The sequence below is a fragment of the Streptomyces sp. NPDC057900 genome (assembly GCF_042887885.1).
GTDB lineage: Bacteria > Actinomycetota > Actinomycetes > Streptomycetales > Streptomycetaceae > Streptomyces.
Map to the genome: position 1 here is coordinate 1029327 of NZ_JBHVOI010000001.1, position 649505 is coordinate 1678831.

555 protein-coding genes, 5 pseudogenes and 1 riboswitch (1 of these 561 only partly in view) are annotated in these 649505 nt (G+C 71.7%); of the genes and pseudogenes, 231 read left to right on the forward strand and 329 right to left on the reverse strand.

The genetic code is table 11. The annotated features are described in order from the left end of the window. Window positions 1-731, forward strand: partial view of an ABC transporter permease gene (locus ACFVQ0_RS04240; protein WP_390084357.1) — the 3' portion only. Its footprint begins 58 nt before the window's first position; 731 of the gene's 789 nt are visible here — the last part of the coding sequence; its start codon lies off the left edge, out of view; its stop codon occupies window positions 729-731. On the opposite strand, the gene ACFVQ0_RS04245 is transcribed toward ACFVQ0_RS04240, so the two are convergent. Further along, a complete protein-coding gene (locus ACFVQ0_RS04245; RefSeq protein WP_390084359.1) occupies window positions 689-3895 on the reverse strand; it encodes an ATP-binding protein in 3207 nt (1068 codons plus the stop codon). The two genes, ACFVQ0_RS04240 and ACFVQ0_RS04245, sit on opposite strands and share 43 nt — an antisense overlap. Window positions 3896-3986: 91 nt before the next feature. Here ACFVQ0_RS04245 and ACFVQ0_RS04250 point away from each other — a divergent pair, with 91 nt between their 5' ends. Next, a complete protein-coding gene (locus ACFVQ0_RS04250) occupies window positions 3987-4949 on the forward strand; it encodes a LysR family transcriptional regulator (protein WP_390084361.1) in 963 nt (320 codons plus the stop codon). A gap of 24 nt (window positions 4950-4973) precedes the next feature. Here ACFVQ0_RS04250 and ACFVQ0_RS04255 read toward each other — a convergent pair whose 3' ends face one another. Next, on the reverse strand, window positions 4974-5279 hold the full coding sequence (locus ACFVQ0_RS04255) for a 4a-hydroxytetrahydrobiopterin dehydratase (RefSeq protein WP_390084363.1): 306 nt from the start codon (window positions 5277-5279) through the stop codon (window positions 4974-4976). A gap of 51 nt (window positions 5280-5330) precedes the next feature. On the opposite strand from ACFVQ0_RS04255, the gene ACFVQ0_RS04260 reads away from it, so the two are divergent. After that, on the forward strand, window positions 5331-6137 hold the full coding sequence (locus tag ACFVQ0_RS04260) for a helix-turn-helix domain-containing protein (protein ID WP_390084365.1): 807 nt from the start codon (window positions 5331-5333) through the stop codon (window positions 6135-6137). Between the two features lie 3 nt (window positions 6138-6140). Here the strand turns inward: ACFVQ0_RS04260 and ACFVQ0_RS04265 are convergent, their stop codons facing one another. The 5 genes from ACFVQ0_RS04265 to ligA form a co-directional block, all read right to left on the reverse strand. After that, entirely contained in the window at window positions 6141-6884 is a 744-nt protein-coding gene (locus ACFVQ0_RS04265) for a YoaK family protein (RefSeq protein ID WP_390085376.1), read from the reverse strand. A gap of 131 nt (window positions 6885-7015) precedes the next feature. After that, window positions 7016-9313: a protein translocase subunit SecD gene (gene secD, locus ACFVQ0_RS04270; protein ID WP_390084367.1), complete on the reverse strand. Its 2298-nt coding sequence runs from the start codon at window positions 9311-9313 to the stop codon at window positions 7016-7018. A 46-nt stretch (window positions 9314-9359) separates the two neighbouring features. Then, the gene (locus tag ACFVQ0_RS04275) at window positions 9360-10028 is read right to left on the reverse strand and encodes a hypothetical protein (protein WP_390084369.1); all 669 of its coding nucleotides are present in this window, start codon (window positions 10026-10028) and stop codon (window positions 9360-9362) included. Then, entirely contained in the window at window positions 10025-10852 is an 828-nt protein-coding gene (locus tag ACFVQ0_RS04280; RefSeq protein WP_390084371.1) for a rod shape-determining protein, read from the reverse strand. Before ACFVQ0_RS04280 ends, ACFVQ0_RS04275 begins: the two co-directional genes overlap by 4 nt. A gap of 160 nt (window positions 10853-11012) precedes the next feature. Beyond that, entirely contained in the window at window positions 11013-13154 is a 2142-nt protein-coding gene (gene ligA / locus ACFVQ0_RS04285) for an NAD-dependent DNA ligase LigA (protein WP_390084373.1), read from the reverse strand. 287 nt (window positions 13155-13441) lie between these two features. Here ligA and ACFVQ0_RS04290 point away from each other — a divergent pair, with 287 nt between their 5' ends. From ACFVQ0_RS04290 to ACFVQ0_RS04300, 3 genes are all read left to right on the forward strand, one after another. Further along, on the forward strand, window positions 13442-14404 hold the full coding sequence (locus ACFVQ0_RS04290; RefSeq protein ID WP_390084375.1) for a DUF1996 domain-containing protein: 963 nt from the start codon (window positions 13442-13444) through the stop codon (window positions 14402-14404). Between the two features lie 114 nt (window positions 14405-14518). After that, window positions 14519-15127 carry a DUF305 domain-containing protein gene (locus tag ACFVQ0_RS04295; protein WP_390084376.1) on the forward strand — a complete coding sequence of 203 codons (609 nt, stop codon included), beginning with the start codon at window positions 14519-14521 and terminating at the stop codon, window positions 15125-15127. A 77-nt stretch (window positions 15128-15204) separates the two neighbouring features. Further along, window positions 15205-16257 carry a LacI family DNA-binding transcriptional regulator gene (locus tag ACFVQ0_RS04300; RefSeq protein WP_390084378.1) on the forward strand — a complete coding sequence of 351 codons (1053 nt, stop codon included), beginning with the start codon at window positions 15205-15207 and terminating at the stop codon, window positions 16255-16257. 11 nt (window positions 16258-16268) lie between these two features. On the opposite strand, the gene ACFVQ0_RS04305 is transcribed toward ACFVQ0_RS04300, so the two are convergent. Next, window positions 16269-18392 (reverse strand): phage holin family protein, encoded by a 2124-nt coding sequence (locus ACFVQ0_RS04305; RefSeq protein ID WP_390084380.1) that lies wholly within the window; start codon window positions 18390-18392, stop codon window positions 16269-16271. Window positions 18393-18491: 99 nt separating this feature from the next. Further along, window positions 18492-18896: a hypothetical protein gene (locus ACFVQ0_RS04310; RefSeq protein ID WP_390084382.1), complete on the reverse strand. Its 405-nt coding sequence runs from the start codon at window positions 18894-18896 to the stop codon at window positions 18492-18494. Window positions 18897-19076: 180 nt separating this feature from the next. On the opposite strand from ACFVQ0_RS04310, the gene ACFVQ0_RS04315 reads away from it, so the two are divergent. Continuing rightward, entirely contained in the window at window positions 19077-19859 is a 783-nt protein-coding gene (locus tag ACFVQ0_RS04315; protein WP_390084384.1) for an MBL fold metallo-hydrolase, read from the forward strand. Further along, window positions 19856-20476: a DedA family protein gene (locus tag ACFVQ0_RS04320; protein ID WP_390084386.1), complete on the forward strand. Its 621-nt coding sequence runs from the start codon at window positions 19856-19858 to the stop codon at window positions 20474-20476. The genes ACFVQ0_RS04315 and ACFVQ0_RS04320 overlap by 4 nt, the downstream gene beginning before the upstream one ends. A gap of 13 nt (window positions 20477-20489) precedes the next feature. Here the strand turns inward: ACFVQ0_RS04320 and ACFVQ0_RS04325 are convergent, their stop codons facing one another. The 3 genes from ACFVQ0_RS04325 to ACFVQ0_RS04335 all read right to left on the reverse strand — a co-directional run bounded on the left by ACFVQ0_RS04325 (window position 20490) and on the right by ACFVQ0_RS04335 (window position 23493). Further along, entirely contained in the window at window positions 20490-21731 is a 1242-nt protein-coding gene (locus ACFVQ0_RS04325) for an aminotransferase class I/II-fold pyridoxal phosphate-dependent enzyme (protein ID WP_390084388.1), read from the reverse strand. A 140-nt stretch (window positions 21732-21871) separates the two neighbouring features. Beyond that, window positions 21872-22723 (reverse strand): SMP-30/gluconolactonase/LRE family protein, encoded by an 852-nt coding sequence (locus ACFVQ0_RS04330; protein ID WP_390084390.1) that lies wholly within the window; start codon window positions 22721-22723, stop codon window positions 21872-21874. Further along, window positions 22720-23493, reverse strand: coding sequence for an IclR family transcriptional regulator (locus tag ACFVQ0_RS04335; protein ID WP_390084392.1), 774 nt, complete (start codon window positions 23491-23493; stop codon window positions 22720-22722). The genes ACFVQ0_RS04330 and ACFVQ0_RS04335 overlap by 4 nt, the downstream gene beginning before the upstream one ends. Before the next feature lie 251 nt (window positions 23494-23744). On the opposite strand from ACFVQ0_RS04335, the gene ACFVQ0_RS04340 reads away from it, so the two are divergent. From ACFVQ0_RS04340 to ACFVQ0_RS04350, 3 genes are all read left to right on the forward strand, one after another. Then, on the forward strand, window positions 23745-25250 hold the full coding sequence (locus ACFVQ0_RS04340) for a bifunctional phosphatase PAP2/diacylglycerol kinase family protein (protein WP_390084394.1): 1506 nt from the start codon (window positions 23745-23747) through the stop codon (window positions 25248-25250). A 195-nt stretch (window positions 25251-25445) separates the two neighbouring features. Further along, window positions 25446-26255, forward strand: a complete 810-nt coding sequence (locus tag ACFVQ0_RS04345) for a methyltransferase domain-containing protein (RefSeq protein ID WP_390084396.1) — start codon at window positions 25446-25448, stop codon at window positions 26253-26255. Between the two features lie 51 nt (window positions 26256-26306). Then, window positions 26307-26669 carry a VOC family protein gene (locus ACFVQ0_RS04350; protein WP_390084398.1) on the forward strand — a complete coding sequence of 121 codons (363 nt, stop codon included), beginning with the start codon at window positions 26307-26309 and terminating at the stop codon, window positions 26667-26669. Window positions 26670-26685: 16 nt separating this feature from the next. On the opposite strand, the gene ACFVQ0_RS04355 is transcribed toward ACFVQ0_RS04350, so the two are convergent. Beyond that, a complete protein-coding gene (locus ACFVQ0_RS04355; RefSeq protein ID WP_390085378.1) occupies window positions 26686-28656 on the reverse strand; it encodes a DUF5107 domain-containing protein in 1971 nt (656 codons plus the stop codon). Window positions 28657-28959: 303 nt separating this feature from the next. Between ACFVQ0_RS04355 and ACFVQ0_RS04360 the strand changes: the two genes are divergently transcribed. Beyond that, window positions 28960-29313, forward strand: a complete 354-nt coding sequence (locus tag ACFVQ0_RS04360; protein WP_390084400.1) for a DUF6204 family protein — start codon at window positions 28960-28962, stop codon at window positions 29311-29313. 39 nt (window positions 29314-29352) lie between these two features. Here ACFVQ0_RS04360 and ACFVQ0_RS04365 read toward each other — a convergent pair whose 3' ends face one another. Together ACFVQ0_RS04365 and ACFVQ0_RS04370 are read right to left on the reverse strand one after the other, a co-directional pair. Next, a complete protein-coding gene (locus ACFVQ0_RS04365) occupies window positions 29353-30180 on the reverse strand; it encodes an aldo/keto reductase (RefSeq protein ID WP_390084402.1) in 828 nt (275 codons plus the stop codon). A 70-nt stretch (window positions 30181-30250) separates the two neighbouring features. Further along, window positions 30251-30457 carry a hypothetical protein gene (locus ACFVQ0_RS04370; protein WP_390084404.1) on the reverse strand — a complete coding sequence of 69 codons (207 nt, stop codon included), beginning with the start codon at window positions 30455-30457 and terminating at the stop codon, window positions 30251-30253. 481 nt (window positions 30458-30938) lie between these two features. Here ACFVQ0_RS04370 and ACFVQ0_RS04375 point away from each other — a divergent pair, with 481 nt between their 5' ends. The 4 genes from ACFVQ0_RS04375 to ACFVQ0_RS04390 are packed head-to-tail and all read left to right on the forward strand — an operon-like array spanning window position 30939 to window position 34184. Next, complete coding sequence (locus ACFVQ0_RS04375; protein WP_390084406.1) at window positions 30939-32462, forward strand: catalase; 1524 nt, start codon at window positions 30939-30941, stop codon at window positions 32460-32462. Between the two features lie 36 nt (window positions 32463-32498). Beyond that, window positions 32499-32825 (forward strand): plasmid stabilization protein, encoded by a 327-nt coding sequence (locus ACFVQ0_RS04380; protein ID WP_390084408.1) that lies wholly within the window; start codon window positions 32499-32501, stop codon window positions 32823-32825. A 28-nt stretch (window positions 32826-32853) separates the two neighbouring features. Further along, window positions 32854-33417, forward strand: coding sequence for a DJ-1/PfpI/YhbO family deglycase/protease (locus ACFVQ0_RS04385; RefSeq protein WP_390084410.1), 564 nt, complete (start codon window positions 32854-32856; stop codon window positions 33415-33417). Then, window positions 33414-34184: a uracil-DNA glycosylase gene (locus tag ACFVQ0_RS04390; protein WP_390084412.1), complete on the forward strand. Its 771-nt coding sequence runs from the start codon at window positions 33414-33416 to the stop codon at window positions 34182-34184. The genes ACFVQ0_RS04385 and ACFVQ0_RS04390 overlap by 4 nt, the downstream gene beginning before the upstream one ends. A gap of 16 nt (window positions 34185-34200) precedes the next feature. On the opposite strand, the gene ACFVQ0_RS04395 is transcribed toward ACFVQ0_RS04390, so the two are convergent. Further along, entirely contained in the window at window positions 34201-35721 is a 1521-nt protein-coding gene (locus tag ACFVQ0_RS04395; protein WP_390084414.1) for an alpha/beta hydrolase, read from the reverse strand. Window positions 35722-35816: 95 nt separating this feature from the next. On the opposite strand from ACFVQ0_RS04395, the gene ACFVQ0_RS04400 reads away from it, so the two are divergent. Beyond that, window positions 35817-36767, forward strand: coding sequence for a MerR family transcriptional regulator (locus tag ACFVQ0_RS04400; protein ID WP_390084416.1), 951 nt, complete (start codon window positions 35817-35819; stop codon window positions 36765-36767). 18 nt (window positions 36768-36785) lie between these two features. Here ACFVQ0_RS04400 and ACFVQ0_RS04405 read toward each other — a convergent pair whose 3' ends face one another. The 8 genes from ACFVQ0_RS04405 to ACFVQ0_RS04440 form a co-directional block, all read right to left on the reverse strand. Continuing rightward, window positions 36786-37340 (reverse strand): GNAT family N-acetyltransferase, encoded by a 555-nt coding sequence (locus ACFVQ0_RS04405; RefSeq protein WP_390084418.1) that lies wholly within the window; start codon window positions 37338-37340, stop codon window positions 36786-36788. A 34-nt stretch (window positions 37341-37374) separates the two neighbouring features. Further along, complete coding sequence (locus ACFVQ0_RS04410) at window positions 37375-37614, reverse strand: DUF1049 domain-containing protein (RefSeq protein ID WP_390084420.1); 240 nt, start codon at window positions 37612-37614, stop codon at window positions 37375-37377. Between the two features lie 134 nt (window positions 37615-37748). Beyond that, window positions 37749-38693 carry an LD-carboxypeptidase gene (locus tag ACFVQ0_RS04415; protein ID WP_390084422.1) on the reverse strand — a complete coding sequence of 315 codons (945 nt, stop codon included), beginning with the start codon at window positions 38691-38693 and terminating at the stop codon, window positions 37749-37751. Continuing rightward, window positions 38690-40675 (reverse strand): prolyl oligopeptidase family serine peptidase, encoded by a 1986-nt coding sequence (locus ACFVQ0_RS04420; protein ID WP_390084424.1) that lies wholly within the window; start codon window positions 40673-40675, stop codon window positions 38690-38692. Before ACFVQ0_RS04420 ends, ACFVQ0_RS04415 begins: the two co-directional genes overlap by 4 nt. A gap of 21 nt (window positions 40676-40696) precedes the next feature. Further along, a complete protein-coding gene (locus ACFVQ0_RS04425) occupies window positions 40697-42040 on the reverse strand; it encodes a M20/M25/M40 family metallo-hydrolase (RefSeq protein WP_390084426.1) in 1344 nt (447 codons plus the stop codon). Next, window positions 42033-42866 carry a M55 family metallopeptidase gene (locus ACFVQ0_RS04430; RefSeq protein ID WP_390084428.1) on the reverse strand — a complete coding sequence of 278 codons (834 nt, stop codon included), beginning with the start codon at window positions 42864-42866 and terminating at the stop codon, window positions 42033-42035. The genes ACFVQ0_RS04425 and ACFVQ0_RS04430 overlap by 8 nt, the downstream gene beginning before the upstream one ends. 87 nt (window positions 42867-42953) lie before the next feature. Then, window positions 42954-43508, reverse strand: coding sequence for a DinB family protein (locus ACFVQ0_RS04435; protein WP_390084430.1), 555 nt, complete (start codon window positions 43506-43508; stop codon window positions 42954-42956). Window positions 43509-43583: 75 nt separating this feature from the next. Next, complete coding sequence (locus ACFVQ0_RS04440; protein WP_390084432.1) at window positions 43584-44585, reverse strand: aldo/keto reductase; 1002 nt, start codon at window positions 44583-44585, stop codon at window positions 43584-43586. Window positions 44586-44714: 129 nt separating this feature from the next. On the opposite strand from ACFVQ0_RS04440, the gene ACFVQ0_RS04445 reads away from it, so the two are divergent. Continuing rightward, the gene (locus ACFVQ0_RS04445) at window positions 44715-45605 is read left to right on the forward strand and encodes a LysR family transcriptional regulator (RefSeq protein WP_390084434.1); all 891 of its coding nucleotides are present in this window, start codon (window positions 44715-44717) and stop codon (window positions 45603-45605) included. Window positions 45606-45627: 22 nt separating this feature from the next. On the opposite strand, the gene ACFVQ0_RS04450 is transcribed toward ACFVQ0_RS04445, so the two are convergent. From ACFVQ0_RS04450 to ACFVQ0_RS04465, 4 genes are all read right to left on the reverse strand, one after another. After that, window positions 45628-46347 (reverse strand): class I SAM-dependent methyltransferase, encoded by a 720-nt coding sequence (locus ACFVQ0_RS04450; protein WP_390084436.1) that lies wholly within the window; start codon window positions 46345-46347, stop codon window positions 45628-45630. Window positions 46348-46469: 122 nt separating this feature from the next. Beyond that, the gene (locus tag ACFVQ0_RS04455) at window positions 46470-48917 is read right to left on the reverse strand and encodes a SpoIIE family protein phosphatase (protein ID WP_390084438.1); all 2448 of its coding nucleotides are present in this window, start codon (window positions 48915-48917) and stop codon (window positions 46470-46472) included. 159 nt (window positions 48918-49076) lie between these two features. Next, complete coding sequence (locus tag ACFVQ0_RS04460) at window positions 49077-51545, reverse strand: MFS transporter (protein WP_390084440.1); 2469 nt, start codon at window positions 51543-51545, stop codon at window positions 49077-49079. Between the two features lie 187 nt (window positions 51546-51732). Next, window positions 51733-52206, reverse strand: coding sequence for an SRPBCC family protein (locus tag ACFVQ0_RS04465; RefSeq protein ID WP_390084442.1), 474 nt, complete (start codon window positions 52204-52206; stop codon window positions 51733-51735). A gap of 149 nt (window positions 52207-52355) precedes the next feature. On the opposite strand from ACFVQ0_RS04465, the gene ACFVQ0_RS04470 reads away from it, so the two are divergent. The 3 genes from ACFVQ0_RS04470 (at window position 52356) to ACFVQ0_RS04480 (ending at window position 55780) form a co-directional block, all read left to right on the forward strand. Beyond that, on the forward strand, window positions 52356-53405 hold the full coding sequence (locus ACFVQ0_RS04470; RefSeq protein ID WP_390084444.1) for an Rv2578c family radical SAM protein: 1050 nt from the start codon (window positions 52356-52358) through the stop codon (window positions 53403-53405). A gap of 168 nt (window positions 53406-53573) precedes the next feature. Beyond that, window positions 53574-55175, forward strand: a complete 1602-nt coding sequence (locus tag ACFVQ0_RS04475; RefSeq protein ID WP_390084446.1) for an alpha/beta hydrolase — start codon at window positions 53574-53576, stop codon at window positions 55173-55175. Between the two features lie 50 nt (window positions 55176-55225). Beyond that, window positions 55226-55780, forward strand: coding sequence for a GNAT family N-acetyltransferase (locus ACFVQ0_RS04480; protein WP_390084448.1), 555 nt, complete (start codon window positions 55226-55228; stop codon window positions 55778-55780). 20 nt (window positions 55781-55800) lie between these two features. Here ACFVQ0_RS04480 and ACFVQ0_RS04485 read toward each other — a convergent pair whose 3' ends face one another. After that, window positions 55801-56373 (reverse strand): adenylosuccinate lyase, encoded by a 573-nt coding sequence (locus ACFVQ0_RS04485; protein WP_390084450.1) that lies wholly within the window; start codon window positions 56371-56373, stop codon window positions 55801-55803. A 372-nt stretch (window positions 56374-56745) separates the two neighbouring features. On the opposite strand from ACFVQ0_RS04485, the gene ACFVQ0_RS04490 reads away from it, so the two are divergent. Beyond that, window positions 56746-58527, forward strand: a complete 1782-nt coding sequence (locus tag ACFVQ0_RS04490) for a 3-hydroxyacyl-CoA dehydrogenase family protein (protein ID WP_390084452.1) — start codon at window positions 56746-56748, stop codon at window positions 58525-58527. 91 nt (window positions 58528-58618) lie between these two features. Next, window positions 58619-59434, forward strand: coding sequence for a TetR family transcriptional regulator (locus ACFVQ0_RS04495; RefSeq protein ID WP_311302195.1), 816 nt, complete (start codon window positions 58619-58621; stop codon window positions 59432-59434). 36 nt (window positions 59435-59470) lie between these two features. Here ACFVQ0_RS04495 and ACFVQ0_RS04500 read toward each other — a convergent pair whose 3' ends face one another. After that, complete coding sequence (locus tag ACFVQ0_RS04500) at window positions 59471-60223, reverse strand: restriction endonuclease (protein ID WP_390084454.1); 753 nt, start codon at window positions 60221-60223, stop codon at window positions 59471-59473. A gap of 174 nt (window positions 60224-60397) precedes the next feature. Between ACFVQ0_RS04500 and ACFVQ0_RS04505 the strand changes: the two genes are divergently transcribed. From ACFVQ0_RS04505 to pssA, 8 genes are all read left to right on the forward strand, one after another. Beyond that, the gene (locus ACFVQ0_RS04505) at window positions 60398-61207 is read left to right on the forward strand and encodes a GNAT family N-acetyltransferase (RefSeq protein WP_390084456.1); all 810 of its coding nucleotides are present in this window, start codon (window positions 60398-60400) and stop codon (window positions 61205-61207) included. A 373-nt stretch (window positions 61208-61580) separates the two neighbouring features. After that, the gene (ccrA, locus tag ACFVQ0_RS04510; RefSeq protein WP_390084458.1) at window positions 61581-62918 is read left to right on the forward strand and encodes a crotonyl-CoA carboxylase/reductase; all 1338 of its coding nucleotides are present in this window, start codon (window positions 61581-61583) and stop codon (window positions 62916-62918) included. Between the two features lies 1 nt (window position 62919). Further along, on the forward strand, window positions 62920-64932 hold the full coding sequence (locus tag ACFVQ0_RS04515; RefSeq protein WP_390084460.1) for a protein meaA: 2013 nt from the start codon (window positions 62920-62922) through the stop codon (window positions 64930-64932). Continuing rightward, a complete protein-coding gene (locus ACFVQ0_RS04520) occupies window positions 64929-65903 on the forward strand; it encodes an HpcH/HpaI aldolase/citrate lyase family protein (protein ID WP_390084462.1) in 975 nt (324 codons plus the stop codon). Before ACFVQ0_RS04515 ends, ACFVQ0_RS04520 begins: the two co-directional genes overlap by 4 nt. 1 nt (window position 65904) lies before the next feature. Continuing rightward, window positions 65905-66432 (forward strand): MaoC family dehydratase, encoded by a 528-nt coding sequence (locus ACFVQ0_RS04525; protein ID WP_073734210.1) that lies wholly within the window; start codon window positions 65905-65907, stop codon window positions 66430-66432. Between the two features lie 2 nt (window positions 66433-66434). After that, window positions 66435-67640, forward strand: coding sequence for an acyl-CoA dehydrogenase family protein (locus tag ACFVQ0_RS04530; RefSeq protein WP_390084464.1), 1206 nt, complete (start codon window positions 66435-66437; stop codon window positions 67638-67640). A 181-nt stretch (window positions 67641-67821) separates the two neighbouring features. After that, a complete protein-coding gene (locus ACFVQ0_RS04535; RefSeq protein ID WP_024489890.1) occupies window positions 67822-68469 on the forward strand; it encodes a phosphatidylserine decarboxylase in 648 nt (215 codons plus the stop codon). Further along, window positions 68456-69310: a CDP-diacylglycerol--serine O-phosphatidyltransferase gene (gene pssA, locus ACFVQ0_RS04540; protein WP_390084466.1), complete on the forward strand. Its 855-nt coding sequence runs from the start codon at window positions 68456-68458 to the stop codon at window positions 69308-69310. Before ACFVQ0_RS04535 ends, pssA begins: the two co-directional genes overlap by 14 nt. A gap of 98 nt (window positions 69311-69408) precedes the next feature. Here pssA and ACFVQ0_RS04545 read toward each other — a convergent pair whose 3' ends face one another. Next, window positions 69409-70143 carry a S1 family peptidase gene (locus tag ACFVQ0_RS04545; RefSeq protein WP_390084468.1) on the reverse strand — a complete coding sequence of 245 codons (735 nt, stop codon included), beginning with the start codon at window positions 70141-70143 and terminating at the stop codon, window positions 69409-69411. A gap of 308 nt (window positions 70144-70451) precedes the next feature. Here ACFVQ0_RS04545 and ACFVQ0_RS04550 point away from each other — a divergent pair, with 308 nt between their 5' ends. Then, window positions 70452-73322, forward strand: coding sequence for a CHAT domain-containing protein (locus ACFVQ0_RS04550; protein ID WP_390084470.1), 2871 nt, complete (start codon window positions 70452-70454; stop codon window positions 73320-73322). A gap of 33 nt (window positions 73323-73355) precedes the next feature. Here the strand turns inward: ACFVQ0_RS04550 and ACFVQ0_RS04555 are convergent, their stop codons facing one another. The 8 genes from ACFVQ0_RS04555 to ACFVQ0_RS04590 all read right to left on the reverse strand — a co-directional run bounded on the left by ACFVQ0_RS04555 (window position 73356) and on the right by ACFVQ0_RS04590 (window position 80936). Further along, the gene (locus tag ACFVQ0_RS04555) at window positions 73356-73601 is read right to left on the reverse strand and encodes a hypothetical protein (protein WP_390084472.1); all 246 of its coding nucleotides are present in this window, start codon (window positions 73599-73601) and stop codon (window positions 73356-73358) included. Further along, window positions 73598-74290 carry a DUF6338 family protein gene (locus ACFVQ0_RS04560; RefSeq protein WP_390084474.1) on the reverse strand — a complete coding sequence of 231 codons (693 nt, stop codon included), beginning with the start codon at window positions 74288-74290 and terminating at the stop codon, window positions 73598-73600. The genes ACFVQ0_RS04555 and ACFVQ0_RS04560 overlap by 4 nt, the downstream gene beginning before the upstream one ends. Continuing rightward, window positions 74290-74712, reverse strand: coding sequence for a hypothetical protein (locus tag ACFVQ0_RS04565; protein ID WP_390084476.1), 423 nt, complete (start codon window positions 74710-74712; stop codon window positions 74290-74292). The genes ACFVQ0_RS04560 and ACFVQ0_RS04565 overlap by 1 nt, the downstream gene beginning before the upstream one ends. A 157-nt stretch (window positions 74713-74869) precedes the next feature. Beyond that, window positions 74870-75910 carry a LacI family DNA-binding transcriptional regulator gene (locus tag ACFVQ0_RS04570; protein ID WP_390084478.1) on the reverse strand — a complete coding sequence of 347 codons (1041 nt, stop codon included), beginning with the start codon at window positions 75908-75910 and terminating at the stop codon, window positions 74870-74872. A 25-nt stretch (window positions 75911-75935) separates the two neighbouring features. Continuing rightward, window positions 75936-77642: a glycoside hydrolase family 43 protein gene (locus tag ACFVQ0_RS04575; protein ID WP_390084480.1), complete on the reverse strand. Its 1707-nt coding sequence runs from the start codon at window positions 77640-77642 to the stop codon at window positions 75936-75938. A gap of 42 nt (window positions 77643-77684) precedes the next feature. Then, complete coding sequence (locus ACFVQ0_RS04580) at window positions 77685-78596, reverse strand: carbohydrate ABC transporter permease (protein WP_390084482.1); 912 nt, start codon at window positions 78594-78596, stop codon at window positions 77685-77687. Between the two features lie 20 nt (window positions 78597-78616). After that, a complete protein-coding gene (locus tag ACFVQ0_RS04585) occupies window positions 78617-79567 on the reverse strand; it encodes a carbohydrate ABC transporter permease (RefSeq protein WP_390084484.1) in 951 nt (316 codons plus the stop codon). An 88-nt stretch (window positions 79568-79655) separates the two neighbouring features. Next, a complete protein-coding gene (locus tag ACFVQ0_RS04590) occupies window positions 79656-80936 on the reverse strand; it encodes an extracellular solute-binding protein (protein ID WP_390084486.1) in 1281 nt (426 codons plus the stop codon). A 411-nt stretch (window positions 80937-81347) separates the two neighbouring features. On the opposite strand from ACFVQ0_RS04590, the gene ACFVQ0_RS04595 reads away from it, so the two are divergent. The 3 genes from ACFVQ0_RS04595 (at window position 81348) to ACFVQ0_RS04605 (ending at window position 86210) form a co-directional block, all read left to right on the forward strand. Next, window positions 81348-82613: an endo-1,3-beta-xylanase gene (locus ACFVQ0_RS04595; RefSeq protein WP_390084488.1), complete on the forward strand. Its 1266-nt coding sequence runs from the start codon at window positions 81348-81350 to the stop codon at window positions 82611-82613. Window positions 82614-82687: 74 nt separating this feature from the next. Continuing rightward, window positions 82688-83914 (forward strand): hypothetical protein, encoded by a 1227-nt coding sequence (locus ACFVQ0_RS04600; protein ID WP_390084490.1) that lies wholly within the window; start codon window positions 82688-82690, stop codon window positions 83912-83914. Window positions 83915-83981: 67 nt separating this feature from the next. Next, window positions 83982-86210, forward strand: a complete 2229-nt coding sequence (locus tag ACFVQ0_RS04605; protein WP_390084492.1) for a CBM35 domain-containing protein — start codon at window positions 83982-83984, stop codon at window positions 86208-86210. 66 nt (window positions 86211-86276) lie between these two features. Here ACFVQ0_RS04605 and ACFVQ0_RS04610 read toward each other — a convergent pair whose 3' ends face one another. Continuing rightward, entirely contained in the window at window positions 86277-87629 is a 1353-nt protein-coding gene (locus ACFVQ0_RS04610) for a glycoside hydrolase family 5 protein (RefSeq protein WP_390084494.1), read from the reverse strand. A 356-nt stretch (window positions 87630-87985) separates the two neighbouring features. Here ACFVQ0_RS04610 and ACFVQ0_RS04615 point away from each other — a divergent pair, with 356 nt between their 5' ends. Further along, a complete protein-coding gene (locus tag ACFVQ0_RS04615; protein ID WP_390084496.1) occupies window positions 87986-90121 on the forward strand; it encodes a glycosyl hydrolase family 65 protein in 2136 nt (711 codons plus the stop codon). Window positions 90122-90449: 328 nt separating this feature from the next. Next, the gene (locus tag ACFVQ0_RS04620; protein ID WP_390084497.1) at window positions 90450-92819 is read left to right on the forward strand and encodes a discoidin domain-containing protein; all 2370 of its coding nucleotides are present in this window, start codon (window positions 90450-90452) and stop codon (window positions 92817-92819) included. 84 nt (window positions 92820-92903) lie between these two features. On the opposite strand, the gene ACFVQ0_RS04625 is transcribed toward ACFVQ0_RS04620, so the two are convergent. Continuing rightward, window positions 92904-94019 carry a glycerate kinase gene (locus ACFVQ0_RS04625; protein ID WP_390084499.1) on the reverse strand — a complete coding sequence of 372 codons (1116 nt, stop codon included), beginning with the start codon at window positions 94017-94019 and terminating at the stop codon, window positions 92904-92906. Between the two features lie 139 nt (window positions 94020-94158). Here ACFVQ0_RS04625 and ACFVQ0_RS04630 point away from each other — a divergent pair, with 139 nt between their 5' ends. Together ACFVQ0_RS04630 and ACFVQ0_RS04635 are read left to right on the forward strand one after the other, a co-directional pair. Then, window positions 94159-94659, forward strand: coding sequence for an NUDIX domain-containing protein (locus tag ACFVQ0_RS04630; protein ID WP_390084501.1), 501 nt, complete (start codon window positions 94159-94161; stop codon window positions 94657-94659). Between the two features lie 262 nt (window positions 94660-94921). Continuing rightward, window positions 94922-95506 (forward strand): TMEM165/GDT1 family protein, encoded by a 585-nt coding sequence (locus ACFVQ0_RS04635; protein WP_390084503.1) that lies wholly within the window; start codon window positions 94922-94924, stop codon window positions 95504-95506. 11 nt (window positions 95507-95517) lie between these two features. On the opposite strand, the gene ACFVQ0_RS04640 is transcribed toward ACFVQ0_RS04635, so the two are convergent. Continuing rightward, a complete protein-coding gene (locus ACFVQ0_RS04640; protein ID WP_390084505.1) occupies window positions 95518-96048 on the reverse strand; it encodes a methylated-DNA--[protein]-cysteine S-methyltransferase in 531 nt (176 codons plus the stop codon). Next, window positions 96045-97532 (reverse strand): AlkA N-terminal domain-containing protein, encoded by a 1488-nt coding sequence (locus tag ACFVQ0_RS04645; protein WP_390084507.1) that lies wholly within the window; start codon window positions 97530-97532, stop codon window positions 96045-96047. The genes ACFVQ0_RS04640 and ACFVQ0_RS04645 overlap by 4 nt, the downstream gene beginning before the upstream one ends. Window positions 97533-97714: 182 nt before the next feature. Between ACFVQ0_RS04645 and ACFVQ0_RS04650 the strand changes: the two genes are divergently transcribed. After that, window positions 97715-98029 carry a UBP-type zinc finger domain-containing protein gene (locus ACFVQ0_RS04650; RefSeq protein WP_390084509.1) on the forward strand — a complete coding sequence of 105 codons (315 nt, stop codon included), beginning with the start codon at window positions 97715-97717 and terminating at the stop codon, window positions 98027-98029. Here the strand turns inward: ACFVQ0_RS04650 and ACFVQ0_RS04655 are convergent. Continuing rightward, window positions 98023-102060 (reverse strand): molybdopterin-dependent oxidoreductase, encoded by a 4038-nt coding sequence (locus ACFVQ0_RS04655; protein ID WP_390085380.1) that lies wholly within the window; start codon window positions 102058-102060, stop codon window positions 98023-98025. The two genes, ACFVQ0_RS04650 and ACFVQ0_RS04655, sit on opposite strands and share 7 nt — an antisense overlap. Before the next feature lie 224 nt (window positions 102061-102284). Then, window positions 102285-103703: a phytoene desaturase family protein gene (locus tag ACFVQ0_RS04660; protein ID WP_390084511.1), complete on the reverse strand. Its 1419-nt coding sequence runs from the start codon at window positions 103701-103703 to the stop codon at window positions 102285-102287. Between the two features lie 171 nt (window positions 103704-103874). Here ACFVQ0_RS04660 and ACFVQ0_RS04665 point away from each other — a divergent pair, with 171 nt between their 5' ends. Continuing rightward, on the forward strand, window positions 103875-104684 hold the full coding sequence (locus ACFVQ0_RS04665) for a nucleotidyltransferase domain-containing protein (protein WP_390085382.1): 810 nt from the start codon (window positions 103875-103877) through the stop codon (window positions 104682-104684). Between the two features lie 44 nt (window positions 104685-104728). Here ACFVQ0_RS04665 and ACFVQ0_RS04670 read toward each other — a convergent pair whose 3' ends face one another. From ACFVQ0_RS04670 to ACFVQ0_RS04705, 8 genes are all read right to left on the reverse strand, one after another. Then, window positions 104729-105556 carry an inositol monophosphatase family protein gene (locus ACFVQ0_RS04670; RefSeq protein WP_390084513.1) on the reverse strand — a complete coding sequence of 276 codons (828 nt, stop codon included), beginning with the start codon at window positions 105554-105556 and terminating at the stop codon, window positions 104729-104731. Between the two features lie 64 nt (window positions 105557-105620). Next, complete coding sequence (locus ACFVQ0_RS04675) at window positions 105621-107477, reverse strand: gamma-glutamyltransferase family protein (RefSeq protein WP_390084515.1); 1857 nt, start codon at window positions 107475-107477, stop codon at window positions 105621-105623. 149 nt (window positions 107478-107626) lie between these two features. Continuing rightward, window positions 107627-109747 (reverse strand): phosphocholine-specific phospholipase C, encoded by a 2121-nt coding sequence (locus ACFVQ0_RS04680; protein ID WP_390084517.1) that lies wholly within the window; start codon window positions 109745-109747, stop codon window positions 107627-107629. Window positions 109748-109895: 148 nt separating this feature from the next. Then, window positions 109896-110168 carry a hypothetical protein gene (locus ACFVQ0_RS04685; RefSeq protein ID WP_390084518.1) on the reverse strand — a complete coding sequence of 91 codons (273 nt, stop codon included), beginning with the start codon at window positions 110166-110168 and terminating at the stop codon, window positions 109896-109898. A gap of 131 nt (window positions 110169-110299) precedes the next feature. Then, window positions 110300-110674, reverse strand: coding sequence for a VOC family protein (locus tag ACFVQ0_RS04690; protein ID WP_390084520.1), 375 nt, complete (start codon window positions 110672-110674; stop codon window positions 110300-110302). Window positions 110675-110735: 61 nt separating this feature from the next. After that, window positions 110736-111233 carry a nucleoside deaminase gene (locus tag ACFVQ0_RS04695; RefSeq protein ID WP_311302220.1) on the reverse strand — a complete coding sequence of 166 codons (498 nt, stop codon included), beginning with the start codon at window positions 111231-111233 and terminating at the stop codon, window positions 110736-110738. 59 nt (window positions 111234-111292) lie between these two features. After that, window positions 111293-111763, reverse strand: coding sequence for a cyanase (gene cynS / locus ACFVQ0_RS04700; RefSeq protein WP_390084522.1), 471 nt, complete (start codon window positions 111761-111763; stop codon window positions 111293-111295). 78 nt (window positions 111764-111841) lie between these two features. Beyond that, window positions 111842-112435, reverse strand: coding sequence for a carbonic anhydrase (locus tag ACFVQ0_RS04705; protein WP_390084524.1), 594 nt, complete (start codon window positions 112433-112435; stop codon window positions 111842-111844). Window positions 112436-112558: 123 nt separating this feature from the next. Here ACFVQ0_RS04705 and cynR point away from each other — a divergent pair, with 123 nt between their 5' ends. Continuing rightward, window positions 112559-113473 (forward strand): transcriptional regulator CynR, encoded by a 915-nt coding sequence (gene cynR / locus ACFVQ0_RS04710; RefSeq protein WP_390084526.1) that lies wholly within the window; start codon window positions 112559-112561, stop codon window positions 113471-113473. A 39-nt stretch (window positions 113474-113512) separates the two neighbouring features. Here cynR and ACFVQ0_RS04715 read toward each other — a convergent pair. The 5 genes and pseudogenes from ACFVQ0_RS04715 to ACFVQ0_RS04735 all read right to left on the reverse strand — a co-directional run. Beyond that, window positions 113513-114373 (reverse strand): annotated as a pseudogene (locus tag ACFVQ0_RS04715) (ThuA domain-containing protein); the annotation flags it as partial. A gap of 106 nt (window positions 114374-114479) precedes the next feature. Continuing rightward, a complete protein-coding gene (locus tag ACFVQ0_RS04720; RefSeq protein ID WP_390085384.1) occupies window positions 114480-116663 on the reverse strand; it encodes an RICIN domain-containing protein in 2184 nt (727 codons plus the stop codon). A 154-nt stretch (window positions 116664-116817) separates the two neighbouring features. Then, a complete protein-coding gene (locus ACFVQ0_RS04725; RefSeq protein WP_390084528.1) occupies window positions 116818-118218 on the reverse strand; it encodes a ricin-type beta-trefoil lectin domain protein in 1401 nt (466 codons plus the stop codon). Continuing rightward, a complete protein-coding gene (locus ACFVQ0_RS04730) occupies window positions 118218-119492 on the reverse strand; it encodes a ricin-type beta-trefoil lectin domain protein (RefSeq protein WP_390084529.1) in 1275 nt (424 codons plus the stop codon). Before ACFVQ0_RS04730 ends, ACFVQ0_RS04725 begins: the two co-directional genes overlap by 1 nt. A gap of 479 nt (window positions 119493-119971) precedes the next feature. Continuing rightward, window positions 119972-120538, reverse strand: a complete 567-nt coding sequence (locus ACFVQ0_RS04735) for a GNAT family N-acetyltransferase (protein ID WP_390084531.1) — start codon at window positions 120536-120538, stop codon at window positions 119972-119974. A 139-nt stretch (window positions 120539-120677) separates the two neighbouring features. Here ACFVQ0_RS04735 and ACFVQ0_RS04740 point away from each other — a divergent pair, with 139 nt between their 5' ends. Together ACFVQ0_RS04740 and argB are read left to right on the forward strand one after the other, a co-directional pair. Further along, on the forward strand, window positions 120678-121397 hold the full coding sequence (locus tag ACFVQ0_RS04740) for a DUF2470 domain-containing protein (protein WP_390084533.1): 720 nt from the start codon (window positions 120678-120680) through the stop codon (window positions 121395-121397). A 233-nt stretch (window positions 121398-121630) separates the two neighbouring features. Then, entirely contained in the window at window positions 121631-122401 is a 771-nt protein-coding gene (gene argB / locus ACFVQ0_RS04745) for an acetylglutamate kinase (protein ID WP_390085386.1), read from the forward strand. A gap of 60 nt (window positions 122402-122461) precedes the next feature. On the opposite strand, the gene ACFVQ0_RS04750 is transcribed toward argB, so the two are convergent. From ACFVQ0_RS04750 to ACFVQ0_RS04765, 4 genes are all read right to left on the reverse strand, one after another. Beyond that, window positions 122462-123004 carry a GNAT family N-acetyltransferase gene (locus ACFVQ0_RS04750; RefSeq protein WP_390084535.1) on the reverse strand — a complete coding sequence of 181 codons (543 nt, stop codon included), beginning with the start codon at window positions 123002-123004 and terminating at the stop codon, window positions 122462-122464. A gap of 147 nt (window positions 123005-123151) precedes the next feature. Continuing rightward, window positions 123152-124039 carry an ABC transporter ATP-binding protein gene (locus ACFVQ0_RS04755; RefSeq protein WP_390084537.1) on the reverse strand — a complete coding sequence of 296 codons (888 nt, stop codon included), beginning with the start codon at window positions 124037-124039 and terminating at the stop codon, window positions 123152-123154. A gap of 59 nt (window positions 124040-124098) precedes the next feature. After that, on the reverse strand, window positions 124099-125199 hold the full coding sequence (locus ACFVQ0_RS04760; RefSeq protein WP_390084539.1) for a FecCD family ABC transporter permease: 1101 nt from the start codon (window positions 125197-125199) through the stop codon (window positions 124099-124101). Beyond that, window positions 125196-126263, reverse strand: a complete 1068-nt coding sequence (locus tag ACFVQ0_RS04765; RefSeq protein ID WP_390084541.1) for a FecCD family ABC transporter permease — start codon at window positions 126261-126263, stop codon at window positions 125196-125198. The genes ACFVQ0_RS04760 and ACFVQ0_RS04765 overlap by 4 nt, the downstream gene beginning before the upstream one ends. Before the next feature lie 272 nt (window positions 126264-126535). On the opposite strand from ACFVQ0_RS04765, the gene ACFVQ0_RS04770 reads away from it, so the two are divergent. Both ACFVQ0_RS04770 and ACFVQ0_RS04775 read left to right on the forward strand, forming a co-directional pair. Further along, a complete protein-coding gene (locus tag ACFVQ0_RS04770; RefSeq protein WP_390084543.1) occupies window positions 126536-128233 on the forward strand; it encodes an ABC transporter ATP-binding protein in 1698 nt (565 codons plus the stop codon). A gap of 77 nt (window positions 128234-128310) precedes the next feature. Further along, window positions 128311-130095: an ABC transporter ATP-binding protein gene (locus ACFVQ0_RS04775; protein WP_390084545.1), complete on the forward strand. Its 1785-nt coding sequence runs from the start codon at window positions 128311-128313 to the stop codon at window positions 130093-130095. 78 nt (window positions 130096-130173) lie between these two features. On the opposite strand, the gene ACFVQ0_RS04780 is transcribed toward ACFVQ0_RS04775, so the two are convergent. The 4 genes from ACFVQ0_RS04780 to ACFVQ0_RS04795 all read right to left on the reverse strand — a co-directional run bounded on the left by ACFVQ0_RS04780 (window position 130174) and on the right by ACFVQ0_RS04795 (window position 147339). Beyond that, window positions 130174-130383, reverse strand: coding sequence for an MbtH family protein (locus ACFVQ0_RS04780; RefSeq protein WP_123463937.1), 210 nt, complete (start codon window positions 130381-130383; stop codon window positions 130174-130176). After that, entirely contained in the window at window positions 130380-144698 is a 14319-nt protein-coding gene (locus tag ACFVQ0_RS04785) for an amino acid adenylation domain-containing protein (RefSeq protein WP_390084547.1), read from the reverse strand. The genes ACFVQ0_RS04780 and ACFVQ0_RS04785 overlap by 4 nt, the downstream gene beginning before the upstream one ends. 124 nt (window positions 144699-144822) lie before the next feature. After that, window positions 144823-145866, reverse strand: a complete 1044-nt coding sequence (locus ACFVQ0_RS04790; RefSeq protein WP_390084549.1) for an iron-siderophore ABC transporter substrate-binding protein — start codon at window positions 145864-145866, stop codon at window positions 144823-144825. A gap of 123 nt (window positions 145867-145989) precedes the next feature. After that, complete coding sequence (locus ACFVQ0_RS04795) at window positions 145990-147339, reverse strand: lysine N(6)-hydroxylase/L-ornithine N(5)-oxygenase family protein (protein WP_390084551.1); 1350 nt, start codon at window positions 147337-147339, stop codon at window positions 145990-145992. Window positions 147340-147589: 250 nt separating this feature from the next. Here ACFVQ0_RS04795 and ACFVQ0_RS04800 point away from each other — a divergent pair, with 250 nt between their 5' ends. Further along, window positions 147590-148537, forward strand: a complete 948-nt coding sequence (locus ACFVQ0_RS04800) for a methionyl-tRNA formyltransferase (RefSeq protein ID WP_390084553.1) — start codon at window positions 147590-147592, stop codon at window positions 148535-148537. A 32-nt stretch (window positions 148538-148569) separates the two neighbouring features. On the opposite strand, the gene ACFVQ0_RS04805 is transcribed toward ACFVQ0_RS04800, so the two are convergent. From ACFVQ0_RS04805 to ACFVQ0_RS04815, 3 genes are read right to left on the reverse strand one after another with little or no spacing between them, the layout of a single operon-like run. Then, window positions 148570-150030: a M20/M25/M40 family metallo-hydrolase gene (locus tag ACFVQ0_RS04805; protein WP_390084555.1), complete on the reverse strand. Its 1461-nt coding sequence runs from the start codon at window positions 150028-150030 to the stop codon at window positions 148570-148572. Continuing rightward, complete coding sequence (locus ACFVQ0_RS04810) at window positions 150023-151087, reverse strand: DUF917 family protein (RefSeq protein WP_390084557.1); 1065 nt, start codon at window positions 151085-151087, stop codon at window positions 150023-150025. Before ACFVQ0_RS04810 ends, ACFVQ0_RS04805 begins: the two co-directional genes overlap by 8 nt. Before the next feature lie 56 nt (window positions 151088-151143). Then, window positions 151144-152775, reverse strand: a complete 1632-nt coding sequence (locus tag ACFVQ0_RS04815; RefSeq protein WP_390084559.1) for an OPT/YSL family transporter — start codon at window positions 152773-152775, stop codon at window positions 151144-151146. 253 nt (window positions 152776-153028) lie between these two features. Here ACFVQ0_RS04815 and ACFVQ0_RS04820 point away from each other — a divergent pair, with 253 nt between their 5' ends. Next, window positions 153029-153811, forward strand: coding sequence for an IclR family transcriptional regulator (locus tag ACFVQ0_RS04820; protein ID WP_390084561.1), 783 nt, complete (start codon window positions 153029-153031; stop codon window positions 153809-153811). An 8-nt stretch (window positions 153812-153819) separates the two neighbouring features. On the opposite strand, the gene ACFVQ0_RS04825 is transcribed toward ACFVQ0_RS04820, so the two are convergent. Beyond that, the gene (locus ACFVQ0_RS04825; protein WP_390084563.1) at window positions 153820-154515 is read right to left on the reverse strand and encodes an AroM family protein; all 696 of its coding nucleotides are present in this window, start codon (window positions 154513-154515) and stop codon (window positions 153820-153822) included. Window positions 154516-154666: 151 nt separating this feature from the next. Between ACFVQ0_RS04825 and ACFVQ0_RS04830 the strand changes: the two genes are divergently transcribed. Beyond that, window positions 154667-155731 carry a biotin/lipoate A/B protein ligase family protein gene (locus ACFVQ0_RS04830; RefSeq protein ID WP_390085388.1) on the forward strand — a complete coding sequence of 355 codons (1065 nt, stop codon included), beginning with the start codon at window positions 154667-154669 and terminating at the stop codon, window positions 155729-155731. Between the two features lie 15 nt (window positions 155732-155746). Here the strand turns inward: ACFVQ0_RS04830 and ACFVQ0_RS04835 are convergent, their stop codons facing one another. After that, entirely contained in the window at window positions 155747-156451 is a 705-nt protein-coding gene (locus ACFVQ0_RS04835) for a response regulator (protein ID WP_390084565.1), read from the reverse strand. Continuing rightward, the gene (locus ACFVQ0_RS04840) at window positions 156448-157596 is read right to left on the reverse strand and encodes a sensor histidine kinase (RefSeq protein WP_390084566.1); all 1149 of its coding nucleotides are present in this window, start codon (window positions 157594-157596) and stop codon (window positions 156448-156450) included. The genes ACFVQ0_RS04835 and ACFVQ0_RS04840 overlap by 4 nt, the downstream gene beginning before the upstream one ends. 169 nt (window positions 157597-157765) lie before the next feature. Between ACFVQ0_RS04840 and ACFVQ0_RS04845 the strand changes: the two genes are divergently transcribed. Next, entirely contained in the window at window positions 157766-158737 is a 972-nt protein-coding gene (locus ACFVQ0_RS04845) for a carboxymuconolactone decarboxylase family protein (protein ID WP_390084568.1), read from the forward strand. Window positions 158738-158747: 10 nt separating this feature from the next. Here ACFVQ0_RS04845 and ACFVQ0_RS04850 read toward each other — a convergent pair whose 3' ends face one another. Together ACFVQ0_RS04850 and ACFVQ0_RS04855 are read right to left on the reverse strand one after the other, a co-directional pair. After that, complete coding sequence (locus tag ACFVQ0_RS04850) at window positions 158748-160199, reverse strand: amidase (RefSeq protein ID WP_390084570.1); 1452 nt, start codon at window positions 160197-160199, stop codon at window positions 158748-158750. Between the two features lie 209 nt (window positions 160200-160408). Next, the gene (locus tag ACFVQ0_RS04855) at window positions 160409-160771 is read right to left on the reverse strand and encodes a hypothetical protein (RefSeq protein ID WP_311302246.1); all 363 of its coding nucleotides are present in this window, start codon (window positions 160769-160771) and stop codon (window positions 160409-160411) included. Window positions 160772-160979: 208 nt separating this feature from the next. On the opposite strand from ACFVQ0_RS04855, the gene ACFVQ0_RS04860 reads away from it, so the two are divergent. Further along, complete coding sequence (locus ACFVQ0_RS04860; RefSeq protein ID WP_390084572.1) at window positions 160980-161753, forward strand: hypothetical protein; 774 nt, start codon at window positions 160980-160982, stop codon at window positions 161751-161753. On the opposite strand, the gene ACFVQ0_RS04865 is transcribed toward ACFVQ0_RS04860, so the two are convergent. From ACFVQ0_RS04865 to hydA, 3 genes are all read right to left on the reverse strand, one after another. Beyond that, window positions 161716-163263, reverse strand: a complete 1548-nt coding sequence (locus tag ACFVQ0_RS04865; RefSeq protein WP_390084574.1) for an NCS1 family nucleobase:cation symporter-1 — start codon at window positions 163261-163263, stop codon at window positions 161716-161718. The two genes, ACFVQ0_RS04860 and ACFVQ0_RS04865, sit on opposite strands and share 38 nt — an antisense overlap. Window positions 163264-163327: 64 nt before the next feature. Further along, a complete protein-coding gene (locus ACFVQ0_RS04870) occupies window positions 163328-164329 on the reverse strand; it encodes a TIGR03842 family LLM class F420-dependent oxidoreductase (RefSeq protein WP_390084576.1) in 1002 nt (333 codons plus the stop codon). An 11-nt stretch (window positions 164330-164340) separates the two neighbouring features. After that, on the reverse strand, window positions 164341-165741 hold the full coding sequence (gene hydA / locus ACFVQ0_RS04875) for a dihydropyrimidinase (protein ID WP_390084578.1): 1401 nt from the start codon (window positions 165739-165741) through the stop codon (window positions 164341-164343). A gap of 270 nt (window positions 165742-166011) precedes the next feature. On the opposite strand from hydA, the gene ACFVQ0_RS04880 reads away from it, so the two are divergent. Next, the gene (locus ACFVQ0_RS04880; protein WP_390084580.1) at window positions 166012-166962 is read left to right on the forward strand and encodes a hypothetical protein; all 951 of its coding nucleotides are present in this window, start codon (window positions 166012-166014) and stop codon (window positions 166960-166962) included. A 58-nt stretch (window positions 166963-167020) separates the two neighbouring features. Here the strand turns inward: ACFVQ0_RS04880 and ACFVQ0_RS04885 are convergent, their stop codons facing one another. The 5 genes from ACFVQ0_RS04885 to ACFVQ0_RS04905 all read right to left on the reverse strand — a co-directional run bounded on the left by ACFVQ0_RS04885 (window position 167021) and on the right by ACFVQ0_RS04905 (window position 171502). Beyond that, entirely contained in the window at window positions 167021-168304 is a 1284-nt protein-coding gene (locus ACFVQ0_RS04885) for an aspartate aminotransferase family protein (RefSeq protein ID WP_390084582.1), read from the reverse strand. Then, window positions 168301-169143: a nitrilase-related carbon-nitrogen hydrolase gene (locus tag ACFVQ0_RS04890; protein ID WP_390084584.1), complete on the reverse strand. Its 843-nt coding sequence runs from the start codon at window positions 169141-169143 to the stop codon at window positions 168301-168303. Before ACFVQ0_RS04890 ends, ACFVQ0_RS04885 begins: the two co-directional genes overlap by 4 nt. Window positions 169144-169338: 195 nt before the next feature. Next, window positions 169339-170637, reverse strand: a complete 1299-nt coding sequence (locus tag ACFVQ0_RS04895; RefSeq protein WP_390084586.1) for a hypothetical protein — start codon at window positions 170635-170637, stop codon at window positions 169339-169341. A 121-nt stretch (window positions 170638-170758) separates the two neighbouring features. Continuing rightward, window positions 170759-171139 (reverse strand): PPOX class F420-dependent oxidoreductase, encoded by a 381-nt coding sequence (locus ACFVQ0_RS04900; protein ID WP_390084588.1) that lies wholly within the window; start codon window positions 171137-171139, stop codon window positions 170759-170761. A gap of 93 nt (window positions 171140-171232) precedes the next feature. Continuing rightward, the gene (locus ACFVQ0_RS04905; RefSeq protein ID WP_390084590.1) at window positions 171233-171502 is read right to left on the reverse strand and encodes a helix-turn-helix domain-containing protein; all 270 of its coding nucleotides are present in this window, start codon (window positions 171500-171502) and stop codon (window positions 171233-171235) included. Between the two features lie 41 nt (window positions 171503-171543). Here ACFVQ0_RS04905 and map point away from each other — a divergent pair, with 41 nt between their 5' ends. Then, window positions 171544-172311 carry a type I methionyl aminopeptidase gene (gene map, locus ACFVQ0_RS04910; protein WP_390084592.1) on the forward strand — a complete coding sequence of 256 codons (768 nt, stop codon included), beginning with the start codon at window positions 171544-171546 and terminating at the stop codon, window positions 172309-172311. Window positions 172312-172355: 44 nt separating this feature from the next. Here map and ACFVQ0_RS04915 read toward each other — a convergent pair whose 3' ends face one another. Further along, the gene (locus tag ACFVQ0_RS04915; RefSeq protein WP_390084594.1) at window positions 172356-173165 is read right to left on the reverse strand and encodes a glycoside hydrolase family 75 protein; all 810 of its coding nucleotides are present in this window, start codon (window positions 173163-173165) and stop codon (window positions 172356-172358) included. Between the two features lie 168 nt (window positions 173166-173333). Beyond that, entirely contained in the window at window positions 173334-175142 is a 1809-nt protein-coding gene (ggt, locus tag ACFVQ0_RS04920; RefSeq protein ID WP_390084596.1) for a gamma-glutamyltransferase, read from the reverse strand. 361 nt (window positions 175143-175503) lie between these two features. Between ggt and lanL the strand changes: the two genes are divergently transcribed. The 4 genes from lanL to ACFVQ0_RS04940 all read left to right on the forward strand — a co-directional run bounded on the left by lanL (window position 175504) and on the right by ACFVQ0_RS04940 (window position 180488). Next, window positions 175504-178176, forward strand: a complete 2673-nt coding sequence (gene lanL, locus ACFVQ0_RS04925; RefSeq protein WP_390084598.1) for a class IV lanthionine synthetase LanL — start codon at window positions 175504-175506, stop codon at window positions 178174-178176. A 46-nt stretch (window positions 178177-178222) separates the two neighbouring features. Beyond that, complete coding sequence (locus ACFVQ0_RS04930) at window positions 178223-178378, forward strand: VenA family class IV lanthipeptide (RefSeq protein ID WP_199884376.1); 156 nt, start codon at window positions 178223-178225, stop codon at window positions 178376-178378. Window positions 178379-178497: 119 nt separating this feature from the next. Next, a complete protein-coding gene (locus ACFVQ0_RS04935; protein WP_390084600.1) occupies window positions 178498-179634 on the forward strand; it encodes an ATP-binding cassette domain-containing protein in 1137 nt (378 codons plus the stop codon). Beyond that, a complete protein-coding gene (locus tag ACFVQ0_RS04940) occupies window positions 179631-180488 on the forward strand; it encodes an ABC transporter permease (RefSeq protein WP_390084602.1) in 858 nt (285 codons plus the stop codon). Before ACFVQ0_RS04935 ends, ACFVQ0_RS04940 begins: the two co-directional genes overlap by 4 nt. A 28-nt stretch (window positions 180489-180516) precedes the next feature. Here ACFVQ0_RS04940 and murJ read toward each other — a convergent pair whose 3' ends face one another. The 6 genes from murJ to ACFVQ0_RS04970 all read right to left on the reverse strand — a co-directional run bounded on the left by murJ (window position 180517) and on the right by ACFVQ0_RS04970 (window position 186507). Beyond that, entirely contained in the window at window positions 180517-182232 is a 1716-nt protein-coding gene (gene murJ / locus ACFVQ0_RS04945) for a murein biosynthesis integral membrane protein MurJ (protein WP_390085390.1), read from the reverse strand. A gap of 490 nt (window positions 182233-182722) precedes the next feature. Beyond that, window positions 182723-183595, reverse strand: a complete 873-nt coding sequence (locus ACFVQ0_RS04950; protein WP_390084604.1) for an amino acid ABC transporter permease — start codon at window positions 183593-183595, stop codon at window positions 182723-182725. Next, window positions 183592-184236, reverse strand: a complete 645-nt coding sequence (locus ACFVQ0_RS04955; protein ID WP_073735138.1) for an amino acid ABC transporter permease — start codon at window positions 184234-184236, stop codon at window positions 183592-183594. Before ACFVQ0_RS04955 ends, ACFVQ0_RS04950 begins: the two co-directional genes overlap by 4 nt. A gap of 16 nt (window positions 184237-184252) precedes the next feature. Further along, on the reverse strand, window positions 184253-185164 hold the full coding sequence (locus ACFVQ0_RS04960; protein ID WP_390084606.1) for a glutamate ABC transporter substrate-binding protein: 912 nt from the start codon (window positions 185162-185164) through the stop codon (window positions 184253-184255). Window positions 185165-185178: 14 nt separating this feature from the next. Continuing rightward, window positions 185179-185922, reverse strand: a complete 744-nt coding sequence (locus ACFVQ0_RS04965) for an amino acid ABC transporter ATP-binding protein (protein ID WP_390084608.1) — start codon at window positions 185920-185922, stop codon at window positions 185179-185181. A 144-nt stretch (window positions 185923-186066) separates the two neighbouring features. After that, window positions 186067-186507 (reverse strand): DUF6278 family protein, encoded by a 441-nt coding sequence (locus ACFVQ0_RS04970; protein WP_390084610.1) that lies wholly within the window; start codon window positions 186505-186507, stop codon window positions 186067-186069. Between the two features lie 398 nt (window positions 186508-186905). On the opposite strand from ACFVQ0_RS04970, the gene ACFVQ0_RS04975 reads away from it, so the two are divergent. Further along, window positions 186906-188093, forward strand: coding sequence for a Cmx/CmrA family chloramphenicol efflux MFS transporter (locus tag ACFVQ0_RS04975; protein ID WP_390084612.1), 1188 nt, complete (start codon window positions 186906-186908; stop codon window positions 188091-188093). A 54-nt stretch (window positions 188094-188147) separates the two neighbouring features. On the opposite strand, the gene ACFVQ0_RS04980 is transcribed toward ACFVQ0_RS04975, so the two are convergent. The 3 genes from ACFVQ0_RS04980 to ACFVQ0_RS04990 all read right to left on the reverse strand — a co-directional run bounded on the left by ACFVQ0_RS04980 (window position 188148) and on the right by ACFVQ0_RS04990 (window position 190945). Continuing rightward, window positions 188148-188927: an exodeoxyribonuclease III gene (locus ACFVQ0_RS04980; protein WP_390084614.1), complete on the reverse strand. Its 780-nt coding sequence runs from the start codon at window positions 188925-188927 to the stop codon at window positions 188148-188150. A gap of 64 nt (window positions 188928-188991) precedes the next feature. Beyond that, entirely contained in the window at window positions 188992-189645 is a 654-nt protein-coding gene (locus ACFVQ0_RS04985) for an MBL fold metallo-hydrolase (protein ID WP_390085392.1), read from the reverse strand. Window positions 189646-189667: 22 nt separating this feature from the next. Then, window positions 189668-190945: an alpha/beta fold hydrolase gene (locus tag ACFVQ0_RS04990; protein WP_390084616.1), complete on the reverse strand. Its 1278-nt coding sequence runs from the start codon at window positions 190943-190945 to the stop codon at window positions 189668-189670. A 213-nt stretch (window positions 190946-191158) separates the two neighbouring features. On the opposite strand from ACFVQ0_RS04990, the gene ACFVQ0_RS04995 reads away from it, so the two are divergent. Both ACFVQ0_RS04995 and ACFVQ0_RS05000 read left to right on the forward strand, forming a co-directional pair. Continuing rightward, complete coding sequence (locus tag ACFVQ0_RS04995; protein WP_390084618.1) at window positions 191159-192160, forward strand: Acg family FMN-binding oxidoreductase; 1002 nt, start codon at window positions 191159-191161, stop codon at window positions 192158-192160. 268 nt (window positions 192161-192428) lie between these two features. Next, window positions 192429-193121, forward strand: a complete 693-nt coding sequence (locus tag ACFVQ0_RS05000; protein ID WP_390084620.1) for a response regulator — start codon at window positions 192429-192431, stop codon at window positions 193119-193121. 24 nt (window positions 193122-193145) lie between these two features. On the opposite strand, the gene ACFVQ0_RS05005 is transcribed toward ACFVQ0_RS05000, so the two are convergent. Together ACFVQ0_RS05005 and ACFVQ0_RS05010 are read right to left on the reverse strand one after the other, a co-directional pair. Continuing rightward, window positions 193146-194879: a GAF domain-containing protein gene (locus ACFVQ0_RS05005; protein WP_390084622.1), complete on the reverse strand. Its 1734-nt coding sequence runs from the start codon at window positions 194877-194879 to the stop codon at window positions 193146-193148. Window positions 194880-195167: 288 nt separating this feature from the next. After that, window positions 195168-196028: a universal stress protein gene (locus ACFVQ0_RS05010; protein WP_390084624.1), complete on the reverse strand. Its 861-nt coding sequence runs from the start codon at window positions 196026-196028 to the stop codon at window positions 195168-195170. A gap of 379 nt (window positions 196029-196407) precedes the next feature. Between ACFVQ0_RS05010 and ACFVQ0_RS05015 the strand changes: the two genes are divergently transcribed. After that, window positions 196408-197397, forward strand: a complete 990-nt coding sequence (locus tag ACFVQ0_RS05015) for an Acg family FMN-binding oxidoreductase (RefSeq protein WP_390084626.1) — start codon at window positions 196408-196410, stop codon at window positions 197395-197397. Between the two features lie 134 nt (window positions 197398-197531). Here ACFVQ0_RS05015 and ACFVQ0_RS05020 read toward each other — a convergent pair whose 3' ends face one another. Further along, window positions 197532-197981 (reverse strand): Hsp20/alpha crystallin family protein, encoded by a 450-nt coding sequence (locus ACFVQ0_RS05020; RefSeq protein WP_390084628.1) that lies wholly within the window; start codon window positions 197979-197981, stop codon window positions 197532-197534. Between the two features lie 96 nt (window positions 197982-198077). Further along, complete coding sequence (locus ACFVQ0_RS05025) at window positions 198078-198986, reverse strand: universal stress protein (protein WP_390084630.1); 909 nt, start codon at window positions 198984-198986, stop codon at window positions 198078-198080. Window positions 198987-199161: 175 nt separating this feature from the next. Between ACFVQ0_RS05025 and ACFVQ0_RS05030 the strand changes: the two genes are divergently transcribed. After that, window positions 199162-199395: a universal stress protein gene (locus ACFVQ0_RS05030; RefSeq protein WP_390084632.1), complete on the forward strand. Its 234-nt coding sequence runs from the start codon at window positions 199162-199164 to the stop codon at window positions 199393-199395. Here the strand turns inward: ACFVQ0_RS05030 and ACFVQ0_RS05035 are convergent. Continuing rightward, window positions 199346-200026: a helix-turn-helix domain-containing protein gene (locus tag ACFVQ0_RS05035; RefSeq protein WP_390084634.1), complete on the reverse strand. Its 681-nt coding sequence runs from the start codon at window positions 200024-200026 to the stop codon at window positions 199346-199348. The genes ACFVQ0_RS05030 and ACFVQ0_RS05035 overlap by 50 nt on opposite strands. A gap of 190 nt (window positions 200027-200216) precedes the next feature. Then, window positions 200217-201230 (reverse strand): LuxR family transcriptional regulator, encoded by a 1014-nt coding sequence (locus ACFVQ0_RS05040; protein ID WP_390084636.1) that lies wholly within the window; start codon window positions 201228-201230, stop codon window positions 200217-200219. A 202-nt stretch (window positions 201231-201432) separates the two neighbouring features. Here ACFVQ0_RS05040 and ACFVQ0_RS05045 point away from each other — a divergent pair, with 202 nt between their 5' ends. Beyond that, window positions 201433-204225, forward strand: a complete 2793-nt coding sequence (locus ACFVQ0_RS05045; RefSeq protein ID WP_390084637.1) for a M4 family metallopeptidase — start codon at window positions 201433-201435, stop codon at window positions 204223-204225. A 178-nt stretch (window positions 204226-204403) separates the two neighbouring features. Next, window positions 204404-206299: an alkyl/aryl-sulfatase gene (locus ACFVQ0_RS05050; RefSeq protein ID WP_390084639.1), complete on the forward strand. Its 1896-nt coding sequence runs from the start codon at window positions 204404-204406 to the stop codon at window positions 206297-206299. Between the two features lie 42 nt (window positions 206300-206341). Here ACFVQ0_RS05050 and ACFVQ0_RS05055 read toward each other — a convergent pair whose 3' ends face one another. The 5 genes from ACFVQ0_RS05055 to ACFVQ0_RS05075 form a co-directional block, all read right to left on the reverse strand. Further along, window positions 206342-207034 (reverse strand): L,D-transpeptidase, encoded by a 693-nt coding sequence (locus tag ACFVQ0_RS05055; protein WP_390084641.1) that lies wholly within the window; start codon window positions 207032-207034, stop codon window positions 206342-206344. Window positions 207035-207133: 99 nt separating this feature from the next. After that, window positions 207134-208975, reverse strand: a complete 1842-nt coding sequence (locus tag ACFVQ0_RS05060) for a choice-of-anchor A family protein (RefSeq protein ID WP_390084643.1) — start codon at window positions 208973-208975, stop codon at window positions 207134-207136. Between the two features lie 144 nt (window positions 208976-209119). After that, the gene (locus tag ACFVQ0_RS05065) at window positions 209120-210151 is read right to left on the reverse strand and encodes an ABC transporter substrate-binding protein (RefSeq protein WP_390084645.1); all 1032 of its coding nucleotides are present in this window, start codon (window positions 210149-210151) and stop codon (window positions 209120-209122) included. A 15-nt stretch (window positions 210152-210166) separates the two neighbouring features. Then, complete coding sequence (locus tag ACFVQ0_RS05070; protein ID WP_390084647.1) at window positions 210167-210949, reverse strand: ABC transporter ATP-binding protein; 783 nt, start codon at window positions 210947-210949, stop codon at window positions 210167-210169. After that, window positions 210949-212058, reverse strand: coding sequence for a FecCD family ABC transporter permease (locus ACFVQ0_RS05075; RefSeq protein ID WP_390084649.1), 1110 nt, complete (start codon window positions 212056-212058; stop codon window positions 210949-210951). Before ACFVQ0_RS05075 ends, ACFVQ0_RS05070 begins: the two co-directional genes overlap by 1 nt. A 101-nt stretch (window positions 212059-212159) precedes the next feature. After that, window positions 212160-212306, reverse strand: a riboswitch (cobalamin riboswitch). Window positions 212307-212518: 212 nt separating this feature from the next. Here ACFVQ0_RS05075 and ACFVQ0_RS05080 point away from each other — a divergent pair. From ACFVQ0_RS05080 to ACFVQ0_RS05090, 3 genes are all read left to right on the forward strand, one after another. Then, window positions 212519-214000: an alpha/beta hydrolase gene (locus ACFVQ0_RS05080; RefSeq protein ID WP_390084651.1), complete on the forward strand. Its 1482-nt coding sequence runs from the start codon at window positions 212519-212521 to the stop codon at window positions 213998-214000. A gap of 88 nt (window positions 214001-214088) precedes the next feature. Further along, window positions 214089-215405, forward strand: a complete 1317-nt coding sequence (locus ACFVQ0_RS05085; RefSeq protein WP_390084653.1) for an MFS transporter — start codon at window positions 214089-214091, stop codon at window positions 215403-215405. Window positions 215406-215462: 57 nt separating this feature from the next. Then, window positions 215463-216059: a TetR/AcrR family transcriptional regulator gene (locus ACFVQ0_RS05090; protein ID WP_390084655.1), complete on the forward strand. Its 597-nt coding sequence runs from the start codon at window positions 215463-215465 to the stop codon at window positions 216057-216059. A gap of 46 nt (window positions 216060-216105) precedes the next feature. Here the strand turns inward: ACFVQ0_RS05090 and ACFVQ0_RS05095 are convergent, their stop codons facing one another. From ACFVQ0_RS05095 to ACFVQ0_RS05130, 8 genes are all read right to left on the reverse strand, one after another. Further along, a complete protein-coding gene (locus ACFVQ0_RS05095; protein WP_390084657.1) occupies window positions 216106-218061 on the reverse strand; it encodes a hypothetical protein in 1956 nt (651 codons plus the stop codon). Continuing rightward, window positions 218058-221804 (reverse strand): DUF5682 family protein, encoded by a 3747-nt coding sequence (locus ACFVQ0_RS05100; protein WP_390084659.1) that lies wholly within the window; start codon window positions 221802-221804, stop codon window positions 218058-218060. The genes ACFVQ0_RS05095 and ACFVQ0_RS05100 overlap by 4 nt, the downstream gene beginning before the upstream one ends. A gap of 3 nt (window positions 221805-221807) precedes the next feature. Continuing rightward, the gene (locus ACFVQ0_RS05105) at window positions 221808-223019 is read right to left on the reverse strand and encodes an AAA family ATPase (RefSeq protein WP_390084661.1); all 1212 of its coding nucleotides are present in this window, start codon (window positions 223017-223019) and stop codon (window positions 221808-221810) included. Then, window positions 223016-228211 carry a hypothetical protein gene (locus ACFVQ0_RS05110; protein WP_390084663.1) on the reverse strand — a complete coding sequence of 1732 codons (5196 nt, stop codon included), beginning with the start codon at window positions 228209-228211 and terminating at the stop codon, window positions 223016-223018. The genes ACFVQ0_RS05105 and ACFVQ0_RS05110 overlap by 4 nt, the downstream gene beginning before the upstream one ends. After that, window positions 228208-229068 carry a DUF4132 domain-containing protein gene (locus ACFVQ0_RS05115; protein ID WP_390084665.1) on the reverse strand — a complete coding sequence of 287 codons (861 nt, stop codon included), beginning with the start codon at window positions 229066-229068 and terminating at the stop codon, window positions 228208-228210. Before ACFVQ0_RS05115 ends, ACFVQ0_RS05110 begins: the two co-directional genes overlap by 4 nt. 167 nt (window positions 229069-229235) lie before the next feature. Continuing rightward, on the reverse strand, window positions 229236-229838 hold the full coding sequence (locus ACFVQ0_RS05120) for a sugar O-acetyltransferase (RefSeq protein WP_390084667.1): 603 nt from the start codon (window positions 229836-229838) through the stop codon (window positions 229236-229238). Further along, on the reverse strand, window positions 229835-231082 hold the full coding sequence (locus ACFVQ0_RS05125) for an RNA polymerase sigma factor (protein WP_390084669.1): 1248 nt from the start codon (window positions 231080-231082) through the stop codon (window positions 229835-229837). The genes ACFVQ0_RS05120 and ACFVQ0_RS05125 overlap by 4 nt, the downstream gene beginning before the upstream one ends. Then, window positions 231079-231780: a YciI family protein gene (locus tag ACFVQ0_RS05130; RefSeq protein ID WP_390084671.1), complete on the reverse strand. Its 702-nt coding sequence runs from the start codon at window positions 231778-231780 to the stop codon at window positions 231079-231081. The genes ACFVQ0_RS05125 and ACFVQ0_RS05130 overlap by 4 nt, the downstream gene beginning before the upstream one ends. Before the next feature lie 317 nt (window positions 231781-232097). Here ACFVQ0_RS05130 and ACFVQ0_RS05135 point away from each other — a divergent pair, with 317 nt between their 5' ends. After that, window positions 232098-233015 carry an alpha/beta fold hydrolase gene (locus tag ACFVQ0_RS05135; protein ID WP_390084673.1) on the forward strand — a complete coding sequence of 306 codons (918 nt, stop codon included), beginning with the start codon at window positions 232098-232100 and terminating at the stop codon, window positions 233013-233015. 31 nt (window positions 233016-233046) lie between these two features. Here ACFVQ0_RS05135 and ACFVQ0_RS05140 read toward each other — a convergent pair whose 3' ends face one another. After that, window positions 233047-233880, reverse strand: a complete 834-nt coding sequence (locus ACFVQ0_RS05140) for a PIG-L family deacetylase (RefSeq protein WP_390084675.1) — start codon at window positions 233878-233880, stop codon at window positions 233047-233049. Window positions 233881-234152: 272 nt separating this feature from the next. Between ACFVQ0_RS05140 and ACFVQ0_RS05145 the strand changes: the two genes are divergently transcribed. Beyond that, window positions 234153-234422 (forward strand): GlsB/YeaQ/YmgE family stress response membrane protein, encoded by a 270-nt coding sequence (locus ACFVQ0_RS05145; RefSeq protein WP_390084676.1) that lies wholly within the window; start codon window positions 234153-234155, stop codon window positions 234420-234422. Window positions 234423-234482: 60 nt separating this feature from the next. Here the strand turns inward: ACFVQ0_RS05145 and ACFVQ0_RS05150 are convergent, their stop codons facing one another. Further along, window positions 234483-237467 (reverse strand): hypothetical protein, encoded by a 2985-nt coding sequence (locus ACFVQ0_RS05150; RefSeq protein WP_390084678.1) that lies wholly within the window; start codon window positions 237465-237467, stop codon window positions 234483-234485. Between the two features lie 132 nt (window positions 237468-237599). Here ACFVQ0_RS05150 and ACFVQ0_RS05155 point away from each other — a divergent pair, with 132 nt between their 5' ends. Then, a complete protein-coding gene (locus tag ACFVQ0_RS05155; protein ID WP_390084680.1) occupies window positions 237600-238079 on the forward strand; it encodes a hypothetical protein in 480 nt (159 codons plus the stop codon). Window positions 238080-238094: 15 nt separating this feature from the next. On the opposite strand, the gene ACFVQ0_RS05160 is transcribed toward ACFVQ0_RS05155, so the two are convergent. Then, window positions 238095-239309 carry a beta-ketoacyl-[acyl-carrier-protein] synthase family protein gene (locus tag ACFVQ0_RS05160; protein ID WP_390084682.1) on the reverse strand — a complete coding sequence of 405 codons (1215 nt, stop codon included), beginning with the start codon at window positions 239307-239309 and terminating at the stop codon, window positions 238095-238097. 436 nt (window positions 239310-239745) lie between these two features. Between ACFVQ0_RS05160 and ACFVQ0_RS05165 the strand changes: the two genes are divergently transcribed. The 3 genes from ACFVQ0_RS05165 (at window position 239746) to ACFVQ0_RS05175 (ending at window position 243517) form a co-directional block, all read left to right on the forward strand. Then, window positions 239746-241158: a family 2B encapsulin nanocompartment shell protein gene (locus ACFVQ0_RS05165; protein WP_390084684.1), complete on the forward strand. Its 1413-nt coding sequence runs from the start codon at window positions 239746-239748 to the stop codon at window positions 241156-241158. 117 nt (window positions 241159-241275) lie between these two features. After that, entirely contained in the window at window positions 241276-242595 is a 1320-nt protein-coding gene (locus ACFVQ0_RS05170; RefSeq protein ID WP_390084686.1) for a family 2 encapsulin nanocompartment cargo protein terpene cyclase, read from the forward strand. Window positions 242596-242611: 16 nt separating this feature from the next. Beyond that, window positions 242612-243517, forward strand: a complete 906-nt coding sequence (locus tag ACFVQ0_RS05175; RefSeq protein ID WP_390084688.1) for a geranyl diphosphate 2-C-methyltransferase — start codon at window positions 242612-242614, stop codon at window positions 243515-243517. Window positions 243518-243569: 52 nt separating this feature from the next. On the opposite strand, the gene ACFVQ0_RS05180 is transcribed toward ACFVQ0_RS05175, so the two are convergent. The 5 genes from ACFVQ0_RS05180 to ACFVQ0_RS05200 all read right to left on the reverse strand — a co-directional run bounded on the left by ACFVQ0_RS05180 (window position 243570) and on the right by ACFVQ0_RS05200 (window position 248361). Continuing rightward, entirely contained in the window at window positions 243570-244166 is a 597-nt protein-coding gene (locus ACFVQ0_RS05180; RefSeq protein ID WP_390084690.1) for a hypothetical protein, read from the reverse strand. A 14-nt stretch (window positions 244167-244180) separates the two neighbouring features. Continuing rightward, window positions 244181-245344 (reverse strand): ROK family glucokinase, encoded by a 1164-nt coding sequence (locus ACFVQ0_RS05185; RefSeq protein WP_311302332.1) that lies wholly within the window; start codon window positions 245342-245344, stop codon window positions 244181-244183. A 124-nt stretch (window positions 245345-245468) separates the two neighbouring features. Beyond that, on the reverse strand, window positions 245469-246332 hold the full coding sequence (locus ACFVQ0_RS05190) for an ATP-binding cassette domain-containing protein (RefSeq protein ID WP_390084692.1): 864 nt from the start codon (window positions 246330-246332) through the stop codon (window positions 245469-245471). Next, entirely contained in the window at window positions 246329-247381 is a 1053-nt protein-coding gene (locus ACFVQ0_RS05195) for an ABC transporter permease (protein WP_073735102.1), read from the reverse strand. The genes ACFVQ0_RS05190 and ACFVQ0_RS05195 overlap by 4 nt, the downstream gene beginning before the upstream one ends. Beyond that, the gene (locus ACFVQ0_RS05200; protein WP_390084694.1) at window positions 247378-248361 is read right to left on the reverse strand and encodes a sugar ABC transporter substrate-binding protein; all 984 of its coding nucleotides are present in this window, start codon (window positions 248359-248361) and stop codon (window positions 247378-247380) included. Before ACFVQ0_RS05200 ends, ACFVQ0_RS05195 begins: the two co-directional genes overlap by 4 nt. A 301-nt stretch (window positions 248362-248662) precedes the next feature. Here ACFVQ0_RS05200 and ACFVQ0_RS05205 point away from each other — a divergent pair, with 301 nt between their 5' ends. After that, complete coding sequence (locus ACFVQ0_RS05205) at window positions 248663-249667, forward strand: Gfo/Idh/MocA family oxidoreductase (protein WP_390084696.1); 1005 nt, start codon at window positions 248663-248665, stop codon at window positions 249665-249667. A gap of 45 nt (window positions 249668-249712) precedes the next feature. Here ACFVQ0_RS05205 and ACFVQ0_RS05210 read toward each other — a convergent pair whose 3' ends face one another. The 5 genes from ACFVQ0_RS05210 to ACFVQ0_RS05230 all read right to left on the reverse strand — a co-directional run bounded on the left by ACFVQ0_RS05210 (window position 249713) and on the right by ACFVQ0_RS05230 (window position 254579). Next, the gene (locus tag ACFVQ0_RS05210) at window positions 249713-250909 is read right to left on the reverse strand and encodes a cytochrome P450 (protein ID WP_390084698.1); all 1197 of its coding nucleotides are present in this window, start codon (window positions 250907-250909) and stop codon (window positions 249713-249715) included. A gap of 11 nt (window positions 250910-250920) precedes the next feature. Then, the gene (locus ACFVQ0_RS05215) at window positions 250921-251340 is read right to left on the reverse strand and encodes a PaaI family thioesterase (RefSeq protein WP_390084700.1); all 420 of its coding nucleotides are present in this window, start codon (window positions 251338-251340) and stop codon (window positions 250921-250923) included. Window positions 251341-251380: 40 nt separating this feature from the next. Continuing rightward, a complete protein-coding gene (locus ACFVQ0_RS05220; RefSeq protein ID WP_390084702.1) occupies window positions 251381-252559 on the reverse strand; it encodes a cytochrome P450 in 1179 nt (392 codons plus the stop codon). Between the two features lie 86 nt (window positions 252560-252645). Beyond that, entirely contained in the window at window positions 252646-253365 is a 720-nt protein-coding gene (locus ACFVQ0_RS05225) for a response regulator (protein ID WP_390084704.1), read from the reverse strand. Continuing rightward, the gene (locus ACFVQ0_RS05230) at window positions 253362-254579 is read right to left on the reverse strand and encodes a sensor histidine kinase (RefSeq protein WP_390084706.1); all 1218 of its coding nucleotides are present in this window, start codon (window positions 254577-254579) and stop codon (window positions 253362-253364) included. The genes ACFVQ0_RS05225 and ACFVQ0_RS05230 overlap by 4 nt, the downstream gene beginning before the upstream one ends. 146 nt (window positions 254580-254725) lie before the next feature. Between ACFVQ0_RS05230 and ACFVQ0_RS05235 the strand changes: the two genes are divergently transcribed. After that, window positions 254726-254929 carry a hypothetical protein gene (locus tag ACFVQ0_RS05235; protein ID WP_390084708.1) on the forward strand — a complete coding sequence of 68 codons (204 nt, stop codon included), beginning with the start codon at window positions 254726-254728 and terminating at the stop codon, window positions 254927-254929. On the opposite strand, the gene ACFVQ0_RS05240 is transcribed toward ACFVQ0_RS05235, so the two are convergent. Beyond that, window positions 254919-255842, reverse strand: a complete 924-nt coding sequence (locus tag ACFVQ0_RS05240; protein ID WP_390085394.1) for a DMT family transporter — start codon at window positions 255840-255842, stop codon at window positions 254919-254921. The genes ACFVQ0_RS05235 and ACFVQ0_RS05240 overlap by 11 nt on opposite strands. A 152-nt stretch (window positions 255843-255994) precedes the next feature. Here ACFVQ0_RS05240 and ACFVQ0_RS05245 point away from each other — a divergent pair, with 152 nt between their 5' ends. Beyond that, entirely contained in the window at window positions 255995-256639 is a 645-nt protein-coding gene (locus ACFVQ0_RS05245; protein WP_390084710.1) for a TetR/AcrR family transcriptional regulator, read from the forward strand. Window positions 256640-256800: 161 nt separating this feature from the next. Continuing rightward, the gene (locus ACFVQ0_RS05250) at window positions 256801-257418 is read left to right on the forward strand and encodes a TIGR03086 family metal-binding protein (RefSeq protein ID WP_390084712.1); all 618 of its coding nucleotides are present in this window, start codon (window positions 256801-256803) and stop codon (window positions 257416-257418) included. Window positions 257419-257462: 44 nt separating this feature from the next. On the opposite strand, the gene ACFVQ0_RS05255 is transcribed toward ACFVQ0_RS05250, so the two are convergent. Further along, window positions 257463-258086, reverse strand: coding sequence for a dihydrofolate reductase family protein (locus tag ACFVQ0_RS05255; protein WP_390084714.1), 624 nt, complete (start codon window positions 258084-258086; stop codon window positions 257463-257465). A gap of 204 nt (window positions 258087-258290) precedes the next feature. On the opposite strand from ACFVQ0_RS05255, the gene ACFVQ0_RS05260 reads away from it, so the two are divergent. The 3 genes from ACFVQ0_RS05260 to ACFVQ0_RS05270 all read left to right on the forward strand — a co-directional run bounded on the left by ACFVQ0_RS05260 (window position 258291) and on the right by ACFVQ0_RS05270 (window position 260246). After that, window positions 258291-259049, forward strand: a complete 759-nt coding sequence (locus ACFVQ0_RS05260; protein WP_390084716.1) for an SDR family NAD(P)-dependent oxidoreductase — start codon at window positions 258291-258293, stop codon at window positions 259047-259049. 63 nt (window positions 259050-259112) lie between these two features. Then, entirely contained in the window at window positions 259113-259361 is a 249-nt protein-coding gene (locus tag ACFVQ0_RS05265; RefSeq protein ID WP_390084718.1) for a DivIVA domain-containing protein, read from the forward strand. Window positions 259362-259415: 54 nt separating this feature from the next. After that, window positions 259416-260246: an aldo/keto reductase gene (locus tag ACFVQ0_RS05270; RefSeq protein ID WP_390084720.1), complete on the forward strand. Its 831-nt coding sequence runs from the start codon at window positions 259416-259418 to the stop codon at window positions 260244-260246. A gap of 45 nt (window positions 260247-260291) precedes the next feature. Here the strand turns inward: ACFVQ0_RS05270 and ACFVQ0_RS05275 are convergent, their stop codons facing one another. Then, window positions 260292-260621 (reverse strand): putative quinol monooxygenase, encoded by a 330-nt coding sequence (locus tag ACFVQ0_RS05275; RefSeq protein WP_390084722.1) that lies wholly within the window; start codon window positions 260619-260621, stop codon window positions 260292-260294. Between the two features lie 96 nt (window positions 260622-260717). Next, window positions 260718-262061, reverse strand: coding sequence for an allantoinase AllB (gene allB, locus ACFVQ0_RS05280; RefSeq protein WP_390084724.1), 1344 nt, complete (start codon window positions 262059-262061; stop codon window positions 260718-260720). 326 nt (window positions 262062-262387) lie between these two features. On the opposite strand from allB, the gene ACFVQ0_RS05285 reads away from it, so the two are divergent. Then, the gene (locus ACFVQ0_RS05285) at window positions 262388-263191 is read left to right on the forward strand and encodes an IclR family transcriptional regulator (RefSeq protein ID WP_390084726.1); all 804 of its coding nucleotides are present in this window, start codon (window positions 262388-262390) and stop codon (window positions 263189-263191) included. A gap of 6 nt (window positions 263192-263197) precedes the next feature. Here the strand turns inward: ACFVQ0_RS05285 and ACFVQ0_RS05290 are convergent, their stop codons facing one another. Next, window positions 263198-263878, reverse strand: coding sequence for an ABC transporter ATP-binding protein (locus tag ACFVQ0_RS05290; protein WP_390084728.1), 681 nt, complete (start codon window positions 263876-263878; stop codon window positions 263198-263200). Further along, window positions 263875-264957, reverse strand: a complete 1083-nt coding sequence (locus tag ACFVQ0_RS05295; protein WP_390084730.1) for an ABC transporter permease — start codon at window positions 264955-264957, stop codon at window positions 263875-263877. Before ACFVQ0_RS05295 ends, ACFVQ0_RS05290 begins: the two co-directional genes overlap by 4 nt. Before the next feature lie 110 nt (window positions 264958-265067). On the opposite strand from ACFVQ0_RS05295, the gene ACFVQ0_RS05300 reads away from it, so the two are divergent. After that, entirely contained in the window at window positions 265068-266300 is a 1233-nt protein-coding gene (locus ACFVQ0_RS05300) for a sensor histidine kinase (protein WP_390084732.1), read from the forward strand. Next, window positions 266297-266929: a response regulator gene (locus tag ACFVQ0_RS05305; protein ID WP_390084734.1), complete on the forward strand. Its 633-nt coding sequence runs from the start codon at window positions 266297-266299 to the stop codon at window positions 266927-266929. Before ACFVQ0_RS05300 ends, ACFVQ0_RS05305 begins: the two co-directional genes overlap by 4 nt. Before the next feature lie 49 nt (window positions 266930-266978). Here ACFVQ0_RS05305 and ACFVQ0_RS05310 read toward each other — a convergent pair whose 3' ends face one another. Then, window positions 266979-267281, reverse strand: a complete 303-nt coding sequence (locus tag ACFVQ0_RS05310) for a DUF5955 family protein (RefSeq protein ID WP_390085396.1) — start codon at window positions 267279-267281, stop codon at window positions 266979-266981. A gap of 218 nt (window positions 267282-267499) precedes the next feature. Between ACFVQ0_RS05310 and ACFVQ0_RS05315 the strand changes: the two genes are divergently transcribed. The 3 genes from ACFVQ0_RS05315 (at window position 267500) to ACFVQ0_RS05325 (ending at window position 270312) form a co-directional block, all read left to right on the forward strand. Next, complete coding sequence (locus ACFVQ0_RS05315; RefSeq protein WP_390084736.1) at window positions 267500-268123, forward strand: NTP transferase domain-containing protein; 624 nt, start codon at window positions 267500-267502, stop codon at window positions 268121-268123. Between the two features lie 234 nt (window positions 268124-268357). Further along, window positions 268358-269977 carry a malate synthase A gene (gene aceB, locus ACFVQ0_RS05320; RefSeq protein WP_390084738.1) on the forward strand — a complete coding sequence of 540 codons (1620 nt, stop codon included), beginning with the start codon at window positions 268358-268360 and terminating at the stop codon, window positions 269975-269977. Window positions 269978-270189: 212 nt separating this feature from the next. Continuing rightward, a complete protein-coding gene (locus ACFVQ0_RS05325; protein WP_390084740.1) occupies window positions 270190-270312 on the forward strand; it encodes a hypothetical protein in 123 nt (40 codons plus the stop codon). Between the two features lie 128 nt (window positions 270313-270440). Here the strand turns inward: ACFVQ0_RS05325 and ACFVQ0_RS05330 are convergent, their stop codons facing one another. The 7 genes from ACFVQ0_RS05330 to ACFVQ0_RS05360 form a co-directional block, all read right to left on the reverse strand. Beyond that, window positions 270441-271355, reverse strand: coding sequence for a sucrase ferredoxin (locus ACFVQ0_RS05330; RefSeq protein ID WP_390084742.1), 915 nt, complete (start codon window positions 271353-271355; stop codon window positions 270441-270443). A gap of 18 nt (window positions 271356-271373) precedes the next feature. Beyond that, entirely contained in the window at window positions 271374-272582 is a 1209-nt protein-coding gene (locus ACFVQ0_RS05335) for a cupin domain-containing protein (protein WP_390084744.1), read from the reverse strand. Next, complete coding sequence (locus ACFVQ0_RS05340; RefSeq protein ID WP_390084746.1) at window positions 272579-272833, reverse strand: hypothetical protein; 255 nt, start codon at window positions 272831-272833, stop codon at window positions 272579-272581. Before ACFVQ0_RS05340 ends, ACFVQ0_RS05335 begins: the two co-directional genes overlap by 4 nt. 187 nt (window positions 272834-273020) lie before the next feature. Then, on the reverse strand, window positions 273021-275309 hold the full coding sequence (locus tag ACFVQ0_RS05345; RefSeq protein WP_390084748.1) for a glycosyl hydrolase family 18 protein: 2289 nt from the start codon (window positions 275307-275309) through the stop codon (window positions 273021-273023). A 135-nt stretch (window positions 275310-275444) separates the two neighbouring features. After that, window positions 275445-276977, reverse strand: coding sequence for a YfcC family protein (locus tag ACFVQ0_RS05350; RefSeq protein ID WP_390084749.1), 1533 nt, complete (start codon window positions 276975-276977; stop codon window positions 275445-275447). Then, entirely contained in the window at window positions 276974-278326 is a 1353-nt protein-coding gene (locus ACFVQ0_RS05355; RefSeq protein WP_390084751.1) for a M20/M25/M40 family metallo-hydrolase, read from the reverse strand. Before ACFVQ0_RS05355 ends, ACFVQ0_RS05350 begins: the two co-directional genes overlap by 4 nt. Before the next feature lie 88 nt (window positions 278327-278414). After that, on the reverse strand, window positions 278415-279410 hold the full coding sequence (locus ACFVQ0_RS05360; RefSeq protein WP_390084753.1) for a fibronectin type III domain-containing protein: 996 nt from the start codon (window positions 279408-279410) through the stop codon (window positions 278415-278417). A 172-nt stretch (window positions 279411-279582) separates the two neighbouring features. Between ACFVQ0_RS05360 and ACFVQ0_RS05365 the strand changes: the two genes are divergently transcribed. From ACFVQ0_RS05365 to ACFVQ0_RS05375, 3 genes are all read left to right on the forward strand, one after another. Beyond that, window positions 279583-280188 (forward strand): TIGR03086 family metal-binding protein, encoded by a 606-nt coding sequence (locus ACFVQ0_RS05365; protein WP_390084755.1) that lies wholly within the window; start codon window positions 279583-279585, stop codon window positions 280186-280188. Window positions 280189-280278: 90 nt separating this feature from the next. Continuing rightward, complete coding sequence (locus ACFVQ0_RS05370; RefSeq protein ID WP_390084757.1) at window positions 280279-281121, forward strand: chitosanase; 843 nt, start codon at window positions 280279-280281, stop codon at window positions 281119-281121. Window positions 281122-281274: 153 nt separating this feature from the next. Further along, on the forward strand, window positions 281275-282135 hold the full coding sequence (locus ACFVQ0_RS05375) for a chitosanase (protein WP_390084759.1): 861 nt from the start codon (window positions 281275-281277) through the stop codon (window positions 282133-282135). A 79-nt stretch (window positions 282136-282214) separates the two neighbouring features. Here the strand turns inward: ACFVQ0_RS05375 and ACFVQ0_RS05380 are convergent, their stop codons facing one another. The 10 genes from ACFVQ0_RS05380 to ACFVQ0_RS05425 form a co-directional block, all read right to left on the reverse strand. Continuing rightward, the gene (locus ACFVQ0_RS05380) at window positions 282215-283606 is read right to left on the reverse strand and encodes a nucleobase:cation symporter-2 family protein (protein WP_390085398.1); all 1392 of its coding nucleotides are present in this window, start codon (window positions 283604-283606) and stop codon (window positions 282215-282217) included. Window positions 283607-283889: 283 nt separating this feature from the next. Then, the gene (locus tag ACFVQ0_RS05385; RefSeq protein ID WP_390084761.1) at window positions 283890-285287 is read right to left on the reverse strand and encodes an 8-oxoguanine deaminase; all 1398 of its coding nucleotides are present in this window, start codon (window positions 285285-285287) and stop codon (window positions 283890-283892) included. 42 nt (window positions 285288-285329) lie between these two features. Then, complete coding sequence (locus ACFVQ0_RS05390; protein WP_390084763.1) at window positions 285330-286727, reverse strand: nucleobase:cation symporter-2 family protein; 1398 nt, start codon at window positions 286725-286727, stop codon at window positions 285330-285332. A 67-nt stretch (window positions 286728-286794) separates the two neighbouring features. After that, window positions 286795-287718, reverse strand: a complete 924-nt coding sequence (gene pucL / locus ACFVQ0_RS05395; RefSeq protein WP_390084765.1) for a factor-independent urate hydroxylase — start codon at window positions 287716-287718, stop codon at window positions 286795-286797. A gap of 7 nt (window positions 287719-287725) precedes the next feature. After that, window positions 287726-288118 carry a hydroxyisourate hydrolase gene (uraH, locus tag ACFVQ0_RS05400; RefSeq protein ID WP_390084767.1) on the reverse strand — a complete coding sequence of 131 codons (393 nt, stop codon included), beginning with the start codon at window positions 288116-288118 and terminating at the stop codon, window positions 287726-287728. A 28-nt stretch (window positions 288119-288146) separates the two neighbouring features. Continuing rightward, window positions 288147-288656, reverse strand: a complete 510-nt coding sequence (gene uraD / locus ACFVQ0_RS05405; RefSeq protein ID WP_390084769.1) for a 2-oxo-4-hydroxy-4-carboxy-5-ureidoimidazoline decarboxylase — start codon at window positions 288654-288656, stop codon at window positions 288147-288149. Between the two features lie 176 nt (window positions 288657-288832). Then, entirely contained in the window at window positions 288833-289210 is a 378-nt protein-coding gene (locus ACFVQ0_RS05410; RefSeq protein ID WP_390084771.1) for a helix-turn-helix domain-containing protein, read from the reverse strand. Further along, entirely contained in the window at window positions 289207-289458 is a 252-nt protein-coding gene (locus ACFVQ0_RS05415) for a hypothetical protein (RefSeq protein WP_390084773.1), read from the reverse strand. Before ACFVQ0_RS05415 ends, ACFVQ0_RS05410 begins: the two co-directional genes overlap by 4 nt. 85 nt (window positions 289459-289543) lie before the next feature. Continuing rightward, window positions 289544-290710, reverse strand: coding sequence for a lactonase family protein (locus ACFVQ0_RS05420; RefSeq protein WP_390084775.1), 1167 nt, complete (start codon window positions 290708-290710; stop codon window positions 289544-289546). A gap of 178 nt (window positions 290711-290888) precedes the next feature. Beyond that, window positions 290889-291728 carry a GntR family transcriptional regulator gene (locus tag ACFVQ0_RS05425; RefSeq protein WP_390084777.1) on the reverse strand — a complete coding sequence of 280 codons (840 nt, stop codon included), beginning with the start codon at window positions 291726-291728 and terminating at the stop codon, window positions 290889-290891. Window positions 291729-291986: 258 nt separating this feature from the next. Between ACFVQ0_RS05425 and ACFVQ0_RS05430 the strand changes: the two genes are divergently transcribed. From ACFVQ0_RS05430 to ACFVQ0_RS05465, 8 genes are all read left to right on the forward strand, one after another. Beyond that, window positions 291987-293255: an extracellular solute-binding protein gene (locus ACFVQ0_RS05430; protein ID WP_390084779.1), complete on the forward strand. Its 1269-nt coding sequence runs from the start codon at window positions 291987-291989 to the stop codon at window positions 293253-293255. 51 nt (window positions 293256-293306) lie between these two features. Continuing rightward, window positions 293307-294293: a carbohydrate ABC transporter permease gene (locus tag ACFVQ0_RS05435; protein ID WP_390084781.1), complete on the forward strand. Its 987-nt coding sequence runs from the start codon at window positions 293307-293309 to the stop codon at window positions 294291-294293. After that, a complete protein-coding gene (locus ACFVQ0_RS05440; protein ID WP_390084783.1) occupies window positions 294290-295129 on the forward strand; it encodes a carbohydrate ABC transporter permease in 840 nt (279 codons plus the stop codon). Before ACFVQ0_RS05435 ends, ACFVQ0_RS05440 begins: the two co-directional genes overlap by 4 nt. A 30-nt stretch (window positions 295130-295159) precedes the next feature. Further along, entirely contained in the window at window positions 295160-296749 is a 1590-nt protein-coding gene (locus tag ACFVQ0_RS05445; protein ID WP_390084785.1) for a beta-N-acetylhexosaminidase, read from the forward strand. 39 nt (window positions 296750-296788) lie between these two features. Next, window positions 296789-298231 carry a cellulose binding domain-containing protein gene (locus tag ACFVQ0_RS05450; protein WP_390084787.1) on the forward strand — a complete coding sequence of 481 codons (1443 nt, stop codon included), beginning with the start codon at window positions 296789-296791 and terminating at the stop codon, window positions 298229-298231. Between the two features lie 177 nt (window positions 298232-298408). After that, complete coding sequence (locus ACFVQ0_RS05455; protein ID WP_390084788.1) at window positions 298409-299251, forward strand: TIM barrel protein; 843 nt, start codon at window positions 298409-298411, stop codon at window positions 299249-299251. A 44-nt stretch (window positions 299252-299295) separates the two neighbouring features. Beyond that, window positions 299296-300195 (forward strand): 2-hydroxy-3-oxopropionate reductase, encoded by a 900-nt coding sequence (locus ACFVQ0_RS05460; protein ID WP_390084789.1) that lies wholly within the window; start codon window positions 299296-299298, stop codon window positions 300193-300195. 270 nt (window positions 300196-300465) lie between these two features. Continuing rightward, a complete protein-coding gene (locus ACFVQ0_RS05465) occupies window positions 300466-301923 on the forward strand; it encodes a catalase (RefSeq protein WP_390084790.1) in 1458 nt (485 codons plus the stop codon). Between the two features lie 452 nt (window positions 301924-302375). On the opposite strand, the gene ACFVQ0_RS05470 is transcribed toward ACFVQ0_RS05465, so the two are convergent. Then, window positions 302376-303242, reverse strand: a complete 867-nt coding sequence (locus tag ACFVQ0_RS05470; protein ID WP_390084791.1) for a phosphotransferase — start codon at window positions 303240-303242, stop codon at window positions 302376-302378. A gap of 158 nt (window positions 303243-303400) precedes the next feature. Beyond that, window positions 303401-305176 carry a glyoxylate carboligase gene (gene gcl, locus ACFVQ0_RS05475; protein ID WP_390084793.1) on the reverse strand — a complete coding sequence of 592 codons (1776 nt, stop codon included), beginning with the start codon at window positions 305174-305176 and terminating at the stop codon, window positions 303401-303403. Between the two features lie 294 nt (window positions 305177-305470). On the opposite strand from gcl, the gene ACFVQ0_RS05480 reads away from it, so the two are divergent. The 3 genes from ACFVQ0_RS05480 (at window position 305471) to ACFVQ0_RS05490 (ending at window position 307095) form a co-directional block, all read left to right on the forward strand. Then, window positions 305471-306205, forward strand: a complete 735-nt coding sequence (locus ACFVQ0_RS05480) for a hypothetical protein (protein ID WP_390084795.1) — start codon at window positions 305471-305473, stop codon at window positions 306203-306205. Between the two features lie 34 nt (window positions 306206-306239). Next, window positions 306240-306776 (forward strand): GNAT family N-acetyltransferase, encoded by a 537-nt coding sequence (locus tag ACFVQ0_RS05485; RefSeq protein ID WP_390084796.1) that lies wholly within the window; start codon window positions 306240-306242, stop codon window positions 306774-306776. 76 nt (window positions 306777-306852) lie between these two features. Continuing rightward, window positions 306853-307095 carry a hypothetical protein gene (locus ACFVQ0_RS05490; RefSeq protein WP_390084798.1) on the forward strand — a complete coding sequence of 81 codons (243 nt, stop codon included), beginning with the start codon at window positions 306853-306855 and terminating at the stop codon, window positions 307093-307095. 13 nt (window positions 307096-307108) lie between these two features. Here ACFVQ0_RS05490 and ACFVQ0_RS05495 read toward each other — a convergent pair whose 3' ends face one another. Both ACFVQ0_RS05495 and ACFVQ0_RS05500 read right to left on the reverse strand, forming a co-directional pair. After that, window positions 307109-308716 carry an AMP-binding protein gene (locus ACFVQ0_RS05495; protein ID WP_390084800.1) on the reverse strand — a complete coding sequence of 536 codons (1608 nt, stop codon included), beginning with the start codon at window positions 308714-308716 and terminating at the stop codon, window positions 307109-307111. Continuing rightward, window positions 308713-310389 (reverse strand): AMP-binding protein, encoded by a 1677-nt coding sequence (locus ACFVQ0_RS05500; RefSeq protein ID WP_390084801.1) that lies wholly within the window; start codon window positions 310387-310389, stop codon window positions 308713-308715. Before ACFVQ0_RS05500 ends, ACFVQ0_RS05495 begins: the two co-directional genes overlap by 4 nt. Before the next feature lie 139 nt (window positions 310390-310528). Here ACFVQ0_RS05500 and ACFVQ0_RS05505 point away from each other — a divergent pair, with 139 nt between their 5' ends. Continuing rightward, a complete protein-coding gene (locus ACFVQ0_RS05505; RefSeq protein WP_390084803.1) occupies window positions 310529-311371 on the forward strand; it encodes a response regulator transcription factor in 843 nt (280 codons plus the stop codon). Between the two features lie 64 nt (window positions 311372-311435). Here the strand turns inward: ACFVQ0_RS05505 and ACFVQ0_RS05510 are convergent, their stop codons facing one another. Next, window positions 311436-312590 (reverse strand): winged helix DNA-binding domain-containing protein, encoded by a 1155-nt coding sequence (locus tag ACFVQ0_RS05510; protein WP_390085400.1) that lies wholly within the window; start codon window positions 312588-312590, stop codon window positions 311436-311438. A 145-nt stretch (window positions 312591-312735) separates the two neighbouring features. Between ACFVQ0_RS05510 and ACFVQ0_RS05515 the strand changes: the two genes are divergently transcribed. Continuing rightward, entirely contained in the window at window positions 312736-313617 is an 882-nt protein-coding gene (locus tag ACFVQ0_RS05515) for a DMT family transporter (RefSeq protein ID WP_390084805.1), read from the forward strand. Between the two features lie 79 nt (window positions 313618-313696). On the opposite strand, the gene ACFVQ0_RS05520 is transcribed toward ACFVQ0_RS05515, so the two are convergent. Beyond that, entirely contained in the window at window positions 313697-314281 is a 585-nt protein-coding gene (locus ACFVQ0_RS05520) for a TerD family protein (RefSeq protein ID WP_371775396.1), read from the reverse strand. 221 nt (window positions 314282-314502) lie between these two features. Further along, window positions 314503-314733, reverse strand: coding sequence for a DUF6296 family protein (locus tag ACFVQ0_RS05525; RefSeq protein ID WP_390084807.1), 231 nt, complete (start codon window positions 314731-314733; stop codon window positions 314503-314505). Between the two features lie 275 nt (window positions 314734-315008). Here ACFVQ0_RS05525 and ACFVQ0_RS05530 point away from each other — a divergent pair, with 275 nt between their 5' ends. From ACFVQ0_RS05530 to ACFVQ0_RS05540, 3 genes are all read left to right on the forward strand, one after another. Beyond that, the gene (locus ACFVQ0_RS05530) at window positions 315009-315461 is read left to right on the forward strand and encodes a DUF5709 domain-containing protein (RefSeq protein WP_390085402.1); all 453 of its coding nucleotides are present in this window, start codon (window positions 315009-315011) and stop codon (window positions 315459-315461) included. A 115-nt stretch (window positions 315462-315576) separates the two neighbouring features. Beyond that, on the forward strand, window positions 315577-316419 hold the full coding sequence (locus ACFVQ0_RS05535) for an alpha/beta fold hydrolase (RefSeq protein ID WP_390084809.1): 843 nt from the start codon (window positions 315577-315579) through the stop codon (window positions 316417-316419). Window positions 316420-316553: 134 nt separating this feature from the next. Beyond that, window positions 316554-316919: a nuclear transport factor 2 family protein gene (locus ACFVQ0_RS05540; protein WP_390084811.1), complete on the forward strand. Its 366-nt coding sequence runs from the start codon at window positions 316554-316556 to the stop codon at window positions 316917-316919. 12 nt (window positions 316920-316931) lie between these two features. Here ACFVQ0_RS05540 and ACFVQ0_RS05545 read toward each other — a convergent pair whose 3' ends face one another. The 6 genes from ACFVQ0_RS05545 to ACFVQ0_RS05570 form a co-directional block, all read right to left on the reverse strand. Beyond that, the gene (locus ACFVQ0_RS05545) at window positions 316932-318317 is read right to left on the reverse strand and encodes an LLM class flavin-dependent oxidoreductase (protein WP_390084813.1); all 1386 of its coding nucleotides are present in this window, start codon (window positions 318315-318317) and stop codon (window positions 316932-316934) included. After that, the gene (locus tag ACFVQ0_RS05550) at window positions 318301-319110 is read right to left on the reverse strand and encodes an ABC transporter ATP-binding protein (RefSeq protein ID WP_390084814.1); all 810 of its coding nucleotides are present in this window, start codon (window positions 319108-319110) and stop codon (window positions 318301-318303) included. The genes ACFVQ0_RS05545 and ACFVQ0_RS05550 overlap by 17 nt, the downstream gene beginning before the upstream one ends. Next, window positions 319086-319988 (reverse strand): ABC transporter permease, encoded by a 903-nt coding sequence (locus tag ACFVQ0_RS05555; RefSeq protein WP_390084816.1) that lies wholly within the window; start codon window positions 319986-319988, stop codon window positions 319086-319088. Before ACFVQ0_RS05555 ends, ACFVQ0_RS05550 begins: the two co-directional genes overlap by 25 nt. Then, entirely contained in the window at window positions 319985-321052 is a 1068-nt protein-coding gene (locus ACFVQ0_RS05560) for an ABC transporter substrate-binding protein (RefSeq protein ID WP_390084818.1), read from the reverse strand. The genes ACFVQ0_RS05555 and ACFVQ0_RS05560 overlap by 4 nt, the downstream gene beginning before the upstream one ends. 13 nt (window positions 321053-321065) lie before the next feature. Continuing rightward, the gene (locus tag ACFVQ0_RS05565; RefSeq protein ID WP_390084820.1) at window positions 321066-321605 is read right to left on the reverse strand and encodes a flavin reductase family protein; all 540 of its coding nucleotides are present in this window, start codon (window positions 321603-321605) and stop codon (window positions 321066-321068) included. 425 nt (window positions 321606-322030) lie between these two features. Then, window positions 322031-323302, reverse strand: coding sequence for an ROK family protein (locus ACFVQ0_RS05570; protein WP_390084822.1), 1272 nt, complete (start codon window positions 323300-323302; stop codon window positions 322031-322033). A 567-nt stretch (window positions 323303-323869) separates the two neighbouring features. Between ACFVQ0_RS05570 and ACFVQ0_RS05575 the strand changes: the two genes are divergently transcribed. Beyond that, the gene (locus ACFVQ0_RS05575) at window positions 323870-326320 is read left to right on the forward strand and encodes an endonuclease/exonuclease/phosphatase family protein (protein WP_390084824.1); all 2451 of its coding nucleotides are present in this window, start codon (window positions 323870-323872) and stop codon (window positions 326318-326320) included. Between the two features lie 39 nt (window positions 326321-326359). Here the strand turns inward: ACFVQ0_RS05575 and ACFVQ0_RS05580 are convergent, their stop codons facing one another. From ACFVQ0_RS05580 to ACFVQ0_RS05590, 3 genes are read right to left on the reverse strand one after another with little or no spacing between them, the layout of a single operon-like run. Next, window positions 326360-327280, reverse strand: a complete 921-nt coding sequence (locus ACFVQ0_RS05580; protein ID WP_390084826.1) for an alpha/beta fold hydrolase — start codon at window positions 327278-327280, stop codon at window positions 326360-326362. A 22-nt stretch (window positions 327281-327302) separates the two neighbouring features. Beyond that, complete coding sequence (locus ACFVQ0_RS05585; protein ID WP_390084828.1) at window positions 327303-328550, reverse strand: beta-ketoacyl-[acyl-carrier-protein] synthase family protein; 1248 nt, start codon at window positions 328548-328550, stop codon at window positions 327303-327305. Beyond that, window positions 328547-328780, reverse strand: coding sequence for an acyl carrier protein (locus tag ACFVQ0_RS05590; RefSeq protein WP_390084830.1), 234 nt, complete (start codon window positions 328778-328780; stop codon window positions 328547-328549). The genes ACFVQ0_RS05585 and ACFVQ0_RS05590 overlap by 4 nt, the downstream gene beginning before the upstream one ends. Window positions 328781-329162: 382 nt before the next feature. Here ACFVQ0_RS05590 and ACFVQ0_RS05595 point away from each other — a divergent pair. From ACFVQ0_RS05595 to ACFVQ0_RS05630, 8 genes and pseudogenes are all read left to right on the forward strand, one after another. After that, window positions 329163-330287, forward strand: a pseudogene (locus tag ACFVQ0_RS05595) (N-acetylmuramoyl-L-alanine amidase); the annotation flags it as partial. Window positions 330288-330608: 321 nt separating this feature from the next. After that, window positions 330609-332051, forward strand: coding sequence for an MFS transporter (locus ACFVQ0_RS05600; RefSeq protein WP_390084832.1), 1443 nt, complete (start codon window positions 330609-330611; stop codon window positions 332049-332051). A gap of 82 nt (window positions 332052-332133) precedes the next feature. Continuing rightward, window positions 332134-333687, forward strand: a complete 1554-nt coding sequence (locus tag ACFVQ0_RS05605; protein ID WP_390084834.1) for an FGGY family carbohydrate kinase — start codon at window positions 332134-332136, stop codon at window positions 333685-333687. Window positions 333688-333761: 74 nt separating this feature from the next. Continuing rightward, window positions 333762-335435: an FAD-dependent oxidoreductase gene (locus tag ACFVQ0_RS05610; RefSeq protein ID WP_390084836.1), complete on the forward strand. Its 1674-nt coding sequence runs from the start codon at window positions 333762-333764 to the stop codon at window positions 335433-335435. Beyond that, window positions 335432-336985: an FAD-binding oxidoreductase gene (locus tag ACFVQ0_RS05615; protein WP_390084838.1), complete on the forward strand. Its 1554-nt coding sequence runs from the start codon at window positions 335432-335434 to the stop codon at window positions 336983-336985. The genes ACFVQ0_RS05610 and ACFVQ0_RS05615 overlap by 4 nt, the downstream gene beginning before the upstream one ends. 40 nt (window positions 336986-337025) lie before the next feature. Continuing rightward, entirely contained in the window at window positions 337026-337685 is a 660-nt protein-coding gene (locus tag ACFVQ0_RS05620; protein ID WP_390084839.1) for a glycerol-3-phosphate responsive antiterminator, read from the forward strand. A 4-nt stretch (window positions 337686-337689) separates the two neighbouring features. Then, complete coding sequence (locus tag ACFVQ0_RS05625) at window positions 337690-337992, forward strand: putative quinol monooxygenase (protein WP_390084841.1); 303 nt, start codon at window positions 337690-337692, stop codon at window positions 337990-337992. Then, window positions 337989-339128, forward strand: a complete 1140-nt coding sequence (locus tag ACFVQ0_RS05630) for a zinc-binding dehydrogenase (protein ID WP_390084842.1) — start codon at window positions 337989-337991, stop codon at window positions 339126-339128. Before ACFVQ0_RS05625 ends, ACFVQ0_RS05630 begins: the two co-directional genes overlap by 4 nt. A 114-nt stretch (window positions 339129-339242) precedes the next feature. Here the strand turns inward: ACFVQ0_RS05630 and ACFVQ0_RS05635 are convergent, their stop codons facing one another. The 3 genes from ACFVQ0_RS05635 to ACFVQ0_RS05645 are packed head-to-tail and all read right to left on the reverse strand — an operon-like array spanning window position 339243 to window position 341855. Continuing rightward, window positions 339243-340181: an FAD-dependent oxidoreductase gene (locus ACFVQ0_RS05635; protein ID WP_390084844.1), complete on the reverse strand. Its 939-nt coding sequence runs from the start codon at window positions 340179-340181 to the stop codon at window positions 339243-339245. Window positions 340182-340185: 4 nt separating this feature from the next. Continuing rightward, window positions 340186-340755, reverse strand: coding sequence for an isochorismatase family cysteine hydrolase (locus ACFVQ0_RS05640; RefSeq protein ID WP_390084846.1), 570 nt, complete (start codon window positions 340753-340755; stop codon window positions 340186-340188). A gap of 26 nt (window positions 340756-340781) precedes the next feature. Beyond that, window positions 340782-341855 carry a helix-turn-helix domain-containing protein gene (locus ACFVQ0_RS05645; RefSeq protein WP_390085404.1) on the reverse strand — a complete coding sequence of 358 codons (1074 nt, stop codon included), beginning with the start codon at window positions 341853-341855 and terminating at the stop codon, window positions 340782-340784. Window positions 341856-342129: 274 nt separating this feature from the next. Here ACFVQ0_RS05645 and ACFVQ0_RS05650 point away from each other — a divergent pair, with 274 nt between their 5' ends. Genes ACFVQ0_RS05650 through ACFVQ0_RS05685 form a run of 8 tightly spaced genes read left to right on the forward strand, consistent with a single transcriptional unit; the run spans window position 342130 to window position 349345 of the window. Then, on the forward strand, window positions 342130-342597 hold the full coding sequence (locus ACFVQ0_RS05650; protein WP_390084848.1) for an NUDIX domain-containing protein: 468 nt from the start codon (window positions 342130-342132) through the stop codon (window positions 342595-342597). Between the two features lie 3 nt (window positions 342598-342600). Then, window positions 342601-343248: a hypothetical protein gene (locus ACFVQ0_RS05655; RefSeq protein ID WP_390084850.1), complete on the forward strand. Its 648-nt coding sequence runs from the start codon at window positions 342601-342603 to the stop codon at window positions 343246-343248. Continuing rightward, window positions 343245-345044 (forward strand): DUF4254 domain-containing protein, encoded by a 1800-nt coding sequence (locus tag ACFVQ0_RS05660; RefSeq protein WP_390084852.1) that lies wholly within the window; start codon window positions 343245-343247, stop codon window positions 345042-345044. The genes ACFVQ0_RS05655 and ACFVQ0_RS05660 overlap by 4 nt, the downstream gene beginning before the upstream one ends. Before the next feature lie 46 nt (window positions 345045-345090). Then, complete coding sequence (locus ACFVQ0_RS05665; protein ID WP_390084854.1) at window positions 345091-345666, forward strand: phosphoribosyltransferase; 576 nt, start codon at window positions 345091-345093, stop codon at window positions 345664-345666. After that, a complete protein-coding gene (locus ACFVQ0_RS05670) occupies window positions 345663-346820 on the forward strand; it encodes a glycosyltransferase family 9 protein (protein WP_390084856.1) in 1158 nt (385 codons plus the stop codon). Before ACFVQ0_RS05665 ends, ACFVQ0_RS05670 begins: the two co-directional genes overlap by 4 nt. Beyond that, complete coding sequence (locus ACFVQ0_RS05675; protein ID WP_390084858.1) at window positions 346817-347953, forward strand: hypothetical protein; 1137 nt, start codon at window positions 346817-346819, stop codon at window positions 347951-347953. The genes ACFVQ0_RS05670 and ACFVQ0_RS05675 overlap by 4 nt, the downstream gene beginning before the upstream one ends. Then, window positions 347938-348699, forward strand: a complete 762-nt coding sequence (locus ACFVQ0_RS05680; protein WP_390084860.1) for an SDR family NAD(P)-dependent oxidoreductase — start codon at window positions 347938-347940, stop codon at window positions 348697-348699. Before ACFVQ0_RS05675 ends, ACFVQ0_RS05680 begins: the two co-directional genes overlap by 16 nt. Beyond that, entirely contained in the window at window positions 348692-349345 is a 654-nt protein-coding gene (locus tag ACFVQ0_RS05685; protein WP_390084862.1) for a histidine phosphatase family protein, read from the forward strand. The genes ACFVQ0_RS05680 and ACFVQ0_RS05685 overlap by 8 nt, the downstream gene beginning before the upstream one ends. Before the next feature lie 25 nt (window positions 349346-349370). Here the strand turns inward: ACFVQ0_RS05685 and ACFVQ0_RS05690 are convergent, their stop codons facing one another. Continuing rightward, complete coding sequence (locus tag ACFVQ0_RS05690; RefSeq protein ID WP_390085406.1) at window positions 349371-349949, reverse strand: dihydrofolate reductase family protein; 579 nt, start codon at window positions 349947-349949, stop codon at window positions 349371-349373. A gap of 205 nt (window positions 349950-350154) precedes the next feature. Between ACFVQ0_RS05690 and ACFVQ0_RS05695 the strand changes: the two genes are divergently transcribed. Both ACFVQ0_RS05695 and ACFVQ0_RS05700 read left to right on the forward strand, forming a co-directional pair. Beyond that, window positions 350155-351231, forward strand: a complete 1077-nt coding sequence (locus tag ACFVQ0_RS05695) for a hypothetical protein (protein ID WP_390084864.1) — start codon at window positions 350155-350157, stop codon at window positions 351229-351231. A gap of 134 nt (window positions 351232-351365) precedes the next feature. Further along, window positions 351366-352613, forward strand: a complete 1248-nt coding sequence (locus ACFVQ0_RS05700) for an MFS transporter (protein ID WP_390084866.1) — start codon at window positions 351366-351368, stop codon at window positions 352611-352613. Between the two features lie 17 nt (window positions 352614-352630). Here ACFVQ0_RS05700 and ACFVQ0_RS05705 read toward each other — a convergent pair whose 3' ends face one another. The 12 genes from ACFVQ0_RS05705 to ACFVQ0_RS05760 form a co-directional block, all read right to left on the reverse strand. Further along, complete coding sequence (locus ACFVQ0_RS05705; protein WP_390084868.1) at window positions 352631-353347, reverse strand: urease accessory protein UreD; 717 nt, start codon at window positions 353345-353347, stop codon at window positions 352631-352633. Then, window positions 353344-354018 (reverse strand): urease accessory protein UreG, encoded by a 675-nt coding sequence (gene ureG, locus ACFVQ0_RS05710; protein ID WP_390085408.1) that lies wholly within the window; start codon window positions 354016-354018, stop codon window positions 353344-353346. The genes ACFVQ0_RS05705 and ureG overlap by 4 nt, the downstream gene beginning before the upstream one ends. 49 nt (window positions 354019-354067) lie before the next feature. After that, window positions 354068-354733 (reverse strand): urease accessory protein UreF, encoded by a 666-nt coding sequence (locus ACFVQ0_RS05715; RefSeq protein WP_390084870.1) that lies wholly within the window; start codon window positions 354731-354733, stop codon window positions 354068-354070. After that, entirely contained in the window at window positions 354733-356436 is a 1704-nt protein-coding gene (locus tag ACFVQ0_RS05720; RefSeq protein WP_390084872.1) for an urease subunit alpha, read from the reverse strand. Before ACFVQ0_RS05720 ends, ACFVQ0_RS05715 begins: the two co-directional genes overlap by 1 nt. 1 nt (window position 356437) lies before the next feature. Continuing rightward, complete coding sequence (locus ACFVQ0_RS05725) at window positions 356438-356776, reverse strand: urease subunit beta (RefSeq protein WP_390084874.1); 339 nt, start codon at window positions 356774-356776, stop codon at window positions 356438-356440. Beyond that, the gene (locus tag ACFVQ0_RS05730) at window positions 356773-357075 is read right to left on the reverse strand and encodes an urease subunit gamma (protein ID WP_390084876.1); all 303 of its coding nucleotides are present in this window, start codon (window positions 357073-357075) and stop codon (window positions 356773-356775) included. The genes ACFVQ0_RS05725 and ACFVQ0_RS05730 overlap by 4 nt, the downstream gene beginning before the upstream one ends. A gap of 242 nt (window positions 357076-357317) precedes the next feature. Continuing rightward, entirely contained in the window at window positions 357318-361073 is a 3756-nt protein-coding gene (locus tag ACFVQ0_RS05735; protein ID WP_390084877.1) for a S8 family serine peptidase, read from the reverse strand. 106 nt (window positions 361074-361179) lie between these two features. Next, window positions 361180-362331, reverse strand: coding sequence for an XdhC family protein (locus ACFVQ0_RS05740; protein WP_390084879.1), 1152 nt, complete (start codon window positions 362329-362331; stop codon window positions 361180-361182). Window positions 362332-362366: 35 nt separating this feature from the next. Next, the gene (locus tag ACFVQ0_RS05745) at window positions 362367-363824 is read right to left on the reverse strand and encodes an NCS2 family permease (RefSeq protein ID WP_073735025.1); all 1458 of its coding nucleotides are present in this window, start codon (window positions 363822-363824) and stop codon (window positions 362367-362369) included. A 268-nt stretch (window positions 363825-364092) separates the two neighbouring features. Then, window positions 364093-366477, reverse strand: a complete 2385-nt coding sequence (locus tag ACFVQ0_RS05750; RefSeq protein ID WP_390084881.1) for a xanthine dehydrogenase family protein molybdopterin-binding subunit — start codon at window positions 366475-366477, stop codon at window positions 364093-364095. A 2-nt stretch (window positions 366478-366479) separates the two neighbouring features. After that, window positions 366480-367073 (reverse strand): (2Fe-2S)-binding protein, encoded by a 594-nt coding sequence (locus ACFVQ0_RS05755; RefSeq protein ID WP_326656953.1) that lies wholly within the window; start codon window positions 367071-367073, stop codon window positions 366480-366482. 2 nt (window positions 367074-367075) lie between these two features. Next, the gene (locus tag ACFVQ0_RS05760; protein WP_390084883.1) at window positions 367076-367966 is read right to left on the reverse strand and encodes an FAD binding domain-containing protein; all 891 of its coding nucleotides are present in this window, start codon (window positions 367964-367966) and stop codon (window positions 367076-367078) included. A gap of 256 nt (window positions 367967-368222) precedes the next feature. Here ACFVQ0_RS05760 and ACFVQ0_RS05765 point away from each other — a divergent pair, with 256 nt between their 5' ends. Both ACFVQ0_RS05765 and ACFVQ0_RS05770 read left to right on the forward strand, forming a co-directional pair. Next, window positions 368223-369971: a PucR family transcriptional regulator gene (locus ACFVQ0_RS05765; RefSeq protein ID WP_390084885.1), complete on the forward strand. Its 1749-nt coding sequence runs from the start codon at window positions 368223-368225 to the stop codon at window positions 369969-369971. A 229-nt stretch (window positions 369972-370200) separates the two neighbouring features. Then, window positions 370201-370986: a hypothetical protein gene (locus tag ACFVQ0_RS05770; RefSeq protein WP_390084887.1), complete on the forward strand. Its 786-nt coding sequence runs from the start codon at window positions 370201-370203 to the stop codon at window positions 370984-370986. Between the two features lie 21 nt (window positions 370987-371007). Here ACFVQ0_RS05770 and ACFVQ0_RS05775 read toward each other — a convergent pair whose 3' ends face one another. Together ACFVQ0_RS05775 and ACFVQ0_RS05780 are read right to left on the reverse strand one after the other, a co-directional pair. Further along, the gene (locus tag ACFVQ0_RS05775; protein ID WP_390084889.1) at window positions 371008-371529 is read right to left on the reverse strand and encodes a hypothetical protein; all 522 of its coding nucleotides are present in this window, start codon (window positions 371527-371529) and stop codon (window positions 371008-371010) included. A gap of 89 nt (window positions 371530-371618) precedes the next feature. Beyond that, complete coding sequence (locus tag ACFVQ0_RS05780) at window positions 371619-372380, reverse strand: GntR family transcriptional regulator (RefSeq protein ID WP_390084891.1); 762 nt, start codon at window positions 372378-372380, stop codon at window positions 371619-371621. A gap of 144 nt (window positions 372381-372524) precedes the next feature. Between ACFVQ0_RS05780 and ACFVQ0_RS05785 the strand changes: the two genes are divergently transcribed. Beyond that, a complete protein-coding gene (locus ACFVQ0_RS05785; protein WP_390084893.1) occupies window positions 372525-373397 on the forward strand; it encodes a (2Fe-2S)-binding protein in 873 nt (290 codons plus the stop codon). A gap of 191 nt (window positions 373398-373588) precedes the next feature. Beyond that, complete coding sequence (locus ACFVQ0_RS05790; RefSeq protein ID WP_390084895.1) at window positions 373589-374677, forward strand: DUF2637 domain-containing protein; 1089 nt, start codon at window positions 373589-373591, stop codon at window positions 374675-374677. A gap of 63 nt (window positions 374678-374740) precedes the next feature. On the opposite strand, the gene ACFVQ0_RS05795 is transcribed toward ACFVQ0_RS05790, so the two are convergent. Beyond that, window positions 374741-375103: an ATP-binding protein gene (locus ACFVQ0_RS05795; protein ID WP_107421755.1), complete on the reverse strand. Its 363-nt coding sequence runs from the start codon at window positions 375101-375103 to the stop codon at window positions 374741-374743. A gap of 277 nt (window positions 375104-375380) precedes the next feature. Between ACFVQ0_RS05795 and ACFVQ0_RS05800 the strand changes: the two genes are divergently transcribed. Then, entirely contained in the window at window positions 375381-375773 is a 393-nt protein-coding gene (locus tag ACFVQ0_RS05800; RefSeq protein ID WP_390084897.1) for a ribonuclease domain-containing protein, read from the forward strand. Between the two features lie 105 nt (window positions 375774-375878). Here ACFVQ0_RS05800 and ACFVQ0_RS05805 read toward each other — a convergent pair whose 3' ends face one another. From ACFVQ0_RS05805 to ACFVQ0_RS05835, 7 genes are all read right to left on the reverse strand, one after another. After that, window positions 375879-378266, reverse strand: a complete 2388-nt coding sequence (locus tag ACFVQ0_RS05805) for a M9 family metallopeptidase (RefSeq protein WP_390084898.1) — start codon at window positions 378264-378266, stop codon at window positions 375879-375881. 319 nt (window positions 378267-378585) lie between these two features. Further along, window positions 378586-379257 carry a GntR family transcriptional regulator gene (locus ACFVQ0_RS05810; RefSeq protein ID WP_390084900.1) on the reverse strand — a complete coding sequence of 224 codons (672 nt, stop codon included), beginning with the start codon at window positions 379255-379257 and terminating at the stop codon, window positions 378586-378588. A 161-nt stretch (window positions 379258-379418) separates the two neighbouring features. Then, entirely contained in the window at window positions 379419-380420 is a 1002-nt protein-coding gene (locus tag ACFVQ0_RS05815; RefSeq protein ID WP_390084902.1) for a proline racemase family protein, read from the reverse strand. A gap of 85 nt (window positions 380421-380505) precedes the next feature. Further along, entirely contained in the window at window positions 380506-381414 is a 909-nt protein-coding gene (locus tag ACFVQ0_RS05820) for a dihydrodipicolinate synthase family protein (RefSeq protein ID WP_390084904.1), read from the reverse strand. Window positions 381415-381528: 114 nt separating this feature from the next. Next, window positions 381529-383010 carry an FAD-dependent oxidoreductase gene (locus ACFVQ0_RS05825; protein ID WP_390084906.1) on the reverse strand — a complete coding sequence of 494 codons (1482 nt, stop codon included), beginning with the start codon at window positions 383008-383010 and terminating at the stop codon, window positions 381529-381531. Next, complete coding sequence (locus tag ACFVQ0_RS05830; RefSeq protein WP_390084908.1) at window positions 382991-383329, reverse strand: (2Fe-2S)-binding protein; 339 nt, start codon at window positions 383327-383329, stop codon at window positions 382991-382993. The genes ACFVQ0_RS05825 and ACFVQ0_RS05830 overlap by 20 nt, the downstream gene beginning before the upstream one ends. Then, window positions 383326-384561, reverse strand: a complete 1236-nt coding sequence (locus ACFVQ0_RS05835) for an NAD(P)/FAD-dependent oxidoreductase (protein ID WP_390084909.1) — start codon at window positions 384559-384561, stop codon at window positions 383326-383328. The genes ACFVQ0_RS05830 and ACFVQ0_RS05835 overlap by 4 nt, the downstream gene beginning before the upstream one ends. Window positions 384562-384840: 279 nt before the next feature. On the opposite strand from ACFVQ0_RS05835, the gene ACFVQ0_RS05840 reads away from it, so the two are divergent. Then, window positions 384841-385596 (forward strand): ALF repeat-containing protein, encoded by a 756-nt coding sequence (locus ACFVQ0_RS05840; RefSeq protein ID WP_390084910.1) that lies wholly within the window; start codon window positions 384841-384843, stop codon window positions 385594-385596. A 57-nt stretch (window positions 385597-385653) separates the two neighbouring features. Here the strand turns inward: ACFVQ0_RS05840 and ACFVQ0_RS05845 are convergent, their stop codons facing one another. The 3 genes from ACFVQ0_RS05845 to ACFVQ0_RS05855 form a co-directional block, all read right to left on the reverse strand. Beyond that, window positions 385654-387396: a pyruvate dehydrogenase gene (locus ACFVQ0_RS05845; RefSeq protein ID WP_390084911.1), complete on the reverse strand. Its 1743-nt coding sequence runs from the start codon at window positions 387394-387396 to the stop codon at window positions 385654-385656. A gap of 113 nt (window positions 387397-387509) precedes the next feature. After that, window positions 387510-389054 (reverse strand): protein phosphatase 2C domain-containing protein, encoded by a 1545-nt coding sequence (locus tag ACFVQ0_RS05850; protein WP_390084913.1) that lies wholly within the window; start codon window positions 389052-389054, stop codon window positions 387510-387512. A gap of 141 nt (window positions 389055-389195) precedes the next feature. Continuing rightward, window positions 389196-392963, reverse strand: coding sequence for a S8 family serine peptidase (locus ACFVQ0_RS05855; RefSeq protein ID WP_390084915.1), 3768 nt, complete (start codon window positions 392961-392963; stop codon window positions 389196-389198). 211 nt (window positions 392964-393174) lie between these two features. Between ACFVQ0_RS05855 and ACFVQ0_RS05860 the strand changes: the two genes are divergently transcribed. The 3 genes from ACFVQ0_RS05860 (at window position 393175) to ACFVQ0_RS05870 (ending at window position 397319) form a co-directional block, all read left to right on the forward strand. Continuing rightward, the gene (locus ACFVQ0_RS05860; RefSeq protein ID WP_390084917.1) at window positions 393175-394164 is read left to right on the forward strand and encodes a helix-turn-helix domain-containing protein; all 990 of its coding nucleotides are present in this window, start codon (window positions 393175-393177) and stop codon (window positions 394162-394164) included. An 83-nt stretch (window positions 394165-394247) separates the two neighbouring features. Next, window positions 394248-394730, forward strand: a complete 483-nt coding sequence (locus ACFVQ0_RS05865; protein WP_390084919.1) for a DUF456 domain-containing protein — start codon at window positions 394248-394250, stop codon at window positions 394728-394730. A 195-nt stretch (window positions 394731-394925) separates the two neighbouring features. After that, the gene (locus tag ACFVQ0_RS05870; protein ID WP_390084921.1) at window positions 394926-397319 is read left to right on the forward strand and encodes a glycoside hydrolase family 95-like protein; all 2394 of its coding nucleotides are present in this window, start codon (window positions 394926-394928) and stop codon (window positions 397317-397319) included. A 3-nt stretch (window positions 397320-397322) separates the two neighbouring features. Here the strand turns inward: ACFVQ0_RS05870 and ACFVQ0_RS05875 are convergent, their stop codons facing one another. Together ACFVQ0_RS05875 and rsgA are read right to left on the reverse strand one after the other, a co-directional pair. After that, the gene (locus ACFVQ0_RS05875) at window positions 397323-398690 is read right to left on the reverse strand and encodes a DNA-3-methyladenine glycosylase 2 family protein (RefSeq protein ID WP_390085410.1); all 1368 of its coding nucleotides are present in this window, start codon (window positions 398688-398690) and stop codon (window positions 397323-397325) included. Window positions 398691-398759: 69 nt separating this feature from the next. After that, complete coding sequence (gene rsgA, locus ACFVQ0_RS05880) at window positions 398760-399929, reverse strand: ribosome small subunit-dependent GTPase A (protein WP_390084923.1); 1170 nt, start codon at window positions 399927-399929, stop codon at window positions 398760-398762. Window positions 399930-400294: 365 nt separating this feature from the next. Between rsgA and ACFVQ0_RS05885 the strand changes: the two genes are divergently transcribed. Then, window positions 400295-400795: a DUF5949 family protein gene (locus tag ACFVQ0_RS05885; RefSeq protein WP_390084925.1), complete on the forward strand. Its 501-nt coding sequence runs from the start codon at window positions 400295-400297 to the stop codon at window positions 400793-400795. A 130-nt stretch (window positions 400796-400925) separates the two neighbouring features. Here the strand turns inward: ACFVQ0_RS05885 and ACFVQ0_RS05890 are convergent, their stop codons facing one another. The 6 genes from ACFVQ0_RS05890 to ACFVQ0_RS05915 form a co-directional block, all read right to left on the reverse strand. Then, window positions 400926-401333: a rodlin gene (locus ACFVQ0_RS05890; protein WP_390084927.1), complete on the reverse strand. Its 408-nt coding sequence runs from the start codon at window positions 401331-401333 to the stop codon at window positions 400926-400928. A 119-nt stretch (window positions 401334-401452) separates the two neighbouring features. Further along, a complete protein-coding gene (locus tag ACFVQ0_RS05895) occupies window positions 401453-401644 on the reverse strand; it encodes a hypothetical protein (RefSeq protein WP_390084929.1) in 192 nt (63 codons plus the stop codon). A 165-nt stretch (window positions 401645-401809) separates the two neighbouring features. After that, window positions 401810-402220 carry a rodlin gene (locus ACFVQ0_RS05900; protein WP_390084931.1) on the reverse strand — a complete coding sequence of 137 codons (411 nt, stop codon included), beginning with the start codon at window positions 402218-402220 and terminating at the stop codon, window positions 401810-401812. Window positions 402221-402403: 183 nt separating this feature from the next. After that, the gene (locus tag ACFVQ0_RS05905) at window positions 402404-402694 is read right to left on the reverse strand and encodes a hypothetical protein (protein ID WP_390084933.1); all 291 of its coding nucleotides are present in this window, start codon (window positions 402692-402694) and stop codon (window positions 402404-402406) included. A gap of 448 nt (window positions 402695-403142) precedes the next feature. Then, window positions 403143-403376, reverse strand: coding sequence for a chaplin (locus ACFVQ0_RS05910; RefSeq protein ID WP_390084935.1), 234 nt, complete (start codon window positions 403374-403376; stop codon window positions 403143-403145). 293 nt (window positions 403377-403669) lie between these two features. Then, on the reverse strand, window positions 403670-404071 hold the full coding sequence (locus tag ACFVQ0_RS05915; RefSeq protein WP_311302463.1) for a rodlin: 402 nt from the start codon (window positions 404069-404071) through the stop codon (window positions 403670-403672). 460 nt (window positions 404072-404531) lie between these two features. Between ACFVQ0_RS05915 and ACFVQ0_RS05920 the strand changes: the two genes are divergently transcribed. Then, window positions 404532-405398, forward strand: coding sequence for a chaplin (locus tag ACFVQ0_RS05920; protein WP_390085412.1), 867 nt, complete (start codon window positions 404532-404534; stop codon window positions 405396-405398). Window positions 405399-405500: 102 nt separating this feature from the next. Here the strand turns inward: ACFVQ0_RS05920 and ACFVQ0_RS05925 are convergent, their stop codons facing one another. The 5 genes from ACFVQ0_RS05925 to ACFVQ0_RS05945 form a co-directional block, all read right to left on the reverse strand. Further along, on the reverse strand, window positions 405501-406436 hold the full coding sequence (locus ACFVQ0_RS05925) for a dihydrodipicolinate synthase family protein (RefSeq protein ID WP_390084937.1): 936 nt from the start codon (window positions 406434-406436) through the stop codon (window positions 405501-405503). After that, on the reverse strand, window positions 406433-407440 hold the full coding sequence (locus ACFVQ0_RS05930) for an ABC transporter ATP-binding protein (RefSeq protein ID WP_390084939.1): 1008 nt from the start codon (window positions 407438-407440) through the stop codon (window positions 406433-406435). Before ACFVQ0_RS05930 ends, ACFVQ0_RS05925 begins: the two co-directional genes overlap by 4 nt. Beyond that, complete coding sequence (locus ACFVQ0_RS05935) at window positions 407437-409407, reverse strand: dipeptide/oligopeptide/nickel ABC transporter permease/ATP-binding protein (protein ID WP_390084941.1); 1971 nt, start codon at window positions 409405-409407, stop codon at window positions 407437-407439. The genes ACFVQ0_RS05930 and ACFVQ0_RS05935 overlap by 4 nt, the downstream gene beginning before the upstream one ends. A gap of 1 nt (window position 409408) precedes the next feature. After that, window positions 409409-410359: an ABC transporter permease gene (locus ACFVQ0_RS05940; protein ID WP_390084943.1), complete on the reverse strand. Its 951-nt coding sequence runs from the start codon at window positions 410357-410359 to the stop codon at window positions 409409-409411. A gap of 122 nt (window positions 410360-410481) precedes the next feature. Beyond that, a complete protein-coding gene (locus tag ACFVQ0_RS05945; RefSeq protein ID WP_390084945.1) occupies window positions 410482-412077 on the reverse strand; it encodes an ABC transporter substrate-binding protein in 1596 nt (531 codons plus the stop codon). Window positions 412078-412247: 170 nt separating this feature from the next. On the opposite strand from ACFVQ0_RS05945, the gene ACFVQ0_RS05950 reads away from it, so the two are divergent. From ACFVQ0_RS05950 to ACFVQ0_RS05960, 3 genes are all read left to right on the forward strand, one after another. Next, window positions 412248-412979, forward strand: coding sequence for a FadR/GntR family transcriptional regulator (locus ACFVQ0_RS05950; RefSeq protein WP_390084947.1), 732 nt, complete (start codon window positions 412248-412250; stop codon window positions 412977-412979). Window positions 412980-413292: 313 nt separating this feature from the next. Further along, window positions 413293-414732: an exo-alpha-sialidase gene (locus tag ACFVQ0_RS05955; RefSeq protein ID WP_390084949.1), complete on the forward strand. Its 1440-nt coding sequence runs from the start codon at window positions 413293-413295 to the stop codon at window positions 414730-414732. Between the two features lie 51 nt (window positions 414733-414783). Then, window positions 414784-416040: an FAD-dependent monooxygenase gene (locus ACFVQ0_RS05960; protein WP_390084951.1), complete on the forward strand. Its 1257-nt coding sequence runs from the start codon at window positions 414784-414786 to the stop codon at window positions 416038-416040. Between the two features lie 45 nt (window positions 416041-416085). Here ACFVQ0_RS05960 and ACFVQ0_RS05965 read toward each other — a convergent pair whose 3' ends face one another. Then, window positions 416086-416772, reverse strand: coding sequence for a FadR/GntR family transcriptional regulator (locus ACFVQ0_RS05965; protein ID WP_390084953.1), 687 nt, complete (start codon window positions 416770-416772; stop codon window positions 416086-416088). Window positions 416773-416923: 151 nt separating this feature from the next. On the opposite strand from ACFVQ0_RS05965, the gene ACFVQ0_RS05970 reads away from it, so the two are divergent. The 4 genes from ACFVQ0_RS05970 (at window position 416924) to ACFVQ0_RS05985 (ending at window position 421090) form a co-directional block, all read left to right on the forward strand. Further along, complete coding sequence (locus ACFVQ0_RS05970; RefSeq protein ID WP_390084955.1) at window positions 416924-417883, forward strand: dihydrodipicolinate synthase family protein; 960 nt, start codon at window positions 416924-416926, stop codon at window positions 417881-417883. Then, window positions 417880-418872 carry an ROK family protein gene (locus tag ACFVQ0_RS05975; RefSeq protein WP_390084957.1) on the forward strand — a complete coding sequence of 331 codons (993 nt, stop codon included), beginning with the start codon at window positions 417880-417882 and terminating at the stop codon, window positions 418870-418872. Before ACFVQ0_RS05970 ends, ACFVQ0_RS05975 begins: the two co-directional genes overlap by 4 nt. A gap of 11 nt (window positions 418873-418883) precedes the next feature. Continuing rightward, a complete protein-coding gene (locus tag ACFVQ0_RS05980) occupies window positions 418884-419564 on the forward strand; it encodes an N-acetylmannosamine-6-phosphate 2-epimerase (RefSeq protein ID WP_390085414.1) in 681 nt (226 codons plus the stop codon). A gap of 71 nt (window positions 419565-419635) precedes the next feature. After that, window positions 419636-421090, forward strand: a complete 1455-nt coding sequence (locus tag ACFVQ0_RS05985; protein ID WP_390084959.1) for a sialate:H+ symport family MFS transporter — start codon at window positions 419636-419638, stop codon at window positions 421088-421090. 24 nt (window positions 421091-421114) lie between these two features. Here ACFVQ0_RS05985 and ACFVQ0_RS05990 read toward each other — a convergent pair whose 3' ends face one another. Next, entirely contained in the window at window positions 421115-422341 is a 1227-nt protein-coding gene (locus ACFVQ0_RS05990) for an acetyl-CoA C-acetyltransferase (RefSeq protein ID WP_390084961.1), read from the reverse strand. Between the two features lie 369 nt (window positions 422342-422710). On the opposite strand from ACFVQ0_RS05990, the gene ACFVQ0_RS05995 reads away from it, so the two are divergent. Continuing rightward, a complete protein-coding gene (locus ACFVQ0_RS05995; RefSeq protein ID WP_390084963.1) occupies window positions 422711-424282 on the forward strand; it encodes a 3-hydroxyacyl-CoA dehydrogenase in 1572 nt (523 codons plus the stop codon). A 73-nt stretch (window positions 424283-424355) separates the two neighbouring features. Here ACFVQ0_RS05995 and ACFVQ0_RS06000 read toward each other — a convergent pair whose 3' ends face one another. Together ACFVQ0_RS06000 and ACFVQ0_RS06005 are read right to left on the reverse strand one after the other, a co-directional pair. Beyond that, the gene (locus tag ACFVQ0_RS06000) at window positions 424356-424949 is read right to left on the reverse strand and encodes a hypothetical protein (RefSeq protein ID WP_390084965.1); all 594 of its coding nucleotides are present in this window, start codon (window positions 424947-424949) and stop codon (window positions 424356-424358) included. After that, entirely contained in the window at window positions 424946-425641 is a 696-nt protein-coding gene (locus tag ACFVQ0_RS06005; protein ID WP_390084967.1) for a hypothetical protein, read from the reverse strand. The genes ACFVQ0_RS06000 and ACFVQ0_RS06005 overlap by 4 nt, the downstream gene beginning before the upstream one ends. A gap of 140 nt (window positions 425642-425781) precedes the next feature. On the opposite strand from ACFVQ0_RS06005, the gene ACFVQ0_RS06010 reads away from it, so the two are divergent. Continuing rightward, the gene (locus tag ACFVQ0_RS06010; protein ID WP_390084969.1) at window positions 425782-426174 is read left to right on the forward strand and encodes a VOC family protein; all 393 of its coding nucleotides are present in this window, start codon (window positions 425782-425784) and stop codon (window positions 426172-426174) included. On the opposite strand, the gene ACFVQ0_RS06015 is transcribed toward ACFVQ0_RS06010, so the two are convergent. Beyond that, a complete protein-coding gene (locus tag ACFVQ0_RS06015; protein ID WP_390084970.1) occupies window positions 426171-426884 on the reverse strand; it encodes a DUF6597 domain-containing transcriptional factor in 714 nt (237 codons plus the stop codon). The two genes, ACFVQ0_RS06010 and ACFVQ0_RS06015, sit on opposite strands and share 4 nt — an antisense overlap. Before the next feature lie 65 nt (window positions 426885-426949). Between ACFVQ0_RS06015 and ACFVQ0_RS06020 the strand changes: the two genes are divergently transcribed. Beyond that, window positions 426950-427306 carry a CU044_2847 family protein gene (locus ACFVQ0_RS06020; RefSeq protein WP_390084972.1) on the forward strand — a complete coding sequence of 119 codons (357 nt, stop codon included), beginning with the start codon at window positions 426950-426952 and terminating at the stop codon, window positions 427304-427306. A 9-nt stretch (window positions 427307-427315) separates the two neighbouring features. Here the strand turns inward: ACFVQ0_RS06020 and ACFVQ0_RS06025 are convergent, their stop codons facing one another. Continuing rightward, complete coding sequence (locus ACFVQ0_RS06025) at window positions 427316-428479, reverse strand: YihY/virulence factor BrkB family protein (protein WP_390084974.1); 1164 nt, start codon at window positions 428477-428479, stop codon at window positions 427316-427318. Between the two features lie 17 nt (window positions 428480-428496). Between ACFVQ0_RS06025 and ACFVQ0_RS06030 the strand changes: the two genes are divergently transcribed. The 14 genes from ACFVQ0_RS06030 to ACFVQ0_RS06095 all read left to right on the forward strand — a co-directional run bounded on the left by ACFVQ0_RS06030 (window position 428497) and on the right by ACFVQ0_RS06095 (window position 442061). After that, entirely contained in the window at window positions 428497-430134 is a 1638-nt protein-coding gene (locus tag ACFVQ0_RS06030; RefSeq protein WP_390084975.1) for an acyl-CoA dehydrogenase family protein, read from the forward strand. A gap of 266 nt (window positions 430135-430400) precedes the next feature. Next, window positions 430401-431681, forward strand: a complete 1281-nt coding sequence (locus ACFVQ0_RS06035) for a GAF domain-containing protein (protein WP_390084977.1) — start codon at window positions 430401-430403, stop codon at window positions 431679-431681. 81 nt (window positions 431682-431762) lie between these two features. After that, on the forward strand, window positions 431763-432404 hold the full coding sequence (locus ACFVQ0_RS06040; RefSeq protein ID WP_390084978.1) for a GNAT family N-acetyltransferase: 642 nt from the start codon (window positions 431763-431765) through the stop codon (window positions 432402-432404). A 161-nt stretch (window positions 432405-432565) separates the two neighbouring features. Continuing rightward, window positions 432566-432649, forward strand: a complete 84-nt coding sequence (locus tag ACFVQ0_RS06045) for a putative leader peptide (protein ID WP_309486338.1) — start codon at window positions 432566-432568, stop codon at window positions 432647-432649. Between the two features lie 114 nt (window positions 432650-432763). Beyond that, the gene (locus tag ACFVQ0_RS06050; protein WP_390084980.1) at window positions 432764-434461 is read left to right on the forward strand and encodes a nitrite/sulfite reductase; all 1698 of its coding nucleotides are present in this window, start codon (window positions 432764-432766) and stop codon (window positions 434459-434461) included. Next, window positions 434458-434637: a hypothetical protein gene (locus ACFVQ0_RS06055; RefSeq protein ID WP_311302488.1), complete on the forward strand. Its 180-nt coding sequence runs from the start codon at window positions 434458-434460 to the stop codon at window positions 434635-434637. The genes ACFVQ0_RS06050 and ACFVQ0_RS06055 overlap by 4 nt, the downstream gene beginning before the upstream one ends. After that, entirely contained in the window at window positions 434634-435350 is a 717-nt protein-coding gene (locus ACFVQ0_RS06060; protein WP_390084982.1) for a phosphoadenylyl-sulfate reductase, read from the forward strand. The genes ACFVQ0_RS06055 and ACFVQ0_RS06060 overlap by 4 nt, the downstream gene beginning before the upstream one ends. 23 nt (window positions 435351-435373) lie before the next feature. Further along, window positions 435374-435919, forward strand: coding sequence for an adenylyl-sulfate kinase (gene cysC, locus ACFVQ0_RS06065; RefSeq protein WP_390084984.1), 546 nt, complete (start codon window positions 435374-435376; stop codon window positions 435917-435919). Next, window positions 435916-436851 (forward strand): sulfate adenylyltransferase subunit CysD, encoded by a 936-nt coding sequence (gene cysD / locus ACFVQ0_RS06070; protein ID WP_390084986.1) that lies wholly within the window; start codon window positions 435916-435918, stop codon window positions 436849-436851. The genes cysC and cysD overlap by 4 nt, the downstream gene beginning before the upstream one ends. 1 nt (window position 436852) lies before the next feature. Beyond that, window positions 436853-438196, forward strand: a complete 1344-nt coding sequence (locus ACFVQ0_RS06075; RefSeq protein WP_390084988.1) for a sulfate adenylyltransferase subunit 1 — start codon at window positions 436853-436855, stop codon at window positions 438194-438196. 243 nt (window positions 438197-438439) lie between these two features. Beyond that, on the forward strand, window positions 438440-439555 hold the full coding sequence (locus ACFVQ0_RS06080) for an aliphatic sulfonate ABC transporter substrate-binding protein (RefSeq protein WP_390084989.1): 1116 nt from the start codon (window positions 438440-438442) through the stop codon (window positions 439553-439555). 40 nt (window positions 439556-439595) lie between these two features. Then, window positions 439596-440387, forward strand: a complete 792-nt coding sequence (locus ACFVQ0_RS06085; protein WP_390084991.1) for an ABC transporter ATP-binding protein — start codon at window positions 439596-439598, stop codon at window positions 440385-440387. Beyond that, on the forward strand, window positions 440374-441294 hold the full coding sequence (locus ACFVQ0_RS06090) for an ABC transporter permease (protein WP_390084993.1): 921 nt from the start codon (window positions 440374-440376) through the stop codon (window positions 441292-441294). Before ACFVQ0_RS06085 ends, ACFVQ0_RS06090 begins: the two co-directional genes overlap by 14 nt. Window positions 441295-441302: 8 nt before the next feature. After that, window positions 441303-442061 carry a sirohydrochlorin chelatase gene (locus ACFVQ0_RS06095; protein WP_390084995.1) on the forward strand — a complete coding sequence of 253 codons (759 nt, stop codon included), beginning with the start codon at window positions 441303-441305 and terminating at the stop codon, window positions 442059-442061. A 19-nt stretch (window positions 442062-442080) separates the two neighbouring features. Here the strand turns inward: ACFVQ0_RS06095 and ACFVQ0_RS06100 are convergent, their stop codons facing one another. Together ACFVQ0_RS06100 and ACFVQ0_RS06105 are read right to left on the reverse strand one after the other, a co-directional pair. Next, window positions 442081-442749: a DsbA family protein gene (locus tag ACFVQ0_RS06100; protein ID WP_390084997.1), complete on the reverse strand. Its 669-nt coding sequence runs from the start codon at window positions 442747-442749 to the stop codon at window positions 442081-442083. A 68-nt stretch (window positions 442750-442817) separates the two neighbouring features. Then, on the reverse strand, window positions 442818-443402 hold the full coding sequence (locus ACFVQ0_RS06105; RefSeq protein ID WP_390084999.1) for a TIGR03086 family metal-binding protein: 585 nt from the start codon (window positions 443400-443402) through the stop codon (window positions 442818-442820). Window positions 443403-443480: 78 nt separating this feature from the next. Here ACFVQ0_RS06105 and ACFVQ0_RS06110 point away from each other — a divergent pair, with 78 nt between their 5' ends. After that, a complete protein-coding gene (locus ACFVQ0_RS06110; protein WP_390085001.1) occupies window positions 443481-444350 on the forward strand; it encodes an aldo/keto reductase in 870 nt (289 codons plus the stop codon). Window positions 444351-444364: 14 nt separating this feature from the next. Further along, complete coding sequence (locus tag ACFVQ0_RS06115; protein WP_390085003.1) at window positions 444365-445207, forward strand: ABC transporter ATP-binding protein; 843 nt, start codon at window positions 444365-444367, stop codon at window positions 445205-445207. A 17-nt stretch (window positions 445208-445224) separates the two neighbouring features. Here ACFVQ0_RS06115 and ACFVQ0_RS06120 read toward each other — a convergent pair whose 3' ends face one another. The 6 genes from ACFVQ0_RS06120 to ACFVQ0_RS06145 form a co-directional block, all read right to left on the reverse strand. Then, window positions 445225-445611 carry a DUF4440 domain-containing protein gene (locus ACFVQ0_RS06120; protein WP_390085005.1) on the reverse strand — a complete coding sequence of 129 codons (387 nt, stop codon included), beginning with the start codon at window positions 445609-445611 and terminating at the stop codon, window positions 445225-445227. Then, on the reverse strand, window positions 445608-446159 hold the full coding sequence (locus ACFVQ0_RS06125; protein ID WP_390085006.1) for a DUF1697 domain-containing protein: 552 nt from the start codon (window positions 446157-446159) through the stop codon (window positions 445608-445610). Before ACFVQ0_RS06125 ends, ACFVQ0_RS06120 begins: the two co-directional genes overlap by 4 nt. Window positions 446160-446250: 91 nt before the next feature. Further along, on the reverse strand, window positions 446251-447453 hold the full coding sequence (locus ACFVQ0_RS06130) for a S8 family serine peptidase (protein WP_390085008.1): 1203 nt from the start codon (window positions 447451-447453) through the stop codon (window positions 446251-446253). A 242-nt stretch (window positions 447454-447695) separates the two neighbouring features. After that, window positions 447696-448988, reverse strand: a complete 1293-nt coding sequence (locus ACFVQ0_RS06135) for an ABC transporter substrate-binding protein (RefSeq protein ID WP_390085010.1) — start codon at window positions 448986-448988, stop codon at window positions 447696-447698. After that, window positions 448988-449827, reverse strand: a complete 840-nt coding sequence (locus ACFVQ0_RS06140) for a carbohydrate ABC transporter permease (RefSeq protein ID WP_311302506.1) — start codon at window positions 449825-449827, stop codon at window positions 448988-448990. The genes ACFVQ0_RS06135 and ACFVQ0_RS06140 overlap by 1 nt, the downstream gene beginning before the upstream one ends. Then, window positions 449824-450768, reverse strand: a complete 945-nt coding sequence (locus tag ACFVQ0_RS06145; protein ID WP_390085416.1) for a carbohydrate ABC transporter permease — start codon at window positions 450766-450768, stop codon at window positions 449824-449826. The genes ACFVQ0_RS06140 and ACFVQ0_RS06145 overlap by 4 nt, the downstream gene beginning before the upstream one ends. 132 nt (window positions 450769-450900) lie before the next feature. Here ACFVQ0_RS06145 and ACFVQ0_RS06150 point away from each other — a divergent pair, with 132 nt between their 5' ends. Next, window positions 450901-451767: a phosphotransferase enzyme family protein gene (locus ACFVQ0_RS06150; RefSeq protein WP_390085012.1), complete on the forward strand. Its 867-nt coding sequence runs from the start codon at window positions 450901-450903 to the stop codon at window positions 451765-451767. An 11-nt stretch (window positions 451768-451778) separates the two neighbouring features. Here the strand turns inward: ACFVQ0_RS06150 and ACFVQ0_RS06155 are convergent, their stop codons facing one another. Beyond that, the gene (locus ACFVQ0_RS06155; RefSeq protein ID WP_390085014.1) at window positions 451779-452525 is read right to left on the reverse strand and encodes a 3'-5' exonuclease; all 747 of its coding nucleotides are present in this window, start codon (window positions 452523-452525) and stop codon (window positions 451779-451781) included. A gap of 86 nt (window positions 452526-452611) precedes the next feature. Continuing rightward, entirely contained in the window at window positions 452612-453844 is a 1233-nt protein-coding gene (locus ACFVQ0_RS06160; protein WP_390085016.1) for an SAV2148 family HEPN domain-containing protein, read from the reverse strand. Window positions 453845-454221: 377 nt separating this feature from the next. On the opposite strand from ACFVQ0_RS06160, the gene glgX reads away from it, so the two are divergent. Both glgX and treY read left to right on the forward strand, forming a co-directional pair. Beyond that, complete coding sequence (glgX, locus tag ACFVQ0_RS06165) at window positions 454222-456396, forward strand: glycogen debranching protein GlgX (RefSeq protein ID WP_390085018.1); 2175 nt, start codon at window positions 454222-454224, stop codon at window positions 456394-456396. Window positions 456397-456485: 89 nt separating this feature from the next. Next, window positions 456486-458867, forward strand: a complete 2382-nt coding sequence (treY, locus tag ACFVQ0_RS06170) for a malto-oligosyltrehalose synthase (protein WP_390085020.1) — start codon at window positions 456486-456488, stop codon at window positions 458865-458867. On the opposite strand, the gene ACFVQ0_RS06175 is transcribed toward treY, so the two are convergent. Both ACFVQ0_RS06175 and ACFVQ0_RS06180 read right to left on the reverse strand, forming a co-directional pair. After that, window positions 458839-459855: a cytochrome P450 gene (locus tag ACFVQ0_RS06175; protein WP_390085022.1), complete on the reverse strand. Its 1017-nt coding sequence runs from the start codon at window positions 459853-459855 to the stop codon at window positions 458839-458841. The two genes, treY and ACFVQ0_RS06175, sit on opposite strands and share 29 nt — an antisense overlap. A gap of 198 nt (window positions 459856-460053) precedes the next feature. Next, on the reverse strand, window positions 460054-460953 hold the full coding sequence (locus ACFVQ0_RS06180; RefSeq protein WP_390085024.1) for a LysR family transcriptional regulator: 900 nt from the start codon (window positions 460951-460953) through the stop codon (window positions 460054-460056). Between the two features lie 97 nt (window positions 460954-461050). Between ACFVQ0_RS06180 and lpdA the strand changes: the two genes are divergently transcribed. Further along, the gene (gene lpdA, locus ACFVQ0_RS06185) at window positions 461051-462472 is read left to right on the forward strand and encodes a dihydrolipoyl dehydrogenase (RefSeq protein WP_390085025.1); all 1422 of its coding nucleotides are present in this window, start codon (window positions 461051-461053) and stop codon (window positions 462470-462472) included. A 4-nt stretch (window positions 462473-462476) separates the two neighbouring features. Here lpdA and ACFVQ0_RS06190 read toward each other — a convergent pair whose 3' ends face one another. Then, window positions 462477-463043 carry an FHA domain-containing protein gene (locus ACFVQ0_RS06190; protein ID WP_390085027.1) on the reverse strand — a complete coding sequence of 189 codons (567 nt, stop codon included), beginning with the start codon at window positions 463041-463043 and terminating at the stop codon, window positions 462477-462479. Window positions 463044-463198: 155 nt separating this feature from the next. Between ACFVQ0_RS06190 and ACFVQ0_RS06195 the strand changes: the two genes are divergently transcribed. Both ACFVQ0_RS06195 and ACFVQ0_RS06200 read left to right on the forward strand, forming a co-directional pair. Beyond that, on the forward strand, window positions 463199-464152 hold the full coding sequence (locus ACFVQ0_RS06195; protein WP_390085029.1) for a GNAT family N-acetyltransferase: 954 nt from the start codon (window positions 463199-463201) through the stop codon (window positions 464150-464152). Between the two features lie 43 nt (window positions 464153-464195). Then, the gene (locus ACFVQ0_RS06200) at window positions 464196-465089 is read left to right on the forward strand and encodes an aminoglycoside phosphotransferase family protein (RefSeq protein WP_390085031.1); all 894 of its coding nucleotides are present in this window, start codon (window positions 464196-464198) and stop codon (window positions 465087-465089) included. Window positions 465090-465098: 9 nt separating this feature from the next. Here the strand turns inward: ACFVQ0_RS06200 and ACFVQ0_RS06205 are convergent, their stop codons facing one another. Beyond that, window positions 465099-466484 carry a GH1 family beta-glucosidase gene (locus tag ACFVQ0_RS06205; RefSeq protein ID WP_390085033.1) on the reverse strand — a complete coding sequence of 462 codons (1386 nt, stop codon included), beginning with the start codon at window positions 466482-466484 and terminating at the stop codon, window positions 465099-465101. 196 nt (window positions 466485-466680) lie between these two features. Here ACFVQ0_RS06205 and treZ point away from each other — a divergent pair, with 196 nt between their 5' ends. Continuing rightward, a complete protein-coding gene (treZ, locus tag ACFVQ0_RS06210; protein WP_390085035.1) occupies window positions 466681-468441 on the forward strand; it encodes a malto-oligosyltrehalose trehalohydrolase in 1761 nt (586 codons plus the stop codon). Between the two features lie 36 nt (window positions 468442-468477). On the opposite strand, the gene ACFVQ0_RS06215 is transcribed toward treZ, so the two are convergent. Then, on the reverse strand, window positions 468478-469608 hold the full coding sequence (locus ACFVQ0_RS06215; protein ID WP_390085037.1) for a M24 family metallopeptidase: 1131 nt from the start codon (window positions 469606-469608) through the stop codon (window positions 468478-468480). A 94-nt stretch (window positions 469609-469702) separates the two neighbouring features. After that, window positions 469703-470335: a nucleoside/nucleotide kinase family protein gene (locus ACFVQ0_RS06220; protein WP_390085039.1), complete on the reverse strand. Its 633-nt coding sequence runs from the start codon at window positions 470333-470335 to the stop codon at window positions 469703-469705. A 67-nt stretch (window positions 470336-470402) separates the two neighbouring features. Here ACFVQ0_RS06220 and ACFVQ0_RS06225 point away from each other — a divergent pair, with 67 nt between their 5' ends. Together ACFVQ0_RS06225 and ACFVQ0_RS06230 are read left to right on the forward strand one after the other, a co-directional pair. Beyond that, entirely contained in the window at window positions 470403-470789 is a 387-nt protein-coding gene (locus ACFVQ0_RS06225) for a VOC family protein (protein ID WP_390085041.1), read from the forward strand. 201 nt (window positions 470790-470990) lie between these two features. Next, a complete protein-coding gene (locus ACFVQ0_RS06230; protein ID WP_390085043.1) occupies window positions 470991-471977 on the forward strand; it encodes a polysaccharide deacetylase family protein in 987 nt (328 codons plus the stop codon). Between the two features lie 61 nt (window positions 471978-472038). Here the strand turns inward: ACFVQ0_RS06230 and ACFVQ0_RS06235 are convergent, their stop codons facing one another. The 7 genes from ACFVQ0_RS06235 to ACFVQ0_RS06265 all read right to left on the reverse strand — a co-directional run bounded on the left by ACFVQ0_RS06235 (window position 472039) and on the right by ACFVQ0_RS06265 (window position 478160). Beyond that, a complete protein-coding gene (locus ACFVQ0_RS06235; protein ID WP_390085045.1) occupies window positions 472039-472737 on the reverse strand; it encodes a polysaccharide deacetylase family protein in 699 nt (232 codons plus the stop codon). Then, a complete protein-coding gene (locus ACFVQ0_RS06240) occupies window positions 472734-473063 on the reverse strand; it encodes a hypothetical protein (protein ID WP_390085047.1) in 330 nt (109 codons plus the stop codon). The genes ACFVQ0_RS06235 and ACFVQ0_RS06240 overlap by 4 nt, the downstream gene beginning before the upstream one ends. 124 nt (window positions 473064-473187) lie before the next feature. Further along, the gene (locus ACFVQ0_RS06245; protein ID WP_390085049.1) at window positions 473188-473961 is read right to left on the reverse strand and encodes a DeoR/GlpR family DNA-binding transcription regulator; all 774 of its coding nucleotides are present in this window, start codon (window positions 473959-473961) and stop codon (window positions 473188-473190) included. Beyond that, window positions 473951-474970 carry a D-2-hydroxyacid dehydrogenase gene (locus ACFVQ0_RS06250; protein ID WP_390085051.1) on the reverse strand — a complete coding sequence of 340 codons (1020 nt, stop codon included), beginning with the start codon at window positions 474968-474970 and terminating at the stop codon, window positions 473951-473953. Before ACFVQ0_RS06250 ends, ACFVQ0_RS06245 begins: the two co-directional genes overlap by 11 nt. After that, complete coding sequence (locus tag ACFVQ0_RS06255) at window positions 474967-475827, reverse strand: carbohydrate ABC transporter permease (protein WP_390085053.1); 861 nt, start codon at window positions 475825-475827, stop codon at window positions 474967-474969. The genes ACFVQ0_RS06250 and ACFVQ0_RS06255 overlap by 4 nt, the downstream gene beginning before the upstream one ends. Window positions 475828-475871: 44 nt before the next feature. Continuing rightward, window positions 475872-476828, reverse strand: a complete 957-nt coding sequence (locus tag ACFVQ0_RS06260) for a carbohydrate ABC transporter permease (protein WP_390085055.1) — start codon at window positions 476826-476828, stop codon at window positions 475872-475874. Between the two features lie 30 nt (window positions 476829-476858). Then, complete coding sequence (locus tag ACFVQ0_RS06265) at window positions 476859-478160, reverse strand: ABC transporter substrate-binding protein (RefSeq protein ID WP_390085056.1); 1302 nt, start codon at window positions 478158-478160, stop codon at window positions 476859-476861. A 303-nt stretch (window positions 478161-478463) separates the two neighbouring features. On the opposite strand from ACFVQ0_RS06265, the gene ACFVQ0_RS06270 reads away from it, so the two are divergent. Beyond that, window positions 478464-478793 carry a hypothetical protein gene (locus tag ACFVQ0_RS06270; RefSeq protein ID WP_390085058.1) on the forward strand — a complete coding sequence of 110 codons (330 nt, stop codon included), beginning with the start codon at window positions 478464-478466 and terminating at the stop codon, window positions 478791-478793. A gap of 44 nt (window positions 478794-478837) precedes the next feature. Here the strand turns inward: ACFVQ0_RS06270 and ACFVQ0_RS06275 are convergent, their stop codons facing one another. Continuing rightward, window positions 478838-479596, reverse strand: coding sequence for a DeoR/GlpR family DNA-binding transcription regulator (locus tag ACFVQ0_RS06275; protein ID WP_390085060.1), 759 nt, complete (start codon window positions 479594-479596; stop codon window positions 478838-478840). A gap of 176 nt (window positions 479597-479772) precedes the next feature. Beyond that, window positions 479773-480393, reverse strand: coding sequence for a hypothetical protein (locus ACFVQ0_RS06280; RefSeq protein ID WP_390085062.1), 621 nt, complete (start codon window positions 480391-480393; stop codon window positions 479773-479775). 195 nt (window positions 480394-480588) lie between these two features. Here ACFVQ0_RS06280 and ACFVQ0_RS06285 point away from each other — a divergent pair, with 195 nt between their 5' ends. Together ACFVQ0_RS06285 and ACFVQ0_RS06290 are read left to right on the forward strand one after the other, a co-directional pair. Then, on the forward strand, window positions 480589-481575 hold the full coding sequence (locus ACFVQ0_RS06285; protein ID WP_390085064.1) for a hypothetical protein: 987 nt from the start codon (window positions 480589-480591) through the stop codon (window positions 481573-481575). 86 nt (window positions 481576-481661) lie between these two features. Continuing rightward, window positions 481662-482864, forward strand: coding sequence for a saccharopine dehydrogenase family protein (locus ACFVQ0_RS06290; RefSeq protein ID WP_390085066.1), 1203 nt, complete (start codon window positions 481662-481664; stop codon window positions 482862-482864). Window positions 482865-482892: 28 nt separating this feature from the next. Here ACFVQ0_RS06290 and ACFVQ0_RS06295 read toward each other — a convergent pair. The 6 genes and pseudogenes from ACFVQ0_RS06295 to ACFVQ0_RS06320 all read right to left on the reverse strand — a co-directional run. Continuing rightward, a pseudogene (locus ACFVQ0_RS06295) lies at window positions 482893-484449 on the reverse strand (dihydroxy-acid dehydratase); the annotation flags it as partial. A 75-nt stretch (window positions 484450-484524) separates the two neighbouring features. Beyond that, entirely contained in the window at window positions 484525-485373 is an 849-nt protein-coding gene (locus tag ACFVQ0_RS06300) for a fumarylacetoacetate hydrolase family protein (protein WP_390085068.1), read from the reverse strand. Window positions 485374-485422: 49 nt separating this feature from the next. Beyond that, window positions 485423-486796 carry a hypothetical protein gene (locus ACFVQ0_RS06305; RefSeq protein ID WP_390085070.1) on the reverse strand — a complete coding sequence of 458 codons (1374 nt, stop codon included), beginning with the start codon at window positions 486794-486796 and terminating at the stop codon, window positions 485423-485425. A gap of 100 nt (window positions 486797-486896) precedes the next feature. Then, window positions 486897-487883, reverse strand: coding sequence for an N-acetylglucosamine kinase (locus ACFVQ0_RS06310; RefSeq protein WP_390085072.1), 987 nt, complete (start codon window positions 487881-487883; stop codon window positions 486897-486899). A gap of 33 nt (window positions 487884-487916) precedes the next feature. Then, window positions 487917-489089 carry an SIS domain-containing protein gene (locus ACFVQ0_RS06315; protein WP_390085074.1) on the reverse strand — a complete coding sequence of 391 codons (1173 nt, stop codon included), beginning with the start codon at window positions 489087-489089 and terminating at the stop codon, window positions 487917-487919. After that, window positions 489086-490378 (reverse strand): D-tagatose-bisphosphate aldolase, class II, non-catalytic subunit, encoded by a 1293-nt coding sequence (locus ACFVQ0_RS06320; protein ID WP_390085075.1) that lies wholly within the window; start codon window positions 490376-490378, stop codon window positions 489086-489088. Before ACFVQ0_RS06320 ends, ACFVQ0_RS06315 begins: the two co-directional genes overlap by 4 nt. Window positions 490379-490479: 101 nt before the next feature. Between ACFVQ0_RS06320 and ACFVQ0_RS06325 the strand changes: the two genes are divergently transcribed. Then, entirely contained in the window at window positions 490480-491265 is a 786-nt protein-coding gene (locus tag ACFVQ0_RS06325; protein ID WP_390085077.1) for a GntR family transcriptional regulator, read from the forward strand. Window positions 491266-491369: 104 nt separating this feature from the next. Here the strand turns inward: ACFVQ0_RS06325 and ACFVQ0_RS06330 are convergent, their stop codons facing one another. From ACFVQ0_RS06330 to ACFVQ0_RS06365, 8 genes are all read right to left on the reverse strand, one after another. Beyond that, window positions 491370-491930 carry a cysteine hydrolase family protein gene (locus tag ACFVQ0_RS06330; protein ID WP_390085079.1) on the reverse strand — a complete coding sequence of 187 codons (561 nt, stop codon included), beginning with the start codon at window positions 491928-491930 and terminating at the stop codon, window positions 491370-491372. Between the two features lie 104 nt (window positions 491931-492034). After that, the gene (locus ACFVQ0_RS06335; RefSeq protein ID WP_390085080.1) at window positions 492035-492961 is read right to left on the reverse strand and encodes a LysR family transcriptional regulator; all 927 of its coding nucleotides are present in this window, start codon (window positions 492959-492961) and stop codon (window positions 492035-492037) included. A 42-nt stretch (window positions 492962-493003) separates the two neighbouring features. Beyond that, the gene (locus tag ACFVQ0_RS06340) at window positions 493004-494197 is read right to left on the reverse strand and encodes a glycine C-acetyltransferase (protein WP_371775527.1); all 1194 of its coding nucleotides are present in this window, start codon (window positions 494195-494197) and stop codon (window positions 493004-493006) included. Between the two features lie 55 nt (window positions 494198-494252). Continuing rightward, window positions 494253-495281, reverse strand: coding sequence for an L-threonine 3-dehydrogenase (gene tdh / locus ACFVQ0_RS06345; protein ID WP_311302536.1), 1029 nt, complete (start codon window positions 495279-495281; stop codon window positions 494253-494255). A 289-nt stretch (window positions 495282-495570) separates the two neighbouring features. Then, entirely contained in the window at window positions 495571-496428 is an 858-nt protein-coding gene (locus tag ACFVQ0_RS06350) for an alpha/beta fold hydrolase (protein ID WP_390085083.1), read from the reverse strand. Window positions 496429-496469: 41 nt separating this feature from the next. After that, window positions 496470-498587, reverse strand: coding sequence for a bifunctional serine/threonine-protein kinase/ABC transporter substrate-binding protein (locus ACFVQ0_RS06355; RefSeq protein WP_390085085.1), 2118 nt, complete (start codon window positions 498585-498587; stop codon window positions 496470-496472). 5 nt (window positions 498588-498592) lie between these two features. Then, complete coding sequence (locus ACFVQ0_RS06360; RefSeq protein WP_390085086.1) at window positions 498593-500746, reverse strand: bifunctional serine/threonine-protein kinase/ABC transporter substrate-binding protein; 2154 nt, start codon at window positions 500744-500746, stop codon at window positions 498593-498595. Between the two features lie 23 nt (window positions 500747-500769). Next, a complete protein-coding gene (locus tag ACFVQ0_RS06365) occupies window positions 500770-501531 on the reverse strand; it encodes a hypothetical protein (protein WP_390085418.1) in 762 nt (253 codons plus the stop codon). 358 nt (window positions 501532-501889) lie between these two features. Here ACFVQ0_RS06365 and ACFVQ0_RS06370 point away from each other — a divergent pair, with 358 nt between their 5' ends. Genes ACFVQ0_RS06370 through ACFVQ0_RS06380 form a run of 3 tightly spaced genes read left to right on the forward strand, consistent with a single transcriptional unit; the run spans window position 501890 to window position 503485 of the window. Further along, on the forward strand, window positions 501890-502501 hold the full coding sequence (locus ACFVQ0_RS06370; protein WP_390085088.1) for a hypothetical protein: 612 nt from the start codon (window positions 501890-501892) through the stop codon (window positions 502499-502501). Window positions 502502-502538: 37 nt separating this feature from the next. After that, a complete protein-coding gene (locus ACFVQ0_RS06375; protein ID WP_390085090.1) occupies window positions 502539-502970 on the forward strand; it encodes a cupredoxin domain-containing protein in 432 nt (143 codons plus the stop codon). A gap of 44 nt (window positions 502971-503014) precedes the next feature. Then, window positions 503015-503485: a hypothetical protein gene (locus tag ACFVQ0_RS06380; protein ID WP_390085092.1), complete on the forward strand. Its 471-nt coding sequence runs from the start codon at window positions 503015-503017 to the stop codon at window positions 503483-503485. 11 nt (window positions 503486-503496) lie between these two features. On the opposite strand, the gene ACFVQ0_RS06385 is transcribed toward ACFVQ0_RS06380, so the two are convergent. The 3 genes from ACFVQ0_RS06385 to ACFVQ0_RS06395 all read right to left on the reverse strand — a co-directional run bounded on the left by ACFVQ0_RS06385 (window position 503497) and on the right by ACFVQ0_RS06395 (window position 505403). After that, complete coding sequence (locus tag ACFVQ0_RS06385) at window positions 503497-504312, reverse strand: hypothetical protein (RefSeq protein WP_390085093.1); 816 nt, start codon at window positions 504310-504312, stop codon at window positions 503497-503499. Between the two features lie 40 nt (window positions 504313-504352). After that, window positions 504353-504799: a hypothetical protein gene (locus ACFVQ0_RS06390; protein WP_390085095.1), complete on the reverse strand. Its 447-nt coding sequence runs from the start codon at window positions 504797-504799 to the stop codon at window positions 504353-504355. A gap of 151 nt (window positions 504800-504950) precedes the next feature. Further along, window positions 504951-505403: a MarR family winged helix-turn-helix transcriptional regulator gene (locus tag ACFVQ0_RS06395; RefSeq protein WP_390085097.1), complete on the reverse strand. Its 453-nt coding sequence runs from the start codon at window positions 505401-505403 to the stop codon at window positions 504951-504953. A 193-nt stretch (window positions 505404-505596) separates the two neighbouring features. Here ACFVQ0_RS06395 and ACFVQ0_RS06400 point away from each other — a divergent pair, with 193 nt between their 5' ends. Then, window positions 505597-506217: an L-threonylcarbamoyladenylate synthase gene (locus ACFVQ0_RS06400; RefSeq protein WP_390085099.1), complete on the forward strand. Its 621-nt coding sequence runs from the start codon at window positions 505597-505599 to the stop codon at window positions 506215-506217. A 26-nt stretch (window positions 506218-506243) separates the two neighbouring features. On the opposite strand, the gene ACFVQ0_RS06405 is transcribed toward ACFVQ0_RS06400, so the two are convergent. Further along, window positions 506244-506798, reverse strand: coding sequence for a hypothetical protein (locus ACFVQ0_RS06405; RefSeq protein WP_390085100.1), 555 nt, complete (start codon window positions 506796-506798; stop codon window positions 506244-506246). 224 nt (window positions 506799-507022) lie between these two features. Between ACFVQ0_RS06405 and ACFVQ0_RS06410 the strand changes: the two genes are divergently transcribed. From ACFVQ0_RS06410 to ACFVQ0_RS06420, 3 genes are all read left to right on the forward strand, one after another. Beyond that, complete coding sequence (locus ACFVQ0_RS06410; protein WP_390085102.1) at window positions 507023-509509, forward strand: GTPase-associated protein 1-related protein; 2487 nt, start codon at window positions 507023-507025, stop codon at window positions 509507-509509. A gap of 117 nt (window positions 509510-509626) precedes the next feature. Next, window positions 509627-510085, forward strand: a complete 459-nt coding sequence (locus tag ACFVQ0_RS06415; RefSeq protein WP_390085104.1) for a hypothetical protein — start codon at window positions 509627-509629, stop codon at window positions 510083-510085. 133 nt (window positions 510086-510218) lie between these two features. Then, window positions 510219-511799, forward strand: coding sequence for a serine/threonine-protein kinase (locus tag ACFVQ0_RS06420; protein ID WP_390085106.1), 1581 nt, complete (start codon window positions 510219-510221; stop codon window positions 511797-511799). 13 nt (window positions 511800-511812) lie between these two features. Here the strand turns inward: ACFVQ0_RS06420 and msrB are convergent, their stop codons facing one another. The 4 genes from msrB to ACFVQ0_RS06440 form a co-directional block, all read right to left on the reverse strand. Then, the gene (gene msrB / locus ACFVQ0_RS06425) at window positions 511813-512220 is read right to left on the reverse strand and encodes a peptide-methionine (R)-S-oxide reductase MsrB (protein ID WP_390085108.1); all 408 of its coding nucleotides are present in this window, start codon (window positions 512218-512220) and stop codon (window positions 511813-511815) included. A gap of 10 nt (window positions 512221-512230) precedes the next feature. Beyond that, window positions 512231-513625, reverse strand: coding sequence for a UDP-N-acetylmuramate--L-alanine ligase (murC, locus tag ACFVQ0_RS06430; protein WP_390085109.1), 1395 nt, complete (start codon window positions 513623-513625; stop codon window positions 512231-512233). A gap of 69 nt (window positions 513626-513694) precedes the next feature. After that, the gene (locus tag ACFVQ0_RS06435; RefSeq protein ID WP_390085110.1) at window positions 513695-514147 is read right to left on the reverse strand and encodes an indole-3-glycerol phosphate synthase; all 453 of its coding nucleotides are present in this window, start codon (window positions 514145-514147) and stop codon (window positions 513695-513697) included. Between the two features lie 147 nt (window positions 514148-514294). Beyond that, window positions 514295-515059: a pyrimidine reductase family protein gene (locus ACFVQ0_RS06440; protein WP_390085111.1), complete on the reverse strand. Its 765-nt coding sequence runs from the start codon at window positions 515057-515059 to the stop codon at window positions 514295-514297. A 36-nt stretch (window positions 515060-515095) separates the two neighbouring features. Between ACFVQ0_RS06440 and zapE the strand changes: the two genes are divergently transcribed. The 4 genes from zapE (at window position 515096) to ACFVQ0_RS06460 (ending at window position 519141) form a co-directional block, all read left to right on the forward strand. Beyond that, a complete protein-coding gene (zapE, locus tag ACFVQ0_RS06445; RefSeq protein WP_390085112.1) occupies window positions 515096-516187 on the forward strand; it encodes a cell division protein ZapE in 1092 nt (363 codons plus the stop codon). A gap of 84 nt (window positions 516188-516271) precedes the next feature. Continuing rightward, the gene (locus ACFVQ0_RS06450; protein ID WP_390085114.1) at window positions 516272-516697 is read left to right on the forward strand and encodes an OsmC family protein; all 426 of its coding nucleotides are present in this window, start codon (window positions 516272-516274) and stop codon (window positions 516695-516697) included. 137 nt (window positions 516698-516834) lie between these two features. After that, window positions 516835-518214 (forward strand): alkaline phosphatase PhoX, encoded by a 1380-nt coding sequence (locus ACFVQ0_RS06455; protein WP_390085116.1) that lies wholly within the window; start codon window positions 516835-516837, stop codon window positions 518212-518214. Between the two features lie 57 nt (window positions 518215-518271). Next, window positions 518272-519141, forward strand: coding sequence for a polysaccharide deacetylase family protein (locus tag ACFVQ0_RS06460; RefSeq protein ID WP_390085118.1), 870 nt, complete (start codon window positions 518272-518274; stop codon window positions 519139-519141). 20 nt (window positions 519142-519161) lie between these two features. Here the strand turns inward: ACFVQ0_RS06460 and ACFVQ0_RS06465 are convergent, their stop codons facing one another. The 4 genes from ACFVQ0_RS06465 to ACFVQ0_RS06480 are packed head-to-tail and all read right to left on the reverse strand — an operon-like array spanning window position 519162 to window position 521653. Next, entirely contained in the window at window positions 519162-519353 is a 192-nt protein-coding gene (locus ACFVQ0_RS06465) for a hypothetical protein (RefSeq protein ID WP_390085120.1), read from the reverse strand. A 13-nt stretch (window positions 519354-519366) separates the two neighbouring features. Then, entirely contained in the window at window positions 519367-520038 is a 672-nt protein-coding gene (locus ACFVQ0_RS06470; RefSeq protein WP_390085122.1) for an ABC transporter, read from the reverse strand. Continuing rightward, window positions 520035-520964: an ATP-binding cassette domain-containing protein gene (locus ACFVQ0_RS06475; protein WP_390085420.1), complete on the reverse strand. Its 930-nt coding sequence runs from the start codon at window positions 520962-520964 to the stop codon at window positions 520035-520037. The genes ACFVQ0_RS06470 and ACFVQ0_RS06475 overlap by 4 nt, the downstream gene beginning before the upstream one ends. 11 nt (window positions 520965-520975) lie before the next feature. Continuing rightward, window positions 520976-521653: an AIM24 family protein gene (locus ACFVQ0_RS06480; RefSeq protein WP_390085124.1), complete on the reverse strand. Its 678-nt coding sequence runs from the start codon at window positions 521651-521653 to the stop codon at window positions 520976-520978. A 71-nt stretch (window positions 521654-521724) separates the two neighbouring features. On the opposite strand from ACFVQ0_RS06480, the gene ACFVQ0_RS06485 reads away from it, so the two are divergent. From ACFVQ0_RS06485 to ACFVQ0_RS06495, 3 genes are all read left to right on the forward strand, one after another. Then, window positions 521725-522492, forward strand: coding sequence for a peptidyl-tRNA hydrolase (locus ACFVQ0_RS06485; RefSeq protein WP_390085126.1), 768 nt, complete (start codon window positions 521725-521727; stop codon window positions 522490-522492). A gap of 147 nt (window positions 522493-522639) precedes the next feature. After that, window positions 522640-523974: a DUF692 family multinuclear iron-containing protein gene (locus ACFVQ0_RS06490; RefSeq protein WP_390085127.1), complete on the forward strand. Its 1335-nt coding sequence runs from the start codon at window positions 522640-522642 to the stop codon at window positions 523972-523974. Window position 523975: 1 nt separating this feature from the next. Next, window positions 523976-525022, forward strand: a complete 1047-nt coding sequence (locus tag ACFVQ0_RS06495) for a TIGR04222 domain-containing membrane protein (protein ID WP_390085129.1) — start codon at window positions 523976-523978, stop codon at window positions 525020-525022. A gap of 161 nt (window positions 525023-525183) precedes the next feature. Here the strand turns inward: ACFVQ0_RS06495 and hemQ are convergent, their stop codons facing one another. Together hemQ and hemG are read right to left on the reverse strand one after the other, a co-directional pair. Then, the gene (gene hemQ / locus ACFVQ0_RS06500) at window positions 525184-525918 is read right to left on the reverse strand and encodes a hydrogen peroxide-dependent heme synthase (protein WP_390085130.1); all 735 of its coding nucleotides are present in this window, start codon (window positions 525916-525918) and stop codon (window positions 525184-525186) included. Window positions 525919-525922: 4 nt separating this feature from the next. Continuing rightward, complete coding sequence (gene hemG / locus ACFVQ0_RS06505; protein WP_390085132.1) at window positions 525923-527434, reverse strand: protoporphyrinogen oxidase; 1512 nt, start codon at window positions 527432-527434, stop codon at window positions 525923-525925. A gap of 127 nt (window positions 527435-527561) precedes the next feature. Here hemG and ACFVQ0_RS06510 point away from each other — a divergent pair, with 127 nt between their 5' ends. Then, window positions 527562-528539, forward strand: a complete 978-nt coding sequence (locus ACFVQ0_RS06510) for a DUF4349 domain-containing protein (protein WP_390085133.1) — start codon at window positions 527562-527564, stop codon at window positions 528537-528539. Between the two features lie 82 nt (window positions 528540-528621). Beyond that, entirely contained in the window at window positions 528622-530004 is a 1383-nt protein-coding gene (locus ACFVQ0_RS06515; RefSeq protein WP_390085135.1) for an FAD-dependent oxidoreductase, read from the forward strand. 23 nt (window positions 530005-530027) lie between these two features. Here ACFVQ0_RS06515 and hemE read toward each other — a convergent pair whose 3' ends face one another. Further along, a complete protein-coding gene (hemE, locus tag ACFVQ0_RS06520) occupies window positions 530028-531101 on the reverse strand; it encodes a uroporphyrinogen decarboxylase (protein ID WP_390085136.1) in 1074 nt (357 codons plus the stop codon). A 92-nt stretch (window positions 531102-531193) separates the two neighbouring features. Between hemE and ACFVQ0_RS06525 the strand changes: the two genes are divergently transcribed. The 8 genes from ACFVQ0_RS06525 (at window position 531194) to ACFVQ0_RS06560 (ending at window position 539976) form a co-directional block, all read left to right on the forward strand. Then, a complete protein-coding gene (locus ACFVQ0_RS06525) occupies window positions 531194-531853 on the forward strand; it encodes a DUF3000 domain-containing protein (RefSeq protein WP_390085138.1) in 660 nt (219 codons plus the stop codon). Between the two features lie 278 nt (window positions 531854-532131). Beyond that, window positions 532132-532794, forward strand: coding sequence for a response regulator transcription factor (locus ACFVQ0_RS06530; protein WP_024488613.1), 663 nt, complete (start codon window positions 532132-532134; stop codon window positions 532792-532794). Between the two features lie 114 nt (window positions 532795-532908). Further along, window positions 532909-534183: an HRDC domain-containing protein gene (locus ACFVQ0_RS06535; protein ID WP_390085140.1), complete on the forward strand. Its 1275-nt coding sequence runs from the start codon at window positions 532909-532911 to the stop codon at window positions 534181-534183. Between the two features lie 241 nt (window positions 534184-534424). Beyond that, window positions 534425-535651 (forward strand): thiolase family protein, encoded by a 1227-nt coding sequence (locus tag ACFVQ0_RS06540; protein ID WP_390085142.1) that lies wholly within the window; start codon window positions 534425-534427, stop codon window positions 535649-535651. Beyond that, window positions 535648-537777 (forward strand): 3-hydroxyacyl-CoA dehydrogenase NAD-binding domain-containing protein, encoded by a 2130-nt coding sequence (locus tag ACFVQ0_RS06545; protein ID WP_390085144.1) that lies wholly within the window; start codon window positions 535648-535650, stop codon window positions 537775-537777. The genes ACFVQ0_RS06540 and ACFVQ0_RS06545 overlap by 4 nt, the downstream gene beginning before the upstream one ends. A gap of 200 nt (window positions 537778-537977) precedes the next feature. Further along, window positions 537978-538814, forward strand: a complete 837-nt coding sequence (locus ACFVQ0_RS06550) for an alpha/beta fold hydrolase (protein WP_390085146.1) — start codon at window positions 537978-537980, stop codon at window positions 538812-538814. Beyond that, window positions 538807-539373 carry a TetR/AcrR family transcriptional regulator gene (locus ACFVQ0_RS06555; RefSeq protein WP_390085148.1) on the forward strand — a complete coding sequence of 189 codons (567 nt, stop codon included), beginning with the start codon at window positions 538807-538809 and terminating at the stop codon, window positions 539371-539373. The genes ACFVQ0_RS06550 and ACFVQ0_RS06555 overlap by 8 nt, the downstream gene beginning before the upstream one ends. Before the next feature lie 276 nt (window positions 539374-539649). After that, on the forward strand, window positions 539650-539976 hold the full coding sequence (locus tag ACFVQ0_RS06560; protein WP_390085150.1) for a hypothetical protein: 327 nt from the start codon (window positions 539650-539652) through the stop codon (window positions 539974-539976). 53 nt (window positions 539977-540029) lie between these two features. Here ACFVQ0_RS06560 and ACFVQ0_RS06565 read toward each other — a convergent pair whose 3' ends face one another. Next, a complete protein-coding gene (locus ACFVQ0_RS06565; protein WP_390085152.1) occupies window positions 540030-541109 on the reverse strand; it encodes a hypothetical protein in 1080 nt (359 codons plus the stop codon). A 206-nt stretch (window positions 541110-541315) separates the two neighbouring features. Between ACFVQ0_RS06565 and ACFVQ0_RS06570 the strand changes: the two genes are divergently transcribed. Next, complete coding sequence (locus tag ACFVQ0_RS06570) at window positions 541316-542413, forward strand: LCP family protein (RefSeq protein ID WP_390085153.1); 1098 nt, start codon at window positions 541316-541318, stop codon at window positions 542411-542413. A 14-nt stretch (window positions 542414-542427) separates the two neighbouring features. Here ACFVQ0_RS06570 and ACFVQ0_RS06575 read toward each other — a convergent pair whose 3' ends face one another. The 11 genes from ACFVQ0_RS06575 to ngcE form a co-directional block, all read right to left on the reverse strand. Next, window positions 542428-543930 (reverse strand): amino acid permease, encoded by a 1503-nt coding sequence (locus ACFVQ0_RS06575; protein ID WP_390085155.1) that lies wholly within the window; start codon window positions 543928-543930, stop codon window positions 542428-542430. Between the two features lie 158 nt (window positions 543931-544088). Next, entirely contained in the window at window positions 544089-546068 is a 1980-nt protein-coding gene (dxs, locus tag ACFVQ0_RS06580; protein ID WP_390085157.1) for a 1-deoxy-D-xylulose-5-phosphate synthase, read from the reverse strand. Window positions 546069-546269: 201 nt separating this feature from the next. Continuing rightward, the gene (locus ACFVQ0_RS06585; protein ID WP_390085158.1) at window positions 546270-547226 is read right to left on the reverse strand and encodes an HAAS signaling domain-containing protein; all 957 of its coding nucleotides are present in this window, start codon (window positions 547224-547226) and stop codon (window positions 546270-546272) included. Continuing rightward, window positions 547223-547564, reverse strand: coding sequence for a PadR family transcriptional regulator (locus ACFVQ0_RS06590; RefSeq protein ID WP_390085160.1), 342 nt, complete (start codon window positions 547562-547564; stop codon window positions 547223-547225). The genes ACFVQ0_RS06585 and ACFVQ0_RS06590 overlap by 4 nt, the downstream gene beginning before the upstream one ends. A gap of 131 nt (window positions 547565-547695) precedes the next feature. Then, window positions 547696-549012: a sugar ABC transporter permease gene (locus tag ACFVQ0_RS06595; RefSeq protein WP_390085162.1), complete on the reverse strand. Its 1317-nt coding sequence runs from the start codon at window positions 549010-549012 to the stop codon at window positions 547696-547698. Continuing rightward, complete coding sequence (locus tag ACFVQ0_RS06600; RefSeq protein ID WP_311302591.1) at window positions 549009-549803, reverse strand: ATP-binding cassette domain-containing protein; 795 nt, start codon at window positions 549801-549803, stop codon at window positions 549009-549011. Before ACFVQ0_RS06600 ends, ACFVQ0_RS06595 begins: the two co-directional genes overlap by 4 nt. Window positions 549804-550028: 225 nt before the next feature. Beyond that, window positions 550029-551126, reverse strand: coding sequence for a substrate-binding domain-containing protein (locus ACFVQ0_RS06605; protein WP_390085164.1), 1098 nt, complete (start codon window positions 551124-551126; stop codon window positions 550029-550031). A 123-nt stretch (window positions 551127-551249) separates the two neighbouring features. After that, window positions 551250-552449, reverse strand: coding sequence for an ROK family transcriptional regulator (locus ACFVQ0_RS06610; RefSeq protein ID WP_073734867.1), 1200 nt, complete (start codon window positions 552447-552449; stop codon window positions 551250-551252). 213 nt (window positions 552450-552662) lie between these two features. Next, window positions 552663-553580 (reverse strand): carbohydrate ABC transporter permease, encoded by a 918-nt coding sequence (locus ACFVQ0_RS06615; RefSeq protein ID WP_390085165.1) that lies wholly within the window; start codon window positions 553578-553580, stop codon window positions 552663-552665. 94 nt (window positions 553581-553674) lie between these two features. Continuing rightward, window positions 553675-554598, reverse strand: a complete 924-nt coding sequence (locus ACFVQ0_RS06620) for a sugar ABC transporter permease (protein WP_363224031.1) — start codon at window positions 554596-554598, stop codon at window positions 553675-553677. Between the two features lie 50 nt (window positions 554599-554648). Beyond that, entirely contained in the window at window positions 554649-556091 is a 1443-nt protein-coding gene (gene ngcE / locus ACFVQ0_RS06625) for an N-acetylglucosamine/diacetylchitobiose ABC transporter substrate-binding protein (protein ID WP_390085167.1), read from the reverse strand. Window positions 556092-556593: 502 nt separating this feature from the next. On the opposite strand from ngcE, the gene ACFVQ0_RS06630 reads away from it, so the two are divergent. Further along, entirely contained in the window at window positions 556594-560439 is a 3846-nt protein-coding gene (locus ACFVQ0_RS06630; protein WP_390085169.1) for a GH92 family glycosyl hydrolase, read from the forward strand. A gap of 90 nt (window positions 560440-560529) precedes the next feature. Here ACFVQ0_RS06630 and ACFVQ0_RS06635 read toward each other — a convergent pair whose 3' ends face one another. The 3 genes from ACFVQ0_RS06635 to ACFVQ0_RS06645 form a co-directional block, all read right to left on the reverse strand. Continuing rightward, entirely contained in the window at window positions 560530-561600 is a 1071-nt protein-coding gene (locus tag ACFVQ0_RS06635) for a WxL protein peptidoglycan domain-containing protein (protein WP_390085171.1), read from the reverse strand. A 75-nt stretch (window positions 561601-561675) separates the two neighbouring features. Next, complete coding sequence (locus ACFVQ0_RS06640; RefSeq protein ID WP_390085173.1) at window positions 561676-563652, reverse strand: fibronectin type III domain-containing protein; 1977 nt, start codon at window positions 563650-563652, stop codon at window positions 561676-561678. A gap of 138 nt (window positions 563653-563790) precedes the next feature. Continuing rightward, the gene (locus tag ACFVQ0_RS06645; RefSeq protein WP_390085175.1) at window positions 563791-565002 is read right to left on the reverse strand and encodes a HupE/UreJ family protein; all 1212 of its coding nucleotides are present in this window, start codon (window positions 565000-565002) and stop codon (window positions 563791-563793) included. A gap of 214 nt (window positions 565003-565216) precedes the next feature. Here ACFVQ0_RS06645 and ACFVQ0_RS06650 point away from each other — a divergent pair, with 214 nt between their 5' ends. Further along, complete coding sequence (locus ACFVQ0_RS06650; protein ID WP_390085177.1) at window positions 565217-565888, forward strand: hypothetical protein; 672 nt, start codon at window positions 565217-565219, stop codon at window positions 565886-565888. Window positions 565889-566062: 174 nt separating this feature from the next. Beyond that, window positions 566063-567547, forward strand: coding sequence for a hypothetical protein (locus ACFVQ0_RS06655; protein ID WP_390085178.1), 1485 nt, complete (start codon window positions 566063-566065; stop codon window positions 567545-567547). 34 nt (window positions 567548-567581) lie between these two features. On the opposite strand, the gene ACFVQ0_RS06660 is transcribed toward ACFVQ0_RS06655, so the two are convergent. Further along, entirely contained in the window at window positions 567582-568223 is a 642-nt protein-coding gene (locus tag ACFVQ0_RS06660) for a histidine phosphatase family protein (RefSeq protein WP_390085180.1), read from the reverse strand. A gap of 212 nt (window positions 568224-568435) precedes the next feature. On the opposite strand from ACFVQ0_RS06660, the gene ACFVQ0_RS06665 reads away from it, so the two are divergent. After that, window positions 568436-568819 (forward strand): VOC family protein, encoded by a 384-nt coding sequence (locus ACFVQ0_RS06665; RefSeq protein ID WP_390085182.1) that lies wholly within the window; start codon window positions 568436-568438, stop codon window positions 568817-568819. A gap of 21 nt (window positions 568820-568840) precedes the next feature. Here the strand turns inward: ACFVQ0_RS06665 and ACFVQ0_RS06670 are convergent, their stop codons facing one another. Further along, the gene (locus ACFVQ0_RS06670) at window positions 568841-569545 is read right to left on the reverse strand and encodes a helix-turn-helix transcriptional regulator (RefSeq protein ID WP_390085184.1); all 705 of its coding nucleotides are present in this window, start codon (window positions 569543-569545) and stop codon (window positions 568841-568843) included. A 119-nt stretch (window positions 569546-569664) separates the two neighbouring features. On the opposite strand from ACFVQ0_RS06670, the gene ACFVQ0_RS06675 reads away from it, so the two are divergent. Continuing rightward, window positions 569665-570900, forward strand: coding sequence for an MFS transporter (locus ACFVQ0_RS06675; protein WP_390085186.1), 1236 nt, complete (start codon window positions 569665-569667; stop codon window positions 570898-570900). Between the two features lie 98 nt (window positions 570901-570998). On the opposite strand, the gene ACFVQ0_RS06680 is transcribed toward ACFVQ0_RS06675, so the two are convergent. After that, complete coding sequence (locus ACFVQ0_RS06680) at window positions 570999-571484, reverse strand: hypothetical protein (RefSeq protein ID WP_390085188.1); 486 nt, start codon at window positions 571482-571484, stop codon at window positions 570999-571001. A 250-nt stretch (window positions 571485-571734) separates the two neighbouring features. Between ACFVQ0_RS06680 and ACFVQ0_RS06685 the strand changes: the two genes are divergently transcribed. Continuing rightward, window positions 571735-572082, forward strand: coding sequence for a hypothetical protein (locus ACFVQ0_RS06685; protein WP_390085190.1), 348 nt, complete (start codon window positions 571735-571737; stop codon window positions 572080-572082). 190 nt (window positions 572083-572272) lie between these two features. Here the strand turns inward: ACFVQ0_RS06685 and yicI are convergent, their stop codons facing one another. Beyond that, complete coding sequence (gene yicI / locus ACFVQ0_RS06690) at window positions 572273-574573, reverse strand: alpha-xylosidase (protein WP_390085192.1); 2301 nt, start codon at window positions 574571-574573, stop codon at window positions 572273-572275. Between the two features lie 276 nt (window positions 574574-574849). Between yicI and ACFVQ0_RS06695 the strand changes: the two are divergent. The 6 genes and pseudogenes from ACFVQ0_RS06695 to ACFVQ0_RS06720 form a co-directional block, all read left to right on the forward strand. Next, window positions 574850-575005: pseudogene (locus ACFVQ0_RS06695) on the forward strand (xylose isomerase); the annotation flags it as partial. Window positions 575006-575072: 67 nt separating this feature from the next. Then, window positions 575073-576335, forward strand: a complete 1263-nt coding sequence (locus tag ACFVQ0_RS06700; protein ID WP_390085193.1) for an ABC transporter substrate-binding protein — start codon at window positions 575073-575075, stop codon at window positions 576333-576335. 12 nt (window positions 576336-576347) lie between these two features. After that, on the forward strand, window positions 576348-577304 hold the full coding sequence (locus ACFVQ0_RS06705; protein ID WP_390085195.1) for a carbohydrate ABC transporter permease: 957 nt from the start codon (window positions 576348-576350) through the stop codon (window positions 577302-577304). 5 nt (window positions 577305-577309) lie between these two features. After that, complete coding sequence (locus tag ACFVQ0_RS06710; RefSeq protein WP_390085197.1) at window positions 577310-578161, forward strand: carbohydrate ABC transporter permease; 852 nt, start codon at window positions 577310-577312, stop codon at window positions 578159-578161. 13 nt (window positions 578162-578174) lie between these two features. Continuing rightward, complete coding sequence (locus ACFVQ0_RS06715) at window positions 578175-579566, forward strand: GH1 family beta-glucosidase (RefSeq protein WP_390085199.1); 1392 nt, start codon at window positions 578175-578177, stop codon at window positions 579564-579566. Between the two features lie 108 nt (window positions 579567-579674). Next, window positions 579675-580595 carry an FG-GAP repeat domain-containing protein gene (locus ACFVQ0_RS06720; protein ID WP_390085201.1) on the forward strand — a complete coding sequence of 307 codons (921 nt, stop codon included), beginning with the start codon at window positions 579675-579677 and terminating at the stop codon, window positions 580593-580595. Between the two features lie 90 nt (window positions 580596-580685). Here ACFVQ0_RS06720 and acnA read toward each other — a convergent pair whose 3' ends face one another. The 4 genes from acnA to ACFVQ0_RS06740 form a co-directional block, all read right to left on the reverse strand. Beyond that, window positions 580686-583412 carry an aconitate hydratase AcnA gene (gene acnA / locus ACFVQ0_RS06725; protein WP_390085203.1) on the reverse strand — a complete coding sequence of 909 codons (2727 nt, stop codon included), beginning with the start codon at window positions 583410-583412 and terminating at the stop codon, window positions 580686-580688. Between the two features lie 230 nt (window positions 583413-583642). Beyond that, entirely contained in the window at window positions 583643-584083 is a 441-nt protein-coding gene (locus tag ACFVQ0_RS06730; RefSeq protein ID WP_390085205.1) for a glutaredoxin domain-containing protein, read from the reverse strand. 39 nt (window positions 584084-584122) lie between these two features. Then, window positions 584123-585307 (reverse strand): alpha/beta hydrolase family protein, encoded by a 1185-nt coding sequence (locus tag ACFVQ0_RS06735; RefSeq protein ID WP_390085207.1) that lies wholly within the window; start codon window positions 585305-585307, stop codon window positions 584123-584125. Between the two features lie 106 nt (window positions 585308-585413). Beyond that, window positions 585414-586196 carry a TetR/AcrR family transcriptional regulator gene (locus ACFVQ0_RS06740; RefSeq protein WP_390085209.1) on the reverse strand — a complete coding sequence of 261 codons (783 nt, stop codon included), beginning with the start codon at window positions 586194-586196 and terminating at the stop codon, window positions 585414-585416. A 189-nt stretch (window positions 586197-586385) separates the two neighbouring features. On the opposite strand from ACFVQ0_RS06740, the gene ACFVQ0_RS06745 reads away from it, so the two are divergent. From ACFVQ0_RS06745 to ACFVQ0_RS06760, 4 genes are all read left to right on the forward strand, one after another. Next, the gene (locus tag ACFVQ0_RS06745) at window positions 586386-588614 is read left to right on the forward strand and encodes an MMPL family transporter (RefSeq protein ID WP_390085211.1); all 2229 of its coding nucleotides are present in this window, start codon (window positions 586386-586388) and stop codon (window positions 588612-588614) included. A gap of 142 nt (window positions 588615-588756) precedes the next feature. Beyond that, complete coding sequence (locus ACFVQ0_RS06750; RefSeq protein WP_390085213.1) at window positions 588757-589569, forward strand: class I SAM-dependent methyltransferase; 813 nt, start codon at window positions 588757-588759, stop codon at window positions 589567-589569. A 78-nt stretch (window positions 589570-589647) separates the two neighbouring features. After that, complete coding sequence (locus tag ACFVQ0_RS06755; RefSeq protein ID WP_390085215.1) at window positions 589648-590058, forward strand: VOC family protein; 411 nt, start codon at window positions 589648-589650, stop codon at window positions 590056-590058. Window positions 590059-590078: 20 nt separating this feature from the next. Next, window positions 590079-590366 carry an AraC family transcriptional regulator gene (locus tag ACFVQ0_RS06760; RefSeq protein ID WP_390085216.1) on the forward strand — a complete coding sequence of 96 codons (288 nt, stop codon included), beginning with the start codon at window positions 590079-590081 and terminating at the stop codon, window positions 590364-590366. Between the two features lie 36 nt (window positions 590367-590402). Here ACFVQ0_RS06760 and ACFVQ0_RS06765 read toward each other — a convergent pair whose 3' ends face one another. Next, entirely contained in the window at window positions 590403-591053 is a 651-nt protein-coding gene (locus ACFVQ0_RS06765; protein WP_390085218.1) for an MOSC domain-containing protein, read from the reverse strand. Window positions 591054-591340: 287 nt separating this feature from the next. On the opposite strand from ACFVQ0_RS06765, the gene ACFVQ0_RS06770 reads away from it, so the two are divergent. The 3 genes from ACFVQ0_RS06770 (at window position 591341) to ACFVQ0_RS06780 (ending at window position 594853) form a co-directional block, all read left to right on the forward strand. Continuing rightward, complete coding sequence (locus ACFVQ0_RS06770; RefSeq protein WP_390085220.1) at window positions 591341-592870, forward strand: helix-turn-helix domain-containing protein; 1530 nt, start codon at window positions 591341-591343, stop codon at window positions 592868-592870. 555 nt (window positions 592871-593425) lie between these two features. Further along, window positions 593426-594247 carry a GH25 family lysozyme gene (locus ACFVQ0_RS06775; RefSeq protein ID WP_390085422.1) on the forward strand — a complete coding sequence of 274 codons (822 nt, stop codon included), beginning with the start codon at window positions 593426-593428 and terminating at the stop codon, window positions 594245-594247. Between the two features lie 117 nt (window positions 594248-594364). Beyond that, window positions 594365-594853 (forward strand): DUF6069 family protein, encoded by a 489-nt coding sequence (locus tag ACFVQ0_RS06780; protein ID WP_390085222.1) that lies wholly within the window; start codon window positions 594365-594367, stop codon window positions 594851-594853. A 7-nt stretch (window positions 594854-594860) separates the two neighbouring features. Here the strand turns inward: ACFVQ0_RS06780 and ACFVQ0_RS06785 are convergent, their stop codons facing one another. The 8 genes from ACFVQ0_RS06785 to ACFVQ0_RS06820 all read right to left on the reverse strand — a co-directional run bounded on the left by ACFVQ0_RS06785 (window position 594861) and on the right by ACFVQ0_RS06820 (window position 603679). After that, complete coding sequence (locus ACFVQ0_RS06785) at window positions 594861-595781, reverse strand: endo-beta-N-acetylglucosaminidase H (RefSeq protein ID WP_390085224.1); 921 nt, start codon at window positions 595779-595781, stop codon at window positions 594861-594863. A 163-nt stretch (window positions 595782-595944) separates the two neighbouring features. After that, window positions 595945-597060, reverse strand: a complete 1116-nt coding sequence (locus ACFVQ0_RS06790) for a P1 family peptidase (RefSeq protein WP_390085225.1) — start codon at window positions 597058-597060, stop codon at window positions 595945-595947. An 84-nt stretch (window positions 597061-597144) separates the two neighbouring features. Beyond that, window positions 597145-597498 (reverse strand): monovalent cation/H(+) antiporter subunit G, encoded by a 354-nt coding sequence (gene mnhG / locus ACFVQ0_RS06795; RefSeq protein WP_073734802.1) that lies wholly within the window; start codon window positions 597496-597498, stop codon window positions 597145-597147. Then, window positions 597495-597830: a monovalent cation/H+ antiporter complex subunit F gene (locus ACFVQ0_RS06800; protein ID WP_390085228.1), complete on the reverse strand. Its 336-nt coding sequence runs from the start codon at window positions 597828-597830 to the stop codon at window positions 597495-597497. Before ACFVQ0_RS06800 ends, mnhG begins: the two co-directional genes overlap by 4 nt. Beyond that, the gene (locus ACFVQ0_RS06805) at window positions 597827-598471 is read right to left on the reverse strand and encodes a Na+/H+ antiporter subunit E (RefSeq protein WP_390085229.1); all 645 of its coding nucleotides are present in this window, start codon (window positions 598469-598471) and stop codon (window positions 597827-597829) included. The genes ACFVQ0_RS06800 and ACFVQ0_RS06805 overlap by 4 nt, the downstream gene beginning before the upstream one ends. Beyond that, window positions 598468-600120, reverse strand: a complete 1653-nt coding sequence (locus ACFVQ0_RS06810) for a Na+/H+ antiporter subunit D (RefSeq protein WP_390085231.1) — start codon at window positions 600118-600120, stop codon at window positions 598468-598470. The genes ACFVQ0_RS06805 and ACFVQ0_RS06810 overlap by 4 nt, the downstream gene beginning before the upstream one ends. After that, window positions 600117-600764, reverse strand: coding sequence for a Na(+)/H(+) antiporter subunit C (locus ACFVQ0_RS06815; RefSeq protein WP_390085233.1), 648 nt, complete (start codon window positions 600762-600764; stop codon window positions 600117-600119). The genes ACFVQ0_RS06810 and ACFVQ0_RS06815 overlap by 4 nt, the downstream gene beginning before the upstream one ends. Further along, on the reverse strand, window positions 600761-603679 hold the full coding sequence (locus tag ACFVQ0_RS06820) for a Na+/H+ antiporter subunit A (protein ID WP_390085234.1): 2919 nt from the start codon (window positions 603677-603679) through the stop codon (window positions 600761-600763). Before ACFVQ0_RS06820 ends, ACFVQ0_RS06815 begins: the two co-directional genes overlap by 4 nt. A 337-nt stretch (window positions 603680-604016) precedes the next feature. On the opposite strand from ACFVQ0_RS06820, the gene ACFVQ0_RS06825 reads away from it, so the two are divergent. The 5 genes from ACFVQ0_RS06825 to ACFVQ0_RS06845 all read left to right on the forward strand — a co-directional run bounded on the left by ACFVQ0_RS06825 (window position 604017) and on the right by ACFVQ0_RS06845 (window position 609542). Continuing rightward, window positions 604017-606935 (forward strand): nitrate- and nitrite sensing domain-containing protein, encoded by a 2919-nt coding sequence (locus tag ACFVQ0_RS06825; RefSeq protein ID WP_390085236.1) that lies wholly within the window; start codon window positions 604017-604019, stop codon window positions 606933-606935. After that, window positions 606932-607369 carry a roadblock/LC7 domain-containing protein gene (locus tag ACFVQ0_RS06830; protein WP_311302621.1) on the forward strand — a complete coding sequence of 146 codons (438 nt, stop codon included), beginning with the start codon at window positions 606932-606934 and terminating at the stop codon, window positions 607367-607369. Before ACFVQ0_RS06825 ends, ACFVQ0_RS06830 begins: the two co-directional genes overlap by 4 nt. Continuing rightward, entirely contained in the window at window positions 607366-607767 is a 402-nt protein-coding gene (locus ACFVQ0_RS06835; protein WP_371630834.1) for a DUF742 domain-containing protein, read from the forward strand. Before ACFVQ0_RS06830 ends, ACFVQ0_RS06835 begins: the two co-directional genes overlap by 4 nt. Before the next feature lie 6 nt (window positions 607768-607773). Continuing rightward, window positions 607774-608343: an ATP/GTP-binding protein gene (locus ACFVQ0_RS06840; RefSeq protein ID WP_390085239.1), complete on the forward strand. Its 570-nt coding sequence runs from the start codon at window positions 607774-607776 to the stop codon at window positions 608341-608343. A gap of 65 nt (window positions 608344-608408) precedes the next feature. Next, window positions 608409-609542: an FAD-dependent monooxygenase gene (locus ACFVQ0_RS06845; RefSeq protein WP_390085241.1), complete on the forward strand. Its 1134-nt coding sequence runs from the start codon at window positions 608409-608411 to the stop codon at window positions 609540-609542. A 58-nt stretch (window positions 609543-609600) separates the two neighbouring features. On the opposite strand, the gene ACFVQ0_RS06850 is transcribed toward ACFVQ0_RS06845, so the two are convergent. Continuing rightward, window positions 609601-610002, reverse strand: coding sequence for a RidA family protein (locus ACFVQ0_RS06850; protein ID WP_390085243.1), 402 nt, complete (start codon window positions 610000-610002; stop codon window positions 609601-609603). Then, on the reverse strand, window positions 609999-611126 hold the full coding sequence (locus ACFVQ0_RS06855) for an acyl-CoA dehydrogenase family protein (protein ID WP_390085245.1): 1128 nt from the start codon (window positions 611124-611126) through the stop codon (window positions 609999-610001). Before ACFVQ0_RS06855 ends, ACFVQ0_RS06850 begins: the two co-directional genes overlap by 4 nt. A gap of 175 nt (window positions 611127-611301) precedes the next feature. Here ACFVQ0_RS06855 and ACFVQ0_RS06860 point away from each other — a divergent pair, with 175 nt between their 5' ends. Genes ACFVQ0_RS06860 through ACFVQ0_RS06870 form a run of 3 tightly spaced genes read left to right on the forward strand, consistent with a single transcriptional unit; the run spans window position 611302 to window position 614639 of the window. Beyond that, on the forward strand, window positions 611302-612939 hold the full coding sequence (locus ACFVQ0_RS06860) for an AMP-binding protein (RefSeq protein WP_390085247.1): 1638 nt from the start codon (window positions 611302-611304) through the stop codon (window positions 612937-612939). Window positions 612940-612943: 4 nt separating this feature from the next. Further along, the gene (locus ACFVQ0_RS06865) at window positions 612944-613759 is read left to right on the forward strand and encodes a PaaX family transcriptional regulator C-terminal domain-containing protein (RefSeq protein WP_390085249.1); all 816 of its coding nucleotides are present in this window, start codon (window positions 612944-612946) and stop codon (window positions 613757-613759) included. Between the two features lie 43 nt (window positions 613760-613802). Next, on the forward strand, window positions 613803-614639 hold the full coding sequence (locus ACFVQ0_RS06870) for a GNAT family N-acetyltransferase (RefSeq protein ID WP_390085251.1): 837 nt from the start codon (window positions 613803-613805) through the stop codon (window positions 614637-614639). Between the two features lie 40 nt (window positions 614640-614679). On the opposite strand, the gene ACFVQ0_RS06875 is transcribed toward ACFVQ0_RS06870, so the two are convergent. Both ACFVQ0_RS06875 and ACFVQ0_RS06880 read right to left on the reverse strand, forming a co-directional pair. Continuing rightward, entirely contained in the window at window positions 614680-616983 is a 2304-nt protein-coding gene (locus ACFVQ0_RS06875; RefSeq protein ID WP_390085253.1) for a bifunctional salicylyl-CoA 5-hydroxylase/oxidoreductase, read from the reverse strand. Beyond that, on the reverse strand, window positions 616980-617807 hold the full coding sequence (locus ACFVQ0_RS06880; protein ID WP_390085255.1) for an enoyl-CoA hydratase family protein: 828 nt from the start codon (window positions 617805-617807) through the stop codon (window positions 616980-616982). The genes ACFVQ0_RS06875 and ACFVQ0_RS06880 overlap by 4 nt, the downstream gene beginning before the upstream one ends. A gap of 252 nt (window positions 617808-618059) precedes the next feature. Between ACFVQ0_RS06880 and ACFVQ0_RS06885 the strand changes: the two genes are divergently transcribed. After that, window positions 618060-618494, forward strand: coding sequence for an ATP-binding protein (locus ACFVQ0_RS06885; protein WP_390085424.1), 435 nt, complete (start codon window positions 618060-618062; stop codon window positions 618492-618494). 47 nt (window positions 618495-618541) lie between these two features. Here the strand turns inward: ACFVQ0_RS06885 and ACFVQ0_RS06890 are convergent, their stop codons facing one another. From ACFVQ0_RS06890 to ACFVQ0_RS06995, 22 genes are all read right to left on the reverse strand, one after another. Next, window positions 618542-619969 carry an amino acid permease gene (locus ACFVQ0_RS06890; protein WP_390085257.1) on the reverse strand — a complete coding sequence of 476 codons (1428 nt, stop codon included), beginning with the start codon at window positions 619967-619969 and terminating at the stop codon, window positions 618542-618544. 179 nt (window positions 619970-620148) lie between these two features. Next, window positions 620149-621153, reverse strand: a complete 1005-nt coding sequence (argF, locus tag ACFVQ0_RS06895) for an ornithine carbamoyltransferase (protein WP_390085259.1) — start codon at window positions 621151-621153, stop codon at window positions 620149-620151. 111 nt (window positions 621154-621264) lie between these two features. Next, window positions 621265-622497, reverse strand: a complete 1233-nt coding sequence (locus tag ACFVQ0_RS06900; RefSeq protein ID WP_390085261.1) for an arginine deiminase — start codon at window positions 622495-622497, stop codon at window positions 621265-621267. Window positions 622498-622607: 110 nt separating this feature from the next. Beyond that, the gene (locus ACFVQ0_RS06905; RefSeq protein WP_390085263.1) at window positions 622608-625241 is read right to left on the reverse strand and encodes a polynucleotide kinase-phosphatase; all 2634 of its coding nucleotides are present in this window, start codon (window positions 625239-625241) and stop codon (window positions 622608-622610) included. Continuing rightward, window positions 625238-626713, reverse strand: a complete 1476-nt coding sequence (locus ACFVQ0_RS06910; RefSeq protein ID WP_390085265.1) for a 3' terminal RNA ribose 2'-O-methyltransferase Hen1 — start codon at window positions 626711-626713, stop codon at window positions 625238-625240. Before ACFVQ0_RS06910 ends, ACFVQ0_RS06905 begins: the two co-directional genes overlap by 4 nt. A 43-nt stretch (window positions 626714-626756) precedes the next feature. Beyond that, entirely contained in the window at window positions 626757-627845 is a 1089-nt protein-coding gene (gene mmuM, locus ACFVQ0_RS06915) for a homocysteine S-methyltransferase (RefSeq protein WP_390085267.1), read from the reverse strand. 16 nt (window positions 627846-627861) lie between these two features. After that, window positions 627862-628785, reverse strand: coding sequence for an LLM class F420-dependent oxidoreductase (locus tag ACFVQ0_RS06920; protein ID WP_390085269.1), 924 nt, complete (start codon window positions 628783-628785; stop codon window positions 627862-627864). A gap of 90 nt (window positions 628786-628875) precedes the next feature. Next, window positions 628876-629412: a DUF6099 family protein gene (locus tag ACFVQ0_RS06925; protein WP_390085271.1), complete on the reverse strand. Its 537-nt coding sequence runs from the start codon at window positions 629410-629412 to the stop codon at window positions 628876-628878. 125 nt (window positions 629413-629537) lie between these two features. Further along, window positions 629538-629897 carry a nucleotide pyrophosphohydrolase gene (locus tag ACFVQ0_RS06930; RefSeq protein WP_390085273.1) on the reverse strand — a complete coding sequence of 120 codons (360 nt, stop codon included), beginning with the start codon at window positions 629895-629897 and terminating at the stop codon, window positions 629538-629540. Next, the gene (locus ACFVQ0_RS06935) at window positions 629894-631177 is read right to left on the reverse strand and encodes an ATP-binding protein (RefSeq protein WP_390085275.1); all 1284 of its coding nucleotides are present in this window, start codon (window positions 631175-631177) and stop codon (window positions 629894-629896) included. The genes ACFVQ0_RS06930 and ACFVQ0_RS06935 overlap by 4 nt, the downstream gene beginning before the upstream one ends. 125 nt (window positions 631178-631302) lie before the next feature. Beyond that, complete coding sequence (locus tag ACFVQ0_RS06940; RefSeq protein ID WP_073734778.1) at window positions 631303-631701, reverse strand: cell division protein SepF; 399 nt, start codon at window positions 631699-631701, stop codon at window positions 631303-631305. 104 nt (window positions 631702-631805) lie between these two features. Then, entirely contained in the window at window positions 631806-633080 is a 1275-nt protein-coding gene (locus ACFVQ0_RS06945) for a cytochrome P450 (protein ID WP_390085277.1), read from the reverse strand. After that, complete coding sequence (locus ACFVQ0_RS06950; protein ID WP_073734776.1) at window positions 633077-633691, reverse strand: ATP/GTP-binding protein; 615 nt, start codon at window positions 633689-633691, stop codon at window positions 633077-633079. Before ACFVQ0_RS06950 ends, ACFVQ0_RS06945 begins: the two co-directional genes overlap by 4 nt. Further along, a complete protein-coding gene (locus tag ACFVQ0_RS06955) occupies window positions 633669-634022 on the reverse strand; it encodes a DUF742 domain-containing protein (RefSeq protein ID WP_327339487.1) in 354 nt (117 codons plus the stop codon). Before ACFVQ0_RS06955 ends, ACFVQ0_RS06950 begins: the two co-directional genes overlap by 23 nt. Then, a complete protein-coding gene (locus tag ACFVQ0_RS06960; RefSeq protein WP_390085279.1) occupies window positions 634019-634444 on the reverse strand; it encodes a roadblock/LC7 domain-containing protein in 426 nt (141 codons plus the stop codon). The genes ACFVQ0_RS06955 and ACFVQ0_RS06960 overlap by 4 nt, the downstream gene beginning before the upstream one ends. Beyond that, window positions 634441-635817, reverse strand: a complete 1377-nt coding sequence (locus ACFVQ0_RS06965) for an ATP-binding protein (protein WP_390085281.1) — start codon at window positions 635815-635817, stop codon at window positions 634441-634443. The genes ACFVQ0_RS06960 and ACFVQ0_RS06965 overlap by 4 nt, the downstream gene beginning before the upstream one ends. Before the next feature lie 120 nt (window positions 635818-635937). After that, a complete protein-coding gene (locus ACFVQ0_RS06970) occupies window positions 635938-636984 on the reverse strand; it encodes an MBL fold metallo-hydrolase (protein WP_390085283.1) in 1047 nt (348 codons plus the stop codon). A 399-nt stretch (window positions 636985-637383) separates the two neighbouring features. Then, window positions 637384-638559 carry a Gfo/Idh/MocA family protein gene (locus ACFVQ0_RS06975; protein ID WP_390085285.1) on the reverse strand — a complete coding sequence of 392 codons (1176 nt, stop codon included), beginning with the start codon at window positions 638557-638559 and terminating at the stop codon, window positions 637384-637386. A 69-nt stretch (window positions 638560-638628) separates the two neighbouring features. Continuing rightward, window positions 638629-640269 carry a twin-arginine translocation signal domain-containing protein gene (locus ACFVQ0_RS06980; RefSeq protein ID WP_390085287.1) on the reverse strand — a complete coding sequence of 547 codons (1641 nt, stop codon included), beginning with the start codon at window positions 640267-640269 and terminating at the stop codon, window positions 638629-638631. Window positions 640270-640322: 53 nt separating this feature from the next. Then, window positions 640323-641282, reverse strand: coding sequence for a carbohydrate ABC transporter permease (locus ACFVQ0_RS06985; RefSeq protein WP_390085288.1), 960 nt, complete (start codon window positions 641280-641282; stop codon window positions 640323-640325). Next, window positions 641279-642289: an ABC transporter permease gene (locus ACFVQ0_RS06990; protein WP_390085290.1), complete on the reverse strand. Its 1011-nt coding sequence runs from the start codon at window positions 642287-642289 to the stop codon at window positions 641279-641281. Before ACFVQ0_RS06990 ends, ACFVQ0_RS06985 begins: the two co-directional genes overlap by 4 nt. Before the next feature lie 512 nt (window positions 642290-642801). Beyond that, window positions 642802-643602, reverse strand: a complete 801-nt coding sequence (locus ACFVQ0_RS06995; RefSeq protein WP_390085291.1) for a DeoR/GlpR family DNA-binding transcription regulator — start codon at window positions 643600-643602, stop codon at window positions 642802-642804. A 184-nt stretch (window positions 643603-643786) separates the two neighbouring features. On the opposite strand from ACFVQ0_RS06995, the gene ACFVQ0_RS07000 reads away from it, so the two are divergent. Both ACFVQ0_RS07000 and ACFVQ0_RS07005 read left to right on the forward strand, forming a co-directional pair. Further along, a complete protein-coding gene (locus ACFVQ0_RS07000) occupies window positions 643787-644671 on the forward strand; it encodes an SIS domain-containing protein (RefSeq protein WP_390085293.1) in 885 nt (294 codons plus the stop codon). Window positions 644672-644675: 4 nt separating this feature from the next. Then, window positions 644676-645665: an acyl-CoA thioester hydrolase/BAAT C-terminal domain-containing protein gene (locus tag ACFVQ0_RS07005; protein ID WP_390085295.1), complete on the forward strand. Its 990-nt coding sequence runs from the start codon at window positions 644676-644678 to the stop codon at window positions 645663-645665. On the opposite strand, the gene ACFVQ0_RS07010 is transcribed toward ACFVQ0_RS07005, so the two are convergent. Beyond that, window positions 645647-646180 carry a hypothetical protein gene (locus tag ACFVQ0_RS07010; protein WP_390085297.1) on the reverse strand — a complete coding sequence of 178 codons (534 nt, stop codon included), beginning with the start codon at window positions 646178-646180 and terminating at the stop codon, window positions 645647-645649. The genes ACFVQ0_RS07005 and ACFVQ0_RS07010 overlap by 19 nt on opposite strands. A gap of 101 nt (window positions 646181-646281) precedes the next feature. After that, window positions 646282-646941 (reverse strand): TetR/AcrR family transcriptional regulator, encoded by a 660-nt coding sequence (locus tag ACFVQ0_RS07015; RefSeq protein WP_390085299.1) that lies wholly within the window; start codon window positions 646939-646941, stop codon window positions 646282-646284. A 124-nt stretch (window positions 646942-647065) separates the two neighbouring features. Here ACFVQ0_RS07015 and ACFVQ0_RS07020 point away from each other — a divergent pair, with 124 nt between their 5' ends. Continuing rightward, window positions 647066-648016, forward strand: coding sequence for an NAD(P)-dependent alcohol dehydrogenase (locus ACFVQ0_RS07020; protein ID WP_390085426.1), 951 nt, complete (start codon window positions 647066-647068; stop codon window positions 648014-648016). A gap of 15 nt (window positions 648017-648031) precedes the next feature. Here the strand turns inward: ACFVQ0_RS07020 and ACFVQ0_RS07025 are convergent, their stop codons facing one another. Both ACFVQ0_RS07025 and ACFVQ0_RS07030 read right to left on the reverse strand, forming a co-directional pair. Further along, window positions 648032-648433: a Zn-ribbon domain-containing OB-fold protein gene (locus tag ACFVQ0_RS07025; protein ID WP_390085300.1), complete on the reverse strand. Its 402-nt coding sequence runs from the start codon at window positions 648431-648433 to the stop codon at window positions 648032-648034. A gap of 177 nt (window positions 648434-648610) precedes the next feature. Further along, window positions 648611-649315, reverse strand: coding sequence for a TetR family transcriptional regulator (locus tag ACFVQ0_RS07030; RefSeq protein WP_390085302.1), 705 nt, complete (start codon window positions 649313-649315; stop codon window positions 648611-648613). Window positions 649316-649422: 107 nt separating this feature from the next. On the opposite strand from ACFVQ0_RS07030, the pseudogene ACFVQ0_RS07035 reads away from it, so the two are divergent. Next, window positions 649423-649505: pseudogene (locus tag ACFVQ0_RS07035) on the forward strand (electron transfer flavoprotein subunit beta); the annotation flags it as partial.

The window sequence follows — 649505 nt, forward strand, 5'->3', positions numbered from 1 at the left end:
TGCACGCCCGGCGCTACCCGTCCCTCACCCTGAACCTGCTGCTCATGCCGATCGTCCTGCTGCTGCTCTTCGTCTACGTCTTCGGTGACGTGATGAGCGCGGGCATCGGCGGCGGCGCCGACCGCTCCGCCTACATCGCCTATCTCGTGCCGGGCATCCTGCTGATGACCATCGGCTCCACCCCGGCGGGAACCGCGGTGTCCGTCTCGATGGACATGACCGAGGGCATCATCGCCCGCTTCCGCACGATGGCGATCCACCGAGGGGCGGTGCTCATCGGGCATGTCGTCGGCAGTGTGCTCCAGTCCGTCCTCAGCGTGGTCCTCGTCGGCGCCGTCGCCGTGGCCATCGGCTTCCGGTCCACCGACGCCACGCCCGTCGAGTGGCTGGCGGCGTTCGGGCTGCTCGTACTCGTCGCCACCGCGTTCACCTGGATCGCGGTCGGAATGGGACTGGCCTCCCCGAACGCCGAGGCGGCGAGCAACAACGCGCTGCCGATGGTCATCCTCCCGCTCATTTCGAGCGCCTTCGTCCCCGTCGACGCGATGCCCGGCTGGTTCCGGCCCTTCGCCGAGTACCAGCCGTTCACCCCGGCCATCGAGACCCTTCGCGGGCTGCTGCTCGGCAGCGGGATCGGTGACAACGGGTGGCTCACGGTCCTCTGGTGCGTGGCCCTGACCGTGCTCGGCTACTGGTGGTCGACGTCGCTGTTCGGCCGCGACCCGAAGTAGCCGCCCCGGCCGTGCTCGTCGGCGGCCCCGGAGCCGGTGGCGGACGCGGCCGTGAGCGCCCGGACCGCCTCCCGGAGCCCGTCCCGCCCCAGGGCGGCGTACTGGGACACCGCCTCGTAGTACGCCGCCCCGTCGGCGCACTCCGCCGCCTGCCGGGCGCGGGCCTGCGACATCGTCGGCTGGAACTCCCGCAGCACCCGCAGCCGTTCGGCCAGCGCGATCATCCGGACGGCCGAGACGTCGCCGGCTGCGAGCCCCGCCGAGCCCAGCGCGTGCAGCACAGTGCCGGCGACCGGGGGCTCCATGGGTGTGCGCAACGGGCCGGAGACCAGGGTCTCCAGGAGCCGCCGCAGCCGCTCCACCGGCTCCGCGACGAGCCGGAGGCGCCCGGCGTGGGCGTGGGCCGTCACCGCCACCGCCTGGATCTCCAGGGCCCACGGGTCCGCCCACGGGTCGCCGCCGTACATCGAGCCCGCCCCGGGCAGCCGGTCCACGGCGGCGCGCCACAGGTCGAGTCCGGTCTCCGTCAGCCCTCGGGCGAGCGCGATCTCAGCCCGCACACCGAGGTCGGGGCTGTAGAAGGCGTCCTGCGGCGGTGTGGCGTCGGCCTGCGCCTCCCGCAGCCAGTACTCCGCCTCGTCCGGGTCGCCGCGCTGCAGGCAGGCCAGGGCCAGGCCGCTTCGGATGCCGATGTAGTCGTGCTCGTCACCGAGCCGCGGCAGGACCTCCAGCGCGGTCCTGAGGTATCCGTAAGCGGCCTCGCCCAGCCCGGTCTTCAGACACAGCTCGCTCGCCCGGGAAAGGCCCATGACCTGCATGGCCGGGTTGTCGACCCGCTCCAGGACGGCGACCATCCGGCGGGCCGAGGCGAGCGCCCGGTCGGTCTCGTGCCCGTACTCCCAGACGTAGGTGGCGATGCACTCCGCCACGCCCGCCACCAGCGGCTGTCCGCTGCCGCAGAGCTCGCCCAGCACGCCGTAGTCGGGCGGCAGCATCTCGGGGACCGCGCTCAGCACGGTCGAGGTCGCACGCAGCAGCGTGTCCGGCGGTGCCGGGGGCAGCCGCCGGAGGGTGACGAGCTGGCGTACGGCCCGCAGTCCGTGGCCCATCAGCAAGGCCGCCGCGCACAACACCGCTGCGGCGCGGGCGACTTCGACGTACTCGGGACCGGGCCGGAAGTGCGAGAGCGGTGGTCCGGTGTCCGCCGCGAGGGCGGTGAGCCGGGGAAGGTTGGAGTCGGTGAGCCACAGGGCGGCCAGGACGGCGGTGACCGCGGCCGTGGCCGGGCCGTCGGCACGGGCCAGGGCCTGCCGCAGGGCCGCCACCAGGTTGTCCTGCTCGGCCTTGGTCCGCTCCCAGGCCGCCGACCGGTCCGAACCGAAGAGCACCTCGTGGTGCGCGACCCCGAAGTCCCGCGCCCAGCGGAGGAACCGGCCCACGGCCTCCCCGTCCCCACCGGTCTCCGTACGCCGGGCCGCACTGAACTCCCGTACCGTCTCCAGCATCCGGAACCGCACCCCGGCCGGGGTGTCCGTGACGGTGACCAGCGACTGGCCTGCCAGCTGTTCGAGAAGGAGCAGCGCGTCCTCGCCGATGACGTGCTCCGCCGCGTCACCAGAGAAGCCGCCGGGGAAGACGGACAGCGTGCGCAGCGCGGCCCGGGCGTCCCGCGTGAGCAGGTTCCAGCTCCACTCCACGACCGCGTGCAGCGTGCGGTGGCGCTCCGGCACACCCCGCACCCCGCCGCGCAGCAGCGCGAACCGGTCACCGAGGCGGCGGGCGATCTCCGGCACCGAGAGCACCCGCACCCGGGCCGCCGCCAGTTCGACGGCGAGCGGCAGTCCGTCGAGCTGTCGGCACAGCCCGGCCACCGCGTCCGAGGGCAGCCGCACGCCCGGCCGGGTGGCCCGGGCCCGCTGGGTGAACAGCTCGACGGAGGTGTCGAGCCCGAGCTCCGACAGCGCGTACACCGCCTCCGACGTCAGGCCCAGGGGCGCGCGGCCGGTCGCGAGTACCCGCAGATCCCGCGAGGACGCGACCAGGGCCTGTACGAGTCCGGCGACGCCCCGGACGACCTGCTCGCAGTTGTCCAGGACGAGCAGCGCGGACCCCGGCCCGAGCGCGCCGAGGATGCCGGCCACCGGGTCGGCCGGGACGTGGCCGCTCAGGGCGCCGGACCGGCCCTCGCCCGCGCCGAGCGCGGAAGCCACCTCCGCGGCCACGTCCTCGTCCTCCGTGACAGCGGCGAGCGGCACGAAGTACACCACGCGCTGCTCGGCCCGACGGCTGACGGCGTGCGCGAGCCGGGTCTTGCCGAGGCCGCCGGGGCCGACGACGGTGACGGCGCGGGAGGCACGCAGCAGCCGCTCCACCGCCGCGATGTCCTCGTCCCGGCCGAGCAGCGGGTTCGGCTCGTGCCGCACGCCGTGCCTCACCACGGGCGGCTCGCCGCGCAGCAGTTCGCGCTGGAGGGCCTGGAGCCCGGCGCCCGGATCCGTGCCGAGCCCGTCGCGCACTTCGCGTCGGTAGGCCTCGTACCGGGTCAGCGCGGCGGAAGGGCCGACCGTCACGGCCTCGCCGCGCAGCAGTTCGGCCAGAACCTCCTCGTCACGCGGATGCTCCGAGGCGGCCTCGGCCAGCGGCCCGGCCGCCTCCGCGTGCCGTCCGAGGCGGGCGAGCGCGAGCGCCCGAGCGCGTACCAGGGCGGCGTGGGCCGGGGCCCGATCGGCGCGGAGCACGGCCACCGGGTCCGCGGTTCCGGCCGCGCCGTCGCCCGTGCCCTCCCACAGAGTGAGACCGGCCTCGGCCTCGGCCAGTGATCCCGCGTGGTCGCCGGCCCTGGCCCGGTCCGCGCTCGCGGCGGCGTGCAGCAGCAGCGCGGAGCTGTCGACCCGGTCCTCGTCCAGCGCGAGGCGGTATCCGGTCGGCGTACTGACGAGGACACCGGCGCCCAGCTGCCCCCGCGCCCTGGACACCAGGACCTGAACCGCCTTTCCCGGCCGCTGCGGCAGCGCGTCCGGCCACAGCCCCGCCACCAGCCGGTCGGTGCTGCAACCCGTGCGCAGGTCGCCCGCGAGCAGCGCGAGGAGGCCCCGCAGCCGGGGCGCGGTGATCTCCTGCCCACGGTAGGCGACACGCGGCAGCAGGATCAGATCGGTGGTCACCCTCGCAGGGTAGCCAGCGCCGTCGGCCGGAACTCCCTCCGCTGCTCCGGTCACGATTGCCAGCAGCCGAACTGGGCCATAACTTGCGGTTATGGAGCTTGAGTTGCGCCATCTGCGTACCGTCCGTGCCATCGCCGACACCGGAAGTCTCACCAAGGCGGCCGCCGCGCTGGGCCTGGCGCAGCCCGCGCTCAGCGCGCAGCTGCGGCGGATCGAGAAGGCGCTCGGGGGCCCGCTGTTCGACCGGGACCACACGGGTGCGCGGCCGACACCGCTGGGCGAGCTGGTGCTCGAACGGGCCCGGGTGGTGCTGCCCGCCGTCAGTGAACTCCAGGCGGAGGCGGTGCGGTTCGCCAACGCGCGGGGGGCCATGGAGCGCTTCCGGCTGGGCGGCACACACGGTCCGCTGCTCGGCGGGCTCGTGGACCGGCTGGCGACGGCGCACCCGGCCGCGACGGTGTCCACGTACACCAGCTGGTCGGTGGCCGAGATAGCCGCTCAACTCGTGGACGGGCGACTCGACTTCGCGCTCATCGGGGCCTGCGGTGAGAGCCCGCCGCCGGTCGCGGACCGGCTGACGTGGGAGGTCGTCGGCGTCGATCCGGTCTTCGTGATGCTGCCCGAGGGCCATCCGCTGGCCGGGGCGCCGGAGCTGGAGCTCTCCGCGCTGGCGGACGAGTGCTGGGCCGACGTGCCGGGCGACGGCTGTTTCGCGGACTGCTTCGTGGCGGCCTGCGCGCGGGCGGGCTTCAGCCCGGTGTCGGTGTACGAGACGGACACCGTGTCGGTGGTCCATCTGGTGCGGGTGGGGCGGGCGGTCGGGCTGTGCCGGGCGACGTTCCCGCCGACGCCCGGCGTGGTGACCCGCCCGATCACCGGTTCGCCGTTGAGCTGGCGCCATCTGCTGGGCTGGCATCCGCGCTCGGCGGCGGCCTCCGCGGCGGCCGCCTCCGTGCGCGGCCACACCCGGGCGGCGTACACCGAGGCGGTGGAGCGCAGCGAGAGCTGTGCGCGCTGGCTGGCCGCGCACCCCCGGTTCGGCGCCGTGACCTGACGGGCCCCGCCGCGCTCCTGGCCGCTACTCCGCGCCGTGGCCCGGAGCGACGGCCGCCACCCTGGCGGCGAGGGACAGGTCCTTCTCGGTGACCTTCCCGCCCGCGTCGTGGGAGTTCACCGAGAGCGCGACGGTGTCGTATCCGAGCGTCAGATCGGAGTGGTGGTTCAGCTCGTCCTGGATCTGGGCGACATGGACGGTGAGCCCGGCGGCGGCGAAGTGCGAGGGGAGCCGGTAGGTGCGGGTGATCCGGTCCCCCTCCAGCGTCCAGCCGGGCAGTTCGCGCAGCCGGTTCTCGATCTCGTTCCGCGGCAGCGGTTCGGCGGGCATACGGGGGCTCCCTCGCTCGGTGGTCGGTGCCCGTGACGTTACGGTCTCGGTATGACAACTGTCGCGCTTGACACGGGGGTAGGGCCGCTGCTGCGCAGCTGGCGGGAGCGGAGCCGGATCAGCCAGCTGGAGCTCGCGCTGCGGGCCGACTCCTCCGCCCGGCACATCTCCTTCATCGAGACGGGCCGGGCCCGCCCCAGCGAGGAGATGGTCCTGCGGCTGGCGGAGCACCTGGGCGTGCCCGTACGGGAACGCAACGCCCTTCTGGTGGTCGCCGGTTACGCCCCTCGCTATACGGAGACCGCGCTGGACGACCCGGCGATGGGCGCGCTGCGCGAGGGGATGGACCGGCTGCTCCAGGGGTACGACCCGTATCCGGCGCTCGTCGTGGACGGCATGTACAACGTGGTGGCGGCCAATCAGGGGATCGCCCGGATGACGGCCGGGGTCGCGGAGCACCTGCTCGCCCCGCCGCTGAACGCGATGCGGCTGACCCTGCACCCGGAGGGCCTGGCCCCCCGGATCCGCAATCTGCGCGAGTGGCGGGCCGATCTGCTGGCGCAGATGGAGCGTCAGATCGCCCTGGTCCGTTCGGCGGAGCTCCGTGCGCTGTACGAGGAGGTCGCGGGCTATCCGGTGGAGCCGGGGCCGGGCGGCCGGGAGTGGGACGAGCCCTCCTCCTCGGTGCCGTTCGCGCTGCCGCTGGTGATCGAGCAGGACGGCCGGCTGCTCTCGTTCGTCGCGTCCATCGCCACGTTCAACACACCGATGGACGTGACGGTCGCGGAGCTGGCCATCGAGACGTTCCTGCCCGCCGACCCCGGTACCGCGGCGTATCTGCGTTCGCTCGTGTCCTAACGGTCATTTTTTGGGGACGGGCCTGGTCCACGGTCCTTCGTCCCGCGCCAGGACCAGCGCGGCCAGGCACACCACCGCGAGGATCGCGACGGCCAGGACCAGCGGCAGCACCGGATGCCCGTGCAGCACGGCCACGGCTCCGACCAGGGCGCCGGCCAGCATGGCGGCGGCCGAGAGGGTCCGGCGGCCGGCCCTGCTGCCGCCGCCCCCGGCGAGCCGCCCGTCGGAGGCGATACCGGTGATGGTCAGCGTCAGCACGGTGGTGGTGAGGTCGGGTACGGCGAGCGCCCGCGAGGCGGCGTTCTGCACGCCGAGGCCGAGTGCGAGCAGCACGATGAGGGCGAACCGCACGCCGCCGTCGTACGGGCTCCCGGAGATCAGGGTGACGACCAGGGCGGCCAGTACGCACAGGGTCTCGACGCACAGCGCGTGCAGCAGCATGCGGCCGCGGTGGGCGTGGGAGTGGTGGACGAGCAGTCCGCCGGTCAGCGCCCCGGCCGCGAAGGCGGCGAGCGCGACGAGCGAGGCGGCCAGCGAGAAGCCGGGGGCGCCGGCGAACGCGAAACCGGAGAAGACCACATTGCCGGTCATGTTCGCGACGAAGACCCGGCCCAGTTGCAGGTAGCTGACGGCGTCGACCAGTCCGGTGACGACGGTGAGAGCGAGCATCAGCGGCGGCAGCGGCCCGTGCCGGTCGTTCATGTCCGGTACGAGGGTGGTCCATGCCTCACGCAGCACGACGGGCACGGGCACGCTCCGATCACGGCGATCGCCGGGTGGTTGATCAGGATTGTGCCGTTCCGCCCGGTACGAATACCACGACCGACGCGCCTCGTCCCTGCCGCCGGTCCGGCGGCGGGGACGAGGCAGTGGCCGGGTTACACGCGCGCCCCGTTGTCGAGCGGGTCCCGTCGCCCGGTCCCGGGCCGGGCGCGCGGGGCGCTCCTCGGGACGGGCGGCGGCGCCTTGCTGCCGCGTTCCAGGACCAGCGCGGCCGGTACCGCTGTCATGACGGAGGAGTACGTGCCGACGACGATGCCGATCAGCAGGGCGAGGGCGAAGTCCGCGAGCGAGTCACCGCCCAGGACAGCCAGCGCGACGAGGATGAACAGGGCGCCCATCCCGGTGTTCACGGTTCTGGGGACCGTCTGCAGGACCGCCCGGTTGGCCACGGTCCCGAGCGGCTCCCGGCGGGCCTTGGCCCACAGCTCCCGCACCCGGTCGAAGACCACCACCGAGTCGTTGACGGAGTAGCCGATGACGGTGAGGAGCGCCGCCAGGAAGATGCCGTCCACGGTGCGACCCAGCCAGGCGAAGGCGCCGACCAGGACGATCACGTCGTGTACGAGTGCGCCGACCGAGGCCACCGCGAACGTCCAGCGGAACCGGACGGCCAGATAACCGAGCTGGACGAGTACGGCGATGGCCAGGGCGATCAGCGCGTTGCGCCGCAGCTCGTCGCCCAGGCTGGGGCCGATGAGTTCGTCCCTGACCTTGGTGGTCTCGCCGCCCTCCTCCGCCAGCGCGGCGCGCAGCGCGTGTTCGCCCGCGTTGTCCAGCTCACCGGTCCGCACCGAGATGTCGCCCGCGCCCGCCGTGGTGACCTCCGCGTCACCGAACCCCGCACCGGCCAGCGCGGAACGGGCGGTCTCGACGTCGACCGGACGGCTGGTCGCGTACTCGACGAGGCGGCCTCCGGTGAACTCGACGCCGAGGTTGACCCCGCGCACCAGGATGCCGGTGACCGCCACGGCGACCAGCACCGCGGAGACGAGCAGCCAGCGGCGCGGGTACCGCATCAGCTGGGGATCGCGGCGGTTCAGCCAGGTCCGGACCCGGCCGGGACTCGCGATGCCGTTGACGCCCCGGTAGGTGCCGACGAACGTGGAGCCCGCGGCGATCTCGGTGAGCGCGCGGGCGATGACCAGTGCGGAGAACATCGACGCGAGTACGCCGATGCCGAGCGTGACGCCGAAGCCCTTGACCGGTCCCGAGCCGAGGAAGAAGAGCAGGCCCGCCGCGATCAGGGTCGTCACGTTGGAGTCCGCGACGGCGCTCCAGGCGTGCCGGAAACCGGCGGTCAGCGAGGTGCGCAGGGAGCGGCCCGGACGCTGGGCGTGTTCCTCCCTGGCCCGTTCGAAGACCAGCACGTTGGCGTCGACCGCCATGCCGATGGCCAGGACGAATCCGGCGAGTCCGGGCAGGGTGAGCGTGACGCCGAGTGCGACGAGCGCCGCGTACGAGATCACTCCGTAGGCGCCGAGCGCGACGGCGGCGAGCGCGCCGAAGAGCCGGTAGACGACGGTGATGAACAGGGCCGTGGCCGCGGCGCCGATGAGGGCGGCGCGGGCGCTGGCGTCGATGGCGGCGGCCCCGAGCGTCGGGCCGACGGTCCGCTGCTCGACGATCTCGACGGGCACCGGCAGGGCGCCGCCCTGGATCAGCAGGGCGAGTTCGCGGGCCTCGTCGGCGCTGAAGGAGCCGGTGATCTGGGTGGAACCGGAGGGCAGGCCCGTGCCGCAGCCGACGGTCGGCGAGACCTGGGGCGAGGAGATGACCTGCTTGTCCAGGACGATGGCGACCCGGCGCCGCTCGTCCTGGACCGGGTGACAGGCCGCCTCCCCCGTGAGCCGGGTCCAGTCCCGTCCGGCGTCCTTGTGGAAGTCCAGCGAGACGGACCAGCCGGCGCCCTGCTGGGCGTCGAATGAGGCGGAGGCGTCCTTGACGCCCGCGCCGGACAGCGCGGCGGGGCCCAGGGCGAGGCGGCGGCCCTGCTCGTCGGGGAGCGTCGTCCCTTCCTCCGCACCGGAGCCGTCGGCGGTGCCGGGCCCCTGGACGGCATGGAAGGTCAGCTGGGCGGTTCTGCCGATGACCTCGGCGGCCTTGCGGGGGTCCTGGACGTCCGGGAGTTCGACGATGATCCGGTCCTCGCCGGAACGGGTCAGGGTCGGTTCCGCGACGCCGAGTGAGTCGATGCGTTTGCGCAGCACTTCCAGGGTCCGGTCCGTGCTCTCCCGGTCCGCCTTCGCGGTGCCGGAGTCCTTGGCCTGGAGCACCATTCTGGTGCCGCCCTGGAGATCGAGGCCGAGTCTGGGGGACATGGTCAGCGTGATGAGCACGGCGACGAGCAGAACGGCCGCAGCCAGAACCGCCCGCACCGTGGTGGCGCGAGTCATGGGTTTCCTCCGAGGGGTGCCGGGGCCCTCGGGCTCTCGCCTTGGATCAGGGCGCCGCGGCAGGGGTGCGGGACGGGACCGGTGACAGGTCCCAGGGCCGGTGAACGGCCGTGCCCGGAGGCCCGCGCACACCGGGGAGCGCGGCACGGAAGCGGTCGGCGGCGGCCGGGGCCGCGCCCAGGGCGGTTACGGGGACGGGGAGCGGCGGCAGCAGGCCGGGCGGGCGCGGGAGCGGGGCGCCGGGGCCCGGCGGCGGGAGGTGCTGGGGGGTACGGGGGTGTTCGGCGGCGGCCCAGGGCTGGGGCGCGGTCACCGGTGTCGGCCGCACCCCCTCCACGGCGGCGCGGGTATGGGGGCCGGAATCGGGGCCGGTGCTGGGCCCGGAGCCGGAGCCGCGCAGGTCCCGGTCGGTCCGCTGGGCTCCGGCCGGATGGCCGACGGGGGACACCGGTCCGGCCGTGGTCCGGGCGGGCAGCCCGGCTCCGGCGGCGACCGCACCGCCCGCGACGGTGGCGGTGGCGGTGGCCGTAGTCGTGGCGGAGGCCGTGGTCGCGGCGGAGGCCGTGGTCGCGGCACCGGCTGTGACGGTGAGGACGGCGAGGAGCAGTGCGGCGAGGTACTGCCGCAGCGGGGCCGTGCGTCGCAGGTGTGCCGGGGTGTCCGGCCGGTCCTGTGAACGCGCGTCGCCCCGGAGTGCCCCCGGGAGGGGGGTCACCCGGCTCGGCCGGGCAGGGCAGGTGCGACGGTGGCGCGGCGGAGCACCGAGCTGAGGAACAGCCCGGCCCCGCGCACGACGGTGGTCGCCGGATCGTCCGGCAGCCGGACCGGGACGCCGAGGCGGACAGCGATCCGGTTGGTGACGTCGGGCCGCAGCGCACCGCCGCCGGCGAGCAACGGGCCCCTGCGCAGGGCGCCGAGCACCGCGCCGTGACGGTCCTGCTGCCACATCGCCATGATCATGTCCAGGACGGCCCGGACCACGGCGGTGGGCGGGTCGCCCGGATCCAGATCGCTGATCCCGGTCTCGGCCAGCCGCGCGTCGCGGACCTGCCCGTCCACCAGGAGCGTCACCTCTGTCAGTTCGGCACCGATGTCGACGACGAGCAGCGGGCCGCCGTCCTGCGGCCCCGCGCACGCGGCGGCGGCCCTGGCGCTGTCCAGCACGATGACGCTCGACGGGCCGAGCGCGCCGAGGATCTCCCGCGCGGCGGCGCGGTGTTCGGGGCCCGCGAGTACGGGGTGGCTGAGGACGATCACGGTGTCGCTGCGGTCGGCGCCCAGCGCCGCGTCCGCGACACGGCCGAGCATCCGCCCGCACGACTCGGCGTCGACGATGCGTCCGCGCCGGACCGGGCCGCCCCGGCCGTACTCACCGCCGGGGCCGTTCCCGGTGTCGGACACAACTCCCTGTCCGGGAAGCCAGGCACGGGTACGGGAGCTGCCGAGATCGAGCGCGAGCCCGCGGGTCACTCCCCGGTGTTGCCGGTCCTGCTGGTGAACGGAGCGGACGTGCCGCTGTCCGTCGCGCAAAGAACGCATCGCCCCTCACCCCCGGCCTGCTCTCGCAGCCGTTCACACACCCATTGACCCGCTGATAGCGAGGCATGACCGAACCCTCACTATGCAATAGGCAGGCAAAGAAAGCCACTCTCACGCAAAATCCAAGGGGCCATCTCTGATCTCCTGCCCCCTGATCCCCTCACACCTCGGACGGCAGGAACGCGCCGATCAGTTCGGCGAACTCCTCGGGCGCGGCGATCCGGATACCCAGATCCTCCGCCTTGGTGCGCTTGGACCCGGCCTTCTCGCCGGCCACCAGCAGCGTGGTGCGCTTGGAGACGCTGGAGGAGGCCTTCCCGCCCGCCCGCTCGATGAGCTCGTTCATCTCGTTGCGCGAGAGCTTCTCCAGGGCGCCCGTCATGGACCCGGTGACCACGACGGTCATCCCGGCGAGCGGCCTCCCGTCCACATCACCACCGTCCGCGCCGTTGCCGTCGGCGCCCTTGCCCTCCGCGCCCTCCGCGTCCGCGTCGCTCTCCTGACCCGGCTCGGGGGGCGGGGTCGCGCCCGGCTCCGTCATGTTCACCCCGGCGGCGACGAGCTTCTCGATCAGCGGCGCCAGCTCCACCAGCTCCGCGACGACTCCCCCGGCCTTCTCCTTGCCGATTCCGTCGACGCGCTGGAGCGTCTCGGCGTCGGCGGCTCTGACGCGGTCCATGTCCGCGAAGTACCGGGCGATCCGGCGCGACATGGAGCGTCCGGTGCCACGCACACCCAGGGCGCAGAACACCCGCGAGAGCGGCTGGGCGCGCGCCGCGTCGATCGCGGCCAGCAGGTTGTCCGTACTGGTGTCGCCCATCCGCTCCAGCCCGAGCAGCTGCTCACGCTCCAGTGCGAACAGATCCGCGAAGTCCGCGACCAGCCCGGCATCGACGAGCTGGACGACCCGGGTCGCGCCGAGCCCCTCGATATCCAGCTGATCGCGCCCCGCCGCGTACGAGATGGAGGCGACGAGTCGGCAGTTCCGGCCGCGGACGCAGCGCCAGCGCTGCTCGCTCGTATCGATCTCGGAGCCGCACTGCGGGCAGGCTTCGGGGAACTCGACCGGCTGCTCGTCGCCGGTCCGCAGATGGGCGACGGGGGCCTCGATCCGGGGAATGATGTCGCCCGCCTTGTAGACCATCACATGGTCGCCCAGGCGCAGATCGCGGCGGGTGATGTCGGCCGGATTGTGCAGGGTGGCGTAGCTGACGGTCGATCCGTCGATCTCGACCGGCTCCAGCACCGCACGTGGCGCGATGATGCCGGTCCGCCCCACGTTCCACTCGACGCCGAGGAGCCGGGTGACCTTCTCGACGGCCGGCAGTTTGTACGCGATCGCCCAGCGCGGTGCGCGGGTGCCGGAGCCGGCGTCGCGCTGGTCCGCCGCGAGGTCGGCCTTGATCACTATGCCGTCGATCCCGAAGGGCAACGAGGCGCGCAGCGCGGCGATTTCCTCGACGCGCAGCTGGACGTCCTCGATCGTGGTGACGGTGCGCGGCGCCACCTCCGTGTCCGCCGCGGTGTGTACGCCGAGCCGCGCGGCGTATTCCAGGACCTCGCTGTGGGGCAGCTCGGCCAGGGTGCCGGTCAGCTCGCCGGATTCCGGGAGCGGCAGGGCGCCGTACGCGAAGAACGTCATCTCCACGGTGTAGGGGCGGTCCTTGGCGCGCAGGGTGCCCGCCGCGCCGTTGCGCGCGTTGGCGAAGGGGGCGCCGCCGTGTTCGGTACGGATCGCGTTGGCCTGTTCGAACTGCTCGGCCGTCATCAGGATCTCGCCGCGCATCTCGATCGTGACCGGCTCACCGAGCCGCTCGGGAAGACCGACGACGGTGCCGATCGCATGCGAGACGTCCTCACCTGCCGTGCCGTCGCCACGGGTGACCAGCTGTTCGAGCCGACCCTCGCGGTACCGGGCGGCGACCGCCAGCCCGTCGAGCTTCGGCTCCACGCTCCAGGCGGTGACCGGCCTGCCTATCCGGCGCTCCAGCGACACGGTCCAGGTGACGAACTGCTCGGCCGAGAAGACGTTGTCCAGGGAGAGCATCGGGACGGTGTGCGGCACGTCCCCCACGACCGCGCCGCCCGCCACCTTGCCCGTCGGCGAGTCGGCCAGCACCTCCTGCGGATGGGCCTGCTCGTAGGCGGCGATCCCGCGCGCCAGCCGGTCGTACGCGTCGTCGTCGAGCGCGCTCTCGCCCGTGGCGTAGTACGCGGCGGCGGCCTGCGACGCCTCTTCGACCGCGACGGCGTATGCGGCGGTGTCGGCGAGCACAACAGCTGAGTTCGTCATGCCCCTCATACTGCCGCCCACCACTGACAACGCCCCGGCGGCGGATTCCCGACGGGGCCTGCGCGCCCCCTCGGCCCGCCGCCCGACCCGCACGTGCCGACTTCCGTCGTAGCCGAATCCGGGACGATATTGAGAGAGCGCTCTCCCGATGAACGAATCCTCAACAAGCTTCAAAAAGCAGCCAGTTGCGGTGTCGTTCACTCTATTGACATGTCCAGGGCGTCATTTTACGTTCCCTTGAGAGAGCGCTCTCTCGCACCATCAAGGAACCCCCACTTCCTCCGAACAGGAGTGCCGTGCTCTTCTTCCGTCATAGATTCGCCCGCCATCGGCCCACCGGCGAACACGGCCACCGCGCGGCCCCGCCGCGCCGGCGGTACCGCGTCGCGGGACTCGTCGCCGCCGCGCTCGCCGTCTCCTTCCTCCAGTCCGCCACCGGCAGCGCGTCCGCCGGTACGGACGCGGGCACGAACGCCGTTCCGGCCGCCAAGGCCGCGGACGTCGTCCGGGTCGCCGAGTTCCTCGCTGAATGCCCCTACACCCACCGGGCACCCGACGACCCGATCGTCTTCCCGGGTCTGCCCGGCGCCTCGCACATGCACAGCTTCTTCGGCAACGACTCGACGAACGGCAACTCCGACCTCGCCTCGCTGGAGAAGGCCAGGAGCAGCTGCTCCCCCGACACGGACCTGTCGTCGTACTGGGTGCCGACCCTGTACGACGGCGACAAGGAGGTCGAACCCACCGGCACCACGTTCTACTACCTGGGCGAAGGCGTCCGCGACGACGTCATCCAGCGGATCCAGCCCTTCCCGCGCGGGCTGCGCATCGTCGCGGGGAACGCGAAGGCGACCGGCCCCGACGACAACACGATCTCGCGCTGGTCGTGCCTCCACCACGGAGAGGTCAACCCGTCGCACGACTTCGTGAACTGCCCGGCCGACGGGATGCTGGAGTCGTACCTGGACTTCCCGCAGTGCTGGAACGGCAAGGACCTCGACTCCGCCGACCACAAGAGCCACATGTCGTATCCGGTCAACGGCGAATGCCCCTCGACCCACCCCGTTCCGGTTCCCAAGCTGCGCCAGGTGCTCCGCTACCCGGTCAGCGGCGACCCGGCCCGGTTCAGGCTGGCGTCCGGTCCCGGCTACACGATGCACGGTGACTTCTTCAACGTGTGGCCCGAGGCCGAGATGGCCCAGCGCGTCCGCGACTGCATCAACGCCATCGTGAAGTGCGGTGCCGACGGCACCCCCTGACGCGGCGTCACCCATCAGCCGTCGGCCACCGGCCACGGGCTGAGCCGCCACCGTCCGTCCGATGCCCGTCCGGGGCCCCGCGCCCCGGGCGGGCCCTTCCCCCGAGGACTCGTCATGAAGGCGGCCCGCAGCACCGCAGCGCTGTCCCTGCTCCTGCTTCTGACCGGATGTCTGCTGGCCGGATGCGCGTCCCCGGCCGGGCCGAAGCGCCCGGCCGCCCCGGCCCCCTCGGTCTCCGCCGCCACCGGGAGCGGGGCCCCGGCCGATCCGACGGACGCCGCCTGGGCCCAGCTGATGACCCCGATGAACGAGCAGGCGGTGGCCCTGCTCTCGCTCGCCGGGCAGCGCGCCGCCGATCCACGGATACGGGGCTGGGCGGTCGGGCTCCGTACCGCGCAGAACGGCGAACTCGCCCGGCTGCGCCCGCTGCTGGCCCGGATGGGGCTGCCCGACACCAATGTGCACGAGGGGCACGACATGCCGGGGATGGTGACGGAACACGATCTCGAACAGGCCCGCGCCGTCGAGGGCCGGGCGTTCGACCGCCTCGTCACGGCGCTGATCCGCGACCATCTGCGCCAGTCCGCCCAGGTGTCGCGCTCCGAGACACAGTCCGGGACCAGGCCCGACGCCAAGCGGCTGGCCACTGCCCTGGTCTCGGCGCGCGAGGCGGAACTCGCCGAGCTCGATCAGCTTCCGGGCCCGTCCGGGGAAGCCGGCTGACGTCCGCCTCCGCGCCGCCGCCGCAGGCCCCTCACCCGTTTCCGGACCGGCCGTACCGCCCGGGTATAAAGAGCTGCATGACTGCCGACGCACCGCTGCCCGCGCGCCCCGCCACTCTGGAGGACGTGGCCGCTGTGGCGGGGGTGTCACGGGCCACCGTCTCCCGCGTGATCAACGGCGCGACGACCGTGGACCCGGCGCTGCGCCGAATGGTCGAGGAGGCCGTGGACGCCACCGGATACGTGCCCAACCGCGCCGCCCGCTCGCTGGTCACCCGGCGCACGGACTCCGTCGCACTCGTCGTCTCGGAACGCGAACGGCGCCCGGTCTCCGAGCCCTTCATAGGCCGGATGTTCTCCGACCCGTACTTCGGACGGGTGGTCAGCGGGCTGCTCGAAGTGCTGCGCCCGGCCGGTATCCAGCTCGTGCTGATGCTGGCCGACGACCAGCCCTCCCGCGACCAGTTGCTGTCCTACCTGCGCCACGGCCACGTCGACGGGGTGGTCCTCATCTCCTCGCACGCGGACGACCCGCTGCCGGGGCTGCTGCACGACACCCGGCTGCCCGCCGTCCTAGCGGGTGAGCCGCGCCGGCCGACCCCGCTCACCTATGTCGAGGCCGACCAGCGGGCGGGGGCGCGACTGGCCGCAGAGCACCTGGTCTCGCTGGGCCGTCGCCGGATCGGCACGGTGTCGGGCCCGCAGGACATGCCGGCCGGTCAGGCGCGGCTGACGGGTTTCCTGGACGCGCTCTCCGCGCACGGCATCCGGGACGTGACGGCCGTGGAGGGCGATTTCACGCATACGGGCGGCGCCGCCGCGATGAAGCGGCTGCTCGAAGAGCGCGCGGACCTGGACGCGGTGTTCATCGCGTCGGACCTGATGGCGCTGGGCGCGCTTCCGGTGCTGCTGCGGGCCGGCAAGGAGATCCCCGATGACATCGCCCTCGTCGGGTTCGACGACAGCAGTGCGGCCACGGCCTGCGATCCGCCGCTGACGACGGTCCGGCAGCCGGTGGAGGAGATGTCCGCCGAGATGGCCCGGCTGCTGCTGAAGCAGATCGGCAGCCCCGGTGAGCAGGTGCCGTCGGCGATCTTCCATCCGACCCTGGTGCGCCGCCGCTCCGCCTGAGCCGTGGCCGGTCAGCCCCGCGCGCCGGTGCCCGCGTCGGCGTCGCCGGCCCGGTCCGGCCGTCCCACGGGCACCTGCGGCCCCGAGACCTCGTTCAGCCAGCGCCGCAGGACCCGGTGCACGGTCTCCGCGCCGACCAGCTCGGCCGGCCGCTCCTCGCCCTCCGCGGCCGCCGCGTCGAGCGGGTCCGTCATCCCGCGCGGCCAGAGCAGGAAGGGCCGGGACTGTTCGCCGCCCAGGCCTCCGTGCGAGCCGATCTGCTCCTCGAAGGCGTGCACGGTGCCGGTCTCCGGGTCGTACATCGAGTTGACCATCACGTCCGCGACGTGCGGGAAGGTGTCGGTGCGCCGGACCGCGGCCGCCGCTCCCGGGCCGAAGGGGGCCAGCGGCCCGTCCCCGTCCCGCAGCTCCGCCACCGGGATACGGGTGCCGCCGCGCGCCAGCACCACAGAGCCGTGGGCCTCGCTGCGCACCAGCAGGAAGCCGATGCCGGGGTGGTTGGCGAGCGTGCTGAGCAGCGCGGGGTGGCGGCGGTCGAGCTGCTCCATGGAGGCGCGTCCCGGCAGGTCGGGGAAGGAGATCAGGCCGAGGTTGCCGGAGGCGAGGACGACCGGCTCCGAGGGGTTGGCCAGATCCTCCTGCCGGTCCCCGTCGACCGGCCGGTGCAGCGCGATCCGTACCGCGTCACGGGCCTCGGAACCGCTCCGGGTGCGCTGCGCCCGGCGGGGCACCGGCAGTCCGCTGCCCGCCCGCACCAGGTCCTTCAGCGTCAGCCCGTACACCCCCGCGAAGGTCTCCCCGGGGCTCTGGCCGTGGTCGGACAGGAGCACGATCCGGTACGTGCGCGGGGTGTGTTCCGCGACCTTGACGATCAGCGCGAGCGAGCGGTCCAGCCGGGCGAGGACCTTCTCGGCGTCCCGGCTGCGCGGCCCGGAGTGGTGGGCGACCTCGTCGTAGGCGACCAGGTCGGCGTAGACCGCCGTCCGTCCGGCGAACATGTCGCCTATGACGGCGGCGACCACCACGTCGCGTTCGACGACGGTCGCGAAGGCCCGGATGAAGGGGTAGAGCCCGCCGCGCTTGATCCGGGGGGTCTCCTTGCGGAGGCGGGCCCGGGTCGACTGGCCGATCTCCCTGCCGACCTCGGCGACGAACGAGAGCGCGGTACGCACGGCGTTGGCCGGGTCCGCGAAGTAGGCGAAGTACCCGGCCCGTGAGCGGCGGCCCTTGCCGCGTCTGGCGGCCATCGACAGGACGAGCGCGAGCTGGTCGGCGCCGCCGCTGAAGAGGTTGCCCCGGCCGGCCCCGTCCAGGGTGAGCAGTCCGCCGTCGTGGGTGCGGATGACGGCCCTGCGCTGCATTTCGAGGGCGCTGGCCGGTCTGCTGGAGACCATGACGTCGCCGGTCTCCTTCTCGTACCAGCGGAAGGCCGGGACATCGAAGTTGGTGCCGTGCAGGATACCGAGCTGGCTGGCGCCGGTCTGGCTGGACCAGTCGGTGCGCCAGGGGGTGAGCCGGTGGCCCGTGCCGTCGGCCAGCCAGTGCGCGACGGTCGGCATCAGGCCGTCGGCGGCGGCCTGCGCGAGGACGTCGTGGCCGACTCCGTCGAGCTGGATGAAGACCGTGCCGGGCGGCCCGCCGTCCGCACCGGCACCGCTGCCGCTGCGGCTGCGGCGGCGCCGCCGGTCGGCGAGGCGGGACAGCCGGCGGCGGTAGGCGTTGTCGTCACGGACGGCGAGGGCGGTGGACGTCGCGGAGGCGACCGCGGACATCACGGCCGCGACGACCACCGCCATCTGCGGGTCGGCCGCGCCGCGCCCGTCCGGGATCAGCCGCAGCGCTATCAGCAGCAGCGAGCCGTTGAGGAAGAACACCAGCATGCCGAGGACCAGGGCCGGCACGATGAGCAGGGCCCGTACCAGCACCGGCCAGACCAGGGCGGAGAGCAGACCGAACGCGCCCGCGCCCCATGCCGCGGTGAACGCGGTCTTGGTGATGCTGTCGCCGTCGTCCGACTGGAGCTGGAAGTCCGGCAGAATCCCGGCGAGCACAAGCATCGTGAGCGTCGAGACGGCCCACACCACAATCACTCGCATCAGGGCGCTTCCGGCTGTCCGCCATCGCCCGTCACCCACGCCGCTGCCACCTCACGTCCGGGTCACGCTCTTCCGGGACCCGGTCCAGCTTTTCACAGCGGGACGGCCCGCCGGGCAGGCGATCCCCGGCCGGGCCGCTCAGGAGCCGTCGTATCCGGCGGTCGGCATGGAGAGCCTGCGGTGCACGCCGGCTTTGGTCCGGGAGCTGTAGAGCGGCTCGTCAAGACCGGCGATCTCCAGGCGTACGCCGCGCCGCTCGCACTCCTCGGTGAACCGCGGGACCGAGGCGACGGCCCGCGCGAGCACCCGGTCGTTGGGGGCGACGAAGAGTTCGACCTCGCCGTCCTCGACGTCGGCCCAGAGGGCCTGGTGGTCGGGGCGCAGTCCGTACAGGCGCAGCTGCCGGGTGACGACGTAGCCCTTGTCGGCCGCCCAGCGGGCGCACATCTCGTGCTGGCCGCGGGTGTCCACCAGGAACGGGTCGCTGTCGAGCTCCTCCAGCGGCGTGAGACTGGCGATGGCCGCCACCCGTACGTCTCCCATGGGCGTTCCCCCGGTGCTAGGGCCTGTCGTCCTGCGACCCTACGCCCCGGGTTCCGTACGAAAAAGGCGCGTGGCGGGACGGGTGGGGGGCGCACGGGAGCGGGAGTACCGGGGCTCACGGACCGAGCCGGGCCGTTACCCGTAGGCTCGACGGCAGGTCCGGGGAACAGGAGGCGGCGCGTGCCGGTGGAAGTCACCTGGTGGGGTCATGCCACCTGCACGATCGAGGACTCCGGGGTCCGGGTGCTGACCGACCCCCTCTTCGTGCGGCGCATCGCGCATCTGCGACGCCGGCGCGGAGAGCTGCCCGGTCCGGCGGCCGCCGTCGCCGATGTCGTCCTCATCTCGCATCTGCACTCCGATCATCTGCATCTGCCGTCGCTGGCCCGTATCGCGCCGGGCGGCCGGCTGATCGTGCCGATGGGCGCGGTCCGGGCGGTTCCGGGGCTGCGGCTGCTGCGCAGGATGCGCGGGCTGCGGATCACCGAGGTCGTGCCCGGCGACGAGGTGCGGGTCGGTGCGCTGCTGATCCGAGCGGTCCCTGCCCTGCACGACGGGCGGCGGCTGCCGGTGGGCCCGCACCGCTCCCCCGCCCTGGGTTACGTCGTCCAGGGCGCGGCCCGCACCTACTTCGCAGGGGACACCGGTCTGTTCGACGACATGGCGGAGGAGGTCGGGCCGGTGGACGTGGCGCTGCTGCCGGTCGGCGGCTGGGGGCCCTACCTGGGCCACAGCCATCTCGACGCGGGACGGGCCGCCGTGGCGCTGGCCCGGCTGTCGCCGCGCTCGGCCGTGCCCGTGCACTACGGCACGTACTGGCCGATCGGCATGGACGGGATCCGGCCGCACGAGTTCCATTCGCCGGGTGACGAGTTCGTCCGCCAGGCGGCCATGCTGGCGCCGGGGGTGGCGGTGCACCGGCTGGAGCACGGCGAACATGTCCGGCCGGAGGCCGGCGGGTGATCCACGAGGTGGTGAGCCGGCTCCCCGCGGAGTCGACGCAGCAGGCGGTCGGCTATCCGTCGCTGTTCCTGCTGGTGGCGCTGGGTGCGCTGGTGCCGGTGGTGCCCACGGGCGCGCTGGTGAGCTCGGCGGCGGTGGTGGCGTTCCACCAGTCGTCGCCGTTCGCGCTGCTGTACGTCTTCGCGGTGGCGTCGGGCGCCGCGTTCCTCGGGGACATCTGCCTGTACTGGCTGGGGCAGCGCGGGGTGCGCTCGAAGAACGGTTCCAAGTGGCTGCGGGTGATCAGCGAACGGGCCGCTCCGGAGCGGCTGGCGCAGGCGCGGCAGAAGCTGGACGAGCACGGTGCGATGGTGCTGGTGCTGTCCCGGCTGGTGCCGGCCGGGCGGATTCCGGTGATGCTGGCGTGTCTGCTGGGGCGGATGCCGATGCGGCGGTTCGCCCGCGGGGATGTGCCGGCCTGTCTGGCCTGGGCGGCCACGTACCAGCTGATCGGCATTCTGGGCGGCTCGCTGTTCCCCGAGCCGTGGCAGGGGGTCGTGGCCGCGGTGGGTCTGACGCTGCTGGTCAGCGGGGTGCCCGCGCTGTGGCGGCGGCTTCGGGTTCGGTTCGGCCGCTGACGGCCGGGGGCTGTCAGCGGAGTTCGTCGAGGGCGGAGCGGAAGACGCCGAGGGCGGCCGCGACGTGCGGCAGCTCCAGGGGCTGGGGCGCGGCCAGTGACTCCAGCTGCTGCCGCGGGGTCGACCCGAGCAGCGTCCCGGTGCCCAGCCGCACCCGCAGGGCTCCCAGCTCATCGCCGAACCGGTGGCCGCCGGGGGCCGGTGCGCCGAGCCGCTCCGTCAGGTACTCCTCCAGCTCCAGCGAGTCGGTGACGCCACGGGCGGCGAGCCGGGACCTGAGCGGGCCGAGGTCCGCGTACAGGTGGCGGCCGGCCTGCGGGGGCCGGGCCAGCGCGCCGGAGGCGAGGACCGCCCGGTGGGCGGCGGCGGCGACCTGCGCCTGCATGACCGCCGCCCGGCGGACCCGCTCCGTGACGGCGTCCGGTTCGCGCAGCGCGTGTGCGGCGGCGGCGGCGACCGGACCGGCGACGAAGGCGCCGAGCGCGGTGAGGATGTCGAGCGTCCGGGCGTGGCGGACCGCCGCCCGGCCGGTGTCGGGGAACCGGGCGACCGCGACCGGCCAGGCGGACGGGGTCAGCGCACCGGTCAGGTCGGAGACCACCGTCACGTCGTCGGGGCACATCTCGGCCGGGCTCAGCAGCACCGTGTCGCGCGGCCGGTGCAGGGTGTCGCGCCAGGTCTCGTCGCTGACGATGTGCAGCCCCTCCGCGACGGCGGCCTCGCAGGCCTCGCGGACGAGTTCCGGCGGCGCGACGGTGGCGGTGGGGTCGTCGACGACGGAGATCAGCAGCAGCCGGGGCCTGCCGCCCTCGGCCCGCACCCTGCGCACGGTCTCCAGCAGTGCGTACGGGTCGGGCACGCCGCCGCACTCGGCGGGGGTCGGCACGTGGTAGGCGGGGCGCCCCAGCAGCCGGGCCTGCGGGATCCAGGCGGCGGGGCAGGGGCGCGGCATCAGTACGTCGCCGCCGTGCGCGGCGATCAGGGCGAGCAGCAGCGAGGAGGTGCCCGGCGCGGCCGCGACGTGCTCGGGGCCGCCGCGCAGTCCGCGCCGTTCCCAGTAGGCGCAGGCGGCCTCGCGCAGCGCGGCGGAGCCCCCGGCCGGCTCAGGTACACCGCTGCCGGCCGCCGCCGCCAGCACCTCGGCCAGTTCGGGCAGGACCGGCAGTCCGGGGGCGGGCGCGGGCGGTCCGTACCGCACGGGGCCGCGGTCCTCCCTGACCTCCGGTACGCCGCGCCCGGTCCGTTCCCGGCCCATCCGGGCCTCCTTCGCCGCCGCTCGGTCAGCCGCCCGCCGAGCGGGCCGTGTGAGCCCCTTTATACGAGGGAATGGCGCGGGCCGCCCGGTGGGCCGGGAACCTCGACCGCCGTGAGGTCCTGGACACGGCCCCTGGCCCGTCAGCCCGCGAAGGGTGTGCCGGGCAGGCCCCGGCCCGCGTCCGGCAGGACCAGCAGCGAGCCGTCGAGCGGATGCGGGGCGTCGAGACCGCCGCGGGCCGTGGAGATGTACAGGTCGCGCAGGTCCGGTCCGCCGAAGGCGCAGGATGTGGGCCGTCGCACCGGCAGTTCGACGACGCGCTCCAGCACCCCGTCCGGCGTGTAGCGGCGCAGCGCGGCCCCGTCCCACAGGGCGACCCAGACGGCTCCCAGCGCGTCCACCGTCAGTCCGTCGGGGAAGCCGGCCCCCTCCTCCACGGTGGCGAACGGGCGGCGGTCGAGGACCTGTTCGCCGTCCACGTCGAAGACATCGATCCGGCGGGTCGCCGTGTCGATGTAGTACATCAGCCGCCCGTCGGGGCTCCATCCGGTGCCGTTGCTGCAGGCCACCAGGGGCAGCACCCGGGTGGCGGTGCCGTCGGCCGCGACGCGGGTGAGGCTCCCGCCGGTCTCGGTGTCGTCGTAGCGCATGGTGCCCGCCCACAGCGACCCGTCCGGCGCCACCGCCGCGTCGTTGCCGCGCCGTCCCGGTTCGGGGTCGTGGACGAGCCAGCGGAAGGCGCCGTCGGCGTCGTACAGTCCGATGCCGTCGCGCAGGTTGACGACCAGGCCGCCGCCCGCGCGTGGCTTGGCAGCTCCGACGTGCTGTTCTGTCGCCATGACCGTACGGCGGCCGGTGGCCGGTTCGTAGGTGTGGATCCGGGCGGCGAGGATGTCGACCCAGATCAGCCGTCCGGTGGCCGGGTCCCAGGTGGGGCCCTCACCGAGTGCGGCGTGTTCGCGGACGGCGATTTCGGGGCGCGGCCGGCTCATGCCCGCTCCCCGTGGTGTCCGAGCCGGGCGGAGAGCGCCTCGGCCCCCGCTGCGGCGAGGGAGGCCAGCTCCTGTTCGCGCTCGTCGCTCCAGCGGATCATCGGGACGGAGATGGAGAGCGCCGCGACGACCCGGCCGCCGCCGTCCCGTACGGGCGCGGCCACACAGCTCACATCGGGGTCGGACTCGCGGTGCTCCACCGCGATGCCCCGCTCCCGGACGGCGTCGAGCGCGGTACGCAGCGCCGCCTCGTCGGTGATGCTGTGCGGGGTCATTCCGGTGAGTTCGAGGCCGTAGAGGCGGTCGTCGAGCTCCGGGGCGGGCAGGGCCGCGAGCAGCGTCTTGCCGACGGCCGTGCAGTGGGCGGGCAGCCTGCGGCCGGCGGCGGAGACCATCCGGACCGCGTGGGTGGAGTCCGCCTTGGCGACGCAGATGACGTCGGCCTCCTCCAGGATCGCCACGTGGACGGTCTCCCCGCAGGTCTCAGCCACCTGCTCGGCCGCCCGGCGGCCCTCGGCGGCGAGGTCGAGCTGCTCGGCGTACCGGCTGCCGAGCTGATAGGTGCGGACGCCGAGGCGGTAGCGGCCGGGCTGGTCCGGGGTCGTGGCCAGATAGGAGCGGGCGGCCAGCGTGGTGAGCAGCTCGTGGACGGTGGTGCGGGGCAGCTGGAGCTTGCGGGTGACCTCGGGCGCCGAGAGCGTTCCGTCGCCGTCGAGGAACAGTTCGAGCACGTCCAGCGCCCTGGTCACCGCCGGGACAAGTCGCCCCATGGGTTGTGCACCACCCTCTCGCGTTCGGGATTCCGGTCAGTGACCGGCATCACGAACACAGGCTAAGGGCGTGACACTTGTCCGGGCAATGAGCAGTGACTTCCGACACCGGACCATGCGTATTTTCGCGGTAGTTATCCGCTTTTGACACTGATTGGGGGGCGGCTTGAGCCGTCCGGCGGGCGGGTGGGGCCGAGCCGTCCGGGCGCGCCTCTTGATTCGGAGCGGCCCGGCAGGGTATTCGCTGTCCCATGTCGTCACCGAGCAACCCTTCACATCCGCCGAACCCCGCAGGGCTGCGGAACCTGCTGCACCGATGCGATCTCGCCGTGTTCCAGGGCCTGGCCCGGCGGCACTGGCCGGCCGCCGCACCCGTGCTGCCCCGGCTCAGCCGCAGCGCCAATCACGGGCTGCTGTGGGCCGGTGCCGCGGCGGGCATGGCCGCGTTCGGCGGCAGCGCGCGTGCCCGGAGGGCCGCCTTCCGCGGGATGGCCTCGCTGGCCGTGGCCTCGGCCGCGATCAACACGGTCGGCAAGGGGGCGGTCCGCAGGGAGCGGCCGATACTGGACGCCGTTCCGGTGATACGACAGCTCAAGCGCCAGCCGGTCACCACGTCGTTCCCGTCCGGGCACGCCGCGTCCGCCGCCGCCTTCGCCACCGGGGTGGCCCTGGAGTCGAAGGGCTGGGGGGCGGTCGTCGCGCCGGTCGCGCTGTCCGTGGCGGCCTCCCGCATCTACACCGGAGTCCACTATCCGAGCGATGTGCTGGCCGGTGCGGCGCTCGGCATAGGGGCGGCGTTCGCGCTGCGCGGTGTCGTACCGACCCGGGGGCAGCTGCCCGCACCGGGCAGGCCGCCCGCCCACGCGCCCGCGCTGCCCGATGGCAAGAATCTGGTCGTCGTGGTGAACGAGGCGTCGGGTACGGCCACGGCGACGGCCGCGCTGGTCCGGGACGCGCTGCCGAACGCGGAGGTGGTCGAGTGTCCGCCCGAGGAGGTCTCCGCCGAGCTGGAGAAGGCGGCGGACCGGGGTCTGGCGCTGGGTGTCTGCGGCGGTGACGGCACGGTCAACCGGGCGGCGGCGGTGGCTTCCGTGCACGGCATGCCGCTCGCGGTGTTCCCCGGCGGGACGCTGAACCACTTCGCGTACGACTTGGGCATCGAGACCGTGGCCGACGCCTGTGCCGCGATCGCGGCGGGCGACGCGGTCCGGGTGGACCTGGGCCGCTTCCGGCCGGGTCCCGACGGGCCGGGCGGCGCCCACGGCTACTTCCTCAACGCGTTCAGCATGGGCGTCTATCCCGAGCTGGTGCGGACCCGTGAGCACTGGTCCCCCCGGATCGGCGGCTGGCCGGCCGGCGTGCTCGCCGCGTTGCACGTGCTGCGCGGGCGGCGCCCGCTGGAGGCCGAACTCCAGGGTCGGCGGCGCCCGTTGTGGCTGCTGTTCGTCGGCAACGGCCTGTTCCAGCGGGTGGGCCCGGCACCCGGCCGACGGCACAACCTCGCCGACGGGCTGCTGGACGTACGGGTGGTGCACGGCGGACGGACCCCGGGGCTCCGGCTGCTCGCGGCGGCCGTCGCGGGACCGCTGACCCGCTCCCCCATGCATGCCGCCGTCCGCCGCCACCGGGTCCGGGTCGCCGGACTGAAGCCGGGAACGCCGTACGCGTACGACGGCGAAGTGGCGCACAGCGGTCGCGAGCTGATGATCGACAAGCTGCCGGAGGCGCTGACGGTGTACTGCCCGATGCAGCTGTGACCCGATCGCTTATGTGAGACCTGCCCGGAGACGGGCCAACGAGGGGCGGCCGACGCCGAGTCGGCCGCCCCTCGCGCGTTCCGGCCACCGACCAAGCAGTCTCACATCGCAAGATACCCATCTCATTATTCGGCGGCCGGGCGTACCGTAGCCGTACCGATCAGCACTTCGCCCTCGGAGAAAGGACGCACGGCCATGTCGAAGGAGACCGCCGTCTACACCCACGGCCACCACGAGTCGGTGCTGCGCTCGCACCGCTGGCGCACGGCCGCCAACTCCGCCGGGTACCTCCTCGGTGAACTGCGCCCCGGCATGACCGTGCTGGACGTGGGCTGCGGTCCCGGGACCATCACCGCCGACATCGCCGCGCTCGTCGCGCCCGGCCGGGTCACCGCCGTCGACACCACCCGCGAGATCCTGGACCAGGCGGCCGAGGCGGCGGCGGAACGCGGTCTGGACAACCTGGAGTTCGCCACCGCCGACGTGCACGACCTGGACTTCCCCGACGACACCTTCGACGTGGTCCACGCCCACCAGGTCCTCCAGCATGTCGGGGACCCGGTTCAGGCGCTGCGCGAGATGCGCCGGGTCTGCCGCCCCGGTGGCGTGGTCGCGGCCCGCGACAGCGACTACGCGGCGATGACCTGGTACCCCGAGGTGCCCGCGATGGACGCCTGGCTGGACCTCTACCGCCGAGTGGCCCGCGCCAACGGCGGTGAGCCGGACGCGGGGCGCCGGCTGCTCTCCTGGGCCCGGCAGGCCGGCTTCACCGACATCATCCCGACGGCCGCCGCCTGGTGTTTCGGCACCCCGGAGAGCCGGGACTGGTGGAGCGCGCTGTGGGCGGACCGTACCGTCGGCTCGGTCTACGCGAAACTGGCGGTCGACGGCGGGCACGCCACGCCGGAACAGCTGGCCGAGATCGCCGAGGCGTGGCGCACCTGGGGTGCGCAGGAGGACGGCTGGTTCATGGTCCCGCACGGCGAGCTGCTCTGCCGCGCATGAGGGCCACCGAACCGATCACACACCGCTGACCGGCCAACTACCCTGTTCCGCATGGAAATCCTGGGAACCACGCTGCGGATCTGCGTCGACGACCTGGAGGCCGCGGTGGCCTTCTACGAGAACCTGACGGGCAGTCCGGCGCTGCGCTTCGAGCGCGGCGGCGTCTCGGTGGCCGCCATCAGCTGCTTCCTGCTGATGAGCGGCCCCGAGTCCGAGCTGGAGATCCTGCGCAAGGTGACGGCGACGATCGCGGTCAAGGACGTGGAAGAGGCCAACACTTCGCTGGCCCGGGTGGGCGCCCGGGTCATCGCGGGCCCGGTCCACACGCCCGTCGGCCGCAACCTGATCGCCGTGCACCCGGACGGTTCGGTCTTCGAGTACGTCGACCGGAACCTGTCCGCCGGTACCCCCTGACGCGCCCGGCTCTCCGTCAGGAGCGCGGACGCATCCGGTAGTTGTACCGGTCCGGCAGCGGCTCGTCCGTCAGCTCGGCCCACACCTCGTCCAGGATCTCCGCGCCCTCGCGCAGATCGGCGACCTCGAAGCCTTCGTCGAACAGCGCGCGGGCGGCGGCCCGTTCGCCCTCCGCGAGCAGCAGCCGCGCCTCCAGCAGGCGGAAGCGGCCGCGACCGCGGACCGCCGGGAGCAGCCCGTCCCAGACGGTGCGGGCGGGCCCCGGCCGGTCCGCCGTCAGCAGTGCTTCGATGGCCTCCCGGCCGAGGGCGGCGGTGGCGGCCGCCCAGGCGTCGCCGTCGTCCCGGCGCGCCGCGCGCAGGTCGTCGAACGCCTCCGCGTAGTGGTCGGCCGCCCGCTCGCGCTGGCCGCTCTCCTGGGCGGCGACGGCGAGGCAGCGCAGCAGCGGCCAGCGGGACGGGGCCAGGGCCAGTCCGCGTTCCCAGCTGCGGACCGCCTGGGCGCGGTCGTCGGCGTGCCACTGGGCGATACCCAGGTGGTATTCGGTGAGCGGTTCCGCGGCGGCCGTCTCCAGCATGTCGCGCCAGTGCGGGGAGACCAGCGAGGGGCCGGGCGGCGTCGCCCCGGAGGACTCGGGGAAGGTCCCCTGCTCCAGCAACTCCAGCCAGGGTTCCTGCTGTTCACCGAGGGTGGACTCGGCGAAGGGCGTGCCCGGCAGTTTGTACCCGGCGCGCCGGACTTCGAGCGCGCCCCAGCCGGACCCGGTGGCGAGGACCTCGCCGGGTTCGGTGTCGGCGCAGCGGCGCCAGGCCTCGTACGCGGCGTCCACATCGCCGCGCGGCAGGGCGGCGGCGAGCCGCTGTTCGGTCTCCGCGCGGGCGGCCGGCCAGTCGTCGCCGTGCACGGCGGCGGGGTCCGCCGACAGGGGCCCGTACGACTCCAGCCAGCTGAACTCGCCGCCCGGCTCCAGCGGCACGTGTTCCAGCTGGGTGCGGGCCAGCCCTGCCTGGATCTCCGCGTAGCCGGTGGTGCCGGGTTCGGTGAGCCACTCCTGCCAGCGGCGGCCGCCGGGCCCGCTGCCCCAGAGGAACAGCTTGCGGCCGCGCAGCAGATCGGTGGAGGTCTGGACGAGCCCGTGGCCGTTCTCGTCGAGGGAGGCGATCCAGCGGCGGGCGCCGTCGGGCACATCGTAGAAGTAGTCGGCGGGGAAGTCGCTGCGCAGCGGGTACGTCCGGTCGACCGAATCGCTCTCGGGGACCGGGACCAGATTCAGTGTGCGTTCGTAGCCGAAGTGCCAGGCCCTCTCGGCCGGGGCCACCACCCGGGTGCGCTCACCCTCGGGTACCGCGATGTTGGACCACCAGTAGACGGGTGCGGGGTGTTCGTGCGGATTGCGTATCCGGACGCCGACGTGCAGGAAGTCGGAGTCGTCGGGCAGCCACAGGTCCACCTGGAACGGCAGGTCGCGAAGCCTCTCCCACTCCCAGAGCCGGACCATCTCACCGCCGTCGGGTGCGGTGACCCGGGCGGCGTGCACGGGGGCGCAGGACAGGGTGGTGTGGCCGGTCGCGCCGATGTTCCACTCGATGCCGCCGGAGAACCAGGCGCCGTTGAGCGCGAAGTCGGCGGGCTGGAGGACGGGGTTGGTGTAGACGAGATCCCGGCCGGTGGGCTTGTGGAAGAGGGAGTGGATACGGCCGCCGAATCCGGGCAGCACGGTGGCCCGGAGCCGGTCGTTCTCGATGACGATCACATCGAGGTCCGTGGGCGTGCGCTCGCGCCCGTACCCGTCGAGGACGGCCACGGGCAGCACGGTGGCCAGTGGCTCGTGGCCGATTTGGCGGGCCATGTCACGGGGCAGACCGGCCCGGTCCCGGTCGTCGACGACATGCGTCTCGTCCAGGGGCCGCAACGCGGGCAGCGGATTCTCCGGTCCCACCGCCGCCGCGGGCAGGGTCAGTACGTCACGTCGTACGGTGGTGGCCAAGGCAACCTCGCTCCCTCGCGCGGGCCGCCGCAGGTCCGGGCGCCCCCCGATGACCATGGAACACGCTGCGGGCCGCCCGGACCAGGGGATCGGCCGTCTCTCTTCTGCAAAAGCCGCGACCACCGGGTCGGTGAGCAGGGCGCGGGCGCTTCTGTCCGGGGCGCCGGCGCTGTTGACCGGCGGCCGGAGGCGCGGGTCGGCGGCCGCGTCGAGCGCCGCGATATTCCGCGTGCGCGCCATGCTCCTGGCCGTAGGGTTGCCGCTCAAGCGGTTTGCGGGACGTTATGGAGACGGTGGAACACGATGAGCACGCAGCACACCTACCGAGTGATCGTGCGCGGCACCTGGGACGGGCTGACGGACGCGGCGCGGGAACGGATGCTGGCCGAGGTGGAGCAGCACGGCCTGGCCTCCATGGCGTTCAGCGAAGAGGGTTCGCTCACCTACGACCGCGTCCTCAAGCACTTCAGCTTCCGCTACGTGGTGGTGTCGGACGCCGAGGACGGTACGGAGATGGCGTGCGCGATCGCGGAGGACCGCGCGGAGACGGAGCTGCGCGAGCGCGGGTACGGGCATGGTGAACTGCGCTCCACAGCGACGGACATGGACGCCATGAAGATCAATTACAAGGGGCGCCGGGGGCAGGGGGCGGCGTGACGGCGGACCCCCGCCGAGGGTCCGCCGTCATCGCACGGTTCAGCCGGTGAACCGGTCCGGGTCGGGTCCGGTCCGCTCGTTGCGGTTCAGCGCGGAGATCTCGCCGATGTCGCCCTCGCTGAGGTCGAAGTCGAAGAGGGCGAAGTTCTCCTCGACGCGCTTCCGCGTCACCGACTTGGGGAAGATGATGTCCCCGCGCTGGATGTGCCAGCGCAGGGTCACCTGCGCAGGCGTCCTGCCCACCCGGTCCGCGATGCGGTTGATGGCCGGGTCGTCCAGCACCTTGCCCTGTGCGATGGGTGACCAGGCCTCCGTGGCGATCTCGTGCTCGGCGCCGAACGCCCTGACGTCGTCCTGCGTGAGGTAGGGGTGCGCCTCGATCTGGTTGACCACGGGCACCACCTCGCTGTTCTCCAGCAGTCGGCGCAGGTGGTGGGGCTGGAAGTTGGAGACCCCGATCGCCTTGGTCCGGCCGGAACGGTAGATCTCCTCCAGGGCCTTCCAGGTCTCCACGAAGTCGCCCTTGCCGGGCAGCGGCCAGTGGATGAGAAAGAGGTCCAGGTGGTCGAGACCGATCTCCTCCATGGTGCGGTCGAACGCCCGGAGGGCGTCGTCGTACCCGTGGGCGTCGTTGTTGAGTTTGCTGGTCACGAAGACGTCGGCGCGGTCCAGCCCGGAGTCCAGGACCGCCTGGCCGACCTCCTTCTCGTTGCCGTACATCTCCGCCGTGTCGATGTGCCGGTAGCCGGTCTCCAGCGCGGCCAGCGTCGCCTTCCGGGTCTCGTCGGGCGGGATCTGGAAGGTGCCGAAACCCAGTTGGGGGATCCGCACCGCGTTGTTGAGGGTGATGGTCGGTACCGAGGTCACAGTCACTCCTCCATGAAGGGTTCTCCGTGTGACGGGGCGGCCTCCCCCGGGGCCTCCGGACGGTGAAGTGTCAGCCGCCGCCGGACTGCAGGTCCGGGGCATCCGGGTGGGGGGACTTGCTGGGCTTGACGGAGGTGTCGGCCTTCTCGTCCGACGTACCGGCGGGCCTGTCGACCGGTCCGCCGGAAGGCTTGTCCGAGCCCGTATCGCGGGACCCCATGGCCCCGCGCTCCTCCTGCGGCTCTTCGTGGACCTGGGCGCGTGTTCTGTTCGACATCGAAACCCACTTCCCTGCTCGCATCGCACACCCGGGGGTGTCGGCGGACACTCACTGGCGTTCGCTGGCATCGCGGGTGATCCGTCCCCCCTGCTGGCTGGAGCGTCGCCCGAGCCGAGAGCGCGGCGCAGGGGAGCCCCGTCAGACCATTTTTCACCCTTTTGCCGCCTCCTCGCATCCGGACCACGAGCTGCCGGGCGGACCGCACGGACGGGGCCGCACATCACTGTCCGTGGTCGGCCGAGCGCGCGGCGCGCTCGGGTCCGAGGCGTTCGAGGCGTTCGAGGCGTTCGCGCGCGGTACGACGGTGTGCCAATTTCTGGCCTCTTTGCGCAGGTGCGGGGCGTCTGCCGCCGAAGAGCGCTGTCTGTCAATGTTTGGCACCATCCAGTCAGGGCCAGGCGCGTACTCGCGAGACGCCCATCGCATGCGTGATCCGACCAACGTCGCGCACCTGACAACGCAGCAGGAGGACAGCCCGATGACCGACACCTCACGCGAGGCGACCACCACGGACTCCGGCGCTCCGGTGGAGAGTGACGAACACTCGCTCACCGTCGGCCCCGGCGGACCGGTCCTGTTGCAGGACGCCTACCTGATCGAGCAGATGGCGCAGTTCAACCGGGAGCGGATTCCCGAGCGTCAGCCCCATGCCAAGGGGAGCGGCGCCTTCGGGCACTTCGAGGTGACCAACGACGTCAGCGCCTACACCAAGGCGGCGGTCTTCCAGCCCGGCACCAGGACCGATCTCGTGGCCCGGTTCTCGACCGTCGCCGGCGAGCGCGGCAGCCCGGACACCTGGCGGGACCCGCGCGGCTTCGCGGTGAAGTTCTACACCAGCGAGGGCAACTACGACATGGTGGGCAACGACACCCCCGTGTTCTTCATCAAGGACCCGATGAAGTTCCAGCACTTCATCCGGTCCCAGAAGCGCCGCGCGGACAACAACCTGCGCGACCACGACATGCAGTGGGACTTCTGGACCCTCTCGCCCGAATCGGCCCACCAGGTCGCATGGCTGATGGGCGACCGGGGCATCCCGCGCTCCTGGCGGCACATGAACGGGTACACCTCGCACACCTACATGTGGATCAACGCGCAGGACGACCGCTTCTGGGTGAAGTACCACTTCAAGACCGACCAGGGCATCGAGTGCTTCACCCAGGACGAGGGTGACCAGATGGCCTCGGCCGACACCGATTACCACACGCGGGATCTCTTCGAGCACATCCGTGACGGCGAGTACCCGAGCTGGACGCTGCACGTGCAGGTCATGCCGTACGAGGACGCCGCCGGGTACCGCTTCAACCCGTTCGACCTGACCAAGGTGTGGCCGCACAGCGACTACCCGCTGATCGAGGTCGGCCGGATGACGCTGGACCGCAACCCCACCGACAACCACGCCGAGATCGAGCAGGCGGCCTTCCAGCCGAACAACCTGGTTCCCGGCATCGGTCCGAGCCCCGACCGGATGCTGCTGGCCCGGCTGTTCTCGTACGCGGACGCGCACCGCTACCGCATCGGGGCCAACTACCAGCAGCTGCCCGTCAACGCGCCCGTCGTCCCGGTACACACGTACTCCAAGGACGGGGCGATGGCGTACCGGAAGACCAGCGACCCCGTGTACGCACCGAACTCCAAGGGCGGGCCCGCCGCCGACACGGCACGGCACGGCTCCCCGCCGAGCTGGTACGCCGACGGGGAAATCACCCGGGCGGCCTATGTGGACCACGCCGAGGACGACGACTGGGGTCAGCCCGGCACCCTGGTCCGTGAGGTCCTGGACGACGCGGCCCGCGACCGGCTGGTGGACAACGTCGTCGGCCATCTGCTCAACGGGGTCACCGAGCCTGTTCTGGTACGGGCCTTCCAGTACTGGTCGAACATCGACAAGTCGATCGGTGAGCGCATCGAGCGGGGTGTCCGCGCCAAGGCGGGCGAGAAGGATCCGAAGGCCGCGGAGCAGGGCAACCCCGCACGGCGGAACATGCAGGCAAAGGCCTGATCGCGGAGAGATGCGGAGAAGCGAGGAGAGAGTCCCATGCCCGCAGGATCCAGCCCGAAGCGCGAGCGTCAGTACGAGCACGTGAAGGAGAGCGCCGAGAGGCGGGGTACGTCCGAGAAGCGGGCGAAGGAGATCGCGGCCCGCACCGTCAACAAGGAGCGGGCGCGCTCGGGCGAGGCGGAGACGGCGAGCAAGTCGTCGACGCGGGACCCGAAGTCCGCCTCGCAGCGTGGCGGACAGCGCTCCCACAGCGGCGCCCGGGGACGCACCAGGGACCAGCTGTACGAGGACGCCAAGCGCAAGAACATCGAGGGCCGCTCGAAGATGAACAAGGAGCAGCTGCTCAAGGCCGTCGGCCGTTGAGCGGCTGCCCGGGAACGAGGCAGAGACGATGACCGCGAATGACGGAAGCCGGCGCAGGGTGCTGGCCGTCGTGACGAACTACGGCGTCGAGCAGGACGAACTCGTGGTGCCCGTGGAACACCTGCGGGGCTGGGGCGCCCATGTGGACATCGCGGCCCTGTCCTCGGACGACATCCGGACGCTGGTCGGTGACAAGGACCCCGGAGAGACCGTGCGGCCCGACCTCACGCTGGACGCGGCCGACGCCGCCGCGTACGACCTGCTGCTCATTCCGGGCGGGACCCTGAACGCGGACAAGCTGCGCTGCCAGGGCCCGGCGGTGGAACTCGTCCACGCCTTCAAGGACACCGGGCGCCCCGTCGCGGCGATCTGCCACGGGCCATGGGCACTGGTCGAGGCGGATGCCGTCGCGGGAAAGCGGCTCACGTCGTACGCCTCGCTGGCCACGGACATCCGCAACGCCGGCGGCACCTGGGCCGACGAGCCCGTGGTCACCGATGACACGGGCGGCTGGACGCTCATCACCTCCCGCGACCCCGGAGACCTGGACGCCTTCCTCCACGAGATCGATGCCGCCCTCGCTGTCGTATGAGCCGGCGTGCGCCGGAGGCGGCGGGCTTCCCGGCCGCGGCGGCTCCGGCGGCCCGTTCGGTGGCCGAGCTGGACGCGGCACTGACCACGTGCCGGGCCTGCCCGCGGCTGGTGGCCTGGCGGGAGGAGACCGCCCGGGTCAAGCGTCCGGCTTACCTGGACCAGGAGTACTGGGCACGACCGGTGCCGGGTTTCGGCCCCCCGGACGCGCCGCTGGCACTCGTCGGCCTGGCACCGGCCGCACACGGCGGCAATCGCACGGGCCGGATCTTCACCGGCGACGCCTCCGGGGACGCTCTGTTCGCGGCCCTGTACGACGTCGGGCTCGCCTCCCGGCCGACCGCCACGCACCGCGGGGACGGCCTGCGGCTGTACGGGGTACGCATCACGATGCCGGTGCACTGCGCGCCGCCCGGCAACCGGCCCACCACCGCAGAGCGCGACACCTGCCGCCCCTGGCTCGCCCGCGAGCTGGCGCTGCTGGGCCCGGCGGTGCGCGCCGTCGTGGTGCTCGGCGGCTTCGCCTGGCAGACCCTCCTCCCGGTACTGGCCGACGCCGGCTGGCAGCTGCCCCGCCCCCGTCCCGCCTTCGGGCACGGCGCCGAGGCAGCCCTCACCAGCCGCGACGGACAACGGACGCTGCACCTGGTCGGCGGCTACCACCCCAGCCAACGCAACATGTCCACCCGCACCCTGACCCCCGTACAGCTGCGTGAGGTGTTGCTCCGGGGCGCCGCGCTGGCCCACCTGCCGGCCACCCGCCCCTAGGGCCGGAGCCCGGCCCTCACGCCTCCAGGTGGGCCAGCACCGCGCGCATCCCACGGCGCACCGCGTCGCGGGACTCCCCGGTCAGATCGACGGTCTCGAAGCCGTGGTGGGCGTTCGGTACGTCGATCACCTCGACCGCCGCCCCGCAGTCCCGGGACGCGGTGAGGAAATCCTCCACCGTGACGGCGAACTCCGGCCGCTCGCGGCCCACCCGGGTGATCACGAGCGGCAGCGCACCGGCCTTCGGCACCACGTCCGCCGGGCGGAAGCGGGGGTCCACCGGGCCCAGCACGGGCAGCGGTGCCAGCAGCGGGTAGCTGGCCGCCACGCAGCGCAGCCAGGACGGCGGCTGCCGCAGCCAGTCCGCCATGAGCAGCCCGCCGCCCGAGAAGAACCACAGGGCGATCCGATGGCCGTCCACCCGTGGATCGGCCCGGACCAGCTCAAGGGTGGCAGCGATGTCCTCTGCGGCGAGCGGGTAGCCGGCGGCGTCGTGCAGGCGGTGGTCGAGGGTCACGCCGACGACCCCCTGCCCGGCCGCGTAGCGGGCGTACCCGTTCAGGCCCGGCCAGTCCCTCGGGGTCGGCCGGGCCTCGGCGGACACCGGTCCGCCGTGCACGAACACCACGGCCGGACGCGGGCCTTCGGCGGCGGGCGGGTAGAGGTCGGTGTGGCCGGTCCGCTCGCGCGGGACGTCCGGCACGTCGAGCAGGAACGGCCGCAGGTGCGCGGGCAACTGCCCGGCGTCTGGTGCTACCAGCCGGTGTCCCTCGCCCGCGGCCGCCCGCCGCAGGACCTCCGCGAGCCCGTCCGGGAGGGACAGCATCGGCCAGTGTCCGGTGGGGAGTTCGAAGAACGTCACCTGCGGGCCGGTGAAGACCTGGAGAGTCGGCTCTCCGAAGTCCACACCCCGCTGGACCATTTCGATGCTGGAGCCGGCCGCGTTGCACAGCACCCCGGTGACGGGCAGCGAGGCCGCCGCGCCGGTCAGCCGCAGCGGCTGGAGCAGGGTGCGCAGCGGCTGCGGCGAGGCGGACGCGGTGAGCCGGTCCAGGGCCGCGTCGGGAACGCCCTCGGTACTGCCCCAGCGCTGCCACGCGTCGCGGGCCGGGGCGGGCAGCACCCCGTGGGCCCCGTCGGCACCGGCGCGCTCGGCCAGCTCCTCGCGCAGGGCCGGGTCGGGTACGGCGGCCAGGGCGGGGACGCCGTCCTGGGGCAGCCCCGAGTCCAGGTACACGATCCGGGCGACGAGCTCCGCCCTGCGGTCGGCGGCGCCCAGCACCGGGTGGATGCCGTAGTCGTGGCCGACCAGCACCACCTCCCGGCCGGGCGCGGCGCCGACCGAGTCGAGCACCGCGAGCACGTCCGCGATGTGGGTCTCCAGGTCGACGGTGTCCGCCTCGGCGGGGCGGGGGCCACCGGTTCCGGTGAGGGCCACCGCGTGCACCTCGTCGCCCTCGGCGGTCAGTCGCGCGGCGGTCTCCCGCCACACGTGCGTATCGGTGAACATGCCTGGTACCAGGATGAATACGGTCATCGGTCTCTCCTCAGCGCTCCTCGCCCGCGAACGCCGCCACGACTCTGCGGCAGCGCCCGCCGGTACGGTAGAAGCTCCCCCGGAGGGAGATTCAAGTGTTCCCGTCCCACGACGGCCTGTACGGCATCGGTGAGCTCGCCGAGCGTGCGGGTGTCACCGTCAAGACCGTCCGCTTCTACTCCGACAGAGGTCTGCTGCCGGAGGCCGGCCGCAGCGCCGGCGGGCACCGCCGGTACGGTCCGGAGTCGCTCGGCCGGCTGCGTCTGGTCCGCTCGCTGCGTGCCCTGGGGCTTCCGGTGCGCGAGGTGCGGCGGGTCCTCGACGAGGAGGAGACCGGGGCGGGCAGCGTGCTGGAGGACGCCGTCGCGGGGCAGTTGCGCGAACTGGGCTCCCAGCTCCGGGCGCTGCGCTGGCGGGAGGCCGGGCTGCGGCTGGTGCAGGAGTGCGGGCCGGGTGAGCGGGCGGACCGGCTGCGGCTGATCGGGGCGGTGTCCGCGCCTCCGGACACGGCGCCGCTGGCCCGTTTCTGGCGGGGCTGGCTGCCGCCCCGGATGCCGGCCGGGGCGACCTCCGCGTTCCTGGAGGCGGTGGTGCCACAGCCGCCGGAGGACCCGGAGCCCGCCCAGGTTCTCGCCTTCGCCCGGTTGTACGCCTTCGTGACCCGCCCGTGCACCGGCACCGAGCTTCCTCAGCCGGCGGCGCACCGGGGCGAGGGCGCGGGCCGACCGGCTGTGCTGTACGCCGGTCTGGCCGAGGCGTACGAGCTGGCGGGGGCCGTGATGCGCCGGGGCGGGCGGCCGTCTCCGGGCCCGGAGCTGGACAGTTTCGTGGACGCGTACGCGAGCGCGTACGGCAGCCGGGACACTCTCGGCTTCCGCCGGGTGCTGGCCGGACAGCTGGCGGCCGATCCCCGGATCGACCGCTACTGGGAGCTGGTGTCGGAGGTGGTCACCCCGCCGGGAGGCACACCGGAGCCGACCCCCGGGTCCGCGCACGACTGGCTGTTCGCGGCGCTGGACGCGCAGTTGGCCGCCGGGACGGGCTGAGGCCCCGGCCCGGCCGGGTCAGCGCATCTCCGCGGTGATCGCCCAGCGCTCGTGGTCGCGCCAGGCCCCGTCGATGAACAGGAAGTCCGGCGAGAAGCCCTCCAGCCGGAATCCGGCCCGGCGCACCAGCGCGATCGAGGCCTCGTTGTCCGGCTGGATGTTGGCTTCGAGGCGGTGCAGGCCGAGGGGCCCGAAGGCGTACCGCAGTACCAGACCGAGCCCCTCGGCCATCAGTCCGCGCCCGGCCGCGTGGGCGAAGGCACCGTATCCGAGGGCGCCGCAGCGGAAGCCGCCGATGACGATGTTGTTGATGTTGATGAAGCCGGCGACGGCACCGTCGGCGCCGCCCCCGGCGCCGTGCCGCTCGCACACGAGGAAGCCCGCCTTCGACGGGTCCTCGATGAGTACGCCCGCGTAGGCGGAGTACGTGTCCGGATCGGTCGGCGGGAACAGCCAGGGGCGGTGCAGTTCGCGGCTCTCCCGGGCACGTGCGGTGAACTCGTCGGCATCCGCGGGGGTGAAGGGGCGGATCGCGGTGCGCGGCCCCTCGGCCAGATAGGTGGTGTCGGACATCGGCCCAGCGTAGGCGGCCTTCGGGGCACCTGTGCTACCTGGCCCGCCTGCGGAAGAAGTAGGCGCCGCAGGCCATCCCGGCCAGGAACATCACGGCCAGCGCCGCGTAGAGCGGCATCGTCACCACTGGAATCAGCAGGCGGACCTGCACGTCGTCGGTGTTCTCGGCGATGAACACCACCGAGAGGACCGCGATGACGAGGATCAGAATGCGGGCCGGGGTGAAAGCACCGGTGCTGCGCGTACCGCCGCTCGACACGTCTTTCGGGCTCATGAATGGCCCCTTCCCTGCTCCTGGTAAGCCTCGGCCCCCGGGGCACCAGGATGCCTCCGTCCGGGTGCCGGGCGCCGTTCTGTACGCCCATCCGGGTGACAGCGGTACGGGCCCCGGTGTGCGGTTCGTCCCGCTCAGAGCAGCGCCGCGACCTCGACCGTCAGGGTGGCGGGGCCGCCGTCGGCAGGCGCGTCGAGCACGGCCGGGACCCCGAGCGGGATGGTCAGCCCGGTGGGGCCGTGGCCGAAGCCGAGCTCCTCGACGACGGGGACACCGAGGCCGCCGAGCCGGTCCGCGAGCACCGCCCGCACCTTCTCGTACGGCCCGCAGCCCATCCAGGAGCCGCAGGCCACCCCGGCGACGCCGTCGAGCGCCCCGGCCCGCAGCAGCTGGGTGAGGATGCGGTCGATGGCGTACGGGGACTCGCCGGTGTCCTCGATGACCAGCAGCCCGCCGCGGGCCGACCGTCTGGCGTGCGGGGTGCCCAGTCCGGCGGCGAGCAGGCTCACACAGCCGCCGTAGGTGATTCCCCCGGCCCGGCCGGGCGACAGCACCGCCGCCCCGTCGAGGCCCAGCGTCCGCACGGTGTCCGGCTCGAACAGGGTGGCCCGCAGCGCCTCCTGGGTGCGCGGGTCCTTGAGGAAGGCCTCGGTTCCCACCATGGGGCCGTGCAGGGTGGCGAAGCCCGTGCGCAGGGCGAACGCCTCGTGGAGCACGGTGATGTCGCTGTAGCCGACGAACGCCTTGGGTCCGGCGGCGCGGATCGCCGCCCAGTCGACCAGATCGACCATGCGGTGTGCCCCGTACCCGCCCCTGGCGCAGATCACCGCGTCGACCGACGGATCGCACCAGGCGTCCTGGAGATCCCGCGCGCGTGCCTCGTCCGCACCGGCCAGATAGTCCAGATCCGGGTGCGTGTCCAGGACATGAGGCATCGTCAGGGTCTCCAGGCCCCAGCCGCGCAGGATGTCCAGGCCGGGTTCCAGCCGGTCGACGGGCACGGGCCCGCTCGGGGAGACGACGGCGACCCTGGCGCCCGCGCGCAGCCGGGCGGGGCGGGTCAGCGGGGCGAGGCTCACTCCTTCAGCTCCAGCCGCGGCACGTCGGGCCGTTCGATGCCGAAGGTCTGGGCGTAGAGGGAGAGTTCGGCCTCCAGCGCGCTGATCATGGTGTCCGCGCGGCGGAAGCCGTGGCCCTCGCCCGGGTAGGTGAGATAGGCGTGCGGGATGCCGCGCCCCTCCACGGCGGCCAGGAATCGCTCGCACTGCACGGGCGGGCAGATCGGGTCGTCCTCGCCCTGGAGCAGCAGGAAGGGTGTGGTGAGCCGGTCGGTACGGGTGCTCGGGGAGCGTTCGCGGTAGCGATCGGGGACCTCGGCCAGCGGGCCCACCAGCGATTCCAGGTACTGCGATTCGAAGTCGTGGGTCTCGCCGCTGCCCCAGCCGGTCAGATCGAGGATGGGATAGATGATCGTGCCGCAGGCGTAGACGTCGGTGCCGGTCAGCGAGGCGGCCGTGGTCCAGCCGCCGGCGCTGCCGCCGCGGACGGCGAGCCGGTCCGGGTCCGCGGTGCCCTCGGCGGCGAGCGCGCGGGCCACGGCCGCGCAGTCCTCCACGTCGACGACGCCCCACTGTTCGCGCAGCCGGTTGCGGTACTCACGTCCGTAACCGGTCGAGCCGCCGTAGTTGACCTCGGCCACCCCGATGCCGCGCGAGGTGAAGTAGGCGATCTCCAGGTCGAGAACGAGGGCGGCGTGCCCGGTGGGGCCGCCGTGCGCCCATATGACGTACGGCGGCAGTTCGCCGGCAGGGCCGGTCCGGTCGGGGCTGTGCGGCGGGTAGATGTGGGCGTGGATCTCCCGGCCGCCGGGACCGTCGAAGGTGCGCTCCGCCGGCTCTGGGTAGTACGCGGGATCGACCGCGTCCTCGTGCTCGGCCGCGATGATCCGGGTGTGTCCGGTCGCGGTGTCCAGCTCCACGATCTCGTACGCGCTGCGCGGGCTCGCGGCGATGCCGATGACCCGGCTGCCCTGTACGGCGAGCGTTCCGGCCCATTCGGTCCAGGGCCCGGCGATGCCCACGAGCGTCCCGGTCTCCGGGTCGAGGATGGAGAGCGTGGTGGCGCCCCTGCCGTGCAGGGTGGCGATCAGCCCGTTCTCCAGCGGCCGGAACCAGCTGAGCCCGATCTTCCACAGTGGTCCGGCGAACTCCTCCTGCCTGGGGCAGAGTTCGACAGCGCTGCCGTCCGGTTCCGCGCGGTACAGGTTCCACCAGCCGCTGCGGTCGCTGGCGAAGAGCAGCCGTCCGTCGGCGGTCCACTGGATCTGCGGTACGGATTCCTCCGGGCCGCCCAGCAGGGTGCGGGGGTCGCGGAACGTTCCGTCGTCCGCGAGGTCCGCGACGATCACCTCGGTGCCGTCCCATGGCATCCTCGGGTGGTCCCAGGCGATCCAGGCCGCCCGCCGTCCGTCGGGCGAGAGTTCGGGCCCGGTGACGAACCGGTGCCGGTCGTCGGAGAGTTCGCGTACCGAGGAGCGGTCACCGGCCGCCGATCCGTCCAGCGGCACGGCGGCGATCAGCCTGCGCAGCTCGGCCGGTCCCTCGCCGGTGAACTCCTCCAGGACGCACCAGACCTCTCCGGAGGCGCCCCGCTCCGGGTGGAGTCGCGGGTCGGCCCAGCGCAGTCCGCCGCCGACCGTGGAGACGGGGGTGAGCGGCCACGGCTCGCGGGGGCCGTCCGGCTCCCAGGCGTACAGCCGCTGGTCGTCGAAGTGGACGAAGACGATCAGCGGGCCGCCCTCGGCGCGTTCCGTTCCGGTCCAGGGCCGGCCGCCGTACTCGATGACCCGGCTGCGGACGTTCCAGGGGGCGGGCAGCTCCGCGGTGGTGCCGTCGGCCAGTCGTCGCACCAGGGCGCGCCGGCCGGCCTGGGCCGGGCGCGGTTCCGTCCACCACAGTTCTTCGCCGACCGCTTCGACGTACTCGGGCCGGCCGTCCCGCGAGGCGGCCAGCGCGGCGTCGATCGGGGACGGCCAGCTTCCGTAGGCCTGCGTGGTTGCCATGTTCGAATTCCCCCGAGTGGTTCAGGCGGTGCGGAGATAGTGGTCCAGGACCCGGACGCCGAAGTGCAGCGCCTCGACGGGGACGCGTTCGTCCACGCCGTGGAAGTGGGCCTGGTAGTCGAAGCCGACGGGCAGCTTCAGCGGGGAGAAGCCGTAGCCGGTGATGCCGAGCCGGGAGAACTGCTTGGCGTCGGTGCCGCCCGACATGGAGTACGGCACCACGTGGCCGTCCGGGTCGAACCGCTCGACGGCGGCCCGGAGTTTGGCGTACGTGGGCGAGTCGACCGGGGCCTGGAGGGCGATCTCGCGGTGGTGGAACTCCCAGTCGACCGAGGGTCCGGTCAGCCGGTCCATGGTGGCGTGGAACTCGTCCTCGCCGCCCGGCACCGTCCGGCCGTCGATGAACGCGGTGGCGTGGCCCGGAATGACGTTGACCTTGTACCCGGCGTCCAGCATCGTCGGGTTGGCGCTGTTGCGGACGGTCGGCTCGATGAGGGCGGCGGCCGGTCCGATCTTGCCGAGGAGTTCGTCCACGTCGAAGCCGGGGGCGTCGAGGTCGGGGTGGATGCCGTGCAGTGCGGCGATCTCGGTGAGCGCGGCGCGGACCGTCGGAGTGAGGCGCACCGGCCATTCGTGGGCGCCGATCCGGGCGACGGCGGCGGCCAGCGCGCTGACCGCGTTGGCCTTGTTGACCTTGGAGCCGTGTCCCGCCTTGCCGTGCGCGGTCAGCTTGAGCCATCCGGTGCCGCGTTCGCCCGCCGCGATGGGGTAGAGCGGCATGTTCGGTCCGGCGTGGAAGGTGAAGGCGCCGGATTCGCTGATGCCCTCCGTGCAGCCCTCGAAGAGTCCGGGGTGCTGATCGGCGAGGAAGCCCGAGCCGTCGTCGGCGCTGGCCTCCTCGTCGGCGGTGTACGCGATCACGATGTCGCGGCGGGGCCGGATGCCTGCCCTGGCCCAGTACCGGGCGACCGCGAGGACCATCGCGTCCATGTTCTTCATGTCGATGGCGCCCCGGCCCCAGACGACACCGTCGCGGACCTCACCCGAGAAGGGGTGCACCGACCAGTCGTCGGCCTCCGCCGGCACCACGTCCAGGTGTCCGTGGACCAGCAGCGCGTCGGCGGACGGGTCCGTACCGGCGATCCTGGCGACCACGTTGGTGCGGCCGGGGGTGCGCTCCAGCAGCGTCGGTTCGAGTCCGGCGGCGGCCAGCCGCTCGGCCACGTACTCGGCCGCCGGGCGTTCACGGCAGTCGCCGCCGCCCCGGTTGGTGGTGTCGATGCGGATCAGTTCGGAGGTGAACGTCACCGATTCGTCGAGCGCGAGCGCGTCGACGCCGCTCCTGGGGTTGGTCACCTCAGCCATACTGTTCCTCCACGGCGGACGACACGATGGTCGTCACCGCCTTGAACGTGCGGATACCTTCGTACATCGTCTCGCTCGTATAGACGACACGCCTCTCGCCGGAGACCGTCACGCCCGGTACGACGGTGGCCGCCGCCGCCAGGTGCTCGGCGTCGAACTCCAGCTCCACGGAGAACGGTCCGCCGTCGACCGCCGGGTACCGGCCCGCCAGCGCGACCGCCTCCTTGGCCGCCGCACGGATGTCGGCGGCGGTTCGGGCCGGGGTGCGGCAGACCGCGGCGTAGCGCGAGACGTAGTCCTTGACGGCCACGGTGCGGGCGTCGGGCGCGTAACCCGCCGCGTCGACACAGGTCAGATCGTCCCCGGTGACCAGCACGACGGGGACCCCGTACTCGGCGGCGACATGCGCGTTGAGCAGCCCCTCACTGGCCCTGACCCCGTTCAGCCAGACCCCGGTGATGGAGTTGGCCAGATAGGTGTGGGCCAGCACGCCCTCCGTACCGGCGCCCGTGTGGTAGCCGACGAAGGCGACCGCGTCGACGTCCCCGTGCTGGATGCCCTCCACCATGCTGAGCGACTTGTGCTTGCCGGTGAGCATCTGGACCCGGTCGTCGAGCCGCTCCAGGAGCAGGTTGCGCATCGTCCAGTGGGCCTCGTTCACGAGCACCTCGTCGGCGCCCCCGTCGTAGAACCCGAGGGCCGCGGCGTTGACGTCGGACGTGAACAGCGAACGGCACCGCTCCCACTGCGGCGTGCCGGGCAGCACATCGGCCGGCCAGGTCACGCCGGTGGCGCCTTCCATGTCGGCACTCACGAGGATCTTCATGCGGCCACACGGTACGCGCCGGGGAACGCGCAGGCCAGGGCTGTCCGGACCTCCATTGGTCCATTCCACTGAAGGGGGCCGTACGGCTCAGTCCCGTGGGTAGTCACCGGTCTCGCCGTCCGTCCGCTCGCGCAGCAGATCCGCGTGGCCGTTGTGCCGGGCGTATTCCTGAATCATGGCCAGGTACACCCAGCGCAGGCTGCAGGTCCTGGCTCCGCCCGCCGTCACGAAGGTCTCGTCGAGGTCCCGGCCCGCGACTGCCGCCCCGGCCGCCGCGACCTCGGCCAGGTAGGCCGCGTAGTCGTGCTCCGCGCGGGCCGGGTCCACGCCCCGGAGACCTTCGTCACTGTCGTCCGGCCCGGTGAACACGTCACCGAGCGGCTCGCCGGCGAAGCTCCGCCGGAACCACCAGCGTTCGATCTCGGCCAGGTGCCGCACCAGCCCGAGCAGAGTGAGTCCGGACGGTCCGGCGGTGGTGCGGGCCAGCTCCTCCGGACCGAGTCCGGCGCATTTGACCAGGAGCGTTTCGCGGTGCCACTGGAGCCAGCCGGCCAGCATGGTCCGCTCGTCAGCGGTGCCGGGTGCGTTCAGCTGGAGGCCGTCGGGGGTCGTACGCGTGAGGCGGGGCGCCGTCCATGTCATGGCGGCCATCCTCACAGCCCGCTGCCGGACGGGTTACGGGCGCCCCTGCCGCGGGGCGCCCGCGCGCCGGGTCGTTCAGCGGCGCTTCGCGCCCTTCAGGAGCTTCTCGATCCGGCTGAGTTCCGCGTCGTCGAACTCCAGATTACGGACCGCCTGGACGCTGTTCTCCAGCTGGGCGACGCTGCTCGCGCCGACCACGGCGGAGGTGACCCGGCCGCCGCGCAGCACCCAGGCCAGCGCCAGCTGGGCCAGCGACTGGCCGCGTTCCGAGGCCAGTTCGTCGAGCTCGCGCAGGCGTGCGAGCAGCTCCGGGGTGACGGAGTCGGCCGACAGGAACGGGCTGCTGCCCGCCGCCCGTGAGCCCTCCGGGATGCCGCGGAGGTAGCGGTCGGAGAGGATGCCCTGCTCCAGCGGCGAGTACGCGATGGAGCCGGCGCCAAGCTCGTCGAGGGCCGTGAGCAGGCCGTCCTCGACCCAGCGGTCCAGCATCGAGTAGCGCGGCTGGTGGATGAGCAGCGGGGTGCCGAGGTCCTTCAGGATCCGGGCGGCCTCCCGGGTCTGCTCGGCGGAGTAGTTGGAGACGCCCACGTAGAGCGCCTTGCCCTGCTGGACCGCCGAGTGGAGGGCGCCCATCGTCTCTTCGAGCGGGGTCTCGGGGTCGGGGCGGTGGGAGTAGAAGATGTCGACGTAGTCGAGCCCGAGGCGGCCGAGGCTCTGGTCGAGCGAGGAGAGCAGGTTCTTGCGTGAGCCCCACTCCCCGTACGGGCCGTCCCACATCAGGTAGCCGGCCTTGGTGGAGACGATGATCTCGTCCCGGTGCCGGGCGAAGTCCGTGGCCAGCGCCCGACCCATCGCGGTCTCTGCGGAGCCGGGCGGCGGGCCGTAGTTGTTCGCCAGGTCGAAGTGGGTGATGCCGAGGTCGAAGGCCCGGCGGAGGATCTGTCCCTGGGTCTCCGGCGTCCGGTCCCCGCCGAAGTTGTGCCACAGGCCGAGCGAGAGGGCCGGCAGCTTCAGGCCGCTGCGCCCGGTGCGCCGGTAGGGCATGTCCTGGTAGCGCTCTGCGGACGGGATGTACATGCGGGGCTCCACGGGAGAGTTCGTTCCGGTCCACGACGGGGTACGCCGTGCGGGATCCAGGCTCGCGCAGATCGATCCAGCAGTCCAACAGGAGATTCCGCTTGGATTCAGCGCCTATATTTCTCAATCATGGAGTTGCGCCAGCTGGAACATTTCGTCGCGGTCGCCGAGGAACAGCACTTCACCCGGGCCGCCGAGCGCCTCGCCGTGTCGCAGTCCGGGCTATCCGCCTCCGTCCGGGCGCTGGAGCAGGAGCTGCGGACCCCGCTGTTCAGCCGGACCACCCGCAGCGTCCGGCTGACCGAGGCCGGGCGCGCCCTGCTGGTGGAGGCCGAGCGCACCCTGGCCGGCGCGCGGGCCGCGAAGGACGCCGTCGACGCCGTACGGGGGCTGCTGCGCGGCACCCTGTCGGTGGGGGTCGAGCAGTGCGTGGCCGGGGTGAGCCTGCCCCGGCTGCTCGCCGCCTTCCACCGCGCGCATCCGCACATGGAGATCCGGCTCCGCCAGGAGGGGACGACGAGCCTGGTGGACGGGGTGGCCGGCGGGCGGCTCGACATCGCCTTCGCCGCCACGGTCAGCTCCGTGGAGTGGCGCGGCGAGCTGGTCCCGCTGGCCCGTGAGCCCATGGTCCTGCTGTGCGCGCCCGGCCACCGGCTGGCCGGGAAGGACCGGGCCGGGTGGGACGAGCTGCCGGGCGAGCCGTTCATCGACTTCCATCCGGACTGGGGTCCGCGCCGCGCGGCGGACGAGGCGTTCGCCGCCGCGCGGGTCCGCCGCACGGTCGCGCTTGAGGTGAACGACGTGCACAGCCTGCTTGAGCTGGTGCAGGAGGGGCTCGGCATCGCGGTGGTGCCGCACCACTTCACCCGCAAGCCCGAGGCGCGGGGCCTGGCGACGGTACGGCTGGACGGGCCCGCCCAGCCGTACTACGAGAGCGTCGTGGTGCTTCCGGAGGCGCCGGTCATGAGCCCCGGGGCGCGGGCTCTCATGACCCTGGTACGGGGGCAGGACGCACTCTGAGGCCTCTCCGCGCGGCCCCCGTTCAGCCGACGGCCAGCACGAACCACCTGGCAGGCAGGTCGATCCGGGTCCCGTCGGGCAGCTGCTCGGTCTGCGGCAGGGCCGTGTCACCGCTGTCCAACGTGGTCAGTCCGGCCGCCCGCAGAAGCTCCGGCACTTCCTCCTCCGCGGCGTCCGCCGGTTTGAGCCCGTGGTCGTAGACCCGGCGCAGCTTCTTGGGCGGACCGTCCGGTCCCTGTGCCGCCAGTCGGAGCACGTCCTTGGAGGCCGGGGTCAGCTCCGCGACGAAGGCCCGCCCGCGTGCGCCGAGCAGCGTCGCCACGGCCGCGGCAACCGCGGGCCTGGCCTCGGCCTCGCTCTGGTGGATAACCGCCCGCATATAGACGTTGGCGTCCCCGATCCGCTCGTGCAGGGCGCGTACCGCTTCGCCGTCGGTCAGATCGAGCTGGGCGAACTCGGCGACGCCCTCGGTGTCCGCCCGGCGGGCGAGGCCGATCGCGGCGTGCGAGAGGTCCACGCCGATGGCATGGGCGAACCGGGTGGCCAGGTAGCGGGTCTGGGTGCCGTTGCCGCAGCCGAGGTCGACGACGGGCAGCGCGGCATCGGCGTACGGCAGGAGCAGTTCGCTGTGCGGGGCGGCGCTCAGCGAGGGGTCGGCGTCCCAGATCGCCTCGCCGGGCGCGTCCGATGTCGCCTCCCAGAAGCCTTCCCACGCCTCGCGGTACCGCTGTGGATCATTCATGCGCACTCCCAAGTCCCGTCACGCCGAGCCACCTTGCAGAACAAGGGATTACCGCCCGCGGCGGATCGGGGCAAGTGCGCGGACGCGACCGGCGACCGGCGACGCCTCTTCCCCGGCCCCGGTTACCGCCCGTTCGGGCGACGACCGGTCCGCCGGGAGAGCGCCAGCTCGAACCAGACGGTCTTGCCGCGGGCCGTCGTGCTGCTGCCCCACTCCCGGGCGAGGCCGGTCACCAGGACGAGGCCGCGGCCGAACTCGTCCTCCGCGGTGGCGTCGAGGAGCGCGGCCGGGGCGGGCTCGTCGTCGCTGACCTCGCAGAGCAGGGCGCCGGTGCGAACCAGCCGGAGCCCGATGTGGTGGGTGCGGCCGTGTTTCACCGCGTTGGTGACCAGCTCGCTGACCATCAGCTCGGCCGACTCCACCGCGCCGGGCAGCTCCCAGTCGAGCAGCTTGCCCCGGACCATCCGGCGGGCGCGCGCCACTTCGCGTGGGTCCAGGGCGAGTTGCCACTCCGCGACGTCGTCCTCCGGGATGCCGTTGAGCCGGGCCATCAGCAGGGCGACATCGTCCTTGCGGCCGTCGCGGGGGTTGAGTGCCCGGATGATCGTGTCGCAGGCGTCGTCCATGGACGCGGCGGGATGCGCGGCCGAGGCGCAGAGCGCGGCGAGACCGGCGCCGATGTCCTGGCCGCGCACCTCGACCAGCCCGTCGGTGCAGAGCACCAGGCGGTCGCCCGGCAGGACCCGCACGGTCGCCGTCGCGAAGGCCACCCCGCCGACCCCGATCGGGGCACCGGTCGGCAGATCGAGCAGCTCGGCCCGGCCGTCCTCCGCGTGGACGAGCACGGGCGGGATGTGCCCGGCGTTGGCGATCTGGAGTTCGGAGCGGATCGGGTCGTACACCGCGTAGAGGCAGGTGGCGAGGTACTGCTCGCCGAGCCGCTGGGCCAGGTCGTCCAGATTGCGCAGCAGCTGCGCGGGCTCCATCTCCATGGTGGCCATGGTCAGCACGGCGGTACGCAACTGGCCCATCATCGCAGCCGAGTTGAGGCCGTGCCCCATCACGTCGCCGACGACGAGCGCGGTCCGGGAGCCGGGGAGCTTCACCGAGTCGAACCAGTCGCCGCCGACCCGGCCGAGCCGGGCGCCCGGCAGGTAGCGGGTGGCGATGTCGCAGCCGGCCATGCGTGGCTCGACCTGGGGCAGCATGCTGTCCTGGAGGGTCTCTGCGACGTTCTCCTGGTAGGTGTACATGCGGGCGTTGTCCAGGACGAGCCCGGCCCTGGCGGCGAGTTCGGCGCCGGTGGTGCGGTCCATGTCGTCGAAGGGCTCCCGCCCCGGGCGCCGCATCAGGACCATGAAGCCGAGCACCACGTCGCGGGCCTTGAGCGGCACGATGAGCAGGGACCGGTGGGTGATCAGCGGACGCAGGTCGCGCTTCTCGAACTCACCGGAGATCCGGTTGCTCAACTCCTCGCTGACATAGGGGATGATGACCGGCTCGCCGGTGACCATGCACTGGAAGAAGGGGGTGTGTTCCGGGAACGCGATGGATTCGCCCACGGGCACGGTGTCGTCCCAGCGGCCGGGTTCGTCGTTGTGCTCGACCCAGACCCGGTGCCAGACCGTCGTCACGTCGGGCGGCCCGTCCGGGAAGCCCTCACCGGCGAGGACGGCGGCGCGCAGATGCGTACCCGCGAAGTCGGTGAAGCGGGGCACCGCGGCGCTGGTGACCTCGCGGATGGTGCGTTCCAGGTCGAGGGAGGAACCGATTCGGCCGCTGACCTCGTTGAGGAATTCCAGCCGCTCACGGACCGCCGCGTATTCGAGGTCCAGCTCGGGGCGGGGCACCGCGCGGGGCGCGGGCCGTCCGTCGTCGATGTGCGGCGAAGTCGCCGCACCGGGGCGTCCGACGCGCTGCGGCACCCCCCAGTCGGGGGTCACCGGGATCCGGTCGTGGTGGCTGAACTCCAGGACCGGATAGCCGAGTTCGAGTACCTGGGAGACGATCCGGGTGGCCTCGTGGACGCTCATGCTGGGCAGGATCTCGGGCAGCCGACCGGACAGTTCCCGGTAGCCGGGGAGGTCGGTGTGCAGGGCGAATCCGGGTGCGATCGTGTCCGCGCCCCGTCCCTGTCCCGCCTCGGCGCCGCGCACCTGCGCGGAGTCCGCGGCGAGCACGAGCAGCCGCTCCGGGCCGGGCCCGACGAGCGGATAGGCCCACCACAGGACCTCGATCCGGCCCCGGTCCGGCTGGTCCACCCGGGCCCGGCCCGCTGTCGGATAGGCGGCGGTACCGCTGAGGGAGCTGTCCAGCTCCGGACCGAACTCGGCGTACATCGCGTCCCGCGTCGGTTCGTCCCGGTCCCGCAACGCCCCTGAGACGGGGAGCAGTTCACCGGCCGGACAGCCGACCGCGTCCTCCCGGGCGACACCGAAGAGCCTTCTGGCGCCGGACGACCAGTGCGACACACGTCCGTCCGTGTCGACGACGACCACGGCGAGCGGCACACGGCCCGCCGCCGCGTCTCGCGGTTGTGGTGTCCTGTGCTCCGGCACACCGGGTTCCATGGGTGGAAGGCTCCTTCCCCACCGCAAGGTTCTGCGGTACGTGGCTCCACCGTACGGGGCCGTGACCGGCGCCCGCCGGTCATCGACGGAATCACCCACGAAGGTGGTGCGCCCCGCGCACTCGGGGGGCGCACTGCCCTCGCCACCGCTGTCGCGGGGTCAGTCCTCGTGACCCAGCTGGAGGTCCCGTTCGGTGCGCCCGCCGCCCGCGACCTGGAGGACCGTGGCCACCGGCGGGTAGCCGGCGGCGATCACGGTGTACTCGCCGGTGGACAGGTCGACGAACCGGAAGGCTCCGTCGGGCCCGGTGGTCACGGTGTCGACGACGTTGCCGGCCGCGTCCAGGAGCGTGACCCGGGCGTCCTCGACGAGCCGCCCGCCGCTGGCGCGCACGACACCGCGCAGCACGGCGCCGCCGGCCAGTTCGATGTCCTGCCGGGTCTCCCGGGCCGCCTGCACACTGACCGGCAGCGCGGCGGGCCGGAACGCGGGGGCGCTGGCCGCGAGGGTGTACTCCCCTGCCACCAGTTCCGAGATCACGTAGCCGCCCTCGCGACCGCTGCGGGTGGAGGAGACGACCTCGCCGCGTACGTCGGTGAGTGTGACGGCGGCGTCCCGCACCGGAGCGCCGTCCGGCGTCAGGACGGTTCCCGCCAGCCGGCCCGCCCCGCCGAGCACCACGTCGAGCTCCACCGGCCGCTCGCCCACGGTGACGCTGACCGCCTGCGGCTGGTGGCCCCCGGCGGCGGCGATGAGGACGTACGAACCGGCGCCGGGGACGCTGAGCGCGTACCGCCCCTCCTCACCGCTGGCGCCCCTGCCGACCTGCTGCCCCTGGACGTCGATGAGGGTGAGGGCGGCGCGGGGGACCTTCGTGCCGTCGGGATGCTGGACGCTGCCGCTGACGGGCACCCCCGCGAGGTGCCCGGCGGGCTGGGGGCCGGGGTTGACCCGGGCGGACGGGATCGTCGCGGGCTCTGCTGCGGTTTCCGGGCTGTGGTGGGACACCAGCGGTTTCTCCTTGAGGAAGAAGGCGAAGAACAGGCCGAGCACGAGGACCGGCACGAGGTAGAGGAAGATCCGGGGCATCGCGTCGGCGTACGCCTGGATATAACTGTCGCGCAGCGCCGGCTCCATGGCGTGGACCAGCTGCGGGGTGATCGACTCGGGGTCGGGCAGACCGGCCCCGGCCGGCAGGCGCACCGCGAGCGCGTCGGCGAGGCGCCCGGCGAAGAGCGTGCCGAAGACGGCCGCGCCGACGCTGCCGCCGATCTGCCGGAAGTAGTTGTTGGCACTGGTGGCGGTGCCGAGGTCGGCGGGCCGTACGGAGTTCTGCACGGCGAGCACCAGCACCGGCATGATCAGTCCGATCCCGAGCCCGAGCACCGCCTGCGAAATGCTGTACTCCAGCCGCGGGGTGTCCGTTTCGAGCCGGGACAGCAGCCACATGCCGATCGCCGCCAGCGCGCTCCCGGCGATCGGGTAGACGCGGTATTTGCCGGTACGGGAGATGAGCTGGCCGGAGACGACCGAAGCGGCGACGATGCCGCCCATCATCGGGAGCATCAGCAGGCCGGACTCGGTGGCGGTGGCCCCGTCGACCATCTGCAGGAAGGTCGGCAGGTAGCTGGCCGCGCCGAACAGGGCGATCCCGACCACCGCGCCGACGAGTGCGCTGATGTTGAAGATCGAGTCGCGGAACAGCCGCAGCGGGATGATCGGTTCGGGCGCGCGCTGCTCGACGACGACGAAGAGCAGGGTCGTCACGACGGCTCCCGCGGCCAGTGCCAGGATGGTGCCGGAGCTCCAGGCGTACTCCGTACCGCCCCAGCTGGTGACCAGCACCACGCAGGTGGAAGCGGCGGCCAGCAGCACGGCGCCGAGGATGTCGAGCCGGGGCCGGACGGCCGGCTTCGGCAGCTTCAGCACGACGGTGATGACGGCGAAGGTGACCAGGCCGAACGGGATGTTGATGTAGAAGCACCAGCGCCAGGAGGCGTGGTCGGTGAAGAAGCCGCCGAGCAACGGGCCCGCCACGGAGGCGAGTCCGAAGGCCGCGCCGATCAGCCCCATGAACCGGCCGCGTTCCCTGGGCGGCACGACGTCCGCGATGATCGCCTGGACGCCGATCATCAGACCGCCGCCGCCGACGCCCTGGAGGGCGCGGAAGGCGATGAGTTCGTCCATGGTGCGCGACCAGCCGGCCAGCGCGGAGCCGATCACGAACACGACGATCGCGAACTGGAAGACGCCCTTGCGCCCGAAGAGGTCGCCGAGCTTTCCGTAGACCGGGAGCCCGATGGTGGAGGCGAGCAGATAGGCGGTGACCGCCCAGGACATCTTCTCCAGGCCGTGCAGCTCACCGACGATCTTCGGGAGCGCGGTGGCGACGATCATCTGGTCGAGCGCCGCGAGCAGCAGCGTGAGCATCAGCCCGATGAAGATGAGCCGGATGCGGCGCGGGTCCGTCTCGAAGGCGGGCGGCATGACCGCGTCCGGCGCCGTCGCGGGTGGAGCGGGCGGAGCAGGTGGAACGGGTGGCGACGGGGGCGGTTCGGACGTCCGCACCGTCGCGGTGTCGCCCGGACCGTCGGGCTCGTCCTTCACCAGAGTGATCCCACCCACCACGTGCCGCTCCCCTCGTCGCATCTGCGCCGCCCATTTCTCGCATCGCGATACAAGGGAGGGCAAACGCGGCGGGGGGCGCTGACGGCGCACTCGGAGGGCTTAGCTCCCGGTGAGAGCCACTACGGCGCACAACCGGGCGGGTGGAAAGACCACCCGAACCGGTGAGGCAGGAAACGCGGACCGGGGGTTACTTCTCCACCTCGGTGGCAAGGTTCTGCAGCAATTCGTCGTAGATGCGGCCGAGTCCCTTGGGCGCGAAGGTGCGCTCGAAGAACCCGCCGATGCCGCCGGCACCGTTCCAGACGGTCGAGACGACGGCCTTGGACTTGCCCTCGCCGGCCGGGGTGACGGTCCACGTCGTGACCATCGAGGAGTTGCGGTCCTTCTCCACCAGCTGACCGCCCCCATAGCCTGCGGCATGGGAGGGGCCCCCTGACGGCTCGCTGACCTCCAGCAGGCAGTCGCGCACCCGCTTACTGGTGGCCTGGAGCTTCCAGTGGACGAGGGTGCCCTCTCCGTCGCCGCCCTCACGCACCTCGTACTCGCTGAACTGGCCGGGCAGCACCTTGCCGCGGACGTCCTTGTAGTCGGCCAGCGCGTCGAACACCGCTTCCGGGTCCGCCGCGATGATCCGCTCTGTCGTGGCCTCGACCTGCGCCATGGCTGTTCCTCCAGCACTCGGTTGTTCGGGGGTGTGCTGAGCCAACCACCTCCGGCACCCGGCTCAAAATCCGGTCGGGGACGAAGGGGAGAAAACGATCAAGGGAACAAGTGTTCTATTCTCGGGTCAGTGCTACCTAGGAGGCGTCCATGCGCTGGGACAATCTGGCAGACAACCCCGCCAAGACCACCAAGAGCGGGGAGGCCGCGCTCTTCGCCGCGGACGCGGTGACGACGCGCACCTTCGACACTCCGGAGTTCCGCGGCATCACCTTCCACGAGGTCCGGGCCCGCTCGGCGCTGAACCGGGTGCCCGGCGCGTCCCGGATGCCCTTCGAATGGACGGTGAACCCCTACCGCGGCTGTTCGCACGCGTGCGTCTACTGCTTCGCCCGCAAGACCCACAGCTATCTGGACCTCGACACCGGGCTCGGCTTCGACTCCCAGATCGTCGTCAAGATCAACGCCCCGGAGCTGGTGCGCCGCGAACTCGCCTCGCCGCGCTGGCACGGCGCGCACATAGCGATGGGGACCAATGTCGACTGCTACCAGCGGGCCGAGGGCCGCTACCGGCTGATGCCCGGCATCCTCGCGGCCCTGCGCGACCACGCGAACCCCTTCTCGATCCTGACCAAGGGCACCCTGATCCTGCGCGACCTGGAACTGCTGCGGCAGGCCGCGGAGGTCACAGAGGTGGGCGTCTCGGTCTCCGTCGGCTTCGTCGACCCCGAGCTCTGGCGCACCGTGGAGCCCGGCACCCCCTCCCCCGAGCGCCGCCTCGACGTCGTACGCGCCCTCAGCGGGCACGGCATCGGCTGCGGGGTCCTGATGGCGCCCGTCATCCCGTTCCTCGGGGACCGGCCGGAACAGCTGCGGGCGACCGTCCGCGCGATCGCCGCCGCCGGCGCGACCTCCGTGACCCCGCTCGTCCTGCATCTGCGCCCCGGCTCCCGGGAGTGGTTCATGGAGTGGCTCGGCCGCCACCACCCGGGGCTGGTGGGCCGTTACGAGCGCCTGTACGCGGACGGGGCGTACGCGCCCACCTGGTATCAGCGCCGGATCACGCGCCGCGTGCACGAGCTGGCGACCGAGTACGGCATCGGGCCCTCGCGCCGGGGCACCTCGCGCGCCCTCCCCGCGCGGGACGAGCCGCAGCCCCCGCTGGACGGCTCCGAGCCCACCCAGCTGACCCTGCTCTGACCGGCCGCCGCGCGGCTGCGACGACCGCGACGGCCGCGGCGCGCCGGGGTCCCACGGGCAAACGGGTCATCTCTCACCACAACAGGTCCTTCCGGTCCCGAATACGGGGAGCATCCCGCGGGGGCTGCCGCCACGCGCAGCCGTGTTCCCCCCACCACGGGAGGCCATATGACGAAACGTTCAGGAATTCTGTTCGCCGTCGGGGCGACGGTCGCCGGTCTGGTGACCGCCGCCCCGTCCCCGGCGACCGCCGACACGGGCACGCAGCGGGTCGCGGCGCCCAAGTGGACCGCCTGCGCCACCAAGGCGTCCCCGACGCTCCAGTGCGCGTCGGTGAGCGCCCCGCTCGACCATGACGACCCGTCGGGCCGGAAGGTCACCCTCGCCCTGACCCGGGTCCCGCACACCTCGAAGACGTTCCAGGGCCCGCTGCTGGTCAACCCCGGCGGTCCCGGCGGCAGCGGACTGTCGATGGCCGGTTTCGTCGCCGCGTCGCTGCCGAAGGCGGTGGCCGCCCAGTACGACGTGATCGGCTTCGATCCGCGCGGCGTGGGCAAGAGCCGGCCGGCCCTGGACTGCGTGCCCAAGTACTCCGATCCGGTGCGGCCGGACTCGGTGCCGAACTCCCTCGGGGGCGAGCGGATCAACCGGGAACGCGCCCGGTCCTTCGCGGCCGCCTGTGGCCAGAAGTACCCGGACCTGTTGCCGTACATGGACACGGTCAGCGCGGCCAAGGACCTCGACGTGATCCGGCGGGCGACCGGCGCCGCGAAGCTCAACTACCTCGGGTACTCCTACGGCACCTACCTGGGCTCGGTGTACGCCAAGCTGTTCCCGGACCGCGTGCGGCGCCTGGTGCTCGACTCCAACGTCGACCCGACCGGCGTCTGGTACGACGACAACCTGAGCCAGGACTACGCGTTCGACACCCGGCACAAGGCGTTCATGGCCTGGGTGGCGAAGTACGACAGCACGTACAAGCTGGGCAGCGACCCCGCGAAGGTCGAGGCCGTCTGGTACCGGATGCGGAACGCCGTCAAGAAGCATCCCGCGGGCAAGAAGGTCGGCGCGAGCGAGCTGGACGACACGTTCCTGCCGGGCGGCTACTACAACGGCTACTGGCCCGCGCTGGCCGAGGCGTTCGCCGGTTACGTGAACCACAAGGACGAGAAGACGCTGGTCAAGGCGTACGAGCGGTTCGGCGCGGTCGACGCGGAGGGCGACAACGGGTACTCGGTCTACACCGCCGTGCAGTGCCGTGACGCCGAGTGGCCGCGCGACTGGAACGTCTGGCGCAACGACACCTGGCGAGTGCACTCCAAGGCCCCCTTCATGGCCTGGAGCAACACCTGGTACAACGCCCCGTGCGCCGACTGGCCGGTGGAGCCGCTGAACCCGGTCCGGATCTCCAACCACGCCCTGCCGCCCGCACTGCTCTTCCAGGCCACGGACGACGCGGCCACCCCGTACGAGGGCGGCGTCACCCTGCACCGCAAGCTCCGCGGCTCCAGCCTGGTCGTCGAGCAGGGTGGCGGCAACCACGGCGTCACCCTGAGCGGCAACGACTGCCTGGACGCGTATCTGGCGGACTATCTCGCCAAGGGCACCGTGCCACGCGGGAAGGGCGGCGACGTGGGCGCGGTCTGCGCCAAGTCGCCGGACCCCAAGCCCACGACCGGCAAGACCGCGAAGACCGCGAAGGCGGCAGCCCGCGCGGGCACCGGCGACCGGGGCAGCGCGCTGCACGGGATCCTCGGCTTCCGGGGCTGACGGGCAGAAACCGCGTTCCCCACCGGGGGCGTGCGCGAGAGGATGGGCGGATGACCACCCGCCCCACACCGGCGCACGCCCCCGAACCGCTGATTCGGGACATGACCATTGACGACTGCGAGGCCGTCTCGACAGTCCGGGTACGCGGCTGGCGGAGCGCGTACGCCGGACTGATGCCGCAGGCGTATCTGGACGCGATGAGCGTCGCGGAGGACGCGGAGCGGCGCCGGGGGTTCTTCGCCGAGGGCAACCAGGTCGTCAACGTGGTGGCCGAGCGGGCGGGCCTCGGCGTCATCGGCTGGGCCGCGTACGGGCCGTACCGCGAGAACGGCGCACGGCTCGCGCGCGGTGAGCTGTACGCGATCTACGTACTGCCTGAGCTGACGGGGACGGGGGTGGGCCGGGCCCTGATGTCCGAGGTGCTGGCGCGCGCCGGCGCGGCCGGCCATCGGGATCTCGCGCTCTGGGTACTCAGGGAGAACACGCAGGCCCGCCGCTTCTACGCCCGCGCGGGCTTCCGGGCGGACGGCGCAGCGGAATCCTTCGAGGTGGACGGCGTGCCGGTGCCCGAGGTGCGTTACGTACGCCCGCTCGGCACGCACTGAAACGCGCCGGTTCACTCGCCTCAGTACGCCGGAAGTCTGCCGAGCGCCTCCGCCGCCGCGTCGCCCAGCCGGGGATGCGGCAGGGCTGTCTCCAGCAGCGGGCGAGCCCGCGCGTCACCGAGCAGCCCGAGCTCCTCGACGCAGGCGAGCGCCACCCTCCAGTGCGGTTCGTCCGGACCGAGGAGCCCGCGCAGGGTGGTCATCAGGGCCGGTACGGACTCCGGGGCGCGCAGTTCGCCGAGCAGCCGGACCGGGTACAACGCGTAGGCGGTGCGCAGGGAGTTGGTGGCTAGCGCGGCGGCGGCGCGCGGGGTGCGCGGGTCGCCGAGGCGGGCCAGCGCGTGTGCCGCGCCGGCGCAGCGCTCCGGGTCGCGGTGGTTGAGCAGCAGCACCAGGGTCTCGAAGGCGCGGCGGTCGCCGCCGCAGCCCAGCCGGAACGCCGCGATCTCGCGTGCCCACAGCGGGCGTTCGCGCTCGACGAGGACCCGCGCCAGCTCCTCTTCGTCCTCGGTGGCGATCAGCCGGTGGTAGGCGGCAGACCCTTCGGCCTCTTCGGCCAGCCGGTGCGTCAGCGACCGCAGCTCCTCGTCCATGACGGTCAGCGTATCGGTGAGCACACAGCGTGCCGGAGAGTGCCTCGAATGTGAGGGGGGCCACAACGATCCAGGGCTGGCGCGCTCGTTACTCGCCGGTTAACCTCATGTGAGCGGGACACTCCCCCGCCGGCTCCGGTGGCCTGGTGACGCAGCCACCCGGAGTGGATGTCGGTTCGGCAGCTTTGCGAGGCGTGACTCCGGGACAGAGTCCGCCGCCCCTTCCCGGTCCGGGTGTGCCCTTCGCACCCGGCCGCGAGCACCACGACAGGCAACTCCCGCACGCCGTGCGGCGGTCCGGGCCACCGGCCCCTCTCATCGACCGCGCGCGCCGTGCGTCCCTCAGTCGTCACTCATCCCTGGAGTCCCGTGATGGACACCCCGCTCAGCACCATCGCCGTCATCGGCCTCGGCACGATGGGCACCGGCATCGCCGAGGTCCTCGCCCGGTCCGGCCGCGAGGTCATCGGTATCGACATCAGCGACGTGGCGGCCCGCCAGTCCGTCGCCTCCCTTGAGGCCTCCACCGCACGGGCCGTGCGGCGCGAGCGGATCACCGAGGAGGAGCGGCGCGACATCCTCGCCCGCTTCCGTACCTTCTCCGACGTCCAGGCCGCCGCGGAGGCGGAGCTCGTCATCGAGGTCGTGCCCGAGTCGTACGAGATCAAGCAGCAGGTGTTCCGGGAGCTCGACGCGGTCGTCTCGCCCACCGCGATCCTCGCGACGGGCACCAACGCGCTGTCGGTGACCCGGCTCGCCGCGGAGTCGCTGCACCCGGAGCGCGTGCTCGGCCTGCACTTCTTCAACCCGGCGCCCGCGATGAAGCTGGTCGAGGTGGTCTCGTCCGTGCTGACCGCGCCGCCGGCCGTCGCGGCGGTCACGGAACTCGCCCGGCAGCTGGGCAAGGAGCCGGTCGCGGTCGGCGACCGTCCGGGGTTCGTGGCCGACGGGCTGCTGTTCGGCTACCTCAACCAGGCCGCGGCGATGTACGAGGCGAACTACGCGTCGCGCGAGGACATCGACGCGGCGATGAAGCTGGGCTGCGGGCTGCCGATGGGCCCGCTCGCCCTGCTGGACCTGATCGGCGTCGACACCGCCCGCACCGTCCTGGAGGCGATGTACAGCGCCTCGCACGACCGGCTGCACGCCCCCGCGCCGGTCCTCGGCCAGCTCAGCGAGGCCGGGCTGACCGGCCGCAAGGCGGGCCGCGGCTTCTACACGTACGCGGAGCCGGGCAGCCAGGACGTGGTCCCGGACGCGCTGACGCCCTCGCCGGACGGCGGTACGGGCGCCGGGCGGACCGTGCGCTCCGTGGGCGTCGCCGGGTCCGGGACGATGGCCTCGGGGATCGCGGAGGTGTTCGCGAAGGCCGGTTACGACGTGGTGCTCGCCGCACGCGGGCAGGAGAAGGCGGAGACCGCGAAGGGCCGGATCGCGAAGTCGCTCGAACGGTCGGTCGCCAAGGGGCGGCTGACGGCCGGGGACCGGGACGAGACGCTGGCCCGGATCACCGCGGCCGGCTCGCTGGACGCCTTCTCCGAGGTCGATCTCGCCGTCGAGGCCGTGGCCGAGGACCTGTTGGTGAAGCAGCAGCTGTTCGCCACCCTGGACAAGGTGTGCAGGCCGGGCGCGGTCCTCGCCACCACCACGTCCTCACTGCCGGTCGTGTCGGTCGCGCGGGCCACCTCGCGGCCCCAGGACGTCATCGGGATGCACTTCTTCAACCCGGCCCCCGCGATGAAGCTGGTCGAGGTGGTCCGCACGGTGCTGACGGCCGACGACGTGCACGCCACGGTCCGCGAGGTCTGCGTCAAGGTGCGCAAGCACCCGGTGGACTGCGGGGACCGGGCCGGGTTCATCGTGAACGCGCTGCTGTTCCCGTACCTGAACAACGCGATCAAGATGGTCGAGGAGCACTACGCGACGCTGGACGACATCGACGCCGCGATGAAGCTGGGCGGCGGCTATCCGATGGGCCCGTTCGAGCTGCTGGACGTCGTGGGCCTCGATGTCTCGCTCGCCATCGAGAAGGTGCTGCACAGCGAGTTCCGTGACCCGGGACTCGCCCCGGCGCCGCTGCTGGAGCATCTGGTGGCCGCCGGCTGCCTCGGCCGCAAGACGGGGCGCGGCTTCCGCGAATATGCCCGTCGCTGACGGGGGCGGCGGCTGGGGCGGGCTGCTCGGTCGCGCGGGCGGCCCGCCCCCACAGGCGCACTCCCCCGCACCGATGCAGTACGTTCACACCATGCCCCAGCCCGCCAGGTCCCCCCGTGTGTCCGCCGCGCCCGACGCCCCGGAAAGTGCCGCGGGCACGCGTGCCGCCGCCCAACGGCTCAAAATGCGCCGTGAACTGGCCGCCGCGGCGATGGAGCTCTTCGCCACGAAGGGGTACGAGGCGACGACGGTCGACGAGATCGCGGGCGCCGCGGGCGTCGCCAGGCGCACCTTCTTCCGGCACTTCCGCTCCAAGGAAGAGGCCATCTTCCCGGACCACGACGACACTCTCGTACGCGCGGAGGCGGTCCTGAACGCCGCTCCCGCGCACGAGCACCCGCTCGACACGGTCTGCCGGGGCATCAAGGAAGTCATGAAGATGTACGCGGCGAAGCCCGCGGTCTCGGTGGCCCGCTACAAGCTGACCCGTGAGGTGCCCACCCTGCGGGAGGCCGAGATCGCCTCGGTGGCCCGCTACGAGCGGCTGTTCACGCGTTATCTGCTGGGCCACTTCGACGAGCGCGACCACCATGTCGGCAACGACGACCCGCTGCTGGCGGAGGTCGCGGCGTCCGCCGTGGTCACCGCGCACAACCATGTGCTGCGCCGGTGGCTGCGGGTGGACGGCCAGGGCGATGTGGAGGCGCAGCTGGACCACGCGTTCGCCATCGTCCGCGACACCTTCGGCACCGGGATCGGCGCGGGCCGCACGGCGGGCAGCGAGCCGGCGAAGCCGCCCGCCGCCTCGGTGAGCGCCGAGGGAGAGGTGCTGGTCGCCGTCGCCCGCACGGACGCGCCGCTGGACGAAGTGATGCGCACGATCCAGCAGGCCCTCAAGGAGCGCTGAGCAGGAGCCGGGCGGGGCGCACGGCTACCGGCGGGCTCACTGCCACGGCGGCGGTGAGGTCCCGTCGTTCCAGGCCGCGAGCGCCTCGCCGTCCACACAGAGGATCGCGCACTGCTCCGCGTACTCCAGGGCCGGAGTGGTGTACGCGCTGGTGGTGACGCAGAGGGCTATCTCGGCCTCGTGCACGGCGTAGCAGGTTCCGCCGAACCGCTGGAGGTCCTGCGAGCCGACCTTGTTGTCCGGCCCGTAGTACTTGCACTGGACGACCAGTCGCCGTCCGTCGGGGGCGATCGCGATCACATCGGCCCCCAGGTCGCCCGCTCCGCCGACGACCCGCACGTCGAAGCAGCCGTCCCGCTCGCAGAGCGCGGCGATCGCGTCCTCGAACCCGTCGGCGTCCAGGGGCTCCTGGCCCTGCTCCTCCTCCTCGGGCGCGGCCGGCTCCCACTCCTGTTCCAGCACCGGTTCCGGCAGGACGGCCGTGCGCCCCATGCCGTCGTCGTGGAGGGGCCGGTATTCCGGCCGGTATTCCGGGTCCGGGGAGCTCCAGGGCTCCTGGGGCGGCTCGAAGAGCTCCTGCACGGCCTCGGAGAGGGGGCCGGGGCCGCCGCGCGGGCGGCGACGCGTCCGGCGGAGGTGCAGGAGAAGGGCGCCCGCCAAGGCGAGCGCGGCGGCCGGCACGACGGCGGCCGGATGCCTGAGCATCCCCTCCCAGGCGATGCGCACCATCAGTCCTCCGCCGCAGATCAGCAGGGCCACGGCCCCGAATCCGCCGGCGGTCGCACGCACACTGAAAGCCTTCGGGGAGCCGCCGGAGCTCCGCCCTCGCACCGGTACCGTCATGCGCACCGCCCCGATATGTGTCTTCCAAGATCATTCATGTCTGGCATCTGCCCCGCCCGGCCCGATTCAGCGGCCGCAAATCCGGTTGCCGGTGCACCGGCCCGGTGCTGTGGTGTGCGGATGAGCGATCAGACAACCGCACATCGTGAAGAACTGCTGGCCGTCTTCGACCGGGAGATGCGCGAATTCGCCCGCCCCGACGGCCCCGGCGACCGCGTCGAGCGCATCGGCGACGTCGTACGCCGGAACGGCGCGGCCCACGACTGGAACGGGGTCGTGTGGTCCTCCCCGGACCTGGACGCCGCACGGGCCGACGCGGCGATCGCCGCCCAGGTTGCGCACTGCGAGGAGCACGGGTGCGACGAGTTCGAGTGGAAGCTGTACGGCCACGACCGCCCGGCCGATCTGGGGGACCGGCTGCTGGCGGCCGGTTTCGAGGCCGAGGAGCCGGAGACCCTGCTGGTCGCGACGGTCGCGGAGCTGCCCACGGAGGTCGTGCTCCCCGACGGCGTCCGGCTGCGCACCGTACGTGACGAGGCCGATGTGGAGCTGATGGCCCGCGCCCACGAGCAGGCGTTCGGCTCGGACCGACCCCGGCTGCGGCAGCAGGTGCTGGCCCGGCTGAAGGAGGACCCGGACCACTTCGTCGGGGTGCTGGCCATGGCGGGCGAGGAGCCGGTGAGCTCGGCCCGGATGGAGCTGTACCCGGACACCGGCTTCGCCGGACTGTGGGGCGGCGGCACCGTGGAGGCGTGGCGCGGCCGGGGCGTCTACCGGGCGCTGATCGCCTTCCGGACCCGGATCGCCGCAGAGCGCGGCTACCGCTACCTCCAGGTCGACGCGACCGAGGACAGCCGCCCGATTCTCCAGCGCCTCGGGTTCACGGCCCTCACCACGACGACCCCGTACATCTACCGCCCCGCCTCCTGACCTTCCAGCACGGGGCACGACACGACGGGGCACAACGCGCCAAAACTCCCCTCCTGTTGCTCATGCGTGGCACCCGGACGACAATTGAGGGAAATTGCTGGCACCCAGTGCCTTGCCAGCTGTCACGGAGTGCCATACGTTGAAGTCGTCCGGGCGGCCGGCGTGCTGAGACCTCACGTACGCCGGCTGTCCCCGCAAGCCAGGTGCCTGCGTGCCCGGACGCCTGCGTCACAGGCAAACCCTTCCGCTCCACAGAGCGAACAGCCGAAGCACCACCCGCCGAACCGACGGCACACCTCCACGCAACACCGCTCCCCCTGCTTCGCAGGACCCTCAAGCGTTCCCTCAAACGCAGCTCCATCGGAGGCACACCGTGAAGGAAATCCTGGACGCGATCCAATCGCAGGACAGCAACGCCGCGGACTTCGCGGCCCTGTCCATCCCCGAGTCGTACCGCGCGGTGACCGTGCACAAGGACGAGGCCGAGATGTTCGCCGGCGTCGACAGCCGCGACAAGGACCCCCGCAAGTCCCTCCACATCGAGGACGTGCCGGTGCCCGAGCTGGGTCCGGGCGAGGCGCTGGTGGCGGTCATGGCCAGCTCGGTCAACTACAACTCCGTGTGGACGTCGATCTTCGAGCCCGTCTCGACCTTCGGCTTCCTGGAGCGGTACGGAAAGCTCAGCGACCTCAGCAAGCGCCACGACCTGCCGTACCACGTCATCGGCTCGGACCTGGCGGGCGTCGTCCTGCGCACCGGCCCCGGCGTCAACGCCTGGCACCCCGGTGACGAGGTCGTCGCGCACTGCCTCTCGGTCGAACTGGAGTCCTCGGACGGCCACAACGACACGATGCTCGACCCCGAGCAGCGCATCTGGGGCTTCGAGACCAACTTCGGCGGCCTGGCAGAGGTCGCCCTGGTGAAGTCGAACCAGCTGATGCCGAAGCCGGACCACCTCAGCTGGGAGGAGGCCGCGTCTCCCGGACTGGTCAACTCGACCGCGTACCGCCAGCTCGTCTCGCGCAACGGCGCGGGGATGAAGCAGGGCGACAACGTGCTGATCTGGGGCGCGAGCGGCGGACTCGGCTCGTACGCCACGCAGTTCGCACTGGCCGGCGGCGCCAACCCGATCTGTGTCGTCTCCAGCGACCAGAAGGCGGAGATCTGCCGGAAGATGGGCGCGGAGGCGATCATCGACCGCAACGCCGAGGGCTACAAGTTCTGGCAGGACGAGCACAACCAGGACCCGCGCGAGTGGAAGCGGTTCGGCAAGCGCATCCGCGAACTGACCGGCGGCGAGGACGTCGACATCGTCTTCGAGCACCCCGGCCGCGAGACCTTCGGCGCCAGTGTCTATGTGACCCGCAAGGGCGGCACGATCGTCACCTGCGCCTCGACCTCGGGCTACACCCACGAGTACGACAACCGCTACCTGTGGATGTCGCTCAAGCGCATCATCGGCTCGCACTTCGCCAACTACCGCGAGGCGTGGGAGGCCAACCGCCTGATCGCCAAGGGGAAGATCCACCCGACGCTGTCGAAGGTCTACTCCCTGGAGGAGACCGGCCAGGCCGCGTACGACGTGCACCGCAACCTCCACCAGGGCAAGGTCGGCGTCCTGGCACTGGCGCCGCGCGAGGGCCTGGGCGTGCGCGACCACGAGATGCGCGAGCGGCACATCGACGCCATCAACCGATTCCGGGACATCTGACATGACCGGCCGTCAGAAGGACCGCCCCTGGCTCATGCGGACGTACGCCGGTCACTCGACCGCGGAGGCGTCCAACGAGCTCTACCGGCGCAACCTCGCCAAGGGCCAGACAGGCCTCTCTGTCGCCTTCGACCTGCCCACCCAGACCGGGTACGACCCCGACCACATCCTCGCCCGCGGCGAGGTGGGCCGGGTCGGCGTGCCCGTATCGCACCTCGGTGACATGCGCCGGCTGTTCCAGGACATCCCGCTGGAACAGATGAACACCTCGATGACGATCAACGCCACCGCGATGTGGCTGCTGGCGCTCTACCAGGTGGTCGCGGAGGAGCAGGGCGCCGACGCGGACAAGCTCCAGGGCACCACGCAGAACGACATCGTGAAGGAGTACCTCTCGCGCGGGACGCACGTCTTCCCGCCGGGCCCCTCGCTGCGGCTGACCACCGACATGATCACGTACACGGTCAACCGCATCCCCAAGTGGAACCCGATCAACATCTGCAGCTACCACCTCCAGGAGGCCGGGGCCACCCCGGTCCAGGAGATCGCGTACGCCATGTCGACGGCCATCGCGGTCCTCGACGCCGTACGCGACTCCGGGCAGGTGCCGCCGGAGAAGTTCGGCGCCGTCGTCGCCCGGATCTCCTTCTTCGTGAACGCGGGCGTCCGGTTCATCGAGGAGATGTGCAAGATGCGCGCCTTCGGCCGCATCTGGGACCGGATCACCCAGGAGCGCTACGGCATCACCGACGCCAAGCAGCGCCGCTTCCGCTACGGCGTCCAGGTCAACTCGCTCGGCCTGACCGAGGCCCAGCCGGAGAACAACGTCCAGCGCATCGTCCTGGAGATGCTGGCCGTCACCCTCTCCAAGGACGCCCGCGCCCGCGCGGTGCAGCTGCCCGCCTGGAACGAGGCGCTGGGGCTGCCGCGCCCCTGGGACCAGCAGTGGTCGCTCCGTATCCAGCAGGTCCTCGCCCACGAGAGCGATCTGCTGGAGTACGAGGACATCTTCGCCGGGTCCCACGTCATCGAGGCCAAGGTGGACGAGCTGGTCACCGAATCGCTCGCGGAGATCGACCGGATCCAGGGGATGGGCGGCGCGATGGCGGCCGTCGAGTCCGGCTACCTCAAGTCCGAGCTGGTCTCCTCGCACGCCGCCCGGCGGGCCCGGATCGAGAGCGGCGACGAGAAGATCGTCGGCGTCAACATCCACCAGGGCACCGAGCCCAATCCGCTCACCGCCGACCTCGACGCCGCCATCATGACGGTCGACCCGGCGAACGAGGCCAAGGTCGTCGCCGCACTCCACGACTGGCGCGACAACCGCGACGAGGCCCGCGCCACCGAGGCCCTGACCCTCCTGAAGAAGGCCGCCGCGGGCACCGAGAACATGATGGAGGCCACCGTCGAGTGCGCCCGCGCCGGCGTCACCACGGGCGAGTGGTCCTGGGCGCTGCGCGACGTCTTCGGCGAGTTCCGCGCCCCGACCGGGGTGTCGTCCGCCCCGGTCGCGGTGACCGCGGAGGAGGGCACCCCGCTGGCCCTGGTACGCGAGAAGGTCGCCCGGACGGCCGCGGACCTGGGCGTGGGCCGGCTGCGGCTGCTCGTCGGCAAGCCCGGCCTGGACGGGCACTCCAACGGCGCCGAGCAGATCGCGGTGCGCGCCCGCGACGCCGGATTCGAGGTCGTCTACCAGGGCATCCGCCTGACGCCGGAGCAGATCGTCTCGGCCGCCGTCGCCGAGGACGTGCACTGCGTCGGCCTCTCGATCCTGTCCGGCTCGCACGCCGAGCTGGTGCCTGACGTGCTGACCCGGCTCCGCCGCACCGGCGCCGGTGACATCCCGGTCATCGCGGGCGGGATCATCCCGCCCGCGGACGCCGCGGCCCTGATCAAGGCCGGTGTGGCCGCCGTATTCACCCCGAAGGACTTCGGCATCACGGAGATCATCGGCCGTATCGTCGACGAGATCCGGAAAGCGAACAAGCTCGACCCTCTGGAGGTCCCCGCATGACCACTCCCACCGCCCCCGTGAACCGGCTGCGCCCGCGCCGCTCCTGTCTCGCCGTGCCCGGCTCGAACCCCCGGTTCCTGGAGAAGGCCCAGGGCCTCCCGGCCGACCAGGTGTTCCTGGACCTGGAGGACGCCTGCGCGCCGCTCGCCAAGGAGGGCGCCCGGCACCACATCGTCGACGCGCTGAACAACGGTGACTGGACGGGCAAGACCCGGGTCGTGCGGGTCAACGACTGGACGACGCACTGGACGTACCGCGACGTCATCACGGTCGTCGAGGGCGCGGGCGCCAACCTCGACTGCATCATGCTGCCGAAGGTGCAGGACGCCCAGCAGGTCGTCGCGCTGGACCTGCTGCTCACCCAGATCGAGAAGACGATGGGCTTCGAGGTCGGGAAGATCGGCATCGAGGCGCAGATCGAGAACGCCAAGGGCCTCGTCAACATCGACGACATCGCCGCCGCCTCGCCCCGCCTGGAGACCCTGATCTTCGGCCCGGCCGACTTCATGGCGTCGATCAACATGAAGACCCTGGTCGTCGGCCAGCAGCCGCCCGGGTACGGCGCGGACGCGTACCACTACATCCTGATGCGCATTCTGATGGCGGCCCGCACGCACGATCTCCAGGCGATCGACGGCCCGTTCCTCCAGATCCGCGACGTGGACGCCTACCGCGAGGTCGCGGGCCGCGCGGCGGCGCTCGGCTTCGACGGCAAGTGGGTACTGCACCCCGGTCAGGTCGACGCGGCGAACGAGGTGTTCTCGCCCTCGCAGGAGGACTACGACCACGCCGAGCTGATCCTCGACGCCTACGACTGGTGCACCTCGGAAGAGGGCGGCAAGAAGGGTTCGGCGATGCTCGGCGACGAGATGATCGACGAGGCCAGCCGCAAGATGGCCCTGGTCATCGCGGGCAAGGGCCGCGCGGCCGGCATGCAGCGCACCTCCAAGTTCGAAGCTCCGGAGGCCTGATATGCAGTTCGGGCGCACATACGAGGAATTCGAGATCGGTGCGGTCTACAAGCACTGGCCCGGAAAGACCGTCACCGAATACGACGACCACCTCTTCTGCCTGCTGACCATGAATCACCACCCGCTGCACATGGACAGCAACTACGCGGAGAGCACAACGGATTTCGGTAAGAACGTTGTCGTCGGCAACTACATCTACTCGTTGTTGCTCGGCATGTCGGTGCCGGACGTCTCGGGAAAGGCGATCGCCAACCTGGAGGTCGAATCGCTGAAGCATGTCGCGCCGACCTTCCACGGCGACACGATCTACGGGGAGACGACGGTTCTCGACAAGACCCCGTCGAAGTCCAAGACCGACCGGGGAATCGTTTACGTGGAGACCAGGGGCCACAAGCAGGACGGCACGCTGGTCTGCGTCTTCCGCCGCAAGGTAATGGTCCCCACGGAGACGTACATCAAGGAGCGGGGCGGGGAACAGCCCGGCCGCCCGGAGCCGAAACAGCCTTCGCAGAAGAACGTGGAGAAGTAGCCATGGCCCGACTCGCCCGGACTGCCGGCCTCAGCGATGTCCAGCAGGAAATTCTCTCCACGGTCCGTGATTTCGTCGACAAAGAGATCATTCCGGTCGCCACCCAGCTGGAGCATCGCGACGAGTACCCGGCCGAGATCGTCGAGGGCCTCAAGGAACTCGGACTCTTCGGACTGATGATCCCCGAGGAGTACGGCGGGCTGGGTGAGTCCCTCCTCACGTACGCGCTGTGCGTGGAGGAGATCGCCCGCGGCTGGATGAGCGTGTCCGGGATCATCAACACCCACTTCATCGTCGCGTACATGCTCAAGCAGCACGGCACCCAGGAGCAGAAGGACACCTTCCTGCCCCGGATGGCGCTGGGCGAGGTACGCGGCGCCTTCTCGATGTCCGAGCCGGCTCTGGGCTCCGATGTCGCGGCGATCACTTCGAAGGGCGTCCGGGAGGGCGACGAGTACGTCCTGAACGGCCAGAAGATGTGGCTGACGAACGGCGGCACGTCCAATCTCGTCGCCGTGCTGTGCCGGAGTGACGAAGGCCACCCCGAGGGCGCCCCGCCGCACAAGTCGATGACCACGTTCCTGGTGGAGAAGGAGCCCGGGTTCGGCGAGGTCCGGCCCGGCCTCACCATCCCCGGGAAGATCGACAAGATGGGTTACAAGGGCGTCGACACGACCGAACTCATCATGGACGGGCTACACATTCCAGCCAATCGTGTACTCGGCGGCACCACCGGCCGAGGGTTTTACCAAATGATGGACGGAGTGGAGGTGGGCCGGGTAAATGTCGCCGCACGTGGCTGTGGCGTCGCACAGCGTGCATTCGAGCTGGGTGTTTCCTACGCGCAGCAGCGCCACACCTTCGGAAAACCGATCGCCCAGCACCAGGCGATCCAGTTCAAGCTGGCCGAAATGGCCACCAAGGTCGAGGCCGCTCATGCGATGATGGTAAATGCAGCGCGCAAAAAGGACTCCGGGGAGCGAAACGACCTGGAGGCAGGGATGGCGAAGTACCTCGCCTCCGAGTACTGCAAGGAAGTCGTCGAGGACGCCTTCCGGATCCACGGCGGTTACGGCTTCTCCAAGGAGTACGAGATCGAGCGCCTCTACCGGGAGGCCCCGATGCTGCTGATCGGTGAAGGTACCGCCGAGATCCAGAAAATGATCATTGGGCGCCGACTCCTTGAGGAGTACCGGTTCCAGGGTTGATTGCCCCATTCGCGGTGATTTTACCGCGAAGAAGATCACACCCTGTCACCCTCATGCGGTGCCTTCCAGACGTCCGACTCGGCTGCTGGCTTGCCCAGTTGCGGTCCGCAACCGATAACATCGCCGGAAAAGCCGCCGTCCCCCGTTGCCAGCGCGGCATCATCCGCTACGAAGGTCATCCATGCCCGACAGCCATACCTCTGCACCACGCGGCGGGGTCCGCCTCGCACGCGGAGCTTCGCCGTGGCTCCTCCCGACCGTCGCCACCGCCGCACTCAGCCTGTCCCGGGCCCGCAGGTCCGGGCGCTGGGCGGCCGTGGCCGTGCCCACCACCGCGCTCGCGGCGGGCATGCTGTGGTTCTTCCGCGACCCCGAGCGCGAGATCACCCAGGGGCGCGTCATCTCACCGGCCGACGGCGTGGTGCAGAGCATCATGCCGTGGAAGGACGGACGCACCCGCGTCGCGATCTTCATGAGCCCGCTCAACGTCCATGTCAACCGCGCGCCACTGGCCGGCACGGTGACATCGGTCGAGCACATCCCCGGCGGCTTCGTTCCGGCTTTCAACAAGGAGAGCGAGAACAACGAGCGCGTTGTCTGGCACTTCGACACCGAGCTCGGCGACATCGAGATGGTGCAGATCGCGGGTGCCGTCGCCCGCCGCATCGTCCCGTACGTCCCGCAGGGCACGAAGGTGGATCAGGGCGAGCGGATCGGCCTGATCCGGTTCGGCTCCCGGGTCGACATCTACCTTCCGGAAGGTATCGATGTCGCGGTCGAGGTCGGCCAGGCCACCACCGCGGGGGTGACTCGAATTGACCGTGATTGATCCTGAGACACAGGCGGGCTGGGTACCCGAGTCGGAAGCCGAGGACGACACCGAGGACATGCCGCTCTCAATGCGGCTGTCGATAGCGGACACCCTCACCCTCGGTAACGCCACGTGCGGTTTCATGGCGGTGTACTTCACCACCACGGGCATCCTCATCCCGCACCTCACGGGCAGCGACGAGAGCGGCATGGCGCGGCACTCCGCGGCCACCGCCGTGATCCTGATGCTCATGGCCGCGATCTTCGACCTGTTCGACGGACTCGTGGCCCGCAAGCTGCGCTCCTCGCCGATGGGTGCCGAGCTGGACAACCTCTCGGACCTCGTCAGCTTCGGGCTCGCCCCGGCGTACTTCGTCCTCGTGTACGGCATGGTCGCGGACGACGCACACCAGCGGGTCTCGGCACTGGCGGCGATCGTCGTGCTGCTGGCGGTGGTGCTCAGGCTTGCCAGATTCTCCTGCGTGACCTTGAAGGACGGCATGTTCCAGGGCATGCCGAGCCCCTTCGGAGCGCTCACGGTCATCTCGATCGTGCTCCTGGAGCTGCCCTTCGTGCCGACGCTGCTCGCGATCGTCGGAGTGGCGTGGCTGATGGTCAGCCGGGTCGAGTACCCCAAGCCGCGGGGTGTCCTCGCGGTGGCGATGCTCGGCTGGATCGTGGCCGCGATGGGCCTCCTGGCCGCTTGGGCGTTCGACGCCCCCGGCGGTCAGCTGCTGCTCCAGACCGGCTGTGCGCTCCAGGTGGTCCTGGGGGCGGTCATCCCGCTCTTCGCGACCGCCCGCCGGGTGAACACGTTCCGCGACAACCGGCGCGAGGCACGGGCGGCGCAGCTGCCGTAACGTCTCACGCACGTCATGCGCGAGGGCCCGGATGCTCCCCAGCATCCGGGCCCTCGCGCGTGCCCGGGGACAGCCCCGGGCTCTCGTGCATGACCGGGTCATCCCCCGATGACCGAACGGATCCAGCCGAGCTGCCGGGAGATCTCGCCCGCCCCGGCCGTCCGATCCCGGTCGGAGCCGTCGAAGACGCCGAGGAGGGTCTCGGTGCCGTGCGGGCCGATGCTCATCACCGGGCCGCCGGAGTCGCCGCCCGCGGGGATGCCGGAGACCCTCGCCATGCAGAAGTCCGATCCGCCCGGCACGGTGTAGCCCTCGCAGCGCGGGGCGGTCGGGCGCAGGACCCGTAGAACCGACTGCTTGAGCACGGGTGACTGACAGCTGTTCTCGTCCCCGGTGCAGGTGGCGCCCCAGCCGTACTGCCGCACGAGCCGGCCGGGGCGCACGGCGGCCGTGGCGAGCCGCGCGGTGCGGATCTTCATCGGCGGGACCTTGACGAGCATCATGTCGGCGCGCGCGCTTCCCACCCGGCCGCGCGGCACCGGATGCAGCGTGGTGCCCTTGCGCACGTCGAGGCTGCCGACCCGGAACGAGATCCGCTTGTCCGCGACGGGCTGCCCCTGCTCGAAGAAGCAGTGCGAGGCAGTGATGATCCAGCGGCGGGCGATCGCCGTACCGGTGCAGGCCGGGGCGCCGTCGACGAACATGCGCACCGCCCACGGACCGTAGGCGCTCTTCGATCCGCCGATCACGGCGGAGGCGGACGGTGACGACATCACCGAAGCCGTGACCGCCAGCAAGGCGGTCACCAGCAATACACGGACACGACGAACCATTCGGAACAGCTCCTCTGATCGGGGCACGGGCCGTACGGCTGGTCAGATACCCGGCCGGGCCGAAAGGTTCCGATTGGAACGAATGAATCGAATGAATGAAATAAAGCGAATGACCCGAATGAACTTTCGCATTCAATCTTCGATGCGAAACCCCTGATTCCGATTGCGAACACGTGGCCGAATATCACCCCGCATTGCGCCCGTCCCCCATACGGGGACTCCGCCGATTTCCCGCCGGGCAGGGCGGTACGGTGCCGACGCGGAAGCACCGCCGCGACCCGGCGGGGGAAAGAGGGGGAGTTCTGCGGATGTCGGACTGGCCACTGGCGATCGGTGTGCTCGGCACATTGACGATGCTGTTCTTCTTCTGCGCGGGTGACCGGCTCATCGGCAGAGCGAGCGGCCGCACGCCCTGGGGCATCCTCGGTTTCGTCGTCTCGCAGATGGTGGAGAAAGGGACCTGGATCTTCCCCGGCTCCACCCCCGCCTGGTACGGGCCGTCGACCTACGTCTCCGCGATGGTGGCCGGTTTCGCGGGCTTCGCACGCCTCCAGCTGACCAGCGCGGAGCAGCGCGCCAACCCGGACAACAATCCGTTGGCGGCGAACGAGCGCGCGGCCGCAGGCGAGGACCGGCTGCGGAACTACGCCGTATCCGACGATCTGGCGGTCCTGGACGCGGCGGTGGACGACTTCCGCGCAGCCACCCGGCAGAGCGTGGGACACGCCAACCACCTCGTCCACGTCACCGGCCTCATCCGGGCGGCCCGGATGCGGTACGAGCGGCTCGGCCGGCTCCAGGACCTCGACGAGGCCGTCGAAGCCGGTGAAGGGGCGAGCCGGGCCCGGGGGGCCGGCCAGGCCCGGGGCAGGATGCTCTGCCAGCTCAGCACCGCGTTACGGCTGCGCTACGACCACCTCGGCGCGGCGGACGATCTGGCGCGGGCCGTCGCCGGCGGGCGCGAGGCCGTACGGCTCGTCCCGTCCCGCAGTCCCCACTTCCCCGGTACGTGCGGCCAGTTCGGCGCCGCCCTGCACAGCGAGTTCCTGCGCACCGACGACATGGACGTCCTGGAACAGGCCGTGGCCCAGGTGTCGGCCGCGGTGGACTGGTCCGACGGACGCGGCTACCGGCGCGCGGCGGACCGGGCCACCCTCTGCTACCTGCTGGTGCAGCGCGGGAAGCGCACCGGGGACCTCGGGGACATCGACCGGGCCGTGCGGACGGGGCGGGAGGCGCTGGAGACGGTCGCGCCGGGCGAGGCGATGTACGGGACGTGCCTGAGCAACCTCGGCCTGGCGCTGCGTACCCGGCACGGGCTGCGGGCGGGCGCGGAGCGCGCGCCGGCCACGGACGATCTGGACGAGGCGATCGGCCTGAGCGAGCGCGCCCTGAGCACGGCGCCGACGGATGCCCCGGAACGGGCGGTGTACCAGGTCGTCGCGGCGCTGGCCCTTCGCGACCGGGGCCAGTACGACACCGCCCGCGCACCGGGCGGGGCGGCCGGCGGAGCGGGTTCCACGGCCGGTGCCGCCGACCGCACCAAGAAGCTGGACCTGGCCCTCGACGCGGCGCGGGCCGCGGCGACCCACCCCAGGGCCGACGTTCCGACGCGGATGCGGGCCGGACTGCTCTGGAGCGATATCGCGGCCTCCGGAGCCCGCTACCGGGACGCGATGACGGCGTTCGAGACCGTCATCGCGCTGCTCCCCCGGCTGGCGGGCCGCGAACTGCGCCGGGCGGACCAGGAGGACCGGCTCGGCCGGTACAGCGGTGTCGCGGCGGACGCCGCCGCGTGTGCCCTCTTCGAGGGCGCGCCCGAGCGGGCGGTGGCGATGCTGGAGCTGGGGCGCGGGGTGCTGCTGTCGCGGGAGCTGGATCTGCGCTCCGACATCGGTGAGCTGCGGGCCCGGAAGCCTTCGCTGGCCCGGGAGTTCGAGGAGTTGCGGGCATCCCTCGCCGAGGGGCGCGCGGAGCGGCCCGCGGGTGATGCGGCGGACTCGCGCTCCCGGCGGCGTGCGGAGGGCGAGCGCTGGGACGTGCTGCTGCGCGAGATCCGTGCGCTCGACGGGCTCGCGGACTTCGCGGGGCCGCCCTCCCCGCAGCGGCTGCTCGCCGGTGCGGCCGAGGGCGCCGTCGTCTATCTCAACGTGAGCCGGTTCCGCTCCGACGCGGTCATCATCGCCCCCGACGGGATCCGTTCCGTCCCGCTGCGGGTCACCCCGGACGAGGCCGAGCACCGGCAGCGCACGCTGGACGCCGCACTGGCCGCCGGGCACGGTGGCGAGGCGGAACGGGCGGCGGCGGTGCACGAGGTGCTCGGCTGGCTGTGGGACGCGCTGGCCGAGCCGGTGCTGAACGCCCTGAAGGATCTGCACGCGGCACACCGCGGGCCGGGGCTGCCGCGTGTGTGGTGGGTGCCCACCGGTTCGCTCGCGCTGCTGCCCGTCCACGCGGCGGGGCACCGCGGCGGTACCCGCTCGCTGCTCGACCGGGTGGTCTCTTCCTACACGCCCACGATGCGTTCCCTGGCCGCCGCCCGGACGGCCCGGACCACCGGAGCCCCTTCGGCCCGGCGGCGGGTGCCCCTCGCGGTCGCCATGTCCAGCACGCCGGGAGCGGAGCCGCTCACCGGGGCGGAGGCGGAGGCGCGGATGGTGCGGGGGCTGTTCCCTGGGACCGTCCGGCTCACGGACGCGGACGCGACGCGGGAGCGGGTCCTGGGCGCGCTCCCGGACCATGCCTGGGCGCACTTCGCCTGCCACACGGCGACCGATCCCGACGTCCCCTCACGCAGCGGGCTGCTCCTGCACGATCACCAGCGGGGGTTGCTGACCGTGGAGGACGTGTCGCGGCTGGAGCTGGGCAGCCCGGAGCTCGCCTATCTGTCCTCGTGCGACACCGCCCGCACCGCGCCCCGCCACGCCGATGAGTCCATCCATCTCGCCTCTGCCTTCCAACTGGCGGGCTACCGGCAGGTCGTCGCGACCCTGTGGCGGGTGGAGGACGAGGTCAGCTCCGTGTTCGCGGAGAACGTCTACACGGAGCTGGCGCGGGCGGTACGGTCCGGCGCACCGGTCGACGCGGCGGCCGCGGTGCGGCACGCCACCCTGGCGGTCCGTGAGCTGTGCCCCAACCTGCCGCAGTTCTGGGCGGGTTATCTGCACGTCGGATGCTGAAGGGCACCGCCCGGCGGCTCAGGCTCCGGCGGCTCAGCCCCCGGCCGGCGGCGCACCGGACGAATCTGCCGGGTCGGACAGGTCGGCGGGCTCCGACGGCCGCGCGGCCGCGTCGGCGTCCCGCGCCGGGAAGGAGACTCCCGCCCGGTCCGAGGGGCCCCGGGTCGGTTCCGGGATGGAGAGGACCGGCGTGTGCCCCCGGAAATCCCCGCCGCCCTTCAGCCGCAACCTCTTCTCGAACGCGGTCGGTTCGGGCTCTTCGGCCCGGGGTGCGGTCATCCTGGCTCCTCTGTGGTCCGGGCGGCCGGGAGGCTCGCCGCCGGGGGCTCCGGGGGTGCGGCGGACGGCGGGGCCAGGAGTTCCAGCACATCGGTGTCCGCCGCTCTGATGTGGATCCCGGCGCTGTCCCGGACGGGCCGGACGAAGCCGCCGTCCGGCTTCATCAGCCACGCGGTCTCCAGGTAGATCTCGGGGGCCTGCGGATACGAGGTGGCGTACGACCGGCCCCCGTACCAGCCGCCCACCCAGGCGCCGTCGCGCAGCCGCATGCGGACGAAGCAGGGGCCGGACCGGCGGAACAGGTGGTCCCAGGCGGTGGGCGTCGAGCTGTAGCGCGCGGGCCGCCGCTGCCGCTGCCACCAGGTGACACCGCCCGCGGCCACCGCCGGCACGGCGACGAAGAGCACCAGGGCCAGCAGCCCGGCCGTCCGGGGCTGCTGTGCGACGGCCTCCCGGCCACCCGCCCCGGTGTGCCGGGCGAAGCGCACCAACCAGGGCCCGGCCGCGACCAGATACAGGGTGTCGAGCACGACGGACGCCGCCACGGCGCGCAGTACCCGCTCCCCCAGGTCGCGTTCACCGGGAACCGGGCCCCGCCAGCGCTCCCGCAGGAACTGATAGGTGACGCCCGGCAGGACGAACAGCACCAGCATGGCGATCTGGACCGGGGTCGAGGGGGACTGCCCCATCACATGCCCCGCAGGCCCTCGGACGGATCGTGCGCGATCAGCCTGGCCCGCCGCGCGCGGAGCGCCAGCACGGCCGCCGCCACCAGCGTGGAGATCGCCACCCAGGGTCTCGCGCCCACGATCAGCGCGGCGGTCTGCGACTGCCGGGAGAAGGCCAGCGCGACCAGCAGCCCGCCGACCAGCCAGAGCACTCCCGACATCCGTCTCGGCGCGGTCATCTCCGCGAGCAACAGCATCGCTCCGAGCAACGCCGTGATCGCCACCGACAGCGTGAACGGATCACTCGCCACGAGCACCCGGTACTCCCCGATGTTCAACAGGCTGAGCACCGCGAGCCACTTGGCCCGGCCGAAGCCGATGAGGGGTGACAGGACCACAAGGCCCAGCACCAGTCCGTACACCACGGACTCCGGTACCCGCATGAACCGACTCCCCCGACCGCCCGCACGCCTGTCAGCGCCCTGCCCTCAGATGCTAGTCACGCCCGGGGAACATCGCGGTCCCTCGTTCGGGTGATCGCGGGCGTTCGCCCCGGCGCCGTTCACGGGGCCGGGCAGGACCGGCCCCGGTCCCGCGCGCTCAGGCGGCAGGGGGCGAGGAGGTGCTGCCGCGTACTTCCAGCCGGGTCGACAGCTCAAGCCGCAGGGTGTCCACCTGCTCTCCGTCGATGATCCGCAGCAGCGTCGTCGCGGCCATCGACGCCATCTCCAGGAGCGGCTGGCGCACGGTCGTCAGTGCCGGATGGGTCCAGCGCGCAACGGGCAGGTCATCGAAGCCGATCACGCTCATGCCGGCCGGAATCTCCACCCCGCGGGCCCGGAGCGCCTCGAACGCCCCCAGCGCCTGGAGGTCGCTCGCGGCGAAGACGGCGGTGGGCGGGTCCTCCCCGCGCGCGGCGGCCTCGTCCAGCAGACGTGCCGTCCCGGTGCGCCCGGAGGCGTCGTTGAACTCGCCGTACGACACCCAGCCGTCCGGCACCGGCAGCTCGGCGCGCTCCATGGCCGCCCGGAACCCGTCGGCGCGAGCCCTGCTGCACAGTAGCTGGCGCGGCCCCGCGAGATGGGCGATCCGGGTGTGCCCCAGCCCGATGAGGTGCTCGGTGGCGCTCACGGCCCCCGCCCAGTTGGTCGCTCCGACGGTCGGGACCAGCGCGTCCACACTGCCGACGGGGTCGACCAGCACGAAGGGGATGTCCATCGCGCTGAGCCGCCTGCGCTGCTGCGGGGTGAGTTCGGAGACCACCAGAATGGCGCCGCTGCTGCGGCGCGCGGCCAGTTGGTCCAGCCATTCGCGGGTGTCCGCGCTCCGGCCGTGGACCGCGGACAGGACCATGCTGGCGCCCGCTTCGGCCAGGACCTCGTCCACGCCCCGGATGATCTCGACGGACCACAGGCTGTCGAGCTCGTTGAGCACGAGGTCCACGACGCCGCCCCGGCGACGGGCGGGGCGGCGTTCATAGCCGAGGTCGTCCATCACGGACTCGACGCGCTCCTTGGTCTCGGCGGAGACGTCGGAGCGGTCGTTGAGCACCTTGGACACCGTGGAGACGGAGACACCGGCCACCGAGGCGATCTTGTTCAGGGTGACCCTGCCGGAGGTGCCGGTGGGCTCCGTCGTCATCCTTGCCGTCCGTTTCTCTGTGTGGTCACTGGTCAGTCGCTTCGGAGAGCGTATCGGCCCGGTACTCGGCCCAGCCGAAGTCGGCCGGCGCCCCCGCTCCGGTGAGGTCCTGGGCGCACAGCCCGATGAAGGCACCGGTGAATCCCCAGGAGCGGAAGTGGCCGGTGTCCGGGTCGCCCTGGGTGGCGCTCTCGTCGGAGAGCGGGGTGGTGTCCAGCTCCGGCCCGACCGGCCGCCACACGCCCGGCCCCGCCGGGCGGACGGAGAACAGGGCGCGGTCCCCCCGTACCGCCAGCCGCAGGTCCAGGGGGCCGTCCCCCACGGGCACGGGGGCGCTGGGTTCGCTGTAGACGCCGTGGCCGCAGACGCCCAGGCGCACGACGCGGCCGAGCTCCTCGTCCCAGGTGAGGTGGAGATAGTGCCAGAGCGTGGAGTTGTAGTAGTGGGTCAGGCCGGCCATCTGGAGTGGTGAGCCGGGCTCGGCGCTCATCGTGGTGGTGAAGGTGAAGTGCGGTGACTGCTGGCGGCGGCCGACGAGGGACTGGTGATGGGTGGAGCCGAGCGACTGGGCGCCCCGCAGCCGCAGGTACCCCGGACGCTCTGTCAGGCTCAGCCAGCGCGGGTCCGGGTGCCGGCGCAGGGTGGACCAGACGGGGCCGAGGACCGGACCGTCGAAGTCGTCGCGGACGGGCGGCGCCGGGAGAGGCGCCGGGGGCAGCGCGGGCCCGGCTACGGCGGAGCGCGGCGTGGCCGGGGTGTCCTCGCCGGTCGCGGCGGCGGCCAGCCTCGGCCAGCCGTCGGGAGGCCACTCGATCCGCTGTATCGCGGTCTCCCGGCCCATGACGCAGGCTCCGCGCGGGCTGAGCGGCCGGGCCACCAGGTGGGCGAGGAACCACTCCCCGGCCGGAGTGGAGACCAGGCTGCCGTGTCCGGCCTTCTGCAGCGGGTGGTCCGCGTGCCCGGCGGAGGTGAGCAGCGGGCCTGCCGGGTCGGTCTCGTACGGCCCTTCCGGACGGCGGGCGCGGGCCACGGTGACGGCGTGGTTCCAGCCGGTGCCGCCTTCCGCGGTGAGCAGGTAGTACCAGTCGTCGTGGCGGTAGAGGTGGGGGCCCTCAGTGTGGGCGAGGCCGGTGCCGTTGAAGATCCGGTGGACCGGTCCGGTCACCCGGCGGGCTGCCCGGTCCCACTCCTGGAGGAGGATGCCGCCGAAGGGGTGGCGTCCGGGCCGGTGGTCCCACTCCATCCACAGCGCCCAGCTGGACCCGTCGCCGCCCGGCCCGTCGTCGTGGAAGAGGGACGGGTCGAAGCCGTGCGAGGGGAACGGCACGGGGTCGGACCAGGGACCCTGGGGCGTGGGGGCGGTGACGACCTGGTTGCGTACGTCCTTGAACGCGCCGGCGAGATTGGTGACGTCGCTGAAGACGAGGTGGAACTGCCCGTCGGTGTAGGAGAGACAGGGTGCCCAGATGCCGCCGGAGTCGGGTCTGCCGGTCAGTTCGACCAGCCGTTCCTCGTCCAGCACGCCGCCCAGGGGCTGCCAGTGCACGAGGTCCCGTGAGTGGTGGAGGGTGACGCCCGGGAGCCATTCGAAGGTCGAGTTGGCGATGTAGTAGTCGGTGCCGACCCGCAGGATGGAGGGGTCGGGGTGGAATCCGGGCAGCACGGGGTTGACGATGGCCCCGGCGCTGCCGCCGGTGAAGCCGGGTTCGCGGATACTCGGCGCGGCGGTCATGGGTCTCCTGACGCGTGGGTGGGAGGGAAGGTGTGCCGCCGGTCAGCCCTTGACGGCCCCGGCCATCACCCCGGAGACGATCCGGCGGGCCAGGACGGTGAACACGACGAGCACCGGCAGGACGGACACCACGACCCCGGCGAGCATCAGCGTGTAGTCGGTGTAGTAACCGGCCGCGAGCTGGTTGAGGGCGATCTGCACCGTGCCGTTCTCCGGGGGCAGGGCGATCAGCGGCCAGAAGTAGTCGTTCCAGGCGAACATGAAGGTGAACATGCCGAGCACGGTGGCGGTGGTCCGTACCCCCGGCACCACCACGTGCCAGTAGGTGCGGAGCAGGCCCGCGCCGTCCATCCGGGCGGCTTCGACAAGTTCGTCGGGGATGTTCTCCTCGACCGCCTGCCGCATCCAGAACACGCCGATCGCGGAGACCAGCGCCGGCACTATGAGCGCGGAGAGCTTCCCGTACAGGCCCATGTCGGTGACGAGCATGGAGAGCGGGATGATGCCGAGCTGGGTGGGGACCATGACGGTGACCACTACGCAGACCAGGAGGAAGCCGCGGCCCGGAAAGCGGAGTTTGGCGAAGGCGAAGCCTGCGAGGGAGGACAGCAGCACGTTGCTGACGGCGGTGGTCGAGGCCACGATCAGTGAGTTGCCCAGCGCCTGCCAGAAGGCGGACAGTTCGAAGACGCGCTGGATGTTCTCGAAGAGGTGCCCGCCCGGAATCAGCGGCGGGGTCGAGCCGGCGAGGACGGAGTTGTCGTCGTGCGAGGCGACGACGAAGCTCCAGTAGAGCGGGAAGACCGAGGCGGCGATGACGGCGGCGAGCACGGCGTACGCGAGCGCTCCGGGTCTCTCGGGGCGGCGGGGGCCCGTCCGGGGCGGCCGGTGGCGCCGACCGCCCTGCTCGGCGCTGCGGGGTGCCGGAGCGCGGGTGGGTGTGGTGAGGGCCATGGAGTTCTCCTGATACCGGGTCAGCCGCGGTCGGAACGGCGTACGAGCAGGAAGTTCAGTGCGGCGATCGCCGCGATGACGAGGAAGAGCACCCAGGAGATGGCGGAGGCGTATCCGGCGTCGTTGTTGATGAAGCCGTACTTGTAGAGCATCAGCGTCAGGGTCTGGAACTGGTGCTCGGCGCCCCCCTCGGCATTGCCCTGCTGGTCGAAGAGGAAGGGTTCGGCGAAGAGCTGGAGTCCGCCGATGGTGGAGATGACCACCGTGAACACGACGGTGGGGCGGATGGACGGCAGGGTCACCTTGAGGAAGGTGCGCAGCCGTCCGGCTCCGTCGATCTGGGCGGACTCGTACAGTTCGCGCGGGACGGCCTGCATCGCGGCGAGGTAGATCAGCGCGTTGTAGCCGGTCCAGCGCCACATGACCATGAAGCTGATCGCGAGGTGCGAGCTCCAGGTGTCGGCGGTCCAGTCGACCGGGGAACCGATGAGGCCCAGGCCCTCCAGGGCCCAGTTGACAATGCCGAAGTCCCGGCCGAAGAGCTGGGAGAAGACGAGTGCGACGGCGACGACGGAGACGTACTGCGGTACGAGCACGAGGGCCCGCCACACGCTGCTGGCACGGAGCTTGCGGTCCAGCAGCCAGGCCAGGGCGACGGCGGCCAGCAGCTGGGGGGCCGTGGAGAGCACGAAGATGCTCAGTGTGTTGAACGTGGCGGTGTAGAAGTCGGAGTCGCCGAGCAGCCGGGTGAAGTTGTCGAATCCGGTCCAGTCACCGGGGCCGGCGAGACGGTCCCAGTCGTGCAGCGAGACCCAGAAGGTCTGGAGCAGCGGGTAGAGCCCGAAGATGCCGAAGACGACGAAGAAGGGGGCGATGAAGAGGTAGGGCAGCAGATGCCGCTCCGGCCGCAGCCGGCCGGCTCGGCGTCCACTCCTTCCGTGGCCCGGTTGGATGCGTGCCTGGAGCGCCATGCGCGTACTCCGTGTGGTGTGTCGGGGTCGGACGGGGTGGGTGGGGGCCGCGGCGGTGCCGGGACGGCGCCGGCACCGCCGCTCACGGTCAGCGGAGGTTCTTGTCCGCCTCTTCGAGCGCCTTGTTCCATGCCTTGTCCGGGTCGGCCTTGCCCTGCTCGACGAGCTGGAGGGCGTTGCCGAAGGGGATGCGCGCCTGCTGGTCCTTGGTGCCGCGATAGTTCGGCTGGAGACCCTTGGCCGAGGACACGAAGATCTCGCCGGTGGGCGCGTCGCTGAAGTAGGGCTGCTTCGTCCCCTTGATCTCCGGATCGTTCAAGACCGTGACGAGGGAGGGCAGGGCGCCGACCGGGCCGGTGAAGATCTTCTTTTGGGAGGCGGCAGAGGTCAGGAAGTCGGCCAGCGCGGCCGCCTCCTTCACGTGCTTGCTCTGCTTGGGGACGGTGAGGAAGGACCCGCCCCAGTTGCCGCCGCCGCCGGGGACGGCCGCGATGTCCCACTTTCCGGCGTTCGCGTCACCGGCGGCGGTCTTGATCTGGCCGGTCATCCAGGCCGGGCAGGTCATGGTGGCCATCCGCCCCTGCTTGATCCCCGCGTTCCACTGCTGGCTGAAGGGCTGGAGGTTGGCCGACTGGTGGTCGGCGGTCGCTTCCGCCGTGGCCTCGAAGAACTCGTGGACCTTCGGGTTGGTGTTGCCGACGTACTTGTCATCGGCGTCGAAGAACCCGTACCGGGTCTGGTTCATCATCGCGGTGAAGATGTTGCCCGAGCTGTCGAACCAGGCCTTGTCCTTCACCTTCTTCCGGAAGGTGTCGCCGGCGGCGAAGTAGGCGTCCCAGGTGGGCCAGAGCTTGGCCACCTCCTCGCGGTCCGTGGGGAGTCCGGCCTGCGCGAAGAGGTCCTTGCGGTAGCAGATGGCCAGGCTTCCGACGTCGGTGCCGTAGCCCATCACGAAGCCGGTGCCTCCGAGGGTGCCCTGATCCCACTTCCAGCCCAGGTACTCGCCCTTGCGCTTCTGCGCGCCGAAGTCGGCGAGGTTGGTGAACTTGTCCTTCACGGCCCGGAACTTGGGGAGGTACCCCTCCTCGATGGCGACAACGTCGGCCGCTCCGCTGCCCGAGGCGATCTGGGTGGACAGCTGGTTGTGGTGCTGGTCGAACTGGGAGATGCGCTCCTTGATCACGATGTCGGGGTGCGACTTCTCGTACTCCTTGATGAGCGGCTTGTAGCCGAAGTCGCTGAACGTGGCCACGGTCAGGGTGATCTTTCCGTCGGCGTCCCCGCTGTCGGCGCCACAGGCGGACAGGGCGACGAGGGCGACGGTGGCGGTGAGCGCCGCGGCGGTTCTGCGGGCACGCGTACGGCCCATGGTGGTCCTCCGGGACAGGTACGGGATGAAGTCGCACCAAGGTCGCGCCGACCCGAAACATCTGTCAATAGTTTCGCGAAAATCTACGGGAAGTTGAAATGAGCTGCATCACCGCAGGGTGCAGCACTCCTTCTACGCCGGTTGATAACTGCACAAAACACAGCATATTTGGGCTCACGGCATCTCGTGGACCCAAGGAGTCCGGAAAAGTTTCGTAGCGATGCGTCGCTGACCTGCAACGGTCAACGAAACTTTCGGGCACTCTTGCCCCGTACTTTCCGCGGCTCCATCATTCGAGCGCTCACCGGCCGCCACCCCATGGCCCGCCGCATCCGCCCCTCCCCCTCTGGAGCCGCCATGAGAAATCCGACGCCACGCCGACCCCTGCTCCGGGCAGCGGGAGCGGGGGCCGTGGCCCTTGCCGCCCTGCTCTCGTTCGTTGGGCTCGGCACCCCCTCTTCCGCATCGGCCGCCATCCCCACCGCCGCCTCGGTCCGCGGGGTGCCGGCCGACGGCAAGGTCATGATGGTGATGGGCCAGGACAGCGACACCCTGTCCGACTACCGCGCCGACGTGCTCGGCCGGCCGGAGCTGGGGGCGCCGGCACCGGGCGGAGTCACCCTCTACACCAATCTGGTGCTCGGCGGCTCGCCCGCACCGCTGGCCGGCATGGACGGGCCGGTCGACTGGGGCGCGGGCACGGTCGACTTCGCCCGGACGATGAACGAGTACCCGGACGCGGCCGTGGCCGTCGGGCTGTACCTCTCCGACGCCACCTCCGGCTGCAACAACCAGCCGCTGCGCGCCATCATCGGGCGCAACGACGACGACGTCACGGCGGGCAGCCCGAACCTCATCACTCAGTACCGGGACAAGGTCGACCAGATGATCAACCGGTTCAAGAGCTACGACCGGGACATCCTGCTGCGCATCGGCTACGAGTTCGACGGGCCCTGGAACTGCTACAACGCCGACTTCTACAAGGACGCCTTCCGCTACATCAAGGGACGCATCGACGCCCTCGGGGCCACGCGCGTGGCGACCGTCTGGCAGAGCGCCGCCTGGCCGGTGAACACCAGCACCGATCACCCGGAGTGGGGCTACATCGTCACCGACCCCGGCCACTTCGACGACTGGTATCCGGGCGACGCCTACGTCGACTGGGTCGGCCTGTCCGCCTTCTACAACTCCCGCTCGGTACAGACCCAGTGGGGCTGCGGCTCGCACGACACCGATCCGGTCGGCCTGCAGAACCGGGTGCTGGACTTCGCCCGGACGCACGGCAAGCCCGCGATGGTCGCGGAGGCCGCACCCCAGGGAGCCAGGACCGGCGCCAACACCGCGAGCTGCATCTTCACCAACAGCCCGGCACCCGCGAGCGGCCAGGCCATCTGGGACGGCTGGCACGCCGGCTACTTCGACTGGGTGAACACCAACAAGGACGTCATCCGCGCGGCGGCCTACATCAACACGAACTGGGACTCCCAGACCCAGTGGCAGTGCTCACCCGGCGCCCAGGCGGGCGGCCCCGGCTGCGCGAACGGAAACTGGGGCGACTCCCGCGTCCAGGCGAATGCCACGGTTCTGGACAATTTCGTCGCCGAGATCAAGAAGCCACTGTGGTCGACCGGCACCGGCCGGCTCACGCCCCCCGTCCTCAGCCGGACCGCCCCCTGATGCTCCTCCGGGGTGCCGGGCCGGCCGGTCCGCGCACGGCACCCCGTCCCGCCCACCACGCACCGAGGAGACCCATGCCCCTCGTGACCCCACGCCTGCGCCGCATCCGGCGCGCCCTCGCCACCGCGACGGCCGCCGCACTGCTCCTGCTCACCGCACAGACGGCCACCGCCTCCACGACCGACCCGGCCGCGCCCGAACTGCTGCTCGGCCAGTCCACCCGTGGCGCGCTCAACGACTTCAACTCCTTCGCCCAGGGCGCCGACGGCGGCTCGGTCTACTACGAACTGCGCAGCGGCGACTGGGTCAACGCCGAACACCGTGCCTTCGCCGAGGAGCTGGCCTCCCAGGGCAAGACCGTGCAGATCGGCATCAGCTGGAAGGACAACCCGCCCGGCTTCGAGGGCGGCGACGAGAATGCCAAGGCCGCCAGATCACGGGCGGTCACCGCCGAGATCGCGGCGGGCGGCCACACCGCCCAGCTGGACCGCCTGCTCGCGTTCACCAACGCCCACCCCTCGGCCGCGTTCAAACTGCGCCTGGACTACGAGGTCAGCACCTTCTACCACTGCACCGACGCGAGCTGTTCCTCGTACAAGAACGCCTTCAACACGCTCGCCGCCTACCTGGACGGGCACTCCACCGCGCACAACGTGTCGTTCGTCTACCACCCGGTACGCGGCGAGTTCGAGGCGCTGTATCCCGGGGACGCGGCCGTCGACTGGGTGGGGGTCTCGATCTTCGCCCACGAGCTCTGCCTGCCGATCCAGGAGCACGGCTACCTCTACAACGGCACCCCGCCGCAGAACTACGACATCGCCGCGAACCAGTGCCGCAACGCGTACATCGACACCGACGCCAACGGCAACCCGGCTGCCGTGTGGCGCAATTTCGACCACGACGCCAACGTCCTCAAACTGGTCAAGTTCGCCAAGGACCACGGCAAGCCGGTCATCCTCTCCGAGGCGGGCATGATGAACTTCACCGCCGACAACGGCAGTACGGACGGCCTGGAGCAGCAGCAGGGCGACCGCTGGGTGCGGCGGCTCTTCTCGCTGATGAACTACCGGGGCCCGATCCCCAACCTCCCCGGCGAGTACGACCTGCGCGGGGTGATCCGTTCAGTCGTCTATATCAATCTGGACTTCCGCTACGGCTGGGACGGCATCGACGACGGCAGCTTCGACTTCGCGCCGGACACGACCTGGTTCGTGGACGGCCGGCTGTCCCGCTACACGGCGGCCAAGGCCTCCTTCTGCCGCGGACTCGCCGACAACGGCTTCACCGCGCGATGCCGCTGACGGCGGTGCCCCGCGACCGCGTGCGTCGCCGTCGTCTTTCCCGCTCTCCCCACTTGAGAGGAACACCGTGCGCCCTACAGCACCCCACCGTCCGCGAGCGTCGGCCCTCCTGGTCGCGGCGGTCCTGGCCGGCTCCCTGATCTCCGGCGGGGCGCGGGACAGCACGGCGGCCGGCCGGGCCGCCGCGGCCCCCGAGGTGATCACCGTGGACACCGGCCGCCAGTCCGGACCGCTGACCAAGGCCGGGCTCGGCACCCTGTTCGGCGTGACGACGACCCCCGACACCCCGGCCGCGCTCGCCGACGGTGCTCAGGTACTGCTCGCCCAGCACCAGAGCCCGGACGGCGACATCTCCTACCCGAGCTCCACGGAGTCGGTGGCCGGGAAGCTCCGGGGCACCGGGGTGAAGATGGTCGGCCGCTACAACGATCTGATGGGCGGCTGGCCGTACGTCTGGAAGGGCGTCGACGACTGGATGGGCAAGGTCGACAGCGCGACCCGCTCGATCCAGAAGTACAAGGACGTGCTGGCCGCGGTGGCCCCGCTCAACGAACCGGACAACAAACTCGGCCCGCGGGCGGACAGCCCGTTCATGACCGACCCGCGCGTCCCCGGCGCCACCTACGACGCCAAGGTCAACTGGCTCTGGACGGCCACGGTCCGCCGTATCCGGACCCTCGACACCACCGTGAAGATCATGGGCCCCAACTACGAGCACTACAACCCGTGGGAGTCCGCGGACCGGCAGCCGCGGATGCGGGACTTCCTGGTCAACGCCAAGGACACCGGCACGCTGCCCGACATCATCGGCTGGCACAGCCTCGGCCCCAGTCCGGGCGACGTACCCGAGAGCCTGACCCGCTACTACCGCCCGCTGGAGAAGGAGCTCGGGATCTCTCCCCGGCCGGTCATGATCGAGGAGTACGGACCGGGCAACGGCGAGTTCGAGGGCGTGCCCGGCACCATGATCAAGCACTGGGCGGAATTCGCCCGGTACGGCGTCGACTCGGCGGCCATGGGCATCTACACCAACCCCGGGCTGCTCGGCAACAGCCTGCGCCGCACCCCCGGCGGACTGAAGCCCAACGGGGGCTGGTACTTCATGAACTGGTTCCGTGAACTGCGCGGCTCCCAACTGGCCGTCAGCCGCTGGGACACCCGGCACTACCAGGGTTCCGACGCGGTGGCGTCCTGGGACTCCGCGTCGCGCGCGGTGACGGTGCTGGCGGGTGGCGACGACGGCGATATCGACCTGCGGCTGCTCGGACTGGCCGCACGGGGCCTCGGGCCGCAGGTCAGAGTCAGGATCGACTACGCGAAGTGGACCACCGATCCGCTCGCGACCGACCGCCGGGCCGAGCGGGCGGGCGACCCCCAGACCGGGACGTACCACCTGTACGACAAGGTGCTGCCGCTGGACGCGGGCGGAGACCTCACGGTCCCCCTCCGCGGGATGGAACGCCTCAACGGCTACCGGGTGATCGTCGAGCCGGCCGCCCCGGCCGCCGCGTACCCCGGTACGTACGAGGCGGAGGACGCGCAGCAGTCCGGCACCGTCGCGCACACCGGCGGCGACGCGGTCCTCGCCTCCGGCCGGGGTTACGTCGGCGGGATCGACGGGCCGGACAGTTCGGTGACCTTCACCGTGGAGGCGGCGAAGTCGGGGATCCATCTGCTGACCGTGCGCTACGCGAACGGCACCGCCGCCACGGCCACCCACGAGGTACGGGTGGGCGGACAGGCGCAGGGTCCGGTGACCTACCCGGCCACCGGGGGCTGGGCGGACACGACGATGGGCACCGCGGTCAAACGCGTCGCGCTCGCGGCGGGCCCCAACACGGTGACACTGGCCAAAGGCACCGGATACGCCGAGCTCGACTTCGTCGACGTGCGCCCCGACACCCACCGCTACGAGGCGGAACTCGCCGCGGTGACCGACGCGGGCCTGCGGCACTACCAGTGGAACGAGTTCCCCGACTACGTGGGCGGGATCGACGGGCCCACCAGTTCGGTGGAGTTCGCCGTCGACGCGCCGCGAGCCGGCTCCTACCTCGTCGACGTCGGGTACGCCAACGGGCAGCCGGGGACGGCCAGTCACCTGATGACGGTCAACGGGGCCGGAGCGGGGACGGTCTCCTACCCCTCGACCGGCGACTGGCTGAGCGGGCCCCGGCAGGACGCCGTCGCGGGCACAGCCACCGTCCGGGTCACCCTGTCCGAGGGGGTGAACCGGATCAAGCTCACCAAGGCGGAGGGATTCGCCGAACTGGACTGGCTCGCCCTGCGTCTCGCGTGACGGGGTGTCCCGCCGCAGCCCGTGCCCGGGAGGGGGCGCACGCTCTCCCGGGCACGGGCGTGCCGGTCAGCCGGACCCGTAGAGGTCCGAGAGGCTGATGCCGGTGGTGGCGCCCTCGCCGCCGAGCGGGACCTGGTGGTCGAGGCTGACGAACTTGCCGCCTTCCTGCCAGAGGGCCGGCTTCAGGAGGGCGTACTTCGCCTCGTCCCAGGTGGTCCAGTCGTTGTTGAGGAGTCCGCCGGTGTCACCCGAGTTCGGGTTGAGGCACCAGAAGGTCTGGCTGATCCGGTTCTCGACGATCAGGTCGCGCAGTGCCTTCATCCACTTCTCGTTGGGGCCGTTGTCGAGGAAACCGCCCCATTCGCCGATGAGCAGAGGTGCGGTGTTGTTCTTGTGCAGATAGAGCCAGTTGGGATCCCAGACGTCGCGCTCCAGCGTCGTGCGGTCCCAGGTGCCCTGGAACCACGGCTGCTGGAAGACGAGCGGCCCGTAGTCGTGCGGGGAGTAGACCAGTTGGTCCTGCTGGGCGCCGAGGTCGACCGGGTGCTCGGCCGCCCCGCGGAGGTTTCCGCCCCACCAGTCGTAGTGGTAGTCAGCCTCCGCCGTGGAGCTCCAGTCCGTGCCGTTCTTCGGGTAGACCTCGATGCCCTCGCAGAGGATCAGCACCTTGGGGTTGACCGCCAGGATGCGCTTGCCCGCGGTCTCACAGGCGTACTTGAAGTTGTCCTGGTCGGTGGAGCCGTCCCATTTGGCGCGCGGGCTTTCGGACTGCTTGCCGTGCGGCTCGTTCTTGATGTCCATCGCCACGAGGGTGTCGTCGTCCTTGTAGCGGTCCGTGACCCATTCCCAGGCGGTGTAGAACTGCTCGGTGGTGATCGAGCCCTTCCACCACACCGGGTGGATGTGCCCGGAGTTGTCGGCCTCGGCGCTGTGCACGTCCAGCAGCACCTTGATCCCGTACTTCCGGGCCGTCGCGAGGAAGGCGTCGAAGACCTCCAGCGTCGTCTTGTCCTTCAGTTCGGGGTTGGCCCAGGTGTTGACCGCGCTCGGGACAGCTGCCTGGCCGTTCTTCCATTCCAGGAGCAGCTGGGTCGAGATGGGCACACGGACGATGTTGATGCCGCGCTGGGCCATCTGCTGGGTGACGGTATCCAGATTGGCCGACCACAGCCCGTGGAAGACCCGTTCGGTGGCGTTGAAGCCGAACCAGTTGGCCCCGGTCAGCCAGACCCGGTGACCGCTCTGGTCAACGATCCGGTTTCCGTCGGTGTGCAGCCAGTCGTCCCCCGCCGCGGCCCGGGAGGGGGCGGCGGGGGCGGGGGCGGCCTCGGCGGCGACCGGGCCGCAGAGTGCGAACAGTGTCGCCGTGGCGGTGGCGGCCGCCGCCACGGCGAGGCGCTTCCTTCTGAACGAGATCATGCGTCTGGCTCCTTGGGGTGGGAGCGCTCCCAATGTGCCACGGACCCTGTGTCCGCGAAGGGGGCATCGGGATCTTCGGGCAGCACCCGTGAGGGCCCCGGCCGGGCGAGAACGGTGCGCGACGCCGGCCGGGAGGGTGCCCGCGTTCGGAACCGTGACACCGCGCCGCGGGGCGTGTCAACGCTTTCGTCATTGTTTCGTGATCCTCGCCCCGGGGTGCCGCGGCGGCTCGACTTTGCGAATGTCACCACCCTTGCCCGGCCTACGAGTTGACCTATATAACGTTGTAAATATGGCCTCGGGACAAGCTGTCCGGACGCCTGGACACCAGCGCGGACACCGCTCAGGAGACCACCATGACTCTTCGTTCCGCCCGCTCCGACGACGCGAGCGAGACCCCGGCAGCCGGCTCCACCCGGCGTCAGGTATGCCGCGACGCCGCCGTGATCGGACTCGCGGCCGGCTCGCTCGCCCTGCCCGCGGCGGGGACCGCGGGGGCGGCCCCGGCCCCGGCCGGGGCCGCGCGCCACTCACCCCGGCCTCCGCTCGATGTGCGGTCCCTCGCCCACCGGCGGTACGGCGCCGACGCCGACTGGTACGCCGCGAACATCCCGTTCGTCGACCTTCCCGACGACACCGTCCAGGACACGTACTACTACCGCTGGGAGGCGTTCAAGAAGCATCTGCGCTCCACGGCCGACGGCATGCTCATCACGGAGTTCCTGCCCTCCGTCTCGTGGGAGGGCGCCAACTCGACCATCAGCGCGGCCGTCGGGCACCACATCCACGAGGCGCGCTGGCTGCGCGACCGCACCTACGTCGAGGACACGCTCGCCTGGTGGCTCGGGGGCGGCGGGGCCCTGCGCCAGTACACCTCCTGGATCGGGGACGCGGTGTGGGCGGACTATGAGGTGAGCGGCGACAGCCGGGTGCCGCTCGCCCATCTCGACGCGCTCCGGGCCGATCTCGCCGCCTGGGAAACGCATTACGACCAGGACATGGAGCTCTACTGGATCGCTCCGGTCAACGACGCCACCGAGTTCACGACGAGTGGTCTCGACGTGGGCGACGGCTGGGCCGGAGAGGCGTTCCGGCCGACTCTCAACAGCTATCTGTTCGCCGGTCATCGCGCGGTGGGACGGATCGCCGGGCTGGCCGGGGACCGCGCGTTGGAGGGGGCGCACGCCGCGCGGGCGGGGAAGCTTCGGGCGCGGGTGCAGGAGGCCCTGTGGAGCCCGGAGTTCGGGCACTTCACGGACCGGTTCGGACCGCAGTACCCGGAGCGCCGGTCCGGCTTCGTCAGCGGCCCGGAACTGGCCGGATTCGTCCCGTGGTACTTCGGCCTTCCCGACGCGCGGTTCGACGGGGCGTGGCGCTCCCTCACCGACCCGGCCGCGTTCGCCGGGCCGCACGGGCTGCGGACGATCCTGCCCTCGTCGCCGTACTACCTGGTCCAGCACCGCACGCCCGGCAGCAGTCCGGGCGAATGCGAATGGAACGGGCCGTCCTGGCCGTTCCAGACGAGCCAGGTGCTCACCGCGATGGCCCGGCTGCTCGACGAGCGGCCCCACTCCCCCGTGGGGGCCGACGACTACGCGGCGCTGCTGCACCAGTACGCCGCCCAGCAGCGCAAGGACCGGCGCCCTTATGTCGCGGAGAACCTCGACCCGGACACCGGGAAGTGGATCGCCGACTTCCCGGACCGCAGTGAGCACTACAACCACTCGACCTTCGCCGACCTCGTCCTGTCGGGACTGCTGGGGCTGCGCCCGTCGGCGGGCGACACGCTGCGGGTGCGGCCGCTCGTGCCGCGTTCATGGGACCACTTCGCACTTCAGAACGTTTCCTACCACGGCCGCGAGGTCAGCGTCGTCTACGACCGGGACGGCAGCCACTACCGATTGGGCATCCGGGGACTGTGCGTCTGGGTGGACGGCCGGCTCGTGGCGTCGGGGCGTCCGCTGTCGGGGACGACGGTCGATCTGCGCCCCGCTCCGGTGCGCCGTCCCGCCCCGCTCGCCAACCGTGCCTTCAACCACAAGGGGGAGGGCTTCCCGCAGGCCACGGCGTCCTCCTCGGGCGACGGCACACAGCCGGCGGCTGCCGTGGACGGCCGTGTCTGGTTCGACCGCACCCCGGTCAACCGCTGGGTGTCCGGGTCCGACGGCGCCCGGACCGTGGAATTCACGGTCACGACGGCTGCCGAGGTCACCGTGGACCGGGCGCGGATCCACTACTGCGACGAGGGGCCCGGCTCCGGCATCCGGATACCCGCCGACCACCGCCTCCAGTACCGGGAGGGCGACCGCTGGCACGACGTGCGGACGGGCCCGGGCTCTGACCGCGCGCCGGCCCCGAACACGGCGACGGCCCTGCGGTTCGCACCGGTCACCTCGAACCGGTTCCGACTGGTCCTGACGGCCAGGAAGGGATGCCGCGTCGCGCTCGCCGACCTCGAACTCCTCGGCGCCCGGGCCCCGGTGAGCGACTGAGGAACCCGGCGGCACGGTACCGCCACCGCTTCCCCGCGAGAAGCCACGGTTCCGTGGCCGCTCCGTGAACGGGGGGCCGCCCTGGACCCGCTTCACCCGCACGTCCCCACCCCCGGCCGTCCGACGCAAGCCACTTGCGTCGGACGGCCTTCGTGCTGCCCGGGACGACGGACGAGGCAGCCGCCAACACGTACTAATCTCAGGTTTGAGTCATGAATTTGAGCATCATAGGCAGAATCTTGCGCACCAGCGTGGACTTCCTTGCGGTACTACTCCTAGCCTGTGGCACGTCCGCAGAGCCCCCACGAGCCGCAAGGACGATCCCTCAGTGACGCCACCACCCAGACGCCCGTTGCTCAGACGCTCCATATCCGCCTCTCTCTCGCTGGCACTCGCCGCGGTCGGCACCGCCGCCGCCGTGGTCCTGTCCAGCGCTCCGTCCGCCCAGGCGGCGGGGGTCCCCGCCCCCTCCCCCGTCGCGGTTCCCGGTCGCGGTGCGACCGTTCCGTTCAAGGAGCAGGAAGCCGAGTACGCGGCCACCAACGGCACGCTGATCGGCCCGAACCGGCTGTACGGCACGCTGCCCTCCGAGGCTTCCGGCCGGCAGGCCGTGACGCTGGACGCGGTCGGTGAGTACGTGGAGTTCACGCTCACCGCACCCGCCAACGCGATGTCCTTCCGCTACTCACTGCCGGACAGTGCCGCCGGATCGGGCCGGGACGCCTCGATCAACGTGCTGGTGAACGGCGGGTCGCCGAAGTCGGTGCCCGTCACCTCCAAGTACGGCTGGTACTACGGCGGTTATCCCTTCAACAACAACCCGGGCGACACCAACCCGCACCACTTCTACGACGAGGCCCGGACGATGTTCGGGTCGACCCTCGCCGCCGGGACGAAGGTCCGGCTACAGGTCTCCTCCACCTCCGCGTCGCCGTCGTTCACCATCGACCTGGCGGACTTCGAGCAGGTGGCCGCGCCGACCGCCAAGCCGTCCGGCGCACTCGACGTCGTCTCCGACTTCGGCGCCGACCCGACCGGGGCCGCGGACTCGACCGCCAAGATCCAGGCGGCCGTGGACGCGGGGAAGGCGCAGGGCAAGGAGGTCTACATCCCGCAGGGCACCTTCCAGGTCCGCGACCACATCGTCGTGGACAAGGTGACGCTGCGCGGCGCCGGTCCCTGGTACTCCGTGCTGACGGGACGCGACCCCTCCAACCGGAGCAAGGCCGTCGGCGTCTACGGGAAGTACGCCAGGGACGGCGGCAGCAGCAACGTCACGCTCAAGGACTTCGCCATCATCGGTGACATCCAGGAGCGGGTGGACGACGACCAGGTCAACGCCATCGGCGGCGCCCTGTCGAACTCCACCGTCGACAACATCTGGATGCAGCACACCAAGTGCGGCGCCTGGATGGACGGCCCGATGGACAACTTCACCATCAAGAACAGCCGCATCCTGGACCAGACCGCCGACGGCGTGAACTTCCACTACGGCGTCACGAACTCCACCGTCACCAACACCTTCGTCCGCAACACCGGTGACGACGGACTGGCGATGTGGGCGGAGAACATCCCGAACGTGAAGAACAAGTTCACGTTCAACACGGTGATCCTGCCGATCCTCGCCAACAACATCGTGACGTACGGCGGCAAGGACATCACGATCTCCGACAACGTCATGTCGGACACCATCTCCAACGGCGGCGGTCTGCACATCGCCAACCGCTACCCAGGTGTCAACTCCGGTCAGGGAACGGCCGTCTCCGGTACCACGACGGCGGCCCGCAACACCCTGATCCGCACCGGGAACAACGACTACAACTGGCAGTTCGGCGTCGGTGCCGTCTGGTTCAGCGGTCTCAACGAGCCGATCAACGCCACCATCAACATCACCGACACGGAGATCCTGGACAGCTCCTACGCCGCGATCCACTTCATCGAGGGCGCGACCAACGGAGTGCACTTCAAGAACATCAAGATCGACGGCGCCGGTACCTACGCGCTACAGGTCCAGTCCCCCGGCACGGCGACCTTCGACAACGTCGTGGCCACGCACATCGCGCAGTCCAACCCGATCCACAACTGCGTGGGCAGCGGCTTCCAGATCACCCGGGGCACCGGCAACTCCGGCTGGTACGCCGACCCGCCCGCCTGCACCGGCAACTGGCCGGCCCCGGTGTGGACCAACGGCGGTGTGCCGCAGGGCGGCAGCGGCCCGACGGATCCCACCGACCCCACGGACCCGACCGACCCGACCGACCCGCCCACCGACACCGGCAACATCGCCCAGGGCCGTAGCGTGACCGAGTCCGGCCACGCGGACGTGTACGGCGCGTCCAGGGCCGTGGACGGTGACGCGAACACCTACTGGGAGAGCACCAACAACGCCTTCCCGCAGACCATCACGGTCGATCTGGGCGCGGCCAAGGCGGTCAAGCGGCTGGTCCTGAAGCTGCCGCCGGCAGCGGCCTGGGCCACCCGTACGCAGACCCTGAGCGTGTCGGGCAGCACCGACAACAACACGTTCAACTCGCTGAAGGGCTCCGCGGGTTACACCTTCGATCCGTCGAGCGGCAACAAGGCGACCGTCACCCTGCCCGGCACGTCGGCCCGGTATCTGCGGCTGACATTCACCGGCAACACCGGGTGGCCGGCGGCGCAGCTCTCCGAACTGGAGGCCTACACCACCAGCGGCTGAGCCGTGACAGACCGGCCGGCGGACGGACGCGTGAGACGTCCGTCCGGCGGCCGGCGCAGCCGTCGCGAGGGCCCTACGGGCAGCTCAGCGCAGGAAATCCCGGGCGATGGACTCCGCCGCCCGCTCCAGCAGCGGCCCCGCCTCCGCCATGCACACCGCCGGATCCGGCTCAAGCTCGGTGAGCGCGTACGCGCGCCGGATCCCGGCCCGGCCGAGCGCCTCCGGGGGCAGCGCGAGGCGGCCGCAGACCGCGACGACCTCGATACCCGCCGCGCGGGCCGCCGCGGCGACCCCCGCCGGGGCCTTGCCGTGCAGGGTCTGCTCGTCGAGCGAGCCCTCACCGGTGATGACCAGCGTGGCGCGGGCCAGCGCGGGGGCGAAGCCGAGAACGTCGAGCATCACCTCGATGCCGGGCCGGAACCGCGCGCCGAGGGCGACCAGCGCCCCGTAACCGATGCCGCCTGCCGCACCCGCGCCGGGCAGGCGGGCGTGATCCGGGCCCAGTACGGACGCGTAGTGGGCGAGAGCGGCGTCGAGGACCGCGATGTCCTCCTCCGTCGCGCCCTTCTGCCGCCCGTACACCTCGGGGGCGCCCTTCGGTCCGGTCAGCGGGTTGTCCACGTCGCTCGCGAGGATCAGGTCGACCCCGGTGAGCCGCGGGTCGAGCCCGGAGAGGTCCGCGGAGGCGAGGTCGGCGAGCCCGCCGCCGCCCGGACCCACGGGCTTGCCGTCCGCGTCCAGGAACCGCGCGCCCAGCGCGGCCAGCATGCCCGCGCCGCCGTCCGTCGTCGCACTGCCGCCGACCCCGAACACGATGGTCCGCGCGCCCGCTTCGAGCGCGGCGAGCAGCAGTTCTCCGGAGCCGTACGTGGTCGCGGTGAGCGGGGCGAACACCCCCTCGGGAAGGTGCTGGAGGCCGGAGGCCTCCGCCATCTCCACCACCGCCGTGGTGTCGCGCAGGGCGTACGCCGCCGTCACGGGGTCACCGAGCGGCCCGGTCACGCGCGCCTCGCGGCGCTCGAATCCGGCGGCCACCGCGGCGGCCACCGTGCCGTCGCCGCCGTCGGCCACGGGCAGGGTCTCGACGGGCACCTCGGGCGCGATGCGCCGCAGCCCCGCCGTAACCCGCTCCGCGACCTGCACCGCCGTGAGCGAGCCCTTGAACTTGTCCGCCGCGACGAGCACGCGTGCGGTCTCCATCACTGCTCCGTCCGTCACCTTGAATCCCTTTGCTTTCGAACAGGCAGTCGCGCCGCCCCGACCATATCCGGATCACCCGCTCCCTGCCCATGGGTGTCCGTGCCCTGGACCCGCGCCCGAAAGACCCTAGGCTGCTCGTGTGACCACCGATGACTACGCCACGTATATCGACGGACTCCCCAAGGTGCTCGCGGGCGCCGCCTGCGTCTTCCGGGATGCGGAGGGCCGGCTGCTGCTCGTCGAGCCGAACTACCGGGACGGCTGGACCCTGCCGGGCGGCACGATCGAGTCGGCCGACGGCGAGACCCCGCGGCAGGCGGCCCGGCGCGAGTCGGCCGAGGAGATCGGCCTCGATCTGGAGCCGGGCCGGCTGCTCGCGGTCGACTGGGCGCGCGGCACCGCCCGGCCACCGATCGTCGCCTACGTCTACGACGGCGGCGTGCTCGACGAGGAGCAGCTGAAGGCGGTGCGCATCCAGGAGGACGAGCTGCTGTCGTGGAAGCTGGTCGACCGGGCGGAGCTCGGCAGCCATCTGCCCGCCGGGCTCCTGCTGCGGGTGCGGGCGGCGCTGGAGGTGCTGGACTCGGGCGCGGGCGCGGCGGAGCTGGAGGACGGGCTGCCCGTCGGCTCGAACGGGTGATCGCCCCCGCTGCCGGTTGAGGTAGTGTTGATGGCTGCGAAGGGGAGTAGCCCTGCAAACCGGTCGTCGACACACTGGAACCTCCGGGTTCCCGGTGGCCGGGTCCGTGGAAGGTCACGGACGGGCGAGACCTTCGGTCAGGTATGACACACCCGCGTCCCGCGGGTGGTGCCGTCATGCCGGGCCGAGTGGTCCTCCGAAAACGCCCGAGTGGCACTTCGCGGAAGATCCGGGGCCCGGCTCTTACAGAAAGCCACCCGGAATGCATCTCGACCCCCTGGCGATCCTCACCGCTTTCGGGCTGATCTTCCTCGCGGAGCTCCCCGACAAGACGATGTTCGCGTCGCTGGCCATGGGCACCCGCATGCGCCCGCTCTACGTCTGGTTCGGTACGTCGTCCGCGTTCATCGTCCATGTCGCCATCGCGGTCGGGGCGGGTGGTCTGCTCGGGCTGCTGCCCGACTGGATCGTCAAGCTCGTCTCGGCGTCGCTCTTCGCGTTCGGTGCGTTCATGCTGCTGCGCGCCGGCGGGGGCGACGACGATGACGAGGACGCCCCGAAGACCGTGACCGGTTTCTGGCCGGTGTACTCGACGGCGTTCATGGCGGTGTTCATCAGCGAGTGGGGCGACCTGACCCAGATCACCACGGCCAACCTGGCCGCGAGCAACGGCGCCTGGTCCACCGCGATCGGGTCCGCGGCGGCCCTGATGTCCGTATCGGCGCTGGCGCTGCTCGCCGGGCGGTTCATCGCCAAGCGCGTGCCCCTCAAGACGGTCCAGCGGATCGGCGGCCTGTGCATGCTGGGGCTGGCGATCTGGACGGTCATCGAGATCTTCACCGCCTGACCCGCCCGCGTCTAGAAGAGCGTCGGGGTGGTGTCCCGCGTGCCGTTCTCGAACGCCAGCAGCCGCTGCTTGCGGTCGAGTCCGCCGCCGTAGCCGGTGAGGCCCCCCGACGCTCCGATCACCCGGTGGCAGGGCACGATGATGCCGACCGGGTTCTTTCCGTTGGCCAGCCCCACCGCCCGCGAGGCCCCGGGCTTGCCGAGGATCTCCGCCAGTTCGCCGTACGAACGCGTCTCGCCGTAGGGAATGCGCTGGAGCTCGGCCCAGACGGTGCGCTGGAACGGGGTGCCGGCGAGGTCCAGCGGGAGGTCGAACTCCCGCAGCTCACCGGCGAAGTAGGCGTCCAGCTGCCGGATCGTCTCGTCGAAGGGGCCCGGATCGGGCGTGCCGAAGGTCTCCTCGGGCGGACGGTGACGCTGACCGGTCATGTAGAGACCGGCCAGGACCCCGTCGGTGGCGACGAGGGTCAGCTGGCCGTAGGGGCTGTCGGTCACGGTGTGCCGCCGGGCCGCGGAGGCCGTGCTGGTGCGTGCTGAGGTCACGATGAACTTCCCTGTGCCGGAAGGTGGTTGATGGGGTGGTCGTCCACGGTCCACAGGTACTGGACCGCGTACGCCCGCCAGGGGCGCCAGCCCGCCGCACGGGCGGTGAGCGCGGCCGGTGTCGAGGGGAGGCCGAGCTGCTGCGCGGACCGCCGGATACCGAGGTCCGTCGGCAGGAAGGCGTCCGGATCGCCGAGCGCCCGCATGGCGATGACTTCGACCGTCCACGGCCCGAATCCGGGCAGCGCGCCCAGCTCGGCCCGCGCCCTCTCCCAGTCGGTGTCGGTGCCGAGCTTCAGCGAACCGCCCGCCAGCGCCCCGACGAGCGTGGTCAGCGTCCGGCGGCGGCTGCGCGGCAGGGCCAGCTGCTCCGGGTCGAGTCCGGCCAGCGCGTCCGGGGCCGGGAAGAGATGGGTCAGGCCGCCCTCCGGGTCCTCGACGGGGGTGCCGTGGGCGGTGACCAGCCGGGCCGCGTGGGTACGGGCAGCGGCGGTCGACACCTGCTGGCCGAGGACGGCCCGTACGGCGAACTCCGCACCGTCCACAGTTCTCGGCACCCGCCGCCCCGGTGCCTTGTCGACCAGCGGGGCGAGCAGCGGATCGGTGCGCAGCTGTTCGTCGACGGCGACGGGGTCGGCGTCGAGGTCCAGCAGCCAGCGGCAGCGGCTGATGGCGCGGGTGAGATCGCGCGGGTCGGTGAGCGAGAGCCGGCAGGCGATGTGGTCGGGGTGCGGGGTGAGGGCGACGATGCCGTGCCCGTACGGCAGGCCGAGGGTGCGGCGGTAGGCGCCGTCGCGCCACTCCTCCACGCCGGGGACGGCCGTCGCGGCGAGGTGTCCGAAGAGGTTGCTGGGGTTGAGGGGGGCGCGGTAGGGCAGCCGCAGCGCTATCACGCCCGGGGTGGCCGGGGGTTTCGCGGACCTGGCGGCCCGGCCGCGCAGTTCGCCGGGGGCGAGGGCGAAGACTTCGCGGACGGTGTCGTTGAAGGTACGGATCGAGGAGAACCCGGCCGCGAACGCCACCTCGGCCATGGGCAGCCCGGTCGTCTCGATGAGCACCCGCGCGGTCTGCGCGCGCTGCGCCCTGGCCAGGGCCAGCGGCCCCGCCCCCAGTTCCGCGAGCAGCTGCCGCTCGATCTGCCGGGCCGAGTAGCCGAGCCGGGTGGCGAGACCGGTCACCCCTTCGCGGTCGACGACCCCGTCCCGGATGAGCCGCATCGCACGGGCGACGGAGTCGGCGCGGGCGTTCCACTCGGGCGATCCCGGGCTGGTGTCGGGCCGGCAGCGCTTGCAGGCCCGGAATCCGGCCTGCTGGCAGGCGGCGGAGCTCGGGTAGAAGGTCATGTTCTCGACCTTGGGCGGCACGACCGGGCAGCTCGGCCGGCAGTAGATCCCGGTGGTCAGGACCGCCGTGAAGAACCAGCCGTCGAAGCGGGAGTCCTTGGAGCGGACGGCCCGCACGCAGCGCTCGGTGTCGGTGTGCATGGTTCAAGCATGGGGCACCCGGCCGGGCGGGGCTGGCGAGAATCCGACATCAGCCTTGAGCTGCCTGCGCCGCCGTGATCCGCCCCGTCCGCCCCGCTCCGTGCTCTCCCCTCGCCCCGTTCCGCACTTCGCACGAGAATGGAACGGGGCCGCTGCGGGGAGCGACGAGAAGGAGGCCGACGATGACGGACGCACAGGCGGCGGCGCCGCTCTGCTCCCACCTGGACCAGGTGCGGCGGGTCGCCCCGGACAGTACCGACTCCTGCACGGAGTGTGTGGCGATGGGTGACACCTGGGTGCATCTGCGGGTGTGCCCGACCTGCGGCCACGTCGGCTGCTGCGACTCCTCCCGCAACAAACACGCCACCGCGCACCACTCCGCCACCGGACACCCGCTCATCCGCTCCTACGAGCCGGGCGAGACCTGGTGGTGGTGTTACGAGGACGAGCTGACCTTCGACGTCGAGGGGGCCGGACCCGCGCGGGCTCTTCAGTAGACGTCCCGGACGTACCGCTTGTCGGCGGCGAGCTGCTTGACGTACATCGCCGCCGCGTCCTGGTCGAGGCCGCCGTGCGCCACGGCGATGTCGCGCAGGGCCCGGTCGACGTCCTTGGCCATGCGCGCGGCGTCGCCGCAGACGTGGAAGTGGGCGCCGTCCTGGAGCCAGGACCAGAGCCGGGCGCCGTGTTCACGCATCCGGTCCTGGACGTAGACCTTGGCGCGCTGGTCCCGCGAGAAGGCGGTGTCCAGGCGGGTGAGGGTGCCGTCGGCGAGGTGGTCGGTCAGCTCCTGCTCGTAATAGAAGTCGGTGGCCCGGTGCTGTTCTCCGAAGAAGAGCCAGTTGGGCCCCCGGTGGCGGCGGGCCCTGCGCTCCTCCAGGAAGCCGATGAAGGGGGCGACGCCGGTCCCCGGGCCGACCATCACCAGCGGGGTGTCGGGGCCCGCCGGGGGCCGGAAGTGCGGGGCGCGCCGCACGGTGACCGACACGGGGGCATCGGGGGCGGCGTCCGCGAGGAAGGGCGAGCACACCCCGTTGCGGGGGCGGCCCCGCAGGTTCTCGTACCGGACCACGGAGACGGTCAGGGACACCTGGTGGGGGTCGGTGAGCGGGCTGGACGAGATCGAGTACAGGCGGGGCTGGAGGCGTCTGAGGATGCCGGCCCATTCCTGCGGTGCGGCGCGGACCGGGTACTCGGCCAGCACGTCGACCGCCTGGCGGCCCCAGGACCAGCGGGCGAGTTCGCCCTTGTTGTCGGGGCGCAGCATCTTCTTCAGGGCCCGGTCGCCGGTGCGTTCGGTGACGAACCCGAGCAGGGCGGGGGTCAGGGCGGTGATGTCCAGCCGGTGGCGCAGGGCTTCGGCCAGCCGGATCGCGCCCAGCCCCGCGACCTCGACGGGGGCGTCGGCGTCGAGGCCGGTGACCGCCAGCCATTCGGCCACCAGCCCGGTGCTGTTGACGGGGTGTACGGCGAGGGCGTCACCGGCCTCGTAGGTGAGGGGGCCGTCCGCGCCACGGGTGTCGAAGGTGAACCGGCGGACCTCCTTGCCCGCGCCGGGGCGGCTGAGGAGCCGGTTTCCGGCCAGCCGCGCCGTGACGGGCACCGGCTTGGCGCCGGGCGCGGGTGCGGGTGTCGGCGTGGTCCCCCGGCCGGGCGCCACGGCCTGCGGCGAGGAGGCGGTGAGGCCGGTGAGCACCTGGTCCAGCCAGCTCAGGGCGGAGGGCTCGTAGTCGGGTTCGCAGTCGGTGCGCGGGGCCAGCCGGACCGCGCCCAGCTCGTCGAGGCGCTGGTCCAGCCGCCGGCCGTGGCCGCAGAAGTCGTCGTACGAGGAGTCCCCGAGGGCCAGGACCGCGTACCGCGTGCCGTCCAGGGGCGGGGTGTCGGCGGCGGTCAGGGCCTCCCAGAACCCGGCCCCGTTGTCGGGGGCGTCGCCATCGCCGAACGTACTGGTGATCAGCAGGAGGTCGGCGGCGGGCGGGAGGGCGCGCGGGTCCGCGTCGGCCATGCCGATGAGCCGGGCCCGGTGGCCGGTCGCGGTCAGCCGCGCTGCGGCGGCCGTGGCGAACTCCTCCGCGTTGCCGGTCTGCGAGGCCCACAGCACGACCACCTCGCGGCTGCCGGAGGGGTCCGCCGCGGCTGGTTCGTCCGTGGTCCGCGGCGCCCGTGAGTACATCCCGGCGAGCACACCGTTCACCCATCGCGCGTGCTCCCCGGTGAACGGCGCACCGGCCGGCAGCACCGGAACGCCGGGCGTTCCCGACGGCAGACCCGCGAGGAAGCCGACCAGGTACTGGCGTTCGTGCTCCGCGAGGACCGGCGGCGGCGCGTCCTCCAGCCCGAAGACGGCCCCGGCACCGGGCGGCGCGGTGGCGACCGGCAGCGGCTGCGCCGGTTCACCGCCGGGAGCGTCGGAGTCGTCGGTGCCCGGTGCCGGGGAGACACCGGGCACCGGGGCGACCTTCGCGAGCGTCACCGCGCACATCTTGAACTCCGGCTGGAAGGAGACCGGGTCGACCGCGTCGCTGGTCACCGCGTTGACGCAGCGGTACTCCCCGAACAGGTCGTTCCAGTGGAAGGGTGCGAAGCAGCAGCCCGGCCGCACCCGGTCCGTGACGACGGCCGGGAGCACGGCCCGGCCGCGCCGGGAGGCGACCTCGACCGAGTCGCCCCCGGCGATCTTGAGGCGTCGCGCGTCCTCTGGGTGGAGTTCGACGAACGGGGCCGGGTCGAGCCGGTTGAGCCTGGCGACCTTCCCGGTCTTGGTGAGGGTGTGCCACTGGTGCTGCAGGCGGCCGGTGTTGAGGACGAACGGGTAGTCGTCGTCCGGCATCTCGGCGGCGGGGACGTGCGGACGTGCGAAGAAGACGGCGCGCCCGCTCGCGGTCGGGAACACCGGGCCGCCGTCCGGTCCGAGGTAGCGGACCGGGTTGCGGTCGGGGCCGTCGGCCGAGGGCGCCGGCCACTGCACGGTCGTGGCGCGCAGCCGCTCGTAGCTCACGCCGCGCAGGTCGTAGCCGGTGCGCGGGTTGGCGGCGCGCTTGATCTCCTCGAAGACCTCCTCTGCGCTGTCGTAGCCGAAGGCGTCGGCGTACCCCAGCTCGCAGGCGATCCGCGCGATGATCCGCCAGTCGGCCAGCGCCTCGCCGGGCGGGTCGACGGCCGGGCGGGCGAGGGTGAGGTTGCGCTCGCTGTTGATCATGACGCCCTCGCTCTCGCTCCACAGCGCGCCGGGCAGCACCACATCGGCGTAGGCGTTGGTCTCGGTCTCGGCGAACACGTCCTGGGTGATGACGAGTTCGGCGGTCTCCAGGGCCTCGATGACGGTCCGGCGGTTGGCGACGGAGGCGACGGGGTTGGTGCAGATGATCCAGCAGGCCTTGATCTCGCCCGCCGCCATCCGCCGGAACATGTCGACGGTGCCTTCGCCCGAGCCGTCCTCGCGCACGGTGCCGGGTTCCAGGCCCCAGAGTGCGTCGGCGAAGGCGCGGTCCTCGTCCACCAGCACCGACCGCTGTCCCGGCAGGCCGGGTCCCATGTAGCCCATCTCGCGGCCGCCCATGGCGTTGGGCTGGCCGGTGAGCGAGAACGGGCCGCTGCCGGGCCGGCAGATCGCACCGGTGGCCAGGTGCAGGTTGATCAGCGCGTTGGTGTTCCAGGTGCCGTGCGTGGACTGGTTCAGCCCCATCGTCCAGCAGCTCATCCACTCCCCCGCGCCGCCGATCCACCGCGCCGCCCGCCGGATGTCCGCCTCCGGGATGCCGGTGATCTCCGCGACGGCGGCGGGCCGGTAGTCCGCGAGGAACTCCGGCATGGCCTCCCAGCCCTCGGTGCGCTCCGCGATGAACGCGGTGTCCGTGTGCCCGTTCTCGTGGAGGAGGTGCAGCAGTCCGTTCAGCAGGGCGAGGTCGGTGCCGGGTCTGATCCGGAGGAAGAGGTCAGCCTTGTCCGCGGTGGCGGTGCGGCGGGGGTCGACGACGATCAGCCTGGCGCCCGCCTTCACCCGTTCCATCATGCGCAGGAAGAGGATCGGGTGGCAGTCGGCCATGTTGGAGCCGATGACGAGGAAGACGTCCGCGCTCTCGAAGTCCTGGTACGAACCGGGCGGCCCGTCGGCGCCCAGGGAGAGCTTGTAGCCGCTGCCCGCACTGGCCATGCACAGCCGCGAGTTGGACTCGATGCGGTTGGTACGGATGAAGCCCTTGGCCAGTTTGTTGGCGAGGTACTGGGCCTCCAGGCTCATCTGCCCGGACACGTAGAAGGCGACGGCGTCGGGTCCGTGTTCGTCGATGACCGCCCGCAGCCGCCGGGCCGTGTCGGCGATCGCCTCGTCCACGCCCGCCGGTACGGGCTCGGCGCCGCGCTCGGGCCGGATCAGCGCGGTGGTCAGCCGTCCGGGGGCGGCGAGCATGTCGGCGGTGGTCGCGCCCTTGGTGCACAGCCGGCCGCGGTTGGCGGGGTGGGCCTTGTCCCCGGACGCCTTGAGGACCTTGCGGCGGCCGTCGGGGCCCGAGCCGATGTCGAGCACCATGCCGCAGCCCACCCCGCAGTACGAGCAGACCGTCCGTACCTGGGTGACGGCGGCCGACGAGCTCTCTGGGGGCACCGGGGGACCTTCCGTGGATCGGATCGTGGTCCCGACGGTACGAATGGCCCATTACACCGGTGTGACCCGGGCGGATCACGGGCGGTAACGCTCGCCGCACAGCCGCCGGTCCGGTGCTGTGAGACGGGGGCGGCGCGTCAAGGGCTGTGTCAGGGGCGGGAGCGCAGCCGGCGCCACACCGCCTTCGCCGCGTGGTGCCCGGACATGCCGTGCACACCGGGGCCGGGCGGGGCCGCGGAGGAGCAGATGAAGACCGCCGGATGCGCGGTCGCGTAAGGCACCCGGGCGAGCTTGGGCCGGATCACCGTCTGCAGTCCCGAGAACGCGCCGCAGGCGATGTCCCCGTCCACGTAGTTCGCGTTGCGCGCGGCGATCCCGGGTGGTCCCGCCACACAGCGGGCGAGCACCAGATCGCGGAAGCCGGGGGCGAAGCGCTCCAGTTGGCGTTCGATGACCTCGGTGGCGTCGCCCTGCCAGCCCGCCGGTACGTGCCCGTACACCCAGAACACCTGCTTGCCCTCGGGGGCGCGGGACGGGTCGACGAGGCTGGGCTGGGCGGTGATGAGGAACGGCACGCTCGGGTCGCGGCCGGTGACCGCCGCGCGCAGGGCGGAGTCGATCTCACCGGCCGTGGGTCCGATGTGGACCGTGCCCGCCCGGCGGGCCTCCTTCGCGGTCCAGGGGACGGGGCCCGAGAGGGCGTAGTCGATCTTGAAGCAGGAGGCGCCGTAGCGGTAGTCCCGGTAGGCGTTGCCGAGCCCGGCGATCCGGGCCAGCGCGGTCGGTGAGGTGTCGAAGATGTAGGCACGGGCCGGCGGGAGCTCGTCCAGCCGCTTGACCTCCGTACCGGTGTGGATGACACCGCTCTGCTCCCGCAGGTAGGAGGCGAGGGCGTCAGCGATGGCCTGGGAGCCGCCGCGCGGCACCGGCCAGCCCTTCTCGTGGGCGGCCAGCGCGAAGAGCAGGGCGATTCCGCCGGTCGCGATCCCGCTGGTGGGGGCTATGGCATGGGCGGCGAGACCGGCGAAGAGGCCGCGCGCCTTCTCGTCGCTGAAGCGGCGGGACAGCAGCGTGGCGGGCTGGATGGCGTTCAGCCCGAACCGCACCCAGCGGTACGGGTCGCGCGGCAGGCCGTCCCACGGGGTGCGCAGGAAGTCCTGGGCGAGGCTGTCCCAGTGGCCGAGGAACGGTGCGACGAGCCTGCGGTACGCCCCCGCGTCACGCGGCCCGAGGGACATGGCGCTCTCCCCCACCGAGTCGGCCAGCACGGCGGCGGAGCCGTCCGGGAACGGGTGGGCCAGGGCCAGCCGGGGCTGGATCCACTCCAGGCCGTGCCGGGCGAGCGGCATCGCGTCGAAGGCGGGCGAGCCGATGCCCAGCGGGTGGACCGCGGAGCAGGGGTCGTGGCGGAAGCCGGGGAGCGTGAGCTCCTCGGTACGGGCTCCGCCGCCGACGGTCCGCCCGGCTTCGAAGACCTCCACGGCGTAGCCTCGGCGGGCCAGTTCGGCCGCGGCGGTCAGCCCGTTGGGGCCGGCCCCCACGACGACTGCGTCAAGCATCGACGGCACCTTCGGACTCCTTTGTCAGCCGACGGTCGGAGGCCCCAGGATATTCACAGGCGCGGCCGGTCCGGGCGCGGGTAGGGTTCCCGCTCGATGACGACCCCGAACCCCGCGCGGCCGCCGCACCCCGGCCCCCGCCCGGACACGCGCCCCGACCCGCTCGCCGAGGACTCAGCGATGGGCCGGGCGATCGGCGCCATGACCGAAGGACTCGTCGCCGTACCCGGCATCCGCGCCGTCGTCCTGGGCGGCAGCCGCGCCCGGGGCACCCACCGCCCGGACTCCGACTGGGACCTGGGCCTCTACTACCGGGGCGCCCCCGACCTGGCCGCGCTGAGCGAGCTGGCGCATGAGGTGCAGGGTTCGCCGGTCGAGGTGGCCGGGCCCGGCGGCTGGGGGCCGTGGGTCGACGGCGGGGCCTGGCTGCGGGTGGACGGCACGCCGGTGGACTGGATCCTGCGCGATCTGGACCGGGTCGAGGCCGTCTGGTCCGACTGCCGCCGGGGGCGCTTCGAGGTGGGCGTCCAGCCCGGCCACCCGCTCGGCTTCTGGTCCCCCGCCTATCCGGGCGAGGTCGCTCTCGGCCACGTACTCGCCGACACCGGGGGCGAACTGACGAGGCTTCGGGCGGAGACGCTCGACTATCCGGAGCCGCTGCGCGAGGCCCTCGCCGAGGCGGCCTGGGAGGCGGACTTCTCGGTGGCGGCGGCCCGCAAGTCGGCGCCCTCCGGCGACACGCTCCACGTGTCGCTCTGCCTCTCCCGGGCGTTCGGCATCCTCGCCCAGTCGCTGCACGCCCACCACCGCACCTGGTGCCTCAACGAGAAGGGCGCGCTGGCGGCGGCCGCCGCCCTGCCGGACACCCCGGCGGGCTTCGCGGACCGGGCCGGCGAGGCGCTGCGCGGTCTGGACGCGGCTGCGGTGGAGACGGCCGGGAAGCTCGTGGACGACGTACGGGCGGTCCTGGCCGGTACGTCAGCGGCCTGAGGGCGTTCGGTCGCGCTGATCGGGCCGGTGACCGGACCGTCCCGTCAGGCCCCGGCGCGGAGCGCGGTCAGGACGGTCTCGGCCGTCGCCCGGTCGCGGGCCGCCGTGAAGGGCAGGTCGTTGCCCCCGGCGATCCGGAACGGCGCACCGGAGAGCGTGGCCTGGGCGCCGCCCGCCTCCGTGACCAGGAGGAGGCCCGCCGCGTGGTCCCAGGCGAACTCCCAGTTGAAAGCGGTCGCCTCCGAGGTGCCGCGGGCTACGGCGAGGTATTCCAGGCCGGCCGATCCGCAGGGGCGGGCGTCGATGCCCTCGGTGCGCAGGCCCAGCAGGGCACGCTTCTGGGCGTCGGTGGTGTAGTCGGGGTGCGACATCGCGACCCGCAGTACGTCGCCGGGCACGGGCGAACCGGCTTTCAGGGGTACGCCGTTGAGGGTCGCTCCCCGGCCCCGTACGGCCACGGCCATCTCGTCGAGGGCGGCGGCGTACGTCCAGGAGGCCAGGACCTCGCCGTGGTGTGCGAGCGCGACCAGGGTGCAGAAGCCGGGCTCGCCCCTGACGAACTGCCGGGTGCCGTCGACCGGGTCGACGATCCATACGGGCGCGTCGCCGCCCAGCGCCCCGTACACCTCCGGATCGGCGTGGACGGCCTCCTCGCCGACGACCACGGAACCGGGCAGGAGCCGGCTCAGGGCGGCGGTGAGGTGTTCCTCCGCCAGCCGGTCCGCGGTGGTCACCAGGTCGTGCGGGCCGTTCTTCTCGACTATCTCGTGCGCGGCGAGCTGCCGGAAGCGCGGCATGATCTCGGCGGCGGCCGCTGCGCGGACCGCCGCCTCGACCTCGGTCAGGTCCCCGGCGAGAAAGTCATCGATCATGCCCCCCAGCTAAGCACGGGCGTCCGGAGCGCCGGCGACCCGGTCATGACGGGAAGGTGGCCGGTCAGCGTCCGACCGCGTACCCCTGCATTCCGCGCGGGTTCGCGGCGGCGGACAGTATCCCGGTGCGCGGGTCGCGGGCGACCGCGCACATCCGGCCCTCGGACCACGCCTCGCCCACCGTGACGTCATGGCCGCGCCGCAGCAGCCCGGCCACCACCTCCGGGTCCGTGCCCGCCTCGACGGTGACGCTGCCCGGAAGCATCCCGCGCGGGAAGAAGGAGCCGGGGAAGCTGTCGTTGTGCCAGTTCGGGGCGTCGATGGCGCCCTGGAGGTCGAGGCCGCCGCGGACCTCGGCGCGCAGCGCGACGGCGAGGAAGAAGTGCAGCTGCCACTGGTCCTGCTGGTCGCCGCCCGGGGTGCCGAACGCCATGACGGGAACGCCGTCGCGCAGCGCGAGGCTCGGGGTGAGGGTGGTGCGGGGGCGGCGGCCGGGGGTGAGGGAGTTCGGCAGGCCCTCGTCCAGCCAGGCCATCTGGAGGCGGGTGCCGAGCGGGAAGCCGAGCTCGGGGACGACCGGGTTGGACTGGAGCCAGCCGCCGCTGGGCGTGGCCGAGACCATGTTGCCCCAGCGGTCGACGATGTCCACGTGGCAGGTGTCCCCGCGGGTGGCGCCGTCGGCCGCGACGGACGGCTCGCCGGTGCGGTCGGCGGTCGCCGTGGGCTCCCCGGCGCCTTCCTTGGCGACCGTCGGCTCTCCGGCACCGGCGGCGGGGAGGCCCGTCACGCCGAAGCCGTCGGCCACGGCGCGGGCGTGCTCGCTCAGGACGGGCACCCGCCCGTCGGGGCTGCCCGGCCGCAGCTCGTGCGAGGCCTCGTCGGTGATCAGGGCGCGGCGGGCGGTGTTGTACGGCTCGGAGAGCAGGGCGGCGAGCGGGACTTCTCCGGCGTCGCCGTACCAGGCCTCCCGGTCGGCCATGGCGAGCTTGCAGCCTTCGATGAGCAGGTGGACGTACTCCTCGGAGCCGTAGCTGGGCAGTTCGGCGGGGAGCAGGGCGAGCTGCTGGAGGAAGGCGGGGCCCTGGCTCCAGCCGCCCGCCTTGGCGAGCGTCCAGCCGTTCCAGTCGTACGTGACGGGCGCCTCGTAGGACGCGGACCAGCCGGCCAGGTCGGCGGCGGTGAGGGTGCCGGTGTGGCGGTCGCCGCTGGTGTCCATGGTGGGGACGGCGGACTGGCGGACCAGCGCCTCCGCGATGAAGCCCTCGCGCCAGATCGCGCGGGCCGCCTCGATCTGCGCGGTGCGGTCCTCGCCGCCGGTCTCCTCCGCCTCGGATATCAGCCGGCGCCAGGTCGCGGCGAGCGCCGGGTTGCGGAAGAGCTCGCCCGGCCTCGGGGAAGCGCCGCCGGGCAGGTACACGGCGGCGGAGGAAGGCCACTGCGTCTCGAAGAGCTCGCGGACGCTCTCGACGGTCAGGCCGACCCGCTCCACGGGCGGGTGGCCGTCCTCCGCGTAACCGATGGCGTACCGCAGCACCTCGGCGACGGTCCTGGTGCCGTGGTCGCGCAGCAGCAGCATCCAGGCGTCGAAGGCGCCCGGTACGGCGGCGGCGAGCGGCCCGGTGCCGGGGACCAGGCCGAGGCCGAGCGAACGGTAGTGGGCGACGGTCGCCCCGGCGGGGGCCGGGCCCTGGCCGCACAGCACCTGGACCTCGCCGTTGGCGGGCGCCAGGATCACCGGCACTTCACCGGCCGGTCCGTTCAGATGCGGTTCGACGACGTGCAGGACGAACCCGGCGGCGACGGCGGCGTCAAAGGCGTTGCCGCCGTCCTCCAGGACCGCCATCGCGGACTGCGAGGCGAGCCAGTGGGTGGACGACACCATGCCGAAGGAGCCCTGAAGAGTGGGCCGGGTGGTGAACATATGGGCTCTCACCTCGCTGTTTACGTGCGTCGGACAGTCGATTGCAGGTAGCGAGGGTACCCGCGACGCTGTTTGCCGACCGGCCGCCGGCCCGGCGCCGGAACGGCGGGCCGCCGGTGGCGGGAGGCACCGCGCCGTCCGGCCCCGGGTCAGCCCGAGACGCTCGCCCGGCCGTTCTCGATGTGCCCCATCAGCCGGCGCCGGAAGGCGTCGTCCCCGTCGACGGTGACGTCCAGGTCGTACCAGCCGTGCGCGTCGGCCGCCGAGTGCACCACCGTACGGCTGCGCCCCGGCTTGACCTTGATGGTCCTGGTCCAGTCGCGCAGGTCCGCCTCGTCGACGTAGCCCAGCGGGCGCACGGTGAAGGTGAGCGTGGTGCGGCCCGTGTTGCGCAGTGTGAGGTGGAGGTCGCGCTCATGGGCGTCCACCCGCGAGGCGATCTCGGCCGGGGCGCCGTTCTTCGCGGACCCGGCGAACTCGCGGCGGAAGCCGTTCGGCCCCGTCACGGTGAACCGGTACGCGGCCCCGTTGACCGGCACCGTCCACTGCGCCGTGTGCTTCACGTCCCGGTGCTGCGGTACGGGGAACTCGCCCGCGTACGGGTACAGCGCGAAGTGCGCCGAGGAGCGCCCGGTGTTGCTGAGAGCCACTCGCACCGCGCCGTTCACCAGCTTCGCCTGCGCGTCCGGCTGGTAGGGCAGCGCGCGGGCCGGGCGGGCGCCGGGCTCCTGCTCGGGCATGTGCTGGACGGCCGGCGGCTTCGGCGCCCAGCGTCCGCTGAACGGCGGGATGGCGCCGGGCTGTTCCACCTCGGGGCGGCGGCGTGCGCGCGTGAAGTCGAAGGCCGAGGTGAGGTCGCCGGTGACGGTGCGCCGCCAGGCGCCGATGTTCGGCTCCTTCACCCCGGTCCAGCGCTCCAGGAAGCGGATCACGGAGGTGTGGTCGAAGACCTCGGAGCAGACGTAGCCACCGATGGTCCACGGCGACACGACGAGCATCGGCACCCGCATGCCGAGGCCGGTGGGCTTGCCCTCCCACTGCTCCTCGGTCACCTCCGGCGGGGCGACCGGCGGCGGCACGTGGTCGAAGAAGCCGTCGTTCTCGTCGTAGTTGATGATGACGGCGGTGTGCCGCCACACATCGGGGTGCTTGCCGAGCGCGTCCAGGACCTTGTAGACGATCGTCGCGCTGTGGATCGGCGAGGAGACGCTCGGGTGCTCGGAGTCGACGGCGGAGGGCACCAGGTAGGAGACCTCGGGCAGGGTGCCCGCCGCCACGTCCTTGGCGAACTCGTCGGCCAGCGTCCCGGTCTCCACCCGGCGCAGCGCGCGCTCGAAGAGGCGGCGCTCGGTCTTGTTCAGGGTGGCGACGCCCTCCTCCAGGAGGCCGAACAGCCGCTCCCGCTCCGCGGCATCCGCGTCCCGCACCACGGAGTAGAAGGACTCCATGTAGGTGTGGCCGCCGGTCTTCGCCAGCGCCTTTCGGGCGATGGCCTTGAAGGTGGCGAAGAACTCGATCTGGTTGTCGGTGAAGTTCTCCCACTCGGTGTACGTGCGCCAGCTGTGCCCGGCCCTGTCCAGCCGCTCCGCGTAGGTGCCCCAGTCGTAGCCGGGGTGGGTGCCCTCGTCGTACGCGTCGTTGCCGACGGCCCGCTTGCCGTTCGGCTCGTCGCCCGTCTTGCCGCTCCAAAGGTGGTTGCGGTTGGGGCTGGTCGAGGAGTGGATGGAGGAGTGGTACGCGTCGCAGACGGTGAAGGTGTCGGCCAGCTCGTAGTGCAGCGGGATGTCACGGCGGTCGTAGTACGCCATGGTCGCGGCCGTCTTCGCGGTCACCCAGCCGTTCATCCAGCCGCCGGCCCACGCCTTGCCGCCACCGCTCCAGGAGTGGTCGAGCGCGCCGATGTACTGGAGGTCCTTCTTCTGCGTCTCGGCGGCGTCGCGCACCGGGAAGGGCAGCACGGAGGCGCCCAGCGGTGCGGGCTGCTCGAAGACCGGCTTGCCCGAGGGCAGCTCGACGGCGTTGCGGTCCCCGAAGCCGCGTACGCCCCTGAGCGTCCCGAAGTAGTGGTCGAAGGAACGATTCTCCTGCATCAGGATCACCACGTGCTTGATGGCTCCGAGCCCGTCACGGCCTCCGGGCCCCGCTTGATGCGCCGGCTGCGCGGCTATCGCGGCCTGCAGCGAGGGCGGCAGCAGCGACCCCGCCGCCGCCACGCCGAGAGCGCCACCGCCGAGCGCGAAGAGCCGCCGCCGTGAAATGTCCGTGGTCAAGTTGAGCCTCCCGAGTTCTGTGGTACAGCCGGGAAACTATGCAAGCCGGGTGGCGCGGGGAAGGATTTCGTACGGCTTCGCGGTGAACCTCCAACAGGTCGTACGGGAAAGTCCAACCGCCCGGCCGTCGCGGCCGGGACACGGTCGGCTACGTGTCGGGCTGCTCGTCGGACGCGGGCGCCTCCTCGGCACTCTCGCGCACCGGTTCGGCGGCGCCGACGACGACGCGGGCGCGCAGCCTGTTGTAGAGCATGGTCCCGCCCACCCCCACGCCGGCGCCGATGATGAGGCCTTGACCTCGGCCCACCATCTGACCGATCGCGATGCCCTGTTGGCGGCCCGCCAGCCGGTAGGCGGCTCGCAGGGCTGCGGGGCCGCCCCGCTTCGCGGCTTCCGCGGAGAGCTTTGCGTAGTCCCACATCTTGGGGCACCTCGGTTCACGTCACTGGTCGGGACGGATTGATGATCTCAGGGCGGCGCCCCTCAAGTGGACCAGTCACACTTTCTCGTGGACCGCGTTGCCCCCACGAGCCGCGATCCGCCAGGCACCGCTCACGCTCCCGGCAGGAAGAGGCAGAACAGGTGGCCGTGGGGGTCGCGGAGGACGCGTACGCCCTCCTCCGGCTGGTGTTCCTCCACCGTCGCGCCCAGGGCGCAGGCCCGCCCGGTCTCCACGTCCAGGTCGTCGACCTGGACGTCCAGGTGTGCCTGCATCTGCTGAGTACCGGGTCTCGGCGGCCATACGGGAGCGGTGTGACCGGCCTCCAGCTGGAAGCTCAGGCCCGGCCGCTCCTGTTCGAGGGACCGCAGCCGGACCCACTCCGCGCCCCGCTCGACCTCCTCCCAGCCCAGCAGGGCGCGGTAGAAGTCGGCGAGGGCGGGCGGGTCCGGCGTACCGAGGACAAATGCGCCGAGCGATGTCGTCATGCCCTTCGCCTTCCCCGAAACACACCGCGCCGCACGCGGCCATCGGTGTGCTGTCGGGCGGTCAGGCGGTGGGAGCGCCGGGCACCCTGCGCTCGCCGCCGTTCCCCTCCTGCCAGAGCCGGTAGACCTCGGTCGCCCCTTCGTGGGGCGCGTGAGTCATCGGCAGCCGCCGCTCGTCCCAGTTCTTGGCGAACTCACCGTAGAAGGAGTCGAGTTCGAAGTACTTGCGGTCGTCCACGTAGTACGGCTCGTAGGCGTCCCGGGTGGTGAGGAAGACGACCTCGTCCGGCGAGCAGTAGTACAGGGAGCCCAGGCACATCGGGCAGGGGTGGGCGAGTACGTAGATGGTGGTGCCGGTCAGGTGCTCGGTGCCCAGCTTCGTACAGGCCTCGCGGATGGCGAGGATCTCCGCGTGTGCGGTCGGGTCGTTGGTCTGGGCGACCCGGTTCGGGCTCTCGGCCAGGATCTCGCCGTCCTTGACGATGACGGTGGCGAAGGGGCGGCCGCCCTCCGCGACGTTGCGGCGGGCGATGTCGATCGTGCGCTGTGCGAAGTCCATGGGGTCCTCCGGGGCGTGCGGTGTGTCCGTGGGGGTGTGGGGCGGGGAGGCGGGGGTGCTCAGAACGGCTTGGTCGGCAGGTACTTGCCGTCCAGGGTGATGACCGCGCGCTCGCCGCCCTCGGGGTCGGCGACCTTCTTCACGTCCAGCCGGAAGTTGATCGCCGAGATGATGCCGTCGCCGAACTGCTCATGGACCAGGGCCTTCAGGGTGGTGCCGTAGACCTGGAGCATCTCGTGGAACCGGTAGATGGTCGGGTCGGTGGGAATGCCGCCCGGGATGGAGCCCCGGGTCGGGATGGTCTGGAGCAGCATCACCGCGTCCTCGTCCAGACCGAGGAGTTCGGCGACCGCTTCGGCGGAGGTCTTGGGCAGCGCGTGCTGGCCGAGCACGGCGGCGGTGACGAAGGCAACGGAGAAGCCGGCCGCGTCGGCGATCTGCTGCCAGGACAGGTCCTTGCGCGTCTTGGCCTCGACGGCCGTGACGGCGAGCTGCTGGCGGGCGGTGTTGTCGAACTGGGCGTGCACCATGGCGGTGGGTCCTTTCGTGGGGTGCCGCTCCGGGCCGGAGCGGCGGGCTCGTGGGCGTTCGGGGATGGGGATATCGGGTCAGAGCGCCCCGGCCGGCGCCGGGGTGCCGGACGCGTCGAGCCGGGTGACGGCTCCGGTGGGGATGTCGTAGACCCAGCCGTGCAGCGTCACCTTCCGCGCCGCCAGCGCCCTGGCGACCGAGGGGTGGGTGGCCAGGCCGGCGAGTTGCGCGAGGACGTTGGCCCGGACCAGCGCGTCCACCCCGGACTCCGCGGTGCGGGCGACGGAGGCGTCCGCGTGGCGCAGCCACCCGGCGACGGTGGGCAGGGCGCTCAGGTCGTGGCCCTCGGCGAGGGCCGTCATGGCGCCGCAGGCGGAGTGACCGCACACGACGATGTCCGTGACGCCCAGGACGGCCACTGCGTACTCGATGCTCGCCGCCACTCCGTCGGCGCCCGGGGTGTAGGCGGGGACGAGGTTGCCGGCGGTCCGGATCACGAACAGCTCACCCGGCTCGCTGCCAGTGATCAGCTCGGGCACCACACGGGCGTCGGAGCAGCTGATGAACAGTGTCGTCGGCGTGTGCGTGCCCGCCAGGTGGGCGAAGAGCTCCGCCTTTGCCGGGAAGACATCCCGGCGGAAACGCGCGACGCCTGCTGCGAGGTCGTGCACGGTGACTCCCTTCGGTGGCTGTCGGCCCGTCGGGCTGACGAGATCCACCATGCATGACCTGTATCTATAGTGTCCAAGACGCGATATCCATACCTGTTATAGATGTGATCTATGGTTGGAGGTATGGCCCTGGAACTACGTCATCTCCGCTATCTGCTCGCCGTCGCGGAACACGCCAATTTCACTCGGGCGGCCGAGGAGCTGCACATCTCCCAGCCGACCCTGTCCCAGCAGGTCAAGCAGCTGGAGCGGACGGTCGGCGTGCAGTTGCTCGACCGGTCCGGCCGCGCGGTCCGGCTGACCGACGCGGGCGAGTCGTACGCGCACTACGCCCGCCGCGCCCTCCAGGACCTCGCCGCCGCGGAGCGCGCCGTGCTCGACGTGCGGGACCTGTCCCGCGGCGCCCTGCGGCTGGCCATGACGCCGACTTTCACGGCGTACCTGATCGGCCCGCTGGCCGAGCTGCTGCACACCTGCCATCCGGGAATCACGCTGGATGTCCGGGAGCTGCCCCAGGACCGCATCGAGTCGGCGCTGCTGGCCGACGAACTCGATCTCGGCATCGCCTTCCACGGCCCGCATCTGCCCGGCATCAGTGCCACAGAGCTGTTCACCGAGACCCTGAGTCTCGTCGTCGGCCCCCGCCACCCCCGTGCGGGGAGCACCCGCGCGCTGCCCGTGACGAGCCTCGCCGGACAGCCGCTCGCCCTGCTCAGCGGCGACTTCGCGACCCGAGGCCACATCGACGCCTACTTCACCCGGCACCGCACGACACCGTCGGTCGCGGTGCAGGCCAACTCCATCAGCGCCCTCACCGAGATCGTCCGGCGCACCCCGCTGGCCACGGTCCTGCCCGACGCGCTCACCCGCGACCACCCCCACCTGAGCCCCGTCCCCCTCACCCCGGCCCTTCCCTCGCGCACGGTCGCACTGCTGCGCCGCGAAGCCGCCTATCGGAGCTCCGCGGCGCAGGAGTTCACCCGGCTCACGCGTGACTGGGTCCGGACGCTCGACAGCGTCGACGCCCTCGACGCCTGACGGCCGGCCCGGGTCGCGTGATCAGGGCCGGGCGCCGCCGGTGGCGGACGCGCCGCCCAGCCACTTCAGCCCGTCCACGACGAACCGGTTCTGGGTCTCACTCGCGAAGGTCGAGGACAGAGTCGTGTTCGACCCGTAGTCCATGGCGTTGTGGCCGAAGTTGGCGTACAGCATCCGGTAGCCGGTGTTGGTCCACAGGATCGGGTAGTCGCCGCTGTACCAGGACTGGTTGGGGTCCGTACCCAGCGGGAAGCTGACCGGGTCGACGGAGGCGAGGACCTTGATGTCCGGGTTGTTCCGCAGGTTGTTCGACCAGGAGTACCACTCGCTGACCGACGAGGTGAAGGTGGCTGGCAGGCCCGCGGTGGCGGGGTGGGTCCGGTCCTCGGTGCGCAGCACGGAGGTGGTGGGGCCCCAGGTGTTCGACCTGAAGTTCCCGCTGCCGAGGAACTGGTTGTAGTACCAGGGCCAGTTCTGGGCCTCTGTGGTGAACGCGGAGACGTGGAAGCCCATCCAGGCGCCGCCGGAGCGCATGTACCGCTCGAATCCGGTGCGCTGGGACGCGGTCTGCGGGGCGTCGTCGAGGAACAGCACGACCTGGTACTGGTCCCGGGTGATGCTGTCCAGCCGGGACCAGTCGTTGGTGGAGGTGTAGGAGAAGTTGTTGGCCGCCGCGGTGGTGGGGAACCAGCGGTTGGCCTCCTGGACGAAGCTGATGTGCGCCGCGTCCCAGGTGCCGTTGTAGAAGGCGATCACCTTGAAGGCGGGTGCCTTCGCCGCCGAGTGCGCGGGGGCGGCGGTGAGTCCGAGCAGGAGCGCCGGCAGCAGGAGCAGCCGCAGGAGCAGCCGGCCGATGCCGCCGCGGGACCGGGCCTTGGGCCTGGTGGTGGGGGTGTTCATTCGGATCGTCCTTTCCGAACCGGTGGGGGGCCGGGCCGGATCCGGTGGTGTCCGGATCCGGCCCGGTGTGTCATGAGGACGTCGCACGGAAACTGTCGGGGTCGGGTCAGGGCTGGCTGACGAGGTTCGCCACGTTGGAGGAGGAGTTGGAGGGGCCGCCCCGCCCGTTGATGACGTGCCGGATGGTCCCGGTGCCGCCGAGCGAGACGGTCACCATGCTCTGGAACCGGACGTTCGGGTTGTTCGGGACCTCGAAGGCGTGCTCCGCGGTCACGCCCGGGTTCGAGCTGAAGAAGCAGTAGCTGCCGAGCCCGTACGCCTGGTGGCTGGTGACCGAGTCCGCGACCTTGTATGCGGCGTAGCCCTGGGTGGAGCCGTTCATCCAGGACGCCTGGTCGGGTACGTCGTAGGGCATCTCGTTCTGGTAGAAGTACGTCCGCCCGCCGTTGCCGTTCCAGATCGTCTGGTGCTTCTGGTAGTGCTCGACGAAGAGCCCGTACATCGTCACGTCGTCACCGTTGACGACGAGGCCGGTGTCGGCCTTGTTGCTGTTCCAGCCGATGCCGCTGCCGTGGTCGCCGCGCCAGATCCACATGTGGTCGCCGATGACGTGGTCGCTGTTGACCACCAGGCTGGTGGTCGCCCGGCCCACGGCGGCGCCGCCGACCCGGAAGAAGACGTCGTGCAGCGAGGTCGGGTTCGCCGCGTGCGAGGCGGAGGACCCGGCCGGACCGACCTCCATCAGGGTGGCGGAGTTGGTGGTTCCGGCGTCGAGGAGGATGCCCGCGACCTTGACCCCGTCGACGTCTGCCACCGTCATCGCGGTGACCCCGTTGTCCGGGATGAACGTGGCGAGGCCGAGCCCCAGCACGACGGTGTCGGGCCTGGTCACCCTCAGTGTCTGGTCGAGGTGGTAGACACCCGGGGTGACCAGCAGGTTCTTCCCGTCTGCCAGCGCGGCGTTGATCTGTGCGGCGGTGGCTCCCGCCTTCACGACGAAGAACTTGTCCATGCCGATCGAGGTGCCCGCGGCGTTGCCGCCCGCCCAGGTGGTGCCCGTGGCGTTGCTGCGGACGGACGGGACGAACACCTGGTAGGCGCCGTTGCCGTCCACGTACAGGAAGGGCTTCTCGCGGATCACGGGTGCCTGGTTCACCGTGGTGTAGGGCGGGTTGGGGAAGCTGGTGGCCGGGACGCCCTGGCTGCCGACGAAGACCATGTTCCAGTTGGAACCGGTCCAGCTGCCGAGCGTGGAACCGCGGGTGATCCACTGCTGCTGCGTGCCGGACCGCACCTGGCCGTCGATCTTGGTGTCGGCCATGAAGCCGCCGCTGGCCCAGCCGCCGTCGTCCAGCGCCAGATTGCCGCGCACGTGCATCCGCCGGTACGGGGCCGCCTGGGAGACGGCCCAGCGGTCGGTGCCACCGGTCGGGTTCACCGAGAGGTTCTCGGCGCCGCGCCAGAAGTTCTGGGTGGCGTTGTTCGGCGGGAACCAGTCCGCCTCCGCGTGGACGGCCCCGTTGATCGTCACCGAGTCGGGCGACTGCCCGAGCCCGAGGACCTGGGTGTAGAAGCCCACGTTGACGTCGTTGCTGTACGTACCCGGCTTGAACATCACCGCGTAGCGCTGGTTGCCGAACTGGTTGGTCTCCTGCTGCCGGAAGATCGAGTCGAGCCGGCTCTGGATGGTGGCGGAGGGCATCGACGGATCGAAGACCACCACGTTGGGGCCCAGGTCCACATCGCCCGGCGCGGTGCTCACCGGGGTGACCTGGAAGCGCTGGGCGGCGGAGTTGTTGCAGGTGTACTGGACGAGCTGGACGCTGTCGGCCGTCGAGGCGGCGGGCACGTCCAGGCACTTGCCGCTGTTGCGGTTGACGAAGTGGTAGGCGCCGCCGCCCTCGTCGACCGGCTGCCACTGCTGGTTGGTGCCGTTGCTGTACGTCCAGAGCTGGACGGTGGCGTTGTCGGCGGTGGACACGTCGGTGACGTCCACCGCCTGGTTGGCGTCATTGCGGTTGTTGATGCGCACGTAGCCGCCGCTGGTCGCGGTCAGGCTCCACTGCTGGGCGGTGGAGCTGTTGCAGGTGTACTGCTGGACGGCGGTGCCGTTGACGGTCGCGGCGGCGCGGGCGTCCAGGCACTTGCCGCTGCCGCTGTTGACGACGGTGGCCCAGCCGGTCGGCAGCGCCGCGGCGGCCGGGGCGGGGGCGGCCCGGACCGCGGCCGGGGCCGGGGTTGCCGCCAGGACGGAGCCGGCCAGCGCGCCGGCCACCAGCACCGAGGTCAGCGCCCGCCGTCGGCGGTTGGGCGAGGGGCCGGCCGGGGCGTCCCCGGTGGGCCTTCGGACAGATCTGAGCACGGTTGTCTCCTGTGCGGGTGGACGACGCGTCGGGAAAGGCGGTCTGCCGGTGTACCGGGCGGTCACCCGGTACACCGGACGGTCAGCCCGCGTACTGGGCGAACACCTTCGTGAAGTCCCAGGGCTGCTGCGAGACGCCCGAGCAGGTGTCGGCGCCGCCCCCGGTGCAGGGGCGGTCCCGGTTGACCGACCAGAAGGTGAGCCGGGCGAGATGGCGCTGCTGGGCGTAGGCCAGGATGGTGCGGAAGTCCGCGACCGTCACCGTCTCGTTGTCGTCGGTGATGCCGTTCATCGAGGAGATCCCGGTGTGCCGGTACGCCTGGTCGTCCGAGTACCCGTAGGCGCTCTTGACCACGTTCTTCAGCCCCTCGGCGGCGCTGACGGTGAGGTTGCCCATGTTCTTGCCCGCCCCGCCGAAGTCGAACGGCATGATCGTCCAGCTGTCCACGGTCAGCCCGGAGGCCGACGCCTTGCGGATCATGCTGTCGTCGGGGCCGCTCTGGCCGGTGCCGAAGGTGACGTACACCTTGATGCCGGGGTTGTTGGCCTTGACGGTCTTGAGCGCGTCGACCGTGCGCTGCTGGACCGTGGCGCTGGCGTACGCGTCCGCCTCGATGTCGATGTCGATCGCCTTGAGGCCGTAGGCGTTGATCACCTTCTGGTACGCGGCCGCCAGCTCACCGGCGCTGGAGCAGGAGCTCTCCAGTTTGTTGCCGCTCCAGCCGCCGAAGGACGGGATGACGTCGCCGCCCGCCGCCCGGACGGTGTTCACCGTCTGCTGGTCGACGCCGCCGGTCAGTGGCCTCCCGCCGTCCCACTGCGGGTTGCAGTAGCCGTTGCTGAGGACGAAGGCGAGGGTGAACCACTTGACGCCGGTGGCGTTCATGACGGTGGTCGGACTGGGCGGGCTGCCCCAGCCGTTGTAGAGGTACGGGGCGACCGCCATCGAGCCGGGCGTTCCCGGGTCCGTGCCGCCTCCCCCGACGGCCGGCGCGGTCCACTTCTGGTTGGCGGCCCCGGTGCAGGTCCAGATCTGGAGCCGGGTTCCGTTGGCCGAGCTGTTCCCCGTGGCGTCCAGGCACTTGTCCGCCTGCGGATTGACGAGGTCGCGCGCACCGCTCACGCTCCAGCGCTGGGCGGCGGAGCCGTTGCAGTCCCACAACTGGACGGCGGACCCGTTCGCCGTGCCACCTGACGCGACGTCAAGACACTTGCCCAGGGCCTTGACTGTTCCGTCACTGCCCAGACTCCACTGCTGGGCGGCGGAGCCGTTGCAGTCGTAGAGCTGTACGGGGGTGCCGTTGGCGTTGTTCGCCGCGGCAACGTCGACACACTTCCCGCCCACCCCGGTGATCTGCCCGGTGGCCTGGGCCGCACCCAGGGCGGGCGAGCCGGTCAGCCCGGCGAGGAGAGCCGCGGCGGCCACGACTCCCAGCGCGCTCCGTACGGCGGGCGCGTGCCCGCGCGGCAGGTATCGGCGCATCAGCTGTTCACCGTCCACTTCTGGTTGGCGGCTCCGGTGCAGGTCCAGATCTGGAGCCGGGCACCATTGGCCGAACTGTTCCCCGTGACGTCCAGGCACTTGTCCGCCTGCGGATTGACGATGTCGCGCGCACCACTGACCGCCCAGCGCTGGGCGGCCGAGCCGTTGCAGTCCCACAACTGGACGACGGACCCGTTCGCCGTACCGCCCGACGCGACGTCAAGACACTTGCCGAGGGCCTTGATCGTGCCGTCGGAGCCGACGCTCCACTTCTGGGCGGCGGAGCCGTTGCAGTCGTAGAGCTGTACAGGGGTGCCGTTGGCGTTGTTCGCCGCGGCCACGTCGACGCACTTCCCGGCGAGGCCGGTGATGGTGCCGGAACCGGCCGGGGGCTGGCTGTCGCTGGTGGTGACGCGGACGTGGTCGACGACGAGTTGCTGGGGGAAGGTGGTGTTGCCGTCGGGGTCGCCGGGCCAGTAGCCGCCGACGGCGAGGTTGAGGATGAGGAAGAAGGGCTTGTTGAAGGCCCAGGTCTTGCCGTTGGTGTCGGCGGGGGTGCGGTGCTGGTAGACGTTGCCGTCGACGGACCAGGTGATGGAGTCGGGGGCCCAGTCGATGGCGAAGGTGTGGAAGTCGTCGGCGAACGCCCGGCCGCCGGGGAGGGTGTATCCGGCGCCGATGCCGGCGGAGCCGGAGTAGCCGGGTCCGTGCAGGGTGCCGTGGACGGTGCCGGGTTCGAAGCCGACGTTCTCCATGATGTCGATCTCGCCGGAGTTGGGCCAGCCGACCTGTCCGATGTCGTCGCCGAGCATCCAGAAGGCGGGCCACATGCCCTGGCCGCGCGGGATCTTCATCCGGGCCTCGACATGACCGTAGGCCTGGGTGAACTTGCCCGAGGTGTTCAGCCGCGCCGACGTGTACTGACAGGTGCCGTACCAGCACTGGTAGTTGCTCGGGTTCTCCTTGCGCGCGGTGATCACCAGATGACCCTGGCCGTCCAGCGCCGCGTTCTTGTTCCCGGCGGTGTAGTACTGCCGCTCGTGATTGTTGACGTTGTCCCCGGTCTCGATCTGCCATCTGGAGCCGTTGACCGCCGAACCGGCGGAACCGTCGAACTCCTCGTCGAACGTCATGGTGGCCGAGGCCGCCGCGTCCGAGAGGGCGGGTGACCGCTCGTGGGCGCCACCGCCCACGAGGGCGGTCGTGACCAGGGCAAGGGTCAGAGCTGAGAGCGCGGAGCGCAGCAGGCGCCGCGACAGGCGTGGGGAGTCCATGACTCTCCCTTCCGGTGCATGGGGCATGAGGGAGGAAGGGGACCTGTCTTGTCATGAATATGACAGGACAGGCGCAGGGCGCGTTGGGGCATGCCGAAGCTGCGCCGACCGGGGCGGGGTGCCGTTCAGGAGGTGGGGCGAAATCGCGAGTGCGGGTGGAAGTGGGGGGGTGGCAGGCACGTGCTGCGGAACTGATGTGGGGGCACTGTGGGGCTGCTGTGCACAGGACTTAATTCACTACGTGATTTAAGAAGTGAACCAATGGACTGTCAAGACCCTGGTATGTACCAGTGCACGTCCGCGCGCCCACCCCGTCCGGCTTGGGCGGACATGCCTCAGGTGTCCATGCCGTCACGCACGGCGATGCGCCGAAGGGTGCCGCGCGAACAAGAGTCAAAGGCGGCGGGCCCGATCCGGGGCCGCGAGCGTCGGCCTCATGACGCCGGGACTGTCGCGGCCTTTACGCCCGGCGCTCGGGATCAGGCAGGAGATCCGGCCTGGCGGACATGCAGATGGCCGGGCCCGGGGAAGAGGGGCGGCTGAGCCGGAAGCACCCGGCGGAACTCGTAGCGGGCCTTCTCCGCGACCCGGCACGAGGCCGGATTGTCCACCTGGTGGAGCAGGTTGATGCTCTCCAGACCGTCCACCGCGAAGCTCTCGAAGGCCCAGCGGGTGACGGCCTCAAGAGCGCGCGGGGCCACTCCGCGGCCTCGGGCGTGTGCCGCCGTCCAGTAGCCGGCCTCTGCGGGCCCCTGGCCGGAAACGTCTCTCCGGATGACGACGCTGCCCGCCAACCGGCTCTCGCCGGGGCCCTGCTGACGCTCAAGCACGGCGAAGGCAAGCCGCTCCCCGGTGATCCAGCCGCGCTCCTGGATCTCCAGCCATGCCCGTACGTCCTCGACGCTCTCCATGGGGCCCCTCGCGCCCCGGCGCAGCGCGGGATCCCGGAACGCCTCGACCACCGGCCCGATGTCCACCTCACCCCAGGGGCGCAGCAGGAGCGCGGGGGCGGACGGCGTCGCGTCCACCCGCAAGGTGATGTTCATCGGAGTCCTCCCCGGCCGGTTCACCCGATCGTCCCTCATCCGGCGAACGGTAGTGCGGAGAGTCGACCGGTCGCGAGACACGGCCCACAGGCTAAGGTTAGGCTTGCCTAACTTGAATCCGTTTCACCGGGAGTCCCCCTTGAACACCGATGCCGACGCAGACACCGTCACGGCCAGGCCCACCGACGCGGAGCAGGTCCGCACGGTGCTGTCCCGCGCGACCTCGCTCTCCCTCACCACGACCGGGCAGGCCTACGACCTGATCGGGCTCCACTCGGTCAGCGCCGCCGGTCAGGTCACCCTCCACCCCACCCCCGACAGCCCCTTGGCGCGGGAGGCCGCCGACGCCCCCATGGGCAGTCTCGCCGCCCTGCTGCAGTTCACCGACATCGCTCCCACCCCGCTGCGCGACCGGGTCCGCGCGAGGGTGACGGTGTCCGGCTGGCTGGCACCGGAGGCCGGCGGGGCGCTCCGGCTGGATTTGGCGCGGGTCTCACTGCGGACCCCGGCGGGCGCGACGGATGTCGGGCTGGACGAGATCGCGCTCGCCGAGCCCGACCCGCTGGCCGCAGAGGAGGCGGACATGCTGACCCATCTGGCCGACTCGCACCAGGAGTTGATGGCCGATCTGCTCGGGCTCGCGGGCTCCCGGCTGCCGCGCGGCGTGGTCCGGTCGCTCCCCCTCGCCCTGGACCGGCACGGCATCACCCTGCGCTGCGAGTACGAATCCGGCCACTGCGACCTCCAGTTGCTCTTCCCGGCGCTCGCCCGCGACGCCACTGACGCCGGCGAGCAGATCCGACGCCTCCTCACCGCGCCCCGGAGCTGCGCGCACCAGCAGCACCACTCCCACCGCTGACCCCTGGCCGTCCCGGACCATCGGCCTCGGCCGGGTCCGCCACGACGCGTGACGGCGCCCCACCTCAGGAGAGACGGAAGAAGATGACCGTACGGGTCGCACCGGCGGGAGCCGGCAGCCACGAGCAGTCACCGCGGCACAGGAGACGGACCCTGCCGGAGCCCCGGTCCGGTCCGGCCCCGTCCACGGAGACCCGGGGCCGGGTGGTGGTGGTCAAGTTCGGCGGCAACGCCATGGTGGACGGATCGCTCCAGGAGATGTTCGCGCGCGATGTCGTGGAGCTGTGGCACTCGGGGCTGCTCCCGGTGGTCGTGCACGGCGGGGGCCCGCAGATCAGCGCGATGCTCGACCGCCTGGGCCTGGAGGTCCGCTTCGAGGCGGGGCTGCGGGTGACCACGGAGGAGACCCTCGACGTGGTGCGGATGGTGCTGACCGGTCGGGTCCAGCGGGAGCTGGTCGGCGCGATCAACGCCCACGGCCCGTTCGCCGTGGGTCTGTCGGGTGAGGACGCCCACACCATGACGGCCGTGCGCCGGTCCGGCCGGGTGAACGGGCTGCCGGTGGACATCGGCCTGGTCGGTGACATCGTGAACGTTGCCCCGGACACCGTCCGTTCACTGCTGGAGCTGGGCCGCATCCCGGTGGTGTCACCCCTCGCGCGCGGCACGGAGGGGGAGGTCTACAACGTCAACGCCGATCTCGCGGCGTCGGCCCTGGCGGTCGCCCTCGGCGCCGAGCGGCTGGTGATGCTGACCGATGTCGAGGGGCTGTACGGGGACTGGCCGCGCAGCACGGAGGTCATCGAGCGCCTGACGGCCGCCGAGCTGGCCGGCCTGCTTCCGGGGCTGGCGAGCGGGATGCTCCCGAAGATGGAGGGCTGTCTGCGGGCGGTCCGGGCCGGGGTGGGGCGGGCACAGGTGCTGGACGGCCGGGTCCCGCACGCCGTGCTGCGCGGCGTACTTGACGAGCGGAGCCCCGGCACGACGGTCCTCCCGGACGCGTGAGGCGTGGGGCCTGACGTGTGAAGCGTGGCGTGCTCCGGAGTACGGGGCACGCCACTGCCGTCACAGCGCGCGGGCCAGCACGCGCGCACCCCGGCGGGGATCCAGCGTGCGCGCCCAAGCGCGCGGGGCGAGCCCCGGCGGGACCGGCGCGAATCCGTGGCGCAGGAAGAGCCGCCCGCTGCCGGTCGTCGCCGTGAACAGGGCCGCCAGCTGCTGGGCCCGCGCCCCGGCGAGCGCCGCACCCAGCAGCCGTGCGCCCAGGCCGCTGCCCTGCCGCTGGCGGGCGACACAGAAGTTGTAGAGGACGCCCTCGGCCGCCGTGCCGGATTCCGCGTCGGCCTCCGCGCCGGGATGGACCCGCAGCGCGAGGCAGCCGTGCAGGACGCCACCGGGCTCCTCCGCCACCAGGAAGTCGGCCGCTCCGGCGGCGTAGACGTCGAAGGGCCGGCGGCGCAGCGCTCCCGAGCCGACGAACGGCTCGGAGAGCGCGACGAGGGCGGCGGCGTCCCCGGAGTGCGCCCGGCGTACCCGGAGAGTGTCGGGGAGGGCGGTGTCCGGGGTGTGCGTCGACGCGGCTGAGGGGCGCGGTGCGGCCGTGATCAAGGCGTTCCTTCCTCGGGTTCCACCGTGCGCGAGGAGCGGCCGGATCGCCGCGTGCCCCGGTGAACCATCACGAGTTAGGTTAGCCTTACCTAAGCTCAATGGCCAAGTCGACACTCCGGGGGCGGCGTTGCTCCGCATCGGGAGCGCTCAGCGCACGCGCCCGCCGGTCTCGGCCAGCACGGGGCCGCCGCTCTCCGCACCGGCCGGGGCGTCCTCCGGTACGTAACGCCGGGGCGCGGCGGGCACCATCAGAGGCGTACCGGTCTCCGGGTCGGAGATGATCCGGCAGGGCAGCCCGAACACGTCCTCGACGAGTTCCGCGGTCATGACGGTGGCCGGATCGCCCTCGGCCGCGATCGTGCCGCCGGGCCGCATGACGATGAGGTGGGTGGCGTAACGGCAGGCCTGGTTGAGGTCGTGCAGCACCGCCACGACGGTGTGTCCCTTGCGGGCGTGCAGGTCGGCGCAGAGATCGAGCACCTCGACCTGGTGGGCGATGTCGAGGAAGGTGGTGGGCTCGTCCAGGAGCAGGATCGAGGTCTGCTGGGCCAGCACCATGGAGAGCCAGACCCGCTGCCGCTGGCCACCGGAGAGATCGTCGACCGGGCGGTCGGCGAGATCCAGCACGCCGGTCTGCCGCATGGCGTCGAGTACGGCCGTCTCGTCGTCGGCGGACCACTGCTTCAGCATTCCCTGGTGCGGATAGCGGCCCCGCGCCACCAGGTCCCCCACGGTGATGCCGCCGGGCGCGGTCGAGGACTGCGGGAGCAGGCCCAGCCGCCGGGCGACCTCGCGCGAGCGGTACGTGGCGATGCCCGCGCCGTCCAGATAGACCTGCCCGGAACGGGGTTTGAGCATCCGGGCGAGTGCCTTCAGGAGCGTGGACTTCCCGCAGGCGTTCGGCCCGATGATCACGGTGAAGGAGCGGTCGGGGATCTCGACGCCGAGCGAACTGACCACGGTCCGCTGCTCGTAGGAGAGTGTCAGGTCCTCGGCCCGCAGTCGCGCGGCGGGCGCCGGGTGTGTCCCGTTCATGTGAGTCCCCTCCGCCGTCGCGGTGCGTGTCGTGTCCGTCGTGCGTGTCGTCTTTCGGGTCATGCGCGGCTCTTTCGCGACTCGGTGATCAGCAGCCAGATGAGATACAGCCCGCCGATGGTTCCCGTCGCCGTGCCCACCGGGAGCAGCGAGGGGGCGAACAGGCGTTGCGCCAGCAGGTCACTGGCGGCCAGCAGCAGGGCGCCCATGAGCGCGGCGGGGACCAGCGCGGGGCCGGAGGCCCGGGTGAGCCGCCGGGCGAGCTGCGGCGCCGCCAGCGCGATGAACCAGATGGGTCCGGTGACCGCCGTGGCGAAGGCGGCGAGCGCGACGCTGATGACGAGCAGCAGCGCCCGGGTGCGGGCCACGTCGACGCCGAGCGCCATGGCGGTGACGTCGCCCATCTCCACCATGGAGAGCCGGCGGGCGAGGAAGAACGCGGGCGGGAGCAGGACGAGGACGGCGATGCCGATGGTGTTGGCCTGCTGCCAGCCCCGGTTGGTCAGGCTGCCGATCAGCCAGGCCTGCGCCTCCAGCGCCTCCTGCCAGGTCGCCCGGGTGATCAGGTAGGAGTTGACGGCGAGCAGCAGCGCGCTGACCCCGATGCCGACGACGACCAGCCGGAACCCCTGGAGTCCCCTGCCCAGCATGAGGAGGTACATCGCGGCGGCGGTGGCGAGGCCGCCGATCAGCGCGCCCACCGCGATCTGGGTCATGCTGCCGTGCAGCACGATGATGACGAGGAGCGCCCCGACGGCCGAGCCGTTGGTGAAGCCGATGATGTCCGGGCTGCCGAGGGAGTTGCCGGTCAGGCTCTGCAGGATGGCCCCGCTGACCGCGAGGGCCGCTCCCACGCACATGGCGGTCAGCAGGCGCGGCATGCGCAGGGTGTTGACGATGAAGTCGGCGCCGCCCGAGCCGTGGCCCAGGACGGCCCGCAGGACCTCGCCGACGGAGAGTTCGAAGTCGCCGGTGGTGAGGGTGACGAGCGCGACCGCGACGAGCGCGACGAGCATCACGGCCGTGACCACCAGGACGCGCCCCTGGACCCGTACGGACAGCCCGCCGGGCCGGGTGCGCAGGACCAGCCCGCTGACCACGCGCGGCGGCTCGGCCTCCGTACCGGCCCCGGCGGGGCTCTTCTGCCGTACGGCGCTCACAGCATGACCAGCTTTCGACGGCGGCACAGGGCGATGAACAGTGGCGCCCCGAGGAACGCGGTGATGATCCCCACCTGGACCTCGCCCGGCGAACCGAGCACCCGTCCGAGGACGTCCGCGCCGATCAGCAGGACCGGGGCGAGCAGCATCGAGTACGTCAGCACCCAGCGCTGGTCGGGGCCGACGACGAACCGGGCTACGTGCGGCACCGCGAGGCCGACGAAGCCGATCGGTCCGGCGGCGGCGGTGGCGGCGCCGCACAGCAGCATGACGGCGACGGCACCCAGCACCCGGGTGCGGCCGACGTTCAGGCCGAGGGCGCGGCCGAGCTGGTCGCCCATCGCGAGAGCGTTGAGCGAGGGCGCGAGACCGAGGGCGATCAGGAGGCCCACCGCGATGAACGGCAGGATGACCCAGATGACGTCGTAGTACCGGCCGGACAGCGAACCCACCGTCCAGAAGCGGTACTGGTCGAAGGCGCGCGGATTGAGCAGCAGCACCGCCGAGTTGAAGGCGTACAGCACCGCGGTCATCGCCGCACCGGCCACGACGAGCCGGTCGGGTGTGGCCAGGCTGCGGCCCGAGGAGCCCAGCAGGTACACGGCGACGGAGGCGACGGCCGCGCCGATGAACGCGAACCACACATAGCCGAGGACCGAGCCCACCCCGAGGAAGGCGATGGCGACGACGACCCCGGCGGAGGCACCCAGGCTGATGCCGAGGATCCCCGGGTCGGCGAGCGGGTTGCGGGTGAGGGCCTGCATCAGCGCGCCGGACAGGCCGAGCGCCATGCCCACGAGCAGCCCGAGGAGCGTTCTGGGGATGCGGTAGTCATGGATGATGATCGAGGTCTCGGAGCCGTCCGGGTGCCAGAGCGCGCTCCAGGTGGCGGTGAACGGGATGCCCCGGGTGCCCACCCACACGCTGAGCAGTCCGACCAGGACGAGGGCGGCCAGCGCCGCGATCAGTCCCAGCGCCCGCAGGGTGTTGGCGGTCCGGGCGGGCGGCGCGGCTTCGGGTGCGACGGCCCGGTCCTCGGGAGCCGTCCGGGTTTCGACCGACAACGACAACTCCCCCTGACGGCGGTTCGGGTGCACCGCGAGCGATAGGGCGCCGGAACGTGACGCAGGACCCGGATGGAACTTAGGTGAGGCTAACCGAACAGCGTCGGATGGTCAACGCGCGCCCCCCGCAGGCGAAATGGCCCGCGCCGCCGCGACCGGGGACATTGTGGACGGCGTACCACCCCGGCCACCCATTTAGAGTAGCCTTACCTAACTTTTAGCCTTACTCGCATTCCCTTACTCGCATTTCCAGACTCTTCGCGGAGGCCCGCATGCCAGGTGGAGGACCGACCGGGGGGCACGTCCTCCGCAGGGCGATCAGGGGGCAGCGGCGGCGCGTCGTCACCGCCTCGCTGCTCGGCACGGTGCACCAGGGGTGTGAGGCCCTGGTGCCCGTCGTCATCGGCGCGGCCATCGACACGGCGGTGGCCACCGGCTCCTCCTCGTCGCTGCTGCGCTGGCTCCTGGTGCTCGCGGGACTGTTCCTGGTGCTCTCGAACTGCTACCGGACCAGCGCCCGGCTCGCCGAGGGGGCGGGTGAACGGGCCGCGCACCGGCTCCGGATGGAGCTCGGCGCCCGGGTGCTCGATCCGCGCGGCGGCGCCGACGCGAACCGGCTGCCCGGCGCGCTCACCAGCATCGCCACCAACGACGCCCGCCGGGTGGGCTCGGTGGCGACGGTCCTGGCGTACGGGGTCGCGGCGACCTCCGCACTGGTGATCAGCGCGGTGGCCCTGCTCAGGATCTCCGTCCCGCTCGGGCTCCTCGTCCTGCTGGGCATCCCCCCGCTGCTGTGGCTGGGACACCGCATCAGCCGGCCGCTCGAACGCCGCAGCGAGACCGAACAGGAACGGGCCGCGCACGCCTCGGGCGTCGCCGCCGACCTGGTCGCCGGACTCCGTGTCCTCAAGGGCATGGGCGCCGAGTCGGCCGCCGTCGCCCGCTACCGCACCACCAGTCAGGACTCGCTCGCCGCGGCGCTGCGGGCGGCCCGCAGCCGGGCCGGTCACGAGGGCGCCGTCCTCTCCCTCACAGGTGTGTTCATCGCGGTCATCGGCATCGTGGGCGCCTACCTCGCCATGCGCGGCAGCATCAGCATCGGTGACCTGGTGGCGGCGGTGGGCCTGGCGCAGTTCCTCCTCGGCCCGTTCCAGCTGCTCACCTACGTCAACGCGGAGTTCGCCCAGGGCCGCGCCTCCGCCCGCCGGATCGCCGAGGTGCTGGACTCGCCCTCGGCCGTCGAGGGCGGCGAGTCCGCCGTGCCCGACGGTACGGCGGGGCGGCTACGCCTCAGCGGGGTCCGGCTCGGCTCGCTGCACGGGATCGACCTGGACATCCGGGCCGGCGAGCTGATCGGAGTGGTCACCGGCGAACCGGCCGCCGCGGCCGACCTGCTGCTCTGCCTGGCCAGGGAGCGGGACCCGGCCGACGGGCTGATCGAGCTCGACGGCGTACCGCTGACCGAACTCGCCCCCGACGCGCTGCGCCGCGCCGTCCTGGTCGCCCACCACGACGCCGACCTGTTCGAGACCAGCCTGCTGGACAACGTACGGGCCGGGGCCCGCGACGACGCGGCCACCGTCGACGAGGCCCTCGCCGCCTCCGCCGCGGACGAGGTCGCCCGGCTGCTGCCCGACGGCGGCGACACCGTGCTCGCCGAACGCGGCCGCTCGCTCTCCGGCGGCCAGCGGCAGCGCGTCGCACTCGCCAGGGCGCTGGCCGCCGACAGCCCCGTACTGGTGCTGCACGACCCGACCACCGCCGTGGACACCGTCACCGAGTCCCGGATCGCCGCCCGGCTGCGCGAGGTCCGCGACGGGCGCACCACCGTCCTGATCACCACCAGCCCGGCCCTCCTCGCGGTCACGGACCGGGTCGTCGTCCTCGACGACGGCACCGTCGGCGCGACCGGCCACCACACCGAACTCGTCGCCGGTGACGAGCGGTACCGGGCGGCGGTGCTCGCATGACGTCCACGTACGAGGACCGGGCTCAGGACACAGACACAGACACGGACACGGACACGGGGAAAGAGAGGGAAACGGTCATGAGCACACCCGGCGCGGACCGCGAGCTGCTGCCGACCGCGACCGGCGCGGAGAGCCTCGCGGCACTGCGCACCATGCTGCGCGGCCATCGGCGGCTGACGGCGGCCGCCGTCACGGTGCTGGTCGCCGGGACCGCGATCGGGCTGCTGACCGCTCCCCTGCTCGGCCACATCGTGGACCTGGTGGTGGAGCGGCGGGGTTCGCGGGCGCTGACGGTGCCGCTGGTGCTGCTCATCGTGGTGGCCCTGGTGCGCGGCGCCGCCGCCGCGGTCGGCTCCACGCTCGTGGCCCGGCTCGGCGAGACCGTACTCGCCGCCGTGCGCGAGCAGTTCATCGAGCGGGCGCTACGGCTGCCGCTGGAGCGCGTCGAGGCGGCCGGTTCGGGGGATCTGGTCTCCCGGGTCACCAGCGATGTCTCCATGATCGCGAAGTCGGTGCGCCAGGCGCTGCCGGAGTTCACCCGCTCCGCGCTGACCATCGTGCTGACGTTCGTCGGACTCGCCGTACTCGACTGGCGATTCCTGGTGGCGGCACTGCTGGCGATGCCGGTACAGGTGCTCTCTGTGCGCTGGTATCTGCGCCGGGCGGCTCCGGTGTACGCCGAACACCGCGTCGCGACCGGTGCGCTCCAGCACCAGCTGCTCGACAGCGTCGGCGGCGTGCGCACCGTACGGGCCTTCCGGCTGAACCGTGCGCACACCGGGCTGCTGGAGCAGCGGTCCGCGTCCGCGCGGGACCTCGCGCTGGGCGGCATCCACATCGTCACCGGGTTCTTCTCCCGGCTGAACCTGGCCGAGTACATCGGCCTGGCCGCCGTGCTCGGCGCGGGCTTCGTGCTGGTGGACAGCGGTTCGGTGAGCATCGGTACGGCCACCGCCGCCGCGCTCTACTTCCACAGTCTCTTCAACCCGGTGAACGCCACACTGTTCCTCATCGACGACGCCCAGTCCGCCGGTGCCAGCTTCGCCCGGCTGGTCGGGCTGTCCAAGCTGCCGGCCGAGCAGACCGCTCCGGGCGGCAGCGCTCCGGCGGACGGTTCGGTCGGGGTGAGCGCGGTCAGCTACGCCTACGGCACCGGGGCGCCCGTGCTGCGGAAGGTCGATCTGGAGGTGCGCGGCGGCGAGCGGGTGGCGCTGGTGGGTGCCAGCGGCGCCGGCAAGACGACGCTGGCCAAGGTCATCGCGGGCGTCCACCAGCCGCACGGCGGGACCATCACGCTGGGCGGGATCGACGCGGCCGAGCTGGGCGCCGCCGGGGTACGCCGCGCGGTGACGCTGATCAGCCAGGAGGTGCACGTGTTCGCGGGCCCGCTGGCCGAGGACCTGCGCCTGGCCCGCCCGGAGGCCACCGAGGACGAGGTGCGCGCGGCGCTGGACCGGGTCGGCGCCCTGGAGTGGGCGCGGGCGCTGCCCGACGGCCTGGACACCGTGGTGGGCGAGGGCGGTCACCGGCTGACGGTGACCCAGGCGCAGCACCTCGCGCTGGCCCGGCTGGTCCTGGCGGACCCGCCGGTCGCGATCCTCGACGAGGCGACCGCCGACGCGGGCAGCGCGGGCGCGCGGGTCCTGGAGGAGGCGGCTCTGAAGGCGCTGGAGGGGCGTACGGGTCTGGTCGTCGCGCACCGGCTCCCCCAGGCCGCGACCGCCGACCGCGTCGTCGTCCTCGACGAGGGCCGGGTCGTGGAGACCGGCAGCCATGACGAACTCGTCGCCGCGGGCGGCCGGTACGCGGCGCTGTGGGAGGCGTGGTCCGACAGCCGCCGGGAGCCGGTGGACGTGCGGTGAGCACGCGCTGACACCTGTACGTACGCGGCCGCCCCCGGTGAGGAGTCCTCACCGGGGGCGGCCGCTTGGTTACGGGTGTCAGCCCTGGAGGGCGACGAGGCTCGCCGGTCGCAGGTCCGTCCAGTTCGCCTCCACGTGGGCGAGGCACGCCTCACGGGTGTCGGCGCCGAAGACGGTCCGCCAGCCGGCCGGCACCTCGGCGAAGGCGGGCCACAGCGAGTGCTGGTTCTCGTCGTTGACCAGGACCAGGAAGGTGCCCTGCGGGTCCTCGAACGGGTTGGTCGTCATGCGTTGTCACTCCTCTTGGACGGTGTGGTGAACAGCTCGGAGAGCGGCTGTTCCGGATGGGCTGTCGCGCGGTGCAGCAGCTCCAGGTACGCGGCGGACAGCTGCCGGGCCTTCGCGGTGCCCAGCAGGCCGGTGGCGTGGATCAGCGCACAGTGCACCGGCCCTTCGCCCCGCGGCTCGTAGAAACTGAGGGTCAGCTCTGCCCGGGTGACTCCGGTCGGCACGGCCGAGAGCGCGCCGATGCCGCCCTCCAGCTGTTCCGCGTCGGCCTGTTCGTGGTGGATCACCATCACCTGCGGTCCCCCGGACGGGAGTCCGGCGGCCCGGACGACGGCGTCGAACGGGACGTCCTGCCGGTCGAGGGCGCTCAGTGTCGTCTCCCGTACCCGGGTCAGCAGTTCCGTGAAGCTCGGGTCGCCCGCCGTGCCGGTGCGCAGCACCACGGTGTTGAAGAAGCAGCCGACCAGATCGCTGAGCTGCTCATCGGTGCGTCCCGCGACCATCGTGCCGATCGGCAGGTCGGTGCCCGCGCCGTGCCCGGTGAGCAGCGCGGCGAGCGCCGAGTGGAGCACCATGAACATGCTGGTACCGGTCGACTGGGCGAGCCGGTCCACGGCGGCGTGCAGTTCCTCGTCCAGGACGAACCCGACGTGGGATCCAGGCCGCACGGAGGTGTCCGGCACGGTCCGCCGCGGGCCGTCGGCGGGCAGCGCGATCCGGTCCGGGAGTCCGTCGAGCGTCCGGCGCCAGTATGCGAGCTGCTGCCCACCCCTGCTGTCGGGGTCTGCGAGGTCGCCGAGGGACTCGTGGGCCCAGTGGGCGTAGTCGGCGTAGCCGACCGGCAGCGGCTCCCAGCCGGGGGCGCGGCCGCCGGCGCGTGCCGTGTGGGCGGTGACCAGGTCGCGGAAGAGCGGGACCACCGACCATTCGTCGACAGCGAGGTAGTGCATGGTCAGCAGCAGGGCCTGGCCGCCGTCCGGTGCGGTGAGCAGATGCGCCCTGAGCGGCGCCTCCACGGCCGGATCGGGTGCCAGGGCCGCGAGTTCGGCCAGCCGGGTGTCCAGGTCCGCGCACCGTTCCACCGTCAGTACGGGGGCCGTGGCGGGCCGCTGGTACAGCACGCCGTCGCGCTCTGTGAAGGCGGTGCGCAGCGGTTCGTGCCTGGCCACCACGTCCGCGAGGGCTGCGGCCAGGACCTCGGCGTCGAGCCCTCCCGCGGAGCGCAGGGTCAGCGCGTGGTCGACGCCCCGCGCGTCGCGGCAGGACTTCCACTGCCAGTCCTGGACGGGCGCGGCCCGCAGTTCCCCGGCCCGTTGCCCGACCGGGCGCAGCGCGGGCAGCGCCGGGGCCGTGCCCTCCGAGTCCGTACCCGCGCCCTCCAGCGCGCCGGCGATACCGGCGACGGTGAGCGCGTCGAAGACGTCCCTGATGCTGAGTTCGACGCCGAACTCGGCGCGGATGCGGCCGAGCAGCCGCATCGAGGCCATGGAGTGGCCGCCGAGCGCGAAGAAGCTGTCGTGCACGCCGACGTCGTCCAGCTTGAGGATCTCGCAGAACAGCGCGGCGACCCTGCTCTGGACCGGGGTGGCCGGGCGGGCGTCGCCCGTCATCGCGGACCAGTCGGGCGCGGGCAGCGCCGCGCGGTCCAGCTTGCCGTTGGGCGTCAGTGGCAGAGGGCCGTCCAGCGGCACCACCAGGGCCGGAACCATGTACTCGGGGAGCAGCCCGGCCATGTGGGCGCGCAGCTCCCGCGGGTCGGGTTCGCCGGACTCGGGCACCGCGTAGGCGATCAGCCGGACGATGTCGCCGTCCCGGTCCGGGACCACCGCGGCCTGGGCGACGCCGGGGTGGGCGGCGAGCGCCGCCTCGATCTCGCCCAGTTCGATGCGGAAGCCCCGCACCTTCACCTGGGTGTCGGCCCGGCCGAGGAAGTCGAGGTTGCCGTCGCGGCGTCGGCGGGCGCGGTCGCCGGTGCGGTACATCCGGCTGCCGGGCGCCCCGAAGGGGTCCGCGACGAACCGCTCGGAGGTGAGTGCCTCCTTGCCGAGGTAGCCGCGGGCGAGCCCGCGCCCGGCGACGTACAGCTCGCCCACCACACCCACCGGTACGGGCCGCAGCCGCGCGTCGAGCACGTAGGCGCGGGTGTTGGGGTCGGGCCGGCCGATGGGCACCCGGCCGGCCGGGGCGCCGCCGTGTTCGCGGGCGCACCACAGCGTCGAGTTGACCGTCGCCTCGGTGAGCCCGTAGGCGCAGATCAGGTCGGCGGTGGCGCCGAAGCGGTCGAACAGGTCCGGCGGCACCGTCTCGGTGCCGACCAGCACGGTCGACCCCTCGGGCAGCTCGCAGCCGGGCGGGAGCGCGGAGACCAGGGACGGCGGGAGGATCATGTGGGTGATCCGCCGGTCCGCGAGGAAGTCGGTCAGGGCCGGCCCCGCTACCCGTGCCTCATCGGTGATGAGTACGAGGGTGCCGCCGTGGCACAGCGCCATCGAGAGCTCGAAGACGAAGACGTCGAAGCCGGTGGAGGCGAACTGGAGCACCCGGCTGTCGCGGCGCAGGCCCATCCGGTCGACGGCGGTGGCCACCAGGGACGAGATACCCTCGTGGGGCACGATCACGCCCTTGGGGCGGCCGGTGGAACCGGAGGTGTAGATGACGTACGCGGCCTGGTCCAGGCCCGCGGGCCCGTCGGGTACGGCGGCCGGGGGCGGCCCCTGAAGTGCCTCCGCGGTGTCGGGGGCGTCCAGCAGTAGCACCGGGACGCCCGCCACCTCGGGGATCTTCCCCGCGACGGTCTCGGTGCCGACGACCAGGGCCGCACCCGAGTCCTCGATCATGTAGCCGAGCCGGTCACCGGGGTGGATCAGGTCGAGCGGCAGGAACGCGGCGCCCAGCTTCATCGCGGCGAGCACGGTGGCGATCATGTCCACGGACCGGGGAACGGCCACCCCGACCACGCTCTCGGCACCCGCCCCGTGCGCGGCGAGCAGCCCGGCGATGCGGCGGGCCCGGTCGTCGAGTTCGGCGTACGTCACCGAGCGGTCCCGGTCCACCACGGCGACGGCGTCGGGCCGTTCGGTGAGCCTGCGGGCGAACAGGGCGGGCAGGGACTCCTCCTCGACCTCGCGGGCCGTGTCGTTGAAGCCCTCCAGGAGGCTCTGCCGCTCCTGCCCCGAGAGGATCTCGGCCCGGGAGAGCGGCTGTCCGGGCGCGGCGACGAGCGCGGCGACCAGGGTGCGCAGCCGCTCGCCGATCGCCTCCGCGGTCTCCCGGTCGAACAGTTCGGTGGCGAACTCCAGCCGGCAGCCGAGCGAACCGGGGCCGCCGTCCGGCGCGGTGTGCTCGGTGAAGCTGAACACCAGGTCGAACTTGGCGGAGCGGATCCGGAACGGCACGAACTCCACGCCCAGTCCGGGCAGTTCGAGCTCCTCCCCGGTTCGGGCGTGATAGCCCACCATCACCTGGAAGAGCGGGTTGCGGGAGAGCGAGCGGGTCGGGTTGAGGGCCTCCACGACCGATTCGAAGGGCACGTCGGCGTGGGAGAACGCCGCCAGGTCGGTGTCGCGGACCCGTGCCAGGAGTTCGGTGAAGCTGGGGTCGCCGCCGAGGTCCGTGCGCAGCACCAGGGTGTTGACGAAGAAGCCGACCAGTTCGTCCAGCGCCTCTTCGCCGCGCCCCGCGATGGGCGAGCCGAGCGGGATGTCCGTCCCTGCGCCCATCCGGTGGAGCAGCGCGGCCACGGCCGCGTGCACCACCATGAACATGCTGGCGCCGGTCTCCCGGGCGAGCCGCTTCAGTCCGGCGTGCACCGGAGCATCGAAGGCGATGTCGAGTTCGGCCCCGGCGAACGTGGGGCGGGCGGGCCTGGGCCGGTCGGTGGGCAGCTCCAGCTCTTCCGGGGCACCGGCCAGGGCCGTGCGCCAGTGGTCCAGCTGCCGGGCGGCCAGGCTGGTTCCGTCGGCGGGATCGCCCAGCAGCCGGTCCTGCCACAGGGCGTAGTCCGCGTACTGGACGGGCAGCGGCTCCCAGCCGGGGGCCCGGCCTTCGAGGCGGGCCGCGTAGGCGGTGGCCAGGTCGCGCAGGAACGGCCGGTCAGACCATTCGTCGGTGGTGATGTGGTGCAGCAGCAGCACGACGACATGGTCCTCGGGCGACAGCTCCACGACGGTGGCGCGCAGCAGCAGTTCGGCGGCGAGGTCGAACGGCCGGTTGACGACCGTGTCGATGATGCCGGGCACCTCTTCCTCCGTGGCCCGGAGGTGCTCCACGACGGGAGGCGCCTCCTCGGCGGGCAGCACCCGCTGGAACACCTGGCCGTCGGCGGCCGTGGAGAAGACGGTGCGCAGGGCCTCGTGACGGGCGGTCACATCGGCGAGCGCGGTGCGCCAGGCGGCCGGGTCGAGCGGGCCGCGCAGCCGCATGGCCAGCGAGAAGTTGTACGCGGCCGAGGTGCACTCGATCTGCTGGATGACCCACAGCCGCTGCTGGGCGTGGGACAGCGGAAGCCGGTCGGGCCGCTCGCCCGAGGTCAGCGCCGGACGGGCCGCGCCATCGGTGCGGGCGGTACGTGCGGTGCGGGCCACCAGTTCCGCGACGGTCGGGGCCTCGAAGAGGTCCCGGATCGCCAGTTCGGCGTCGAGCGCGGTACGGGCCCGGCTGACCAGCCGGGTGGCCAGCAGCGAGTGCCCGCCCAGATCGAAGAAGTCGCTGTCGATGTCGACGCTGCCGGCGGGCAGTCCGAGGACCTCCGCGAACAGGGCGCAGAGCGTCTCCTCGCGCGGGTCGCGGGGAGCGCGGCCGGTGCCCGCGGCGGCGAGGTCGGGCGCGGGCAGCGCCCGGACGTCCAGCTTGCCGTTGACGGTCAGGGGCAGCGTGCCGAGGGTGACGAGCGCGGCGGGGACCATGTAGTCCGGCAGCCGGGTCTTCAGGTGGTCGCGCAGCCGCCGGGTCAGCGTGTCACCGTCCCCGGCGCCCTCCTCGGGCACGACGTAGCCGACCAGGCGTTTGCCGCCCGCCCGTTCGGAGACGACGACCGCCGCGTGTGCGACCCCGGGGTGCGTGGACAGAGCCGTGGAGATCTCGCCCAGCTCGATGCGGTAGCCGCGGATCTTCACCTGGTCGTCGGTGCGGCCGAGGAAGTCGATCAGGCCGTCGGGGCGTTGGCGCACCAGGTCGCCGGTGCGGTACATGCGCTCGCCCGGTTCACCGAACGGGTCGGCCACGAACCGCTCGGCCGTCAGCGCGGTCCGGTCGTGGTAGCCCCGGGCCAGTCCGGTACCGGCGATGTACAGCTCGCCCGGGCTGCCGGGCGGGACGGGGCGCAGCATCGAATCGAGGACGTGGGCGCGGGTGCCCCGGATCGGTACCCCGACCGTGGAGGTCGCGCTGTCCGCGGTGGAGGCGCCGAGTGTGTTGATCGTGTACTCGGTCGGCCCGTAGAGATTGTAGCCGTAGGTGCCCTCGGTACGGCGCAGCCGGGTCCAGACCGTGTCCGGGACGGCCTCGCCACCGAGCAGGACCAGTGCCGGACGGTGCTTCCCGGCGGCCTCGTCGTGGTCCAGGAGACCCTCCTCGATGAGGAGCTGGGCGTAGGTGGGCGTCACGTTGACCACGTCGATGCGGTGGCTGTCGCAGTACGCGACCAGCGCCTCCGCGTCGCGGCGCAGTTCCTCGTCGCAGACGTGGACCTCGTGGCCCTCGACGAGCCAGAGCAGTTCCTCCCAGGACATGTCGAAGGCGAAGGACACGGTGTGCGCGATGCGCAGCCGCCGTCCGCCCGCCGAGGCGATGGCCGGGTCGAAGATCTCCTTCTGGTGGTTGTACTGCATGTTCGTCAGCCCCCGGTACGGGGTGACGACGCCCTTGGGGCGGCCGGTCGAGCCCGAGGTGTAGATGACGTACGCGGGGTGGTCGAGGCGGCCCGGCACCCCGTGCGCGAACGCGGGTCGCTCCGCGTCGGTGATCTCGTCACCCGGCAGCGCGGCCAGTTCGGCGGCCACGGCCGTGTCGTCCAGCAGGAGTTCGGCGGCGACGGGGCCGTCCGCGTCGCGCAGGGAGGGCGCGACGGCGGTGGTGGACACCAGGCACAGCGGTCCGCAGTCGCGCGCCATCAGCCGCAGCCGGTCCGCGGGGTGGTCCAGGTCGAGGGGCAGGTAGGCGGCGCCGGTGCGCAGTACGGCGAAGAGCGCGGCCACCATCTCGATGGAGCGCGGCAGCGCGAGCGCCACGACCTTCTCCGGACCGGCTCCCTGGGCCAGCAGCAGCCGGGCGAGCCGGTTGACGCGGGCATCCAGTTCGGCGTACGTGAGGGTCTGCTCGCCGAAGACGAGTGCCACGGCGTCCGGGGTGCGGGCGACCTGGGCGGCGAGCAGATCGGCGACCGTCTCGTCGGGCACCGGTTCGCGGCCGGTGCGGTGCGCGGCGGCGGTGGCGGTCCGCTCTGCGGGCAGCAGCAGGTCGAGACCGGCGGTCCGCGCCCCGGCCGGGCCCGTGGCGTCGCCGTCGAGGTGCTCGGCCAGCCGGCCGAGCACAGCGGTGAAGCGGTCGAGGATGGTGGTCGCGGCCTCGGCGTCGAACAGGTCAGGCCTGGCCGCCAGGGTGATCCGCAGCCGGTTCCCCGGGGTGACGATCAGGGTGAGCGGGAAGTGCGTGCCGTCCACGTTGGACATGGCGGTGATGCCGTGCCGCCGGCGCAGTTCGGCCGCGCGGTCCTCGCCGTCGGCCGAGCGCAGGACGAACAGGGTGTCGAAGAGCCGGCGGTGCCCCGTCTCCTGCTGGAGGGCGCCGAGCCCGACGTACTCGTACGGCATCACGGCGGCGCGCTCGGACTGCATCCGGCGCAGCAGGGCGAGGAGCGGCTCCTCCGGGGTGAACTCGACGCGGGCGGGGATGGTGTTGAGGAACATCCCGATGATTCCGGCCGCGTCCGGGACGTCGGCGGGCCGTCCGGCGACGGCGGTGCCGAAGGCGACGTCGGCCCGGCCGGTCATCGCGGAGAGCACCAGGGCCCAGGCCGCGTTCAGGACGGTGTTCAGGGTGAGCCCGTGGCTGCGGGCCGCGGCCCGCAGCCGTTCACTGGTCTCCGGGCCGAGCACGGTGTCGTGGTCCGCCGGAATGACCGGTCCCGTGTCGCGCCCGGAGGGGGCGAGCAGGGTCGGCTCGTCGAATCCGGAGAGCGACCGGCGCCAGGCCGCGAGGGCGGCGCCGGTGTCCTGGCCGTCCAGCCAGCCGAGGTAGTCGCGGTACGAGCCGGGGACCGGGAGTCCGGTGGCGTCGCCGGCCCGCTCGTACAGCGTGAACAGCTCCTCCAGGAACAGCCACGCGGACCAGCCGTCCCACAGGATGAGGTGATGGGTGATCACGAGCCGGTCCCGGCCGTCGCCGAGCCGGATGAGCAGCAGCCGGCAGAGCGGGGGCGCGGACAGGTCGAAGCGCTGTCGCCGGTCGGCGGCCAGCAGCTCCCGCGTCCGGCTGTGCTGCTGCGCGGCGGGCAGCCCGGAGAGGTCCTCCTCGACGAGCGGGATCTCGGCTCCGTCCACGATGAACTGGACGGGGCGGGGCAGTCCGTCGGCAGTGAATCCGGCCCGCAGGCCGGTGTTGCGGGCCAGTAGCGCCCGGCAGGCGGCGCGCAGCCGGTCGGCGTCGACGCGGTGGTCGAAGTCCAGGGTCTCCTGGGAGAGGTAGACGTCGAGCGCCTCGCCCGCGTCATAGGTGGCGTGGAAGTACATGCCCTCCTGGAGCGGGGAGAGCGGCCAGATGTCGTCGACCGGGAGCCCGGCGGTGGCGGCGACGCGGTCGGTCTCCTGGGGGGAGAGCACGAGGCCGCCCAGCGGGGCCGCCTGCTCCGGCTCGGGCTCGGGGCTCGCGGCGGAGGTCAGCTGGGCGAGCAGGGCGCGCAGAGCGGGGTCCACGTCCGCGCCGGACCGCTCCTGGAGGGCCAGCACGGCCTGGAGGGCGGCGGCCGCCGGTCCGGCCTCCGCGGCGGTCACGGTCACGGCATCGGTGACCGGCTCAGGCTGAGGGGGCGCAGACGGGCCGGGTACGGCCATCTGCGCGGCGGCGGCCAGGGCGGCCGGGGTCCGGCACTCGAACACGTCGCGCGGGCCGATCACCAGCCCCCGCGCGCGGGCCCGGGTGGCGACGGTGATCGAGCTGAGGCTGTCGCCGCCGAGGACGAAGAAGTCGTCGTCCACGCCGGTCCCGGGCACGCCGAGCGCCTCCGCGAAGATCTCGCACAGGGCGCTCTCGCGCTCGTCGCGCGGGGCCCGGCCACCGGTCAGGGGGGCGGGCGCGGCGGACGGCAGGGCGTTCTGGTCGAGCTTGCCGCTGGGCGTCAGCGGCAGGGAGTCCAGGGCCAGGACGGTGCCCGGCACCATGGGCGCGGGCAGCGCCCCGGCCAGCGCCGCGCGCAGGGCATCGGTGTCCAGGACCGTGCCGGGCACGGGCACCGCGTAGCCGGCCAGCGCGCCGTCACGGACGATCACCGCTGCTCGGGCGACGCCCGGCAGGGCGGCCAGGGCGGCCTCGATCTCCCCGAGTTCGATGCGGTTGCCCCGGATCTTGACCTGGCGGTCGGTGCGGCCGAGGTACTCGACGGCGCCGTCCGCGCTCCGCCGTACCAGGTCACCCGTGCGGTACATCCGCTCGCCCGGCCCGCCGAAGGGGTCGGCCACGAAGCGTTCGGCGGTCGTGCCCGGCCGGTCGTGGTAGCCCCGCGCCAGCTGCACCCCGGCGAGGTAGAGCTCTCCCGCCACCCCGTCGGGGACCTGGCGCAGGAACGGGTCCAGTACGTGCAGCCGGGTGTTCCAGACCGGGCGGCCGATGGGCACGGCGGGCCCGGAGTCAGCGTCGTGGCGGTAGGCGAAGGAGGTCACGTCCACCGCCGCCTCCGTGGGCCCGTAGAGGTTGTGGAGCGGCACGGGTGCCGCCCGCCCCGAACGGGCGGTCAGCTCGGACCAGTTGGCGGCCTGCGCCCCGGTGAGGGCCTCGCCGCTGCAGAACACCCGTCGCAGGCTCGCCGCCCAGTCGGGGTGTTCCGTGTCGGACTCCAGGGCCTGGGTGAACGCGGCCAGCATGGACGGCACGAAGTGCAGCGTGGTGATCCGCTGCGACCGGATCAGCCCGGCCAGGTAGCCGGGGTCGCGGTGGCCGCCGGGGCGGGCGAGTACGACGGTCGCGCCCTCCACCAGGGGCCAGAAGAACTCCCAGACCGAGACGTCGAAGGCGGCCGGGGTCTTCTGGAGGACCCGGTCGTCCGCGCCGAGCCCGTACTCCCCCTGCATCCACCCGAGCCGGTTGACGACGGCACGGTGGGTGACGGTGACGCCCTTGGGGCGGCCGGTGGAGCCGGAGGTGTAGATCAGGTAGGCCGGGTGGTCGGGACCGGCGTGCCGCACGGGAGCGGCCGCGTTCCGGTCCTCGTCCTTCCCGTCGACGAGCAGTACGTCGGTGTCCGGTACGGCGGGCAGCCGCCCGGCCGCCTCCGCCGTGGTCACGACCGTACGGGTACCGGAGTCACCGAGCACGAAGGCGACCCGCTCCGCCGGGTAGTCGAGGTCGACCGGCAGATAGGCGGCGCCGGTCTTCAGGACACCCAGCAGCGCGACCATCAGTTCTGCGGAGCGGGGCACGGCCACCGCGATGTACTGCTCAGGCCCTGCCCCGCGCGACCGCAGCCGCCGGGCCAGCGCCTCCGCGCGCCGGTCGAGTTCGGCGTAGGTCAGCGTGGTGTCCTCGAAGACCACGGCCGGGGCGCCGGGGGTGCGGGCCGCCTGCTCGGCGAACAGCGAGGCGAGCGTGGCCTCGGGGACGGGCCGCTCGGTGGCGTTCAGCCCGGCGAGGTGAGCGTGTTCGCGCTCGGACAGCAGGCCGGTCCCGGCGACGGTGCGGCCGGGCTCTGCCACCAGGGTGCGCAGCAGCGCGGTGAACCGGTTGGCGAGGACGGCCACGGTCACCTGGTCGAAGCGGGCCGCGTCGTGCTTGAACCGCAGCAGCAGCCCGTCGCCGCCGGGCTCGACGACGAGCGCGAGCGGGTAGTGCACGGCGTCGGTGACGTCGTTGCCGGTGATGCGCAGCGCGTCCGGGCCGTGGTCCGCGGGCGTCCGCGGGGCCGGGTGGTTCTCGAACACCACGAGGGTGTCGAAGAGTTCACCGCCGCCCGCGATCCGCTGGATCTCGGCCAGGCCGAGGTGCTGGTGGTCCAGGAGCGCGGTGTGCTCGTCCTGGACGCGGCGCAGCAGTCCGGTGAGCGACTCCTCGGGCCGCAGGACCACTCGGGCGGGGACGGTGTTGATGAACAGGCCAACGGCGGAGTCCAGGCCCCGGACCTCGGTGGTCCGGCCGGACACGGTGGTGCCGAAGACGATGTCGTCGCCGCCGGTGAGGGCGCCGAGCAGCAGCGCCCAGGCGCCGTGCATGACGGTGCTCAGGGTGAGTCCGTGGGTGCGCGCGTACCCGGTGAGGGCTTCGGTCAGCTCTTCGGGCAGCCGGGTGTCCACCTGTTCCGGCCTGGCCGGGGCCCGCTCGCCGTCCTCCGCCGTCGCGAGCGCGGAGAGCCGGGTCGGCCCCGCCAGCCCGGCAAGCGCCTGCCGCCATGCCTCCCGCGCGCCGTCCCGGTCCCGGGTGGCCAGCCACGCCAGGTACGGGTGGGGTGCGGCCGGTGCGGGGAGTTCCTCGCCCCGGTAGGCGGCGATGAGTTCGCGCAGCAGTACGGAGACGGACCAGCCGTCCGCGACGATGTGGTGCAGGGTGAGCAGCAGCCGGTGCCGGTGGCCGTCCCGTACGAGAGTGGCGCGCAGCAGCGGTGGCCGGGCCAGGTCGAAGGGCTGGGCGCGGTCGGCCCGGAGCACCTCGTCGAGGGTGGTCTCCTCGGTGTCGGCCTGCCGCCAGGGCAGGGTGACGTGGTCGGCGAGGCGCTGGACGACCTCTCCGCCGGGGAGCTGGCGGAACGATGCGCGCAGCAACGGGTGCCGGTCCAGCAGCAGTTGGAGCGTCTCGCGCAGCCGGTCGGGGTCGACGGCCCCGTCGAGTTCCAGGAGTTCCTGGACGACGTAGAGGTCTGCGGTGCCCGCGTCGAAGGTGGCCGCGTCGAAGGTGCCCGCGTCGAACGCGGCGTGGAAGAAGAAGCCCTCCTGGAGCGGGGAGACGGGCAGCGCGTCCTCGTCCAGCCCGTGCGCGGGTGCCGACGGGGCGGGCGTCGTCCCGGCGGCGCGGGCCAGGGCCTCGACGGTGCGGAGCCGGAAGACATCGCGGGGGGTGATCGTGAGACCGGCGTCGCGGGCCCGGTTCACCAGCTGGATGGCGACGATGCTGTCGCCGCCGAGCTCGAAGAAGCTGCTCCGGACGCCCACGGCGGGCAGGTCGAGCAGTTCCGCGAAGAGGGCGGCGAGCACGGTCTCGGCCGGGCCGGTGGGCGCGTCGGTCCCGCTGACCTCCGTCCACCGGGGCTCGGGCAGGGCGCGGGTGTCGAGCTTGCCGTTGGGCGTGAGCGGGAGGGGCCCGTCCAGGACGACGACGGCGGTCGGCACCATGTGGTCCGGCAGGGCGCCGGCCACCTGGGCGCGTGCGGCAGAGACGGCGGACTCGGTGGCGGCGGCGTCGTCACCGTCCCCGACCAGGTAGGCGACGAGGCGCTTGACGCCCCGGTGGTCGTCGCGGACCAGGACGGCGGCCTGGGCGATCCCGGGGGCGGCCATGAAGGCGCTCTCGATCTCGCCCGGTTCGATCCGGTGACCGCGGATCTTGATCTGGCCGTCGGCCCGGCCCAGGAACTCCAGATTGCCGTCGGCGCCCCAGCGGACCCGGTCGCCGGTCCGGTACATCCGGGCGCCGGGCTCGCCGTAGGGGTCTGCGACGAAGCGTTCCGAGGTCAGGGCGGCGCGGCCCAGATAGCCGCGGGCGAGGCCGCGCCCGGCGACGTACAGCTCGCCCTCCACGCCCACCGGCACCGGGCGCAGTGCGGCGTCCAGTACGTAGGTGCGGGTGTTGGGGTCGGGCCGGCCGATGGGCGTGGGGCCCGGACGACCGGAACGGGCGAGCCACAGAGTGGAGTTGACGCTTGCCTCGGTCAGTCCGTACGCGACGACGACCTGGAGCCGCCCGGCCCAGCGGGCGATCAGCTCGCTCGGGACCGCCTCGGTGCCGACGACGAGGACGGCGCCCTCGGGCAGTTCGCACTCCGGCGGCAGCGCGGAGACGAGCGACGGCGGCAGGATCATGTGGGTGGCGCGATGGCGGGCGATGTAGTCGGTGAGGGCGGGTCCGGCGACCCGGCGCTCGGCAGGGACGACGATGATCCGGCCGCCGACGCACAGCGACATGATCAGGTCCCAGACCGTCACGTCGAAGCCGACGGAGGCGAACTGCACGACGCGGCTGTCGGAGGTGACGCCGATCCGCTCTGTCGCCGTGGCGATGAGGCTGCCGACGCCGTCGTGGGTGACGATCACGCCCTTGGGGCGGCCGGTGGAGCCGGAGGTGTAGATGACGTACGCGGCCTGGTCCAGGACGACCGGGGTGCCCGGGTCCGTGCTGTCCTGGGCGGCGAGGGCGGCGGCGGTCCCGGGGTCGTCGAGCAGCAGGTGGACGGCGTCCGACGCCGGGAGGTGGGGCGCCAGTTCTCGGACGGTGAGCACGGTGGCGGCCCCCGCGTCGGAGAGCATGTAGGCGGTCCGGTCCCGGGGGTGGTCGGCGTCCAGCGGGAGGTAGGCGGCGCCCGCCTTCATCACGGCGAGCAGCGCGACGACGAGTTCCGGCGAGCGCGGGAGTGCCACGGCGACGACGTCGCCCGCGCCCACGCCACGGGCGGCCAGCAGCCGGGCGAGCCGGTTGGCGGCGGCGTTGAGCCCGGCATAGCCGATCTCGCGGTCCTCGCAGACGAGCGCGACGGCCTCCGGTGTGCGGCGGACCTGGGCCTCGAAGGCGGCGGGCCAGGAGAGTTCGGCGACTTCGCACGGGGAGACGGCCAACTCACTGATCAGCCGCTCGTGTTCGGCGTCCGCGATCAGCTCGATCCGGCCGACGGGCCGCTCCGGGTGGTCGATGAGGGCGCCGAGCACCGTGCGGAAGCGGCGTTCGTGGTCGCGGAGGGTCTGCGCGTCGCAGAGGTCCGCGTCGGCGTCGAGGTGGACGGTGACGGCGTGGCCGTCGCGGCTCTCGGAGAAGGCGAACGCCAGGTCGCTGACGGGGCCGAGCCACTCGGGGCGGAGTTCGGTCCGCAGTCCGTCGAAGCCGAACTCCTCGCCCCTGGGCAGGATGTTGACCGTGGGGCCGACGAGCTCCCGGACCCCGTCGACCAGTCCGAGGTCCCTGGCCAGGTGCTCGGCGCGGTGGCGTCCGTGCGCGGCCGCCTCCGAGATCCCCCGGCGCACGTCCGCGACGAGGTCCGCGCCCGTGGTGCCGGGGCGAACGGTCAGCCGCAGCGGGACGACGTTGGAGACCATGCCCGGAACCACGGCGGACACGGGGTCCTGGCGGGCGGCGACGGGCAGTCCGAGGACCAGGTCCTGTTCGCCGGTGGCCCGGTGCAGATACGCGGCGACGGCCGCGACCAGCAGCCGGGACGGCCGGACCCCGGCGTTCCCGGCGGCGGTGTGCAGCCGCTCGGCGTCCCGGCCGGTGAGTTCGACGGTGCGGCGCAGCCGCCGGCCCGTCAGAGCGTGGCCGCGTTCGACGAGGCGTACGGGCTCCGCCCGGCCGCTCAGGCGCTCCTGCCACCAGGCGCGGTCCGCCTCGTGCCGCGCGGAGGCACGGTATGCCAGGTCGGCGTCCACCAGCCGGGCGAGGGACAGGTCCGGGCCGGCGGGTGCCCGCGTGCCCAGGGTGTAGAGCTCACCGGCCCGGCGGGTGATGAGCGTGACGCCGATGCCGTCGAGCACGATGTGGTGATAGCGCTGGTACCAGCGGACATGGTCGTCCGCGAGCCGCAGCAGTGCCTGGGCGAAGAGCGGTGCCCGGTCCAGGGGGGCGGGCCGGTCACGCTCGGCCGTGGCCCAGTCGGCGGCGGCCGCCTCGGGGTCCGGGGCGTCGCGCAGGTCGACGACGGGTACGTCGAAGTGAGCCGTGGCGGCGTGCTGGCGCGGGCCGCCGTCGCCGTCGCCGGGGGTGAACTCGACGTGCAGGCAGCCGGCTTCCGTGACGGCCTGCCGGACGGCGGTGGCCAGCCGGCCGAGATCGGTGGAGCCGCGCAGGTCCAGGGCGAAGACGATGTTGTAGGCGGAGCTGTCCGGCTCGATCTGCTGGGCCGGCCAGATCCCGGCCTGCCCGCCGGTCATGGGGATTCCGGTACCGGATGTGCGGTCCGACTCGGCGTCAAACATCGTACGAAATGGCCTTTCCCTGATGATGTACGGCAAGGAGAGGACGTCCCGTCCGATGGCGTGCCGGGCCGGCACGCCATCGGGCGGGCACCCCTGTTCGGTCCTGCTGAGGTGGGGCGGTGGGCTACTTGACGGCGGTCAGCAGCGGCACGATCTCGTCGATCGCGTAGGGGATCGAGAGGACCGTGTTGAAGGAGAACGCGGCGCCGATGTCCGGGTCCTGGTAGGGCACGAACAGGTCGCGCTTGTCCTTGCTCACCTTGAGGTTCTTGTAGAGCGGCTCGGCCTTGATCCGGTCGTTGGCGTCGGTGCTTGAGGTCACCCAGACCAGTCGGTCGACGTCGAGCACGTTCAGCTTCTCCGAGCTGAGTTCGGCGGCGTTCCAGCCCGGCTTGGCCAGCTTGTCGATCTCCGGCTTCAGCTTGAAGCCCAGCTCGGAGAAGAAGATGGACTTGGGGTCGGTCTTCGTGAACGCGGAGTACTTCCCCGCCTCGAAGCTGTCGGCCACGGCGAGGGTCTTCGTGGCGAACTCGGGGTGCTCGTCCCGGACCTTCTTGAAGTCGGCGTCGATGCCGGTGATCAGCTTCTCGGCCTGCGCCTTCTTGCCGAGCGAAGCGCCGATCTGCCGGGTCATCACCTGCCAGGAGGCGCCGTAGTCGGGCAGGCCCTTGGGCTGGGCGACGACCTTGGTGAACTTGGAGAGGGTGTCGTACTGCTCCTTCTTCATCCCGGAGTACTGGGCGATGACCAGGTCCGGCTTGAGCGCGGCGATCTTCTCCATGTTGTACTCGTCGCGCTCACCGACGATGTCCGGCGTGTCGGACCCCCACTTGGCCTTGGTCCAGGGCCACTTGCCGTACGGCTTCTCCTTGAACCAGTCCACGGAGCCGACGGGCTTGATGCCGAGCGCGAGGACCGCGTCCTGGTCCGAGAGGCCCAGGGTGACGATCCGCTTGGGCTCCGACTCGATCGTCGTGCTGCCGTACTTGTGCTGGACCGTCACCGGGAAGGCACCGGACTTCGCGCCCGCCTCTGCCGAGGCGCTGGACGATGCCTTGTCGTTGCCGCCCCCACAGGCGGCCAGAGCGACGGCGGCGACGGCCGCGACTGCCACTCGGGGTGCGAATCTGACGAGCCGCGTCAGTGCGGGGCGTGTACCAGTGGACACGGATGTTCCTTTCAGGGGGTTTTCGCTGTGCGTGCCGGGCACGCCGCGTACTGCCGTACGAGCGGCGGGCGGGGCGAAATGTGGGGGGCGGACCGATGACGGGCCGGGAACAGGGGTGGTGGGTCAGGGCGCGGCGACGCCGCCGGCGAGCGGACGGGTGCCTTCGGAGGCGCTCTTCAGGCCGCGCTCGACGATCGAGTCGAGGATCTCGCCGACCCTGATCGCGGTGTTGGACAGCAGCGAGGAGGTGATGCCGTGGGTGTGCTCCGTGCCGCCCTGGAGGTAGATGCCGCAGCGCAGTTCGTCGTCCGTCGCGATGCGGTAGTCGCGCTCGACCCGGACCCGGCCCTCGTCGTCGCGGTGGCAGTGGCGTGCGACGTCGCCGAGGAGGCTCAGGGGTTCGACGGGGCTGTAGCCGGTGGCGAGGACCACGACGTCGGCCTCCAGCGTGCTCTCCTCGCCGCTGACCAGGGAGGTGACGGTGGCGCGGACCTTGTCCCCGGCCTCCTCGACACCGGTCAGCCGGGAGATGTTGATGAAGCGCAGCCGCTCGGTGCCGAGCACCTTCTCCTGGTACGCCTGGCGGTACAGGTCGTCGATCAGGTCGATGTCCACCACGGAGTAGTTGGTGTTGCCGTGGTAGCCCATCAGCTTGCGCTTGACGTCGTCCGGGGCGGTGAAGTACTCGTCGACCGCCTCCGGGTCGAAGATCCGGTTGGCGAAGCTGCTGTCGTCGGCCGGGCTGTAGCCGTAACGGGAGAAGACCGCGCAGACCTCGGCGCGCGGGAAGCGGCGGTGGAGGTAGGCGACGTTCTCCGCGGCGCTCTGCCCGGCGCCGACCACGACGAACCGGGCGGGCTCCGTGCCCTCCAGCGCGTCGACCTTGGCCAGCAGGTCGGAGTTGTGCCAGACCCGGTCTGTGCGCTCGACGCCCTCCGGCATCAGCGGGCGCAGCCCGGTGCCGACGACGAGGTTGCGGGCGCGGTGGACCACCGTCTCGGTGCCGGAGCGGGCGGTCACATCGACGTACTCCACCACTCCGTCACGCAGGACGGGTTCTACGGAGATCACGTCGTGGCCGTAGCTGACCATGTCGTCGACCTTCGCGGCGGCCCACTCGAAGTAGTCGTGGAACTCGACGCGGAGCGGGAAGAGGTTCTTGCCGTTGACGAAGTCGATCAGCCGGCCCCTGCTCTGCAGGTAGCGCAGGAAGGTGTACTCGCTGGACGGGTCCCGCAGCGTCACCAGATCCTTGAGGAACGACACCTGCATCGTCGCGTCGTCGATCAGCATGCCGCGGTGCCAGCCGAAGGCGGGCTGGCGCTCGAAGAAGTGTGCCGTGACCGCCTCCTGCCTGCCCACTCGCGCGTTGTGCTCGCTGAGCGCGATCGCCAGGGCCACATTGGACGGCCCGAAGCCGATTCCTATGAGGTCGTGGATCAGAGGTGCGTCGCCAGGATCAACCTGTGACATGTCACTCCCATCGTGCGGGACAGCCGCCTGTCAGGCGTGGACGAAAAGAACGGGACGCGGGCACACCGAAAGCGGCAGCCAGTCGAACTTAGGTAAAGCTAACCTGACTTCAACAGGTCTGTCGACCAGACAAAACCGGACCAATCACCAGGCGTCCTACCTAACGCACCAGAAATCAGGGCCCGTTGCATCATTAGGTAAGGCTTGCTTTACTTGGCGTCGATCAGTCGCTCACCTGAGGAGGAACCCCATGCGGGTCGCCATGTTCGGTTACCAGACCTGGGGCCACCGCACCCTGCGAGCCCTCCTGGAGTCCGAGCACGACGTGGTGACCGTCGTGACGCATCCCAAGAGCGAGCACGCGTACGAGAAGATCTGGAGCGACTCCGTAGCGGACCTGGCCGAGGAGCACGGCGTCCCGGTGATCATCCGCAACCGGCCCGACGACGAGGAGCTCTTCCGGCTGCTCCAGGAGGCCGCTCCGGACATCATCGTCGCCAACAACTGGCGCACCTGGATCCCGCCGCGCGTCTACAACCTGCCCCCGCACGGCACGCTCAACGTCCACGACTCGCTGCTGCCGAAGTACGCCGGGTTCTCGCCGCTGATCTGGGCGCTCATCAACGGTGAGACCGAAGTCGGCGTCACTGCCCACATGATGGACGAGGTGCTCGACGCGGGCGACATCGTGGACCAGCGCGCGGTGAAGGTCGAGCCCCGCGACACCTCCGTGGACCTGTTCCACAAGACCGTCGACCTGATCGCCCCGGTCACCATCGGCGCGCTGGACCTGATCGCCTCCGGGCAGACGGAGTTCACCCGGCAGGACCGCTCGCAGGCGACGTTCTTCCACAAGCGCGCGGAGGAGGACATCCGCATCAACTGGGACTGGCCCGCCGAGGTGCTGGACCGGCTGGTCCGCGCCCAGACGTCGCCGTACCCGAACGCCTTCACCTTCCACCGCGGCAAGCGGCTGGAGGTGGTGTCCGCCGTCGTGTCCGAGGGCCGGTACGGCGGCACGCCCGGCCGCGTCTTCTACCGCGAGGGCGAGGGAGTCGTGATCGTCGCCGGCTCCGACGCGCGCACGGGCCTCAACCACGGTCTCGCCATCACCCGGGTGCGCACCGAGGACGGCCGGGAGCTGCCCGCGACCGAGTACTTCACCTCCATGGGCGGATACCTCACCGGCCGCCCCTGAGGCCGTGCCTTGTCCGGTCCCGGCGGACCGGTTCACTCATTCCGGTCCCGGAGGGCGTAGTCGTTGAGGATCAGCGACAGGCCGGCGGTGAGGCGTCGCGCGTAGGGGATGTGGAGGGACTCGTTCGGGCCATGGGCGTTCGCGCCCGGGCCCAGCACTCCGCACGCCAGGAACTGGGCCCCGGGAAACTGCCTGGTCAGCTTCCCCAGCAGGGGAATCGTGCCGCCCTGCCCGATCCGGGCGGCGTCCGCCCCGTCGAAGCAGGCCCGGCTCGCCGCCGACAGCGCCGCTCTGAGCCACGGCTGTTCTGCGGGCGCGTGCCAGCCGTCGGCGAGGACCGGGTCGGGCGTGAACCGGACCGCCGTGCCGTACGGCGGGTCCGCCTCAAGGATCCGGCCGACCTCCGCGAGGGCCGCCGCGCTGTCCACCGCGGGCGGCAGCCGGAGCGAGAGCTTCACGCGGGTGTGCGGACGGAGCACGTTGCCCGCCGACGCCACCGGGGGAATCCCGTCCGCTCCGGTGACCTCCAGGCTGGGGCGCCAGGCCCGGTTGAGGAGCAGCTCCTCGGGATCGCGCGTCACCGGGGAGGCGTTCCCGTGCCAGTCGAAGCGGCCCCAGACCCGCTCGCCGAGCAGCGCCGCCGCCTCACGTGTCTGGACGCGGCGCTCGTCCGGCACCTCGCAGTGGAGTACGTCCGGGCGCAGTGCTCCCGTCGCTCCGTCCTCCAGCCGGTCCAGCAACTGACGCAGCACCCGGAACGACGACGGCACCACACCGCCCGCGTCTCCGGAGTGCGCGCCGTCGCCGAGGACCCGCACGTCGAGCGTTCCGCCACAGGCCCCGCGCAACGACGTGACCAGCCAGAGCCGTTCGTAGTCGCCCGCGCCGGAGTCCAGGCAGACGACGAGGCCCACCTCTCCGATGCGCGGCGCGAGTTGGGCGAACCAGTGGTCCAGGTCGGGGCTCCCCGACTCCTCACCGGCCTCGAACACACCGACGCAGCGCGGCCGGGCCGCGCCCTGTTCGGCCAGCGCCCGCACCGCGGTCACCGACGCGGGCAGCGCGTACCCGTCGTCGGCGCCGCCGCGGCCGTACAGCCGGGTGCCTTCGAAGACGGGTTCCCACGCGGTGCGGCCCTCCGTCCAGCCGTCGCCCTCGGGCTGCTTGTCGAGATGGCCGTAGAACAGGACGGTCTCCTGCGCCCGCACGCCCTCGCCCGGCAACTCGAAGAAGATCAACGGCGTACGTCCGGGAGCGCGCAGCACCTCCACCCGCAGACCCGGCAGTGGCACGTTCCGCAGCCAGGCGGCTGCCGCGTCGACGGCCCGGTCTAGGTGGCCGCGGGCCTCCCAGTCGGGGTCGTACGCGGGGCTGACCGCCGGGACGCGGATGTGCTGCTGGATGAGGGGGAGCACCTCCGTCTCCCACTGGGCGTCACAGAATTCCCGTACGGGACCGGGGTCGGCGACACCGTCCTGAACCCGCTCAGGCATCGGCGAGTACCTTCGCGGCCGGGGCGAACCGGATGCCGAGCAGCTCCTCCACCGGCGCGTACACCTCGGGCATGTACATCGTCCGGGAGAGCAGGAGGTTCTCGGCCGGAGCGACCAGGACGCCTACCTGCTTGCCGACCTCGACGTCCGCCGAGGCGAGCGGCTGCCCGGCCTCGTCGAACGTCGTGATCAGATCGGGGAAGGAGGCCCGGCGGGCACCGTCGACGTCGAGCGCCATGTACTCGTTGACGATGTACAGGGTGGTGCTCGCGGCGTCGTCCAGGACCGCGACGCCGACGTCCAGGCCCTCCCGCTGCTCGCAGCGGTACTCGCGCACCGTGCCGGTCACGACTATCTCGCCGCCGAGATGCCGGGCGGCGCCGGACGCACCGTCCGCCAGGAAGCGCCGGCCCAGCTCGATGGCGAAGCCGATCGCGCCCGGCGCGCCGTTCCGTACCGCGTAGCCGACCTCGACGGGGTTTCGGGCGACGCCCACCCAGCCGCCGGCCTCGACGGAGGCACGCCGGACCACGTTCGACGTGGCCTCCAGTCGGCCGGCCACCGAACCCTCGACGTACGCGTACGGCTTGCCGCCCGCGTAGCCCTGGCTGGAGAGGTAGCCCTCCTCCTGGTGCAGGCCCATCGCGCCCATCACGCTGGAGGGGTGGGCGCGGCCGTTGCAGGCCAGGTCGATGACGGGCAGGCCGGTCATCGCCGAGTGGAACCAGCCGTTGATGGTGGTCTCGGCGCCGTTCTCGTTCGTGTGGATCGCGACGAGCGGGCGCGGCAGCTCACGGCGGAGCAGCTCCAGGGCGCGCAGCAGGTGCGTGGGCAGCACCTGCGGGTCGGGCGCCGCGGGGGCGCCGACCAGGGCCACGGTCGCGGTCAGGTCGTCGGCCGCGAACTCGTCGGCCGTCCACAGCTCGGGCACGCCGATCTGGAGGGCCAGTTCGGCGGTGCGCAGGCCCCGCTCGACGAAACCGCCGCCGCCTCCGCCCAGTACGGCACCGCCGTACACGGCCGCGCGGATGTCGTCGTGGGTCAACTGTCGCTTCACGGGGGTCTCCCAGGGTGGTTCTGTACAGGGGTGCGAGAGGAAGTGCGGGGGTCCGGCTACTTGGCGGCCTTGAACACGCCGTTGCCGAACGAGTAGAGGGCGTCACCGGCGATCGCGCCGCCGGCGAAGACCTCCAGGTCGTCCTTTGCCTTCGGGCCGAGGACGCGCGGGGCGAGGACCCGGACGGCGATACCGGCCGCGACCATCCAGCCGGCCATAGGTGTGGTGATCAGCAGCCCGGTCGCCAGCAGGATGCCGAGCTGGCGCTTCGAGCCGCCGATCAGCTGCACGATCGCGCCGGGGATCGCCCACAGGGCGAGGTGCCGGGCGGTCTCCGCGGACGGGCCCGCCTTGATCGCGGCGACGTACGCGGCGTCGATCGGGGCGGTCTGCCCGTTGTCGAAGAACATCCGGTACGAGACGAGGACGACGACGATGGCGACACCGAAGCCGATCATCGCGGCGATCAGCTGCTGACGGCGGCCCTCCAGCTCGAAGGCCGGGTCGGCGTTCTCGCCGCGCAGCAGATATCCCGCCTTGAGGTCGTACCCCATGTCGGCGAAGGCCGGACCGGTCGCGGCGGTGAAACCGGACAGCACGACGAGTGCCTCGGGCGGAAAGCCGATGAGGATGCCGAGGAGCAGGGTGATCAGGGCGATCGCGAAGGCCGGGAACCAGCCGGAGTGCATCGAGGCGATACCGACGAGCAGTTCGTGCAGGAACGCGGCGACGGAGGCGTACAGGAGGAAGCCGATCAGCATGCCGGGGCTCATGTGCGTGGCGGCGCCGGTGCCGAACGCCAGCAGGACCGAGATCACGAGGTAGGCGCCGAAGCCCAGCCGCATGGAGCGCCCCAGACGCCGTGCGCCTTCCGCCGAGCCGGCCGGTCCGGCCGCGCGGCCGCTCCTCCCCGGGGCGCGCCGGGCCTTGATGATGGTGCGGCCGACCTGGACCAGGGCGACCAGACCCGCGCCCATCATCATGCCGTGCGGCAGGTACATGGAGTTGAGGTCGAGGCCGAACAGCGGGTCGGCGTACTGGTTGAACAGCAGTCCGACGCCGAAGGCGGCCATGGCGGCGAACCCGCCGATCATGGCCACACCGAACGCCGACATCGGCAGCGCGAACGCGGCGCCGGCCAGCCCGGTCAGCAGGCCGAGGCCGAGCACTTTGGCGCGCCGGCCGCCCTCGTCGCCCGCCTTGATGGCCTGGGCGGCAGCGAGCCCGGGCGGCCAGGGGTTCTTCGCCGGGAAGGCCGGGGTGTCGTACATCCGATAGAGCAGCCAGGCATCGACCAGCATCGCGGCGGCGACCCCGATCAGCATCGGGATGATCATGTTGTCCATCCCGAACAGGAACGGGATGCCGATCGGCAGGAACAGGCTGTTCGCGGCGCCGAACGTGGCAGAGGAGATGCTCGTCTGCGCGAGGTTCTGGGCGTGCACCGAGCGGAAGCCGCGGAACCAGACGAGCGGCACGCGGGCCAGCGTCATCGCGGCGAGCGCGCCGATCAGCGAGGTGCTGGGGGTGACGCCGAGCGTGGCGAGCAGCTGCACCCCCACGATCGCGCCGAACACGCTGAGCACCACGGTGAGGATCAGATTGCCGGGGGCGAGGGCGCGGGGATGGCTTCGGCCCTCACTCGCCGGGTGCGAGGTATCTGCCTGGGGCGAGGCGTCAGTGCTCATGGGTCTTCGGTGCTCCCGTGCGGGTGGGCGCCTTGTCGGTCGCCTGGGAAAGTTCTAAAATATGGAACACGGTTTGAATATTCGGATCTCCTGGGATCATCCATATGACGCAGTCCGCCGTCAAGGGCACGGCCCCGGTTCTCGGTATGTGGGCGCTCCGGAGCGGCCGGCCGAGGGCCGTCACGAAGACGTCCGGGCGCCCCTTACGATCGGACGACACGACTCGGGGGAGCTCGGGGAAGGCGGGAGAACGGTGAGCACACTCGCCAACGCGCGCGATGTCCTGCGGTTGATGGCGCGTCTGCAGCGCGATCTGACCGTGACGGATGTCGCGGGGGCCCTGGGCCAGCCCAAGAGCTCCGTGTCGCGGACGCTCAGCATGATGGCCGACTACGGCTTCCTCGACCGCGATCCGATAAGCCGCGCCTACCGCCCCGGCGTACTCGTCATGGAGGCGTCGTACCACTTCCGCGCCTCGCGCAGCACGGCCTCCCTGCTGGAGGAGGAGCTGGCCGGGCTGGTCGCCGACATCGGATACACCGGGTACGTGGACGTGCTCGACGGGCCCGAGTCGCTCGTGCTCCACATGCGGCTCGGGACGACCGGCGCCCTCCAGGCGTACACCCCGGCCGGTACCCGCGCACCCGCCTACGCCAGCTCCATGGGGCGGGCGCTGCTGGCCCGCCTGGACGACGCGCAGGTGCTGCGACTCGTCGACGCCCGCCTCGAACAGAGCACGGGCTCGGCGCCCCGCACCCCCGGCGAACTGACCTCCTGCCTGGCCCGGGTCCGCGCCGACGGCTGGGAGTCCTCGCGCGGCGAGTACGTTCCGAACGTCGCCGGGGTCTCCGCCGCCGTACTGGACAGCGACACCGGACAGATCTTCGGCATAGGCATCGCACTGCCCGCGCCCGAACTGCACGACGGGAACGCGGCCCGCTTCGGCCGAGCGGTCCGTGACGCCGCACTGCGCGTCGGCAAGCGCATCGGCGACCCGTACTGGCTGCGCTACGTCGAGACCGACGCCGCCCGCTGAGGCGGCCCTCAGCTCAGCAGCGGACCGAGGGCGGCCCCCACCACAGAGCCCGGGGTCAGGACCGGCACCGTCACCCCGGCCGCGCGCAGCGCCTGACGGTGCCGTGACCCGTAACCCATGCAGTCGAGCACCAGGGCGTTCGCGCCCGCGTCGACATGGGCGCGAGCGGCCGCGCACAGGGCCCGGTCGTCCTCGGCGTAGGGCGAGGCCGTGGTGAAGTCGGGCGCGGGGGTGAAGGCCCGCCACTTTTTACGGGCCTCGGCGATCTGCGCGGGCAGCGGCACGACGATTCCGACACGGCTGCCCCGCAGGACCATGCCGACGTATCCCGTCACCAGGGCGTCCGGCTCGACGAGCCGCGCCCGCCGGGTACGCAGCCCGGGGAACGCGCCGGTGCACAGGAGCACCACGACATCGGCCCCCTCCTCCTCCACCTGCTCTATACGCGACCGCAGCCCCGCCTCGACGGCCTCCGCGTCCAGCGTCACCGCGCCGCCGTCGGCCAGTCGGCTCAGCAGGGTCGCCCGCCCCCGCGCCGCCCCGAGACGGAGCTCCGCCTCCTGGCGGGTCAGACCGTCGAGCACGCCGGCGTGCCGTACGCGCGTGGCGGCCGGCAGGTGCGCCTCGATGGCTTCCGAAAGGTCCGGCCGCGGGGCCTGACCGATGGTCAGGAAGGTGAGCGTGTGCACGATGCCTCGTCTCACTGGAGTTCCAGATTATGGATACAGGTTCCAGAATAAGATCGTTGGCGGCGCCACGTACAGCGGGCGCGGGATGATTCGGGCGGAGAAGCGCGTTATCGGTGCGTGCGTCCGGCTCATCCAGCGAGCCGTTCCCCGAGGTGGAGGCATGACTGTGCACGGTGAGTACAAGGTCCCCGGCGGCAAGCTCGTCGTCGTGGACCTGGACGTCGAGGGCGGCGCCCTGCGCGACGTACGCGTCGCCGGGGACTTCTTCCTGGAACCGGACGAGGCGATCCTCGCCATCGACACGGCGCTGGAGGGGGCCCCGGCCAACACCGGCACCGCGGACCTCGCCGCCCGGATCGACGCGGCGCTCCCCGCCTCGACCGTGATGTTCGGCCTCACCTCGGAGGGCATCGCCGTCGCCGTACGCCGGGCACTGGCCCACGCCACCGAGTGGAGCGACTACGACTGGCAGCTCATTCACGAGCAGCCGCAGTCGCCCGCCCTGCACATGGCCCTCGACGAGGTCATCACCGCGGAGGTCGCGGCCGGACGGCGTCCGCCGACGCTGCGGGTCTGGGAGTGGGACTCACCCGCCGTGATCATCGGCAGCTTCCAGTCGCTGCGCAACGAGGTCGACACCGAGGCCGCGGCCCGGCACGGGGTGAGCGTCGTGCGCCGGGTCTCGGGCGGCGGGGCGATGTTCGTGGAGCCGGGCAACACCATCACGTACTCCCTCTCCGTGCCCGACGCCCTCGTCTCCGGGCTCTCCTTCGCCGACAGTTACGCCTATCTGGACGACTGGGTGCTGGAGGCCCTCGGCGACATGGGCATCAAGGCCTGGTACCAGCCGCTGAACGACATCGCGACCGAGGTCGGGAAGATCGCCGGGGCGGCGCAGAAGCGCGTCGTGGGGCACGACGGCGGGCCGGGCGCGGTGCTGCACCACGTGACGATGTCCTACGACATCGACGCCGACAAGATGCTCGACGTCCTGCGGATCGGCCGCGAGAAGATGTCCGACAAGGGCACCAAGAGCGCCAAGAAGCGCGTCGACCCCCTCCGCCGGCAGACCGGTCTCCCCCGCGGCGTCGTCATCGACAACATGATCGAGTCGTTCCGCACCCGCCACGGGCTCACCAGCGGCACGGTGAGCCAGGACGAGCAGGACCGGGCGGAGGAGCTCGTCCGCACCAAGTTCGGCACCGACGAGTGGACCGCCCGGGTGCCGTAGGGCCTGTCGTTCCGGTCAGACCGGGGACGCCCCGCGCCCCGGTTCGCCGGGCGTGACGAGCCCCGACTCGTAGACGAACACGACGAGTTGGGCGCGATCGCGGGCACCCAGCTTGGTCATGGCGCGGCTGATGTGCGTCTTGGCCGTGAAGGGGCTGATCACCATGTGCGCGGCGATCTCCTCGTTCGTCAGCCCCCGGGCCGCGAGGGCGCTCACCTCGCGTTCCCTGCGGGTCAGGGTCTCGAAGCCGGGCGCTGTGGACCGGTCGGGGGGCCGGGCGACGAACGCGCCGATCAGCCTGCGGGTGACGGCGGGCGACAGCAGCGCGTCGCCGCTCGCCGCGACACGGATGGCCCGGAGGAGCTCGGCCGGCTCGGTGTCCTTGAGCAGGAAGCCCGCCGCCCCGGCACGCAGCGCCTCGAACACGTACTCGTCCAGGCCGTAGTTGGTCAGGATCACGACGCGGACGCCGCTCAGCAGCGGGTCCGCGGCGATGGCCCGGGTCGCCTCGATCCCGGTCATCACCGGCATCTGTACGTCGACGAGCGCGATGTCCGGCGTGTGCAGCCGGGCCAGCTCCAGGCCCGCACGGCCGTCCGCCGCCTCACCGACCACCTCGATGCCGTCCTCCGCGTCGAGCAACGCCCGGAATCCGGCCCGCATCAGGGCCTGGTCATCGACGATCAGCACCCGAACCGGGCCCCCGGCCTCCTCGCTCATGCGGTGGACTCCGCTGTACGCAAAGGCAGTTCGGCGCGGACGGAGAAGCCGCCGGACCGCCTCGGCGCGGCGTCCAGCGTGCCGCCGAGGGCGGTGACGCGTTCGCGCATGCCGGTGAGGCCGGTACCGGCGGTGACCTCGTCGCCCGGAACGCAGGGCCCGTGATCCTCGACGCGCACGGTCAGGACCCTTTCCCCGTAGCCGAGTTCGACGGTGGTACGGGCACGGCCCGCGTGCCGGGCCACGTTGGTGAGGGCCTCCTGCACGATGCGGTACGCGGCCCGGTCCACGGCCAACGGCAGCGGGCGTTCGTCGCCGCTGACGGTGACCGCGAGGGCGATGCCCGCGCTGCGGGCGCGCTCGGCCAGCTCACCGATCCGGTCGAGGCCGGTGCCGGGCTCGACCACGTCCGTGCGCAGCACCTCCAGCGTGGCGCGCAGCTCGCGCATCGCCTCCCCGCTCGCCTCCTGGATGGCGAGGAGAGCGGGCTCCACCTCGGCGCCGCGCTTGCGCGCGAGGTGGACGGCGACTCCCGCCTGGAGCTTGACGATCGAGATGGAGTGGGTGAGGGAGTCGTGCAGTTCGCGGGCGATCCGCAGCCGTTCCTCGCCCGCCCGGCGCAGCGCGATCTCGTCGCGGCCGCGTTCGGCGTCGAGCGCGCGCTGCTCGGTCTGGCGCAGGTAGGCCTGCCAATTCTTGTCGATGAGCCCGGTGACCCCGGCGCACAGGAACCAGCCGAGCAGCAGGAGAGTGCGCTCCACGGTGTTCTCCGCGGCGGTCGTGGCGGCCATCAGCACGGTGAAGTAGCCGGTGAGGAAGAGGGCGCCCGCCGCGACCCCCCAGAGGCGGTGCCCGCTGCGGGCGGCGGCGTGCACCGCGGCGAGCACGGGGAACGCCGCCCAGCTGCCCGGATGCGCGTGGAGCACGTAGCCGGACATGGCGAGCGTGGTGACGACGAGTACCGTGCGGGGCGCCCGGCGGTGCCCTGCCAGCGCCAGCGCACCGGTCGCGACGAGCAGCAGATCGAGGGCGCCGGGCGCGGAGGCGACCGAGGCCGCGCCGATGACCGCCGCCCCGATCGCGACCGCGAGCGCCGCGTCGAGCAGCAGGGCACGCCGGCCGCTCTCCCCCGTTTCGCCGTTCATGTGCCGCACCCTAACTCCCGTGCGCCCAGGGCGGCATCGCCCGCGAGGACCGGCCCCGCACTACTCCCCGGGCAGTAGTGCGGGGCCGTCCGGCATCGGGCCGCAGCAGCCGGAACGGCCTTCGGCGGTACGACGACCGGGGGCGGGTCCCCGGGTGAGCATCGGTGCCATGACCGGACCTTTTCGCTACACCACACCCGCCCCGCCCGAGTCGGCCACCGGAGTGGTCGCCGATGTGTACGCCCAGATGGCCACGGACTTCGGCATCGAGCGTGCCGCCACCTTCGTCGTGCTGTCCGCCTCCCCTCCGCTGCTGACCGGTGCCTGGGCGCTGCTGCGCGAGTCCTTGCTGGCCGGGAGGGTGCCCAGGACGGAGAAGGAGGTGGTGGCGGCCGGAGTGTCGCTCGCCAACCGCTGCCCGTTCTGCGTGGACGCGCACACCGTGCTGCTGCACGCCGCCGGTGACCACCGGCTGGCCGAGACGATCGCCCGCGACGGTCAGCCGGAGGATCCGACTTACCGTCAACTGCTGGCCTGGGGCAAGGACATGAGTAGCCCGCAGCCGTTCCCACCGGCCGACGCGCCCGAGCACATCGGGACCGCGCTGTCCTTCCACTTCATCAACCGGGTCGTCTCCTCGCTGCTGACCGAGAGCATGCTGCCGTTCGGTCTGCAACGGCTCCGTGCCGTACGCAGCGCGGCGGGCCGCACGCTGACCAGGGCCGTGCGCCAGGAGCTGGCGACGGGGCTGAGCCTGCCGCTGCTCGAAACCGAGGGCGAGGCGCCGTCCTGGGCGGCCGGCACCGCCATCGGCACCGCGTTCGGCGCGCTGCGTACCGCGGCGGAGCTGGGGGCCGGGCTGCTCAGTGACGAGGACGCCGCGTTCGTCCGGGAGTCGGTGGCGGCCTGGGACGGGGTGTCACCGCTGCCGCACGGAGCGGTGCTGCCGGACCGGGCGGAGCGGCCGGGTGCCCGGCTGGCGCTGCTCGCGGCGCGCGCCCCGTACCGGATCACGGACGAGGACGTGGCGGCCTGGCTGGCTCCCCCGTTCACCGATCACTGCCTGGTCCATCTGGTCGCGTTCGGGGCGATCCGCGCCGTCGGACGCGTCGAGGCCACCCTGACCACGCAGCCCGTGTGAGGGACAGCCCTCAGGGTGCGGCCGACGGGCGGTGTTCGTACCAGCGCCGGTCGGCCTCCAGCTGCGCGGCCAGCGAGATCAGCCGCTCCTCGCTGCGGGACGGGCCGAGCAGCTGGGCGCCGACGGGGAGGCCGTCGGAGGTGAACCCCGCGGGGACGTTGATGCCCGGCCAGCCCAGTACGTTCCATGGCCAGGCGTACGGGCAGGCCTCCGTGATCGCCACGTCGGTGCGCCAGGCGCTCAGCCCGTCGAAGCTGCCGATCCTGGGCGGCGGGAGGGCGGTCGTCGGGGTGAGCAGCACGTCGAATCCCGCTCCACCCCGCCCGCGCGCGGGGTGGAAGAGCGCCCCGATCCGCCGGTGCTGGCGCAGTTCGCGCTCCCTGGCCGCCCGCACCACCCGGCCGCCGAGCCGGGTGCCGGTGCGCAGGGCGCTGCGGGTGCGCGCGTCCAGGAGCGCGGGTTCGGGATGCCGTGCGGCGAGTTCCGCGATCCCGGCGGTGGCGCGGGGTACGAAGCCGAGGCCGATCAGCCCGTAGCGGGGGCGGGCCTCCTCGACGTGGTGGCCGAGCGCGGCCAGGGCCTCCGCGAGGGCGGCGACGGCGCGCCGTACCTCCGGGTGGGGCGCGGTCCTGGTCAGGGTGAGCGGCGGCCGCCAGGCGACGGCGATGCGCAGCCGGCCGGGGTCGCGGCGGGCGGCGGCGCGGGCCTCGACGGGCGGCGGGCGGTGCGGGTCGTCGGGGTGCGCCCCCGCGACGGCGTCCAGCAGGAGCGCGGCGTCCTCGACGGTCCTGGCCAGCGGCCCGTTGACGGTGAGGCCCTGGAAGGCGTCGCTGTGGGGGTGCACGGAGATGCGGCCGCGCTGCGGTTTGATGCCGACGAGGTGGGTCCAGGCGGCCGGGATGCGGACGGACCCGGCGCCGTCGGAGCCGAGCGCGGCGGGTACGAGACCGGCGGCGACGGCGGCCGCGGATCCGCCGGAGGAGCCGCCGGGGGTGTGGTCTGTGTTCCAGGGGTTGCGGGTGGCGCCGAAGGCCGGTCCCTCGGTGAACGGCCACTGGCCCAGTTCGCAGGAGTTGGTCTTCCCGACGATGACGGCCCCGGCGGCGCGCAGCCGGCGTACGGCCTCGCTGTCGGCGGTGGCGGCGGGCAGCTCCCCGGCGCAGCCGAAGTAGGTGGGCATCCCGGCGACGTCGGTGTCGTCCTTGACCGCGACGGGCACTCCGAGGAGCGGCAGCCGTTCCCCGGCCGCCAGCCGGCGGTCGGCCTCGGCCGCCTCGGCGAGTGCGGCCTCCGCCCGCAGGTGCCGGAAGGCGTTCAGGGTGCCCTGGCTCGCCTCGATCCGGGTGAGGGCTTCGGAGACCAGCCGGGTGGCGGTGGTCCGCCCGTCCGCCAGGGCCCGCGCGCTGTCGGACAGCCCGGCCGGGACCGCCGCTTCCGTCTCGATGGACTCCGCTGAGGACATGTGCCGCCCGCCTCCCTCGTGCCGTCAGGTGCGCGCACCTGTCCGCCCGGTCGCTACTGGAGGGTAACGAGTCGGGGCGGTCCGCTCAACCGTTCGGCGGGGAGTGTCGGGTACGGCTTGCGGGAGCCCACGGGACGGCTGCGGGCTCCCTGGCACCGGGGTGCGGGGCCGACGCGCGCCGGCCCCACACCCCCACGGCATCCGCCGGGCTACGGCTGCACCGTGATCTCGCCGATTCCGGTGCCGAGTCCGGCGCAGTGCGCGGTCGACTGGCCGGACTGGCCCGGGTTGAGCGTGACGTGTTCGCCGTCCACGTCCGGGGACCAGCCGCAGACCAGGTGCACCCAGAAGGTCTGCGTCGCGCCGCCGTTGTTCCGGCACAGCGCGTAACCGGTGTAGTCGTCGATGGCGTGCTTGCCCGTCTCGCAGGACAGCCCGGGGGGCGTCGCCGCCGGGGCCGCCGCCGTCGCCGTCGTGGCCAGGCCGGTGGAGGCCGCGAGCGCCGCGGTCAGGCCCGCGACGGCGGCGCTGCGCAGCATGGTCACGGACAGATTCCGCATGGTCTTCCTCATGGTTCCCTCTCGGTCGTGACGAACCGGCCGCCCTCGCGGCCGCCCCTCACCCGACTAACCGGAATCCCCCCGGGACGTCACGCCGGGTACCCGTCCGGGTGCCGGTTTCTCCGTCGGGCGGCCGTCGCGGGCCCGGCGTACGCTCAGAAGACCCGGACCCGCGGGCCCGAACCCGCGCACCCCCGCCATGACCCTTCGAGGAGGCGACGTGACCGGTCCACACCTCGGCACACGCCCGGCCGCATGGACCGCGGCGATCGTGCTCTCCGTCACCGGCGGGGGCCTCGCCGGCGGCGGCGTGGCACACGCGGACGACATCGACACCCTCACCGCCCAGCAGATCGCGGACCGCGCCCGCGACGCCCTGCTCGACGCGCATTCCATGCACCTGAGCGTCCGGGGGGACCTCGGCAGGGGCAGTACGCCGATGTCCCTGGACCTCAGCCTGGACCGGAGCGGCAACTGCGACGGCTCGGTGGACCTCGGAAACGGCCAGGGCTCGGTCCAGATCGTCAAGCGCGGCAACGACGTCTGGGTCAAGCCCGACGCGGACTTCTGGAAGAACCAGGTCCCCGACGGCGGGCAGGCCTTCGCCGCGATCCTGAACGGCCGCTACATGAGGGCCTCGGCCACCGACTCCCGACTGCTCCCGCTGACGAAGGCCTGCGATCTGGACACCTTCCAGAAGCTGGTCAGCGACAACGCGGACAACGAGGCCGGCACGCTCAACAAGGGCGCGAAGACCACGCTCGGCACGACATCGGTCGTACCGCTGACCCGGATGCGGGACAACCAGACGCTGGTCCTGTACGTGACGGCGACCGGCAAGCCGTACCCGCTGCGGCTCACCCTCCGGGGCGACGAGGCGGACGCGACCGTGAACTTCTCCGACTTCGACAAGCCGGTGCCCACCTCCACCCCGCCGCCGGACGAGACCTTCGACATCAACGCCCTGCTGGGCCGCTCGACGGGGACGGCGTGACAGCACGGCCGGTGAGCACCACGTACAGCAGCAGCGAAGAGGCCAGCCCGACCGCCCAGCCGTAGTCCGCGAGGGGCTTCAGGAACGGGATCAGCCCGTCGGCCGGGAACGGCCCCTCTCCGGGTTCGGAGTGGGAGCCGCCGATCGCCAGGACGCCGCCGACGGCGAAGGCGGTGACGGCCCGCCAGTTCCAGCCGTTGGTGTACCAGTAGCGGCCGCCCGGCCGGTAGAGGTCCGCGAGGTCGAGCACGGTGCGCCGGACGATCCAGTAGTCCGCGATGAGGATGCCCGCGACCGTTCCCAGCAGGCCGCCGACGAGACCGAGCCAGGTGAAGATGTACAGCTCGGGTGTCTCGGTGAGCTTCCACGGCATGATCAGCACCCCGACGACACCCGTGACGAGCGCGCCGGTACGGAAGTTGATGAACTTCGGCGCGAGGTTGGCCAGGTCGTACGCGGGCGACACCACGTTCGCCGCGATGTTGACGGAGATGGTCGCGACGAGCACCGTCACCAGGGCGTAGAGCAGCCCGAAGACGTTGTCGGTACGGGCGACCAGCTGGACCGGGTCCCAGATCGCCTCGCCGTACACGGCCTGCGAGCCGGAGGTCACCAGCACCGAGAGCAGGGCGAAGAGGGTCATGGTGGTGGGCAGCCCGAACGACTGGCCCCGGATCTGGGCGCGCTGGCCGGCTCCGAAGCGGGTGAAGTCGGGAATGTTCAGGGAGAGCGTCGCCCAGAAGGCGATCATGCCCATCAGGGAGGGGAAGAAGACCGGCCAGAAGTCCTTGCCCCAGCCGAGCTTCGAGGGCTGGTCGAGCAGGGGGCCGAAGCCGCCCGCCTTGACCGCGACCCAGACCAGCAGCACCACCGCGCCGACGATGACGAAGGGCGCCGCCCAGTTCTCGAACCGCCGCAGCGCGTCCATTCCCCGGTAGATGATGGCGAGTTCGACCGCCCAGAACACGAGGAAGCAGAGCCAGAGCGTCCACGGCTGTCCGCCGATCTCGGACGCCCTCGCCCAGCCGCCGAACATCTTCCCGAGCAGGGTGAAGATGCCGACGCCGCCGATCCAGGTCTGGATCCCGAACCAGGCGCACGCCACCGCGGCCCGGATCAGGGCCGGCAGGTTGGCGCCGCGCAGCCCGAAGGAGGCGCGGGCCAGGACGGGGAACGGGATGCCGTACTTGGGTCCGGCGTGCCCGGTGAGCAGCATCGGCCCGAGCACGATCACATTGGCCAGCGCGATGGTGAAGACGGCCTGTTTCCAGTCCATGCCAAGGGCGACGAGCCCGGAGGCGAGCAGCCAGGACGGGATGTTGTGGGCCATGCCGACCCAGAGGGCGGCGAAGTTGTACGTCGTCCAGTCCCGCCGTTCCAGCGGTACGGGCAGCAGGTCGTCGTTGACGAACCGGTTGTCGGTGGGGGCGGCTCCCGGGTCGAGTCCGACGCGGTCCGGGGCCGCGGGTATCCGGTCCCGCGGTGGTGGCGGTGGGACGGTCGATGTCATGGCTGCTGGACCCTTCGCTCGGAATCGGTGCCGTGCGGGGCGGGGCTGGGCGCGGGGGGTTGGGTCAGTCCGTGAGTGCGGGGATGATCTCGGCGCCGTAGGCGTCGATGGTGGTCTCGCGGGCGTCGTGCATGTTGTACAGGGCGAACTGGTCGACGCCCAGGTCACGCAGGGCCCGGAGCTTCTCGATGTGCGCCGCCGGCGGTCCGAGCAGGCAGAACCGGTCGACGATCTCGTCCGGTACGAAGGTGGTGTCGGGGTTTCCGGCGCGGCCGTGGTGGCTGTAGTCGTAGCCCGCGCGTCCCGCGATGTACGCGGTCAGCGCCTCGGGGACGAGACCGGAGTGCTCGCCGTACCGGCCGACCAGATCGGCCACGTGGTTGCCGACCATGCCGCCGAACCAGCGGCACTGCTCGCGGGCGTGGTCGAGGTCGTCGCCCACGTAGGCGGGCGCGGCGACGCAGATGGTGACGGAGTCGGGGTCGCGGCCCGCCTCCGCGGCGGCGTCCCGGACCGCCTTGATCATCCATTCGGTGAGGAAGGGGTCCGCGAGCTGGAGGATGAAGCCGTCGGCCTTCCGCCCGGCCAGCGCGAGCGCCTTGGGTCCGTACGCGGCCATCCAGACGGGCAGCCGGCCGTCCTTGACCCAGGGGATCTGGATCGGCTGCCCGCCGACCACGGCCTCGCGTCCCTCGGCGAGGTCGCGGATGGCGTCGATCGCCTCGCCCAGCCTGGCGAGCGTGTTGGGGCTGCGGCCCGCCACCCGCATCGCGGAGTCGCCGCGGCCGATGCCGCAGACCGTCCGGTTGCCGTACATGTCGTTGAGGGTGGCGAACGTGGAGGCGGTGACCTCCCAGGTGCGGGTGGAGGGGTTGGTGACCATGGGCCCGACCACGAGCCGGTCGGTGTGTTCGAGGATGCGGCTGTAGATGACGAAGGGTTCCTGCCAGAGCACCGCGGAGTCGAACGTCCAGCCGTAGCGGAAGCCGTTGCGTTCGGCGCGACGCATCAGGCCGACGACGGCGGAGGCGGGCGGGTCGGTCTGCAGGACGAGTCCGAAGTCCATGCCGGATACTCCTAGTTGAGGTACTGACAGGTGGCGCGCGGGGTGTACATGCCGTGGCCGGCCCGGCCCGTGAAGGTGCGGCGGTCGATGACGACCTCGCCGCGCGAGAGCACGGTCTCCACCTGCCCGGTGAGCCGTTTGCCCTCGTACGCCGAGTAGTCCACGTTCATGTGGTGGGTCTCGGCGGAGATGGTCTGCTCGGCGGCCGGGTCGTAGATGACGATGTCGGCGTCGGCCCCGGGCGCGATGGTGCCCTTCTTCGGGTAGAGGCCGAACATCCGGGCCGGTGAGGCGCAGGCGATCTCGATCCAGCGGCGGCGCGAGATGTGGCCGTCGACGACCGCCTGGTGCAGGAGGTCCATCCGGTTCTCGACGCCCGGCATGCCGTTGGGGATCTTCGAGAAGTCGCCGCGGCCCATCTCCTTCTGTCCGGAGAAGCAGAAGGGGCAGTGGTCGGTGGACACGACCTGGAGCTCGTTGTTCCGCAGCCCCCGCCAGAGCGCCTCCTGGTGCTCCTTGGGCCGCAGCGGTGTGGAGCAGACGTACTTGGCGCCCTCGAAGTCCGGCTCCGCGAGGTTGTCGGTGGAGAGGAAGAGGTACTGCGGGCAGGTCTCGCCGAAGACGGGCAGTCCCTTGTGGCGGGCGGCCGCGACCTCGGCGACGGCCTCGTCGGCGGAGACGTGCACGATGTACAGCGGTGCCCCGGCGACGCGGGCGAGCTGGATGGCGCGGTGGGTCGCCTCCGCCTCCAGCGCCACCTTGCGCACGTCTCCGTGGTAGCGCGGATCGGTGCGGCCCTCGGCGAGCGCCTGCTCGACCAGGACGTCGATGGCGATGCCGTTCTCCGCGTGCATCATGATCAGGCCGCCGTTGGACTCGGCCCGCTGCATGGCGCGCAGGATCTGGCCGTCGTCGCTGTAGAAGACGCCGGGGTAGGCCATGAACAGCTTGAAGGAGGTGACGCCCTCCGCCACCAGCAGGTCCATCTCCTTGAGCGAGGACGCGGTCACGTCGGCGAGGATCATGTGGAACGCGTAGTCGATGGCGCAGTTGCCGTCCGCCTTCGCGTACCAGGAGTCGAGCCCCTCGCGCAGGGAGCGCCCCACGGACTGGATGGCGAAGTCGACGATGGTGGTGGTGCCGCCCCAGGCCGCCGCCCGGGTGCCGGTCTCGAAGGTGTCGGCGGCGTAGGTGCCGCCGAACGGCATCTCCATGTGGGTGTGTGCGTCGACGCCGCCGGGGATGACGTATTTGCCGGTGGCGTCGATGGTCCGCTCTGCGGTCCAGCTCGCTGCGGCGTCGGTGCCGTGCGCGGCGAGTGCGGCGATGCGGCCGCCCTCGACGAGTACATCGGCGTGGATCTCGTCGGACGCGGTGACGACGAGGCCCCCGTGGATGACGGTGCGGCTCATGTACCCCTCCTCACTGTGGCGGAATGGGTCTACGCACGTAGACCGGTGCGTGGTGAAGAACGTAGAAGTCGGTTGCCCACTGTGGCAATACCGCTGCGGTCAACCGCTGAAGACGTTTCCGTTTCATCCGTCCGGCACTCCACCGGCCCAGCGCGGCACCCCGCGTCCGGCACCGGACGGGCGAGTGGAGCGAGTCCGTGCGGGGGAACCCACCGGGCGGCGGGCGGCAGTTCGTCCCGGATCCGGGGAACGGTCACCTAGCTTCGCTCCATGATCAGAAACGCAGTCATCGCCTCCGCCACCGCGCTCTGCGCCTTCCTCGCCGCCGCTCCCCCGGCCACCGGGGCCCCCGGCCCGGACGACGACTGGCAGCGGGTCGGCTCCGGCATCCTGGGCGGGGTGAGCGGTATGGCGCTCGTCGAGGGCGCGCCGGTCGCCCGGGGCCTGGCCGACGCGGTTGTCGTACGCGACAACAAGGGGGACAACGAGAGCCGGGTGGCGACGGTGCGGCTGCGGCCCGGCCAGGCACCGGCCGTCCGCGAACTGCCCTGGCTCGGCGTGCTCCCCGCCGACCTGGAGGCGCTCGATGCGGTGCCCGGCCGCCCCGGTCACTACATCGCCGTGGCCAGCAGGGGCGACGCGTACCACATCACCGTGGCGGACGGCCGGGCCGTGGTCCGGGGCGGCCCCGTCGCGCTGCCGGGGCGGCACGACGGGGACAACTACGAGAGCTTCGCACTGCACCGCGACCGGTCGGGCCGGACCTTCGCCGTGTGGGCGACGCGGGGCAGCGGCCCCCGCGAGGCCGTGGTGAGCGCCGCTTCGGTACGTGTCGATGCGCAGGGCCCGGAATTCGGCACCGTCACGGCCCGGCAGGAGCTCGCCGTACCGTTCCCGAACGAGGACGAGGTCCGGCACGCCAGCGACCTGAAGGTCCTCGACGACGGCACCGTCATGGTGTCGTCGGCCTCTGATCCCAATGTGGACGACGGGCCGTTCGCCTCCGCCGTCTACGAAGCCGGCCGGCTCACCGTGAACGCGGCCCATGACGCGGTGCTGCGGCTGAAGCCGAAGGACGACCTCGTCCCGTTCGCCCTCTTCACCAAGCGGGACAACCGGAAGATCGAGGCCATCGCCTTCGCGCCGGACAGGCTGACCGTATGGGGCACCGACGACGAGAACTACGGAGGCTCCGTCAGGTTCGACACCGTCGGGCGGTAGCCGGCGGTCCGACGAGCGGCCCCGGGGGGCGCCGGACCGGCGGCGCCCCCTCACCGGATCACCCCGCCGCCCGCAGCGCGTCGGCGAGGATCGCCGCACCCTCCTCCGCCTCCGGGATGGAGAGCGAGAGGGGCGGGGCGATACGCAGCACACTGGTGTTGTGGCCGCCGCCCTTGCCGATGAGCAGCCCGCCCTCGCGGGCCGCCTCCAGAACGGCCGAGGCCGCTTCGGGGTTCGCCTCGTCCGTGCCGGGCTTCACCAGCTCGATGCCGATCATCAGCCCCCGGCCGCGTACCTCCCGGACCGACTCCGAACCGGCCGCGATCGCCCGCAGCCGCTCGGTGAGCAGTCCGCCGACCCGGCGGGCGTTGCCCTGGAGGTCGTGTTCGAGGAGGTACGAGAGGTTGGCGAGACCGGCCGCCATGGTGACCGGCGAACCGCCGAACGTCGAGATGGAGTTGGCGTCCAGGCAGTTCATGACGTCGGCGCGGGCGATGACGCCGCCGATCGACATGCCGTTGCCGATGCCCTTGGCGAACGTGACGATGTCCGGCGGACCGTTCTCCGCGTGGGCCTGCCAGCCCCAGAAGTGCTCCCCGGTCCGCCCCCAGCCGGTCTGTACCTCGTCGGAGATCCACAGGATGCCGTGCCGGTCGAGGACTTCGCGGAACGCCGCGTACAGCCCGTCGGGCGGTGAGGTGAACCCGCCCACGCCCTGGATGGGTTCCGCGATCAGCGCGGCGGCGTCCCTGGTGTGGCCGAGCAGGTCCTCCAGGTCCGCCACGCAGGCCGCGATGAACTCCTCGTCGCTCAGGTGCGCGTACGGCCCCCGGCTGCGAACGCCCCCGTGCACGTACAGCGTCTGGAGCGGGGACAGGGCGGTGGGCGACCAGGCGTGGTTGCCGGTGATGGACACGGCGGAGAAGGACCGGCCGTGGTAGCTGTTGCGCATCGCGAGGATCTGGTTGGACCTGCGGTACGCGGTGGCGAGCAGCAGCGCCGTGTCATTGGCCTCTGTGCCGGAGGTGGTGAAGAAGACCCGGGCGTCCGGGATGCCGGAGAGGCTGGCCACGCGCTCGGCGAGCTCGACCATCGGACGGTTCAGGTAGAGCGTGGAGGAGTGGATGATCCGCCCGGCCTGCTCGGTGACCGCCTTGGTGACCTCGGGCAGCGCGTGGGCGGTCATGGTCGTGAGGATGCCGCCGAAGAAGTCCAGGTAGCGGTTGCCGTCCGCGTCCCAGACGTGACGGCCCTCGCCGTGGGTGATCTCCAGCGGATGCCGGTAGTAGAGGGCCAGCCAGTCCGGGCTGACGGCGAGATGGCGGTGGTGCAGGCTGCTCACGGCTCGACCAGCCCCTCGTACGCGTCGGGGCGGCGGTCCCGGTAGAACGCCCACTGCTGGCGGACCTCTTCGATCAGCCCGAAGTCGAGGTCCCGGACCAGCAGTTCCTCCTCCTTGTCGCTGGCCACGTCACCGACGAACTGGCCCCTCGGGTCGACGAAGTAGCTGGTGCCGTAGAAGTCGTTGTCGCCGTACTCCTCCTGGCCGACGCGGTTGATCGCGGCGATGAAGTACTCGTTGGCGACGGCGGACGCGGGCTGCTCCAGCTGCCAGAGATAGCCGGACAGGCCCCGTGAGGTCGCGGACGGGTTGTACACCAACTGGGCTCCGTTGAGTCCAAGTTGGCGCCAGCCCTCGGGAAAGTGCCGGTCGTAGCAGATGTAGACGCCGACCTTGCCGACCGCGGTGTCGAAGACCGGCCAGCCGACGTTGCCGGGCTTGAAGTAGTACTTCTCCCAGAACCCCTTGACCTGGGGGATGTGGTGCTTGCGGTACTTGCCGAGATACGAGCCGTCGGCGTCGATGACCGCTGCGGTGTTGTAGTAGAAGCCGGACTGCTCGACCTCGAAGACCGGGACGACGATCACCATGCCGGTCTCCCGGGCCAGCTCCCGCATCCGCCGCACGGTCGGGCCCTCGGGCACGGCCTCGGCCCAGCGGTAGTGCTCGGGTTCCTGCACCTGGCAGAAGTAGGGGGCGTTGAACACCTCCTGGAATCCGATGATCTTCGCCCCCTGCCGGGCGGCCTCGCGGGCATGTTCCTCATGCTTGGCGATCATGGATTCGGTGTCGCCGGTCCAGGTCGCCTGGACGAGTGCGGCGCGTACGACGTGGGACATGAGCTGCTCCTTCGACGCGGCGTCAGAGAGCCTCTTGGCAGTTTCTACGCCCGTAGACACGTGCGTAGGAGGAGAACGTAAGCCCCGTCACACAGCGGGGCAAGACCATCGCCGTGAACCAGCGGAGTCGATCATGTTTCGCACCCGTGCGGTCCAGCCCCGGGAGCGCGGCGAGGGGACGGCCGCACGCGCCGCCTATCCGATCCCCGCGATCCGCAGCGCGCGCACCACGTCCCGCTCCCGCGCCTGCGACACCCCCCGGGCCGCCGCCAGCAGCCGCGGTACGAGGCGGTGCGGATCGCCCTCCGCGATCCTGGCCGCGTCCTGCGGGGTCCGGACCCGGACGAAGGCCCCGAGCAGCGCCTGCGCCTGGGCGCCCCGGCCGGCCCGGTCGAGGGCGGCCACGGCGTCGGCGACCTCGGCGGCGGGCCGCGCCACGCCCTGGCGCAGCAGCCGGTCGCAGTCCTCCGTCCGCCCCGCCTCGGAGAGCGCGGCGGCCGCTGCCGCGAGGGCGGCGGGCGGCAGCGAGGAGACCTCCCACAGCAGGGTGGCCCAGTCCGCGTCGAGCCCCGCCCGCTGGAGCTCGGCCGCGAGCACCGGCAACCGCTCCGCGGGCCGGCCGGCCGCCTCGCAGAGCACCCCGTGCGCCTCGCCACTGCGGCCCTGGGTCCGCAGCCGGAGCAGCGCCGCGACGGTGTCCCGGGCGGCCTTCACCGCCTCGGGGTCCACAGGGACCTCGACGGGGCCCTTCGCCACGCCGGGTGCGCCGCCGAACCGGGCCCCGCGCGGGACGGCGGCGGCCACCGGCGGCACGGGCAGGACGGGCACCACGGACGCGGGGCTCTCCTCATCCGCGTCCAGACCGGCGAACCGGGCCCCGCGGAGGCGTCTGCGCACGGGCGCGGCGGGGGCGGGGTCCGGGGCGGGCGGGGCGGGCGCGGGGTCCGGGGCGGGGGCGGGCGCGGTGGGGGCCGGGGCGGTCCGCGGCAGCGGGGTTTCCGGGGCCGCGTCCCGTACCGCCGCCAGGCGTCGGCGCAGCTCCGCGCAGCGGGCAGAGGCGCGTTCGTGGTCGTCGTGCGCCCAGGCCGCCGCCTGGCCGTCCGGCGCGCCCGCCGCCCCGCCCTCGTGGGCCGCACGCAGCCGCTGGGCGGCATGCGCCTGCTCCCGCAGCATCAGCTCCAGCCGCTCCACGAGCTGCTGCCGCCCGCCGGGGCGCCGGTCGTGGGCGGCGGCCGAGGTGGCGTGCAGCTCGGCCGCCCGCACCGACTCCCGTCCGGCGAACACATCGCCGCGTACCGCCGCGAGATCCCCCAGGAGCGAATCCATCACATCCCAGGGCGGGATCTCGGCGCCTTCCAGACAGGCCCGCATCCCCTCCGGGTCGCGTTCACGGAAGACGCCGTACCAGCCCCGGCCGGGATCGAGCAGCCGCGTCAGGTACCGCAGGTAATGCGCGAACTCCCCCAGGGGCGCCGCATGTTGATGCACTGTCATTTCCGCCTTCGGCCGCCGTCGGCTGGAACCTTCCAGTCCGCAGGCATTCGACCGCAGGCGTGTTACGGGACGGCTACGCGCTCTTTTCGGTACGGGTGCGGGCCCGCCGCGCGTCCGGCGTTCAGAAGGTGATGGCGATCCCGGTGTGCGGCCGCTTGCCGAGCCGGAAGACCAGCGCCGGGTAGTCGAGCAGCCAGTACTTCCAGGTGTACTTGCGGCCGATGGCCTTGCGCACGGCGCTCATCTCCGTGACGTCGACGAGCCGGCCGGTCCCCTCCGCACTCGGGGCGCCCTCCGCGATCCGGCCGCGTACGTCACAGACGGTGACGAGGACGCGAGGGTTTTTGCGCAGCCGCTTGACCTTCCATGAATCGGCCTTGGTCCAGATGAGCAGCTCGTCCCCGGCGACGGCCGCCCAGACCGGGGTGGCGACGGGCGTGCCGTCCTTTCGGTACGTGGTGAGGCTGACGTACTCACTGCGCGCGAAATCCTGGAGACTCATGGCGCAACCTTACGCACCTCGCGCCCCGTCCGCCGCACGGCCCGGAATCCCCAACAGCCCCCGGCCACAGCCGGTTCGGTTACGGGACGGCCCTCAGCTCGCCAGTGGGACGACGGCCGGTTCCGGCGCGCAGCGCAGGAGCAGTTCGTCCATCGAGAGGCCGAGCGCCCCGGCCAGTGCCGCGACGGTGAAGAAGGCGGGGGTGGGGGCGCGGCCGGTCTCGATCTTGCGGAGCGTCTCGGCCGAGATTCCGGCGCTGCGGGCGATGTCGACCATGCTGCGGCTGCCGCGCGCCTCGCGGAGCAGGCGGCCGAGCCGCTCGCCGCGCAGATGCTCTTCCGGGGTCAGGGGTGTCCGTACCATGCCGTCATTCTAATACCGCCCGGACCGGTATAGTAATTGGCATGGTGCCACTCAAGACGGACACGTCCATCGAAGCCATGCGCGAGGCCGGCCGGGTGGTGGCGCAGGTGCTCGCAGCCGCCCGGGAGGCGGCGGCGCCCGGCGTCTCGCTGCGCGAACTGGACGAGGTGGCCCGCGGCGTCCTGCGCGAGGCGGGCGCCGGGTCCCCCTTCCTGAACTACCGGCCGGACTTCGCCCCGGTCCCGTTCCCCGGCGTGATCTGCACATCCGTCAACGACGCGGTCGTGCACGGAATCCCGACGGACCTGCGGCTGCGCGACGGCGATCTGGTGAGCGTCGACGCGGGCGCGACGCTCGACGGCTGGGTCGGGGACTCTGCGATCAGCTTCACCGTCGGCCGCGCCCGGCCCGCGGACACCCGGCTGATCGAGACGGCGTTCGCGGCGCTGGACGCGGGCATCACGGCGGCCGTCGTCGGCAACCGGATCGGGGACATCTCGCACGCGATCGGCCGGGTCTGCCGCACGGCCGGCTACGGCATCCTGGAGGGGTTCGGCGGCCACGGCGTGGGCCGGTCCATGCACGAGGACCCGGGCGTCCCCAACGAGGGACGACCGGGCCGCGGGATACCGTTGCGGCACGGCATGGTGCTGGCCATCGAACCGATGCTGCTCGGCGGCGGCCTGGACACCTTCCGCACCGACCCGGACGGCTGGACGCTGCACACGTCCGACGGCAGCAGGGCCGCCCACGCCGAGCACACGGTGGCGATCACGGATGACGGCCCCAGAATCCTGACCGCCCTGTGACGACCGCCGCAGGACGATCACGGGGGATGGCCCCGGACAGCGCGCTAGTTGTTCTGGAGGAACTGCTTCGCGAGCGCGTCCCCAGCGGTGACGGCGGCGTCATGACTCTCGATCGGTGACGCCTTCGAGTTCTTGAACAGGATGTACGTGACACCGGACTCGGCACCGCCGGTCTCCGGATCGGGATCGATCCCGAGGGCCTTCGCCGTGGCGTACGAGGCCTCGCCGATGATCTTGTCGGGGCCGGTGTCACCGACGACGGCGTACTCCACCTTGCCGCCGTAGATGACGGCGACGACACCGCCGCCCTTGATCCCGGCACTGCTGTAGTTCCAGATGGAGCTGCTGCTCGGTACGACGACGTACGGCAGCTTCTCGGCGCTCAGCGGCTTGTCACCGGAGGTGTGGAACGCGGTGTCGTCCTGGAACCAGGGGTCGGTGTCCTCGTTGCAGGCGGTGGTCACCTGGCCGTCGCAGTCGATGTCCATGTCGGCCTTCCAGAACACGGCGCCGTTCGCGCCGCAGACCGGCACCGTGGCAGAAGTCTCTTCGTCCGTACGGTACTTGCCGTTCGAGATCTGCGAACAGGACGAGACCTTGGCCAGCAGGTCGGCCGCGCTGACCGAGCCCTCCCTGATACCGGCGGAGCCGGAACCGTCGGAAGGGCCGTCGTGGGACAGCCGGGCGGTGTGGGCGACGGGCGCCAGGCGCACCGTGCCCGGGTGCGCGTTCCGCGCTGCCGCGGGTGCGGCGGAGGGGGTGAGGGAGCCGCCGGAGGCGGCCGGTGTCAGCGATCCGGCCGCGAGGAGTGCGGCGCCGGAGGCCGCGGCGAGGGCAAGCGCTTGCATACGCATGGTGGGGGTGCCCTTCTATTAGGAAAGTTTCCTTACCGAGATGCCAAGATGCTCCCCCAGGCATGTTCACGTCAAGACCCGGGGGCCGGCCGCCGCGACTCTCCCGCGGTCGGCCGGCCCCCTCCGTACGGCTATTGACGAACCGTCATCACACCTATCGACGACCCGTCATGGCCGTCCGGCGGGCCTCACCACCATCGCGGAACCGCCGCCCCGGCGCTCCGTCTCCGCGGCCGCGAGCCACCGACCGTCCGGGAGCCGCTGCACACCCGTCGCCGCCCCGATCTCCGGATTCGGCGTGAAGACGTGCCCGAGCGCTTCGAGCCGCGCCCGCACCGGGCTGTTCCACAGTCCCGGTTCGAGCTCCGTCTTCGCGGCGTTGCGCTGACTGGCGCGGGGCGCCGCGATGGCGTCCACCAGTGCAAGCCCCCGGTCCACCTTGCCGATCAGCGACTGCAGCACGGTCGTGATGATCGTGGCGCCGCCCGGCGAGCCCAGGGCCAGTACGGGCTGTCCGTGCTTGAGCACGATGGTCGGGGAGATCGACGACCGGGGCCGCTTGCCCGGACCCGGCAGGTTCGGGTCGTGGACGGCCGGGTCGGCGGGTGCGAACGAGAAGTCCGTCAGCTCGTTGTTGAGCAGGAACCCGCGCCCCGGCACCGTCATGCCGCTGCCGCCGGTCTGCTCGATCGTCAGGGTGTACGCGACGACGTTGCCCCACTTGTCGGCGGTCGTCAGGTGAGTGGTGTTCTCCCCCTCGTACGTCGTCGGCGCGGCCTTGCCGCCGGTGGCGCAGTCGGCCGGATGGCGGGGGTCACCCGGCGCGAGCGGGCTGGTCAGCACCGCGTCGTCCTTGATCAGGCACTCCCGCGAATCGGCGAACCGCTGGCTGAGCAGCTCCTTCGTCGGTACGTCCTCGAACTTCGGGTCGCCGACCCAGCGGCCCCGGTCGGCGAACGCGATCCGGCTCGCCTCGATGTAGCGGTGCAGGTACTGCGCCTCGCTCGCCCTCGACAGGTCGGTCGACTCAAGGATGTTCAGCGCCTCGCCCACCGTCGTACCACCGGAGGAGGACGGCGCCATGCCGTACACGTCGAGCCCCCGGTAGCCGGTCTTCGTCGGCGCCTGGCGCAGCGCCCGGTAGGAGCGCAGGTCCTTGGTGGTCAGATCGCCCGGCCGCACCACCCGGGACGAGCTGGGGTCGACGGGGGGATTGCGTACCGTCCGCACGACGTCCTCTGCCAGCTTGCCCCGGTAGATCTCGTCGAGCCCCTTGCGGCCGACCTCGTCATAGGTGCGGGCCAGGTCGGGGTTCTTGAACACCGATCCGACGACCGGAAGTCGGCCACCGGGCAGGAAGAGCTTCCGGGTCGCCGGGAAGTCCGCGAACCTGGCCTGATTGCCCTCCGTCTGGGACCGGAACGTGCTGTCCACGACGAACCCGTCCCGGGCGAGGCGCTCGGCCGGTTTCAGCACCTGGCGGAGCGATTTGCTGCCCCAGGTGTCGAGTGCGGTCTGCCAGGTGGCCGGGGTGCCGGGGGTGCCGACGCCGAGTCCGCTGGTGACGGCGTCGTCGAAGGCGAGCGGCTTCCCGTTCTCCAGGAAGAGCGAGGAGTCCGCGCTGCGCGGCGCGGTCTCCCGGCCGTCGATGGTCTGCACGGTGCGGGTCCTGGCGTCGTAGCGGACGAAGTAGCCGCCACCGCCAAGACCTGCGGAGTAGGGCTCGGTCACCCCGAGCGCCGCCGCGGTCGCCACCGCCGCGTCCACCGCGTTGCCGCCGTTGCGGAGCACCTCGATACCGGCGGCGGTCGCGTCGGCGTCGACGCTGGAGACCGCTCCCCCGTACCCCACCGCGACCGGGGACTTGGCCGTCGGCGCGGCCGGTGGCGCGGAGGAGGACGGGGCAGCCGCCCCGACCGACACCACCGCGGCCAGAACACCTAACAACGACACATTCCGCGCGACGGAACGTCGCATGCGCACCTCCAGTGCAGGATCGTCCGCGCAGGGTAGCGCCGCCCCGGCCGCCCCGTCAGGACCGCCTCGAACTTGAGGCCGAATGCCCGCCGACATGCCCGCCCCTGACTTACGGCGTACGCGGCACGGCGCCGGGCGTGCTAACCGCCGGCCTCCCCCGCACCGGGGGCGGGGCCGTACAGCGCACGCGTGCCGCACTCGGTGCCGGAGTCAGTGCGCTGTTCCGCGCCGAGCGGCGCCCTCCCGCCGAAACGCACACCGCGCGCTCGCTCGGTCAAGTGAATCCGCAGGCCAGCGAGTTGCAGCTCAAGTGACGTGGGCACATTCCAACCAGCGGGTCCCACCGTCGAGAGGGAGAGTGATGACGAGCCACGCAACTGAGGTCGGGCTGGCAAGCCTCCTCCGCGAAGCACTGCACGCGACCGACACCATGGCACGCTGGACGGCCGATACGGACGAGATGTGGTGCCGTGTCGTGCCGTGGTCGGGGAGCCGTCGCGCCCAGGGCTGGAAGCTCCACGTGTCGGCGACGGTCGGCTCCGCGCCCGCCGTCCTCGCGAAGTGCCTGGACGTGCTGTTGCGCGACGAGTCGGCGTTCAAGTTCGCCCGGTCGCTCGATCAGGTGAGTGCGCTCAACTCCCGTTCCACACCGCGTGGAAACTCGGGGAAGTTCATCACCGTCTACCCGCGCTCCGACGGCGACGCGATCCGGCTCGCCCAGGAGCTGCACCGGGTCACGGCGGGGCTGGCCGGGCCGCGCATCCTGTCGGACCGGCCGTACACCGCGGACAGCCTGGTGCACTACCGCTACGGGGCCTTCGCCGGCCGGCAGCGGCTGTCGGAGTCGGGGCTGCTGGTGTGGTGCATCGAGGACCCCGACGGAAACCCCGTGGAGGACGAGCGCACCGGCCATTACGCCCCGCCCTCGTGGGCGGCCTGCCCCTTCCCCGCCTCGGTCCCCGAGCCGCCGCGCACGGCGGAGGCGGCGGGCGGACCGGTGCTGCTCGGCGGCCGTTTCGCGGTGCGTGAGGCGATCCGGCAGACCAACAAGGGCGGCGTCTACCGGGGCACCGATGTCACGACCGGCTCCCCCGTGGTGATCAAGGAGACCCGGCCGCATGTGGAGGCCGACGCCTCCGGCCGCGATGTCCGCGACTGGCTGCGCGCCGAGGCCCGCGCGCTGGAGAGGCTCACGGGCTCGGGGCTGGCTCCGGAGGCCCTGGCGCTCTTTGAGCACGGCCGGCATCTGTTCCTGGCCCAGAGCGAAGTGCCGGGGGTCCCCCTGCGCGTCTGGGTCGCGGAGCACTTCCGTGATGTCGGCAGCGAGCGCTACCGCGTCGACGCCCTGGACCAGGTGGCACGGCTGGTGGAGCTGGTCGAAGCGGCTCACGCCCACGGCTGCGTCCTGCGGGACTTCACCCCCGGCAACGTCATGGTCCGGCCCGACGGGGAGTTGCGCCTGATCGACCTCGAACTCGCCGTCGTCGCCGACGGGTCCGCGCTGCCCACCCGGGTCGGAACACCGGGCTTCAGCGCTCCCGAACGCCTGGCCGACGCACCAGTCGCCACGACGGCCGACTACTACAGTCTCGGCGCCACCATCTGCTTCGTCCTGGCCGGGAAGGTCCCGAACCTGCTGCCGGAGGAGCCCGCCACCAGATCCGACCAGGAGCGGCTCGCCGACTGGCTGACCGCCTGCGCCGAATCCCTCCAACTGCCCGACGGTCTGGTGGACATGGTCCTCGGCCTGATGCGGGACGTTCCCGCGGAGCGCTGGAATCCGTCCCTGGCACGCGAGGCGCTCCAGCAGGCGGGTGCCCCGGACCACCCCGCGCCCCGCACGGCCCGTACCGCGCTCACTGCCCGCACGGACTCCCCGCAGGACACGGTGACCGGGCTCGTGGACCATCTCGTCGACTCGATGACCCCGGCGGACGAACGGCGGCTCTGGCCGGTGTCCACCAAGGCCGGGGAGACCGACCCCTGCACCGTCCAGCAGGGCGCTGCCGGTGTCCTGGCCGTCCTGACCCGGTACTGCGAACACGTCAACGACCCCCGCGTCCCCTCGCTGCTCGCCACCGCGGGTCGCTGGATCGCGGATCGCACCGACACCCGATCCACCCGCCCCGGCCTGCACTTCGGCGGCCGCGGCACCGCCTGGGCGCTGTACGACGCCGGACGTGCCATCGACGACCGGGCACTCGTCGACCACGCGCTGGCCCTGGCGCTGGCTCCGCAGGAGTCCACACTCCACCACGACATCACCCACGGCACCGCGGGCAGCGGCATGGCCGCCCTCCACTTCTGGCACCGCGACGGGGATCCGCGCTTCGCCGAACTGGCCGTCGAAGCGGCCGACCGGCTGGTCCGCGCGGCACGACGTGAGGGGAACGGGGTGGGCTGGGCGATCCCCGCGGAGGCCCTCTCCGGGGAGGCCGGCAAGCGCTATCTCGGCTTCGCCCACGGCTCGGCCGGCATCGGCTGCTTCCTGCTCTCCGCCGCGCTCGTCTCGCGGCGCCCCGAGCACCTGGACCTGGCCATGGAGGTCGGCGAGCATCTGGCGGCCAACGCCGTCCTCGTCGGGCAGGCGGCCCATTGGCCCGCCCAGGCCGGTGACCTGCCCACGGCCCCGTACTGGTGCCACGGCGCGGCGGGCATCGGCACCTTCCTCCTCCGCCTCTGGCAGGTCACCGGGGACCCCAGGTTCGGCGACCTGGCACGGCGCGGCGCTCGGTCCGTCATGGAGCGGGCCTCCCGCGCGCCGCACAGCCAGTGCCACGGGCTGGCGGGCAACGGTGACTTCCTGCTCGACATGGCCGTCGCCACGGGCGACCCCGACTACCGCGCGAAGGCGGAGGAGCTGGCCCGCCTCATCGCGGCGGAGGGAGCCCGTCGCCACGGCCACGTGGTCTTCCCCAACGAGTACGGGGACGTCTCGACCAGCTGGAGCGACGGGTCCGCCGGGACGCTGGCCTTCCTCCTGCGGATCCACCACACAGACTTCCGGCACTGGATGGTCCAGTTGCCGGAATGAGCGGCAGGAACCCTGCCGCAACCGCTCAGAGAAAAAGGAGAATCCCATGGACATCCAGGACCTCGAACTGCTCGCCCACCTCCACGCCCTTCCCGAGACCGACCCGGTCGGCGTCGACGGAGCGTCGTTCTCCGGGACGTGTGAGTGCGTCGGTCTGCTGACCGTGCTGAACACGGTGTGTATCGGTATCAGCTGCGCCTAGGCGTGGTAGCACCACCCGGCCGGCGGCTGTCCCGGGACAGCCGCCGGCCGGATCAGCGTCTGGATCATGCCGGGTTCGCGGGGGTCGAGACGAAATTCCCTAGAGGAGGACCGGACCGCATGCAGCTCCACGCCGGTGATGACGATCTCTCCCGAGCAGCCCTCATGACAACCACCCGCACCGGTCCGGAGGTCACCCGCCCCGCTCCCGTGACGGGCTCCGGGGCCGGGCGCGCCCCCGTGTACGCGATCAGAACACGGGGTCTGGCCAAGAGTTATCCCGGCCCGGACGGCACCACCACCCACGCCGTGCGCGAACTGGACCTGGACGTGGAGGAAGGGGAGACCTTCGCCTTCCTCGGCCCCAACGGCGCCGGGAAGTCCACCACGATCGCCATGCTGTGCGCCCTGACCCGTCCCACCGCCGGTGATGCCACGGTGGCCGGCGCCGATGTGCGCACCCAGCCCCACCAGCTGAGGCGCCAGGTCGGCATGCTGTTCCAGCACAGCGCTCTGGACCCCGACCTGACGGCCGAGCAGAACCTGCGCATCCACGCCCGCCTCTACGGGCTGAGACGCGACGTCGCACGCCGCCGCGCCGCAGACGTACTGGCGACGGCCGGACTGACCGACCGGCGCCGCTCCCCCGTGAGCACCCTGTCCGGCGGTATGCGCCGCCGCCTGGAGATCGCCCGTCAGCTGCTGCACGCGCCCGCCGTGCTGTTCCTGGACGAGCCGACCACCGGCCTCGACCCGCACGCCCGTGCGCAGATCTGGGAGCATCTGCTCGCCCTGCGCGAGCGGCACGGCAGCACGCTCTTCGTCACCACGCACTACCTCGAAGAGGCGGAGAACTGCGACCGCATCGCCATCATCGACCACGGCGAACTGGTGGCGCAGGGCTCCCCGCTCGCGCTGAAGGTCGCGATCGGGGACGACCGGGTCGTGCTGCGTACCAGCGAAGACGCCACGGCGCACCGGATCGTCCGCCGGAGCGCGCCGCCGGGACACTCCGTCACGGTGGACGCGGACGGCGTCTGCCTCCGGGTCCCCGAGGGCAGTTCCTGGATTCCCCGCCTGTGCGCGGAGCTGGCGGGCCAGGGCATCGCCGTACACGCCGCGTCGGCGACGCCGCCCACGCTCGACGACGTCTTCTTCCACCACACCGGCCGCAGCATCCACACCGTGCACCCCGGGCAGGCCACCGCCGCTCCCGGCCCGTCCGAAGCGGCGGCGGAATCCGGCGGCGGCCGATGACCGCACTCCCGCTCCACCCCTCCGCGACCGTGCCCGGCGACGAACGGGCGAGCCGCCCCCGGCACGAACTCCGCGCGGTGCACGGCCTGGTCTACCGCGATCTGCTCCGCCTGACCGGCCAGCGCGCCCATGTCGCGCTGATGCTGCTCCACCCGGTGCTGTACCTCCTCGTCCTCGGCGGCGGGCTGAACACCCTCATCCCCACCGCGTCCCTGGGCGTCGGCTACCAGACGTACCTCTTCCCGGGCATGCTGATGATGACGGTGCAGACACCGGCCATCATGGTCGGCATCCGACTGATCATGGACCGTCAGAGCGGCTACCTCCGGGAGCTTCTGATGGCCCCGGTCCGCCGCTCCACGCTGCTCCTGGGGAACTGTGCCGGTGGAACGCTGGTCGCCTCGGTCCAGGGCGCCGTACTGCTCGGGCTGGCCGGCCTGGTCGGTCTGCCCTACGACCCGCTCCTGTTGGCGCTGCTGCTCGGCGGCATGATCCTGATCTCGTTCACCATCACCTCGCTCGCCCTCGCCCTGGCCGTGAGCCTGCGCAGGGCCGAGACGTTCCACACGCTGCTCGGCGTGGTGATGACGCCGCTCCTGTTCCTCTCCGGCGGATTCTTCCCGCTCCAGTCGCTGCCCTCCTGGACCCACACCCTGGCCGCCGCCAACCCGCTGGCCTACGGAGTGGACCTGCTCCGCCGCTGCATCGCCCTGCGGGCACCGGGCCGGGCGGCCGTCGGCGGGATCGACTGGGCCGGCCGGCAACCCTCACTCCTGCTCGAAGCCGTCCTGCTGCTGGCCTGCGGTGCGGGGGCTCTGCTCTGGGCCGGCCACCGCTTCAACCGGCTGGAGTAGCCCCGCAGTCCGTACGCGGGTCCCGGGCTCAGCCCCGGCGCAGCCGGCTCCGGACGGCCGCCAGTGCGGTGCTGACCTCGGTCAGCCGCAGCGGACGCGCCAGCAGCGCCACCACCAGGAGGAGGACCGCCATCCCGGTGCCCGCCGCGCCGAAGTCCCCGAGCCCGGACCCTGCCGTGTCCACGGCGCGGGCCGCCGCGTACGCCAGCAGCCCCGCCGGCAAGCAGGCGGCCACCAGCCGCGCGTGCGCCCGCACTCCGGGCGAGCGCGACAGCGAGGGCCGCTCCGCGCCGCTCCCGGAGACCCTGCGGTGCAGTACGTACGCCGTGACGGCGAACCCGGCGAAGAGCGCGACGGAGTACGCCCCGGCCATTCCGGTGACCGCCCAGCGCGCGGGGAGCAGCAGGTAGGCGGCGACCGCGAGGCCGGCGTTGAGCGCCGCGATGACCAGGTTCAGGAGGAACGGGGTGCGGGTGTCGCTCATCGCGTAGAAGCCGCGGGAGAGCACGTACTGCCCGGAGTAGGCGATGAGCCCCGGTGCGAAGGCCGCCATCATGCCCGCCATCACGGTGATGTCGGCCGGGCCCGTCTGCCCGTAGCCGAACACCGCCCCCATCACCCACGGCGCGAGCGCCAGCAGCGCGGCGGCGGCCGGGACCACCACGGCGGCCGAGGTCCGCAGGGCGTACGAGACGTCCCGCCGCACCCCGGCCAGATCGCCCTCGGCCGCCGCCCGGCTCATCCTGGGCATCAGCGCCGTGACGAGGCTGACGGTCACGATGCCCTGCGGCACCACCCACAGCTGGAAGGCGTAGCTGTACGCGGTGTATCCCGCGCCGCCGGCCACGCCCTGGTCCACGGCGTGCTGGCCGGTCGCGGTGGAGAGCCGGGTCACCACCCAGTAGGCGGCCTGGTTGGTCAGCACCAGCATGACGAGCCAGCCGGCCGCGCGCAGCGGCCGGGTGAGACCGCTGCCGCGCCAGTCGAACCTCGGCCGCCAGCGGAACTTCGCGGCGCGCAGGGCGGGTACGAGGGCCAGGGTCTGTACGGCGATCCCGGCCGTGGTCCCCCAGCCGAGCAACTGGGCCTGGGCGGCGGTGAGGCTGCCGTCCGAGTCGGCCGCGGTCCAGAGGTAGAGCCCGAACACGGCGATGATCACGACGTTGTTGAGGACCGGGGTCCACATCATCGCCCCGAACCTGTTGCGGGCGTTGAGCACCTGTCCCAGGAGGGTGAAGAGCCCGTAGAAGAGGATCTGCGGCAGGCAGTACCGGGCCAGCGCGATGGTGAGTTCGGCCTGGTCGCCGTCGTAGGTGGGCGCGTACAGGGAGATGATCAGCGGTGCGCCGACGACGGCGAGCGCGGTGAGGGCGAGGAGCCCGGCCGTGCAGAGGGTGAGGAGCCGGTCGGTGTAGGCGGCCCCGCCGTCGGTGTGTTCCTTGGCGACACGGACGAGTTCGGGGACGAAGACGGCGTTCAGGGCGCCGCCGATCAGCAGCATGTACAGGATGTTGGGCAGGGTGTTGGCGACCGTGTAGCCGTCGGCCCGCAGCCCGGTGCCGAGTGCGGCGACCACGACCGCCGAGCGTATGAATCCGGTGGCCCGCGAGACGACGGAGCCGGCGGCCATGACGGCGCCGCTGCGCAGCACCGAGCGGGAACCCGACCGCGCGTCCTGCCGCTCCCGCTGCTCCTGCTCCTGCTCCTGCGTGGCGGCGCCGGTGGTCGCGTCCGCGGCCGTCACCGGCGCGCCGGGCAGGCCCGGTCCGTCCGGGTCGGGGTGGTGTTGCCGTCTGCTCCGCGCACCGATGTCTCCCACTCTCCGAGGGTCTCCACGACCTCCTCGCCGGTGCCGGACCGCGGCGAGGCGGGCGGGGCGGTCCGAGGGGGCGGTCGTCGGGATCGAAGGGGGGACGATACCGGACAGTGCGGGGGAGCGTTTTCGCGGCGGTGGCGTGGGCCGCCGGGGGCGTCACGGCGGACGCCGGGCCGGCCGTTCCCCGTGGGCCCGGAGTGGTTCTCCGGCTCCCACGGCGACCCGGCCGGTCACCGACGCGCCCCGATGGCCGACACCGTCGGCCCGTTGCGCACCGAGCACGGCCCGGCCGGCTCACAGCTGACCTTCCCCTCGCCGGTCCGTACCGTCACGCGGTCCGTACCGTTGCACGAGAAGTGATCACCGGCTGCTACCGGGCGGGCACCGCTCCCGGGCACCGCCTCACGGCAGTTCCCGGCTACCGCGCTCCCGGCTGGAGCGTTCCTGGTCGGGCGGGTGCGACGTCCACCGCCTCCGTCTTCGGATTGCGCCGCTGCCGCTTCGCCACCCAGGTCGCGAACCAGGAGAGCAGCATGCACATCCCGATGTAGATCGGCGAGATCACCATCACCACAGGGATGAAGGGAAGATCGTAGTCGAGGTTGGAGGCGATGAGCTTCCCGGCATGAAGGAATTCCTCGTAAGTGATCAGATAGCCGAGCGAAGTGTCCTTCAGCGCCACCACCAGCTGGCTGATGATGGTGGGCAGCATCGCGCGCACCGCCTGTGGGGCCAGTACGAAGGTCGTGACCTGCGTCTTGCGCATGCCCAGCGCGAACGCCGCCTCGTGCTGGCCGCGTTCCACCGAGTTGATGCCGGAGCGGAACACCTCGGCGAGCACCGAGCCGTTGTACAGGGTCAGCCCGGCGACCAGCGCGGGCAGCGGCTGCACCTTCAGCGCGACGAAGATGAAGAAGATCATCACCAGTACGGGCATGGCGCGGAAGAACTCGACGAGAACGGTGGCCACCCAGCGCACCGGCCGGTGGTCGGAGAGCCGCCCGACGGCCAGTACGGCCCCGAGGGCGAGGGAGAGCACCGCGGCGTACGCGAACGCCTTGAGGGTGTTGCCGAGGCCGCGCAGCAGCAGTTCCTGGATGCCCTTGTACTCGAAGGGTGTCCATTTGGCGCTGGTGAACTGGTCGGTGTCGAAGAGCAGGTAGATGACCCAGCCGACGAGGGCGAGGATCAGGACCGTCGAGACGACTCCGTAGACGAGGTGCCGTCTGCGGGTCAGCGGTCCGGGGATGTCGTAGAGCGCGGTGGCGGAGGGCGTGGGGTGACTGGTCATCGGGCGACTCCCCAGCGCTTCTCCATCACGTTGAAGACCGCGCTGATGGACAGCGTGATGATCAGGTAGCCGACGGCGATCCAGACGAACGTCCAGATGATGCTGTATCCCAGCTCGTTGAGGGTCTTGTAGGTGCCGAGCAGTTCGGTGACGCTGAACGCCCCGGCGATCGCGGAGTTCTTGGCCAGTGCGATGAGCGTCGAGCCGATCGGTGGGATCACCGAGCGGAACGCCTGCGGCAGCACCACGTTGCCGAGTGTCTGCCCGAAGGTCATGCCGAGGCTGCGCGCGGCCTCACCCTGGCCCGTGGGCACGGTGTTGATGCCGGAGCGCAGCACCTCGCAGATGAAGGCGGAGGTGTAGCAGCCGAGGGCGATGACCGCGAACACCTTGAACGGGAGTACCAGGCCGAAGCGTGGCAGGCCGAGCAGTACGGCGAAGAAGAGCAGGGTGAGCGGGGTGTTGCGGAGCACCATGACCCAGACGGTGCCGATCACCCGGAACGAGCCGACCGGTGCGACCCGGCAGGAGGCCATCACGAAGCCGAGGACCATCGCCAGGATCGAGGCGTAGACGGTGAGTTCGAGGGTGCCGAGGAAGCCCTTGCCGTAGAGCGAGAAGTTCTCGGTGAGTACGTCCATGGTTCTGGTCGTCCTCTCAGGTCGCCGGGTAGCGGTCGATGGGCGGCGGCTTCGGTGCGGGCGCCCCGGAGAGACCGAGCGTGGCCTCGTAGGCCTTCTTCCAGTTGCCGTTCTTCTCGTTGGCTTCCAGCGCGTTGTTCAGCGCGGCCCGCAGGGCGTTGTCGTTGCGCGGGACGCCGATGCCGTACGGCTCCTGCGAGAAGGGCTTGCCGACGACCTTCATCTCGTCGGGCGCCTTGGCGGCGAAGCCGAGCAGGATCGCGTCGTCGGTGGTGACGACGTCGACCTGGTAGGTCAGCAGGTTGTCGACGCAGATGGAGTACGTGTCGTACGAGACCAGGTCGGCCTTCGGGTAGTCGGCGGCGATCCGCTGGTACGGGGTCGAACCCGCCGCGGAGCAGACCGTCTTGCCCGCCAGGTCCTGCGGGCCGTGGATGTCGTTCTCGTCCGTGCGGACCAGCAGCCCCTGCCCGGCCATGTAGTAGGGGCCGGCGAATCCGACGAGCTTCTTGCGCATGTCGTTGATCGTGTAGGTGCCGACGTAGTAGTCGATCTGCCCGTTCTGCAACGCCGTCTCACGGTTGGCGGAGGCGATCGTCTTGAACCGGATCGTCTTGGGGTCGAAGCCGAGCGCGGCCGACATCATCCGGGCGATCTCGATGTCGAAGCCGGAGTAGACGCCGGTGGCGGGGTCCTTCTCGCCCAGGTAGGGCTGGTCCTCCTTGGCGCCCACCCGCAGGTATCCGCGCTTCTTCGCCTGCGTCCAGGTTCTGGAGTCCGGCAGCCGGAAGGCGGTGTCGACCCGGTACACGGGCAGCGCCCCGGCCTTCGGGCCCTTCACCGGCGGGCTGCCGTCCTTGCCGCAGCCGGCGGCGAGGAGGGCCAGCAGCAGGACGGCACAGACGGCCAGTACTTTTCTCGTACGCAACACAGGGCCTCCCGTCAGTGCTTGAGGATCTTGGACAGGAAGTCCTTGGCGCGGTCGCTCTCCGGTGCGGTGAAGAAGTCCTCCGGGACGCGGTCCTCGACGATGCGGCCGTCGGCCATGAAGACGACCCGGTTGGCGGCGGACCGGGCGAAGCCCATCTCGTGCGTGACGACAACCATCGTCATGCCCTCCCGGGCGAGCTGCTGCATCACTTCCAGCACCTCGTTGATCATCTCCGGGTCGAGCGCGGAGGTGGGCTCGTCGAAGAGGAGCGCCTTGGGGTCCATCGCGAGGGCGCGGGCGATGGCCACCCGCTGCTGCTGGCCGCCGGAGAGCTGGGCCGGGTACTTGTCGGCCTGCGCGGCGAGCCCCACGCGGTCCAGCAGTTCCCGGGAGCGCCGGTCGGCCTCGTCCTTCTTCCGCTTGCGGACCTTGAGCTGGGCGAGCGAGACGTTCGCCAGTACGGTCTTGTGCGCGAACAGGTTGAACGACTGGAAGACCATGCCGACTTCGGCCCTCAGCTCGGCGAGCCCCCTGCCTTCCTCGGGAAGGGGTCTGCCGTCGAGCGTGATGTGGCCCGACTCGATCGTTTCGAGCCGGTTGATCGTCCGGCAGAGCGTTGACTTGCCGGAGCCCGAGGGGCCGATGACCACCACCACCTCTCCGCGGCCGACGGTGAGATTGATGTCCTGCAGTACGTGCAACTTTCCGTAGAACTTATTGACGTCACGCAGCTCGATCAACGGATCGACGGCCATACGCTGCCCTACCCACTTGTCCGCTTGGTCCAGGTCAGCGCAAACTATCCATCCCGGCAAGGGACTTCACACCCGACACGCGTAAATGGGGCATAAGGCGTTTTATCTAGCCGGGCCGCGGAACGGGTCCGGATACCGGCCTTCTCAGCCCTCGGCCGACTCCGAGTAGAGCTGGGACAGCTCGGGGCTGCCGGACATCGCCCAGCCCAGACCGGCCTCGACCACATCGATCTCACGCCCGGACGCGAGCCGCACCACGGGCTGACCGCTCGGCCAGATGTGCCAGTGCGCGCCGGGAACGTTGCGCACCAGTACCGTGCCCAGGTAGAGCCCCGCGTCGTTGCCCAGCCAGGGCAGCTCCTCCGGATCCTCGCGCCAGCGTGGCGGAAGCTGGTCCAGAGCCGCCAACGAGGCCGGGCTGTCGTCGAGTTCGAGCCCACGCTCCCCCGCCCGGACGCGGAGCAGGTCACATTCGGCGAGCAACTGGGCCACGCCTTCCGGATCGGCGTCGACGGCGGCGGCGAGCCCCGTCTCCGGCGTACCGTCGTGACGCTTACGCCAGTTGTCCAAGAAAGGGATGTTCATACCGCTCAGGGTCGCATCCCGGCCCGTGTCCGCACCACAGGACGCGCGGCCCGCTGAAAGCGGTGGTGACGGCCCGCCGCGGGCTGGTACTTTCGCCTCATGTGCAGCCCCGAGTCCGACAGAATCCGGCCACCGGTCCGCGGTGGCCTCCGGACCGGCCGGACCTGAGGGTCCTCGCCGGCCGCAGACGGCTGCCGTCCCGGACCCATGCGGTCGCGGGTTGCCTTTCGGCCTACGCACCGGGGTGCTGATCCCCCGGTATTCACGGCTCCGCCGACGTGCCGGCTCACGGCCACGATCGCGCTGACCGTTCCGCCGTGTCACCGCTCGTCGAATCGAGCGGGTGCGGCCCGCTTCCCCAACCGGTTCTGTCCATCAGCCGTCCATGGGGTTCCTTCATGCCATTTTCCGTATACGCGCTCGGGCTCGCCGTCTTCGCGCAGGGCACTTCCGAGTTCATGCTGTCCGGCCTGCTCTCGGGCATCTCCGCCGAGCTCCACGTCTCCATCCCCGCCGCGGCCCTCCTGACGTCGGCCTTCGCCGTCGGGCTCGTGATCGGGGCGCCGTTGATGGCGCTGCTGGGGCGTAACTGGCCCCGCCGCCGCGCCCTGTTGTTCTTCCTCGGCGTCTTCGCGGCCGTCCATGTCATCGGCGCGGTCACCTCCAGCTACGGTCTGCTGCTCGCGACGCGGGTCGTCGGCGCGCTGGCGAACGCCGGATTCTGGGCCGTCGCCCTGGTGACCGCGGTCGCCCTGGCCGGGCCCGGGGCCCGCGCCCGCGCCACCTCCGTGGTGGTCGGGGGCGTCACCGTCGCCTGTGTGGCGGGGGTGCCGGCCGGGGCGTGGCTGGGCGGGCAGTGGGGGTGGCGGGCGGCGTTCTGGGCCGTCGCCCTCGTCTCGCTGCCGGCGATCGCCGTGATCGCGGCGGCGATTCCGGCGGGCCGGCCCCCGTCCGCCCTGCCGAGCGCCCGCGCCGAACTGAGCAGCCTGTCCGGGCGCGGACTGCGGCTGACGCTGCTGACGAGCGCGCTCGTCCAGGGCGCGACCTTCTGCGCGTTCTCGTACCTCGAACCGATCGTCACGCGGGTCACCGGGTTCGGCTCCGCGTGGGTGCCGGTCCTGCTCGCCCTGTTCGGGGTCGGCTCGTTCATCGGGGTCACCGTCTGCGGCCGGGTCATCGACTCCCGGCCCGTCGCGCTGACCGCCGCCGGTCTGGTGGCGCTGGCCCTCGGCTGGGCCCTGTTCGCGTGTACGGCGGGCAGCCCGGCGTCGGTGGTGGTCCTCGTTCTCGTCCAGGGGATGCTGGCGTTCGGCACCGGCACCGCGCTGATCTCGCACGTGTTCCGGCTGGCGGCCGGTGCGCCGACGCTGGCCGGGTCTTTCGCCACCGCGGCGTTCAACGTGGGCGGCGCGCTCGGACCGTGGCTCGGCGGGCTCGCGATCGGTGCGGGGTACGGCTTCCGGGCGCCGCTCTGGGTGAGCGCGCTGCTGATGGCCCTGGCGCTCGCTACCGCCGGGACCGCATGGGCCTGCCGCCCGGCGCCGGAGGCGGCAGCCGTGCCGGGCGGGGCAGCGGGCCCCGGCTGATCGTCGCGTGAAAGAAGCTGTGCGGGCTCGGACACCCGAGCCCGCACACACTGCTCAGAGGTCGAGGTCGACGACCACCGGGGCGTGGTCGGACGCGCCCTTGCCCTTGCGCTCCTCGCGGTCCACGTAGCTGTCCTTGACGGCGGCGGTGAACGGGGCGTTGCCGTAGACGAGGTCGATCCGCATGCCCTTGTTCTTCGGGAAGCGCAGCTCGCGGTAGTCCCAGAAGGTGTAGGGGCGGTCGTACTTCAGGGGGCGCGGCACGATGTCGGAGAGGCCCTCCTCGCGCAGCGCCGCGAGGGCGGCCCGCTCGGCGGGCGTGACATGGGTGGCGCCTTCGAAGAGGGCCGGGTCCCAGACGTCCTCGTCGGTCGGGGCGACGTTGAAGTCACCGATGACCGCGAACGGCAGCGCTCCGGCGGCGTCCGCCGCGACCGCCGTCTGCAGCGCCTCGAACCAGCTCAGCTTGTACGCGTAGTGCTCGTGCTCGACCTCGCGGCCGTTGGGGACGTACACCGACCAGAGGCGCAGCGGACCGCAGGTCGCGCTGATCGCGCGCGGCTCCTGCACGCCGTCGTACGCGGGGCCGTCCGGAAGCCCCGTCACGACGTCGGACAGCCCGGCCCGGGAGACGATCGCCACCCCGTTCCACCGGCCGGTGGCGTTGACCGCGGATTCGTAACCGAGCTCGCGGAGCGCCTCCGCGGGGAACTGCTCCGCGGTGCACTTGGTCTCCTGGATGCACAGCACGTCCGTGCCGGTGCTCTCCAGCCAGGCGAGCAGCCGGGGCAGGCGGGCGGTGATCGAATTGACGTTCCAGGTGGCGATGCGCATGTACGTAAACCTAGCGGCTCCCACTGACATCGATACGCGCGGCGGCCGCCGGGGCGCCGCCCGCTCACACCTCCGTCGACTCCCCCGGCGCCAGCCGGCCGTGGTCGGTACCGCCGAGGCCGCCGATCTGGTTGTCGTAGACCGGGCGGGCGAGATCGGTGAGCAGCGCGTCGTGGATGTCGATGGCGCGGCGCGGCTTCACCTCTCGGACGTAGTCGATGACCTCGGAGATCTTGTTCCACGGCGCCATCACCGGAAGCATCAGCGTGTCGACCGGCCGGTCGGGCACCGTGAGCGCGTCACCGGGGTGGAAGAGCGAGCCGTCGACCAGGAAGCCGATGTTGGTGATCCTCGGGATGTCCGGGTGGATCACCGCGTGGAGTTCGCCGTGCACCTGGACGTCGAACCCGGCGGCGGTGAAGGTGTCACCGTGCCCGACGGTGTGGACCCGCCCGGGGAACGCCGCGCTCAGCTGCCCGGCCACGCTGCGCAGGGTCCACACCTCGGCGGCGGGGTTGGCCTCCAGGCCGGCCCGCAGCCGCTCCTCGTTGTAGTGGTCGGGGTGTTCGTGTGTGACCAGGATGGCCTCCGCGCCGATCGCGGCGTCCTGTTCGGAGAAGCCGCCCGGGTCGATGACGAGCGTGCGCCCGGCCTTCTCCAGACGGATGCAGGAGTGGAACTTCTTGGTCAGCGTGAGCGCGAACGGCTCGGGATTCACAGCGTTCATGTGTCCCATCCTGCTACGCGGGCGGTGTCGTCTCTGCCTGAATCACCGACTGCGCGACCGTGAAGGCGGCACTCGCGGCCGGAATGCCGCAGTAGACGGCCGTCTGCAGCAGGACCTCCCGGATCTCGACCGGGGTGAGACCGTTGCGCAGGGCCGCGCTGACGTGTGCGGCCAGGCTCTCCAGGTGCCCGGAGGCGACCAGCGCGGTGAGCGTGACAGTGCTGCGCATGCGCCGGTCCAGCCCCTCCCGGCCCCACACCTCGCCCCAGGCGTATCGGGTGACGAGCTCCTGGAAGTCGTCCGTGAACCCGTCGGAGGCGGCCGTGGCCCCGTCCACATGGGCGTCCCCGAGCACCTCGCGGCGGATCCGCATGCCCTGCGGGTACGGATCGGCGCGCCCCTGCGAGGGGTCCGCGGGCCGCGCGGTGGCCGCCGTGATCTCCGCGACGGGCAGTACGGGGGCGGAGAGCCGGGGGGCGAAGGCGGGCGCCGGGATCGCCGCCTGGGTGTCCTGCCAGGCGGCGGAGAAGTGGGTGAGCAGGAGATCGGTGACGGCTCCGGGCTGTTCGACCGGGGCCAGGTGCGAGGCGCCGGGGACCAGGGCCAGCCGGGCATCGGGTATCCCCGCGACCAGGGTGCGGGCGTCACCGGGCCCGGTGACCTGGTCCTCCGCCCCGACCAGGACGAGCGTGGGGACACCGATCCGGCCCAGCTCCCCGCGGATGTCGAAGGCGGCGAGGGCCTCGCAGGCGGCTATGTAGCACCCGGGGTCGGTGGTCCGGACCATCTGGACGGCCCACTCGACGATGGCCGGCTGCGCGGCGGCGAACCCCGAGGTGAACCACCGCTCCGGGGCCGCGCGGGCCATCGGCTCCAGCCCGTTGGTCCGGACGATCACCCCGCGCTGCCGGAACTCGTCGGCGCTGCCGAACCGCGCGGAGGCGGCCACCAGGGCCAGCGATGCCACTCGGTGCGGGTGGCGCAGCGCGAGCTCGGCCCCGATCGCGCCGGCGATGGAGCAGCCCGCGTATCCGAAGCGCTGGACGCCGAGGCCGTCGAGGGTGGCGAGCAGCCGGTCTGCGAGCTCACCGACGGCGGTGGCCGGGTGTGCGGGCGCGCCACCGTGGCCCGGGAGGTCGAAGCGGAAGACTCTCCAGTGCTGGGTGAGCTCGGCTATCTGCCGGTCCCACATGTGCCAGGTGGTGCCGAGGGAGGGGCCGATCACCAGCACGGGTGCGTCTTCGGGCCCGTCAAAGCGGTATTGCAGGGTGTTCGTAGTCGTCTCACTCACCCGACCACGCTCCCACGTCTCACATTTCTCTCACGACAGGGGTCGCGAGACCGGCCGGACCACCCCAGGTATCCGCCGCAGAACGAGGATCTTCAGGACTGACCGCACGGCCATCCGGCCCTCTTCGGGGAAGAACGGCCCCTTTCCGTGCCCGTGCGCGCGGACCGAGGCTTGATGAGTAGCGCTTCCGCACAGTTTCGCCGGGAGATTCAGATGCTGACCACTTCACCGAGCGACACAACGGTGACCGCTCTGGTCACCGACGCCACTGCCGCACCCTCCCTGCACAACTCGCAGCCCTGGCAGTTCCGTTATGACCGCTCCGCCCACGTGATCACGCTACGGGCCGACTTCGCGCGCACCATGCCGGAGGCGGACCCGTCGACCCGCGAGCTCCTCGTGGGCTGCGGAGCCGCTCTGCTGAACCTGCGGGTTTCAGCTGCCCACCACGGTCTGGCAGCGGCGATCGCGCTCCTTCCCGCGCCGGCGGATCCGGCTTTGCTGGCCGAGGCCCGTCTGGCTCCGCCGGCGGATACTCCGGCAGGAGAGGCGGACCCGCGGCTCGCGGAGCTGCATTCAGCGATACCGGACAGACACACCTGCCGCTTCCCATTCGCCGAGCAGCCGATCCCCTCGGGGCTCCGCTCTCTGTTCTCCGATGCCGCACAGGCTGAGCACGCGGAGTTCAGGTTCATCGACTCCATCCATCTGGACACCGTGCTCCAGTTGATCAGCGAGGCCGCGAGGTACGACCGCGTGGACCCCGCGCGTGATGCGGAACTGCGCTACTGGACCCGGGACACGAAGACCGACGCACCCCTCGACGGCGTCCCCGACTACGCGTTCGGTCCGGGGGACGCGTCCGGCAGGTCTACCACCCGCGACTTCGCGGCTACCGCCGCTCCCCCAGGACGTGTCCGGGTCCGGTTCGAGCGACGGCCTCAGCTGGGTCTGCTGAGCACGAGGGGCGACCGTCCGCTGGACTGGCTCAGGGCCGGCCAGGCACTGGAGCGCGTTCTGCTCTCGGCGACCGCGAAGGGCGTCTGCGCCTCCTTCGCGACACAGCCGCTTGAGTGGCCCGAGCTGCGATGGACGTTGCGGGATCCCGTGCTGGGCACGGGACATCCTCAGATGATCATCCGCATGGGATACGGCCCCGTGGGTCCTCGCACTCCACGTCGTCCTCTCCGTCAGGTGCTGGTCATCGAACCGTAGGAACGGATCGTGCTCCGCACAGGGAGATCGTCCGTCTGATGGCCGAGTGGAAGGTCAGCGCACTGCCGTCTCGGGGCGCCGAAGAGAATTCCAGGGCCGGTGCGGGCCTCGTGGACGTACGCATGGACCTTGACGAGCATCCCGTCAGGCGTCCCTGCGCGGGCAGCTCCCACGCAGGGGGGAGCATCGCTCCCCGGGTGCGTCGGGCTTGTCCCTGCGACAATGGCGGGAGGAGGGGCAAAGTGCTCCCGACCTCCAGGGACTGTAGATGTCCGACGACTCGACCGCCTCGGCCGATGCGCAGATCCGCGTCTTCCTTCTCGATGACCATGAAGTGGTCCGCCGGGGAATCCGCGATCTCCTGGACGCGGAGCCCGGTCTGGAGGTTGTCGGCGAGGCGGCCACCGCCGACCAGGCACTGGCCCGGGGTCCGGCGCTCAGGCCCGATGTCGCCGTGCTGGACGTCCGGCTGTCCGACGGTGACGGCATCACGGTGTGCCGGGAACTGCGCTCGCGCATGCCGGACCTGGCCTGTCTGATGCTGACGTCCTTCGACGACGAGGACGCCCTGCTCGATGCGATCATGGCGGGTGCCGCCGGGTACGTACTGAAGCAGATCAACGGGTCGGATCTGGTGGCTGCTGTCCGGACAGTGGCGAAGGGCCAGTCGATGCTGGATCCCGCGACCACGGCCCGGCTCCTGCGCTCCGTGCGCGGTCCTGAGGCGGGCAGTCACCCGCAGGACGAGAGACTTTCGGTGCTGTCGGAGCGGGAGCACTCCGTCCTCGACCTGATCGGCGAGGGCCTCACCAACCGCCAGATCGCCGAGCGCCTGTATCTGTCGGAGAAGACTGTCAAGAATCACATCTCCCGGCTTCTCGGGAAGCTCGGCGTGGAACGCCGGGTGCAGGCGGCCGTCATCGCGGCGGAAGTACGGGAGCACAGGGAACAGGAGAGCTGATCCATTCACGCGTGCGCAGGCTGCTCAAACGTCTCCCGGGAGCAGCGGCACCCGCCAGTCGAGCACCGTTCCGCCGCGAGGTGTCGGGCATGCGCTGACGGACAGAGTCCCGCCCAGGCGCTCCGCACGCTCTGCCAGATTTCGCAAGCCGCTGCGGTGGGCTCCTTCCGGCATACCGACGCCGTCATCGGTCACGGTCACCACCAGCAGGCCGGCGTCCGCGACCACCGCTACCTCCACCTGGCGCGCCCGCGCGTGGCGGGCGACGTTGCTCAGCGCCTCTCCGATGACCGCGATCATCTGATCGGCCACCTCCACAGGAACGTCCGTGTCGATCAGGCCCTCCATGCGCAGGGCAGGGGCGAAGCCCAGTGCGGGCGTGGCGTTGTCCACCGTCTGAAGGACTCTGGACCTGAGTTTGGGAGTCTTTCCCGGCGTCTCGTGCTCCCTGAGACCGAAGATGGTGGTACGGATGATCTTGATCGTGGAGTCGAGATCATCGATGGCGCGGTTCAACCGCTCGGTGGCTTCGGGGTGCCCGACGAAGGGGCGCGCGCTCTGCAGTGTCATCCCCGTCGCGAAGAGTCGCTGGATCGCCAGGTCATGAAGGTCACGCGCGATCCGGTCGCGGTCCTCCAGGATGCTCACCTGTTCGGCGTCTCTTCGCCGGTCGGCCAGTTCGAGTGCCAGTGCGGCCTGCCCGGCGAAGCTCGGCAGCGCGGCAACCTCGGCGCTGACGAACGTGGGCATGCCGCGACGTCGCGCCAGGACCAGGACGCCGCTCAGGTTCTCCTCGGTCCCCACGCTGACCGCCACCGCCGGTCCGAAGCCCTCCCACCGCTCCGGCTGCACCGTGATCCGGGCGTCGCTGCCGACGTCCGCCATTGTGATGAGGCCGTTCTCGGCAAGTGCGGCAGCCGCAAGAGTCCCCTGGCTGCTCGGCAGCACGATTCCCCGATGGGCGTGGGCCTCCTCCCCCAGAGCGAGCGAACCGGTCAGTTCCCCGTTCGGCCCGACAAGGTAGAAGGCCCCCAGGTCGGCACCGGCGATGTCCACGGCGCGTTCCAGCATTCCTTCGAGAACCTCGGACTCGGTGGAACCTGACAGCAGGGCGCTCGTGAAGTCGGAGCTCGCCGCCAGCCACCTCTGCCGGCGCCGGCCCTCGTCGTAGAGGCGGGCGTTCTCGATGGCGATGCCGGCTGCCACGGCCAGGGTGGCGACGACCGCCTCGTCCTCCTCGTCGAATTCCGGCGCTCCCCGCTTCTCGGTGAGGTAGAGATTCCCGAAGACCTCGTCGCGGACCCGAACGGGCACGCCGAGGAACGAGTGCATGGGCGGGTGATGGGGCGGGAAGCCGTACGAGGCCGGGTGTTCCGAGAGTTCGCTCAGCCTCAGTGGCACCGGGTGGCGGATCAGCTCACCGAGAATTCCGTGCCCGGCGGGGAGGTGGCCGATCAGCTCCCGTACGTCGTCGCTGACGCCGATGGGGATGAACTCGGCCAGCTTCTCGTCATCCCCGATCACGCCCAAAGCACCGTATTCGGCGTCGACCAGCGTGACGGCAGCCTCGACGATCCCGCGCAGAACCTGTGGAAGGTCCAGTTCCCGGCCCACGGACATGACGGCTTCGAGCAGCCCGTTCAGACGATCGCTCGTTCCCCGGACTTCGTCCAGGCGGCCCTGGAGCTCCTCCAGCAGCTCGTCGAGTCTCAGGCGCGGAATCCTGGCCGCCCGGCCCTCCGAGTCATCCCGGCCCATGGCATACCTCCGTGGAGACGATGAGGCCGGACAGCGCGGATCCGCGCTTCCCTCCAACCTAAGCCCGGCCGTCCATCGGCTCACCCCGAAGCGCCGCCCTGCTACTCCACGTGACGTACGAGGCCCTGGCCGTGCGGTGTACGCCGCATTCTGCGGATCTCGGGGATACGGAAGTCCCCTCGCGGGGGTTCGGCAAGCAGCGGGGCGGTTCCGGCCCGGCGGGCCCGGTCAATCGGCGTCAGGACACCGGAACCCGTTCTCCGCGCCGCCGGAGTCACCACAATCGCTTCACACGACAGGGACAGTGATCACCGGGCACATCGCGCGGTGCAGCAGACCGTGAACGACAGAGCCGACGCGCATTCCGGTGTAGCCACCTTGCCCTCTGCGTCCCACCACCACGGCCAGGGCATGCTCGGAAGCCTCTGCCAGAACCTCGACGGGGTACCCGGTCAGCACCTCGTGGTGCAACCTGACGTCCGGGTACTTCTCCGCCCAGCCGGCGAGGGTCTCCGACAACAGGCGACGCTCGGCCCGCAGAGATTCGTCACCCCGGTGGAGCGAGAAGGCCGGGGGCTGCCACACCGCGATGGCGCGCAGCGCGCAACCGCGCAGGGCGGCCTCCTCGAAGGCCAGGACCAGGGCTGCCTTCGAGGACTCGCTTCCGTCGACACCCACCACCAAGTACTGCGGATCCTGAGTGCTGTGCTCCACGTCGCCGACGACGACAACCGGGCAGTGCGCCTGCGCGGCAACGGGTACCACGAGGGAGCCGGCGCTGAGGAACTCCTCCGCACGGTTCAGATGCCGTGAGCCGAGCACCACCATGAGCGCGTCCTTCGAGAGGTGCGCCAGCGTCGGCCCAGGATGTCCGCCCAGGAGCGAAGGCGTCGTCCGCACGCCCGGCCATCGGGCGTGCGCCCAGGCGACCGCCGCCTCCAGCACATCCGCACCAACGCGTTCGAGTTCCATCTGGCGAGGGGTGTCGTCCACGTGCTGGGTGTCGTGCCGGGGCTGGACCACTACGACGAGCCGCAGCGCCGACCGGCGGCGGTGGGTCTCGTCCACGGCCCATGCCAGAGCCAGGTGCCAGTCCTTGGCGGGGTCGATACCGATGACGATTTCGCGGCGGTCCACGTTGCTGCTCATGACAGGTTCCCCATGTCCGGTGCGGGGCGGGTGACGAGTCCGGCCGAACGGTGCGCGTGAGCCGGCGGGCAGAGACCGTGCCTCGCAAGCCGGTCCGGTTGGTACAAGCGTCGGGGCACGGACTCACCTTCAGGTTGCCATCACAGGCCGCGCTGGTCAGGGGCCCTCAGGGGCAAGAAGGGGCCCAAAGGTCCCGGCGCGGCGGAGGTCCCCACCGGAAGGAGTCCGGCGCGGCCCGGTCGGCCCCGGGCCGAGGACCGTTCGGCCCCTCCTGTGCGAGTCATTCCAGTTGGAGACTGTGGTTGAGAACAGTCCCGGACGGCGCACCGAGGCGCCGATCACGTGACGCCGATGGTCACACGCAGAGACAGGACCCCTCATGCCGATGAGTGATGATGATGCGGCAGTGGTGACATCGCTGGTCGAGGATGCCGTGACGGCGCCCTCCATGCACAACTCCCAGCCCTGGAAGTTCGTCCTCTCCACCAGCACCGGGGTGCTCGCCGTCTACGGCGATCCGGTCCGGACCATGCCGGTCGGTGACCCCGACAATCGTGGCCTGCACCTGGGGTGCGGCGCCGCACTGTTCAATCTTCGCGTTGCGGCCGCCCGTCGCGGCTGGACCGCCCTCCCGCGCTTGCTCCCCCACTCGTCGGATTCCTGGCATCTGGCTGATGTGGTGCTCCAGGAGGCCGGCTCCCCGGAAAGGGAGTTGTCGGCGCTGTATCCCGCCGTACGGCAGCGGCACACCAGCCGCTTTCCCTTCTCCGACGAGCAGATTCCGACGGCGATACTCGACGGACTCTCCGCAGCGGCTCAGCTGGAAGGCTGCACGCTCGTTGTCCCGGGAACCTGGCACACGGAAGCCGTCATGGAACTCGTCCATGACTCGGAGCTCTTCGAGTCGGCCAGTACCTCGATGCGCGAGGAGATCGCCGCCTGGACCCGCACCGGCAGGGCAGGCGAAGGGCCGGACACCGAAGGGATTCCCGGTGACGCCTTCGGCCCGAGGCAGTTCGGCGTGAGCGCCCCCGTACGGGACTTCGACACCCTGCGCGTTCAGCGGGCCCGCGCCGAGGCAGTCTTCGAGAAGCAACCGCAGATAGCGCTGCTCGGCACCGTGAATGACGGCTCCGTGGACTGGCTGAGGGCGGGTCAGGCCCTACAGCGCGTGCTTCTTCGGGCCACCCTGGACGGACTCGCGACCTCGCTGATGTCACAGCCTCTCGAATGGCCCGAACTCCGTTCCTTCGCACGCGATCCCAGCTCTGCCACCGGCTTCATCCACATGCTGCTCAGGCTCGGCTACGGTCCTCCGGGAGCGGCCACCCCGCGCAGGCCGGTCGACGAGGTCCTCACCATTAGGTGACCGTGTGTTCGGGGGCGGAGCAGCCGGAAACATTCGGCCGGCGCGACTGGACCCACAACAGTCCGCCGAGATCGGTGGGCCGGACGAGGACAGAGCAGTGGCGGAGTTGCTCCGGTACGCGCTTCGAGCTCATGTCACGCCTCACCCTGGTCGTTGCCGCGCTTCACCGGGACGCTGTACTCGCTCTCCTCCACCCGGTCCAACAGTGCGGCACGAACGGTGAGGACACCGTCCGTGTAGGAGGCATCGACCTTGTCCGGACGGATCGTGCCGGGCAGACGCACCGTTCGTCGGAAGGATCCGTAACGGAACTCGGAGTGCTCCTTGTCCTCCTGCGACTCGGCATGGTCCGCGTGCACAGTGATGAGGTTGTCGTCGACCGTGACACGAATATCCGATTCCGGTTCCATGCCCGGCAGTTGAGCGCGCAGGACGTACTCGCCCTCCCGGTTCGACACCTCGATCGGGATGGAGTGAGCGGCCGACCCGGGACGCCAGCCGGGGAGCCCGGGAAACTCGCTGCCGAACCGGTCCACGAGATCGGGAAGGAAGCTGCGCCTGTGTTCAGCCTTCGCGCGTGTCATCATGTGCTCCTTTCCGGGCCTGGGCGCCCTGCCGCGTGCTGTTTCACCCTTGCGAAACTGGCGGGCGCCACCGAGAGATCGAGTCGACACCAAGGGTCAGTCACGGTTCATCGCCCGCCACCGCGAAGTCGGGGGGATGATTTCGACGGGACACCGCCCGTGATGGAGCAACGCATGACTGACACGCCCCAGCGCCGGTCCCGCCCGGAACACTCGATGCCTGGTGCCCATGACCAGCAGGTCGGTGTGGACCGTCGCCTCGACGAGGACACCGGGGACGCTCGTTCCCGTCTCGACGTGATGGGTGACCGTAAGGCCGGGGCAGCGAGCCCGGACGCGATCGGCCATGGCGGACACCTCGTCCACTCTCTGCTCGGCGATCCCGCCGATGTCGTCGAGCATGGTCGTGACGCTGCCGACGTGAGCCAGCACATCGCACACGCTCATCAGACGCAGTGACGCTTTACGTGCCTGTGCCTCGGCGGCCGCGACCGTCAGCCAGTCGAGATCGGACGCACCGTACACAGCCGCAGTGACCGAACCCGTCTCGGCCCGGTCCAGTCCGCCGCGTACGACAATCACCGGCACCTTCGTCCGCGCCGCCACACCCAGACCTACGGAACCGAGCAGCAAAGCACCGAACCCACCCAGCCCTCTGCTCCCCACGACGATCGTTCCCCGATTCCCGGCAGCCGCGTACAGGACGGCCACCGGCTCCTGCCGGCTGAGTTCCTTCGTCACGGTCAGGCCGGGAAACCGTTCGCCCACGGCGTCTGCTGTGACGGCCAGCAGGTCGCGTGCCGTTTCGCGCAGCGCCCGGATGGTGTCGGCTGACGAGAGGATGGCGCGCCGGTCGGTATCGGTGGCATGGACAATGTGCAGCGGCCGCCCGCGACGGTCGGCTTCCGCGGCCGCCCACAGGGCAGCCGCCCGTGCTTGCGGGGATGCGTCTATGCCGACGACAACAGCCCCGAGTTCCGGGGGGCCGGGAAAGTCGCTGGTCATGGCATCTCCTCGGGAGTGGCCCAGGGGTACTGGACTACCGTCGCACCGAGCGGCAGCAAACGAGGAGGGGCCCTTGGGCCCCGATCGGGACCTGTCGGCCCTCCCGCTGCCGAAAGCGCCCGGCGAGGCTGGATACGTGGTTCCCATCCGGAACCTGGCCCGAGGAGGCCCTGTCATGACTCGTCACGTCACCGTCGGAGTGGACGGCTCGCCCGAAAGTGCTGCGGCAGCGCGATGGGCCGCTCAAGAGGCCGGGCAACGGGATGTTCGACTGCTCCTTGCTTCCCGGGTGCCGCCGGCGTCCCCCACGAGTGAGCACACCGGGAGGGCCGGAGCCGGACTTTCGACGTGCCCCGAAATCAGGCGTCGTCGCCCGGTGCACCAGGCACGACGATCTTGCGCCCGGTGACGCGTCGCGGCGAGAGCACCATGACGTGCCGGCGCCCTTCCCCCGCCCACGGGGTCGAGTACGCGGCCTCTCTGAGCCGGCGAGCCGCTTCCTCCTCCGCCACAGCTCGAACGGCCCCGACGAGCAGCACGCTCCACCCTCTGCTGAAGGCGTCGTCGATGTGATCGGCCTCGAACGCGATCTCTGTGCCGTCGGCGTCGGCGAGCGGGGAGTGCTCGGCCGTGCTGAACATGACCTCACCGTCCAGAACCTGGTAGTTCAACGGCAGCACGACCGGCCCGTCCCCTCCGGCAAGTGCGACCCTCCCCACACCGTGATCACCGAGCAGGGCCCAGGACTCGAATTCATCGAGTTCCACCATTTGGGCCTGCCGGGCAGCTTTCGCGAGCCCCGCAGGCAACTCCTCGGTCGACCCCGTCAGCTCCTCGACGGATGTTTCGAGGGCGTTGGCCAGCCGAAGCAGAAAGCCGCTGCCCGGCGCCGCCGACGAGTGCTCCTCCACGTATTCGATGTAGCCGGGGGCGGCAGCCGCGCGCAACGCCACATCCTGCCTGGACAGCCCGAGCTGCTTGCGACGCGTGGCAACACGTCGGCCGATGTCACCTCTCGCCGAATGCGGTGGTGAGGGCATCCTCGGGCTCCCTGTCTGTCGAGGCACGTCGTACAAGCCAACGCTAGCGAGTGCCGGGGCCCGGCGCAGGATAGAAACGCGCTGGTGTTCATCGGCGAAGGGAGTTCCTTGTGCCCCATCAGCCGACGCCGGAAGGGGGGCACAGCGCCCGTGCGAGGTTCCGCGATGCTCCCTGACCGGCCGCATCGCCTCACGCGGTCAGCCAGCCCCGCAGCGCCGCCTGTACCCCGGCCTGGAACCGGGTCTCCGCGTTCAGGGCCTGCATCAGGCGGGTGATGCGGCGGCGGACCGTATGGACGTGGATGTCGAGGCGCCGGGCCATCGCCTCGTCCTTCAGGCCGGAGGCGAGCATGGTCAGCAGTTCCCGGTCCTCGTCCGTGATCCGGTCGTGCGTGACGGACCCGATGGGGACGGCCCGCTCCCAGACCGACTCGAACAGCGGCACCAGCGCGTTGCTCAGGAGCGCGTCGCTCACCACCAGGGCCGAGGCCGTCGGGTCCGCCGCGTCGGTCGGCGGCAGCAGTGTCACCCGCCGGTCCACCGTGATCAGTTTCGTCGGGAGGTCCGTGCCCACCCGTATCTGGACGCCCTGTACGGCCAGTTCGCCCAGACCCCGGGCGCGCCCCTGGAAGCTCAGCCCCTCGCGGTCCACGGCGACCCGCACCCGTACCCCGCGCCGGACCGGTTCCGCGACGTCCAGGGGCGCGGGCATCCCGTCCGGCCGGCTGGCCGCGTAGGGCGGCCGGTCCAGGAGGGCCACCTCCTCGGTGGCCGACACCAGCAGCGAGGCCACCCGGGCGCCGATCGCGGCCGCGCCCCGGACCGTCTCGATACCGGTGGAGCGGGGGGTGTGCACGGAGCTGAGGAGCTGGGCGGCGATCCGGTCGACGGAGCCGGTGAGCTCCTCCAACTCCGCTGTTCTGTGCAGGAGTTCGGCCTGACGGAGGTGGATCAGGTTGCGCAGGGCGGTGGACGGGGCCACCGCGAGCGGCAGTCCGGCCGCGCCTCTGGCCGGGTGGGTGAAGCTGTGCTCCGCCAGCCGGTCGAGCGCGTTGGTGACCCGGCGGACGCTCAGCCCCAGGGACTGGGCGAGGGCGGTACGGGAGGCGTGCTCGGGGACGTCGAGCAGCGCTTCGTACACCCGGAGTTCGTCCGCTCCGAGCCCGAGCGCCTGCCATTGCGTGTCCCACCCAGTCAGCCCCACTGGCTGAATTCTCGCCTGTCAATGCAGGCCACACAAGTGTGGACGTCCACAAGTGCGCACCCGGAACGCATTGTTCACACCACTGCTCCGGTACTTGCATGTCCCCATCCGTTATCCGTTCATGCAGTGATGGCACCGGAGGGGCACCGTGCGGAGTTCAGCACGCAAGAGATCAGCCAGACCAGGACAGGGATCCGGCAGCATGCTCGTCGGTCAGGGCATAGCCGCGGTGCTGGCCACCGCGGGCCTGCTGGTGACGGCGATACCGGCCGCCCACGCGGACACCGCCACCGCGTCCACCGCGTCCGAGGTGACGCCGGGCGCGGAGACCGAGACTCCGTCGCTCGTCACCGGGCTGAACGAGCAGGTGGCCGCCACCGGCACCGCCGCCGACGCCGCCCGCGGTCACCTCAAGGCCAGGAAGGGCCGCTACCACATCGCGGACACCTCGGCGAAGGACCTGGTCTCGGCCGGAACCACGACCGACAAGGGCGGCAAGGAGACGGTCCGCCTCCAGCAGAAGTACAAGGGCGTCGAAGTGCTGGGCGGCCAGTACCTGGTCCGGATGACCAAGAAGGACGGCAAGCGCACCGTCACCGGTACGTCCGGCAACTACTTCACCGAGCTGAAGCTCGCCACGGTGACGCCGAAGGTCTCCGAGAAGACCGCGGTCGAGCGTGCGATCGCCGCCGTCTCCTCGCAGTTGGGCGGCGGGCTGCTGAAGGCTCCGGCCAAGGGCGAGCGGCTCACCGGCACCGCCTCCGGCGTCACCGTCCTCCCGCAGGGCACAGGCGTACTGACCCGGCAGATCACGGTCACCGGCGTCAGCCCGGTCGACGGCCGGCCGGTGAAGCAGCAGGTGTACATCGACGCGCACTCCGGCTTCCCGGTCATGCAGTACAGCGACATCAAGACGTTCGGCGCGACGGACGCCGCCCCGGCCGCCTCCGGCCCGACGGGCACGGCCCCGGAGGTGTCCACCGACGCCGCCGACCAGCTCGTCGTCAAGGGCAGCGGCACTCGCTACAACGGCGAGAAGGTCGAACTGAACCTGTACAAGAACACCAAGGGCGAGCTCCAGACGATCGACTACGGTCGCCGGGCCGCCGACTCCCCGTACAGCGGCCCCATGCTGGTGACCTACGACGCCCGCGGCCGGGAGGTCGCGGGCGCGTCCGGTAACTGGCCGACCGGCATCGCGCCGTTCAGCCCGGCTACGCCCGAGCTCGGCGCGGAGTACACCGACTCCGGTGCGGTGGACGCCCACTGGGCGGCCGGCAAGGTCTACGACTACTACAAGAGCCACTTCGGCCGGAACGGCCTCGACGGCAAGGACGGCTACATCTACTCCCTGGTCGGAGTGGTGCAGAACGGCCAGCCGTACAACAACGCCTTCTGGGACGGCACCAAGATGGTGTACGGCAAGGGCGGCGGTGACTTCCGCACGTTCTCCGCGGACACCGACGTCGTCGGCCACGAGATGACGCACGGCGTCGTCGAGCACACCGCGAACCTCGTCTACGCGGGCCAGTCCGGGGCCATGAACGAGGCGCTCGCCGACTACTTCGGCAACGCCATCGACCTGGAGGCCAACGGCCAGTCGATGGACGACCCGGATGCCGGTCTCCTCGGTGAGGACCTCTGCACCACGCTCAGCCCGCGCGAATGCGCCCTGCGCGACCTCAACGACGGTGCCACCACGTCGAAGAACTTCATCGGCGCCACCTACGGTGGTGACAACGGCGGGGTGCACCTCAACTCCACGATCTTCTCCGGCGCGCTGTGGGACATGCGCCAGGACCTCGGCAGCGACCTCGCGGACAAGATCGTCTACCGTGCGCTGTCCGCGTACATGACCCCCCTCGACGGCTTCACCGAGGGCCGCGCCGCGGTCGTCGCCGCCGCGCAGGAACTGGGCGTCACCAAGGCCCAGCTGAAGACCGTGAAGACGTCGTTCGACGCGCACGGCATCGTCCCGGGCTGGGAGAAGGCCCTCGGTATCGACACCGACACGATCCTCTCCAAGGTCAACATCTACAACACCGGCGTCGGCGCCGGCGGCGGGAAGTACGCCGTCTCCCGCTCGAACGAGGACGGCAGCGAGCCGTACTCGGTGTGGCTGGGCAACACCACCGGCAAGGGCCAGCCGCAGCTGATGAGCGCCAACAACGGCGACTACAACGTCTACGCGAACACCGACGGAAAGACGGTGGTCTGGGCCGACTACGGCAGCTCCGGCATCAAGATCATGGCGCGCCCCGTCAAGGGCGGCCCCGCCAAGGTGATCGACGGATTCGGCAGCGACATCTCCGGCCTCGTCGTGGACGGTGACTACGTCGCGTACACCGCGTTCAACCCGCAGTTCGGGGTCACGAACGTCCGCTACGTCAACATGAAGACCGGCGAGGTCGGTCTGGTCGACGACGGCCGTCCGGCCAACATCTCCGGCCTGCCCTCCATCAGGGACGGCAAGATCGCCTACGCCAAGGTGGCCCCCGACGCCAACGGCGCGTACAAGGTCGGTGTCGAGGTCTTCGACGGCGCGACCGGCGCCAGGACCGAGATGCCCACCCCCGCCGACACCATGGGCATCGGCCAGACCGCGATCACCGACGACGGCGTCTTCTGGATCGAGGACGACGACGCCACCGACGACGGCAAGGCCGCGGTGCGCCGTGCGGACCTCGACGGCTCGGACCCGGTCACCGTCACCCCGGAGGCGGGCGCGGACTCCCTCTACGCCTACACGCTGACGGCCTCGGACGACGCGGTCAGCATCACCTCCACCCCGCCGGCCACCTGGTGGGCCAACGACACGATGGCGAAGCTGTACCAGGTCGCACCCGACGGCAAGGGCGGCGCGCAGCGCGTGTCCTGCAACCGTGGTGAGCAGGCGTTCGGCACAGCCGACGAGGGGCAGCGCGTGCTGTGGCTGGACGGTACGACCGGCTACACCAACCTCGTGAAGCGGGACCGCCCGGCGGGCCGGTGCTGATCGGGGACTGACACCGAGGACAGAGGCGGCCGGGCTTTGGGGAGCCCGGCCGCCTCTCCACGTATTCCCGTGCGTAAGCCGTTCGGAGTAGCTCTGCTGGCAGCGCACCGGCTCCGGGGCAACGCTGGCGGGCAGGGCAGCCGACGGGGTGCCTCAGTCCGCCGCGAGGGAGCGCTCCATGTCCGGGAATCTGCAGTCCAAGCCTGCCCAGCCCTCGATCAGCCGGGCCAACGAGGATGTACTGCGCCGGTTCCCGTTCGATGACACCCAGGACATGGACGACGCCCGGCGCGGGTTCATGGGCACGGCACAGAGCAGCGAGATCGCCGGGGCCGACGGAACGGCCGTCTGGGATCTCGATGCCTATGGGTTCCTGACCCAGGACTGCCCGCCCACCGCCAATCCGAGTCTGTGGCGGCAGAGCCGGCTGGTCTCCGAACACGGACTGTTCGAGGTCGTCGAGGGCGTCTACCAGATCCGCGGATTCGATCTGTCGAACATGACGGTGGTCGAGGGCGAGCGCGGCGTCCTGGTGATCGACCCGCTGATCTCCTCCGAGACCGCCGCCGCGGCCCTCGCGCTCTACCGCAGCCGCCGCGGCGACCGCCCGGTCACCGCGGTGCTGTACACGCACAGCCATGTCGACCACTTCGGTGGCGTGAAGGGCGTGATCACCGAGGAGGAGGTGGCCGGGGGCGTGCCGGTGATCGCACCGGAGGGCTTCCTGGAGCACGCGGTCAGCGAGAACGTGTACGCGGGCACCGCGATGGCGCGCCGCGCCGCCTACATGTACGGCGCCGCCCTGCCCAACGGCCCGCAGGGACAGATCGGCGCGGGCCTGGGGCAGACGACCTCGACGGGATCGGTCGGCCTGATCCCGCCGACGCTCGACATCACCCGGACCGGGCAGACGGAGACCGTCGACGGCATCCGGATGGTCTTCCAGCTCACCCCCGGCACCGAGGCACCGTCCGAGCTGAACATCCACTTCCCCGACCACGCGGCGCTGTGCCTCGCGGAGAACGCGACCCACAACCTGCACAACCTGCTGACCCTGCGGGGCGCGGAGGTCCGTGACCCCCGGGTCTGGGCCCAGTACCTGACCGAGGCGATCACCCTCTTCGGGGACTCCACCGACGTCGCCTTCGCCTCCCACCACTGGCCGGTCTGGGGACGGGAGAAGGTGCGGCGCTTCCTCTCCGAGCAGCGCGACCTGTACGCCTACCTGCACGACCAGACGCTGCGGATGCTCAACCAGGGGATGACGCCGCTGGAGATCGCCGAGACCATCGAGATGCCTCCGGCGCTGGAGAAGGCGTGGCACACCCACGGCTACTACGGTTCCGTCAGCCACAACACCAAGGCCATCTACCAGCGGTACATGGGCTGGTTCGACGGAAACCCCGCCCACCTGTGGGAACACCCGCCCGTAGAGGCGTCGAAGCGGTACGTGGACTTCATGGGCGGCGCCGACGAGGTGGTGCGCCGGGCACGTGAGGCCTTCGAGGCGGGCGACTTCCGCTGGGTGGCGCAGGTCGTGAACCATGTCGTCTTCGCGGACCCGACCCACGCGGAGGCCCTCGCTCTCCAGGCGGACGCGCTGGAGCAGCTCGGGTACGGCAGTGAGAACGGCACCTGGCGCAACTTCTACCTGACGGGCGCGCTGGAACTGCGCCGGGGGCCCGTGGGAACGCCCACCGTCACCTCGTCCCCGGACTTCCTCCGGGTCCTCTCGCTGGACCAGCTCTTCGACGCGCTGTCCATCCGGGTCGACGGCCCCCGCAGCTGGGACGTGGACATCACCGTGCGCTGGAACGTGGCGGGCGGGGAGCCCGTGACGCTGCGGCTGCACAACGGTGTGCTCACCCACGTGACCGGCACCGGCCCGGCGGCCCACGCACCGGACGTCGAGGTCGCTCTGGACGAGGACGCTCTCCGGGCGGTCCTGCTGGGCACCCTCCCCCCGTCGGAACTCGCGGGACGGGCCACCATCACCGGTGACGCGGCGAAGATCACCGAACTCCTCGGCCACCTCGGTGCCCCGGACCCGGACTTCACGATCGTCACTCCCTGATCGCCATGGCCGCGTACCCCAGGAGGACTGCCGCGGGCCTCCTCATCCGGCGGTGCCGGGTTTGACGCCCCATACGTAGACGCGGTCGTCGATGGCGAGGAGGTCCCACAGCTTCGCGGCGTCGTCCACGGTCAGGTTGACGCAGCCCGCCGAGCCGCCGCCGTCGTAGAGGTCGCCGGGGTGACCGTGGAGCGCCTGTCCGCCGTCGAAGAACTGGGCGTACGGCATGGGGGCGTTGTCGTAGATGGTCGAGACGTGATCGCGGTCGCGCCAGTAGACGGAGTGCCAACCGGGGCGGGTCTCCTGCGAGTCGCGGCCTGTACGGATGGGCACCGGTCCGAAGACGACCTTCTTGCCCGTCTGCACCCAGAGCAGTTGGCGGTCCATGTCGACGCAGGTGACGCGGGAGGACTCGACCGGGCAGTGGCCCGCCGCGTTCGGGTCGGGTGCGGCTTCGACGACGAGCACGGTGCGGTACGTGGCGAGGTCGGCGAAGCCGTCGGCCCGCGGCCGGTCGTGCTCGGCCTGGAAGGACCGGATGGCCCGGCAGTCGGCCGCGGACTGCCGGCCGTCCACCGGCCGGCCCAGGTGTTTCTCCAGCTGCCGCTGGTAGGGCCCGGCCGGCGCCGTGCACGCGGTGTCGTTCGCGGGGGCGGCCGTCGAAGGGGCCGCGGTGCACAGCAGTGCCGTGGCCGCTGTGGCGACCACGGCACCGATGAGGCTGTTGGGGCGCACTGCGGGACCTCCTGGGCGGATCGGGAACCGAAGTCCTGCCCAGCCAAGCAGCGCGCCCGCCCGGCCGCCCATCGGAGAGCGGCCGGGTGGGTGATCACGTCAGGCGCGCGCACCCTGGTGTCCACGCTGCTTGCAGTCCTTGCCCTCGCAGGGCTCGCCGCGCTCGTTGGCGAGCTCGACGGTGACTCCCTGCGAGCTGTTGGCCTCCGTCACCTCGTACGGTCCGGAGACTGGGTCGGCCGGCAGGACGTAGCCCTCCGGAACAGCGGTCTCGCGCAGGTAGTACTCACCGAGCGGGAGATCGTCGAAGGCGCACTCCCCCGCCGCGTCGGTCGAGCAACCGGCGTCGGCGAGCGTGTCGGGGTCCGTTCCCGTCGTCTGCAGTCCGGGCACGTCGTTGGTCTCGCGCCACAGCTCGAAGACGGCACCGGCCAGCGGCTGCCCGTTCTTCGCGTCGGTCTTCTCCACGGTGATCGAGCCCGTGCCCGGCGGTACCGGCTCCGCTGTGTTGGCGGCTTCGGTCTGGACGCCCGTGTCCGCGTCGGCCTCGGTGAGGGTGAGCGGTCCGAACACGGCCGGGTCCGGGAGTTCGTAGCCGTCGGGTGCCCCGGTCTCGCGCCAGTAGTACGTGCCCACCGTGGTCGTCTCCGCGCAGACTCCCGATGCCGGGGTCGTACACGTCGTCACCAGGGTGTCCGGGTCCGTGCCCGAGGTCTGGAGGCCGTCGACCCCGTTGGTCTCCCTCCAGAGCTCGAAGTCCGCACCCGCCAGCGGGGCACCGGAATCCGCGTCCGTCTTCAGTACCCGCACCTCGCCCGTCACCGGGGGCGGCCCGTCGCAGTCCGGGAGATCGCCGTTGAACGGGTAGGCGTGGAACTCCTGGCCGCCGCCCCCGGTCGGGGAGCTCGTGTGGGTCACGGAGCCGGTGGTGAAGAACCTGCCGTTGACCCCGGCGAGGCTCACCGTGGTCATCGAGGACTGCTCACCCATCAGGAAACTGCCCTGGAACTGACCGGTCCCCGCCAGGTCCACATCGGTGGCGTCGGGGAAGTTCCACAGGAGGCGCTCGCGGTAGGCGTTCAGCGGGTCGATGGCGTCGTCGATGCCACCGCTGTAGGTGTTGATCGTGCGGTTCGCCCCGATGACGTTGACCAGGATCGTCGCGTCGTCGGGGATCCCGGCGAAGACGATTCCCTGCTGGCCGCCGCCGGCCGCCGTCAGGTCGAAGTCGACGTTGAAGACCTGGAGGGCGGAGGTACCGTCGCCCGTGAACAGCGTCTGGGTGCCCTGGTTGACCGCCGTGCCCGTCGGAGTCCTGAGCGCGCCGCCGGGGCGCGCGTAGCACCGGCTGGCCTCGGTGAGCTGATCGCGCAGGCCCGTGTACGGCGCCGCCGCGTCCGGGTCGTGGACGAGCGTGCCGTCGACGTTGCCGGTCTCGGTGCCGGCGTACCGCACGGTGCCCAGCTCGCCCGCGACACCGCCCGTCGTGTCGAGGGTCTGGCCGCCGGCGATCGTCACGTCTCCGCCGGTGGTCAGGAAGTCGGAGCCGGTGGGCGGCGGAACCCGCGATCCGGCCCCCACGATGCCGAGGTTGTACGAACCGCCCGCCGCCGGGTCCTTGTCCTGGTCGAAGTCGTCGAGCACGACCACCCGGCCCTCGGCCTCCGCGGCCGCTCCCCGTACCAGGAAGTCGTCGCCCACGTAGATGTTGATCGCGTTGTCCCGGCCGGCGAAGTCCCCGTTGTTGATGCCGGGGAACGGGTCGGGGCAGTCGCCCGGTACGCACGGGCCGAGGCCGCCGGGCAGGGGCGCGGCGGCGGCCGGCGCCGCGCCGATCCCGAGAGCGCATGCCGGGACGACGGCCGCCAGCACGGCGCAGGCCGCGCCGGTGGTCCGGGCGCGTGAGCGCAGCGCGGCGAGGCGCTTGGTCATAGGTCTCATGCGGGCATCCTGGGCAGCGGCGGTGCACCGGGCGGGAGACGACACGTGCCGTTGCCCCATCCAGTGGCCGACCCCACCCGGACGGACCGCCACCGGCACCGCCGGCCCCTGGTGCCGGGGCCGGCGGGCGGGCTCAGCCACAGGTCAGCGGCGGGCTCTGCGCAGATCCGCCGCGAGCGAGGTGATGGCCGCGGGGTTGCGCGGGCTCTCGACGAGGTCCACGTAGTCGAGGACGACGATCCGGTCGTTCTTGATCGCCGACACATTGGCCAGCGGCGGATAGGACTTCAGGAACTTCCGCTTCTGCTCCGCGCTGGTGTCCCCGTAGTTGTTGATGACGATCACCTCTGGGTCCCGCTCGACGACGGTTTCCCATCCCACCGTCGTCCAGGTGTCCTTGAGATCCTTCATGACGTGGTCGCCGCCGGCCCTGGTGATGATGTCGTGCGGTCCGGCGTAGGCGCCCGAGGTCAGCGGCTTGTCCCGGCCGTCGTCGTAGAGGAACACCCTCGGCCGGTCGGCGCCCTTGAGGGCGGTCGCCTGGGCCTGGGCGACCTCCTTGCGGAACCGTGCGATCAGGGATTCGGCACGCTTCTCGACGTCGAAGATCTTCCCCAGGTTCCGGAGGTCGGTGTAGAGCGCGTCGAGCGGCGGCATCACCCCTCGCGCCTTCCCCTGCCCGTTGCGGCAGGACTCGCTCAACAGGTAGGAGTCGATGCCCACCTTCTTCAGGGCTGCCGGGGTGAATCCGTCCCCCTCGTTGAAGCCGTAGTTCCAGCCGGCGAAGACCAGGTCGGCGCGGGCGTCGAGGACGAGTTCCTTGTTGATCGTCTTCTTGGACAGCCAGGTGGTCCTCTGGTAACCGTCCTTCCAGGGGACGGATGTCAGATCGCCCTTGTCGTCGGGCATCACATAGCCCGCCATGTGGTCTTCGAGGTCCAGGGCGAACATGATCTCGGTGATGCCGACGTCGTTGGTGACCACGCGCCGCGGGGCCTTGTCGTAGGTCTTCTTCTCACCGCAGTTCTCGACGGTCACCGGGTAGTGGCCCCCGGCCGCGGGTGCGCTCCTGTCGTCGTTCCCGTCCTGCGGGGTGATCTCGGCGCCGCAGCCGCTGAGGGCCAGGACGGCGGTGAGGGCGAGGCCGAGTGCGGCGGGACGTATCGGGCTGGGCATGGTGGCAGTGCTTCCTTAGGAGGGGACGACGGGGAGGAGGCGGTCGAAGATCAGCTGTACGGCGCCGGTCTCCGGGTGCGGTACTCGATGCGCGCGGACGCCGAAGACCTCGGCCAGCAGCTCCGGGGTGAGTACGTCGTGCGGGGCGCCGGAGGCGACGATCCGGCCTCGGTCGATGACATGGAGGACGTCGCAGTGGAGTGCGGCGAGATTGAGGTCGTGCAGCGCCGTGAGCACGGTCAGCCCGCTGGCCCGGACCAGGGCCAGCACCTCCAGCTGCTGGGCGATGTCCAGGTGGTTGGTGGGTTCGTCGAGCACCAGCGCCCGTGGCTGCTGCGCCATGGCGCGGGCGATCAGGACGCGCTGCTTCTCGCCTCCGGACAGGGTCAGGAAGCCCCGGTCGGCCAGGTGTCCGGCCCCGACCTCCGCCAGCGCCGCGTCACATGTGCGTCGGTCTTCCTCCGACACGCGCGCCGTCGGTCCCTGGTGCGGCATCCTTCCCATCGCGACGATCTCCGCGACGGTGAAGTCGAACTCGTGACTCGACTCCTGGGGAAGTGCGGCCAGTCGGCGGGCGGCCTCCCGCGGGCTCAGGGCGTGCAGGTCCTCGCCGCCGATCCGGACGGTTCCGGCGGAGGGGTTCAGCGCCCGGTAGACGCAGCGCAACAGCGTTGACTTCCCGCTGCCGTTGGGGCCCACCAGGCCGACGAGCCGAGCGTCACCCGCTCGCAGCGTGACGTCCTCCACCAGCCGCGCACCGGCGATCTCGACCGTCAGCGCGTCGATATCGATCCGCATCACGCACCTCCGAAGGTGTAGGTGCGGCGGCGCATGAGCAGGATGAAGCACGGCACGCCGATCATCGCGGTCAGCACGCCGAGCGGCAGTTCGGCCGGGGCGAGCAGTACCCGCGAGAGGATGTCCACCCAGATCAGCAGGACGGCGCCCGCGAGCGGTGCGACGGCCAGCAGACGTCGGTGATCCGCGCCGACCAGCATGCGGGCGGCGTGCGGGACCATCAGCCCTACGAAGCCGATCGCGCCGCTGACCGCGACCAGCGCCCCGGTGACGGCGGCGGAGACCAGGAACAGCTCCTTGCGCAGCCTCCCGGCGTCCACTCCGAGGGCGGCGGCGGTCTCGTCACCCATCGCCAGCGCGTTGAGCCGGCGCGCCGACCACCAGAGGTGGGCGAGGCCGCCGAGCGTGGCGCCCGCGGCGATCGGTACGGAGGACCAGGTGGCGCCCCCGAGGCTGCCCAGCATCCACATCATCGCGGAGCGGGCGGCCTCGCCCCGCTCCGCGGCGAACACCATGAACGTCGTGATGGCCGAGAAGCCGTAGTACATGGCCGTGCCCGTCAGGACCAGGCGCAGCGGGGTCAGTCCGCGAGCGGTCCGGGCGACCGCGTAGACGAGCATCATCGCGAGGAGCGCGGCGAGGAAGGCCGCGGTGGACAGCGCCCAGACGCCGAAGGCGCCGAAGACCCCGAAGATGAGGACGGCGTTCGCGCCGACGGCCGCGCCGGAGGAGATGCCGAGGACGAACGGGTCGGCGAGGGCGTTGCGGACCATGGCCTGCACCGCGACGCCGATCGCGGACAGGCCGGCTCCGACGACCGCCGCGAGCACGGCTCGTGGAAAGCGCAGCTCCCACACGATGGTGTACCCGGCGACTTCGCCGGGAGCGATCCGCTGTCCCGTCAGGCCGGCCCACAGGTAGCGCGACACCTCTGCCCAGGAGATCCCGGAGGCCCCGATTCCGGCGCCGCAGACCAGGGAGAGCGGCAGCAGGACACAGAGCGTGATCACCAGCAGGGGCAGGGGTACGCGTCGGGGAGGGGCGGGCCCGCCACCGGCGCGCGCCGCGCGCGAGGGCGGGGCAGGTATGCGTTCGAGGGGAGTGACCACGGTCGGATCGCTTTCACCTCAGGCCGTGCACCTGCACGATCGAAGGAGCGGCCCGGACGCGAGGCGCCCTTTGCAGCACCTCTCGCAGTCCACGGCGAATTGACAGGAGCCTTCACCGCCGCGGGTAATCGGGCTCGCGGAGCCATCAGGAGGGCTCCGCCTACCGTTGCGGGTCAGCGCCGGAATTCGACCGGACTTCCCCCGCGGGGCGTGAGCAGCTTACGGGTACGGCACGGCGTGCTCCTTTTCGCCCCTCAGCCCCGAGCGCCCCGGAGCACCTCTCGGGCACCTTTCGGGCACCCCCCGAGTACCCCCGAGTGGCCCCTGAACGGCCCCTGAACCGACCCGGAGAAGCCCCCGAGAGGGCCACCGCACGGGCGACGGAGCACCTAGCGTGACGGCGGACGCCCGGCCGGGGCCCGCACACCTGACGCAACCGCTCTCTTCGCAAGGAGGCTCCATGCCGTTCAGGGACAGATCCGCATTACGGCTCCTCGCCGCACGCGGCACGGCCGCGGCCGTGGCGGCCGCCACGGCCGCCGTCACCGGTCTCGCCGCCGCTCCCCCGGTCCACGCTTCGCCGGCTGCGCACGGGGCCCTGCGGTGGGCACCGTGCGACGACCCGGCGAAACCGGGAGCCGAGTGCGCCACGCTCTCCGTACCGGTCGACTGGGACCACCCGGACGGGCCGGGCATCGACCTGGCCGTGGCCCGCCGCAAGGCCACCGAGCCCGGGGCGCGCGTCGGCTCGATGGTGTTCGGCCCCGGCGGCCCGGGCGACTCGGGCGTGCGGATGGTGGTGGGCAATATCGGCCGGTTCAGCCCCGAGGTCCGCCGCAGGTTCGACATCGTCAGCTTCGACCCGCGCGGTGTGGGCGGCAGCGACCCGGTGACCTGCTCCGCCGGCCTGCTGGCCGAGCGGCCGTCACCGGAGCTGAGGAGCCGGGCGGACTTCGACGCCACCCTGGCGTACAACAGACGGCTCCGCGCCGACTGCCGGGCCCGTAGCGGCCCGGTGTTCGACCACCTCGACACCGGGCAGACGGTCCGGGACCTGGACGCCCTGCGGGCGGCGCTCGGCGAGCGGAAGCTGACCTTCCACGGCAGCTCGTACGGCACGCTGCTCGGCGCCCAGTACGCCGAGACCTATCCGCGACGCGTGCGCGCGATGGTGCTGGAGAGCGTGATGGACCACAGCGTCGCGGCCACCCGTGAATTCCTTCGCTCGGAGGCGGCCGCGGCGCAGGACTCGTTCCAGGAGTTCGTGAAGTGGTGCGGGGGCGCGGCGGACTGCGCGCTGTACGGCCGTGACGTCCGCGCCGTCTGGCAGGACCTGCTGGCCCGCGCCGCGCGCGGCGAGCTGGCGAACCCGGACAGGCCGGGGACCGCCCTGTCCTCCTCCGACCTGGTCAACAAGTACGCGTTCCGGAAGTTCTACGACGCCGACTACGCGGGCCTGGCCACGCTGATCGCGGGGATGGAGGCGAGCACGCCGCTGCCCGCGTCGCCCACCGGGACGGCGCCACTGCCGCCGGCCACCCCGGTCTTCTGCTCGGACTGGCGGCTGCCGGTGCGCGACTACCGGGAGTACCGCTCACTCGTCACCACGATGGACAGGGCCGCGCCGGACCTGCCCTACCTGCTGCCGATCCACATGGCGGCGGCGTGTCTGGGCGCGCCGACCGCCAACCCGCAGCACCGCCTGGACGCACCCGGCGCCCCGCCGGTCCTGCTGTCCAACGCCCTGCACGACCCCGCCACCGGCTACCCGTGGGCGGTGTCCGTGGCCCGGCAGCTGGGCCGCGGCAGCGTGCTCCTCACCTACGAGGGCCAGGGGCACGGCAGCGTCACCAGCGGCCCCTGCATGGAGGACGCGGTGGACAGGTACCTCACCGGCCTGACGGTCCCTGCACGGGGCACCAGCTGCCCCGCCGTACCGTGACGCGTTTGACCTGAGTAGACCTGTCTGTCTAATCTGTTTCGAGAAACTAGACAGACAGGTCTACCCAACGCTCTGGACGGGAATGGTCATGACGAATCCCTCGGTCGTCCCGATGTCCAAACCGGCCCGCACCCCGGACGCGGCGCCCGCCGGACCCGGATCCGCCGGCATACCCGCCGCCATATCCGCGCGGGGCCGGCGGCTGCCGTCGAACGTGGCGCTGTACGTACTCGCCTCGATCACCATCTCGTTCCTGGCCGCCTCCAGCGCACCCACCCCGCTCTACGCCGTCTACCAGGCGGAATGGGGCTTCGACCCGATCACCACCACCGTGGTCTTCGGCGTCTACGCGGTGGCCGTGCTGCTCGGGCTGCTCACCATGGGCAAGCTCTCCGACCATGTCGGCAGGCGGCCCGTACTGCTGGCCGCACTGACGGCGCAGGCCGCCTCGATGATCGTGTTCGCCACCGCCGACGGGGTGCCGGCGCTGATGGTCGGCCGGATCGTGCAGGGTCTGTCGACCGGCGCGGCGCTCGGCGCGATCGGGGCGGGAATGATGGACATCGACCGGCCGCGCGGCACGATCACCAACGCGGTCGCACCGGGTATCGGCACGGCGTCCGGCGCGCTGGTCTCCGGTCTCGTCGTCCAGTTCCTGCCCGCCCCCACACACCTGGTCTACCTCGGGCTGCTGGCGGTCTTCGTCCTCCAGGCCGTCGCCGTGGCCCTGATGGCGGAGACGGTGACCCGCAAGCCGGGGGCGCTGGCGAGCCTGGCGCCGGAGATCAAGCTGCCGCGTGCCGTACGCCGCCCGATGCTCGTGGCCGCGCCGGTGCTGTTCGCCGTCTGGGCGCTGGCCGGACTGTACGGATCGCTCGGCCCGTCCCTGGCACGCCGGCTGACCGGTTCCGGGTCCGAGGTCCTCGGCGGGCTGAGCCTGTTCGTGCTCGCCGGGGTGGCCGCCGTCTCCGTGACGGTCCTGCGCAAGGCGGCGACCCGGACGGTGATGCTCACCGGCATCCTCGCGCTGATCGCCGGGGTGGCCCTCACCCTCGCCTCGATCCGCGGCTCCTCCCCCACCGGCTTCTTCGTCGGCACCGCCCTCGCGGGCGTCGGCTTCGGCAGCGGGTTCCAGGGCGGCATCCGTACGGTCATGCCACTGACCAGGCCGCACGAGAGTTCCGGGGTGCTGTCCCTGCTCTTCGTCGTCTCCTACCTGGGGATGGGGGTGCCCACCGTGATCGCCGGGTTCCTCGTCGTCCACGCGGGCGGACTCGCCGCCACCGCACAGGAGTACGGCGTCGCCGTGATCGTCCTCGCGGCGTTCGCGCTGCTCGGGCTGGTGCGCGGCGGCCGGGACGGGGCAGCTGTCCTGCCGTGCGAGCGGGTCGGCGGCAGCGCCTGAGGGGTGACCTCGGGCGGGGGCATAATGTAGACAGATCTGTCTGAAGGAGTGACCGTCATGGCGAGTGTCCGGAGCACCGCGAGGCCGTCGGCGCGAGAGCGCCTCCTCGCCGCCGCCGACGAGCTTTTCTACGCCGAGGGCGTGCAGAGCGTCGGAATCGACCGGGTCATCGAGCACGCGGGCGTGGCCAAGGCGTCGCTGTACAACACCTTCGGCGGCAAGGAGCAGCTCGTCCGCGCCTACCTCGACACCCGGCACACGGCCACCGCCGACCGGATCACCCGGGCCGTCGCGGAGTACGACACGCCCCGCGAGCAGATGCTGGCGGTCTTCGATTCCCAGGGGCGGCAGTTCGACCGGCCCGACTTCCACGGCTGCGCGTTCATCCGCGCCGGTGCCGAGGCCAGCCCCGGCGGGCTCGTCGAGGAAGCGGCGGAAAACTTCCGTGGCTGGATGCGCGGTCTCTTCACCCGCCTCGCCACCGAGGCGGGCGCCGCCGACCCCGGTGCCCTGGGCCACCAGCTCCAGATCCTCTACGACGGCGCCGGCATCTCCGCCCTGATGGACCACCACCGCTCCGACGTGGCCGCGGCCACCCGCGCCGCGGCCACCGCCCTGATCGCGGCGGCCACGGGCGCACCCGCAGAGGCGTGAACGCCGCCCGTCACACCCGCGGACCCGGCCGCGGGCACGACGACGATCAGGCGGCCGGCCGCTGGTCCTCCCAGGCTGCCGCGCACAGGGACTCGGCCACGGCAGCCGTGTAACGGGCGGCCGCGAGCCAGTACAGGGCGAAGCCGTCCGTGTCGGCAGGCAGGAGACGGCCGAAGTGGTCCCGGTCGCGTCGGGCCGCAGAAGCGCACAGGGCGGTCAGCAGCCCGGCGGCCGTGTGGAGGCCCGCCCGGCTGATACGGCGGGTCTCGGCGGTGACGTCACCGAGCATGCCGAGGGCGGCCCGGCCCGCCGGAACCGTCTGTTCGACCCGGCGCTCCAGGAGGTACAGGGGCGAGTGCGGGCCGGCCTCGCCGGGCTGGTGCGGGGCGAGGTGGACGGGGGCGGCCGGGTCCGGGAGGTCGGCACGGCGCAGGCGGTCCAGGCCGAGGTCGATCGTGCCCTCGCCGGTGGGGTGCGAGCAGGCGAGGAGGGTGAGCCGGGGGTGGAGGGCGGGCACCAGGCGGCCGACGATCCTCAGTCGGGTGCCCGGCGCCGCGGCCAGCAGCATCAGGTTGTCGCGGTGGGCCAGCGCGGGATCGTCGTCGGCGGCGGTGAGCCGTACGTGAATGCCGCCTTCGCACCGCGCGAGCAGGCAGGTGCCGCCGGACTCCCTCACGGCGCCGAGGAGTTCGACGTCCAGGAAGAGCAGGTCGCTGCCACCGCTGTCCGGGTCCGCGTAGCGGGAGGTGGACCGCAGGGCGCGGGCGGCCTGTTCGGACGGCGGTGTCTCCCACAGCGCGGCGAGCGGTGGCTCCGTCCACGCCGCGCCCCGGGCGGTCACGGCCTTGACGCCCTTCCCTGCGCCCAGTCTGCCGTCCGGTGAGACCGTGGCCCCCGAGACCGCCAGTCCTGCCCGGCCCAGCTCCCGGTGGGTGAGCGCGCTGTCCCCCAGGCGTACCGCCCGGTCGGCCACGCCGAGGGCGCGCCCGACGCCGCCGGGTGCCACGTCTCCGACCGTGCAGAGACGGCCTTCGGGCCCGGCGACCCAGGTACGGACACCGCCGTGGCCCGAGTCCGTGACCACGGGTTCGGTGAACAGTCCGTACAGGCGCAGCGCACCGTCCGGGCTGTACGGGCGGCGCGCCCGGCCCCTGACTGCTGCCAGCTCCGCACCGGACGCCGCCCCCACCCGGTGTGCGGTGCCCAGGAGTTCGGCCAGGGCGGTGACGAGCTCCGCCGTGCGGTAGGACGGGTCCCCGGCGCGGGCCGCGCGCAGCAGCGTGACGACGGAGAGCGCGGCGCCCGCGACGCGCGGCAGTTGCCGGAGCCTGGCGGTGTGCGCGGCGCGGAGAAGGGCCGCCTGGGTGACGGCACCGGCCCCGTCGACCCCGGCCTCCAGCACGGCGGCCCCCGCCGCCCACAGGGCATCGGCCGCGGCCCGCTGGGCGGGGCTCGCCACCTCGGGCGGGGCGGCGAGGTCCGTGGGCACGGGGGCCGGGGTGGGACTGTGGTCCGTTACAGGGGCGGGGTTCGTTACGGGGGCGGGGTTCGTTACGGGGGCGGGGTTCGTTACGGGGGCGGGGTTCGTTACGGGGGCGGGGTTCGTTACGGGGGCGGGGCCCGTCAAGGAGGCCGGATCCGTTGCGGGGGCGGGCTCCGGGGCGGCCTGGATCGACCGGTCGACGTTCTCCGGCACCGGGTCCGCCACCGGGTCCGCCACGGGGGCGGCGCAGGCGGCGGCCGCGCGGTGGACGCATGCCGGGGCGAGGAGACAGCCGCAGGTGATGGCGTCGGGCGTGGCCACCACGCCGCCCGGAGCACGCAGGCGCAACGCGGTCTCGTCGTCGACCTCGATCGTCACCGTGTCCCCGTCGCGGTGTGCCGGGCGGGCGCCGAGTTTGGTGATCGCGGCGTCCAGCCGCTTGCGGAGCCGGGGCGAGAGGTCCTCCACCAGCGTGGCCGTGACCTCCGGCGCGACAGGTGGCAGCTGAGCGGCGGTCATGCGGTCTTCTCCCCTATCCAGCGGGCCAGTTCGAGTGGGCTGAGGGCCGCCACGGGCATCCCGGCGGCCACGAGCTGACCGGCGACGCCCGTCGAGTAGCGGGGCCGGCCCGCGTCGTCGAGGCTGGCGCACCCGAGGACGTGGCAGCCGGTGTTCACCAGGGCCCGCACCTCGGCGAGCAGCCCGCCGAGCGGCGCGCCCTCCTCGAAGTCGCTGATCACGACGACCAGGGTGCGGCTGGGCACTTCGATCAGGCCGCGGGCGTGCCGCAGGCCGGCGGCGATGTGTGTGCCGCCGCCCACGCTCACCTCCAGCAGGAGGGAGAGGGGATCGCGCACATGGCCGGTGAGGTCGACGACCTCCGTGGAGAAGGCCAGGAAATGGGTGCTCAGGGTCGGCACCCCGGCGAGTACGGAGGCGGTCAGCGCGGACCAGATCGTGGACGCCTCCATGGATCCGGAGACGTCGGTGACCAGGATCAGGCGCCAGTCGGCCGACCGGCGTGCGCGGCTGCGGAACACCGGCTTCTCCGGGATCACCCGGACCGTTCCTTCGGCCGTCCGGCGGGCGGTGGCCAGGTTGGCGCGCAGCGTACGCGGCAGGTCCAGCCGGCCGCCGGGGCGGCGGGTGGGCCGGGCCGTCATCGCGCCGGTGAGGGCGGGGCGCAGCCGGGTGGCGAGCTGCCGGGTCAGTTCGTCGACCAGGCGGCGGACCAGGGGCCGGAGCGCCGCGAGGCGGGCCTCCGGCAGGCCGCCGGCGTACCGCAGGATCGTCCTGAGCAGTTCCACCGAGGGAGTGGCGGCCGCCGGGTCGAGCTCGGCGAGGACGTCCGGCCGGCCGGTCCCGGCCGCGGCTGCGAGGACCTCTTCGCGGATACCGGGGCCGAACAGCGCGGCCAGTTCCTCCGACCACTCGCGGACACCGGGGTACGAGGGTTCCCGGCCGCCGCCCGAGCCGCCACCGGGGCCGGGCACGCCGCCCCGCGATCCCTCCCCGTGTCCCGCGCCGTAGAGCTCGTCCAGGGCGGTCGCCAGCCGGGCGGCACCGGACGGCAGCCGGTCCGGGCGCCGCCCGAGCACGAGTCGCCACCGGTCGGCGGGCGCGAGGGTCCGCGCGGTGGCGGCCTCGGTCGCGGGGGCTGTCCCGGTGGTGGGGCAGGTAGCGGCGGGGCTGCCGGCGGACAGCGGTGGGATGCGGTCGTCGTGCGCGGGTGGCGGGACGGGCAGGCCGAGGCCGGTCAGGAGCTCGCGGGCCGCGAGGTCGGCGGCCGTCCGGCGGGCCAGCTCCGCCGGATCGTCCGCGCCGAGGTCGTCCACCCGTTCGCCCAGCCGCTCCTCGACGGTGTCCAGCAGCCGGTCCCGGGCGGCCGGGCTCAGGGTGTCGAAGCCACCGCGCAGGGCCGGCAGCCGGGCCAGGAACGCGGTGTCGTCCAGCTCGACGACCCGGTGCAGCATCGGGTCCAGGGCGCCGACGCCGACGGTCAGGAGGGGGCCCGCCACCGTCAGGACGCCGGTGAGGCGGGCGGTGAGCGCGGCCCGGGAGGCGCTGTCCACGGCTCCGTCCACCCAGGAGGCGACGCGTCCCCCGAAGCTCGCGGCCTCTTCGTGGCCCGTGAGCACCCTGACCGCCCCGGCGGCCGCGGCGATCAACGGCGTCCCGTCGGCGGCCAGCCGGGCGAGGGCGTCGGTGAGCCGGATGCCGCCCACCCGGTCGGCCCGCTGGGACAGTTCGAGCAGCGCCCGCGCGTCCCCGGGCTCCTCGGAACCGGTCAGTCCGTCGACCTGGCGGACCGCGGCGGAGGTCAGGAGTTCGGCCGCGTGCGCGGTGCGAGCGGCGCGGGCGTTGGCGTCCGGGTCCGGGTGATCGTCGGAGGGGGCCGGTCCCGGGAGATGTCCGGCGTGGATACGGTCCAGCAGGTCGAGCCCGCCCAGGAGTTCGGGAAGGGTGCCGCTCGCGGGGAGGACTGACGCCAGCTCCGTCAGCCGTTCTTCCGCCAGGGCGGGGAGCCCGCACTCGGCGGCGTCCGTCAGGCCCCGGACGACCTGGGCGGCCGTCGGACCGTCCGCCGCGCACTCCGCCGCGTGCCGCTGCCGCAGCACGCCCTCCGCCGCCTGGACCGGGGTGACGCCGCGGGCCCCGGCCGCGGTGAGCATCGCGGCGGTCGCCGGGGTCCACCGCACCTGCCAGCGCGTCGTGAGCCCTTCGGTGCCCGCCGCGCCGGTCACCCGCTGCTCCTGCGCGTAGGGGATGCCGCACACCGTCAGCCTGCGCAGCAGCAGTTCGCGGCGCCGGTCCAGGGTGGAGCGCGCCGGGTCGAGACGGAGGTCGCGCGGTGTCTTCTCGTGCGCGTCCCGCGGACCGGGGAGGGAGAGCGCCTCTGTCGCGGCCTCGACCGAGGGGCCCAGCCCGCTGCGCGGGGCGGCGGGCGCGGGGCGTCCGGTGCGGGTTCCGACGAGTACGCGTTCGAGGGCCAGGGCGACCGCGCGGCCCGTGCCGTAGGTCTCGCCGCGCCCCAGCACCGTCTGCGCGGCTTCCAGGAGTTCGCCTCGGCCGGGGGCGGGCAGGTCGCGCAGCCGGGCCAGGTCGCCGGCGACCCGGACGATCTCCCGGCCGTCCGCCGGGCCGTAGGGGTGGCCCTGTTCGCGCAGGGCGGCGCAGATACGGACCGCGGTGCGGATCAGCGCCTCGTGCAGCGCGGCCGGGTCCCCGGCGGCGTCCAGCACGGTGTGCTGCCACTCCGGGTCCCGGATGCCGGCCGGGTAGCCGGACCGCGAGTCGAGCAGCGGATACGTGTACGGGATCAGGGAGACCGTGCAGGCGTCCGGTACGGGGTCTGCGGTGGTATCGGCGGGCCCGGTGGTCTCGGCCGCCAGCGCGGCACCGGTGGCACCGACAGTCCCACTGACCCCGGTGGCCCCCGCGGCCCCGCCGGCGGACGGCAGCAGCGCCGGGGTGTGGAAGGCTCCCACCACCACGGCGGGCCGTTGTCCGCCCGCCAGGGCCTGTGCGATGTGGCCGCGCATACACGCCTCGCGCACCAGGTCCGTGCCCCGCACCCCGCCTCCCGCCTCGGCCTCGTGGCGCAGGGCCCAGCCGGTGAGCAGGGCGGCACGGCGGAGTGCCTCGGGTGTCGAGCCGGGCGCGAGGGTCTCCACCAGCCGGTCCCACAGGTCGTCGCCGTCCCGGCCGGTGAGCCGGGACCGGAGCGCGTCGGACAGTCCGCGCCCGTCCCCCGGCGCGGGCGCGGAGTCGGCGCCCGGGACCGGGGCGGGCGCGGGGGTGTCCGGACCGGCCCCCGCCCACGCCCGGTCGGCCAACGGCAGATCGCAGGCAACCGCCGGGACCCCGTTCCTCGCCGCCCAGCGCAGCGCGGCCAGTTCGGGCGAGAAGTCCGCGAACGGGTAGAAGGCGGGCCCCCGTTCGTCCGACGGACCGGCTCCGGGCCGGTCGGCGGGCACGGCGGCCAGCGCCACCGGGGCCTCGGTCTCCTCATGGGCGAGCCAGCCCAGCCAGGGCTGGAACTCGGCGGGCAGTTCGACGAGGAGGACGTCCGGGGCCGCCGCGTCCAGCAGGGCCGGGAGGGCGGCCGCCAGCGAGGGCGCGTGATGGCGCACCCCGATCAGGAACGGCGCCCCGGGCCCGGCCGCCGCGAGGGCCGCCACCGCGGCCTCCGGGGTGGCGGGCGCGGCCGCCGTGTCCGAGGCCGGGAGGACGGCCGTCTCGGGGATGGTCGACTCATTCATCCGTCAGTTCTCCAGCACCGAGCGCAGGTCCCACAGGGCACGCCAGGTCGCCGCCCCCTGCTCCGCGCGCCTGCGCACCGGCCCGTCCCAGTACCCCAGCAGCCGTGCCGCGTCGGCGGGGTCGTCCTTCCTGACGACACCGAGCAGATGGCCGGGCAGGAGGGAGAGCACATCCCGGTCGCCGGGGAAGTAGGCGGCGGCCAGGCCAAGGGCGCCCGCCACGGAGACCGCCTCCGCGGTGCTCATCACCGTGGAGGGGCGCTCGACCTCCCAGCCCTCCGCGGAGCGGCCCTCGCGCAGGTCCCGGAAGGCAGTGACCAGGGCTTCGAGGACCGCGTCGTCCACCTGGAAGGCGGCGCCCACGCGTTCGACGGCCGCCCGCGACTGGCGCCGGACGAGCGCGGTCTCGGCGTCCACGTCCCCGATGGGGCCCACGGTCTCGAAGTTGAAGCGCCGCTTCAGGGCGGCGGACATCTCCGAGACGCCCTTGTCGCGCAGGTTGGCGGTGGCGATGAGGGTGAAGCCTGGGGCGGCGTGCACCTGGGCGCCCTCGCCGCCCGCGAGTTCGGGCACCGCGATCCGCCGCTCGGAGAGCAGGGACACCAGGGCGTCCTGGACCTCCGGCAGGCAGCGGGTGACCTCCTCGACGCGGGCGACGGCCCCCCGGGTCATCGCGGCGAGCACCGGGGAGGGCACCAGGGCCTGCTGGGTGGGGCCCTGGGCAAGCAGCAGTGCGTAGTTCCAGCCGTACTTGAGCTGGTCCTCCGTAGTACCCGCGGTGCCCTGCACGGTGAGTGCGCTGGTTCCGCAGACGGCCGCCGACAGCAGTTCGGAGAGCATGGACTTGGCGGTGCCGGGTTCACCCACGAGCAGGAGCCCGCGCTCTCCGGCAAGGGTGACCACGCACCGTTCGACCAGGGCGCGTTCGCCGACGAACTTCTGCTCGATCACCAGTCGGCGCGGCACCCCGGCGCCCGGCCGGGCGCCCTTCGGCAGGCTCAGTGCCTCGCCCGCGCTGCCCATCACGAAGGCGACGACGGCGCGCGGGGTGAGCAGCCAGCCGGGCGGGCGGGGCCCGGAGTCGTGGACGGCGAGGAAGGCGAGCTCGGTGGCGTACCGGTCCTCGGGCGGGGTGACCTGGCGGTGTTCCCGGCCGGGCGCCGTCGCCCGGTCCGTGGTGGTGTCCACGGTGGTGGTCGTGGTGTCGTTCGTCATCGGCGGCGGCCCTTCCGGGGTGCGCGGGTGTCCAGTTCTTCGAAGGCCGGGGCGTCGCCGCCGCGGACCCGCGCCCAGGCGGCTGCGAACAGCTCGGGCACGGGGAGGTGGGGCAGGGTCCTGGCAGAGCCGGCCACGGGGTACAGGCGTTCCTTCCAGGTCTCCAACGGCAGCCCGGGGGCGCCGCGTTCGAGCCAGCCGCAAGGGAGGAACAGGGTGCGGCCGGCCCGGGAGCGCTTCGCCTCCACGACGAGTGCGGTGGCGGCGAGTTCCGCGCGGGCCTTCTTGATCCGGGCCGGCTTCCACTCGGTCCAGCGGACGCAGTTGCGGTCCGTCGGGTCGGGCAGGGCGAGCAGCATCAGATAGAGGGCGGCGGCGTCCGCGCCCAGGCCCAGGGTGTCGGCGGCCTCGGCCACCAGGTCCGGCACCGCACGCGTCGGGTCCTGGGCCGGGTGGTGCGGGGCGCCGTCGGGGGCGCCCGCAGAGGCCAGCGCGTCGGTCTCCTCGCCCAGCAGTGCGCGCAGGGCGAGCAGATCGCCGGTGGCGTAACCGCCGACGGTGCCTTCGACGAGGCCGAACGCCGGGTCGTCGGGGCCGGTCAGTCCGGCCGGGCGGATCAGCAGCTTCTCGCTGTCGCCGTGACCGGGGGCCAGGAGCAGCGCCGTGCCGGCCCTGACCAGCCCGTCGGGCCCGGCGCCGCCGGACTCGGGGAGCCCGTGGGCGGCGCGGATCGCGGGACCGATCGAATGCCCCGACTCGGTCCAGTCCAGGCCGAGGTCCAGCACCAGGCCGGGGTCGGCCAGGCGGCGGCGTACGGCTGCCAGCCCGGTGGGCAGGTGCGCCCGCAGCGGATGCCCGTACGGCAGCGAGTAGGCGAGGGTGCGCAGGGCGGTCAGGGCGGTGGAGACCGCACCGCGTGCGCCCACCCGGCGCAGGGCCGGGCGGCCGGTGCCGTCCTCGACATCGGTGCCGTGGCTGAGCCAGGCGCGGGAGCCCGCGTTGAGGATCAGGTCGACGGCGCCCGGGGTGGTACCGGACAGGTCGAGGTCCAGTTCCTCGGGGACCCGGACGAGGGAGGCCAGGCGCTCCCGCCAGACCTCGGTGGCGGCCGGGACGTCGGGGCCCGTGGACCACAGCTCGGCCGGGTCCGCGGGCAGCAGGGACTGGAGCAGGGCGTGCCGGTCGTCGCGGGGCAGGGCGTTCAGCCTGCCCTGGGCCGCTTCAAAGGCACGCGTCTTCACCCCGAGCAGCGCGAGTGCCTCCGCGCCGGGCTCGTCGACGGCCGCGGAGAGCAGGGCGAGGGACTGGAGCGGGCCGATACCGGTGGCCGTGTGGAACGCCTCCGCCGCCTCCGGACGCCAGGGTGCCGGGCCCTGCTCCCGTACCAGGGCGATGAGCCGGGTGAGCCGGTCGCGGGCGATGCCGTGCCGGTACACGTGCTCGTGGTCCAGGGTGAAACCGGGGACGGGGCCGAAGGCGCCGGCCGGGTCGTGGTCGAGGGCGAGCCAGCGTTCCGAGTCGCTCCGGTAGTTCCGGCCCCGGTTGGCGAGGATCACGACGGTGCGGGCGCCCTTGCGCAGCACCTGGCCGAGGCGGTGCACGGCCTCTGGGCGACCCTGCCCGGATGCCCCCACGCCGAACGGCTCGACGAGCTCCACCTGCCGTACCGTGCCCGCGGGCTCGGCCAGCGGGCCCGCGGCGAGGGTCTCCAGGAACACCAGGAGCCCGCTGCGGTGCTCGGGGGAGGTGGTCGCGGACGCGGCCCGGTAGGCCAGTTCGGGCAGGTGGTCGAGGAGGGGGGCCCAGGTCAGGGAGTCGCTGGGCACGGTGTACTCGTCCCGCCGCCAGCCGTCCGCGACGGTGCGCGGCGCCTTGGACGTGACGGGCGGGCCGAACGCCGGTTCGCCGCCGAGGACATGGTTGACGGAGAGGATCTGACGGATCACGGTCCACCGCTTCCCGGCTCCCCACCAGCCGCCGCGCATCCGCTCGGAGTCCCAGGCGGAGGCGGTCTCCAGGGTCGTGTCGTCACCATGCTCGGGCTCGTGTTCGAAGAACATGCCCTGGACGCGCGCGGTGTTCCGGGACGTGGCCGGCTGCGCGGGCTCGGGCGGTTCCAGGTACCGGGCGGCGGAGGCCGCGCGGTCCACCGCGTCCCGGACGACGGCGGTGACGCCCGCGAGGAGCCGTGCGTCGGACACCTCGGGCAGCACCCGCGCCATGGCCTCCTCGCTCAGCTCCCGCGCCGAGGGCCCGGTGTACTCCTTGGCGGCCCGGAACGCCTCCAGGTGCCGGGCGACCGCGGCGGCGACCGCCTCGAACAGCTCACCAGCCCGGGAGTCGGTCAGATTCCGCAGGGCGGCGGAGCCCCGCTCGTCCCTCGGGCGCAGCGCGTGCCAGTAGGCGACGGGCGGCACATACGGGGTGCCCGCCGCGTCGTTCGCGCCGGAGGAGTCGGTGGGGACGGACCACAGGCTGCCGCCGGCTCCGTCCGCGTCCGCCGGGTGCGCCGCGACGGAGCGGTGGTACAGGGCCACCAGGGGCCGTGAGCCGCCGGGCAGGGTGAGTGCGCCGAGCGGCACCGGGGACCCGCCGTCGGGCAGTGGGTGCGGCAGGGTGACCGTGTGGCCGTCGGGGGTGCCTGCGACGATCCGGTACCCGTCGGCGGGGGCGGCCGTGCCGGGCTCGGTGGCCGTGGAGCGGACCCAGCGTCCGAGGACCTTGCCGTCCGTGCCGAACGGGGTGTTCTCCAGACCGGGCTGGAGGGGCAGCACCTGGCAGTGCTCGGCGAGCAGCCGGGTGCCGTCCCGCACCCCGGAGCGGAGGAAGGCGGGCAGGGACGCCCGGCCGTGCGTACCGGTGGCCGGGTCGTATTCCAGCCAGACCCGCTGCGTGCCCTGGTGGCCTTCCCGCCAGTGGCCGGTGCCGTCGGAGATGACGGCGCGCTGCGGCGGGAGGGAGGTGTCGCCCGCGTGCAGGGCCTTGCCTCCGGTGGCGCGGCCGCCGCCGGGCAGCGGCAGGCAGACTTCGTCCGAGGGGCCTGAGCCGCCCCAGCGGGGTATCTGCTCGCCGCCGACGGTGAACGGTTCGGCGGGGCGGTGCGACCAGTAGCCGCGCGGTTTTCCGTCCTCCCACCAGATGACCAGCAACTCGCCGTCGACGTAACGGAAGGCGAGCGACCGCCAGTGGTCGACGGTGGCGGGCAACCGCAGGGTGTGCGTCAGCAGTACGCCTTCCGGGCCGACGACGACGGCCCGTTCGAGCGTGTTCAGGATCAGCGCGGGCCAGGCGCCGGTGACCCCGACGCCCTCGGAGCGGCGGCCCCGGCGGTGCACGCCGGCGGATTCCGCGGCCAGTTCGGCGTAGGCCGTATCGAGCGCGGGCCAGCCCAGTTCGTCGAGGACGCCGGTGCGCAGGGTGGCGGCGAGCAGCGGCACGACCTCGTGGCCCTTGAGGAGCCGCACGGCCTCGGGGGCGACGTCCGCGATCACGCTGCGGAACGACGAGAGCCTGTTGAGGGCGGCTCGCAGCCCGGGGAGCCCGCGCGCGGCCGTGTACTCCTCGGCGCAGGCGGTCAGCCACTCCCGCAGGATGCCGGAGAGCACCGGGTGCGCCGCCAGCTTCGCAAGGCCGGCGTCGCTCAGCCGCTGACCGTGCCCGTCGCCGAGGGCGCCGACGGTCCGGCGCAGAAGGGCGCGGAAGGCCGGGCGTTCGGAGACGGCGGTGAGGTCCCGCGCGCCGGGCGCGGTGTCGGTGAGCCAGGAGCCGAGCGGGACGGCGGGGCCCTGTCCGTTGCCCGCGTCCCGCTCGTCCGGTTCGGCGACGGGGATACCGGAGGCCAGGCAGAGGTCGAGGAGGTCCAGATCGGCGTTCCGCTGCCAGCGGCCCTGGAAGAGCTCGACGGGGCGCCCGTCGGCGCGCAGCCGGTCCGCCATCCGGGCGGCCAGGGCGAGGGTCTGCGGGCTGCGGCCCGCGGTGGCCCGGTTGCGCCGGCGGTGTGCCTCCCAGCGGGCCAGCCAGTCGGCCGGGGAGACGGCGGAGACGGACGCGGCGGACGCTACGGAGTCGGCGGACGCGACGGGAGCGTGCCCCGCCGGCTCCGGGAAGCCGGTCAGCAGGTCCTCGGCGCCCGACTCGGCCAGCAACACCAGCCAGTCGGATTCGCCGGCCTTCTCCCGGTGGTCCTCGCTGAAGGTCTCCGGGAAGAAGCCGAGCAGCCGGGCCCGCACGGATCCGTCCTGTCGGGCGAGACCGACGACCGCGGAGCGGTAGGCGGCCCAGAAGGAGGCGGGGGCGCGGACGACTCCGGGAGCGGCGATCAGATCGGCCACCAGCTCGCGTTCGGCGGCCTCCCGGTCCAGCCCGGCGGCCTTCACCAGCGCGCGCACGTCCTGCGGCAGCGCCGCGTACGGGGGCATGCCGGCCGCGCAGCGCTCGACCAGCAGCCGGCGGAACTGCGCCCAGGCGTCCGCCGGTTCGAGCCGGGCCACCAGGTCCCGCACGTACTGACGCAGTGCCTTGACGGTCAGCGCGCCGGCGAAGGCGAACTCCAGGAAGACGGCCCGCTGCCGGTCCTCGTCCACGACCAGCCCGTGCACCCGCTCGGCCTCGCGGGCCTTGCCGAAGAAGGAGGCGGCGTAGCTGGTGTTCTCGGCCTGGAGGAAGAGGCGCGCGACCTGCTCGTAGTAGGTGGGGAGGAAGTGGGGTACGGCCCGGCCGAGCCGGGTGCCGAGTGCGTCGAAGCCCTCCTTGGCCGCCCCGGCGCGGGTCCTGGCCTGTCGGCCCAGCCGCTCGATGTCCTTGACCAGGGCCAGCGCGTGGTGCCCGTTGGCCGGGTCGTTGACCAGCGCCCAGGCGGGGAAGCCCAGCGCCTCGCGGCGCACCTGGCCGACGACGGGGGCCTCCGACGCGCGGGCCAGCCCGAGGAACTCAAGGGCCAGGTCCTCGGCTTCACCGAGAGTGCCGGGCACGAGCCGGACCACGGCGCGGTCGCCCAGGGCGCTGTGCGTGTAGGTGCGGGCGGTCAGCGCGTCGGCGTCGTCCCGCTCCGTGGTGCCGGCCGGGAGGATCGCGCCCGCGTCCAGCAGGGCCGCCGCGCGGGCCTCGGCCACGGGACCCCGGGCCTGGGCGGGGAGGGACGCCTCCGCCGCTGCCACCGTGTCCGTGTGGGTGTTCGTCGTCGTGGTGCTCATGCCGCCCGCTCCTCGTCCGCCACGTCGCGTCCGGCGTAGAGCGCCGCCGCCATGCGCATACCTTCCGACCACGCGACGGGGCCGACCTCTGCGGCCGTCAGCGCGCGCCCCGCCGGGTCTGTCCAGCCCAGCGAGCCCGTCTCGGTGCCGTACTCGTCGTATCCGTCGTGCTCACCGATCCAGATGCGCGCCTCTGTGGTGGCGCCGTCCTCGACGACCGGGCAGACCGCGTATCCGCCGCGCGACCGGTATCCGAGCTGGGTGACGCGGCCGTGCAGGAAGCGCAGTTCCTTGAACACGCCGCCCGCGTAGGTGTCCACGGACGTGGCGTCGCGGTCGAGGCCGGGCGGGCGGCGCCACACCTCGCGGAACAACTGGTCGACGTTCTGGCGCACTTCCAGCTCGACGGCGAACTCCCGCAGCTCGTCGAGGTCGTCGAGGAGGACGGGGTGGGGCACGCGGACGACGTCCGGGGTGATGCGGACCGTGTCGCCGTCCAGGTCGACGAGGCCGAGGCCGCGCTCGGGATCGACATCACGCAGGAACCCGGCGACTCCACCGTCCAGGCCGGTGACCACCACGTCCCGCAGGGCCGTCTGCCACGCCGGGTCGGGCCAGACCCGGGCGAGCACGGCGGTGGGAACGGGCAGCGAACGCACCATCCACTGCTCGACGTCGGTCAGGCACTGGTGTGCGTGCTGCTCCAGCCACTCGGTCAGCTGCCGGAGTCCGACGACCGCCGGGTCGTCCTTCAATCTGGCCGGAACGGACTTCAGCCGCCGGCCCTTCCCATTGCGGCAGACCACCGTGCCCGCCTCCAGGGCGACTTCGTAGTCGCCCGCCGGAACCCACCCCATGCGCTGTTCTCCCCATTGATCCGGACGGCCGCCGAACCGGCGGCACGCCGATGAAACCCGTCAGGGGCAACGCACCGTGACGAGTGGGAGAGACTCTAAGCGCCCCCTGTGACAACGGGCCCGGCGCCTCCGCCCGGCCGGCCGGCCGCCGGCGGGGCAGGGCGTGTCTATTGGCCGGCGAGGCGGGTGGTGAGGTCCTCGTCCGTGATCTCGCGGACCACCCGGCAGGGCGTCCCGAGGGCGACCGTCATCGGGGGGATGTCGCGGCTGACGACGCTGCCGGCGCCGATGACAGAGCCGTATCCGATGCGCACACCCGGCAGGACCACGGTGTTGCTGCCGATCCACACCTTGTCCTCGATGACGATCGGTTCGGAGAACCGCGCGAAGTCGACGCGGCGGGCGGGGTGCACCGGGTGTCCCGTCGTGGTCAGCGTCACGCCCGGCGCGATCATGACGCCGTCGCCTATCCGGATGTCCACGTCGTCGACGAACGTCAGATTCACGTTCCCGAAGAAGTCGTCCCCGAGGTGGACGTTGCTGCCGAACGCGGCGTGGAACGGCGGCAGCAGCACAGTACGTTCCCCGACCGAGCCGAGGATCTCGGCGAGCAGCGACCGGCGTCTCTCCTTCTCGCGCGGGGGTGTGTGGTTGTAGTCGAAGATCTGCTCCGTCCGGCGCTCGGAGTTCAGCGAAGCCGCTTCCGACTCGGTGTAGATGAGCCCTTCGGCGATCCGGGCGAGTACTTCGCCCTCATGCGCATGCGTCACAGCGGGACGTTCCCCTCATCCATCTGTTCCAGTACCGCGGCCTGTTTGGCGTACTCACGGGCGATCGCCTCGTTCGGGGCGATCGCCTCCGCCGTCCGGTATACCCCGGCCGCCTCGCGCGCGCGGCCGAGTCGCCGCAGCGCGTCCGCGCGGACCGCCGGCAGTGCGTGGTTCCCGGCCAGCTTCTTCGACGTGCCGAGAGCGTCCACGGCGTCCAACTGCGCCTGGGGGCCCTCGTGCATCCCGACCGCGACAGCGCGGTTGAGCTCGACCACCGGGTTCGCACGCAGGGTGAGGAGCCGGTCGTACCACGTCACGATCGCCGCCCAGTCGGTCGCGGCCGCGGTCGGGGCGAGGGCGTGCTGCGCGGCGATGGCCGCCTGGAGGGCGTAGGGCCCGCCCGCCCCGACGGCCTCGCGGGCGAGGGCCACGCCCTCCGCGACGAGTGCGTGGTCCCACCGCGTGCGGTCCTGCCGGTCCAGCGTGACCAGCCCGCCGTCGGCGTCGAGCCGGGCGGCGCGCCTCGAATGCTGGAGCAGCAGCAGCGCGAGCAGCCCTCGCGCCTCCGGCTCCTCCGGGGCCTCCGCGGCGACGAGCCGGGCGAGCCGGACGGCCTCCTCGGCGAGGCTGTCGCGCTGTGTGTTGCCGTCACTGGGTGCGTAACCCTCGGTGAACATGAGGTAGATGACGGCGAGTACGCCGTCCAGCCGTTCGGCACGTGCGCCGGGCGGCGGCACCCGGTACGGGATGCCCGCCGCCGCGATCTTGCGTTTGGCCCGCAGGATCCGTTGCGACACGGTGTCCTCGCCCACCAGGAACGCGCGGGCGATCTCCCGCGTGGTCAGGCCGCTGACCGCCCGCAGGGTCAGTGCGACCCTGGCTTCCAGGGGGAGCGCCGGGTGGCAGCAGGTGAACACCAGCCGCAGCCGCTCGTCCCCGGGCGGCCGCGGCTCGCCGGCCGCCTTGAGCGCGGCGGCCTCGGCCAGCTTGCCGCGCTCGGTCGTCCCGCGACGCAGTACGTCGAAGGCGCGGTGCCGCGCGGCGGTCACCAGCCATGCCCCCGGCTTCTGCGGGACACCTTCCCGCTCCCAGGCCGGCAGGGCGCGGGCGAACGCCTCCTGCGCGCAGTCCTCGGCCAGCTCCCAGTCGCCGGTGAGGCGCACGAGCGTGCCGAACACGACGCCCCACTCGCCCCGGTACGCCTCCGCGAGCGCCGCCCGCACCTCTGCCGGCCCGGTGGTCACGAGAAGTCGCCCCAGAACTCGCGCAGTTCGACGCTTCCGGACCGCGCCATGGGACAGCGGGCGAGGTAGCGGATCGCCTCCTCCCACTCACCGTCCACGAACACGATCCCGGACACCTGTTCCGGCCCGTCCGTGTACGCGCCGTCGGTGATCAGCAGCTCCCCCTCGCGGCGGCGTACGAGGGTGGCGTCCCGGACGGGACGCAGGTGCTCACCGGCCAGATAGCGGCCGGAGGCGAGACCGTCGCGGACCCAGTCGGCCACCTCCGCGGGTTCGGGGGTGAAGGCGGGCGCGTCCGGGTCCGTCCGCAGGATCGCGAGGAAGCGGGAGGCGGGCGCGTCGCCCTCGTGCCGGACGTTTCCGGTGCCGGATCCGAGGTCGAGCGGTTCGACCGGCCGGACCTCGACGCGGCCTGCGGTGGCCATCGGGTGCGAGGCGGCGACCTCGATCGCCTCGTCCAGGTCGGCGGCCTCCAGGAGGTCGTACCCGGCGATCCACTCGGCGGTCTCGGCGAACGGGCCGTCGGTGACCAGGACCCGGTCCCCGCGCACGCGGACCGTTCTGGTCTCCTCGGCCGGCTTGAGCGGCATTCCCTCCATACGGACGCCTCGGCCGTTCCACTTCTCGACCCATGCCCGCGGGTTCTCGTCGGTCGGCTCCCCCGTGGGGTCCGTGGCGATGAACAACACGTACTTCATGACCGTTCTCCTTCCGGACGCTTCATGAGGACGACGAACGGCCTTCGCGGAATCCGACAACGAGGCGTGGATTTTTTTCTCCGGCTCAGCTCCGCTCCCCCGCCAGGGCCTTGCCGGCCGGTCGGAGCGGGGCCGCGACGCGTTCGGCCGGGGCGTCCCGATTCACTCTATAAATCGTTGACCGAGATCTCGGCAGCCGGTGCGGCGAGGAGATCGGCACACGCTGAGCGCATGAGGTCGCTTCGGCCGGGATCGCTTCGCCGGGATCGCTTCGGCGTCAGCGATGATTTCGGCCAGTGGGCCGAGTCTGCACTGGTATGACTCGCATCAGCGTCGGCACCCCCGGCCCCCTCTCTCCCGACATCTCCGCCGCGGGGCGGCCCCACCGCCCTGGCAGCGCCCATGAGGTCGTCCTGGGCATCGAGTCGTTCGGTGCCGACGACGCGCCACTCGTCCTGCTCGTGGGCGGGACGACCATGCTCTCCTGGCCCGACGCGCTGTGCGAGCGCCTCGCCGGGGGCGGGCGCCGCGTGGTGCGCTACGACCTGCGCGACAGCGGGGAGTCGACGACGACGGACCCGCAGGCGCCCGCCTACACCCTGCGCGATCTCGCCGCCGACGCGGCGGCCCTTGCCGACGCGCTCGACGGGCGGCCCGCCCATCTCGCCGGGATCGGCGTCGGCGGGATGGTCGCCCAGGTGGCCGTGCTCGACCATCCGGCCACGTTCTCGGCGCTCACCCTGGCCGGCACCCGCCCGGTCGCCCCCGGCCCGCCCGACGAGGACCTCCCCGACCACGACCGCGCGACGATGGGCCGGCTGTTCGCGCGCCCGATGCCCGACTGGACCGACCGCGAGGCGGTGGCGGAGTTCGCCGCCGAGGGTGCGGAGATCCGGGGCGACGACCCCGTCGCCGCACGCGCGGTCGCCGGGCGCATCTGGGACCGCACACCCGGCTCCGCGCCGCCGGTCCACCTGGCCAATCAGCTGGGCATGGTGTTCTCCAGGCTCGACTGCACACCCCGCTGGCGCGAGCGCCTGCCCGGGATCACGGTCCCCGCACTCGTCGTCCACGGCCGCCGCGACCCGTTCTTCCCCGTCGGCAACGGCGAGGCGATCGCGCGCGAGATCCCCGGCGCACGGCTGCTCGTCCTCGACGGAGCGGCCACCGCGATCCCCGACGCGGCCGTCGACGAGGTCGCGGAGGCGATGCTCACGCTCGGACAGACCGGGTAGGGCGGACCGGGTAGGCGAGCGCGGGCCGGTATCAGCGCAGTCCGGCGAAGAGGTCGTTCTCGGGTACGGCCGCCCCGGTGGAGTCCTTTACGCGCACGAAGGTCTCCAGGCCCATGAACTCGCGGAACCTCTCCTTGCCCATCTTGAGGAAGAAAATGTTTTCGCCCTGGCTGGCGTGCGCGGCCAGGGCGTCGAACTTCTGATCACTGAAGGCGGTGGTGTCCACCCACGTGGTGATCTCGTCGTCGGGGAGGCCGATCTCGGCCAGCGCGGCGGCCTCCGCGGGATCCGGCTCCGGCATGTCCTCCTGGAACTCGCGCACGGTCTCCCCGAACCGCTGCATCATCGAGCGGGGCATCGTCGTCCAGTACACCTTCGGGGTCAGCGAGGTCATCTCCAGCGCCGCCATCGTGATGCGGTTGGCCTGGATGTGGTCGGGGTGGCCGTAGAAGCCGTTCTCGTCGTACGTGACGACCACATCGGGCCGGTAGTGCCGCATGAGTTCCGCGAGCCGGGCCGCGCCCTCCGCCACGGGGGTCTGCCAGAAGGATCCGGGGGCCTCGTTGCTCGGCCAGCCGATCATCCCGGAGTCCGCGTAGTCCAGCATCTCCAGGTCACTGATGTTCAGGACCTCGCAGCTCGCCTCCAGCTCCTTGCGGCGCATCGAGGCGACGGCCGCTGGATCGTGCCCGGGGGCGCCCGGCTTGACACCCCCCGGTCCGTCGCCGCAACCGCCGTCGGTACAGGTCACGAGAACCGTGCGGACGCCTTCCGCCGCGTAGCGCGCGAGGATTCCGCCGGTTCCGGTGGCCTCGTCGTCGGGGTGGGCGTGCACAGCCATGAGGGTCAACGGCCGGTCAGTCATGGAAAAGTCCTCCTGCGGAAATACTTCTTCGTATGAGTGCGCGGCGGGTGTACCGCGTCCAGGGACCGTCACCCGCGGGGCGGTCGACACCGCGGTCGCCGCGATTCCCCGCCCCTGCGGCGCCGGTCCCCCGGTGATGCAACCGCGTCGGCCGGACCGTCTGTTCCCGACGGCAGCCCATCGACCCAACTATGTGATCAACGTTTGAAAGCGCCGACACGGTAAAGACGGTTCTTGACAGCGTCTTTATATGACTAGGCAGGAGAGGCATTATGGGCATCATCGCTTGGATCATCATCGGTTTGCTCGCGGGCCTCATCGCCAAGGCCTTGCTGCCGGGCAAGGACCCGGGCGGCATCATCATCACGATGCTCATCGGTATCGCGGGCGGTCTGCTCGGCGGCTGGCTCGGCAAGGTCATCTTCGGCGTCGACTCCATCGACGGGTTCTTCGACCTCTCCACCTGGATCGCGGCCGTCGTCGGCTCGCTCATCCTCCTCGTGCTGTACCGCGTCTTCACCGGCAACCGTCGCCACGCCTGACCCCCGTACGACCGTCACCGCGCATCGGCTCCGCCCTCCACGGGCGGAGCCGTTTCGCGCTCACGGCGGCAGCGGCGCCGCCCACTCACCGGCGGGCGTGCCGTCGACGTCCCAGCCGTACCGGCGTACGCGCGTGATGGTGGCCTCGTCTCCCGGAGGGCAGGGAGGGGCCAACATGAGCGGGTCGGTCCGGGCGCCCCAGTACCTTCCGTACAGAACGAGGGCCTCCTGCTCCCGGCCCGCCGCGTACACGGATTCGGCCGCGTTCTTCAGAGCCTGGATCTCGCCCTGCCGCCAGGACTTCTCGTACCAGGTCAGTGCCTCACCGAAGCCGCGCGCGGCGGTCAGGGTGTCGGCGAACCATTGTTGGGCCTGTGCGTTCCCTGCCTCCAGCGCGCGGGCGTAGTAGTGCGCCGCCCGGTCGTGACCGGCGCCCTCCAGGGCGCGGGCGGTCTCCATCAGCGATGCCGGGTCGATCGAGGCGGCCTCGTCGAACCAGGTCAGGGCGGACTCGGGACGGCCGGCGGCGAGCAGCCATGCCGCGCCCGCGTGGAGGGACGACACCCTGCCCTTCGCGGGCAGGGCGGCGCAGACCTCCCGGGCCTCGCTCACCCGGCCCGCGCGGATCAGCCGGCTCACGACGAACAGGACCGGCATCTCGCATGCCGGCCAGGGAAACGCGCTCAGCCGTGCCACGGCTTCGTTCAGACGGTCGTCCGGCAGCAGCTGCGCGTACAGCGAAACCTCCTCTCTGTCCGCCGGCACCACTTCCAGTACGCCCAGCGCCTCCTCCTCCCGGTCCGACGCGGCCAGCGTCGACGCCCAGGCGGACCGGGCCTCGGTCAGACCCGACGCCACGGCTGCCCGGAAGAAGGCGTTGGCTTCCGGCCAGTCCTCGTCCGGCACAGGAGCGTAGGACTCGAAGAGGTGGCGGGTGCGGCCGACGGCGACGGCACGCGCCAGCAACTCCCGGGCCTCGCGCCAGCGACGGACGTAGACGGCGTCCACACAGGCCAGTTGGTAGGCATCGAGGTTTCCGTCCCGCGCGGCGTTCTCGTAGTAGCGCAGAGCCTCGTCCCACTGACCCGCTTCGACGAGTCGCCAGGCGAGATCCAGCGCCGCTGTGCCGTCCGGGAACCGGTCGATGATCACGTCGTACCACTTATGCGCCCGCCCGCTGTCGCCGCACTCGTAGAGGTGCCCGGCGGCATCCACCAGCGGCTCCGGGTCCGCCGCGGCGTCCACCGCCCTGGCGAACCACAAATCGCCCGCGGGGTCCGTCTCCCACCGCCGGGAAGCGATCCACGCCAGCGCGGCCGCGTCCGAGGCCTCGGCGGCGGCATCGGTCCAGGCATCGGCCTCGGGGATACGTCCCTGACGCCGCAGGAACTCGGCCGCCTGCCACCACGCGTCCCGGTTTCCGGCCCGCAGCGCGTCGCGGCAGAGATCGTGGGCCAGCCGGTACAGCCCGCGGCGTTGCGCGGTCCGTGCCAGTTCCAGCAGACCCGTGGCATCCATGTGCTCGGCCAGTGTCCGCCACAGCGCGGGAGGGACCGGCTCGACGGTCCGCTGTTCCTGCCCGTACTGGTCCAGGACGTCACTCAACCGGTAGTGGGGGACCTCCGGTCGGGCGTCCGGGGGCGGCGGCGTGGGGGTGAGGGGCCCGGCGGCGCCGAGGCACTCCTCGGTGGCGTACGACAGGGCCTCGCGCAGCCAGTCGGGGCGGCGCAGCAGCCGCTCGCGCTGGGAGGGGCTGAGGTAGACCGGCACCGCGGCTTCGAGCAGTGCGAGCGGGATCCTCTGATCGTGTCCGAGCCGACGGATGTCCATGGCTGCGAGCAGCAGCGCCCGCGCGTTCTCCGGAGCGGCTTCCCACCGCGCCAGGACCACGGGTGTTCCGGCCAGCCACTGGGCGACCTCCCCGTCGGCGGCCTGTTCCGAGGCGGCGGCGAGCCTCGCATCGGTGTTCGCCGCACGTCGCAGCGCCCGCATGTCGTCGTCGGTGAAGCGGGGCGGCACGGGGATCGGATCCCGCAGCAGTGACTGGAAGCACCGGGCCCTCGGGTCGGTTCCCGCGGTCAGCTCGTGCCACGTCCGCGTCCACATCGTCCCCAGCACGAGTACGGGCGCCCGCCGCGCGCTGTGGACGAGGTCGTCGATCCGGTCGGCGAGCTGACCGCCGTCGGCACCGCCGGTGGCGGGCAGGCACGTGTAGCGGGTCTCGTCCAGCCAGATCACGGTCTGCGGCGCCACCCGGTGGAGCCCCGCGAGGGCTTCCTCCGCGCTGTGCGGTGCCCACAGCCGCCAGTCGCCACGACGCCGCAGCGCGCCGAGCGCCTCCCAACAGGCGCGGCTCTTGCCGTAGGAGGAATCACCGGTCAGCCAGAGCAGTTTGCTCTCCCCCGCCGTGACCGCCGCGTCGACTCCGGCCGCCAGCCGTTCGTCGTGCGCGCGTCCTACGTAGGGCGGCAACGGGGGCGACCCCGCCGAACGCCCCCTGGGCGCCGCGATGCTGCGGTGAACTCCCAGCGCGAAGGGGTCGGTTGCCTCGGTGAGCCGGTCCCCCACCGGCTCGTGCGGCGTGTGGGACGCCTGACCGGCAGGCGGGTTCCGCGACGACACGGGTTCCGTGGGTACGTCGACGGGTGCCGGGACCGGAGGGCGGGAACCGGCCGCCCGCTCACCCGGCCGCCCGGTCGGCCGCTCGGTGCGTGCCCGGCGTCGCCGGCTGAGCCACCGGTCGACCGAGAGAAGTCCCGGCGCCAGACGGTTCGCAGAGGTCAGTCCCTGGGCCCGTCGGGCCTGGACCGCCGTATGGACCAGGGCGATGACGACGCGTTCGTTGGGAACGTTCCTGCCGGAGCACCAGTCGCTGAGGCGCTGCTCCGAGAAGCTCGGGGCGCGCTTCGGGGGATCCGGCAGATGCCGTTCGATCAGGGCGGCCCGGCGCACGAACTCCGCCCTGCTCAGCCCGGAGGCGTCGATCAGCTCGACGACGCGCGCGGCGAACTCCCGACGATCTGACTGCGGTTCGTGGTCGGTCAACCCCACCTCCGGATATCTCCGGTCCGGATCCGCTCCGGACAGGTCGACCGTAACCGCTCCCGCCTGCGGTTCTTCCCGGTACGCCGAAACCGGACTCGGCCGGGACACGGCCCGCGCCCCACCATCGCCACCATGACGAACACACCCAGCGGCGAGGCCGCCACAGAATCCCGGCGGCGCCCGCTCGCCCGCCCCTCCCGGCCGACGCGAACCCACGCTCGTACGGCGCGCTCGGCTCGTGCGGCCCATGCGATCCGTGCGGCCCGTGCGGTCATCGCTGCCGCCGTCCTGCTCCTGCTGCTCCTGCTGGTGCTGCTGGTCCTGTCGGGCTCCGCGTCGGCGCAGGCCATCGCGGAACCCAGCACCACCCCGGCCCCCGTATCCGCTCCGGTCCAGACGCCCTCGCGGACCGACCCCGCGCCCGCGACTCCCGTACCGGTCACGGTGGTTCAGCCGCCGGGCATCAGCGGATACCTGCCGGCCGAATACGTGCCGGTGCTGTTCATCGCCACGCTGATCGCCTGCCTCGCCTCCCGGCCCGGCGGCAAGGAGGCGGTCAGGGCACTCGTCGCCATGTGGCGCGGCGGAGGGGGCGCGCCTCCGCCGGAATAGCCACGGGCCTCGGCGTCACCTGGTGAAGACGAGGCTGACGTTGTGTCCGCCGAACCCGAACGAGTTGGCCAGCGCGGCGGACCACTGCCCGGTGCGCCGCTCGCCGCGCACCACGTCCAGTTCGACGCGCGGGTCGAGTTCGTCGAGATTGCGCGTGGCCGGGACCGTGCCGTCCCTGAGCGCGAGCACAGCGGCCATGGCGCCGACCGTTCCGGACGCGCCGATCATGTGGCCGGTCATCGACTTCGTCGCCGTCACCGCGGCGTGGCCGCCGATCACCAGGCTGATCGCCTCGGCCTCCGCCAGGTCGCCGGACTCGGTCGAGGTGGCGTGGGCGTGCACGATTCCGATGTCCGCCGGGGCCAGGCCCGCGTCGTGCAGCGCCAGCTCCATGGCGCGGGCCTGGCCGTCCGCGTCGGACGCCGTGATGTGGTTCGCGCTCGAACTCACGGCGCTGCCGGCCAGCGTGCCGTAGGCGCGTGCTCCACGGGCGCGGGCGAACCCGGCGCGTTCGAGCACCATCATCCCCGCGCCCTCACCCATGACGAACCCGGACCGCTTGACGTCGAAGGGGCGGGACACGGTCTCCGGGTCCGCGGAGCGCGTCGACAGGGCCTTCATCTGGGCGAATGCCGCGATGGTGAAGGGGTGCAGGCATGCCTCCACGCCACCCGCGACCACCACGTCGGCCCGGCCGCTGCGGATCAGGTCCTGCCCGAGGGCCAGGGCCTCGGCCCCGGACGCGCAGGCGCTCACCGGAGTCCTGGCACCCCCCTTCGCGCCCAGGTCCATACTCACCCAGGCGGCCGGCCCGTTGGGCATCAGCATGGGGACCGCGAACGGCGACAACCGGCGGATACCGGCGCGTTCGAAGATGTCGTCCTGCCCCAGTGTGCTTAGTACACCACCGGTCCCGGTACCGATGACGACTGCGAACCTTTCCGGCTCGACCTGCGGAGCCCCGGCGTCCCGCCAGGCCTCGCGCGCGCCGAGGACGGCGATCTGCTCGCCCCGGTCCAGCTTCCTGGCCTCGGTCCTCGGCAGCAGGGAGGCAGGGTCCACCGTGAGCCCGGCCGCCACGTGCACCGGCAGGTCAGCCGCCCACTCCTCCGTCAGGAAACGCACCCCGGACGTACCGGCGAGCAGCCCCGACCAGGTCGACGGCGCGTCGGCTCCCATTGGCGTCATCGCACCGACGCCCGTCACCAGCACACAACTGTCATGGGTCACACGAGCCTCCTGGAACTGTCTGAATACTACAGATCAACGATCTGCCCTCACGGCGATCATTCCAGCGTCCAGCAGGGAAATCAGGGCAGGAGCCGACCGATTCAGAAGCGGGAGATTGTACGTTCTCGACAAGTCCCCCCGGTCTGACCAAGAGGCCGACGACGGCTCCGCGGAGTGAGCCCCGGCCGCCACCCCGCAGCTCGCGTGCACCCGCGCCGAAACATGGCCAGATCCCGCCGGGACCAGGACAAACATCGCGCGGACGCGATCATCGCATCGAGTTAATATCAGCGGATTTCCTTGGTCCGGGCGGCGGAGCGGCCATTACTGTTCCCCTGGATCTGGACGGATTCACCTTCGTATCCCACGTTTCCGTCCAGTTGTTCGGTCTGTTCGCATATGACCTCGACTGCCCTGACCAAGGAGAGCCTCCCCGATGACTGTTGACTCGAACTCGGAAGCACGGCTGGAACTGCCCAAACAGTCCAGTCTCGGGACAGCGGCTGCCCGCAACCTCGCCACCACGACCAAGTCCGCCCCGCAGATGCAGGAGATCACCTCCCGCTGGCTGCTGCGGATGCTGCCCTGGGTGGAGACCAAGGGCGGTGCCTACCGGGTGAACCGCCGGCTCGCCTACACCGTCGGGGACGGCAAGGTGGAGTTCGTCCAGGACGGCGCCGAGGTCCGGGTGATCCCCCAGGAACTGGGTGAACTGGCCCTGCTGCGCGGCTTCGACGACGTCGACGCCCTTACCGCCATCGCCGGCCGGTGTGTCCAGCGTGACTTCCAGGCAGGCGAGACGCTGGTCGAGCGGGGAGCGGCGGCGGACCGGATCCACCTCATCGCGCACGGCCGCATCGGGCAGACCTCCGTGGGCAGTTACGGCGACGAGGTCGCCCTTGACGTCCTCGCGGACGGCGACCGGTTCGGGGACAACGCGCTGCTGGACGAGGACGCCCGGTGGGAGCAGACCGCCGTCGCCGAGACCTCGGGCACCCTGCTCACCCTGTCCCGGGCCGACTTCATGTCCGTGGTCGCCTCTACCCCCGGCCTCCGCGACCACATCGAACGGTTCAGCTCGCGCGCCCGCCAGGCGCAGAACCACCGCGGTGAGGCCGAGATCGCGATGTCGGCCGGCCACACCGGCGAGCACGCGCTGCCCGGCGCCTTCGCGGACTACGAGCTGAATCCGCGCGAGTACGAACTCTCGGTCGCCCAGACCATCCTGCGGATCCACACCAGGGTCGCGGACCTCTACAACGGGCCGATGAACCAGACCGAGGAACAGCTCAGGCTCACCATCGAGGCGCTGCGCGAGCGCCAGGAGCACGAGCTGATCAACAACCGGGAGTTCGGGCTGCTCCACAACGCCGACTTCAAGCAGCGCATCCAGCCGCACTCCGGCGCACCGACCCCGGACGACCTGGACGAACTGCTCTGCCGCCGCCGCGGTTCCAAGTTCTTCCTCGCGCACCCCCGGACGATCGCGGCGATCGGGCGGGAGTTCAACGCGCGCGGACTCTACCCGGACCACGTCGACCTCGGCGGCCAGCAGGTACCGGCCTGGCGCGGGGTGCCGATCCTCCCCTGCAACAAGATCCCCGTCACGCAGGAGCGGACCAGCTCGATCCTCGTCATGCGTACCGGCGAGGAGAACCAGGGCGTGATCGGTCTGCACCAGACGGGCCTGCCGGACGAGTACGAGCCGGGTCTCTCGGTCCGCTTCATGGGGCTCGACGAGAAGGCGATCACGTCCTACCTCGTCACCACCTACTACTCCGCGGCCATCCTCGTGCCGGACGCGGTCGGCGTGCTGGAGAACGTGCAGATCGCCAACTGGCCCAAGTAGCCGGCCGGCCCGCGTCGCGCGGTGCGAGGCACCGGATCCGGCGGGCCGACCGCGCCCGCCCGATGCCCCGCGCCCGCAAAGCCTCCGGACAACCGCCCACCCACCAAGGAGTCATGGATGCCAGCACCCGAGCTGCCACCTCCGCAGCCGAGCCTGCCGGAGGCCGCTTCCCGCTTCGGGGCTCACGTACTCACCGAGGCCGCGTCCCGCGCCCGCGACATCGGCGCCGCCACCGGGGGCCTGCCCCGCCCGCCGGCGCTTTCCCTGACGACCGCGCCCGCCGAACCCGCCGCGCCCACCCCGGCCGCGCCGGGTGCCGGGTCCGTGCGGGTGCTCGGAGGGCCCACCGGCCTGGGCACCGCGAGCCTGCGCATGCTGCTGCGGGACGCGGCGACCCCCGTGCCCCCGGCAGCCGCCGCGGAGACCTGTACGGAGGCAGGTACCCAGGCCGACGCCCAGGGCAAGGTGATCCCGGGGCTCTACTACCACCCGATTCCGGAGCCCGATCCGGTGCGGGTCGAAGAGGTCAGCCGGCGGATCAAGGCCTGGGCCCTGGACGAGGTCTCGCTGTATCCAGACGACTGGGAGGAGGAGTTCGACGGCTTCTCCGTCGGCCGCTACATGGTCGGCTGTCATCCGGACGCGCCGACCATCGACCATCTGATGCTCGCCACCCGCCTGATGGTGGCCGAGAACGCGGTGGACGACTGCTACTGCGAGGACCACGGCGGATCGCCCGACGGCCTGGGCGAGCGGCTGCTGCTGGCGCACACCGCTCTGGACTCCCTGCACACCACCGCGGAGTACCGGCCGCAATGGGCGGAGTCGCTCCACGCGGACGCGCCCCGGCGCGCCTACCGCTCCGCCATGGAGTACTTCGTCCGCGCCGCCGGCCCCTCCCAGGCGGACCGGCTCCGCCACGACATGGCCCGGCTGCACATGGGCTACCTCGCCGAAGCGGCCTGGGCGCAGATGGACCACGTCCCGCAGGTGTGGGAGTACCTGGCGATGCGCCAGTTCAACAACTTCCGCCCCTGCCCCACCATCACCGACACCGTCGGGGGTTACGAACTCCCCGCGGACCTGCACGCCCAGCCGGCCATGCAGGAGGTCATCGCCCTGGCGGGAAACGCGACGACCATCGTGAACGACCTGTACTCGTACACCAAGGAGCTCAACGCGCCGGGCCGGCACCTGAACCTGCCCGTCGTGATCTCCGAACGTGAGGGGATCTCCGACCGCGACGCGTATCTGAAGTCGGTCGAGATCCACAACGAGCTCATGCACGACTTCGAGACCGCCGCGGCGTCCCTGGCCGCGGAAACCCCCGTGCCGAGTGTGCAGCGCTTCCTGCGCGGCGTGGCCGCCTGGGTCGACGGCAACCACCACTGGCATCAGTCGAACACCTACCGCTACAGCTTGCCCGACTTCTGGTAAGAGAATGGATTCATCCGTGACCAACGCCGAACTCACCGCCACCGCCGGCTCCACCCGCGCGTCCGCCTCCGCCCCGGTGCGCATCCCCAGCCCCGCGACCCCGTACCAGGGAGACATCGCGCGCTACTGGGACGGCGAGGCCAGGCCCGTGAACCTGCGCCTGGGCGATGTCGACGGGCTCTACCACCACCACTACGGCATCGGTGAGATCGACACCGCCGCACTCGCCGCCGCCGGGGACGGCGCGGGCGAGAAGGCGCTGATCTCCGAACTGCACCGGCTGGAGTCGGCGCAGGCCGAATACCTCCTGGGCCACCTCGGCGACATCGGGCCTGAGGACACCCTGCTGGACGCCGGCTGCGGCCGGGGCGGCTCGATGGTGATGGCGCACCAGCGCTTCGGGTGCAAGGTCGAAGGGGTCACGCTCTCCACCAAGCAGGCCGAATTCGCCAACGGCCGGGCCCGCGAGCTCGGCCTTCAGGACCACGTCCGGGCGCGTGTCTGCAACATGCTCGCCACCCCGTTCGAGACCGGGTCCGCGGCGGCCTCGTGGAACAACGAGTCGAGCATGTACGTCGACCTCCACGACCTGTTCGCGGAGCACTCCCGCGTCCTGGAGGTCGGCGGCCGCTACGTGACCATCACCGGCTGCTGGAACCCCCGGTACGGCCAGCCCTCGAAGTGGGTCTCGCAGATCAACGCGCACTTCGAGTGCAACATCCACTCGCGCCGGGAGTACCTGCGCGCCATGGCCGACAACCGGCTGGTGCCGCAGACCATCATCGACCTGACCCCCGACACCCTGCCCTACTGGGAGCTGCGGGCCACGTCCTCGCTGGTGACGGGGATCGAGGACGCGTTCATCAACTCCTACAAGGACGGCTCTTTCCAGTACCTCCTGATCGCGGCGGACCGCGTCTGACCTCGCGCAGCGCACCCCTCGGCGCCCCCGTCGGCCGCGGCCGGCGGGGGTGTCAGGGAGTGGCCGCGGACACGACGTACACGACAGGGGCCATCGGGTCGGTCATGTCGACGGTGATGTCCTGGGTGGGGCGCGGGTCCTTGTTGGTGTGGGTGGTTCCCGACCACGCGACACCCTTGCCGAAGTACCAGCCCGCGACCTTCGTGTCGCGGGCGCCGACGGTGACCTTGCCCTCGGTCAGGGCCGCCCGGCCGGTGCCGACGTTGGTCAGGAACCGGTCGAGGCCGTTGGACGACGTGCGGAACTGCACGTACATCCGGCTGGCCTTCCAGTTGTTCGTCTCGTAGTACTCGACCTCCTGCGCGTCCCAGGGGATGGGCACCTCGAAGATCCGGCGCAGCATCCGGGACGGCCAGCCCTCGCGCAGACCCTGCGCGGCGGCCTCCGCGGCCTTGTCCTGGCCGGAGCGGCGGCTCTGGCTCGCGGAGATCAGCAGGTAGCCGGCCGGGATGCCGATGAGCAGCACGATGATGGTCGCCGTGATCAGGCGCCGGCGGATCGTTCTGCGCCGGTCCTCCGGCAGCCGCCCGTCGCCCGGTTCGGGCGGCGGGGACTGACGCGGCACGACGGGGTGCTCGGCTGCGTTCATCGCTCTGGGGGTCCCTAGGAAGTGCGGGTGTTGCGGGTGTTACGGATGGTGCTCGCCGCCTGGTCGTAGATCTGCGCGTACCGCTCGTACCGCTCGACGCGGCGGCGGTTGGTGCGGCGGAATCTGCGGGCCACCAGTCTGGCGAGGTCGGCGGCGCCGACCATACCCGCCTCCGGGCCGAGCTGCGCTTTCGCGATGCGCGCCTCCGGGCGGTAGCCGCGGCCGGTGAGGTGGCGTTTGAAGGCGTCCCTGGCCGGTCCGATCAACAGGTCGTCGGCGGCGCTGACGCCGCCTCCGATGACGAAGCAGGAGGGGTCGAGCGCGGCGGCCAGGTTGGCGATGCCGACGCCGAGCCACTGGCCGATGTCCTGGAGGAGTTCGATGCACATCGCATCGCCCTCGCGGGCCAGTTCGGTGATGAGCGGTCCGGTGATCTCGGGGACGTTGCCCTTGACCCGTTCGATGATTCCGTGGGCGACCGGGGAGTCCGCCGCGGCCAGTTCCCTGGCCTCCCGGACGAGTGCGTTCCCGGAGCTGTACTGCTCCCAGCAGCCTCGGTTGCCGCAGGGGCAGCGGTGGCCGCCGGGCACCACCTGCATGTGGCCGAACTCACCCGCTACGCCGTATTTGCCGCGCTTGACCTGACCGTCCTCCAGGATCGCGCCGCCGATGCCGGTGCCGAGCGTGATCATGACGAGGTGGTCCTCGCCGCGGCCCGCGCCGAAGCGCCATTCGGCCCAGGCGGCGGTGTTGGCGTCGTTGTCGACCATCACCGGGACGACCAGCCGGGAGGCGATGGCGTCGCGCAGCGGTTCGTCGCGCCAGGCGAGGTGCGGGGCGAACAGCACCTTGGACCGGTCCGCGTCGACCCAGCCGGCCGCGCCGATGCCCACCGCGTGCACGTCGTGCCGGTCGGAGAGGTCCAGGACCAGCTCGACGATGGTGTCCTCGACGACCTTGGGGCTCTTCGACTTGTCCGGAGTCTCGGTGCGCAGGGTCTCCAGGATGTTGCCGTCGGCGTCGACGACGCCGGCCATCACCTTCGTCCCCCCGATGTCGATGCCGACGGTGGGGACCCGCGGCGCGGTGAGGTGCGAGCGCCGCTCCCGGGTGCCGACGGTCCGCAGGACGGTGGCGCGGGCGGAGCCGCGGTGCGTGAAGTCGCGGTACGTGCTCATCGTCCCTGGGGGGTCGGGGTGGCCGGGTTCGTACTGATTCCGGCGGCGGGCGGCGCCCGTCGGCCCCGATTCTGCCATTGCCGGAGGAACGGGGCTGCCGGACGGGCTCGGCGGCCCGGCCGGACTACGGGGTGTCGTGCTTCGTCACGGGGCCGCCCGGCAGGTCGGGCCCGGGGGTCCGCTCCAGCTCGTGGCTGAGCTCCTCCAGCTCGCTGCCGCCCGCCATCTGGCGGGTGAGCTCGTCCAGCGTGATGCTGCCCCGGCTGTGACTGCCGGCCATCGCGCCCCGCTTGAGCAGCACGAAGCGGTCACCGACGAGGTAGGCGTGGTGCGGGTTGTGCGTGATGAGAACCACGCCCAGTCCGGCGTCCCTGGCGGCGGCGACGTACTTGAGGACGACGCCGGACTGCTTGACGCCGAGCGCCGCGGTCGGCTCGTCCAGGACGAGCACCTTGGCGCCGAAGTGGACGGCCCGCGCGATGGCCACGCACTGGCGCTCGCCGCCGGACAGGGTGCCGATGGGCTGGTCGACGTCGCGCAGGTCGATGCCCATCCGCAGCAGCGCGGAGCGGGTCGTCTCGCGCATCAGCCGGACGTCGAGGCGCTTGAAGGGGCCCACGCCGGTCGTCGGCTCGGAGCCGAGGAAGAAGTTCCGCCAGACCGGCATCAGGGGGACGACGGCGAGGTCCTGGTAGACCGTGGCGATGCCCCGGTCCAGGGCGTCGCGCGGGTTGGCGAGGGTGGTCTCCTCGCCGTCCACGAGAAAGCTTCCGGCGTCGTGCCGGTGCAGCCCCGCGATGATCTTGATGAGGGTGGACTTGCCGGCGCCGTTGTCGCCGAGGACGCAGGAGATCTCGCCCGCGTGCACCTCCAGCGAGACGTCCTCCAGCGCCTTGATGTTGCCGTAGTACTTACTGACGTGGTCGAGCTCGACCAGCGCCCGCGGCTCGGTGTCCTTAGGCACGTCCGGTGCCTTGGGGGCCGTCATTTCGTCGCCTCCGCGCGCTTGCGTACCCATGCGTTGAGCAGGGTGGCCAGGAGCAGCATCGCTCCGAGGAAGAATTTGAACCAGTCCGGGTTCCACTCCGCGTACACGATGCCCTTGCTGGTCATGCCGAAGATGAAGGCGCCGACCGCGGAGCCGATCGCGGAGCCGTAGCCGCCGGTGATCAGGCAGCCGCCGATGACCGCCGCGATGATGTAGATCAGCTCGTTGCCGACACCTTCGCCGGACTGCACCACGTCATAGCTGAACAGCAGGTGCTGTCCGGAGACCCAGGCGGCGAAGGCGACGCCGAGGTAGAGCCCGATCTTCGTCCGGATCACCGGGACGCCGACCGCGCGGGCCGCGTCGGCGCCGCCGCCGACCGCGTAGATCCAGTTCCCGAAGCGGGTGCGGAGCAGGATCCAGGTGGCGACGGCGACGAGGACCGCCCACCACAGGATGGTCACCTTGAGCTCGACGCCGCCGACGGTCCAGTAGGAGGCGAAGAGCTTACGGGCGGAGGGGAAGCCCTCCATGTTGCCGATGGTCTTCGTCGAGACGGTTTTGCTGATCAGTTTGGTGAAGCCCAGGTTCAGACCGGTCAGCATCAGGAACGTACCGAGCGTGATGATGAAGCTCGGCAGTTTGGTACGGGTCAGCATGAAGCCGTTGAAGGCGCCGATGGCGAGCGTGACCAGCAGCGACACGAAGACGCCGACCCAGACGTTCGCCGTCATCTGGTAGCTGAACATCGACGAGATCAGCGCGGAGCTGGTGACCATCACCCCCGCCGAGAGGTCGAACTCGCCGCCGATCATCAGCAGCGCCACCGGAGCGGCCATGATCCCGATGGTGGAGGCCGCGTACAGCACCGTGCCGAAGCTGGTGGCGCGCAGGAAGCTGTCGGCGACGATCGCGAAGAAGAGGAAGACGGCCAGCGCGCCGACGACAGAGCCCAGCTCCGGTCGGCCGAGCAGCTTGCGCAGCGGTGAGGTGCGCAGCAGCCGCTCGTCCGTCCCGGCGGGCGACGAGGATCCGGAGGCCGCGGTCATCGGGTTCCCCGGTCCGCGTACTCGGCGAGCTGGGCGGCGTCGGCGGAGGTGATGACCTGGGGGCCGGTGAGGACCGGGCGGCCGCCGCCGAGCACGTTGCGGTTGTAGCGGTAGAGCCAGAGCAGGTCGACGGCCTCGTACCCCTGGAGGTAGGGCTGCTGGTCGACGGCGAAGCCGAGGGTCTTGGCCTTGAGCTCGGCGGCGACCTTGGCGTTCAGGTCGAAGGTGTCGATCTCGGCCTTGCTGCCCGCGGTCTGCTTCGCCTTGACGGCGGCGTCCGCGAACGGCGCGCCGAGGGTGACGACCGCGTCGATGTCCTTGTCGGCCTGGAGCTTCGCCTCGATGGACGCCTGGACGTCCGGCATGTTGGTGCCCTCGACGTACAGGTTCTGGATCTGGCCGTCGAAGGCCTTCTTCGTTCCGGCGCAGCGCTGCTCGTGGCCCACGTTGCCCTGCTCGTGCAGGATGCACAGGGCCTTCTTGCGGCCGCGCTTGTTGAGCTCCTCGCCGACGGCCTCGCCGGCGATGGACTCGTCCTGGCCGATGTGGGTGAGCGCGCCGAACCGCTTGGACTCCGCGACGCCCGAGTTGACCGTGATCACCGGGATACCGGCCTTGGTCGCCTTGGCGACGACGTCCTTCATGGCGTCGGGCTTGGCGAGCGTGACGATCAGCCCGTCGACCTTCTTGTCGATGGCGGCCTGGACCAGCTGGGCCTGCTGCTGCGCCTCGTCGTTGTGCGAGTACAGGAAGTTGATGTTGTCCTTGCCCGCCGCCATCTTGGCGCCCTTCTGGACGATGTCCCAGAAGGTGTCGCCGTCGCCCGAGTGGGTGACCATGGCGAAGGTCCAGCGGGGCGTGTTCACCGCGGACCGGCCCTCGGCGGCGGACCGCGCCGCCCGCTCCTCCGCCCGCTTGCCGCCGGTGCTGCTGCATCCCATGAGGGAAGCCCCGAGCACCGCCGCAAGCACGGCGCCCATCGCACGTACCCCTGTCCGAACCCTTGCCACGACTGCGTGCCCTTCTCGTGCTGCTCGTTGTGCTGCCGGCGGAGCCGGGGCCCGTACGGTCCCGGTCCGGCTGGGCAAGTATCCCCGAGAAGCCGGGAAGCCTCCGACACCGTACGGAAGTCATGGGGCGCTGTCACCGTACGGGGCGGCGGGAATCGAAGGAGTGAGGCGGGGAGCCCGGCCGGGCGGGCGCGGGCCGCGCCCCGACACTTGGCCGACTTTGTCAGGACATACAGTTGACAGCGTTGCCGGTGACCGGCACGTTGGGTCCATGCGCATCGGACTCATCGGCACCGGCCGGATCGGCTCCTTCCACGCGGGCGTGCTGTCCCGCCACCCCTCGGTGGACGCCCTGGTGGTGACGGACACGGACCCGGCCCGCGCGGCGGAGGTCGCGCGCCGGACCGGGGCGGTCACCGCCGGGTCCGCCGCGGAGGTGTTCGGCGCGGGCGTGGACGCCGTGGTGATCGCCTCGGCCACCGCGGCGCACGCCGAGCTGATCGGCCGGGCCGCCCGCGCCGGGGTGCCCGCGTTCTGCGAGAAGCCCGTCGCCCTCGACCTGGCCGGCACGCTGGCCGCGCTGCGCGAGACGCGGGAGGCCGGGAGCGTGCTCCAGCTCGGCTTCATGCGACGGTTCGACGCGGGGTACCTGGCGGCGCGCTCGGCCGTGCGCGGCGGGGAGCTCGGCCGGCTGCACACCGTGCGGACGGTGACCTCCGACCCGGCGCCGCCGCCCGCGGCCTACCTGCCGCTCTCCGGCGGGCTGTACCGGGACTGCCTGATCCACGACTTCGACATGGTGCGCTGGGTCACGGGCCGCGAGGTGGTCCGGGTGTACGCCACCGGCTCGGACGCCGGACCCGCGATGTTCCGCGAGGCCGGTGACGTGGACACCGCGGCGGCGCTGCTGACCCTCGACGACGGCACCCTCGTCACATCGACGGCGACCCGCTGCAACGGCGCCGGGTACGACGTGCGGATGGAGCTCGCCGGGGAGCTGGACCAGCTCGCGGTCGGCCTGGACGACCGCACCCCGCTGACCTCGGCGGAACCGCAGGGCCCCGCCGCCCCGGCCAAGCCCTGGCCGGGGTTCCTGGAACGCTTCGCCCCGGCGTACGAGGCCGAGCTGGACGCCTTCGTCCGGCTGGTGCGGGGCGAGGCGGCCAATCCGTGCGACGGGCGGGAGGCCCTGCACGCGCTGCGGATCGCGGAGGCGTGCGAGGTCTCGCGCCGGGAGCACCGGCCGGTGGAGCTGGCGGAGATCCCCGGAGCCTGAGCGCGACCGGGGCCCGAGCGGTCGTCGGAGACGGCCCGCCCGCCCTCACCACCGGACCGGCAGCGCCTCCGGTCCCCTGATGAGCATCCCCGTCCGCCAGGTCAGCGTGTCCGGGTCGGCGTCGAGCGCCAGCTCCGGGCAGCGCTCCAGCAGCGATCCGACCGCCACCGCCGCCTCGATACGGGCCAGCGGCGCGCCCAGGCAGTAGTGGATGCCGTGGCCGAAGGCGAGGTGCCCCCGGGCGTCCCTGGTGATGTCGAATCGGTCCGCGTCCGGGTAGCGGTCCGGGTCGCGGTTGGCATCGGCCGTCGCGATCAGGACCAGCTCGCCGCCGCCCGGGACGACCGTGCCGCCGATGTCGACCGGGCCGGTCGTGAAGCGGTACGTGGGGGTCTCGATCGGGCCCGCGTACCGCAGCATCTCCTCCACCGCGTTGTCGATCAGGCCGGGATCCGCCCGCAGCGCTTCGAGCTGTTCCGGGTGGGTGAGCAGGGCGAGCACCCCGTTGGAGATGAGGCTCACCGTGGTCTCGTGGCCGGCCACGAGCAACAGCCAGGCCATGCCGATCAGTTCGTCGGCCGAGAGCCGGTCGCCGTCCTCGTCGGCCGTGTGGATCAGCGCGCTGATCAGGTCGTCGCCGGGCTGTTCGCGCTTGTCGTCGAGGAGCCCGGCCAGATAGCGGGACGTGTCGGCGGTCGCCGCGCTGCGGGCCGCCGCGTCGATGGAGGACACCGCGGTGTTGGACCACGCCCGGAAGGCCCGGCGGTCCAGGGAGGGGACGCCGAGCAGTTCACAGATGACGGACATCGGGAGCGGGAACGCCAGCGACTCGACGAGGTCGGTGCGGCGGCCGGGCAGGGCCAGCATCGTGTCGAGCAGCTCGTCGGTCATCCGCCGCACACGCGGCAGGAGTCGCTGCATGCGGCGGGGCGTGAACTCCCGGGCGACCAGCTTGCGCAGCCGGGTGTGCACGGGTGCGTCCGTACTGAGCATGGACGTCCCGGAGGAGACCTTGCTCACGCCGAGGTCGGGCGAGGCCAGGGCCCACCGCTTGGAGAGCCGCTGGTCCGCGAGGGCGGCCCGGCCCTCCTCGTACCCGACGACGAGCCAGGCGGGCGCGCCCTCCGGGATGCGGACCCGGTGGACGGGGCCACGGGCCCGCAGCTCCGCGTACACGCTGTACGGGTCGCGGGTGAACCTGTCCCCCATCGCTCCGAGGTCGACTGCCTCTTCCGTGGTCAAGCAGGGCTCCTTCAGGACGACGCGGCATTCAGCACGGTGCCCTGGGCGACCGCGCACAGGGTTTCTGCCCCGCTCGCGTCCACGGTGAACAGATCGCAGCGCGCCACCGCCTGGCGGCGGCCGGAATGGACGACGAAGGCGCGGGCGACGAGTCCGCCGCCGGTGGCGGGCCGCAGGTACTGGATCGAGAATCCGCCGGTCAGCACGGCCGGGCCGAGGGTCGTTCCGGCGGCGAAGGTGAGCGCGTTGTCGGCGGCGTACGCGAGCACCCCGCCGTGCAGGAACCCGTTCTGCTGCTGGAGTTCGGCACGGCCGTCGATCTCCAGCGTGGCCCCGCCGTCCCCGAACGCGGTGATCCGCGCGCCGACGAGCCCGCTGAACGGCTGGCTGTCGAGCACCTTCCGGGCCATCTCCAGGTCCAGTCCGGTCATGACGGTTCCTCTCTGTCCGCTGTCCTTCGGCGAGTCTGCCTCACCAGCGCACGGGCAGCTTGCGTGTCCCCCTGATCAGCATGCCGGGCAGCCAGTCCGGTTCGCCGGCGTCCGGATCGAGCCGGAGTCCGGGGCAGCGCTCCAGCAGCGCCCGCACCGCGATGCGGCCCTCCATCCGGGCCAGCGGCGCGCCCAGGCAGAAGTGCGTCCCGTGTCCGAAGGCCAGGTGCCCCTGCGCGTCGCGGCGGATGTCGAAGCGGTCGGGTTCCGGGTAGCGGGCGGGGTCGCGGTCGGCGCCCGCGAGGGCGACCAGGACCGAATCGCCCTCCGCGACGGTGGCCGAGCCGATGGCCACGGTCTCCCGGGCGAACCGGAAGGTGGCGGCCTCCACCGGCCCGTCATAGCGGAGCATCTCCTCGACCGCCCCGTCGATCAGCCCGAAGTCGGCCCGCAGTGCCGCCAGTTGCTCAGGGTGTTCGAGCAGCGCCCGCACCCCGTTGGAGATCAGGTTGACGGTCGTCTCATGGCCCGCGACGAGCAACAGGAAGGCCATGCCGACCAGTTCGTCGGGCGACAGCGCGTCCTCGTCCTCGTACCGGGCGGCGATCAGCGCGCTCAGCAGGTCCTCGCCCGGCGAGCGGCGCTTGTTCTCGATCAGTTCGGCGAGGTAGCCGCCCATGGCGCGGACCGCGTCGCCCTCCTCCGCCGCGCCCGCCGGGGAGACCACGCCGTTGGACAGCAGCCGGAAGGCGTCCCGGTCCAGATCGGGCACACCGATGAGTTCGCAGATGACGGTGATGGGCAGCGGGAAGGCGAAGGCGTCGACGAGATCCGCCCGGCCGGCGGGCACCATCGCGTCGAGCAGTCCGTCGGTGATCTGCCGCACGCGGGGCCGCAGCGCCTCGATCCGGCGGGCGGTGAACTCCCGCGCGACCAGCTTGCGCAGCCGGGTGTGGTCGGGTGCGTCCATCTCCAGCATGTTGGCGTTGATCGGGTCGCCCGTGCCCGTCTGGCCGGGCAGCGTCCGCCAGTCCTTGCCGAACCGCTGGTCGGCCAGGACCGACCGCCCCTCGTCGTACCCGACGACGAGCCACACCCGGTCGAACTCGTCCGTCCGGACGGAGTGCACCGGACCCGCGGCACGCATCTTCTCGTAGTACGGGTAAGGATTCGCGGTGAAGTCCGCGACCCCGCGCAGATCTACGTCGACATCGGACATGGGCCCACCCTCCCGGTCTGATCGGTCCGGCCGCGAGGGACCGGCCGGATCAGCGTATGCCGCCGGGTCGGGGAGTGACGGAGAGTTCAGGACAGCTCCGGGCCGTCGCCGTCGTCGAGCAGACCCGCATCGTGGACCAGCAGGGCGATCTGGACCCGGTTGTTGAAGTCGAACTTGGCCAGAATCCGTGACACCTGGGTCTTCACGGTGGCCACGCTCAGATAGAGGGCCGCGGCGATCTCCGCGTTGGAACGGCCGTGCCCGACGGCGATGGCCACCTCGCGTTCCCGGTCGGCGAGCGAGGCGAGCCGTCGGCGGGCCCCCTGCGCGCGGTCGGCCTTCTCCTCCCCACCGGAGCCCGCGGCGCGGGCCATCAGCTGCCGGGTCACCGCGGGCGACAGGACCGGGTCACCGGCCGCCACGCGGCGCACCGAGTCGACGATCTGTCCGGGCGGGGTGTCCTTGAGTACGAAGCCGGCCGCTCCGGCACGGATCGCGCGCAGCACCTGTTCGTCGGCGTGGAAGGTGGTCAGGACGATGACCTCGGGTGCGTCCGGGCGGCCGCGCAGCGCCTCGGTGGCGGTCAGCCCGTCCATGACCGGCATCCGGATGTCCATCAGGACGACGTCCGGGCGGAGCCGCTCGACGAGCCCGGGCGCCTCGCTGCCGTCGGCGCCCTCCCCCACGATGTCGATGTCCTCGGCGCCGCCGAGCATCAGGGCGAGCCCGGCCCGTACGAGCGGGTCGTCGTCGACGATGAGGAGCCGGACGGGGCGGTCGGCGGGGGCGGGAGTCGGGGTGGTCATGACGGCCACGGTAGCCAAGCCCGGACCCCGAACCCGCCGCCAGGTTCGGGACCGTGGTCGAGTCGGCCACCGGCGAGGGTGGCCCGTTCGGTCAGCCCGATGAGCCCCTGTCCGGAGCCGGGCACCTGCTCGAAGGGTTCGGTGGGGGCCGGGTTGCGCACCTCGACGGTGATGCCCTGGCCTGGGCCGCCGCTGACCCTGACGGTGACCTCGGTGCCCGGTGCGTGCTTGCGGGCGTTGGTCAGGCCCTCCTGGGCGATGCGGTAGACGGTGCGGCCGGTGGCGGCGGGCGCCGCGTCCGGGTCCGCCAGGCCGTTGTCGAGGGCCACCTTCATCCCGGCCAGGCGGGATTCGGCGACCAGTGCGTCGAGCGTGGCGAGGGTGGGCTGCGGCCGGTCGCCCTCGCTGTCCCGGGGGCTGCGCAGCACCCCGATGATCTCGCGGAGGTCCTGGAGCGCCTCGTGCGCGCTGTCCCGGATGACCCCGGCGGCGCGGGCCACCTCGGCGGGGGGCGCGTCGGGCCGGAACTCCAGGGCTCCGGCGTGTACGGAGAGCAGGGTCAGCCGGTGGGCGAGGACATCGTGCATCTCCCGGGCGATGTCCTCGCGGGCCAGCCGCTGCGCCTGTTCCGCGCGCAGTCCGGCCTCGGTCTCGGCGCGCCGGGCCCGCTCGCGCAGGGTGACGACGAGCTGGCGTCTGGAACGTACGACCATGCCCCAGCTGAGCACCAGCAGGATCAGCAGCACGCCGATGATCGTGGACGCGATGAACGAGGTGGTCGGGTCCGGGCGCAGGTAGGGCTGGAGCGGGGCGACGGCCAGGGCTCCCGCGCCGACGAAGGCGACGGGGCGGAACGGCCGGTGCACGGCCACGCTGAACAGGGACACCAGCAGCGCCCCGGCCGCGACGGGCTCCACGATGGAGAGCACCGTCAACGCCACCGCGAGGCCGACCGGCCACCGCCGCCGGACCCACAGGGCGCAGCAGGCGGCGGCGCCGACCAGCGAGTCCACGAAGACGACGCCCTCGGATGTGGTGGGGTCCGCCTCGATCGTCGCGATGGTCGCCAGTCCGATGCCCGCCGCGCAGAGGAACGCCGTGAGGTCGACGATCCAGTCGCGCACGGTCCGGCGGGAACGGGCGCCTCTGTCACCGGGCAGCTCGGGGTCGGCCATCGCCGAGGGCAGCAGCCAGGGGTACTCCGTGCGCGTCATATCGACAAAGCTACGCAGTGGAATCGAAGCTTCCGGCGGTTCGGGGCCGGGAGGCGACCAAAGTCGCGGAAGGGAAGACTTTCGGACGAGCGGCCCGGACCACCGGCCGATGCGGCGGCGGTGCCCGGCGCGCCAGGCTCAAACCCATGAAGAGACTCTGCGAGACGGTCGGCTTCCTGGTGTTCGCCCAGGGGGCCGCGGGGCTGCTCCACGAATGGTTCGACTGGTTCCACTTCTTCGGCCTGGTGCGGCGGCTGCCGCTCATCGGCGACTACTCGTTGTTCGTCAGCATCGTGCTGGTGGTCGCGGGGATCGCCGTCATGATCGCGTCGGACTCGGTCAAGGAGTAGCCGGGGCGGCGCTGCGACGCCCCCAGGCCGTACCCGCGAGCACCAGGACCGCGCCCGCCGCTCCGAGGACGCCGAGGCGCTCGCCGCCGATCGCGATGCCGACGGCGGCGGCCCAGAGCGGTTCCGTACCGAGCAGCAGGCTGACCCGGGACGGCGAGGTGCGGCGTACGGACCACATCTGTACGAAGAACGCGAAGAGCGTGCAGAAGACCGACAGGAAGAGCAGTCCTCCCCATTCCCGGACACCGAATCCGGCGGCGACCGACCACGGCGACTCGCCGGTGCCGGGGACGGCGGCCAGAGCTGCGAAGACGGCGACCGCGCTGCCGAGCTGGACGGTGGTCAGCGACAGCGAGTCCGCGGAGCGGACGGACTTGATGCGCGCCATGAGCAGTACGTGGAGGGTGCGGGCCAGGGCGGCGACGAGCATCAGCAGATCGCCCGCGGAGGGGCTGGTGAACCCGCCGCCCTGGGTCAGCAGCACCACACCGGCAACCGAGAGCGCGGCCGCGGCGAGGAAGCTCCCGGCCGGCCGGACGCGGGTCACCGCGGCCTCCGCGAGCGGGGTGAAGACCATGGTGAGACTGATGATGAGCCCGGCGTTGGTCGCCGAGGTGTGCACGATGCCGTACGTCTCCACTAGGAAGATCCCGCTGAGCACCAGGCCCAGCAGCCCCGCGCCCCGCCACTGCGCCGCGGTCAGCGCCGACAGCCTGCGCCGTCCGGCGATCACCAGGACGGGCAGCACGACGGCGAACCTCAGCACCAGGACGGCGATGACGGTCTGCGCCGTGGTGATTCCCTTGGCCGCCAGGTAGCTGGAACCCCAGACGACCGCGACCAGCAGGACGGGCAGATCGGTGAGCCACGCCCGGCGCGGCGGTGCGAGGGCGGGAACGGCGATCGAGGACACCCGGAACTCCTGGTTCTCCACAGGCAGGATGCGGAGACCTCACTGGCTCGCACGCGGAACGATCACCGTACCGGTCGCCCTCCTACAATGGCGAGCCCCGGGACCGGCCCGACGTCGGCCGCCCCGCACCCCACCGAGCACGGAGTCGCCAGATGGCGGGAGCACGCCAGGACGGAAGGGTCGAACGGGGCAACCGCACCCGGCAGCTGGTGCTCGCGCACGCCGCCGAGGTCGCGTCGGTGGAGGGCCTCGAAGGCCTCTCGCTGGGCCGGCTCGCCACCGGGCTGCGGCTGAGCAAGAGCGGCGTGTTCGCCCTCTTCGGCTCCAAGGAGGAGCTCCAGCTGGCCACCGTGCGGGCCGCCGCCGCGGTGTACGACGAGCATGTCGTGCGGCCGGTACGGGCCGTTCCGGCCGGGCTGGGGCGGATCCGGGAGCTGTACGAGCGCTGGATCGCGTACTCGGAGCAGCGGGTGTTCCCCGGGGGCTGCTTCTTCTACGCGGCGATCGCGGAGTTCGACGCGCGGGAGGGCCCGGTGCACGACGCGCTCGTGGCCGCGCAGTCCGGCTGGGTCGCCTTCGTGGAGCGGCGGATCGAGGAGGCGCGGGTGCTGGGCGAGATCCGGGCGGACTGCGATGCCGGCCAGCTCGCCTTCGAGATCATCGCGTTCCTGGAGCTCGCCAACGGCGACTCGGTGCTCCGGAAGAGCTCAGAGGGTTATACGAGAGCTGCGCGCGCGATCCTGGAGCGACTGCGGGCGGTGGCGACGGACCCGTCTTCGCTGCCGCTCCCCACGTAGCACCGGCGCACTTCTCTCGGCCGGCGGGCGGCTCGCCCGAAACTAATAGCACGATCGTTCGTTCAACTGTATGGTCGCGATCGGTCGCGGTTGTCCGTCGCGGAACGCCGCGCCGCCGCCACCGCGACCGCCTGAAACGCTCGACGAAGGGAACCCCGACCGTGGACATCGTGCGGCTCGACCGGACCGCAGTGCTGGAATCCGTACGCGTCGTGCGGAGCGCGGGCCCCGGCGACTGGGACCGCCCCTCCCCCTGCTCCGACTGGACGCTGCGCCGCCTCGTCGAGCACATGGGCGCCCAGCACCTCGGGTTCGCCGCCGCCGCGCGGGGTCAGGGGGCCGGTGCGGCCGCCTGGCGGACCCGCCCGTACGGGGACGATCCGGCCGCCCGGTACGCGGAGGCGGCCGACGCGGTGCTGGACGCGTTCGCCGAACCGGGGGTACTGGAGCGGCGGTTCGCGCTTCCGGAGATCGATGCCGCCGCGACCTTCGCCGCGTCCACCGCGATCGGGTTCCACTTCATCGACTACGTGGTGCACTCCTGGGACGCGGCGGCCTCCCTCGGGATGCGCACCGCCTTCTCCCCGGACGTCGTCGAGGCCGCGCTGCCCATCGCCCTGCGCGTCCCCGGCGGTGAGGCGCGCGAGCGGCCGGGTGCGGCCTTCCGGCCCGCTCTGCCGGACGGCGGGGCGACGGGTTCCGGCAGCCCGGACGCCTTCCGGCTCGTGCTGTCGGCGCTCGGCCGTTCGCCGGACTGGAGCCCGCCGCACGGCGGCTGACCGCACGGGCCGTTCACGTACCGCTCGTTCACGTACCGGCCTGTTCACGTGCCGTCGGGGATGGAGCCGAACTCGGCCGGTCCGGTGGGCCGGTAGGTGTTGATCGCGATGCCGTTGGGCGTCGTGCGGGTGCCGGTCAGCTCGAAGGCCGTCGGCGGTCCGCCGTCCGTGAACAGCCGCTTCCCGGCGCCGAGCACGACCGGGTGGACCAGCAGGTTGTACTCGTCGATCAGGCCGTGCGCCATCAGGGACCGGGCGAGCACGCCACTGCCGTAGATCTGCACCTCGCCTCCCTGCGTGCGCTCCTTGATCCGGGTGATCTCCGCGGCGACATCGGTGGAGATCACGGTGGTGTTCTCCCAGTCGGCCTTCTCCAGCGTGGTCGAGACGACGTACTTGGGGTACCGGTTGAGGCGGCCGGCGATCGGATTGTCCGGGTCGGTGACGGACGGCCAGTACCCCGCGAAGATGTCGTACGTACGCCTGCCCAGCAGGAAGGCCGCCGAGCGGTCGAACAGCTCGGCGACGAACCGTCCGCTGTCCTCGTCGATGACCGGGGCCTGCCAGCCGCCGTACTCGAATCCTCCGCTCGGGTCCTCCTCCGGGGCGCCGGGGGCCTGCATGACGCCGTCGAGGGTCAGAAAGGTGATGAGGGTCAGCTTCGCCATGGTCCTGCTCCTTCGGGGCTCGGGAATGGCGGCGGTTCCGCTTCCAACTGTTCTGACCTCCGCGCGGGCCGCAACTCATCGGCCGGTCGGGGCGGCGTAGCGGAGTGTGCGTCCGTTTACCGCCGGTCTCCGGTCCTCGGAAGAACTTTCCTTGTCCTTGTCAGCCAACCGGCGACACCACCGGACAACCGGACAGGACCCCTGATGAACAGCACGAGCACCAGCAGCACCGGCTCCAACCGCGTTGCACTCGTCACCGGCGGCAGCCGAGGCATCGGCGCCGCCACCGCCCTGCGGCTCGCCCAGGACGGCGCCGATGTGGCGCTGACCTACGCCAGGGACGAGGCCGCCGCCCTGGAGACCGTGCGGAAGATCGAGGCGTGCGGCCGGCGCGCGGTCGCCCTGCGCGCCGATTCGGCCGACCCGGAGGCCGTCCCCGCGGTGGTGCGCCGGACGGCGGAGACGTTCGGCCGGCTCGACGTCCTGGTCAACAACGCGGGCATCGGCGTCCTCGGCCCCATCGGCACCCTCAGCACCGCCGATGTGGACCGGGTGCTCGCGGTCAACGTGCGGGCCGTGTTCCTGGCCTGCCGGGAGGCGGCCGGAGTGATGGAGCGCGGCGGCCGCGTCATCACCCTCGGTACGGCCCTGAGCCGGTTCGCGGGCGGACCGGGCGGCACGCTCTACGCGATGAGCAAGTCGGCGCTGTCGGGACTCACCAAGCCGCTCGCCCGCGAGCTCGGCCCGCGCGGGATCACCGTCAACCTGGTCCAGCCCGGACCGGTGGACACCGATCTCAACCCGGCCGACGGCCCGTTCGCCGCCGGACAGCGGGGCGCGACCGCGCTGGACCGGTTCGGCACGGCCGGCGAAGTGGCCTCGCTCATCGCCTACCTGGCCGGTGACGAGGCCGCGTACATCACCGGCACCGAGGTCGTGGTGGACGGTGGCCACGCCGCCTGAGTTCCGTGGCAGGGTGGGCGGACGACTTCAGCCCGTCCGCCCATCCTGCCGGAGGAGGCACCCATGTTCTGGTCACGCGGGTCACGTGAGGCACGGGAGGAGTACGAACCCCCGCTGCACGAGGAGTTCGGCTTCACCATCGCCCGGCGCGGATACGACCGCGATCAGGTCGACGCCTATATAACCCGGCTGCGCGGCGGCACCCCGCCGGCCGGGGTCGTGGCCTTCGAGCTCGTCCGCCGGGGCTACGAGCAGAGCCGGGTGGACGAGGTCATCGCACGGTTGCACGGCGAGGCCGGCCGGAAGAAGTGACCCTAGGCTGGCCGGGCAGGCAACCAGCCAGCCGTCCGGCGAGAGGAACCGACCATGCCCGAGACCCCGACGCACAAGCTGAACGACGGCCGGACCGTGCCCTCGGTCGGGCTCGGCACCTGGCCGCTGGACGACGACGCGGCAGAGGAAGCCGTCGCCGGGGCCCTGGGCCTCGGCTACCGGCTCGTCGACACCGCGCTGAACTACGGCAACGAGACCGGCACCGGACGCGGGATCGCCCGCAGCGGGGTGGACCGCGAGGACGTCTTCGTCACCACCAAGGTGCCGGGCCGCCACCAGGGGTACGAGAAGACGCTGGCCTCGTTCGAGGAGTCCCGGCGCAACCTCGGCCTCTCCTACGTGGACCTCTATCTCATCCACTGGCCGCTGCCCCGCGTCGATCTGTACGTGGACACCTGGAAGGCCATGATCCGGCTCCGCGAGGAGGGGCTCGTACGGTCGATCGGGGTCTCCAACTTCACCGCGGACCAGCTGGACCGGCTGGAGCGGGAGACGGGGGTGCTGCCCGCCGTCAACCAGATCGAGATGCATCCTCGGTTGCCGCAGGAGGAGTTGCGGGCCGTGCACGCCGCCAAGGGCATCGTCACCGAGAGCTGGAGCCCGCTGGGGCGGGGCCACGATCTGCTGGCCGATCCCGGACTCGTCTCCGTCGCGCGGGCACACGGTGTGACGCCGGGGCAGGCGGTGCTGCGCTGGCACACCCAGCTCGGGGCCGTCCCGATCCCGAAGAGCGCCGATCCGGGACGGCAGCGCGACAACCTGGACCTCTTCGGCTTCGAGCTGACGGCCGGGGAGCTGGAGCGCATCGCGGCCGGGCCCCGGCAGCGGTTCGGCGGGGACCCCGAGACCCACGAGGAGTTCTGAGCGACGCCGGAAGGCTGCGCGGCGGTGGCGAGGCAGTGGCGGGGTTCAGCTCTCCCGGGGCTGGATCTCCGCCATCCGCGACCAGCCCTCGCCCGGCACCTCGACGTTGATGATCTCGGGCGTCTCGGCCACCAGACCCGCCATCGTGTCCATCGCCGCCGCGAAATGCGCCGACCGCACATGGGCCTCACCCGCCTCGGCGGAGGCGAAGGCCTCCAGCAGCACGAACTGGTCCGGGTTCTCGACGCTGACGGACCAGTCGAAGAACACGTTGCCCGGCTCCTGGCGGGTGGCGGCGGTGAAGTCCTCGACGGCCGGGAGCCAGTTGTCGCGCTCGGCGCTGCGGACGGTGAACCTGACTGCGATGAAGATCATGACGACTCCTGCTCGGGACGCGGCAACCCGGCCAGGCCCCCGCATCACCACCGTATCCCCCGAATACGGACAGCTACCCGCGGGCCCCGGCCGTGTTCAGCGGTCCCGTTCGAGGAGGCGGCCGGTGGGCGCGTCCAGTACGCCGTCCGACGCGATCCGTACGCCGCGCAGCCAGGTGGACCTGACGACGCCGTGCAGGGTCCGGCCGGCGTACGCGGTGACCTGGTTGCGGTGGAACAGCCCGGCCGGGTCGACGGTGAAGGTGGCGTCGGGGGCGAGGACCGCGAAGTCGGCGTCCCGGCCGGCCGCGATCGCGCCCTTGGAGCGGAGCCCGGCCAGTTCGGCGGGGGCGGCGGACATCCAGCGGGCGACGTCGTCGAGCGAGTGGCCGCGCTTGCGGGCCTCCGTCCAGATGGCGGGCAGACCGAGCTGGAGGGAGGAGATCCCGCCCCACGCGGAGGCGAAGTCCGGCGTCTTGAGGTCTGTGGTGCAGGGCGAGTGGTCGGAGACGATGCAGTCGATGGTGCCGTCCGCGAGCCCCTCCCACAGCGCGTCCTGGTTGGCCGCCTCGCGGATGGGCGGGCAGCACTTGAACTCGGTGGCGCCGTCCGGGACTTCCTCCGCGGTGAGGGTGAGGAAGTGCGGGCAGGACTCGACCGTGACGCGCACCCCCTCGCGCTTGGCGGCGGCGATCAGCGGCAGCGCGTCGCTGGAGGACAGATGCAGTACGTGGACTCGGGCGTTCAGCCGCTTGGCGTGGGCGATCAGCCCCTCGATCGCGGTGTTCTCCGCGTCGCGCGGCCGGGAGGCCAGGAAGTCCGCGTAGGCGGGGCCGCCGCGCTGCGGCGCGGCCGCCAGGTGGTGGGGATCCTCGGCGTGCACGATCAGGAGCCCGCCGAATCCGGCGATCTCGGCCATCGAGCGGGCCAGCTGTTCCTGGTCCAGCTCGGGGAACTCCTCGACGCCGGAGGGCGACAGGAAGCACTTGAAGCCGAAGACCCCGGCCTCGTACAGCGGGCGCAGGTCCTTCACGTTGGACGGGATCGCACCGCCCCAGAAGCCGGTGTCGATGTGCGCCTTGGGGGCGGCCACCCGCTGTTTGACGCGCAGGTGCTCGACGGTGGTGGTCGGCGGGAGGGAGTTGAGCGGCATGTCGAGCAGGGTGGTGATCCCGCCGGCCGCGGCGGCGCGGGTGGCGGTGTAGAAGCCCTCCCACTCGGTGCGGCCGGGGTCGTTCACATGGACATGGGTGTCCACCAGGCCGGGCAGCAGGACGTCGTCACCGAAGTCCTCCAGCCGGGCGCCCCCGGGCACCTCCGCGTCGTACGCCAGGACGGCGTCGATCTTTCCGTCGGCGACGGCGACCGTCGCGGGCCGCGTCCCCTCAGGAGTGACGACGCGCGTCGAGCGCAGTACCAGCTTCACGTCCGTAGCGGACACCCGTGCTCCCCACTTCCAGAAATTCAACGAACTGTTGAAGGAGTCTTCACTCGCGAAAGCGGCTCGTCAAGACCCCCATTCTCCGCGTCGGCCGACCGGCGGACCATGCGGGATGTCGACTGGAGATTTCCACAAAGTAAAAGACTAATTTCGGAGAGCGGAACGTAGAATAAGCCGGAGGCCGTGCGTCAGAACCGTCCGGCCGTCGGTAGACACCCGGACAAACGGGCCCTGACCGGCCAGGACGCCGACCCTGAACAGTGGGCCGATCGGGAAGCGCCCGGTAGGCTGCTGCCTTGCTCTTCCGCTTCGAAAGGACCGTTGACGTGCCGCCGTCCCACGCCAGCACATCCGACTCCAAGCCCGCCGGACCCAGCGGTGGTGTGCAGTCCCTTGAGCGCGCCTTCGATCTGCTGGAGCGGATGGCCGACGCGGGGGGCGAGGTCGGTCTGAGTGAGCTCTCCGCGAGCAGCGGGCTTCCGCTGCCCACCATTCACCGGCTGATGCGCACGCTCGTGGTCTGCGGATACGTCCGCCAGCAGCCCAACCGGCGTTACGCGCTCGGCCCGCGCCTGATCCGGCTCGGTGAATCCGCCGCACGGCTGCTCGGCACCTGGGCCCGCCCGTATCTCGCGCGGCTGGTCGAGGAGACCGGCGAGACCGCGAACATGGCGCTGCTCGACGGCGACGAGATCGTGTACGTGGCGCAGGTGCCGTCCAAGCACTCGATGCGCATGTTCACAGAGGTGGGCCGCCGGGTGCTGCCGCACTCCACCGGTGTCGGCAAGGCGCTGCTCGCGCACACCCCGCCGGACGAGGTGCGGGCGCTGCTGGCGCGCACCGGGATGCCGGCCGCCACCGAGAAGACGATCACCACCCCCGAGGGCTTCCTGGACGCGCTGGAGCAGGTCCGCCGGGTGGGCTACGCGGTGGACGACAACGAGCAGGAGATAGGGGTCCGCTGCCTCGCGGTCTCCGTGCCCAACTCCCCCACCTCCGCCGCGATCTCGATCTCGGGTCCGGCGGGCCGGGTGACGGAGGCGGCCACCGAGCGGATCGTGCCGATCCTCCAGCAGGCCGCCAAGGAGCTCTCAGAGGTGCTGGCCAGCAGCGGGACGTCCAGCGGCTGAGCGCGCTCAGGCCAGTGCCGGGGCGGTCAGCCGGCCGTCCCGCATCGTGACCGTCACGTCCATCCGGTCCAGATGGGTCCGGTCGTGGGTGACCATGACGGTCGCCGTGGACCGCTCGCGGGTCAGCGTGACGAGCAGGTCCAGCACGGCCGCTCCCCGTTCGTGGTCGAGCGCGCTGGTCGGCTCGTCGACGAGCAGGACCGCCGGGTCGTTCATCAGGGCCCGCGCGATGTTGATCCGCTGGCGCTGACCACCGGAGAGCTGGTGCGGCCTGCGGTCGGCCTTGTCGGCCAGACCGACCGCGTCGAGCAGTTCCAGCGCCCGGGTCCGGGCGGTCCTGGGCGCGCCGCCCGACAGATGGGCCATGACCTGGAGCTGCTCCGCGGCGGTCAGCGACGCCAGCAGGTTCGGCTGCTGGAAGACGATGCCGATCCGCTCGCGCCGCAGCACCGCCTTGTCCGCGCGGCTGAGCCCCACCGTGTCGGTCCCCGCGACGACGACGGCGCCCTCGTCCGGGGTGACCAGGGTGGCGGCCACGGCCAGCAGGCTCGACTTGCCCGAACCGGAGGGGCCGACGACCGCGGTGAGGGTGCCGGCGGGCACATCGAGTGCCACCCGGTCCAGGGCGGTGAGCCGCCCGTCGCCGTCGGGGTAGGTGAGCGTGACATCGGTGAGCATGAGGGTCATTGGGCACTCCCGAGTGCGGTGAGCGGGTCGACGGCGGTGATCCGCCGGATGGACAGGGCCGCCCCGACGGCGCCGAGGGCGATCATGACGGCTGCCGGCACGAGGACGGTCGACGCCTCCAGGACGAAGGGCACGGCGCCGCCGCTGACCAGGGCGCCGATGCCGGACGCGAGAGCGGTGCCGATCCCGGTGCCGATGGCGAGCATCACCACCGCCTGGCCGAGCGCGTCCCGGAGCAGATAGGGCGTAGAGGCACCGAGTGCCTTGAGGACGGCGACGTCGCCGCTGCGCTGGATCGTCCAGACGGTGAAGAAGGCGCCGATGACCAGGGCGGAGATGGCGAAGAGGAATCCGCGCATCAGCTGGAGCGAGCCGTTCTCGGCCTGGTAGGAGCCGATGGCGGTGAGGGAGCCGTCCAGGGTGAGCGTGCTGGTGCCGGCCGCGCGGTCGCCCGCCGCCAGGTCCGCGCCGTCGGTGGTGGTCAGCGCGATCACGGTGGCGCGGGCCGCGCCGTCGGCCCCGAGCCGCTGCCAGTCGGCCAGCGCGGTCCACACGACCGGCGTATGGCTGTACGAGGCGTCGCCCGCGACGGCCGCGACGGTGACCTCGGCGCCGCCGAGCCGCAGCCGGTCCCCCGTCCGGGCGGAGAGGTCCTCCGCGGCCTGCTCGGAGAGGACGACCTTTCCGGGTCCCACCGGGGTTCCGGGGGGCGCCAGGCCGCTGTCCGGTTCGACGCCGAACGCCGAGACGGCCGCCGTCCGCTCCCCCGCCACCGCTGCGGCGTCGATGGTGCGGATGCCGAGCGGCTGGGCCTTCTCGACGCCGGGCCGCCCGGCCCAGCTCCGCCAGGCGCTCTCCTTGACGGTGGAATTGGTGAAGGACACCGACTGGCCGTCGGGCGGGGCGGCGAACGCCAGGTGGTCGGCGCTCAGCCCCGTGACGGCCGAGGTGTTCTCCCGGGCCAGTCCTGCCGTGAGGCCGGACAGCAGACCCACGAGCAGCGTGATCAGCACCACGACCGTGCCCATGAGCGCGAACCGGCCTCTGGCGAACCGAAGATCTCTCCATGCGACGAACATGACTCCAGCCTCGGTCCGGGCGGCCCGCGAAACATCGCCCGCGGGCTGGGCCCGACATCAACCTTTCGATTGACCGGCCGCGGGCGCCGCCCGCCTACGCTGAACGAATCATGGAAACACGTGTTCATCCGCCGGTCGCCGCCGCGCTGCGGCTGTGTCTGCACGCCCTGCTGCTGGGACTGCTGGCGCTGGCGGCGGTCAAGGCCGTGAGCGCCGGGGACCCGCACGCCGCCGCCGTCGTCGTGGTGTCCTGCGTGCTGGCCTCGGTGTACGGGGCCGGCGCGCTGGCTCCTGTTGTGCAGCCGGGGACCCTGGCCGGGGCGTGCTGGCTCGCCGTGCTGGGGGCGCTCTGGCTGGTGCTGCTGGCGCTGTCGCCGGACGGGCTGTGGGTGGCGTTCCCGCTCTACTTCCTCCAGTTGCACCTGCTGCCGATGCGCTGGGGGCTGCCCGCCGTGGCGGTGACCGCGGCCGCCGCCATCACCAGCTTCCTGGTGCACGGGCAGGCGGTCACGCCGGGCACCTTCATCGGCCCGGTGCTCGGGGCCGCGGTGGCCGTCGCGACGGTGCTCGGGTACGACGCGCTGTTCCGGGAGAGCGAGCGGCGCCGCGAACTCATCGAGGAGCTCGTCTCGACCCGGGCGGAGCTGGCCGCCGCCGAACGCACCGCGGGCACGCTCGCGGAACGCGAACGGCTGGCGCGGGAGATCCACGACACCCTCGCGCAGGGCCTCTCCAGCATTCAGCTGCTCCTGCGCGCGGCCGAACGCACCCTGGAACCGGACGCGCCCGCCACCCCCCATGTCCGCCAGGCCCGCGAGGCCGCCCAGGACAACCTCGCGGAGGCCCGCCGCTTCGTCCGCGCCCTGACCCCGCCCGACCTGGAGAACGGCTCCCTCGCGGCCGCCCTGGAACGGCTCTCGGACCGCGGCACGGATGCCGCTCTCACCGTGCAGTTCGCCGTCAGCGGCACCCCGGTGGAGCTGCCCACCCCGTACGAGGTGGCGCTGCTGCGTACCGCGCAGTCGGCGCTGGCCAACACCGTGCGGCACGCCGGGGCGCGGCGGGCCGAGATCACGCTGAGCTTCATGGACACCTCGGTGTCGCTGGACGTGGTCGACGACGGCTGCGGCTTCTCGCCGGACGCCGTCCCGGCCGGCGGCAGCGGCACGGGGACCGGTGGCTTCGGGCTGCCCGCCATGCGGTCGCGGGCCCGTTCGCTGGGCGGCACGCTGAGCGTCGAGTCGGCACCCGGCCAGGGCACGGCCGTCGCCCTCACCCTGCCGCTCCCCGCCGGAACGGATTCGCCGCGCCCCGCCGGCACGAACGGACAGGAATCCGCATGACCACGCCGATCAGGCTGCTGCTCGCCGATGACCACCCGGTGGTCCGGGCGGGGCTGCGGGCCGTACTGGACACCGAGCCGGACTTCCACGTCGCCGCGGAGGCCGCCACCGCGGAGCAGGCCGTGGCGCTGGCCGCGACCGGCGGGTTCGACGTCGTCCTGATGGACCTGCAGTTCGGCCCGGGTCTGCACGGCTCGGAGGCCACCGCCGCGATCACCTCGGAGCCGGACGCGCCCCGGGTGCTGATCCTGACCACCTACGACACGGACGCCGACATCCTGGCCGCGGTCGAGGCGGGGGCCGCCGGCTATCTGCTGAAAGACGCCCCGCCGGAGGAGCTGGCGGCCGCGGTCCGTACGGCGGCGGCCGGCCGGTCCGCGCTCGCCCCGGCCGTCGCGCACCGGCTGATGGACCGGATGAGGACCCCCGCGGAGGCCCTCACCAAGCGCGAGCTGGAGGTCCTGCAACTGGTGGGCGAAGGGCTGTCGAACCTGCGGATCAGCAAGAAGCTGTTCCTGAGCCAGGCGACGGTGAAGTCCCATCTGGTGCACATCTACGCCAAGCTGGGCGTCGACTCACGCACGGCGGCGGTCGCGGCGGCGACGGCCCGCAGACTCATCCGCCGCTGAGCCGCGGCCTTCCTCCCGGAGGTCCGGAGGGGAAGGCCGCGGCGACGGTTCACCGGCGCGGCGGCTCCCCGAAGAGGTCCACCGCGACCCGTACGTCCCTGAGTGCCGACGCCAGCGCGCTGACCGAGCCGATCGCCCCCGCGATCAGCAGCAGCGAGCGGCGGAGCCGGGGAATCTCGGGCACGCCGCTGATCGCCATCGCGTCCAGCGCCGCGAGCTCGTCCTCGGCGATCGCGCGGTCCGGGAACTCCGCGGGATGTCCGGCCAGCTCCCTCCGGAGCCGGGAGACGGCCGTACGCAGCTCCGTCACCCTCGGGTCCTCGTTGCTGCTGGTCACCCGCGCCTGCCCCACGCTTTTCAACAAAGCACTCCCCCTCGCACATCCTCGTGCTGGTGTTTCGACCGAGTCCCGGACCGTGGTCAAGTGTCCGGGGGTGCGGGCAAGTTAACGCCATGAAAGGTGCCGTGCGCCACTCCACGGACGGAACCCGGTGTGTCCCGCGCGATCACAGCGGGTTGCAGAAACGGTCCGTCTGTGCGGGAGCCCGGCTTGTGAGGTATCCAGGCCGCATGACAAGCAATCCGCTCCCTTCCTCCCCCTCCGTCAACCCGGCCGTCGCCGGACTACTCCTCGCCGCGGGCGGCGGCCGCCGGCTGGGCGGCCGCCCGAAGGCGCTGCTGGAACACCGCGGCGGCCTCCTCGTCGACCACGCGGTACGCACCCTGCGGGACGGCGGCTGCGACCCGGTCCATGTGGTGCTCGGCGCGGCGGCGGACGAGGTGCGGGCCAGGGCGGAGCTGTCCGGCTGCACGGTGACCGTCAACCCGGACTGGACCGAGGGCATGGGCTCCTCACTGCGGGCGGGGCTCGCGGCCCTCGCCGGGACGGACGCGGACGCGGTCGTCGTCATGCTGGTCGACCAGCCCGGCATCGGCGCCGGGGCGGTGGCGCGGGTGCGGTCGGCGTACCGCTCCCGTACGAGCCTGGCAGCGGCCTCCTACGCGGGTGAACGTGGCCATCCGGTGATGTTCGGGGCCGCTCTGTGGGCAGACATCTCGGCGGGGGCGACAGGCGATCAGGGGGCGCGCGCCTATCTGCGGGAGCACCGCGACGCGATCACGCTCGTCGAGTGTTCCGATGTGGCCCAGGCGTACGACATCGACACGACGGAGGACCTGTACCACCTTGAGTGAACGCACTGGCACGCTGCGCCAGCGAGGGCCCACTTCTGTCGACCCGGAGAATCTCGACATCAACAAACCATTGAACTTCCACCATGAGGAAACTACTATCCACTGGTCAGAAGCCCTCTGCACCCCAGACGGCGGCCACGGCCGTATCCCGGAGCCATGGCACGCCGTGCCATTTCAGGCGACCCGGCGGCCGTGAGACGCCGTCCGCACCGCCCGCTGAAGGAGTGACAGCTCATGTCCGCACCAGCGCCGTCCTCGCTGGCCATCGTCGATGCCGAGCCCCTGCCCCGGCAGGACGAGGTCCTCACCCCCGCGGCTCTCGCGTTCGTGGCCGAGCTGCACCGCCGGTTCACCCCGCGCCGTGACGAGCTCCTCGCCCGCCGCGGCGAGCGCCGCGCCGAGATCGCCCGCACCTCCACGCTGGACTTCCTGCCGGAGACCGCGTCGATCCGTGCGGACGACTCCTGGAAGGTCGCACCGGCCCCCGCGGCCCTGAACGACCGCCGGGTGGAGATCACCGGTCCCACCGACCGCAAGATGACCATCAACGCCCTGAACTCGGGCGCCAAGGTCTGGCTCGCCGACTTCGAGGACGCGTCCGCCCCCACGTGGGAGAACGTCGTCCTCGGCCAGCTCAACCTGATCGACGCCTACAACCGCGCCATCGACTTCACGGACCCGAAGTCCGGCAAGTCCTACGCCCTGAAGCCCGCCGACGAGCTCGCGACCGTCGTCACCCGCCCGCGCGGCTGGCACCTGGACGAGCGACACCTCCAGCTCGACGGCGCCCCGGTGCCCGGCGCGCTGGTCGACTTCGGCCTCTACTTCTTCCACAACGCCCAGCGCCTCATCGACCTCGGCAAGGGTCCGTACTTCTACCTGCCGAAGACGGAGTCGCACCTGGAGGCCCGCCTCTGGAACGACATCTTCGTCTTCGCCCAGGACTACGTGGGCATCCCGCAGGGCACGGTCCGCGCCACGGTCCTGATCGAGACGATCACCGCCGCGTACGAGATGGAGGAGATCCTCTACGAGCTCCGCGACCACGCCTCCGGGCTGAACGCGGGCCGCTGGGACTACCTCTTCTCCATCGTCAAGAACTTCCGTGACGGCGGCGCCAAGTTCGTCCTGCCGGACCGCAACGCGGTGACGATGACCGCCCCGTTCATGCGGGCGTACACCGAACTCCTCGTCCGCACCTGCCACAAGCGCGGCGCCCACGCGATCGGCGGCATGGCGGCCTTCATCCCGTCCCGCCGCGACGCCGAGGTCAACAAGGTCGCCTTCGAGAAGGTCAAGGCCGACAAGGACCGCGAGGCCGGCGACGGTTTCGACGGCTCCTGGGTCGCCCACCCCGACCTGGTCCCGATCGCGATGGCCTCCTTCGACGCGGTCCTCGGCGAGAAGCCGAACCAGAAGGAACGCCTGCGCGAGGACGTCTCCGTGGCGCCCGGCGACCTCATCGCCATCGACACCCTGCACGCCAAGCCCACGTACGACGGTCTGCGCAACGCCGTCGCCGTCGGCATCCGCTACATCGAGGCCTGGCTGCGCGGCATGGGCGCGGTCGCCATCTTCAACCTGATGGAGGACGCGGCCACCGCCGAGATCTCGCGCTCGCAGATCTGGCAGTGGATCAACGCGGACGTGGTCTTCGAGAACGGCGAACACGCCACGGCGGAGCTCGCCCGCAAGGTCGCGGCCGAGGAACTGGCCGCGATCCGCACCGAGATCGGCGACGAGGCCTTCGCCGCAGGCAAGTGGCAGCAGGCCCACGACCTGCTGCTCCAGGTCTCCCTGGACCAGGACTACGCGGACTTCCTGACGCTGCCCGCGTACGAGCAGCTGCGCTGACGCCGCACGGACCCGATCCGCGAACGGTGACGCCCCGCCCCCGACCGGTCCGGTCGGGGGCGGGGCGTCACCGCGTGGTTGCCCGTCCTCGCGGCCTGCGCCGGGCACCGCGCGCGGTGCCACCTCAGCCGCAGCGGCCTCACCGCCGGCCCTCACCCCCGGGGCCCTCGCCACGGCTCAGCAAACAGCGTGTGACGTAGGTGAGGTGCTGGATGTGCCCCATCCGGCTCCAGGTCTCCGGACTGCCCGAACCGCTGGAGCCGGCACCCTCGGCGCAGGCCTCCCACCAGTCCTCCGCCGAGCTTCGGCCCGCGGCTCTGACCCGGTCCGTGTGATGGTTGCCCCGCGTGGGAGCCCTGGCGACGGTCCCCTCAACGGCCCCAGCCCCGGCTCCGTCCGCATTGAACGATTGACCGAACGACGCACGGATCTCGTCTGTGCCCCGGCGGGCATCCGTATGCCTTCAGACGATACGGATCGACGTTGCCTCGTGGACGGCTGCGGAGCTCGTCGCGGGGCCGTGGCAGGTCAGCTGGTGCGGTGGGGTGCGGTGGGTCCGTACCTCGACGTCGTAGGCCGTCGGGCCGGGCCGGTGACCGATGACCCGGATCAGCCAGTGGGCGCCGACGCGGGAGGTCCCGGCGACCGTGTAGTCGTGCCGGCCGGCCGGGCCGAAGCGTCCGAGCAGGGCTGCCACGGCCGCCTGCTGGTGCGGAGGGAGATCCGTGTACCCGCGCAGATATTCCGCGTGGATGCGTCCGGCGAGGTGTTCGCCGACCACTTCGACGGATGACCCGGCGTCCAGACCCCCGTAGTAGACGCCGTCGGGTGCGACGACGACATTGGCGGCGAACCGGTCACCACCGACATGCGTGCACTCCCACACCAGGTCGGGCCAGCGCTCGCTCAGGGCGCGCCCCACGGGCCGTCCGCGCACCGCGCAGCAGGTGTCGTGCTGACCGTGGGTGCAGACGAGTACGACGGGCGGGAGTCCGGTTTCTCCCGGAGCGCCGAGCCCTTCCGGGGTACCGAGCGCTCTGGCGACGTCCGCCAGATCCTCGTCCCGGCTCCACGTGCCCCACTGCTGGCGATGGGCGCCGGAGCCTTCGTGGCGCAGCACCGCCCAGCACTTCGGGCCCTCGCGCCTGCGGCGTCCATGGCGTCTGATCAGAAGGACGCGCGCCCGGACCGCCCGGGCGGAGGCGAACAGGAGCGCTTTGACGGCGGGCGGCAGATCGAGGCCGTCGAAGCCGTTGACCGGCCATCCGCCCCGGTACTCGATGAGGACCCAGACGCGGCCGTACGGGGCGGTGCCGGTCATGGAGTCGCCGCGGTCCCGGGCGGCGTCGGCGCAGAAGAAGCGCTCCGTATCCCTCACCGGGTCACCGCGGCGGTGTCACGGTCCGGCGGGCACGAGCACGCCCGCGCGCAGCAGTCTCCCGGCGAGCTCGACGCCGAGTTCCCCGGCCGTGCGGACCTCGCCGTCGAGCAGACGGGCCAGCGGCGGCCGGTCCTTCTCCGGTACGTCGAGCCGGCCCACGCGGGTGGTCAGCCGCCCGCCCTCCAGCCGGGCTTCCAGTGCCTCCCGCAGCCGGACGGGGGTCCGGGGGCCGAGTCCGTCGACGGCCGCGAGCTGGGCCAGCGGCCCCAGCGGCGCCGGCCGCCCCTGCGCCCGCCGCGCGTGGTGGAACAGCGGAGCGGCGTCGGACTCCGTGACCGCCGCGACGAGGCGTTCGCGCACCAGGTCCATCTCGCCGCCCGGCCCGTCCACGCCCAGGGGCAGGGAACCCCGCATGCCCGGGTCGTCGCGCAGCGCCGCGAGTGCGGCCCGGGCGAGCTGTTCCGCCAGCTCGTAGCGGGTCCAGTTGTGGATCCCGAGCGTCAGGTGGATCGAGACCTCACCCCGCGCCTGCGCGGCGTGCAGCCAGCCCCGGGGCAGGTAGAGGACATCCCCCGGCCCGAGCACGGTGTCGATGTGGGGCTCACCCCCGGCGGCCTCTGCGACGGCGGAGCGGCGATCGGTCCAGGGCTGGTCACGCAGCGGGTCGGGGTGTACGGGCCGGTGAACGATCCAGCGCTTGCTGCCCTCGATCTGGAGGACGAACACATCGTGGACGTCGTAGTGGTCGTCGAACCCCCGGTTCTGGGGCGGGGTGACGTACGCGTTGGCCTGTACGGGGTGTCCCAGCTCCCTGCTCAGCCCGGTGCTGAACTCCGCGACCGGGCCCCATGTGCGCTGAAGGGCTTGCAGGACGAGCGTGGCGCCGTCGGCGAACTCGCGCCACAGAGCGGTGTCGTCGAGCTGGTCGGAGATGGTGGCGCCCACGCCGGCGGAAGAGGTGAACGCGGACGCGGGAAGCGTGGCGCCGTTCTTGGCGACGCGGAGGAAGGGGGTACGCAGTCCACGACGCGAGACGAGTTCGTCCACGGCGTCGGCGGAGAACAGGTCCGAGAAGTCGTCGGCGCGACGGGTGAGCAGCGCCGTGCGCGCCCAGACGTCACGGGCGAACTCCTCGCGGCGCAGGCGGGTCAGACGTGTCTCCAGGACCCCGGCGCCCGCCGTTGCGGCACCGGGGTCCTGGAGCTCGCTCCGGGGCCCGCTCAAGAACCGTTGCCGGTCCGGTCCGCACCGCCGTCCGCCCCGCCGTCATGGACACCGGGCGTACCCGCCGCGCCACCGTCCGCGGGACCCTCCGCACCGCCATCGGCGCCGCCGTCAGCGCCACCATCGGCACCGCCGTCCGCACCACCGTCGGCGCCGCCGTCGGCACCCCCGTCGTGAACACCCGGCGTACCCGCCGCGCCACCGTCCGCCGGGCCTTCTTGCTGGTTCGGGTCCTGCTCGGGGTTGGTCATGGTTCCTCCCGCGCATCGATAGAGCTGGGGCAGGGTGACCCCTTCATGGGCACCGCGATCAGCGTACCGCTATGCGTGGAAAGTATCGATTTAGGGAGATTCGCACCAGTACTTCGCACCACAACAGGCTCACCGGCTCGCGGAGCCCCGGCGGGGCTCCGCGAGCCGGCGCGTGTCCTCCCGGCAGCTACTTCAGCCCGGAGTCGAGGGCGCCCAGCAGGGTGCCCTGCGGGGTGTCGCCCGACATCTCCCAGACCATGACGCCCAGCAGGCCCTTGTCCTTCACGTAGGCCGTCTTCTTGCCGATGGACCAGGTGTCGTCGAAGGACCACCACTGGTTGCCGGTGTAGCCGTACGTGGAGATGGACTGCTCGTCGTGATGGACCGTCATCGTCGGGTAGGCGCCGATGAGGTTGGAGTAGCCCCGGGTGCCGGCCTCCTCGGCGAACTGGCCGGGGGCGGCTCCGCCCGCGGACTGCCATTCGCCCGCCGCGCCGCCGTCGGTGACGTTCTGCCAGCCCCGGCCGTAGAACGGGATGCCCAGGGTCAGCTTGCGGGGTTCGACGCCCGCGTCGGTGTACGCCTTGATCGCGGTGTCCGCGCTGAAGTGGAAGTCGTACGGGTCCTGCTCGTCGTTGTAGAGGTTGGCCTGGTGACCGGTGCGGTCGGGTTCCCAGGAGTTGTCGCTGCCGGAGCCGTGGAAGTCGTAGCCCTGGACGTTGGCCACGTCGAGGGAGTCGAAGACCTTGGACAGGTCCCAGCCGTCGCCGATCTTCTGGGGGTCGGCCGGAGTGAAGGCGGTGAGCAGGCGGTGGCCGCCGCCGAGCGCGTCCAGCTGCTTGCGGAACTCGGCGAGGAGCAGGGTGAGGTTGTCCTTGTCGTCGGGTGAGTAGTGGTTGCCGGGGTGTCCGGTGCCGGTGCCCGGCCACTCCCAGTCGATGTCGAAGCCGTCGAAGATGCCGGCCGCCGTGCCGGGGCCGCCCGCGCCGCCGTACTCGGGCAGGTTGCCCTTGATGTACATGTCGATGCAGGAGGAGACGAACTTCTTGCGGGCCGCGTCGCTGGCCGCCACGTCGGAGAAGTACTTGGAGTACGTCCAGCCGCCGAGCGAGACCACGATCTTCAGGTCCGGGTGGAGTTTCTTCAGCTTCTTCAGCTGGTTGAAGTTTCCGCGCAGTTTGCCCCAGCCGTCGTCCGCGACACCGTCGACCGACTGGGCGGCGCTGAACGGGCGGGTGTAGTCGGCGTCCGCGTCACCGGCGCCGGTGCCCTGCTCGGGGTCCTCGGGGTCGGCGGTGGTGCCCTTGGTGACGCCGTTCAGGCAGGTGAGGTTGTTGGGGTCGATGTTGGCGAAGGCGTAGTTGACGATGTCGAGCTTGCCGGCGGCCCCGGAGTCCTGGAGGTTCTTCACGAAGTACTGGCGGCCGTAGATACCCCACTGGACGAAGTAGCCGACCTTGGCGTAGTTGCCCGCACCGACGATGTCGTCGGTCTTGACCGTGAGCGTGTTGCTCGCCGCAGAGGCGTTGTCGGCGGGGTCGCGGGCCTTGACCGTGAAGGTGTACGAGGTCGAGGGCGACAGGCCGCCGATGGTGGCGGTGGTCGTGGCGCCGGAGACCGTGGTGGCCAGGGCGGAGCCCCGGTAGATGTCGTACGCGGCGACCCGCTGGTTGTCCGTGGCGGCGGTCCAGGCCAGCGTGACGGACGAGGAGTCGGTGGCGGTGGAGTGCAGCGCGCCGGGGGCCGTCGGCGGGGAGGTGTCGGTGGCCGGGTCGACGGTGGTGACGGTCAGCGGGGCGCTCCCGGCGGAGGTGTTGCCCCGGGTGTCCTTGGCCCGGACGGTGAAGGAGTAGGCGGTGGCGGGGGTCAGGCCGGTGACCGTGGCGGAGGTCGCGGCGGTGGCGGAGCCCATCACCTTGCCGCCCGCCAGGATGTCGTACGAGGCCACGGGGAAGTCCCCGGCGGTGGCGGCCGTCCAGGACAGCGACGCGGTGCGGGCGGTGACGTCGGTCTGCTTCAGTCCGGCGGGGGCGCCCGGCGGGGCGTCCGCTGAGCCGTCGCACTTGTCGCCGTTGATCCGACAGCCGGTGGGCGCGGTGATCGGTCCGGTGGCGACGAACCAGAAGCTGTACGGCTCGGTGGTGCTGTGTGCGGCGACCGTGCCGTTGTAGTGCGCGTTGACCGCCGTGATGTGGCTGCCCCGGGTGGTGACGGTGCCGTTGTACGAGCTGTCGATCGCGACCCCGGCCGGCAGGTCGAATTCGAGGCTCCAGCCGGTGACGGCCGCGTCGGTGTCGTTGTGCAGGATGTACGTCCCCTTCCACCAGGGGCCGTTGTCGGCCGAGGTGAAGGTGGCCGTCAGCTTGCCCGCCGCGTGCGCGGGCGTGGCCTGGAGGGACAGCAGGGCGAGGAGGAGGGCGAGTGCGGCGACCAGCGCGGTCGCCGTTCTCCGTCTGAGAGGCATGTGCTCGAACATGGTTCTCCCTTGTGGCAGGGACCCGTGAGGAGGTCCTGAGGGGGGAGCTGGCGTCCTTCGTTCCATGGAGCACAGGGGAAACTAAATGGTCTGGACCAACACGTCAATAGGTACAGACCAATAGGTACAGACCACTTATGACGTGCCCACCGCCCCCAGCGCAACGAACGCGCAGATCAGCACCGCCAGAACGGCGAGCAGCGGCCAGACGAAGCGGAGGTACTTGTCGTAGCCCACCTTGGCCAGCGCCACCCCGCCGATCGTCACCGCCGTCGTGGGCACCCACAGGTTCATCCAGCCGCTGGCCGCCTGCCAGGCCGTGACGACGACGGCGCGCGAGACGCCCGCGAAGTCGGCCAGCGGGGCGAGGATCGGCATGGCCAGCGTCGCGTGCCCCGAGGTGGACGGGATGAGGAAGGCCAGCGGCAGGTTGACGACGAACACGACGACCGCGAACACCGCGGAGGACGTACCGGAGACCAGCCCCTCGATGGAGTGCAGGACGGTGTCGGTGATCCGGGAGTTGTTCATGATGACCGTGACCCCGCGGGCCAGCACGATGACCAGTGCGGGCGAGATGAAGTCGGCGGCGCCCTGGATGACAGTCGCGCTGATCTTCTGCTCCCCGAACCGGGCGACGACGCCGACCAGAACGGCCGCGACCAGGAAGAGCGCGGCGAGCTGCGGGAAGGACCAGCCCAGCTCGAAGCCGTACGGGGTGGCGTCCGCCTTGCCGGTCAGGGCGCTGGACCACGGGACCACGGAGAAGATCATGAAGGCGAAGGTCAGACCGACCAGGACGAGGACCAGGCGGTGGAGCGGGGTCAGTTCGGGCGGTTCGTCCGTGTCCGCCGCCGCGTGTTCGCGGTCGCCGGGCAGAAACCCGGAGAGCGAGCGGTCCGGGTCCTTGCGCACGCGCTTGGCGTACCGGATGACGTAGCCGATCGTCACCGCCGTCAGGACGACCCACATCACCGCGCGCAGCACGATCCCGTCGCCCAGCGAGATATCGGCGGCGGCGGAGGCGACCCCGGTGGCGAACGGGTTGACCGTGGAGCAGAGCACGCCGACGCCCGCGCCGAGGATGATCGTGCCGGTGGCGACCATCCGGTCGTAGCCGAGGGCGAGCATCAGCGGGACGATCAGCCCGTAGAAGCCGAGGGTCTCCTCCGCGAAGCCCTCGACCGTGCCGAGCAGCGAGAAGACCAGCATCACGCCCGCGATGAGCAGGGCGCCGCGCTCGCGCAGCCGGTGGGCGAGGCGGCCGATCCCCAGGTCGAGCGCGCCGGTGGCGAAGACGACGGTGATGAAGGCGCCGATCGCGATGACGAAGAGGAACACGCCGGCGCTGCCGTACAGTTCGCCGGCCAGGTCCGGGCCGACCTGGCCGGTTCTGGCGTCCTGCACCCCGTACAGGCCGTTGACCGGGGAGAGGAAGAGGTCGTTCAGCCGGTCGACGACGCTCTGGCCGGAGGGGACGCGGTGGTACGTGCCCTGGATCGGCGCACCGTCCTTGGTGCGGTCGTACGCGCCGGACGGGATCAGGAAGGCCAGCGCCCAGACGGCGAGCGTGACGACGACCAGCACGGTCAGGGCGCTCGGGAAGACGAACTTCCGCCCTTCCGGTGGCTTCTCCTCCGTCGGGGTTCCGGTGTCGAGCGTGCTCACGCGGCGCTCCCGTCGCGGTGCGCGGCGGCGTACTCCCGCAGGAACGCGGCCTCCGCGACGACGGCGGAGCGCAGTTCGGAGAAGAGGACCCGCTCGTTGGGGGCGTGCAGATTGCACATGCTGTCCTGGGCGCCGAAGAGCAGGATCTCGGCGCCGGGGACGGCCTTGGCGAGGCCGTTGACGAGCGGGATCGAGCCGCCGCTCGCGACGTACGCGGGTTCCGCGCCCCAGCCCTCGCGCAGGGCGGTCAGCGCGGCCCGGTAGGCGGGTCCGCCGGTCGCGGGTTCGAATCCGGGGCCGGTGTCGCCGGGGGTGACGGTGAGCGGGATTCCGAACGGGCGCAGTGCCGCCAGATGGGTGACGAGCAGCCCGAGCGCCTCCTCCGGGTCCTGCTGGGGGTGGAAGCGCAGGTTCAGCTTCGCGCGGGCGTACGGGACGACGGCGGAGGCGGCCTGGTCGACGGACGGGGCGTCGATGCCGATGACGGTGATGGCGGGCCCGCTCCACAGCCGCTCGCCGAGGCTGCCGGATCCGGTGAGCGGTACCCCGTCACGGACCCCGGCCAGGGCGCGGAACTCCTCCTCGGTGTACGTCGTACCGCCCCACTCCTCTCGCCGCAGGCCCTCGACGGCGACGTCCCCGTACACGTCGTGCAGGGTGGCCAGCGCCTGGAGCAGGGCGAGCAGCGCGTCGGGGGCGGCGCCGCCGAACTCGCCGCTGTGGCGGGGCTCGTCCAGGGTCCGCACCTCGACCACCAGCTCGGCGGCGCCACGCAGGCCCGTGGTGAGCGTGGGGCTGCCGGGGCGGAGGTTGCCCATGTCCGCGATGACCATCGCGTCGCAGGCGAAGCGGTCCGGGTCCGTGGGCGGGTAGTCGTCGAAGGCGCTGCCGTACTCCTCCTGCCCCTCCAGGACGATCCTGAGGCCCGTGGGCGGCCGGCCGTCGTACGCCCTCAGCACGCCGAGGTGCACGATCAGGTTCGACTTGTCGTCCGCGATGCCCCGGGCACGCAGCCCGCCCTCCACGGGAGTGGGTTCGAACGGCGGTGAGAGCCACAGGCTCTCGTCGCCGGGAGGCTGTACGTCGTAGTGGCCGTAGAGCAGCACGGTCGGGGCGTCCGGCGTCGGCGGCGGGACCTCGGCCACGATGACCGGTGCGGTGTCCGGCAGGTCGAGCCGTTCGATCCGTTCGACGCCCGCACCGCGCAGCAGGTCCACGAGCAGGTCGTGGGCGCGCCGCACGGGTTCCGCGGGGAAGCCGGGGAACGCGACGGACGGGATGGCCGTCAGCCGCTCCAGGTCCGCGGTGAGCCCGTCCATCAGTGCGTCGACGCGGGAGCCCAGGTCCATCGCATCCCCTGTTCCTCGTGGAGTCGTCAGTGAGGTTCTGGGGTCAAATGGATCATATGGGGCGGCCGCCCGCACGGCTGAGGACCGGTCAGCCGCCCAGCACCACGGTCCGCGAGGCGGAGAAGTCCCCCCATTTCCCGTCCGGGAGCTTGGCGCGGATCTTCATCGCGTAGCGGGTGCCGCGCGGGTCGCTGACGGTCAGCCGGTAGCTCGCCCGGCCCGCGGGCGGCTTGCCTCCCCAGACGATGGTGGTGGTCAGCCGGCCGTCCAGGTAGAGCTGGTAGGCCGGGATCTCGCCGCCGGTGCTCGGCTGCTTCCAGTCCAGGTCGACGGCGTACTCCTTGCCCTGGGCGGTGCTGGTGATCCGCAGGTCCGTGGGGGCGGTGGAGGCGGGCGCGCCGGGGGCGGACGCGGTGGTGAGGTCGAAGGCGTCGCTGTCCTTCGACGAGGTGTCGGCGGCGTCCCGGGCGCGGACGGTGAAGGTGTAGACCGTGCCGGGCCGCAGTCCGGTCAGGTGCGCCGTCGTCCGGGTGCCGGGCACGGTGTGGATGCGCGAGCCCTCCTGGTAGATGTCGTACGAGGTGACGCCGACGTCGTCCGTGGAGCCGCCCCAGGACAGCGTCGCCGCCCGGCTGCCGTCGGCCTTGCCGCGCAGCCGCACCGGCCGGGTGGGGGCCTCGTGGTCGGCCGGGGTCGGAGCCGGGGTGGTGACGGAGGCGGCGGCGCTCGGCGCGGAGAGGTTTCCGGCGGCGTCGCGGGCGCGGACGGTGAAGCTGTAGGCGGTCGAGGCAGTCAGCCCGTCGATGTCGATCATCACCCTGGCGGCCGGGACGGTCTTGACCTTCTTGACCGCCTCGGCCTTCTCGTCCTTGCGGTAGATCTCGTACGCGGTGACGGCCTTGTCGTCGGTGGCCGCCTCCCACATCACGTGCGCCGAGGTGGCGCTGCCGGCCTGCACCGTCACCCCGCGCGGCGCCGTGGGGCTGCTGGTGTCGGCCTCCGCTTCGGAGCCGCAGGCGGTGAGGGTGGCGAGGAGCAGGGCGGCTGAGCAGGCCAACGCGGCCGTTGCGTGGGGGCGTTGCACGGTCTTGCCTTCCGTCCGGCAGCAATGGTCCAGACCTGTATCGCACGGTGCGGGGGTCCCCGACAAGGGGACGGAGCGGAACCTTCCGCAATATGCCGGTGTGCACCCCGCCGCCGCCCCTCCGGCGCGTCGCCGGGCGATGAGTTCGGGGCGCCCGGGGAGTCTGCCCTGCATGGACAACGAGACGAATACCGCTCCCCCACAGGACCTGGCACCGGCGGCCCAGCGGATCACCGGACTGCTCGACGCGGTGGACGACACGAGGCTGTCGGCACCGACCCCCTGCCCCGGCGTCACCGTGAGCGCCCTGCTCGCCCATATCGGCGGGCTCGCCGTGGCCTTCCGCGATGCCGCGCACAAGGAGCTGGGGGCGACGACCGACACGGCACCCTCGGTGGCGGACATGGTGCTCGCGGACGGCTGGCGCGGCACGCTGCCCCGGGCGCTGGACGAGATGGTCACCGCCTGGCGCTCCCCGGAAGCCTGGCAGGGCATGACCCGGGCGGGCAGCGTGGATCTGCCGGGCGGGATCGCGGGCATGGTCGCGCTCAACGAGCTGGTGCTGCACGGCTGGGATCTGGCGAGGTCGACCGGGCAGCCGTTCCGGGCGGAGGAGGCGCATCTGGACTCCACGCTGGCACTGCTGGCCGAGCTGGGCGACAGCCCGCCGGCCGGTTCGCCGTTCGGCCCGCCGGTCCCGGTGCCGCAGGACGCGCCACTGCTGGACCGGGCCGTCGCCCGCAGCGGCCGGCGCCCCGACTGGCAGCCGGGCGACTGACACGCCCGTGCGCCGGGGCACGCTCCCCTGACCAGCTGACGGACGCCGCGAACGGGACGTATCGCATCCGCGGCCTGGCAGGCTGGAGCGGTGAAGCTCAGCAGACGTTCCCTGATCGCACCGGCCGCCGCCCTCGCCCTGGCCGCGGCCGTGCTCTGCGGCTGCTCCGGGGCCGGTCCGGACACCGCGTACGGCAAGGGGTCCTCGGCGGCCGGACTGGACGATCCGGCGAAGAAGGACATCGCCATGCAGCTGGTCTCCAGCGCGGAGAACTCCACCCTGGACTGGAAGTCCCAGTACAAGTACATCGAGGACATCGGCGACGGCCGCGGCTACACCGCGGGCATCATCGGCTTCTGCTCCGGCACCGGCGACATGCGCCGGGTCGTCGAGCGGTACGCGAAGGCCCGGCCCGGCAACCCGCTGGAGCGGTTCGGGCCGGCGCTGCGCCGGGTCCAGGGCAGCGACTCGCACAACGGGCTCGGCCGCCGGTTCACCGAGGCCTGGGCGGACGCGGCCGGTGACGCCGCCTTCCGCTCCGCGCAGGACGCGGAGCGGGACGCGTCGTACTTCGGCCCCTCGGTCGCACAGGCCAAGGCGGACGGGCTCGGCGCGCTGGGCCAGTTCATCTACTACGACGCCTACGTGATGCACGGTTCGGGCGACGCGGAGGGCACGGTCGGCTTCCGGACCATGCGCCGCCGCGCGCTCGCCGAGGCGCGTCCCCCCGCGCGGGGCGGCGACGAGAGGGCGTACCTCGACGCGTTCCTGGACGTCCGGGTCGCGGCGATGCGCGAGGAGGAGCCCTCGCACACCGACACCAGCCGGGTCGAGTCGGCCCAGCGGGTATTCCTGGAGAAGGGCAATCTGAACCTGGACCCGCCGCTCGACTGGAAGGTGTACGGCGACAGCTACCGGATCGACGGCCCGTAACCCGGCCGCCCCGTCGGCCGGGACCGGCCCACGGACCGTTTTCCGGGCCGCGTCCAACTCGTATGCGTCACAGGGGTGTACGACACTCGTTCGACTCTGATAGGAAAGCTTCCTAACAGAAGAGTCGGAACGACGAACTCCCTTGGAGGACTGGTGAACGCTCCCCACAAGCGCACCGCACGTCGCAACACCCGTACGCTGCGCGTCGCGCTCGTCGCGCTCGGGCTGACACTCACGGCTGTTCCCGCCACCGCATTCGCCGGCACCCCCGCACCGCCGGCCGTTCACCACCAGGAGGCCGCCGCGACCGGGCTGGACGATCCGGCGAAGAAGGAGATCGCCATGCAGCTGGTCTCCAGCGCGGAGAACTCCTCGCTGGACTGGAAGTCCCAGTACAAGTACATCGAGGACATCGACGACGGCCGCGGCTACACCGCGGGCATCATCGGCTTCTGCTCCGGCACCGGCGACATGCTGGACCTGGTGGAGCTGTACACCCAGCGCGAGCCGGGCAACCCGCTCGCGAAGTACCTGCCCGCGCTGCGCGAGGTGGACGGCACCGACTCGCACGACGGGCTCGACCCCGGCTTCCAGGCCGCCTGGAAGAAGGCCGCGGCCGACTCGGCGTTCCAGCAGGCGCAGAACGACGAGCGCGACCGGGTGTACTTCGATCCGGCGGTCGGCCGGGGCAAGAGCGACGGACTGGGCACGCTCGGCCAGTTCGCGTACTACGACGCCATCGTCATGCACGGCGACGGCGGCGACAGCACCAGCTTCAGCAGCATCCGCAAGCGTGCCCTCGCGAAGGCGAAGCCCCCGGCCCAGGGCGGCGACGAGGTCGCCTACCTCAACGCCTTCCTGGACGCGCGGGTCTGGGCCATGCAGCAGGAGGAGGCCCACTCGGACACCAGCCGGGTGGACACCGCCCAGCGGGTGTTCCTGAAGAAGGGCAATCTGAACCTGGACCCGCCGCTCGACTGGAAGGTGTACGGCGACAGCTTCCACATCGGCTGACGGTTCCGGGCACGGCTGTGGCGCGTACGGCTCCCCCTCGCGGGCGGTGCCGTACGCGCCACGGCGCTGTGACGGTACGTCAGTGCACGTTGACCGGAGCCGCGTTGGCGAGCTCCTCGGTCACCGTCTCGGCATCCTCCTCCTCGTCCGGCTTTCGGCCGAGGTGGTTGAAGGCCAGGTTGAGGACGATCGCCACCACGCATCCGGTGGAGATCCCGGAGTCCAGCACCACGAGCAGGTCCTTGGGGAAGGCGTGGTAGAAGTCCGGCGCGGCGATCGGGATCAGCCCTATACCGACGGCCGCGGCCACGATCAGCGCGTTCTCACCCTTCTCCAGAGCGGCGGTCGCCAGGGTCTGGATGCCGCTCGCGGCGACAGAGCCGAAGAGCACGATGCCCGCGCCGCCGAGCACCGGCAGCGGGACGAGCGCGATCACGGACGCGGCCACCGGGACCAGCCCGAGCACGATGAGGATGCCGCCGCCCGTGGCCACCACGAAGCGGCTGCGGACCTTGGTCATCGCGACCAGTCCGATGTTCTGGGCGAAGGCGCTGCACATGAAGCCGTTGAACAGCGGGCTGACGGCACTGCCCAGGGTGTCGGCGCGCAGGCCGCCCTCGATGGTTCGCTCGTCGGCCGGGCGGTCGACGATCTTGCCGAGGGCCAGCATGTCCGCGGTCGACTCGGTCATGCAGACCAGCATGACGATGCACATCGAGACGATCGCGGCGATCTCGAACTGCGGTGCCCCGAAGTGGAACGGGGTCGGGAAGCCGACGACGTCGGCGTCCTTGATGGCACCGAAGTCGGTGATGCCGACCGGGATCGCGATGAGCGTGCCGGCGATGAGTCCGAGCAGGATCGCGATCTGCTGGAGGAAGCCGCGGAGCAGCTTCCTCAGCGCGAGGACGATCACCAGGGTGACCGCCGCCATGATGATGTTGGTGGTGGATCCGTAGTCGTCGGCCGTGGCGTTGCCGCCCTGGGACCAGTTGAAGGCGACCGGCAGCAGGGAGACACCGATCAGGGTGATGACCGTGCCGGTGACGACGGGCGGGAAGAAGCGGACCAGTTTGCAGAAGTAGGGCGCGAGGACGAAGCCGAGGAGGCTGGCGACGATGATCGCGCCGAAGATGACGGCGATGCCGTCGTGCCCCCGGTCCTTGCCGATCGCGACCATGGGTGTGACCCCGGCGAACGAGACGCCGTTGACGAACGGCAGCCGGGCACCGATCCGCCAGAATCCGAGGGTCTGGAGCAGGGTGGCGATGCCCGCGGTGAACAGGCTCGCCGCCACCAGGAAGGCGGTCTCCTTCGGGGTGAGCCCCACGGCGGGGCCCACCACCATGGGCGGGGCCACCACACCCGCGTACATCGCGGCCACGTGCTGGAGGCCGCTGGTGAACATCTTCAGTGGGGGAAGGGTCTCGTCGACCGGATGAGTGCGGTCGGACTGGGCCGGCTCCGATATGTCGGGGTCGGATGCTGCGTCTGCGTCATTGCGAAACCTGGGCTTGGCTGCCACGGCGGTTCCTCCGGTCGGGTACACGTCTGCGGTGACGTGGGTATCAGGGAGGTGGAGCGTTGGTGCAGGTCGTGCAGCTGGTGCGGGCAGCTTGGGTTCAGCGGTACGGGAGGCGCGTACGTATGGGTACGCGCCTCCCGTACCGGTTGCCGTGGGCCCCGCTCGGGTCCACGGCGGCCGGTCGAGGGCCGTCCCCCTCGGCCGGCCTGTCGGGGGGCGCCGGCAGCCGTCAGGCTCCGGCGGCGATCTGCGCGAGGCGGCGGGCCTCGTCGCGGGTGGCGCGGGCGATCGAGTCCTCGTCCACGGTGGTCAGGTGGTTGCCCTCGACGACCGGCTTGCCGTCGACGAGCGAGAGGGTGACGGGGGCCGCGGCGCCGAACACCAGGGCGGTCACCGGGTCGGCGATGGAGGCGTGGGCGATGGTGTCCAGCTTCCACAGGACCAGGTCCGCGAGCTTGCCGGGCTCCAGCGAGCCGATCTGGTCGGCACGGCCGAGGACCTGGGCGCCGCCGTACGTGCCCAGGCGCAGCGCCTGACGGGCGTTCAGGGCGCGTTCGCGGTGCGGGCCGAGGCGGTTGATGAGGAGGGCGTTGCGCAGTTCGGTGTGGAGCTCGCCGGACTCGTTGGACGCGGTGCCGTCGACGCCGAGGCCGACCGGGACGCCGGCGGCGAGCATGTCCGGGACCCGGGCGATGCCCGCGGCGAGCCGGGCGTTGGAGGACGGGCAGTGCGCGACGCCGGTGCCGGTGCGGGCGAAGGCGGCGATGTCGGAGTCGTTCATGTGGACGCAGTGCGCCATCCACACGTCCTCGCCGAGCCAGCCGGTCGACTCGAAGTAGTCGGTCGGGCCCATGCCGAAGAGCTCGTGGCAGAACTTCTCCTCCTCCACGGTCTCCGAGCCGTGGGTGTGCAGCCGCACTCCGCGACGGCGGGCCAACTCGGCTCCCTGCCGCATCAGTTCGGTGGACACGGAGAACGGGGAGCAGGGCGCGACGGCGATCTGGGTCATCGCGTCGAAGGAGGCGTCGTGGTGCGCGTCGATGGTGGCCTCGGTGGCGGCGAGGGCGCCTTCGAGGGTCTCCACGGCGAAGTCCGGCGGCAGCCCGCCGTCCTTCTCGCTGCGGTCCATGGAGCCTCGGGCGAGGGTGAACCGTACGCCCATCTCACGGGCGGCGCCGATGATCGCGCCGGACAGGTCGCCGGAGCCCTTCGGGTACACGTAGTGGTGGTCCATCGCGGTGGTGACACCGCCCCGGGCCAGCATGGCGAGCGAGCCCTGCGCGGCGGCGCGGGCCATCGGCTCGTCGATGCGCGCCCAGGTCGGGTACAGCGCGACCAGCCACTCGAAGAGGTTGTGGTCGGTCGCCAGGCCGCGGGTGATCCACTGGTAGAAGTGGTGGTGCGTGTTGATCAGGCCGGGCGTGACGAGATGACCGGTGCCGTCGATCCCGCGTACGACGTTGTCCAGGCCCTCCGGTGCCCGGCCGGCGCCGACCGACTCGATGCGGTTGCCGGCGACGACGATGTGGCCCGAGGCGTACTCGGTGTCGTCGGCGTCGACGGTGGCGATCGAACAGTTCTCGATGACGATGCGTTCCACGCGCTCGGTCGCTGCCTGTGCTGCCATGGTGCTTCCTTCTCTCATCAGCGATGTGGGCACGGCAGGACCCTAGGAGGATTTGAGTGCCACGGCCGAGCGGCTGTGGGTGCCGAGATGGTGGAAGAAGAGGTTGAGCAGGACCGCGACGAGCGCTCCGGCGCTGATGCCGGAGCCCAGGACGGTCTGCGCCCAGGACGGGAATCCCGCGTAGAATCCGGGCGCGGCGAGCGGGATGATGCCCGCGCCGAGCGCCACGGCGACCAGGATGATGTTGGAGCTGTCGTCGAGCCCGGCCTCGGAGAGCGTACGGATGCCGCTCACCGCGATCGAGCCGAACAGGACGATCCCCGCGCCGCCGAGGACGGGCATCGGGACGAGCGAGACGACCGCGCCGAGCACCGGGAAGACGCCGAGGATCAGCAGGGCGCCGCCGGCGGTCGCGACCACGTACCGGCTCCGCACCTTGGTGAGGGAGACCACGCCGACGTTCTGCGCGAAGGCGCTCGTGGGGAAGCCGCCGAAGACCGGTCCGACGAGGGTGGCGATGCCGTCGGTGCGCAGTCCCCGGGTGATGGTCCGGCCGTCGGTGGGCCGGTCGCAGATCTCACCGAGGGCCAGCATTCCGGCGGACGACTCGGTCATCAGGACGAGCATCACGATGCAGAGGGAGAGGATCGCGGCGGGCTGGAACTCCGGTGCGCCGAAGGCGAAGGGGGTGGGCAGTGCGGCGAGCGGAGCGGAGCGCAGGGCGGAGAAGTCAGCGAGGCCGAACGGGATGGCGGCCAAGGTACCTATCAACAGCCCCATCAGCAAGGCGACTTGCTTGAGGAAGCCTCGACCGAACCGCTGGATGACCAGGATGACGGCCAGTGTGAAGGCGGCCAGCGCGAGGTACTTCATCGCGCCGAAGTCGGCGGCGGTCTTGTCGCCGCCCTGGGCCCAGGAGACCGGGACCGGCATCAGGGTGACGCCGATGAGCGTGATGACGACGCCGGTGACGAGCGGCGGGAAGAACCGGAGCAGTCTTCCGAAGAACGGCCCCACGAACAGACAGAACACGCCTGCGACGAGCACCGCCCCATAGATCGCCGGGAGTTGGTGACCCGGCGCGCTGGTCTCCGCGATGGCGAGCATCGGCGCGATCCCGGCGGAGGAGGCGGCGTTGACGAACGGCAGCCGGTTACCGGCGAAGCCCCCGATGCCGAGGGTCTGCATGATGGTGGCGCAGCCGGCGATGAGGAGGCTGGCCGCGATCAGCCGGGTCAGCCCGGCCGTGTCGAGGCCGACGGCCTGTCCGATGATGAGCGGAGGAGTGACGACACCCGCGTACATGGCGGCGATGTGCTGGAGCGCGGCGGGCAGGAGCCGCGACGGGGCAAGCTTCTCGTCCACCGGATGGATCGGGCCGTCCGGTGGGGTGGGACATGGACCTGCCGAATCTGCCGGCCCAAGTGCTGGCTGTGCCATGGGATTTCCCTCCGGCCCGGCCGGTCCCCGTCCGCTGTGGACGGACGGGGACCGGCGCGGTACCGCGTCAGAGGTTGGTCATGTCGACCGGGATCTGCGGCTCGACGCCGTCGCGCAGCACGGTGGCTTCGATGAGCCCGTACGGGCGGTCGGCCGCGAAGTAGACCTCGTTGTCGTTCTTGAGGCCGAACGGCTCCAGGTCCACCAGGAAGTGGTGGTTGTTCGGCAGCGAGAACCGGATCTCGTCGATCTCGCTGCGGCTGTTGATGATGCGCGAACCCATCTGGTACAGGGTCTGCTGGAGGGAGAGCGAGTACGTCTCCGCGAAGGCTTCGAGCATGTGCTTGCGCGCCTGCTCGTACGACTTCTCCCAGTTCGGCATGCGCGCTTCGTCGCTGGTCCAGTTGTACCGCCAGCGGGCGGACACGTCGGTGGCCAGGACCCGGTCGTACGCCTCCTTGAGCGTCGTGTACTTGTCCTTGACGTAGCCCCAGAACTCGGAGTTGGTCGAGTTCATGACCGTGAGTTCCTTGAGGCCGGAGATGACCTCCCACTTCTCACCGTCGTAGGTGATCTGGGTGGTGCGGGTCTCCTGGCCCTTGCGCACGAAGGAGTGCTTGACCTCGTCGGCGCCGATGAACCGGGAGTTCCCCCCGGAGGTCTCGATGCGCTCCCAGGAGTACTCCTCGATCCGGATCCGGGCGGTGTGGATCGGCTCCTGCGACGACACGAAGTGCCGGGCGAGGTGGATGCCGAACTGCTCGGCGGACTCGATGCCGTGCTCCTTGGCGAACGCGTACACCGTGTTCTTGGTGGTGTCGGTCGGCAGGACGTTCGCGTTGGAGCCGGAGTAGTGGACGTCGTCCATGTCGCCGGAGAGGGCGACCGAGACGTTCAGGTCCTTGATGTGGTGGGTGTCGCCGTCCCGCGTGATCTTGACGACGCGGTTCTCTGCTTTGCCGTACTGGTTCTGGCCGAGAATCGTGGGCATGTGTCTGCTAGCTCCCTCGGTATACGGAGTAGCCGAACGGGTTGAGCAGCAGCGGTACGTGATAGTGCTCGCCCGGGGTGACGGCGAAAGTGATCGCCACCTCGGGGAAGAACGCACCGCTGTCCCTTACGCGGGGGGCGTCCTGCTGCGCCTCGGCTTGCTTCTTGCTGGCGAAGTACGGCTCGGTCTCGAAGTCGAGCCGTACATGGGTGGTGCCCTCCGGCAGGGCCGGCAGGTCCTTGCAGCGCCCGTCCGCATCGGTCGCGGAGCCGCCGAGGGCCACCCACTGCGCGTCGCCGCCGCTGCGGGCCGCGAGCGAGATGGCGACGTCCGCGGCGGGGCGGCCGATGCTGGTGTCCAGGATGTGGGTGGACACCGATGCGGTGGCGAAGGTGCTCAAGACCTTCACTCTCCTTCGGTTGCGAGTCTTACGCGTCTTCCGTGACGAGACGGTTCAGCCTGATGCGGTTGATCTTGCCCAGTTCGGTGCGCACGTGTCCGCGCTCCTCCTCGGGCGAGTTCCCGGACCGGGTCTTCAGCGCGTCGCGCATCTGCTCACCGGTGGCCCCGGTGGCGCAGATCAGGAAGACGTGTCCGAACCGCTCCTGGTAGGCCAGGTTGAGTTCGAGCATTTCGGTCTTGAGCTCCTCGGTGGCGCCGGCCATCCCCCGCTGTTCGCGGGAGGAGGTCGGGTCCCCGGGCTTCGGGCGGCCGATCGGCGGGTGGCCGGCCATGGCTTCGGCCAGGTCCTGCGCGTCGAGGGCCGCCGTGGCGGTGTCGCTCGCGCGGAACAGGGCTTCGGCCGTGGCGTAGGGGCGCCCGGAGAGGATCGCTCTCCCCCAGGCCGCACTGGCACAGACCTCGTGCAGTGCTGCGGCCGCCTCGCGGTCCGCCAGGGTGTTGAACCGGGCCAGGCCCGGTGTGGAGCTCGAAGTCACGGGAGCCTCCGTGGCTGTTTTTCGCTGTGCGTCGGTCGGGCTGCGGATAGCTAACGCCCTCCACAACACCACGTCAACACTTTGTTGAAATTACGTTCATGTAAAAGGCCGTCGCCCGATGATCCGGACGACGGCCTTCCGTGACACTGCGCGGACCGGGACGGCCGCGGACCCAACTACTCGCTCTTCGGGCCGATATCCCTGTTCAGGTAGTTGTAGACGGTGAATCGGGAGACCCCCAGGGCCCCCGCCACCGTCTCCACACCGTGCCGCACGGAGAAGGCACCGCGTGCCTCCAGGGTCCGGACGGCCTCCTGCTTCGCTCTGCGGTCCAGTTCGGCGAGCGGCATGCCGTGCCGGCGCTCCATGGCGGCGAGAATGTGATCCAGCGAGTCCGAGAGCTGCGGGAGCCGGACCGCGATGACGTCGAGGCCCTCCCAGGCCAGCACGACGTCGTCGGGGAGCGCCTCCGCCGGACCGAGCAGCTCTGCGCCCATGGCGTCGACGAGCGGTTTGACCGCGGCGACGAGGGGATGGTCCGCGGGCTCGGTCACTTGGAGTCCTCTCCGATCACGTTGACCTGGAGGGAGACCCGGGTGGCACCCGATGCCAGGGCCTGGCGCAGGAGGGAGTCCACCGCGGTGAGCACCTCGTCGGCGCCGCCCTCGGCCGTGTTGCCGAAGGGGCCGACGTCCACGGCGTCCAGATCGGCCGACTGGACGATCTCGCGGGCGACGACGGCGTGCGCCGGCGCCTCGTCGAGATCGAAGGGCTCGGTGGTGAACTCCACTCTCAAGCGCACGGTGCCTCCATGGTGCGGGTCGCCGCGGCGGGGAACCCCCGCAGCTCGGGCACGACCCTAACGGACGGGCACCGGCGCACCCGCCTCAGAGCGGCAGCACGCAGACCGCCGCCGGGGCGGGGAAGGGCGTCCCGACGGACTCCAGCGCGCCGCTCTCCGCGTCGACCCGGAACACCGTGACCGTGCCGGACTTCTGGTTGGCGGCCAGCAGGAGCGTCCCGTCCGGGGAGAAGGCGATGTGCCGGGGGAAGTCGCCGCCCACCGGCACGGTGTCCAGCAGCCGCAGCGTGGCCCCGTCGTCCTCGACGGCGTACCTGGTGAGGCTGTTGTGCCCCCGGTTGGCCAGGTAGGCGAAGCGGCCGTCCCCGGTGACCAGCAGCTGGGCGGGGTAGCTGGTGCCGCTGCCCGTTCCGGTGGGCTGCGGGGCGCCCGGGGTCAGCGCACCGGTGGCGGAGTCGTAGCCGCAGACCACGACCGTGTTGTCGACCTCGCAGGCCAGGTAGGCGTACCGGCCACCGGGGTGGAAGGTGAGGGCGCGCGGCCCTGCGCCGGGGCGCAGTGCGGCGTACGAGAGCTGCTCCAGGGTGCCCCGGTCCTCGTCGAGCCGGTAGGTGTACACCGTGTCGTTGCCCAGGTCGACGGCGAGGATGTGGCCGCCCGGTGCGGTGATGATCTGGTGGGCGTGCGGCCCGTCCTGGCCCGGTCCCGGCGCGGGGGCGGTGTGGGCGACCAGGTCGGTGCGCTCCCCCGGGGTGCCGTCGGCGGCGAGGGGGTGCACCGCGACGCTGCCGGAGGTGTAGTTGGCGCTGAACAGCCACTTTCCGCCGGGGTGCACGGAGAGGTGGGCGGGTCCGGCGCCGCCGGTGTCCCGCGTCCCCAGCACCCGGAAGGTCCCGTCGGCGGCGAGCGCCACCGCCGTGACGCCGCCCTGCTGCTGCTCGTCGACGGCGTAGAGCGTGGAGCCGGTGGGGTGCAGCGCGAGGTACGAGGGGTTCTCGACGCCGGTGACGACGGTGCGGTCGGTGATGGTGCCGGCGGCCGGGTCGTACGAGGCCACACCGATTCCGGTGCCGCCCGGTGTCGTCGAGGTGTAGGTGCCGAGGAAGAGCGTCGCGGTTTTGCGGACCCCCTCCCCGGTGGCGCGCGGTGCCCGCCCCGGATGTCCGGAGCGGGGCAGCGAGGGGGCGGCGGCGAGCGCGCCGCCCGCCAGGAGTGCTCCGAGAAGGGTGCGGCGGCTGGTGGGGGTGGTCATGCGAGGCACCTCGTGGGGTCGGCTGCGTCGGATGTGTCAGCCACAGTGGCCTGCCCCGGAGACCGGCGCAAGACTCGCACCGGTCATTGCGCGGGGCGCAACGCGCGTGCGCACCGCACGGCACGGCAGCGGGGAGCAACGCGTGCGCGGGCCGCGACGCACACGGGGCCGCACGGCCTCAGCCGCCGGACTGGATGTCGCCGCGGGTGGACGAGGTGATCAGGTCCCCCTGGGCGAAGTCGCCCGGTGGGATCCCCGGGTGGTGTCCGCCCTCCACGGGCCGTACGGCCGCGGCGGGGCCGAGGGCCAGCCGGGAGACGATCCGGTAGCGGTCGCCCCGGTAGAGCGAGTGCACGTACTCCACGGGGCAGCCGGTGGTGTCCGAGGTCAGCCGCTCGAAGAGCAGGGCGGGGGACAGCTCGGGCACGTCGAGCAGCTTGGCCTCCGCGCGCGTCACCACGGTCGGCTCGATCGCCTGGACCGCTTCGTGGACGTGCACGTCGTGGCGCTCGCGCAGGTGCTCGTAGAGGTCGCCGTCCTCCAGCTCCTGGGCCGACAGCCCCGGCACCAGCTCGGCCCTGATGTGCAGGTGCTCGATCGCCATCGGAGCGCCGTCGACCAGCCGCAGCCGGGCGACGTACACGATCTCGGCGGCCGGCGACATGCGCAGCTTGCGGCCGACCCGGGCACCGGCCTGGAGGGTGGTGAACTCCAGCAGCCGGCTCGACCAGGCACCCGCCGCCTGCGGGACGGACAGGGCCAGATCGGCGGAGATCAGTTCCTGGGTGATCTTCGCGGGTGCGACGAACATCCCTCTGCCGTGCTCGCGCACGAGCAGCCCGGCGGCCACCAGCTCGTCGACCGCGGCACGCAGGGTGGGCCGGGAGACGCCGAGCGTGGCGCAGAGGGACCGCTCCGAGGGGATGGCGTCACCCGGCCGGCGCGACTCGATCAGCTCCAGTACGGCGTCGCGGGCCCGTTCCCGTTTGAGCACCGTCCCCGGTGCGTCGGCGTCCATGCGATGCCCCTCCTGACACATTTCTCATTGACCAGTTGAACGACCAGTCGAACCAATCTCCCTACTGGTCAAGTGGATTGTAGCCGCTGTCGCGTGAATCCCGAGGAGTCGATTTCCCGGTAGATCGCCAGAACCCTTTGTTACCAAGGGACTTGACGGCTCTATTGGTCTATGCCACCTTCATCCACCATCAAGAGGTGAGCTGTCCAGTGGGCTTCACTGGTCAGGTGGTCAGGTCCTGTTCTCCAGAGGTGAACCGTGAAGTACCGCTTGCTTGCCGGTGGGTCCGCGCTTGTGATGGCCGCCGTTCTGAGTGCGTGCAGCTCCTCGTCCGACTCCGCCGGGAAGTCCGGTGACGGGCCGACGGACATCGACGTGTGGCTGATGCGCGACAGCGTCTCCGCCGAGTTCCAGAAGGACTTCGTGAAGGGCTTCGAGGCCGCACACCCCACGATCAAGGTCCGGGTGCAGATCCAGGAGTGGGACGGCATCGGCGAGAAGATCACCGCCGCGCTGGCCAGCAACGACGCACCGGACGTCATCGAGAGCGGCAACACCCAGGTCGCGCAGTTCGCCCAGAGCGGCGGGCTGCTCGACCTCAGCGACAGGACCGACGAGCTGAACGGCAAGGACTGGCTCAAGGGGCTCGCCGAGCCGGGGGCGTACGAGGGCAAGCAGTACGGCATCCCGTACTACGCGGCCAACCGCGTCGTCATCTACCGCACCGACCTGTTCGAGAAGGCCGGGGTCGACGCCTCCGCGATCAAGACGCGCGAGCAGTGGCTCGCCGCCACCGCGAAGCTCAACAAGGGCGGCACGCAGGGCATCTACCTGCCAGGACAGATGTGGTACGCGCTGGCCGGGTTCATCTGGGACGAGGGCGGCGACCTCGCCACCGAGTCCGGCGGGAAGTGGAAGGGCGCCCTGGACACCCCGCAGGCGCTGCGCGGCATGAAGTTCTACGGGCAGCTCCAGGCCCTGGGCAAGGGCCCGAGGGATTCCGACGAGGACGATCCGCCCCAGGCCGACGTCATGGCCAAGGGGCAGGTGGCCCAGGTGATCTCCACCCCGGGCGGCGCGAGCGTGGTCGTGGAGAAGAACGCGGCCCTCAAGGGGAAGCTCGGCTTCTTCCCGGTCCCGGGCAAGAGCGCGGGCACCCCGGGGGCCGTCTTCACCGGCGGCTCCGACCTGGTGATCCCCACGGCCTCCGGTCATCAGGAAGCCGCGCTCACCTTCGTCAAGGAGCTCACCGGCGACGCCTGGCAGAAGAAGCTGGCCGTGGCCATGAGCTACGTACCGAACCGGACGACCCTGGCCTCCGCGGTGGCGGACGACCCGGGTGCGGCGGCGATGGCGGCCGGCGCCGCGAACGGCCACGCGACGCCCAACACACCTGGCTGGGCGGCCGTCGAGGCGGAGAACCCGATCAAGGACTACATGGCCGCCGTCCTCACGGGCGGCGACCCGGCGAAGGAGGCCGCCAAGGCCTCCGGCGACATCACCCGGGCCATGAACACCGCCTCCTGATCCGCCGCCGCTCCCCGCCCCGCCCGTCCCACCACCGAGAGGAGGCGCGCCGTGCCGGTCATCCGGGAACGGACCGCACCCCCCAGACCCCGGCCCCGGCCGGCACCGCCCGCCTCCGCGCCCGCCCGTCGTCGGCGGCGGTCCGGGGAGCCGCGCGGCCCCTGGCCGTACGTGCTGATCGCACCCGCCGTCGGCGGCATGCTCTACCTGCTCCTCTACCCGCTACTGCGGGCCGTGCTCATCTCGCTCCAGGACTTCAGGCTGCGCCAGCTGATCATGGGCGACGCGGAGTTCGTCGGACTGCGCAACTACCGCACACTGCTGTCCGATCCACGGTTCTGGGAGGTGGTCCGGCGCACCTTCCTGTTCATGGCGGTCAACGTCGTCCTGATCATGGTGATCGCCACTCTGGTCGCCCTGATGACCGAGCGGCTGGGCCGGTTCGCGCGGGGGGTGGTCCTCAGCTCCCTGGTACTGGCCTGGGCCATGCCGGTCATCGCGGCCACCACGGTCTTCCAGTGGCTGTTCCACTCCGAGTTCGGCATCGTCAACCGGCTGCTGACCGGGGCGGGCTTCACCTCGTTCGACCGCTATCCGTGGTTCGCGCACGGCACCGCGGCCTTCTCGATCCTGGTCCTGCTGATCGTCTGGCAGTCGGTGCCCTTCGCGGCGGTCACCGTCTACTCGGCCCTCACCACCGTCCCCGCGGAGCTGTACGAATCGGCCCGGCTGGACGGGGCGACCGCCACCCGGATCTTCCGCTCGGTCACCTTCCCGGTCCTGCGGCCGATCTTCCTGCTGGTCTTCTCCCTCGAAGTGATCTGGACGTTCAAGGCGTTCGTCCAGATCTGGGTGATGACGCGCGGCGGTCCCGGTGACGCCACCACGATCCTGCCCGTCTACGCGGTGCAGACCGCACTGGCCGGACAGCGGTACGACCTGGGCTCCGCCGCCTCGATGGTCACCGTGGTCCTGATGTCCGGGGTGCTCGTCCTCTACTTCCGCCAGATGCTCCGCCAGGAGGACGAATCCCGATGAGCCTGCTGCGCCCGAGACCTCGGCGGATCCCGCTGAACGCCGCCGCCGTACTGACCGTCCTGGTCTGCCTGTTCCCCGTCTACTGGATGATCGCGACCGCGTTCAAACCGTCCCGCGACATCCAGTCCACCGATCCGGACCTCTTTCCGCACACCTGGACGCTCGACCACTTCCGCACGGCCGTACAGGCCGACGGCTTCGGGATGTTCTGGCGCAACAGCCTTATGGTGACGGTCAGTTCGATCCTGCTGGCCCTGCTGGTCGCCATCGCCTCCGCCTACGCGGTGGCCCGGATGCGCTGGAAGGGGCGGCGGCAGTTCATGCTCATGGTCTTCATCGCCCAGATGGCGCCCTGGGAGTCGCTGATCATCCCGATCTACATCATCTCCCGCGACACGGACATGCTGGACCGGCTGCCGACGCTCACGCTCGTGTACTTCATGGTCACGCTGCCGTTCTCCATCGTGGTGCTGCGCGGCTTCATCGCCACCATCCCGCCGGAGCTGGAGGAGGCCGCGCAGGTCGACGGATGCACCAGGACCGGGGCGTTCCGGCGGGTGGCGCTCCCGCTGCTCGCGCCGGGCCTGATGGCGACCTCGCTGTTCGGCTTCATCACCGCGTGGAACGAGTTCGCGTACGCCAACTTCCTGATCATCAAGCACCAGGACAGCCGCACGCTGCCGGTCTGGCTGTCGTCGTTCCAGAACACCTTCGGCACCGACTGGGGCGCCACGATGGCCGCCTCGACCCTGTTCGCCCTGCCCGCGCTGGTGGTCTTCCTGCTGCTCCAGCGCCATGTCACCTCCGGCTTCGCGGCCGGCGCCGTCAAGGGCTGACAGCCCGAGATCCGAACCCGGAGGCATCCCGTGCCCGCACCACGCCCCGAACACACACTCGTCCCCCGGCCCAGCAAGGTGTCACCCCGCCCCGGCCGGTTCACCCTCGACCGGGAGACCACGGTCCGGGCCTTCCCCGGGGCGGAAAGCGCCGCCGACCTGCTGCGCACGCTGCTCGCCCCCGCCACCGGGCTGCCGCTGGCGCCCTCCACCGCCGGCCGGGTCGTGCTGGCGCTCGACCCGCAGCTCGGCGGCCTCGGCGAGGAGGGCTACGGACTCACCATCGGCCCGGACGCGCTGCTGCTGCGGGCCGCGCACCTTCCCGGACTGCTCCGGGGCGTCCAGACGATTCGTCAACTGCTGCCCGCCGAAGCGCTGTCGGACGTGGCGCAGCGGGAGGAGCGGTGGCTGCTGCCCTGCGTCGAGATCAGCGATGTGCCCGCGCATCCGTGGCGCGGCACGATGCTCGACGTCGCCCGGCACTTCCAGCCGGTCTCCTATCTGCGCCGGTACGTGGACCTGATGGCGCTGCACAAGCTCAACACCCTCCACCTCCACCTCACCGACGACCAGGGCTGGCGCATGCCCGTCGCCGCCCACCCCCGGCTGACCGGGATCGGCGGCCACCGTACGCAGTCGGCGTCCGGACCGCCGGGCGAGCTCCCCGAGGCGTACGACGGCATCCCGCACTCGGGCGCGTACACCCGGCGGGAACTGCGGGAGCTGGTGCGCTACGCGGCGGGCCTCGGGGTGCGCGTGGTCCCGGAGATCGAGATGCCCGGCCATGTGCGCGCGGCCCTCGCCGCCTACCCCGAGCTGGGCAACGATCCCTCGCGGCGGCTGGGTGTGTGGACCCGCTGGGGCGTCTGCGACACGATCTTCGGCGTCCACGAGGAGGTCTTCGACTTCTGCCGGACGGTGCTCCAGGAGGTCATGGACGTCTTCCCGTCCCCGTACATCCACGTCGGCGGCGAGGAGTGCCCGACGACCGAGTGGGAGAACAGCCCGGCCGCCCGGGAGCGTGCCGCCGCCGAGGGGCTGCCCGACGCCCGCGCCCTGCACGGCTGGTTCATGGGCCGGATCGGGGCGTTCCTGGCCGAGCAGGGCAGGCAGCCCGTCGGCTGGGCGGAGACCGGGGCCGAGCTCCCGCTGGAATTCACGGTGATGACCTGGCGCTCCCCGGCCCACGCGCGCGCCGCCGCCCGCCGCGGCCACCACGTGGTCGCCGCACACCACCGCGCCACCTACCTCGACTACGCCCAGTCCCCGGACCCAGGCGAACCGGCGACGCAGCCGGGCCCGCCGGTCGATCTCCGGACGGTGCACGGCCACCGGCCGCTGACGGACGACTGGGACGCGGCCGAGACCAGCAGACTCCTGGGCACCCAGGCCCAGTTGTGGACCGAGTACGCGAGCACGCCGGACCGGATCGAGTACCAGACCTACCCGCGGCTGTGCGCCCTCGCGGACCGGGCCTGGTCCGGCGGTGGCGGCGACTGGCCCGGGTTCCTGTCGCGTCTCGGCGGGCACACGGCACGGCTCGACGCGCTCGGTGTCCGCTACCGCCCGCTCAGGGGCCCTTTCCCGGCCCCCTCCCCAGGAACAGTGCCGACCCCGTAGGAACCACTCCCCCACAACCGTTCCGGAGAGGAACAGTCCATGAGATCACTCGCGAAGAGCCGGATCCGTGCGGTGGCCGCAGCCGCCGCCACCGTCGCCCTGGGCTGTACGGCGCTCGCCGCCGTCCCGTCCACGGCGAGCGCCGCCGGCGGATCGCTCGCCGTGCAGTACCGCACCGGCGCCGCCGGGGCGACGGCCGACCAGAGCGAGCCCTGGCTGAAGGTGCGCAACACCGGCAGCGGGGCCGTACAGCTCAGCGACGTCAAGATCCGCTACTACTTCAAGGGCGAGGCGGCGGGCGACGCCTACCGGTTCGCCTGCTCCTGGGCGGTGAAGGGCTGCGCGAACATCACCGGGACGTTCGGCACGCTCGCCTCCCCGACCGCCACCGCCGACCGCTACCTGGAGATCGGCTTCACCGCGGGCGCGGGCTCGCTGGCACCGGGTGCCGACACGGGCGACATGCAGCTGCGCTTCTACCGGTCGAACTGGCAGCCGCTGGTGCAGAGCGACGACTACTCCTTCGGCGCGGGCGCGACCGCGTACGGCGACTGGACCAAGGTGACGGCGCGGCTGGGCGGCGCCCAGGTCTGGGGCGAGGCCCCGGAGGGAAACGGTCCGACCGACCCCACTGACCCGACGGACCCGACGGACCCCACCGATCCGCCGGGGGACGGGCCGACGCTCTTCGACGACTTCAACTACAGCGGCCACACCGACGCGCGGATAGCCGCCCACGGCTGGAGCGTCCGCTCGAACTCCGGAGGCCCCGGCGTGCCGGGGGCCACCTGGGCACCGGAGAACGTCACGTTCGCCAGCCAGGGCGGCAACTCCATCATGAACCTGGAGACGTCGACGGCGGGCAGCGGTGAGTCGACGAAGCAGACCGAGATCCTGACCCAGTCGATGAAGTTCCGCAACGGCACCTACGCGGCCCGGGTGAAGTTCAACGACGCGCCGGTCTCCGGTCCCGACGGCGACCACCTCGTCCAGACGTTCTTCACCATCAACGACCTCAAGGCGCCGATGGCGGACGACTACGCGGAGTACGACTTCGAGTACCTGCCCAACGGCGGCTGGGGCGAGAGCGGCAACATCCTCTACACGACCTCGTGGGAGACCTACCGGCCCGACCCCTGGGAGGCGGTCAACGCGCACACCGAGTCCCGGCAGAGCTACGCCGGCTGGCACGACCTGGTCGTGACCATCGACGACAGCGCGATCACGTACTACATCGACGGGCAGCTGTTCGGCACGCACGGGGCGGCCTATCTGCCCGAGCGCGGGATGTCGATCAACTTCAACCAGTGGCTGATCGATCTGGCCGGGCAGACGAGCACGACGCCCCGCTCGTACGACCAGCAGGTGGACTACGTCCTGCACGTGAAGGACCAGGTCCTCACCCCGGCACAGGTGAATGCCCGGGTGAGCGCGTTCCGCACGGCGGGGACCACGTTCCAGGACACGGTTCCGGCCACCTGAGCCGGTAGCGCCGGCAACGGGCGGGGCGGACGGGCCGACGGGCCTCCGCCCCGCCTTCCGTATGCCCGCGACCGGCCCGAATTCCGGGCACCCCCTTGACAGCCCGCCCACTCTCCGGGCAATCTTCCGTTAAGCAGAAACCAACTTCCGCAATACGGAAGGAGCGCCGAAACCCTCATGGGCTACCCGGACCAGCGCTTCGATGTAAACCTTTCGATCCTCTTCACGGAACTCCCGCTCCTGGAGCGCCCCGCGGCAGCCGCCGCGGCGGGCTTCACGGCGGTCGAGCTGTGGTGGCCCTGGATCGAGACCCCCACTCCTCCGCAGGCCGAACTCGACGCGCTGAAGAAGGCGCTCGACGACGCGGGCACCCAGCTGGTGGGGCTGAACTTCTACGCCGGGCAGCTGCCCGGCCCCGACCGGGGCGCGCTCTCCGTGCCCGGCACGGAGTCCGACCGCTTCCGCGCCAACATCGAGGTGGCGGCCGACTTCGCCGCCTCGGTCGGCTGCAAGGCGCTCAACGCGCTCTACGGCAACCGGATCGACGGTGTGGACCCCGGCGTCCAGGACGAACTCGCCCTGGAGAACCTGGTCCTCGCCGCCCGCGCCGCGGACCGGATCGGGGCGATCCTGCTGATCGAGACCCTGAACGCGCCGGAGTCGCCGCGCTACCCGCTGGTCAGCGCACCGGCCGGGATCGAGGTCGTCGACCGGATCAACGCGGCGACGGGCCTCGGCAACGCCAAGTTCCTGATGGACCTGTACCACCTGTCGATGAACGGCGAGGACCTCAGCGAGGTCATCACCGCGTACGCGGGCAAGACCGGTCACGTCCAGATCGCGGACAACCCGGGGCGCGGCGCACCCGGCACCGGCGCACTCCCGCTGGAGCAGCTCCTGGACGAGCTGACGAAGGCCGGTTACGACGGCTGGGTCGGCCTGGAGTACAAGCCGGGCGACCGGCCGAGCGCCGAGTCCGTGGAGTGGCTCCCGGCCACCGCGCGGCCCGCCCGCCGGTAGCGGCGGACTGTCACTCGTACACACGTTTATCGGAAGGCACCCTCATGAGCAACAACCTCCCCAAGGTTGCGTGGATCGGGCTCGGCATCATGGGTTCGCCCATGTCCGAGAACCTGATCAAGGCCGGTTACGACGTCACCGGTTACACCCTGGAGCAGGACAAGGTCGACCGGCTGGCCGCGGCCGGCGGCACCGGCGCCTCCTCGATCGCCGAGGCGGTCAAGGACGCGGACGTGGTCATCACGATGGTGCCCGCCTCCCCGCAGGTCGAGGCCATCGCGTACGGCCCCGACGGCATCCTGGAGAACGCGAAGCGCGGCGCGCTGCTGGTCGACATGTCCTCGATCACCCCGCAGACCTCCGTGGACCTCGCGAAGAACGCCGCCGAGAAGGGCATCCGGGTCCTGGACGCCCCCGTCTCCGGCGGCGAGGCCGGTGCGATCGAGGCCGTGCTGTCCATCATGGTCGGCGGCGAGCAGGCCGACTTCGACGCCGCCAAGCCGGTGCTGGACGCGCTGGGCAAGACCATCGTGCTGTGCGGTCCGCACGGTTCCGGCCAGACGGTGAAGGCGGCCAACCAGCTGATCGTGGCGGTCAACATCCAGGCCTGCGCCGAGGCCGTCGTCTTCCTGGAGAAGTCCGGCGTCGACCTCAACGCCGCGCTGGACGTCCTCAACGGCGGCCTGGCCGGCTCGACGGTCCTGACCCGCAAGAAGGCCAACTTCCTGAACCGGGACTTCGCCCCCGGCTTCCGGATCGACCTGCACCACAAGGACATGGGCATCGTCACGGACGCCGCCCGCAACGTGGGTGCCGCGCTGCCGGTCGGCGGAGTCGTCGCCCAGCTCGTCGCCTCGCTGCGCGCGCAGGGCGACGGCGACCTTGACCACTCGGCGCTGCTGCGCTCGGTCGAGCGGCTCTCCGGTCAGCCCGTCCAGGACTGATCCGATGCGGCCGGGCCCCGCGCGGGCCCGGCCGGCACCACCCCGCCGGGTGACTTCCTCCCCCGGCCCACAGACTTCCGGGCGGCGTCTGCGCTGACACCTGTCCTGTCGCGCCCAGGCGCCGGCGTCGTCCGGAACACCTCTCACCACCTCCTCCACCATGAATTTCAACAAACTGTTGACGTCAGGTTCGGTGCGTAATTACGCTCCTGGAGCCCCCAGGGACGTCGCAGTTCAGCAGCTCCCCGTACGGAAGGTCGCCCCGACACCATGACGCAGCGTGTGCTTACGACCGAGTCAGGCGCCCCGGTCGCCGACAACCAGAACTCCGCCACCGCCGGCGTCGGTGGCCCGATCCTCCTCCAGGACGGTCACCTCCTGGAGAAGCTCGCCCGCTTCAACCGGGAGCGCATCCCGGAGCGCGTGGTGCACGCCCGGGGCTCCGGCGCGTACGGCTACTTCGAGGTGACCGACGACGTCACCGGCTTCACCCGCGCCGACTTCCTCTCCGAGGTGGGCAAGCGCACCGAGACGTTCATCCGCTTCTCCACGGTCGCCGACTCGCTCGGCGGCGCGGACGCGGTACGCGACCCGCGCGGCTTCGCCCTCAAGTTCTATACGGACGAGGGCAATTACGACCTGGTCGGCAACAACACCCCGGTGTTCTTCATCAAGGACCCGATCAAGTTCCCCGACTTCATCCACTCCCAGAAGCGTGACCCGTTCACGGGCCGTCAGGAGCCGGACAACGTCTGGGACTTCTGGGCGCACGCACCCGAGGCGACGCACCAGGTGACCTGGCTGATGGGCGACCGGGGCATCCCGGCCTCGTACCGCCACATGAACGGCTACGGCTCGCACACCTACCAGTGGACGAACGCCGCTGGCGAGGCCTTCTTCGTCAAGTACCACTTCAAGACCAACCAGGGCGTGCGCTCGCTCTCCGCGGACCAGGCCGCCGAGCTCGTCGGCAAGGACGCCTCCTCGCACCAGACGGACCTGCTGCAGGCCATCGAGCGCGGCATGAACCCGTCCTGGACCCTGCACGTGCAGGTGATGCCGGCCGCCGACGCCGCGGACTACCGGTTCAACCCGTTCGACCTGACCAAGGTGTGGCCGCACAGCGACTACCCGCTCCAGCGGGTGGGCCGGCTGGTGCTGGACCGCAACCCGGACAACGTGTTCGCGGAGGTCGAGCAGGCCGCGTTCTCCCCGAACAACTTCGTGCCCGGCATCGGCCCGTCCCCGGACAAGATGCTCCAGGGCCGGCTGTTCGCCTACGCGGACGCGCACCGCTACCGCCTCGGCGTCAACCACACCCAGCTGCCGGTGAACGCCCCGCGCACCGCTGTCGTCGACAACTACGGCCGCGACGGGCTGCACGCCACGCGTTACGGCGCACGGCACGACAAGAACTACGAGCCCAACTCGTACGCGGGCCCGGCCCAGACGGACTCCGCGTTCTCCGCGCCGATGGCCGTCCAGGGCTGGACCGGCACCCACGAGGCGCCCGCCCACAACAAGGACGACGACTTCTTCCAGGCGGGCGAGCTGTACCGGCTGATGTCGGCCGACGAGAAGGACCGGCTGATCGCCAACATCGCGGGCGGCCTGTCGCAGGTCACGCGCGACGACGTGATCGAGAAGAACCTCGCCCACTTCCACGCCGCCGACGCCGACTACGGCAAGCGCGTGGAGGAGGCAGTCCGCGCCCTGCGCGAGGACTGACCTCTCATTGGGCACCCAAGCCCTGCCCGCGCCGTCGCGCCCACCCGGATGAGGGGTTGCGCGGGGGTGCGGGCAGGACGGGGGTGTCTGGCGGATACCCGCGGAAGAAGGAGCGGCGGCTGGTGCGTGTGATCGCAAGGCGCCGAGAAGTCCTCGTAGCGGAGCTACTTGGGCTTTTCGGCAACGCCGCGAGCGCGTGTGCCGGCCGCCGCGACGCCGCGGGGATCCGCCAGACACCCCCGGGGGCCGCGGCGGTTGTGCGACGCCAGTGCGGTGGTGTGGGTGGGGGTCCCGTCTCCTGACCTGAAGGAGCCGGAACTCCCCGCCCCCGTCACACGCCCGCCGCGGCCCCTGTCACTCCCTGAACCAGGGCGTGGAGTACGGATTACGGTCCCGTACTCCACGCCCTTTCCGGGTTCCGCGAACAACCACGGTCCCCCCTGACGTGGTGACTAGGGACCCTCCAGTCGCCCGGTCAGCGTGTCGAGCGTCGGCCAGGGAGGTCCCTCGCGCAGCAAGCGCAGGAGCTCCTCTCCGAATCTCCTCCCATTCGGGAACTGGTCGCCGATCTCCCAGCGCCATGCGGCGACCATGGCGACAACGAGTTGTCGGCACTCATCCAGCAGCCCGTGGTCAAGGCCTGGGTAGTGCTCGCAGACCGACTCGGGAACATGGGCGAGATCGAACTCGACGGGGCCGCGGCAGCACGTCTCAAGGTCGATGAACAACGGGCCGTTCTTCGTGCTGAGTACATTGCCCGGATGCGGCTCGCCGTGGAGCAGCTGCTCCACGGCGCCGCGGTCTTCGATCGCTCGTCGCAGGCTTGCCAGCCTGCCGCCGAGGAACACGCGGTCCGCGTCGGCGAGCTCCGGTGAGCGAGCCGGGTCGGCGACAACTTCTTCCGCCTCGGTGATCCGGTCCGTGAACCGCGGGCTCGGCGCGTCGACCTTGCGCATGCCGACGTGCAGCTGCTCCAGCGCCTTGGCGTAGTCGGCTGGTGGGGAGTCAGGTGTCACGGGCTCGTAGTAGGTCCACAGTGTCACCGCGAAGCCGTCCCGCGTGTACACACGAGGCTCCACCCGTGGCTCCAGGGGACACACCGGACACCCGGCCCCGGCGAGCCGCTGAGCGAGATCGACTTCGAACCGCGCGACCTCTTGCCCCACGAAGGCGACCCGGGCGAAGACGTCGCACGGTGTCAGCCGCAGTGCCAGCTTGTTCGAGTTGTGGAGAACGATCGCGTCGTCGGCGGGCAGATCCAGCGACGCGGCCAGCGAAGTCGCCGCCGCGATCGCACGCGTGATGTCGGCCGTCTGCACCCCCGGATTCTGGCACAGCCGAGCGAGGACGGTGCCAACCGGCCAACCGACCGCGTCGCGGGTTCGATTCCTGCCGGGGCACAAGCCGGGAGAGCGCCTACGGATCCCCGTAGGCGCTCTCCCGGAACGAGCCCGTGGGCCCTGTGGCCGTCAGGCCGTCAGGCCTCCACGTACGGCCTGATCGCCGTAGGCGCGTGTCCCGGCTCCGACGCCACGTCCTCGAACTCATTGACCGAGGCGATGTCCGTGCCGCTCATCGCGATGTTGGTGATCCGCTCCAGGATCGCCTCGACGACGACCGGGACCCGGAACTCCGCCGCCAGCTTCTTGGCCTCCTCGAAGGCCGGCAGCAGCTGGTCCGGTTCGGTGACGCGGATCGCCTTGCAGCCGAGGCCCTCGACGACCTTGACGTGGTCCACGCCGTAGGCGCCCAGCTCGGGCGAGTTGATGTTCTCGAACTCCAGGTTGACCTGGAAGTCGATGTCGAAGTTGCGCTGCGCCTGGCGGATCAGCCCCAGGTAGGAGTTGTTCACCAGGACGTGCACGTAGGGGATGTTGTGCTGTGCGCCGACCGCGAGCTCCTCCAGCATGAACTGGAAGTCGTAGTCGCCGGAGAGGGCCACGACGGAGCCCTCGGGGTCGGCCGTCGCGACGCCCAGCGCGGCCGGGATCGTCCAGCCGAGGGGGCCCGCCTGGCCGCAGTTGATCCAGTGGCGCGGGCGGTAGACGTGCAGCATCTGCGCGCCCGCGATCTGGGAGAGGCCGATGGTGGTGACGTACCGGGTGTCGGGTCCGAAGGCCCGGTTCATCTCCTCGTAGACGCGCTGCGGCTTCAGCGGCACGTTGTCGAAGTGCGTACGGCGCTGGAGGGTCGCGCGGCGCTCCTGGGTGGACGCGGCCCACTGCGAGCGGTCCTTGAGCTTGCCGGCCGCCTTCAGCTCGCGCGCCACCTCGACGAACAGTTCCAGCGCCGCCCTGGCGTCGGAGGCGATGCCCAGGTCGGGGGCGAAGATCTTGCCCAGCTGGGTGGGCTCGATGTCGACGTGGACGAACTTCCTGCCCCGCGTGTAGACGTCCAGCTTGCCGGTGTGGCGGTTGGCCCAGCGGTTGCCGATGCCGAGGACGAAGTCGGACTCCAGGAAGTTCGCGTTGCCGTAGCGGTGCGAGGTCTGGAGGCCGACCATGCCGGCGTTCAGTTCGTGGTCGTCGGGGAGGATGCCCCAGCCCATCAGGGTCGGGACGACCGGGACGCCGGTCAGTTCGGCGAACTCCACCAGGAGTTCGGAGGCGTCGGCGTTGATGATGCCGCCGCCCGCGACCAGCAGCGGGCGCTCGGAGTCGTTCAGCATCTCCACGGCGCGCTCGATCTGCTTGCGGCTCGCGGCGGGCTTGTGCACCGGCAGCGGCTCGTAGAGGTCGGGGTCGAACTCGATCTCGGTGAGCTGCACGTCGATCGGCAGGTCGATGAGGACCGGGCCGGGGCGGCCGGTGCGCATCAGGTGGAAGGCCTGCTGGAAGACGCCGGGGACCTGCGCGGCCTCCAGGACGGTGGTGGCGGCCTTGGTGACCGGCTTCGCGATCGAGGCGATGTCGACGGCCTGGAAGTCCTCCTTGTGGAGGACGGCGGTCGGGGCCTGGCCGGTGATGCACAGGATCGGGATCGAGTCGGCGATGGCGGAGTAGAGGCCGGTGATCATGTCGGTGCCGGCGGGTCCCGACGTACCGATGCAGACGCCGATGTTCCCCGGGCGGGCCCGGGTGTAGCCCTCCGCCATGTGGGAGGCGCCCTCGACGTGGCGGGCGAGCGTGTGATGAACCCCGCCGGAGGCCTTGAGGGCCGCGTAGAAGGGGTTGATCGCCGCGCCCGGCACACCGAACGCGTTGCTGACGCCTTCGCGCTTGAGGATCTCAACTGCCGCTCGGGCAGCGGTCATTCGAGGCATTGAGTGCTCCTGCTCGGACCTGGGTGGAGTCGGGCTCTGTCGCGCCACCTGAGAGCACCAATTCCGTATTACGGAAGTTTGATTCTGCTATACGGAAGCAAATCTAAAGTGCGGCCGGACAGCCGTCAAGAGAGGCGGCCGCGCGCGGGCCGGCGGCGGAGGCGTTTCAGCGAAGTGGCTCAACTCCCTCACCCGGACCTCGCTCTTGGTGGAGCATGGGGGTACGGAGCGGAGTCGGCCCGGAATCCGGGGCGCCCGCCGTCCGTGCGGCGTCGGGAGGCCATCGTGGAGTCAGTGCCGGTACGGTGCCCGGCCTGCCGCCGCGACCACGTGTACGTCACGGCCGCCTACCCCTGTCCGTGCGGCGCCCCGACCGCCCCGCCGCTGCTGCGCGGCGCCCCCGTCACGGCGATCACCCACCGCACCTGGAACGACGACTGGGTGACGGTGCGCTGCCGCGCCTGCGGGCGGCACGACCAGTGGCCGCAGCCCGAGCTGTGCTGCCCGTGCGGCGCGGTACTGCGGATCCCGGTCCGCCCGGTGGCGTCCCTGGGCCGCGCGCCGGACGGCGGACCCCACAGGGCGGACCCACCGGTGCGGCCGTCCCACATCCCGTTACCGCGAACGGCATCGGCGCCCAGACCGGCGTTCCGGCCACTGACGATCCGTACCGCGCGCGACGCGGTCGGCGCCGCCGCGCTGTACCTGAAGTGGCTCGGCTACCGCGAGGTCGTCCAGCCCGCCGGACGCCCCTCGTCCCGGATCGACCTGCGGGCGGCGGGGCTGATCGCCCAGGTCGACTCCACCACCAGGACGACCGCGCTGCGCGATGTCGAATGCCTGTGGCTCAACGCGCTGAGCGCCTCGGTCTCCGCGGTGTTCTTCTCGCTCGCCGGATACGCGCCGGACGCCAGGGAGCGCGCGGACGGGCTGACCATCCCGCTCTTCGTCATGGACCTCACCGGGACCCCGCAGCCCGTGAACAGCCCGGCGGACGAACTCGTCAGCACGGGCGCCTGAGCGCCGAGGGGCCGCGAGGAGTCACACTGGGGGCATGCGCATCCGCCCTGCCCGACGCCCCGATCTTCCGCTGCTCCAGGACATCGAGCGTGCCGCGGGAGAGCCCTTCCGCACCGTCGGCATGTCCGGCGTGGCCGACGACGAGCCGCCGACGCTGGACGTCCTGGACGAGTACCGGCGGGCCGGCCGGGCCTGGGTGACCGTCGGCGCCGACGACCGGCCGCTGGGCTATCTCCTCGCGGATCCGGTCGCCGGCGCCGCCCATATCGAGCAGGTCTCGGTCCACCCGGCGGCCGCCCGGCGCGGACTGGGCAGCGGTCTCATCGACCGTACGGACCGCTGGGCGGCGGCCGAGGGCCTGACCGCGCTCACCCTCACCACGTTCTCGCACGTCCCGTGGAACGCGCCGTACTACGCCCGGCTCGGCTTCCGCGTGCTGACGGCGGCCGAACTCACCGACGGGCTGCGCAAGATCCGGGCGCAGGAGGCGGAGCACGGACTGGACCGGTGGCCGCGGGTATGCATGCGCCGCGACGTGCCGCACCTCACAGAAATCAACCGGCCACAGTGAGTGCTATCGGTCACGTTCGGGCCAGGGGCCACAGATGTTCGGCCGGTTGTCGGTGGCGGGCCTTACAGTGGGGCGCATGGCTTTAACTCCACGGCATTCTCCACCCAATGCGCCGGCGCACGCCCCGCGGCCCGCGCACCTCGCCCAGCCGTCCCACCCGGCCGCCGTCGAGGCGAACGAGGCGATCCGCGCGCTCGTCGATGCCCGCGCCGGGCAGGACTGGTCCTCCGTGGAGTCCGCCGCGTACGAGGTGCTCCTGATCGAGTGGGCCGCCGCCACCCAGTCCGCCGCCACGGGCGACATCATCGAAGCCGCCTGACGGCACCCTGGCCCTACCGGCCGTAGTTCTCCCGCAGTTCGACCTTCCTGACCTTCCCGCTGACCGTCATCGGGAAGGTTTCGAGGATCTCCAGCAGTCGCGGCACCTTGTAGTGCGCCAGCTGTCCCCGGCAGAACGCCGCCACCTCCTCCAGGGCCGGCGGATCCGCCGGGTCCACGGGAATGACGCAGGCCAGGATCTCCTCGCCGTACCGCTCGTCCGGCACCCCCACGACCTGCACATCCGCGATCTTCGGGTGTCCGTAGAGGAATTCCTCGATCTCACGCGGATAGACGTTCTCACCACCGCGGATGATCATGTCCTTGATCCGGCCGACGATCTGTACGTAGCCGTCCTCACGCATCACCGCGAGGTCCCCGGTGTGCATCCAGCGCCCCGCGTCGATCACTTCGGCGGTCCGCTCGGGCTGCTCCCAGTAGCCGAGCATCACGCTGTAGCCCCGGGTGCAGAGTTCACCCGAGACACCGCGCTCCAGCGTCACGCCCGTCGCCGGGTCGATGACCTTGACCTCGATGTGCGGCATCACGCGGCCGACGGTGCCGGTGCGGCGCTCCAGGTCGTCGTCGCGGCGGGTCTGCAGGGAGACCGGTGAGGTCTCCGTCATCCCGTAACAGATGGACACCTCGTCCATGTGCATCTCCGCGACGACCCGCTTCATCACCTCGACCGGGCAAGGGGATCCGGCCATGATGCCGGTGCGCAGTGAGGAGAGGTCGTACGAGGCGAAGCCGGGGAGGTTGAGCTCCGCGATGAACATCGTGGGGACGCCGTAGAGCGAGGTGCAGCGCTCCTGCTGGACCGCGGCGAGCACGGCGGCGGGCTCGAAGGCGGGGGCCGGGATCACGATGCAGACGCCGTGCGAGGTGGCGCCGAGGTTGCCCATGACCATGCCGAAGCAGTGGTAGAAGGGGACCGGCAGGCAGACCCGGTCCTCCTCGGTGTAGGCGACCAGCTCCCCCACGAAGTAGCCGTTGTTGAGGATGTTGTGGTGGGAGAGGGTGGCCCCCTTGGGGAAGCCCGTGGTGCCGGAGGTGTACTGGATGTTGATCGGGTCGTCGCAGGACAACTCGGCCTCGCGTACAGCGAGTTCTTCCGGCGTCACCGATCCGGCGGCCGCCGTCAGCTCGTCCCAGCTGGGGTCGCCGATGTAGTGCACGGCGCGCAGCGCGGGGCAGTTCGCCCGGACCTCCTCGACCAGCGCGCGGTAGTCGCTGGTGCGGTGCGAGAGTGTGGCGGCCAGGAGCGAGATGCCGGACTGCTTCAGCACGTACTCCAGCTCGTGCGCCCGGTACGCGGGGTTGATGTTGACCATGACGGCGCCGATGCGGGCGGTGGCGTACTGGACGAGCACCCACTCGGGGCAGTTGAGCGCCCAGATGCCGACCCGGTCGCCCTTGGCCACCCCCGACGCCATCAGCGCGCGGGCCAGCTCCTCGACGTCCCTGCCGAATTCGGCGTACGTCCAGCGCCGCCCGGAGGCCACGTCGACCAGTGCCTCGCGCTCGCCGTACGCCTCGATCGACCGGTCGAGGCTGCGTCCGATGGTGTCGCCCAGCAGCGCGGTGTCGCCGGCGCCGTGGGCGTAGGACGGCTCGGTCATGTCAGGTCCCCCTCCGCGTACTCGGCGCCGGTGCCCCGGGCCGTGGCCTCACGCAGTTCGATCCGGCGGATCTTGCCGGAGACGGTCTTGGGCAGCTCGGCGAACTCCAGCCGGCGGATCCGCTTGTACGGGGCGAGGACCGCGCGCGAGTGGGCGAAGAGCACCTTGGCCGTGTCCGGCCCCGGCTCCCAGCCCTCGGCCAGCACGACGTACGCCTTCGGGACGGCGAGCCGGAGCGGGTCGGGGGCCGGTACGACCGCCGCCTCCGCGACGGCCTCGTGCTCCAGCAGGGCGCTCTCCAGCTCGAACGGCGAGATCTTGTAGTCGGAGGCCTTGAAGACGTCGTCCGCGCGGCCGACGTAGGTGATGTAGCCGTCCTCGTCACGGGAGCCGATGTCCCCGGTGCGGTAGTAGCCGCCCGCCATGGCCTCCGCGGTGCGGTCCGGGTCGCCGTGGTAGCCGGTCATCAGGCCGACCGGGTGGGCGGAGAGATCGAGGGAGATCTCGCCCTCGACGGCGCCGGGCTCCCCGCTCACCGGGTCCAGCAGCACCACCTCGAAGCCGGGGCTCGGGCGCCCCATCGAGCCGGCCTTCAGCTTCTGGCCGGGGGTGTTGGCGACCTGGACGGCCGTCTCCGTCTGACCGAATCCGTCCCGGATGGTGACGCCCCAGGCGCGCCGGACCGACTCGATGACCTCCGGGTTGAGCGGTTCGCCGGCCGCGACGACCTCGCGGGGCGGGGTCTTCAGCTGGGAGAGGTCGGCCTGGATGAGCATCCGCCAGACGGTGGGCGGCGCGCAGAAGCTGGTCACCTTCGAGCGGTCCATCTCCGCCATCAGCCGGGCCGCGTCGAAGCGGGTGTAGTTGAAGATGAAGACGGTCGCCTCCGCCGTCCACGGCGCGAAGAGGTTGGACCAGGCGTGCTTGGCCCAGCCGGGCGAGGAGATGTTGAGGTGGACGTCGCCGGGCTTCAGCCCGATCCAGTACATCGTCGAGAGATGGCCCACGGGGTAGGACACGTGGGTGTGCTCGACGAGCTTGGGGCTGGCGGTCGTGCCCGAGGTGAAGTAGAGCATCAGGGGTTCGTCGGCGTCGGTCTCCCGGTCCGCCGTGAAGGTCTCCGGCTGCTGGTCGGCGCCGGTGTAGGAGACCCAGCCCTCGGTGTCCTCGCCGACGACGATCCGGCCGTAGCGGCCGGGCACCTCGTCGAACTTGGCGGTGTCGGCGTCCCGGACCAGCACGTGGCGGACCCGGCCGCGCTCGACCCGGTCGCGCAGGTCGGCCGGGCCCAGCAGCGGGGTCGCGGGGATGACGACGGCGCGCAGCTTCATCGCGGCGAGCGCGGTCTCCCAAAGCTCCACCTGGTTGCCGAGCATCACGAGGATGCGGTCGCCCTCCCGGACGCCTTGGGCGCGCAGCCAGTTCGCGGCCTGGTTGGAGCGGGCGGACATCCTGGCGAAGGACATCTCGGTGCGCCCGCCGTCCTCCTCCACGATGTGCAGGGCGGTGCGGTCGTTGTCCCTGGCGATGACGTCGAACCAGTCCAGGGCCCAGTTGAAGTGGTCGCTGCGGGGCCAGCGGAAGCCCTCGTAGGCCGCGGTGTAGTCCTCGCGGTGTCGCAGCAGAAAGTCCCGGGCGGCCCGGAACGTCTCCGTCGCACTGGTGGCCGACATATGCCCTCCTCATTGCGGACCGGACCGGTCACTTAACATCATGTAAACAGTGACCCAGGTCTCACCACCCCCGAACGGGGGTACGGGGGTGCGGGAGGGCGATGCCGCGTCCCCCGGAGCCGGGCAGAGAGGCGGCATCGTGCCGGAATCCGTCGATGCGGTGGAAATGCAGGCCGCGCTGTTGCGACTGCGCCGGACGAGCGGGCTGCCCGTGGCGTTCGGCGGGCTGCTCTCCGACACCCGCCACGCCAGGATCGCCGAGCTGAACGGGGCGCACACCGCGGCGCTGCGCGGGCTGGTGATCTCGGCCGGCAGCGGTCTGGGCGGCAAGGCGATCGCCCTGTCCCGGCCGTGCGCGGTGACCGACTACCACTCCTCGCGCCACATCAGCCACGAGTACGACATGGCCGTGGCGGCGGAGGGCCTGCGCTCGGTCGTCGCGGTACCCGTCGTCGTACGGCGCAAGGTGCGCGGCGTGCTGTACGGGGCGCTGCGCGAACCCCTCACCCTCGGCGACCGCACGTTCGACGCGGCGGTGGGGGCCGCCCGGGACGTGGAACAGGCGCTGGCCGTCCGGGACGAGGTGCAGCAGCTGCTCGCCGTGACCCGCGAGCAGGTGACCGATCCGCGGGCCGCCCCGGAGGCCTGGGAGGACGTCAGGTCGGCCCACCGGGAACTGCGCGCCCTGGTCCCGAAGGTGCTCGACCCCGCGCTGCGCGACGAGCTGCTCGCGGTGTGCGGGCGGCTCGCCTCCGCGGCCGGTGCGCGGGCGCCGAAGGCCCCGGAGGTGCAGCTCGCGCCACGTGAGCTGGATGTCCTCGCGTGTATCGCGGCGGGTGCGACGAACGCGGTGGCGGCGGGCCGCCTCGGGCTGCGCCCGGAGACGGTGAAGGGGTATCTGCGCTCCGCGATGCGCAAGCTCGGTGCGCACACCCGGCTGGAGGCGGTCGTCGCGGCGCGGCGGGCGGGGCTGCTGCCGTAGGCCGGGCCCGCGCGCAGTCGAAGGCGCCGCACACCTCACGCACCGCACGCACCTCACGCGAGCCTCACTCGCCGAAATCGATGAACGAGGCGAACCTGATGTCGTAGCCGCTGCCGTCCGTCGTCGCCTCCGTCATCACGGAGAGCAGCGCGACCGCCTCCTCGGTGACCGCGTCGCGCCCGGCCGCGCCGAGCGGGCGCAACTCCTGCACGGTGACGGTGGCCGGGGCGCCGCCCCTGCCGGTGTCCAGCCGCCAAAGAGCCGCGAGGAAGCCGTCGACCAGCACGCTCCCGTAGCTCTGGTTCCCCACTCCGTTGCGCCCCTTGAACCGGGGCGGGACGATCCGGGTGCGGTCCGCGTGGCCGAGCAGCACGTTGTCGAACTCGGGCAGGAAGCGCGGCGGGGCGGGGGTGTCCTCCGCGGGCCGCGGGGCGTCGGGCAGGTCGAACAGCTCGACGCCGTTCTCGTCCCGGAAGGTGACAAGTCGCGGACGGAGCCGGTCGAAGACCTCCGCCAGCCGGGTCAGCCCGGCCCAGGACTGCATGTCCCGCACCGACGCCGGGCCGAACGCGCCGAGGTAGCGCAGCACGGTGGCGTCGGGCGCGGGGACCGGCTCCGAGGGGCGGGCGAGCCAGTGTTCGACGGTGGTCAGCGCCACCCGGCCGCTCCTGCCCCACACCCCGCGCGGGGTCACCTGGACCAGCGGGAGCACGCAGCGGGCCGCCGTGCTCAGGGCCTGCGGGTCCGCGTCCGGCCATTCGGTGAGCAGTCGCTCCCGGATCTCCTTCGGGGTGCGGGGCGCCTCCTCGACGTACTCCCGGCCGATGTCCCGGAGCCGGTCCAGGTCCACGCCCACCAGCCGCTTCCGGAAGATCCTCAGCTCGCGGTCGCGGGCCTCCTGGACGAGGGGGCGCAGGGTGAGGGCGTCGTCCGCGGTGTGGGTGTGGATGGTGGAGCGCAGGGTGACGATGCGGACAACTTCGCGCGACTCCATCAGTGCGGCGAGTTCGGCCGGGTCGAAGCCCTTCAGCCGGGCCAGCAGCTGGAAGTAGGGCGGCCCGGGGTTCTGCGCCTGGAGGCCGACGAGGTGCCGGATCGCCTCCTCGGCCGTCATCTCCGCGCGGCTGAGCAGCAGTTGGCGTTCCAGCGTCGCGCGCCCCAGCGCCCGCGGCGAGAGCACCGCGCGGGCCGGGGCGGAGGTCTTCTTCTTCTCGGCCATGGCGGCACGGTACGTGCCCATCAGGACAGATTCCGTCCTGATGGAGCGCGTCATGGCGCGGCCCCTCTCGTATCCCTCCGCGCGTCCGCCGGGCCGCCGGGCGCGGGTCCCGGGCAGTGGCGCCGTCCGCCCGCATCATGGACCGGTGATCAGCGTCCTCTTCGCCGTCCTGACCGCGCTCAGCAACGGGTCCGCCTCCGTCCTCCAGCGCCGCGCCGCCCTCGACGTCCCCGACCGGGAGTCGATGCGGTTGTCGCTGATCGGCCATCTGCTGCGCCAGAAGGTGTGGCTCGCGGGGATCGCGCTGGTGATCGTCGCGGCCGTCTGCCAGGCCGTCGCGCTGGCGACCGGGCCGATCGCGGTGGTCCAGCCGATCTTCGTCATCGAGCTGCCGGCGACCCTGCTGCTCGCGGGGTTCGTGATGCGGGTACGCGTGCCCCGGGCCGTCTGGCTGGGGGCTGCCGCCGTCACGGCGGGGCTGGCGCTCGGCATGGCGTCGGCCGCTCCGGGGGGCGGGAGCGAGACGGTGCACGGGGCGGCGTGGATTCCGGCGCTGATCCTCACCGGGCTCTTCGAGGCGGCGCTGATCGCGGGGGCACGGGCCACCCGGGGCAACTCCAGGGCCGCGCTGCTCGGCCTGGCCGCCGCCTGCGGGTACGCGCTCACCGCCGCCCTGATGAAGGACGCCATGGCGCGGCTCAGTGACGGCGACGGGGTGGTGGTGCTGTTCGAGTCCTGGCAGCTCTACGCCACGGCCGCGGCGGGCGTCGGCGCCCTGTTCCTGCTCCAGAACGCGCTCCAGGCGGGCACGCTGGTGGCGGTGCAGCCGTGCCTGACGCTGGGCGACGCCCTGATCAGCGTCCTGTACGGGGTGACCCTGTTCGGCGAGGAGCTGCACACCGGCTGGTGGCTGGTCCCGGAGCTGCTGGCCCTGGTCCTGATCACCGCGGGCTGCGTCGAACTGGCGCGGTCACCGCTGGCGGCCGGAAACCCGGCGCCCCCGTCCCGCGTGCGCCGGGTGGACTGAGCCGGGTGGACTGAGAACACCACCACGCACGTGGGACGGAGACGCCGTACTCCAGGAACACGCCCCGGCTGCCTGCCGGTTACTTGCTCACGGCGAAACGCATCAGGGCCTGCTCGGTGCCCTGCTTGATCTTCCCCGTCTCGTTGATCACCTCAAGCTTCCAGCTCCCGCCGACGCGCATCGCCTTGGCCACGGCGCAGCCGTTGTCGTTGCTGAGCAGGCTCGGCCAGATGTCGGCGACCTGCTGGCTGCTGCCACCCGTCGCGTCGTACACCTTGAAGCTGATGTTGCGCGCGTTCTGGAAGGAGCTGCCCTTCTTGTACGCGGCGGCGATGAAGACGATGGACGTGATGTTCGTCGGCACCCGGGCGAAGTCGACGGTCACCGTCTCGTCGTCACCGTCGCCCTTTCCCGTCTGGTTGTCACCGCTGTGCACCAGCGAGCCGTTGCCCAGCGGGTCCAGGGAGTCCAGACCGGCCAGCCGGACCGGGTCCGCGCCCTGCATCGCGATGGCGATGAGGTCGAGGTCGGTGCCCTTCTTCTGGCGGAGCTTCCCCATCAGCCCGCCACTGCTGCCGACAGTGGGGTCCCAGGAGACTCCGATGGACAGGTGGGTCACCCCGTCCAGATCCGCCGGGCCGTCTTCCTTGTTCAACGTGATCATGCGTGATCCTCTTCGTGGCGAGATTCCTACAGGTCGAGTGTGCCTGGTGTCTCCCCCGCGCATCCCACCAGGGGCAAAATTTCGACCAAGTGTTTGACGCCTGAAGACGGATTGTCCTGCGTCGGCAGGATGTCACCGGACATGAGCACGTGATAGGGGTCCGCGAACTCTGTTCCTTTTCCGGCCGCCGGCGCGGCCGGCCGGCTCCGCCACCGCCTGTTCTACGGGGTGGTCTCGCGCACCACCAGCGGCGTCCCGAGGACCTGGTGCCCGCCGCTGGCGAGCATGCGCACCTCGCCCCGCTCGCTGATCTCCGCCCGGACGATGCCGGTCTCGTCCTCGTAGACCGGGTATCCACCGGCCCCCGACTGCGCGGTCCGCCGGACGATCACTGCGTCGTCCTCCACCGCGGACGACTGGAACACAAGTTGGTAGCTCTCGGGGTAATCCATAGCGGCCTCTCCGTGGCTGCGTCTGCGGACGGCCTCTCCACGCGGCTCCCGGTGCCGTTCCCGCCTTTCGGGGCGCTGTGCGCCCACACACTTTCCATCGTCTCTCACCCGTGCCGTCGCCGCCCGTCCGAGGCCGCGGGCTGCGGGTCCGGCGCAGCTCCCTCTATCCTGAGGAGGTACCGGACATTTCGAAGGCGAGCGGGCTGCGGTTCCCCCTTCTCCCGCGTCGTACGGTGGGCATGACCGGGATCCCCGACATCGGGAAGGGACTCATCATGAAGGATGCCGACCTGGGCGACGAGGTCTATCAGCCCCAGCAGCCGGAGGCCTCCGACCCCGCCGATCTGCTCGACGTGGAAGACACCCTGGACGACGGCGACCTCACCGACGTGCTCGACAAGGGGTACTCCCCGCCGGAGCGGCCGTGGGCCGTGGAGGACCGGGGCACCACCGCGTCCGAGCAGCACAGCGGCGAGGCGCTGGAGGGCCGGCTCGCCCGGGAGCTGCCCGAGGTCGCCGACGGTCCCGGTGACGGGGTGGGCGACATGCCGGACGGGGACGGCGAGCCCTGGGACGACGAGGTCGGCGACGTCCGCGCAGGGCGCCTGACCCGCGAGCTGGACCGCGACGATCCGGACACCATGGCGGGCGAGGACGTCGGGATCGACGGAGCGGCGGCGTCCGCCGAGGAAGCGGCCATGCACGTCGTCCCGGACGGCCCGGCGTAGTACCGGCGTACCGAGTGCCGGCCTGCCGAGTCCCAAGTACCAAGTACCGAGTACCGAGCGCCAAGTACCGAGTACCGACCTGCACCGAATACCGACATTCCGAGGGAGAGCCACCATGCCGTACATCACGGTCGGCCAGGAGAACTCCGCCGGCATCGAGCTGTACTACGAGGACCACGGCGAGGGCAGGCCTGTCGTCCTCATCCACGGGTTCCCGCTGAGCGGCGCCTCGTGGGAGAAACAGCTTCCGGTGCTCCTCGGCGCCGGGTACCGGGTCATCACCTATGACCGGCGCGGTTTCGGCCGCTCCGGCAGGCCCGTCACCGGGTACGACTACGACACGTTCGCCGCGGACCTGAACACCCTGGTGGAGGAGCTGGATCTGGAGGACGCGGTACTGACCGGGTTCTCCATGGGAACCGGCGAGGTCACCCGGTACCTCGGCAACTACGGCTCGCGCCGGGTGGGCCTCGCCGTCCTGGTGGCTCCAGTGCCGCCCTATCTGCTGCTGGCGGACGACAACCCCGCCGGTGTGGACCGGAGCGTCTTCGACGGCATCATGAGCGCCATCGTCGCGGACCGGCCCGCCTATCTCACCGACTTCCTTGATCAGTTCAACAACACCGACAAGCTCGCCGGCACCCGGGTCAGCGAGCAGGCGCTGCGGATGCAGTGGAACGTGGCGGCGGACGCCTCTGCCCACGCCACATTGGCGTGTGTGCCGACCTGGCTGACCGACTTCCGCGGCGACCTGCCGAAGAACGACGTGCCGACGCTGATCGTGCAGGGCGACGAGGACCGCATCCTGCCCATCGACTCCACCGGGCGGCGGCTGCCGGACCTCATCGGTGACAGCCGCCTCGTGGAGATCGCGGGCGGCCCGCACAACATCGGCTGGACCCACGCCGAGGAGCTCAACACCGTGCTGATGGGCTTCCTGGACGAACACCGGCGCTGACCGGCCCGGTCCCCGCACTCGCCGGAGCCGCTTACCCCGGAGGTAATCGACCCGTTCCCGTCGCTCGGACATCGTGTTCCTCATCGGCACAACGCGCCCGGCCCACCCGCCGGGACCGACGAGAGGAACCCACGATGACCGCCTACGACGACGCCGTCGAGCGCTACTTCGCCGCCTGGAACGCCGCCACCCCCGAGGAGTTGACGAAGGCCGTCGCGGCGGCGTTCACGGAGGACGCGGGCTACACCGACCCGCTGGCCGACGTGCGGGGGCACGACGAGCTGGCGGCCGCGATCAGTGGCGCCCAGCAGCAGTTCCCGGGCTTCGTCTTCCGGCAGACCGGGGCCACTGACGGGCACCACTCCCTCGTCCGTTTCACCTGGGAGCTGGTCGCGGCGGACGGCTCCGCCCCGGTCGCCGGTTCGGACGTGGCCGTGATCGCGGACGACGGACGGATCAGCGGGGTGGGCGGATTCCTGGACCGGGTACCGGCCGTCTGACAAGGCCTTCCGTCACCGGCTCTGCGCCAGCGCGATGCCGAAGTGGCCCTCGGCGTTGTCGACGGTCTCGAAGAGCCGGTTGGCGGGCCGGGGCAGCCCGTAGTGTCCGCGCAGGGTGCTCGCCGTGTACTCGGTGCGGAACAGGCCCCGCTGCTGGAGGATCGGCACCACCCGGTCGACGAAGACCTCAAGGCCGGAGGGGAGGACGGCGGGCATGATGTTGAAGCCGTCGGCGGCCCCGCTGTCGTACCAGTGCTCGATGGTGTCCGCGACCTGCTCTGCCGTGCCGGCGAAGGTGCGGTGGCCGCGTCCGCCGCCGAGCCGGCCGATCAGCTGACGCACGGTCAGGTGTTCGCGCCTGGCCAGCTCCACGATGAGCGTGTAGCGGCTCTTGGCACCCTCGATCTCGTCCTCGGTGGGAATGTCCCCGGGGAGTTCCGCGTCCAGGTCCAGTTCGTCGGGGGCGATCCTCAGCCGCTGGGCGAGCTGGCGCTTGGCGTAGTCCGGGACGATGAGCTCCTCCAGCTCGGCGTCCAGCGCCAGGGCCTCGGCCTCGGTGTCACCGATGACCGGCACGATGCCGGGGAGGATCTTGATGCCTTCCGGGTTGCGGCCCGCGGTCTCGGCGCGCCGCTTCACGTCCTTGTAGAACGCGATGCCTTCCTCCAGCGTCTGCTGGGCGGTGAACACCGCCTCCGCGTACCGGGCGGCGAAGTCCTTGCCGTCCTCGCTGGACCCGGCCTGCACGAGCAACGGATATCCCTGCGGCGGGCGTTGTACGTTCAGCGGGCCGTCGACCCGGAAGAACTCACCGCTGTGCCCGATCTTCCGCACTCGTTCCGCCAGGGCGTGGACGCCGCGCTCCTTGTCCGCGATGACGGCGTCGTCGGACCAGCTGTCCCACAGCTTGGTGGACACCTCGACGAACTCGCCGGCGCGCCGGTAGCGGTCGTGGTGCAGCGGGGTGTCGTCGAGGCCGAAGTTGCGGGCCGCGTCGGCGCCCGCCGTCGTGACGATGTTCCAGCCGGCCCGGCCGCCCGAGACGTGGTCGAGCGAGGCGAACCGGCGGGCCAGGTTGTACGGCTCGTTGTAGCTGGTCGACGCGGTGGCGATGAGGCCGATGTGCCGGGTGGCACCGGCCAGCGCGGTCAGCAGGACAGTCGGCTCCAGCTTGGCGGACGGGCGCCGTCCCGGATCGCCCATCAGGACAGGGCTGTCGGCGAGGAACAGCGAGTCCAGTCGGCCGCGCTCCGCGATCCGGGCCAGGTTCTTGTAGTGCTCGATGTCGGCGTTGGCCTCGGCCGGGCTCTCCGGCAGCCGCCAGGACGCCTCGTGGTGGCCGGTGGACATGAGGAAGGCGTTGAGATGCAGCTGCTTGCGCTCAGGCGTGCGGGGCATGGGATTCCTTCTGCTCGGAAGAGTTCTGGGGCTGGGGGCGCGTCACGCCCAGGGCGGTGAGCAGGGTGTCGCGGTACTCCTGGAACCGGGCGTCGCGCCGGGAGCGCGGGGTGGGCAGGTCGACGGTGAGGTCCACGGCGATCCGGCCGTCCTCCAGGACGAGCACCCGGTCGGCCAGTTCGACGGCCTCGTCCACGTCATGGGTGACCAGCAGGACCGCGGGCCGGTGGCGCTCGTACAGCTCGCGCAGCAGACCGTGCATCCTGATCCGGGTGAGGGCGTCCAGGGCGCCGAACGGCTCGTCCGCGAGGAGCAGTTCGGGCTCACGGACCAGGGCGCGGGCCAGCGCCGCGCGCTGCTGTTCGCCGCCGGACAGCTCGTGCGGCCACGACCGGCCGCGGCCCTCCAGACCGACCTCCGCCAGTGCGGTGAGGCCGCGTTCACGGGCCCCCGGTCCGCGCAGTCCGAGGACGACGTTGTCGATGACCCGGAGCCAGGGCAGCAGCCGGGAGTCCTGGAAGGAGAGCGATACCCGTTCGGGGACGGTGAGTTCACCGGAGCCCTCGACGGTGTGGTCGAGCCGGGCGACGGCCCGCAGCAGGGTGGACTTGCCCGAGCCGCTGCGGCCGAGCAACGCGGTGAACTCCCCCGCCGCGACGGTGAGATCGAGCTCCTTGAGGACGTCCCGGTCCCCGAACCGGCGGACCAGGCCTCGGGTGCGTATCGCGGGAGCGTCCACGGCCGCACCGGCAGCGGTGCGAGCGGCGGTCAGCCCGCCAGGGTGCGTCGCCACGACAGGACCCTCCTCTCGACGGTGCGTACCGCCGCGTCCGACGCGAAGCCGAAGATCCCGTAGGCCACCAGGCCGACGATGATCACGTCGGACTGGGCGTACTGCTGGGCCTGGAACATCATGTAGCCGATGCCGCTGGTGGCGTTGATCTGTTCGACGACGATCAGCCCGAGCCAGGACGCGGTGACGCCGAGGCGCAGTCCGACGAAGAAACCGGGCAGGGAGCCGGGGACGACGACCTTGCGGACGAACTGCGCGCGGCTCAGGTCGAGTCCCTCCGCCAGCTCGACGTACCGGCTGTCGATGCCGGTCAGTGAGGCGTACGTGTTGATGTACATGCTCACCGCGACACCGAGGGCGATCACGGTGACCTTCATCTGTTCACCGATGCCGAGCCAGAGGATCAGCAGCGGGAGCATGGCGAGGGACGGGATGGCGCGCTTGATCTGGAGCGGACCGTCCAGCAGGTATTCGCCGGTGCGGCTCAGTCCGGCGGCGACTGCGAGCACGACCCCCGCGACCACCCCGAAGAGGAGCCCGAGCCCGGCGCGTTGCAGCGAGATGAGGACGTTGTCCTGGAGCCGGCCGCTGGAGACGAGGTCCGAGGCGGTGGAGAGCACCGTGCCGGGCCCGGACAGGATCCGGGGGTCGAGGTAGCCGATGGCGGAGGCGGACCACCACAGCGCGACGACCAGCACCGGCCCGATCAGCCGCCCGAAGGGCACGGCCCGGCCGGGTCCCAGCCGTCTGCGGGTGGCGCGGGGCGCCGTGAGGCGGGGTGCGGGCGGGCCGGCGGCCACCGGGCTCGTCGTCTCCCCCGGCGCGGCGGCCGTGTTCACCCGGCTCGCAGTGCGGGCGTTCGTCAGCAGCTCGGTCATGACGTCTCCCGGTAGCGGGCCGGTACGGCTCCGGCCGCCAGCCCCTCGAAGCGGCGGTCGAACAGGCCGGCGACGTCCTGCTCCGGCACGAACCCGCCCTCGGCCATCAGGTCCGCTGTCTCCTGCTCCCACGCGACGGCCTTGTCCCAGCTCACCGGGAACCGGGGCTGCCGCAGGGAGGCGACGATGCGCCTGCCGTCCTCCCGGGTGACGCCCTGGTCCTTGACGTAGTACGTGTCGATCCAGGCGTCGGTGTTCTCCCAGGCCCACGCCACTCCGCGGGCCCACAGCGGGACGAAGGAACGGACGGCTGCGGCCTTGGCCTCGTCCCTCAGCACCTCGTCGGGTGCCCAGAGGACCGTGAGCAGGTCCACCACGTCCGTCTTGATCCCGCGCGCCCCGTCCTTGCCGTACTGGGTCAGGTACTTGGTCAGGGTCGGCTCGCCCAGCGGGGCCACGTCGACCTGTCCGGACTGCAGGGCGGTGAGGAACTGGGTGCTGGGCAGGGCGACCAGTTCGACGTCCTTGTTGGCGAGACCGGCCCGCTTCAGGGCGCGCAGTACGACGACGCCCTGGGCCTGGCCCTGCGAGAAGCCGATCTTCCGGCCGCGGAAGTCGGCCGCGCTCCTGATGTCCGAGCCGGGCGCGGTCGCGAAGACGTAAGTGGGGCTGTCGCGTACCTGCACCGCGACGATCTTCGCGCCGACGCCGATGGCCTGGGCCTGGATCGGCGGAATTCCGGCATTGACCGCGAGGTCGATGGAGTGGGCGCGGAATCCCTGGATGATGTCGGGGCCCGCGTTCAGATTGGGCCAGTCGGAAACGGTGAACGGCAGCTCCTTCCTCAGCCCCGCCGGGCCCAGCTGGAGCTGGGTGGTGCGGACGGCTATGGAGAGTTCCGTACCGGGTGGCGGCGCTCCCGAGGGAAGCCTTCCGGTGGGCGCGGAACTCGCCACCGTCCGGGTCTGCGGGGAGCAGGCGGCGAGAGCGCCGATGGCCGTCGCACCGGTGAGCGCGAGAAAGGACCTGCGGCCGACGGTCCGGTATGTGTCGTTGAGTGGCACGGGGAATCCCTGATCAGTGGCCGGTGGGGGGCGCGGGCGCCGGGAGGGTGAGATAGGCGCCGTCGTGGAAGAGGAGCGGGCTGCGCCCCTCGTCGAGCCGGGCGTCCACCACCCGGGCGATGACGACGCGGTGGTCACCGGCCGGGACGAGCTGTTCGATCTCCAGCCGCAGCCACCCGGCCACATCGTCGAGCACCGGCTCCCCCTGCGGCAGCCTCTGCCAGCGGGTGGGGGCGGCGAATCGGTCGATGCCGCTGGTGGCGAACGTGGTGGCCAGTTGCTGCTGTTCGGCACCGAGGAAGTTCACGACCGCCGTGCGGGCCCGCTCGATGTGCGGCCAGGAAGAGGTGGTGGTGCCGATGCCGAACGACACCAGCGGCGGGTCCAGCGAGAGCGAGCTGAGCGAGGTCGCGGTGAAACCTATGGGGCCGTGGCCCGCGTCGGCAGTGATGACGACGACTCCGGCGGGATAGCGGCGGAACGCCTGCCGGAACCGGCGCGGGTCGATGCCGGGGGCGGCCGGTGCGGCATATGAGGACACGGTGACGGTCAACGTCTCTCCCGATTGGGTGGGTGGGTCAGCAGGGTGCGAAAGAAAGGGGTCGCGGGCATACGTGAGTACGCGAACAGCAGGAATGCGATTCCGGGCAAGGCAGCCGTGACGGGGATTTGAACCGGCGGTTACCCGCAGCGGGAAAACACGGCGGAGGCAGTACAGCGGAAGCGGTTCGGCACAGGCCGCACCGCGGACGCGGCAGGATTTACCGGAGGCCCGGACAGGGGCGACAACAAAGGGACCGGACGGCGGCGAACGCCGTCACGGGCAGACGGAAGACGCGCGTCACGAAGGACGCGTTCCCTGAATTCCGCTGCCGGCTGGTCATGAATCCATCATCCCGTCCGCATTCACGCCCGGTCAACAATGCAACTGCCTGAATTAAGTCGGCCGAGGAAACGGCCACCGGAATTGGCGGGCCGTCAGGAGACGGCGGGCAGCGCGGGCCAGGGGCCGAGCGGATCCGTGTACAGCGCGCCGAGCGCCACCGCGCCGCCGGCCGTGGCCAGTACCGTGCCGGTGAAGCTGGTAGGCACCACCGCCCGCTCCGGGTCCTCGCAGACCCAGGAGCGCCTCGCCACCTCGGCCCGCAGACCGGCCAGACACTCGGGCATCCGGCCCACCCCCGGCTCGACCACGACGAGCACCTCGGGATCGAACATGTCGAGCAGCAGCGCCGCGGCCCGGCCCACCAGGCGCGCCCGGCGGCGGAAGAGCGCCACGGCCCGTGGCTCACCGGCCAGCGCCAGGTCCAGCAGCTCCGGGAACGAGTCCACGGCCAGCCCCTGACCGGCCGCGCGTCGCACCATCGCGCGCTCCGAGACCTCCGACTGGAGGCAGTCGGTACGCCCGCACGAACAACGGCCGGCACCGTCCGCCCCGTCGGCGTCGCCGCCCGACTCCGCGGTGCCGAGCGGCAGATGCGCCACGCTGCCCGCCCCCGAGCGCGGGCCCCGGTGCATGGCACCCTCCGTCGCGAAGGCGGCGTCCACGACCGCGCCGACGAAGAGCAGGACCGTGCTGGTCCGGGTCGACTCCTCGCCGAACAGCTGCTCCGCCCGCGCCAGTGCGCGGGCATGGCTGTCCACATGGACCGGGAGCCCGGTCGCGGCGGCGAGGATGTCGCGGGCCGGGACGTCGCGCCAGCCGAGCTGCGGATGCTCCACGATCACCCCGGCGACGGGATCGACCCGGTGCCCGGTGGCGAGGCCCAGGGCGAGCACGGTGCGGCCGCCCGCGTGCGCGGCCGTCAGCCGGGACAGCCGGGCCGCGAGTTCGCGGAGCATCCGGTGCGGGTCCGTGGTGCGGTGGGGCTGCCGGTCCTCGGCCACGATCCGGCCGCGCAGGTCCATCAGGGAGACGGTGGAGTGGGCTACGGCTATGTGCGCCCCGGCGACCAGATAGCCGCCGGTGTCGATCTCGACGGGGATGTGCGGGCGGCCGAGCCCTCGGGGCCCCGCCGTCTCCGCGCTCTCCCTGACCAGCCCGCGGGCCAGCAGCTGGGCGACGTGGCCGGTGACCGAGGCGGGCGAGAGGCCGGTGAGCCGGGCGACGGTGGAGCGGGCCACCGGCCCGTGGTCGAGGATCGCCCCGAACACCGCGCCGGTGCCCGCGAGCCTGCGGGCGGGCGGTGCGGATGTGTCGGAGCGGCGGGGCGGACGGGGGCGACGGCCGGGTGCGGACAGACTCTTCACGGTGTCTTCCAGGTCCTCGATGTCAGCGGGTGGCGCGGTGTGTGCTCCGGTACGGAGCTTCCGGCAGTCCGCCGCCGGCCCCGGGGAGCAGGACGGGAGGCGCTGCGCTGCGTGGAGAGACACCCTGCGGGGCCGGGCGGAGGCGGCTGGAGCGCCCCCGCCGACGGGTCGCGCGGGCGTGGTGCTCTCAGACCCGATGACACACGGCGGAGCACACACGCTTCAGGTCGATATGACCTCGCGTCGTCAGGTGTGCGGATCGCTGCATGCCGCGCAACGTAACCGGACCGGCGCAACCCGGTCAAACCATTGCCGCATCCTGGACACCCGTTCCCCTGCCGGGTGTTGCGCCGCGTTGCGGCGGCGTGACGGGCGTCCGGCGGGGGCGTGAACAGTGGCGTGCGGGAAGGGTGGCGCGGCGGGTGCGGGGCCCGGTCGGAGCACGGCGGGCGGCCGGTGTGGGCCGGATGGCGGAACGATTCCCGGAATTAACCTCTGATGCCTTGTCATGGCTGGTTCTACGCGCATAGCTTGTGCTCCCTCATCACACTCTGAGGGGCAGTTTCCGTGCGCATATCCAGACCTCGCTCCGTCCTGCTGGCCGGCGCGGTCGCCGTGACCCTCTCGGCCACCGCGCTGCCCGCCGCCTTCGCGGCCCCGTCCGCGTCCGCCGTGATCTCCGAGGTGTACGGGGGCGGCGGGAACTCGGGCGCGACGCTCACCCGCGACTTCGTCGAGCTGGCCAACGCCGGCTCCGCCGCGTACGACCTGTCCGGGTTCAGCGTCCAGTACCTGCCCGGTGCGCCGTCCGCCGGTTCGCAGTGGCAGGTGTCCCCGCTCACCGGCGCCGTGGCGCCCGGTGGCCGCTATCTCGTCGCCGAGGCCGCGGGCACCGGCGGAACCGTCGCGCTGCCCACCCCTGATGCCACCGGCACCGTCGCGATGTCCGCCGCGAGCGGCACGGTCGCGCTGGTCTCCGGCACCACGGCGCTGACCTGCAAGACGGCGGCCGACTGCGCCTCCGACACCCGGGTGGTGGACCTGGTGGGCTACGGTTCCGCCGTCGTCCGGGAAGGCAGCGGACCGGCGACCGGCGCCTCCGCCACCGCATCCGTGGCGCGCGCGGCCTCCCTCGCGGACACCGACGACAACGCCGCCGACCTGTCCGCCGGCGCACCCACCCCGGTGAACGCGGCCGGTGAGACCTCCGGCGGCGGCGAGGACCCCGGCGACCCGGGCAACCCCACGGAGCCCGGCACCGTGCGCGTGCACGACATCCAGGGCGCCACCCGGGTCTCCCCGCTGGACGGCAAGGCGGTGACCGGGGTCCCCGGCATCGTCACGGCGGTCCGCACCACGGGTTCGCGCGGATTCTGGATCCAGGACCCCTCGCCGGACGCGGACCCCCGCACCTCGGAGGGCGTCCTGGTCTACACCGGCTCCGCCGTCCCGACGGTCTCGGTGGGCGATTCGGTCCTGGTCAGCGGCACGGTGGACGAGTACTACCCGTCGGCCACCACGCAGTCCGTCACCGAGATCACCGCGCCAAAGATCACGGTGCTCTCCTCCGGCAACGCGCTGCCCGCCCCGGTGGTGCTCGACGCGAAGGCGGTACCGGGCGGTTACGCCCCCTCCGCGGACGGTGGCTCGATCGACGCGCTGCCCCTCGAACCGGCGAAGTACGCGCTCGACCTGTACGAGTCCCTCGAAGGCACCCGGGTCGAGACCGCAGACACCCGGGTCACCGGCGCCACGACCTCGTACGGCGAGGTCTGGGTGACCGTGGAGCCGAAGCAGAACCCGACCCGGCGCGGCGGCACCCTGTACTCCTCGTACACCGACCAGAACACCGGCCGGATCAAGGTCATGTCGCTCGACTCCGGCCGTCCCGTCCCGGTCGCGAACGTGGGTGACGTGCTGTCCGGCACCACCAGCGGCGTGCTGGACTACGACTCCTTCGGCGGCTACAGCCTCCAGGCCACCCGGCTCGGCACCCTCACCGACCGGCACCTGAAGCGTGAGGTCACCAGGAAGCAGAAGCGCGACGAACTCGCCGTCTCCACCTACAACGTGGAGAACCTCGACGCGCTCGACGAGCAGGGCAAGTTCGACACCCTCGCCAAGGGCGTCGCGGTCAACCTGGCCTCCCCCGACATCGTGTCGCTGGAGGAGATCCAGGACGACAACGGCGCGGTCAACGACGGCACGGTCGGCTCGGAGGCGACGCTGAAGCGGTTCACCGACGCGATCGTCGCGGCGGGCGGCCCGCGCTACTCCTGGCGCTATGTCGCTCCGCAGGACGGCAAGGACGGCGGCGAGCCCGGCGGCAACATCCGTAACGTCTTCCTCTTCAACCCCGCCCGGGTCTCCTTCGTGGACCGCCCCGGCGGCGACGCGACCACCGCGGTGAAGGCCGTACGGACCCGGCAGGGCGTCGCCCTGTCGGCGTCGCCCGCCCGGATCAGTCCGCTGGACGAGTCGTGGGCCGACAGCCGCAAGCCGCTGGTCGGTGAGTTCCGCTTCCGTGGCGAGCCGGTGTTCGTCATCGGCAACCACTTCACCTCCAAGGGCGGCGACCAGCCGTTGCACGGCCGCTACCAGCCGCCCGTGCGCAGCTCGGAGACGAAGCGGGTCAAGCAGGCGGCGGAGGTCAACACCTTCGTCAAGTCCCTGCTGGCGGCGGACAAGTCGGCCCGGGTCATCACCCTCGGTGACCTGAACGACTTCGCGTTCTCACCGACGATGTCCGCGCTCACCGCCGGGAAGGCGCTCAAGCCGCTGATCAACACACTGCCGGCGAACGAGCGGTACAGCTACGTCTACGAGGGCAACTCGCAGACGCTGGACCACATCCTGACGAGCCCGGGTATCCGGCACCTCGACTACGACGTGGTGCACATCAACGCGGAGTTCGCGGACCAGGCGAGCGACCACGACCCGCAGATCGTCCGGGTACGGGCCGACGCGTCCGGTCACGGGGACCACGGGCACCACGGCGGCCATCACGGTCACCACTGATCACGCGCGGGGCGGGCGGCGGGGCGGCCCGGCGGACGCTCAGCCGCCCGTCCGCTGCCGCGCCCCCGCCGCGCGCGCCCGCGGCCGCGGCAGCGCGGCGGCGAGGGGCCACAGCGCGGGCGCCGGCTCCAGGGGGAGGTCGCTGAAGAAGCGGGCGACCAGATCAGCGACGTCGTCGGGGCGCTCCAGCACGACCCAGTGGTCCGAGTCCCCGATGGTCAGGAAGCGGCTGCCCTCGATCGTCGCCGCGAAGGCCCGCTGCCGTTCGGGTGAGGTCACCGTGTCGTGCTCGCCCGCGAAGACGAGCGCCGGCACCCCGCTGAGCCCGCCGGAGAAGTCCGGCCGGTGGCCCAGCGCCCGGCGCAGCGACTGCGCGGCGTGCGGGGAGTGGCTGAGCGCGTGCAGGAACGAGCGCCGGACGTAGCGCCGGGCGAGCTCCCTGCGGTGCACGTTGCGCTCCGGGTCCAGGCACATCAGAGCCTCCGCCGTCAGGGTGGCGAGCCCCTCCATGTCACCGGAGCCCAGCCGGTCCACCGCCCGGCCCCACTGCGTCCGCTGGGCCTCGCTGATGTGGACCGGGACGCCGCCGAGGACCAGCCGGGCGATGCGGCGGGGGTTCTGCCGGGCGCAGCCGAACGCGATCGACGTGCCGTAGGAGAAGCCGAAGAGGTTGACCCGTGGCACGCCCAGGTCGTCGATGATCCCGGTGACGGCCTCGTACAGGATGTCGTCGCCGGTGCCGGGCGGCAGCGGGTCGGCGCCGCCCATGCCGGGCAGGTCGGCGGTGACGACATGGGCCCTCGGCCCCAGGTGCTCGTCCATCTGCGGCCAGCCGTACATGCCCTGGAGCGCGCCGCCGAGGACGATGACCGGCTCGGTGCGGGGCGAGGGCTGGGGCAGGGTCCGGTAGCTGTAGCGCAGCCCGTGCACCGACAGGTGCCGGACGATCTCGTCGGGCATGGTGGCCATCCTTAGAGCACGGTCAGGCCCTGGTGAGGACGAGTGCGGCGTTGTGGCCGCCGAAGCCGAGCGAGGTCTTGACGGCCGCGTCGAACGTGCCGGGCCGGGCCTCCTTGCTCACCACTTCGAGCGGGATCTCCGGGTCGGGGGCGTCCAGGTTGACGGTGGGCGGCACGAGTTGGTGCTGGAGGGCCAGCACGGTCAGCGCGGTCTCGATGCCGCCCGCGGCGCCCAGGGTGTGCCCGGTCATCGCCTTCGTGGACGTGACGAGGGGGTGCGTGCCGAGGACCCGGCGCAGCATCACCGTCTCGATCAGGTCGTTGGCGACGGTCGAGGTGCCGTGCGCGTTGACGTGTCCGATGTCCGCCGCGCCGATTCCGGCGTCCGCGAGGGCGGCGCGCAGGGCGCGTTCGATGCCGAGGCCCTCGGGGTCGGGTGCGACGGCGGAGTACGCGTCGCTGGAGGCGCCGTAGCCGGCGATGTGCGCGCGGACGGTCGCGCCTCGGGCGCGGGCGTGCTCGGGGCGCTCCATGACGAGGAGTCCGGCGCCCTCGCCGACGACGAAGCCGTCGCGGTGGGTGTCGAAGGGGCGGCAGGCGGACTCGGGGTCGTCGCGGCGGGTGGAGACGGCCTTCAGCTGGCAGGCGCTGGCGATCAGCAGTCGGGAGCAGACCGATTCGGCGCCGCCCGCGACGACGATGTCGCAGGCTCCGGTGCGCAGCATCTGGTGTGCGGTGCCGATGGCGACGGTGCCGGACGAGCAGGCGGTGGAGACGGCCTGGCTGGGTCCGTGTGCGCCGAGGTCGGTCGCGACGCTGCTGGCGGCGCCGTTGACGACGGTGAGCGGGGCGAGTTTGGGCGAGACCCGGCGGGCGCCGCGCTCGGTGAGGGCGGCGTGCTGCTGGTCGTAGAAGGGCAGTCCGCCGTGGGCGGAGCCGATGACGACGGCGACGCGGGAGCTCTCCCAGACCGAGGGGTCGAGTCCGGCGTCGGCGACGGCCTCGCGGGCGGCGATGACGGCGAGCTGCGAGAAGCGGTCCATGAGCCGCTGGGTCGCCACGCCGAGGATCGCCCTGGTGTCGAGGCCGGTGACGGTGTACATGAAGTCGCACGGCAGGTCGTGGAGTTCGGGCCGGTGCGGGACCGAGGGCGCGGTGGCGGCCTCCGAGACCCCGCGCCAGGCGGCGTCGGTGCCGACGCCCGCCGCGGTGACGAGGCCGATGCCGGTGACGGCGGCGGCGAACGGCTCGGGGCGGTACCGGCCGGTCACGCGGCGGCCTTGGCGCGCACCGCGTCGACCAGTTGGCCGACGGTGTCGCGCGAGGTGAGCTGGATGTCGTCCAGGTCGATACCCATCCGGTCCTCGATGAGGAGCCGCAGTTCCTCCAGGGCCAGGGAATCCAGCCTGAGCTGACGGAGCGACACTTCGGGGCGGATCGCCACGGGATCGGTTCCGAAGTTCGCCACCAGCAAGGTGCTGATCTCGTCTGCCGTGCTCATGGGCACTCCTCCGCTGTCGTACGCGGTGACGCCTTGCCGCGTGAGAGGTCACTGCCATCGGGGGACGCCGGCCGGTCCGGAGGGACCCTTTATACGCCCTGCGGGAGGCGGCTCCGCTCCGCGTTCCCCCGTGCGGTGGGGTGGCTGGGCAGGTGTACGAATCTCCGCCGCGCGGTCCTGGACCGGGCGATGCCGGGCACCGGACGCACACACCGCTGTCGGCACGTCAACTCCATTGGAGTGAAAGCGAGTTCGACACGCGGCGACTCGATTGTCATGCCCTGAACAGATAGTTAACCTGAGCGGGCTTCGCGGCCCCTGCCCACCCCACCTCACCCCGGGCCCGGGGGCCGTTCTTCTCCCCCACAGAGCAGGAGCAGGTATGCCCAGCCGCCCGGCACCCCACACCAAGGCCCGCGCATCCGTGCTGGCGGCCCTCACCGCCACCGTCCTGACCGTCACCGCCACCCCCGCCCTCGCCGCGCCGGACCCCGGCCACCCCCTGAACCGGGCCTTCGAGCGGGCGGCGAACCGGTTCGGAGTACCGCGCGATCTGCTCGCCGCCGTCGGATACGGCGAGAGCCGCCTCGACGGCCACGCCGGACTCCCCAGCCAGGCGAACGGCTACGGCGTGATGCACCTCGTCAGCAACCCCTCGAACCGGACCCTGGAGCGGGCCGCCGCCCTCACCGGCGAACCCCTGGCCGATCTCCGCACCGACACCGGGTCCAACATCCTGGGCGGCGCCGCCGTGCTGCGCGGCTACGCGGACAAGCTCGGCCTGGACGCCCGGGACCGGGCGGACATCGACGCCTGGTACCCGGCCGTCGCCCGCTACAGCGGCACCGGGGGCCCGGCCGCCGCCCTGTACGCCGACACGGTCTACACCTTCCTGGCGGACGGGCTCGACGCCCTCACCCCGGACGGCGAACACGTCTCGGTGACCGGGCGGCCGGTCTCCCCGCACAAGGGCTCGCTCGCCGCCGCGGAGCCGGTCGCCCGCAGCGCCGACTACCCGGCCGCGCTCTGGGTCCCGGCCGATCCGGCCAACTTCGCCACCGGCCGCTCGGCGGCCATCGACAAGGTGGTCATCCACGTCACGCAGGGCTCGTACGCGGGCTCGATCAGCTGGTTCCAGAACCCGGCGTCCGAGGTGAGCGCGCACTACGTGGTGCGCTCGTCCGACGGCCAGATCACCCAGATGGTCCGCGACAGCGACACCGCGTACCACGCGCGCAGCGCCAACTCCTCGACGCTCGGCATCGAGCACGAGGGATTCATCGACGACCCGTCCTGGTTCACGGACCCGATGTACCGCTCCTCCGCGGCCCTGACCGCGTACCTGTGCGACCGGTACGGAATCCCGAAGGACCGGGCGCACATCATCGGCCACAGCGAGGCCCCGGGCAACGACCACACCGACCCCGGTCCGAACTGGGACTGGACGCGCTACATGCAGCTGGTGGGCGGGAACACCGGGGCCGGCACCACCCCCGGCGGGCCGGGGCTCGCCGCGTACGAGGCGGCGCTGACGGCGGGGCTCTGACGGGCCCGGTCACGGGCGGGAACGGTCTCGGGCGCGGCCCGTGACCGGCCCCGCCCGTGACGTGCGGGAACCCCGGACGTCACGTTTGGGTAACCCGGCGGAAACCCTTGACGTTTCTCCGGACACCTTCCTAATCTCCTCGTGTAGTCGCACTTCACGTGCTGCGGCGCTTTCCGCAGTGTTTTGACAGGCACAGACATAGACCACCTGTCGGTGGTTTCGTCATGCCTGTTTTTTTTGTGCTCCCCGTGCCGCCGATGGGTCTTCCTCGAAGGCGGATTCATGGCACAACGTCCGAGCGTCAAAGGCGTCGCCGACGTCGTTGCGCTCATCGATGGGCTGGGAAAGATCACCGGCCGGGCGCAAGTCATCTGGTTCCTCGTATTCGGCGGGCTGTTCCTCGACGCCTACTCGAACGCCGCGCTGAGCGCCGGTCTGGGACCGATGACGTCCCAGATGGAGCTCACCAGCACGCAGGTCTCGATCCTCACGGCCACCGCTCCGGCCCTGGCGATCATCTTCAACCCCATCGGCGGCTGGCTCGCCACCCGGATCGGCCGGGTCCCCCCGCTGCTCATCGCCAAGGTCTTCGCGATCGCGGGCGCCCTGCTCGCCGCGTTCGCCGGTGACTTCACGGTGGTCTGGCTCGGCCGGGTCCTGGTCGGCATCGCGTACGGCATCGACTTCGCCGTCGCCATGGCGCTGCTCGCCGAGTACACCCCCGCCAAGCTCGGCGGCCGGCTGAACCTGTGGCAGGCCGTCTGGTACGTCGCCACCACCAGCAACCTCGCGCTCGCCCTGCTCTTCTTCAACCTGGACGTCGGCGCGGACATCTGGCGCTGGTCGGTGGGGTCCGCCGCGGTCGTCGCGCTCGCCCTGCTGGCGGGCCAGTGGCTGATGCTCAGGGAGAGCCCGACCTGGCTGGCCAGCAAGGGCCGGCTCGACGAGGCCGTCCTCAACCTGGACCGGATCTACCGGATCAAGGCCGTCGCCGGGAAGCCCGACGCGGCGACCCGCGCCGCGACCGAGGCCCCCGCCATCGGCTTCCGCCAGGCCGGGCTGCTGTTCAGGGGCGAGTACCTGCCGCGCACCATCCTCTCGTCCGTGATCTCGCTCGGGCAGTCCATGCAGTACTTCGCGGTCGGCTGGTACCTCCCGCTGATCAGCCTGACGATCTTCGGCGAGAGCTTCGAGAAGGCCACGATCGGTTCGATGGTGTTCAACGCCTTCGGCATCGCGGGCGGGCTGCTGTCCGCGTACTTCGGCCGCCGGCTCGGGCTGCGGCTCAGCTCGGCCGCCGGTTTCGCCGGGGTGTTCGTCGCCCTGATCGCGATGGGCCTCACCTTCGAGAAGGTCCCGACGGCGGTGGCGTTCCTGCTGCCCGTGCTGTTCATCCTGTGCCACTCCGCCGGCCCCGGCGCCAACGGCAAGTCCATCGCGGCGCTCTCGTACAGCAGTGACGTGCGCGCGCTCGGTACCGGTGTGACCGGGATGGTCGGCAGCTTCGGCAGTGTCGCCGGGCTGTACCTCTTCCCGCAGATCAAGGAGTCGCTCGGGCTGGCCGACACCTTCCTGGTCCTCGCCGTCGTACCGCTGCTCGGCATGATCACGTGTCTGGCCATCAAGTGGGACCCGATGAAGGCCGCGTCGCCCGACGAGGCGACGGCGCCCGACGCCACCGACGCGGACGAACGGGAATCCGCGCCCTCCGCGGCCGCGCGCTGACCGTCCGCCGCGCCTGCCGCACCACACGATGGTCCCTCTCCCCCTCCGTACAGCTCGCGATGCTCGCAATGAAAGGGCTGCAATGACGCAGACGCTCCCCGGCGCCGCCCCACGGCGCGGTGTGCTGGCCATCGACGAGGGCACCACCGGCACCAGGGCCGGAGTCGTCCTCGACTCCGGCGCCGCCCACGAGGTGTTCTACCGGTCGATCAAGGTCAGCCATCCGGACGACCTCTCGGTCGAGCAGGACCCGATGGAGATCTGGACCGCCACCCTGGAGGTGGCGCGCCGGGCCATCGGCGCCGCACGGGCCGAGGGCATCGCGGTCACCGCGGTCGCGCTCTCCACCCAGCGGGCCACCGCGATGCTCTGGGACCGGGTCACCGGGCGGCCGCTGCTGCCCGCCGTGGTGTGGCAGGACCGGCGGTACGCCGCCGAGCTCACCGCGCACGAGGCGGAGTGGGACACCGTCCTCACCGCCCGCCAGGGCCGGCCGGTCGGCGCCCGCGCGCCGTTCCTCTGGGCCGCCCGGCAGATCGCCGCGCACCCGGAGGTGGCCGCCGCGCACCGCGAGGGCCGGCTGCTCTTCGGCACCGTCGACACCTGGCTGATCTGGCGGCTGACCGGTGGCGCCGTGCACGCCACCACCCCGACCAACGCCGCCTCCAGCGGGGGCTACCTGCTGGAGCGGCACGCCTGGGACGAGGAGTGGATCAGCCACCTCGGCTTCCCCCTCGACCTGCTTCCGGAACTCCGCTCCGACGACGCCGGATTCGGCACCACCGACCCGGCCGCCCTCGGCATCGCCGTCCCGCTGGCCGCCTCCATGGGCGACCAGCACGCCGCACTGATCGCGCTCGGCGGCCTGGCCGCCGGGCAGGGCATGTGCATGTACGGGACCGGCGCGTTCGTCGACGCGGCGACCGGCACCACACCCGCCCTGCCCCGGCCGGACATCTCCGGGGTGCTCGCCCAGCCCGGCCGGCGGCAGGGCGACATCAGCCACTTCAGCCTGGAGGCCTACACCTCCACGGCGGGCTCGGCGCTGCGCTGGCTCTGTGACGACCTGGGCCTGTTCGCCTCGCCGAAGGAGCTCGGTGAGGAGGCCGGCCGAGTCCCCACCCGGCCGGGCCGCACCCCGCGTTTCGTCCCGGCGCTCGCCGGGGTCCGTACGCCGGTCTGGCATCCGGAGGCCACCGCCGCCCTCACCGGGCTCACCCTCGCCACCACCCGGGCCGATCTGGCCCGTGCCGTCCTGGACGGCATCGCGCACTCGGTGTGCGACCTCATCGACGGGGTCGCCGCCACGATGGACGCCCCGTTCACCCGGCTCCGGGTCGGCGGCGGGGTCGCGGGCAGCGACCCGCTCCTGCGGATCCAGGCCGACCTGACCGGCCTGCCGCTGGAGCGGGTCGCCGACTCGGCCACCGCCAGCCTGCGCGGCACCGCCTATCTGGCCGGGGTCGCCCAGGGCCTGTGGGGCTCGCTCGAAGAGGTCGTCGAGGCGCAGCCGCACGGCCGGATCTTCGAGCCGACGCTCGGCGCGGCCGAGCGCGGAGCCCAGCGGGCCGCCTGGCGCGACGTGCTGATCGCGCACCTGAAGGACCCCGCGCTCACCCCTCTCACCCCCCACTGACGGTCCTCACCGTCAGCAGGCGGCCGGTTTCCCGACCACACCGCCGCCGCACCGAAACACCAGGAGTTGATGTTGTGATCACCATGCCCGCCCGGAAGCCGCGGCGCAGTGCCGCGGCCACCCGCCGGACGCCCCTGCTGCTGGACCGCGCGGCGGCCAAGCGCCGGCTGGCCGACGACACGTACGACGTGCTCGTCATCGGCGGCGGCATCACCGGCGCGTACGCCGTGCTCGACGCGGCCTCGCGCGGGCTGCGCGCGGCGCTGGTCGAGAAGGACGACTTCGCCTCCGGCACCTCGTCGAAGTCCTCGAAGATGGTCCACGGCGGCCTGCGCTACATCGAGCAGGGCAACGTCAATCTCGTACGCCACTCGCTGCTTGAGCGGCACCGCTTCCGCAAGAACGCCCCGCACCTGGTGCACCGGCTGCCGTTCCTCTTCCCGATCCTGGAGAAGGAGGGCATCTTCGACGCCCGCCTCGCCAAGGGCTTCGAGGGGCTGCTCTGGACGTACGACCTGGTCGGCGGCTGGCGGATCGGCAAGCTCCACCAGCGGCTCACCGTGCCCGAGGTCCTCGCGCAGGCGCCGACGCTGCGCGCGGAGAACCTCCAGGGCGGGCTGATGTACTTCGACGCCCGCACCGACGACGCCCGGCTCGTCCTGACCATCGTGCGGACCGCCGCGGCGCTGGGGGCGACCGTCCTCAACGGGGCGAAGGCCGAGGCGCTGCTGATGCGGTCCGGCAAGGTCGCCGGGGCGCGGGTCGAGATGGACGGCGACAGCGTCGACATCCGGGCGCGGGCCGTCGTCAACGCGACCGGGGTGTGGACGGACGAGCTGGACGCGAAGGCCGTCGACGGTCACCGCCCGCAGGTGCGCCCGGCCAAGGGCGTGCACATCGTGGTGCCCTGGGACAAGGTCCGGATCAACTGCACGGTCACCGTGCCGATCCCGGGCCGTGCCCGCCGCGCGACCTGCACCCGCTGGGGCAACAGCGTCGTGCTGGGCACCACGGACGAGGACTACCAGGGCTCCCCCGACGATGTGCACTGCACCCGCCAGGAGATGGACTTCCTGCTGGAGGGCGCCAACACCGCCTTCGAGGGGAAGCTCACCCCGGACGACGTGGTGGGGTCCATAGGCGGGCTGCGTCCGCTGGTCGGCGGCAAGGAGGGCGCGACGCTCGACATGCGCCGCGACCACCACATCAGCATCGGCCGTACCGGCATGGTGACCGTGACCGGCGGCAAGCTCACCACCAGCCGGCACATGGGCGAGCTGGTCATCGACAAGGTGATGACGGTCCTGGGCAGCAGGGCGAAGAGCCGCACCACCGACCTTCCGCTGCTCGGCGGGGCCGGATACGACGCGGAGGCGGTGGCCGCCTCCGGTGGCATCGCCGCGCACCTGGGCGAGCGCTTCGGCACCGAGGCCCGCTTCGTCGGCGACCTCATCCAGGAGGACCCGACGCTGGCCGAGCCCGTCGTCGCGGGACTCCCGTACACGAAGGCCGAGGTCGTCTACGCGGCCCGCGCGGAGCTCGCCCGCTCGGTCGACGACGTCCTCTCCCGCCGGACGCGCGCCCGGCTCTTCGCCCGGGACGCCTCCGCAGAGGCGGCGGGCGCGGTCGGCGCGATCCTCGGCCGGGAACTGAACCTCACGGAGGCCGAGGTGGAGCGTTCGGTCTCCGAGTACCTCGCGGCCGTCCGTCACGAAAAGTCCGTACTCCTCGAAGGGGCAGCAGCATGATCAGCCGTCAGACCATCACCCATCCGTTCAACCGGGGCGACTACACGGTCGGTGCCCCGAGCTTCGCCAAGTGGGCGCGGAACACCCCGATCGGGGACGGCGAGGCCGCGCTCCAGGTCGACCCGGTCCAGGTCCCGGACAGCGTGATCGAGGAGCTGCGCGAGGTCGCTCACGCCGTGCACGTGGAGCGCGAGGAGGTCGTCACCCGGACCCGCGACTGGTGGGCCGGTTCGATGATCGGCGAGACGGAGGGCCGTCCCGCGACGCCGGACGCCGTGGTCGTCGAGGCCGCCGACGCGGACCAGATCGCCGCCGTCCTGCGGATCTGCCACCGGGCGGGCATCCCCGTCACCCCGTCCGCGGGCCGCTCGAACGTCACGGGCGCGGCGCTGCCCGTCTTCGGCGGGGTGGTGCTGGACGTGTGCGCGCTGAACCGGATCACCGGCTTCGACGCCGTCTCGAACGTCGTGGACGTCGAGGCCGGCATGTTCGGGGACCTCTTCGAGAAGCAGCTCCAGGAGGAGTACGGCGTCACCACCGGCCACTGGCCCTCCGCGTTCGCCGTCTCCACGGTCGGCGGCTGGATCGCCTGCCGGGGCGCCGGCCAGCTCTCCACCCGCTACGGCAAGATCGAGGACATGGTCGTCGGGGTGGACGTCATCCACGCGGACGGCACCCGCGCCACCTACGGCGACTACGCCCGCGCGGCGGTCGGCCCGGACCTGCGCCAGCTGTTCATCGGCTCCGAGGGCACCCTCGGCGTCATCGTCTCGGCCCGGCTGCGCGTGCACCCGCTGCCCGAGTACGCGAACGCCGTCGCGTACGGCTTCAGGACGTTCGCGGAGGGCCTGGACGCCTGCCGCGAGATCATGCAGCGCGGTGCGACGCCGGCCGTGCTGCGGCTCTACGACGCGCTGGAGTCGGGTACGCACTTCGGCCACCCGGAGACCAACCTGCTGCTGATCGCGGACGAGGGCGACCCGGCGGTCGTGGACGCCTCGATCAAGGTGGCGGCCGAGGTCTGCTCCACGTACGGGCCCGAGCTGGACTCCAAGGCGGTCTTCGAGCGCTGGCTGGACGAGCGGATGCTCGTCGGCAAGTCCGCGGACGGCTTCACGCCGGGGCCGGGCTTCGTCGCGGACACCCTGGAGATGGCCGCGTCCTGGGCCGACCTGCCGGTGATCTACGACGAGGTGGTCGCCGCGATCCAGTCGGTGCCCGGCACCCTGGCCGCCTCCGCGCACCAGTCGCACGCCTACACCGACGGGGCCTGCGTGTACTTCTCGCTGCGCGGCGAGGTGGCGCCCGAGGCGCGCCGCGACTGGTACCGCTCGGTGTGGGACGCGGCGAACGCGGTCCTCATCAAGCACGCGGCGGCGCTCAGCCACCACCACGGCTGCGGGCTGCTGCGCGGCCCCTACCTGGAGGAATCCCTCGGCGCGGGCTTCGCCACGTTCGTCGCGGTGAAGGCGGCCCTGGACCCAGCCGGCATTCTCAACCCTGGCAAACTGGGTCTTCCCAGCCGATTCGGTACGCCTCCGCTCAACTGACCGGCAACCGCGCACCCTCTTCCAGTCAGGCAGGCTTGCCATGACCTCTTCCCCGTCCCGGTCCGGCGCACGGCTCGACCCCCGGCTCACCGCGGCGTTCGCCGAAGTGCCGGTCGTCGCGTCGGTCGTCGGCGCCCAACCGCTGCGGCAGTTCCTCACCGCACCGGCCAAGGTGTGCATCCTCGCCTCGTTCGCCGTGGGGCAGCTGCCCCAGGTCGTACCGGCGCTGGGCCGGGCGGGCAAGACCGTGTTCGTGAACGTCGACAGCAGCCCCGGTCTGGCACAGGACCGGGGCGCGCTGGAGTTCATCAAGAACATGGGCGCGCACGGCGTGGTCAGCACCCGGCTCTCGCTCATAGAGAAGGGCCGCCCGCTCGGCCTGCTGACGATGATGAAGGTGTTCGTCACCGACCGGTCCAACCTGCGCCGCTCCACCGACGCGATCTCGCGCGGGGCGCCGGACCTGGTCGAGATCATGCCCGCCCCGATCGTCGCCCGGATGACCGCGCAGGCCCAGCGCGCGATGTCCCCCTCGGTGGCCGCGGGCTTCGTGGAATCCCCCGCGGACGTGGCGCTCGCGCTGGCCCTCGGCTCGGCCGCGGCCGCCACGTCCGACCCCCGCCTCTGGCATCTGCGCCGCGACCAGCTGCCGCCGGTCCCGCCCGCCGCCCTCAAGAGGCCCGCACCACCCCAGGAGTAACCCCGTGACGTACGTAGTAGTGGCCAGGTACCGCACCAGGCCCGGTGAGCAGGACACCGTCCTCCCGCTCCTCGACACCATGGCCGCCGCCTCCCGCCGGGAACCCGGCAACCTCGGCTACCGGGTCCACCAGGGCACGGAGGACCCGCAGGCGATCGTGCTCTACGAGGAGTACGCGACCGAGGCCGACTTCACCGCGCACTGCGCGACCCCGCACTTCCAGGAGATCGTCCTCGGCAAGGTCGTCCCGCTCCTGGAGAGCCGCGACGTGCTGCGCTGCGCACCCCGTGAAGAGGTGGGCGCGTGAGGACCCGGGCAGTCGTCCTGCGGGGCATATCGACGGCCCGTCCCTACTCGGAGAGCCGCCCGGTCGAGGTGGAGGAACTGCGCCTCGGCGCCCCGCGCGAGGGCGAGGTGCTGGTCCGCGTCGCCGCCGCGTCCCTGTGCCACTCGGACCTCTCGGTCGTCAACGGCGACCGGGTCCGGCCGCTGCCGATGGCCCTGGGCCACGAGGCCGTCGGCGTGGTCGAGGAGACCGGCCCCGGCGTCCACCGCATCGCCCCCGGTGACCACGTCGCCCTGGTCTTCGTCCCGAGCTGCGGCTTCTGCGCCGACTGCGCCGCCGGCCGCCCCGCGCTCTGTGCGCGGGCCGCGGCGGCGAACGGCTCGGGCGCCCTGCTGCACGGACCCTCCCTGCTGACGGACTCCTCCGGCGCGACGGTCCACCACCAGCTGGGCGTCTCCGCGTTCTCCTCGTACGCGGTGGTCGCCCAGGAGTCGGTGGTGCCGATCGACCGGGACATCCCGTTCACGGTGGCCTCGATGTTCGGCTGCGCGGTCCTGACGGGCGCCGGCGCGGTCATCAACACGGCGGCCCTGCGCCCCGGCCAGTCGGCGGTGGTCTACGGACTGGGCGGCGTCGGCCTGTCGGCGGTGCTGGGCGCGCGGGCGGCGGGCGCGTATCCGATCGTCGCCGTGGACCCGGTGGCGGAGAAGCGCGAACTGGCCCTGCGCCTCGGCGCGAGCCACGCGTACGCCCCAGAAGAGGCGGTCGGCGCGATCCGCGAACTGACGTCCGGCGGCGCAGAGGTCGCGGTGGAGGCGGTGGGCAGCCCGAAGGTGATGGCCGAGTGCCTGACCGCCGTGGCCCGCGGCGGCAAGGTCGTCTCGGTCGGGCTGCCCGCCCCCGGCCGGATGCTGGAGGTCCCGGCCCTGGCCTTCGCGGGCGAGGGCAAGTCCCTGCTCGGCTCTTACATGGGTGACGCGGTGCCCCGCCGCGACATCCCCCGGTTCCTGGACCTGTGGCGGGCCGGACTGATGCCGGTGGAGGAGATGCACACCGGCACCCTCGCGCTGGACGCGGTCAACGACGCGATGGAGGAGCTGGCCTCTGGCCGGGCGATCCGTCAGGTGCTCGACACGTCGGGGCTGCTGGGGGTGTGAGCGTTCCTCCTGAGGCGCCCGCCGTGGTTGCGGTCTTGGTTGCCTGGCAGGAAGGAGTACTCGCTCGGCCGCACGAGCCGGCCGAGCCCACCCCCGCAACTGCCCCTTCATGGGTCACGAGGGCAGCGATAGGTCTCGGGCCGCGTAGTAGGCATGCAACGCGGCCTCACTGCCGGAGCCCAAGGCCGTCATGATCCGCTGGAAGCGGGCGGAGCGAAGGTCCCCGGCCACGATGACGCGGGAGTGCTGGTCGACCGACGGGCAATAGCCGTCCGCGCCTCGGACCAGGTCACCGGACGGGGCGGTGGGCGCGTTGCCGATGCTCACGTACGTGGCGTCTGCGGTGACCGTGCGCCGTTCGCCGTCCTGGCTCACCACGTCCGCTGTCGACACACTCTCTTCGGGAAGGTGGAGCGTCAGGTGCGCAACGGGCAGGAGTGTGACGCGGGGGTCGTCGCGGATCTCCTCGACCTTGTACGCGTCGGTCTCCGGGTAGGCGACGAGCAGGCGGGTGTCAGTGTCCGGATGGGCGCGCAGGAAGGTGCCGATCGGGCGGTCACCGCCGAGGACGAGGAACGTGCGGCCTTCAGCGTCGTCCGCGTCGGCCTTCCAGAGCGGGGGCAGGGTGAGGCCGCTGGAGGCGGTGATCCAGGAGACGTCGCGGGGCTGGAGGGGACCGACGCCGGTGGCGACGACCGCGTACGAGGCGGCCAGGTGCGCACCGGTGTCCAGGGTAACGGTGACGCGGTCGTGGTCGGCGCGGAGTTCGACTACGCGGCGGCCGAGCTCCAGGCGGCACAGCTCCGTGCTCTTCAACTCGGCAGTGATGGCGTCGGCAAGCGCGGGGCCGCTGGCGTGGCCGCCGAGGGCGTTGTTCAGGGCCCCGATGCGGTAGAGGTTGCGGCACAGCGTGTCCGGCTCGACCAGGACCGAGCGCATACCGACGCTCGCGGCCATGCGGGCGGCGGCGCAGCCGGCCGGCCCTCCTCCGATGATGATCAGGTCGGTGTCCTGGGATGCGGGCGAACCGGTGCGGGGCGAGGTGTCGGCCATGGGGCTATTCCAGCACCGGCGCCCCTACGAACGCAGTGAGTTGCCCCACTACATGATCGGTGGTGACGAGTTGGCTGGATCCGATCAGGCGACGTGCGACGACGAGGCCGGCGTCGTGGACGTCCGGGCCCGCGTCGGTGGCGCAGGCGTCGGTGACGATCCAGGGTGCGTAGTCGCGCTCGAAGGCATCGGCGGCGGATTTCAGGACGCAGCTCTCGGTGGCGATCCCGCAGAAGACCAGGTCGGTCCAGCCGGCCCGGCGGATCAGTCCGTCAGCCTCGGGAGTGAACAGCGTGTACCCGGTCTTGTCGATGACCTTGTGCGCGTGGGCAGCGGCCTCGGCGAGTTCGGGCACGATGTCGGTCTCGGGCGGTTCTTGGAGCCGGTGCCACTGGAAAAAGCGCTCGTAGGAGCTGCCGGGGTAGTTGAAGTAGCGGGTGAAGATCACCGGCCGGCCTACGGCCGTCCACTGGGCGATCAGGTCGGAGACCGCTGGTACAGCGTGGCCGCTGTGGTGGTTCACGAAGCCGTTCTGCATGTCGATCACGACCAACGCGGCGCTGCCGATGTCCATCCGCCGTCTCTCCTGCCTCTGGCCCCTCAGCCAACGCCCTCGCGTAGAGCGTCCTGCCCGGCGCGCAGCCGTTCGGCCAGCCCGCTGGTCTTCATGATGGCTTCCCGCATCAGAACGTGTTGAGCGGTTTCCTGAGCGCGGGCCGTCGTGAGCCGGGAGTACGCGGCGCGCAGGAAACGCCAGCCGTACTGTTCGGGCATGGAGGGGTCTTGTCCGTTCTCGATCATCTGTTGGATCTGGTGGGTGAAGCACCACAGGGCCTGAACAGTCAGCTCGCAGGTGATCAGCTCTTCGATCGTGAGGCTGCGCTCGTGGGAGTGGGACGCATAGGCGACGCCGGACCACCCCGCGTAGCCGGTGGAGACTCCCCGTACGCCGAAGGGAACGACCTCCGGGTGATCGAAGCCGGTGGCAAGGAGCGACTCCTCGACCGAACCGTCCAACGGCGCGGGGCAGCCAAAGGCGCTGCGGTCGACCAGGACCGAGGGCGTGGACAGGAGGCGCAGGACTGTGTCATAGGTGCTGCCGGTCCAGGGGCTGGAGGTGAGCCAGTACAGGGAGAGGACGTACTCGGGATGGGGAACGCCGGAGTGGTCCTCGCCCAGGAGGTCGCGAACCTTGTCCCGTGCCCAGGGGAGGTCGGAGGCGTACGAGCGGTAGCGCCACACGGCAAGTTCGGTGAGCGATGCCGGCTCGTGGGGCTGGACGAGGTGGAAGACAGCGACGCCGCACGCGAAGACGTACAGGGCGCATTCCTGCGCTTCGGGGTGGTCCACACGTGCTGCCGAGGACTCCAGCCAATCCGTGCCCGCACTCGGTGTCATGTGTGCGCGGAGTCGGCGGGCGCGCTCGACGCCGATGAAGACCGGCAGGAACTTGTGGGAGTCCACTTCGATCGCGCCGACGACTGACGGCACGCCGCTCTCCGGTCCGAGGGCTGCGCCGAACCGCGCCTTCGCGTCGTCCGACGCCCGGCTGAGTGCCGTATCGAGGACAGCCTGCGACTCGGCACGCGGCAGATAACCGGCCCCGCCGCCTTCCCAGTTCGACACAGTCCGGTCGCTGACACCCAGGTACGCGGCGAAATCCCGAAGGCTCATGCGCAGGGAGTCCCGCAGCAGCCGCGCTTCCCGGCCGGACCATCGCTGCACCGTGACCATCGCCGTACCTCCTGTCCGCAGCCCGATGGGACACCCGAACACCCAGCGTAGCCAGCCAACTGCAGCAAAGGTGCGGCATTGCTGCAGCGCTCCTACCTCACTCCCCGGACCGGGCCTGCACCATGCTGAGTTCACCGAGCCGGAGAGCACCGACCGCCGCCAGGCGGCGCTCCGCCCGTTCTCTCCTGTACCACGTTCAGAAGGAACCAACGGTATGACCGACATCGTGAAGCGCAACGCCCGCGTCATCCTCCTCGACGGCGAAGACCTGGTCCTGATCAAGCGCACCAAGCCGGGCAGGGACCCGTACTGGGTGACGGTTGGCGGCGGCGTGGAGGAAGACGACGCAACCATCGAAGCAGCCCTGCACCGTGAGGTGTTCGAGGAGCTCGGCGGCAGGCTGGAGCGCGCCGAGCTCGTCCATCTGATCACCGACCAGTTGGAGGGCGGCATCGGCGTGCAGCACATCTTCGCGGCCCGTCTGGAGTCGATGGACCTGTCCACCCGTACGGGCACGGAGTTCGCCAAGCCGGAGCGGGGCGGGTACGAGGTGGTCCGGGTGCAGTTCACCGCCAAGGCCGCCCGTGAGCTGAACCTGATGCCGCCGGAGCTGGCCGACTTCATCGCCACGAACACGGACGCGATCGTCTCTGTCCTCAACGCTCCGATCCGCGAGACGTGAGCGATGAGGCGAGCACCGGACTACATCAGCCTCAACGGCCCTGACAGCGTGGGCAAGACGACCCACCTCGTGCGGCTGGCCGAGCGGTGGGGCGGCTGCCAGCCGCTTGGCGCCGTCCACGAGCACGACCCCGAGCCGTGGGCGCGAGTGGCGGGCGGCGACTACGCCCGATGGTGGTTCGAGACGTCTACGACCGTCGAGCTGACAGAGATGCTGCTGGCCAGCCACACCAAGCGGGCCGCTGCCCGTGAGACAGGGCGTACGGGCCTGCTCGACCGCGGCCTTCCCATGCTCCTCGCCGTGTCCGCCGCGACCTGCGTGGTCAAGGACGGGCTGACGGCGGAAGAAGCGCTCAAAACCGTTATGAGCCTTGCTGGTTTACGTGCCGGAGCAGCAGAGACCTCCATCCTCCTGGTCCCGTCCCTCGATGCCGAGCGCAGCTACGCCATCACCAGCGCACGCGAGGGCCGTCCCTGGACCGGGATCTACCCGGCGTACCAGAAGGCGCTGCACTCTGTCCTGCTCCACCAGGCCGATCACGGCGCGTACACCGCCGTTGTGGACTGCGAGGGCCGCTCCTTGGACGACGTACACGCAGACGTACGCGATTACCTCGGTATCACCCACCTCACCGACGGGAGTCCCCGATGACCCAGAACTCCCCGCCTCTGGTCCTGCCTTCGGGCCTGGCCCGGGCCCTGGCAGCCCTCCAGGACAAGGACCGGCGCCGCCTGGACGACACCGTTACGCGGCTCCACACCGTCAACGGACGCCTGTGGGACACCGAGGACCGGGTGCGCGGCGCGTTACTGTCCACCGCCCAGGTCGCCGACTGCAAGCGCGAGATCGACCAGCTCAACGCTGAACGCAATGCGCTCGCCGAGCGTGCCGACGAGGTCCTCGGCACGCTGGCGGACGCGGGCTGTACCGCCGCGCCGCTGCACACCGAGACGCTCGCGTCCGTCGTCGACCGTTTGTCGGTGCTGACGCTGCGCATCTGGCACAGCGAGCGGACCGCGGTCAGGGATGAGGTTGCCCGCCGTCGTGTGCCGGCTCTCCTCGGTCAGCGGGAGGAGCTGCGTGCCGCCCTCGATTCGCTGGTGTCCGACGTCGTCGCCGGGAACCGGCGGCTCCCCACGCCGGCCCGGTTCAAGTTGTACGGCCGGGACGATGCTGTCCCCACGGAGATCAAGCCGAGCCGACACCTGCGCCGGGTTCTCGCGTTCGGCGGGCTGAGCGAGTGCGGCAAGAGCACCAGTGCCGAGTTCGTCCGGCGCATGTGCGGGGCCCAGCGCCTCAAGATCGGCTTCCTGTTGCGGCAGGCCGCTCACCGGGAGGGGCTCGCAGACCCGTACACCCTGTCGGCGCGAAGGCAGGCCGAGCTGATGCTCAGCGAGTTGAACCGCTTCGCGGAGCACCACGTCGACACGCGGCTGTTCACCATCGAGTCCGTGCACGACGACGCCTCGATTGCCGAGCTCAAGCAACTCATGGGTGACAGGCTCCAGGTCGTCTACCTGGACGCTTCCTTCGCCGTACGTCTGGAACGGTCCGGTATGCAGGCCCCGGCCGTCGCTGCGAAGGACGAGATCAAGATGAGCCGCGGCGCCCACCAGGTCGCCGCGCTCGCCGACCACGTGATCGACAACTCGGGCAGCGTCACCGCCCTGCGCGCCCGACTCCGACGCATCGCCACCCCGCCCGCCCCCACAACACTGCACGTAGCCGCCCCGTACGGGCTGGGCCTGCCGGCCGCTGTCGCCTCGGCGACGGCCGACTTCACCGACGCGGTACGGGCAAACGGCCCTGGCGTGCAACTTGCCGCCCTGACCGGCAGCCCTGGCGAGGGGACCTGGATCGCCGGCTGGTCCGACCTGGATCTGCTCGTGATCGCCGACCACGAGATCACCGGCCGGATCCACGAGGCCGTGCACGAGTACCGGCGCGCTCTGAACGGTGCGGCCTCGCTCGGCCCCACCCTCGTCACCCCGGGCGAACTGACCGCCCGGCGCCTCACTCCCCGCCTGGCTTTCGCCCTGTACCAGCTTCAGCAAGGCCAACCCGCCCTGCACACCGCACCCGACATCGAACTGCCGACCATCACACGGGACGAGCTCGCACTGGCCGCCATCCGTGAACTCCCCCAGGTCATCCTCACCATGCGCCGCCTGCGAGCCGACGCGGGACCGGACACCCTGCGGCAGCTCTACAAGCACCTCGTACTGGCCTGCCGTCTCCTCCTCCGCGAGCACGAGCAGTGGGAGGTCGGGCCCGACCGGATTCTTTCCACAGCCTCCCGGATGCCGGGGCTGACCGCTGCATCCGTGCCCTCCCTGGCCGAGATCTCCAGCGCCTGGCGTGACGGCGACACCGAGCTCGCCCTCAAGCCCGTCACCGCGGCTGTCGACCAGTTCCTCGCCTGGTACGCCACGCAGCTCGCTGCCTGAACAACCCCCCTCATTTCCTTCCCCTCCATCCGACAGGAACTTCGTCATGCCCGAAACCGTCACCATGCAGCCCTTCTCGGCCCGAATCGTCGAACGCCTGAGCGTCGGCGCGGCCAGCCGCCGCGAACGCGTCATCCACTCCTTGGACGGCTTGGAGGACCCGGTTCACCCGGAGAGCCTGGCCACCACCGGGGCCGACTTGTGGCAGCGCCTTCAGGAGCAAGTACCGGACGGACTCGGTGCCGTGGACTATCTCCTCGGTCTGGATGCCGGCGGCATCCTGCCGACCGTCTCCCTTTCCGGCGCCGCCCACCTGCCGTACAAGATCGCCTGGAAGCTGCACCTGCCGCTCGACGGCGCGGTCCGTTTCAGCGAGCCCCACGCGATGCGTACCGACGTCTTCGCGTACGGCATCACCCACGGACAGCGGATGGTCCTGGTGGACGACGAGATCACGACCGGCCGGACCCTGGCGGACCTCACCTGCCGCCTCCGCGAGGCCGGTGCGGTTCCGCTGGCTGCGGTTTGTCTGGTGGAGGACACCATGCGCGGAGCCCGCGACCTGCTCACCGGCATCGGCCTGCCGCTGGTCGCCCTCACCACGATCGAGGGTCCGGCGTGACCGCGGTCGCCTCGGCGGAGATCCGGTTCCATCCCGGCTCGCAGGTCACCTCCGCCGGGGCCGTTCACACCACTCCGCTCGGATACAACCGTGACGGCGTTCCCCTCGGTGCACCACTTCCTCTTCCCGCCTCGGACGAGCTCGTCGAGCGCCTGAGTAGCTGCGGCGAGATCGAGGTGGCCTTCGAGGGGAAGCTCGGGGACACCCTCCTCGCCCTCTCGGCGGTCCGCGCGCTCGTCGACTGGCTGCGTGTGCGCTCGGTTCGCGTGGCCGTTCAGGCGACGGGCCCGTACGCGGGACTGATCGCCCGCGCCGGCCTGATCACACAGCCACCGGTCACCACATCCAGTGGCCGGCGCGCCGTGATCGGCGACCGCGCCGGGGTCGAGGCACGGGCCTCGGGCGCGGCGGTGAACCTGGTGTGCGACCCCGCCGCCCCGCCCTGCTGGTCGAGCGACGGCTACGCCCACCCAGAACTGCCCGCCCGCCACTACCTGGCGCTGGAACGCCGCCTCGGAATCCGGCTGGCCGCCACCGCACCGTTCGCTCCCATCCTCGCAACCGGGCCGAACGAACTCGTTGAAGAACTGGGCTCGGTGGGCTGGCTGAACGGCCTCACCATCGCTGCCGTCACCGCCACCAGCTGGCCGGAGCGCAAGGACTACACGGCCCGGCGTTACATCGCCCTAGCCGAGCAGATCGCCGAGGCGCAGCAGTCGCAGGCCCGGCTCCTGCTCATCGGCGGCGCCCAGGACGGCGGTATCAGGATCTCCGCGGAACCATCGAGACGCCACGTGCAGGTCCTACGCATCGACGGGGTGCCGGCGAACGACCTGGCAGACCTCTTCCCGCGCTGCCGTATGGTCGTCGGCAACGACACCGGCCTCACCCACCTCGCCGCGCTGGCGCGTGGCAGCGACGGCAGTGGCCCGCCGGTCGTCGGCCTGTACGCGCGTCACAGCCACAGCAAGTGGCGCACCGGCCTGCCCCACCACCACGCCGTCGCAACCGGCCAGTCCCACCGCATGCACCAGGGCGACCTCTGCCCCGTCCGCGACGCCATCGCCCCGCGCGCGGACGTCCACATGGACGCCTTGCCGTCCGCCTCGCTGGCCCGGGTCTGCATCGACCTGCTGAACGGGGTGGGGCTATGACGGTCCGGCCTCTTCTGCGGGTCGGTCCCGTACGACGCTTCACCCGCAATCTGCTCTGCCCCGTCAATCTCCTCGGCAGACCACTGCTCCTGAAGTACACCCCGGACCCGTCCGAGGCCCGCCAGGAGATCCGCGGACACGCTCGCCTGACCCGGCACTACCGCGTACCCACTCTCCACGCGCATCTCCGCGTACCCGGCGGACACCTCCTCGCGTACGAACGCCTCCCCGGCGGACCAGATCAAGGACTCCTGCTCGATCTCCTCAACGCGGACGAACCGAGCAGCGCCCTCCATAACTACATGGACCGGCTCACGAGCACGTACGGCGACGTCATTCTCACGACCGCACGGCCGACCGATCCGGCCCTTGTCATCCAGAAGCTGTACGGGAACCGCGCGGCGCCCGGCGGGCGGCTCGACAGGTATTACGCCGGAAGGGATTTCCTGGTCGCCGACGGCCTCGTAGACATCCCCGTCTCCCGTCTGGGCACGTACGCCCTGAGCATCAACGGCCGCCGACACCACTTGGACTGGACCTCCACCCTCCGCTGGCTGCGCGCCCACTTCGCCTCTACGGAACCGGTCTGGGCGGCCCTCACCCAGGGCGACCCCACCGACGTCAACCTCGCCCACCCGCTCGCCTGGTTCGACTACGACACCGCAGGGATGAACAGCATCCTGGGCGAGTTCGCCAACTTCCTCTGGTACGCCTCCGCCCTCGGCGGCTGGCTCGTGCCCACGTACAACCCGGCAGCCTTCGCCGACCACCCAGCGACCTTCAACCGTATGCCGTCCAACTCCCCCGAAATGCGACGCGCGGACATCGACCAGGCCACGGGCACCATCCACATCGACTACGTCTCGCGCCTCTCGGCTCCACGACGCACCGCCGTGACCCTGTACTGGGACCGGCTCGTACGGCCACTCGCGGAGCACCTCTGGCCCGGCGCGGACCTGTCGCACCTCCTTCGCCCCTACCTGGTCATGCGCATTCTCGCTGTCTACAACCTGGCCGACCTGGCCCCCGAGGACCGGCTGGTCCTCCTCGCCCGGCTCACCGATGCCATGAGCCCGGCCTTCGACCCCGCCACTTACTTCTGCCCGCTGGAGACCCCATGCCCGGCGCCCTGAACAGCCGCACCGCCTTGGTCACCGGAGCCACCGGCGGCATCGGATCGGCCATCGCCCTCCGCCTCGCCGCCGACGGCGCAGCCGTTGGTCTCGCCCACTTCGGCGACGAACAGACCGCAGCCGAGCTCGCCGCCCAGATCACCGGAAACGGCTGCGCTGCCGCTCTTCCGGAAGCTGACCTCCGGGATCCTGATGCCGTACGCGCCCTCTGCCACCAGGCACATGACCAACTCGGCCCGATCGACATCCTCGTCAGCACGGCCGGCACCTACCCGCGCCGAACATGGACGGAGACGACGCCCCTTCACTGGGACGACACGCTGGCCACCAACCTGACCAGCCACTACTTCCTCGCCCACGAACTGAGTCCCGCCATGACCACCGCAGGTTGGGGCCGGATCATCACTATCGGATCCGTTCTCGCCACGGCCGGCCGCCACGACCTCGCCGGCTACATCAGCGCGAAGGCCGGCCTCGAAGGACTCACCCGCGCCCTCGCCCGCGAACTCGGACCCGACGGCATCACCGCGAACTGCATCGCCCCCGGTTCCATCCGCGTCCCTGCCGAAGGCACGGTCGTCGACGACCCGGAAGCCATGACCGCACGACAGCTCGCCCGCCAATGCGTCCAGCGCCGAGGCCGCCCGGACGACGTCGCCGCAGCCGTCGCCTTCCTTGCCACGGACGACGCCGGCTTCATCAGCGGCCAGACCCTGCGCGTCGACGGAGGCTGGATCCTTGGCTGACATCTGGCTCATGCGCCACGGCGCCTACGAAGGGCACCGCCCCGGCTACCACGCCCCGCACGAGGCCGCCCTCACCGCCGACGGCCGCGACGGAGTCCGCCGCTCCCTGCCCCTCCCTGAGGGCGTCACCGCGATCGTCACCAGCCCGATCCCCCGTGCCCGCCAGACCGCGTCCCTCATCGCGCACCTCACGGGCCTGCCGATCGTCGCGACCTCCGGCCTCCTCGCTGAATGGCGTGCCCCGAGCATCGTCCTCGGACGCACCGCCGAGACCTACCCACCGGCCTACCGGGCCTGGCGCGCCCGCAGGCTCACCGACCCATCCCTACGCTGCGAGGACGGCGAAAGCCTCACCGACCTCCACACCCGCGCCCGCCACTGCGCCGCTTTTCTCCACCACACCGCCCTACGCCACGGGCCCGTCCTCGCCGTCTCCCACACCCTGCTGCTGGGCGTCCTCACCCATCTCATGAAAGGCCCCGCCGCCTTCACGCCCGCCGCGAGGACTCCGTGGCAGTTTGCCGAGCGCCGCCTGTTCACCGCCCCACAACGTCTGGCCGACGCCAAGCCGACGTGCCGCGCGCTGCGCCCGCCGAACTGTCTATGGCCAGACACAGGATCCCAGCGTGGCCACAATGCTGTGTAGGTGTCTTCCGGCTGGTCACATTCGGTCAGCGTGCCGAGGGCCTCCCCGCCCGCTCGTACCGCAGTTCCACGACCCCGTTGCCGAAGGCCCCGCTGCTCGCGAGCCGCAGCGGGGTCCTGGTGTCCGTGAGCGGGAACATGGGCTTTCCCCGGCCGATGAGGACCGGGTGGACGTAGACCCAGTACTCGTCGATCAGGTCGAGCGCCGCGAAGGACGCGGCCAGCCCGGCACCGCCGAGCGCCAGGTCGCCGCCGGGCTGTTCCTTCAGCGCCATGACCTCTTCCGGGACGACGTCATGGACGACGGTGGTGTTCCAGTCCGACCGCCGGAGCGTCCGGGAGTAGACGTACTTCGGCATGTTCCGCCAGATGACGGCGAATTCGGCCGTCGGCCCGGCGGCGGCCGGGTCCTGGTCGGCGGTGGGCCAGAAGTCCGCCATCAGCTCGTGGACGACCCGGCCGTGCAGGAAGCCGCCCATCGCGGCGAGCCGCTCGTTGAAGGCGTGGTGCAGGTCTTCGTCGACCTGATGCCAGTCGATGTCCTTGTCCGGCCCCTCGATATAGCCGTCGAGAGACATCGACATGAAATAGATGACCTTGCGCATCGCGAACCTCACCGGTCGAAAGCGTCGAATGCAGGGACGGATCGGCGGAACGAATCCGACATTACCCGGCGGCCGTCCACGGGGACGGGAGGAGACGGCGGCCACTTGACGGGCCGCGGACGCACCGCGTAGATCTTCGGGGAAGGGGCGGATCACATAGGGCCGCGCGGTCCGCCCAGTCCGCAGCGGCCTTGAGGAGTCCGTGGTGAGAGTCGGAGCGGCACGCGCCGCCGCGGTCCGCTGGGTGGCCGCGTACGCCCGCCCCGCCGCCGGGTACCGGGGGGCGTACTTCAGCGGGTCGACCGTCGGACGGCCGGACGGAGCCGAGCTTGCGCCCTCCTCCGACGTCGATGTCGTGGTCGTCACGGAGCAGGACGAACCGCCCGCCAAGCCCGGCAAACTCCGTTACGAGGGCGTCCTGCTGGAGATCTCCTACGTGCCGTGGGCCGAGCTGCGCGACCCGGCGGCGGTGCTCTCCTCCTACCATCTGGCCGGCAGCTTCCGGCTGGACACGGTCATCGACGATCCCACCGGTCGGCTGCGCGCCCTGTACGCGGAGGTCTCACCCGCGTTCGCGGGGCGGAGCTGGGTGCGCCGCCGGTGCCTGGACGCCCGGCACCGGGTCGAGAGCCGCCTCGCCGCGTTCGACCCCGCCGCGCCCTTCCACGAGCAGGTGACCGCCTGGATGTTCCCCACCGGGGTCACCACGCACGTCCTGCTGGTCGCCGCCCTGCGCAACCCCACCGTGCGGCTGCGCTATCCGGCGGCGCGTGACGTCCTGACCGCGTACGGGCGGCCGGAGCTCTATCCGGAGCTGCTGGGACTGCTCGGCTGCGCGGACGTCACCGAGGAGCTGGTGCGGCACCATCTGGGCGAGCTGGTCCGGACGTTCGACGCCACGGTGCCGGTCGCGCGCACGCCGTTCTTCTTCAGCAGCGACCTCACCGCGCGGGCGCGTCCCATCGCGGTCGACGGCAGCCTGGAACTCCTGGACCGGGGCGATCACCGCGAGGCGGTCTTCTGGATCGTCGCGACCCTCGCCCGCTGCCACACGGTGCTGGCGGTGGACGCCCCCGCGCTGCACGCCGCCCGGCTGCCCGCGTTCGAGGCGGCCGTCGCCGGTCTCACCGGGATCACCGGCACCGCGGACATCCTGGCCCGTCGTGCGGAGGTCATCCGCTTCCTGCCCCGGCTGTGGGCGGCCGCGGAAGACGTGATGGCGGCCAACCCGGAGATCACTGAGGAGACCGGAAATACGGCGTCGCCGCGCCGGTCCGTCTGATAATTTGCCCGCATGACTCCTCCCCGTGCGTAGGACCCCGCACTGACCGCACCCGTCACCCGGGTGCGGCACTCCGGTGTCCCCGCATGCTCGCGGCGCCGTGTCCCGGCGCCGCCCTCACGAGGAATGTCATCGTGCTCACCTCTCCTTGCGCGCCCACGCGCGCGCCTTCGTACGTCACTGTCCTGCGTACCCCCCATGCGGCGCGCACCTTCGGCGCCGCCCTGCTCGGGCGGCTCTCGTACGGGATCGTCCCGCTCGCCATGCTGCTCGCGATCAAGGACGCGACCGGTTCGTACTCCGCGGCCGGCGGCGCCATGGCCGTGTTCGGGGCCGCCAGCGTCCTGCTCTCCCCCGCCCGTGCCGCGCTGATCGACCGGTACGGGCCGCGGCGGGTCCTGCCGCCGATGGCGGGGCTCTACGCGGCGGCGCTCTGCGCACTCGCCCTCGCGACCTGGCGGCCGGGCGCCCCGGCCCTCGCCCTGGGGGCGCTCGCCGTGGCGGCCGGTCTCTGCACCCCGCCGCTGGGTCCGGTCATGCGGACGCTGTGGAGCGGTCTCGTCCCGGACCGGGAACTCCTGCGGCGCGCGTACAGCCTGGACGGCGTCGCGGAGGAACTGCTGTACGTCACGGGCCCGTTGCTGGTGGGCCTGATCGTGCGGACGGCCCGGCCCGCGGCCGCGGTGCTGGCCGGCGCCGTGCTGATCGTCGTGGGGGCGCTCGCGCTGGTGTCGTCACCGGCGGTACCCCGCGGGCACACGAAGGCGAAGGCGGTCCCGGCCGACGCGCCCGCCGCGCCCCTCCCGGGTCTGCGCACCGTCGCCGCCCTGCGCCGCACGGCGCTGGTGACGGTCTCCGTGGGGATCTGCCTCGGGGCGCTCGAACTGCTGGTGGTGGCCTTCACCGAACAGCGCGGCCAGGCCGCGGCGGTGTCCTGGGTGCTGGCCGCCCTCTCGGCCGGGAGCGCCGTCGGCGGTCTGGTGTACGGGACGGTCCGGTGGAAGTCGGCGAACCGGACGCGGCTGGCGGCGGCCGCCGCGGGGATGGGCGCGGCGCTGACGGTCGCCGGTCTCTCGCCTCGGCTGTACGTGCTGGCCGCCGTCGTCGCGGTCGCCGGCCTGTTCGTCACCCCCGCGCTCACCACCGCGTATCTGATCGCCGACGAGTCCGTGGACGCGGCCCGGCGCACCCAGGCGGGTGCCTGGGTCAACACCGCGTTCAACGCCGGGTCCTCGGCCGGCACCGCGACGGTCGGGCTGCTCGTCGACCGGCTGCCGCTCACGTTGTGCTTCGCCCTGGCGGCGGCGCCCGCGCTGCTGTGCGCGGCGGCGACGGTGTGCCCGTGGGGCCGCCGGACGGGCGGGGCCCTCAGCCGGCGCTGACCGTCAGGGGCTGACTGTCAGGGGCTGAGCCAGGACTCCCAGACCTGGCTCAGCTCCGCCTCGACGGCCGGCGCCACCGTGTCCAGCAGCCGCACCTGCGCACCCGGTCCCGCCAGGTCCATCCGGTAGGGGTGCGGCGGTCCGGGCGGTGTCGCGCCGAGCGCGGAGACGGAGCCGATGACGCGGTTCGGGCCGAGGAGTCCGGGGAGTTCGCGCACCTCGGGGTCCGAGAGGTCGAGGTCCTCGACCAGCAGCTCCTGGTCCTCGTACGTCACCCGGGTGGTGGCCCTGATCCGCCCGCCGCGTTCCCCGGAGCGGCCCAGGACCAGGGTGTCGCGCCACAGCATCCGGGCCCCGGACGCCAGCCGGACGTCCATGGCGCGTTCGACGTCCGCCCCGCCGGCCACCACGAACGGCAGCCCGTGCCACGTGAGTTCGCCGCCCCGCGCGATATCGACGCGGGCCCGCCACCTGGCGGAGCCGCCCCGGTGGTCGTAGGCGACGAGTCCGGCCGGCTCGACCAGTTCCAGATGCGCGCCCGGACCGACCGAGATGTTCAGGTTCAGCTCGTCACCCGCGAGCAGTCCGGCCCGGACGCCGACCAGCGCGATCCGGATCCGGCCGGGGCACGGCAGCAGCGGGCGGGGGGCGAGGAAGGCGCCGTCGCGCAGTTCGCGGGCGAGGTGGCGCTCGTCGCCGTCGCGCTCCACGGCGACGACGGTGGGGTCCGTCACGGGTGCTCGTGCCTGTGCGGCGCCATCGGGCCGGGGTCGGTGGGGATGTGGGTGCCGGAGCGGTGACGGGCCAGCAGGGACCGTACCCAGTCCGCGAGTTCGGCTATGGAGGCCGGGTCCTTCTTGGAGAGGGCGAGGACGGGAAGTCCGGCGCGGGCCTCCTCGGCGTCGGCGACCATGGCGGGCACGTCGACCTCCACGTAGGAGGCCAGGTCGGTCTTGTTGACGATCAGGAGGTCGGCGCCGGTGATGCCGGGGCCGCCCTTGCGCGCGACGTCGCCGCCGCCCGCCACGTCGATGCAGAAGAGCTGGGCGTCGGCCAGGGCGGGGCTGAAGGTGGCCGTGAGGTTGTCGCCGCCGCTCTCGATGAGCACCAGGTCCAGCGGGCCGTACGCCTCCTCCAGGTCCTCGACGGCGTCGAGGTTGGCGCTGACGTCGTCGCGGATCGCGGTGTGCGGGCAGGCGCCGGTCTCGACAGCGCGGATGCGTTCGGTGGGCAGTACGCCCGCCGAGCGCAGGAAGCGGGCGTCCTCGTCGGTGTAGATGTCGTTGGTGACCACGGCCATGGAGAGTTCGCCGGCGAGCTCCCGGCACAGGGTGGCCAGGATCGAGCTCTTTCCGGTGCCGACCGGTCCCGCGACGCCCAGGCGCAGGGCCCTGGGCTGGTTCAGCGGCTCGTGGAAGTGGGGGTTGGGCTGCTGCCCGGTGGTGGTCTCGTTCTCAGGCAAGGAAGAGTCTCCGTTCGCGTCGTGCGTGTTCGAGCGCCCACTGTTCGGTGAGCGCGGCGGTGCGGGCGGGCAGTTGGTCGGGGGTCCGTACGGCGAGGGCCGCGGCCGCCGCGGCGGCCGCGTCGGGTTCCGCGGCGAGGATCCAGGCGACCGAGTCGAGCGGGTCGCCGGGCAGGAGTTTCAGCGCGGCGGACGCGACGGTCTGGAGCTCGTCGTAGACGACGGCGTGCGCCAGCTCCTCCTCTGAGACGTCCAGCACGGCTCCGAGGGCGCCGAGTGCGACCGGCCGCAGCGGGCGGGGGCGCATCGCGGTCAGTGCGGTGACCGCCGGATGGCCGGGGGCGAGCCGCCGGGCGAGCCGGTGCACGCCCCGGCCGAGCGTCGCGGAGGTCTCGCGCTGCGGGGCGGCCGGGGTGCGTGCCGCCAGCGCCCGCTGCACGGGGCCGTAGTCGACCGGGTCGCGCAGCGCGGCCCGCAGGGCGAGGACGGCCGCGGCCGCCTCGGTGCGGGCGGTGGTGTGCAGCCGGGCCTTCAGCAGTGCGGGGACACGGTCGCGGGTGAGGCCCGCGGCGACGGCGGGTTCGAGCCCGGCGCTGTAGGTGTACGCGCCGACCGGGAGCCGTCCGTCGCCCAGCAGCAGGGGTGCCAGTGCGCCCATCAGAACATGGAGTACCGCTGGGCCAGCGGCAGTTCGGTGGCGGGTGACGGTTCGACGAGCTCGCCGTCGATGTGGATGGCGAAGGTCTCCGGGTCCACCTGGATGTCCGGGAGCGCGGTGTTGTTCGGCAGATCCGCCTTGGTGAGGTGGCGGGTGGGGCGCACGGCGACGAGTTCGCGCTCCAGGCCGAGGCGTTCGGCGAGGCCGTCGGCCAGGGCGGCCGGGGCGACGAAGGTGACCGAGAGGTGCGGGGCGGCCCCGGCGGCGGCGGTGGGGCGCAGCAGCACGGGCTGGGTGGTGGGGATCGCGGCGTTGGCGTCGCCCAGCGGGGCGTACACCACCATGCCGCCCTTGATCACGGCGGCGGGGCGGATGCCGAAGAACGCGGGGTCCCAGAGGACCAGGTCGGCCAGTTTGCCGGGTTCGACGGAGCCGATGACGTGGTCGATGCCGTGGGCGACGGCCGGGCAGATCGTGTACTTGGCGACGTAGCGGCGGGCCCGTTCGTTGTCGGCGGGCAGTGCGCTGCCCCGGTCGCCGAAGCGCTGCTTCATCACGTGGGCGACCTGCCAGGTGCGGCAGATGACCTCACCGATGCGGCCCATGGCCTGGGCGTCGGAGGAGGTGATGGAGAGGGCGCCGATGTCGTGCAGGATGTCCTCGGCCGCGATGGTGCTCGCCCTGATGCGGGATTCCGCGAAGGCGAGGTCCTCGGGGACGCGCGGGTTGAGGTGGTGGCAGACCATCAGCATGTCGAGGTGTTCGTCGACGGTGTTGACGGTGTGCGGGAGCGTCGGGTTGGTGGACGCCGGGAGGATGTTGGGGTGCGAGGCGACGGTGATGATGTCGGGCGCGTGGCCGCCGCCCGCGCCCTCGGCGTGGAAGACGTGGATACCGCGTCCGGCGATGGCGTCGAGTGTCCCCTCGACGAAGCCGGCCTCGTTGAGGCTGTCGCCGTGCAGGGCGACCTGGAGGCCGTAGGCGTCGGCGGCCTTGAGCGCGGCGTCGATGGCGGCGGGGGTGGCGCCCCAGTCCTCGTGGACCTTGTAGCCGCCGGCGCCGCCGAGGGCGGCCTCGCGCAGGGCCTCCTCGCCGACGGTGGAGCCCTTCCCGAACAGCATGATGTTGAGGGGGACGCGGTCCAGGGACCGGTGCATCATCGCGAGGTTCCAGGCGCCGGGGGTGACCGTGGTGGCCTTGGATCCCTCGGTGGCTCCGGTGCCGCCGCCGATGACGGTGGTGGTGCCGGTGGCCAGGGCCTCGTGGAGGGTCTCCGGCATCAGGAAGTGGACGTGGGTGTCGACGGCTCCGGCGGTCAGGACGCGGCCCTCGCCGGAGACGACGTCGGTGCCGGGGCCGATCACCAGATCGGGGTGGACGCCGTCGCCGGTGTCGGGGTTGCCGGAGCGGCCGAGGGCGACGATGCGGCCGGCCCGGATGCCGATGTCCGTCTTGACGATGCCCCAGTGGTCCAGGACCACGACGTTGGTGATGACGAGGTCGAGGGCGCCGTCTGCGCGTGGGGTGGTGGCCTGGCCCATCGATTCGCGGATGGACTTGCCGCCGCCGAAGACCGCCTCGTCGCCGCCGAAGCAGCGGTCCTCCTCGACCTCGATCCAGAGGTCGGTGTCGGCGAGCCTGATGCGGTCGCCGGTGGTGGGTCCGTAGAACGCCGCGTAGGCGGCGCGGGTCAGTTGTGCCATGTCACACGCCTTCCGTCGCGGTGTGCTGCGCGCCCTTGGACAGCGGCGCGGTGCGGACGACGATGCCGGGCACCGTCGCGCGTCCGCCGAGTTCGACGAGGGTGATCTCCGCGCCGACGCCCGGCTCGAAGCGCAGTGAGGTGCCGGACGGAATATCGAGCCGGAATCCCTCGGTCTGCGGCCGGTCGAAGGAAAGTGCGGGATTCACGTCGAAGAAATGGAAATGCGATCCGATCTGAATGGGGCGGTCTCCGTCGTTGACCACCGTGAGCCGCAATGTGCGGCGTTCCGAATTCAGGTGGACCACGCCGGGCCCGGTGCGGATCTCGCCGGGGATCACGGGATCGGTGAGGTGATCGTGACGAGCTTGCGCCCGTCCGGGAAGGTCGCCTCGACCTGGACGTCGTGCAGCATCTCGGGGACGCCTTCGAGCACGTCAGCGCGGGTGAGCACGGACCGGCCCAGGGTCATGAGGTCGGCGACGCGGGCCCCTTCCCTGGCGCGTTCCATCGCCCAGCAGGCGAGCAGGGCGACGGCCTCGGGGTAGTTCAGACGGACGCCGCGCTCCCGGCGGTCGCGAGCGACCATTCCGGCGACGCTCAGCAGCAATTTCTCCGTGTCGGACGGAGTGAGAAACATGGGAAACCTCCATGGCGGCAGTCCCCGGAATTCCCGGAATCGCCTTGGCCACGTCCCTCTTATAAGCCTCGGGGTGGCGCCGTGGCAACTCACACCGCACCGCAAAAAGTCCCTTTCTTGCATCATGACCCACTATATACGGGCAAAGCAGACAAATTTTGGTCATCATCGGGCCATGAGAAAGGCGGCCGCGCACCCTCCGCCGAGGGTGTGCGGCCGCCTCAAGAGAGGAGCTCAGCAGGTCACTTCAGACCGAAGGCCCGGATGATCTCCTGGTCCACGGCGAGCCCGCCGCCGGCCTCGGCGTGCGCCTTGAGCGAAACCGCGGCGGCGCCCTTCTTGGGGGTCTTGAACCGGGCGGTCCAGGAACCGGCCGAGTCCTTCTTCAGCTGCACCGCGCTCCAGGTCTTCCCGTCGTCGTAGCTGACCGACAGCGAGGCCTTCGTCGCCTTCACGGCACCGTCCAGCCACTCCTGCGTGGTGGACGAGAGACCGATCTCGGTCTGCTTTCCGGCCTTCACGTCACCGGCCAGGTCGGTCTTGACGTCGTAGTCCAGCTGGAGCAGCGGGATGTCGGCCTGCGACGGCCCGGACGGGTCGAGCGCGCCCGAGAGGAAGTTCCACTCGGTGTGCGTGCGGACCGAGGTCTTCCAGACCTCCGGGTCGCGCGAGGCGTCGAGCGCCAGCCGGTACGGGAGCTTCTCCGGTGAGAGGTCCCAGGCGTAGCCCGCCCGCCCGGCCGACTTGCTGAGCTGGGTGTCGCCCTGGAAGAAGGCGATGGTGCCGCTGTCGTACTCCTTGTCGGGCATCGAGCCGGAGTGGCCCGCGCCGGAGTCCGTCCACGGCGTGATGTTGAACTGGATGTCGTTGTACGAGGAGCGGAACGGGCCCCAGTAGCCGGTGCCCAGCCTCGGGTGGCTGACCGGCGCGAACCACGAGTCCTGGTAGCTGCGGCCGGCCCGGTAGTCCAGGTTGCCGCTGCGCTCCTCCAGCGCGGTGTCCGTGCCCTCGTCGTTGAAGACCGAGTGGTCCTCGTACCAGAACGAGTCGCCGGGCAGCGGGGTGACCCACTCGGTGCGGGTGCCGGGGAACTTCTCGTACTCGGCGAAGCCGATGCCGGGGCCGTAGTCCGGGATGTCGTAGCGGAAGCCGCCGCCGACGACGTCGCGGTTGCCGTAGAAGGTGTTCTCCACCTTCGCCAGCTGACGGGCCGACGGGGCGTAGGCCAGCGAGCGGTCCGGGACGGTGCCGTCGTGGCGGTCGACCAGGTCGTACACGTAGCGCGCGAACCTGCGCTGCTCGACGGTGACCTTCTTGCCGCGCTGGGCGGCCTTGATCAGTCCCTCACCGGCCAGGCGCTGAACGGATGCGACCGGGATGGCGGCCGTGGTGCCGTAGTCGGTGTACGCCTCCAGGAGCACGCCGTCGCCCTGGTTGACGACGAAGAGCGCCTTGGCCCCGGCGGCGACGGCGGCCGCGAGCCGGTCGGCGGGCGGCACGGAGGCGTCGGCGCGGATCACGACGGCCTTGCCCCTGGCGTTGACGCCCCGGTAGTCGGCGGCTGAGCCGTTGCCCGCGAAGACGCTGCCGAGCTTCTTGTCGCTGTCCTCCGCGATGGGCGATCCGCCCTGCACGGTCACCGGCACGTCACGGCCGTCGGCCGTCAGGTCGATGAGCTTCTCGCCCTGCCGCCAGCGGGTCAGGAAGGAGAAGCTGCCCTTGGTGACCTTCTTGGTCGGGCTCGCCCACAGCTGGTCGTACATCAGCGGGATCTGGTAGGCGTCGCGCTGGACGGTGCCGTCGGGTGCGGTGCGCGCCATGTCGTAGCGCAGCTGGCGGTTCTCGGTCTCCTTCGGCGTCTTCACGCTGACCTTGTGGGCCTTGGAGGCGTCGAGGGAGACGGTCTTCGGCTTGTCGAGAATGATCTCGGGGGCCGCCAGGAAGGCCAGGGCCCGCGAGTCGGCGGTGTCGCCCTTGACGTCCGCGGCGGCCCAGGCGGTGTAGTTGCCCGGCGGCAGCCGCAGTGTGGTCGTCCCCGGGACCTGGACGGGGGTCAGGGTCGGGTCGCCGAGTGCGGCGAGGACGACGACGCCGTCCATCTGCTTGCCCGCGCGGTCGCGCAGTTCCAGCGTCAGGTCGTAGAGCTCCTGCTCCTTGTTGAGCGCGAAGCCGGTGTGCGCGACGGTGGCGCCCGAGGCGTCCTTCGCGACGACCTGTCCGGAGAAGGTGGTGTTGTTCGCGACCTTCTTCGGGTCGAGCGAGAGGACGGCCTGCGCGGTCGAACCCGCCGGGACGGTCAGCTGCTTCGCCGAGAGCGTGTAGGCGTCAACGTCCGTGTCGGTCGCCAGGTCCAGCGTGACGTCCGTCTTCCCGGTGTTGCGGTAGATGATGGTGCGCTCGGCGACCGGGTCCGAGTCGGAGTGCGGCCAGGCGTAGGACGCGACCGCGACGGAGCCGGTGGCCTCGATCGTCGTGTCGATGGCGGCCTTCACGTCGAGCCGGCCGGTGCCCTGCTCGTACGGGGTGTAGTCCGGCAGCTCCTTCGACGAGGTCATCAGCGCGTCCTTGATGCGCTGTCCCGACCAGTCGGGGTGACGCTCCTTCACGATGGCGGCGGCACCCGCGACATGGGGCGTCGCCATCGACGTACCGGACATCGACTGGTACATGCCCTCGATGCCCGGGACCGACTGGGAGGCGGCGGCGTTGATGTCGACGCCGGGCGCGGACAGGTCGGGCTTCAGGCCGTAGCTGCGGGTCAGCGGGCCCATGGAGGAGAAGTCCGCGCGGTTGTCCTGCTTGTCGACGGCGGCGATGGTGAGCGCCTTGTCCGCGGAGCCCGGCGAGCCGATGGTGCCCGCGCCGTAGGCGTTGCCCGCCGCGATCACGAAGAGCGGACCGCCGTCGGCCGAGAGGGAGTCGACGGCCTGCGACATCGGGTCGGAGCCGTCGTCCGGAACGCTGGAGCCCAGGCTCATGGAGACGACGTCGGCGCCCTCCGCCTTGGCCCACTCCATCGCCTCGATGATCCCGGAGTCCGCGCCGGAACCCTCGTTGCTCAGCACCTTGCCGACGATCAGGTCCGCGCCGGGCGCGACGCCCTTGTTGAGGCCGTCGGAGGCGGCGCCGGAGCCCGCGATGGTGGAGGCGACGTGCGTGCCGTGGCCGTTCTTGTCGTCCACCTCCTCGCCGGGCACGAAGCTCTTCGACTCCAGGACGCGGTCCTTGACGTCCGGGTGGTCGGCGTCGATCCCGGTGTCCAGGACGGCGACCTTGGAGCCCTTGCCGTCATAGCCGGCGGCCCATGCCTGCGGGGCGTTGACCTGCGGGACGGAGTCCTTCAGCGCGGCCTCGACCCGGCCGTCGAGCCACAGCTTGGCGATGCCGTTGTCCAGCGAACGGGCCTCGGGCGTGGTGGCGATGTCGTCCCAGAAGGCGCGGGTGGTGGCCTTGGCCGCCTTCAGCGCCGCTCCGTGGATGCTGTCCAGCCGGCGCTCCGTCCTGCTGCCCCGGGGTGCGGCGGGCAGCGAACGGGCCTTGCTCGCCGGGTAGGTGGCGATGAGCGGGATGGAGCCGGACTTCGCGTCGTCGTAGCCCATCTTCGCCAGCGTGGTGACGTTGAAGAGCCTGCGGTCCAGCTTGCCGGCGGCGATCAGGGCCGACGCCTCGTCGGGCAGGACGTAGATGTCGTCGCCCGCCTGCTGGACATGCACGCCGCCCGCCACACCGTCGGGGCGGTCCACGGTGACGGTGTCCTGCTTGCCGACGCCGTCGGTGTAGTGCACGACGTCACCGGTGAGCAGGGTGATGTCGTACCGCTTGACCGGGGCGGCCGGGTGGCCGGTGGACGGGGACTGGCCGGTGGCCGCGGCGGCGGCGCCCGTGGCGGGGAGCAGCGCGCCGCTCACCAGGGCGACGGAGGTCGCTATGAGGAGGGCTCTGCGCCCCGCGCGAGCGGGTCTCGCCCGACCCGGGACGGTGGAGGGGGTGAATGTCATGCAGCTGATCTAAAGGTAAATCAGAGGCTGTGGTGAGGTTCACCTCTGGCGTGAATGTGCCGTGGCGGCAACCCGCCGGTCGGCACGCGCGCCCGCGAGGGCCGGTTCAGGCCACTGATGCCATCCGCCCGGCGGGCGGCGCGGTCGCGTTGTGGTGGATCGGGGTGTGCGCGCCGGTCAGCGGGACGCCGGTGCCGCCGCGCCGGTCCGCGACGATCTCGGCCGCGATCGACAGGGCGGTCTCCTCGGGCGTCCGGGCGCCCAGGTCGAGGCCGATCGGCGAGCGCAGCCGGGCCAGTTCGAGTTCGGTGACCCCGGCCTCGCGCAGCCGCTCGTTGCGCTCCAGATGGGTGCGGCGCGAGCCCATCGCGCCGACATAGGCGGCGGGCATCCTCAACGCGGCCTGGAGCAGCGGGATATCGAACTTGGCGTCATGGGTGAGGACGCACAGGACGGTACGGGCGTCGACGGCGGTCCCGGCCAGATAGCGGTGCGGCCATTCGATGACCAGCTCGTCCGCTTCCGGGAATCGGGCCTTCGTGGCGAAGACGGGGCGGGCGTCGCACACCGTGACGTGGTAGCCGAGGAACTTCCCGGCCCGCACGAGCGCGGCGGCGAAGTCTATGGCCCCGAACACGATCATCCGGGGCGGCGGGACGCTGGACTCGACGAGCAGGGTGAGGGGCTGCCCGCAGAGCGAGCCGTCGGCGCCGAGGGTGACGGAGCCGGTGCGGCCCGCGTCCAGCATCGCGCGGGCCTCGGCCGCGACGGTGCGGTCGAGCTCCGGGTGTCCCCCGAGCCCGCCCTCGTGGGCGCCGTCCGGCCGGACCAGCAGGGGCCGGCCGAGGAGTTCGGCGGGCCCGTCCGTGACCCGGGCCACCGCGGCCGCCTCCCCCCGGGCGGCCGTGGCGAGCGCGGCGGTGTACACCGGCCGGGCCGGGTCGTCCGCCCGGACCGGTGTCACCAGGATGTCGATGATGCCGCCGCAGGTCAGACCGACCGCGAAGGCGTCCTCGTCGCTGTAGCCGAACCGCTCCCGGACGGTGATGCCGTCTTCGAGGGCCTGTTGGCACAGTTCGTACACCGCGCCCTCCACACATCCGCCGGAGACCGAGCCGATCGCCGTGCCGTCGCGGTCGACGGCCAGTGCGGCGCCCGGCTGCCTGGGCGCGCTGCCCCCGACGGCCACCACGGTGGCCACCGCGAACTCACGTCCCTGCCCGGCCCACCGGTCGAGCTCCTCGGCGATGTCCAGCATCTCGGTCTCCTTGACGGATGTGTGAAGGGTGGGCGTCAGCTGACGCCCAGCCAGCTTTCGAGCGGATGGAGCGCGAAGTAGACGATGAAGATCACCGTCAGCCCCCACATGAAGGCCCCGACCTCGCGGGCCCGGCCCTGGGCGACCTTGATGGCGACCCAGGAGATGACACCCGCCGCCACACCGGTGGTGATGGTGTACGTGAACGGCATCAGGACCACGGTCAGGAAGACCGGGATGGCGACGGCGCGGTCGCTCCAGTCCACGTGGCGGGCGTTCTGCATCATCATGGCGCCGATCACGACCAGGGCGGCGGAGGCCACCTCGGCCGGCACGATCGCCGTGAGCGGGGTGAAGAAGAGACAGGCCGCGAAGAAGAGGCCGGTGACGACGGAGGCGAGCCCGGTACGGGCACCTTCCCCGACGCCGGTCGCGGACTCCACGAAGACCGTCTGCCCGGAGCCGCCGGCGACGCCGCCGATCGCACCGCCCGCGCCGTCGATGAACAGCGCCTTGGACAGGCCGGGCATGCGGCCCTTGTCGTCGGCCAGCTTCGCCTCCGTACCGACACCGATGATGGTGGCCATCGCGTCGAAGAAGCCGGCCAGCACGAGGGTGAAGACGATGAAGCCGACGGTCATCGCTCCGACGTCGCCCCAGCCGCCGAACTGGACGTCGCCGAAGAGCGAGAAGTCCGGGTTGGAGACCGCGGAGCCCTTGAGCTCGGGCGGGCCGCTGCTCCAGATCTTCGGGTCGACGTCGGCGAGCTTGTTGATCACGATGGCGACCACGGTGCCGACGACAATGCCGATGAGGATCGCGCCGGGGATGTTGCGGGCCTGGAGCATGAAGATGAGCAGCAGCGTCACCGCGAAGATGAGGACGGGCCAGCCGGCGAGTTCACCGGCCGGGCCGAGGGTCACCGGGGTGCCGGTGCCCTTGCCCACGAATCCGGCCTTGTAGAGGCCGATGAGCGCGATGAACAGGCCGATTCCCATGGTGATGCCGTGCTTCAGCGCGAGCGGGATCGCGTTCATGATCAGCTCACGCAGACCGGTGACCACCAGGAGGCAGATCACCAGGCCGTACATCACGCACATGCCCATGGCCTGCGGCCAGGACATTTCGGGGGCGACCTGCGAGGACAGGACGCCGGAGACGCTGAGCCCCGCGGCGAGCGCGAGGGGAACCTTGCCGACGAACCCCATCAGCAGGGTGGTCGCCGCCGCCGCCAGCGCGGTCGCGGTGATCAGTCCCGGCTGGCTGAGGATATTGCCGTCCACATCCTTGCCGCCGAGGATGAGTGGATTGAGCAGCAGGATGTACGCCATGGCCATGAAGGTCGTGACACCGCCGCGCACTTCGCGTGCGACGGTCGATCCGCGCTCGGATATGTGAAAGTACCGGTCGAGCCATGATCTGCCGGCGGGGACGCGCGAGCCGGGGCCCGCTTCCTCCGCGGTGGTCGTGGGCTCCACTGACTGCTGGGTCATGATGCCTGACTCCCAAGGTTCACAGGGGCACCCGCGATGGAGATTCAAGATGCGGGATTTGGGATGACTGCGCGGGCGGCACGACCCGGGGGACGGCCCGAGACGAACTGTTCATGCAGAGTGGATGTACGGGTACTGCTGTGTTGCGGTGGTTCCGGTCAAGAGCCGCGAGCGGTGCGGAGCTTGGGGTCTCCGGGCGGTGCGGGCGGAGGAAGTGTGACGTTCCCTGGAGGCGCGCACCGCCCGGAGAGCTGTGGAGGAGCCGGGGTCAGCTGCCGGTGAGGTGCTCGGGGCGTACCGGCGTCCGGTTGAGCTCCAGTCCCGTCGCGTTCCGGATCGCCGAGAGGACGGCCGGAGTGGACGACAGGGTGGGGGCCTCACCGATGCCACGGAGCCCGTACGGGGCGTGGTCGTCGGCGAGTTCGAGCACATCGACCGGGATGGTCGGGGTGTCGAGGATGGTGGGCAGGAGGTAGTCCGTGAAGGAGGGGTTGCGCACCTTCGCGGTCTTCGGGTCGACGATGATCTCCTCCATGACGGCGATGCCCATGCCCTGGAGGGTGCCGCCCTGGATCTGTCCGAGGACGGAGAGCGGGTTGAGCGCCTTGCCGACGTCCTGGGCGCAGGCCAGTTCGATGACCTTGACCAGGCCGAGCTCGGTGTCGACCTCGACTACGGCGCGGTGCGCGGCGAAGGAGTACTGGACGTGGCCGTTGCCCTGTCCGGTGTGCAGGTCGAAGGCCTCGGTGGGGCGGTGGCGCCACTCCAGCTCCACGTCGACCGTCTCGCCCTCCAGCACGTCGGCCAGATCGGCCAGCACCTCGCCGCCGTCGGTGACGACCTTGCCGCCCTCCAGCAGGAGTTCGGCGGTGGCCCAGGCGGGGTGGTACGTGCCGAACTTGCGGCGGCCGATCTCCAGGACCTGTTCCCGGACGGCCTCGCAGGAGTTCTTCACGGCGCCGCCCGTGACGTACGTCTGCCGGGACGCGGAGGTGGAGCCGGCCGAGCCGACGCGGGTGTCGGCCGGGTGGATGGTGACCTGGGAGACGCCGAGTTCGGTACGGGCGATCTGGGCGTGCACGGTGACACCGCCCTGACCGACCTCCGCCATGGCGGTGTGCACGGTCGCGACGGGTTCGCCGCCGATGACCTCCATGCGCACCCGGGCGGTGGAGTAGTCGTCGAAGCCCTCGGAGAAGCCGACGTTCTTCAGCCCGACCGCGTAGCCGACACCGCGAACGACGCCTTCGCCGTGGGTGGTGTTGGAGAGTCCGCCGGGCAGTGCGCGTACGTCGGGCTGCTCGCCCGCGCTCTCCCACTGGCGCTCCGGCGGCAGCGGCCTGGCCTTGACCCGGCGCAGCAGTTCGGCGACCGGGGCGGGCGAGTCGACGACCTGGCCGGTCGGCAGCAGGGTGCCCTGCTCCATGGCGTTGAGCTGCCTGAACTCGACGGGGTCCATGCCGAGTTCGGCGGCGACCTTGTCCATCTGCGCCTCGTAGGCGAAGCAGGCCTGGACGGCTCCGAAGCCGCGCATCGCGCCGCAGGGCGGGTTGTTGGTGTAGAGCGCGATCGCCTCGATGTCGACGTCCTCGATGACGTACGGGCCGACGGCCAGCGAGGAGGCGTTGCCGACGACGGCCGGGGAGGCGGAGGCGTAGGCGCCGCCGTCCAGCACGATGCGGCACTTCATGTGGGTGAGCTTGCCGTCGCGGGTGGCGCCGTGCTCGTAGTGGAGCCGGGCCGGGTGGCGGTGGACGTGCCCGAAGAAGGACTCGAAGCGGTTGTAGACGATCTTCACGGGCTTGCCGGTGCGCAGCGCCAGCAGGCAGGCGTGGATCTGCATCGACAGGTCCTCGCGGCCGCCGAAGGCGCCGCCGACGCCGGAGAGCGTCATGCGGACCTTGTCCTCCGGCAGGCCGAGGACGGGGGCGATCTGGCGGAGGTCGGAGTGCAGCCACTGGGTGGCCACGTACAGGTCGACGCCGCCGTCCTCCGACGGCACGGCGAGACCGGACTCGGGGCCCAGGAACGCCTGGTCCTGCATGCCGAAGTAGTAGTCGCCGGTGACGATCACGTCGGCCCGCGCCTTGGCCGCCTCCGCGTCGCCGCGGACGATCGGCTGGCGGTGGACGATGTTGGGGTGCGGTACGTGCCCGATGTGGTGGTCGTCGCGGCCCTCGTGGAGGAGCGGCGCGCCCTCGGCGGTCGCGGAGGCCTCGTCGGTGATGACGGGCAGCTCGCGGTAGTCGATCTTGATCTTGGCGGCGGCGCGGCGGGCCGTCTCCGGGTGGTCGGCGGCGACGAGCGCGACGGGCTCACCGTGGTGGCGGACCCGGCCGTGGGCGAGGACGGGGGTGTCCTGGATCTCCAGACCGTAGTTCTTCACCTCGGTCGGCAGGTCGTCGTAGGTGAGCACGGAGTAGACGCCGGAGGTGGCGAGCGCCTCCGAGATGTCGATCGAGACGATCTCGGCGTGCGCGACGGTGGAGCGCAGGGTGTGGCCCCAGAGCATGTCCTCGTGCCACATGTCGGAGGAGTACGCGAACTCGCCGGTGACCTTCAGGATCCCGTCGGGGCGCAGCGTGGACTCGCCGATGCCGCCCTTGGTCCGGGTGCCCTGGTTGATGTTGGTGGGGGAACCTGTAACGCCCATGGCTAGACCGTCTCTTCCGCGCGGGCGGCCGCCAGGCGGACCGCGTCGAGGATCTTCTCGTAGCCGGTGCAGCGGCAGAGGTTGCCGGAGAGCGCCTCGCGGATGTCCGCGTCGGAGGGCTCCGGGGTGCGCTCCAGCAGTTCGTCGGCGGCGACCAGTAGACCGGGGGTGCAGAAGCCGCACTGGACGGCCCCGGCGTCGATGAACGCCTGCTGGATCGGTGAGAGCTCCCCGGTGTCCCGGGTCTCCTCGCCGGTCGGCTTGGCCTTCCAGCGCTGTGCCTGGTCGACCGTGGTGCCGCAGGCGCCCGAGGCGCAGCCGGTGCCGGGGTGGGCCTCGGAGCGGTGGGCGGCGAAGTCGGCGAGGCCTTCTACGGTGACGACCTCGCGGCCCTCGACCTGGCCGGCGGCGACCAGACAGGAGCAGACCGGGACCCCGTCGAGGCGGACGGTGCAGGAACCGCACTCGCCCTGCTCGCAGGCGTTCTTGGAACCGGGCAGGCCCATCCGCTCACGCAGCACGTAGAGGAGGGACTCGCCCTCCCAGACGTCGTCGGCCTCGTGCCTGCGGCCGTTGACCGTGAAATTGACGCGCATGATCAGGCAGCTCCTTCGGTGCCGCGGCCGTTGCCGCGGTACGACTCCCAGGTCCAGCCGAGGGTCCGGCGGGCCATGATCCCGACCGCGTGCCTGCGATAGCTCGCGGTGCCGCGCACGTCGTCGATCGGGTTGCAGGCGGCCGCGGCGAGCGTGGCGAACTGCTTGGCGACGGACGGCGTGATGATCGTGCGGCTCTCCCAGAACCCGCCCTCGTCGAGGGCGGCGTTCAGGAATTCCTCGGCCTCCTTGGCCCGTACGGGTGTCGGGGCGGCGGAGCCGATGCCCGTGCGGACCGTGCGGGTCTCGGGGTGCAGGGCCAGGCCGAAGGCGCAGACGGCGATGACCATCGCGTTGCGGGTGCCGACCTTGGAGTACTGCTGGGGCCCGTCGGCCTTCTTGATGTGCACGGCCCGGATCAGCTCGTCCGGTTCGAGTGCGTTGCGCTTGACGCCCGTGTAGAAGGCGTCGATGGGGATCAGCCGGGTGCCGCGTACGGACTCGGCCTCCACCTCGGCGCCCGCGGCGAGCAGCGCCGGGTGCGCGTCCCCGGCGGGCGAGGCGGTGCCCAGGTTGCCGCCGACGCCGCCGCGGTTGCGGATCTGCGGCGAGGCGACGGTGTGCGAGGCGAGCGCCAGTCCCGGCAGCTCGGCCCGCAGGTGCTCCATGATGGCGCTGTACGGGACCGAGGCACCGAGCCGTACGCTCTCCTGGCCCACCTCCCACTCGGACAGCTCACCGATGCGGTTCAGGTCCAGGAGGTACTCGGGCCGCCGGTGGTCGAAGTTGATCTCGACCATCACATCGGTGCCGCCCGCGATGGGCACAGCCGTGGGGTGCTCGGCCTTGGCGGCGAGCGCCTCCTCCCAGCTGGCGGGGCGAAGGAAGTCCATGAGTGGCTCTCTTCTTCTCAATCGGTCGTTCGCTGGGGGCTGGGGACGGCCGGCCCTCGACTTGTTCATGTCTTGTTAACGCGGTGTGTGGCCCAGTACACAAGCCCTGCTCCACCTGGTGCAGTCACCGAAACCATGAAGGAGTTGGCTGGTCCTCGTCCTCGTCTTGTAGATTCGAACGAATGACGGGTCTCTGTGACCTCACCGCAACACCCAGTTTTCACCCGCACCAACGAATGAGATCGGCGGCGACGAGATGCGGCTGCGCGCACTGCTGGACACCGACGCGCTGGGCCTGCGGCTGCTCGGCGGCGACGACGAGCTGGACCGTTCGGTCCGGGGCGTGATGACCACCGACCTGCGGGACCCCAGCCGCTACCTGACAGGTGGCGAGCTGGTACTGACGGGGCTGGCCTGGCGCCGGGGCCCGGCGGACTCCGAACCCTTCGTACGGATCCTGGCGGGCGCCGGTGTCGCCGGGCTCGCGGCGGGCGAGGCGGAGCTCGGCGACATCCCGGACGATCTGGTCGAGGCGTGCCGGCGGCACCGGCTGCCGCTCTTCGCCGTCAACGAGACCGTCGCGTTCGCAACGATCACCGAGTACGTGGTCCGCCAGGTGTCCGGCGAGCGCGCCGGGGACCTGGCGGCGGTCGTCGACCGGCACCGCCGGCTGATGACCTCGGGACCCGCGGGCGGCGGCCCGGAGGTGGTCCTCGACCTGCTCGGCTCCGACCTCGACCTCCAGGCCTGGGTACTCTCGCCCACCGGCCGGCAGATCGCGGGGGCCGGCGCGCCGCTCCCCGCCCCGGCCGCGGCGGAGCTGGCCGGCTTCCATCTGGCCGCGGTCCGCACCGGCCGCCGCGCCCCCTACCGGGCCGCGATCGGCGGGGTGGCGTATTCGCTCTTCCCGATCCGGAACAACGGCCGGGGTACCGGACCGGCCTCCCGCGATGTGCGCGAAACGGTGCTCTCCGACTGGCTGCTCGCTGTCGAGGCCGACGCGAGCGACTGGCCGGCCGCCCGGCTCGATCTGCTCCAGGGCGTCACCCAGCTGATCGCCGTCGAGCGGGACCGGCGGGACGCGGCGCGCACGGTGCGCCGCAGGCTCGCCCAGGAGGTCCTCGAACTGGTCCAGGCCGGTGCCCCGCCCGCCGAGATCGCGGCCAGGCTGCGGGTGGCCGCTCCGGTCCTGCTGCCCGGCCTCGGCTCCGCGCCGCACTGGCAGGTGGTGGTGGCCCGGGTCGACTGGGACGAGCAGGGCGCGCCCGGTTCCGCCGGGTCCGGTGTGGCGGGCGGCCCGGTCGCCCAGGCCCTGCTGGAGGAGATCCTCGTCGACCCGGCCGTGACCGGGCCCGACTCCGCGGACCGGATCGCGGTCGCGCACTCCGGCGACGAGGCCGTCGCACTGGTGCCGCTGCCCGCCGTCGCGCTGCCGGACGCGGGCGACACGGCCGACGCGGACGACGCCTCCGCCGACTCCCCCGAGCCCGAGCGCTCCGGGGAGGACCCCGCGCTGCACGCCGACGTCCTGCTCGCCGCCGTCCGCGCACCGCTCACCGCCGGGCTGGCCGACGACGGCCGGCTGACCCTGGGCGTCAGCGCCTCCGTGCACTCGCCCGAGGGGCTGCGCGGCGCGCTGGAGGAGGCCAGGCACGCCCGCCGGGTGGCGGCGGCCCGTCCGGGGCGGGTCTGCGCGGCCGGCCACCACGAGCTGGCTTCGCACGTGCTGCTGCTGCCGTTCGTCCCGGACGATGTGCGCCGCGCGTTCACCGCACGGCTGCTCGACCCGTTGCGGGACTACGACCGGCGGCACCGCGCCGAGCTGATCCCGACCCTGGAGTCCTTCCTGGACTGCGACGGTTCGTGGACCCGCTGCGCGGCGCGGCTGCATCTGCACGTCAACACGCTGCGCTACCGGATCGGGCGAATCGAGCAGTTGACGGGGCGTGATCTCTCACGCCTGGAGGACAAGCTCGATTTCTTCCTCGCCCTGCGTATGAGCTGATTCCCCGGGGCCCCCGCGCTCCTCGGGGGCTTCCTGCGGCTTCCGTCGATTGTGAAAAGTTTCACCTGACATTGCCACGACCTCTTGGCCCGGCGTGCCTTTCCGTGCTGTGATGCGGCCAGACTCAGAGCATCCGGCCGTAGGACGGGCGGGCGACGCCGCCCCGATGGCCGGACGTTCTCCACAGCTCAATGGTGCGCTCGGGGAGGGCAATGTGGCGTATACCGCCATGTCTGGTTCCGGAACGACAGCAGATGACGATCCGCCGCTCCAGACAGCCGTATGGCGGTTGCGCTCACGCGCCTGCTGGACGGACGCCGCGGCGCTGCTCGAACACGACGCCGCCACCGATCCGGCCGCCGCGCTCCAGCGGACGGCCCTGCTGACCGAACGGTGCCTGTACGCCGGACAGGGCTGGACCGAGGCCGAGGACGCGCTGCGCACCGCGGAGGCCCTGGCCCACAACGACGCGGAGCGCGGGGCCGCCGCCTGCGAGCGCGGACACCTCGCGTACGCCTCCACGCTGCTCGGCGTCCGGGACCGGGCCGACGAGGCCCGGGTGGCGCTGAGCCGGGCCGCGGCGCTGCTGTCCCCGGCCGCCCCTGGCCGCCCGCTGCTGGACTTCCGGCGGGGCCTGATCGCGCAGAACATCGCCGATTCGCCGCAGGCCGCGCGCGCCGCCTACCGCAGGGCCCATGCCGGTGCCACCGCTCAGGGCGACGAACTGCTCCTCTCCTCGACCTGGCGCCATCTCGCCCTGATCGCCCTGCGCGAGGGGGAACTGGCCGAGGCCAGGCACGGCTTCGCGGAGTCCCTGCGCATAAGGGAGGAGCTCGGCTACCTGGTCGGTACGGCCCCGGCGCTCATCGCCATGGCGGACGCCGAACCGGAACCGGAGGCGGCGACCCGGCTGCGCGCGGAGGCCGGCAGGCTCTTCCGGCTCCTCGGCGGCGTACCGACCTGGCTCGCCCCGCACATCGACCCGCCGGGACCGGAGACCGCGGAGGCGAACTGAGCACGGTCCGGCCGAGGGCCGTCAGGTGCGGTCCTCGACCGGGTCGCCGGGCTTCCAGCCCGCATCGCTCCACTCGGGGGCCGGCGTCGGACGCGGCGGAGCCGGCGGCGGATTAGCCCCGCGGTTCGGATTCTGCGGCACAGAGGCGGCGGGCTTCCCGTTCTGCCCGCCGTCGCTCGGGGGCGGCACGTACGGAGATTTCGGCGGCACGGGTTTCCGCGTCGGCAGGACGGGTTTCCGCGTCGGCGGCGCGGGCTTCTTCGCCGGCGGCACGGGCTTCTTCGTCGGCGGCACGGGCTTCTTCGTCGGCGCCACGGAGGCGGTGGCCGGGGCCGGGGAGGCCGCGGTGGCGGACGGGGTGACGGAGGGAGCCCGCGAGGACGCCACGGGGTCCGCGGGTGTACGGGCGGGGCTCGCGCTCGCCGACGGCGTCGCGGGAGGCGCTCCGTCGGACCCTCCGGACTCGGAGCAGCCCGCGACCGCCAGCAGCAGTCCCAGCATCAGTGGCGCGGACGCGGGCCACGCCCCTCGGTTCCGCGTCATGCCCGCCCCCCGGAAAAACGATCATGCGATAGGCGCACAGAGTACCCACAGCTGTCCGGGGCCGCGGCAGGGGTCCGGACGCGCGGAGTTCAGCGGTCCGCGCCGGCGAAGTGTTCGCGCACCAGCGACTGCACGACCACCACGTCCTGGGCGATCAGCGCGTCCAGGAGCGCGGTGTGCTCGGAGGCGTCCGCCAGCAGGTCTGCGCGGCGGGCGGGCGGGTTGGTCTCCAGGGGCCACTGGGAGCGGCGGTGCAGCTCGTCGGCCACCGCGACGAGCTGGGCGTTGCCCGAGAGGGCGAGCACCGCTCCGTGGAAGGCCCGGTCGGCCTCCGCGTAGCTGGCGCGGTCGCCGACGGCCGCCGCCGCCACGGTGGCGTCGGCCAGCGGGCGCAGGGCGCACCAGCCCGCCGGCGGCACGCTGCGGGCGAGCCGCAGCATGACGGGGACCTCGATCAGTGCCCGTACCTCCGCCAGTTCGGCCAGCTCGCGCGGGCCGCGCTCGGCGACCCGGAAGCCCCGGTTCGGCACCACCTCTACGGCCCCTTCGCCGGCCAGCTGCTGCATCGCCTCGCGTACCGGGGTCGCGGAGACCCCGAAGCGGGCGCCGAGGGCCGGGGCGGAGTAGACCTGCCCGGGGATCAGCTCGCCGTCGACGAGGGCGGCGCGCAGGGCGTCCAGGATCTGGCCGCGCACGGAGTGCCGCCGCACCGCGGACCGGGGCGGGGGCGGCTCGCCGTGGGTGTGCTCACCGCGGGCCTGTTCGGGGACCCGGGCAGACGAGTAGGCGGACACGGACGCGACGGACGCGTACGGCGGCCGCACCTCCTCGCACCCTCTGCCCTGCTCCACGGCTGCCTCCTCCGGCCTGCGGGCACAGCTCGCCGGTGCCGTGTCCCTTGTGCACGATAGGCGGAGGAGGCCGCAGTTCAAACATCGATCAAGTCGGGTAAGGTAAGGCTTACCTCTAAACGATCGCGATACGGTGGTCCGCGCATGCCCCTCCCCGCCCTGCTCTCCGCCCCGCTCCCCGCCGCCGCCCCCGCGGCGGCGTCCTCGGCCGTGACCGGGGCGTACGCGCGTCTGGCCGAGGTCTTCCCGGGACTCCGCGCCGAGGTGCTCGCGGACGGCGAGTCCGCCCCGGACGGCGTCGGCTGGGTCGGCGCGCACGAGCTGGCGGCCGGTGGCGCCGCGCTGGACACCTTCCTCGCCTGGGACAACGCGCAGGTCCTGCGGGACTACGGACAGCAGGCCAGGCCCGACGTGGTCGCCAGCTTCGGACTTCACCGCTACGCCTGGCCCGCCTGTCTGCTGGTGACGGTGCCGTGGTTCCTGGACCGACGGGTGCCGAGGATCCCCGTCGAGGACGTCGCCTTCCAGCGGGCCTCGGGCCATCTGACCCTCCGGGTACGGGAGTTCGCCTGCCTGCCCGACGATCCGGCGGCGGCGCTGCCGGGCGCCCGGGTGGTGGCGGACGAGGCCGCGCTGCGCGCCGAGGTCCTCGCCTCTGTCGCCGAACACCTCGGGCCGGTGCTCGACGGGTTCGGACCGAGGATGCGGCGCGGGAAGCGGGCCCTGTGGGGCATGGCGACCGATGAGGTCGTCGAGGGCCTCTGGTACATCGCCCATCTCCTGGGCGAGGAACGGCGTGCGATGGCCGAGCTGGAGGCCCTCCTGCCAGGCACCACGAAGCCGTATGTCGGCACGGCGGGCTTCCGCGAACTGACCGGTCCGGACGGCGAGTCACTGCCCACCCGGGACCGGGCGAGCTGCTGCCTCTTCTACACGCTGCGCCCCGAGGACACCTGCGTCACCTGCCCGCGCACCTGTGATGCCGACCGGGTCCGGAAGCTGACACCCGCCCCCTGATCCACACCCCCCGCAGGGGTGACGTGAATCGAACACAACTGCCCTTCCGCTGAGGGGCGTTCGACCAGATCGCGGAAATCCACCGGCTCAGCCACCCCATTGGCGTTCACTTGCCCCGAAACCGCCTGGACTTGAGGGAATCTCCGCCACGATGGCGCCCGAAACGCCCTACGTGACGCAAGGGACCGCGCATGAGACTGACCGACATATCGCTCGACTGGCTGCTTCCGGGCGCCGTGCTGCTCGCGGGGGTCATGGCGGCGGTGGCGGTGGCGGTGGTCGCACGCGGCAAGCGCGCCGCCGAGACATCCGCGGCCGATGACACCTGGGAACGCAGCGAGGACCGCCGCAGACGCAAGGAAGCGCTCTACGCCACGGCTTCGTACGTTCTGCTGTTCTGCTGCGCGGCGGTCGCCGCCGCGCTCTCCTTCCACGGGCTCGTAGGCTTCGGCCGGCAGAACCTCGGCCTCGCCGGGGGCTGGGAGTACCTGGTGCCCTTCGGGCTCGACGGGGCCGCGATGTTCTGCTCCGTGCTCGCCGTACGGGAGGCCAGCCACGGCGACGCGGCGCTCGGCTCCCGGCTGCTGGTGTGGACCTTCGCGGGCGCTGCCGCCTGGTTCAACTGGGTGCACGCACCGCGCGGCCTGGACCACGCGGGTGCCCCCCACTTCTTCGCCGGGATGTCGCTCTCGGCGGCCGTGCTCTTCGACCGGGCGCTGAAGCAGACCCGGGTCGCCGCGCTGCGCGAGCAGGGCCTGGTGCCCCGCCCGCTGCCGCAGATCCGGATCGTGCGCTGGCTGCGCGCGCCTCGGGAGACCTTCGGCGCCTGGTCGCTGATGCTCCTGGAAGGCGTACGCACCCTGGACGAGGCGGTCGACGAGGTACGTGAGGACCGCAGGGAGAAAGAGCAGAACCGTCTCCGCAGAAAGGACCAGGAGAAGCTGGACCGGGCCCAGATCAAGGCCCTGAACCGGCAGAACCGGGCCTGGGGCCGGGTGGGCCGGGGCAGCGCCCAGGTGGACGTCCAGGCCATCACCGCCTCGGCGGGCTCCGCGCAGTCCGTCGCGGAGCCCGCCATATCCGAGCCGGGTCAGCTGCCCCTGCGACCCCGGCCATCCCTGCAAGCCGTCACCGGCTCCAGCTCCAAGAACGCCCCGGATCCGAGCAGTACTGATCCGAGAGCGGTCGACCTCACAGCGGAGGACGACGACACCCAGGCCCTGCCCCGGCTCGATACGCTGGAGCAGAAACTGAAGGACCTGGAGCAGCAGTTCGGCTGATCCCGCGAGGGTCGCCCGACAGGCGCAGCCGGCGATGAACGGCCCTGACGATCCGACCGATGGTCAGGGCCGTTCGCCGTCCAGCTCGAACCAGACCACTTTGCCGAGCGCTTTTGGACTGATCCCCCAGGCGTCCGCGAGGCTCTCCACCAGGATCAGCCCCCTGCCGTGCGTACCGTCGTCGGCGTTCGGTACGTGCGACACGGGCATCCCCGGTACGAAGTCCCTCACCTCCACCCGAAGTTTCCGCGGCGCGACGCTGACGGCGACGACCGCGCCCTCGTCCGTGTGGACCAGCGCGTTGGTCACCAGTTCACTGAGCAGCAGCTCGGCCACCTGCGCGGGCTCCTCCTTCCAGCGGTACCTCAGTAATTCCCGTACGGCACACCGCACTTCGGATACCGCTGCCAGATCGGCGCTGCACAGTCTGCGATGCAGCCGGCCCAGTTCCTGACGCTCCATCGTCTCCCCCGCCCGCACAGTGAATCGCCCCCTTCTCGTCGAATGCGTCGAATGCGCTTCACGCAATGCATGCCCCGCCCACGGGCCGTCACGCTTTCCCGGACGTCAATGAGTGCGGAACCACAGAGTCCGGGGGACCCGGGGTCGCGGGGTGGATCTTCCACCGTTCAGGTTAACTTCCGAAAAATTCACCGTAGTTGGCGTTGACGGGACAGCATCTACGCGCGTCATCATGGTGGGTATGCGAATCCCCCCACGGATCACCACGCTCGGCGGCGTCGCCGCCCTCCTGTCCGTCCTCTTCGTCGGCGGCCCTGTCGCGGCGAGCGCCACCGCGGCTCCTGCCTCGGTCGGCGACATCTGCTACTCCGCCCTTCCCTCCCAGGCGCACGACACCCTCGATCTCATCGACGCGGGTGGCCCGTTCCCGTACGACCAGGACGGTGTCGTCTTCCAGAACCGCGAAGGCGTCCTGCCCGGCCAGAGCACCGGGTACTACCACGAGTACACCGTGGTCACCCCGGGCTCTCCCACCCGTGGAGCGCGCCGGATCGTCACTGGTGAGGAGACTCAGGAGGACTACTACACCTCCGACCACTACGCGACGTTCGACCTGGTCGACTTCACCTGCTGAGCCATCTCCCGCCCGGATCCGCGCCGCAGCCCCCCACCTGCGGCGCGGATCACTTCGTCCGGCCCGGCACCGCGCGAAGACCGCTCGGTACCGGGCGAAGACCGGTCAGTACTGCGTGGAGACCTTCACTCCGCCGAAGTCCTGCACGGCGTACAGGCTGATGTAGTGGGCGCCCTCGGCCGGATGGTCGACGGTCAGGGTGTGGGCGTTGCCGCTGCCGGTCGCCCGGCTGGTGTAGGCGTCCGTGGTGGCCCAGCCACCGGCGTTGTAGTAGAGGTCGGCGTCCCCGGTGCCACCGCTCGTGGTGATCGTCAGCCGGGCGGTACCGGCGGGCACGTAGATGTAGTGGTAGGAGTAGTTGCCCTTGGTGGCCTGCTGACCGCTGCGGACGCAGTTCTGGCCGAGTTCACGGCTGTCGGCGGCGGCGCACTCGGTGCCCGGCTCTGTGGGCGGGTTGGTGGTGGTGCCGCAGCTGCCGGCCGCGCAGGACGTCAGCCAGCTGTTCCAGTCGGCGTCGTAGCTGCTGCCGATGGTGGAGGTGAGCAGGGTGCGGGCGCCGTTCCAGTCGCCCGCACGGTAGAGGCCCAGCAGCTTGTCCACGTCGGCGCGGTGCGACTGGAGCATGTAACGGACGGCCAGATAGCCCCAGTTGTAGACGCGGGTCTGGTCGGCGTTCTCGTACGTCGAGTCGAACAGGGTGCGCAGGGTGTAGGTGTGTGCCGCGGCCTGGGTGATGGCGTCGTCGTAGGTGACGTCGCGGTAGCTGTAGGAGATGTACTCCGCGAAGCCCTCGACCCACCAGATGGTCGGCGTCGTGATGCCCGCCTCGAAGTCACCGGCCATGTCGAACCGGCCGTCGAGGTAGTGCGTGTACTCGTGGTTGAGGTTCCAGATCTGGAACTCGGGCCGGACCCACTCGGCCTCGTAGGCGATGAACCTCGGCTGGTTGCCTGCCGCGGCCGGGTCGCCTTCGAGGTACATGCCGCCGTTGTCGGTGGAGATTCCGTAGATGGCCCCGGCGTACGTCTGGTAGTCGGCGCTCGAATCGAAGACGACCACCTCGATCGTGCTGTTCCGGTCGTTGGCGACGGGTCCCTTGTCGCGCACCACGTCGTGGAAGTAGGCGTCCTGGTTGCGCAGGCTGGTGCAGGCGGTCGCGAGATCGTCCGAGGACATCTGCTGGGCCAGGATGCGAATGCTGTCGCTGCACGTGTAGTTGACCGGGAGGACGGCGCTCTTGAGGCGTGCCGACAGGTCGCAGGTGCCGTAGACGGAACAGTTGGCCGCGTCGTAGTAGTCGGTCATCTCCGCCAGCCCGACCCAGAGCGGCGCGGTGGTGCCGGTCATCGCGGTGCGGCCGAGCAGATCGGTGACCAGCGGGCGGGCCTTGGGCCGCAGCGACTCCTCCTGGAGGAAGCGCGCCAGCTCGCGACCGGCGTTGGAGGTCAGATACGACTTGTCCGTGCCGAGCAGGTTCAGATGGTCACGGGCGAAGCCGGCGAGCGAGTCGAGCAGGCTCGGGTCGGCCTCCACCGCGCTGACGAACTCGGGCACCTGGTGGCCGCGGAAGGTCACGGTGTAGACGCCGTTGACCGCGTTGAGCATGTACCAGGAGCTGTCGTACGAGGAGTTGTAGTCGGTGAGCAGCCGCTTGACGACGTACAGGTAGCGGGCGTTCTGCTCCGCGCTGTCGATGAGGATGACGGCTTCCGACAGGGTCTCGCCGTTGGCGTCCGTGACATCACCGGCGTGCGAGGAGGCGAAGAAGCCGTCCAGCGCGCCCTGGATGGCGGTGCGCAGCGGGGCGCCGTAGCTGCCGACGGTGTCGGGGTCGTAGTACTGGACGTAGTAGCCGGCCCGCAGGAAGAGGACCAGCTGCGGCATGCCGGTGCTGCTGTTCCCGGGGTAGGCGGCCGATCCGTCGCGCATCGCGTCGGCGACGCTGACCATCTGGGCCTCGCGGAACGCGAGGTAGCCGTCGTTGCCCTTGAGGTTGAACAGGGTGTTGACGCAGTCGGTCGTCGATGACTTGATCTGTTGCACCAGGGCGCTGCCGGTGCGGCTGGTGAAGTCCGCGACGGAGCAGGCGGCGGCCGCGCCGGTGCCTGCCGACCTGGCGGCGGCGCGGGCCTTCGTCTTCATCGAGGGGGCGGGGTGGCTCGGCGCGGAGGCGTCCGGGGCGTCGTAGTCGCGCCGCAGCGCGTCCTTGGAAGCGGTCGTGGGCGGTCTGTCGGCGGGCTTGAGGGCCTTGTCGGCTATGTGACCGGCGTCCTGGACGGGCGCGGTGAGGGCCTGGGCGGTGGGGCCGCCCGGATCCGGCGCGGCCGGGTCCGCGGCCTTCTGCGCGGCGGCCTTCGCGCTCGCGGTCGCCGCGGTGGAGGGACGGACCTCTGCGGCCCGGCTCGGCGCCGCGAGCATGCCGACGCCCAGGCAGGCCGCCAGCGCCACGGTGGATAGTCCGGTGAATCTCTGACGAACCGTTCGGTTCTTCACGTGCCGCCTCCCAGCGGGTGGTGGCCGCGCGACGTTGCGCGGCCGTGGGGGATGGTGCGCGGTCGGGGTCGGGGGGAAGGCCGGACAGGGCTAACCGTCTGGCATGAACACGACCTCAATCGCGACCGCCTGTACAATGGCACATGTCACATGTCCTTAGGAAGCGGTTGGGACCGAATTCGTGCGTACGCCAACTTCCGGTCTTCCAAGACGACTTGTGAGCGACCGTCGCATCCGGGTCCGGGCATGACGGCGGACCCGGACGGGGTACCGCATCCGGGTCAGGCGCTCGTCGGGGAGCCGGGTGAGCTCGGCGGTGTCAGGCCTTCGTGCCGTCGGCCCACAGGGACCGGACATGGGACATATGGGCGAGCATGCAGGCCTCGGCGCCAGGGGCGTCCCCGGCGATGACCAGATCCAGCAGCTGTACGTGCTCCTCCGCGGAGGCCGTCAACTGGCCGGACTCCGACAGCCTGTTGAGCCCGTACAGGCGGGAGCGCTTACGCAGTTCACCGACCTCCTCCACCAGCCGGCGGTTCCCGGCCAGCCCGAGCAGGGCGAGGTGGAAGCGGCGGTCCGCCTCCAGATAGCCCAGGATGTCCTGCCGTCGCGCGGCCTCGACGATCTCCTTCGCGACGGGGCGCAGCGCCTCCAGCTCCACCGTCAGCCCCATCCGCGCGATCCTGCCGATGGTGGGAACCTCGATCATCGCCCGGAGTTCGGTGAAGTCGTCGAGATCCTGGTCGGTCAGTTCGGTGATCCGGAAGCCCTTGTTGCGGACGGCCTCGACGAGACCCTCCCGGGCCAGATCGAGCATCGCCTCGCGGACGGGCGTCGCCGAGACGCCGAACTCGGAGGCGAGCGCGGGAGCCGAGTAGATCGTGCCCGGCCTCAGCTCACCCGCGATCAGCGCCGCCCGCAGCGCGTGCGCCACCTGGTCGCGCAGATGTTCCTGCGCCGAGATCGCATTGAGCGACGTGAGGCGGGCCATGTCTGTCCTCCAGCACCGTGCGGAGACCCAGAATACAATGTGACGTTGTCATGGCACCGCCTGCGGGGGGCACCCTCAGCCGAGTTCGGCATCGCCTGAACGAAAGCCGCCCCGGTCCGCCCCCGGGCCGGGGCCGAGCGGGGCGGTTTCTGTTCAACGGCTCACAGCAGAAACCCTTCGGGGAACGGGTCGGAGGGGTCCAGGAAGTACTGCGCGGTTCCGGTGATCCAGGCGCGGCCCGTGACCGTGGGGACGACTGCGGGCAGCGTGCCGACGGTGGTCTCCGCGACCAGCCGGCCGGTGAACGTGGTGCCGATGAAGGACTCGTTCACGAAGTCCGTGTCCAGCGGGAGTTCGCCCCGCGCGTGGAGCTGGGCCATCCGTGCGGAGGTCCCGGTGCCGCACGGTGACCGGTCGAACCAGCCGGGGTGGATGGCCATCGCGTGCCGGGAGTGGACGGCGTCGGAGCCGGGTGCGATCAGCTGGACGTGTTTGAGCCCGTTGATGCCGGGGTCGAGCGGATGGACCGGGCGGTCCGTCTCGTTGACCGCGTCCATCAGGGCGAGCCCCGCCTCCAGCAGCTCGTCCTTGCGCGAACGGTCGAACGGGAGCCCGAGGTCGGCCAGTTGGACCATGGCGTAGAAGTTTCCGCCGTACGCCAGGTCGTAGGTGACGGTGCCGAGGCCGGGGACCTTCGCCGTGAGTCCCAGCCCGGCGGAGAAGGCGGGGACGTTGGTCAGGGTGACGGAGGTGGCGGCGCCGTCCTCGACGTGGACGTCGACGGAGACCAGTCCGGCCGGGGTGTCCAGCCGTACGGTGGTGACCGGTTCCGTGACCTCCACCATGCCGGTCTCGACCAGCACGGTGGCCACCCCGATCGTGCCGTGTCCGCACATCGGCAGACAGCCGGAGACCTCCATGAACAGGACACCGAAGTCGGCGTCGGGGCGGGTCGGCGGCTGGAGGACGGCCCCGCTCATGGCGGCGTGACCGCGCGGCTCGTACATCAGCAGGGTGCGTACCGCGTCGCGGTGCGCCATGAAGTGGTCGCGTCGCTCGGCCATGGTGGCGCCGGGGACGGTGCCGATCCCTCCGGTGATCACGCGGGTGGGCATGCCCTCGGTGTGCGAGTCGACGGCGTGGAATACGTGACGCGTGCGCAAGTCTCTCCCTCGGTCGTACTGCCGGGCCGCCGCGCGTGTTCTGTGCGCCGGGCGGTGTGTCGGGTGGTCTCTGCCGGGCCCGGTGTCAGTCCAGCCCCTCGGCCAGCGCCTTCTCCGTGGCGGCACGCACGGCGGCGGCGGACTCCGCGTCCAGGGGAAGCCGGGGCGGCCGGGTGGGGCCGCCGTGCCGCCCGACGATGTCCATCGACGCCTTGATCGCCTGGACGAACTCCGGCTTGGAGTCCCACCGCAGCAGCGGGTGGAGCCGCCGGTAGAGCGGCAGGGCCGTCTCCAGGTCCCCGGAGACGGCGGCCCGGTACAGCGCGACACAGCCGGCGGGCAGCATGTTGGGGCAGCCCGCGATCCAGCCGACCGCACCGGCCAGGGCGAGTTCCAGCAGTACGTCGTCGGCCCCCACCAGCAGGTCGAGCCCGGGGGCCTCCTCCGCGATCTCGTAGGCCCTGCGGACGTCCCCGCTGAACTCCTTCACGGCCACGACGGACCCGTCCGCGTGGAGCTGCGCGAGCAGCGCGGGGGTCAGGTCGACCTTGGTGTCGAACGGGTTGTTGTACGCGACGACCGGCAGGCCCGCCCCGGCGACCTCGGCGTAGTGGGCGCGGACCGCGGCGTCCTCGCACGGGTAGCCGTTGGGCGGCAGCAGCAGTACGGAACCGGCGCCCGCCTCCGCCGCCCGGTCGGCGAGGCGGCGCGACTGGGTGCTGTCGTAGGCGGAGACCCCGGGCATGACCCTGGCCCCGTCCCCGGCGGCCTCGATCGCGACGCGCACCACTTGGTCGCGCTCCTGCTCCGTGAGGGTCTGGTACTCCCCCAGCGAGCCGTTCGGCACGACGCCGTCGCAGCCGGCGTCCACGAGGTCGCGGACGTGGGCGGCGTACGCGTCGAAGTCGATGGACCGGTCTTCGCGCAGGGTGAGCGGCGTGGCGACCATGACGCCTCGCCAAGGACGGTTGCGGGCAGTGGAGTTCGTCGACATCTGGGCTCCCTCAGAGGTGTGGGATGACATGGACCGGCGAAGTGGGGACGGTAAAGGGGGACGGAGAAGGCCGCGCTCCCGGTGGCGCCCGGGAGACACGCGTGGCCCGGAGGGTCATTCGTCCTCGGGGCGGGCCGCGCGGGCGAGCGTGGCGAGCGGGACCGGGCAGGCGAGCGGCCGACGGTCCGGGGCTCCGGTCTCGGCCGCGCAGCCCGCCAGTTCCCGGACCGCGAATCCGCACGTCCGGCCCTGGCACCAGCCCATTCCGGCCCGGGTGAGGAGTTTGACCGTACGGCTGTCCCCGGCGCCGAGGTCGTCGACCGCCGTGCGGATCGCGCCCGAGGTGACCTCCTCGCAGCGGCAGACCTCCGTGTCGGCGGCGAGCCACTCGGTCCAGCCCGGGCCGGGCCGGTGCACGGCGCCCATCAGCTCGGCGAACGCGCGCATCCGCCGCCGGGTCCGGCGCAGCACCGCGATCCGGCGTGCGTCCCGGTCCCGGCTGCCGCCCCGGACGTCCCCCGTCACCGCGAGGGCCGCCAACTCGCCCTCGCACAGCGCGAGACGCACTCCGCCGATGCCGCCCGGCTCGCCCGCGGCCCAGACGCCGGGCACGGTGGTGCGCAGGTCCTCGTCGAGCACCAGGGCGGCCGATCCGTCGGCGCCGCACCGGGTCTCGCAGCCCAGTCCGACGGCCAGGTCGAGCTGGGGGACCAGTCCGTGGCCCACTGCCAGGGTGTCGCAGGCGATCCGGCGCCCGGTCCCGGGCAGCGGGCGCCAGTCGCGGTCCAGGCGGCTGACGGTGACGCCCTCCACCCGCTCCGTTCCGTGCACGGCGGTGACCGCCCGGTGGGTCAGGACCCGTACCCGGTGGCCCGCCAGCGCCGCGGAGTGCCGTATCCCCTCCCGGAGCCGGCCGGGGTCCGCGGCCAGCACGCGGGGAGCGCGTCCGTACGCCCCGTATCCGGCGGCCTCCACCAGTGCGGGCACCCGGGCACCGGCGCGCGCCAGGGAGACCGCGACGGCCTGGAGAAGCGGTCCGCTGCCCGCGACGACGACGCGCTGTCCCGGCAGCACCAGACCCGACTTGAGCATGGCCTGTGCCCCGGCCGCGCCGACGACTCCGGGCAGGGTCCAGCCGGGGAAGGGGAGTTGGCGCTCGTGGGAGCCGGTCGCGATGAGCAGTCGGCGGGCCCGGAGCGTGGCCGATCCCTCGCCGTCGGGGCCGGTGACGGCGTGCAGGGTCCAGTCCGCCCCGGTCCGCTCGACGGCCCATACCTGATGTCCGGCGAGGTGGCGGATCCGGCCCGCTTCCCGGTGGAGGCCGAGACGGGTGGTCAGCCCGGCGAACCGCGCCCAGCCGTGGTGCAGAGCCTCGGGCCGGGTGGCGCGCAGGCCGGGGGCCGGGGAGCGGTAGTACTGGCCGCCGGGCGCGTCGGCCGCGTCGAGGAGGATCACGTCGAGTCCGCCGTCGGCGGCGGTGACCGCGGCCGCCAGCCCGGCCGGACCGGCGCCCACCACCGCGAGCTCGGCGAAGTCCGGTGCGGGGGCGGAAGGTTCAGACGCGGAGGGCGAAGGTTCAGCGGTCGAGTCCGGCATGCCCGTCCCCCTCCTGGGTCGTGACCACATCACCGGGGCGGGCGGGCCGCAGACAGGCGCGCCTGCCGGGGACCCCGTTCACGGTGACCAGGCAGTCGAAGCAGGAGCCGATGCCGCAGAAGGCGCCCCGTGGCCGTCCGTTCACCCTGGTGGTGCGCCAGGTCAGGACGGAGTCCGACCAGAGGACGGCGGCGATGCTCCGTCCCGGCAGGGCGTGGACCGGGCGGCCGTCGAAAGTGATCTCGAACCCCGGCCCCGGCTCGGCGCCGGCCTGCGCGGCCGGGGTGCGGGCGGCGGTGCGTTTGCGGATACGTATCACCAGGGCTCCTGTCTCGGTGACCGGGCGGTCGGCGTGCCCTCGCGGCCGGGCTCGAAGGCGGCGTCGGACGCGGGGTCGAAGGCGGGGTCGAACCGGTCGGGCCGGAACGGTTCGGGGTCGATGGCGGGGTCCTCGCCCCGGATCGCCGCGACGACCAGTGCGGCCGTGGCGGGCGCCAGCCCGATGCCCGCTCCTTCGTGGCCGCAGGCGTGGAAGAGGCCCGGCACCCGGCGGTCGGGGCCGATCGCCGGCAGGTGGTCCGGCAGGTAGGGGCGGAAGCCGTGGTAGGCGCGCAGTACACGGGCCTGTCCGAGCACCGGGAAGAGCGCGGCGGCGGCTGCTGCCAGTCGGCTGATCACCGGCACGGACAACGTGCGGTCGAAGCCCACCCGTTCACGGCTCGCGCCGATCAGTACGGGCCCCGACGGGGTCCCTTCCACGACGGGCGAGGTCTGCAGCGCGGCAGAGCCGCTGGACACATCGGCCACGTACTCCGCCGCGTACACCTTGTGCCTGATCAGCCGGGGCAGCGGCTCGGTCACCAGCACGAAGCCGCGCCTGGGCAGCACGGGCAGTTCCACCCCCGCCAGGGCGGCCAGTTCGCCGCCCCGGACACCCGTGGCATTGACCACCGCGGGTGCGAGCAGCTCGCCCCGGCCGGTCCGTACGCCGCGCACCGCGCCGCCCGGCCCGGTGAGCACGGCCGTGACCGCCTCCCCCAGCCGGACACGGGCCCCGGCCTCACGCGCCGTGCGCAGCAGGTGCGCTGCCGCCAGAGCTGGTTGGACCTGGGCGTCCTGCGGGTAGAGGACCCCGCCCGCGAGGCCGGGTGCGAGGTGCGGTTCCAGTCCGGGCAGCTCGTGCGGGGCGACGGCGCGGGTCCGTACCCCCGCCTCCGTCTGTCCGGCCGCAGTCGCGGTCAGGGTCGCCAGCGACGCTTCGTCCGCCGCGACCACCAGGCCGCCCTTCTCCTCGAACTCGATCGCGGGCGGCAGCACTTGGGCGAGCTCGCGCCACAGGGAGGCGGAGTGCAGCGCAAGGTTCAGCTCGGGGCCCGGCGGCTTGTCGGAGACGAGGAGGTTCCCCTCCCCGGCCCCGGTGGTACCACCGGCGACGGGGCCACTGTCCACCACCGCGACCGCGAGTCCGGACCGGGCCGCGTAATAGGCGCAGGCGGCGCCGACCACTCCGGCACCGACGACGACGACGTCCAAGGGCTGTCTCGTGAACACGTCAGTAATATGTCACATTGCTCAGAGGCCGCCAAGAGGTCGTCAGCGCTCCCGATTTGACGATCCGTCATGGCGTTCCGGCGCTGCGTCACCGAAGCCGCACGAGGCGGGTGCGGGCGACGCGATGCCTGCGCATAGCAGTGTGGAGAGTGTGAAGGCTGCCGGAATCCGGCAGTGCTTCCGGCCGCCCTCACAGGCGACGATGTACACGACCGGCGGCGGCACACCCGCTCGCCGGTGCTCCGATCATCACTGCGTTCCGAAGGCAGGTCCACCCGTATGAGAATGACCCGTGCCGCTCTGGCCGTCGCGGCCACCGCCCTGACGCCGGCCCTCCTGCTGACAGCCCCGGCCTTCGCCGCCGGTGCCGCCTCGGCTCCCGCCGCCGTGACGGCGTCGGCAGCCACGGACGACCCCGGCACACCCGTGGACGAGATGTCCGAGGAAGAACTCCGTATCGCGATTCTCCGCATCATGGCGGACGAGGACAGCGGCAGGGGGGTCAACCGGGAGGGGAGCAAGGCCCTCGACGGCACGGTGGAGGACATGCGGGCCTTCCTCAAGACCGGCTACCGGCTGGCCCAGGCGGAGGACGACCGGGTCGCCATCGTCAAACTCCTCGCGAACCCGGCCAGCGGAAAGCGCGTCATCAAGGAAGTCAACGAACTCCTCGACAGCAACGCCACCCCGGAACAGCTCCGCGCCTGGCTCGAATCCGGCTACCGCCTCGCCCAGGCAGAGGACGACCGGGTCGCCATCGTCAAACTCCTCGCGAACCCCGCCAGCGGGAAGCGCGTCATCAAGGAAGTCAACGAACTCCTCGACAGCAACGCCACCCCGGAACAGCTCCGCGCCTGGCTGGAAACCGGCTACCGCCTCGCCCAGGCAGAGGACGACCGGGTCGCCATAGCCCGCATCATCTCCGACCCGAACAGCAGCAGCGCGCTCCGGGCGGCGGCCAGGGCCGCCATCGACGGCACTCCGGAGGAGCTGCGGTACTTCCTGGAGCACGGCCAGTACGAGGTGGACGCCTAGGACTCCGGCGGAGTGGCCGGGGCCCCGCGGGGCCCCGGCCGCTCCGGACCGAAGGGCTCAGGGGCGGGGTACGTTACGGAGGTTGGAGCGGGCCATCTGGACCATCCGGCCCACCCCGCCGTCCAGCACGATCTTGCTCGCGGAGAGCGCGAACCCGGTCACCATGTCCGCGCTGATCCTCGGCGGCATGGAGAGCGCGTTGGGGTCGGTGACGACGTCGACGAGCGCCGGTCCCTTGTGCTTGAACGCGTCCTTGAGGGCCCCTTCGAGCTGCTTGGGCTTCTCGACCCGTACGCCGTACGCCCCGGAGGCCCGCGCGATGGCCGCGAAGTCCGGGTTCTTGTTGGTCGTACCGAACGACGGCAGCCCCGCCACCAGCATCTCCAGTTCGACCATGCCCAGCGCGGAGTTGTTGAACAGTACGACCTTCACCGGCAGGTCGTACTGGACGAGCGTCAGGAAGTCCCCCATCAGCATGGTGAATCCGCCGTCCCCGGACATCGAGACGACCTGGCGGTTCCGGTCCGTGAACTGCGCGCCGATGGCCTGCGGCAGCGCGTTGGCCATCGAACCGTGGCTGAACGAACCGATCACCCGGCGCTTGCCGTTCGGCGTCAGATAGCGGGCCGCCCAGACGTTGCACATACCGGTGTCCACGGTGAACACCGCATCTTCGTCCGCGAGTTCGTCCAGGACAGAGGCCACGTACTCGGGATGGATCGGGACGTGTTTCTCGACCTTGCGGGTGTACGCGCTGATCACGCCCTCCAGCGCGTCGGCGTGCTTCTTGAGCATCCGGTCGAGGAACTTGCGGTCGGACTTCGCCTTCACCCGCGGGGTCAGACAGCGCAGCGTCTCGCGGACGTCCCCCCAGACCGCCAGGTCGAGCTTGGAGCGGCGGCCCAGGTGCTCGGGACGGACATCGACCTGGACGATCTTCACGTCGGTGGGCAGGAAGGCGTTGTACGGGAAGTCCGTGCCGAGCAGGATCAGCAGATCGCACTCGTTGGTGGCCTCGTAGGCGGCGCCGTATCCCAGCAGGCCGCTCATGCCGACGTCGTACGGGTTGTCGTACTGGATCCACTCCTTGCCGCGCAGCGCGTGCCCGACGGGGGCCTTCACCCGTTCCGCGAACTCCATCACCTCCGCGTGCGCACCCGCCGTGCCGCTGCCGCAGAACAGCGTCACCCGTTTGGCCTCGTCGACCATCCGGCAGAGCTTCTCGATCTCCGCGTCGCCGGGCCGCACGCTGGGCCGGGAGGTGACCAGGGCATGCTCGATGGTCTTCTCCGGTGCGGCCTGCGAGGCGATGTCACCCGGCATCGAGACGACGCTGACACCGCCCTGGCCGATCGCGTGCTGGATGGCCGTCTGGAGCAGCCGGGGCATCTGCCTCGGGTTGGAGATCATCTCGTTGTAGTGGCTGCACTCCTGGAAGAGCAGCTCCGGGTGGGTCTCCTGGAAGTAGCCGAGGCCGATCTCGCTCGACGGGATGTGCGAGGCGAGCGCGAGCACGGGTGCCATGGAGCGGTGGGCGTCGTAGAGGCCGTTGATGAGGTGCAGGTTTCCCGGTCCGCAGGAGCCCGCGCAGGCCGCCAGGGTGCCGGTGACCTGCGCCTCCGCGCCTGCGGCGAACGCGGCCGTCTCCTCGTGCCTGACCTGGATCCAGTCCATGTCCGCGTGCCGGCGGATGGCGTCGACGACCGGGTTGAGGCTGTCGCCTACGACCCCGTACAGGCGCTTGACCCCCGCGCGCGAGAGGACATCGACGAACTGCTCCGCCACGTTCTGCTTGGCCATGGGTGCGTGCTCCCTCTGCCTGTGCTCCGTGCACGTTCGGCTGTCCGGAACCCGGGGCACGAAACCCCGGCCGGACGGGTTCTCCGGAGTCCATCAACCCATGACCCGCGCGGTTACGCCTCCCAGACGCCGACGGCCGTGCGGTCGTCGGCGTATCCCTTGACCCTGAGCTGGGTGTCCGCGAGGAAGTCCGCGAGACCCGGCGCGGGGCCCGGGGCCCACCGTCCGGCCAGTTCGGCGGCGAGCTCGGGCTCGTCGCGCAGGGGGTCCGCCAGGCCGTTGCTGCACAGCAGCAGGGTGTCGCCCGGCCGGGCGACCGAGGCCCGGAACCGGAACGGTTCCGCGGGCGGCGGGACCGGGCTCTCGATGTACGGGGCCGGACCGGTGGCGATCCCCAGGTCCATGGTCAGCCGTTCGCCGTCGGGTCCGCTCTCGGGCGTCGCCGAGCCGAAGCCGACCACTCCCTCCCCGGCGAGTTCGGCGGCGTGCGGGACCGCCGGTTCGAGGTCCTGCCAGCTGCCGTCGCGCAGCCGGAAGAGCCCGCCGCCGCCGACGCCGAAGAAGACCCGGGTGCGGCAGCCGGGGTCCGCGGACAGCAGGAGGCAGCGCAGACCCGCGGTGTACTCGTGCGGTTCGAGGCCGAGTTCGGCGGCGCGGGCGCGGAGCCTGCCGTAGGTGCGGTCCGCCAGCCGGTGCAGTCCGGACTTCAGTTCGCCGCGGCGGCCCTCCCTTATGTCCTCGGAGAGCCGGGCATGGCTGCGCCCGACCGCCTCCGCGATCCAGCGGCAGGCGTCGGCGGCGGCCGGGTGCGCGCCCTCGGCCGTGCGCGCGCCGCCCGCGACGGCGACCAGGACGAGGGCGTTCTCGGCGGCGCCGAAGCGCACCGTGACCAGCGCGTCGCGCCGGGGCTCGCCCCGGAACCGCGCGGAGTCGCCGCGCACGGAGGCGGCCCGCAGGGTGTACGTGCCGTAGCGGGCGCCGTCGAGCACGGTGTCGGCGACGAGCGCGTGGATCTCGTGCGGGTCCGTGGCGGGCAGCGCGGTGGGCTCCGCGTCGTACGTGGGCGGCCTGGCACCCACGTACGAGACGGGCCTGTGCGCCTCCTGCTCCCGCTGTTCCCCCGCCCCGGCTTCGGGGGCGGCCGGGGCCGGGGCCGGGGTCTCCGTGTCCGCCGCCGGCCGTTCGTCCTCGTTCCGCTCGACGACGGGCCGCCTGGGCAGCGGCGGCACCTCGGCGTCCCGGCCGGCGGGCGGGCTCTGGTCGAGGCGGGGATCGGCGGCGGGCGGAGGCGGGGGCGGAGGGGGCGGGGGCGGCGGGGGCGGTGGTGGTGGAGGCGGGGGCGGTGGGGGCGGAGGGGGCGGGGCCACCGCGAACGTGCGGGGCCGGGAGATTCCCGCCGGGGGCTCCCAGGGAGCGCGCGGGGGCTCCTCCAGGGGTGGTGGCGGCGGAACGGGTGGCGCGACGCGTGGCTCCGGTATCGCCGCCACGGCCCCGTACGCCTCGGCGCCGTCGGGCCCCACGGCGTCCGACGCCGAGTCGAAGCGGTCGTCGAGACTGTCGGCCGCCTGGCTCGCCCCGGTGTCCGGGGCGGATTCGTCATACAGCCTGCGCCACCAGTCGTCCTCCTGGGCGGCGGGCCTCTCCCCCTGCTGACTCATGCCCATATTGTCCACCGCATGGGGCGTCGCAAAACGGATCATCCCGAAAATGTGGTGGGAGCACCCCACGGAAAAGGGTCCGCCGGGCGGCCCCACCCCCCACGGGAAGGACGCCCGGCGGACCGGTCGGGTGACTGTGCGTCAGCGCACGGCGTACGCGTTGGTCACGGTCTGGACGACGGAGTTGCCGTTGGCGTCCGTCAGCTCGGTCCGCAGGGTGACCGGCTCGCCGGCCGCGTCCGCGTGGTTCACGGTCGCGGTCCAGCGTCCGCCCCGCTGGGCGGTGGCGGCCTCGGTCCAGGTCTCGCCACCGTCGTACGAGTACGAGACCTTGGCCGCCGTCAGCTTGCCGGGCGTGTAGCCGGCGTGACCCGTGACGCTCAGTCCGATCTTCTGGCCGTCCTTCGCCGCAAGGGTCTTCATCCCGTCCGAGGGCAGGTCATAACCCGGGAAGAGCAGCGGGATGCCCTGCGAGTAGACGTCCTCGTCCCGGTGCGAACGGAACTTCCAGGTGGTCTCGGTCGCGGTGGACCGCTTCCACACGGCGGCGGGCTGCCCCGACTTCGCCGTCCTCATGGTGAGTTCGTACGCGGCATCGGCTGCCGGGACGGTGAACACCCCGGACGGCCAGCCGGACTCGCCGATCACCTTGCCGCCGCTGCTGAGCCGCATGCTGCCCATGTCTCCGAAGGAGCCCTGGAGACCGCCGTGTTCTGTGTCGCTCCAGAAGCCTGGGGCGACCCCGATCAGATTGTCCTGGCGTTCTGCGGCGAGCTGCTCCTCGCCCTGGTCGTCGCGGGGTGCGGACGGCACGACGACGCCCCGGTACCAGTCGGAGGCACGCTTCGAACCGGCTTTGTAGGTGCGGAACTTGTCCACCATGAACTCGCCCCAGGGGAAGCTGGAGGAGAGTGCCTGCTGCCAGTTGGAGTCGCCCGCCGTGTAGTACTCGGTGCGCTTTCCGGGTGCGGCGACGGTGTCGAACGCGCCGACACCGTAACTCGCGCCATAGGGGCGGGAGACGAGCAGAGTGTCGACGAAGTCCGTCTTGACGCCCATCGATTCATAGGTGGACTCGACCGCGCCGAGCGCCTTGTCCTTGACCTGGTAGGTGCGGTTCGAGGTGAGGTCGCCGTTCTCGGAGAAGGCCAGGTTGTAGACGAACGGACTGACGGCGGTGGCCTTCCAGCTCAGCTTCACCGGTCCGGCGGCCAGCGCCTCGGTCAGAGTCTTCGCCTCGTCTGCCTGGATGCCGAGCGAGGGCAGGGGCGCCGAGCCGTATCCGACGGACGGCTTCCAGGGGCCCGCTGACGGGCGGTGCGTGATGATCGCCACGGCACCGGCGGCCTTGGCGTCGCGCGCCTGGGTGACGATGGTGCCGTCGTCCGGAACTCCGACGAGCGCGATCTTGCCGGAGACTCCCGCGGCCTTCAGTTCCTCCGGGGTGCCGCTGCCGGCGTCGACGAGCGCGGCCCGGCCGGTGCCGTCGAGGTTGACGGAGCCGTTGGACGCCGTCGTGGGGTGGAGGGTGGCGCCGCCCACGACCGAGAGCTTCTCGATCTGCGGGGCGTACGCGCGCCAGAAGCTGTCGAACTCGAAGTCGCCGTCAGTGGCCTTGCCCCGGATGTCGGCCCGGTAGTCCTTGATGGCGCTGCCGCCTGCGATGGACCCGGCGTGCAGCCAGACGTCGTCCCAGCTGCGGCCGAAGGCGAGGGTGCCGCTACGGGTCTCGCTCGCCCGGTCCCTGGTCTTCACCTGGACGCGGTGCGCCTTGCGGGCGTCGAGCACCAGGGTGGTGTCCTTGGTGACGTTCAGCTGCGGCCTGGCGAGGTAGCCGACGGACTTGGCGAGGGTGCCGGTGGCGTCCTCGGGGTCGGCCGAGACGATGAAGCTGGAGACGAAGTAGGCACCGGGGCGCACCTGGTACACCTGGTCGGTCGAGCCGTCGTTGAACCGGCGCTCACCGCTCGCGGTGTCGGTACCGATGACGTCGAGGGACGACGAGCCGCCGGCGGGGGCCCCGTTGGTGTCGATCAGCTTGACGCGCAGGGTGACGGTCTCGGCGCCGACGTACAGCGAGAACGGGGTGGAGACCTTCACTCCGCCGGGGGCGGTGGCCAGGACCCGGCCGGTGACGTCGCCGTACTGGCTGTCGTGGAGTTTCGCCGTCGGGTCGAGCTTCAGCGGGACCTGGACCGTGGCTCCGGCCGGTACGGTGACGCTCTTCGTGCCGAGTGCGGCGACGGCGGACCCGACGGCCGAACCGTCGTTGCCGGTGACGCTCTGGAGCTTCAGTCCCAGCTTGACCGGCTTGCTGCCCGAGTTGGTGTACGGGACCTGGACGGTGGTGCGGTCGCTCTTGTCCTGCGGCCAGTTGAAGGTGCCGCCCTGGACGGCGGGCGCGCCGGTGACGGTCGTGTCGATGGCCGCCTTCACGTCGAGCCGGCCACCGCCGGTCTCGCGTACGTCACCGGGGATGTCGCTCTTGGCGGACGACACGAGTGCCGCCTTGACCTGCTGTGCGGTCCAGCCGGGGTGGCGTTCCTTGACGATGGCGGCGGCGCCCGCGACATGCGGGGTGGCCATCGAGGTGCCGGACATCGACTGGTAGGCGTAGATCCCGCGCCCGCCCGCCGCGGCGGCGGAGATGCCGACGCCGGGCGCGGTGATCTCGGGCTTGAGGGTGTGCGCGCCGATGGCGGGGCCGCGGCTGGAGAACTGGGCGGTGGAGTCGTCCCGGTCGACCGCGCCGACGGTCAGCACGCTGGGCGCGCAGCCGGGGGAGGAGACGGTGTTGAGGGCGGGGCCCGCGTTACCGGCCGCGACGACGAACAGGGTGTCCTTGCTCTTGCCGAGCTCCTCGGCGGCCATGCTCATCGGGTCGGTGCAGTCGGTCGGTGTCGCGCTGCCCAGGCTCATGGAGACGACGTCGGCCTTCTGGTCGACGGCCCACTGCATGCCCGCGATGATCCAGGAGGAGTCGCCGGAACCGCTGTCGTTGAGGACCTTGCCGACGAGCAGGTCCGCGCCGGGGGCGACGCCCTTCTGCTTGCCGTCGCTGGCCGCTCCGGAGCCGCCCACGGTGGACAGGGTGTGGGTGCCGTGGCCCTGGCGGTCGTCGGTGGTGTCGGAGTCGGTGAAGTTCTCCGACGCGCTGATGCGGCCCTTGAGGTCGGGGTGTTCGGCGTCGGCGCCGGTGTCCAGGACGGCGACCTTGGTGCCCTTGCCGTCGTACCCGGCGGCCCAGGCGAGGTCGGCGCGGATCTGCTTGGTGGACCGGTCGAGGCTGGCCTCGACCTTGCGGTCCAGCCAGAGCTTCTTCAGTCCGGCGGCGGAACGGGACCGGGCTCCGGTGACGTCGGCCCAGAACCCGGCCGCCTTCTCCTTGTCCGCCTTGAGCGCCGTACCCCCGATGGCCGGGAGGGCGATCCCGCGTTGGGCGCCGCGCGGGGTGGCGTGCGCACTGCGGGCGGCGTCGCCGGTGTAGGTGGCGATGAGCGGTACGGAGTCCGCGTGCGCGTCGTCGTAGCCCTGCCGGATCAGCCCGGTGACGTTGAAGAGTTCCTCGTCCACCGTGCCGGCGGCGAGCGCCTTGGCCGCGGTGGCCGGGTAGACGTAGAGGTCCTTGCCGGAGCGGCGGGTCTGCACGAGGGGGACGGTGCCGTCCGCGCCGGCCAGCGCGGTGGCCGAGGCGTTCCCCGAACTGTCCGTGTTCACCAGCACCTTGTCACCCGTGACCAGTGTCACGGTGACCGGCTCTGCCTGTGCGGCGGCAGCCGTCGCACTGCCGGTCAGCGGTCTCTTCGCGGTCGCGTCGTCCTGTGGCGCTGCCACGGACGGCGCGATCACCGTGACGGCCAGGACGGCGGCGGTGGCCGCCCCCAGTGCCGTACGCGATATCGGACGCATCGCTCTCCCCAAGTGATACCGGAACAGGCAGCGCAAAGCGCCGCATTCCGGAGGTTGTTGGTGCTGCGGTGGCGCCACATTGGCAGAGGGGCGGGCGGTACAGGGATGATGTGCCGAGGCGGGTTTACGCCGTGGCCGCTTTCCGCCACGACCGGTCGCCCGCGGAGTACGACATCACACGGAAGCACTGCGTCCGGGGAGGGGTCCGGGGATGCTGGGAGCCATAGGACTCGACGAGATACAGGAGTCGGCCTACCGCGCTCTGGTGGCGCTGGGCGCGGCGGAGGTCTCCGATCTCGCGCACCGGCTGGCCCTTCCGGAACCGGAGACCGAACGGGCGCTGCGCCGGCTGGAGCAGCACGGTCTGGCCGCCCAGTCCTCCGCGCGTACGGGGCGGTGGGTGGCGGCGCCGCCGGGGGTCGCGCTGGGTGCGCTGCTGACGCAGCAGCGCCATGAGCTGGAGCAGGCGGAGCTGGCGGCGGCGCTGCTGGCGGAGGAGTACCGGGCGGACGCCGCGGAGCCCGCCGTCCACGACCTGGTGGAGGTGGTCACGGGTGCGGGCGCGGTGGCACACCGGTTCCATCAGCTCCAGCTGGGTGCGACGAGCGAGGTGTGCGCCCTGGTCACCGGAAAGCCGATCGCGGTCAGCGGTCTCGACAACGAGTCGGAGGAGCGGGCCGCCACCCGGGGCGTGACGTTCCGGGTGGTCGTCGAGCGCGAGGTGCTCGCGCTGCCGTCGGGGATCCTGGAGCTGTCGGCGGCGCTGAGCCGTGACGAGCACTGCCGGGTGGTGGACCGGGTGCCGACGAAGCTGGTCGTCGCGGACGGCGCTCTGGCGATGGTGCCGCTGACCGGTCGCGGCGCGGAGCCGGCCGCCCTGGTCGTACACGCCTCCGGGCTGCTGGAGTCGCTGATGGGGCTGTTCGAGGCGGTGTGGCGCGAGGCGATGCCGCTGCGGCTCGGGGAGAGCGGGATGGTGCGGGAGGAGACGACCGGCCCCGATCCGACGGATCTGGAGGTCCTGTCGCTGCTGCTGGCCGGGCTGACCGACGCCAGCGTCGCGAAACAGCTGGAGCTGGGGCTGCGGACCGTGCAGCGCCGGGTCAAGGGCCTGATGGAGCTCACCGGGGTGTCGACCCGGCTGCAGCTGGGCTGGCACGCCTACGAGCGGGGCTGGGTGTCCCGCGAGCCGCGCGCCTGATCCCACTCCCCGCCGGGCCGGACCGACGGGCCTCCCGGGGCCGACGACGGGCGGGAGCGGCCGGACTCCTGCACGCTGGTCAGATGAGTGTGTGGCAGCTCGTCGCCGTCGGCCTGGTCATGCTGCTCGGCCTGATCGGCGTGCTGCTGCCCGGTGTGCCCGGCCAGGCGATCGTCTGGGCCGCGGTGCTGTGGTGGGCGCTGGCGGACAACACCCCGGCGGCCTGGGCCGTACTGATCGGCGCCACGGCCCTCCTCCTGCTGAACCAGGCGCTCAAACCACTCCTGCCGCCGCGCCGCCCGCGCGAGTCGGGGGCGCCGCGCAGGACGCTGCTGCTGGGCGGGATCGGCGCCATCGCGGGCTTCTTCGTCGTGCCGGTGGTGGGCGCGATCCTCGGGTACGTGGGCGTGATCTACGGGGCGGAGCGGATGCGGCTGGGCAGCCGGGGGGCGGGCTGGGCCTCGGTCCGCTCGGTGATGCGGGCCACCGGCTACTCCGTACTGGTCGAGCTCTTCGCCTGCCTCCTGGTGACCGGGGCGTGGGCCGGCGTACTGCTCCGGCACTGACGCGCCCGGGCGCCGGCGCCACCTCTTCGGCATCACGCCCTCGGCGTCACGTATTCGATGCCCGATCACATGGATAGAAACACATCGGATCTCTCGCATCCTATTGACGCTCCGATGGCGCAAGTCTACCTTCCGTGAGGACATAGCTCGGATGAATTACTGCGCCCGCCTGCGTACGAATCGCCAGGAGTTGCCTTGCCCACAGCACCGGATCCCGCCGCGCCCACCCGCACCGATTCCCCGTCGCCCGCGCCCTCCCGCAGAACCGTTCTCGCCACCGGTACCGCGCTCGGCGGCGCCCTCGTGGTGGGCGGCGCGGCCGTCCCGGCCCAGGCCGCCGCCCCGGCAGCCGCCCCGGCCGCGAGCACCGCCGCCCCGGTGACGGTGCACTCCCCCGCCGACAGCTGGAACACCGTCCTGGACGACGCGGACCTGCACTGGCAGAAGCTGCCGAAGACCTGGTACGAGGGCCCCTACCTGGGCAACGGCCGGCTCGGCTCCGGCATCTACGCGGAGCCCGGCGCCGAGGCCACCGCGATCCGGTTCAACGTCCAGCACTCCGAGGTCCAGGACCACCGCCCCGAGTACGGCTCGCTGTTCGGCCTCGCCCGGCTCCCGATCGGCCACTTCACCCTGGAACCGGCCGGCACCATCACCGGCGTCGACTGGCGGATGCGGCTGCACACGGCCGAGCTCCAGGGCACCGTCACCACCACCGCCGGCACCCTCACGCTCCGCGCCTTCGTCCAGTCAACCGGCGACGTACTGGCCGTCGAGGTGACCCCGAGCGCGGGCGAGAAGGCGTTCCGCTGGGTCTTCCACCCGGCCGAGGCGATCAGCCCCAGGGCCGCGTTCAAGCCGCTGCCCGACGGCTACACCGGCAACCCCCCGGCCGTCGTCGAGAAGCACGGCGCCACCTCCGCCGCCGTGCAGCCGCTGCTGAGCGGCGGACAGCACGTCACCGCCTGGCGCGAGCGCACCCGGGGCGCGGTCCGCACCCTGTACGCGACCGTCGCGCACTCCTACCCGAAGAACACCGCCCGCGACCGCGCGCTGCGCACCGTCACGGTCGCCTCCGCCCTCCCGTACACCCTGCTGTCCGTGCCGCACCGGGCCTGGTGGGACCGCTTCTACCGGAAGAGCTTCCTGTCGCTGCCCGATGCCCGGCTCCAGCGGTTCTACTGGATCCAGCTCTACAAAACGGCGTCGGCCGCCCGCAAGGACGCGCCCGTGATGGCCACCTCCGGCCCCTGGCTGGAGCCCACCCCCTGGCCCAACACCTGGTGGAACCTCAACGTCCAGCTGGAGTACTGGCTGATCCACGGCTCCAACCACCTGGAGCTCGACGCCGTCACCCGGGCCCTGAGCGAGTTCCGGGACCAGCTCTCCCGCGAGGTCGCCGCCCCCTACCGGGCGGACTCGGCGGGCATCCCCCGCACCACCGACCCGCAGCTGGTCAACGGGGCGGCCGTGGCCGACGGCGGGTATGGCGTCGGCATCCCCGGCCAGGACCCGCCCACCCCCGAGGTCGGCAACCTGACCTGGGCCCTGCACAACGTCTGGCTCTCCTACCGGCACACCATGGACCGCTCGGTCCTGCGCGACACCCTGTTCCCACTGCTGCGCAAGGCGGTCAACTACTACCTGCACTTCCTCACCCCCGGCGCGGACGGCAAGCTGCACCTGCCGGCCACCTTCTCCCCCGAGTACGGCGTCAACGCCCCCGACTGCAACTACGACCTGATGCTGCTGCGCTGGGGCTGCCGCACCCTGCTCGACTCGGCCCGGGAACTGGGCGTCCACGACCCGCTCACCGCCCGCTGGGAGGAGGTCCTGGCCAGGCTCGCCCCGTACCCGGTGGACGAGAACGGCTTCATGATCGGCGCCGGGGTGCCGTTCGCGATGTCCCACCGCCACTACTCGCACATGCTCGCCGTGTATCCGCTGTACGAGATCAACGGCTCCACCGACGCGGAACGCGCCCTGATCGAGAAGTCCCTCGCCCACTGGGTCGGCTTCGAGGGCGCGCTGCAGGGCTACACCTTCACCGGCGCGGCCTCCATGTCGGCGCTGCTCGGCAAGGGCGAGGACGCCCTGAAGTACCTGGGCGAGCTGATGAGCCGGTTCATCCAGGCCAACACCATGTACAAGGAGTCAGGACCGGTCATCGAGACCCCGCTGTCCGCCGCCCAGTCGCTGCACGACATGGTCTGCCAGTCCTGGGGCGACACGATCAGGGTCTTCCCCGCCCTCCCCGCCGCCTGGCGGGAGCTGACCGTGCACGACTTCCGTACCCAGGGTGCCTTCCTGCTCAGCGCGGTACGGGAAGGGGGCCGGACCCGCTGGGTGCGCCTCACCAGCGAGGCGGGCGCGCCCTGCGTCGTACGGCACGGCATCGAGGGCCCGGTCGAGGTCCGCGACGGACGCGGGCACCGGCTGAACCACGAGCGGCTGGCCGACGGATCGGTCCGCATCCCGCTCCGCAAGGGCGAATCGGCGCTGATCACCGCGGCGGGCGACCGCCCGGACCTCACCGTCCGCCCGGTCACCGCGAACGAACCGGCGCCCAGCTGGGGCCTGCCCGCCTGAGGCTCACACGGACACCCGGCCCGCCGACCGCGCGTGGCGTACGCCGTAGGAACGCCACGGTCGCCACCGGTCCGAGCCGGGTGTCCCGTACGGGTCGACGTCCGGGTCGCCCAGCGCGCGCATCCGGATCAGGGCCGCGGTCGCCGGTCCGACGCCCGGCAGCCGCGAGAGGGCCTGCTCGGCCTCCTCCCGGTCCGCGCCCGCGTCGAGCCGTACGCCACCGTCGGCCAGCGCCCCGGCCAGCGCCCGCAGCTCAGGACCGGGTGCCGCCCCGGCCAGCACACCCGGTTCGGGGAACACATGGGTGAGCCCGCCGCAGGGCATGTCCAGCCGCTTCCCGTACAACTCCACGAGCTCCTGCGCGGCCGCCGGACCGACCAGGGCCCGCACGGCGAACTCCTCGGGGTCCACGGTGCCCGGCGAGCGCAGCCCGGGGCGGGCGGCGACCCGCTGGGCGAGCAGCGGATCGGCGGCGAGCAGTTCGTCGACGGCGTACGGGTCGGCGTCCAGGTCGAAGAGCCGGCGCAGCCGCTGCACCGCCGTGGTCAGATCGCGCAGGTCGGTGAGGTGGATGCGGGCCTCCAGCCAGCTCCCGGCGGACCGCTCGTCCACGGCGGCGATGCCGGTGCCATAGGGAAGGCGCAGGGTGCGGCGGTAGGTGCGGCCGCCGGGCTCGCCGCTGACCTCCTCGATCCGGGCGACCGTCCCGGCCGCGAGCAGGTCGAAGACCTCGCGGGCGGCGTACGGTCCCCGGTGCGCGAGCCGGAGCGGGATTCCGGTGGTGCGCGCCTCCTTGACCGAGGCGCCCAGGCCGGTGCCCGCCTCCGCGCGCAGTTCGCTGGGGGTGCGGGCGTAGATCTGCCGGATCGTGTCATTGAACTGGCGCACGCTGGCGAAACCGGCGGCGAAAACGACTTCGGTGACGGGCAGGGCGGTGGTCTGGAGCAGTACCCGGGCCGTGTGCGCGCGCTGGGCGCGCGCCAGGGCCACGGGACCGGCGCCCAGTTCCGCGTTGAGCTGCCGCTGCACCTGCCGCGAGCTGTAGCCGAGCCGGCCGGCCAGACCGGGGACGCCCTCCCGGTCCACCACACCGTCGCCGATCATCCGCATGGCGCGGCCGACCACATCGGCCCGGACGTTCCAGTCGGCGGAGCCGGGCACGGCGTCCGGGCGGCAGCGCCTGCACGCCCGGAAGCCGTTGCCCTGGGCGGCGGCCGCGGTCGGGTAGAAGCGGACATTCTTCCGCTTCGGGGTGACGGCGGGGCAGCTCGGCCGGCAGTAGATGCCGGTCGTCTCGACGGCGAAGAAGAACTCCCCGTCGAAACGCGCGTCGCGGCTGCTCACCGCCTCGTACCTGGTCTCTTCGTCCATCACATCATCCAGTGTGCGGCACCCCGCAGCACCGCACTCGCGGTTTTCGGACGTCGACCAGGGTCCCGGCTACTGGACCCGGCCGCGCTTCGCCTCCATGGCGGCCCGGCCTTCGGCACCCTTGCGCTTCCAGTCGCGCCGGATCTCGTTGCGGAGCCGGGCGTCGGTCTTGGCGACGATGCGCTGGTTCTCGCGCAGCAGCTTGCGGTAGCTGTCCATGCGCCGCTCGGGCAGCGAACCGTCCGTGAGCGCCGCCTGCACCGCGCAGCCCGGCTCCGCCTCGTGGGCGCAGTCGTGGAACCGGCACCGTTCGGCCAGCGCCTCGATCTCGGAGAAGACCTGGCCGACGCCGGTCTCCGCGTCCCACAGGCCGACCCCGCGCAGCCCGGGGGTGTCGATGAGGACACCACCGGAGGGCAGCACCAGGAGATTGCGGGTCGTGGTGGTGTGCCGGCCCTTGCCGTCGATGTCACGGGTGGCCCGCACCTCCATCTCGTCGTACCCGAGCAGGGTGTTGGCGAGGGTGGACTTGCCCGCGCCGGAAGCCCCGAGCAGCACGCTCGTACCACCGGAGACGATCGCGGCGAACACGTCGACGCCCTCTCCGGTGGCGGAGCTGACGGGCAGCACCTGGACCCCCGGGGCGAGGCGTTCGATGTCCTGAACGAGGTAGGACAGCGTGGCGGCGTCCGGGACCAGGTCGGCCTTGGTGAGCACGACGATCGTCTCGGCCGCCCCGTCACCGGCGGATGCCCCGTCACGCAGCAGCGCGTCACCGCCGGTGCTGGACATGGCGAGCGCCAGGAACCGTTCGACCCGCCCCAGGTCGAGTTCCACCGCCAGTGAGACGCAGATGGCGATGTGGTCGACGTTGGTGGCGAGCACCTGCCCCTCGGAGCGCTTGGACGAGGTGGAGCGGACGAACGCGGTGCGCCGGGGCAGCAGCGTACGGACGAACTGCGGGTCGCCCTCCGGGTCGACGGCGGCCCAGTCGCCCGTGCAGACGATCCGCATCGGATCGCGGGGCACGACGAACGCGGTGTCGGCGCGGACGGTGCCCGCGGTGGTGACGATGTCGCACTGCCCTCGGTCCACCCGGACCACCCGGCCGGGCAGCAGCCCCTGTGCGGCGTACGGGGCGAACTCGGCCGCCCAGTCGTCGTCCCAGCCGTACGCGGCCAGCGGGTGCGACGGAGAGGAGGAGGAAGAGAAGGAAGAGGAGGAGATCGGGAGAGACAAGGGAAACCCTTCACAGGGTGGCCCCGGCACTGCGCACGGCGGCGCAGAAGTCAGAGAAGGTCAGCCGGCGGCCACGGGGGTGGGACAGACACACTTCGGCTCGTGGGCAGCGCCCACCGCAATGACAGTCATCAATGTCCTCACCTCCTGTGTTCACACACGGTCCGGGACCGGCGCTCTCGTCCCGCCGTCCGTAACGTCGCAAACGATAGCGCGGGGCGGCCCGGTGGCGTCAACCGAATTATCGCGACGCCCCGTCCCGGCGCACGCCACCGACGGTTCCGGAGCGCCGATATCCTGAACTATCCCTCGATCGAGTGATACGCATGAGGATCGACCGGTCACAGCCGGTTAGGGTGCCGGACATGACCTCCCCCCAGACAGCCACCGGAACCTTCACCCAGGCCCAGTTGGGCACCCTCAGCCTGATCGGCTGGAGCGGCGAACACCCCCACAACGGACGGGAAGTCGCCTTCCTGCTCGGGTACTCGCTCGGCGACGGATCGGACGGCCCCGCGGCCGGCGAGAACGCCATGCGCGTCGCGCTGGAGCGCAGCGGGCTGCACATCGGCGGCGCCCCGGTGCGCGCCGACGAGACACCCGGGCTCCCGGTGAAACTGCTCGTCCAGGCGGGTCAGGCCGTTCTGACGCTGCCTCACTTCACCGCCCAGTACCCGGCCCGGCCGGAGTGGCTGGCCGCCGCCCGCGAACAGGGTGAGGTGCAGGCGATGTTCGCCACTCGCCCCTGGCCGCAGGGTGCGCCGGGCAGCCCGGTGACCGAGGACTCGCTGCGGTCGTTCGCCGGGGACCCGGAGGTCATCGCGACCTCCGCGCACTGCGTGCTGCCGGTACGCACCCTCGGCTGACCGCCCCTGAAGCGCGCGATGCCCACCGCCCCCCGTGGAGCGGTGGGCATCGCGCGTTCTCGGGCGCCCCGCCGACGCGCGACGGGCGGCCCGGGACTTCCCGGACCGCCCGCGGCACGTGTGTCCGGCGTCAGTTGTTGGCGACGCCGTTCCCGGAGAGGACCGGGATGCCGTCCACCAGGTGCGACAGGGGCTCGTCGCCCTTGGCCTGGACGGAGTTGTCGGCGCACTGCTGGTTCTGCGGGTTGGACAGGACCTGGACGTCCTGGACCGCGATCGGAACGAGACCGATCAGCGAGCCGACGTTGGCCTTGACCGGCACGCCGAGGCAGAGGTCGTTCAGGGTGCCCTGGACGAGCTGGGCCTGCGGGCTGCCGTCGCCACGGGTCACGCTGTTGCCGTAGGAGGACTCGGCGCCGTTGCCGTTGACCGACGTCGTGCCCTGGTCATTTCCGATCGCCATGGCCGCGGGGGCCACCGCGGCGGACAGGCCGACCATGGACACGGCTACGGCCGCGCCGGCCATCATCTTCTTCATCACACTTCACCTTTCGGAACGCCCCGTTCTGGGACGTACTGATCAACCGCCTAAAGCCCAGACAGTTGCGCAGTACCACTCAAATGGGTTCGATCCCGCGTAAGTTCGACACCCTCTCGTCAACCCGGGAAGGCCTCGCCCGAGGTGCGCGCCGCCGGGACCAGCCCCGCGGTGCGGGGCGAACCGGGCTCCACGGGCTCCGGATCGCCCCGGGTCGCCTGCCATTCGGCGAGGAGGCGGTCGTAGATCGGTGTGACGCCTTCCGCGGGGCGGCGGCGGTCCTGGGAGCTCCTGCTGTCGTACTCGTCCATGAGGTGGCCATACCCGCTGCGGCGGAAAGCGCCCGGTGCCACTACGGCAACCGGCCCAGTGGACCAGCCCTTCCGGGGGGGCCGAGGGGCCGCGCGCCGGGAACGCGACATGGGGCCGCCCCGTCCGCGTGGACGGGCCGGCCCCATGGGGTACGACAGGTGGGACTAGTTGTTGGCGGCACCGTTGCCGGACAGGATCGGGATGTCGTCCAGGATGTGCGACAGCGCCTCGTCACCCTTGGCCTGGGTGGAGTTCTCGGTGCACTGCTGGTTCTGCGGCGACGACAGGACGTTGAGGTCCTGGACCGAGATCGGCACGACGCCGAGCAGCGAACCGGCGTTGACCTTGGCGGGCAGCGCGATGCAGGGCTTGTTGAGCGAGCCCTGGATGAGCGCGAACTGCGGGCTCCAGTCGCCGTGGGTGGCGGAGTTGCCGTACGACTGCATGGCACCGTTGCCGTTGACCGAGGTGGTGCCCTGGTCGTTGCCGATCGCCATGGCCGAGGGGGCCACCGCGGCGGAGACGCCGACGATGGAGGCGGCCACGGCCGCCGAGGCCATAATCTTCTTGATCATTGATCTAGCCCTTCTGGGTTTTTCTGTTGCCCGCTGACCTGAGCGCTTTGATCAACTCGCGGCTGCGGGAATGGTTGTGGCACTTCACTCGAACGGTGCGTCTGCCGTCCGCCCGTTCACGGGAGGCACCGCACCGGAGCGGTGTGGAACGCTTCGGACCGGCAACCGCCGCCCCGGCAGGGGTCAGCCGCCGAGCGGGAGACCGCCGACGAGCGGGGCGGCACCCTTGGCCGCACCGGTGGCCTGTCCGGCGATCTTGGTGACGGTGCCGTCCTTCTGCAGCTTGCCGGTGGCACCGTCGACGGTGTCGACGATCGGGTCGACGGCCTGCGGGGCCGCGGCCACCACCTGGTTGATCCCGCCGTCGAGGCTGAAGTTCGGAGCCGTCGCGGTGGTAACGGCGAAGGCGGGAGCAGCCGTTCCGAGAGCGACCACGGAGCCGGCAACGAACGCGGCGGTCTTCGCGTACTTCACTTTCAGGTTCCCTTCTGCGGCGGCAGCTGTTTCGGTCGCGTCCCCGCGCCGCACCAGCCTTCTTTAGCTGTGACTTCTGCCGCTTTCTCCATGGCTAACGACCCGATTGCGGCCGGGCAACTGGAGCTTTCCGCTTTTCTCGGAACGGCCCACCGGACCACTCGATCGATTGCATGACTAATCACTGAATCGAGTGTGACCGCGGGACAGCGGACGCGTTTCGGTGGTGGACTGTCGGTACTCCGTCCCGCGCGCCCGCCCGGATGTATGCCCCCAGCCGCCGGCGCACCGCGCCCCGGGCCGGTGGAAACGGCTCAGGCCTTTTCACCGTGTCCGGGCAGGGCCGCGAACTCCCGGGACGGAGAGCGCAGGAAAGAGGAAAGCCCCGGATCGCAGGAGATGCGATCCGGGGCAGACCGGCGCCGAGACGGGCTCGGCGGTACAACGATCAGGCGTTGACGCAGGTGTTGCCGAAGGCCGGGTTCAGCAGACCGATGACGTTCACGGTGTTGCCGCACAGGTTGACCGGCACGTGGATCGGGACCTGGATGGTGTTGCCGGACAGGACGCCCGGGGAGCCCACGGCCGCACCCTCGGCACCGGAGTCGGCGAACGCCGGGGCGGCGGCACCCATCGCGATGAGGGTTCCGGCGGCAACGGCGGCGATCTTGGTGTACTTCACTTTCAACCCTTTCTTTGACGGAGTCCGGAGCGGCAACGAATTTCGTGCCGCACGAGCGCGGGTTCTGACCACTCGTAACTCCGCCGCTGTAATTCGTAACGATTTAAGACGGTAAGCGAAACTCTTCCAGCCGAAGATTCCTCGAAGACCGCCCGAATGACGCAGTTCCGATCACGCGACGTCACCGTCGCGGTCACCGGACCGCTCACGGACGAGCCCCAAGGAGGGCAGCAGCAGGCCCCGGGCCGCGCGGAGGAGGAGCGCCGGCGGCCCGGGGCCTGTGCACAGCTGGATCAGCGGTTGCCGGCACCGTTGCCGGAGAGGACCGGGATGTCGTCCAGGATGTGCGACAGCGCCTCGTCGCCCTTCGCCTGGGTGGAGTTCTCGGTGCACTGCTGGTTCTGCGGCGACGACAGGACGTTGACGTCCTGGACCGCGATCGGGACGAGGCCGATCAGCGAACCGACGTTGGCCTTGAGCGGCAGGCCGACGCAGGGCTTGTTCAGCGAGCCCTGGACCAGGCCGAACTGGGGGCTGCCGTCGCCGTGGGTCTCGGCGTTGCCGAACGACTGCGAGGCGCCGTTCCCGTTGACCGACGTGGTGCCGCCGTCGTTGCCGATGGCCATCGCCTGCGCGGCGCCGAGACCGAGGATGGAGGCGGCAACGGCACCCGTAGCCAGGACCTTCTTGATCACGATGAACCCTTCTCGTACTGGATGCCCCGTACCGGAGCGCACTGACCAACTCGCTTCGGGACGTTTGGTTATGTCCATTCACTCGAATGCCGGGATTCGACGGACACGCGTACGAAAGATGCGAGTAAATGCACCACATATTCGTTTGCCATGTGTTTCGATTCGGGCCTCAACCTCCTTTCGGTCGAACGACGCAGAGCGCTGCCCAATGACTCGAATCCAGGAAGCGAACACCCCTTCGTAGTCCGTCCGGGTGGTCACATTATTTTCACGGATTTCACGTTTCCCTGTCACCCGGGCGTCGTTATGGGTGGAGTCAAGCCCGCCCGACGGGACGCTCACCCAGCAGTACTGGCATGCCCGACGGTTGCTGCACGGCTGATGAACGAACTGCGGGCGATACGCCCGCGCGAAATGTCCTAAGGAAGGGCAAGCAATGCGAAAAGCCTTGAGTAAAAGCGTGCTCGTCATGGCGGCGGCGTCAGGCATCCTGACCGCGTCCGGCGGCTACGCGTTCGCGGACGCCTCGGCCGACGGGGCCGCCATCGGTTCCCCCGGGGTCGGCTCGGGCAACACCGTGCAGGTGCCGGTGCATGTGCCCGTCAACGTCTGTGGCAACACGGTCAACGTGATCGGCGCGCTGAACCCGGCGTTCGGCAACGAGTGCGAGAACAGCGGCGGCGGATCGGGCAGCGGCGACGCTCAGGGCGCGAGCGCCAACGGCGTCGCGGCCAACTCCCCCGGCGTGCTGTCGGGCAACCTGATCCAGGCCCCGGTCGACGTCCCGGTCAACGCCTGCGGCAACACGGTCGACGTGGTCGGTCTGCTGAACCCGGCGTTCGGCAACAAGTGCGAGAACAGCGAGGGCGGGAACGAGACCCCGCCGCCGCCGACCCACCCGAAGCCCCCCACGCACCCCAAGCCGCCGACGCATCACAACCCGCCGCACCACAACCCGCCCACGCACAACCCGCCGAAGCCGCCGACGACGGGCCACCACCACCATCACCACAACGGCGACTGCCCTCCCGGCCACCACCACAACCCGCCGAAGCCGCCCACGCACAACCCGCCCCACCACAACCCGCCCACGCACAACCCCCCGCACCACAACCCCCCGACCCACAACCCGCCCACGCACAACCCGCCGACGCACAACCCGCCGACGCACGCCTGGCACCCCCACAAGCCGACGCACCACCACAAGCCGCCGCAGATGGCGCACACCGGTGCGAACGGCAACCTGGGTATCGCCGGTGGCGCCAGCGCCGCGATGGTGCTCGGTGGCGGCCTGCTGATGCGCCGCACCCGCAAGTCGCAGGGCTGAGCTGAGCCCGCTCCCCTGAGCGACGAAAGCCCTTGGAGGCCCGGTCGGACAGCGCACGCTGTCCGACCGGGCCTCCGTCGCGTCCGGCCCTCGGGATCGCCGTCAGACGCGGGAGAGCCCGGCCCGGTCCAGGTGGGCGGCGATGATCGCCGTCTCCTCGGCGTCCAGCGTGCGCATCGGCGGGCTCATCACGTTGGTGGCGATGATCCCGCGCAGCATGAGGGCGGTCTTGAACGCGCCGAGTCCGGCGGCGGTGGCGGAGACGGTTCCGGGGCGGGCGGCGCGGATGATGTCGAAGAGGCCGACGAGGCGGTCCTGTTCGGCGGTCGCCGCGGCCCAGTCGCCGCGTACGGCCGCTTCGTGGAGGCGCACGTAACCGTGCGGGTCGACGTTGCCGAGTCCGGGCACCGAGCCGTCGGCGCCGCCGAGCATCATCGCGTCGACGACCAGTTCGTGGCCGGTGAGCACGGAGAAGCCGGGCAGCTCCCGGGCGCCGATGACCAGCCGGCGGAACGAGCCGTCGTCGCCGCTGGAGTCCTTGACCCCGGCCAGTACCCCGTCGGCCGCCAGTGGCAGCAGCAGTTCCGGGTCGAGCTTGCTGTGCACGCAGACCGGTACGTCGTACGCGAGGAGCGGTACGTCCACGGCGGCCGCGACCTGCCTGAAGTGGCGGTCGATCTCGGCGTCGTGGGTGCGGGTGTAGAAGGGCGCGGTGACGACGACGGCGTCCGCGCCGAGCGCGGCGGCGCGGTCGGCGCGCTCGATGGCCCGGTTGGTGGTGGTCTCGATGGCTCCGACGAGGACCGGTACCTGGCCCGCGGCGGCCGCCGTGATGACCTCGATGACCTGGTCCTGCTGTCCGGGCGTCAGATAGGCGGTCTCACCGGAGCTGCCGAGGGCGAACAGCCCGCTGACACCACCGTCGATGAGATGCCCCACGACCCGCTCCAGGGAGGGGCGGTCGAGCTCGCCGTCCGCGGTGAGCGGGGTGACGACGGGCGGGATCACTCCCGAGTAGCGGGGGGTTCGGGCGGTCATGCGGTGCTCCTTGCGGACGGTACGGGGGTCGGGTCCCCGGCGGGGGACGCGGGGGTCTGGGGGTGGACGCAGTGCCAGCGGTGCCCGTCCGGGCCTTCGGTGCGGACCGGGAAGACCGTGGCGCACGCGTCGTCCGCCTTCCAGCAGCGGGTGCGGAACGGGCAGCCGGTCGGCGGGTTGGTCGCGGAGGGGACCGGGCCGGTGAGCACGATGCGCTCGGTGGTCTCCATCAGGCTGGGGGTCGCGGAGAGCAGCGCCTCGGTGTACGGATGCGAGGGGGCGCCCGCGACATCGGCCGCGCGCCCCTCCTCGACGACGCGGCCGAGGTAGAGGACGGCGATGCGGTCGGCCAGGTAGCGCACGGTCTGGATGTCGTGCGAGATGAACACCATGCCGAGGCCGAGCCGTTCGCGCAGGTCGACCAGGAGGTTGAGGACCTGGGCGCGGACCGAGACGTCGAGCGCGGACGTCGGTTCGTCGGCGACGATCAGTTCCGGTTCGAGCGCGAGCGCGCGGGCGATGGCGACGCGCTGGCGCTGGCCGCCGGAGAGCTGTCCGGGCAGTGCGGCCAGGGTGTGGCCGGGGAGGCCGACCAGGTCGAGGAGTTCCCCGACGCGTGCCCGGCGCTCCTCGCGGGTGCCCCGGCGGTGCACGTCGAGCGGGTCGCGCAGGATCTGCTCGACCGTGAGCCTCGGGTTGAGGGCGGTGGAGGGGTCCTGGAAGACGACGCCGACGGCGGAGCCGAAGTCGTCGCGCCGCTGGGTTCCGGACATCTCCCACAGGTCCTTGCCGTGGAAGGTGACCGTGCCCTCCGTGGGCTTCTGCAGACCGGTCAGGACCCGGGCCATCGTCGACTTGCCGCAGCCGGACTCACCGACCAGGCCGACGATCTCGCCGCGCTTCACCTCCAGGCTCGCGTCGGTGAGGGCGTGCACGGCGTCGCGGCGGAACACGCCTCCGCTGCGTGCCTTGTGACGTACGTGGACGCCGTCGAGCCTGATCACAGGGCGCTCCCTTCCAGCTGTGCGGCCTTCGCCGGGTGGTGGCAGGCGAAGCCGTGGTCGTGCGCGCCGGCGCGCGTGGTCAGTGCGGGGGTGGTGGTGCGGCACAGCTCGGTGGCGGCGCCGCAGCGCGAGGCGAACCGGCAGCCCGTACCGAAGCCCTGGGGTGCGGGGACGACGCCGCGGATCTGGTGGAGCCGTTCGGCGCCCGCCTCCAGCGAGACGACGGAGCCGAGCAGTCCGCGGCTGTAGTGGTGGGTGGGGGCGGTGAGCACGGACCGGGTGTCCCCGATCTCGGCCAGCCGGCCCGCGTACATCACCGCGACGCGGTGCGACAGGTCGCCGACGAGCGCGAGGTCGTGGCTGACGAGCACCATGGCGAAGCCGAGTTCGTCGCGCAGCCGGACCAGGAGCTCGACGACCTGGGCCTGGACGGTGACGTCCAGGGCGGTGGTCGGTTCGTCCGCGATGAGCAGCCGGGGGCTGCGGGAGAGCGCCATGGCGATCAGGACGCGCTGGCGCTGGCCGCCGGAGAGTTCGTGCGGGTAGCTGCGCAGGGTGCGCTCCGGCGCCAGGCCGACCAGGCCGAGGAGTTCGGCCGGGGTCTTGGTGCCGCCGCGTGAGGTGAGCTGCTTCAGCTGGGTGCCGACGAGTACGGACGGGTTGAGGGAGGAGAGCGCGTCCTGGTAGACCATCGCGATCTCGGGGCCCATCAGGGCGCGGCGTTCCTTCGGCGGGAGCTTCAGCAGGTCCCGGCCCCGGTAGAGGATCTCGCCGCTGACCTCGGCGTTGCGGGCGAGGAGGCCCATGACGGCGAGGCTGGTGATGGATTTGCCGCAGCCGGACTCGCCGACCAGGCCGAGGGTTTCGCCCTCGTGGACGGTGAAGTCGAGGGAGTCGACGACCGGGGTGGTGCCGTACCGGTCGGGGAATCGGATGGCGAGGTCCCGTACGACCAGGAGTTCGGCGGCGTCCTCCGGTACCGGGGCGATCGCCGGGCCGTTGGCGTGGACGCGCTCCGCGAGCTTGGCGAGGGCGGCGTCGATGTCCACGGTGGAGCGGGCCTCCACCGGGTCCGGTGCTGCGGCGGTGTGGGAGGGTTCCGCGCCCGCCCGGGGCTTCTTCGGGGCCGCGGAGGCGTCGGTGAGGCCCTCGGAGAGGATGTTCAGCGCGAGGACGGTGACCAGCAGGGCGAGGCCGGGGAAGAACGTGGCCCACCAGCCGCCCGCGAGGAGGATCTGCCGGCCGTAGGCCAGGACGCTGCCCCAGCTGGGGTCGGGGTCCTGTACACCGGCGCCGATGAAGGAGAGGCTCGCCTCGAAGATGATCGCCTCCGCGACCATCACGGTGGCGAAGACCATGACCGGGGCCATGCAGTTGACGGCGACGTGCCGCAGCACGATGTAGCCGCGCCGGGCGCCGATGACCTTCTCGGCCGCGACGTAGTCCTCGCCGTACTGGGAGAGGACGTTGGCGCGGACCACCCGGGCCAGTGACGGGGTGTAGACGAAGGCGATGGTGAAGATGATGACCGGGACGCTGGTGCCGAAGACGGCGACGAGTACGGCGGCCAGGGCGATCGGCGGGAACGACATCACCACGTCGAGGGTGCGCATCACGGACTCGTCGCCGAGCTTGCGCGAGGTGGCGGCGAGTGCGCCGAGCAGGGCGCCGGCGATCAAAGCCAGGGCGGTCGAGCCGAGGCCGATGACCAGCGAGTAGCGCGAGCCGTGCACGACGCGGGCGAAGACGTCGCGGCCGGCCCGGTCGGTGCCGAACCAGTGGCCGCCGCTCGGGGCCTGGACCGGGGTGCCGGTGGTGAGCGGGTCCTGGGTGAGGAGCGGGGCGAACACCGCGCCGAGGATGACGAGGAGCAGCACGCAGAGCGCGACGCGGGAGGTGACGGGGAGGGCGCGGAACGCGATGCCCGGTCGGGAGAGCTTGTTGGCCAGCCGGCCCGTGGTGAACATGTCACACCGTCCTGATGCGCGGGTTGACCAGCAGATAGAGCAGGTCGACGATGACGTTGACCACCAGGAACGCGATGGCGATGGTCAGTACGGTGCCCTGGACCAGGGCGACATCGCCGCCGGTGACACCTTCGAGGATGAGCTTGCCCATGCCGGGCAGGTCGAAGATCGCTTCGATGACGACGGCGCCGCTGAGCAGGTAGCCGACCTTGACGCCGAGCACGGTGAGCGGGGTGACGAGCGCGTTGCGCAGCACCGAGCGGATCACCAGGAACACCGGCAGGCCGTTGCCGCGTGCGGTGCGGACGTAGTCGCGGTCGAGCTCGGCGACCATCGAGGTGCGGACGAGCCGGGCGAGGGAGGCCGCGACGGGCACGGCGAGCGAGAAGGCGGGCAGGGCCATGGTGCGGAGCCAGCCGCTGAAGGAGTCGGCGGGGTTGGTGTAGCCGCCGGTCGGGAAGACCGGGGTGTTCAGCGCGAACTGCTGGATGAGCAGGACCCCGAGCCAGAAGGACGGGACGGCGACCCCGGCCATGGAGAGCACCCGGAACAGCTGGTCGGGCCAGCGGTCGCGGTACATCGCGCCGATGACTCCGGAGACGACCGCGAGGACGATCGCGAGGATCAGGCCGAGGATCGTCAGCTGGAGGGTGAGCGGGAAGGCGGCGGTGATCCGGTCGACGACGGGCTGGCTCGGCGGGACGGTCATCCCGAGGTCGAAGTGGAGCAGCTGGCCGAGGAAGTGGAAGTAGCGGACGGGCAGCGGGTCGTTGAGGCCGTTGGCGTCCGCGAAGGCCGCACGGGCTTCGGGCGTGGCGCTCTCCCCGAGCGCGTTGAAGGCCGGGTCGGCCGGCGAGAACTGCAGCACCACGAAGACGAGCAGCGCGATGCCGAGGATCATCACCGGCATCATCGCGACGCGGCGCAGCGCGAGCCGGAGAAAAGCAACCATCGTCGGGTTCCTTGCGGTTGGGCGGGCCGGTCCGGGACAGCGGGGTCGGTTGTCCCGGACCGGGCGATCCGGCGCCTGACGGGCGGCGCCGGCTGGGAGGGCGGCTCGGGGTCGGCGTTCGGTCAGGCGCGGCTGACGTCCAGGAAGGACAGTCCGGTGGTGGGCAGCGGCTTGAAGCCGGGCAGCGCCTTCTCGGTCCAGGCGGTGGGGAGTTTGCGGTGGAGGATCGGGTAGAGCGCGGCCTCGTCCGCGACGAGGTCGGTGACCTGGCCCCACAGCTCCTTGCGCTTCGCGTCGTCGCCCGCCTGGGCGGCCTTGTCGAGGGTCTGCTTGACCTTCTTGTACGCGGCGGACCTGCCCCAGCCGTAGCGGCTCTCGGGCCAGAAGCCGTAGTAGAACCAGCGCAGCAGCAGGTCGGCGTCGTTGCCGAAGACGGACGGGTCGCCGGGCGCGACGAGGACGTCGAAGTCCCCCTTGTCGACCTTGGCGTACTGGGCCGGGGACTGGGCGATGTTGAGGGTGACCTTGACGCCCGCCTGCTCCCAGCTCTCCTTCAGGAGCGGGGCGATGTCCTTGACCCAGCCGGTGTCGGTGGTCAGGACGGTGAAGGCGAGGTTCTTCACGCCCGCCTCCGCGAGGAGCTGCTTCGCCTTGGCCACGTCGTGCGTGTAGACGGTCGCGGCCTTGTGGTAGTCGGGGTGGGTCGCGGGCACGTAGCCGGTGGCGGCCGCGGCGTTGCCGACCATCGCGGTGGAGATGATCTTCTCGGTGTCCAGGGCGTAGTGCAGTGCCTGGCGCACCCGCTTGTCCGCGAACCGCTTGTCGGCGGTGTTGAACATCAGGAAGAGCAGCCCGAAGGACTGCACGGACTCCGTCCTCGCGTTGCCGGAGAGCCGCTTGACGTCGATGTAAGGGACGTCCTCGATGGCCTGGACGCGGCCCGACTCCATGGCGCTGACCCTGGCCGACTGGTCGGACATCAGGCGCCAGACCATCTTCTTGGCCTTGGCGGGGTGGGCGCCGTTGTACTTGTCGTACGCCTCGAAGACGATCTTGTCCTCGCGGGTGGCAGAGACGAATCTGTACGGCCCGGAGCCGACCGGCTTGGCGTCGAAGGCCTTCGGGTCGGGTGCCACGATCTTCTTCGGGACGATCCGGGCCACGGCTATCCGGGACGGGAAGAGCGCGAAGGGGTACTTGAGCTTGAACTCGACCGTGCCCGCGTCGACGGCCTCGACCGTGTCGATGAAGGGCACGAACTGCGCCATCAGCGAGGCGTTCTTCGGGTCCAGGATGCGTTCGAAGCTGAAGACGACGTCGTCGGCGGTGACGGCGGAGCCGTCGTGGAAGGTCGCCCCCTTGCGCAGCGTCGCCCGGTAGGTGGTGGCGTTGATCTTCTTCGGCATCTCGGTGGCGAGCGCGGGACGTGCCACGAGTGTTGCCGGATCGAGATCGACCAGGCCCTCGAAGATGTGCATGTTGGCGGCGTACGGGGTCGCGCCCGAGGTGATCATCGGGTCGAAGCCGGTCGACAGCGGATACGACAGACCGGCCTCGATGAGGTCGCTGCCGCTGCCCTTGTCCGTCGATCCGTCGGCGGTCGAGGACGGTCCGCCACAGGCGGCAAGGCTCGCCGTGATGGCGGCCGCGGCACCGACAGCACTGGTGTAACGCAGGAAGGTGCGGCGCTCGACACCGGCTGCTCTCAGCTCGGGCACGGGTCCTCCAGGGACTTTGAGGTGGGGCGTCGGGGGTGAAGACGGGCGGTGGATCGGTGGTTCACGGGGACCGCGGAACCTTAAGCATCAGACGTCAGATGTCTGATGCCTTGATAGCGTGGGAACGTAGCTTGACAATCGAGAGGGGTCAAGAGGTGGGGAGTTCACATATGTCCGGAACGAGGCCCGGCCGGCAGCTGCTCCGGCAGGAAGTCGTCGACGGCATCAAGCGGTACATCCTCGAAGAACGGCTCCGCCCCGGGGACCCGCTGCCCACCGAGCCCGCCCTGTGCGAGGCCCTCGGCGCCAGCCGCTCCAGCGTCCGCGAGGCCGTCAAGATCCTCAACGCGCTCGACATCGTCGAGGTCCGCCACGGACACGGCACCTACGTCGGCAGGCTGAGCCTGTCGGCGCTGGTGGAGAGCCTGACCTTCCGCGGACTGCTCTCCCCCGACGACGACTTCCAGGTGATGGCCGACCTGGTCGACGTGCGCGAGCTCTTCGAGCGCGGCATGGCCGACCGCATCGTCACGCTGCTCACGCCGGAGCAGCTCGACGCGCTGGACGGCCTGGTGGCCACCATGCGCGAGACCGGCGCGCAGGAGGGGCACGGTTTCGTGGACGCCGACCGGGCGTTCCACGCGCGGCTCGTCGCCCCGCTGGGCAACGAACTGATCGGCCAGCTCTCGATGGCCTTCTGGGACGTGTACACGATCGTCGCGCCGCATCTCGACGGATTCACCCACGCCGACGAGACGGCCACGATCGTGGCCCACCAGAACATCGTGGACGCCGCGCGGGCCAAGGACATCCCCGGCTTCATGCGGGCGCTCGGCGAGCACTACGCCCCGGTCAGGCGCCGGATCTCGGAGGCGCGGGCCCGCGGCGGCGCCAAGGGCTGAGCCCGCCGGGCGGCGCCCCCGGCAGGGCGAAGGGAGCTGGCCGCGACACCCCGGAGCCCCGCCCGGCGCACCCTTGACGGGTGCTGCGGGGGCTGCCTAGGGTCCGTGTGCCGACAGGACATCTGACGTCATCCGTCTGATGACCTGTCGCACACCCGGATCCGTACCTACGACGTGACGGCGCCCGGCTTCACCGGCCGGAGCGCGCGAACCCCTGGCCTGCGTCGTGGAGTTGCCGCCGCACAGACCCCAAGGGCCGTCCCATCTCCCACCCTTCGAGAAGCACCCCCCCTTCCGAGAAGAGAGATCGTCCATGCAGCGAACCGTCCCTGTCGCCCTGCTCAGTGCCGCCATGCTGGTGATCGCCGTGACCGGCACCGCCCAGGCCGCGGCGCCCGCCCCCGGCACGCTCACCTCCCAGGACCTGACCGTCGACGGCGTGGGCTCCCCCCACTACCGCATCCCCGCGCTGACCACCTCGGTCAAGGGCACCGTGCTGGCGGCCTACGACGCCCGGCCCACCCTCGCGGACCTGCCCTCCAACATCGGCATCGTGCTGCGCCGCAGCACCGACGGCGGTACGACCTGGCAGCCCCAGCAGGTGGTCCGCAAGGACGCCGCGCCCAAGGGATACGGGGACCCGAGCCTGCTGGTCGACCGGACCACCGGCCGGATCTTCCTGTTCTACGCGGCCGGGGTGAACCAGGGCTTCGCGGGCTCGGCCACCGGCAACGACGAGAGCGACCCCGACGTCCTCCAGGCCGACTACAGCTACTCGGACGACGACGGGCTGACCTGGACCCACCGCCGGATCACCAAGCAGCTCAAGGACCCGGCCTGGGCAGGGACGTTCGCCGCGTCCGGCGAGGGCATCCAGCTGCGCAACGGAGCCCACAAGGGCCGGCTGATCCAGCAGTACGCCGTCCGCATCAACGGCGCCAACTACGCGGCGAGCGCGTACAGCGACGACCACGGCGCGAGCTGGCGGATGGGCAAGCCGGTCGGCCCCGGCGGCGACGAGAACAAGACCGTCGAGCTGAACGACGGCACCGTCATGCTCAACAACCGCTCCGCGCCCTACCGGACGATCGCGTACTCCACGGACGGCGGAGCCACCTACACCCCGTTCGTCCAGGACACCGCGCTCCCCGATCCGGCGAACAACGCCTCGGTCATCCGCTACGCCCCCGACGCCCCGGCCTCGGACCCGCAGTCCTCCTGGCTGCTGTTCAGCAACACGGAGGACACCGGGTCGCGTCGCAATCTCACCGTCAAGATGTCCTGCGACAACGGCAAAACCTGGCCGATCCGGAAGGTCGTCGACCCCGGCGCGGCGGCGTACTCGACCCTGACCCGGCTGCCGGACGGCAGGGTCGGGCTGCTGTACGAGCGGGGCGACTACGAGCACATCACGTACGACTCGTTCGACCTGAAGTGGCTGGGCGGCACCTGTGCCGACGTCACCATCACCCCGCCCGCCACGCTGAGGGCGGGGACCGGCGCCGAGATCACGGTCCGGGTGGTGAACCGGATGGACGTGACCCGGAGCGCGGGCACCATCGATCTGACCGTGCCGAGCGGCTGGACGGCCCGGCAGACCGCGATCCCCGCACTCAACCCCGGCCAGGGCGCCAACATCAGGATCCCGGTCACCGTACCGGCCGGCGCGGCCGGCAGCGCCGCGCTCACCGCGACGTACCGTGCGGACGGCAAGCAGGCCCAGGGCACCGCGAAGGTGACCGTCTCCCCGTAACCGGCCCCGGGCCGTACGTCCAACGGCCGAAAGGCGGTTGGACGTGCCCCGGTGCGCGACCGTTCAATGGGAGCGACGCGCAGCGGGCGGGGCAACCGGGAAGTGGTGGTGGACGTGGCGGGAGCGGTCTTACGCATCGGGGTCGTCGGCGGGAGCATCGCCGGGTGCGCGATGGCCATCGCCGGGGCCAGGGCCGGCGCGGAGGTGACGGTCCACGAGCGCAGCGAAGCGGCCCTGGAGGACCGGGGGTTCGGCATCGCCATCCCGCCGGCGCTGCACCGGGAACTGGTCGCCGCCGGGTATCTGGACGCCGCCATGCCGACGGTCCCGGCGCCCTCCCGGCTCTGGCTCACCCGGCAGGACGATCGTCCGTACGCACGCGAACTGGCCCGCCAGGAAGGTGCGGTGACGGCCTGTCACTGGGGTCTGCTGTGGCGCACCCTGCGGGCGAACACCGGGGCAGCCGTGCGGTACCACCGGGGGCAGCCCGTCACCGGAGTGGGGCGTCACCCCTCGGGCGGCGCCGTGCTCCGTACGGCGGACGCGGAGCACGTCTACGACATCGTCGTCGGGGCGGACGGGCCCCGGTCCGTCACCCGGGAGGCCGTCGCCCCGGGGGTGCGGCCGGTTCCGGCGGGGTACGCCGTGTGGCGCGGCACGCTGCCGCTCGCCGAGCTCGCCGGTCATCCACGGGTGCTGGAGCTGGTGCGCGGCGCGTGGATCACGCTCGGCTACCGGGGCGGGCACGGGATCTTCTACCTGATCCCCGGCACCGCGCCGGAGTCCCGGCTGCTGGCGTACGCCATCTACGGCTCCCCTCCCCCGGCGACCTGGACCGCCGCGCACGAGACGTACGTACGGCACATCGCGCGGGAGCACTTCCCGGCGGACTGGGCCGCTCTCGTCGGCGGGGGCGAGCACACGTCCATGGCGTACCACCCGGTCACCGATTTCGACCCGCCCCGGGTGGCCGATCCGCCGTTCCTGCTGGCGGGCGACGCGGCGAGCATCACCAGGCCGCACACCGCCAGCGGTGCGACGAAGGCGCTTCAGGACGCGCTCTGTCTGGAACGCGTCCTGCGCGGGGCGCCGTCCTCCCCGGCCGAGGCGCTGCGCCGGTACGCGGCCGAACGGCGGCCCGAGGGGACCCGGCTGGTCGCCCTGGGGCGCCGGCTGGGGCACGCGATGGTCGAACGGACCCCGGACTGGGGGGCGATGGGAGCGGCGGAGGTGGCGGCGTGGTCCCGCGCGACGCTGGACGGCGCGGACAGTTACCTCCACGGGAGGGTGGACAGGGTGGAGGGGTGACGGGCCGGAACGCGATGGCCCGTCACCGGACGGGCCCGCGCTCGGTCACGCCGGGTCGAGCCGGGTGCGGATGCCGTCGAAGTGGGTGCGCATCGCCCGTACCGCGCGCAGGCTGTCGGCCTCCGCCACCGCCTCGACGATCTCGCGGTGCTGGGCGCAGGTGACCCACGGGTCCTGATGGCCGTCGTCGAGATCCTCGCGCACCCGGTCCATCGCCGCCCAGAAGGCGTCGAGCACCTCGCTGAGCAGGTGGTTGTCGAGCGAGGCGTACAGCGCGAGGTGGAAGGCCCGGTCGGTGGCGCGGGCGACCCGGCCGCTCTCCGCCTCCTCCTCCATCTTCGCCACGAGGGCGCGCAGCACGTCGAGGTCCTCGCCCGGGACCCCGGCGGCGACGGCGCCCACGAGCCCCGCCTCCAGGGCCTCGCGCACCTTCATCAGCTCGGCGAGACCGGGCTCGCCCTGGCGGTGGCGGACGGCCGCCCGGAAGGCGAGCCCCTCGGCGAACGGTGACAGCGAGAGCGAGCCGACGAAGGTGCCGAATCCGCGCCGGATCTCGACGACGTTGACCGCCTGGAGCGATTTGAGCGCCTCGCGCACCGAGACCCGCCCGGCACCGAAGAGATCCATCAGCTCGGCCTCCGTGGGCAGCGCGTCGCCCGGCGCGAGCCGGCGTTCCAGGATCAGTTCCTTGATCCTGCGCTCGATGTCCTGAGCCATGGTGGGCCGCGCCACAACGTCCTCCCGAGGTGCCGTTGCCCCTTGACCGGTCGCAGGAGCATCTGTTTAAGGTGAAGCTAGACATAGGACATCTTACGTCTCACGTCTCGATCCGCGTAGCCCGACAGGCCTCGGATCGGTATCCCGATCAGCTGGAGCCTCCACCATGTCTCTGACCGCACCCCTGCTCGGCGTAGTGCCGCCGGTCTGCACCCCGCTCGATCCCCGCGGGGAGGTCGACACCGCGTCCCTGGCCCGGCTCGTCGAGCACCTCATCGGCGGGGGCGTGCACGGACTCTTCGCGCTCGGCTCCACCAGCGAGGTCGCCTACCTGACCGACGAGCAGCGCGGCACGGTCCTGGAGACCGTGGTCAACGTGACCGACGGGCGGGTCCCGGTGCTGGCCGGGGTGATCGACACCACCACGGCCCGGGTCGTCGAGCACGCCAGGTCCGCCGCCCGGCTCGGCGCGGACGCCCTGGTCGCGACCGCGCCGTTCTACACCCGCACCCACGCCAAGGAGATCGCCGCGCACTTCCGCCGGCTGCGCGCCGAGGTGGACCTGCCGCTCTTCGCGTACGACATCCCGGTCGCCGTGCACAGCAAGCTGTCCGCCGCGCTGGTCCGCGAGCTCGCCGAGGACGGCACCCTGGCCGGGCTCAAGGACAGCAGCGGCGACGAGGGCGGGCTGCGCCGGCTCATCGTCGAACTCGGTGGCCGCGAGGGCCGCGCGCGGGGGCCGGTGCCCGGCTTCAGCATCCTCACCGGTTCCGAACTGACCGTGGACGCGGCGCTGCTGGCCGGCGCCGACGGGGTCGTCCCCGGCATCGGCAATGTGGACCCGGCCGGCTACGTACGGCTCTACGAGGCCGCGCGGGCCGGGAACTGGACGCTGGCCGCCGAGGAGCAGGAGCGGCTCGTCGCGCTGTTCGCCATGGTGGACGCCGGACCGGAGGCGGACATGGGCCGCAGCTCCTCCGCGCTCGGCTCGTTCAAGTCGGCGCTCCAGCTGCTGGGCGTCATCGACTGCGGCGACACCGCGTTCCCGCAGATCCAGCTGTCCGCCGAATCCGTCGCGCTGGTCTCCGGACTGCTGCGCGCCGCCGGTCTGCCGCCGGTCCGATGACCGTGACAGCACCGGGGACATCCACGTCACGGGCCGCGCGGACAGCGCCGGACGGCCGGCCCGTCGTCGGCCTCGACCTCGGCGGTACGAAGATCGCCGCCGCGCTCCTCGGCGCCGACGGCACGGTCCTGGCCCGGCACAGCCGCCCCACCCCGGCCCGTGCCGGTGCGGCGGCGGTGCTCGACGCGCTCGCGGCCGCGGTGGCCGAGGTCGATCCCGGCCGGGCCGCCGCGCTCCTCGGCATCGCGGCGGCCGGGGTGGTGGATCCCCGCACCGGCATGGTGACCAGCGCCACCGACTCCATCCACGGCTGGGCCGGCACCGCGCTGGGCGCCGGGCTCGCGGACCGTACCGGGTACGCGGTGGCCTGCGACAACGACGTACGCGCCACGGCCGGTCCGGAGCTCGCCGCGCTGAACGCGGAGCGGCAGGACCGCGGTTCGCTGCTCTTCGCCGCCATCGGCACCGGGGTCGGCGGCGCGATCGCCGTCGACGGGCGGATGCTGCACGGGGCGTCCGGCATCGCCGGGCACCTCGGCCATCTGCCCAGCCCGGCGGCGGCCGGACTGCCCTGCACCTGCGGGTCCACCGGCCATCTGGAGGTCATCGCCTCCGGGCCCGGTATCGCCGCCCATTACGAGCGGCTGACCGGCGCCCCGGTGGACCGGCTGGAGACCGTCGCCGTACGGGCCGCGCGGGGCGAACCGGCCGCCGTGTCCGCCATCACCACGGGCGCGGCCGCCGCGGGCCAGGTGCTCGGCGGACTCGCCAACGCCTTCGGCCCCGACCGGGTCGTCGTCGGCGGCGGCGTCCCGGGGATCGGCCCGCTGTACGGGGACGCCCTGCGCGCCGCGTTCGTCTCGGAGCTGATGGAACCGCTGCGCGGGCTCGTCCCCCGGGCGCCGCTCCTGGGCCACGACGCGGCCGTGCTCGGAGCGGCCGCCCTGACCACCACACTTCCCCTCCACCACCCGGGAGCCCACCGATGACCGCTCAGAACCTGGCCGCGCGGGACCTCGCCGCCGCCCTCCGGGGCAGGCTGATCGTGTCCTGCCAGGCCCCGCCCGGCGACCCGATGCGGGAGACCGGCACCCTGGTGCGCCTGGCGCTGTCGGCCGTCGCCGGTGGCGGCGCGGCGATCCGGGCCAACGAGCCGGCGGTCGTCGCCGCGATCGTGGAGGCCGTCGACCTGCCGGTCATCGGCCTCTGGAAGGACGGCGACATCGGGGTGTACATCACGCCGACCGTGCGGCACGCCCTGGCGGTGGCCGAGGCGGGCGCGGCCGTCGTCGCGGCGGACGCCACCGACCGGCCGCGCCCCGACGGCTCGGCGTTCGCGGACGTCGTGGGGGCGGTCCACGCGGCCGGCGCGCTGGTGATGGCCGACGTCTCCACCTTCGAGGAGGGCGTCGCGGCCGCCGCGCAGGGGGCCGACTTCGTCTCCACGACGCTCTCCGGCTACGTGCCCGGCACCCCGAAGCAGACCGGCCCCGATCTCGATCTGGTGGCCGCGCTGTCCGCCGCGATCGATGTCCCGGTCGTCGCCGAAGGCCGTATCAACACCCCGGAGGAGGCGGCCGAGGCCCTGCGGCTCGGGGCGCACAGCGTCGTCGTCGGCACCGCCATCACCGCCCCCACGGCCCTGACCGCCCGTTTCGTCGCAGGCATCGCCCAGCCCTAGGGCCGGGCCCCTCCCCCACCACGCGGGGCGGCTGTTCGAAGGAGAGCGCCGTCCCGCATCCTGGAGTCACCGTGCAGACCACATCACCCCCCACGCTCCCCTGGTACCGCCAGGTCAGCCGCACCCAGTGGAAGTCGTTCCTCGCCGCCTGGATCGGCTACGTCCTGGACGGCTTCGACTTCGTGCTGATCACCCTCGTGCTGACGGAGATCAGCGACGAGTTCGGCCTGAGCACGGTGCAGGCGGCCAGCCTGATCTCCGGCGCGTTCATCACCCGCTGGCTGGGCGGGGCGGTCCTCGGCGCGATCGGCGACCGGTACGGCCGCAAGCTCTCCATGGTGCTGAGCATCCTGCTGTACTCGGTGGGGACGTTCGCCTGCGGGTTCGCCTGGAACTACCACAGCCTGTTCGCCGCCCGGCTGGCGATCGGCATGGGCATGGCCGGTGAGTACAGCGCCAGCTCCACGTACGTCATGGAGAGCTGGCCCGCCGGAATGCGCAGCCGGGCCAGCGGCTTCCTGATCTCCGGCTTCTCGGTCGGCTCCGTGCTCGCCGCCCAGGTCTACAACTGGGTGGTCCCCTCGCTCGGCTGGCGCTGGATGTTCTACCTGGGTCTCATCCCGATCGCCATCGCGCTGTGGATGCGGCGCTCGCTGCCGGAGGCGGAGGAGTGGACGGAGTCCGTCGCGGAGCAGGGCGCCAGGCCCAATCCGTTCGCGCCGCTGTTCGCCACCCGCGCCCGGTCGGCCGCCAACACGGTGCTGGTCGTCGTCGCCACGGTCTCGCTGTTCCTCGTCTTCACACCCGGCGGCGCCGGCATGGTGCCCGTACTCTCGGTGATCGCCGGTCTCTCGCTCGCCGCGTTCGCCGTCCAACTGGGCGGGCGGCGGAGCTGGGTGCTCTACCTGTCGATGATCGTCACGCTGTTCTTCGCGTTCCTGTACTCGTGGCCGATCCAGGCACTGCTGCCGACGTATCTGAAGACCGAGCTGGGCTACACCACGGACCAGGTCACCGACGTCCTGTACTTCGCGGGCTTCGGCACCATGGCGGGCTGCTGGGCGGCGGGCTTCCTGGGCGACCGCATCGGGACGAAGAAGGCGTACGCGCTGACCCTGCTGGCCTCGCTCGCCTTCGTCTACCCGGTGTTCGCCGTGCACAACAACCTGCTGCTGCTCGGCGCGCTCCTCTTCCTCCTCCAGGCGACGAGCTTCGGCATCTCCGGACTCCTGCCCCGCTACATCGGCGGCCACTTCCCGACGGCGAGCCGGGGCGCCGCCCTCGGCTTCACCTACAACGTGGGCGCCCTCGGCGGAGCCGTCGCCCCGGTCCTGGGCGCGCATCTCGCCTCCGGCATGGACCTGGGGCAGGCACTGGCGGTGCTGACGTTCGCGGGCACGGTGATCGTGGTGCTGCTGGTCGGCTTCGACGTACCGGCCCGGCTGAACCGGCTGACGGACCCGGACTCGGCACCGGACCACCTGGCGGCACCGTCGCCCCGGAAGCACGTGCGGACAGGCCCCTGAGGGCTGTCCGGCATACGGCTTGGGTCAGGCCGCGATGCGCTCGAAGACCGCCGCCAGGCCCTGTCCGCCGCCGATGCACATGGTCTCCAGGCCGTACCGGCCCTCGCGGCGGTGCAGTTCCCTGGTGAGGGTGGCGAGGATGCGGGCTCCGGTGGCGCCGACCGGGTGGCCGAGTGAGATGCCGGAGCCGTTCACGTTGATCCGCTCCTCGTGGTCCTTCTCGCCGAGCCCCAGTTCGCGGGTGCACGCCAGCACCTGGGCGGCGAAGGCCTCGTTGAGCTCGATCAGGTCGAGGTCGGCGAGGGTGAGCCCGGCGCGGGCCAGCGCCGTGCGGGTGGCGGGGACGGGGCCGATGCCCATGGTGGCCGCCGGTACCCCGGCGCGGGCGAAGGAGACCAGCCGGACGAGCGGGGTGAGGCCGAGCCGTTCGGCGGTGGCGGCGCTGGTCACCAGGCAGGCGGCGGCCGCGTCGTTCTGGCCGCTGGCGTTTCCGGCGGTGACGGTGGCCGCGGGGTCGGACCTGCCCATGATCGGGCGGAGCCCCGCGAGTTGCTCCGCGGTGGTGTCGGGGCGCGGGTGCTCGTCGGCGGTGACGACCGTGTCGCCCTTGCGGGTGCGTACGGTCACGGCGACCGTCTCCGCCTCGTACCGGCCCTCGGAGACGGCCCGGCCCGCCCGCTGCTGCGAGCGCAGGGCCAGGGCGTCCTGGTCCGCGCGGCTGATGCCGTACTCGCGGCGGAGGTTCTCCGCGGTCTCGATCATGCCGCCGGGCACCGGGTGGTTGACGCCGCCCGCGGTGACCCGGCCCTGGGCGAGCGAGTCGTGGAGCTGGAGGCCGGGACCCTTGATGCCCCAGCGGCCGTCGTGCGTGTAGTAGGGGGCCGCGCTCATCACGTCGACGCCGCCCGCGATCACCACCTCGCTGAAGCCGGCCCCGATCTGCATCGCGGCGTCGAGGACGGCCTGGAGCCCGGAGCCACAACGGCGGTCGATCTGGGTGCCGGTGACGGACTGCGGCAGCCCGGCGTCGAGCGCGGCGACCCGGCCGATGGCTGGGGCGTCGGCGGACGGGTAGGCGCTCCCGAGGATCACCTCGTCGACCCGGTCCGGGTCGATTCCGGTGCGGGCGACCACCTCGGCGATGACGAGCGCGGCGAGTGACGCCGGTGTCTGCCCCGCGAGCGCTCCGCCGAAGCGGCCGATGGGGGTGCGCAGCGGTTCACAGATCACGACATCGTCTCTGGCGGGCACGGCGGGGCCTTTCGGGGAGGTGGGAGGGGGGCGGACGGTCACGGGGACGGTGCAGGCAGGGCGTCCCGCGCGACGGCGAGTAACGCGCTCAGGGCGGCGGTCGGGTTGTCGGCCCGCCGGGCCGGGGCCGCCTGACGGCCGATGGGCGGACCGGTGAGCGGGACGCGGAGGGATGGCGCAGTTCCATGTCCGCCCCTTGCTTCAGCTCCCATTGATCCATAAGTCGTCCCGATCCGACCTTAATTCGGTATTGGACACCGATCAATGGCCGCTGACACGGTGGGGCGACGCACCCGCGGGCCCCACGAAGGTCTGCGGGAGCCACCGGATCGAACCGCCTGTCCCCACCCCGAGAGGACCGTAACTGCCATGCGTATCAGGATCGTCGGAGCCGGAGCCATGGGCCGCGGCATCGCCCAGTGGGCAGCCGTGGCCGGACACACCGTCGAGCTGTGCGACGTACGGACGGAAGCGGTGACCGAGGCGGCCGGCTTCGTCCGCTCCATGCTGGAGCGGGCCGTGCGGAAGGGCCGGACGACCGCCGACGACGCGGCGGCCGCCGTGGCACGTCTCGTCCCGCTGGATGATCCGTGGGCGGCGGGCCCGGAGGTCGAGCTGGTCATCGAGGCCGTGCGGGAGGACCTCGCCACCAAGGCGGAGGTCTTCGGCCGGCTGGAGCGGGCGCTGCCGGGCTCCGCCGTCTTCGCGACCAACACCTCCTCGCTGTCCGTGACCCGGATCGCCGCCACGCTGAAGGACCCGACGCGCCTGGCCGGGCTGCACTTCTTCAACCCGGTGCCGCTGATGCGGATCGTCGAGGTCGTGCCCGGCGCGGCCACCCGGCCCGGCATCCCGCCGCTGCTCACGGAGCTCGTGGAGAGCTGCGGCCACCGCGCGGTCACGGTCGCCGACACCCCCGGCTTCCTCATCAACCACGCCGGGCGCGGGCTCGTCACGGAGGCGCTCGCGCTGTTGGAGGAGAACGTCAGCGACCCGGCGGGCATCGACCGGATCGCCCGGGACGTACTCGGCCTGCGGATGGGCCCGTTCGAGCTGATGGACCTCACCGGGCTCGATGTGACCGCCGCCGTCATCGACTCGATCTGGGAGGGCTTCCGGCACGAGGACCGGCTCCGCCCCTCCGTCCTGACCCCGAACCGGGTGACCGCCGGGCTGCTCGGCCGCAAGACCGGCAGGGGCTGGTTCGCGTACGGCTCCGAGGCGCCCGCCCCGGCCGCGGAGGCGCCGGTCTCCGGCGACGCGGACCGCCCGGTGCACGTCTTGACCGCCGGGCACGAGGACCGGGACGCCGCCGCGCTGCGCGAGGCGCTGACCGCCGCGGGCGCCACCGTCGAGCGGGGGCCGCGGCCTTCGGCCGGGGCGCTGGTGCTGGTCCCGGTCTGGGGCACCACGGTCGCCGCCGCGGTCGCCGCGCACCGGCTGCCCGCCGGACGCACCTTCGGTGTGGACCCGCTGCCCGCCACCGGGCGCCGCCGGGTACTCGCGGTGACGCCCGCCGCGGAACCGGCCGCCGCGCGGGACGCCCGCGCGGTGCTGGCACGGGCGGCGGACGGCGGCGAGCCGTTCGCGGTCTCCGTCGTGCGGGACACGGCGGGCACGGTCGCGCAGCGGCTGCTCGCCTCCATCGTGTCGGTCTCGGCGTCCATCGCGGAGCGCGCGCTGGCGGCCCCGGCCGATATCGATCCGGCCGTCACGACCGGTCTCGGCTACCCGGTCGGGCCGCTGGCCTGGGGCGACCGGATCGGCGCGGCCCGGATGCTGGAGCTGCACCGGGCCCTGTACGCGACGACCGGCGACCCGCGCCACCGCCCGACCCGCTGGGTCACCGAACGCGCCGCGCTGGGCCTGGCCCTGACGGACCCGGGCACCTCCCCGGAACAGTGCCTCGCGGCGGCGGAGGACGCGCTCCGACCGGTGTGACGGGGCGGTGCGGCGGGGGCGTGCGGTGCGGCGGGGTGGCCGGGGTGGCGATCCGTCGCACCGGCTCCCCGGCTCACCCCGTCAGCCGGATCAGCCCCAGCAGCACCACGGCGGTCACCGCGCCGATGGCCGGCACCCACGCTCCGGGGCGGCGGGGCTCAAGTCGGGGGCCCGGCGGCCCCGCCGGATCCAGCTGCCGGGCCCGCCGCACCCACTCCGTGGGCGGATGCGTGGGAACGCTCACCCGCCACGGCTCACCCGGGTCGTACTCGACGACCATCGACCGTCTGCCACGGGCGTCCTGCACGTCCAGCGGATGGCGCAGCCTCACCCGGAACGGCTTCCCGTCCTCGGGCATCACGGTGATGTCGAACTCGAACGCCGTCTCCGGCGAGGCCGGGTCGCCCGATGCCCGCCCGGTCGCCCTGTTGAACGCCCGGACGCCGTGCACCACCGCGGGCGCGAACGAGCGGGGGCGGCCCGCGCGCGGGCCCGGCGCGATGCCCGCCCGGGAGACCCTGCTGACCAGGTCGACCAGGACCAGGGCGGTCACCGTGGCGTTCAGCCCGATGAGCAGCAGCCAGCGGGGGCCGTCGACGGCCCCCTGGACCAGGGCGGTCACCGCTCCCCCGGTCAGCACGCCCAGCAGTGCGGTACGCGGGTTCACAGCAGGCCCTTCCGCGGTATCGAGACCCGGCAGTCCGCCGCGGAGCCCGGGTTCCGCGCGTCGTACAGCGCGACCGCCCGGCGCCCGAGCGCGTACCGGCCGACGACAGCGGGGAACTCGTGGCGCCCCCCGTCGGCGTCCTGGAAGCGGACCAGGACCCGGCCCCGCCCGCGCCCCACCCGGCTCCAGCCGTCCAGTTCGGCGTCGGCCGTGGCCAGCCGGCCGGCGAGGCGCAGCCGGTGCAGCCCGCCGGTCCGGCGCAGGCTGCTGACGGCGCCCCACCCGGCCGCGAGTGCGAAGACGGCGGCGGCTGTCCAGGAGACGGTGATCCAGTCCGCGACGGTGAGCCGGCCCACCAGCCATCCGGCGGACTCGTCCGCCCGGAGGTCCCCGGTGTCCACGGCCGTCTGCCAGCCCGCTCCGAATCCGGCGGCGGCGAGCGCGAGGGCGGCGCCGGGCGCGGCCCGGTACAGATAGCGCCGGGACATCAGCGCCAGCGCCGCTACGACCGCGAGACCCATGAAAGGCGCCCCGCCCGCGAGGTCGTTGGTCCCGCACGATTCCTCGTCACAGCTCCACACCACGTGCGTGCTCTCGGCCGAGACGACGTGGAACAGCATCCACACCTGCCAGGCCATCAGCACGCAGGCCACCACCAGGGGTACCTGGGTGGCAAACCGTCCCCGTGTCATTCCCTCGCCCCTCATGTCCCGGCCCCGTGACCCGGCCTCCGCTGAAGAACCTATGGCACGGGCCGGACATCGCCGCAGATGGGCGGAGGCATGACCGATTCGTCCAAGACCACGGTCGGTCACCGGCCTACGGTCGGACCATGACTCCACGACTCGACGCGATCGGCATCACCACCGCAGATCTGCCCGCATCACTCGCCTTCTACCGCCGGCTCGGCCTCGACATCCCCGCCGACGCGGAATCCGCACCCCATGTCGAAGTGACGCTCCCGGGCGGACAGCGCCTGCTGTGGGACACCGAGGACGTCGTCCGCTCCTTCGACCCCGAGTGGTCGGGGCCGAAGGGCGGTGAACGGCTCGGTCTCGCCTTCCTCTGCGACAGCCCGGCGGAGGTCGACGCCGTCTTCGCGGAGCTGACGGGCGCCGGATACCGGGGCCATCTGGAGCCGTGGGACGCCGTGTGGGGGCAGCGGTACGCCGTCGTCCTCGACCCGGACGGCTGCGCGGTGTCACTGTTCGCCGCCGCCTCCTAGCCGGATACCTCCCTGGAAGCCGCGAGGTATCCGGTCAGGGTGGTGCCGGCCAGTTCACGCACCTCACGGGCGAGGTGCGCCTGGTCGGCGCAGCCCGCCGCGAGCGCGGCGTCGGCGTACGGCGTTCCGGACCGTACGAGCGCCAGCGCGCGCTGGAGCCGCAGCACCCGGGCGAGTGTCTTGGGGCCGTATCCGAAGGCCGCCAGGGAGCGGCGGTGCAGCTGGCGTGCGCCGAGACCGGCCGCCCGTGCGGTGTCCGCGACGGACCGGCCGGCGTCCAGCCGCGCGGCGACGTACGTCATCACCGGGTCGGGGGGCGCGGTGGCGGCCGCCCTGCGCAGGGCGATCTCCTCCAGGGCGGCGGCCGGCTCCTCGGCCTGCGCGACCCGCTCGGTGAGCTCGCGGACCCGCGCGTCCGGCCACAGCCCGGCCAGCTCGATCCGGCGGTCGCGCAGTTCGTGCGCCGGTACGCCGAGCAGCGCGGGAGCCGTGCCGGGGGCGAAGCGGATGCCCGCGAAGCTGCCCCCGTCTCTCACGGAGGCGGGTTCGGCACGGGTGTCCGGGCCCGCGACGAGCAGCCTGCCGCCGATCCAGAGCAGGTCCATGCAGCCGTCGGGCAGCACCGGGTGGGCCGAGCCCGGTGGGACGGTCAGCGTCCACACCTTCGCGCCGTCGAGTCTCGACGCGCGCTCTTCGTACCGGTCGCCCATGCCACTAGTCTCGTCGAAGGACCGGCGCACGGAAAACGGACTCGATCGGCATCGCGGGGGCGGTCATGGCGGCACTGATGGAATTCACCACCGACAGCGGCGCGACGGTGACGGTCGAGGTCGACCGGCACGCTCCGGGGGCGCAGCTGGTCGCCCGGGACGACGGCAACGCCCTGGCCCGCTCGGGGCGCACCTTCGACCACGCGCTCCAGGGGATCCGGGCGGCGGCCGAATCGGCGCTCGCGGTGTTCCGGGACGGCACGCTGAAGCCGGACGGGGTGGAGATCGAGTTCGGTGTGAAGATCACCACCGAGGCCGGGGCCGTGATCGCGAAGAGCGCGGTGGAGGGTCATCTGACGGTCAAGCTGTCGTGGTCACCGGGTTCCACCCCGCCGCCTCAGCCGGCCCCCGCAGCCGACTGACGGCCGCCCTCATTCGCCGGGCTGGTACGGCTTGTCCGGCTCCTTCTCGCGGTTCGGCTGGAGCCTGGACTTCACGTCGTCGGGCGGCAGGAACCGGGACCACCGCTCCGGGAACTCGGACGGCATGTAGGGGCTGTCGCCCTCGTCCCCGTACTCGTCGTCCACATCCTCGTCCCAGCTCCCCGCCTGGGTGCGGGCCACGAACTCCGCCGCCTGGACCGCGCGCACCCGGTCGTTGGCCGCACGTGCCGCGGCCGTCGCGACCGAGGGCCACACCCGGTCGATGGCCGCGTTGACGGCGGCGCCCACCAGCACCGCGAACGCGGAGACGCCGATCCACAGCAGTACGGCGATCGGCGCGGCGAGCGATCCGTAGATCGTCGGGCCCTCGACCGTACTCGTGAGGTAGATCCGCAGCAGGAAGCTGCCCAGCACCCAGATCGCGAGCGCCATCAGCGCGCCGGGGGTGTCCTCGATCCAGGGCGAGCGGACGGGGACGGACACGTGGTAGAGGGTCGTCAGGAAGGCGATGGACAGCAATATGACCAGGGGCCAGTACATGACGCTTATCAGCTCGGTGCCCCAGGGGATGTACTCCACGACCCGGTCCGGGCCGACCACCAGGAGCGGCAGCACGATCGCGCCGAGCAGCAGCGCCACCACGTACAGCAGGAAGGAGAGCATCCGGGTCTTCACGATGCCGCGCTGGCCGTCGAGCCCGTACATCACGGTGATGGTGTCGATGAAGACGTTCACCGCGCGGGAGCCGGACCAGAGCGCGATCGCGAAACCGATCGAGATGACGTCGGGCCGGGCCCCGGTGGTGACGTCGGCCAGGAGCGGTTTGGCGAAGTCGTTGACGCCCCGCTGGGAGAGCATGGTCTGCGCCGCGCTGAGGATGTTGTTCTCGATGGAGGCGACCGTGGTGGTGCTGGTCCACTCGTCGACGTAGCCGAGCAGGCCGATCAGTCCCAGCAGCAGCGGCGGCAGGGAGAGCAGGGTGAAGAACGCCGCCTCGGCCGCGAGTCCCAGAATGCGGTACTCCATGCACGAGTTGACGGTGTCCTTGAGCAATTGCCAGGCCATCTGCCGCTTGGAGACGTTGCGGTAGAGGACTCGCGCCCGGTGGAGCCGGCCCGGTGGCCGCTCGGGTGTTTCATTTGCTGCCTGCACGTCCATACCGTATCGGCATGGCAGCCACCACCCACACAGTGTCCAACCAGCCCCCTCCCCTGCTCGGCTACGACGTCTTCTCCGCGGACCTCGCGCTCACCGAGGCCGTGGACCGGCACCTCGCGCCGGAGGTGCTCGACGAGGCGCGGGCCGAACTGGTCCGGCTCGGCCTGTCCGCCGGTTCCGCGCAGGCGCGGCGGTGGGGTGAGCAGGCCAACGAGAACCCGCCCCGGCTGCGTACCCATGACCGGTACGGGAACCGCGTCGACGAGGTGGAGTTCCATCCGGCCTGGCACCGGCTGCTCGGTCACGCGGTCTCCGCGGGACTGACCGACGCCTGGGACCGGCCGGGCGGGCATGTGCGCCGGGCGGCCGGTTTCCTGGTCTGGACGCAGGCGGAGGCGGGCCACGGCTGCCCGCTCTCGATGACGCACGCGGCGGTGCCCGCGCTGCGCACCGATCCGGCGGCGGCCGCCGTCTGGGAGCCGCTGCTGACCTCGCACGTGTACGAGGAGGGGCTGCGGCCGGCCGGGGAGAAGGCCGGGGTGCTCCTCGGGATGGGCATGACGGAGAAGCAGGGCGGCACGGACGTCCGGTCGAACACGACGCGTGCCGAGCCGCTGTCCGCCGAGGGTGAGTACCTGCTCACCGGGCACAAGTGGTTCTGCTCGGCGCCGATGTCCGACGGGTTCCTGGTCCTGGCGCAGGCGCCCGGCGGACTGACGTGCTTCCTGCTGCCCAGGGTGCTGCCGGACGGCACCCGCAACGCCTTCGCGATCCAGCGGCTCAAGGACAAGCTGGGCAACCGCTCCAATGCCTCCGCCGAGGTCGAGTTCGACGGTACGTGGGCCCGCCGGATCGGTGAGGAGGGGCGCGGGGTGCGCACGATCATCGAGATGGTGGCGGCGACCCGGCTGGACTGTGTGACCGGCTCCGCCGCGCTGATGCGGCAGGCCGTGGCGCAGGCGGTGCACCACGCCACCTACCGGAGCGCGTTCGGCGGGGTGCTGGTGGACAAGCCGCTGATGCGCAATGTGCTGGCCGATCTGGCGCTGGAGTCGGAGGCGGCGACGGTGCTGGCGATGCGGCTGGCCGCCGCGTACGACGCGGGGACGCAGAGCGAGGCGGCGTTCCTGCGGATCGCGGTGCCGACGGCCAAGTACTGGGTGACGAAGCGGTGCACGCCGATGGTGGGCGAGGCACTCGAATGCCTGGGCGGCAACGGCTACGTGGAGGAGTCGGGCATGCCGCGGCTGCTGCGTGAGGCGCCGCTCAACTCGATCTGGGAGGGCTCGGGGAACGTACAGGCGCTGGATGTGCTGCGGGCGATGCAGCGCGAGCCGCTGGCGCTCAACGCGTTCCTCTCGGAGGTCGGCCTGGCGCGCGGCGCCGATCACCGGCTGGACCGGGCGATCAGGGATCTGCTGACCGAGCTGGCGGATCTGGCCGGGATCGAGGCGCGGGGCAGGCGGCTGGTCGAGCGGATGGCCCTGGTGCTGCAGGGCTCGCTGCTGGTGCGCTGGGCGCCGCCGGAGGTCGCCGACGCGTTCTGCGCCTCGCGGCTGGGCGGGGACTGGGGTTCGGCGTTCGGGACGCTGCCGCACACCCTGGATCTGGCGTCGGTCGTGGAACGGGCGCGGCCCGTGGAGGGCTGACATCCGTCCTGCGGGCGCGCGGGGACAGCAACGGGAGGTGGTGCTGCGCCGACACGGCACCACCCCCCATGCTGTACACACCGGGCTGCGAGGCCGGGGCCGCGCCGTCCGGTGTACCGCCACTCTTGTACGGACCGGGGAGCGTCGCCAGAGTTGCAGAGGGTTGCAACCATTGTGTGGAGTTGCGGCATCGGGTCCCCGGCAGCGGCAGGATGGGGCCCCGCGTCCTTGACACGGGTATCAAGAGGCTCCAGGGGGGATCCGGCATGGAGGCAAGTCCTGTCGATGTGATGCGGCTGGCGGTCCGGGAGTCGGACCGGGCCGCGCGTCTGATCAACCGTGCCCGCGAGGCGCGGCTGGCCGGTGACCGCATGCCGCTCGCTCCGAGGGCCGAGATCGGCGACTCGTGGAACCGGGTGCTGCGCAGCGGGGTCGATCCGGAGAAGTCCACCCACAGCGTCCTGCTGGAGCCGGACGAGATCGAGCACCGGCGCAGGAGCTCCACGCTGGGCGAGGTGATGCCCTTGCTCGGTGACGCCCTGACGGCCATCGCGGACGCCTCGCAGCAGATCATGGTGGTCACCGATGTGGAGGGCCGGGTGCTGTGGCGCCAGGGCAATACGGGGGTGCTGCGCCGGGCCGACGACATCTGTCTGGCGGAGGGCGCCGCCTGGTCGGAGGAGAGCACCGGCACCAACGCGATCGGCACGGCGATCGCCGCGCGCGCCCCGGTGCAGGTCCACTCCGCGGAGCACTTCGTGCGCAGTCTGCACGGGTGGACGTGCGCGGCGGCCCCGGTGCGCGATCCGAGGGACGGCCGGCTGATGGGGATCGTCGACATCAGCGGCCCCGCCTCGACCTTCCATCCGACGACGCTCGCCCTGGTGGGCTCGGTGGCCCGGCTGGCGGAGAGCGAAATCAGGACCCGGCATCTGGAGTCCATCGACCGGCTGCGCTCGGTGGCGGCGCCGATGCTGTGCCGGCTGGGCGGCCGGGCGCTGGCGGTGGACGGCCACGGCTGGCTGGCGGCGGTCACCGGGATGCCGCCGGTGGACCGGCTGCCGCTGCCGAAGTCCCTGCGGCCGGGCCGGGTGTGGCTGCCCTCGCTCGGGATGTGCCGGGTCGAGCCGCTGCCGGGGGGCTGGCTGGTGCAGGTGGCGGACGGCGCGATGGACAGCCCGCCGCGCCGGGTCGTGCTCGACCTGAGCCGGCCGCGCGGCCTCGCGGTGAACGTGGTGAGCCCGGTGGGCACCTGGACGCAGCGGCTGTCCCCGCGCCACGCCGAGCTGCTGTTCGCGCTGGCGCTGCACCGGGAGGGGCGTACCGCCTCCGAGCTGGCGCAGGACATCTTCGGTGATCCGACCAGGACGGTGACGGTGCGGGCCGAGGTCTCCCGGCTGCGGCGCCATCTCGCGGAGGTGCTGGCGCACCGCCCGTACCGCTTCGGTGACGGGGTCGAGGTGGAGGTGATCCACCCGGAGCACCCGGGCGATCTGCTGCCGCGCTCGAACGCCCCGGTGGTGACCGCGGTGCGCGACGCGCGCTGAACGGTGTTCGCGCAGGTGGTGGCCGTCCGACTGCCGGGACCGGCTTGGGCCGGTCCACGCGGGCATGGTTTTCTGGCAGCCATGAGCAACCCCGAGCCCCCCGCAGAACCGACCGCAGAGGTGACCCCCGAGGTAACCGCAGAGGTGACCACAGAGGTGACCGTCTGGTCGCTGGAGCAGACCTCCCCCGATGATCTGCGGCCCTCCGCCGCACCGGAAGGGGACGTCCGGATCGTCCGGTCCGGGATACCGCTGCCCGAGTTCAGCCGCTTCCTCTATACGGCGGTCGGCGGTGACATCCGGTGGACGGACCGGCTGTCGATGACGTACGCGCAGTGGCAGGAGGCGCTGGACCGGCCCGGCGCGGAGACGTGGGTGGCCTACGCGGACGGCACGCCGGCCGGCTACATCGAACTGGACCCGCAGGAGGACGGCGTGGTCGAGATCATGTACTTCGGTCTCATCCCGGCGTTCCGGGGACGCCGGATCGGCGGCCATCTGCTCTCGTACGGGGTGGCCCGCGCCTGGGACCTGGCGGAGCGGTGGCAGGAGCGGCCGGCGACGAAGCGGGTCTGGCTGCACACCTGCTCCAAGGACGGTCCGCACGCCATGGACAACTACCTGCGCCGGGGCTTCCGGCTCTTCGACACCAGGACCGAGACCGAGCCCGAGGTCGCGAATCCGGGCCCGTGGCCGGGTTCCGGCCGGGAGCTGCTTCCGTAACCCGACACCCGGGGAAATGCGGGTGGTTGTCCGGTTATCCGGGTGGCCCGGCGCCCGTCGACTCAGTGACGGGCGCCACAGCGTCTCACCTGACGGGACAGTCTCGTCCACATCATGGATAGTGGTGGACTGCTCCGAGATTCGCGTGACACGCTTCCGTCATGTCTGGAACTGGAATTGCCTTGGTGAGTCGACGCCACGTCGACCTCGGCCGCATGTCCAGCGCCATCTGTCCGGCGAGCTGAGAGTTTCCAGCACCGCCGCGATCCCTTTCCTCTGCAAACCCTGCGCACCGCCGCGCCCAGACGCGAGTGTGCAGTTCAGAGCCGCCCTCCCGCAGTCCAGAAGGACGTACCGTCATGGCCGCTACCCCGGAACAGCCTGCGCCCGCCGCACCTCGCCGCAAGGCAGGACGCCACCGCGGCGAAGGCCAGTGGGCCCTGGGGCACTACACCCCCCTCAACGGCAATGAGCAGTTCAAGAAGGACGACGACAGTCTCAACGTACGGACACGCATTGAGACGATCTACGCCAAGCGCGGATTCGACTCGATCGACCCGAACGACCTTCGTGGACGGATGCGCTGGTGGGGCCTGTACACGCAGCGCAAGCCCGGGATCGACGGCGGCAAGACCGCGGTCCTGGAGCCGGAGGAGCTGGACGACCGGTACTTCATGCTCCGGGTCCGCATCGACGGCGGCCGGCTGACGGCGGCGCAACTGCGGGCGATCGGTGAGGTCTCGGAGAAGTACGCGCGGGGCACCGCCGACGTCACCGACCGGCAGAACATCCAGCTGCACTGGATCCGTATCGAGGACGTCCCGGCCATCTGGGAGAAGCTGGAGGCCGTCGGCCTGTCCACGACGGAGGCCTGCGGCGACTGCCCGCGCGTGATCATCGGCTCCCCGGTGGCGGGGATCGCCGCCGACGAGATCATCGACGGCACCCCGGCGGTCGACGAGATCCACGACCGCTACATCGGCAGCAAGGAATTCTCCAACCTGCCGCGCAAGTTCAAGACCGCGATCTCCGGCTCGCCCGTGCAGGACGTGGTCCACGAGATCAACGACATCGCCTTCGTCGGCGTCGTCCACCCCGAACACGGCCCCGGCTTCGACCTCTGGGTCGGCGGCGGCCTCTCGACCAACCCCCGGCTCGCCGAACGCCTGGGCGCCTGGGTGCCGTTGGCCGAGGTCCCCGACGTCTGGGCCGGAGTCGTCGGGATCTTCCGTGACTACGGGTACCGGCGGCTGCGCACCCGCGCCCGGCTGAAGTTCCTGATGGCCGACTGGGGGCCCGTCAAGTTCCGCCAGGTACTGGAGGACGAGTACCTCAAGCGGCCGCTGCTCGACGGCCCCGCCCCCGAGCAGCCCAGCAGCCGCTGGCGCGACCACGTGGGCGTCCACGAGCAGCAGGACGGCCGCCGCTACGTCGGCTTCGCGCCCCGGGTCGGCCGGGTCGACGGCCCCACCCTCACCAAGATCGCCGATCTGGCCGCCGCGCACGGCTCCGACCGGCTGCGCACCACCGTCGAGCAGAAGATGCTGATCCTCGACGTGGAGCCGGACCGGGTCGACTCCCTGGTGGCCGGTCTTGAGGAGCTCGGCTTCCAGGTGCAGCCTTCCCCGTTCCGCCGGGGCACGATGGCCTGCACCGGCATCGAGTACTGCAAGCTGGCGATCGTCGAGACCAAGGCGCGCGGCGCCTCGCTCATCGACGAACTGGAGCGCCGCATGCCGGAGTTCGACGAGCCGCTCACCATCAACATCAACGGCTGCCCCAACGCCTGCGCCCGCATTCAGACGGCGGACATCGGGCTCAAGGGCCAGCTCATGCTGGACGGCGACGGCAATCAGGTGGAGGGCTACCAGGTGCACCTGGGCGGTGCGCTGGGCCTGGAGGCCGGCTTCGGCCGCAAGGTCCGCGGCCTGAAGGTCACGTCCGACGAACTGCCCGACTACGTCGAGCGGGTGCTCGGGAACTTCCAGAAGGAGCGCGAGGGCGACGAGCGCTTCGCGACCTGGGCGGCGCGGGCCAGTGCGGAGTCGCTGTCATGAGCGAGCGCGCCGCACCGTTCCACTGCCCCTACTGCGGGGACGAGGACCTGCGCCCGCACGAGACGGGGCACGGGGCCTGGGAATGCGCTTCCTGCAACCGGGCGTTCCAACTGAAGTTCCTGGGCCTGCTGTCCCGGGGACTGGCGCGCAACGACGTTGGAGGGGACGGGATATGACGGACACGCTGCAAGTCGAGAAGCTCACGTCGCGGGAGCTCAGGGAGCTGGCCGAGCGGGCCGGACGCGAGCTGGAGGACGCCTCCGCGGCGGAGATCCTCGCCTGGGCGACCCGCGTCTTCGGGCCGCGTTTCTGCGTCACCTCCTCGATGGAGGACGCGGTCGTGGCGCACCTCGCCTCCCGGGCCCTGCCGGGCGTGGACGTGGTCTTCCTCGACACCGGCTACCACTTCCCCGAGACGATCGGCACCCGCGACGCGGTGGAGGCGGTGATGGACGTCAACGTCATCACCCTGACCCCCCGGCAGTCCGTCGCCGAGCAGGACGCCGAGTACGGGCCGAGGCTGCACGACCGCGACCCCGACCTCTGCTGCAAGCTGCGCAAGGTCAAGCCCCTTGAGGAGGGCCTGACTTCCTACACCGCCTGGGCGACCGGGCTGCGCCGCGACGAGTCCCCCAGCCGGGCGAACACCCCGGTGGTCGGCTGGGACGAGAAGCGGCAGAAGGTCAAGGTCTCGCCTATCGCCCGCTGGACCCAGGAAGACGTGGACGCGTACGTCGCGGAGCACGGAGTGCTCACCAACCCGCTGCTGATGGATGGTTACGCCTCTGTGGGCTGCGCGCCCTGCACCCGTCGGGTGCTGGAGGGCGAGGACGCACGCGCCGGCCGCTGGGCCGGGAGCGGCAAGACCGAGTGCGGGCTGCACGGCTGATGACGACTGATCAGGAGAATTCGATGAGCGTGACGGAGACGGGAGCCACCATCTGGCTGACCGGTCTGCCGAGCGCGGGCAAGACCACCATCGCCCGCGAACTCGCCGCGCGGCTGCGCGGCGAGGGCCACCGGGTGGAGGTGCTCGACGGCGACGAGATCCGGGAGTTCCTCTCCGCGGGCCTCGGCTTCTCCCGCGAGGACCGGCACACCAACGTCCAGCGGATCGGCTTCGTCGCCGGACTGCTGGCGGCCAACGGAGTGAAGGTGCTGGTCCCCGTCATCGCGCCGTATGCGGACAGCCGGGAGGCGGTCCGCAAGCGGCACCAGGCCGGGGGCACGGCGTATCTGGAGGTGCACGTCGCCACTCCGGTCGAGGTGTGCTCGGTGCGCGATGTGAAGGGGCTGTACGCCAAGCAGGCGGCGGGCGAGATCAGTGGGCTGACCGGGGTGGACGACCCCTATGAGGCCCCCGAGTCGCCGGACCTGCGGATCGAGTCGCACCAGCAGTCCGTGCAGGAGTCCGCGGCGGAGTTGTACGCGCTGCTGAGCGAGAGGGGTGCAGCGTGACGACCGTCGCGACTGTGTCGGAAGGCACCGCCAATCCGTACGCACTCAGCCATCTGGACTCCCTGGAGTCGGAGGCGGTGCACATCTTCCGGGAGGTGGCCGGGGAGTTCGAGCGGCCGGTGATCCTGTTCTCCGGTGGCAAGGACTCGATCCTGATGCTGCACCTGGCGCTCAAGGCGTTCGCGCCCGCGCCGGTGCCGTTCACCCTGCTGCACGTGGACACCGGACACAACTTCCCCGAGGTCCTGGAGTACCGCGACCGGGTGGTCGCCGAACACGGACTGCGGCTGCACGTCGCCTCCGTCCAGGAGTACATCGACACCGGGAAGCTCCGCGAACGCCCCGACGGCACCCGCAACCCGCTCCAGACCGTGCCCCTGACCGAAGCCATCCAGCAGCACCGCTTCGACGCCGTCTTCGGCGGCGGCCGCCGCGACGAGGAAAAGGCACGCGCCAAGGAACGGGTGTTCTCCCTGCGCGACGAGTTCTCCCAGTGGGACCCCCGCCGCCAGCGCCCCGAACTGTGGCAGCTCTACAACGGCCGACACGCCGCGGGTGAACACGTACGCGTCTTCCCCATCTCCAACTGGACCGAACTCGACGTCTGGCAGTACATCGAGCGCGAGAGCATCGAACTCCCGCAGATCTACTTCGCCCACGAACGCGAGGTCTTCAGCCGCTCCGGAATGTGGCTCACCGCGGGCGACTGGGGCGGCCCCAAGGACCACGAACGGACCGAGACCCGCCAGGTCCGCTACCGCACCGTCGGCGACATGTCCTGCACCGGCGCCGTCGACTCCGACGCCACCACACTGGCCGCCGTCATCACCGAGATCGCCGCCTCCCGCCTCACCGAACGGGGCGCCACCCGCGCCGACGACAAAATGTCAGAGGCCGCGATGGAAGACCGCAAGCGCGAGGGGTACTTCTAACATGACCACACCCACCCAGCTCGCCGACCAGCTCTCGACCACCACCCTCCTGCGGTTCGCCACCGCCGGATCCGTCGACGACGGCAAATCCACCCTCGTGGGACGACTGCTCCACGACTCCAAGTCCGTCCTCACCGACCAACTCGAAGCCGTCGAGGACGCCTCCCGCAAACGCGGCCAGGAAGCACCCGACCTCGCCCTGCTCACCGACGGACTGCGCGCGGAGCGCGAACAGGGCATCACCATCGACGTCGCCTACCGCTACTTCGCCACACCCCGACGCCGCTTCATCCTCGCCGACACCCCCGGCCACGTGCAGTACACCCGCAACATGGTCACCGGCGCCTCCACCGCCGAACTGGCCGTGGTGCTGGTGGACGCCCGCAACGGGGTCGTCGAGCAGACCCGCCGGCACGCCGCCGTCGCCGCCCTGCTCCGCGTCCCGCACGTGGTGCTGGCCGTGAACAAGATGGATCTGGTCGACTACGCGGAGCCGGTGTTCGCCGCCATCGCCGAGGAGTTCACCGCCTACGCGGCCTCGCTCGGAGTCCCGGAGATCACCGCGATCCCGATCTCCGCGTTGGCCGGCGACAACGTCGTGGAACCGTCCGCGAACATGGACTGGTACGGCGGCCCGACCGTCCTGGAGCACCTGGAGACGGTCCCGGTCAGCCACGACCTCACCGGCTGCCACGCCCGCTTCCCCGTCCAGTACGTGATCCGCCCGCAGACGGCCGAGCACCCCGACTACCGGGGCTACGCGGGTCAGATCGCCGCCGGGGTGTTCCGGGTCGGCGAGCCCGTCACCGTACTGCCCTCGGGCCGTACGTCGACGATCGCCGGGATCGATCTGCTCGGCGCCGGCGTGGACATCGCCTGGGCCCCGCAGTCGGTGACGATCCGGCTCACCGATGACGTCGACGTCTCGCGCGGCGACCTGATCGCACCCTCTGACGACGCCCCGGCCGTCACCCAGGACGTCGAGGCGACCGTCTGCCACGTCGCGGACCGGCCGCTCACCGTGGGCCAGCGGGTGCTGATCAAGCACACCACCCGCACCGTCAAGGCGATAGTGAAGGACATCCCGTCCCGCCTCACCCTGGACGACCTCTCCCAGCACCCGGCGCCCGGACAGCTCGTCGCCAACGACATCGGCCGGGTCGTCGTACGCACCGCAGAGCCGCTCGCGCTCGACCCGTACGCCGACTCGCGCCGCACCGGTTCGTTCCTGCTGATCGACCCGGCGGACGGCACCACCCTGTCGGCCGGCATGGCGGGCGCCTCGTTCGCCGCCGTGGTGCGCGCGGCGGCCCCGGCGGACGACGAAGCGGAGTGGGACTTCTGATGAGCGGGGACATCTTCTCGACCTTCGCGAAGGAGGGCGGCCGCGTCGGCAGCGGCGCCCTCGGCAGCGGGCAGGGCGGGGTCGCACGATGTGCGCGATGACGTACGCGCACTGCCTGCGCGCCCGGCAGCACCAACCGCACCGCCCGCAAAGCCAGTTCAGACGAAGACCTGCCGACCGCCCGGCCGCGCCCACCGCCTTAGCGGGGGCGTGAGCGCCGGGCCTCCGAGAGGAATCCCTCCCGTGTCTGCCCCACGTACCACGCTGCGCCGCAGCATCGTCGCTGCCGCCGCCCTGCCGCTGCTCGCCGTGGCGCTCACCGCCTGCGGTTACGGCTCCGACGCGAAGGACGACGACGCCAAGAAGGCAAACGTCTCCGCCGGCGGGAAGAAGCTCTCCGCGGACACCGTGAAGATCGGGTACTTCCCGAACCTCACGCACGCCACCGCCCTGGTCGGCATCCAGGAAGGCATCATCGCCAAGGAGCTCGGCTCCACCGAGGTCAAGCCCTCGACGTTCAACGCGGGCCCGTCCGAGATAGAGGCGCTCAACGCCGGCTCGATCGACATCGGCTTCATCGGCCCCTCCCCCGCCATCAACGGCTTCACCAAGTCCAAGGGCAAGAGCCTGCGCATCATCGGCGGTTCGGCCTCCGGCGGGGTGAAGCTGGTCGTCAACCCGAAGAAGATCAAGACCCTGGACGACCTCAAGGGCAAGAAGATCGCCACCCCGCAGCTCGGCAACACCCAGGACGTGGCGCTGCTCAACTGGATCTCGGAGAAGGGCTGGAAGGTCGACGCCCAGAGCGGCAAGGGCGACGTCTCCGTGGTCCGCACCGACAACAAGGTGACCCCGGACGCCTACAAGTCCGGTTCCATCGACGGTGCGTGGGCGCCCGAGCCGACCGCGTCCAAGCTGGTCGCGCAGGGCGCGAAGGTGCTCCTCGACGAGCGCAAGCTCTGGCCGGACGACAAGTTCGTGATCACGAACATCATCGTGTCGCAGAAGTTCCTCGACCAGCACCCGGACGTCGTCGAGGCGGTGCTGCGCGGTTCGGTCAACACCAACGCGTGGATCAACGCCAACCCGGACAAGGCGAAGGCGTCCGCCAACAGCGCGCTCAAGACGCTGTCCGGCAAGGAGCTGCCGGCCGACGTCATCGACCCGGCGTGGAAGTCCATCGCGTTCACCGACGACCCGCTGGCCGCCACGCTCGACGCCGAGGCCGCGCACGCGGTGAAGGCCGGTCTGCTGGACGAGCCGGATCTGAAGGGCATCTACGACCTGCGACCGCTGAACAAGGTCCTCAAGGCCGCGGGCAAGCCCGCCGTCGCCGACGCCGGTCTCGCCGTCAAGTAAGCACCCGCCCCGTTCCAGGATCTCCCAGGAGGTGACGACCATGGCCACGACCACGCTCACCACGGCCGAGGACCGCACGGCGGTCGGGCACGCCGCCCGCCTCGACCACGTCTCGAAGTCCTTCGGCGGACCGGAGGGGCAGCAGCTCGTCCTGGACGACATCACGCTCGATGTCGCTCCCGGCGAGTTCGTCACCCTCCTGGGAGCCTCCGGGTGCGGCAAATCGACACTGCTGAATCTGGTGGCCGGACTCGACCGCCCGTCCGCGGGGTCCATCGAGACCCCCGGCGGGCGGCCGGCCCTGATGTTCCAGGAGCACGCGCTCTTCCCGTGGCTGACCGCGGGCAAGAACATCGAACTGGCGCTGCGGCTGCGCGGCGTACCGAAGTCGGAGCGCCGCACCGAGGCGGAGCGGCTGCTCGAACTCGTCCGCCTGGGCGGGGCGTACGGCAAGCGGGTGCACGAACTCTCCGGCGGCATGCGGCAGCGGGTGGCGATGGCCCGCGCGCTCGCCCAGGACAGCCAACTGCTGCTGATGGACGAGCCGTTCGCCGCGCTCGACGCCATCACCCGGGATGTGCTGCACGACGAGCTGACCCGGATCTGGCGCGAGACGAACGTCTCGGTCCTCTTCGTCACGCACAACGTGCGCGAGGCGGTCCGGCTCGCCGAGCGGGTCGTGCTGCTCTCCTCGCGGCCCGGCCGGATCGCCCGGGAGTGGACGGTCGACATCGAGCAGCCGCGCCGCATCGAGGACACCGCCGTGGCGGAGCTCTCCGTCGAGATCACCGAACAACTGCGTGGGGAGATCCGCCGACATGGCCAGCACTGAGACCACCGCCAAGAGCGGCGCCGCCGGGGCGGGCGCCCCGAAGGACGCCGCCCAGGACATGGCCGGCCTCGAAGCGGGGCTCGACGCCCTGGACGCGGTACGGATCAGCCGGACCCCGGTGCGCCAGGTGCTGACGCAGAAGGTGCTGCCCCCGGTGGTGGCCGTCGCGCTGGTGCTCATCGTCTGGCAGATCCTGATCTGGGCGAAGGTCACCGACGACTACAAGCTGCCCTCGCCGTCCCAGGTCTGGTCCGAGGTGTCCGACGCCTGGGCCCAGGGCACCCTGCTCGGCTACATCTGGACCAGCGTCTCGCGCGGTCTCCTCGGCTTCCTCCTCGCGCTCGTCATCGGCACCCCGCTCGGGCTGCTGGTCTCCCGGGTGAAGCTGGTGCGCGCGGCGATCGGCCCGGTGCTCTCGGGTCTGCAGTCGCTGCCCTCGGTGGCCTGGGTGCCGCCCGCGGTCATCTGGCTGGGCCTGGACGACACGATGATGTACGCGGTGATCCTGCTGGGCGCCGTCCCGTCGATCGCCAACGGGCTCGTCGCCGGTGTCGACCAGATCCCGCCGCTGCACCTGCGGGCCGGCAAGACGCTGGGCGCCACCGGGCTCCGGGGCACCTGGCACATCGTGCTGCCGGCCTCGCTGCCGGGCTATCTGGCCGGTCTGAAGCAGGGCTGGGCGTTCTCCTGGCGCTCGTTGATGGCCGCGGAGATCATCGCCTCCTCGCCCGATCTGGGCGTGGGCCTGGGGCAGTTGCTGGAGCAGGGCCGTGAGACCAGCAGCATGTCGATGGTCTTCCTCGCCATCTTCCTGATCCTGATCGTCGGCATCGCCATCGACCTGCTCATCTTCAGCCCGCTGGAGCGGTGGGTGCTGCGCAGCCGCGGTCTCCTCGTCAAGAACTGAGCTACGGCATGACTTCTCCGGTCTTCCTCGTCATCGCCCACGGCAGCCGCGATCCCCGGCACGCCGCGACCGTGCACGCGCTCACCGCGCGGGTACGGGCGCTGCGGCCGGGGCTGCGGGTGGAGACCGGGTTCCTGGACTTCAACGCGCCGTCGGTGCCGAGGGTCCTGGAGCGGCTGGACGGGCAGGGCGTGAGCGATGTGGTGGCGCTTCCGCTGCTGCTCACCCGGGCCTTCCACGCCAAGTCCGACATCCCGGCGGTACTGCGGGAGGCGCGCGGCAGGCTGCCTCGGCTGCGGGTGCGGCAGGCGGAGGTGCTCGGCCCCTCGCCACTGCTGAACTCCGCCCTTGAGCGGCGGCTGGAAGAGGCCGGGGTCCGCCCCGGCGACAGAGGCTCGACCGGGCTCGTCCTGGCCTCGGCGGGCTCCACAGACCCGGAGGCGAGCGCAGTGATCGCTGAAATCGCGCGGGAGCTGCGGCACACCGGTTGGTGTTCCGTGCGGCCTGCGTTCGCCTCCGCATCCCATCCCCGTACCGAGGACGCGGTACGGGCCCTGCGGGCCGAGGGTGTGCGCAGAGTCGCGGTGGCCCCCTACGTGATCGCGCCGGGCCGCCTCCCGGACCGCATCGCGGCGGGGGCGGCCGAGGCCGGCGCGGATGTCCTGGCCGGGGTGCTGGGCCCGTCACCGGAGCTGGCGCGGCTGCTGCTGGACCGGTACGAAGAGGCCCGGGTACCGACCGCCGGGACGGCCTCGCTCAGCGCGTAGTCCGGCTGCGGACAGCTGGTCAGCCCACGTCGAGGCTGCCCGTGCGGGTGCGCTTGAGCTCGAAGAAGTCGTCGTAGCCGGCGAGCACCCGGAAGCTGTCGAACAGTCGCGCCGCCTCCTCGCCGCGCGGTACCGCGCGCAGGACCGGGCCGAACCAGACGGTCCCGTCGACGTGGAGGGTGGGCGTACCCACGTACGCGTCCGCCTCGGGGTCCTTGCCCGCGTCGTGGCTGCGCCGCAGCGCCTCGTCGTACGTGTCCGTGTGCGCGGCGGCGGCGAGCTCCGCGGGGAGGCCCACCTCGTCGAGGGACTGGGCGATCACCTCGTCGAAGTCCTCGTTCTTCCGCTGGTGGATCCGGGTGCCGTAGGCGGTGTACAGATCCCGCAGGACCGCCTCGCCGTGCCGCTCGGCCGCGGCCGCGGCGACCCGCACCGGTCCGATCGACTTGTCGACGAGGGCGCGGTACCAGTCGGGGAGTTCGTTGCCGGTGTTGTGCAGATAGAGGCTCATCACGTGGAAGCGGAGCTCGATGTCGCGCCGCTGCTCCACCTCCAGCATCCAGCGGGAGGTGATCCAGGCGAACGGGCAGGCCGGGTCGAACCAGAAGTCGACGACGGGCCTGCCCGTGTCCAGGGTGCTTTCCGGAACGTGCTCCGGGGTGCTTTCCGCGCTGCGGTGAGTGGTCATGAGAGGAGCCTAGCCAGCCGGTGGCGCAGTCTCCCGGGCCATTTGGCGGCTGCCCGGCTGGGCCATTCTCAGGCGGCGGTCCACTGCGGATCGCGGCCGCTGAGGGCGAGGGCCCGCTCGAACGCGGACCCCGGGTTGCCGACGGTGATCTCGGCGGCGAAGCCCTCGTACCGCCGGTAGAGCTCGGCCGTCTTCTCCACGGTCTTCAGTACGTAGCCGGCCGCGTCGTCGGAGAGCCGGAACTCCTGGCCGGTGGCCCGTGCGACGTCCCAGCCGTGCAGCGCCGTCTCCATGATGAGCATCTCGGCGGTGTCGGCGGCCGGGGACGCAGAGTCGCCCCGGCCGATGGTGCCCTCCCAGGCGGCCGGGTCGGACCAGGCGGCGACGGCGCGGTCCAGCTGGGCCGCGTACCGCTCGGCCCAGTCGGCGTCCGCCGTGAAGTCGCGCGTGGTGAGCTCCTCGGGGATCTCGGTGCGCAGGGCGCGGTGCTCCATGCCGTGCGAGGTGTAGAGCACCCAGTGGTTGACGAGCCCCCGGACGTCCCAGCCTTCGCAGGGGGTCACGGAGCTGTCGAGTTGTGCGGGACGGACGGCGCGGGCGACCCGGGCCGCCTCCGCTGCGCATTCGGTCATATGGGCGTGCTCGGTCTTCATGCACCCCAGGCTAGGACGGCGCCCCGCTGCGGATATTGAAGAAAAGCGACAGCCGGCGGGTGGATTACTGTTCCTTCCATGTTCAACGAGCAACGGTCCCCCGATGACACCTTCCTCCTCGGCGGCGAGCTGCCCGTGCGCCGTCTCGGCTACGGCACCGCGCAGCTGACCGGCCCCGGTTACTGGGGGCCTCCCGCGGACCGGCAGAAGGCGCTGGCCGTGCTCGGGGCGGCGGTCGACCGGGGCGTGACCCTCATCGACACCGCGGAGAACTACGGCCCCGGGGTCGCGGAGGAGCTGGTCGCAGAGGCGCTGCACCCGTACCGCGACGATCTGGTGATCGCGACCAAGGGCGGTGTGGTGCGCACCAGCGACAGCAGCTGGCACATCGCGGGGCGGCCGGAGGACCTGCGGGCGCACTGCGAATCCAGTCTGCGGCGGCTGCGCACCGACCGGATCGACCTCTACCAGCTGCACCGGCTGGATCCGCAGGTGCCGATGGCCGAGCAACTGGGCGCTCTGGATGAACTGCGGCAGGAGGGTAAGATCCGGTATATCGGTCTGGACACCCTTACCGCCGACCAGCTGGAAGAGGCGCTCTCCCTGACCGGGATCGCCTCGGTGCAGAACCGGTTCAATCTCCTGGACCGTTCGTCGGACGCGGTACTGAAGGTGTGCGAGGCCCACGGCCTGGCCTTCCTGCCCTGGTTCCCGCTGGCGAACGGCGCGCTGACCGGCGAGGGCGCCGCGGCGCTCGCCGGGATCGCGGAACGCCACGCGGCCACCCGTGGGCAGATCGCCCTCGCCTGGCTGCTGCACCACTCCCCCGTTCTGTGCCCGACTCCGGGCACCGGTTCGCCCGTTCATCTCGCGGAGAACCTCCGGGCCGGGGAGATCTTGCTGTCGACCGACGACATGAGCCTCCTGGAGGCGCTCGCATCCGCATGAAGGAGTAACCGCACGTGACCACCACCGCACCCCTCCCCCCTTCCTCGGCCACGGACCCGGTTCCGGTTCCGGTGATCAGGGCCGACGGCGTCACGCTCGTACGGGACGGCAAGGTCCTGCTCGACTCGGTCTCGATGACGGTGCGCGGCGGGGAGCACTGGGCGCTGCTCGGCGCCAACGGTGCGGGCAAGAGCACGCTGCTGGGGCTCCTCGGCGCGATCAGGCACCCCACCCGGGGCACGGTGGAGGTGCTGGGCCGCACCCTGGGGCGGGTCGATCTGCGGGAGCTGCGGACGCTGCTGGGGCATGTCGATCCGCGCCATCCGCTGCGCTCACCGCTCACGGTGAAGGACGTGGTGCTGACGGGGCTGACCAACTCGGTCGAGCCGGTGCCGCGCTGGTCGGCAAGCCCGGAGCAGCGGGAGCGGGCGGAGCGGCTGCTGGAGATGCTGGGCATGGGCGGCAAGGAGGGGTCGCGCTGGCCCGCGCTGTCGCAGGGCGAGCGGGGCCGTACGCTCATCGCCCGCGCGCTGATGCCGCAGCCCCGGCTGCTGCTGCTCGACGAGCCGGCCACCGGTCTCGACCTGGCCGCCCGGGAGCAGTTGCTGGACAGTCTGGACGCGCTCCGCGAGGAGCACCCGGAGCTGGCGACGGTCCTGGTCACGCATCATCTGGAGGAGTTGCCCGCCTCCACCAGCCACGCGATGCTGCTGCGCGGCGGGCGTTGCCTGGCCTCGGGTCCGGCGGACGAGGTGCTGACCACGGAGCGGGTCAGCGACTGCTTCGGTCATCCGGTGCGGATCTCCCGTACGGACGGCCGGTGGGCGGCGCGGGCCAGGCGTGCGCCCCGTGGCTGACGGTGCCGCCGCCCCGCTCAGGGGCGGTCGGCCTCCGGTCCGGTGACGAAGGGGGTGGCCTGGTGGTAGTAGAGCAGCCAGCCGGTGGCGGTGAGGCGCCACAGTGAACTGCGGTGGGCGCGCATCCCCTTGGCCTCGGTGTCGAAGGTGACGTGGACGAGTGCGTCCGCGAGCTGGACCCCGCGCATGCGGGACGCGGTGAGCTGTCCGGGGTGTGCGGCGGTGCCGGTGATGAGCGAGGTGATGACCGTGTCCCGGTCGCGGTGCCGGCCGGTGGTGTCGACCTCGTGGAAGTCGGGGTGCAGGACCTGGGCCAGGAGTTGGGCGGAGGCCCGTACCAGCGGGTCGAGGAGGCGGAGTTCGCCCTCGACCGCCGCGGCCACGCCGGGTGTCGGCTCGCTCACGCCTCCCCTCCGGTCATCTCGACGAGTTTCGCGACGGTGTTCCAGTTGCGCGAGGTTCCGGTGAGGCCCTTGTTGAGGGAGGGCCGGGAGAGGGCGGCGGCGAGCTTGGAGCGGCCGAGCCCGTCGGGGGCGTAGAGGTAGAGAGCGCGGTCACCGAGCCGGAATTCCTCGGGGCGGAAGGCGTCGGCGTCCAGCGGGGCGAAGCGGGCGGCGTCGACGGGCCGGTCGAAGTACGTGACGTGCAGTTGCCTGCCCTGGAGCTCCGCGGCCGGGAACGGGCAGGCGGCGGCCACTGCGGCGAGGTAGTCGGCGTCCCTCACCAGGCACTCCACCGCGAAGCCGAACCGCTCCTCGATGGCCCGCTCCAGCTCGGCCGCGAGGGTGTTCTCGTCGCCGGACGCGCTGCTGAAGACCGCGTTGCCGCTCTGCAGGTACGTCCCGACGTCGCCGTGGCCGAGTCCGGTGAGCAGGGTGCGGAGTTCGGCCATGGGGACCTTGCGTTGGCCGCTCACATTGATCCCGCGCAGCAGCGCCGCGTACATCGTCATGGGCACACCATAGGACGATCGGCCCGAGCCGTGCGGCCGCCGCGCCCCGTGGGGGAGGGCGCGGTGGCCGCCGGTTCAGGGAGCGGTGCTGTTACTCAACGACCTTCAGCAGCTTGTTCGCCGTTCCCGCGGTGGCGTTGCTGATGGCGTCCGGGGTGGCTCCGTCGGTCAGCGCCGTGGAGACCTCCGCCGGGGTGGCGTCGGGGTGTCCCGCCAGGTAGAGGGCGGCGGCACCGACGACGTGCGGAGTGGCCATGGACGTACCGGAGATGGTGTCGGACCCGGTGTCGCTGTCGTTCCACGCCGAGGTGATGTCCGAGCCCGGGGCGTAGAGGTCCACCAGCGAGCCGTAGTTGGAGAACGACGACTGCTCGTCGTCCACGGTGGAGGAGGCGACCGTGATGGCCTCGGGGACGCGTGCCGGGGAGTTCTCGCTCGCGTCGCCCGACTCGTTGCCCGCCGCCACTCCGTAGGTGACCCCGGAGGCGATGGACTTCTGGACCGCCGCGTCGAGCGCCTCGTCCGCGCCGCCGCCGAGGCTCATGTTGGCGACGGACGGGCCCTCGTGGTTGGCGGTGACCCAGTCGATGCCGGCCACGACCTGCTCCGTGGTGCCGGAGCCCGAGTCGTCGAGGACCCGGACGGCCACGATCTTGGCCTTCTTGGCGACGCCGTACGTCGCACCGGCGATGGTGCCGGCCACGTGGGTTCCGTGGCCGTAGCCGTCGTCGGCGTTGTCGTCGTCGTCCACGGCGTCGTAGCCGTAGCTGGCCCGGCCCTCGAACTCCTCGTGGGTGATGCGGACCCCGGTGTCGATGACGTACGCGGTCACGCCCTCACCCGCGCTGTCCGGGTAGGTGTAGGCGTTGTCGCCCGCGGTCTGGGTCTGGTCGATCCGGTCCAGGCCCCAGGACGGCGGGTTGTCCTGGGTGGCGTCGACGTGGAACTTCTTGTTCTGGACGACCTTGGAGACCGACGGGTCGGCGGCGAGCCGCTTGGCCTCTGTCCGCGAAAGACCGCTGGCGGAGAAGCCGTTGATGGCGGAACTGTAGTTGCGCTTCAGCTCGCCGCCGTACTCCTTGGCGAGCTTCGCCTTATCGGCCTTGTGGTCCAGCATGACTATGTAGCTGCCGGACACGGCGGTCGCCGCGTCGGCACCGTAGATCTTGCCCATGGCGGGGGCGGGTGCCGCTCCGGCCATGGGGCTGCCCAGCAGGGTGATACCGGCCGCGGCGGCCACGGCGGTGATCGCGGCGGTGAGCTTGATCCGGTGGGTGCGCTTGTGAAGTGCCATGAAGAGGGGTCTCCTCGTCATTCTTTGTGGGGGGATTGGCCCTCGGCCGGAAGATCTCCGGGGGCTGGCTCGAAACCCTTACTGATTGACGCGCACAGATCAAGACCCACTCTGCGGCTGGGACGTGCGGAGCCCGGTTTCGTCACAGGAATTCGACATCCCGCACCCAAGTCCGACACATCACTGGCCGTTACCGCCCGCACACCACGGCCGGGCCCTCCGGCCGGCCCGCACCCGCGATGTCATCGCTGATAGCGGGCCAGCACCCGGTTTCCGTCCTCGACCAGACGCTTCCTCAGCTCGGCCGCGTCGATCGCGCCGCTGTAGTACTCCTGGTACGCGGGGGTGGCGACCTTGTCCTTCCACTCCGGGTAGCCGCGCACGGACTGGGCGGGCGCGGAACGCAGTGCGCCCGCCAGCGCGACGCCGGTCGCCCAGCCCCGGTCCGGGGTGTGCAGCGAGGGGTCCGCCAGCGCATCCTTCCCGGTGGGCAGCATCCAGTCCCCCTTGGCGAGGCGCACCATGTTCGCCGGCCGCAGCAGGAAGTCGATGAACTCGACGGCCTCCTTCTTGTGCGGGCTGTCCTGCGCGACGGACAGGGTCTGCGGGCTCACGCCCTGGGCCGGGCCCGCGCTTCCGGCCGGGGCGGGCAGCACCGTCCACTCGAAGCCCTTCGGGGCCTGTTCGACCACCTGCTGACGGTAGGAGAACCCCAGCGGCACCATGGCGTACTTGCCGCCGAAGAGGCCGGGAAGGGTGTCGCCGCCGCCCATGCCGAGCGCGGTGCGGGCGGCGCTGTGCTCTGTGTTGACCTGGTCGTGGATGGTCCGGGGGACGACGAGATCGCCGTCGTCCATGGCGAGCGTGACCTTTCCGTCGGCGCCTCGGTGGAACAGCTCGCCGCCGGCCGAGAGGCCGAGGTTGAGCGTGACGGAGACGGGTTCCTTGAGCGGCCAGGCGACTCCGTAACGGCCCTTGCCGGTGAGCTTCTTGGTGACCTGTGCGAACTCCGTCCAGCTCCAGGGTTTCTCCGGGGTCGGGACGCGGACCCCGGAGGCCTTGAGGATCTTGGTGTTGGCGATCAGGACGCGCGGTTCCTGGAGGAAGGGGACGCCGTAGACGCCGCCGTCGAAGGTGGTGGTGCGCCAGCTCCGCTCCGGGATGTCGGCGGTGAGCCGGCCGGGCAGCAGGGTGCGCAGGTCGGCGAGGTAGCCGCCGTAGGCGAAGTCCGCGAGGTCGTCGGACGCGTCATGGATGACGTCGGGTGCCTCGTCCCCCTCGAAGGAGGTGAGGAGCTGGTCGTGGACGCTGTCCCAGCTGCCCTGGACGTACTGGACCCGGACGTCGGGATGGCTCGCGTTCCACTCCCTCACCAGCTGCTTGTTGGCGTCGACGGACTCCTTCTGCCAGGCCAGCGACTGGAAGCGGATCGTGATCCTGCCGTCCGTCCCGCCGCCACCGCCCCCGCCGCATCCGGTGAGCAGCAGCGCCAGTGCGGTGGCCGCCGCGGCTGCCGTACGTACCACCGCGCGCATCAGCTCTTCACCGCCCCGGCCAGCATGCCGCCGGTGATCCGCCGTTGGATGACGGCGAAGAGGACGAGCGAGGGGAGGGTGGCGAGGAACGCGGCGGCGGCGAGCGGCCCGAGGTCGCTGGCGCCCTCCGCGCCGAGGAAGTGGGTCAGTACGACCGGCAAGGTCTGCTTCTCCGGTGTCTTGAGCAGGACCAGCGCGAAGAAGAACTCGTTCCACGCGGTGATGAAGGCGAAGAGCGCGGTGGCGACGATGCCGGGGGCCAGCAGCGGCGCGGTGACCGAGACGAGCGTCCGCAGCCGGCTCGCGCCGTCGACCGCCGCCGCCTCCTCCAGCTCGGGCGGCACCGCCCGTACGTATCCGACCAGCATCCACAGCGCGAACGGCAGCGACCACACGACGTACACCATGATCAGCCCCCACAGTGTGTTGATCAGATGCAGGTACTTGAGCACCAGGAACAGCGGAATGATCAGCAGGACGAACGGGAACGCCTGGCTGACCACCACCCAGCCGGTGGCTGCGGCGGAGAGCCGCGAGCGGTGGCGGGCCATCACATAGGCCATCGGGGTGGCGATGACGACCGCGATGATCCCGGCCGAGACGGCGGCGATCAGCGAGTTGGCGGCGGCCCGCAGCAGCGGCTGTTCGTCGAACGCGGCCCGGAAGTTGTCGAGCGTCGGGTGGTGCGGGATCCAGGTGGGGTGCAGGGAGCCCAGCTCGGGCGCCGGTTTGAAGGCGGTCGAGATCAGCCAGAGGAACGGGAACGCCAGGAACACCAGGTAGCACAGCAGCGCGAGGTACTGTCCGGCCCGCACGGACCCGCGGGTACGCATGCTCATCGGTCCTCGCCTCCCCCGAGCCGTCCCACCAGATACACGGCGAGGATCACGGAGATCACCGCGACCATCACACAGCCCATCGCCGCGGCGTAGCCGAACTGTCCGTACCGGAAGGCCTCTTCGTACGCGAAGAGCATCGGCAGCCGGGTGCGGCCGCCGGGGCCGCCGTTGGTCAGTACGTAGACCAGGGCGAAGGAGTTGAAGTTCCAGATGAAGTTGAGCGCGGTGATGGAGAGGGCGACCGGCCTGAGCGCCGGCCAGGTGACGGTACGGAAGCGGCGCCAGGCGCCCGCGCCGTCCAGGGCGGCGGCCTCGTGGAGTTCGTGCGGGGTGTTCTGCAGGCCGGCCAGCAGGGCGACCGTGGTCTGCGGCATGCCTGCCCAGACGCCGACCAGGATCACCGCGGGCAGTGCGGTGGCGAGGCCGGTCAGCCAGTCCCGGCCGTCGCCGAGGCCGAGATCGCGGATGGTCTCGTTGAGGATTCCGGCGTCCGGGTTGTAGACCAGCCGCCACATGATGCCGACGACCACCTCCGGCATCGCCCAGGGGATGATCGCCAGCGCCCGCGCCAGCCACCGCATCCGCAGGTTCTGGTTGAGCAGCAGCGCGAGGCCGAGGGCCAGGACGAACTGCGGGACGGTGACGCCGACCGCCCACACCAGGCCGATCCGGAACGAGTCCCAGAACAGTCCGTCGTGCAGCAGGTCCTGGAAGTTCAGCACCCCGGTCCACTGGGTGGACCGGGTACGCCCCGACTGGGCGTCGGTGAACGCCAGCGCGATGCCGTAGAGCAGCGGGCCGACGCTGAGGACCAGGATCGGGAGGAGGGCGGGCAGTACCAGGAACCAGGTACCGGCGTTCCGGTTGATCCGCGCGGGTCCCTCGCCATGCCGGCCGCGCGGCGGGCCGTCCCGCCCGGACCGCACGGTTGCATTCGCCAATGTCACGTAAACGACCCCCTTGCGTCATTCGACCGGCTTGGTACCGTTCCGGCCGCTCAGGTGGCCTCCGCAATCGTGCTGAGGCCCCGCCGGTTCGTCAAGACAACCTGCACGGATGCGAAAATCGGATCCATGAACGAGATGCGAGCGCGCGAGGTACTGACCGCTGCCGGGCACCCCGGCGACGCGGAGTTGCTCGCGCTGGGCGAGAACGCGGTGTTCGCCGTGGGTGACCTGGTGGTCAAGATCGGCCGGGACGCCGTGCGCAGCCCGGAGCTGCGCGAGCGGGCCGAGCGCGAGGTGGCCGTCGCACGCTGGCTCGCCGCGTCCGGCGTCCCCGCGGTGCGGACGGCGGAGCCCGCGGCCCGGATCGTCGAGGGCCACCCGGTGACGGTGTGGCACCGGCTGCCGGAGCCGGTGCGGCCGGCCGAGCCGAGGGATCTGGCGCCGCTGCTCACCGCGGTGCACGCGCTGCCGGCCCCGGCGGGCCTCACCCTGCCCCGGCGGGAGCTGCTCGGCGGGGTCGAGCGCTGGCTGACCCTGGCGGGCGACACGATCGACCCGGCCGACGCCGCGTATCTGCGCGAGCGCCGCGACGGCTTCGCGACGGCCGCCGCCGCGCTGGTGCCGCACCTGGACCCGGGCCCGATCCACGGTGACGCGCTCCCGCGCAATGTCCATGTCGGTCCGGACGGCCCCGTCCTGGTGGACCTGGAGACCTTCTCCACGGATCTGCGCGAGCACGATCTGGTGGTACTGGCCCTCTCCCGTGACCGGTACGGGCTGCCGGCCGAGGCCTATGACGCGTTCACCTCGGCGTACGGCTGGGACGTCCGGGAGTGGGACGGCTGCGCGGTGCTGCGCGGGGCGCGGGAGACGGCGAGCTGCGCGTGGGTCGCGCAGCACGCGCCGGCCAACCCGAAGGCGCTCGCGGAGTTCCGCAGGCGGGTGGCTTCGCTGCGCGACGGGGACACGGCCGTGCGGTGGTACCCCTTCTGAGTGTTATGTCCTCAATCGCCGGACGGGCTCGATTTCATTTCGAGCACCGGCTCCCGCACCGGCCAGCGGCCGTCGATGACCGCGTCCGCCGTGCCCTTGCGGCGCAGGAACTGCTGGAAGTCGGCGGCCCACTCCGCGTACCAGGCGATCTGCCGTTCGTGGAGCTCGGCCGCGGACAACGCGGCCACCGAGCCGTGCCGGGCGGCTATCGCGTACGCCACCCGCACCGCGGCCAGCGCGTCGGCGGCGGCGTCGTGCGCTCCCCCGTGCACGACGCCGTACTCGACGCAGACCGCCTCCAGATTCCGCTTGCCCTTGCGGTAGCGGTCCACCGCACGGTCGATGGTGTACGGGTCGACGACCGGGCCGATCCCCGCGCCGTCGAGCCGCTCGCTCAGCGACGGCAGTCCGTGCCGGTGCAACTCCGCCGTCAGCAGCGTCAGGTCGAAGGCGGCGTTGTACGCGACGACCGGCACGCCCTGGCGCCAGTAGTCCGCCAGGGTCTCCGCGATCTCGTCGGCCACCTCGCGCACCGGTCGGCCCTCCGCCGCCGCCCGCTCGCTGCTGATGCCGTGGATCGCGGAGGCCTGTGCGGGGATCCGGATGCCCGGATCCGCCAGCCAGGTGCGCTGCCGCTCCGGCTCCCCGTCGGCGGCGCGGACACCGATGACCGCGGCCGTCACGATCCGGGCCTCCAGCGGCTCCGTACCCGTCGTCTCCAGGTCGAAGCCGACCAGCGCATGCCGATGCCAGCTCATCCCGTACCTCCTTCGTGGTGCTTCCCCCAGGTGACGACCACCCTCGCACGGGCCACTGACAGCACCCTCCTGAGGTCCGTACTGGGTCAGGAGACCGGCCGGGAGTCCGTCCACACGGATTCGAACTCCTCGCGGTACGTCTCGAACAGGCCGTGCTCGCTGTCCTGCCCGGCCCGCACCACCGCGCGGCCGCCGCCCCTGAGCACCAGCACCGGCGCCTCCATGCCTCGGGCGCGGCGCAGATACGTCTGGACGACCCCCACCGCGTCGGCGCCGTCGCCGTCCACCAGGTAGGCGGTGAAGCGCGGGGTCTCGTCGAAGACGTGGATCTCGAAGGCGCCCGGGTCCCGGAGCTTGGAGCGGACCCGGCGCATGTGGAGGATGTTCATCTCCACCGTCCGGCTCAGCTCCCCCTTCTTGAGCCCCAGCTCCCGTTCCCGGCGCTTGACCGCGCTGCTGGCCGGGTTGATGAAGAGCAGCCGGACCCGGCAGCCCGACTCGGCCAGCCGGATCAGCCGGCGGCCGGAGAAGTTCTGCACCAGCAGATTGAGCCCTATGCCGATCGCGTCCAGCCGGCGCGCTCCGCCGAAGAGGTCCTCCGCGGGCAGCTGGCGCTGGAGCCGCACCCGGTCGGAGTGGACGGAGACGACGTCCGCGTACCGGTCACCCACCAGCTCCTCGACGGCGTCGACCGGGAGCCGGTCGGCGGACGGCACAGAGGCGCCGCTGCCGAGGATCTCCAGCAGCCGCGCGGAGGCGCGCTCCGCCTGGGCGAGCACCGCCTCGTTGAGCGCGCGGTTGCGGGAGACCACGTTGCGGGCGACCTCCAGTTCGTCGAGGGCCAGCTCGACATCGCGGCGGTCGTCGAAGTAGGGCTCGAAGCAGGGCCAGTGCTGGACCATCAGCTCACGCAGCTGAGGCAGCGTGAGGAAGCTCAGCACGTTGTCGTCGGCCGGGTCGAGCAGATAGCCCTTGCGGCGGGAGACCTCGCGCACGGCGACGGCGCGCTGCACCCACTCCTGTCCGGCGGGTCCCGCCGCGGCCACCACCCAGTCCTCGCCGTGGACCGGCTCGTAGATGGGCTGGAGCACCGCGGCCACCACGGCGCGCAGCCGCTGCTCCACGAGATTCAGCCAGATGTAGGCGCGCCCGGCCCGCTGCGCACGGGTGCGCACCTCGCTCCAGGCCTCCGCGCCCCAGTCCAGCTCGGCGCCGATCTCCAGCGGCCGGGCGAGCGAGACCGCGCCGGGCGGCACATCGGTGGCGTCCCCCTCGTGACCAGCGTCACCTGGGGGCAGCTCGAAGCCTCCCGAGCTCACCCGCACACCGCCTTCCACTCCCCCACCAACGATCAAGGAAGGGTACTCCGGGAGCGGGAGCCGGTGCAGCCGGATGCGCAGGCTCCTTCTTCAACTCCCCTACGGATCAAGCCTGTTCTCCGGGACGAGATCTGCCGTAGTGAGCGGATTCATAGTGATTAAACACCCCATCGCAAGCCGCATACCGGGCAGTGGGCAGAACCGGCCCACCGGATTCGGGTTCCGGGCGACAAGAAGGGGCCCGAAGTTGACCGGACTGTGCGACGCCGTCCCCCGATTGCCGGTCGGTCCTAGGTAAGGGCCGCCCTTTCGGGGAAGATCTGGCAGGGAGCCCGCATTCCCCAGGCAACCGCATCAGAGTGGAAGAGTCGAAATCTATGCAGGTCTGGCCGGGACAGGCGTACCCCCTCGGTGCCACGTACGACGGCGCCGGGACCAACTTCGCGGTCTTCTCGGAGGCCGCCAACCGAATCGAGTTGTGCCTGCTGCACGACGACGGCTCCGAGACGGCGGTGGAGCTGCGGGAGACCGACGCGTTCGTCCGGCACGCCTATCTGCCCGGGGTGATGCCGGGTCAGCGGTACGGGTTCCGGGTGCACGGGCCGTACGAGCCGCAGCGCGGCGCCCGCTGCAACTCCGCGAAGCTGCTCCTCGACCCGTACGCGCGGGCGGTCGCCGGGCAGATCCAGTGGGGCGAGGCGGTGTACGGCTACCCGTTCGGCCGGCCCGACGCGCGCAACGACCTCGACTCGGCGCCGCACACCATGACGTCCGTCGTGGTCAACCCGTACTTCGACTGGGGCGACGACCGGCGCCCCCGTACGGACTACCACCGCACGGTCATCTACGAGGCCCACGTGAAGGGCCTGACGATGCTTCATCCGGGGCTGCCGAAGGAGCTGCGCGGTACGTACGCCGGGCTGGCGCACCCGGAGGTCATCGCGCACCTGACGGAGCTGGGCGTCACGGCGATCGAGTTAATGCCGGTGCACCAGTTCGTACAGGACCACCGGCTGGCGGACGCGGGGCTCGCCAACTACTGGGGTTACAACACCATCGGCTTCTTCGCCCCGCACAACGCCTACGCCTCCTGGGGCGACCGGGGCGAGCAGGTGCTCGAATTCAAGCAGGCGGTGCGGGCGCTGCACCAGGCGGGCATCGAGGTGATCCTCGACGTGGTCTACAACCACACGGCGGAGGGCAACCACCTGGGTCCGACGCTCTCCTTCCGGGGCCTGGACAACGCCTCGTACTACCGGTTGACCGACGATCAGCGCTACTACATGGACACCACTGGGACCGGGAACTCCCTGCTGATGCGCTCCCCCCACGTACTCCAGATGATCATGGATTCACTGCGGTACTGGGTGACCGAGATGCATGTGGACGGCTTCCGCTTCGATCTGGCCGCCACCCTGGCCCGCCAGTTCCACGAGGTGGACCGGCTGTCGTCGTTCTTCGACCTGGTGCAGCAGGACCCGGTGGTCAGTCAGGTGAAGCTGATCGCGGAGCCGTGGGACGTCGGCGAGGGCGGCTACCAGGTGGGGAACTTCCCGCCGCTGTGGACCGAGTGGAACGGGAAGTACCGGGACACGGTCCGGGACCTGTGGCGCGGTGAGCCCCGGACGCTGGCCGAGTTCGCCGGGCGGCTGACCGGCTCCTCCGACCTGTACCAGGACGACGGCCGCCGGCCGCTCGCCTCGATCAACTTCGCCACCTGCCACGACGGCTTCACCCTGCACGACCTGGTCTCGTACAACGACAAGCACAACGACGCCAACGGCGAGGGCAACCGGGACGGCGAGAGCCACAACCGGTCCTGGAACTGCGGTGTGGAGGGCGAGACGGACCGGCCGGAGGTGCTGGAGCTGCGCGAACGGCAGATGCGCAACTTCATCGCCACCCTCATGCTGTCGCAGGGCGTGCCGATGCTGAGCCACGGCGACGAGTTCGGCCGCACCCAGCTCGGCAACAACAACGGCTACTGCCAGGACAGCGAGCTGTCCTGGGTGCACTGGCCGGACCCGTCCCAGGCGGCGGCCGACGACGAGAGCGACGGCGAGGAGGCGGCCGAGCCGGGCGGCGACGGGCTCTCCCGCAGCCTGCTGGAGTTCACCCGGGCGATGGTGTGGCTGCGCCGCGACCATCCCGTCTTCCGGCGGCGCCGGTTCTTCCACGGGCGGCCGGTGGAGGGCACGCACGACGAGCTCTCCGACATCGCCTGGTTCACGCCACAGGGCCAGGAGATGACCCAGCGGGACTGGCAGGCTGCGCACGCCAAGGCCCTGACGGTCTTCCTGAACGGGCACGCCATCTCGGAACCGGGTCCGCGCGGCGAGCGGATCTCCGACGACTCCTTCCTGCTGATGTTCAACGCGAGCGCGGAGACGCTGGAGTTCGCCGTCCCGATGAACCACGGCCGGCAGTGGCACGTGGTCGTCGACACGGCGCGCCCGGCCGGAGTGCTGACCGGCGCCGGTCCGAAGGTGGCGGCGGGCGATCGGGTGACGTTGGTGGGCCGGAGCATGGCGGTGCTCCAGCGGCCCGCGTAGGGAGAGGGCGCGTGCTGCCGGGCCGCCGGTCAGGCTCTGGTCCGTCGCGAGGTGACACAGGCGGCCCGGAACTGGGTACGAACGTCTTCATGACGCCTTCCGCCACGTACCGGCTCCAGCTCCAGCCGGACTTCCCGTTCTCGGCCGCCGAGGACGCCGTGCCGTACCTCGCCACGCTCGGCGTCTCCCATCTGCACCTGTCCCCGGTGCTCGAAGCGGTGCCCGGCTCCACGCACGGCTACGACGTCGTCGACCACGGCCGGGTGCGCGCAGAGCTCGGCGGTGAGGAGGGGCTGCGACGGCTCGCCCGCACCGCCCGGCGCCACGGGCTCGGGCTGGTCCTGGACATCGTGCCGAACCACATGGCCGCGGACCCACGGCACAACCACGCGCTGCGCGAGGTCCTGCGCGACGGGCCCGGCTCCCCGTACGCCCGCTGGTTCGACATCGACTGGGCGGCGGGTGACGGGAAGATCCTGCTGCCCGTGCTCGGCGGCCGGCTCGGCGACGAGATGGACGGGTTCCAGGTCGATGGGGACATGCTGCGCCACGGCGAGCAGGAGTTCCCGCTCCGCGCCGGTACCTCCGGCCTCGCCCTGCCCGAACTGCTGGACGCCCAGCACTACCGGCTCTGCTGGTGGCGGCTGGCCCGCACCGAGCTGAACTACCGGCGGTTCTTCACCATCTCGGACCTCATCGGGGTCCGGGTGGAGGACCCGGAGGTCTTCGCCGCCACCCACGCCAAGATCCTCGAACTGGTCAGGGACGGGACCTTGGAGGGGCTGCGGATCGACCACCCCGACGGGCTCGCGGACCCGGCCGGATATCTGGAGCGGCTCTCCGCGGCGAGCGGCGGCGCGTGGACCGTGGTGGAGAAGATCCTCACCGGCCCGGAACCGCTGCCGGCCGGCTGGGCGGTGGCCGGAACGACCGGGTACGACGCGCTGCACCGGATCGACGGCCTCTTCACCGACCCGGTGGGCGCGGCGGAACTGCTGGGCCACTACCGGGAGTCCGCCTCCCCCGCGGGCGACCGGGGCGGCTACTGGCAGGCGACCGTGCGCCGGGCCGCGTACCGCGTCGTCACCCATGAGCTGGCCGCGGAGACCGCGGCTCTGACCCGGCTGGCGTCCCGCGTCTGCGCCGAGGACCCCGCACTGCGCGACCACGCCCCGTGGGCGCTGCGCACGGCGGTGCGTGAACTGCTGGTCCGGGTGCCGGTCTACCGCCCGTACGTGACGGCGGGCGGACCCTGCACGGAGTCGGCCGGGGCGACGCTGGACGCGACGGCGGTGAGCGACGCCAAGGCGGTGTTCGCGGTACGGGAGGAGGCGTCGGCCGTCGATGTGGTGCGGGAGATGGCGCTGGGGCGGCTCGGTCCTGGCGGCGACCGGGCGGCGTTCTGCGACCGGTTCGCGCAGACGGCGTCCGCGCTGCGGGCCAAGTCGGTCGAGGACACCGCGTACTACCGGTACGTGCCGCTGATCTCGGCGAACGAGGTGGGCGGCGATCCGGGCAGACCGGCGGTGGACCCGGCGGACTTCCACGCCTTCTGCACCCGCCTCGCCCGGGACTGGCCGGCCACCGGCACCGCGCTGACCACGCACGACACCAAGCGCAGCGCCGATGTCCGGGCCGCCGTCGCGGTGCTCTCCGAGTGTCCGGGGCGGTGGTCGCGGCTGGTGGCGGAGCTGGCCCGGACGGCCCCGGCGGCCCCCGATCCGCAGCTGGCCTGGCAGGCGTGGCAGACCGCGTTCGGCTGCGTGGGGCTCCCGGCCGGTGAGCAGGCGGCGCGGCTGGCGCCCGCGCTGCTGAAGGCGGTGCGGGAGTCGGGTCTCTTCACCAGCTGGACCGAGCCCGATCCGGTGTACGAGCGGGTGATGTCGGACTTCGTGGCCGCCGGTCCCGGCGCCGCGACCGGCCCGGCGCGCGAGCTGCTCGCGGAGTTCGCGGCGACGCTCGCCCCGCACGTCCGGGCCAATGTGCTCGGCGCGGCGCTGGTGCAGCTGACGATGCCGGGGGTGCCGGACCTCTACCAGGGCACCGAGCGCGAGTACCTGGCGCTGGTCGACCCGGACAACCGGCGGCCGTTCTCGCCGCCTTCCCCGGACGCGCCCGCCTCCGCGAAGGAGGAGCTGACGGCGGCGGCGCTGCGGCTGCGGCGCGAGCGGCCGGAGGTGTTCGGGGAGTCGGGGACGTACGCCCCGCTGGCGGCCTCCGGACCGGCGGCCGGGCACTGTCTGGCCTTCTGCCGCTCGGGCGAGGCCGTCACCGCGGTGACCCGGCTGTCGCTGCGGCTGGCGGAGTCGGGCGGCTGGCGCGGGACGGAGCTGGCGCTGCCGGACGACGGGGTGTGGCGGGATCTGCTGGCGCCGGGCCGGGAGTTCTCCGGTGGCACGGTCGCGGTGGCCGAGCTGTTCGACGAGCGGCCGGTGGCGCTGCTCAGCAGGGTCGCACCAGCAGGGACCTAGGACCCCGGGTGAGCAGGCCGGTGGCGGACGGCCGGAATCCGTCCGCCCAGCGGAGCCCCGGCATGGCGGCCAGCAGGGCGCGCACCCCCTGTTCGGCCTCCAGCCGTCCGAGCACCACGGCCGGGCAGCCCGCCGGGCCCGCGGTGGTGCGGCCCTGGTCGCGGCGGAACGGGTCGAACAGGTCCGGTTCGGCGAACCGTTCCGGATCGCGTCCGGCCGCGCCGATCAGGCAGGCGACGGGGGCCCGTGCCGGGAGGGTGCCACCGCTGAGGGTGACCTCTGTGAGGGTGCGCCGCAGGACGACCTGGACGGGCGGGTCCCGTCGCATGGTCTCCGTCCAGGCGCGGCCGGCGAGCGCGGGTTCGACGCGCAGGGCGGCCAGCAGGTCGGGGTCGTCCAGCAGGTTGGCCAGGAACGAGGCGAGGGCCGTCTCACGCAGTCCGGTGTGCCGGGTGCAGGGCCCGTCGCCCGGATGGGCGGGGTCGCCGTTACGGGTGAGGAAGGGGCCGCTGCCCGCGGGCAGCCAGCGGCAGAACTCCTCGACGAGATCGGCCTGCCGCCGCCCGGCGATGCGCCGGGCCAGCACGAACGCGGTCCGCTCGACGCGCTCCGCCAGGTGCGGGGGCACCGTGCCGGTGACCACCGTGTACCGCTCGCGGGGCAGGCAGCGGGCGCTGCCGTGGCAGAGGCCGAGCGGTGCGGGGCCGCCGCGCGGCGCCCCGTCGTGCGGGAAGCCGGTGAACCGGGGGCCGGTGAGCGCGGTGACCACGTCGTCGTACCGGCTGACCAGCCAGGCGCCCAGCGGGGCGTCCCAGCAGAGCGGATGCTCCTCGCGCAGCACCCGGTAGAGCCGGTACGGGTCGCGCGCGGCGCCGGGGGCGAGGAGGCTCGGCCCGGCTCCCGCGCGCGCCGAGCGGGACGGCCCGGCGGGGCGGTGGTCGGGCGAGGGCGTCGGGGCGGGTATGCCTCCTGGGGCGTCGGCCTGCATCCGTACCCCCGGCGGTCGGTGCGCCGGTGTGCGGCGCGGTCCCCCTCAGGGGATCACCCGGACGGGCCCGCCGCAGTCGGCGCGCGGCCGTCCGGGTGACGGGGAGCGCCGCGCGGACGGGGCGGGGCGCGCCGTACGGCCGGGCGGAACGGGGCGTGCCTTACGGCTGGCGGCGGAGTCCACCTGGCCGGACGGGCGTCACGGGCCGGGCCGGGGGCCCGGTGGCCGGGACGCGGCCAGCAGCTCGGTGAACGCGGCGGCGGCGCCGGTCAGTTCGACTCGGGAGAACACCGCGAGCGGCCGGGACCACGGCGGATCCACGGTGAGCACCGCGCAGTCCTCCCCGACGGCTCCGCGCACGACGTGCGCGGGGGCGGTCGCGATGCCGACCCCGGCGGCGGCCATCCGTACCGCGGTCGAGGTGTGCTCGGTCCGCACCGCCGTGCGCGGTACGAAGCCTGCTTCGGCGCAGACCCAGTCCAGGAAGGGCCGGCCGCGCACGACGGCCTCCATCGCGCACCGCACCCAGGGGCGGTCCGCGAGCTCCTGGAGACGGACGGAGGAGCGTCCGGCGAGCCGGTCGTCGAACGGGACGACCAGAACGATGCTCTCCTCACCGATCGGGACGAGCGGGCCCGGCCACTGGGCGGGCGGCGGGCCGACGGCGAGGTCGGCGGTGCCGCGCTCGATCTGTTCCTCCAGGGCCTCCGTGGTGGCGTACTCGTGGAGCACCAGGCCGACGCCGGGGTGGCGGGCGCGCCAGCGGGCGAAGACCTCGGGGAGGATGCCGACGGCGATCGCGTGCACGGTGGCGATGTGCAGTTCGCCGCCCTCCGCACCGGCCGCCGCCCGTGCCGCGCGCCGGGCCTGGGCGGCGCTGCGCACGGAACGCTCGGCGTGCGGCAGGAAGGCGCGGCCCATCGGGGTCAGCCGCACGCCGCGCGGCAGCCGTTCGAGCAGGGCGCCCCCGACGGTCCGCTCCAGGGCCTTGATCTGGTGGGACAGCGCGGGCTGGGTGACGTGGAGCAGCTCGGCGGCCCGGGTGAAGGAGGTCTCCTCGACGACCGTGACGAAGTACTCCATCTGACGCAGGCTCATCGAACCGCTCGCCGCCCTCAGCCATAGACGTTGTTCATCGTTGCCACACAAACATTGCCTTGGACTCATGGCAACGGTGCGGCGGAGGGTGGGAGCCATGACACAGACGGAGAAGGTGACCGAGACCGATGTGCTGGTGATCGGCGGGGGGACGGGCGGTTACTCGACCGCGCTGCGGGCCGCGGCGCTCGGTCTGCGGGTGCTGCTCGTGGAGCGCGACAAGGTGGGCGGCACGTGTCTGCACCGGGGCTGCGTGCCCAGCAAGGCGATGCTGCACGCGGCGGAGTTGGTGGACGGTATCGCGGAGGCCCGTGAGCGGTGGGGGGTGAAGGCGACCCTGGAGTCGGTGGACTGGCCGGCGCTCGTCGCGACCCGGGACGACATCGTGGACCGCAACCACCGAGGGGTGACCGGCCATCTCGCGCACGCCGGGGTCGAAGTGGTGCACGGCAGAGCGGAGTTGACGGGTCCGCGCGGTGTCCGGATCGGCGGGTACGGGGAGGTCGCCGCCCGGCGCGGCATCGTGCTGGCCACCGGGTCGCGGCCGCGCACCCTGCCGGGTCTGGCGGCCGACGGGCGGCGGGTGGTCACCAGTGACGACGCGCTGTTCGCCGCCGGTCTGCCGGAGTCGGTGCTGGTGCTGGGCGGCGGGGCGATCGGCGTCGAGTACGCCTCCCTGCACCGCTCGATGGGGGCCCGGGTCACCCTGGTGGAAGCGGCGGAGCGGCTGGTGCCGCTGGAGGACGCCGATGTGTCCCGGCACCTGACACGCGGGCTGAAGCGGCGCGGGATCGATGTGCGCACGGGTGCGCGGCTGCTGGAGGCGACCGTGCTGGAGGACGGGGTGCGGGCCGCTGTCCGGACCCCGCGCGGTGAGACCCGCACGGTGGAGGCGGAGCGGCTGCTGGTGGCGGTGGGCCGGGTTCCGGTGACGGACGGTCTGGGGCTGGCGGCGGCCGGACTGTCCACCGACGAGCGGGGCCATGTGGTCCCGGCGGACTGGGACCGGCTGGAGACGTCGGTGCCGGGCATCCACGTGGTGGGCGACCTGTTGCCGCCGCCGTCCCTCGGGCTGGCCCACGCGTCGTTCGCGGAGGGCCTGTTGGTGGCCGAGACACTGGCCGGGCTGCGTCCGGCGCCGGTGGACTACGCGGCGGTGCCCCGGGTGACTTACTCCGCCCCGCAGACCGCCGCCGTGGGGCTGTCCGAGGCCGGGGCCCGTGACGCCGGGCACGATGTGGTGGTCGGCACGATGCCGCTGACGGCGGTCGCCAAGGGCATGGTGCACGGGCAGGGCGGGATGGTGAAGGTGGTCGCGGAGCGGGACGGCCGGGTCCTGGGCGTGCATCTCGTCGGGCCGCACGTCTCGGAGATGATCGCGGAGAGCCAGCTGATCGTCGGCTGGGACGCCGAACCGTCCGACGTCGCCCGTCATGTGCACCCGCACCCGACGCTCTCGGAGGCGGTCGGTGAGGCCTTCCTGACCCTGGCGGGCCGTGGGCTGCACCAGCGGGCGTGAGGCCCTACACGGGTGGCCTCAGCGCGGGGGCGGAGAGCCGGAACATCATCGTGCCGAAGCTCACCTGGTCCCCCTCGCGCACCGAGACCGTCCCCGTGACGCGCTGCCCGTTGACGCAGGTGCCGTTCGTCGAGCCCAGGTCGCGCAGCAGCCAACGGCCGCCGTACACGGTGAGTTCGGCGTGCATCCGGGAGACGGTCTCGTGGCTGAGGCGCAGCCCGTTGCCCGGGTCCCGGCCGATGAGCAGGGGGTACGGGCTCGGCGCCGGGAGCAGCAGCTTGGGGAGCCGCTCCGCCCACCAGGCCCTGCGCACCCGGCCGGGAAAGCCGGAGACCCCGCTGACGACCCGGATCAGCTGCCGCGACAGGCGGCCCCCGGTGTCCAGATCGGCGGTGAGTGCCGCCAGTTCCTCCGAGCGGTTCGCGGTGAGGGCCAGTTCCATGCGCCGAATGAAGGTGTCGTGGGAGAGCCTTCCCTGCGCCGCGCCTTCTCTGAGCACGCCGAGAACACGGTCGCGCTGGGCGTCGGACACCCGCGCGGGATACGTGTGGAACTCGAAGGAGGACGTCACAGGGACAAGTGTCGGGCCGATGGCCCCAACGTGTCCAGAACGGCCGTACGCCCCCGCCCGGATATTCGCGGGCGCCCGGAGCGGGACGTTGCTACCGTCTGCCGCCGTGCCGCCCCGACGACCGCCGGGGCGCCCCCGTGATTTCTGGAGACTTTGTGCCCGCTGCACCACTCGAACTGAACATCCGTCCGCTCGCCGGCCCGCAGGAGCTGGATCTCTTCCGGCGGCTGCCGTACGTCCTGGACCACGAACTGGCTGACGACCTCGACTCCGGCCGGCGCCGCCCCGAGTGGATGTGGGTGGCGCTGCGGGGCGAGCGGGTGGTGGCGCGGATAGCGTGGTGGAGCCAGGACGGCGAGGCGCCGCTCTTCCTCGACTTCTTCGATCTCGACGACACCCTGCCCGAGCCGGAGCGCGGCGAGGTGGGCCTGCGGCTGCTGGAGACGGCGAGCGCGGCGGTGCTGCCCGCCGCCGGTCCGCGTCCCGAGTACAACCGGTTCGTCCCGCCGGACTGGCGCGAGGACCCGGTGGTCCGTGACGCCGTGGAGTCCCGGATCCGGGTCATGGAGCGCACCGGTGCCCGGATGCTGGTCGAGCGGCTGCGCCTGGAGTGGCGCGCGGGCACCCCGGTGCCCGCCGACAGCGGTCGGCTGCGGTTCCGCCCGGTCGCCGGGCGCGCGGACCTCCTCGCGCTGATGGCGCCCGTGATGGAGGGCACGCTCGACGCGCACGGCCGGCAGGACCTGGCCTCCGGACTGTCGCCGCTGCGGGCCGCGGAGAAGCACTACGACGAGGAGCTGGCCCGCTACACCACGCCGAAGGAGTGGTGGCGCGTCGCGGAGCTGCCGGACGGCGAACCGGTCGGCTTCGTGATCCCGGCCCGCAACAGCTACAACCCGATCATCGCGTACATCGGTGTGCTGCCCGCGCACCGGGGCCACGGCTACATCGACGACCTCCTCACCGAGGGGACCAGGGTGCTCGCCGGGCAGGACGGGGTGGAGCGGATCCGGGCCGCGACGGACCTCGGCAACGTGCCGATGGCGAAGTCCTTCGAGCGGCTGGGGTACGTCAACTTCGAGCGCGCGTTCGACATGGTGTGGGACTGAGGAACCCGCCGCCTACGCTGGCCGTGACCGCTTGGAGGAGCGCATGGAACGAGACAGCGTCGACGAGGACTTCGTCCGCACCCTGGTCCGGGGCCGCTATCCGGAGCTGGCCGGTCTGGAGATCCGGCGGGTGGCCTCGGGCTGGGACAACCAGCTCTGGCGGCTCGGGGACGAGCTGGTCGTCCGGCTGCCGATGACCGAGCGCGCTCCCGAGCTGCTGCGCAAGGAGTTCCGGTGGCTCCCGGAGCTCGCCGGGCGGCTGCCGCTGCCCGTGCCGACGCCCCGGTTCCTGAACGAGCCGGACGCGCGCTTCCCCCGGCCGTGGACCCTGGTGAGCTGGGTTCCGGGCGAACCGGCGGACGGCGTCGAGGTCACCGACGCCGCCCGGTCCGTGGCGAACCTCGCGGGGTTCCTCCGCGCCCTGCACCGCCCCGCGCCGGCCGACGCCCCCACGGACCCGGGGCGCGGCGGCTCCCTCGCCACGGTCGCGGACGACTTCGAGGCCCTGCTCGCCGGGGTGGCGGAGGCGGTCGACGTGGCGCGGGTGCGCCGGGTGTGGGACCGGGCGGTCGCGGCGCCGCGGTGGACCGGGCCTGCGGTCTGGCTGCACGCCGATCTGCACCCCGCCAACGTCGTCGTCGCCGACGGCGCGATCTCCGGCATCGTCGACTTCGGTGATCTCTGCGCCGGTGATCCGGCGGTCGACCTCGCCGCCGCGTGGAAGCTGCTGCCGCAGGGCTCCGACGGCGACTTCTTCGAGGCGTACGGGGGGACGGACGAGGCGACCGTGCTGCGGGCCCGGGGCCGGGCCGTGCTCAAGGCGCTCGTGCTCGTCTCGGTGGGTCAGGCGTGGGACCGGGGTCTGCCCGGCGGGCAGCCGACCTGGGGCCGGGCCGGCCGTCGGGTTCTGGAGCGGGTCTTCGCCTCCGCCGCCTGAGGGCGGATGTCAGGCCCGGTCCGCGCCGGTCGGCCGTTGACCGGCGCCCTGCCGCTTCTGCTCCCCGATCATGTCGCGGTACCAGCCGTACGAGTCCTTGGGGGTGCGGCGCAGCGTCTCGTAGTCGATGTGGACCAGCCCGAAGCGCTTGGCGGCCCCCTCGATCCACTCGATGTTGTCGGTGAGCGACCAGGTGAAGTAGCCGCGTACGTCGACACCCGCGTCGATGGCCGACCGCAGCGCGTTCAGATGGGCGTCGAGGAAGGCTATCCGGCGGGTGTCCTCTGCGGGTTCGTCGATGGCGCAGCCGTTCTCGGTGATGTAGAGCGGGGGAAGCCGGTCGCCGTAGCGGCCGTTCAGCTGGACGAGAGTGTCGCGCAGCCCGTCGGGGACGACGGGCCAGCCGAAGTCGGTCGTCTCGTATCCCTTGATCTCCCGTATCCCGAAGGGCAGTTCGGCCGGCATGTCGAAGCCGGCGAAGGTGTCGAGGGCGGCGGCCGCAGGAGCGCCGACGAGTGTGGGGTTGTAGTAGTTGACCCCGTACCAGTCGAGCGGGGTGGAGATGGTCCGCAGGTCGTCCTCGACCGGGCCGGGCATCAGTGCGGCGAAGTTCTCGTCGGGGTAGCGGCCGGTGAGGAGCGGGTCGGAGAAAAGCCGGTTGGTGAGGGTGTCGTACAGCTCTGCGGCGAAGCGGTCCTCCTCGCTCTCGCTCGCGGTCCAGACCGGGGAGTGGGAGACGGCGATGCCGATGTTGCCCGCGCCCGCGGCCCGGAGCGCGCGGACGGCCAGGCCGTGGGCGAGGAGCTGGTGGTGGGCGGCGGGCAGGGCGTCGAAGAGGAGGGCGCGGCCGGGGGCGTGCTCACCGAGTGCGTAGCCGAGCATGGTCACTTCGGCGGGTTCGTTGATGGTGATCCACATGGGGACGCGGTCCGCGAGGCGTTCGGCGACGACGCCGGCGTACTCGGCGAAGCGGTAGGCGGTGTCCCGGTTGAGCCAGCCGCCCGCCTCGTCCAGCGGGAGCGGGGTGTCCCAGTGGTAGAGGGTGGGGGCCGGGGTGATCCCGTGTGCGCAGAGCTCGTCGACGAGGCGGTCGTAGAAGTCGAGCCCCTGGGCGTTGACCGGCCCGCTGCCGCCGGGGACGACGCGCGGCCAGCTCACCGAGAAGCGGAAGGCGTCGGCGCCGAGGCCGGCCAGCAGGGCGACGTCCTCCCGGTAGTGCCGGTGGAAGCCGGTGCCCCGGGTGGTGTCGGCGCCGTCCTTGATCCGTCCGGGCCGCGCGGCGAAGGCGTCCCAGCCGGACGGCCCCTTGCCGTCGGTGTCCGCGGCCCCCTCGGTCTGGAACGCGGAGGCGGAGGCCCCCCAGATGAAGCCGGGCGGGAACATCGGAACAGTCATCTCGGCCTCCACAGCCGTGAGGAAGACCGACCGGCAATCGGGGGCGGTCCATGAGGGAGTGCGTATGGCAGAAGTCGGCAGGGCAGTGATCAGAACCAGACCTTAATCGCCAGTAACGGGCTCGATCCAGTGTCGTTGGTCGGTGATCGCGGCTTCTGCCGACCATGGCCAGGGGCGAGGAGACGAGGAGCGTCGCATGCTGTTCGACGTATGGGCACCGGATGCGGAGTCGGCCGCGCTGTGGCTGGCCGGTGAGCTGCGGTCCATGGGGCGCGATCCCGTACGGGCGGGCTGGTGGACGGCGGATGCGGAGGCGGGGGACGGCGACCGCTACGGCTTCTCCCTCGACGACGGCCCCGTGCGACCCGACCCCCGCTCGCGCCGCCAGCCGGACGGGCCGGACGGTGAGAGCGCGGTCGTCGACCACTCCGCTTACGCGTGGCGCTCCGACTGGGCCGGGCGCGGGCTGCCGGGCGCCGTCCTGTACGAGCTGCACGTCGGCACGTACACGGCGGAGGGCACCTTCGACGCGGCGGCCGAGCGGCTGGGGCATCTGGCGGAGCTGGGCATCACCCATGTGTCCCTGATGCCGGTCTGCCCCTTCCCCGGTGTCCACGGCTGGGGGTACGAGGGGGTGTCGCTGTGGGCGGTGCACGAGCCGTACGGCGGCCCGGAGGGGCTGAAGCGCTTTGTCGACACGGCGCACGGGCTCGGGCTCGCCGTCGTCCTGGACGTGGTCCACAACCACCTGGGCCCGTCCGGCAACTATCTCCCGCACTTCGGCCCGTACTTCACCGAGACGCACCACACCCCGTGGAGCGCGGCGGTCAATCTGGACGCCCCCGGCTCGGACGAGGTGCGGGCGTTCCTGCTGGGCAGCGCGCTCGCCTGGCTGCGCGACTACCGGCTGGACGGGCTGCGGCTCGACGCGGTCCACGCGCTGGCCGACACCCGGGCGCTGACGTTCCTGGAGGAGCTGTCGGCGGCGGCCGACGCGCTCTCCGCCGAACTGGGCCGCCCGCTCCCGCTGATCGCGGAGTCCGACCTCTGCGACCCGCGCACGACGACGCCGCGGGAGTCGGGCGGCACCGGTCTGCACGCGCAGTGGAATGACGACTTCCACCACTGTCTGCACACCGCCCTCACCGGCGAGTCCCAGGGCTACTACGCGGACTTCGCGGTCGCCCCGCTGGCCGCGCTGGCGAAGACCGTGTCGGGCGCCTTCTTCCACAACGGCACGTACTCCGGATTCAGAGGCCGCACGCACGGCCGCCCGGTCGACGTCACCCGTACCGCCGCCCACCGCTTCGTCGGCTACGGCCAGACCCACGACCAGATCGGCAACAGGGCGCTCGGTGACCGGCTCGCCGCCTCCCTCTCCCCCGGCCTGCTGGCCTGCGCGGCGGCGCTCGTGCTCACCGGGCCGTTCACGCCGATGCTGTTCATGGGCGAGGAGTGGGGCGCCCGTACGCCCTGGCAGTTCTTCACCGACCACACGGACCCCGAGCTGGCCGAGGCGGTGCGCAGCGGCAGGCGGCGGGAGTTCGGCGCGCACGGCTGGGCCGAGGAGGACATCCCGGACCCGCAGGACCCGGCCACCCGGGACCGCTCCTGCCTGGACTGGGACGAACCGGGCCGGGAACCGCACGCCCGGCTGCACGCCTGGTACCGCGAGCTGATCGCGCTGCGCCGCGCCATGCCCGACCTCTGCGACCCGGATCTGGCGACGGTGAAACCGGCGTACGACGACGAGGCCCGCTGGTTCGCCTTCCGCAGGGGCGATCTGCGGATCGCGGTGAACCTGGGCGGGAAGCCCGCCGCGATCCCGCTCGGCGGCGGCCGGCACCGCGGCGGCGGGGGCAGGGTGCTGGCCGCCTGGCAGCCGGTCGGGACGCCCGGCGCGGACGGCGTGCTGCACCTCCCGGCGGAATCGTGCGTGGTGCTGGCCGACGACTGAACCGCGACGGAGCCCCGGCCGTGACCGCCCCGGCGGCTACTCGACGATCGCCAGCTCGCGGGCGGTGGCGTTGAGGCGGCGCCCGCCGTCCTCCGTGACGGTCACGATGTCCTCGATCCGGACGCCGAAGCGGCCGGGCAGATAGACGCCGGGCTCCACGGAGAAGCACATGCCGGGGACGAGCCGCTGCTCCTCGCCCTCGATCATGTACGGGGGTTCGTGGGTGGTGACGCCGATGCCGTGGCCGGTGCGGTGGATGAAGCGGTCGCCGTAGCCGAACTCGGTGATGACGGCTCGGGCGGCCCGGTCGATGTCCTGGCAGGCGGCGCCGGGCCGGACCGCGTCGCAGCCTGCCGCCTGGGCCTCCCGCACGATGTCGTGGACCCGCTGCTCCTCCGGTGTGGGCTCGCCGACGTGGACCGTACGGGAGGTGTCGGAGCCGTAGCCGTGCTTGAGGCCGCCGAAGTCGAGCACGACCATGTCGCCGCGCTCGATGGTGCGGTCACCCGCCTCGTGGTGCGGGTTGGCGCCGTTGGGCCCGGAGCCGACCACGGTGAAGTCGACCTGGGAGTGCCCGTACTCGGTGAGCAGCCGGGCCAGGTCCGCGGCGACCTCGGTCTCCCTGCGGCCGGAGAAACGGACCTTGAGGATCTCCTCGTACGTGGCGTCGGCGGCGGCCCCCGCGGCGGCGAGCCGGTCCAGCTCCGCGGCGTCCTTCACGGCTCGCAGCATCGGCAGCGCCTCGGTGAGGGAGGCGTACGAGGTGCCGGGCAGCAGCTGCTGGAGGCCGAGCAGGTGCATCGCCCAGGCGTTGTCGCTGATCCCGAACCGCCCCTTCGCGTCGAGCAGCGGCGCCGTGACGGCGTACGGGTCCTTGCCGTCGGTCCAGTCCCGCAGGGTCAGCGCGGATGCGCCGGCGCACTTCTCCGCGTCCGGCGCCTCCAGTGTCGGTACGACCAGGACGGGGTCCTGCCCGGCCGCGAGGACGAGGAGGGTGAGGCGTTCGGTGTCGGCGGTGGGCCGGTATCCCGTCAGGTGGACCATGTCGGGTCCGGGTGCGACCAGGACGCCGGCGAGCCCGGCGGCGGCCGCGCTCGCGGCGGCCCGCTCCATCCGGGCCCGGTAGTCGTCGGCGGTGAACGGCGCGGGCTGGTTCGGGCTGGACATGCGGACCTCCTGGCGGCGCGGAACGGCTCCCCCGCATCCTGCCCGGTGCGGGGCGTCCCGCGCGAGCGGTCGGGGGCGGCGCCGGTGCGGTTCTTCACCTGCTCCCGAGCCGCACGACGAGGTCGGCCCGGTCCCGTCCCCGGGCGACGAGCCGGGCGTTCGCCTCGTCGGAACCGGCGACCCAGCGCTCCGCGTACGGGCGGGGCTTCCCGAACCGCACATGCCGGTCGACGAGCCGGCGCACCCGTACGTCCTGGTCGAGTTCCAGGTACCACGCCTCGTCGAGCAGCCCGCGCACCGGCGCCCAGCCGCCGTCCGTGTGCAGCAGGTAGTTCCCCTCGGTGATGACGAGGGAGATGTCCGGGCCGACCGGGACGGACCCGGCGACCGGCTCCTCCAGGGCCCGGTCGAAGGCCGGGGCGTACACGACGGTGCCCGGTTCCGGTGTCCGCAGCCGGCGGAGCAGGGCGGCGTACCCGGCGGCGTCGAAGGTGTCGGGCGCGCCCTTGCGGTCCGCCCGGCCGAGCCGTTCCAGTTCGGCCTGGGCGAGGTGGAAACCGTCCATGGGCACGAGCGCGGCGAGCGGTCCGAGGGAGTCGGCCAGCTGTGCGGCCAGGGTGGACTTCCCGGCTCCCGGCGGACCCGCGAGGCCGAGAACACGGCGCTCCCCGGTCAGGGCGAGCCGACGCGCGCGGGCCGTCAGCCCGGTGAGGTCACTGGTCTCCATGGCGGATATTGTCCCGCTACGGGCCCGGCGGCCGCCCTTCCGTCCCGCGAGGAATCCGAGGAAACCCATGTCCCACATCGCCCTGGTCACGCTGGTCGTCCGCGACTACGACGAGGCACTCGCCTTCTACACCGACGCCCTCGGCTTCGAGCTGGTCGAGGACACGGAGCGGGGCGACGGCTCCCGCTGGGTGGTGGTGCGCCCGCGCGGCACGCAGGGCACGGGGCTGCTGCTGGCCCGCGCGAAGGACGGGGACCAGGCGGCAAGCATCGGGGCGCAGACCGGTGGCCGGGTCGGCTTCTTCCTGCACACGGCGGACTTCGCGGCCGACCACGCACGCATGCTGGCGGCCGGGGTCCGGTTCCTGGAGGAGCCCCGGCACGAGGTCTACGGTTCGGTCGCGGTCTTCGAGGACCTGTACGGCAACCGCTGGGACCTGCTCCAGCCCGCGTGAGCCCACCCCCGCGAACAGCAAATGAGCAATACCAAGCAGTGCCTGCGCATTACTGAAATCTCGGTGGCCGGGCGGGGAGAGTGGCTCTGTACGCCACCCGCTTCACCGAGGAATCACATGTCGCAGGACCTTTCCCCGATATCACCCGACCGCGCCCTCGAAGCCAGCGATGCGCTCGTGTCCCGGCGCCGGGGTGTGCCCATGCTCGTCTCACTCCGTGCCGCCGCCGCACCCGGCCCCCGCGGCGCCGACGACGGCGGGGCGGCCGCCTCCCCCGCCGCCTCGCCCGCCGCTTCTCCCGCCGCCTCCCCCGCCGACGACGAGCTCGCGAGCGCGTTCGCCGCGTACCACACCCGTCTCGGCCCGTCCCCGGACGGCGAACCGGCGGTGATCCGCACGCTCCAGGCGCTCGCCTACGCGACCCTGGGGCCGGACCGTGCAGCTGCCCGGCCCTATCGGGAGGGCGAGCGGGAACCCTCCCCCGCACGGCCCTTGTCGACCGCCCGCACGGTCAGCGCCTCCGGAACCCGGGCGGACCTGCGCGCGGGGCAGTTCCTGCGCGTGGTGAATTACCACAACACCCCGCTCAGCTGGAAGGACGAGCTGGTCGCCGAGCTACGCGGCTACGCACGGGAGTTCGAGAGTGTCACGGTCGCCGACCTGGAGCGCTTCTCCGGCACCGGAGTCTGGCACAAGGACCGGCCGGGCCTGCTCCCCGTCTTCTACGAGGGCTACCGCGACAACTACGAGGTGGCCGCCGCCGCCTGCGAAGAGGCCGGCATCACCGGGTGGTTCTTCGTCTGCACCGCGTTCGTGGACACCCCGGTCGAGGAGCAGTACGACTACGCGCTGGCCCACCGGATCAAGCTCGTTCCGGAGAACCCGCGCGCGGAACGCATCGCCATGAGCTGGGCGGAGGTCGCGGACCTGCACCGGCGCGGGCATGTGGTCACTCCGCACACGGCCTCCCACGCGCTCGCCCGCACCGTGCGCACCACGGCGGACATCGAGCGGGAGGTCATCGAGCCGAAGCGGCGGATGGACCGGGCCACAGGCGGTTCCGCACTGTGCACGGCTTGGCTGGAGGGCACCGACTGGACCGGGGAGTCGGCCGCCGACCAGGCCCTCCTCGACGCCGGGTACCGCTACGTGTTCGGCAACACGATGGTCAGGCGGCTGCCGGGCTGACGACGGTGGCGCCGGCCGCACCCTTCGCGGTGCGGCCGACGCCATCGTTCCCGGTGTGGAGTCAGCCCAGGTACTGGATCATGGTGTTGCCGAACTGGTAGCGGTATCCGGCCTCCCGCAGCGCCGCGTCCACCACCGGGTTCGCTCCGTACGGGGTACCCCAGAGGAAGGCTGTGCAGGCCGCGTCCTGCCCGGTCACCGCGTCCATGCGGCGCTTCGGCTCGAAGATCTCCCGTTCGAGGTCGGCCTCCGTGCGCAGGGCCGCCGCCTCCGCGTGGTTCGCGGTGTGCGGGGTGACGACATGGCGGCGGCTGAGCGCGGCCACGTCCTCCCACGTCATGGCGAGCCGCTCGCCCTTGCGGTTCTCCTGGACGAGGTCGATGTCATGCGCGTTGGCGTAGTCGAACTGCTCCTCGACGGGCACGTCGAGGAAGGCGGTGCAGATGAAGAACCAGGCGGTCAGCCCGGCTTCCTCGGCCAGGGGCGCGGCGACCTCCGCGTTGTTGCGGTAGCCCTCGTAGAAGACCGGGATCACGCCCGGCCGGTCCTTGTGCCAGTGGCCGGTGGAACGGAAGAGGTCGAGGTCTTCGAGCGTGACCGACGAGAAGGACTCGGCCAGGGCGCCCAGTTCGCCGCGGATCTTCTCCGTGTCGGCGTGCGGCGTGTTGTGGTAGTTGACCACCCGGATGTAGCGGCCGGCGCGGAGAGCTTCCTCCTGGCCGGAGAAGGAGGGGAGCGGGGAGTGAGTGGCGCCGGTCATCGCTGGGCCTCGTCCTTCCGGGCGGCGGGGGGTTCAGGGGTGAAGTGGGCGGAGGCCAGCACCTGGAGCACCTCGATCAGGGCCGGTTCGGCGTCGTCGGCCGCCTCGGGGGCGAGCGACTGCCGGTAGTGCCGGAACAGGCCGGCCAGTTCCTCGTCCCCGGCCTCCGGCGGTCCGGGGTCGAGCGGCGCGTCGTCACCGGACGACGGCACCTGCAACGCCAGGTACATGGGGATGCCCTCGCGTTCGAGTACCCGCTCGCCGAGTGCGGTCAGCAGGGCGCGCGGATCGGGAACGGGCGTGTGGTGGTGGGAGGGAGAGGTCATGGGTGAACTCCTGTGCCGTGGTGGTGCGAAGCTGTGGGGCGCGTACGGAGCCGGCGGCCACCGCGTGGGGCCGAGCGGACGGAGGCGCTCGACGACCGCCGCCGCGACGGTGGCATGAGCCGGTTCAGGCGGTGACGACCGTGCCTCCCTGCTCGGTGAGCGTGCGGGAGACCGTGTGCTGGGGGCCGGCGTCGGTCACCAGGGTGGCGACGCGGTCCAACGGGGCCAGCCGGACCGGGCCGCGCCGCCCGAGCTTGGATTCGTCGGCGAGCACGACGACCCTGCGGCCCGCCGCGAGCAGGGCCCGGTCGGTCTGGGCCTCGTCCACGTGGGCGCCGGTCAGGCCCGCGTCGATGTCCAGGCCGAACGCGCTGGTGACGATCTGGTCGATCTGGAGCTCGCTGAGCGCCCGCTCGACCAGATGCCCCAGGAGCGACTGTTCCCGGTGGCGCAGCACACCGCCCAGCACGATCACGTCCACCGCGGTCGTGGCGGAGAGGACCTGGGCGATCGGCAGCGCGTTCGTCACCACCGTGAGGCCCCGGCGCTCGCCCAGGCGTGCCGCCAGGGCCTCGGTCGTGGTTCCACCGCTGATGAGGACGGTGCTGTGGTCCCGTATCAGGGGGAGGGCCGCATGTGCGATGCGGCCCTTCTCCTCCAGTTGGACCGCCGCGCGCTGGGGCTGGTCGGGCTCGGCGGCCCCGTCCAGTGTCGTGGCTCCGCCGTGCACCCGGCGCAGCATCCCCTGGTCCTCAAGGTCCCTGAGGTCGCGCCGGACGGTCGAGGGGCTGATGCGCAGGAGGTCGGAGAGCTCCTGCACGTTGACGGTGCCGCGCCTCCTCAGCCGCGTCAGCACGGCGTGCCTGCGCTGCGGGGCCAGCAGGAACTCAGTAGCCATGGGTCCTGTCCACCAGGTTCACCAGCTCGCGGCCGGTGAGGTAACGCTCGACGTTGGTGCCGACGAGTTCGAGGGTCTGCTCCTCGTAGTCCGGCGCGAACCCGGCGACGTGCGGGGTCAGGAGCACGCCCGGCTCGCGCCACCAGAAGTGGCCGTCGGGAAGCGGTTCCTCGTCGAAGACGTCGAGGGCCGCCCCGGCGACGCGGCCGGAGCGCAGCCCGGCGCGCAGCGCGTCCTCGTCGACGATCCCGCCGCGCGACACGTTGATGACCATGGCGCCGTCCTTGAGCGCGTCCAGCGCCGAGGCGTCGATCATGCCCCGGGTCTCCTCGGTCAGCGGGCAGGTGACCACCAGGTAGTCGCACCGGCCCAGGAAGGCGTGCAGCTCGTCCGGGGTGTAGAGCTCGGCCTGCGCGGCGTCCGTCGCGGGGCTGCCGAAGAACTCACCGGCCCGGGTGCCGCGACCGCGCTTCAGGCCCAGCACGGTCATCCCGAACTGGCCCGCGAGGCGGCCGATCTCCTGCCCGATGCGGCCGTAGCCGACGACGCCGACGGTGGCGCCGCGCAGCCGGCGGGGCATCAGGGTGTTCCAGCGCTCTTCCAGTGAGGGCCAGACACCACCCTGCTGGATCTCGATGGCCCGGGGCAGGCGGTGCGCCAGCCCCAGCAGCATCATCATGACGTACTCCGCCATGGGGACGGGCGAGATCCCGCCGATGGAGGTGAGCGGCACGGGGAGGTCCCATGCGCTCGTGCCCTTCAGGTGGTCGGCGCCGGAGGTGTCCAGCTGGACCCAGCGCAGGTGCGGCGCCGCGTCCGCGGACTCCGGGAAGACGGAGCCGGTGTGCAGGATCTCGGTACGGCGCCAGACCTCGTCCGGTATGTCGGCCGCGGACTTGGCCTGGATCTGGGTGACGGTGAGTCCCGGGTGGCGGGCACGCAGCCGGTCCAGCCACCAGTCGGGGAAGGAGAGAGTGCTGAGGTAGTGGACGGTGGTCGGAGCGGTCACTTGATTCCCGATCGTGCGAAGCCCTGGACGAAGTACTTCTGGAAGCACAGGAAGAGAACGACCATGGGCAGGATGGAGAGCAGGGCCAGCGCCATGATGGCGCCGTAGTCGGCGGTGTACTGGCCGTTGACGAACTGCATGCCGACGGACAGCGTGTACAGCCGCTCGTCCTTGAGGACGGTGAGCGGCCAGGCGAAGTCGTTCCACTGGCTGAGGAAGGTGAGCAGCGACAGCACCGCGATGAGCGGCTTGCACAGGGGCAGGACCACGTGGAAGAAGGTCCGGAGCTGTCCGGCACCGTCCATCCGGGCCGCCTCGATGACCTCGTCCGGAATCCCGAGCATGAACTGCCGGGCCAGGAAGACGCCGAAGGCGGTGGAGGAGGCGGGGACGATCACGGCCCAGAAGCTGCCGAACATCCCCATCGCGCTGACGAGTTTGAACTGCGGCACCATCAGCACCTGCACCGGCACCGTCATGGTGCTGAGCATGACCAGGAAGATCAGGTTCCGGCCGCGGAAGCGCATCTTGGCGAAGGCGTATCCGGACAGCAGGTTGCAGGAGACCGTGATGAGCACGACCAGCGAGGTGATGACGGTCGAGTTCATCGTCCAGGTCCACACGGGCAGCCGGAAGACGCGGTGGAAGTTGTCCAGTGTGGGTGCGCTGGGCCACCACCGCAGATGCGGTGTGTGCAGGTCCGCCAGGGGCGAGAAGGCGACCAGGATCATCCAGAACAGGGGCAGGGCCATGGCCAGGCCGATCAGTGCCGCCGCGACGGCACGCAGAACGCGTGCGCGGTCGCGCCGGTGCGACGGCTTCGGCTGTACGGGCTGGGTTGAGGAGATGACGGACATCGGCGTCCTTCGTGACGGGGTGGGAGGGCTGCGGCGAGGAGAGGTCAGCCGACCGTGTCCCTGTTGCGGCTGAAGCGCCACTGGAGTGCCGTGAAGATCATGACGATGACGTACAGCACGATCCCGATGGCGGCGGCGTAGCCCTGCTGCCGGCTCTCGAAGCCGTTGCGGTACGCGTAGGTGATCATGACGTCGGTCGCGTGGCCGGGGCCGCCCAGGGTCATGACGTACACGGTGTCGAAGACCTGGAACGAGTAGATGACGTTCATGATGAGCAGGAAGAACGTCGAGGGGCCGAGCAGTGGCACGGTGATGTGGCGCAGCCGCTGCCAGGGGCTCGCCCCCTCCAGGTCGGCGGCCTCGTACATCTCGGGTGAGATTCCCTGCAGACCGGCCAGGTAGATCACCATGTTGAAGCCGACCCGCATCCACAGGGTGATCAGGACCACCGAGGCCATCGCCGCGGTGCCGCTCGTCTGCCACGGGGCGGCGGGAAGACCGAAGGTGGCGAGCAGTTTGTTGAGCAGACCGATGTTCTGGTCGAACATCAGGGTGCCGATGAGAGCGGTGGCGACGCCCGAGATGACCATCGGCAGGTACACGAGCGTGCGCCAGAGCGGTCGGGCGGGCATCACCTTGTTGAAGAGCATGGCGACGGCGAGTCCGACCGCCATCTCGACGGGGACCGTGGCGACGCAGAAGATCCCGGTGTTCAGCACGGTGCGCCAGAAGACCGGATCGCTCACGAGCTCGCGGTAGTTGGCGAGTCCCGCCCAGGTCGGCGAGGACAGGCCGGTGCTGTACTGGAAACTCAGGACGACCGTCATGACCAGCGGGACGAGCAGGAAGACCGTCACCAGGATCAGGTTGGGTCCGAGCGTGCAGTAGGCGGCCAGCGTGTCGCGGTAGCGCGCGATCCACTTCGTGGGCGGCGGGGAAGGCGGGGCCTTCACGGGGGCGGGCTTGCGTGCTTCTCGTGGCAGCGAGGCGGTGGTGGCCATGGCAGCTCCAGGGGCGGGAATGAGAGGGCCTTACGCGGAGGCCAGCGCGGAACGGGTGGACTCGGCGATGTTCCGGAGCGTCACTTCGGCCGGCTGGCGGTTGACGAAGGCGGCCTCCAGTTCGTCCTGGAGCGCGGAGTTGATGCGTCCGAAGGAGGGGACGGCGACCTGTGCGGTCATGGCCGGGGTGAGGGCGGTGGCCTGTTCGGCGTAGACGGGCATCAGGTCGGACCGCACGGCGTAGTCGAGCGGCTGTGTGATCAGGGACTTCCGGGTGGGCAGCACGACGCACTGCTCGCAGAAGCGCGCCATGTTCTCCTCGTTCGCCAGGAACTTGAGGAAGTCGGCGGCCAGTTCGGGGTTCTCGGTGGTGCGGGTGGCGACGACGGCGTTGCCGCCCAGATCGGTGGCCGCGTAGCGGCCGTGCGGCTGGAAGGTGACTCCGTACAGCTCCTTCTTCAGCGCGGGGTCGATGGTCGGCAGCAGGAAGTCGCCCGCGAAGCTCATCGCGACCGTGCCGGCGGTGAAGAGCGCGTCGGGGTACGCGGCGCTCTTGACCGAGCTGTTGGGCGGGACGAAGCCCTCCCGGAAGAAGTCCTGCGTGTAGCGCAGGGCGCGCAGACCCGCGGCGGACTCGATCGCGGGCGCGGAGAGGTCCTCGTCGAGGATTCTTCCGCCCGCTTCCCACAGCCAGCTCAGCCAGCGGAAGGCCCCGGCCTGCTGCCAGCCGTAGACGAAGGGATAGACGCCGTGCACCTTCTTGCGCAGTCGTGCGCATATCTCGGTGAACTCGTCCCAGGACCAGGCCTCGTTCAGCGACTCGGGCACCTCGGTGATGCCGGCGGCCCGGAACATGTCCTTGCGGTAGAGCACGGCGGTCGTGTCGGTGTGGTGCGGGACGGCGTAGGGCCGGCCCTCGTGGCACACGGCCTCCCACAGGGCGGGCAGGAACGCGGCGCGTTCCGCCTCGCCGAAGTAGGGGCTGAGGTCGAGGAGCTGGCCGCTCGCGCTGTACATCCCGAGGTTCGCGTAGTCGCACCGGAACAGGTCGGGGGCCCGGCCGCCCGAGAGGAGTGCGTCCATATTGGTGTACATCTGCTGATACGGCTCCATGCGTATCCGCACCCGGATCCCCCGGTGGAGGCGTTCGTACGCACGGGCCAGGGCCTGGAAGGCGGCGATCTCGCTGTCGGCTCCCCACAGCGAGAAGGTGAGGGTGTCGGCCCCGGCCGAACCCGTCTCCGAGGGCTTGAATCCGGCCCGGCGTGCGAAGCCGACCGCGCCCGCGCCTACCGCGGCCGCACCCAGCACTGCTCGTCTGGCGACAGCCATGGCGCACATCCTTCAGGGGTCAAGAGGGGTTTCGGCCTCAGACGGCCTCGATGTCTGTTTTGTAGTCTGCGCAACCAAGCTCAGTCAATATCAATCAGAGAATGATTTTTATTGCTCACTTTTTCTTGACGCCTCTGAGGAGCGCGCTTAGCCTTCGGGCGGATGACGAGCCCCCTCGGCGGTACGCCGCCGCAGCGCCGGGCACCGGCTCCGCAGCCTCTTCGGGGCGCGGAAAGCCTCATCCCGCACTTCGGAGACAAGCCCCGGAGAACCTCCCTGACCTCGGGAAGAAGGAGCACGCACATGCCTGTGATCCAGGTGACCGCCACATCCGCCAAGGACGACGCGACGGACGCCGCGCGACTGACGTCGCTGTGCTCGGCCGTGGCGGATGCCCTGGGGCTTCCGCCCTCAGGCGTCGTGGCGGCACTGTGCGCGAGTGCGGTGACGAGTACCGGCAGCGGCGCGATCAACGGTTGGCCGCTTGCCGTCATTCATGGTTCCGACCGGGGCGAGGAGGCCACCCGGAACGCGCTGGCCGCGGCTGCGGCGGCGCTGGCGGACGGCTGGGGAACCGCACGCGGGGACGTCTGGGTCGAATGGGCGACCGCGGGGGGTGCGGTCAGCCACTGAGCCGCCGCTGAACTGCCATTGAACTGCTGCCGGCCCGCCGCCGGTCAGGTCCGGATCACGTCCACCCCGGCCGCGCGGAGGGCCGCCACGTCCTCGTCGGGCGCCGACGCGTCGGTGATCACCCGGTACAGCGTCGCCGCGGACGCGACCCGGACCGGGCCCGAGCGTCCGAACTTCGACCCGTCGACCAGGGCGGTGATCCGTCGCACCCGTGACAGCAGCCAGCGGTCGGTCTCGGCCTCGTCCACATGGGCACCGCTGATCCCTGAGCCCGTTATGCCGTACGCCCCGACGAACGCCTCGTCCACGTGGAGTTCGTCCAGTGCCTGACGGGTGAGATGGCCCAGCAGGGACATCTCACGGTGCCGCAGGTATCCGCCCAGCACCACGGTGCTGATCTCCTCGTGCTGGGCGAGTTCACCGGCCAGGTGCAGCGAGTTGGTCACCACTGTCAGCTGGTCGATGCCTCCGAGGAACGGCACCATGGCCGCTGTCGTGGTGCCGCCCGTGATGAGGATGGTGGCGCCGGGCGCGATGTTCTCCACGGCCGCGCTCGCCAGTTTGCGCTTCTCCCAGGGGGCGACGTCGCTGCGCTGCGGGCGGTCCGGCTCCTCCGTCTGCACCGCCTCCGCCATCGCGCCGCCGTGCGTGCGGTTGAGCAGGCCCTGGGCCTGGAGGGCGGAGAGGTCTCTTCGGATGGTCGAGGAGCTGACCTCCAGGGACGCGGCGAGCGTGGCCACATGTGCGACACCTTCCGTCCGCACGACCTGGAGCAGCCTCTTCCTTCGCTCGGCGCCCAGCATGAACCCGTCTCTCTCCCTTGCGGCAGGCGGCGCGGGGTCCGGTCGGGTCCCATCACCGCGATGTGCTCCTGTGGCCGGCACTCCGCCCACAGGAGGTGCCAGCCTATTACCTGGGATTGCTCACCCTTGCCCGAAGAGGACGCCAGGCAGCCCGCCCGAGCACCGGCAGGCGTGCTTCATCCGGGCCGCTCCCCCCACGGACGGACCGCTCCGAGCACGGAGTCCTGTTCGGCCGGGGCGTCGAGCAGGCCCAGAGCGGCGGCGGAGATCTCCTGCGGTGTGTGCCACCGCGCACCCCCGGCGTCGCGGTGCCAGCCGAGGACCAGCCGGCGGCAGTCCTGGGCCGGCCAGGCCGGGGCCGGCAGGCTGTCCGGCGTCCACCGCCCGGCGCGCCCGGCCTGCTCGGTGGACGCTTCCGGTGCCGCCCATCGGCTCGTCAGGACAAGGACGACGGGACCACCGACGACGAGGTCCCGGGTGAGCGCCTCAAGCGCCGCGGGAGTTCCCGAAGGGGCGTAGACGAGGGCGCCGGTGAGTCCTGACCGGCCGATGGCGCGGTGGAGCACACCACCGAATCCCGGCGCCGTCACATCTGCCACGAGCGGACCGACCCGGCCCGGGGTTTCGGCCACGAGGCGGCACAGGTCGTCCTCGGACCTCGCCACCGCCGTCACGGCGGAGCCGCGCGCCGCGAGGGCCGTCACGGCAGGCCGCAGGATGCGGGTCGCGCCGACGACCAGCACATGTCCGGCGCTCGGGCGGGTGAGTGGCGTCATCGGTTCGTGAGGCTCGCGCATCGGCGGCACCTTCCGGTCTCTGTCGGCTGTGCCGTGATCGGGGACGAGGAAGCGGTGTGAGCATATCCGTCACCCAGTATGCTCGTTTCTGCTCATTGACGCGCATTAATGAAACAACTAAGGTCCGCTGTGGCGCTGCCGGCTGTCGGCCCTGGAACGCGCCCCCTTCTCGTCGGCCGGCCCCTGAGGTATCCCATGGCTGCTGCACCCCCGACTCCCCTCCGTACCGCCCTGCCGCCTCCGTCCCGTGGCGGGCTGGGACTCGCACAGGGGCGCTACGGCGCCCGCGGGAATCTCGAACTCATGCTCTGCGACGAGCGCGACGGGCTGTGGGTCCTCTGGTTCAACTGTGACCCGGAGGACACCGCCCCCGATCCCGGCGGCCCGCCGCCGGGCGAGTGGAGCGGCGGACTGCGCTTCGCGACAGGCCACCGCTACGACGAGGTCGCCGTCGTGCAGAGCGGTCACGGCCCCCACCACCTGGAGATCGTCGCCCGCTCCGGCGCGACGCCCCACCGGCTGCGCTGGAGCCCAGAGGCCGCCTTCACCGCCGAGGCACCACCGCCCGGCGGGGCCGCGAGCTCGGTCGCGGAAGCGGAGGGCACCGACGGTGTCCTGTGGGCCGGCGCACTCGGGGTGGACGGGGTACCGCGTCTCTTCCGCGCCGACACCACCGCCTACCCGCGCCTGGCGTGGCGCGAGGAGCCGGTCGCGCTGCCCCGGCCGGCCGACGGGCCGTGGAAGGGGATGCTCCTGGTCCCCGGAAGCGGCGGGGAGCGGCCGGACATCGTTCTCACGGGGGCGGCGGGCGGAACGCACCTCGGCCCGTCCGGCGCTCCTCATCCGCTCCCGGGCGCGGAGACCGCGGCCGCGGTGACCGGACCTGACGGGGAGCCGCTGGTGTACCTGTCGACCGGCGGCCCCTGGCTGGATGCCCTGCGCCCCGGACGGTCCGGAGACGGGTACCGGCTGTCCCTGCCCGGCAGCGGGCAGGTGACGGCCCTGGCGGCTACGGCTCTCGCCCATGCCGAGGGCAGCACCGACCTCGTGATCCGCCGCGGCGGCCAGCTCTGGCACCTGCGGGACCGGGGGCCCGAGGGCAACGCCTCCGCCGCCCCCGTCGTCAGCCGGCTCACACCGACCGCGACCGGGGAGCCCCGGCCCGTGCACCGCTGCTCCTGAGCCACGTAGCCAGGGGCGCCACCGGCGCTCCCCCACCACCTCTCACCCATCACCAGCATCAGCAGAGACAGACCAGAGGAATCATCATGCGCATACTCATCGTCGGCGCCGGTGGCGTAGGTACCGCTGCCGCCAGGATCGCCGCCCGACGCCCCTTCTTCGAGCACTGCGTGGTCGCCGACTACGTTCTGGAACGGGCCGTCCAGGCGGCCGACGCCACCGGCGACCCCCGCTTCGTCGCTGCCCGGATCGACGCCTCCGACGAGGACGCGGTCACGGCCCTGCTCCGCGAGCACGGCTGCGACGTCATGCTCAACGCGACGGACCCCCGTTTCGTCATGCCGCTGTTCCGCGCGGCCCTGAGCGCGGGCGCTCACTACATCGACATGGCGATGTCGCTGTCCCGCCCCCACCCGGAGCACCCCTACGAGCAGACCGGTGTGATGCTCGGCGACGAGCAGTTCGCGCTGGCCGCCGAGTGGGAGAAGGCCGACCGCCTCGCGCTGGTGGGCATGGGCGTCGAGCCCGGACTCTCCGACGTCTTCGCCCGGTACGCGGCCGACAACCTCTTCGACACCATCGAGGAGATCGGTATCCGCGACGGTGCCAACCTGACCGTCGAGGGCCACGACTTCGCCCCCTCGTTCTCCATCTGGACGACGATCGAGGAGTGCCTGAACCCGCCGGTGGTGTGGGAGCGCGAGCGCGGCTGGTTCACCACCGAGCCGTTCTCCGAGCCGGAGGTCTTCGACTTCCCCGAGGGGATCGGCGAGGTCGAGTGCGTCAACGTCGAGCACGAAGAGGTCCTGCTGATCCCCCGCTGGGTCGACGCCCCCCGCGTCACCTTCAAGTACGGCCTGGGTCAGGAGTTCATCGACGTCCTGCGCACGCTGCACAAGCTGGGCCTGGACAGCACCGAGAAGGTGCGCGTGGGTGACGTCGAGGTGTCCCCGCGCGACGTGGTCGCCGCGTGCCTGCCGGACCCGGCCGGCCTCGGCGACCGGATGCGGGGCAAGACCTGCGCGGGGACCTGGGTGAAGGGTGTCCGCGACGGCGCTCCCCGCGAGGTGTACCTCTACCACGTGGTCGACAACGAGTGGTCGATGGCGGAGTACGGCTCCCAGGCCGTGGTCTGGCAGACCGCCCTCAACCCGGTGGTCGCGCTGGAACTGCTGGCGGGCGGGCAGTGGCAGGGCAGTGGTGTGCTCGGCCCCGAGGCCCTGCCCGCGGAACCCTTCCTCGACCTGCTGAAGGCGTACGACGCCCCGTGGGGCCTCCGCGAGCAGTAGGAGCACAGCAAAGACGCGACGGCCGCGACCAGCCCGCGCGCCGCCGGTCGATCTCCTCCGGACCGACGCACAGGTCCAGCGTGCCCTTCGCGGAGTCGACGACCACGGTGTCACCGTCCGCCACCAGGGCGATGGGTCCCCCGTGCCACGCCTCCGGGGCCACGTGGCCGATCACCAGCCCGTGCGAGACGCCGCTGAACCGGCCGTCGGTGACCAGGGTGACGGACTCCCCGAGCCCCTGCCCGACGAGCGCACCGGTGATCGACAGCATCTCCCGCATGCCGGGGCCGCCGGCCGGGCCCTCGTAGCGGACGATCACCACGTCGCCCGCCTTGATCGCGCCGTCCTGGATCGCCGCGAAGCACTCCTCCTCGGAGTCGTAGACGCGCGCGGGCCCTTCCCGTACGAAGTCGGGCCGGCCGCCCAGCTTGAGCACACAGCCGTCCGGGGAGAGCGAGCCGCGCAGGATGGCCAGGGCGCCCGCCGGCTTGACGGGGTGGTCGATGCTCGTGACCACGGCCTGCCCCTCCGTCTCCACCGCCGCGGCGGCCACCTCCGCCGGGGTGCGGCCGTCGACCAGGGTGACCGTGTCGCGCAGGACCCCGGCCTCCAGCAGTCGGGCGGCCACCAGCGAGGTGCCCCCGGCCCGCCACAGGTCGGCAGCGGTGTACGGGCCGGCCGGCTTGAGTGCCGTGATGATGGGCACCTCACGGCACAGCGCGCCGATCTCGTCGATGGCCAGGTCGAGTCCCGCCTCGCGGGCGACCGCGAGAAGGTGCAGGACGGCATTGGTGGAACCGCCCATGGCGGCCACCGAGACGATCGCGTTGTGGAGGGCGTCCGCCGTCAGGATGCCCGAGGGCCGCAGGTCGCGGGCGAGTACGTCGAGGGCGAGCTCTCCCACGCCTTCCGCGGCTGCCTGCTTCTCCTTCGCCGTCGCGGGGATGTCCCCCACTCCGAACGGCGCGAGCCCGATGAAGTCGGCCACCGCGCCCATGGTGTTCGCCGTGTACTGCGCCGCGCAGGTGCCGGCCCCGGGGCAGGCGTGCCGGGCGAGATCGTCCACGTCCTCCTGGCTGACCGTGCCGACCGCCCGCTCGCCGAGGGCCTCCCACATGTCCTGGATGGTCACCTCGCGCCCCCGCCACGTCCCCGGCATCATGCTGCCGCTGTAGAGAAGGACGGAGGGGATGTCGAGACGCGCCATGGCCATCATGGCGGCGGGCACCGTCTTGTCGCATCCGACGATGCAGACCAGGGCGTCGAACTGGTGCGCGCGCCCCATCAGCTCGATGGAGTCGGCGATGACCTCCCGGCTGACGAGGGAGGCGCGCATGCCGGGCGTCCCCATGGTCAGGTTGTCCGAGACGGCGATCGTGTTGAACTCCATGGGTGTCCCGCCCGCCCGGCGCACCCCGGTGGCAACGTGTCGTGCCAGGTCCCGGTGGGTCAGGTTGCAGGGCATCGTCCCGGTCCACGTCGAGGCGATGCCGACCGTCGGCCGGCGCATGTCCTCGTCGCTCAGGCCCATGGCGTACAGGTGTGAGCGGGCCGGTGCGCGGTCCGGATCGTCGGCGATGTTCATAACGGCTCCTTTGGGGCGTGAAGCGGTCTCCTCCCTCGGTGGAGGGAGTGCCGGGAGGGGCGTCGGCTCGTGCCGTCAGCCGGTGACGTGGATGCGGTTGCTCAGCAGGCCGATCCCCTCGACCTCGACCTCCACGACGTCCCCGTCCCGCAGCCAGAGCTGCGGGGTGCGGCCCATGCCGACGCCGTGCGGGGTCCCGGTGGCGATGACGTCGCCCGGGTACAGAGTCATGTAGCGGGACAGGTAGGAGATCGTCTCGGCGACACCGAAGATCATCTCCTTGGTCGAACTGTCCTGCACGGTCGTGCCGTTGACGCGGGCGCTGATGGCGAGGTCCTGCGGGTCGGACACCTCGGACGCCGGGACGATCCAGGGGCCGAGCGGGCAGAACCCGTCGAAGTTCTTGCCCCGGAACCACTGCACGTCGGAGAACTGCGCGTCACGCGCGGAGACGTCGTTGGCCACGGTGTAGCCGAAGACGTACGAAGGGGCGTCCTCCACCGGCACGTCACGCGCGGTGCGGCCGATCACCACCGCCAGCTCGGCCTCCCAGTCGAGCTGCTCGGTGGTGCCGCGGGGCACGGACACGGCGGCGGTCGGGCCGGTCAGGGTGTGGGCCGTCTTGACGAAGGCGAGGGGCGCCTCGGGGGTGGCGAGGCCGGTCTCCCTGATGTGGTCGGCGTAGTTCAGCCCGATGCAGATGATCTTCTGCGGACTGGCGAGCGGGCTGAGCAGTTCGACGTCGGCCAGCGGCACGCCGGGCACGTCGGCGCCGAGCCGCTCATGGGCCGTGCCGTCCGCGATCAGGTCCCGCACGGCATCGGCCATGTGCCGCTGCTCCTCCGGCACGGCGGGGAACACCGTGTCACCTTCGACGCGGGCGGCGAACACCCGCCCCTGGTGGCGTACGCGAGCTATCTTCACTGTCTCTCCAGGCTGGTCGGTGTGGTTACGCGGTCGCGCGGTCACGCGGTCAGAAGAAGCGCGGGAGGAAGCGGCGCTGTGCCTCCAGCAGTTCGTCGGTCAGCGCGGCGGCGGCGTCCCGGGAGGTGACCGCGCCGTCCGCGATCATGGCTTCGACGGTCAGGTCGCGGTCGCCTGTCATCGCGGCCTCGACCGCCAGGTCGACGGAGGTCAGCCGCCGGGCGAGGATCGCGGTGAGCGGCGCCGAGAGGTCCGGCACCTGTACGGGGCGCAGCCCGCGTGCCGTGGCGACCGCCGGGATCTCCAGCGCGGCCTCGGACGGCAGGCCGGGGACGGAGCCCCGGTTGGGGACGTTGACCGAGAACATCTCGCGGCGGTCGAAGGTGATCGACCGGATGATGGCGATCAGCTGTTCCTGCTCACCGGTGGAGCGGTCGAAGGCGGCGTCGTCCAGCGGGACGTCACCGTCGGCCTGGACGCGCATCGAGCGGTAGCGGTCCTCGCCCCACTGGAGGATCTCCGGGACGGAGAAGGCGTCGACGCCCAGCTTCTTGCCGTAGTAGTCACCGCCCGCCCAGCGCTCGGGGAAGAACTCCACGACGTGCCGGTCGTTGGCGGCCGGGTAGGCGCCGTAGGTGCGGAAGAACTCCCACGAGAACGGGTTGTGCCAGGCCTTGCCGTTCTCCCAGATCGCGCCGATGTCCTCGGGCTGCGGGGGCTCGGCGAGCTCCTTCTCCATCTGGGCGCGCACGTCGGGCCAGATGTCGCGGCCCTGGTGGCGGAAGTCGTAGATGAACGTCAGGTGGTTGATGCCGGCGTACAGCGTCGAGGTCTCCTCGAAGGGCAGCCCCGCGAAGGCGGCGAGCTCCCGCTGCACGTGGTGCATGCCGTGGCACAGCCCGACGACCTCGGCACCCGCGTAGCGGGTCATGGCCTGGACGTTGGCCGTCATCGGGTTGCTGTAGTTGAAGAAGTACGCCTGCGGGGCGAGGTCGACGATGTCCCGTGCGATGTCCACCATCACCGGAGTGGTGCGCAGCAGCCGGGAGATCCCGCCGGGCATCACGGAGTCGCCGACCGGCTGGAAGACCCCGTGCCGCTGGCAGATCTCGTGGTCCGTCTGCCAGGCGGGGCGTCCGCCCACTCCCACACACGTCACGACGTAGTCGGCGCCGGGCAGTTCGCTGCGCCGGTCGGTGGAGGAGCGCACGGTGATACGGGCCTGGGCGCCGCGGGCCTCCACCATGCGCTCGGCGAGGCGGGTGGCGATGGCGAGGGCCTCGGGGTTGACGTCGACCAGCCGGATCTCCCAGCTGCCGAGGTCATCCGCCGTGATCAGGTCGGCGAGCAGACCGCGGGTGAAGACGGCGCTGCCCGCACCGATGAGAACGAGTGAGCGTCGGCCGAGCTTGCTGTCGGACACGGGATGTTCCTTTCGTGGGCGTCCCGTCGCCGGCCCGGTGCCGGGCGGGCGACGGACAGTCAGGGGGCTCGGGCCCTCGGAAGGGCCGCGGCCGGGCGGATCAGACGGAGCCGTCGGGCTCTCCGGGCGGCAGGGGCAGGGTTTCCCCGGCCCGCTCGCTCAGTGGCTCGCCCGCGAGACGGGCGGCGAGCAGGGCGGCCCCGATGACGGGCGTGTGGCGCGGCCGGCGCGTCTCGTAGCGTTCCGGGGCGGCCGCGAGTGCCGAGACGAAGGCCTCGCGTACCTGTGGCACGCCCAGGACGCCGCCCGACCAGGAGACGGGTACGGGGTGTTCGGGGGCCGCGACGAGCTTTCGCCGTGCGGTTCGGGCGAGTTCCGCCAGTTCCTGTCCTGCTTCGGTGAGGATGCGCGCGCAGGCGGTGTCCCCCACGCGAGCGGCTTCGGACACCTGCCTGCTCAGGGCGGCGACGTCGGTGCGGCCGGGGCGGGCGAGGAGCATGGCGTCGATGAGTTCCAGATCGGTGCCGAGAGCGAGATGGCGGCGCAGAATCTCCGTCAGCGGTCCCGGAGGATTCCTGCCGTCACTCCTGCGGGTGAAGAGGTTCAGCCCCCGGAGTGCGATCCAGTGCGCGGAGCCCTCGTCGCCGAAGAGCTCTCCCCAACCGCCGACGCGGGCCTCTCGCCCCTCGATGACGCCGTACGCCATCGAGCCCGTCCCGCTGATCACGTTGATGCCGTCGGCGAGCCCGAGTGATCCCGCCCATCCGCACACCATGTCGTTGCCGACCCCGTAGCGGTCGTGGCCGAGCACCTGGGCCGGCAGGGCGTCCAGGGCGCGGGTGAGCGGCACGGACTCCCCGTGTCCCGGCAGTCCGAAGTAGGCGTGGGTCAGCGCGTCGGCGTCCGTGCCGGCTTGCCGGCAGACCTCCGTGATCCCGCTCCGCAGCACCTGCCGGGCGTTCTCCAGGCCGTCGGGCCCGAGGGCGGGTGAGGTGGAGGGCTGGAGGGCCTCCGCCCGGACGGTGCCGGCCGCGTCCACCAGGCAGAAGGCCGTCTTGGTGCCGCCTCCGTCGACTCCCAGATACATGTCGTACTTCCTTCCGGTGGAACGGCCGAGGGTTCAGCACGTGGTGAAGGGGTGGACCGTGACGCCCTGCACCACCCGGTTGACCTCCCCGTCGGGGAACGGGTTGTCGGGGGTCACACCGCAGGCGAGCGACGCGTCCAGGGCGAGCAGCTGGGCGTACAGCACGGCGGGCAGGGCCAGCGCCGCGTCGTCCGCCTCCGCCATGCCGGGCACCAGCCAGGTGGCGGCCTCGGGCAGGCCCTCCGGCTTGCCCGCCACCGCCACGACGTGGCCGGCGGGCAGGGCCGCGGTGAGTTCGTTGAAGATGTCGAGGTCGTACCGACGGGTGTAGGGGTCGTTGGAGATGTAGACAACGACCCCGGTCCTGCCGCTGAGGAAGGCCTTGGGGCCGTGCCGGAAGCCCAGCGACGAGTCGGCGAGGGCGGTGACGGCTCCGCCGGTCAGCTCCAGCAGTTTGAGGGCGGACTCGCCCGCGAGCGCCTTCAGCGCGCCGCTGCCGAGGTAGACGAAACGCTGGTGCTCGACCCGGGTCAGCGCGGCGACCCGGCCGGTGACGTCCTCGGCCAACAGCGCTTCGGCCGAGGCCGCGCACGCGTCGAGACCGGGGACCCGGTCCGCCCCGAGGGTGTGGAGAGCGGCGAGGAGCATGCAGGTGAGGCTGGAGGTCATGGCGAAGCCCTGGTCCTCCGCCTCGGCGGGCGTCAGCAGCACGTAGGAGTCGGTGCGCTCCCCGTGCCGGACCGCCAGGGCGCCCCGGTCGTTGCAGGTGATGACCAGGTGCGCGCAGTGGTCGAGCAGTTGGTCGGCCAGTTCGGTGGCGGCCGCGCTCTCGGGGCTGCCGCCGGAGCGGGCGAAGGACACCAGGAGGGTGGGCCGGGTCCGCTCCTCGAAGCACCCGGTGGGGTCCGCGACGATGTCGGTCGTGGCCAGCGCTTCGACCGTGCGGCCGGTGGCTGCCGCGAGGGCCGACCGTGCGATCTGGCCCGCGTACGCGGAGGTGCCCGCGCCGGTGAGGACGATACGCAGCCGGGGGTCGGCCAGCAGAGGGGCCAGGAAGGCGTCGAGGGCGGGGCGTTCGGCGCTCAGCCGGGTGACCATCTCGGCCCAGAGCCTGGGCTGCTGGCGGATTTCGCGGTGCGTGTGGGCGGCGCCCTGGGGAACGGCGGCCGGGCGGTTGTCGGTCAGAGGGACGGGGGCGGCATTCACGCGTACTCCTTGGAGCGTGGGGCGCAGGCGCGGTCGTAGTCGCGGAGGACGTCGCGGACCCGGTCGACGACGATGTCGTGGGGTCGCGGTGCGAGTTGTCCGGCTCGGATGCGCGCGTACTGCGACGGCAGATGTGCGGAGAGGAGAGCGAGAGGCAGCGGGGCGGCCTCAAGGTTGTCGAGAAGCTGTCGCTGGGCGGCCGCCGTCTCGGGGTCCGTCCAGTAGTAGCGAATGCGGTCGCTGTAGCCGTACAGACGGTTCAGCCGCCGGCTTCGCTCGTCACCGGCGGCGTACTCCTGCCACCAGTGGGGTTCCTCCAGCATGCGGCGGTCGACCACCTCGACGAGGTGGGAGAGCCGGGAGCTGTCCACCACCTCGCGTTCGATCGCGGCGAGGGCGAACAGGGCCTCGCGCAGCGCGAAGGTGAGCCCGGGTCCCACCTTGAGGACGGCCCAGTGGTCCCGGACCAGTTGGGCCAAGGCGCCGGGAAGCTGGTAGTCGGTCGAGTGTGCCTCGAAGACGATGCCGGGCTCGTCGTCCAGGACGGTGCGCAGTTCGGCTGTCCGGTCGTCCCGGTAGTCGACGACGCCATGGTGGTCGAATTCGACGCCGGGCTGCACGACGAGCGCCATGACGCGTCCCCGCATCCCGCTCAGCCCGGCCGCCGCGAAGGCCTCGTGGTGGGCGCGGAGGGTCTCCCGCGCGGCACGGGCCGAGGTGGGCGGTGCGTCGTGCAGGACGTGGTCGGCTCCGCCGGGAACGGGAACCTCGGTGCCGATGACGTACCGCAGCCGGTCGGCCTGCGGCCCGGCCGCGTCCTCAGCGACGCGGATGAGCTGCGATGTCCGTTCCGCCACCACGTCGTCCGTGAGCGGGAGGCTCTCACCCGCGCACGCGAAGCTGCAGTCCAGGTGAATCTTGGTGAAGCCCGCTTCGACGTAGGCGCGCACCAGGACTTCGGCCTCCGCCATCGCCTCGGCCGCGGGCAACGCCCGCCAGCGGTTGGGACCGAGGTGGTCGCCGCCCAGGATCAGGCGGTCGCGGGACAGCCCGTGGGCGTCGGCCGTGCGATGGACGAGGTCCCTGAAGTCCGAGGGGCGCATCCCGGTGTAACCGCCGTACTGATCCACCTGGTTCGACGTCGCCTCGACGAGAAGGAGGCGCCCCTCGTCCCGCGCCTGGAGCACAGCGGCCTCCAGCACGAGGGGATGGGCACTGCAGACGGAGGTGATGCCATGGGACAGACCGGCTTTCTGGTCTCGTACCAGTTGGTCCAGCAATTCTGACATGTACGCCCGCCCGTTCGATGAATCAGGGAAACATTCGCCTGAACGCAGATTACTGGTATGAGCCAACCCCGTCAAAGGTCTCTATCTGGTATGCTTCTGGTATGCCTAATCGTTCGGATTCAGAGCCCACCGGTCTTCACCCCGAGACGCAGCCGCTCTACGCCCTGGTGGCCGGGCGCCTGCGGGAGGACATCGCCAGCGGCGGCATGAGCACCGGGGACCGGCTCCCCTCGGAACGCGTCCTGGCCGAGCGCTACGAGGTGTCGCGCGTCACCATGCGGTCGGCTCTGACCCGGCTGTCCGACGACGGGCTGATCGCCTCGTCACCGGCGCGCGGCTGGTTCCTCCACGAGGGCCGGACTCCGGCCCCGGCGCCCCCCTCCCCGGCCCGTCCGAGTGCCGGCCGCGCGGTGCAGGGCTTCGCCGACTACGCGTTGCGGCACGGGCTCGCCGTCCGCACCCACGTGCTCGAATCGGGAGTGCGCGCCGCCACCATCACCGAGGCCGAGGAGCTGCGCATCGCTCCGGGCGCGCCACTCTTCACCATGCGGCGGCTGAGGTTCCTGGACGATCTGGTGGTGGTCGCGGAGTACAACCGCCTGCCTCTCGCGCTCTGCCCGGTGCTGCCGGAGACGGACTTCACGCGCGCCTCCCTCTACGCGACCCTCCGTCAGGCCAGCCCCCCGCAGGTGCCGTACGTCGCGGACTACTCCGTGGAGGCGCGACAGCCGAACGAGGAGGAGAGGGGCCTGCTGGAGATCACCGATGTCACACCGGTGCTGGTGGCGACCCAACTCGCCTTCAACCAGGACGCGAAGCCCCTGGAGCTCACGGCAGCCATCTACCGCGGCGACCGCTACCGCTTCCGCGCCTCGATCACCGACTGAGTGCACCGGCCGGGGCACGAGCGCGGCCGGCGGGGGCCGGGCCGACGAACTCGGCGCGCGCGTCCGAGAACGCGCTTCCGCGCCTCCCGGGGCTCCTACGGTTCCTACGGCGCGAGGGTCTTGAGCCAGTCCTCGACCGTGATGACGTCCCCCCAGCGCGGGAACAGGTTCTCGGTGAGGACCCGGTGCAACTCGGGGTCGGTGTCGTGGCAGGCGTCCACCAGGACGGTGAGGCCGAAGTCCCGGTCGACGGCGGAGCACAGGGTGGACAGCACCACACCGCTCGTGGCGATGCCGGTGACGACGAGGCTGTCGATGTCCCGGGCCCTGAGCACCAGATCGAAGTCGCTGCCCGAGAACGCGCTCCCCCGCCTCTTGGTGATCACGGCGTCGCCCGGCCGGGGTGTGACGTCGTGGTGGACGGCGGTGCCGGCGGCGCCCTCGGTGAACAGGCCGTCCCGCACGATCTCGGTGATCACCCGGTTGCGCGGGCTGACCTCCGGATCGCCGGCCGGCAGCGCGATGGTCACGTAGATCACGGATATGTCCGCCGCGCGGGCGCCCTCGATCGCCCGGTTCAGGCGCGCCAGATATTCGGTGCCCGCATCGGCGATGTCCACGATGTCCCGCTGGACGTCCATCACAAGGAGCGCGCTCTTCGTCATGCCTGCTGTCCTCTCGTCACGGGGTAACAGCGGCAAGTCTGGCCGTACGGGCGGCACGGCGGTGGAGTTTCCGGACATCCACCGCGCGGCCCGGACCCCGCGTCTCAGCCCGTGCCGCGCCCCAGCCCGACCCCGCCCGCCGCCCCCGCCAGCGCGTCCAGCACCGGGGCGATCAGCGGGTGCGCCTCCGCGCCTCGGCGTACCGCCGCGAAGACGCGGCGCGTCGGGGCGCTGCCGTGCACCGGGCGGACCACCACGCCGGTCAGGGCCATGCCGCGCAGCGCGGATCTGGGGACCAGGGCCACCCCGGCATCCGCGCCGGCCAGTGCGACCACGGCGTGGAAGTCGTCGGAGGAGTGTTCGAGGGCGGGCTCGAAGCCCGCGTACTGGCAGGCCAGGACCACCACGTCGTGGCACGGGTTGCCCGGGTAGGGGCCGATCCAGGTGTCCTTCGCCAGATCGGCGATCGCCACCTGCTCCTGGTCCGCCAGCCGGTGGCGGACCGGAAGGACCGCGTCGAACGGCTCCGAGTACAGCGGCACCCGGGTCAGCCGGCGGTCGTCCTCGCCCGGTGCGCCCCGGTACTCGACGGCGACGGCCACATCGACCTGGCGGTCCAGCACCATCGGGACGCTCGCGTCGCCCTCCGCGTCCTGGACCCGGACCCGGATGCCGGGTGCGGACTCGCCGAGGGCGGCGATCGCGGGGGCGAGGACCAGACCGATGCCGGTGGCGAACGCGGCGACCGTGACCGTCCCGGCGTCGCCCGCGCCGTAGGCGGCCAGCTCCGCCTCGGCCCGCTCCAGCTGGGCCAGCACCGCGTTGGTGTGGGTCAGCAGGATCTCCCCGGCCGAGGTGAGCCGGGCTCCCCTGGCGTTGCGCTCGACCAGCCGGTGCCCGGTCTCCTGCTCCAGCGCGGCCAGCTGCTGGGAGACGGCGGAGGGGGTCAGGTAGAGCGCGGCGGCCGCGGCGGTCACCGTGCGGTGATCCGCCACCGCACGCAGAATGCGCAGCCGCCGTGCATCGATCATGTGCCTATTGTCCCAGGTCGCGAGGGATGCCCCCGCCGGGCCTCACTCCCCCAGCGCTGCCCGCGCGTCGACGAACGCGTCCACGGCACGGTTCACGTCCGCCGTGGAGTGCGCGGCGGACAGCTGGACGCGGATACGGGCCGCGCCCTGCGGGACGACCGGGTAGGAGAACCCGATCACGTACACACCGCGCTCCAGGAGAAGCTCCGCCATCCGGCCTGCCTTCGCCGCGTCCCCGATCATCACGGGGGCGATGGCGTGGTCGCCGGGCAGGACGTCGAAGCCTTCCGCTGTCATCCGGGTACGGAAGAGCGCGGTGTTGGCGTTGAGCTGCTCGCGCAGGTCGCCCGCGGACTCCAGCAGGTCGATGACCTTCAGGGAGGCCGCCGCGATGACCGGGGCGAGCGAGTTGGAGAAGAGGTACGGGCGCGAGCGCTGGCGCAGCAGGGCGACGATCTCGGCGCGGGCGGCCACGTAGCCGCCGGAGGCACCGCCGAGCGCCTTGCCGAGGGTGCCCGTGATGATGTCGACGCGGTCCATCACGTCGTGCAGCTCGGGCGTACCGCGCCCGCCGGGGCCGACGAAGCCGACGGCGTGCGAGTCGTCGACCATGACCATGGCGTCGTAGCGCTCCGCCAGATCGCAGATCTCGCGCAGCGGTGCGACGTAGCCGTCCATGGAGAACACGCCGTCGGTGACGATCAGCCGGCGCCGGGCTCCGGACGCCTCCTTGAGCTGCTGCTCCAGGTCTGCCATGTCGCGGTTGGCGTAGCGGAAGCGCTTGGCCTTGCACAGCCGGATGCCGTCGATGATCGAGGCGTGGTTGAGGGCGTCGGAGATGACCGCGTCCTCCGGGCCGAGGACGGTCTCGAAGACACCGCCGTTGGCGTCGAAGCAGGAGGAGTAGAGGATCGTGTCCTCCTGGCCCAGGAAGGAGGAGAGCCGCTGCTCCAGCTCCTTGTGGACCTCCTGGGTACCGCAGATGAAGCGGACCGAGGCCATGCCGTAGCCCCAGCGGTCCAGTGCCTGGTGCGCGGCGGCGATCACGTCGGGGTGATCCGCGAGACCCAGGTAGTTGTTGGCGCAGAAGTTGAGCACCTCACCGGGGCGGCCACCCGAGGTGACGGCGACGGTGGCGGACTGCGGGGTGCCGATCACGCGCTCGGGCTTGTGCAGCCCGGCGGCCTCGATCTCTTCGAGGGTGGTGCGCATGTCGTCGCGTACGGAGTCGAACATGAGGGGTGTCTCCCGGCTCGGTAGCTGGATACTCGGTAGCTGGATACGGGGGTGGTCAGACGGTCCAGTCGAGGATGACCTTGCCGCCGCGTCCGCTCGCCGCGTCGTCGAAGGCCGCCTCGAAGTCGCGGTAGCCGTAGCGGCCGGTGATCACGGGGGCGAGGTCGAGGCCGCCCTCCAGCAGCACGGACATGGCGTACCAGGTCTCGTACATCTCGCGGCCGTAGATGCCCTTGACCGTGATCATGGAGGTGACGATCCGGGCCCAGTCGACGGCGAACTCCTCCGACGGCAGTCCGAGCATGGCGATCCGGCCGCCGTGCGTCATGTTCGCGATCATGTCGCGCATCGCCTCGGGGCGGCCGGACATCTCCAGGCCGATATCGAAGCCCTCGCGCAGTCCCAGCTCCCGCTGGCCGTCCGCGATGGTCTGCTCCCCGACGTTGAGCGCGAGGCTGACGCCGACCTTGCGGGCCAGGTCGAGACGGGCCTCGCTGACGTCGGTGATCATGACGTTACGGGCCCCGGCGTGCTTGGCGACGGCGGCGGCCATGATGCCGATCGGGCCGGCGCCGGTGATCAGGACGTCCTCACCGACGAGCGGGAACGACAGCGCGGTGTGCACGGCGTTGCCGAACGGGTCGAAGATCGCCGCGACATCGAGGTCCACGGGGACCCGGTGCACCCACACGTTGGACGCGGGCAGCGCGACGTACTCCGCGAACGCCCCGTCGCGCCCGACTCCGAGCCCGACCGTGGAGCGGCAGAGGTGGCGGCGGCCGGCCAGGCAGTTGCGGCACTTGCCGCAGACCAGGTGGCCCTCGCCGCTGACCAGGTCGCCCACCGCGATGTCGACGACGTCCGCGCCGATCGCGGCGACCTCTCCGACGAACTCGTGGCCGAGGACGAGCGGCGTCTTCACCGCCTGCTGCGCCCAGCCGTCGTAGTTGCGGATGTGCAGGTCGGTACCGCAGATGCCGGTACGGAGCACCTTGATGAGTACGTCCGAGGGACCGGTCTCCGGCTCGGGAACGTCCATCAGCCAGAGTCCCGGCTCGGCCTTCTGCTTCACGAGTGCCTTCACGGCTGCGGCTCCCTGTACCTGGTACGGCGTTGAGCTCCCCGGGCAGGGGGCATGCCTGAGGAAGCCTGCGGCCCGGGGAGGAATGAGGGGACGGCGTGGCAGCGCGCTTGTACCGGCTGCCGCGCACCATCCTCCGCCGTCACGGAGAAATCTGCCGTACCGCGCGCCCCAGGTCCATCGAGGTTTTCTTAAGCGCGGCCGCAGCTCCGCTTCACGCCCGGGCCGCGCGGGCGGGAAGCGACCTGCTCCATCCGGGGGGCTCCGGGGATTACGGGGCGCCGGGCCGGGGTCACTCCTCCCGCAGGAACTCCCTGATGTGAGCGGCGAGACGTCCGGGCTGGTCCTCCGGGATCAGGGTGTAGCTGTCCTCGATCTCCACCAGCTCGCCCCTCGGCAGCAGCTCGGCCAGCCGGCGGCCGTGTTCCGGCGGCATCACCCGGTCCTGCGCCGCCCAGGCGACCAGCGCCGGCCGGTCGAAGGTGCGCAGCGCCTCCGCCCAGCCCAGCAGCTCCGCCCTGGGCGGCACGCCCAGCACGTACTTCCGCAGGTCGCGGCGGATCTCCTTCGAGGTCCACAGCGGCCGGAACCAGCCGTCCATCACCTCGTCCGGCACCGGCCTCCTGGTCATCAGGCCCCAGGTCATCGGCAGCCGCCGCATCGGCTTCAGCCTCAGCAGCGCGAAGGCCGCCCGCAGGCCGCCCGGCATCCTGGCGGAGGCGTAGAGGTTCTTGCCGGGCAGGCCGGGCGGGAAGTTGTCGAACGCCTCGCATGAGGTGATGACGAGCCTCCCGATCCGCTCGTCCCGGCCGTCCGCCACCAGGGCCTGCGCCCCGCCCCAGTCGCTCATCACCAGGGTGACGTCGGTGAGGTCGAGCGCCTCCAGGAACTCCGCGACCAGCCGTGCGACGCCGAGGACCGACAGATCGGCGTCGGGCTTCATCGGACGGCGGTGGGCGCCGAGCGGCAGGGTCGGGACGATGCAGCGGTGGCCGCTCCGCAGATCGGCGACCACGTGGCGCCAGAGCGTGCCGTCCATCGCGACGCCGTGCAGCAGTACGAGGACCGGGCCGTCGCCGCCGGTGTCCTCGTACTCCACGGCCCCGGCGGACAGCTCCAACACACCTGCGGAAGGCCCGGGTTCACCCATCTGGCACCCCTTTCACGGTTTCACGGGACAGCTGCGCACGGTCACCGTACCGATCCGTACAGGCCGAGGAAGCGGGCCCGCCCGTCGTCGATCCGGTAGAGGAAGATGCCCTCCTTGCGCGGGACCAGGTGGCTGCTGTCGAAGGCCAGCCGTCTGGTGATGCCCCGGTGCTCGGTGCGGAAGACGCGCTGGGCGATTCCGCCGCGCAGGGCGTCGGTGGCGCTGGTGGTGGCGGCGGCCCGCGCGATCAGGCCCACCGCGTCGTAGGCCTCTGCGGCCCAGGTGGCGGGCGGCGCACCGAACCGTTCGCGGTGCGCGGCGGTGAAGGCCTTGGCGGCGGGCAGGGCGGTGGGGTCGGTGTAGGCCTCCGCGAAGACCCAGCCCTCTGCGGCCCTGCCCGCGTCCCGGAGGAAGCCGGGCGCCAGGACGGGCCCGGTGGACAGGGCGGTTCCGGTGAATCCGGCGGCCACCAGCTCTGTGGCGCATTGGGCGCCCCGGGCGGGGGATGTGCCCGCGTAGACGACCGCTCCGGCCCCGGCGTCCAGCACGGCGCGCGCGGCCGGGGCGAAACTGCCGGTGTCCGCCGCGACGGTGTGCGTGGTGACGGTGATGCGGGACGTCTCCGTGTCCCGGAGCGGGTTGGCGGCCATCCAGCTGCCCTGCGGATCGGCCCGGTCCTCGATGACCACGGCTTTCCTCACGTGCTGGACGTTCGCCATGTGGTCGATCAGTCCGGAGGCGAGCGAGGAGTCGTAGGGGCGCAGTACGCAGAGGTGCGCGGAGTCCGCCGCGTCGGTCGCGTACCGGGCGGCGACGAGGACCTGGGTGAGACCGGCCTTCGCGTAGCGGCCGACCACCGCCGCGGCGGGGACGTCGACGGTGGGGCCGATGACCGCGAGCACCGCGGGGTCGGCGGCCAGCCGGTCCGCGACGGCGAGGGCGCGGGTGGCGTCCCCCGCGTCGTTCTCGATGCGCAGACCGAGCCGGAAGGCCTTGTCCGTACGGGAGTTGTGGTCGTCGACGGCGATCCGGACGCCCCGTTCATGGGCGAGGCCGACGGCCTTGCCCGGTCCTGTGGTGTCCGTGTGCAGCCCGATCGTGTACGTGGGGAGCGCGCGGGGCGTCGCCCCGGTACCGCTGCCGCCGCGCCGGGCGGCCAGCCAGGCGGTGGTGCCGCCGCCCGCGAGCAGGACCGCACCGGCGGCCCCGGCGGTGAGGACCCGACGGCGGCTCGGGCGGTCCGGCGCCGGGGCCCGGTCCTCTGCGGGGTGCGGGGGTTCCGGGTCCGGCAGGGCGAGGGCGGCGGCGGAGCGTTCGGCAATCACGGCGGACAGGCCCGGCACCTCCCAGCCGGTGCCGTCGCCGACCGTGAGCAGCCGTCCGGCCGCCGCCGCCGTCGGGCGGTCCGCCGGGTCCTTCGCGAGACAGGCCGTCACCACCGGGAGCAGCGCGGACGGCAGGCCCGCCAGGTCCGGTTCGCCGTGGACGGTACGGAAGAGCACCCCGGCCGCCGCGCCGTAGCCGAACGGGCGCTGCCCGGTCGCCGCGTACGCCAGGACGCAGCCCAGCGAGAACACGTCGCAGGGCGGTCCGACCGGCCCCGCGGAGGCTTGTTCTGGCGCCAGGTAGCCGGGGGTGCCGAGCACCGCGTCGGTCGCGGTGAGCGCGGTGGCGCCCTCGTGGCGGGCGATGCCGAAGTCGATGAGCCGGGGCCCGTCGAGGGCGAGGAGCACGTTGCCGGGTTTCACGTCGCGGTGCAGGAGGCCCGCCGCGTGGACCGCGCCGAGGGCGGCGGCGAGGCGGGCGCCGAGTGCCCGGACCGTCGCCACCGGCAGGGGGCCGCGCTCCTCGACGGCCTCGCCCAGCGAGGGGCCCGGCACGAACGCGGTGGCCAGCCAGGGCTCGCGGGCCTCGGTGTCCGCCCCGGTGACCGGGACCACCCAGGGGCCGGTGATCCGGGCGGCGGCCTCGGCCTCGCGGCGGAACCGGGCCCGGAATCCGGGGTCGGCGGCGTGCTCGGCGCGGATCACCTTGACGGCGGCGAGCGCCCCGCCCGCGGAACGGGCCAGGTAGACGACGCCCATGCCGCCCGCCCCGAGCCTGGCCAGGGTGCGGTACTCGCCGATGGCGCGCGGGTCGTCCGGGGTGAGAGGGCGCATCCGGGTCAGGTCTTCTCGGCCTGGGGCGCGGCGCCGAGGTGGACGAAGCGCCCGTCCCGCACTCCGTAGAGGTAGGCGTCCCTCCCCTTGAGCCGGTGCAGCTCGTCGAAGGCGTAGGTCCGGGAGACGCCCTTGTACGAGGATCCGGCGATCTTCGCCACCAGGGCGGTCCTGGTCGGCCGCACCGGCTCGGCCCCGTTTCCGGCGAGGGCGGTGACGGCTGCGGTCGCGAGCCCGGCCGCGTCGTACGCCTCCGCCGCCCAGTACGCGGGGGCGGAGCCGTAGGCCGAGCGGTGGGCGGCGGCGAACTTCGCGGCGCCGGGGGCCGTCGCGTCGGTGTAGGGCGCGGTGAACTCCCAGCCCTCCGCGGCCTGTCCGGCGTCCTTGAGGAAGTCCGGCCGCATGGCCGTGTGCATGGCCATCCGGGGGCCCTTGAAGGGGGTGCCGTCGAGCGCGCGTGCGGTGCGGGCGGCCCCGGCCGCGTCGCCCGCGTAGAAGAAGGCGTCGCTGTCGTGCCGGAGCATGTCCTCGATGACCGGGGCCAGGTCCTTGGTCCCGGCGGGGACCACGCGCGGGTAGGTGGTGCCGGTGGTGATCACGCCGGTCTGCATGTTGGTGAGGTAGCCGACCTGGTAGGCGGACTGGCCGCCGACCCGGTCGAGCAGCACCCCGAGCCGTTCGACGTCCGGGCGGAGCACCAGCCTCCGGATGACGGGCGCGCACAGCACGCCGTCGGACGGGACCGCCTGGAAGAACGACCTCTTGGAACCGGCCTGATAGGCCAGCAGCATCGAGGAGACGGAGATGATCGGCAGCATCGCCTCGTCGTAGGTGGTGAGGACCGCCTCCGTGGTGTGGTCCCCGGTGGGTCCCACCACGGCGAGCACGTCGCGGTCGCGGGTGAACTGTGCGGCGGCCCGGGCCGCGCGCTTGACGTCGCCACCGTCGTCGATCGCCTTGACGGTCAGGGTGAAGGGCTTGTCCGCACGGGAGTTGAACTGGTCGACGGCCAGCCGCACCCCGCGCTCCTGGGCCCGTCCGGCGGCGCTCTGCGGGCCGGACAGGTCCGCCTGTACGCCGATGATCCAGGCTCGTTCGCCGGACTTGGCCGCCCCGGCGCCACCGCCGTCGTCGCGCAGCCATTCCCGTACGGCGAATCCGCCGCCTGCCGCGATGACGACACCGGCGCCCGCGAGCAGCAGTCTTCGCCGGCCGGGAAGGGCCGGGGACGGCGGCGTCGCCGGGTCGGCGACGGTGGGTTCGATGCCGGGCAGGTCGAGCATGGCGGTGGACCGGGCGGCGATCAGCGCCACAATGTCGTCCGGCAGCCAGTCGATGGAGCCGTTCGGCGCGTCCTCGGTGATCCGGGTGTCGAGTTCGGCGGCGGTGGGCCGGTCTGCCGGCTCCTTCGCGAGCAGCGCGCCGAGCAGTTCGCGGAGTCCGGGGTCCTGGACCCCTTCGAGGTCGGGTTCGTCGTGCACGGTCCGGTAGAGCAGCGCGTCGACGGCTCCGCTGCCGAACGGCGGCCGTCCGGTCGCGGCGTACGCCAGGAGGCAGCCGAGGGAGAAGACGTCGCTCGCCGGTCCGGCCGCCGTGCCGTCCCCCGAGGCCTGTTCCGGTGAGAGGAAGCCGGGGGTGCCGACCACGATGTCCGCGGCGGTGAGCGCGGTGGCGTCGGTGGCCCGCGCGATCCCGAAGTCGATCAGGCGCGGCCCGTCGACCGTGAGGAGCACGTTGCCCGGCTTGACGTCGCGGTGGACGAGTCCCGCCGCGTGCACGGCGGTCAGGGCACGGGAGAGCAGCCTGCCGAGCACCCGGACGCTGCGGGCGGGCAGCGGCCCGCACCGGGCGACGGCCTCCGACAGGGCGGGCCCCGGCACGAACGCCGTGGCGAGCCAGGGGCGCGTCCCCTCCGTCTCGGCACCGGTGACCGCGACCGCCCAGGGGGTCTCCACCCGGCGCGCGGCCTCGACCTCGCGGCGGAACCTGGCCCGGAACTCCTCGTTCTCGGCGAACTCCGGGAGGATCACCTTGATCGCGGCCAGGGCTCCGCCGTCCGTGCGGCCGAGGTAGACGACGCCCATGCCACCGGCACCGAGCCGGCCGAGCAGCCGGTGTCCGCCGATCGTCGAGGGGTCTGCGGGACGCAGCCGTTCCATCACGCTCTCCGCTCTCTCAGCTCTCAGCTCTGCTTCTCGACGGCCGACTTGAGCCGCAGCAGCATGGCTGCCTGGGCCTGGTTCGTCAGCCGGTCGAGTTCCTCGTCGGTCCGCCCCTCGGCCCCTTTTCCGGTCACCGCCACGGTGAACTGGAGGGTCTGGGCCTGCTGCCAGACATACGGGAAGGGGCCGCCGAGCGTGGAGCTCCGGTACTGCCCGATCTCGGTCAGCGCGTCCGCGGAGTTCACCTGGCCGCTCTCGCCCTGCGGCAGGGTGGCGGCGACCAACGAGCCGATCTGTTCACCCTTCTGGAGCTGCTGCGTGGGGCAGCGCATCGTCTCCTCCACCGATTCCGCCATCTCCCACCGCGCGCCCTCGCGGTCGCGGTGCACGGTGACGACGGCGGAGAGCCGTACCGGCCCCTTCCCGTCGGCGGCGGGCACCTCGAAGGAGCGGCTGCGGGTGGCCAGCACGCTCGACAACGGCTTCCGCTGCTCCCAGACGCAGTCGGTGCGGAGGACCGGCCAGGTGGCCGGATCGCTCTCGTACGGGCTCCGCCTGGTCACGTCGGGCCCGAAGCTGGCGGGGTCCGCGATGACCCGGTCGATGAGGGCGAGCGCCTCGCCGGGGGACGTGGGCAGCCTGGCCGGGTCCGCCTGGATGTCGCCGGTGTCCTCGATGCCCGAGGTGGTGTCCGGGGCCGGTTCCGAGGTGGCGCCGCCGGTCGCCCGGGGGCTCTTGCCCTCCCCGCCCGGACTCCCGCCGCCGCTGGAACACGCCACCAGCACCAGTGGAGCCAGCAGCAGACTTCCGTACCTGCGTATCGGCCCGCCGTACGCCACGATCCGCCACCCCGTCTCCCCGAAGACCACCCCGATCCTATGATCGCGGGCCCGTTCGGGGCGGCGGTACGCGAAACTGTCGCACCCTCAGGACGCTTTCGTTGCAGCCCACTTACCGTTCCGCACGGTGCACCGACGGCGGGAGCCCGGCGCGCTCCGCCGATCGGGTGACGCCCCCGTGGGCGGCCCCCCGGCCCACTACCCGAACAGCTCCGCCCCGATGGCCCGCCTCCGGGGCCCGGGGTCCACTGGGGCCGACCCGCCTCACTCGTGCGGGGAGCCGGACGACCGAGGAGTACCGATGAAACGCCACACCAGGACGGCCGCAGCGCTGGCCTCCGCGACCCTGCTGGCCGCGGCGGCAGCCGGATGTTCCGGGAGCGGATCCGACAGCGGCGGCTCCGCCGGTACGGACACCGGCAGCCTGAACAGCGCCCGCCAGGCCGACGTGCCCGCCGCGGCCGCCACGTCCCCCAGCGCGTCCCGGTCCCCCGCCCCGACGGTCTCCCTCAGGAAGGGCACGTACGGCAGGACCCTGGTGAACGAGAAGAAGATGACGCTCTACGTGTTCGACAAGGACACCAGGAACAAGTCCGAGTGCAACGGGGACTGCGCCAAGGCATGGCCGCCGCTGCTCGACAAGGAGACGCCGACCGCGGGCACCGGGGTCAGCTCGAAGCTGCTGAAGACGACGACCCGCAGCGACGGGAAGATGCAGGTGACCTACAACGGCCACCCGCTGTACCTCTTCAAGGAGGACAAGAAGGCCGGCGACGCGAAGGGCCAGGGCGTCGACGCGTTCGGCGCCAAGTGGTACGTCATCAACGCCAAGGGCAAGCAGGTCACCACCGCGCCCACCCCCAAGCCGTCGAGCAGCGGTAGCAGCAGCAGTGGCACCGGCAACGGGTACTGACCCCCGCCGGTCCGACCCACGCACCCCCGGAGACGCCATGCCGTTCCCGTTCCGTACCGGCCGGACGCGGTTCGCCGTGGCCGCCGCCGCCCTCACCCTCTCGCTGACGGCCCTGGCGGGCTGCTCGGACAGTGGCGGCGGAGGCGGCGGCAGCTCGTCGGCCCCCGCCACGCCCCCTTCGCTGGTCCCGGCCACGACGTCACCGCCCGCCGGTGGTGGGGTGAAGGTGAGCATCAAGGACTTCAAGTTCCGGCCCGCCAAGCAGACCGTCGCGCCCGGCGCGAGGATCACCGTGACGAACGACGACACGACGACGCACACGATGACCGCGACCAAGGGCAAGGCGTTCGACACCGGCGACATCGCGCCGGGCAAGTCGGCCACCTTCACCGCCCCGTCGAAGGCCGGCGCGTACCCGTACGACTGCACGATCCACCCCTTCATGACGGGGACCCTCACCGTCAAGTGAGCCCCGGACGCCGCCCGACGGCCACCGGCGCGAATGGAGCCGCAATGTCCGCAGAACTCCCCGTCACACCGGACGCGCCCGCACGCGGGGGCGGCTCGGGCCGCTTTCCGCGCGGTGCGGCCCGGGTGCTCGCGGCGGCCGGTCTCGCCGTCGACGCCTATGTGCACGCGCACCTGGCCGAGCGGTACGACGCCGTCATGGCCGACATCAGCCAGGGCACGCTGTTCCGGATCGAGGCGGCCATGGCGGCGCTGGCCGCGCTGCTCGTCCTGGTCTGGCGCCGTTGGCCGGCCGACCTGTTCGCCTGGTCGGTCGCGACCGGCGGTCTCGCGCTCCTGTTGATCTACCGGTACGCGGACATCGGCGCCTGGGGGCCGTTCCCGAACATGTACGAACCGGTCTGGTTCACCGAGAAGCGGGTCACCGTCGTGGCCCAGGCGGTCGCGATGGTCGCCACGGTGTACCTGCTGCTCTTCCGGCCGGGGCCCCGGACCCGCGACGGCCGCGCGCACTGAGCACCCACACTTCACACGTCCGAGGAGACCGTGACGATGATCGGGCCCGAGAGCCCGGTCGCCGCCCGGACCGAGTCCGCGAACACCTCGGTCGCCCAGGCGGCCACATCCGTCGACCACTCGCGCGCCTCGCAGCGGTAGGCGAGCGCCCGTCGCAGCCCCTCTGCCTGCACCACTCCGGCCAGGGGCTGCGCCAGCCCCGGGGTCTGCACCGCGGCTGCGGGCTTGAGAGGCTCGACCGCCAGATACCCATAGGTGCGTTCGAGCGCGGCGTCGCGGATCTCGGCCGCCCGCGCGCCGAGGTCCGCCGAGGGCAGGGCCGACACGGTGACCGTCAGCGAGGCCGCACCGGAGGGGTCCGCGAGGGCGAACCAGTCCGCGACCTCGGCGAGTTCGACGCGGGCGTCCCCGGCGCGGTGCAGCGGCACGAGGGCGTGCGTACCGGTGAGGCGGACGGTCCCGACGCGACGCAGCGCGTCCGAGAGGACCGTGATGACCGGCAGCACGGGGAGGCGGCGGGGCCGCTGCCGCCTCCCCGGAATGTTCAGGGGCCGGGGAAGCGACGACTGGAGCCAGGCCAGCTGACGGACCTGCCCGTCCTGCGTCCAGTCGCCGTCGGCGTCGTTGTGGTCCCAGAGGTTGTCGGTGGCGGGCCCGTCCGTGAGGACGGTGGAGCTCCAGGCGTAGGCGGAGGCCCGCTTCACGGCGAGGCTGAAGACGTCCTCTTCGAGGTCGAACTCGGCGTTCACCCGGTCGATCCAGGGGTGCCGGTCCAGAACCCCGTGGAGTCCCACGATGAGGGTGGCGCCCGGACCGGTGTCACTCAAGGTCGTACTCCTGGATCGAGCGGGTGTTGGCACCAGGGAATCAGACGCCGCACCTGACCGTGACCGGCTTCGTGTAGGCCTTCTCCGGCGAGTCGGCCACACCGATGAGGTCGACGTCGATCTTGGTGCGCCACTGGCGCTTGCTGCGGTTCGCGCACTTCTTGCGCGCGACGACGCGACGGGCGCTGCCGCCGTTGCCGGACTTGAGGTTCTTCGCCTTCCTGGCGACCGAGTGCCACTTCTTGCCGGACTTCATCTGGAGCCAGATGGTGACCTTGGCCTTGGTGCCGGGGCCACTCACGTGGGTCCACCAGGCGTGGGCCGACGCCGTGCGTGGCGGAGTACTCGAAATGTGTACGCGATCACCGTTGGTGACGAAGACGCCGGGTCCCTTCGCGGTGGCCGGCGCGGCCGCCGCGGGAACTGCGGAACCGGCGAGCAGCACGGTGGTCAGAGCAGCCGACGTCAATAAGGTGCGCGTGCGCATAGGTGTGGCCCTCCCCGTTTCCCGTGTGCGGCCGACAGGAACAGCGCCGTCCGCGCGTCTATCACGCTAGGGGGAGACAACGCCGGGAAGCAATCACACAATTGATGGCTAACCAGCGACTTTTCGTACGAGCCTCCGAAGGGTCATCGGATCAGGACCTGTCGCGCGGCCAGGGCCGTCCGTCGAGGCGTTCGATGTCGCGGTTGAGCCGGGCCAGGTTGTCCGCGAGCTGGGCGGCCTCCTCGGGCGTCCAGTCGGCCAGCAGCCTCCCGAGGCCGTCCAGGTTCTCCGACCGGTCCCGGTCCAGGCGCCGCGTGCCCTCCTCGGTGATGACGAACTTCCGGGCGATGCCGCCCTCCGGGTCGGGGATGCGCTCGACGACACCGGCCCGCAGCATGGCGGCGGTCTGCCGGTTCAGCGTCGAGGCGTCCAGGCCGAAGGCGTCGCGCAGATCACCGATGGACATCGGGCCCTCGACCTGGATACGGCTGAGGAGGATGTAGGCACTCCGGTCCAGCCGTCCGCCGCCCCGGGAGGCGAGCAGGTTCATATGGCGGCCGAGAAGCATGGTCTCGAACTCGATCCGGTCCACAGGCATGTCCACGCGAGGCTTCCTTCGACTGCGAGTGCGGGCCCGCCTCCCTGCCGGGAAGGCCGCCTCTCTGTACAGATATACCACGGATTGTATGCATGCTGCATTCAATGTGCATAGGCCACTAGCAATGCATGCTACACATCAATTGCATGGCACATCCCGCCTACGGGCCGGACCCCGGACCCGGCCGTAGACTCGCCGGATGGCGAAGTATTTCGATGTACACCCCGAAAATCCCCAGCGGCGCACCATCAGCAACGTGGCCGACAGCATCCGCTCGGGCGCGCTCGTCGCGTATCCGACGGACTCCTGCTACGCGCTGGGCTGCCAGCTCGGCAGCCGTGACGGCATCAGCCGCATCCGCGCGATCCGCAACCTCGACGACCGCCATCACTTCACGCTCATGTGTCAGAACTTCGCCCAGCTCGGGCAGTTCGTGCACATCGACAACGACGTGTTCCGCACGATCAAGGCGGCGACGCCCGGCCAGTACACCTTCATCCTTCCGGCGACGAAGGAGGTGCCGCGCCAGCTGCTGCACCCGAAGAAGAAGACCGTGGGCGTCCGTATCCCCGACCACGCGGTCGTCCAGGCCCTGTTGGGCGAACTCGGCGAGCCGCTGCTCTCCAGCACCCTGCTCCTGCCCGACGAGGAGGAGCCGATGACCCAGGGCTGGGAGATCAAGGAGCGGCTCGACCACGAGGTGGACGTCGTGGTCGACTCCGGCGACTGCGGCACGGAACCGACCACCGTCATCGACTTCTCCAGCGGCGAGCTGGAGATCGTACGCAGGGGCGCCGGTGACACGTCCCGCTTCGAGTAACCGCCCCGGCTCCGTCACCTCCTGATTCAGGACCGGCCGTCCGCCTGCCACGTGCCGAACTCCCAGGCGGGATGGGCGGCGCCGAGATACGGCAGGCGCTCGTCCCAGTCGGCGGCGGACAGGGCCGCCGCCGGCCGGACGGTGATGTCGCCCGCGTCGTCGATGCCGAAGCCCCAGGAGAACCCGGCGAGCGGCAGCACCCAGCGCTGTTCACGGTCCAGCGGCGTATGGGCCAGGAAGCTGTGCGCCAGCCAGTCCAGGGGCCGGCGTTCGGCACGTGACGGTGCGTCGAACAGGGTCGGGCTGTGGCCGAAGAAGGCGTACGGGGACGGCGCGTCCTCGAACAGGATGAACGGGTCCATCTCGAACTCGGCGCCCCCGCCGGCGTTGTCCGTCGAGCGGACGAACTGGACCCAGCCGAACATGGCCCGGTATCCCCTGCCTGGATACGTCACGGTGGACGTGCAGCACGGAAAGCCCCGCATGGCCGGGTGCTTGCCGATCGTCCGCGGATCATCGACCTGCTCAACGGCTATGGTCACGCTGCCGGTCTCACCGTCGTGGGTGAAGGGAAGAATCATTATTCCAGCCTGGCGAGGGCTTGCCATCGGGTACAAGGCCGCCACGCCCGCCCTCCGCCCCGGCTTCTCGCCGCAAGGGCACGCGGGGACTTGATAGCGTCGCCCCAGCGACTGCGGAACTCTCCCCGCCGGGGTCGTCGCTCAGCCGGGTCGGCGCTGCCACCACGGGACAGCGGGTGCGGGTGGCAGGGGACCTTCATGGCAGGGACGAAGAGAGCCGACGCATGAGCCTCGCGCAGTTGCACTACACCTCCGCAACGGCCGGGGACGGACCCGAGAGCGGCGAGGACGCGGAGATACCCGCCCGTTTCAGTGCGGTTGACGCGGCGATACCCGCGGCGGCGCTCACCGAGGCCGGACCGCTCCTGGCCTACGAGCCGCCGGCCGGCACCGCCCGCCAGGTCACCGAGAACGCGCTGCGCGCGCTGCCCGAGTCGCTCAGCTTCAGCGTGCTGTCCGACGGCAGCCATCTGCTGGCCCGGACCGTGCCGGTGCGCACCGCGCAACTGTCCTCGCTGCGCTTCCACGCCCACGCGGTCCACCTCCCCGCCGGTACCCGGCTGCCGGGCGGGATGCTCCCGATCACCGCCTGCCGCTCCGCCCGCTGGTCCGCCGCGACCCCGGACCGGATTCCGGCGGTGGACCCGGTCACCGCGCTGTCCGTCGCGACGGGCCGCGCCGGTGACCGTGAGGGGCTCAACGACTTCGCCGTCTCGCGCGGCCCCTGGCTCGCGGGCGTGCTGGCCGATCTGCGCCGGCTGAGTGAGCCCGCCGAGTCCGCAGGGTCCGCCGAGCCCGTGAAGGTCGTGCTCGTCGAGCGGCAGAGCGCGGACGTGGCCCGGTGGATCGCGCTGGCCGCCGCCGTCCTGCCGCCTTCGAGCGCCGAGCGGCTGACCTTCACCACGTACGCCCGTCACCCGGAGCGCGCCCCGCAGCGCGTCGTCGGTGTGCTGCCGCAGGACGCGCACGAGCTGTCGGGGCCCGGATACCGGGTGCACACCTGCACCGGTCCGCGCCCCGAGGGGACGGTGGACGACGCCTGGGCGGAGACCGCGGCCCGGATCTGGCGGAGCCGCGCCCCTGAGCTGTTCCGGGAGGCGGCCGAGCTGCCCGGCGAGCCGTTCGCCGCCGGGCCGGTCGCGGTGACGGCCCTGTGCGCGGGCATCGCGCTGGGCCCCTGCGGGCGTGCCGCGGCCGCCGGCTGGGCGGCCGAGCGCCCCTACGCGCTGGACGCGAAGCGCACCCGGCAGCTCGTCGACGCGCTGACCGCGGCGGGCGTCGACGACCGCACCGGGGCCGAGTTCGACGCGGCGGGGCGGCTGTTCGCCGCGCTGGACGGCCGCTCCCCCGCGACGACCACGGCCCCGCTGGCCGCGATGCTGGTGACGGAGGCGGTACGGGGCGGGAACGGTTCGGTGGAGCTGCCCGGCCGCACGGCCTTCAGCGGTCCGCAGGGCGCGGCCGTCGCCTCCGTGCTCGGCCCGGAGATCGTCACCGAGCTGAGCGGCCCTGGGGCCGGCCTTGACGTGGCCCGCACCGTGCAGCTGCTCCGGGTGGCCCGGCTGCTCGGGGTGGACTGCGCGGAGCTGCTGCCCGGCGTCGTACGGCGGCTGGCGGCCGCCCTCCTCGCGGACGACCGGGACGCGGCCGCGCCGGACTCCCCCGGCTGGGCGCCCGCGCTGCTGGAGCTGATGGACGAGCAGTTCGACGTACGTACGGCGCTGCTCGGCGCACTGGACCGGATCGCCCCTGAGGACCCGGCCGGGGCGGAGCGGCTGCTGGGCCGGGTGGCACTCCCGTTCACCGGTACGCAGCTGCTGCCGCACCTGCGGATGTGCGCGGAGTCGCCCGAGGCCAAGGCGGCCTGCGGCGACGACCGGGTGGGCGCGGTGCAGCGGGTGCTGCGGGCCGCCGGGATGTCGCCGTTCGCGGAGCCGCTGGTGCTGCGGACGGCGGTGGGCCTGGTGTGGGAGTCGGGCGCTCCGACGGTGGCCGAGGCCCGGCTGCTGCTGGAGGCCGCGACCTCTGACGCCCACCGGGCGGCCGGCACCTGGTCGCATCTGGTCGCCGCCGCGCTGAACGGCCCCGAGGAAGAGGAGGAGGCGCAGCAGCTCGCCCACGACCTGCTGCGCGGCTTCCCGCAGGAGATCACGGGCCGGGAGCGCGGGGCCCTGCTGCTGCTGGACTTCGCCCGCGAGCTGCGGTCCGGGGAGGCGGAGCCGGAGTGGGCGCAGCGGGTCCGCGCGCTGCGGCCGGGTGCCGAGCCGGTGGAGCCCGGGGTGCTCGGCCACGCGTACGGCGCCCTGGCCGGGCGGCTGCTCGCCCCGGACGGGCCGGACGCCGAGCTGTACGCCCTCGCGCACAGCGCCGACGCGGATCTCATCGCCGCGTACGACCGGGCCGCGCACGGCCCCGACGTCCGGGCCAGGCTGGCGGCGGACCCCGGCTACGCGGCCGGCTGCTTCGCCGTTTGGACGGCCCACCCGCACGCCGGGGCCGAATGGAGCCGGACCACCGCCGCCCTGCTGGAGGAGGTGCTGCGCCCCGCCGTGCGGGCGCTCTCCGCCGACGGGGTCGCGGCCGTGGAGGAGGCCGTCGGGCGCTCCGGCAGCAGCGGCCGGGCCGAGGCCTTCCGGGACTGGAACCGTCGGAGCCAGGGCACCCTGGGCCGGCTGGGCAGGCGGCTCGCGGGCCGGGTCCGCCGGGGCTGACGGCCGCCGGACGCGGGCGGTCCCGGAGTGTCGCGGGCGCCTCACCGAGCCCGGTAACCTGGGGCCTACCGATCTCGTGGGCCACCTGGCGGGCTGCGTGAACCCCAGGAGGAACAGATGACGACGAACCGTGGGCGCAAGGACGTGATCCGGGACCGGATGGCCGCGACCGGTGAGTCGTACAACGTGGCCGCCCGCAACCTCAAGGCGATGAAGGACATGGGCGCCACGCGTGAGGCGGTCCTCACCCAGCGGTGGCGCCCGGCCGAGTCGCTCGACGTGCCGTGTCCCTGCGGCGGCACCTGCGAGCCCGGCGAGACGTGCGAGCACTGCCACGCCCGGCACCGGCACGTGGCGCGCTACCCGGGAAGCGCCACCGAGGTGGAGACGTGGGTCGACCGCTACGAGTGCACCGGCTGCCCGGCCTCGTACACACTGCTCGTCCAGTTGCCGGGACGGCCCTGGGGCGTGGCGGAGACGGTGATCCAGGGCGGTTCGGCCGAGGAGGTCGTGCGGGCGCGGGTCTTCCCCGGCGTGGTGCACCCGCTGCTGAAACCGGAGACCGACGAGGCCTGAAGGCTTCGCGCGGGAGGATGTCCGGCCGGGCGTGTTTCCGGGCCGGTCGCTGCGTAGGATCCTGCCCCGGGAGCCGTCGGGCACACCGCCGGGTCGCGACGCCCCGGACACGACGATCGAAGGGGGCCGCTCGGTGCGCGGAGAGGTGCTCGAAAGCCGCTACCGGCTGGTGGAGATGCTCGGGGCCGGCGGTATGGGCCAGGTGTGGAGGGCGGTCGACTCACGGCTCGACCGTGACGTGGCCGTCAAGGTCATCACCCAGACCCCCCTCACGACCAGCCAGTCGGCCGCGCGGTTCCGTCAGGAGGCACGGGCCACCGCGCGTCTGACCCACCCGCACATCGTGACGATTCACGACCACGGCGAGGCGGCCGTCGCGGGACACCAGGTGCTCTTCCTGGTCATGGAGCTGGTCCCCGGCCGCTCCATGGCCTCCTTCACCGCCACGGAGCGGCGGAGCGTCGAGTCGGTGGTGGCCTGGGGGCTCCAGATCTGCGCCGGCCTCGCGGCCGCCCACCGCGCGGGCGTCGTCCACCGGGACATCAAACCGGCGAACGTCATGGTGTACGGGGACGCCGAACACGACCTGAAGATCTGCGACTTCGGCATCGCCCGGCTGATCGAGGAGTCCGGGACCGGGCTCACCGGCACCGGGGCGACGATCGGCACACCCGCCTACATGTCACCGGAGCAGGTGCGCGGCGACCGGACCCTCGACGGGCGCAGCGACCTCTACTCGCTGGGCTGCCTGCTGTACGAACTGCTCGCGGGCAGACCGCCCTTCGAGGGGGCCGGCTGGTCGGTGCTGGCCCAGCACCTCAACGGGACGCCGGAACCGGTGAGGAGCCTGCGGCCCGACGTTCCGGACGCCCTCGACCGGCTGGTCGTCTCCCTGCTGGAGAAGGACCCGGACCACCGGCCCGCCACGGCCGAGGAGGTGTCGGAGCGCCTGCGCGGGGTGCTGGACCGCCCCGGGGACGGGCCCCCACAGGTACCGGATCTCGTCGGTGCCGCGACGATCGATGCCCCGCGCCGACCTCAGGCAGAACCTCAGCGGCCCCCCGAACCGGAGCCGGTGACCCCCGCGCGGCCGGCCGCCACGCCCACAGAGCCGGACCCGGCCCCCAAGCCCGCCGTCCCGCAGACGATCCCCCGGGCCGGGCGGGAGTCGTCCTGGATCGCGCTGCTCACCACCGGCGCCCTCTGGTCCCAGTTCGCGCTGCTGACCGGCTGGGCTCCGGTCTGGACCCTGTCCCTGTGCGTACCGGCCTTCCTGGTCGCCGTGGCGGCCGCCTTCATCGGGGCGCCCAATGTGGCGGCGGACGACCGGGAGGGGACAGACGTGGGCCTGCTCTTCGTGGCGATGCTCTGCACCGTGCTCGCCGTCGTGTTCCTGCTTGTCTGGCCCCCGTCGCCGTGGTGGACGGCGCTGCTGTCCGCCGTGCTCGGCGCCCCCGTGCTGTTCTTCGGCGGCATGGGAGTACGCAGCGGCGTCGAGGCCGTGATCCGCAGGGCACCGTGGCAGACCGCCGCCGGCACGACCATGGGTCTGCTCAACGGCACCGTGCTGGCCGGCCTGCTGGCCGCCGGGGGCGAGGTGTCCGTACTTCTCTCGATCGCGGCCGGTGCGGGAACGTGGGTGGTCTTCGCACTCGTGAGCACCCTGCTGATGCCCCGGGGCGGGGCACCAGCAGTGGCGCGGGCGCAGGCCTGACCCGCGCCCCGGCTCAGCTTCCGTCGGGCGTGAGCCGCAGCGAGATCGAGTTGATGCAGTACCGCTGGTCCGTGGGGGTCGGGTAGCCCTCGCCCTCGAAGACGTGGCCCAGGTGCGAGCCGCAGCGGGCGCAGCGGACCTCGGTGCGGACCATGCCGTGGGTGCGGTCCTGGATCAGCTCGACCGCGTCGCTGTCCTTCGGGTCGTAGAAGGACGGCCAGCCGCAGTGCGACTCGAATTTGGTGTCGGAGCGGAACAGCTCCGCGTCACAGGCGCGGCAGGAGTAGACGCCCGTCGTCTTGGTGTCGGTGTACTCGCCGACGAAGGCGGGCTCTGTGCCGGCCTGGCGCAGCACCGCGTACTCGGCGGGGGACAGCTGCTCCCGCCACTCCTCGTCGGGCTTGTCGATGTCGTACGGCACGGTGGCTCCCTCAGCTCGACAGGTGGTCCAGGATCTGCGGGCCGAGGTCCGTGACGTCGCCCGCTCCCATGGTGAGAACGAGATCACCGGGCTTCGCCATTCCCGCGACGGCCCCGGGGACCGCGGCCTTGTCGTGGACGGCGGTGACGTCGGCCCCGGCGGCGCGCGCGGCGTCGATGATCAGGGTGCTCGTGATGCCGGGGATCGGGTCCTCGCGGGCCGGGTAGATGTCCAGCACCACGGAGGCGTCGGCCAGTGCGAGGGCCTGGCCCATTTCGGTGCCGAGCTCCTGGGTGCGGGAGAAGAGGTGGGGCTGGAAGACGACCAGGAGGCGGGCGTCGGCGGCGGCGCCGCGCATCGCTTCGAGGTCGGCGGTCATCTCGGTGGGGTGGTGCGCGTAGCTGTCGATGACCTGGACCCCGGCGGCCTCGCCCTTGAGCTGGAGGCGGCGCTTGACGCCGGTGTACTTGCCGAGGGCGGAGGCCAGGTTGTGCGCCGGGATGCCGAGGGCGACGCCCGCGGCGAGGGCGGCCACGGCGTTGAGCGCGTAGTGGCGGCCGGGGACGGAGACGGTGAAGGTGAGGTACTTCCCGTTCAGGACGACCGTGACCTCGCTGGTCAGGCCGCGCTGGTTGATCTTCTGGACGCGTACGTCGGCGGTCGCGGCCTCGCCGTAGGTGACGACCTTCAGCTGCGACTGGTCGCGCACCCGGCGGGTCAGCTCGACGGCGCCCGCCTGGTCGGCGGAGACGACGAGGGTGCCGTCGGGGACGATCTTGCCGACGAAGGTCTCGAAGGAGTCGTAGATCTCGTCCATCGAGGCGTAGTTCGCGTGGTGGTCCAGCTCGACGTTGAGGACGATCGCGACCTCGGGGTCGTACTTCTGGAAGCTGCGGTCGCTCTCGTCGGCCTCGGCGACGAAGATCTCGCCCTCGCCGTGGGTGGCGTTGGTGCCGGGTCCGGCGAGGTCGCCGCCGATCGCGTACGAGGGGTCGAGGCCCAGCTCGGTCAGGGCGACGGCCAGCATCGATGTGGTGGTCGTCTTGCCGTGGGTGCCCGCGACGGCGATGGGCCGCACGCCCTCCATCAGCGAGGCGAGCGCGTCGGAGCGGTGCACGACGGGGATCGAGAGCTCCCCGGCGCGCACCAGCTCCGGATTGTCGGCGCGGATGGCACTGGAGACGACCACACAGGTGGCGTCGTCCGCCAGGTGCCCGGCGGCGTGCCCGATGTGGACGGTCGCCCCCAGCGCGCGCAGCGCCTCCGCGGTGGGCGACTCCTTGGAGTCGCTGCCCGCGACCTTCGCGCCGCGGCTGGTGAGGATCTTCGCGATGCCCGACATTCCGGCGCCGCCGATGCCGATGACGTGCGGCCGTTCCATGGCGGCGGGGATGCCGGGTGCCATCTGTGCTCCTGCGTGCTGGTTGCGGGTTTCGAGTTGCGGCCGAGGGCCAACCCGGACCGCAGGGTCAGCCTATTCGCTGTGCGCGAAGAGCTTGAGCACCGGTACGCCGACCTTGTGCCGGGCGCGGGACGCCCAGTCGCGGTGGAAGAACTCCTCGACGTAGTGCGGCGCGGTCAGCACGATGACCTCGTCGGCCTCCGACTCCTCGACCACGGATGTGAGCTTGTCCAGGGGGTGGGTCTCGATCACTTGTCCGACGGCTTCCGAGCCCGACTGGCGCAGGGCCTCCAGGGACACTTCGAGCGCGAGTTCGGCGGACTCCCTGGCATTCCTGCCCTCCGGTTCCTCGCTCTCACGGGCCGCTTCCTTCAGTTCGCCCATCGCCAGGTCGTCGATGGCCCGCAACAGCACATCCGCCTGGTCACCTCGTGGCTGCATCAGCACGACGAAGGAGATCTCCTCCTCCCCGTGCAGAGTGGTGACGAACTCGACGTCCTCGGAAGTGAGGGGCTTCTCGATCATCAAAACGCTGGTGAACACCACAGGCGCCCTTCTGCTTCAGTGACCGTCGCCGGCCACTGCTGAAACCATCCTTCCCCGTGCTCGCACGGGGTCCGCGTTCCATTCTGCCCACCGAACGCTAACCGGAACGGTATATTCCGCTGATTGTCAGATCCGACGGTACCGAGAGAAGAGGAACCCGGCCTCTTCCAGGACCGATGCCAGGGCGAATCGTTCCGGCACGGCGACCGAGGGGCCGCCCGCGATCCGCTGGGCGTCCCCGGCGGTCAGCATCGGCGCCAGCGTCAGGCACATCTCGTCCAGCACGCCCGCCGCCACGAACTGACCGAGCAGCCTGGGGCCGCCCTCCGTCAGCAGCCGCCGGTGGCCCAGCCCGGCCAGCTCCCGTACGGCCCTGGCGGGGTCCACCCGGGAGCCCTCCCCCGCGATGACCACCTCCGCGCCCGCCGCCCCGGCCGCCGCGATCCGGTCCGGCGGCGCGCCCGCACCGGTCAGCACCAGCGTCGGGACCAGCGGCGAGACGAAGAGCGGGAGCGAGAAGTCCAGGTCCAGGCTGCCGCTGACCACGGCGACGGCCGGGGCGGGCCCCTGCCCGGCCGCCTCCCGCCGGGCCGCGAAGGCATCCCGGGCGCGGGCGGGCCGGTACCCCTCCAGCCGTACCGTCTCCGCGCCCGCGATCACCACGTCCGCGAGCCCCCGCAGGGTGCCGAAGATCCGCATGTCGCTCGCGCAGGAGATCGGCTGCGAGCGGCCGTCGTGCTGGGCGGCCCCGTCGAGCGTCGACACCATGTTGGCGCGCAGCCAGGGGCCGTCGCTGTCGGGGTAGGCGTAGGCGTCGGCGAGGGCGTCCAGGCTCCACTCGCCCCGCTCCTCAGCCGCTGTCAGGTCCGTCACAGGGAACAGGCGTCGCATGTCAGGCAGTCTGGCACGCCCGTAAGGTAGACAGTTGTGTCGTCCTCCCACGCCGTGCCGGGGCCCAGCCCCATAGCCGAAACGGCCCCGCTGTCCCTGTGCGCCCTCGAACCGCGTGTCCCCGCCGACCGGCTGGTCGCGGAGATGGTGCCGCCGCCGCGCTTCGATTCGGTGCGCTTCGATACGTACGTCCCCGACCCGAACCAGCCGAGCCAGACCGAGGCGGTCGAGGTCCTGCGCGACTTCGCCGCCGGGCTCGGCGGGGCGCACGCGTCGGGTGAGGGCAAGCGCAAGTGGTTCGGGAAGAAGGCACTGGCGCCCTCCGGCCCGCGCGGGGTCTACCTCGACGGCGGCTACGGCGTCGGCAAGACCCATCTGCTCGCCTCGCTCTGGCACGCCACGCCCGCCGCCCCGTCCCTGAAGGCGTTCGGGACGTTCGTCGAGCTGACCAACCTGGTGGGCGCGCTGGGCTTCCAGCAGACCGTGCAGACGCTGAGCGGGCACCGGCTGCTGTGCATCGACGAGTTCGAGCTCGACGACCCGGGCGACACGGTGCTGGTCTCCTCGCTGCTGAGCCGGCTGGTCGAGGCGGGGGTGGCGCTGGCCGCGACCTCCAACACGCTGCCGGGCAAGCTCGGTGAGGGCCGGTTCGCCGCCGCCGACTTCCTGCGCGAGATCCAGGGGCTCTCCTCGCACTTCCGCCCGCTGCGCATCGACGGCGAGGACTACCGGCACCGCGGCCTGCCCGATGCCCCGCCGCCGTTCTCGGAGGAGCAGGTCACCCGGGCCGCATACGCGACGGAGGGCGCCAGCCTGGACGACTTCCCCTCGCTGCTGGACCATCTGGCCCGCGTCCACCCGAGCCGGTACGGCGCGCTGACGGACGGTCTGCGGGCGGTGTGCCTCACCGAGGTGCAGCCGGTGCCCGACCAGTCGACCGCGCTGCGGCTCGTGGTGCTCGCGGACCGGCTGTACGACCGGGAGGTCCCGGTCCTCGCCGCGGGGCTGCCGTTCGACCGGCTGTTCAGTGAGGAGATGCTGAACGGCGGGTACCGGAAGAAGTACTTCCGGGCAATCTCCAGGCTGACGGCACTGGCACGCGACGCAAAGGGACTGGTGGCGCAGTAGGTTCGGGGGCGTAACACCGGCCGGGCACGACGGAGTGCCCAGCCATCTCCGTACAACCGCGCATTCCGTTCGAAGGGAACCAGCATGGCTACCACGCGTCAGGCGCACACGGTCTGGGAAGGCAATCTGACCGAGGGCAAGGGCGTCGTCGCCCTCGATTCCTCCGGCATCGGGGAGTACCCGGTCTCCTGGCCGTCCCGCGCAGAGGCGCCGAACGGCAAGACCAGCCCGGAGGAGCTGATCGCGGCGGCCCATTCGAGCTGCTTCTCGATGGCTCTCTCCCACGGTCTCACCGGGGCCGGCACCCCGCCGGTCCGGCTGGACACCAGGGCCGAGGTCACCTTCCAGCCGGGCACCGGCATCACCGGCATCCACCTCACCGTCGAGGGCGAGGTGCCCGGTCTCGACGAGGCGGGCTTCGTCAAGGCGGCCGAGGACGCGAAGGCGAACTGCCCGGTGAGCCAGGCCCTGACGGGCACGACGATCACGCTGAGCGCGTCGCTCGCCTGAGGCACTTGCCGGGCCGCCGAGAGGCGCTGAGGGCCCGGGACACGCATGAGGCCGGTGACTCGCATGGTTCCCGCGCGGGGTTACGCGTGGTACACACGTGCGGGTCACCGCTCCTGTCCCCCACAGGAAGTTGCCTCATGTCATCCGCAGCAGCACAGCAGCCCGCGACACGACGTCAGGTCCTGGCAGGCACCGGCGCCGCCGTCGCCTCGGTCGCCTTCGCCGGGGTGTTCACCGAACTCTTCGCGGGTACCGCCGCCGCCCACGGACACGCCGGCTACGGCCCGTTGGTGCCCGACCCCGACGGACTGCTCGATCTACCGAAGGGCTTCCGCTACCGGGTGCTCTCCCGCGAGGGCGACCCGCTCCGCTCGGGCGAGGGCCCGGTCCCCAGCCACTGCGACGGCATGGCCGCGTTCGCCGGCCGGCGCGGACACGTCCGGCTGGTGCGCAACCACGAGAACCGGGCCGACGCGGCGATCGCCGTGCCGGTCGTCGAGGGCCTCACCTACGACCCGATGGGCAAGGGCGGCTGCACCGCCCTGGAGCTCGACAGCGACGGCCACGTCCTCTCCGAGCGCGTCGCCATCGCCGGCACGGCGGTCAACTGCGCGGGCGGCCGCACCCCTTGGGACACCTGGCTGACCTGCGAGGAGACCGAGGACAAGGCCGGCACCAACGGCTACACCAAGGATCACGGCTACATCTTCGAGGTGGACGGCGCGGACCCGCGCCGCACCGGAGCCGTGCCGCTGACCGCGATGGGCCGCTTCCAGCACGAGGCGATCGCGATCGATCCGCGGAGCGGTGTCGTCTACGAGACCGAAGACGCGTTCGACAAGCCGTTCGGGCTCTTCTACCGCTTCCTGCCGGAGAAACCGCTCGGCGGCACGGGCTCGCTCCGGGCCGGCGGCCGGCTGGAGGCCATGCGGGTGCCGGGCGTCCCCGACCTCTCGGCGGTGCGGGAGACCGGGACGAGCTTCGAGGGGATCGAGTGGGTCCCCGTACCGGATCCGCAGGCCGCACAGACGCCCATCCGGTTCCAGGACTTCGGGCCGAAGGGGATCACCCACGGCCAGAAGCTGGAGGGCTGCTACTGGGGCGGCACAAGCGTCTACTTCGTCTCCAGCTTCGCCCACAGCGCCGAGGGGTCGGCCGCCGACCACTTCGGACAGGTATGGCGGTACGAGCCGAAGCGGCGCCGGCTGACCCTGGTCATCGTCTTCGGACCAGGTACGGACATCCAGCTGCCCGGCGAGTCCCCGGACAACATCTGCCTGGCCTCCGACGGCGGACTGATGGTGTGCGAGGACGGTGGTGGCGCCCAGCACGTGTTCGGCCTGACCAGGCGCGGTGAGGTGTACCCGATGGCGCGCGGCAGGCAGAACATCGGAACGCCCGGGAAACCGGAGTGGGGCGAGTTCGCCGGGGTCACCTTCGCCCCGGACTACCGGACGATGTTCATGAACTGCTACACCCCCGGCACGACGTTCGCCGTGACGGGGCCGTGGCGCTGACCCACTGAGTCACAGTTGATCAGTTATTTTCCGATAATGACATCTTCTGTACGGAGAATGACTGCTGTGACCGTTCTGGGAATGGTCCTCGGAGGCGCCCTCGCAGGCTGCGGGAGCGCCTCGGGGGGCTCCTCCGGCGACCGGCCCGCAGCCGCCCCGGCCGCTCCCTCGGCCGTCTCGGGAGCCCCGTCGAAGGCCCCCTCAAGCGCTCCCCCCGCCGCCGCGAAGCCGCCCAACTTGGCGCCGGGCCCGGAAGGCCTGGCCCGCGTCTTCGAACGGGGCCAGAAGAGCGCCGCCAAGGTCGTCGCGCTCAGCTTCGACGCCGATATGACCGCCGACGAGGGCCCCCGCGCGGCCGGGGGCGAGCACTTCGACAACCCGGAGCTGATCGCCCTGCTGCGCCGGCTGAAGGTGCCCGCGACGGTCTTCATGACCGGCCGCTGGGCTGAGGAGTACCCCTCGCAGGCCCGCGCAATCGGCACGGACCCGCTCTTCGAGATCGCCAACCACTCGTACAGCCACTACGCCTTCACATCGCCCTGCTACGGGCTGCCGACGAAGGAGTCCGACGAGGTCGGCGGCGAGGTGCGGCGGGCCTTCGGCGCGATCCGGAAGACCGGCGCCCGCAATGTGGTGCCGTACTTCCGCTTCCCCGGCGGCTGCTACGACGACGCCTCGCTGCGCGCGCTCGCGGCGCAGAAGGTGACGGCGGTGCAGTGGGACGTCGTCAGCGGCGACGCCTTCGCGACGGACGCGGACGCGGTGGCGGAGCAGGTGCTGGACGGCGTGCGGCCCGGTTCGCTGGTGGTCATGCACTGCACCCGCAGCGCGGCGCCGGTCACCGGCCAGGCGGTCGATCAGGTGGTGCCGGAACTGCGCAAGCGCGGATACCGCTTCGTGAAGGTGTCCGAGCTGATGCGCGGCTGAGCACTCCCCGGGCCGGGGCCTCAGCCCGAGCAGGCCGTGCGCTGGGCCTCCTGCCACTCGCAGACCGGGCAGAGCGTGATCCCCCTGACCGACTCGGCGTACTCGGTCGGCTTCCGGCACAGCACGCACTCCGCGAACGGCGGCCCGTGGTCCGGCTCGTCCACGCCCTCGTCCACGCTTTCGTTCACTTCGTCATGCGCGCCCCGGTCCATGGCAGGAGCCTACTCAGCCGCGTACGGAAGTGAGCTTGCAGGCCAGTGCGAGCGCCGCCGCCGCGACGGCAGCGGCACCGGCGAAGGGGAGGACCGGCGTATGGACGGTGCCGGTCAGCGAGCCGGTGACCAGCCCCGTCACCGCGTACTTCGCGGGCGATCCGCCGGTCACCAGGGCCAGCAGCGCGGCGAGCACGGTGGCGGCGAGGGACCAGCCGCGCCGGTGCAGCAGCGGACGCGTGCACAGCGCCCCGACCGCCGCCCCCAGCAGGACGCAGCAGCCGGCCGCGAGCAGCCCGGCGAGCCCGGCGGACGGCAGCGGGACCCGGACCGTGTGGCGGGCGTCGGCCGGATCGCTGATCAGCAGCACGGCCGCGGTCGCCGCCGTGCCGAGCAGCCCGGCGCACCCCAGCGCCGCGAGGAGCGACGCCAGATGGGCCCTCGGCCGCCCGCCGGCCGCCGCGGCGACGACGGTCCGGGCGGCGGACGGTTCCTGGCCGACGCAGATCCGCACGAGCCACGCGGTGACGGGCAGCAGCCCGGCCGCGGTGTAGCCGAGCGAGTCCAGCACGGGCTGCCCCGGACGGATGCCGATGCAGAGGAAGGCCAGGTACAGGAGCACCGGCGCGAGCCAGCGCTGCGCCCGGAGCAGCAGGGCGGCCTGGTACCGGACGAGCGCGGTCATGACACCTCGCCGGGGGCGGTGGTGGCGGCGGGGGCCGGGGCGGCGGCGTCGGCCTCCGCGGCCGGGGCGGAGGCGGAGGCGGCCTCCGCGGCCGGCGCGGGCGCTTCCGGCAGTGGTACGAGCCGGTGGATGTGCCAGGGCGGGCGGGCCGTGAGCAGCGCGCTCAGCAGCGCGTCGGAGTGCGCGGCGGCCACCGTCAGCCGCAGTGCCCCGTCCTCGCCCTCCGCCTGCTCGGGGTCGCCGGGCAGGCCGGCCGGGAGCGGGCTGCCCGGCGGGCCCACCGCGTCGATCCGTACCCGGGGGCAGGTGCTTGTCCCAGCCGGGGCCAGGGCGTGTCCCTCGACGCGGAACACATGGCCGGTGGCGCCCGCGAGGCGGTGCGGGTCGTGGTCGACGAAGACGACGGTGGCCCCCGCCGCGACCCGCTCGACGACGGCCCGGTCCAGCTCGTCGCGGGCCGCGCTGTCCAGGCCGGTCCAGGCCTCGTCCAGGACCAGCAGTTCCGGCTCCGCCAGCAGCGCCTGCGCGACGGCGACCTTCTGGCTGGTTCCCTTGGACAGCTCCGCCAGCGGGGTGCGGGCATGGCCGGCCGCGCCGAAACGGGTCAGCCACGCCTCCGCGCGCGCCGCCGCCTCCGCCGTGCGCAGCCCGTGGACGCGGCCGAGGTGGACGAGGTATCCGGCGGCGGTGAAGGGCAGCGCCGCCGGGAACCGCTCGGGGACGTACGCCGTGCGCGGCCGGTCTCCGGAGATCCGGCCCTCGGTCGGGGCGTCGATGCCCGCGAGGAGCCGCAGCAGGGTGGACTTCCCGGTGCCGTTGGCCCCCTCGATCCGGACCAGGGCGCGCGCGGGCAGGTCGAGATCGACCCCGCGCAGCACCCACGGGCCCGCCAGTCCGTACCGGCGGCCCACGCCCCGCAGCCGCAGGATGTCCGTACTCAGTTCGCGGACGCCTTCTCCGGCTTGACCTCGCTGGGCCGGACGATCACGAACCCCTCGCCGTCGAGACGCAGCTGGACGGCCTCGCCGGAACCGCCGCGCAGCATCGAGCCGACGCTCTGCGAGCGGTGCAGCGAGGTGGTCAGGTGGGCGCTCCAGCCGACGACCGCGTCCGTGTCGACGCACACCGGCTGCTGCGGCGTGACGGGGATCACGATGGGGTTGCCCTCGCACATCAGGCCGAGCTTTCCGTACCCGGTGAAGACGCTGTTGAAGAGGCCGCCGCCGGTCATCCCGGCGCCCTTTACCGTCTTGATCTCGTAGCCGAGTGTGGCGTCGAAGCACAGGACGTTGCGGCCGTTGATGGTGAGGACGTCGCCCTGCTCCATCTCCACGATGAAGCAGTTGGCCGCCTCGTGCGCGAACCACGCCTCGCCCTGGCCGCGCACCACCATCAGCGGCAGGCCCTCGCCCGTGACGGCGCGCTTGAGCATGCCGCCGAGCCCCTGCCCCTTGCGTTCGAACTGGAGGTCGCCCCGGAAGGCGATCATCGACCCCTGGCGTGCGTGCATCTCGCCGCCGACCGCGTACTTGATCGATTTGGCGTTCTGCAGGGTCATCCCGGGGGCGGTTGCCTGCTCCGCCATGTGCTCGCTGGAGAATAGATCGCTCTTCATGCGGTGCATCCTCACCCGGAGGGATTCATTCCGCCAAGAGCCGGATTCCGGACGACTGGCAGACTGGACGGGTGAGCAGCAACGACACACCCGTATCCCCGTCCGAGACCGCCGGCCTGCCTGCGGACAGCCCCTTCCGCCCCGAGCGGACGAACCGGGACGAAGCACAGCAGTACGTGCTCCCGCTGGTCGTCCACATCGAGAAGGCGGCTCCCCCGGCCCGCACCGATGCCCTGCGCACGGCGGCCCGCGCGGTGTTGGTGATGCTCTCCGACGAGCGCTCCGTGGGCGAGGGCGAGTGGGCGCAGGCGATGCGGGACTGGCAGGACGCCCGGATCCGCAAGGTGGTGCGCCGGGCGCGCGGAGCGGAGTGGCGCAAGGCCTGCGCGCTGCCCGGGATCACGGTCACCGGCGAGAGCGCGGAGGTGCGGGTGTTCCCGCCGGTGCCGCTGGACGGCTGGCCCAAGGAGCTCGCCAAGCTCCAGGTCTCCGGCACGGAGCTGGACGACCCCGAGCCGCCCGCCGCACCCGACCTCACCGGGCCGGTCCTCTGGCTGAACCCGGAGCTCGACATGTCGGCGGGCAAGGAGATGGCGCAGGTCGGGCACGGGGCCCAGCTCGCCTGGTGGGATCTCTCCGAGCCGGAGCGCACGGCATGGCGCGAGGCGGGCTTCCCGCTGTCCGTCGCCACGGCGGCCGGGGACCGCTGGCGGGAACTGGCGGTGAGCGGGCTGCCGGTGGTGGAGGACGCCGGATTCACCGAGATCGCCCCCGGGAAGACCGTGGTGGCCGAGGGCGCCCACCGCGTCGGCTCCCTTCCGGCGCTGCCCCGGCCATGAGCACGCGGGGGCAAGCACGCGGGGTCTGCCCGGAAAGTCGCGGGCCCCGGGAACCTCAAATCCAGCTCTGAACGTCCCTCTTCCCGGATTCACCGCCGTGTGCCGGGGCCATGACACCTGCACGGAGTGGAGCAGTAGGGGGACACCATGAAGCTGGGTATCGGTATCGGCTGGCGGCCGGAGATCGCCGACGAGGTGGAGGCGCTGCCGGGGATCGACTGGGTGGAGGCGGTCGCGGAGAACCTCTGCGCCGACCATCTGCCCGCCTCCCTGACGCGGTTGCGGGAGCGCGGTGTCACCGTGGTGCCGCACGGGGTATCGCTCGGGCTCGGCGGGGCGGAGCGCCCGGACCCCGGCCGGCTCACCGCCCTCGCGGAGCGGGCCGCGCTGCTCGGCACGCCGCTGGTGACCGAGCACATCGCGTTCGTACGGGCGGGCGGACCGCGCACCGGTTCCCCCGTACTGGAGGCGGGGCACCTGCTGCCCGTGCCGCGCACCTGGGCCGCGCTGGACGTGCTGTGCGAGAACGTGCGGATCGCGCAGGACTCGCTGCCGGTGCCGCTGGCCCTGGAGAACATCGCGGCGCTGATCTCCTGGCCGGACGAGGAACTGACCGAGGGCCAGTTCCTGGCCGAGCTGGTCGAGCGCACGGGGGTCGGGCTGCTCATCGACGTGGCCAACCTGCACACCAACCACGTCAACCGGGGCGAGGACCCGGCCACGGCCCTGGACGAGCTGCCGGTGGAGGCCATCGCGTACGTGCATGTGGCGGGCGGCGTCGAGAAGGACGGCGTCTGGCACGACACGCACGCCCACCCCGTCACCGCACCCGTCCTGGACGTCCTGGCCGAGCTGCGCTCCCGGGTCAGCCCGCCCGGGGTCCTGCTGGAGCGCGACGACGACTTCCCGCCGGCCGCCGAGCTGGCGGGCGAGCTGGACGCGATCCGGGCCACGCTCGACGCGGGCCGGGCCGGGGCGCCCCGGACGCGGCCCGCCGGCCCGCCGGCCTCCTCCGCCCCGATCCGGACCCCTGCCCCTGATCGTGCCCCGGTGAGCGGGGCCGCCGGTCCGGACGCCGTCCGGGACCGGGTCGCGGTGGCGCAGGCCTCGCTGCTCTCCGCCCTGGTCGCCGGCGCCCCCGTACCGGAGGGCTTCGACCACCACCGGCTCGGGGTGCAGAGCCGGGCGCTGGCCGCCAAGCGTGCCGATGTCGTCGCCAAGGTGGCGCCCGAACTCCCGGAGATCCTGGGCCCGGACTACCGGGACGCGTTCCTCGCGTACGCCAAGGCCCGCCCGATGTCCGCCGGTTACCGGCGCGACGCGCTGGACTTCGCGGAGCAGCTGCTCGTCGCGGGCCGTCCGGAGGACAACGCCGCCCGCCGCCGGCTGACGTACTGGTGGCAGGACCGGGCCGCTCCACGCCCGCCCCGCCGCACCACCCGGCTGGCGCGCGCCGCCCGGTCCGTACTCGCGGGGCGATGACATGACCTCAACGAGCATCGTGGCCCTGCTCATGGTGATCGCCGTCGCGGTCTCCTCGACTCTGCTGATCAGGGCGGGCCGCCGCGCGGGGCACGGCCCCGGCGGCCCAGTCCTTGACCTCTACGAGGTGGCCTTCCTGAACGGCGGCCCTGCCCGGGTCGTGGACACCGCGCTCGCCGCCATGCACGCGGACGGTCGGCTGGCGGTCGGTGGGCCCGGCATCGTCACCGTCCAGCGGCCCGTGGCGCACGACCCGGTGGAGCGGGCCGTGCTCCAGGAGCAGGCCGCGGCCCTGAGCGGTGCGCTGTGGAACCTGCGGGTCGCGACGATGCGCCATGCCGCGGTGCAGGAGATCGGCGACGGGCTGGCGGCGCGCGGTCTGCTGAGCACGCCCGGGGAGAGCCGGGCCCGGAGCCGCTGGGGTATGGCGCAGGGGGTGCTCTGTCTGCTCGCCATGCCGGTCTCGTTCGCGGTGACCATGCTGGAGTTCACCTCTTCGGACTCCGTCGGCGAACAGGGCTTCCCGTTCTTCGCGAAGGTGTTCCTGCCGCTCATCGTCGGAACCGTCATCGGCTTCGCCTGCTCGGCCGCTTCCCGGTTCCGGATCACCAAAGCGGGCCGCAGGGCCGCCTCCGCGTACCTCGCGGCCAACGGGTACCGGACAGAGCCGGCCCATCTGGTGGCGGTCGCGGGGCCGCGGGCCGTACCCGATCCCGAGCTGCGGGCGCAGCTGCTCGCCGCGGCCCGGGTCAGGTCCGCCTACACGTCCACCCCTTCGCACCAGTTCTCGGGGGCGTCCGGCGCCCCGGTGGTCGCGGCAGCGTGGTGCGCGGGTACGACGCCGGGCGGTGGCGGGTGCGGAGGCTCGTCCGGGCACGGCGGCGGCAGCGGGTGCGGTTCGGGGTCGAGCTGCGGTTCCGGCTCGGGGTCCAGCTGCGGAGGCGGAGGCGGGTCCAGCTGCGGCGGCGGATCCAGCTGCGGCGGCGGATCGAGCTGCGGAGGCGGGTCCAGTTGCGGAGGCGGGTCGAGCTGCGGCAGCAGCTCATGACCGGCCGGGAGGCCGGCAGGCCCTGAAACGACGCCGGTGCGGCGCGCAGGCTGCGCGCCGCACCAGGAGCCGAACCCGGTGTCGCTGGAACGGCGGGCGGCACACAGTGCCGCGGTGCCCGCCGTCTGATCTTCCGGGTTGGGGTGATCGGAACCCGCTCGCTACGCGAGCCCGGCCACCAGGTCTGCGACCGACTTGCGCCGGCCGGTGTAGAAGGGCACCTCCTCGCGGACGTGCATCCGCGCCTCGGAGGCGCGCAGGTGACGCATGAGGTCGACGATGCGGTGCAGCTCGTCGGCCTCGAACGCCAGCACCCACTCATAGTCGCCCAGCGAGAAGGAGGCGACGGTGTTGGCGCGCACGTCCGGGAAGCCACGGGCCATCTTGCCGTGGTCGGCGAGCATGCGGCGGCGGTCCTCGTCGGGCAGCAGGTACCAGTCGTAGGAGCGCACGAAGGGGTACACGCTGATGTAGTCGCGCGGCGTCTCGTCGGCGAGGAACGCCGGGATGTGCGACTTGTTGAACTCGGCGGGGCGGTGCAGCGCCATGTTCGACCAGACCGGCGCGAGGCTCCTGCCCAGCCGGGTGCGCCGGAAGAGGTTGTACGCCTCCTGAAGGGCCTCCGACGTCTCGGAGTGCCACCAGATCATGACGTCGGCGTCGGCACGCAGCCCCGAGACGTCGTAGGTGCCGCGAACGGTGACGTCCTTGGCGGCGAGCTGGTCGAACAGCTCCTGCACCTCGCCGGAGTACGCGGCGCGGTCCGTGTCCGCGGGCAGCACGTCACGGAGCTTGAAGACGGACCACAGGGTGTAGCGGACGACGTCGTTGAGGTCCTTCGCCTTCTTGCCGGCGTTCGGGCCCTTGCTTGATGTCACAGTCTCGGGAGCACTCATACGGCTATTGTCCCGCCTCGCTCCCTGTGCCCTGAACCAGGGTCGGCGTGGCGATGATCTCTCCCACGCTCTCCCCCGTCGTCGCTCCCGCGCCCGCTCCCGTGATCTCGTCCCGGATCTCGTCCGCGGCGCGTTGGGCGCTCGCGACGCACGCCGGGATGCCGACCCCGTCGTAGACCGCGCCGCAGACCCGCAGCGCGGGGAGCTTGGCGACCTCCTCGCGGATGCGGGCGACCCGGCCGAGGTGGCCGACGGGGTACTGGGGCAGTCCGCCGATCCACCGGGTGACCTCGGTGGCCACGGGCGGGGCGGCCAGCCCGGTCGCCGCCGCGAGATCGCGTCGTGACACGTCGACGATCTCCGCGTCCTCGCGGTGCAGATGGTCCTCCTCGCCGTACCGGCCGACCGAGGTCCGCAGGAGGAACAGGTCGGGCGACGCGTCATCGACCCACTGCCACTTCCGGCTTGAGAACGTGGCGGCCTTGATGGTGCGGCCCTCGACCGGCGGCACCAGGAAGCCGGAGCGCCCGTCGAGCGTTCCGGCGGCGGTCACGTCCGAGCGGCGGAAGGCCATGGTCACCAGGGCCATCGACGCGTACTCGACGCCCGCCAGCTCGGCGGAGGCGGCCGGTGACTCGGCGGCGAGCAGGGTGGAGGCGGACCAGGCGGGCGCGGCGAGGACGATGCCGTCGGCGGGGATCACCCGGGTGTCGGTGCGGACGTCCCAGCCGCTCGCGGTACGGGTCAGGCCGAGCACCGGGGTCTCGGTGAGGATCTCGCCGCCCCCCGCGCGTACGGCGGCGGCGACCGCGTCCGGGAGGGTGCCGATGCCGCCGGCGATGCCCTGGAAGACCGGCCCGGTTTGCTGCCGGGCGGCGGCCTGCTCCTGGAGGCGGGTCACACCGTCGAGCAGCGAGCCGCCCCGCCGGGCGATCTCGAAGAGCTGGGGTACGGCCGCGCGCATCGAGATCCGGTAGGCGTCGCCCGCGTAGACCCCGCCGAGCAGCGGTTCCACCAGCCGGTCGACGACCTCGCGGCCCAGCCGGTCGGCCACGTACGCACCGACCGCGACATCGTCCCCGACCTCGGTCGGGGTGAGGTCCCGCTCCTGCGCGATCCGGGCGAGCCCCTCGGGCGAGAGCACCTCGCCGAGCGCCGCCGGGTCGCCCGGAACGCCCATCACATGGCCCTTGGGCATGGGGCGCAGCGCGTCGCGCGTCCACAGCGAGGCGGTGGCCGTGGCGGGGGGCTGGAGCCGGTCCGCGAGGCCGACGGCCCGTGCCAGGCCGACCGCCTCCGGACGGCGGGCCAGCATCGATTCGGCGCCGAGATCGACCTGGACGCCCGCGACCTCGCCGGTCCTGAGTTTGCCGCCGAGCCGGTCGGTCGCCTCCAGGAGGGTGACCCGCAGCCCGGTGCCGAGGAGCCGTTGGGCGGCCGCGAGTCCGGCGATGCCGCCGCCGATGACGACGACGTGTCCCGTGGCCCTGTCCGAGCGGTTTGCTGAACGCTGCATACCCCCACTCTCTCAAACCTCTTCCGAGTCCTGACCGTGACCGCTTCGAAACCGGTATCGGGCAACCCCGACCGGCCCCTCGTACGTCAAATTGCCACCACCAATCACCCGTCCTGGGGGGACAGTTATGCACGCAGCACCAGCCACGCACACGGACAGACATCCGGACCGTCAGGGGCGTCGGGACCGTCCGGGCCTTCCGGGTGCGCGCCGCAGGCAGATCGCTCTCGCCGCCGGACTGCTCACCGCCGTGCTGGCGTTGAGCGGCTGCGGCGGGGCCGGTGACAGCTCCGGGAAGAACGCGGACCGCCGGGCCGCCGCCCCGGCGCAGCAGGACGGCGCGGGTTCCGGCACCGGGGGCGCGCAGCAGGGCACGGGCGGTTCGGCGGCGGCGAAGAAGCCGAATCCGTCGGCCGCCGCCCATGTCATCCGTACCGCCTCGCTGTCCGTGGAGGTGAAGAGCGCACCGGAGGCGGCGGCGGCCGCGCGGGTGACGGCGGAGGCCGCCGGGGGTCTGATAGCCGACGAGAAGACCGAACAGGTCGACGCCCACCGGGCTTCCTCGCACGTCGTGCTGCGGGTTCCGCAGGGCGAGTACGACAGTGTGCTGCGGGAGCTCTCGGGTACGGGCAAGCTGCTGTCGCGCACATCGACCGCCAAGGACGTCACCGACCAGGTTGTGGACGTGGAGAGCCGGATCGCGAGCCAGCGCACCAGTGTGGCGCGGGTGCGCAAGCTGATGGACCGGGCCGACCAGCTGTCCGATGTGGTCTCGCTGGAGGGTGAGCTGAGTAATCGTCAGGCCGCCCTGGAGTCGATGCTGGCAGAGCAGGCCTCGCTGAAGGACCGCACGTCGTTGGCCACGATCACGCTCAACCTCTCCGAGCCGAAGCCGCACGCGAAAGCGGTGGCCGACGACGACGAGGACGGTCCGGGGTTCCTGGACGCCCTGAGTGGTGGCTGGCATGTGTTCGTGACGGTGATCAAGTGGCTCGCGATGGCGCTGGGCGCGGCGGCCCCGTTCCTGGCCGTGGCCGCCGTCGTGGTGGTGCTGTGGCAGCGGCTGGGCCGCCGGGGCGGGAAGGCGGGCCCGGAGGGCGAGTGAGCGCCTCCCGGGGGCGCCCTGGCCCGCCCGGGCCCGTGGCGCCGTAGCGTGGGCCTTCGGACGGGGTACCGAAGGGACTGGCATGACGGCGGAACGACTGGTGGTCATCGGCGGGGACGCGGCGGGCATGTCCGCCGCGTCCCAGGCACGACGGCTCAAGGGCCCGGACGAGTTGAGCATCACCGCCTTCGAGCGGGGCCACTTCACCTCGTACTCCGCCTGCGGCATCCCGTACTGGGTCGGCGGTGACGTGGAGGGGCCGGACGAGCTGATCGCCCGCACCCCGGAGGAGCACCGGGCGCGGGACATCGATCTGCGGATGCGCACCGAGGTGACGGAGATCGATGTCGCGGGGCAGCGGGTGCGCTCCCTGGACCGGGAGTCCGGCGAGACGGCCTGGACCGGTTTCGACAAGCTGGTGATCGCGACGGGCGCCAGGCCGGTGCGTCCGTCGCTGCCCGGCATGGACGCGCCCGGGGTGCACGGGGTGCAGACCCTGGACGACGGACAGGCCCTGCTGGACTCCCTGGACCGGGCGACGAGCCGGCGCGCGGTCGTCGTGGGCGCCGGTTACATCGGGGTCGAGATGGCCGAGGCGATGCTGAAGCGCGGCTTCGAGGTGACCGTGCTCAACCGGGGCGAGCAGCCGATGGCGACGCTCGACCCCGACATGGGGCGGCTGGTCCACGACGCGATGGACGGCCTCGGCATCACCACGGTGAACCGGGCCGAGGTCACCGCGATCCGGACCGGGCCGGACGGCCGGGTGAGCGCCGTGGAGACGGCGGACTCCTCGTACCCGGCGGATGTGGTGGTCCTCGGTATCGGCGTCGAGCCGGAGACGGCGCTGGCCCGTGCGGTGGGGCTGCCGGTCGGCCCGCACGGCGGGCTGCTCACCGATCCGTCGATGCGGGTGGCCGGCCACGACAACATCTGGGCGGGCGGCGACTGCGTGGAGGTCCTGGACCTGGTGGCGGGCCGTACCCGGCACATCGCGCTGGGCACGCACGCCAACAAGCACGGCCAGATCATCGGATCCAATGTCGCCGGCGGCTACGGCACGTTCCCCGGGGTGGTCGGCACGGCGGTCAGCAAGGTCTGTGATCTGGAGATCGCCCGCACGGGGCTGCGCGAGAAGGACGCCCGCGCGGTGGGCCTGCGGTTCGTCACGGCGACGATCGAGTCGACGGGCCGGGCGGGCTACTACCCGGGGGCGCGGCCGATGACGGTGAAGATGCTCGCGGAGTACCGCACCGGCCGGCTGCTGGGCGTGCAGATCGTGGGCCGGGACGGGGCGGCGAAGCGGGTGGACGTCGCGGCGGTGGCGCTGACCGCCGGGATGACGGTGGAGCGGATGACGTCCCTGGACCTGGGTTACGCCCCGCCGTTCTCGCCGGTCTGGGACCCGGTCCTGGTGGCCGCCCGCAAGGCGGTGACGGCCGTACGCGAGGCGGGCACCGCCTGAGGGCGGCGCCCGGCCCCGGTGGTTCAGCGGACGGTGTTGGTGTGGACGTACTCGACGAGCCGCGTCAGCGCGTCCGGGTCCATGTTCGGCGTCACGCCGTGGCCCAGGTTGAAGATGTGGCCCTCAAGACCGGCGGCCGCTTCCAGCACCTCCTGGGTCTTGGCCTCCACCGCCGCGGTCGGCGCGAACAGCACGGAGGGGTCGAGGTTGCCCTGAAGTGCCTTGCCGGGGCCTACGCGGCGCGCGGCCTCGTCCAGCGGGACCCGCCAGTCGACACCGACGACGTCCGCGCCGGCCTCGCCCATGAGGCCGAGCAGTTCACCGGTGCCGACGCCGAAGTGGATGCGCGGGACGCCGTACGACGCGACGGCGTCGAGGACCTTCGCGGAGGCGGGCAGCACCGAGCGGCGGTAGTCGGCGGGGGCCAGCGCGCCCACCCAGGAGTCGAAGAGCTGCACGGCGGAGGCACCGGCCTCGATCTGGACCTTGAGGAAGGTGCCGGCGATCTCGGCGAGGCGGTCGAGCAGGTCGGCCCAGAGCTGCGGGTCCCCGTACATCAGGGCCTTGGTGTGCTCGTGGTTGCGGGACGGGCCGCCCTCGATCAGGTAGCTGGCGAGGGTGAAGGGGGCGCCCGCGAAGCCGATCAGCGGGGTGGAGCCCAGCTCCGCGGTGAGCAGGCCCATGGCCTCGGTGACGTACCAGACGTCCTCGGGGGTGAGATCGCGCAGCCGGGCCAGGTCGGCCCGGGTACGGATCGGCTCGGCGATCACCGGTCCGACGCCGGGCTTGATGTCGAGGTCGATGCCGATCGCCTTGAGGGGGACGACGATGTCGCTGAAGTAGACCGCGGCGTCGACCTTGTGGCGGCGTACGGGCTGCATCGTGATCTCGGCGGCGAGCTCCGGCATCGTGCAGGAGTCGAGCATCGAGATGCCTTCGCGCACCTTCAGGTACTCGGGCAGCGAGCGCCCCGCCTGGCGCATGAACCAGACCGGCGTGTGCGGTACGGGCTCGCGGCGGCACGCCTTGAGGAACGCCGACTCGTGGGCGGCGGAGGTCTTCGTCTGCTGGCCCGAAGGGCGATCGTTGGCACTCACGCACAGAATCTTCGCACGCGCGGGGAAGGAGCCCGGCCCCGCATGGGTGTCCCTCCCTGCGCGAGGCTCCGGTTCCGCCTACTCTTCCCCGCATGGCTCCGGCGCAGGGACACTTCTCCGATCAATCCGATGGTGCTGACAGCACGGACAGTGCGGAGGGTGGTTCCGTCCCGCCCGCGTTCCGTTCGGCGGTGGACGCGCTGCGCTCGGCGCGGCTCCGCCCCGAACTGGAGGTGGAGCCGACGCGGCCGCCGAAGCGGCTGGCTCCGCACGCGTACGCGCTGGAGGCGGCCGTCGTCGACGGCGAGGACGATCTCGCGGACGGCCGGCTCGTCCTGCTCCACGACCCGGCCGGGCACGATGCCTGGCAGGGCAATTTCCGGCTGGTGACGCTGGTACGTGCCGAGCTGGAGCCGGAGATGGCCTCCGATCCGCTGCTCCCCGAGGTGTGCTGGTCGTGGCTGACCGGTGCGCTGGAGGCGCGCGGGCTCAGCTACGGGGAGGCGGGCGGCACGGTCACCCGGGCGAGCTCGCACTACTTCGGCGCTCTGGGGGCGCGGCGTCCCGCGACGCAGATCGAGATCCGGGCGTCCTGGACGCCCCGCGAGGGGCGCGGCGGGGTGCCGGACACGGCGGCGCACCTGATGGCGTGGGGCGACCTGCTGTGCCAGATCGCCGGTCTGCCGCCGTCGGGCCCGGCCGACGCGGCGGTGGTGACGCTGCCGCAGCGGCGCGGGCCGCAGGTTTCGTAGAACGGACGCGCAGACAGACGGACGGACGGGCGGACAGAGCCCGGAGGTACCGCCCTCCGCGTTTCGTGACACTGCGTCATAAACCTCGCACAGGCACCGGCTCTCTTTTCGTACAATCGATCGCATGTCCTATTTGCCCGAATTGTTACTCACCAAATCGTGATCTTCCTCTAAAGGAGCGGGCTTCCGGTGCCGAAGAGGTCAATGACCCTTCAAGCACGGTTCGCCCCGGCTTCATCCCCGAGCCGCCCCGTACCGCCACTCCCCCAGGAGGCCTGGTGTCCGTTCTCCTAGAGCAGCCCGCAAGCCTGGTCGCCTACCGCCCGAACAAGCCGACGGCCATGGTCGTCGTGGCCGACCCGCGCGTCCGTTCCACCGTCACCCGCCATCTGTGGGCCCTCGGAGTACGTGACGTCATCGAGGCGTCGTCCATCGCGGAGGCCCGCCCCCGCGTCGGCAACCCGCGCGACATCTGCGTAGCCGACGTCCATCTGCCCGACGGTTCCGGGCTGACCCTGCTGTCCGAAACCCGAGCCGCCGGCTGGCCGAACGGCCTCGCCCTCTCCGCCGCCGATGACATCGGCGCGGTGCGCAACGCCCTCGCGGGCGGCGTCAAGGGCTACGTCGTCACCGGCACCCGTACCAACATCGGCCACCCCACCCGTCCCGGCGTCGCCCCCATCGGCGCCAACGCCGCCCGCATGCACCGCCGTCCCCCCGGCACCCCGAGCCACCCGGGCGGCTACCGCGAACTGTCCGGTCGCGAGGTGGAGGTCCTGCGGCTCGTCGCCGAAGGGCAGTCCAACAAGGCGATCGGCGTCTCCATGGGCCTGTCCGCCCTGACCGTCAAGAGCCACCTCGCCCGAATCGCCCGCAAGCTCGGCACCGGAGACCGCGCAGGAATGGTCGCCGTGGCCCTGCGGACGGGCATCATCCACTGAACGACACCCCCGCCGGTGTGCAGAAATGCGGATCCGGCTGGTTTACGTGCATCGGCGCCCGTCGACGGAACGTTCCGTCGACGGGCGCCGCGCATACACAGATACCCTTGACACGTGACCGACGCCCAAGAGACCGCAGCAGACACTTCACTGCGAACCACCGGGGGCGCCCCCCCGGACGACGTCGCCCCGGCGCCGATCCCCTTGCTCGAACCTCGCGAGGGCATTCCACCGGTGGTGGCCTCCGACGATGCCCTGGCCGGGGTGATCGCCGCCTTCGCCGCGGGCTCCGGCCCGGTGGCCGTCGACGCCGAGCGCGCCTCCGGCTACCGCTACGGGCAGCGCGCCTATCTCGTCCAGCTGCGCCGCGAGGGCGCGGGCAGCGCGCTCGTCGACCCGGTCGGCTGCCCCGACCTGTCCGGACTGGGCGACGCGCTGCACGGGGCGGAGTGGATCCTGCACGCGGCCACCCAGGACCTGCCCTGTCTGCGTGAGATAGGGATGACGCCTACCGGGCTCTTCGACACCGAGCTGGCCGGGCGGCTCGCGGGCTTCCCGCGCGTCGGCCTCGGCGCCATGGTCGAGAACGTGCTCGGCTACTCGCTGGAGAAGGGCCACTCCGCCGTCGACTGGTCCACCCGCCCGCTGCCCGACCCCTGGCTGCGTTACGCGGCGCTCGACGTCGAGCTGCTGATCGATCTGCGCGACGCCCTGGAGGAGGAGCTCGACCGGCAGGGCAAGCTGGAATGGGCGCGGGAGGAGTTCGCCGCCATCGCCTCCGCCCCGCCCGCTCCCCCGCGCCAGGACCCGTGGCGCCGCACCTCCGGGATGCACAAGGTCCGCCGCCGCCGCCAGATGGCGGTGGTCAGGGAGCTGTGGAACACCCGCGACCAGGTCGCCCGGCGCCGCGACATCTCGCCCGGCAAGGTGCTCGGGGACGCCGCGATCGTCGAGGCCGCGCTGGCGGTCCCGGCCAACGTCCAGGCGCTCACCGCGCTGCCCGGCTTCGGCCACCGGATGGGGCGGCGGCAGCTGGAGCAGTGGCAGGCCGCCGTGGAGCGGGCGAAGGAGCTGCCCGAGACGGAGCTCCCGCAGCCCGGCCAGCCGCTGACGGGCCCGCCGCCGCCGCGCGCCTGGGCGGACAAGGACCCGGCCGCGGCCGCGCGCCTGCACGCCGCGCGGGCCGCGGTGTCCGAGCTGGCCGAGCGGCTGCACATGCCCCAGGAGAACCTGATCACGCCGGACACGGTGCGCCGGGTGTGCTGGGAGCCGCCGAAGAATCCGACCCGGGACGCGGTGGAGAACGCGCTCGCGGGATACGGCGCACGGCACTGGCAGATCGAACAAGTGGCCCCGCTGCTGTTCGGCGCACTGACCCCGGAGGCCTGAAAAGGCATCCGCCAGGGGCGTATTCACGCCAGGTTGTGCGGCCTTCGGCCGCTCACTCCGCGCCACATGGCCCGGACGACCCGATTTGGGGGCCGTCCGGGCCATTTCGCGTGTGTGACCTTCACCGCTCCCGGCACCAGGACTGGGCAGTCTGGTTACCCGCAAGTAGCATGAGCGGTGGCGGCACGCTTCCGGGCGTGCCCCGCAGCAGTGCCACCCCGCACCCTGGAGGAGAGCCACCGTGCCTCGTACCATCCGGGACGTCGTCTTCGTCGACGGCGTCCGCACCCCGTTCGGCAAAGCGGGCCCGAAGGGCATCTACCACGAGACCCGCGCCGACGATCTCGTCGTGAAGGCCATCCGGGAGCTGCTGCGCCGCAACCCGGACCTGGACCCGGCCAAGATCGACGAGGTCGCCATCGCCGCGACCACGCAGATCGGCGACCAGGGCCTCACGCTCGGCCGCACCGCCGGAATCCTGGCCGGTCTGCCGCAGTCCGTCCCCGGTTACTCCATCGACCGCATGTGTGCGGGCGCCCTGACCGCCGTCACCTCGACGGCCGGTTCCATCGCCTTCGGCGCGTACGACGTCGTCGTCGCCGGTGGCGTCGAGCACATGGGCCGCCACCCGATGGGCGAGGGCGTGGACCCGAACCCGCGCTTCGTCTCGGAGAAGCTGGTCGACGAGTCCGCCCTGTTCATGGGCATGACCGCGGAGAACCTGCACGACCGCTACCCCACGATCACCAAGCAGCGCGCCGACGCTTACGCGGTGCGCTCGCAGGAGAAGGCCGCCAAGGCGTACGCCAACGGCAGCATCCAGCAGGACCTGGTGCCCGTCTCCGTGCGCCGCACCAACGCGGAAGCCGGTGAGACGGGCTGGGGCCTGGTCACCGCCGACGAGCCGATGCGTCCGGGCACCACGATGGAGTCCCTGGCCGGTCTGAAGACCCCGTTCCGTCCGCACGGCCGCGTGACGGCCGGTAACGCCGCTGGGCTCAACGACGGCGCCACCGCCTCGCTGCTCGCCGCCGAGGACGTCGCCCGTGAGCTGGGCCTCCCGGTGAAGATGCGCCTGGTCTCCTACGCCTTCGCGGGCGTCGAGCCCGAGGTCATGGGCTACGGCCCGATCCCGGCCACGGAGAAGGCCCTCGCCAAGGCGGGCCTGTCCATCTCCGACATCGGGCTCTTCGAGATCAACGAGGCGTTCGCCGTGCAGGTGCTCGCCTTCCTGGAGCACTACGGCATCGCGGACGACGACGCGCGCGTCAACCAGTACGGCGGCGCCATCGCCTACGGCCACCCGCTGGCCTCCTCCGGGGTCCGGCTGATGACCCAGCTGGCCCGCCAGTTCGAGGAGCAGCCCGAGGTCCGCTACGGCCTGACCACCATGTGCGTCGGCTTCGGCATGGGCGCCACGGTCGTCTGGGAGAACCCGCACTTCGACGCAGACGGAGGCAGCAAGTGAGCTCCACCACCGAGCTTCTGAAGGGTGCGGCCGAGCTGTTCCCGGGCGAGGTCGTCACCCAGGCGCACGTACGCCACCTGGACCTGCCGGGAGGCGCGGGCAACTTCGCCCTCATCACCCTGGACAACGGCCTGGACCACACCAAGCCGACCACCTTCGGACCGCAGTCGCTGGCGAACCTGAACGCCGCGATCGACCAGGTCGAGAAGGAGGCCGCCGAGGGCACGATCACCGGCATCGGCATCACCGGCAAGCCGTTCATCTTCGCGGTCGGCGCCGACCTCAAGGGCGTCGAGCTGCTCAAGGAGCACCAGGACGCGCTCGCCATCGGCAAGGGCGGCCACGACGTCTTCCGCCGGCTCTCCGGACTCGCGGTCCCGACGTTCGCGTACTACAACGGCGCGGCCATGGGCGGCGGTGTCGAGGTCGGTCTGCACTGCTCGTACCGCACGGTCTCCAAGGCGCTGCCCGCGTTCTCGCTGCCCGAGGTCTTCCTCGGCCTGGTCCCCGGCTGGGGCGGCTGCGCGCTGCTCCCCAACCTGATCGGCGCGGACCGCGCGGTCTCGGTGATCATCGAGAACTCGCTGAACCAGAACCGTCAGCTCAAGGGCAAGCAGGTCTTCGAGCTCGGGATCGCGGACGCTCTCTTCGAGGGCGCCGACTTCCTGGAGCAGTCGCTGATCTGGACGGCGGACGTGCTCAACGGCACCCTCACCGTCGAGCGCCCCGAGGTCGACCGCGGAGACGCCTGGGACCAGGCCGTCGCCCGCGGCAAGGCCATCGCCGACTCCAAGGTGCACGGCGCCGCCCCGGCCGCGTACCGCGCTCTGGAGATCATCGCCGCGGCCAAGGACGGCGACCTGTCCGCCGGCTTCGACCGCGAGGACCAGGCCCTGGCGGACCTGATCATGGGCGGCGAGCTGCGCTCCGGCATCTACTCGTTCAACCTGGTCCAGAAGCGCGCCAAGCGCCCGGCCGGTGCCCCGGACAAGAACCTGGCCCGCCCGGTCACCAAGGTCGGCGTGGTGGGCGCGGGCCTGATGGCCTCGCAGCTCGCCCTGCTGTTCCTGCGCCGCCTTGAGGTGCCGGTCGTACTGACCGACATCGACCAGGAGCGCGTCGACAAGGGTGTGGGCTACGTCCACGCCGAGATCGAGAAGCTGCTCGGCAAGGGCCGCATCAACCAGGACAAGGCCAACCGCCTCAAGGCCCTGGTCTCCGGTGTGCTGGACAAGGCGGAGGGCTTCTCCGACGCCGACTTCATCATCGAGGCGGTCTTCGAGGAGATCGGCGTCAAGCAGCAGGTGTTCGCGGAGGTCGAGGCGGTCGCCCCGGCGCACGCGATCCTCGCCACCAACACCTCCTCCCTCTCGGTCACCGAGATGGCGTCGAAGCTGAAGAACCCCGAGCGGGTCGTCGGCTTCCACTTCTTCAACCCGGTCGCGATCCTGCCGCTGCTGGAGATCGTCCGCGGTGAGCGGACCGACGACGCCTCGCTGGCCACGGCGTTCGGTGTGGCCCGCAAGCTGAAGAAGACCGCGGTGCTGGTGAAGGACGCCCCGGCGTTCGTCGTCAACCGCATCCTCACCCGCTTCATGGGCGAGATCCAGAACGTCATCGACGAGGGCACCCCGGTCGAGGTCGCGGAGAAGGCCATCGAGCCGCTCGGCCTGCCGATGTCCCCGCTGGTGCTCCTGGAGCTGGTCGGCCCGGCGATCGGTCTGCACGTCTCCGAGACCCTGAACCGCGCCTTCCCGGAGCGCTTCACCGTCTCGCAGAACCTGGCGGCGGTCGTGAAGGCCGGCAAGCGCGGCTTCTACGTCTACGACTCCGGGAAGCCGGAGCTGGACCCGGAGGTGGCGGCGCTCCTGAAGCAGGGCGACTCCGTCCTGTCGGAGGAGCAGGTCCGCGACCGCGTCCTGGACGCGGTGGCTCAGGAGATCGGCCTGATGCTGGACGAGGGCGTCGTCGCCGAGGCCCAGGACATCGACCTCTGCCTGATCACCGGCGCGGGCTGGCCCTTCCACCTGGGCGGGATCACCCCGTACCTGGACCGCGAGGGCGTCTCCGAGCGGGTCAACGGGAAGAAGTTCCTGGCGCGGGGCGTGGCGAGCGTACCGGCGTAAGTCACCCGGCCGGGCTTGCGAGGGGCCGGTCGCAGCAGTGGAAGGGCCGTACGGGACATGTCCCGTACGGCCCTTCCGCATGTGGACGCACGCCGGTCGCGCGGACCGGTCCGGTGGGCCGGGGCGGGAAGCGTGGGGTTGACACCTCCAGCTAATGGCATTAGCTTTCTGGCTAACGACATAAACAACGGGGAGTGGACATGACCGAGTTCCTGGACACCGACGGCGGCCGGCTCGCGTACGACGTGACCGGTGAGGGCGCGCTGATCGTGCTCGCCCACGGCATGGGTACCAACAGAAGCGCCTTCCGCGAGCTGACGGCCCTGCTGGCGACGGCCGGCTTCCGGGTCGCCAGCATGGACCAGCGCGGGCACGGCGAGTCCAGCACCGGCTGGAGCTCCTACACCCGCACCGACGCGGCGGCGGACCTGCTGGCCCTGATCCGGCACCTGGGCGGCCCCGCCGTCATCATCGGCCACTCCTTCGCGGGCGGCGCCGCCACCATCGCGGCGGCCGACGAGCCGGATCTGGTCAGCGCGGTCGTCGAGCTGGGCCCGTTCACCCGCGCGCAGAAGATCGACATGGGCGCGCTGCTGTCCAACGCCCGCTACCGCAAGGGCATGTCGCTGCTCATGGCGACGGGCCTGCTGCGCAGCGTCGGGGTGTGGAAGCGCTACCTGGACCACGCCTACCCCGGCACCAAGCCCGAGGGGTACGCGGCTCACATCGCCGCCCTGGAGGCCGACCTGCGCAGGCCGGGCCGGATGGCGGTCGTCAGCAAGATGGGCATGTCCGCGCCCACCGACGCGGGCGACAAGCTGGCCGGCGTCCGCTGCCCCGCCCTGGTCGTCATGGGCACCCTTGACCCCGACTGGGCGGACCCGAGGGCCGAGGGAGAGGGCATCGTGGCGAGCATGCCCGAAGGGCTCGGGCGGCTTGAGATGATCGAGGGAGTGGGCCACTACCCCCACACACAGGCCCCCGCGGAGGTCGCCACCGCGGTGCTGGCCTTCCTCAAGGACACCGCCCGTGCCTAGGGCCGCGCTGTCCCCGGACGCGGTCGTCGCCCTCGCGCTGGAGGTCGTGGACGAGGGAGGCGCATCCGCCCTCACCCTGTCGGCGGTGGCGGGCCGGGCGGGCGTCGCCACCCCTTCCCTCTACAAGCACGTGCGCGGTCTCGCCGAACTCCGCGTCCTCGTCTCGGCACGGATCATGAACGACATGGCGGACGCCGCGGGCCACGCGGTGCTCGGCCGCTCGGCCGACGAGGCGATCCGCGCGTTCATGGAGGCCTGGCGCACCTACGCGCGCCGCCACCCGCACCGCTACGCCGCGCTGCTCCAGAGCCCCGAGCCGGGTACGGCCGAAGCCGGGGAGCGGCTGCTCGGCATCATCCACGCCACGCTGCGCTCGTACGGCCTGACGGACTCGGCGGCGATCCACATGATCCGCTGCCTGCGCGCGGCCGTCCACGGCTTCGCGGTCCTCGAAACCGGCGGCGCGTTCGAACTGCCGGAGAGCCTGGACGAGAGCTACGACCTGCTCATCCGCATCGTGACGGCGGGGGCACACACTCCGCCGCCGAACACGGCCTAGCGTCGCCACCCCAGGGGTGCCCGGCCCGGCGGGCCTGCAATTGGTCTGTACCAACACTGGCCAAGCTCTTGCCAGAATCCACGCGCCTGGGCAGGATTTGGCTTGCGATCAGGCAGGGAATCACCCGCTTTCCCGCCCATTGTCGCGCTCTGGTATCTGCGGCGTCCGTGGCACCCCATGGGACTCCGCCCACCGAAGCCGGATCGTTCCGCTCCACACTCTCCACGCACATGAACCTCTTCCCCAGACACATCGTCATCGGACGAAGGAGCCCTCATGTTCACGAAGTCCCTGCCCAGGAAACACGGTCTCGCCGCTGCCGTCGCGGTCGCGGCGGCCACAGCCGGTCTGACGCTGGCCACGGCGCCCGCCGCCCAGGCCACGCCCGGCAACTGCACCGTCTCGTCCGGGAGCAGCCTTTCCAGCCTGTGCACCAGCGGTACCGGTCAGCACCGGATTCACGCCGTGCTCAACCCGCTCGACCCCAGACTGCCGCAGCGCATCGTGCTCGGTAACTGGGCCCCGGTCGGCCAGACTTCGGTCGCCTCCAACCCGTGGGGTGCGGGGTACGTCGTGAACGCGTGGGTAGACCTCGCCGACTGAGCATGTCGCAGAAGGGCCGGGGCCCGGCTACCGTCGCCGCCTCCGGACGGTCTTCACAGCGCACGCCATTCGTCGAAGCCGAGCCCCGGCCCGTCCGTCTGGCGTGCCACCCGGGGCGCCCCGTCCATGCCGACGGCGGCCATGACCACCCGGCCGAGCGCGTCGTGCGTCAGGGCCGGGGTGCCCAGGCAGGCCGCGCCGGTGTCCGACCACCACACGCCGCCGGACTCGTCCTCGGTGACCCCGACCCCGACGGCCACCGCGCCGTTCGCCCCGCGGTGGGCCAGCACCGTGCAGTCCAGCCCGTCCAGCTCCGTGCGGATCACGGCGTGCCCGCCGTCGCCGGGCGTACCGCCGAGCTCCATCGGCGAGCCGTCGGCCCGGTGCGCGACGACACCGCCGGCGGGGTCGGTCCAGAAGTACGTCGCGCGACCGGGTGCCGTCTCCAGTACCGCGAGCGACCCCGGGCTGACCGCGAAGGGCGAACGCCGCACCTCGCCCCAGCCGCCACCGGGCTTCTCCTGCTGCCAGTGCAGCGTCTCCTTGTCGGTCGAGGCGAAGATCTCCAGACAGCCGGAATCGAGCGCCACCACGGCGGGGACCTCCTTGATGCGCGTGCAGCGCAGGTCCTCCCAGCCGCGCCACTTGCCGTCGGCGCGCTCCCGGCGCACCATCATGCCGCCGCGCCCGTTGCGGGCGGCGACGTGCACCTCTCCGGAGGCGTTCACCACGACGACGGGCGCGCCGAACCTGCTGCCGACATCGGCTTCCTTGTGCGGGTTGCGCAGCGAGTTCCAGGACGAGACCGGGCGTCCCGTCTGGTACTGGATCGCGTGCACGATGTCCACGGTGACGCCGCCCGAGGCCGCGGGCCGTTCGCGGCGGCCGGCGAAGTGCACGTAGCCCTGGGAGTTCTGCGCCACGGACAGATGCGTCAGTTCCGGCAGCCGCACCACATCGGGGGCGTCCCACTGCGGACCGCCGGGACGCGTCTCCGACCAGCGGCGCAGACCGCCGTCACCGGCGACGTACGCGGTGAGCCGGCCGTCCTTGCCGCGGGTGAGCCAGATGCCGCTTAGCGCCGGGGCCCCGGGAGCAACCTTCGAGGTCGCGCGGGCATCCTGTCCGAGCATGATTCTGCGATTACCTTTCCAGAACTTACATCCGACAACTCGCGCACAAATTCGAACCTGTTACATCCTAAACCCCGGAAAGAAGGGGTATTCCGGGGTGCACCAGCGTACGATTCGCGGCCGGAACAGGCCCCGTTACGTGCCAGGGGCCGTCACAATCCCGCTGTGGGCCCCGTGCGCACACCAGTTGTGAGGACTCCTTCAGGATGAGCCAAGACGCCAGCACATCTGACAGACAGAGTTCCCCGGAAAGTCCCCGCCGCGGGCGCGGGCGCGAACGGACGCGCGGCCGGCGAATACGCCGGGGGCTCCTGCTGTCGGTCCTGGTGATCGTCATCGCCGCGGGCGGGACAGCGTACTGGCTCTACAGCCGGCTCGACGGAAACATCAAGGGCGTCGACATCGACAGGGCTCTCGGTGACGACCGCCCCGAGAGGCTCCCCACCAGCGGGCAGAATCTGCTGGTCCTCGGCTCCGACTCGCGCGCCGGGGCGGAGAACAAGGCGCTGGGCGGCGGGGGCGGCGTGAGCGGCGCACGCTCCGACACCGCGATGGTCGTGCACATCCCCGAGGGCCGCAGCAGGGCCATCGCCGTCTCCATCCCGCGCGACACCCTGGTGACCCGGCCCGAGTGCGTCACGTCCGACGGCTCGACCATGGGCTCCGCGAACCGCGTGATGTTCAACTCCGTCTACTCCCAGGTCGGTCCGGCCTGCGTGGTCAAGACCGTGGAGAAGATGTCCGGGGTCCGTATCGACCACTACCTGGAGATCAACTTCGCCGGATTCAAGGACCTCGTCGACGCCATAGGCGGCGTCACCGTCGATGTGCCCCAGGATATCCACGACAAGGCCTCCGGACTCGACCTCACCGCCGGTCCCCACAAGCTCGACGGCACCGAGTCCCTGTCCTACGTCCGCACCCGTTACGGCATCGGGGACGGCAGCGACCTCGGCCGGATCGGACTCCAGCAGCAGTTCCTGCTGGCCCTCCTCGGCGAGGTCAAGTCGAAGGACCTGCTGGGCAGTCCGGCCAGCACCTATCGGATCGCCAACTCCGCGACCAAGTCCCTCACCACCGACGAGGGCCTCGCCTCCCTCAAGTCGCTGAGCAAATTCGCCCGTTCGATGAACGGCGTCGACCCGGGCTCGATGGACACCGTCATGCTGCCGGTGGCGTACGACCGGATCGACCCCAACCGCGTGGTGCCGGCGCAGCCGCAGGCCGGGGCGGTCTGGAAGGCGCTGCGCGAGGACACCGCCATCCCCGCGTCCGCCAGGAAGTCGCCCGCCACCGGCGGCTGACCGCCCGGCGGCGTTCAGCTGCCGCGTTGGACCCGGCTGTGCTTGCGGCCGTAGACGAAGTAGATGACGACGCCGATGACCATCCAGATGCCGAACCGCAGCCAGGTCTCGGCCGGCAGGTTGAGCATCAGCCAGACGGACGCGGCGACCGAGAGGACCGGGATCAGCGGGACCCACGGGGTGCGGAAGGCGCGGTGCAGCTCCGGGCGGGTGCGGCGCAGGACCATGACACCCAGGGCGACGACCACGAACGCGAAGAGCGTGCCGATGTTCACCAGGGTCGCGAGCTCGTCGATGCTGGTGAATCCGGCGACGACCGCGATGATCACGCCGAGCAGGATGGTCGGGCGGTACGGGGTGTGGAAGCGCGGGTGGGTCTTGGAGAAGAAGCGCGGGAGGAGTCCGTCCCGGCTCATCGCGAAGAACACCCGGGTCTGGCCGAGCAGCAGGATCATGCAGACCACGGTGAGGCCGACGGCCGCGCCGAAGCTGATGATCCCGGCGTAGACGGGGTGGCCGACCGCCTTGAAGGCGTCGGCCAGCGGGGCGTCCACGGAGAGTTCGGTGTAATGCTCCATTCCGGTGACCACGATCGATACGGCGACGTAGAGCGTGGTGCAGATGAGGAGCGAGGCCATGATGCCGCGCGGCATGTCGCGCTGCGGAACCTTGGTCTCCTCGGCCGCCGTGGCCACCACGTCGAAGCCGATGAAGGCGAAGAAGACGACGGAGGCGGCGGTGAAGATGCCCATGACGCCGAAGTTGGTGGGCGCGTACCCGAAGATCAGCTGGACGAGCGGCGCCTGCAGGCCCGATCCGGCGGACTGCGGCTGCGCCTCGGGGATGAAGGGCGAGTAGTTCGCGGTGTCGATGAAGAAGAGGCCCGCGATGATCACGATCAGCACGACGGCCACCTTGATCGCCACCACGACGGTGGTGACCCGGGCGGAGAGCTTCATGCCCAGCACCAGGATGACGGTGAGGATCAGGACCAGGACGAACGCGAGGATGTCGAAGCCGAATCCTTTCGTCGCGTCGGTCCCGGAGAGCGCGTTCGGCAGTGACCAGCCGATGTTGTCCAGCAGTGAGCGGACGTAGCCGGACCAGCCGACCGCCACCACCGCCGTGCCCAGCGCGAACTCCAGCACCAGGTCCCAGCCGATGATCCAGGCGACCAGTTCACCGAGCGAGGCGTAGGAGAAGGTGTACGCGGACCCGGCCACCGGGACGGTGGAGGCGAATTCCGCGTAGCAGAGGGCGGCCAGGGCGCAGACGACGCCCGCGACCACGAACGCGATGGCGGTGGCGGGTCCCGCCGTCTCCTTGGCCACCTTGCCGGTGAGGACGAAGATCCCGGTGCCGATGATGACGCCCACTCCGAAGACCGTGAGGTCCAGGGCGGAGAGGGACTTCTTGAGGGCGTGCTCCGGCTCCTCGGTGTCGCGGATGGACTGTTCGATCGTCTTGGTCCTGAACAGCCCGTCCCGGCTGGGGGGCAGGTCCTGCTGCGTGCTCACCGGCGTACCTCCACGCACTCGTCGTGGGTGCCATGATTCGGAGATTCGGACCGGCTCGCTCCCGGCACGCCCCGCAGGACGGGATTTCACGCGAATGGGCCGGTCGGACCACCCGTGGAGGGTGGGCGACCGGCCCATTGGTGGAACCGCGTTACGGATCAGTCCCGGACGGGCTCCGCCACGGAGCGGCTCTCCGCGTCCGTCTCGTAGCGGCCGTCGAGCTTGGCGACCAGACCGGTGACCTGACGGGCGATGTCCGGTGCGGTCAGCCCGATCTCGGCCATGACCTCCTTGCGGGAGGCGTGGTCGAGGAAGACCGGCGGGATGCCGAAGTCGCGCAGCGGTACGTCGACGTCCGCGTCGCGCAGCGCCTGGGCGACGGCCGAGCCGACGCCGCCGGCCCGGCTGTTGTCCTCGACGGTGACGACGACGCGGTGCTTCGCGGCGAGCGGCGCCATGGCCTCGTCCACGGGCTTCACCCAGCGCGGGTCGACGACCGTGGTCGAGATGCCCTGGGCGTCCAGCAGATCCGCGATCTCCAGGCACATCGGGGCGAGCGCGCCGATGGAGACGAGCAGGACGTCGGGCCGGGAGGTACCGGGCTCGCGGAGCACGTCCATGCCGCCGGCCGTGGAGACGGCCTTGACCGACGGGCCGACCGCGCCCTTGGAGAACCGGACGACCGTCGGGGCGTCGTCGACCGCGACGGCCTCGCGCAGCTGGGCGCGGACCTGGTCGGCGTCGCGCGGGGCGGCGATCCGGAGCGAGGGCACGCACTGGAGGATCGACATGTCCCACATGCCGTTGTGCGAGGCGCCGTCCGTGCCGGTGACCCCGGCCCGGTCCAGGACGAAGGTCACGCCGCACTTGTGCAGGGCGACGTCCATGAGGACCTGGTCGAAGGCGCGGTTGAGGAAGGTGGCGTAGACCGCGAAGACGGGGTGCAGGCCGCCGGTGGCGAGGCCCGCCGCGGAGACCGCGCCGTGCTGCTCCGCGATGCCGACGTCGTAGATCCGGTCCGGGAACGCCTTCTCGAACTTGGTCAGGCCGACCGGCTGGAGCATGGCCGCGGTGATCGCGACGATGTCCTCGCGCTCCTTGCCGAGCTTGACCATCTCCTCGCCGAACACGGAGGTCCAGTCGAGTCCGGAGGTGGCGACGGGCAGGCCGGTGTCGGGGTGGATCTTGCCGACGGCGTGGAAGCGGTCGGCCTCGTCCAGCAGCGCCGGGGTGTAGCCGCGGCCCTTCTCGGTGAGGCAGTGGACGATGACCGGGCCGCCGAAGCGCTTGGCGCGCTGGAGCGCGGACTCCAGTGCCTCCAGGTCGTGTCCGTCGATCGGGCCGACGTACTTCAGCCCGAGGTCCTCGAACATGCCCTGCGGGGCGATGAAGTCCTTGAGGCCCTTCTTGGCGCCGTGCAGCGTCTCGTACAGCGGCCTGCCGACGACGGGGGTGCGCTCCAGGAGGTCCTTGCCGCGGGCCAGGAAGCGTTCGTAGCCGTCGGTGGTGCGCAGGGTCGCCAGGTGGTTGGCGAGGCCGCCGATCGTCGGCGCGTAGGAGCGCTCGTTGTCGTTGACGACGATGACGAGCGGGCGGTCCTTCGCGGCGGCGATGTTGTTCAGCGCCTCCCAGGCCATGCCGCCGGTGAGCGCCCCGTCACCGATGACCGCGACGACGTGGTCGGGACGCTTCAGCACCTCGTTGGCCTTGGCGAGGCCGTCGGCCCAGCCGAGCACCGTGGAGGCGTGGCTGTTCTCGATGACGTCGTGCTCGGACTCGGCGCGCGAGGGGTAGCCGGAGAGGCCGCCCTTGCTCTTGAGCTTCGTGAAGTCCTGGCGGCCGGTGAGGAGCTTGTGGACGTAGCTCTGGTGGCCGGTGTCGAAGAGGACCTTGTCCTTCGGGGAGTCGAAGACCCGGTGCAGGGCGATGGTCAGCTCGACCACGCCCAGGTTGGGTCCGAGGTGTCCGCCGGTCTTGGAGACCGCGTCGACGAGGAAGGTCCGGATCTCTTCGGCGAGCTGCTCCAGCTGCTCGGGGGTGAGCCGGTCCAGGTCACGCGGTCCGCCGATGCTGGCCAGCAGATCCCATCCGTCGCCCACCACCGCCCGTGCATGACGCGCTTCGCGCGGCTGTGTCACCGTGCCTCCTTGCGATTGTGCTGGTCGAGCATGCCGATCCGATGAGTCTAATGTTCCGTTCGCCGCCACGGACATCGGGCGGGCGTGTGCTGACCCACCGGTCCCGGGCCGCGCGGCCGGGCCGACCGGTCCCACCTGTGCGTTCGGGGCGCGTCGCGAATGGTTCCGGACGGGCACTGTGACGGGAACGACGCCGCGGATTCAGGCCCGCGCCTCCGCGAGCCGCCGCATCACCCCGCGCGCGCCCCCCACCAGGACCAGCAGAACCGCGACGGTGTAGAAGGAGTCCGGGGTGTGCCAGCCGCCGTTGACGTCCGCCAGGAAGGCCGGGTCGAAGAACTCCCGCCGGTACAGGATCCACGCGAGCGGCAGCGTGAACGCCGCCTCCGCGGCGATGTTCCACACCGCGAGCGCCCGCGTCGGAGCCCGCACCGCCCGGATCACGTCGAGCGCCACGAGTCCGGCGAGCCCGGCCAGGACGGGCCAGATCCAGCCCGACCAGAGGCCCGGCTCCAGCACGTCGAGGTGGACGCCCGCGTCGGTCCGGTACGGCTGCGCGGTGTGCTGCCACACGATCAGGGCGATCAGCAGCGCGTGCCAGGCGGTACCGGCGTACGCCAGCGCGCCGCGGCTTCCCGGCGCACGGGACTCGGGCAGCTCGTCCGGCGTCCAGAGCGCCCTGCCGGGTGCGCCGGGGCGCTTGCCGGACCGCTCGGCCAGGGCGAAGACCACGGTGAGCCAGGCGACCAGCTGGGCGCCGAGGGAGAGCACCGTCCCCACGGCCCCGCCGATCACCGACGCGGCTCCCCGCCCGTCCACGACGTCGAGGACGGCGCCGACCGCGGTGACGGCCGGCAGCACGGCGAGGAGCAGCACGGTGAGGAGCCGTACGTACGCCGGGTAGAGGCCGGGCCCGATCAGGGTGAGCGGCCGGTCCGCGTAGCCGGCGGCGAGCCGGATGGGGTCGCCCATCTCGGTGAGTACCTCGCGTTCGGCGGTCGCCGGGTCGTTGGGCCCCCTGGCCTCGACGGTGTCGGCGATCGTGGCGGACAGCTCCTCGGCCACGTCGCCGCGCCGGCCGGCCGGGATGCGCCGGACGACCTCCGCGACATAGCGGTCGGTCAGCGTCCCGGTGCCGGGCGCACTCGGCGTTCTCATCGGTCCTCCCCCTTGGTCAGGCGTGCTATCGAGGCGTCCAGGGCCCGCCACTCGCGCAGCAGCCCGGTGCGGACCCGGGCTCCCTCGGCGCTGATCCGGTAGAACTTCCGCGGCCGGGACTGCTCGGTGTTCCACTCGCTGACGAGCAGCCCCTGTTTCTCCAGGCGCCGCAGCAGCGGATAGAGGGTGTTGCCGTCCACCGCGATCCCGGCGTCACCGAGCGTCTCCAGCAGTGCGTAGCCGTACCGCGGTTCTTCCAGGAGGGCCAGGCAGGCCAGCACGACCGTGCCGCGGCGCAGCTCCTGGGCCTGGCTGAGGATCAGTTCATCGGTGCCCACGCCTGACACGATACTGTGCGCCGCACACTAATGTCACCAGTGAGGGTGACCGCCCGTACCGCGAACGCGAAAGTGCCCGGCGCCCCCCGAAGGGGCGCCGGGCACTGCCGTGTTGAGGTGCGGGCGCCGTACTAGGCGCGGCCCGCGGTCTTCTGCGTGCGACGGGAGACCGAGTCGATGACCACGGCGGCGAGGAGAACCGCGCCGGTGATCATGTACTGCACGGCGTTGGCCATGCCGATCATGTTCAGGCCCTGCTGGATCGACTGGATGACGACCATGCCGAGGAGCGCGGACCAGACCTTGCCCCGGCCACCGAAGAGGCTGGTGCCGCCGATGACCGCGGCCGCGATCACCAGCATCAGGGTGTTGCCGCCGCCGACGCTCTTGGTGGCGCCGCCGGAGAGGCTGGCGATGAAGAGTCCGCCGAAGGCGCCCAGCGTGCCGGAGAGCGCGAAGACGATGATGCGGATGCGGTCCACGCTGATACCGGCGCGGCGCGCGGCCTCCGCGTTGCCGCCGACCGCGAAGACCTGGCGGCCGAAGGTCGTCCGGCGGGCCACGAAGTCCGCGATCACCAGGACGGCGAGGAAGAGCACCAGGGCCAGCGGCAGACCGCGGGCGCCCTCGGGCTCGTTCAGGACGTACGCGACGACGAAGCACAGGACGGCGACGACGGCGGTGCGCAGCACGATCTCGGTGACCGGGCGGGCGGGCAGGTTCGCGGCCTTGCGGCGCTTGCTGTCCACCAGCAGGGACACGGCGTACGCGATCACGGCGACCAGGGCGAGGCCGTAGCCGACGGCCTTGTCCTCGAAGAAGTAGTTGGTGAGGTCCTCGACGACACTGCCGGACGGCGTGTTGATCGAGCCCTCGCCGCCCATCATCCAGTCCTGCAGACCGCTCCAGCCGAGGAAGCCGGCCAGGGTGACGACGAAGGCAGGCACCCCGATCTTCGCGAAGAAGAAGCCGTGCAGGGCGCCCAGCGCGGTCCCGGCGAGGACGGCGGTGAGGATGCCCAGCCACTCCGGCCAGCCGTGGTTGACGTTGAGCACGGCCCAGGTGGCCGCGCCGACACCGGCGACGGAGCCGACCGAGAGGTCGATCTCGCCGAGCAGCAGCACGAACACGATGCCGACCGCCATGATGCCGAGGCCGGAGCTGTACACGGCGATGTTGGCGACGGAACTGGCGGAGAGGAAGTTGCTGTTCTGGAACTGGAAGACGATCGCGATGACGATCAGTCCGACGAAGACCGGCAGCGAGCCGAGCTCACCGCCGCGCACCTTGCGGGTGAACTCCGACCAGTAGCCCTTGAAGCCCTCCTCGCGGATGAGCAGGCGGGGGTCCACCGCGGGGACGGTCGCCTGGGCCGGCACCGTGGCACTCTGCCCGGCCTTCTCGGTCTTCTCGGCGGAAGGCCCGGGGGTCTTGGCGAGGTCGCTCACTTTGCGTCCTCCTTCGTGACTGTGCGTGCCTGGCGGCGCGTGACGGCATTGTCCGTGGCGCCGGTGATGGCGGCGATGACCTCTTCGTGGGAGGTGGTCGCGACGTCGAAGACGCCGTTGTTGCGGCCCAGACGGAGCACCGCGACGCGGTCCGCGACGGCGTTCACATCGGCCATGTTGTGGCTGATGAGGATGACGCCGTGGCCGCGCTCGCGCAGCCGCTCCACGAGGTCGAGGACCTGGGCGGTCTGCTCGACGCCGAGTGCGGCGGTCGGCTCGTCCAGGATGACGACCTTGGGGTCGCCGATCAGGGCGCGGGCGATGGCCACGACCTGGCGCTGGCCACCGGAGAGCGAGGCGACCGGGATGCGGACGCTGGGGATCCGGATGGACAGGGTGTCCAGGAGTTCCTTAGCGCGCTTCTCCATCGCGATCTCGTCGAGGACGGAGACGCTGCGGAGCTCGTTGCCGAGGAAGAGGTTGGCGACGACATCGAGGTTGTCGCAGAGGGCCAAGTCCTGGTAGACGGTGGCGATTCCGAGGTCCTGGGCGTCGTTCGGCCGGTTGATCCGGACCGTCCCGCCCTCCCACTCGATGGCGCCTTCGTCGATCGGGTGAACACCCGAGATGGTCTTGACAAGGGTTGACTTGCCGGCGCCGTTGTCGCCGACCAGGGCAACCACTTCGCCGGAATGAATCTCCAGGTTCACATCGGTGAGCGCCTGAACGGCGCCGAACCGCTTGGAGATTCCGCGCAACGCCAGCACGGGCGTAGCGGACACGTGAATCATCTCCTTCGCCGCCTGACCGGCGGGGATGGTGCTGCATTGCACAGGGGGTGCCGGTTCGGGCCGTCGGACCACCGTCGTCGCCTGATGGCCCTTGGGGCCTGGGGCGGCGGCAGTCCGACGACCGGATCCGGTGAGGAGAGTCCGGCCCCGCCCCCGCTTTGCGGGGCGTTGACGGGGCGGGGGCCGGACTGGCAAGGGGCGCCCCTGGGGGCTCGCCCGCCGGTGTTACTTGATGCCGGCGGCGTCGCACGCCTTCTTGTACTCGGGGGTGCAGATCTCGGAGGCCTTGTAGACCTTGTCCGCGACGATCGTGGAGCCGATGTTCTCCTTGGTCACGACCGTGGCGTCGTACAGCCGCGACGGGATGGCCTTGAACTCGCCCGAGAGGCTGTCGACCTTGGTGTTGACCAGGTCGTCGAACTTCTCGCCCTTGAGGAGCTTCACCGCGATGCCCGCGGTGGTGTCCGCCTGCGGCTTGATCTGCTTGTAGATCGAGAAGGACTGCTCACCCGCGAGGATGCGCTGCAGACCGGCGAGCTCGGAGTCCTGGCCGCCGACCGGGACCTTCACACCCTGCTTCTTGAGGGCGGTGATGATGCCGCCGGCCATGCCGTCGTTCGCGGAGTAGACGCCCTGGAAGCCGTTCTTGCCCAGCGAGTCGAGGGCGGCACCCATCTTCTTGTTCGCCTCGTCCGGCGACCAGTCCGGGATGTCCTGCTCGTAGACGACCTTCTTGACCTGGGTGTCCAGGACGCTGTGCGCGCCCTTCTTGAAGAAGGGGGCGTTCGGGTCGAGCGGCGAGCCGTTGATCATGACGACGTTGCTGCTCTTCGCCTTGTCGCCCAGCGCCTTGACGAGCGCCTCGCCCTGGAGGCGGCCGATCTTCTCGTTGTCGTAGCTGATGTACGCGGAGATCGGGCCCTCGGCGAGACGGTCGTACGCGACGACCTTCACGCCCTTCTTCTCGGCCTGCTGGACCCAGGACTTCACGGCCTTGTAGTCGACCGTGTCCAGGATGATGACCTTGACGCCCTGGGTGACGAGCGAGTCGAACTGCTTCTTCTGCGTCTCGGCGTCGCCGCCGGCGTTGTTGTACTTGACGTCGCAGTCCGAGCAGAGCGCCTTGATCTTCGCCTCGATCATCGGGCGGTCGAAGGTCTCGTAACGCGTGGTCTTGTTCTCCGGAAGCAGCAGGCCGATGGTCTTGCTGTCGCCACCGCTCCCGCCGTCCTTGTCGTCGCCCGCCTTGCCACAGGCTGCGAGGGAGACGGCCATGGAAACCGCGGCCGTGCCTATGACGATGCGTCGCGTCATTGCGTTCATTACGGGTGTGCCTCCCTGACGAGGCCGCAGCGTTGCGGCCGAGGTGGCCAGAAGTCAACTCGGCCGCAGAGCCAGCGTCAAGGAGTAAATCCTTAACGAGATGACAACGGTGCCATTCGTTATCTAAGTGAAGGCAGGAGTCGCCGTAGGGAGGGTGCTCTCCAAAAGGGTTGAATCCCCCATCTCGCTCAGCACGAGGGCGAGCGCGCCCAGCACCTCGGCCCGGCCGCCGAGCGCCCCGGGAAGCACCGAGAGCTGCCGTGCGGCGCTGGGGATGGAGTAGCGCGCGACCGAGTCGCGGATCGGCCCGAGGACCAGTTCGCCGGCCTCCGCGAGCGAGCCGCCGAGCACCACCCGGCTGGGGTTCAGCAGGTTGCAGAGGTTCGCCACCCCGCTCCCGATGTGCCGCCCGACGTCACCGATCACCCGGCGGCACCCCGGATCGCCCTCACGGGCCAGCTGGACCACCCGCTCCATGGTGAGATCGGGGCCGTGGCTGGGCTGGAGCAGCGGCAGCACGTACCGGGCGGCCGTGAACGTCTCCAGGCACCCCCGGTTGCCGCAGCGGCAGACCGGGCCCGATTCGTCCAGGGTGATGTGGCCGATCTCGCCGGCCGTGCCACCGGGGCCCCGGTAGATGTGCCCGTCGATCACCAGACCCGCGCCGACACCGCTGGCGACCTTGATGTACGCGAGGTCGCTGACCCCCCGGCCGCTCCCCCAGACCAGCTCCCCCAGCGCCCCGAGGTTGGCGTCGTTGTCGACGTAGACCGGCACCCCGAGGCGTCCGGCCAGCTCTTCCCTGGGGTTGATGCCCGTCCACCCCGGCAGGATCGACGTGGAGCCCAGCGTGCCGGACTCGACGTCGATCGGGCCGGGTACACCGAGGCCGACCCCGATCACCTTGCCGGGACTGATCCCGGTCGTCTCGATCAGCCGGTTGACCAGCTGTTCCGCCCGTCCGAAGCCCTCGGCGGAGGAGGCGTCCACGTCCAGCGGCTCGGACTCCTCGGCCAGCACCTGGTGGGCCAGGTTGCCGACCGCCACCCGCAGGTGCGTGTGCCCGAAATCGACGCCGATGACGATGCCCGCGTCACCGCTGAGGGAGACGCTGCGCGCGCGGCGGCCGCCCGCGGAGGTGGGGGTCACCTCGACCGTGCCGCCCTCTTTGAGTTCGCGAACGATATTGGAGACGGTGGCCGCGGAGAGGCCCGTGCTCCTGGCGATCTCCGCCTGGGTGAGTGACCCCGCCATACGTACGGCGCGCACGACCCGCTCAAGGTTGGCGCGATGCAGAGATGTCTGCGACCCCGGAGTCTCCATCGACTCTCTCACTCCTGCCATATTCTCCAACATGTGAACTCTAAGCTGAGCGTTTTGGGGTACTCCCCGTCAAGACCTTGAGCAGTCGAAGCCTCGGATGAGCACCGGACCCTCGCACGTCGACCCCTGCGAACTCCCCCGTAAACAGACGAACCGCCCGCCGGCGAGGATGCCGGCGGGCGGTTCGGTCGTTCGGTGCGCGCGTTCGAGGAGTTACTTCACCGCGCCTGCGGTGAGGCCCGCCACCACCTGGCGCTGGAAGATGATGTAGGCCGCGAGGACCGGCAGCATCGCCATCACCAGACCGGCGAAGAGCCCGGACCAGTCGCCCTTGTAGCCCTGCCCGTTGGCCAGTTCCACCAGGCCCTGGGAGAGCACCCGGTACTTCGGATCGGTGTTCAGCACCGTTGGCAGCAGGTACTGGTTCCACTGCCCGAGGAAGTTGAAGATACCGACACTGATCAGGCCGGGCTTCGCCATCGGCAGCATCACCTGGAAGAACGTCCGGGTGTGCGAGGCACCGTCGAGCATCGCCGCCTCCGCCACCGAACTCGGCAACGAGCGGAAGAACGAGGTGAGGAAGAAGACGGTGAACGGCAGCGAGTACGCGATGTAGACCATGATCAGTCCGTGCCGCGTGTTCAGCAGGCCCATGTTGTTCATGACGAAGAACAGCGGGACCAGCGCCAGGATGATCGGGAAGCTCATCCCGCCGATGAACATGTAGTAGATGAAGCGGTTGCCGGGGAAGTCGAACCGCGCCAGTACGTACGCCGCCATCGAGCCGAGCAGCAGCGTGCCGATGAGCGAACCGCCCACCACCAGAATGGTGTTGAAGAAGTAATCGCTCATGTGCGCCTGACTCCAGGCGCGCGACCAGTTCTCGAAGTGAAGCTTGTCCGGCAGCGCCCACGGCGTCGACAGGATCGAGTCATCCGTCTTGAACGAGGCCATGATCGCCCAGAGCAGCGGCATGACCACCAGGATCGCCCAGATGACCAGCACACCGTGCGAGAAGACGTTGAGGACCTTGCCCTCGCTGCTCTTCGCCTTCTCGGCCGGTGCGGGCGCCTTGGACACGGGGGCCGGTTCCGTCACCTTATCCACGGGAGGGGTGTCAGTGGCCTTCACGTGTGCTCACCTCGTACTACTGTCGAGCCGGCCGCCGCGGCCGGGCTGTCTTGCCTGCTGGGGGTCCGGGCACCGCGCCCCGGGGAGCGCGGCATCAGAACTCCAGCCGCTCGCGCCGGCCCAGTCGCATCACGATGGCGGCGAACGCCATGGTGATGATGAGCAGTCCGACACCGATCGTCGTCGCGTATCCGGCCTGACCGTCACGGAACGCCGTCTGGTAGACGTACAGCGGCAGGACGGTGGTCGAGTAGTCGGGGCCGCCGGGGCCCACGGTCATGACCTGTACCGCCGTGAACGCCTCGACCCCGAGCGCCAGGATGCCCATGTAGACCCAGCCCGACTGCACGGTGTCCCAGAGCAGCGGCAGGGTGATCCGGAAGAACGTCGTGACGCGGCTGGCCCCGTCCAGGAGCGCCGCCTCGTAGAAGTCCTTCGGAATGGACGCCATTCCGGCGGAGAAGAGGACGACGAAGAATCCGACCGTCGACCAGATCAGCACCGACATGACGCAGATGAGCGCCAGGCTCGGGTCACCCAGCCAGTCCGGCTGAATGGAACCGAGACCGACTCCCTTGAGCGCCGAATTCAGCATTCCACTGCGCGGGTTGAACGCGAACTGGAACAGCAGGGCGACGATGACGATCGACAGCACCTGCGGGAAGAAGTAGGCGATCTTGTAGAAACCCGAACCCCGCACGCCGGAGACTGCGGCGTTCTTGCGCCGCCGGCCTCCGACATTGAGCATGAAGGCGAAGAAGAGCGCGAGGCCCAGCGTCACCAGCGGCAGCAGCAGCACGAGCAGCAGGCTGTGCTGCAAGGACTTCCAGAAGATGTCGTCCTTCAGCATCCTGGTGTAGTTGTCGAAGCCGACCATCTTGAAGTCGGGGCTCAGACCGGTCCAGTCCGTGAACGAATAGTAGATGGCCTGGATGAACGGCCAGATGACGAAGACCGCGTACAACACCAGTGGGACTACCAGGAACCCCACAATGAAGCGGTACTTGCCGTGCTGCATCGTTTACCGACCCCGATCTTTCCGCGGGTGCCGCCGCTGGTGACGGTTACTCACTGGTGCTTGTAGTGCTTGATGGACTGGTCCTTGGCCGCGGCGTCCGCGTAGGCCTGGATCTTCTTGATGGCTTCCGCGGGCGTCAGACGCCCGGCCATCATCTCGCCGAGGCCCGCGCCGATCTGCTCCTTCTGGAGCTTCACGTACCAGTCCTGCATACGCGGGTTGACCACGTTGTCGCCGGCCTTCTTCAGCGCGTCGACACCGGACTGCATGGCCGTGGACAGGGTCAGTCCGTCGGTGCCGCCGTTGAAGGCGCTCAGCGACTTGACCTGCTTGGTGAAGTTCTTCGAGGACGCCTCGGAGAGCATGATGCGCAGCTGCTCCATACCGCCCTCGGGGTTCTTCGCCTTGGCCGGGATGATGAACGGCTCGCCGCCGGACGCCCAGATGGTGCCGAAGGGCAGCTTGTCGGACGAGTCCAGGCCGGACGGCGCCGCGACCATCATCTTGAAGTCCTTGGGCGTGGTCGGCGCGGCCTCGTTCTCCACCCACGAACCGTTCGGGATGAAGAGTGCCTTGCCCTTGGTCCACTCGGTCTGCGACTGGATGTGGGTCAGGCCCGCGGTGCCCTTGAGGATGTAGCCCTTCTGCTGGAGCTCGTAGTACGCCTCGAACGCGGCCTTGACGGCCGGGTCCTTCCAGGCGTTCGGCTCCAGGTTGTCGATCTTGTCGAGAACCTCCCGGCCGCCGATCTTGGCGATGAACGGGTAGAGCGAGAACGGAAGGTAGTAGGGGTACTTACCGGCGTACGTCCAGCCGGCGATGCCCTTCTTCTTCGCCTTCGCACACAGGGCGAGCATGTCGTCCCAGGTCTCGGGGTACTGGGCGTCCAGACCTTCGAGCGCGGTCTGCGAGTACCAGACGCCGTAGACCGTGTACGCGTAGTACATGATCCAGACCGGGTCGCCGTCGAACTGACCCATCTCCAGCACGCCCGGCCGCAGGGTGTCGCGGACCTTCTTGCTCGGGTCGTCGTAGGACGGGGCGTCCATCAGCGGCGTCAGGTCGAGCAGCTGCTTCTTGCCGACGAGGACACCCATGTCCATCTGCTCGGCGCCCGAGTTGTCGATCAGGTCCGGCGGGGTGCCGCCGTTGAAGCGCGGCTGGAGCTGCGACTGGATCTTCTGCGTCGCGGTGTGCTTGACCTTGGCCTTGGGGAAGGCCTTGGTGTACTCCTTCTCGGCGTCGATGGCGTACTGCTCGCCGAAGCCGCCGTTGAAGATGACCACGTCGAGACCGGCCGTGTCATTGACGCCCAGCGGGTTCTTCGCGCTGGTCTTGCCCTTCTTGACCGTGTCGTCGCCGCTGCTGTCGCTACTCGCACACGCCGACAGGAAGCTCATTGTCGGAACGGTGATCAGACCGAGTGCGGCAGACCGCTTGATCACGTCGCGACGGCCAAGGCCCTCATTCTTGCGGGCGGAGGTGGATGCCATGCTCAAGTCCTCGCCTTCTCCAGGACTCAGGCGGTGTTGTACCGGTCGCCCATCGATATTCGCCTCAGGCGAAGGGCCCCGCCACCGCGGTCAGTTGCGCTTGGGTGGTGCAGATTGCAGGCTAGCCATTGCAGTGGGGGGTGTAGGGGGAGGGGCCAGCCGACGCACCTGTGGCGCGTCGAGTTGCCCGGACCCCGTTGTCCCCCTTGTCGCACAGATGAGAAAAACCTGTGCAGACGCCGACAGGTATAGTCCACTTGCGCCCAACTGAGCAAGATCGAATGCAGGTTTGAGCGGCAGTCTTTCCCGAGTTGAGACCTCGCGGATACCTCGGCACCGCACGGCCTCCGCCAGATGTAACGATTTCCGCAATACGGTTGATTCGGAACCGGGCTTCCATCCAACACCCTTGACACCACCAGGCACTTCACTTCCTACTGGTTCTTGCGCACGCTTCTGACAACGTTGTCCAAGCGCACTTCCTCGGAAGGAATGGCTCGGCATGCAGCCCCGACACGGTTCTCGCAAGAGACAAAACAGTACGGTCGCGCTGATCGCGGCTTCACTGGTCCTGGTCGTGACAGCCCCCACCGCGGCCGCCGCTCAGTCGGCCGGGTCAGGAGAAAAGGGTCATAAGCCTGCGGGCGACCGAACTTTCAGTTCCTCCTTCGAGGAGGACGAGAAGCAGCCGGACTGGCGTAATACCGTCGAAGAAGGCCCGGACGGAAAGAAGCGGACATCGGGTGTCGATGGCGGCTTCTCCGCCGGAATACCGGGCAATGTGACCGACAAGGTCACAGACGTCCGCGCGAGTGACGAGAACACCGGCGGCGGCGAGGTGAAGGAAAACCTCGTCGACGGTGAATCCGGTACGAAGTGGCTGTCGTTCAAGCCCACCGCCTGGGCCGAGTTCGATCTGTCCGAGCCGGTCAAGGTCGTCACCTACGCGCTGACCTCCGCCGACGACCACGACGAACGGGACCCGAAGGACTGGACGCTCCAGGGCTCCGAGGACGGCAAGAGCTGGACGGATCTGGACACCCGCACCGGCCAGACCTTCTCCGAGCGCTTCCAGACCAAGTCCTACGACTTCACGACGGACAAGGCCTACCAGCACTTCCGTCTGGACATCACGAAGAACAACGGCGCCGCCGACGCGACCCAGCTCGCCGACGTCCAGTTCTCCGACGGGGACACCTCCGCCCCGGCCCCCGACGACATGCGCAGCCAGATCGACCGCGGCCCCTCCGGCTCCCCCACCGCCAAGGCCGGCGCGGGCTTCACCGGGAAGAAGGCACTGCGTTACGCGGGCACCCACAAGGCGGACGGCCGGGGCTACTCGTACAACAAGGTCTTCGACGTCAACACCGTCGTCACCCGGGACACCGAGCTGTCCTACCTGGTCTACCCCCAGATGGGTAAGACGGACCTGTCGTACCCGGCCACGCACATCGCGGTGGACCTGGCGTTCACCGACGGCACGTACCTGAGCGACCTGCACGCCACCGACTCCAACGGCGGTCTGCTGACCCCGCAGGGCCAGGCCGACGCCAAGCGGCTGTACGTCAACCAGTGGAACAAGGTCGACGCGCGCATCGGCACGGTCGCGGCGGGCAAGACCGTCGACCGGATCCTCGTGGCGTACGACTCCCCCAAGGGGCCGTCGAAGTTCCAGGGGTGGATCGACGACGTCAAGATCGCCCCGAAGGCTCCGGAGAAGCGCAAGGCGCACCTCTCGGACTACGCCTCGACCGTCCGGGGCACCAACTCCAGCGGCAGCTTCTCGCGGGGCAACAACTTCCCCGCCACCGCCGTCCCCAACGGGTTCAATTTCTGGACCCCGGTGACCAACGCCGGTTCGACGAGCTGGCTGTACGACTACGCCTCGGGCAACAACGCGGACAACCTGCCCACCATGCAGGCCTTCAGCGCGAGTCATGAGCCGAGCCCCTGGATGGGCGACCGGCAGACCTTCCAGCTGATGCCCTCCGCGGCCTCCGGCACCCCGGACGCCTCCCGCGAGGCACGCGCGCTGCCGTTCAAGCACGAGAACGAGACGGCGAGGCCCCACTACTACGGGGTCACGTTCGAGAACGGTCTCAAGGCCGAGATGACGCCGACCGACCACGCGGCGCGGATGCGGTTCACGTATCCGGGCAAGGACGCGAGCATGGTCTTCGACAACGTCTCCAACGACGGCGGGCTCACCCTCGACCCGAAGACCAGCTCCTTCACCGGGTTCTCCGACGTGAAGAGCGGCGGCTCGACGGGCGCCACCAGGCTCTTCGTCTACGGCGTCTTCGACGCCCCCGTCACCGGCAGCGGCAAGCTGTCCGGCGGTGGCGGTGACGATGTGACCGGCTACCTCCGCTTCGACGCGGGCAAGGACCGAACAGTCAACCTGCGCCTCGCCACCTCGCTGATCAGCGTCGACCAGGCGAAGCAGAACCTGGCCGCGGAGATCCCCGCCTCGCGCTCCTTCGACCGGGTCGAGCACAAGGCCCAGGGCGCCTGGGACGACCTGCTGGGCAAGGTCGAGGTGGAGGGCGCGAGCGCCGACCAGCTGACCACGCTGTACTCCAGCATGTACCGGCTCTACCTCTACCCGAACTCGGGCTTCGAGAAGGTCGGCGGCAAGGACAAGTACGCCTCCCCGTTCTCCCCGCAGGTCGGCTCGGACACCCCGACGCACACCGGCGCGAAGATCGTGGACGGCAAGGTGTACGTCAACAACGGCTTCTGGGACACCTACCGGACGACGTGGCCGGCGTACTCCTTCCTCACCCCGAAGAAGGCCGGCGAGATGGTGGACGGCTTCGTCCAGCAGTACAAGGACGGCGGCTGGATCTCCCGCTGGTCCTCGCCCGGCTACTCGGACCTGATGACCGGCACCTCCTCCGACGTCGCGTTCGCGGATGCCTACGTCAAGGGCGTGAAGTTCGACGCCGAGGCGGCGTACGACGCGGCCCTGAAGAACGCCACGGTGGTCCCGCCGTCCTCCGGCGTCGGCCGCAAGGGCATGGCGACGTCCCCGTTCGTCGGGTACGCCGACACCACGACCCACGAGGGCATGTCCTGGTCGATGGAGGGTTACGTCAACGACTACGGCATCGCGCAGATGGGCCAGGCGCTCTACAAGAAGACGCACAAGCAGCGCTACAAGGACGAGTCCGAGTACTTCATGAACCGGGCCCGCAACTACGTCGAGCTGTTCGACGACAAGGCCGGCTTCTTCCAGGGCAAGGACGCCAAGGGCGACTGGCGGCTGCCGGCCGACCAGTACGACCCGCGGGTGTGGGGCTACGACTACACGGAGACCAACGGCTGGGGCTACGCCTTCACCGCCCCGCAGGACAGCAAGGGCCTGGCCAACCTGTACGGCGGCCGGGACGGTCTGGCCAAGAAGCTGGACACGTACTTCTCCACCCCCGAGACGGCGGGTCCCGAGTTCGTCGGCAGTTACGGCGGCGTCATCCACGAGATGACGGAGGCCCGTGACGTGCGGATGGGACAGTACGGCCACAGCAACCAGGTCGCGCACCACGTCGCTTACATGTACGACGCGGCCTCCGAGCCGTACAAGACGCAGGAGAAGGTCCGCGAGGTCCTCGGCCGCCTGTACACGGGCAGCGAGATCGGCCAGGGCTACCACGGCGACGAGGACAACGGCGAGCAGTCGGCCTGGTACCTCTTCTCCTCGCTCGGCTTCTACCCGCTGGTCATGGGCAGCGGCGAGTACGCGATCGGCTCCCCGCTGTTCACCAAGACCACGGTGCACCTGGAGAACGGCCACGACCTGGTCGTCCGGGCACCGAAGAACAGCGCGAAGAACATCTACGTCCAGGGCCTGAGGGTCAACGGCAAGAAGTGGACCTCCACCTCGCTGCCGCACGACCTGCTGGCCAAGGGCGGCGTGCTGGACTTCGACATGGGGCCGAAGCCGTCGGCCTGGGGCACCGGCAAGGACGCGGCACCGGTCTCCATCACCAAGGACGACAAGGTGCCCTCGCCCGCGAAGGACGCCCTGAAGGGCGCGGGCGCCCTCTTCGACAACACCTCGGCGACCTCCGCCCAGGTCGAGTCGGTGGAGCTGCCGGCCCCCGCCGGCACGAAGGCGGTCCAGTACACGCTGACCTCGGACGCGGCGGCGAAGGCGCCGACGGGCTGGGTCCTTCAGGGATCGGCGGACGGCACCACCTGGAAGGACCTCGACAAGCGGTCCGGACAGTCGTTCGCCTGGGACAAGCAGACCCGGGTCTTCTCGGTAGCGGCTCCGAAGGCGTACGCGAAGTACCGGCTGGTGAGCACGGCGGCGGCGACGCTGGCGGAGATCGAGCTGATCTCCTGAGTCACCCGCAGACCGCATGAGGACGGGCCGCCCGCACACCGGGCGGCCCGTTCCGATGTGTGCGGGCGGGTCCGTCGTACGCCGGAGCTCTCAGGAGCGCTGTTCCGCCTTGTCCCGCAGGGCCTGCTCGACCGCATCGCGCACCCGCTCCTCCTCGCGCCGCGCGCGCCGGACGCGTGCCCGGCGGACGAGCACGAAGGCGGCGACGGCCCCGCCCAGGACGAGGACCAGGAGCAGCAGGAGCGTCCAGGGGACGGCCCAGCCGTGGGCCGTCGTCCGGACGGGGCCGAGGGCGCGGGTGGAGTTGGCGGCGTCGGTGAGCAGCGGGGTGACGGCGACGGTGGCCGTGAGCCGCAGGGCCGGGGTGACGTCGTGGACGGGGACCGTGACCTTCCAGCGCTCGCCGGGCAGCAGCTCCGGCGGCGCCGCGATCGCGCCGGCCTCGGTGCTCAGCGTCCCGAAGGGGCCGGTGAGGGTGACCTTCTGGCCGGCGGAGAGCAGCGCGTTGCCGGTGTTGTGGAGGCTGTACGTCACCGTGGCGTCGCCCGTGCCGAAGGGGTTGGCGGTCCCCCGGTAGCCGATGTGCACGTCCTCGACGGCGAGCGCGGGCTTCAGGGCGCCGCTGACGCGCAGCTTGATCCGGATGCCGAGGCGGCGGTCGACCGTGATGCCCTCGCCGTCCCCGGGCTGCTTGAGCGAGGTCAGGATGCCGCCCACGTAGTCGCCAGGGGGTGCGTCGCTCGGGACCTTCACCGTGAAGGGGACCTCGGCGCTCTTGCCCGGGGCGATCCGCACGCTCGCCCGGTCCGCCCGCACCCAGGCGCCGATGGAGCGGGATTTCTTCCCCCCGGTGAGCAGGTCGAGCTGGCCCTTGTCCGTGGTGAAGCCGTCGGCCGCGTAGACGGCGAGGTTCAGCGGGTCGGTGCCGTGGTTGGCCACGACGAGGGCGTCCTCGGCCTCACCGCCGGGGTTGACGGTGTAGCCGAAGCTCGACCGGTCCTCCCCGTAGTCGTTGGCGGCGGTCCGGACCGTCCAGGTGACGTCGCCCTCGGCCGCCCGCGCCGGGCCGGTGGAGGTGCCGAACGCCAGGGCCGCGAGAAGGAGGACGAGGAGGGCGGTGCGGCCGGCGGCGGTGCGGCGAGGTGGTGCCACTGCGTGCATGGGGTCTCTCTCGGGAACGGCGGCGTGGCAGGCTGCGGCGTACCGGAGCCTGCCACGCCGGTGGAGCGGGGAGGGTCAGCTGCTCAGCGCGGTGATGGTGAGGGTGGCGCGGTAGCCGCCCTTCTGGACGGAGTCCGGGATCTTCAGATCGAGATCGGCGCCCAGCCTGGCCGTACCCCGGGCGTGGCCCTGGGGTGCGGAGCCGAGGCCCCGGGAGAGGGCCAGGCCCTCACCCTTGCCGCCGTAGCCGGAGGGGACCGAGGCACCGGCCTTGGCTCCGGCGCCCTGGTCGAGGAGGTAGGGCGACCAGCCGAGGTAGGAGCCCTCGAACGTCTTGTCGGCGTCCTTGAACTCGCTCACGCCCGCCGAGACCGCCCACGGGGAGAGGGACCTGCGGGTGTCGGAGACGAGGATCGGGTTGATCTTGCCGGAGGCGGTGAAGTGGTCACCGTTCTCCTCCTTGGCCGTGCCGAGGTCCACCAGGCCGTTGTAGCCGTCGATGGTCCAGCCGAACTCGCCCGGAGCCGGCTTCGGCACGTTCACCTGGAGGGACTGGCCGTCACCGTTGTACGGGTGGACGCTCACCTTGTCGACGACCGAGCCGACGGGCTGGGCGGCGGTGGTGTTCTTGCACCAGTCGCCCTTGGAGACCTGGGAGTTGGGGGCGTCGCAGCTGCCGCTGCGGATGTTCTCCACGACGAGCTTCTCGTCCCGCACCTGGACCTTGACGTAGCTGCGGACGTGCTCCTGGTTCTGGACGGAGTTGTACCAGTAGCTGTCCGGGTTCAGCGGGTCGGCGCCGTTGCCCGCGCCGCTGGTGCCGCTGGAGTCGGGCGGGGTGATGTCGTAGTACTTCGAGCCGGAGGCCGAGTTGGCCGTGACGTAGAGGACGCCGCCGGGGCCGGGGTAGACATCGGCCGCGCCGGGCTGCTCCGCGGGGTCGGCCTTCTCACCGTTCTTGATGAGGTAGCTGCGGGAGTAGCTGTGGTCGTGGCCCTGGAGGACCATGTCGACGCCGAGCTTGGAGAAGGTCGTCGGGAAGTCGACCCGGCGGGCCTTGTTGTCCTTGTCCTTGGCGTGCGAGGCCGGCGAGTAGATCGAGTGGTGGTAGACGAGCACCTTCCACTTGGCCTCGGAGCCGTGCTCGTTGATGACGTCGGTGACGTACTTGGTGTGCGCCTCGTCGCCCCCGCCGCCCTGGGAGGTGGCGTAGCTGTTGCTGTTGAGGTCGATGAACAGGACGTCCTTGTAGATGTACCAGTAGTTGCCGCCGGACGTGTCGGACGCCGGGTTGCCGTTGGCGTACAGCGCACCGGAGTTGTCCGTGTTCGGCGTCGAGAAGTGCTGCTCGTACGCCTTGCCGCCGACGTCGTGGTTGCCGATGGTGGCGGCCCACGGGTACTGGCGGAGCTGGTCGGGCGCCAGGAAGGAGTTCCACTGGGACTCGTTGTTGGCGCTCTCGACCTGGTCGCCGCCGGAGACCAGGATCTCGGCCTCCGGGTTGGCCTTGGTGGCGACGTCCAGGGTGTCCTGCCAGCCGGCCTGGTCCTGTGCCAGGTCCCCGGAGGAGCCTATCTGCGGGTCGCCGAGGAAGAGGAAGTCGTACTCCCCCTCGAAGTCCTGGGTCGTGAAGGAGTACGCCTTGGACCAGTTGCCCTCGGTTCCGACGCGGTAGGAGTAAGCGGTGTTCTCCTTGAGGCCGGTGAGCGTGGCGCTGCGGTTGTAGCCGCCGCTGGCCGCGATGTTCTTGGCGCCGAGGGCGTCGAAGGCGGCGGAGTCTGCGGGGAATTCGCCACCGGTGAGCTTCGCGGTGGGGGCGAGCTGGACCTTCTGGGCGGTGTCGGCGGAGGAGTACCAGCTGACGGTGCGCTGGGCCTCGTTGGCGCCGACGCCCAGGACGATCCCGGAGAGCGTGGCGGATTCCGCCGCGGCCGCGGGTGCGGCCTGACCGGCCGTGAAGGCCACGGCCAGCCCCAGGAGGGCGGCGGTGGCGCCGGTGGCCACACGGTGCCGCACAGGCCCTCGGGCCCGCTGGGAAGCGTTCGTTCTCATGAAGTATCGATTCTTTTGTGTTCAAACGGTGTGCGTGAAGTGCACACACGAAGGAGGACACCAAGTTCTCCGCACCGGGTGAACGGCGCACGAAGGCGATCGGGGCGGCGTCTGAACATCACCGCTGACCTGGGGTTCCTACGATCCGGTCACACGCTGCGCGAACCAGGCGAGGCCCATGGCGGCCACTCCCGCCGACAGCGCTCCGGTGACCCACCGGGCGGCCCGCGGCGAACGGCGTCCGAGCAGCAGGAGGAGCGGGAACAGTACGGCGATGAAGCCGAGTTGGACGGCCTCGATGCCGATGTTGAACACCAGCAGGGACCACAGCAGGGTCCATGACCAGGAGGCCTCGATGCCGAGCGCGCCCGCGAAGCCGAGACCGTGCACGAGGCCGAAGCAGAACACGACGCCGAGCCGGGTCCACCCGGCACGGTCCAGGGCCAACCGGCCCCCGCCCGCCGCCGGGGCCTCCATGACCTGGGCGCCGCCCCGCCCCAGGCGCCACAGGTGCCAGCCCGCGACCACCGCGATGGACAGCGCGATGACCGGCTCCACCAGCCCCGCGGGGACGTCGACCAGCCCCAGGGCGGCCAGCAGGAACGTCACCGAGTGGGCGAGGGTGAACGCGGTCGCGGCGAGGACGATTTCGCGGGGCCGCCGGGATCCGGCGATGAGGGCGAGCAGGAAGAGGATGTGGTCGGTGCCCGTCAGCAGGTGCTCGGCGCCGAGGCGGAAGAACTCCCAGAAGCGCTCCGGCCAGGACTGGCTGATCGGGAAGGACGGGTGGCCGCTGTCGAGGGCGGCGCTGCCGGTACGGCCGTCGACGTCGTAGGTGACGATCGTCTTGGTTCCCTTGACGTAGCCCTCCGGGTCGGCGAAGAGGGTGCTGCGGATCTCGTGGTCGCCGGTGCCGTGTCCGGCACAGGTCCAGTCGAGCGTGAGCAGCGCGTAGGGAACGCCCTCCTCCGTGCCCATCCGGAACCCGCCGACGGGGGCTGCCTCGCAGCCCGTGCCGCCCGCGGCGACCGAGAAGCGCCGGGTGACGTAGTCGACGACGGTCGCGCGGTGGGAGTCGAGGGCCGCGGCGCGGGCGCGGTCGTCCCCGTCCTCGAACGCGTCGGTTCCGGCGCGGAAGAGGGGGTCGTCGGAGCCCGCGTCGGCGGCGGAGACGACGAGCAGGTCGTACTCCAGCTTCAGTTCGGTCCGAAGCGGGCCGTCACCGTCGGCGGTGACGTGCGCGTACACGACGGAGGTGAAGCCATGGGCGGCGGCGGGCCCGGCGGGGCCGAGGAAGAGGAAGGCCGCCGCGGCGAAAACGAGCAGCAGGCGGCGGACACGGTGCGACATGGATCTCCTTGAGGGTTGCCCGTGCACCGTGCTGGTCGCGGATGAACCGAGGCCGACCGGTCAGCAAACCATGAGAAAACATATGTTCGATGCGGGTCGGAACGGTGGAGATCGTGTGGAACGGACCCGCAGGATGGGGGAATTACCGCTCCGCACCGGCTCCGCCCCGCCCCCGCCGGGCAGCCGTCCCGCTTCCTCCCGGAGGACGATCGCCTTGCACCGCCCGCCCCTTGCCGCCGTACTGGTGGTGGCCGCCGCCCTGCTCACCGGATGCGCTTCGGGTGACGACTGGTCACAGCGGCGCCCCAGCCCCGCCGCCGTCGGCGCGCTGGGTGCGGGCTTCACCGAGCCCGGCAGGTCACCCGCACCGGAGTCGACCCTCACACCGAGTCCGGGTTCGTGGTCCGGGGTCCGGCCCTCGCCCGGCTACCGCGTCGTCCTGCTCGGCGCCGGCGGGGACCGGCCGGCGAAGGCCCTGGCGAAGGCGGTGAAGGAGTGGGCGAGGGAGACGGGCGTGGACCTGCGCACCGTGACCGCTTCCGGCGCCGCCGACCTCCTGCCCGCCGTCACCCGGGCGTTGGAGATGCACCCGGATCTCGTCGTCAGCGCGGGCAACGACCTCATCGATCCCCTGACGACGGTCAGCCCGAGCCATCTCGCCCAGCGGTTCCTGGTCGTAGGGGCGGAACTCGCCGAACCCACGGAGAACGTGACGGCGGTCAACTGGCCCGGCGCCTCGTTCCGGGGGGAGGGACTCGGCACGGCCTCGACGTACGACCCCGCCTCGTTCACCGAGGCCCGCTGCGCGGCCGCCGTCCGGGCCGGCGCCGCGGCGGTGCTGACGGGGCACACCGGGATCGTGGTCCGGCTGGACGGGGTCCAGTGACAGGCCGTCCTCAGGCGCGCACGGGCGGCCGGTATCTCCCCACGAGACGCCGGCCGCCCATGCTCTGCGGATCAGCAGTTGGGAGCGCTCCCAAGTACTGATCCGGGGAGATTAGCGCGGCGGTGCGGGACTGTAAACGCCCCGGCGGGAACTCCCCCGACCACACCGGGCGTCATGAAGATCATGACGGAATCGGACGACATGATGCTCGACGAATTCAGCGAGATCTGGGAGGACGTACGGCAGAACTACCAGGAGTGCCGCAACAGCGGCTACGACCGGACGGTGCTGGACTGCGCCGACTGGCTCGCCGCCGACCCCGGCGGCGAATCCGCTTACGTGTGGACGATCGGGCTGACGATGATGGCCCCCTACCTCACCTGGCTGCCCGGCGAAGGGGTCGTACAGCAGACCGTATCGGCCCTGCGAGCCGCCGACAGGGCGCTGCGCGCACGGGATTGCGCCCATGACTCGCATCCGTACCTGAGTCATGACGACGAAGAGGACGAGAACCTCGCCGAGTTGCTTCCCGCGCTTGAGGACGAGACGGCCGACTGGAAGGAGGACCGCCCTCGGAGCGAGTGGCGGTGCCCGCTCAACGCGGCCGGATTCGCCCGGATAGCCCTGGACATCATCGAGCCCGGCTCCGTCACCGATGTGCCGCCCCGGCTGCCGATGGACGCCAAGGAAACGATCAGCACGCTCTCCGCGCTGCTGCACGGGTACCCGAAGCCGTGGACGGACATCGACGACGAGATCAGCGGCCAGTCCTCCGAGCTGTCCGCCGCGGCCCCGGCGGACCGGGCCGGACGTCTGATGGTGGTCAGGGCGGTGACCTGGTACGCGGTCTCCGGCATGGTGCGGACGAAGTCGGTGCTCGACGGCCTGATCGAGGCCGTCGAGGAGACGCTGCCGCACTTCGCGGACGCCGACTGCGCCCACGACGGGCACCCGGCTCTGCCGGACAGCGGGCCGGTCGCGGCGGAGCTGGGCATCGAGCTGAGCAGTGCCGGCGGACGGGGCCTCTACGAACAGTCCCGCATCACGTCGGGCCGGAACCCACCGCTGGACCAGGTGGTGTGTCCGGTCCTCATGGCGGAGATCGCCGACGAGACACTCGCGCTGCTGCGCGAGCGGCGGGACGAGCTCTTCGGCGAGCGCGACACCTCGCACGCCGACGCCGAATACCTGCGGGCGGACGGCCGGCTGGACATCGAGAAGCTGATGGAGCGGACGGATCACAAGAGCTGGAACGAGAAGTACGCCGATGACCTGGCCCTGTGGGCCGCCCGCCGCCACGCACGGTCCGACGAGCGGGACCGCGCGGTGCTGCTGCTGGTGGCCCGCCAGGCGGTGTCGAACTCGTACCCGGGCCCGCCGCTCTCCGTCGTACGGGGCGTCCTGAGCACCATGCGCGCCGTCGCCGCCGCTCCGCTGCCCGCCGAGTGCCCGCACGAGGACGAGCACCCGACGATGCGGTACGCCAAGTTCCGCCTGGGAATGGCGCACTTCTGGGACCCGGAGGAGTTTCCCCCCGGCCCGGAGAGCCGCAGCCCGGAGTCCTGGACGTGTCCGCGGTTCGCGGCGTCGGTCGCCGAGGACTGCGTCGCCCAGCTGAAGGGCCTGTACGAGGACGACGAGCTGTCCGACGCGGGCTGACCGGACGGCCTCGCGGACACGGCCCGGAGCCGTGTCAGGGCTGGGAGGCATCCGGAACGGCGGTGGGGAAGAGGCTCTCGGGCAGCGACACGTTCCACGCGGTGATGACCGGGTTGCCGTGTTCCCTGCCCAGCCGGGAGACCGCGCCCGTGGCGAGCTGGAAGAGCGTCCCCTCGGCAGGCGACAGGCCCAGATAGCGGGCGGTCAGAACGCGCAGGAAGTGCGAGTGTGCCACCAGCACGATGTCCTCGTCCCCGGCGCGTCCTGCCGCCTCCCCGACCTCCGCGAGCACCCGGTCGGCCCGCTCCCCCACCTCCACGGGGGTCTCACCGGGGTGCGCCTCCGGACCGGCGGCGACACCGTCCGTCCAGAGGTTCCAGTCGGGCCGGTTGACGCGGATCTCGTCCGTGGTGATGCCCTCGTAGCCGCCGTAGTCCCATTCGCGCAGCTCGGGCGTGATCCGGGGCGCGGCGAGCCCCGCGAGCTCGGCGGTGCGCCGGGCCCGTACCGAAGGGCTGACCAGCGTGAGGGCGATGTCGCGGTCCGCGAGCAGCGGCGCGAGGGCGCGGGCCTGACGCTCACCGAGGGGCGTCAGGGGCAGGTCGGTGTGGCTCGTGTGCTGCCCGTTACGGGACCACTCGGTCTCGCCGTGCCGGATCAGGATCAACTCGCCCATGTGAAGGCCATCCGCTCTCGGTGCTGTTACCGCTCATGTGCTGTCGATGGTGCGAACCCGCTGGTCCACGATCCCATTCCGGCCGTGGTGCGGCGGGCGGGCGCGCCCACCCGGTTTCCCGTTCGGAAACACCGACAGGGGGCTGTCGCCGCGGGCCCCCAGAGTGGGCGGGGCCGGGACGAGCCCGGCGGAAAACGTAAGGGATGTACGTCATGGCTCAGTTCAACGCGGTCGCCTGGTTCGAGATCGGCACCGCCCGCCCGGCGGAGGCCGAGCGGTTCTACGGGGACGTGTTCGGCTGGACGGTCGCGCACGACGACACCAGGAGCACCGACCAGGCGTACCGGATCATCACCACGGGCGACGGGGAGGGGATGAACGGCGGGATGTTCGCGACCGAGGGCGAGATGCCGGACTACGCGGTCTTCAGCGTGCTCGTCGAGGACGTCGAGGCGACCTGCCGACGGGTCGAGGAGGCGGGCGGCAGCGTTCAGCGCGCGCCGCACGTCAATTCGGTCGGGGTGACCTTCGCGCATCTGCTCGATCCGGCCGGCAACCACATCTCGGTGTTCACGCCGCCGTCCGCCGGAGCCTGATCCGGTCGGCCGAGCGAGGGCTCAGCTCAGCGAGAGCTGGTGCACGACGCCGTACGGGACGTCGATGTCCTCGCGTCGCAGCTCCCTCGGCTCCGGCACCTCTGCCGTGACGTGGACGGAGACGATCCGGTCGGTGCGGAAGGCGCGCAGGGCGTCCCGCAGCCGGCACCAGGCGAGCAGGTACCAGTGGCCCGTCTTGCCGATGTATCCGAGCGGCTCGATGTCGCGCGTCGTCGTGGCGCCCTCGCGGTCGCCGTACTCGATGCGCAGCACGCGGCCGGTGGACAGCGCGTCCGCCGCTTCTCGCGGCCCCCGCGCGGGCGCGGGCGCGTCCACCGGTCCGAGCAGGTGGACGCGCCCGGCCATGTCGTGCGCGGCGGCCGCGTCGTCCTCCCCCATGGCCGCGACCAGCTTCCGCAGCGCCGCCGCGGCGGTGCTGCGGAACGGTGTCCCCTCCATCCCGCGCAGCGCCACCGCCATCGCGACCGCCTCGCCGGGGGTGAGGTTGACCGGCGGGAGCGTCCGGCTCCGGTCCAGGCAGTAGCCGCCGGTGCGGCCGGGCTCGGCCCAGACCGGCACGCCGGCCTGGAGCAGGGCGCTGATGTCCCGCTCGATGGTGCGCGGGCTGACCTCGAAGCGGTCGGCCAGCCAGCGCGCGCTGCGCGGACGGGGTGAGACGGCGCGCAACTCCTCGACCAGGGCGTAGAGGCGATCGGTCCGGTTCACCCGGCCCAGTGTAAGGAGTGTCCGTAAACCCGTTGACCGAGAGTGGTCAAGGCGTGAGAGGGTCGCCCGGGTCGAAGTCAACGGCGTACGAGGGATGGTGTGTGGTGGTCGGCCCGGACGTGACCCGAGACCTGCGAGTCGAGGAGGCCCGGCCCGATCCGGCACTGTGGACGGCGGACTTCCGCTGGTTCTTCACGGCCCGCACCACTTCCCTGCTGGGGGACGCGATGCTCCCCGTAGCGATCACGGCCGCCGTGATCCACGCCGGGTACGGGGCGAGTGGTGTGGGTTACGCGCTCGCCGCACTCGTGGCCCCGTTCGCGGCACTGATCATCTTCGGCGGGGTGATGTCCGACCGCCTGGGTGCCCGGCGGCTGATGGTCGTCTCCGACGCGGCCCGGCTGTGCTCCCAGGGGCTGCTCGCGCTGCTGTTCCTGCTCGGCACCCCTCGGCTGTGGCAGATCCTGGTGCTGCTGGCCCTGATCGGGGCGGGCAGCGCGCTCTTCCAGCCGGGCGTCGCCAGCATCACGCCGCTCATCTCCCAGGACGTGCAGCGGGCAAACGCCACCCTGCGCATCTCGGAGTCCGTCACCGTCGTCATCGGGCCATCCCTGGCGGGCCTGCTGCTGGCGGTCTCCTCGCCCGCCGCCGTGGTCGCCCTCGACGCGCTGACCTACGCGGCCAGCGGCGCGTGCCTGCTGCGGCTCCGGTCGGTCCCGATGGGCCCGGTCGAGCGGGGCGGTGAGACCTCGTTCCGGGCCGATCTGGTGGAGGGCTGGCGGGAGTTCAGGTCCAGGACCTGGCTGTGGAGTGTCATCGTCGTCTTCATGCTCTGGCAGCTGGCCGGGGCCGGTCCCACCACGACCCTGGGCAACAGCATGCTCGTCACCGACTACGGGGCGTCCGTGTTCGGGCTGGTCATGTCTTCCCTGGGGGCGGGGAGCGTGCTGGGCGGGATCATCGCGATCAGGCTCCGCCCGAGGCACCCCCTGCGGGCCGGGGCCTTCTCGATGATCCTCTGGGTGCTGATGCCGCTGGGGGTCGCCCTCGACCTTCCCGCGCCGCTCATCGCCGGGTGCTACGGGGTGAGCGGCATCGGCATGGCGTTCTGGGTCGTCATGTTCCACACAAGTGTGCAGACCCACATCCCGCAGAACGTCCTCGGCAGGGTGCACGCGTACGACGCGGCCGGCTCCCTGGTGATGAAGCCGGTCGGGCAGGCGGCGGCCGGCCCCCTCGCCCTCGTCGTGGGGGCCGGGCCGCTGCTCTACGTGTCCGCGTCCATGGCGATCGTCGCCTGCGTCCTGCTGCTGGCGATCCCGGCCGTGCGGGGCCTGAAGCGCGTGGAGCGCTAGGGCGTGTCCGCTTGGTCGCGTCGTCCGCCCGGAGGGCGGGCCCGGCGGGGTCCGGTGCGGGCTGATGGGTGGGCGACGGCGGACGGGGACGCGGAGGGTCACCCGGACGCTGATCCGCTGTCCGGGAGCGGGAGGGGCTCGGCCTCGTACCGGTCGGCCGCCGCCTTCGCCTCGGCCAGTACGGCCTGGTCGGTGAGGCGGTCGGCACGAACGACGACATCGACGCCGGCCGGGGTGAGGAGCGACCGGGTGAAGGCGATGACGGCCCACGCGTCGTCCTCACCCGTCTCCCTCACCTCCCACACGCTCGTCAGCACCGCCAAGAGGCCCTTGCCCCGCCAGCGGTAGACCGTGCCGGGGCGAGAGGTCAGCCGGGTGTCCGTACCCGGGATGCGGCGCGTTCGGCCCCGCACCCGGTACGCGACCTCGTCCCGCATCCGGGGCGCGCCCGAACTCCCGCCCGGCAGTGGGGTGTAGGTGAACGTGGCGTCGGTGCGTCTGCCGCCTCGCCACATGGGGAACGACGAGCACACGATGTGCCATGTTCCGGCCAGCCGTTCGGGGTTCGCGTCCACGTGAGCCATGAACGGGAGCCTACGGGCACTTCCGGGCGGGCCGACGCGCCGTCACCCGGCCCCGCATCCGACGGGTCGTCCAGCCGCCCGGTCCTTGCGCCGCCGCACGGTGCGCGACCCTCGGATACCCCGGGCTCACCCTCGTACCGGACTGTCCGACACGGCGGACAGCGCCCGGATGGCACCCGCACCTGGTTGCGAGCCGAGAATGGGGGAAGCCGGACAAGACGCCCCTTACACAACGGAAGCAGGAACCGTCGTGACCACCTTCGTCATCACCGTCCCCGGAACTTTCGTCACCGGGATCTCCGACACCTCCCGTGCGGCACTGAAGGAGGCGCTGGCCAAGCGGCACACGGACGTGAGCAGAAGCGAGGGGCTCGACCTGCTGACGCTCAACGACGACGGCACCTTCTCCATCCGCCTGGAGGTCGAGGCCACGGACCGGTACGAAGCGGAGCTCGAAGCGGCGGGACTGGTGTCCACGGCGCTGCGGGAGACAGGGGTCTCGGCGCAGGACGCGCCGCTCGGAACCCCGGTCGTCACGGGAATCGACAGCGACCTCGACAGCGACCTCGACAGCAAGCGGACACCCTCAGGCGACTGAGCCCGGACCGTACGCCGGCCGGGCTGCCGGTGATCCGTCGGCCGGGTGTCGGTGGCGGCTGACACCTTGATGCCGAGGGTGTCCCGCGGAACAGCCGCGGCCGCGCCCGACGCAAGGCCTGTGCCTCGGTCCGCCCACGGGTTCCAGAACGCGTGCTGCGAAGCGACCGGCATCTGCTTCGCGCCCCTCGTCACGGCGCCCCCGGTGCCGTGACGGATCGGGCCGCCGTACCGGCTCGGCCCATGACGACGTCCAGCGACGTGTCGCCGACGACAACGACCTCATACGGCCGGTCCATGTCCGCCGTGACGCGGAGCGTGCCGCCCGTGCGGACCAGTTCGTACGTGGCGGCGGGTGCGCCCGTGAGGTCGGGGACCGTCACCGTGCGGCTGAAGTCGCCGGTGCCTTCGGGGGCGTACACGCGCAGCTCCAGGTTCCGCGTCCAGTCGCCGTCGGGGCGGGCGGAGTCCGCGCCGAGCGGCAGGACCGCGCCGGGACGGACCAGGAGCGGGAGGCTGTCGAAGCCGTATGTGCCGTGGTGCCAGCCGGGGCCGGTGACCGTCTCGCCGGTCAGGAGGTGGGTCCAGGTGCCCTCGGGGACGTAGTACTCGACCCGGCCGTCCTCGCTGAAGACCGGCGCGACCAGGAGGTCGGGGCCGAGGAGGTACTGCCGGTCCACCGTGCGGGCGGCCGGGTCGTCGGGGAACTCCAGCAGCAGGGGCCGCATGGTCGGGACGCCGGTGCGGTGGGCCGCGACGGCGGCACCGTACAGGTACGGCATCAGGCGGTGCTTCAGCTCGGTGAACTGCCTGGCGACCGCGACCGCTTCGTCCCCGAACTCCCACGGCACCCGGTAGGACGAGGAGCCGTGCAGCCGGCTGTGCGAGGAGAGCAGGCCGAAGGCGAGCCATCGCTTGAAGACAGCAGGGTCAGGGGTGCCCTCGAAGCCGCCGATGTCATGGCTCCAGAAGCCGAAGCCGGACAGGCTCAGCGAGAGGCCGCCGCGCAGGGACTCGGCCATCGCGCCGAAGGAGGACCAGCAGTCGCCGCCCCAGTGGACGGGGAACTGCTGGCCGCCGGCGGTGGCGGAGCGGGCGAACAGGACCGCCTCGCCCTGGCCGCGCTCCTTCTCAAGGAGTTCGAAGACGGCCTTGTTGTACAGATGCGTGTAGTAGTTGTGCATCCGCTCCTGGTCCGAGCCGTCGTGCCAGACGACATCGGTGGGGATGCGCTCGCCGAAGTCCGTCTTGAAGCCGTCGACGCCCTGGTCGAGGAGGGTCTTCAGCTTGGCCTGGAACCAGGCGGTGGCCTCGGGGTCGGTGAAGTCGACCAGCGCCATACCGGCCTGCCACTTGTCCCACTGCCAGATGTCGCCCTCCGGGGTGCGGACGAAGTAGCCCTTCTCCGCGCCCTCCGCGTACAGGGCGCTCTTCTGCGCGATGTACGGGTTGATCCAGACGCAGATCCGCAGCCCCTTCTCCTTGAGCCGGGTGAGCATGCCCACCGGGTCCGGGAAGGTCTGCGGGTCCCATTCGAAGTCGCACCACTGGTACTCGCGCATCCAGAAGCAGTCGAAGTGGAAGACGGAGAGCGGGATGCCGCGCTCGGACATGCCGTCCACGAACGAGGTGACGGTCGCCTCGTCGTAGTCGGTGGTGAACGAGGTGGTGAGCCAGAGGCCGAAGGACCAGGCCGGAGGCAGGGCCGGGCGGCCGGTGAGCGCGGTGTAGCGGGTGAGGACGTCCTTGGGCGTGGGGCCCGCGACGACGAAGTACTCCAGGACCTGGTCCTCGACGCTGAACTGGACCTGGCCGACGGCCTCGGAGCCGACCTCGAAGGAGACCTTGCCCGGGTGGTTGACGAAGACGCCGTAGCCGCGCGAGGACAGGTAGAACGGGACGTTCTTGTACGCCTGTTCGCTGTTGGTGCCGCCGTCGGCCTGCCACATGTCGACGACCTGGCCGTTCTTGACGTACGGGGTGAACCGCTCGCCGAGGCCGTGGATCGTCTCGCCGACGCCGAGGGCCAGCTGGGCGAGCATGTGGTGGCCGCCGCCCGCCACCGTGGCGAAGGCGGTGCCCTTGCGTCCGGCGGCGGTCAGCAGGCGGCCGTCCGCGCCGAGGAACTCCAGGCCGAAGTCGCCCTCCGTGGGCAGCCGCAGGGTGAGGGGGCCGCTGGTGAGTTCGGCGGCCGGGCCGTCGCGGCGCGTGGTGGCCGTGGCGTCCTCCGTCGCGCCGGGCAGCGCGAACTCCGGGCCGGGACGGCGTCTGCCCGCGAGGTGGGTGACGCGGACACCGATGACGCCTTCGGCGGGGGCGAACGCCTCGACCGTGATCAGCGGCGCGTTGAGCGTGTCACCGCGCCGCGTCACGCGCTTGACGGCCGCGTGGGCGGTGAGCCGGTCGGCGTCGAGCCGCAGGTCTCGGAGCTCGGTGGCGTACGAGGCGTCCACACCGTCTCGCATCTGCCAGAAGCCGTCGGTGAACTTCATGGGGGTCTTCCTTAGCCGGTACGGGGGTGCGGGGGCACCGGGGGCAGCCAGGTTTTGATCGTACACAAAACAAATGTTTTTCGAAGCGCTTCGACTGTTCGCGAATGAGTACCTCAGCGAGCCGCGAGCGGACCCGGCAACCCGCACCCCGCTCTCGGATTTCCTCCGAGTAACCGGTCCGTCACGGGGAAGGCCTAGAAACCGGCGCCGGGATGCCGTATTAGTACTGCCAGGAAACAAATCGCTCGCAACGGCAGCGTGGCTGTCCGGGCATGTCGACAAGAGGCAGCAGCATGTCGAACCGCTTCAACCCGCGCCTCCCGGCTCGACAAGCCGGCGCGGCCCACCGCCGCCGACGGCGCGGCCGAGCGCTCGATGGCGTTCGAGGCCCTGGACCAGCTCGCCACGGAGCACCTGCTCGGCGTCGGCTGACGCCCCCGGGGTGTCCGGCCACCGCCGCCGGGCCCCCTTCGCACCCCTCCCACCCAAGGGCACCCTCGTGACAGCACCTTCCCCGGACGGCCTGCGCCAACGGCGCCGCCGTCACCACCGGCGGGTCACCGTTCCGCTCACCGTCGTCTCCGCGCTGGTCGGCGGCGCGGTCCTGTCCGGCTGCGGGCAGCAGCGGGACCCGGACGTGTACACCGTCATGAACTCGTCGACCGACGAGTCCTACCACCGCTGGGACGCCCAGACGCTGGCCCGGTGCGGCAAGCGGCTCGGGGTGACCATCGAGCAGCAGAGCGTCCCGGCCGCCCAGGTGATGACGAAGGCCCTGCGGATGGCGTCCTCGAAGTCGCTGCCCGACGTCCTTCAGCTGGACGCCTCCGAGATGCCGACGTTCGCGGAGGCCGGCGGCCTGATCCCGCTGAAGGACCTCGGGCTGACCACCACCGACATCCCCCGGGGGATCGTCGACTTCGGCTCGTACGAGGGGACGTACTACGGCGCGGCGCGCACCGTGAACACCCTGGCGCTGTTCTACAACAAGGACACCCTGGACCGGGCCGGTCTGAAGGTGCCCACCACCTGGGCCGGGATGCGGGCGGCCGCGAAGAAGCTCACCACGGGCAAGCGGTACGGGCTGGCGCTCAGCGCGGGCGGCGCGGAGGACGGGGTCTTCCAGTTCACTCCGTTCATGTGGTCCAACGGCGGCGACGAGACGAAGCTCGACAGCCCGCAGGTGGCCGGGGCGCTGGACTACTGGAAGAGCCTGCTCAAGGACCGTTCGCTGTCCAAGTCGACGGTCAACTGGACCCAGGCCGATGTGAACGACCAGTTCATGGCCGGGAACGCGGCCATGATGATCAACGGCCCGTGGCAGGTGGAGACCCTCAACACCAAGAAGGCGCTGCACTGGGGCATGGCCCGGATCCCGGTCCCGAGGGCCGGGGACGACTCGGTCGGTCCGCTGGGCGGCGGGATCCTGACCGTGCCCAATACCGGTGACGGCGCCCGGGAGAAGATGTCGGCGAAGATCATCGGCTGTATGTCGGGCGAACAGGAGCAGATCACCTACGCGCTCAACAGCTGGATGGTCCCGGCCAACGAGAAGGCCGCCGCCGTGTGGCGGAAGAAGGTCCCGGAGCTGGCCGCCCTCTCCGGCCAGGTCGCCACCGCCCGCTCGCGCACCGCGAAGCTCGGCGCGGGCTGGTCGTCCGTCTCCCTCGCGCTCCAGAGCGCCTTCCAGTCCGCCCTTACCGGCGAGTCGAGCCAGGCCGCCCTCAAGCGGGCCCAGCAGCGCGCCACGAGCGGGAACTGAGGTATCCGAACCATGTCGACCGCCACCGCTTCCGCGGCCGCCGCTCCGGCGCCCGTGACCACGAAGGCCGCGAAGCCGCCGAACCCCGCGCGCACCCGCCTGCGCAGGCGCCTGGCCCAGTGGGGATTCATCGCCCCCGCCGTGATCTTCATGGCGCTGTTCTTCGGCTATCCGCTCGTCCGCAACATCGTGATGAGCTTCCAGGACTACTCGCCGTCCACGTTCTTCACGGGCAGGTCCCCGTTCAACGGAACGGACAACTGGAGCAACGTCTTCAACGACGAGCTCTTCGGCAAGGCCCTGTGGCACACCATCCTGTTCACCGTCGGCTCGCTGATCGGGCAGTTCTGCGTCGGTCTGGGCCTCGCGGTGTTCTTCAGCCGCCGCTTCCCGCTCAACGGCATCCTGCGGTCGCTGATCCTGCTGCCGTGGCTGGTCCCGATGGTCGTCTCCGGTGTCGTCTGGCGGCGCATCCTCGACCAGGACACCGGCGTCCTCAACTCGTTCCTCGGCACGGTCGGGCTCGGCGACACCCCGTGGCTGACCAGCCCCGGCATGGCGCTGGTCTCGGTGGTCCTGGTGAACATCTGGATCGGGATCCCGTTCAACATGGTGATCCTCTACGGCGGTCTCCAGGAGGTCCCCAAGGAGCTGTACGAGGCCGCCTCGCTCGACGGCGCCTCCGCCTGGCGGACGTTCCGCTCGATCACCCTGCCGATGCTGCGGCCGGTCATCACCGTGGTGCTGGTGCTCGGCTTCATGTCGACGGTGAAGGTCCTCGACCTGATCCTGGCGCTCACCGACGGCGGCCCCGCCGACTCCACACAGACGCTCGGCACCCTCACGTACCAGAACTCCTTCGTCCAGCTGGACTTCGGAGCGGGCGCCGTGGTCGGCAACATCCTGATCCTGATCTCCGCCGTGTTCGCGGTGTTCTACCTGCGGGCCAACCGCAACGAGGGGAAGTGACCGGCATGGCGAGCACTGTGCGTACCCCCGCCGCCACGCGTCTCACCGGCCGGCCGAAGCGGCACTGGGGCGCCACGGTCTTCGGCGTCGTGGTGCTGTGCGTGATGCTGTTCCCGCTGTACTGGATGGTCAACACCGCGCTCCAGCCCGAGTCCGGGCTGCTGGAGGTCAGCCCCTTCCCGCACAGCCTGGACCTGTCGGGCTTCCGCTCGGCCGTCACGGACCAGGGGCGCAACCTGCTGACCTCGCTGGCCGTCGCGCTCGGCGCGGTGGTGATCTGTCTGGCCGTCGCCGCGCCCGCCGCCTACGGGCTCGCCCAGTTCAAGCTGCCCGGCACCAGGACGATCGTCTTCTCCACCCTGATCACCCAGATGGTGCCGGGCATCGTCATCGCCAACGCCCTGTACAGCGCGTACGTGGACATGGGCCTGGTCAACTCCTACGCCGGGCTGATGCTGGCCGACGCCTCGCTCGGCATCCCGTTCGCCATCGTGCTGATGCGCTCCTTCATGGTGGCCATCCCGCGCGAGGTCATCGAGGCGGCGGAGGTGGACGGCGCCGGACGGTTCCGTACCTTCGTGCGGGTCGTGCTGCCGATGAGCCGCAACTCCCTGATCACCGCCGGGCTGTTCTCGTTCCTGTACGCGTGGAGCGACTTCATGTTCGCGCTGACGCTGAACACCACGGACGACGTGAAGCCGATCACGCTGGGCATCTACCAGTACATCGGTGCCCATGTCGGTGACTGGGGCTCCGTCATGGCGGCGTCCGTGCTGTCGGCGATCCCGGCGGCGGTCCTGCTCGTCCTGTCGCAGAAGTACATCGCCGCCGGGATCACCGGCGGCTCGGTCAAGTAAGGACTGCGTACCCATGAGTGAGTTCCCCGTGTTCCCGCCCGGCTTCGTCTTCGGCGCGGCCACGGCCTCGTACCAGATCGAGGGCGCCGCGCGGGAGGACGGCAGAGGCCCGTCCATCTGGGACACCTACAGCCACACGCCGGGGAGGACCGACGGCGGTGACACCGGTGACGTCGCCTGCGACCACTACCACCGCTACCCGCAGGACGTGGCGCTGCTGCGCGAACTGGGCGTGGACTCGTACCGGTTCTCCATCGCCTGGTCGCGTATCCGGCCGGACGGCGGCGGCGCGGTCAACCGTAAGGGGCTGGACTTCTACTCCCGGCTCGTCGACTCGCTCCTCGAAGCCGGCATCGAACCGGCCGCCACCCTCTACCACTGGGACCTGCCCCAGGCGCTGGAGGACCGGGGCGGCTGGCGGGTACGCGAGACCGCGGAGCGGTTCGGGGAGTACGCCGGGATCATGGCGGAGCACCTGGGCGACCGGGTGCCGCGCTGGATCACGCTCAACGAGCCCTGGTGCAGCGCCTTCCTCGGCTACTCGGTGGGCCGGCACGCGCCCGGCGCGAAGGAGGGGCGCGGCGCGCTGGCCGCCGCGCACCACCTGCTGGTCGGTCACGGCCTGGCGATGAGGGAGCTGCGGGCGGCGGGCGTCCGCGAGGCGGGCATCACGCTCAACCTCGACCGCAACGTCCCGGCCACCGATTCGGCCGCCGACCTGGCCGCCGTCGTCCGCGCGGACACCCAGCACAACCTGGTGTGGACCGAGCCGATCCTCGCGGGCCGCTACCCGGCCACGGAGGAGGACACCTGGGGCGAGCTGATCACCGCGCAGGACTTCCGGCGCGAGGGCGATCTGGAGCTGATCTCCCGGCCGATGGACTTCCTGGGCATCAACTACTACCGCCCCATCGTCATCGCCGCCGCCCCGCACCGCGAGGCGGACCCGGCGCTGCGGGTCGCCACCGACAACCGGTACAGCGAGGGCGAGTACCGGGGCGTGCGGAGGACAGCGATGGGCTGGCCGGTCGTACCGGAGTCCTTCACCGATCTGCTGACCGCGCTGAAGGAGGCCTACGGGGACGCGCTGCCGCCGGTGCACATCACGGAGAACGGCTCGGCGGAGTTCGACACGGTGGACGCGGACGGCTCGGTGCGCGACGCGGACCGGGTCGAGTACCTGCGCACCCATCTGGCCGCGCTGCGGGCGGCGATGGACGCGGGGGTGGAGGTCCGGGGCTACTACGTCTGGTCGCTGCTGGACAACTTCGAGTGGGCGCTCGGGTACGCGAAGCGGTTCGGGATCATCCGGGTCGACTACGACACCCAGGAGCGCACGCCGAAGGACAGCTACCGCTGGTACCAGCAGCTGATCGCCGCCCACCGGAAGCAGGGGTCCTTCTGATGAAAAACGCCGGTTTCGGACCCGAAATCGTGACACGATTCGGCTGAATCCGTGGCCCGCCGCCACCGAGGGGCGGGCCACGACCGATCACGATCCATGGAGCACTTCGTGGCCGAAACCGCTGGCCGTATCCACCGACGCACGGCCGCTCGCGCGGCAGCCGCCGCGCTCATCGCCGGCCTCGTCGCCACCGGCACCTCCGCCGTGGCCGCCGGCTCCCCGCAGCCGTCGGCCGCGGCCGCCGAGCCCGCCCAGGCACCCGCCGCAGCGGCGGCGGCAGCCGTCGTCACCCCCAGGTTCGCCCTGTACGGCGCCAACTCCGCGGGCACCCTGTACGCGTACACCGGAAACGGGAAGGGCGGGCTCAGCGCCCGCGCGAACAAGGGCTCCGGCTGGACCGGTGTCAGCGCCCTGTTGCAGGTCGACAACGACGGGAAGGCCAACGGCTACAGCGAGGGTCTCTGGTTCCGGGAGACCAACGGGAACGTCGGCTACCTGAAGTTCGAGGGCGAGAAGCCGGTCAAGGTCGGCTCCGGCTGGAACATCTACGACAAGCTGGTCTCGCCGGGCAACATCGGCGGCGCCGCCGCGGGCGATCTGCTCGCCCGCGACGCGAAGGGCGACCTGTATCTCTACCTCGGCCACGGCGACGGCACGGTCACCAAGCGCCTCAAGGCCGGTTACGGCTGGAACGTCTACAGCGAGATCGCCGGCAACGGCGACCTGACCGGCGACGGCAGGAACGACGTCGTCGCGCGGGACAAGTCCGGCGTGCTGTGGCTGTACAAGGGCACCGGCAGCCAGAAGGCGCCGTTCGCCGGCCGCACCAGGATCGGCAGCGGCTGGAACCAGTACGACCGGCTGGTCTCCACCGGTGACATCAGCGGGGACGGCCGCACCGACCTCCTCGCCCGCACCGCCAAGGGCGAGCTCTACCTGTACGAGGGCACCGGCAAGGCCGCCGCCCCGTACCGGGCCAGGGTGAAGGTCGGTACGAGCGGCTGGGACGGCTACAAGTTCCTCTTCTGATCCGACGAGGTTTCAGCAGGGCCGGAACACGCGGGAGGGCCGCATCCCCGTCGCGGGGATGCGGCCCTCTCCTCGTACTGCCCGCCGGTCCTACTTGCGGATCAGGCTGCGCAGCACGTACTGCAGGATGCCGCCGTTGCGGTAGTAGTCCGCCTCACCGGGGGTGTCGATGCGGACGACGCCGTCGAACTCGACTCCGGTGTCGGTGGTGACCTTGACCGTGGTCGGCGTGGTGCCGTTGTTCAGCTCGGTCACGCCGGTGAAGGAGAAGGACTCCTCGCCGGTCAGGCCGAGGGACTCGGCGGTGTGGCCCTCCGGGAACTGGAGCGGGAGGACGCCCATGCCGATGAGGTTCGAGCGGTGGATGCGCTCGTAGGACTCGGCGATGACGGCCTTGACGCCGAGGAGCGCGGTGCCCTTGGCGGCCCAGTCGCGGGACGAGCCCGAGCCGTACTCCTTGCCCGCCAGGATGACCAGCGGGGTGCCGGCGGCCTGGTAGTTCTGCGAGGCGTCGTAGATGAACGAGACAGGGGCATCGCCCGCAGCAGCAGCCTGGGTGAAGTCGCGGGTGAAGCCGCCCTCGGTGCCCGGCGCGATCTGGTTGCGCAGGCGGATGTTGGCGAACGTGCCGCGGATCATGACCTCGTGGTTACCGCGGCGCGAGCCGTAGGAGTTGAAGTCACGGCGCTCGATGCCGTGCTCCGTGAGGTACTTGCCGGCCGGGGTGTCGGCCTTGATCGCACCGGCCGGGGAGATGTGGTCGGTGGTGACCGAGTCGCCCAGCTTGGCGAGGACGCGGGCGCCCGTGATGTCGGAGACCGGGGTGGTCTCCATCGTCATGCCCTCGAAGTAAGGGGGCTTACGGACGTACGTCGACTCGGCGTCCCACTCGAAGGTGTTGCCGGTCGGGATCGAGAGCGCCTGCCACTGGGCGTCGCCCGCGAAGACGTCCTCGTAGGACTTGTTGAACATGTCCTCGCCGATGGAGTTGGCGACGACGTCGTTCACCTCGGCCTCGGACGGCCAGATGTCGGCGAGGAAGACGGGCTTGCCGTCCTGGTCGACGCCGAGGGCGTCCTTGGTGATGTCGACCTTCATCGAACCGGCGATGGCGTACGCGACGACCAGCGGCGGGGACGCCAGGTAGTTCATCTTGACGTCGGGGTTGATCCGGCCCTCGAAGTTACGGTTGCCGGAGAGCACCGAAGTCACGGCCAGGTCGTGGTCGTTGACCGCCTTGGAGACCTCTTCCGGCAGCGGGCCGGAGTTGCCGATGCAGGTGGTGCAGCCGTAGCCGACGAGGTTGAAGCCGACCTTGTCGAGGTACGGGGTCAGGCCCGCCTTGTCGAAGTAGTCGGTGACGACCTTCGAGCCCGGGGCGAGGGTGGTCTTGACCCACGGCTTGCGGGTCAGGCCCTTCTCCACGGCCTTCTTCGCCACGAGCGCCGCGGCGACCATGACGTACGGGTTCGAGGTGTTGGTGCAGGAGGTGATCGCGGCGACGGTGACGGCGCCGTGGTCCAGCTCGTACGACGTGCCGTCGGGGGCGGTCACGGTGACCGGGTTCGACGGGACGCCGTTGTGCGCGGCCGGGGCGTCGGAGGCCGGGAAGGACTCCTTGCCCGCCTCCTCGTCGTCCGCGACGTAGTTGCGCACGTCCTGGGCGAACTGCGCCTTGGCGTTCGCGAGGACGATGCGGTCCTGCGGGCGCTTCGGGCCGGCGATGGAGGGGACGACCGTGGAGAGGTCGAGCTCCAGCTTCTCGGAGAAGTCCGGCTCGGCGGCCGGGTCGAGCCAGAGGCCCTGCTCCTTGGCGTACGCCTCGACGAGCGCGACCTGCTGGGCGTCGCGGCCGGTCAGACGGAGGTACTTCAGCGTCTCGTCGTCGATCGGGAAGATCGCGGCGGTGGAGCCGAACTCCGGCGACATGTTGCCGATGGTGGCGCGGTTGGCGAGCGAGGTGGCGGCGACGCCCTCACCGTAGAACTCGACGAACTTGCCGACGACGCCGTGCTTGCGGAGCATCTCGGTGATGGTCAGCACGAGGTCGGTGGCGGTGGTGCCGGCCGGCAGCTCGCCGGTCAGCTTGAAGCCGACGACGCGCGGGATGAGCATGGAGACCGGCTGGCCGAGCATCGCGGCCTCGGCCTCGATGCCGCCGACGCCCCAGCCCAGCACGCCGAGGCCGTTGACCATGGTGGTGTGCGAGTCGGTGCCGACGAGGGTGTCGGGGTACGCCTGGCCGTTGCGGACCATGACAGTGCGGGCCAGGTGCTCGATGTTCACCTGGTGGACGATGCCGGTGCCCGGGGGGACGACCTTGAACTCGTCGAAGGCGGTCTGGCCCCAGCGCAGGAACTGGTAGCGCTCCTTGTTGCGGCCGTACTCCAGCTCGACGTTCTGCGCGAACGCGTCGTTGGTGCCGAACTTGTCGGCGATCACGGAGTGGTCGATGACCAGCTCGGCCGGCGCGAGCGGGTTGATCTTCGTCGCGTCACCGCCGAGCTCCTTGACGGCCTCGCGCATGGTGGCGAGGTCGACGACACACGGCACACCGGTGAAGTCCTGCATGATCACGCGGGCCGGCGTGAACTGGATCTCCTGGCTGGGCTGAGCCTGGGAGTCCCAGCCACCGAGCGCCCGGATGTGGTCGGCGGTGATGTTCGCGCCGTCCTCCGTGCGGAGCAGGTTCTCCAGCAGCACCTTCAGGCTGTAAGGGAGGCGCGCGGAGCCCTCGACCTTGTCCAGCTTGAAGATCTCGTACGACTCGTCGCCCACGCGCAGCGTGCTGCGGGCGTCGAAGCTGTTCGCCGACACGACAGTCTCCTTCATCAATGTGCGCGTAACTCCGCGCCGCGCCTCACTTCGGCGGGCGCCGCGTGGTGCTGCCTACAGTCACTCGGAGCATCCGCTAAGGTAGGGCTTAGTTAGGTAACCCTTACCGTGCGGCGGCCCGCTGTGCGCCTTCGGCATATATCTCGATGTCGAGATAACTCTAGTACATCGCCGGGGAACGGTCATGTCGGGGCTCGCCTGTCGCGTGTGCCTCATCCCCGACGGGGGGCGAGCTGTGCGCGCACCCACGCGGGATCGGGGTTGGTGTGGGGCAGGCCCGCGACGAAGACGGTCGGCACGGTCTCGTTGCCGTCGTTGACCGCCCTGACCGCCGCGGCTGCCTCCGGGTCGCGCCAGATGTTGACCCAGTGCATCCGGCCGACGCCGCGGCCCAGCCGGATGCGCAGCCGCATGCAGTACGCGCAGCCCGGCCGCCAGTAGACGACCGGCCGGCCGTCGGCCGCGCTGCGGCGCCGCGCCTCCCGCGCACCGGTCGATCTCGGGAAGATCAGGGGCGAGTGCAGGCCGGCGAGCGCCAGGAACACCAGCAGGAGTGCCACCCCCGTGCCGGTGTTCCCCTCCAGGATCGATCCCGTCGCGACGGCTGAGCCGCAGAGCAGGTAGAGCATCGGCAGGATCCAGGCGCGCGTCATGGTGGAGCAGGCTACCGATGGGCCGAACCACCCGCCCGGTCAGGGCTGTCGGGACACCACCTCGGGATACTCGGCGGAGGGGCCGTCGAAGAGGGGTTGCGGGATACCCCGCAGGTGCAGGTCGAAGAAGGCCGCGACGTAGTCACGGGTGATGCGCCACCCCTGTTCCGAGGGCAGCGGCACGGCGGCGTCCGACAGGCCCAGTTGGTCAGCCAGGTACGGCAGGTCCGTGAAGGAGAAGTGTCCGGCGCCGGCCACGGTCAGCCAGCGCTTCCAGCCCTCCAGGTGCCGCCACGCGTCGGACCAGTCGCCGGTCGCGCTGCCGGGGCTGTGCGAGTCCTCGGCGCCGAGCATCATGAAGGGGCGCCCCCCGAGCCCCGTCGCGGCGGGGCTCACGAAGAAGTCGCCGTCGAGGTCGGCCCCCGCCCGGACGCGTCGGTCGCCCGCCATGGTCGCCGCGGCGGCCGCGCCCCCGATCGAATGCCCGGCCATGCCGATCCTGGCGGGATCGATCGCCCGGGACAGCGCGCCCGCCTGCCGGCCGTGCGTCAGCTCGTCGATCACGAAGGACATGTCCTCGGCCCGGCCGCGCACGGCATCGGCCCACTTCTCGTCCGCCTCGACCTGCTCGCACGCCGCGCAGGTCAGCACGCGGCCGCCGGGGAACGCGGTGCCGACGGATTCGTAGGCGTGGTCGACAGAGGCGACGACATAACCGCGGCTCGTCAGGTCCTCGGCGATCGAGGTGAGGGTGGCGCGCGGCATCGAGAACCCCGGGGAGAGCAGGACCAGAGGGAAGCGCCCCCGCGCCGGGGAAGCCCCCTCCCGCTCATGGGTGTCCGTCCGGGCAACCGTTTCCGGGGGCACGACGCCGTCGAGCCCCCGCGCCACCAGGAGGAGTCGCGCCTCCTCTGTCGTCATGTACGGCGCCGGCGAGCCGCTCCCCGGACGGGACGGGTACGTCACAGAGACCATCAGTTCCCGGTCACCGGCCGACGGCACCCACGGGTCCGTACGGCGGTGGTCGACCAGGTGCAGGGTGCGCCGGCCCACCGTGTACGGGCCGGTGGGATCGGGCAGTTCCAGCGCGTTCGCGGGGGCGACCCGGGACGGAGGCCGGGGAGTAGGGGCGGCGGAGGCCGGTGCGGCGCCCAGGAGCGGGGCGGACAGGGCGAGGACGAGCAGCGCGGCGGCGCCGGCTCTGTGATGTCCGGTAGTGGTCATGCGCCCAACGCTAGGCAGCGGGTGGCTCCAACACATGCTGCTACGGGGCGACTTGCGCGTACCTCCGGCGTCGGACCCCCGTCGGACCGTGGTACCACTCCCGCGCTCAGCCGGTGAGCCCCTGGTCCGCACGCGCGGGGATCTGGCGGTGGACGTCGGCCAGCAGGTTCCGCATCGCGATGCGGAAGATCTCGGCCTGATGGCCGCCCAGGAACGCGGCGTGCCCGAACACCTCCAGGATGACCAGCCCGTTGAGGTGCCCCCACGCACTCAGCAGCAGGGCGGTGGCGGGAGGCGGCAGCCGCCCCGGACCGTAGTGCGGCAGCTGCTCCAGATACGCCCGGAGCTCGGCCGAGAGCGCGGGGGTCTCGGCGGCGGCGAGCTGCGCCACGGTGAACCCGTCGAACATCTCGCGCTCGAAGATCGAGCTCATCCGGCGCATCGCCAGCGTCGTCGGACCCTCGACGGGAGCCGCGTAGTCCCGCAGCGGCGTCCCGTAGAGGAGCTGGAAGCGCTCCGGGTGGGCGACGGCCCACCGGCGGTAGCCCTCGGCCGCGATCACCAGACGCGGCAGGCCGGGGCCGTCCGGGGCGGCGTCGTCCGGGGCGGCGTCGTCCGGGGCGGCGTCGACGGCGGCCTGTACGGCATCGGCCAGATCCCCGTACGCCTTGGCGATCAACTCCGTGACGAGGGCCTCGCGGCTCGGGAAGTAGTGGTACAGAGCCTGCACGGTCATTCCCAGACCACGGGCGACCGCGCGCAGCGACAGGGCGGCGGGGCCGCTCTCGGCGATGTGCTGCTCCGCGGCGTCCAGGATCTCCCGGGTCGCGGCGGCCCGGCGGCGCTGGCGCAGGGTCGGCGGGGCCGTCATGTGTTCGTCGGCAGACATGGGGCGACCGTACGGCGGCCACCGCGAGCGGGGCAAGGGGAACTTGTCGGCCGTGAAGAAAATCTAACACTGCCAAATCTTCTTGCTCCTCACTAACGTCACTCGTGGCTCAGGCCGTTCGGGCCGTCTTCCCATCCGGACACCTCCCGTAATGGACACCTCCCATGCGGACATCTAAGGAGATCGTGCGTGTTTGAACGCATAGCCGAACTGGCGATCCGCCGGCCCCGGTTGATACTCGTCGTCGCCGTCGTGGCCGTTGCCCTCATGGGCGTCCTGGGCTCCGGCGCGTTCGGCAAGCTGCTCGGCGGCGGCTACGACGACCCGGCCTCCCAGTCCACCCGGGCCGGGAAGGTCATCGACGAGAAGTTCGGCGGGGAGACGAACCTGGTCCTGCTGGTCCGCGCCGCAGAGGGCCGCGTCGACGCCCCGGCCGCGCGGCAGGACGGCCGGGACCTGCTGGCCGGCCTCAGGAAGGAGAAGAACCTGGAGAACGTCGTCTCGTTCTGGGACACGGGCAGCGCCGCTCTCCGCTCCGACGACGGCCGCGAGGCCATGGTGCTCGCCCATGTGAAGGGCAACGACACCGAGCGCGACGAGAACGCCAAGAGCGTCATCGACGCCTACACCGGGCCGTACAGGGACGGGCTCACGGTCCGGGCGGGCGGCGCCGCAGCCGTGACCAGCGAGATGGGCACGCAGTCGGGCAAGGACCTGCTGCTGGCCGAGGGCATCGCCGTACCGCTGACCCTGGTGCTGCTCCTGGTCGTCTTCGGCAGCGCGGTGGCCGCCCTGCTGCCGCTGGTGATCGGTGTCATCGCCATCGCGGGCACGTTCGCGGAGCTCTTCCTCCTCGGCAGCGTCACCGATGTCTCCGTCTTCGCGGTCAACCTCACCACGGCGCTGGGGCTGGGCCTCGGCATCGACTACGCGCTGCTGATGATCAGCCGGTTCCGGGAGCAGCTGGCGGCCGGGGCGGGCGTGGACGACGCCGTCAGGCGGACGGTGAGTACCGCGGGCCGTACCGTCGCGTTCTCCGCCGCGACCGTGGCGGCCGCGCTCGCCGCGCTCCTGGTGTTCCCGCAGTACTTCCTGCGCTCGTTCGGCTATGCCGGGGTGGGGGTCGTCGCCATCGCGGCCTTCAGCACCCTGTTCGTCATGCCCGCCCTGTTCGTCGTGCTGGGTCACCGGGTCAACAGCGGACGGATGCCGTGGTCGAAGCCCGGCCGCGCCGGCAACCGGGCACCGGTGTGGGGCCGGCTGGCCGGTGCCGTCATGCGGCGGCCCGCCCTCACCGCGCTCCCCGTGCTCGCGGTCCTGCTGGTCGCGGCGAGCCCGCTCCTCGGCATCACCTTCGGCACACCGGACGAACGCGTGCTGTCCTCCGGCGCCGAGAGCCGCCAGGTATCGGCGGTCCTCCAGGAGAAGTTCGACGGAAACGACGACGCGGCCCTCCACGTCGTCATCGACACCTCGGTGAGCCGGGCCCCGCTGGCCTCGTACGCGGCCGGGCTGTCCGGCCTCAAGGGCGTCGCCCGGGTCGAGACCAGTGCCGGAACCTACGCCGACGGACGGTCCACGGCCACCGGCGACCCCGCGCTCGGCCGTCCCGACGCGCAGCGGATCAACGTGGTGAGCGCCCTGGCGCCGAAGTCGGACGCGTCCCAGGCCCTGGTCGGCGAGGTGCGGGCGCTCGCCCCGCCCGCCGGAACGCACGCCCTGGTGGGTGGCACGGACGCCGTACTGGTCGACGCCAAGGGCGCGATCGCGGACCGCCTCCCGATCGCGGTGACCCTGGTCGTCCTCACCACGTTCCTGCTGCTCTTCCTGTTCACCGGGAGCATCGTCCAGCCGTTGCGCGCGCTGGTGCTCAACATGGTCAGCCTGGCGGCGACCCTCGGCGTCATGACCTGGATCTTCCAGGACGGCCACCTCTCCTCCCTGCTCGGCTTCACGGCCCAGCCGATGGAGGTGTCCATGACCGTGCTGATGTTCTGCATCGCGTTCGGCCTCTCCATGGACTACGAGGTCTTCGTCACCAGCCGGATCAAGGAACTCCACGACCTGGGCGAGGACAACGAGAGCGCCGTGACCAACGGCCTCGGGCACACCGGACGCATCGTCAGCGCGGCCGCGTGCCTGCTGGCGGTGAGCTTCTTCGCCTTCGGCACGGCCGAGCTCAGCTTCATGCAGCTGTTCGGCCTGGGCAGCGGCCTCGCCATCCTCATCGACGCCGTCGCGGTACGCGGCATCCTGGTGCCCGCCGCGATGCGGCTGCTCGGCCGGTCCGCCTGGTACGCGCCCGGCTTCCTGCGCAGGGTCCACGGACGGTTCGGCCTCAGTGAGGGCGGCCCCGCGCCGGAACCCGCCGCCGGGTCGCCCGGGTCGCCGTACGCGAAGGACCCGGCCCGGGTCTGACCACGCACGGTCTTCTCCCCCGCGAGGAGTGCCCGCTTCCCGACCCCCGGGAGGCGGGCACCCGCGCGGCACCGGGCATGGTGGACTTCGGGACTTCGGGACTTCGAGTCCGGCGGACGGAGACAGCGACAGTGAGGCGGGCATGACCGAGCGCGGCGAGGACCAGGGGTATCTGCTGGACAATCAGCAGTCGGAGGCGGGCATCAGGTTCGGCGCGCTGGCCGAGCTGTTCGACCCGGTGACGTTCCGGCACATCGACCGGATCGGCGTCACCGAGGGCATGCGGTGCTGGGAGGTCGGGGCCGGCGGCCCCTCCGTTCCCGCAGGTCTCGCCGAACGGGTCGGCGCCACCGGCCGAGTGGTCTGCACCGACATCGACGTGTCCTGGGCCCGGGAAGCCGCCTCGGACGTCGTCGACGTGCTGCGCCACGACGTCGCGGCCGATCCCCCGCCGCCGGGCGGCTTCGACCTGGTGCACGCCCGGCTGGTCCTGGTGCACGTCGTCGACCGGGCCGAGGCCCTGCGCCGCATGGTCCAGGCGCTGCGCCCCGGTGGCGTGCTGCTCCTGGAGGACGCGGATCCGGGGTTGCAGCCCCTGCTGTGCCCGGACGAGTCGGGCCCGGAGCAGCGGCTGGCCAACCGCCTGCGGTCCGGGTTCCGGGAGCTCATGGCGGGGCGCGGGGCCGATCTCGCGTACGGCAGGACCCTGCCCAGGCGGTTGCGCGAGGCCGGCCTGCTCGATGTGCGGGCGGACGCCTACTTCCCGATCACCTCGCCCGCCTGCACCGTCCTTGAGGCCGCGACCGTCCGGCAGATCCGTGACCGGCTGGTGGCGGCGGGGATCGCTTCCGACGCGGACATCGACCGCCATCTCTCGAACGTCGCCAGCGGGGAGCTCGACCTGGCGACGGCCCCGATGATCTCGGCCTGGGGCCGCCGTCCGCAGAGCCCGTAAGCCGGCCCGTCCGCAGACCCGTCCGACGGGTCAGGATTCGAGAAGCGCCCGATGCGAACCGTGCCTAATCTGACCGCCATGGACATCACCATTCACACCAGCGTCCTTCCGCACGACGATCCGGACGCGTCCCTGGCCTTCTACCGTGACGCCCTCGGTTTCGAGGTCCGCAGTGACGTCGGTCAGGGACGGATGCGCTGGATCACGGTCGGGCCGCCGGGTCAGCCCGACACGTGCGTCCTCCTGGCGCCCCCGGCCGCCGACCCCGGGGTCACGGAGGACGAACGCCGCACCATCACCGAGATGATGGCCAAGGGCACCTACGGGTGGATCCTGCTGGCCACCCGGGACCTCGACGCGGCCTTCGAGAAGGTGCGGGCGGCCTCGGCCGAGATCGTCCAGGAACCGACCGAGCAACCGTACGGAATCCGCGACTGCGCCTTCCGCGATCCCGCGGGCAACATGGTCCGCATCCAGGAACTCCGCTGAGAGCCGAGAGGTGATCGCTCGTGTGCCAACCCTCGTGGGCGCGGGCCCGCGCCCAGGACCAGCTGCTGCGCGAACTGGCCCTCCTGCGCCGGGTCCGCGACCGGATGGACCGGGAGTACGCGCAGCCGCTGGACGTAGGGGCGCTCGCCCGAGGCGTCCACATGTCCGCCGGGCAGCTCAGCCACCGGTTCCGGCAGGCGTACGGCGAATCGCCGTCCGCGTACCTGATGACGCGTCGTACGGAGCGCGCCAACAGGAATCGGGACGCCTTCGCCCCGGAGGCCGCCCCGCCGGCGCTCACGCCCTGACCGGGTTGCCGCCTGCCGCCGGCTGCCGGGCCGCGCCTACGCGGACGTCCGCCGCCGGACCAGCTCCTTCTCCTCCTCCGGCAGCGCGTCGGCGACCAGCAGCCGGGGGAGCAGGTCGCCCTCCAGGGTCATGGCCCGGAAGACGAGGGCGACGGTCACGTCGTGATCCGGCCGGTGCACGATCTCGACCGGGTCTGCGGCACGGATCTCGCCCGGCTCGATCACGCGCAGGTAGGCCCCGGGCAGCGCGGCCCGCGTGAACCGCTTGAGCCAGCCGTCACGCCCCAGCCAGCCCTGGAACGTCCCGCACGGGATGCGCGGACAGGACACCTCCAGGACCACGTCCGCTCCGATCCGCCAACGCTCGCCGATCAGGGCGCCGTTGACGTCCACCCCCAGGGTCGTGAGGTTCTCCCCGAAGACCCCGTCGGCCAGCGGCAGGCCCAGCTCGGCCTGCCAGCCGTCGAGGTCCTCGCGGGCGTAGGCGTAGACGGCCTGGTCGGAACCGCCGTGGTGCTTCACGTCGTAGACCCGGTCACCGGCGAGGCCGACCGCGCCGGTGCCCTTGGGGCCGGGGGCGCTGACCGCGACCGGTCCGGTGACCGGCCGCTTGTCGATACCGGTCGCGCTCAGCCCCTTCCAGGGGTTGGGGCGGGGGCGGCCGATGTTGACCGAGAGCAGCTTCATTCCGGGGACCATACGACCGCCTCGGCGCCGGGGCGACACGTTTTCCCCGGCGGCCGGTGCCGCGGGAGCACCCAGATGGACGCGCTCCGGGTGCCGGACGGGCCCGGCGGGCGGACCCTGGAGCCGGGTGGCGGGGGCCGTGCCACGCCGTGCTCCCGCACACCTGCCGCACTTTGGCCCGCGCATCGCCCCGCACGGCAGCCCCGCACCGCGGGCCTGCACCCGCCGTCACTCGAACACCACACCCCACCAACAGGCTCATCTCATATCTGAGATAGCCTTTCGGCATGTCAGATGACTACCTCGTACGTATCGGCAAGCTCATCCGTGACGCCCGCCAGCACCGGGGCTGGACACAGAGTCAGCTCGCCGAGGCGCTCGCCACCAGCCAGAGCGCCGTGAACCGCATCGAGCGCGGCAATCAAAACATCAGCCTTGAGATGATTGCCCGCATCGGTGAAGCACTCGACAGTGAGATCGTGTCGCTCGGCTATGCCGGGCCCATGCACCTGAGGGTCGTCGGCGGGCGCCGGCTGTCCGGCGCGATCGACGTCAAGACCAGCAAGAACGCCTGCGTGGCGCTGCTCTGCGCCTCGCTGCTCAACAAGGGCCGCACCGTGCTGCGCCGGGTGGCCCGCATCGAGGAGGTGTACCGCCTCCTGGAGGTGCTGAACTCCATCGGGGTGCGCACCCGGTGGATCAACGACGGCACCGATCTGGAGATCGTCCCGCCCGCCCGGCTCGACATGGACGCCATCGACGCGGACGCCGCCCGCCGGACCCGGTCGATCATCATGTTCCTCGGTCCGCTGCTGCACCGGACGGACCAGTTCAAGCTGCCGTACGCGGGCGGCTGCGACCTGGGCACCCGGACCATCGAGCCGCACATGATCGCGCTGCGCCGGTTCGGTCTGGAGATCGCCGCGACCGAGGGCATCTACCACGCCCGCGTCGACCACACCGTCACGCCCGGCCGCCCGATCGTGCTGACCGAGCGCGGCGACACCGTGACCGAGAACGCCCTGCTGGCCGCCGCCCGGCACGACGGCACCACCGTCATCCGCAACGCGTCCTCCAACTACATGGTCCAAGACCTCTGCTTCTTCCTGGAGGCACTGGGCGTACGGGTGGACGGCGTCGGCACGACCACGCTGACCGTGCACGGCGTGCCGACCATCGACATGGATGTGGACTACTCCCCCTCCGAGGACCCGGTCGAGGCGATGAGCCTGCTGGCCGCCGCCGTCGTCACGGAGTCCGAGCTGACGATCCGCCGGGTACCGATCGAGTTCCTGGAGATCGAGCTCGCGGTGCTGGAGGAGATGGGCGTCGACTGCGACCGCACCTCCGAGTACGCGGCCGACAACGGGCGCACCCGGCTGGTCGACCTGACGGTCCGGCCCTCCAAGCTGGAGGCGCCGATCGACAAGATCCACCCGATGCCGTTCCCCGGCCTCAACATCGACAACGTGCCGTTCTTCGCGGCCATCGCCGCCTCGGCCCACGGCCAGACCCTGATCCACGACTGGGTCTACGACAACCGCGCCATCTACCTCACCGACCTCAACCGCCTCGGCGGCCGGCTCCAGCTCCTGGACCCGCACCGGGTGCTCGTCGAGGGCCCGACCCGGTGGCGCGCGGCCGAGATGATGTGCCCGCCCGCGCTGCGGCCGGCGGTGGTGGTGCTGCTCGCGATGATGGCGGCCGAGGGCACCTCCGTACTGCGCAACGTGTATGTGATCAACCGTGGTTACGAGGAGCTGGCGGAGCGGCTGAACTCGGTGGGCGCCCAGATCGAGATCTTCCGGGACATCTAGGCCGTGTCCGCAAAGTCGCGTCGTCCGCCCGGAGGGCGGGCCCGGCGTCGCCGGGCAGGCGAGACTTCGCGGACACGGCCTAGGACCTCTCGCGTCACGTGCCGCCGCACCTGTCCCGTGCGGCGGCACACGCCTGCCCCGGCCCCGGGCCCCGGCCTCTGGGTCCGGGGCGGTTTTCATCGCCGGAAACTTCCGGGTGGCGCGGGGCCGTTCCCGCAGTTCCACCCCCTCCGCACTGGTCTGGACCATAGCTGGAACCCGTACCCCCTTTACACCGCGAGCCCATCCATGCGTCACTCATGACACGTTCACATCAAGAACACTCCGCGCATCGCACTCCCCCCAGCACTCCCCCGCGCTTCCCCGCACCTCCCCCACCGCACCCCACGCGCACATACGACGAGCCGCCGGCTACGCGGGTAGATCCGCACGTGCCGGCGGGCACCTCTGGATACCGTCCCACCCCCTCGACGCACCAGGAGGCACCCGTTGTTATCCCGAATCCGCAGTCCCCGGTCCGTCCGTCACAGACTCGTGGCGGCCGCCGCGCTGGCCATGAGTGTGGCCCTCGCCCCGATCATGTCCGCGGCGCCTGCCGCGGCCCGGCCGGCGCCCGTCGGCAGCACCATTCCCCTCGGTGACGGCTACATGGGCGTCGGCTACACCGAGGACGGCAGGACCTTCCGGCCGGACACCGGACAGCTGCGGCTCGACGCGGAGGGAGCCTCCCCGCAGCTGGCCGCCACGGTGCCGGGGATCGACGTCTCCCACTACCAGGGAACGATCAACTGGGCTTCGGTGAAGTCCGCCGGGATCCAGTTCGCCTACATCAAGGCCACCGAGTCGACCACGTACCGGGACACCGCCTTCAACGCCAACTACCTGAACGCCTACAACGCCAAGGTGATCCGGGGCGCGTACCACTTCGCGCGGCCGAACCTCTCCACCGGCGCGGCGCAGGCCAACTACTTCGTGGCCCACGGCGGGGCCTGGTCGAAGGACAACCTGACGCTGCCCGGCATGCTCGACCTCGAAGGCGGCTGCTACAGCAAGTCCACCGCGTCGATGCGCACCTGGATCCTCGACTTCTACAACACCTACAAGGCGAAGACCGGCCGGGACGTCGTCATCTACACCAGCGCGAGCTGGTGGAACACCTGCACCGGCAGCTGGACCGGCATGTCCGCCAAGAGCCCGCTCTTCGTGGCCCACTGGACCAGCGCCTCCAGCCCCTCCATCCCGGCGGGCTTCCCGTACTGGACGTTCTGGCAGTACACCGACTCCGGTTCGGTGGGCGGCATCTCCGGCGCCGTGGACCGCGACCGCTTCAGCGGCACCAGCGCGAGGCTGCTGGCACTGGCCAACAACACTCCCTAGGCACGGGCGCGGTGGGCGTCGCGGCCGGGCATCACCCGTACGGACCGCGCCCGGTCGCCACCCCCGGCCGGCCGTTCCACGATCGGGGTTCGGTCAACCGAGGGGAGATGTCCGGTCGTGGACCCGCACAACGGTTACGAGTGGCAGGCACAGCAGACCGGCCAGGTGCCGCAGGAACCATCGCGCCCCCGCGTCGACACCGCACGGCTGTGGGCGGGGGGCGCGATGACGGCCGTCGTGGCGGCTCTCACCGCTGTCGTGGGGCTGCTGCTGATCCGCGGGGTGCTCGGGATCGCGGTCTTCGCACCGGAGGGTGACGGGGCGATGGGTGACGCCTCGACGGGGGTGCTCGCCGCCGGGGCGGCCCTGAGCGCCCTGGTGGCGACCGGGCTGCTGCATCTGCTGATCCTGGCCACGCCCCAGCCCGGCACCTTCTTCGCCTGGATCGTCACGCTCGCCACCGCCGTCATGGTGCTGCTGCCGTTCACGACGTCGGCGCCGCCGGCCGCCATGGCGGGCTCGGCGGCGCTCTACCTCGCCATCGGGATCACGATCGGCTGCCTGCTGTCAGCCGCGGGCCGCAGCGCGATGCGCCAGGAGTACTGACCACGCCCTAAGGCGTGTACCGGGCGTCACTGCCGTACAGCTCCCTGGTGAACGCGGAGACGTCGGCACTGCGGTCGGCGCCGTCGAGGTTGTACGTCAGATAGACGCCGTACCCCTCGCTGACGGTACGGCGGGCGAGGTCGGCGGCCGTGCTCTGCGAGGTGCCGCCGATCTCGACCGCCGCCGGGGACAGCTTCGACTTGGGCAGCGCGATGCCGGGGACCTGCCAGCTGCCGTAGTAGGGGTTCCAGGCGTAGTCGAACGCAGACGAGACGTCCACGCCGTCGTAGGAGAGCCGCGAGGCGGCCGGGCCGATGTTGTAGAGGCTGATGATCTTGTCCGGCATGTTGCCGCGCAGCGCCGTCACCAGCTGTACGAACGAGCTGTCGTTGGGCTGGCCCGTGCCGTTGTTGCCGTAGTCGGCGTACTCGTCGTCGAAATCGATGCCGTCGAGGCCGTACTCGGCCACGGTGTCCGAGAGCTGCGTCGCGAACGCCGAAGCCGTCTGCTGGTTCGGGAAGTTCGCGAAGCCCGCGCCCTCGTGGTTGCCGAGCACCGAGAGGACGACCTTGATGCCCTTCTCCTGCAACGGCCGTATCTCGGTGGCAGCGTTGTCGAGGACGCGCTGCACGTTCTCGTTGAAGTGCAGGTACGCCGCCTTCGTGCCGGTGTCGTAGTTGATGTTCGCCGCGAAGATCACGGCGACGTCGAAGACGTTGCCACCGTCGGCGAGGGTGTACTTGCCGACGTTGAGCATGCTGTTGTTGTTCACCTCGACGTACGCCACCGAGGTCGGTCCCTGCTTTGTGGGCGCCGGAGCGGGAAGGGGGGCCGCGCCGGCCGTGGCGGTCGTGCCGAAGGCGAGGGCCGCGACGGCCGAGAGCGCGAGCGCGGCGGTCCGTACTCTGCTGCGTACCGGAGTGAGCATCGTTGATCGGTCTCCCATCGCATAGGCCGGCGCCACGGACCCGTTCGGGAGCGCCGGACGATCGCTCCCGACCCTTCCGCCTCCGCCACCGGTTCCCGGGAACCTTGCGCGAACCCTCACGACTCCCACCCACGCTCCACAGCAGTCCGGCGGCCGGCTGGTCCTACGGAGCCGGAACCCCCCGGGCCGCCAGGAGTTCGGACAGCCTGTCCAGCGGCAGCGCCTGGACGTGATGGCCCGCGCGGCCGGTCATCGAATGGGCGCCGGTCAGCACATTGAGCACCGCCTCCTCCACCGACTCGACGACCGCGCCGTAGAAGGGGTCCATCCGGCCCCACGGCACGAACCGCATCGACTCGTACGGGGCGCTGTCGTCGTCGGAGGGGAACGTGCTGTTCAGCGCGGACTCGTTGGCCGTGGAGAAGGCCAGGAAGATGTCCCCGGAGAAGTGGCTGCCGGTGGTGCCGGTACGGGCGAGGCCCAGGGTGACGCGTCGGGCCAGCGCCTTGCACTGACCCGGCAGCAGCGGTGCGTCCGTCGCCACCACCACGATCACCGAGCCCGCACCGGGCGGTACCTCACGTACGCCGTCGGGGGCCTGTTCCGGGCGGTCCGGCAGTTCGAGGCCCACCGGCACACCGGCCACCACGAGTTCGCGCCGGGCACCGAAGTTGGCCTGGACGAACGCGCCGACGGTGTAGCGGTCGTCGCCGTACTCCACCACCCGCGACGCCGTCCCCGAGCCGCCCTTGAAGCCGTAGCAGCGCATCCCCGTACCGCCGCCGACGCAGCCCTCCGTGACCGGACCGGAGGCGGCCGCGTCGATGGCGGCCGCGGCGTGGCGGGACTCCACCGCCGTGCCGTGGATGTCGTTGAGGTGACCGTCCCAGGTCTCGGTGACCACGGGCAGCAGCCATTCCGGCGCCATGCCACCGCAGTTGGCGCGCACCCACTCGACCACGCCGCGGTGGACCGGGCCCACCGCGTAGGTGTTGGTGATGAGCACCGGCACGGCGAGTGAGCCGCTCTCCTCGATCCAGGCGGTGCCGGTCATCTCGCCGTTGCCGTTGAACGAGTGCCACCCGGCCGCGCAGGGCAGCCCGACCCCGTCCCGGCCGCGCGGCAGCAGCGCGGTGACTCCGGTACGCACGTCGTCGCCCTCGCGGAGGGTGACATAGCCGACCTCGACACCGGGCACGTCCGTGATCGCGTTCCACCGGCCCGGCTCGCCGTTCAGTGGGATGCCCGACTCGCGTGCCCTCTTACGGTTCTCGTCCACGGACATTCCCCTCACGCCGTCGTCAGTGATCAGTGATGAGTGGTGCGCGCAGAGGATACGGGACCGGTTCGGCGGCTGCTGCTGTCAGCTCTCCTCCGTCAGTTGCTCGTCCAGTTCGTCGAAGAGCAGCTCGCCGTGGTCGACCTGGCCGGTCCGGTACGCGGAGCGCGCGACCAGGTGCGCGGCGACCGGGCCGGTCATCAGCTGGAAGAAGCCGATCAGCGCCAGGGTCGCCAGGTCCATGCCGCTGCGCAGCCGCAGCGCGACCCCGGCCAGCACGATCAGCATGCCGAGGGACTGCGGTTTGGTCGCCGCGTGGCTGCGGGACAGGACGTCCGGCAGCTTGAGCATGCCGATCACGCCCAGCAGGCAGATGGCCGCGCCGAGGAGGACCAGGACCGCGCCGGCCGTGTCGGTGATCTGGAGCCAGACGCTCATGGTGTCTCCCTGCCCGGCCCCTCGGGACCGTCGGCGCGCGCCCGGCCCGGCGGCCGGTCGCGTACGGCGATGAAGCGCGCGATGCCGACCGAGCCGGTGAAGCCGAGGAAGGCCAGCACCAGCATGATCGGGAAGTAGAACGGGTCACGGGCGAAGGCCGACTTGGCGCCGAGCCCGGCGATGATCAGGGCCGCGCAGACGTCCAGCGAGATCGCCCGGTCCAGCATGGAGGGGCCTCGCCAGATGCGGGTCAGCAGCCCCGCTCCCGCGATGACGATCACGACGACGGCCGCGATGAGCAGCCCCCGGTCCACGACCTCCGGAACGCTCATGCGTCCTCCCCCCGGTCTTCCGGCCGGTCGCCGGTGTGCGGTGCCGTCGGTGGTGGACCGGCGACGCGGGCGATCTCGTCGCGGGTGCCGAAGGCCCGTACGGTCAGCTCCTCCATGCGCCATACCGAGCGGCGGGCCGCGTCCAGTTCCGCGGGCCGGTCGGCGTCCAGGACGTGCAGGAAGACGGTGGCCGTGGCGCGGCGCACCTCGACGACGGAGCCGCCGGGCACGTTGGACATCGCGACGGCGGTCGCCGTGAGCATCAGGTCCGAGCGGCAGCGCAGTGGTACGGCGATCACGGCGGCCCGGTGCGGATGGTCGGCGAAGATCTGCCGGGTGACCTTCACGCCGGAGGTGTACATGTCGTAGAGCAGGAAGGCGGCCAGCCGCAGGATGCCCCAGGGGTGCAGTCGGAGCCCGAGGTCGACCTGCGGGAGCGGGAACGCCAGGCAGACCGCGACCGCCACCACCGCCCCGGTCAGCACGTTGGCCCAGTGCAGCCCGGACCAGAGCAGGACCCAGATGACGGTGAGCCAGGCGATCAGCGGCAGATCGAGCACGCGTCGGCGGCGGCCTCGGAACTCGCAGCTGAACGGCGGCAGGTCCTTGTTCCGGTAGGAGAACCTGATGAGTGGTCTCACCGTCCGAGCACCGCCTCGATATAGGGGGAACGTGCCAGCAGTTCGGCGGCCGAGCGGTCGGTGTACGAGGTCAGCGGACCGGCGAACACGGTGAAGGCGAGCCCGAGCGCGACCGTCGCTGCGGTGGCCCAGGTCATCGGCCTCGGCAGCTTCGTCGTGGTGGTGACGGCGTGGCCGTGCAGGGTGGCCGCCACCGCGCGCCCGGCCGGCTGGTGGCGGATCCGTACCCCCTCGTCGCCGGTGCCGGGCATCCGGTCCGGGCCCTCGTCGGCGTCGCTGTCGTCGTCCTCGTCGGACTCCAGGACGGTGCCGTCCAGGGCCTGTCCGGGGGGCGCGGCCCGCCAGAACGCCAGGTTCCAGACCTTGGCCATCACGTACAGCGTGAGCAGGCTGGTCGCCGTCGAGCCGATGACGAGGATCCAGGCCCAGACGCCGCCGTCGGCGACACCGGCGCGCATGAGTCCGAGCTTGCCGATGAATCCGGACAGCGGCGGGATTCCGGCCAGGTTCATCGCGGGTACGAAGAAGAGGACGGCGAGCAGCGGGGCGGCCCTGGCGATGCCGCCGAGCCGGGTGAGTTCGGTGGTGCCGCCGCGCCGTTCGATGAGCCCGGCCACCAGGAACAGCGTGGTCTGCACGGTGATGTGGTGGACGACGTAGACGATCGCACCGCCGTACGCCTGCCGGGTGGCGAGGCCGATACCGAAGATCATGTAGCCGATGTGGCTGATGAGGGTGAAGGAGAGGAGCCGCTTCAGGTCGGTCTGGGCGACGGCCCCCAGGATGCCGACGGCCATCGAGGCGAGGGCCGCCGCCATCAGCAGGTCGCCTAGCCGGTTGCCGGGGAAGAGCAGGGTCTCGGTGCGCAGCATGCAGTAGACGCCGACCTTGGTGAGCAGTCCGGCGAAGACCGCGGTGACCGGGGCGGGCGCGGTCGGGTAGGAGTCGGGGAGCCAGGCGGCGAGCGGGAAGACGGCGGCCTTGATGGCGAAGACGGTCAGCAGCATCGCCTGGATCAGGGTCTGGACGCCCAGCGGGAGTGCGGCCAGGCGACCGGCCAGCTGGGCGAAGTTGGCGGTTCCGGTGGCCGCGTAGGTCATCGCGATGGCGGTGAGGAAGAGCATCGAGGAGAACAGCGAGATGATCACGTAGGTGGAGCCCGCGCGGACCCGGGGGCCGGTGCCGCCGAGCGTGAGCAGTACGAAGCTGGCGACCAGCATGATCTCGAAGCCGACGTAGAGGTTGACCAGGTCACCGGCGAGGAAGGTGCAGGAGACCCCGGCGACCAGGATCAGGTACGCGGGGTGGAAGACCGCCACCGGTGTCTCCTCGTCCCGGTCGGCCATGCCCTGGCCGAGCGAGTAGACGAGGACGCAGAGGGTGACGGCGGAGGAGACCGTCAGCATCAGCCCGGAGAGCCGGTCCGCGACCAGCGTGATGCCGAGCGGCGGCGCGAAGTCGCCCAGGTGCACGGTGAGCGGTCCTTCGATGTCCGCGTCGATCATCAGGGTGACCGAGAGCCCCAGCACGGCGGTGAGGACGGCGACGCTGATGAAGCGCTGGAACTGTTTGAGCCGGGTGCCGAAGGCGAGGCTCAGGCCGGTGGCGCAGAGCGGCAGCAGCACCGGCAGCGGGACGAGTGCGTTCACCCGGTGTCTCCTCGGTTCGGGCCGTCGGGGCGGGGCGGGTCGTCAGGGCGGGGCGGGTCGTCGGGCGTGGAGTCGGTGGCGGCCGCCGCGTAGTGCTCCGGGTCCGCGCCCAGGACGTCGTGCCACAGGTCACCGGAGGCGTCCCGGCCGCGGGCCTGGAGGGCGCGGTCGGCGCGCAGTCTGGCTCTCAGCCGGCGGCGCTCCGCGCGGTAGCGGCGGCGTTCCTCTTCGGTGCGGTCGGACTCGGAGCGGTACCGCTCGCGCAGTTCGTCGCGCTCCCCCAGTACCTCGGCGCGCAGCACGATGCGCCGGTCCTCCAGGTCGTCGTGGACCTCGTCCGTACCGTTCAGCTGGTGGCTGCGGTAGGCCATGGCCAGGAGGAACGCGGTGGTGGCGAGTGTGATGACGATGGCGGTGAGAGCGATGGCCTGGGGCAGCGGATCGGTGACCTTGCTCAGCGCGACGCCGTAGAGCAGGGGTTCGCGGCCGGCCGTTCCGGTGGCGGAGAGGACGAGCAGGTTGATGCCGTTGCCCGCGATCACCGCGCCCAGCAGGATCCGGGTGAGCGGCCGGGTGAGCATGAGGGCGCCGCCGACCGCGCACAGGACCGCGGCGGTCGCGAGGAGGGAGGCGCTGACGGTCATCCCGCGCCTCCCGTCCCGGGCGCCGGTCCTGGTCCGGCCGCCAGGTCCGCGGCCTCCTGCGCGGCGGCCCGCTCGATCTGCCGGTCGACCTTCGCGCCGAGGGCCCGCACGATGTCCAGCACCACGCCCAGCACCAGGAGATAGACACCGAAGTCGAAGATCACCGGCGTACCGAAGTGGTACGCACCGATCAGCGGCAGGTGTCCGTAGTACGTCCAGGCGTGCAGGACCGTTCCGTCGGCGAGGCCCAGCAGGGCGACCCCGGTGGAGAGGAAGAGGCCGAGGCCGGTGAAGAGTCCGGGCTGCAGCGGGGCGGCCTCGGCCAGTTCGAAGCGGCCGCCCGCCAGGTAGCGGACGATCAGCGCGACTCCGGCGACCAGTCCGCCGACGAAGCCGCCGCCCGGCATGTTCTCCGCGCAGAACAGCAGGTACACCGAGAGCACCAGGATCGGGTGGAACAGCAGCCGGGCCACCACCTCGAAGACGACGGAACGGTGCTCGGGCGCGAGCGTGGCGCCGGCCGCCAGCCAGCCGCGTTCCGGCGCCCCCTCGTCGCCGTGCGGCAGCCCCGGCAGCCGGGGCGCGGTCAACGACCAGGCGGTGTGCCCCTCCCGCTCCGGGGGCGCCGCGGCTCCCTCGGCCCGGCGGTGCAGATAGATCAGGCTCGTCACACCGATCGCGGCGGCGGCCAGCACGGCGGACTCCCCCATCGTGTCCCAGGCCCGCAGGTCGACCAGGATGGTGGCGACCACGTCCTTGAGGCCGTGGTGCGCGGTCTCCTCGACCATGGCGGCGCCCGCCGGACTCGCGGTGCGCGCGGCCGCCGCGACCCAGACGGCCACGCTCAGGGTGGCGGCCGCGGCCAGTGCCACCGGGATGCGCCCGGCGCGGCGCCAGCTGCTGACCGACTCCTGGAAGTGCACCGGCATCCGTCGCAGCACCAGCACGAACACGATCATCGAGACGGTCTCCACGCAGAACTGCGTGAGTGCCAGGTCGGGCGCGCCCTGGACGACGAAGAGCAACGCGGTCCCGTATCCGGTGAGTCCGGCGAGCACCACGGCCTTCATGCGGCGTCTGACGGTGAGGCAGAGCAGGGCGGCGGCGCAGGTCAGCACGGCGACCGCGCCTTGCAGCGGTGCGTCCCAGAGCCGGGGCGCGGCCGCCCCCCGCCAGGGCCGGTCCGTGGCGAGCACGGCCAGCTGCCCGCCGAGCATCACCAGCAGCGTGGTGGCGAGGTAGACGGAGAGCGAGCCGCGCTGGACGAATCCGGTGATCTGGAGGGAGAGCCGCTCCAGGCCGAGCAGCAGATGTCCGAAGACGTTGTCGGCGGTCGGCCAGGCGATCCTCCGGGAGAGCCGGGTGACCGCGCCGCGCCAGGCGAAGAGCGCGGCGCCGCCCGCCACGGCGACGGCGGAGAGCAGCAGCGCGGTGCCGAATCCGTGCCAGAGCGCGAGGTGGTAGGGGTGCGCGGGGGCCGGGAAGGTGTCCGCGTAGGCGCTCAGCAGGTGGTCGGTCCACCCGACGCCGGGGCCGAGGACCAGCCCGCAGGCGGCGAGCAGCGCGGGCGGGGCGAGGAAGGCCCAGCCGACCCGGTGGACCGGGGTGTCGGTGACGCCGGGCTTGCGCAGGAAGGCCCCCCAGACGAACCGGACGGTGTAGGCGACGGTCAGCATCGAGCCGGCGACGGTGATGCCCAGCGCCCAGCGGTCCGCGGTGTCGCCGTGCAGCAGCGCTTCGAAGGCCGCCTCCTTCGCGGCGAAGCCCAGCAGCGGGGGGATCGCGGCCATGGACGCGGCGGCGATCACGGCGACGGCGCAGACGTGCGGCAGCGCCCGTCCGACGCCGGAGAGTCTGCGCAGGTCCCGGGTGCCGGTCGCGTGGTCGACGATGCCGGTGACGAGGAACAGCGGCGCCTTGAACAGGGCGTGGGCGAGGATCATGACGGCGGCGGCCAGTGCCGCGTCACGGTTGCCGATTCCGGCGAGCAGGGTGAGGAAGCCGAGCTGGCTGACGGTGCCGTAGGCGAGGACGAGTTTGAGGTCGTTGAGGCGCAGCGCCCGCCAGCCGCCGAGCAGCATGGTCGCGGCGCCGAGGACCATCACGACGGGCCGCCACACGGGGACATCAGCGAATCCGGGTGCCAGCCGGGCGACCAGGTAGACACCGGCCTTGACCATGGCGGCGGCGTGCAGGTAGGCGCTGACCGGGGTGGGCGCGGCCATGGCGTTCGGGAGCCAGAGGCTGAACGGCCAGATCGCGGACTTGGAGAGCGCTCCGCACAGGATCAGCACCACGGCGACCGAGACGGCGACGCTCGTGCGGGGCGGGTCCGCGAGGATCGCGGAGATCCGGTAGGTGCCCGCCGCCTGACCGATGATCAGGAAGCCGATCAGCATGGCGAGGCCGCCGAGGGTGGTCACGGTGAGCGCCTGGAGGGCGGATCTGCGGCTGTGCCGGTGCTCGCTGTTGTAGCCGATCAGCAGGTAGGAGAAGACCGTGGTCAGCTCCCAGAACACATAGAGCGTGATCAGGTCGTCGGCCAGGACGAGCGCGAGCATCGCCCCGGCGAAGGCGAGCAGGTTCCCGGCGAATCCGGCCAGTTGCGGGGTGTCGTCGGTGAAGTACGAGGCGCAGTAGAGCAGGACGAGCGTGCCGACACCGGCCGCGAGCAGCACCATCAGTTCGGCCAGCGCGTCCAGGCGCAGGCCGAGGGCGACGTCGTAGTCCGGGATCCACTGCCACGACCAGGTGACCGAGGCGCCGGAGGCGGCGGTGTCCCACTGGGCGAAGGCCCAGCAGGTGGTGGCGGCGGGCGGCAGGGCCAGTACGACGAACGCGCGCGTGCCCAGTCGCCGGACCAGCGGGTGGGCGCACGCGGCCAGGACGAAGTGGCAGACGATGAGCGCGGTCATACGGCTCCGCGGTTCGGTCCGCCGCACGGTGTTGCAGAACAGGCAAAGGGCACTAAATACAGATATATCCCTGAACCGGCTTCACCCGTACGGCGCGCCGCGCCCACCCGTGCGCACTCAGATCGGTCACCACGGCTCCGCACCGCTCCGCGCGTAGATGGTGAGTCCGTGATTGTTCGGTGTTGCACATGTGAGGCCGCTTACTTTTCATTTTTACAGTGTGGCTAATATCTATCTGTCGAAGTTCTAAACGGATTTGACCAGTCGTGAGACTGGCATCATCGCCAAGGAGCATCCCCTGCGCACGCGCGCGTCTCGGCGGAGCGACTCGACCACCATGTCGCTGCGGACAGCCCTGCTCGTACTGGCCATCGTCCCCGGTGTCGCACTGGCAGCCCTCTGGGCCGTCACCAGTGGTCAGACTCTGCTCGACTTCCAGACCCAGGCAGCCCAGGGGCAGTTGGCCCAGAAGGCCGGCCAGCCGTCCAACATCGTGTACTACAACCTGCAGGAGGAGCGTCGGCTGAGTGCCGAGGCACTGGCCCGCCGCGGAGGAGCCACCGACGCGCTGAGCAAGCAGCGCAAGCTGACCGACGAAGCGATCACCAGCTTCCAGACCCTCTCCGACATCGACACCGGCGACGCACCCCGCGAGGTGCGCGACGCGGTCGCGCGGGCCCGCCAGGCGATCACCCAACTCCCCGCCCAGCGGACCCTCGTCGACGAGGGCGACGGCGATCAGCAGAAGGCCGTGTACCGCTACTACACGGATCTGATCACGGTCGATCTGCAGCTGTTCACCGCGCTCAGCCATGTGGACAACGGCAAGATCACCACGCTCTCGCAGCCGCTGGTCGACCTGTTCTGGGGCAAGGAGATGATCTCCCGGACGGATGCCCTGCTGGCCCGTGGCTGGCCCGACGGCAAGATCAGCACGGCGGACCTCCAGGAGGTCCGGCAGGCCGTATCCGCCCAGCCGTTCCAGTACTCCTCCAAGGTCGCCCCCTACCTTCCGCCGGACGAGAAGGCGATGTGGGACGAGATCGCCGCCAGTCCCGCCTGGAAGACCAAGACCCAGGTGGAGACGCGGGTGCTGCGTCCCGCCGATCCGGACAGTGCCGGATTCGTCAGCCTCGGCGTCAAGGAGAAGACCTGGCGCGGCGCGATGGACGATCTGACGCCCCAGCTGAAGAAGCTGATGGAGCACCGCACCGCGATGGTGGTCGAGAACGGCAAGGACAGCGTCATCTCGCTGCTGATCAGGGTCGTCCTGACCACCGTGGTCGGTCTCCTCGCGGTCATCGCGGTCATCTGGTTCACCTGGCGCCTCACGCGTAACCTGCGCCGCCGTATCGGCGGGCTCCAGGAACGCGCCGAGGAGCTGGAGAAGACGCTGCCCGATGTGGTCGACCGCCTCTCCAAGGGCGAGCGCATCGATGTCGAGGCCGAGGCCCGTGCCATCACGCCGGACAGCGGGAGCGGCAAGTCCGACGAGCTGACCCAGCTGGGCAACGCGCTCAACCTGGCCCGCACCAGCGCCGTGCAGGCGGCCGTCAGACAGGCCGACCAGCACCGCGGCTTCGAGCGGCTGCTGCAGCGCATCGCGCGCCGCACCCAGCAGTTGATCGGCCAGCAGCTCAAGAAGCTGGACGAGCTGGAGCGCAAGCACGAGGACCCCGAGGTGCTGGACGGCCTCTTCGACCTCGACCATCTCACCGCCAGGCTCCGCCGCTACGAGGAGAACCTGGTGATCCTCGCCGGCGGCTCCCCGCACCGGCGCTGGCGCAAGCCCGTTCCACTGCTGGACGTCATGCGTTCCGCCCAGGGCGAGGTACAGGACTACCGGCGCGTGGTGCTGGACCTGGACGGCACCCCGTGGCTCACGGAGCGGGCCGTCGGTCCGGTCTCCCATGTGCTCGCCGAGCTGATCGAGAACGCCCTCAGCTTCTCCAGGCCGCCGAGCCCCGTCGAGGTCAGGGCGGCCCGGGTGAGCCGGGGCCTGGCCATCGAGGTCGAGGACCGCGGCCTCGGCATGGACGAGCAACAGCTGGCCGACGCGAACGAACTGATGAGCCGTCCGCCCAGGATGGACGTGCTGGCGCACTCCGACGACATCCGGCTGGGCCTGTACGTGATCGCGCGCCTCGCGGACCAGCACGGCCTGCGGGTGGAGTTCCGTCCCTCCGCCTTCGGCGGCACCCGCGTCGTCGTGCTCGTCCCGGACGCGCTCACGGTCACCGAGCCGCGCACCGGCCCGGTGGGCGTACCGTCCCCGGAGGCCGCCCAGCCCTCCGCGCCCGCGTCGCCGGTCGCGACCGGCGACGCGGAGGCGCTGCCCACCCGGGGCCGGGGCCAGGCCCTCGCCGGGGTCACCGCGCTGCACACGTCCGGCGCACCGTTCGACGCGGCGGCCCCGTACAGCGTGGCGGCCGAGCCCTTCCCGGACGGGCAGCGGCCACCCGCACCCGCCGTCCAGGCGGAGAGCACCCCGGAGGGCACCCCGGAAGCCACTACGGGCGCCCCGGCGGGCGACCCGTTCGGCGGCTCCTTCGGTGACGCCCCCGGCTCCTTCGGGGACTCCCCCGCCTCCTTCGGCGGCTCGTCCGACGGACGCGAGCACCCGTACCCGCCGTACACCGCTCCCGTACCGGCGCCCGCGCCCGGCCCGGCTCCCGGCACCGCGTCCACTCCCGGTACGTCTCCGTACGGTTCCGCCGGGCCGGTGTCCCCGTACGGCGGGTCCCACCAGGACCCGTACGACCGGGACGAGCAGCCGTACATGAAGGCAGAGGGCCAGTACCCCGTACCGCACCAGTCGTACCCGACGCCGGAGGAGCCGTACATGACTCCGCAGCAGCCGTACCCCGGCCCGTATCCGGCGGGCGCCACCGGGCGCGCCGGGGGGCTGCCGGTGGCCGAGCCGGACCATCCGGCACCGCCGTCGTCCGCGATGGCCCCCGGCGGCGGGGCCGGCCGGCCCGCGCTGCCCGCCGCACCGGCCGCGGAACCTCCGTTGCCGCGCCGGGTACGGCAGGCCAGCCTCGCGGACGAGCTGCGGATCGACCCGGCCGCCGGGTCCACCGCGCCGCAGCCGCAGAGCCGGGACGAGACCCCGCTCCGACGACCGGCGCCCCGAAGGGCCGGCGCCGCGATCGGAGCCTTCCAGCGCCGTTCCCGCGCCGCCCGCGCGACCGACGAACCGCCGACGGATCCCGGCCCGCCCGCCCACCTCCCCACGAGAGAAGAACGGTCATGACACGCACAACCGCCACTCATCAGGACCTCGACTGGCTGCTCGACGGCCTCGTGGACTCGGTGGCCGAGACCCTGAACGCCGTGCTGCTGTCCGACGACGGCCTGGTGGTCAGCCACTCGCGCACCGTCGAGCGCGCGGACGCGGAGCGGCTGGCCGCCATCTGCACCGGCCAGCAGAGTCTGGCCCGGGGCGTCGGGCAGCTCTTCAACGGCGGCGGCGTGCACCAGGTGATCGTCGAACTGTCCGACCTGTGGCTCTTCATCATCTCGGCCGCCCAGGGCACGCACCTGGCCGTCGTCGCCTCCCAGGAGGTGGACGCCGAGATCATGTCGCTGGCCATGCACAACCTCGTCCAGCAGGTCGGCCAGAAGCTCAGCACCCCGGTGCGCGGTGAGTTCAACGCCTTCGGCGGCGGGGACGGGCCGCACGCGTGACCCCGCACTGGGAGGACGAGGAGGAGGACGGGGCGGGCACCATGGTGCGCCCGTACACCATCACCCGTGGCCGGACCGCTCCCGAGCGGGACGACTTCACCCTCATCACCGTGCTGACGACCGCACACGACCCGAGGGACGAACACGGCGCGGCGGCCCGGCCCGGCCGGCTCCAGCCGGAACACCGGATGATCCTGGAGCGCTGCCTGCGTCCCGCAGCGGTCGCCGAGGTGTCGGCCGACCTCAACCTCCCGGTCTCGGTGACCAAGATCCTGCTGGCGGACCTGGTGTCGCACGGCCTGTTGCTCGCCCGCGCCCCGCTCTCGGTGGCACGGGCGGCCGGCGGTGCGGACATGGGCGTGCTGGCCGCTGTTCGCGACGGACTCCGGAGACTCTGAGTAAAGATGACAAGCAGTCAGGCGGCCCCGGCCGCCGTCAAGATACTGATCGCCGGCGGCTTCGGCGTCGGCAAGACCACCCTGGTCGGCGCGGTCAGCGAGGTCGCGCCCCTGCGTACCGAGGAGTTCCTGACCAAGGCCAGCATCGGCGTCGACGATCTGGCCGGTGTCGGCCAGAAGGACACGACCACCGTGGCACTGGACTTCGGCCGGATCACGGTCAGTCCCGAGCTGGTCGTGTACCTCTTCGGCACACCGGGCCAGGAGCGCTTCTGGTTCATGTGGAACGACCTGGTGAACGGCGCGCTCGGCGGCGTCGTGATCGCCGACACCCGCCGGCTGGAGACCAGTTTCGCCTCGATCGACTTCTTCGAGAGCCGCGACATCCCGTTCGTGGTGGCGATCAACTGCTTCCACGGCCACAACACCCGCACGGCGGACGAGGTGCGGGCGGCGCTCGACCTCGATCCCCATGTCCCCCTGCTCGTCGGTGACGTGCGTGAACGGCCGTTCGGCCGGGACGTGCTGCTGGCCCTGGTCGAACACCTGATGAGCCTGCCGGTCGCGGCCGGCTGACGTGTCCTCCGGCCCCGGCCGGTACCCGCTGATTCCCGTTGACTCCCTCTCTGGAGAGACCCGATATGGCAACACCCCTGCGCGTCCTGGTACACGGCGGCGGCATCGGCGGGCTGACGCTCGCCACCGCCCTGGCCCGGCGCGGCCACACCGTCGAGGTCGTCGAGCTCCGCGACGAGCTCGACGCGCTCGGCGTCGGCATCATCCAGCCGTCCAACGCGCTCCACGTCATGCGGGAGATCGGGGTGCTCGACGACTGCCTGAAGGCGGGCTTCGAGTGGGAGGTCCTGACCATCGCGGACCCGGCCGGGAACACCCTGGCGGAGATTCCGCAGCCCCGGATGGACGACGCGCCGTCCAACAACGGCATACCCCGCCCCGCGCTGGCCCAGGTGCTCGGCAACGCAGCCCAGGCGGCCGGCGCCACGATCCGCTTCGGCGCCACCATCGCGGAGCTCACGGACGACGGCCAGGGCGTCGACGTCACCCTGTCCGACGGCTCGGCCGGCCGCTGGGACCTGGTCGTCGGCTTCGACGGCATCGGCTCACCGCTGCGCACCCGGCTGTACGGCGAGCGTTACGCCCCCCAGTACACGGGATTCGCCAACTGGCGGGTCACCGTGCCCCGTCAGGACCGGGTGCGGGGCGTCGTGATGAGCACCGCGGGCCAGGCGGCGAAGGCGCTGCTCACCCCGATCACGGAAGAACTGATGTACCTGGGCACGGTGTTCCCGGAGTCCGAGGACTTCCGGCCCGACCCCGCGAGGTCCCACGAGCAGCTCAAGGAGCGGCTGCCGATGTTCTCCGGTCCGGTCGCGGAGGCGCTCGCCACGGTCACCGGCCCGGAGGACGTGGTGTACTCGCGGATCTCCCAGGTGACCGTCGAGGAGCCGTGGCACGTCGGCCGGGTCGTGCTGGCCGGTGACGCCGCGCACGCGAGCACCCCGCACATCGCGCAGGGTGCGGCGATGGCCGTGGAGGACGCGCTGGTGCTCGCCCAGTCGCTGGACGCCGAACCGGACCTCGCGGCCGCGCTCGACGCCTGGGAGGAGCGCCGCCGTCCCCGTGCCATGTGGGTGCAGGCGATGTCGCGTGCCGTGCTCAAGCAGGAGACCGGCGGCGAGACGACGCCGGAGGAGGACGAGCTGCTGAAGGTCGGCATCCCGGGCGCGGCCCACGTGCTGGTGAAGCCGTACTGACTGCCCGGACAGTTCGGATCCCTCGGACGGGCCGCGCGGTTCAAGCCGCGCGGCCCGGTCAGGGCAGCACCGCCGTCCCGTCGATCTCGACGAGTGCCTGCTCGTCCCAGAGCCGCACCGCCCCGATCACCGCCATCGCGGGGTAGTCGCGGCCGGCCAGCCGCCGCCAGATCCGGCCCAGTTCCGCGGCGTTCGCCCGGTAGTCGGCCACGTCGGTGGCGTACACCGTGACCCGTGCCAGGTCCGCCGGGGCGCCGCCCGCCGCGCGCAGGGCGGCGAGCAGATTGGTGAGCGCGGTGGTGAACTGCTCGGGCAGGGTGGTCCCGACGATGTCGCCTCGCTGGTCGAGCGCGGTCTGTCCGGCCAGGAAGACCAGCTGACTCCCGGTGACGGTGACCGCGTGCGAGAAGCCCGCGGGCGGCGAGAGTTCGGCGGGGTTGATGCGGTGGATCGGGCTCATGCGGACGGCTCCCGGTTCGCGTACAGCTCCTTGGCGATGATCGTGCGCTGCACCTCGCTGGCGCCCTCGTAGATCCGTGGGGCGCGGACCTCCCGGTAGAGGTGTTCGAGCAGGTGGCCCCGGCGCAGGGCGCGGGCGCCGTGCAGCTGGACGGCCGTGTCCACGACGTACTGCGCGGTCTCGGTCGCGAACAGCTTCGCCATGGCGGCACGGCGCGGGACGCCCGGCTCCCCCGCGTCGTACGCGGCGGCGGCCGAGAGGACCAGCAACCGGGCGGCCTCGGTGCGGGTGGCCATCTCGGCGACCTGGTGGGAGACGGCCTGGAGGCCCGCGAGCGGGCCGCCGAACGCGGTGCGGGTCGCGGTGTGCTCCACGGTGGCGTCGAGAGCGGCCGCGGCCATGCCGACGGCGAACGCTCCGACGCTCGGCCGGAACAGGTTGAGGGTGTTCATCGCGACCCGGAAGCCCCGGTCCGGCTCGCCCAGCACGTCGTCCCGGGTGACCGGTACCCCGTCGAAGGCGAGGGCCCCGATCGGGTGCGGCGAGAGCATGTCGAGAGGGCTGCCGGTCAGCCCCGGACGGTCGGCCGGGACCAGGAACGCGGTGACGCCGCGGGCTCCCGCGTCCTGCGTCGTACGGGCGAACACGGTGTAGAAGTCGGCCTCCGGGGCGTTGGAGATCCAGCACTTCTCGCCGGTCAGCCGCCAGCCGTCCGCTGCGGGCGCGGCGTCGAGCGCCAGGGCCGCCGCGTCGGAGCCCGCCCCCGGCTCGCTGAGCGCGAACGCGGCGACGGCGCGGCCCGCCCGGACCTCCGGCAGCCAGCGTTCCCGCTGGGCCGCCGTGCCCGCCTGGACCACGGGACAGCTGCCGAGGCCCTGGAGCGCGAGCGCGGTCTCGGCCTCCGTGCAGCCCCGGGCGAGGGATTCACGCAGCAGGCAGAGGTCCAGTGCGCCGGAACCCAGCAGCCGGTCCAGCAGCCCGAGCTCGCCGAGGGCGGCGACCAGCGGACGGTTCACCCGGCCGGGCTCGCCCTTCTCCGCGAGCGGGCGCAGCCGCCGCTCCGCGAGGGTGCGCAGTTCCTCGCACCAGGCGGTCTGGGCCGGATCGAGCGAGAATGCCGTCATACCGGCGCCTCTCTTGTCGGAGTCCCGTCGGAGTTCCGTCGGATGCTGTACGCGGTGCCGTTCCTTACCCGGTGCCGCTCTTGCGCGCCTTGCCCCGTAGCCAGTTTTATCGCGGACCGTTGACTACCGTCACCCAAACGATACGCTCCAGAGGCGACAAGGGGGCGAATCCGTCATGGACCCGAAGACCTCAGCGCACATCGACACCTTTGCCAGGGACCACCTGCCACCCGAGGACCAGTGGCCGGAGCTGGTCTTCGACCTGCCCGAGCTGCGCTATCCGGACCGGCTGAACTGCGCCGTCGAACTCCTGGACCGTACGACCGAGCGCTTCGGACCCGACCGTGCCGCCTTCCGCACGCCGGACGGCGCGGTGCTGAGTTACGGGGCGCTGCGCGAACTGGTCGACCGGATCGCCCACGTCCTCACCTCGGACCTCGGGGTCGTGCCCGGCAACCGGGTGCTGCTGCGCGGCCCGACCACACCCCACCTCGCCGCCTGCTGGCTGGCGGTCCTGAAGGCCGGCGCGATCGCCGTCACCGTACTGGCCCAGCAGCGGGCCTCCGAGCTGGCCACGATCTGTTCCATCGCCCGGATCAGCCACGCCCTGTGCGACGCCCGCTCGGTCGACGACCTGGCCAGGGCGGAGGTTCCGGGGCTGCGGATCACCGCGTACGGCGGTGACGCGCCGGACGACCTGCTGCGGCTGGCCGCCGCGAGACCGGGCCCCTACCGGGCGGTGGACACCGCGTCCGACGATGTCGCGCTGATCGCGTTCACCTCGGGCACCACCGGCCGCCCCAAGGGCTGTATGCACCTGCACCGCGATGTGCTGGCCATCGCGGACACCTTCTCCCGGCACGTCCTGCGGCCGGTCCCGGACGACGTGTTCGCCGGTTCCCCGCCGCTCGGCTTCACCTTCGGGCTCGGCGGGCTTGTGGTCTTCCCGCTGCGGGCCGGCGCCTCCGCGCTGCTGCTGGAACAGGCCGGCCCCAAGCTGCTGTTGCCGGCTCTCGCCGCCCACCGCGTCTCGGTGCTGTTCACCGCGCCCACCGCCTACCGGGTGATGCTCGACGGGCTCGACGGGCACGACCTCTCCGCCCTGCGCCGCTGTGTCTCCGCCGGTGAGAACCTGCCCGCGGACACCTGGCGGGCCTGGTACGAGCGGACCGGTCTGCGCATCATCAACGGCATCGGCGCCACCGAGCTGCTGCACATCTTCGTCTCCGCGGCCGACGACGCGATCCGCCCCGGCACCACCGGCGTCCCGGTGCCCGGCTGGCAGGCCCGGGTGGTGGACCGGGACGGCGCGCGGGTACCGGACGGCGAACCGGGGCTGCTGGCCGTACGGGGGCCGGTCGGCTGCCGCTATCTCGCGGACGAGCGGCAGCGGGACTACGTACGGCACGGCTGGAACCTCACCGGCGACACCTATGTGCGCGACGACGACGGCTACTTCCGCTACGTGGCCCGCGCCGACGACATGATCATCTCCTCCGGCTACAACATCGCGGGCCCCGAGGTCGAGGACGCCCTGCTGCGCCACCCGGAGGTGGCGGAGGCCGCGGTGGTGGGCCGTGAGGACGAGCTGCGCGGCCGGATCGTGGCGGCGTACGTGGTGCTGCGGGAGGGCTCCGCGCTCTCGGCCGACGAGTTGCGCGCGTTCATGAAGACGGAGCTGGCACCGCACAAATGCCCCCGCCTCATCACGTTCCTGCCCGCACTCCCCCGTACCGCGACGGGCAAACTGCAACGGTTCCGGCTGCGTAGCGACGGCCGGGGTGCCGGCCCCGGCGCGCCGGGCCGAGAATGATCGTATGGCCGAACCGCACGCACCCCGCTCGCTGATCGTCACCCTCTACGGTGCCTACGGCCGGACCCCCGACGAGGCCCCGCTGCCGGTCGCCGGGATCGTCCGGCTGCTCGGTGCCGTCGGCGTTGAGGCCCCGGCCGTACGGTCGTCCGTCTCCCGGCTGAAGCGGCGCGGACTGCTCGTCGCCGCCCGGACGGCGGACGGCGCCGCCGGGTACGCGCTGTCGGCCGACGCCCGCCAGCTGCTCGACGACGGCGACCGGCGCATCTACCGGCACCCGGCCCCCCGGCCCGACGACGGCTGGGTGCTCGCGGTGTTCTCCGTACCGGAGGCCGAGCGCGACAAGCGGCACCTGCTGCGCTCGCGGCTCTCCCGGCTGGGTTTCGGCACCGCCGCCCCCGGTGTCTGGATCGCCCCGGCGGGGCTGTACGACGAGACCCGGCACACCCTGGAGCGGCTCGGACTCGCCCCGTACGTCGACCTGTTCCGGGGTGACCACCTGGGCTTCGCCGCCACCGGCGACTCCGTGGCGCGCTGGTGGGACCTGACGGCGGTGGCCCGGCTCCACCACGCCTTCCTGGAGCGCCACGAACCCGTGCTGCGGGCCTGGGACTCCCGGCCGGACGAGGTGCCGGACCCGGAGGCGGCCTACCGGGACTACCTGCTGGCGCTGGACTCCTGGCGGCAGGTGCCGTACGCGGATCCCGGGCTGCCGCCGGAACTGCTGCCGCGGGGGTGGCCGGGCACCAGGTCAGCGGAGGTGTTCGGGCGGTTGCACGAGCGGTTGCGGGACGCCGGGGCGGAGTTCGTCCGCGGATAAACCGGCTGCGTCCGCGAGGCCCCGCCCGGCAGAATGCGCGTGCATGACATGGACTTTCACCGACGACGTCGACGTCTTCCTCGACGCGGCCGGCGCCTCGCTGGCGGCCCGGCCGGCCGAGAACACACTCGTGCTGACCATCACCGCGGCCCTTCGCCGCCACGGTCCGCACGCCTTCGGTGAGCATCCCCCGGTCATGGGCTGGTGGCGCGGTCCCGGGGGCGAGGTCGCGGGCACCCTGGTTCACACACCGCCCTATCCCGCGTCGTTGAACACGCTCGCCCCGCAGGCGGTCGGCCCGCTGATGGCCGCCCGCCCGCTCACCCGCGTCAACGCGGACCGGGCCGTCGCGGAGGCGGTGGCGGCCCACTGGCCCGCGCACCGTGTCGATGAGGAGGAGCGGCTCTACCGGCTGGGCGAACTGGACCCGCCCTCCCCCGCGCCCACCGGCCGGGCGAGGGCCGCGACCCCCGCCGACCGGGAGCTGCTGCTGGGCTGGTTCGCGGCGTTCAGCGCCGAGATCGGCGGGCCGGCCACGGGGGCCGGCCATCACGAGCGGGCGGTGGACGAGCGGACGGCGGAAGGCAGGCTGACGCTCTGGGAGGACGGCGGTGTCCCCGTGTCGATGGCGGGCGTCTCGCTGCGGCTCGCCGGCACGGTCCGCGTCGCTCCCGTCTACACCCCGCCGGAACACCGAGGCCGCGGCTACGCGGCGGCGGTGACCGCCGAGATCAGCCGTGCGTCCCGGGAGGCGGGCGCGGCCGAGGTGCTGCTCTTCACCGATCTGTCGAATCCGACCAGCAACGGCGTGTACACCAGGATCGGCTACCGGGCGGTCTCGGACCGGATGCTGGTCAGCGTGGCCGCCGACGACGACTGAGGTACGGGGCGCCGGGGGGGCAGCCACGCGTGCCCGCCGCTCAGCCCAGGGTGAGCCGCGGTTTCGGTGCGTCGGTGCGGCCGGCCGGCGGGGTGCGGCTGCCCGCGCGGTACGGGAGCGGCCAGGGCGCGCCGGGCCCCGGGTAGCCCTGCTCGGCCGCCGCGTGCAGCGTCCAGTGCGGGTCGTACAGGTGGGGGCGGGCCAGGGCGCAGAGGTCGGCGCGGCCCGCCAGCAGCAGGGAGTTGACGTCGTCCCAGGAGGAGATGGCGCCGACCGCGATGACGGGCACGCACAGGGTGTTGCGGATCCGGTCGGCGTACGGGGTCTGGTAGGAGCGGCCGAACTCGGGCCGCTCACCGGGGACGACCTGCCCGGTGGAGACGTCGATGGCGTCGGCGCCGTGCGCGACGAACGCGCGGGCCATCCCGACGGCGTCCTCGGCCGTGGTGCCGCCCTCGGCCCAGTCCGTGGCGGAGATCCGGACGGTCATCGGCCGGTCGTCGGGCCACAGCTCCCGGATCGTGTCGAAGACCTCCAGCGGGAAGCGGAGCCGGTTCTCCAAGGTGCCGCCGTACGCGTCGGTGCGTTGGTTGGTGAGCGGGGACAGGAATCCGGAGAGCAGGTAGCCGTGGGCGCAGTGCAGTTCGAGGAGGTCGAATCCGCAGGCGTCCGCGCGGCGGGCGGCGTCCGCGAACTGCCCGCGCACGGCGTCGAGTCCGGCCCGGTCCAGGGCGTGCGGGATCTGGCTGACGCCTTGGGCGTACGGGATCGGGGAAGCGGCCGTGAGCGGCCAGTTGCCGTCGTCCAGCGGCTGGTCGATGCCGTCCCACATGAGCTTGGTGGAGCCCTTGCGGCCGGAGTGGCCGAGCTGGACGCCGATGGCGGTGCCGGGTGATCCGGTGTGCACGAAGTCGGTGATCCGGCTCCAGGCGGCGGCCTGGTGTTCGTTGTAGAGGCCGGTGCAGCCGGGGGTGATGCGCCCCTCGGGGCTGACGCAGACCATCTCCGTCATGACGAGCCCGGCACCGCCGAGCGCCCTCGCGCCCAGGTGGACCAGGTGGAAGTCGCCGGGGACGCCGTCGGTCGCCGAGTACATGTCCATGGGCGACACGACGACGCGGTTGCGCAGTTCGAGGCCGCGCAGCCGCAGCGGGGTGAACATCGGCGGGGTGCCGGGCGGGCAGCCGAACTCCTCCTCGACGGCGGCGGTGAAGGAGGAGTCGCGCAGCCGCAGGTTGTCGTGGGTGACGCGGCGGCTGCGGGTGAGGAGGTTGAACGCGAACTGGCGGGGCGGCTGGTCGACGTACGTGCCCAGATCCTCGAACCAGCGCAGGCTGGCCGCGGCGGCGCGCTGGGTCGATTCGACGACGGGGCGGCGCTCGCTCTCGTACGCGGCGAGCGCCTCGGGCAGTCCGGGCTGCTCCTCGACGCAGGCGGCGAGCGCGAGGGCGTCCTCCACGGCGAGTTTGGTACCGGAGCCGATGGAGAAGTGCGCGGTGTGGGCGGCGTCGCCGATGAGGACCGTGTTGCGGTGTGACCAGTGGGCGTTGACGACGGTGCTGAAGGTGAGCCAGGAGGAGTTGTTGGACCGCAGCGGCCGGCCGCCGAGTGCGGCCTCGAAGATCGTGGCGCAGTGCCGGATCGACTCGGCCGGTTCGCAGGTGTCGAATCCGGCGGCCCGCCAGACCTCTTCGCGCATCTCCACGATGACGGTGGAGGCGTCCGGGGAGAACGGGTAGCCGTGCAGCTGCATCACGCCGTACGCGGTCTCGGCCGTCTCGAAGCGGAAGGCGTCCAGGGCGAAGTCGGCGGCGAGCCAGATGTAGCGGCAGCGGTGGTCGCTGACGCGGGGGCCGAAGCTGTCGGCGTGGGCCTCGCGGGTGGCGCTGTGCACCCCGTCGGCGGCGATGACCAGGTCGTGGGAGGCGGCGAGTTCGGCGGCGGGCGGGGCCTCGGTGCGGAAGCGGAGCCGCACCCCGAGGGAGGCGCAGCGTTCGTGCAGGATCTCCAGGAGGCGTCGGCGGCCGAGCGCGGCGAAGCCGTGGCCGCCGGAGGTCTGGGTGTGGCCCCGGTGGACGATGTCGATGTCGTCCCAGCGGACGAACTCCTTCTGGAGCGCGCGGTGGACGGTGGGGTCGGCGTGTTCGATGCCGCCGAGCGTCTCGTCGGAGAGGACGACGCCGAAGCCGAAGGTGTCGTCGGGGGCGTTGCGCTCCCAGAGGGTGATCTCGCGCTCCGGGCCGAGCCGCTTGAGCAGGGCCGCGGCGTAGAGCCCGCCGGGGCCGCCGCCGATGACGGCGATGCGGTGCGGGCCCGCGGGGTCCCCGGTGCCGGTGGTTGTCACCGGCCCCGCCACTTCGGCAGCCGCTTCTCGGTGAACGCGGCGTGGAACTCGGCGTAGTCCTCGCCGTGCATCAGCAGGGCCTGGGTGGCGGCGTCCATCTCCACCGCCGCGGCCAGCGGCATGTCGAGTTCGGCGGTGAGGAGCGCCTTCGTCTGGGCGAGGGCGAGCGCGGGGCCGTCCGCGAGGCGGCGGGCCAGCTCGGCGGCCCGCTCGTCGGCATGGCCCTCCTCCGTCAGCTCGCTGATCAGCCCGATGCGCTCCGCCTCGGGGGCGCGGACGGGGTCGCCGAGCATCAGCAGTCTGGTGGCGTGGCCGAGGCCCACCACCCGGGGCAGCAGGTAGGCGGCGCCCATGTCGCCGCCGGAGAGCCCGACGCGGGTGAAGAGGAAGGCGAACCTGGCCGTCGGGTCCGCGATCCGGAAGTCGGCTGCCAGCGCGAGGACGGCGCCCGCGCCCGCGGCGACCCCGTGCAGGGCCGCGACGACGGGGAAGGGGCACTCGCGCAGGGCCCGTACCACCTGGCCGGTCATCCGGTTGAAGTCCAGGAGCTGGGCGGTGTCCATCGCGAGGGTGGCCCCGATGATCTCGTCCACGTCGCCCCCGGAGCAGAAGCCGCGCCCCTCACCGGCCAGCACCAGGGCCCGCACGGAACGCTCCCTGGACAGCTCGGCCAGCAGATCGCGCAGATCCGCGTAGGCGCCGAAGGTCAGCGCGTTGAGCTTCTCCGGGCGGGCCAGGGTGACGGTGGCGACCCCGTCGCGCGTGGTGACCCGGAGGTGGCGCCAGTTCTCCGTACCTGGCGCGGAGCTGGGAAACGGGCTCATGGAGGGTGGTCCCCTTCAGCCGTCGGGCTGCTGCTTGCGTCGAATTTATCACTCGTACGTGACTTCCGTCACGAGTGCGCGATAGATGACGCGGAGTGTGAGGCCTCGGATACGTGGAGCGGGGAACGCAGTGACGAAAGTCCCCCTTCGTACCGGTCGACAGCCCCTTGTCCGAGCCGCGATGCTTCGTACGGTTGAACCGAGAAGCAATGCGTTCCAGGAACGTTTCGACTCCGAATGGAACCCCCCGCCGTGCCGCCCGATGTCCCCGCTCCCGCCTCCTGGCGGATCGCGCTGCCGCACACAGCCGCGGCCGTGCCGATCGCGCGCGCCCTGATCCGTACGGCTCTGGCGGACATCGAGGCCTCCGCGGACAGCGACACCGCCGAACTCCTCACCGCCGAGCTGGTCGCGAACGCGGTGGAGCACACTCCGGGCGACGAGCCGGTCGAGCTGGTGGTGGAGCTGCTGCCGACCGGCTGCCAGGTGGAGGTGCACGACCGCGATCCCGCGCCGCCGGGCGATCTCTCCCGCCCAGGCCCCGGCAGCGAGCCGGACCCCTGGCAGGAGCACGGCCGGGGACTGCTGCTGATCCGCACCCTCAGCGCGTCCTGCGGTCACCGCACGACGGAACAGGGCAAGGCGGTGTGGTTCACCCTGCCGTCCCAGGCCCGCCCCGTGGACTGACGGACCGGCGGGACAGCTCTTGGGGGGGCCGACGCGTCCTCTACGGATCAGGCCCCGGTCCGGCCCGCCAGCCGTGACCGGCTCCGTCCGTAGCAGGCGTACAGCACCGCACCGGCCGCGAGGAACACCGCGAACTGCACCCAGGTCGTCCAGCCGGTCCCGTACATGAGGTAGACGCAGAAGCCGACGCCGAGCAGCGGGCCGACCGGGTGCAGCGGGATCCGGAACGCGCCCCGCACCTCGGGGTTGCGGCGGCGCAGCACGATCACCGCGACATTGACGGCGACCATGGTGGCGAGCGTGCCGATCGTCGTCAGGTTCACCACCACGTCGAGTGACGAGAAGGCGGCCGGTACGGCGAAGACGGTGGCCACGATCCAGGTGTTGGCGACCGGCGTCGAGGTGCGCGGCGAGACCCGTTCGAAGACCCTCGGGACCAGGCCGTCGCGCGACATCGACATGAGGATGCGGGTCTGCCCGTACATCACCGCGAGGACGACGGAGGCGATGGCGACTATCGCGCCGAAGGCGATGATCCCGCCGCCGATCGTCGAGCCGGTGACGCGGTCGACGATCAGCGAGAGCGCGGCCGGCTTGTCGGAGACGGCGTCCGGTCCGAGGGCGCCGATGGCGGCGAGGGCGACCGCGCAGTAGAGCAGCGTGACCAGGCCGATGCAGATCATGATGGCGACCGGGATGTTGCGCCGGGGGTTCTTGACCTCCTCGCCCGCGGTGGTGATGGCGTCGAACCCGATGTACGAGAAGAACGCCAGCGACGCCCCCGCGGTGACCCCGCCCGCGCCGTGCGCCGCGAACGGGGTGAGGTTGCCGTGCTCGAAGGCGGTGAAGGCGATGGCGCAGAACATCACCAGGACGGTGATCTTGAGGACCGCCATCGCGGCGGTGGCCCCGGCGCTCTCCCGGATACCCCGCACCAGCAGGGTGGCGGCCATCATGACCACGATGACCGCGGGCAGGTTGATCACGCCGCCGTCACCGGGTCCGGAGGAGAGCGCGGCGGGCAGCTGCCGTCCGAAGAGGCTGTCGAGCAGCTCGTTCACGTACTGGCTCCAGCCCACCGCCACGGCGGAGACGGATACCCCGTACTCCAGGAGCAGGCACCAGCCGACGAGGAAGGCGACGCGTTCACCGAGGGTGGCGTAGGCGAAGGAGTACGAGCTGCCGGACACCGGGATCGCGCTGCCCAGTTCGGCGAAGGAGAACGCGGTGAAGATGCAGGTGATCGCGGCGAGGACGAAGGACAGCACGACGGCCGGGCCGGCCTCGGCGACGCTGTCGGAGAGGCCGACGAAGATGCCGGTGCCGACGACGGCGCCGACTCCGAAGCACACGAGCTGGAAGAGCCCCATGGTGCGCTTGAGGCCGTGCCCCTCCAGGTCGGCCCCCGACTCCGCGATCAGCTGGTGGGGGTCCTTGACGCGGTAGGGCGGTCCGGGCAGACGCAGGGGGCTCACGGGGCTGTTCTCATCTCTGGTGGCGCATGTGGGGGGGTGCGCCGGGGGCCGTGGGGGGCCGGTGGGGCGCACGAAAATGGGGTTCGAGCGTGCGAGCTCGAACCCCACCAACGGCACCATGATAGATACCCATGCGCATGTTCACCCAATTGAGCGCATGAACATACGGTCTGTCCTGATCAGCGCCCGGCCAGCGTCGCGACCAGCACCGCCTTGATCGTGTGCATCCGGTTCTCCGCCTCGTCGAAGACGACCGAGTGGGCCGACTCGAAGACCTCGTCGCTGACCTCCAGCTCGGTCAGACCGTGCCGGGCGTGGATCTCCCGCCCCACCTTGGTGCCGAGATCGTGGTAGGCCGGGAGGCAGTGCAGGAACTTCACGTCGGTGTTGCCGCTGGCCCGCAGGACGTCCATGGTGACGGCGTACGGCGCGAGGGCGGCGATGCGCTCGTCCCAGACCTCCTTGGGCTCCCCCATCGAGACCCAGACGTCGGTGGCGATGAAGTCGGTGCCGCGCACCCCCTCGGCGATGTCCTCCGTGAGCGTGACGGTCGCCCCGCTGGCCTCCGCGAGCCTGCGGGCCTCCGCGACGATTCCGTCGGCGGGCCAGTAGGCCTTCGGCGCGACGATCCGCACGTCCATCCCCAGCAGAGCGCCCGTGACCAGGTAGGAGTTGCCCATGTTGAACCGGGCGTCACCGAGGTAGGCGAAGGCGGTCCGCTCCAGCGGCTTCGTGCTGTGCTCGGTCATGGTGAGGCAGTCGGCGAGCATCTGGGTGGGGTGCCAGTCGTCGGAGAGCCCGTTGAAGACCGGCACCCCGCCGTACTCCGCCAGCTCCTCGACGGCCGCCTGGCTGTCGCCCCGGTACTCGATCCCGTCGAACATCCGGCCCAGCACACGCGCGGTGTCCTTCACCGACTCCTTGTGCCCCATCTGGGAGCCGGACGGGTCGAGGTACGTGGTGGCCGCGCCCTGGTCGGCGGCGGCCACCTCGAACGCGCACCGGGTACGGGTCGAGGTCTTCTCGAAGATCAGCGCGATGTTCCGGCCGCGCAGCCGCTGCACCTCGGTCCCCGCCTTCTTCGCGGCCTTCAGCTCGGCGGCCAGGTCGATCAGGCCGCGGAACTCCTCGGCCGTGAAGTCCAGCTCCTTGACGAAGTGGCGGCCTGCGAGGTCTATGGCCATGGTGACTGCTCCTGGGTCGGGCGGGGGGACGCATACGGTAACCCTGGAAGTCTATACGATGCAATGCATCGCTATACAGGGCGTTGGGGGCGTCCTCCCGCCCGCCACGCGCTACACCGGATCGCGCACCACCGGGCAGCTCATGCAGCGGGGCCCGCCCCGGCCCCGGCCCAGTTCGCTGCCCCGGATCTCGATGACCTCGATCCCCTCCTTGCGCAGGTGGGCGTTTGTGGTGGCGTTGCGCTCGTAGGCGACGACGACGCCGGGCTCGACGGCCAGCACATTGCAGCCGTCGTCCCACTGCTCGCGCTCGGCGGCGTGCACGTCCTGGGTGGCGGTGAGGACCCGGATCGCGTCCAGCCCCAGCGCCTCCGCGATGGCGCGGTGCATGTGCTCGGGCTGATGGTCGGTGACCTTGAGATCACGCGGGCCGTCCCCCGGCTCGATGGTGTACGAGCGCAGCATGCCCAGGCCCGCGTACTTGGTGAAGGTGTCCCCGTCGACCATCGTCATCACCGTGTCCAGGTGCATGAAGGCCCGGCTCTTGGGCATGTCGAGCGCCACGATCGTCCGGGCGGACCCGGCGTCGAAGAGCCCGCGGGCCAGCATCTCCACCGCCTGCGGGGTGGTGCGCTCGCTCATCCCGATGAGGACGGCGCCCCGGCCGATGACCAGCACGTCGCCGCCCTCGATGGTGGAGGGGTAGTCGTCCTGCCCCTGCGACCAGTGGTGGAAGGCGCCCGCGTCGGGGCCGGTGAAGAGCGGATGGTGGCCGTAGATCGCCTCGAAGTGGACGGTCTCGCGCTGCCGGGCCGGCCAGCGCATGGCGTTGATGGACACCCCGTCGTAGATCCAGGCCGAGGTGTCACGGGTGAAGAGGTGGTTCGGCAGCGGACCGAGCAGGAAGTCGTCCAGGTCCATGACGTGGAAACGGACCGAGGTCGGCTCCCGGAACCGCCCCAGGAACTCCCGTTTGGTCATCCCGCCGACCAGCGCCTCGCAGAGCTCTGCGGCGGTCAGCTCCTCGAAGGCGGCGCGCAGGTGTTCGGTGGCGAGCGGGCCGTACTCCTTCTCGTCGAAGACCCGGTCCAGGACGAGGCGCCGGGCCACCGGGATCTCCAGCGACTCCTGGAGCAGGTCGCCGAAGAGGTGCACCTCCACCCCGCGGCCGCGGAGCACGTCCGCGAACCCGTCGTGCTCCTGGCGGGCCCGGCGCACCCAGAGCACATCGTCGAAGAGCAGCGCGTCCTTGTTGCTCGGGGTGAGCCGTTTCAGTTCCAGATCGGGGCGGTGCAGGATGACGCGGCGCAGCCGCCCGGCCTCGGAGTCGACATGGAATCCCATGCCCACATCCTCACCGCGCGGAGCGCCGTTCACCCGGCGAATCGCCTGCCGGTTCCGGCCCGGTCCGCCACCACAGGCGGCGGACCGTTACCGGAGGCGCCGGACCGTCACTACAGGCGGGGGTCCACCGGCTCCGACTCCAGGGCCAGCACCGCGAACACCGCCTCGTGCACCCGCCACAGCGGTTCGCCGCCGACCAGCCGGTCCAGGGCTTCGAGCCCCAGCGCGTACTCGCGCAGGGCGAGCGAGCGCTTGTGGCCGAGGAACCGGCCGCGCAGCCGCTCCAGGTTCTCCGGGCGGGTGTACTCGGGTCCGTAGATGATCCGCAGGTACTCCCGGCCGCGCACCTTGATGCCCGGCTGGACCAGCCGCCCCTTGTCGTCCTTGGCGAACGCGTCGAGCGGCTTGACCACCATGCCCTCGCCGCCGCGGCCGGTCATCTCCCGCCACCAGTCGGTACCGGAGCGCACCGACGCCTCGTCGGCGGTGTCGACGACGAGCCGCCGGGTGACCTGGAGCAGCCCCGTGGGGTCGTGCTCCACCAGCCGGTCCAGCCAGCCCAGCTGCTCGTCATGGGGGACGGTGGCGAGCGAACGGCCCCGCACCGCGAGGACCTGGAACGGAGCCAGCCGCACACCGTCCAGTCCCTCGGTGCTCCAGCAGTAACGGCGATAGGCCTCGGTGAACGCGGCCGCGTCCTCTGCCCGGCCGCGCTGCCGGTCCGCGAGCGCGCCGACGTCGATGCCGCGCTCCGCCGCTGCCGCGAGGGCGGCCTCCGCCGCGGGGAAGACGGCTCCGGACGCGGCGCCGACCGCCGCGTACTGCGAGCGGAGCAGTCCGGCCGCCTTGAGGGACCAGGGCATCAGCTCGGCGTCGAGCAGTACCCAGTCGGTGTCCCACTCCTCCCACAGACCGGCGGCGGTGACGGCCGCGCGGAGCCGGCCGAGGACCACCTCGGTCAGCGCGGTGTCGTCCAGGAAGGGGCGTCCGGTGCGGGTGTGCAGGGCGCCCGTCGGGCCGCCCCCCGCCGCGGCACCGGAGCCGGCGTCCCCCGTGCCGAAGCGTTCCCGCGCCACGTCGGCGTCCCGGCAGACCAGGGCGACCGCCCGCGAGCCCATGTGCTTCTCCTCGCACACGACCTTGGCCACGCCGTCCGCCCGGTACTGCGCGAACGCCTCGGCCGGGTGCTCCAGGTAGCCCTCCTCCTTCGAGGTGGCCGTCGGCGCCATGGTCGGCGGCAGGTAGGCCAGCAGCCGGGGGTCGACGGCGAACCGGCTCATGACCTCAAGCGCGGCTGCCGCGTTCTCCTCGCGCACCGCGATCCGGCCCATGTGCCGGGTCTCCACGATCCGCCGGCCCCGCACGTCGCCGAGGTCAAGCGGACGGCCCTCGTGGCCGCCCGGCGCCTCGGAGGCCAGCGGCTTCGCCGGCTCGTACCAGACCCGCTCGGCCGGTACGTCGACGAGTTCACGCTCCGGCCAGCGCAGCGCGGTCATCTTCCCGCCGAAGACGGCGCCGGTGTCCAGGCAGATGGTGTTGTTGACCCAGGAGGTGGTGGGTACGGGGGTGTGGCCGTAGACGACGGTGGCCCGGCCCCGGTAGTCCTCCGCCCACGGGTAGCGCACCGGCAGGCCGAACGCGTCGGTCTCGCCCGTGGTGTCGCCGTACAGCGCGTGCGAGCGGACCCGTCCGGAGGTGCGCCCGTGGTACTTCTCCGGCAGCCCGGCGTGGCAGACGACCAGATCGCCGCCGTCCAGCACGTAGTGGCTGACGAGCCCGTCGATGAACTCACCGACCCGCTCGCGGAATTCCGGGTCCTTGCTGTCCTCCCGCTCCAGCTGCTCGACGGTCTCCGCGAGTCCGTGGGTCTGCTGGACCTTGCGGCCCTTGAGGTAGCGGCCGAGCTTGTTCTCGTGGTTGCCGGGCACGCAGAGCGCGTTGCCGTCCGACACCATCGACATGACGCGGCGCAGCACGCCGGGGCTGTCGGGTCCGCGGTCGACGAGGTCTCCGACGAAGACCGCGGTACGTCCCTCCGGGTGCGCGCCGTCCGCGTAGCCGAGCTTGCCGAGGAGGGTCTCCAGCTCGGAGCTGCAGCCGTGGATGTCCCCGATGATGTCGAACGGGCCGGTGAGGTGGCGGAGGTCGTTGTAGCGGCGCTCCCGCACCACTTCGGCGTGTCCGGCCTCGTCCTCCGTGCGCAGGATGTGGACCTTGCGGAAGCCCTCGCGCTCCAGTCCGCGCAGCGAGCGGCGCAGCTCGCGGCGGTGGCGCTGGACGACATGGCGGCCCATGCCCGCCCGGTCGGGGCGGGCTGCGTTGCGCGACTGGCAGACCTCTTCCGGCAGGTCCAGCACGATCGCGATGGGCAGCACGTCGTGTTCCCTGGCCAGCTTCACCAGCTGCCGGCGGCTCTCGGGCTGGACGTTCGTGGCGTCGACGACGGTCAGCCGTCCGGCGGCCAGCCGCTTGCCCGCGATGTAGTGCAGGACGTCGAAGGCGTCCCGGCTGGCGCTCTGGTCGTTCTCGTCGTCGGCGACCAGGCCCCGGCAGAAGTCCGAGGAGATGATCTCGGTCGGCCTGAAGTGCCGGTGGGCGAAGGTGGACTTGCCCGAGCCGCTCGCCCCGATGAGGACCACGAGGGAGAGATCGGTCACCGGCAGGACGCGCGGGACGCTCCGACTGGTGCTGTCACTCGTGCTCTCGTCGGTGCTGTCTCTGGCGCTGTCGTCGGTCCCGCTCATGCGGCTTTCGCCTCCTTCTCCTTCTCGTCGGCCGTGGTCATGGTGAACACGGCCATCTGGGTGGGCGGCCCCACCTCCGGGTCGTCGGGTCCGATGGGCACGAACTCCACCCCGTACCCGTGCCGGTGGGCCACCTCGCCCGCCCAGTCCCGGAATTCGGCCCGGGTCCATTCGAAGCGGTGGTCACCGTGCCGGACGTGCCCGGCCGGGAGCGTCTCCCAGCGGACGTTGTACTCGACGTTCGGCGTGGTCACCAGGACGGTGCGGGGCCGGGCCGAGCCGAACACCGCGTACTCCAGCGCGGGCAGCCGCGGCAGGTCGAGATGCTCGATGACCTCGCTGAGCACCGCCGCGTCGTACCCCTTGAGCCGCTTGTCCGTGTACGTGAGCGAGCCCTGCTGGAGCGTCACGCGAGCGGCCTGCCGCTCCCCCATCCGGTCCAGCTTCAGCCGGCGGGAGGCGACGGTGAGGGCGCGCATCGAGACATCGACCCCGACGATCTCCGTGAAACGCACGTCCTTCAGCAGTGCCTGCACCAACTGACCCTGCCCGCAGCCCAGGTCGAGCACCCGGCTCGCTCCGGCGCCGGTCAACGCGGCCAGGATCGCGGTCCGCCGCTGCTCCGCGAGCGGCACCGGCCGCTCCTCCGTATCGGTCGTCTCGTCGACCGCGTTGTCGACGCTCTCGACGTCCAGGTCGTCCGACTCCGCGAGCCGGACCAGCTCCAGCCGCTCCATCGCCTGCCTCGTCAGCCCCCAGCGCCGGGCCAGATACCGGCTGGTGATCAGCTTCTGCTCGGGGTGATCGGCCAGCCAGCCCTCACCGGCGCGCAGCAGCTTGTCCACCTCGTCCGGCGACACCCAGTAGTGCTTCGCGTCGTCGAGCACCGGCAGCAGGACGTACAGCTGCCGCAGCGCGTCCGCCAGCCGCAACTCGCCCTCCAGCACGAGCCGTACGTAGCGCGAGTCCCCCCACTCGGGGAACCGCTCGTCCAGCGGTACGGCCACCGCGTCCACCCGCGACCAGCCGAGCGGACCGAAGAGCCCCCGCACCAGCTCGGCACCACCACGGGCCGGCAGTGCGGGCACCTCGATCCGCAGCGGCAGCGTCCCCTCGGCCCGCTCGGGCATCGCCCGGCAGGTGCCGCTCAACGCGGACTTGAAGACGGTGCTCATCGCGACGGACAGCAGCGAGGAGGCGGCGTACGGGCGGTCGTTGACGTACTGGGCGAGCGCCGCGTCGGGGGCACCGCCCCGGCCCTTGCCCTTGCCCTTGCGCACCAGCGCGACGGGGTCCACCTCCAGCAGCAGGGCCGCCGTGCAGCGCTCCGCGGACGCCTCTGGATAGAAGACGTGCGCGGTGCCGTGGGAGGTGGAATACGTCTGCGCCTTCCCGGGATGCTTGTGCAGCAGGAATCCGAGATCGGTGGCGGGACGCTCCGGGTTGCCGGTTGTGCTGATCGTCAGGAACACGCGTCCGAGTATGGTCCGGTTCGCTCCCTCCCACCAGGCAATTTCAGCCCGGCCCCGTTTCTTCCCGCCCTCCTTTCCGCGCTCCCTCCCGGCGTCCTTCCCGGCGTCCTTCCGGCCCTCCTTCCGACCGTCCTTCCCCTTCGTTCGCCGCCGCTGGAGCGAGCAGCGCGGCCAGCTCCGCGATGGTGTCCGGGCCGACCCGGCAGCAGCCTCCGACCAACCGGGCACCCGCCGCCCGCCAGGCCAGGACCCGGCCGGGATCGAACGTGGCGCCTCCGGTCCAGCCCCGTCCCCCGGCATCCCAGTGCTCCCCGCTGTTCGGGTAGACCACGACCGGCTTCCCCGTCACCTCCGCCGCCGTACGCACCGCGCGGTCCGCGTCGGCCGGATCGCAGCAGTTCACCCCGACCGCCATCACCCGCCCGTACCCCGCAGCGAGGCCGAACGCCTCCTCCAGCGGCTGTCCCGCCCTGGTCTCCCCCCTCGCCACGGTGTAGGAGAGCCAGACCGGCAGCCCGGTCCCCTCCGCGACCCGCAGGAGCGCCTCCGCCTCATCGGTGTCCGGCACCGTCTCAAGGGCCAGCGCGTCGGGCCCTGCGGCGGCCAGCGCCTCGATCCGGGGGCGGTGGAAGCGTTCCAGCTCCCGGACCGAGAGCCCGTACCGGCCCCGGTACTCGGCACCGTCCGCCGTCACCGCCCCGTACGGGCCGACCGAGGCGGCGACCCACACATCCCGCTCCACCGAAGCGGCCGCCCGCCGGGCCAGTTCCACACTTCGGGCGAACAGCGCGGCCGCCTCCGCCCGCCCGGCCCCGCGCCGCCGGAACCCTTCGAAACTCGCCTGATAGCTGGCGGTGATCAGCACCTGCGCACCCGCCCGCACATACGCCGTGTGTGCCTGTTCGATCTGCTCGGGCCCGTCGGCGAGCAGCCGGGCGGACCACAGCGCGTCGGACAGATCGCAGCCCTGCGCCTCCAGCTGGTTGGAGAGGCCCCCGTCGAGGAGGACCGTCCCCGCCGCGAGGGCGTCCGCGAGGGTCCGGGACGGCTCCCCGGCGAACGGCCGGCCCGAGGCGCGGGCACCACGGCTGGAGGCGTGGCCGTCACGGCCGGGATCGCGGGCGGGCTGCACGGGTGTTCCTCCGGTCTCAGGTGAGCTGGGACTGGACCTGCGACGAGATCAGCTCCAGGTGGTCCAGGTCGTCGAGATCCAGCACCTGGAGGTAGATCCGCGAAGCGCCGATGGCCTCGAACCGGCCGATCTTCTCGACCACTTCGGCGGGCGAGCCCGCCAGGCCGTTCGCCTTGAGCTCCGACACGTCCCGCCCGATGACGGCGGCACGCCGCGCGACCTCGGCGTCGTCCTTGCCGACACAGACGACCAGGGCGTTGGAGTACACCAGGTCGTCCGGCCGCCGGCCCGCCGCAGCGGCCGCTTCCCTGACCCGGCCGAACTGCTGCTCGCTGTCCTCCAGACCGGCGAAGGGGATGTTGAACTCATCGGCGTACTTGGCGGCGAGCCTCGGCGTGCGCTTCGCGCCGTGCCCGCCGATCAGTACCGGCACCTTGGCCTGCGCCGGCTTGGGCAGTGCGGGCGAGTCGGTGAGCTGGTAGTACGTGCCGTCGTAGCTGAACGTCTTGCCGACCTCCGTCGACCACAGCCCGGTGATGATCGCCAGCTGCTCCTCCAGCCTGCCGAACTTCTCCTGCGGGAACGGGATGCCGTACGCCTTGTGCTCATCCTCGAACCAGCCCGCCCCCAGGCCCAGTTCGACACGGCCGCCCGACATCTGGTCGACCTGTGCCACCTGGATGGCGAGCACGCCGGGGAGCCGGAACGTCCCCGCCGTCATCAGCGTGCCGAGGCGGATGCGCTTGGTCTCGCGCGCCAGCCCGGCAAGGGTGATCCAGGCATCCGTCGGGCCGGGGAGACCGTCTCCCCCTCCCATGCGCAGATAGTGGTCGGAACGGTAGAAGGCGTCGAAGCCGAGGTCCTCCGTCGCCTTGGCGACGGTGAGCAGGGTGTCGTAGCTCGCCCCTTGCTGGGGCTCGGTGAAGATTCGAAGATCCATGGATCCATCCTGCACCCGCGGACTCCGCCCATCCCTCTCCCGCCTCCATTCGCCGCCGCGGTGTCCGGATCGCACCGCCGCAGGGGCGCCTCAGGGCCGCCCGGCAGCCGGGCCCGCCGGTCCGTGCAGCACTCCATGGGGGCCGTCCCGCTCCCTGCTGCGCTCCAGATCCTCCCGCCGCTCACGGTCCCGTTCGTCGAGGAGCCGGAGCATTCCGTGGACCCGGTCCGTCGACTCGTCGGCGGCGTCGATCGCCTCCATGCACTGCCAGTACAGGCCCTGTTCATCCGTCTCGCACGCCACCCCGACCAGAGCAATCCCCACCTCCCCGAGCAGCGAGCCCAGCCCCGTCAGCGCCGCGCGCGGGTCAGCCACTTCGGAGAGCTGGGCCGCCCTGGCCACCCCGGCCCGCGCCGCCGGGTGGTCCAGTGCCCCGTTGCTTCTTCCGCCGATCTCACTGAGGCCTCCCGCCTCGCCCCGTAACTCCTTGGGGCCGCTCGCCGCCAGTCTGCTGCCGACCGCCTGCGCCAGGGCCTGGGCCTGCCAGGCCTCGGCGATGATGTCCGGCGTGCCCCTGCTCCGGGCCAGCGCCTGCCTGATGACCGCTACCAACCGCTCCGCTTCCATGTGTTGCCCCCGTTCGGTACGAAAACCCGCTCACCTCTTTCATTACCCACAGTGAGGGCGGTGGTACCGGAAAGCCAGAGGATTTCGGAAATCTGTGGACACCTTGTCGACTGTGAATAAGTCGATCACTCCGAAGAGTGACGATCGGCTGTATCCGAGCCCTTCGTGGCCGGGAAGCGCGCCTCATTCCGCTCGATCTTGGCCGCCAGCGCCGCGAGCGGGTCGATGTCCAGTACCGCGCAGAACTGCAGCAGATAGGCGAGGACATCAGCGACCTCGTCCGACACCCGGTGCGCGGAACCGGGCTCCTCCATCACGCGGGCCGACTGGTCCGGCGTCAGCCACTGGAAGATCTCCATGAGTTCGGATGCCTCGACGCTCAGCGCCGATGCCAGGTTCTTCGGGGTGTGGTACTGCTCCCAGTCGCGTGCGGCCGCGAAGGCGGCGAGTCGTCGTTGCAGGGCGGGTACGTCGAGTTCTGTCACGGTTCCAGGTCTACCACCGTCGCCCCGGCCGTCCCGCGGGCCCGTGCGGCACCCGCCTCCGTCACCGTGCCGAGCAGCCTGACCCGGCCGCCGGCCACCGCGGAGGCCGCCTCGGTCAGCAGCTCCCGGCTCTGCCGCCCGTCCAGGTCGCGGTCGAAGCCGTCGGCCAGCACGGTGCGGGTCTGCAGGGCCGCCGGAACCTCGGAGCCGTCATCCGCCGGACCCGCCCCCGGGCCCATGAGCAGGGCCACGCCCAGTGCCAGGTAACGCAGTTCGCCGTCACCGAGCCGTTCCAGCGGCGTGCCGGGTCCTTCGCCCCTGGCCAGAACCGCGCGGACCCGTCCGTCCGCGAGCCGCTCCGCGCGGAGCCCGGTCACCGGGCGGGCACACCCGGCATCCGCCAGCGCGACCAGCCGGGCATGCCGCCGCCCGTACACATACCCGCTCCCGTATCCGGCTCCATCGCCACGCCCGCCCCCGCGCCCGCTGTACGCGGCGTGCAGAACGGCCGCGAGGTTTCCGCAGTCGCGGCGGAGCCGGTCCTCGACCGGCGGCACCGGTGTCCGCATCCGATGAGGCCTCGGTTCGCAGACGAAGGCCGGGCGCAGAGCGACCACAAGTTGCTCTGCGGCGGCCAGCACCTGTAGCTGGCCCGGCGTCCGGCCCGCGACCCGCAACGGCAGCAGGGCCGTGCCGAGCCGGTCGTCCGGTAGCCGTTCCCGCGTCACCGGGAGCTCGTCTGCGGTGTGCCAGGCCGCCTGGAGCGTCGGCTGACCCGGATCGCGCAGCGCGGTGCTGAGCAGGGTCACCCCGGCCAGGGTCAGTCGCTCCCCGACGATCCGCAGGGTGGGCTCGGCCTGGACGGCGAGTTCGAGCCTGACCGGGCCGGCCGGCCCGTCCGCCGTGCACCCGATCCGGAAGCCGCGCCGCCCCTGCCGGTCGGCCCCGGACCCTTCGGGCACGCACCCCGCCGGATCGGGGAAGACCTCGCCGAGCGGCGCCCCGGCGGCCAGCCGGGACAGCGCCTCGTAGGCCCGCAGCACACTCGACGTACCGCTGCCGGAAGGACCCGCGAGGAGGGTCAGCGGGGCCAGCGGCACGACCGTGCCCCGGTGCGCCGCGAAGGCGCGGAGCCGCAGCTCGGTCACGACAGGTCCGGCACAACGCTTCGACCACCGGGCCGAGTCGGAGCCGGGAGCGGAGCAGAGTGACTGCGAAGCATCGGCGCACAGAGGATCGGCGTCGGGAAGATGGTCGGCATGGAGGCTGGGTGCGGTCATGCCAAGGACCGTATGCACCCGCCTCCCCGCCGAACCGTTCCGCCGGATCGCTCGTCCTTCCATCGAAGGAACGACCTCTCCCGCTCGCATGGCACGCCGCTCACCGGGGTAGACCGCGACGTGCTTCAGGCCCCCGGCACACCCGCCGCCGTCACGCCCTCGACCTCCATGCCGATGGGCGACAGGAGGAAGACGTTCCGGTCCACCCGGTGCATCCCGCTGCCGAGACCGAAGACGACACCGCTGGTGAAGTCCAGGATCCGCTTCGCCACATCGGGTTCCGCGCCGGTCAGATCGAGCAGCACCGGGACCTGCCCGACCAGGTACTCGGCGACCTCGCGCGCGTCCGCGAAGACCTGTACCCGCAGCACCACCATGCGCCGCTGCTCGGCGCTCTCCCGCTCCTCCGGGACCGTCCGGTGGTCCACCCGGGAGGGCCACTCGTTGCGGCTGCGCAGTGGTACGACCTGGGCCAGTCCCTCCCACTGCTCGTCGGTGACGTCATACCTGTCGTACCTGCTCACCGGACCACTCCGTCTGTGCATCGTTCGGCGTTGCGCCGGCTGCGCTCACTGTTCATCGGGCAATTCTCTCGCCCCTCACCCGTTCGGCCTACCAGCGACACGGTTCAGGACCTGATCGACACCTTCGGAAGTCTGCCGGAGACGGTCGCGGAGCCCTCGTCCGGGCCAGTGGCGGGTGTCGTGTCGAGCGGTGTGAAGCGAACCGGAAGGTGTGCCAGGGCCCGGTGGAACGGGCCGGGCCGCCACAGCAGTTCGCTTACCGGAACGGTGAGTTCCGCGTCGCACAGCTGGCTGGTGAACTGCTCGATGGCGGTCATCGCGATGAGCAGCGCGGGCTGCTTGGCGGGGCACCGGTGCGGCCCGGCCGACCAGGCGAGGTGGGCGCTGGCCCCGGAGCGGACCCCTTCTTCCGGGGGGACCGCCTCGGACTGGGTGTTGGCAGCGCCGAAGGAGACCAGGACCAGTTGTCCGGCGTGCAGCCGTACTCCGTGGAATTCGGTGTCGTGGCGCGGGTAGTGCGCGGCGAGGTTGGCGATCGGCGGTTCCTGCCACAGGACCTCGTTGATCGCCTCGTGCGCCGTCATCGCTCCGCCGTGCAGCGAGCCCGCGTACCGCTCGTCGGTGAGCATGTGCAGGATGGAGTTGCCGATCAGGTTGGTCGTGGGGTCGTGGCCCGCGCTCATCACCAGGGTGATCTGCCGGACCGTCTCGTCGTTGTCGAGACGGGCCGGATGTGCGAGCAGGTACGAGGTCAGATCGCGGCGCGGACGGGCACGCCGGTCGGCGACAAGGCGGGTGACGACGTCGACGAGGTCGGCGTACGCCTCGGCGGCGCCCCGGGCCGAGTTCGTCATGCCACCGACGCCGTCGATGATCCGTTCGCCGTCGTCGGGGCCGACGCCGAACCAGGTGATGAAGACATGCAGCGGGAGCCGTCGGGCGTACTGGGCGATGAGGTCGCCGGTGCCGGTGGCGGCGAACTCCCCGATGAGCTGCTGGGCGACCCTCGCCACCTCCGCCCGCAGGATGTGCGGTTCGATGAGCGCGAGGCTGTCGTTGATGGCTTCGCGGTAGCGGGTGTGCTCGTCGCCGTCGCTGAACAGCGCGGTGGGGCGGTGGCCGAGCACGGGCAGCACCGGCGAGTCCGGCGGGACGGTCGCCTGCCAGTCCCGGGGGTCCTTGCTGAAGGTGTGGGTGTCGCGGAGCAGGTCGACGGCCGCCTGGTAGTCCGTGACCAGCATCGCCTCCACGCCGGGCGCGATCCGGACCGGTGTCAGGGGGCCGTCTTCGCGCAGCCTGCGGTAGTGGCCGTGCGGGTCGGCCGCGAAGTCGGGGCCGTACAGCGCGACGGGCTGCGGCGGCTGTACGAACAGGGTCATGACGGGTCCTCGGGTCGCGGCAGTCGGGTCAGCACGTGTTCGGCCAGCGCGATCAGGGCGTCGATGCTGCCGCGCCGTTCCCGGGCGTCGCACTGGATCAGCGGGGTGCCTGGGGCGAGGTCGAGATGTTTGCGCAGCACCTCGTCGCTGTGGGCGGGCGCGTCGGGGAAGCGGTTGACCGCGACGGCGTACGGCAGCCCCTGCTCCTCCACCATGTCCATGACCGCGAAGGAGTCGCCGAGCCGCCGGGTGTCCACCAGGACGAGCGCGCCGAGCGCGCCCCGCGCGATGTCCTCCCACAGCGGCAGGAACCGCTGCTGGCCGGGGGTGCCGAACAGGTAGAGCACCAGATCGTCCAGGACGGTGAGACGTCCGAAGTCGATGGCGACGGTGGTGGTGGTCTTGTCGGGGAGCCCGGCGGTGTCGTCGAGCAGGGTGCTGGACTGGGTCATCGCCTCCTCCGTATGGAGGGTGGCTATTTCGGAGAGCGTACGGATCAGGGTCGTCTTGCCCACGCCGAAGGGACCCGTGACGACGATCTTCATCAGGGTCCGGGCGGCCGTCGGCAGGTAGCCGACGCCGGTCCGGTCAGTGGAGGGAGCGGAGTCCAACGAGCAGCCTCTCGACGAGCGACCGGTCGATCTCCCCGGCACTGGGTATCGGCGGTCGGGTGAGCAGAAGTCCGGCGGCCGCGAGGTCCGTGGCCAGGAATACGGTGGCGCTGACCGGCAGGTCCAGATGGGCCGCGCACTCGACGACGGTGAGCGCGCCCGGTGCCAGCAGTTCGCACAGCCTGCGCTGTTCCGAGCCGCTGTCCGGGGGCAGAGCCGTATCGGTGCGTACGAGCACGGCGAGCCGGTCGAGCGCGGGGCCGGCGGGCCGGGACCGGCCGCCGGTGACCAGATAGGCGGGGATCAGACGGCGTCCCGGTCCTGAGCTCATGGCCGGGTGGCGGCGTCCGGTTGGCGGGCGGGCGCGTGCATCGCCCGGGTCAGCGCGGTGACCTGCACCTGCATCTGGTAGGCGATGTCACCGAGTTTGGCGCCGGGTTCGGCGAAGAGGGCGAGCGTGGTGTTGTTCCCCGCCGGTACGACGACGGCGAAGCCCAGATCGGATTCGACGACCGTCTGGGCCAGTTTCGGTCCCTCGGCGTCGGTGAACGCCGTGGTGAAGGCGCGCGCCGCGGCGTGCAGCGTGGCTGTCATCGCGGCGACCCGTTCGCCGGACGCCCGGTCGAGGCCGGGTGAGGCGCCCTCGATGAGGCCGTCACCGGTGGCGACCACGGCATGCTGGACTCCGGGCAGCTCCAGCAGCGGGGTCAGCACCCATGCGAGGTCGCCGGTGGTGGGGCTGGGGGCGCTCACGTCTCGTCGTCTCCTTGGTCGTCCTGGTCGCCCAGGTGGTCGTGGCCGTCCGATTCCGGTGCGGGGGCCCGCCCGGCGACGCTCCTGCCGTTGAGGGTGCCCTGCTGGAGGGCCGCCCAGGAAGACTCCGCCTGCTCCGGTGTACGGGACACCTGTCCGGCGGCAGGGACGGTGGCGGGCGCCGGGGCCGGGGCCGGCCGGGGTGCGCGCCGCCGCCTGCTGGGCAGGCCGGCCGGTTCCGCTACGGGATTCGCCCTCGGCGGGTCCTGCGCGGGCACGACGGGGGCGCCCTCCTCGGCCGGGGCGGCCGGGGCGGCCTGCGCCGACACGGGTGCCGGGGCCAGCGCGGAGAGGGTCCGGTCCTCCTTCAGCACGGTCAGCAGATGTGCGGGAACACGCAGGATGGTCCGCATGCCGCCGAACGGCGAGGCCTCGATATGGCAGTGGAAGCCGTACTGCGTCACCAGCCGGCCGACGACCGCGAAGCCGGTCTGCGGCGGGTCGCCCAGCTCGGTCAGGAGCACTTCCGAAGGGCCTGCCAGTAGCGCGCGGGCCCGGTCGAGCGCGTCCTCGTCCATGCCGATGCCCGCGTCGTCGACGACCAGGAACGCGCCCCGGCCGCCGCTCTGCTGGAGCGTCACCGTCACGTCGGTGTCGGGGTGGGAGTACGCGGTGGCGTTGGCGAGCAGTTCGGCGAGGGCGATCGCGAGGGGCTCGGCGGCCCTGGCGGCGAGCGCGATCCGCTCCTCGCGCAGGTGGTTGGCCACCTTGATGCGCTCGTATCCGGCGACGCGGGACTGGGCCCCGAGCACGATCTCGACGAGCGGGGAGTTCTGCCGGGCCAGGCCGGGCCAGGCGTCGCAGAGCACGGCGGTGGACTGGGTCCGGCGCAGCGCCAGTTCGTTGCGGAAGTCCAGTTGCAGGATGCGCGGGTCGTCGTACTCGTGCTGGAGCTCGTGCAGCAGTTGCTGGGACTGGTTGAGCAGCGACTGGATCTTGGCCGAGGTGCCGCGCATCGCCGCGCGGGCCGCCGCGTCGACGCGCTGCCGCTCCTCGATGACGGCGGTCCTGGCGGCCTGCACGGCCTCGGTGAGCAGCCGGGCGGCTTCGCCGTCCACCTCTGCCGCCTCCCGCAGTCCGGGGACCTGGGCGCTGGAGTGCGAGAGGGCGAGCGCGGCGGCCGGGATGCGTTTCTGGGCCAGTTGCCGGATCTCCTCGACGAGCGCGGCGGTGCGGGCCTCCGCCGCCTTCATCTGCCGTTCGGTCAGCTCTGCGTGGGCCACGGCGAGCTGTTCCGAGCGGGCGGACCCGTACGAGCGCGCCGTCGCCGCCACGGCGGCCACGACGGCGATCACCGCCACGATCCATCCCATGCCGTTACCGCGTTTCTGTCGTCGGGCCGGCCCTCCGGCCGGGGCGGCGGCGGAGGACCGGACGGTCGGCCCGGCCCGGGGGCCGGACGGGTGGCCCGGCCTGTGCGGCGGGCCGGGCGCTCACTCCACCGCGCCCGCGGGCTCACGGGCCGGCTCCGCTTCCCGGTCCAGTCCCTGCTCGGCTCCCTGTTCCGCTTCCTGCTCCACTTCCCGGGCGAGCACGGCCACCTCGGTCATCACCTGGAGCACGCCCGGCATCTCGGATCCGTCGAGCTGCCGGTACTCGCTGCCGATGGTCACGAGCAGCCGCTCGGGGAGGCCGAGTTCGGGGTGGCGGCCCTCGCCGATCACCCGGCGGGCCGCCTCCGGGGCGGGCACCCCGGCTGCGTGGAGGGCGTGGGCCCGCTCCCGTACGTACTCCAGATAGGCGATGTGGTCGCGTACCCCGGCCCGGTCGAGGACCGGGCCGTGGCCCGGCACGATCGTCTCGGCTCCGGTGGCCAGGATCTGTTCGCAGGCGGCGATCACGTTGCTCAGCGGGCCCGCCCAGTGGATCGGGTGGTCGCCCGGCTGCCCGGGTGTCGAGGAGAAGATGATGTCGCCGCTGAACACGGCGCTCTGAGCGGGCAGATGGACCATCAGGTCACCGGTGGTGTGCGCGGGCGGCAGGGCGGCGATCCGGACCGGGTACTCCCCCAGGGTCAGTTCGAGCTCCCCGGTGAAGTAGGTGGTCGGCCGGACCGGTTCGGTCCGCGACCAGTCGAACGAGCCGAAGTGGCGGCCGAGGTAGGCGCCGAGCGGCCCTGCCGGGTCGCTGCCGTTGACCAGGGCGTGCTGCTGCTTCGGGGTGGGCTCGTAGTGGATGTGGTCCCGGGCCTCGCGGGTCGCGATGATCTCCGCGTCCGGGAGCACGCCGGCGCCCCAGAAGTGGTCGCCGTTGGCGTGCGTGACGATCACCCGGTCGACGGTGACGCCCGCGGGCAGCAGTTTCGTGCTCTCGGCCAGGAACTGTCCCGCCAGTACCGGGTCGTACGGGGTGTCGATCCAGAGCGCGCCCCGGGGCGAGACGAGCAGGCCGCAGTTGGCCAGCCCCCACCCCCGCTTCGGTGGGAGCCATGCGTGCAGGCCCCGGCCCAGGTCTACGACGTGCCCACCCGTGATCGACATGGACGCGATTATGCCGACCGGTTTCCGGTCGCGCGTTCGAAATCGGACACTGCAACCACTTACTGGCTTGAAATCGCCGTTTCGTGCCACCCGGAACGGCTGATCGGTGACCGTCCGAGAGCAGCGGAGTCATCCGCCTTACGGGATTATCGGGATGAACCAGTTGATACAGCGCACCCAATGACTCCTTCTTCGCCATTACGCAGCGAGCGGCCGTCAAACCGGAAGAGGCCGATTACCCACCGAGCATGACTCAAAACAGACGTCACCGGCCCCCGGCAGGGCGGGGGCGCACGGGTGGTGCGTTTCGTGCGGTGAAAAGGCCGGACAGAGCCGCGGCACGGCTCTGTCCGGCCCTTCAGGTCCCGGTCAGATTCCGGTCAGATTCCGGTCAGATCCTCAGGAGCGGACCTGGCCGCGTTCGAAGTACGCGATCAGCTCGGGGTCGAGGGCGGGTACGTCGTACGGCGCACCGCCCTCACGCAGCGAGCGGGTCGCGAGCACACCGGCGGCGACGCTCATCCGGGCGGCGACCGGCGAGGTGTCGGTGACGCCCCCGTCGCGCACGAACCGGCAGAACTCCTCCATGATCCGGCTGTCACCGCCGCCGTGCGAGCCCTTGGCCTCCGGCACCCGGTAGGTGATGTCGGCGTCCGCGCGGTAGCCGCTGGGGCCGGTGTTCCAGACCTTGACCTCGTCGCCGGGGCTGTCGCCGAAGTTCTCCAGCCGTCCCTCGGTGCCGATGACGGTGTAGTTGCGCCAGTAGTCCGGCGTGAAGTGGCACTGCTGGTAGGCGGCGACCACGCCGTTGTCGAGCTGCATGTTCATCACCGAGACGTCCTCGACGTCCACGATGTGGTGCAGGTCCTTGCGGGCGGTCGGCGGCCAGTCGAACTCGCGCAGCCAGTTGTCCGGGCGCGGGGTGTCCGGCTCGCGCCGCGGCAGGTCGCCGTAGACCATCAGGTCGCCCAGCGCGTTGACGCGCTGCGTGTAACCGCCGGCCAGCCAGTGCAGCACGTCGATGTCGTGCGCGGCCTTCTGGAGGAGCAGGCCGGTGGTCCGGGTCCGGTCGGCGTGCCAGTCCTTGAAGTAGTAGTCGCCGCCGTAGCCCACGAAGTGGCGTACCCAGACGGTCTTGGGCTCGCCGATGTCGCCGCGGGCGATGATGTCGCGCATCAGCCGCACGACACCCATGTGCCGCATGTTGTGGCCGACGTAGAGCCGGGTCCCGGTCTCGTACGCGGCGCGCAGGACGTTGTCGCAGCTCTCGACGGTGATCCCGAGCGGCTTCTCGACGAAGACGGCCTTGCCCGCCCGCAGCGCGTCGATGGCGATGGCCTCGTGGGTGTCGTCCGGGGTGGCGACGATGACCGCGTCGATGTCGTCCCGGCCGAGGAGCAGCTTGTAGTCCTCGACCGCGACATCCGTACCGAAGCGCTCGGCCTCGCGGCTGCGCACCTCGGGGTCGAGGTCGCAGACGGCGGTGATCGCCGAACCCTGTCCGGGGTGGTGGGCGGACATCGCGATGGAACGGCGCAGGCCGAGTCCGATGACGCCGAGTCGAAGGTCTGACACGGGGATCCCTTCTCTGTCTGTACGGGTGGTGCGGGTGGTGCGGACGAGGATCAGATCCCCGGCCCTGGATTACTTTCCGGCGAGCGAGGCCTCGAACTCGGCACGCATCTTGTCACCGCCGCCGGAGCGCCACTTGGCCAGCTGCTCCTTGAACGCGGAGATCGGCTTGCGGCCCGCGACGATGTCCAGCTGACAGTCGCTCATGGCGGTGGTGAGCGAGGGGCTCTTGCTGGTGGACGTGTCGGAGAAGTGGCCGCTCGTCGGGTTGGACTGGCTGATCTTGAGGAGTTCCTGCTGCCAGCCGTGGATCTTTCCGGCCAGCTCCGGCTGTCCGGGCAGGTAGATGTACTCGGGTCCGGCGGCGAGGAAGGCCAGCGGCATCGCCGTGGTCACCGCCTCGGAGTTCCCCTTGGGGGTGAGCTTGACGTCGCCCTTGGCCGTGCGGGTGAAGTGCTTGCCCTCGACGCCGTTGTCGAGGAAGAGGCGCTCCTCCGTACCGAAGGGGGCGGCCAGGTAGTCCAGGACGCCCAGCAGCATCTTCACGCGCTTGGTGTCGGCCTTCTTGTTGATGGCGGTGTAGCCGACGGAGCCGTAGCCCATGCTGTAGTGCGGCGTGGCGCCTTCCTTGCCGGCGAACGGCACGATGACGCCGAACGGGAAGTCGTACGTCTTGGCGTCGACCAGGAAACTGGGGAAGGACTGGACGTAGGCTCCGAGGCTGCCCTGCGCCATCTTCTCCATGGTGGTGGAGAGGTTGGGGTCCGGCCAGAAGAGTCCGGCCTTGGCCACCTTGACGGCGAAGGCCAGGGCCTCCTGGTACTCCTCCGTCTCGTACTGGTGGGTGAGCTTGCCGCCTTCGAGGCGCCAGGAGGCGGGGGCGCCGAACCACTGGGCGAACTGGCCGATGTGGTTCACGTACGCGGGTTCCAGGACGTACTTGTTGCGCTTGGTGTCGAGGAGCTCCTTGCCCTTGGCGAGGAAGTCCTCCGCGCTGCTGAACTCGGCTCCGCCGACGGGCTTCCAGAAGTCCTGGTTGACGACGTAGACCTGGCCCATGGACCCGTAGGCGACGGTGACGCCGCGGATCTTGCCGTTGACCACGGCGGTCTTCCAGGCCGTGGTCGGCAGGTTCGCCAGGTTCGGGTAGTCCTTCACCGCGTCGCCCGAGAGGTACGGGGTGAGGTCGTGGAACTTGGCGTCCAGCAGCTCGGGAACGCGCTGGATGCCCTGGTTCGGCGGGAACCAGACCAGGTCGGGTATGTCACCGCCGGCCATCATGGCGTTGAACTTCTGGAGGTAGGCGTCCACGCCCTGGTCCACGACGATCGTCATGTCGAACTGAGCGCCGAGCCGCTTGTTCAGCTCCTGCCAGTAGGCGTTCTTGCCCTGCGGCGGTGCGGGCGTGGTGAACGTCTCGGTGAGGGCCGTGATGCGGCTGCCGTCACCGGGCGCCTTGGCCACCGACTTGGTGAGGGCCTTGGGGTAGCGCAGGTACGTGGCGTCCAGACCGGCCGCGTTGCCCGCCAGGTCCGCGGGGGCGGTCTGCACTGCCGCGTACGTCGGCAGCTTGAGCTTGGCCGACGCCTTGGAACCGCCCTTGCTGACCGTGGCACCGCTGCCGCAGGCGCTCAGGGTCGACAGCCCGGCCACGGTCAGGCCGGCGATTCCCGCGGCGCCCATGAAACCGCGCCGGGACAAGTTGGTGGACATGGGGCTCCTTGAAAGGTGTGAAGTGCGTGGCGGCGACGAAGGCGGTGGGCGGATCAGCCCTTGATCGCCCCGGTGAGAACGCCCTTGACGAAGAATTTCTGCAGGAAGGGGTACACGCAGAAGATGGGCACGATGGCGATGATCAGCACGGCCATCTGCAAGGACGTGGCCGGCGGGATCGAGTGGACGCCCATGGCCGACGCGTTGATGCTCTGCCCGTTGAGTACGTAGCTGCGCAGGATCACCTGGATGGGGAACTTGCCGGAGTCGTTGAGGTAGAGCACCGCGTTGAAGAAGCTGTTCCAGTACCCGACCGCGTAGAACAGCCCGACCACGGCCAGGACCGCCTTGGAGAGCGGGAGGACGATCCGGAAGAGGACCGTGACCTCACCGGCGCCGTCGATCCGGGCCGCGTCGTACAGCTCCTCCGGGATGCTCTGGAAGAAGGAGCGGACGACCACGATGTTGAACGCGTTGAGCAGCACCGGAAGGATCAGCGCCGCGTAGGTGTCCAGCATCTTGAACTGCTGGACCGCCAGGTACGTCGGGATGATGCCGGGGGCGAAGAGGAACGTACCCAGTACCAGCAGCAGGATCGGCTTGGCGAGGACCGTGCCGGGGCGCGAGGTCCCGTAGGCGATCAGCACCGTGCACGCCAGGCTGAGCGCGGTGCCGACCAGGGTGATCCCGATGGAGACGAGCGCGGCCTGCGTGACGACCCCGCCGGACAGCACGACCCGGTAGGCCTCCACCGTCGGGTGGTGCGGCAGCAGTACGTAACCGCCGTTCGCGTTGAGCTCCTCGCGGCCCGCCAGGCTGGTGCCGATGGCGAGGACGAACGGGTAGAGCACGATCACGGTGAGGACGATCAGGGCCAGGCCCTTGGCGCCCTGCCCGTACCAGTGGGGACGCTCCATCCACGGCGGCCTGCCGTTGGAGGCGCGCAGGCCCCCACCGGCCCTGGGGCCGAACCTGGCACTGCGCAGCCGGGTCGCGACGGACTGCTGGCTCATCGGTAGACTCCCTGCTCGCCGAAGCGGTGGGCGAGCTTGTTGGCGGCGAGGATGAGGGCGAAGCCGATGACGCCCTTCATCAGACCGGCGGCGGTGCTCATGCCCCAGTCGCCGTCCACGACTCCGTGGAAGTACACATAGGTGTCCATGACTTCGGAGGCGTCCGGGCCGACGGCGTCACGCTGCAGGATGATCTGCTCGAAGCCGACCGAGAGGATGTCGCCGAGCCGCAGGATCAGCAGCATCAGGATCACCGGCCGGATGCCCGGCAGGGTGATGTGCCAGATCCGGCGGAGCCAGCCGGCGCCGTCCATCGCGGCGGACTCGTACTGGCCCATGTCGATCGAGGCGATGGACGCCAGGAAGATGATCGTGCCCCAGCCCGTGTCCTTCCAGATGGCCTGCGCGGTGATCAGCAGCTTGAAGGTGCCGGGGTCCGTCATCACGTTGCCGATGCTGACGCCGTGCTCCATAAGCAGCGTGGTGACCGAACCCGCGCCGCCGAGCACCTGCTTGAACATGGCCACCACGACGACCCAGGACAGGAAGTGCGGGAGGTAGACGACGGTCTGGATGAACCGCTTGATCTTCTCGCTGATCAGCGAGTTGAGCAGCAGGGCCAGGGCGATCGGTGCCGGGAAGTACAGCACCAGCTGGATCGCGGTGATCTGGAGCGTGTTGGATACCGCGCTCCAGAAATCCGGCTCGGCCAGCAGCGCGGTGAAGTTCGAGAGCCCGACGAACGGGCTCTCCTTGAAGCCCAGGAAAGGCTGGTAGTCCTGGAAGGCGATGACGTTGCCCGCGAGCGGCAAGTAGAAGAAAAGCGCAAAGTACAGAACACCGGGCAGGCAGAAGAGCAGAAGCGCTCTGTCCCGTTTCAGCCGGTGTCGGAGCGGCTGCCGTATCCGGTTCTTCTTGGGCTTCTTCCCGGCGGGCAGGTCGGCGCCGTCCGGGTCGCGGGGCTGCGGCACGGACTGCCGCACTGCTGTGACCGGCACATCTGCCATCGTCACAGGCACCTCCAGGGCTGATGGAGCGAGAGAACGTCCCGCATACGTGGAGGCGGGCCGCGTCCCGGAAGGGGTGCGGCCGCTGCTCCTTCACGGCGACAGGCACATAGTTCACGACAGCGCACCCGAATGGCAAGAGTTGTTCATTTCGCAGAGGTAACGAACATCTATTGACATCCAAAACCCACAACACGCAGCACATCGGCACACCCCGTGGATCGAAATATGCACAGAAGAGGCACAAGGTGGTCGCGAAGCGACCGTCTTCGGCGCTGCCGACCCGTCAAATCCGGCCTATGGATGCTTGGTTGTGATCGATCGCGCACGCACAAGCGCACGTTCCAGCACGGCGGGACCCGGCCGAGGGGGCACGCGAAACGGCGGGCCGCCGCACCCCAAGGGTGTGGCGGCCCGCCGTTGGGCCGAGCCCGGACGGCCCGGACGGCTCGGACGGCTCAGACGGCTCAGACGGCTCAGACGGCTCGGACGGCTCAGACGGCTCGGACGGCTCAGACGGCGATGACAGTGACGCCGGCCTCGGTGAAACGGGCCGTCGCCTCGGCCGGGATCCCCTTGTCGGTGACCAGGAAGTCGATCAGCCCGAGGTCGAAGACCCGGGCGAAGGCCCGCTTGCCGATCTTCGAGGAGTCGGCGGCCACCACCACCCGCTGGGCCTGCTGGGCGAGCAGCCGGTTGATACTGGCCTCGCCCTCGTGGTGGACGTACGCACCGCGTTCGGTGTCGATGGCGTTGACGCCCAGCACGGCGACGTCCAGCGTGATCTCGCCGAGTACGCCGCTGGCCAGCGGGCCCGTCAGCTCGTACGACTGGGGCCTGGCCACCCCGCCGGTCACCACGATCTTTATCTGCGGCCGGATCACCAGCTCATTGGCGATGTTGAGGGCGTTGGTGACCACGGTGAGGGTCGGCTGTCCCGACGCCCCCGCGACGGCGTCCCCCACCAGGTCGGAACGCACGGCGAGCGCGCGGGCGACCTCGGTGATGGTGGTACCGCCGGTCAGCCCCACCACTTCGCCGACCGCGACCAGCTCGGCCACGGCACGGCCGATGGCCTGCTTCTCCGGGGCGTTTCGCCCGGTCTTGTAGCGCAGCGCCAGCTCGTAGCTGACACCGTGCGCGACCGCGCCGCCCCGCGTACGGGTGAGCAGTTGCTGCTCAGCGAGCTGGTCAAGATCTCGGCGGATGGTCGCCGCCGAGACATCCAGCACCTTCGCGGCGTCCTCGACGTCCACCCGGCCATGCTTGCCTACGAGCTCCAGCAGTGAGTTCCACCGGGTATCCCTGGACACGTGCACTCTCCTCACAGGTCCGGCCGCATGCGCCCATCCCCTTGGGTGGCATCACCGGACTCGCGCAAGCGTCGCACAAGGCCCTCGCGAGTCAAGTCAGCTGCAAGGGAAATGCTTGATAATGCTTGCACGTCCCGTATATCGTGCGTTTACGAGCATCCCATCACCAGTACGGAGTGCAAAAGTGTCATTTGTCGAGATCGAGACAGCCAGTCAGCCGGACTGCTGGCGTCGCGCCGCGGATCTGGCGCAGAGCCAGGCCTCCGTACTGCCCGCGTCCGGTGAGCGGATCGCCGTGGTCGGCTGCGGCACCTCGTTCTACATGGCTCAGGCGTACGCCTCGCTCCGTGAGGACTCCGGCCAGGGCGAGACCGACGCGTTCGCCGCCTCCGAGTTCCCGTTCGGCCGCCGCTACGACCGGGTCGTGGCCCTCAGCCGTTCCGGCACCACGACCGAGGTGCTCGAACTTCTCGACAGGTTGCGGGGTGTCACCCCGACGGTGGCCATCACCGGCGACCCGCAGACCCCGGTGATGACGTCCGCGGACGCGGTCGTGGTGCTCGACTTCGCCGACGAGCAGTCCGTCGTGCAGACCCGCTTCGCGACCACGCTACTGACCCTGCTCCGCGCCCACCTCGGTCTGCACACCGACTCCGTGGTCCGCGACGCGGAGACGGCGCTGGCCGAACCGCTGCCCGAAGGGCTGCTGGACTGCACCCAGTTCACCTTCCTCGGCCGCGGCTGGACGGCGGGTCTCGCCAACGAGGCCGCGCTGAAGATGAAGGAGGCCTCGCTGTCCTGGACGGAGGCGTACGCCGCGATGGAGTACCGCCACGGCCCCATCAGCATCGCCACAGAGGGCACCGCGACCTGGATGTTCGGCACCGCGCCGGAGGGACTGCGCGAGCAGGTCGAGGGGACCGGCGCCCGCTGGGTGGAGAGCGGTCTGGACCCGCTGGCCGAGCTGGTCCGCGTCCAGCGCCTGGCCATCGCCCGCGCCGCCGCCCGCGGCCTGGACCCGGACAGCCCGCGCCACCTCACCCGTTCCGTGGTGCTGGCCGACGCCTGAGCCGGTGCCGGACATCATCGAGCACCCCTGCGTCACTGCCGCGGGCGGGCACCGCGCGGACGCCTGGACGGGTTTCCGCGCCGCGCCCGCGCGCGGCAGTGACGCAGGGGTGCTCGTGCTCTCGGGGTCCAGCGGGCGGGTCGAGGAGGAGCGGTGCCGGCTGCTGGCCCGGGAGGGCTTGGCCGCCCTCTCCATCCGCTGGTTCGGCGGCCCCGGACAGCCGCCGGGCATCTGTGAAGTCCCGCTGGAGACCTTCGTGTCCGCGCTCGGCCGGCTCCGCGCGGACGGGGCCCGTCGCGTCAGCGTCCTGGGTGTCTCCAAGGGCGCGGAGGCCGCACTGCACCTGTCCGTGCTCCAGCCCGGCATCGACGCCGTGGTGGCGCTCTCCCCCACCTCGCTGACCTGGGCCAACATCGGCCCCGGCCGCGACGGTTCGGCGGCGCCCCACCGGTCCTCCTGGACCTGGCGCGGGCAGCCACTGCCGTTCGTTCCCTACGACACCGGCTGGACGGCCTCCGAGCCGGCGGGCGCCCCGGTCTCGGTCCTCGGCTGGTACGAACAGAGCGTGCGGGCCCGCCCGGACCTGCTCACCGCCGCGGCCATCCCGGTGGAGCGGTCCGCCGCCGAACTCGTGCTGGTCGCGGGCGGTGACGACCTGATGTGGCCCTCACTGCGGTACGCGCGGGAGCTGGCGGCCCGGCGGCGGGCGGCAGGCCTTCCCGTCCGGCTGGTCACCCGCGCCGACGCGGGACACCGGCCCCGGCTGCCCGGCGAGGGGGCCGTGCCCGCGTCCAGCGCATTCCGGCACGGCGGCTCACCGGCGGCCGACGCGGCGCTCGGAGCGGCCGCCTGGCCGCACATCCGCCACGCGCTCCTCGGCCCGCGCCCCGGTCGTACGGACCCGGCCAGGGAGGCCGCCACCGGCCAGGACCCCGCGTCATCCGCCGGTCAGGGCCCCGCGTCGGCCGCCGCCGGTCAGGACTCCTCGAAGTAGGCGTCCAGGACCGCGTCGAAGCCTTCCGTCCACTCCTTCAGGCTGCTCCTGGCGGCCGCCTCGACCTCGGCGTTGAACCACCGCATGCTCGACATGTGGACCGTGACCGTGAACCTGCGGCCGAACCGGGCCGGCTTCAGCTCCACCGCGCCGATCTCGTCCCAGCGGAAGTCGGCCTCCTGGTCGTCCAGCGTGAACCGGATGCCCTCACTGTCCGCGGTGATCGAGCCACGGCGGTCGCTCACCTCGAACGCGGGACCGTCCTCGCCCGTGTTCGCCTTCTCGTCCTCGTCCTCCTCGTCGTCCGCCGCCTCGGCGACGGCCTCGCCGTCGGATTCCGCCTCGGCGGACGCGGCGTCCTCGGGCACGGCGTCCTCGGGTGCGGGCTCCTCGGTCGGCTCCGGCTCCTCGTCCGCCTTTCCGGTGGCTCGGGGGGCCGTGAGACCAGGGATGTACGCCGGGTCTGTCCCTGCGGCGTACGCGGGCTGAGTGTTGGGATCTATGCGCTGCTCCACGGCGGGCAGTATGGCCGACGAACCTGTACGGGGCCAGTAAGACCGTGTTCACCCCGCCGGTTCGGGGGTCGCCGCGGACGGATGAACCGACCGGCCGGGCCTCACGGGCCGGGCGGAAGCCGGTGGATGCGGTTCAGTTCCAGCGGGGCGGGCGGCGGGAGGGGTGCGGCGTGCTCGGCCCGGAGGGACTGGAGCAGGTAGCCGGTGAGCCGCCGGGACGCGGCCGCGGAGACCTCCGGGGAGTCTCCGGCGACGCCGTTGTTCGCCAGCAGCAGGAGCGTGACGTCGCTGGGGTCGAAGTCGGCGCGGAGCTGCCCCGACTCCTGCGCGCGCCGCACCAGTCGGGCGATGCCCTCCTCCGCGCGGACGCGCTGTCCGTCGATGTCCACGGCGTCGGGAAACCGGGAGAGGAACGCGGCGGTGAAGCCCCGGTCGGTGGCCTGCATCGCGCACACCTTCTCGATGAGCGAGCGGAAACCGTGCCAGGGGTCGGGGTCCCGCAGTGCGGCGTCGAGGGCCGCGACGCACACGGCGAGCTGCTCGGAGAAGGCCTCAGTGACAAGTGCGGCACGCGTGGGGAAACGACGGTAGAGCGTGGCGACCCCGACACCGGCCCGGCGGGCGATCGTGGTGACGGGCACGTCGATGCCGTGGGCCGCGTAGGCCTCCCGGGCGGCTTCCAGGATGCGCTCACGGTTGTGCCGGGCATCGGCCCGCAGTCCGGCCGTGGCGGGGCGCTTCCGAGAGGGCTGAGCAGGCATGTCTCTCACTTTACGGTAAGTGGAAGGTGTCATCCACTTAGCCTGTTAGCTTGAGGAGAAGGAAGCGGAAACACCATTCCGCTTACGGTTCCCGAGGCAGAGCAGGACAGGACACGTGGACGAGATGCGCGCGGCCCTCTACGACCGGTACGGCCCTCCGGAGGTGCTGTATGTGGGCAAGGTGCCCGTGCCGGAAGCCAAGCCGGGCGAGGTACTGGTCCGCGTCCGGGCGGTCGGGCTGAACGGCGGTGAGCTGTACGGCCGGGCCGGAAAGGTACGCCTGGTGACGGGACGCCGATTCCCCCAGCGCACCGGGATCGACTTCGCGGGCGAGATAGCCGCGCTGGGCCCGTCCGTGACCGGGGTGCGGGTGGGCGAGCAGGTGTGGGGCGTTCTGCCCCGGCGGATGGGCAGCGCGGCGGAGTACGTGGCCGTCCCCGCGCGGAAGGTCTCGCCCGCCCCGGCCAACCTGACGCCCGAACAGGCCGTCTCCCTGGTGGCCGGCGGCACGACGAGCCTGACCGCGCTGGTCGACAAAGCCGCCCTCAAGCCCGGCGAGCGGCTCCTGGTACGCGGGGGCAGCGGCGGGGTCGGCAGCGTCGGGGTCCAGATCGGCAAGTTGCTCGGCGCCCGCGTCACCGCTCTCGCGGGGGCGAAGAACCTCGACTTCGTCCGCGGCCTGGGCGCCGACGAGGCCTTCGACTACCGGACGACCGGCCCCGCCGAACTGGGCGCCTTCGACGTCGTCCTGGACACGGTCGGCACCCTGCACCGCGACTTCCGGCGACTGTTGGCCCCGGGCGGGCGCATGGTGGCCGTGTCCTTCGACATCGAGCACACCTTCCGCTCCCTCGCCTACCTCCTCGCCTCGGCCCGCCACGGCTCCGGACGCGTACGGTTCTTCAGCGGCAACCCGGACACCGAACTGCTGACCCGGCTGGCCCGGTACGCGGAGGACGGCAGTATCCGCCATGTCGTGGACACCGTCCGCCCTCTCGCGGACATCGCGGACGCCCACCGCGCGCTGGAAGCGGGCGGCGTACGCGGCAAGCACATCCTGCGGGTCGAGGAGTGAACCGCATGGACGGTGTCAGTACCAGCCGGCCGTGAGGGGCGGGTCGCACAGTTCGAGGACCACCTCGCCCGCCTCCGAGGTCGCGCCGCCCACCGGCCGGACACGGTCGCCGACGCTCACCAGGTGGGGCGCCGCGCCCACGATCCGGCACCGGTACACAAAACCCTCCGGGAAGCGGACCAGCGACTCGTTGCGCATCACCCGCGAATAGCGGTTCACGACGCTGGACCGTACGACGACGCCGTGTCCGTCGCTGCGTTCCGGTTCGAGATCGCTCGACGCGCAGACGGGGCACAGCAGTTTGCGGAACGAGGCGGTGCGGCACCATCGGCACCGCTGGTAGACCAGCCCCTCCACGGTATGCGGATCCGCCGTGTCACCGGCCGTCCGCCCCACATCGGTTCCGGTACTGAACACGTCTCGGCCTCCCGCGCTCGACTGGGTGCGCCGCACCGCCGGCGACGGCACTCCGGCACCGTATGGCACTTAGTGCCAGCGCGTAAAGGTACTGAGTGCCGAAAGTTGCCGAAGCCCCCTTCGACCGGCCCTCGACCGGCCTCCCGCCGGACCCTCCACCGTTCCTCTGCCGGGCCTTCAGTCCTGGCCGAGAGCGGACTCGATGCGCTGCACCACCCGCCACATGGGGGCGCCCTTCGCCGCGACCATCACGATCACCTCGTCGTCGGCAGCCGTCACGGCGGGCCGTGCGGACGCGCTTCCCCACACCGTGCGGACGAGTTCGAGCGCCCGGTCCACCTCGGCGCCCGCATCGCCCTGGCCGCCCGAACGCAGCCAGGACCGGAGGCCGTTGTTGTGCGCGGCGACCACGGAGGCGGCGATCACCTCGGCGCGCAGCGCGGCCTCCCTGGTGCCGTCGCCGCGCCGCTCCAGATAGCCGGCGAGGGTCCGTTCGTAGCGGCGTACGACGGAGAGTTCATAGGTGCGCAGACCGGGCACCTCCCGGGTGAGCCGGTAGCGCTGCACGGAGAACTCCGGATTCACGGCGTACATCCGCAGGACGAGCCGGGCCGCGTCACACACCGTGTCCACCGGATCGCCGTCACCGGCGACGTCCAGGAACGCGGTCATGTCCGCGAGACACCGCTCGTGATCGGGGAAGACCGCGTCCTCCTTCGACGGGAAGTAGCGGAAGAAGGAACGCCGCCCCACCCCCGCCCTGGCGACGATGTCGTCCACCGTGGTCCGCTCGAACCCGCGCTCCATGAAGAGCCCGAAGGCAGCCTCCGCGAGCACGTCACGCATGGGCGGCTTCTTGGCAGGTCCGCGGTCATCGGTCATGGCGGAAACGTAGCACCAGAAGCAGTCGTCCGGCACTGCGTACCTTTACTCGGGGTACTGAGTGCCATAAGGTCGGATCACGAACCGCATCAGTGAGGAGAGCCGGCGTGAGCTTGAGGATCGTTGTCTGTGTGAAGTACGTGCCCGACGCGACCGGTGACCGGCATTTCGCCGATGACCTGACGTTGGA

Excerpts from the sequence above, each read along its gene's own strand:
- ACFVQ0_RS05255 (WP_390084714.1), bottom strand. The coding sequence starts at position 258,086 with ATGGCGAAGCTGACCCTCATCACCTTTCTGACCCTCGACGGCGTCATG.
- ACFVQ0_RS04390 (WP_390084412.1), top strand. The coding sequence starts at position 33,414 with ATGAGCCGGCGTGCGCCGGAGGCGGCGGGCTTCCCGGCCGCGGCGGCT.
- ACFVQ0_RS06635 (WP_390085171.1), bottom strand. The coding sequence starts at position 561,600 with ATGCACGCAGTGGCACCACCTCGCCGCACCGCCGCCGGCCGCACCGCC.
- ACFVQ0_RS05890 (WP_390084927.1), bottom strand. The coding sequence starts at position 401,333 with ATGAAGAAGATGATGGCCGGCGCGGCCGTAGCCGTGTCCATGGTCGGC.
- ACFVQ0_RS05060 (WP_390084643.1), bottom strand. The coding sequence starts at position 208,975 with ATGAGACCTATGACCAAGCGCCTCGCCGCGCTGCGCTCACGCGCCCGG.
- ACFVQ0_RS06055 (WP_311302488.1), top strand. The coding sequence starts at position 434,458 with ATGAGCGAGCGCGCCGCACCGTTCCACTGCCCCTACTGCGGGGACGAG.
- ACFVQ0_RS05115 (WP_390084665.1), bottom strand. The coding sequence starts at position 229,068 with ATGGGGTGGGTTCCGGCGGGCGACTACGAAGTCGCCCTGGAGGCGGGC.
- ACFVQ0_RS06275 (WP_390085060.1), bottom strand. The coding sequence starts at position 479,596 with ATGCTGGGCGCCGAGCGAAGGAAGAGGCTGCTCCAGGTCGTGCGGACG.
- ACFVQ0_RS04725 (WP_390084528.1), bottom strand. The coding sequence starts at position 118,218 with ATGCGCCGATACCTGCCGCGCGGGCACGCGCCCGCCGTACGGAGCGCG.
- ACFVQ0_RS06460 (WP_390085118.1), top strand. The coding sequence starts at position 518,272 with ATGACTGCTGTGACCGTTCTGGGAATGGTCCTCGGAGGCGCCCTCGCA.
- ACFVQ0_RS06990 (WP_390085290.1), bottom strand. The coding sequence starts at position 642,289 with ATGGCAGATGTGCCGGTCACAGCAGTGCGGCAGTCCGTGCCGCAGCCC.
- ACFVQ0_RS05660 (WP_390084852.1), top strand. The coding sequence starts at position 343,245 with ATGACCCAGAACTCCCCGCCTCTGGTCCTGCCTTCGGGCCTGGCCCGG.
- ACFVQ0_RS05265 (WP_390084718.1), top strand. The coding sequence starts at position 259,113 with ATGTTCTGGTCACGCGGGTCACGTGAGGCACGGGAGGAGTACGAACCC.
- ACFVQ0_RS06400 (WP_390085099.1), top strand. The coding sequence starts at position 505,597 with ATGGCGAAGTATTTCGATGTACACCCCGAAAATCCCCAGCGGCGCACC.
- ACFVQ0_RS04480 (WP_390084448.1), top strand. The coding sequence starts at position 55,226 with ATGACCACCCGCCCCACACCGGCGCACGCCCCCGAACCGCTGATTCGG.
- ACFVQ0_RS04970 (WP_390084610.1), bottom strand. The coding sequence starts at position 186,507 with ATGAACATCCCTTTCTTGGACAACTGGCGTAAGCGTCACGACGGTACG.
- ACFVQ0_RS04570 (WP_390084478.1), bottom strand. The coding sequence starts at position 75,910 with ATGACGACGGAGCCCACCGGCACCTCCGGCAGGGTCACCCTGAACAAG.
- ACFVQ0_RS06785 (WP_390085224.1), bottom strand. The coding sequence starts at position 595,781 with ATGCTCACTCCGGTACGCAGCAGAGTACGGACCGCCGCGCTCGCGCTC.
- ACFVQ0_RS06740 (WP_390085209.1), bottom strand. The coding sequence starts at position 586,196 with ATGTCTGCCGACGAACACATGACGGCCCCGCCGACCCTGCGCCAGCGC.
- murC (WP_390085109.1), bottom strand. The coding sequence starts at position 513,625 with ATGGCACCCGGCATCCCCGCCGCCATGGAACGGCCGCACGTCATCGGC.
- ACFVQ0_RS06645 (WP_390085175.1), bottom strand. The coding sequence starts at position 565,002 with ATGTCGCACCGTGTCCGCCGCCTGCTGCTCGTTTTCGCCGCGGCGGCC.
- ACFVQ0_RS05520 (WP_371775396.1), bottom strand. The coding sequence starts at position 314,281 with ATGATCACGTTGAACAAGGAAGACGGCCCGGCGGATCTGGACGGGGTG.
- ACFVQ0_RS04800 (WP_390084553.1), top strand. The coding sequence starts at position 147,590 with ATGCGGGTCGCCATGTTCGGTTACCAGACCTGGGGCCACCGCACCCTG.
- ACFVQ0_RS04695 (WP_311302220.1), bottom strand. The coding sequence starts at position 111,233 with ATGGACTTCGCACAGCGCACGATCGACATCGCCCGCCGCAACGTCGCG.
- ACFVQ0_RS04585 (WP_390084484.1), bottom strand. The coding sequence starts at position 79,567 with ATGGCGCTCCAGGCACGCATCCAACCGGGCCACGGAAGGAGTGGACGC.
- ACFVQ0_RS04815 (WP_390084559.1), bottom strand. The coding sequence starts at position 152,775 with ATGAGCACTGACGCCTCGCCCCAGGCAGATACCTCGCACCCGGCGAGT.
- ACFVQ0_RS06270 (WP_390085058.1), top strand. The coding sequence starts at position 478,464 with ATGCCTGTGATCCAGGTGACCGCCACATCCGCCAAGGACGACGCGACG.
- ACFVQ0_RS06140 (WP_311302506.1), bottom strand. The coding sequence starts at position 449,827 with ATGAGCATGCGTACCCGCGGGTCCGTGCGGGCCGGACAGTACCTCGCG.
- ACFVQ0_RS06755 (WP_390085215.1), top strand. The coding sequence starts at position 589,648 with ATGGACATCACCATTCACACCAGCGTCCTTCCGCACGACGATCCGGAC.
- ACFVQ0_RS04430 (WP_390084428.1), bottom strand. The coding sequence starts at position 42,866 with ATGAAGATCCTCGTGAGTGCCGACATGGAAGGCGCCACCGGCGTGACC.
- mnhG (WP_073734802.1), bottom strand. The coding sequence starts at position 597,498 with ATGAGCGTCTGGCTCCAGATCACCGACACGGCCGGCGCGGTCCTGGTC.
- ACFVQ0_RS06310 (WP_390085072.1), bottom strand. The coding sequence starts at position 487,883 with ATGTATCTGGGAGTCGACGGAGGCGGCACCAAGACGGCCTTCTGCCTG.
- ACFVQ0_RS05500 (WP_390084801.1), bottom strand. The coding sequence starts at position 310,389 with ATGTCGGCCACCAGTGCGACGGAGACGTTCCGGGCCGCCCGGGACTTT.
- ggt (WP_390084596.1), bottom strand. The coding sequence starts at position 175,142 with ATGCGACGTTCCGTCGCGCGGAATGTGTCGTTGTTAGGTGTTCTGGCC.
- ACFVQ0_RS05295 (WP_390084730.1), bottom strand. The coding sequence starts at position 264,957 with ATGTTCGTCGCATGGAGAGATCTTCGGTTCGCCAGAGGCCGGTTCGCG.
- ACFVQ0_RS04805 (WP_390084555.1), bottom strand. The coding sequence starts at position 150,030 with ATGCCTGAGCGGGTTCAGGACGGTGTCGCCGACCCCGGTCCCGTACGG.
- yicI (WP_390085192.1), bottom strand. The coding sequence starts at position 574,573 with ATGAAGTTCACCGACGGCTTCTGGCAGATGCGAGACGGTGTGGACGCC.
- ACFVQ0_RS06680 (WP_390085188.1), bottom strand. The coding sequence starts at position 571,484 with ATGGCTCACGTGGACGCGAACCCCGAACGGCTGGCCGGAACATGGCAC.
- ACFVQ0_RS04445 (WP_390084434.1), top strand. The coding sequence starts at position 44,715 with ATGGAGTTGCGCCAGCTGGAACATTTCGTCGCGGTCGCCGAGGAACAG.
- ACFVQ0_RS05690 (WP_390085406.1), bottom strand. The coding sequence starts at position 349,949 with ATGCGCAAGGTCATCTATTTCATGTCGATGTCTCTCGACGGCTATATC.
- ACFVQ0_RS04865 (WP_390084574.1), bottom strand. The coding sequence starts at position 163,263 with ATGACATCGACCGTCCCACCGCCACCACCGCGGGACCGGATACCCGCG.
- ACFVQ0_RS05555 (WP_390084816.1), bottom strand. The coding sequence starts at position 319,988 with ATGACCGAGCTGCTGACGAACGCCCGCACTGCGAGCCGGGTGAACACG.
- ACFVQ0_RS05645 (WP_390085404.1), bottom strand. The coding sequence starts at position 341,855 with ATGAGCCTTCGGGATTTCGCCGCGTACCTGGGTGTCAGCGACCGGACT.
- ACFVQ0_RS04535 (WP_024489890.1), top strand. The coding sequence starts at position 67,822 with ATGCCCGACAGCCATACCTCTGCACCACGCGGCGGGGTCCGCCTCGCA.
- ACFVQ0_RS05810 (WP_390084900.1), bottom strand. The coding sequence starts at position 379,257 with ATGGCCCGCCTCACGTCGCTCAATGCGATCTCGGCGCAGGAACATCTG.
- ACFVQ0_RS06320 (WP_390085075.1), bottom strand. The coding sequence starts at position 490,378 with ATGTCAGAATTGCTGGACCAACTGGTACGAGACCAGAAAGCCGGTCTG.
- ACFVQ0_RS05900 (WP_390084931.1), bottom strand. The coding sequence starts at position 402,220 with ATGATCAAGAAGATTATGGCCTCGGCGGCCGTGGCCGCCTCCATCGTC.
- ACFVQ0_RS05230 (WP_390084706.1), bottom strand. The coding sequence starts at position 254,579 with ATGACGCGCACGGAGTACCCCTGGCTGCTGCCCTCGGCGATGGCCGAC.
- ACFVQ0_RS06605 (WP_390085164.1), bottom strand. The coding sequence starts at position 551,126 with ATGAACGCAATGACGCGACGCATCGTCATAGGCACGGCCGCGGTTTCC.
- glgX (WP_390085018.1), top strand. The coding sequence starts at position 454,222 with ATGCAGGTCTGGCCGGGACAGGCGTACCCCCTCGGTGCCACGTACGAC.
- ACFVQ0_RS06265 (WP_390085056.1), bottom strand. The coding sequence starts at position 478,160 with ATGGCTGTCGCCAGACGAGCAGTGCTGGGTGCGGCCGCGGTAGGCGCG.
- ACFVQ0_RS06415 (WP_390085104.1), top strand. The coding sequence starts at position 509,627 with ATGACGACGAACCGTGGGCGCAAGGACGTGATCCGGGACCGGATGGCC.
- ACFVQ0_RS05860 (WP_390084917.1), top strand. The coding sequence starts at position 393,175 with ATGCTGGGAGCCATAGGACTCGACGAGATACAGGAGTCGGCCTACCGC.
- ACFVQ0_RS04840 (WP_390084566.1), bottom strand. The coding sequence starts at position 157,596 with ATGAACGGCGAAACGGGGGAGAGCGGCCGGCGTGCCCTGCTGCTCGAC.
- ACFVQ0_RS06865 (WP_390085249.1), top strand. The coding sequence starts at position 612,944 with ATGGCCGAACCGCACGCACCCCGCTCGCTGATCGTCACCCTCTACGGT.
- ACFVQ0_RS05995 (WP_390084963.1), top strand. The coding sequence starts at position 422,711 with ATGCGTATCAGGATCGTCGGAGCCGGAGCCATGGGCCGCGGCATCGCC.
- ACFVQ0_RS06035 (WP_390084977.1), top strand. The coding sequence starts at position 430,401 with ATGGAGGCAAGTCCTGTCGATGTGATGCGGCTGGCGGTCCGGGAGTCG.
- ACFVQ0_RS05655 (WP_390084850.1), top strand. The coding sequence starts at position 342,601 with ATGAGGCGAGCACCGGACTACATCAGCCTCAACGGCCCTGACAGCGTG.
- ACFVQ0_RS06040 (WP_390084978.1), top strand. The coding sequence starts at position 431,763 with ATGAGCAACCCCGAGCCCCCCGCAGAACCGACCGCAGAGGTGACCCCC.
- ACFVQ0_RS06830 (WP_311302621.1), top strand. The coding sequence starts at position 606,932 with ATGACACGCACAACCGCCACTCATCAGGACCTCGACTGGCTGCTCGAC.
- ACFVQ0_RS06410 (WP_390085102.1), top strand. The coding sequence starts at position 507,023 with ATGAGCCTCGCGCAGTTGCACTACACCTCCGCAACGGCCGGGGACGGA.
- ACFVQ0_RS06985 (WP_390085288.1), bottom strand. The coding sequence starts at position 641,282 with ATGAGCCAGCAGTCCGTCGCGACCCGGCTGCGCAGTGCCAGGTTCGGC.
- ACFVQ0_RS06330 (WP_390085079.1), bottom strand. The coding sequence starts at position 491,930 with ATGACGAAGAGCGCGCTCCTTGTGATGGACGTCCAGCGGGACATCGTG.
- ACFVQ0_RS06565 (WP_390085152.1), bottom strand. The coding sequence starts at position 541,109 with ATGCTCGGACAGGATGCCCGCGCGACCTCGAAGGTTGCTCCCGGGGCC.
- ACFVQ0_RS05715 (WP_390084870.1), bottom strand. The coding sequence starts at position 354,733 with ATGGGCGCACTGGCACCCCTGCTGCTGGGCGACGGACGGCTCCCGGTC.
- ACFVQ0_RS06010 (WP_390084969.1), top strand. The coding sequence starts at position 425,782 with ATGACTCCACGACTCGACGCGATCGGCATCACCACCGCAGATCTGCCC.
- ACFVQ0_RS05135 (WP_390084673.1), top strand. The coding sequence starts at position 232,098 with ATGACTCGCATCAGCGTCGGCACCCCCGGCCCCCTCTCTCCCGACATC.
- ACFVQ0_RS05450 (WP_390084787.1), top strand. The coding sequence starts at position 296,789 with ATGAGATCACTCGCGAAGAGCCGGATCCGTGCGGTGGCCGCAGCCGCC.
- ACFVQ0_RS06180 (WP_390085024.1), bottom strand. The coding sequence starts at position 460,953 with ATGAGCCTGCGTCAGATGGAGTACTTCGTCACGGTCGTCGAGGAGACC.
- ACFVQ0_RS05855 (WP_390084915.1), bottom strand. The coding sequence starts at position 392,963 with ATGCGTCCGATATCGCGTACGGCACTGGGGGCGGCCACCGCCGCCGTC.
- ACFVQ0_RS04590 (WP_390084486.1), bottom strand. The coding sequence starts at position 80,936 with ATGGGCCGTACGCGTGCCCGCAGAACCGCCGCGGCGCTCACCGCCACC.
- ACFVQ0_RS04300 (WP_390084378.1), top strand. The coding sequence starts at position 15,205 with ATGACTGCCGACGCACCGCTGCCCGCGCGCCCCGCCACTCTGGAGGAC.
- ACFVQ0_RS05080 (WP_390084651.1), top strand. The coding sequence starts at position 212,519 with ATGCCGTTCAGGGACAGATCCGCATTACGGCTCCTCGCCGCACGCGGC.
- ACFVQ0_RS04340 (WP_390084394.1), top strand. The coding sequence starts at position 23,745 with ATGTCGTCACCGAGCAACCCTTCACATCCGCCGAACCCCGCAGGGCTG.
- ACFVQ0_RS06030 (WP_390084975.1), top strand. The coding sequence starts at position 428,497 with ATGGCAGCCACCACCCACACAGTGTCCAACCAGCCCCCTCCCCTGCTC.
- ACFVQ0_RS05070 (WP_390084647.1), bottom strand. The coding sequence starts at position 210,949 with ATGCGGATCGATATCGACGCGCTGACGGTCGAGATCGCCGGTGCGCGG.
- ACFVQ0_RS06380 (WP_390085092.1), top strand. The coding sequence starts at position 503,015 with ATGTCCGCAGAACTCCCCGTCACACCGGACGCGCCCGCACGCGGGGGC.
- ACFVQ0_RS05745 (WP_073735025.1), bottom strand. The coding sequence starts at position 363,824 with ATGACCCAGCAGTCAGTGGAGCCCACGACCACCGCGGAGGAAGCGGGC.
- ACFVQ0_RS05000 (WP_390084620.1), top strand. The coding sequence starts at position 192,429 with ATGTCCGACGACTCGACCGCCTCGGCCGATGCGCAGATCCGCGTCTTC.
- ACFVQ0_RS05540 (WP_390084811.1), top strand. The coding sequence starts at position 316,554 with ATGACCGCCTACGACGACGCCGTCGAGCGCTACTTCGCCGCCTGGAAC.
- ACFVQ0_RS06350 (WP_390085083.1), bottom strand. The coding sequence starts at position 496,428 with ATGGGTGAACCCGGGCCTTCCGCAGGTGTGTTGGAGCTGTCCGCCGGG.
- ACFVQ0_RS05580 (WP_390084826.1), bottom strand. The coding sequence starts at position 327,280 with ATGCCCGACGAGATCGTCCGGCACCTGTCGGTGCACGGGCTGCGCTAC.
- cysC (WP_390084984.1), top strand. The coding sequence starts at position 435,374 with ATGAGCGTGACGGAGACGGGAGCCACCATCTGGCTGACCGGTCTGCCG.
- ACFVQ0_RS06800 (WP_390085228.1), bottom strand. The coding sequence starts at position 597,830 with ATGAGCGTTCCGGAGGTCGTGGACCGGGGGCTGCTCATCGCGGCCGTC.
- ACFVQ0_RS06640 (WP_390085173.1), bottom strand. The coding sequence starts at position 563,652 with ATGAGAACGAACGCTTCCCAGCGGGCCCGAGGGCCTGTGCGGCACCGT.
- ACFVQ0_RS06620 (WP_363224031.1), bottom strand. The coding sequence starts at position 554,598 with ATGCAGCACGGCAAGTACCGCTTCATTGTGGGGTTCCTGGTAGTCCCA.
- ACFVQ0_RS05955 (WP_390084949.1), top strand. The coding sequence starts at position 413,293 with ATGCAGCGAACCGTCCCTGTCGCCCTGCTCAGTGCCGCCATGCTGGTG.
- cynR (WP_390084526.1), top strand. The coding sequence starts at position 112,559 with ATGGCCCTGGAACTACGTCATCTCCGCTATCTGCTCGCCGTCGCGGAA.
- ACFVQ0_RS04325 (WP_390084388.1), bottom strand. The coding sequence starts at position 21,731 with ATGGGCCGGGAACGGACCGGGCGCGGCGTACCGGAGGTCAGGGAGGAC.
- ACFVQ0_RS05105 (WP_390084661.1), bottom strand. The coding sequence starts at position 223,019 with ATGACGAACGACACCACGACCACCACCGTGGACACCACCACGGACCGG.
- ACFVQ0_RS04670 (WP_390084513.1), bottom strand. The coding sequence starts at position 105,556 with ATGATCGATGACTTTCTCGCCGGGGACCTGACCGAGGTCGAGGCGGCG.
- ACFVQ0_RS04485 (WP_390084450.1), bottom strand. The coding sequence starts at position 56,373 with ATGGACGAGGAGCTGCGGTCGCTGACGCACCGGCTGGCCGAAGAGGCC.
- ACFVQ0_RS06820 (WP_390085234.1), bottom strand. The coding sequence starts at position 603,679 with ATGACCGCGCTCATCGTCTGCCACTTCGTCCTGGCCGCGTGCGCCCAC.
- ACFVQ0_RS05325 (WP_390084740.1), top strand. The coding sequence starts at position 270,190 with ATGTGCCCCATCCGGCTCCAGGTCTCCGGACTGCCCGAACCGCTGGAG.
- ACFVQ0_RS06405 (WP_390085100.1), bottom strand. The coding sequence starts at position 506,798 with ATGATTCTTCCCTTCACCCACGACGGTGAGACCGGCAGCGTGACCATA.
- ACFVQ0_RS04785 (WP_390084547.1), bottom strand. The coding sequence starts at position 144,698 with ATGTTTGACGCCGAGTCGGACCGCACATCCGGTACCGGAATCCCCATG.
- treZ (WP_390085035.1), top strand. The coding sequence starts at position 466,681 with ATGCTGTTCGACGTATGGGCACCGGATGCGGAGTCGGCCGCGCTGTGG.
- lpdA (WP_390085025.1), top strand. The coding sequence starts at position 461,051 with ATGACACAGACGGAGAAGGTGACCGAGACCGATGTGCTGGTGATCGGC.
- ACFVQ0_RS04255 (WP_390084363.1), bottom strand. The coding sequence starts at position 5,279 with ATGCCCGCCGAACCGCTGCCGCGGAACGAGATCGAGAACCGGCTGCGC.
- ACFVQ0_RS06355 (WP_390085085.1), bottom strand. The coding sequence starts at position 498,587 with ATGCGCCCTCTCACCCCGGACGACCCGCGCGCCATCGGCGAGTACCGC.
- ACFVQ0_RS06435 (WP_390085110.1), bottom strand. The coding sequence starts at position 514,147 with ATGATCGAGAAGCCCCTCACTTCCGAGGACGTCGAGTTCGTCACCACT.
- ACFVQ0_RS05525 (WP_390084807.1), bottom strand. The coding sequence starts at position 314,733 with ATGGATTACCCCGAGAGCTACCAACTTGTGTTCCAGTCGTCCGCGGTG.
- ACFVQ0_RS04545 (WP_390084468.1), bottom strand. The coding sequence starts at position 70,143 with ATGGTTCGTCGTGTCCGTGTATTGCTGGTGACCGCCTTGCTGGCGGTC.
- ACFVQ0_RS04835 (WP_390084565.1), bottom strand. The coding sequence starts at position 156,451 with ATGAGCGAGGAGGCCGGGGGCCCGGTTCGGGTGCTGATCGTCGATGAC.
- ACFVQ0_RS05145 (WP_390084676.1), top strand. The coding sequence starts at position 234,153 with ATGGGCATCATCGCTTGGATCATCATCGGTTTGCTCGCGGGCCTCATC.
- ACFVQ0_RS04770 (WP_390084543.1), top strand. The coding sequence starts at position 126,536 with ATGCCAGGTGGAGGACCGACCGGGGGGCACGTCCTCCGCAGGGCGATC.
- ACFVQ0_RS06150 (WP_390085012.1), top strand. The coding sequence starts at position 450,901 with ATGAACGAGATGCGAGCGCGCGAGGTACTGACCGCTGCCGGGCACCCC.
- ACFVQ0_RS06880 (WP_390085255.1), bottom strand. The coding sequence starts at position 617,807 with ATGAGCCCGTTTCCCAGCTCCGCGCCAGGTACGGAGAACTGGCGCCAC.
- ACFVQ0_RS06130 (WP_390085008.1), bottom strand. The coding sequence starts at position 447,453 with ATGGCACTTCACAAGCGCACCCACCGGATCAAGCTCACCGCCGCGATC.
- ACFVQ0_RS06260 (WP_390085055.1), bottom strand. The coding sequence starts at position 476,828 with ATGGCCACCACCGCCTCGCTGCCACGAGAAGCACGCAAGCCCGCCCCC.
- ACFVQ0_RS05975 (WP_390084957.1), top strand. The coding sequence starts at position 417,880 with ATGACCGTGACAGCACCGGGGACATCCACGTCACGGGCCGCGCGGACA.
- ACFVQ0_RS05195 (WP_073735102.1), bottom strand. The coding sequence starts at position 247,381 with ATGACCGCGGCCTCCGGATCCTCGTCGCCCGCCGGGACGGACGAGCGG.
- ACFVQ0_RS06220 (WP_390085039.1), bottom strand. The coding sequence starts at position 470,335 with ATGGAGACCAGTGACCTCACCGGGCTGACGGCCCGCGCGCGTCGGCTC.
- ACFVQ0_RS06905 (WP_390085263.1), bottom strand. The coding sequence starts at position 625,241 with ATGAGCGGGACCGACGACAGCGCCAGAGACAGCACCGACGAGAGCACG.
- ACFVQ0_RS04345 (WP_390084396.1), top strand. The coding sequence starts at position 25,446 with ATGTCGAAGGAGACCGCCGTCTACACCCACGGCCACCACGAGTCGGTG.
- ACFVQ0_RS05315 (WP_390084736.1), top strand. The coding sequence starts at position 267,500 with ATGACAAGCAATCCGCTCCCTTCCTCCCCCTCCGTCAACCCGGCCGTC.
- ACFVQ0_RS05925 (WP_390084937.1), bottom strand. The coding sequence starts at position 406,436 with ATGACCGCCCGAACCCCCCGCTACTCGGGAGTGATCCCGCCCGTCGTC.
- ACFVQ0_RS05490 (WP_390084798.1), top strand. The coding sequence starts at position 306,853 with ATGGCTTTAACTCCACGGCATTCTCCACCCAATGCGCCGGCGCACGCC.
- cynS (WP_390084522.1), bottom strand. The coding sequence starts at position 111,763 with ATGGTGCACGCCCAGTTCGACAACACCGCCCGCCAGCAGCTCGCCGTC.
- ACFVQ0_RS05790 (WP_390084895.1), top strand. The coding sequence starts at position 373,589 with ATGAGACTGACCGACATATCGCTCGACTGGCTGCTTCCGGGCGCCGTG.
- ACFVQ0_RS04870 (WP_390084576.1), bottom strand. The coding sequence starts at position 164,329 with ATGGACTTCGGACTCGTCCTGCAGACCGACCCGCCCGCCTCCGCCGTC.
- gcl (WP_390084793.1), bottom strand. The coding sequence starts at position 305,176 with ATGACCGCTGCCCGAGCGGCAGTTGAGATCCTCAAGCGCGAAGGCGTC.
- ACFVQ0_RS06735 (WP_390085207.1), bottom strand. The coding sequence starts at position 585,307 with ATGACCACTACCGGACATCACAGAGCCGGCGCCGCCGCGCTGCTCGTC.
- ACFVQ0_RS04525 (WP_073734210.1), top strand. The coding sequence starts at position 65,905 with ATGCAGTTCGGGCGCACATACGAGGAATTCGAGATCGGTGCGGTCTAC.
- ACFVQ0_RS06730 (WP_390085205.1), bottom strand. The coding sequence starts at position 584,083 with ATGACGCGCGCCTGGATCCTGCCGATGCTCTACCTGCTCTGCGGCTCA.
- ACFVQ0_RS04310 (WP_390084382.1), bottom strand. The coding sequence starts at position 18,896 with ATGGGAGACGTACGGGTGGCGGCCATCGCCAGTCTCACGCCGCTGGAG.
- ACFVQ0_RS05030 (WP_390084632.1), top strand. The coding sequence starts at position 199,162 with ATGACTCGTCACGTCACCGTCGGAGTGGACGGCTCGCCCGAAAGTGCT.
- ACFVQ0_RS06370 (WP_390085088.1), top strand. The coding sequence starts at position 501,890 with ATGAAACGCCACACCAGGACGGCCGCAGCGCTGGCCTCCGCGACCCTG.
- ACFVQ0_RS06945 (WP_390085277.1), bottom strand. The coding sequence starts at position 633,080 with ATGACCCTGTTCGTACAGCCGCCGCAGCCCGTCGCGCTGTACGGCCCC.
- ACFVQ0_RS06450 (WP_390085114.1), top strand. The coding sequence starts at position 516,272 with ATGGCTACCACGCGTCAGGCGCACACGGTCTGGGAAGGCAATCTGACC.
- ACFVQ0_RS06125 (WP_390085006.1), bottom strand. The coding sequence starts at position 446,159 with ATGACGATGTACGCGGCGCTGCTGCGCGGGATCAATGTGAGCGGCCAA.
- ngcE (WP_390085167.1), bottom strand. The coding sequence starts at position 556,091 with ATGGCATCCACCTCCGCCCGCAAGAATGAGGGCCTTGGCCGTCGCGAC.
- ACFVQ0_RS04955 (WP_073735138.1), bottom strand. The coding sequence starts at position 184,236 with ATGGACGTACTCACCGAGAACTTCTCGCTCTACGGCAAGGGCTTCCTC.
- ACFVQ0_RS04410 (WP_390084420.1), bottom strand. The coding sequence starts at position 37,614 with ATGAGCCCGAAAGACGTGTCGAGCGGCGGTACGCGCAGCACCGGTGCT.
- ACFVQ0_RS05635 (WP_390084844.1), bottom strand. The coding sequence starts at position 340,181 with ATGGCCGACACCTCGCCCCGCACCGGTTCGCCCGCATCCCAGGACACC.
- ACFVQ0_RS05355 (WP_390084751.1), bottom strand. The coding sequence starts at position 278,326 with ATGGACCTGGGCTCCCGCGTCGACGCACTGATGGACGGGCTCACCGCG.
- ACFVQ0_RS04965 (WP_390084608.1), bottom strand. The coding sequence starts at position 185,922 with ATGGCCGTCGATCCGTTGATCGAGCTGCGTGACGTCAATAAGTTCTAC.
- ACFVQ0_RS06155 (WP_390085014.1), bottom strand. The coding sequence starts at position 452,525 with ATGAGCTGGCATCGGCATGCGCTGGTCGGCTTCGACCTGGAGACGACG.
- ACFVQ0_RS06515 (WP_390085135.1), top strand. The coding sequence starts at position 528,622 with ATGACGGCGGAACGACTGGTGGTCATCGGCGGGGACGCGGCGGGCATG.
- ACFVQ0_RS05165 (WP_390084684.1), top strand. The coding sequence starts at position 239,746 with ATGACTGTTGACTCGAACTCGGAAGCACGGCTGGAACTGCCCAAACAG.
- ACFVQ0_RS06710 (WP_390085197.1), top strand. The coding sequence starts at position 577,310 with ATGGCGAGCACTGTGCGTACCCCCGCCGCCACGCGTCTCACCGGCCGG.
- ACFVQ0_RS05010 (WP_390084624.1), bottom strand. The coding sequence starts at position 196,028 with ATGAGCAGCAACGTGGACCGCCGCGAAATCGTCATCGGTATCGACCCC.
- ACFVQ0_RS06665 (WP_390085182.1), top strand. The coding sequence starts at position 568,436 with ATGGCTCAGTTCAACGCGGTCGCCTGGTTCGAGATCGGCACCGCCCGC.
- ACFVQ0_RS04795 (WP_390084551.1), bottom strand. The coding sequence starts at position 147,339 with ATGTCACAGGTTGATCCTGGCGACGCACCTCTGATCCACGACCTCATA.
- ACFVQ0_RS06585 (WP_390085158.1), bottom strand. The coding sequence starts at position 547,226 with ATGAGAACGCCGAGTGCGCCCGGCACCGGGACGCTGACCGACCGCTAT.
- ACFVQ0_RS05340 (WP_390084746.1), bottom strand. The coding sequence starts at position 272,833 with ATGACCAACCCCGAGCAGGACCCGAACCAGCAAGAAGGCCCGGCGGAC.
- ACFVQ0_RS04735 (WP_390084531.1), bottom strand. The coding sequence starts at position 120,538 with ATGAACATCACCTTGCGGGTGGACGCGACGCCGTCCGCCCCCGCGCTC.
- ACFVQ0_RS06455 (WP_390085116.1), top strand. The coding sequence starts at position 516,835 with ATGTCATCCGCAGCAGCACAGCAGCCCGCGACACGACGTCAGGTCCTG.
- ACFVQ0_RS05850 (WP_390084913.1), bottom strand. The coding sequence starts at position 389,054 with ATGAGTCAGCAGGGGGAGAGGCCCGCCGCCCAGGAGGACGACTGGTGG.
- ACFVQ0_RS06340 (WP_371775527.1), bottom strand. The coding sequence starts at position 494,197 with ATGTTCGACTCCGTACGCGACGACATGCGCACCACCCTCGAAGAGATC.
- ACFVQ0_RS05260 (WP_390084716.1), top strand. The coding sequence starts at position 258,291 with ATGAACAGCACGAGCACCAGCAGCACCGGCTCCAACCGCGTTGCACTC.
- ACFVQ0_RS06600 (WP_311302591.1), bottom strand. The coding sequence starts at position 549,803 with ATGATTCACGTGTCCGCTACGCCCGTGCTGGCGTTGCGCGGAATCTCC.
- ACFVQ0_RS06750 (WP_390085213.1), top strand. The coding sequence starts at position 588,757 with ATGACCGAGCGCGGCGAGGACCAGGGGTATCTGCTGGACAATCAGCAG.
- ACFVQ0_RS05770 (WP_390084887.1), top strand. The coding sequence starts at position 370,201 with ATGTCTGGTTCCGGAACGACAGCAGATGACGATCCGCCGCTCCAGACA.
- ACFVQ0_RS06325 (WP_390085077.1), top strand. The coding sequence starts at position 490,480 with ATGCCTAATCGTTCGGATTCAGAGCCCACCGGTCTTCACCCCGAGACG.
- ACFVQ0_RS06525 (WP_390085138.1), top strand. The coding sequence starts at position 531,194 with ATGGCTCCGGCGCAGGGACACTTCTCCGATCAATCCGATGGTGCTGAC.
- ACFVQ0_RS04975 (WP_390084612.1), top strand. The coding sequence starts at position 186,906 with ATGCCATTTTCCGTATACGCGCTCGGGCTCGCCGTCTTCGCGCAGGGC.
- ACFVQ0_RS04930 (WP_199884376.1), top strand. The coding sequence starts at position 178,223 with ATGGACATCCAGGACCTCGAACTGCTCGCCCACCTCCACGCCCTTCCC.
- ACFVQ0_RS06005 (WP_390084967.1), bottom strand. The coding sequence starts at position 425,641 with ATGACACGGGGACGGTTTGCCACCCAGGTACCCCTGGTGGTGGCCTGC.
- ACFVQ0_RS05650 (WP_390084848.1), top strand. The coding sequence starts at position 342,130 with ATGACCGACATCGTGAAGCGCAACGCCCGCGTCATCCTCCTCGACGGC.
- ACFVQ0_RS05495 (WP_390084800.1), bottom strand. The coding sequence starts at position 308,716 with ATGACCGAGCCGTCCTACGCCCACGGCGCCGGCGACACCGCGCTGCTG.
- ACFVQ0_RS05680 (WP_390084860.1), top strand. The coding sequence starts at position 347,938 with ATGCCCGGCGCCCTGAACAGCCGCACCGCCTTGGTCACCGGAGCCACC.
- ACFVQ0_RS04450 (WP_390084436.1), bottom strand. The coding sequence starts at position 46,347 with ATGAATGATCCACAGCGGTACCGCGAGGCGTGGGAAGGCTTCTGGGAG.
- ACFVQ0_RS06815 (WP_390085233.1), bottom strand. The coding sequence starts at position 600,764 with ATGACCGTCAGCGCCTCCCTCCTCGCGACCGCCGCGGTCCTGTGCGCG.
- ACFVQ0_RS05300 (WP_390084732.1), top strand. The coding sequence starts at position 265,068 with ATGGAAACACGTGTTCATCCGCCGGTCGCCGCCGCGCTGCGGCTGTGT.
- ACFVQ0_RS05305 (WP_390084734.1), top strand. The coding sequence starts at position 266,297 with ATGACCACGCCGATCAGGCTGCTGCTCGCCGATGACCACCCGGTGGTC.
- ACFVQ0_RS04850 (WP_390084570.1), bottom strand. The coding sequence starts at position 160,199 with ATGTCCTCAGCGGAGTCCATCGAGACGGAAGCGGCGGTCCCGGCCGGG.
- ACFVQ0_RS04375 (WP_390084406.1), top strand. The coding sequence starts at position 30,939 with ATGACCGACACCTCACGCGAGGCGACCACCACGGACTCCGGCGCTCCG.
- ACFVQ0_RS05235 (WP_390084708.1), top strand. The coding sequence starts at position 254,726 with ATGAAGAGACTCTGCGAGACGGTCGGCTTCCTGGTGTTCGCCCAGGGG.
- ACFVQ0_RS06050 (WP_390084980.1), top strand. The coding sequence starts at position 432,764 with ATGGCCGCTACCCCGGAACAGCCTGCGCCCGCCGCACCTCGCCGCAAG.
- ACFVQ0_RS04280 (WP_390084371.1), bottom strand. The coding sequence starts at position 10,852 with ATGCGTTCTTTGCGCGACGGACAGCGGCACGTCCGCTCCGTTCACCAG.
- ACFVQ0_RS04405 (WP_390084418.1), bottom strand. The coding sequence starts at position 37,340 with ATGTCCGACACCACCTATCTGGCCGAGGGGCCGCGCACCGCGATCCGC.
- ACFVQ0_RS04900 (WP_390084588.1), bottom strand. The coding sequence starts at position 171,139 with ATGAGTCTCCAGGATTTCGCGCGCAGTGAGTACGTCAGCCTCACCACG.
- ACFVQ0_RS05095 (WP_390084657.1), bottom strand. The coding sequence starts at position 218,061 with ATGACCGCCGCTCAGCTGCCACCTGTCGCGCCGGAGGTCACGGCCACG.
- ACFVQ0_RS06900 (WP_390085261.1), bottom strand. The coding sequence starts at position 622,497 with ATGGGATTCCATGTCGACTCCGAGGCCGGGCGGCTGCGCCGCGTCATC.
- ACFVQ0_RS04515 (WP_390084460.1), top strand. The coding sequence starts at position 62,920 with ATGACCGGCCGTCAGAAGGACCGCCCCTGGCTCATGCGGACGTACGCC.
- pucL (WP_390084765.1), bottom strand. The coding sequence starts at position 287,718 with ATGCCCACGATTCTCGGCCAGAACCAGTACGGCAAAGCAGAGAACCGC.
- ACFVQ0_RS06100 (WP_390084997.1), bottom strand. The coding sequence starts at position 442,749 with ATGACCACTCACCGCAGCGCGGAAAGCACCCCGGAGCACGTTCCGGAA.
- ACFVQ0_RS05425 (WP_390084777.1), bottom strand. The coding sequence starts at position 291,728 with ATGGACGCCGACGCACCGGGGACGGTGCTCAAACGGGAACGGGCCCGC.
- ACFVQ0_RS04505 (WP_390084456.1), top strand. The coding sequence starts at position 60,398 with ATGAGCGATCAGACAACCGCACATCGTGAAGAACTGCTGGCCGTCTTC.
- ACFVQ0_RS05385 (WP_390084761.1), bottom strand. The coding sequence starts at position 285,287 with ATGGCAGCACAGGCAGCGACCGAGCGCGTGGAACGCATCGTCATCGAG.
- ACFVQ0_RS04780 (WP_123463937.1), bottom strand. The coding sequence starts at position 130,383 with ATGACGACCAACCCGTTCGAGGACCCGCAGGGCACCTTCCTGGTCCTG.
- ACFVQ0_RS04855 (WP_311302246.1), bottom strand. The coding sequence starts at position 160,771 with ATGAGGAAGACCATGCGGAATCTGTCCGTGACCATGCTGCGCAGCGCC.
- ACFVQ0_RS06090 (WP_390084993.1), top strand. The coding sequence starts at position 440,374 with ATGGCCAGCACTGAGACCACCGCCAAGAGCGGCGCCGCCGGGGCGGGC.
- ACFVQ0_RS06630 (WP_390085169.1), top strand. The coding sequence starts at position 556,594 with ATGCAGCCCCGACACGGTTCTCGCAAGAGACAAAACAGTACGGTCGCG.
- ACFVQ0_RS06925 (WP_390085271.1), bottom strand. The coding sequence starts at position 629,412 with ATGGAAGCGGAGCGGTTGGTAGCGGTCATCAGGCAGGCGCTGGCCCGG.
- ACFVQ0_RS05185 (WP_311302332.1), bottom strand. The coding sequence starts at position 245,344 with ATGAGCACGTACCGCGACTTCACGCACCGCGGCTCCGCCCGCGCCACC.
- ACFVQ0_RS05035 (WP_390084634.1), bottom strand. The coding sequence starts at position 200,026 with ATGCCCTCACCACCGCATTCGGCGAGAGGTGACATCGGCCGACGTGTT.
- ACFVQ0_RS05740 (WP_390084879.1), bottom strand. The coding sequence starts at position 362,331 with ATGCTGGACATCGCCGAGGAGCTCGACCGGTGGGCCGGGCAGGGACGT.
- ACFVQ0_RS04635 (WP_390084503.1), top strand. The coding sequence starts at position 94,922 with ATGCATCTCGACCCCCTGGCGATCCTCACCGCTTTCGGGCTGATCTTC.
- ACFVQ0_RS05110 (WP_390084663.1), bottom strand. The coding sequence starts at position 228,211 with ATGAGCACCACGACGACGAACACCCACACGGACACGGTGGCAGCGGCG.
- ACFVQ0_RS05970 (WP_390084955.1), top strand. The coding sequence starts at position 416,924 with ATGTCTCTGACCGCACCCCTGCTCGGCGTAGTGCCGCCGGTCTGCACC.
- ACFVQ0_RS05665 (WP_390084854.1), top strand. The coding sequence starts at position 345,091 with ATGCCCGAAACCGTCACCATGCAGCCCTTCTCGGCCCGAATCGTCGAA.
- ACFVQ0_RS05465 (WP_390084790.1), top strand. The coding sequence starts at position 300,466 with ATGACGCAGCGTGTGCTTACGACCGAGTCAGGCGCCCCGGTCGCCGAC.
- ACFVQ0_RS06825 (WP_390085236.1), top strand. The coding sequence starts at position 604,017 with ATGTCGCTGCGGACAGCCCTGCTCGTACTGGCCATCGTCCCCGGTGTC.
- ACFVQ0_RS06245 (WP_390085049.1), bottom strand. The coding sequence starts at position 473,961 with ATGGCTACTGAGTTCCTGCTGGCCCCGCAGCGCAGGCACGCCGTGCTG.
- ACFVQ0_RS05590 (WP_390084830.1), bottom strand. The coding sequence starts at position 328,780 with ATGAGCACGGCAGACGAGATCAGCACCTTGCTGGTGGCGAACTTCGGA.
- ACFVQ0_RS05200 (WP_390084694.1), bottom strand. The coding sequence starts at position 248,361 with ATGGGCGCCGTGCTTGCGGCGGTGCTCGGGGCTTCCCTCATGGGATGC.
- ACFVQ0_RS04895 (WP_390084586.1), bottom strand. The coding sequence starts at position 170,637 with ATGACAGTGCATCAACATGCGGCGCCCCTGGGGGAGTTCGCGCATTAC.
- ACFVQ0_RS04350 (WP_390084398.1), top strand. The coding sequence starts at position 26,307 with ATGGAAATCCTGGGAACCACGCTGCGGATCTGCGTCGACGACCTGGAG.
- ACFVQ0_RS06480 (WP_390085124.1), bottom strand. The coding sequence starts at position 521,653 with ATGAAGAGCGATCTATTCTCCAGCGAGCACATGGCGGAGCAGGCAACC.
- ACFVQ0_RS06965 (WP_390085281.1), bottom strand. The coding sequence starts at position 635,817 with ATGGGATGGATCGTGGCGGTGATCGCCGTCGTGGCCGCCGTGGCGGCG.
- ACFVQ0_RS05760 (WP_390084883.1), bottom strand. The coding sequence starts at position 367,966 with ATGGACTTCCTTCGCCCCGCCAGCTGGGAGGAGGCGCTCGCCGCCAAG.
- ACFVQ0_RS04580 (WP_390084482.1), bottom strand. The coding sequence starts at position 78,596 with ATGGCCCTCACCACACCCACCCGCGCTCCGGCACCCCGCAGCGCCGAG.
- ACFVQ0_RS05950 (WP_390084947.1), top strand. The coding sequence starts at position 412,248 with ATGTCCGGAACGAGGCCCGGCCGGCAGCTGCTCCGGCAGGAAGTCGTC.
- ACFVQ0_RS04845 (WP_390084568.1), top strand. The coding sequence starts at position 157,766 with ATGACCGGACCTTTTCGCTACACCACACCCGCCCCGCCCGAGTCGGCC.
- ACFVQ0_RS05615 (WP_390084838.1), top strand. The coding sequence starts at position 335,432 with ATGATCAGCCGTCAGACCATCACCCATCCGTTCAACCGGGGCGACTAC.
- ACFVQ0_RS06440 (WP_390085111.1), bottom strand. The coding sequence starts at position 515,059 with ATGCGACGCCTGTTCCCTGTGACGGACCTGACAGCGGCTGAGGAGCGG.
- ACFVQ0_RS06045 (WP_309486338.1), top strand. The coding sequence starts at position 432,566 with ATGTCTGGAACTGGAATTGCCTTGGTGAGTCGACGCCACGTCGACCTC.
- ACFVQ0_RS05275 (WP_390084722.1), bottom strand. The coding sequence starts at position 260,621 with ATGATCTTCATCGCAGTCAGGTTCACCGTCCGCAGCGCCGAGCGCGAC.
- ACFVQ0_RS06470 (WP_390085122.1), bottom strand. The coding sequence starts at position 520,038 with ATGACCGCGCTCGTCCGGTACCAGGCCGCCCTGCTGCTCCGGGCGCAG.
- ACFVQ0_RS05605 (WP_390084834.1), top strand. The coding sequence starts at position 332,134 with ATGACGCAGACGCTCCCCGGCGCCGCCCCACGGCGCGGTGTGCTGGCC.
- ACFVQ0_RS05620 (WP_390084839.1), top strand. The coding sequence starts at position 337,026 with ATGACCTCTTCCCCGTCCCGGTCCGGCGCACGGCTCGACCCCCGGCTC.
- hemQ (WP_390085130.1), bottom strand. The coding sequence starts at position 525,918 with ATGAGTGCTCCCGAGACTGTGACATCAAGCAAGGGCCCGAACGCCGGC.
- ACFVQ0_RS05845 (WP_390084911.1), bottom strand. The coding sequence starts at position 387,396 with ATGGCCAAGCAGAACGTGGCGGAGCAGTTCGTCGATGTCCTCTCGCGC.
- ACFVQ0_RS06655 (WP_390085178.1), top strand. The coding sequence starts at position 566,063 with ATGAAGATCATGACGGAATCGGACGACATGATGCTCGACGAATTCAGC.
- ACFVQ0_RS04625 (WP_390084499.1), bottom strand. The coding sequence starts at position 94,019 with ATGGAGACCGCACGCGTGCTCGTCGCGGCGGACAAGTTCAAGGGCTCG.
- ACFVQ0_RS06845 (WP_390085241.1), top strand. The coding sequence starts at position 608,409 with ATGGCAACACCCCTGCGCGTCCTGGTACACGGCGGCGGCATCGGCGGG.
- ACFVQ0_RS05025 (WP_390084630.1), bottom strand. The coding sequence starts at position 198,986 with ATGACCAGCGACTTTCCCGGCCCCCCGGAACTCGGGGCTGTTGTCGTC.
- ACFVQ0_RS06920 (WP_390085269.1), bottom strand. The coding sequence starts at position 628,785 with ATGGATCTTCGAATCTTCACCGAGCCCCAGCAAGGGGCGAGCTACGAC.
- ACFVQ0_RS05875 (WP_390085410.1), bottom strand. The coding sequence starts at position 398,690 with ATGGACGAAGAGACCAGGTACGAGGCGGTGAGCAGCCGCGACGCGCGT.
- ACFVQ0_RS06850 (WP_390085243.1), bottom strand. The coding sequence starts at position 610,002 with ATGAGCCCGATCCACCGCATCAACCCCGCCGAACTCTCGCCGCCCGCG.
- ACFVQ0_RS05750 (WP_390084881.1), bottom strand. The coding sequence starts at position 366,477 with ATGGGCGTTACAGGTTCCCCCACCAACATCAACCAGGGCACCCGGACC.
- ACFVQ0_RS05420 (WP_390084775.1), bottom strand. The coding sequence starts at position 290,710 with ATGACCACCCCCACCAGCCGCCGCACCCTTCTCGGAGCACTCCTGGCG.
- argB (WP_390085386.1), top strand. The coding sequence starts at position 121,631 with ATGGTGGACGGATCGCTCCAGGAGATGTTCGCGCGCGATGTCGTGGAG.
- ACFVQ0_RS06110 (WP_390085001.1), top strand. The coding sequence starts at position 443,481 with ATGTTCAACGAGCAACGGTCCCCCGATGACACCTTCCTCCTCGGCGGC.
- ACFVQ0_RS06105 (WP_390084999.1), bottom strand. The coding sequence starts at position 443,402 with ATGAAGACCGAGCACGCCCATATGACCGAATGCGCAGCGGAGGCGGCC.
- ACFVQ0_RS05050 (WP_390084639.1), top strand. The coding sequence starts at position 204,404 with ATGTCCGGGAATCTGCAGTCCAAGCCTGCCCAGCCCTCGATCAGCCGG.
- ACFVQ0_RS05005 (WP_390084622.1), bottom strand. The coding sequence starts at position 194,879 with ATGGGCCGGGATGACTCGGAGGGCCGGGCGGCCAGGATTCCGCGCCTG.
- ACFVQ0_RS05345 (WP_390084748.1), bottom strand. The coding sequence starts at position 275,309 with ATGTTCGAGCACATGCCTCTCAGACGGAGAACGGCGACCGCGCTGGTC.
- ACFVQ0_RS04555 (WP_390084472.1), bottom strand. The coding sequence starts at position 73,601 with ATGACCGCACCCCGGGCCGAAGAGCCCGAACCGACCGCGTTCGAGAAG.
- ACFVQ0_RS04880 (WP_390084580.1), top strand. The coding sequence starts at position 166,012 with ATGATCAGAAACGCAGTCATCGCCTCCGCCACCGCGCTCTGCGCCTTC.
- ACFVQ0_RS05535 (WP_390084809.1), top strand. The coding sequence starts at position 315,577 with ATGCCGTACATCACGGTCGGCCAGGAGAACTCCGCCGGCATCGAGCTG.
- ACFVQ0_RS06360 (WP_390085086.1), bottom strand. The coding sequence starts at position 500,746 with ATGGAACGGCTGCGTCCCGCAGACCCCTCGACGATCGGCGGACACCGG.
- ACFVQ0_RS06570 (WP_390085153.1), top strand. The coding sequence starts at position 541,316 with ATGAGCCAAGACGCCAGCACATCTGACAGACAGAGTTCCCCGGAAAGT.
- ACFVQ0_RS04360 (WP_390084400.1), top strand. The coding sequence starts at position 28,960 with ATGAGCACGCAGCACACCTACCGAGTGATCGTGCGCGGCACCTGGGAC.
- ACFVQ0_RS06015 (WP_390084970.1), bottom strand. The coding sequence starts at position 426,884 with ATGGGCGACCGGTACGAAGAGCGCGCGTCGAGACTCGACGGCGCGAAG.
- ACFVQ0_RS06510 (WP_390085133.1), top strand. The coding sequence starts at position 527,562 with ATGCACGCAGCACCAGCCACGCACACGGACAGACATCCGGACCGTCAG.
- ACFVQ0_RS04655 (WP_390085380.1), bottom strand. The coding sequence starts at position 102,060 with ATGGTGCTCGACATCGGCTCGGGCCCCGACGGCCGCCGCAAGGTCCTC.
- secD (WP_390084367.1), bottom strand. The coding sequence starts at position 9,313 with ATGACTCGCGCCACCACGGTGCGGGCGGTTCTGGCTGCGGCCGTTCTG.
- ACFVQ0_RS04615 (WP_390084496.1), top strand. The coding sequence starts at position 87,986 with ATGACTCTTCGTTCCGCCCGCTCCGACGACGCGAGCGAGACCCCGGCA.
- ACFVQ0_RS06175 (WP_390085022.1), bottom strand. The coding sequence starts at position 459,855 with ATGCAGGCCGACGCCCCAGGAGGCATACCCGCCCCGACGCCCTCGCCC.
- ACFVQ0_RS04890 (WP_390084584.1), bottom strand. The coding sequence starts at position 169,143 with ATGTCCCACGTCGTACGCGCCGCACTCGTCCAGGCGACCTGGACCGGC.
- ACFVQ0_RS06230 (WP_390085043.1), top strand. The coding sequence starts at position 470,991 with ATGCTCGTCTCACTCCGTGCCGCCGCCGCACCCGGCCCCCGCGGCGCC.
- treY (WP_390085020.1), top strand. The coding sequence starts at position 456,486 with ATGACGCCTTCCGCCACGTACCGGCTCCAGCTCCAGCCGGACTTCCCG.
- ACFVQ0_RS06490 (WP_390085127.1), top strand. The coding sequence starts at position 522,640 with ATGAAGCTGGGTATCGGTATCGGCTGGCGGCCGGAGATCGCCGACGAG.
- ACFVQ0_RS04690 (WP_390084520.1), bottom strand. The coding sequence starts at position 110,674 with ATGACGACATCGCTCGGCGCATTTGTCCTCGGTACGCCGGACCCGCCC.
- ACFVQ0_RS05785 (WP_390084893.1), top strand. The coding sequence starts at position 372,525 with ATGCCCCTCCCCGCCCTGCTCTCCGCCCCGCTCCCCGCCGCCGCCCCC.
- ACFVQ0_RS05020 (WP_390084628.1), bottom strand. The coding sequence starts at position 197,981 with ATGACACGCGCGAAGGCTGAACACAGGCGCAGCTTCCTTCCCGATCTC.
- ACFVQ0_RS04260 (WP_390084365.1), top strand. The coding sequence starts at position 5,331 with ATGACAACTGTCGCGCTTGACACGGGGGTAGGGCCGCTGCTGCGCAGC.
- ACFVQ0_RS06935 (WP_390085275.1), bottom strand. The coding sequence starts at position 631,177 with ATGACCGCACCCAGCCTCCATGCCGACCATCTTCCCGACGCCGATCCT.
- ACFVQ0_RS07030 (WP_390085302.1), bottom strand. The coding sequence starts at position 649,315 with ATGACCGATGACCGCGGACCTGCCAAGAAGCCGCCCATGCGTGACGTG.
- ACFVQ0_RS06775 (WP_390085422.1), top strand. The coding sequence starts at position 593,426 with ATGAGTGTGGCCCTCGCCCCGATCATGTCCGCGGCGCCTGCCGCGGCC.
- ACFVQ0_RS05530 (WP_390085402.1), top strand. The coding sequence starts at position 315,009 with ATGAAGGATGCCGACCTGGGCGACGAGGTCTATCAGCCCCAGCAGCCG.
- ACFVQ0_RS04425 (WP_390084426.1), bottom strand. The coding sequence starts at position 42,040 with ATGGCTGAGGTGACCAACCCCAGGAGCGGCGTCGACGCGCTCGCGCTC.
- ACFVQ0_RS06215 (WP_390085037.1), bottom strand. The coding sequence starts at position 469,608 with ATGTCCAGCCCGAACCAGCCCGCGCCGTTCACCGCCGACGACTACCGG.
- ACFVQ0_RS05045 (WP_390084637.1), top strand. The coding sequence starts at position 201,433 with ATGCTCGTCGGTCAGGGCATAGCCGCGGTGCTGGCCACCGCGGGCCTG.
- ACFVQ0_RS06715 (WP_390085199.1), top strand. The coding sequence starts at position 578,175 with ATGAGTGAGTTCCCCGTGTTCCCGCCCGGCTTCGTCTTCGGCGCGGCC.
- ACFVQ0_RS05390 (WP_390084763.1), bottom strand. The coding sequence starts at position 286,727 with ATGGCACAGCCAGCACTTGGGCCGGCAGATTCGGCAGGTCCATGTCCC.
- ACFVQ0_RS06240 (WP_390085047.1), bottom strand. The coding sequence starts at position 473,063 with ATGACCTCTCCCTCCCACCACCACACGCCCGTTCCCGATCCGCGCGCC.
- ACFVQ0_RS05180 (WP_390084690.1), bottom strand. The coding sequence starts at position 244,166 with ATGAACGCAGCCGAGCACCCCGTCGTGCCGCGTCAGTCCCCGCCGCCC.
- ACFVQ0_RS05205 (WP_390084696.1), top strand. The coding sequence starts at position 248,663 with ATGCGCATCGGACTCATCGGCACCGGCCGGATCGGCTCCTTCCACGCG.
- ACFVQ0_RS05825 (WP_390084906.1), bottom strand. The coding sequence starts at position 383,010 with ATGCCGGACTCGACCGCTGAACCTTCGCCCTCCGCGTCTGAACCTTCC.
- ACFVQ0_RS05365 (WP_390084755.1), top strand. The coding sequence starts at position 279,583 with ATGGACAACGAGACGAATACCGCTCCCCCACAGGACCTGGCACCGGCG.
- ACFVQ0_RS05765 (WP_390084885.1), top strand. The coding sequence starts at position 368,223 with ATGCGGCTGCGCGCACTGCTGGACACCGACGCGCTGGGCCTGCGGCTG.
- ACFVQ0_RS04330 (WP_390084390.1), bottom strand. The coding sequence starts at position 22,723 with ATGAGCCGGCCGCGCCCCGAAATCGCCGTCCGCGAACACGCCGCACTC.
- ACFVQ0_RS04475 (WP_390084446.1), top strand. The coding sequence starts at position 53,574 with ATGACGAAACGTTCAGGAATTCTGTTCGCCGTCGGGGCGACGGTCGCC.
- ACFVQ0_RS05510 (WP_390085400.1), bottom strand. The coding sequence starts at position 312,590 with ATGGCCGAGAAGAAGAAGACCTCCGCCCCGGCCCGCGCGGTGCTCTCG.
- lanL (WP_390084598.1), top strand. The coding sequence starts at position 175,504 with ATGACGAGCCACGCAACTGAGGTCGGGCTGGCAAGCCTCCTCCGCGAA.
- ACFVQ0_RS04905 (WP_390084590.1), bottom strand. The coding sequence starts at position 171,502 with ATGGTACGGACACCCCTGACCCCGGAAGAGCATCTGCGCGGCGAGCGG.
- ACFVQ0_RS04575 (WP_390084480.1), bottom strand. The coding sequence starts at position 77,642 with ATGACCGCCGCGCCGAGTATCCGCGAACCCGGCTTCACCGGCGGCAGC.
- ACFVQ0_RS04940 (WP_390084602.1), top strand. The coding sequence starts at position 179,631 with ATGACCGCACTCCCGCTCCACCCCTCCGCGACCGTGCCCGGCGACGAA.
- ACFVQ0_RS07015 (WP_390085299.1), bottom strand. The coding sequence starts at position 646,941 with ATGCCTGCTCAGCCCTCTCGGAAGCGCCCCGCCACGGCCGGACTGCGG.
- ACFVQ0_RS05155 (WP_390084680.1), top strand. The coding sequence starts at position 237,600 with ATGACGAACACACCCAGCGGCGAGGCCGCCACAGAATCCCGGCGGCGC.
- ACFVQ0_RS06200 (WP_390085031.1), top strand. The coding sequence starts at position 464,196 with ATGGAACGAGACAGCGTCGACGAGGACTTCGTCCGCACCCTGGTCCGG.
- ACFVQ0_RS06970 (WP_390085283.1), bottom strand. The coding sequence starts at position 636,984 with ATGTCGATCACGGGTGGGCACGTCGTAGACCTGGGCCGGGGCCTGCAC.
- ACFVQ0_RS06205 (WP_390085033.1), bottom strand. The coding sequence starts at position 466,484 with ATGACTGTTCCGATGTTCCCGCCCGGCTTCATCTGGGGGGCCTCCGCC.
- ACFVQ0_RS05600 (WP_390084832.1), top strand. The coding sequence starts at position 330,609 with ATGGCACAACGTCCGAGCGTCAAAGGCGTCGCCGACGTCGTTGCGCTC.
- ACFVQ0_RS05840 (WP_390084910.1), top strand. The coding sequence starts at position 384,841 with ATGAGAATGACCCGTGCCGCTCTGGCCGTCGCGGCCACCGCCCTGACG.
- hydA (WP_390084578.1), bottom strand. The coding sequence starts at position 165,741 with ATGAGCCGCACCGTCATCCACGGGGGCCTCGTCGTCACCGCGTCCGAC.
- ACFVQ0_RS04465 (WP_390084442.1), bottom strand. The coding sequence starts at position 52,206 with ATGGCGCAGGTCGAGGCCACGACAGAGCGGATCATCGCGGCGGACCCG.
- ACFVQ0_RS04435 (WP_390084430.1), bottom strand. The coding sequence starts at position 43,508 with ATGACATGGACGGCGCCCCGCCTCACGCGTACGACCCCCGACGGCCTC.
- ACFVQ0_RS06285 (WP_390085064.1), top strand. The coding sequence starts at position 480,589 with ATGGCTGCTGCACCCCCGACTCCCCTCCGTACCGCCCTGCCGCCTCCG.
- ACFVQ0_RS04385 (WP_390084410.1), top strand. The coding sequence starts at position 32,854 with ATGACCGCGAATGACGGAAGCCGGCGCAGGGTGCTGGCCGTCGTGACG.
- aceB (WP_390084738.1), top strand. The coding sequence starts at position 268,358 with ATGTCCGCACCAGCGCCGTCCTCGCTGGCCATCGTCGATGCCGAGCCC.
- ACFVQ0_RS05460 (WP_390084789.1), top strand. The coding sequence starts at position 299,296 with ATGAGCAACAACCTCCCCAAGGTTGCGTGGATCGGGCTCGGCATCATG.
- ACFVQ0_RS05755 (WP_326656953.1), bottom strand. The coding sequence starts at position 367,073 with ATGCGCGTCAATTTCACGGTCAACGGCCGCAGGCACGAGGCCGACGAC.
- ACFVQ0_RS06375 (WP_390085090.1), top strand. The coding sequence starts at position 502,539 with ATGCCGTTCCCGTTCCGTACCGGCCGGACGCGGTTCGCCGTGGCCGCC.
- ACFVQ0_RS04755 (WP_390084537.1), bottom strand. The coding sequence starts at position 124,039 with ATGAACGGGACACACCCGGCGCCCGCCGCGCGACTGCGGGCCGAGGAC.
- ACFVQ0_RS04565 (WP_390084476.1), bottom strand. The coding sequence starts at position 74,712 with ATGCGGGTACCGGAGTCCGTGGTGTACGGACTGGTGCTGGGCCTTGTG.
- ACFVQ0_RS04610 (WP_390084494.1), bottom strand. The coding sequence starts at position 87,629 with ATGATCTCGTTCAGAAGGAAGCGCCTCGCCGTGGCGGCGGCCGCCACC.
- ligA (WP_390084373.1), bottom strand. The coding sequence starts at position 13,154 with ATGAGGGGCATGACGAACTCAGCTGTTGTGCTCGCCGACACCGCCGCA.
- ACFVQ0_RS04775 (WP_390084545.1), top strand. The coding sequence starts at position 128,311 with ATGAGCACACCCGGCGCGGACCGCGAGCTGCTGCCGACCGCGACCGGC.
- ACFVQ0_RS05775 (WP_390084889.1), bottom strand. The coding sequence starts at position 371,529 with ATGACGCGGAACCGAGGGGCGTGGCCCGCGTCCGCGCCACTGATGCTG.
- ACFVQ0_RS06465 (WP_390085120.1), bottom strand. The coding sequence starts at position 519,353 with ATGGACCGGGGCGCGCATGACGAAGTGAACGAAAGCGTGGACGAGGGC.
- ACFVQ0_RS06840 (WP_390085239.1), top strand. The coding sequence starts at position 607,774 with ATGACAAGCAGTCAGGCGGCCCCGGCCGCCGTCAAGATACTGATCGCC.
- ACFVQ0_RS05225 (WP_390084704.1), bottom strand. The coding sequence starts at position 253,365 with ATGACCACCCCGACTCCCGCCCCCGCCGACCGCCCCGTCCGGCTCCTC.
- ACFVQ0_RS05940 (WP_390084943.1), bottom strand. The coding sequence starts at position 410,359 with ATGGTTGCTTTTCTCCGGCTCGCGCTGCGCCGCGTCGCGATGATGCCG.
- ACFVQ0_RS05735 (WP_390084877.1), bottom strand. The coding sequence starts at position 361,073 with ATGACATTCACCCCCTCCACCGTCCCGGGTCGGGCGAGACCCGCTCGC.
- ACFVQ0_RS04470 (WP_390084444.1), top strand. The coding sequence starts at position 52,356 with ATGCGCTGGGACAATCTGGCAGACAACCCCGCCAAGACCACCAAGAGC.
- ACFVQ0_RS05065 (WP_390084645.1), bottom strand. The coding sequence starts at position 210,151 with ATGCCCAGCCCGATACGTCCCGCCGCACTCGGCCTCGCCCTCACCGCC.
- ACFVQ0_RS04395 (WP_390084414.1), bottom strand. The coding sequence starts at position 35,721 with ATGACCGTATTCATCCTGGTACCAGGCATGTTCACCGATACGCACGTG.
- ACFVQ0_RS06560 (WP_390085150.1), top strand. The coding sequence starts at position 539,650 with ATGTTCACGAAGTCCCTGCCCAGGAAACACGGTCTCGCCGCTGCCGTC.
- ACFVQ0_RS04455 (WP_390084438.1), bottom strand. The coding sequence starts at position 48,917 with ATGGAACCCGGTGTGCCGGAGCACAGGACACCACAACCGCGAGACGCG.
- ACFVQ0_RS06860 (WP_390085247.1), top strand. The coding sequence starts at position 611,302 with ATGGACCCGAAGACCTCAGCGCACATCGACACCTTTGCCAGGGACCAC.
- ACFVQ0_RS06235 (WP_390085045.1), bottom strand. The coding sequence starts at position 472,737 with ATGACCGGCGCCACTCACTCCCCGCTCCCCTCCTTCTCCGGCCAGGAG.
- ACFVQ0_RS04950 (WP_390084604.1), bottom strand. The coding sequence starts at position 183,595 with ATGACCAGTCACCCCACGCCCTCCGCCACCGCGCTCTACGACATCCCC.
- ACFVQ0_RS06955 (WP_327339487.1), bottom strand. The coding sequence starts at position 634,022 with ATGAGCTCAGGACCGGGACGCCGTCTGATCCCCGCCTATCTGGTCACC.
- ACFVQ0_RS04995 (WP_390084618.1), top strand. The coding sequence starts at position 191,159 with ATGCTGACCACTTCACCGAGCGACACAACGGTGACCGCTCTGGTCACC.
- ACFVQ0_RS05820 (WP_390084904.1), bottom strand. The coding sequence starts at position 381,414 with ATGTCGACGAACTCCACTGCCCGCAACCGTCCTTGGCGAGGCGTCATG.
- ACFVQ0_RS06550 (WP_390085146.1), top strand. The coding sequence starts at position 537,978 with ATGACCGAGTTCCTGGACACCGACGGCGGCCGGCTCGCGTACGACGTG.
- ACFVQ0_RS05090 (WP_390084655.1), top strand. The coding sequence starts at position 215,463 with ATGGCGAGTGTCCGGAGCACCGCGAGGCCGTCGGCGCGAGAGCGCCTC.
- ACFVQ0_RS05245 (WP_390084710.1), top strand. The coding sequence starts at position 255,995 with ATGGCGGGAGCACGCCAGGACGGAAGGGTCGAACGGGGCAACCGCACC.
- map (WP_390084592.1), top strand. The coding sequence starts at position 171,544 with ATGGTGCCACTCAAGACGGACACGTCCATCGAAGCCATGCGCGAGGCC.
- ACFVQ0_RS06290 (WP_390085066.1), top strand. The coding sequence starts at position 481,662 with ATGCGCATACTCATCGTCGGCGCCGGTGGCGTAGGTACCGCTGCCGCC.
- ACFVQ0_RS05130 (WP_390084671.1), bottom strand. The coding sequence starts at position 231,780 with ATGAAGTACGTGTTGTTCATCGCCACGGACCCCACGGGGGAGCCGACC.
- ACFVQ0_RS06085 (WP_390084991.1), top strand. The coding sequence starts at position 439,596 with ATGGCCACGACCACGCTCACCACGGCCGAGGACCGCACGGCGGTCGGG.
- ACFVQ0_RS04440 (WP_390084432.1), bottom strand. The coding sequence starts at position 44,585 with ATGTACATCCCGTCCGCAGAGCGCTACCAGGACATGCCCTACCGGCGC.
- ACFVQ0_RS04250 (WP_390084361.1), top strand. The coding sequence starts at position 3,987 with ATGGAGCTTGAGTTGCGCCATCTGCGTACCGTCCGTGCCATCGCCGAC.
- ACFVQ0_RS05720 (WP_390084872.1), bottom strand. The coding sequence starts at position 356,436 with ATGGCACAACTGACCCGCGCCGCCTACGCGGCGTTCTACGGACCCACC.
- ACFVQ0_RS04530 (WP_390084464.1), top strand. The coding sequence starts at position 66,435 with ATGGCCCGACTCGCCCGGACTGCCGGCCTCAGCGATGTCCAGCAGGAA.
- ACFVQ0_RS05485 (WP_390084796.1), top strand. The coding sequence starts at position 306,240 with ATGCGCATCCGCCCTGCCCGACGCCCCGATCTTCCGCTGCTCCAGGAC.
- ACFVQ0_RS06335 (WP_390085080.1), bottom strand. The coding sequence starts at position 492,961 with ATGATCGATGCACGGCGGCTGCGCATTCTGCGTGCGGTGGCGGATCAC.
- ACFVQ0_RS05455 (WP_390084788.1), top strand. The coding sequence starts at position 298,409 with ATGGGCTACCCGGACCAGCGCTTCGATGTAAACCTTTCGATCCTCTTC.
- ACFVQ0_RS06135 (WP_390085010.1), bottom strand. The coding sequence starts at position 448,988 with ATGCGCGCGGTGGTACGTACGGCAGCCGCGGCGGCCACCGCACTGGCG.
- ACFVQ0_RS04935 (WP_390084600.1), top strand. The coding sequence starts at position 178,498 with ATGCAGCTCCACGCCGGTGATGACGATCTCTCCCGAGCAGCCCTCATG.
- ACFVQ0_RS04675 (WP_390084515.1), bottom strand. The coding sequence starts at position 107,477 with ATGTTCACCACCCGGCCCACTCTTCAGGGCTCCTTCGGCATGGTGTCG.
- ACFVQ0_RS06660 (WP_390085180.1), bottom strand. The coding sequence starts at position 568,223 with ATGGGCGAGTTGATCCTGATCCGGCACGGCGAGACCGAGTGGTCCCGT.
- ACFVQ0_RS04665 (WP_390085382.1), top strand. The coding sequence starts at position 103,875 with ATGGGCCGGGCGATCGGCGCCATGACCGAAGGACTCGTCGCCGTACCC.
- ACFVQ0_RS06095 (WP_390084995.1), top strand. The coding sequence starts at position 441,303 with ATGACTTCTCCGGTCTTCCTCGTCATCGCCCACGGCAGCCGCGATCCC.
- ACFVQ0_RS05885 (WP_390084925.1), top strand. The coding sequence starts at position 400,295 with ATGACCTCCCCCCAGACAGCCACCGGAACCTTCACCCAGGCCCAGTTG.
- ACFVQ0_RS05800 (WP_390084897.1), top strand. The coding sequence starts at position 375,381 with ATGCGAATCCCCCCACGGATCACCACGCTCGGCGGCGTCGCCGCCCTC.
- ACFVQ0_RS04685 (WP_390084518.1), bottom strand. The coding sequence starts at position 110,168 with ATGTGGGACTACGCAAAGCTCTCCGCGGAAGCCGCGAAGCGGGGCGGC.
- ACFVQ0_RS04730 (WP_390084529.1), bottom strand. The coding sequence starts at position 119,492 with ATGGACTCCCCACGCCTGTCGCGGCGCCTGCTGCGCTCCGCGCTCTCA.
- ACFVQ0_RS06280 (WP_390085062.1), bottom strand. The coding sequence starts at position 480,393 with ATGCGCGAGCCTCACGAACCGATGACGCCACTCACCCGCCCGAGCGCC.
- ACFVQ0_RS04600 (WP_390084490.1), top strand. The coding sequence starts at position 82,688 with ATGCCCCTCGTGACCCCACGCCTGCGCCGCATCCGGCGCGCCCTCGCC.
- ACFVQ0_RS05100 (WP_390084659.1), bottom strand. The coding sequence starts at position 221,804 with ATGAATGAGTCGACCATCCCCGAGACGGCCGTCCTCCCGGCCTCGGAC.
- ACFVQ0_RS06020 (WP_390084972.1), top strand. The coding sequence starts at position 426,950 with ATGGCGGCACTGATGGAATTCACCACCGACAGCGGCGCGACGGTGACG.
- ACFVQ0_RS05290 (WP_390084728.1), bottom strand. The coding sequence starts at position 263,878 with ATGACCCTCATGCTCACCGATGTCACGCTCACCTACCCCGACGGCGAC.
- ACFVQ0_RS05085 (WP_390084653.1), top strand. The coding sequence starts at position 214,089 with ATGACGAATCCCTCGGTCGTCCCGATGTCCAAACCGGCCCGCACCCCG.
- ACFVQ0_RS06770 (WP_390085220.1), top strand. The coding sequence starts at position 591,341 with ATGTCAGATGACTACCTCGTACGTATCGGCAAGCTCATCCGTGACGCC.
- ACFVQ0_RS05935 (WP_390084941.1), bottom strand. The coding sequence starts at position 409,407 with ATGTTCACCACGGGCCGGCTGGCCAACAAGCTCTCCCGACCGGGCATC.
- ACFVQ0_RS04650 (WP_390084509.1), top strand. The coding sequence starts at position 97,715 with ATGACGGACGCACAGGCGGCGGCGCCGCTCTGCTCCCACCTGGACCAG.
- ACFVQ0_RS04550 (WP_390084470.1), top strand. The coding sequence starts at position 70,452 with ATGTCGGACTGGCCACTGGCGATCGGTGTGCTCGGCACATTGACGATG.
- ACFVQ0_RS04645 (WP_390084507.1), bottom strand. The coding sequence starts at position 97,532 with ATGCACACCGACACCGAGCGCTGCGTGCGGGCCGTCCGCTCCAAGGAC.
- ACFVQ0_RS05895 (WP_390084929.1), bottom strand. The coding sequence starts at position 401,644 with ATGGACGAGTACGACAGCAGGAGCTCCCAGGACCGCCGCCGCCCCGCG.
- ACFVQ0_RS07020 (WP_390085426.1), top strand. The coding sequence starts at position 647,066 with ATGCGCGCGGCCCTCTACGACCGGTACGGCCCTCCGGAGGTGCTGTAT.
- ACFVQ0_RS04980 (WP_390084614.1), bottom strand. The coding sequence starts at position 188,927 with ATGCGCATCGCCACCTGGAACGTCAATTCGATCACCGCCCGCCTGCCC.
- ACFVQ0_RS05545 (WP_390084813.1), bottom strand. The coding sequence starts at position 318,317 with ATGCCCCGCACGCCTGAGCGCAAGCAGCTGCATCTCAACGCCTTCCTC.
- ACFVQ0_RS05215 (WP_390084700.1), bottom strand. The coding sequence starts at position 251,340 with ATGACCGGACTGGACCTGGAGATGGCCCGGAAGGTGCTCGACAGCCAG.
- ACFVQ0_RS05270 (WP_390084720.1), top strand. The coding sequence starts at position 259,416 with ATGCCCGAGACCCCGACGCACAAGCTGAACGACGGCCGGACCGTGCCC.
- ACFVQ0_RS05140 (WP_390084675.1), bottom strand. The coding sequence starts at position 233,880 with ATGACTGACCGGCCGTTGACCCTCATGGCTGTGCACGCCCACCCCGAC.
- ACFVQ0_RS06855 (WP_390085245.1), bottom strand. The coding sequence starts at position 611,126 with ATGACGGCATTCTCGCTCGATCCGGCCCAGACCGCCTGGTGCGAGGAA.
- ACFVQ0_RS05170 (WP_390084686.1), top strand. The coding sequence starts at position 241,276 with ATGCCAGCACCCGAGCTGCCACCTCCGCAGCCGAGCCTGCCGGAGGCC.
- ACFVQ0_RS04495 (WP_311302195.1), top strand. The coding sequence starts at position 58,619 with ATGCCCCAGCCCGCCAGGTCCCCCCGTGTGTCCGCCGCGCCCGACGCC.
- ACFVQ0_RS06610 (WP_073734867.1), bottom strand. The coding sequence starts at position 552,449 with ATGGAGACTCCGGGGTCGCAGACATCTCTGCATCGCGCCAACCTTGAG.
- ACFVQ0_RS05440 (WP_390084783.1), top strand. The coding sequence starts at position 294,290 with ATGAGCCTGCTGCGCCCGAGACCTCGGCGGATCCCGCTGAACGCCGCC.
- ACFVQ0_RS04520 (WP_390084462.1), top strand. The coding sequence starts at position 64,929 with ATGACCACTCCCACCGCCCCCGTGAACCGGCTGCGCCCGCGCCGCTCC.
- ACFVQ0_RS05865 (WP_390084919.1), top strand. The coding sequence starts at position 394,248 with ATGAGTGTGTGGCAGCTCGTCGCCGTCGGCCTGGTCATGCTGCTCGGC.
- hemG (WP_390085132.1), bottom strand. The coding sequence starts at position 527,434 with ATGCAGCGTTCAGCAAACCGCTCGGACAGGGCCACGGGACACGTCGTC.
- ACFVQ0_RS06765 (WP_390085218.1), bottom strand. The coding sequence starts at position 591,053 with ATGAAGCTGCTCTCGGTCAACATCGGCCGCCCCCGCCCCAACCCCTGG.
- ACFVQ0_RS05675 (WP_390084858.1), top strand. The coding sequence starts at position 346,817 with ATGACGGTCCGGCCTCTTCTGCGGGTCGGTCCCGTACGACGCTTCACC.
- ACFVQ0_RS05220 (WP_390084702.1), bottom strand. The coding sequence starts at position 252,559 with ATGTCCGATGTCGACGTAGATCTGCGCGGGGTCGCGGACTTCACCGCG.
- ACFVQ0_RS06390 (WP_390085095.1), bottom strand. The coding sequence starts at position 504,799 with ATGCGCACGCGCACCTTATTGACGTCGGCTGCTCTGACCACCGTGCTG.
- ACFVQ0_RS06870 (WP_390085251.1), top strand. The coding sequence starts at position 613,803 with ATGACATGGACTTTCACCGACGACGTCGACGTCTTCCTCGACGCGGCC.
- ACFVQ0_RS04295 (WP_390084376.1), top strand. The coding sequence starts at position 14,519 with ATGAAGGCGGCCCGCAGCACCGCAGCGCTGTCCCTGCTCCTGCTTCTG.
- ACFVQ0_RS06255 (WP_390085053.1), bottom strand. The coding sequence starts at position 475,827 with ATGTCCGTCATCTCCTCAACCCAGCCCGTACAGCCGAAGCCGTCGCAC.
- ACFVQ0_RS04560 (WP_390084474.1), bottom strand. The coding sequence starts at position 74,290 with ATGGGGCAGTCCCCCTCGACCCCGGTCCAGATCGCCATGCTGGTGCTG.
- ACFVQ0_RS06705 (WP_390085195.1), top strand. The coding sequence starts at position 576,348 with ATGTCGACCGCCACCGCTTCCGCGGCCGCCGCTCCGGCGCCCGTGACC.
- ACFVQ0_RS04490 (WP_390084452.1), top strand. The coding sequence starts at position 56,746 with ATGGACACCCCGCTCAGCACCATCGCCGTCATCGGCCTCGGCACGATG.
- ACFVQ0_RS06060 (WP_390084982.1), top strand. The coding sequence starts at position 434,634 with ATGACGGACACGCTGCAAGTCGAGAAGCTCACGTCGCGGGAGCTCAGG.
- ACFVQ0_RS04420 (WP_390084424.1), bottom strand. The coding sequence starts at position 40,675 with ATGGCAACCACGCAGGCCTACGGAAGCTGGCCGTCCCCGATCGACGCC.
- ACFVQ0_RS04370 (WP_390084404.1), bottom strand. The coding sequence starts at position 30,457 with ATGTCGAACAGAACACGCGCCCAGGTCCACGAAGAGCCGCAGGAGGAG.
- ACFVQ0_RS04915 (WP_390084594.1), bottom strand. The coding sequence starts at position 173,165 with ATGCGTATGCAAGCGCTTGCCCTCGCCGCGGCCTCCGGCGCCGCACTC.
- ACFVQ0_RS05190 (WP_390084692.1), bottom strand. The coding sequence starts at position 246,332 with ATGACGGCCCCCAAGGCACCGGACGTGCCTAAGGACACCGAGCCGCGG.
- ACFVQ0_RS05730 (WP_390084876.1), bottom strand. The coding sequence starts at position 357,075 with ATGTTTCTCACTCCGTCCGACACGGAGAAATTGCTGCTGAGCGTCGCC.
- argF (WP_390085259.1), bottom strand. The coding sequence starts at position 621,153 with ATGGCCATAGACCTCGCAGGCCGCCACTTCGTCAAGGAGCTGGACTTC.
- ACFVQ0_RS04380 (WP_390084408.1), top strand. The coding sequence starts at position 32,499 with ATGCCCGCAGGATCCAGCCCGAAGCGCGAGCGTCAGTACGAGCACGTG.
- ACFVQ0_RS05640 (WP_390084846.1), bottom strand. The coding sequence starts at position 340,755 with ATGGACATCGGCAGCGCCGCGTTGGTCGTGATCGACATGCAGAACGGC.
- ACFVQ0_RS04335 (WP_390084392.1), bottom strand. The coding sequence starts at position 23,493 with ATGGGGCGACTTGTCCCGGCGGTGACCAGGGCGCTGGACGTGCTCGAA.
- ACFVQ0_RS06075 (WP_390084988.1), top strand. The coding sequence starts at position 436,853 with ATGACCACACCCACCCAGCTCGCCGACCAGCTCTCGACCACCACCCTC.
- ACFVQ0_RS05015 (WP_390084626.1), top strand. The coding sequence starts at position 196,408 with ATGCCGATGAGTGATGATGATGCGGCAGTGGTGACATCGCTGGTCGAG.
- ACFVQ0_RS06980 (WP_390085287.1), bottom strand. The coding sequence starts at position 640,269 with ATGTCCACCAACTTGTCCCGGCGCGGTTTCATGGGCGCCGCGGGAATC.
- ACFVQ0_RS06225 (WP_390085041.1), top strand. The coding sequence starts at position 470,403 with ATGTCCCACATCGCCCTGGTCACGCTGGTCGTCCGCGACTACGACGAG.
- ACFVQ0_RS06495 (WP_390085129.1), top strand. The coding sequence starts at position 523,976 with ATGACCTCAACGAGCATCGTGGCCCTGCTCATGGTGATCGCCGTCGCG.